We start from the raw sequence: 922746 nt of genomic DNA, 5'->3' as shown, positions 1-922746 counted from the left end.
TCCACGCCATGTCGTCGATCTCTGCTGCGGCGTGAGTGGCCGAAAGTCCGTTGCGGCCCTTGGCTTCTTTGTAGCGCCAGTGCGCGGCGATCCCGTATTCGGCGGTGCGGTGCATGTCGCGGGTGCGGATCTGCACCTCCAGCGGTTTGCCCTCGGGTCCGATCACCGTGGTGTGCAGTGACTGGTAGACCCCGAACCGTGGCTGGGCGATGTAGTCCTTGAACCGGCCGGCCATCGGTTGCCACAGCGAGTGCACCACCCCGACGGCGGCATAACAGTCGCGGATCTCGTCGCAGAGGATCCGCACACCCACCAGATCGTGGATATCGTCGAAGTCGCGGCCCTTGACGATCATCTTCTGGTAGATCGACCAGTAGTGCTTGGGCCTGCCCTCGACGGTGGCACTGATGCGCGACGAGTTCAGCGTCGCCACGATCTCCGCCCGCACCTTGGCCAGGTAAGTGTCCCGCGACGGCGCCCGGTCGGCGACCAGCCGGACGATCTCCTCGTACTTCTTGGGATGCAGGATCGCGAACGACAGGTCTTCGAGTTCCCACTTGACCGTGGCCATACCGAGCCGATGCGCCAGTGGCGCAATGACTTCCAGCGTCTCACGGGCTTTGCGGGCCTGCTTCTCCGGCGGCAGGAACCGCATGGTGCGCATGTTGTGCAGCCGGTCGGCGACCTTGATCACCAGCACCCGCGGATCCCGGGCCATCGCGATGATCATCTTGCGGATGGTCTCGCCCTCGGCCGCGGTGCCGAGAACCACGCGGTCCAGTTTCGTAACGCCGTCGACCAGGTGGCCGACCTCGTCGCCGAACTCGGCGGTCAGCGCCTCGAGCGTGTAACCGGTGTCCTCGACGGTGTCGTGCAGCAGCGCGGCCACCAAGGTGGTGGTGTCCATACCGAGTTCGGCGAGGATGTTGGCGACCGCCAGAGGGTGGGTGATGTACGGGTCGCCGGAACGGCGTAACTGGGTGGCGTGGCGTTCCTCGGCCACGGCGTAGGCCCGTTGCAGCAGCGTCAGATCCGCTTTGGGGTAGATCTCGCGGTGCACCGCCACCAGTGGTTCGAGAACCGGGTTGATGGCACTGCGCTGTGCGGTCATCCGGCGCGCCAGGCGTGCCCGCACCCGCCGCGACGCGCTGCTGGAGGCCTTCGGAGTCTCGACCCGCGGCTCGGCGGACGGCACGGTCTGACCAGGAGAGGCTGCTGGTGAGGTCACCGTTGACTGGTCATCGGCCACTGGCGCGCCACCTCCTTGTCGTATCGGTGTTCATGACTCCTCACCGAGAGTATCCCTTGCGACTCGCCCTTACCCGCAGGTCGCCGCAGTGCCGGTCATACCCTGTGCAGGCTGGTGACCGACAGCGGGGCCACCTTGTCGCGGCCACCCAGGTCGGCGAGCTCAAGGACCACCGCGGCGACGGGCACCACCGCACCGCTCTGCACCAGGAGGCGATGCGCGGCGACCATGGTGCCGCCGGTGGCCAGCACGTCATCGAGGAGTACCACGGTGCGGCCGGCCAGGTCGATGCCGTCGGCGGGGATCTCCAGGACCGCGGTGCCGTACTCCAGCGAGTACTCCTCGCGGTGCACCGGCGGCGGGAGCTTGCCGCCCTTGCGGATGGCCAGCACCCCGGTACCCAGGCGCGTCGCCACCGCCGCACCCAGCAGGAACCCACGCGCGTCGATACCGGCCACCAGATCGGCGCCCTGGGCGATCTCGGCCAGCGCCTCCGTCACCGCCGCCAGTCCGTCCCGGTCCGCGAGCACCGGTGTCAGGTCCTTGAACTGGATCCCTGGTTCCGGGAAGTCGGGCACCTCACGCGTCAGGGACGCGATGATCCGAGCAACGTCGCTCATGGGGCCCCGTTCACTCAAGACTTCATACTCCAGCGGTCCATGTTCCACCCCGCACCCCACCGGGTCGGGTTGCTGCTGACGGCCTCGATGTTCTTCGACGTCATCAGTGTGCGCTGCTGACGGTACAGCGGCATGGTCGGCATGTCGGCCCACAGGATCGGAGCCCCCTCGCCGTACAGACGGGCCTGCTCCTTCGGGTCGAGCGTGACCGCCAGCGCGCTGATGATGCCGTCGATCTGGCCGTTGGCGTATCTCGACAGGTTGTCGCCGTTGCCGGCGAACAAGGTGTACGCATCCACCACCGACGAACCGGAGGATCCGCTGCCGGTGGCTCCCCCGGTGCTGGCGATCAGCACGTCGATCTGTCCGTCCCGTAATGCCTGCGGGCCGGCCACATCCGAGGACGCGTCGGTGACCGTGATGCCCGCCGGTTCACACGCCTTGGCGATGGCCCCGACGGTGGCCGCCAGCCGGGCGTTGGGAGTCTGGTAGCCGATGCGGACCGTCAGCGGCCGGTTCTCCAGCGTGTCGCGCGCGGCGACCGGGTTCGACGTCATGAACGGACCCGCTTCCGGGACGTTCTCGGTCATGGCCAGCGCATCCTCGTTGGCCGGGTTCAGCCTGGCGTTGGAGACCGGCACCTCGGCGTTGCGGGCGATCACGTCGCGCGGGGTGCAGTGCGCCAGCGCCCGACGCTCCGGGATCTGCGACAGCGGGCCCTGCGGGGCGAAGATCATCTGTTCGATGCCGGTCGACGGCGAGTCCACGCGGTCGTAGTTGTCCGGGGTGGTGAGGGTGCCCGACGACCCGGTGGCGACGTCGACGACCTCGAACGTGCCGTCGTTGACACGATCCTGGACGTAGAGGCCGCGCTGCCACACCGTGATCCGCGGGGTCACCGGTTTGGTGCCCCACCACCGGTCGTTGGCGACCAGCACAACGGCGCCGTCGTCACGTACCGACTCGATCTTGTACGGCCCCGAGGACGGGAACTTCTTGACGTCGACGCCGGGTTTCAGATCCCAGCCGGTGTTCCACACCTGCGCGATCCGCTCGATGACGGGCACATCGGCCGCCTGCAACGCGCGGGTCACCCCGCCTTCACCGAGACCGAGTTCGTCGGCGATCACGTGCGAGGGCATCAGCGAGGTGGCGGTGAACAACTGGCCGTACTCGGCGAAGCCCCGATCGATGGCGAACGACACCCGGGCCTTCTTCTGCCCGGGCTGGCAGTCGATGTCGGCGATGTCGATGTAACCGGCACGGCTGGCGGCGTCGAACTGCGGGAACCGCCCCGACTGCGCCAGCCAGGTCAACACCATGTCATCGCAGGTGATCGGTTTCCCGTCGGAGTACACCGCGTTGTCGGCGATCTGATAGTCGAGGATCAGCGGCTCCCGGCCCACCACGGCGATCGACCCGAAGTCATGGTCGGCCACCACCTGGCCGTCGGGTCCGTGGTAGCCGAAGCCGGTGAGCACCCGCGCGAAGGCCTGCGCACCGCCGGAGGCCGCACCGGTCACGGTGTTGGTGTTGTACGTGACCAGCGCGCCGTCCACGGCGTAGTCGATCTCGTCACCGCCGCCGCCACCGCAGCCGGCCAGCGCCACCGAACCCACCAACACCGCGACCGCCGTCATCGCGATCGCCGCGATGCGCCGCGATCTGACTCCCATCGCGGCTAGCTCCGTCGAGGGCTGCGCTTGCCCGTCGGACGGCCGGTCGAACGGGTGGGCCGTGACGGACGGGCCGCGTCGGCAGGCGCGGACACCGCAGCCGGAGTGGCGTCGCTGACTTCCGCGTCCTCATCGGTGTCGGCGTCGCCGACCTTCGCATCGGTGACCGCACCGGAGCCGGCGCCCCCGGCGCGATTGCGCCGGTTCATCACCCGGCGGGTGTGCACCCGGACCTTCTCGGTGCGCTCCCGCAGCGTCACCAACAGCGGTGTGGCGAAGTAGATCGACGAGTACGTACCGACCACGACGCCGACCAGCTGCACCAGCGCGAGGTCCTGCAGAGTGCCCACGCCCAGCAGCCACACCGCGATCACCATCAACGCCACGATCGGCAACACCGAGATCAACGCGGTGTTCAGCGAGCGCATGAAGGTCTGGTTGATCGCGAGGTTGGCCTGCTCGGCGAACGTCCGTCTGGTGGTGTGCTCGAAACCGTGGGTGTTCTCTTCGACTTTGTCGAACACGATCACCGTGTCGTACAGCGAGAAGCCGAGGATGGTGAGCCAGCCGATGACCGTCGCAGGCGTGACCTCGAAGCCCACCAGCGCATAGACGCCGGCCGTGACCACCAGGTCGAACACCAGGGTGGCCAGTGCGGCCATCGCCATGTAGCGCTCGTAGCGCACGGTGATGTAGACCGCGACGATGGCCAGGAACACCACCAGCGCGATCAACGCCTTCTCGGTGATCTGCCCGCCCCAGGTCTCCGACACCGCGGAGTCGGAGATCGCCTGCGGGCTGGGCTGTCCGTCGGACCCGATCGGCTGGAACCTGTCGAACAGCGCCTGCCGCAGATCGGCGGTCTGCTGGTTGTCCAGCGTCTCCGACCGGATCTGGACGGTTGCCGACGGACCGTTGCCGACGATGACGACCGACTCCGGGGCCTCACCCAGGGTCTCGCTGAACACCGTCTCGACCTGCGTGGCGTCCGCTGAGCCGTTGACACCCGCGACCGGGAGGGACACCTTGGTGCCGCCCTCGAAGTCGATACCGAAGGTGAAGCCGCGCAACACGATTGCCGCGATCGAGATCAGCATGATCACACCGCTGATCGTGTACCAGAGCTTGCGCTTCCCGACGACCTCGAAGGCACCGGTACCGGTGTAGAGGCGAACGAAGAAGCCGTGCTGCGGTACCTGCCCGGCGCCGGCCGGCTCGACATCGAGTGCGTCTGCGTTGTTCTTGTCTGCCGTTTTGTCTGCCATTGCCTTAACCCCGTCCCGCCGACGCCGCGGCCCGGCGTTCCCGGGCGATCTGCTGTACCGCTCCCAACCCGTTGAAGGCCGGTTTCGCGAGCAATGCGGACTTCGATGCCAGGAACACCAGCGGCCACGTCACCAGGAACACCACCACGACGTCGAGGATCGTGGTCAGGCCCAGGGTGAACGCGAAGCCCTTCACCTGCCCGACGGCCAGGACATAGAGCACCAGCGCGGCCAGGAACGTCACGGCATTACCCGACACGATGGTCTTGCGGGCGCGTGCCCAACCTCGTGGAACCGCGGAGCGGAACGAGCGGCCTTCCCGGATCTCGTCCTTGATGCGCTCGAAGAACACCACGAACGAGTCGGCCGTCGTTCCGATACCGATGATGAGGCCGGCGATACCGGCGAGGTCGAGGGTGTACCCGATGTAGCGCCCGAGCAGGATCAGGATCGCGTACACCATCGCGCCGGAGGCAATCAACGACAGCGCCACCAGCAAGCCGAGCACGCGGTAGTAGAGCAGCGAGTACAGCAGCACCGCCACCAAGCCCACCGCACCGGCGATCAACCCCGCCTTCAGCGACTGCAGCCCCAGAGTCGCCGAGACCGTCTCGGCCTCAGAGGACTCGAACGACAGCGGAAGCGAGCCGTACTTCAGGACGTTGGCCAGTTCAGCGGCCGACTGCTGAGTGAACTGTCCGGTGATCTGCGTGCGCCCACCGGGAATGGCTTCCTGGATCTCGGGAGCGCTGACCACCTGCGAGTCGAGGGTGAACGCCGTCTGGGTGCCGATGTTCTGCGCGGTGAACTCGCCCCAGGTCGTGGCGGCATCACTCTTGAATTCCAGGTCGACGATGTAGCGCGCCTGCTGCTGATCGAAACCGGACGACGCGTTGGCGATCTGTTCACCGCTGATGATCGACGGATCCAGCAGATAGACCGTGGCCTTGTCCTGCGAGCAGGTCACCAGCGGCAGGTTGGGGTCATCGTTACCGGCGAGGACGTCGTCGTCACCACAGCGGCCGGCCTGGTACTGCAGTGCCAGAACCTGAACGCTCTCGTTGTCGCTCTGGCGCAGCTGCTTCTCGAAGGCGATGCGCTCGGCCAGATCCTTGCGGGGGTCAGGCGGCGACTGGTCTCCCGGGGCCGCGGGCGTCCCGGGTGCCGGAGCGGCCGGCGTCTCGCCTGCCGGGGCCGGTGCGGGTGACGGCGTCGGGGTCGGTGCCGGCTCGAGCGGGTAGGGCCGCGGCTGCGCCGGCGGCGCGCTCGGAGCGGCCGGCTGGCCGTCAGCAGGTGCCCCTGCTCCCGGAGGAGCACCGGGGATCAGTCCACCGGGTGCCGGTGCGCCGGGGGCGGGTGCGCCTGGCGCTCCGGGCGGGACGGCGCCGGGGGCGGGTTGGCCCTGACCTTGACCGGTAGCCGCGGCCAGCTGGTCGACCGGCACGGCATATTTCACCGGACGGATGTAGAGGCGGGCGGTCTGCCCGAGGTTGCGCGCCTCGGAGCCGTCGTTTCCTGGCACCGTGATCACGAGGTTGTCGCCGTCGATGACCACTTCGGAGCCGGACACCCCGAGCCCGTCGACGCGGCTGCTGATGATCTGCTGCGCCTGGTTCAGCGATTCCCGGGTGGGGGCGGTTCCATCTGGGGTGCGTGCGGTCAGCGTGACCCGGGTACCACCCTGTAGATCGATGCCCAGCTTGGGGTCGGGCTGCTTGTTGCCGGTGAAGAACACCAGCGCGAAGGCACCTACCAGCAGAACCAGGAACAGCGTCAGGTAGCGGTACGGGTGCACCGGCGCCGTAGACGATGCCACGTTGTTGTGTCTCCTCCGAGGTCGTGCATGCAGTCATCCATGCTCAGGCCCGGTTTCGGGCCGTGGCGTTAGGGGCGATCGGTCGCCCGCACCCGGAAAGGGTACGTGCCGTACCTGGCGATCAGTCTCTGTGCAGCCGGTCGGGGTCCGAGGGCGTGTCACCGATCTCGGTTCCCGACTCCAGCTCGTCGTCGACCTCGGTGGTGGGGGCGATCTTGTCGCGGACCGCCAGCTTCATCCAGGTGGTGACGACACCGGGGGCGACCTCCAGGTCGATGTAGTCGTCGCCGACGCCGGTGATGGTGCCCTGCAGGCCCGACGTGGTGTGGATGCGGTCCCCGATCTGCAGCGATTCGTGCAAGTCGATGGTCGCCTGCATCGCCTTCTTCTGCTTACGCGATGCGAAGAACATGAACGCGCCCAAGATGATCAGCAGGGGCAAAAATACGACCAGATCCATGACAGCTCGAGTCCTTCTACTCTTTCGTGGCTACTTCAGTTTCGATTTCGTTCCGGGGCGGCTACGTCCCTGACCATTCGGTGCTGGACCAGCAGGTCACCGGCACCTCATAAGTGTCCAGTGTGCCATTGGTGCTGATCGCACCGACCCGCACCGCCCGGATGCGTCCAGCGTGCCGAGGGTCGCCGGCTGCCGAGGTCGCGACGATGATCGCACGGATTGGCCCCACCAGTCACATGCCCGGTCTTGCGCTCCCCAGCACCGGCCGGAGAGCTCACGCCTCGAGGCGGGCGAGACTGGCCTGGAAATGGACTGTCCCCCGGTGGGACCGCCACCGGGGGACTTTTAGAAAGTAACTGCCACCGATTACGTACGCAATTCGACGAACTGATACGTATTCCATCGCCGATCGGAGAAGTAGCTGGGGATTCCAGTAGGCCGGGCGCACCCCGACGACTAGGCTCGTCGTGCGGGGAACACCAGCGAAATCGGTCCCCGTGAGTCCAGCCGTTGACAGGAGTCCTTACGTGTCCACCCTCGAACAGAGCCGTCTGCTGGCCACCGAGATCCCGGGTCCCCGGTCGGTGGAGTTGGCCGGTCGCAAGACCGCAGCGGTATCACGCGCCGTCGGAACCACCATGCCGGTCTACGCCCAGCGCGCCGGCGGCGGCATCGTCGAGGACGTCGACGGTAACCGCCTGATCGATCTGGGGTCGGGTATCGCCGTCACCACGGTGGGTAACGCCTCACCGCGGGTGGTCGACGCGGTGGCCGCGCAGGTCGCCGACTTCACCCACACCTGCTTCATGATCACCCCGTACGACGGCTATGTGTCGGTGTGTGAGCACCTCAACCGGCTGACCCCCGGCTCGTACGAGAAGCGGTCGGCGCTGTTCAACTCCGGGTCCGAGGCGGTGGAGAACGCCATCAAGATCGCCCGGTCCTACACCAAGAAGCAGGCGGTCGTCGCTTTCGATCACGCTTATCACGGCCGCACCAACCTGACCATGGCACTGACCGCCAAGTCGATGCCCTACAAGAGCGGCTTCGGCCCGTTCGCTCCCGAGATCTACCGCGCACCGCTGTCCTACCCCTACCGTGACGGCCTGATCAACAAGGACCTGGGCACCGACGGTGAACTGGCCGCCGAACGCGCGATCTCGGTCATCGACAAGCAGATCGGCGCCGGCAACCTGGCCGCGGTGATCATCGAGCCCATCCAGGGCGAGGGCGGATTCATCGTCCCCGCGCCGGGTTTCCTCCCCGCGCTGCGCCAGTGGTGCTCCGACAACGGCGTGGTCTTCATCGCCGACGAGGTGCAGACCGGGTTCGCCCGCACGGGTGCGATGTTCGCCTGCGAGCACGAGGGCATCGAGCCCGACCTGATCGTCACCGCCAAGGGCATCGCCGACGGACTGCCGCTGTCGGCGGTGACCGGGCGCGCCGAGATCATGGACGCCCCCCACGTGTCCGGCCTCGGCGGTACCTACGGCGGCAACCCGATCTCCTGTGCGGCCGCGCTGGCCACCATCGAGACCATCGAGCTCGACGGCATGGTCGCGCGGGCGGCTGAGATCGAGTCGTTGATGAAGGACCGCCTGCATCGGCTGCAGGCCGAGGACGACCGGATCGGCGATGTCCGCGGCCGCGGCGCCATGATCGCTGTCGAACTGGTGAAATCCGGTAGCTCTGAACCGGATCCGGAGCTCACCAAGGCTCTCAGCTCGGCCGCCCATGCCGCGGGTGTGATCGTGTTGACCTGCGGCACGTTCGGTAACATCCTGCGGTTCCTGCCGCCGCTGAGTATCAGTGACGAGCTGCTGATCGAGGGCCTCGACGTGCTGGCATTGCTGCTCGCCGACCTGTAGGCAACCTCGAAAAACAATTCCGGCCGTGGAGCAAGTCGCTCCACGGCCGGATTTCTCTCGCGGGATCAGTGGTGGACCAGAGGGCGGTGGCCGGTTCCGTTGCCGCGGAACAGGTTCCGCCAGCTGCGCCGCGGACGGCTCTCAGCGGTGGGGCCGATCACCTCGGTGCGCTGGTCGGCCATCGGCAGCGGCGTCGACACGGGTGCCGCGGTATCGGTCTCCGCCACAACAGGCTCGGTGCGCTGGGCGTAGGCGACGTCCCGCACGCTCCGGATGGAGAGCCGGCCCACAGCCAAAGCGCCGAGGAACACGATCAGCGCCCCCAGGCCGGAGAAGAAGGCCAGTTCCAGGGCCACCGTCTTGGCCGGCGTCGCGGCGACGGGAACACCCAGCTCGCCCATGGACAGCATCGACGCGAAGGCGCGCCCGGCGACGAACCAGGCACCGGCGATCACGGCGAGCCAGCCGCCGAGGGTGGCGCTGGCGCGGTTCCGGGAGGTCAACAGGAGCAGACCGCCGAGCACCGTCACAGCTCCGGGCAGCACCTCGAGCCAGCCGCGCGCGTCCGTCCACACCCACGGCTGGTCGGGTGAGTATGCGAAGTCGAAATACGGCCCGACGAAGGGGATCAACGCTCCCCACACACCCAGCAACAGCAACAGGAAGCCGCTGGCCGCACCGCGGCTACGGGCGATCTTCATGCGGCCACCCTTGAGCTGGTGCACATCCACGGTGCCCGTCGAGGCATCGACCGTGCGAGTCCTCTTCATTGTTGCCTCCTCTTGTTGGGGCACTGGATACCCACCGGACCGCGGGGACTAACTCGCGCGCGGCGCCCGGCCCAGATCCCGTCGGCCGGCTCCGCCGGTGTGACTCCAATCACTCTGGCGCGCAGAAGATTTCGACTGTGACGGCAGACACACGAAGCAAAGTTCACAGTCAACTGACAGCCCCCACGGGATTAAACTTAGTTTTACTAACGTAGTTTTAGATGGCGCGGTCACCACGCCGCCTTTCTTCCTCATTCCTGCTAGTTCCAAGGGGACCTCTATGAACGCTGCACAGTCAGCCCAGGACCGCGAGACCCGCCTCGCTCACCGGATCGCCGATCTCTACGCCCACGACGCGCAGTTCGCAGGCGCTCGCCCCAGTGACGCCATCAGCGCGGCGATCGACCAACCCGGCCTGAGCCTGCCGTCGATCGTCGAAACCGTGATGGTCGGCTACTCCGACCGCCCCGCCCTGGCCCAGCGCGCCGTCGATCTCGTCGTCGACTCGGCCACCGGCCGCACCACCGCGACGCTGCTCCCCCGGTTCGACACCTTGACCTACGGTGAGCTCTGGGAACGCATCGGCGCGGTGCGCAACACCTGGCACCACGAAGGTCTGCACGCCGGTGACCGCGTGGCCATCCTCGGCTTCACCAGCGTCGACTACACCACCGTCGACATGGCGCTCGTCGGACTGGGTGCGGTGTCGGTGCCACTGCAGACCAGCGCGCCGGTAGCCCAGCTCCGCCCGATCGTCGCCGAAACCGAACCGGCGCTGATCGCCTCCAGCATCGACTTCCTCGACGACGCCGTAGAGCTCATCCTGAGGGGCCACCAGCCGCAACGCGTGGTGGTGTTCGACTACCTGCCCCAGGTGGACGACCATCGCGACGCGCTCGCCGATGCCCGTCGCCGCCTCGCCGAAGCCGGTCACCCCCTGCCGGTGGAGCCCCTGTCCGAAGTGCTGACCCGCGGTCAAGACCTGCCGGCCGCACCGAAGCCGGACCCCACCGAGGACAATCCGTTGAGCCTGCTGATCTACACCTCCGGCAGCACCGGCGCACCCAAAGGGGCGATGTATCCGGAGAACAAGGTCGCCAACATGTGGCAGGCATCGGCCCGCGCCGCGTGGCTCCCGGAGCAGTCCCCACTGCCGGCCATCGTGCTGAGCTTCATGCCGATGAGCCACATGATGGGACGCAGTGTTCTCTTCGGTGCGTTGTCATGCGGCGGCACAGTCTATTTCGCCGCCCGCAGTGACCTGTCCACCTTCCTCGAAGACCTCGCGCTCAGCCGCCCCACCCAGCTCAGCTTCGTGCCACGGATCTGGGAGATGCTGTTCAACGAGTATCAGAGCGAACTGGATCGCTCGGCGGCAGACGATGACGATCAGGTGCTGACCGCATTGCGGCAGAAGCTGCTCGGCAATCGGTTCGTCTCGGCGATGAGCGGATCGGCGCCCATCTCGGCGGAGATGAAGGCGTGGGTGGAGCGTTTCCTGGACATGCATCTGGTGGAGGGTTATGGCTCCACCGAAGCCGGCGCGGTGTTCGTCGACGGTGTCGTGCGACGTCCTCCGGTGATCGACTACAAGCTGGTCGACGTCCCCGAACTCGGGTACTTCCACACCGACCGGCCCCACCCCCGCGGTGAACTGCTGGTCAAGAGCGAGCAGCTGTTCCCCGGGTACTACAAGCGGCCCGATGTGACCGCCGAGATGTTCGACGCCGACGGCTTCTACCGGACCGGCGATATCGTCGCCGAGCTGGGACCGGATCAGCTGGAATACGTCGATCGCCGCAACAACGTGCTCAAGCTGGCGCAAGGTGAATTCGTCACCGTCTCCAAATTGGAAGCGGTCTTCGACAGCGCCTCGCTGGTGCGGCAGATCTATCTCTATGGCAACAGCGCGCGCTCCTATCTGCTGGCGGTGGTGGTGCCGACCGAGGACGCGCTGGCGCAGTCGGACCCCGAGACGCTCAAGGCGCGTATCAGCGAGTCGCTGCAGCGGGCGGCGCGGTCGGCGGATCTGCAGTCCTATGAGGTCCCCCGCGACTTCCTGATCGAGACAACGCCTTTCACGCTGGAGAACGGGTTCCTGACCGGTATCCGCAAACTGGCCCGGCCGAACCTGAAGGCACACTACGGACCCCGGCTGGAGGAGCTCTACAGTGAGCTCGCCGACGGCCAGGCCGCCGAGCTGCGCGCGCTGCGCCACAGCGGTGCCGAGCAGCCCGTGCTGGAGACCGTGAGCCGGGCCGCCGGTGCACTGCTCGGCGCGGCGGCCGCCGACCTGCAGGCGGGCGCCCACTTCACCGATCTGGGCGGAGACTCGCTGTCGGCGTTGACCTTTGCCAACCTGCTGCACGAGATCTTCGGGGTCGACGTGCCGGTGGGCGTGATCGTCAGCCCGGCCACGGATCTGGCTGCCATCGCGGCGTTCATCGACACCGAACGCAGCGGGGGAACCAAGCGTCCGACGTACGCTTCGGTGCACGGCAGGGAGGCCACCGAGGTCCACGCCCGCGATCTGACGCTGGACAAGTTCCTCGACGCCCATACGCTGGCCGCCGCACCGACCCTGCCGGGCCCCGCCGAACAGGTCCGTACCGTGCTGCTGACCGGCGCCACCGGATTCCTCGGCCGCTACCTGGCCCTGGAGTGGCTCGAACGCCTGAGCCTGGTCGACGGCAAACTGATCTGTCTGGTGCGGGCCAAGTCCGATGAAGACGCCCGCCGCCGGCTGGATGCGACATTCGACTCCGGTGACCCCGAATTGTTGCGCCACTACCAGGAATTGGCCGCGGCGCATCTCGAGGTGATCGCCGGCGACAAGGGCGAGGCCGACCTCGGGCTCGATCAAGCCACCTGGCAGCGCCTGGCCGATACCGTGGACCTGATCGTCGACCCGGCCGCGCTGGTCAACCACGTGCTGCCGTACAGCCAGCTGTTCGCGCCGAACGCGCTGGGCACCGCGGAGCTGATCCGCATCGCGCTGACGACGAAGATCAAGCCGTTCGTGTACGTTTCGACAATCGGCGTCGGCGCCGGCATCGAGCCCGGCACGTTCGTCGAGGACGCCGACATCCGCGAGATCAGCGCCACCCGCACCGTCGACGAGAGCTACGCCAACGGGTACGGCAACAGCAAGTGGGCCGGCGAGGTGCTGCTGCGCGAGGCGCACGACCTGTGTGGGCTGCCGGTATCGGTGTTCCGCTGCGACATGATCCTGGCCGATGTGACCTATGCCGGCCAGCTCAACCTGCCGGACATGTTCACCCGGATGATGTTGAGCCTGGGGGCAACCGGGATCGCCCCGGAGTCGTTCTACGAGCTCGGTGCCGACGGGCAGCGCCAGCGCGCCCACTACGACGGACTGCCGGTCGAGTTCATCGCCGACGCGATCTCCACCCTGGGCGCCAATGTGGTCGAGGGATTCGAGACCTATCACGTGATGAACCCCTACGACGACGGTATCGGAATGGACACCTTCGTCGACTGGCTGATCGAAGCCGGGTATCCGGTGCACCGCGTCGGTGACTACGCCACCTGGCTGGCCCGGTTCGAGACGGCCCTGCGGGGGCTGCCCGACAAGCAGCGGCAGGCCTCGCTGTTGCCGCTGCTGCACAACTACGCCCGCCCGGAACATCCGATGCGGGGGTCCATGGCACCGGTCGACCGGTTCCGGACCGCCGTGCAGGAGGCCAAGATCGGCCACGACAAGGACATCCCGCACATCACCGCCCCCGTCGTCGTCAAGTACGTGACGGATCTGAAGCTGCTGGGTCTGCTCTAGACCCAGCCTCGACTACGCCAGGGCCGGTGCCCTCCCCGCTCACCGGTCCTGGCGTAGTGCCCTTCACACCAGGGCGAGGGCCAGCAGCACCACGGCGATGGCCGGGAAGGTGCCTTGGGTCAGCGCCGCACGGGCTTTGTCCGGCGACGACGCCACCAGCACCAGCGCCGCAGCCGCCATGGACCCGGCGCCGGCGAACACCAGCGCCGCACCGATACCTTTGTGGCCCAGGGCGACCGCGGTGATACCCAGTGCGGTGATCACCGCCAGGAACAGGTTGTAGAAACCCTGATTGAAGGCCAGCAGTTTGGTGGCCTCGGCTTCTTCCCTGGTGGTGCCGAAAGCCGCCCGGGTGCGCGGGCTGGTCCATGTCAGCGACTCCATCACGAAGATGTAGACGTGCAGCAGCGCCGCGAGCCCGGCGAAGATCGATGCCGCAGTGATCATGAAAGCTCCGGTATCTCGCGAAGAGCGCCACGCTCAGCGCTGTCGGTGGATGTGCTGTCGGTGGATGTGCACTGTAATCGAACACCACGCCTTGTCAGGAACCCATCGTGATCCAGCAACTCGACGCCGCGGGCCCGTGCCGCGATGGCCACCCGCGCGACGTCGACCGCCGGGAGCAGCTCGGCGAGAACGCGCAGACCGGCGTCGATTCCCGCCAGACTAGGCGGCGGTAAATGGTGGTTTCGGCTGGTATGGCGTGTACCACCACCAGTCGCAGCGTTGCCCGCCGGGCCCGGGGTGCGCCTGAACATCAGGTGGTGGTGTGGTCGGCGGACGCGCCAGTGATCCGGCGCGTAGCGGATGCCCGGCTGCATCGGTGACCACGAGGCGATCCACCGGACCGGTAATCGTGATGACATGCTTGTGGTGCATCCGATGGTGAAATGGGCATACCAGCACCAGGTTCCAGAGCTCGGTGGGGCCACCGTCCTCCCAATGGACGACGTGATGAGCATGGAGTCCGCGGGTGGCCCCGCACCCCGGCACAACGCAGGTGCCGTGGTCGCGGTGCTCGAGGGCGCGGCGCAGCCGGCGGCTGATGGTGCGGGTTTCGCGGCCGGCGCCGATGGGGCGGCCGTCGCGTTCGAACCACACCTCACAGGTGGAATCGCACAGCAGGTACCGGCGGTCGGCATCGGAGAGCAGCGGCCCCAGATGCAATGCGGCAACGCGGGACTCGAGATCGAGATGCACGACGACGGTGGTCCGCTGTCCGTGCGGGCGGGCAGTGACATCAGCGTCCCAGCCGGCTCGCACCAAGCTCATGAATCCGTCGACCGGGACCGGGAACGGCGGTGTCTGATCGGATTTTTCATCACCGTGGTCTCTTTTCCAGTCGGCGACAACCTTGTCCTGATGCGACTGCAGCGCGGCGTCGAACTCCGCAGCCTCCTCGGCAGGCAAGGTGACATGCCAGGTGGTGGACTGCTCACCGCAGGTCTTGGTGATCGACCGCGGCGCCTCCGGTTCCGGTATCGGCTCGGGCTCGACGTCGGGCTCTGGTTCAGGTGTGGGACGCGGTTCCAATGCAACCGCCTGACGGATCTGCTTGACGGTGGCAAACCGGGCGAACTGCGCGTAATGCGCATCGGAACCCGCGCCGGCTTTCTCAGCGACGGCTCCCACCTGGTCCAGCGACAACCAACCTTCGCGCATACCTGCAGCGCACTGTGGGAATTCAGCGGACCGCTGCGCCACCGTGGTGATGACCGTGGCGGTGTGCGGCGAGACCCCGGTCTTGGCAGCCACCAAGGACGCCATCGACCGATACCCCGTGGCGCCCGCCAACCCGTCACCGTCGATCTCGGCGACGATCTCCACGATCTCCCCGTCGATCGCATTGCGCTGGCCGGTCAGCTCCCCGAGCCTGTCCAGCAACACCTCCAGCCGCTGCTTGGGAGAAACCCCAGCAGCGGCCAAAGGCGTTGCAGTGGAAGGCATGACACCATCAAAGCAGACACGTCCGACAAGAAAGCTGAGCTCTGGGCCGAACAAGGCCGGCCCGTTCTCCCCCTCGTCCCTGGGGCTGGGGAGTGTCGCAGTAACGGTGTAAGTGGCCATACGGCCCCCGGTGTACCGGGGGCGGAAGGGCCACCTGGTGACCGAGACTGTCGTGGCTGTGGAGCCATCGCAGAAAGGACCATGACGAGGGGGGTTCGGTGCGGGGCGTAGAGGGCTTGTCGAGGAGGCCGGCGTCACCGTGCGGACGCCACCGGTTGACCCACTTCGAGGCGCAGGCGTGTGAGATGCCCATCTCTGCGGCGATGTGAGCGAGGGGCCGAGTTCGGCATCGATGGACAAGCCGTCGACGGCCTTCGACGCTCAGCGGAGCATCTGCGTGACTCACCCGACAACGTCGCTTCGGTATCGAGGTGCGATCAGGCGTTGCGAGGGCAGCAGCATGATCAAGGCGACGCCGGTTAGGGCGATGGCTACCCACACTGGCCCGAGATCACCGGAACACGGGAGCGCCACCGCCCCAGCTGCCGGACCTACCGCCGCCCCGATGTTGAGCGCGGCGGTCGCATAGGAACCGCCCATGGTGGGCGCTCCGGACGCCGCGTAGAGTACCCGTGCGATCAGGGTGCTCCCCACGGCGAACGCCAGCATTCCTTGGACGAAGATCAGGATCAAGAGAAGCACCGGGTGTGCGGCAAGCAGCGCGAAAGCCACCCATCCCGAAAGCAGGATGGGTGCGCCCACGCCGAGAGTCCGACGCGGGTATCGGTCGGAAAGGCGTCCAGCCGCAGCCACTCCGAGAAAAGATCCAAGGCCGAACAGCACCAGGGCCAGCGGTACCCACACCTCATCCAAGGCAGCGGTCCCGGTCACGACGGGGGCGAGGAACGTGAACGCGGCGAACGTGCCACCGTTGACCAAGGCTCCGAGCAGCATCGCCATGAATAAACGGGGCGAACAGAGTTGAGCGAGTTCGAAAACCAGAGACTTCGCACCGTTGGACCGTTCCGATGCTGAGTCTGTGTGGGGCCGAATCCCGACGAGGATGCCGGCTGCGGCGGGAACGCATAGCAACGCGACGGCCCAGAACGTGGCCCGCCACCCCATCGCGCTACCGAGCAGAGCGCCGGTGGGGACGCCGGCGACGGTCGCGATCGTGGTGCCGGACAGAAGGATTGCCAGGGAACGTCCCTTCTGGTCAGGGGCAACAAGACGGGTCGCAGTGCTCAGGGCGACCGCCAGGAAACCGGCGTTGGCGACCGCGGCCAGGACACGGGTGGCGAACAGCACGGAGAAGGACGGGGTGATCGCGGCGACGACGTGACAAAGTGCGAAGACCACCACGCAACCGAGCAGTGTGGCCCGCGCAGGCCATCGGCGAGCGAAGGCGGCCATCGTGGGGGCGCCCCCGATCATCCCGACCGCGAACGCCGATGTAAGCAGTCCAGCAGTCCCGACCGAGACGTCGAAACTGGTGGCGATGTCCGGTACCAGGCCGGCGAGCATGAATTCTGAGGTGCCCATGGCGAAGACCGCGAGGGCAAGCAGGTACAGAGCGAGAGGCATCGAGTTACTCCGAGGGAAGAAACGAACAGAAGGCGTCTCGTCACCACGGCCAGCCTGATGGAATTGCCCGAACGGCCACCCACGCATGCAAGCGGGGCGGGAAGGCTAGATCCTCAGTGGTTCAGGGGGCTGACGGCGCGACCGAAAGCCCCCACAGTGTCCGATTCAGGGCTCGACATAGAGCAAAGTTTAAACACAGCCGATCGAGCACTGCACATCTGATTGGATGGCCACGCCATCGACATCAACGTCCTGCCTCGCAACATCTAATCGAACAGCGCGCTCTGCCCCAGCCCGGCCGCCCCGGCGGGCGGTTTCATCCCCAGGTGGGTCCATGCCAGTGCCGTTGCCACCCGCCCGCGCGGCGTACGCGCCAGCATCCCGGCGCGCACCAGGAACGGTTCACAGACCTCTTCGACGGTGGTGGCTTCCTCCCCCACCGCAACGGCCAGCGTCGACACCCCGACGGGGCCACCCCCGAAACTGCGGGTCAGCGCCGAGAGCACGGCGCGGTCAAGCCGGTCGAGGCCGAGTTCGTCGACGTCGTAGACCTCCAGCGCGGCCTTGGCGACATCCTTGGTGAGGACGCCGTCGGCGCGCACCTCGGCGAAGTCGCGGACCCGGCGCAACAGACGATTGGCGATCCGTGGCGTGCCGCGGGAGCGCCGCGCGATCTCGGTGCTGGCGTCGTCGCCGAGCTCGATGCCCAGGATTCGCGCCGAGCGGGCGAGCACCCGTTCCAGTTCGACCGGCTCGTAGAAATCCATGTGCGCAGTGAACCCGAAGCGGTCGCGCAGCGGCCCCGTCAGCGCGCCCGAGCGGGTGGTGGCACCGACCAGGGTGAACGGTGCGACTTCCAGCGGAATCGACGTCGCCCCAGGACCTTTGCCCACCACGACGTCGACGCGGAAATCCTCCATCGCGAGGTAGAGCATCTCTTCGGCGGGCCGGGCAATCCGGTGGATCTCGTCGATGAACAGCACGTCACCTTCGACGAGGTTGCTCAGCATGGCCGCCAGATCGCCGGCCCGTTCCAGCGCCGGGCCCGATGTGACCCGCAGCGACGAGCCGAGTTCGGCGGCGATGATCATCGCCAGCGATGTCTTGCCCAGCCCGGGCGGCCCCGACAGCAGGATGTGATCCGGCGTGCCGCCGCGGTTCTTGGCGCCTTCGATGACCAGTTGCAGCTGCTCGCGCACCCTGGGCTGACCGATGAACTCGTCGAGCGACTTCGGCCGCAGGCTGGCGTCGATATCCCCTTCACCGACCGTCAGCGCGCCGGAGACCTCCCGCTCCTCCGGGGCATCGTCGTCGTCGAATCGGCTCATTTGTTCTTGCCCAACAGATTCAGCGCCGACCGCAGCACCGTCGAGGTGGAGGCATCGGGTTCAGAGGCCAGCACCTTGTCGGTGGCTTCCTCAGCCTGCTTGACCGCAAAGCCAAGTCCGACAAGGGCTTCGACCACCGGGCCTCGCACCGCGTGGCCACTGGCGGCACTGGAGCCCGCCGTACCGGTCACCGGGCCGATCTTGTCACGCAGCTCCAGCACCAACCGCTCGGCGCTGCGCTTGCCGATACCGGGCACCCGGGTCAGCGCGGTGACGTCACCGTCGGCCAGCGCCTGCCGCAACGCGGTGGCGTCGTACACCGCCAAGGTGGCCAGCGCGATCTTGGGCCCGACGCCGGACACACCCAGCAACGTGCTGAACAGGTCGCGCGCGTCGGCGTCGGCGAAGCCGTAGAGGGTCATCGAATCCTCGCGCACGATCATCGCGACGATGAGCCGGGCCTCCGTACCGCGTCGCAGGCCCGCCAGCGTCGACGGTGTGCACATCACCTTGTAGCCCACCCCGGCGCATTCGATGACAGCGTGATCGAGGGCGATGTCGACGACCTCGCCGCGTACCGAGGCGATCACCGGGCGGCCTTGAGCTTGGCTTGGTAACGCTTCTTCTGTTCGGCGGCCATGGCCTCGGCCTTGGCCATCCGCGCGATCATCGGGGCCCGCCAGCAGTGACAGATGGCCAACGCCAAGGCATCCGCGGCGTCCGCGGGGGTGGGTTTCTGCTGCAGCGCCAGGATCCGGGTGACCATCTCGGTGACTTGGGCCTTGTCGGCCCGGCCGTTGCCGGTGACGGCGGCCTTGACCTCGCTGGGGGTGTGGAAGTGCACTTCGATCTCCCGCTTTGCGGCCGCGAGCGCGACGACGCCGCCGGCCTGCGCCGTGCCCATCACCGTGGAGACGTTCTGCTGGGCGAACACCCGCTCGACGGCCACCACATCCGGTTTGTGGGTGTCCATCCAGTATTCGACGGTGTTGCTGATGGTGAGCAACCGGCGGTGCAGCGGGTCGCTGGACGGGGTGCGCACCACATCGACATCCAGGGCGATCACCTGCCGTCCGGTTCCGCCTTCGATCACCGAGAGACCACACCTGGTCAGTCCCGGGTCGACGCCCATGACGCGCAACAACTGGGACCCCTTCCCACCAGAAAACACCGAACAGCTGTTCGAGAGCGTAGCCGGTGTCGGGGACACCCTACGGTAGGGACACGCCAGCTGGGCACCGCCGACCGGAGGAACCGATGCCAGAACCGCGCAGTGATCTCACCGAACTGCTACGGCGCCGCGCGCTCACCGAAGATTCCGCTCGGCCCGACGCCGTGGACCGCCGCCACGCCGCAGGCGGGCGGACCGCGCGCGAGAACATCGCGGACTTGGTGGACCCGGAGTCGTTCGTCGAGTACGGGCGGTTCGCCATCGCGGCCCAGCGGCAGCGCCGCGAGGTCACCGACCTGATGGCCCGGACCCCGGCCGACGGACTGGTGGCGGGCACCGCCCGCATCAACGGGGCGGCCTGCGCGGTGCTGTCCTACGACTACACCGTGCTGGCCGGCACCCAGGGTGCGCTCGGGCACCGCAAGAAGGATCGCCTCTTCGAGCTCATCGAGCGATTGCAGCTGCCCACGGTGTTCTTCGCCGAAGGCGGCGGGGGCCGACCCGGTGACACCGACTACCCGGTGGTCTCGTCCCTCGATGTCCGCGCCTTCGCGCTGTGGGCGGGGCTGTCCGGGCTGGTGCCCCGGATCGCGGTGGTCAAGGGTCGCTGTTTCGCGGGCAATGCCGTGATCGCCGGATGCGCTGACCTGATCGTCGCCACCGCCGACACCTCGATCGGGATGGGCGGCCCGGCGATGATCGCCGGCGGCGGCCTCGGCGACGTCGCCCCGGATGACGTGGGCCCGGTGTCGGTGCAGGAACCCAACGGCGTCATCGACGTCGTGGTGGCCGATGAACGCGAGGCCGTGGCGGTGACCAAGAAGCTGGTGGGCTATTTCCAGGGCCGCACCACGCCCGGCCCGGCGGCCGATCAGCGGACGCTGCGCACCGTCGTCCCCGAGCGGGCACGTCGCGCCTATGACGTTGCACCCGTCATCGAGACGCTGGCCGACGAAGGCTCGGTGACATTGCTGCGCAAGCGTTTTGCCCGTGAGATGGTGACCGCGCTGATCCGCATCGACGGTCGCCCGATCGGGGTGATCGCCAACGACACCCGCTACATGGCCGGCGCCATCACCGCGGCAGGCGCCGAGAAAGCGGCACGATTCCTGCAACTCTGCGACGCTTTCGGCCTGCCGGTGCTGTCGCTGGTGGACTGCCCCGGCTACATGGTCGGTCCGGCCGCCGAGGCCGACGCACTGGTGCGGCGCGGATCGCGACTGCTGATCGCGGGCGCGTCGCTGGAGGTGCCGCTGATCGCGGTGGTGCTGCGCCGTGGGTACGGTCTTGGCGCGCAGGCGATGACGGGCGGCAGTCTGCAGGAACCGCTGCTCACCGTGGCATGGCCGGGAGCGCACCTGGGACCCATGGGTCTGGAGGGCGCGGTGCGCCTGGGCATGCGTAAGGAACTGGACGCCATCGCCGACGACGCCGAACGCGAGGAACGGGTTCGTCAGCTCACCGACGCGGCACAGGTGACCGCCGGCGCACTGAACGCGGCATCGGTGTTCGAGATCGACGATGTGATCGACCCGGCCGACACCCGGGCGTTGATCATCGCGACCCTGGCGGCGGCCGACGGGCACCACCGCTCCGGCCGGCGCCGGTTCATCGACACCTGGTGAAGCTTTTCACCGCTCGAGGCCGGTGCTGTTGCGCAACTCGACGGCACCGCCCTCGTGGGTCACATCCGCCTGTGCGCTGCGCTTCTGGGCGACGATCTCGTTGATGCGACGGCCAGAGGCGCGCCAGCCCTTCACCTTCTCGCGGCCCACCTCTTGGCCGTCGCGTTCGGTGATCACCTTCCACGGCATTCCGAGGAACTTGGCCAGCAACCAGAACGGCCAGGCCAGCAACACCGGTAGCGCCAGCAGGAACAGCACGATGCCGAAAGTGCTACTGCCCCACGACGCCATGTCCATTGCCCCCAGCAACGGCCACTGAGCACGGCGCACCCGCCACTTCACGCCGTCGGCGTCACGGAACTCTGGCATGTGCTCACACTAGATGTACCGCACAACCCTGGCGTTTCCTGAGGATCGTGCACTACGGGGCACGAGATGCCGATTCGGTGAGTAGTGTCCCATCCCGGCACGTCGAAGGACTGCGCAAGGGGCTGACCCATGAACGGTGAACCAGACCTCTACATCGGAGGTTCCTGGCGGCGCGCGTCCGGCGGCGGCACGCGCGACATCATCAACCCGGCCGACGGAAGCGTCGTCGCCACCGTCGACGAAGCCGGTCCCGACGACGCCCGCGAGGCCGTCGCCGCGGCACGCGCCGCCTTCGACGAGGGCAGCTGGCCCGCCACGCCGGTGGCCGAGCGAGCCGCAATCCTGCAACGCATCGCCGACCTCCTGTCCCGGGACAAGGAGCACGTGGCGCTTCTCGAAACACGTGACACCGGGAAGACGCTGGCAGAGAGCCGGATCGACATCGAGGACGTGATCTCGGTGTTCCGCTATTACGCCCACCTGGTCGCGGTGCAGACCGACAAGATCGTCGATGTCGGCGATCCCGCCGTGCTCAGCCGAGTGGTCCACGAACCCATCGGGGTGTGCGTGCTCATCGCGCCGTGGAACTACCCGCTGCTGCAGATGTCCTGGAAAGTGGCACCGGCGCTGGCCGCCGGCTGCACCATGGTGATGAAACCCAGCGAAGTCACGCCGCTGAGCACCATCGCGTTCACCTCGCTGGTGGAAGAAGCGGGTGTGCCGCCGGGAGTGGTCAACCTGGTGCAGGGCAGCGGCGCCAGGCTCGGGGCGGCACTGACCGACACCGCCGAGGTGGACTTCATCTCGTTCACCGGCGGACTGGCCACCGGGCGCACCATCGCCGAAGTCGCCGCCAAACACGTCACGAAGGTCGCGCTCGAACTCGGCGGCAAGAACCCCCACATCGTGTTCGCCGACGCCGATTTCGACACCGCGGTGGATCACGTGTTGACCGGGGTGTTCCTTCATTCCGGTCAGGTGTGCTCGGCGGGCACCCGGCTGATCATCGAGGAGTCGATCGCCGAGCGGTTTGTTGCCGAACTCGCCGTCCGCGCCGAGAAGATCCGGGTGGGCGACGGGCTGGACCCGGCCAGCGAAACCGGTCCTCTGGTTTCCGAGACGCACCGCGACAAGGTGGAAGCGTATGTGGCGCTGGGGATCTCCGAAGGTGCCGCGCTGGTCTGCGGGGGCCGCCGGCCCGAGGCCCCGGCGCTGGCCAAGGGCTATTTCTACCTTCCCACGATTTTCGACCGGTGCGACCGGTCGATGCGGATCGTCACCGAGGAGACCTTCGGTCCGATCCTGACCGTCGAACGATTCACCGACGAAGCCGAGGCGATCGCACTCGGCAACGACACGCAATACGGTCTCGCGGCGGGTGTCCGGACATCGGACAGCGCCCGGGGCGAGCGGGTGGTGCGGGCACTGCGGCACGGCACCGTGTGGCTCAACGACTTCGGCTACTACACCGCGGCAGCGGAGTGGGGCGGCTACGGGAAGTCCGGTAACGGACGCGAGCTCGGACCGACCGGCCTCGCCGAATACCAAGAGATCAAACATATCTGGCACAACACGGCGCCGCAGGCCGCAGGGTGGTTCAAGGGCTGACGCCCGATGAGCCAAGGCTAGGGAGACAGTCATGGTCATCAGAGAAACGCACGCCGACAGCGGCCTGGACGAGTTCGGTTACCGAGAATCCTTGGACCGCAGTATCGGCAAGTTCGCCAGCTTCGCCGCCGGCGTCAGCTACATCTCGATTCTGACCGGCACTTTCCAGTTGTTCTACTTCGGATTCGGCACCGCCGGACCGGCCTACCTGTGGTCCTGGCCGATCGTCTTCCTCGGGCAGATGGCCGTCGCGCTGTGTTTCATGGAACTCGCCGCGAAGTACCCGGTGGCCGGCTCGGTGTACAACTGGAGCAAGAAACTGGCCAGCAGGTTGGTGGGCTGGACCTCGGGCTGGTTGATGCTCACCGCCTCGATCGTCACCATTTCGGCGGTGGCGCTGGCGTATCAGCTCAACCTGCCACGGCTGTGGAGCGGATTTCAGATCATCGGCGACGGCACCGGGGAATACGACTACGCCGCCAACGCGGTGCTGCTGGGCACCGTGCTGATTGTGTTCACCACGGTGGTCAACGCACTCGGGGTGCGGTTGATGGCGATGATCAACAGCGCCGGGGTTTTCATCGAGCTGATCGCGGCGGTGCTCATCGCCTTCCTGCTCGCCATCCACATCCAGAACGGTCCCGATGTGTTCTTCTCGGCCAACGGGTATGGCGCCGACGAGAGCATGGGGTATCTCGGCGCGTTCCTGGTCGCCTCACTGGCCTCCGGTTACGTCATGTACGGCTTCGACACGGCCAGTTCGTTGGGCGAAGAGACCAGAGATCCCCGGCGCACTGCACCCAAGGCCATTGCCCGGGCCATCCTCGCGTCGTTCGTGATCGGCGGCGCCATCCTGGTTTTCGCGGTGATGGCCGCGCCGAATCTGCAGGATCCCGCGCTCGGCGAAAGCTCGGGCGGCCTGCAGTACATCGTCGAACTGGTCATGGGCGGCCCGCTGAGCAAGGTGTTCCTGGTCTGCATCGTCATCGCGGTGACCGTGTGCACGCTGGCCGTGCACACCGCGGCGATCCGGCTCACGTTCGCCATGGCGCGCGACAATGCGCTGCCGTTCGGCGAACGGCTGGCCACCGTCAACCCGAAGACGCAGACACCGATCGTGCCCGCGGTGACCATCGGGATCATCGCGGTGGTGATCCTCGTCATCAACATCGGTCAGCCCAAGATCTTCACGGTGCTGACGTCCATTGCGATCATCATGATCTACCTGGCCTATCTGATGGTCACCGGGCCTCTGCTGAAGAAGCGGTTGCAGGGCCAGTGGCCACCGGCGGACCTGAAGGCGGAGGGCTATTTCACGATGGGCCGCTGGGGTCTCCCGGTGAACATCTTCGCCGTGGTCTGGGGTGTGGCGATGGCGCTGAACCTGGCTTGGCCGCGCGCTGCCGTGTACGGGGAGCCCTGGTACAACACCTGGGGCGCCTTCGTCTACATCGGTGTGATCGTCGGAGCCGGGTTGCTCTGGTACGCCGTCAAGGGCCGCCACCACATCGGGTGCCTGAAGTCCCATGCCGCGGAGACCGTCCGTGACTGACACCTTCGACTACGTCATCGCAGGCGGTGGTACGGCGGGTTGTGTACTGGCAGCGCGCCTTTCGGAAGATCCCGGGGTCACGGTGTGCCTGGTCGAGGCCGGTCCGTCCGATGTGGGCGACGACAACATCCTGGTGCTGTCCGAGTGGATGCACCTGCTCGATTCGGGTTATGACTGGGACTATCCCATTGAGCCGCAGGAGCGGGGCAACTCGTTCATGCGGCACGCCAGGGCCAAGGTGCTCGGCGGCTGTTCCTCGCACAATTCGTGTATCGCATTCTGGCCGCCGGCAGAGGCACTCGACGACTGGGTGGGCATGGGCGCCCAGGGCTGGGGCGCGGCCGAAATCCTGCCGCTGACAAAACGTCTGACCGAGACGGTACTGCTGCGCGACGTTCCTCCCGAGGATCCGTGTGGTGCGGCGGTGCTGGAGGCGGCCGCGGAGGTGGGCCTGCCCACCGTGGCGTTCAACCGCGGGGAGACGGTACGCAACGGCGCGGGCTGGTTCCAGATCAACGCCGGCGAGGACGGCACCCGCATGTCGAGTTCGTATGCCTTCCTGCATCCGATCATCCAGACCCGGCCCAACCTCGAGGTACGCACCGATTGCTGGGTGGCCGAGATCCTCTTCGATGAGGCCGACAACGCCACCGGGGTGCGCTATCAACGACCCGACCTCACCGGTTATGACAGCGTATCCGCCCGGCGTGAGGTCATCCTGTGCGCCGGCGCCATCGACACCCCGAAGTTGTTGATGCTCTCCGGGATCGGGCCGTCAGCGCATCTCCGCGAGTTCGGGATCGACGTGCGGGTCGACTCCCCCGGCGTCGGCGCGAACCTCGACGACCACATTGAAGGGCTGGTGTTCTGGGAGGCTGCGCGGCCGATGGTGACCACCTCGACCCAGTGGTGGGAGATCGGGCTGTTCACCTGCGTCGACCCCGGGGTGTCCCAACCCGATCTGATGATGCACTACGGCAGCGTGCCGTTCGACATGAACACGCTGCGGCGCGGTTACCCGACCACCGACAACGGATTCTGCCTGACGCCGAACGTGACACAGGGGCACAGCCGCGGTTCGGTGCGGTTGCGCAGCCGCGATTTCCGGGACCGCGCCAGAGTGGATCCGCGGTATTTCACCGATCCCGACGGATATGACGAGCGCATCATGCTCGCCGGGTTGCGGCTGGCGCGCCGGATCGCCGAGCAGACGCCGCTGGCGGCGTGGGTGGCTCGTGAGCTGGCGCCGGGACCCGACGCCACCACCGACGACGAATTGCTGGACTACGTGCACCAGTGCCACAACACCGTGTACCACCCTGCGGCCACCGCCCGGATGGGCTCACCCACCGACCCCCTGGCCGTCCTCGATCCCGAACTGCGGGTCAAGGGGGTGTCACGGTTGCGGGTGGTGGATGCCTCGGCGATGCCGAAACTACCGGCGGTGAACCCGAACATCACCGTCATGACGATGGCGGAGAAATGCGCAGATCTCCTGCGGACTTCAACGTGATCCCACGGTAGGCCGGCGCCAGGGCGCGCCCCGCCGCCACCAGCGGTTCGGTGCTGCGCAAGGTGCGGGCCACGATGAAGGCGCCCTCCAGCGCCGACACCAGCGCCACCGTCAACCCGCGCGCAGTATCCGAATCCAGTCCGCGCGCAACGAAATACGCGGTCCCGCCGTCGAGCCAGCCGGTGAACACCGCGGCCGCGGTCTGGCGCAATTCCTCATCGAGGTCGGCGGTCTCGGCGGCGACGCTGGCCACCGGGCACATGTTCGCGAACCCGGTGGCGGCCATGTCCTCGGCGGCCTGAGTGAAGGCCGACTCGATGGCGCCGGCGAGGTCGGTGTGCGGGTCCATCAGGGTGGGGATGAGCATGCCGTAGGCGATGCCGGCATTGGTCAATGCCTCGCGGGCGATCTGCTGTTTGCCGCCGGGGAAATGGTGATAGAGCGAACCGGTGGGGGCGCCACTGGCTGCCACGATGTCTTTCATCCCCACCGCGCCGTAGCCCTTGGACCGCATCAACTCCGCGGCGGCCGTCACGATCGATTCCCGGGTGGACCTTGCCATTGTCGCCTCCTACCGACACACTAGAGCATACGTTCTAGAATCGCCGTTCTAGTGGAGGGTTGGGCTATGAAATCCGTTGACCTCACCGCGGGCACCGTCGAGTACCGAGAAGAAGGCGACCCGGACGGACCACCCGTCGTCCTGTTACACGGACTGCTGATGAACGACTCGCAGTGGGACATGGTGATCCCGTTGTTGCCGAGCGGTTTTCGCTATCTCCTGCCGGTGCTCCCGCTAGGTGGCCATCGCGTTCCGATGCGCCCGGAGGCCGACCTGACGATGCCCGGCATGGTCGGTGTCGTCGCCGATTTCCTCGACGCACTCGATCTCATGGACGTCTGCCTGGTGGTCACCGACTGGGGCGGGCCGCTGTTTTTGACCGACATCGGCCGCGACAAGCGGATCAACCGGATGGTGATCTGTCCGTGCGAGGCGTTCGGCAACTTCCCGCCCGGCTTTCCCGGAAAGATGACCTGGGTGGCCAGCCGCACCACCGGCACTCTTGCCCTCGCCATGAAACAGATGCGGATCCCGTGGCTGCGTGACCGCTTCTTCATGTGGGGAATGATGGCCAAGAAGTCGATTCCGCAAGCCACGATGGACGCGTGGACCGAACCCGGGCTGGCGGACCGGGCCATCCGCAGTGATCTCCTGAAGTACTCCCGCACCCGGTTCGACCGGCGTGATCTGGTGCGCGCCACCAACCGGCTGGCCTTCTTCGAAGGCGAGGTGTTGGTGCTGTGGAGCCGCAACGCGGTGATGCCCGACGATCACGCGCACCGGCTGGCCGAACTGACGCGCAGCCAGCTGCGCTACATCGACGACGCGAGCGTACTGGTCATGCTCGATCAGCCCGAGCAGACCGCCCGCGAGATCGGCGCCTTCCTGACCCGCACCTGACGCCCGTGTGCCAGGGGTCTACTCCTCGTCGAGCTGGGCGGCGACGTCGTCCGGGATGTCGACGTTGGTGTACACGTCCTGTACGTCGTCGCTGTCTTCGAGCGCGTCGACGAGCTTGAACACCTTGCGGGCGCCTTCGAGGTCGACGGGCACAGTGACCGACGGCTGGAAGCTCGCGTCGGCTGAGTCGTAGTCGATACCCGCGTCCTGCAGCGCGGTGCGCACGGCCACCAGATCGGTGGGCTCGGAGATGATCTCGAAGCTGTCGCCCTGGTCGTTGATCTCCTCGGCGCCGGCCTCCAGGACCGCGGCCAGCACGTCATCCTCGGACAGGCCGTTCTTCTCCAGCGTCACCACGCCCTTGCGGGAGAAGAGGTAGGACACCGAACCGGGATCAGCCATGTTGCCGCCGTTGCGGGTCATCGCCACCCGGACCTCGCCGGCGGCGCGGTTCTTGTTGTCGGTCAGGCACTCGACCAGGATCGCCACGCCGTTGGGGCCGTACCCCTCGTAGGTGATGGTCTGCCAGTCGGCGCCACCGGCTTCCTCGCCCGCACCGCGCTTGCGGGCGCGTTCGATGTTGTCGTTGGGAACCGAGCTCTTCTTCGCCTTCTGAATGGCGTCGTAGAGAGTGGGGTTACCGGCAGGGTCGCCGCCACCGGTGCGGGCCGCGACCTCGATGTTCTTGATCAGCTTGGCGAAGTTCTTACCCCGACGCGCATCGATGACTGCCTTCTTGTGCTTCGTGGTCGCCCACTTGGAATGGCCGCTCATCGGCGAACTACCTCTCTCCCGCTCGAGTTCGACCCGCCAGTCTACTTGGTGGTTTCCCATCGCCGGGCATCGCTGCGGGAGTTTCACATTACGTTGAGACTCAATTCAACGCAGCGTGAGATTATGACGGCGAGGCACGTCGCCTCAACGGTCCGCACACCACAGGACGCGACCAACGCCACCTGAGCCGGTCGCAGTTCGGATCGTGCGGCGGCGACGTCGGCATAACCAGGATCAGCTACTGGCGCGACGGCCCAGCTGGAAGCCGCAATGGAGCGTCGGCACCGGCAACCTCGACACGGTGTAGGCGAGCTTGCGGTTGCTGCAACTCCTCGGACCGCGTTATTGCGCGACCCAGCCGCCGTCGGTGAGCACGCTGCTGCCGGTGATCAACGCCGCCGCGGGTGAGCAGAGGAAGGCGACGGTTTCGGCCACCTCCTCCACCGTGCCGAACCGGCCGAGGGGAATTCGGTCCAACAACGCTTGCGATGCACCAGGATCCCGCAGGAACGGGCGCGTCATGGCAGTCTGCACAAATGTCGGCGCGACCGACACCACCCGAATTCCGTGCGGCGCCAACTCGATTGCGAGCGCTTTCGTCATTCCTTCCACCGCGTGCTTGGTGGCGCAGTAGAGGCTGCGCTGCGGTGCGCCGACATGACCCATCTGACTGGAGATGTTCACCACCACCGCGCTGGTGGATCGGGCGACCGCCTGGCGCACGAACAGCTGCGTCGTTCGCAGTGTGGCCCGCACATTGAGAGCGAGCAGTGCCTCGACGTCGTCCAGGGTGACATCCAACAGGAGTTTGGGTCTGTTGGTACCCGCCGCGTTCACCAGGATGTCGGCGCCGCCGACGTCGCCGAACGTCCGCTGCAGCGCGTCGTCGTCCAGGACGTCGACGACGAACACGCGGGCGCGTCCGCCGGATTCCACGATCCCTGAAGCAACTTGTTGCAATTCGTCACCGCTGCGCGCCAACAGCGCGACGTCGGCGCCACGCGCGGCGAGCAACTCGGCAGCCGCCCTACCGATCCCCCGGCCGGCTCCGGTGACGACCGCGCGCTGCCCGGCCAGACTCAGCCTGTCGAACGCCACGACCTAGCCGGCCCAGGACAGTTCGGCACCACCGAATTTGTGCGCCCGCACATCACCGGAGCGTGCGTGCCCCTCGAAGGACTCGACGCGTGCCGCCCGTCCACACAACCGGCCCAGGGCAGCGCTGGCACCGGGATCAGTGACCTCCTGGTAGGTGACGGTCTTGAGGTACTTGCCCACCCACAACCCGCCGGTGTAGTTGGCGGCACCGCGGGTGGGCAGCGTGTGATTGGTGCCGATCACCTTGTCGCCGTAGGACACACAGGTGCCTTCGCCGAGAAACAGCGCCCCGTAGTTTCGCATCTTCTCCAGCGCCTCACGCGGATTCGCGGTCAGCACCTGCACATGCTCGCTGGCGTAACGGTCGGCCAGCCGGAAGGCGGCGTCCAGATCCTCGACGACAACGACCTCGCCGTGATTACGCCAGGCAGGCTCGGCGAAGTCCGCGGTGGGCATGTCGATCAGCAGGGTGTCGATGTGCTCGATGACCCGACGACCGAGAGCCGCCGAGGTGGTGATCAGCACCGCCGGGGAGTCCGGCCCGTGCTCGGCCTGACTCAGCAGGTCGACGGCGACGACGAAAGGATCGGCATGGTTGTCGGCGATCACCAGGACTTCCGTCGGTCCGGCGAACAGGTCGATACCCACCTCACCGAACAGTTGCCGTTTCGCCTCTGCCACATAGGCATTACCCGGACCTGCCAGCATGTCCACCTTGCCGATGGTCTCGGTGCCCAACGCCAGGGCGGCGACGGCCTGGGTGCCGCCGAGCAGGAAGATCTCGTCGGCGCCGGCGAGATGCAGCGCGGCGACCGTGGCCGCCGGTATCTCACCGCGGATCGGCGGCGTGCACGCGGTGACCCGTTCGACGCCGGCGACCTTGGCCGTCACCACGGTCATGTGTGCCGACGCCACGAGTGGATAACGCCCACCTGGCACGTAGGCCCCCGCCGAGCTCACCGGAATGTTCTTCTGGCCGAGGAAGACTCCGGGCTCGGTCTCGACCTCGAAGTCGCTCAAGGAGTTCTTCTGGTGTACCGCGAAAGAGCGCACTCGCTCCTGCACGGTCTTGATGTCATGGAGCGCCTGCTCGGGCACTCCTGCAACGATGTCGGCGATCTGTTGGTCGGTGAGCCGGAAACTCTCCGGCGACCATTTGTCGAACTTCTGGGAGTACTCCCGCACGGCGGCATCACCACGCTTGCGGACGTCCGCGATCACCGCGGTGACGGTCTCGCGGACCGCCTGGGAACTGTCGCTGTCGACGCTGGTTGGCGTTGCCGCCTTGAGATATTCGGTCATGTTGGCTCCTTGGTGGTTTCAGGCAAGTGCCGGCAGTTCGGTGTCCACGGCATCGGAATGAGCCGCCAACCATCGTTCGGCGTCGATGGCCGCCGCGCAGCCCGACCCGGCGGCGGTGATGGCCTGGCGGTAGGTATGGTCCACGAGGTCACCGCAGGCGAAGACCCCGTCGAGATCGGTGTGGGTGCTTCCGGCATCGGTTAGCACATAACCGTCCGAATCAAGAGCCACCTGCCCGCGCACCAGATCGCTGCGCGGGTCGTGGCCGATCGCGACGAACATCGCGGTGGCGTCCAGCACAGACTCGACGCCGGTGGTGGTGTCCCGCAACCGCAGCGCGCTCACGCCGGTGTCGCCCAGGACTTCGGCGACTGCCTGTCCGGTCTGCCACCGCAGCTTCGGGTCGTTGCGTGCCCGTTCCAGCATGATCTTCGAGGCGCGGAAGTCGGTGCGGCGGTGAACCACTGTGACAGAACGGGCGAACCTGGTCAGGAAGGTGGCCTCCTCCATCGCCGAATCGCCGCCGCCGACCACGGTGATGTCCTGATCGCGGAAGAAGAAGCCGTCACAGGTGGCGCACGAACTCACACCTCGGCCGAGCAGCTCCTGTTCGCCCGGCACCCCGAGATACCGCGGTGCGGCCCCCATCGCCAGGATCACCGCCCGGGTGCTGTACACCTCCCCGTCGACGACAACCTCCTTGACGGCGCCGGACAGCCGGACCTCCTCCACGTCAGAGGTGTGCAGTTGGGCACCGAAGCGGATGGCCTGCTCGCGCATCTGTCCCATCAACTCCGGACCCATGATCCCGTCGGTGAATCCCGGGTAGTTCTCCACCTCGGTGGTGGTCATGAGGGCCCCGCCGTACTGCGTGCCCTCGAAGACCAGCGGCGCCAGTTGCGCGCGGGCTGCGTACACCGCCGCGGTGTAGCCGGCCGGGCCGGAACCGATGATGATCAAGTCATGAATCACGTGAATAGTCCTCTGTTGCAGTAGTTCTGGCGTTCACGTCCACGAGCACCTTGCCGGTGACCTGCCCCTGACACAGTGGCTCCAGGCCGCCGCTCACCAGGTCGTCGAGTGCGATCACGCGGTCCGCTGCGTTGCGTACCGCTGGTGTCGTGGCCAGGATGTCCAGTGCCTCGGGAATGTTGCGGTCGCAGATGTGGGCGACGGTGCCCAACAGGTCGAGTTCACGCAACGCGATGTCGGCAGTGTCCACCACCGGGGGCTGCTTGGGCAGACCCACCAACAGCACCCGGCCGCCGCGGCGGGTGGCGGCGATGACGGTGGCCAAGGTGCCCGCGGCACCGGATGCTTCGATCGCGACGTCGGCGCCGCCCGAGGTGATCTCCGCAACCTCGGCACCGACATCGAACACGGCGGCGTCGAGGACCGTGGTTGCGCCCAGCGATGTGGCAAGGCGCAGGCGCTCCGGCGCGACGTCGGAGGCGATGATGGTCCGGCACCCGCGCGCCGCGGCGCCGGCGATGAGGAACCCGCCGATACCGCCGGCGCCGTTGATCCACACGGTGTCCTCCGGTGTCAGCCGCGCCCGGTCCAGGGCGTGCAGCGCAACGGCGAACGGCTGGGTCATCGCGGCCCCGTCGTCGGGCACCGCCTCTGGGACCGGAACGCAGATACGTGCCGGGGCCGTGACAAATTCGGCCATCCCGCCGTGCGCCTGCAATCCCAACGTGTAGTACTGCTCGCACAGGTTGGGCCGGCCCTGCCGGCACCAGGCGCAGTTGCCGCACCACACACCGGCCCCCGGGACCACGCGCTGCCCGATCAGACCCTCGTCGACGTCGCGTCCGACGCCGACCACCCGCCCCACGAACTCGTGGCCGAGGATCACCGGACCGTGGTGACCGCTACGCGGGTTGGGGTCGAGCAACGGCGTCACCACCGGTCCGCGACTGAATTCGGCGGCGTCCGAACCGCAGATGCCGGCGCGAATCACCTCGATGAGGATCTCGCCCGGCCCCGGGCCGGAGGGGTCGGCGAGCGTCTCGATACGCACGTCACCAGCGCCGTGCAGAACCGCGGCCCTCATGACTGCGACCCCATGAACGCCGCGAACCCCGGCATGGCCAGCGCTGCCGGCGTCGGTTCGAATTCGATGACCTCATACCGGGCCAGTCCGGTACGGACAAACGGATCCTCGGCCAACAGCGTACGAAACGCAGCCAGGTCGGCAGCCCGGCCGATGACGACCCCGCCGACCGCGGGAGCCTGCCGCCCGGACACCAGCAGGTGGCCTGACTGGTATTGCCTGCCAATCCAATTCAGATGTTCCCCCCGCACCGCGTCGATCTGCTCGAGAGGTTTGGTATAGGTGGACACCGCCACGAACATCGCCGTCATGACGCCAGGAACCCGCCGTCCACCGGCAGGATGACCCCGGTGATCCAGTCGGCACCCGGCGAGGCCAGAAAGGTCACCGCCGCGGCCACATCGTCGGGCACGCCGAGTTCCGGCCACGGGTGCAGCGCCTGGATTTTGGCAAGCGTCTCCGGGTCATCGAACGCGGCGCGGTTCATGGCCGTGGGGAAGTAACCGGGCGCCACCGCGTTGACGTTGATCCGGTGGGGTGCGTTCTCGATGGCGACCGCACGGGTGAAGTTGTGGATCGCCCCCTTGGACGCGGAGTACGCACCCAGGTCGGCCTGCCCGATGTCACCGGCAATGGAGCCGACGTTGACGATCTTGCCACGCGACCGGCCACGCACTTCCTGGGCCAGCATCTGGCGCACCGCCGCTTTGCAGCCCAGCCAGGTACCGGTGACGTTGATCTCGAAGGTCCTGTCCCAGGTCTGCCGCGGCTCGTCGACCACCGAGTAGTTACCCAGGAACGCTCCGGCATTGTTGACGTACACATCCAGGGTGCCGAACGCTTCGACAGCGGCCCGGACGGCGGCCTCATGGTCGTCGGCGCTGGTCACATCGGCCTGGATGTACTCCGCTTTGCCGCCGCGCTGCCGGATCAGGTCGTCGGTGTCGATGTCGAGATCAGGTTCGTAGCCTCCGGCCAGCGCACTCTTGCGGATGTCCGAACACACCACCGAAGCGCCCGCCGCCGCCAACGCCAGTGCGATCGCCCGGCCGTGGCCCGAGCTGGCACCCGTGACGACCGCCCCCTTACCTGCGATGCTGAATGACATGGATTCCTCCTGTTGTGGGTCCTCGGGTGGGGTCATTGCGCGGTGTACCCGCCGTCGATGACAAGTTCGGTCCCGGTCACGAACTTCGATTCGTCGGACGCCAGATACACCACGCCGTAGGCGATATCGTCGGGTTCGCCCTGATGACCCAGCGGGTGCATATCGGCCAGCCATCGGAAGTAGGCGTCCGGGCCGCCGGGATGGATCGCCGCCAGCTTCTCGCTGAGTGCGGTACGGATCGACCCGGGGTGGATCGAGTTGAACCGGATCTTGTCTTCGGCGTACACCACGGCGTCGGTCTTCGCCATCAACCGCACCGCCCCTTTGGCCGCGTGGTACAGCGGGACATCCTTGTTGCCGACCAGTCCGTTGATCGACGAGATGTGAATGACGCTGCCACCTCCCCCGGCCATCATGTGCGGGATCACGTGTTTGGTGCAGAAGAACACACCCTTGACGTCGACATCGAACAGTTCGTCGAATTCGGCCTCGGTGACCTCGTGGGTGGGTTTCTGCGCGCCGGGGATGGCCGCGTTGTTCACCAGCACATCAATCCGGCCAAACCGCTCAGCGGACCGTGAAACTGCCTCCTGCACTTGCGATTCGACGGTCACGTCTGCCACGGCGGCCAAGGAACGGCCGCCGCCGCTCTCGATCTCCGCAGCCACCTCGGCTGCCTTGACACCGTCGCGATCGAGCACCACGACGGCGGCGCCGGCGTCGGCCAGCCGCAGGCACGTGGCGCGCCCGATACCGTCGGCACCACCGGTGACGATCGCGACCTTGCCGGCCAGCCGGCCGGTGATCGTGGGGGCTGTCATGTCGGATCTCCTCTTCTCAGGCGACGGCGTCGCCGGTGATGGCGGCCAGCAGCGCCGCCCGGTCGAACTGCGCCGACGGTTGCGGGGGTCGGGCGATCCCCTTGCGCATCACCACGATTCGATTGCTGAGCTGCAGCAGTTCCTCGAGGTCATCGCTGAACACCAGAACAGTGACACCCGAATCGGCGAGCATCTCGATCTGGGTGTAGAGCTCGGCTTTGGCACCGATGTCCACACCGGCGGTCGGCTGGTCCAGTACCAGAACGGAGGGTTCGGCGGCCACGGCCCGGGCGAACAGGACCTTCTGCTGGTTTCCTCCGCTGAGCGCGGTGATCTGCAGGTCGGTTTTACGCGGGTGTACCGCGAAGCGTCCCATCAGGTCGTCGACGGCGCGGTCGATGTGCCGTGTCCTGACACACCAGCGCCGCGAGAATCGGCCCCGCAGAGCGGTCAGTTCGATGTTCGCTCTGACCGACCGCTGCTCGATGATGCCTTCGCTCTTGCGGTTGCCCGGCAACATCAGCAGTCCGGCGTCGGCGGCCTGGCGCGGGTTCTTGGGCAGCCCGGTGAAGTCACCGACCCGCAGCCGGCCCGCGGTGCCGTCGATCGCCCCCACCAGTGCCCGGGCCAGCTCGGTGCGCCCCGACCCCTGGATGCCCGCGAAACCCATCACCTCGCCACGACGAACGGTCACCGTGACCGGCGCCAACGCACCGTCGACCGACAATCCTTCGATCTGCAGCGCGGCCGGGGAATCGCTGCAGTCGGCCGCGCGGGCACCGCGTCCGACGCCTTCGGTCATGGCCTCGAACTTGTCTCCGACCATCAGATGCGCGATCTTGTCCTGGTCGAGTCCGTCCCTGCTGCAGGTGGTGATGCGCCTTCCGTCGCGCAACACCGTGACGGTGGAGCACACCGCGAGGATCTCCTCCAGGAAGTGCGAGATGTAGATGATCCCGACCCCCCGGTGCGACAGCGTGGTGATGATCTCGAACAGCCGCTCGCGCTCGGCTGCCGACAAACGTGCCGTCGGCTCGTCCATCACCAAGATCTTCGCCTTGCGCGCAACAGCTTTCGCGATCTCCACCATCTGCTGTTGACCGACCGGCAGCTCGGACACCGGCACATCGACAGGGACATCGATTCCGATCTCGTCCAGCTCGGCCGCACTGCGCCGTCGTGCGGCCCGATGTTTCATCAGGCCGGGAACCAGCGAGACGGGTTCGCGCCCGAGGGCGATGTTCTGCGCGGCAGTCATATCCGGCACCAGCGAGAACTCCTGGTAGATGACGGCGATGCCGGCCCGCAGCATCGCCGCCGGGGAACTGCCGGACAATTGCTCACCGTCGACGGCGATCGTGCCGCCATGGTCGGCGTGCACCCCGGCCAGGATCTTCATCAGCGTGCTCTTGCCGGCACCGTTCTCCCCCACCAGCGCGTGTACCTCGCCGGCGTGCACGGTGAGATCCACGCCGTGCAACACCCGGCCGGCCGGGAAGTCCTTGGTGATTGCCCGCATCTCGAGCCGTGGCGTCTCGGTCGCCACAGCCGCATCGATCGGGCGGTGTTCCACAGAGTGTGTCATGGTCGGCCCTCGGCTCAGAACAGCGAATTCGCAGGGATTTTCGCGATGTCGGCGGCGGTGTACAGCTCGATCGGCGCGTAGGCATAGGGCTGCGGTACCTCACCGTCCTTCCCCGATGCGGCGTCGACGGCATACTGGACCGCGGTACCGCCCTGGTCGAAGAAGTTCTGGAATCCGGTGCCGGCGATGGTGCCCGCTTCCAGCTGTGCCATGACGTCTTGTGAGGTGTCTCCGACAATGAACTTCACATCGGTACGTCCCGCGCTGGCAGCGTATTTCGCCGCCGCCGCACCTTCGGGCCCTTCGCAGATGATCGCATCCAACGTCCCAGGCGGGTACTTGGCCAACAGATCCTGCCCCACCTTCAACGCCTGCGCATTGTCCCAGTTGGCGGTCTGCTTGGCGATGATCCGCATCCCCGGATTGGCCGCCACGAATTTCTCGATGCCTTCGGTGCGCTGCCGCTCCGAGGTGGTGCCCAATGCCCCCAGAATCACTGCGACCTTGGCATCGGGATTGGTGGCCTCCAACGCACCGCGGGCCAGGATCTCCCCGAACGCCACATTGTCCGAACCGACATACGTCAGCCGCTCCGCACCCTCACCGATGTCGTTGGTCAGCCCCAACACCGGGATGCCGGCGGCATTGGCCTGGCGCACCGCCGGCACCACGGCGTTGGCGTCGCTGGCACTGATCACGATCGCGTCCACCCGGCGAGTGACGAACTGCTGCACCAACTGCGCCTGCCGGGCCGGATCGAGTTGACCGTTCTGGATGTCGACCTCGACGCCAAGTTCCTCACCTTTGGCGTTGATACCGGCCATCAGCGGGGCGAATGACGGCAAATCGGTGTTGAACAGCACCACGCCCACTCGGACAGGGGCGTCTGCGCTGTTGGCGGCTTGGCCACAAGCGGTGGTCATCGCGAGAAGCAGTGTGCTGAGAAGTACTGCGGCTGAGCGCATCAGGCTTGTTTTGGGCATGAAGAGTCCTCACTTCGTCGAGAAGCGTTGAGAATGAGTGGGAGGTGCGCGACGGCGGTCAGAACAGCGAGTTGTCGGGGATCTTGGCGACGTCGGCGGCGGTGTACAGCTCGATCGGGGCATACGCATTGGGTTGTGGAATGTCGGCTTCGCGACCCGATGCGGCGTCGACGGCGTACTGGATGGCGGTGCCGCCCTGATCGAAGAAGTTCTGGAATGCGGTGCCGGCGATGGTGCCCGCTTCCAGCTGCGCCAGAACGTCTTGGGAGGTGTCCCCGACGACGAACTTCACATCGGTACGTCCCGCGCTGGCAGCGTATTTCGCCGCCGCCGCACCTTCGGGCCCTTCGCAGATGATCGCATCCAACGTCCCAGGCGGGTACTTGGCCAACAGGTCCTGTCCCACCTTCAACGCCTGGGCATTGTCCCAGTTGGCGGTCTGCTTGGCGATGATCCGCATTCCCGGGTTCGCCGCTACGAATTTCTCGATGCCTTCGGTGCGCTGCCGCTCCGAGGTGGTGCCCAACGCGCCGAGGATGATCGCCACCTTGGCATCGGGTTTGGTGGCCTCCAACGCCCCCCGGGCCAGGATCTCACCGAACGCGACGTTGTCCGAACCGACATAGGTCAATCGCTCGGCACCCTCACCGATGTCATTGGTCAGCCCCAACACCGGGATGCCGGCGGCATTGGCCTGGCGTACCGCTGGCACGATCGCATTGGCGTCACTGGCGCTGATCACGATTGCGTCCACCCGTTGGGTGACGAACTGCTGCACCAACTGCGCCTGCCGGGCCGGATCGAGTTGACCGTTCTGGATGTCGACCTCAACGCCCAGCTCGTCGGCCTTGGCGTTGATACCGGCGGTCAGTGGTGCGTAGGCCGGGAGGTCGGTGTTGAACAGCATGACGCCGATCCTCTGCGGGCCGTCGGCGCCGCCGGTGCCCTGGCCGCACGCCGTCAGCATGGCCGTGACCAGAAGGCCGACCACTGCGATGACCACCGGCCGCACACCACGTCGTGGGTGACTAGTAGACATGTATGAATTCCTCACTGTGAGAACGGATCAATTCGCCGTGCCGCGCGACTTGCGCTGGTAGGCGTCGAAACCGACCGCGAGCAGAATGACGGTGCCGGTGACGGCGGGCTGCCAGTACGGCGAGACCCCGTAGAGATTGAGCGCATTGGACACCACACCCAGCAGTAGTGCGCCGAGAACCACGGAGCGGACCCCGCCCATGCCACCTCGCAACGGGGTGCCGCCGACCACCACCGCGGCGATGGCGTTGAGCGCCCAGGTCTCGGTTCCGGTGGGCTGCCCGACGTTGGTCTGCGAGAGCAGCAGGATGCCGGCGATGCCCGCACACAGTCCGCCGAAGACGAACGCCCCGGCCATCACCCGGTCCACCGGGACGCCGGCCAGCCGAGCGGGTTCCTTGCTGGAGCCAACGGCGTAGAGGAAGTGCCCGAACCGGGTCACGTGCAGCAGGAACCAGGTGACGAGTACCGCGAGTGCGAACACCAGTGCGGGGTTGGGGATGCCGAGAGTGCGGCCGAGGCCGAATTCACTGAGCGCGAGCGGAAGCCCGGCGATGGCCCGGCCGCCGGTCTGACTCAGCACGATTCCGGTGATCAGGGTGCCGCTACCCAGCGTGGCGACGAAGGGCGTGATACCGATTCTTGTCACCAGGAACCCGTTGAACAAGCCACAGGCCAGTCCGACCAGTACGGCGGTAAGCAGGCCGTAGCCGATGGAGCCGGTGCTCACGATCACGGCGGCGGCACTGACCGAGGCGCCGACACCGATGGCACCGAAGGAGAGGTCGAATGCCCCGGCGACGATGATCACGAGCATCCCGCAGGACAGCACGCCGATTATCGAACTCTGCTGCAGGACGCCGAGCAGATTGTCGGGGCTACGGAACAGCGGCGAGCTGATCAGCAGGACAGTCAGGATGACGAAGAACACCACCTGGATTCCGTACCGCGCGCTGAAGTCGGCCAGCTTGCGAAGACGCGCGCGGTGCAGGCTCGCAGCGGTGACGACCGGCCGCTCCAGCGTCGTTGTCGCCGAATCACTGTCGGGAGACATGATCAGACACGCCCTACCGTGCGCCGGCGTCGTCGAGCAGCTCGAGATAGGCGCTGCTCTGCTCTTCGGTGGCCCGGTCGAGCTTCATCAGGGCTCCCAGGACGTTGGCGCCGAGTTTGAAACAGATCCAGGCACACAGTTCGACGATCTCGTCATCGTTGAACTCCGAGCGCAGCACGTCGAACATCGAGTCGTCGAGATTGCCCATGTTGTTGACCACCTGCTCGGCGAAGGCACCGGCCAGGCTGGCACGGGGGTCAATGTGCTCGGTGCTGTGGGCGCCGCCGACGGTGGCGCAGTACTGGCAGCCGATCCCCTGCGCCAGTCCGGCCCGCACCTCCTCTTTGAGCGATGTGGACAGCAACGAGGAGCCGTCGGTGAGCAGCACCTTGTCCAGCGCGGCCCAGGCGTCGGCGATCTGGGGACGGTTACCGAGCACGGCGTAGAAGGAGTCCGTGCTGCGGTAGGTGGGGGTGATTCGAGGCATGCGTGTATTTCCTTTGTGCTGAGGTGTTTTCGAGATGGATTACGCAGGGTGGCCGCTGATCATCAGGTCGGCCAGATCTTCCGGGTTGATGAACGACGGCGGCGGTGGCGGACCCCAATGGAACAGTCCTTTGGCGCCTTCGAGCATCTCCGGTGTCCAGAGGGCATCCTCGGGAATGTGGTCCATATCGCTGTGATACTCGGCGAAATTGCCTGCGGGATCTTTGAAGTACCAGAAGAAATTCGATCCCGCGTAATGCCGGCCCAACCCCCACACGTGCCGCTCGGGATGTTCGGCCAGCATCGCGGTGGCACCCCGGCCGATGGCGTCGACGTCCTCGACCTGCCAGCTGCTGTGGTGGATGAAGGGCACCGGGGCGCGTTGGACCAGAACGTTGTGGTGGTCGGTGGAACACCGCAGGAACACCCCCACATCACGTACGGCGTCGCTGACCTTGAAACCCAGACCGTCGACGAAAAAGGCGTAGGACCGGTCGTATTCGGGGCTGCCGAGAACAAAATGACCGAGCCGCCGCGGTCGGACCCGGTCGGAGATGAGCACCCCGTCGGCTCGAGCATTGATCCGGTCGACTCGGCCCGGCCCGTTGACCGCGGGCGCGCCGTAGCGGGGCTGCTCCAGTCGTGGGGCGACCACCAGCTCGATGAGTGTCGCAGTCCCCGGTTCCACCGCGGACAGCCGATCCCCGGCGAGCGTCGCGTCGACACCGAGTGCGGCCAGTCCCGCCCGGGCTCGCCCGAGGTCGTCGCCGTCATCAGCGGCGAAGACGGCGCGCATCAGTCGTCGGGTCGGAGTTTCGACGAGAGTGAGCTGATGTCCGCCGTCGACCGTGGCGAAGCATCCGTTACCGAGGTCGGTGAGGCCGAAGTCGCGGTAAAACTCCACTGCCGTCGGAATATTCGGCACACCCAAGGTGATGGAATCCAGTCGGTGCAGCGCCATGTCAGGCTCCTCGTCCCACTGCGACCGGCGCCTCGACGAACGTCTGCTCCAGCTCACCGATCCCACTGATGTAACTGCGCAGCACGTCGCCGGGCTCGAGGAACCGTGGCGGTGTGCGACCGGCTCCCACTCCGGCCGGGGTGCCGGTGAACACCACATCGCCCGGAAAGAGTTCCACGGTCTGCGACAACTTCGCCACCAGCGTCGGGACCGGGAAGATCAGCTGGCTGGTGCGGCCCTGCTGGACCACCTCGCCGTTGATGCTTGCGCCGATCTCCAGGTCGTCGGGGTCGGTGAGCTCGTCGATGGTCACCAACTCCGGCCCGATGGGCGAGAAGCCGCGATGGGACTTGGCCAGGCTGAACTGCGGCGCCGGGCCCGAATGCTGTTGTTGACGTTCAGAAAGATCCTGTCCGACAGTCACTCCGGCGACGTGGCGCCAAGCGTGCTCTACGGGGATGTCCCGCCCGCCGCGGCCGATCACCGCCACCAGCTCCACCTCCCAGTCGACGGAGCCGGCCGGCAACAGGACCGTGGTGACAGGCCCGGTGATCGACGAGGCGAACTTGGTGAAGATGACGGGTTGCTCCGGGCGACTGAATCCGGATTCGGCGGCATGCTCGCTGTAGTTGAGGCCCACGGCGAACACCTGGCGCGGGTTCGGCACCGGCGATCCCAGTTCCGCTGCGTCGACCGTGACGGCGGGATGTGCGGCCAGGGCCACGCCCTGCGCTGTGTGCCAATTCTCGAACGCGTCCCAGGACTCGAAGACGGACTGGGGATCGGGGGCAAAGAGGCCGTCGGACGCTTTGGCCACGTCGACTGCGCCCTTCGGCGTGGAGAGATGCAACCGACCGCTGACGTTCATCAAACGCACTGGAAACTCCGTTACTTCAGGGGGTGGACGCTGTGTTGCAGACCACACCGTGTGGCGTTTTCCATCACATGCCACTTGCCTACGAATGTCAAGAGCGTTTTCGAAAACGGTCCCTCGTTTCATTTCGTGCTAGCCTGTTTCGAACTTCGGGAGCTACACTCACGCCCGACGACGGGAGCCCATATGAAGGCCACCAAGGCCCTTGACGAGCGAACCTCGGTGCGCGCCACCAAGACCGGAGTCTTCGACGAGCTTCGGAGCGACATCCTGGCCGGACGGCTCGAGCCAGGAAGCAAACTGCCTTTCGCTGCCATGGTGACCCGCTTCGGCTGCAGCGTCGGGGCCATCCGTGAGGCGCTGCAACGTCTGGCCGAGCAGGGGCTGGTGATCTCGGAGTGGCAGCAGGGCTTCCGGGTCACCGACATCTCAGCCGAGGATCTCGCCGATCTGACCGATGCCCGCTGCGAGATCGAGATTCTGGCATTGCGATACGCCATCGACAATGCCGACGTGGAGTGGGAAGCGCGTGCGGTCTCCGCGCATCACATCCTCGAGCGCACACCCATGTACGACGACGCCGACCCCGCGCGGTTCTCCGACCAGTGGGTCGAGGCCCACGCCGAATTCCATGACGCGCTGTTGATGGGCTGCCCGAACCGCCGCATCCGCACCGTCGCGTTGTCCCTGCGGGAATCCGCGGAGCTGTACCGACGGTGGTCGGCACCCCTACACGACCGGGAACGCGATATCGCGGCCGAGCACCGCGCGATCATCGAGGCCGTCGTCGCACGTGATGTCGAGCTGGCGTCAGGATTGCTGTGCACCCACATCCGGCGCACCACCGACAAGCTACTCGAAGACCAGTGATTTGGGCGCGTGCGTAACCGCTCAGCGGTTACGAGCGCGCCCAAATCCCTAGGACGAGAGCGACTCCACGAACAGTTTGTGGACGCGGCGGTCGCCGGTCATCTCCGGATGGAACGACGTCGCCATCACCTTGCCCTGACGGACGGCGACAATGTGCTCGCCGGCGCTGGCCAGGACTTCGACATCGGTCCCGACGCGCTCGACCCACGGGGCGCGGATGAACACCGCGTGCACCGACGAGTCGACGCCGGTGAAATCGAGATCGGCTTCGAACGAATCAACCTGACGGCCAAAAGCGTTGCGGCGCACTGTCATATCAATACCCGACAGCGGCAGGGCCTCACGTCCGGCGACCCCGGCATCGAGGATCTCCGACGCCAGCAGGATCATCCCGGCACACGACCCGTAGGCGGGCATTCCCTCGGCCAGACGCGAACGCAGCGGCTCCAACAGGTCGAAGGCCTTCAGCAGATGGGTCATCGCGGTGGACTCACCGCCGGGAATCACCAACGCGTCCACGCTGTCCAACTCGTTCTGACGCCGCACGGTCAGCACTTCGGCCCCGGCTTCGCGCAACGCCGCGAGGTGCTCACGCGTGTCCCCCTGCAGGGCCAGCACGCCGACGCGGGGCGCGCTCACTGCGCGGGCTTGAAGTTGCGGGCGTAGCGCGTCAGCCCCTCTTGCATCACCGCGGCCACCATCTCGCCGTACCGGTTGAAGATCTTGCCCTGGGTCAGCGAACGGCCCCCGCACGCCGACGGCGACGACTGGTCATACAGCAGCCATTCGTCGGCGCGGAACGGCCGCATGAACCACATCGCGTGATCCAGCGACGCCACCATCAGGTGATTGCGCTCTTCCGGATGGTTGACCTGGGCCGAACCCAACAGCGTCAGGTCACTCATGTAGGCCAGCGCACAGATGTGCAGCACCGGATCGTCGGGCAGCGGGTCCCGGTGCCGGAACCACACCTGCTGCTGAGATGCCTTGCCCGCCACCTTGTTCAGCTGATCCCGCGGGATGATCCGGACGTCCCATTCGTCGAACTGCCGGAAGCTGGCGTCGTCGAAGACCTTGCTGGCGGACTTGAAGTCCGGGATGTCGTCGGGCGGCAGAGTCACCGGCGGCGCGTCCTGGTGCTCGATCCCGCTCTGGTCGGTCTGGAACGACGCCGACATGGTGAAGATGGTCTCGCCGTGCTGGATGGCGCTGACCCGTCGGGTGCAGAACGAGCCACCGTCGCGGATGCGCTCCACCAGGTACACCGACGGTGCGCGCGCGTCGCCGGGCCGCAGGAAGTAGCCGTGCAGCGAGTGCACCTGATACTTCGGATCGACGGTACGGACCGCCGACACCAACGACTGGCCGGCTACATGTCCACCGAATGTGCGCTGCAGGAACCCGGATTCGGGGCTGAACACACCACCGCGATAGATGTTGACCTCGAGTTGCTCGAGGTCAAGGATCTCCTCGATCGACACTTATTTTCTTTTCTTCGCGCAAGCGCTCATCGGCGGGCGCTACCAGCCGCGTTCGGCGAGGCGGTGCGGTACCGGGATGTCGTCGACGTTGATGCCGACCATGGCTTCACCGAGGCCGCGCGACACCTTGGCCAGCACATCGGGATCGTCGTAGAAGGTGGTGGCCTTGACGATCGCGGCGGCCCGCTCGGCGGGGTTACCGGACTTGAAGATGCCCGAACCGACGAACACCCCTTCGGCCCCGAGCTGCATCATCATCGCCGCATCGGCCGGGGTGGCGATACCGCCGGCGGTGAACAGCGTCACCGGCAGCTTGCCGGCCCGTGCCACCTCGACCACCAGGTCATACGGGGCTTGCAGCTCCTTGGCCGCGACATACAGTTCATCCTCGCTCAACGAGGTCAGCCGCCGGATCTCGCCGCCGATCTTGCGCATGTGGGTGGTGGCGTTGGAGACATCGCCGGTGCCGGCCTCACCTTTGGAGCGGATCATCGCCGCGCCCTCGGTGATCCGGCGCAGCGCCTCCCCCAGATTGGTGGCACCGCAGACGAAGGGCACCGTGAAACGCCACTTGTCGATGTGGTTGGCGTAGTCGGCCGGGGTCAGCACCTCGGACTCGTCGACGTAATCGACACCCAGGCTCTGCAGGATCTGCGCCTCGACGAAGTGCCCGATGCGGGCCTTGGCCATCACCGGGATGGTGACCGCGGAGATGATGCCCTCGATCATGTCGGGATCGCTCATCCGCGACACCCCGCCCTGGGCGCGGATGTCGGCGGGCACGCGCTCCAGGGCCATCACCGCAACCGCACCGGCACCTTCGGCGATCCGGGCCTGCTCGGGGGTTACGACGTCCATGATGACGCCGCCCTTGAGCATCTCAGCCATGCCGCGCTTGACCCGGGAAGTACCGGTCTGGCCGCTGGCCGACCCATTGGTATGAGCGGTTCCATTAGCTTCAGCGGACACTGCTATCTCTCCTTAGACAAAACTGATGAACACCCAGTCTAAGGGTCTGCAGGAGCAGGTTTTACCTGCGCGGTCACCGGATGGCCAGTAGCGGCGGACTGGACTGGATTCCGGCGCCGTCGGCCACCTCGTTTGCCGTGCTCAACAGCTCCCCGAGCTGCACCGGATAGACCGTCTGACCCGCGGCTTCCAGGGCGGCGATATCGGAGGCGTCGCACCAGCGATGACCCCGGATGTATCGGTGCTCCAGCTCGGTGCGGCCCGCGGCGGACGGCTCGAAGTTCTGGGTGCGGTACACGAAGAAGAACTCCTGGCTGCGCATCACTTCGTTGTTGAAGTCGATCACCGCATCGCGCCGCCAGACGGGGCCGATCATCTCCGCGGCGTCGACGCGCAGACCGGTCTCCTCCTCCAGTTCGCGTACCGCGGCGTCGGGCAGGCGTTCGCCGTCGAGGGCCTGCCCCCCGATGGTGAACCACCAGACGCGCGCGCTGCCGTCGGTGATCGCGGGATCGGACCCGCAGAACAGCAACACGCGCCCGCTCTCGTCGAGCAGCACCACCCTGGCCGAGGTGCGCGGCGCACCCACCGGCACCGCGCTGTCGGCCCCCCTGGTTTCGGAAGCGCGTTCGGTGATCTCGAAATACGTCGGCAGGGGCGCGTGCCCGCCGAGGCGCAACCACCGCACCACGGGACGCTCCCGCAGCGCCAAGGTGTCGCGCACCGCGTCGTTGTGGAACCGGCGGGCCAGCAGCACCCGCGCTTCGGCGTCGGCCAGTTCAGCCACCAGCGCCGCGGGCAACGACGCGATGTCGACCCGGGTCAGCGCCGCCGACAGTTCGTTCTCGGCGGTCTCCCGCGATGCCCGGTCGGAGCGCTCGGCGATATCGGCCAGCCTGCTCAAGCGCCGGCCGTGCACCACGCCGGCATCGGCGGCCACCGCGCGCGCCACCACCGCCCGCCGGGCCAGCGCACCATCGAGCGCCTGCCAGGACAGGTCGTAGCGCACGTGCAGGCGGTCGAGCCGGTTGGCGGTCTGATAGGCCCAGCCGGCCACCAGTGCCAACCCGATGATCAGCAGGACCGCGAGGATGATCAGCCATTCCATGCTCAGCCGGCCACCTGCACCTTGATTCCGGCGCCGGCGACGGTCTCGTACACCCGCATGATCTGCCCCGCCACCACCGACCAGTCGTAGCGCTGGACAGCCTCGGCGGCCGCCTCGACATACCGGGTGCGTACCGCGTCATCGGCGAGCACCTCGATCAACGCGGCCGCCATGGCGGCCGGATCATCAACCGGCACAAGCTTTCCCGCGTGGCCATCCTGAAGGACGCGGCGGAAGGCGTCGAGATCGCTGGCCACCACCGCGGTGTTCGCGGCCATGGCCTCCACCAGGACGATGCCGAAGCTCTCCCCACCGGTGTGGGGCGCGCAGTACACGTCGGCGCTGCGCAGCGCAGAGGCTTTCTCGGCGTCGTCGACCTGGCCGAGGAAACGCAGGTGCGACGCGCACGCGCCGGCCTGCTCACGCAGTTCGTCCTCGTCACCGCGGCCGACGATGAGGACCTCGATATCGGGGAATCGCGCCACCAGTGCGGGCAGGGCCGCCAACAGCACCGCCATGCCTTTGCGTGGCTCGCCGTAGCGTCCCAGGAACAGCACCGACTTTCCCGGCCGCGGGTAACCGGCCATCGGCGTCGCGGAGGCGAACGACCCCACGTCGACACCGTTGGGAATCTCCACGGCGTCGGAGCCCAGTGCCTCCATCTGCCAGCGGCGCGCCAGGTCCGACACCGCGATCCGGCCGACGATCTTCTCGTGGTACGGCCGCAAGATCCCCTGGAACACGCTGAGCGTCAACGATTTTGTGGTGGAGGTGTGAAAGGTCGCCACAATCGGGCCCTCGGCGGCCTGCAGCGCCAGCATCGACAGACTCGGGGCATTCGGCTCGTGCAGATGCAGGACGTCGAACTCACCTTCGGCGAGCCAGCGTTTGACCTTGCGGTGGGTCGCGGGCCCGAACCGCAGCCGGGCCACCGACCCGTTGTACGGGATGGGCACCGCCTTTCCACCGGAGACCACGTAGTCGGGCAGTTCCACATCGGCCGAGGAGGGCGCCAGGACGCTGACCATGTGCCCGCGCTCGCGCATGACCTCAGCCAGCTGCAGCACGTGCGACTGCACACCGCCGGGCACATCGAACGAGTACGGGCACACCATCCCGATGCGCATCTAGCCCTCCAGCCGCGCTCGGCGAGCCTCGGACAGATCGTCGAGCCACTGCGGCTGCAGCATGTGCCAGTCCTCGGGGTGGGCGGCGATGTTGGCAGCGAACCTGTCGGCCAGCGCCTGCGTGACGACGTTGACGTCACCGGAGCTGGTGTCGAGGGCATCGTGGACCTCGACGACGCAGTCGTCGCCGTCGTAGTACACGTGCACCGGATGCAGCGGGGCGCCCGTCGCGATCGCCAGCTTTGCCGAGCCCGCCGGCATCCGGGTCTTGGCACCGAAGAACTTGACCTCGACTCCGCTTCGGGTCAGGTCGCGCTCGGCCATCAGGCACACAAACATGTTCTGCTGCAGCCGTTCGGAGAGCAGTTCGAACGGCGGACGCTCGCCACCGGACAGCGGGAAGACCTCGAACCCGAGGCTTTCGCGGTAGGCGACGAACCGATTGAACAGCGATTCCGGTTTGAGTCGTTCCGCCACCGTGGCGAAGGTGCCGTATTTCTGGGCCAGCCACACTCCGGCCATGTCCCAGTTGCCGCTGTGCGGCAGGGCCAGCACCCCACCGCGGCCGCCGGCGTGGGCCGCGGCCAGCTTGTCGGCACCGATGAACCGCTGATCGAGGCGCGCCGCCACGGCGGGCAGATCCATCGACGGCAACCGGAAGGCTTCGCGCCAGTACCGGGCGTAGGACGCCAGCGAGGCGCGGACCAACGGGGCCGGTACCGCTTCGGGTTCGACGCCCAGCACCCGGGCCAGATTTTTGCGCAACTGTTCGGGTCCCCCGCCCCGGGCGGCGTACCACGCGCCGGCCTCGAACGCGTTGCGCGCGAGAGTTTCGGGCAGCGCGCGCACCAGCCGCCAACCCGTCGCGTAGCCCCAGTCGCTGAGCTGTTCACTGCCCCGCATCAGGATCCGCTCGCTTCGGGATTGTCGGGGGCCGGTGACCCGTCATGCGACAGCGGGTCCATGGCCCCGGGTGAACACCGCACCCGGTGGATCCGCTGGGCCACCGTGACCAGGCTGGCCACCGCCAGCAGCCACATCGCGACGTGCAGTAGTACGGGCAGCCCGAAGAGTCCGGAGAGCCCGGCACCCGCCAGCACGATGATCAACCTCTCCGGCCGCTCGATCAGGCCCCCACCACCGTCGAGACCACTGGCTTCGGCCCTGGCTTTGATGTAGGAGATGACCTGCGAGGTCACCAGACAGATCAGGGTGGCCACCGCCAGCGACGCGCTGTGCATCCCGAAGGCCGCCCACCACAGCAGCCCGCAGAACACCGCGCCGTCGGCGATCCGGTCGCACGCGGCATCGAGCACCGATCCGAACCGGGACCCGTACCCACGCTCGCGCGCCATGGCACCGTCGAGCATGTCGGCCAGGACGAAGATGAACACCGCGAAGGCGCCCCACCACAGCTGGCCGATGGGAAACAGCGTCAACGCGGCGATCACACTGCCCGCGGTGCCGATGATGGTGATGCTGTCCGGGGTGAAGCCGGCGCGCAGCGCCACCTTGGCCACGGGCCGTGAGAGTTTGGCGTACGCGGCCCGGGACGTCAGGTAGAAGTCGCTCATGAGGGCCCGTGCTGATCTTTCCACGCGTCGGCGAGCAGCTGCCTGGTATCGCGGAGCAACTGCGGGATCACCTTGGTGTCACCGATGATCGTGATGAAGTTGGCGTCCCCGCCCCAGCGCGGCACCACGTGCATGTGCAGGTGTTCGGCCAGCGATCCACCCGCCGACGACCCGAGATTCAGTCCCACATTGAAACCGTGCGGCTGCGAGACGGCCTTCATCACCCGAATGGCCTTCTGCGCGAACGCCATCAACTCGGTGCTCTCGTCGGGGGTCAGTTCCTCCAGTTCGGACACCCGCCGGTACGGCACCACCATCAGGTGGCCGGGGTTGTACGGATACAGGTTGAGCACCGCGTACACCAGTTCGCCGCGGGCGACGATCAGACCGTCCTCGTCGCTCATCTGGGGGATGTCGGTGAACGGCTGCTCCGACTTGGCCGAGCCGGGTCCCTTCTTCATGGGGGCCTCGGCGATGTAGCTCATCCGGTGCGGAGTCCACAGTCGCTGCAGATGGTCCCGTTCACCGGTGCCGACATCGACCAGGGCGTCCGGCGCCTGCTCCTCGGTCACGGTGTCAGCGCGCCGACGGACTCGGCGGTGGGAGCGTCGTTACGCCGGTCGCCGATCCAGCGCAGGATCGCCGCAATGGCGTCGGCCTTGGGCACACCGTTGATCTGGGTGCGGTCGAGGAACCGGAAGCTGACCGCCCCCGCTTCGATGTCCTTGTCGCCGGCCAGCAGCATGAACGGCACCTTCTGATTGGTCTGGTTGACGATCTTCTTGGCCATCCGGTCGTCGCTGGCGTCCACCTCGACCCGCACCCCCAGCGACTTCAGCTCGGCGGCAACCTCTTTCAGATAAGGCACGTGGGCGTCGGCGACGGGGATGCCGACCGCCTGGACGGGCGCCAGCCAGGCCGGGAAGGCTCCGGCATAGTGCTCGAGCAGGACGGCGAAGAACCGTTCGATGGACCCGAACAGGGCGCGGTGGATCATCACCGGTCGCTGCCTGCTGCCGTCGGCGGCGGTGTATTCCAGTTCGAACCGCTCCGGGAAGTTGAAGTCCAGCTGGATGGTCGACATCTGCCAGCTGCGGCCCAGCGCGTCGCGGGCCTGCACCGAGATCTTGGGTCCGTAGAACGCGGCGCCGCCCGGGTCGGGCACCAGCTCCAGGCCGGAGGCCGCGGCGACTTCGGCGAGCACCTTGGTGCTCTCCTCCCACATCTCGTCGGAGCCGACGAACTTCTCCGGGTCCTTGGTGGACAGCTCCAGGAAGAAGTCGTCGAGGCCGTAGTCCTTGAGCAGGTCCAGCACGAACTGCAGCAGCGAGGCCAACTCGTCGCGCATCTGCTCGCGGGTGACGTAGATGTGCGCATCGTCCTGGGTGAAGCCCCGGGCGCGGGTCAGGCCGTGCACCACACCGGACTTCTCGTAGCGGTACACGGTGCCGAACTCGAACAGCCGCAACGGCAGTTCACGGTAGGACCGGCCCCGCGCCCGGTAGATCAGGCAGTGCATGGGGCAGTTCATCGGCTTGAGGTAGTAATCCTGGCCGGGCTTGCGCACTGTGCCGTCGGGGTTGAGTTCCGCGTCGATCTGCATCGGGGGGAACATGCCGTCGGCGTACCAGTCGAGGTGCCCGGAGGTGTGGAACAGCTGCGCCTTGGTCAGGTGCGGGGTGTTGACGAACTCGTAGTCGGCTTCGATGTGCTGGCGTCGCGAGTACTCCTCCAGCTCGCGACGCACGATGCCACCCTTGGGGTGGAAAACCACCAGGCCCGAACCGATTTCGTCGGGGAAGCTGAACAGGTCGAGCTCGGATCCGAGCTTGCGGTGGTCACGCTTGAGGGCTTCCTCGATGAGTTCGAGGTGACGGTCCAGCGCCTCCTGGGATTCCCATGCGGTGCCGTAGATGCGCTGCAGGCTGGCGTTGTTCTGGTCGCCGCGCCAGTACGCCGCCGAGCTGCGGGTCAGCTTGAACGCGGGAATGTACTTGGTGGTGGGAATGTGCGGGCCACGACACAGATCCCCCCAAATCCGTTCGCGGGTGCGGGGATTGAGGTTGTCGTAGGCGGTCAGCTCATCGCCGCCCACCTCCATGACACTGGGGTCACCGGACTTGTCGTCCACCAGTTCGAGTTTGAACGGTTCTGCTGCCAGCTCCTGGCGGGCCTCGTCCTTGGACGCGAACACCCGCCGGGAGAACAGCTGACCATCCTTGATGATCTTCTGCATCCGCTTCTCGAGCGCTTCGAGGTCCTCCGGGGTGAACGGTTCGGCGACGTCGAAGTCGTAGTAGAAGCCGTCGGTGATGGGCGGTCCGATGCCCAGTTTCGCGTCGGGGAACAGATCCTGCACCGCCTGAGCCAGCACGTGCGCGCAGGAGTGCCGGATGACACTGCGACCGGCGTCGGAGTTGGCGGCCACCGGGGTCACCTCGGCGTCGGCCTCGGGCGTCCAGGACAGGTCGCGCAGCTTGCCGTCGGCATCGGCCACCACGACGATGGCATCGGGTTCGCCCCGGCTCGGTAGCCCAGCCTCACGCACGGCGGCGCCGGCGGTGGTCCCGGCCGGAACCCGGAGCAGGGCGGCAGGGGCAGGCTGTGCGGGGGCGGTCATCGGTTGTTCTCCAAAGTCGCTGAGACGATCAGGTCGCGACCATGCTATCGGGGCGCGATCCGGGGGTGCGCCTTCAGGACCCCAGGCCGAGGGGACTCTCGAGCCACGGCCAGTCGATCCCCACCCAGCCCGCCACCAGGCTCACCGCGCCGAACAGCCAGAGCGTCACCAGCACCACGGCGCAGGTGAACACCGCACCCAGCACCTTGACCCAGAGACCCTGGCGGCCGAACCAGCCCATCACCAGGTCATAGCGGTGCCGAACCCACTTCAGCGCGCGTTGGGCGAACTCGAACTCCGTCGCCAGGATGCCCAGGCCGAGGAACACGATGGCCCATCCCGGCCCCGGGTACGGAATGGCGACGATCCCCACGGCCAACACCGCCGCGCCGACCACACCGACGACGATGCGGTAGGTCAGGTCCACCGTCGGGCGATGACGAAACCCGTCGCGCCACCGGGCCCACGCGTGGGGCACCTCTTTGAGCTTCTCCTTGAGCGCCATCTACGGCTGACCCGGTTTCAGTCGGACGAACAGCGCGTGACCTTCGGTCAGTACCGCGTCACCGTCACGCAGGGTGACCTCGACGAAGATCTTGCGGCCCTCGTCCTTGGTCAGTGCGGCGTCGACCTGCAAGGTGGTCTCGACGGGCACGATCTTGCGGTAGTCGATGTGCAGGAACGCGGTGCGCTGGTATGGCCCGCCGGTCAGTACCGCCGCGGTGTAGCCCAGCACCGAGTCGAACGCCAATCCCAGCGCCCCACCGTGGACGGCGCCGTTGCGGCCGAGATGGAACCGGGCGAACCGGATCCAGCCGTGCACGCTTCCGTCCTCGCCTCTGGCCAGCTCCATCGGCACCGACAGGATGTTGCCGCGATTCGGTAGGTCCAGCCGCCGGCCCGACGGCGACGACCATTCGTCGGCGTCGTACGGCGTCAGCAGCGCCGAAGCCTTCTCCAGCAGGTCGGCCGCCTCGCTGATCACCTCGTCGGGAGCGTCGGCGGCGCGGGCATGGTCCTGCATCCGGCGCACGGCCGCGACGAACCGGCCATAGTCGGGTCCACCCTTGGTGGTCGGTTTCGGCGGATTGAACCCGCCTCCGGCGTGCGTACTGGCCACCTGCACACCGTATCGGCAGCCCGGTCGACGAGGCGGGCGAGGGACGAGCCCGGGGAAGTCGGGCCGGGCCCATGTCTTAGGCCCCGGCGGCACCGGCAGACGACAAGGTGGCGAACTCCTGGTCGGTCAGCGCGATGGTCGCGGCGGCGACGTTCTCCTCGAGATGGGCGACCTTGGAGGTGCCGGGGATCGGCAGCATCACCGGTGAGCGCTTGAGCAGCCAGGCCAGCGCGAGTTGCGACGGGCTGGCGCCGTGGTCGGCCGCGATGGTCTGCAGCGGGCCGTCCTGAGCGGCAAGGGGCCCGGCCGCCAACGGGAACCACGGAATGAACCCGATGTTCTCGGCGGCCACCACCTCGAGCAGCGGCTCGGACTGCCGCACGCTGAGGTTGTACATGTTCTGCACCGAGACGATGGTGGCCTCCTGCTGCGCGGCGCGCAGTTGGTCCACGTCGATCTCGGACAGCCCGATGTGGCGGATCTTGCCTTCGCGCTGCAGTGTCGCCAACTCCCCCACCTGATCGGCGATCGAGTAGTCGGCGTCGATGCGGTGCAGCTGGAACAGGTCGATGGTCTCGACGCCGAGCCGGCGCAGGCTCATCTCGACTTCCTGACGCAAGTACGCCGGTTTGGCCAGCGGTACCCAGACGTCGGGACCGGTGCGCAGCAACCCGGCCTTGGTGGCGATCACCAGGTCCTCGGGATACGGATACAGGGCCTCGCGGATCAGGTCCTCGGAGATGTAGGGGCCGTAGGAGTCGGCGGTGTCGATGAAGTTGACCCCGAGTTCCACGGCGCGGCGTAGCACCCGCAGGCACTCGTCGCGGTCGGCGGGCGGGCCCCACACTCCCCGGCCTGTCAGACGCATCGCGCCGAAGCCGAGGCGGTTGACGGTCAGATCGCCGCCGAGGGTGAAGGTGCCCGAGGCCGGGGAGTCCGAAGTCATGGGTCACAACGTACGCCGAGAACTGACACAGTGATCGTGTGAAGCTCAGCGATCTGGTGGATCTCCCACTGACCTATGACGACGTGGGCGCCACCGCACACGGCATGCCGGCCGGGTACCGGCACGCGCAGCTGACCAAGCGGATCGGCACCGGGCGAGCCAGATTCGAGCAGGCCGCCGAGGCGGTGATGCGGTACGGGATGCTGCGCGGCGCCGGGGTGGCGGTGACGGCCAGCACCGACGTCGCCGAAACGGGGACCCTGGTCCTGGGCCGGCTCGGCCCCTTCGCCGCGCCGTGCCGCGTGGTCTACGTGATCGACGAACCGGATCTACGCGGCTTCGCCTACGGCACGCTGCCCGGACATCCCGTCTCCGGGGAGGAGCGCTTCGCGGTGCGCTACGACCCCGCCACCGAGGCGGTTCATTCGGAGGTGTCGGCCTTCTCCGCCCCGAACACGTGGTGGGCCAAGCTGGCGGTGCCGGTGCTGTCGGCGGCGCAGACGCTGGTCATGCGGCGTTACGTCGCGGCCGTCTGACGGGCGCCCTCGGCGGGCAACGCGCGCTGCGCCTCGGCACGCGCGGCGACGTCGAGCTGATAGGTGAGCACCGCCAGGGTGAACAACCCCGTCGCCATGTTGGCCAGCGCACCGAATCCGTCGGTGGCGAAGTCGACAAAGGCGTTGAGGAAGGTGACCACCAGCGCGGCGTTGCGCAACCAGCGCAGCGGCCACACCGCGGTGCGGTCACGACGGCGGGCGATCATCGCCGGTAACGCGAATCCCGCTGTCAGACAAGCACTCACCAGCAGAATGACCGACGCCGGGCTGGTTCCGTCCAAGGTGAGGACCACCTCGTCGCCGTCGTAGAGCTGGTAGCCGCCGATCGCCATTCCCAGCACACCGAACAGCACGCTGCCCACCGCACCGAGGACCATGAGCCACCCCACCACCGGGATCCAGCGGGGACTCCGGAAGAAGCCCGGGATCAAGGTGGGCAGCCAGCGCTGCAGCCGATACAGCCGATCGGAGGCGTGCTCGGCGGACAACAGCAGCGCCCGTACCTGTTCCACCTCCCCGGCGGGTGCCCCGCTGTCGGCGGCTGCACCGGCCAGGCGCAGGCCGATGGCCCGGCGGTGCTCGGGCAGACCGCGGGCCAGTCCCTCCGCGGCGATGGCCGCCGCCGAGGCCAGGCATTCGCGCGCGGTCAACGGTCGGATGTCGCGGATCACGCGGGCGCCGAGCAGGATTGCCACCACCAGGATGTACATGATCTCGGCGGACGGCCCGTAGAAGTAGTCGTTGGTCTTGGTGACGAACTTGCCGACCTCGTCGAGGAACAACCCGAAGCCGATGCCGCCCAGCAGCACCGCCAGCACCCGGGGCCCGAAGCCCAGTGACATCCAGCCGATCAGCAGCGCGAGCATCATCAATGCCCCACCCCAGAGGGCGTGCGCGATGTGCAGCTCACCGCCGCCGATCTGCGGGTAGCCGGTGAGTTCGAGATAGGCCCGGGTGAGCAGGATGGTCGCCACGGCGATCAGGACGAACGCCTCGGCGGCGCCGGCCCCGGTGGCGTCACGGGTGATCGGACCGCGCCGGGAGCGCGGTGAAACTGCGGTCATGCCCCGGAATTAGATCAGAGCACGGCGCGGTCATCAGCCTTTGACGAGGGTGAACTGGCAGACGTCGGTGTTGCCGTTGCGGAACAGATCCGCACAGCCGGTCAGGTACCGCATGTACCGGTCGTAGACCTCCTGCGACTGGATGGCGATCGCCTGGTCGCGGTGAGCCTCTAGCGCCGCGGCCCACAGGTCGAGGGTCTTCGCGTAGTGCGGGCGCAGGGAATGCACCCGGTCGCACCGGAATCCGGCCTTCTGCGAGTAGTTTTCGACATCGACCACCGACGGCAGCCGGCCGCCGGGGAAGATCTCGTCCATGATGAACTTGATGAACTTCAGCAAGGTCATGGTGACCTTGATGTTCTTCATCTCCTCTTCCGAGCAGACGCAGATGGTGTGCAGCATCATGATGCCGTCATCGGGAAGCGCGTCGTAGGCGAATCTGAAGAAGTCGTCGTAGCGGTCGCGGCCGAAGTGCTCGAACGCGCCGATCGAGACGATCCGGTCCACCGGCTCGGTGAACTGCTCCCAGCCTTGCAACAGCACCCGCTTGGATCGGGGGCTGTCGACCTCGGCGAACCGGCGTTCGACGGTGGCGGCCTGGTTGCGGCTCAGCGTCAGGCCGACGACGTTGACGTCGTACTTCTCCAGCGCCCGCAGCATTGTCGCGCCCCATCCGCATCCCACGTCCAGCAACGTCATCCCCGGCCGGAGGTTCAGCTTGGACAGTGACAGGTCGATCTTGGCGAGCTGCGCCTCCTGCAGCGACATGTCGTCGCGGGCGAAGTAGGCGCAGCTGTAGGTGCGGGTGGGGTCCAGGAACAGTTCGAAGAACTCGTCGGACAGGTCATAGTGGGCCTGCACATCATCGAAGTGGGGTTCGAGGTCCTGCTGGCCGGCGGTAGGGTTCGTCATCATCTCGCTCACTGGTGGCGATGGTGCCCACGAGCACCAGACGTCGTCGGTGACGTCGCGGCCGGTGTACCCGCCGTCACCGAAATGAATCAGCGCCGACGTCAGGGTTTCCGGCGGCTGGCGAGTCCGCGAGCCGTTTCAACCTCGACTCCCCGGGTATCGCGGACGGCATGACATCGCTGTGGCTGGACGGACATTCCGCTATCGAACGACCGGAGCTGGCCGGCCGCGACACCGTGGTGGACGTGGCGGTGGTGGGCGCGGGCATCACCGGACTGGTGACGGCGGTGCTGCTGGCTCGGGCGGGCAAACGGGTGCTCGTGGTCGAAGCCCGCACTCCCGGCGCGGTGACCACCGGCAACACCACCGGCAAGGTCAGCCTTTTGCAGGGCACGCGGCTCTCGAGCATCGAGTCCCGCCAAGGCCGTGAGTTGACCGCCCACTACGTCGACGGCAACCGGGAAGCCCAGGCGTGGCTGACGGCGTACTGCGCCGACCACGGTGTGGCGACCCAACAGGAGGACGCTTACACCTACGCCCAGACGGCCAAGGGTGAACGCAGCGCCCGCAGCGAGTTCGAGGCCGCGCAGCGCGCCGGCCTGGATGTCACCTGGGAGCAGTCGCTGGATGTGCCGTTTCCCGCCCGCGGCGGGGTGCGGCTGGCCGATCAGGTGCAGTTCGATCCCATGCCGTTTCTGGACGCCCTGGCCGCCGAACTAGAAGACCGAGGTGGCCAGATCCTGACCGGCCGACGGGTCCGCACAGTGCAGACGGTGGACACCGAACTGCACCTGCACCTCGAACAGCGGACCGAGGCCGACGAGCCCGTGGTGGCGGCGCGGCAGTGTGTATTGGCAACGGGTACACCCATTCTGGACCGCGGGGGCTATTTCGCGCGGCTCAAGCCGCAGCGGTCGTACTGCACCGCGTTCGCCCTCCCGACCGCCCCCACCCGAGGCATGTACCTGTCCACCGACTCGCCCTCGCGGTCGGTGCGCTACGCCCCCACCGCCGGCGGTGACCGCCTGATCGTCGGCGGTAACGGACACGTGGTCGGTCGCGGCTCCGAAGGGGACGCCATCGCCGATCTGGTGACCTGGACGCGGCAGTATTTCCCCGGCGCGCAACACACGCATTCGTGGTCGGCCCAGGATTACCAGCCCGTCCATGAGCTTCCCTTTGTCGGTCCCCTGCTCCCCAAGAATGAATCCTTGTTCGTGGCAACAGGCTTCGCCAAGTGGGGCATGACCAATGGCGTGGCGGCGGCGCTTCTGCTGGCCAAGCACATCCTGGGCGGGCAACAGGCTCCGTGGGCGCGGGCATTCGCCAGCTGGACCGCCTCCGAGCGCTCAGGCTGGAGCGAGGCGCTCAAGGCCAATGCCGAGGTGGCGGTGCACCTGGCAGCGGGCTGGGTGACGCCCACCGTACGGTCGCGCGGGCCGGTGCGTGATGGTGCCGGAGTGGTCTCGGGTCCGCCCTGGCAGATGACCGCACGCAGCATGGTCGACGGCGTCGAACGGTGTGTGTCACCGGTGTGTACTCACCTGGGCGGGATCGTCGAGTGGAACGACGAGGCCAAGTCGTGGGACTGCCCGTTGCACGGATCGCGGTTCGCCCCTGACGGCACCGTGTTGGAAGGCCCGGCGACCAGGAACCTGTCCAGATGACCGATGACCATGGCCGTCAGCTGCCGTGGGTGACGCTGAGCGACACCCCCTTGACCAGGAGGCCATCTGTTGCCACATTTGCTGTTGCAGAACAGGATTCACCTCGGCCAGCGATCGCCACCAAGGACATGAATGCAACCCTCATGCCCCTGCCGCCTACGGGCGTATCGTGAACACTCAGCGAGTCAAGATCCAGCTCGATGGCATCTGCCGTGGGGTCCCGATGAACGAACGACACCATTTGCACAGCCCGGAGCGTTCGGAGATTCATACCGGCGATCCGGAGGTGGTGCAGGACTTCCTGTCCGAGTCCTATGGCACAACGGTGCGCGTCGACCACCCCCACGGAGCCGGTGAAGGTCTGAACTACAAGCACACCCGGACCGCGGTGGGGGTATTCGCCACGGAGGTCATCAGTCAGCGCGGGAGTGTGCGCACCTCGGCCGATCGACTGGAGCCGGCCGTGATCTACCTTCCCGACAGTGGTCACGTCGAATGCCACGCTTCCGGCGAGATCGCCGTGGCCGGGCCTGGGCAGATGGTGTTGGCCCAGTGTACGGACGGACGGGTGGAGACCCGGACCTCTGATGTCCAGCTCCGGTCTGTTGTGCTCGATCAATACCTGCTGTTGGATGCAGCGCTGTCCTCCGCCGCCGCGATCCGCTTCACCGCCCAGCACCCGGTCGACGCCGTTGCCGCCCGGGTCTTCCGCCAGACCGCGGCCTTTGTGCAGGACAGCGTTCTCAGCGACGGCACCAAAGCGACGCCCCTGGTGATCGGTGCGGCCGGCCGGCTGCTGGCCAGTACGGCGCTGGCAGCGTTCGCGAACACCGCCGTGCGTGACACCGACGCCGTGACCGGCGCCGTCGAGAACACCCCGGCTGCATTGCGGAGGGCCGTCGGATTCGTGGAAGAGAATGCCGACAAGGCCATTGGCATCACCGACATCGCCGCGAGCGTGTATCTGACGCCACGAAGCGTGCAGTACATCTTTCGCCGGTACCTCGACACCACACCCACGGAGTTCCTGCGCCGGGTCCGGTTGGAGCGGGCGCACAGTGACCTGACGGCGGCGGACAAATCCACAACGACCGTCGCGGGCACGGCTGCCCACTGGGGTTTCGCCCACACCGGCCGGTTCGCGGTGTTGTACCGGCAGGCCTACGGCGAGAGTCCGCACGAGACGCTGAGTTCGGGAAACCAGCGCCCTTCCACGTCTTTTCGTGCGTAGAACGGATACATCTGGGTACAGCTTCGCCGAACCGAAGTCACCAGCCCTGACCAAGGAGGCGCATCCATGCCCCCAGCCCGCAAACCAGATCAAGCTGCTCCCAAGCGCACCCGATCGGCCGGGTCTCCCGTCGATGCCACCGACAGCGATCCATACGCCCAAACCGGCACCCATCTGACCACTGCGCAGGGCGTCCGGATTCCCGATACCGACCATTCCCTCAAGGCAGGCAGTCGCGGGCCGAGCCTGCTCGAAGACTTTCACCTGCGTGAGAAGATCACCCACTTCGATCACGAACGGATTCCCGAGCGCGTCGTGCATGCCCGCGGCGCAGCCGCCCACGGCGTGTTCGAGTCGTACGGCAACGCGAAGACGGTGACCAAAGCGGGATTCCTGGCCGCCAAAGGCAAGCAAACCGAGGTCTTCGTCCGGTTCTCCACGGTGCTGGGTTCGCGCGGATCCGCCGATACCGTCAGGGACACCAGGGGTTTCGCCGTCAAGTTCTACACCGACGAGGGCAATTTCGACCTCGTCGGCAACAACATCCCGGTGTTCTTCATCCAGGACGGCATCAAATTCCCCGACGTCATCCATGCCGGCAAACCGCATCCGGACCGCGAGATCCCGCAGGCGCAGTCCGCCCACGACACGTTCTGGGACTTCGTGTCACTGCACACCGAAGCCACCCACCACGTGTTCTGGAACATGAGCGACCGTGGGATACCCCGCTCCTACCGGACCATGGAAGGCTTCGGGGTCCACACCTTCCGGCTGGTCAACGCCAAAGGCAAGACCAGCTTGGTGAAATTCCACTGGAAGCCGGTGGCGGGAGTGCATTCTCAGGTGTGGGAGGAAGCGCAGATCACCGCCGGCTGCGACCCGGATTTCCACCGCCGCGACATGGCCGACGGTATCGAAGCCGGCGCGTTCTTCGAGTACGAGCTGGGCATCCAGGTGATGCCGGACGACGGATCCGAGACATTCGAGGGCATCGATCTGCTGGATCCCACCAAGATCGTTCCGGAAGAACTGGCGCCGGTGCAGCTCATCGGCAAGCTCACCCTGAACCGCAATCCCACCAACTATTTCGCCGAAACCGAGCAGGTGGCCTTCCACACTGGCAACTTCGTTCCCGGGATCGAGCCGACGAATGACCCGCTGATGCAGGCTCGGCTGTTCTCGTACCTCGACACGCAGTTGACCCGGCTGGGCGGCCCGAATTTCACACAGCTGCCGATCAATCGACCGCACTGCCCGGTCAACGACATGCTCCGCGACGGTATGCACCAGACCGCGGTGCACACCGGCCTGGCTCCCTACAAGCCCAACAGCATCGACGGTGGTGAGCCGCTGACCGCCGACGAATCCGAGGGCGGCTACGTGCAGACGCCGCGGCGCATCGACGGCCAGGCGGTCCGCGCGCAACCGGCGTCGTTCGACGATCACTTCACCCAACCGGCGATGTTCTATCGCAGCCTGTCGGCTATCGAGCAGGCGCACATCGCCGAGGCGTTCACCTTCGAGCTCGGCAAGTGTTACGAGCAGGCGATCAAGGAACGCCAACTCCAGGTGCTCGCCAATGTGGACGCCCAGCTGTGCGAAACCGTCGCCGCCGGTCTCGGCCTGCCCGCCCCCAAGGGCAACCCGCCCGGCGAAGTCCCGGTCTCCCCTGCCCTGTCACAGGTGGTGACGGTTCCCGGCCCGGTCGCCGGACGCAAGGTGGGCATCATCGCCGACAACGGGTCGGACCTTGCCGGGATCACCACCTTGGCCAAGGCGCTCGATCGCCAGGGCGTCGAAGCACTGGTGGTGGCCCCGTCGGGCGGGTTCCTGAAAGCCGGGCGGCGCAGCGTCGTGGTGGAGCGCACGTATCTGACGGCACGGTCTGTCGAGTTCGACGCCGTGGTGATCGCCGCGGGGACGAGCGCCGATCCGGACATCAAGGTCGCCCTGCTCCTGCAAGAGGCGTACCGGCATTGCAAGCCGATCGCCACCTGGGGTGACGGGGCCGCGCTGCTGTCTGCCGCGGGGATCGACCCGGGCGGCGTCGGTGTGCAGACGGCCGATTCGGCGAACGCCAAATTCGCCGGTGCGCTGGTGGCAGCCCTTGGCCTGCACCGGGTCTGGGACCGCGCGGAGTTGGTGATGGCCTCGCGGGTGGCCCCGGTCGGTTGAGCCGGTTTCAACTGCCCTGTGCGGGGGAAGCCCTCGCGATACCCGACCGGAAGGAGTACGCCGTATGGCAGACAACAGCGGACCTCGAGAAGGAATCAAGGGCGTCGTCAAGGACGCCAAGGGCTGAGCCGACGGAAGGGGTGAACCGTCACCGGGCGCGATGACCTGACTGAGAAAGGCAAGGCTCAGCAGGACAAAGCCGAGGCCCGGCGTGACGCGGCCCGCACGGAAGCCGAGGCCGGAAAGGCGCGTGTCGAGGCGAAAGCCTCAGGGGCGCGCCGGAAATCACACCAGTAAACCGATAAGGCGGTCGGGTCGGGTAGCCGGCCCGGCCGCCGCTCTGCTCAGATGCCGTGCGGAATACCGTTGCCGAGGTAGTGCAGACCGCATGCCTCGACGACCGGCCGGTCGAGCAGATTACGGGTGTCGACCACCGCGGCGCCGGCCGCGTGCCGGGCGATCACCGTCCAGTTCAACTCACGAAACTCCGGCCACTCGGTCAGCACCAGGATGACGTCGGCCCCTTTGGCCGCCCGGTAGGGATCGTCGACCCCGATGATCGCGTTGCGCTCCAGAGTCCGCTCGTCTATCGAGGCCAGCTTCGGGTCGTAAGCCTGGACATGGGCGCCTGCTCCGGCCAGATGGCGACAGACCAGAAGTGCCGGTGAGTCACGGACATCCGATGTACCGGCCTTGAAGGTCAGGCCCAGCGCCGCAATGCGCATCGACTCCATCCGCCGCCCCAGCCGGCGTTCGATCGCCGCCCGGATCCAGCCGGGTTGGTCGTCGTTGGTGCTGCGTGCGGCGCTCACTTCCGGCAGTGGAACGCCGTGATGCATTCCGGTGTGCACCAGTGCAGCGGTGTCTTTGGGCAAACAGGACCCGCCCCAGCCCGGTCCGGGCCGCAGGAACTGCGAGCCGATCCGTGGGTCCGCGCCCATCGCGCGGGTGACCGCGCCGATGTCGGCGCCCGTCCGGGAACACAGGTGGGCCAACGAGTTGACGAAAGAGAGCTTCACCGCCAGATACGAGTTCGACGCATACTTGGCCAGCTCCGCGCTTTCGGGCGTCATTGTCTGCGTGACGGCGGGATCCGCGCCGAGCACGGAGGCGACGGCATCGGCAGTGGCCGGGCTCCGCGCCCCGATCACCACGCGGTCCGGGCCCTGGAAGTCGGCGACGGCGTGGCCCTCGCGCAGGAATTCCGGAACCGATGCCACCGCCACCCCGGTGCCGGCCAGCCGGCGCGCCAGGTCGCGCGTAGTACCAACCGGCACAGTCGATTTCACTGCAATGACCGACCCCGCAGAGAGCACCCGGCCCAGACTGTCCACCACCGAGTAGACGGCGCTGACGTCGGCGGCGCCGTCATCACCGCTGGGTGTCGGGACGCAGACGAACACCACGTCCGCGCCCGCCAGCGCCGTCACCGAGGTGTCGAACCGTAACCGCTCGCCGGTTTGGGCGGCGCGGAGCAGGTCGCCGATGCCGGGTTCGTCGACCGTGCACGCGCCGCCGCGCAGAGCGGAGATCTTCTGTGCGTCGATATCGACGCACACGGTGTCCAGCCCCCGCTGCGCCAGGCACACCGCGGTGGTCAGCCCCACGTACCCGATCCCCACAACACCGGTCGTCATACCCGGCTCCGCAGTGCGGGTTCGGCGGCCGCCAGGACATCGGAGGTGGTGATCTCCAGCAGTCCCCCGTCCGGGCTGTCGCCGTGCGGATCGCCGGTGCGGCCCCGCCACAGCACGGTGTGGACGTCGCCGGTCCGCGGACCCCAGTGATCCGGTGGGGTGGGACCGAACAGCAGTACCGACGGCGTTCCCGTCGCGGTGGCGATGTGCGCCACGCCGGTGTCGCCGCAGATCAGCAGTTGGGCGTCTTGGATGAGTGCCATCAGGTCGGTCACCGTGAGGGTTCCGGCCAGCACCGCCGACGACGGTAGGCCCGCCCTGGCGGCGACAAACTCGGCGAGCAGCACTTCGCTGGGGTCGCCGGTGATGAGGACCTCGACTCCCCGCTTGCTCAGTTCCGCCGCCACCGCCACATAACGGTGCGCCGGCCACCGGCGTGACAAGGCGGACGCGCCGGGATGCAGGACCACCGAGCCGGTGTGCAGCCAGCTGCGCTTCGGTGAACTCATCCGCAGATCCTCGGGATCACAGTCGATTCCGAACCACTGCAGCATGGCGCACCACCGGTCCACCTCGTGGCAGTCCGACGGCCACAACGGGCCCGGGTGGTCCGGATGGTCCGGATGCGCATGGGTGAGCAAGCGGTGCGGTCGGGTGCGGCGCAGGTCGGCGATGCTCTGCGGGCCGCGCCCGTGCAGGTTGACCGCCAGCGTCGGCCGCGCCGGGAGGGCCCCGAGATGCCCCAGCCCGGGTGTCGGCAGCACGGTGTCGACAGCGCCGGTGAGAAGTGCCAACTCCTCCAACGGTTTCGGCGTCGCCAGGGTGATGTGCGCGTCGGGATGTGCGCGCCGCAACCCGCGCAGCGCGGGTACCGCGGTCAACAGATCACCCAGGCCCAGCGCCCGCAGAACCAGGATGTCTGCGGTCATGGCCAGGACGATTCGGTCGAAGCGGCCACCACCAGCTCACGCACCTCACATCCGGGGGGCTGACTCAGCGCGAACACCACGGTCTCGGCCACATGGTCCGGATCGTTGAGCACCGCGTCGGCCGGCGGCTTGTACTGCTCGGTGCGGCCGTCGAAAAAGGGGGTCTGCATGCCCCCGGGAATCAGTAGGGTGACCCCCACCTCGCCGGCCAGCTCGGCGGCCAGGGCCCGGGTGAAGCCCACCACGCCGAACTTCGACGCGCAGTAGGCCGTGGCATCGCTGACCGCTTTGATGCCCAGCGTGGAGGCACAGGTGACGATCCGGCCGTGGGAGCGCTTCACGTACGGCAGACTGGCGCGGATCACCGCCGCGGTGCCGATCAGGTTGACGTGCACGACGCGCTCCCACTCCTTGGCGGGCACGTCGGACAGCGTTCCGCACGCATCGATTCCGGCCGCGGTGAAGACCCCGTCGATCCGGCCGCCGCACCGGTCTGCCAGGGTCGCGACCGCGGCGTGCACGGCGTCGGTGTCGGCAAGGTCCACCGCGACGAACGGCACGTCGAAGCGCGGCTGGTTCTTGTCCAGCACCATCGGGGTGGCACCGCGCCGAAGCAGCGCCCGGACAGCCGCCGCGCCGAGTCCGGATGCCCCACCTGTGACGAGGACGTTGCCCAATTTGGGATTCTGGTTGTGTGGTTGCACGGATCAGCCTTTCGTTGTTCGGCTTCAGGACCGCGCGGCGGCGATCAGGTTGGACGAGGAGTAGCCGGGCACGGTGGGCAGCAGCACCACATCACCTCCACCGGCGCGCACCACATCGGCTTCGGGAAGGTCGTGCAGGGTGTAGTCGCCACCCTTGACCCAGATGTCAGGACGCAGTCTCCTCAGCGCCCGCTCCGGTGACAGCTCGTCGAAGATGCATACGGCGTCCACGCATGCCAGCGCGGACAGGACCCGCGCCCGGTCCTGGGCGGGCATCACGGGCCGAGTGGGACCCTTGAGCGCGCGCACCGAGTCGTCGGAGTTGAGCAGAACCACCAGCGCCGAGCCCAGTTGGCGCGCTCGCTGTAACAGTCGCACATGCCCGGTGTGCAGCAGATCGAAGCATCCGCCGGTAGCCACCAGAATGCTGCCGCTGCGCCGGAGTCGGGCAGCGACGGCTTCGATGTCGTCGCTCACCGCCGCACGGTCGGAGCCATCACCCGCCGGCACACCGATCGGTGCCAGTGCGGCCACCGTCGACATCGCCGACGCTGCGCCGGCGGCGACGAAGTTGGCCGCGGCGTCCACGGCCGCGACCACGGCGGCCGTGGTGTCCACACCGGAGGCCAGTGCCGAGGTGACCGCGATCGCGAATCTGTCTCCGGCGCCGCAGGTGTCACCACGGGCGGTGACGGGGGCCGTCGGCCGCACATGGGTGGTGGCGCCGTCTCCGGTGGCGAGCAGCGCCCCGCGTCCGCCCAGCGTCACACACACCGCGCCGGCCTGCCACCGGGTGCGCAGTTCATGCGCCGTCACCGGCCCACAGCCGGCGCGCGAGAAGTGCTGTGCTTCGGTTTCATTGGGTGTCACCACGGTGGTACGGGCCACCGGTGCGGATCCACGCGGATGCGGATCCCACACCACCGGCACGTCGCCGGCGATGCCGGCCAGAAACTGCCGCAGTCCGTCGTCGGCGGTGACGCCGCGGCCGTAGTCGGCGATGCACACGGCATCGGCGCTCCGCACGGCGTCTCGTATCGAGTCGTCGAGGGCGAAGGGGCCTGCCCGGCCGGTGCCCTGGTCCAGGCGCATCACCGACTGCCCGTTCGCGCGGATCCGGGTCTTGGATGCGGTGGTCCCGTCGATGGGCAGCGCGCTCACCCGGACACCGGCCTCGTCCAGCAGTGCCCGCAGCAGCCGACCGTGCTCGTCGGTGCCCACAGCGGTGACCAGCACCACCTCGGCGCCGTGCCGGGCGGCCAGCGCGGCGGCCAATCCGGCGCCTCCTGGTCGTTGCCCAACCCGGTCCCCGTCGACCACCGGGACCGGCGCTTCTGGGCTCAGACGTGTTGCGGTGCCGTCGATGTCGATGTCGAGCATGGAGTCGCCGATCACCACCAGCCGTTGCGTCATCTCCGCGGCACCCCCATCGCGGCGTCCACCGCGATGCACAGCGCGTGCACCAGCAGCAGGTGGACCTCCTGGACGGTGGCGGTGGAGCCGGCCTCCACACAGATGGCGTCATCGCACATGGCGGCCAACGGGTTGGGCGCCGGACCCGTCAGGGCCCAGCTGCGCATGCCCACCTCATGAGCGGCTTTGACGGCGGTGAGCACATTTCGGCTCGAACCGCTGGTGGACAGGGCCACCAGCACGTCGCCGGGCCTGCCGTGCGCGCGCACGCCACGGGCGAACATCTCGTCTTCGCCGTAGTCGTTGACCAGCGCGGTCAGTGCCGAGGTATCAGCGTGTAAAGCGATGGCCGACAATGGAACCCGCTCATCTCGGAACCTTCCGACGAGCTCGGCGGTCAGGTGTTGCGCTTCGGCGGCGCTGCCCCCGTTGCCGCAGGCCAGGAGCCGCCCGCCGCCGACGAGCACCTCGGCGAGGTGGGTACCCCACGCGGTGAGTGTCGGCGCCGCGGCGCCGGCCCGGTTGACGGCCTGGCCGAGGGCGGCGATGTGTTCGGCGATCATGGTCGACCTCCAAGGTGGGTGACGGCTTCCAAGAGTTCGGTGTCGGTGATCCCGTCCAGGCAGGGGTGTCCTGCGACGGGGCAGGTGCGGGCCCGGCTGTGCCGGCACGGCGCGTCCTGATCACCGAGCAGTACCACCGGCCGGCCGTAGGGCTTCCACTGCGACGCCGGTACCACCGGCGCGAACAGCGACACCACCGGTGCACCCACGGCGGCGGCCAGATGCGCGGGTCCGGTGTTGGGGGCGATCACCACCTGGGCCTGTGCGTAGACCGCCGCCAGCTCGTCGAGTGTGGTCAACCCGGAGATGTCGATCCCGTGCGCGCCCGAAACCTCTGCGGCCAAGCCGCATTCGCCGCGGCCACCGGTGACCACAACCCGGTGTCCCGCGGCCACGAGGGCGGTCACCATGGCAGCGCTGCGCCGTGCGGTCGGCATACGTGCGGGCACCGCCGCGCCGGGATGGAACACGATGAAGGGACCCTCACCGATCAGGTCCGCCACCGGTTCCGGTACACCGGCCGGGGTGCGCACCCGCAGCGCGCCGTCGTCATCGGGGGGAAGCCGAGCCCCGCCCGCGGCGGCCAGCGACAGCGCACGCAGCGGTTCGGGCATCCCCTCGTCGACGTGGTGCCGGATGTCGAGCAACGTGCCCGGGTAGTCCTCGCATATCGCGGCGATCCAGGGCACCACGGCCATCCGGCAGACCAGTGCCATGGGCAACGGGGACTGATGGAACGACGTGAAGATGAACACCCTGTCCGGCGCCACATCGTGCAGCTGTTTGACCAGATCCTCGACATGCCCCCGGGTGAGTGCCGGAGCGTCGAAGTCCACCCACGGGGCCTGCCACTCGATGATCTCGTCGACCCCGGGCAGCAGGTCGGCAGCTGCCCGGCCGCGCGGGCCCGCCAAGAACACCACGCGGTCGTGCGCAGCGGCGATGGCCCGCACCGCCGGTCCGGTGATGAGGACATCGCCTGCGCTGTCCAGCCGTGCCACCACCGCGGTACTCACCGGCACTCCCGTAGCACCATGGCGATGGCGGTCTCCAGGTCGGGCGCCACCTTGGCCCGCGTGCGGGCCTGGTCGACCTCGTGGGGCAGCGTGCGAGCCGTCGGCACCAGCACCGCTTTGGCCTCGGCCGCCAGCGCGGCCTCCACGTCACCGCCGGTGTCGCCGATCATCACGCACCGCGCCGGGTCGACGCCCAGCGCCGCCGCGGCATCGAGAACCATGCCCGGTTCCGGCTTCCGGCAGCGGCAGCCGTCATCGGCATCGTGGAGGCACACCTGCCAGCACCCGAACGGGCCGAGCACCGACTCGACCCGGGCATTGACCGCGCCCAGTTCCTCACCGGTGATCAAACCCTTGGCCACCCCGGACTGGTTGGTCACCACCCCGAGCAGCAGACCGCGCCGCCGCAGTTCGGAAAGACCCTCGCGGGCACCGGGTTTGGGCCGCACACCGCGGGGATCGCGCAGGTAAGGACCATCTTCGATGAGGGTGTCGTCGCGGTCGAACAGCACGGCCAGGGGCGGCTGCGGCTGTGCCCGACGGAACCGCCACTCCCCCGCGAGCCGGTGACCGACGGCCGCCGGGGGAATCAGCACGCTACTGGCGGCCAGCGCCGCGATGTCGCGCGGAGTGCGCGGGCCCGGCAGGACGCGCCGCATGGTGAACTCCGCGGTCAGCCCCAGCCACGCCGCTGCACCGAACGCGGCCCAGCGTCGCCGGCGCAGCACCGCGGCCGCCGCGGCGGCGGTGGCCGCACCGACGGTGACCAGGTGTGCGGGCATCCGTCCCCGACCCTCGCCGATCTCGGTCCGCCACCGGTGGCCGTGCTTGCGTCGCATCAGCGCGTTGTCACGGTTACCTCGCTGGGCCCGAACAGAACTGAGCGGCGTGGCGGCGGCGACCGGATGAACGCTGCGGCGTGCGCCCCGCACGATGCGGCCGCCGGCGCGCACCACCCGCAATGCCAGATCGGAATCCTCCCGGTAGGCGCGGGGGAAGCGTTCGTCGAACCCCCCGGCATTCACCAACTCGGTCCGCAGATAGGCCATGTCGGCGGTGATCCAGCGGGCATCGGCCAGGCGCTGGGTGCGGCGCTCGTCGTCGGTGGCCCGCCTGTCTGCCCGCACCGGTACCTCGATGATCGCCTGCGATGCCGCCGCCTCCGCCTGGTCGGCCGCCCGCAGATCGTCGGTCAGGGCCGCCAGCCAACCGGGTTGCGGCAGGACGTCGTCGTCGAGGAAGCACACCCATCGGCTGTGGGTGTGCCGCCAGCCGAGGTTTCTGGCTGCGGCCGGCCCACGGCCACCACTGTGCAGAACAGAAATCGGCAGACGAGTCCACACACAGGGCAACCGTTGCGGCGCCTTGCGGTCGTCCACGATCACCACCGCTTCCGGGGTCGGTACCGCCTCGGCGTCGAGGGCCGCCATGAGCTTCGACAGGGAATCCCGGCCGACGGTGGGGATCACGATCGAGAAACCGCTGTCGGTCATGGCCGCCGCCAGACGAGGAACGGACCGATTGCCAACAGGTCGATGGGGGCACTGCCGAAGCATTCGAGAGCGTCCCGTGGGCTGTCCACCATGGGCCGTCCCGCGGTGTTGAAGCTGGTGTTGACCACCACCGGCACACCGGTGCGCTCCTCGAACCGGCTGATGGTGTCATACAACACGGGATCGGAGGCGTCGACGGTCTGGATCCGTGCGGTGCCGTCGACGTGTGTGACCGCCGGAATGCGGGTGCGCCACTGTGGATCGACGTTGTGCACGAACAGCATGTAGGGGCTGGGAAGCGGTCCGTCGGTGAAGATCTCGGCGGCCCGGTCGGCCAACACCATGGGGGCCACCGGCCGGAACTGTTCGCGACCCTTGACCGTGTTCAGCCGCTCCAGATTGTCCACATGACGCGGGTCGGCCAGCAGCGACCTGCCACCGAGCGCGCGGGGCCCGTATTCGGCGCGCCCCTGGAACCACGCGACCAGGTGATTGTCGGCCAGGGCGTCCCCGACGGCCTCGGCGAACCGCACCGGTCGCTCGTAGCGCACCGCGGCCTCATCCAGGATCGCGGCGATCTCGGGCTCGGACCAGCCGCGGCCCAGTCGCGCAGACGGCATGGGAGTGATCGGCTCGCCGGCCTCGGCCGCCAGTGACAGAGCGGCCCCCAATGCCGTGCCGGCGTCGCCGGCAGCCGGCTGTACCCAGACGTCGCGGAAGCCGCCGTGGGCCCAGAGTTTGGAATTGGCAACACAGTTCAGCGCAACCCCACCGGCCAGACACAGGCTGTCGGTGTCGACGCGCCCGCGCAGCCAGCGCACCAGATCCAGCAGCACCTCCTCGACCACCAGTTGGGCACTGCAGGCCAGATCCGCGTGGTCGGGTTCGGGCCGGGCCAGGGCCGAACCGTCACCGGCGCCGCGCGCACGCGGCTCGGTGAGCTGCGCCCACGCCACCGGCTCGGTGCGGAAACCGCCGTCGGGACAGTAGTACACCCGCTCCCGCAGCGCGTCGGCGAAGCGTGGCCGGCCGTAGGAACCCATCGCCATGACCTTGTATTCGTCGCTGGACCGCGTGAATCCGAGGTGCTCGGTGAGGTTTTCGTAGAACAACCCCAACGAGTGCGGCAGTTCCTGGGTGGCCAGCACATCGAGTTTTCCGTCGCGGTAGCGCCCCGCGAGCATCGAGGTGCGCTCACCGCGGCCGTCGACGACGAGAACCGCCGAGTCCGGCTGCGGCGAGGCCAGCGCCGTCGACGCGGCGTGCGCCACATGATGGCGGACGTGGTGCACCACGCCGGGGTCGAGACCCGGCAGCGCGGTGGCCAGGAAACGCGGTGCCCGCGCGGCATACAGGGTGCGCAGATACTCCCAATCGCTGTCGAGGCCGTCGAGGTGATCCGACTGGCCGTCCATCACCGTGGGGTCGTAGGAATAGCCGACGGCATCGAGCTGGTCGGGGGTGATTCCGGCCTGGGCCAGGCACCATTTCGCGGACTCGACGGGCAGTTCCCAGGTGGAGAACGGGACCGCCTGTTTTCCGTGCTTGCGCCGGGAGAAGCGCTCCTCCTCCGCGGCGGCGACAATCTGGCCGTCGATCACCACCGCTGCGGCCGGGTCGTGAAACACCGCGTTGACACCCAGTATTCGCATCTCACACCTCCGTCGTCGCCACGCTGCGCGGCTCGGCCAGCACGGCGCGGAACCACGCCACCGTCCTGGCCAGGCCGTCTTGGTGGGTCACCCTCGGTTGCCAGTTCAGATCGATGCGGGCCTTGCCGATGTCCGGGCAGCGCCGCTTCGGGTCGTCGGTGGCGGCATCGGTGTGCACCAGCGGTGCCGTGCTGTCGGCCAGCTCCCGGATCAGCTCGGCCACCTGCAGCACGGTCAGCTCGTGCGGATTGCCGATGTTGACCGGACCGGCGATATCCGACCGGGCCAGCGCAACCAGGCCCTCCACGGTGTCCTCGACGTAACACAGGGACCGGGTCTGGGTGCCGTCACCGGCCACCGTGATGGGATCGCCGAGGATGGCCTGCCGGCAGAAGGTGGGAACCATCCGGCCGTCGTCGACCCGCATGCCGGGTCCGTAGGTGTTGAAGATCCGCGCCACGCCGACATCGACGGAGCGGGCGCGGTGATGCGCGAAGGTCAGCGCCTCGGCGAATCGTTTCGCTTCGTCGTAGACGCTGCGTGGCCCGATGGGATTGACGTTGCCCCAATAACTCTCGGTTTGCGGATGCTCCAGGGGGTCACCGTAGACCTCGCTCGTCGACGCCAGGACCAGGCGGGCATCGTGGCGTTCGGCCACCTCGAGAAGTGCTGCGGTACCTAATGCACCGGCCCGCAGGGTTTCCAGCGGCAGCCGGTAGTAGTCGATCGGCGACGCCGGTGAGGCAAGGTGGAAGATGGTGTCGAAAGGGCGGCTGTCCAACACCTCGGTCAGGTCCCGGGTGATGTCGTGGCGCAGGAACCGGTACCCGCGGCGGCTCTGCAAAGTGGATTCGGCGCCGCCGCACGACGTGGACAGGTCATCGACACACAGCACCTCGGCGCCCTCGTCGAGCAGCCTCGCACACAGGTAGCTACCCAGGAATCCGGCGCCCCCGGCCACCAGCACCCGTCGTGGATCACGTATCACCCGGCACCCCCACCCGTCTGTGTTGTGCTGCGTTTGAACGGGGTTGGCGCGGGTAGCCATGGCCCTCATGACCGCCGGAGACTCGCGAACCACCATCGTCATCGCGACTCGCAATCGCCGCGCCGAGTTGGAGAGCGTCCTGACGCGACTGCTGGACGGGACTCGGTGTCCGATCATCGTCATGGACAACAACTCCGACGACGACACCGCAGCCGTGGCGCTGCGGCGCGGTGAGCGGGTGACGGTGATCGAACTCGACGACAACCTGGGCGCGGTGGCCCGCAACATCGGTGTTGCTCGCAGCAGCACACCGTATGTCGCCTTCTGTGACGACGATTCGTGGTGGGATCCTGGTGCATTCGCGCGGGCGGAGCAGATCTTCGCTGACAATCCCGGTGTGGGTCTGTTGGCGGCGCGCACCGTGGTGTGGCCCGACTTCCGCGACGACCCGATGGTCGCCCTTCTGGCCAACAGCCCACTGGGGCACCGGCCCGGGCTGCCGGGACCGTCCATCCTGGGCTTCATGGCGTGCGCCGCGGTGGTGCGCAAGGCGGCGTTCGACAGCGTCGGGGGTTTCTCCCCGGTGCTGCACTTCCGAGGGGAGGAACAGCTGTTGGCGTTGGACCTGGCCGCGGCCGGCTGGCAGCTGTGCTACTGCCACGATCTGGTTGCGGTGCACAAGCCGTCCACGGCCCGCCTGCCGGGACCGGCGCAGCATGCCCGGGTGCTGCGCAATGAGGCGCTGACCGCCTGGTTGCGCCGGCCCGTTCCGGTGTGCCTTCGCGCGACGGCGGCCCTGGTGCGCGCCATGGCGACCGACAGGGCCTATGGCATCGCGGCGGCCGAGGCGCTGCGATTGATGCCCACCGCGCTGCGCCGGCGCCGGAGGTTGCCCGCCGAGCTGGAGGCTGATCTCAGGTTGCTGGAGGAGCCGGTCCCCGGTCGGATGTGACCTCATCGTGTCTGGGCCTGCGAGAGCCCGGGAGCCTGCAGCCGCGCCGCGGTGAGCCGGTCGTAGATCCGGGCCGTGTCGGCGGCGATACGGTCCCACGAGTAGCGCGACTTCGCCCGGTCCCGTCCGGCTCCGCCGAGCCCCCGCGCGAGGAACGGCTTGTAGAGGATCTGGTTGGCGGCGTCGGCGCAGGCTTCCGGGTCCTGTGGTGGTACCAATCGCCCCGTCACCTCGTCGACCACCGTGTCGAGCATTCCGCCGACCGCAGACGCGATCACCGGCACACCGCAGGCCATCGCCTCCAGTGGCACGATGCCGAAAGGTTCGTACCAGGGTGTGCATGCCACCACATCGGCTGACCGGAACCATGCGGGCATGTCGTCGTGGGCCACGGCACCGGTGAAAAGGACGCGGTCGTCGACTCCGAGTTCTTCCGCCAGTGCGCGCAACCGGCAGGCTTCCGGGTCGGCGTGCAACTCCGATTCGGCGGGTCCGCCGACGATCACCAGCTCTGCGTCATGAATCTTGGGTAGCGCCCGGATCATCACGTCGAAACCCTTGCGGGGCACCAGTCTTCCCACCGAGACGATTCTCTTGCGGCCCGTCCGCCGGGCACGTTCACCCACCGGGGAGAACCGGTCGGCGTCGACACCGCACGGGACCACCGAGATCTGGGCCCGGGACCGGCCCATCCTGATCAGTTCGAACACCTCGTCGGTACAGGTCGCCGCCACCCAGTCCGCCCCTTTGGCCACCAGCATCTCGAGCTGCAGCCGCGCCTGTGGGCTGGTGTCCATGGCGCCCTGGTAGCGCCGTTTCACCACACCGAGGGCGTGGAACGTCTGTACGGTCGGGACCTGGGTGTTCTTGGCGGCCAGCTGTGTCGCGATACCCGACATCCAGAAATGCGCGTGCGCCACATCGGGACGACGCCGGTGCCACCGGGTGTCGAGGAACTGGGCGAATTCGCCCATGTACCGGAGCAATTCGTCTTTCGGCAGGATCTTCGGCGGCCCCGCGGGCACATGGGTGACGCGGTAGCCGTCCTCGGTGGGCACGTTCTCCGGCAGATCCGGGTCGTCGCGACGGGTGTAGACGGTCACGTCGTGTCCGCGTCTGGCCAATGCCGCTGACAGCGCGGCCACGTGGACATTCTGTCCTCCCGCGTCGACGCCGCCCAGCACTGCCAGAGGGCTGGCATGTTCTGAGATCATCGCTATCTTCACGCGCTTACTCCTTTCCGGTGCACAGTGCGTCGATGACGTCATCCCACTCCCGGAGAAACCGGTCCAGGCAGAAGTGCGTCATCGCGTACTCTCTGGCCGCTTTACCGGCCCGGGTTGCCGCCGATGCGTCGGTGACGAAGTCGGTCAGAGCGCCCGCCAGGGTGGTGATATCGGCACTGACCACCCCGGCGTCGTGTGGAACCACCAGGGGCGCCATGGTGGTAGCGACGCACACCACGGGCATTCCGCAATACATGGCCTCGATCAGCGACAGCCCCAGTGACGTCCACCGTGGGGTGTGCAGGTAAACCGCCCGGCCGGCCACAGCGGGCAACAGTTCGGTGCGCGGCAGGTCGCCGCGGCCGGTGACACCGACGATCCGGTGCTCGGCGGTGTTGAGTTCCTCGCTGCCGATACCCCAGACGTCGATGGGGGTCGCGCGGGAAAGTTCCGCGAGCAGATCGGTGCCGACGGTGCGGCGGCGGCGGACCGGTTCGTTGATCATCGTGGCCGCGGTGGGGATGTTCCCGGTGTACAGCGCGCCGGGATCGGCGATGCCGTGCGTGATCACGGTGGTGGCCGCCGCGCCGTTGTCCCACATCAGCCGGTTGAAATCGGTGACGTGCACCAGCAGGATGTCGCCGCGCTCGCCCACCGGGTGCCTGCTGTCGACGGGGTGCGGACGTGGCGCGTTGTGTTCGACGTACGCCGCGGGCAGGTCGGTACCTGGGCGGCGGCCGAGCAGCTCGGTGACCAGCTCGATCTCATGGGGACGTTGCAGCACAACAAGATCCACATCCTGGGCGGCCAGGTCATCGTGATGTATCTCCCGCGCGTTCGGCCAGTTGCGGCCGCACAGACCCCGTCCGTCGGCGTCGCGTGTGTCGTTCAGGGGCAGCAGGTAACGGTGCGGCCCCTGGACGAACGATTCCGTCCAGGACCCGTGTACATGCCACAGCAGAATCGTCCGCCCTGAGCGCTCGGGAACCACTGTTCGGAACTAGCCGGGCGACGAAGGCGGAAACGCGAAGCGAGAACCACTTCGCTTCCTGGCTCGAGCACTTCGCCTTGTGGATCAGACGGGCTTCTTCATCCCGCTGTTTTCGCACGAGGCTTCCACTACACTCGCGTGTGGTTGAGTAGCAGCCATTCCAGCACGGGCAACACGACCCGCGGGACTTCGAGTTTGCCGGAATGGAGGCTCATGAACACCCCCTCCCGACGTGACTCCGGCTGGACATTGACCATGAGACACGTGGTGTCCGACCCGCAACCTCTGCCCTCGCAGGCACTCACCTTCACCACGCACTGGGTGGAGCCGACGCACGCCGTCGTCAGCGTCAGCGGTGACATCGACGCGGCGAACGCCGACACCTTCCTCGATGGCGCGCTGACCAAACTCGTGCTGTGCCGGACACTGACGATGGATTTGAGAAAGGTTGAATTCTTCAGTAGCGCGGCATATTCCAGCTTGTGCATCCTCGCCCGGCGATGCGCGACCGCTGATGTGGACATGACGGTGGCGCCGAGCGCCTGCGTCCGTCGCGTCCTCGAGATCTGCGGCGGTGCTGCCGGTTTTGCCGTCTCAGATGCGGTTCCGGCGGACCCTTCCCCGGTGTAGCCTCAGCTGCCGCAGGAGCCCGGCGACGGGCTCACAGCGTGGTGGAAGCACCCCGGCCCAGGCCGATCACCCGGTCGCCGCGGCCGCGGCGCTGCATCTCGTCGAGAAAGTCCGACAGCGGCGACGCGAAGACACCGTAATCGTCGAAGTGGACCGGGATCACCCTCGGCAGATCAAGCAGAGTCGCCAGCTCAGCGCCCTGGTTGCCGTCCATGGTGACGGTGAGCCCGAACGGCAGCCGGTTCCCGGCGGGCAGCCGCGTACCACCCAGATGCAGTACACCCGCGTCGATGGACTGGAACCGCGCCGGGATCTCGTCGAGTTCATCGATCAGCAGGGTGTCCCCCGAGATGTAGAGCCGCCGCGTCATCGAATCGGTGACCGAGCCGAACTCCACCATGGTGCCCATCACCGGCGGCAGGAAGCGGTCGATCGGAGTCGGGGCGTGCCGGCCCGGCAGCGCGGTGAGGGTGAGCCGCGTTGTCCCCTTCTCCAGGTTGAAGGTGGCCCACGTGGGCAGCGCGTGCGCGCGGTGAAAACCCCGCCGCCGCAACCGGGTGGCGGCGTGCGGGGTGGTGATGATGGGGAGCGCGCGATCCAGCCCACCTTGAGCCACCCGGTCCCAGTGATCACCGTGCATGTGGGACAGCACCACCGCGTCCAGAGGCGGCAACTGGTCAATGCTCAGCGCCGGATCCTGTCGGCGTTTCGACATCAGCCCGTAGCCCAGATACGCACGCTGGCCCCGGTGCAGGAAGTTGGGGTCGGTGAGCACGGTGAGGCCGCCGCAGGAGATGAGGGTGGTGGCGTTGCCCACGAATGTCACGTCGATCTGCACGGCCGGCCTCTTCTGCTGGGTTCAGCGGACTGATCGACTCGCGAACCCCGTGAAGCATCTCGAGACCCCGCAGTCGACCTCGAGATGCGTGTACCCCCCACCGGCCGCGTTACCCGCGATCGACGAGCCGAGGTACCGCTTCCACCCGCGCGGGCACGTGTTTGTGCCAGGGGGTGCCGGCGTAAGCGTCGCGCCAGCCGGAGGTGGTCAACATGTTGGGAGCGACGCCGGGAACATGCGTGTGGCCGTCGGCATCGGTGAAGTCCAGACCGAACCCGTTCGGCAGCGACACATGGCCGGGCTGCATGGTGGCGCTGACCGCAACGGTCGCCTGCACCGAGCCGGCCGCGGTGGTGATCCGGGCGCACCCACCATCACTGAGGCCCAGCACCTGCGCGTCGTCCACGCTCACCCGTAACGCGCCGTCGGTATCGCGTTTGCGCCAGCTCGGGTCGCGCAGGATGTCGTTGGCGGTGTAGGCGCGCCGCTCACCGGCCGACAACACCATCGGGAACTCAGGTGTGGTGAGGGCGGGGGGCTGCTCCGGGAGTGCGCGGATCTCGTCGAGCATCTCGGCGATGGACAGTGCGATCTTGTGGTCGTCATGACCGATCAAAGACCAGTCGTCGGTGTACTCGTGCACAGTGAACGTCACCCCCGACCGCTCCCGGAGAATCGCCTCGAACAGCGCGTTGCCGTCCTCGTGCCCTGCACGCCGCAGTGCATCCGGATACGTCCACGACACCTTCTGGGCCAGCCCCCACAACGCGGCGGCGCCGGCCAGCCCCTCCGGCAATGTCGGTCCCAAGGTTTCGTAGAGCACGTAGGGCACCGTCTTGGCCAGCATCGGCACGCTGGAGACTGCAGTCAGGAACGCCTGGGCATAGGCCTCGCGCCCCTGCTGCGCGGCGCGGTGCAGCGGCTCGAGGTCGGCGTCGTCGATCACGCCCAGCGCGCGTACCAGCCGGGCCCAGATCTCGGGTTCCGGCAGCGTCCCCTCCAGCGGCGGAAACAGCGGGTGGCGCAAATGGAATGTGTTGCGCGGGAATTCGAGGTTGAAGAAGGTGGCTTCCGGCTTCTCGAACTGTGTGGCCGCAGGCAGGACGTAGTGGGCGAGCCGGGCGGTCTCGGTCATCGCGACGTCGATGACGACCACCAGCTCGAGCGCCTCCAGTGCCGCGCGCACCGCCGCTGAATCCGCCACCGAGTGGGCCGGGTTGCTGCTCTCGACGATCATGGCGCGGATCCGGTCCGGGTGATCGGTGAGGATCTCCTGCGGCACGACGTTGCTGGGCACCAGGCCGGCGATGATCGGCGCACCGGTCACCGGCGTGCGACCCACCCGTCCCGGGCTGAACAACGGCGCGAAACTCGAATGCAGATGCTGGCCACCACGTTTGGCGAAATTACCGGTGAGGATCCACAACAGCTTGTTGAGATACGAGCACAGTGTGCTGTTGGGGGCCTGTTGGATGCCGAGATCTTCGAACACCGACACGCTCTTGGCGGCAGCGATGCGTCGCGCGGCGGATCTCAGCAGGTCCTCGGCCACACCACAGCGCTCTGCGTATTCGGCCACCGCAACATCCCGCAGGACAGCCCGCACGTCATCGGCACCGTGCACGTGGTCGCGCAGAAACGCTTCGTCACAGAGGTTTTCCTGTACCAGCACCGCCGCCAGTGCGGCCAGACACCAGGCGTCGGTGCCAGGCCGCACACGCAGGTGGAAGTCGGCCATTTTCGCGGTGTCGGTGATCACCGGGTCGATGACGACCATCGACCGGTCCGGATCCTTGGCGATGTCGTTGAGCACCACCCGTGCCCGCGGGAAACTCTGCGACATCCACGGGTTCTTGCCGACGAAGACGCTCACCTCGGCATGCTCGAACTCGCCTCGGGTGTGGCCACCGTACAGTTGCTGATCGACCCAGAACTCGCCAGTCTTCTCCTGCGCCAGGGCGTTTGAACGGTACCGGGCGCCCAGCGCCTTGAGGAAGGCACCACTGTATGCACCGCCCAGGTGGTTACCCTGGCCGCCACCGCCGTAGTAGAAGATCTTGTCCCCGCCGTAGCTGTCGCGGATGCGGCGAAATCCGTCGGCGATCTCGTTGATGGCGGTGTCCCAGTCGACCGCTTCGTAGCCGCCGTCGGGCCGGCGACGCATCGGAGAGGTCAGGCGGTCGGCATTGTTCTGGTAGTGATCCAGCCTCAGCGCCTTGTTGCAGGTGTACCCCTGGGAACCGGGATGGGCCTTGTCACCGCGAATCCGCGCCAGCGTGCGGCCCTCGGTGTGCACGACGATGCCGCAATTGCATTCGCACAGAATGCACGCGGTGGATTGCCAGGAATCGGACATCGAGAACCTCCGCTCGGAATGACCCCAGCTCGGCTAGACGGTCCGGTCTAGACTAAACAGTCTAGTGAGTCCGGTCAACGATCGGTTTCCACCAGCGCGCGGATGCTCGCCCCCACCGCGGCCAGCGCCGCGGTATCGCGTGAGGACAGCGCGATCACGAACGCCCCCTGAACAAGTGCCAGGACGGTGTGGGCCAGGTCGGCCGCGCTTCGGTCGGCCCGGACGTCCCCACGCTGCTGACCCTGGCGCAGCATGTCGGTCAAGGTGTCGTGCCACACCGCCATCGCATGGGCCAGCTGATCGCGGAAGGCGGCCGAACCGGCGGCCAGTTCGGTGGAGAACTTCCCCGCCAGGCAGCCCCGCTGGAATTCGGAGTCGACGAACAAGTCACTGAGGGTGGTGTAATACCGTTCCAACGTCTCGGCCGTGCTGCCACCCCCGTCGCGCGCCGCGGCGTCGAGCAGCTCCAGCTGCAAGGACATGTAACGGTCGAGGACCGCCAGTCCGAAGGCATCCTTGGACCGGAAATGGTGGTAGAAAGACCCCTTCGGCACCCCCGACGCCTCGAGTACCGCATCGACAGTGGTGCCGTGAAAGCCGTTGGCGTAGAACAGCTTCATCCCCTGCCGCAGCAGCCGCTCTTTGTGTGTGATCCGGGTGGATTGTGCCATGGTCCCGCAATTCTAGACGGTTTGGTCTAGCTTTCATCGTGTCTCTGTCATACCGTCACGAGGAGTGGTCCGGTGTTTCCCGAGTTGTTCTCCGTGTCCGGCAAGATCGCATTGATCACCGGCGGCACCAGTGGGATCGGCCTGATGATCGCCGAAGGCTATCTGCGTGCCGGAGTGCGGGTCTACATTTCGTCGCGCAAACCCGAGGCCTGCCGTCGCGCGCAGGAACTGCTTTCACCATTGGGCGACGTGCGTGCCATTCCGGCTGATGTCAGCAATGAAGACCACTGCCGTGAATTGATAGCGGCTGTCGGTTCACAGGAACAGGCGTTGCACATTCTGGTCAACAATGCCGGCGCCACCTGGGGCGCGCCGTTCGACTCGTTTCCAGGCGCGGCTTTCGACAAAGTGCTCACCTTGAACGTCAAATCCCCGTTTGTGCTGACCCAATTGGCCCAACCGCTACTGGAGGCCGGTTCCCGTGACGATGATCCCGCCCGGGTGATCAACATCGGGTCCATCGACGGGCTGACCGTGCCGCGGCTGGGTACGTTCTCGTATTCGGCATCCAAAGCCGCCCTGCACCAGCTCACGCGCCATCTGGCCTACGAACTCGCGCCGACGATCCTGTGCAACGCCATTGCGCCGGGGCCGTTTCCGTCCAAGATGATGGCCGCGACCCTCGAGGCCGCCGGCGACCGGCTGGCAGCGGCAACACCGGTGAAACGCATCGGGCGCACCGAGGACATCGCCGCCGCAGCGGTGTACCTGGCGTCGCGCGCCACCAATTTCATGACGGGTGCGGTGCTTCCGCTCGATGGCGGACTGAGCACCACCGCCGGGCTCAGTTTGTAACGAATCGGCCGGTAATTACCGCTTCCCGGCAATCTGGGTATTTAATTGGTGCCATGAGTGGGGGCAAGTTCGAAATCGGCACCGCGGTTCGGACCACCGATGACGCACACATCACCGGACGCATCGTCGAAGACTTCGGTGACCTCGCCGGTGTCGAGGTGGTCGTGGATGCCCAACAAACCGCAAAATCCCGCCGCTGGGCCGTCGCCCTCGATGACGGCACCATGGTCTTCCTGAACGACGACGGGATCGAACCGATCAGCTGAGCGGTCCCCCGACTCGGTGCCACCGGCGTTTCACCGGGTCGATACCCGGGTAGAGACCTCACGTCGGCGCACAGCCCCTAGCGCCGCATCGTGAATGCACCCGAGTTTTCGTGGAGGTAAGCCGTGTCTGCCGAGATTTCGAACAACCAGGACGTCGTCGACTATCTCAAGGCCCAGCACCAGACCATCAAAGCGCTGTTCATCGAGACTCTGGACGCCCCCGATGCGGCCGCTCAGGAGAAAGCCTTCAACCAGCTCCGCGCACTGCTGGCCGTGCATGAGACCGCCGAAGAGATGATGGTGCATCCGAGGGTGCGCCGGAAGGTCGACGGCGGAGACCGGATCGTTGCCGAGCGCCTGCACGAGGAGCACGACTCGAAGGTCGCGCTGCAGGAGATCGAAAAGCTGGACTTCGGCACCGCCGAGTTCAGCAAAGCCGTCATCCATCTTCAGCAGGCAGTGCTCGAACACGCGGAAAAGGAAGAGGCCGAGGAGTTCACCCGGCTCGAGGACGAACTCGACCGCGACGAGCTGACCAAGATGACCGCCGCCGTGCAGGCCGCCGAGCGCATCGCGCCCACGCACCCGCACCCCGGCGTCGAATCCGCGCTGGCCAATTTCGCGGTCGGCCCCTTCGCATCGGTGCTCGACCGGGCCAAGGACGCGCTGGCCGGCCGCTAACCGGCCAGGTCTGCGATGGCTTCGGCGCTGTGCAGGTCGGCGTAGGCCACCGAATAGCGTTGCGCCAGAGCCACCGCGATATCGGGACGCTGCCAGAGCTCACCGGCACTGGCGGTGCACAACCACAGCGTCAGACCGTGCGCGACGGAGGCGCGGTATCGCAGCCACACCTCATCCATCGACGGCAGCTCGTCGGGGGGTAACCCGAGCGCCTCGCGGTAGAGCTCCAGCAGTTCCTGTTCGCTGCGGCGGCGGTCGTCGACGGTGAGGGCGCCTTGGAGGAAGTACCCGAGGTCCAGCGACCAGTTGCCCCGCCGCGCCACCTGCCAGTCGAGGAAGCCCACCTCGCCGCCGGGTAGCACGTAGGTGTTGCCGATGTGCGGATCCCCGTGCAGCAGTGTGGGTGTCGCGCTCAGCGAACGGATGTACGGTTTCCAGATGCCGTCGATCAGGCCGTCGATGGTCAGCGACTGCACCGCAGCCGGTGCGTCATCGCCCAGTCGTTCCAGCGCTGCGGGCAGCGGGGCGGCCTGCATCCCGTCCCAGGGCACAAACGGTTCCAGCCACGCCAGTTCGGGTCGCTGCGCACGTCGTCCCCAGAACCGGCCGTGCATGCGACCCAGCCCGCGGACCCCGCTGGCCGCCTGCTCGACGGTCAGCGGCCGGGTCGCGTCCCTGGGGTCTGCGCCCCGCGCGGTCAGATCCTCCATGACCAGCAGGAAGTCCTCGGCATCCTCGTCGATCACCGCTGCGTACACCGCGGGACGTTCCAGCGCCAGATCGACGTCCGCCCGAAACAACCGCGGTTCGTGCAGGAGGCCGCTGGTCAGCCGGATCAGGTCTTTGTGCGCCGGGTCCACACCCTTGACGAAGACGGTGGCCGGGCCGGCGCCGGCGCGGTAGGTCAGCGCCAGTCGCGCACGGCGGTTGGTGCCGTCGTCGCGCATCTGGACGGTGACGGAGTCCACGACCGCGCCCGGGAATGCCGCCGTCAGCGCATCCGTCAGCCAGTCCGGAGTCACCTGATCCCAGTCGCCGGGTACCAGCGCAGCGGTGGTCATGACAGCACCGCAGGCATCGAATCCCACCCGCGCACAGTCGATGTCGGAGACAAGCGCGCGGAGTCCAGGTCCACATCCCATTCCGGGAACCGCTTGAGGATCTCCTCCAGGGCAATGCGGCCCTCCAGCCGTGCCAGCGCCGAACCCAGGCAGTAATGGGTGCCGACACTGAACGCGAGGTGCTGGCGCGGTTCGCGGTGGATGTCGAAAACGTCGCCGTCGGGCGGGAACTGGCGGTGGTCGCGTACCGCCGCGCCGATCAACATCATCATGACACTGCCCTCGGGGACCGTCTGCCCGTAAAAGGTGACATCACGCGTCACATAGCGCGCCACATGCGGTGCCGGCGGCTCGAACCGTAGCAGCTCCTCGACCGCCTGCGGGATGAGCGCCGGATTCTGCACCAGTTCACGCCGCTGTTGCGGGTGTTCGGCCAGAACCTTTGCCGCCCAACCGATCAGCCGAGTGGTGGTCTCGTTACCCGCGCCGGCCACCACATTGAGGTAGATCAGCAACTCGTCGCGGGTGAGCGTGCGGGTGATGCCGTGCTCGTCGGTGAACTCGACATTGAGGAGCTCGGTCATGATGTCATCGGAGGGGTTGTCGGCACGCCAGTCGATATAGGCCTCGAAGATCTGCCCGGTGACCAGCCCGTCCTGCGCGGCACTCATCGGCTTTCCCGCTTCGGTGCGCAGTTGAGCGTTTCCGTGATCGCGGATCATCTCCTGGTCGTTCTCCGGAATGCCCAGCAGGGCGCTGATCACCCGCATCGGCATGATCGCGCCGAAGTCGGTGATGAAGTCGAATTGCCCGCCTCCGACCAGCGGGTCGAGGCTTTGTGCGCAGAACTCGCGGATCCGCGGTTCGAGGGCGTTGATCTTGCGTGGGGTGAACATCCGGGCCAGCAGCTTGCGGTGGATGTCGTGAATCGGCGGATCCTCGAAAATCAATGCGCCCGAGGGAATGTCGATGTTGGCCTTGATGAGTTCCAAGATCGCACCGCGAGCCGAACTGAACGTCTCGTGGTCCACCAGGCCTTTGTTGACGTCGGCGAACCGGCTGACCGCATAGAAGTCATGGACCTCGTTGTAGTACAGCGGCGCCTCCTCGCGCAGCCGCGCGAACACCGGGTAGGGATTCGTGTTGATCTCGACGTCGTACGGATCGAAGTACGGCTGGGATTCAGGGACGGCCGCGGGCCGGTCCGTACGGGTCTCTGTCACAGGCATCGCCTCTCTACGCGTGTCCGAGCGTAGGTTACGCGCGTAAGCAAGTCCAGGCGTGACGTTACACCAATTCGTGTCGATGTCAGGTCGATGCGCGGTGGATCAGATGTGCGACGTGCTCCCCCGCCGCCTCCGGCCTGCCCGGATAGCCGAGTTCGGCCATGATCGCCGAGACCGAGACATCGACGATCCCCGCCGCGTCGAACCCCACCGACGTCAGCGGGGGCGCGCTCACCGCCCCCAGCGGGCCGGCATCCACGCCCATGACTGCGAGGTCGCCGGGGCACCCCAGACCAGCCTGCCGAATACCGTGCAGCACCACGAACGCCGTTTCGTCGCTCTGCGCGCACACCGCGGTGACCCCGGCAGCGATCCACTGATCAACCACCGTCTGGGCGTCGGAGCCGTCGGTGCGCACGGTGCGCACGTCGACGTCGGGCAGGCCCCGGGCGCGCGCCGCCGCACTGACACCTTCGAGCCAATAGTCACCGAGGGGCCGGAGTTTGGGTGAGTCGGTGAACGCGAAGCCGAGCCGCCGATGCCCCCGGTCGATGAGGTGTTGCACCCGCATCGCGCCGACCGTCACATGCAAGGACCCCAGCGCACGTAACTCGCCGCTACCCAGATGGATCTGCGGGATACCCGCCTCGCTGATCGCTGCCAGCGCCGCACCACTCAGAGGGAACACCGACGTGACCGCCATGGGATGCAGGTTGGCGATCGCCTCCACCACATTGCGGTCATCATCGGTCTCGAACTGCAGACTGAGCACGATGCCGTGTTCGGCCAGCGCGGTGGTCAACCGGCTCCCGACCTCGATCGGCAACTCGCCCAACGCCATTCGAGGGACAACGTAGAGAACCACGCCACTTCCCCCGCTGGCGAGATTACGTGCGGCCAGGTTGGGCCGGTATCCGAGTTGCGCCGCGGCACCGCGCACAGCGGCACGGGTCTGCTCGGAGATCCGCTGCCCCGCGACGTTGTTGAGGACGTAGCTGACCGTAGCCGTCGAGACGTTCGCCAGGCGCGCGACATCCGCTTTCGTCGGGCGGGCAGATCCCCGGACGGCCACGGTCACCTCCTGGGTCCTATCGTGGCACGCCGCCGAGCCGAAGGCGGCCCGACCTCAGTCGGGACTGCCCTCGGAGTCATCGAAGAAGGACCACTGGCCGTCATGCTCCACTTCCATCCGCCAGCCCAGCTGCGAATTGTCGGCTTTCTGGTCCACGAACCATGCGTGGGCGTCTTCTGCGCTGGTGATCTCCTTGGTCGCGACGATGTCGCCCATGGGGTTGAGCACCCGGTAATTGGCCATTGTGTTCTCCTCTTCGTTGAAGTGATGTGATCAACCGAGCAGTCCCATGGCCGGAATGCCAAGGGACATCAGGGTCAGGGCGAGCAGAAACCAGCCGGCGCCTTGCCAGATTGGCCAGGTCCGACCGGCTCGCCAGTCCGAGTAGGTCTTGCCGAACGCGACGACCGCACCGGCGAACAGCACCAGCGGTGTGGCGACGGCCTTGGGTACGGATTCGCGGTCACCGACCGCGTATACAGCGAACGCGGCACCGGCCAGTAGCACCACCACGCCGACGTAGGTTGCGGCCGACCGGAACGCCTTGGGGTCGTGCCACCGCTTCTCGACATCGCGGGATGAGATACCGATCCTCCTCAACGATTGCGGCGGCGGACCCAGACGATCACGCCTATCACGGCGAGCACACCGAGCAGCACACCGGCGTCCAGTCCCGGATTGCGCCGCACCTTTTCCTGCACGAGGTGTGCACGCTCGGCGGCGATCTGTTTGGTGTCCGCCACTTTGGCCTGAACCTGCGCCTTGACGTCCGCTTTCTCAGCCAGTGCACTGACCGTCTCGCCGAGTTCCTGCCGCGTCTTGGCGATGTCGGCCTGGATGTCGTCGATGCTGGCATCCGGACCCGGTTCCGGGGTGGTGCCGTCAGTGGTGTCGGCCATGGCGCGCTTCCTTCACTTCCTCGATGTCGTGTTTGACGTTGTCCACGGTCCGCGGCGCGGCAGGGGCCACCTGCTTGATCTCCTTCTTGCTGATGACCGCCGCGATCCCGGCTCCGCCGAACAGCACCGCGGCCACGATGAGTGCAGCTGCCCAGACCGGCAGCACCAGCGACAGTGCGGCCACGATGGCAGCGATGAGCGTCGCCGCGCCCAGCAGGCCCAGCACCGCGGCAGCGCTGATCAAGCCGGCACCCTTACCCGCGTTCGCAGCGGACTGCTGGAACTCCTTGGTGGCCAGCTTCAGCTCGTCTCGGACCAGACGTGTGGTCTGCGCCGAGAGCTGACTCACCAACTCGCTCAACGACGGATCCGCCGTCGGACGTTCGTGGTGTGCAGTCACGATGATCCTCCACATGCTCGCCGAATTGCCAACAGGTCTTTCCCGGATTACCCGCATCGATCCGGAACAACCCATCGGCACGAAGGCCGCTTTGAGGGTTTCGACCGGCGGTCTGGGGGCACCATCTCTGCAGGAAGGGAGGTTGCCCATGTCGAAACATCCCCCAGATCAGCTGGCCGCGCGCCGGGACACACACGCCACCCGCGAGCAGGTGTGGAATGTGCTGGCCGACGGGTGGACCTATTCGCAGTGGGTGGTCGGGAACAGCAGGATCCGCGCTGTGGATGCCGACTGGCCCGCACCCGGCTCCGCGATCAAACACTCCATCGGGTTGTGGCCGCTGGTGATCAACGACGAGACCGTAGTCGAAGAGTGCGAGCCACAGTCCAAGCTGGTGTTGCTGGCCAAGATGGGGCCCGCCGGAGCCGCGCGAATCACATTGCTGCTCAGCGATACCGACCAGGGCACCTGCGTCGAGATGGACGAAGTCCTGGTACGTGGACCGTTGGGCTGGCTACCGGAATCGGTGGCGCTGGCGCTGATGTGGCCGCGCAATCGCGAGGCGCTGTGGCGGTTGACGTCGTTGGCCGAACGCCAGGTGCCCAGTGAACTCGAGGACTGAGGAATCCACCGTCGATGCGGTGGTGATCGGCGCGGGTCACCACGGGCTGGTGGCCGCCGCCATGCTGGCCGACGCAGGCTGGGACGTGGTGGTCCTGGAAGCCCAGCCCACACCCGGCGGCGCTGTGCGCTCAGCCGAGCTGACGCCCGGTTACACCGCCGACCTCTTCTCGGCCTTCTACCCGCTGTCGGTGTCGTCACCGGCGCTGCGCGAACTGCACCTGGAGGAACACGGGCTGCGCTGGACCCGGGCACCGGCGGTGGTGGGTCACCCCCGTTCCGCGAGCGACACCCAGGCTCCGGTGATCTACCCCGATCGGCAGCGCACCGCCGAAGAACTCGATGAGCACTGCCCAGGTGACGGGGCGAATTGGCTGCGGGTGACCGACGAGTGGGCCGCCGTCAAACAGGGCGTGCTGGATGCCTTGTTTGCGCCGTTCCCGCCCGTGAAGGGCCCGATGCGGTTGGTGCGCGCGCTCGGCACCGCGGGGGCGCTGCGGCTTGCGCACCAACTGCTGCTGCCCGCCACGGTGCTGGGTGAAGAGCTGTTCGCGGGCGACGCGGCGCGAACCCTGTTGATGGGCAACGCCATGCACGCGGACATCCCGCTGGACGCACCAGGATCCGGCGTCATGGGCTACATCATGACGATGCTGGCCCAGGATGCCGGCTTCCCCGTACCGGTCGGCGGGGCCGGCGAGTTGACGGCTGCGCTGGTGCGGCGGGCGGAGAGCGCCGGCGCGCAGGTGCAGTGTGGACAGCCCGTGGAACTGATCGAGGTGCGCGGCTCCCGAGCCGTCGGTGTCCGCACTGCCGGCGGGCGGCGGTACCGGGCGCGACGCGCCGTCGTCGCCGACGTGTCGGCCCCTCAGCTTTTCGAGGTGCTGCTACCGCCCGAGGCCATCTCGCCCGGATTGGCGCGCAGCATGGCGCATTTCGTGTGGGACACCCCGGTGGTGAAGATCAACTACGCGCTCGATGCCCCGATCCCGTGGCGCTCCCCCAACCTCAACAGCGTGGGCACCGTGCACGTGGGTGCCGACAGCCGAGGCCTGATCCAGTGGATGGCCGACTTGGCCTCCGGTACGGTGCCGCACAAACCGTTCATGTTGTTCGGGCAGATGACCACTGCGGACGCCACCCGTTCCCCGCACGGTACCGAAAGTGCTTGGGCGTACACACATCTGCCCCGTAACGTTGCCGACCGCGCATCCGCCGAGAAGGTGGCCGCCGCGGTGGACCGCACCCTCGAAGAGCACGCTCCGGGATTCAGCGGGCACATCGTGGACCGTCACCTGCAGGCTCCTGGCGATCTGGAGGGTGACGACGCCAACCTGCACCGCGGTGCCGTCAACGGCGGGACGTCAGCGTTGTTCCAGCAGTTGATTTTCCGGCCGTACCCGGGGTTCGGACGTCCGGACACTCCGGTCGAGGGGTTGTTTCTGGGTAGTGCCTCGGCACCGCCCGGCGGGGGTGTGCACGGGATGTGCGGTCGTAACGCCGCGCGGGCCGCCCTGGCGAGCGACGGGGCCCGAGGTTGGCCCCGCCGCAGCATCAATCGCAAGGTGATGGCACTGCTGACGAAGTGACGGTCACTGATCCGTGCCGCGGCCCGTCTTGGTCTGTAGTGCGTCGATCATCTCGGAGGCCTGCGCTTTGGTCAGATCGGCCGGCACCTCCTGACCCGCTTCCTGGGCCAAGGTCTGCAAATAGCTGCGTTGCGGACCGGTCATCGGTTCGTCGCCGGTGACCCAGTCTTCGGGATCCTTCTCGGGGGTCTCACTGGGGGCGCGGTTCTGGTCGGTACTCATGACTCGGGAGTGCCCGTCGCACACGCGTTCGAAACACGGGCTCGGAGGTCAGTGCGCGCCGAATGCCAAGAGGGCGACGTCGTCGTCGGGCTCCAGGGTCGGGATGAGCGCGGCGAGGTCCTTGATCAGCCCGCGGGGCCCCGGCCCGGCGCGCTCGAGCGCATAGGCCGCCAGGCTCTCCTCGTCGAACGGTGTTGCACCCCGGCGGGCTTCGACGATCCCGTCGGTGAAGAACAACAGCGTCTGGCCGGGGTTCAGATGCACGGTGCACAACTCGAAGGCGGCCTCGCGCACCGCGCCCACCAGCATGCCGCCGCTGGATCGCACGTGGGTGACCGTGTCGGCGGCGGGGTCCAGGAGCAGTCCCGGCGGGTGGCCCCCGGTGGCAATGGTGACAGTGAACCCCGTTCCGCCGTCAGCGGGTTGCAGCGTGCCGAAGAGTACGGTGCAGAAGCGCCGCGGCTCCATCTCACGCAGCAGGATCGAATTGAGCTCGGCGAGGGCATCCCTGGGGTCGGCGTGGTGCAGCGCGGCGGCACGCAGGGTGTAACGGATGAGTGACGTCACCACGGCCGCGCCGACACCGTGCCCTTCCACGTCACCGATGAAGAACGCCCAACGGTCGTTACCCAAGCCGAAGACGTCGTAGAAGTCGCCGCCGACCTGGCGAGGTGAGGCCGGATGGTAGTGGGAAACCACGTCCATTCCCGCGATGTCCGGCAACGACGGCGGCAGCAGGGTCTGTTGGAGGGCCGTCGCGTACTCCTGGATCACGTCGCGCTCACGTTCGGCGAGATCACGATTGCGCAGGGCGTCGTCACGGTCGAGCCTGGCGTCGTCGCGCGCCCCCTCGGCGGCATCACGCTTCGAGCGTTCGACCCGTATCGCATCCAGTGATGCGAGCCGCCATTCCAGCTGTTCCATGACAATCGCGGCGAGGTCCTCGAGTACCGCGAGATGCGCCTCTGGATTGTCTCGCGGGCGCGAGTCCATGACGGTGACGGTGCCCAGCCGGTACCCGTCTGAGGTGGTGATCGGGGCACAGGCATAGAAGCGGATCCCATGCTTGCGCACGAAGATGTTGTCCGCCGTGCGCGGGTCGGCCAACGCGTCCGACACCACCTGCGGAAGCTGATCGGTGATGACCAGGGCGCACAGGCCTTCCGCGGGCCCTACCTGCCTGAGCTCGGGGTCCAGCCCGTGCACCGCCATGAACCAGATCCGGCTCTGGTCGACGATCGATACCTTGGCCATCTGGGTTTCACATACCCTCGCGGCGAGGATGGCGATCCGGTTGAACACCCGCTCGGGTGGCAGATCGAGCACGCGGTACCGCGCGACCGCCCGGACGCGGGCGCTCTCGGCGGTCTCCAGTGGTGTGAGATTGTCGTAACTGATCGTCGGTCCCGGATCGAGGTGGCTCCCCCGCATGTCGGGGGATTTCGGCAATGATTTTGTCAGGTCGCCGACCGTTTGGCTCGAGCAATACCTCAACCTGAGGCGACAGATCAGTTTTTCGTCACCGATGTGGCGTAGTGGAGTTGCACGGTGGTGCCGTTCGGATGGCCGTCGATGGTGCAACTGTCGGCGAGCGCACACATCAGCGCGATACCGCGACCCCGGGTCCGCGTGGGCTGTTGCTCCGGCGGGTCATGCCAGGTTCCGCGGTCGGCAATCGAAACGCAAAGATCTTGTGCGCCAGGGTCATAGATCGCACGAAGGGTCATGGCCCCCGAACTGAGCCGGTGGGCGTACGCGTGCTCGGCACAGTTGGCCAGGGCCTCGTAGGCACTGATGATGATGTCGCTGAGCCGCGCCGGCGTCAGATCCGCTACTTGGGCCAGCCACGTGATCAGATCGTCGCGCAGCACGGATGCGGTGCGCGCGTCGGCTGGGCCGGCGCGCACGAGTTGCGCCGGAGCACCCGGCGTCTGCGCTGACGAATTCATGGTGGAGGCGTACCCAGTCGCAGGAGGATCGCACCACATTCGAGCAGGTCGCTTTGCTTTGTGATCAACGCGTCACCGTCGACGACGGAGTTTGCGCTGGGCGACACCGCTTGTGGCACAGCGACATCACGATCGCGATCCGGGTCTGGGCATAGGCGGCCACTCCGGACGGAAGTGGGTGGTGGTCCCGGCTGGGTTCGAACCAGCGACCTTCCGCGTGTGAGGCGGACGCTCTCCCACTGAGCTACGAGACCGTGAGACGAGCAGGAACACTAGCACGAGGAGGCCGCTGCCCTGGAATCGCCTGGTCGCTTCGGTGCCCTGCGCGTGCTGCGACCACTCCTGGGCGTTGCTTATACTCGGCGGTAACAAGCCGTCCGCAGCGGCAGGTGTCCCACCGGCGGCCTGCCCCGGCCATCACAGCGATGGCCCGATACGTTTCGACAGGACCATGAGCATCGAGAGTTCCGTGACTACCGACGTGCCCGCGCCTGCCACGGCAGCCCCACCCGGCGTGGATACCTCCGCTACCGACGCTGAAGTGCAGCCCGAGGACGACTACGGCACCACGCCCGGTGGTCCGACGATGATCTGGATCTTCACCGGTATCTTCGTGCTGGCGACGTGGCTGCGCCGGCGTTATCGCAAGCGTCGCGAACTGCGCTGAACGACAGCGCTTTTCACATCACTTCTCGTCGTCGGGGAACTCGATCGGCGGCGGCAACGGCGGCGACTTCTTCAGCCACTCCCGCAGCCGCACCAGCTGGCTGGCCACCAGCGCGATCCCGAAGAACGCGACCACCGCTATGACGATGGCCGTGGTCATGGTGCACTCCACGTGCTCATGGTTGGCCTTTCACCGGAATAAGCCCCTCACTGTTCACGCTACTCACTCCGCGCACGACCGATGCGCGGGTAAACATGAGAAAACACGGCCGAGCAGGGCCCGACAGTGAGGAACGAGATGGCACGACACCAGGCGGTTCATGTCGCATCAGCCGGCGCAGCGCTGGAACTCGCGGAGGTGGAGACCACCTCGCCAGGCCGTGACCACGTGCGCATCGCGGTGGCCGCCTGTGGGGTGTGCGGCACCGACCACGCGTTCGTCAACGGCGGTTTCCCGGGGCTGACGTGGCCACTGACGCCCGGGCACGAGATCGCGGGCACCATCGCCGAGGTCGGCGAGGGCGTGCAGGATTACGCCGTCGGTGACCGGGTGGCCGTCGGGTGGTTCGGCGGCCACTGTGGCCGCTGCGTGTCGTGCCACAAGGGCGATTTCATCCACTGCGCCAACGGTCAGATCCCCAGCTGGCACTACCCCGGCGGGTATGCCGAATCGGTGACGGCGCCTGCCAACGCGCTGGCCCGCATCCCCGACGAGCTGTCGTTCGCCGAAGCCGGCCCCATGGCGTGCGCGGGTGTAACGGTGTACCACGGCTTGCGCGAGACCAAGGCCAAACCGGGTGACCGGGTGGCGGTGCTGGGCATCGGTGGGCTGGGGCACCTGGGTGTGCAATTCGCGCGGGCCATGGGGTTCGAGACCATCGCGATCGCCCGCGGCGCGGACAAGGCGCAGGACGCACTGGACCTCGGTGCGCACCACTACGTCGACTCCACCGCCGGCGACGTCGGCGCGGCGCTGCAGGCCCTGGGCGGCGTGTCGGTGGTGCTGGCCACGGCCGCCAACTCCAAGGCCATGGGCGACACCGTGGGCGGGCTGCTGCCCCGCGGTGAGCTCGTGGTGGTCGGGGTGACGCCCGATCCCCTGCCGATCAGCCCGCTGCAACTGATCACGCCGGGAATCAGCGTCATCGGGCACCCGTCGGGTACGGCGCGCGACGTCGAGGACACCATGAAGTTCGCAGTGCAGTCCGGGGTGCGCGCCCGCATCCAGGAAGTGCCGCTCGCTCAGGCCGCCGAGGCCTACGCGGCGATGGACGAGGGCCGGGCCCGCTACCGTATGGTCCTGACCGTCTAGCGAGTCGACCGAGCCGCGCGAGGAACGAGCGCGGTGAGGAGCGAGCAGGGCTTCACTGATTCGTCCTGCTCAGGACGCTTCTCGCCGCTAGGGTCACAGCATGATCCGGCAGGTGTTGGGCACCGCTATTGCTGTCGGTGTTGCCGCAGCGTGGTGTGCGGCACCTGCCGGCGCGCAGAACCTGGTGGGCTTCACTTCCCCGAGCGGCAACATCGGCTGCTATGTCGACACCGACTACGTGCGCTGCGATATCGCAGACCGCGATTGGGCGGCCCCTCCGCGGCCGGAGGACTGCGAGTTCGACTTCGGGCAGGGCATCGCCTTCGCCACCGGCGAGCAACCGGCTTTCGTGTGCGCCGGCGACACCGCGTTGTGGGCCGGCGAGCCGCTGGCCTTCGGGCAGTCGGTCGACGTCGGCGTGATGTCGTGCACCAGCCTTGAGGCGGGGATCACATGTCAGGACACCTCCAGCGGCGCCGGCTTCACGATTTCGCGTCAGGCATACGAGCTGTTCTGAGGCTGTTCGCCGGGTGGAAACCCCCGCCGAACTAGGGATTTGTGTCCGCCCAGGTAATTGCATTAGTGTCATGCCTCGCAACGAGCGACGATCTCGCTCGTAGCACGCGGATGTAGCGCAGTTGGTAGCGCATCACCTTGCCAAGGTGAGGGTCGCGGGTTCGAATCCCGTCATCCGCTCGAGGGTGTAGAGGCATCAACCCCATGGTGGAGTGGCCGAGTGGTGAGGCAACGGCCTGCAAAGCCGTGCACACGGGTTCGATTCCCGTCTCCACCTCCACCAGAGTCACCCGGCGCGATTAGCTCAGCGGGAGAGCGCTTCCCTGACACGGAAGAGGTCACTGGTTCAATCCCAGTATCGCGCACCACAATTCGTGCAGGTCTTGCCGAACGCCGCGCAACACCTAGCCTCCGCACAGGCACCCCCAAGTTTTTTGTCGGTGGTCGCTGCCAGAGTGTCTTCCATACCCACGGAAGGACTCGAGTAATGCCTTTCACCTCATCCGTCGACTCGGTCGACGTGCCCCTCGGCTGGCGTTCCCTGGCCGGCCGTCTCACCCCGGAGCAGGTCCGTCATCTCTCGGCGATGGAACGACACCCGGCCTACACCCACCGGCCCCAGCTCTTGCTCCTGGAGGCGCTGGAGTACGTCCAGCCCGGTTCGGTCGGCGATTACGTCGCCGCGCGGGTGGCGCAAGCCTGAGCACGTAACGGGCGGACGGTCGTGTTCCGATACGGTTCACGACCAATCACACCTGTTGGGGGATCCGTATGAAGATCGCCGGTGCGCTCGTACTGACCGCGATGACGCTCATCTGGCCCGCTACCGCGTCCGCCCAGAACTACCGCACCCAATCGGGACGGGTCCTGTGCGCTGTCACCGAAAACCACGATGACGGCCGCCCCGGCCCCCACGTGGTGTGCCAGGGCGCGTTCGTCCAAGCCCCGGCGAACGACGACCTCGTCGTGAGCACCGGTGACGGAGGCTTCTACTGGGCGCAAGGCAACATCGCGATCGACGACCCCACCACGAACATGACCTACGGTCAGACCTATCAGCAGCAGAACTGGACCATCGACCACGAAATCACCGGCACCCGGTTCACCAATACCTCGACCGGCCACGGCATCTTCATCTCGGTCGAGAACGTCTACGCTTTCTGAGCCCTCAGGCCACCACCCGGATCTTCGCCAGCGACCCGTCCGCCGGGTCCGGCAGTGCCATCCCGGCCTCTAGTCCGGACCTCAGGTAGTCGATCACCGGCTGGTTCAACCGTTCGCCGGGCACCACCACGGGAATTCCGGGCGGGTACGGCGTGATCTGCTCCGCGGCGATGCGCCCGGCCGCCTTGTCCGCGTCCACCATTTCGGTCGGTCCGAAGAAGGCATCGCGCGGCAACAGAACGGTTTCGAGTTCCAGTTCCTCCGGTGAGGCCAGTTCGACGGCCGGGGGCTTGTGGAACGACTCCGCCACCGCACGCCAGTCGTGCAGCGCCGCCAGCAATCGATCGGCACTGTCGCTGTCATCGGCGAACGACAGGGTGGCCAGGATGCGGCGGTGATGGCTCATGCCGACGTCGATACAGCGCTGTTCGCGTAGCCAGTCCGCTGCCTGATAGCCCGACGTCCCCGTCTCGGACACGTCCATCAACACCTGCAGGCGATCCAGATCATGAGAGGCCTCCGCACCCAACAGCTGCTCCTCGAGCACGAGCACCCCATCGATCTCGCTCGCCGCAGCGCGGACCTCACGCGCCAGATCGAGCGCTGCTCCGAGCAATTCGTGACCGTGCTGCACCATCTGGCGTCGCCAACCGTCGAGCGCGGAGTACACCAGCACGTTGGGACTCGTCGTCATCAGCAGATCGGCGCACGCCGAGAGCCGGTCCCGGTCGATCAGCTCGCCCTGGACGTGGAACACCGACCCCTGTTCGAACCCGGCACCCATCTTGTGCACACTCACCACGCACACGTCGGCGCCGGCGTCCATCGCCCACGTCGGCAGATCCTCGTGGAACGGTAGGTGCGCACCCCAGGCTTCGTCGATGATCAGCGGCTTGCCGCGACGGTGACACACCTCGGCGATACCGGCGATGTCGGCGCACGTGCCGTACGGGCTGGGGCTGATGATCAACGCTCCGGCGGCGTCGGGGTAACGCTCCCAGGCTTCGTCGACCTGCGCCGGCGACGGCGGGTGCGAGAGGTGGTGTTCGGCGTCCCATTGAGGGTGCACCCAGCGCGGCTGTACTCCGGAGAAGATCAGCCCGGCCACCACGGACTTGTGGCTGTCACGGCTCAACAGCAAGCCGCCGTCCACTCCACCGGCCACGGCCATCATGGCGGCCTTGACCGACAGCGAGCTGCCGCACGTGGAGAAGAAGGCGGCCTCGGCCCCCACCGCGTGGGCCATCAACTCTTCGGCGCGCGACAGGAAACCGCCGCTGGATTGCCGGTCATCGAGCCCGCTGCTGGCCAGCAGATCGGATTGGAACGCCTCGACGCCCAGAACCTCAGCGACGCGCTTGTCGATGCCCCGGCCCTGCCGGTGCCCGGGCGGAGTGAATCCGTAGCGGTTGCGTCGGTGGTAATCGGCCACTGCGTCCAGCAGCGGGGCCTCGTCCTGTTTAGAGCGCGACTCCGGCGAGTTGGTCATGCCCGCCCGGGTACCCGAGTCCGAGATGGTCACGCAGGGTGGTCCCGGTGTATTCGGTGCGGAACACCCCGCGCTCCTGCAGAAGTGGCACCACCTTGTCCACGAACGGATCCAAGCCGCTGGGCGTGACATGCGGCACCAGGATGAACCCATCGCTGGCGTCGGCTTGGACCAGTTCGTTGATGGACTCGGCGATGGTGGCGGGCGAGCCGATGAAACTCTGCCGGCCGGTGACTTCGACGATGAGCTCGCGGGTGGTCAGGTTCTCGGCTTCGGCCTTGGCGCGCCATTCGTTGGCCGTCGCGATCGGATCGCGGTACATCCGCACGCTGGCCCGGCCGCGGGCGATGGTGTTCTCACCGACGATCGGGTCGACGGTGGGCAGCGGCCCGTCCGGATCGTGATCGGACAGATCGCGGTTCCACAGCTGCTCCAGGAACTTGATGGCGGTGGCCGGTGACACCTGTGCCAGCCGAACCTGTTGCGCCAGTTCGGCGGCCTCGGCGTCGGTGTCGCCGAGAACGAAGGTCGCGGCGGGCAGGATCAGCAGTTCGTCGCGCCGCCGCCCATAGGCGGGCAGGCGACGCTTGACGTCGGTGTAGAACGCCTGGCCCTCCTTCAGGGTGCCGTGCCGGGAGAAGATCGCGTCGGCTGCCGCGGCGGCGAACTCACGGCCGTGGTCGGAGTCGCCGGCCTGGAAGATGACCGGCCGGCCCTGCGGGCTGCGCGGCACGTTGAACCGGCCACTGATGTCGAAATGCGGATTCGAGTAGGTGAACGCCCCGGCGTCGGCGTCGGACAGGAACACTCCGCGTTCCTTGTCGGCGACGATTTCATTGCCGTGCCACGAGTCGAAGAGCACATGCGCCGCTTCCAGGAAGCTCTCGGCCCGCTCGTAGCGCTGGTTCTCGGGCAGGAACCCGCCGCGGCGGAAGTTCTCGCCGGTGAACGCATCCCAGGAGGTGACGACGTTCCACGCGGCCCGCCCGTCGGACAGGTGGTCCAGAGACGCGAATTGCCGTGCCACTTCATAGGGTTCGTTGAACGTCGAGTTGATGGTCCCGGTCAGCCCGAGCCGCTCGGTGACCGCAGCCAACGCGGCCAGCACCGTGAAGGTGTCGGGGCGACCGACCACGTCCAGGTCGTAGATCTGGCCGTTCTGTTCACGCAGACGCAGGCCTTCGGCCAGGAACATGAAGTCGAACTTGCCGCGCTCGGCGGTCTGGGCGAACTTCACGAACGAGTCGAACTCGATGTGACTGCCCGAGGCCGGATCGCTCCAGACCGTGGTGTTGTTGACACCGGGGAAATGAGCGGCGAGGTGAATCTGCTTCAGTGGCTTGCTCATTGGCACTCCTAAGACGCCGTGGCGTAACGGTTGGCGGGGCGGCCGAGCCCCAATGTCTCCCGCAGGGTGGCGGCCCGGTAGCCGTCACGGAACAGGTTGCGCCGCTGCAGCTCCGGAACCAGTCCGGTGGTGATCTGTGCCAGATCGTGCGGCAAGGTGGCGGGGCGCAGCCGCACGCCCGCCGCACCCGCGGCGTGCCACTGTTGCAACACGTCCGCCAGCTCGACGGGTGTACCCACGAAAACTTTCGCGTCGCTGCTGAATTCAGCACCGGCCAGGTCATCGAGACGGGCCTTGCGCTGCGCTGCCGCTTCACCGCTGTCGGCGAGGAACACCACCAGGTCGGCGAACACCCGCACCGACTCGGCACCGGCGGGTCGTAGTGCGGCGATCCGCTCGGCGATGGAGCGGGCCTCCCCCGCATCACGCGGGGTGACAAAAGCGACGTCGGCGCCGCCGGCGGCCAGCTTGTAGGCGGGCTCACCGTGGCCCAGGCTGGCCACGATCGGTTGGCCCTGCGGCGGGCGCGGGGTGATCGACGGTCCCTTGACCGAGAACCAGTCGCCCTCAAAGTCGATGTAGTGCAACTTCGTCCGGTCGATGAACCGTCCGGTGGCGACGTCGCGGATTTCGGCGTCGTCCTCCCAGCTGTCCCACAGCCGGCGCAGCACCTCGATGTAGTCGGCGGCCTCGGACAACAACTCGGCGGCCAGCGCCTGCCCCTGCGGGCTCTGGAATCCGGTGTCCGGCAGGGCGGGGATCTGTCGCCGGCCGAAATGCGCCGCCGCGGCCGGATTGGGCGCCACCTGGATGCGCACCCCGGCCCGGCCCGCGCTCACATAGTCCAGGGTGGCGATGGCCTTCGACAGGTGAAACGGCTCGGTGTGGGTGGTGATGGCGGTGGGCAGCAGACCGATGTGACGGGTCAGCGGTGCCACGCGGGACGCGATCAGCACCGCATCCAGGCGCCCCCGCACCCGGTCGGTACGACTGTCCACCCGAAGCTTGTCGTCGGACTGCAGCGTCAGACCATCCTCGATGGTGACGAAATCCAGCAGACCCCGTTCGGCCTCGGTGATCAGGTCAGCCCAGTACCGGGCGGTCAGCAACTCGGTGGGGCGGGCGTCGGATTCGCGCCATGCGGCGGGGTGCCAGCCGGCACCGTCGAGCGCTACGGCGAGATGTAGATGATCCGAGGAACCGGACACAGCGCATTCCTTTCGGTGACGTTCTCAGGGGCAACCCGGTGGGTGTCGGGAACATTCCACACGGGGTCACCCCGTGTTCCAGTGTCCGACTCATCGAGGCCGCGGGCGAGGGATGTGCGCAGCCTGATGCCAACTGCCCCGGAATGCTGCGGCCCTGCGGATCCGTTGGACGCAGCGGCGGGTTTTGGCGCTCGCCAAATCGGGAATCTGGAACCCGATGAAACGTTGGGAGGCTTTGCAGTGATTGAAGCAGCGGTGCTTTTGTACCTCGTGGGCGCAGGGATCACTGCTGTGGTCACTTTTGCGTTGGCCAGACATTGGCGTGACATCGCCGGGCCGGGCGCCCACACGAGGTTGCTCAGTGCGATCGCCGGTGCGCTGTGGCCGCTGGTAGTCGTCGGTGCTCTGCAACTCGGGGCCATTGCCCTGGTGGTGGCGATGATCCGGGGGCGCCGGGATTCGGCCTCCGATTACGCCTTGGTTCGATGACCGACCGCATCGAGGTACAGCGGACCATAACCGCGCCGGCAGCAGAGGTGTTCGCCGTGCTGCGGGATCCGCAGGGCCATGTGGCCATCGACTCCTCCGGCATGTTGCAAGGCGCCACCGGCGAGCCGGCAGCGGCGGTGGGCGACGAGTTCGTGGTGCACATGGATCGGGAAGCGCTCAACGACTTCCCCGACATGGGCCGCTACGACGTGACAGTGCAGATCACCGAATTCGAGCCGGAAGCAGCGATCGCCTGGACCATCCTGGGGCAGATCAAGCCGCAGATCGGTCACGTCTACGGCTACCGGCTCCAACCCGCTGGGGACAAAACCGTCGTCACATCGTTCTACGACTGGTCGGCGATCGATCAGAAGTGGCGGGACGCCGGGATTTTCCCGGTGATCTCCGAGCTGGCGTTGCGGGCCACGCTGGGCATTCTGGACCGCACGGTGCGCCGCGGCTATCCGCGGGGCTGAAAAGCATCGAGGCTGCGGTGACGCCGAAGGATCGACGTAACCGCAGCCTCAACGAATGATCAGATGCAGGGCGTGAAGAACGGCGTGATCTGCGGACCGCACATCAACGGGATCAGGCGCGGCGGCGCCTGAGGCGGCGGGATCTTGGTGAGATCCGGCAACTGCGGCGGCGGCAGCTGGGCCAGGTTGGGCAACTGCGGCGGAGGCAGCGACGGCAGGGCCGCACCCACGGCCGCCCCGGTGACGCCGTTGACGATGGGCGTCAGATCCGGCCACAGGTTGACGCCGACACCGATTCCGGGCAGGCCGAGCGTGGGCGCGACCTCCACCGGCACATCATCGATCAGCGAGGTCTGCACCAGCGGCTCACTGAGCTGAGGCGCAGGCAGGTTCGCCAGGTTTTCCGCCGGAGTGAGGTTCGGGTTGAAACCCCACTCGTTCTTCGGCTCGTTGTTCGCGGGCTCCTCCGCGGGGGCCGCGGTGCACTTGACCTCGCCTCCGCCTACGGACGCACCGATCGGGGAGGCAGACGCGCCACCACCGTTGGGGACGCACTCAGCGTTGCCGATCGCCGGAGTGACGACCGTGGCCAGCGCCATCGGGGCTGCGGTCATCGCCGCGCCCACCAGCAAAATGGCGGCTGAGTGCCGGTTCGGACGTTTCATTGGGGCCCCTCGATCGCAACCTCGTCAATTCCGCACGCCAGCTTAAAGCAAAGACGCGCTAACTTCCGAACTTCGGCGAACTCGCCGACCGACGACACGCCGTCCGAGCAGGCACTGAACGGCGTGCACGGCACTCGGGTCGAAAACTCAGCACACGCGAGAGGATGCCGGACGCACTCTGCGCGGTGCGACAGAGCGGGTGGTGACGCAGCGAATCCGGTGCCGCGGCGAGGTGGGGACGCGAGGGCGAGATGGCGCCCAGCAACACACCGTGCGGGCCGATCGATCGATTTACAGCGCGGGCGGGCCTAACGGCGCTGCGACGCACGTCTCGGTCCGAGCGTCCAACATCCCCGGCGGGCACCCGGTCTCGCACCCGATGCCGGCTTGCTCGGCGTTGACCACCTGCCCCGGTTGGCAGCTAGACGATGCGACTTCGGAGGTGAGTGGTGCCATCACCAGGCTGCCGAAGAACAGGGCGACGGCCGCGAAGCCGAGAAGGATGGGACGCATGGCTGGCCTCCGATGGGCGAGTTCGCAGGTGGGCTGGTAAAACTGTGACATAAGTGACAGTTGTTACTGATGAGACACGCCGCGTCAACTTTTGGTTGACGGTCCGGCGTCGTCAACCTACGGTTGACGCATGAGCACATCCCCCGCGAAAGACGCCGTCAGTCTCGACACCCTCATCCGAGCGATCAAGAGCGTTCACAGCGACGCCCTGGAGCAACTCACCGACGCGGTACTGGCCGCCGAATATCTGGGCGAGGTGGCCGACCACCTCATCGGACACTTCGTCGACCAGGCGCGCCGCTCGGGCGCGTCGTGGACCGAGATCGGCAAGTCCATGGGCGTCACCAAACAAGCCGCCCAGAAGCGCTTCGTCCCCAAAGGCGACACCATCGACCCCAACGAGGGATTCACCCGGTTCACTCCGCGCGCCAAAGCCGCCGTGATGGCTGCCCAGGACGCCGCCCGTGACGGCGGTAACCAGCAGATCGCCCCGGAACACCTGATCCTCGGCGTGTTGGGTGACGCCGACGCGCTGGCCACCCGGCTGTTGCTGGCCCAAGGTGTTGCGCCCGACGCGGTGCGGGCGAACATCGAGCTTCCCCCAACCGGCGGCGAGAGGCTGGAATTGGTGCCGTTCAATGCGCAGGCGAAAAAGGCGCTGGAGCTGACGTTCCGGGAAGCGCTGCGACTGGGACACAACTACATCGGCACCGAGCACATGCTGCTGGCGCTGCTGGAATCCGAAGACGCCGACGGTCCCCTGCGGCGAGCCGGTGTCGACAAGGACCGCATCGACGCCGATCTGGTCACCGTGTTGGAATCACTGTCCAAGAGCTGAGCTCACATTCGCGCCGCCGCGAACGTCTTCATGATGTGAGTGTGCGTCCGTTCGAAGAGGTGGTGGCCCAGCACGGGCCGACGGTTCTGCGTGTATGTCGCGCAGTCGTCGGGCCCGACGACGCCGAGGACGCCTGGTCCGAGACTTTCCTGTCGGCGCTTCGGGCCTACCCAGGCCTGGCCCCCGACGCCAATGTCGAGGCGTGGTTGGTGACGATCGCGCACCGGCGGGCCATCGACATCGGCCGGGCCCGCAGCCGTCGGGCCACCCCCACGGACACCATTCCGGAACGGCCCACTCACGACACCGACCACAGCGCGCTGTGGAACGCGATTCGACAGTTGCCCGACAAACAACGTCAGGCCGTCGCCTACCACCACATTGCCGGCCTGCCGTTCGCCGAGATCGCCGAGTTGTTGGGCAACTCCCCCGCGGCGGCCCGGCGCGCCGCCGCCGACGGCATCGCCGCGCTGCGCAGACACTACCGGGAGGACGAATCCGCATGACTACCAACATGTTCGCTGCATCCGGCGACGATGCCACGCTGTCGCGCCTGCACACACGATTGGCGGCCACCGCCCACCAGCAGGAGCTGCTCGACATCACCTACCGCACCGTGGACACCCCGGTGGGTGCGCTGTTGCTGGCTGCGACCGACGTCGGTCTGGTCCGGGTGGCCTTCGCGGTGGAAGACCATGACGCGGTGCTGACGTCCTTGGCACAGCGGATCAGTCCGCGCATCCTGCGCTCACCGATTCGGTTGGACGACGCCGCCCGCCAACTCGACGAGTACTTCCGGCACCACCGCACCGCCTTCGAGCTGCCGTTCGATCTGCGCTTGGCGCAAGGTTTCCGGCGCACAGTGGTGGAACACCTGAGCGAGATCGCCTACGGCCGCCGCGAGTCCTATGCCGAGGTGGCCAGCGCCGTCGGCAGTCCGCGCGCCGTCCGCGCCGTCGGCTCCGCGTGCGCGCGCAACCCTCTGCCGGTCGTCATCCCCTGCCACCGGGTGGTCCGCTCGGACGGCTCACCCGGCCAGTACGCCGGCGGCGCGGCAGCCAAGTTGACCCTGCTGGATTTCGAGGCGGCGTGAGCGCGGGAATGAAATCGAGCCGCCGCCCGTAGCACTCGTCATGAAACTCAACGAGGCCGCGCGTGAGCTGATCGGGCCGGGCGCCAACGCAACCCTGGTCACCCTCAATCCCGACGGCAGCCCGCAGGTCAGTCTGGTGTGGGTGGCACTGCAACCCGGTGAAACCGATGACGAGCTGGTGGTCGCACACCTGACCGAACACAAGAAGGTGCGCAATGTGCGCCGTGACGGGCGGGTGGCCGTGACGATCGTGTCGAACGCCATGTCGGCGGTGATGCTGCCGTACCTGTCGGTGACCGGCACAGCGCGCATCGTCGAAGGCGGCGCACCGGAGCTGCTGCGCGAGCTGGCCGCGACGCTGGCCGGTCCGGATTCGGGGTTCCCGCCGGCGGATGCGCCGCCCGGGTACCTCACCAGAATCGTCGTGGACAAGGTGGGCGGCGTAGGACCCTGGATCGACTAGAGCTGGACCCAACCGGCTGTGGACACCTGTCCGATATGTCATCATGCGACACATGCGCCGATGGTTGTCGATCCTGACCGTTATGACCGCAGTGCTGGGCTTCAGCCTGGTCAGCCCGGCTGCCAGCGCTGCGGGCACCGTCATCGGCAAGATCGGCGACACCCTGCGGGTCGAGTACCTGGGCATCGTCGCCGACGTGACCGTGCTGGCGCCGGTGCCCTCGGAGATCCCGCCCGGCTTCGGCTACCCACCCCGCGCGCCGCGGCATCAGGTGTGGAAGTCGCAGGTGGTGGTGCAGGCCAGGGAAATGCCGGTTCCCTACGCCATGGGGGTGTCGTTCTGGTTCCGCGGCGTCACTCCCACCGGCGACGCCTACGAGCCGCGCAACAGCGATGCACCTGATGCGTTGCAGCACGATCTGCTGAACGCCCCGGCCGGGTCGACGGTCGCCGGTTGGGTGTACTGGGACTGCTACCGCGACCTGGTGACCAACGTGGTGCTGGTGGACAAGAAGACCGGTGTCCGTCTGGCTCAATGGAACATGTGACCGCACTGCACGTCTCTGCCGCCACGGCGGCCGATGTCCAGGACCTCGCCGACGTCGCCGCCCAGACCTTCCCGCTGGCCTGCCCGCCGTCGGCGACCGCCGAGAACATCGCCGAGTTCATCGCCACCAATCTGTCGGCCGAGAAGTTCGCCGAATACATCGGCGATCCCCACCGGGCCGTGCTGGTGGCCCGCGACGGAACCGCCGCGGTGGGTTACGCGATGCTGATCCGCGGTCTGCCCGACGATCCCGACGTGCAGAAGGCGGTGACGGTGCTCCCGACGGTGGAGCTGTCCAAGATCTACGTGCTGCCCAGCAGTCACGGCGGCGCGGCCTCGGCGGCGTTGATGTCGGCGGCCATCGACTACGCCGTGAGCCGGGGCGCCAAGAGTATGTGGCTCGGCGTGAACCAGGAAAACCAACGCGCGCAACGGTTTTACACCAAACAGGGGTTCACCGTCACCGGCACCAAGAGCTTCCGGCTGGGCCAGGGCGTCGAGCACGATTACGTGCTGACCCGACCCGTCTAGAGCTCCATCCCGGCCGCGGTCAAGGCCAACAGACGCGACGTGGCCCGCAGATACTTCTTGCGGTAGCCACCGGCCAGCATCTCTTCGCTGAACACGGTGTCGAGTTTGTCACCCGAGGCCACCACCGGAATGCCGGCGTCGTAGAGCCGGTCGGTCAGCGACACCAGCCGCAGCGCCACATTCTGGTCGTCGAGGGCGTGCACGCCGGTGAGGAACACCGCGCTGACACCTTCGATCAGGGTCAGATAACGCGACGGATGCATGGTGGCCAGATGTGCACACAGCGCGTCGAAACCATCGAGTGTCGCTCCGGGCACGGAGGCCGCTCGCGAGGACACCTCGTCATCGGACAGCGGCTCGGGCGCCGGCGGCAGGCCGCGGTGCCGGTAATCCGGGCCTTCGATGCGCACGGTGGTGAAGATCTGCGACAGCGTGTTGATCTCGCGCAGGAAATCCTGTGCCGCAAAACGTCCCTCGCCCAGCTGTTCGGGCAAGGTGTTGGAGGTCGCGGCGATCGACACACCACGCTCCACCAACTGGCTGAGCATCCGCGACACCAAAGTGGTGTTACCGGGGTCGTCGAGTTCGAACTCGTCGATGCACACCACCACGTACTCGCCCAGCAACTCGATGCACTCGACGAAGCCGAACACCCCGGCCAGCTGGGTCAGTTCGCCGAAGGTCGCGAACGCCGCGGGCGCGGGCGAGGTGGCCGTCAGCTGGAAGTACGTCGAGGCCAGCAGGTGGGTCTTGCCGACACCGAATCCACCGTCGAGGTACAGGCCGACACCGGGCAGTACCTCCCGTTTGCCGAACAGCTTCTTCTTACCGGCCCGCCGCTCGGCGGCCTGCTCCGAGAACGCACGGCATTTCTGCACGGCAGCGGCCTGACTGGGCTCGGCCGGATCCGGGCGGTAGGTGTCATAACTGACGTCGGTGAACGTCGGCGGCGGAACCAGCTGAGCGATCAACCGCTCCGGTGACACGGTCGGGCGGCGGTCAACGAGGTGCGCCAGCGCCGGGGCCTCCGAGGCCGAGGAGGTGGGGGCGTTCATGCAGGCACTGTAGCGACGTGCTGCAATCGAACTCATGGCGCAACCCGACCCTGGGACACAGCTCACACTGCTGACCGGCACTGGCACCGTCGACGAGGCCATGCTGCCGACGCTCTACCAATATCCCGAAGAGCTTCGAACATGTTGGGTGCGCGCGAATTTCATCAGCAGCCTGGACGGCGGCGCGTCCGTCGACGGCAAGTCCGGCGGGTTGGCCGGCTCCGGCGACCGTGCGCTGTTCAAGGTGATGCGGGAGCTGGCCGATGTGATCGTGGTCGGCGCGGGCACCGTGCGCGCCGAGAACTACGGCGGTGCGCAACTGACGGTGGCGCAGCGGCAGGAGCGCCAGGCCCGCGGTCAGGCCGAGGTGCCGCCCATCGCGATCGTGAGCAGGAGCGGCCGGCTGGACCGGGACATGCTGGTGTTCACCCAGACCGAGGTGCCGCCGTTGGTACTTACCTCGGCCGACGCCGCGCCGGGTGCGCGGTCGCTGCTCGGTCCCGCCGCCGAGGTGCTGGACTGCTCGGGCGCCGATCCCCAGTCGGTGGACGCCGCCACGCTGGTGACGGTGCTGGCCGCGCGGGGACTGCTGCGGGTGCTCACCGAGGGCGGTCCCAGTCTGCTGGGCACGTTCATCAGCGCCGGCCTGCTCGACGAACTGTGCCTGACGATCGCGCCCACGGTGGTGGGCGGCGAGTCCGGGCGCATCGCCCACGACGCACGCGGCCGTCTGACGGCGATGAAGCGGGTACACCTGATCGCCGATCAGGCCGGGTACCTGTACACCCGCTACGTCCGGGACGCATGAGGGCCGGCGGACAGCGCATGGGCACAGCGCGCCAATCGCTACTGTGGGCTGCATGAATCGGCCCGTCCACCTCACCGCTTTGGTCGCAGTAGCTGCGTTGCTGGCCGGATGCGCGCCGGGTTTGGCGGCCAATCCGCGCTACGCCACCGACGTCGGGCGCGACGGCGACAGCCCGACCACCAGCTCCGAGGCACCCGACGGCCCGCCGCCCATCGCAGCGCCGAAGAACGACCTGCCCTGGCGAGAGTGCACCTCTCAGGTATTCGCCGATGCCGCGCTGCCCGCCCCGCCGGCGATCAAGCTGGACTGCGCCACCTACGACGCCGACCTCGACCCGATCGCCGGGGCCACCGGCACGATCACCGTCGGTGTGGTGCGGGCCCGCTCGGTGCAGACGCCGCCCGACGCGGGTCCGGTGGTGTTCACCACCGGATCGGACATGCCGACGTCACAGCAGCTGCCCGTCTGGCTGTCCCGGGCCGGCGCCGACATCCTCAACAGCCATCCGATCGTCGCCATCGACCGGCGCGGCATGGGGATGTCCAGCCCGGTGGACTGCCGAGACCTCTTCGACCGCCAGGAGATGCGCGACCAGGCGCAGTTCGAACCCGGTGACGACCCGGTGGCCAACCTGGGTGCGATCACCATGACGGCCACCACCAGCTGCACCGACACCATCGCCCCCGGCGACAGCGCCTATGACAATGCGCACGCCGCCGAGGATCTGGAGCGGCTGCGCAGTATGTGGGACGTACCCGCGCTGGCGCTGCTCGGGATCGGCAACGGCGCACAGGTGGCGCTCGCCTACGCCGGGGCCCACCCCGACAAGGTGTCGCGGCTGGTGCTCGACTCGCCCCTGCCGTTGGCGATATCCGCCGAAGCCGCCGCCGAACAACAGGTGCGCGGCCAGCAGGCCGCGTTGGACGCGTTCGCCACCCAGTGCGCCGCCATCGGTTGTGCGCTGGGCCCCGACCCCAAAGCCGCGGTCGCCTCGTTGATCTCCGCGGCCCGCGACGGCCGCGGCCCCGGCGGCGCGGCGGCCTCGCAACTGGTCACCGCGATCGTCACCGCACTGGCCTTCCCGGACGGGGACCGCGTGACGAGCACCAACAAGCTCGCCGATGCCCTGGCCGCGGCCCGAGGCGGCGATGACAACCAGCTGACCAGCCTGATGAACCAGGCGGAGGCACTGCGCGAGTCCGACGGCCAGTTCATCAACCGGTGCAGCGACGCCCTGAACCGCCCGACCCCCGACCGGGTGCGCGAGCTCGTCGTCGCCTGGAACGACCAGTACCCGCAGTTCGGTGAGGTTGCCGCACTGAACCTGGTGAAGTGCCTGAACTGGCCCAGCGGCAAGGCCCCCGAGGACCCGAAGGACCTCAAGACCGACGTGCTGCTCCTCGGTGTCCAGAACGACCCGATCGTCGGCGCGGACGGGGTGGCGGCCACCGCGGCCACCATCATCAACGCGGGGGCAGGAAGCCGGCGGGTGATGTGGCAGGGCATCGGGCACGGCGCCTCGGTGTACTCGGCGTGTGCCATGGCCCCGTTGCTGGATTACCTCGGTAGCGGCAAAGCACCGCCGACCGACACCTACTGCCCCGCCTGACCCATCGCCATCCGGCTCCGGTGTACGGTGCGCACGTGACGGCAGTAGACGCGGCACGCACCCGCCTGTTGAAAGCATTCCGCCCACGCACCACTCCCCCGAGTGTCGCGACGGTGTTGCGGTCCATCCTGTGGCCGCTGGCGATCATGTCGGTGTTCCACCGCAGCTACGTACTGGCCACCAACGGCTACATCACCGACGATTTCGGTCCCGTCTACCGCGCCGTCGTCAACTTCAAGCTCGGCTGGGACATCTACAACGAGAACTTCAACCACGTCGACCCGCACTATCTCTACCCCCCAGGGGGCACGCTTCTGCTGGCGCCGTTCGGTTACCTGCCCGTCGACGCCTCGCGGTACTGGTTCATCGCCCTCAGCACAGTGGCCATCCTGGCCTCGGCGGTGATCCTGCTGAAGATCTTCAAACTGTCGTGGACCTCGGCCGCGCTGCCCGCCCTGATCCTGGGGATGTTCCTCACCGAATCGGTAACCAGCACACTGGTTTACACCAACATCAACGGCTGGATCCTGCTGGGTGAGGTGCTGTTCTTGTTGTGGCTGCTAGACGGCCGACGCAGCCGCGAATGGCTGGCAGGCATCGCCATCGGCTTCACCCTGGTGGTCAAACCCTCCCTCGCACCCCTGCTGCTGTTGCCTGTGCTCAGCCGGCAGTGGCGGGCGCTGGTGGGCGCGTTCGGGGTGCCGCTGTTGTTCAACATCGCCGCCTGGCCCCTGGCCAGTGATCCGATGAATTTCATCGAACGCACGGTGCCCTACATCTTGAGCACCCGTGACTACTTCAACTCGTCGATCCTGGGTAACGGCATCTACTACGGGCTGCCGATGTGGCTGATCCTGGCACTGCGAATCCTGTTCGGGCTCTTGGCTGTGGCGAGTCTGGTGCTGCTGTACCGCTACTACCGCACCCGGGACCCGCTGTTCTGGCTGCTGACGTCCTCGGGTGTGCTGCTGACCGCCTCGTACCTGGTGCTCTCATTGGGCCAGGGCTACTACTCGATGATGCTGTTCCCGTTCGTCATGACGGTGGTGCTGCCGAATTCGGTCATCCGTAACTGGCCGGCCTGGCTGGCGATCTACGGGTTCTTCACCATGGACCGGTTCCTGTTGTGGCACTGGCCGACGACGGGCCGGTACCTGGAGTACATGAAGATCACCTACGGCTGGTCACTGCTGCTGATCGTCATCTTCGCCGTGTTGTACTTCCGGTATCTGGACGCCAAAGCCGACGGCCGCCTGGAGCAGGGAATCGATCCGCCATGGATGACGCCTCGGCAGCAGCGCGATAGCGTAGGCGCATGAGTTTTCAGCGAGCAGCGGATCGCGCATGAGCGGGCATTTGTCAGAGCTGCCCAGCCCGAAGGTCGCCCTGACCGATGACCAATGGCGCGAGAAGCTCAGCCCGGCGGAGTTCGCCGTGTTACGGCAGGCCGGCACGGAGCGCGCCTATACCGGCGAATACACCGACACCAAGACCGAAGGCGTGTACCAGTGCCGGGCGTGCGGGGCCGAATTGTTCCGCAGCACAGAGAAATTCGAGTCGCACTGCGGCTGGCCGTCGTTCTTCGACCCGTCACATTCCGATGCGGTGATCCTACGTCCGGACTCCTCGCACGGGATGAAGCGTGTCGAGGTGCTGTGCGCCAATTGCCACAGTCATCTGGGCCACGTGTTCACCGGTGAGGGGTACCCGACGCCCACCGATCAGCGGTACTGCATCAACTCGATCTCGCTGAAGCTGGTGCCGAAAGGCTGACCGGTGTGCCGTCGGCGTCGCGTCGGATCAGGCCGCGGGCCTCGAAAGCATCCAACCAGCCCGTCATCGGCCACCAGCCCCAGCGCCGGTGGAACACCTGCGCGTTGCGCAGGATGTCCTCGAGGTGCTGCACCGGCGGATTCGACACCGGGTGGTGTTGGTGGAACGCGTGGGCGCCTCCCACCCAGCGCAGGCCCACTCCGGCCGCAGCCGCGCAGTGCGCGAAATCGGTGTCCTCGCCGCCGTAACCACGGTAGAGCGGGCAGAAGCCGCCGATCCGCTGCCATGTCGCGGCCGTGACCGCGAACGACAGCGACCAGAACAACCGGTACTCGTCACTGACCGCCACCTCGCCGTCGGGCGGAGCGGGACGGGCCGGATGCGGGTTCACCGCCAGCCTCGCCAGGTCGTAGCCGTCGGGTCCGGCGGGTGGCAGATAGGTGACCGGCCCGCACAGCAGCGCGCCGTGATGGGCGGGCAGTTGTGCCGCCGAAAGATAGTTTGACAACAGGTTCCGGCCCGGGATGCAGTCGACGTCCAGGAAGACCAGCAGCTGCGCCCCGTCGGCCAGCGCGGCCGCGGCACCGATGTTGCGGGCCTGCGCCAGCGGCAGCGCCGCCGGATCCCCATCGCAGCGCACCACGCGAGCAGCGTTGCCGGCGACCTCGGCGACGGCGGGATCTGCCAATGCGACCACCACATGCAGATCGGGCCGACGGATACCGGCCGCGAGCCCGTCGAGCTGGCGGCGCAGATGGCCGTGGCGGCCGTGCACGATGGTGATCACTGCTGTCCTCATCGCGTCGCCTCCTTCCCACAGCGCCGGGCGGTCTCTTCGATGGCCGCCGCCGCCCTGGCCGCGGCGCCTGGGACCTGCCAGCGTCGCCATCGGGTGGTGTCCGCCGACCGGGCATGGGTGAGCAGGGCGGGCCAGGCGCGCCTGGCCGGCCACTTGTTGGCGACGACGGCGAGCGCGTGCTGGCGCAGTACCCGCGCGGTCATGCGCTGCTCGTCGAACGGGCGGGTCTGCGGAATGATCACCGCGGGTTTCTCCGCGGCGGCGATGTCGGCGACGCAACCCTGTCCAGCGTGTCCCACCACGACGTCGGCGGCGCAGATCTGTGGCCACGGATCGGGGGTCCAAGGGCCACCCGGCACACCCAGGGATGTCCACCGATAGGCCGGGTTGTCCGCGGCCACCGCTGCCACCGTCTCGGCGTCGAGGCCAGATCCCCCGGCCCCGCCCAGCACCAGCACGGTGGGCATGTCGCCGCCCTCGCCGGCGGGCCTCGGCCTGCCCTCGAATCGGCTGATGCCCCCGACGTAGCTGGTCTTGTTCGCGTAGGAACGCAGCCACGGTGGCTCGCACAGTTCACGGGGCCATGGGGCGATGATGTGATCAGCCAGCCGGTACACCAACAGGTGCGGGGCATCGACCCGTTTGCCGGGCTGCGCCACCACGATCACCGGCACACCCAGCAGCCGGACGAACGTGGCCACCTCCACCGACACGTCGACCACCATTGCTTCCGGGCGGGCGTCGGCGACCCAGCGGGCGATGGTCTGCATCCGCGTCCTCAGGCCGGCGTCATGATGCGGAACCCAGTGCAGGGCACCGTGCGCGGTGGGTTCGGCCACCGCGTCAGCGGTGTCGTCGCAGGCCAGGGTGACGGTCTGCGTGAACGGTTGCGCTCCGGTCAGCTCAAGCGACGTCAGTACGGTAACCGGCCGCTGCAGCTGCCGGCCGATGCTGACCGCACGGCTGAGATGACCCCGGCCCTGGTGATGGACGTAGTACCCGATCATCAATCCCGTCCGTCGTGTCGTTGATCATGCTGCGGTACAGGTCGACGTAGGTGCTCACCATCGCCGGTGCCGAGCATCGCAGCACCGCGTGCCGGCGCACCTGTGTCCGGTCCAGCTCCATCGCCGCCGGGATGGCAGCGGCCATGGCGTCGACGTCATCGGGTGCGATCAACCGGCCGCTCGGCGGCCCGACGATCTCGGGCACTCCACCGCGGGCGAATGCGACCACCGGGGTGCCGCACGACATTGCCTCGGCGACCACCAGCCCATACGGCTCATCCCAGGTCGGCGTCACCAAGGCGGCCGCCGAATTGCCGACCAGATCCGCCAGTGCCGTCTGGTCGAGGTGGCCGACATAGCAGATGTCAGGGTCGAGTTCCGGGGCGATGGACCGGCAGAAGTACGCCGGATCCGAGATCGGCCCGGCGATTTTCAGCGGTAGACCGGCCCGCCTGGCCGCCTCGATGGCCAGATGTGTGCCCTTCTCCGGGGTGAGCCGGCCGAACCAGACCAGGCCCGCTCCGCCGGGACCTTGCGGCCACCTGTCGATGTCCACACCGTTAGGCACCACCGTCATGTCGTCGATGGCGTGGTTCCAGGCGTCGGCGGTGTACCGGCTGACGGCGGCAAACCGGGTGCCGACACCGCCGGTCACCGCCACCGCCGATTCCATCCACGGCGTGGGCGGGGTGTGCACCGTCGTCAACATCGGGGTGCTGAGCAACGGCGCCATGGCCACCGGCAGGTGATGCAGGCTGTGGTTGTGGATGATGTCGAAGTCGCCGCTGGTGGACAACTGCATCATCAAGCTCAGATACGCGTGATGATCGGTCATGAACTGATGAGCCGGCATCGACGAATCACCTTGTGCCGCAGGGGAAAGCGTGAGCTCATGCACTTCCAGTGTCGCGCAGCCGAGTTCGGGATCCGACCCCTCGCCGGCGTAGAGCACCACGTCGTGGCCCGCTCCGGCCAAAGCGCGGGCCAGGTGCCACACATGGGCTTCCAAGCCGCCGGCGAATGGCTGACTGATCGGGAACCGATTCGAGGCGATCAACGCAATACGCAGCCGCGGGCTCACGTCTGCCTCCCGCGCACACCGAAATCGACTGCGCCCAAGCGGTTGTCGCGTCCGGCGGTGGAGTGGCCCACGATGGGACCCGACTGCGCCCACGACAGGACGCGCATTGTTGTCGCTGGCACAGTGGCAACGAGCACGGAAAAGTGAGCCTTTCGGAAGGGAACAATATTCAGTAATCCCCGCTGGGCTGCGGGGCGGACGCGGGGTACCCCGCCACCGCCGGTTCAAACACCGTCCGAGGGCTCGGATCATTTCATGGGATCTATTGACAGATAGTCGGATTCGTCTACGCAGGAACCACGCCTACAGTGCGTGCCGCGCCGGTGTACGCGCGAATCGCGTCACCCGCCACGCGATCCCACGAATAGCGGGACCTGGCCCGGTCCCGTCCGGCCGCGCCCATACCCCGCCCCGCGAACGGTTCGTGCAGCAGTCGGCGAGCGGCTTCGGCGAAGCGCAGTACGTCACCGGGAGGAACCAGACGTCCCGTCACCTCGTCGACGACGATGTCGATCGTCGCCCCGACCGAGGTTCCGATCACCGGGACTCCGCAGCTCATCGCCATCAGGGCCGCCGCACCGGTGGGTTCCGAGACCGCCGGGTTGACATAGACGTCGGCCGAACGCAGCAACGCGGCAAGCTCGCTCGGGTTGCGCACCTCCGCAACGGTCACGCGCTCCCCCACATCGGCGGCGCTGGCGATCTGGTGCAGCCGGGCGGCCACGTCCGACGACGGTGTGATCGTCGGATCCACCCCGAGGACGAACTCGGTATCCGGCAGGGCGGCGAGCGCCCTGACCGTGGTGTCGAGATCCAGCTGACCGGTCGAGGTCCACACCGCCACGATGCGGTGAGGCAGCCCACCGCGCTCAGCCGCCGGACCGGGCGGGGTGAACACCTCACTGTCGACGCCGCAGGGGATCACCGAGATCCGTGACCGGGCGCAGCCGGTTCGCAGCAGTTCGAACAGTTCCTCGGTGTTGTTGGCCGCCACCCAGCTGGCCCTCCGGGCCAGCACCGACACCAGTTTGCCTACATCATCGGTCTCGGCCCCGGCGGCGATCTTGCCGTGGACGGTATCGAACGACTGCACCACGGGTAAGCCATGCCCACGGGCCGCGGACTGGCTGGCCATCCCCGACAACCAGGACTGCGCGTGCACCACCTCGGGGCGATCCCGTTCCCACGCGCGGCCGAGGTGGTCGGTGAACTCGCCGAGATCCTTGTGCGGCAATCCTTTTGCGGCACCGCCGGGCAGCCGGATCACCCGGTACCCCTGCGCCGACACCACCTCGTCGAGTTTCGGCGAGGTGCCGGGTACGTACACCGTCACGTCGTGGCCCGCCTCGGCCAGCGCCGTCGACAATCGGGCCGCGGGTACCGCAAGCTCAGGGACACTGACCTCGCGAACACCGTCGGAACCAGAAATCGTATTGCAATGGGCATCTGCCAGAACAAGTGCTAATCGCACGCGTTGCCTCCTCACAGCCAACGCGCCAGCCCTGTGAAAGCGGTGGCGCCGTATCTGCCGGCCGCTTTTTGACCGCGTATCAGGCAGGCGTTCGCGCCTGCCTCGTCCCGACCAAGCCGCCCCCTGCGGGGAGTTGCCGATCGACTTCGCTACCGGTTACCCAATCACACTGTTCTCGAACCGTGGGCGCGGTTGCGCCGCCAGCAGCGCGGTGGACGCGTCGACGTCCATCGGGCGGAAGTAGTGGAACCCCTGACCGACGTCGCAACCCAACTGTCGCAACCGCGCACTCGTCGCCTCGTCCTCCACGCCTTCGGCCACGACCTCGGCGCCCAGGACATGCGCCATTTCGATCAGAGACCGCACCACCGCTTCGGCTCGAGGATCGGCGGTGATCGGGGCGACCAGTTGACGACAGATTTTCATCTCGTCGACCGGGAACTCGCGCAGATACGACAACGCGGAGTAGCCACTGCCGAAGTCGTCGATTGCGATCCGGATCCCCTGCGCGCGGAGTTCGCCGAGCACAGCGCGGGTGCGGTCGACGTCGTACAGCAGAAGATCCTCGGTGATCTCCACGGTCAGCCGATCCGGTGCCAGACCACGCCCGGCCAGCAGTCCCGCCATCCGCCGGGGCAGATCGAGATCGGCCAGCGACGGCGCGAACAGATTGACCGCCACCGATGTCGACAGGCCCTGTGCCTGCCATGCCGCCAGATCGTCGAGCGTCCTGGCCAGCACCGCCTCGGTCAGCGCGGGCATCAGCCCGTGCCGGCGGACGATGTGCAGGAACTGATCCGGGTCGAGCACACCCAGTTCCGGATGGGGCCATCGCACCAATGCCTCGAAACCGACGATGCTGCCGTTGGTCAGATCGAGCTTGGGTTGGTAGACGACAGCCAGTTGCGCGTGATCGATCGCGGCGCGCAGTTCGCCGAGCAGCCGCAGGTCCGCCTCGGGGCTCGACTGTCCTGACGCATCCCAGCCGTGCCCCGGCGTCGACGGCCGCCCGTCAGGGGGCCGCAGGTCCGGGGAGTAGGCACGTAGCCCGCCGGCGCCGGACCTCTTGGCGGCATACATCGCCACATCGGCTCGCTTCAACAGGTCGGCCGGCGATACGTCGACGTCCTCCTCGGCAGCGGCTACCGCCAGGCCGACGCTGGGCCGGATCCGCACCGCACGACCGTCAACGAGGAACGGCTCATCGAAAGCCTGCATCACGCGGTGCGCGACCGATCGTGAGCCGTCGACGCTGCCTTCCATCAGGAATGCGAACTCGTCACCGCCGAGGCGGGCCACGGTGTCGCCGGTTCGCAGGCATCCCGTCAGGCGCTCGGCCACCGCGATCAGCAGCGAGTCACCGGCAGCATGTCCCATCGAATCGTTGACCAGCTTGAAGCCGTCGAGGTCGACAAGAACAACGGTCAGCGGTATGCGGTCCCGTCGCCACAACTGTGTGGCGTGGGTCAGGCGGTCGTGAAAGAGCGCGCGGTTGCCCACACCGGTGAGCGCGTCGCGCAACGCCTGTTCGGCCGCGGCCTGCATGAGCCGCCGATTGTCGAGCAACACCAGGACCTGGCGGATCAGCACGGCGCCGACCATGACCGCGGATGCCAACAACACCGGTGCCAGCTGCGGGATGACCATCAACTGCGCCGTCAGCACCGCCGCGGCGATGACCACCGGCACGTAGGGCAGCCACAGGGAGGTCCGCGACGGAACGGTCGAGCCGTCACGCTCGGCCTGTCCACGACCACCCCGTTCAGCAGCGATCCCGAGGATGAACAACCCGATGGCCCAACCACATCCGATCAGCACACCGTGCGCGAAGTCGCGTTTCGCCAGGGCATGAACGAAGGTCGCCCTTGTCAGCGCCATCACCACGATGCCCACCGTCAGCCACAGCAGGACCTGCCGCTGCCCTCCGCGGGCGCGCACCACCAACAACACCGCGATGGTGACCACCACCACCGTCGCCAGAAGGTGGGTCAGAGACAGGATCTCGGCCCCGTGAGTGGCCGCGTGCAGTTCGATGGTGGCCCGCAGGATGAGCAGCCAGGCGACTTCGAACAACGCGGCGCCGACGATCACGGCGTCGAGTACGACGCGGGTCCGGGATGGATCGGCGAAAGCCACCGGCATCATGAGCAACGCCGCGCAGGTGGACAACCAGAACAGCACATAGCCGGCATGTGCGGCCATCGGGAGCAGCCCCAAGTTCTTCTGGTGAGTGATCGACAACGCCGCCCCGACGGCCCACCCCACCAAGCCGATGGTTTGGAACGCCCACGCCGCGCGCACCCTTCCGGTACTGGCCCGGGCAGCGGAAAATGCGCACCAGGCTGCGGACAAGGCAAGCGCCGTCAGGCCGGTGCACAGGACCGGCCAGAATCTGGCGCCGCTGCACCGCAGCGCCGCGACGGGCAACACCATCGCCAGCACCGCGAAGATCGCCACCAGCACCGCGCCGTGAGGCGTCGAGACGAGAGCGCGAAGCCGCCGGCCGGTCATCGACACTGCGCCACCCCCGCTGCCCGGCATTATGCGCAAAGGCTAGCAAAGATTCGCCGATTTTCCGGCCAGGCGCAGCGGCAACCGCCTCAGGGTCAGGGAAGCCGTTCGACGAGCTGCTCGACGCCCACCCTCGGCCCGGTGAAGAAGGGGATCTCCTCGCGAACGTGCCTGCGCGCCTCGGTGGCGCGCAGGTCCCGCATCAGGTCGACGATGCGGTGCAGCTCAGGGGCCTCGAAGGCCAGAATCCACTCGTAGTCTCCCAGCGCGAACGCCGGCACCGTGTTGGCCCGCACATCCTTGTAACCGCGCGCCGCCATCCCGTGGTCGGCGAGCATCTTGCGCCGCTCCTCGTCGGGAAGCAGATACCAGTCCAGGGATCGGACGAACGGGTACACGCAGACGTAGTTACCGGGTTCTTCGCCGGCCAGGAACGCCGGAATGTGGCTCTTGTTGAACTCGGCCGGACGGTGAAGCGCGACACTGCTCCACACCGGGGTGCTGGAGCGGCCCAGCGTGGTGGTGCGCCGGAAATCGGCGTACGTGGCCTGAAGGTCCTCCACCCGCTCCGCGTGGGTCCAGATCATGAAGTCGGCGTCGGCGCGCATCCCGGCGACGTCGTAGAGACCGCGCACCACGACGCCCTTGTCTTCCTGCTGCTTGAGGAAGGTGGCCGTCTCGTCGACGATCTCGTCGCGCTCGTCCCCCAGTTCGCCCTGGTTGACGGCGAACACCGAGAACATCAGGTAGCGGATGGTGGAGTTGAGCGCGTCGAAATCCAGGCGAGACATGCACCCATCGTGCCACGGCCGGAGTCCGAGGCTGCGAGGGACGAGCAGGCGAAGGAGCTCCGGCCACAGGAACCGCCGGAGTCCGAGGCTGCGAGGGACGAGCAGGCGAAGGAGCTCCGGCCACAGGAACCGCCGGAGTCCGAGGCTGCGAGGGACGAGCAGGCGAAGGAGCTCCGGCCACAGGAACCGCCGGAGTCCGAGGCTGCGAGGGACGAGCAGGCGAAGGAGCTCCGGCCACAGGAACCGCCGGAGTCCCACGTCAGCCAGTGAGTTCGGCTGTGAGCTCCCCCACCGCGCGACCGGCCGCCGCAACACATGCGGGCACGCCGATACCGTCCAGATAACTGCCCGCGACGACCAGCCCGCGCGGCAGTCCGGCCCGCACCTCGGCCACCACCGCGGCGTGTCCCGGGCCGTATTGCGGCATGGCATCCAACCATCGGTGCACCAGCGCGTCCTCGGGTTCGACCGCTACGTCCAGTACCTCCGCGAGGTCGGCCACCGACCACGACAGCAGATCCTCATCAGAGGTGTCGCGGGCGATGGTGTCACCGAAACGGCCGAACGACAGCCGCAGCAGCTCACTGTTGCCCCGCCTGCCCCATTTGCGAGTGGACAGTGTCATTGCCTTGGCGCGCAACCGTTCTCCGCTCGCCACCAGCACACCCGAGCGCTGCGGCAGCGGGGTGCCGCCGGGAACCGCCAGCGCCACCACTGCCGAGGACGCCATCTCGATCCGGCTCGCGGCAGCCGCTGACCGCGGCGCCACCGAGGCCGTCAGCCGCGCGAACCGCGGGGCCGGCAGCGCCAGAACCACCCCGTCGGCACGCCATTGAGTGCCCTCGTCGTCACGCAACACCCAGCGGGTTCCGTCACGCTGTAACTCCTCGACCGCGGTGGCGACCCAGCGCAACCCACTCTGGGCCACCAACTCCCGCAAGAGCACCTCGTAACCGCCCTCGATCGCCCCGAACACCGGCGCACCGCTGTTCGGCGGCAGCACCGACCGCACCGCCTCGGTGAGGCTGCGGGCGCCACGATCCAGTGCACCGGCGACAGTGGGCACCGCGGCGCGCAAGCCGATGGTCGCGGCCGATCCGGCGTAGACGCCGGCGAGCATGGGATCCACCGACCGGGCCACCACCTGCACGCCGAACCGGTCCCCGACCAGCGCCGCTACCGTCGGATCAGCGCCCGGGCGCCAGTCGAGCGGCCGGGACGGTTCAACGGCCATCCGGCTCACGGTGGCGTCATCGGCGAGGCCGGCCATCGATGCCGCCGTGCTGGGGATCCCGTTGACGGTCTCGGTGGGCATGGCGTGTAGCCGCCGCTGCGCATAGATCAGCGGCCGAACGCCGGTGGTGCTGATCTGACGGGACGCCAGCCCCAGTTCCGCCAGCAGGGCGGGCACCTCGGGTCGTCGCACCACAAACGCCTCGGCCCCGACGTCCATGGGTTGGCCACCCAGCCGCTCGGTGCGCAGGATGCCGCCCAGGCGGTCCGCGGGGTCGAACAGAGTGATCTGCGCTTCCGGGCCCAGGCTGCGTCGCAAGCGGTAAGCGGCAGTCAGACCCGAAATACCGCCGCCCACAACACAGTACGAGCCACTCACAACGAGTGCACCAGCGCCACCAGGTCGGTGAGCACACCCGGATCGGTGCCGGGCAGCACGCCGTGACCGAGGTTGAAGACGTGCCCCGCCGCACCGGCGGCCACCGCCCGCCTGCCGTCCTCGACGACGGCACGGGCGCGCCGCTGGACCACGTCCCAACCTGCCAGCAGCGTCACGGGATCCAAGTTGCCCTGTAGGGCGGTGCCCGGGCGCACCCGCGTTGCGGCGTCGGCGAGTGAGGTGCGCCAGTCGACACCCACCACCCCGGCGCCCGCCTCGCCCATCGCGCCCAGCAGTTCCGCGGTGCCCACGCCGAAGTGCGTCATGGGGACACCGGCGCCGGCCAGTGTGGCGAACACGCGGGACGAGTGCGGCAGGACGTACTCACGGTAGTCGGCCAGCGACAACGTGCCCGCCCACGAGTCGAACACCTGGATGGCGTCCACCCCGGCCGCCAACTGAACCTGCAGGAATCCGATGGTGATATCGGTCAGCGCTGCCATCAGGGCATGCCAGGTGGCCGGCTCGCCGAGCATCATCGCCTTGGTGCGCTCGTGGTTCTTGCTGGGACCGCCCTCGACCAGGTAGGACGCCAAGGTGAACGGTGCGCCGGCGAAACCGATCAGCGGTACGTCACCGAGCGCGGCCACCAACAACGACACCGCCTCCGAGACCGGCGCGACCTGTTGCGGGTCAAGCGGTTTGACCGCCGCCACATCGTCTGCGGTACGGATGGGATGGGCGATCACCGGACCGACATCGGGCACGATGTCGAGGTCGATACCGGCTCCCCGCAGCGGCACCACGATGTCGGAGAACAGGATCGCCGCGTCCACCTTGTGCCTGCGGATCGGTTGCAGCGTGATCTCGGTGACCAGTTCGGCGTCGAAACAGGCGTCGAGCATCCGGTGGCTGGCGCGCAGCTCGCGGTACTCCGGCAACGAGCGGCCGGCCTGACGCATGAACCACACCGGCACCCGGGCGGGTGCGCGGCCGGTGGCGGCGGCCAGGTAGGGCGACTCGGGCAGCTCACGGCGGGTGTTCATCGCACTCCATGCTGCCATTGCGTGGACTTGACACCCAAAACGGCGCGCCTGCGCCCGCAGCCGGGTCAGGAGGGTTAGCGTCGGTGTGTGACTGTGGGCGAGCCTACCGAATTCCGGGCGGCGGTGGAGGCGATGAGTGCCGCGACCGTTCGACCGGAGATCGAGCTCGGCCCCATCCGGCCCCCGCAGCGTCTGGCGCCGTTCAGCTATGCGGTCGGCGCAGAGGTCAAGCATCCCGAAGCGGCCACGGTCCCGGAGACTTCCGACGGTGACGCGTTCGGGCGGCTGATCCTGCTGCACGACCCCGAGGGGTCCGACGCCTGGGACGGCACCATGCGGTTGGTCGCCTACATCCAGGCCGATCTGGACTCCAGCGAGGCGATCGATCCGCTGCTGCCCGAGGTGGCCTGGAGCTGGCTGGTCGACGCGCTGGAATCGCGCTCGGAGCACGTCACCGCCCTCGGCGGCACGGTGACGGCCACGACATCGGTGCGCTACGGCGACATCTCCGGCCCGCCGCGGGCCCATCAGCTGGAATTGCGCGCGTCGTGGACGGCCACCTCCCTGGACCTGGGCATCCATGTGCAGGCATTCTGCGAGGTTCTCGAGCATGCTGCGGGGCTGCCGCCCGTCGGGGTCACCGACCTCGGATCCCGGTCGCGCGCCTAGATGACGGCGCCCGAATCCGACGGCGTCGAAGACACGCCCGAACCCGAACCGGTACCACTGACCTCCCCTGCCGACGGTGTGCCCGAGGTGGCGGTGACCAAGTACGACATCGCCGCGGCTGCGGAGTTCCTGGCCGGCGGAGCGGGCCCGTTCGCCGTGGATGCGGAACGGGCGTCGGGATTCAAGTACTCCAATCGCGCCTACCTGATCCAGATCCGGCGCGCCGGGGCGGGCACCGTCCTGATCGACCCGGTAAGCCACGGCGGCGACTCGCTGGAGGTCCTCCGTCCGGTGGCCGACGTGCTCAGCCGCGACGAGTGGATCCTGCATGCGGCCGATCAGGATCTGCCCTGCCTGGCCGAGGTGGGAATGCGACCACCCGCGCTGTATGACACCGAACTCGCCGGCCGCCTGGCCGGATTCGACCGGGTCAACCTGGCGGCCATGGTGGCCCGCTTGTTGGGTCTGGGCCTGGCCAAAGGACACGGGGCGGCCGACTGGTCGAAGCGACCGCTGCCCCATGACTGGCTCAACTACGCCGCCCTCGACGTCGAAGTGCTGATCGAACTGCGGGCCGCCATCGCCGCGCTACTCGAAGACCAAGGCAAAACAGATTGGGCTGCACAGGAATTCGATCACCTGCGCACCTACGAAGCGCCGCCCACCCGGCGGGACCGCTGGCGGCGCACCTCCGGAATTCACAAGGTGCGCAATCCGCGCGCCCTGGCCGCGGTGCGCGAACTGTGGACTGCACGCGACGAAATCGCCCGCCGCCGCGATATCGCGCCCGGGCGGATCCTGCCCGATGCCGCGATAATCAGTGCGGCACAAGCGGACCCGAAGACGGTCGAGGAGTTGACTCAACTACCGGTGTTCGGCGGGCCGAAGCAGCGGCGCCACGCCAAGGTCTGGATGGACGCGCTGCGCGTCGCTCGGGACAACCCCGAACCACCGGCGTCCGGCGACTCGAACAACGGACCGCCACCGCCGGTGCGGTGGAGCAAACGCAAACCGGAGGCTGCGGCCCGTCTGGAGGCGGCGCGCGCCGGGCTCAGCGCACTGTCGGAGCGGGTCACGGTGCCCACCGAGAATCTGCTGTCCCCGGAGCTGGTGCGCCGCCTGTGCTGGGATTGGCGCGACCCGGCCGATCCCGCCGCCATCGCTCCCACCGTCGAGGCGTTCCTGCGCGACGGTGGGGCCCGGCGCTGGCAGCGGGACCTGACCGTCCCGGTACTGACGGCCGCCTTGACGCCGCCGCCCTGACGTTTGGCGCAATTGACGGCGGGGAAACCTCCCGTCCACCTGTGAAGCAAAGGACCCGGCGTGGCCGAGAAGAAGGAAACGCACGACGAGAAGGAGCGGCAGCGCTTCGCCGACCGGGTTCTGTCCGTTGCCGAGGACGCCGTCTACTGGGCCATCGCCGTCATTCTGATCGCCGGGTCGGTGGCCCTGCTGGTGGCTCAGGTGCGCACCATGTTCACCCTGCTGGACACCCCGACCGGCGACGTCATGCTGGAGTTGCTCGATGGCGTGCTGCTGATCTTCATCTTCGTCGAGTTGCTCTACGCCGTGCGCACCAGCTTGCGCTCGCATGAACTGGTGGCCGAGCCGTTCCTGATCGTGGGAATCCTGGCCTGTATCAAGGAGATCGTGGTGCAGTCCGTGGAGGCGGCCAAGATCGTCGGTCAAGGCCCAGAGTTCGCGCGCACCATCGTGCAGACCGGCGTGCTGGGGGCGCTGGTGCTGGTGTTGGCGGTGGCCGCTTTTGTGCTGCGCGAGCGGCGGGGCCAGATCAGTTCCGATGACGAGATAACCGGCGACTAGGTGCTCGTAGCTGATCCGCCCACGTCGTCGAACGCCGGAACACCCGACTCAGAGCGCCCGAAAGCGCGCTCTACTCGCCCTGTTCCGCCGAAACGTCGGTCTGGGTGAGAACGTCCGAATTGCCCAGAGCGGCAACCCAACCGGTGATCTGACGCGCAATGTTCTGCTCGGTCAGGCCGATCTGGTCGAACAGCTGGCTGCGCGAAGCGTGCGGCTGGAACTCCTGCGGCACGCCGACGTCACGGCACGGCACGTCGATCTCCCTGCGCCGCAACGCCGATGACACCGCCGAGCCGATACCACCGGCAACACCGTTGTCCTCCAGAGTGACAACCAGCTTGTGGGCGACGGCCAGTTCCGCGATCACCTCGGGGACCGGCAGCACCCAACGCGGGTCGACGACAGTGACGCCGATGCCCTGATTGCGGAGGCGTTCGGCGACAGCCAGCGCCATCGCCGCGAACGGCCCGACCGCGACCACGAGCACGTCATCGGAGAGTCCGTCGGCCGGACGGGCCAGCACGTCGACACCCGACACCCGCTCGATCGCCGAGATGTTCTTGCCGACATCACCTTTGGGGAACCGCAGCGCGGTGGGGCCGTCCTTGACAGCCAATGCTTCGCGCAGTTCCTCGCGCAGTGTGGCGGCATCACGGGGGGCGGCGACGCGCATACCCGGCACGATGCCGAGCATCGACAGGTCCCACATGCCGTTGTGGCTGGCGCCGTCGGGGCCGGTGATCCCGGCCCGGTCCAGAACCATGGTGACGGGCAGCTTGTGCAACGCCACATCCATCATCACCTGGTCGAAGGCACGGTTCAGGAACGTCGAATAGATGGCCACCACCGGGTGCAGCCCGCCCATGGCCAGGCCGGCAGCTGAGGTCATGGCGTGCTGTTCGGCGATTCCGACGTCGAACAGGCGGTCCGGGTAGCGCTGACCGAACGCGCTCAGCCCGGTGGGCCCGGGCATGGCAGCCGTGATCGCCACGACGTCGCGACGCTTCTTGGCGATCTTGATCAGTTCATCGGAGAACGCCGCGGTCCACCCCGGTGCGGACACCGTGGTGGCCAGCCCGGTCAGCGGATCGATGATCCCGGTGGCATGCATCTGCTCGGCCTCGTCGTTCTCGGCCGGCCCGTAGCCCATGCCCTTGCGGGTGGCCACGTGCACGATCACCGGCGCGTTGAACCCGCGGGCGCTGCGCAGCGCCGCTTCGACGGCGTGCTCGTCGTGTCCGTCGATGGGACCGACGTACTTCAAGCCCAGATCGGTGAACATCACCTGCGGCGACAACGCGTCCTTGATACCGGCCTTGACGCTGTGCATGCACTGATAGCAGAACTCGCCGATGACGGGCACCCCGCGCACGGCGCCACGGCCCTTCTCCAGCAGCCGCTCATACCCGGGCTGCAGACGCAGGGTGGCCAGGTGGTCGGCCAGTCCCCCGATGGTGGGGGCATAACTACGTCCGTTGTCGTTGACGACGATCACCACAGGCCGCCGCGAGGCGGCGATGTTGTTCAACGCCTCCCAGCACATACCTCCGGTGAGTGCACCGTCACCGACGACGGCAACCACGTGGCGGTTGCGGTGCCCGGTGAGTTCGAAGGCCTTGGCCAGGCCGTCGGCATACGACAGGGCCGACGACGCGTGGCTGGACTCCACCCAGTCGTGCTCGCTCTCGTCACGGCACGGATACCCCGACAACCCGTCCTTCTTGCGCAGACTGTCGAAATCCGCGCACCGGCCGGTGAGCATCTTGTGCACGTACGCCTGATGCCCGGTGTCGAAGATGATCGGGTCATGCGGGGAGTCGAAAACCCGGTGCAAAGCGAGGGTGAGTTCGACAACACCCAGGTTGGGGCCCAAATGACCGCCGGTTGCAGCTACCTTGTGAACCAGGAACTCGCGGATCTCAGCTGCCAGGTCACTTAGCTGAGACTGCGAGAGGTGCTGCAGATCAGCGGGACCGCGGATCTGATCAAGCATTCGGCCAGTCTACGCACGGAACCTGCGATCAGTCGCGATGAGCCTGGTAGATGTCGGGCACGCCGTCCCGGTCGGCGTCCGCGGTCTCCTTCTCGTGGATTCTGCGGTACACCCGGTTGCGACTCAGCAACACCACCGCGGCCAGCAGACCTGCGACGACGGAGCCAACCAGCACACCGATCTTGGTGTCGGCGGTCTCCTGCGTGCCGTACCCGAACGCCAGTTCGCCGATCAACAGCGACACGGTGAAGCCGATTCCGGCGAGCATCGAGACACCCAGCACATCACGCCAGGCCAGCTCGTCGTCGAGGTCGGCGCGGGTGAATCTGGCCAGGACAAATGTGGTGCCCAGAATGCCGATCGGTTTGCCCAACACCAACCCCGCGATCACCCCGATGGTCACCGGGTCCATCAACGCGTCGCCGAAGCCCGCCAGCCCACCCACCGTCACACCGGCGGCGAAGAATGCGAAGACCGGCACCGCGAAGCCCGCCGACAACGGCCCCACCAGGTGTTCCATCCGCTCCGCGCACGCGTGGCGGCCGAGCACCGGCACGGTGAATCCGAGCAGCACCCCGGCGACTGTGGCATGCACGCCGCTGGCGTGCACCAGCGCCCACGCCACTACGCCGAGCGGCAGCAGCAGCCACCACCTGGCGAAGCCCCGTTGCACGGCGAATGCGAACAAAGCGATCGGGATCAGAGCCAGAGCCAGCGGCGCCGGTGACACCTCATCGGTGTAGAACACCGCGATCACCGTGATGGCCAGCAGATCGTCGACCACGGCCAGGGTCAGCAGGAATGTGCGCAGGGCACTCGGCAGATGGGTGGAGATCACGGCCAGGACGGCCACCGCGAACGCGATGTCGGTGGCGGTGGGCACCGCCCAGCCGGCCAGCGTGTCCGACGACCCGCTGCCGACGTTGACGGCCACGTAGACGAGTGCCGGGACCACCATGCCGCCCACCGCGGCCAGGATCGGCAGCGCGGCTCGGGCGGGGTCGCGGAGGTCGCCGGCGACGAACTCGCGCTTGAGCTCGAGACCGACGACGAAAAAGAACACCGCGAGCAGGCCGTCGGCCGCCCACGCCGCGATGGACAGATCGAGATGCAGCGCCGCCGGCCCGATCCGGAACTCGGATACGTCGTGGTAGAGGCCCGACCATGGGGAGTTGGCCCAGATCAACGCCGCGGCCGCGGCAATCAGCAGCAGCACACCGCCCACGGTTTCCTGACGCAGCACCTCGGTCAGGCGTTTGGTCTCCGGCCACGAGCCGCGGGTGAACAGGCGTGCTGCGGCGCGGGTGGGTTTCTGGTCGGACACGTCTACTCCCGGGTGTAGGCAGAGCTCAGGGCAACTTCGCCGACCAGACTTCCCGGCACACCGTGTTTTCGTCCGAGAGTCTAACGGCCGGAGTCCGAGGCTGCGAGGCACGAGCAGGCGAAGGAGCTCCGGCCCCAAACCCACGGCCGGAGTCCGAGGCTGCGAGGCACGAGCAGGCGAAGGAGCTCCGGCCCCAAACCCACGGCCGGAGTCCGAGGCTGCGAGGCACGAGCAGGCGAAGGAGCTCCGGCCCTGATCTACCGGGTCAGCAGGGCCACGCACTCCACGTGATGCGTCAGCGGGAAGGCGTCGAACACCGTCAGTTCCTGCACCTGGTAGCCGTGCTTGCGGTACAGCCCGATATCGCGGGCGAACGACGCCGCCTCACAACCGATGTGCACCACCCGCGGCACCTCGGCCGCCGCCAGGGTGTCGATCACCTCGCGGCCGGCGCCTGTCCGCGGCGGGTCCAACACGGCCACCGCCGCTCTCCGCTGATGCGCCAGTGCCCGCCGCACCGAGTCGGTGACGAAGTGCACCTGCGTCAGGTCGGCGAGCGCCGCCCGCCCGGCCCGTGACGCCGACCGTGAGGTGTCCACGCTGATGACGCGCCCGCGCTCGCCCACGGCATCGGCCAGCGCAGCGGCGAACACACCCGCGCCGCCGTAGAGGTCCCAGGCGGTCATCCCCGGCTCCGCGGCCGCCCAGGAGGTCACCAGCCGGCTGTAATGGGCAGCGGCGTGGCGGTGCGCCTGCCAGAACGCCGTCGCCGGGAGCCGCCAGATGCGCGGCCCTACGCGCTGGGTGGTCTCGTACTCCCCCTCCACCGCGCGGGTGCGCCGCTGCGGGCCACCGCAGACCACATGCCGGTCGCCGTCGTCGTCGACGACGACATGCACCTGATCACCGGCGCGGATGGCGTCTTCGGGCAGCTCGGCCAGCATCCGGTCGGGCAGCTGACCACAGCGCAGGTCGGTGACCAACTCGGCGCTGTGGTAGCGGTGAAAGCCGGGCCGCCCGTCGGCGCCCGCCTCCAACCGCACCCGGGTGCGCCAGCCCGTCGCACCGGCGTCGCCCACCTGCTGCGCGGGTCCCGACCACTCGAAGCCGCCGAGCCGCTGCAACTGATTGGCCACCACCTCACCCTTGACGGCCCGCAGCGCGGCGGGGTCGACAAAGGCCATGTCGCAGCATCCTGAGCCGTGCACCCCGGCGATCGGGCACAGCGAGGGCACCCGATCCGGTGACGGGTCGAGCACTTCGAGAGCCTCTGCGTGCCAATATGCTCCGCGTTCATCGGTGATGTGCGCCCGCACCGTCTCCCCCGGTAGGGCGTAGCGCACGAACACCACCCGGCCGTCATGGCGGGCAACACAACTGCCACCGTTGGCGGCCGCGCCGACGGTCAATGTCAGTTCGGTCATTCCAGGAATCCCCGGCGCGCGTCACCCGGCGCCGACTGCGGCTCCAACTTCTTCAACCTCTCCGACGAATTCAATTGCCACGGAACAGAAGTCACCATCACGTTGGGTTCGAACAGCAGCCGCCCCTTGAGTCGCAACGCGCTCTGGTTGTGCAGCACCTGTTCCCACCAATGACCCACCACGTATTCGGGGATGAAGACGGTCACGACGGTGCGGGGCGACTCCTTGCCGATGCGCTTCACGTAGTCGAGCACCGGGCGGGTGATCTCGCGGTACGGCGAGGCGATCACCTTCAGCGGGACCGACACATCGCTTTCCTCCCACTTGTGTACCAGCTCACGGGTTTCGGCGTCGTCGACGCTCACCGTGATGGCCTCCAGCACATCCGGGCGCGTCGCGCGCGCATAGGACAGCGCCCGCAGCGTCGGCAGATGCAACTTGGACACCAGCACCACCGCGTGGTTGCGGCTGGGCAGCACGATCGAGCCGTCCTGTTCGGCTTCCTGCTCGGCCAGTTCACGGGCCACCGTCTCGTAGTGGCGGTGGATCAGCTTCATCATGACGAAGAAAGTCACCATCGCCGCGATGGCAATCCAGGCTCCGGCGACGAACTTGGTGATCAGCACCACCACCAGAACCGATCCGGTGCACAGTAATCCGATGGTGTTGATGATCCGGGAGCGAAACATCTTGGAACGCACCTGCTCGTCGGTCTCGGTGCGCAGCAGCCGGGTCCAGTGCCGCACCATGCCGATCTGGCTCAGCGTGAACGACACGAACACCCCGACGATGTAGAGCTGGATCAGCGCTGTCACCTCGGCGTTGAACGCGACCACGAAGGCGATGGCCGCCATGGCCAGGAACAGGATGCCGTTGGAGAACGCCAAGCGGTCACCGCGGGTGTGCAGCTGGCGCGGTAGGTAGCGGTCCTGAGCCAGGATCGAGCCCAGCACCGGGAAACCGTTGAACGCGGTGTTGGCGGCCAGGATCAGGATCAGCGCCGTGACGATGGTGATCAGCAGGAAGCCCAGGTGGAAGCCACCGAACACCGTTTCCGCCAGCTGCGCCACCAGGGTCTTCTGGTGATAGTCGGCAGGGGCGCCCTCGAGCTGGGTGGCGGGATCGTCGACGATCTGCACGCCCACCCTCTCGGCGAGCAGGATGATTCCCATCAGCAGGGCGACCGAGATACCGCCGAGCATCAGCAGGGTGGTTGCGGCGTTGCGGGACTTCGGCTTTCGGAACGCCGGCACCCCGTTGCTGATGGCCTCCACGCCGGTGAGCGCCGCGCAGCCCGACGAGAACGCCCTGGCCACCAGGAACACCATCGCCAGGCCCAGCACGTCGTCGGACTCGGCATGCATCTCGAAGGCCGCGGACTCCGCCTGCAGTGGATCACCGAGCACGTAGATGCGGAACAGCCCCCACCCGAGCATCACGAACATGCCGACGATGAACGCGTACGTGGGGACGGCGAACGCGATTCCCGACTCCCGGATACCGCGTAGGTTCATCCCCATCAGCAGCAGGATCGCCAGGACGGCGAAGAGCACCTTGTGCTGGGCGATGAACGGCACCGCCGATCCGATGTTGGACATCGCCGAGGCCATCGAGACGGCCACGGTCAGCACGTAGTCCACCAGCAGCGCGCTGGCCACCGTCAGCCCCGCCGTCGGGCCCAGGTTGGTGGTGACCACCTCGTAATCGCCACCGCCGGAGGGATAGGCGTGCACGTTCTGCCGGTAGCTTGCGACCACGATCAACATCACGAACGCCACCGCCAGCCCGATCCACGGCGTCAGGGCATACGCGGACAACCCCGCCACCGACAGCACCAAGAAGATCTCTTCGGGGGCGTAGGCCGTGGATGACATGGCGTCGGATGCGAACACCGGCAGCGCGATCCGCTTGGGCAGCAGGGTGTGCCCCATGCTGTCACTGCGGAACGGCCGACCCAGAACCAACCGGCGAGTGGCGGTCGAAAGCTTGGACACGAGGTCCAAGGGTATGCCCATGCACGATTGGCGGTAGCGTTCCGCGTACGGTCAGTTCACCGCGAGTGGGCAGGCGACCTGTCACAGGGAACCAGCCGAAAGGACGCCAGGTGCGAGTAGTGGTGATGGGATGCGGCCGCGTGGGTGCCGCACTCGCCGACGGATTGGCCCGCATCGGCCACGATGTGGCCATCATCGATCGGGAGAGCACGGCATTTCAGCGACTTTCGCCCGACTTCCCGGGTGACCGGGTGCTCGGGATGGGCTTCGATCGCGACGTCCTGCTACGCGCCGGCATCGAAGAGGCCGGCGCCTTCGCGGCGGTGTCCTCCGGCGACAACTCCAACATCATCTCGGCACGGGTGGCCCGTGAGACCTTCGGCGTGCGCAAGGTGGTGGCTCGTATCTACGACGCCAAACGCGCCGCGGTCTACGAACGCCTCGGCATCCCCACGGTTGCCACCGTGCCCTGGACCACCGACCGGTTGCTCAACGCCCTCACCGGGGACACGGAGACGGCCCGCTGGCGCGACCCCACCGGCACCGTCTCGGTGGCCGAAGTGGTGTTGCACGAACAGTGGGTCGGGCGCCGGGTGACCGACCTCGAGGCGGCCACCGGTGCGCGCGTGGCCTTCCTGATCCGGTTCGGCACCGGAATCCTGCCCGAGCCCAAAACCGTGATCCAGGCCAGCGACCAGGTTTACATCGCCGCGGTGTCGGGGCGCGCCGCCGAGGCGATGGCCATCGCGGCGCTGCCGCCCAGTGAGGAGGCAGGCCAATGAGGCGCGGTGACGACGAACCCGCAGACGCAATCCAGGGGCAGGAGCGCCGCCGATGAGAGTTGCCATTGCCGGCGCCGGCGCCGTAGGGCGTTCGATCGCCCGTGAGCTCGTCGAGAACGGCCATGACGTCACCCTGATCGAGCGCAATGCCGAGCACATCGACGTCGACGCCATTCCCGCCGCCCACTGGCGGCTCGGCGACGCCTGCGAGCTGTCCCTGCTGGAGTCGGTGCGCGCCGAGGATTTCGACGTGGTGATCGCAGCCACCGGGGACGACAAAGCCAACGTGGTGCTCTCGCTGTTGGCCAAGACCGAGTTCGCGGTCTCCCGCGTGGTGGCCCGGGTCAACGATCCGCGCAACGAGTGGTTGTTCGACGAGGCCTGGGGCGTGGACGTGGCAGTGTCCACCCCGCGCATGTTGGCCTCGCTGGTGGAAGAAGCCGTTGCGGTCGGCGACCTGGTGCACATCATGGAGTTCCGCAAGGGTGAGGCCAACCTGCTGGAGATCACCCTGCCCGACGACACCCCGTGGGGTGGTAAGCCGGTGCGCAAACTGGACCTGCCCCGGGATGCGGCGCTGGTGACGATCCTGCGGGGCAACCGGGTGATCGTGCCGCAGTCCGATGAACCTCTCGAGGGCGGCGACGAGCTGCTGCTGGTGGCCTCCCCCGAGGTCGAAGGCGATCTGCGCGCGCTGCTGCTGCCCGCGGGGGCGCAGAACTCCTAGAGCCTCAGCGGCCCCGGTCCAGACAGCGCGCGCTGTCCACCGGCGCCACCGACGCGGTGGTGGGTGGGGTGCGGATTCCGGCGGCGGAGATCAACCCGGCCGTCGCAAACAGCACCGCGGTCACCAGCATGCCGCGCTGGAATCCGGCGAAATCGATTGTGCTGCCCACGATCACGGACATGAAGGCGATTGCGATCAGTCCCGCGATCCGGGACACCGCGTTGTTGACGGCCGACCCGATACCGCTGTGCACCGGGTCGACGGCGCCGAGCACGGTCGCCGTCAGCGGCGACACCGTCATCGTCAGGCCAAGGGCGAACAGCACCAGGCCGGGCAACAACTGGGTCCAGAAGTCGAAATCCGCGTTCACGCGGGCCATCAGGGCGAAGCCCACCGCGGCGATCAGCGGGCCCGCCGCCATGTACACGCGCGGCCCGTGCCGGCCCGCCAACGCACCGAACCGCGCCGCCAGGAAGAACGACAGCACCGGCACCGGCAGCGTGGCCAGCCCGGCCTGGGTGGCGCTCAAATGCACTGTCTCCTGGAGGAACAGCGTCACCAGCAGCATCCCCAGCGACACCCCGGCGTAGAGGAACACCGTCGCCGCGTTGGCCACCGCGAAGTTGCGGGATCCGAAGATCGACAGCGGCATCATCGGATGACGGGCCCGGCGCTCCCAGAACGGGAACGCCGCCAGAGCGCTGATGCCGGCGACGAACGCACCCACCACCAGCGGATGCGACGGCCCCAGCCGCTGCTGTTCGATGAGCGCGAAGACGGTGCCCGTCAACCCCAGTGCGGCCAGCGCCGCTCCGAGACCATCGACATCGCGGATGCTGCGGGCGGCGGGCGCCGGGTGTGGGGCCAGCCGGGCGCTCAGATACAGGGTGAGCACCACCGGGGGCAGGTTGACCGCGAAGATCCATCGCCAGTTCAGGGCGTCCACCAGCACACCACCCAGCAGCGGGCCCACCACGAAAGCGGTCCCGGTCCAGGCCGTCCAGATGCCGATGGCTCTGGCCTGCTCCGGCCCGCTGAACCGCTCGTTGAGCATGGCCAGCGAACTGGGCACCAGGAATGCCGCACCCACACCCTGCAGGCAGCGCGCCGCGATGAGCAGTGCCCCGTTCGGCGCCACCGCGCACAGCAGCGAAGCCAGCGCGAACAACACCAGACCGGCCCGCAGTACCGCGAGTCGGCCGAACGCATCGGAGACGGCGCCGGCCACCAGGATGAGTGCGCCCAGAGCCAGCAGATAGCCGTCGACCACCCACTGTTGCAAACTCAGGCCGCCGCCGAGATCGGTGGAGATGGCCGGCAGGGCGAGGTTGACCACCGAGCCGTCGAGGAACGCGACGAACGACGCCAGGATCGTGACGGCGATCAGCGCCCGGCCGGCCGGGTCGCGGCCGGCCATCGCTAGTCGGGCTGCCGTGCGGTACCGGTCTCCAGATCGGGCTGCGGCGCCGGTTCGGCCGGTTCAGCGGCCTCGATGGCCCGCTGGGCTGCCTTGATCGCGAAGTAGGTGACCAGCGCGGCGATCGCGGTCAGGGGCCAGCCCATCGCGATGCGGGCGAAGCCCAGCCAGCCGGTCTGGTCGGCGTCGTAGAGGTGGTTCTGCACCACGAAACGGGACGCGAACACCAGCACCCAGGTCAGCGTCGCGAGATCGAAGGCCCGCACGGCACCGCGTACCGAGCGCCAGTCCTTGCCCTTGCCGCCGACCCAGCTCCACAGGTAGCCCGCCACCGGGCGGCGGATCAGCACCGACACCGCGAACACCACAGCCCACAGCAGCGACATCCAGATGCCGTAGAGGAAATACCCTTTCGCCTCCCCGACCAGGTAGGCGATCAACGCGCAGAATCCCACGCCGATGAACCCCGACACCGCCGGCTGTACCGATTCCTTGCGGACCAGCCGCCACACCAGGATCAGCGCGGCGATGGCCAGCGCGGACACGATGGCGGGCACCAGGCCGAAGGCCGACGAGACGGGTACGAACGCGACGACCGGCAGCGAGGAGTAGATCAGACCGCTGACGCCGCCCATCTGGTCCATCAGGGCCTGAGCGCTGGTGCGGGTCTCCGCTTCCTGGCTGGTGTTGTCTTCGGTCACCGCTGAATCTCGTAGTGCGGGTTGTAGATCGCCTTGCCGCCGTTGTCGAGCTTGCCGACCCGGCCGTGCACCCGCAACGTGCGCCCGGAGTCGATACCCGGGATGCGGCGCTGCCCCAGCCACACCAACGTCACCGTGTCGGTGCCGTCGAACAGTTCGGCTTTGACGCCACCGGCACACCCCTTGGCGTTGGCCTCGACGCTTCGCAGCGTCCCCACCATCGTGACCTCCTGGCCACGCTGGCAGTCGATAGCGCGCTGTGCGCCGGTGACGGCCGCTTCGTCCGTCAATTCCTCGGCGTCCCGCTGCTCGGGATCCTCCGTCAAGCGACGGGTGAGCCGACGCAGATAACCTTCGGCCGCAGCCATGGTCACTCCTGACATTCCAGCAGATTCACAGTGCCAACGACACGGTAGACCTGTTGGTTCCCTATTGCCACGCCGCACCCCGGCCAAACCTTCACTTTCCGCCGATACCAGGCACGATCAACCACATGGCTGTTGATCTGCGCGGTGTGTCGACCGTTCTGCTGCCTGGCACGGGCTCCGACGACGACTACACCTACCGCGCCTTCGCCCAGGCACTTCACAGCGTTGGTGCCGTGCCACTGCCGCACGCGCCACAGCCCGGCCGGCTGATCGCGGGCTACCGCCAGGCGCTCGACGACGCCGCCCGGGAAGGCCCCATCGCGGTGGCTGGGGTGTCGCTGGGCGCTGCGGTCGGTGCCGCGTGGGCCATCGCCCACCCGGACCGGATTGTCGCGGTGTTGGCGGCGCTACCGGCGTGGACGGGCCCCCCGGACACGGCGCCCGCGGCGCAAGCCGCGTTGCACTCGGCGCAGGAATTGCGGCGCGACGGCCTGGTGGCCGCGACCGCGCGGATGCGTGACTCCAGCCCGGTCTGGCTGGCTGATGAACTGACCCGCTCCTGGGTGGGCCAGTGGCCGGATCTGCCCGACGCGATGGAGGAAGCCGCCCGGTACGTCGCGCCCACCAGTGGTCAGCTCGAGACGCTACGCGCCCCGATGGGCGTGGTGTCGGCCACCGACGATCCCGTGCACCCGCTGGAAGTCGGCGTGGAATGGGTGGCTGCGGCTCCGCATGCCGCGCTGCGCACGGTCACACTCGACGAATTCGGCCACGACCCCGCCGTGCTCGGCGCGGCTTGTCTGGCCGCGCTGACCGACATCTCGGCCTGATTACGCACTCCGCGCGCGAGTCGCTCGTCGGTCAGTGCCCGATTCGACCGACTCCTCCCCGCGCACTCCGCAAGCTCCGCGCGCGAGTCGCTCGTCGGTCAGCCGCCCGTGATCGTGCTGCGCAGCTGCTGCATGGCCGATCCCTGCGCGCTACGTCGAGCGGCCGGCGTCGGCGGCTGCTGACCCGCCTGCTGTTGACCGGCGCCCTGCTGCTGCTGGGCGGCCTGCTCGGCGGCGGCGCGCAGCTGTGCGGCCATCGGTTCGGGCAGTTGCACCGGCAGTGGCGTACGCACCGGCAGCGGAGTGCTGTCGCGACGAACCACGGTGTCGGCCAAAGCCTTTCGCGCCTCCACCGTCAACGCCTCGATGGTCTCGTGGCCGGCGTTGACCACGCAGCGGATCATCCACCGGTAGCCGTCGACGCCGATGAAACGCACCGCACCGGAGGCGGCCCCGACCACCTCACGGCCCCACGGACCGGACTCGATGCTCACCTGCGCGGTGTCCTTGCGCAGCGACTCGGCCAGTTCACCGGCCACCTCCCGCCACAGCCCCGCGCTCTTGGGGGCGGCGTAGGCCGCGATGGTGAAGCGGCCGTTGGGCGTCACCACCCACACAGCGCTCGGCACACCGGTCTGGCTCAGCTCGACCTGTACCTGCCCGGCAGCCGGCATCGGGATGAGCACCGAGCCCAGATCCAGCCGACCGACCTTGGCCACCTCGGGGTCGTCGAAATCCTCGATGTCGAACGGGCCGTCGAGGTCGTCACCGACCGCAGCCGCGCTTTCCGTGGCCTCGACCGCGTCGTCGCCCGGCTCTTCTTTGTGGTGTTTTCCGAATGCCATCACAAGCTCGAATGTCCTCCCGATGAGCCGTGGCCGCCTTCGCCACGGGTGGTGTCCCCCAAACCCGCCTCGTCGAAGGACGAGACCTCGACAAGTTCGGGTAGCTCGACGCGCTGCACTATCAGCTGCGCTATCCGGTCGCCCCGGCTGATCACGATCGGTGCCACCGGATCGAGATTGATCAACGAGACCTTGATCTCACCGCGGTAGCCGGCATCGATGGTGCCGGGGCTGTTGACGATCGAAAGGCCCACGCGCGCAGCCAAACCCGATCGAGGATGGATCAGACCGACCATGCCGACGGGGATCGCGACCGCGACGCCGGTGGGCACGAGGGCGCGGTGGCCGGGCGCCAGTTCCACATCCTGGGCGCTGAAAAGGTCCACGCCGGCGTCACCTTCGTGGGCGCGGCTGGGCAGAGGCAGTTCCTGGTCCAGACGGACCACCGCCAGGCGGGTCGACACGAGGCATGAGACTACTCTTGGCCCGGTGGCGGGAACGCGTGAGACCTCGCAGACGGTGCGCTACCGCGAGCGTCTGTGGGTGCCTTGGTGGTGGTGGCCATTGGGATTCGGCTTGGCCGGACTGATTGCCTTGGAGGTCAATCAGGGCGTTCAGGGGCTCCCCGACTGGGTGGCGTTCGCGGTGCTGTTCGGGGTAGCCGCTGCAGCACTGGTGTGGTTGGGACGCTCCGAGGTGGCGGTGATCTCCACCGGCGGCACCACCGAACTGTGGGCCGGGCAGGCGCACCTACCCGCGTCGGTGATTTCCCGGTCGGCGGAGATTCCGCGGACGGCCAAGTCAGCCGCCATGGGCCGGCAGCTCGATCCGGCGGCCTACGTGCTGCACAAGGGCTGGGTGGGGCCGATGGTCCTGGTGGTCCTCGATGACCCCGACGACCCCACCCCGTACTGGCTGGTCAGCTGCAGGCACCCTGAGCGAGTGCTGTCCGCGCTGCGCAGCTGACGGACGTCGCAACCTCGGACTCAGGCGGCGCAGTCGCTGCAGATCATCATCCCGTTCTTCTCGCTGGCGAGGCGGCTGCGGTGATGAACGAGGAAGCAGCTCGAGCAGGTGAACTCGTCGGCCTGCTTGGGCACGACGCGGACGGACAACTCTTCACCGGACAGGTCGGCACCAGGCAACTCGAACGATTCGGCGGTTTCGCCCTCGTCGACGTCGACTACGGCCGACTGCGCTTCGTTCCGCCGCGCCTTGAGTTCCTCCAACGAATCCTCGGAAACGTCATCGGTCTCATTGCGCCTTGGAGCGTCATAGTCGGTAGCCATCGTCTTCTTCCCCTCTTGGTTCCCCGCTCGCAAGCCTTGCCAGCAGAGCTTTGTACCAGTGCCGAACGCTTCCGCCAAACGATTCGTGCCCGGAACACCCTCCGTTCAAGTGTGATTTACATCACACTTGAACGGAGCCGGCGGTCCGTCGAAGCGCCGACGACCTCTAGAGTGCAGGCGTGGTCGCGCACATCACCGAAGGCACAGCATTCGACAAGCGGGGTTTGCCGTTCCGGCGCCGCAACATCTGGCCCGGCATCGTCGTGGCCGCAGTCCTCGCGGTGATCACCGGCCTGGTCTGGACCATCGCCTTGACCCGGCCGCCTGAGGTGGTCGAGGCCGCCGTGTGCAATCCGCCGCCCCCGCCTGCCGACCCCGCCACCCCCAAGTTGGGGCAGCAGGTCGCCAGCACCGACATGGCGGGCGTCGAACCGGCCAAACTCGTCGACACCAAGATCACCGTGCTCAACGCCAGCGGTCAGGGCGGCCAGGCCGCCGAGGTGTCCGGCGAGCTTCGCGACCTCGGGTTCGCCCAGCCCACGGCCGCCAACGACCCGATCTACGCCTCGACCCGCCTGACCTGCCAGGGCCAGATCAGATTCGGCCCGTCCGGGGAGGCCGCCGCCGCAGCGGTGTGGCTGGTGGCGCCGTGCACCGAACTGTTTCGCGACGAGCGCGACAACGACACCGTCGACCTGGTGATCGGCACCGACTTCACCGAGCTGACCCACAGCGATGACATCGACGCGGTACTGGCCGGCCTGCAGCCCGACGCCACCGAGCCGGCCGATCCCGCGTTGCTGACCAAGATCCACTCGGCCAGCTGCTGACCCCTACTCGGGGATGGGCCCCAGGGCGCCCAGCCGGTCCAGCACACCGTGGAACTCGGCGGCCACACCGGGTGCGGCGGCCACCAGCAACTGCGCGGGCTCAGAGGGAAAGAGCATGTGCGCACCGGCCTCAGCCGCCACCAGCGCTCCCGCTGCCCAGTCCCACACGTTGAGCCGGTGCTCGTAGTACAGATCGAGCCGGCCCGCAGCCACCATGCACAGGTCCAGCGCAGCAGAACCGATCCGGCGCACATCACGCACCGACGGCATCACCTGCGACAGCAGCACCCCCTGCGCCGCCCGCCGGTTCGGCGCGTACCCGAAACCGGTGCCCAGCAGCGCCATCGACAGATCGCCGACGGCATTGCACCGCAATGCCCTTCGCCCCGCGGGTCCTTCGACATGCGCGCCCTGGCCCAGGGCCGCCGAGTACACCTCACCGGAAACCACATCGGCCACCGCGCCCGCCACGGACACGCCATCCACCTGGGCGGCGACCGAGACGCCATAGGCGGGGATGCCGTAGACGAAGTTCACCGTGCCGTCGATGGGATCGAGCACCCAGGTGACGGCACCGGCGGGCACGCCGGCGGCCGGGCCGCCGCCTTCCTCGCCCAGCACCGGATCGCCCGGACGAAGCTGAGCCAGCCGGTCCCGAAGCAGTCGTTCGGTTTCGGTGTCGACGATCGTGACCGGGTCGGTGGGCGTGCTCTTGGCGCGCACGGCGCCGGTTGCGACCTCACCGTCGGCGGCTTCCGGTGAGTCCCCGAACACCTCGGCGCGTCGGCGCCGGACGAACACCGCGGCCTCGGTGGCGATCTGTCGCGCCACATCACGCAAGTGGGCGAGATCACCGGCACCGAGTGCGGCACTCGGCGCTGCGGGGTGGGCGGATTCGGGCGTCGAGCTCTGCGAAGTCACCCCACTATCGCAACACACGATGCACACCCGGTGACACTGCCACCAAGTGGGCGTCGACACACTAAGGTGTGGATCGCCTACCGCCAGCCACGCCAGGAGCACAGCAATGACTGCACCCGATACGTCTTCCTCTGCGCAGCGCCGCGGCTTCGGCATCGACGTCGGAGGTAGCGGCGTCAAGGGTGGCATCGTCGACCTCGAAACCGGCCTGCTGATCGGCGAGCGTTTCAAGCTGCCCACGCCGCAGCCGGCCACACCGGAGGCGGTCGCCCAAACCGTCGCCGCGGTGGTCAGGGAGTTCGGCTGGGACGGGCCCCTGGGTGTCACCTACCCGGGTGTGGTCACCAACGGGGTGGTGCGCACCGCGGCCAACGTGGACAAGGCGTGGATCGGCACGCAGGTCAACGAGATCATCAGCGGCGCACTCAACGGCCAGGACGTCACCGTGCTCAACGATGCCGACGCCGCCGGACTGGCCGAGGAACGTTTCGGCGCGGGTAAGGACAACACCGGGGTCATCGTGTTGCTCACGTTCGGGACCGGCATCGGGTCGGCGGTCATCCACAACGGGGTGCTCCTACCCAACACCGAGTTCGGTCACCTGGAGGTCGGCGGCAAAGAGGCCGAACACCGGGCCGCCTCATCGGTCAAAGAGCGCAAGGAGTGGAGCTACGAGCGCTGGACCAAAGAGGTGACCAGGGTGCTGATCGCCATCGAGAACGCGATCTGGCCTGATCTGTTCATCGCCGGCGGCGGAATCAGCCGCAAAGCCGACAAATGGATTCCGCTGCTCGAGAACCGCACCCCGGTGGTTGCTGCGGCGCTGCAGAACACGGCCGGAATTGTCGGCGCGGCGATGGCCTCGCAAGGTGACGTCACCCACGGAACACACTGATAGCGGCGAAAATTTTGCCTGCTCGGCGCGGAGCAGGCCGTCTCAGTAGTTACAATGGTCGAGGCGGCCGCCACACGGATAGCGGCGAAACTCCTCCCGAGACTGACGCCGAATAATTCCGATAGCCGACGCTTTCGGTGGCGCTTGCCCATAGCCACCGAAAGTCAGCAAGACCGAAAGGGTGTACGTGGCAGCGATAAAAGCAAGCCCGGCAACCGAAGACACAGTTCCCAGCGCTGTGCAGGATCCTGCGGCAGGCGCCGCAGTAGCGCCCGCCAAGAAGGCTCCCGCCAAACGGGCCACCAAGGCCCCGGCCAAGCGGGCCACCAAGGCCAAGGCCGACGGCGCGCCGGCGCGGGGTCGCCCCAAGAAGGCAGCTCCCAAGGCCGAGGGCGATGACTCCGGCGACGCCGAAGAGATCGACACCCTCGACGACGACCTGGAAGCCGAACCGGGCGATGAACTCGAAGACGGCGACCTCGAACTCGAAGACGAGATCGAGGACGACGACGCCGACGGTGACGAAGCCGAGGGTGAGGGTGTGGCCGCAGGCGTCACCCCCGCGAAGCCGGCCACCGAAGGCGAGGAAGAGGAGATCTCCGAGCCGTCGGAAAAGGACAAGGCCTCCGGCGACTTCGTCTGGGACGAGGAAGAGTCCGAGGCGCTGCGGCAGGCCCGTAAGGACGCCGAACTCACCGCCTCCGCCGACTCGGTACGTGCGTACCTCAAGCAGATCGGCAAGGTGGCGCTCCTCAATGCCGAGGAGGAGGTCGAGCTCGCCAAGCGCATCGAGGCCGGCCTCTACGCCACCCAGTTGATGGCGGAGCTGTCCGACAAGGGCGAGAAGCTGCCCGCCGCGCAGCGCCGCGACATGATGTGGATCTGCCGCGACGGCGACCGCGCCAAGAACCACCTGCTCGAAGCCAACCTGCGTCTGGTCGTCTCACTGGCCAAGCGCTACACCGGTCGCGGCATGGCGTTCCTGGACCTGATCCAGGAGGGCAACCTCGGTCTGATCCGCGCGGTGGAGAAGTTCGACTACACCAAGGGCTACAAGTTCTCCACGTACGCCACGTGGTGGATCCGTCAGGCCATCACCCGCGCCATGGCCGACCAGGCCCGCACCATCCGTATCCCGGTGCACATGGTCGAGGTCATCAACAAGCTGGGCCGTATCCAGCGCGAGCTGCTGCAGGACCTGGGCCGCGAGCCCACGCCCGAGGAACTCGCGAAGGAAATGGACATCACGCCGGAGAAGGTGCTGGAGATCCAGCAGTACGCGCGTGAGCCCATCTCCCTGGACCAGACCATCGGCGACGAGGGTGACTCGCAGCTCGGCGACTTCATCGAGGATTCCGAGGCCGTGGTGGCCGTCGATGCGGTGAGCTTCACCCTGCTGCAGGATCAGCTGCAGTCGGTGCTGGAGACGCTCTCCGAGCGTGAAGCCGGCGTGGTCCGGCTGCGGTTCGGTCTCACCGACGGTCAGCCCCGCACGCTCGACGAGATCGGCCAGGTCTACGGCGTCACCCGCGAGCGGATCCGTCAGATCGAGTCGAAGACCATGTCAAAGCTGCGCCACCCCAGCCGTTCTCAGGTGCTGCGCGACTACCTGGACTAGAAACTCGTCTTGTTCTTGTCATAGCGGCGGTTGTCCCCCACCGAGGGACAACCGCCGCTATCGTTACGCCACGTGCCCGCTCCCCCGAAAACCCCGCCGGCCTGGCTGATCAACGGCGTCGGCAGGGTGCGCGCCGGGCTCGGTTTCCTGCTCCGCGCGACGGCCCCGGCGAGTATCACCGTTGTCGAGCTGGCTCAAGGGGCGTGGGTCACCCAGGCGTTGCACGTCGCGGTCGAGCTGGGTATCGCCGACACTCTGGCAGGCGGCGCGCTGACGGCCGACGACGTGGCCCGCCGGGTGGGCGCGAACCCCGATGCCACTTTCCGCTTGATGCGGGCGCTGGCCAGCCAGGGGATCTTCAAGCTCAGGCGAGATGGTCGCTTCGCTCTGACCGCCGCGGGCAACACATTGCGAACCGATGCCGATGGCTCCATGGCACCCATGCTCGCGATGTTGGGCAGCCCGCCGCACTGGGAGCATTGGGGCGAATTGCTGCACTGTGTGCAGACCGGCCAGACCGCGGTTGAAAAGCTGCGCGGCACACAGCTTTTCGAGTACCTGGACGCCCATCCGGAGTACGCTCGGGTCTTCAACGATGCCATGACCGCCGTCTCGGCCATGGCGATCACTGCCGCGGTGCCGGCATACGACTTCACGCCGCGCCGCCTCGTCGTCGACGTGGGCGGCGGTCACGGCGCATTGCTGGCCGCCGTCCTGGCTGCGGCTCCGGGGGCCCGCGGGGTGCTCTACGACTTGCCCTCGGTGGTGGCCGACGCCGGGCCGGCTTTCGAGACCGCCGGGGTGAGCAGCCGTGCCACCTCCGAGGGCGGGTCGTTCTTCGAACGCGTGCCCGAGGGCGCCGACACGTATCTGCTCAAAGCGATCATCCATGACTGGGACGACGAACGGGCGCTGACGATCTTGCGCAACATCCGCACCGCGATCGCCGAGGACGGCGTGGTGCTGTTGTTCGAGATGGTCTTGCCCCAGGGCGCTCCCCCGCACCCGGGTCTGTTGCTGGATCTGGAGATGCTGGTCAATTCCGGCGGTCGCGAACGCACCGCGGGCGAGTACGCAACGCTGTTGTCGCGAGCCGGCTTTCGACAGACGCGGGTCATCCCGACAGCAGGGCCGTTGTCGCTCGTCGAGGCTCGGCCGGTCTAGGCGTGCGGCAGAACATCTCCTCCGGGGCGGAGTACGAACGCGTCGTCGGCTACTCGCGGGCGGTCCGCACCGGGCCGTTCGTGGCGGTGGCGGGTACCACCGGCGCCGGAGCCGACATCGCCGCGCAGACGCGTGACGCGCTGGACCGTATCGCGGCGGCCCTCGAGCAGGCCGGTGCGCGACTGTCCGATGTGGTCCGCACCCGGATGTTCGTCACCGACATCTCGCTGTGGCCTGAGGTGGCCGCCGTGCACGCGGAGTACTTCGCGGCCATCGGCCCGGTGGCCACCATGGTCGAGGTCAGTGCACTCATCGCGCCGGACCTGCTGATCGAGATCGAGGCGGACGCTTACGTCGACGGGTCCGACTGACCCACGGTCAGCGGCGGAAACGTGCCGTCGGGGCCGGGTAGGTAGGCGGTGATACTTCTCACAGCCGCCACCGGCATGGGTGCGTACAAATGTGGGAACAACATCGCTTCCGGATCGCCCGGTACCCCCGGCTCCCAGCGCAGCGGCCCCATCAGCAGCTCTGGAGTCAGGTACAGCAGTACCAAATCGGTGCGCCCGGAGAACAACCGGTTCGCCGGCAGGTGTACCTGCTCAGGCGTTGAAAGATGGATGAAGCCGATGTCGGTCAGTGATGCAGGACGGTACTCCGCTCCCGATGAAGCGGCCGCCCATTCGTCTGCACCGCACAGATGCACCAGAACCGCGGAAGTGTTGGTCACGTTCCCACCTTGCCGTAATGAAACGGATCCGGGGTGAGACACGACACACCGGTGAACGCCTCGGGAACAAGGCCGGAACCGAAAACGTCTGAGACAGTAGAAACCACGCGAGAAACGGAGGAGCCATGAACGCAACTCTGACCAGTCCCGAGTTGACCCGGGCTGATCGCTGCGACCGTTGCGGTGCTGCCGCCCGTGTCGTTGCGAAACTGCCTTCAGGAGCCGTGCTGTTGTTCTGCCAGCACCACGCAAACGAGCACGAGGCCAAGCTTGTCGAGTTGGCCGCGGTGCTGGAGGTCAGCTCAGCCGAGCTGTAGGTCCACCCGGCGCGCCGGGGCCGCTGCTAGGCATTAACGGCTGCGGTCAGGGATGCTGGACACCGACATGAGTGACCAGCGCACGAAGCCTTCTCGCCACCACATCTGGCACATCACCAAGCGCACGCTCTCCAAGGCGTGGGACGATTCGATCTTCTCCGAAGCCGCGCAAGCGGGGTTCTGGTCGGTCCTGTCGCTGCCGCCGCTTCTGCTCGGCATGCTCGGAAGCCTGGCCTACATCGCACCGTTGTTCGGGCCGGACACCCTGGTCACCATCGAGAACCAGCTGATCGCGACCACCAGCAGCTTCTTCTCGGAGAACATCGTCAACGAGATCATCGAACCGACGATCCGCGACATCGTCGCGGGTGCGCGGGGTGAGGTGGTGTCGCTGGGCTTCGTGATCTCCCTGTGGGCCGGCTCGTCGGCCATCTCGGCCTGGGTGGACTCGATCGTCGAGGCTCACGATCAGACTCCGCTACGACATCCGGTGCGGCAGCGGTTCTACGCGCTGGGGCTCTACGTGGCCGGTCTGCTGATCGTGATCGCCTCGGCACCGTTCGTGGCACTGGGCCCCCGCAAGATCGCCGAGTACATCCCGGACAGCTGGGACGACGTGCTGCAGTACGGCTATTTCCCGGTGCTCATCGTGAGCCTGCTGATCTTGGTGACGGTGCTGTACCGGTTGTCGTTACCGGAGCCGCTGCCGACGCATCGACTGTTGGTCGGCGCCGTGCTGGCGACGGCGGTCTTCCTGGTGGCGACCGTCGGCCTGCGGGTGTACCTGAGTTCGATCACCAAGACCGGCTACACCTACGGCGCGTTGGCGACACCCATCGCGTTCCTGTTGTTCGCATTCTTCCTCGGCTTCGCCATCATGATCGGCGCCGAGCTCAATGCCGCGATCCAGGAGGAATGGCCGGCGCCGCAGACCCACGCCAACCAACTGCGGTTCTGGCTCAAGCGGAAAGCTGCGGAGAAGAACGGCACCGCGGCCCCGGCCGACACCGAGACACCGGACGCGGCGCTGCCGCCATCCCGCAAACCGGGTGAGCCGCCGATCGACGGCCAGCTCGACCTGCACGCCCAGCCGTGAGGCCGGGCGGGCTCAGCCCTTCTTGAGGGTTTCGTAGATGCGTTTGCAGTCGGGGCACACCGGAGAGCCCGGCTTGGCCGACTTGGTGACCGGGAAGACCTCGCCGCACAACGCGACGACGTGCGTGCCCATCACCGCGCTTTCGGCGATCTTGTCTTTCTTGACGTAATGGAAGAACTTGGGCCGGTCGCTGTCGGTGCCGTCGTCGGTCCGTTCGTCAGCATCGGTCCGTTCGAGGGTGTCGGTCTGCATACGCCTATTCTGCCGAGAAAATGACGGTCCACAAACCATTGGGTCCCGCCGGCCCCGAATGGCCTCAGTTGTGCCACAGTAGAGGTATGAAGCACAGCCCGCAGCTGGGTTTCGACGATGACGGGAAGCCGATACTCATCACCCAGGCTGCTCCCCCGTACGAAGAAGAACACCGCAAGCGCGTCCGGAAATATTTGACGATCATGTCATTTCGCATTCCGGCGTTGCTTCTGGCTGCCGCGGCCTACGGCGTGTGGGAAAACGGTTGGGTCTCACTGCTTATCGTCGCGGTGTCCATTCCGCTGCCGTGGGTCGCGGTACTGATCGCCAACGACCGCCCACCGCGTAAGCGCGAGGAGCCGCGCCGATTCTCGCGCACGGACCATCGGATTCCCTTGTTCCCCACGGCCGAGCGGCCGGCACTCCTACCCGGCATGCCCGATGTGGATCCCGGCGTGACGGACCCTGTTGACGGCAAAAGCTCCCAAATGAGGGACTTCTAGTTCGATTCTCAGAGCATTCTCAGGTCACCCGCGCATTTGCGCATGTCAGCGCGTGTTAATCGACAGATCTGTGGGAACTCTTCACTCCAGTCAGGCGTTGAACCACATGACAGTTCGAGCCACTAGGAGGCCGATATGGCAAATGCCGCCGTTACCCGAATCGAGGGCGATCTGGATGCCCAGAGCCCTGCCGCCGACCTCGTACGGGTGTATCTGAACGGTATCGGCAAGACGGCGTTGCTCAACGCCGCCGATGAGGTTGAGTTGGCCAAGCGCATCGAGGCGGGCCTGTACGCGCAGCATCTGCTGGAAACTCGGAAACGCCTCGGCGAGAACCGCAAACGCGATCTCGCTGCCGTCGTTCGGGACGGGCAGGCGGCCCGTAGCCATCTGCTGGAGGCCAACCTGCGCCTGGTCGTTTCGTTGGCCAAGCGGTACACCGGGCGCGGGATGCCGCTGCTGGACCTGATCCAGGAGGGCAACCTCGGCCTGATCCGCGCGATGGAAAAGTTCGACTACACCAAGGGTTTCAAGTTCTCGACATACGCGACGTGGTGGATCCGGCAGGCGATCACCCGCGGCATGGCCGACCAGAGCCGCACCATCCGGCTCCCGGTCCATCTTGTCGAGCAGGTCAACAAGCTGGCCCGGATCAAGCGTGAGATGCACCAGAATCTCGGCCGCGAAGCCACCGACGAAGAACTGGCCGAGGAATCGGGCATTCCCGTCGAGAAGATCAACGATCTGTTGGAGCACAGCCGTGACCCGGTGTCGCTGGACATGCCCGTCGGCAGCGACGAAGAGGCTCCGCTCGGTGACTTCATCGAGGACGCCGAAGCACTTTCGGCCGAGAACGCGGTGATCTCCGAACTGCTGCACACCGACATCCGCAGTGTGCTGTCCACTCTGGACGAGCGCGAGCACCAGGTGATCCGGTTGCGGTTCGGCCTCGACGACGGCCAGCCCCGCACGTTGGATCAGATCGGCAAGCTGTTCGGCCTCTCCCGCGAACGCGTGCGTCAGATCGAGCGTGAAGTGATGGCGAAACTGCGCCACGGTGAGCGCGCCGACCGGCTGCGCTCATACGCAAGCTGATCCCAGTCCACGCCCGGAAGGTGCGCCCGCCGTCGTCCCCGGACCGGCGGGCGCACTGCTGTCCGCGGTGAGGGACAATCATCATGCTCGCCGCGCCCTGTGAGAGCGGCCCACTGGCGCAGCTGCCCAAGTAGACTCGTCGGCGACGGAGGTGCCACATGAACGACCTGGTCGATACCACAGAGATGTATCTGCGGACGATCTACGACCTCGAAGAAGAGGGCGTCATCCCGCTGCGCGCGCGTATTGCCGAACGCCTCGAGCAGAGCGGCCCCACCGTCAGCCAGACCGTGTCCCGGATGGAGCGCGACGGTCTGTTGCACGTCGCCGGTGACCGGCATCTCGAACTCACCGAAACCGGCCGCGCGCTGGCAATCGCCGTGATGCGCAAGCACCGGTTGGCCGAGCGGCTGCTGGTCGACGTGATCGGTCTGCCCTGGGAGGAAGTGCACGCCGAAGCCTGCCGGTGGGAACACGTGATGAGCGAGGACGTGGAGCGTCGCCTCGTCGCCGTGCTCGACAACCCGACCGTGTCGCCGTTCGGCAATCCCATTCCCGGACTGTCCGAGCTGGGCATCGGCAGCGGCGAGGACGTCGAACAGCTCAACCTGGTGCGGCTGACCGAGCTGCCAGCCGGATCGCCGGTGGCCGTCGTCGTGCGGCAGCTCACCGAGCACGTGCAGGGCGACACCATGCTGATCGGACGGCTCAAGGAAGCCGGCGTGGTACCCAATGCCCGCGTCACCGTGGAGACCAACCCGCACGGCGGAGTCACCATCGTGATCCCGGGCCACGAGCAGGTCGAACTCCCCCACGAGATGGCGCACGCCGTCAAGGTCGAGAAGGTCTGACACCCAGCCGCGCCGCCGGATCTCATCCGGCCCGCTGCCCGAACGTCTGCTGTCGCGGCAACACCACACCCAGCTGGTCGGCCAACCGATAACTGGTCTGTGCCAGTTCACGGATCTGCTCCGGCCGCATGCCTCCCTGTAACGCGGTGTCGAGCATGACCGCCATCCGGTGTGCCGCGTCGATCCGCAACGCGGCGTCCAACGACACCCCGGCCAGCGGGCCGTCACCGCGGGCGTAGGCGGAGAACGCCAGCTGCACCAGCGCTTCGACCCGCAGTGACTCCGGGAGCACGCGCGCCAGCGTGGCCCACATGGTCTCCGCCGCGCCGGCGTACTCGCCTACTGCCAGCGCATACAAGATGTCCCGGACCTGCAGATCAGCCAGACCGCGGGCCACCACCGCGATCTCGGCGTCGGTCAGATCGGCACCGGAGGCAACCCGTGCTGTTGCGGCCAACGCATCCTCCACCGCACGACGTGCTCGCTGCGCCGCATCCCCGACCGGCTGGCCACTGGCCCCGGCGCGCAGGGCGGCCACCGCGTCGGCGATCCGTTGTGAGCGTCCGACATCCTCGACGGCGATGACCGCTTGCAGATCCTCGCGCCGCCCGTAGAGCCGCCGGCCGTCCAGCACCGCGGCCACGGTGACCGGGGAGCTCGCCGGATCGTCCACCCGTCCCCGGGAACCGCAGCCGTCGACACAGTGCCACCGCCCGCCGGCTGCCACCCGGTCCACCAGGTGTGCGGCCCACAACGGAATATCGTGCAGGCTCAGCTCCTCCGACAATGCGGCGCACAACCGGCGATGTTCGTCCCCGCACGACGGGCACAGCGCTCCTTGGGCGTCGACGATGATCGCGATCGCCGCGTCGGGCCGGGCCGACGCCGCCACCGAGACCAGATTCTCGAGGTTGTCGATCAGGTCGTCACCGAGGTCCACACGCAGCACGGCGCCCACCTGGCCGCGTTCCACAGACACCAGAACCAGCGAGTTCAGCGGTGTGAAGCCCAGAATCGCGGGCAGGGCCGCGATCAATGCGCCAGGCCTGTTCAGATCGAAATCGGGGTGGTGGTCGAACTCGGGACGGTCGAATTCAGGGCGATGAGATGTCATGCCGCTGACGCTGGCAACCACGGCCGTCAGCCGGCTGCCGCTGCACCAGGCCGAGGCACCGCGCTGTGCATGAAGTGCGAACTCTGGATGCCGGCCGGCGAGCATTGTTCACGCGGTATTGACACTGTCGGCATGCGGGCGACGGTCAACCGGCGTAGACAGCTACGCATGGCTTCGATGCAGGAATACGACCTGGTGGTCATCGGCTCTGGACCTGGCGGACAGAAAGCGGCGATCGCGGCGGCCAAGCTTGGCAAGACGGTTGCGGTCATCGAACGCGGTCGCATGCTCGGCGGCGTCTGCGTCAACACCGGCACCATCCCATCGAAAACGCTGCGCGAGGCCGTGGTCTATCTCACCGGTATGAACCAGCGCGAACTGTACGGCGCCAGCTACCGCGTCAAGGAGAAGATCACGCCGGCCGATCTGCTGGCCCGCACCCAGCACGTGATCGGCAAGGAGATCGATGTCGTGCGCAGTCAGTTGATGCGCAACCGGATCGAGCTCTACACCGGGCACGCACGGTTCGTCGACGAGCACACCCTCCTCGTCGAGAACCCCGGCCGCGGAGACCGCGTGACCGTCAGCGGTGAGCACATCGTCATCGCCACCGGGACAAAACCGGCGCGACCTGCCGGTGTCGAATTCGACGAGGACCGGGTTCTGGATTCCGACGGCATCCTGGACCTGAAGATGCTGCCGACCTCGATGGTCGTGGTGGGTGCCGGTGTCATCGGCATCGAATACGCGTCGATGTTCGCCGCACTCGGCACCAAGGTGACCGTGGTCGAGAAGCGGGAATCGATGCTGGACTTCTGCGACCCGGAGATCATCGAGGCACTCAAGTTCCACCTACGTGACCTCGCGGTGACGTTCCGTTTCGGCGAGGAAGTGACCGCGGTGGACGTCGGTGCGTCCGGGACGGTCACCACGCTGGCGAGCGGCAAACAGATCCCGGCCGAGACCGTGATGTACTCGGCCGGACGTCAGGGCCAGACCGATCACCTCGATCTGGCCAACGCCGGGCTGGAGGCCGACAACCGCGGCCGCATCTTCGTCGACGACAACTATCAGACCAAGGTCGACCACATCTACGCCGTAGGCGATGTCATCGGCTTCCCCGCCCTGGCCGCGACCTCGATGGACCAGGGCCGGCTGGCGGCCTACCACGCCTTCGGCGAACCCTGCCACGGTATGACCGAACTCCAGCCCATCGGCATCTACTCCATCCCCGAGGTGTCCTATGTCGGTGCCACCGAGATCGATCTGACCAAATCGGCGATCCCGTACGAAGTCGGCGTCTCCCGCTACCGGGAACTGGCTCGCGGCCAGATCGCCGGTGATTCCTACGGCATGCTCAAGCTGCTGGTGTCCACCGAGGATTTGCGCCTGCTCGGCGTCCACATCTTCGGCACCAACGCCACCGAGATGGTGCACATCGGCCAGGCCGTGATGGGTTGCGGCGGCACCGTCGAGTACCTGGTGGACGCGGTGTTCAACTACCCCACGTTCTCCGAGGCGTACAAGGTGGCGGCATTGGATGTGATGAACAAGCTGCGTGCCCTCAACCAGTTCCGCGCTCGCTGACCGGACCTGCGACTGCCGCCGCGGCGGTGGGTATCCCCCGGAATGCCCGGAACACCCTGCAACGTTGATTCATGGGTGGGTCCGCGACGCCGCAGGCAAGGCACTGAGGGAAACTAGAGGGACACGGTGCGCCAACGCGTGATGACGGCGCCGCGACGAGGAGGCGAGAGTAGATGGGTCACATCGACGACCCCGCAGAAGACTCGACCCCGCACGAGGATCGGCGCTACCAGCCCGAGCAGAGCGGGATGTACGAGCTCGAGTTCCCTGCGCCGCAGCTGTCGTCAGCTGACGGACGCGGACCCGTATTGGTGCACGCCCTGGAAGGCTTCTCAGATGCGGGGCATGCGATCAAGTTGGCCGCCGAGCACCTCCGGCAGTCGCTGGACACCGAGTTGGTGGCGTCCTTCGCCATCGATGAATTGCTCGACTACCGGTCGCGTCGCCCGCTGATGACGTTCAAGACCGATCACTTCACCCATTACGAAAACCCCGAGCTCAACCTGTACGCCCTGCACGACAGCGTGGGCACGCCGTTCCTGCTGCTCGCAGGGATGGAGCCGGATCTGAAGTGGGAACGTTTCATCACCGCTGTCCGCCTGTTGGCCGAGCGACTCGGGGTGCGCCGCACCATCGGGCTGGGCGCCATCCCGATGGCGGTGCCCCACACCCGGCCGGTGACGTTGACCGCACACGCCAACAACCGGGAACTCATCGCCGATCACACGCCGTGGGTCGGTGAGGTCCAGGTTCCGGGCAGCGTCTCCAACCTGCTCGAGTACCGCATGGCGCAACACGGTCACGAGGTCATGGGTTTCACCGTCCACGTGCCGCACTACTTGGCGCAGACCGATTACCCGGACGCGGCCAAAGCGCTGCTCGAACACGTGGCCGGTGCCAGTTCCCTGGAGATTCCGGTGGACGGCCTCGATGAAGCAGCGGCAGAGATCCGTATCAAGATCGACGAACAGGTCGAAGGCAGCCCGGAAGTGGCTCAGGTGGTGAGCGCCCTCGAGCGACAGTACGATGCATTCGTTGCCGCACAAGAGAACCGCTCCCTGCTGGCCAGGGATGAGGAACTCCCCAGCGGTGACGAACTCGGAGCGGAGTTTGAGCGATTCCTGGCCCAGCAAGCCGGCGACAACTTCCAGGATCCGTTCCGTGACGACAACGGAACCACTTGATCCGCCTCAGTTCCGCCGCTATGGGGCCCGACGAAGTTGGCGCATATGACATCCACCTCGGCAACCTCCCCTGGCTGCTGTAGCCCTCGTCGCCGGGTGCCGGGCGCATGAGTACCCGCAAGCCGAATCTGCGTTCGGTCCGCGAGCTGACGCCGACCCTGGATTTCCGCACCATTCACGGGTACCGGCGTGCGTTCCGCATCGCCGGGTCCGGTCCGGCGTTGCTGCTGATCCACGGCATCGGTGACAATTCCACCGCGTGGTCGACGGTGCAGTCCAAGCTGGCCCAGCGGTTCACCGTCATCGCACCGGATCTGCTCGGTCACGGTCAATCCGACAAGCCGCGCGCAGACTATTCGGTGGCCGCGTACGCCAACGGCATGCGCGACCTGCTCGGTGTGCTCGACATCGAGAAGGTCACCGTCGTCGGCCATTCGCTGGGCGGCGGCGTGGCCATGCAATTCGCATATCAGTTCCCGCAATTGGTCGACCGCCTCATCCTCGTCGGCGCGGGCGGAGTGACCCGCGATGTCAACATCGCGCTGCGGATGGCGTCACTGCCCATGGGCGGGGAAGCGCTGGCGCTGCTGCGTCTTCCGTTGGTGTTGCCCGCGGTGCAGATGGCAGGCAAAGTCGCCGGCGGCGTGCTCGGCAGTACGGCGTTGGGACGCGAACTGCCCAATGTCCTTCGGATCCTGCGCGATCTTCCCGAACCCACCGCGTCCTCGGCTTTCACTCGCACACTGCGCGCTGTCGTCGACTGGCGCGGCCAGGTGGTCACCATGCTGGACCGCTGCTATTTGACCGAATCGGTTCCGGTTCAGCTCATTTGGGGCGACCGCGACGTGGTGATCCCGGTCAGTCACGCCCACATGGCGCATGCGGCGATGCCGGGTTCGCAACTGGAGATCTTCAAGGGGTCCGGACACTTCCCCTTCCACGACGACCCGGATCGCTTCGTCGAGGTGGTGGAGCGTTTCATCGATTCCACCGAACCCGCCGAGTACGACCAGACGGCATTGCGCCAACTGCTGCGCAGCGGCATCAGCGAGCGGGCGATGTCGGGCACCGTCGACACCAAGGTCGCGGTGCTCGATGCGATGGGCACCGACGAGCGCAGCGCGACCTGATTCACGGGATCGCCGAACGGCGCCAAACGGCAAGTAGAGTCGACCCATGGGTATCGATGTCACAGTGCTACGGGTGTTCACCGATTCGGCCGGCAAGTTCGGAAATCCCCTGGGTGTGGTCGACGCCACCGCCGTCGCGCCTCGAGACCGCCAACGGCTGGCCACGCAATTGGGTTACAGCGAAACTGTTTTCATTGACCTGCCGGCACCCGGGAGCAGTACGGCGCACGCCAGGATCTTCACTCCGGCAACCGAATTGCCGTTCGCAGGCCATCCCACCGTCGGCGCCTCGTGGTGGTTGAAGGACCAAGGCACACCGGTGCACACTCTGCAGGTTCCCGCGGGGATCGTCCAGGTCGGTTACGGCCTCGACGGTGACGATGAGCTGACATCGATCAGCGCCCGCGCGGAATGGGCACCGGAGTTCGCGATTCGCGAACTCCCCTCACTCGAGGAGCTGGCCGCCGCCGATCCCAGCGATTACTCCGACGACATTCAGCATTATCTGTGGACCTGGCTCGACCGCGACGCCGGTGCACTGCGCTCACGAATGTTTGCCGCCAATCTCGGAGTCCCTGAGGACGAGGCCACCGGCGCGGCGGCAGTGCGGATCACCGAGTACCTCAGTCGCGACCTGGCGATCACGCAAGGACAAGGGTCACAGATCCGCACGCGGTGGAGTCCGGACGGATGGGTTCATGTCGCCGGCCGGGTGGTCAGCGATGGCGTCACCAACGTCGAGTTGGCGTGACCGCCTGCGAGCCCGGAACCCTTCGACTACCTCGCAGCCTCGGACTCCTGTTTCAACTGGTGGCCGTCACCCGTCGGTGCTCGCGCAGCGCGCGGATCTCCTGTTCGAAGTCCTCGGCCGACGAGAACGAGCGGTACACCGACGCGAATCGCAGATAGGCAACCTCGTCGAGCTCGCGAAGCGGTCCCAGAATCGCCAAGCCGACCTCATTGCTCGGCACCTCTGGTGAACCCGCCGCACGAATGGTGTCCTCCACCTGTTGGGCGAGATGGTGCAGTGCGTCCTCGTCTACTTGACGGCCTTGGCACGCCCGTCGCACGCCGCGCATCACCTTCTCGCGAGAGAACGGTTCGGTGACGCCGCTCCGCTTGACCACTGCGAGCACTGCGGTCTCGACCGTGGTGAACCGCCGGCCACATTCCGGGCATGACCGCCGACGTCGAATGGCTTGGCCTTCATCGGCTTCGCGGGAATCGACCACACGAGAATCCGGATGCCGGCAGAAAGGACAGTGCATCACCGCTCCTTCGCCGCACTGGACACGTGTTACTCCCGCTTCAGAGAGTACCTGCGCCGCGCCGAGCTGAGCCACCGCCATCGCTCTGGGCGCAGTCCTGCGCATTCCCATCGCCATCGCGGTTGTGCACCACCTGGATTCGTCGTGGTCCGACACGGACTCAGCCCACGGGCGCGATGAGCGTCTGACCGGCCGTCAAGGCCACACTCTCGAGCTGGTTGAGCTCGCGAATCTGCTGCACCGTGTCGCCGATCGGCACGCCGGGAGCGACCCGGGCCGCGACGGTCTGCAGCGTTTCCCCGCTCTGCACCTGCACGACGGCCAGCTTGCTCGGAGTCGGGGCCGTGGCGCCCTGGATGGCCTCACCGAACTGGGCGACAGCGCCGAGCCACACGGTGATCAGCGCCGCCAGCAGCGCCAGCCCGACCGTGGTGACCGGCGTGATGCTCCGGCGACGACGATGCGGCGCCCGCGAGACCGGCACACCCGTACCGCGCCGGCGGACCGGCGCACCGGCCGGACGCACCTCCATCGGCCTGCGCCGCACCTGTCCGGCGTCGGTGCGCCGACGTACCGGCCGCGGCGCGCCGTCCACGGGACGCGGCTGCGCGTGGCGCGGAGGCAGAGTGTCGATGAGTGTCATGTCCGTTCCTTCCGACCCGAGAAAATGGTGTCCTGCAGAGATCCGGTGCCGAGCCCGGTTGAGCTGTGCCATCGTTCGCTCCTGTGTTCGAATCTAGTCGATCACATGTTCGATAAGATAGTGCCAACCGAACATGTGATCGATTTGTAGCCGAACCATAGAACGACCCACCGACAAAAGCTTCCGCCCCAGGCGTCACTCCAGCCCCACTTAGTGAAATCGGCCGCCGGGCACCAGGCCGCGCACAGCGACGGGCACCCGGTTCCGCGACACGCCTCGAACACATGTTTGATTCTGTCGGTCGCTGCGATTACATTCAGGGCCATGGGTGACAGCACTGGCACAGGTTCAGACGCGCAAGGCGGCACAGGTAGACCGCGTGACAACTCCCCCGATCCATCGCTGACCGAACGGCAGCGCACCATCCTCGAGGTGATCCGCGCCTCGGTGACCAGCAGGGGCTATCCGCCGAGCATCCGTGAGATCGGCGATGCCGTGGGCCTGACGTCCACCTCGTCGGTCGCCCACCAACTCCGCACTCTCGAGCGCAAGGGCTATCTGCGCCGTGACCCGAACCGGCCGCGAGCCGTCGATGTCCGGGGTGCCGACGAGGCCGCGCCGGCAGTGCTCACCGACGTCGCGGGTTCGGACGCGTTGCCGGAACCCACTTTCGTCCCGGTGCTCGGCCGAATCGCTGCCGGCGGTCCGATCCTGGCCGAACAGGCCGTCGAGGACGTCTTCCCGCTACCCCGCGAACTCGTGGGCGAGGGATCGCTGTTCCTGCTCAAGGTGGTCGGCGAATCGATGATCGACGCGGCCATCTGCGACGGGGACTGGGTGGTGGTGCGGCAGCAGGCCGTGGCCGACAACGGCGATATCGTGGCCGCGATGATCGACGGCGAAGCCACGGTCAAGACCTTCAAGCGCACCAGCGGTCAGGTCTGGCTGATGCCGCACAATCCCGCGTTCGACCCGATCCCGGGCAACGACGCCGCGATCCTCGGCAAGGTTGTCACCGTCATCCGGAAGATCTGACCCGGACGGAGTGAGCTGACCCATCCCGCGGGGGCGGGTGAGCTCACTCCGCTTTGGTGAATCCGTTGGATTCGGCCAAATCCTCTGAGGCGAACCAGATTTCAGCGACCGTCACATCGTAGGAAGCAGAGCCGGGCGAGTGGTAGGTCCCCGTGCGCATACTTCCCTTGATGGGGTAACCCTCCGGCGCTTCATCGGGGTCATCCAGCGGAAGATGGATCGCCGGAGGCGACGCCGACGAGGCGGTCGGTGACGGGCCGTCTGTCGGCCGTTCGTCATCGGGTCGCTCGAATACCGACGGCGTGTACTCCGGCTGTGCGTACTCCGACGGCGTGTACTCCGGCTGTGCGTACTCCGACGGCGTGTACTCCGGCTGTGCGTACTCCGGCCGTCCGTACTCGCTCGGCGTTTCGCCGGACAACGAAGCATCCGGTTGCCCATACCCGGGCTCGGCGTACGGAGACGGTGACAGGCCGCCGTCCCCATCCTCGAAGGTCGCGCCGACGGGCGCCGCGTAGCCCGGTTCATCGACATCAGACGACGGCGCGGCCGGTTCTTCCTGCGCCGGCGGCGGCGCCGCACCGTATACCGGGGCGAACAGGGAGCCGGGCCCCGGCACGTGAGCATCTTGGTCAGTCAGCCACGGTGGCCGGGACTCCTCCGCGCCCGCCGCGGCGTGGCGGCCGGACGGCTCCCCGGATTCCGTCTGTACCGGCGTGGGCGCGGTGTCAACGGCGTCGGGGTCCTGCTCCTCGACATCGGCGGTGAAGTCCTCGGCCTCGTGCGCACCGTGATGGGTGAACAGATCGGGGCCGGTAGCGGCAGCCGCCAACCCCGCGGTCGGTACGGCCGGCTCGCTCCACGGCTGGGCGCCGGGCTCACGTTTGGCCCACGGCGGCTGCGCGGCCAGGTAGTCGGTGTCGTCGGGCTCGGCATCGCCGAACTTCGACGGCCCACTGCTCTGTCCTGCGCCCGCGGATTCCCATCTGGCGTGTTCGTCCTCGTCGCGCCCCCCATGCGAGGCCTCATCGAAGACGTCGTGGTTCCCCGGCGCACCACCCGGACGGAAACCGCCGCCGGCGCCTGGGCCGGCGTTGCGGCGCTGTCGCATCACCGCGAACGCCGCCAACGAGGCCAGAAGCAGGATCGCCAGCGGGATGAGCACCCACAGGTACCAGCTCTTCGAACCCGATCCCTCGGTGCCGCTGTCATCACCCTGAGCCGCGGGCGCAGCGGCAGGCGCCGAGGTGGGGCTGGCCTGCTGGGGGAGATCGAGTCCAGCCAGCCGTTCGGCGAGCTCCGGCGGCTGCGTACTGAAGCTGTTGGTGCTGCTGTTGTACGTGACCTGCCCGCCGCTGAAGTTCTGCGTGATGGTGCCGTCGCCGGTCTGGTCGGCGATCGGGACGCCGAGATCACCGCCACTCCCGCCGAGCTCGTCCCACGCCGCCTTCATCGGCCCGCGCACGATCACGGCGCCGTGTTCGGCAGTCCACACGATCACCGGGTCACCCTCGGCGCCGAAGGTGCTGATCCGGCTGCCGGGCACGTCGCCGTCGGCCTCGTTGGCGGTCGGGAAACCGAGTTCGCCGGTAGGCCCACCCGCGGCCTCATACTTCTCCAGAATGGTGCCGCTGACGACGTGCGCGCCCGTGTCCGGCGAGAAGAAGATCTTGCCGCCCGCGAAGTCCTGGCCGGTCCCGTCGCCGACGGGGTACGGGTCGCCTTGTTTGGCGCCGAGCTGGCCGCCGGCTCCGCCGGCCACCCGCCAGGCGAGGTCGATCGACGATGCGGCGTCGTCGGGCAGCGCCAGGTCCCCGAGCTGCCCGGCCAACTCGGGCGGCGTGGTGGTGAAGGTCTTGGCGGCGGTGTCGTAGGTCAGCTGCCCACCGCTGAACCGCTGCGAAATGGTCTCGCCGCTGTAGGTTTCGTCCTCCACCGGGACACCCAGCGGACCCGACGATCCGCCCACCCGGTCCCAGGCCGCGTTGATCACGCCGCGCACCAGCCACGCGCCCGTGGCAGGCGTCCAGAAGATGACCGCACCTTCGGGTGCGCTGAAGGTGACGTTACGGCTTTCCGGAGCCCGCCCGGGCCCCTCGTCGATGGTGGGGAATCCGAGGCCGCTGTCGGCCGGGCCGCCGAGGGAGCGGTACTTGTCGAGGATGGCGCCGAAGACCGACCGCGCGCCGGTCTCGGGCGAGAAGAACATGGCGCCGTTCACGAAGTCCTGGCCGAAGCCTGCGCCGGCCGGGTAGATGCCGCCGACCTTCGGGCCGAGCGGCGAGGTGTCGCCACCGGAGCCGGTCCACGCCTGATCGATCGCTACGGCGGCGTCGCCTTGCGGGTCGGCGTGAGCGACCGGAACGAATGGCGTTGCGAACGCAAATGCCGCGCACACCGCCAGAATTCCGACCGCCCATCGCAATGGGTTTCGCTGCGTCGTCATGCCCACTCCCCGCGGTTTACCGGCCTGCATACGCCGATCTCGTCGTCCGAAATTCGTCACCGTCAACTCTCGGACAATAGCCGAGCACGATATGGCCATATCGCCGTCATTTTGACGACAATACCCACCCGGTACCGAATTGACGTGCAGGCCCGACGCGTTTTGCGCGCAATATGTCGGGTATGGAACGCTGCTAGACCCCCAGGCTGCGGCCGACGATCTCTTTCATGATCTCGGTGGTGCCGCCATAGATGGTCTGCACGCGTGCATCGAGAAATGCGCGCGCGACGGTGTATTCGCGCATGTATCCATAACCACCGTGCAATTGCAAACACCGGTCGACCAGCCGCACCTGGGCTTCGGTGGTGTACCACTTGGCCATTGCCGCCTGGTCTGCGGTGAGCTTTTCGTCGAGATGCAGCCGCAGGAACTCGTCGACCATGATCCGCACAGCGGTGGCTTCGGTGGCGAGTTCGGCCAACACGAAGCGGCTGTTCTGGAAGCTGCCGATCGGCTTGCCGAAAGCCTTGCGTTCCTTGGTGTATTGAATGGTTTCCTCGAGAACGGCTTCCATGGCGGCGGCGGCCATGATGGCGATGTTGAGCCGTTCCTGCGGCAGGTTCTGCATGAGATAGATGAAGCCCATGCCCTCGTCGCCGAGCAGGTTCTCCGCGGGCACCTTGACATCGGTGAACGACAGCTCAGCGGTGTCCTGGGCGTCCAACCCGATCTTGTCGAGGTGGCGCCCGCGCTCGAAGCCCTCCATGCCGCGTTCGACCACCAGCAACGAGAAGCCCTGTGCGCCCTTGTCCGGGTCGGTCTGGGCGACGACGATCACCAGGTCGGCGTGGATTCCGTTGGTGATGAACGTCTTCGAGCCGTTGAGCACCCAGCTGCCGTCATCCTGCTTGACCGCGCGGGTCTTGATGCCCTGCAGGTCGCTGCCCGTGCCGGGTTCGGTCATGGCGATGGCGGTGATCAGCTCGCCGCTGCAGAAGCCCGGGAACCAACGCTGCTTCTGTTCGTCGGTGGCCAGCCGCAGCAGATAGGGCGCCACCACGTCGTTGTGCAGGCCGAAGCCGATACCGCTGTAGCGGCCGGCGGTGGTCTCCTCGGTGATCACGGTGTTGTAGCGGAAGTCGTCGATACCGCCGCCGCCGTACTCCTCGGGCACCGCCATGCCCAGGAAGCCCTGCTTACCGGCTTCGACCCACACGTTGCGGTCGACGATCTTGTTCTTTTCCCACTCCTCGTGGTGCGGTGCGACGTGGCGCTCGAGGAAGGTGCGGTAGGACTCGCGGAACAGTTCGTGTTCGGGCTCGAACAACGTGCGCTGGTACTTGACGGCACTACCCATGATGGACCTCCGGAGCCGGGTTCGGGGTTTGACAACACGTCTTGCCGACGACGATATACCAACCGGGTGGTTGGTCGGCAAATCCGTGCCGCGAGTTCCCCGTAAACTGCCCGCCATGGCATCTGCGCCGGCCAGCCTGACGCATTGGGGCGCCTTTCACGCCCAGGTCCGCGACGGCGACATCAGCTCGGTACAACCGCTGGCCACCGACGTGAACCCCTCGCCCCTACTGGGCAATCTGGCGGGTTCGCTGCGCCACCGCGCCCGGGTGGCCGAACCCGCGGTGCGCCGCGGGTGGCTCGAGAACGGACCCGGCCCGTCGGCGCAGCGCGGGGCCGACGAGTTCATCGTGGTGTCGTGGGACGAACTCACCGAACTGCTGGCCACCGAACTGCGTCGCGTGGTCGACACCTTCGGCAACGAGGCGATCTACGGCGGGTCCTACGGATGGGCCAGCGCGGGCCGCTTCCACCATGCACAGAGTCAGGTGCACCGCTTCTTGAAACTGCTCGGCGGCTACACCTTCTCCCGGCACTCGTACAGCCTGGGCGCCACCGGGGTGATCATGCCCCGCGTCGTCGGCACCCACGACGATCTCTTCAAACGCTCCACGCAGTGGGACGTGATCGCCGAGCACACGGATCTGCTGGTGTGCTTCGGGGGCATCGCCATGAAGAACACCGCCGTGAATCACGGTGGAACGACGGCACATCCGGCCCGGGACGCCCTGGCCCGGTTCCGTGACCGTGGGGGTCGGATCGTGTCGATCTCCCCGTTGCGCGACGACGTGGACGGCGACTACGAGTGGCTGCCCGCGGTGCCGGGAACCGACGTCGCCATCATGCTCGCACTCGCCTACGTCCTGGCCACCGAAGCGCTGGCCGACCGTGACTTCCTGGCCACGTACTGCGTCGGGTACGACAGGTTCGAGCGGTATCTGCTCGGCCTCGACGACGGGGTGCCCAAGTCACCCGAATGGGCGTCCGAACTCTGCGAACTGCCCGCAGACGCCTTGCGGCAGTTGGCCCGACGCATGGCCGCCTGCCGGTCCATCGTCACGGTCAGCTGGTCACTGCAGCGCATCGAACACGGCGAACAGGCGCCGTGGATGGGGCTGACGCTGGCCGCGATGCTGGGCCAGATAGGCCTTCCCGGTGGAGGTTTCGGCCACGGCTACGGCTCGATGAACGAACCGGGGCTCGCGCCGCTGCGGTGCCGACTGCCCGTGCTCCCCCAGGGCCTCAACCCGGTTCGCACGTTCATCCCGGTCGCCGCGGTCAGCGATATGCTGCTGCATCCCGGTGAACAGTTCGACTACAACGGGCTGCGGTTGACCTATCCCGACATCCGGTGTGTGTACTGGGCCGGCGGCAACCCGTTCCATCACCACCAGAACCTGGCGCGATTGCGTCGCGGGTTGGCACGGATGGACACCGTGGTGGTGCATGAGCCGTACTGGACGGCGATGGCCAAACACGCCGACATCGTGGTGCCGTCGACCACCGCCTACGAGCGCAATGATTTCTCCGGTTCCCGCAACGACCCGGTGCTGATGGCCATGCCGGCACTTGCCGAGCCATATGCTAAGTCCCGCAACGACTATGACACCTTCGCCGCACTGGCCGACAAGCTCGGCTTCGGGGCGGAGTTCACCGAGGGCCGCACCGAAGGTCAGTGGTTGACACACCTGTACCAGCAGTGGGCGGCCGGCCTGGATTTCGCGGTGCCGAGCTTCGAGGACTTCTGGGCGGCGGGTTCGCTGCGGTTGCCCGTCGAAGAGGGACTCACCCTGCTGGCGGACTTCCGCGCCGACCCTGATGCCCACAGGCTGGGCACTCCCAGCGGGCGCATCGAGATCTTCTCGGCCACCATCGACGAATTCGGATACGACGACTGCAAGGGCCACCCCCGCTGGTACCGCCCGCGGGAGTGGCTGGGTGGCGAACGAGCGGCCACCTACCCGTTGCACCTGATCGCCAATCAGCCCGCCACCAGGCTGCACAGCCAGCTCGACACCGGACGCACCAGTCAGATGTCCAAAGTCCAGGGGCGCGAACCGATTCGGATGAATCCGGTGGATGCCGCCGCCCGGGGGTTGAGCAACGGCGACGTCGTCCGCGTCTACAACGACCGTGGCAGCTGCCTGGCCGGCGTCGTCATCGACGACGCGGTGCGCACCGCGGTGGTGCATCTGCCCACCGGGGCCTGGTACGACCCCGAGGACCCCCACGACCCCGACACCATGTGCGTGCACGGGAATCCCAATGTGCTCACCGATGACCGCGGCACGTCGTCGCTGGCCCGTGGATGCACCGGCGCGCATGTGCTGGTGCAGGTGGAGAAGTTCACCGATGCGCTGCCGCCGGTGCGGGCACACCAGCCGCCGCCGCTGGTGCGGCGTTAGCGGGTGGCGAAGTCCCGGAGCCCGGCCGCCAGTCCCGCGGGAACGAAACCCTTGATCCTGGTGCCGGATTCGGTGTGTTCGGCGTTGTCCACCCGGCCGTCGCTGTGCACCTTGGCCACCAGATCACCCCGGTCGTACGGGATGGTCACGTCGACGGCGACGTCGGTGGGTTCCACCAGTTCACTCATCCGCTGACGCAGCCGGTCCAGCCCCTCACCGGTGCGCGCCGAAACGAACACCGCCTCGGGCAGCGCCCGCCGCAGCTGGGCCAGCGCCAGATCACCTGCGGCATCGATCTTGTTGACCACCAACAACTCCGGTGGCCGGGTGCCGTTGCGATCGGCGACCACCTCGTTGATCACCTGACGTACGGCACTGATCTGGGCCAGCGGGTTGGCATCGGAGCCGTCGACGACGTGTACCAGCAGACTGGCGCCGAGCACTTCCTCCAGTGTGGACTGGAACGCCTCGACCAGCTGGGTGGGCAGGTGCCGGACAAAGCCGACGGTATCGGTGAGCACGAACGGCCTGCCGTCGTCGAACTGGCCGCGCCGAGTGGTGGGCTCGAGGGTGGCGAACAACGCGTTCTCCACCAGCACACCGGCCCCGGTCAGGGCGTTGAGCAGGCTGGACTTGCCCGCGTTGGTGTAGCCGACTATCGCCAGTTGCGGGACGTCACTGCGGACCCGCGTGCTGCGCTGGGTGTCGCGGATCTTCTTCATATCGCGAATCTCGCGGCGCAGCTTCGACATCCGTTCCCGGATGCGACGACGGTCGGTCTCGATCTTGGTTTCACCGGGACCACGGGTACCCACGCCGCCGCCCGCGCCACCGGCGCGGCCACCGGCCTGCCGGGACATCGACTCACCCCAGCCGCGCAGCCGCGGCAGCATGTATTCCATTTGCGCCAGCGACACCTGCGCCTTGCCTTCGCGGCTGGTGGCGTGCTGGGCGAAGATGTCGAGGATCAGCGCGGTGCGGTCGATGACCTTGACCTTGACGGCCTTTTCCAGCGCGTTGAGCTGGGCGGGTGAGAGTTCACCGTCGCAGATCACGGTGTCGGCGCCGGTCGCGATGACGACCTCGCGCAGTTCCTGGGCCTTGCCGGAACCGATGTAGGTGGACGGGTCCGGTTTGTCGCGGCGCTGGATGAGGCCCTCGAGGACCTCGGAGCCCGCCGTTTCCGCCAGTGCGGCCAGTTCGGCGAGGCTCGCATCGGCGTCGGCCGCGCTACCGTCGGTCCAGACGCCGACCAGTACCACCCGCTCCAGCCGCAGCTGGCGGTATTCGACTTCGGAGACGTCTTCGAGTTCGGTCGAAAGCCCGTGCACACGGCGCAACGCGGCGCGGTCATCGAGTGCCAGCTCACCGACGCTGGGATTGTGATTAAACGGATATTCAGTCATAGGCGAATACAGATTCGCACGGAGATCACTTTTCATGCACCCCAATTAACGTTCAAGAGCCGCCCACCATTCCTGCGACAGCTGGCCGTGTGCCACCAATTCTGACGGGCCCCGGAGGTAACTGGTGGCCTCGGTGATGGTGACGGTGACTTCACCGCCGGGAACGCGCACGGTCAGGGTGCCGGTCTGCTCGCCGAGATGGCGAAGCGCGGCGACCGTGGCCGCGACGGTGCCGGTGCCGCAGGAGCGGGTTTCGCCGACCCCCCGTTCGTGGACCCGCATGGAGACGGCTCCCCCGGCCGGAGCGGTGAGCACCTCGATGTTGACCCCCTCGGGAAACTGCCCGGCGTCGAACTGGACCGGCGCGGCGACGTCGAGAGCGGCCAGGTCCTCGGGGCTCACGCCGACGCACGCCAGGTGGGGATTGCCGACGTCCACCGCGACGCCGGTGAACCGCCGTCCACCCACCACCGCGTCGCCGGTGCCGGTGGTGTTGGCCTTACCCATCTCGACGGTGACGTCGGCGTGCAGTTCATCGGCGTGGTGCACCGCCACCGGACGGGGCCCCGCCAGCGAGCCCACCACGAATTCGTCACGCTGCTCCAGGCCGGCGGCCCGCAGGTAGTGGCTGAACACACGTACGCCGTTACCGCACATCTGGGCGGTCGAACCGTCGGCGTTGCGGTAGTCCATGAACCAGTCGCCGGCCGCGACGCCTTCGGGCAGCCGGTCGAGCACGCCCGCCGACACCAGCGCCCCCGCGGTGGTGACCCGCAGCAGGCCGTCGGCGCCGAGCCCGCGGCGCCGGTCGCACACCGCGGCGACCGCGGCAGGTGTCAGCACCAGCTCCGCGTCGAGGTCAGGGAGCAGCACGAAGTCGTTCTGCGTGCCGTGACCTTTGGCGAAATCCATCCGTTCAGGATACGTCGCGCCAGCTGCGCAGCACCGCGTCCGCGTTCCCGGGGTCGGAGCCGTCGAGCCATTGCACCCGGTGGTCGCGACGGAACCAGGATCGCTGCCTGCGCACGTAGCGCCGGGTGCCGACGAAGGTCGCCTCCCGGGCCTGGGCCATCGACTCCTCGCCATCGTCGAGCGCGGCGAGCACCTGTGCATACCCGAGCGCCCGCGCGGCGGTCACCCCGTCGCGCAGGCCGACTCCGAGCAGCCGCTGCACTTCCTGAACCAGGCCACCGTCGAACATGGCATCGGTGCGCCTCTGCAGCCGCGCGTCGAGAAGCTCTGTCTGCCAATCCAAGCCGATGATCAGCGTGTCCCAGCGCGGTATGCCGATCTTCGGGGCCGACGCGGCGAAGGGCCGGCCGGTCAGTTCGATCACCTCGAGCGCCCGCACCACCCGCCGCCCGTCGGTGGCGAGAATGGAGGCCGCCGCGGCGGGGTCCTGGCGGGCCAGCTCCGCGTGCAGCGCGGCGACACCCACCTCGGCCAGCCGCTCCTCCCAGCGTGCCCGCACTTGCGGATCGGTGGCCGGGAAGGCCCAGTTGTCCAGCAGTGACTGGATGTAGAGCATCGATCCGCCGACGATCAGCGGCACCGCGCCGCGTGCAGCGATGGCCTCCACATCCGCGGCGGCGTCCTGCTGATACCGGGCGACGGTCGCGGTCTCGGTGACCTCGAGTACGTCGAGTTGGTGGTGGACGATGCCGCGTCGTTGCTCGACCGGCAGTTTGGCGGTGCCGATGTCCATACCGCGATAGAGCTGCATCGCGTCGGCGTTCACCACCTCGGCCGCGCCCAGCTTCTCGGCGACCTGCAACGCGAGATCGGATTTGCCGGTCCCGGTGGGGCCGATGAGGGCGATGGGTCGTGGCATCACGGGTGCCAGACGCCGACGTGGTACCCGACCCCGAAGGGTGCGCCACGGTAGAGCTCCTTGGTGCCGTGCGGCCCCGGCTCGACGAGCCCGGCCAGCACCGTGAAGGCGACCCGGCCGACGACGGTGTCCGGGAGTGCCTGGAGAGCCGTCGTGTCCCCGCCGGCCAGGGCGTCGTCGAGGCCAGCTTGCACCGCGACCGTCGCCGGGTCATGGCCACCGGGTGCGCCCGGGGTCAAGGTGGGGCAGCCGTCGGCCACCACCAGGACACCGACAGGTTCGGCGGCCGCGTCGATCTCCGCACGGAGGCCGCGACCGCGGGCCAGCGCCTCCGCTGCGGACAACGTGGCGGGCGACTCCCGCACCTGTACGCGGCCGTCGGGGCGGACCTGCCCTCGGATCCAGCCGGCGATCAACGCACACAACGGCAGCTCGGCGAGAGGGCCGGCCTCGGGCGACAGACGCACCCCGACCTCGACGCCGTAGCCGGCGAACGTGCCCGCCGCCGACTGCCAGGTCTGGTCACCGGTGCCCACACCGAGCGCGACCCACCGTTCGGGCAGTGTCGCCGCCGCGCGCAGCACCGCCTCACGCAGATCGGCGGTTTCAGCGGCAGCGGCGCCGGCCAGTTCGGGCACCAGCACAGGCGCGGACGGAACGATCGCGACGGCCACCAACACGCTGACCACGCTAACGTCCGTGCCGCTATTCGCTGGTGGCCGCCACCCCTTCGGCGTCGTCGGCTCCGGCGGCTTCGCCGCGGGCCAGCATGGCCGTCGACACCACCATCAGTGCGATCGCGCCGATCAACACGAACAGCCCGATCTCACCCGGACGCAAGGTCTCCCCCAGCACGACGATGCCCAGGACCGACGCCACGATGGGTTCGGTGACCGTCATGGTCGGCAGTGACGCGGTCAGCGCGCCGGCCCGGAACGACGACTGCTGCCAGGCCGTGCCCGCGATTCCGACGGCCGCCCAGAGGTAGAGCTCGGGAGAGCGCAGCACCGCCACGATGCCGTCACCCAGCACGTCCACCACACCTTTGAGGAGCACCGCGAATACACCCCAGAGAGCTCCGGAGACCAACGCGAGCAGGACGGCGCTCGCCGGACCCGACCACAGGCGTGCGCCGATGACGGCCAGGATCAGCAGCGGACCCAGGATCAATCCGACCAGGGCCCAGGTGTCCATCGAGGCCCGCGATTGACCTGCGGTGGGATTGCCGACGGTCACGATGACGATCACCGACGCGGCCAGCAGCGCAGCCCAGGTCCATTCCCAGCGGGTGACACGGCGGTGGGCGGCCCGCGCGCTGATGGGCAGCGCGAACAGCAGCGAGGTGACCAGGAGCGCTTGCACCAGCAGCACCGAACCCAGCCCCAGAGCCGCTGCCTGCAGCAGGAACCCCACGGCCGCCACAATGCTGCCCAACCACCAGCCGGTGTCCTTGAGCAGCCTCAGGAACAGCCCCAGGTGGCTCACCGAGTCGTCGGTGACCTCGTGCGCGGATCGTTGGTGGATCACGTCACCGATGGCGATGAACAGGGCGGCGCCCAGCGCACAGAGGGCGGCCAGATCCGCCTTACCCATCGAGAACCTCCCGGCTGTTATCGGTGGGTGATCACGACGTGATGCGACCGCGCCTCAGAACGCAACGTCAACGTAGCGGTATGTCGGAGTGCGACCTGCTTGAATACCCTCTACAAGACAGTAGTAGCGTCCCGCCGGGTCTGGCGTATCAGACTAGAGCGAGACAGTGACCAGTCAGGACAGGCGCCGCGTTGCGCGGCAGTGCGTGGGAGACCACGTGGAGGGCAGGGACAAATGACCAATTCCGACTCGACTTCCGGCGAGCCGACTCACGGCGGCGACGCCACCTCGTCACCGCGTCCCGTTCCCACTCCCGGGCCCCGGCCGGGCGCAAGACCCGGCCCGCGTCCTGGGCCCCGACCGGCGGCGGCCCCGGCAGCCGCGCCCGTGCCCGCCGCGCCGTCGAGTGATCCGCACCGGTTCGGCCGGGTCGACGACGACGGCACCGTGTGGCTGATCACCGGGTCCGGTGAACGGGTGATCGGGTCGTGGCAGGCCGGTGACGCCGAAGCCGCCTACGAACACTTCGGCCGGCGGTTCGACGACCTGTCCACCGAGGTGGCGTTGATGGAGCACCGGCTGGAGTCCGGCACCGGCGACGCCCGCAAGATCAAGGCCGCGGCCGCGAGTCTGGCCGAGACCCTGCCCGAGGCGCACGTGCTCGGTGACGTGGACTCTCTGGCAGCCCGGCTGGCCGCCATCGCCCAGCACGCCGAAGCCGCCGCGGTGGCCGAGCGCGCCCGCCGCGACGAGCACCGCGCCGAGCAGATCGCCCGCAAGGAGGCGCTGGCCGCCGAAGCCGAGGACCTGGCCGCGAACTCGACACAGTGGAAGGCCGCCGGCGATCGGCTGCGCACCATCCTCGACGAGTGGAAGGCCATCACCGGCCTGGACCGCAAGACCGATGACGCGCTGTGGAAGCGCTATTCGGCCGCGCGGGAGACGTTCAACCGGCGCCGCGGCTCGCACTTCTCGGAGCTGGACCGCGAGCGGGCCGGCGCCAAGCAGGCCAAGGAGAAGCTGTGTGTGCGCGCCGAAGCGCTCTCCGATTCCACGGACTGGGGCAACACCAGCGCCGCGTTCCGTGACCTGTTGGCCGAGTGGAAATCTGTGGGCCGCGCCAGCAAAGAGGTCGACGACGCACTCTGGCGCCGCTTCAAGGCCGCTCAGGACACGTTCTTCTCGGCGCGTAACTCGGTGACCGCGGAGCGCGACGCCGAGTTCAAGGCCAACGCCGATGCCAAAGAGGCGCTGCTGGCCGAGGCGGAGCGCATCGACACCGCCGATCCCGATGCAGCACGTGCGGCGCTGCGGGCGCTCACCGACAAGTGGGACGCCATCGGCAAGGTACCGCGGGAACGCACCGATCTGGAACGACGGTTGCGCGCGGTCGAGAAACGGGTGCGCGATGCCGCCGACGCCGACCGCACCGATCCGGAAGCCGAGGCGCGGGCCGAGCAGTTCCGGGTGCGCGCCGAGCAGTTCGAGAAGCAGGCCGCCAAGGCCGAAGCGGCGGGTAAGACCAAGGACGCCGAGGCTGCCAGGGCCAGTGCCGCGCAGTGGCGTCAGTGGGCCGAGACGGCCGCGGAGACGCTCACCAAGAAGCGTTAGGCCGGTCGACGAGCCCGAGGTACGAGGGGGAGAGAGGGCCGGCCGCAGTGGCTCAGGAGGGGTCTTTCGGCTCATCCGGGTCGGTCGGGGGCTTCTCGTCGTACTGGTCGAGCAGACTGCGCTTCTGCTGCTCGGCCGCGGCGCGGCGGCGGTGCTCCTCGGCGGCCAGTTGCACGGCGGTGCGCGTCCACACCACCCGGACCCAGTGGAACGCCAGCACGATGACGGTCAGCCAGGCCAGCACCAGACCGAAACCAGGGCCGGGCAGTCCCTCGGGCGCCGTCTGACGCGACCAGATCGCCAGCATGCCGATCACTGCGGACACGGCGGTGCCCGCGGAGGCCACCCACGCCAACGCCCATCGGCGGGTCAGCAGGGCCAGCATCGAGAATCCGACACCGAACACCAGCGCCAGCCAGCTGAACACCCGCGACGGCAGGGCGATACCCGCCTGCGCCGCTGCGTCGGTGCTGAGCAGCACATCGACCGCTCGCGCCCCACCGGCATGGGGCAAGAAGAACGTCGCGATCAGGATGAATACCAGGATGGCGACCACCAGCGCGCGGGCACCCGGTTCGATCTCGCGGCCGACCCGTCGTTCGGCGGCTTCGATGTCGGCCTTGAACTCCTCGAAGTTGTTGCCGGACTTGTCGCGGTGACCGTTGGTGCCGTTCATCGCGAACACCCCGCGGCCACCGGCTGAGTTGCCGGCGCACCCAGCCCCGGCAGCCCGAGCCCCACGGTGCGTGGGCGCCGGCCCGCCTCGTGGGCGTCACCGGCCCGGGTGCGGCGGTGGCTCAGCACGGGTCCGTCGGCGATGAGGTGGTGGGGGGCGGCGGCGGTCACCACGGTGGTCACGATGTCACCGGGACGTACCGGGACGCCGCCCGGCGCGAAATGCACCAGCCTGCCATCGCGGGCCCTCCCGCTCATGCGTGCGGTGTGGGTGTCCTTGCGCCCCTCCCCCGCGGCCACGAGCAGTTCGACCGTCTGGTCGATCTGAGCGCGGTTCTCCTCCAACGAGATTCGCTCCTGCAGTTCGATGAGTCGGTCGTAACGTTCCTGCACAACGGCTTTCGGCAGTTGGTCGGCAAGTTCGGCCGCCGGGGTGCCCGGGCGCTTGGAGTACTGGAAGGTGAACGCGCTGGCGAACCGGGACCGCTCGACGACATCGAGGGTGGCCTGGAAGTCCTCCTCGGTCTCCCCGGGGAACCCGACGATCAGGTCGGTGGTGATCGCCGCGTGCGGCATCGCGGTACGCACCCGGTCGATGATCCCGAGGTAGCGTTCGGCGCGATACGAGCGGCGCATCGCCTTGAGGATGCGGTCGGACCCGGACTGCAACGGCATGTGCAGCGTGGGGCAGACATTCGGTGTCTGCGCCATCGCCTCGATGACGTCGTCGGTGAACTCCGCGGGATGCGGCGAGGTGAACCGGACGCGTTCCAGGCCGTCGATGCCACCGCAGGCCCGCAGCAGCGACGCGAATGCGCCACGGTCTCTGGGCGTTTCGGGATCGGCGAAAGACACACCGTAGGCATTGACGTTCTGCCCCAGCAGGGTGACCTCCAGGACGCCCTGCTCGACGAGCGCCTGGACCTCGGCGAGGATGTCACCGGGGCGGCGGTCCACTTCCTTGCCGCGCAGCGACGGCACGATGCAGAAGGTGCAGGTGTTGTTGCACCCCACGGAGATCGAAACCCATGCGGCGTAGGCGGAATCGCGCGCAGCGGGCAGGGTCGACGGGAACTGCTCGAGGGCGTCGACGATCTCCACCTGTGCCTGGCGGTTGTGCCGCGCACGTTCCAGCAGGGTGGGCAGTGACCCGATGTTGTGGGTGCCGAAGACGACGTCAACCCAGGGGGCGCGCTGGAGCACCGCGTCCTTGTCTTTCTGCGCCAGGCACCCGCCGACGGCGATCTGCATGCCCGGATCGGACTGTTTGCGCGGCGCCAGATGGCTCAGGTTGCCGTAGAGCTTGTTGTCGGCGTTCTCCCGCACCGCGCAGGTGTTGAACACCACCACGTCGGCGTCGTCCCCGTCGGCCGCACGCTGGTAGCCGGCCGACTCCAGCAGCCCGGCCAGGCGCTCGGAGTCGTGCACGTTCATCTGGCAGCCATAGGTGCGGACCTGATAGGTGCGCACATGTGACGCTGCAGCCGCCGGCTGAGCCTGCGTCACCGAAGAAGTCATCGTTCCATGGTATCGGCGCGGGTCCGAGGTCCAAATTCGCTGATCTGCGGTGATTGTTTGTGCGGCTTCCGGGCGTGCTGTGGGTTTCCTGGGTATGGTTGCGACCCATGGGGTCTCCTGGGTCGGATGTGAATACACCTGCTCCGGCCGCATCCGGCACGCCGATGATCGCCGTGAAGGGCGTAAACAAGCACTTCGGCACCCTGCACGTTCTCAAGGACATCAACCTCGAGGTGTCGCGCGGACAGGTCATCGTCGTCCTCGGCCCGTCCGGTTCCGGCAAGTCCACCCTGTGCCGGACCATCAACCGCCTCGAGACCATCGATTCGGGCACCATCTCCATCGACGGTGTGGAACTGCCCGCCGAAGGCCGCAAGCTCGCGCAGCTGCGCTCCGACGTCGGCATGGTGTTCCAGTCGTTCAATCTCTTCGCCCACAAGACGATCCTGGAGAACGTCACACTGGCGCCGGCGAAGGTCCGCAAGCTCAGCAGGGACAAGGCCCGCCAGGAAGCGATGGCGCTGCTGGAGCGTGTCGGTGTGGCCAACCAGGCCGAGAAGTACCCGGCGCAGCTCTCGGGCGGTCAGCAGCAGCGGGTGGCCATCGCCCGTTCTCTGGCGATGAACCCGAAGGTGATGCTGTTCGACGAACCGACCAGCGCGCTCGACCCCGAGATGATCAACGAGGTGCTCTCGGTCATGACGTCGCTGGCCCGTGACGGTATGACCATGGTGGTCGTGACCCATGAGATGGGGTTCGCGCGGCGCGCCGCCAACCGGGTGGTGTTCATGTCCGACGGGGCGATCGTCGAGGACGCCGCGCCCGAAGAGTTCTTCAACAACCCGAAGACCGACCGCGCCAAGGATTTCCTGGGCAAGATCCTCAACCACTAGTGCCGACTGTCGAAAGGAACCACAGTGTTTTCTCGAGTGCGATCCCGCAAGGTGCGTGCCACAGCCGGTCTGGCGGCCGCGGCCGCAGTGGCTCTGACCCTGAGCGCCTGCGGTGGCGGCGGTGACAGCGGTGGCGGCAGTGCAGAAGGCGGCGGTGGCGGCGACTCCATCACCATCGGCACCAAGTTCGACCAGCCCGGCCTCGGGCTGAAGAACCCGGACGGCACCATGAGCGGTTTCGACGTCGACGTGGCCACCTATGTGGCCGGTGAGCTGGGTTACACCCCCGAGCAGATCGAATGGGTGGAGGCTCCGTCGGCACAGCGCGAGAACCTGATCTCCAACGGCCAGGTGCAGTTCATCGCGGCCACGTACTCGATCACCGACGCCCGCAAGGAGAAGGTGGACTTCGCCGGGCCTTACCTGATCACCGGCCAGAGCCTGCTGGTGCGTGCCGACAACAGTGACATCACCGGGGCGGCGTCGCTGGAGAACAACAAGCGCCTGTGCTCGGTGTCGGGTTCCACGCCGGCGCAGAAGATCAAGGACGAGTACGCCGGCGTGCAGTTGCAGCAGTACGACACGTACTCGGCTTGCATCGAGGCGCTGCGCAACAACGCCGTCGACGCGGTGACCACCGACGAGGTGATCCTCGCCGGGTACGCCGCGCAGAGCCCCGGTGATTTCAAGATCGTCGGCGAGACGTTCTCCGAGGAGCGCTACGGCATCGGCCTGAAGAAGGACGACAGCGAGCTGCGCACCAAGATCAACGACGCCCTCGAGAAGATGGAGGCCGACGGCGCCTGGAAGGAAGCCTTCGACAAGAATCTCGGACCGGCGGGCATCACCGCGCCCCAGCCGCCCGCGGTCGACCGGTACTGAGCGCGCTGAGCGTCGGATAGTCCAGCAGCTGTGGAGGTCTTCACCGAGTACCGCGACCAGATCTTCGCGGCGTTCTGGATCACCATCAAGCTGACGGTGTACTCGGGCGTCGGTGCGCTGATCCTCGGCACGGCGCTGGCCGCGATGCGGCTGGCGCCGGTGCCGGTGCTCAACTGGATCGGCACCACCTACGTCAACGTCGTCCGCAACACACCGCTGACGCTGGTCCTGTTGTTCTGCAGTTTCGGACTGGCGCAGACGTTGGGCATCAGCCTGGTCGACCCGCAATCCCCGACGTCGATCGTGGACAGCAACTTTCGGCTGGCGGTGCTCGGCCTGACCCTCTACACCGCGTCCTTCGTGTGCGAAGCAGTGCGTTCCGGGGTGAACACGGTGCCGCTGGGTCAGGCCGAGGCGGCGCGGTCGCTGGGCCTGACGTTCAGCCAGAATCTCCGGATGATCCTGCTGCCGCAGGCTTTTCGTGCGGTGATCATTCCACTGGGTTCGGTGCTGATCGCGTTGACGAAGAACACCACCATCGCCTCGGCGATCGGCGTAGCGGAGGCGGCGCTGCTGATGAAGGAAATGATCGAGAACACCGCGGCGGTGATCACCGTCAGCGCCATCTTCGCCGTGGGGTTCGTGATCTTGACGCTGCCACTGGGGTTGTTCTTCGGCTGGCTCGGCAAGCGGCTGGCGGTGGCGAGGTGACCGGGGCCTCCGTCCTGTTCGACGCACCCGGGCCGAGGGCGCGCCTGCGCAACCACCTCATCACCGCGGTCACCGTGGTGGTGCTGCTGCTGGTGGCCTGGGTGGTGTATTCCAAGCTCGACGAGCGTGGTCAGCTGACCGCGGCGAAGTGGGAGCCCTTCCTCACCGCGAACCTCTGGAAAACCTATGTGCTGCCCGGCATTCAGGGCACGCTGACCGCCGCCGCCATCTCCATCGTGCTGGCCTTGATCCTCGGCTTCCTGCTCGGCGTCGGCCGGCTGTCCCACATCACGCCGCTGCGCACCCTCTGCGCCACGGTGGTGGAGTTCTTCCGCGCGGTGCCGGTGCTGGTCATGATGATCTTCGCGTACTTCCTGTTCGGGCAGTACGACCTGTTCCCCTCCAAACAGCTGGCCCTGGCGGCCGTGGTGACCGGTCTGACGCTGTACAACGGTGCCGTCATCGCCGAGATCGTGCGCGCCGGCGTCCACGCGGTACCGCGCGGCCAGGGCGAGGCGGCGGTGGCGCTCGGGTTGAGCTGGGGTCAGACCATGCGGTCGATCCTGCTGCCGCAGGCGGTCACCTCGATGCTGCCGGTGCTGGTGTCCCAGTTGGTCGTGGTGCTCAAGGACACCGCGATCGGCTACCAGATCACGTTCCTCGAGATGGTCCGGCAGGGCACCCAGCTCGGCGCGTCATACGGCAACTACATCCCGGCGTTGATCGTCATCGCGATCCTGATGATCTCCGTCAACTTCGCGCTGTCGGTGGCCGCCACCCGCCTGGAGCGCCGGCTGCGGCGCTCGCGCAAGGCGCCGACTCCGCTCGACGCCCAGGCCATCGAGCAGGAAGGCGCCCCTGGCGCGAAAGTGCAGACAGCGGACTGACCGCGATCCACGCCCCGAACCGCAACACGGTCCCGAAGTTCAAGCGCGGGCGGCCATGTGGTCGGTTTGGCCGGGAACTGCGGTCAGGCGCCGCCGCCGGCCGGCTTCGGCGCGGTGGGATCAGCGGTGGCACGACCGTTGAGCTCGCGCGCGACGTAGGCCTCGAGGTCGAACACGTTCCCGGCCGCCTTGTCCACCACCGACAACAAGGTGGTCATGCTCGACACTTCCTCGACCTGTTCCTGCAGCATGAAGCGCTCCCCCAGGAAGTCGTTGGTGTCGCGGGCAGCGCGGCAACGCGTGTGACCAGTGGCCTGGGTATAAAAGCCCGGGTATAAAAGCGTTGTGCCAACTGCGGCAAAACGCTCGAATCGAAGTAAATCGCAATTGCCAGGATTGGTGGGAGGCGGCGAACTCACGCCGGATCTATCGGTGCAGCAGGGTGTGAAAAGCCGTGTCTTCCTGGGCAACCCGTGTCGTCACACGCGGATGCCATCTGGACCCCTGCAGCCCCACAAGCCCTACGAACAGCGCTCACCTGCCACTCGGGCGCATCCGAATACCGCCGTCCAGCAACCGTTTACCGCGGCGTCAGATTCCCGATTTCACGAACATTTAGGTTAGCCTAACTGCGTGTCAGCTCAGCTGTGCATGACGTGAATCGAGAGGACCCGAATTGAGCGACTCGCGCCCTGTGGATGCACCCCCCGCACCGATTCCTCGCACCTCCAAGTGGGTCACCCGGCTCACGGTGTTCGGCCCCGGCATCGTCGTGATGCTGGCCGACACCGACGCCGGCAGCGTCATCACCGCCGCACAGAGCGGTGCCGAATGGGGCTACCAGCTGCTGGTGTGGCAGGTCATCCTGATGCCGATTCTCTACATCGCCCAGGAGCTCACGGTCCGGCTCGGTCTGGTCACCCAACGCGGACACGGCGAGTTGATCCGCGAGCGGTTCGGGAAGGGCTGGGCGTGGCTGTCGGTCAGCACTCTGCTGGTGGCCTGCGCCGGCGCGATCATCACCGAGTTCAGCGCCGCAGCAGGCGTGGGTGCCATCTACGGCATCCCGCCGTGGCTTTCGGTGGGTCTGGTCGCGCTGTTCCTGGGCGGGTTGGTGTTGACGGGCTCCTACCGGCGGGTGGAACGCGTCGCCATCGCCCTCGGGGCACTCGAACTCATCTTCTTCGTCGTGATGATCGACGCCCAACCGAATCTGGGTGCGCTGGCGGCCGCGCAACTCGACCAGCCCATCGGCAACCCCGACTTCCTGTACCTGATCGCGGCGAACATCGGCGCGGTGATCATGCCGTGGATGGTGTTCTACCAACAGTCCGCCGTGGTCGACAAAGGCCTGACCGTCCGGCATCTGAAGGATGCCAGGGTCGACACCGGTTTCGGGGCGGTGCTGACCCAGCTGGTGATGGCCGCGGTGCTGGTGTCGGTGGCGGCGACGATCGGCCGCAACGACCCGAACGCCACCATCAACACCATCGAGGACATCACCAGGGCCCTGACCCCGTTACTCGGGGAGGCCGCCGGCCAGATCCTGTTCTCGCTCGGCTTCCTGGGAGCGGCATTCGTCGCCGCGATCGTCGTATCCCTGACCGCCGCTTGGGGTCTGGGCGAGGTGCTGAATTATCCGCGGTCGTTGTCGGGCAAGCCGAGAGAAGCCCCCGCGTTTTACGCCGTGTACGTCGCGATGCTGGTGATCGGGTTCGCGTTTGTGCTCTCCGGGCTCAACCTGGTCGATCTGAGTGTGGGCATCATGGTGCTCAACGCCCTGCTGTTGCCCGTGGTGCTGGGTTTCCTCTTCGCCCTCGCGTGCAAGGTGCTGCCCGAGGAGCATCGCCTCAAGGGCTCCTACCGCATCGTGGTGGCCGTGGTTCTGCTGTTCACCGCGGGGCTTGGGGTGTACGGCGGTATCAGCGGCCTGCTGGCCGGCAGCGCCGGCTGACCTCTCAGGCCGGCAACGCGCTGCGCAGCTGGTCGGCGGTGGGCGGTTGGTAGAACGACAGCACGGCGTGCTGACAGCCCAGGTCTTCGAAACGCGGTAGCCGACTCAGCTGATCTTCGACCTGCCCGTCCTGCTGCGGGTGCAGGAACAGCTGTACGGAGCGGCGGATCTCGCCCGGGTCGCGGCCCACCTGCTCACACGCGGCGTCGAGCCGGGTACTGGCAGCGGCCCACTCCGCCGCGTCGCCCTGGCTCGGCATGTTCCATTCATCGGCGTGCCGCGCAACCACTTTCAACATCTTCGGTCCGGAGCCGCCGATCACGATCGGTGGGTGCGGCGCCTGCACCGGTTTCGGTTCAGCCAGCGCGTCCTCGACCGTGAAGAAGCGGCCGGCGTGGCTGACCGACGGCTGGGTCCACAACGCGCGGATGATGGTCAGCGCCTCGTCGAGCATGGCCACCCGGTCGCCGCCGCCGGGATACTCCAGCCCGTAACCGCGGTGCTCGGCTTCCTGCCAGCCTGCCCCGATACCGAAATCGAGGCGCCCGCCGCTGATGTGATCGACGGTGACGGCCATCTTGGCCAGTACCGCGGGGTTGCGGAAGGTGACCGCGCTGACCAGACACCCGATCCGGGCGCGCTGCGTGACGGCCGCGATGGCCGCCAGGATGGTCCACCCCTCGAACACCGCGTCCCCGGTGTAGGACAAGCCGTAGAAGTGGTCATAGTCGTAGATGCCGTGGAAGCCCAGTTCGTCGGCGGCGCGCCAGAACCGCTCCAGCACCGGATAGTCGAAGGTGGGCGCCAATTTGGCCGAGACCTGCATGCAGCGATGTTAATCAGTCCTGCGTGGCCGAGACGGGCCCGACGAAGCGCACCAACCCGTCCTGCTCCAACTCCTCGACAATGTGGTCACCCCAGGCGACGTACCAGTCCAGATGTGCCCGGCGTTGCGCGAGGGTCGGTGGCGCCGGGAGCGCCTCGTTCTCGTCGAGTGCGTCCTGGCCGGAACCGACGTCGACCGGCCGTCCGCTGTCACGCCATGCCTGGGTTCCCCCGGCCAGCGCCCGGGCCGGCCTGGTGACCTCCGCTGCGGCCAGCGCGGCCAGCCGGCCGTCCGCCGAGGTGAACACCAGCTCGACATCGTCGGGAACATACGCGAGCAACCTGGCCAGCGAGGATCTGCGGGCGTAGACGGAGTTCGGGATGTGATGCCGGACAAGGACATACGGGCGGGCCGGCTCGAGGTCGATCACCAGCGGCCGTGGGACGGGCCCGTCGAGCCGCTGAGCAAGTTCCTCGACACCGATGCTGACGGCTGCGTCCGCCTGCGGCGGCGACGGTACGGCCCCGGACACCACTTCCTCGTCACCGAACAGGTAGACGGCGACATCGGGCAATCCGAGCTGGATCAGCCAGGCCGCGGTGGTTCTGGCCCGCACCCCGTGCTCATCGTCGACCAGCACAACGCGACCGTGTCGACTACCGATGTAGTAGTCGGTCTTCTGCACCAGTTGTCCGCCGGGCACCGACCGGGTTCCCGCGAGGTGGCCGTCGGCGTACTCCTCGGGGGTGCGGACATCGAACAGGTACAGCGACCGCTCACCGGCGGTGGCGCGCAAGGCGTCCAGCTCGGCGCGGCCGATTTCGCGGACACCGAAACGGCGTGCCACATCGTGGGCTGCCCGGGCGGCTCGGGCCCGGTTGTCCCCGGTCGGTGGGCCTGCCACCGCGGTGTCTCCGCGGCCGGGCTGATGACCGGCGAGCAGCCATGCGGTGGTCCCGTTCTCCAGCGACACCACCGGGTTCGGGAATCCGGCGTTGATCAGGGTCTGGGCGCCCAGGATCGCGCGGGTGCGGCCCGCGCAGTTGATCACCACTTGTGTTGTCGGCCTGCGCACCTGGTCGTAGGCCCGGTACAGCAGTTCGGGACCGGGAGCGTCGATACCGCCCGGGATGCTGATGGCGTGGTACTCGTCGTACGGGCGCGTGTCGAGGACGACGATGTCCTCACCGGCGTCGATCTTGGCCCTGAGCTCGTCGACGCTGACCCGTGGTGTGCCATAACGACGTTCGACGTACTCCCCCAGCGCCTTGCTCAGCGCGTTGAGATTGGTGATCAGGCGGTACCCGGCCGCCACCCACCCGGGGTTGCCCCCCTCGAGCACCCGCACGTCGGTGTAGCCGGCCCGCCGTGCGAGTTTCGCCGCCTGCGCGCCGACGCCGGGTGTCGACGAGGTGAAGACGATCGGCACGTCGGGCCGGGCCGCGACGTCGGCGAGCCGCAACTCCACCTCACTGGCCGGCACCGGCACCGACACCGAGATGTGTCCGCCGGCGTAGTCGTCGCCTTCGCTGGCGTCGGCGACGATCAGATCCGCACCGGCTTCGAGAAGGGTGCGCAATTCGGTTGGGCTGATGGTGCTTTGACCAGCGGGCGGTGTTCCCGGTTGTGCGTCGAGTATCAGCGACATGGTCGATCCTCTTTGTCGTGGGTTCAGCGTGACGGCAGTCCCCGCCGGCGCAGGTGCTCACGCAAACGGTCTCTGCCGGTCAGGGAATGCGCGCCGGCCAGACGGGCGAGCACCCGTTCGGTCCAGTTGCCGGGAAGTCCGTACCGCTGGTTGTAGGCGGCCAGGCGTTCGTCGTACACCGGCACATGCGCGTCAGCCTGGGCCGCGTCGTATTGTTCGAGATGCAGTACCGCCTGTTGCGGCAGGCGGGGTTTGATGCCGGCGTTTTCGCCTGGGTCGGGTGTGCCGATCGCCAGGCCGAAGGTCGCCACCGCATGTGGCGGTAGCGCCAGCTCTGCGGCCACGTCCAGCGGATGATTGCGGATGGCGCCGACGAACACCGTTCCCAGGCCCAGTGATTCGGCGGCGATGACGGCGTTCTGCGCGGCCAGCGAGGTATCGACGAAGCCGATGACAGTGGATTCCAGGTAGTCGGCCCCCTCCAGGGGCGCACCGGCGCGGTGGGCAAGGCGGCGCACCCTGCCCAGGTCGGCCACCCAGATCAGGAACAGCGGCGCCTCGATGATGAACTGTTGCGCGGCGGCCAGTGCCGCGAGCCGGGCTTTGCGCCGTGGGTCTCGGACCGCGATGACGCTCCAGGGCTGCAGATTCGACGACGTGGCGGCCGACTGGGCGGCCGCCACGATCGCCGACAGCTGCGCATCGGTGACGGGCTCGGAGGTGAACCGGCGTACCGAGCGGTGCGCCAATTGCAGTGCGAGCGTGTCATTCTCCGCGATGACGGCAGCGCCCGGATGCCCGTAGCGTGCGGCCAGACTCACACGCGCTCCGGTACCGGTGGCGCCTCGGTGCCCAGGTTCTCCGGGCGGATGGACCGGTTGCCCGCAACCTGGGCGGCGATCCCGTCCAGTCGCCCGATCTGCTCGTCGGTGAGGTGTACGGCGGCGGCGCCGGCGTTGTCGCGCAGATACTCGACATGCCGGGTACCGGGGATCGGGACCACGTCGTCACCTCGGGAGAGCACCCAGGACAGGGCGACCTGTCCTGGGGTGGCGCCCACGTCGGCTGCGACGGACACCACGTTGTCCACCAGCGACTTGTTCCGGTCGAAGGCATCGTCGGCGAAGCGCGGATGCGCGCGGTGGGTGCCGCTGACGTCCTCGCGGCTGTGCACCTTGCCGGACAACCAGCCGCGACCCAGCGGTGAATACGGCACGATCCCGATGCCGAGTTCACGGGCCACGGGCACGGTGTCCTTCTCGATATCCCTGGTGAACAAGGACCATTCGTTCTGGATCGCCGTGATCGGGTGTACGGCGTGCGCCCGGCGCAAAGTCTGCACCCCGGGTTCGGAGAGCCCGATGTAGCGGACCTTTCCCGCCTCGACCAGTTCCTTGAGCGCGCCCACGGTGTCCTCGATCGGCACCTGTGGATCGACCCGGTGCAGGTAGTACAGGTCCACGTGGTCGACACCGAGGCGCCGCAGCGAGCCCTCGATCGCCGAACGGACGTATTCGGGCCTGCCGTCGAGTGAGCGCGGGTTGGTGTTGCGGTCCAATGTGTTGCCGAATTTCGTGGCGATCGTCAACGCGTCCCGCCGTCCTCGGATCGCGCGGCCGAGAAGCAGTTCGCTGAACTCGGGGCCGTAGATGTCGGCGGTGTCGAACAGTGTCACGCCGAGATCGATCGCCGCGTCGACCAGCTCGGTGGCCCGTTTATGCTCGGCGGCATCGGCTGAGGTGCGAAAGCTCATGAATCCCAGCCCGATTGCGGCGACCTCGGGGCCGTCGGTACCGAGCCGGCGGGTGGGCAGCGCTGTCATGTGTGTGGCTTCCTTTTTGTGGAGGTGGTGCGGCGTCAGGCCGCGGGGGTGGTGGTGCGGAGCCGGAAGAGCTTGCGGGCATTGCCGATTCGGATGCGCTCCTGCTCGGCGGCGGTGAATCCCGCCCTGCTCAGGGCATCGTCGATGTGGCCGCGCTGCGCATCACGGTGGATGGGCCAGTCGCTGCCGACGATGATCCGCTCAGCCCCCAGGACATCACCGAGATACCTCAGTACCGGCACGCTGAACCGCATGGTGTCGAAGTACAGATTGGCTCCCGGCCCGGTTGCCTGCCTATTGCCACGGTACTCGGCGAGCTGGTCGGCGGCATAGAGCAATCCCCCGTGGCCCAGCGTCGTGAACACCAGGTGCAGGTCGGGCAACCGCGCCGGTAGGTCCGCGTGCAGTGCCGACAGGAACGCCACGGCGTTCTGCAGACCGCGGCCCGCCGAGTTGCCCGCCCGGCCGGCGACCGTCCGCAGTACGTCGGCCTGTGGCGCGGCGACCGGGTGCACGAAAACCGGCACCCCGAGGCCGGCGGCCAGCTCGAGCGTCGGGAACGCCTCCGGTGAACCCAGGAATCGTGCGTGCCGGGACGAGTCGAGCACGATGCCGGCCAGGCCCAGTTCGGTCACGGCGTATTGGGTCTGCTCCGCCCCGGCGTCACCGGCGTACGCGTCCACGGTGGCCAGCCCGAGAAAGCCCGGCCGCGTGTGAACCGCCTCGGCCAGGATCTCGTTGACGCTGTTGATCTCTGGTGTGCCGACGTCGCCCTCGGGGCCGAACAACGATTCGACGGGAGCGCTCAGGGCGCGTACGTCGATACCGTTGTCCGCACTCTCGCTGCTGAGTCCGTCCAGGTTCTCCCGCGGGTCGGCCTCACCGTCGATCAGCGGACCGCTGTGTTGCCAGCCGGTCGGGCGCCAGTGTGTGTGGATGTCGAGCACAGAGGCGTTGTCGATTGCACTCACTGCTGCGCCCCGTCACTGCCGGTGGCGACGGGGCGGTCCGGGTCGGCGCTGTAGGCCGAGAAGGAGCCCGGGTACAACACGGCGCTGATGCCCAACTTGGCCAGGGAGAACACCGTCAGCGTGGCCGAGGTGCCGCCGCCGCAGTACGCGCCGACGGGCGTGGAGACGTCGACCCCGAGCGCCTCGAACTGTGCGCGCAGCTGGTCGTCGGCCGCCAGTGCGCCGGCCGGCAGGCTCACCGCGCCCGGGATGTGCCCGTCGGTGTAGCCGGACGCGGCGCGGGCATCGACCAGTACTCCGGTGCGCGCAAGCGCGGACGCGGTGTCAGCGTCGAGGGTGGGCAACGAGCCGGTGCGTACGGTGAACGTGCCTGGCGGGCGCGAGTCCTGCCGGGCCACACCACCGGGCGCCCGGGGCGGGTCACCCTCGAGCACCCGAACATCGGGCACCCCGGCCCATTTCAGCGTCCACCAAGCCCGGGCGGCCAGCGCCGGGTTCTCCACACTGTAGGCCACCACGGTGGATGTGGCATGGATTCCCCAGCGCCGGACCACATCCTGGATCTGCGCGTCCGAGGGCAACGGCAGGTTGCCCGCCGTTGCGCTCGGAGTCCCCGCCAGGTCCGAGGTCAGTGCCACCGGTTGTGCGCCGGCCACCAGCACCTCGTCCCGGGGCGGCTGACGCCAGATCTCGAGCAGCACCACGTCGTGTCCTGCAGCGACGAGCGCGCGCAGCTGGTCGGCCGTGATCGCCACCTCCCCGAGACCCACAGGTGTTGTCGTCATGAACCGTAGAACGGCTGTCCGGAGATCAGCTCGGAGTCGCGGCCGTCGACACCTTTGGGAACATCACCCTCCAGCGTCACCCGGTAGAGCACCCGGTCGTAGCCCAGGTGGCCCGCGTCGGCGATCGCCAGGTGCGCGGTGGCCCGGTTGTCCCAGAACGCGACACTGCCGGGGGCCCAGCGGAATCGGACGGTGTATTCGGTGCGGGTTGCTTCCTCCCACAACAGTTTCAGGATGCTCTCACTCTGGCTGGGGCTGAAGCCGCGGATCTCGCGCGGACCGCGGGTGAAGCCGGGGCTGACGAACAGGGCCCGCTCGCCGGTTTCGGGATGGACGCGCACCGCGGGATGCCAGGCGGCGAGATTGGCCTCTTTGACCTTGCGGTCACGCTGGCTGCCTGCGGCGGCGCGGGCGTTGAACTGGTGCCTGATGTCCAGTTTGTCGACGAAGTCGCGAAAGTCCTTGGGCAGGTTCTCGTAGGCCGCAACCAGGTTCGTCCAGGCGGTATCGCCTCCGTGCGGCGGCAGGATGTCCGCGCGCAGGATCGAAGCGGCCGGCGGGTTCACCAGGGCGGTGACGTCGGTGTGCCAGCTGTTGTCGTAGGACGTTCGCTTACGACCCAGCTGCGCCTCGTAGCGGCGACTGTCGATCGGCAGGATCTCCGGGAAACCCGCGGGCGGGTCCTCCTCGTGGGGATGCGCCGGAGTCACCTTGCCGAACAGCCGCGCGAAGGCGATCTGCTCAGCGTGTCCGATCTGCTGATCACGGAAGAACACCACTTTGTAGCGGTGCAGTGCGGCGCGGATCTCGTCGACCACAACGGGTTCCAACGGTCCCCGCAGGTCCACCCCGCGGATCTCGGCGCCGGCGTAGCCGGCCTGGGGTATGACATCCAGTCCGGTGTCTACGGCGGTTTCTCTGAGTTCGGTCATGGGCTGACTCCCTTGTCGTCAAACGTATGGGCGCAGTCCAAGATTCGATCGTCCTCCGAACGGGAACAACACTGATCGGCTACCGGAACCCTTCAGTGGTTCTTAACCTCAGTTTTCGTTTACCGAACCCGTAGTCCACGGTCCTTGATCGGGCACCCGGACACCGACGAGCATCAGCGCCGGAACATTCGAGTCGACCAGGAGTATCAGAAGTGACCGATCTAGATCGCCCTCTCGAAAGAAGACGGCTCGGCGCCAGAGGTCCGGAGGTGAGCGTCCTCGGTTTCGGCGCAATGGAACTGCGGGGAACGCCACATCGGAATCCCCGGCCATTGGAGGAGTCCGTCGCCGCGCGGGTTCTGCACACCGTACTGGATGAGGGCATCACGTTCATCGACACCTCGATCGACTACGCGCTCAGTGAGGAGCGGATCGGCAAGCACATCGGCACCCGCCGCGATGAGTACGTACTGGCCACCAAAGCCGGTTGCCCACTGGACTTCCAGCCCGACGCCACACCGGGGGTGCCGCTGGTGCACGACTACTCCCGAGCGAACATCCGCGCCGGTGTGGAACAGAGCCTGCGGCGGCTGCGGACCGACCGGATCGACCTGTTGCAACTGCACATCAGCCCGGCGCTGGAGGTGTTGCAGCGTGACGACGTGCTGCTCACGCTGACCGAACTGCGCACGGAGGGGAAGATCCGTGCGTTCGGGGTGTCGTCCACCCTGCCCGCCATCGACGACCACCTTGACATCTCCGACTTCGAGGCGCTGCAGGTGCCGTTCTCGGCACTCGAACGCGAGCTCGAGGACCGGATCGCCCTCGCCGGTGAACGCGGTATCGGAATCATCGTGCGCGGCGGTGTCGCCCAGGCCGGCAAACGGGAGAAAAAGACCGCCGACGGGCGCGCGGTGACCTTCGCCGACACCGGTCTCGACGAACTCCGCGACGGTGACAGTGTTCAGGGATTCCTGTTGCGTTACGCCCTTTCGACCCCCGGCGTCACCACGATCATCGCCGGAACGGCCGATCCCGAGCATGTCCGCGACAACGCCCGCGCCGCGCGGCGGGGTCCGCTTTCCGGCGATGTCTATGCCGAGGCGCGGCGCCGGCTGGACGCAGCCGGAATTACATCCGCGGTGATTTCTGGAGCCGCCGCAGGATAACCGCAGCTCAGAGCATCGCCGTCGGACACAGGTGGAAATTGCCACCTGTGTTCCGACGTGTGGTGTGCCACCATCTGATCCGTGACATCGGTGGATCTCATCGCTCGACTGCATGTCGACCTCATGCGCTCCTGTAGCGCTGTCTGTTGTCGCTGACGCACTTTCACACCGTCAACACACGCCGCTTCTGTCGCGCGCCCAAGCGCAGCCACCGCCCGGCCGATTGCCCGGCAATCAGGCCGTTTTCTCGCACATTGATGAGGTCCAAGACATGTCCCGTTCTCTGTTTCCCGCACCGTCCGCAACGATCAGCGGGGGTGCGTGATGCTCGATCTACGCCGCATGATGCTGCTGTGCGATCTCGCTGATCTCGGTTCGGTGACGGCCGTGGCCGAGCGCCGCAACATCACCAGTTCTGCTGTTTCTCAACAACTTCGCGTGCTAGAGGAGGAGGCCGGCGCGGTGCTGTTCCGCCGCGAGGGCCGCACCCTGGGACTGACCCGCAGCGGGCAGGTGCTCGTCGACCATGTCCGCCGCGTCCTCAACGCCGTCGACGAGGCGATGAGCGCGGTGGCCGCCACCCGTGACCGGACCTCCGGCCAGGTCGCGATCGCCGCGTTCAACATGGGCATTCCCACCCTGGCTGTCCCGCTGATGCAACGACTGTCCGCAGACGAACCCGATCTGCGGATCGAGGTGCAACAGACCAACAGTCCCGAGGCACTCCGCCTGCTGCGCCAAGGCGAGATCGACGTCGCGATCACCTGCAGCTACGACTTCCTCGGCGACAACTCGGTGGGCGGACTCACCAGTGAGGCTCTGCTGTTCGAACCGCTGGTGTTGCTCGCACCCAAGCAGTCTCATCTACGCATCCGTAAGGGCGGCCTGGCGGCCTTGGCGGACAACCAGTGGGTGACCGGTCCGCAGAACTCCGGTTTGGGTGCTGCTGTCATGCGCGCCGGCGAAAGTGCCGGATTCACCCCGCAGGTCAAACACCGCCTGATCGGCGCGCAGAACATCTGCGATCTGGCGGCCACCGAAACCGCCTCGGCGATCGTTCCCCGGTTGTCGGTGCCGCAGCGGCTGGAATCGCTGATCGTGCCGGATCTGCAGCTGGGTGGGCGCACCATCAGCGCAGTGGTCCGCGCCGGCCGGCACCGCGACCCGAACATCGCGCTGATCCTGCGTACCCTCCGGCTGATCGCAGCTGATGCGTTGCCGCAACGCTCGGACGAAGAACTCAGCGTCGCGTCCTGAGCCAACGCGATCAGGTCACGGCGATTCCGCTGTCTCAGACGTTGTTTCGTGCCCCCGGTAGACCGGGTGTGTGCGTGCCCAGTCTGGTTCGCAACAGTCCGGTCGGCGTACCTGCTTCCTCCCGGAAGATTCCGCGCCGGCGTAGCAACGGGATCAGTTCACCGGCGATGCGGTCGAAGCTCGATCCGCCGAGCAGGATGAAGCCGTCGCTGGCCTGTTCGTCGATCCACCGGGTGATGGTGTCGGCAGCGGTCTGCGCGGTTCCGATGATCTGGAAGTGGCCGAACGAGGTGGCATAGCGCAGCAGGAAGTCGCGCAGCCGCGAATAGGTGCCATCGTGCACCCATTGCCGGTAGATCAGCGCGCGGCTCACCCGGCGGCCGTGGCGCTCGAGTTCAGCCTGGTCCGGGAATCGCTGCGCCGGGATGGTGTCGTCCAGGCCCAGGTCGGACAGATCCAGGCCCGGCACTTCGTAGGTGGTCGCGTCACGTGCCCGTTCCAGGTCCAGGTCGGTCAGCTCGCATCGGTAAGCCGCCCAGGCTTGTTCGTCGTCGTCACCCAGGTAGATCCTGAGGCCGGGCAACACCTTGAGGTCATCGGCGGCCCTCCCGTTGGCGACCACTGCGGATTTCAGCGTGCGGTAGTAAGCCTTGCCCGCGTCGATGTCGGGGCTGGCGACAAACACCACTTCGGCGCTTTCCGCGGCGAAGGCGATGCCGATGTCCGACGCGCCGGCCTGGGCGATCAGCGGGAACACCTGCGGGCTCGGCGGCAGGTCGAGGGCTTGGCGCACCCGGAAGTGCTCGGACTCCCAGCCGATGTCGGTCACCTTGTCCGTGTCGACGTATACCTCGGCTGTCCGGTCGGCGATCACCGCATCCGGGGCCCACGACCGCCACAGCGATTTGGTGACCTCGAGGAACTCCCGCGCGCGCCGGTAACGGTCTGCGGGAGCGGGGATCTCGGCGTACCCGTAGTTGGCCTCGCCGTTGAAAGAGGTCACCACGTTCCATCCCGCGCGGCCACCGGAGAGCCGGTCCAAGGAGGTGAGTTCCCGGGCCACGGTGTAGGGCTCGGAGAACTGGGTGGACTGGGTGATCACCAGCCCGATCCGCTCGGTGTGGGCGGCCAGGTACGTCGCCAGGGTGAGCGGTTCGAAGAAGCGCGGGCCCCGATAGCGGATCTGCGTGCGGTTCAGGCCGGCGAAGTCCGCGATGAAGATGGCGTCGAAGCCGATGCCCTCCAACTCCCGGGCGAACCGCGCCACGTCGTGCGGACGGGTCCGCCGGTTCGCCGGCGCCGCCTGCGCTTCGGCGCTTTTCCAACGTGGAAACCGGTCCTGGAAATGGAATTCCGACGAGACGAAGAACACCGCGGTCACGGCGCAGCGGCCAATCCCGCGAGCCGCCGGCCCGGGATCGCCTCGATGAGCGCACCGGTGTACTCGGCTTGCGGAGCGGCGAACACCGCAGCCGTGTCGCCGCTTTCGACGACTCTGCCGGACTTGAGCACCACGACGCGGTGTGAGATGCGTTGCACCACGGACAGATCGTGGGAGATGAACAGGTAACTCAGTCCCAGCTGGTCCTGCAGCGCCAGCAGGAGGCCGATGATCTGATCCTGGGTCACGACGTCCAGCGCTGACAACGGTTCATCGAGCAGCAGCACCGCGGGACGTACCACGAGTGCCCGGGCGATCGCAACGCGTTGCCGTTCTCCGCCGGACAACTCGGTTACCCGGCGATCGAGCTTGTCCTGAGCCAGGTTCACATTGTCGAGCGCCTCGGTGATCCGGGTGGCCCGTTCGGCACGGTCGGAGACGCCGAAGGCCTGCAACGGACCGTCGAGGATCTGCCGCACGGTCCACCGCGGGTCCAGCGCCGAATCGGGATTCTGGTAGACGAACTGGATGTCCTTCCAGTGCTCGCGGCGCTCCCGTTGACGCAGAGCGGTGATGTCGCGGCCGAGCACCTGCACGGTGCCCCGGGTGGGTTTGGTCAACCCGATGATCATCTTGGCAGTGGTGGACTTGCCCGACCCGGACTCCCCGACCAGCGCCACCGTCTCGCCGCGCCGTACATCGAGACTCACCTGGTCGACAGCCAGGTGCTTGGCGCGGCGGCCGGTGCGGAACTCCTTGGCGAGGTTCTCGACGGCGATCACCACCTCGCTTTCGGCTGCGGTGGGGCGCTCGGGCCGGTTGATCGCCCCGATACGGTGCACCAGGCGCGCGGAGTACTCCGATTGCGGGGCGCGGACGATGCTCTCGACATCGGCGTCCTCCACCACCTTGCCGTGCCGCATCACCACCACCCGCGAGGCGTGGTCGGTGGCGACGCCGATGTCGTGCGTGACGAACAGCACGGTCGTGCCGTGTTCGGCCACCAGCCGGTCGAAGATCCGTAGCACGTGGCTCTGCACGGTGACGTCGAGCGCGGATGTCGGCTCGTCGGCGACCAGTAGTTCAGGGTCGAGGCCGAACGCCATGGCGATCAGCACCCGCTGCCGCATACCACCGGACAACTCGCCGGGGTATTGCTTGAGCCGTCGCTCGGCGTGGTCGATCTCGACTTGTTCGAGCAGGTCGACGCACCGTGACCGTATCTCCTGCCGGCCGAGTTTCGCCTTCTGCAGTTCGAAGATCTCCGCGAGCTGCGCGCCGACGGTCCGCACCGGGTTCAGGGAGGCGCCGGGGTCCTGTGGTACCAGCCCCACCGTCCTCCCACGCAGCCGGCTCCACGCCCGCTCGGAGAGGCCGACGGTACTCTGCCCCGCCAGCGACAGACCGCTGGCGCTCACCGTCGCCGCGGGCGGCAGCAGTCCCACCACGGCGTTGGCCAAAGTGGTCTTGCCGGAACCGGATTCGCCGACCACCGCGACGAATTCGCCGCGGTCGACCGTCAGGTTCACTTTGTCCAACGCCACTTTGTCTGCGGTGTCGGTGTGCTCACCCCGGTAGGTCACCGTCAGGTCGGACAGTTGGAGCAGGGGTTCGGCCATGGTGCGTCCTCCAGGTCAGATCCGGTTGGATTTCAGCACTCGCCTGCTGACGACCCCGAGTGCGACGATCACCACGAGGATCACCGCGCCGGGCAGTGAGGTCAGCCACCAGGCGGTGGCCAGGTAACTGCGGCCCTCGGCCACCAGCAGCCCCCACTCGGGGGTGGGTGGCGGCGCGCTGTAGCCGAGGTAGCCCAGCGCCGAGATGGCCAGGATGGCTCCGCTGAGGTCGATCACGGCCAACGCCACCACCGCACCGAGAGCGTTGGGCAGGACGTGTTTTCGGATCACCTCCCAGCGCGTCTCACCGGACAGGAACGCCGCCTCGACGTAGTCCAGCGCACGCACCCGCAACACCTCGGCGCGGAACACCCGCGCGAAGATCGCGATGGACCCGATACCGACGCCGATGCCCGCCGACAGCGGACCCGGGCCGTAGGCGGTGACGATCCACACCGAGACCAGGAAGCTCGGCAGAGCGAGCAGCACGTCGGCGGCTCGCATGCCCACGGAGTCCAGCACGGGGCCGGACACGCCGGCGAGCACCCCGATGATGCTGCCCACCACGAGTCCGACCGCGACGGCCAGCCCCGCGGTCAGGATCGTGTGCGAGGTGCCGTGGATGACCCGGGCAAGGACGTCGCGACCCAGGTGGTCTGTGCCGAACCAGTGGGCCAGGCTGGGCGGGGAGAACTTCTCCACCGCGTTGCCTTTGAGCGGATCCTGGTCGGTGAACCAGCCAGGCGCCAGTGCCCACGCTGTCACCAGCCCCAGGACGGCACCGGAGATCCGGACCGACCACGGCGCGGATCGCACCGCGCCCAGTACCCGGTCCCCGAGCCGGCGATACACCGACGGTGAGGCCGGCTCTGTGAGGGCCACCATCAGCTGAACCTCCCCAACCGGGTGTTGAAACCCTGCCGCTGCGATTTGGTGACCCGCGGATCGAGAATGGGATAGATCAGATCCACCAGCAGGTTGGCGCCCACGATCACCACCGTGGTCAGCAGCACCAGCCCCTGGATCAGCGAGATGTCCTGGGTGGAAACCGCGTCCAGCAGCACGGTGCCCAGACCCGAACGGGAGAAGACCGTTTCGGTGACCACCGATCCCCCGAGCAGTGCGCCGATGGTGGTGGCGGTGACGGTGAGTGCGGGCCCGGCGGCGTTCTTGAGCACATGCTTGCGGATCACCCAGCCCGGGGTCCCACCCTTGGCACGTGCGGTGTTGATGTGCGGAAGTGCCAACGTCGCCTCGGCGTTCTTGAGCAGCACCTGCGCGATGGGCGCCGAGATGGGCACCGCCAGTACCAGAGCGGGCACCAACAGCGACACCAGTGACCCGTCCGGAAACAGCGAGAACAATCCGAGTTGCACCGAGAAGATCTGCAGCACAACCAGTCCCAGCCAGAAGGTGGGGACCGCACTGAACAGCGGCGGGATGCTTCGGATGAACGAGCGCAGCCACTCGACCTTGCCTGTGGTGGCCGCCACCACGATGGTCAGTGCCAGCAGCAGGGCGATCACGGTGGCCGTGGTGGCCAGCTTCAGCGTCTCGCCGATCACGCCCCCGATCCGACCGGTGACGGACTGCCCGCTGGACAGCGAGAAACCGAATTGCCCGTGTGCCAGCTGGTTCAGCTGGGTGACGTACTGCTCCCAGAGCGGCCGGTCGTAGCCGTAGAACTGCTTGACCTGCTCCACCACATCGGGATTGAAGTAACCCTCCCCTTTGGCGACGAAGATCGTCACAGGGTCGGCAGGCAGGATGCTGACGCCCCAGAAGATGACCGTGAACGCGAGCAGCAGGACCAGCAGTGACTGGCCGATGCGGGCGAGAACGTACCTGAGCATGCTCAGCTCTGCCCGGACTTCCAGGCGCTCTGCAGCAGCGGCTCGGTGTAGTTGGAGAACTCGACGTGAACGTCCGGGGCCGCCGAGTGCACCTGCACCTCGTCCCAGAGGATCAGCGCCAGTTGCTCGTCGATGATCTTCTGCTGCTCGCGGGCCACCACGTCCTTGAGCTGCGCCGGGTCGGTGGACTTGAGCTCTTCGTCCGAGAGTGTGATCAGGTCGGCATTCTCCGTGAAGGTGAGGTTTCCGTTCGGCCTGCCGAACAGCAGGCCCAGCCCGATGTTGTAGCCGGTTCTGGTGCCCAGCAGCGGTGTTGCCGGATCGGTGTTGGACGCGTTGAAGAACGTGGTGTCACCGGCTCGGTTGACCAAACCGACGCCGAGCTCGCGCCAGCCCGCCTCGATGAACTCGAAGGCAGGACGGAACACCACGCTCTGATTGGACGCCGCCAAGGTGAGATTGAGTTTCTGGCCGTCCTTCTCGCGGATGCCGTCGCTGCCGACCTTCCAGCCGGCTTCGTCGAGCAGCGCCGCCGCCTTCTCCGGGTCGTACCCGATGTCTGCGCTGACGTCGGTGTACAGGGGGTCGTCGTGACCCAGCACCGAATCGCTGGCCTGGTAGCTGTCGGACAGCACCGTGTCCACCACGGCTTGGCGGTCGATCCCGAGCTGCAGTGCCCGTCGCACCCGGAAATCGTCGACAAGTTCGTTGCCCACCCGGAACCCGACGAGGTTGACGGTCAGCGCCGGCGCTGCCACCGGAATCACCTGGAAACCGCCCTGTTTGAGGGCGGGTTCGTCGGAGGGTTGGATACCGCGGGCCAGATCCACCTGCCCGGACTGCACCGCTCCGGCCCGCAGGCCGGGCTCGCCGATGACCCGGACCACCAGCCTGTCGAGGTAGGCCGCACCCTGATTGGGTGACGTGGCCGGTGGCCAGGCGTAGTCCGAGCGCTTGGCCAGGACCACTTCCTGATCGGGGATCTGCGATTCGATCACGAAAGCGCCTGAGCCCACCACGTTCTGGATCTGGGACTGGCCGTCGTAGTCGAGTGCGAGGGTGGCCAGGCCGCGGATGGCCGCGCGTCCGTTGGCGGCCACCTTGTAGAAGTTGGTGTTGGGCCGGTCCAGGAAGACGGTGATGGTGTTGCCGTTGACCTCGCTGCGGTCGTAGCCGACGAAATCACTGAACGCGGGGATCTTCTTGGCCGGATCGCCGTTGCCCAGCTGATCGAAGTTCGCCTTGACCACGTCGGCGTTCAGCGGGGTGCCGTCGCTGAAGGTGACCCCGTCCCGGATGGTGAAGGTGTACTGCGTCGCATCCTCGTTGCGCGAGAATTCCTGCGCCAGCCAGCCGTGCACCTCGCCTGTCTCCGGGTCGATGTACACCAGCCGGTCGACCACCTGGAACAGCAGGTTGGCGGTGGTGTAGTTGGTGCTCAGCGCGTCGGTGACGAACTGCACGTCCGAGAACGTCAGTGTGCCGCCCTGCTGCGGCTCACCGGTGGGCCCGGTGCTGGGTGCCTGTTGCTGGCTGGAACAGGACGCCAGCATCACCACGGTGGCGGCGGCAGCGATCAACTTGCTGAATCGGGGCATGTGTCCTCGTCTGTGTGATGGCGTGCATGAGTACAGGCACGGTGCGTCTGCGAATTGTCAAGCGCGGCAACCGCTGTTGCGCAGCACTGAGCGCGCTCCGGAACCCTCAGGCTCCTGCGGCACGCGGCCGGGTGGTTCCAGGGTTTTCTCTTGCGGTGCGCCGCGTCAGAAGAATCCGACGCGCGGCAGCGCAGTGCCGTTGACCAGGTGATCGCCGACCACTCGGGCTTTGTAGACAGTGGGGTTGTGGGAGAACAAGGTACGCAGGTTGCGCCAGTGCCGATCCAGGTGCACCGAGGCCCGGGTGGCCGACGCACCGCCGACGGAGAACAGGTCGCCGGCCACCCGCAGCGCGAGTTCCTCGATACCCACTTTCGTCTTCGACGCCAGCAGTGACGCCTGGTGCTCGAGCTCGTCGTCGGCGCGTCCGTTCTCGAACGCGAATTCAGCCGCCCGGTCTTGTGCATCGGCGGCAGCCAACACGGTGGCCTCGGCGACGAAAGCCGCCGACGACAGCGATCCGATGACCTGCAGCAGCTGCGGATCGTGACGGGGCTCTGCCGTGACCGCCCAGGAGTAGCTGCGCCGCCGGGTGCGCACCAGCTCGGCGGCATCGGCGGTGACCGACCGCACGATGCCTGCGGCGATCGCGTGCAGGATCAGCTGCGGTTGTGAGCCGCGCGGTTTGTCGGTGTCGCCGAACCGCTCGAACGGGATCACCTCGTCGGCGTGGACGTGCACGTTGTCGAAAACGGTACTGCCGCTGCCAGTTTGCGCTTGACCGATGCCGTCCCAATCGTCTTCGTGTACCACCCCGTCGCGGTCGGCGGGGATCAGCACACTGAGTTGGGCGCCGTCGGCGTCGTTGGCGGTGATCCGGAGGAAGTCCGAATACAGGCTGCCGGTGCTGTAGAACTTTCGCCCGTTGAGCCGGTATCCGTCACCGTCGGCCAGCAGCGTGGTGTCGAACGAGTACAACCCCGGCGGGCGGTCGTTGAGCTCGGAGTTGGCTCCGCCGAACAGGATTCCCTCGGCGATCTGCGCCAGCCAGGGCCGGCCCTCCTCGATCCTGCGGCGGCGCAAGCGGTCCTCGACGAAACCCCAGTGCACCCGCAGGATGTGCGGAACATCCGGGTCGGCTTCCCCCAGGCGGATCACCAGCTCGAAGAACTGTCTCTTGGAGTAGCCTCCCCCGCCCAGTTCGGCCGGGAGCCGCACCGCACCCAGTCGATGGTCGCGGGCCAGCTGCAATGCCCGCCGCGGTTGCGGATCTGCCGCCGGATCCTCGCGGCGGCGCCGTGCGTCGGCGGCGATCTCGTCGATCACCGATTGCAGCTGCGGTGAGTCGATCGCAGGCGGGCGGGCGGTGAGGGTGCCGGTCATCGGGACGCTCCTGTCTCAGAAGTCGGGGTGATCGCGTGGGTCGTCGGTGACGATCAGTTCGTCACCGTGCAGGTAGGCGTTGTCGACGCGCACCAGCCAGCCACTGTCTCCGGGTGTCCAGTTGATGCCGTCCCGGTGCGTCGGCAGGACGAACACCGATCGGGAGTGGTTGTCCCACAACAGTATCGAGTCGTAGAGGCCGGGGAATTCGGCGACCTCCAGAAGGCCGTCAGCGCGTGAGGCATCGGCATTCCACTGCCAGGTCACCACCGCGTCGGCCCAGGTCAGCAGATCCCCGCGGTGCACGTCGCCGAGGACGGCGTTGCGTGGCCGCGACGGGGGCAGCCCAGACAGGTACGACACCAGCGTGGTGTGCCAGCGCAGCGTGGACGCCAACGCCGGGTCGATGCCGCGCACTTCCTCGAGCAGAGCCGGCGAGCGGGCCAGCCTACGGCTGACCAGGTAGTCGTGTGCTTCACGCAGGGCGATGATCCGCTCGGCGTCCACGCCGGGGTGTCCCGAGATACCGTCCAGCAGCGCGGTCACCGGCAGGGCCGGATCGGCCAGGATCTCGCGGATCGCGTCGGCGGCGTCCGTCGACATCAGCGGTGCTCCTGTTCTGTGGGGGTCAGGCGGGATCCGGATCGGTCGACGACCGGGATCACGGGCGGCGGTGCGGGTAGGCGCGCAGCGGGCGGGCCGGGATCCCGAAGGTGGCGCGGTGGGTGACGTCGAAGAACGCGTTGATGCCGTTACGGCGGCGGGCCCCGACCCCGCGGTGGTGATCGGCGCCGTCGGCGGCGTTCATGATGGCCCGGGTGTTGTTGAAGTCACGCAGTTCTCGTTGCAGAGACACGAAGTGGGTGCCCGGCAGGCCGTCGTCGACGGTGGCGAAGTCCCGACGGTTGATCACCGGCACGTTGTCGACGCGGGCGCGTGCGGCCGCCTGAGCGTGCCCGACGATGCCGTGTTGGCGGACGGTGTGCTCGTATCGTTCGTAGTCGCTCGGGGCGTCGTCGACGAAGGCAGCCGCCTGCGCTGCAGTCACGGTGGGCGCGTACAGCAGGGCGGCTTGACGGTCCCGGTCATAGGACTGCCAGCGCGCGACATCCAGTGCGATCCGGCTGACGTGCTGGGTGGTGCCGCCGGCCAGAGGTCCGTCGCTGATGGTGATCGCGCGCTCAGGGGCCTGATTGCCACGATGCACCGAATGGAAGCCGAACAACAGTGGCGATGACGCCGGGATTCCCAACTCCGGCAACGCCTCGGTGGGCAGTCCGGCGCCGACGAAGCCGGTTCGCACCTCCTGAACGGTCAGGTACTCCCCCTGCGCCGACTCACCGCTGCCGAACAGGTGCTGGCGCACGTCGTCGAGGATGTCCTGGTGATCGCTGGCGAAGTGGAAGATCGCATCAGCCTGATCGATCACGGGGTCCTCCCACCGCGACATCCGTGCGGCGGCGGCGATCAGGCCCGGATACTCGGTGTGGCGGTCCCACCAGCGCGGCCCCCAGCCGACGGTCGACAGCAGGCCGTCGCGGTCGTGAGAGTAGCGACGTTCCAGCGCCGACAGCGCGTTCTCGAGGTGTCGGGCCGCTTGTTCGTCGGGGCGCCCCGCCAACTCGACGAGAACCAGCAGATGCCGGCTGGGCGGCACCGGGCGCCCCAGCTCGTCGCGTCCGAACGTCGCCTCCCATTCGTGCTGCCCCACTGCGGGCAGGACTGCGCTCACACCGCCACCGTCTCGAAATCCTGTTCCAGAGCGGCGAATTGGTCTGCTAGGTCGGCGGTGGCTGCAGCCCCGGGAATGCTCAGGTTGTAGATCGCGGCGGTGCGCCCGGCCGATTCTTGCGGATGCTCCACTGCCGCGATCACCGCGGCGGCGATGCTGGCGGTGCTGACCAGTCCGTCGGCGTGCTGGTCCCCGGTGAGCCGGATCTGGTAGGACGCGTCGTGAATGGTGGACAGCCACGTCGGGCGCAGGATGGTGTACGGATTGCGGCCCGCTCGCAGATGCGCTTCGAGCGCGCGCAATCCCCAGGTCTGGGGTTTGGCGTTGCGGTGTGCGTGGCCGTGCCCCACCAGGAAATGGGACACCAGCACCACGTGCACGTCGGGCCAGTCGGCGCTCAAGTGGTCGAGCAGGCGGTGTCCGACGGTCCGGCCGGCCTGCGCTCCGTCGACCGGCTGCCGCATCCCGGTGGCCGCCGCCGCGGTGGGGGCGATGATCACCGCGTTCGCGATGGCCAGGGCGGAGGACAGCTCGGCGTCGCGCACACCGCCGTCGGCGGGCCGCCAGTAGGCGTGGCCGCGCGTGCGTGCCAGCGACGCGGACTCGTCGCGGGCGTTCCAGATGCCGTTGACCACAACGAAGTCAGGGTGGTCCGCCTCGGCGAAGACCGGGGCGAGCTCGACGATATTGACCATTGTCCCAGCTTGTAACGGGTGCTGGGATTGATCAACGCACTCCCACTACAGCTTTCCCGTAGCGAAAGTTCGGAGATTTTCACCTCGGGTGTCGATACGTTGCGACCCGTGAGCACCCGTCAGCTACACCTCAACGCGTTCCTCATGAGCACCGGGCACCACGAGGCGTCGTGGCGCTTGGCCGAAAGTGATCCCTACGCCGCCACCGACGTCGCGCACTACGCCGAACTGGCACGGATCGCCGAGCGCGGCACCTTCGATTCACTGTTCCTGGCCGACAGTCCGCAGCTCAACGGTGACGTGGGCAGGCGGCCGCTGGGGGTGCTGGAACCGCTGACGCTGCTGACCGCGCTGGTGGCCGTGACCGAACGGATCGGGCTCATCGCCACGGCGTCGACGTCGTACAACTCGCCCTACAACCTGGCCCGCCGGTTCGCCTCCCTGGACCACGTGAGCCGCGGGCGGGCCGGGTGGAACATCGTCACCACCGCCACCCTGGACGCGGCCCGCAATTTCGGCCTGACCGACCTGCCGGATCACGCCACGCGGTATGCCCGCGCGCAGGAGTTCGTGGAGGTTACTCAAAAGCTCTGGGACAGTTGGGAAGACGACGCAATCGTGGCCGACAAGGCCGCCGGTGTGTGGGGTGACCGCGCGAAGATCCATCCGCCGGCACACCGTGGAGAGTTCTTCTCGGTGGAAGGCGCGCTGAACATCCCCCGCTCACCTCAGGGTTACCCCCTGCTGGTGCAGGCAGGCTCATCGGAGGACGGTAAGGCTCTGGCCGCCCGGTTCGCCGAGGCGGTGTTCACCGCCCAGCAGACCTTCGCGGAGGCCGAGGCGTTCTACACCGACCTCAAGGCGCGCACCGTCGCAGTGGGCCGTGACCCCGACACCATCAAGATCCTGCCCGGGATCGTCCCGGTGATCGGCAGCACCGAAGCCGAGGCGGCGGCCAAGGACCGGGAGCTGGATGAGGCCATCGTTGCCGAGTACGCCCATCAGCAGCTGGCCAATACCTTGCGGGTGCCGCTCGAGCAGCTGGACCTGGACCGCGAACTGCCCGCCGACCTGCTGCCCGAGGATGCCATCGAGGGCGCCAAGAGCCGCTACACGTTGATCGTGGAGCTCGCGCGTCGCGAACGTCTCACGGTGCGTCAGTTGATCGGCCGCCTCGGCGGAGGGCGTGGTCACCGCACGTTCACCGGCACCCCGGAGCAGGTGGCCGACACCATCGAGGAATGGTTCCGGGGCGGGGTGGCCGACGGCTTCAACATCATGCCGCCGCTGCTGCCATCGGGTCTCGAACTCTTCGTCGACCATGTGGTGCCGCTTTTGCGCGCCCGCGGCCTGTTCCGCACCGAGTACACCGCCGAGACCCTGCGCGGGCACTACGGGCTGGAACGCCCCGCCAACACCAATCTGCTTGCCCGCGCGGGTGTGTGATGACCCGCACCCCCCAACCCGAGAGGAACCTTTCCGTGACCGATATCGCCGGTGTGGCGGCTCAGGAATCGCTGCGACTGCTGGGCCTCGACGGCCATGACTGGATCGCCGCCACCGACGACGTCGAGCATGACGTGGCGGTGATCGGCGGTGGCCAGAGCGGTATCACCACCGCCCATGCGTTGAAGCGGGCCGGTGTGGTCCGGGTGACGGTGATCGACGCCGGACTCGGCGAGGCGGATTCGGCGTGGCGGGCCAGGGCGCGGATGCGCACGCTGCGCACCGCCAAGACCATCTCCGGTCCCGAGCTGGGCAACGCCGCGCTGTCGTTCCGCGCGTGGTTCGAGAGCCGGCATGGGGCAGCGGCTTTCGACGATATCGACCGGATCGCGACCGCCGACTGGGCCGACTACCTGAGTTGGTTCCGGCAGCAGGTGGGCGTCGACATCCGGCACGGCATCCGGGTCACCGACATCGAGCCGGCCGGTTCCGGCTTGCGACTGACGCTGGAACAGGGCGGCAGACGCTGGACGGAGCACACCCGCAAGATCGTGCTGGCCGGCGGTGTCGCCGGCACCGGCGGCCCCCACGTTCCCGATGCACTCACGGCTCTGCCACGTTCGTTGTGGGCCCATACCGCCGATGCCATCGATTTCGCCGCGCTGCGCGGCAGATCGGTGGCGGTGCTCGGGGCGGCCGCCTCGGCCTTCGACGCCGCGGCCACCGCGCTGGAAGCCGGTGCCGCCGAGGTGCATGTGTTCACCCGCCGCCCGGCGGTGGTGGTCGCCAACCTCAACAAGCGACCGAACCCGTTGGTGCAGGACGTCTTCCACCTCCTACCCGACGAGCAGCGTTGGCAGCAGCGTCTTGACGCCGCCAACGCGGGCGCCAATGTGCCGGAAGATTCGGTGACCCGGGCGGCTGCCTTCTCGAACTATCATCTGCACGTCTCCGCGCCGTGGGTGAGCGCCGAGGCCGCCGACGGCCGGGTCCGGGTCGGGGCCGGTGACGGTGAGCACAGCTTCGACTTCGTGATCGCGGGCACCGGTTATCAGCAGGATCCCAACACCCGCGCCGAACTGGCGACCATCGCCCCGTACATCGCGCGGTGGAAGGACCGGTTCACGCCCCCGGCCGGTTCGGAGAACGAGTTGCTGTCTGTAGCACCGTATCTGGGTGCGGGTTACGAGTTCACCGAGAAGCAGCCGGGCACCGCGCCCTGGCTGGCCGACATCCACGTCTTCAGCATCGGCGCGAACGTGAGTTTCGGCAGGCCGGTCGGCGACATCCCCAGCCTGCGGGTCGGGGTGCCCCGCCTGGTGGAGGCGATCACCCGGGATCTGGTGCTGGCCGACCTGCGCAGGACTCAGGCCGCCGCGGCCGCGGTGAGCCGATGACACACCACGAATTTCTCTGGTACATCCCCAACACGGTCGAACCGGGGCACCGCGGCGACGATACCGTCGACGGCTGGGGCACGCTGGACTACTCGGTGGACCTGGCGTTGCGCGCCGAACGGCACGGGTGGGCGGGGGCACTGATCGGCACCGGCTGGGGACGGCCCGACACCTTCACCGTCGCCACCGCCATCGCCGCCAGAACCACCACATTCGCCCCGCTGGTGGCCATCCGCCCCGGCTACTGGCATCCCGCTCACTTCGCCAGCGCGGCAGCCACACTCGACCAGCTCAGCGGTGGCCGGCTGTTCATCAACATCGTCAGCGGCACCGACGACCCGGCCGCCTACGGTGACGGCGAATTCGACAAAGCCCGCCGCTACGACCGCACCCGCGAATTCTTGCACCTGGTCCGGCGCCTCTGGCACCACCAAGACGTGACCTTCGACGGCGAGTTCTTCCGGGTGCAGAACTCCACCGTGGCACAGCACCCCGTCGGTGCCGAACACGGCCGCCACCCGCGGCTCTACTTCGGCGGCGCCTCGGAGGCCGCCGAGCGGGTGGCCGCCGCCGAAGCCGATGTGCAGCTGTTCTGGGGCGAGCCGCTGGACGGGGTGGCCGAAAGGATCGACCGGCTGCGCACGCTGTCGGACACGGTGGGTCGTGAGCACGCGCCACTCGAGTTCGGTTTGCGCGTCACCACGCTGGTGCGTGACACCACCGAGGAAGCCTGGCGCGACGCCGAGGCCAAGATCGCGGCGATCGCGGGCCGGCCAGATCTGCATTCGCGCAAACCCAGCGAAGCGGTGGGCCAGCGCCGGCTGCTCGATCTCGCCGAACGCGGTGAGGTGCTCGACTCGTGCCTGTACACCACGCCCGGCCGCTACGGCGGCGGAGGGGCGGGCACCACCTGGCTGGTGGGCTCCGCCGCTGATGTCAGCACCGCGTTGCAACGCTACGCTGATCTGGGCGTCAGCCACTTCGTCCTGTCCGACACCCCGTACAAGTCCGAGGTCGAGCGGGTAGGCGACCAGTTGCTGCCGCGGCTGCGGCAGCCGGCACCCGTGCGCTAGGAGAAATCAGACCATGACCGACGGATCCACGCCGACCAGTCGCCCCGTGGTCGTCTACGGAGCGGGCGCCATCGGCGGTGTGATCGCCGCCCGGCTGCGGTTGGCCGGCGTCGGGGTCACCGCGGTGGCGCGGGGTGAGCACCTCGAGGCGATCCGCAGCCGCGGCCTCCGGCTCGTGACACAGCAGGATTCGACTGTCATCGACCTGCCGGCCGCCCGTGATGCCGGCGACGTCGACTGGAGTACCGCACCAGCGGTCCTGCTCGCCGTCAAGAGTCACCAAACCGCAGCGGCGCTCGACGATCTCGCCGCGCACGCCCCCACTGGCACCCCGGTGTTCGCCGTTCAGAACGGCGTCGCGAACGAGGCGGCGATCCTGCGCAGATTCGCCGATGTCTACGGGGTGATCGTGGCGATGCCTGCCGCTCACCTGGAACCCGGAGTGGTGATCCAGCAGAGCCATCCGGTGGCCGGGATCCTGGACATCGGACGGTATCCGCGCGGGCGCGACCCCTTGGCCGAGGAGCTGGCCTCGACACTGCGGGCCGCGCAGTTCTCCTCGGAGGTGCGCGACGACATCATGGCCTGGAAGCACCGCAAGTTGATCGCCAACCTGGGCAACGGCGTGACTGCCGCGTTCCAGCCCGGCGCGGCCGCCGACGAGCTCACGGCCCGCGCCCGCCGCGAAGCAGAGCAGATCCTCACTCGGGCCGGCATCGCGTTCATCACGGCAGCGCAGGACCGTGCCCGTCGCGGCGAACTGCTGAGCGGGAAGCTGCGCGACGAATACTACGGCTCCACCTGGCAGAGCATCACCCGTGGTCACACCGATGTCGAAATCGACTGGCTCAATGGGGAAATCGTGTTGCAGGCCCGGCTGCTGGGTCTGCGGGCCCCCGTCAACGAGTACCTGCAGCGCGTCACCACCGAGCACGCGCGCGGTGGCAACGAACCGCGCTCACTCGATGCCGCCGAGGCCCTGTCCGGTCTGCCGGACGCCCAAGCGGCAATCAGTAGCGCAACTTAAAGAATCCTGTAGCGCAGACCGCTTGTCGCGACTGCGTGCAAGCCCGACCATGATCCCATGCGCAGACCACAGAGCAAGGCCCACAACCGTTTCGGCCGCGCCGCTATCACACTGCTGGCTGCGGCGATGGCCGTGACGACCTTCGTCGGCTGCTCGTCAGCCGACACCGCCGCGCCTGTGGATGCCGGCGACGTGGTGCCGCTCGATCCCGCCAACCCGGTGACCTTCAAGTGGGTGGAAAGCAAGACCGCCCCGTCGTTGGTGAAGATCGCCGACGAGCTGGGCCTGTGGGAAGGCAGCGGTGTCACACCGGAATTCCTCGGCGACATCGATTCGGGTCAAGTGCCCGCGCTGCTGGGCAACGGCGAGGTCACCTTCGCCGGCTTCATGTTCAACCGGGCACTGTCCGCGGTGGCCGCCGGAGTGGACTTGAAGGTGATCTCGTCGTGGACCTACACCACCGAGGACGAGCCGCACATGGAGTACTTCGTGCGTGAGGACTCCGACCTCAACGAGTCGAACCTCGACCAGCTCGAAGGCAAGACCGTCGGCCTGTCGTCACTGAAGGGCTGCGCGGAGTTCATCCTCAAGGACTATCTGGTCAAGAACGGCGTCGACATCACCAAGGTCAAGTTCCTGACGCAAGCCGAGACATTGCTGCCGCAGTCACTGCAGCAGGGTGACATCGACCTGGCGGTGATCCACCCGCCGCTGAACGGGGTGCTGCGTACCGACCCGGCGGTCAAAGTGGCGTTCTCCGACTACGACAACTCCGGCAGCGAGGGTGGACTGGCACCCATCAGCGCCAGCGGGGCGTTCATCCGCAAGTACCCCGAACAGACCCGCGCGTTCGTCGGGGTACTGGGCAAAACGGCCAACTGGGCCAACGCCCACCCCGAGGAGTACCGCGACATCGTGGCCCGGCTGACGGGTCTGCCCAAGGAACAGATCACCAAGTACTACTTCACCAACAACCTGATCCTGGACAAGGAGCAGACCGGATTCTGGTGGGGCCTGGCCGACCGGGTGGGCACGCTGACCCCCGAGGAAGCGGCCCTCGAACCCGAAGACGTGGCCACCAATGAGTACAACCCGTACGCCAAGTCTCCGGCTCTGATCGACTCTCAGGCCGACAACACCGAAGTGCTCACCGACACCGAGATCTGATTCTCGAAACGCACTGGTTGACAACGAAACTTCGTAGCAGAACTTAACTGATCCGGTAGCCGGAATTGCTTTGTCGTCCGGCAGCTCTCGCTCACCGTTGAGCCTAACAAATCCACCTCAGCTCTGACCGCCCAGGGAAGGTACTCATGACCATCTCCACAGCGCATCCCAAGGTGCGCACTCGCTTCCGCCGTGCGTCGGTGGCACTGGTGGTGGCGACTCTGGCCGCCACCACGTTCGTGGGGTGCTCGTCCAACGAGTCGGCCGACGCGGCCGGCTCCGAGGAAGTGGTACCGGCCGATCCCAACAATCCCGTCTACTTCAAGTGGTCGGAGGACCCGAAAGCGCCGTCGCTGGTGAAGCTCGCCGACGAGTTCGGGCTGTGGGACAACGCAAGTATCCGGCCGGAGTATCTCGGTGCGGTCGATTCCGGGCAGATCCCAGCGCTGCTGGGCACCGGCGACATCACGTTCGCGTCGTTCATGTTCAACCGTTCGCTGTCGGCCGTCGCCGCCGGAGTTGACCTGAAGGTCATCGCATCGCGGACCTACACCACCCAGGACGAGCCGCACATGGAGTACTTCGTGCGCTCGGACTCCGACCTGAACGGCTCCAATCTCAAACAGCTGGAGGGCAAGACGGTCTCGCTGAACTCGCTGAAGGGCTGCGCCGAGTTCATCCTGAAGGACTACCTGGTCAAGAACGACGTCGACATCACCAAAGTCAAGTTCCTGACCCAGTCCGAGAGTCAGATGCCCCAAGCATTGGAGCAGGGGGAAGTGGACCTGGCGGTCATCCATCCACCGCTCAACGGGGTGCTGCGCACCGATCCGGCGCTGAGGGTGGCGTTCTCCGACTACGACAATTCCGGTGAGGACGGCGGCCTCGCGCCCATCAGTGCCAGCGGCAAGTTCATTCGCAAGTACCCCGAGCAGACCCGGGAGTTCATCGGGATCCTGGGCAAGGTGGCCAACTGGGCCAACGCCCACCCCGAGGAGTACCGGGAGACCGTCGCGCGCTTGACCGGTCTGCCCAAGGAGCAGGTGACCAAGCACTATTACGCCAACAACCTGATCCTCGATGAGGAACAGACCGGGTTCTGGTGGGGCCTGGCCGAGCGTGTCGGCACGCTGACCCCCGAGGAAGCCGCGCTGAAGCCCGAAGACATCGCCACCAATGAGTACAACCCGTATGCCAAATCCCCCGCGCTGATCAAGTCGCAGGCGGATAACACCGAGGTGCTCACCGACGGCGAGATCTGACGCCGAAGAGCACCTGGCGAGGCGGGTGGCGCGGTGCAGGAGGGGCCCGCGCCACCCGTCATCACATGTCGGACGACAAGGAGCACAGACATGACTCAACCGGTGATCGACGATCTGAGCGCCGACGCGGCCGGGCAGGCGGTCAAGATCCGCGCGCAGAACCTGCACAAGGAATACCCACACGTCGGCAAGGGCGTCAAGAGCGGGATCACCGAGGTGTTACGAGGTTTCGACCTCGACATCCGGGAAGGTGAATTCCTTGCGCTACTGGGTCCCAGCGGCTGCGGCAAGTCCACCTTCCTGAACATCCTGGCCGGCCTCGAGACCTATGACGGAGGCGCACTGCTGCTCGACGGCGCCGAAATACGCGGTGTCAGCAAGAACGTCGGAGTGGTGTTCCAGAGTTACGCCCTGTTCCCCTGGCTTTCGGTGCAGAAGAACGTGGAAGTGGGTCTGAAGGTCCGCTCGGTACCCGCCGACGAACGCAAGGCCACCTCCGAGCGAATCCTCAAGACGGTCGGCCTGGAGAGCTTCGCCCACCACCTGCCACACCGGCTGTCCGGCGGTATGCGGCAACGGGTGGCGATCGCGCGGTCGCTGGCCTATGACCCCGATGTGCTGGTGCTCGACGAACCGTTCGCGGCCCTGGACGCCCAGACCCGCGAGTTCCTGCAGAACGAGCTGCTGCGGATCTGGGAATCGGGCACGTCGAAGAACCCCGGCACCTCCAAGAAAACTGTTGTCTTCGTGACACATTCGATCGACGAGGCCATCTTCCTGTCCGACCGGATCGCGGTGATGACCAAACGGCCCGGACGGGTCAAGTCCCTGATCGATGTGAACTTGCCCCGCCCCCGCAACGACGACTCACGCGCCAGCGCCGAGTTCGGCCGCATCCGCGGCCAGGTGGCACAGATCCTCAAAGAGGAGGTCGAAGTTGGTAACAACTGAACCGGCTCCGGTAACCCGCGCCGAAACCGTCGGCCCGCCGCCGAAACAGCCTCCCCCGCTGTGGCGCGCCCGCCTGGCCAAATACGACAAGTACCTCTACGGCGTCGTCGGGGTGGCGGGTTTCCTGTTCGCCTGGTGGCTGGCCACCGCCACCGGCGTCCTGGACCCGAAGTTCCTCTCCCCGCCGCAGGTGGTTTTCGGCCAGCTCATCGAGGGCCTGTCCAGCGGCGGCGATCTGCGTGAACAGGTGTGGCCCAGCTTGCGCCGCGGCCTGTCCGGATTCCTGATCGGCTCCAGCCTCGGCGTGATCCTGGGCATCCTGGTGGGCTCGATCCGGGTGTTGGAGAAGGCTTTCGACCCGCTTCTGCTGTTCTTTAGGAGCCTGTCCATCCTGGCGCTGTTCCCGGTGTTTCTGCTGTTCTTCGGGATCGGTGAGGAGTCGAAGGTCGCCATCGTCACCTGGGCGGCGTTCTGGCCGGTGTTCATCAGCACCGTCAACGCCGTGAAGGGCGTCGAGAAGATCCTGGTCAACGCGGCCCGCACCCTCGGTGCAGGACGGCTCTACATCTTCACCAGGGTGGTTCTGCCCGCCTCGATCCCCAACATCTTCCCGGGTATCCGGTTGGCCGCGTCGTACTCGTTCACCGCACTGGTGGCCGCGGAGTATCTCGGCGCCACCGAGGGCATCGGCATCTACATCCGCTCGAGCCAGGAGGGTTACCAGATCCCGTCGATGTACTCGGGAATCGTGGTGCTCGGCATCATCGGCGTGACGCTCAACCTCATCCTTGCGGCCGTCGAAAAGCGCGTCACCGCTTGGCAACTCGGTATCACCAGCAAATAGATCGGACACACCATGACCTCCCTGTCGGTACTCGACCAGGTGCCCATCCCCCGCGGCAGCAGCGCCGGTGACGCGATCAACAGCAGTGTCGCCCTGGCCCGCGAGGTGGAAGGGCTGGGGTATGGCGCCTATTGGTTCGCCGAACACCACCTCGACCAGGGCCGCGCGTCCTCGGCGCCGGCGATCCTGATCGCGCTGGCCATCGGCGCCACCTCGCGGATCAAACTCGGCTCGGCAGCCACGGTGCTGCCGTTCCACACCAGCCTCGAGGTGGCGGAGGAGTTCGGGTCGCTGGCGGCAGTGGCACCGGGTCGTGTGGTGCTGGGCCTGGGGCGGTCCAAACAGGGTTACGGGCGCACGGCACCGTACCGGGAGATCAGCGAGGTACTGGCGGCGGTCACCGCGGTGCCCGGCACCCAGGAACGTGACGTCGAGGTGCCTGCGGGTGGTTCGGATTTCCTGTTCGAGTTGCTCGGTTACCTGTCCAGTGCACCCTTGACCGTTCCCGACGACGAGTCGCGGATCCGGGAGATCCTCAACCATCTGGAGCGCCCGGTGGCGGTGGTCGGTGGTGAGGAGTACCGGGTGTCCCCGGCTTATCAGGAGGACCTGGGACTGGCGGTCTTCGGTGGCGAATCCGGCTACAGCGCAACCATCGCGGCGAAGTTCGGCCTGCCGTTGTACGTCAATGCGCACAGCGTCAAGAACGACATCGTGGCAACGGTGCGGCGCTACCGCGAGAACTTCCAACCGTCGAAGCGTCTGCACTCCCCGTACGTCGGGGTGTCGGCGCACGCCATCGCCGCAGAGACCACCGCACAGGGCCGCCGCCTGGAAGAGACGTTCCTGCGCACGCTGGCCAGTCTGCGTCTGCGGGGCGCCTACCTGCCGTCGGAACCGCCCACCGACGCCGGTTTCGTGGTGCCGGACAACCCGAAGTTCGCCGATTCGCGTGCGCTGAGCTATGCCGGCGATCCCGGCTACGTCGTCGATCGGCTGCGTGCCCTGACCGACAGTGTGTCCGCCGACGAACTGCTGATCAGCACCATCGTCTACTCACCAGAAGATCGCACCACCTCCTACCGGCTGATCGCCGAGAACTGGGACTAGCCACCATGCGCAGACATCTCACTCTGCTTGCCGCCACGGCACTATTGGGGCTCGGCACCCTGGCCAACGCCGGTTCGGCGGCCGCACACGTGAGTGTGGACCAGAGCCAACCGCCCGCCAAAGGCGGATACGGCATCGTCCGGCTGACGGTGCCCACCGAATCCGCCGATGCCTCGACCGTCGGGCTGACCGTGACGATTCCTGACGGCGTCGATCTGCTGGCCGCCCGGACACTGCCCATTCCCGGGTGGACCGCGGCCGTCGAAACCGAACCCGCCGGTGACAGCGAGCGGGTGGCCCGCATCGTCTGGCGGGCCGTCGATCCGGCGAATGGGGTCAAGCCCAAGGAATTCGGCCAGTTCACCTTTTCCGCGGGACCCTGGCCCGAGGACGTCGACACCGTGGCGTTGTTGTCGGATCAGGCCTACAGCGACGGATCAACGGTGTCCTGGAACGAGATCGCGCTCGACACCGCCACCGAACCGGAGTATCCCGCGCCGGTGGTCACGCTCGGCGCTCCCGAACAGGGACACGGCCACAACGCTCCGGCTGCCGCGGCCACACCTCTGGCCGACCACGATACGGCCGAGTCCCACGCCGCCGCAGCCCCGGCGCAGGGTGAATCCTGGTGGTGGCGGGCCACATCGGCGGTGAGTCTGGTCATCGCACTCGGCACTGCCGCGGCACTGGCCCTGGTGCTGCGCCGTACCCGTGGTGCCGGCTCGTAACGCGCTGCGCTGCGCGATCTCGGGGTGGCTGGTGATGGTGGTGGCGTTGGCAGGGCTGGTCGGCACCGCGGCGCCGGCGAACGCACACGCCACGGTGGTCTCCAGTGTCCCCGCCGACGGGGCGCCGTTGGACGCCTCGCCCGCGTCACTCACCTTCGATCTCAGCGAAGCGGTGTCCCTGGTCGAGGGATCCACACAACTCATCGACGCCGACGGCGCGCGCTATCCGCTGGCACCGCCGCGCCTCGAGGACGCGCACCGGCGCATCGTCCTCGAGCTGCAGGAGGCGTTGCCTGACGGCGCGTACCTGGCGACGGCCCGGGTGGTGTCAGCCGACACGCACGTGGTGTCGCTGTCGATCCGTTTCACGGTGGGCGAGGTGGCTGCCCAGGGCGACTGGGGCGCACTGGACGGTGGTGGCGCGGTGGTGGACCGCACGACGCTGCTGCCGATCAAAGCGGTGAGCTATCTCGGGCTCATCCTGTCGGCCGGGCTGTTTCTGGCCGTTCGCTGGGCGTTTCCCGGCGTGGCTGCCTCCCGACGGTTCCGGGTGGTGTACCGAATCGGGTTGGCGCTTTTCGTTGTTGGGCTCCTGGGCCGCTTCGCCGTTCTGGTGGCCGAGCAGGCCGGCGGGCTGGGCAACGCATCGTGGACATCGGTGAGCACCATTGCCGGCACCCCGTTCGGGATCACCCTGCTGGTCGCCACCGGTTTCAGTGTGGTCTGTGCGGTTTCAGCGGCGCGGACCGCCGCTGCGACAGCACCACTGGCAAGTGTGCATGCGCTGGCAGCGGTGACGGCCGTGAGCCTGGGCGGGCACGGCGCCGCCACCGAGTTCTGGCCGCTGCCACTGGTCGCCACAGTGTTGCATGTCTACGCCATCGCGGTGTGGCTCGGCGGGCTCGCGGTCCTCCTGGTGGTGACGAGAAACGTTCCGCAACTCGGTCGTTGGCACCGGGTGGCCGTGCTGCACGTCGGGCTGGTGGTGCTGGCCGGGACCATCCTGGGCGTGCTGCAGGTACGGCCGGTCAATGCACTGGCCACCACGTCGTACGGCCTGACCCTGGTGGTGAAGGTGGTGCTGGTCGCCGCCACCGCGGCGGCCGGCTACGCGGCCTACCGGGCGCTGCGCCGGAGCTCCGGCGCCGGCCGCCGGGTGGTGTGGGCCGAAGCGGTGACGGCGCTGGCGGTCATCGCGGTGACGTCCTCGCTGTCGTCGCTGACACCGGCGAAGGACAGCTACACCACCACCGTCGCGACCCGACTGGATTTCGGCGGTTCCGAGGTCCTGGACGTCGACATCAACACGGTCCGGCGCGGCGCTCAGGTGGTGACCATCTCCGGCGCGGGCCCGAATACCGAGGTGGGTGTCGAACTGTCCTCGGCCGCCGCGAATGTGGCGCGGCTGCCGGTGCGCATGACCCCGGCGCCGTCGGACGGGACTGCCCCGAGCTGGCGCAGTGAGGGCCTGATCGTGCCGGCGGCAGGCCAATGGAAGGTGACGGTGCGTTTCGCCGATGGCGGTGCGCCGAGACTGGCGTCGTTCTACTACGAGGTGCTCTGAGATGAAACTGACACACATCATCGCGACCCTGTTGCTGGTGGTGGCGGCGACCGCGTGCTCGAACGAGGTCCCGGTCACCTACTCCGAGGGTGCGGGTTCGGCCGGGGTGTTACGGATCCAGGTCGGCGGTGAGGGCTATCGCGACGTCCTCGAGTTCGTGGCCGAGCAGAAGCTGGCGCCCGGTGTGACGCTCGAGTTGACCGATGCCGCAGCGGATGCCAATCGGCAGGTGGTCGACCAGAAGGCCGATCTGGCCTTCTTCCAAACCCAGCCCGCGTTCCTGGGCAACCAGGAGGCCAACGGGCTCGACACGCTAAGTGTGGTGTCCAAGGTCGACGTCGCGCCGTATGCGCTGTACTCGTCGAAGTGGAAAGACGTTGCGCCCACCGAGGACTGGGTGAACGCCGGGCTGGTCGAGGACAAGGTCACCGGGCACAGCCTGCCGCACGGCGCCATCGTCGCCGTTCCGCAGACTGCAGCGGGTTTCGCCCGTGCCCTCTACCTGTTGCAGACGGTCGACCTGGCGAAACTGGACCGGCCGTTCGGTGGGGTGACGGTCGCCGATCTCTCGATCGGGCAGGCCAACGTGCTGGAATCACAACGCCATCTGGATATCCGGGGCCTCGACTTCGACGAATACGCCGAGGACATCTACCAGAACTACGACGCGGTGGTGCTCGACCCGACCACCGCGACCGCCATCGGCCTGGTGCCGGCGCGCGACGCCCTGGCCATCGAACCCGGCCCGGGCAACCCCTACGCGCGGGTGCTGGTGGCACCGTCCCGGCTGGCGGGCGATCCGCGGGTCTCCGAGCTTGCGCACGCGCTGGAGAGCAAGGAGGTGGCCGACTATCTGGCGACGACCTACCAGGGCAAGTTCATCTCCGCCCACGTGCCCTTTCAACCCTGATCAGTGAGGAAGTAACACCATGACCATCACCGAAGCCGAAACAACGTCGTCGACACCAGTTTTCGACAAACCGGTATCGTACGGATCCCCTGAGCTGGCGCAGCTGCTCGCCTACATCGACGCCGGCGTGGTGGACCGCGACCGCGAGAACCGGCACCCGTTCGACGAGTTCGAGGTGCTGCGCCAGTCTCGGCTCGGCGCGCTGCGCCTACCGGTGGATGGCGGTGGTGGTGGCGCCACGTTGACCGAGCTCTTCGCGACGGTGATCGCGCTCGGTGAGGTCGACCCCAACGTCGCACACAGCATCCGAAACCATCTGAACTTCACCGAGACACTGTTGCGTCGCAGCGACACCACCGACAGCCGCTGGCTCGACCAGGTGCGCGCAGGCAAGCTGTTCGGGCTGGCTTCCACGGAATTGAGTCGCAAACAGGCGGGCCGGCGCGACCAGCGGTTCGAGACCACCGTCACCACCGGGCCGGACGGTTTACGGCTGTCCGGCGCGAAGTTCTACAGCACCGGCAACCTGCACGCCAACTACCTTGTGGTGGGCGCCACCGGGCCCGACGGGAAACCTGTCCGGGTGGTGGTGCCCGCCGACCGCGACGGGGTGACCCTCGAGCGGGACTGGGACGGGATCGGTCAGCGCTTCACCGGCAGCGGCACCACCCGCTTCGAGAATGTCGCCGTCGACGAGTCCGAGTTCTTGAGCACGGGTGCGTATTACGGCGAGTTGCCGTACTCGGCGACGTTCCCACAGCTGTTCCTGACGGCGGTGATCGCGGGCATCCTGCGCCGGGTCACCCGTGACGCCGCCGCACTGGTGCGCGCGAAACAGCGCACGTTCTACCACGCCGCCTCCGATCAGCCGGTTGATGACCCGATTCTGCAGCAGACGGTCGGTCAGCTGTCCAGCCAGGCCTTCACCGCCGAGGCCCTGGTGCTCACGGCCGCCGAGTCACTCTCGAAGGCGTACGCCGCGCACGGCAGCGCCGACGAAGCCGAGCTGTCCCTGCAAGCCGCCCTGCGCGCCGCGAAAGCCAAAGTGGTGGTGGACGAGATCGCGCTGCGCGCCGCCGGTGACCTGTTCGACGTGGGCGGCGGCACCGCGGCGCGACAGAGCTCCCACCTGGACCGGCACTGGCGCAACATCCGTACCCTGTCGGCGCACAACCCGAAGACCTACAAAGCCAGGGCGATCGGCGCCCACGAGATCACCGGGGCGGCATTGCCCAACGGCGCGTTCTTCTGACCCGGTGAACGAATCGAAGGAGAGACAGTGGATCTGCAACTGACCGGCAAGCGCGCGATCATCACCGGCGGCAGCAAGGGCATCGGCCTGGCGATCGCACACGCGTTGGCCGCAGAGGGCGTGGACGTGGTGCTTGCCGCCCGGGGGCAGGAGGCCCTGGAGAAGGCGGCCGCCGAAGTGGCCGAACGCAGCGGCCGCCGCGCCGTCGCGGTGGTCACCGACACCGGTGACGACGAATCGGTGAAGGCGTTGGTGGCCAGGGCCGTCGAGGAGCTCGGCGGTATCGACATCCTGGTCAACAACGCCTCCAACCAGAGCATCGGGGCGGGTTTCCCCGACCTGGCCGGTACCACCGACGAGGCGTTCTGGGGCGACGTGAACGTCAAGGTGGTCGGCTATCTGCGCACCGCCCGGGCCGTCGCCCCGCATCTGGTTGCCCAGGGCTGGGGACGGATCATCAACGTCAGCGGCTTGGGCTACCGGCAGACACATTCGATCGTGCGCAGTATCCGTAACGTGAGTGTGGCAGCGCTGACCAAGAACCTGGCCGACGAACTCGGCCCGCACGGCGTCAATGTCACCGTGGTGCACCCGGGGCAGACCCGCACCGAGACCAAGAGCTGGGAGGGCCAGCCCGCCAACAACGCCATCGGCCGGGTGGTCGATGCCACCGAGGTCGCCGACGTGGTGGCTTTCCTGGCCTCACCCCGCAGCGTCAGCATCACCGGCGATGCGGTGGCGGTCGGCGGCGGGCTGCTCGGCACGGTGAACTACTGAGCCCGCGGCGGACACGAAACTCACCCGAAATGCGAGGATTTCGGGTGAGTTTCGTGTCTGTCACCTGCTGGTCAATCCCCGCTGCCATTTGGTGACCCGCCACTCGACTCCGGTCATGATGGCGTTGACCAGGATTCCGATCAGACCGAGGGCCAGGATGCCCGCGTACATCTGCGGGGTCTGATACCTCAGCGCGGCATTGTTGATGTAGATCCCGATACCCTGTGCGCCGCCGACCAATTCCGCGGCCACCAATGCGGTGAACGCGTTGGCTGCGGCCAACCGGATGCCGGGGAAGATCGACGGAATGGCTGCGGGGAGTACCACGTGAACGAACGTGTACCACCGTCCGGCCCCCAGCGCCCGGGCCGAGTTCAGCAGTAGGCGTTCCACTCCCCCGACCGCACCCACCGCGTTGACGAAGATCGGCCAGAAGCACGCCCACACCACGATGGCGACCTTCGACTGCTCACCGATGCCCAGGAACACGACGAACACGGGCAGCAACGCCAGCAGAGACAGGTTGCGGAAGAACAACAACACCGGCTCGGCCAGCGTCTGGAAGATCCGGAAGGATCCGACGAAGATGCCCAGCGCGATACCGGTGACGAGCGCGATCGAGAACCCGATCAAGGCCCGTTGCACGCTGGGCCAGATCTCCGAACGCAGGGTGCCGTCGATCAGCCCCTCGACGAACGCCGAGAAGGTCGCTTGCGGCGTCGCGAGGTAGAGATCGCTGACATACCCGCTGGCCACCGCCAGCCACCAGATGAACAGGAACCCGGCCAGGCCGATGGCGCCGAATATCACCCTGCCGTACTTGGCGAGCAGCGGGTTGGGCCCCTTGGGGGGCGTCAGATCCTCGTCGACCTCGTCCTCAACTGAGATTGCCAAGGCGCACCTCACTTTCGAGAACGTCGGCCACCCGGGACCTGATGTGTGCGAACTCCTCCGAGTTCCTGGCATGGCTGTCCCTGGGCCGCGGCAGCTCCACCTCGATGAGTTCTTTCACCCGGCCGGGCGCCCGGGTCATCACCGCGATCCGGTCGGACAGGAAGATCGCCTCGTCGATGGAGTGCGTGACGAACAGGATCGTTTTCTTGGTCTCACCGGCTTCCCAGATGCGCAGCAGCTCACCCTGCAGGAACTCGCGAGTCTGAGCATCGAGTGCGGCAAAGGGTTCATCGAACACCAGCACCTCCGGCTCGTACGCCAGGACGCGGGCGATCGCGACGCGTTGCCGCATACCACCCGAGAGTTGGTGCGGGTAGCGGTTGGCCGCGGCCTCCAGCCCCACCGTCTGCAACACCTGGGCGGCCCGCTGCTTGCGCTCGGGTTTGGGGACACCACGGATCTTGAGCCCGGCCTCGACGTTCTTCTGTGCGGTGAGCCAGGGGAACAGTGCGTACCCCTGGAAGACGACGCCGATCTTCTTGTTGACGCCCTCGACACGTTTACCGTCCACCAGCACGGCCCCACCGTTGTAGGTGTCCAGTCCCGCAAGGATGTTCAAGAACGTGGATTTCCCGCAGCCGCTGGGACCCAGCAGGGAGACGAATTCACCGGTGTTGATCTGGAGGCTGAATCCGTCGAGCACCGCGGTGGCGTCCTTGGCCGACTTCGAGCCCGGCTTCGGATACAGCTTGGTGACCCGCCTGGCCTGGATGGTCGGGCGGCCGGTGTGCGCCTGCGTCTCCTGCTCGACGCGCCCGCTCAGACCGGCGGTCACTTCTGCTCCCCGATACCGTCGATGTGCACGAGATCGGTCTGGAACACTCCGTCGTTCTGCTCCTCGCTGAGGATCGCGGTGTTCTGCTTCTGCGACTCCAACAGGTCGGCGGAAGTGGCAAACGGGTTGAATGCGTTGGTGGCGATGTCCTCGGGCTTGAGGTTCTCCGAGCCGGGCAGCGGGGTGCCGACCTCTGCGACCAGGTCCCACCACAACTGCAGGCTCTCCTTGTCCAACAGCGCATTCGGGGCGTAATGCCAGTTGGTGGTCTGTTCGACGGGGTATCCGGTTGTCTTGCCGGCGATCTCCGCGGACTCCTTCGGGTGGGCGTTGGCCCAGTTCGCCGTCTTGGCGATGATGCCGACGAGTTCACGCGCCGCCTCCGGATGTTCCTGCAGCCAGGCGTTGCTGGCGACGTACGGCGCCTGGCCGCCCAGCGGACCCCAGTCCTCGTAGGAGGTGAAGGCCTGGGTGAACTTGTCCGGTTGGCTGAGCAGCACGCCCACCAGCGGCGGATGGAAGACGCCGAGGTCCACTTCACCGCGCTCGATGGCCGGCGCGATGAGCTCTGGCTTGAGTTCCAGGAACTTCACCGTGGACAGGTCCACACCGTTTTTCTTCAGATACCGTTTGATCACCAGATCCGTGCAGCTGTTGTTGCCGTTGAGGCCTATTGTCTTGCCCTCGATGGCTTTCAGATTGTCGTTGGTGATGTCCGAACCCGCTTTGGTGAAGTAGGCCATGTGCGGTTTATCCGGCAGATCGAGCATGCTCGAAGCGATGGCGGTGAACTTGAAGCCCTTCACCTTGCCGTCGATGTCGTTGTTGAACATGCCGGTGGCGATGTCGATGGCGCCCTGATCGAGCAGCTGCACCGCCGGTACCGCAGTGGCAGGGCCCACGTATTCCGGGCGTACCCCGGCGTCGTCGAAATACCCCAACTCATCGGCGATCCGGACCAGTGACAGCTCCGTCGTCGACTTGGCGAATCGGAAGGTCACCACCCCGTCGTCGCCACCACTGCCACCACTGCACCCGGCCAGCAGGACCGGTGCCGCCAGTAAGGGCACCGCCAACAGGCTCGAAAGCCTTCGATGTGTTTTCCAACCCATGATTTTCCCCATTTCACAAAGCGTTGGTAACCGTGCCCATTCGGAATCGATTCCGGTGGAACTGACGGTCAGCTGATCGAGAACTTAAACCCATTGCCCATCGTTACCCACGGATATACTCACCATGAGCGAAGCCGAGCGAGACTCCTTGATTCGCAGATGAATTGCCCCATTTCCGGTACCCGAACTGTTTAGCGCCAACTACATGTTCTCGGCAATTGTGGCGCCAATCATGAATACAAACGTTGGGCCTTTCAGGAGGAAATCTGATGACCATGAACGCCACTGCTGAGTCCGGTCTCGCGGCGGGCCGGCCGGATCCCAGGACACATCCGGCCTACCTCGAATTCGCCCGCGTGGTCGCCGACGTCATCGCACCGCAGGCAGTGGAGATCGATCGGACCGCCGTGCCGCGCTCACATATCCAAGCCCTCGGCGCTGTCGGGTATTTCGGGTGGTTCGTGCCCGTTCAGTACGGCGGGAAAAAGATTCCCGAGCAGGTGAAGAGCGCGGCCAACGAACTGCTGTTCGGCGCCTGCCCGTCCACGGCCACCATCGTCACCCAGCACGACGCCCCCGTTCTTCCCGCCCTCAAGGCCGGCACGCCCGCGACCCTGGCGTTGCTGCCACACCTGGCAGCGGGTGAACTCCTGGGCGGCGCCGGCATGGGACATCTGCGGTCATGGCCACAGCGACAAGGCACCGTGGCCACCAGGGTGGCCGGTGGCTACCGGATCGACGGCGTGATCGGGTGGCATTCGGGCTGGGGCCTGACCGATGTGATCTGGCTCGGCGCCGTCGACGAACGATCCGAGACCTACGTGTTCGGCATCGGCGACACCCATCACCCGAGCATCACCGGCGAAGTGCTGCCGTTGGCCGCGGTGTACGGATCTCGCACCGCCGCACTGACTCTGGACGGGTACCTCCTGCGCGACGAGTTCGTCACGGCCGTGATCCCGGTTCACGAGTGGAAGGCCAAGGACGGTTCGGTGCGCCCTGAACTCCAGCGTGCGCGCGAACTCAACACCGACCTCGATCCGGCTGAACTGCCGGCCCTGCCTCCGGTCGGTGCCTACGGTCTGGCCCGGGCGGCACTCGACGATGCCCTTCGCCTACATCCAGCTGATCCGTCCCTGCTGGCCATCGCCGACGAACTCGAGACCGCCGTGGCCACTCCCCTCACCGACCCGGATTGGCGCGCAGTGCTCAACGAGATCGCGGTGCGCGCCACCACAGCAGCCGTAGTGGCCCGCGGAGGCGCCGGACTGCTTCGCGATGACATGGCCCAGATTCGAGCCCGCGCGGCGCAGTTCCTCCAGGTGCGTGGGCTTGCGCCGATCGTGCGATCGACTCAACTCGCGACCTACGCCCGCTGAGGGCCGTGTCAGACCGCGTGAAGCGAGGAACGGCGCCGCGCCAGGTGATACGGCTCGAGGCCGAGATTCTGGCGCAGCGTCTGCCCTTCGTACTCCCGCCGGACCAGCCCCTTGTCCTGCAGTAGCGGGATCACTTCGCCGGTGAACCGGTCGAACGAATTACCGCCGTGCAGGGTGAAACCGTCAGACGCACGGACGGTGAACCACTCCGCGAAAACCTCCGCCACCTGCTCGGCGGTGCCCACCACATCCAGGTGCCCACTACCCCGGATCCGTTGCAGGAACTGCCGGACGGTGATGCCCTCGGTCTCGGTGACGAGGTCGCGTAACAACAGTCCCCGGCTCACCCGGCGATGATTGGTGGCCATCAACTCCCGGCTCGGTATCCGCTCGGCCGGAATCACGTCATCGAGTTCCAGATCGTCCAGGATCAGGGAGGGCGCCTCGCGTTTCACGAAGGTGCGGCGGGCTTGGTAGTAGTCCGGTTCGTTGAACACCTCGCGATACTCGTCCCACGCCTGCGCTTCGGTGTCGGCGATATAGGTGCGCACCCCGGGGAGTACACGCAGTGAATCAGGATGTCTGCCTTGGTCGGCCACCAGCGCCTTGACGCTGTCGTAGTACGCGCGGGCGTGCGTCAGATCCGGGGTGGCGACGAACACCGCCTCACCGAACCGGGCCGCGAACCGGATACCTTCTTCCGACGCCCCGGCCTGGAACACCACGGGCAGGTCATCGACCAGGCGGGACACGTCGAGTGCCTGCTCCACCGCGTAGTACCTGCCCACGTGCTCGATGTCGTGGATGCGATCAGCGTTCACGCTGGGGGCCGCACCATCGGTGAAGGTCAGGGCATCGGGTTGCCAACTGTTCCAGAGTTTGACCACAACCTCGATGAATTCGGTTGCCCGCGTGTAACGCTCGGTCGGGGCGAACAGGATGTTCGGCCCGAAGTTCACCTCACCGTTGAACGAGGTGACGGCGTTCCACCCGGCACGTCCCCCGCTGACGTTGTGCAACGTGGCGATCTGGCGAGCCACGTTGTAGGGCTCGAAGAACGACGTGGACGCGGTCACCACCAGCCCGATCCGCTCGGTGACCGACGACAGCGCCGCGGTCACCGCCAACGGCTCACCCAGGAGGCTGGGATCGTTGATGATGTTGTTCTTGTCGAAGCCCAGGAAATCGGCCTTGAAAAAGGCGTCCAACCTGGCACGTTCGGCCTGCTGGGCGAAATCGGCGATCCGCGCGAACGCCGAACCCGGTGTGGACCCGTACGCCGCCTGCTTGTCGGCCCAACCGCTGGGCCGGTCGAACAGCACAAGGTTCAAATACTCACGCCGTGGCGCCATGGGACTCCTCGATCGAAGAAGTGTTCCGGCGATTCTGGCCCGCGGGTGTCGGCCGAACAACCGGGTCGCGCTACGGGAATCGGTTGTGCCCGCTTAACAATCAGCGTGCCGGTAGCCGGTACCGTCACCCGGGATGAATTGGAGGTGGTTTCGCTGTGCCATCGGCACCGAGCGCGCTGACCGTCCGCGGCCTGCGCAAGACGTACCCGTCAGGTTTCACCGCGCTCCACGGCTTGGATCTCGACATCCCTGATGGCGCGTTCTTCGGGCTGCTCGGCCCCAACGGCGCCGGCAAGTCCACCCTGATCTCGGCGACGTGCAACCTGTTGCGTCCCACGGCCGGCGAGATCCGGGTGTTCGGGCACCCGCATGATTCCCGCACCGCACGCTCGCTGGTGGGCCTGGCCGAGCAGGAGGTCAACCTCGACCGGTTCCTCACCAACGTGGAGGTGCTGATCTATCACGCCGGCTACCACGGCCTCGGTCGCCGCGAAGCCCGCAGGCGCGCAGACGAACTGCTGGAACTGCTCGGTCTGGCCGACAAAGCGCGGCAACGGCCCAACCAGCTCTCCGGCGGCATGCAACGGCGGCTCCTGGTGGCCCGCGCGTTGATCAATCGCCCGCGGCTGTTGATTCTCGACGAGCCCACCGCGGGAGTCGATGTGGAACTGCGGGCCGATCTGTGGGGTTACATGCGCGACCTGCACCGCGGTGGCCACACCATCCTGCTCACCACCCACTATCTGGAAGAGGCCGAAGCGTTGTGCGACGAGATCGCGTTGATCCGCGCGGGTCAGGTGATCTCGCGCGACAGCGCCGCGGCACTGCGTGCGGCGTTCGGCGCCGCCGACCTCACCGAGGTGTACACCCGGGCGATGGCCAGCCCACCTGCGGAGGTGACGTGGTGACCGAGAACTGGCTTCGCACTGCGCCTTTGACCCCCTATGACCGGCCGTACCGAGCCCAGCGACCCGCCTTCACGTGGCTGCTGCAGCGCGAGATCGTCCGCTACATGAAAGTCTGGTATTACACAGTCGCCGGTCAGGTGCTGGCCGCACTGCTGTTCGTCTTCGTCTTCGGGCTGGCGCTGGGCAGCCGCATCGACGCGGTCCGCGGCATCCCCTACAGCCAGTTCATCCTGCCCGGCCTGGTGGTGCTGGCGGTGGTCACCGCGGGTTACATCCAGGGCTCCGCATCACTGTTCGAGGCGCGCAAGGACCGCTTCATCAACGCTGTGCTCGCGAGTCCCCTGCGGTGGTGGGAGATCAACCTCGCGTTGGTGCTCGGCTCGATTGTGCGCGGTGTCCTGATCTCGGCGGCGATCCTGGCCATCGCCATGCCGTTGACCGGCTCCCACATCGCCCGCCCGGGGTATCTGATCGTCGCGGGTGCCGCGGTCCTGCTGCTGTCGGCGCAGGCCGGGATGGTCGCGGCGATGTACAACCAGACCCAGGAGCACGTCGCCGCCATCCAGGTGCTGATCGTGCAACCCCTGTGTTTCCTGGGCGGGGTGTTCTACTCCGTGCACGATCTGGCACCGGCGTGGCGGTCGCTGAGTTACGTCAATCCGGTCTTCTACGCGGTGCAGGCGCTGCGCCATGGCATGGTGGGCGAAGCGGACATCTCGGCCTCGCTCGCCCTGCTGGTGGTCGTCGGCGCCGCCGCCGTCATCGGTGGCTTCCTGGCCCACAAGTTCCGCACCGGGAACCGGCTCAAACCCTGACGGTGGCCGCGTAGTGCGCGGCGATGTCGTCGCTGGTGGTAAGCCATGCGTCCGGTTGTGCGGCCAGGTAGCCGAGCGCCTCGACGAGATATCGGTGCCGGAATGGTTGTCCGATGACGAAGGGATGCAGGGCCAGCGCCAGCACCCGGCCACCCTCGGCCCGCAGTTGCTGGTACTGATCCTTGACCATCTGGACGAAATCCGGCCCAGTCAATCCCTTTCCGAACAGCAGCAGGTCGTTGAGCTCCACGGAGTACGGCACGCTGAGCATGCCCGGAACGGTCAAGCGGTAGGGCTGGTCGTCGTTGGTCCAGTCGAGCAAGTACTGAAACCCCAACTCGGCCAACAGCCGTGGCGTGTGGTGCGTTTCGGTCAGCCCCGGCCCCATCCAGCCCAGCGGGCGACGTCCCGTCGCCGAGGTGATGGTCTCGGCGATCTCCGAGAGGATGCGGCGTTCGTCGTCCACCCGGTGACCGGTGTGCAGCCGCGAGTTGGTCTGCCCATGCGCCAGCCACGCCCAGTCGCGTTGCAGACCCGCCTCCAGGATCTGCGGATAGGCCGTCACCACATCGGAATTGAGCAGGGTGCTGGCGCGCAGTCCGAACTCATCGAGCGCGCTGATGGTGCGCCAGATGCCAACTCGGGCGCCGTAGTCGCGCCAGCCGTGGTTCAACGGGTCGGGCCGCAAGTCCGCGGTGCCCGGCCAGATGCTGGTAGACGGCAGATCCGCCACAAAATGCTCCACGTTGAGCCCCACGTAGACAGCGACGGCCGCATCATGCGGCCACTGCAGCGGCGCCCGGTCGACAATGGGGCTGTAGGTGAAGGGTGGCAACGTCTCTGAAGTCATGCTGCGAACCGTAAGACCTCACATCGGTGTGAGGGTCAAGCCGCGGTATAACGGTGTGTATGCGAATCGGTGAGCTGTCCGCGCGGACCGGCGTCAGCGAACGGTCGCTGCGCTACTACGAGGAACGGGGCCTGCTGATTCCCACCCGCACTCCCCGTGGGCAGCGTGAGTATCCCGAATTCGCCGTCGACCGGGTGGTGCACATCCAGGAACTGTTCGCGGCCGGCCTGAACAGTCGCACCATCGCCGAACTGCTGCCGTGTATGCGTGATGCCGACGGTGGCCCCGCGGAATCGTCGACACCGCTGCTCGTCGAGGCACTGGTCAAGGAGCGCCACCGCCTCGATGCGCAGATACAGGCCCTGACCACTTCGCGGGCCGTCTTGGACGACGTCATCGCCGCGGCGTCGCCGGAGAATCAGCCGACCCGCTAGCGTTCCGTTGCGGCATCAAACCCCCTGTGCCACTTGAGTATCAGCAGTCACAAACGGGGCGTTCTTGTCAGAGGCTGGGTCTAGCTTCGGGGTATGGGTTCTTCAGCTGTCGCCGACAAGGAGGCGATGCTGGCTGCCCAGGCGCAGATCGAAGTGTTGACCGCGCAGATGAACTCGTTGTCGATCGATGCGTTCAGTCCGCTGGAGTTGTTGGCGCTGATGCAGCGCCGCGAAACCGTCGCCTGGATGCAGCCGGCCCTGGATCACAAGGTGTATCAGCGGCTGAGGTCGGAATGCGTCCCGAAACAGTTGGGGGCGACCAGCTTCAAAAAGGTCCTGGCCGCCCGGCTGCGGATCAGTGACAGCGAGGCCGCCCGACGCCTCACGTCCGCCACCCTGCTGGGCCCGCGCACCGCACTGACCGGCGAACCACTGCCACCCACGCTGCCCAACGTCGCCGCCTCCCAAGCCCACGGCCTGATCGGCCCCGAACACGTAGCCAAGGTCAAGGCGTTCTTCAAAAAACTCCCGGCATCGGTGGACTTCTCGGCCCGTGAGGCCGCCGAAGCCGACCTGGCCCGCCACGCCTCGACCCTGGATGTCGACGGCTTCACCGAAGTCGCCGACCGACTGAAATACCTCCTCAACCAAGACGGCGAATTCTCCGATGTCGACCGTCAGGCCGGCCGGTACTTCACCATCGGCAAGCAGGACGCCGACGGCAACGTGCCGGTGCACGGCAGGTTGACCCCGGAGTGCGCGGCCACCCTGCACGCCGCGCAGGCGAAACTGGCGGCCCCGGGTATGTGCAACCCGGCCGATGAGGCCCCGCAGGTCGACGGGGAACCCGACGCCGAAAAAGCTCGCACCGATGCCCGCACCCAGGGCCAACGCAGTCATGATGCGTTGCTGGCGATGGGTCGGGCGTTGTTGGCCTCCGGTGACCTCGGCCAGCACAACGGGCTGCCCGTCACCGTCATCGTCAAAGCCAACCTCACCGACCTGGAAAAAGGCGTCGGGCACGGCCTGACCGCCGACGGCACGTTGATCCCGATGCCCGAGGTCATCCGGATGGCTTCTCACGCGTTTCATTACCTGGCGTTGTTCGACGGGAAGGGGGTGCCGTTGCACCTGGGGCGGGCTCGCCGGACCGCTTCCCGGGGGCAGCGGATCATGCTGTTGGCCCAACACGGTGGTTGCACCATGCCTGGGTGCACCGCTTGCGGGTACCGCTGCCAGGTCCATCACGCCACCAAAGGCTGGAAAGACGGCGGCGAAACCAATATCGAAGACCTCACCCTGGCGTGTGGGCCGGATAACCGGATGGTCGAAACCACCGGTTGGACCACCCGAAACCGACCTGAGGACGCATCACCGAATGGATTCCGCCCCCGGAACTGGACTGCGGACAGTCCCGCGTGAACGTGTATCACCACCTCGACCGGATCCTCGCCCCCGACGATCCCTAACCCGAGGGTGAGCTCAAAGCCGGCCGCCGGCAACACACGTCAGCGGCCGGCACGAGGCTGCCCGCAGGTCAGCGCGCGTCGAAGTCGAAGAACGGGTCGCCCTTCGATTCGCCGAGCAACGACAGCTCCCACTCGAAGTAGGCGGTGTACCAGGCATCACGCTCGGGACCGAACTCCGGTGCGCCGGTATGGTCCACGACCGGCCCGGCATAATCCGCATCGGTGGTCACCAGATCCTCACTCACAGAATCGATTCCACCGTCGATAACCCACACTCCGTCGTGATCACCGGCCAGATGCTCGGCGGCGAAGTCATTGTCGCCGATCAGCACCACCCGGCCATGGCGAGCCACCAGCTCGCCGAGATGCTCACGCCGCGCATGGACGGATCCGGCCACATGACCGGCGGCGTAGCGGCTCGACGCACGAACGTCGACCACTTGCACCGACCCGTCCTGGCCCCACTGCAGCACCTGCTCCCAGGTGATGTTGCGACTCGCGTCGACCGGGAGGCGAACCTGATGCCGGCGCACCAGGTCGGTGGCGGCGTCGAAGGGGAGCACCGAGATCGGCCCGTCGTGCAGGAACCGTAGCCACTGAACAGTATTGGCCGTGCGCACGAAATCCCCCGTGTCCACCAGGATCACCCGGCTGCGCCGCACCGCGATGAAATCGTCGGTGGCCTGCACCAACTGCCCCCCGGGCGCCGACACAGCTGCGCGATGGTGTCCGTCCGCATACTCAGCGCGTGACCGGACGTCGAGCAGATAGGTGCTGCTGTCGAGGTCCAGATAGGCCTGCGCCTGCTCCCGGTTGATCACAGTGGCGCCCGCGGCGTCCAGTGTCTGGCTCGCCCAGCGCCGCAGCTGGGGGTCCACCTCTGTGGGTGCGGCGAGTGTGACTCCGGCGCCGAACTCGACCGGCTGGCCCGCCCATTCCCACGCGGGTGTTCCGTTGTGCAGGGAGAACACTGGGTTCGGAATCCCGGTGTTGATCAGCGACTGCGCGCCCACGATGCCCCGGGTCCGGCCCTGGCAGTTGACCACCACTTTGGTGGCCGGGTCGGTGACGGCCTCCAGAGCCCGGTAGGTGACCTCCGCACCGCCGCCGGTGTTGAGGCCTCCCGGAATGTGGTGGTGGACGTACTCGGCCGGCGTGCGGCTGTCGAGGATCACCACGTCGTCGCCGGCAGCCAGCCACCCCGCGAGAGTGGCACTTTCGACCGTCGGAGTCTGATAGGTGTGCTCGATCCACTCACCGAGGGTCTTGCTGCGGACGTTGGTGCCGGTGTACGTGCGGCCACCGGCGGCACGCCAGCCGTCGATCCCATCGTCGAGGACCGAAACATCGCTGTAGCCGATACGTTCCAGCAGTACCGCGCCGTGCTCATCGACGGCGGGCGCACCCGCCAACACGATGGGCGTCGCCGCGAAGGGCACCAGATCGGCGATGCGCTGCTCCAACTCATGCAACGAGATCCCGGCACTGATGGCGATGTGCCCGGCAGCCCGGTCGGTGGGTGTGCGCAGGTCCAGGATCGCCACCGGCCCGTCGCCCGCCAGCTTCCCCAGCAGTCCCGTACCGGTGATACGGCGCGTCATGGTGTTCTCCTTCAGGTGAGCCGCGGCCGGTCAAACGGTCGCGCGGTCGAACGGTAACGGCAGCCCCAGATGTCCTCGCAGCGTGCCTGATTCGTACTCCTTACGGAAGATGCCGCGGCGCTGTAATTCCGGGACCAGGTGATCGACGATCAGGTCCAGACCGTCGGGGTAGAAATCATGGTTCAAGTTGAAACCGTCCGCAGCGCCCTCGGTGAAGAATGCCTCCATCTCGTCGGCGACCTGTTCGGGTGTGCCCACCACCATGCGGTGCCCGCCGCCGGCGATGTGCCGGTCTACCAGATCCCGCACGGTCAGGTTCTCGGTACGGGCGGTGTGCAGCACGGAGTTGGCGAAACCGTAGCTGGTGGGCCGCCAGTCCGGTGCGTTGATCAATTCCCACGGCGGTTGTTTGTCCAACTCCAGGCTGTCCAGCGGCAGACCGAGCTGATGGGCCAGCGAAGCCAGCGCATCGACGTGCCCGGTGTTCAGGCCGGCCAACAGGTCGCGACGCTCGCGCGCCTCGGCCTCGGTGCTGCCGAGGATAGGCCACAACCCCGGAAGGATCAGGATCTCGCCGGGGTCGCGGCCGTAGACGTCGCGGGCTCTGGACTTCACCGTGCGAGCGAACTCCTTGCCCTGGGCCAGGCTGTGTTCGGCGCAGAACACCGCATCCGCGTGTTTGGCCGCCAGATCGATGCCCTGAGCGGAGGCACCGGCCTGCAGCACCACGGGATGGCCCTGAGGTGAGCGCGGCACCTGGTACCAGGTGTTGATCCGCAGGTGTTCACCCGCGTAATCCACCTCACGCACCCGCGCCAGGTCCGTCAGCTCACCTGAGTCCTTGTCTCCCACCAGCGCATCGGGATCCCACGACTGCCACAGAGCCTTGATCACCGAGATCGCTTCGTCGGCAACCCCATAACGGACGTCCCGGTCCGGGTGCGCGTCCCGGCCGAACTGGGCTCCGGCCCGGGTGGACTGCGTGGTGACGACATTGACAGCCGCCCGACCACCGGAGATCAGGTCCAGCGACGAAGCCAGGCGGGCGATGTGATACGGATGGCGGTACGTCGAGGACACGGTCGCCACCAGGCCGACGTTCGCGGTTGCGCGGGCGATGGCGGTCAGCACGATGAACGGATCGAGGGCGTTCCACGGCTTGGTGAAGTCCTGCTGTCCGAAACCGTAGGTCTCGGCGAGGAACACCGCGTCGAGCAGACCCCGTTCGGCCGTCCTGCCGAGGTTCTCCCATTCCTCGATATCGAGGAAGCCGAGCGGATCCTCCCGCAGGCGCCAGCCGCCGGGCGCACGTCCCAGTGCGTTGGCGTTGACGTTGAGGTGCAGCTGTCGGGTTGTCACTGGCATCTCCTGATCAGGCCGTCACCACGGCGCGACTGCTGTCGGGCACCACCGCGGGCAGGCCGTAATGACCTCGCAGCGTGGTGGATTCGTACTCGGTGCGAAATATCCCCCGGCGCTGCAACTCCGGGACCAGGTGATCGGCAATCTGCTCGAGGCCGGACGGGAAGATGTCGAAGTTGACGTTGAAGCCGTCGGCCGCTCGTTCGGTGAACCAGCGTTCGATCTCGTCGGCGACCTGGTCGGGGGTGCCCACCATCGCGTTCTGCGCATCCGCGCGGCGCTCGAGAATCTGCCGCACGGTCAAGCCGTCACGGCGGGCCACCGCCAGGACCGAATTCGCACTGCCGACGCTGCGCGGTCGCCACTGCGGCGAATCGAAGAAGTCCCACGGCAGCGTCTTGTCGAGGTCCAGCAGTTCAGCCGGGGCGCCGAGGTGGGTGGCCAACGAGGCCACCGCGGTGTCATCGGCGACCGTGGGCCCCACCACGTCGGCACGACGTGCCCTGGCTTCGGCCTCGGTGCCGCCGAGGGTGATGTTCAGGCCGGGCAGCACCAACAGCTCGTCCGGATTGCGGCCGTGCGCGGCGGCGCGCGCCTTGAGGTTGGTGTAGAACGCCTGGGCCGTCGCAACGGTGTTGGCGGCGCAGAACACCGCGTCGGCGTGCCGGGCGGCGAGCTCGATGCCCGAGGGAGACGCACCCGCCTGGACGATCACCGGCCGGCCCTGCACCGAGCGCGGGAACTGGAACTTCGCCTGCAAGCCGACGTGCGCGCCGTCGAAATCCACCGTGGTGATCAGGGCTTCATCGGCCAGCTCACCGGAAGCGGGGTCAGCGACGAACGCCTCCGGGTCCCAGGAGTCCCACAGCTGTTTGACGGCGATCAGCACTTCCTCGGCACGGGCGTACCTGAAGTCTCGGTCCGGCAAGGGCTTTCGCCCGTACAAGGCGGCGGCGGAGTCCTCCCCCGAGGTCACGATGTTGACCGCGGCCCGGCCACCGGAGGCGATGTCGAGCGTGATCGCGCGACGGGCAACGTCCCACGGGTGATAGAACGTCGCAGACAGGGTCGCCACCAGGCCGATGTGGGTGGTGGCCCGGGCGACCGCGGTCTGCAACATGAACGGTTCGAACGCATGCCACGGCTTGCTGAAATCGGTGGCGCCCAGGTGGTCGGCCAGGAACACCGCGTCGAGCAGGCCCCGCTCGGCTATCTGCCCCAGCTTCTCCCAGGCGGTGAAATCGAGGAACCACGTCGGCGGATCGCTCCGCCGCCAGCTGTTGGGCGGCTTCGCCAATCCGTTGCCGTTGACGTTGAGGTGAAGTCGCCGCTGAACCACCCCACCATCGTCGGTCCGCGAGCATCCGGAATGAACGAGAAGCGGCTACCGATTTCGTGAAGCGGATCTTGGTTGATCACTCGGAGGCGTCCGCCGAAACTGGGCGGATGACAGAACTTGCCGAAGCAGGCACCGCCGTCACCGTCGACTCCCCGGCGTTGCGCGAGCTGATAGACCACATCGGCGAGGGCGCCATCGGGCGCGACGATCGTGACGAATTACCGATCGAGGCGATCGAGGCGGTCAAGCGGGCCCGGCTGGGTGCGCTGCGACTGCCGGTGGCCCAGGGCGGTGGTGGTGCGTCCCTGGTCGAGACATTCAGAGTCTTCATCGATCTCAGCGCCGCGGACTCCAACGTCGCGCATATCGTGCGGAGCCATTTCGGCGTGGTGGAGAACCTCTTGCGCAGCACTCGCCCCGAACACGCGCAGTGGCTCGAGCGCGTCGCGCAGGGTGATCTGATCGGGTCGGCCTCCACAGAGCTGTCCGCCAAGGCCGGTGCGACCGACGCCGCGTACCAAACCACCATCCGTGCGACACCGCAGGGCCTGCGGCTCAACGGCACCAAGCATTACACCACCGGCAGCCTGTACATGGACTGGCTGATCGTCGGCGCCACCGACGTGTCTGCCTCCGAAGCCGGTGAGCGGGTCGAGGTGATCATTCCGGCCGATCGTGCCGGTGTGCTGCGCACCAACGACTGGAATGGTTTCGGGCAGCGCTTCACCGGAAGCGGCACAGTGACCTTCGATGATGTCGCCATCGAGCCGGGCGATTACTACGCCCGCGGAAGGCTGCCCCGCGACGAGCTGCCGTACCGGTCCACGTTCTTCCACATCCAGCTGAGCGCGATGATCGCGGGCATTCTGCGCCGAGTCGCCGGCGATGCCGTCGAGCAGGTGCACGCCAAGTCCCGGGCCTTCTACCACGCTGTCGCCGACAGTCCGGCCGAGGACCCGATCGTCGCCTACAGTGTCGGTCTGTTGCACAGCCAGGCGTTTGCGGCCGAGTCCATGGTGCTCAACGCCGGAGCGGCACTGCAGGAGGCGTACGCCGCCCATGGCACGGCCGCCGAACCCGAACTGTCACTGCGCGCCTCGTTGTACAACGCTCAGGCCAAGGTCGTGATCGACGAGATCGCCAACCGCGCGGCCTCCGAATTGTTCGATGTCGGCGGCGGGTCACTGGTGCACCGCAGCAAGCATCTCGATCGGCACTGGCGCAACATCCGCTCGATCGCGGCGCACAACCCGAAGACATTGAAGGCGGTGGCCGTCGGCCGTCACGCCCTCAACGGCACACCGCTGCCGAATCAGGGCTTCTTCTGATCAGGAATTGATCGCCGACCCCGTTGTGTTGTACTGACTCGTGGCACTCGATGACCTGTTTCAGTCCCTGACCGTCGGCTCGCTGACCATTCCCAACCGCTTCGCGATGGCGCCGATGACGCGCCAGGCCTCCCCCGGTGGTGTTCCCGGTCCCGATGTCGCCGAGTACTACCGCAGACGAGCAGCCGGCGGCGTCGGACTGATCATCACCGAAGGGGTGCGGCTGCCCGATCCCGCGGCCGGTTATCCCGCCTCGATCCCCACGATCGCCGGCGGCGAGGCACTCGCCGGCTGGTCTCGCGTCACCGGCGCGGTGCACAGCGAGGGCGGCACCATCGCCGCCCAATTGTGGCATCAAGGCGCCCAGCGCGATGACGCCGACGGTGTGGCGCCGGTCAGTCCTTCCGGTGTCGACGGCCTCGGCCAGGCCAAGGGGCGCGCGTTGTCCAGCGCCGAACTCGCCGCCGTCGCTCAACAATTCGCCGAGGCCGCGGTCACCGCACGCGATGCCGGATTCGACGCCGTCGAACTCCACGGTGCTCACGGCTACCTGTTGGACGAATTCCTCTGGGAACGGACCAACCTGCGCACCGACGGTTATGGCGGGTCGTTGTCGGCGCGGACCCGTTTTCCCGCCGAGGTGGTGGCTGCGGTGCGCGCAGCCGTGGGGCCCGACTACCCGGTGATATTCCGGTTCTCACAGTGGAAGGGCACCGACTACGCGGCCACGATCGCCGGCGACCCGACACAGTTGAAGGATCTGCTCACACCCCTGGCGCAGGCCGGAGTCGACGTCTTCCACCCCTCCACCCGCAGACACTACGTCCCGGCATTCCCCGACCACGATGCCGATCTGAGCTTGGCCGGCTGGACCAGGAAACTCACCGGCCTGCCCGTGATCGCGGTGGGCTCCGTGGGGCTGGAGACCCAGTTCCGCAGCGAGACACCGGGTGAAGTCATCCGTCCCGCCGCCGTCGATCGTCTGGTCGAGCAGTTCGACGCGGCCGAGTTCGACATCGTGGCGATCGGGCGCGCCCTGCTCGCCGACCCCGCCTGGGTGAACCGCCTGCGCGACGGCCGGCTCCACGAGTTCCCCGGGTACGACGCGCAGAAAGCCCTCGCGGCGCTGGCCTGATGTGGGTCAGCCCTGCGGCACCGTGATCGGATCCAGGATCGGGTTGTAGGCGATGTCGATCTTGCGGTCGTTCTTGGCGCCGCCGGTTTTGACCGCCTGCGTCACCACCAACTGCTGATTGGCCAGCAGTTGCGGATCGGACAGCGCGAAGAACCGCGTGAGCTTGGCGGCCTCGAACTTGACCTTCGCCCGCTCGGGTGACTGGTTGAGCACCCGTTTGAACACATCGGTCACGGCTTCTTCGTTGTTCGGGTACCACTCGGTGTAGAAAGTGTGCAGTCTGGCGTAGAAGTCCTGCAGCGCTTCGAGTTTGGCCGGGTCGGCCAGCACATCCGGGCGTGTGATCGAGCTGCCGCCACCGGCGATGGTGTGCAGGGGCGGAGCACCGGGCAGGTACTTGGCCTGTCCGTTGTCGAGTAGTGGTTTGACTCCTTCGAAGGTGGCGATCACCGCATCCACCTCACCGGAGACGAACGCCGACGCGGCAGCCGAATTGTCGACGAACTCCGCCGGTTTGATGTCCTCCGGGGTCAGCCCGGCCTGGTAGAGCGCGACCACATAGGCCGCGTAGATGTTGCCGCCGAAGTTGTAGGCCACCGACTTGCCGCGCAGATCCTCGATGCTGTCGATTCCGCGGTCGGTGCGGACGAACAGCGACGGGTTCGGGTACTCCGACTCGGGATAGTTGGTGACCGCGATGGCCTGTATGCCCGGGGCGCCGGTCTGGTTCCAGTCCTGTGGCGCGTTGGCAAGTTCGACGGCCGCGGTGGAGGCTCCGGCAAGGCCCACGTCGATCCGCTTGGAGTACAGCGCCTGAAGTTGCTGGGCGGGACCGTTGATCACGGGGATGTCGAGTTCGTAGGGCAGATCCTCGAAAAGTCCTGAGGCTTCCAGTAATTCCGGGACATCGGCGGTCTGGGTGCCCCACACCAGCCGGGTCCCGGCACCGTCTCCTGCGGCGGAGTCGGCCCGCTGCTCGCCACCGCAGGCGCTGACGGTCAGCACGAGCGCCAGCAGCACCGCAGGCCAACGGGTTTTCCCACGACGATCAGACACTGAGCTGCTCTCCTTGGTGGTCGTGCTGTACGCCGAGCTTGGCCAGCAGCAGCGCACGCAGTTCGAGGAATCGCGCGTCGACGCGCAGTCGAGGTTTGTCGATGTCGACGCGGATATCCACGTCGATGGATCCGCCTGAAAGCACCAGGATCCGGTCGGCCAGCAGGATGGCTTCGTCGACGTCGTGGGTGACCAGCAGCACGGCAGGGCGGTGGCGGCGGACCAATTCACCCACCAGTTCCTGCATCTTGATGCGGGTCAGCGCGTCGAGTGCCGCGAACGGCTCGTCGAGCAGCAGCAGTCCGGGTTCGGTGACCAGCGCGCGGGCCAGGGCCACCCGCTGGGCTTCCCCGCCGGAGAGCGTGACCGGCCACGCATCGCCGTGGTCGCCGAGTCCGACCTCGGGAGTGCCTCGATGGCCCGGTCGCGGTGCCGTCGGGCGCGCCGCCAACCCAGAATCACGTTGCGCCACACTCGGTGTGCCGGCACCAGTCGTGGTTCCTGGAACACCACCGAGCGCGCCCGTGGCACCTTGATCTGGCCGCCGTCTGCGGTGTCGAGGCCGGCCAGGATGCGCAGCAGCGTCGTCTTACCGGTGCCCGAGGGCCCCAGAAGCGCGACGAACTCACCCTTGGCCAGGGTCAGGTCCACGCCGTCGAGGACTGCGCGGTGACCGAACACACGGCGCACCGCTTCAGCCTGCACCGCCACGGTGTCCCTATCCGATGGTGACACGGGGCCTCCAGGGCAGAGCCAGATGTTCGATGAGTCGCATCACGATGTCGACCACGATGCCCAGCAGCGCGTACACCAGGATGCCCGCGATGACGATGTCGGGGCGCTGGTTCTGATTGGCGTTGTTCAGCAGGTAGCCGATCCCCTCCCTGGCGTTGATCTGCTCGGCGAGCACCAGCGCGAGCAGGGCGACACCCGAGGCATACCGAATGCCGGTGAGCGCAGCCGGAAGCGCGGTCGGCAGGATCACCTGGGCGGCCAGCCGCCAGCCGTTGAGTCCGAAGATCTGCCCGGCTTCGATCAACTTCTTGTCGACACCACGGACACCGTGGTAGGTGTTCAGGTACACCGGGAAGACGGTGGCCGCGGCGATCAGGATGATCTTGGGTTGCTCACCGATGCCGAACCAGGTGATGAACAAGGGCACCACGGCGATGAACGGAATGGTCCGCAACATCTGCAGCGGAGCATCGAAGACCTCTTCGCCGATCTTCCACAGGCCGGCGAACAGGCCCAGCACCAGACCGATGGTCACGCCGAAGAACAGCCCGATTCCCGCCCGCTGCAATGACACCGGTAGCGCGGCCTGCAGATCGCCGTTGGACCACAGCTCGGTATAAGCGGCCAGGATCGCACTGGGCGGCGGCAGGGTGTACTCCGAGGTCCACCCCACCGTCGACGACAGCTGCCAGATCGCCAGCAGCGCAACGGGAACCAGCACCCGCAGCGACCTACCGCGCCACAGCCGCCACGCGTCGTGCCAGGCGCTGCGGGTCCCCCGTGGGCTGAGATCCTCGAGTTCCCCGGTGACGCTGGGAACGTCGAACGCGACGCTGGTCATGTGTAGGTCTTGAACGGAACGGTGTCGTCCTGTTCGAGTTCGGCCACCAGGCCCAGTTCCCACGACAGGTAGCGCCGGAAACCCGCTTTGCGCCGCTCCGGATCGGTTTCCCGCCAACCGGATGGCACCACGTCCTCGGGTTCGTGCAGCCAGCTCTCGGTTCCGGTTTCCACCGGCAGTCCCGCGGCCTGCCATGCGGCTGTGCCGCCGTCGAGCACCTGGACCGGCCGGTCGGTCACCTCGGCGAGTTCGGTGGCGGCGAATGTGGCCAGCACCGAGTCTTCCGAGGTCAGGGTGATCGGGCCGGCGCCCGGTATGGCAGACGAGGACTCGGCCAGTCGTGACCGGATGGCGAAGTGCGCACCGGGAATGTGGCCGGCGCGGTAGGAAGGACTCGGAGCGAGGTCGACAACCACCGTTTGTGGTGCGCCGCGCAGGGTTTCGACGGTGACGAGGTGGACTCCTTCGGTGGGTGCCTCCACGGCACTGACGGTCGGACCGGTCACCAGCTCCTGACCGATGAGGGCGTCCTCGACGACGAACACCTCGCCCCAGCCGATCTGGGCGATCCACGACGCGGCGACGGTGGCCCGCACGGTGTCGTTGTCGACCAGCACGATCCGGGCGTTGTGCGTGCCGACATGCCGGAACGTCCACGGCGCCACATCCCAGCTGGGCGCCGAGCTGGCATCGGCCAGGTGCCCTTGCTCATACTCCTCGGGCGTCCGCACATCGAGCACGTACAACGAGCGGGTGTCCGCCTCGGCGCGGAAGCGGTCCAGGGTGGCGGTGTCGATGCGGGTGATGTCGAAGCGCTCGGCGAATCGTGCGGCGGCCGCCTTGGCCTGCTCCAGTGCGGCTCCGGTGGGCAACGGCGCCGCCACCGAGGTGCCGTGCACCAGTTCGTGTCCTTCGAGCACCCAGGACTGGGTGCCGCCTTCCAGGGACACCACCGGGTTGGGCAGGCCACCGTTGATCAGTACCTGGGCGCCCAGGATGCTGCGGGTACGGCCGGCGCAGTTGACCACCACCAGGGTCTCGGGTGAGGTCACCACCTCAGCGGCCCGGTAGACCAGCTCCGCACCGGGGATCGAGGTGCCGCCGGGCAGGCTGTGATTCTCGAACTCGCCCAGTGGGCGGCTGTCGAGAAGGACGATGTCCTCGCCCGCCGCGACGCGCTCCCGGAACTCGGGGACACTGATGTGCGGTGTGTCGTAGACGTGTTCGATCCACTCCCCGAACGCCTGGCCGATCACGTGGTCGCCACCGGAGTGCACTTTGTGTCCCGCGTCGGCCCAGGCCCGCAATCCCCCCTCCAGGACGCGGACGTCGGTGTAGCCGAGCTCGGCCAACCGGGCAGCTGCGCGCTCGACGAGCCCGTCGTCGCCACCGTCGTACACGATCACCGGGGTGGACGTTCGCGGGACGCGGGAGCGCACCCGCAGTTCCAGGACACTGAGCGGAATGGACACGGCCAACAGGATCGAGCCCCGTGCCGCCGTCACCCCGGCCTCCCGCACGTCGATGAGGGCGTACTCGGAACCGGAGCCCACCAATTCATGAAGTTGGTCGGCGCTGATGCTCGCGGTGGCGACTGTGGTCATGCACCGAGTCTTCGACAGCAGGCCATCTCGGAACAATCGGGTTGCGCTACGGGAAAGCCCAACGCTTGCTTAAGTGTTCAGGAGAATGCCGCCCGTGCACCCTGACCGGTGTACTCACGCTTGTAGATGCCTTTACCCTGCAGCAGGGGCACCACCTGGTCGACGAAATCGGTGAGACCCCCAGGCGTGATGGCGGGGTTGATGTTGAAACCGTCCACTGCGCCCTCGGTGAACCACTGCTCGATCTGGTCGGCGACGTGTTCGGCCGAACCGACGAAACGCAGGTGTCCGTTGCCGGAGTCGGTGAGACGCAGGATGTCGCGCAGGGTGGCGCCGGCGTCGGCGTGGCTGCGCACGATCTCGTGGAAGCTGCGCTCACCGGCCAGGCTGTCCACCGGCGGCAGCCGGTGCACGGGGAACGGTTCGTCGAGACCGGTCCCGGTGAGGTCGACTTCCAGGCGTTCCTCCAGGATGCCGACGGAGCGCTCCGGTGGATTGAGGGCACTGATCTCTTCGTGCAGCGCATGGGCCTCGGCGTCGGTACTGGCCACGATGGGGATCAACCCGGGCAGTACCTTCACCGCAGGGCCGCTGCGGCCCAGTCGCTGTTGAGCGCGGTGCAGTTCCTCTCGGAACGCCCTGGATTCTGCGATGGTCCGCTGTGCGGTGTACACCGCGTCGGCGTAGGCCGCTGCCAATGCCCGGCCGGGCGCCGAGGATCCGGACTGGAACACCAGCGGGCGGTGCTGCGGTGAGCGCGGAACGTCCAGAGCCCCGTGTACGGCGAAGTGCTTGCCGCGGTGTGCGATCGGCCGGACGCTGCCGGGTTTGGACTGTACCCCGGCGCTCTTGTCGACAATCAGGGCGTCGGCGTCCCAGCTGGCCCACAGCTGGTAGAGCACCTCGAGGAACTCGTGTGCCCGCTCGTATCTCTCGTGGTGCGCCGGCAGCTCGTCCAAGCCGAAATTCCTTGCAGCGTCCGGAGATCCGGATGTGACGAGATTGACTCCGGCGCGTCCACCGCTGAGATGATCGAGTGTGGCGATCTGACGCGCGACGTTGTAGGGGTGGTTGAAGGTCGACGACAGCGTGGGAATCAAGGCGATGTGCGCCGTCGTCGGCACCAGCGCCGTCAACAGGGCAACCGGCTCGAGCGGCGAGAACAACGTCGTCCAGTCGTTGCTGCGGGCGGCAGGGGTGTTGGCCACGAACAACCCGTCGAACAGGCCACGCTCGGAGATCTGCGCGTACTCCTGGTAGTAACTCAGATCGAGCGCGCGCTCGGGGGTGGCATCAGGGTGGCGCCAGCCGCCCTGGGTGAACCCGATGGGCCGGATCACCGAATTCAGCACCAGCGCTTGATCGGACATGCGGGAGGCTCCTTGTGTTCAGAGGGGAATGGGCAGTCCGAGGTGCTCACGTAACGTGGCACCGTCGTAGTCGCGACGGAACAGATCACGGTCGCGCAGGCGCGGTACCACGTGCTCGACGAAATTGTGCACCCCGTCGGCCCCTTCGGTGAAGCGCAGCACGAAACCGTCTGCCGCGCCCTGGTCGAACCAGCGCTGAAACTCGTCGGCCACCTGGTCGTAGCTGCCGCAGAACCGGAAATGGGCATGACCTTGTAGATGTTCGACGATCAGCTGCCTCAGGGTGAGGCCGTTGAGCGCCAGGTCGCGGTACAGCGCCGAACGGCTGCGCCGCCGGGTCAGCGTCTCGGTATCAGGCAGCGCCGCAATGCGTTCGGCGGGTACGGGCTCGTCGAGGTAGAGGTCGGTGAGGTCGATTCCCGTGCCGGAGTCCCGCTCCCGCGCGACGACGGCCCCGAATGCCAGCGCAAGACTTCGCCGCCCGGCGTCGAGATCCAGTGTGTCGATGATGGCCTGTTCACGTTCCTTGGCCTCTACCTCGGTGGCGGCCACGATCAGGAAGGCTCCCGCCAGTACCAGTGGTTTCGCGGCATCCGCGCCACGGGCCAGCGCCACGGCCCGGCGAAGGCGGGTGTTGAAGCTTCGTGCGTGCTCGACATCCGGAGACGCGGCGAAGATGGCCTCGGCGTAGCGGGCCGCGAACTGCAGACCCACCTCCGAGGCGCCGGCTTGGAACTGCACCGGCCAGCCTTGCGGTGACCGCGGGACTCCCAAAGCGCCGTCGACGCTGAGGAATTGACCGCGGTAGGCGACCCGGCCCACCTTGGCGCCGTCGATCCGTGGTGCGCCGGAAGCATCGACGGTCACCGCGTCCGGTGCCCACCCACGCCACAGCGCCTGCACGATGTCGACGAATTCGCCGGCCCGACGGTACCGGGTGTCCTGGTCGGGAAGTTCGTCGAGGCCGAACTGCCGTTCCCCGCCGAACGAAGTGACCGCGTTCCAGCCGACCCGCCCGCCGGTGAGCTGGTCCAGGGTCTGCAACTGCCGCGCCAACTGATAGGGCTGGTTGAACGTGGTGGTGGCCGTGGACACCAGACCGATCCGCGTGGTCACGGCGGCGAGCGCGGCAATGACGGCCGTCGCGTCGGCGTGCAGGTTGGTGTACACCGAGTCGGTGTCGTCGATGTCGAACAACACCGCGTCGGCCTCGAACACCGCGTCGAATTTGGCGTCCTCCAGCAGCTTCACCGCGGCGACGAGTCCGTCGACATCGTATTTACGCCGCACCGGATCGGTGTGCGACGAGAAGCTCGGGGCCAGCCCGAGTGCGTGGGCGGCGAGTTTGAGCTGCCTCGGTTGTTTTCGCTGCCTGGGTGAAGTCACTCGGTCAGGGTGCGAAAAACGGCTGTCTCCAACAAGACCGCGCAACTACCAGAATCATTCAGCAGACCTTAAACCTTGCCCACTCTTAAGTTGCGGTCAACGGTTCGCGTAGCGCGAGTTCATTGCTGGTTCCGGCAACCGCGGCCAGACTCACCACTTGTGACATGCCCATGTTGTTGTGCCCGCCGGCCCTGACCACGGATTTCCACGACAACCCCTTTCGCGCGCCCGAAGCCACGGAAGAGATGAGGACCTGACTCCGATGACCTATCACCTCGGCCGTCGCGGCTTTCTCGGCTTGAGCGCGGCGGTACTCGGCTCCGGCGTGCTCGCTGCCTGCGGGGGCGCGTCCAACGGGCCGGCGCAGCCCGGGGCCGGCCCGAGCGGACCCACGGGGGACCCGGTGCGCGGCGGGACGCTGACGTTCTCCGATACCGAGGCGGTGTCCAGTTGGCAGGCGCAGAAGCTGAGCACCTACAGCGCGGGCAACCTGACCTTCCACACCAACGTCTTCCTGCTGTACTTCGACCCGTACAAGAGGCAGCTCCAGCCCTGGGTCGCGCAGTCGTGGACCAAGAACGACGAGAACACCCGGTTCAGCTTCACCATCCGCAAGGGCATCACGTTCAGCGACGGCACCCAGCTGACCCCGGAGATCGTGGCCCAGAACTACGAGCTCTACGGCCGCGGCAACGAGAGACTGCGCGTCCCGAAACACGCTCAGGTCTCCCGCGGATTTGACCATGTGGAGGTCGACGGCGACACCGTGACGGTGGTGCTGTCGAAACCGAACCAGCAGTTCCTGATCGACACCACCCGGCTGAACTCCCCCATCCTGGGCGCCAAGACCATCGGGCTGGAGTTCGAGGAGGCGGGCCGCCCCGAAAACCACGTGGGTGCCGGTCCATTCGTGTTCAAGTCCCAGGTACCCAACCAATCCGCGGTGCTGGCCCGGCGGGCCGGATACCAGTGGGCACCCGCCGGTTCTCCCAACCAGGGTGAGGCCTACCTCGATGAGATCGTATGGAAGGTGCTGCCGGAGAGCGGGTTACGCACCGGGGCCCTGACGTCGAATCAGGTGGATGTGGCCCGTGGCATCCAGCCCTCGGATGAAGCCGCCATCCAAGCCGCCGGATACCAGTTGCTGCTGTACCGGCCTCCACTGGGCACCTCGAACTACGCGGGGCTTCGTGTGGACAACGAATTCACCCGAGACCCGCTGGTGCGGCAGGCGTTGGTGCTCGGTATCGACCGCGACGGCCTCACCCGCGATGCCTTGAGCCCGAGCTATCCCCCGCCGGTGTCGATTCTCAACGTCAACAACGCCAATGTCATCGATCTGGCTCCTGAATTCGCCTACAACCCCGGCAAGTCACGGGATCTGCTGGAGCAGGCGGGCTGGCGGCAGGGCCAGGACGGCATCCGGGCCAAGGATGGCACGCAGTTACGCCTGACCGTCCCGCAGAGCGCTCAGCAGGTCGCACTGGGACCGGCCTGGGAGTACATCGCGCAGCAGTGGCGCCAGGAACTCGGAGTGATGCTCGACGTGCGCAACGACCCGTCGTTCGCCGCCTCGGCGAACACCGACGTCACGGTGCCCATCGTGGTGAGCCGCACCTCGATCATCTCGCTCGGGCAATCTTTCGGCGGCGAGGGCAACACCGCCCTGCTGGGCTCGCCGCCCGAACTGGCCGCGCTGTACACCAGGGAGCTGGAGGCCAAGGACGACGCCGAGTTCAAAGCCGTTCAGGCCGAACAGCAGAAGGCGCTGATCAAGGGTTCCTACGTGATCGCCTACTTCGAGGAGGCGCAGACCTTCGGCGCCTCACCCGACGTGCACGTGACATTCCAGACCCAGACGTATCCGGACTTCTACAACGCCTGGAAACGAGGGTGACCGCCGTACAGGAGGTCCAGGCCACTCTGGATCGCACCCGCGAGGTTTCCACCCGGCCGGCGCGGCGCGGCTCCGCGCAACTGGCCCGTTACATCGCAGGGCGTTTGGTGCAGGCGGTGGTGGTGTTGTGGCTGGCCTACACGTTGACGTTCGTGGCGATCACACTGCTGCCGTCGAATCCCATCGATATGTTCGCCACCGACGACACCGGCGTCATCGACCCACAGACCGTCGAGCAGATGAAGCTGTACTACGGCTACGACCACGGTGTGGTGCAGCGTTACTTCATCGAGCTGAGCCACGTCGTCCGTGGCGCGCTCGGGTATTCGATGAGTACCGGCCAGACCGTCACCCACGCCATCGGCGACGCCGCCCTGCCGACCCTACGGCTGGCGGGTACCGCATTCGTGGTGGCACTGCTGATCGCCGGCGCCATCGTCGCGACGGCCTCGCTGACGAACCTGCGGTGGCTGCGGGCAGCGGTGATCGCGCTCCCGCCGCTGTTCGCCGCGGCCCCGGTGTTCTGGGTCGGGATCGTGTTGCTCAACCTGTTGTCGTTCCAACTGGGCTGGATCTCCGCTTTTCCCGACGGCACCTTCGTGTCCATCCTGGTGCCGTCGCTGGTGCTGGGTCTCCCCCTGTCTGCGTCGATCGCCCAGGTGTTGCTCAAGAGTGTCGACACCGTCCTCGACAGCGACTTCATCGATGTGGTGCGGGCCAAGGGAGCGGGCAAGCACTGGGTCTTCTGGCGCCATGTGGTGCGCAACGCGTCCGGTCCTGGACTGACGGTGGCCGGCACGGTGCTGGGCACCCTGGTGGGCGGCACCGTGGTCACCGAAACGGTGTTCGCCCGCGCCGGGATCGGCCGGGTGCTCGAGACGGCCGTCTCCCAGCAGGATGTGTCACTGGTCCAGGGCTTCATCCTGATCATCGCCGCGGTGTATGTGGTGGTGAACCTGGTGATCGACCTGCTGTATCCCGCACTCGACCGTCGTATTCTGCTGACCGCGGGCGGGGCGCGAGGCTGAGATGACCGTTGACCAGGAACTGTTGCGTCCCGCCCCCGCTGCGCCGCTGCCCGAGAGTCGATTCCGAAACAGGCTGACGCCCAGCAGTTTCGCCACCGGTGCCGCCATCGCGGTACTCGTGGTCGTCGCTCTGTGGACTGTTGTTCCCGGCTGGTTCACCCACTACGACCCCCTGGTCGGCGACGGCGCGCTGAAATTCCTGCCGCCGGGCCCCGAGCATTGGTTCGGCACGGACCGGGCGGGCCGCGACACCTACACCCGCGTGGTGCACGGCACCCGTAACACGGTGTACGGCGCCGTCATCGGCACCTCCATCGGGCTGGTGGTCGGGACCCTTCTCGGCGTCGTCGCCGGGGTGCTGCGTGGTGCCGTGGACGCGGCGCTGATGCGGGTGATCGACGTGCTGCTTGCTCTGCCGCCCTTCCTGCTGGCGCTGTGTGTGGTCGCCGCCTTCGGGCCGGGAACCACCCACGTGGCGATCGGCGTCGGCATCGCCGCCATCGCGCCGTTCGCCCGGGTGGCGCGCGGCGAGGCGCTGCGGGTGGTGCAACTGGAATACGTTGACGCCGCTCGTATCTCGGGTGCCCGCCCCGCGGCAGTGCTCTTCCGCCACGTCCTGCCGAACTCGGCGGGTCCCATCGTCGCACTGATTCCCACCGAGCTCGGCTCCACCATCCTCACCATCGCCGGGCTCGGTTTCCTCGGCTACGGTGCGCCGCCACCCACTCCCGAATGGGGCACGCTGCTGTCGGAGGGCCGGGACTACCTGGCCAACGCGTGGTGGCTGACAACCCTGCCCGGCATCGTCGTCCTGATCGCCGTACTCGCCGTTTCCCGTGCCGGACGGCTGCTCCAGCGACACTTCCGGATCTGAGCAAGGAACTGATGATGACCACCACTCTGCCCGCGGGCCACACCACCGGATCAACCGATCATGACGACACCCCGGTGCTCGAGATCACCGACCTCACCATCTCCTACCGTGGCAGCTCCCAGCCGGCGGTGCGCGAGGCGAACCTGACCATCCGGGCCGGCGAGGTGGTGGCCGTCATCGGCGAATCCGGTTCGGGGAAGTCCACATTGAGCAAGGCCGCGATCGGCCTGCTGCCCGACAGCGCACGTGTCGAACAGGGGGCGATCCGCATCGCCGGCCGCGACATCACCGGGTTGCGGGAGCGGGAGCTGGTGAAGTTGCGGGGCAAGGTGGTGGCCCTGGTGCCGCAAGACCCGGCGACGTCGTTGGACCCGGTGCAGCCGATCGGCCGGCAGATCACCGAGGTGTTCCGGTTGCATCCCGGCGGCAAGAAGTCGTCGCGCACCGAGCTGCGCGCACGGGCGGTCGAGCTGCTGACCCTGGTCGGCATCGACCATCCCGAGCAACGACTGCGGCAGTACCCGCATGAACTGTCCGGCGGTATGAAGCAGCGGGTGCTCATCGCGATGGCGTTCGGGCTGCACCCCACACTCCTGATCGCCGACGAACCCACCTCGGCGCTCGATGTCACCGTGCAGAAGCAGGTGCTCGAGGTGTTCGACCGGCTGACCGGCCAGACCGGGGTGGCGGTGCTGTTCGTGACGCACAATCTGGCCGTCGCCGCCGACCACGCCACCCGGGCCCTCGTGATGCGCAACGGCGAGGTACTCGACAGCGGCCCGGTGAACGAGCTGGTGTTCCAACCCCGGCACGACTACACCCGCGAACTCATCACCAGTGCCTTCGGTCTCGGTGACCGCCCCGCCCGCGCCGGATCGCCCGCCGCCGCCGAGACCCCGCCGGCCATCGAGGTCACCGGGTTGACCAAGACCTTCACCCACGGTCCCACCGGCAGCTTCCGCGCCGTGGACCAGGTGAGCGTGCGCGTCTCCCCCAACAGCACCTTCGCTCTGGTCGGGGAATCCGGCTCGGGCAAGTCCACCACCGCGCGCCTGATCCTCGGGCTCGCCCGCGCGGACTCGGGGCAGGTGCGTATCGGTGGCCGCGACGTCACCGCGCTGCGCGGCCGCGCCCGCCGCGAGGTGTGGCGGGAAATCCAGTTCGTGCAACAGAATCCACAGATCGCGCTGGATCCGCGGCTGACCGTAGAGCAGATCATCGAGGAGCCGCTGCGTGCGTTCCGGCTGGGTGACCGTACCGCCCGCCGGGCGCGGGTTGCGGAGTTGCTCGACCAGGTGGGGCTGTCGAGCGGCTTCGCCGACCGCAAGCCGCGGGAGTTGTCCGGCGGCCAGCAGCAACGGGTGGCAATCGCGCGCGCCCTGGCACCCCGCTCACCCATCGTGGTACTCGACGAGGCACTCTCAGCGCTCGACGTGGTGACCCAGGGGCGAATCCTCGATCTCCTCGACGAGGTACAGCGCGATCTCGACCTGACCTATCTGTTCATCTCCCACGACCTGGACCTGGTGCGATCGATCTCCGATGACGTCGCCGTGATGCGTCGCGGGCGTGTGGTGGAGACCGGGCCCACCGCGCAGATCTTCGCCGCTCCGTCTGACCCGTACACCCAGGCCCTGCTCGACGCGATTCCGGGGCGCGGGCTGCGGCGCCGGCTGGCGGGCATCGCATGAGCACCCGTCGCCTGAATCTCGGCGTTGCGATCCACGGCACCGGATCAGCCGCCCTGTCCTGGCGCTGGCCCGGAACCACGTGGAATCGGTTCGCCGACTTCGGTTTTTATCAACGGTCAGCCGAGATCGCCCGCCGAGGTGTGCTCGACGCGGTGTTCGTCTCCGATCATCCGGCGCTGTCTCGGGATTCATCGCGGGCCCCCACCCACGTCTTCGATCCCACGGTGCTGTTCGCGGCCATCGCCGGCGCAGTCCCTGATATCGGCTTCGTCCTCACCGCGTCGTCGACATACAACTCGCCGTACAACCTGGCCCGTCGCCTCGCGTCACTGGACCACATCTCCGGTGGCCGCGTCATCTGGAACGCCGTGGCCAACTTCAATCCCGACATCGCCGCCAATTTCGGCGCGGCGCCGCTGCCGAACCGCGAAGACCGCTACCGCCGCGCCGACGAATTCGTCCAGGTGGTCAAGAAACTCTGGCTCAGCTGGGACGCCCCCAGCGGCGACGTTCCGCAGGGGCCGCTGTGGGATGAGACCACCGCGCGCAAAGTCGACCATCACGGCGAGTTCTTCGATGTTGCAGGGCCGTTGAACGTGCCGATCGGGCCGCAAGGTCACCCGGTGATCGCCCAGGCCGGCGGGTCGGCGGCGGGCATCGACTTCGCCGGCAAGCACGCCGAGATCGTCTACGCCGCCCTGCTGACCAAGCAGGAGGCCTTCGACTACGGGGCCAAACTGGACGAGCGGGCCGTGGCGCACGGTCGGCCGGCGGGCAGCATCCGGCTGTTCCCCGGATTGGGTGTGGTGCTGGGCGACACCGCCGACGAGGCGCTGCGGCGGCACGAGGCCCTCAACGGCGCCGCCGGCGAAGACGCCCTGATCGCCGAGTTCATCAAACGCCACCACGCCAACAACCCCGCGTTTCCCACCCGTCTGGACCCCGACCGGCCACTGGATCCGGACTGGTTCACTCCGCGTGATGATCAGCCCCGCCCCATCGGATTCACCCAGGCGCTGGCCGATCTTGTTGCCGCCGAGGGCCTGTCCGCGCGACAGATCGTCCGGCGCACCGGCCCCGCGGGTGGGCATCGATTGTTGATCGGCACCCCGCAGCAGGTGGCCGACGACATCCTCGACTGGTGGAGTTCCGGAGCTGTCGCGGGTTTCAACGTGCACGTACCGCTGCTCCACGACGACCTGCAGCGTTTCGTCGACCAAGTGGTGCCCATCCTGCAGGCCGCCGGTGCCTACCCCCGGGAGTACGGCGAGACGACCATCCGGGACCGGTTCGCACTGCCGTACCCGCAGACCGGCGCCGCCGCCGACGCGGGCGCGGCCTGACACGACGGGGCAGGACAACAGCATGAGCATCCCAGCAGACCAACGCAGACTGTTTCTCAGCGTCGCCGTCAACAGCACCGGCTCAGCGGGTCGCTCGTGGGCTTGGCCGGGTACCGAGTGGGGCCGCTTCAGCGACTGGAACCATTACCTGCGGTCGGCGCAGCTGGCTCACGACGGCGGCTTCGACATCGTGTTCCTGTCCGATCACCCTGCGCTGCAACGCGACAACTCCTCCCGGCCGTTGCACAGCTTCGACCCCACGGTGCTGTTCACCGCGATCGCGGCGTCGGTGCCCGATATCGGGTTCTTCCTCACCGCCTCGTCGTCGTACAACTCGCCGTACAACCTTGCCCGCCGCCTGGCGACGCTGGACCACATCTCCGGCGGGCGGGTGATCTGGAATGTGGTGTCGAGCTTCAATCCCGATATCGCCGCCAACTTCAGCGCCGCGCCGTTGCCGCCGCGGGCCGACCGGTACCGCCGGGCCGATGAGTTCCTCGAGGTCGTCAAGAAGCTCTGGCTCAGTTGGGACACCCCGCACGGCGATGCACCCGCCGACACCGTCTGGGATGAGACGACCGCCCGCCGCATCGACCATCACGGCGAATTCTTCGATGTGGCAGGACCGTTGAACGTCCCGATCGGACCGCAGGGCCATCCGGTGATCGCGCAGGCCGGGGCATCACAGGCCGGCGTGGATCTGGCGGCCAAGCACGCCGACATCGTCTACGCATCGCTGCTCCACAAGCAGGCCGCCTTCGGCTACCGCGCACAGTTGCAGGAACGGGCTGCAGCCCATGGCCGCGACCCCGATGAGATACGGCTGATGCCCGGCCTCACCGTGATCACCGGCGCCACCCGCGAAGAGGCATACCGCAAGCACGAGGCACTGCACGGCCACGCGGGCGAGGAAGGACTGATCGCCGACTTCCTCAAGCGCACCGCCCTTTTCGACATCGACGCCGATCTCGACCCGGACGCACCGCTGGATCCTCAGCTGTTCGCCTACGCCGAGGACCAGTTCCGGCCCGTCGGTTTTGTACGCTCCTATGCGGAACTGGCCGCCGCCGAGTCGATCACACCGCGCGAGTTGGTGCGCCGCGTCGAGGGTGGCCACCGGCTGGCCATCGGCACCCCGCGAGATGTCGCCGACACGATCCTGGACTGGTGGGGCGACGGCGCCGTCGATGGGTTCAACATCCACATCCCCGTCCTCCCCGACGGGATCGCCGAGTTCAACCGGGATATCATGCCGCTGCTGAAATCCGCAGGCGCCGTTTCTTCCTCCTACGCCGGCGCGACCATTCGCGAACGTCTGCAGCTGCGGGACCCGCGCCGCGCACCTGCACCCGTCGGTCGATGACCCACACCGAGACGGTGCAGCCAACTCCGGCGGACACCTACGTCCGCAGAGTCAGCCACAGCTGATCACCGTCAGACCCGGCGCCGCTGTCGCTCGGCATCCAGTTCGACGCGAACCACGTCCACCGCCAGGCTCTGTCCGTAGCCGCGTCTGGCCAGCATCCCGACCAGACGTCGCATCACCTTCATGTCGTCACCATCGGCCAGCGACTCTCGACGCAGCCGGCTCTGCACCAGCTCTTCGGCACGTTGACGCTCCGCGGCGGCATCGATGTCCTCCAGCGCCGCGGAGATGATGTCATCTTCGACACCTTTTTTCCGCAACTCAGTTGCCAACGCGCGCTTACCTTTTCCAGCATGCACGCGACGAGACCGCACGTACTGTTCAGCGAAGTCGGCGTCGTCGATCAGCCCCGCAGAGGTGAGCCGGTTGAGCACCGTGGCGCTGACATCATCCGGAAAACCCCGCTCGGTGAGCTTGGTTTCCAGCTCGGCCCGGGTGCGCGCCCGCGCGGTGAGCAGACGCAGGCACAGTGACCGCGCCTGCTCCTCGCGCTTGTCGGACTGCTGCTCGTCAGAAGTCGACTGGGGCGGGCAGGACGTCATCAGCGGTCACCTCGGCGCCGATACCGAGCTTTTCCTTGATCTTCTTCTCGATCTCGTTGGCCGTGTCGGCGTTCTGCAGCAGGAAGTTGCGGGCGTTCTCCTTGCCCTGCCCCAGCTGCTCACCGTCGTAGGTGAACCAGGAACCGGACTTTCGGATGAAGCCGTGCTCGACACCCATGTCGATGAGCGAGCCTTCCCGAGAGATGCCCTTGCCGTACAGGATATCGAACTCGGCCTGCTTGAACGGCGGCGACACCTTGTTCTTGACGATCTTGACGCGGGTGCGGTTGCCCACCGCGTCGGTGCCGTCCTTGAGGGTCTCGATGCGCCGCACGTCCATACGGACCGAGGCGTAGAACTTCAATGCCTTACCGCCGGTGGTGGTCTCGGGGGAACCGAACATCACGCCGATCTTCTCGCGCAGCTGGTTGATGAAGATGGCCGTGGTGCCGGAGTTGTTGAGCGCACCGGTGATCTTGCGCAGCGCCTGGCTCATCAGGCGGGCCTGCAGACCGACGTGGCTGTCGCCCATCTCGCCTTCGATTTCTGCACGCGGCACCAGGGCGGCCACCGAGTCGATGACCAGGATGTCCAGCGCCCCGGAGCGGATCAGCATGTCGGCGATCTCGAGGGCCTGCTCACCGGTGTCGGGCTGGCTGACCAGCAGCGAATCGGTGTCGACGCCGAGCTTCTTGGCGTAGTCGGGATCGAGAGCGTGCTCGGCGTCGATGAAGGCGGCGATACCGCCGGCAGCCTGGGCGTTGGCCACCGCGTGCAGGGCCACGGTGGTCTTACCCGAGGACTCCGGGCCGTAGATCTCGATGATGCGGCCGCGGGGCAACCCGCCGATACCCAGCGCCACGTCGAGGGCGATGGATCCGGTGGGGATCACCGAAATGGGCTGACGGACCTCGTCACCGAGGCGCATCACGGAGCCCTTGCCGTGACTCTTCTCAATCTGCGCGAGTGCGAGCTCGAGGGCTTTCTCGCGGTCCGGGGCCTGTGGCGCCATGGTGATGCCTCTTTCGCTAGTCGTGTTCTCTGACCGGTGTTGGTCGGTTGCTCGTAGGCTAGAGGTGCCCTCCGACAAAAAATCCCGACAAAAATTCCGACAGAACTTCCGGCCGAACACTCACCACAGTAGACGAACAGGTGTTCGATTCAAGCGGACACGCCGTGAAGATTCATCACCACTGGTCGCGAGGCACATCAAAATCGGCGCACAGGGCGCGCCACACGTCGCGGGGCTCGACACCGTCCTCGATGGCCTGCGCGGCGGTGCGACCGCCGACATCCGCCAGCACATGGTCGACGAGCAGCGAGGCTCCGCGCACGGAGCCGAACTGCGCGTCGACCAGGTCATGGAATTCGGTCAGCCGCACTCCACCAACTTACCCAACCGCTTCCTGGCACACCTGTACCGGATCGGCGACCGCACAGGACGTCGCCCCCGCCGCCGCCGCGGCCTCCCGGTACCGGGGCGAGGTGATCACGTCGCGCACCGCAGCGGCCAGCGCTTCCCTCGTCAGAGGCCGGATCAGCCGTCCACTACCTTGTCGCACAACACGATTGGCGATCTCCCACTGATCGCCTCCGCCGGGCACCACCACCATCGGTACTCCCGCCAGCAACGTCTTGGCCACGGCACCGTGACCGCCACCGCAGATCATCAGATCGGCACGGGCCAGCAGCTCGTCCTGTCGACCCAGGCCCGCCACCGCCCACGGCGGCAGATCCAGACCCGTCCCACCCAGCCGCGACACCGCCACGCGCGCACCGTCCGGCAACACCTCACCCGGCACCAGGACGTCGATGGCCAGTTCGGCCAGCCCCTGAGTACCCGTGGTCGCCGTCGACGGGGCCACCACCACCAGCGGTCCACCGCCCTCCGGCACCGCCAACAGCTCGGTGGTCGGCTCGAAGTGCAACGGGCCCACCACCACGGCCTCCTCCGGCCAATCCGGGCGGGGCACTTCCAATGCAGGCAGAGTGGCGATCAGCCGGCGCAGCGGCCCGGGATCCTCGGCGGGCAGCCCGATCCCGGCCCGGGCCTGCGCGCGCTGCCGCAAGCCCTGTTTCCACGATTTGGCGGTCAGTGCCCGCATCAGCGTGTCCCTGGCCCGGCCCCGCAGCCCCGTTCCGGGCGCCAGCCCACTGCCGATCGGCGGCAACCCCACCGAGGGCCGGTACAGCGGATGCGGGTTGAGCTCGATCCAGGGGAGTCCGAGCAGCTCGGCGGCCATGCCCCCGCAGGCGGTGATGACATCGGAGACCACCAGGTCGAAATCGCGTAGCTGCCCGGCATTGAGGACGGCCATCCGCGCCGCGCGTTGGTGGATCTTCGCACCGGCGTCGAGATCGTCATCGGCGGGATCCGGGTCGAGCCCCAGCAGTTCGCAGGCCTCGAACCCTTCGCCACGGGCCGTGTCCAACCAGGTGACCCCGGTGAACAACGTCGGTGCATGCCCGGCCGCTACGAAACGAAGGCACAGGGCGATGGCGGGAAACGCGTGCCCGGGGTCCGGGCCGGCGACCACCGCGACACGCATCGCCCTACCCTGCCACACGGCTGATCCGTAGGCTGACCGGCATGACTGAGCAGATCACCGAAACTGCCGCCTCGAACATCGCCACCGTGGAGAAGTTCCTTACCGCACTGCGGGACAAGGACCTCGACACCGCGGACTCGCTCCTGGCCGACGATCTGGTGTACCAGAATGTCGGCTTCCCGACGATCCGGGGCCGCAGCCGGACTATCAAGCTGTTCAAGGGCATGCAACGCCCGAGCCTGGGCTTCGACGTGAAGATCCACCGCACTGCCGCCGACGGGAACACGGTGCTCAACGAGCGCACCGACGTCCTGGCGTTCGGGCCGGTCCGGCTGATCTTCTGGGTGTGCGGCGTCTTCGAGGTGCACGATGGCCGAATCACGCTGTGGCGGGACTATTTCGACAACGTCGACTTCGCCAAGGCGATCGTGCGTGGTGTCGCCGGCGTGGCGGTGCCGTCACTGCAGCGGAAGTTCTGACCTGCGCCGAAGCGCGCGATCAGGCCCCGCGGGCCCGGTTCAGTCGGCCCAGCTCGTCGAATGCCTGCGCCCAGCCGAGCAGCCGGTCGGTGGCAGTGGTGAGCTGCTCCCGGTAGCGCTGCTGCGACATCACCGACACCGGCATGGAGCCCCCATTGGCCGCGGACACCAATTGCGCTGCGGCCGTAACCATCTCGTTGTACTGGCGCACGCCGTGGCCGAGCTGCGCGGTGAAGGCGTTGATGGTGGGCACCAGATAGTTGCGGGCGTGCGGGGTGGCCCGCACGGTGCGCTCCATGGAGACCACCTCATCGGCGGTCGCCATCATGGTGGCCGTGGTCTGATTGGCCGCCTCGGTGAGTTCCCGGATGTCATCGGCCGGCAGCAGTTGCCCGCGCTCGATCACCCCGATCAGTGACATCAGCCCCCGCTCGGAGGCACCCAGCGCGGACATCGCCGGCCGGGCCGCCGAGCCCGGCGGAGGGAGCCGACGGGTGCTCGCGGGTCGCTGCACCGGTAGCGGGGTGGCGCGAAGCCAGCGATACCGCAGCAGGAACAACGTCGCCGGGAAAGCGGCTCCACCCGCGATCACGATGGTGATGATCAGCGCCCAGAACGGCACACTCCACGCGGCCAGAAGTGCGGTGACCAGAATCCAGAACACCGACGAGACGGTGAAGAAGACGCCCAGGCGCAGCGCCCATTTGCGCTTGCGAAGCTGCCGGGCCCGCGGATCCGCCGCGAGGCTGAGCCGGTGCGCCACCACATCGGCTGCCTCACTGGCAGAGTCAAGCCCCCGCTGCAGTATCGAACCCCACTGCCGGGAGAACGGCTTGACTGCCACTGGTACGCCTCTCTACTGGCCGAGCGGGTTTTCGGGGGTGGTCTGCGCAGGTGTGGCCGGCGCAGTGTTCGGGGTGGCGGTGGGGCCCGAGGTCAACGCGTCTCCGCGCATCGAGGCCCGGATCTGCTCCAGCCGCGAGTGACCGGCCATCTGCACGCTGGCCTGCTGCACCTCGAGCATGCGGCCCTGTACCGAGTTCTGCGCGAGTTCGGCCTCACCCATGGCGTTGGCATAGCGGCGCTCGATCTTGTCGCGCACCTCGTCGAGGCTCGGGGTGTTCCCGGGGGCCGCCAGGTCGCTCATGGAGCGCAGCGACGCACTGACCTGCTCCTGCATCTTGGCCTGCTCGAGCTGAGACAGCAGCTTGGTGCGTTCGGCGATCTTGGTCTGCAACATCATCGCGTTCTGCTCGACGGCCTTCTTGGCCTGGGCGGCCGCCTGCAGCGACTGGTCGTGCAGGCCCTTGAGGTCCTCGACGCTCTGCTCCGCGGTGACCAGCTGGGCGGCGAACGCCTCGGCGGCATTGGTGTACTCGGTGGCCTTGGCCGAATCGCCCGCGGCGACGGCCTGGTCGGCCAGCGTGAGCGCCTGACGCACATTGGCCTGCAGCTTTTCGATATCGGCGAGCTGGCGGTTCAGCCGCATCTCCAGCTGGCGCTGGTTGCCGATCACCTGAGCAGCCTGCTGGGTGAGCGCCTGGTGCGTGCGCTGGGCTTCCTCGATGGCCTGCTGGATCTGCACCTTGGGATCAGCGTGCTCGTCGATCTTGGAGTTGAACAGCGCCATCAGATAGCGCCACGCCTTCACGAACGGATTTGCCATGGGGTTCGTTCCGCCTTCGTTTCGTCGTCGCCGTTGAAGTTGATGTCTGCCCAGATAGCCAAACGGAGCAGTACGTGCGTACCGCCCAATTTATCCGCTAGACGCAGATAGCCACACCCCCGCGCCGGGGTGCGGGGCCAAAATGTCGGATCAGGCCACTGCCATGGTGGCGCGTTCCTGGACAACAGGAGGGATCACGACCTTGGTGCTGGCATCGATGTTGGTGGCCCCGACCGGCTCGCTGAGGACCTCGTGGCGGGCCATCCGCTCGCCCGCGTCGATCAGCACCCGCGACAGCGGGACATCCAGGGCGGAGCAGATGGCGCTCAGCAGCTCCGACGACGCTTCTTTGCGGCCGCGCTCGACCTCGGAGAGGTAACCGAGACTCACCATCGCGGCATCGGAGACCTCGCGCAGGGTCCGACCCTGCGATGTCCGGGCGCGACGGAGCACGTCGCCAACGACCTCACGCAGCAGTGCCGTCATCGCGCTCTCCTAACGTTTCGTGTGCGGTTGTCTCCAAGATGAACGTCATCCACGACGGAGATGGTTCCCGCTCGGCCAATCCGATCCGCCACTGTGAGACAACAGTCAGTCGAGCCGGGCCAACAGCGTCAGGACCGCCTGGTGCACCGACTCCTGCCGGATGTCCCAACGGTTACCGGAAAGGTGCAGCTCACTGACATCGCAGCCGGCGGGACCGGCCACCCCGACGAACACCGTCCCGACTGCGTGACCGCCGTGTGCCTCCGGCCCGGCCACCCCGGTGAGCCCGACTCCCCAGGTGGTGGCGCACCGCTGTCGCGCGCCGACGGCCATCGCTTCCGCCGTGGGCGCGGCCACCGGTCCGACGCCGGCCAGGATCTCCGGGGCGACCCCCGCGAGCGCGATCTTGGTGGCCTCGGTGTAGGTGATCAATCCGCCGAGCAGCACCCTGCTGGCGCCCGGCACCCCGGCCAGAGTCGCGGCCAGGAGCCCGGCGGTCAGGGACTCCGTGGTGGCGACGGTTTCACCCCGGGCCGTGAGCTCGGCGACCAGCAGGCGGGCATGGTCGCCGAGGCTGTCAGGCAGCAGCGGATCGTGCACGCGCGCCCCGCAACGCCGACAGTGCGTAATCGATGCCGGTCAGCACCGTCAGGGCGAGCGCCAACCACATGATCACCCACGCCCCGGTATGCCAGGCGCCGGACAGCGGCAGGATGAACAACCCGATCGCCGTGGCCTGGACCAACGTCTTGAGTTTGCCGCCCCGGCTGGCGGGGATGACGCCGTGCCGGATGACCGCCAGTCGTAACAACGTGACGCCGATCTCCCGGAACAGGATGACCGCCGTCAACCACCAGGGCAGATCACCCAGCATCGACAGACCGATCAACGCGGCCCCGATCAGCATCTTGTCGGCGATCGGGTCGGCAAGCTTGCCGAATTCGGTAATCAGGTCATAACGGCGGGCCAGGTAGCCGTCGAGGTGATCGGTGATCACCGCAGCGACGAAAATCGCGAAAGCCGTTATCCTGCTAGCGGTTTCGTGGCCATCACCGGCAAAAAGCACCAACAGGAAGACCGGCACCAGTACCAGCCGGAAACCGGTGAGGATATTGGCGATGTTGGCAACCCTGACGCGACGGACCGCCGGAGGAGTTTCAGGATGGCCCGACACTGGAACAGAATATCGGGTGGCGGGACCACCCCCCGCAGCCGATACTCTCGATCCGTGAGCGGGCTGACCGTACGCCGGGCGCGTACCTCGGATGTTCCGGCGATCAAACACCTCGTCGACACCTATGCGGGCAAGATCCTGTTGGAGAAAAGCCTGGTCACTCTGTACGAGTCGGTGCAGGAGTTCTGGGTGGCCGACCGCGAGGGTGAGGTCCTCGGCTGCGGGGCGCTCCACGTGTTGTGGTCCGACCTCGGCGAAGTGCGCACGGTGGCGGTGCACCCCAAGGTGCAGGGCCACGGCGTCGGGCACCGCATCGTGACGCAACTACTCGACGTCGCCCGCGACCTGCAGTTGCAGCGACTGTTCGTGCTCACCTTCGAGACCGAGTTCTTCGGCCGGCACGGGTTCACCGAGATCGAGGGCACGCCGGTGACCGCCGAGGTGTACGAGGAGATGTGCCGCTCCTACGACGTCGGCGTCGCCGAGTTCCTCGACCTGTCCTACGTGAAGCCGAACATCCTCGGTAACACGCGCATGCTGCGCATCCTCTAGCGTCGTCTGGAGGTCGTCCTCTAGAAGTCGTCGTCGTCCGCGTCCGCCCCGTTGGCATCGGCCCCACCACGGATCAGTGCCAGCGTGCCCGCCAGCTCATCGGGTTTGACCAGCACCTCGCGCGCCTTGGACCCTTCCGACGGGCCGACGATGCCTCGGGTCTCCATCAGGTCCATCAGGCGACCTGCCTTGGCGAAGCCCACCCGCAGTTTGCGCTGCAGCATCGACGTCGAGCCGAACTGCGACGACACCACCAGTTCGACGGCCTGCAGGAACACGTCCATGTCGTCACCGATATCGGGGTCGACGTCCTTGCGCTCGCCGGCCTTGACCGCGGTGACACCCTCGGTGTACTCCGGCTCGGCCTGCTCCTTGGTGGCGGTGACCACGGCGTGGATCTCCTCGTCGGAGATGAACGCGCCCTGCAGACGGATCGGCTTGTTGGCGCCCATCGGCAGGAACAGTCCGTCACCCATACCGATGAGCTTCTCGGCGCCGGGCTGATCCAGGATGACGCGGCTGTCGGTCAGCGACGACGTGGCGAAGGCCAGCCGGGACGGCACGTTGGTCTTGATCAGACCGGTCACCACGTCCACCGAGGGCCGTTGCGTGGCCAGCACCAGGTGGATACCGGCGGCGCGGGCCTTCTGGGTGATGCGGACGATCGCCTCTTCGACGTCGCGCGGGGCGGTCATCATCAGGTCCGCGAGCTCGTCGACGATCGCCAGGATGTAGGGATACGGCTTGTAGACGCGCTGGCTGCCCAGGGGCGCGGTGATCTCCCCGGAGCGCACCTTCTCGTTGAACACGTCGATGTGCCGCACGCGCGAGGCCTGCATGTCCTGGTAGCGCTGCTCCATCTCCTCGACCAGCCAGGACAGCGCGGCGGCCGCCTTCTTGGGTTCGGTGATGATCGGCGTGATCAGGTGTGGAATGCCTTCGTACGGCGTGAGCTCCACCATCTTGGGGTCGATCAGGATCATCCTGACCTCCTCCGGGGTGGCGCGGGCGAGCAGCGAGACCAGCATCGAGTTCACGAAGCTCGACTTGCCGGAGCCGGTGGAGCCGGCCACCAGCAGGTGCGGCATCTTCGCGAGGTTCGCCGAGATGAAGTCGCCCTCGATGTCCTTGCCGAGGCCGATCACCAACGGGTGATGGTCGCGACGCGTCGACGGCGCGGTCAAAACGTCGGAGAGCCGGACCATCTCGCGGTCGGTGTTGGGCACCTCGATACCGACGGCGGACTTGCCCGGGATCGGCGCCAGCATGCGCACGCTCTCGGTGGCCACGGCGTAGGCGATGTTGCGGTGCAGTGCGGTGATCTTCTCGACCTTGACGCCGGGGCCCAGTTCCACCTCGTAGCGGGTGACCGTCGGCCCGCGCGTGCAACCGGTGACCCGGGCGTCGACCTTGAACTGCTGCAGCACCGAGGTGATGGCGTCTTCCATCACCTCATTGGCGGCGCTGCGGAGCTTCGGCGGATCACCGGCGATCAGCAGGTCCAGCGACGGCAGGTTGTAGGGACCCTCCACCACCCGGTCCAGCGCCAGGGTCTCTTGTTTGGGTACGGGCTTCGGAGCCGGTTCGGCGACCTTGGGCTTCTTGCGAGAAGCCTTGGCCGGCATCGGTTCCGGTACCGTCGGCGCCTCGTCGGCCGGTTCGGCCAGCGGGTAGTTGTCCATCGGTGACCCACCTGACCACGTCTCGGGCTCGTCGGCACCGTAGGCGGCGGGGTCGTCGTAGTAGCCGTCGGAGAAGTCTTCCGTCCGGGCGCCCGCATCATCGGCGCGCTCGTCGTAATCGTCATCGTCGTCTTCGTAATAATCACCGCCCCGCTCGAACCGCGTGCTGAACATCGCGTGCAGCGTTGCCGGTACCTCACGAATGGTGGTGCCGGTCAACAACAACAGCCCGAACAGCACGCCCATGATCAGCAGGGGCGCGGCGATCCAGACGGTCAGGCCGTCCGACAGCGGTCCGCCGATCGCGAATCCGATGAACCCCGCGGCGTCCTGACGTCCCGTCGGTGCGCTCGGCGCGCCCGACCACATGTGCCACAAGCCCAGGACCGGCAGCCCGATCATCAGGCTGCCGAGAATCAGGCGCGGCCGGGTCTCCGGATTCGGTTCCGTGCGCATCAGCGTCACGGCGATGACGGCGATCAGCACCGGAAGCACCCCGACCGCTCCGCCGACGAGCACCCGCAGAGCGCTGTCGATCCACGCTCCGACCGGACGCGCGGCCTCGAACCACGAACTGGCGGCAATGACCACCGCGACACCGAGCAGAGCCAGCGCGATGCCGTCACGTCGATGCCCGGGCTCGATGTCGTGGGCGCGGCCCACCGACCGGGCGGTGCTGCCGGCCCCCTTTGCCAGCATCAGCCACGCCGCGCGCGAGGCCCGCCCGACGGCGACGCCGGCGCCCCCCACCACGCCACCGTGACCGCCACCCTTTGCAGCCTTCTTGCGGGCGGGCGCCTTCTTGCGCGGAGCAGGTGGGCGCGCCGACCGGGAAGTGGCCTTTGACCTGCTGGTTTTGGCCCCGGAACGCGCGGCGGTCTTACTTGCCATAGAGGTCAGCCTAGTCGCAGTAACCCCATCTGCACCATCCGCCACACAGGTCACGATCCGATTACCGCACTGTCCGCCGGGTACGCCCGGGACATGGATTGGCTGCTCGCTCCCGAGTACGCCTGGGGCCGGATGATCCTGCAGCGCGGTGTCGCGGCGATTTATGTGGTCGCGTTTCTCTGCGCGGCACTGCAATTCCGCGCCCTGCTGGGGTCCCACGGACTGCTACCGATCCCCCGGTTCCTGGCCAGGAGTTCGTTCCGGGCCCGGCCGAGCATCTTCCACGCCCACTACTCGGACCGGTTCTTCGCCCTCATCTGCTGGGCGGGCGTGGTCCTGGCCGCGGCGATGGTGGTGGGCCTCGCCGACCTGGTGCCGCTGTGGGCCTCGGTCCTGTTGTGGCTGACACTGTGGGGCCTGTACTTGTCGATCGTCAACGTCGGGCAGACCTGGTACTCGTTCGGGTGGGAGTCGTTGCTCCTGGAGACGGGATTCCTCGTCGCGTTCCTCGGCAATGACGACACCGCACCGCCGCTGCTGATCCTGCTGCTGGTGCGGTGGTTGGTGTTTCGCGTCGAGTTCGGCGCCGGAATGATCAAGCTGCGCGGCGACAAATGCTGGCGCGATCTGACCTGCCTGTACTACCACCACGAAACCCAACCGATGCCGGGGCCCCTGAGCTGGTTCTTCCACCATCTCCCCCGGCCGCTGCACCGCGTGGAGACCGCGGGCAATCACGTGGCGCAACTGATCATCCCGTTCGGACTGTTCGCACCGCAGCCGGTGGCGGGTATCGCGGCGGTCATCATCGTGATCACCCAACTGTGGCTGGTCGCCTCCGGCAATTTCTCGTGGCTGAACTGGCTGACGATCGTGGCGGCCTGCAGTGTGATCGACAACCGCACGGTGACATGGCTCAGCGGGCTGGCACCTCCGGCCACCGCAGCCGACCAGCCGGTGTGGTTCACCGCGCTGGTGTGCGCGGTGGCAACCGTGCTCCTGGTGTTGAGTTGGCAACCGGCCCGCAATCTGGTGTCGCGGCGGCAACGGATGAACAGCACCTTCGACCCGTTCCACCTGGTGAATGCCTACGGCGCGTTCGGCACCATCAGCCGCACCCGCGAGGAGATCGTGCTGCAGGGCACCGACGACGAGCATCTGGGCCCTCACACCCACTGGCAGGAGTACGGGTTCCGCGGCAAACCGGGTGATGTGCGGCGACTGCCCCGCCAGTTCAGTCCGTACCACCTGCGGCTGGACTGGCTCATGTGGTTCGCCGCCCTTTCACCGTCGTACGCCCAACCCTGGCTCAGCAGGCTCTGCCTGGCCATGCTGACCGGCGATCGCACCATCGTGAAACTGTTGGCCCACAATCCTTTCCCGGAGACACCTCCCACGTATGTCCGGGCCCGGCTCTACCGGTACCGGTTCACCACCGCCGCCGAGCTTCGCCGCGAGCGCGCCTGGTGGCGACGTGAACTGCTCGGTGACTACCTGGCACCGGTCAGCTTGGCGCAGGCTCGCGCACTCAGCCGGTTCAACCGAATATAGCTCTGCCTCAACATGATTGGACCGGATCAGACCGGGTAATTGGCAGCGGTGACGCTCGCCGACGATCTCAACGCCGCTGTGATGAGTACCGGGTCCGGGAAATCAGCGGGTTACCAGGTTCCGGCCTGAAGCTCGCGGCCTCGTGGTGGTGGTATCTCCGCTCGTCGCATCGAAACACGACCGGTTCAGCGCCCTCGCACACACCTCGGGCTCGGAACCCTCTTCGCACCGCCCTCCTCGACGACGACCTGGGACGTCGCATCGTCTCGATCTTGCGGCCGGATAGCCCCACCAGACTCACGCGGCTGCGCGACAGGCTCGGCGTCCGGGGCCGTGCTCTCACCCGAACCGTGAACCTCCTGGAAAGCGCGGCGGCTACCGCACCCTGTCGGTACAGGCCATCCGGGAACAGCAGCTCCTGACGGTTGCGCCGGCGCACGACGGGTAATCGCCTGTCGTGGCCAAGCTCAAGACCTCAGCGGCCGAGTACGTGCCCGACACGGTGGACCTCGATGCGCTGGCGTCCGCAGCTCGCGACTGCCACGGCTGCGATCTGTACCGCAACGCCGAGCAGACGGTGTTCGGGGCCGGCACGCGGTCTGCGCAGCTGATGCTGGTGGGCGAACAGCCCGGCGACCAGGAAGACCGCGCGGGCAAGCCGTTCGTAGGCCCTGCGGGACGTCTGCTCGACAAGGCACTCGCAGCGGCCGGGATCGACCGCGATCCGGTCTACGTCACCAACGCGGTGAAACATTTCAAGTTCACCGAGCGGGGCAAGCGGCGTATTCATCAGACCCCGAGCCGCACCGAGGTGGTGTCGTGCCGTCCATGGCTGCTGGCCGAATTGGACGCGGTGCAGCCCGACGTCGTGGTGCTGATGGGTGCCACCGCCGCGAAGGCGCTGTTCGGCAACGACTTTCGTCTGACCGCCCACCGCGGCGAGGAACTACGACTCCCGGAGCTCGACATCAACGCCGAGCCCCGGGTGGTGGTGACGGTGCACCCCTCGGCGATCCTGCGCGGGCCGGCCGACAGTCGCGACGAGGCCTTCGACGCGCTCGTCGCCGATCTGCGGTTCGCCGCGGGCTTGCTGTCACACTGAGTGTGACCCGGATCACCTTGCCGAGCGTATCGGTAGGCGGCCTAAGGTCAGAGTCCGATCTCATTTTGACTCATCGAGGAGCCTCCATGCCGGTAGTTGTCGTCGCGACGTTCAATGTCAAGCCCGAATCGGTGGACGCCGTTCGCGAGGCGGCCACGCGAGCGATCGCCGCGGTACACCAGGAGCCCGGCTGCGACCTCTACGCACTGCACGAGGGTGAGAACTCGTTCGTGTTCGTCGAGCAGTGGGCCGATGCCGACGCGCTCAAGACCCACAGCACCGCGCCTGCGGTCACCGGGCTGTTCGGTGAGATCGGGCCGCACCTCGACGGTGCGCCGGATATCAAGATGCTGACGGCGGTCCCGGCCGGTGATCCAGCCAAGGGCACACTGCGGCACTGACATGGGCGCCCTCGACGGACAAGTCGCTTTCATCACCGGCGCGGCGCGCGGGCAGGGCCGCGCGCATGCGGTCAAGTTGGCGTCCGAAGGCGCCGACATCATCGCGGTGGACCTGTGCGATCAGATCGCGTCGGTGCCCTACCCCATGGCCACCCCGGACGACCTGGCCGCGACGGTCAAACTCGTCGAGGACACCGGCGCCCGTATCGTCGCGCGTGCGGCCGACGTCCGCGACCGGACGGCCCTGAAAACCGCCCTCTGGGAGGGCATCGAGGAACTCGGCACCCCGCGGATCGTCATCGCCAACGCGGGTATCGCGCCGATGGCCGGCGAGGATGCGTGGCAGGACGTCCTGGACGTCAACCTCACCGGCGTCTACCACACCGTGGACGTGGTGATGAAGCCGATGATCAAGGCCGGCAAGGGCGGATCGATCGTGCTGACCAGTTCGGTGGCAGGCCTGGTGGGGCTGGCATCACCGATGGCCGGCTCACTGGGCTACGCCGCGGCCAAACACGCCATCGTGGGCCTGATGCGGGTGTATGCCAATCTGCTTGCGCCGCACAGTATCCGGGTGAACTCGGTGCATCCGGCGGGGGTGAACACCCCGATGATCGACAATGACTTCACCCGCAGCTGGCTGGAGGGCCTGGCGCAGGAATCGCAACAAGGTCCCGATATGGGCAACGCCCTGCCGGTCCAGACGCTGGAACCCGAAGACGTCGCCAACGCGGCCTTCTACCTGGTGTCCGACGCCGGCCGCTACATCACCGGGGTGACGCTGCCGGTGGACGCGGGGTACGTGAACAAGCGCTGACGGCGATTCAACGCTGGGCGGCTACCACATTCGGTCCCGAGATCCTGGCTGTCATCAATCAGCGCGGTCAGGGCGCACCGGCTCTGCGAAAAGTCCGGTCGACGCATCCGGATGCATGGTCATCCGAGATGAGAGCTCTCTCATCTGCGATTCATGGAGGCGACATCACCGCCCCGTTGACTTGTCGGCATGCGCGCCGCTGTCATCGCCCTGGTCTCGCTGATCGCGTTCGCCGGTGTCGGCGCAGTAGCGGTGAGCCTGCTGCCCAGCGCCGACAGTGCGCCCCTGCACCCGATCCAGGTGAATGCACCGAAGATCGCCCCCGTGCAGCCCCAGGCACCCGCATCGTCTCCCCCGGTCCCGGCGGCGACACCGCCGCCGGGACCACCTCCCACTCCTGTGCCGCATGCGCCGCGCACCCAGGCCAACCTGCGCGATGTCCCAGAACCCCCGCCGCCGCTGATCCACGGCGGAGGGTGGGACGACGACGATGACGGGGATGACGACGACGGAGATGACGATGGCGACGACTGACACCGGCGCCCGGCAAGATGGTCCTCAGTCATGCCACAGCAAGGAAGTCAGTGAGCCCTCGCAGTACCGGAATCGCGCCTGCGTGGCGACGCATCCTCCCGTCGACCGCTCGCACCCGCATCATCGCCTGGGTGCTGCTGCTGGTGTTCGCGGCGCTGGGAGTGGTGACGCTGGTGACGTGGCTGCTGCTGATCTCCGCGGCCAACGCGCGGATGGATGAAGCGCTGCGCGTGGAAGTCCAGGAGTTCAACGAGCTGACCGCCCCGGGGGTCAATCCGCGCACCGGAGAACCGTTTGCGGGCGTCGACGAGGTGATCCAGGAGGCGATCGCCTACAACATCGCCCGGCCGAATGAGAAATTCCTCGGGTACGTCGACGGCGAATACCGGACGCAGAGCAGGCAGGAACCCGGCACTCCCGAAGTGCTGGCCCGCGACGCCGCGTTCGCCGAGCTGGTGGCCTCCGTCGCCGAGCCGACAGAGGGACGCTATGAGCATTCCGATGTCGGCGAGGTCCGTTACCTGGCGATACCGGTGACACTGGGCGGCGATCCGGCGCGCGGGGTGATCGTGGCCGCCTATCTGGGCGACGCCGAGCGAGCCGACGCCGATGCGGCGGCCCGGCTGATGCTGCTGGTGGGCTCGGCGACACTACTGGGCGCCGCCGGAGCAGCGTGGCTTCTGGCGGGGCGCATTCTGCGGCCGCTACGCGATGTCGCCGACACCGCCCGGATCATCACCGACACCGATCTGTCCCTGCGCATCCCCACGCGCGGCGGCGACGAGCGCGACGAACTCAACACGCTGGTCAACACGGTGAACCAGATGCTGGACCGGGTGGAGGCCGGGGTTGCCGGTCAACGCCGGTTCATCGATGACGCCGGCCATGAACTGCGCACCCCGATCACCATCGTGCGAGGTCACCTGGAAGTGCTCGATCCCGAAGACCCTGCCGATGTCCGCTCAACGGTGGCGCTGGTGGACGACGAGCTGACCCGGATGAACCGGATGGTGTCCGACCTGCTGCTGTTGGCGCAGTCGGCGCAGCCGTCATTCCTGCAACCCGAATCGGTGGACGTCGCCGGGCTGACCGAGGACATCTTCGTCAAACTCTCCGGACTGGGTAACCGTGATTTCCAGCTGCAGTCCACCGCCGCGGTCACCGCCGTCCTCGATCCTCAGCGCATCACCCAGGCACTGGTGGCGCTGGCCGACAATGCGTGCCGGTTCACCGCGCCGGGCGGGTGGATCGGTGTCGGCTCGCAGGCGTCGGGCAATCGGCTACGACTGTGGGTGTCGGACTCCGGGCCCGGCGTCAGCCCCGAGGATCGGGGCCGCATCTTCGAACGCTTCGCCCGCGGCGGCCAAGGCCGCCGGCACGCCGACGGCGCCGGCCTCGGTCTGTCGATCGTGCGGGCCATCGCCGTGGCGCACGGCGGCGAGGTACTGCTCGACAGCATGCCCGGCCGGGGCGCCACGTTCACCGTGACCATCCCACTCATGGAGCGCCCGTGGCAGCCGTCCTGATCGCCGAAGACGAGCCGCGTATCGCCTCGTTCATCCAGAAAGGCCTGTCCGCCAACGGGTTCACCGTCACCGCGGTGGCCGACGGAACGTCGGCGTATGAGTTCGCGCGCACCGGAGACTTCGACCTCTTGGTCCTCGACATCGGGCTGCCCGGTCTGGACGGTTTCGGCGTGCTGGCGAAGCTGCGCTCGGAGGGCAGCCCCATTCCGGTGATCATGCTGACCGCGCGCACCGGCGTCTCGGACACCGTGGCGGCGTTGGAGGGCGGCGCGGACGATTACATGCCCAAGCCGTTCCGGTTCGAGGAGTTGTTGGCCCGGGTGCGGCTGCGGCTGGCGGGAGAGCGCGCGCCGGAGTTGACGGTGCTGAGTTGCGGCGGCCTGGCTCTCGATCTGCGGACCCGGCGCGCCCAGGTGGCGGGCCGCACCGTGGACCTGTCGGCGCGCGAATTCGCCTTGGCTGAAACGTTTCTCCGCCATCCCGGTCAGGTGCTCTCCCGCGAACAGCTGCTGAGCCAGGTGTGGGGTTATGACTACGATCCCGGTTCCAACGTCGTCGACGTCTACGTCCGCTACCTGCGCCGTAAGCTGGGCGTAGCCCGGTTCGTCACCCTACGCGGCATGGGTTACCGACTCGAAGCCATTCCCTGACGGCCGCTGGCAGTCCCCCGCGAACGGGACGCCGTTCGGGGATCAGATCTCGATGACGGTCGGCACGATCATCGGCTGACGCCGATACGTCTCGCCCACCCACTTGCCCACGGCACGACGCGCGGCCTGAGCGATGCGGGTGACATCGGTGACTCCTTGCTCCGCAAGGCTTTCCAGGTCGGTGGTGACCTTGCGCGCGGCAGGCTCCAACGCCTTGGGGTCCTCCGAGAACCCGCGCGAGTGCAGATGCGGCGGCCCAGCCAGCTTTCCGGTGCCACGCCGCACGATCACCGTCACCGCGATGAATCCTGATGACAACACCAGGCGCTCGCCGAGTGTGGCGTCACCGACGTCACCCATGATCAGGCCGTCGACGAACATCTTGCCCACCGGCACGGCGCCGGCAATGCTGACCTTGCCGCCCACCAGGTCGACGCTGACGCCGTTTTCCGCCAGCACGATCGAATCGGCGGGCACCCCGGTCTTCTCGGCCAGCGCGGCGTTGGCCCGCAGGTGTCGCCACGTTCCGTGCACCGGCATCACATTCCGCGGGCGGATCCCGTTGTAGAGGAACAGCAGCTCTCCGGCGTAAGCGTGTCCCGACACATGAATGCGCACCTGCTGATTGGTCACCACCCGCGCACCCAGCTTGGCCAGCGCGTCGATGACCCCGAAGATCGCCTCTTCGTTCCCCGGGATCTGCGACGACGACAGGATGATCAGGTCGCCGTCGGTGAGCGTGATACTGCGATGCTCGCCGCGTGACATCCGCGACAGCGCCGCCATGGGTTCGCCCTGAGTACCGGTGGTGATCAACACGACCCGGTCGGCAGGCATCATCTCCGCCGCACCGATGTCGAGTACGTCGTCGTCGGCGACGTTGAGGAAACCGAGTTCTTTCGCGATGGCCATGTTGCGCACCATGGAGCGGCCCACGAAGGAGACCTTGCGGCCCAGCGCCACCGCAGCGTCGATGATCTGTTGTACCCGAGCGACATTCGACGCGAAGCAGGCCACGATGACGCGTCCCTCGGCAGAGCGGATCAACCGGTGCAGGTTGGGACCGATCTCGCTTTCCGACGGGCCCACGCCGGGTATCTCGGCGTTGGTCGAGTCGCACAGGAACAGGTCCACGCCGGAGTCACCGAGGCGCGACATCCCCGGCAGATCGGTGGGCCTGCCATCGAGCGGTAACTGGTCGAGCTTGATGTCACCGGTGTGCAGGACGGTGGCGCCCCCGGCGTAGACCGCGATGGCCAGCGCGTCCGGGATGGAGTGGTTGACGGCGAAGTATTCACACGAGAACACGCCGTGATTGCTGCTCTGCCCTTCGGCCACCTCGGTGAACACCGGTTTGATGCGGTGCTCGCGGCACTTGGCGGCCACCAGCGCCAAGGTGAACTTGGAGCCGACCACGGGGATGTCGGGACGTAGTTTCAGTAGATGCGGAATGGCGCCGATGTGATCCTCGTGCGCATGGGTCAACACCAGCGCCTCGATATCGTCGAGCCGATCCTCGATGTGCCGCAGATCCGGCAGGATCAGGTCAACGCCGGGCTCGTCGTGACCGGGGAACAACACCCCGCAGTCGATGACCAGGAGCCGACCGAGATGCTCGAAAACGGTCATGTTACGGCCGATTTCGCCGATACCGCCCAATGCTGTGACTCGCAGTCCGCCGGGGGCGAGCGGTCCGGGCGGAGCGAGGTCGGTGCTCACGTTTGGTTCATCCTCTTGTCAGCGCAACACACCGGCCGCGCGCATGTCGGCGGCGAGTGTTTCGAGTTGAGCATCGGTGGCAGGCATCTGCGGCAACCGGGGATCACCGACCTCGATGCCCTGCAGACGAAGCCCGGCCTTGGACAGCGTGACACCGCCGAGACGGCTTTGCGCGGCGCTCAACGGCGCCAGCGTGACCGCGATCTTGCGGGCGGTGGACAGATCACCGGAATTGAACGCGGTGAGCAGGTCGCGCAGCGCACCCGCGGCCAGATGGCCCCACACGCTGATGAAGCCGGTGGCCCCCATGGCCAGCCACGGCAGATTCAGCGCGTCGTCGCCGGAGTAGTAGGCAAGGCCGGTCTCGGCCATGGTCAGCGCCCCGCCGTGCAGGTCCCCCTTGGCATCCTTGACAGCGACGATGTTGGGGTGGAACGCGAGTTCACGCAGAGTGTTCCACTCGATCGGGATCGACGACCGCGGCGGGATGTCGTAGAGGATCACCGGTAGGTCGGTGGCGTCGGCGACGGTGTTGAAGTGTGCGATCAGGCCCGACTGGGGTGGTCGCGAGTAGTACGGGGTGACCACGAGAAGCCCGTGCGCCCCCTCAGCGGCCGCGGCCTTGGAGTTGTGCACGCTGTGCGCGGTGTCGTAGGTACCGGTTCCGGCGATGACACGTGCCCGGTCACCCACTGCCTCCAGGACAGCGCCCAGCAGTGCGAGCTTCTCGTCATCGGTGGTGGTGGGGCCCTCACCGGTGGTGCCGGAGACGACCAGGCCGTCGCAGCCGCTGTCGACCAGGTGGTTCGCGAGCTTCTTGGCGGTCACCAGATCGAGGGAGCCGTCCGGGCGCAACGGCGTCACCATGGCAGTCAGCACGGTGCCCAAACGTGCGCTGACGTCGATTCCGCTGGTGCTCACGGGCCTAAGGTTACCTGCCACAGCAAGCCGGTTCGCAGCGTGCTGACCTACGCTTCGGTGGCCAGCGGCGAGGTCGCCACCTCCGAGCCGTCCGCCAGCGTGGTGATCTCGAAATCGGCGAACACCGACGGGGCCGTCCCGGCCAGCTGCCGCAGGCAGGCGATGGCCAGCCGGCGAATCTCGATGTCGGCGTGCTCGCTGGCCCGCATGGCGATGAAGTGCCGCCACGCGCGGAAGTTACCGGTGACGACGATGCGGGTCTCCGTGCCGTTCGGGAGCACCGCGCGGGCGGCCTGACGCGCCTGTTTGCGGCGCAGCGTGGCATTGGGCACGTCGGCCAGCTTGTCCTCCAGGCGGCGCAGCAACTCGGTGTAGGCCTTGCGACTGGCGTCGGCGGCTTCGGTGAACAGCTGCTCGAGTTCGGGGTCGTTCTCGATTCCCGGCGGCACCACCACCTGGGAGTCGTGCTCGGGGACGTAACGCTGGGAGAGCTGGGAGAACGAGAAGTGGCGATGTCGGATCAGCTCATGTGTACATGAGCGCGAGATGCCGGTGATGTAGAACGTCACGCTGGCGTGCTCGAGAACGGAGAAATGTCCGACGTCGATGATGTGCTGCAGGTAGCCCGCGTTGGTGGCGGTTCTCGGGTTCGGTTTCGACCAGCTCTGATAGCACGCCCGACCCGCGAATTCGACCAGGGCCTGCCCGCCGTCGGCGTCGGTGTCCCAGGGCACGCCGGGTGGGGCGGTGAACTCGGTCTTGGCGATCAGGTGCACGCGCAGCGGGGCGGTCTCGGCCACGCGGTGAGCCTAACGGGAGTCGATCGCCGATGCGGGCGAGGGACGAGCCCGGGCGCCGCGCCGGCTCGCACTGCGCCCGGTTGACTACGCTCGAAACCAAGGTCGATGACACGAACATCCGGGGTGGCCTGCTCCCGCAAGCAGCGCGCCGTCCCGTCGTGATCAGAGCGCCCGTGGGCGACCGACGCCACGAATAGCGCGGTGTCAAAAGCGTTTTCGGGTCTTTTCAGATCGTCCTTCTGCGAATCAGGTCAGCGGCTTTCTCACCGATCATGATTGTGGCGGCGTTGGTGTTGACGGGGACGATTCTGGGCATGATGGACGCGTCCGCCACTCGCAGGCCGGCGAGGCCGTGCACACGCAACTCCGGGTCGACCACCGCGTCCGGCCCGGTACCCATCGCGCAACTGCCGACAGGGTGGTAATACGTGCCGGTGCTGCGTGCAAGGAAAGAACGCAGCGCCGTCTCGTCGATGACGTGCGGTCCCGGGAGCACCTCGCGACCGCGCCAGGGCGCGAAGGGCTTGGTGGCCGCGATCTCGCGGGCGACGTTGAGGCCGTGCAGCATTCGCTGTACATCGGACTCCACGCCGAGGTAGTTCGGATCAATCAGGGGCGCAGTCTCGGGTTGTGGGCCGGCGAGACGGATCGAGCCGCGCGCCTCGGGCACGGTCGCTATCGCGAACGTGAAGCTGTTGGCCGGCGCCTCCAGGTGGGGCAGGTGAAACGGCACGTGAATGAACATCAGTTGCATGTCCGGACCCGCCAGCGAATCGTGGCTGCGCCAGAGCATCGACGTCTCGGCGAGGTTGGTCCGGCCGGCGGGGATGGGTTGGGTAGCTTCGTAGATGACGCCGCAGAGCGGATGGTCGTGCAGGTTTCGACCCACGCCAGGCAGGTCGTGCACAACGGTGACACCGGCGGTTTCGAGCTCGCCGGCCGGCCCGATCCCGGACAGCAGCAGTAACCGGGGTGAGTCCACCGCCCCCGCACTGAGTACCACCTCGGAGTCTGCGTGCGCGGTGACCAGTTCGCCGCGTTGCAGGAAGTCGACACCGACGCACCGATTTCCCTCGAGTCGCAGTCGTTGAGCCCGGGAGTCGGTGGAGATGGTGAGGTTGGGTCTGAGGTCGCTCACCGGGTCCAGATAAGCGGCGGCTGTGCTCTGCCGGGCCCCCAGCGAGATCGACAGGTCATGCCAGCCCGCGCCCTCGGGACAGGCGCCGTTGAGATCGCCGGTCAGCGGGTAGCCCGCGGCGGCCGCTGCGTCGAGGAACACCTGCGAAAGCGGGTTGGCATTCTCGGCCGAGGCGGGCGCAGGGGCCATGGGCCCCTCCGTGCCGCGGTAACGCGGATCTCGATCGCTGACTGTCTCGATTCGCCGGAAGTAGGGCAGAACGGAGTCGTAATCCCAGCCGGTGCAACCTGCCTTCGCCCAGGCATCGAAGTCATTCGGATGCCCCCGCAAGAACACCATCGCGTTGATGCTGCTACTACCGCCTAGCGTGTGGCCGCGTGGCCAGTTGTGCGAAAGCCCGTCGGTGCCCGCCTGCGGGACGGTGTTGTAGGCGTAGTCAACCGTGGTCCCCCACAGCGTCGGCCATGCCGGCGGGGTTCCGATCTCGGGTCGTGCGTCGGCCGAACCGGATTCGAGCAACAGCACCCGAACCGTCGGGTCCTCGGACAGCCGGGCGGCGAGCACGCAACCGGCCGATCCGGCGCCGATCACGACGTAGTCGTAGTGGCCGGCGGTGGTGTCTTGCATCTGGGTTCCTCACTTGTCTGCGGTCTGTGGGTTTGCCTTCTGCCGGAAGCGCCCCGTGGGCGGACGGTGGTTCAGCTTCGAGTCGAGTCGGCGGCCTGGTTGATCAGGTCGGCGACGGCATCGGGCTGAGACACGGTCACCGCGTGCGACGCCTTGATCTCCACCGTGTGCGAATTCGCCCGTTGACCCATGAATCGCATGGACTCTGCCGGAATGGCGAGGTCCTCGGTGGTGACCATGTTCCACGACGGTATGGACTTCCACGCCGCCTTGGTTGCCGACTCCTCCAGTGCGGCAGCAGCAATGGGCCGCTGAGTGGCTGCCATCAACGCGGTGACGTCTTCGGCAACATCAGCGGCGAACACCCTGCGAAACTCATCCTGCTTGATGTAGAGGTCACTGCCCTCCTGACCACCTGGACCTGGGAACGGCACCGTATCCAGCGCTGGGCCCAGCTCACCGCCGGGGAATTTCGCCGCCAGCTGCCCAGTGCTCTCCCCCTCCTCGAGGATGAAACTCGCGATGTAGACGAGCGCCTTCACATTCGCCAACCCGTCGGCGGCCTGGCTCATCACCGACCCCCCGTAGGAGTGTCCGGCCAACACCACCGGACCTGGGACACTCTGGACCACACTGCGCACGTACTCCGCATCAACCGCCAAGCCGCGCAACGGATTGGCCGCGGCAATTACCGGATAGCCGGCGGCCTCGAGCTTGCTGATCACCGGATTCCAGCTCGAAGAGTCGGCAAAGGCACCATGAACCAGCACGACGGTCGGCTGATCGGTCGGCGCAGCCGGCTCGGCTTCGGCAGCCCCGCAGCCGGCCGTGAGCGCCGCCACCGCGACCCCGACGATCGTCGTCGTCAGAACAGTCTTGAGCATCTTCTGAAGCCTTTCCGAAGGAGGACGGTCACTGGCGCCGCCCTGACGCCTGCTGCAATACGCAATATATTGCATGTTGGATTGGGTCGTTTGTCAAGGTCCATGCGTGTCGAGACACCAACGGCACAGCCTCCCGCTACGGGAGAGTCAAGCGAGTCGCCGACGCCGTGGCGCCCGGCGAACAGCAGGGTCGTCGCGTTCCTACCAGCTCACGCTGACACCAAATCCACTGTGGCAGAGCGTCATTACTCATCGCCCACCGGCCGCACGGCACGACCCCGCGCATCGGAGGTCGCTGCTACCGGGTGGGTACCCTCAGGGTCCGCACATCGCGCTTTACCTGAGGGCGCGCCGCAACTCCCCCACCAGGTCGCCGCGGTCGCCGACGGTCACCTCGGCCAGGCCCAGCCACTGCGCCATCGTGGTCAGTTCCTTGGCCAGCGCGGCGGCCACCCGACCCGAATCCTGACCGTCCTCGGTGAACGCCCCCACCACGTGGAGCGCATCGAGTGCCCGCTCGGCTTTCAGATCGACCCGACCCACCAACTCGCCGTCCAGCAGGAACGGCCACACGTAGTAACCGAACTGCCGTTTCGGCGCCGGGGTGTAGATCTCGATGCGGTAGTGAAAGTTCCACAGCCGCTCCACCCGCGGCCGGAAGAAGATCAGCGGGTCGAAGGGACACAGCAGCGCCGTTCCGCGGTCAGCCCGCGGCACCGTCTGCCCCGCCGCCAGATAGGCCGGCGCACTCCAGCCGACCACCTCGACACGTTCGAGTTGCCGTTCGGAAACCAGTTGCGCGAGTGCAGGTTTCACCTGCCCTGCGGCCAACCGGAAGTAGTCCCTGATATCGGCCTCGGTGGCCACCCCCAGCGCACCCGCTGCTCGCAGAGCCAGCTCGCGGACGGCCTCGTCGTCGTCGACCTCGCGGGCGAGCACCTCCGGTGGCAGCACCCGTTCACTGAGGTCGTAGTGCCGGGCGAACCCGACGCGGGTGGCGGTGGTCAACACCCCGGAGGCGAACAAGGCCTCAGCCACCCATTTGGTGTCGCTGCGATCCCACCAGGGACCCTTACGCCCCCGCGGTTCCGACTCCAGATGAGCTTCGATCTGGCCCGCCGTCGACGGCCCGAGTTCGGTGACCGCCGCGATCACGTCGTCGATGAGCTGCGGGTTCTTCGCAACGATCTCTTTGCCCCACCGCCCCTGGTGGTACTGGCGCATGCGCCAGCGCAACAACGGCCAGTCGTCGACGGCCATCAAAGCGGCTTCATGCGCCCAGTACTCGACCAGCAGGCGCGGCGCCCTGGTGCTGTGACTCCACGCAGCGCGGTCCAGCACATCGCGGTCGTAGGGCCCGAGCCGGCTGAAGACCGGGGCATAGTGGGCACGCACCGCCACCGACACCGAGTCCAGCTGCAGCACCTGGATCCGAGAGATCAGCTTGCGCAGGTGCGCGCGGGTGACCGCGCCGCGCGGCGCGGGCTCGGCGAAACCCTGAGCGCTGACGGCCACCCGGCGCGCCTGTGCGGCCGTGAGCTTCACGACCGTTGATAGCTGTAGAACCGGTAGCGCAGCCCCGACGAGCTGTCCTTCCAGTTCTCCTCGGTACCGACCCACGACTCGTCGAGAACCGGCGCCAGAGCGTCGTCATCCTCCCTGCGCAGGTCGATGTCCACCTCGGTGACCTCACAGCGCGTCGCAAGCGGCAGAGCCAAACCGTAGATCTGCGAGCCGCCGATCACCCAGGCGTCGTCGAGCGGGGCGTCCTCGAGGGACCTGACCACTTCAGCACCGTCGGCCATGTAGTCAGACTGCCGGGTGACTACGACATTTCTGCGGCCTGGCAGCGGGCGGAACTTCGCGGGCAGGGACTCCCAGGTCAACCGGCCCATGATGACCGTGTGCCCCATGGTGAGCTCCTTGAAGCGGGCCATGTCTTCGGGTAGCCGCCAGGGTATGCCGTTGTCGCGGCCGATGACACCCGACGACGACTGCGCCCAGATCAGGTTGAGGCCGCTCACGACTTTGCACCGCCTTGGACGCCGGCAACGCGCTGCGCCCAGATCAGACCGAGTGTCACACCGCCACCGGCGCCTTGATGCCCGGATGGGGGTCGTAGTTCTTGATCTCGATATCCTCGTAGGTGTAGTCGAAAATCGAATCACGGTGTGCCAGAACAAGTTCGGGATACGGCCGAGGCTCGCGACCGAGCTGCAGGTTCACCTGGTCGACGTGGTTGTCGTAGATGTGACAGTCGCCGCCGGTCCAGACGAACTCGCCGACGCCCAACCCGGCCTGCGCCGCCATCATGTGCGTCAGCAGCGCGTAGGAAGCGATGTTGAACGGGACACCCAGGAACAGGTCGGCGCTGCGCTGGTACAGCTGGCAGGACAACGCGCCGTCGGCGACGTAGAACTGGAAGAAGGCATGACAGGGCGGCAACGCCATCTGCGGGATCTCGCCGACATTCCAGGCCGAAACGATGTTGCGGCGCGAATCCGGGTCGGTCTTCAGCAGGTCCAGCGCAGCGCTGATCTGGTCGATGTGCTCACCGGACGGCGTGGGCCACGAGCGCCACTGCACCCCGTACACCGGACCGAGTTCACCTGTCTCGCTGGCCCATTCGTCCCAGATCGTCACCCCGTGCTCCTGCAGCCAGCGCACGTTGGAGTCCCCGCGCAGGAACCACAGCAACTCGTAGACGATGGACTTCAGGTGCACCTTCTTGGTGGTGATCAGCGGGAAGCCGGCGGACAGGTCGTACCGCAGTTGATGCCCGAACAGGCTGCGTGTTCCGGTACCGGTGCGGTCGGACTTGGGGGTGCCCTGCTCGAGCACGAGACGCAGCAGGTCTTCGTACGGGGTCGGGATCGGCACGCCGTCAGCTTACGTGCCGAACGCTGGAGTAGAACGGACACCATGCCGACGATCACCGATACCGTCACGACTCCGGACGGGACCTGCCCGATCACCTTCGCGACCCCCGACGGGAACGGTCCCTGGCCCGGGGTGGTCATGTACCCCGACGCCGGCGGAGTGCGCGCCACATTCGACGAGATGGCCACCAAGCTGGCCGGCTACGGCTACGCCGTCCTGGTGCCCGACGTGTACTACCGCAGCGGGACGTGGGAACCGTTCGACATGGCGACGGTGTTCGGTGACCAGGAGGAACGCAAGCGGCTGTTCGGGATGATCAGCTCGGTCACCCAGGAGGCGATGGCCACCGACGCCAGCGCATTCTTCGACTACCTGGCGGCGCGTGAGGACGTGCGCGGCGAAACCTTCGGTACCACCGGTTACTGCATGGGTGGGCGCACCTCGATCGTGGTTGCCGGCCGGGTGCCCGAGCGGGTGGCCGCGGCGATGTCCTTCCACGGCGGTGGGTTGGTCACCGACGCCGAGGACAGCCCGCATCTTCGCGCCGAAGCGATCCGCGCCAGGGTGTACGTGGGCGGCGCCGAGAACGACCAGTCGTTCACGAAAACCGACGCCGAGACCCTGGACAAGGCTCTGACCGCCGCCGGGGTGCAGCACACGGTCGAGATCTACCCCGCCGGACATGGTTTCGCGGTGCCCGACAACGCCCCCTATGACGAGGCGGCAGCGGCCCGGCACTGGGATGCCATACGCGAGGTGTTCGGTCAGGCCCTGAAGTAGCGTCGTGCGACCATAGGGCCCGTGTATGACCAGGTGGACCACGAACCCCTCTCCGACAACCACCCCGCCGGCTCGCGGATAGACCCGGTACTGGCCCGGAGCTGGCTTCTGGTCAACGGCGCCCAGTACGAACGGTTCGCCGCCGCTGCCCGCTCGCGGGCCGACATCGTCGTCCTCGACATCGAGGATGCCGTTGCCCCCAAAGACAAGGTGGCCGCCCGCGGCAACGTCACCCGCTGGCTGGCCGAGGGCAACAGTGACTGGGTGCGCATCAACGGTTTCGGTACTCCGTGGTGGGCCGACGACCTGGACACACTGGCCGGGACGTCCCTCGGCGGGGTGATGCTGGCGATGGTCGAATCGGTGGACCACGTGACCGAGACCGCAAAGCGGCTGCCCGGTGTGCCGATCGTGGCTTTGGTCGAGACCGCGCGCGGCCTCGAGCGCATCACCGAGATCGCGTCCGCGAAAGGAACATTCCGGCTGGCGTTCGGTATCGGCGACTTCCGCCGTGACACCGGCTTCGGCGACAACCCGGCCACCCTGGCCTATGCCCGCTCACGCTTCACCATCGCGGCCAAGGCAGCCCACCTGCCCAGCGCCATCGACGGGCCCACCATCGGTAGCGGGGCGTTGAAGCTCATCGAGGCCACCGCCGTGTCGACCGAATTCGGGATGACCGGCAAGATCTGTCTGACACCGGACCAGTGCGGCACGGTCAACGAGGGATTGTCACCGTCGAAGGACGAGATCAGTTGGGCGAAAGAGTTTTTCGTCGAGTTCGAACGCGACGGCGGCGAGATCCGCAACGGCTCCGACCTACCGCGTATCGCGAGGGCGAACAAGATCCTGGATCTGGCCAGGGCGTACGGTATCGAGGAATCAGATGCCGGCGACGACTTCGACGACGAGGGTGTGCACGCGCCCGCTCCGTCGGACACCTACCACTACTGAAGCCCGCTCACTGCGCCTTCTCGCCGCGCCGCCGCGACTGCATGAATGTGGCCAGGGCTCTCAGGATGCCACGGGCGGCGTAGACGCCGGCGATCAACGACACCACGATCATCACCACGAACGTCGGCAACCAGTTCGACCGGCTGTGGCTGACGTTCCACCAGATGATGGCGAAGAGGACCGTGCAGATGAACACCACGATGTCGCGCCAGTTGCCCTGGTAGGACGTCGCCAGTTGCCGGATCTCACGGTTCTTGTCGACCGCGGCGATCAGGTCATCGATGCGCAGGTTGATCACCCGCTGCAGTTCGGCGCGACGTTCCACCTGCTCGGGCGGAATCTGGTCCAGGAGTTCCATGTCCTGTTTGATCACAGCGCGCACGTCGGGCGCCCGCAGGTTTCCCGCCGCCAGACCGAGCAGCGCACCCCCGGCGATCGGCGCCCCGGCCAGGGCGAGTTCAGCGATACCGGGCATGGTTCCCCCTAGTTCATCAACGTCGCGGCGAGCGTGCCGCCCAGCTCGTAGGCACTCTCGCGCACGGCGGCGTCCACCGCACCGGTGACTTCCAGGACGTCGGCCGCTTTGGTGAGCGACAGGCCGGCGGCCAGCCGTTCGACCGCGGCGACGGCCCCGGCGGTGTCGTTGTTTCCGTGTACCCACAGACCGTAGGGCCGTCCGGCCACGTGGTCCAGGATCGGGTAGTACACCGTGTCGAAGAAGTGCTTGAGCGCCCCCGACATGTAACCGAAGTTGGCAGTGGTACCGAACAGGAAGCCGTCGGCGTTCAGCGCGTCCGGCACCGTGGCCGCCAGCGCCGGCCGCACCTCGACATCCACACCGGAGATCTCGGGGTCACGGGCGCCCCGCAGCACCGCTTCCAGAAGTTCCCGCGTTCCGGGCGACGGGGTGTGGTGCACCACCAACAGGGTGCTCACCGCCGCTCTTTCTCCATCTCCACCGCGGTGCGCATAGCCTCGCGGGCGCGGCTGCGATCACCGGCGTAGTCGTAGGCCCGGGCCACGCGGTACCAGCGCACCCAATTGTCCGGATCGGCGTCGAGTTCGGCGCGCACCGTGTTGAACAGCGCGTCGGCGGCGTCACGTTCGATACGGCCGGATGCCCGGCGCGGCAGGTCACTGACGTCGAGATCCATTCCGGCCTCGGCGGCCTGCCGCGCCAGCCGCTGGTGCGCGAACCCGGCGCGCACGGTGGCGACCATGGCCCACGCCCCCACCACCGGCAGCAACAGCAAGGCGATGCCCAGGCCCACGGGTGCGATACGGCCGTCGGCAATGAGCGCCACCGCGATGCGCCCGAGCATCACGAAGTACAGGACCAGGGCCACGCAGAAGAACCCGATCAGGATCTGCGTGCGCACCGCCTTCATCTGTCTACAGGTCCATCAGCGGTTCGATGCCCACCGTCAGGCCGGGCCGTTGCGCGACGCTGCGGACCGCCAGCAGCACACCGGGCACGAATGAGGTGCGGTCGATGCTGTCGTGGCGGATGGTGAGCGTCTCACCCTGAGTACCGAACAGCACTTCCTGGTGCGCGACGAGCCCGGCCAACCGGACCGAGTGGACCGGAACGCCGTCGACGTCAGCACCCCGCGCGCCCTCCAGGCCTGTGCTGGTGGCATCGGGGTTGGGAGGCAGGTCTTTTCGGGCCTCGGCGATGAGTTTGGCGGTTCGCGCCGCGGTGCCCGAGGGAGCGTCGGCTTTGTAGGGGTGGTGCAGCTCGATGACCTCGACGGACTCGAAGAACCGTGCCGCCCGCTGCGCGAAGTGCATCGACAGCACCGCTCCGATGGCGAAGTTCGGCGCGATCAGCACAGCGGTCCCGGGCTTGGCGGCCAGCCAGGATCTCACCTGGTCGAGGCGTTCATCGGTGAAACCGGTGGTGCCCACCACAGCGTGAATACCGTTGTCGATGAGGAACTTCAGGTTGTCCATCACGACGCTGGGATGGGTGAAATCGATGACGACCTCGGTGTCACTCTCAGTCAGGACCGACAGTGAATCTCCGGCGTCCACCTCCGCCGACAGGGTGAGGTCCTCGGCGTCCTTCACCGCCGCAACCATGGTCGCCCCGACTTTGCCCTTGGCCCCCAACACTGCTACTCGCATGGGAAGCAGCGTAGTCAGCCTTGCGGTCCGGGAGTTTGTCACCCCGTTGCCCTAGGCTTCGAAAGTATGTTCGATGAGTTGACGCAGGAGGGCCGGATCGCCCGGATCGCGGAGCTGGAACGCCTGAAATCGGTGCACGCCGCCGAGCAGGCCCGGCTGACCGCCCAGTTCGCGCGATACACCGCGCCGAGGAAGAAGCCCGCGGGGTCCCGGCGGCCAAACGGGGTCGCGGGGTGGGCGCCCAGATCGCCCTGGCCCGCCGCGATTCACCCAACAAAGGTGGGCGCCACCTCGGCTTCGCCCGCGCCCTGGTCCACGAGATGCCCCACACCCTGGCCGCCCTGGCCGCCGGGGCGCTCTCGGAGTGGCGGGCCAGCCTGATCGTCAAGGAATCGGCGTGCCTGTCGGTGCAGCATCGCCGCCAACTCGACGATGAGATGTGCGCCGACCAGGCCCGGTTGGCGGGGTGCGGGGATGCCCGCATCCAGGCCGATGCCAAAGCGATCGCCTATCGCCTCGACCCGCACGCGGTGGTCGAACGCGCCGCCCGCGCCGAAACGGAACGCGCCGTGTGGATCCGCCCGGCCCCGGACTGCATGACCTATGTGACCGCGCTGCTTCCGGTCGCCCAAGGGGTGTCGGTGTATGCAGCCTTGAAGCACGAAGCCGATGTCAGCGCCGATGGGCGTAGCCGCGGAAACGTCATGGCCGACACCCTGGTGGCGCGGGTGACCGGGCGGGCGGCGGGCACCGCGGTGCCGGTGGCGGTCAACCTGGTGCTCTCCGATGACACCCTGATGGGTGGGGACGAGCCGGCCGTCCTCAGTGACTACGGGCCCGTTCCGGCGGAGATCGCGTGCAGGTTGATCGAGCGGGCGGTCACCGACGCGGACTCCAAGGCCACCCTGCGGCGGTTGTATGCCCGGCCCGACAGCGCGGCGTTGGTGGCGATGGACTCCACCGCGCGGCGGTTCCCGAAAGGACTGGCGCGGTTCATCCGGTTGCGGGACCAGCGCTGCCGTACCCCGTACTGCGATGCTCCGATCCGCCACCTTGATCACATCACCAGTCGCGCCTGGGGCGGACCCACCTCCGCCGACAACGGCCAGGGGTTGTGTGAACACTGCAACTACGTCAAAGAACTCGCCCACTGGAAAGCCGAAACCGGCGCCGACGTGGTGGGCCGGCACACCACCGACCTGACCACCCCCACCGGCCAACGACACCACAGCCTGGCCCCACCGATCCTGCCCGGCCGCCGAAGATTCGACTACAGCGACATCGAAACCCACGCCCGCATCACCCTCTACAACCTGCACGCAGCCTGAGCAGGCGGTCCGATGTGAGGGGCAGCGGTGTGTGTCACAGCACCTTAATGCCAAGGCAATTGCGTAGCCACACTCCTGAGGGTTACTGGGAAGCACGAAAACTCCGCCAGCCCCCAGGAGAAATCGCCATGACCCTTGCTGCCGAAACCCCCGCGGCCGAATCGGAATCGCTCGCAGGCAAGAACCTGACCATCGTGCGGGGCGCGTGCCCACACGACTGCCCCGATACGTGCGCCATGCTCTATCACGTCGAAGACGGCACTCTTGTCGGCGTCAAAGGCGACCCGGACCATCCGATGACCCGCGGCGGCCTGTGCGTGAAGGTGAAGAACTTCCACGAGCATCACTATCAATCGGATCGCTTGTTGTATCCGATGCGGCGTGTCGGCGCCAAGGGCGCAGGGGAATTCGAGCGGATCACCTGGAATGAGGCGCTCGGCGAAATCAAGCAGCGCTGGACGGAGATCATCGACACCTATGGCAGCCAGGCGATCATGCCGCACGCCTACCTCGGCCACCAAGGGGTGCTCAACGGTCTGACCGCCGGGGACGCGTTCTTCAACCGGCTGGGATCCACGGTTGCCGAGAAAACGTACTGCGAGTCCGGCTCGTCGACCGCGTGGCACATGACTGTGGGCGGGTCGGGCGGACTCGATGTGGAATCAATGGCGCATTCGAAATACATCATCGTCTGGGGCATGAACATGACCAGCACGAACCTGCACGGGTGGCCGTTCCTACTCGAGGCGCGAAAACGCCACGGCGCCAAGATCGTTGTCATCGATCCGGTGCACAACCGCACGGCCCGCCAAGCCGACTGGCACATCCCCATCCGGCCGGGCACCGACGGCGCACTGGCGCTGGGCATGATCCACGAGATCATCGCCCAGGGCCTCGTCGACACCGATTATGTCGAGAGGTACACCGTCGGCTACGACGAGTTGGCCGCCCGCGCCCAGAGCTTCCCGCCCGAACGGGTGGAAGAGATCACCGGCATTCCCGCCGATGACGTCCGCACCCTGGCCCGCGAGTACGCCACCAGCCAGCCCTCGGCCATCCGTCAAGGTGTTGCGCTGGAGCGCAGTCGTGGTGGCGGGCAGGCGATTCGGGCGATCACCTGCCTGCCCGCATTGGTGGGTGCCTGGCGCCACGTGGGCGGTGGCACCATGGAGATGCCCATCTGGGAGTTCCCCACTCAGTTCGACAAGATCTGTATGCCGCAGTGGATCCCCGAGGGCACTCGGGTGGTCAACGAACTCGATCTCGGTAAGGCATTGACCGGCGAACTGGAACTGGATCCGCCCATCAAATCGCTGTTCGTCTACAACTCGAACCCGGTGTCACAAGGCCCCGCTCAGCAGAAGCTGATGGACGGCCTGATGCGCGACGACCTGTTCACCGTCGTCAGTGAGCACTTCATCACCGACACAGCGAAATTCGCCGATATCGTATTGCCGGCCACCATGCAGGCCGAGCAACTCGACATCATGGTGACCTGGGGCCACCTGTACATCTCCTTGAACCAGCCGGCCATCGCCGCGCCCGGCGAGTGTGTACCGAATGTGGAACTATTCCGCAGGCTGGCGGCCACGATGGGTTTCGATGAGGACTACTGGAAACGCACCGACCGCGAGATGCTGATCGACTTCCACGACTGGGACGCCCCCGCTCTGCAAGGCATCACGTTCGAGAAGCTGGAGGAGGTGGGGTGGATGCGGCTGAACGTCGGCGCTCCCGACACCAGGGCGCCACACGCCGAGGGCAACTTCCCGACTCCGTCCGGCAAATGCGAATTCCGGTCCAGCCTGGCCGAGGGCGGCAATTTTGTGGTGCCGGTCTGGCGCTCGATGTACGAAGCGATGCAGCCGGGTGGCTACATCGACCCGGTACCCGACTACGTCCCGCCGTTCGAATCGCGACACTCCAATCCCGAACTGGCCGAGCGCTTTCCACTCAACATCATCTCGCCCAAACCGCACGCCTTCCTCAACAGTCAATACGGCAACGCACCGGACAAGCAGGCCGCCCAGGGCGAGTTCCGGCTGTTCATCCATCCGGCCGATGCCACCGAGCGCGGGATCGCCGACGGGGATTTGGTGCGGGTGTTCAACGACCGCGGCGCTTTCGAGGTGCCGGCAGTGCTCGACACCGGCCTGATGGTCGGGTTGGTCATGTCGAATGTGGGTTACTGGCAGGACAAACCGTCGGGCACCACGGTCAACGTCATCACCTCCGACCGCCACTGTGAGTTCGGCAACGCCGGGGTGTACGGAGACAACCTGGTGGAAGTGGAGAAGGTCGTCGATCAGGCGATCGCCGTCTGAGAGGTCAGCGCAGTCGGCTCTCATCAATGACGAACAACAACAGGGTCACAGCGAGGATCACCGCGGGCACCCAGATGGCGTGCACTCCCCAAGCCGAGGAGATGACGGCTCCGACCACCGCGCCACCGGAGAACGCGACGATCAGGGCGCCGTACACACCGAATGCCCGCCGCCCCTCCTGGCGCTTCTCGACGACGCCGTCGTAGCCGGCTTCGACGAATCGCATCAGGTTGCCGGTGGTCGCCACCGGCAGGTAGGCCAGGTCGCCGATATTGCGGAACAGACCTATCTGCACGGCGGCCAGAAAAGAGATGGGTACCGTCACATAGCTGTGCGGGACCGATTCGGGCACGAAGCCGATCACCGCCAACACCACGGCCTGCACCGCCATGGTCCAGCGAAGCGGGTGCGGGACGACCACATCCGCACGGCCGGACTTGATGTGGGCCGCCAACGCCACCCCGGCGATGAACGCCAGCAGCGGCCAGACGTGGGCGAACGCGGCGGCAATCTTGGCCTGGGAGACATCGATGGCGAACAGGATCACGTTGCCGGTCTGCACGTTCGCGAACACACCGCCGCGCGCCACGTAGGTGTAGGCATCCAGGAAGCCGTTGGCCAGAGTGAGCAGCAGCGCAAACCACAACGTGCGCGTGCGCGCACTGTCCGGGCCGGTCACAACGGCGCGGCCCCACGTAGATGTTCGAAGATCAGCGACGTCTGGGTGCCGGCCACGTCGGCATCGGCGTTGAGGTTCTCGACCACGAACGCACGCAGATCATCGGTGTCACGCGCCGCGACGTGCAAGATGAAGTCGTCGGCGCCGGCCAGGAAGTAGACGTCCATCACCTGCGGCTTGCTCCGGATCTGCGCAATGAAGTTGCGGATCTTGCCGCGGGCGTTCGACTGCAGGCTCACCGAGATCATCGCCTGCAGCGACAAGCCGATCGCCGACGGATCGATGTCGGTGTAGAAGCCGCGGATCACTCCCATCTCCTGCAGCCGACGCACCCGGCCGTGGCAGGTGGACGCCGCGATACCCGCCGCCTCCGCCAACGCGCTGTTGGAGATCCGGGCGTCCGCGTGCAACGTGGTGAGGATCCGCCGGTCCACGTCATCGAGCTCAGCGGGCCGAACATCCTTCGGTTGCGGAGGTCGACGGGTCGACGATCCTGGGGATTCTTCTGGCATAGTGCGACCTTACCGAATCTTCATCGATCTTATTGCCATCTAGTTGTTGTTTCTTCACACTTGAGGTCAATACCAGCAGGCCTCAACCCAGGAGCGATCATGCGAGTCGGCATCCCGACCGAGATCAAGAACAACGAATACCGCGTCGCCATCACCCCGGCCGGCGTGGCCGAACTGGTCCGTCGCGGCCATGATGTCGCCATCCAGGCAGGCGCGGGCGACGGCTCGGCGATCTCCGATACCGACTTCAAGGCCGCCGGCGCCGAGATCGTCGCCACCGCCGACCAGGTGTGGGCCGAGGCCGACCTGCTGCTCAAGGTGAAAGAGCCGATCGAGTCCGAGTACAGCCGGATGCGCCAGGGCCAGACGCTGTTCACCTACCTGCATCTGGCCGCCTCGCGGCCGTGCACCGATGCACTGCTGGCCTCGGGAACGACGTCGATCGCCTACGAGACGGTGCAGACCGCAGACGGTGCGCTTCCTCTCTTGGCCCCCATGAGCGAGGTGGCCGGCCGGCTCTCCGCCCAGGTGGGCGCCTATCACCTGATGCGCACTCAGGGCGGACGCGGTGTGTTGATGGGCGGCGTTCCCGGCGTGGCCCCCGCCAACGTCGTGGTGATCGGCGGTGGCATGGCCGGCTACAACGCCGCCCGTATCGCCAAGGGCATGGGTGCGCGAGTCACCGTCTTCGATCTGAACATCAACACCCTCCGCAAGATCGACAACGAGAGCGGCGGCCAGATCGAGACGCGCTACTCCTCCGCCCTCGACCTCGAGACCGCGGTCAAGGATGCCGACCTGGTGATCGGCGCGGTGCTGGTCCCAGGCGCCAAGGCACCCAAGCTGGTGACGAATTCGACTGTCGCACAGATGAAGCCGGGCGCGGTCTTGGTCGACATCGCCATCGATCAGGGCGGTTGCTTCGAGGATTCCCGGCCCACCACCCATGACGACCCGACGTTCGCGGTGCACGACACGGTGTTCTACTGCGTGGCCAACATGCCGGGCTCGGTGCCGCGCACCTCGACCTACGCGCTGACCAACGCCACCATGCCGTACGTGCTCAAACTGGCCGACAAGGGCTGGCGGGCCGCGTGCCAGAGCGACGCCGCGCTGGCCAAGGGCCTGTCCACTCACGAGGGCGGCCTGCTGTCCGAGCAGGTGGCCACCGACCTGGGACTGCCGTTCACCGATCCCGCGTCGGTGCTCTGACCATACGACTTCCCTTCACATCGCCCGGCCGGCTGCCATGCCCGGCCGGGCGATGACCTTTCCGGGGCACCATCCTTTGACAGGTGTCAAGTATGGTGGAGGGGTGATCGTGAGCAGTGTTCTCAAAGACGTTCTTCCCAGCGCACCCACCACCACCGCCGAGGCGTGCACCGTGTTCGACGCGGCACCTGCCGTCGCCCCCGAATTCATGATCGGTACCTGGCACGGCGCCGAACTGCCGACGGGGCATCCCCTCGACGGCTTCCTGGCGGCCAGTGGATGGTGGGGCAAACAGTTCGTGGACGCCGAGACGGTACACCCGCTGCTGTTCCCGACCGCCGACGACTCCGGGCTGTGGGCACTCAATCCGGTGCTGGCATTCGGCGGCTTGGGGGTGGCGGCCAAACTTCCGGGCGTGAAGAAGAGGTCGTTCGAGCGCCCGATCTCCGCCCTCCGATCGGTACTGCAGACCCGCGCCCCCAAGGCCCGGTTGCGGACCACCCGCTACCGCGGCACCGATACCGCGACGATGATCTACGACCAGCTGCCGATCAACGACGTGTTCCGGCAGCTGTCCGACGACGCGGTGATCGGCGCGATGGACTTGCGCGGCTCGAACCGCCCGTACTTCTTCGTGCTGCGCCGCGACAACTCGCTGCCCGTCCTCTGACCGAGGAGCGCTAGCCGATCAGCGCGGGCAGCACCAGCGCGGCGATCTCCGGCATGACCGGCCGGAAGCCCTCAGCCTCGGAGTCGTCGCTCGCCGACCGCACCATCACCGACAACACCACGGGTCGCGCGGGGCCCTCCGGGGGACCCCAAGCCACACCGACGTCGTTGGTGGTGCCGTAGTCGCCACTGCCGGTCTTGTCCGCGAAGGTCCACCCCGGGGGCAGTCCCGGTCGCAGGCTCGAGGTCGCGTTCGTGGTCATCCAGTCCACGAGTTGCGTGCGAGCCTGCGGCCCCAGAGCCGTACCGGTGATCAGGTCGCGGAACCCATTGCCCAGTGCCTGCGGGGTGCTGGTGTCACGGAGATCGCCGGGCACCGCGGCGTTGAGTTCGGTCTCCCAGCGATCCAGCCGGCTCTCCTGATCGCCGATACTGCGGGCGAAATCGGTGATGGCCTGCGGGCCGCCGATGACCTGGAGGAGATAGTTCGAGGCGGCGTTGTCACTGCGCTGCAGCGCTGCTGCACACAGCTCCGACAGCGTGACCGGCTGCCCGACCCGCGTTTCCGTGATCGGCGAGTTCGGCAGCAGGTCCGCCTCCTGCACGGTCACCGTATCGCTCAAGGCCAACTCGCCCCGTTCCGAGCTCTGCAGGATCCGGGCGGCCAGGTATGCCTTGAACGTCGAACACATTGCGAAGCGCTCCAGATCGCGGTGCGCGACGGTGCGCCCGGATCGCAGGTCAACAGCGAAGATGCCGATGCGCGCGTTGTGCCGGTGCTCCAGTGCGACGATGCTGTCCGTGAGCGAGGAGGGTTCGGCCAGCGCCGGCCGCGTTCCCAGGGCGGCCAAGGCGGTGAGGGCCGCTCCACCAGCCAGGACGTTTCGTCTGGTTACCCTCACCGTCATGCGCCTCCCTATCTGACGATTCTCCGAAGTGGTTGCGGTAGTGACCTTTTGGTGACACCAGGGCCGAGTACAGCGGCACCGTACTGCTTGTTCAACAGCGTACGCGCCACGGCATTGACCTCGTCCAGGGTCACCGCTTCGATCTGGTCCAGGCTCTCCGACAGGCTGCGGTGCCGCCCGTAGTTGAGCTCGCTGCGACCGATCCGGTGCATCCGCGAGGCCGAATCCTCCAGCCCCAGCACCATTCCGCCCCGCAGCGAACCTTTGGCGATCCGGCATTCGTTCTCGGTGATGCCGTCGCGGGCCACCGCTTCCAATACATCGGTGGTCACCGTGATCACGTCATCGAACCGCTCCGGCAGGCAGGCTGCATAAACCGACAACGCTCCGCTGTCGGAGAAGGTGTCCACCGACGAGTACACCGAGTAGGCCAGACCGCGGGATTCCCGGATCTGTTGGAACAGACGGGAACTGAGACCTCCACCGAGGGCGGTGTTGAGCACGGTCAACGCCCACCGGTGTTCCCAGTGCCGGCCCGGTGAACGCACACCCAACAGCACATGCGTCTGTTCGGAGTCACGCTGCACCACCTGCAGTGCGGGAGTCCCCGTCACCCGGCCGGTGCCCTTGCGCGGCTGCTGGGGTTGCTTACCGGCGCGCAGATGGGGACCGAAATGTTCGCGCACCAGCGCGAGCACCTCGTCGTGGTCGATGTTGCCGGCAACCGCCACCACCATGCGTTCCGGTGTGTAGCGGCGCACATGAAAGGAATGCAGCTGCGCGCGCGTCATCGCCTCGATCGAGTCGACGCTGCCGATGACCGGCCGGCCCACCGGATGCTGACCGAACATCGCCGACAGGAACACATCCCCCAGCGCGTCTTCGGGATCGTCGTCGTGCATGGCGATCTCTTCGAGCACCACGTCACGCTCGAGCTCGACATCCTCTGTGGCACAACGGCCGTTGAGGACGACGTCGGACACCAGATCGATGGCCAGCCCGAGGTCGTTGTCCAGTACGTGGGCGTAGTAGCAGGTGTGCTCCTTGGCAGTGAACGCGTTCAGCTCACCGCCGACGGCGTCCACCGACTGGGCGATGTCCACCGCCGAGCGCGTCGGCGTCGACTTGAACAGCAGGTGTTCGAGGAAGTGCGCCGCGCCGGCCACCGTCGGCCCCTCATCACGAGAGCCGACTCCGACCCAGACACCGACCGACGCCGAGCGCACCGACGGTACGAACTCGGTGACGACGCGAAGCCCCCCAGGCAGCGTGGTACGCCTGACCCGGGAGGCCTCAGCGGCGGACTCCTGCGTACTACGAGCTGGAGGTCGCAACATCGGCAGGCGCGGAATCAGTTGCAGCTGAATCCGTTGCGTCCGCAGCTTCCTCCTCGGCGACCAGGATCAACGAGATCTTGCCGCGGTTGTCGATATCGGCGATCTCGACGCGCAGCTTGTCGCCGACCTTCACCACGTCCTCCACCTTGGCGATGCGCTTGCCGCGGCCGAGCTTGGAGATGTGGACCAGCCCGTCGCGACCCGGGAGCAACGAGACGAATGCGCCGAAATCGGTGGTCTTGACGACCGTGCCGAGGAAGCGCTCGCCCACCTTGGGCAGCTGCGGATTGGCGATCGCGTTGATCTTGTCGATCGCCGCCTGCGCCGACGGGCCGTCCGCGGCACCGACGAACACCGTGCCGTCGTCCTCGATGGAGATCTGCGCGCCGGTCTCCTCGGTGATCGAGTTGATCATCTTGCCCTTGGGCCCGATGACCTCACCGATCTTGTCGACGGGCACCTTGATGGTGGTGATCCGCGGCGCGTAGGGGCTCATCTCGTCCGGCGCGTCGATGGCTTCGGCCATCACCTCGAGGATGGTGGTCCGGGCGTCCTTGGCCTGCGCGAGCGCACCCGCGAGCACCTGCGACGGGATGCCGTCGAGCTTGGTGTCCAACTGCAGCGCGGTCACGAAGTCCTTCGTGCCGGCGACCTTGAAGTCCATGTCACCGAAGGCGTCTTCGGCGCCGAGGATGTCGGTCAGCGCGACGAAGCGACGCTCCGTCTTGCCGTCGACCTCAACATCGTCCGACACCAGACCCATGGCGATACCCGCCACCGGGGCCTTCAGCGGCACACCGGCGTTCAGCAGCGACAGGGTGGAGGCACACACCGAGCCCATGGACGTAGAACCGTTGGAGCCCAACGCTTCCGACACCTGGCGGATGGCGTAGGGGAACTCCTCGACGCTCGGCAGCACCGGCACCAGGGCCCGCTCGGCCAGCGCGCCGTGACCGATTTCGCGGCGCTTGGGCGAACCGACGCGGCCGGTTTCACCGGTGGAGTACGGCGGGAAGTTGTAGTGGTGCAGGTAGCGCTTGGTGGTCTCCGGCCCCAGCGAGTCGATCTGCTGGGCCATCTTCATCATGTCCAGCGTGGTGACACCCATGATCTGGGTTTCGCCGCGCTCGAACAGCGCGCTGCCGTGTGCGCGCGGGATGACGGCGACCTCGGCCGACAGTGCACGGATATCGGTGATGCCGCGGCCGTCGATGCGGAAGTGGTCGGTCAGGATGCGCTGGCGCACCAGCTTCTTGGTCAGCGACCGGTAGGCAGCGCCGATCTCCTTCTCGCGACCGGCGTACTGCTCGGACAGCCGCTCGAGCACCTCGACCTTGATCTCGTCGGTGCGGTCGTTGCGCTCGTTCTTGCCCGCGATGGTCAGCGCCTTGGCGAGCTCGTCGGTGGCCACCGAGGCGACCGAGTAGTAGACGTCGTCGCCGTAGTCCGGGAACACCGGGTACTCGGCGGTCTCCTTGCCGGCCGCGTTGTTCAGCTCTTCCTGCGCGGTGCACAGGGCGGCGATGAACGGCTTGGCGGCTTCGAGGCCCTCGGCCACGATGGCCTCGGTGGGAGCCTGGGCGCCACCGGCGACCAGTTCGATGACCTTGTCGGTGGCCTCGGCCTCGACCATCATGATGGCCACATCTTCTTGGCCATCGGCCGACACCTTACGGCCGGCGACCACCATGTCGAAGACAGCACCTTCGAGCTGCTCGACGGTGGGGAACGCGACCCACTGGCCGTCGATCAAGGCGACACGCACACCGCCGACCGGGCCGGAGAACGGCAGACCGGAGATCTGGGTGGACGCCGACGCGGCATTGATGGCCAGCACGTCGTACAGGTCCTGCGGGTTCAGGCTCAGCACGGTGACGACGACCTGGATCTCGTTGCGCAGACCCGACACGAACGTCGGACGCAGCGGCCGGTCGATCAGGCGGCAGGTCAGGATGGCGTCGGTGGAGGGCCGGCCCTCACGACGGAAGAACGACCCGGGGATGCGACCCGCGGCGTACATCCGCTCCTCGACGTCGATGGTCAAGGGGAAGAAGTCGAAGTGGTCTTTGGGGGTCTTGCTGGCGGTGGTGGCGCTCAGCAGCATGGTCTCGTCGTCGAGGTAGGCGACGACGGCGCCGGCGGCCTGCTGGGCCAGCCGGCCGGTTTCGAAACGAATGGTGCGGGTGCCGAAGCTCCCGTTGTCGAGGACGGCGGTGGATTCGAACACGCCTTCATCAATTTCAGCTACAGACATAGATGTCCGTCAGGGCCTCTCTGGTTCACTTTTGTTTCGCGTCGTCATGCGCGAACCTCGGTGGCTACGGCCGTCGATCGAAGCGGCCGGGCCGTCCCCGCTACCAGGGAGCCCGACAGCCACTACCGAAGACCGCCCACGTGAGACTGGTTCGTCATGACGCGCCGGAACGGATGCGCGGTTGTGCGCACCGCACCTGTTGTCTCAGCGTTTGTTGCTGCTGTTCCGCCTCCGGCTGACCGGCGCAGAACAGCCCTACTCTACACCCCGGGTTGCGGGGTTCTGGGATCTGTGCAGGCAGCACACAGCCCGCCACCGCGTGGCGGTGGCGGGCTGTGTTACGGGTGTCCGCGTCAGCGACGCAGGCCGAGACGCTCGATCAGCGAGCGGTAACGCGCGACGTCGACCTGGGCCACGTACTTCAGCAGCCGACGACGACGACCCACGAGCAGCAGCAGACCGCGCCGCGAATGGTGATCATGCTTGTGCTGCTTGAGGTGCTCGGTCAGGTCCGAGATGCGCTTGGTCAACAACGCGACCTGCGCTTCGGGCGACCCGGTGTCGGTGTCGTGCAGGCCGTACTGACCCAGGATCTCTTTTTTCTGCTCGGCGGTAAGCGCCACGAATTCACTCTTTTCTATCGGTCCGCGGATCTGAAGCCGAACCCGGCCGCCGCGAACTGCAGCACGGGTCGATGCCGCCGAAGAGTCTAACAGCGACCCTGCCCTCAGAAAGAATCGCGAAGTATCGCCCGGGCCTTGTCGACATCACGTTCCATGGCCTTCACCAGATCCTCGACCTGGTCGAACTTCTCCTGACCCCGGATCCGCGACACGAAGTCCACCGCCACATGCTGGCCGTACAGGTCGGCCGCCGTATCGAGGACAAACGCCTCGACGGTGCGGGTGCGCCCGGAGAACGTCGGGTTGGTGCCCACCGACACCGCCGCTTCGTACCGCTCTCCCGGGATGACGGTGCCCATCACCGGGCCGTGTCCCAGCACCGTGAACCACGCCGCGTACACACCGTCGGCCGGGATGGCCGAATACATCGGCGGTGCCACATTGGCCGTCGGGAAACCGAGCACCTTGCCGCGCCCGTCGCCGCGGACCACCACACCCTCGACCCGATGCGGACGACCCAGCGCCTCCGCCGCAGCCACCACATCTCCGGCGTCCACACACGACCGGATGTAGGTCGACGAGAACGTCACGGTTTCGGTGGAGTGCTGCTCGGCGACCAGCGACATGGCCTCGACGGCGAACCCGAGCCGCTCCCCGGTCTTGCGCAACTGGTTCACATCACCGGCGGCCTTCTTACCGAAGGTGAAGTTCTCCCCCACCACGACCTCCACCACGTGCAGCCGTTCGACCAACAGTTCGTGGATGTAGCGCTCAGGGGTGAGCTTCATGAAATCGGTGGTGAACGGCATCACCAGGAACACGTCGATGCCGAGTTGCTCGGCCAGCTCGGCACGCCGGGTCAGCGTGGTCAGCTGCGCGGGATGGCTGCCGGGAAACACCACTTCCATCGGATGCGGGTCGAATGTCATCAACACCGCTGGGATGCCGCGCGACCGCGCCGCCTTGACCGCGCGGGCGATCAGCTCCGCATGGCCGCGGTGCACACCGTCAAACACGCCGATGGTGAGTACGCACCTGCCCCAGTCCGAGGGAATTTCGTCTTGTCCCCGCCACCGCTGCACGCGCCCAAGCCTACGGCCCCAGAGATTCATTAGCGTCTCTAGATCCCCGGATGAGGTGACGATTGCCTAAACTTTCAGGTGTGACGCCAGATGTAAGCCCTGAGGTAGGCGACCTCCGCGATTTGTCCATGGTCGCCCAGGACTACCTCAAGACCATCTGGACGGCGCAGGAATGGTCACATGAGAAGGTCAGCACGAAGATGCTGGCCGAACGAATCGGTGTTTCGGCCAGCACGGCGTCGGAGTCCATCCGCAAGCTCGCCGACCAAGGCCTGGTGGATCACGAGAAGTACGGCGCGGTCACCTTGACCGAGCGAGGCCGGCGCGCGGCGGTGTCGGTGGTGCGCCGCCACCGGCTGCTGGAGACCTTCTTGGTCAGCGAGCTCGGGTATTCGTGGGACGAGGTACACGACGAGGCCGAGGTTCTGGAGCACGCGGTCTCGGATCTGATGATGGCCCGGATCGACGCCAAGCTCGGCTACCCGCAACGTGACCCGCACGGTGACCCGATTCCCGATCTCGACGGCCAGGTGCCGACACCGCCGGCTCAGCCACTCTCGGAATGCAACGACGGCGATCACGGGGCGGTGGCCAGGATCAGCGACGCCGATCCCGAGATGCTGCGCTACTTCGATGACGTCGGCATCGCGCTCGATTCACACGTGACGGTGCTGGCCCGCCGCGATTTCGCCGGCACAGTGTCGGTCTCCATCGGCGAGGACCACGATGACGGCGCCAGGACCGTGGAGCTCGGTAACCCTGCCGCCCAGTCGATCTTCATCGTGCCCTGCAACGGTTAGAGCGTCGACGGCCGGAGTCTGAGGCTGCGCGGGGGTTCCCCCAGCGAAGCGAGGGGGCGTACGAGCAGTCGACAGAGCTCCGGTCACAAAGTAGACGGCCGGATCACCACCACCGACTTGGTGCGACGGCCACTGTCCTCGAGCAGCGCCATCACCCGCCCGTCGGGGGCCACGGCGGCGTAGATGCCGTCGATTCCCGCTGCCGGCAGGGGTTTTCCGTGACTCACCGCCACCGCGTCGTCCTCGCTGAGCTCGTACCGGGGGAACGCCTGCAGACACGCCTGGTCCAGGGTGTAGCTCAGCTGAGGTTGTTCGGCCAGCGCTTCCAGGGTGTGCGCCTGGTTGAGGCCGAACCCGCCGACCCTGGTGCGGCGCAAGGCGGTCAGATGCCCACCCACCTCCAGCGCGGCTCCCACATCGCGGGCCAGCGCCCGGATGTAGGTGCCCGACGAACAGTCCACCAGGACGTCGACATCAACCAGGCCCGGCGTGCGGCGGATCGCCAGCACGTCGAACCGTTCGATGCGGACACTGCGCGCGGCCAGCACGGGCGTCTCACCTTCACGCGCCAACTGGTAGGCCCGCTTGCCGGCGACCTTGATGGCACTGACCGCCGACGGCACCTGCTCGATCTGGCCGCGGAGCGCTCCGGCGGCGGCCTCGATCTGCTCGTCGCTGACCTGATCAGCCGAAAGCTGCTGCAGCAGTTCACCTTCGGCGTCATCGGTGGTGGTCGACTGGCCCAGGCGGATGGTGCCGAGGTAGGTCTTCGAGGTACCGGCGATCAAGCCCAGGATCTTGGTGGCCCGCTCGACACCGATCACCAGCACCCCGGTGGCCATCGGGTCCAGCGTGCCGGCGTGACCCACTTTGCGGGTGCCGAAGATGCGGCGGCACCGGCCGACCACGTCATGGCTGGTCATCCCGTCCGGTTTGTCGACCACAACGATTCCGGGTTGCACGTCTTTCACAGGACGATCGCCGTCAGCGCCAGCCCGTCGGCTACCGACCACCGGCCGCTCAGGGTGGTCAGGGGCGGGCCGAACTCCGCGGCCGGGTCGATCAGGATCTTCGACTCGAACGTGCCGGTGGCGCCGGCGCCGTCACCGCCGCCGTCGACGCTGAAGGAGATGTGTGCGTCTTCGAACCCCAGCCAGCGGTGCGTCAGCGGGAACCATGCCTTGTAGGTGGCCTCCTTGGCGCAGAACAGGATTCGATCCCAATGCAGCCCGTCGGGCAGCTCAGCGATCTCGGCGCGTTCGACAGGCAGGCTGACGGCGCCGAGCACACCGTCGGGCAGCACATCATGGGGTTCGGCGTCGATTCCGATCGAGCGCACGTGCGTTCGGTGCGCCACCACCGCGCCGCGGTAACCCGCGCAGTGCGTCAGGCTGCCCACCACCCCGGCCGGCCAGCACGGTTCCCCCTTGTCGCCCTTGAGGATCGGCACCGCCGGCTCCCCCAGCTCAGCGAGCGCCAACCGCGCGCAGTGCCGCACCGTGACGAACTCGTTGCGCCGCTTGGCCACGGACTTGGCCACCAACGGCGCCTCTTCGGGTAACGGCTCCAGATCCGGCGGGTCGGAGTACACCTCGGCCGAGCGGACGGAATCGGGTACCGCGACGTCGAGAACGGCGTCCAGGAGCTTGGTCATGACCGCCTGCTGCGAAGCCGCTGCCGGAACTGCTCGGACTGTGCCCTCATCTCCGGGGTGATGACGAAGTGCCCGCCGAAATCATTGAGATAACCCGGTGCGTACCGCGGGTCCGGCAGGATCTGGCGCAGCCAGCGATAGGGCTTGCGGCGCCGCCATTCCCGCGGATAACCCACCGACACCTCTTCGAAGCGCACATCGTCATACCAGGTGGTGCGCGGGATGTGCAGATGGCCGTACACCGAGCACACTGCGTTGTAGCGGGTGTGCCAATCCTTGGTCTCCACGGTGCCGCACCACAGCGAGAACTCCGGGTAGAACAGCACATCGCAGGGTTCGCGCACCAGCGGGAAGTGGTTCACCAAGACCGTCGGAGTCATCCAGTCCAGGTCTTCCAGGCGTTTCCTGGTGTGGGCCAACCTGTCTCGGCACCACGCGTCCTTGGTGGCATACGGTTCGCTGGACAGTAGGAACTCGTCGGTGGCCACCACGTTGTTCTCCTTGGCGATGGCCAGGCCTTCACTCTTGGTGGCCGCACCCGCCGGCAGGAACGTGTAGTCGTACAACAGGAACATCGGCACGATGGTGGCCGCGCCGCCTTCGCCGGTCCACACCGGATACGGGTGTTCGGGAGTCACGATGCCCATCTCGTCGCACATCGTGACCAGATAGTCATACCGCGACCGGCCGAACACCTGCATGGGGTCTTTGCCGGTGGTCCACAGCTCGTGGTTGCCGGGCACCCAGATGACCTTTGCGAAGCGTTTTCGAAGCAGATCGAGTGACCAGCGGATCTCGTCGGTGCGCTCGGCGACGTCGCCGGCGACGATCAGCCAGTCGTCGGGAGTCGACGGGTACAGCGACTCCGTCACCGGCTTGTTGCCGGTATGTCCGATATGCAGATCGCTGATCGCCCAGAGGGTCGGCCGGGTGCGGCTCTGCGGTTCATGGGTCGCCACAACACGTCAGCCTAGTTATCGCGGGGCCGGCCCTCTCTCCCCGGGCTCGTCCCTCGCCCGCATCGTCGACCGTCCCGGTTATCGCGGGGCCGGCCCTCACTCCCCGGGCTCGTCCCTCGCCCGCATCGTCGACCGTCCCGGTTATCGCGGGGCCGGCCCTCTCTCCCCGGGCTCGTCCCTCGCCCGACCTACTGAAGTAAGGTCACCACCTCGCAGCGCGAAACTAGAACAGGTTCTCATAGCGACTTGTAGACTCCGCCAGGGAACGGTCGCCGGACACGAAGGGGTGTTGATGCTCACCAGGATGCGGTTGCTCGCAGCGCTGGGAGCGGTGCTGGCGGCCGTGGTCGTGATGGTGCAGTCACCGTCGCCGGCGCCCATGTCTCCGCAGGTCGAACTCCGTGGCACCGGAGCGCCACTGCCGCTGGCCACCACCACCATCAAATGGCCCGTGCTCGAGACCACCGATCCGTCGCCGTTCGATCCGTGCCGCGACCTGCCCATCGACGTCATCAACAACATCGGCCTCGGCTTCACCCCGCCCGAGGTCGAGACCATCAACCGGTGCAAGCTCGACGCCGGGAACTACCAGATGGCCGTCGAAGCGGTGGTGTGGCGCAGCTTCGAACAGACACTGCCCCCGGATGCGGTGGAATTCGACATCGCCGGCCACCGCGCCGCGCAGTACTGGATCATGAAGCCCACCGACTGGAACAACCGCTGGTGGTTCACCTGCATGGTCGCCTTCAAGACCAGCTACGGCCTGATCCAGCAGTCACTGTTCTACTCCCCCATCTACTCCGAACCCGATGTCGATTGCATGGCGGAGAACCTACGACGCGCCAACGAACTGGCACCGCACTACATCTACTGACAGCACACTCCACTGAGCTCTCGCTAGCCTGGGCCCCGTGACAGCGATCTCTGACCGCACCACGCCCGCGCCGCTTCGGAAGAAGGCCGCCCGCACCGCGGGCACAGTTGTGAGCCGGCTGACGGGCACCCCGGCACCGACCACCACGTTCCAGGTGCACCGCCGCGTGCGGATTCCGATGCGCGATGGTGTGGAGCTACTGGCCGATCACTACTGGCCCGACGGCGACGCCCCCGTGGGCACCCTGCTGGTGCGGGGCCCGTACGGCCGGCGCTGGCCGTTCTCGGCGATGTACGCGAGCGTGTACGCCGCGCGCGGCTATCACGTGATCCTGCAGAGTGTGCGCGGCACCTTCGGTTCCGGTGGCGACTTCGATCCCACCGTCAACGAAGCGGCCGACGGCGCCGACACCGCCGCCTGGCTACGCGACCAGCCGTGGTTCACCGGATCGTTCGGCACCGTCGGGTTGTCCTATCTCGGCGCCACGCAGTGGGCGTTGCTGCAGGATCCGCCGCCGGAACTGGCGGCCGCCGTCATCATCGTCGGACCACACGATTTTGCGGCCACCACCTGGGGCACCGGCTCCTTCTCGGTCAACGACTTCCTGGGCTGGAGCAACATGGTGGCCCACCAGGAGGATCCCGGCAAGCTGCGCGCGCTGCTGCGCCAACTCAACTCCAGACGCGTCGTCGCGCGAGCGGCTGCCGATCTGCCGGTTGGCGCCGCAGGACGCCGGCTCCTCGGCGCAGGGGCCCCGTGGTGGGAATCGTGGGTCGGCCACCCCGACACGGCCGACCCGTTCTGGGATCGCTACCGCTTCCCGCGCGCACTCGAACAGTCCCATGTACCGGTACTGCTGATCGGCGGCTGGCAGGACCTCTTTCTCGAGCAGACCCTCGAGCAGTACCGCGCGTTGCGTGACCGCGACGTGGACGTGGCGCTGACCATCGGCCCGTGGACCCATTCGCACATGATGGGCAAAGCTGCTCCGACCGTCTTGCGGGAATCGCTGCGATGGCTGGGCCGGCACGTCGCCGGGCAGTCGGCGCCCCCTCGCAGCCGGGTACGTGCGTCGGTGACGGGTGGCGGCGGTTGGCTGGAGCTGGCGGACTGGCCGCCGGTGACCACCGAAACCGCGTTGCATCTGGGCGAGTCGGGACGGCTGACCGACAGCCCTGCCCCGGGAGCCACCAGCTCGACGTTCGTCTTCGATCCTCATGATCCGACGCCGACGGTCGGTGGGCGGCTGTTGTCGCCGAGCAGCGGCCGCCGCCGCGATGACCGGTTGGCCCGCCGCGGCGACGTACTGAGCTTCACCACCGACGCGCTGCCGACGGATCTGCATGTGTACGGCACGCCCGCGGTGGTACTGGCACACCACGCCGAGCCTGCGCATGCCGACCTGTTCGTCCGGATCAGCGAGGTGGATGCCAGGGGTCGCTCACGCAATGTCAGCGACGGGTACCTGCGGCTTCGGCCCGGCCGTGACGCGGGGCCGCAGCGAGTGGAGCTCGATGCGATCGCGCATCGCTTCGCGGCCGGTTCGCGAATCCGGCTGCTCATCGCCGGGGGCTCTTTTCCGCGGTTCGCGCGCAATCTCGGGACCGGTGAGTCCGTACTCGACGGCGCCCGCGCGGTGGCCGCCACCCACGTGATCACCCACGCCGGATCGCAGCTGCTGCTGCCGGTGGGCCGGCCGGACTGACCGATGCCGACCTACTGCGGCATCGACGATTTCGTCGAGTTGATCGATCAGCTGGACGAGGTGGTGCGGACGGACTTCCAGCACCACACGAAGTTCCAGGTGTCATCGAGGACTCTCGGATACCTGTGGCCGGAGACCAGCACGGTGGGGTTGCGACAGACGATCGCCGAACAGCTCGCGCTCGTCGCGGAACGGCCGTCGGTGTTCGAGGTGCAATTCACCTCCGGCGATTTCGGCTGGGTGGTGGTGCACCTCGAACGGATCACGCGGGACGAGCTTGCCGAGCTGACGTTCGAGGCCTGGCGGCTCACCGCGTCGGAGACGTTGGTGGCAGCCCGCGCGGACCGGCTGCCGACCTGACCGAGACCTAACCCACCGCGGCGCGGACGCGTTCAGCGATCGCGGCCAGCTCATCGTCGTCGTGCACCGGCTCCTCCTGGTGGGCCGCCGGTGGCAGCGTCACCCAGCTGGTGCAGCCGCCGTACTCCGGAACGCGCGGCAGCCGCACCGGCGCGACCAACGGAAACACTTGCGCCACAAGGATTGTCAACCGATGTTTGGGCCGGAAGTCCACTCGGTCGGCGCGTACCGACGTGTTAGTCCAAATATGCAGATCGGCGATCTCGTCCAGGCGATCCGGAGTCTCGACCTGAACCGCTTCGAAGACTCTCGCCGCGCCACGCACGGTCACCTGGTCTTCGGTGCTGTCGGCCGCGGCGGGATCCAACAAATCGCGGTGCTCGGGGCGGACACGTTCGGCGTGGCTGTGCGCCACCGTCGGAAACAGCAGGAACTCCTGCGCGGCGACGGTGAACCGTTTCTCGTGGATCCCGCCTTTGCGCAACAGAATCGTCTGGCGGCCGTCGAGCAGGGCACGAATGGCCGCCGCCCATTCCTTGAGGCCGTCGGTGAGGTCGGCGTTCACCTGGCCCTGGCCGCTATGCGGGCCTGCACTTCCGGGCGGCGCAACGGTGGAACCGTCTTCGGTGGCTGCCGCCGCGCCGGCAGGGAGTCCAGCAACCGGGTGGTGGTGGCCGTGACTTCGGCGACCGCCGCCTCGAAGGCCTCGACGTTGGCCTCCGACGGGCGGGTGATGCCGCTGACCTTGCGCACATACTGGCGGGCCGCCGCTTCGACTTCCTCGGGTGTGGCCGCGGGTTCGAGCCCGCGAAGCTCGGTGATGTTCCGGCACATGCCATCCACGATAGGTGCGATTCTGCTCACCGCTACGGTGAAGCGATGACTGACGTCTTGCTGATCGATACCGCAGACCGGGTGCGCACCCTGACGTTGAACCGCCCGCAGGCCCGCAATGCGCTGTCCTCGCAGTTGCGGCGCGAATTCTTCGGCGCCCTGGCCGACGCGGAAGCCGACGAGGCCGTCGACGTCGTGATCGTCACCGGCGCCGATCCGGTGTTCTGTGCCGGGCTGGACCTCAAAGAGCTCGGTGACACCACCGAACTGCCCGACATCTCGCCGAAGTGGCCGGCGATGCGCAAGCCGGTGATCGGGGCCATCAACGGCGCGGCGGTCACCGGTGGCCTGGAGCTGGCGCTGTACTGCGACATCCTGATCGCCTCCGATCAGGCGCGCTTCGCCGACACCCACGCCCGGGTGGGACTGCTGCCGACGTGGGGGCTGAGCGTACGACTGCCGCAGAAGGTCGGCGTGGGGTTGGCGCGTCGGATGAGCTTGACCGGCGACTACCTGTCTGCCGCGGACGCGCTGCGCGCTGGGCTGGTCACCGAGGTGGTGCCGCACGCCCAGCTGTTGGATGCCGCGCGTGCGGTGGCAGCTTCGATCGTCGGCAACAACCAGCAGGCCGTGCGGGCCCTGTTGCACTCCTACCACCGGATCGACGGCGCGCAGACCGACGGCGCGCTGTGGATCGAGGCGGAGTCGGCACGGGCCTGGATGCGTTCGACGACCGGCGACGATATCGCCGCCAGCCGCAACGCTGTGATCGAACGCGGCCGCACCCAGGTGCGCTGATCCCATTCAGCGCGAGCGCTCGTGTCCGTACAGCGACACTCCGGCTCCGGCGTACAAACGCGAGCGCTCGCGGGATCCCAGGCAGACCTACACTCCCTTCAGACCTCCCGCCCCTTTCATCCGGGCACTCGTTTGGCCGAGGAGGGGCTCAGCGTCGGCGACGGCGGGGCGAACCGTGGCACGGTGACGACGAACAACGCCAACCCCGCAACGGTGAGCAGAACCCCTGCCCAAGCCGTGGAGAGGGTGCCGAAACCGGCGGCCAGGGTCACCGAGCCACCTACTGCGCCAAGTGCGTTCGCGAGATTCAGCGAGGCCAGGTTCAGAGAACCCATCAGCGTCGGAGCCTCCGGCGCATAGTCGGTCAGCAGTACCTGGATGGTGGGGATCGCGAACATCGACATGGTGCCCACTCCGAACAAGCCGATGAAGAGGATGACGAGGTTGGCTCCTCCCACCGCGACCACGACCGAGAACGCGATGGTTCCGAGGTATCCCACCACGAGTCCTCTGTATTCGTGGCGATCAGCCATCGCGCCACCCAGTTGGTTGCCAACGGCCATCCCGATGCCGAAGACGGCCAACGCGACCGGAATCAGGGCCGGGCCGGCGCCGACGGCATCGGTGATGAAGGGCCCGATGAACGTGTAAACGGCGAAGATGCTGGAGATGCCCAGGGCGGCGATACCCGCAACGGCCCACACCATGGGTCGCCGCAGAGCGCTCAGTTCGCCGATGATGGATCCACCATCGAGCTGTCTCGTGCGGGGAACCCACAGAAGCAACGCCAGACCGGCCGCCAGTCCGAGCACCGCAACGGTCAGATAGAGCGCCTGCCATCCGTACCGCTGACCGATGAAGGTCCCTGCGGGTGAGCCGACGATGGTGGCGACCGTGAGCCCGGTCATGACAGTGGCAAAGGCCTTGCCCCCGCGCCCCGGGCCGTAGGCATGCGCGGCGACCACCGCCCCCGCCCCGAAGTACGCGCCCTGGACGGTGCCGGTGATGAAACGTGCGACGATCAGCATGCCGATGCTCTGTGACAGTGCCGAGGCGATATTGCCGACGACGAACAGCGCGACCAACGCCAACAGCAGAGTCTTGCGGTTCAGCCGAGCGGCAGCGACAGTGATCACCGGCGAACCGAGCATGACGCCAACGGCGTAAGCCGTTACCGCATAGGTGGTTACGGGAAGAGAGACGCCCAAATCGTCCGACAGTAGCGAGATGATGCCGTTCGAACCGAACTCGCCGGTGCCGATGGCGAAGGTGCCCAGGGCAAGCGCGAAGAGGGTGAGCTTGACATTCGGGCGGCTGCGATCGGTGTCGGTGCAGCGCGCTTCCTCGGCGGCGCACTGCGCAGCGTAGGCATGCTGGTGCATCTGCGTTACCGTCAGCGCTCGTGCGTTCCGCAGATGACGGCTCGCGCGATCGCCGCTGTGTAGAGCTGGAAGCCCAGGTACGCCGGCGTGGCATCCGCGGGGACGTTGAGTTCGTCATCCCCGATGGCGTGGACCGCAACGAAGTATCGGTGCACGCCGTGACCCACGGGCGGAGCGGCACCGATGTATCGCCGGTAGCTGGCATCATTGGCCAGCGTGAACGCAGGTGCGGGAAGTGAATTCGGTTCACCTTCGCCGGCTCCCGCGGCCAGGGAAGTCACAGAACCCGGCAGGTTGACCACCGCCCAGTGCCAGAAGCCCGAGCCGGTCGGCGCGTCGGGATCCAGAACGCTGACGGTGAAGCTGCGGGTACGCTCCGGGAAACCCGCCCAACTCAACTGCGGTGACACATCGTGCCCACCGGCCCCCATGATGCCGCCCACCTGATCGATACCCAGAGGCTCCCCGTCGGCAATCGACTCGGAGGTCAGGGAGAACGTGGGTAGTTGCGGCAGAGTGTCGTACGGTGACGCCATCGGTCGGACCTTTCGAGAATGTGAGCAGGATCTAGGCTTTCCAAACGGTCTTCTGATTGCAGAATTCGCGTATGCCGGCGCTGGAGAGTTCCCGGCCGTAGCCGGAGTTCTTGACGCCACCGAACGGCAACTCGGGATAGGAACGCGACATTCCGTTGAGAAACACCATTCCCGCGTCGAGGGTCTTGATGAACCAGTTCTGTTCGTCGGTGTCCTCTGACCACACCGCCGAGCTGAGCCCGAACGGGGTCTGATTGGCGATCCGCGCTGCATCGTCGCGGTCGGTGGCCCGATAGATCGAGGCGACCGGGCCGAAGGTTTCCTCGTGAACGATTCGCATGTCGTCGGTGAGTCCTGCAAGCACCGTCGGGTGGTAGAACCAGCCGGAGCCTCCTCTGGCGGTACCGCCGAGCAACACCTGCGCGCCCTTGGCGACGGCGTCGTCGACGAGCTCTTCGAGGTCTCTGCGGCCGGATTCGGTGGCCAGCGGCCCGACCTCGGTGCCCTCGAGCATGGGATCGCCGATCACCAGTCGACTCATCTTGTCGACGAAGAGTGCCAGGAAGTCGTCATAGATGTCGGCGTGAATGATGAATCGTTTTGCGGCGATGCAGGATTGCGCGTTGTTCGTCATCCGTGCCCGCACCGCGGTGGTGGAGGCGTTGTCCAGGTCGGCGCTGGGCATCACGATGAACGGGTCCGATCCGCCGAGTTCGAGTACGGCTTTCTTGATGTCAGCGGCGGCGGTGGAGGCCACCGAGCGTCCGGCGGGTTCCGAGCCCGTGAGTGTGACCGCAGCGATCCTGGGGTCGGTGACCACCGAGGCCACATCGGCGGCGCCGATGAGGAGGGCGCGGAAGGAACCGGCGGGGAAACCACCACGTTCGAAGAGCGTGTCGAGGTAGAGCGCCGATTGCGGCACGTTCGAGGCGTGTTTGAGCAACCCGGCGTTCCCGGCCATCAGCGCCGGCGCTGCGAATCGGATGACCTGCCACAGCGGGAGATTCCACGGCATCACCGCCAGAACGACTCCCAGCGGCTGCCACACCGTCCAGGCGCGAGAGGCGCCCACCGCTGACGGATCGTCGAGTGTCTCGCCGGTCAGGAACTCTTCGGCGTGATCGGCGTAGAAGTGCATGGCGTGCACGCACTTGCGGACCTCATCGCGTGCTTGCGTGATGGGTTTGCCCATCTCGAGCGTCAGGGTACGTGCGGCCGTCTCCAGGTCCGATTCGAGCGCCTTGCCGCTGGCATGCATCCATTGCCCACGCTGGTCGAAACCGGTGTCGTGTCGCAGCGTGGCGGCAGCAAGGGCCGCCTGGGCGATGTGGCGCTGGACCAACTGGGCATCGTAGGGTTCGTACTCTGCGACGGTTACGCCGGTGGCTGGGTTCACAGAAGCAATGGGCATTCGACGGTCCTCTCGACCAGAAATGCGGTCAGTTCGGTTCTCGGGGCTGCAGGATCTCCACTGCCCTGTCGGTCAGTAACGGCCGGATTCGCCCCAAGACCACCTCGCGGTAATGGGGCGAGTCCAGGTGCGCGTCCAGGGCAGCGTCGTCGCGATAGTGTTCGACCAACACCACATGGGTGGGATCGGCTGTGTCCTGGAGGATTTCGTAACCGTGGCAGCCGGGTTCTGCCAGCGACGGCGCTTTTGCCGCCGCCACCTGGCGGAGCACTTCGGCCAGGTTGGCCTCGGTGGTCCGCCAGTGCGCGACAACCACGACGCTCATCAGATGGCTTTCAGCGCGTCTGCCAGCGCCTCTCCGACAGCAGTGCCCGACTGCGGATTCTGGCCGGTGATCAATCGCCCATCGACGATCACCTTGGAGTGCCAGGGTTCGGTGGCTTCGTAAATCGCGCCTTCCTCACGCAGAGCGGTCTCCAGTTCGAAGGGCACGTCGTCCTTGGCGTAGCCGTCCTCCTCGGCTTTGGAGAACGAGGTCAGCTTGCGGCCACGCACCATGGGCACCCCGTCCACGGTCACGCCGAGGAATGCCGAGGGGCCATGGCACACCGCGGATACGATCAAGCCGGCGTCCCAGGCGCTGGTGACCACCGCTTGCACCTCCGGATTTCCGGTGATGTCGACCATCGGACCGAGTCCGCCCGGGAAGAACACGGCGTCGTAGTCGAGAACATCGACCTCGGAGAGCTTGCGGCTGCGGGACAGTCGCCGGTAGGCCTTCGATTCACGGAAAGCCGGCTGCGTCGGATCGTCACCGTCGAATCCGTCCTCGGGTGGCTTCCCGCCCAGGGGGGAAGCGAATTCGACTGCGATACCTGCCTTGTCGAGCTCCTGCACAGGGTGCGCTATCTCGGGGAAGAAGAAGCCGGTGGGCCTGTTGTTGGGCCCGATGACAGCGGCGTTGGTGGCGACGACGAGGACGTAGGGGACGGTCATGGCGATGCTCCATTCGGTGACTGACGAAAGCGCTGGTGGGTTGTGCAGATGTGAGGACGGCCGGGGTGTCACACAGTCTCGGTGACATCCCGTTGCGCCATTCGGGCGAGCGCGGTGTCGGGGATCTCGCGCCAGCCGTGATCGATGGTCAGGGAGTGTCCCCGTCCGTCGACGTAGTGAAAACCGGTGACAGCGGCGGGTTTGCGGTAGAGCGTGTGGGCCGCCTTCGCGGTCACGAGAGGATGTCGGTCATGGTGGGAAACTCCTCGTCGGCCGTCGGCGAGTCGGGTGATGTCAGTCGAAAACGATGACGGCCCTGCCGACGATGTCGCCCCGGCTGATCGCGTCCAAGGTGTCGTTGACGTCATCGAGCTTGACCGGAACGATGTTGTGTTTGATCTTTCCTTCGCCGGCCAGCACCAGCACCTCCTGCAGATCGTTGTGATTGCCCCAGAAGGATCCGAAATACGATTTCTCGCCTGCGACGAAGGGGAAGAGCGGCAGGTCAACCCGTGTTCCCATCAGCCCGACCTGGGAGAGCGCGCCCTCGGTCGCCAGGATGTCCGCGGCGAGCCCCAACGATTCCGGCGAACCCGCGCAGTCGAGGACCGCATCGACGGTGCGTCTGGTGGTGAGGTCCTCGAGTTCGTCCTGCACCTCTTCGGCGGTCTTGTCGCGAACGTTCACAGTGTGATCAGCACCGTTTTCTTCTGCCACAGTCAGCTTTTCGTCGCTGCGCCCGAAGGCCACCACAGTCGCTCCCCCGCCGAGCAGCTTCGCATACTGAACGCCGTATCCGCCGAGTCCCCCGATTCCCGTCACCACCACGGTGCGGCCGGCGCCGAGCTTGCCGGCGTCGCGAAGCTTCTTCATTCCCCGGTACGGGGTCAGACCCGCGTCGGTGAGCGGGGCCAGGTATTCAGCGCCTGAGTTCGACTGTTCCCCGACGGGGATGACGTGGTCGTAGGGTGCGACCACGTACTCGGCGAAGCCACCGTTCTGCCCGAAGCCCACCATGCGTCCACCGCTGCACAGCTGCTGATTGCCCTCGTGGCACTGCCGGCAGGTACCGTCACCCCAGTGCGCGTCGACCACGACAAGGTCGCCCTCGGCCGGTGCCGCGGAGCGGGGCACGGCGGCACCGAATCCCGCGATGGTGCCGGCGATCTCATGACCTGGAGTGAAGGGCAGGTCCACGGGTAGGCCTGCGGAGAAATAGCCGTCCAAGAGCTGGTAATCGCTGCGGCACATCCCCGTTGCCGCGACCTTGATCAGGACCTCATCAGGCGCGACGTCCGGGACCGGGATCTCGTCGATCTCCAAGGGCTTGTTGAACGCATGGATACGTGCTGCTTTCATCTTCATGGTGCCTCTTCTCGCGCTGACCGTTGACGATTCCTGGGAGGGGTGGGCGTTGATCTGCGTGCCTGCCGCAACGGTAAACGCGGGGTCTTGATCAGCAGTGAATCAATTGTGAACTTGCTGTGAGCGCACCTGCGGGTCAGCCGCGGCGCCGGGCGCCCACACTGTTACCGAGGTCCACGGCGCGCTGACCTTTCATCCCGAAGTCGTTTCGCCTCAAGCGGTTTCGGATCCGGAATGATCTGCGAGGCTGTCGCAGGAAAGCGCAGTGGTCGGCGCAGGCGCCTGCAACGGCAGTGACACCACGAATTCGGTCCGGGCCGGCTCAGAGGTGACGGTGACGCTGCCACAGTGCTTGTCGACGATACGACGCACCAGATCCAGTCCCAGACCCACGTTCTGCTGCGCGGTCTTGGTGGTGAAAAACGGGGTGAAGATGTTGTCGATGATATCCGCCGGGATCACGTCACCGTTGTTGGCGATGGTGACCGCTATTCTCTCGCTGTCGATGCGTGCGGTTCGCAACGTCAACGTGCCAGACCCCCCCATGGCGTCGAGGGCATTGTCGATCAGATTGGTCCAGACCTGGTTGAGGTCACCGGCATAACAGTAGATCGCCGGCAAGCTGCGGTCCCACTCACGGCGAACCGTGATGCGACTGTCCAGGAGACCGCGCGGTGCGCACACCAGCAGCGTGCTGTCCAGGAGTTCGTGCACGTCCACCAGCTGGTAGTCGACACGGTCCATCTGCGAGTACTGCTCGGCACCCGCCAGTAATGTCGAGATGCGCTTGCTGGCCTCGGCGATCTCGTTGAGACCCGCGCTGGTGCGGATGAAGCACCACAACCAGTCGATCGCGCGCTGCAATGCCGCTGCCTGATGGTGCGGTGCGCTGACGTGCCCGACACGGGAGACGAGTTGCTCCAGCCAGTCGACCTCCAGCCCCGACTCGGCGAAAACGGACGCGAAGTCCCACCCGCCATTGACGCCTGTGTTGTCGAACAGGTCGGCCACGGCGTCCTCCCGGTCGGCGATGTCTAGAGGACTGCGCCTCGCCGGTTGTCGGGCGGCCGAGCCGCTTTCGCTGATCGCCTCCTGCACCAACCGAAGCACACCCAAGGCATCCGCCGCGTTCGGCGCCAGAGCCAGATCCTCTACCTGCTGCCGCGTGGTGGCCACACTGTCCCGAAGATCGGCGACCGCCCGACTGATGGCCGCTGCCGGGTTGTTGAGCTGATGAGTCAGCCCGGCGGTGATGGAACCGAGGCCCATCAAACGAAGCCGTTGGCCCAGCAGTTGTTGTTGTCGCATGGCGCCCAGCACATGTCCGCCCAACAAGTGGACGGCGATCGGAAACTGGGTCTGCATGAACTCGGCGAAGTCGGCGGCCGCCATCACGAACAGTCGGGATGGGCGGGTCAACCGCACCGAGACGTCGTAGCGTTGCACCGCGTCGGCGACGTAGGCATTCCATGCACCGCAATACACCCCGCGCTGGGAGGTGCGGTGAGTCTGGATGTCGACACCACCGGACCGACCGGACATCACCAGCTCACCCTCGACCAGGACGTAGAAACAGGCGGCGGGGTCTCCTTCCGTGACGAGTGGACCGGCCGGCAACGTCTCGAATGTCCCCTTGCCCGCCAGGATCTCCAGCTGCGTCTCGGTGAACGCCTCGAACAGAAACAGCGTGCGGAGCTCCTCGGTGTCGCTCATCGACATCATCCTGACAGTGGCGGCAACCCACGTGCGCCTTTCGGACAGATTAATGAAAGTGGCCTCAGCATCCACCGATCCGGGGAGGATCCGACGACCATCGAGTCGAAACACGCTAGCGATCGGAACCGGTCTGCGGTTGGCTGGAAGCAAACATCAGGAGGGCAGATGACACATTCAGAGGCCGCGATCACCGGCGTCCACCATCTTTCGCTGACGGTGACCGATCTGGAGGCCAGTATCGCCTGGTACCAGCGTGTGTTTCGCACGCAACGGTTGGATCTTCAGATCCCCCACTATGGACGCGAAGAGACCGGTTTCAGCGTGTTGCTGCCTGAACCCCGTTCGGGACTGATCTTCGGACTGCACCGCAACACGGGTAACGGTGGCGAGGCGTTCGACGAAGCACGCACCGGACTCGATCATGTGTCATTCGGGGTCGCGGACCGGGCCGAACTCGTCGCGTGGACACAGTGGCTCGACGAGCTCGGAATCGAACACACCGGTGTGGTCGACGAGACGGAGCCCATCGCGTATTCGACCGTGGTGTTTCGAGATCCGGACAACATCCAGCTCGAGTTCATCGCCATGCCGGGACCGGACAACTGAGCCGGCACCGACCTTCGTGCGGCGCCGGGTGTGACCCCGAACCGGCCCCGGAACTCCCGGATGAAATGGGAGACGCTGGTGTAGCCCACTGCTCCCGCTATCTGCGTGACGTCGAGCTCTCCTTCGGTGAGCAGCACCTGCGCCCGCTCCATCCGGACCGCCTTGACGAACTGATAAGGCGACTGATCGGTGAGCGCCCGGAACGAACGGGAGAACGCCGACGGGCTCAGGCACGCGTGAGCGGCGAGCGTGTCGACGGTCAACACCTCCGAGAGATGGGTACGGACGTACTCCACCACCGCCGCGATGGGGTCCTTTTCACGCGCGGCTGACCTCATGTGGCGCTGTTGCAGGCGGGGGTCGCGCTGGAGCAGCCGGTAGACCAACTCGTGAAGGTGTAGCGGCGCCAGCATCCGGCGGTCGTCAACGTCCGACAATGAGTCCAGCAATCGCACGATGGTGCCGATGAGCTCGTGGTCCGGATCGGGCGCTGTTGAGCGGCGATCGGAGCGCACCGGGCCTGCGGCCCGGCGCAGCCCCGCGGCTGTCCTCGACATCAGACTCCGGTCCAGCCCCAGCGTCATTGCCAGCACGGGCTGCGTCGGTGAAGCGCTCACCACGTCGCAGTGCAGGCCCGAAAAGCCGTCGTTCACCAGGAGGCCGAACCGGTCGTGGAGATGCCGCCCGCCGAGCGTCACGCGGGCATCCGGACTCCCGACGACAACGCACAGTGACAGATGGCCGGTCGGCGTCCAGCGCAGACGGGTCGGTCCGCTGAATCGGTAGACCGCCAGGCCCGGCCAGCCTGAATCATTCGCGCCTTCCCGGCGGGCCCGAGCCTCCAGGCCGATACGGAGAATGTCCAGTATCGGCTGACGCCCGCCGTGACCCCACGGTGTGCGCGCACGGAGTTCGAACTGCCCGCGCAGGGAGGTAGGTGCCTCCGGCGACGCGGCGCCGCCGGATCGCAGATCCGCCCCGACGGCCGAGTCACTTGTGTACATGCGTCATCCTCGCTGAGTCGGGGCAGCTTCGAAGGTGACGGTAACGACGAGGTCTTCACGCGTAGTGAAGCTCGAGTGGATTCGCCGTCACTCGGCAGCGGAGGTTCCGCTCGGGGAATGATGTGGCCTCCGGTAGCGCGCTCTGGCATGCAGCGGGGCCACAGCGGCCAGCACGGGGGTTTTCGCCTCGGAATCGAGGCTCTGCAGGAAAGCGTCCGCACGGTGGGCGAACAGGTGCGCCTCGCGGCTGACGGAAAGGTTCCGCGCCGACTCGGCGGCCCGCTTGATCTCGGAAAGCGGTTGGTGTTGCGCGTGGAGCAGGCGCGCGCGCATGAGAAGAATCAGGCCCTCCGAATACCTCTGGCCATACTTGTCCAGAGCATCGTCGGCGAGGTCGAGGGCGGCGGCGGCTTCTTCGAATGCGCCTTCGGACAAGCGGATTTCGGCAAGGAGGCCGTACCAGGTGGCGATGTCCGAGCGCGGCGGATCGAGCAGGTGCTCGGTGATCAGCCGTTGCACCTGCGCTGCCGAGTCACTGCTGTCGCGGCCGGCCATGGCCAGCGCCCACGATCGAGCCAGCCGCTGATACATACCGAAGAAACCGAATGACAGGTCTGGATCGGCGGCAATGCCCTTCTTCGTCACTGCGAGTGCCCAGTCGGCGTCGCCGACGACCGAAGCGATCCGCACCGAATGTGTGGCCCAGACCGTGATCTTGAAAGGGTCCTCACCAGCGATGACTTCGAGCCTGTCGAGCAGATCATGAGCTCCAGCGACATCACCGTGCACCGCGGTCATCTCGGCCAGCAGTCCGAGCGCGGACAGCTGCTGGGCGTACCACACGACGTCGTCCTCGCGCGGCGCGGGAACGATGAGCAGGCTGTGGCTGGCTTCGGACAGATAGCGGTAGGCGTCTCCGATGTTTCCCACAGCTGCTTGCTGAAGACCCCAGGCCTGCAGGCCCAGCGCCCGTACGACGGTGATCCCGGAAGCGTTGCCCTGCTCGAGCAGCCGGCGAGCGATGGTTTCACCGCGGCTGTACTGGGCGCTGTAGGCCAGCGCCATCCAGCGCGAATACAACAGCACCGCGGCTTCCTCGTGCCGGCCGGTGCTGTGCGCCAGGGCTTCAGCGCGTTCCAGCAGCTCCATCGCGGCCACTCCGTGCGGGGAGCTCATTCCCACCACGGTGATGAGTTCCGAGAGCGCAGCGAGTTCCAGCTCCACGAGATTGGCCGTCTGTGCCACTTGAACAGCGGACCGTAGGGCCCGTTCAGCGGTGTCGAGGGCGGTCTTGGCAGCGGCTCGTCGTCCCGCGCGGATCAGAACGGGGATGGTTCGTGTCGGATCGCCGAGCGGCCCGGCCAGCCACAGATGATGGGCGAGGCGCTCCACACCGGAGTCCGCCACCGATTCGTCGTGCAAGGCGTCGGCGATACGAAGGTGCAGCCGCATGGTCCGTTGTGGCGGGATGGTCGCCGATATCGACTCCCGAACCAAGTCATGGACGAAGCGTCGCGAGAACGGGTCGCCGGTCCCGGAGCTGAGCAGGCCGAGTGCCTCGACGGCTTCCAGGTGCCCGAGGCAGGTCTGGATGTCGAGGTGTGCTGCACGAGCGAGCAATCCGAGATCGACGTGTCGGCCGATGAGTGCGGCCAGCTGCAGCAGTTCCTCGGCGGCGGCGTCGAGACCGGATACGAGGTCCAGTACGACATCTCGAACGGTGGAAGGAACCTCGGGCTGACCGGCGAGCGATTCATCGAGTTCACCGTCGCCGGAGAGCAGCCGGGACAATTCCTGAACGAAGAACGGATTGCCGTCCGTGCGCGCGAAGACGCTGCGGACGGTGGCCGCCGAGGGCCGGTGACCGGTCTCCAGCCGGATCAGTTCGGCCACCTCGGACAGGCTGAGCGGGCTGACCGGGAGACGGCGATGGCCGGGCACCCGACTCATCGCGGCCAAGGTCTTCGCCAGCTCACCGTCGGGTGTGGGTGCGCGGTCGCGAAGGGCTGCGAGAATGAGGGCCCCCTTGGGTATTCGTGACACCAGGTACGCCAGGAGGCGCAGCGACGCGGTGTCGGCCCACTGGAGATCGTCGAAGACGAGAATGAGCGGCCGCTGCGCCGCGACCTCGTCCAGAAGCGTGGCCACCTTCTCGAACAGCCGGAACTGTGAAATGTTGTCGGGCTTGGTACGTCCTTCCTGCATCTCGCCCAGTGGTGCGATGAGCACGCCCAGCTCGCCGGCGAACCATTCATCCTTGGCCGCCGGGGCCAGGCGCCTGGACACCGCTTCGACGACCTGGACCCAGGGCCACATCGACGGCGCGTCACCGTCCTGACAATGACTCCAGACCACCAGTGCGCCATCCTGGCACGCCTTCTCGGTGATGTGTTCCAGCAGAGCCGTTTTGCCCACTCCCGGCTCTCCTTCGAGTACAGCGAGTCCGCACTCACCGCCCTGCGCCCGTTTCACGGCCTGCCGGAGCACTGCTAGCTCCTCGGTCCGCCCCACCAGGCGGCGGGCGGGCGCGTCACCCGTCTGCGACGGCGCCGGCACCGGCACCTGTCGCGGCGCCGGCGACACCTCGCCGGCACTGTGCACCGGTGGCCCCAGATCTTGTCTGAGAACACGCTGGTGCGCCTCGGTCAGAGCGTGCCCTGGTTCGATCCCGAGATCTTCGGCGAGTCGGGTGCGCACCACACGGAAGAGCGACAGCGCAGCCGCCTGTTGCCCGTCGGCGCCGAGGGCGGTGACCAGGCCAGCCTGCACGGGCTCGTGGAACGGCGCCATGGCGGCCGCCAACCGGAGCGGCGCCAGCACACACGCGGGCCGGCCCAGGGTGACGGCGAGCTCGGCGGCTGTGGCTGCGGTATCGCAGAATTCGGCGTTCAGCGTGTCGAAAATCGCCCGCGATGCCAGGTCTATACCATCACCGGCGGGCCCCTGCCACAGCGCCAGCGCTTCGACCAGGAGGTCAAGCGCTGCGTCGCTGCGGCGCTCCTCCATCTGTACGGATGCCGAGGCGACGAGTCGGCGGAAATCGCTCAGATCGAGCGAGCCGGGGCCGGCCGCGCACAGATAACCGTTCGCGCGGCGGAGAAGGTAGGAACCGGCTCCACGAGTTCGAAGCGTGGGTTCCAGCAGGCGCCGTAGCGCTCCGATGTACTTGTGGATGACGTTGACCGCGCTCGCCGGCGCCTCGTCGTCCCAGATCAGATCGATCAACTCAGATGTGCTGGTGGGCCGCCCTTCTCGAGCCAGTAGAACAGCAAGCAGGTGGGCCTGCTGTCGGGGGCCGGCGCTCACCTCGACTCCCTCGCGCCATACCCGCAGCGGACCGAGGATCTGGAAACGCAAGCCGGTCCGCGTCGGCTCGGAATCGTGGTAGGCGCCATTGGGTACAGCCATCTCGGTCACTTCCAGATCAGGTCTTGGTTACCGCGGGCGCCCCGCTTCGCACTTCGCGGCCCACGCTCGATACGTCGAGTTCAGCCCGCAGCAATGCCAGCCGGGACGGTTTGTCGAGCAGTCCCTCAAAGCTGAGTCGACGGTATTCGTGGCGGCAGGGGTTGCCGTCGCTGAGGTACAGCGCCCGTTCGTCCAGGTCCATGACCACCGACATCACCGTCGCCCACTGCTCCCAGCGTGGCTCCCGAGGATCGGGATGGCAGCACACTGAAGCCGGGTAGTCGGCATGGTCGGACAGCGCTCGGCGCAGCGATTCCAGCGTCGCGGCTCCGGGGGCGTCGGCGATGCTACGTTGCACCAACTGCAGCCGGACGAGGCTGTCCGCCATGGCGTAGTGCCCCGCATCGCGGGAGTCGGCGACCTCGCGGACGAAATGGTTGGTGTGCACCAGCGCATCTCGCTCCGGCAGGATGGGGGTGACCCCGCGGTAGTCACCGGGTGAGGTCTCCAGGTCGACGGCGATGCCGTCCGCGTGCGCCAGCAGATAATTTCCCGATGAGGACCGCTGGTGGCGGGACGCGATCTGCACCGCGTCCGAGAGCGACTCGCAGTCGGCGAATGCCCGGATCTGTACGTGAAAGGGTATGCCCGGCCCGCCGGTGTCCGCGGAGGTGACCAGAGTGTTGACGGCCACCCCGAGGCCGGCGGAATTGATGATGCTCTTGGCCAGTAACCCGGCCTCGACCACTGTCACGAAGTTCGGCAGATCCGGTTGCTCGACCTCGAGCACGATGAGGCTCTCGAAACTGTGCACCAGCCAGTCCCAGTTCTGGCCGATGAGGGTGTGCCCGTTGGCCGTTCGCGACGGCAGCAGGGCGAAGGCACTGCATTCGCGAGCCAGTGCGGCGCGTTCGGCCTCGGTCTTGCGGACGGTGGCCGCCCACATCACCTCCGTGCGGGCGTTCATGGTGAACACATCGTCGAAGGTGATACCTGCGCCCTCGGCGATGCCGCGCATCTCTTCCAGGTAGTGCGGGAACGCCGTCTGCACCGGCGCCACCAAGGCTGCAGTGGCCGCCACGGCGTGCTCCCACGTCCAGCCGACGGTCCGTTCAAAGGTCTCGACGTAGGCCTGCCTGCAGCGTCGCACCTCCGCGCGCGCCTGTTCACCGTACTGCCGGCCACGCTCGCGCGGTTGGCCGCTGACCCGGATCCGCCGGTACGCCCCGGGCGCCGTCACGATGACCGCTTCCGGAAGTCGGCCGCGATCTCGGCGGCGGTGGCCACCCAGAGCGCGGGGTTCTCGACGGCGGTGACGAGTAGCCTCTCCAGCAGGGGAAGTCGGCCCGGGCGGCCGATGATCTGCGGGTGGAACGTGAAGATGGTGCACCCGCCGATGGCGGTGATGCCGGTGGCCTCCGCCGACATGATTGCCTCGACCTCGGCGTTGGTTGAGATCTTCTTCGTCCAGCTGGCACCGCTGAACCAGAAATGAGCGGCATCGTCGAGAACCCAGTGCACCGGCAACTCGATCACGTCATGGTCGGCATGCCGGTAGGCACGGACGTCGTCCATGAAGTTCGAGCCGTAGTCGAAGCCCTGGGCGGCGACCAGTGCCATGGATTCCTCGCCGAGATCCCACGACGGCGCCCGGTATCCCAGCGGTTCGACACCGAACGCGCGCAGGGCCGCGGCACCGGCTTCGAGTTCCTCGACCTGCTCGTCAACCGTGAGATCTGCTGGCGCCCTGTGGGTATGGCCGTGGTGAGCGAGCTCGTGACCGCCTTCCAGGATCGCCTCGACGGTGTCAGGCGCCCGCTCTGCGACCTTGCCCGGCACGAAGAATGTCGCCTTCACCTCATGGCGGGCCAGCAGCCCGAGTACGGCCGGGACTCCGGCCCGCAGGTCGAAGCCGCCTTGCGAACGCAGAACCGGGCGACGTGCGGACGTGGGTTCATCGACGAGCCACACCTCTTCGGCGTCGACGTCGAAGGTGAAGGCCGCCGAAGGGATGCTGTCCGCCGCCGTGCTCACGACTGGAGGTCCTGCGCAGTGTGCTGGGCGGCGTTCATCCCCGTGGCCAGGCCGCCGTCGACATGATAAGGATGGCCGGTCGAGAACGACGATTCGTCCGAACACAGGAACAGCGCCATGGCGGCAACCTCCTCCGGCCTACCGATCCGTCGCAGCGAGTGGAGATTGGCGGCGCGCTGCCGCGCGGCAGCCGGATCCTCGTGCATCTCGGCCCAATTGGCGACCATCGGCGTTTCGATGTAGCCGGGCACGAGACAGTTTGCGCGGATGTTGTCGGGCCCCACCTCAACGGCCAGCGCCCGCGTCATCGACATGATCGCGCCTTTGGCCGCGGCCTGTACCGCGATGCCGAACTCCGGCATGTAGGCGTAGGTGCCCGACATCAAGACGATCGAACCGCCGCCGAGCGCCCGCATGCGCGGGATCGCGGCCCGCGCGCACAGATAACTGCCGCGAACGTCGACGGAGAAGTGGCGGTCCCATTCCTCGGGCGTGGTGTTCTCCAGGGTGCCTTCGAACATCGCGCCGGCCTGAGCCACCACGGCGTGCGGGCCGCCGAGGTCTTCAGCGGTGACGATCAGTGCCTCGACATCGTCTTCCCGCGAGACGTCGCAGCGCTGTGCGACGGCTTTGCCCCCGCGGTTGACGATCCCGTCGGCAACCGCACCGGCGGTGGCCTCGTCGATGTCACCGAGTACCACGGTGGCGCCTTCGGCGGCCAGCCGCTCCGCAATCGCCCGCCCGTTTCCGCGGCCTGCGCCGGTGACCACTGCAACCTTGCCCTGCATCTGCACGTCGAACTCCTTCAGTGGTGTGGATTCTGGTCAGGCCCAGCGCACGTCGTGGGCCTCGCTGAGGCTGAGTTTGTTGCCTTCGACGTCGTAGAAGTGCCGGAACTTGAACCACGACCCGTTGGGGTGCCGCCATATCTCTGCGTCCCCACACCACTCGACGGCACCGTCGAGTTCGGCGATCGCCGCGTCGAGATCGGCCACCAGGAACGCCAGCGACTCCAGCCCGGGGCGATTGTGCTCGATGTGGGGGCCGGCCTTGGGCAGATGCGCTCCCGCGCCCTGGAAGAAGTAGAGGGTGGTGGCTCCGCGAGTGCAGCCGGCGGTGGCGGCGAACCACGTCTGTCCGTCCTCGAACGGGTACGCCGGTGTCAGGCCGAGCACCCCGACATAGAAGTCGTACATCGCCCCGACGTCGGCGCAGGCGATGTCGTGGTTGTCCATGCCGATGACGACACTCATGATGTCCTCCCCGCCGTCAGAGACGGGTCGAGCGGCTCCGCGGGTGTGGATTCCGGGAGATGTTGGTCTGCTACGGGATCCGCGAAAAGGACGGCGTCTTCTGCCCGCCAGCCGACCGTCACCGAGTCGCCGGGGCGCCGGATGCGCTCCCGCGTGCCCGGGCCGTTGGCGGAGCTGACCACCAGGCGCTGCGTGTCGCACTGCACCGCGTACTGCGTCACCGGCCCCAGGAACACGGTCTCGGTGATCACTCCCGCCAGCCGGCAGGGTGTGTCGCGGGCGTCGGGGTCCAGCATCACGCACTCAGGACGGACGAGCAGGGTGGCCTCGGCGTTGTCGGGCACAGCACCGGCCCCGGCTACCGGCACGGTATGTCCCGACGGGAGTATCACGTGCGAACCCTTCCGCCGGCACGGCAACAGATTGGAGGTTCCGATGAACCCGGCGACGAAAGCGGTAGCGGGACAACGGTACAACCCGTCGGGGGTATCCACCTGTTCGAGTCGGCCCGCACGCATCACCGCGATACGATCCGACATCGACAGCGCCTCCTCTTGGTCGTGAGTCACGTAGAGAAAGGTGACGCCGACCTCGCGCTGGATTCGTTTCAGCTCCGTCTGCATCTGTCTACGCAGCTTCAGATCAAGTGCACCGAGGGGCTCATCCAGCAGAAGCACCTGTGGCATGGTGACCAGGGACCGCGCCAACGCCACGCGTTGACGCTGCCCCCCTGACAGTTGGCCGGGCAAGACGTCGGCGCGGGCGTTCATGTCGACGAGGTCGAGCATCTCGTTGACACGGCGGGTGATCTCGCGTCGGTTCACCTTGCGCCTCCGCAACCCGAAGGCGACGTTCTGGGCGACGGTGAGGTGTTCGAACAGCGCGTAGGACTGGAAGACGGTGTTGACGTCACGGCGGTACGGCGGCACGGTGGTGACGTCTTGACCGCCCAGCCACACGCTGCCCTCATCCGGGTAGATGAACCCGCCCAACAGTCGCAGTGTCGTGGTCTTGCCGCACCCGGACGGGCCGAGCAGCGAGAAGAATTCGCCGCGGTGAACAGACAGGGACACCGCGTCGACGGCCGGACCGCCGCGGTAGATCTTGGTGACCGACTTCAACTCCAGAGCAGATCCGGTTGCGGGCTCAGACATGCGAGAACTCCCCGATGCTGGGTTTCCGGACCTGCCGGGCCCGGCGAAGCTGGGCGGCGAGAAAGGCCGCCAGTCCGATCGCGGCGACGGTCACCACCAGCATGAGGACGCCGGCGGCGTTGACCACCGGTGTGATCCCGAACCTGATCATCCCGTAGATACGGACCGGCAACGGTGGGACACCCACTCCGGTGGCGAAGAAGCTGGTGATGAAGTTGTCGAAGCTCAGGACGAAGGAGAGCAGCGCGGCAGCGACCAGGGCGGGTCGCAATGCGGGCAAGGCGGTGAGCCGGAAAGCCTGCCAGCGGGTGGCGCCGAGATCCATTGCCGCGTCCTCGACTTCAGGGTTCAGAAGCGACAGGCGACTGCTGACGACCACTGTCACGAAAGCGAGGCAGAGCACGATGTGACTGATGATCACCGTGGTGGTCGACAGCGGGATACCGAGCTGGGTGAACATCAACAGCAGCGCCACACCGATGGCCGTCTCCGGCGTGAGGACCCGAAGCAGCACCGCACTGTTGCCGACGGCGCCCAGTCGCCTGCTTCCGCGGTTGATTCCCACGGCCAGCAATGTGCCCAACACCACCGAGGCCACGGTGGCGATCGCTGCGATGACGACGCTCAGACGCAGGGACGCCAGCAGGTCCGCGTCGTCGAAAAAGGCGCGGTACCACCGCAGGCTCATCCCGTCGAAGCTGGTCAACGACTCCGAGGCGTTGAATGAGAACACCGTCACCGTGACCAGCGGCAGGAACAGGAACACCAGCGCCGCACCGGTCACCAGCCACAACAGCCGCGGCTGGTCCGGGGTCGTCCCGGCCCTCACGAGATCACATCCGTGAGAGTGCGGCGCCCGCGCAGCATGACCACCACTGCGCCGACGCAGATCACCAGAGCGATCACCAACGTCACCGCGAGCGCGGAGCCGAAGGTCTGCGAGCCGCTGGCGACGAACTGGTCGGCGATGATGTTGCCCAGCATCGTGTTCGACGGTCCGCCCAAGAACTGCGCGGTGGCGAAGTCGCCGAGCGCCGGCAGGAACACCAACAAGCAACCGCCCAGCACGCCGTGTCGGGTGGCCGGGAGCGTCACGTGGAAGAAGGTTTGCGCGGGGGTGCCGAAAAGATCCTTGCCGGCGTCGATCAGTGTCGGGTCAAGATCTTTGAGCGCCGCGTAGAGCGGCAACACCATCAGCGGGAGATAGCCGTAGACCAGACCTGCCACCACGGCCACCCAGCTCCCGGTCAGGGTCATGGGGCCCAGCCCGACCCAACCCAGTACCGCATTCACCACGCCTGCGTCACTGAGCAGTTGCTTCCATGCGTAGATGCGGACCAGATAATCCACCAGCCATGGCACCACGACGAGCACGATCAAGGCGCCACCCCATCGACCGGCGAAGCGGGCCGCGGTATAGGCGACGGCGTAGCCGATCACGAGACAGACGACCGTGGCCAGCAGCGCATACAGCACAGTCCTGATGACGATCGCAGCGTTGTAGCTCTGGAACACCAGGGCGAAGTTCTCCCACGAGAATCCCAGTTGTGGGCGGCCCACCACGTCGGTGGTGCCCATCGAGAACACCATCAGCAGGCCGAGCGGGACCAGGAACAACGCCGCAAGGGTGATCAGGCCCGGCAGCGTGGCGGCAGTCCAGAGCCGGCGGTGCGGACTCACGATGCCTTGAACCTGTTCCACTGCTGTGTCCACAGCTGCTTGCGTGCACCGGTGGCCGATTCGCGCCACAGCGCACTCTGGTAATAGTCATCGCCGACGGCGAGCGTCGGGAACTCGGCCGTGGCTTCCCGGTAGGCCACGTCCCCGCTGGTGGTCCCCGTGAGCTGCGCGGTGAAATGCGCGTTGCGGGAGGACATCTCAGGCGATATCACCCAGTCCATGAACAGCATCGCGGTGCCGGGAGACTTCGCATTGGCACCGACGGTCAGAAGATCCATCCCGAACGGAACACCCTCTTCGGTGGTCAGCTCGAAGGCCAGACGGTCGGCGAACCGCGACTCGGACATCAGGTAGAAAGCATCGGGCACCCACGTGTGGTGAATCCACGCATCGCCGTTGCCCACGTTGGTGCGGGTGTCATTGGACACTCCTCCGAGCAGCGGCTTCAATGTGAGCAAACTGTCGATCGCCTTCGCCACCGCAGCGTCGTCCTCGGAGTTGAGGTCGGCCCCGTCACGCAACAGACTCGCCCCGATGGTGTCCAGCTGGTAGTCCAGCAGATAGATGTGACCCGCAGCGGATTCGTTGTCCCACAAATCATTCCACGAGTTGGTCGGCTGCATCTTGTCGGTGCGGTACACGATTCCGGTGGGGCCGCCGGAGTACGGTAAGGAGTGCAGGTCCCCGGCGTTCTCGTAGATCGGCTTGTGGAAGTATTCGAGCACCTCACCGCCATTGCCTAGCGACTCCAGCGTGAAGGGCCGGACCAGCCCACCTTCGATGGCCTGCGTCATGTAGGCACTGTTCGCGGTGATCAGGTCGTAGGGCAGGCCGGCGGCCAGCTTCTGCAACATGGTGTCGTTGGAATCGAACGGCACGGTCTCGACCTTCACGCCGTACTTCGTCTCGAAATCGCTGACGATCGTCGGCTCGACGTAATCTTCCCAGGTGAACCAGGTCAGATCACCGTCGACCTCGGGCTTCAGGTCCTCCGCGGGGGGCGCCGAGGTGCCGGTGGGGCCTCCACCGCAGGCGGCCAGTGCACCCATGGCCGCGGCGCCACCGAGACCGGCAAGCAGGGCACGCCGGGTGATGTTTCGGTTGGCAACCATCTGGCTCATGACGGCCCCTTCAGGGATGGATCACGACGCGGTCGAAGTGCAGCTAGTTGGGACGGTAACCCATAAATCGTTTTATATGAAGTCTTTCCCTGAAAAGTCCCGATCCGATACGGTCAGACCATGCCCCCGCGTCCCCGCTCCAGCCGTACCGGAGCCGACAGTGCCCGGCCACCCACGATCCAGGACATCGCCCGATCGCTGGGGCTGTCACCGGCCACAGTTTCCCTGTCGCTCAACGGAAAAGGCACCATCGCGGCCAGTACCCGGGACCGGGTTCTGGCCGAGGCGCAACGCGTCGGCTACGTCGCCAACTCGATAGCGCAGGGGCTGCGCGCCGGACGCACCAATGTGCTTGCGTTGACAATCAGATCTCTCGACTTTCGGGGCGAATACCGCCCCGAGGGCGTCGACCACTTCACCCGGGTGGCCGGCTTCGCGGCATTCACCGCATTGGACCGCGGCTTCCGCCTCATGCTCGTGCCGGCCCGTAAAGATGAACTCGATGTCGATCCTCGGTGGGCCGACGGGTACGTGATCGAAGACCCCCTGACCAAGGACCCGTTCGTCGCCAAGCTCCGCGCGCACGGGGTACCGGTGGTGACGATCGGCTGGGACCCGGCTCAGAAGACCCGGACACCGTATGTCTCGAACGACATCAATGCTGTGACAAGGCAACTACTCGGCATCTTGCGTGACGGTGGAGCCACCAGGGTGTGGCTGGTAGCCGGTGAAGAACCCAACTCGTGGAACCAGATCACACGTCAGACCTACCGCACCTGGTGCCAGGAAACGGGCATCGAACCGCGCGTGCTCAAGCTCGCCGAAAAGGGGGGCACCGCGGCGGGGTATGAACTCGCCACCGAGATCATGGGTAAGGCCGACTCACCCGATGGTGTCTTGTGCCTGACGGGACGTCACGCCAGTGGGTTCGCTCGCGGCTGCCAGGACATGGGTATCCGGATCCCCGATGATCTGCTGATCGCGGCGGGCAACGATGCCGAACAGGCCCGTACCTCCAATCCGGGCATCACCGCGGCCGATCTCCAGGCAGAGCAACTCGGCCGCGAAGCGGTCGAACTGCTGGCCGACATCATCACCTTCGGCTCGTCGGAAAAGGCCCGCACCATTCCCACGCGGATCCTCATCCGCGGCTCCACCCAACGGTGAGACGGCGTCCGTGGACGACCGCACGCATTCGTACAGCAGACACGGCGTGTTGGCGGGCAAACACCCGCGCTCACCTCAGACGGTGGTGACGCTGCCGACCTTGCGCACATACTGACGGGCCGCCGCCTCGATTTCCTCGGGTGTGGCCGCGGGCTCGAGCCGATGTAGTTTGGTGATGTTCCGGCACATACCATCCACGATGGGTGTGATTGTGCCCACCGCACCGGTGAAGGCCGTAAGTGACGTCCTGCTGATCGATACCGCCAACCGCGTGCGCACCGTGACGCCTAACCGTCCGCAGCCCCGTAACGCGCTGTCGTCACAGCTGCGACGCGATTTCTTCGACGTCCAGGCCGAGGCCGAAGCCGGCGGAACCGTCGAGTCGTCATCATCACCGGCATCCACCCGGTGTTCTGCGCCGGCCTCGATCTCAAGGAGCTCGGCGACACCCCGAACCGCCCGACATCTCGCCGAAGTGGCCGGCGATGCCCAAGCCGGTGATCGGCGCCACCAACGGCGCGGCGATCACCGGCGGCCTGGAGCCGGCGTTGTACTGCGACATCCGGCTCGCTTTCCATCAGGCCCGCTTCGCCGACACCCACGCCTGAGTGGGGCTGCTGCAGAAATGGGGCTTGAGCGTGCGGTTGCCGCAGAAAGTCGGCGTGGGATTGGTCCGCCAGCCGCAACGCCGTGATCGAACGCGGCCGCAGCCAGGTGCGCTGACTTTCCGGGCCCGGGGGCACGCCCCTGGGGTTCGGGGCCGGTACTTCACACAGGGTGGGTGTGACACAACCAGGTGGGGCATCGCCGGCCGCGGGATCGTGGACGGTATGACACAGCTCCCCCCGCGTCCGAGGCGCCACGTCAGGCACCGCGGTGTGGATTCGTTGTTCTCGGTGTGCCCCGATGGAGGCTGACGAACCGGCCCGGCCCCGGTCGTCGGTGCCCGGCCGACCGGGTTTTGTCCTGACCCTGGCGGTGCTGGTCGACTGCCTACCCAACACCCCCGCCATCGTGGTCAACGACATCGGCGACATTCTCGACGCCAACGTACTGGCCCGGGAGTTGTTCTCCGAATACACCATTCGCGACAACCTGGTTCGGATGATGTTCCTCGATCCGGCCGCAGGGTTGGACACGCCGGCCTGGCGCGACCAGGCACGCGACGTGCTCGCAACACTGCGCCGGGCCTACCAGCAGGCACCGTCGCACAGCGCCACGAGTGCCCTGGTGAGCGAGCTGCTTAGGCTCAGCGCGGCGTTCAGGAGGATGTGGCTACGGCGGGAATGGACCGCCGACGGTCGGACAACGCGAGTCTTTCACCACCGCGACGTGGGTGCGCTGGTGGTCGATGAAGTGTTACTGGCCAGTGCCGCCGAACCCGGCAGGAACGTCCTGGTCTACGTTGCGGCACCGGGATCGTCCAGTGACCATGCGCTGCGGATCCTCGGATCGTTGCGCGCGTCCGTGTGACCGGGTCCGGTGTTGACGGCCCGGGTCAGGAAACCACCTCGGCACCAGCAGAGTGCTGGGCGCTGCCGCGGCGAAGCTGCTCCCGCAGGGACAGCAGCCGCGTTTCACTGATGCTGCCGGGTTCTGGTTGGTACACCACGAGCTGCTGCCCGGGTGCGCTCATCACCTGGAAAGCGTGGAAGTTGATCACGATGTCGCCGACACGTTCATGCCTGAGCAGCTTTGTCTCCTGCGTCTTGGGGCTGATGTCGTACTTCTGCCACATCCGCTCGAATTCGTCGTCCGCGCGAAGTTCCGCGATCAGGGCGTCACGCTCGTGCGCGTTGTGATGCTGACGCATCGTCGCCCGCAGCGACCCGACAGAGGATTCAGCGGCACGCGTCCAGTCGACGAAGAAGCGCTTGCCCGCCGGGTCCAGGAACACGTTGCGGACGAGGTTCCTGTGGTCGCCGAACGAGCTGAAGAGTTCTGTCGCAAGCGGATTGAGCTGTGTGAAGTTCAGTAGCGGGTCCAGGATGAATGCCGCAGCACCGTCCCATGCATCGAGCATGTTCCTCAACGTCGGGTCCACGGAGTCCTTCGACGGAACCGCTTGCGGCGCAAGCCCGGCGAGCAGACGCAGGTGATCGTCCTGGTGCCGGTTCAGTTTCAGTGCGGCGGCCAACGCCTCGACAACCTGCTCGGACGGGTGCTTCTCGCGGCCTTGCTCCAGACGCACGTAGTAGTCCGTGCTGAGCCCGGCGAGCTCGGCGACCTCCTCACGACGGAGGCCCGGCACACGACGGGCGGTCAGCGTGGCAAAAGGATAGGTGTCCGCCGCAGCAGCATTGCGACGCGCCCGCAGGAATGCCCCGAGGTTGTCATCAGCCATTCCCTGAGAATACCGACCATCCTGCCGCACAGTGCAGCTCACGATCCGAGCCGTGCCAACGTGGGTGTCCTGCACCCACGCTGTGCGACCGGATTCTTTCTAATCTCAGCTCGACCCGAGATCACCACGTCGACCAGATCGGACCACAGCGTGAGCAACAACACCTCCACCGCACCTTCCGACGTAGTCGGAATGTGGGTCACAGCAGACGGCTACATCCGCCAGGAACTGCTGCCGAACGGCCGCTACGACGAGGCACGCGGCCACAGGGCGAGCGCCTACACCGGGACCTATACCGTGACCGGCTCGCACCTGGATTACCTCGACGACACCGGCTTCACTGCAACGGGAGACATCCGCGACGGTGTGCTCTATCACGAGCACCTGGTGTTGTACCGCGAAGAGAGGATCTGATCGGCGATGCACACCTCAGCCATCGGTGACACCCTCGCAGCCACCGCAGGTGATCCCCTGCGGCGGATCCTGCTGACCGGAGGGGCCGTCGTCACGATGGACCCCGAGATCGGTGACCTCTCCACAGGTGACGTCCTGATCGAAGGATCCAAGATCATCGACGTCGGCGCCGATCTGCGCGCCGCCGGCGCCGCGACCGACGCGATCGTCGTCGACACTTCCTCGGCCGTCGTGTGCCCGGGGTTCGTCGACACCCATCGACACGCGTGGGAGACACAGTTGCGCCGCATCATGCCCGACGTCAACGACCTCGGCGAATACGTCATGAGCACGCTCAGCGGCCTGGCCCCGCGCTATGAACCCGCGGACATCTACACCGGCACCAGACTCGCCGCCCTCACTGCGCTGGACAGCGGGGTGACCTGCATGCTGGATTTCTCGCACAATTCGCGCACCGCCGAGCACTCCGATGCCGCCATCGCGGCCCTTGCCGACGCGCGGATACGCGGTGTGCACGCGTCCATGGGCCCGCACTTCGGGCAGTGGGACCATCAATGGCCCGCGGATGTGAAACGTCTTCGGGAACAGTACTTCTCGTCCGAGGATCAACTGTTGACGCTACGACTGGCCGCCCTTGCCACCGATGAGGTCGCCGGCCCCGAGCTCGCCTTCGGCGCAGAGCTCGCCCGGATAGCACAAGAGCTGGACCTGTGGGTCAGCATCGACGCGGTGTTCGGTGCCGCGTCCTCGGCGGCCATCCTGGACTGGCACGACGCCGGCATCCTCGATGACCGGCTGACACTGATCCACTGCACCGGCCTGACCGACGAGGCGTGGGCCGCGATCGGCGCGGCGGGTACCAGTGTGTCTCTGGCACCGTCCTCGGACGCCCAGATCGGTCTGGAGTCCGCCGTTCCCGCCGTCGACGAGGCGCTGCGGGCAGGCATCCGCCCCGGGTTGAGCATCGACGTCGAGGTGGCGCTGCCCAGTGACATGTTCACCCAGATGCGCACACTCCTGGCGATCCAGCGCATGCTCGCGGTCAATTCGGTGTACGGCAGCACCACCGAACCGCAGCGCATCACCACCCGCGACGTGCTCGACTTCGCGACACTGCAGGGCGCGCACGCCAACGGCCTCGGGGACGTCACCGGTTCCCTCACCCCGGGCAAGCAAGCCGACCTGTTGATCGTCGCGGCGGCGGACGTCAACAACATGCCGCTCAACGACGCGGTGGGCACTGTCGTTCTCGGCGCTGACCCGCGAAACATCGAGGCCGTTGTGGTCGCAGGTCAGGTCGTGAAGTGGGACCGAGCGCTCGTCGGTGTCGACCTCGCGCAACTCAGAGGCGAGGTGACCGCATCGCGGGATCGTCTCCTGGCAGCACACGAGCGGTCCGATCACTCATCGCAGTGATCCACTGATGCTGCGGCCGCCGCACACGGTGATGGTCTGCCCGGTGACATAGCCGGCCTCCGGCGCGGCAAGGTAGCCGACCGTGCGGGCGATATCGTCGGGTCGGCCGACCCTTCCGACCGGGATGGACTGCATTATTCTCTCGATGATGTTGTCCGGCAGTGATTTTGACATCGGCGTCTCCACGAAACCGGGTGCGATGCAGTTCACCGTGATGCCGTCGGCAGCCAGCTGTAGGCGGCGTGGTTCCACAACTGGCTACCTCCGCAGAGTGCGGTACTCGTCGGTTGCGGCGTACCCACCGGTTGGGGCACTGCCGTCAACGCCGGCAGCGTCCGTCCAGGTGACACCATCTGCGGCACCATAGATTTTGAGCTCTGACGAGCGCGGCGGCGGCGCGTTCACCGGGCGCGGCGAGGGTAGGAGTTTCCCACCCTGTTTCTGCTCCTTTGACTGACCAATAGTGGTCTCGGGAGCAAGGAGTTCCCAGGCACCGAACCGGCACAACGGTTCTCGTCACGTTGAAGGAGCAGCAGATCATGAGCACACTCATCGAAGGCACTCCCCTGGCCGGCCGGGTCGCGGTCGTCACCGGAGCGTCCAGCGGCATCGGCGAAGCCACCGCGGAGAGGTTCGCCGAACTCGGCGCCAAGGTCGCACTCGTCGCGCGCCGGAAAGATCTGCTCGACGGGATCGCCGAGCGGATCACCACGAAGGGCGGCACTGCGTTGGTGGTGCCCACCGACGTGACCGACCGCGCCGCTGTCCTTGCCGCCGCGGAGCACATCGCCGTCGAATTGGGTGCGGTGGACCTCGTTTTCGCCAACGCCGGAGTCCAGCTGATCTCCGAGATCGGCGACCTCAAGGTGCAGGACTGGGACGCCCAGATCGATCTGAACATCAAGGGCGTGATGAACACCATTCAGGCGTTTGTCGGATCCCTCGAGTCCGCGGGCAGCGAAGGCCGACCGGCCGACCTCATCACCACCTCGTCGATCGCGGCCACCAGGGTGCTCGAGAAGTTCCAGGTGTACTCCGGCACCAAGGCGTTCATCAGCCACCTCACCCGGCTGCTGCGCACCGAACTCGGGCGTAAGAACGTCCGGGTCGCCACGGTCGAACCCGGCATGGTGGACACCGAACTGCCCGACCACGTCACCGACCCGGACGCCACCAAGCTGATGGCCGACCTGATCGAGCAGATCGACGTCCTGCAGTCTGCGGACGTGGCAGAGACGGTCGCGTTCGTCGCCGCGCTGCCCAAGCATGTGAACCTCACCGAGATCACGATTCTCCCGACGGCGCAGGCCATCTGACCGGACCCGGCCCACCACGAGGAAGGAGGAACAGGTGTCGACCACCCGGCCCGGACGCACCAACGTGGCCCTGGCGACCGCCAAGCCCGGTATGTCGGAAACCCTGGGCGCCCAGTTGCTGAAACTGATCACCCCCACCCGCGCTGAACCGGGCTGCCTGCGGTACGAGATCCACCGCGCCGTGCAGGACCGTCAATCCTGGATGATTCTCGAATCATGGCGTGCACCATCTGATTTCGACGCTCACATGCAGGCCCCGTACGTGCGCGAATTCCTGGCGCAGGTACCTGCCCTGTGCGTCCGCGACATCGAAATCGGCGAATATCAAGACGTTTCCGCCACCACCGTTGACACAGGAGGGAACCTATGACTGCCCCACAATCACAGGTCTGGATGGTCACCGGATGCTCCACCGGCTTCGGCCGCAGTCTTGCCGAGCATCTCCTGGACCACGGACAGAAGGTCGTCGCCACGGCACGCGACATCTCCACCGTGTCCGACCTGGCCGACCGGGGCGACGCGCTGCTCCTGCCACTCGACGTCGTGAATCGTGAGCAGTGCACCGAGGTGGTCACAGCCGCGGTGGACCATTTCGGTACCGTCGACGTGCTGGTCAACAACGCGGGCATCGGCTACTTCGGCGCCGTCGAAGAAACCGACGACAAGGTCGCCCGACTCCTGTTCGACGTCAACTTCTTCGGTACCGCCAACACCATCCACGCGGTCCTGCCCATCATGCGATCTCGTCGCCGCGGCACGATCATCAACCTCACCTCGATCGGCGGCCTCAGCGGATTCGCTGCCGTGGGCTACTACTCGGCCAGCAAGTTCGCCGTGGAAGGCCTGTCCGAGTCGTTGCGGATCGAAGTGGCGCCGCTGGGGCTCGACGTCATGGTGGTGGAGCCCAGTGGATTCCGAACCAACTGGGCGGCCTCCTCCAACGAGGTCGAGTCCACGATCGAGGACTACGACCAGACCGCCGGGCAGGCCCGGCGCGCCTACCACCAGTCCGTCGGCAATCAGGCCGGGGACCCGGCGCGGGCTGCCGCGGCCATCTACGAGGCAGCCACCAGCGCCCAGCCACCACAACGTCTGCTGCTGGGCAACGAGGCCGTCGATGTCGCCCTTGCCAAAGCAGCGGCACTGCAGGCCGATATCGCGGCCTGGGAACACGTGTCACGGGGAGCCGACTTTCCCGGCGAGAATTACAGCGACGAAGGAGAGAACCGACAATGACACAGGTGACCAACATCGCGTTCATCAGGGCCAGGAGCGGGCTCGGCGATGAGCTCGGCCGTGGACTTCTGGAGCTTGTCGAACCGTCCCGCGAGGAACCGGGCTGCATCAACTACGACGTGCACCGGTCCGAGGCCGACCCCGACCTGTGGTTCGTGTACGAGAACTGGAGCTCCGCAGAGGATCTCGCGCAGCACTTCACCTTGCCGCACATGCAGGCCTTTGCCGCGGCGATTCCGCGGCTGGTCGACGGTGACCTGGACCTGCGACGGTTCGGCATGGTGTCGACCCCACGGGACCGAGGTCACCGGTCCTCGGGCACCCCGGACCGCGGTGACGTTGCCGGAGCAGAGATCTGATCGGCCACCAGCCGGCGCAGCTGGTCGAGCGCGTCCGTGCGGCTGATGCGGTTCATCAGGATCTGAACCCCGAGACCCTCGACGTAACGCAGGATGAACAATGCGGTGGCGTCGGGGGCACTCGCGGGCGTCGAACGGCCGTCAGTGGCGCGGACGCTACCGCGAGGTCGGGACCCGGCGCGTCACGGGCAAACGTATTCTGCGGATCATGTCGTCGTCCCAGCTCACCCCGGCAACTCCCTCCACATCACAGAAGGTGAACACACCCATGTCACACCACGAACACAGCGAAGAAGCAGGCTTGCCGGACTCTGCGGCGGAGGCCGCCAAGGCCGTGGTCCGCCGCAACACCGAGCAGGTCCAGGGACAAGGCGATTTCGCCCTTTTCGAAGAGCTCTTCGCCGAGGACTTCGTCGACCACACCCCCCAGCCCGGCACCACTGCGGACAAGGCTGGAGTACGGGTCCTCTACAAACGGCTGCGGGCGGCGTTCCCTGACTTTCGACCCGAGATCGGTTGGCAGACAGTGGACGGAGACATCGTCACCACCTACAAGGTGTATCACGGCACCCACCAGGGTGATTTTCTCGGCATCGCAGGCACCGGCAGGTCCGTTGCCTTCGAAACGGTTGACGCGATGCGCGTCCGCGACGGGAAGATCACCGACCACTGGGGCGTCGCCAACCTGTACTCGGTGCTCCAGCAGCTCGACCAGCTGCCCACCGAACCGAACGGCGGTAACTGACCTGAAGACAAGCTCTTCTGCCGATCGGGTATCGACACACACCTCACCGACTAGTCCCCCACCCCCGTCAGGACAACCGACGTCATCTCCCGGCACCGGGTGCAGCAGTTGACGGCCACCTTGAAGATCCAGGAGCAGTTCGGCGACGGTGACCCGCACCCCACCCAGGTAGCCGCCGTCCATCAGGCGCTGACACCCACCGCCGACGAAATCAACTGGGCGCAGGCCGTTGTCAACGCCTCGGACCCGGCGGCCGGCGCCACGACCGTGGACGGACACATGGTCGATCGACCCGTCCTGGTCCGGGCCCAGAACATCCTTGCGACGGCGGGTCGAGGCGCTCGGCTCTAGCCGGTCGAGGTGCCCGCAACCAACCAGCGGCCCGACAGAGTGCGCCAGCCGACGAACACCAGCCGCAGCACCATGAACAGGCTCAGGCCCGACCAGATGCCGAAAAGTCCCCAACCAAACGCCATCGACAGCCAGATCAGAGGCAGGAATCCGACCAGCGCGCTGGCCACCGTCGCGTTGCGCATGAACTTCGCATCACCGGCGCCGAGCAACACCCCGTCCAGCGCGAAAACGATTCCGGCGACCGGCAGTTGGGCCACCAGGAACCACCACGGCACATTGATCTCGTCGAGCACCGCGCGGTCATGGGTGAACAGTGCCGGCACCACCGTCGCCCCCAGCGCGAACAGCCCGGCCAACACCGCGGCCGCCACGGTCGAGAACACCGTCACCCGCCACGCCACCGTCTTCGCGTGCGGCAGATGCCCGGCCCCGAGGGCGGCGCCCACCAGGGACTGCGCGGCGATGGCCAGCGAATCCAGCACCAGCGCAAGGAAACTCCACAGCTGCAGCACCACCTGGTGCGCGGCCACCGCGGCGGCGCCGAAGCGTGCGGCCACCGCGGCCGCCGACACGAAACACGCCTGGAACGCCAGGCTGCGGATCAGGAGATCTCGGCCCATCGCCAGCTGAGCCGGCAGCACCGCGACGTCGAGCCTCAATGACACCCGTTCGACCAGCAGCGCGCGGCAGAACAGCAGCGCCGCCAGCCACTGCCCCACCAGGTTGGCCACCGCCGAGCCGGCCAACTCGAGCCGCGGCAACCCAAGCCAGCCGTACACCAGCAGCGGGCACAGGATCGCCGACACCACAAAACCCGCGATCACATACCGCAACGGTTTGGCGGTGTCCTGCACGCCACGCATCCAGCCGTTGCCCGCCAACGAGATCAAGATCGCCGGCGCGCCGAGGATGGCGATCCGCAGCCAGGGCAGCGCCGCATCCGCGATACCGGCGTCACCCGCGATCGCCGCCACCATCGGCACCGCCGCCGCCTCCACGACCGCGATGATCAGCAGCCCGAGACCCATCGCCAGCCACGTCGCCTGCACACCCTCACGGACGGCGGCGGCGCGGTCACCGGCACCGTAGAAGCGGGCGGCGCGGGCAGTGGTTCCATACGACAGGAACGTGCCCTGCGAGGCCACCAGCCCGAGCACCAAGCCACCGATGGCCAGGCCGGCCAGGCTGAGTGCGCCCAGCCGTCCGACGACCGCGATGTCGAACAGCAGATACAGCGGTTCCGCCGCCAGCACGCCGAGGGCCGGCAGAGCCAGCCCCGCGATGGTGCGGCTGGTCGGCGGTTTGTCGAGTTCAGCCAACAGCGGCGCGTAGTTCGGCGATCACGTGCTCGACGGACCCGGACGCGGAGTATCCCGCGGCCTGCCGGTGCCCGCCTCCACCGAACCCGGTGGCCACCGGTGTCAGATCGTAGGTCTTGGCCCGCATGGACACCGACCAGCTCTGCGGCGCGATCTCCTTGAACACCGCGGCCACTTCGGCCTGCTGCGTGGTGCGCACGATGTCGACGATGCTCTCGACCTCCTCGGGCCGGGCCGCAGCCCACTCCCGATGGTTGACGACGGCGAACACCAGGCCACGGCCGTCGAGCGCGTCCGGAAACATCTGCGCCGAGCCGAGAACCCGCGACAGCATCGGTAGCCACGCAAAGGGATGGGTGTCCAGCAGCGCACGGCTGATGCCGGCATTGTCCACGCCGAGGTCCACCAACCGGGCCGCCAGTCGGTGTGCCCGCGCACTGGCCCACCGGAAGGAGCCGGTGTCGGTGATCAACCCGGCATAAAGGCAGTGCGCCACCGGGCCGTCGATCGGTCGGCCCCAGGCGTCGAGCAGGTCGGCCACCAGCATCGTGGTGGAGTCGGCCGAGGGATCGACGTAGTTGGCCGTGCCGAACAATTCGTTGGAGGCGTGGTGGTCGATCACCAGCACGGGTGTGTCGCCGCTCTCCAGGAGATGCTGCAGGTCTCCGAGCCGGTTCGGGCTCGGGATGTCGACCGTCACCACCAGGTCGGGTTTCGGGTCGACGTCCTGCGGCCTCACCAGCAGCCGGCCACCCGGCAGGGTGCGCAACGAGTCCGGCAACGTGGCGGGCGCGGCGAAGCTGACGGACACGTCCTTACCGAGGTCGTCGAGCACCTGTGCGATGGCCAAGCCGGCGCCGATGGTGTCGGCATCAGGAAACACGTGACAGACGATGACAACCGTATGAGCGTGGGACAGCACCTCGATGGCGCCGTCGGCGTCCACGCGCCGACCTACCAGAGCTTGTTCAGTCTTCGGGTCGATAGCGGTCACTGGCGTCCTCAGTATCTTCTGAGCCCCCGCTCTGGTCCTCCACCCCAGGTACACGGTACGGGTCGGCGTCCCCCGCCGGCGTCGCACCCTCCCGTACCCGCGCGAGGTCGGCATCAGCCGCCCGCGCCCGAGCCAGGAGTTCCTCCATGTGTGCCGCCGCCTCGGGCACGGTGTCCAGTACGAACGACAGGGTCGGGGTGTACCGAACACCGGTCCCGGCACCGACTTTCGTGCGCAGCACACCTTTGGCACTTTCCAGCGCCGCGGCGGCACCGGCGAGATCGGGCTCGTCGTCGAGACTCGGCCCGCGCACCGTGTAGTACACCGTGGCGTCGTGCAGGTCTCCGGTGACCTTCGTGTCCGTGACGGTCACGAAGGCCAACCGGGGATCCTTGATCTCGTACTCGATCGTCGAGGCGACGATGGTGGAGATGCGCTTGGCGAGTCGCCTTGCCCGTGCAGGGTCAGCCACTTAAGTACGCGCCTTTTCCACGAGTTCGTACGTCTCGATGATGTCGCCTTCCTTGATGTCGCTGTAGGTCAGCGTGAGACCGCACTCGTAGCCTTCGCGCACCTCGGTGGCATCGTCCTTCTCGCGCTTGAGCGAGGACACCGTGAGGTTCTCGGCGACAACGATGTTGTCGCGGAGCAGGCGGGCCTTGGCGTTGCGGCGCATGATGCCCGACTGCACGAGGCAACCGGCGATGTTGCCGACCTTCGACGACCGGAAGATGGCGCGGATCTCGGCGCGGCCGAGTTCCTTCTCCTCGTAGACCGGCTTGAGCATGCCCTTGAGCGCACTCTGGATCTCGTCGATGGCCTGGTAGATCACCGAGTAGTACCGGATGTCCACACCTTCGCGGTTGGCCAGCTCGGTGGCCTTGCCCTCGGCGCGGACGTTGAAGCCGATGATGATCGCGTCCGAGGCCGACGCCAGGTTGACGTTGGTCTCGGTGACACCACCGACGCCGCGGTCGATGACGCGCAGCTCCACCTCGTCGTCGATCTCGATCCCCAGGAGGGCTTCTTCCAGCGCCTCCACGGTGCCCGAGTTGTCGCCCTTGAGGATCAGGTTCAGCTGACTGGTTTCCTTCAGCGCGGCATCCAGGTCGTCCAGGCTGATGCGCTTGCGGCTGCGTGCGGCCAGCGCGTTGCGCTTGCGCGCGCTGCGCCGATCGGCGATCTGGCGGGCGATGCGGTCTTCGTCGACAACCAGGAGGTTGTCACCGGCACCTGGCACCGACGTGAAGCCGATGACCTGCACCGGACGGGACGGCAGCGCCTCTTCGACGTCCTCGCCGTGCTCGTCGACCATGCGCCGGACACGTCCGTACGCGTCGCCGGCCACCACCGAGTCACCCACCCGCAGCGTGCCGCGCTGGATGAGCACGGTCGCCACCGGGCCGCGGCCACGGTCGAGGTGCGCCTCGATGGCCACACCCTGAGCTTCCATGTCCGGGTTGGCGCGCAGATCGAGTGCGGCGTCGGCGGTCAGGATGACCGCTTCCAGCAGCGCGTCGATGTTGGTGCCCTGCTTGGCCGAGATGTCGACGAACATGGTGTCGCCGCCGAAGTCCTCGGCCACCAGCCCGTATTCGGTGAGCTGGCCGCGGATCTTCGCCGGGTCGGCACCTTCCTTGTCGATCTTGTTGACCGCCACCACGATCGGCACATCGGCCGCCTGCGCGTGGTTGATGGCCTCGACCGTCTGCGGCATCACACCGTCATCGGCGGCCACCACAAGGATCGCGATGTCGGTGGCCTTCGCACCGCGGGCACGCATGGCGGTGAACGCCTCGTGACCGGGGGTGTCGATGAAGGTGATCAGCCGCTCGTTGCCGTCCAGGTCGACCTCGACCTGGTAAGCGCCGATGTGCTGGGTGATGCCGCCGGCCTCGCCCTCGCGGACGTTGGCCTGACGGATGCTGTCCAGCAGTCGCGTCTTGCCGTGGTCGACGTGACCCATGACGGTGACGACGGGCGGGCGGATCTGAAGGTCTTCCTCGCCGCCCTCGTCCTCGCCGTAGGTGAGGTCGAACGACTCGAGCAGTTCGCGGTCCTCGTCCTCCGGGGACACGACCTGCACCTTGAAGTTCATCTCGCTGCCGAGCAGTTCGAGGGTGTCATCGCCCACCGACTGGGTGGCGGTGACCATCTCGCCGAGGTTGAACAGTGCCTGCACCAGCGCGGCCGGGTTGGCATCGATCTTCTCGGCGAAATCGCTCAACGACGCGCCACGGGCGAGCCGGATGGTCTCACCGTTGCCGTGCGGCAACCGCACGCCACCGACGACCGGGGCCTGCATGTTCTCGTATTCGGCCCTTTTCGCGCGCTTCGACTTGCGACCGCGCCGTGGGGCGCCACCGGGACGACCGAACGCACCGGCAGCGCCACCGCGCTGACCGGGACGACCGCCGCCGCCACCGCCACCGGGACGACCGCGGAAACCGCCTGCGGCGCCACCACCGGCACCTGCACCGGCACCGGCACCTGCGCCGCCACCGCGGTAGTTACCGCCGCCACCGGCACCGCCGGGACGACCGCCACCACCGGCACCGGGGCGGGGACCGCCACCGGGACGGGGACCAGGACGGGGACCGCGCGCACCGGGTGCACCGGTGGCGGGACGCGGCGGCATGTTGCCCGGGGTGGCACGGGTGCCACCCGGACGCGGACCACCGGGGCCGGCGCCGGGACGCGGCTGCGGCCGCGGGATCGGGCGATCCACCGGCTGCTGCGAAGAGAACGGATTGTTGCCGACCCGCGGCGGGCGCGGCGCACCGGGCTTGGGGCCGCCGGCCTGTGCCGGGCCGGGTCGAGGACCGGGCGTCGGCGCAGGTCCGGGCCGTGCACCGGGGGTCGGTGCGGGACCGGGCCGAGCTGCCGGAGCTGCGGGACGAGCGCTGGCCGCCGGCGCCTGGGGAGCCGCCGGTGCTGCCGGTTCCTGCGGGGCGGGTGCTGCCGGCGGTGCCGGAGGCGCGGACGCCGCCGGTGCTGCCGGGGCGGGCGCCGCGGGCTTGGGGGCACTGGGCCGCGGACCGGGCACCGGAGAAGCGGTGGCGACACCGCCGTTGGACGGGGTGCTGCCCGAACCGCTGGAAGCGGCCGGCGACGGCCGGCCGTTGGCGGCAGCCGGCCTGGGCGCGCCGCCGCGGTCGGCGGACTTACCGCCGCCGAAAGATTCACGAAGACGTCGGGCGACGGGCGCTTCGACCGTCGACGACGCTGATTTGACGAACTCGCCCTGTTCGCTCAATCGGGCGAGAACCTGCTTACTGGTGACACCGAGTTCCTTGGCCAACTCGTGCACGCGGGCCTTACCTGCCACTACATCTCCTGTCTGGAGGCGACAGCGGTGGGTGGCGCCGCGCCTCGGGTTTAGCTATGACGCATGGTCATCGGGACTTCACGGTGTGCTCATGTTCTTCGCTGCCTGTTCTGTTGCCGTGGCGGATCGGGGACGTCAGCACCGGGAACGGCACCGACGTACTCGACCACCGCGGAGGTGTCCGGTGGACGGGTGATGCGCAACGCTCGGGCGAATGCTCGCCGCCGAATCGCTGCGTCTACACACTGCGGATCGGGATGCAACCACGCACCCCGCCCCGGAAGGTTACCGGCGGTGTCAACGATCACGGCGTCTCCGCCATTCCCGTCCGACCCCGCCACTACTCGAAGCAGTACGACGGCCAACTCTCGCTTCCGACATCCGACACACGTCCGCACCGGGCCTTTGTCACTCTTGGCAAGCGACTCCGGTGCGTTCCGGGTGTCGTTTCCGGAAGTCTCGCGCTGGATCACGGCTCAGTCTACCGTCACCACGCGCCCGTTCTAAATCCGCCGGGCAACGTGGCGGCGCAGCGGAAATATCAGTGCTCGTGCGGCGCTCCGTGCGAGTGACGTGGACCGGTGTGACCGTCGGTGTCCGGGGCCGCGTCGCTGCGGATATCGATGCGCCAGCCGGTCAGTCGGGCGGCCAACCGGGCGTTCTGGCCTTCCTTGCCGATCGCCAGCGAGAGCTGGAAGTCGGGGACCACAACCCGGGCGGCGCGGGTGTTGGCGTCGATGACCGACACCGAGACCACCTTCGCCGGGGACAGCGCGTTGGCAACGAACCGGGCGGGGTCGTCGTCGAAGTCGATGATGTCGATCTTCTCCCCCGACAGTTCGCTCATCACATTGCGCACCCGCTGGCCCATCGGGCCGATACAGGCCCCCTTGGCGTTGAGGCCGGGCAACCGGGACGCCACCGCGATCTTCGAACGGTGCCCCGCTTCGCGGGCCACCGCCACGATCTCCACGGATCCGTCCGCGATCTCGGGCACCTCGAGGGAGAACAGCTTGCGGACCAGGTTCGGGTGGGTGCGGGACAACCGGATCTGCGGCTCCCGCACACCGCGGGTCACCCCGAGGACGAAGCAGCGCAGCCGGTCCCCGTGTTCGTAGCGCTCGCCGGGTACCTGCTCGGAGGCGGGAATGACGCCCTCGGAGTACTTGGTCTCGCTGCCCATCCGCAACACCACCTCGCCGCGGGCGTTGGCGCGGGCGTCGCGCTGGATGACGCCGGCGACGATATCGCCTTCCCGCGCCGAGAATTCGCCGTAGATCTTCTCGTTCTCGGCGTCGCGGAACCGCTGCAGCATCACCTGGCGGGCCGTCGTCGCCGCGACGCGGCCGAAACCTTCGGGGGTGTCGTCCCACTCGCTGATGACCCGGCCATCGGCGTCGTGTTCACGCGCCATGACCTTGACTTCACCGGTCTTGCGGTCGATCTCGATGGTCGCGTCGGAGGAATGTCCCTCGGTGTGCCGGTACGCCGTCAGCAGGGCCGACTTGATGGTCTCCAGCAGCTCCCCTGCGGGTATGCCCCTGTCGACTTCGATGGCGTGCAGAGCTGCCATATCGATGTTCATGTTCCGGCCTCCGTTCCGGCGGCTCCGGCGTCCGTGCCGACCTGGCCCACCAAGTCCAGCTCACGCTGGCTCGGAGGTGAAAAATCAACTTGCACAACAGCTTTGGTCACATCATTGAGCGCTACCTCGCGCACCGCCCAGGTGCTCGCCCCCTTGCTGCCCTTGGGCACCACCAGCTGCAGGACCGCGGTGCCGGTCCCGGTGGCGACGCCCGCTATCCGGCCGGTGAGCCGTTCACCGCCGCCGAGCTGCACTTCGACCCTGCGTCCGTGGGCGCGCCGGAAGTGTTTCTCGGTGGTCAGGGGCCGCTCGACTCCGGGTGAGCTGACCTCCAGGACGTACGGCTCGGCTGCCTCGGGCAGGGTGTCGAGCAGCTGAGACGCGATACGCGACAGTTCGGCCACGGTGTCGAGATCAAGTGGGTTGTCACCGTCGGCGACCACCACGATCCGAGCGGGACGCGTTGCCGCCTCCACCCGCACATCCTCGATTTCGTAACCGGCACGCACGAATTCATCTTCGAGTAGCTCGATCACCTGGGGCGGTGAGGGCAGTCCCCTGGACCGCTCAGTCACGGCGAGCTCCTCATCTTGAGTTGTCCGGTCATGGTTTCGTCTTCGTTCGGCGCCCCGTGGTGGTCGCGCCGAACCCAGCCATCCACGATACGCCAGGAAAACTGCGAAGAACCCCAAAAGGCCACGCGGGAACGGGGACGTCATGGGATGGCAGGATGAGCCTGTGCTCGGCGTCGTTCACCCCGTCAACGGGACATTCCGCAGGCGGGACGTGCTGGTGGGAGCCGGTCGCGGCGCGCTCGGGCTGGCGCTTGTGGCGTTGACCACCTCAGCCTGCGCCAGTGAGCCACCCCCCGATGTCGAGGAGCTGCGGGCTCAACTCGCGCTGGCCAACAGCGACAGCGAGCTGGCCCGCGCCGCCGCCCCGGCCGCACCCCGCGCCGTGGTCCCGGCACTGACCCAAATCGCAAGCGAGCGGGCCCGGCACGCCCAGGCACTGGCCGACGAGATCTCCCGCACCCTGGGCACCCTGGTTCCGGTGACGCCGACGAGTACGGCGTCCGAGACGCCGTCGAGCACCCCGGCTCCGACGCGCCCGCCGTCGATCGACGACGTGGTGGCCGCATTGCGGACGGCCGCCGACAGCGCGGCCGCATACGCCGCGCGCGAATCGGGGTACCGAGCCGGCCTGCTGGGGTCGATCGCCGCGTCGTGTACGGCCGCATACACCGTGGCACTGCCCGCGCAGAGGCCGGCGCAGTGACGTCCGCCGAACCCACGCCCTCATCCGATCCCGCTCGCCCGGCCGCGCCCGCGGCCGCCGCGCTGTACGACGCGCTGACCACCGAGCACGCGACCATCTACGGCTACGGCATCGTCTCCGCGCATTCGACGCCGGAGGACAACTGGCTGGTGGCCCAAGCGATCGCCCGGCACCGCGAACAACGCGAGGCGCTGCTGGCCATGCTGGCCGCGCAGTCGGTGGACCCGCCGTTGGCGGCCCCCGGCTACCAGCTGCCGTCGGTGGTCAACGACCCGAGCGAGGCCGCGGGCCTGGCACTACAGATGGAGAACGACGCAGCCGTGGCCTGGCGCGCCGTCCTCGAGCAGGCCACCAGCCAATCGGACCGCGAATACGCGGTGAAGGCGCTGACGCACAGCGCCGTCCTGGCGGGCCGCTGGCAGAAGGTGCTCGGCGTGTGGCCGGTCACCGAGGCGTTTCCGGGCGGCCCCGAGTGATCAGGCGCTGAGCGCGGCGGCGATGTCGGTCGCTGCCGACTCGACGGGCACCTCGCGGGTCTCTCCGCTGAACCGGTTCCGCAGCTCCACCACTCCGTTGGCCCACCCGCGGCCCACGACCACCACCCACGGCATGCCGAGCAGTTCGGCGTCTTTGAACTTGACCCCGGGCGAGGCGGTCCGGTCGTCCAGCAGTACCTCCAGACCCAGCCGGTCCAGTGCGGTGGCGAGCTCTTCTGCTCCGGTCCGCGCCTCGGCGTCCTTGTTGGCGATCACCAGATGCAGGTCGAAAGGCGCGATCGACGCCGGCCAACGTAGACCGAGCTGATCATGCTGCTGTTCGGCGACCACGGCGACCAGGCGGGAGACACCGATGCCGTACGAGCCCATGGTGAGGCGCACGGGTTTACCGTCCTCGCCCAGAACGTCGGCGGCGAAGGCCTCGGTGTACTTGCGGCCCAGCTGGAAGATGTGACCTATCTCGATGCCACGCGCCGACACCAGCGGTCCGGCACCGTCCGGTGACGGGTCGCCATCGCGTACGTCGGCGGCCTCGATGGTGCCGTCGGGTGTGAAGTCGCGGCCCGCGACCATGCCGACGATGTGCCTGTTGGGCGCGTCGGCACCGGTGATCCACGCCGTGCCGTCCACGATGCGCGGGTCCACCAGGAATCGAATCCCGTTGTCCAGCAACGCTTTCGGACCGACATAACCTTTCACCAGGAAGGGATGCTTGGCAAAGTCGGCGTCGTCGAGCAGCGCGTACTCGGCAGGTTCCAGCGCCGCGCCCAGCCGCTTCTCGTCGACGTCGCGGTCACCGGGCACACCGACGCCCAGCAGCTCCCAGTCGCCGCCGGGCTGACGGGTCTTGAGCAGGACGTTCTTCAAGGTGTCCGCGGCGGTCACCTGGCGACCCTCGAACTGGGGCAGGTTGGCGCTGTTCGCCCAGTCGACCAAGGTGGCGATGGTGGGCGCGTCCGGGGTGTCATGCACCACCGCGTCGGGCTGGCCGTCGAGGGGAAGCGCCGCCGGCACCTGCGTGATGACGGCCTCGACATTGGCCGCGTAGCCGGACTCCAGGCACCGGACGAAAGTGTCCTCGCCGACCTCACTCTCGGCGAGGAATTCCTCGGATGCGCTGCCGCCCATGGCGCCCGATACCGCGGACACGATGACATAGCGCACGTCGAGCCGGGCGAAGATCTTCTGGTACGCCTCACGGTGTGCGTGGTAGGCGTTCTTCAGGCCGTCGTCGTCGACGTCGAAGGAGTACGAGTCCTTCATCAGGAACTCACGGCCGCGCAAGATGCCGGCCCGCGGGCGGGCCTCGTCGCGGTACTTGTTCTGGATCTGGAAGAGGATCAGCGGGAAGTCCTTGTAGGAGCTGTACTCCCCTTTGACGGTGAGGGTGAACAGCTCCTCGTGGGTGGGTCCGAGCAGGTAGTCGTTCTTCCGACGGTCCTTGACGCGGAACAGGTTGTCGCCGTACTCGGTCCACCGGTTGGTGGTTTCGTACGGCGCCCGCGGCAGCAGGGCGGGGAACAGGATCTCTTGCCCGCCGATGTGCGCCATCTCCTCGCGGATGACCTTCTCGATCTTGCGCAGCACCCGCAGCCCCAGCGGCAACCAGCTGTACAGGCCGGGCCCCACGGGTCGGACGTAGCCGGCGCGGATGAGCAACTTGTGGCTGGGGACCTCGGCGTCGGCCGGGTCGTCACGAAGGGTTCGAAGAAACAGCTCCGACATGCGGGTGATCACAGCGGGCAAGCCTAGCCGCACGCCGATGCGGGGCGAGGCACGAGCCCAGCTGAGAAGTGCGGCAATCCGGCCCCGCCGCACGCCGATGCGGGGCGAGGCACGAGCCCAGCTGAGAAGTGCGGCAATCCGGCCCCGCCGCACGCCGATGCGGGGCGAGGCACGAGCCCAGCTGAGAAGTGCGGCAATTGCACCCCGCCGCACGCAGGTTCAGTCCCGACCCTGCCAGGTGCAGATGCAGGCCTCGTTGCCTTCGGGATCCGCCAGCACCCACCACGCAGGTGCCGCGCTGTCGTTGACGAGCGTGCCGCCGGCAGCCAGGGCAGCGTCGATGCGGGCCGCTGCCAGCTCGGGTGCCACGTCGACGTCAAGGTGGATGCGGTTGCGTTGCGGGCGCGGGGTGTCCATCTGCTGGAACCAGATCGCCGGGCCGCGGCGCAGCGGGTCCAGGAGCGCACCCTCGGGCAGGTCCGGGGCGGCCGGTTCGTCGACATAGCCGGTGACGGCCTGCCAGAACGGCCTGATCGCGGCGATGTCGAGGGCGTCGATGGCGATCTCGACGGCCTGTGGCACGGCCGACGCGTCTCCGGGCTGGGTGTCCACCGCAGCGCTGATGCGTTCCGCAATGAGGATGTCGCGGCCGGTCACGGCACCCGTCGTCCGGGTGTGCAGACGCAGTACCACACGGTCATCGTGCAGGTCGGCCGTCAAGTGTCCCGCACCGTCGACCCCCGCCGCGTCGACCGCGGCACGGGCGGTGTCCACCGCAGCGCTCAGCGATCGCACCGGCACATGGGTGATCAGAACGCCGAGGATCAGCCGCCACCCCAGCGGATCGGTGAGCTGCGAGATCTGGCCGCGGGTCGGTGTCGCGTCCGGGCCGATCATGCTGCGAGGCGAGAATCGAGGTTATCCACAGGAGTTGTGCACAGGTGTGGAGAACTTACATCCATGTGATTTCTCCGCCAGAGTCGTCCTGTGCGCCGTGACGGGGCGCACAGGTTCGGCATTGAGGTGACTTCTACCCCAACGCGGATCCCGCCAAACACATTCCGTAGAGAGGTTTATTCGGCCGCCATGTGCCGCGGTTTGGGCGCCGGCGCAGCCGGGGAAAGGCCAACAGGTGACATCCGACAGTTTTGCCGCTCCCCGTCACCGGCGTGTTCAGGTCGCGGGTACAGACACCTTCTACCGGGAAGCCGGCCCACCGGACGGCGACGTCATGCTGCTCCCCCACGGCTACCCGTGTTCGTCGTACGCCTTCCGCCACCTGTTGCCCGCGCTGGGTGACCACTGGCGGCTGGTGGCCCCTGATCTGCCTGGCTTCGGCTACACCGGCACACCGTCGCCACACGATTTCGGTTACACCTTCGGTGCGTACGCCCAGTTCCTGCAGCAGTTCGCCGAAACCCTGGACCTACAGCGTTACGTACTCTGGCTCCACGATTACGGCTCCCAGTTCGGACTACAGCTGGCGATGGCGGCGCCCGAGCGCGTCGCGGGCCTGATCCTCCAGAACGGCGACATCTACCCCGATGCGTTCGGACCCAAGTACGACTTCTTGAAGCAAGCCTGGAGCAACCCGGGTCCGCAAGCGCGGCGCACGATCGCCGAGCATGTGACGCTGGAAGGCTTCAAGAGTGAATTCGTCGGTGAGCTGCCTGCCCAGCTGGCCGACCGGATCAGCCCCGACCTGTGGACGCTGCACTGGTCGCTGATGTCGACGCCGGAACGGGTGGCCAACCTGATCCGGCTGCTGGAGGATCAACCCTCCACGCTGGAGTGGATGCCCGGCGAGCAGGCCTACCTGCGGCAGCACACGCCGCCGACGCTGATCGTGTGGGGCGCCAACGACGGGTACATGCCGGAGCGCTCCGCGCGTGCGTACCTGGCTGACCTCCCCGAGGCCGAGCTGCACGTCTTCGACGGCGGGCACTGGCTGCTGGAGACGCACTTGGGCGAGGTGGTGCCGCTGGTGCGGGATTTCCTGGCCCGGGTGTACGGCTGACTACAGCTCGCCGGCGTCGATCGCGTCCTTGACTTCCTGGGCGTGAGCGACCTGCTTGGCGGTGTAGCCGATGAACAGCGCGGCGCCACCCACCAGGACCGCAACGGCGGCCACCCACAGCAGGCCGTAGGTGTAGCCGGCGTCGAGAGCGTTCAGCTGCGCCTCGTTCATGTCCTTCACCGGCCCGGTGGTACCACCGAGGTAGAGGGTGCGTGAGGTGATGACCGCCTGAATGATGGCCAGTACCACGGGCCCGCCGAGGTTCTGCAGCATCAGCGCGATGGCCGAGACGGGGCCGATCTGGTCGAAGCCCACACCGGCGATCGCCGAGACCGTCAGCGGCACCACGATCATGCCGATACCGAAACCGCCGACCGTGATCGGCAGGACCAGGTTCGGGAAGTACGGAATATCGCCGGTGAGGGTCGACCCGTAGAGCATCGCCGCGAGCACCAGGATGCCGCCGCCGATCACCAACACCCGCGGCGGGAACTTCGACACCAGCACCGAGGACAGGCCCAAGCCGATACCCAGCGCAATCACGAACGGGATGAAGCCGATGCCGGCCTTCAGGGCGCTGTAACCCATGATGTCCTGCACGTACAGGCCGATCAGCACCGTCAGCGTGAACATCACGCCGCCGGCCAGGAACACCGCGTAGAAGGTGGCCACCCGGTTGCGGTCCCGGAACAGCGCAAAGGGCACGACGGGGTTCTCTGCGGTGCGCTCGACGTAGACGAAAGCGACGAACGCGAGCACCGCGACGACGCCCGATCCGATGGTGAGCGGGGTGAGCCAGCCGTTCTCCGGGCCTTGGGTGAAGCCGAACACCGCGGCCGTGCAGCCGAGGGTGGCCAGCAGGGCACCGGCGGCGTCGAGCTTCATGCGCTCTTTGTTGGTCTCGCGCAGCGTGGTGTAGGCGAGGTACAGCATCAACAGCCCGATCGGCACGTTCACCAGGAAGGCCAACCGCCAGGACACCTCGGTGAGTGCACCGCCGACCACCAGACCCATCACCGAGCCGACGCCGGTCATGGCGGCGAACACGGCGGTGGCGGCGTTGCGGGCGGGGCCCTTGGGGAAGGTGGTGGCCACCAGCGCCAGGCCGGTCGGTGAGGCGATGGCCGCGCCGACACCCTGCAGCAGCCGGGCGACCACGAGAGTGCCCTCGCTCCAGGCGATCCCACACAGGATCGAGGCGATGGTGAACAGTGCGACACCGACGATGAAGGTGCGCTTACGGCCGATGGTGTCGCCGAGGCGACCACCCAGCAGCATCAGCCCGCCGAAGGTCAGCACGTACGCAGTGATCACCCAGCTGCGGCCGGCGTCGGACAGGCCGAGTTCGTCCTGGATCTGCGGCAGCGCGACGATGGCGATGGTGCTGTCCATGGTGGCCAGCAGCTGCATGCCGCCGATGGCGATCACTGCGTAGATGAAACGTCGCGACGGCAGCCAGCTCGGGATCTTGCTCGTTCGCTGGACCGGCGATTGCTCCACCTTCACCGGCAGCGCGCGGTCCGAGCCGGCAGCGCGTGCTTCCGCGTGTGCCCGCTCGGCGTCGTTGAGAGCCGTCATACCGAGCTACCCTACAGTAATCTTAAGAGTTGTTTAAAGCTCGGAACGGTCACAGAACCGCCGGGACGGGCTCCTCGCGGCCTCGGCCTAGGCCGTTCCCACGCCCACCACCGCGCCGATCACGATGATCGCCGGAGGCCGGATCCCCTCGGACCGGATCACTTCGGCCGCGTCGGCCAGCGTGGCCCGCACCACCCGTTCGGCGGACGTGGTGCCGTGCTGCACCACCAGCACCGGCGTCTCCGGCGGGCGCCCTCCGTCCCGCAGGACCTGCGCGAACAGTTCGATCCGTTCCACCGCCATGAGCAGCACGATCGTGCCCGTCATGGCCGCTAGCGCGTTCCAGTTCACCAGCGATTCGGGGTGGTCCGGGGCCAGGTGGCCGCTGACGACGACGAATTCGTGGTTCACCGCGCGATGGGTGACGGGCACGCCCGCGGCTGCCGGGACCGCGATCGCGCTCGTGACTCCCGGCACCACTGTGACCGGGACCCCAGCCGCGGTGCAGGCGAGGACTTCCTCATATCCGCGTGCGAAGACGAACGGATCGCCGCCCTTGAGCCGCACGACGAAGTGCCCGGCCTTGGCCCGATTTATGAGAACGTCGTTAATTGCCTCCTGGGCCATCGCGCGGCCGTACGGGATCTTGGCGGCGTCGATCACCTCCACATGCGGCGGCAGCTCGGCCAGTAGCTGGGGAGGCGCCAGCCGGTCGGCGACCACCACATCGGCCTGGGCCAGCAGGCGGCGACCCCGGACGGTGATCAGTTCCGGGTCGCCGGGTCCGCCGCCCACCAGGGCCACACTCCCCCGCAGATCATTGGCCGTCTCGGCCATCGCTTCGGTGGTGGTCAGCACCCCGGTCTGCAGCGCTTCGTGGATGGCGGTCCGGATGGCCGCCGATCGGCGATGTTCGCCACCGGCCAGCACCCCCACGGACAGTCCTGCGTGGTCGAAGGTGGCGGGAGTGACTGCGGACCCTTCGACAGCGATGTCGGCGCGCACGCAGAAAATGCGGTTGCGTTCGGCTTCGGCCACGATCGCGGCGTTGGTCGGCGGCTCATCGGTGGCGGCGATGGCGTACCAGGCGCCATCCAGATCGCCGTCGCGGTACTCGCGCAGCTCCAAGGTGATGCCTTCCATCGCCTCCACAGCGGGGGTGGCGGCGCGGGTGATGACATGGACGTCGGCACCGGAGTCGACGAGCAGGCCCAGCCGGCGTTGCGCCACCGATCCCCCGCCGACGACGACGACTTTCTTGCCGGCGAGGCGGACCCCGATCAGGTAGGCGTTCTCGGTCACCCGGCGAGCTTAAAGGGTGCGGTGTGCGCGACGAAGCGACGCACGGACCGCGGGTGCGCGGCGACGGGGCCGTCCGGCAGGCGGTACGCCCACGCCGGCGCGGTCTCGGAAGTGAAATCCAGTGTGGTGCTCTGGAGTTCGTGACCCGGTGACGAGTAGCCCACCGCGATCGCGGAACTGCTCACGTGCGGATGATCACGCCTGATCCTCGGTGCGGCTTCCCGGCCGGAGCATCGGCACGTGCGGGATCCCGTCATCGAGGTACTCGTCACCGTCGCGGACGAACCCGTGGGCGGTGTACATCTCCAGCAGATAGGTCTGCGCGTCGATCCGGCAGCTGTAGTCACCCACTTCGGCGAGAGCAGCCTGCAGCAGCCGGGTGGTGTGCCCCTGACCGCGTGCGGACTGTTTGGTGCACACCCGACCGATGCGGAAGGACTTGCCACCCCCGGCGTGCTCCTCCATCAGGCGCAGCGTGCTGATGACTTCGCCCTCGGGGGCCTCGAGCCAGAAGTGGCGGGTTTCGGGCAGCAGGTCCCGGCCGTCCAATTCCGGGTAGGCGCAGGCCTGTTCGACGACGAACACCTCGACGCGTAGCTTCAGCAGCTCATACAGGGTGGCCGCGCTGAGGTCCTGCGCCCACTTGCGGCGCAACGCAACCGTCACACCACTCCTGCCGGTTCGGGATCATCGGTGTCCGAGGCCGACACCGAGTGGTCGGACCCCGCTTTGAGCGCGGCCGCAGCCGTGTCGCCACCGGCCTCCAGACCGAGGATCTTGGTGCCCCGCGCCCAGACTTCGGCGAACAGCTCCGGCTCGTTGGAGAGCTCGACACCCAGCGACGGGATCATCTCTTTGAGCCTGGGCTGCCACGCCTGATAGCGCTGGCCGAAGCAGCGCTCCAGCACGTCCAGCATCGCGGGCACCGCGGTGGACGCACCGGGTGAGGCGCCCAGCAGACCGGCGATGCTGCCGTCGGAGGCGGCCAGCACGGTGGTACCGAACTCCAGCGTGCCAGCGGGTCCCTTTCCGCCCTGCTTGGGCTTGATGACCTGCACACGCTGACCCGCCACCGACAGCTCCCAATCGGAATCGACTGCGCTGGGGGCGAATTCACGCAGAGCGTCCACCCGGTCGGCTTCGGAGAGCCTGAGCTGTTTGATGAGGTAGTTGACCAGGCTCATCTGCGACAGACCCACCCCGAGCATCGAGGCCAGGTTGTGCGGCTTGACCGACAGTGGCAGATCGGTGACCTTGCCCTGCTTCAGGAACTTCGGCGACCAGCCGGCGAACGGGCCGAACAACAGCCACGGCTTGCCGTTGATGATCCGGGTGTCCAGGTGCGGGGCGGACATCGGCGGAGCGCCCAGCGGCGGAAAGCCGTACACCTTGGCGCGGTGGCCTGCGGCCACAACCGGATTGGAGGTACGCAGGAACTGCCCGCCGACCGGGAAACCGCCGTACCCCTTGGCCTCGCTGATGCCCGACTTCTGCAGCAGCGGCAGCGCGTCGCCGCCGGCTCCGACGAAGATGAACTTGGTGTTGATGGTGCGCTTGGCACCCGTGCGCCGGTTGGTGACCTTGACGTTCCAGCTGCCGTCGGACTGCTTGGACAGGTCGCGCACCTCATGACCGAACAGGGCGGTGGTGCCGCTGCGAACCCCGTACCCGATGAGTTGCTTTGCCAGTGAACCGAAGTCGATATCGGTGCCGTCGGTGGTCCAGTTCAGCGCCACCGGCTCGGAGAAGTTGCGCTTGGCGGCCATAAACGGCAGCCGGCGGGCGAACTCGTCCGGGTCGTTGATGAACTCGGTGGTGGCGAACAGCGGGTTGGACGCCAGTGCGTCGCGCCGCTTACGCAGGTACTCGACGCGACTGGACCCATGGACGAAGCTGACGTGAGGTACCGCGTTGATGAAGCTGCGGGCGTCGGTCAGGATGCCGGTCTCGATGGCGTGCGCCCAGAATTGCCGCGACACCTGGAACTGTTCGTTGACGTGGACGGCCTTGGTGATGTCGATGGTGCCGTCGGACTTCTCCGGGGTGTAGTTGAGCTCGCAGAGCGCCGAGTGCCCGGTACCGGCGTTGTTCCACGGGTCGCTGCTCTCGGCGGCGGCGCCATCGAGGCGTTCGATCAGCGTGATGGACCAGTTGGGTTCCACGATCCGCAGCAACGCGCCCAACGTGGCGCTCATGATGCCGGCGCCGACGAGTACGACGTCTGTCTTGGCTACCTGGGCGTCTGACACGAGTTCAACTGTCCTTCGCAATCGTGCGGCCGTCGCAGCGATGCGTGCGCATCGACGACGTTGTAGTGCCAGGTTATCCCGCCGCGGTTGACCTCAACCCGGCGAGTCAGGTGATTTCAGTCGCCCGGCGGGGCGCAGCGGCCGGCCGTAACCCGTCGATGAGGATCTGCACCAGCCGTTGTTGCTTGTGTTCGTCGCGGTCCGGCTGCTCACCAACCCAGGCGATTGCAGCCGCCATGTCGAGCACATCGCCGATATCGGCGTCGGCACGCAACTCCCCGGCGGCGACCGCCTGGGCCAGCAGCACAGCACCCGCCGCCCGGGCCGCGCGACAGGCGTCCTTACCGTCGTCATCGTCCTCGGGAGGGGCCACCAGGCTGCGCGCCAGCCCCTCGAACATGCCGCCTTGGCAGATGTAGGCCTGCACCCACCGGCGCAACGCAGCGACCGGGTCGGCGCTGCCGGCCAGCTCTGTCCCCAGCGCCGCGATCTCCCGCAGGCCGTTCTCGATCACCGCGAGAACCAGCAGGTCCCGGGTCGGGAAGTGCCGGTACAGCGTGCCGGGTCCGACGCCGGCACTGCGGGCGATGTCGTCCAGGGATGCCGTGACGCCCGCCCGCAGGAAGGCGTCGTGGGCCGCCTCGATCACCCGGCGCCGGTTGCGGGCGGCGTCGGAGCGCAACGGTCGCGCGGGTGGCGCGGATGCCATGTCGGTCCTTCCCCTCGACAAACGGAGACTCTCTCCATATATTGACCGGAGACTGCCTCCGAATACTACCGACCCTGGGAGATGACCATGCGTATCACCGCGATGACCGTGCCCGACCCGGGCACTCCCGACGGTCTCACCGGCGTGCTCTCCGCGATCTCCGACGCCGAGCGGGCCGGGTTCAGCCGGGTCTGGCTGCCGCAGCTGCCGGCGTTACCCGGTGTCGCCGCCTGGGACGCGCTGATGGTCCTGGCCCTGGCGGGACGGCAGAACACCACGATCGAGCTGGCCACGGGTGTGTCCATCGCCTACCACCAGCATCCCCTGACCCTGGCGCGGCAGGCGCTGACGGCCAACGCGGCTGTCGGCGGCAGACTGACCCTCGGACTCGGCGTCAGCCATCCGTCGATGATCGAGGCGCTGGGCTACTCCTACGAACGGCCCGCGGCATATCTGCGGGAGTTCCTCGAGATCCTCAACCCGGCGCTGGCCGGCCACCCCGTGGACCACCACGGGTCCCGGCTGACAGCCGTCGGGCAGGTCGACCTGCAGGGGGCACCGGCACCGCCGGTGGTCCTGGCTGCTCTCGGTCCTCGGATGCTGGAGCTGGCCGGCGCACTGAGCGACGGCACCGTCACCACCTGGACCGGCCCGAAGACCCTCGGCACCGCCATCGTGCCGCGCATCACCAAGGCCGCGGCGGCCGCGGGCCGGCCGGCCCCCCAGGTGATCGCCGGCCTGCCGGTGGTGGTGACCTCTGATGCCGGCGCCGCCCGGGAGTCGCTGGCCGCCACCTTCGCGATCGCCAACGACGCGCCCGCCTACCGCGCGGTACTCGACGCCGAAGGCGTCAGCAGCGTCGCCGACGTGAGCATCGTCGGCGATGAAGAGCAGGTGAGCGCGCAACTGGGCCGGTTCGCCGACGCCGGCGTCACCGAGTTCGTCGCATCTGCGCACGGTGACGCGGCCACGGTGGCACGCACCACGGCGCTGCTGTCGTCCCTACAGATCTGACCGGAGCAGGTCGCTCGTGGTTAAGGTGAATCCGTGACGGCATGGGAACCAGACGTGCTCCCCGGTTACCTCAAGACCACCATCGAACTGGGCGCCGATCCGCACGGCGAAGGTGACCTGGTGGCAACTCTGGTACGGCCCGAGCGGACCACCCGTGCGCGCCATGCCGTGCTGGCCGTGCACGGATACACCGACTACTTCTTCAACACCGAACTCGCCGACCGGTTCAGCGCGCGGGGGTTCACTTTCTACGGCCTGGACCTACACAAGTGCGGCCGGTCCTGGCGGGAGGGACAGACCCCCCACTTCACCACCGACCTGGCACGTTATGACAACGAACTCGAGCACGCCCTCGAGATCATCCGCGCGGAAACGGATTCGGCAACGGTGTGTGTGTACGGCCATTCCGCGGGCGGGCTGATCGTCACGCTGTGGCTGGACCGCCTGCGCCGACGCGGCCTCACCGAGGCGCTCGGCGTGGGCGCCCTGGTGCTCAACAGTCCGTTCTTCGACCTGCACGGCCCCGCGATCCTGCGGACGCCGCCCACCGGCGCCGCCCTGATGGGCCTGGCCCGGCTGCGGAAACTGCACGTCATCCGCAAGCCCACTCCGGGTGGTTACGGAACATCCCTGCACCGCAACTACTCCGGGGAGTTCGACTACGACCTCACCTGGAAACCGGTGGGCGGGTTCCCGGTGACCTTCGGCTGGATCAACGCCATCCGGCGAGGACAGTCCCGGCTGCACCGCGGCCTCGATGTCGGGGTGCCCAACCTGATCCTGCGCTCTGACCGCAGTGTGCCCGAGGCGCGCGGAGCCGCCGACAGCACAGCGATCCAGACCGGGGACGCCGTGCTCGATGTGCGCCAGATCGCCCGGTGGGCCGGCTGCGTGGGCGGCACCCACACCACGGTGGCACCGATCGTGGACGCCAAACACGATGTGTTCCTGTCACTCTCAGCTCCACGCGAGGCCTCCTACCGGGAACTGGACCGCTGGTTGGATCACTACCTGGTCGCGTCAGAGAACACCCCGACCCCTTCCGGACAGGATTGAGCACGTGGACCATTTCGACCTGACAATCATCGGCACCGGCTCGGGAAACAGCATTCTCGACGAGCGTTATGCCGACAAGAAGGTGGCGATCTGCGAACAGAGCACCTTCGGTGGAACCTGCCTCAACGTCGGTTGCATTCCGACGAAGATGTTCGTCTACGCCGCGGAAGTGGCTGCGACCATTCGGGATTCAGCCCGGTACGGTATCGACGCACGGATCGACAAAGTGCGCTGGAACGACATCGTGTCGCGGGTCTTCGGCCGTATCGACCCGATCGCGCTCGGCGGGGAGCGCTACCGACGCTCCTCCCCCAACGTCACGGTTTTCGACAGCCACACCCGGTTCGGCCCCACCCAAGCGGATGGCCGCTACCTGCTTCGCACCGAAGCCGGAGACGAGTTCACCTCGGATCAGGTGGTGATCGCGGCCGGGGCGCGCGCGGTGGTGCCGGACGCGATCGCCGATTGCGGTGTGCCGTTCTACACCAGCGACACCATCATGCGGATCTCGGACCTGCCGGAGCACCTGGTGATCGTCGGCGGCGGTTTCGTGGCAGCCGAATTCGCGCACGTGTTCTCGTCGCTGGGTACCCGGGTGACGCTGGTGATCCGCGGGTCCACGCTGCTGACCCACTGTGACGACACGATCTGCGAGCGCTTCACCGATATCGCTTCCAAGAAGTGGGAGATCCACAGCCGGCGCAATGTCACCGGCTCGCGGCCGTGCGACGCCGGGGTGGAACTGGAACTCGACGACGGTGCCGTGCTCCAGGCCGACGCGCTCCTGGTGGCCACCGGCCGGATTCCCAACGGCGACCTGCTGTCTGCGGAGCTGGCCGGCGTCGAAGTCGACGAAGAGGGCCTGGTCAAGGTCGACGAATATCAGCGCACCACCGCTCGCGGCATCTTCGCTCTGGGCGACGTCAGCTCCGCCTACCAGCTCAAGCACGTCGCCAACCACGAGGCCCGGGTGGTCCGCCACAATCTGCTGGCCGACTGGGACAACACCGACACTTTGGTGGCCGCCAATCATGAGCACGTGCCGTCCGCGGTGTTCACCGACCCGCAGATCGCCATGGTGGGGCTCACCGAAAACGAAGCCAGGGCTGCGGGTTACAACATCGCCACCAAGGTGCAGGACTACGGCGACGTGGCGTACGGCTGGGCCATGGAGGACACCACCGGCATCGCCAAGATCATCGTGGAAGCCGACACCGGAACCATCCTCGGCGCGCACATCATGGGCCATCAGGCGTCGTCGCTGATCCAGCCGCTGATCCAGGCGATGGCGTTCGGTTTGGGCGGCCAGGAGATGGCGCGCGGGCAGTACTGGATCCACCCGGCGCTGCCGGAGGTCATCGAGAACGCGCTACTGGCGCTGTGCGGTGAGCCGCCGTGGCCGCCGGCCAAGAGACACTAGGGCTTGCGCGCCCGCGCGCCATCGAGGTCGAATCCCCACGGCAATTCGAGCCGGTGCGCGGCCAGCAGGGCCTCGTCTCCGAGCACTGAAGCGATGTCCCCGTCGGCGACCACCCGGCCGTGGTCGATGACGACGGCCCGGTCGCACAGTTGGGCCGCGTACGGGAGGTCATGGGTGACCAGCAGCATGGTCGCCTCCAGGGTCTGCAGGGTCTCGGCGAGTTCCCGGCGGGCGACGGGGTCGAGATTGGCCGACGGTTCGTCGAGCACCAGGATCTCCGGTTCGCACGCCAGCACCGCGGCCAGCGCTCCGCGGCGGCGCTGCCCACCGGACAGGTGCGCGGGACTGCGGTCGGCGGCCTCGGTCATGTCGACGGCCTCCAGTGCGTGACGCACCCGCTGCGCCAGTTCCTCCCCCTGCACACCGAAGTTCGCGGGCCCGAATGCGATATCCTGGGCCAGCGTGGGCATGAAAAGTTGGTCGTCGGGATCTTGGAAGACCAGCCCGACGCGGCGGCGGATCTCACGGACCGTTTTGCGCGACAACGTGATTCCCGAGATCTCCACCGTGCCCTCCGACGCGGTGAGGACACCGTTGAGATGAAGCATCAGCGTGGTCTTGCCCGCGCCGTTGGGACCCAGCAGTGCGATCCGCTCGCCGGCGGCCACTGTCAGGTCCACACCGTCGAGTGCTTTGTGGCCGTCGGGGTAGGCGTAGGTCAGACCCGCCACGCGCACTGCGGGAGCGTTCATCGCGCCACCCAGGCGCCGGCCGCCACCACGACACCCGCGGCGGCGGGCAGCAGTGCCGCAGTCCATTGGGCGGCGCTGGCCCGGGGCACGGCCGCGACCCCCGCCAACTCGGGCATCCGGCCGTCGAATCCACGTGACAGCATCGCGACGTACACGCGTTCACCTCGTTCATAGGATCGCAGGAACAACGCGCCCACCCCCTTGGCGATGGCGCCGGCCTGGTGCAGCGCCCGGGGTGAGTCACCGCGGGAGATCCGCGCCATCCGCATCCGGCTGATCTCGGCCGACAGCAGATCGAGGTAGCGGATCATCAGCACCAGCACCGAGGTCATCATGGCGGGCACCCCGAGCCGGCTCAGTCCCAGGGGCAGCTCGCGCGCGGTGGTGGTAGCGGCCACGGTCAGGGATGCCGCCACGCCGAGGGTGCCCTTGATGACGATTCCCCACGCGGCCCACAGCCCGGGCACCGACAACTGCAGACCCGCGAACACCACTCGTTCACCGCCTTCGGCGAACGGCAACAGCAGCGCCAGCACCACAAACGGCAGCTCGATCAGCATGCGCGGCAGGATCCAGCTCAACGGGATCCTGCCCACCGCCCACACCGTGAGAATGACTGCCGCGAAACCGGCGTAAGGCCAGAACATCTCGCGTGGCGTGGCAACGACGGCCAGGACGAACACCACCAGGGCGGCCACCTTGACTTCGGCCGGCAGCCGGTGTAGCGGCGAGTCGGCGTGCCGGTACAGCGGGTGCGCGTGGCCGGCACCCATCCGTCAGTCCCTCGTCTTGCGAGAGCGTGCGATGAGCCAGAACGCACCGCCGGCGACGGCCAGGGTCACCACGACGCCGATGACCCCGGCGATACCGCCGGTGTTCTCGCCACCGGCGACGGCGTAGTCGGCCAGCGGTGAGCCCGCCATCGAGTGGTCCTCGGCGTCTTGGGCGATGCAGGAACCGGTCAGGTGCTCACCGTCGGGGGTTTCGACGACTTCACAGCCCTGCAGGGTCGCCGAATCCAACCCGTCGGGACTGGCACTGGCGAAGTAGGACACCACCCCGGCGATCAGCAGGGTGGCCACCGCGAAGCCGGCCCAGAACACCCAACTGCGTTTCCTCACCTCGGTGGCGGTCATACCGAGACCTCTTCCCGACTGTTGCTGGTGCGCAGCAGGTACACCAGGTCCGGACGGGCCCGCACCACCGCCATGACCGTCAGTGCGGTGATCACACCCTCACCGACACCGATCAGGAGGTGCGTACCGAACATGTAGCCCGCCACCGTCGGCAACGACGTCTGCGCGGCTCCGCCGAGAGCGTATTCGAGGACGAAACCCATTGCGGCACAGACTGTTCCTATCAGCGCAGCAACGAACGAGATGGCACCCAGCACCGGCACGGACCCGGCGTAGCGCCGTCTGGTGAGCCGGCGCAGCAGCACCGCGGTGCCGTACCCGGCGGCCACCCCGATGACCGCCATGTTGACGATGTTGGTGCCCAGCGCGGTGACACCGCCGTCGGCGAACAGCAGGGCCTGCACCACCAGAACGATCGAGATGCACAGCGCACCGGTGTACGGCCCCACCAAGATGGCGGCCAGCGCGCCACCGAGCAGATGTCCGCTGACACCGGGCAGGATCGGGAAGTTGACCATCTGCACGGCGAAGATGAAGGCGGCGACCAGACCGGCCAACGGTACGGCGCGTTCATCGAGTTCTGCGCGGGCTCGCCAGGCGCAGGTTCCGATGACGGCCACCGCGATCGCCAAGAACAGCATCGAGACGGGTGCGTTGACGATGCCGTCGCTCATGTGCATCGCCACTGGGGTGCTGACCATCCACCGAGCCTAGGCCCGATCGTGAAAACATGTCTAGTTGTTCAGATGAACAGGGTGAAGCCTGTCCGCCCGGGCAGGTCAGCCGTGTGCGGCACCTATCCAATGCAGCAGGTCGTGCACGGTGTGATCCTCCAACTGGTAGGCCACCTGGCGTCCCACCCGCGTCGAGGCCACCCACCCCTGCTGGCGCAGGACGCGCAAAGCTTGCGATACGGCGTTCTCCGACCGCCCCAGCGCTGCCGCCAGATCGCCGACGCAGATTCCCGGCGCCCGATGCAGCGCCAGCAGGATCTCCAGCCGGTTCGGGTCGGACAGCAGATCGAACCGCAACGTCCAGCCCGAGATGTCGACATCGGCGAGCGCCGATGATGCGCGGTGCATCGGCGTCTCTCCCGTCGATGCAGAACCCGGGGTCGTCATGCTTCGAATTTAGTCCAAGAATCCGTGTAAGAGCGCCGCTGACCCGGCGACATGCGCGCGCATCGCCTCGGCGGCCCCTTCGGCGTCACCCGCCAGGATGGCGATCACGATGGCTTCGTGCTGCTCGTCGGAGTGCGCGATGTTGCGGGCCAGCAGCGGAATCTGGTCCAGCATCGCGTTGAGCCGCATCCGGTTCTCGGCGACCAGGGGCACCAGCGACGGCGATCCCGCGGCGGCCGCGATGGCAAGGTGCAGCCGGGAGTCCAGCCGCCGGTAGTCCTCCAGTTTCGCGGTGCGGACGTCAGTCAGCCGCGACCACAGCTCCTCGCGTTCGGCGGCGGTCAAGGTGCGCGTGGCCGCCATTCTGGCGGCACCGGACTCCAGGATCTCCCGCAGCCGCAACGCGTCGTCGATCTCGTCGCGGCCGGCGTGGGGCTGCTCCCCGGTATGGACCGGGAGCTCCTGCGCCAGGAACGTTCCGCCGTAGCGGCCGCGCCGCGACACCAGGTAGCCGGCGTCGGCCAACGACTTGATGGCCTCCCGGACCGTGTCGCGGCTGACACCGAGGCGGGCGGCCAGCTCCCGTTCCGGCGGCAGCGACTCCCCCGGCTGCAACACCCCGAGGCGGATGGTCTGCAACAGCCGTTCGACGGTGTCCTCGAACGCGTTCCCGGGCCGCACCGGGCGCAGCAGGGCCTCGCTGGCCTCTGCTGAGCTCGGCACCTCCGGGACGGCGCTCATGTCTACAGCGGGGTCACGTAGTGGCCGCTGATCCCCCCGTCGACCAGGAACGTCGACGCGGTGATGAACGACGCGTCATCAGAAGCCAGGAAGGCGACCGCGGCGGCCAGTTCCTCGGGCTCGGCGAACCGGCCGACGGGCACGTGCACCAGCCGCCGGGCCGCGCGCTCGGGATCCTTGGCGAACAACTCCTGCAGCAGCGGGGTGTTGACCGGTCCGGGGCACAGCGCGTTGACCCGGATGCCTTGGCGCGCGTACTGCACCCCGAGCTCGCGTGACATCGCCAGCACCCCACCCTTGGATGCGGTGTAGGAGATCTGGGACGTGGCCGAGCCCATCACCGCCACGAACGACGCGGTGTTGACGATCGACCCCTTCTGCGCCGGCACCATGTGGCGCAGCGCGGCCTTGCAGCAGAAGAACACCGACTTGAGGTTGATGTCCTGTACGCGGTCCCACGCGTCGATGCCGGTGACCTCGATCAGATCGTCCTCGGGCGGGCTGATGCCGGCGTTGTTGAACGCGATGTCCACCGAGCCGTGGGACTCGGCGGCGGTGTCGAAGAGCGCATCCACCGCGGCCTGGTCCGAGACGTCCACCTGGACGAAGGTGCCGTTCAGGTCGTCGGCGACGCTCTTGCCGGTGGCCGGGTCGATGTCACCGATGACGATGGTGGCGCCCTCGGCCTTCATCCGCTTGGCGGTGGCCAGCCCGATTCCGCTGGCGCCGCCGGTGATGACGGCCACCTTGCCTGCCAACCGCTGGGTCAGATCCATGATGTCAGTTCTCTCCGATCGCGATGAAGACGTTCTTGGTTTCGGTGAAATGCTCTGGGGCGTCAGGACCCAACTCGCGGCCCAGCCCGGACTGTTTGAAGCCGCCGAACGGCGTGTTGTACCGCACCGAGGAGTGCGAGTTGACGCTGAGGTTGCCGGCTTCCACGGCCCGCGACACCCGCAGCCCGCGCGACAGATTGTCGGTCCAGATCGAGCCGGACAAGCCGTATTCGCTGTCGTTGGCCAGCGCGATGGCGTCGGCCTCGTCGTCGAAGCGCAGGACCGTCACCACCGGGCCGAAGATCTCCTCGGTGACGGTGCGGTCGGTGCGTTGCGGCACCAACACCGTCGGCGGGAACCAGTACCCGGGGCCCGACGGTGCGCTGCCCCGGAACGCGACCGGCGCGTCGTCGGGCACGTAGGCGGCCACCGACTTCCAGTGCTTCTCGGAGACCAGCGGACCCATCTCGGTGTCCCTGGCACCGGGATCGCCGACGACGACGCCCTGCACAGCAGGTTCGAACAGTTCCATGAACCGATCGAACACATTGCGCTGCACCAGGATCCGGCTGCGCGCGCAGCAGTCCTGTCCGGCGTTGTCGAAAACACCGTAGGGCGCGGTGGCGGCGGCCTTCTCCAGGTCACAGTCGTCGAAGATGATGTTGGCGCTCTTGCCGCCCAGCTCCAGGGTGACCCGCTTGACCTGCTTGGCGGCGCCGGCCATCACCTGGGTGCCGACTTCGGTGGAGCCGGTGAACACGACCTTGCGGACGCCGGGATGCGTGACGAACCGCTCACCGATCACCGACCCCTTGCCGGGCAGCACCTGGAAAAGGCCCTCGGGCAGACCCGCCTCGAGCGCCAGCTCCCCCAGCCGGATCGTGGTCAGCGGGGTCCATTCGGCGGGCTTGATCAGCACAGCGTTGCCGGCCGCCAGCGCCGGGGCGAATCCCCACGACGCGATGGGCATCGGGAAGTTCCACGGGGTGATGATGCCGACCACACCGATGGGTTCGTGAAATGTGACGTCCAGACCCCCAGCGACGGGAATCTGTTTGCCGGAGAACCGTTCCGGGCTGGCCGAGTAGTACTGCAGGACGTCGCGAACGTGGCCGGCCTCCCATTCGGCGGCACCGATGGGATGCCCGGAATTGGCGACCTCGAGGGCGGCCAACTCATCGACATGGGAGTCGACGGCAGCGGCGAAGGCGCGCAGCGCCGCCGCTTTCTCGGCGGGTGCGGTGGCCGCCCAAGCGCGCTGGGCCACCTGGGCACGCGCGACGGCGTCGTCGACGGCGGACACGTCGAGTTGTTCGACGGTGCGCAGCACTTCCTCGGTCGCCGGATTGATCAGCGTCGAGTCACTCATGAAACCCTCTCTGTCGCATATATATTGGCCGCTCCCACCACTCCGGCGAACAGCCGCAGATCGTCGAGGCGCTCTTCGGGGTGCCACTGCACCGCCACCACCCAGGAGTGCGGATACTGTGCCGGGTCCAGTTCCACGGCCTCGATCACGCCGTCGGCGCTGTCCTGCGCGCTGATCACCAGCCCGCGGCCCAGGTGGTCGATGGCCTGGTGGTGGTAGCACTGCGCGTCCGTCGATTCCCCGATCAGCGCCGCGGTTCTGGTGCCCGGCACGGTGCGCACCGTCGAGGTGGTGAACACGGCGTTGCCGGCCTGGTGGCGGGTGTGCCCGAGCAGATCGGGCAGGTGCTGGTGCAACGTCCCGCCGAGCGCCACGTTGAGCACCTGAGCTCCCCGGCAGATGCCGAGCACCGGCATGTTGCGCGCCAACGCGCCACGCAGCAAAGCGAATTCCCAGGCGTCACGGTCACGCGCCGGCTGGTCGGTCGACGAGTGCGCACCGTGGCCGTAGGCGGCCGGGTCGACGTCGCGGCCCCCGGTGATGATCAGCCCGTCGAGGCCGTCGAGCACCCGGGACGCGATGGTCTCGTCCACCGGCTGCGGCGGCAGCAAGGTGGCGATGCCGCCGGCACGGGTGACGCCCTCGAGGTAGATACCCGGCAGGAAGCTGGCCAGCACGTCCCACACCCCGGTCTGGGCCTGCTGCAGATAGGTGGTCAGGCCCAGGACCGGCCGGGGTCCCTGGCCGGCCGTTTCAGAGACGTTCGAAACCACGCACCCGCTCCCAGTCCGTCACCGCCGAGTTGTAGGCCTTCAGCTCCACCCGGGCGTTGTTGAGGTAGTGCTCCACCACGTCGTCGCCGAACGCCTCGCGGGCGATTGTCGAGTTCTCGAACAGCTGCGCCGCTTCGGCCAGGGTGGTCGGGAGCCGCTGTGCGCCACCGGTGTAGGCATTGCCCTCGGTGGGGTCCTCCAGTTCCAGGCCGGCGTCGATACCGTGCAGCCCGCCGGCGATCAGCGCCGCCACCGCCAGGTACTGGTTGACATCACCGCCCGGGGCACGGCACTCCATCCGCATCCCGTGGCCGTGACCCACCACCCGCAGTGCACAGGTCCGGTTGTCGATCCCCCACGCAACCGCGGTCGGTGCGAAGCTGCCGTCGACAAATCGCTTGTAGGAGTTGATGTTCGGTGCATAGAACAGCGTCAGCTCACGCAGCGTGGCCAGCTGCCCCGCGACGAAGCTGCGGAACATCGACGACATGCCCAGTGGTTGGCTGTCATCGGCGAAGACAGCGCTACCGTCGGTCCCCCGGAACGACAAGTGGATATGGCAGCTGTTGCCTTCCCGCTCATCGAATTTCGCCATGAAGGTCAGGCTCTTGCCATGCTGGTCGGCGATCTCCTTGGCACCGTTCTTGTAGATCGTGTGATTGTCACAGGTGACCAAGGCCTGCGCGTAGCGGAAGCCGATCTCCTGCTGCCCGAGATTGCACTCGCCCTTGACCCCCTCGCAGTACAGTCCCGCACCCTCCATGCCGAGGCGAATGTCACGCAGCAAGGGTTCCATCCGCGTGGAGGCCAGCATCGCGTAGTCGATGTTGTAGTCCGTCGCGGGCGTCAGATTGCGGTAGCCCGCTTTCCAGGCGTCCCGGTAGGTGTTGTCGAACACCATGAACTCCAGCTCGGTGGCGGCCACTGCGTCCAGGTTGCGGTCGGCGAGCCGGTCCAGCTGTGTGCGCAGGATGCTGCGCGGGGCCTGGACCACGGGCTTGCCGTCGGTCCAGGACAGGTCGGCCATCACCAGCGCCGAGCCGGGAAGCCACGGCACCAGGCGCAGGGTGGTGAAGTCCGGGGTCATCACCATGTCGCCGTAACCGGTTTCCCAGCTGGAGATGGCGTACCCGTCGACGGTGTTGTTGTCGACGTCGACCGCCAGCAGATAGTTGCAGCATTCAGCACCATGGGCGGCGACGTCGTCGACGAAGAGCCGCGCTGAAATCCGCTTACCGGTCAGCCGGCCCTGCATATCGGTGAACGCGACGATCACCGTGTCGATGTCACCGGCGGCGACCAGTTCCTCCAGTTCCCTCTGGGACAGCAGACCCGTGTTCACGCCCATGCACACTCCCTTGTCCGATTCCGGTGAAAGTCAACCATTGCACGCCGCCCGCCGCCGAATTCACCCTGAACTTTTACCGAAATGTGGCAGCCAAAGGTAGGACACCAGACCAATAGCGTTCTATTGTGCCTACTCAGTGAGAGCCGGGTCACATCCTGGCCGAGTGCGCTCACGTTCGCCGCAACGTAAGGAGGGCAACGGTGCCCGAAGGCCACGAACAACTCACCGACGACGAGAAACACCTCGCAAAGCTGGGCTACGCCCAGGAGTTGCAACGGTCCTGGTCCGGTTTCTCGAATTTCGCGATTTCGTTCTCGATCATCTCCATCCTGGCCGGCTGCTTCACCTCTTTCGGCCTGGGCTGGAACAACGGCGGGCCCGCCGCCATCGCGTGGGGCTGGCCCATCGTGTCGGTCTTCATCCTGATGATCGGCTTGTGCATGTCCGAGCTGGTGTCGGCCTACCCCACCTCAGGAGGCATCTACTGGTGGGCCGCCAAACTCGGAGGCCCGAAAGCCGGCTTCTACACCGGCTGGCTGAACCTGATCGGTTTGATCGCCATCCTGGCCTCGGTCGCCTACGGCAGTGCCACATTCCTCGACCTCACCCTGGGCACCTTCAGCGAAGGCTGGCTGGCCGGCTACAGCCTGACCCGGACATTCGTCTTGTTCGTCGTGATCCTCGCCGTCGTGGCGACCATCAACATCTTCTCGTCGCACCTACTGGCGGTGATCAACAACATCTCGGTGTGGTGGCATGTGGCAGGTGCGGCGGCGGTCATCCTCATCCTGTTCCTGGTGCCCGAGCAGCACGCCAGCTTCTCGGACGTGTTCACCCAGACCATCAACAACTCCGGGATCTTCGGAGGCGAGAAGAACCTCGGCTGGGTGCTGTTCGTCCTGCCCATCGCCGCGATCCTGACGCAGTACACGATCACCGGATACGACGCCTCGGCGCACCTGTCGGAAGAGACACACAGCGCCGCCGATGCGGCAGCCAAAGGCATCTGGCGCTCGATCTTCTACTCCGCCATCGGCGGATGGATCCTGCTGCTGGCGTTCCTGTTCGCCGTCCAGGATGCCGACGAGGTGTCCGCCGGCGGCGGTGCCGTGGTGACGATCTTCACCCAGGCGATGGATTCGCAGTGGGTGGGCATCGTGTTGTTGATCTCCACCGCCGGCCAGCTGTTCTGCACCACCGCCTGCCAGACCAGCGCCTCGCGCATGCTGTTCGCCTTCAGCCGCGACCGGGCCGTCCCCGGACATCAACTGTGGTCGAAGATCAGCGCCAAGCGGGTTCCGGCCAATGCCGTGATCGTCACCGCCGTACTGGCGGCCGTCATCACCCTGCCCGCCCTGGTCGAAGTCGACATCAACGGCGCACCGGTTCCGGTGGCGTTCTTCGCGGTGGTGTCGATCGGCGTCGTCGGCCTGTACCTGTGCTTCGCGGTGCCGATCTATCTGCGTTGGCGGATGGGTGACGCGTTCGAGGTGGGGCATTGGAATCTGCGTGGGCACCACAAGTGGCTGGCCCCGATCGCGTTGGTCGAGATCGTCATCACCTCGATCATCGCGATGTTCCCGACGTCGCTGGGCGGCATGCCGTGGGACCCGAGCTTCGAGTGGAAGTTCGTCAACTACACACCGCTGTTGGTCGGCGGGGTGTTGATCCTGCTGTTCATCTACTGGCACGTGTCGGTGAAACACTGGTTCACCGGACCCATCAAGCAGGTCGACACCTCGGGAGGAACGCTCGAAGGCGTCTCCTGACCGGCCCGGCCCGAGCCGCCCCCCGTGTCTGTGATGGGGGTCTCGCCCGGGTTTGGCCGTCTTTCCGCTGGGTAAATCCTTTCGTCGCCGGGCGCCGACGCGCGGCAGACGCAGCGGAAGCCGACAGAGTAGGGTCGAACACGTGTGTGGAGCCACCGGCGAGGTACGCCTCGACGGAAAAACCCCAGATATCAGTGCCGTCGCCGCGATGGCCGAGGTCATGGTCCCCCGCGGGCCAGACTCGGCAGGAGTGTGGTCGCAAGGCAGGGTCGCGCTCGGGCACCGTCGCCTGAAGATCATCGACCTCTCCGAAGCCGGCGCCCAGCCGATGGTGGATTCCGAACTCGGGTTGTCGGTCGCCTGGAACGGGTGCATCTACAACTACGAAGAGCTGCGCGACGAGCTCGTCGGCCACGGCTACCGCTTCTTCTCCCACAGCGACACCGAGGTCCTGCTCAAGGGTTACCACCACTGGGGTGACCGGTTCGTCGACCACCTGAAGGGCATGTTCGCCTTCGCCATCGTCGAGCGCAACAGTGGCCGGGTGCTGCTGGGACGCGACCGCCTCGGCATCAAACCCCTCTACATCACCGAAGACGCCCACCGAATCCGGTTCGCCTCGTCGTTGCCCGCCCTGCTGGCCGGTGGCGGGGTCGACACCCGCATCGATCCGGTGGCGCTGAACCACTACCTGAGCTTCCACTCCGTCGTGCCGCCGCCGCTGACCATCCTGCGCGGCGTCCGCAAACTGCCGCCGGCCTCACTGCTGGCCATCGAGCCCGACGGCCGCCGGGTCGCGACCACCTATTGGACGCCGGATTTCTCGCGCCGCGAAGACCGTGCGGACTGGACCGAAAACGATTGGGAAGACGCCGTTCTGGAGTCGCTGCGGCTTGCCGTCAAGCGTCGCCTGGTGGCTGACGTCCCAGTGGGCTGCCTGCTCTCGGGCGGTGTCGACTCGAGCCTGATCGTCGGGCTGCTCGCCGAGGCCGGCCAGCACGGCCTCAAGACGTTCTCCATCGGTTTCGAGTCGGTCAACGGTGTGGCCGGCGACGAATTCAAGTACTCCGACATCGTCGCGAAGCGGTTCGGTACCGACCATCACCAGATCCGGATCGACACCGCCCGCATGCTGCCCGCGCTCAACGACACCATCGGAGCGATGAGCGAGCCGATGGTGAGCCACGACTGCGTGGCCTTCTTCCTGCTGAGCCAGGAGGTCTCCAAGCACGTCAAGGTGGTGCAGTCGGGCCAGGGCGCCGACGAGGTGTTCGCCGGCTACCACTGGTATCCCCCGATGGGCGAACCCGCCGCGGCCTCCCTGGACGGCTCGGTGGCCGCCTACCGTTCGGCGTTCTTCGACCGCGACACCGCCGGCGTCGGCGCTTTGATCACGGCCGCGTTCGCCGCCGAGGGCGACCCGAGCGGTCAGTTCGTCACCGAGCACTTCGGCGCCCCGGGCGCCGCCACCGGTGTGGACCGCGCGCTGCGGTTGGACACCACCGTCATGCTGGTCGACGATCCGGTCAAGCGGGTCGACAACATGACGATGGCGTGGGGCCTGGAGGGCCGGGTGCCCTTCCTGGACCACGAACTGGTGGAGCTGGCCGCCACGTGCCCACCCGAGCTCAAGACCGCCCATGAGGGCAAGGGTGTACTGAAACAGGCTGCGCGCAAGGTGATTCCGTCCGAGGTGATAGACCGGCCCAAGGGTTATTTCCCGGTGCCGGCCCTGACCCACCTCGAGGGCCCCTATCTCGAGATGGTGCGTGACGCACTGTTCGCCCCCGCCGCCAAGGAACGGGATCTGTTCCGTCCTGACGCGGTGGACCGATTGCTGGCCGACCCCAACGGCAGGCTGACCCCGTTGCGCGGCAACGAACTCTGGCAGATCGCACTCTTGGAGCTGTGGCTGCAGAAGCACGGGATCTCGGGACCGGCGGCGTGAGCGCGACGATGAGTCAGCCCGAGTCCGACCCCACCGAAGCGATCACCCTCGGCCTGCACGACGCCTCGCCCCAGCATCTCGTCGACGCCATGGCCAACAATGTGGAACTCGAACTCGGTTGGGGCAGACTCATTTTCGGCCAGACGTTCGCCGATCCCGCCGAACTGGCCGAGGCGCTGCGCCGCGAAGGCCCCGGCCGCCGCGACATCTGCATCTACGCTCGCGAGTCCCACGTGCTGGTGGCGATGGCACCACACGAACTCTTCATCGACCCGAGCCACACCTACCGACTCCGGTTCACCGGAGACACACTGGAGTCGACGCGGCCGCCGGTTGCGATCACCGTGCGACCGCTGCGCAGCGTCGCTGACGCCGACGCGATGAACCGGGTCTACGTGCGCTGCGGCATGGTTCCCGCTCCCACCGAGCTCATCTGGGACAACCATCAGCACGCCGGCGCCGTCGAATACCTGGTCGCGGTGCGCGATGACGACGACACCGTGATCGGTACCGTCACCGGCGTCGACCACGAACTGCTGTTCTCTGACCCCGAACAGGGTTCGAGCTTGTGGACGTTGGCTGTCGACCCGGCCGCCAACGTGCCCGGTGTCGGGGAAACGCTCACCCGCGCGCTGGCCGCGATCTTCGCCGAGCGAGGTCGCGCGTACATGGATCTGTCTGTGGCGCATGACAACAACGCCGCGATCGGGTTGTACGAAAAGCTCGGTTTCCAGCGAGTCCCGGTGCTGGCGATCAAGCGTAAGAACGCGATCAACGAACCGTTGTTCACGCCCGCGCCGGAGACGGTCGATGACCTCAATCCCTATGCCCGGATCATCGCCGACGAGGCGATGCGGCGCGGGATCCACGTGGAGGTGCTCGACGCCGAAACCGGCGAGGTGCGGCTGTCGCATGGCGGGCGCAGTGTCATCACCCGAGAATCCTTGTCGGAGTACACCTCTGCGGTGGCCATGAGCCGCTGCGATGACAAGCGGCTGACCCGGCGCATCGTCAGCGAGGCGGGTGTCGTGGTTCCGCGTGGCCGGCTGGCCACCTTCGACTCCGGTGATCACGAGTTCTTCGCCGAGGTGGGCGACGTCGTGGTCAAACCCACCCGGGGTGAGCAGGGCAAAGGGATCACGGTGGGGATCTCCAGCGACGAGGAACTCGACAGCGCCCTGGCCCGGGCGCGTGAACAACACCCCGAGGTGCTGATCGAACAGCGCGCTCCCGGCGACGACCTGCGACTGGTGGTCATCGACGGCAAGGTGGTGGCCGCCGCGCTGCGCAAGCCCGCGGAGATCATCGGGACCGGTAAGCACACCGTCGGCGAACTCATCGAGGCCCAGAGCCGTAGGCGCGCCGCGGCCACCGGAGGCGAATCGGTGATCCCCATCGACGAGGTCACCAAGTCCACGGTTGCCGAGGCCGGCTGGTCGTTTGATGACGTGCTGCCGGAGGGCACCCGTCTGCGGGTGCGCAACACCGCCAACCTGCATCAGGGCGGCACCATTCACGATGTCACCGCCGAGGTGAACCCGGAACTGTGCCGGGTGGCGGTCGTCGCGGCCGCGGCCATCGGCATCCCGGTCACCGGTATCGACCTGCTGGTGCCTGATGTGACCGGCGAGGAATATGTGTTCGTCGAGGCCAACGAGCGCCCCGGGCTGGCCAACCACGAACCCCAGCCCACCGCGGCGGCGTTCATCGACTTCTTGTTCCCGGGTCAGCCGGGACTGCCCCAGGCCTGGACGCCGGAGCACGCACCGGAGTGAGCGCTTGCGCGAACGACGCGTGCGTGCCAGTCAGACCCAGCACGCACCGGAGTGAGCGCTTGCGCTACCAGGTACTACTGCGGAGCACGATCTCGGCAGCCAACTGGGCGGTCCCCTCGTGGGCATTGCGCCGGGTGATCATGTCGACCATCCGGAAGTCGCCATAGACGAACCGCTGGCTCGCGCGGGCATTCGCCCGTGCCGCCGACGAACTCACCAGCACGGTGGTGTTCACCTCCACCGCGGGGCAGTCCGGGTCGCGGACCGTCCCGGTTTTGTCCGGCACCCGCGGGTGCCCGCGATCGATGACGATCAGCGCGGTGAAGCGGTCCAGGCGCGATGCGGCCAGTTCCCAGGCCAAGTCGGCCCCAGCCCGGTCGCCGACCAGCACCGCCCAGCGCACCCCGATGACGTCGAGCACTCCGAGGACCGACTTCGCCGACAATCGGGTGTCGGCCCCCACCACCACCGTCCGCAGGTTGGCAGTGTGGAGGCGGGCGCACACCCCGTCATAGGCGGCGGTGGCCAGGTCGGCGGCCGCCAGCAGAACCACCACCGGCCCTTTCTGCGGTCCGGAGATGTCAACGGGGATGGCGAAGCCCTCGACGGTCGGGATCATCGTCGCGGGCATTGCGCCACGCTACAGGGCAACACGCCGGCGGGGCGTAGTTTCGCCGGCTTTGAGATTCCTCTCAGAGCGAATCAGGCCGCGGCGATGCGCTCGGACTGCTTCTTCACCACGTCCAGAAACGTCTGTGGCAGAGACGCTTTGACGCTGATGTCGGGATTGGGGGTCGGCATGCTCAATCCGAACATGGCCATCGGGCCGACGTTGGCGAACGCCATGAACATGCTGCTCTCGGTACCGCCGAGATCCATCGTCTGCTGGTACACCAAGCTGCCGTCATCGGATGGCAGCTTCTCCGTGGTCATCGGAATGCCGGCCGAGCTGGGGTCGAAGAACGTCTGGAACTCGGCGCATCTCTCCGCGGTCTGGGCCAGCGCGTCGAGATCCAGATGCCAGGAGAGGACGGTCATGACGATCCGCGCCCCGTCGTAGGTTGCGCTGTACTGCACAGCGCTGCCCGGCCCGCGTTGAGCCGATTTCGCGATGACATTGGTCAGGCCGTCGGAGCAGCCGGCCGGCTTGGACAGCATGGCCGGCGGTCCGCCTGCTCCGTCCGGCCGGCCGGGTTCGAAGGTGATCCGGTCGTAGCGCACGCCCTCGGGGAAGTCCGGGGCGGTCAACACCACCTTCTCCAGGGTGGCCCCGGGCCATGTGGGGGTGCCTGCGACCACGGTGCTGCAGGACGACACCAGGACCATCACCAGGGTGAGACAGGCGAGGACGGCGCTGTTGCGGCGGGTCACCGCTTCAGGCTACCGGCGCCATGGCGGGCAGCCCGGCTGCTCACCAGGTCAGGGCGCCAGCGTCAGGATGTCGGCGCCGTCGTCGGTGACCACCAGGGTGTGCTCGAACTGTGCGGTCCAGCGTTTGTCCTTGGTGGCGACCGTCCAACCGTCGCTCCAGATCTCGTAGTCCAGCGAGCCCAGGTTGATCATCGGTTCGATGGTGAAGGTCATGCCTGGTTCCAGGACGGTCTCGACGGCGGGCTGGTCATAATGCAGCACCACCAGTCCGTTGTGGAAGGTCTCGCCGATGCCGTGGCCGGTGAAATCGCGAACCACGTTGTAGCCGAAGCGGTTTGCATACGACTCGATGACGCGCCCGACCGCCGACAGTTGCCGTCCCGGCTTGACCGCCCTGATGGCGCGCATGGTCGCCTCATGGGTGCGCTCGACGAGCAGCCGGTGCTCCTCGGACACGTCGCCGGCCAGGAAGGTGGCGTTGGTGTCACCGTGCACACCGTCGATGTAGGCCGTCACATCGATGTTGACGATGTCGCCATCCTCGATGACGGTGGAGTCCGGGATGCCGTGGCAGATGATCTCGTTCAGCGATGTGCAGCACGACTTCGGGAAACCCTTGTAGCCCAGGGTCGACGGGTATGCGCCGTGGTCGATCATGTACTCGTGCGCCACCCGGTCCAGGTGATCGGTGGTCACACCGGGAGCCACGGCCTTACCGGCTTCGGCAAGAGCCGCCGCGGCGATCCGTCCGGCCACCCGCATCTTCTCGATCACCTCGGGCGTCTGCACCCACGGTTCGCTGCCCTCTTTGGCCGTCGGCTTCCAGGCGTACTCGGGGCGCGGGATCGATTTGGGCACCGGCAGCGTCGGGGAAACCTCACCGGAACGAAGAGCAGTGCGTACAGCCATGAGGTCAGGGTAGCGGGGAGAACGTTCATCTCGTAAGAAGAGAATGCTGATACCGTGCGGGAGTGCACATGCTTGATCAAATGGGCTTCCGCGACATCGAGGTCGGTACCGATCGCCTGGTTCTCGAGGTCGACAACCGCCCGGATCTGGCCAACCGCCGCGGCGCACTCCAGGGAGGCCTGGTCGCGACGATGATCGACATCGCGGCGGGCAGGCTGGCCGGTGATCTGGTGGGTGACCATCAGGACGTCACCACCGCCGACATGACAGTGCACTTCCTGGCCCCGGTGGTGCAGGGGCCGGCCCGTGCGGTGGCCACCGTGGTGCGGGCCGGGAAGAGAATCATCGTGACCGCAGTCGACGTCACCGACGCCGGCCGCGACCGGTTGGCCGCGCGAGCCACGCTGAGTTTTGCGGTGCTGGACCGGCGCGACACCTAGCCGTTACGCCGTCGCCAGCCTTTGCGTGGGCCGCGGATGTCCACCCCGCCGCACACCACCTTGCCGGTGAGGATCACATGCGGATTGCCTTCGGCGGGTGCGTCTTTGCGGTGGTCGTGGGCGCTGCCGACGATCACCTCGACGTCGTCGATGGAGGCGCTGGCTCCGTCGGGCAGCCGAAGATCCAGCCCGCCCATACGCAGGTCGAGTTCGATGACGACGATCGGGCCGCCGAACCGCGCCCGGGTCAGGTCCAGGTCCACCGACCCCATCCGCCGTACCAGCGCCAGCCGGGTCGGCACGGTCCATTCGCCGTGGCGTTTCAGCGAGCCCAGGACGCCGCGCAGTTCCACGCGGTCGGCGACGGAGGTGACGATGGCACCGGGGCCCGGGAGGTCACCGACCAGGACGTCGAGTTCGGACTGCAGACGGGCCGCCGAGACCTGGGCGGAGCGCTCCTCGAACTCCCCGATGTCGATCAGCCCGAGGGCCACCGCATTGTGCAGCCGGCGCAGCGTTCCGTTGCGGTCCGCGTCGGAGACACGCATCGCGGTGGTGTGTTCGTCGATTCCAGTCATGGCCGACTTCAACGGTACCGCTCAGGTCAGGTAGTCGCCCGGGAGACTGTCGAGCATCTGCCGGGTCATCCGCACCGCGTACTCCGAACTCCCGCCGCCGACGATCAGCGACGCGAAGGCCATGTCGCCGCGGTAACCGGCAAACCACGAATGCGAACCGCCGGCGAACTCGGCCTCACCGGTCTTTCCGTAGATCATCCCGGCGTCGGCCAGATCCTTGGCGGTGCCGTTGGTGATCACCAGCCGCATCATCGACCGCAGCCCGTCGAGCAGTTCGGGGCTGATCGGCCTGGCCTCGCCCGTGACCTTGGTTTCGTGCCCGACGATCAGGTGCGGCACCGGCGTCTTACCGGAGGCGACGGTGGCCGCGACGAGCGCCATCCCGAATGGGCTCGCCAACACCTTGCCCTGGCCGAAGCCGTCCTCGATGCGCTCGGTGAGGTTCACCGTCGGGGGTACAGAGCCGGTGAAGGTGGTCAGGCCCTCGATCTCGTAGTCCTGCCCCAGCCCGTACTGAGCCGCCGCCACCGTCAACCCGTCGCGCGGCATGCGGCTGGCCAACTCGGCGAAGGTGGTGTTGCAGGAGCTGGCGAACGCCCGCGACAGTGGCACCACACCGAGGTCGAAACCGCCGTAGTTGGGCACGATGCGGTGCCCGATCTCGGCAGTGCCCGGGCAGCCCAGCAGCGTATTGGGTGAGGCCATATCGCGGTCCATCGCCGCACCCGCGGTGACGATCTTGAACGTCGACCCCGGCGGATACTGACCCGTGGCGGCGACCGGTCCGTCAGCGTCGGCGGCGGCGTTCTGGGCCACCGCGAGGATCTCCCCCGTCGACGGCTTGAGCACCACCAGCATGGCCTTCATCCCCTGGCCGTTGACGGCGTTCTGCGCGGCGTCCTGCACCGCCCGGTCCAGGGTGATGGAGATCGACGGGGCGGGTGACGGCACCACCTCGTTGAAGATGTCGACGTCGACACCGTTCTGGTTGACGCTGACCACCCGCCAGCCGGCATCGCCGTCGAGTTCGTCGACGACGGCCTTCTTGACCTCGTTGATGATCGCGGGAGCGAAGCTCGGGTCCGTCGGCAGCAGGTCCGCCTGCGGAGTGATCACGACGCCCGGCAGCTGGCCGATGGCCGGGGCCACCCGGTCGTTGTCGGCCTTGTTCAGCGTGCCGAGGCTCAGCGCCCCGGCGGTCGAGCTGGCCTCCTCGGCGAGGCGCTGGGGATCCAGGGTGTTGTTGAACGGGCGCAGAGCGTCGGTGACCAGTCGTGCGGTGTTCATCAGGTCGCGGCCGGCCTTGGCGGCGTCGAGCTGATAGTGGTACAGGTTGCCGGGCACCAGGACGTCGGAGCCGCCGAGTTCGTTGACCGAGGCTCGCCGCGGCGGGTCGGACCTCAGCTGCAGCGACTGGTTCTCCCCGAGCTTGGGGTGCAAACCGGTTGCCGCCCAACGCACTTCCCACTGTCCCTCGTCGCGCACCATGTTCAGCTGGCCGTCATAGGTCCAGATACGGCCCTTGGGTAGGTGCCACGTGTACCGGTAGTTCACGCTACCGATGTCCTCGGTGTACTTGGCCCCGGTGATCTGGGCGTCGAGGTGTTGGGCTTGCAGCCCGCCCCACGCGTCGTTGAGGGCAGCGCGGGCTTCGTCGGGCTTGTCGGTGAACTGCGAGGCGCCGGTGGTGTCGCCGGTGGCCAGCGCGGCGAAGAAGCGTTCGGCCGCGGGGGTGGGTCCGTCCGGGCGCGGCGTGCACGCGGTGAGCCCGATGCCGAGCGTCGCGACGGCCAACGTTGCCGTTACGCGTGTTACTAGTGATCCATTTGTGACCATTGAGGCTGATGTTAGGGCGGGGATGCACCGCCGCCGGGGAGGCACACCGGTGGTGTCGCGAGGTTTCGTCGAGGCTGCGTGCACGCCCGGAAATCACGCCCGAACACCGGCGTCAGCGCAGTATCAAACCCGAGTCAGTCGAGCAGCACGGTGGCGAACGTGCCCACCTCGGTGAAACCCACACGCGCATAGGCAGCGCGGGCCACGGTGTTGTAGTTGTTCACATACAGGCTGGCCACCCGGCCACCTGCCACCACCGCCGCCGCCAACGCTGCGGTACCCGCCGCACCCAAGCCCTGGCCCCGCCGCTCGGGATGCACCCAGACACCCTGGATCTGGCCGACGCTCGGCGACTGCGAGCCCACCTCGGCCTTGAACACCACCTCACCGTGCTCGAAACGGGCCCAGGCCCGGCCGGCGGCAATCAGCCCGGCCACCCGGCGCCGATACCCGCGGCCGCCATCACCGATTCGGGGGTCGATGCCCACCTCGCCGATGAACATGTCGATGGCCGCGACCAGGTAAGCGTCCAGCTCATCGATGCGCACCCGTCGCACCAGAGGATCGATCGGCGACGACGGCGCGGCGGCCAGCGCCAGCAGCGGTTGCTCATCGCGGACGTCGCGGGCTGGGCCCCAAGCACTTTCGAGGCGCTGCCACATCGGCATCACCAACTCGGCGCGACCCACCAGAGACGAGCAGCGGCGGGCACTGCTCATCGCTTTGTCGGCGAACGCGTGCAGGTCGGCTGCCGAACCGCGCAGCGGGATCAGGTTGGCACCGGCGTAACAGAGGGACTCCTCGGCCCGTCGCCGCGTCCACAACTCACCGCCGATGGCGCCCGCGTCGATACCGTGGTCGGCGACCCGGGCCGCGACCATGCAGGAGCCCACCGGGTCGTCGTCGAACACCCGGTTGACGGCCGCGGCGTCGCGCACCACAGACACCCGCCGCTCGTCGACCAGACGAAACAGAGGTGGAGCCGACATGAGGACTCTTTCTCAAGACAGCGGCCCCCGGATAGCCGCCAACCGCCTCTAGCTTACGGTCACCACCGGCGGACCGGTGGTAGTTAGCTCATCACCGCGTTCCTCGGCGATTCGCAGTGCCTCTTCGATCAGCGTCTCGACGATCTGCGCCTCGGGCACGGTCTTGATGACCTCACCCCGGACGAAGATCTGCCCCTTGCCATTTCCGGAAGCCACGCCAAGATCGGCCTCACGGGCCTCGCCGGGGCCGTTCACCACACAGCCCATGACGGCGACGCGCAGCGGGACGTTCATGCCCTCCAGTCCGGCGGTCACCTCGTTGGCCAGGGTGTAGACGTCGACCTGGGCGCGCCCGCAGGACGGGCACGACACGATCTCCAGGCCGCGCGGACGCAGGTTCAGCGATTCCAGGATCTGGTTGCCGACCTTGATCTCCTCGACCGGCGGCGCGGACAGCGAGACGCGGATGGTGTCGCCGATGCCTTTACTCAGCAGCGCACCGAACGCGACGGCGGACTTGATGGTGCCTTGGAAGGCCGGGCCGGCCTCGGTGACGCCGAGGTGCAGCGGGTAATCGCACTGCGCGGCCAGTTGCTCGTAGGCGGCCACCATGATCACCGGATCGTTGTGCTTGACGCTGATCTTGATATCGCCGAAGCCGTGCTCCTCGAACAGCGAGGCTTCCCACAACGCGGACTCGACGAGCGCTTCCGGGGTGGCCTTGCCGTACTTCTTCAACAGCCGCGGATCCAGGGAGCCGGCGTTGACACCGATCCGGATCGGGATGCCGGCGTCCCCGGCGGCCTTGGCCACCTCCTTGACCCGGCCGTCGAACTCCTTGATGTTGCCGGGGTTGACCCGCACCGCCGCACACCCCGCATCGATGGCGGCGAAGATGTACTTGGGCTGGAAGTGGATGTCGGCGATCACCGGGATGTTCGCCTTCTTGGCGATCACCGGCAACGCATCCGCATCTTCCTGACGCGGGCAGGCCACGCGCACGATGTCGCAGCCGGAGGCGGTGAGTTCGGCGATCTGCTGCAGCGTGGAATTGATGTCGTGGGTTTTGGTGGTGCACATCGACTGCACGGCGATCGGATGATCACTGCCGATGCCGACGTCGCCCACCATCAACTGACGCGTCTTGCGCCGCGGGGCAAGCGTGGGCGCCGGGGCTGCCGGCATACCCAAGCCGATGGAGGTCATCAACTCTTCCTTTTCTCAGTACGACCGACTACTGGAACAGCCTGATCGGGTTGACCAGATCTGCGGTCACGGTCAGCAGCATGTAGCCGACCACCACCACCAAGACTACGTACGTGGCAGGCATCAGCTTGAGGTAGTTGACGGGGGCGGCGGCCACCTTGCCGCGCGCCGTGCGCAACATGTTGCGGATCTTCTCGTACACCGCGATCGCGATGTGCCCGCCGTCGAACGGCAACAGCGGAACCAGGTTCACCGCGCCCAGCACGAAGTTCAGCTGCGCCAGGAAGAACCAGAACGCCACCCACAGGCCCGCGTCCACGGTGTCGCCGCCGATGATCGAGGCCCCGACCACGCTGATCGGGGTCTCGGGGTCACGCTCGCCGCCGCCGATGGCATCCACCAGCGCACCCACCTTGGTCGGGATCTGGGCCAGCGACTTGCCCAGTTCGACGGCGAGGTCCCCGGTGAACGCGAACGTCGCCGGTACCGCCGAGAGCGGGTTGTAGTGGGTGGGGCCGAACTGCGCGGCGCTGACACCGATGGCGCCGACCTCGATGGTCTGCTCAGCGCCGTCAGTGCCGGTGATGCGCTGGGTCTGCGTGACGTCGACGACGGTGCTGAAACTCTGCCCGTCGCGTTCCACCACGAAGGTGGTGGGCGCCTTGAGGTCGCGGACCGCGGTCACCATCTCGTCGAAGTTGGCGACGGGGGTGTCGCCCACCTTGACGATGGTGTCGCCGGCCTGGATGCCGGCCTGCGCGGCCGGACCGGTACCCGTGCACTCCCCCAGTTCGCCGCGTGTGACTTCGGGTGCCACACAAGCGGTTTGGCCGACGATCGCGGTGGTGGGCGGGTGCAGGTTGGGCAGACCCCAGATGACGGCGATGGCATAGATCAGCACCAGGCCGATGATGAAATTCATACCGGGCCCGGCGAACAGCACCGCGACCCGTTTCCACGTCTTCTGCTTGTACATCGCGTACCGGCGGTCTTCGGGTGACAGTTCCTCGACCGAGGTCATACCGGCGATATCGCAGAAGCCGCCCAGGGGTATCGCTTTGATGCCGTACTCGGTCTCACCGAGGCGGTTGGGCCGCCACGTCGACCACAGCGTGGGCCCGAAACCCACGAAATAGCGACGCACCTTCATTCCGGTGGCGCGCGCCACCCACATGTGTCCGCATTCGTGCAGCGCCACTGACACCAGGATGGCCAGTGCGAACAGCACGATGCCTAACGCAAACATCATTCTGTGGTGAGGACCTTCCGTGAGACGCGCTCCATCTGGGCTTGAGCGGCTTGCCGTGCCCAGCGTTGCGCGTCGAGTACATCGTCCACGGTAGCCGGTTCGGCTGCCCATTGATCCGCGGCGTGCAGCACGTCACTCACCGTTCGCACGATCGACGGAAACGAGATGCGACCGGCGAGGAACGCCTCGGCGGCTTCTTCGTTGGCGGCGTTGTACACCGCCGTCATGCAACCGCCGACGGTGCCGGCGTGCCGGGCCAGGTCCACCGCGGGGAACACGGCGTTGTCCACCGGCTCGAACTCCCAGGTGGAAGCGGTGGTCCAGTCGCAGGCCGACGCGGCGCCGGGGACACGGGCGGGCCAGCCCAGCGCCAGCGCGATCGGCAGTTTCATGTCCGGCGGGCTGGCCTGAGCCAGCGTGGACCCGTCGCAGAAGGTGACCATCGAGTGCACGATCGACTGCGGATGCACCACCACTTCGATCCGGTCGTACGGGATACCGAACAGCAGGTGCGTTTCGATCAACTCCAGACCCTTGTTCACCAGCGAGGCCGAGTTCAAGGTGTTCATCGGGCCCATCGACCAGGTGGGGTGGGCGCCGGCCTGTTCGGGTGTGACGGCCTCCAGGGCCTCGGCGCGCCAACCACGGAACGGCCCGCCGGAGGCGGTCAGCACCAGGCTGGCGACTTCGTCGGCGGTGCCACCACGCAGGCATTGCGCCAGCGCGGAGTGTTCGGAGTCCACCGGCACGATCTGGCCGAGGGCGGCCGCCTTGAGCACCAGCGGGCCACCGGCGATCAGCGATTCCTTGTTGGCCAGCGCCAACCGGGCGCCGCTGTGCAGGGCAGCCAGGGTCGGCTTGAGACCCAGGGCGCCGACCAGTGCGTTGAGCACCACGTCGGCCTCGGTGTTCTCGACGATGTGAGTGGCCGCGTCCGGTCCGCGGTACGCCGCCTCGACGACCGAGTCCGGGTCTGCGACCGCGACGTTGCTCACTCCGGTCTGCTGCGCCTGCTGCGCCAGCAGGTCCGGGTTGCCGCCGCCGGCTGCCAGGCCGACGACCTCGAATCGGTCCGGGTTGGCAGCGATGACCTCGAGCGCCTGGGTTCCGATGGACCCGGTGCTGCCGAGGATCAGAACCCGCAGGCGGTTGGTTACCACCGCACTATTGTGCCGCGCCGGTGCAAACCGGCGTTCCTGCCTCGACGGAAACGGCACAAAATATGACACAAGCGTGACAAACAGCCTCTGACGGCCGTCCGGGGCCCTCGGCGATCCGAATCGTGGGTACAGGAGCCGCACGGGATCCTGCCCGTTTGTCCACAGAAGAAGACAAGGAAGTCGCCGATCATGCACACGATTCAGCACCGGATCTTCGCCGCCGGTTTCGCCGCCGCCACCGCCCTCGTCATGACAGCGTGTTCCAGCGAACAGGCCGAGAGCAACGTCTCCTCGGCCACCAGCGCAGCATCGTCGGCCGCCGAGGCGGCAACGGGTGAGTCCAGCACCTCGGCTGCCCCCACCAGTGCGATGGCCGATCCTGCCGCCAACCTGGTGGGCGCCGGCTGCGCAGCATATGCCGAGCAGGTGCCCGAGGGACCGGGATCGGTTTCGGGTATGGCCCAGGACCCTGTGACCGTGGCGGCGTCCAACAACCCGATGCTCAAGACGCTGACGCAGGCGCTCTCCGGTCAGCTGAACCCGGGCGTCAATCTGGTCGACACCCTCAACGGAGGCGAGTTCACCGTGTTCGCACCGACCGATGACGCGTTCGCCAAGATCGACGCCGCCACGCTCGAGCAGCTCAAGACCGATTCGGATCTGCTGACGTCGATCCTCACTTATCACGTGGTGCCCGGGCAGGCCGCCCCCGACCAGGTGGTCGGCGAGCACGTCACCGTGCAGGGTGCGCCGGTGACGGTCACCGGCGAAGGCGACGAACTCAAGGTCAACGACGCGGGACTGGTTTGCGGAGGTGTGCAAACCGCCAACGCGACCGTCTACATGATTGATACTGTGTTGATGCCGCCAGCAGCCTGACGGCCCGAGACCGGCAAGGCAGCCCGAACCCCCGACCGGGCTGCCTTGCCTTTCTCTACATGCACTCGAAAATGGTTCCGAGACAGCCGGTCCGACACTTCGTCGGGCCCTATAGCCGGTATCTCCCCGTGCATCCTGCCCGTGCTGCCGGTTATCTTCTTCAGCTGCGCCAGCGGACCATCGCAACCACCCGAGCCGACGGCATGCGGCCCCTATCTGGGAGGCACTTGCCCTGCGGCGCTGCAGAATTCGTGCCTTTCGAGCTCGCGCCCCAGACCTATCCGGGCGTGGGCAAGGTGGTGAACAACGGCGGCCCATGGGCACTGGGTTGTGAAAGCGCGACGGTGCTGAGCCGAGAATGACTCATTGCGTTGGACTTTCACACCAGAGACTTTGTTTACGCTTCACACCCATCCGGCTGTGAAGCTGCTGCGAATCACATGTGTCAGAGCACTCTGATTTTCAACGAAGCAGCCGAAGGAGTCGACGTTCGATGAAGACACAGATGAAGACCGCCACCGGAATTGCCGCCGCGATACTGGGATTCGCGGTCACCGCCGCGCCCGCCGCAGTGGCCGAACCCATGGGTCCTGTCGGCCCGGGCTGTGCGGCCTACGCAGAGCAGAACCCGACCGGTCCGGGTTCGGTGACCGGCATGGCGCAGGATCCGGTGACCGTCGCCGCGTCCAACAACCCCATGCTCACCACATTGACTGCGGCCGTCTCAGGTCAGCTCAATCCGCAGGTGAACCTGGTGGACACCCTCAACGGTGGCGAGTTCACGGTGTTCGCCCCGACCGATGACGCGTTCGCCAAGATCGATCCCGCGACCATCGAGACCCTCAAGACCGACGCACCCCTGCTGACGAACATCCTCACCTACCACGTGGTTCCGGGCCGGGTCAGCCCTGATCAGGTCGCAGGAACGCACGTCACCGTGCAGGGCGCGCCAGTCACCGTCGCCGGCCCGGCCGATCACCTGACGGTCAACGACGCCTCGGTGCTGTGCGGTGGAGTTCAGACCGCCAACGCGACCGTTTACCTTGTCGACACCGTGCTGATGCCACCGGCCGCGTAATCGGTCAAAGCGTCCGACCGTCGACCAACCAGGTCCGCCCCGACGACGGCCGAGGCTGCATCGGAAACCCAAAAAGCCGATGGCCGCGGCCATCTCGTCGGGGCGGGCCGGGTTTGCCCGCGCCGTACACCGGGATGCCGGCCCTGCCCCACACTCACACATGGGCTCCGGGTGAATCCGCACGGAACACCGGCCAACACAGGTCGGTCACCCACTGCGCGGAGTCCGTTGTGTCCCAGAAGAACCGGTGGTAGTACTCCCGCAGGGGCCCGTCCACACTGATCTCGTGCTGCCGCGAGTACTGACCGAGCTCGCTGTAAGCCAGATCGACGTCGTCGTGCGGACCGGCGTACCGGGTGACCACCAGCTCGGCCCGCGGCACCACCGTCGCTTGCACCCGCCCCTCTCCACGATCGCCACCGCGGGCGTCTCGGGCACGGTCCGCCGCTCGACGTGGGCGGCGGTCGGTTCCAGGATCGCGCGCAGCGATTCGACGGCGCGGCGGGTGGCCGCGAGCTCGGCTTCCAGCCGTCGCAGGTGCTCGCCGATCAGGACGTTGCGTTCACCGGGCGCCGCCGACAGCACGGAACGCACATCGGCGATCGGCATGTCCAGGTCGCGTAGCCGGCGGATCATCTGTGTGGTGGGGACCTGATCGTGCGTGTAATACCGGTAGCCGGTGGCCGGGTCGACGTACGCCGGCGCTACCAGCCCGACGTCGTGATAGTGCCGCAGTGTCTTCACGCTCAGCTGGGTCATTCGGGAAAAATCCCCGATGGACAGCATCTCGGTCATGGGTTCATCGTCAGGTCTCCCCCAACCGGAGTGGCAACCGTCACGGCGGCGGGAAGTGCTGCACCCAGTGCCGGGCGATGTCCACCCGCCGGGTGATCCACACCTTGTCGTGCGCCTGGACGTGATCCAGGAACCGCTCCAGCGAGGCGATCCGCGCGGGCCGGCCCACCAACCTGCAGTGCAGCCCCACCGACAGCATCTTGGGTGCGCCCGCGGCGCCTTCGGCGTACAGCACGTCGAACGCGTCGCGCAGGTAGGCGAAGAACTCGTCACCGGAGGGAAATCCGCTGGTGGAGACGAACTTCATGTCGTTGGTGTCCAAGGTGTACGGCACCACGAGGTGAGCGCGCCCATCGACCTGCGTCCAGTAAGGGAGGTCGTCGGCGTAGGAGTCGGAGTCATACAGGAAACCGCCGTGTTCGACGACCAGCCGCCGGGTCTGGGGAGAGTCTCGCCCGGTGTACCAGCCCAGCGGTGCTGCCCCGGTGAGTTCGGTGAACAACGCCACGGCTTCGGCCAGGTGCTCCCGTTCCAACTTCTCGTCGGCCAGCTGGTAACTCAGCCAGCGCAGTCCGTGACAGGCGATCTCGTCGCCGCGTTCCAGGAAGGCAGCCACGGCCTCCGGGTTGCGCGCCAAGGCCATCGACACCCCGAATATCGTCAACGGCAGCTTGCGCCTGTCGAAGGTGCGCAGGATACGCCACAACCCGGCGCGTGAGCCGTACTCGTAGAGCGACTCCAGGCTCATGTGCCGATTCGGAAACGACTGTGCACCAATGACTTCCGATAGGAACGTTTCAGACCCCGGGTCGCCGTGCAGGACGTTGTTCTCGGCACCCTCCTCGTAGTTGAGGACGAACTGCACAGCGATGTTGGCTCCGCCGGGCCAGTGCGGATGCGGCGGGTTGGCTCCGTACCCCACCATGTCGCGGGGGTAGTCGTGCAGGGTCATGGCCGCCATTGTGTCAGCGTCACAGAGCCGTCATCGACTGAGAGTTTTCCCTTCCTGGAAATCGGGCAGCATCTCAGGCATGACACGGCTGTTGTGGTTCCGGCGCGATCTCCGTCTGGGCGATCTCCCTGCGCTGCTCGACGCGGGCGCCGAGGACGCGGAGGTGCTGGCCTGTTACGTCCTGGATCCCCGGTTGACGGCCTCGTCGGGGCCTCGACGCGAGCAGTTCCTCTACGACTCACTGCGGGAACTGCGCGACGCCCTCGACGGCCGGCTGCTGGTCATCCGCGGCCGTCCCGACACCGAGATCCCGGCGTTGGCCAAGGCCGTCGAAGCCACGTCGGTCCACGTCTCGGCGGAGTTCACGCCATTTGGCCGGGCCCGTGACGAGGCGGTGGCCAAAGCCCTCGGCGACATCCCGCTGGAGGCCTCGGGTTCGCCCTACCTGGTGTCCCCGGGGCGGCTCACCAAAGACGACGGCTCGACCTACAAGGTGTTCACCCCGTACTTCCGCAGGTGGCGCGAAAGCGGCTGGCGCGCCCCGGCGAAGACCGGTCCGGCGTCTGCCCGCTGGATCAACCCGGCCGACGTGTCCGGGGTCGGTGAGCACCTCGAGATCCCGGACCCCGGCACCGAGTTGCCCTACCCCGCCGGGGAGAAAGCCGCCAGACGCCGGTGGAAGCGCTTCGTCGACGACGGCCTGACCGGGTACGCCGACCAGCGCAACCGCCCCGACCTGGACGCCACCAGCCGCATGTCGGCCTATCTGCACTTCGGCAACATCCATCCCCGCACGCTGGCCGCCGACCTCACCAGCAAGGCCGAGGGGCCCGCCGCGTATCTGCGCGAACTGGCCTTCCGCGACTTCTACGCCACGGTGCTCGCGGAATGGCCGCGCAGCGTCTGGTGGAACTTCAACTCCGACTTCGACGCCATCGAGGTCGACCAGGACGATGAGGCGCAGGCGGGTTTCGCTGCGTGGAAGGACGGCCGGACCGGGTTCCCCATCGTCGACGCCGGCATGCGGCAGCTACGCGAATCCGGGTTCATGCACAACCGGGTCCGGATGATCACCGCGTCCTTTCTGGTCAAAGATCTGCACCTGCCGTGGCAGTGGGGGGCCAAGTGGTTTCTGGAGCAGCTGCTCGACGGCGATATGGCCAGCAACCAGCACGGCTGGCAGTGGGCGGCCGGTAGTGGCACCGACGCCGCGCCGTACTTCCGGGTGTTCAATCCCGATACCCAGGGCAAGAAGTTCGATCCCGACGAGGTGTACGTGCGGCGCTGGGTGCCCGAGTACGGCACCGACGACTACCCGCAACCGATCGTCGACCACAGCGCTGAGCGCGCTGAAGCGCTGCGCCGGTACAACGCGCTCGGCTGAATCGGCGTGTGCCAGAATGACCGGAGGAATTCCGGCCCCGATCGTGAGGAGCTCAGCAGTGGTCAGCACCGAGGTGCAGCGCTACGACGACGTCGATACTGCCGATGTGCCGTCCGCGCACTGGGGTTGGAGCACGATCAAGCACAGCACCTGGCACTTGGCCGGGCTGTTCATCATCTTCTTCCTGCTGATGATGCTGCACGGCAATCACCAGGGCCACGTCGAGGACTATTTCCTGATCGGATTCGCCGTCATCTCGACGATCTTCCTGGTCCGCGACTGGTGGGGCCGCCGCCGCGGCTGGCTGCGCTAGACGTACTTTCGGCCGCGAACCGGAGAGCCGCTACACGAGTGTGGACTTGATTCACGCCTCGACGTCGTGAGCGTGCCTCAAGTCCACAGTCACCGCGGTGTCTAGCCTTCGGCCGCCAGCTGGCCACACGCGGCGGCGATCTCCCGGCCCCGCGTATCTCGCACCGTGCACGACACGCCCTTGGCGCGCACCCGTCTCACGAACTCCCGCTCCACCGGTTTGGGGCTGGCGTCCCATTCGCTGCCCGGGGTGGGGTTCAGCGGGATCAAGTTGACGTGCACCAGCGGCCCGAACGCGGCATGCAGCTTCTTGCCCAGAAGGTCGGCACGCCACGGCTGATCGTTGACGTCGCGGATCAACGCGTATTCGACCGACACCCGGCGGCCGGTCCGGTCGGCGTAATACCGTGCCGCGTCCAGCACTTCGTCGATCTTCCACCGGTTGTTCACCGGCACCAGGGTGTCGCGCAGCTCGTCGTCGGGCGTGTGCAACGACAGCGCCAGCGTCACGCCCAGCTTCTCGTCGGCGAGCTTGCGAATCGCCGGCGCCAGACCGACCGTCGACACCGTGACCGACCGCGCCGAGATGCCGAAACCGTGGGGCGCCGGCTCGATGATGCGGCGCACCGTGGCCACCACCCGGTTGTAATTGGCCAGCGGCTCACCCATGCCCATGAACACCACATTGGACAGCCGACCGTCGAACTCGTCGCGCACCGCGGCCGCCGCGGAACGCACCTGCTCGACGATCTCGCCGGTGGACAGGTTGCGCATCAACCCGCCTTGGCCGGTGGCGCAGAACGGGCAGGCCATCCCGCAGCCGGCCTGCGACGAGATGCACACCGTGTTGCGGTCCGGATAGCGCATCAGCACCGACTCGAACGTGGTGCCGTCGACCGCACGCCACAAAGTCTTGCGGGTCTCGCCGGCGTCACACTGGATCTGCTTGGCGACCGTGAGCAGTTGGGGAAACAGCGCTTCGGCGATCTGCGAACGCACCCCGGCGGGCAGATCGGTCATCTGCTCAGGGTCGGCGATCAACCGGCCGAAGTACTGCGACGCCAGCTGCTTACCCCGGAAGGCGGGCAGCCCCAGTTCGGCGACGGCGGCAGCGCGGGCCGCCGAGTCCAGATCGGCAAAATGCCGCGGGGGCAGTGCCCGCCGCGGCGCATCGAATACCAACGGAAGATTCATGATCGCAGTCCAGTATGCCGCCAACGGCGCCCTGAACCCGAATCACGCCAGGACGGCCAGCACGATCCAGGTGGCGGCGGCGGACGGAAGGATCGAATCGATGCGGTCCATGATGCCGCCGTGGCCCGGCAGCAAGGTGCCCATGTCCTTGATGCCGAGGTCCCGCTTGACCTGGGATTCGACCAGGTCACCGAGGGTGCCGGTGATCACCAGGAAGATACCGAGCGGGATTCCCACCCAGGCCGGCTGCTCGAGCAGGTAGGTCACCGCCAGCACCGACGCGGTGACGCCGGCCACCATGGAGCCGGCGAAGCCCTCCCAGGATTTCTTGGGGCTGATGGCCGGCACCATCGGGTGTTTACCGAACAGCACGCCGGCCACATAACCGCCGATGTCGGAGAACACCACTGCCAGCAGCATGCAGAGGACCCGGGCCCACCCGTCCTCGGGATAGATGAGCAGCACTCCGAAGGCACCGCACAGCGGAATCCAGGCGGCCAGGAACACCGTCACCGCGACGTCGCGCAGGTAGTTCAGCGGCGCAGTGGTGAGCCCCTGCGCCAGCAATCGCCAGATGAGGCAGACCAGCACCGTGCCGCCGAATCCCCCCAGCGCCCCGGCGGCGCCGAACGGCCACGTCAGCCAGATGGTGGCCTGACCGCCCACCAGCAACGGCACCACCGGGATGACGAAACCGCCCTCCCGGAGCCTGCGAACCACCTCGTGGGTGGCGACCGCGATGGCGACGGCCACGACGCCGATCCACACGTAGGGGGCAAACAGCAGGATCGCGATGAGCCCGAAGCCCAGGACGCAACCAACCGCGATGGCCGCCGGCAGATTACGTCCGGCGCGCGAGGCCTTGGGGGCGGGCTCGCTGCCAGTGTCGGTATTAGCCACGGGGGTGCTCACTGGAAGTCAGACTTCCAGCAACTCACCTTCTTTGTGCTTGACCAATTCGTCGATCTGGCTGACGTACTGCTGGGTGCTCTTGTCGAGGTCCTTCTCCGCGCGGGTGACCTCGTCCTCGCCGGCCTCGCCGTCCTTCTTGATGCGGCTCAGCTCATCCATGGTCTTGCGGCGGATGTTGCGCACCGAGACCTTGGCGTCCTCGCCCTTGGACTTGGCCTGCTTGACGAGTTCGCGACGACGCTCCTCGGTGAGCTGCGGGATGGCGACCCGGATGACGTTGCCGTCGTTGCCGGGGTTGACGCCGAGGTCGGAGTTGCGGATCGCATCCTCGATGGCACGCAGCTGATTGGCCTCGTACGGCTTGATGACCACCAGACGCGGCTCGGGCACATTGATGCTCGACAGTTGCGTGATGGGCGTCATCGATCCGTAATACTCGATGTTGATGCGGGAGAACATGCCCGGATTCGCGCGGCCGGTACGGATGGACGCCAAGTCATCACGCGCGACCGTCACGGCCTTTTCCATCTTCTCCTCGGCATCGAAGAGCGCCTCGTCGATCACGGTTTCGTCTCCCGTCGCTTCGTTCGCCTCGTCAGTCGCCCCCTACGCATGCGTCAAGTGGTGACCAGTGTCCCGATCTTCTCACCTGCGACGGCCCGGGCGATATTTCCGTCGGTCAACAGGTTGAAAACCAAGATCGGCATGCCATTGTCCATGCACAAGCTGAACGCGGTGGCATCGGCCACCTTGAGTCCCTGGTCGATCACTTCGCGGTGCGTGACCGCGGTGAGCAGCGTGGCGTCCGGGTTGGTCCGTGGGTCGTCGGTGTAGACGCCGTCCACCGCCTTGGCCATCAGGACCACCTCGGCGCCGATCTCGAGTGCCCGTTGCGCGGCCGTGGTGTCGGTGGAGAAATACGGCAGGCCCATGCCCGCGCCGAAGATCACCACACGCCCCTTCTCGAGGTGTCTGCGGGCCCGCAAGGGAATGTAGGGCTCGGCCACCTGGCCCATGGTGATCGCCGTCTGCACCCGGGTGTCGATGCCTTCCTTCTGCAGGAAGTCCTGCAGCGCAAGGCTGTTCATCACCGTGCCGAGCATGCCCATGTAGTCCGAACGGGTGCGCTCCATCCCCCGTTGCTGCAGTTGCGCACCGCGAAAGAAATTGCCGCCCCCGATGACCACCGCGACCTGTACGCCTTCGCGAACCACTTCGGCGATCTGCCGGGCCACCAACGCGACCACATCGGGATCGAGCCCCACCTGCCCGCCACCGAACATCTCACCGCCCAGCTTGAGCAGCACCCGCGCGTACTTCGGCCGGGGTATCGCGGTTGTCGTCATCAGCCCCCCCATCGGATTTCGAGAAATCTCAGACATGCAATCGCCATCCGGGCCAGTGCCTGGACGGCTGGTCCTATCCTGCCTCATCGTCTCGCGCCCGACTGCACAGCGGGGCATACCCGCCCGGGCGCGCCTCGACCCTGCGGCCCCGGCCGGGACAGCACCTCGCAGAACCTCCACCACGGCGGATCGCCGACGTGGTGCAGGCCACGCTCGCAGACCCCTCATCGACTATGTTTCATCTGATCACGTGAACAGATGGGCGAGAAGGGTGGCGATGACCGACCACAAGCGAACACGCAGCTGTCTCCGGCTCACCGCCCTGTCCACACTCGTGTTGGCGGGCTGCGCCGCACCGTCGTCCTCGGAGTCCCCGGATCAGATCGTTCTCGCCGAGGCCCAGGAACTCGGCAGCTACAGCCCGTTCGTCAGCTATGGCGAACTGGGCGTCTCCCCCATCTACGAGGGCCTGCTGCGACCGCAGGCCGACTCCGACGCCGAGATTCCCGACCTGGTGCCCGCCCTGGCCGCAGCGCCCCCGGAATCGATCGCCCCCGGACGCTGGCGCCTGCAGCTGCGCCAGGGAGTCACGTTCTCCGACGGCACCCCGTTCGACTCCGCCGACGTGGTGGCCACCTACGCCGCCCTCAAGGATCCCGTCGTCGCCGCCGAGATCGCGACCAACGTGGCTCCGCTCACCGCCGTCACCGCAGCCGGCCCGCATGCCGTGACCATCGACGTCGACACCGAAACCGACCCGTCCCCGTATCTGCTGACCGGCATCGTGCCGTCGGAGAAGGTGGAGCAGGCCCCCGCGGCGGACTGGGCCCTCAACACCGCACCGGTGGGCACCGGCCCGTATCGATTGGACAGCCTGCGACCCGACCAGGCGGTGATGGTGGCACGCGAGGACTACTGGGGCGAGAAGCCACAGGTGACCCGCATCGTCTACACCCACACCCCCGACGACAACACCCGCGCGCAGCGCATCACCACCGGCGAGGTGGACGGCGTGAATCTGCCGCCCAAGCTCATCAAGTCGGTGAACAGTGACGATGTGTCCACTGTCGCGGTGAAATCGGCAGACTGGCGCGGCGTTTCGTTTCCCGCCGGTCTCCCGTTCACCGCCGACCCACAAGCCCGGCTCGCGATGAACCTCGGTGTCGACCGCACCGCCGTCATCCGCGACGTGCTCGACGGCCACGGCCGGCCTGCCGACACCCCCATCGGCGACGTCTACGGCGGTGCCTACAACCCGGATGCCACTTTCCCCTTCGATGCGACACAGGCCGGCGCGATACTCGACCGCGCCGGCTGGCGCCCCGGACCCGACGGGATCCGTGAAAAGGACGGCGCGCGAGCCGAGTTCGAGCTGCTGTACAACGCCTCGGACACGCTGCGCCGCGACCTGTCCGTCGCATTCGCCGCCGCCATGAAACCGCTTGGCGTCCAGGTCAACCCGCGGGGCAGCAGCTGGGATGAGATCGACACACTCTTCGACACCTCCGCGGTGTTGCTCGGTGGCGGTTCGACCCCGTACAGCATCGACTCCCAGGTCTACGACACCCTGCACACCCGGGTCCCGGATTCCTCGCCGTACTCGAACCCCGGAAACTTCACCGCACCCGGTCTCGACGAGTTGCTGGAGCGGGCCCGCCAATCCGCTTCCGGCGAGGGCAAAGACGCACTCTACCGCGAGATCCAGGCCAGTTATGTCGCGCAGCCGTCGAATGTGTTCCTGGCGTTCCTGGATCACACCTACGCCTATCGCGACCTCGGCTGGAATCAGACGGCGCCGATCCTCGAGCCACACTCCCACGGGGTGACCTGGGGGCCGTGGTGGCAGCTGAACGCCTGGACCCGATGAGCGCCACGCCGACCGCGGACTGGCGTCGCAATCGACTACGGCCCGCCGCCCGACTCCTCGGAATCCGTTCGTTGATCGCCATTCCGGTCACACTGGCGGTGTCGGTGGGCATGTTCGGCGTGGCCGCACTGTCCCCGTTCGACCCGCTGGCGGCCTACCTGGGCAACAACTACCAGTTCGCCACCCAGTCCCAGCGTGAGGCCGTGCGGGCGGCCTACGACCTGGACCAGCCGTGGTGGCAGGCCTGGTGGCACTGGCTCACCGCGGCGCTTGACGGGGATCTGGGCTGGTCGTCCACCCAGTCGCTGCCGGTGGGTACCGTACTGGCCGAACGGATGCCGTTCACCCTGGGCCTGTCGGGCACGGCACTGCTCCTCGGCGCACTGATCGCCCTGGTTCTGGGGTGTGTCGCCGGAATGCGGGGCGGACTCATCGACCGGCTGTGCAACGGCTTCGCGGTGACGTTCGCGGCGGTTCCGCCGTTTGTGGTGTCGCTGGCATTGGTGACCGTGTTCGCCGTCGGCTTGCGCTGGTTGCCCACCTCGGGCGCCAGACCGCCGGGTGGTGACTACACCGTCAGCGGCGTGCTGACGTATGCGGTGCTGCCGCTGACTGCGCTGGTGGTCTCGCAGATTCCGTGGCTGCTGCTGGCCACCAGGGCGGCGGTGCTCGAGGCGCGGGACTCCGACGCGGTGCGGGCCGCCCGCGCCCGCGGTGTGCACGGCTGGCCACTGTTGCGTGCCCACATCGCACCGGTCTCGGTGCTGCCGACATTGGCGCTGCTGGGCACCCGACTTCCTGAGCTCATCGCCGGGGCCGCGATCGTCGAGACCATCTTCGGCTGGCCCGGAGTGGCCGCCGTCCTGGTGGATTCGGCTGCTGCGCTGGACTTCTCACTGATGGCAGCGCTGACGGTCGGTGCGGCGCTGGCCGTCCTGCTCGGCTCGGCGCTGTCCGATGCCGCGGCAGTCGCCTTGGATCCCCGGATCGGACTGCGCGCATGAGCTCGTCGATCCTGCCCCGGCGGGCCGTCGTCGGTTGGCCGTGGATTCTGTTGGCGACCATCGCGCTGGCCGCGGTGGCGATCCCACTCGGCGCGGGAGAACAGCTGGCCGATTTCGGCCGGGCACTGCAGCCACCCAGCGCCGCCCACCCCGCCGGCACCGACCATTCCGGCTATGACCTGTTGGTCAGGACCGCGCAGGGGCTGCAGATCTCGCTGTTGATCGCGGCTACGTGTGCAGTGGTGGCGACCGTGCTGGGCGCCGCGATCGGCGTCGGTTCGGCGCTGGCGGGCGGGTGGGTCGACGCAGCGGTCATGCGTGTCGTCGACGGAGTGAACGCCCTCCCACATCTGGTGGTGGGCATCGTGATCGCGGCGATGTGGCGCGGTGAGCCGTTGGCCATCATCGCCTCGATCGGTCTCACCCACTGGCCGGCTGTCGCCCGGGTGGTGCGCGCCGAACTGCTCGCGGTCACCGACGCCGGTTGGGTGCAGACCTCCCGGTTGGCCGGGGCGTCACGCTGGTTCATCGCGCGGCACCACCTGGCCCCGGCGGTGACGGGTCAGGCGGTGGTCGCGATGGTGATGCTGCTGCCGCACGCGGTCTGGCACGAGTCGACGCTGTCGTTCCTCGGCGTCGGGCTGTCCCCAGACCGCGCGAGCCTGGGCACTTTGTTGGGACAGGCGCGTGGTGACATCCTGGCCGGAGCGTGGTGGACGCTGGTGGTACCTGCCGGCGCGTTGATCCTGACCGCGTTGTCCTTCGCCGCGGCCGCCTCCGCGGTGCGCCGGCGCAGTGAACCACCCAGCGGGCAGGTGTGGTGATGACATACGCCGCGCAGCTTCGTTCGTTCACCGTGGACATCGCCACCCGCCACGGTCGGCACTCCCCCGTGGTGCGCACCCTCGATGAGGTGGACCTGACGGTCACCGCGGGCAGCCTCACCGCGCTGATCGGCGAGTCCGGATGTGGGAAATCCCTTGTCGCGGCAGCCCTGTGCGGTCTGCTGCCGGCGGGTTCGCAGGCGCGCGGTCACATCCTCATCGGCGACCGGGATTTCAGCGCCGCCGAGGAGCGGGATTGGCGGGCGGTCCGCGGCCACCACATCGGGCTCGTGCCGCAGTCGGCGGCGACGTCGTTCACCCCGGTGCGCACCGTGGGCTCACAACTCACCGAGGTGTGCCGCCGGCTCGACGCCGACCGCAATGCCGCTGAACTGCTCCTCGCGGCGCATCTACCCGCAGAGGCCGGAGCGCTGTACCCGCACGAGCTGTCCGGCGGCATGGCCCAGCGCGCCGCCATCGCCGCTGCCGTGGCGGGCCGTCCGGCGCTGTTGATCGCCGACGAACCGACCTCCGCGCTGGATCCCGCGCACGCCGCGGCAGTGTGGGAACTGCTCGGTGCGATCGCCGCTTCCGGTGCCGGCGTCTTGGTCATCACCCATGACCTGGCGTCGCTGCTCGACGCCGGCGTCTGTGACGATGTGGCGCTGATGCGCGACGGTACCGTCATGTGCCAGGCGCCGCTGGCCGAGATGGCCGACAGCGCAGACCCGTACATCGGTTCGTTCTTCGCCGGAGTGCGCTCATGAGTACAGCCCTGACGGCCGAGGACATCTCGGTTGCCTTCGCCGGCCGGCCGGTACTGCGCGCGGTCAACCTGACCGTCCGCGCCGGCGAGATCGTCGGCGTGACGGGATCGTCGGGCTGCGGTAAGACGACGCTGCTGCGGGTGCTGGCGGGGCTGCGCCGGCCCGATACCGGCAGGGTGCGCTACGGCGAGAAAGCCGTCGCACCAACGGGTTCGGTCGGTATGCTGGCCCAGCACCCGCGGTTGGTGTGCAATCCACGGTGGACGTTGCGCGCCATCGTCGCCGAGCCGGCCCGGATCCGCGGCACGGTGGCCGACGTCGAACGCATCAGCGCCCGCGTCGGACTGCACACCGCGCTGCTGGAGCGCCACCCGGCCCAGGTCAGCGACGGACAACTGCAGCGCGCCTGCATCGCACGAGCCCTGTTGGCGGCCCCGCGCTTCCTGTTGTGCGACGAGCCCACCGCGATGCTGGATCCGATCGCAGCCGGTGCTATCGCCGATCTCCTCGAGCAGATCGCCGCCGAGGGCACCGGAGTGGTTCTGGTGAGCCACAATCCGAGGCTCGTCGATGCCCTCGCCGGCGATGTGGTGCAGCTGGGTCAGGACTCCCGGGCGACCTCCGCCACCGGCAACCCTGCGTGATGGGACGCATGGCACGCCTTGGGTGGTGACGGCGGCAGATCCAGCGCCGGATTGCCGTCGAAGAATCCGATCGGCTTGAGATGGAACCCGGTGTACGCACACGGCATCACCGGCCAGTCCTCCGGTCGCACGACGTGATGTGCGCCCAGGGTGTACCAGAGCACCACGTCACTGTCCTCGAGCGGCGCATCGTCGGCGACGAACTCCGGCAGCCCCTGGACGTCGGCCGATTGGTACATGTAGTCACCGGCGGCAAACTTCTCGGCCGGGTCGTACTTCGTCACCCAGAGGTTGTGCTGCAGGAACCTGGCCCGGTCGTAGATGTAGGAACCCTCCTGCACCATCACCGGTACGACATCCTTGGGCACCAGCTTGTAGGCCACCGGGATGCCGAGCTCGTTGCGCTTCGACGGGTTGGTCACCTTCCAGTATCGGCCGGTCGACCAGTTCCAGTCCCGTGCGCCGTCGGCCTCGGAGGCCACCAGCGTGTCCTGGGTGATCCACGCGTTCTTGTGCGGGTTGCGTGCCGGATCGGGCTCTGGGACCGAATCCACCTCGTACACACTGTTTCCCGCGCCGTCGATGCTCATGTCGAGCCGGAAGTTGAAGAAGTGCTGATGGTTCGGACCGTAGATGCCGGGCGCCACCATCTTGCCCCAGCGCGGCTGCTCGCCGGGCGCCATCTCGACGGACCCGGTGGTCAGCACACCCGACAACTTCACCTCGACCTCGATGGAAGCGTCGTTGTAGAAGTACCAGAAGAAGCCGTACTCGTAGTTACCGACGGTGCAGATCATCGAGATCACCAGCCGCCGCGACCGCCGCACCTCCACCTCTTCGGTCCGGAAATCCGTGTGCTTCCAGGAGATCCCGTAGTCCTCCTCGTGCATGCAGATCGCGTTCGGGATCGTCACCGCACTGCCGCTGGAGTCGTTGACCGTCCCGTCGAAGTAGTGGATCTCGCCCAGGCAGTCACAGCCCAGGGTCAGCGGGTTGGCCGAGAAGCCCATCCCCACCTCGCCCATGTCGAAGACGTTCTTGTTCCAGTGCGTCGGTGAACTGTCCCCGTAGGGCACCACCATTTCCGACAGCGACCCGCGGTACAGGATGGGCCGGGTCTGGCCACGATCGGTGTAGGACACCTCGTGGATGGTCAGGCCCTCCCGCGGATTGAACCCGATACGCAGTGACCATTTCTGCCACTGCACGTTCCAGCCGTCGACGGTGAAACTCGGCCCGTCGGGCTGGGTGATCTCGATCGGCTTGACGTCATCGCGGAACTGCGTGAACGCGGGGCGGTTGTCCGGATCGAACATGAACTGTTCGGAGTAGTTGCCCGCCTTGGGCGGTAGCGGCACCACGCCGTGGTCCTCGATGTCGAGCACCTTCATGGCATCCAGATCGAAGGTGACGATCAACCCCTCGACCGGCCTGGCGTAGCCGTGTTCGGACGGCGCGGCCCGCATGAATGTCAACGGCCGGCAGATCAGCGGTGAGTTGTCGTAGTGGTCCTGCGCCCCGTAGTAGCCGGCCGGCCACGGGTCGATCATCGCCAGGCTGAAGTCGGTGACGCCGCGCTTGCGCATGGCTTCCTGCCAGCGGGGGTCCTCCCGGACCTTCTCCTCCACACCGGTCATGTGCTCCACCAGATACGACGGGAAGCGGCCCGGCACCTCCTTCCACGCGTCGATGGTGCCCGCCACGACGTCGACGATCGCCTCGTAGATCATCTTGGCGTCGTACATCGTGACGAACGCCTGACGGGGCACCGGGATCGCGGGATCGAACGTCAGCGCCGGCGTCTTCTCCGGCTCGGCCAACTGGATCATCACGAATTTCAGTGTGGGGGTGCCATATTCGGATTCGGTGATGATCCTGGCCGCCGCCTCGATTTCCGCGCCGGACAGGGGGTCCAGTGGATAGCGGACTGAATCACCGGTGCCCGGCGTGTTCAGTAGGGTGCTGTCCATGGTCATTTGGTAGTGCCTTCCGATTCTGTGAGGTCGAACACCGCGAGGTGCGCCAGCGAGTCTTCCTGGCTGGTCTTGTGCGCCGAACGCCGCCCGAAGATGTAGACGACGAGGCCGAGGGCAAACATGCCCAGGCTGATCCCGCCCACCCAGGTCATCCAGGTCGCGGTCGGAACATCGATCCACGGCGTGACGAACGAGTAATAGATGCCGCCGATGGTGCCCAGGGAACCGACGATGACGACCGCCCACACGCCGGCCATACCGCCGGGGATGCGCCAGAACGTCTCGTTCTCATAGCGATCGGCGTACTTCTTGCGGGCCACGACCACCGGGATCAGGAAGAAGAACCCGGACAGCAGCCACACGGTGCTCAGTCCGCCCTGCAGGTAGATGGTCACGTTGGCCATGCTGCTCTGCGAGTACAGCCCGACCAGGATCAGCGACGAGATGACACCCTGGATCAGGATGGCGGTCACCGGGTTACGGGTGCGCGGATTGAGGTGGGTGAAGATGCGCGGAAGGTGCCGCTCCAGGCCGGAGACGAAGATCAGCCGCGAGTAGGCCACCTGGTATGTCATCAACGCGACGATGATGATGAAGGCCAGCACGATGGCGCAGACTTCCATCAGGCCGGGGAAGCCGGCGACGTCGAGCATGCCGATGATCCCGGTCACCGGGTCGATCTCGTCGCTGGGCAGCGCCATCATGGTGCCGAGCGTGGTCAGCAGGTAGATGGCCACCAGAGCCGTTGAGCCCCAAAGGATCATCCGGGGTCCGCTGCGGCGCACCGACAGGAACTCCGCGCCCATGTTGTACGGGGTCTCCACACCCAGCAGGTACAGCAGCACCGTGCCGTAGAGGAAGCCGGCCACCGCGAAGTTGGGGATGGTGGCCTCGGCCCAGCTGAACGGCGTGGCCGAGCCGTTGTTCACGGCGAACAGCAGACCGCAGATGAAGATGGTGAGTGTCAGCACGCCGTAGACGACGAAGACGATGTTCATGATCTTCTGATTGGCGGCCAGTTTGGCCAGCGCCAGACCGATCACCGTCCACAGGATCACCAGCTGCAAGATGATGCTGGTGGTCAGGCCCAGTTCGGTGTGGAACGCCAGCAGCAGGAACTGCAGCACCACCGCGGGCGAAGACGCGGCGTTGAGGATCACCGGCACCCACGACAGGTAGCCGCCGATGAAGCCCCAGGTCTCTCCCATGGTGCGGTAGGCCCAGATGTACACCCCGCCCTGGCCGGGCCACAGGTTGCCCAGCTCCACCACGGCCATACCCGCGGGGATCAGAAAGGTCAGAATGCCCAGGACCCACATCGGGATCGCGGTCCATCCGCCTGCGGCCATCACCGACGATCCGGTGACCCAGCAGATGATGAAAACGTAAGCGGCTGTGAGCCCGAAGGTGCTCATCACCTTGGGCAGGATTTGTTCGGGGACGAGCTCGGTGGTCATGAGTTTGTCGCGGTGGGCCGGTGGCGCGGCCTCTGCTTGTGTCATCGAATCTCCGAAAGGGTTGGGAGCGAAGGGGGGACTAGTTGAGGATCTGTCCGTCTTTCATCCGGACGACACGGCTCGCTTCATCGGCCACCGTGGGATCGTGGGTGCTGGCGACCACGGTGACGCCCAGCGTCGAACACAGGTCGCGCAACATGCGCACCACCGTCTCCCCCGTTCGGTGGTCCAAATTGGCGGTGGGCTCGTCGGCCAGCACCAGCGTCGGATTGCTGATCAGCGACCGCGCGATGGCGGTGCGTTGTTGTTCCCCGCCCGACATCTTGGTCGGCTGATGGTTGATCCGGTGACTCAACCCCACCAGCTCGAGCAGTTCGGTGGCCCGCTTGCGCAGCGACTTGCGGTCATACGGCTCGAACATCAGGGGTAGCTCGACGTTCTCGACCGCCGACAGGAACGGGATCAGGTTGTAGCTCTGGAAGATGAACCCGATGGTGTCGTGCCGCAGTGCGGCGAACTGGCTCTCGGACAGTTTCGACGTGTCCTGGCCGGCGATCTTCACGGTGCCCTTGGTGGGACGGTCCAGGCCGCCGATGATGTTGAGCAACGTCGACTTACCGCTGCCGCTCGGCCCCATCAGGCAGACGAATTCGCCCGGCATCACCTTTAATTCGGCGGCCACCAACGCCTTGACCACCTCGTCGCCCAGCTTGTGCAGCTTCCAGACATCGTTGATCTCGATCACCGGTTTCTTCGCCGTCTCGGTGTCGACGATCGAAACAGTGGCCTCGGATTCCGCTGACTCGTCCAGTGCGGTCATGCGCTGACTAACCTCCTGCGCTCAGGGATCGGATGGGGGGACGCGAAGCCGCGTTCCAGGTGGGCACCATGCTGGTCGCGAGGGCGGCGACGATGCTGACCGCCACGGCGATCGCGGCGCCGAACCCCAGACCGCCGTAGGAGATGCCCGTGGGCACGAAGCCCGCCAGGGCCGCCACGATTCCGGTGACCACGGCCAGCACGGCGCCCAGCAGAGCCCCCAGGATCGCCGCCACCACCGGTTCGACCAGCAGCGCGGCGACCACGGGGCCGCGCGGGATCCCGTTGGCGCTGAGCACACCGAGCTCGCGGGTGCGGTGAGCGACCGTCCTGGTGGTGGCCACCGCCACCTCGACGACACCGACGAGCAAGACGGTGACCGCGATCAGGATCACCGCACGGTTGATCTCGTCGGCATGTCCCAAAGTGGCGGACTGGGCGCTGATACCGGCGGACATCCCGAACACCAGGACCACCAGATAGGCGCCGGTGGCGGTGGTGACGATGGGCAGCACCATCTCGCGGATACGCCGGCGTGCCGACAGGTACCCGTAGGCCAGCCCCTTGCTGATCATCGAGCCTCCAGGAGATCAACGGGTTTCTGTTGCAGCAGCCGGTGCACCGGGACCAATGCGCCGACTATCGCCATGGCGGGCAGGAACGCCGCGACCATGGCCGAGGCCTGCGCCCAGGCGGTCACGGTGGCGATCTCCGGGATCACCAGTGCCACAGCAGCTCCGGCCCCCAGCACGCCTACCAGATAGGCGGCGACGAAGACCACCGCGGATTCGACGAGGAAGAAGTAGAGGACCTCATCGGCGAGCCCGATACTGCTCATGATCCCGAACTCGCGTTTGCGTTCCTGGACCGCCGCCAGGAACGACGACACCGCGATGACAAAACCCAGGCCGAGGCCGACGATCGAAATGAGGCCGAGGGTTGAACTGGTGACCTTGCCGGAGAACAACGCCGAGAATTTCTGTTCGAAGGTCAGCGGACCGGAACCGCCCACCGTGTCATAGATCAGGCCCGAACCCGCCGGATCGGGTTGCACCGAGGGATCGGGGGTCGACGGCATCCCCACCTCCTCGGCGAAGGCCTGCGCCAGATCGCGGCGGCTCTCCTGGCCCGCCGGGGCCTCGACCGTCCACCACCCGTGATCGCCGACCACCGTCTGCGCCAGCTCCGCCGGCACCAGCATGGACTGCCCCGGTCCGGAGACGTCCACCGTCAGGTCCTGTCCACCCACCGTCACCGAGTCACCCGGTGAGACGCCGAGGCGCTGCGCCAGATCGGCACCGAGAACGGCTTGGCCCGAGCGGATTTCGTCGCGCCCCCGCAGTGACACCACGGACCCGTCGACGGTGGTCACACCGGAGAGTGTGCGCACTCCCCGCCAGCCGTCGGGGATGCTGATGGCCGGGGCCGGCCCGTCGGCGACCAACGCCTGGGCCTCCTGGTCGAAGTGCACGCCCGCAGCCGGAACCGCCCACAGCGCCGAGCCGTCCAGGACCTCGCTCACGGAGTCGGCCCCGGTGATGGCGAAGCTGGCCGCGATGGTCCGCACCACCACCACACAGGCGATGGCCAACGCGATGCCCAGCACCGACAGGACGAACCGTTCGGGCCGGCGTCGGATGTTGGCGAACGCGAACCGCACCAGGCACATGAACGTGTTGCCGGGTGCGGTCGCGACCGCCGGTGCTCGTGAGGTTGTCGCTGTGGGCGCAATGGTCTCCACAGCAGGAATGCTGAGATCGCCCTGTTTCATTGACTGCCGCGCGGAATGTCCAACGCGTTAACTCGGGCGGGCCCGGGTTAAGTCGGTGTGTCAGGAAGACAACGGATTTCGTTGCCCACCGACACAGCAGTACACAGCAACCTCAGAGGTACGACCTTCAGAAACTGGCGTGCGGTGCGCCGATTCCGGGGTCGATCTGCACCGGGCCCGACGCCGACGGCGCCACCGGGAAGTCGAAGATCGCCGTCGGGATGTAGACGGTGGCACACGAGTTGGGGATGTCGACGACGCCGGACAACCGTCCCTCGATGGGTGCCGACCCGAGCAACAGATAGGCCTGCTCGGGGCTGTAGCCGAATTTGGTCAGGTATTCGATTGCGTGCAGGCACGCCCGCTGATACGCCAGGTCGGAGTCGAGGTACCGCTGTTCGCCGTCCAGCGTCACCGAGGTTCCGGAGAAGGCGATCCACTCCGAGTACTGCGGATCGGTGTTGCCCGGCATGAAGATGGCGTTCTCCCGCACACCGTAGGTGTCCATGCCGCCCTTGATGAGGTCGACGTGCAGATCCAAGAAGCCGCCCATCTCGATGGCCCCGCAGAAGGTGATCTCCCCGTCGCCCTGCGAGAAGTGCAGATCACCGAAGGACAGATTGGCCCCCGGGACGAAGACCGGATAGAAGACCCGGCTACCTTTGGTGAGGTTCTTGATGTCCTGGTTGCCGCCGTTTTCCCGCGGCGGCGCGGTACGCGCGGCTTCGCCTGCCACTCTTGTGAATTCGTCTCCGCTCAAGGAGCCCAGGATGGCCTGCTCGGGCTCCGGCGGAAGTGCCAGGGGCGGTACCCGGTCCGGATCGGTGGCGATCAACGCCCCCTCGCGGGCGTTCCAGGTGGCCAGCAGCTCGGCGCTGGGCGCGGTACCCATCAGACCGGGATGGACGATGCCGGTGTACTTGACCCCGGGCACGTGCCGGGAGGTGGCACTCTGACCGGCGAAGTCCCAGATGGCCTTGTACGCGTCGGGGAACTGGTCGGTGAGGAACCCGCCGCCGTTGAGCTTGGCGAAGATTCCGGTGTAGCCCCAGCCCTGGCCGGCCAGCGGACCGGAATCCTCCTGCGGTATCGGCCCGACGTCGAGGATGTCGACGATCAGCAGGTCGCCCGGTTCGGCCCCTTCGATGGCGAACGGCCCCGACAGGCAGTGCACACCTTTGAGGGGCGCATTCAGGATGTCTTCGGCGGAATCGTCGTTGCGGATGGCGCCGTCGAACCATTCGCGGCAGTGCGCGCGGAAGGTGTCGCCGGGTTTCACGGTCACGGCGGCCGGGATGTCCGGATGCCAGCGGTTGTGACCGACGATCGGTTGGTCGGTGAACTTCTTGGTTGAATCCAGCGGGAACAGCAACTCGGGCACGCGGACCTCCTCTATTCGTTCCGGGACACCTCAATGGAACCGGAGGATTAGGCTCGACGCCATGCCCACCTATTCGTTCCGGTGCGAGCAGGAGTGCCCCGACTTCACCGCGCAGTTCCCCATGACGGCGATTCCCGATCAGCAGCTCTGCCCGGAGTGCGGCACTTCCGCGCGCCGGCGCGTCGGAAGTCCTTCACTGGGCAACGCCAACAGTGCAGCGATGCGCTTACACGACGCCACGCGGGGCAGCGCCGACAATCCGGCGGTGGTGAAGAGCCTGCCGCCGGGTCCGCGACGCGCTCCGGTGACCACCAATCCCCTGCACCGTCGACTACCCCGACCGTGAGTCCTGTATCCGCGGAAACGGTTGCGCCTCTTCGAGTTCGAAGGCCAGCTCCAGCAGCGTCGTCTCCCCGCCGGCCGGGGCGGTGAACATCATGCCGACCGGCAGCCCGGCTGCCGACTGCGCCAGGGGCAGGGAGATCGCCGGGTCACCGGTGATGTTCTGCAAGGGAGTGAAGGCCACCCAGTCGGAGAGCCGGCCGATGATCTGCTCGTAGTCCGCGGTGGGGTCCAGATACCCGATCCGGGGCGGCTCGTCCGCCAGCGTGGGGGTGAGCAGGACGTCGTATTCGCGGGCCAAGGCGGACAGGTGCCTTCGGGTCCTGGCCAGCCGCAGCAGAGTCAGCGGCAGCCGGTGCAGATTGCCCGCGGCGTGGCGATCGAGCCCGAGGGTGAGGTTGTCCAGCTTGGTGCGGTCGAAGGAGTCGCCGAACCTGCGTTTGCCCCCGCGCACCAGGGCCATGGCCAGCAGTGCCCAGTAGAGCACGAAGTCGTCTTCGAACGAGGTCGGCACCGGCGGCGCGACGTCGAGGAGTTCGACCCGGTGGCCCAGCCCTTCGAGCAGCGTCGCCGTCTTGAGGGTCAGATCGCGGATCTCGGGACCGCACTCCCGGCGGATCGAGGAGGTGAACACCGCCACCCGCAACCGGGTGCGGCCCGGGCCCGTCACGTCCCCGATCGGTGGCAGCCTGGTGTTGCGCCACGTGCGCTCCACCTCGCGGTAGAAGGCCGCGGTGTCGCGCACGGTGCGGGTCACCACTCCGTTGGCGACGATCCGGATCGGCATCTGCCTCATGTCCTTGTCGAGCGGCAACCGTCCGCGGGTCGGCTTGAGCCCCACCAAGCCGTTGCAGGAGGCGGGGATCCGAATCGACCCACCGCCGTCGTTGGCGTGGGCGATCGGCACGACACCGGCGGCGACGAACGCCCCCGCCCCCGACGACGAGGCACCCGCGGTGTGCTCGGGATGCCAGGGGTTGCGCACCGGTCCCAGTCGCGGATGCTCGGCTGCGGCGCTGAACCCGAACTCCGACATCAGCGTCTTGCCCAACGGTATGAGACCCGTCGCCAGGTAGGCGCGGGAGAAGTCGCCGTGGGCGCTCCGGGCCCGGGGCAGCCACGCGTCGGTGCCTTCCATGGTCGGCATCCCCGCGACGGCGACATTGTCTTTGATGAATGTCGGTACGCCGTCGAAGAATCCGCCGTAGGGCGTCGGTGCGGCGGCGCGGGCACGGGCCTCCTCGAACGCCCGGAACGCCACGCCGTTGAGGTGGTCGTTGACGGCTTCGACGCGGGCGATGGCGGCCTCGACGGCTTCGGCGCGGCTGATCGCGCCACGCGCGATGGCCGCAACAGTGCCCACGGCATCGAGGTCGGCGAGGGCATCGTCGGTGAATGCGGAGATCCGGGTCACACTCCCGACGCTAGCAATACACGTGTCTAATAAGAAATGTCGGTACGGTGTCGTCGTGGCCCACAGCAAATGGACCCGGTGGCTGGCCGCGGCGCTGTGCGCCGGCGCCGTGACCGGGTGCAGCACGACGGTGGCCGGCGTACCGGTCAGCGAGGGCGTCGACGAGACCGTTTACCGCGACGTGACGGTCAACGACCTGCCCCAGCTGCTGCTCAAACCCACCGAGTTCGACGACATCCTCGGGACCGGCAACATGGCGATCAGCGACACCTCCGAACGTGCGGTGGCCCTCGACCCCGGGCAGACCGTCACCGGTGACGCCGGCTGCCTGGGAGCCGCGTTCTCGGCGATGGCCGATGTGTACCGCGGCACCGGCTACGTCACCGCCCTGGGCCAGCGGGTCACCCAGCCGGACGACAGCGCCGACTACATCGCCTTCCAGTTCGTCGCGCTCTACCCCGGCGTTCGCGGCGCCGAACGCTTCCGCAGGGAGTCCGAGACCACCTGGCAGGGCTGCGCGGGCAAGCCCGTCAGCCTCAAACAATCCGACACCGTCACCGACACGTGGACCATCGGCGACACGTCCACCTTCGGCGGCATCGTGTCGGTGGTCAACATGCAGGAGGGCGGCGACGGCTGGGCCTGCTCACGCTCTCTGGGTGCGCGGTCCAATGTGGTGGCCGATGTGGCGGCGTGCGGCGCGGACGTGACCGTCGAGAGCAGCGCCACGATCGTCGCCAAGATCCTCGGCAAGATTCCCGGCTGACAGCCCGGCGGGGCACCGGAAAAGGAGAAACCCCGCGCCTGACCGGGATCACCGGCCCCGAACGCGGGGTCTCTGTGTCTGAGCGGATTGGTGTGCCGCTCAAGCCTGTTCTGCTAGTTGCCGGTTACTGCTGGCCGACCTCGAACCGGACGAACCGGGTGACGGTCACGCCGGCCTCGTCGAGCAGCGCCTTGACCGACTTCTTGCTGTCGGACACCGACGGCTGATCCAGCAGCACGACGTCCTTGAAGAACCCGGTGAGCCGGCCTTCGACGATCTTGGGCAGCGCCTGCTCGGGCTTGCCTTCCGACTTGGCGGTCTCCTCGGCGATGCGACGCTCGTTGGCCACGATGTCCTCGGGCACCTCGTCACGCGTCAGGTACTTGGCCTTCAGCGCGGCGATCTGCAAAGCCACGGCGTGCGCCGCTTCCTTGCCCTTGGCAGCGTCGGAACCGGTGTACTCGACCAGCACGCCGACGGCCGGCGGCAGGTCAGCGGCCCGCTTGTGCAGGTAGGCCTCGACCGTGCCCTCGAAGAACACGGCACGACGCAGTTCGAGCTTCTCACCGATCTTGGCCGACAGGTCAGCGACGGCCTGCTCGACGGTGCTGTCGCCCAGCTTGGCGCCCTTGAGCGCGTCCACATCGGCGGCCTTGGCCTCGATAGCAGCCTCGAGAACCTGGTCGGCCAGAGCCTGGAACTCGGCGTTCTTGGCCACGAAGTCGGTCTCGGAGTTGAGCTCGATCAGCGCGCCGCCCTTGGCCGCCACCAGACCTTCGGCGGTGGCACGCTCTGCGCGCTTGCCGACGTCCTTGGCGCCCTTGATGCGGAGCAGCTCGACGGCCTTGTCGAAGTCGCCGTCGGACTCGACGAGCGCGTTCTTCGAGTCGAGCATTCCGGCGCCGGTCAGCTCCCGCAGGCGCTTGACGTCGGCAGCGGTGTAGTTAGCCATATGAGCCTTCCTTCGAAATTACGAAGCGTCGGGGGTGGTCTCAGCGGACGGAGCCTCGGCGCCGGCGCCGGTGGTGGCACTGGCGAGCAGCTCCTGCTCCCACTCGGCCAGCGGCTCGCCGGCAGCGGCTTCGGGCTTGCCGTCGCCGCTGTTGATGCCGGCGCGCGCCTGCAGACCCTCGGCGACCGCGGAGGCCACGACCTTGGTCAGCAGCGCAGCCGAGCGGATGGCGTCGTCGTTACCCGGGATCGGGTAGTCGACCAGGTCGGGATCGCAGTTGGTGTCCAGGATCGCGATGACCGGGATGTTCAGCTTGCGGGCCTCGCCGACGGCGATGTGCTCCTTGTTGGTATCGACGACCCAGACGGCCGACGGCACCTTCTGCATATCGCGGATACCGCCGAGGCTGCGCTCCAGCTTGTTCTTCTCACGCGTGAGCATGAGGATTTCCTTCTTGGTGCGACCCTCGAAACCACCGGTCTGCTCCATCGCCTCGAGTTCCTTGAGGCGCTGGAGGCGCTTGTGCACGGTGGAGAAGTTGGTGAGCATGCCGCCGAGCCAGCGCTGGTTCACGTACGGCATGCCGACGCGGGTGGCCTCATCGGCGATGGACTCCTGCGCCTGCTTCTTGGTGCCGACGAACAGGACGGTGCCGCCGTGGGCGACGGTCTCCTTGACGAACTCGTACGCCTTGTCGATGTAGGTCAGCGTCTGCTGCAGGTCGATGATGTAGATGCCGTTGCGGTCGGTGAAGATGAACCGCTTCATCTTGGGATTCCAGCGACGGGTCTGATGCCCGAAGTGGGTGCCGCTGTCCAGCAGCTGTTTCATGGTCACGACGGCCATGGTTGTGCCCAGCTTTCATTGTCGGTTGTCGTTCGGCCTCGGGTGATGCCGAACCCTGGCGTCTGCGTGCATGCCGGACCCGTGGTGGACACGGGACCGCCCGGCATGCGGATGCAACCCTCAGAAGTTCGGGGCCGCGGCGCAGGCGCGCGAAGTCAACTCACTCGCGCGAGTTGCGGGTAGAAGTTTACACCCTGCTAACAGGTGCTTTGTCCACACAGCGGCGCCGATCCCCAGGTCCGCCGCGGGTGGCTGGCGGACGTCGACGGCAACGCGCTGAACTGCGGAGATGCGCGTTCTGCTGACTGTACTGGTGGTTCTGGCGACTTTGGGCGCCGGGACTGCCGGTGCGGATGCCACCCGGTTGCAGTGGCCGCTGCGGCCGGCCCCCGCCGTGCTGAGACCATTCGACGCACCCGCGCCGAACTGGAAACCGGGTCACCGCGGCGTCGATCTGGGCGGCGCCGACGGCCAGCCCGTGTATGCCGCAGCGCCGGCGGTCGTGGTCTTCGCCGGCGTCCTGGCCGGACGCCCGGTGGTGTCACTGCAGCACCCCGGAGGGCTGCGCACCACCTATGAACCCGTGCAGGCTACGGTGCGGGCCGGCCAACCGGTTGACGTCACGACGGCGGTCGGGACGCTGACATCCGGCCACGCCGGCTGCGGTGCACCGGCGTGCCTGCACTGGGGCGCGATGTGGGGTCCGGCCGCACGCGCCGACTACGTGAACCCACTCGGGTTGTTGACCACCACACCCGTGCGCCTCAAGCCCCTGCCGCCTTAACGTCGAGATCATGACGGCACCGACGAGCGCCCACCGCACCCGACCGCCTCGATTCGGCGTCACGGCCGCGGCGCCGCGGGGTCCGGACTGGGCCCAGTTCGCCGCCGGAATCGAAGCCGCCGGATTCGATGTCGTGACACTGCCTGATCATCTGGTGCCGACGCTGGCGCCGTTCGCCGCTTGTGCTGCCGCCGCGACGGCCACCACCCGGCTGCACACCGGCACCCTGGTGCTCAACAACGATCTGCGGCATCCGGTCGACACCGCCCGGGAGGCCGCGACGCTGGCCGCGTTGTCCGGTGGCCGCTTCGAACTGGGCCTCGGCGCCGGCCACATGAAATCGGAGTACGACGCGGCCGGGCTGACCTTCGATCCGGGCGCCACCAGAGTCGCCCGGCTGATCGACGCGGTGGAGATCGTGTGTGCCCTGCTCGACGGCCGCACCGTTGATGTCGAGGGCGCGCACTACCGCGTCCGCGCTGACGCCGGCGCACTCGTCGCACCGCCGCCACACCATGTACCGCTTCTCGTCGGCGGGAACGGCACCGAGGTGTTGCGCCTGGCGGGCCGGTGCGCCGATATCGCCGGATTTGCCGGCTTCAGCCACAACCGCGACGCCACTCGAGTCCGGTTGACCCATTTCGATTCCGAGGGCCTGCTCGATCGCATCGCCGTGGTGCGCGAGGCCGCCGGTGACCGCTTCGAGAGCATCGAGCTCAACGTGCTGATCCAGGCGGTGGTGCACACCACCGATCAGCACGGCGCTGCCCAGGAGCTGGCCGCCGCCTTCGGCTCCGGGGTCACGGCGGACGAGGTGCTGGCGTCACCGTTCGTGCTGATCGGCACCCATGAGCAGATGGCCGAGGCACTGGCCGACCGGCAGCGCCGATTCGGAGTCAGCTACTGGACGGTGTTCGACACCTGGGGCGATCGACCGTCCGCGGTTCCCGATCTGACCGAGGTGATCACTTTGTTGCGCTGACCCGGTCCAGGAAACCGAGGATCGCCGCGACCACCGTGTCGGGCTGATCGCGTTGTACCCAATGCCCCGCTCCCGCAACCACTTTCAGCTCCGCATCCGGGATCAGCGCGGCCGCTGCTCTCGCACGTGCCACCGGAACACCGGAGTCGCGGTCGCCGTGCACGATCAGTGTCGGCGGTCGCACATCCGCGAGCCGGCTGCGGTAGTCGGTGGCGAGGCGGTTCCAGCGGATCTGTTCACGCTGCCACTGCGCGAACGCCTCGAAGCCGCACCCGGACCGCGCTGCCGTCATCACCTGGCCCATCAGCTCGGTGGTGCGCTGGGCAGGATCACGCACCAGCGACGACATGCTCCACGCCATCCCCGCTCGACTGGCGGCCAGGCCCCGCGTCATCGCGCCCAGGAGCCCGCCGCGCAGCAACGCCCAGGTGAGCACCTGCCGGGGCAACGACCACAAACCGTCGCTCAAGCGCGGCATGAGCCCGTAGCTGCCCAGCAGCATCACCCCGCGCACCGCCTCCGGCCGCGCCAGCGCGTGACCGACAGCCATGCCCCCGCCCAGCGACAAGCCGCCGATGACATGCGGTCCGGCCGTGGTGGCAGCCACGAATTCGCCGACGTAGTCGACCAACCGCTGTTGCGAGGCCGGCCACGGCGCCGGCGGGCTCAGGCCGTAGCCGGGATGGTCGGGAGCCAGTACTCGGTATCCCGCAGCGGCGAGCCTGGGCGCCAGCCCAGCCCACGACAGCACGGCGTTGTCGACGCCACCACCGTGCAGCAACACGACGGGCACATCGGAATCTCTTGAGGGGGGCCGCCATTCGAGGTAGGACACCTGACCCCAGGGCAACTCGACGGTCGATCTGCGCGCGTCGATATGCTGCCCCTTTTCTTTCGGCCGATGTGGCGATCCTAACCGGCCCGGCAGACTGGCCGCATCGGCGAGTTGAGGAAACGACCCCCCGGCAGCCGCGGTCTCGCGAGTCCGTCGACGTGCTGCTGGAGGCTCCATGAACCCATCGTGGACTCGAACCCGAGCGCGGCCAACTCGCATTCGCACCGGCCCCTGACGTGCGACGACGGGCCGTCAGGTTTCAGGCCCGGGGATGGGCTTGATCGTGCACCGCACGCAACCGCGCCACCGTGACATGGGTGTACAGCTGAGTGGTGGCCAGCGTGGAATGGCCCAGCAGCTCCTGCACGATCCGCAGATCGGCGCCGCCCTCCAGCAGATGCGTGGCCGCGCTGTGCCGCAGACCGTGCGGGCCCATGTCCGGAGCTCCGTCCACCGCCGAGACGGTCTGATGCACGACGGTGCGAGCTTGCCGGGCATCCAGTCGGCCCCCTCGGGCGCCCAGGAGCAGCGCCGGCCCGGAGTTCCGGTTCATCAACGCGGGTCTGCCGTCGGAAAGCCACATCCGCAGCGCATCTTCGGCGGGTTCACCGAACGGGGCGGTGCGTTGTTTGTCGCCCTTGCCGAGCACCCGCAGCAGCCGCCGGTCCAGATCCACGTCATCGACGTCCAAGCCACACAGCTCGCTGACCCGGATACCCGTCGCGTACAGCAGTTCGACGATCAGACGGTCCCGCAGGGCAAGCGGATCACCTTCCTGTGCACCGGTTTTGGCGGCAGCCATGGCGGCCAGCGCCTGGTCCTGACGCAGCACCGACGGCAGTGTCCGTCGAGCCTTGGGCACTTGCAGTCGCGCGGCAGGATCGCTGTCGAGCAGTCCGCGCCGGGCCGCCCAGGCGGTGAACGTCTTGACCGCCGAGGTACGCCGGGCCAGGGTGGTGCGCGCGGCCCCCGCGCCGGCCTGCGCGGCCAGCCAGGCCCGCAGCACCGGCAGGGACAGGGCTCTCAGGCCTGCGGTCGGCGCGCGTTCGGCGGCGAACTCGAACAGTGACCGCAGGTCGCCGAGATAGGCACGTTGGGTGTGCGGCGAGCGGCCACGTTCCAGCGCCAGGTACTCGGCGAACTCATCGAGCACCTGTTCGAAGTCGTCTCCTCCGCGCGGCACTCCCCTACCGTCGCAGACGCCGGCCCCCGAGCGGCTCAGGTCACCTGCGCGTGTCTATCCCTCGCCACCCTCGGCCTTGGCCAGTTCCTGCTTCCACTGCCGGAACGTCTCCTCGGTGCGGCCGCGGCGCCAGTATCCGGAAATCGATGCCCACTTGGCGTCCACACCACGTTCCTTACGGATGTACGGCCGCAGGTTGTGCATCACCGCCTGCGCCTCACCGTGAATGAAGACGTGCACCTGACCGGGGAGCCAGGGTGCGCTCTTGACGGCCTCGATCAACGGGGCGTGGTCGCCGGCATGGTCCTCGGGTACCAGGTCCGCGCGCCCACCCCGGTAGATCCAGTGCACCTGCACGCCTTCGGGCGCGGGCAGGGGCAGCTCGTCGTCGGGTCCGGCGACCTCGATGAACACCTGCCCCGTTGCGTCGGCGGGCAGTGCGTCCAGCGTCGAACTGATCGCCGGGATGGCGGATTCATCGCCGGCGAGCAGATGCCAGTCGGCGGCCGGGTCGGGCGAGTAGGCACCGCTCGGTCCCAGCAGATAAACGCGTTCAGCCGGCTGCACCCTGCCGGCCCACGCGCCGGCGATGCCGTGGTCGCCGTGGGTCACGAAGTCGATGGCGATCTCGCGGGCCCGGGGGTCGGCGTAGCGCACGGTGTAGGTGCGCAGGGTCGGCTGGTCGTGCGCCGGGAGTTTCTTGAAGCTGTCCATGGTCAGCGGGGTGGGCAACGAGGCCATATCCACCGCGGAAGGGATGAACAGGATCTTCACGTAGGAGTCGGCGAACTCGCTCGGAGTGAAGGTGTCGAATCCATTGCCTCCCAGAACAACTCGCACCATATGAGGTCCCAGTTGCTCAGTTCGCACTACTTCGAACGCGTGTAGTGGTCGGCCCGCCACATCGCCTCCCATCGTCGTTTGCTTAGACCATCGACTATACGAGCCGGGCGAGGCGCAGCGGTTGGTCCCTCACAGCATGCGGCGCAGCTCACCATTGCGACGGAACACCGTGTGGCGCAACACCAGGGCGACGTGCACCCCGATGACTCCGAGAAACACCACCTGCGCGGTGATGTGCATCCAGAGCCAGTCCACGCTCACCGCCACCAGGAGCAGGCCCGACACGGGCACCAGAAACAGCGAGGTGAGCAGGAGCTTCTCGGCCGCCGACTCCACCGTCCGTTCCCGCGCCGAGAGGTAGGGCGCCCACGGGGGAAGCGGAGCGGTGGTCCGCCACAGCACCCGCGCCAGCCCCAGGGCCAGCAGCGTCAGCCCCAGGAGTACGTGGGCTTCGGGCAGGGAGATTCCGTCGCGCACACCCGCGCCGCTGAGCAGGTCGGACACCGCCACACCCACATAGTCGTCCTCCCGCGCATCGAGTTGATCCTCCAGGCCGTCGATGTACGCGTCGAACGCATCCTCACTTGCCTCGCCACCACGCTCGGCTGCCTCCTCACCGCGGTCCTCGAGTTCGTCGATGCGTTCGTCCTCGCGATCGATGGCGGCGTCGTCGGCCTCCATGGTGAGGCCGACGCCGAACTGCGCGGCGACGGCGAGCACGGTGGCCCAGTGCAGCAGCTTGGTGACCGAGCCGTAGCCGTGCGGACCGTTGCGCAAACGCATGCTGGTTACTGTCCCGCGACGCTCGCCGTTTTGTTGGCCGAACCCGATCCCGACTACCTTCAGCTAGACTGAAGCTTGTGCACACAGTGGTGGTGGCTGCGTTACCCGACACCGTGGCGTTCGATCTCACCGTGCCCGTCGAGGTGTTCGGGCGCGTGAGGCTGCAGTCGGGCGAGCCGGCCTATCGTGTGGTGGTGTGCGGGCTCGAACCCGAGGTGGGCGCGGGCCCGTTCCGCATCGTCACCGACCGCGGCCTCGATGCGCTGGACCAGGCCGACACCATCGTGGTGCCCGGCCGCAACAACGTGACCACCCCGCCGCCGCATCCGGTGGCGGGAGCGCTGCACGCCGCGTTCGCCCGTGGCACCCGAATCGTGTCGATCTGCTCCGGCGCCTTCACGCTGGCTGCCACCGGCCTGCTCGACGGTCGCCGGGCCACCACACACTGGGTCGGCACCGAGGCATTCCGGTCGATGTACCCGAAGGTGCTGCTCGACCCGGATGTGCTCTACGTCGACGAGGGGCAGATCTTGACCTCGGCCGGCGCATCGGCGGGCATCGACCTGTGCCTGTATGTGGTGTACCGCGACCACGGCGCGGCCGTCGCCGCGGAGGCGGCCCGCCTGTCGGTGGCTCCGTTGCACCGACGCGGCGGTCAGGCCCAGTTCATCGTCCAACCCGTCTCTCCTCCTGCGGGTTTCGGTCCCCGCCAGGATCTCGACGACGTGCTCGGCTGGATCGAGTCCCATGCCCATCGCGAGCTCACCCTGGACGAGATCGCCAGGCAGGCGGCCTTGAGTGTGCGCACACTCAATCGACGGTTCCAGGCCGCAACCGGCCGGACTCCGATGCAGTGGGTGACCAGTGTCCGCGTGCGTCATGCTCAACAACTGTTGGAGACAAGCGATCTGGGGGTGGAGTCGATCGGGCGCCGCGTCGGGTTCAGTTCAGCGGCGAACTTTCGGGAGCAGTTTCGGCGGCTCACCGGGGTTCCGCCACGGCGCTACCGCGAGTCGTTCCGCGGTCCGCTGGCGGGTTGACCCGGCTTCACCACATGAGCCCGCGGATCAACTCCACCGGTGGGATGTCCTCGAGCGCGATGAGCCCGTGCGGCGCGCGGCACACCCAGTCGATCGCGTTGACCACCCGTGCCGCCGTCGAAAGGCAGCCGGCATCGGTGAGGTCCATCGCCGGGTGAGACACATGGGTGTTGAGCACCACGCGCGGTTCGCCCTCGACGATCACCCGGTGTACACCCGGCTGGTTGTCGGGCGGATATTCCCAGTCGGGTGCCGAGGCCGCGGTGAGCCGGTTGATGTGTTCCATGGTGATCACGGCAACCCCGTCGCGGACACCCTCTACCGCGAACCGGACCGCCGCCATCTGCCCCGGTTCCACCGTCGTCATCGGGCACTCGATGCGCTGGTCGGCGAACCAACGCTGCGAACGCTCGCGAATCTCGTCGAGCTCGATACCCAGTTGGTCGGCGAGATTGCGTATCAGGCCTCCCCACATGGACGCGATGACGCCCGGCATCAACGCCAGCGGTGTCTCCTCGGATGTGGAACCGAAACCCATTGTGACGCCCGTGAACTCGTAGTCGTCATAATTGCCGTAGTCGAAGATTTCCTGCACGGTGACCGACCTGGCCCGGGTGACGAGGCTCAGCGCGCTGTGCACTTCGGTGTCGCCGGAGTAGCCCGGATCGATACCGTTGACGAACAACGACGTGTTGCCGGTCTTGCACGCTGCCATCAGAGGAGCACACAGCCAGTCGTCGGCGAAGCGGGGAGCCACCAGCCACACCATCGACGTGGCGACCACGTTGACACCGGCGGCCAGAAAAGCCGACATCTGTTCGATTGCGACCGTCGGACGGGTCTCCCCCTGGGCGGTGTACACCACGCAGTCGGGCCGCAGCGCGATCAGTGCGTCGATGTCATCAGTGGCCAGAATCCCCGTCGCCTCGTCGAGGCCGCACAGTTCCGCGGCGTCGCGACCGATCTTGTCCGTCGCTGCGGCGTGCACGCCGACCAGTTCGATATCGGGCCTTCCGATGATGGCCCGCAGGGAGTGGCGTCCCACATTGCCCGTCGAGAACTGGACCACTCGGCGCATCTGTCCCCCGATCGCGGCAGTGGATACCTCCGACCAGAGTCAAACACAGATCCCGGATCGTACGGGCGTTTCACCGAACAGCGGCACGGGTTATCGTCGCACCATGGCAGTGGTGGACCGACCTTCGGCGCGAGAAGCCAAGCGTCTGCAGACGCGCGAGCGGTTGATGGGAGCCGCCATCGCGGAGTTCAAACGGTCCGGCATGGCTGACGCCGACGTCCGCGCGATCGTGGCCGCCGCGGGAGTTGCCCACGGCACCTTCTTCTTTCACTTCCCCACCAAGGAGCATGTACTGCTGGAACTGGAGCGGCGCGAGGAGGAGCGCATCGCCAAACAGCTCCGGCGTTTCGTGGCGGCGGACAACACGCTGTCAGAGATCCTGGACGAGGCCGTCCGCCTGGTCGTCGGGCTGGAGCGCCGACTCGGGGCCGTGTTGTTCAAAGACTTCCTGGCCCTTCACTTCTCCCAGAAGCGGCCGCAGACCGAAGGCACCGGCGACCACCCGGTGGTGGTGGCCGTCGGACAGGAGATCGAACGTGCCCAGGCCACCGGTGAGGTCGATCCCGACGTCAACCCGTTGAACAGCGCGGTGTTCTTTCTGCTCGGGCTCTACGCGCTGTTGACCACCACGCACGGCTGGGCGTCCCAGACCGCACTGCTCGACGACTACGTGGTCAGGACGATGCGCAGCATCGAAGCGCGCTGATTGGTTGACTTAAGTCAGTTCGGGTGCCACTCTCGAGGCCGGGTTCATCGGCATCGAGGGGACGTTCACATGCCTGCATCAAGCCTGCACCGAACCGGCATGGGCCTGGATGAGCACCTGGAGCAGTCGCAGACCGCTCAACGACAGGCTGACAAGTGGCTGATCTCCGGCAGTTTGCTGATCGGCACCGCCGCCCTGGGCGTCCTCGGACTTCCGCTGTTTCTGCGAGGGGTGTGGTTGTTACGCCGGGCCCAGCGCGACGGCCTGACCGTGCGGCCCATGCTGGTGACGTTGATCGGATATCTCGTCATCATCGACGCTGCGATCAACACGGTTGGGTGGGCGTTGGACCTGGTGGCGAACCACACCCTGCTGGCCCGCGTACTGCTCAACGGCTGGGGAAACATGTTCGACGCCGGGTATTTCTGGCATTACAACGAGCTCTGGCTCGGTGGTGCCGCCGGACCCGGGGAGAAGGCACTCGAGGTGGGGCTCATCCTCACGGTGTTCACCATGCGAATCGCCGCAGCGATCGGCTTCCTGCAGATGAAAAGGTGGGGCCACCAGTGGATGATCATCACCTGCTGGATGGGTGTGGTGATCTGGTGTACGTACGTGTTCAACATGACGATGTTTGCCGACGTGCGGTTCGCCGGCACCGTGCTGCCGGTTGTCGGTTGGTGGCTCTATGACATCTTCTACATCACACCGTTCCTGGCCATCCCCTACCTGCACTCGGTGAACCGGGAGATCTTCTCCGACTGAAGCGCTCTACTTGTTGACTTGAGTCAGTGAGATTGTTAGAAAGAACGGGCCGGGCGCGGGGGTGGCGACATCAGTGACATCGCCTGGCAGACCGGGAGGTTCGAAGATGGACTGGATCTGGGAGATCCTGCGTTACGTCGCGGCCTGGGGCGGCACCGGGTTGATCATCTGGTTCTGGTACTGGATGTTCTCGAACCTGGGCACGTTCTGAGCCGTCGTGACCGAGGCCGCAGATACACGCGCACAGAGCCTTGAACGCACCTGCGCGGTCACCGCGGTGGCACTCAGCGGCGGCCGCCGGCGGGGCGTGCACCTGGTGACCGGGCGGCAGCGACATTTCGGTGTCAACGTCGCAGTCGATACCGTCCGGGTGCCCTACCCCCCGCCCGTCCCGGAGTGGACCCGCAGGTCACTGACATGCGGTGTGGCCCTGCAATGTTCACCGTCCAAAGAGCGGCTGACCCGGTACCGGCTCAACGAGCTGTCGGCCCGCGAGCTGCGCGCGTTGGCCCTTGTCGAGGCCGGCGTCGCCGCGGGATGGATCGCGGCGAACTGGCCCGGACTGCTGCCCGAGGTACGCCATCAGCTCCCCCACCTCGAGATCACGCCCGCAGACACCGAGGCCGCCGACATGCTCGCCACTGCCGTCGCGATGGCCCGCACCGACACGCCGCTGGAGGTGCCGCCACTGATCGGCTCGCTGCCCTTGGCCTTCACCGCGCCGCAGGCGCTCTCGGACAAGCTGCGCCGCACGTTCGGCAGGATGCCCTGGACTTCCACGCAAAAGCGCCTTCCCCGCGCGCATTCGGTACCCGTCGGCGGCGACGGCGGCGTGCGCAACCCCAACCTGCCGCCACCGAGCCGGCCAGAGGACAACGACCTCGACGTCACTCCCCAGCACCGCCCGGGCATCCCGTACCCGGAATGGAACACATGGACCGACAGTTTCCTCCCCGATCACGTGGCGGTGCTGGAACGAGCACATCGCAACCGGCACCGGCCACCCGGTGCGGTATCGGCAGAGCTGCGAAAGTGGTTCCAGCAGCCCACTCATCGTGTGATGCGGGGCGGACTGGAGGACGGTTCCGACCTCGACGTCGACCGCTACGTCAGTCACTACATGAACTCACTCACCGGGGAGGCCGGTCGACCCCGGTTCTTCCGTGCGGAGACGCGCAGCGACCGTGATGTCACGACGGCGCTGCTGCTCGACGGCAGCTCCTCGCTGGGCGTCCACGGCGGCCAGATCTTCTCACTGGAACTCGCGTGCGCCGACGCGTTGTCGCGCGCCATGACCGCGGCGCACGAGCGACACGGCATCTTCACCTTCACCGGCAACACCCGGCATCGCGTCGAAGTGAACTGCCTCAAAGACTTTCATGACCGCCGGTTCGTCCCACCCGGCAGCCTCGGCCTGGTCACCGGTGGGTACACCCGCCTCGGGGCGCCGCTGCGTCACCTGACCCACCGGCTGGCCGCCCAGCCCTCCCAACGCCGACTGCTCATCGTGCTGGGAGACGGGCTGATGTCCGACGAGGGCTACGAGGGCCGCTACGCCTGGGCCGACACCGCCCATGCCGTCGAAGAGGCCGCCGACGCCGGGGTGAGCGTGTACTACGTCGGTGTCGGACCCACCCGGGTAGATCCGCTGCCGGAGGTGTTCGGCCCGAGGCGTTCTCAGCGGATTCGCCGCGTCGAGGATCTGCCGCGGGTGCTCGCCCATGTCCACCGCCAGCTGGTCACCGCATGACCACAACGACCTATCTCGCCCACGGCACCGAGGTCGAGTTGTTCGAACGGGCCTTCCATCAACGACTTCCCGTGATGCTCACCGGCCCGACCGGCTGCGGGAAGACCCGCTTGGTGGAGCACATGGGCGCACTGCTGGGGCGGCCGGTGGTCACGATCAGCTGTCATGACGACCTCACGAGTTCGGATCTCGTCGGGCGGTTCCTGGTGACCGGTGGCGACGTGGTGTGGAACGATGGACCGCTGACCCGGGCGGTCAAAGCCGGTGCCATCTGTTACCTGGACGAGGTGGTCGAGGCCCGGCAGGACTCCCTGGCCATCCTGCACTCACTGACCGATCACCGGCGCACCCTGTATCTGGACCGAGCCGCCGAAACAGTTTCCGCACCAGAAGATTTCATGCTGGTGTGTTCCTACAACCCGGCATACCGCAGCTCCCTGAAGGAGCTCAAACCGTCGTTTCGGCAACGGTTCGTCACCTTGGCGATGACCTACCTGCCGGCCGCGCGCGAAGCCGAGGTGCTCGTCACCGAGGCGGGCGTCGACCTGGCCGTCGCACACCGGCTGGTGCGCTGCGCCACCGCAATCCGAACTGCCGACGAGGTGTTCCACTTCGAGCCGCCGTCCACCCGGACGCTGGTCACCGCCGCGCAGCTGATCGCGGCTGGGACAACCGAACCGGAAGCCGCCGAAGTCTGCATGCTCGCCCCACTCTCCGGCGACGGCGCCGTGACCGACGGACTGCGAGAGATCGCGGCGGCCGCCCTGGCAGCCCTCTAGGAAAGGAGTACCAGCCATGGACCAGAAGGAGAAGAAACGCAAGCGGGCGTTGATCGTCCTCCAGATCGTCATCTACGGCTACCTGCTTGCGATGTTCCTCATCCAGCTCTACATGTCCTTCACCCGCGGCTGGTGGGAGTTGTGAACCTCCCTGGGCTCAGCACCGGCGCCGGCAACAGCGGGCACGCGCTCGCCACCGCGGCCCTCGATGACCACCACGATGCATCGCGTGCCGCCCAGCGCCGCGCGGACAAGTGGATGATCGTCGGCGCCGCGCTGATGGGCATGTGGGCACCCGGCCTGATCGGCTTCCCCATCTTCATGCGAGGTGTGTGGTTGCAGCGCCAAGCGCTGCGCGCAGGTCTGTCGGTGCGTCCGATGATCGTCACCCTGATCGGCTACCTGGTGTTGATCGACGGGATGCTCAACAGTCTGGGCTGGGCACTGGATCTGGTGGCGAACCACACCCTGATCAACCGTGTGCTGATGGTGGGCTGGGGCAACATGTTCGACGCGGGGTATTTCTGGCATTACAACGAGGCGTGGGTGGGTGGCGCGGCCGCCCCCGGCGAAAAAGCCTACGTCGCCGGGCTGATCTTCACGGTCTTCGCCATGCGCGTCGCGGCAGCGATCGGCTTCCTGCAGATGCGCCGATGGGGTCACCAATGGATGATCGTCACCTGCTGGATGGGCGTGGTGATCTGGGCGGCGTACGTCTTCAACATGACGATGTTCGCCGACGTGCGCTACGCCGGTGTGGTGTTCCCGGTCATCGGGTGGTGGCTCTACGACATCTTCTACATCACCCCCTTCCTGGCAATCCCTTATCTGCACACGGTGAATCGCGAGATCTTCACCGACTGATCCGTTGAAGGAGCATCGCCATGACCACCTCATCACCCCTCAAAGACGCTGCAACCGAAGCTCTTCCGCCGGGGACCACCCCGTACTACGCGCGGATGCACAAGTACATCAAACGAGCAGTCCTGGTGTGCCTCGTGGCATTGGTGATCGAGGGCGCGTTCACCCTGCCTTTCATGGCGGTGTGGTACGGCTACCCCACATTGAGCCTCACCGAGGTGTGCAGTGAGCTCCTCAAGGTCCGCTACTCCGATGACACCCTGGAGTGCAAACACCCCTACCCCCCGCTCGGACCGCCCGAGGGCGCCGAGGGCAAGGACACTGCTCAGGACATCTGGGGTATCCAGCCGGTGCCTCAGTACAACCGCATCGGCTTCCGCGAACTGGTCCGCATCCACGAGGAGCGCGAGGCGCGTCAGGCCGCCGAACAGCAGTCGAACACACCCTGAGTCACCCTGCCATCGTCGTTGATCTCGTGATCCGCCACCTCCCCTCGTGGCGTTCCAGTAGCCCGCCGAGCTCCAGCAGTGCGAGTTGACCGAGTACCTGCACCGCGGGCACACCGGCGGCGACCGCGATCTCCTCGGCTGACCGGGCACCACGCCTGGGCAGCGCCTCGTACACCCGCTGCTGCAGCGGGTCGAGGCCGTCCAGTGCGGTGACCGGCCGTGCTGGTTCCTCGGCCAGCTCACCGATGCGACCCATCACCTCGACGATCTCCTGGGCGCGCGTCACCAGCTCCGTCTCCCGGTGGTGACGAAGCAGTTCGTGACAGCCCGCCGACGCCGCTGAGGTCACCGGGCCGGGGACCGCGCACACCGTGCGCCCGAACGTCCGAGCCCACGCCGCAGTGTTGGCGGCACCGCTGCGCAGGCCGGCCTCCACGACAACCGTGGCGCCAGACAGCGCGGCCACCAGCCTGTTTCGCGTCAGGAAGCGATAGCGCGCCGGCCGCACACCCGGTGGGTACTCGCTGAGCAGCAGGCCGCTGCCGGCGATGCGGTGCAGCAGCGCCGAGTGCCCCGCCGGGTACGGCACATCGATACCACCGGCGAGCACCGCGACCGTCACCCCCTCGCACGCCAACGCCGCCCGGTGCGCGGCGCCGTCGATACCGAACGCGCCACCGGAGATCACCGCGACGTCACTGTCGACGAGTCCGGCCACCAGATCGGCAGTCACCTGCTCGCCGTATGTGGTGCACGCCCGCGTGCCGACCATGGCCACCGCACGGTCGGTACGATCCGCCAGGTGCTCCGGGCCGATGGCCCACAACACCAGCGGTGGGTGGTCCTCGGGTTTGCGTTTGCCGTCCGAACGGTGCCCATCGAAGGCCAGCAGCGCCCACTCGGGCCACTGCTCGTCATCCGGGGTGATCAATCGGCCACCACGACGCTTCAGGATCTCCAGATCATCAGCGGCGCTGTCGATCTCATGCCTGGCCCGCACGTGGCCGAGCAGCCCGTCGTCCACCTGTCCGCGGCGCACTCGTTCCGCCGCCTCGACGGGGCCGACTTCGGTGACCAGGGCGGCCAACGGTGGGCACGGCGGCTCGGCCACCCGGGACAGATACGCCCAGGCCAGTAACGCGGTGCGGTCCTCGCTCATCGCGCAGCCCCCGGCTGGCGAAAGCTCAACGCCATTCCCACATCGGCCAGGTTCGGCATCGCTCGGCCGCCCAGATCGGCGAGGGTCCAGGCGACTCTCAAACAGCGATCGACGCCCCGGATGCTCAACAGGCCGCGGTCCAGCGCCGAGGCCAGTGGCTCCATGACCGATTTCGACGGCCGGTAGCGCCCTCTGCGCAGCAGCACGCCGCTGACCTCGGCATTGGTTCGGATCCCGTGGGATCTCCAACGCGCGGTAGCCGCTGCCCTGGCCGCCGCGACCCGTTCCCGCACAACGGCCGTGGGTTCACTGTCTTCGACGTTGAAGGCCGTGGTGCGTACCGGTTGCAGTTCGACCCGAAGATCCACCCGGTCCATCAGTGGGCCGGACAGCTTGCCGAGGTAGCGCCGCTTGTTCGCGGGAGCACACAGGCAGTCCCGCGGATCCGCCGGCGCGCACGGGCACGGATTGGCGGCCAGGACAAGCTGGAACCGGGCCGGGTAGTGCGCCACACCGTCACGACGAGCCAGGCGAATTTCGCCGTCTTCCAGAGGGGTTCGCAATGCCTCCAGCACACTCACACCGATCTCGGCGCATTCGTCGAGGAACAGGACGCCGCGGTGAGCCCGGCTGATGGCCCCCGGGCGCGCCATCCCGGATCCCCCACCGACCAGCGACGCGACACTCGAGGTGTGGTGCGGCGCCACAAACGGCGGCCGGGTGATCAGCGGCGTCGACTCCGACAACACCCCAGCCACCGAATGAATGGCCGTCACCTCCAGCGACTCCGACTCGGTCAACGCCGGCAACAGCCCCGGAAGCCGTTGCGCCAGCATCGTCTTGCCCACCCCCGGCGGGCCGGTCAGCATCAGGTGATGCGCCCCGGCTGCGGCGACCTCCACCGCGAACCGCGCCTGCGTCTGCCCCACCACATCGGCCAGATCCGCCGCGGACTCCACCGCCGGCGCCGCCACCGGGACCCGGCCGGGCAGCTGACCGCCCTCCAGCCACGCGGTGAACTGCCTCAGGCTGCTGACTCCGTAGACCTCGATACCGTCCACCAGACTGGCCTCGGCCAGGTTGTCCACCGGCACCACCGCCGCCTTCCAGCCGTCCCGCTGCGCCGCCAACAGCGCCGGCAACACCCCGCGCACCGGACGCACCCGGCCATCGAGTGCCAATTCACCCAGCAGCACACACTTTTCGAGTCGGTGCCACGGCTTCCCACTCTCGGCCGACATCACCGCCGCAGCCAGCGCCACGTCGTACACCGATCCCATCTTCGGCAACGTGGCCGGCGACAACGCCAACGTCAACCGCGACATCGGCCAATTCCCACCACTGTTGGTGATCGCCGAACGCACCCGATCTCGCGATTCCTGCACCGCCGCATCCGGCAGCCCTACCAGGTGAACTCCCGGCAGGCCGGAGTTGATATCCGCCTCGATCTCCACCGTCTCACCGGCCAGCCCGCGCACCGCCATGGAGAACGCCCGCCCCAGCGCCATCACCCCACCCCGACCACATGGCTGAGTTCCGGCTGCGGTGACCGACCCACCCGCACCCCGATCACGTCGATACGCACACCCGCCCAGCGCCGGTCCTGGCCGGCCAGCCACAACGACGCCAACCGACGCAGCCGGCGCACCTTGGCCGCCGTCACCGCCTCGGCCACCCCGCCGAAACCGTCCCCCGAACGCGTCTTCACCTCGACGAACACCACCGTGTTCGACGACATGTCCGCAGCCACGATGTCCAGCTCGCCGTACCGGCAGCGCCAGTTCCGGCTCACCACCTGCAGACCGGCGGCCTGCAGATGCTCCACCGCGAGCTGCTCACCGAAGGCACCCAGCTCGGTCCGGCTCAGAGAATTCCGAATAGTCATGCCCGCAGACTGCGACCGTCCGCCGACATCGTGCACCCGCACACTGCCGGATCCGCGCTCAACGGCCCCAGTTATCCACAGTCAGAACACCATCCACAGGGCGGCACGAACATCCGGAGTCTGCCGGGGCTCCTCCGGTTCCACGAACCAACGGCCCCTGCGGCTCATTCACGCCCGGGGTTTCGACGTCGACCCACCCCGGTGCCGGAGTTGTCGCCGCCTACTCCGGCAGCCGCAGCTCGGGCTTTTCGACCTCTTCGATGTTGACGTCCTTGAAGGTGATCACCCGGACCTGCTTGACGAAACGTGCCGGGCGGTACATGTCCCACACCCAGGCATCGGCCAGCCGCAACTCGAAGTACACCTCGCCGTCGGAGTTGCGTGGGATCAGTTCGACGCTGTTGGCCAGGTAGAACCGACGCTCGGTCTCCACGACGTAGCTGAACTGGCCGACGATGTCCTTGTATTCGCGGTACAGCGAGAGCTCCATCTCGGTCTCGTACTTCTCGAGATCCTCAGCGCTCATCGGTCCAGCTGTCCTTCATGTCGGTCAGTCCCCTCATCTTGTCCTACCCGAAGTCGGTGCGCTGTTCCAGCACAGCGTCCACGTCGGCAAGCTCGGCCACCTGCATACCCGCCACCCGGCGCACGTTGATGAACGAGCGCCGGTGCTGCGCGCACGGCCCCAGTTCGGCGAGGGCGGTGCTGTGGGCGGCCGTGCTGTATCCCTTGTGCTCGGCGAAACCGTACCCCGGGTGCTCGGTGTCCATCTTCACCATCAGCCGATCCCGGCTCACCTTGGCCAGCACGCTGGCCGCGGCGATACACGCCGCCGCGGCATCACCGGAGATCACCGGCAGCGACGGCATCGGCAGGCCGGGCACGCGGAACCCATCGGACAGCACGTAACCGGGCCGCAGCGTCAGACCGGCGACGGCCCGGCGCATGCCTTCGATATTGGCGACATGCACTCCGCGCCGGTCCACCTCCGTCGACGGGATGAACACCACGTGATAGGCCAGGGCATAGCGCCTGATCAGCGGGAAAAGCCGCTCCCGCTCCTTTTCGTTCAGCTTCTTGGAATCGTCGAGACGCGCCAAGCTGGTCAACCGGTTGGGTCCCAGCACACAGGCTGCCACCACCAAGGGACCGGCACAGGCACCGCGGCCCACTTCGTCCACCCCGGCCACCGGTCCCAGGCCACCCCGATACAGCGCAGATTCCAGGGTGCGCAGACCCGCTGACTTGCGGATCACGGTGCGCGGCGGCCAGGCAGCAGGCACTCAGGCACCTTGACGGGACTCGGCCCCTAGTACGGGGGCGGCCGCCGTTTGGGGATCGAATGTCGTGACACCACCCCAGCGCGACGGCGGCCATGCGATGAACCGCGCCTTGCCGATGACGTTCTCCACCGGGATGGTGCCGTTCATCGGGTCACCCGTGCAGATCAGGCCCTTCTGGGCATCCACCGGTGAACTGGTGCAGTGTGCGCGGGAATCGGCCGAGTGGGTGCGGTTGTCGCCCATGACCCAGAGGCGGTTCTCCGGTACGGTCACCGGTCCGAACTCGTTACCCAAGCAGGGGTACACCGCCGGGTCGGCCATCATGGTGTTCGGGTCGAGGTAGGGCTCGTCGAGCGCTCGGCCGTCCACCGTCAGTCCGGTGTCGGCGCGGCACTCCACTGTCTGGCCGCCGACGGCGATGATGCGCTTCACCAGATCGTTTTCGTCCGGGGGGACGAAGCCGACGAAGGACAGCGCGTTCTGCACGGCGCGAATCGCCGGGTTGTCCGAGCGGATCGACTTGTATCCCACACTCCAGGACGGGGGTCCCTTGAAGACGATGACGTCGCCGGGTGCGGGATCGGTGAACCGATAACTCAGCTTGTCCACCATGATCCGGTCACCCACACAGCCGGGACAGCCATGCAGCGTCGGTTCCATGGACTCCGACGGGATCAGGTAGGGCCGCGCCACAAACGTCAGCATCACGTAATAGAGCACGAGAGCGATGGCAACCAGAATCGCACCTTCGCGCAGAGCGGAGTGCTTCTTCTTGGGCTTCTCGTCGTCGGCGGCGCGATCCACCTCATCGGCGAGATCGGTCTGTTCGTCAGTCCGATCGGGGTTGGCCGAGTCTTCGGTTTCGGTCACGGGATCAGCGTAGTCAGCGTCACCCGGGACCGGAGTATGCGGCGCTCAGGAGCGCGCAAGGTCAGCGCTTTTCCTTGATCTTGGCCTTCTTGCCACGGAGGTCGCGCAGGTAGTACAGCTTGGCGCGCCGGACGTCACCGCGGGTCAGCACCTCGACCTTGTCGATGTTGGGCGAGTGCACCGGGAAGGTGCGCTCTACGCCGACGCCGTAGCTCTCCTTGCGGACGGTGAAGGTCTCACGGATGCCACCGCCCTGACGACGGATGACGGCACCCTTGAAAACCTGGATGCGCTCCTTGGTGCCCTCGATGACCTTCACGTGCACGTTCACGGTGTCGCCGGGGCCGAAGGCCGGGATGTCGTCGCGCAGCGACGCCTGGTCGACGAAGTCCAGCGTGTTCATCGGTGACTCTTCCTTGCGGTCGCGGCCGCGGACAGCGCCCCGCACACTGTGCAAGACGGATCCTTGGCCGATGGGTCGGGCTTTCGGTCTATGTCGCTGCAGGCGATGCTTCGAGCCCGCGCAGACAACTTGTCAATTGTGCCAGACGCGGCGCACGCAATGAAATCGTGTCCTGAACGAGCCTCCTGCGAGGCGATGACGAGGCTGGCTATCCACGCCTGGGTGAGCCTATGCGATTACTCTGGTTTGACGGGCGGGCTTCAGTCATACAGGCCCCGGGGCGCCCACAACAGAACCTTCCGCATCGAGGAGAAGCATGCGTCGGCGGGCGTCACTACTGGTGAAGGGGACAACGGCCCTCATCAGTACAGCTCTGGTCGCCAGCTGTTCGGCCTGCGAGGCCAGGGTGTACGGCTCCCCCGGTCACGACAGCCCGGCCGGCCCGCAGATGTCGGTGGTGGCGCCGCAGGCTCCCGCCGAGGCGGCCGGCAGCCCGGCCATCCAGTCCGCGCCGTCGTTCAACGGTCTCCAGGCCCGCGCCGATCAGGCGGTGGCCGCAGCCTCCGAGGAAGGCGCCGATATCGGCGTCATGGTCCTCGACCGCGAGACGCGCGAGCAGGTGTCCGCGGGACGCACCTCCGGCTGGGCCACGGCGTCGGTGGTCAAACTGTTCATCGCCGACGATCTGCTGCTGCGCGAGCCGAACCTCTCACCCGAGGATCGCAAGTCACTCGATGTCATGCTGCGTTCGTCGGATGACAGCGCCGCCGAGGTCTTCTGGAATCGCGGTGGTGGTAGTGCGATCGTGAACCGCGTCACCGCCCGTTACGGCTTGGCCGACACCTCCCCGCCGGGCAACGGCCGGTGGTTCAACACCATCACCTCGGCGGCGGATCTGGTGCGGTACTACGACATGATGCTCGCCGGAAAGGGTGGTCTGCCCCCGGAACGCGCCAGCATCATCGTCAACAACCTCGCCGCCTCGACACCCACCGCACCCGACGGCACCCAGCCCGGCGGCATCTACCCTCAACGCTTCGGGATCCCCGAAGGGCTGCCCGCCGAACGGGTTGCGGTCAAACAGGGTTGGATGTGCTGCATCGGATCGGACTGGATGCATCTGTCCACCGGCATCCTGGGCCTCGACCGCCGCTACATCATGGTGATCTACGCCTTGCAGCCGGTGGGAGCCGAGGCGGCCCGGAAGACCATCACCCAGGCGGTTCGATCCATGTTCCCCGCCGGCAGCGTCTAGCTAGCCGAGCAGGTCCGGGCGCCGTTGTCGGGTGCGCTCCTCGGCGGCTTCGCGGCGCCACCGCGCCACCCTGGCGTGATCGCCGGACAGCAGCACTTCAGGCACATCGAGCCCACGCCAGCTCGGCGGGCGGGTGTAGCTGGGCCCTTCGAGGAGCCCGTCGGAATGTGAATCCTCTTGGTGCGACTTGGGATTGCCGATCACATCCGGTAGCAGCCGGATTACGGCTTCCAGCATCACCAGGGTCGCCACTTCCCCGCCGTTGAGCACGTAATCACCGATGGACACCTCTTCGACCCGCATCCGCCGGGCCGCATCGTCGGCGACGCGTTGGTCGATGCCCTCGTAGCGACCGCAGGCGAACACCAGATGCGATTCAGCGCTCCAGCGTGCCGCGGTCTCCTGCGTGAACAGCCGGCCCGCCGGCGTGGGAACCACGAGAAGCGTTTCCGGGGAACAGATCTCATCGAGTGCAGCACCCCAGATGGGGGCCTTCATCACCATGCCGGGGCCACCGCCGTAGGGCGAGTCGTCCACGGACTTGTGCACGTCGTGGGTCCAGCGCCGCAGGTCGTGGACCCCGAGTTCGATCCGGCCCGATTCGATGGCCTTCCCGGGCAGCGATTGCCGCAGCGGAGCCAGGTAGTCCGGGAAGATGGTGATGACGTCTATCCGCACGGCGCCTCAGGGAAGATCTTCGATGGCCAGCAGCCCGTCGGGCGGATCTATCTCGATCACGCCGTCGGTCAGCGACACCCTCGGCACGATCGCGGTGACGAAGGGGACCAGTATCTCGCGTCCCTCAGGGGTTTTCACCGACAGGAGTTCACCCGCGGCGGTGTGCAACACCTCGGCGACGGTGCCGACGCCGGCGCCGTCCACGGTGCGCACCGAAAGACCCTCGAGTTGATGGTCGTAATACTCGTCGGGTTCGCTGATGGGCGGCAGGTCGTCGGAGTCGACGAGGAACAGGGTGCCACGCAACGCGTCGGCGGCGTCGCGATCGGCGACGCCGGCCAACCGCACGAGCAGCCGCCCTCCGTGCTCACGCACGGAGTCGACGACGAAGTCCCGCTGCGCTCCCCCACGGGATGCCCTGCCGCGCAGGGTCTTTCCGCGCGCGAAGCGGCCGCCGGGATCATCGGTGCGCACTTCGACCACCACCTCACCGGTGATGCCGTGCGCCTTGACGATACGACCGACGACCAGCTCCACGAGCTTCTGCGCCCTACTGGTCGGTGTCCACCACGTCGACGCGGATCCCACGGCCTCCGATACCGGCGACCAGGGTGCGCAGCGCAGTGGCCGTGCGACCGCCGCGACCGATGACCTTGCCGAGATCGTCGGGATGCACGTGCACCTCGACGGTGCGGCCCCGGCGGTTGGTCACCATGTCGACGCGGACGTCGTCAGGGTTGTCGACGATTCCGCGGACCAGGTGCTCCACGGCGTCGACGACGACAGCACTCATTCGGCGGCGGTCTCGGCGGTCTCGGCAGGTGCCTCGGCGGCAGCCTCGTCAGCCTTGGGCGCCTTCTTCTTCTTGGGCGTGATGGCCTCGCCGGATGGAGCGCCATCGGCCTGGGCCAGCGCTGCGTTGAACAGATCCAGCTTGCTGGGCTTGGGCTCTTTGAGCTTCAGCGTGCCCTCGGCACCCGGCAGACCCTTGAACTTCTGCCAGTCGCCGGTGATCTTCAGCAGGGCCAGCACCGGTTCGGTGGGCTGGGCGCCGACGCCGAGCCAGTACTGCGCGCGCTCGGAATCGATCTCGATCAGGCTCGGCTCTTCCTTCGGGTGGTAGCGGCCGATGACCTCAATGGAGCGACCGTCGCGGCGGGTGCGCGCGTCGGCGACGGTGATGCGGTACTGGGGATTGCGGATCTTGCCGAGACGGGTCAGCTTGATTTTCACAGCCATGGGGAAAGAACTCTCCTGTTGAGATGCCACGCTGCAATTCAGCGATCGGGGCAGGCTGCCCGGATCCGGTTTTGCCTCACGTGTGTGACCGCCGCACAGCCTGGGTCGTACGGCAGACAGCCGACCATTGTGCCAGAGTCGGCTCCCCCAACAGAAATCGTCGGCCGGAGGCTCTCGACCTACACCAGCTTGTCGAAACACTTGGTCTCGACGCGGCGGGTCAACCGCCATCCCTGGGGGGTGCGGATGAATTCGTCGTCGTACCAGAGGCCGCAGAACAGCACCTGCTTCTGGTCGCCACCGAGCACCATCGGGTTGAAGCAGATCACCCGGGAGGCCGCAGCGTCACCGGAGAAGGTGATCGACAGATTGCCCAGCATGTGGGAGTACGCCGGGAAGTTCGGCAGGACTTCCGCCAGCCACGCCTTGACCTCCGGATATCGGCCGTCGATACCACCCATGGCGCGGTAGTCGATGTACGCGTCCTCGGTGAACACGTTGTCGAGGTCGTCGAATCGCCGGGTGTCGATCGCTGTCGAGTAGTCGACCAGCAGCTGCTGGATCTCCAGGCGGTCGGAGATCTCCTCGAGGCTGAGCATGCGCACAATTCAACACTCTCGGTAGCGAAAGTCGCCAGAGGGACGCACCCGATGCCCCGGCAATCCCAGTAAGGTCGCCCTAACTTAGGTACACCTAACTGAAGGGTATGAGTGTTGTCCGAGCAACCCGCGTTCTCTGTGACCGTCGGATACGGCTCCGAAACCGGCGGAGCCGAGCAGCTCGCCGGGCTGTTCACCGCCGCCGCCGAAGCCGTCGGGATCGCGGTCACCGCCGTCGAACTCAACGCCGTCGACGCGCGAGACCTGGCCACCGCGACCCACTTCATCGCCATCACGGCGACCTACGGCGAGGGCGAGTTCCCCTACAACGCCTCGCTGTTCTGGGAGATGCTCGAGTCGGACAGCGCACCGCGACTCGAGCAGCTGACCTTCGCCGTGCTGGGTCTCGGCGACAAGTACTACATCGACTTCTCCAACGCCGGGAAGCTGCTCGACGCGCGACTCGTCGAGCTGGGAGCGACGCGGCTGATCACCCGGGTGGACTGCGATGTCGACTTCGATGACGACGCCGCAGCATGGACCACCGATGTCATCGCGCTCCTGTCGGCCGCGGCGGACGATTCGGGCGAGCCGATCAGCACCGACGCCGACGACCGCCGTGTCCACCCGTTGTGGAACCGCACCAACCCGTTCCCCGCCCAGCTCAGCGCCCGACGGCTGCTCACCGGAGACGGCTCCGACGACGAAGTGTGGCACTACGAAATCGACCTCGCCGACAGCGGAATGACCTACCAGGCCGGCGACTCGTTGGGAATCCATCCCGTCAACGACCCGGAACTGGTCGAGGCGCTCCTGGCGAAGCTGGGTCGCGACGCCGCCGACACCGTGCCCGGTCACGACCTGCCGCTGGGCACGCTGCTCGCCGAGCACTTCGAGATACGCACCCCGTCACGCGCCCTGCAGGCACTTGTCGCCGCCCGGACGCCGGACGCCGAGGCCGCCGCGGCGCTGGGCGGCGACGACCACACGGCACTGGACACCTGGCTCTTCGGTCGCGATCTGCTGGACCTCCTCGACCTCGCCGCATTGACCGCCGACGAGGTTCTCGCCACGCTGCGGCCGCTGCAGTACCGCGACTACTCGATCGCCTCGAGCCCACTCGCTCATCCCGACCGGGTGCATCTGACCGTGGCCACCGTGCGCTACCACCGCGGCGAGCGTCAACGCTCGGGCGTCGCCACAGGGCACCTGGCCGACCGCGCCCAGCAGGTGCGCACCCACCTGCAACCCAACAACAACTTCCGGTTGCCCGCCGCCGACGTGCCGATCATCATGGTCGGCCCCGGCACCGGGATCGCGCCGTTCCGGGCGTTCCTGCAGGAACGCGCCGCCACCCGCGCCACGGGAAGGTCGTGGCTGTTCTTCGGGCACCGCCGCCGGGCCAGCGACTTCCTGTACGAGCAGGAGCTGCAGGAGTACCTGGATTCAGCGGTGCTCGGCCGCTTGGACGTGGCGTTCAGCAGAGACAACGACGAAGCGCGCTACGTCCAGCACCACATGCTGGCGCAGGCGGACGAGGTGTTCGCCTGGTTGCAGGACGGCGCACATCTCTACGTCTGCGGTGACGAGAAGCGCATGGCCAACGACGTTCATCACACACTGCACGAGATCGTGGCGTCCGCCGGCGACATGGACGCCGACGCCGCCCACGCCTACGTCAACAACCTCACCAAAGAGCATCGCTACGCCAGGGATGTGTACTGACGCGGAGAATTCTGAGCCGGCCGCGATTCGGGTTAGGCTCCGTCTTCATGCGCAAGCTGTTGGTGAGTGTGTCGGTCACCCTGGGTCTGGCGTTGATCCTCGCCCTGGTGGCCTTCGCGCCGTCCGCGGACGCCGAGCCCGCGGGCGAGATCACCGCCGCTCAACCCGTCGGGTCGGTGCCCGTGCCCGGTGGACCGGCCCAGGCCTGGATCATCGCCGACATGGACACCGGGCAGGTGCTCGCCGGTCGCAACCAGAACAACACCTACGCCCCGGCGAGCACCATCAAGACGCTGCTGGCGCAGGTGATCCTCGACGAGGTGCCACTGGATGCGACGATCGTCGCCGAGGACGCCGACACCTTGGTCGAGTGCAACTGCGCCGGTGTACTGCCCGGCTACACCTACACCGCCCGCCAGCTCCTGGAGGGCCTGCTGCTGGTCTCCGGCAATGACGCGGCGAACACGTTGGCGCGCATGGTCGGTGGCAGCGGGGCCGCGGTGGCCAAGATGAACGCCAAAGCCTCGATGCTGGGCGCACACGGCACCAGCGCCGGCTCACCCTCGGGCATCGACGGCCCCGGTATCAACATCTGGTCCACCCCGCATGACCTGGCGGTGATCTTTCGCTCGGCGATGGCCAATCCGGTGTTCGCGCAGATCGTCGCGCAGCCCACGGCGGTGTTTCCGAGCAAGACCGGCGACCGGGTGCTGGTGAACCAGAACGAGCTGCTGCACCGGTATCCCGGAACCCTGGGCGGGAAAACCGGTTTCACCGATCTGGCACGAAAGACGTATGTGGCCGCCGCATCCCGTAATGGACGCCGCTTGGTGATCGCGATGATGTACGGGCTCGTCGTCGAGGGCGGCCCCACCTACTGGGATCAGGCCGGTGCCCTGCTGGATTGGGGCTTCGCGCAGAACAACGGCGCCAACATCGGCATCCTCTGAACCGGAAGTTGCTGATTCGCAACCGTTTCGAGATCACCACCGGGCGCAAAGTGGTTACGCTCGGCGGTCGTGCCCCTCAGTCCGCTCGCGGTGATTCTGAGCCTGTTGACCTTCACCGCGTCGGTGCTGGTCGCCAAACCGGCTGCCGCCGCCCCGGAGGTGGCGCCCGCGGGAGCGGTCACCGCCCCCGACGGTCCGGCGCAGGCCTGGATGGTCGCCGACATGGACACCGGCGCGATCCTGGCCGGCAAGAACCCGACCGCGGTCTCCGCGCCCGCCAGCACCATCAAGGTCTTGTTGGCGATGACCGTCCTGGACCATCTGAACCCGAACGCGGCGGTGCGGGCCGCACCCGTGCACACCCAGGTGGAATGTTCGTGCGTGGGCCTGGTGCCCGGTCAGGTGTACACCACCACGCAACTGCTCGCCGCCATCCTGATGGTGTCGGGTAACGACGCCGCCAATCTGCTCGGCGACATGCTGGGTGGCTACCGCCCCGCCATCATGCGGATGAATGCCAAAGCGAAGTCGCTTGGTGCACAGAGCACCAGGGCGCTGTCACCGTCAGGACTCGACGGACCCGGCTGGGAATCGCTGACCACTCCACGCGATCTCGGTGTCATCTTCCGCGCCGCGCTGAGCTATCCCCTGCTGGCCCAGATCATGCGGGCGCCCTCGGCGCAGTTCCCCGATCGCACCGGCTACAAGACCATCCACAACCAGAACGAGCTGCTGGAACGCTACCCGGGAGCCCTGGGCGGCAAGACCGGTTTCACCAACCTGGCCGGCAAGACCTATGTGGGTGCCGCCCAACGAGGCGATCGGCGACTGGTGGTGGTGCAGATGAAGGGCAGCGGCGACCTGTACGGCCAGGCGATGGGCCTGCTGGACTGGGGTTTCAGCCAGCCTGGCTAGAACACCCGGCCGCGCAGGATCACCACGTCGGGCGCACTGAGTATGGTGGCGCTGCTGCGCGGATCTTCGGTGTAGCACACCAGATCTGCCGGGGCGCCGTGCTCCAGCCCGGGCCGGCCCAGCCAGTCCCGCGCCGTCCACGACGCCGCACCGAGCGCCTCGGTGGCCGTCATCCCGATGCCCTTGAGCGCCTCCACCTCATCGGCGATCCGGCCGTGAGCCACCATGCCGCCGGCATCGGTGCCGGCATAGATCGGGACGCCCGCCTCGCGAGCGGCAGCCACCCGCTCGCCACAGCTGGCGTAGAGATCGTTCATGTGCCGCGCGTAGGTCGGGTACTTGGCCGCCGCCGCAGCGATGTTCGGGAAATTCTCGATGTTGATCAGCGTCGGCACCAGCGCGGTGCCGTGCTCGAGCATCAGATCGATGATGTCCTCGGTGACCCCGGTACCGTGCTCGATACAGTCGATCCCCGCGTTGATCAGCCCCGGTAGCGCGTCCTCACCGAACACGTGGGCGGTGACGCGGGCCCCTTCGGCGTGGGCGGCGTCGATGGCGGCCTTGAGGATCTCGTCGGACCACAAGGGGGCCAGATCACCGACCCCGCGGTCGATCCAGTCGCCGACCAGTTTCACCCAGCCGTCGCCGAAGCGCGCCTGTGAGGCCACCACGTCCGGAAGTTGCGCTTCGTCCTCGATGTCGATCGGCAGACCGGGGATATAGCGCTTGGGTTTGGCGATGTGCTTGCCCGCGCGGATGATTCGCGGCAGGTCCTCGCGATCGTCGAGGGCGCGGGTGTCGATCGGTGAGCCCGCGTCGCGCAGCAGCAGTGCGCCGGCCTCGCGCTCGGTCTCGGCCTGCGAGATCGCCTCGTCATGCGTGGTGGGTCCACCGGGCCCCAGCCCGACATGGCAGTGGGCGTCGACCAATCCGGGGATGATCCAGCCCCCGTCGAAGATGGTCTCCGCACCGGAAACCGGTTCCGCGGAGAGCGTTCCGTCGACCACCCACCACTGCACCGGTTCGCCGTCGGGCAGCGACGTACCCCGCAGGTGCAGCCGCACGTTTACTTCTGTCCCGGGAACTTCAGCTTGGAGAGGTCGAAATCGGCCAGCCCGGGCGGCAGTTCGTCAAGGCCCTTGGGCATCGACGACAGATCGGGGAAGCCACCGGGCAGACCGGCGCCGAGCGGGTTACGCGCCTTCGGCGGCGTCGGTCCCCTGCCCTTGCTCTTGCCCTTGCCCTTCTTGCCCTTGGCGCTCTTGCGATTGTTTCCCTTGCGGCCGAACGGCATTCCCATCTGGCCGGCCATCTGGGACATCATCTTGCGGGCTTCGAAGAAGCGGTCGACGAGTTGGTTGACCTCGGACACCGTGACACCGGAACCGTTGGCGATGCGCAGCCGGCGGGAGGCGTTGATGATCTTGGGATCGTCGCGCTCGGCCGGCGTCATGCCGCGGATGATGGCCTGCAGGCGGTCGAGCTGCTTGTCATCGACGGCGGCCAGGGCGTCCTTCATCTGCCCGGCGCCGGGCAGCATGCCCAGCAGGTTGCCGATCGGGCCCATCTTGCGGATCGCCAGCATCTGCTCGAGGAAGTCCTCCAGCGTCAGCTCACCGGAGCTGATCTTCGCGGCGGCGTCCTCGGCCTGCTGCGCGTCGAACACCTGCTCGGCCTGTTCGATGAGCGAGAGCACGTCGCCCATACCGAGGATCCGGCTGGCCATCCGGTCGGGGTGGAAGACGTCGAAGTCCTCCAGCTTCTCGCCAGTGGATGCGAACAGGATCGGTACCCCGGTGACTTCCCGCACCGACAGCGCGGCACCACCGCGGGCGTCACCGTCGAGTTTGGTCAGCACGACGCCGGTGAAGCCGACGCCGGAACCGAACGCCTCGGCGGTGGCCACGGCATCCTGGCCAATCATCGCGTCGAGCACGAACAGCGTCTCGTCGGGCCGCACGGCGTCGCGGATCCCTGCGGCCTGGGCCATCAGGACGTCGTCGATACCGAGCCGGCCCGCGGTGTCGACGATCACCACGTCGAAGTGCTTGGCCTTGGCCTCGGCCAGACCGGCCGCGGCGACGCTGACCGGGTCGCCGGGACCCGACCCCTCGGTTTCGGGAGCGCTGGGAGCGGTTCCCGGATGCGGGGCGAACACCTGCACGCCGGCCCGCTGGCCGACGATCTGGAGCTGGTTGACCGCGCCCGGACGCTGTAGGTCGCAGGCCACCAGAAGCGGCGTGTGCCCTTGTCCGCGAAGCCATTTGGCGAGTTTGCCGGCCAGGGTGGTCTTACCGGCGCCCTGCAGGCCGGCCAGCATGATGACCGTCGGCGGGGTCTTGGCGAACCGCAGCTGGCGGGTCTCGCCGCCGAGGATGCCGATGAGCTCCTCGTTGACGATCTTGACGACCTGCTGGGCCGGGTTCAGCGCACCGGAGACCTCCGCGCCCTTGGCGCGTTCCTTGATCCGGTTGATGAACGCACGGACGACGGGCAGTGAGACGTCGGCTTCGAGCAGCGCGAGCCGGATCTCCCGGGCCGTGGCGTCGATGTCGGCGTCGGTGAGCCGGCCCTTGCCGCGCAGGCCCGTGAGCGCACCGGTGAGCCGATCGGACAGGGATTCAAACACGGGCCAAGCCTACTTGGTACCCGCTCAACCGTTGGCGATGATCTCCCTGGCCACCTCGATCGCCCGGTCGATGGGCACCGCGAACCCGATGCCGATGTTGCCCGCTTCGGCTCCCCCGACGGTGGCGATCGCGGTGTTCATGCCGATCACCTGGCCGGCCATGTTGGCCAGCGGTCCCCCCGAGTTACCCGGGTTGATGGACGCGTCGGTCTGCAGCAGCTGCTGTTCGGGCTGCGAACCCAGCCGTGCGGTCCGGTCGACAGCGCTGATGATGCCCGCGGTGACGGTGCTGGCCAGGCCCAGCGGCGCGCCGGCGGCGATCACCGGCTGCCCGATCGCCAGGCCGTTGCTCACCCCAAGGGCTGCCGGCGGTGGCGGATCGCCGGCCATCTCCAGCACCGCAACATCCATCTGCGGGTCCGTGCCGACCACCCGGGCCGCGCCGCGACGGCCGTCGGACAGCCGCACCAGCACTCGCTGGTACCCCTCGACCACGTGACTGTTGGTCATTATGCGGCCCTGGTCGTCGATGGCGAATCCCGAGCCGCGGCTGTTACCCGCTGCCACCTGCACCACGCTGGGCAGCAGCGCCTGGGCGGCGACCTGGGCGTCCGGCGCGGGACCCCCGGGGGCCGCGACGGGTGCGCTCTGCCGGATCTGCGGGCCGGTGTTCATCTCGGCGGCCGCCCAGAGCCCGGCACCGGCGCCGGCGCTGCCGCTCGCCAGCAGACAGGCGGTGACGAGCAGCGCGGTGCCGGTTTTCGACCGGCGAGGCGCCGCCGGTGCCGCAAGGGGTGACGGCACCGGCGGCGCGGTTCGGGGAGCCCCGTCCTGGATCCGTGTCGGGACAGCAGGGATGGTCGGGACCGTCGGGGCTGCGGGCCGTGGCGGAGGTTCGGGGGCACTGCCGGGGGCCAGGAACGCCGGCCCGGCCGGGCGCCTGCCGAGATCGAATTCAGACATGTGTACTCCTCATCAGACGAGTCGGGAGAACCAGCGCATCGACAGGCCCGCGGCCACGATGCCGAGAGCAAGGGCGATCGCCGCCACAAACGGTGTGACCTCTCGCCATTCGGTGCGCCAGCCGATGGAGGAGCCGATATCGCGGTAGACGTCCTGCAGTTCGTCGCTGCTTGCGGCCGAGTACGCGATACCGCCGGTCGCCTCGGACAGCTCGGCCAGGGTCTGCGAGTCCACCGGCACCGGGATGGCGTAGCCGCCTTGCGACAGACCACCGTCCAGAACACCGTCCTCGGTTCCGTAGGCGATCGTCGAGACGGGCACGCCGGCGGCCACCGCCGCCAGCGCCGCGTCGTCGGTACCCCGGCCGCTGGTGTTGCTGCCATCTGAGAGCAGCACGATGTGCGCGGGCAACCGCTCCTGGCCCTCTTCCGGTTCCTGCTCGGGATCGGCGGCGACCGCCCGGATCTGATCCAGCGAGGTGAACACCCCCTCGCCGATCGCGGTCCTGGACTGGGTGCCCAGCATCTGCAGGCTGGCTCGGGCCGCGTCGTGATCGGTGTCCGGGGCGTGCACCACCGACGTGGCACCGGCGAAGGTCACCACACCCACGTTGAAGGTGTCGGGCAGCTGCTCGATGAAGTCGCCGGCCGCGGCCACCGCAGCGGTCAACCGGTCCGGGCTGACATCGCGGGCTTGCATGGACTCCGAGGTGTCCAGCGCCACGATGATCGTGGCCCGCTCGTACGGCACCCGCACCGGCATCTCCGGCCGGGCGACGGCCAGGCCGCACAACGCGAGAGCGGCCAGCAGGAAAGCCGCGGGCAGATGTCTGCGCCACTGCGGTCGATCGGGGATCACCCTGTCCAGCAACGGAAGTGCCGCATACCGCACCGCGTAGCGCTGCCGTCGGCGCAATGTCACCACGTAGGTGAGCGCCAACAGCGCAACCGGCACCAGCATCAGGAGGCCGATCGGGAACAGGAACGTCATCGCGCCCGCCCCCTCGGCGCGCGCCTGCGGACCGTGCGTTGGCGCTCCCGCAGGAATCTGGCTAGGTCGCGGATCCAGTCACTGCCCGTGCTGGCCCGCAGATGATCGGCACCGGCTGCACGGATCGCGGAGCCGACGGCGTCGCGGTGAGCCGCGGCCGCATCCCGGTACTGCCTGCGCAGCCGCCGGTCGGAGGTCCAGACCTGGCGTTGCCGACCGGATTCGGGGTCCACCAGCGTCACCGCGCCGATATCGGGCAATTCCATCTCCCGCGGATCGACGATCTCGACAACGATCACGTCATGGCGGCTGGACAGCCGCCGCAGCGGGCCCTGCCAGTCGAACGGACCGTCGTTCGCCCCGTCGGGGTCCATGAAATCCGAGACCACCACCCGCAGCCCAGGCCCGCCCCGGCGCGACCCGAGCGAACTCACCGCTTCGGCCAGCCGGGGGGCGCCGGCGCCGGTGCGCACAGCTGAAGACACCAGCGTCTGCGCGGCGCGCGAGGCCGCCAGCTTGGCCTGGTCCGGCCGGTGCCAGCGCAGACCGTCGGCGCCGAAAGTGGCCACGCCCATGGTGTTTCCAGGAGCATCGGTAAGCAGCCCCAGGGCCCAGACGATCCGGGCGGCCAGATCGGTCTTCTCGTCGCTGACCGTCCCGAAGGCCATGCTGGGGCTGGTGTCGACCAGCACCCAGGTGTCCAGACGGTTGTCGGCACGCGGTCGCCAGACATGGGGCTCCCCGGCACGGGCGGTGATGTTCCAGTCGATGCGCCGCACATCGTCACCGGGCTGATAGCGGGCCACCTCTTCGCGTTCGGAGCCAACCCCGAGGCGCATCCCCTCGTGGTCACCGGCCAGCAGGCTGTCCACCCGGCGGCGCAACCCGAGATCCAGCGCCTGCCAGGGGTGGGCGGTCACGACGCCACCTCGGCGAGATCCTGGCTGTTCGGGGCGATCACCGGCGGAGCCACGCAGTCCAGCAGCGCGGCGATCACCGCGCGCGGATCCACCCCGTCGGCCACCGCGTCGAAGGTCAGCACCATCCGGTGCGCCAGCACGTCGGCCGCGATGTCGGCGACGTCACCCGGCAGCACGTAATCGCGTCCGCGCAGCACCGCCAGCGCACGGCTGGCCGACAGCAATCCGAGCGATCCGCGGGGGCCGATACCGTACTCCAGGACACCGCCGATGGAGTCCGCGCCGTAGTCGGCGGGCCGGCGGGTGGCCATCACCAGCCGGACGATGTAGTGGGCGACGGCATGGTGGACGAAGACCTCCTCGGTGGCGCGCTGCAGCCGCAGTACATCGGCCGGGGTCATCAACCGGCGCGCCCGCGGCGGTGTCGATCCCATGCGGGCCAGGATGGCCAGTTCCTCGAGCTCATTGGGGTGCGTCAGGTCGATCTTGAGCAGGAACCGGTCGCGCTGGGCTTCGGGCAGGTGGTACACGCCGTCTGTCTCGATCGGGTTCTGGGTGGCCAGCACCAGGAAGGGTTCGGGCAGCGCGAACGTGCGCCCGCCGATGCTGACCTGGCCTTCGGCCATCGCCTCCAACAGCGCTGACTGCACCTTGGCCGGCGCCCGGTTGATCTCGTCGGCCAGCACAAGGTTGGCGAAGATGGGGCCCAGCTCGATGTCGAAGGTTTCCGTCGACGGCCGCCACACCCGGGTGCCCACTATGTCGGCGGGCATCAGATCCGGGGTGAACTGCAACCGGTGAAACGTCCCGCCGACCACGGTCGCCACGGTCCGCACCGCCAGCGTCTTGGCCAGTCCCGGAACACCTTCCAGCAGGATGTGCCCGCCGGCGAGCAGCCCCACCAGCAGCCGCTCCAGCATCGAATCCTGACCCACCACAACGTGTTTCATCTCGAACAGGGCACGCTCGATGAGTGCCCCGATGGCGGGTGCCGACACGGCACCCGGGTCGTCGACGTCATTGCTCATGCCGACACTTCATCAACAGAGGGCGAAAACCCCCGAAAACCTCAGCGAAAGCGGACCGAAAGTGAAGTGGTCGACCTGCGGCGGCGCCGCTACGCTCGGCGCATATGCGGGTACTGATCGTCGAAGACGAAGAGGGGTTGGTCAGCGCTCTCCGCATCGGCCTGCAGCGGGAAGGTTATGCGGTGGACACCGCGCTCACCGAGGCGGAGGCCACCGAGCGGCTGGCAGTCAACTCCTACGACGTGGCGCTCGTCGACGTGAACCTGCCCGACGGTGACGGCCTTGACCTGGCGCGACGGTTGCGTGGGGGCGAGATCGAGTCACCGGCCGGCCGGGACATCCGGATCGTCATGCTCACCGCGCTCGGCACCCTGCCCGACCGGGTGCGCGGTCTCGACGCCGGCGCCGACGACTACATCGTCAAGCCGTTTGCACTGGCCGAACTGACCGCACGGCTGCGGGCCGTGCTGCGCCGGGAGGTGTCCGGGGACTCTTCGGTGCTGCGGCTGGGCGACATCACCGTGGACACCGCGCGCCAGATCGTGCGCCGGGGCGGGCGCGAGGTCGACCTGACCCTCAAGGAGTTCTCGGTGCTGCGGTACCTGATGACGCGCCCGGATCACGTGGTCTCCGCCGAGCAGATCCTCGAACACGTCTGGGACGAGAATGCCGACCCATTCACCCAGACGGTGCGGGTCACCGTGGGCACCTTGCGGCGCAAGCTCACCCTTGGCAGCGAACAGCAGGTGCTGCACACGCTGGTCGGGCGCGGTTACCGGCTGCGCACCCCTGCACAGACCGCGTGATGCGCACCATCCGCGTGCGGTTGGCGCTGACGACCTCGCTGTGGTTGTCGGTCATCTCCGCGGTGATCTTGGCCGGTGTCTACTTCGCTCTGTCGAAGACCATCGACGCCGCCCCGCTGGACCCGGTGACGGTGAAGAAGTTCGACCGCAAATCCGACGGGACCATGGTGTACCGGGTGGGCGAGAGCTTCCAGGCCGCCGACCTGGAGAGCGTGCAGCGGGCGGTGAACTACTCGACGCTGGAGACGCTGCGCAATTATTCACTGCTGGCTCTGGGCGCGATCTTCCTGATCAGCCTGGTGGTCGGGTGGTTCGTCGCCGGCCGGCTGCTGCGGCCTGTCGGCGAGATCACCGCCACCGCGAATCGCCTGTCGGCCAGCGACCTTTCGCAGCGCATCAACGCCAAAGGCCCCAAAGACGAACTGCGTACCCTGGCCGACACCATCGACGGGATGTTGGACCGGCTCGACGAGGCGTTCCGCACCGAACGCGCGCTGGTCGAGGACGTCTCGCATGAACTGCGCAACCCGGTGGCGGTGGTGCAGGCCAACGTCGAGGCGGTGCTGGCCGACGAGCACGCCACCGCCGAGGAGCGTGCCCACGCGCTGGCGGTGATCTCCCGGGCGACCAGCCGGATGTCGCGACTGCTGGAGGATCTGCTGGCTACGGCGCGGCGGCGGTCCGGTTCGTTCGCCGATCAGAAGGTGGACCTGCAGAGCTTCTGCAGCGATGTGGTCGACGAGCACCGCCTGCTGGCCGGCGAACGGCCACTGCAGGTGATCACCCGCCTGTCCCCCGGTCCGGTGGTGTACGCCGATCCGGAATCACTGGCCCGCGCCCTGGCCAACCTGCTGTCGAATGCGATCAGGTTGGCGCCCAAGGACTCTGAGTTGACCATCGCCAGCGGCAGCACCGGTGGGTGGGCGTGGGTGGCCGTGCGCGATCAAGGGCCCGGTATCGCCGAAGCCGACCAGCAGCGGGTGTTCGACCGGTTCCGGCAGGGGCACACGGCCACAGAAAAAAGAGGGGGCCGGGGTTCGGGCCTGGGGTTGGCCATCGCCCGCCAGATCGTCGAAAGCCATGAGGGCAAGCTGGCGTTGTTCAGCACCCTGGGAGTCGGCAGCACCTTCGTGATCTGGCTGCCGGACCGAGCGATCGCCGACCGGCCCGAGCGCACCGCCCAAACACCGTCGGCGTGCCCGCTCTAGGGAACTAGCTGGCTTCCTCCACCGGCTTGGGCTTGGCCGGCGGCGGCGCGGGCAGCACCGCCAACAACTCCTCTTTCAACCGTTCGCGCTGTGCGCCGTCCTCATCCGGGGTGGGCAACAGGATGCAGAACGCGTCGACCACCGACGATCCCAGCGTCGTCACCTTGGCCCAGGCGATGTCCACGCCGGCACGTTCGAACACCGCGGTGAGCGTGGTCAACAGCCCGGCGCGGTCGGTGGTGCGGATCTCGACCAGCAGTTCGTTGGACTGCCCCGCGCGCCCGTCGTGCCACAACACCCGCGGCGGCGCGGCAGGCGCGTTCACCGGAACCGCGGCGCGCACCTCACCGGCACGTCCGCCGGCGGCAGCCAGGTCGAGATCCTTCTGGGCCAGGTTGGCCACCACATCGAGATCCCCGTCGATTGCCAAGATGAACTGCTGACGCAGAAGCTCGGCGGCCGGCGGGGAGCCGAAGTGCGGGGACACGACGAAAGTGTTGATCGCCGAGCCCTGGTGACTGTTCACCGACGCCGAGTGCACCCGCAAGGAGTTCAGCGCCAGCACGCCGGCAGCTTTCGACAGCACGCCACGCCGGTCCGGCGCGATCATCGTCACGTTGTAGGTGTGGGCGGCCTCACCGGCCGTCAGATCCACGTGGACACCGACCTCCGTGGCCAGTTCGAGGTACCGCGGGTCCACCGGGTCGGCTTGGGGCAGAGGATCTCCGGCCATCACCAGCCGGCAGCGCCGCACCAGATCGCCGATCAGAGAGGCCTTCCAGTCGCCCCAGACTCCGGGACCGGTGGCCAGCGAGTCGGCTTCGGCCAGTGCGTGCAGCAGCTCGAGCAGCACGGTGTCTCCGCCGAGTGCGGTGACCACCGCGCTGATGGTGTCCGGGTTCTGCAGGTCCTTGCGGGTGGCGGTCTCGGCCAACAGCAGGTGATAACGCACGATCGCCGACAGCGTTTCCACATCGGAGGGCCACAGTCCGAGCCGGGTGCCGATCTGTGTGGCGAGTTCGGCGCCGATGATGCTGTGGTCGCCACCGCGACCCTTTCCGATGTCGTGCACCAGCGCACCGAGGACCAACAGGTCGGGGCGCGACACCCGGGTGGTGAACACGCTTGCGCGCGAGACGGTTTCCACCAGGTGCCGGTCGACGGTCCAGATGTGGACGACATCGCGCGGCGGCAGGTCCCGAACCGCGCCCCATTCCGGGAAGAGCCTGCCCCACAGTCCGGTGCGATCGAGGGCCTCCACGGTGGCTACCGCGGCGGGGCCCGCGGCCAGCAGCACCAGCAGATCCTTGAGCGCCTGCCGCGGCCACGGAGTGCGCAGTTCCGGCGCGGAATCGGCAAGACGGGACAAGGTGGACACCGACATCGGCAGCCCTGTGGTGGCCGACGCGGCGGCCACCCGCAGGATCAGCCCAGGGTCTTTCTCGGGACGGGCGTCCCTGGCCAGGATCACCTCACCGTTGAACTCGATGACGCCCTCGTCCAGGGGCCGCCGCACCGGCCGACGGAGTGCCGCAAAACCCCTGCGGGGCAACGCATTTCCGGCGGTCCGCAGCCCGGCGTCGACGTAGTAGCTGACCGTTCGGGCGGCGTCGGAGAGCATGCGGGCCAGATCGAACCGGTCGCCGATGCGCAGCGCCGCACCGATCTCGTCGGCGTGCTGAGCCAACAGCTGGTCGCGACCGCGCCTCGATGCGCGGTGCAGTTCGGTCCGGACATTCAGCAGCGCCAGGTGCGCCCCGCCGAGTGACCCCGTGGGCGAGGCCAGCGAATGGCTCGGATAGACGTCGGCGAGTTGGGCGATCGCCAACGCGTTGAGCAGCTGGACATCGCGCAGCCCGCCGCGTCCGCACTTGAGGTCCGGTTCCGCGCGGTGCGCGATCTGACCGCTGCGCTGCCATCGGGCCTGAGTGTGCTCGACGAGTTCCTCGAAGCGGGAAGCGATCCCGGTGCGCCACTGTCTGCGTGCGCCGCCGATCAGCAATGCCGACAGCGCGGAATCTCCGGCGATGTGCCGCGCTTCGAGCATCGCCAGCCCCGCAGAGATGTCCTCGGTGGCCACCTTCAACGCCTCGGGTACCGTACGCACGCTGTGATCGAGCCGAATATTGGCGTCCCACAACGGGTACCAGAGGTGCTCGGCGACCGCGGAGACCACCTCAGCGGGCATATTGTCGTGCACCAGGGTCAGATCGAGATCCGAATAGGGCACCATTTCACCGCGGCCCAGCCCGCCGGTAGCCACGATGGCGAACCCGCTGGTCGGGGTGATCCCGATCTCGGTGGCCTTGGTGGTGAGCCAGAATTCGTGCAGATCCAGCAGCGCGTCACGCAGGGCCGGCGAATCCAGTTGCCGCGTCCCACCGTCCAGCAACTGCTGGACCGCCTTGGCGAGGTCATGCGCCGGGCGGGGTGGCTCGTTGAGAGATTGTTCGTCGAACGAGCCCGCCGCCGGGGCTCCCTTGCGGGAGTCACCGGCGGCGGGATCTGGTTTCTGCTTCATTTCGTCCTCATGTGTTTCCGTTACCGACCAACGCTCACTCGGCGCACGGCCTGGAGAGGACGTTCAGAAGTTGTTGCGACTCAAAGGGCGTCGGCCCCGCGCTCGCCGGTGCGGACGCGGACCACGGTGTCGACCGGGCTGACCCACACCTTGCCGTCACCGATCTTTCCGGTACGCGCGGCCTGCACGATGACGTCGACCACCTTGTCCACGGCGGAATCATCGACGACCACCTCCACACGAACCTTGGGCACGAAGTCGACGGAATACTCGGCGCCGCGGTAGACCTCGGTGTGTCCCTTCTGGCGGCCGTAGCCCTGCACCTCGCTGACGGTCATCCCGAGGATACCCGTCTGCTCCAGGCCCGTCTTGACGTCTTCGAGTGTGAACGGTTTGACGATCGCAGTGATCAGCTTCATTTGGTCGATCCTTCCAGAGTCACTGTGAATGCCACTGTCCATGGTCCCCGATCACACGAGTTCATAAGCAGTTTCCGCATGCTCGGTCTCGTCGATGCCGGTGTCCTCGTCCTCTTCGCTGACCCGCCAACCCAGCGGCTTGACGATGAAGGCGATGATGGCGGTGAGGACGGCGGTGAAGATCAACGCCACCAGAGCGATCACGATCTGCACGACCAGCTGCTGGATGCCGCCGCCGTAGAACAGGCCGGTTTCGGTGGCCAGCAGGCCGATTCCGACGGTGCCCCACAGGCCGGCGACCAGGTGGACACCCACCACGTCGAGCGAATCGTCGTATCCGAACTTGTACTTCAGGCCGATGGCCAGCGCCGAGAGGATGCCGGCGACGGCGCCCAGGATCAGCGAGCCGATCGGGGACAGCGAACCGCAGGCGGGGGTGATGGCCACCAGGCCGGCGACGATGCCCGATGCGGCACCGACGCTCGTGGCGTGGCCGTCGCGGATGCGCTCCACCAGGAGCCACGACAGCATCGCGGCGGCGGTGGCGGCGGTGGTGTTCACCCAGACCAGGCCGGCGAGCATGTCTGCCGCGCCCTCGGAACCGACGTTGAAGCCGAACCAGCCGAACCACAGGATGGCCGCACCGAGCATGACGAACGGGATGTTGTGGGGACGGAAGGCGGTCTTGCCGAAGCCGCGGCGCTTACCGAGCAGGACGGCCAGAACCAAGGCGGCCATACCGGCGTTGATGTGCACCACGGTGCCACCGGCGAAGTCGATCGGCGACACATTCGCCGCGCCTTCATCGTCGACACCGAAAATCATTGCCGCGATGCCACCTTCAGCACCGGAGAGCAGGCCGCCGCCCCAGACCATGTGGGCCAGCGGGAAGTACACCAGGGTCACCCAGATGCCGCCGAACACCAGCCAGGTGCCGAACTTCATGCGCTCGGCCACCGCGCCGCTGATCAGTGCCACGGTGATGACGGCGAAGGTCAACTGGAATGCCACCCAGACGATGGCGGGCACGGTACCGAAACCACCCAGCACATAGGTGCTCACGCCGTCGACCTCGCGGGTCTCCAGCAGCTGCGTGAGGCCGAAGAGGGAGAACGGGTTGTCGAAGATGCCGAGGATGTCGCTCTCGCCGGTGTGCGCGGAAGCGAAGGACATCGAGTATCCCCACAGCACGTAGATGACGCTGACCACGCCGAGCGAGCCGAAGGACATCATCATCATGTTGAGGACGGACTTCTGCCGTGAGAGGCCGCCGTAGAAGAACGCCAGGCCCGGGGTCATGAACAGAACCAGGGCAGCGGATGTGAGTACCCAGGCGGTGTCGCCGGCGCTCAGTCCTTCCGGCCCGAAGGGCAGAAAGGCATCGTCGGGTAAGGCTAAGACCACTTTGTGTGAACCTCCTTGAAATACGCCGATCGGATCGGCCTCGCAGAGAAGGTTCTTTTGCCGTGGTTTCATCGGTGATTCTGTTGTGTTTCACCCAAGTGAACGCACAGCCGTTAAGCGTTACGCTCGTGTTTCACCCTTGACGGACAGCGAAATTGACGCGCGCATGGCAGACTGTAAAGCTCTTTCGGTCGGGCTAAAGGGACGCCGGCGGTCAGCCCAGCAGAGCGTCGACGAACGCCCCCGGCTCGAACGGCGCCAGATCGTCGGGCCCTTCACCGAGACCGACGAGTTTCACGGGAACACCGAGTTCCTGCTGCACCCGGAAGACGATGCCACCCTTGGCCGTGCCGTCGAGTTTGGTCAGCACCACCCCGGTGATCTCCACCACGTCAGCGAACACCCGGGCCTGCGCCAGGCCGTTCTGCCCGATGGTGGCGTCGAGAACCAGCAACACTTCGTCCACGGCGGCGCGCTTACCGACCACGCGCTTCACCTTGCCGAGCTCGTCCATGAGGCCGACCTTGTTGTGCAGGCGGCCGGCGGTGTCGATGACGACGACGTCGGCACCGCCCTCGATGCCCTTGTCGACGGCATCGAAGGCCACCGAGGCGGGATCGGCGCCTTCGGGCCCGCGGACCACCTCGGCGCCCACCCGCGACGCCCAGGTCTGCAGCTGATCGGCCGCCGCCGCACGGAACGTGTCCGCGGCGCCGAGCACCACCCGGCGGCCGTCGGCCACCAGCACCCGCGCCAGCTTCCCGACGGTGGTGGTCTTCCCTGTGCCGTTGACGCCGACGACCAAAAGCACGGACGGCGCATCGGCGTGGGGCAGTGCCCTGATCGACCGGTCGAATTCGGGGTGCAACTCAGCCATCAGAGCCTCCCGCAGGACCCGGCGGGCATCCGCATCCGTGCGCACGCCGGCCGACGCCAGCTTCGACCGCAAGGTCTGCATCACCGACGCCGCGACAACGGGCCCGAGGTCGGCGATCAGCAGGGTGTCTTCAACTTCTTCCCAGGAGTCCTCATCGAGGTCGCCTCCGCCGAGCAGGCCCAGCACACTGCGTCCGAGCGCGTTCTGGGATTTGGACAGCCGGCCGCGCAACCGGTCCAACCGCCCTTCGACGGGCGCGATGGTGTCCAGCACCGGAGCTGGTTCCGGCTCGGGCTCCGGCAAGGGCGCGGGTGCCGGCACAGGCTCCGGCTCGGGGGTGGGCTCGGGCTCGGGCAGCGGTTGCGGCTCGGGCAGCGGCGCGGGCTTCGGGACCGGCGCGGGTTCCGGTGGCGCCACGGTCCCCGGTTCGGGAAGCTGTACATCGGCAATCGATCGTTTGGGAGCATCCCGCGGGATCGTGGCATCGTCACCGACGGCGGGCAGGCCATCGGTGTCGATCCGCTCGGGCGGTCGAACCTTCTCAGGAGCCGGTGGCGCGGACTGGCTGAAGGTGATGCCCGATGTCGCGGTGTACCCACCGGAACGATCGACCGGTTTCGTGGTGTCCGGTGGCGGTGTCAGACTTATGCGCCGCTGTCGGTAGCGCACCAACCCGACAACCAGCGCAGTGACGAGCAGAACGGCGACAACCGCAATTGCGATCCAGAGACCTTCAGACACCCGGTCATTCTCCCAAAACGGGTATGTGGTGACGATGGCGCCCGAGGGGTCACCCACCCGCAAGCTTCGACACATCGACGTGTGCCTCACCCAGGCCGTCGAGTACACCGACGTCACGACCGGTTTCGAGGCCTACCGGCTGCCCTACAACGCGCTGACGCAGACCAGCCTGTCGGACGTGGACGCCGGCGTCGAGTTCCTCGGCGCGACGTTGCGCTCCCCCATCCTGATCGGGGCGATGACCGGCGGCGCCGAACTGTCCGGGGTGATCAACCGCAACCTCGCCGCGGCCGCTCAGCAACTGGGCCTGGCGATGATGCTGGGTTCACAGCGCATCATGCTCGACGACGAGGCCGCCGCGTCCAGTTTCGAAGTCCGTGACGTGGCTCCGGACGTCCTGCTGGTCGGCAACATCGGGCTGGCGCAGCTGAGCCCGTCCGCGCTGCCCTACCTGGACAAGGCGCTGGCCCGCGTGGGAGCCGACGCGCTCGCGGTGCACACCAACCCACTGCAGGAAGCTGTGCAGGACGGCGGTGACACCGATTTCACCGGCACACTGAGCCGGCTGACCGATCTGACGCACTCGCTGGACTATCCGGTTCTGGTGAAAGAAGTCGGGCACGGTCTCGGCGCCGTGGCCGCCCGTCAGCTGCGCAGCAGCCGCATCGCGGCCGTCGACGTCGCCGGCGCAGGCGGTACCTCGTGGGCCCGGGTGGAGCAACTGGTCCGCTACGGCGAAGTCCGCCACCCCGCGCTGGCGGAATGGGGCGTGCCGACCGCGGTGGCGCTGCGTGAGGTGCTGCGTGAACTTCCCGGTGTCCCGGTCATCGCGTCCGGCGGCATCCGGACCGGCATGGACGCCGCCAAAGCGCTGGCGCTGGGCGCCACCGCAGTCGCGATCGCCCGGCCGCTGCTGACCCCCGCCGTGCAGTCCGCCGACGCGGTGGTCGACTGGCTGGGCAGCTTCATCGACGAGCTGCGCATCTGCCTGCACGGCTGCGGTGCGGCCGACCTCACCGAGCTGCGGGCCCTGGGGCTCGCACCCCGCTAATCCGGGCTCGCCTCGCTCCTGCCCGCTTTGACCAGCTCCTGACCCCGCATCCGCTGCGAGATCACCTGCGTGATGCCGTCGCCCTGCATGGTGACGCCGTACAGCGCGTCGGCGATCTCCATGGTCGGCTTCTGGTGGGTGATGACGATCAGCTGCGATTTCTCCCGGAGCTGTTCGAACAGCCCGAGCAACCGGCGCAGGTTCACGTCATCGAGGGCGGCCTCCACCTCGTCCATCACGTAGAACGGTGACGGCCTGGCCCGGAAGATCGCCACCAGCATCGCCACCGCTGTCAACGACTTCTCGCCGCCGGAGAGCAGCGAAAGGCGTTTGACCTTCTTGCCCGGCGGGCGGGCCTCCACCTCGACGCCGGTGGTCAGCATGTCGCCGGGGTCGGTCAGCAGCAGACGACCCTCTCCGCCCGGGAACAGCGACGCGAACACCTGCTCGAACTCACGCTCCACATCGGCGTAGGCCTCGGTGAACACCTGCAGGATGCGGGCGTCGACATCCTCGACCACATCAAGAAGGTCCTTGCGCGCCGCCTTGACGTCTTCGAGCTGCGTGGACAGGAAGTTGTACCGCTCCTCGAGGGCGGCGAACTCCTCGAGCGCCAGCGGGTTGACCCGGCCCAGTTCGCGGAGTTCCTTCTCGGCGCGCTTGGCGCGGCGCTCCTGGGTGTCGCGGTCATAGGGCATGGGTGCCGGGGCGGTCACCTGTTCGCCGCGCTCGCGGGCCTGCTCGTATTCAGCCATCTCGAGTTCGGAGGGCGGCAGCCCGATGTGGGGACCGTATTCGGCGACCAAATCGCCTGGCGCCATGCCGAATTGCTCGAGCACCGTCTGCTCGAGCTGCTCGATCCGCAGCGCCGCCTGGGCCTTGGCCACCTCGTCGCGGTGCAGCGAATCGGTCAGGGCGGCGATCCGGTTCTTCAGGGCGTCCACCTCTTCACGCGCGGCGGCCATGGCCGTGGCGCGCTGCTGACGTTCGGCGGCCAGCTGATCACGGGTACGCGATGCCACGGTCACCACCCCGGCCAGGCGCTCGGCGAGGATGCGACCGGAATCACCGACCGCCGAGGCGATGGTTGCGGCATGCTCACGCGCCTCGCGGGCCCGCGCTGCCCTGGCCCGCGCCTCACGCTCGCCCGCGGCGGCACGGCGCAGTGAATCAGCCCGTCCGCGAACGGCGTTCGCGCGTTCCTCAGCCGTGCGCACGGCCAGTCGGGCCTCCACTTCTGCGGCGCGCACGGTGTCCACGACGGCGGTCAGGCGTTCCCGGTCGACGGGCTCGTCGGCCTCGACGGACGGCACGTCTTCGGCGTTGCGCAGCCGCTCCTCCAGCTCCGTGAGTTCGGCAACCGTCTGAGCCCGGCTGCTCTCCAGTTCGTCACGCTGCTGAATCTGCCTGCGCCAGTCATTGTCTGCGTTGCGGGCCTCCACGCCGAGCCGGCCCAACTGCTCGTAGATCTGCGAGATGGCGGCATCGGATTCGTTCAGCGCCGCCAAGGCGTGTTCGGCGGCGTCGTGCCGCGCCGCCTGCTCGGCGGTCGCCCCCGCCAACGCGGCCACCAGTTCCTCGACTTGTGTTTCAGCAGCGGCCAATTCGGCACGCGACTTCTCGATCTGGGAGGTGATCTCGAGGGTGCTCGGTTTGCGGTCCGAACCTCCGGTGACCCAGCCCGGACCCACCAGGTCTCCGTCGACGGTCACCGCCCGCAGCTCGGAGCGGCGCGACACCACATCGAGGGCACCGCTCAGGTCGTCGACCACCACGATGCCGGTCAACAAAGCGGTGAGGGCACCGCGCAACCGGTCCGGCAGGTCCACCAGATCCAGCGCCCAGCGCGCACCGTCGGGCAGTTGGCCGTCGACCCGCGTGATGTTCTCGGGCCAGTCCCCCAGTACGATCGCCGCGCGGCCGCCGTCGGCCTCCTTCAGTGCCGCGACGGCCGAGGCCGCCGCCTCGAAGTCGTCGGCGGCCAGCGCGTCGGCTGCGGCGCCGAGCACCGTGGCCAGCGCCACCTCGTAGCCGGCGTGCACCTTCATCAGTTTCGCCACTGAGCCGAAAAGGCCGGCATCAGAACGGTTCTCGGTCAGCCAGGCGGCGCCGTCCCGGCGTTCCAACCCGACGGCCAGCGCGTCGATCCGAGCACGCAGCGAAGCAACCTGACGTTCAGCGCTGCGTTCGGCGGCCTGCAGTTCGGCAACCCGCTCATCGGCCAGGCGCACCGCCGCGACCGTGCGGTCGTGGTGGTCGTCAAGGCCCACTTCGCTCTGATCGAGTTCACCGACGCGACCCTGCACCGTTTCGAACTCGGCCTGGGCCCGTTCGGCCCGCTGCCCCGCGTCCTCGATCCCCTCTGAGAGCCGGGCGATGCGCTCGTCGGTGGACTCGACGCGAGCCCGCATGGTCTCGACCTGACCGGCCAGCCTGGCCAGCCCCTCCCGGCGGTCGGCTTCGGCGCGGACGGCGGCGAGGTGGGCACGTTCGGCGTCGGCGGCCTCGCGTTCGGCCTCACCGAGTTCCTCACGCGCTGCCTCCAGCCGGGCCCGGGTTTCGGCCAGCTCCGCCAACAGCTGCTGTTCGAGCTCGGCCACCTCATCGGCTTCCGCGTCGAGCTCATCGGGATCGCGACCGCCGGTGTGCACCGGTTCGGCTTCCAGCAGCTGGGTGCGTTCGGTGGCGATGCGCACGGTGGCGCCGACCCGTTCGGCAAGTGCGGAGAGCCGGAACCACATCTGCTGGGCCCGTTCGGCCCGGTCGGTCAGGGTGCCGACGGCGGTCTCGTGCTCGGTGAGCTCATCGGTGGCGACCGCGAGACGCTCGGAGGCCTCCTCGTGCTCCTTGCGCAGAGTGGCCTCGGTACCACCCACACCTTCGAACTCGATCTGGCGTTTCACCAGGTCGTCGGCGGCCAGCCGCAGCCGGGCGTCGCGCAGGTCGGCCTGGATGGTCTGGGCGCGGCGGGCCATCTCGGCCTGGCGGCCCAGCGGCTTGAGCTGGCGGCGCAACTCGGTGGTCAGGTCGGTGAGCCGGGCCAGGTTGGCGGCCATCGCGTCGAGCTTGCGGACCGCCTTCTCTTTGCGTTTGCGGTGCTTGAGCACACCGGCGGCCTCTTCGATGAAGGCCCGCCGGTCCTCGGGGCGCGACTCCAGGATCTGCGACAACCGGCCCTGGCCGACGATGACGTGCATCTCCCGGCCGATGCCGGAGTCCGACAGCAGTTCCTGAACGTCCATCAGCCGGCAGCTGGTGCCGTTGATCTCGTACTCCCCGGCGCCGTCGCGGAACATCCGGCGGGTGATCGACACCTCGGAGTATTCGATGGGCAGCGCATTGTCGGAGTTGTCGATGGTCAGTGTGACCTCGGCGCGCCCGAGCGGTGCCCGGGTGGAGGTGCCGGCGAAGATGACGTCTTCCATCTTGCCGCCGCGCAGCGTCTTGGCACCCTGTTCGCCCATCACCCAGGTCAGGGCATCGACGACGTTCGACTTGCCGGAACCGTTGGGGCCGACGACGCAGGTGATGCCGGGTTCCAGACGCAGAGTCGTGGGCGACGCGAAGGACTTGAAGCCCTTCAACGTCAGACTCTTGAGGTGCATGGCGTGCCAGAGTACCGCTAGTCGGTCGACGAGCCGGCGAGGCACGAGCCGGGGAGAGAGGGCCGACTACGCAACATTCAGTCGGTCGACGAGCCGGCGAGGCACGAGCCGGGGAGAGAGGGCCGGACTGACAAAGAGGAACTAACGCTCGCTGAATCCCCGGATCTGTTCCCCGGGTGCCGACCAATCGGCGATCACCTTGTCCACCCGCCCCGGTGTGGTGTCCCCACGCAACAGCTCGAGCAAACGCTCACCCGCCTCCCGCGGGCCCTGCGCCACCACCAGCACACGGCCGTCGGGCTGGTTACTGGCGTAGCCGGTGAGCCCCAGTTCGAGGGCTCGCGAACGGGTCCACCACCGAAAGCCCACCCCCTGCACGTTGCCGTGCACCCAGGCCGTCAGCCGTGCTGCGTCCTCGGTCACGGTCGTTTGTCGGCAATCTCGAAGGTGACTTCGGTACCGGACTTGAGCGTGCGTCCCACGGTGCACACCTGATCGATGGCGCGGTTGACGACGGTGCGCACCCGTTCCGCTTCGGCCTCCGAGAGCCCGGACAGGTCGATCTCGAGGACCTCCTGCAACAGCGGGTAACGCTCCTGCTCGCGGTCCGGCGGGCCCGACACCTTGACGGTGGCCTGGTAGTCGTCACCGAGGCGGCGGGCCAGCGGCACGTCGCTGGCCATCCCACTGCACGCGGCCAGCGCAATTTTCAGCAGCTCCCCCGGGGTGAAGACACCCTCGACGTCCTCGGAGCCCACCAGCACTTCCGCGCCACGGGAGCTCTTCCCGGTGTAGCGGCGGGTCCCGGTGCGTTCCACCCACAGTTCCGTCATGGTGCCTCTTCCCTATTCGGCGCGAGCGCGCGCTCTTGTACGCAACACGCCGAGCTCTGGTGTACAGACACGCGCGCTGGCGGGTTGTTGAACGTATCAACCACGCGGGCGTGGCTGGCATTTCGGGCAGTAGAACGAGGACCGGTTCATGAACTTCTCGCGGCGCATCACCGCGCCGCAGCGCCGGCACGGTTTCCCCTCGCGACCGTAGGCGTCCAGCGAGCGGTCGAAGTACCCGGACTCGCCGTTGACATTGACGTACAGCGAGTCGAATGAGGTGCCGCCCTGACCAAGTGCATCGCGCATGACATCGCCGGCGTGGTCGAGGATGCGGGCCAGCGTCGGCTTGGTCAGCGTCTCGGCGATCCGCACCCCGTTGACCTTCGCCCGCCACAGCGCCTCGTCGGCGTAGATGTTGCCGATGCCCGAGACCACCGTCTGGTCCAGGAGCTGACGCTTGATCTCAGAGTGCTTGCCGCGCAACACCTTCACCACCGCATCGCGGTCGAATGCGGGGTCCAGCGGGTCACGGGCGATGTGCGCCACGGGTTCGGGGACTTCGGTGCCGTCCACGGTCACCAGTTCGGTCAGCATCCACCCGCCGAAGGTTCGCTGGTCCACGAAGCTCAGCGCGGTGCCGTCGTCGAGCAGTGTGGCGATGCGCAGGTGTTCGGTGCGAGCGACTTCGCCCAGCAACATCTGACCGCTCATTCCCAGATGCACCACCAGCGCCTCGCCGCTGCCGAGGGTCAGCCACAGGTATTTGCCCCGCCTGCCGGTGCCGGTGATCTCGTTGTCCAGCAGCCGCGCCGTGAGGTCCGCCGGGCCGGCCTCGTGTCGCCGCACCGCCCGCGGGTGGTGCACCCGCACCGCGGAGATGGTGCGCCCGGCAACGTGATTCTGCAGGCCCCGTCGGACGACTTCGACCTCGGGAAGTTCAGGCATCGAGCGTTCTCACGCCTCGTCGTCGTCGAGTTCGACCAGCGCCTGCCAGGCCTGGGCCGCGGCCTTCTGCTCGGCTTCTTTCTTGGACCGGCCCACGCCGGTGCCGTATTCCATGTCCTTGACGATCACCGTGGCGGTGAACTGTTTGTCATGGTCGGGACCGGTGGAGGTCACCGCATAGGTCGGCGAACCCAAACCCTTTGCCGCACAGAGCTCTTGCAGGCTGGTCTTCCAGTCCAGCCCGGCGCCCAGAGTCGGTGCCGTGTCGAGCAGCTGGCCGAACAGCCGCAGGATGACCTTGCGCGCGGTGTCGATGCCGTGCTGCAGGTACACCGCACCGAGCAGCGATTCCATGCCGTCGGCCAGGATGCTCGACTTGTCGGCGCCGCCGGTGTTCATCTCGCCGCGCCCCAGCAACAGGTAGGAACCCAGTCCGTCCGGGGTCAGCCCGCGGGCCACACCGGCGAGGGCCTGGGTGTTGACCACGCTGGCCCGCAATTTGGCCAGGTCACCTTCGGTGAGATTGGGATGGCGATGGAACAGCTCGTCGGTCACGGTGAGGCCCAGAACCGCATCGCCGAGGAATTCCAGACGTTCGTTGGTGGGCAGGCCGCCGTGCTCGTAGGCATAGCTGCGGTGAGTCAGCGCCAGGGTGAGCAACTCGGCACCGACATCCACTCCGAGCGCGTCGATGAGGGGCTGGCGATCGTCCTGCGCAGTCATTCCCTGGATTCTCCCGAGGCCTCATCGGGCAGCAACGCCGCCAGCTTCGCCCAGCGCGGGTCGATGACGTCGTGGTGATGTCCGGGCTCGGCGGTGGCGAGCGGTACCCCGCAGGTCTGGCACAGGCCGGGGCAGTCCGGGCTGCAGACCGGCGAGAGCGGTAGCTGCAGCACCACGGCGTCCACGATCGACTGTTCGAGGTCGATGGTGTCGTCGACGACGTGGCCCACTTCGTCTTCCTCCGTCGTCGCCTCGGTGGTGCTGTCCGGATAGGCGAAGAGCTCGGTCAGATCGATCGTCACCGTTCCGGAGATCGGGGACAGGCAACGGGCGCACTCACCTGCGGTGGGGGCGGTGACGCTGCCGGTCACCAGCACCCCTTCGGAGACCGACTGGAGCTCGAGATCCAATTCCAGCGGTGCGCCCGGTTCGATCGCGATGAGGTCGAGGCCGATGCGCGACGGGCTCAGGACGGTCTGGGAGATCTGCATCATCGAGCCGGGCCGACGGCCCAGCCGCGAGATGTCGAAGGTCAGGGGTGTGTGGCGATGCGCTGCCGCGCTGTTGGACGCCGCTTTCTTGAACACCGACATGACGGTAATTCTACGGCGCACCGACTGGCGGCCACGCCAGCTCAGCGTTGCACGTAGTCGTGGGTGCCCGCGGCGGTACGCAACTGGTGCCGGCCCCGGCCGACCGAGCGCAGCGTTCCGTTGAGGTAGTCCTCGAACTCGGCGAGTTTGCTGTCGACGTAGATGTCGCATTCTCCGCGCAGGCGGTCGGCCTCGGCGTGGGCGGCGTCGATCAGGCGTGCGGACTCAGCCTGTGCGGACTGCACCACCTCGGTCTGCGACACCAGACGCTGCTGCTCCTTGATGCCCTCCTGCACGGCCTTCTCATAGGAGATGTTGCCGCTCTCGACCAGCCGGTCCGCTTCGGCCTTGGCGCGGCCTACCGCGGTCTCGTAATCGCGTTTGGCGTTGGCGGCCAACCGATTTGCCTCTTCGCGGGCCTCACCGACCATGCGCTCGCAGTGCTGGCGCGCCTCGGCCACCATCCGGTCGGCTTGCGACTTGGCGTCGGCGAGCAACCGGTCGGCCTCGCCTCGGGCATGCCCGAGGGTGGAGTCGGCCTCCGCAGTCGCCGAGGACACCAGGCCGTCGGCGTGCTGCTTGGCGTCGCGCAGCATCGTGTCGCGTGCGTCGAGCACGTCCTGAGCGTCATCGAGTTCGCCGGGAATGGCGTCTTTGATGTCGTCGATCAGTTCGAGCACGTCACCGCGCGGGACAACACAGCCGGCGGTCATGGGCACGCCGCGCGCCTCTTCGACGATGGCACCCAACTCATCGAGCGCTTCAAATACTCGGTACACGGCGCACCCTCCAGGCCTCGTTGTTGTTACAAGTGTGCCTGGTGTTGCGCCTGTGACTGTGGTGGCGACACCGGTGTGTCGCCACTTTGATGGACAAACCCGGCATACCCGGCCTCATTATGTCAGCCGCGCAGCTTGGCCTGCAGTCGTGCGTTCACCGGTTCCGGCAGCAGATCGGTGACGTCGCCACCCAACGAGGCCACCTCTTTGGCCAAGGACGACGACACGAACGAGTACTGCGGCGTGGTGGCGACAAAAAACGTGTCCACCCCGGCGACGTGCCGGTTCATCTGCGCCATCTGCAATTCGTACTCGAAGTCGGTACCGGTGCGCAGTCCCTTGACGATGGCGGTCAGCCCGCGCGCCTTCACAAAATCCACGACGAGCCCCTGCCCGGACTCGGCCCGCAGGTTCGGCAGATGTGTCGTCGACTCCTCGATCAGCGCGATTCGCTCCTCGAGGGTGAACATGCCTTTTTTGTTGGGATTCACCAGGACCGCGACGACCACCTCATCGAACTGCGCTGCGGCGCGTTCGAAGACGTCGATGTGTCCGAGAGTGACGGGGTCGAAGGAACCTGGGCACACGGCGCCGCTCATGGCACCCGACGCTAGCAGGGCTAATGTCCGTCGACCCGTTCGGCCATCTCCACTCTGGTGTCGCCGTAGCTGCGCGACCGCCACGCCTGCCAGCCGCGGGGCCAGCCGATCGGCTCGCTGCCTGTCGGCCGTTCCACCACCGCAACTGTTCCCGTTGTCGCCCAACCGTTTTCATCGAGCGAGGCCACCAGTACCTCCAGGTCGGCGGTGCGCACGTCATACGGCGGATCCGCGAACACCACGTCGACGGGCGCCCCCGCTCCCCCGGCGACCACCGAGTCGACGTGTCCTCGGCGCACCGCGGCGCCGGGGAAGCCGAGGGCCGTGATGTTCTGCGTTATCACCGCTGCGGCCCGCTGATCGCTCTCGACGAACAACGCCGAGCCGGCTCCGCGCGACAACGCCTCCAACCCCAGGGCCCCCGAGCCGGCGTAGAGATCAAGCACTGCCAGCCCGGTGAAATCCAGCCGCGCGACAAGCACATTGAACAACGACTCGCGCACCCGGTCAGTGGTCGGCCGGGTACCTCGGGGCGGCACGAGCAGCCGCCTGCCCCCGGCGGTTCCGGCGATGATGCGGGTCAGCTGACGACCACCAGGAGGTCACCGCCTTCGACTTGGGCGGTGGTCGAGACGGCGACGCGTTCGACGGTGCCGGCCTTGGGTGCGGTGATCCCGGCTTCCATCTTCATGGCTTCGATGGTGGCGATGGTCTGCCCGGCCTCGATGGTGTCCCCGGCGGCCACGGTGACGGTGACGACACCGGCGAACGGCGCGGCCACGTGGTCGGGGTTGCCGCGATCGGCCTTCTCCGCGGTGGGCACCTCGGAGGCGATGTTGCGATCCCGCACCACGACCGGGCGCAGCTGGCCGTTCATGATGCACATGACCGTCCGCATACCGCGTTCGTCGGCATCGGAGATGGCCTCCAGCCCGATCAGCAGCTCCACACCCTTCTCCAGCTGCACCCGGTGCTCGTCACCGTGGCGCAGGCCGTAGAAGAACTGGTTGGCACTGAGCTGGCTGGTGTCGCCGAACTGTTCGCGGTGCGCCTCGAACTCCTTGGTGGGGCCGGGGAACAACAACCGGTTCAGCGTGGCTTGGCGCTTGCCGCCGGGCTGGGCCAGCACCGCCTCGTCCTCGAGTGACAGCGCGGTTTCCGGCTTGGCCGGGCCGCGGCCGGCAAGGGCCTTGGTGCGCAACGGTTCCGGCCACCCACCCGCGGGATCGCCGAGTTCACCGCGCAGGAACCCGATCACGCTGTCGGGAATGTCATAGCGGGCGGGATCGGCGGCGAACTCCTCGGCCGAAATACCCGCACCCACCAACGCCAAAGCCAGATCCCCGACCACCTTCGAGCTCGGGGTGACCTTCACCAGCCGGCCCAGGATCCGGTCGGCAGCCGCGTAATTGGCCTCGATCTCCTCGAAGCGGTCCCCGAAGCCCAGCGCGATGGCCTGCTGCCGCAGGTTCGACAGCTGCCCACCGGGAATCTCGTGGGTGTACACCCGGCCCGTGGGCGCCGGAAGACCGGACTCGAAGGGCGCGTAGACCTTCCGCAACGCCTCCCAGTACGGCTCCAGCTCACACACCGCACCCAGATCGAGTCCGGTGTCGCGGTCGGTGTGCGCCGCGGCCGCCACGATCGAGCTCAATGCGGGCTGGCTGGTGGTGCCCGCCAGCGGCGCCGCCGCCCCGTCCACCGCGTCGGCGCCGGCCTGCCAGGCCGCCAGATAGGTGGCCAACTGCCCGCCCGGGGTGTCATGGGTGTGTACGTGCACCGGCAGGTCGAAGTTGCTCTTGAGCGCGGAGACCAAGGTGGCCGCCGCCGGGGGACGCAACAGTCCCGCCATGTCCTTGATCGCCAGCACATGCGCACCGGCGTCCACGATCTGCTCGGCCAACCGCAGGTAGTAATCCAGGGTGTAGAGGTCCTCGGCCGGATTCGACAGATCCCCGGTGTAGGACATCGCCACCTCGGCCACCGCGGTGTTGGTGGCCCGCACCGCATCGATGGCCGGGCGCATGGACTCGATGTTGTTCAGCGCATCGAAGATCCGGAAGATGTCGATGCCCGTCGAGGTCGCCTCATCGACGAACGCGCTGGTGACGATCTCCGGATACGGGGTGTAGCCGACGGTGTTGCGGCCCCGCAGCAGCATCTGCAGGCAGATGTTCGGCAGCGCCTCCCGCAACGCCGCCAACCGCTCCCACGGATCCTCTTTCAAGAACCGCAGCGCCACATCGTAAGTCGCGCCACCCCAGCACTCCACCGACAACAGCTGCGGCATCATCCGCGCCACATACGGCGCCACCATCAACAGACCCGTGGTCCGCAACCGGGTGGCCAACAACGACTGATGCGCATCCCGGAACGTCGTATCGGTGACCCCGACCGCCGCAGAGTCCTTGAGCCACTGAGCAAAACCCTGCGGACCGAGTTCGGCCAGCTTCTGCTTGCTCCCGGCCGGCGGGGCCACCGAAAGGTCGATACCGGGCAGCTTGTCCTGCGGATACACCGTCGACGGGCGTTCACCATGCGGTTTGTTGACCGTGACATCGGCCAGATAGTTCAAGATCTTGGTGCCGCGGTCGGCACTCGAGCGCGCGGTCAGCAGTCCCGGGCGCTCGTCGATGAAGCTCGTGGTGACCCGCCCGGCCACAAAATCGGGGTCATCCAGCACCGCCTGCAGGAACGGGATGTTCGTCGACACCCCACGAATACGGAACTCCGCCACCGCCCGCCGAGCCCGGCGTACCGCGGTCGGGAAATCGCGGCCCCGACACGACAGCTTCACCAACATCGAATCGAAATGCGCACTCACCTCCGCACCCAGCAGGGTGCCGCCGTCCAGGCGGATCCCCGCACCACCCGGTGACCGGTAGGCGGTGATCCGGCCGGTGTCCGGACGGAACCCGTTGGCGGGGTCCTCGGTGGTGATCCGGCACTGCAGCGCCGCCCCGTGCGGCACGATCGACTCCTGGCTCAACCCCAGATCGGCCAGCGACTCCCCCGCAGCGATCCGCAACTGCGACGACACCAGGTCCACATCGGTGATCTCTTCGGTGACCGTGTGCTCCACCTGAATCCGCGGATTCATCTCGATGAAGACGTGGTTGCCGCGCTCATCGAGCAGGAACTCCACCGTGCCCGCACACGAATAACCGATCTGACGCGCGAACGCCACGGCGTCACTGCAGATCCTGTCGCGCAACGCCGGATCCAGGTTCGGCGCCGGCGCCAACTCGATGACCTTCTGATGACGCCGCTGCACACTGCAGTCGCGCTCGAACAGGTGGATCACGTTGCCCTGGGTGTCGGCCAGGATCTGCACCTCGATGTGGCGGGGATTGATCACCGCCTGCTCCAGGAACACCGTGGCATCGCCGAACGCCGACTCCGCCTCACGACTGGCAGCCTCGATCGCCTCCCGCAGCCCCGACGGCTCAGCCACCCGGCGCATCCCGCGCCCACCGCCACCGGCCACCGCCTTGACGAACACCGGGAACTCCATGGTCTCCGCGGCGGCCAACAACTCCTCGACATCCGCCGACGGCGCCGACGACGCCAACACCGGCAGGCCCGCCTCACGCGCGGCCGCGATCGCCCGCGACTTGTTGCCCGTCAGCTCCAACACCTCGGCACTGGGCCCGACGAAGGTGATACCCGCCGCCGCACACGCCGCCGCCAACTCCGGGTTCTCCGACAGAAAGCCGTAACCGGGATACACCGCATCCGCACCGGCCGCCACCGCCGTGGACACGATCTGGTCCACCGACAGATACGCCCGGACCGGATGACCGACCTCACCGATCTGATACGACTCATCGGCCTTCAGGCGGTGCACCGAATTGCGGTCCTCATACGGATACACCGCAACAGTGCCGACCTTGAGTTCGTACGCCGCGCGGAACGCCCGGATCGCAATTTCACCGCGATTGGCCACCAATACCTTTGAGAACACCCCAGCAATCTACCTGAGGGCGCACGTCAAGCGAAAGGTGCCTGAACAAATAGGTCATTCACTCTTGTGTAAACCGCACCTGGCAAATATGCGAATTTTGCAAACATCCATGTTGGCAACGCGGCTACCGACAACAGGAACGCCGCCGGCTGCTCCGTGGCGAACTCGGGCAGCGCAGCGGCGCAAACGAACACTCGACGGTCAGATCAGGGTCGACCAGTAATCCCAGAAGCGCACCAGGATCATCAGCACAACCGCGGTGAACCACAGCGCAACGATCGACCAGCGCCATTGATACAAACCGCGCAACACCACGTTCCCGGCCAGCGGACGAAGAGCGATCGACGCGGACACCACGAACAGCGGGATCATCACGGTCCAGACGACCATGCAGTACGGGCACAGCGCGCCGATGCGGTACAGGCTCTGGAAGATCAGGTAGTGCACGAAGACGACGCCCAGGGCGTTGCCGACCGCCAGCCCGACCCAATACCACTGCGGCAGCCGCACCTTGGCCACCGCGAGCACGCCCGAAACGATGACAACGGTGAAACCGACCAGGCCGATCAGCATGTTGGGAAAACCGAAGACCGACGCCTGCGGGGTGACCATCACCGAACCGCATGACAGCACCGGATTCAAGCTGCACGACGGCACATACGACGGATCGATGAGCAGCTCGATCTTTTCGATCGTCAGCGTGGTCGCGGCGGCCAGGCCGACGATGCCGGCGATCAGGATCCACAGGGCGCTCGGGCGTCCCACCGCGACGCCCGCACGCGACACCTGCTCGCCCGCCGGGGCCGGCGAAGGCGCTACGTGTGCGTCGGGTGTTGCGGTCACGGCACGTTGGGAATGTCGCCGACGATCTCCTCGACCTTCTTCACCAGATCATCAGGAGTGCTGTACTGGTAGTCCTCGCCGTTGATCCGCACGCTCGGGGTCGAGTTGATGCCGGCGGCTGCGGCCAGCCCGTCCACCACATCGTCGTAGTTGCCGTTGTTGATGCACTCGGCGACGCCGCCCGCGACACCGGCCTGACGCGCGGTCTCGATCAGCGAGGCGTTGTCCGGAGCAGGCGAGCCCTCGGCCGGCTGCTGGGCGAACAAGGCCCCGTGGAACCGCCGGAACGAGTCCTTCATGGGGCTGTTGTCTTCCTCGGCAACGCAGTACGCGGCGTTGGCAGACCGGGTGGAGTAGTTGTTGTTGGTCGGCGTGTCCAGGATCGCGACCATGTGGTAGTCGATCGCGACGCCACCGTTGTCCACCAGCTTGTTCAGCGTCGGGCCCATGGTCTGCTCGAAGGTCCGGCAGTGCGGGCACTGGAAATCCTCGTACAGCGAGATCACGGCTTTGGGGTCACTGGAGCCCTCGTTGGTGATCACGTTGGCGGCCGCCACCCGCACCGCCTGGACCTCACCGCCCTGCTTCTTGTCGCTCGACATGACGATGTAGAGCACGAGCGCGACGGCGAAGACGACCACGACGGCGGTCAGCCCGATCTGAATCGCCAGGTTGCGTTTGCGCTCGCCCGCCTTCAGGTCGTACTTGGCGGGACGTTTGGGTTTGGTGGCCACAGTTTTGGTGATCCTCGTAATCGCGGGTTTGGCGTCTCCAGCGTACCGGCGCAGCGATACCGCTGGTTACCCGCGCCGCAGATGGGCCCGCAGCGCGGAGGTGATGTCCGCGACACTACGTTCCACCCCGCCGCCCAGACCGGCGAAATTCATGAATCCATGCACCATCGCCCCCATTCGGCGCAGGTCGACGGGCACCCCGGCGCGTTGCAGCGCCGCCGCATACAGATCGCCCTCGTCACGCAGCGGATCGAAGCCGGCGGTCACCACCAGGGCCGGCGCCAACCCGGCGACATCCTCGGCGAGCAGCGGCGAGACCCTCGGGTCGGTGACTGCCAGCCCCGAGCGCGCGAGGTACCGGTCGCGAAAGACCGCCATGTCGTGGCCGGTCAAGATGAAACCGTCGGCGAACAGGGTGCGGGAACGGGTCTGGGCGCCCAGATCGGTGACGGGGTAGAGCAGCATCTGCAACGCCGGAGCCGGCACCGGGCTGTTCCTGGCCCACTGCGCGACCACGGCCGCCAGACCGCCGCCCGCGCTGTCCCCACCGACAGCGATTCGATCAGCCGGGACACCAAAATCCTCGGCGTGCTCGGTCACCCAGGTATAGGCCGCGCAGCTGTCGTCGACGGCCGCAGGGGCCGGGTGCTCTGGAGCGAGGCGATAGTCCACCGAGAACACCTGTGTCTGCGCGTCGTGACACAAGCGCCGGCACAGCGCGTCATAACCGTCCAGGTCGCCGAGCATGTAACCGCCGCCGTGGAAGAACACCAGGGCCGACGACGAGTCACCGGCGCGGTAGTGGCGCACCGGGATGGCGCCGGCTGGGCCCGGCACCGACAATGTGGTGATGTCGACCGACCGCACCGGACCCCCGAGTTCGACGCAGGTGTCGTGCATGACACTCCGGCTCGACGCCACATCGTCGTCGACGACGATGCCGGGGACACCGCTGAGCCGAAGTCCGGCCACGAACAGCTGCAGCGTGGGATCGAGGGTGTTGCCGTCGATGGTCACCGTGCGGAAGCCGGTCAGGGCCCGTTTCACCAAGGGCGGCAGCACGGACATCAGTGTGGGCGTGAGGCGGGTGCCGGCTTTCAACACCGGCAGCGGAACCCGTCTACGTCGCGCCGTCGTGTGAGTCATCACATTCACCATGGCCGAACACGGTAACCCGCCGAAACACCGCGGTCGTTGATTAGGAGACGTTAGACCTACGTAATACTGTGCTGTTGAGAACGAGCCGGGATGGCCCGGCGGTACCACTTAAACCAACAGGTAGGTGAGATGACGTCGAACGGCCAGTCGGGGGCGACTGTTCCTTCCATCGGGCTCAATGACGAGAACACCATGCCGGCGCTCGGCCTCGGTGTCGGGGAACTCTCGGATTCCGAAACCGAGCACGCTGTCTCGACGGCGCTGGAGCTCGGGTACCGGCTGATCGACACCGCCGCGGTGTACGGCAACGAAGCGGCGGTGGGGCGTGCCATCGCCAAGTCCGGCATTCCGCGGGCCGAGGTGTTCGTCACCACCAAGCTGGCGGTCGCCGATCAAGGATTCCAGTCATCACAGGACGCGTTGAAGGCCAGCCTGGAACGGCTGGGCTTGGATTATGTGGACCTGTACCTCATCCACTGGCCGTACGCCGAAGGCGGTAAGTACGTCGACAGTTTCGGCGGACTGATGCGGCTGCAGGCCGACGGCTTCGCCAAGTCCATCGGTGTCTGCAACTTCACCGCCGAGCACCTGTCGAACATCGTCGACCTGGCGTTCTTCACCCCCGCGGTCAACCAGATCGAGCTTCACCCGCTGCTCAACCAGGCTGCGTTGCGCGCCGTCAATGCCGACTACGGCATCGTCACCGAGGCCTACAGCCCACTGGGGATCGGCAAGGTGCTGGCTAATCCGGCGGTGACGTCGATCGCCGCGTCGTACGACAAGTCGCCGGCACAGGTGCTGATCCGGTGGAACCTGCAACTGGGCAATGTCGTCATTCCGCGGTCGTCATCGGCCGAACGCATCGCCGAGAACCTCGACGTCTTCGACTTCGAGCTCAGCACCGGTGACATGGACACCTTGAACGGCCTCGACGAGGGCACCCGGTTCCGGCCGGACCCGGAAACCTACACGGGCCCCTGAACATTTCGGCCCACCCCTCCACGCAGTACGACGCCATCGCGGCCGAGTACGCGGAGGCCTTCGGCGGCGCGCGCCACCCGTTCGACCGAAAACTGCTGTGCGACTTCGCCAGTGGGCTGGCTGGGCCGGTGATCGACGTGGGCTGCGGCCCTGGCTACGCGGCGGCCGAACTGGCGGCGGCGGGCCTGGACGTGCTGGGCGTCGACCGATCGGGCGCCATGATCGACATCGCCCGCGGCCGCTGCCCGCAGGCCCGATTCACCGTGGCCGACATGTTCATGTTGCCGGTACCGGACTCATCGTGTGCGGCGGTGTGCGGTTGGTACTCGATCGTGCACACCCCGGCTGCCGAGCTCCCCCGGCTGTTCGGCGAGTTCCGCCGGGTGCTCACCGACACGGGCCGGGTGGTGTTGGCATTCCAGACTGGCGCTCCGACATTGGAATTGACTTCCGCGTTCGGACACGACGTGGATCTGCGGTTCCTTCGCCACGACGTCGAAGCGGTGGTGCGCGCGCTGAGCGGCGCCGGTTTCACCCCACGGTGGCAGCACATCCGCGCCCGGAACGTCGCGGCCCGGGAGACGGCGGATCAGGCCTTTGTCCTCGCGCGGGTTCAGCCCGCCGGGCAGGTTTCCGCGCCCTCGCGCAGCGCCGCCGCCGAGGCCTCGTCGATGGTCAGCGCGTAACCGCGCAGCACCTCGACGAACTGGACCGCGTACTGGCAGTGGAACGCCGAGTTCGGTGGCATCCAGACCGCGGGTTCGCTGTCGCCTTTGTCCTGGTTCGCCCCGCCGGCCACGGCCAGCAGATTGGCGGGGTCGTTGGCGAACCGCAGCCGCATGGCGTCGGTCCAGTTGCGCGCCCCCATGTCCCACGCCAACGCCAACGGCACGATGTGGTCGATCTGCACCGACGCACCGATCTGGTTGCCGCGGGTGAAGGCGACGACGGCGTTGGTGTACGGGTCGTGCAGGGTGCCGGTGGCCACCGCCGTCGGACAGCGTTTGATGTCGGTGTAGGTCTTCTCGACGAGATCGCGTTGCAGGATGTCGTTTCGGGTGTCGCAGCCGTTGCGGCCCCCCGGGGCGTCGTTGTCGTCATCCCATGCTTCTCCGAACGCATCCCTGCGGTAATCGTTGACTCGTATCCTGGTGGGCACCACCATGATTCCGGCCAGCACATCGGATCCGGGCGCCACCGTGGGGATATCGGCCTGGGCGACGGAAGCACCGTCGGCGCTCTCCGAGACCACCTGATAGGCGACGATCACCGACAGCACGGCCATCAGGGCCAGCCACAGCTGCGTGGAGCGCTTCACGACTTCTCCATGTAGGCGATGCGCTCCTGAGTGAAATACTCGGCCAGCCTCGCCAGCCCGGGATCGGTGGGCATCTGCGGGTAGACCAGTTCGCAGAAGGCGCGGGCTTCCTCGATGATCTCGCGGTGCTTGTTCAATGACAGGAATCGCAGATGAAGGGAGCGGCCGGACTGGTTCTGGCCCAGCACGTCGCCCTCGCGGCGTTCCTCGAGATCGAGATCGGCCAACTCGAAACCGTCCAGGGTGGAGGCCACCGCTTTGAGGCGCCGCCCCGCGTTCGACGATTCGGGGAACTGCGTCACCAGTAGACACAGGCTGGGGTGGCTACCGCGCCCGATGCGGCCACGCAATTGATGCAGCTGGCTGATCCCGAAGCGGTCGGCATCAGCCACCACCATCATCGTCGAGTTCGGGACATCCACACCCACTTCGATGACCGTGGTGGACACCAGCACATCGATGTCCCCGGCCTTGAAGGCCGTCATCACCGCATCCTTCTCGTCCGCCTCGAGCTTGCCGTGCATCAGCCCGACCCGCAGATCCTTCAACGGACCGGTACGCAGGAATTCGTAGAGGATGGTGACGGGAATCGGGCGCGGGCCCTTCTCCTCGGTGACGGTGTCCTCGATCCGCGACGCCACCACATAGGCCTGCCGGCCGGCCTGCACCTCCTCGACGATCCGCTGCCACGCACGGTCCAGCCACTTCTTGTTCTGGCCGGTGAACACGGTGGTGGTGCTGATGGGCTGCCGGCCCCGTGGGAGTTCGCGCAGGGTCGACGTTTCCAGATCTCCGTAGACGGTGAGGGCCATGGTTCGCGGGATCGGCGTTGCCGTCATCACCAGCAAGTGCGGAGTCAGTCCGTCGGGGGCCTTGGCGCGCAACTGATCTCGCTGTTCCACGCCGAAGCGGTGCTGTTCGTCCACCACCACCAGACCCAGCCGCTGGAACTCGACCGCGTCCTGCAACAGGGCGTGTGTACCGACCACGATCCCGGCGTCGCCGGCGGCGATCTCCTCGCGGATCTGTCGCTTGCGGGCGGCCGAGACCGATCCTGTCAACAGCGCCACCCGGGTACCTGCTTCGTCCCCGCCGAGTTCGCCCGCCGTGGCGAGCGGGCCCAGCACCTCACGGATCCCCCGGGCATGTTGGGTGGCAAGCACTTCCGTGGGCGCCAGCAGCGCGCACTGATAGCCGGCGTCGATCATCTGCAGCATGCACAGCACCGAGACGATGGTCTTGCCCGAGCCCACCTCACCTTGCAGCATCCGGTTCATCGGATGACTGGCCGAGAGTTCATCGGAGATCACCGACAAGACCTCGCCCTGACCGGCGGTCAGCTCGAAGGGCATCTGGCCGAGCATCCGGTCGCGAATCCCGCCGGGCACGAGGGGGGCCGGCGGACCCGGCCGGCGTATTTCGCTGTGCCTGCGCGCCACCAGCGCCCACTGCATTCCCACCGCCTCGTCGAACGTCAACCGTTCGATGGCCCGCTCACGCTCGTTCGTGTTCTCCGACAGGTGGATCGCGCGCAAGGCCGCGTCCTCGGACATCAGGTCGCGCCGTCGCACGAAGGATTCCGGGAACGGATCGGGTACCGGATCGAGGACCTCGAGCACCTGGCGCACACAGGCGTAGATGTCCCAGCTCTGCATCTTGGCGCTGGCCGGATAGATGGGGAAGAACTCCCGCTCGAACACCGAGAAGTCCAGCTCACCGTCATCACCCCGGGCCGCCAGGGCCTTGAGGTTCTTGCTGCCCCGCAGCCGGCCCGTGGGCGAGTCGAGCACCAGGTGCGCGGGATGGGTGAGTTGCATCTGGTTGCGGAAAAACCCTATCTCGCCGGAGATCATCAGCCGAGTGCCTTCCACCAGACTGTGTTTCAGGTATTTCGCGTTGAAGAACGTGGCGGTGACCGGGCGGTCGGCCAGTGTCACCACCATCATCTCGCGTTTGGGCGACCGATTGGTCCAACGTAGATCGACCTTGGCGATGGTGTCCACGAAGGTGACGTGTTCACCCGCCTCCAGGGGTTCGTCCTTGTCCCCCACCATGGTTGCCCCCTTGTTGTACTTGCGGGGGTAGTAGCGCACCAGGTCGTTGACGGTGCGGACGCCGAAAACCTCGTCGAGTTTGGCCGCCGCCTTCTTGCCGATGATGAAGTCGAGCGGATCAGTCAACGCGGCCATCTCACTCCACTCCGATGATCACGACGTCACCGGCGTGGCCGGTCTGATAGCTGACGAGTTCGGTACCGGGATGGTGCAGGTGCACGTGGGCGGACAGCGCCGTGCTGACTGCCGGAGTCACCCCGTCACCCAGCAGCACCGTCACCAGCTCCCCGCCAACGCCCAGCATCAGGTCGATCAAACCCCTTGCGGCAGCGGTGATGTCGTGACGTACCACCAACACCTCCCCACCGATGATGCCCAGGCCGTCGCCTACCCGGCACGGGCCGGCCCACGTCAGCGCCGCTTCTTCTGCCACCCGCACCGAGCCGTATCGGGTGGCTCCCGCCGCGGCGGCCATGGTGTAGCCGTCGTCGACGGCCCGGCGGGCGGGGTCGTGCACCGCCAATGCGGCCAGCCCGTGCACCATCGAACTGGTGGGCACCGGAACCACATCGATACCCCAGCTGATCGCCGCTGTGCACCCCGCCACCAGCTCCTCGGCCGCGACATACCCGTTGGGCAGCACCATCACTTGCGCTGCGCCCGTGTCGATCACCGCCCGCACCAATTGCCGGGCATCGACGGCTGCACCGTCGGCCGGGTCAGGGCGCAGCACCGTCGCACCTTCGCCGGCGAACAGCTCGGCGGCGCCATCGCCGTCCACGACCGCCAGGACTGCGCGCCCGACGCTGAAAGCACCCGGGGCCGGTTTGGCGGCCCCGGAGGGCAGCACCGAGATCTGGATCCGACTGGCGGCGCCGTATTCGAGCCCGGCTTCGATCGCCGCGCCCGCGTCGTCGGTGTGGATGTGTACCGAGAAACCGCCACCGGGCAGTGCTTCCGCCAGTGCCACCGAGTCGCCGAGTGCCTCCAGGCGGGCACGCAATTGGTCGACCGCGCCGGCCGGGCAGCCGGTGAGCAGGTACATCACCTCGAATTGCGGTGGCCCCTGAGGAGCCGGCCGCGGTGGTGCCGTCTTGTCGGGCCTCGGTTCGTAGGCCGGGCGTACCGGCGCGTGCGCGCTGACGGTGGTGCGCAGCGCGTCCAGCAGCACCACCAGACCGCGGCCACCGGAATCCACCACGCCGGCTTCGGCCAGCACCGTCAACTGATCCGGCGTCTTCTCCAATGCCACCACGGCCGCGTCCCCGGCGGCGGCCACCGCATCACCGAGGGTGCCGCCTTCGGCGGTGCTGTGTTCGGCCGCAGTGGCCGCTGCCTGCAGCACGGAGACGATGGTTCCCGGAACCACGTCACCGCCCAGCGAGGAGGCGACCAGCCCGACCGCGTGCCGCAGCGCCGCGGCAAGCACGGCCGCGTCGATCTCGAGGAGCCGTCCACCGGCGTCCGCGGCCGCCGTGACATCGGCGATGCCACGCAAGATCTGCGACAGGATCATCCCGGAGTTCCCCCGCGCGCCATGCACCGCGCCGCGTGCCAGACAGGACGCCACCTGCGCCACCTCGGCGGGGCCGGCTTCGACGGTCGGCGCGGTGGCTTCCGCCAGGGCCGCACGCATGGTGAACAGCATGTTGGTGCCGGTGTCGGCGTCGGCTACCGGGAACACGTTGAGCCGGTTGATCTCGTCAGCGTGAGAGATCAACTCTCCGACGCACGTGTGCGCCCACGACAGCAGCGCGGCGCCGTCGAGCCGACGATCCGCCATGACCCTCCTTCTACCCGCCCGCCACCCAACCGCCTACCCGACCGCCTACCCGCGCCCACCACCGCGTGCGGGCGCTAGCCTAATCAGTGCCGACGACAGCGACCGTCGAAAACAACCCGGCGAGGTGGGGCTGTGGGCAGCGTTTTGGCGATCGCCGCGTGGCTCGGTATTCTGTTCAGGTTGTCGGGTCACCCGCACCGCGGTTGCTGGCCCCGTTATTCGATCTTGGATGAGGAGTTCTACATGGCTGCCGTGTGCGATATCTGCGGGAAGGGCCCCGGTTTCGGTAAGTCGGTGTCGCACTCCCATCGCCGGACCAGCCGTCGGTGGGATCCGAACATCCAGTCGGTGAACGCCGTCACCCGTCCCGGTGGCAACAAGAAGCGCATCAACGCCTGCACCTCGTGCATCAAGGCCGGCAAGGTCGTCAAGCAGGGCTGAACGCTTCTCTGCGGCCCAATATTCCGCAGATGACGGGTTAATTGAATTCATTCGTGGGGTAATCGAGAGGCATGACCTCACGTAAGCTCTCGTCCCGAACCATCGCCCTGACCGGCGCTGCTTTCGCGGCAGCGGCGATGATCACCGTCGGAGTCGCCTCCGCCGAGCCGACTCCGACTCCGGGGCCCGAGCCGGTACCCACGTTGACACCGACGACCACGACCATCGTGCCGCCGCCGGACTACTACCCCAACGAAACCGGTGGTGGTGACGACTCCTCCGAGGACTCGTCGAGCGGTTCGTGATCCGGCCCCCTTTGCACAGCAAGGCGCCGCACCCACTGGGTGCGGCGCCTTGCTGTGCGCAGTCGACTACGGCAGGCGCCAGTCGACGGGCACCGCACCCATCTCGGTCAGCAAGGTGTTGGCCCGGCTGAACGGACGCGACCCGAAGAACCCGCGCGAGGCCGACAGCGGCGACGGGTGCGGCGATTCGATGGCCACACACTCCGGCCCGAGCATCGGCTTCAGGGTGGAGGCATCGCGACCCCAGAGAATGGCCACCAGCGGAGTGGATCGCTGCACCAGCGCGCGAATGGCGCACTCCGTGACGGCTTCCCAGCCCTTGCCGCGGTGTGAGGCCGGTGTGCCCGGCCGCACGGTCAGCACCCTGTTGAGCAGCATCACGCCCTGCTGCGACCACGGGGTGAGGTCGCCGGTGGTCGGAGCCGGATAGCCCAGATCGGCGGTGTACTCGGTGAAGATGTTCGCCAGGCTGCGCGGCAGCGGCCGGACCTCCGGGGCCACCGAGAAACTCAGCCCGATCGCGTGTCCGGGGGTGGGATAGGGATCCTGGCCGACGATCAGCACCCGCACCGCTTCGAACGGAAAAGTGAAGGCGCGCAACACGTTCGGGCCCGCAGGCAGGTATCCCCTGCCCTCGGCGATCTCGGCACGCAGGAACTCCCCCATGCGCGCCACCTGATCGCGTACCGGGGCCAGCGCCTGCGCCCAGCCGTCGTCAACGAGTTCATCCAAAGGGCGCGCGGTCACGCCGACAAACTAGCAATCGCCGGCGAAGGACTCCCAGCCCGCGGCTCCGGACCACTCCTGCCCGTCGACAAGCACCCGCTCCGGGCCGGCGCCGTCACGCTGCCGCACCGCTCCGATCACCCGCCAACCCGCGGGCACCTCGCCCGGAAAACAGGCCACCAGAGCGTGATCCTCACCACCGCCGAGCACCCACGCGCGGGCGTCGGCACCGACGTCCTCGGCGGCGGGCTTCAGGATCGCCCACTCGGCCCGCAGCGCTTCAGCGGACAGATCGATGTCGACACCGGACATCTGCGCGATGTGGCGAAGATCGGCGACCAGCCCATCGGAGGTATCGGTCATCGCCGTGGCGCCGGCGCGCGCGGCGACCGGGCCCTGGCCGTACGGCGGCACCGGCGAGCGGTGGCGGTCGCGGAACTCGTCGTAGTCGTCGACCCCCGCGGCCAGCAGTGCGTATCCGGCTGCGGAGACACCCAGGTCGCCGACCACGGCCACCACCGCTCCGGGGCGCGCGCCACCGCGGGTGACCGGAGCACGGCCGCCGAGGTCGCCGAAGACGGTCACCGAGATCACCCAGTGCGGGCTGGACACCAGGTCACCGCCGATGATCGGCGCGCCGGCACGGCCGGCCTCCGCCCACATGCCGTCGGCGATCTCGACGGCCTGGTCGACCGGGGTCGACGCCGGAGCGCCGAACGCGACGACGAAGCCCGTCACCGTCGCGCCCATGGCCTCGATGTCAGCGGCGTTCTGCGCGATCGCCTTGCAGCCCACCTGATGCGGCGACGACCAGTCCAGGCGGAAGTGCCGTCCCTCCACCAGCATGTCGGTGGAGACCACCACACGGCCGTCGGGCGCGGCCAACACCGCAGCGTCGTCACCGGGTCCGAGCTGCAGACTCTCCGGATACGGCCGGCCCGCGGTCAACCGTTCGATGACCGCGAACTCCCCCAGCTCGCCCAACGTCTGCCGACCCGGTTCATCCACACTCGTCCCGCTCTCGCCTGCTCTGAACGCACGCTCGACCTGCGGTACGTTGAGTCCCAACTTCGAGGCAGGAGATTACCGGGTGGCCGAGGCGTTCATGCTGATCCAGACCGAGGTGGGCCGCGCCGAGGTCGTCGCCAAGCAGGTGGCAGCGCTGCCCGGTGTGGTGTGCTCGGAGTACGTGACGGGCCCCTACGACGTGGTGGTCCGGGTCGGAGCCGACGACGACGAGGCCGTGCAGGGCATCGTGGGCGCGGTACAGCAGGTCGAAGGAATCACCCGCACGCTGACGTGCCCGATCGCCGGGACGTCCCACTAGATCGTGGCCGCTCGGAACTGATGTCGGAAATCGAACGCGACGGCCCACCCAGAGGTGCGCTGATCGCTGCTCTGGTCCTCGCCGTCGCCGCTGTGGTCGCGGTGTTGGCGATCGCGGCCACGCGCACACCCGAACCCACCCCGGTGGCGATCGCGGCGGCCCCTGCGCCGCAGGCCGACGGCCCCGACTGCGGCAGGCTGATGGCCGCTGTCCCGGATCAGCTCGGGGATTACCGGCGGGCCACCGCGGTGGAACCGGTGCCACCCGGCGCCGCTGCCTGGCAGGACGAACCGGGCGGCGAGCCGGTGATCCTGCGCTGCGGGCTGGACCGGCCCGCCGACTTTGTGGTGGGCGCCCCCCTGCAGGTGGTCGACGCCGTGCAATGGTTTCGAGTCACCGATCCGTCCGGCACGCTCACCACCTGGTTCGCCGTGGACCGTCCGGTGTACGTCGCGTTGACCTTGCCGTCCGGTTCCGGCCCCACCCCGATCCAGGAACTGTCCAGAGCCATCGAGAAGACCCTGCCCGCCAGAGCGCTCGACCCGGGGCCGCCGCGTTAGCCGCGTTCAGCGCAGACCGGTACCGCGCGCCAACGCCGTCTCGACCATCGCGGTCAGCAGCGTCGCATAATCCACTCCGCTGGCCGCCCACATCCGCGGATACATCGAGATGGTGGTGAAGCCGGGCATGGTGTTGATCTCGTTGAGCACCGGACCACTGTCGGTCAGGAAGAAGTCCACCCGCGCCAATCCCTGGCAGTCGATCGCCTGGAACGCCCGGATGGCGAGCTGCCGGATCTCGTCGGCCACCTCGTCGTCGACCTTGGCGGGCACGTCGAGCTCGGCGGCATCATCGAGGTACTTCGTGGCGAAGTCGTAGAAGCCGTCTTCGCGGCCGCGCACCCCCGCGACCCGGATCTCGCCGACCGTGCTGGCTTCGATCCTGCCGTCGGGCAGTTCGAGCACACCGCATTCCAGCTCGCGGCCGACCACCGCGGCCTCGACGATCACCTTGGGATCGTGCTGTCGGGCGGCGGCGATGGCGTCGTCGAGTTGGTCCCAGGTGGTCACCCGGCTCACACCGATGGACGAGCCACCCCGAGCGGGTTTGACGAACACCGGCAGGCCGAGCCGCTCACGTTGCTCGGGCTCGAGGGTGCGCTGCCTGGGCCGCAACACCACCTGGTCGCCGATGGGGAGGCCTTCGGCGGCCAGCAGCTTCTTGGTGAACTCCTTGTCCATGCCTGCGGCACTGGCCAGCACGCCGGCTCCGACGTACGGCACCCCCGCGAGTTCCAGCAGCCCCTGGATCGTGCCGTCTTCGCCGTAGGGCCCGTGCAGCACCGGGAACACCACGTCGACGGTAGCCAGGATCGCACCGGCCCCCTGGCCGAGTGACACCAGCTCACCGCTGCGTCGCGGGTCGGTGGCCAGCGCGAGCGCCTGCCCGGACCCGTCGGTCACCTCCGGGAGCTTGCCGTCGGCGATCGCCAGGCTGGCGGGGGTGGCCGAACTCAGCACCCAGGAGCCGTCCGCAGTGATGCCGACCGGAACGGCCTCATACCGTTCGGGGTCGAGATTGCGCAGGATGCTGCCCGCCGACACACAGGAAATGGCGTGCTCGCTGCTTCGACCGCCGAAGACGACGGCGACGCGGATGCGACCGGTTGGTTCCGAGGGGGCAGTCACAACCTGGAGACGCTACCGCCCCCGGACCCACCGAAGCGATCCGAGAGGTCAACCGAGCGCATGTGCGAAATCGGCGAGGACGTCGTCGGTGTCCTCGATACCGAGGGAGATCCGGGCGAAGCCGGGGCTCACCGGGTCCCCCCACCGGGCGCGGCGATCCACCGAGGTGTGGATACCGCCGAAGCTCGTCGCGGCGACCATCAGCCGGCTTCGCCGCACCAACGTGTCGACCGCGGCGGCGTCGGCGAGCTCCACCGACACCAGTCCACCGAACTTGGCCATCTGCTGCGAGGCCACCGCGTGCGCCGGATCGGACGGCAACCCGGGGTAACGGACCGATCGCACCGCCGGGTGCTCGTCGAGCATGTGCGCCAGGGCCAGCGCGCTCTGGTTCTGCCGCTCGATGCGCAGACCCGCACTGCCGAGGCTGCGGATCAGCAACCACGCTTCGAAGGCGCCCAGGATCGGGCCGGCCAGCAGCCGTTCCCGCTCGACGGCGGCCATCAGTTCGGGGTCGTCTCCGGCGACGTAGCCGGCCAGCAGGTCACTGTGCCCGGACAGTGCTTTGGTGGCACTGGCCACCACCAGATCGGCACCCAGCGCCAAGGGCTGCTGTCCCAGCGGGGTCGCGGTGGTGTTGTCGACCAGCAGCCGGGCACCGCGGCCACGACACACATGCACCAGCTGGTGCAGATCCACGACATCGAGGCCTGGGTTGGCCGGAGTCTCGGCCACCACCACATCGGCGTCAGCGGCCGCCTCACAGATCTCGCTGCAGCGCGCTTCCCGAACGGTGACACCAAGCGGCGCAAGGTATTCCGAGGCATACGCGCGGACCTGGTAGTAGCCGTCCGCGGGCACCACCAGAACCGTCCCCGGCCGGGAGAGCACCCGCAGCGCGGCAGTGACCGCGGCCATCCCCGACCCGAACACCAGAGCCGCCGCAGCACCTTCCAACTGCGCGAGCGCCGATTCCGCCTGACGCCACGTGGGGTTGGTGGCGCGGCCGTAGGAGTCCAGGCCTTCTCCGGCGTCCGGTGCCAGATGGTAGGTGGCCGCCGACACCGGTGACGGCGCCACCGGTTGTCCCGGAACATGTTGTGAGCTCACTGCTTTCACGCTGCGCGTGGACGCGCCGAATTCGTCGGTCATACCTCTCACTCCGGTTTGGTGCTGCGGCCCAACAGCAGCGCGACGGCCTCGAACACCGACAGACCCCGGTGACAGACCCGGTGCACCGCGTCGGTCAGGGGCATCTCGACGTCGTAACTGGACGCCAGCGCCAGCACCGACTCACACGAGGTGACGCCCTCGGCGACATGTCCGCCGCCGGCGCGCTGCGCCTCTTCCAGAGTCTGCCCGCGGCCCAGACGCTCACCGAAGGCCCGGTTGCGCGAGCGCGGTGACGAGCAGGTTGCGACCAGATCGCCGACTCCGGCCAGCCCGGCCAGGGTGGCACCCTTGGCACCCAGGGCGATACCGAGTCGCATGATCTCGGCGAGACCCCGGGTGATGATCGCCGCCGCGGTGTTCTCCCCCAGTCCGACACCGGCGGCCATTCCGCAGGCCAACGCGATGACGTTCTTACAGGCGCCACCGATTTCGGTGCCGATGACATCGGCATTGGTGTACGGGCGGAAGTAGCGGGTGTTCAGCGAGCGTTGCAGCGTCACGGCACGACCCGAGTCCTGGCAGGCGATCACCGTCGCCGCGGGTTGTTCGGCGGCGATCTCGGCGGCCAGGTTGGGACCCGACAGCACCGCGACCTGACTCGGGTCCACCCCGGTGACCTGGATGATCACCTGACTCATCCGCATGAGTGTGCCCAATTCGATGCCCTTGGCGAGACTGACCAGCGTCGCGCCCCGCTCCAGGGCGGGTGTCCAGGTCTCCAGATTGGCCCGCAACTGTTGAGAAGGAGTGGCCAACAACACAGTGGTCACCCCGTGTAGCGCCTCCTTCGCGTCGGTGGTCGCCCTGATCCGGGCGGGCAGTTCGACGCCCCCCAGGTACTCGCTGTTGCGGTGAGTGCGGTTGATCTCGTCGGCGACGGCGTCGCGGCGGGCCCACAACCGCACCTCACTGCCCGTATCGGCCAGCACCTTGGCCAGCGCCGTCCCCCAGGCGCCAGCGCCCATCACCGTTGCGGTGCCCACCGTGCCGGTCATACCTCGTTGAACCCCTTAATGATGGGACCGGCCCAGCGTCGCCCTCGTCCCGCGGCCGGTCCGTCGATCATGGAACCGCAACTACCTTGCGCCATCCTGCCAGCACCGCTGGCAGGATGGTCGACATGAGTGTCAGGCAGTCGGCGGGACCGGTACGAGCCGGGCTGATCATCGCGGTCAAACGGCTCAGTGCCGCCAAGACCCGACTCGCCCCCGCGTTGTCCGCCGAGGCGCGCGAGCAGCTGGTTCTGGCCATGCTGCTCGACACCATCGCGGCCGCCCAACAAGTATCAGCGGTGGCCTCGGTCACCGTGGTCACCCCTGACGAGACCGCGGCGGCTGCCGCCGCGCGGCTGGGGGCCGGGGCGCTCGACGACCCGACACCGCCCGGTGATCCCGACCCGCTGAACAGCGCCCTGCGCGCGGGCGAGGAGCTGGTCCGCAGGACCACCCCCAATGTCTTTGTCCTGCAAGGGGATCTTCCGGCTCTGACACCGCATGAGCTCGGTGAGGCCATCGCCGCCGCCCAAGCCTATCCGCGCAGTTTCGTCGCCGACCGGCACGGCGGCGGTACCTCCGCACTGTTCGCGTTCGGCGTCCCACTCGACCCTCATTTCGGCGCCGATTCCGCTGTGCTGCACCGTAATTCAGGTGCCATCGAGCTCGCCGGGTCGTGGCCGGGATTGCGCTGCGACATCGACACCCCCGACGACCTGTTGGCGGCGCGGAGGTTGACGGTCGGGCCCGCCACCCGCGAGGCCACCGCCAAGGCCGTCGGCCGGTGCTAGCGACGGCCATCGCGATGAGGAATGATCGGAGGCGTGACCGAAGCCCAGCAGACCAGCGAAGCCAGCACTGACGGTTGGGTCGCCACTGACTCGACCCCGGACTCACCGCCGGCGGCCACGGCCGCCGCGGCCGACAACGCCCTGCCCGAGGACCGTTACCTCAACCGCGAGCTGAGCTGGCTGGACTTCAATGCGCGGGTCCTGGCGCTGGCGGCCGACCCATCACTGCCGCTGTTGGAGCGGGCCAAGTTCCTGGCCATCTTCGCCTCCAATCTCGACGAGTTCTACATGGTGCGGGTGGCCGGGCTCAAACGTCGCGACGAGACGGGTTTGTCGGTGCGCTCCGCAGACGGACTCTCCCCGCGGGAACAGCTGCGCCGCATCGCTGAACGCACGCAGCAGATCGCCAGCAGGCACGCCAGGGTTTTCCTCGACGCGGTCCGTCCTGCGCTGGCCGAGGAGGGCATCCTCGTCGTCACCTGGTCCGATCTCGATGACGCCGAGCGGTCGCGGCTGTCCACCTATTTCCACGAGCAGGTGTTCCCTGTCCTCACACCGTTGGCCGTGGACCCTGCTCACCCCTTCCCGTTCGTCAGTGGGCTGAGCCTGAACCTGGCCATCACGGTGCGCCAGCCCGAGGACAAGACACAGCATTTCGCACGCATCAAGGTTCCCGACAACGTCGACCGGTTCGTTGAACTGGCCGGCCGCGACGGCGATGACGGCGACGGCGCCGCCCGGGGGAAGGGGGTCGTGCGGTTCCTGCCGATGGAGGAACTCATCGCGGCGTTTCTGCCCGTGCTGTTTCCCGGCTTGGAGATCGTCGAGCACCACGCATTCCGCATCACCCGCAACGCCGATTTCGAGGTCGAAGAAGACCGCGATGAAGACCTCCTCAAGGCGCTGGAGCGGGAACTGGCGCGCCGCCGGTTCGGCTCACCGGTGCGACTCGAAGTCGCCGACGACATGACCGAGAACATGCTCGAGCTGCTGTTGCGCGAACTCGACGTCAATCCCGGCGACGTCATCGAGGTTCCAGGACTTCTGGACCTGTCGTCACTGTGGCAGATCTATGGAGTGGACCGGCCCGCACTCAAGGACCGCACGTTCGTTCCCGCCACACCGCCGGCGTTCGGTGAGCGGGAAACCCCCAAGAGCATCTTCTCCACCCTGCGCGACGGAGACGTGCTGGTACACCACCCTTACGATTCTTTCTCCACCACCGTGCAGCGTTTCATCGAACAGGCCGCCGCTGATCCGAACGTCCTCGCGATCAAGCAGACCCTGTATCGCACGTCCGGCGACTCCCCCATCGTCAACGCGCTGATCGACGCGGCCGAAGCGGGCAAGCAGGTGGTTGCCCTGGTCGAGATCAAGGCACGGTTCGACGAGCAGGCCAACATCAAGTGGGCCCGTGAACTCGAAAAGGCAGGCGTACACGTGGTCTACGGGCTGATCGGGCTCAAGACCCACTGCAAGACCTGCCTCGTGGTGCGGCGTGAGGGATCGACCATCCGCCGCTACTGCCATATCGGCACGGGCAACTACAATCCGAAAACCGCACGGTTGTACGAAGATGTCGGCCTGTTGACGGCCTCACCCGATATCGGCGCCGACCTGACCGATCTCTTCAACTCCCTCACCGGGTACTCACGAAAAGTCAGCTACCGCAACCTGCTGGTGGCCCCGCACGGCGTGCGCAAGGGCATCATCGAACGCATCGAGCGGGAGGTCGCCGCGGCCACCGACGGTGCCGATGCCCGGATCCGATTGAAGGCCAACGCACTCGTCGACGAGCAGGTGATCGATGCGCTCTACCGCGCCTCACAGGCAGGGGTGCGCGTGGAAGTGGTGGTGCGCGGCATCTGTGCGCTCCGGCCCGGGGTGCCGGGTTTCTCCGAGAACATCGTGGTGCGCTCGATTCTCGGTCGTTTTCTCGAACACTCGCGGATTATTCACTTCCGCGCCATCAATGAGTTCTGGATCGGCAGCGCCGACATGATGCATCGTAATCTCGACCGCCGGGTCGAAGTGATGGCGCAGGTGAAGGATCCACGGCTGACCGCTCAGCTGGACGAGGTGTTCGAATCCGCGATGGATCCCGCCACCCGCTGCTGGGAACTCGCCGCCGATGGTCACTGGACCGCCCTGCCGTTCGAGGGGCAGACGGTGCGCGACCATCAGGTTTCCTTGATGGAGAAGCACCGAAATCCCTGAGCCGGCACCAACTGATCTGCAGGAGTGAGGGTGTCGAAGAACCCCAAGGTTTCGGATGCTCGCACCGCGCACCGGCCCCACGCAGTGGTGCGGGCCGCCGGTGCGGTGCTGTGGCGACCGCTGGAGGACTGGACGGGCGACGGCTCGACCCCCGTCGAGGTGGCAGTCATCCACCGTCCGCGGTATGACGACTGGTCGCTGCCGAAAGGCAAGGTGGACCCGGGTGAGATAGAACCGGTGACCGCGGTGCGGGAGATCGCCGAAGAGACGGGTTTCCGCGCGCAGCTGGGACGGCGGCTCACGTCGGTGAGCTATCCGATCGAACAGGGCACCAAGAAGGTCCGGTACTGGGCTGCGCGCGTCGACCCGACCTGTTCGCCGGGTGAATTCACGCCCAATGACGAGGTGGACAAGCTGCTCTGGCTGCCGGTCTCCGATGCGCTGACCCGGCTGGGCTACGCCCAGGACCGTAAAGTCCTGCGCCGGTTCACCAAACAACCGGCGGACACCAAGACGGTGCTGGTGGTCCGGCACGCCACGGCGGGCCGCAAGAGTCGCTACAAGGGTGACGACCGCAAGCGCCCGCTCGACAAGCACGGCCGGGCCCAGGCCGAATCGCTCGTCGCTGTGCTCTCGGCTTTCGGCGCCACCGACCTGCATGCCGCCGACCGCGTGCGCTGCACCCAGACGCTGGAGCCGTTGGCTGAAGAGCTGGGTGTCACGATCAACGAGGAACCCGCGCTGACCGAAGAGGCCTACGCCGACAGCCGGAAAGCGGCCCGGCAGCGCATGCTCGAGATTGCCGACCAGCCCGGCACCCGCGTGATCTGTAGCCAGGGGAAGGTGATTCCCGGCCTCATCGAGTGGTGGTGCGAACGAGACGGGGTCCGGCCGGACAAGTCGCGTAATCGCAAGGGCAGCACGTGGGTGCTCTCGATCTCAGAGGGTCGGCTGATCTCTGCCGACCACATCGACAGTCCACTGGCCACCGGCTGACACCTCACCAACACGAATACGCCGCGGGTGTACCTGACACCCGCGGCGTATTTGATTGTGCTGTGGACGAGCTCGGCCTACTTGCGGCCGCGCTTGGCCGGAGCCTTCTTGGCAGCCGGAGCCTTCTTGGCAGCGGTGGCCTTCTTGGCGGCGGGAGCCTTCTTGGCCGGAGCCTTGGTGGCCGGAGCCTTCTTGGCAGCCGGAGCCTTCTTGGCCGGAGCCGCCTTGGTGGCGGTGGCCTTCTTGGCCGGAGCCGCCTTGGTGGCGGTGGTCTTCTTCGCAGCGGTGGTCTTCTTGGCCGGAGCCGCCTTGGTGGCGGTGGCCTTCTTGGCCGGAGCCGCCTTGGTAGCGGTGGCCTTCTTGGCCGGAGCTGCCTTGGTAGCGGTGGCCTTCTTGGCCGGGGCCGCCTTCGTCGCAGGCGCCTTCTTCGCCGCCTTCGCGGGTGAAGACTTCTTGGCGGCGGTGCGCTTGGCCGGGCCGGCCACCACACCACGCTTGACGGCGGGGCCCTCAGCCGGGAGGCGCTGTGCGCCAGAGACAACGGCCTTGAACTGTGCGCCCGGACGGAAGGCGGGGACGGAGGTCGGCTTTACCTTCACGGTTTCTCCGGTGCGCGGGTTGCGCGCGACACGGGCTGCGCGCTTGCGCTGCTCGAAAACACCGAAGCCGGTGATGGTGACGCTGTCGCCCTTGTGCACCGCACGCACAATGGTGTCGACGACGTGCTCGACGGCGGCCGTCGCCTGCCGACGGTCCGAGCCCAATTTCTCCGTGAGTACGTCGATGAGCTCTGCTTTGTTCATGCAAATCCTCCGAAGCCAGTGGTCCTGTCTGAACCGACTAGAGGACACGGTAAACCCTGTCAAGGCTGATTTCCAAGAGCCACGCGCAATTTCAGGCGCTTCTGACCGAGAATTCGGCAATCAGCTTGGGCCCCTTCGGGGGTCAATCCACCATTTCGGAGCGGCTCCGGACCGGCTCCGAACCACGCTCGGGCGCCCCGAATTCGGGGCGCCCGGCGCTCTCAAGGAACGGGAAGGGTGCGGGGTTTCCACTCCGGCCGGGACGCCTCGAATGCCTCGATCGAATCGAGTTTCCGCAGCGTAAGGCCTATATCGTCGAGTCCTTCGAGCAACCGCCATGCCGTGTAATCGTCAATGGTGAACGGCACCACCACCGTTCCGGCGGTGATATTCCGATCTTGAAGATTCACAGTGATTTCCATACCGGGGTTCTGCTCGATGAGCTTCCACAGCAGTTCCACATCGTCTTGTGTGACTTCCGCCGCTAAGAGCCCGGCCTTGCCGGCGTTACCCCGAAAAATATCGGCGAAACGCGGCGAGATAACCACCCGGAAGCCGTAGTCCATGAGCGCCCACACGGCATGTTCGCGGGAGGAACCGGTTCCGAAATCGGCGCCGGCGACCAACACCGAGCCCTTGTCGAATGGACTCAGATTCAGAATGAAACCGGGGTCATTTCGCCAAGCGGCGAACAATCCGTCCTCGAAACCTGTTCGGGTTACCCGCTTCAGGTAGACCGCCGGGATGATCTGGTCGGTGTCCACATTCGACCTGCGCAATGGGACACCGATGCCGGTGTGGGTGTGAAAGGCGTCCATCGAAATACTCCTTGAAGACTCTGGAGGGGGGCTGACTCAGGCGTCGAGATCTGCCGGCGATGACAAGGTGCCGCGCACCGCCGTGGCTGCCGCCACCAAGGGCGATACCAGATGGGTGCGTCCACCTTTGCCCTGACGGCCTTCGAAATTTCGGTTCGAGGTCGAGGCGCAGCGCTGTCCCGGTTCCAACTGGTCGGGATTCATGCCGAGGCACATCGAGCACCCCGCCTGCCGCCATTCGGCACCCGCGGCGAGGAAAACGTCGCTGAGCCCTTCGGATTCGGCCTGAGCCTTGACCCGCATGGACCCGGGGACTACGAGCATCCGGACACCGTCGGCCACCTGGCGCCCGCGCAACACCTCGGCCGCGGCGCGCAGGTCCTCGATCCGGCCGTTGGTGCACGACCCGACGAAGACGGTGTCGACGGTGATCTCTCGCATCGGCATACCCGGACGAAGGTCCATGTATGCCAACGCCTTCTCGGCCGCCTGCTTGTCGGCGTCATTGGTCATCAGTTCCGGGTCGGGAACCGACGCCGAGAGCGCCACCCCCTGGCCCGGATTGGTTCCCCAGGTGACGAACGGGCTCAAGGTCGAGGCGTCGATGTAGACCTCGGTGTCGAATTCGGCGCCCTCATCGGTACGCAACCGGTCCCAGGCCGCCACCGCGTTGTCCCAGTCCGCACCCGTGGGCGCGTGCGGGCGCCCCTTCAAGAATTCATAAGTGATTTCGTCAGGCGCCACCATGCCCGCTCGCGCGCCCGCTTCGATGCTCATGTTGCAGACCGTCATCCGGCCTTCCATCGACAGTGACTCGATGGCACTGCCCCGGTACTCGATGACGTGGCCCTGGCCGCCGCCGGTACCGATCTTGGCGATCACGGCCAGGATGATGTCCTTGGCCGTAACGCCAGCGGGCAGTTGACCATCGACGTTGACCGCCATGGTCTTGAACGGTTTCAGGGGCAGGGTCTGGGTGGCCAGGACGTGTTCCACCTCCGACGTTCCGATACCCATGGCCAGCGATCCGAACGCTCCGTGCGTCGAGGTGTGGCTGTCACCGCACACCACCGTCATACCCGGCTGGGTCAGGCCCAGCTGCGGGCCGATGATGTGGACGATGCCCTGCTCGGTGTCGCCCATCGGATGCAGGCGGATACCGAATTCCTCGCAGTTGCGCCGCAACGTCTCCACCTGGGTGCGCGACACCGGATCCGCGATGGGCTTGTCGATGTCGATCGTCGGCACATTGTGGTCTTCGGTGGCGATCGTCAGGTCCGGGCGCCGTACCGGCCGCCCGGCCAGCCGGAGTCCGTCGAAGGCCTGCGGGCTGGTGACCTCGTGCACGAGGTGCAGATCGATGTAGATCAAGTCGGGTTCGCCGTCGCCTGACGCGACGACGTGGTCGGCCCACACCTTTTCGGCCATGGTCCGGGGCTGCTGCTCGTTGGCCATCACATCTCGATTCGTCAAATTTCCGTACCGCAGGGAGTGAGAAACGCTTGGGCTGGTTATCTCAACATGCGGGACGCTAGTATCTCACTGTGAGACAGGATAGCGGTATCGGCGTTCTCGACAAAGCGATGGGTGTGTTGCATGCGGTCGCCGATTCCCCATGCGGTCTGGCGGAACTGTGCGAGCGCACCGGTCTGCCACGGGCCACCGCACACCGGCTCGCGGCCGGACTCGAAGTACACCGACTTCTGGCCCGCGACCCGGAGGGACGCTGGCTTCTCGGACCCGCCATCAGCGAGCTCTCCGCCCATGTTCACGATTCGCTGCTTTCTGCGGGCGCCGCGGTATTACCCCGGCTCCGCGAGATCACCGGCGAGAGTGTGCAGCTCTACCGGCGCGACGGCACCAGCCGGATCTGCGTCGCGGCGTTGGAACCGCCTGTCGGCCTTCGCGATACGGTGCCCATCGGCACCCGGCTGCCGATGACCGCCGGCTCTGGCGCGAAAGTCCTGCTCGCGTACGCGGACGCGGCCACCCAGCTGGCGGTGCTGCCGTCGGCGAAATTCACCGATCGCACCTTGGTGGAGGTACGCAAGCGGGGTTGGGCACAGAGCGCGGCCGAACGCGAAGCCGGGGTCGCCAGTGTGTCAGCACCGGTGCGCGACGCCAGAGGTGCTGTGATCGCCGCGGTGTCGGTGTCGGGACCGATCGACCGGATGGGAAGGCGGCCCGGCGCCCGCTGGGCGGCTGACCTGTTGGCGGCCTCGGAGGCGTTGACCCGCAGGCTGTGACAGGCCCGTGACCGAGCCGGATGCTGTTCTCTGCGACACTCACGGGATGGGAAGCAACCAGCGCTCGCAGATCGTGATGTCCACCGATGAGATCACTGAATTCGTCGTCACCAGCCGCACCGGAACGCTCGCCACAATCGGCGCCGACGGTCAACCCCATCTCGTGGCGATGTGGTACGGCGTCATCGACGGTGAGATCTGGCTCGAGACCAAGGCGAAGTCACAGAAGGCCGTGAACCTGCTGCGCGACCCCCGGTTCACCTTCCTGATCGAGGACGGCGACACCTACGACACCCTGCGGGGTGTGTCCTTCGAGGGGCGCGCTGAGATCGTCGACGACCCGGAGACGTGTTTCCGGGTCGGTGTGAGCGTCTGGGAGCGCTATACCGGCCCCTACAGCGAGGATATGAAGGCCGGGGTCGAACTGATGATGAACAAGCGGGTGGCCGTGCGTCTGGCTGCCAACCGCACCCGGTCGTGGGATCACCGCAAGCTCGGCCTGCCGGCGATGCCGCTCGCGGGTTCGACGGCCCCGAACGGGCCTCGGTGATGAGGGAGGTTGATTGGTAGCCCCGATGGGATTCGAACCCACGCTACCGCCGTGAGAGGGCGGCGTCCTAGGCCGCTAGACGACGGGGCCAGAACCAATCCGTGTGGTCCGCGCCGGGAGAAATCTCTCGGTGTGGACCGGAGAGCAGCATAGCTCAGCGCGTTGCGCCAACCTAATCGCCTGCTCCAGCTGGGGTACCAGGACTCGAACCTAGAATGGCTGAACCAGAATCAGCTGTGTTGCCAATTACACCATACCCCAATACGGCTCATAACCGCTGGTCAGCGCCGTTTCTCGCGATGTTCGCGCGGTCTCGCGGTGCTGTCCCGACTGTTGTGGGCCGACGAAGAGACTACCAAAGATTTCGGGGCCGATTTACCAGCCGCCGGCCGAGTACCCCTGCCTAGGCCCGCGGTGCCTCCCGCAGCCGCTGCAGGCTGCGGTCGCGACCCAGCAATTGCAGCGATTCGAACAGTGGCGGGCTCACCGACGAGCCGGTGGCGGCAACCCGGATCGGGCCGAACGCCTTGCGCGGTTTGAGTTCGAGCCCGTCGATCAGCGAGGTCTTCAGCGCGGCCTCGATGTTCTCGGTGGTCCATTCGCCGACGCTTTCCAGCGCCGAGACCGCGGCGTCGAGCACCGGGGCCCCGGCGGCGCCGAGCTCCTTGGCCGCTGATTTCGGGTCCAGCGTGTACTCGGCGTCGTTGAGGAACCGCAACAGGCCCCAGGCATCGCTGAGCACCACGATGCGCGTCTGCACCAGTGCGGCCGCCTCGGCAAAGCCGGCGTCGTCGAGTCCGGTGTCGTACCCGTGTGTGGCGAAATAGGCGCTGAGGCGGCGGGTGAACTCCTCGGGTGGGAGCAGCCGAATGTGCTCGGCATTGATGGCGTCGGCCTTCTTCTGGTCGAAGCGGGCCGGGTTGGAGTTGACGTTGCGGACGTCGAACGCCGCCACCATCTCGTCGAGGCTGAACACGTCATGATCGTCAGCGATCCCCCATCCGAGCAGCGCCAGGTAGTTCAGCAGCCCCTCGGGGATGAACCCGCGATCACGGTGCAGGAAGAGATTGGACTGCGGGTCGCGTTTGGACAGCTTCTTGTTGCCCTCGCCCAGAACGCTTGGCAGGTGTGCGAACTCGGGTACCCGGTCGGCCACCCCGATCCGGATCAGCGCCTGGTACAACGCGATCTGACGCGGTGTCGACGGCAGGATGTCCTCGCCACGCAAGACGTGGGTGATCTTCATCAGCGCGTCGTCCACCGGATTGACCAAGGTGTACAACGGATCCCCGTTGCCGCGGGTGATCGCGAAATCCGGTACCGAACCCGCGGCGAATGTCGTCGGCCCGCGCACCAGGTCATCCCAGGACAGATCCTCATCCGGCATCCGCAGCCGCAGTACGGGGTTTCGCCCCTGGGCGCGGAATTCGGCCCGCTGCTGCTCGGTCAGATCACGGTCGTGATTGTCGTAGCCGAGTTTCGGATTCCGGCCCGCCGCGATGTGTCGGGCCTCGACCTCCTCGGCCGTCGAGAAGGCCTCGTAGACCTCGCCGGCTTCCAACAGTTTGGCCACCACGTCGCGATAGATCTGGCTACGCTCGGACTGCCGGTAGGGCGCGTACGGACCGCCGACCTCCGGGCCTTCGTCCCAGTCCATGCCCAGCCAGCGCAGGGCGTCCAGGATCGCCGCGTAACTCTCGGCGCTGTCGCGCGCGGCGTCGGTGTCCTCGATCCGGAAAACGAAGTCGCCCCCGGTGTGTCGGGCGTAGGCCCAGTTGAACAACGCCGTCCGCACCAAACCGACATGCGGAGTCCCGGTCGGGGACGGACAGAACCGGACTCGTACTTTCGTCATCATTTCCCTTTACGCACAACAGGATTGGTGAGGGTACCGATTCCCTCGACGGTGATGCTCACCGAGTCCCCGTTTTCGATCGGCCCGACACCTTCCGGCGTGCCGGTCAAGATGAGGTCACCGGGGAGCAGCGTCATCACCGCCGACACCCACTCGACGATGGCGCCGATGTCGTGGATCATCAGCGAGGTCCGGCTACGTTGCCGTACCTCACCGTTGACTTCGGTACGCAATTCCAGATCGGCCGGATCCAGATCGGTGACGATCCAAGGGCCCACCGGACAGAACGTGTCGTGACTCTTGGCGCGCATCCACTGACCGTCCTGCTGCTGTTGATCCCGTGCCGAGACATCGTTGGCGATCGTGTAGCCCAGAATGTTCTCAGCGGCTCGCGCGGCAGGCACATCCTTGCACGGCCGGCCGATCACGATGGCCAGCTCGCCCTCGTGGTGGACCGGAAAAGCATCGGCGGGCAGCAGGATCGGCGCGTTCGGACCGACGATCGCGGTGTTGGGCTTGAGGAAGATCACCGGATCCTCGGGCGCGGTCCCGCCCATCTCCTCGGCGTGGGCGGCGTAGTTCTTGCCCATCGCCACCACCTTGCTGGCCAGGATCGGCGCCAGCAGCCGGACATCGGCCAGCGGCCACTGCCGCCCGGTGAACGTCGGCGTACCGAACGGATGTTCGGCGATTTCGCGTACCACAGCGTCACCGGGAGCGTCACCGGTGCCGACGTCTCCTTCGATGCTGACAAAAGCGACCCCATCGGGGCTGGCGATTCGACCCAAACGCATGGGTCAAGCCTAGTGGTGGGCGACGAGGCGGTTGCGAGGCACGAGCAACCGGGGAGGAGAGCCACCACCAACAGGGCTAGTGGTGGGCGACGAGGCGGTTGCGAGGCACGAGCAACCGGGGAGGAGAGCCACCACCAACAGGGCTAGTGGTGGGCGACGAGGCGGTTGCGAGGCACGAGCAACCGGGGAGGAGAGCCACCACCAACAGGGCTAGTGGTGGGCGACGAGTGCCAGCCCACCACCATTGGGGTCAGCGCAGAGCGAACATCCGCTGGAGGAACGGTGTCGAGTCGGCCGTCGACGCCAGTACGGTGCCGCTGTGGTCCTCGTCGGGATAGACACGAAGCTCGACGTCCTGGCCGCTGGCCCGTAGTTCGTCGGCGAACGTCAGGGTTGAACTCGGTGGGACATCGCGGTCGAGCAGGCCGACGCCGAGGAACAGCGGGCGGTCGTAGCCGCTGGCCGGAATCCCCATGAAGCTGTCGAGTGCCGCGTCGATCCCGGGGATGGACGCCAGCGGCGCACTGAAGAATGCAGCCGGTGTGAAGTCGGCCAGTTCGTCGGCCAGAGGACCGACGCAGACGGTTTCTGCCCGTTCGGCGGCGGCCGCCCCCGCGGGCGTGAGCACGGAATCCAACCGTAGCTCGGGGTGGGCCTCGCGCAGAGCGGCCACGATATAGGCGGTGTAGGCGTTGGCCACCGGCGCCACATCGGGGACGTCGAAATCGGGTCCGGCACGCTTGACGATCCGCTCGATGTTGGCCGGGGTGCCGGTGGCCACCACACCCCGGTAGTCCAGTCCGGACCCCGCACTGAATTCAGTGGCCCAGCGCGCGGTGCTGACGGCGGCCGCGCCACCCTGGGACTGCCCGACCACCGCCCACTGCGGTGAGAGCGCAACGTCCAATTGGTGTGCGGCGATGACGGAATCGACGACGCCGCGCGCGGTGGTGACGCTGTTCAGATAGCTCATCAGCCCCGGTGTGCCCAGGCCGGCGTAGTCGGTGGCCACCACGGCATAACCCTGATCCAGCCAGTGCGACAGGTACTCGTCATCGCGCGGGCTGCGCGGCAGCGCCGACGGTGTGCAGTCGTCACCGAGACCCACCGTTCCGTGTGCCCAGGCCAGCACCGGCCAGCCGTCTTCCGGCGGTGCGCTCTTGGGGAGGAACACCGCACCGGTACTCACCGCGGCCGAATCGTGTTGATCGAGTGTCGAGTACAAGATCCGATAGGCACGTCCCGCGCCGGTGACCGACAGCGCCGGGTCCAGCGGCACCGATGTGATCAGCCGGCCTGGGGGCGGGATCGCGCCGTCGAAGAAGCGCGCGTCCAGTCCCGACCAGACCGGAGTGGCCGCGTACGCCGTTGCGGGGGTGCCGATCAAGGCGGCAAGGCACAACAGTGCCGCCGCAAGGTATCGCGATGTTCTGCTGGCCGTCACCAGGTCACCGTACCCAGCCGCGAAACCCGTCCCATATTTCGAGACGTGAATTCAGCATATTGAGACACCGTGGCACCATGTCAGCTATGCCCGCCTACGCGATCGGCTCCGTGCGCCGCTGGTCGATGTTGGTGATCGCGCTCATCTCGACGCTGTTCACCAACGTGTTCATCAACGGGATCGCCTTTCTGATCCCCACATTGCACGCCGAACGCGGCCTCGATCTCGCCGCAGCCGGCCTGATCGCCTCACTCCCGTCATTCGGCATGGTGGCAACACTGATCGTGTGGGGTTACGCCGTCGACCGGTTGGGCGAGCGGCTCGTGCTGACCGCCGGCGCCGCATTGACCTCCGCAGCGGCGTTCGCGGCCGCGTCGGTGCAGTCGTTGGTGGCCGTCGGCGTGTTCCTCTTCCTGGGCGGCATGGCGGCCGCGAGCTCGAATGCCGCCAGCGGTCGACTGGTGGTCGGGTGGTTTCCTCCGCACCAGCGAGGCCTGGTGATGGGTATCCGCCAGACGGCTGTGCCACTGGGAGCGGGGCTGGGCGCCTTGGTAATTCCTCGGCTGGCCGCCGCCGAGGGCGTCTCGGTGGCGCTACTGTTCCCCGCCATCGTGTGTGCGGTTTCTGCCCTGGTCTGCGGTGTGGGCGTACTCGATCCGCCGCGCCCGCCTCGCGCGCAGGCTCCTGCCCAGGACCTGGCCAATCCTTACCGTGGGTCGGCGGCCTTGGTCCGCATCCATGCCATCTCCGTGTTGCTGGTGGTTCCACAGGCTTTGGTGTGGACGTTCACGCTGGTCTGGCTGATCGCCGACCGCGGCTGGTCACCGACCGCGGCGGGGTTACTGGTGGGCGTCGCCCAACTCCTGGGCGCCGCAGCGAGAGTGGCCGCAGGCTACTGGTCGGACCGCGTTGGGCAACGATTGCGGCCCATCAGATTCATCTCGGTGGCCGCCGCAGCGACCATGGGGCTGCTCGCCCTGACCGATTGGCTGGACTCCCCCATCAGCATTGCTGTCATCCTCATGGCATCGGCGATCACAGTGGCCGACAACGGTTTGGCGTTCACCGCGATCGCCGAGATCGCCGGGCCGTTCTGGAGCGGCCGGGCACTGGGCACTCAGAACACCAGCCAGCATCTCGCCACGGCCGTCGCGGCACCGCTGTTCGGTGGACTCATCGGGGTGGCCGGGTATCCGGCGGCATTTGCGGTGTGCGCGCTGTTTCCGCTGGCGGCAGTCCCGTTGGTGCCGGTGGACGCCGACCCGCTGCGGACCGCGCCGAAGACCCCCGCCTGACTCAGTTTTCGGGCTCGGACAAGCGTTCCATCGCCAGAACGGCGACCTCGAGCGCACTGCGTTCGAGGTCGGTGAACCCGCGTAACCGCTCGTCGAGGTAAGCGTCGAATTGCGCGGCGGTGGCCGTCACCACCTCGCGACCTGCCGCGGTGGTGACAACCAAGGTGGATCTGCCGTCCCGCGGATCGGGGACCAACCGCACGAAACCCTGGTCCGCCAACCGGGAAACGATCCGCGTGATGGTCGACTTACCGAGGTTCTCGGCGCGCGCCAGATCAGTCATCCGGATCTGCTCGTTCGACACCACGAACGACAGCACCGCGAATCGCGACGGTGAAAGGTCGGCGTCATTACCGGCCTCCTGCCGCACCCGTTGGGCCAACCGCATCGAGGCCACCCGTAAACGGGTGACCAAAGGTGATTCACTGGCCACCATTACCCCGTCCCGACAACTTTTGGTTTCGAGTATGAACTATCTTCCCGAGTCGTGGGATGGAAAAACCGGCCTCTCGCAACAAAATCGAGACACAGCACCAGGGTGACGATAGATTCAATAGTACGAAGTCAGAACTAATTCGAGTGCTGCAAGGAGGTACTCATCTCGCCCTCCTCGCGGGCCACTGAAATTCGGGTGCCGTGGCGTCAACTCAGTCCGACGGTCCTGATCCCGAACCTGTTGCACGGCGCCGGCCAGGGCGCCGTCGTCCCGGCCATCCCCATCGCGGCCGTCGACTTCGGCGCGAGTTACGGATTGGCGGCCGTCACGGCCGCCATGCTCCCCGTCGGCCAGCTCCTGTTTGCACTGCCGTCCGGCTCGCTGGTGTCCCGGTTCAGTGAAAAAGCGGTCATGCTCGCCGCCGTGGTCACCACGTTGATCGGTGGGGTGTGCGCATTCCTGGCCCCCTCGCTACCGGTCTTGATGGCCAGTTCGTTCCTGATGGGCAGCGGGGTCGCGGTGTTTCAGATGGCTCGGCACGCCTGGATCACCGTGGCGGTGCCCGTCGAGGTGCGCGGCCGCTCGCTGGCACTGGTGGCCAGCTTCAACAGGTTGGGCATGTTCGTCGGCCCGTTCATGGCCGCAGCCGCGCTGTGGCTGGCCGACGACACCCGCAGCGCGTTCGTGGTGATCATCGCCACCGATGTCCTGTTGTTCGCCCTCGTGGCCTGCGTTCGGTTTCCCCGCGGCGTGGCAGGCTCAGCGCCGACGGCGGAGAAGAACCGGGCTGCGCCTGGGGTTTTGGCCACTCTGCGGCAAAACCGCGGCGTGCTGCTGCGGCTGGGCACCGTGACGTCGATCCTGGGCACCGTGCGGATGACGCGCAAGATCTTCGTTCCGCTGGTGGGCGTCGCGCTGGGCATGGACGCCGTGTCGGTGGCGGTGCTGGTGGGAGCGGCGGCCGGAGTTGATTTCGCGCTGACCTATGTCGGCGGCATCATCATCGACCGGTGGGGCCGGATGTGGGTGGCGGTGCCGCCCATGGTCATCTTCGGTCTCACCCACATCGTGATGGCGGTTGCGGGTTACCTTCCCGCGAGCCAGCTCTGGTTCATTTCCGCCACACTGTTGATGGCGGCCGGGAACGGGATCAGCGCCGGCGTCGTCGCGACCATGGGCTCGGACCTGGCCGACCCGCACAACCCCGGCCCGTTCCTGGGCTCGTGGCGGCTGATCACCGACTTCACCCCCTCGCTTGCCCCCCTGGCGATCTCAGCGCTGGTGGCGGTGTCGTCACTGAGCATCGCGTGCGCAGCGGCCGGGGTCATGGCACTGGCCGGCGCCACACTGCTACCGCGCTATATCCGCCGCTACCTGCCGCGGACCTGACGCCGCGGCAGCACCAGCAACGCGGCCGTGAGGAGCAGAGCGCACCGAGGAAGGTGCCCAGATCGGCCAGTGTCGCATTGGCCGACGCACCGGTCTTGAACACGAACGCGCCCAGGGCGGACACACCGAAGGCCACACAGCCCACCATGTTGATCCATGCGGCCAACCCGTTCCGCGAGCGCATCGCCGTCAGCGACATCAGCCCCAGGATCCCACTGACCAGAAACGCCACCGACCCGGTGGCGTCCGGAGCCCACACGAAGCGCCGTTCAGTGGTGACGGCCGTGGCCCACACCGCGGTTCCGGTGCTGACGTTGAACAGCACGGTACCTGCGAATTGTGTTGCCGCCGAGAGCCATTCAAGCCGTCTGCACGGATCGCTGAGCACCAGCTGCATCCAACCAGCGGTGGTGAACAACCACGAGCCGATGAAGCACAACGTGTTCGCCGCGACGGCCGGCGGGCCGATCCCGGGAATGGTGGCGACGGCGAACAGCGTCGAACCGACGGCGAACAGCCAGCACTGCCGGGTGAGCGACGCGAGCCGGACCGCCGCCCGAGCTACAGCTTCCCCGCGATCCGCTCGCCGACAGCTGATGTCGACAGCTTTTCGTCACCACGAGTCGCCAGGTGTTCTTCGACGGCCTTGTCCACGCGGGCCGCCGCTTCCGGCTCACCGACGTGCGCCAACAGCAAGGCCACCGACATGATGGCCGCCGTCGGGTCGGCAATGCCCTGGCCCGCGATGTCCGGGGCGCTGCCGTGCACCGGTTCGAACATCGACGGATTGGTGCGGGTGGCATCGATGTTGCCGCTGGCCGCCAGGCCGATCCCGCCGGACACCGCTGCGGCGATGTCGGTGACGATATCGCCGAACAGGTTGTCGGTGACGATGACATCGAAGCGGCCCGGATCGGTGACGAGGTGGATCGTCGCCGCGTCGACGTGCTGGTAGGCCACCTCGACGTCGGGGAACTCCTCACCGACTTCGGCCACGATGCGCGACCACAGCTTTCCGGCGAAGGTCAACACGTTGGTCTTGTGCACCAGGGTCAGATGCTTGCGCCGCTGCTGCGCGCGGGTGAAGGCGTCGCGCACCACGCGCTGCACACCGAAGGCGGTGTTGAGGCTGACCTCGGTGGCGACTTCGTGCGGGGTGCCCACGCGGATGGCGCCGCCGGTACCGGTGTAAGGCCCCTCGGTGCCCTCACGAACCACCACAAAATCGATCGGCGGGTTCCCGGCCAGCGGGCTGTTGACCCCCGGGTACAGCTTGGACGGCCGCAAGTTGATGTGGTGATCGAGCTCGAAGCGCATGCGCAGCAGTAGACCCCGCTCCAACACACCGCTGGGCACCGACGGATCGCCGATGGCCCCGAGCAGGATCGCGTCGTGGCCCTTGAGTTCCTCGACCAACCCGTCGGGCATCACCTCGCCGGTGGCGTGGTAGCGCTTGGCGCCCAGGTCGTAGCTGGTCTTCTCGACGCCGGGAAGCACGGTGTCGAGCACCTTCACGGCTTCGCCGATGACCTCGGGGCCGATACCGTCGCCGGCGATGATCGCTAGTTTCATGACAGGTCAACCACTTCCAGCGTCACGGCGTCGACAGCGGTTCCGATGGCCTGTCGCACCTCGTCAGGGACATCGCGGTCCAGTCGGAGCATGATGGTGGCCCCTTCGCCGTCGGCGTCCTGACTCAGTTGGGCGGCAACGATGTTGACCTCCGCGCCGCCCAGCAGCGTGCCGATCTTGCCGAGCGCCCCGGGCTGATCGTTGTAGTTGATGATGAGGTTGACACCCTCGGCGCGCAGGTCGAAGTTGCGCCCGTTGATCTGCACGATCTTCTGGACGAGCTGCGGTCCGGACAGGGTGCCTGCCACATTGTTGGAGGCGCCGTCGGCGTACACGGCGCGCACATCGACGACGCTGCGATGGTTGGGGCTCTCCGAGGCGGTGCTCAATTCGGCCGCAACGCCCCGCTCGGCCGCGAGCGCCGGAGCGTTGACGAAGGTCACCTGATCTTCGATCACCGCCGAGAACAGCCCCCGCAGCGCCGAGAGCCGCAGCACCTCAACCTCTTCGGAGGCGAGTTCGCCGCGGACCTGCACCGACAGCGACACCGGCAGTTCAGTGGACAGCGCACCGATCAGGACGCCGAGCTTGCGCACGATCTCCAACCACGGCGCCACTTCCTCGCCGACGACACCGCCGCCGACGTTCACCGCGTCCGGCACGAACTCACCGGCCAGGGCCAGCCGCACACTGGCGGCGACATCGGTACCGGCCCGGTCCTGTGCCTCTGCGGTCGAGGCGCCCAGGTGCGGGGTGACCACGACCTGGGGCAGATCGAACAGCGGACTGTCCGTGCAGGGTTCGGTGGCGAAGACATCCAGGCCAGCGCCGCGGACGTGACCGCTGTTGATCGCGTCGGCGAGCGCCTGTTCGTCGATGAGCCCGCCACGGGCCGCGTTGACGATGATCACGCCGGGCTTCGTCTTGGCCAGCGCTTCCTTACCGATCAGGCCCGCGGTTTCGGGGGTCTTGGGCAGGTGCACCGAGATGAAGTCCGCCCGAGCCAGCAGTTCATCGAGACTGAGCAGTTCGATTCCCAGCTGGGCCGCGCGGGCGTGCGAGACATACGGGTCATAGGCCACGACGTGGGTGCCGAACGCCGCCAATCGCGCGGCGACCAGTTGGCCGATGCGGCCGAGGCCGACGACACCGACGGTCTTGCCGAAGATCTCGGTGCCGGAGAACGACGAGCGCTTCCAGGTCCGCTCCCGCAGCGTGGCATCGGCAGCGGGAACCTGGCGGGCTGCGGCCAGCATCAGGGCCAGCGCGTGTTCGGCCGCACTGTGGATGTTTGACGTCGGTGCGTTGACCACCAGGACACCGCGCGCCGTGGCGGCGTCGACGTCCACGTTGTCCAGGCCGACACCGGCGCGCGCGACGATCTTCAGTTTGGGCGCCGCCGCCAGTACCTCGGCGTCGACGGTGGTGGCCGAGCGCACCAGGAGTGCGTCGGCGTCGACCACCGCGGCCAGGAGTTTCTCGCGGTCCGGTCCGTCCACCCACCGCACCTCCACCTGGTCGCCGAGGGCGGCGACGGTGGATTGGGCGAGTTTGTCGGCGATGAGTACTACAGGCAAGCTCACGGCAGACAGCGTAGTGGGCTCTAATATGACGGTGGACGTCACCATCGTCGGAAGCGGTCCCAACGGGTTGACCGCCGCCGTCATCCTGGCTCGCGCAGGCCTGTCGGTGCAGGTATTCGAGGCACAGACCACTTACGGCGGGGGTGCGCGCACTCTCCCCGACCCGGAGTACCCCGGGATCGGTCACGACATCTGCTCGGCGATTCACCCGCTGGCGCTGGCCTCGCCGTTCCTGGCCGAGTTCGACCTGCCGGCCCGGGGCGTCGAGCTGGCGGTGCCGGAGATCTCCTACGGCAATCCGCTGCCGGACGGTCCGGCAGCGATCGGTTATCACGACATCGAGCGCACTGCCGCCGAGCTGTCCGACGGCGCCTCGTGGCGACGTCTGCTGGGTCCGCTCGCCGAACGTTCCCCCGGTGTGGTCGGCTTGCTGCTCGGTGACAAACGATCCGTGCCACCGGATCTGGTGGCCGCGGTCCGCGTCGCCCGCCGCATTGCCGAACAGGGCACCCCGGCTTGGGGGTTGTTACGCGGCACCGATGCCAGGGCGTTGTTCAGTGGTGTTGCCGCCCATGTGATTTCACAGATGCCGTCGCTGGTGTGCGCTGGGGCCGGGCTGATGCTGGCCACCCTTGCGCATTCAGTGGGCTGGCCGGTACCGGTGGGCGGCAGTCAGGCGATCGCCGACGCGTTGATCGCCGATCTGCGCGCGCACGGCGGAGTGCTGACCGCTGGCGAACCGGTCACCACCGCACCCCGCGGCGTGGTGCTCTATGACACCTCCCCCACCGCCCTGCTGGACATCTACGGCGATCGCATTCCGGAGCGGTACGCAAAAACCTTGCGGAACTACCGCTTCGGACCGGGAGTCGCCAAGGTCGATTTTGTGCTCTCCGGTGAGATCCCGTGGAAAGACCCGCGCCTGGCGCCGGCGCCCACCCTGCACCTGGGCGGTACCCGTGAACACATGGCGCTGGCCGAGAAGGAGATCGCCGCCGGCCGGCACGCCGACTGGCCGATGGTGCTGGCCGCGCTGCCGCACCTGGCCGACCCCACCCGCATCGACGAGGCCGGCCGCCGCCCGCTGTGGACGTATGCGCATGTGCCGTTCGGTTCGCCCGTCGACCAAACCGAAGCCGTCACAAGCATTTTCGAGCGGTTCGCACCCGGCTTCCGGGATCTGGTGGTGGCGGTGCGCAGTACGACGGCCAATCACCTGTCCCACCACAACGCCAACCTGGTGGGCGGTGACATCGGCGTCGGTGGCAACAACATGTTCAGCGCCGTCACCGGCCCCGCCCTGCGGCTCAATCCATGGTCCACGCCGATCTCGGGGGCTTATCTGTGTTCGTCGGCCACTCCACCCGGTGGCGGTGTGCACGGGATGGCGGGCTACTACGCCGCCCGGACTGTGCTGCGGCGGGAATTCGGCATCAAGAAGCTGCCGTCGCTCGGGCCGGGACGGTTGCGATCTCCACACAGCGGGTAGAGGTGCGTTGTGCGCCGTGATCAGAGGGACCGGGGAAACGACGTGCCCGTCGCATTCGACTCGGGCGCCCACGCCTATGACGCGCTGGTCGGCGCCAATCCCGGCTACAACGATCATCTCCGGCTCTCCGCCGAACGGATGGGACTTCCAGACGCGGGCCGCGGCCTTCGCCTGCTCGACGCCGGGTGCGGCACCGGTCTGTCCACGGCGGCGTTGCTGGCCGCCGCACCGGAAGCCGAGATCATCGCCGTCGACGGATCGGCGGGCATGCTGGCCGAAGCCCGCAAGAAGAACTGGCCGGATTCAGTGCGCTTCGTGCACAGCTATGTCGAGCATCTCGCGGATGCGGGCGTCGAAGGTCCGTTCGACGGGATCTTCGCCGCCTACCTGATCCGGAACCTGCCCGACAAGGACGCGGGGCTCCGGTCGTTCTTGAACCTCCTGCGGCCCGGCGGAACCCTTGCGGTGCACGACTATTCGGTGCGTGACTCCCTGGTGGCCACCGCGGTGTGGAATTTCGTCAGCTGCGCGGTGATCATCCCGTCCGGCCGCATCAAAACCGGCGATGCGGGGTTGTACCGCTATCTGCGCACCAGTGTGAACCGCTTCGACGGGGCCAGCGCGTTTCAGCAGCGCTTACGGGAGATCGGTTTCAGCTCGGTTCGCAGCGAGACCGTGCCCGGCTGGCAACGCGACATCGTGCACACGTTCCTGGCCAGAAAGGCGAGTTCGGCGCGCTCGTAACCGCGCAGCGGTTACGAGCGCGCCGAAATCACAAATCAGGCGGTCTCGGTGATCGGCCGGTCGACCCAGCTCATCAGGTCGCGCAGCTGTTTGCCGGTGACCTCGATCGGGTGCTCGGCGTTCTGCTTGCGCAGGCCTTCGAGCTCCTTGTTGCCGCCTTCGACGTTGGCGACCAGGCGCTTGACGAAGCTGCCGTCCTGGATGTCCTTGAGAATGGCGCGCATCCGGTCTTTGGTGCCCTCGTCGATGACGCGGGGGCCGGAGATGTAGCCGCCGAACTCCGCGGTGTCGGACACCGAGTAGTTCATCCGGGCGATGCCACCTTCGTAGATCAGGTCGACGATGAGCTTGAGCTCGTGCAGCACCTCGAAGTACGCCATCTCCGGGGCGTAACCCGCCTCGACCATGATGTCGAAGCCGGCCTTGATGAGCTCCTCGGTGCCGCCGCACAGCACGGCCTGCTCACCGAACAGGTCGGTCTCGGTCTCTTCCTTGAAGTCGGTCTTGATGACGCCGGCCCGGGTGCCGCCGATGCCCTTGGCGTAGGACAGCGCCAGCGCCTGGCCTTCACCCTTGGGGTCCTGGTGGATGGCGATCAGCGCGGGCACACCCTTGCCGTCGACGAACTGGCGACGCACCAGGTGGCCGGGACCCTTGGGAGCGACCATGCCGACGGTGACATTGGCGGGCGGCTTGATCAGGCCGAAGTGGATGTTGAGCCCGTGCCCGAAGAACAGCGCGTTGCCGTCCTCGAGGTTCGGCTCGATCTCGTTGGTGAAGATCTCGGCCTGCGCGGTGTCGGGTGCCAGCAGCATGATGACGTCGGCCCACTTGGCGACCTCGGCCGGGGTGTCGACGGCAAGGCCTTGCTCCTCGACCTTCTCGCGGGACTTCGAGCCCTCGCGCAGGCCCACCTTGACGTCAACACCGGAGTCGCGCAACGAGAGCGAGTGCGCATGCCCCTGGCTGCCGTAGCCGATCACGCCGACCTTGCGTCCCTGGATGATCGACAGGTCCGCGTCGTCGTCGTAGAACATCTCAACTGCCACTTTTGGTTTCCTTCTCTTTCTCGCTCTTGTAGCGAACGTCGGTTATTTGCCGATGCCGCGCGGCCCGCGCGCCAGCGTGACCATTCCGGACTGGGCGATTTCGCGGATCCCGTACGGCTCCAGCAGGCGCAGCAGCGCCTCGAGCTTACCGGGCGTGCCCGTGGCCTCCACCGTCAGTGATTCGGCGGAGACGTCAACCACTTTGGCCCGGAACAAGTTAACAGCTTCGATGATCTGTCCACGGGTGGCGGCGTCGGCGCGCACCTTGATCAGTGCCAGTTCGCGGGAGACCGAGTTGTCCTCGTCCTGCTCGACGATCTTGATCACGTTGATCAGCTTGTTCAGCTGCTTGGTGATCTGCTCCAGCGGGAAGTCCTCGACGGAGACGACGATCGTCATCCGCGACAGGTTCTTCTGCTCGGTGGCACCGACCGCCAGCGACTGGATGTTGAACCCGCGGCGCGAGAACAGCGAGGCCACTCGGGCGAGCACGCCCGGTTTGTCCTCGACCAACACCGACAGGGTGTGCGTGGTGGTGGCCATCAGGCGTGCCCTTCTTCCGCGTCGCCGAACAGCGGGCGGATACCGCGCGCGGCCTGGATCTCGTCGTTGCTCACACCGGCGGCGACCATCGGCCACACTTGCGCGTCCGCGCCGACCACGAAGTCGATGACCACCGGCCGATCGTTGATGGCGCGGGCCTGGGCGATCACCGCCTCGACGTCTTCCTCACGCTCGCAACGCAATCCGACACATCCCAACGCTTCGGCCAGCTTGACGAAATCGGGGATGCGACGGCTGTGGGTGGCCAGATCCGTTTGGCTGTACCGCTCTTCGTAGAACAGCGTCTGCCACTGCCGCACCATGCCCAGGTTGCCGTTGTTGATCAAGGCCACCTTGATGGGCGCGCCCTCGATGGCACAGGTGGCCAGCTCCTGGTTGGTCATCTGGAAGCAGCCGTCGCCGTCGACGGCCCACACCTCGGCCTCGGGCCGCCCGAACTTGGCGCCCATGGCCGCGGGCACGGCGAAGCCCATGGTGCCCAGACCGCCGGAGTTCAGCCAGGTGCGCGGGTTCTCGTACTTGACGAACTGCGCGGCCCACATCTGGTGCTGCCCCACCCCGGCGACGTACACAGCCTCCGGGCCGGCGATCTCACCCAGCTTGGAGATGACGTACTCCGGGCTCAGGCTGCCGTCGCTCTGCGGGGCGTAGCTCAACGGATACGTCGAGCGCACCCCGGACAGGTACTCCCACCAGTTCGCGGTGGACAGCGTGCCGGCCGAAACCCCGTCTTGGCGCAGCACCTCGGTCAGATCGGTGATGACGTGCTTGACGTCGCCCACGATCGGAACGTCGGCGTGTCGGTTCTTGCCGATCTCGGCGGGGTCGATGTCGGCGTGGATCACCTTGGCTTCGGGCGCAAACGAGTCGAGCTTGCCCGTCACCCGGTCATCGAAGCGGGTGCCAAGGGCGATCAGCAGGTCGCTCTTCTGCAGTGCCGCCACCGCTGCCACGGTGCCGTGCATACCCGGCATACCGAGGTTCTGCGGGTGGCTGTCGGGGAACGCCCCGCGTGCCATCAGCGTGGTGACCACCGGGATTCCGGTCAGCTCAGCCAGGTCGAGCAGCTGCTCGTGGGCCTCCCCGCGGATCACGCCGCCGCCGACGTAGAGCACCGGCTTACGCGCGGCGGCGATCAGCTTGGCGGCTTCGCGGATCTGGCGGCTGTGCGGTTTGGTGTTGGGCTTGTAACCGGGCAGATCCATCTCCGGGGGCCAGCTGAAAGTGCACTGACCCTGCAGGATGTCCTTGGGGATGTCGACCAGCACCGCGCCGGGCCTACCGCTGCGGGCGATGTGGAATGCCTCGGCCATCACCCGCGGGATGTCGTCACCGTCGCGCACCAGGAAGTTGTGCTTGGTGATCGGCATGGTGATGCCGGAGATGTCGGCTTCCTGAAAGGCGTCGGTGCCGATCAGTCCGCGGCCCACCTGGCCGGTGATCGCCACGACGGGAATGGAGTCCATCTGCGCGTCGGCCAGCGGAGTGACGAGGTTGGTGGCCCCGGGGCCCGAGGTGGCCATCATGACGCCGACCTTGCCGGTGGCATGTGCGTACCCGCTGGCGGCGTGCCCGGCGCCCTGTTCGTGGCGGACCAGCACGTGGCGCAGCTTCTGCGAGTCGAACAGCGGGTCGTAGACCGGCAGCACGGCGCCGCCGGGGATACCGAAGATGACGTCGACGTCGAGTTCCTCGAGCGACCGGATTACCGACTGGGCTCCCGTGAGCTGATGCGGCGCAACTCTTTTCGCTGCGCTCTTGCCTGCGGGCTTACCAGCATGCACCGGGGTTCCGTTGGCCGGCTTGGGAGCGGCGGGTTCCGGTGGTCGCTTCGTGGGTGCGCTCACGGTGTCCTCAATGGGTTCAGGTGTCGAATTGTGGGTGTTTACAGCGACGATCTCTGACGGCGGGCAACAAAAAACCCCCGTCAGCTGGCTGCTGTACGAGGGTTGCGCGTTGGTGGTGCTTGTAGCTACGTGCGGTCACGCACCAACGCGCTGACCAATTACTACAAGCATTCCGAGAGACCGCATAACACGTGACGTTAGCTTCCGCACAGGTCACGAGTCAAATTCCGGCCGTCCAGACAGATCGTGGGAGCATGGCAGGTGTGAGTTCGCGATCATCGGCAGCACAGACCGGACAGCCGACCGGGAAACCGGTCGTGATCAAGATGTCGCAGATGGCCCACTTCGCCGTCGGGTTCTTCACCCTGGGGCTGCTGGTGCCGGTGCTCAACTGGCCTTGGACCACCCCGTTGTTGATCATCCCCGTGCTGCTGTCCGCTTCGGTCATCCGTTGGCGCACCGTCGCCGACCGTGAGACGGTCACGGCCCGCACACTGCTGCGCAGCACCACCGTGCGATGGGAGCAGATCAAGGGATTGCGGTTCGAGAAGAGTGCCTGGGCGCGCGCGCAACTCACCGATGGCTCTCAGTTACGGCTGCCTGCGGTGACGTTCGCGACGTTGCCGCTGCTGACCGAGGCCAGCGGCGGCCGGGTGCCCAATCCGTACAGCTAGGCCAGCGGGTTGGCGCCGTTGAGCAGCACCCACACCGCCACTCCGGCACCGACGCCCAGCAGCAGCGCCACGAACGAGCCGATGAACGGCCGTCGCGCCCACCCCCGGCCGGCGTCGAAGCCGTACCGGCCCGGGCCCACCAGGATGATCGCGACCGCCACCACGATGAGAGTCAGCCAGAACTCCTGGCCGTCGGGCAGGAAGAACACCAGCCCGGGGTTCTCCTGCGCGGACACCGCCGCGAGCAGCCCGTTGATCAGGAAGGCCAGCGCACCCGCTGCCGCCAACGGCGTGAACAGACCCAGCACCAGCAGGACACCGGCGGCGATCTGACCGCCGGCGGCGACGTAGGTGAGGATCTCGGCGTACTGGTAGCCCAGCCCTTCCAGGGATTCGCGGAAGCCGCCGAGCCCGGAGCCGCCCCACCAGCCGAAGATCTTCTGCAGGCCGTGCGCGATCAGCAGCGCACCGAAACCCACGCGCAGGATCAGCAAGCCCAGGTCCTGGGTGCCACGACGGTTCGCGTGGCGGGCGCGGTCGTAGTCTTCCGGCTCGATCTCGGTGGGTCCGATCATCGGGCCGCGCGCCGCTTGGGGCTGCACGTACGGCAGCGGTTCGGGGTCGTTCAGCAGCCCCAGACCGTTGCTCTGCGGGTGGCTGCTGCTGTAGCCCACCGAACTCTGGTACGGGGATTGCTCTCCGTAATGCGGGATGGTGGTGGTCTCAAAGTCGCCGCCGTAGGTGGCCGACGGCAAATCGTCTTCGGGGTCGACCAGACTCGCCGACCCGGGCTTCGAGGTACCCGTCCCGGGGGATGCGGTGTCAGGCCGCTGCCAGGAGGGGTCATTCGATGGACTGGTCACGGGAGCCAGGGTAGGTCCAAAATTCCAGGAATCGGGGATTTGAGCGGCGCTTTTGCCTGGCAATATTGTGACGATTCGGTACCGCCGCGTGACGAGCGCGAGCGTGCGTGGCGCGCAGCGCCGGACAATCCGTAACCTGGCTGGCATGGTGAACCGTCGGCTGGTGGCTGCGTCGTGTGCGGGGTTGGCGGTCACGCTGACGTTGTCCACTGGATGCGCCCGGTTCGACGATGCTCAGTCGCAGCCGTTCACCACCGCGCCGCAGCTGGCCCCGCCGCCCCCGTCGACGCCGCCACCGCCGCCGCCACTGCCGGCGAAACCGTTTCCCAAGGAATGCCCGGCGCCCGGTGTCATGCAGGGCTGCCTGGAGAGCACCAGCGGGCTGATCATGGGTGGAGACGGCAAGACCGCCCTGGTGGCCGAGCGCACCACCGGTGTGGTGAAGCAGGTGTCGATCAGCGCCGAACCCAGGGTGCAGCTGACCATTCCGGTCGACGGCTCCGGTGACGGCGGCCTGCTCGACATCGTGAAGTCCCCCACCTATACGCAGGACCGCCTGATGTACGCCTACGTCAGCACCCCGACCGACAACCGGGTGATCCGGATCGCCGAGGGCGACGTGCCCAAGGACATCCTGACCGGTATCCCGAAGGGCGCCACGGGTAACTCCGGCTCGCTGATCTTCACCAGCCCCACCACGCTGCTGGTGCAGACCGGTGACGCGGGTAATCCTGCGCTGGCCGCCGACCCAGGTTCGTTGGCCGGCAAGGTGCTGCGCATCGAGCAGCCCACCACCGTCGACCAGGCACCGACGACGACGGCGATGTCGGGCATGGGAGCCGGCGGCGGCATGTGCATCGATCCGGCCGATGGGGCGCTCTACATCACCGACCGCACCCCCACCGCCGACCGGTTGCAACGCATCACCAAGGACTCGAAGACCTCCACGGTGTGGGAGTGGGCGAACAAACCGGGTGTGGCCGGGTGCGCCGCGCTGGAGGGGACCATCCTGGTGAACCTGGTCAACACCAAACAGACGGTGGCGGTGCGGCTGGCTCAGGGCACCGGCGCTGTCACCGGCGAGCCCGAGGTGGTACGCCAGGACCAGCACGGCCACGCCTGGGCGCTGCAACTCTCCGGCGACGGCAACGTCTGGGCCGCCACGGTGAACAAGACCTCCGGCGACGCGGGCAAGCTCGATGATGTGGTGTTCCCGCTGTTCCCGCAGGGCGGCGGATTCCCGCGCACCAACGCGGAAGTCACCTAATCCCGGCCGTACACTCCAACCGGAGTTCGAGGCTGGTATCAGCCTGGCTCACAACACAATCGGATGTCATGCTGCCGAGACGCTGACCAGCCTCAGCCATCGTCCGCTTCGGCGATCACCGGAACGACACCGCAACGCAACGGTTTCGTGGTGCCCGCGGCCGCCGCAGGCACCGCCTGGTCAGCGCGCGCCGGGTACGAGCCTGCGGGTCAGCCCTGACCGCAGGCGGCCATCACCAGTTCGCGCACCCGCGCCGCGTCGGCCTGACCCTTGGTCGCCTTCATGACCTGCCCGACGATCGCGCCCGCGGCCTGCACCTTGCCGCCGCGGATCTTCTCGGCGATATCGGGGTTGGCAGCCAGCGCCTCGTCGACGGCGGCCTGGATCAGTGAGTCGTCGCGCACCAGTGCGAGTCCGCGTGCGGTCATCACCGCCTCCGGCTCGCCTTCACCTGCCAGCACACCTTCGATGACCTGGCGGGCCAGCTTGTTGGACAGCTTGCCCTCATCGACCAGCTTGACCACCGCGGCCACCTGGACCGGCGTGATGGCCAGATCCTCCAGCGCCACCCCCGCCTCGTTGGCTTTCTGCACCAGGAAGTTCCCCCACCACGCCCGGGCCGCCTCACTGGAGGCGCCCGCGGCCACCGTCGCCGTCACCAGCTCGATGGCGCCGTTGTTGACCAGGTCCCGCATCACCTCGTCGGAGATGCCCCAGTCGTCCTGAATCCGCTTGCGCGCCAGCCACGGCAGCTCCGGGATGGTCGCCCGCAGCCGCTCCACCAACTCGGCGCTCGGCGCCACCGGTTCCAGATCCGGCTCAGGGAAGTAGCGGTAGTCCTCGGCGGTTTCCTTGGTGCGGCCAGGGCTGGTGTAGCCGTCCTCGTGGAAATGCCGGGTCTCCTGGGTGACGGTGCCACCGGCCTCCAGGACCGCGGCCTGGCGGCGCATCTCGTAGCGCACGGCCACCTCGACACTCTTGAGCGAGTTGACGTTCTTGGTCTCGGTGCGGGTGCCGAACTCCTTGGCGCCCTTGGGTTTCAGCGAGGCATTGGCGTCACAGCGCATCGAGCCCTGGTCCATCCGGACATCGGAGACGCCCAGGCCGCGCAGCAGATCCCGCAGCGCGGTGACGTAGGCGCGGGCGATTTCGGGCGCACGCTCGCCGGTGCCCTCGAGGGGCTTGGTGACGATCTCGATCAGCGGTACGCCGGCGCGGTTGAAGTCCGCCAGCGAGGTGGTGGCCCCGGCGATGCGGCCGGTGTCGCTGCCGAGGTGGGTCAGCTTGCCGGTGTCCTCTTCCATGTGGGCGCGCTCGATGTCGACCCGCCAGATGGTGCCGTCGTCCAGCGGCACGTCGAGGTAGCCGTTGACCGCGATCGGCTCGTCGTACTGGGAGATCTGGTAGTTCTTGGGCTGATCGGGATAGAAGTAGTTCTTCCTGGCGAACCGGCCCCAGGGTGCGATGCTGCAGTTCAGCGCCAACCCGATGCGGATCGCCGACTCCACTGCGGCCTCGTTGAGCACAGGCAGCGCCCCGGGCATTCCGAGGCACACCGGGCAGACCTGGGTGTTGGGTTCGGCGCCGAAGGTGGTGGAGCAGGGGCAGAACATCTTGGTGGCGGTGGACAGCTCGACGTGCACTTCGAGTCCCAGGACCGGGTCGTATTTGGCGATGACCTCGTCGTAGTCCAGTAGCTCGGCGGTGGCGACACTCATACCGCGAGTCTAGTGTTCAGGCCTCGGCCGGCTTCGGGTGCACACCCGGGCTCATCCCCAGGCTGTGTGACACCTTCTGCGCCCGGCCGTGCTTGTCGAGATCGGGCAGCAACGCCCGCACCTTGTCGGTGAGCGTCACCGCGAATGCCCGCCGGTCGGCGGGGTTCGGCGCCCCCGTGATCAGACCTTGGGCCTCCTGGCTCAGCCAGAACCCGTACTCAGCCGAAGAACGCGGCGGCGTCGTCGTAACGACTCTGCGGCACCAGCTTGAGCTGCTTGGTGGCATCGGCCAGCGGAACCCGGCCGATGTCCTGACCGCGCAGCGACACCATCATCCCGTACTCACCGGCATGGGCGGCGTCGGCGGCGTTCACGCCGAAGCGGGTGGCCAGCACCCGGTCGTACGGAGTCGGAGTGCCGCCGCGCTGGACATGGCCGAGCACCGTGGTGCGGACCTCTTTGTTCATCCGCTTCTCGATCTCGACGGCCAGCTGATGCGCCACGCCGGTGAACTTCTCGTGGCCGAATTCGTCCATACCGCCCTGGCGCAGCAGCATCGACCCCTCGGCGGGTTTGGCACCCTCGGCGACCACGCAGATGAAGTGCGAATCACCGCGCTGGAAGCGCCGTTTGACCAGCCGGCACACCTCTTCGACGTCGAAGGGCTGCTCGGGGATCAGTGTCATGTGGGCGCCGGAGGCCAGCCCGGCGTTCAGCGCGATCCAGCCGGCGTGGCGTCCCATCACCTCGACGAGCATCACCCGCTGGTGCGACTCTGCGGTGCTGTGCAGGCGGTCGATGGCCTCGGTCGCGATGGTCAGCGCCGTGTCGTGCCCGAATGTGACGTCGGTGCAGTCGATGTCGTTGTCGATGGTCTTGGGCACCCCGACGACGGGCACCCCTTCATCGGAGAGCCAACTGGCCGCGGTGAGCGTGCCTTCGCCGCCGATCGGGATCAGGACGTCGATACCGTTGTCTTCGAGCGTCTGCTTGATCTGGTCGAGGCCCGCCCGCAGCTTGTCGGGGTTGGTGCGGGCGGTGCCCAGCATGGTGCCGCCCTTGGCGAGCAGGCGGTCATTGCGGTCGTCGTTGGCCAGCTGGATCCGCCGGTCCTCCAGCAGACCGCGCCAGCCGTCGAGAAAACCCACCACCGATGAGCCGTATCGGGCATCGCTGGTGCGCACCACCGCCCGAATGACCGCGTTGAGCCCAGGACAGTCCCCGCCTCCGGTCAGAACTCCAATGCGCATACGTCTATCCTGCCCTCTCAGACCGCAGTCGGCAGCGCGCCCCGGGCGGCCTCGTAAGCCGCCCCCACCCGGTAGAGCCGGTCATCGGCCAGGGCGGGAGCCATGATCTGCAGGCCGACCGGCAGGTTGTCATCGGGCGACAATCCCGACGGCACCGACATGCCGCAGTGCCCGGCCAGGTTCAGCGGCAGGGTGCACAGGTCGAACAGGTACATCGCCAGCGGGTCGTCGACCTTCTCCCCCAGGCCGAAGGCCGTAGAAGGAGTCGTGGGGGTCACCAGCACGTCGACCTTCTGGTAGGCCTTGTCGAGATCGCCGGCGATCAGGGTGCGGACTTTCTGGGCCTGGTTGTAGTAGGCGTCGTAATAGCCCGCCGACAGCGCGTAGGTCCCGATCATGATGCGGCGCTTGACTTCCGGACCGAAGCCGGCAGCGCGGGTCAGGGCCATCACCTCTTCGGCGCTGTGGGTGCCGTCATCGCCGACGCGCAGCCCGTAGCGCATGGCGTCGAAGCGCGCCAGATTCGACGACACCTCCGACGGCAGGATCAGGTAGTAGGCGGCCATCGAGTGGTCGAAGTTGGGACAGTCCACCTCGGTGACCTCGGCGCCCAGTGCACGCAGCTGGTCCACGGCGGCGTTGAACGAGCTCAACACTCCAGGCTGGTAGCCCTCCCCTTCATGGAGCTGCTTGACCACGCCCACCTTGACGCCCTTGAGGTCTCCGGCGGCACCGGCCTTGGCGGCGCCCACCACATCGGGCACCTCGGCTGTGACCGACGTGGAATCCCGCGGATCGTGTCCGGCGATCACCGCGTGCAGCAGCGCGGTGTCGAGCACGGTGCGCGCGCACGGCCCGCCCTGATCCAGCGATGACGCGCACGCCACCAGGCCGTATCGCGACACGGTGCCGTAAGTCGGCTTGACGCCGACGGTCGCGGTCAGCGCGGCGGGCTGCCGGATCGAACCTCCGGTGTCGGTGCCGATGGCCAGCGGCGCCTGGAACGCGGCCAGCGCGGCGGCGCTGCCACCACCGGAACCGCCGGGAACCCGGTCGGTGTCCCACGGGTTCCGGGTGGGGCCGTATGCGGAGTTCTCGGTCGAGCTGCCCATGGCGAACTCGTCCATGTTGGTCTTGCCCAGGATCGGGATGCCCGCCGCACGCAATCGCGCCGTCACGGTGGCGTCGTACGGCGAGATCCAGTTCTCCAGGATTTTCGAACCGCACGTCGTCGGCATGTCGGTGGTGGTGAAGACGTCCTTGAGGGCCAGCGGGACACCCGCCAGGGCCGAGGGCAGCTGCTCGCCGGCGGCGACGGCCTTGTCGATCTGAGCCGCGGTGGCCAGCGCTTTGTCGGCGGCGACGTGCAGGAATGCGTGGTAGGCGCCGTCGGTGGCCTCGATCTGATCGAGGTGCGCACTCGTGACTTCGGTGGCCGAGAACTCCTTGCCGGCGATACCGTCGGCGAGCTCGGCGGCGGTCCGGCGGATCAGGTCACTCACTGGCTTTCTCCCAGGATCTGCGGAACTGCGAAGCGGCCGTCCACGGCGCGGGGCGCCTCGGAAAGCGCCTGCTCTTGGGTCAGGCAGGGTTCCACCACGTCAGGGCGGGTCACGTTCACCTCGGTGAGAGGGTTTCCGGTGGGTGCGACGCCGGTGACGTCCACCGCCTGGATCCTGCTGACATGCTCGAGGATCGCGTCAAGCTGACCGGAGAAGCTGTCGAGCTCGTCATCGGTCAGCGCCAGCCGGGCCAATCGGGCCAGATGGGCCACGTCATCTCGGGAGATCTGCGACACGAGGATCCAGCCTACAGTTCCAAAACCCGCCGACCAGCGCCCGGAGTGCCCGGCTCGGTGGGCTGTGCGACAGTGTTGCGCGTGCCTTCCTATCTGCTGCGGGTCCAGCTGGACGACCGACCGGGCAGCCTCGGCTCCCTGGCCGTCGCCCTCGGTTCGGTGGGCGCGGACATCCTTTCTCTCGACGTCGTGGAGCGCACCTCGGGCTATGCCATCGACGATCTGGTGGTGGACCTGCCGCCCGGCGCCATGCCGGACATGCTGATCACCGCCGCCGAGCGACTCGACGGAGTGCGGGTCGACAGCATTCGCCCGCACACCGGGCTCCTGGAAGCGCACCGCGAGCTGGAACTGATCGACCACATCGCCGCGGCGCCCGGCCGCGACGCCAAACTGCAGGTGCTCGTCGATGAGGCGCCCCGGGTGCTGCGGGTCGGCTGGTGCACGGTGGCCCGGCGCAGCGACGGCGGCATCGAGCGGGTGGTGGGCAGCCCGGCCGCCCCGGAAACCCAAGCCAAGTCCGCGCCGTGGCTGCCGCTCGACCATGCGACGAACCTGGACGGCACCGCCGACTGGGTACCTCAGGTGTGGCGCGACATGGACACCACCCTGGCCGCCGCCCCGCTCGGCGACCCCAATATCGCCGTCATGCTGGGCCGCCCCGGCGGGCCGGACTTCCGGCCCTCCGAAGTCGCCAGGCTGGGCTATCTGGCCGGGATTGTCGCAACGATCCTGCGCTGATCATTCTCGGCTGTCGCCGGCCGCGTTGGCGTCATCGAGCAGCTTGCGCAGCAACTCCTGCGGGTCGCCGGTGCCGAGGCGCCCTGGTTCTGGTTCGTCGGGTTGGGCGAGCGAGGGGTCGTCCGGCGCCGGCGAGCCGACGGGCGGTGGTGGTGGGGCCGCCGCCGGTGGGGGCGGCGGCGGGGCGACGGCGGGCCCGGACACCAGGGCCAGCTTGCGTTGCAGCCGCGGGATTGTGTCCGCGCGCACGGCGCGCCGCTGCTCATCGGGATCGTCATTCCCCTCGAAGCAGTTCGGCGGCGCCTCCTGCGCCGTTGTCAGCGCTTCCTGATAACCCCGGATCGCCTCATCACGATTCCCGTCACGAAAACCCAGTTCTCCCAACGTTTCCCGGACCAGTACCAAATTGATGCGCACCGGACAGGACTCCTCCAGCCCGGTGTGCTGCAACGATTGCGCGAACCGGCGCTCGGCGTCGGGAAGCCGGCCGGTCAACACGTCGCGGCTGCCCGCGGCGAAGTCGGTGGTACCCGGTTCGATGACATCGGCGATCTGCAACAGGGAAACATCGGACTCCAGAGCGTCGATGTCGTGGCTGACGAAATTCGAGCGCGCCGAGTCACCGAGGATCACCACGCTGATCAGTTTCACGCTGATCAGCAGCACCAGAACGCAGATCGGCGCGGAGTACAGATACAGGCGGCGGCGCGTCGACATGGTGCTCATAATCGCAACCTGTTCTTGTGGTACTCACGCACCGTGAACGCCACTTCCGCGAGCACCAGCGCCGCCGCCAACAACGTCAGTAGCCAATAGAGTTCGCGCCGGTCGGCCACCTGCAGCGTCTCCCCTGACGCTGCCGTCTCCGGTGCCGGCGCGATACCGCCGATGGGCTGACCTTCCCGCAGCGAATATGGCACCCCGAGTTGCCCGGCGATCTCCTGCAGCCTGGGTTGGTCGATACCTTGTCCCGTGTCATAGCCCAGCACCGCTCCGCCGGCGACCAGGCCCGGCGTCATGTCGAACTCTCCCCGCGAGACAAGGGAGTCGGGGTCGCCGGTCCCGAGGTAGAACACCAGATTGGTCGATCCCGGGTACGCGGCGACGGCCTCGTCGGCCTTCGCGCGCAGCACATCCCGCGCGGCGAAGGCGTTGGCCTGCAACACCGGATCCGGCACGGTGGGCACATACGGCGACAACCCGGAAACGAACGACCGCAGGCTCCACACGTCGTCGGACAGTGGCCAGTCCACGGTGGCGCGGGTGCCGAACGAGATCACGGCGAACCGGGCGTCGGGGTATTGATCGATCAATGCGGTGATGTCCGAACGCATCTGCGGTACCGGGGAACCGACGGATCGGTCGACGACCACGAATACGTTCACCGCCGAGGACGTCGACACGGCACTGGCCTCGACCGCGCGGCCGGCGTCCATACCGGGCCGGGCCGCCGCGGCCAGGATCAGCAGCACCGCCGCGGTGAGGCCGGCCCACCGCAGCACCGCGCGGCGGCGCCGCGGTGACGAGGGTTGAGCCCAGATACGGTAGAGCGCAAACAGTCTGAGGATGATCAGAACGGCACCGATCACCATGATCAAGGTCAGTGAACCCACCGGAGCGAAGTTCATCGGCGTAACACCACCAATGTCAGGCTGAGCAGGACGGCTGCCAGTACCGCGGCGATGAGCGCCGGCTGCGGAGTGTCCCAGGAGTCACTGGTGATCAGCCGGCCGTCGGGAAGTTCGACAGCGGGCGGATTGTCCCGAATGTCGTCGAGATGCCTTTGGAGCATTGGGTCGATGCCGGGCTCGGCCGACGCGGCCTCGGACGGGTTGTACAGCTGGAACCGCCCACCGGTGGACTCGGCCAGCGAGCGCAGTGCATCGTTGCCCTGCGGGGTGGATCGGATGACGTCGGCGCGCACGATCACGTTGATCTGCACATCGGCATCCTGGGCGAGTTGCCGTACTGCGTCGGCGGTGAACAGCGACGGGCGGGGGTCGGCTGGGTCACCCGATGCGCTGTACCCGAGGTAGACCAGTTGGCGACGCTGACCCGTGACGTTGCCCGTCTCGGGGAAACCCGACAGACACAGCGCCAGAACGTCTTCCACGCTCCGGGTGTAGTCGGTGTAGTCGAGTGACCGGGAGAACTCGGCGGCGCGCGCGGTCAGCTCCGCACGGTCGGCGTCCGATACCGGGATGTCACCATCGAGGTCCTGCTGGATGCGGGCCAGCCTCGCCAGCCCCTGCAGGCGATCGGTGACGTACGTGTGATCCCGCGTCAACGGGATGACCCGAAGGGTCTCCGAGGTCAGTCCGAGCCGTTGCCGGTCGAACGACTGCGCCTGTTGCGCATAGTGAGTGAGGAACTCCGCGCTGGTGGGGTCGGTGACGTTCTCCCCCAGGCACAACATGGTGTCCTGGGGATGGGCGGCGTCGAACGCCTGTGTCGAGGCCGGTAACCCGGTGGGTCGTGCACTGGCCACCAGCGCGGCGACGAAGGTCAGCACCAGCAACACCAGCGCGGCCGCCAACGACACCACGTAGGCCCGGTAGGCCCGGACGTACTCGGGCAGAGTGGTCAGTCGTTTCAGGTTGGCCAAGGGGCGCATGTGTTGCCGGTCGGTGGCCAACGGGGCCACCCAGGCCACCGCCGTCGCGGCGACGAGGCCCGCCAGGCCCAGCAGGATGACCGGCCACCACTTCAGTTCCACGACGCGACCAGCTCCTCGGCCTGCTGCTGTAGCGCGGCGACGTCGGCTTCGGCGCCAGGATCGAACTGTGCCGTGGTGAGCTGATCCAGCAGCGGCGCTGCCGCGACCACCAAAGGCGCTCCGCTGACGGCTATTTCGCTCACATGCATGTATGGTGCCGGCGTCCCGGTGGCCTCGGCGAGGAAGCTGCGCAGGGTGGCGCTGAGTTCGGCACACGCCTGGCCTGCGGTCAGCGCCCCGCTTCGGTGCCGTTCGCCGATTCCCCGCACCGCGTTCTCGAAGCGTCTGCGCACCAGCCAGTTGTGCATACCCGCGACAGCGGGCAGCCGCTGCAAACGGCTTGCCGGCACGGTCCAGGCGTAAACACCGATACACCATGCGATCACGGCCACGATGCCCAACACACCCGCCACCAGCCACCACCGGGAGTACGTCAACGGTTCTCCGAGGAAACGCAGCAGATCCTCAGCCGGCATGCCGATACGCCTCACTGATCTGAACCAGCTCCGACCGGATATCGGTGCTCGCCGCGATCCGCGCGAACCGCACTCTGTTGGCCGTGAGGAAGGCGTCCAGGTTCGCTACGCGGCGTTGCTCAGCGGCGCGGTAGGCCGCCAGTACCCGAGGCCCCAACGCCGCCTCGCCGAGCACGAAACGCCCTGTTGCGACGTCGAATCCGTCCCGGTCATCGTCGGCGCCCACGGCAGACATGTCCGGGATCAGCAACCACAACACCTCGTGCCGGCCGGAGAGCTGCTGCAGCGCTTTCTCCAATCCCGGCGTGACGTCGGGTTCATCGGACACCACCACCAGCAACAGCCGTGTGCGGTGCGAGCGGGCGACATACTCCAGTTGCGCGACGATGTCGCTGGCGCCGTCGGCACTGTGGCTGTAGTAGCGCTCGAGCATGCTCTCGATATGGTTCTCACCGCGACGGCTGCGGACGGTCACCGAACCACGATCGTCGCCGTACACCAGGCCGATCTCGTCACTTCGGCCCATCGCGATCACCCCGAATGCACCCATCAGGTTGGCGGCGATGTCGCGCTTGCACTCCCCGCTCGGCGCCAGCGCCGTGATGTTCCGGCCCGCATCGGCGACCAGCAGGATCTTGTGATGTTTCTCGGAGACGAACCGCTTGATCAGGACGTCACCCGAGCGCGCCGACGCCTTCCAGTCGATATCGCGGACGTCATCACCGGGCACGTAGGGCCGCAACTCGTCGAGTTCGAGGCTGCGGGTGTGCAGAAGCGCGTAGCGACCGCCCTCGAGTAGGCCCCGGGTGTCGGTGCCGAAGTGGGATTTAGCGCGGTTGAGGTGCCTGCCCATGAGCTGTGTCAGGGCACTCGGACGGTCTGCAGTACCGCGTCGATCACCGCCTCGGGTGTGACGTCGACGTTCACCGCCTCGAAACCCAGGATGAGCCGGTGCCGCAGCACCCGGTGGGCGAGGGTGCGGATGTCCTCGGGCAGAACATGACCGCGTCCGGACAGCACCGCCTGCGCCTTGGCGCACCGGCAGAAGGCGATCGTGGCGCGTGGACTGGCGCCGTATTCGACGAGCCGCCCCAGCTGCTGGGGAAGGAACCGTCGTGGTTCGCGGGTGACGTGCACCAGCTCGCTGACATAGCGCACCAGTACGGGATCCATGTGAACACCGCGCACGGTGTTCTGCACACGCCGGATGTCGTCGAGAGTGACCACCGCCCTGGGAGTTTCGGTACGTTCGTATACCCCGGCCTCGATGCGGAAGATCATCTCCGCCTCTTCGTCGGGACTCGGGTAACGCAGCACCTCCTTGAGCATGAAGCGGTCGGTCTGCGCCTCTGACAGGGGGTAGGTGCCCTCCTGGTCCACCGGGTTCTGCGTGGCGACCACCAGGAACGGCTGCGGGATGGGGTAATTCACGCCGGCGATGGTGGTCTGGCGCTCCTCCATGGCTTCGAGCATGGCGCTCTGGGTTTTGGCGCTGGACCGGTTGATCTCGTCGAGCAATACGATATTGCTGTGCACCGGGCCCAGCTGCGTGGTGAAAACGTGCGAGGACGAGTCGTAGATCTGGGTGCCGATGATGTCGCTGGGCAGTAGGTCCGGTGTGCACTGGATGCGCCGGAATCCACCCGAGATGGATTCGGCGATGGTGCGAGCCGCGGTGGTCTTGGCCAGTCCGGGCACCCCTTCCAGCAGGATGTGCCCGCCGGTGAGCAACCCGATGAGCAGCGATTCCCGGAGATAATCCTGGCCCACCACCTTCGCGGAGAACGCGCGCGAGATGGCGTCGACGGTGCGGTTGGCGTCCTGCAGTGCGGCGTTGTCGAGTCGTGTAGGTGTACTCATGCTCGCCTAGGCGTACCCATCAGCCGTCCTGGCTAACGTCAGGCCCCTCTTCCAGCAACTTCCGGAACCCGTCCTCGTCGAGGATGGGCACCCCGAGCTCCACCGCCTTGTCGTATTTCGACCCGGGAGCGTCACCGGCCACCACGTAGGCCGTCTTCTTCGACACCGAGCCGGCCGCCTTACCGCCGCGCAGCAGGATCGCTTCCTTGGCCTGGTCGCGGGAGAAGCCGGTCAGCGACCCGGTGACCACGATCGACAGGCCCTCGAGGTTGCGCTCGATGCTGGTGTCGCGCTCGTCGGCCATCCGCACCCCGGCCTGTCGCCACTTCTCGACGATGGCGCAGTGCCAGTCGACGGTGAACCACTCCTTGACCGCGGCGGCGATGGTGGGACCCACCCCCTCGGTGGCGGCCAACTGTTCCTCGGAGGCCTCGATGACGGCATCCAGGCTGCCGAATTCGCCGGCCAGCGCGCGCGCCGCCGTGGGCCCGACGTGCCGGATGGAGAGCGCGACCAGCACCCGCCACAGCGGCTGGGACTTGGCCCTGTCCAGGTTGGCGAGCAGCCGTTTACCGTTGGCCGAGATCTCACCCTTCTGGGTGGTGAACAGGTCTGTGCGCAACAGGTCGTCGGCGGTGAGCGTGAACAGGTCGCCCTCGTCGGTGATCACCCCGGCTTTGAGCAGGGCGATACCGGCTTCGTAGCCCAGACCTTCGATGTCGAAAGCACCCCGGCCGGCGACATGGAACACCCGCTCACGCAATTGCGCGGGACATGAGCGCGAATTCGGGCAGCGGATGTCGGCGTCGCCCTCCTTGGCCGGCTTGAGCGGGGTGCCGCATTCGGGGCATTGGGTCGGCATGACGAATTCGGTTTCGGAGCCGTCGCGCAGGTCGACGACGGGGCCGAGCACCTCGGGGATGACATCGCCGGCCTTGCGGATGACCACCGTGTCACCGATCAGCACGCCCTTGCGTTTGACCTCCGACGCGTTGTGCAGCGTTGCGAGTCCGACCGTGGAGCCCGCGACCTTCACCGGCTCCATGTAGGCAAAAGGCGTCACCCGGCCCGTGCGACCGACGTTGACCCGGATGTCGAGCAGTTTGGTGGTGGCTTCCTCGGGCGGGTACTTGTAGGCGATCGCCCACCGCGGCGCTCGTGACGTGGCGCCGAGGCGGCGCTGCAGCGACACCTCGTCGACCTTGACCACCAGGCCGTCGATTTCGTGTTCGACATCGTGGCGGTGCTCACCCCAGTACGTCACCCGGTCCTGTACCGCCTCGAGCCCCTGCACCTGCACGGTGTGCGAGGACACCGGCAGGCCCCAGGCTTTGAGCGCCAGGTATGCGTCGTGCAGAGAGGGCGGATTGAATCCCTCGGCGTGCCCCAGGCCGTGACAGATCATCCGCAACTTGCGCCGCGCCGTCACCGCCGGATTCTTCTGGCGCAGCGACCCGGCGGCGGAGTTACGTGGGTTGGCGAACGGCGGTTTGCCCTCCTCGACCAGGCTGGCGTTGAGCGCCTCGAAATCGGCGACGCGGAAGAAGACCTCACCGCGCACTTCCAGCACGTCGGGCACCGGATAGTCGGGATTCTCGGTCAGTCGCTCCGGAACGTCCTCGATGGTGCGGGCGTTGAGGGTGACATCCTCGCCGGTGCGCCCGTCACCGCGGGTGGCCGCCCGCTCCAACCGGCCGTTGCGGTACACCAACGCCAGAGCCACGCCGTCGATCTTCAGCTCGCAGAGGTAATGCGCCTCCGGGCCGATCTCGGTGCGCACCCGGGTGGCCCAGGCCGCGAGCTCGTCGGCGTTGAACACGTTGTCCAGGGAGAGCATGCGCTCCAGATGATCGGCAGCCCCGAACTCGGTGGCGAAACCCGCCCCGCCCACCAGCTGCGTCGGGGAGTCCGGAGTGCGCAGCTCGGGGTGCTGCTCCTCCAACGCGGTGAGCCGGCCCAGCAGTGTGTCGAACTCGCCGTCGGAGATCACCGGCGCGTCCCGGACGTAGTAGCGGAACTGATGACCGCGCACCTCGTCGGCCAGCTCTTGCCACTGCCTGCGCAAGTCGGCAGCGTTGTGGTCTGCTTCCGTCGTTGGATCTGGCGCTGTCTCGGGTGAGCTCACGTTCTCACGTTAGCGAAACGGACCGACACCGATCGCGGCCTGGCTAACCTGGGCTGCATGCCGCATCCGATCATGTTTCGCGATGACGATTTCGGCTTGGCGGATGTGCGGCGGATCGCGTTGGGATTCCCGGGAGCGTTCGAGAAGATCTCTCACGGCCGGCCGGTGTTCTACGCGAACAAGAGCTTCGTCTGGTACGGCGGCAGCTCCAAGGCCACCGGCGAGCAGGTGACCTACCCTTACTCGATCCTGATCAAGCCCAGCGAGACCGAGCGCCCCGCGCTGGAGCAGGACTCGCGGTTCTTCTATCCGATGTACCTGGGCCCCTCGGGGTGGCTGGGTCTGGATCTCACCGCAGACAGAGCCGATGCGGGCCCGGATTGGGATGAGGTGGCCGAACTGATCGACACGTCGTACCGGCTCGTGGCCACCAAGAAGCTGATCCACCAACTCGAAACCAAAGGAGCGACGTGACATTTGCCAGCCCCTACCCCGAGGTCGAGATTCCGGACACCGGCGTCTACGACTACCTCTTCGGCGACCTGTCGGAGTCCGACGCCGATCGGGTGGCGCTGGTGGATGCGCCCACGGGAGCCGAGCTGACCTATCGCGATCTGGTGACGCGAGTCGACGCCTTCGCCGGTGCACTGGCCGATCGTGGGATCGGCGTCGGCGACGTGGTGGGCCTGCTGTCACCCAACAGCTCGGGATTCGCGATCGCCTTCCACGGCATCCTGCGCGCCGGTGCCACCGCCACCACCATCAACGCGCTGTTCACCGCGAAAGACATCGCCAAGCAGCTCACCGACGCGCACGCCAAGATGCTCGTCACCGTGTCGGCGCTGCTGCCCCAGGCCGCCGAAGGCGCCGCGCACGCGGGCCTGTCCCCCAGCGAGGTGGTGGTGCTCGACGGACCCGGTGAGGCGGACGCAGGTTCGGGCGGCCACCCCAGCGCCGACGACCTGCTGGCCTCCGGCGCCGACGCTCCGATCGTGAGTTTTGATCCCTCCACCCACCTGGCGGCACTGCCCTACAGTTCAGGGACGACGGGAAATCCCAAGGGCGTCATGCTGACTCACCGCAATCTGGTGTCCAACGTGGCGCAGTTCCGCCCCATCCAGGGCATCACCTCCGACGATGTGATCATCGCCGTGCTGCCGTTCTTCCACATCTACGGAATGACGGTGCTGCTCAACGCCGCCCTCCGGGCCCGCGCGCGGCTGGTGGTGATGCCGTCATTCGATCTACAGGCCTTTCTCCGCAACATCCAGGACCACCGGTGCACCCGGGCTTACATCGCCCCGCCGGTCGCCGTGGCCCTGGCCAAGCACCCGGTGATCGACGACTTCGACCTGTCGTCCCTGCAGGTGATCATGTCCGGGGCGGCGCCGCTGGACCAAGACCTGGGCCGAGCCGTCGCCGAGCGCATCGGCTGCCGGGTGGTGCAGGGCTACGGGATGAGCGAAGCCAGCCCGGTCACCCACTGCACACCGCCTGACGGCGGTCAGGCCGTTCTCGGGATGAGCGCACCGCTGAGCTCGGTCGGCTGGACCGTGCCGAATGCGGTCAGCAAGATCGTCGATCCGGCCAGCGGCGCCGAGATCGGGATTCCGGAGTCGGGGCGCAGCGAGACCGGGGAGCTGTGGTTCTCCGGTCCCAACGTGATGGCCGGTTATCTGGGTAACGACAAAGCCACCGCGGAAACCATTGACGCCGACGGCTTTCTGCACACCGGCGATATGGCGTGTGTCGACTCCGACGGGTGCGTGTACATCGTCGATCGCCTCAAGGAGCTGATCAAGTACAAGGGTTATCAAGTGCCGCCCGCGGAGTTGGAAGCGCTGCTGCTGACCCACCCGGATATCGCCGACGCCGCCGTGGTCGGTGTCACCGATGACGACGGCGAAGAGATCCCGAAAGCGTTCGTCGTCAAACAGGCCGGCGCCTCGCTGGACGAGACCGCGGTCATGGCCTTTGTCGCCTCGCACGTGGCGCCCTACAAGAAGGTGCGACGGGTCGAATTCATCGACGCCGTACCGAAATCGGCGTCGGGCAAGATCCTGCGTAAGGATCTTCGGACGCGCTGATCGTTCTCCCGGGCGAAATCGGGCTTCGAGGCGGCGCGGTGCGTAGGCGCTTCGCAGGTAGTGATATGGCTGGCGCGACGAGTTCGGGGCCACCTTTGCGGCCCAGAGTTTTGTCGTACCCTTCTGCTTTGATGGTGGCATGTCCTCGACCGCAACATCTTTCGCCGCTCCGGAGGTGTCACCCAAGGAGCGGCTCGATGTGTTGTTCGAGGAGTTTGCAGAGTTGGCCGGACAGCGCAATGCGATCGACGGCCGCATCGTGGAGATCATCGCCGAGATCGACCGTGACGGACTGGCCGGTATGACCGGCGCCAAATCCATACCAGCACTGGTGGCCTGGAAACTCGGGGTCTCACCGCGCAACGCCGACATCTTCACCACCATCGCGCAACGTCTCGCCGAATTCCCCCGCTGCACGGCCATGCTGCGGCAAGGCCGGGTGTCACTGGATCAAATGGGGGTCATCGCCGAGCGCGCCGCCAACGGCTCCGATGAGCACTACGCCCAACTGATCCCCTCCGCCACCGTCGAACAACTCCGCCATGCGGTGAACCTGGAATCCAAACCCACACCCACCCTCGAACCGCAACCCGAGCCGGAACCGGAGTACCAACCCGAGCCCTGGGAATCACAGCCCGCGCCCTGGGAATTGACAGCGGGATCGACGTCCGAGCCCCCACCCGAACCGCCGCCCGAACCGAGACCCGGGCCTGAGTCACGACCGGAACCGCCACGCCGGCAACCCAAGCGGTCCATCACCCACACCAGCGACGACCAGTCGGTCACCTGGCACATCACCTTGCCCCACCATGAAGCCGCAGAATTCCAGGCCGCCCTGGACTCCCACCGCGACGCCCTGGTCGCCGACTGGAAACGCGACCACGCCACCGGCACCTCCAACACCACCCCACCGTTCCCCACCCCGGTCGACGGATTCATGAGCCTGGTGCACGCCGGCTGGGACGCCGACGTCGCCGCCCGCCCACACGGACACCGCACCACCGTGGTCGTGCACCTCGACGTCAAAACCCGCGCCGCCGCCCTGCATCTGGGGCCGCTGCTGTCCGACGATGACCGCCGCTACCTGCTCTGCGACGCCACCTGCGAAGTCTGGTTCGAACGCGACGGCCACCCCCTCGGCGCCGGGCGGGAAACCCGCACCCTCAGCCGCCGGCTACGCCGAGCTCTGGAACACCGCAACCGCGGCACCTGCGCGGTCCCCGGCTGCGGAGCCACCCGCGGATTGCACGCTCATCACCTCATCCATTGGGAGGACGGCGGCCCCACCGAACCATCGAATCTGGTGTTGGTCTGCCCTTTCTACCACCGTGCCCACCACCGCGGCCGCATCACGCTCACCGGCCCCGCCCACCAGCTCGTCGTCACCGACGCCGCCGGCCGACAACTCACCAACGCATCCCTGGCCCGACCACCCACCACACAGCCACCCAATGTCCCACCGTGCCCCGGCCCCACCGGGGAACGCGCCCAATGGTGGTGGTACACCCCATTCCAACCACCAGCAGCCAGCTGACTACTGGGAGTCTTGCCCACAGCCAGCAGGTCCCCGACTGATCAGGCCCCGGAGGATCACTGCCGTCCTCAGCCGATGACACCCGGGTTCCGGGTCTGCCAGGACTGGTTCCAACAGATCCTGATGACGCGCCAACGGTCACAACTAACGAGCACTGGCGGCACGAGAAGCGTGGTCGTCCTCCACGAACGCTTTCAAGCGTCCGAGCGCACGGTCCCACCTGGTCGACAAAGCTGCCAGGTAATCACCGGCGGCGTTGAGCGGCGTGGGCTCGACGGTCCAGATCCGTTCGCGTCCGCGTTTGGCGCTGCTCACCACCCCGGCCGTCTGCAACAGTTCGAGGTGCTTGGTGGTTGCCTGGCGACTCAGCGTGATGGACTGCGCCAGTTGCAGAGTCGAGCGTGGCCCGGCGTCACACAGAGCGATCACGATGTCGAGGCGATGGGGATCACCCAGTGCGCCGAACACCGTCGCGGTTGACGCAGTGGTCATCGCTGCGCTTCGAGCGCAAGGAACTTGCCGACCAGTCGGGTCTGCAGCTCCCAACCCTCGCTGTTGCCGCGGAAGGTGCCGTCGCGATGTTCGGCGGGCAGCGCATCGAAACCGGACTCGACGATCTCGAGCAGGGTCCCGGTTTCCTGTTCGGTGAGCGTGAACTCGACCAGCGTGGTGAGGTCGGCAAACTCCGGTTCGGACAACGGATTCCACCGGAAGGCGAGCCGGCGCCCGGGCTCAACGGCGACGATCGACAAGGTGACCGGCGCCCCGACATACGGGCGTTGCTTGGCCGCGACCTCGTCGTCGACGGATGTCTCGGTGATCTGTCCGGAGACTCGTTGGCCTTCGACGAAGGCCCCGTCGACCTTCATGCCGAACCAGGTGCCGAATTTCGTGGAATCGCTGATGGCATCCCATACCCGCTCCAGCGGAGCGGCGAGCAGGACGGATTTTTCGATCCGGTCGGCAGTCATAGGCAACCTCCTTGTTGCCTATCAGCTCACCACACATGCCAGAGAAAGGCAACCTTTCAGTTGCGTGAATTCAGATGGCCTCGGGATCCTGATCGAAGCCGTCGGCGACCTTCTGCGCCAGCCCGATGGCGGTGCGGGCCCACGCCGCCGTGGCGCCGGCGAGACCGCATGCCGGTGTCACACCCACCTGGTCACGCAGGACCGCGCGTGGAAAGCCGAGGCGGTCGGTCACCTTCGCGGCGGCTGCGGCCACTTCCTCCACCGCGGGACGAGGTGCTACGTCCAGTGCCGGGACGACGCCGAGAAGCACGGCGCGCCCCGCTTCCAGGAACTCGCCGATACCGTCGAGGTCCTGCGGCTGCAACGTGGAAACGTCAACCGCCACCGCGCTGATTGCGCTGCGCTGCAAGAGCTTCCACGGCAAGTCGGCGGCGCAGCAGTGGATCGACACCTCCGCCCCTGCGGCGGACACACAGGCGTCGATGAGCTCGATCGCCAGCGCCTCGTCGACGGGATGCACCGGCGTGACGCCGGTGACCCCGGTCAGCCGGCCGAGCAGCGCGGCCGGCAGTGTGGGTTCGTCGAGTTGCACCACGACGTCGGTGTCCAGACGGCGCGCCACCTCGGCGCGGTGCTGGGCGAGACCCTCGGCCAGCGACTCGGTGAGATCTCGTAGTGCACCGGCGTCGGTGATCGCCCGATGGCCGCTGCCCAACTCGAGTTGCGCTGCCAGGGTGATGGGTCCGGGTGCCTGCACCTTGACGGTTCGCCTGGATCCGCCCAGACCGGCTTTCTCCCACGACTCTTCCAGCGCGTCGAGGTCCTCCCCGAGCAGGCTGCTCGCCCGCCGCACCACGGCTCCGGGCCGCGCGGCGATGCGGTAGCCGCGGGGCACTGTGTCGATCGCGATGTCGACCAGCAGCGCCCCGGCGCGACCGATGAGATCGGCCCCGACTCCCCTAGCAGGCAGTTCGACCACATGAGTCAGGGTGTGCAGTTCGCCGACCACCACCTCGGCGGCATCTCGTGCCGAGGTTCCGGGCCAGGACCCGATGCCGGTTGCCGCCGAGAATGCAGACGGCGCTGCTGCGCTCATGGCCCAACCGTAGCCTGGGTGGATGAGGGCGGGCGCACGGATGTTCACGTGCTGCTCTGCGGTGCTGGTCGTCGGCTGCAGTCAGCAGGTGAGCGGTTTCGCGGTTCTGCCCTACTCCGAGCACCCCGGCCCGCCCGGCGCCGTCGATGTCGATGCGCTGATGCTGGATCTGTCCCGCATGCGTGCGTTGACCGGCGCCGGCGAGGATCTGAACATCATCCCGAGCATGGACGGCAAGTCTCCCGTCGATGTCGATCTGCTGGCCCGCGACGTCCCGGAGCCCTGCCGATTCGTCTTCGCCGAGACGCAGACCTTCGGCGCCGACATGGCCGACTTCCACAAGACCACCTATCAGAGCCCACCGGATTCGGCGTTGATCTCCCAGGCCGCGGCGCGGTACCCGGATCCCCAGACCGCCCGCGTCGCCTTGGACGATCTGTCCGACGCCGCCACCGCCTGTGCCGCCACCTCGTTGGGCCCGCTGCTGGTCGGTGACGTCGAAACCCAGCCCGAGACCCTGAGCACTCGAACCTCGACCACCTGTGGCCGTGATTATCGGGTGAAGGCGTCGTTGCTCGCCGAGGTGACCTTCTGCGAATTCCCCGAGTCGGTGTCCGAACTCGTGATGACCAACCTGCTCGCCGGCGTTCCGGGTTAGGCCGACACCCGAGCCCTCGGGACCCGTCAGACGAACTGGCGACTCAGCTTGGCGTGCCGGTTGACGTCTTTGTACAGCAGATACCGGAAACGTCCCGGACCGCCGGCGTAACAGGCCTGCGGGCAGAACGCGCGCAGCCACATGAAGTCACCCTCTTGCACCTCGACCCAATCTTTGTTGAGCAGGTACACCGCCTTGCCCTCGAGCACGTAGAGGCCGTGTTCCATCACGTGTGTCTCCGGGAAGGGGATGGTGCCGCCGGGTTCGAAGTTGACGATGTTGACGTGCATGTCGTGGCGGACATCGGACGGGTCGACGAACCGCTGTGTGGCCCAGCGACCCTGTGTCCCCGGCATTTCGATGCCCTCGACCTGAATCTCATTGGTGACGAACGGCTCGGGCACCTCCAGCCCGTCGACGCGCTCATAGGCTTTGCGGATCCAGTGGAAGCGCGCCGTCTCGGCGGTGTCATTGCGCAGCGTCCAGTCGCACCCGGGCGGCAGGAACGCGTAACCGCCCGGGCTCAGGGTGTGCTTGTCGCCCCCGATCACGAGGGTGAACCCGCCCTCGACGACAAAAAGCACTCCCTCGGCGCCGGGATCGAGCTCGGGTCTGTCGCTACCGCCACCCGGCGAGACCTCGACGATGTACTGCGAGAACGTCTCCGCGAAGCCGGACAGCGGGCGTGCAATCACCCACAACCGGGTGTCGTCCCAGAACGGGAGGTTGCTGGTGACGATATCGCGCATGGTGCCGCGCGGAAGTACGGCGTACGCCTCCGTGAAAATCGCTCGGTCCGTGGTCAGTTGGGTCTGCGGTGGCAGTCCACCGGTCGGCGCGTAATACCGTGGCGTGTTGTCAGTCATGTTCGGCTCCCACTCGCTGCGGTCTTCACTCCCGCTCCCCTTCTTGTTGTCATGCTGCGCCTCTGCTCAGGCGCCGGCCCTGCGGCTCGTTGTTGGTGTCGATTCTCCTGCCTGGCAACGGGCGCTCCGCACCTGCCCCGCCAGCGGGCGACCGGAGGGGGTGATCGTGTTTGGATCACGGTCGGTCATGCTTGTGCCTCCCGGGGTCGAGTGGTGTCCAGCTCCGGCTGCCTGAAGTCGCGCACGGAGATCGCGTAGTAGAGCACCGCGGCGATGATCACGCCGACGAACCAGGAGAACGCCGACCACGCCTCCCACGGCTTGTACAGCGCGACGAACAACGAGAACGATGCCGCGACGGTGCCGGCGATCAACGCCCGGGGGTTCCAGCCGCGCTTGTAGTAGTAACGGCTGCGCGGGTCGTCCAGATACAGCTCCTCGATCGAAACCCGTTGTCGCCGCAGCAGGTAATAGTCGGTGAAGATCACCCCGAAGATCGGTCCGAGCAACGCGCCCAGACCGCCGAGGAAGTAGAAGATGGCCGCGGGGCTGCTGTAGAGGTGCCACGGCGTGATCACCACCGCCGCGACCGCACTGATCAAGCCACCCCGCCGGAAGTCGATGTGTTTGGGCGCGAGGTTGGCCAGGTCGTAGGAGGCCGAGACGAAATTCGCGACGACGTTGATCCCGATCGTGGCGACGACGAACGTGATCGCGCCGATGACGGTGACCCAGACGTTGTCGATCCTCGCGACGATCTCGACCGGGTCGGTGATCGCTTCGCCGAACACCGCGATGCTGCCCGCGGTGACCGCGACGGTGACGATCGCGAAGGCCATGAAATTGACCGGCAGGCCCCAGAAATTGCCGCGCAGGACGGTGCGCCGGTCCGGCGCGAACCGGGAGAAGTCGCAGAAATTGAGCAGTAGCGTCGAGAAGTAGGTGATGGTGAGCGCGCATGCCACGAAGAAGGCCTGCACGGCGGCACCGCCGGACTTCTGCTCGTCGGTCAGGTTCAGTGAGAAGTCCGAGCCGGCTTCGATGACGATCCACACGGCGAGTACGAACATCACCACCCAGATGGCCGGGCCCGCCCAGTCCTGGAACCGCCGCACGGTCTCCATCCCGCGGCGGATGACGAACAGTTGCAGCACCCACAGCACCGCGAACGCTGCCCAGCCCAGCATGTCGAGTCCGAGAAAGTCCGCACCACGATGGCGGGCGACGTCCGGCCACGCCGCGATGGCCAGCACCACCACCGCCTGGGAAGCCAGCCAGGTCTGGATGCCGTACCAGGCGATCGCGATCACCGCCCGGATCAGTGCTGCGAGGTTGGCACCGAACACCCCGAACGAGATCCGGGCGATCACGGGATAGGGCACCCCGGTGGCCTGGCCGGCGAAACCGGTGAGATTCATCAGGAAGAACACCACGGTGATACCGAGCACCAGCGCGAGGAAGACCTGCCAGCCGACCAGCCCGGTGAAGAACAGGCCTGCGGCGAACGTGTAGCCGCCGATGCTGTGTACATCGGACATCCACATCGCAAACAAGCTGTAGGTCCCCCAGTTTCGCTCCCTGGCGGGCGCCAGATCGTCGTTGTACAGCCGTGGACTCGGCCCGTCGGCTTGGGATCCACTGACGGTGGTGTCGGTCATGATTCCTACCTCCCTGTACGCACCCGGCCTGATCCGGCGCACCCCTCGTGCGTCGGTCTCGGGCCTAGTCCAGCAACGCGATCGCCGTGGGAGCGTCCTCGCCCTTGAGGGCCAGTTCCTCGAATTCGACGACGTTGTCGATCTCGGTGCCCATCGACACATTGGTCACTCGTTCCAGGATCACCTCGACCACCACCGGCAGCCGATGTTCTCTCACGAGTTCTTTGGCGCGCTCGAGCGCCGGCAACACACTCTCGGGTTCGGTGACCCGGATCGCCTTGCAGCCCAGCCCTTCGGCCACCTTCACGTGGTCGACCCCGTACCCGCCCAGCTCGGGGCTGTTGACGTTGTCGAAGGACAACTGGACGCAGTACTCCATGTCGAACCCGCGCTGCGACTGCCGGATCAGGCCCAAGTAGGAGTTGTTGACCACGACGTGGATGTATCCGATGTTGAACTGGGCGCCGACCGCGAGTTCTTCGATCAGGAACTGGAAGTCGTAATCACCCGACAAGGCGACGACGGTGGCCTCCGGGTCGGCCGTGGCCACCCCGAGTGCGGCGGGCACGGTCCACCCGAGCGGACCGGCCTGCCCGGCGTTGATCCAGTGCCGCGGCTTGTACACATGCAGCAGCTGTGCGGCCTGGATTTGGGACAACCCGATGGTGCTGACGTATCGGGTGTCGGGTCCGAAAGCCTTGTTCATCTCCTGATACACCCGCTGCGGCTTTATCGGAACGTTCTCGAAGTTGGTTCTGCGCAACATGTTTCGCCTACGCTCGCGGCAGGACTGCGCCCACGCGCCGCGGTCGGGCAACCGGCCCTCGGCGTACCACTCCTTGGCGACCTCGACCAGCACTTCCAGCGCCGCCCTGGCGTCCGAGACAATCGCGTAGTCGGGTGCGAAGACGCGCCCGATCTGCGTCGGTTCGATGTCGACGTGGACGAACCTGCGGCCGCGTGTGTAAGTGCCCACGCCGCCGGTGTGCCGGTTGGCCCACCGGTTGCCGATGCCGAGCACAAAATCCGATTCGAGCATGGTGGCGTTGCCGTAGCGATGCGAGGTCTGCAGCCCCACCATGCCCGCCATCAGCGGGTGGTCATCCGGGATGGTGCCCCACCCCATCAGAGTGGGGACAACGGGAATCCCGGTGATCTCGGCGAAGGCCACCAGCAGGTCGGCACCGTCGGCGTTGACCACTCCGCCGCCGGCGACGATGAGGGGCCGCTGCGCCGTCGCCATCATGGCCAGCGCCTTCTCCGCCTGCTTACGGGTGGCTGCGGGCCTGGGCACCGGTAACGGCTCGTAACTGTCGATGTCGAAGTCGATCTCGCCGAGTTGCACATCCATCGGCAGGTCGATCAGCACCGGGCCGGGGCGGCCCTCCCGCATCACCTGGAACGCCTTCTGGAAGGTCCCGGGAACCTGCGCCGACTCCATCACCGTGACCGACCATTTCGTGACCGGCCCGGCGATGTCGGAGATGTTGATCGCCTGGAAGTCCTCCTTGTGCAATTTGGCCACCGGAGCCTGTCCCGTGATGCACAGGATCGGGATCGAGTCGGCCGACGCGGAGTACAGCCCGGTGATCATGTCGGTACCCGCGGGGCCCGACGTCCCGATGCACAGGCCGATATTGCCGGCCTTGGCCCTGGTGTAGCCCTCGGCCATGTGGGACGCGGCCTCGACGTGCCGGGCGAGTACGTGCCTGATGCCGCCGTGGGCCCGCATCGCACTGTAGAGCGGGTTGATGGCCGCACCGGGGAGCCCGAAAGCCTGGGTGGCGCCCTCCTTTTCGAGGATCAGCACTGCGGCGTCGACGGCACGCATCTTGGTCATGATCGAGTCCTTCCGCTCAGTCGTTCGACTCCGCGCAGCAGTCCGGAGTGGTCGAGTGCGCCGTCGCCGTTGGCGAGGGCGCTGGCCATCAGCTGGGCCACGACGGCGCCCAGCGGAACGACCACGCCCGCTTCCCGCGCAGCCGCGGTGACGATGCCGAGATCTTTGTGGTGCAACGCGATCCGGAAGCCCGGGTCGAAGGACCGTTCGAGCATGTTCTGCTTTTTCTGATCGAGCACCTTCGAGCCGGCCAGGCCGCCGCCGAGCACCTCGAGGGCCGCCGCGGTGTCCACGCCGTACGCCTCGAGGAACACGACCGCCTCGGCGAGCGCCTCGATGTTCGCGGCGACGATGAGTTGGTTGGCAGCCTTGACCGTTTGGCCCGCCCCACTGGGTCCGACGTGGACGACGGTCTTGCCCACCACGTCCAGGTAGGGTTTGGCCGCCTCGACATCCTCGGCCCTGCCGCCCACCATGATCGACAGGGCCGCGTTGACCGCTCCCGCCTGGCCACCGGAGACGGGGGCGTCGACCAGCCGCAGGCCCCTGGCCGTGGCCTGCTCGGCGAGTTGTGCGGTGACATCGGGTCGGATGCTCGAGAAGTCGATGACGAGCGTGCCCTCCTTCGCGTTGTCGAACACGCCATTGTCCCCTGCGAGGACATCGCAGACGTCCGGCGAGTCCGGCACCATCAGGCAGACCACATCGGCGTCGCGCACGGCGTCGGCCACCGACTCCGCTGCGCGGCCACCCGCGTCGACGAGCGGGGCGGCTTTCTCGGGCGAGCGGTTGTAGCCGGTCACCTGGTGGCCGGCCTTGGCGAGGTGAACAGCCATGGGGCTGCCCATGATTCCGAGTCCGATGAAGGCGATGTCAGACATCGTGTGTGCTCCTCAGTTTCTTCATCCAGCCGAAGCTGTCGGCGGAAGCGCCAGATGGCTTGTATTCAAGGGCCACCCAGCCGTCGTACCCCGCGTCCCGGAGGTCGGTGAGCTGTCGAAGCAACGGCAGTGAACCGGTGCCGGGCTCGTTGCGCCCGGGGGCATCAGCAATCTGTACGTGGGCGATTCGATCGGTGTGGGCGGCTATGACCTCATCCACGTCGTCGCCGTTGACCGCCAGGTGGTAAAGGTCAGCCAGCAGAGCGACGTTCGGCTCGCCGGCCCGGTCGATCACCGCGAGCGCGTCGGCGGCGGTCTTGAGCGGGTATGCCGGCGCCCCGCTGACCGGCTCGACCAGAACGGTGCCGCCGATTCGGGCAGCCCCCTTGGCCGCGAGCGCCAGATTCTCGGCGCCGAGCTGGTCTTGGTGTTGCGGCGACTCACCCTCGATGCGGTTGCCGTACAGCGCGTTGAAAGCCTTGCAGCCCAACCGCTCTCCGATACCGATCGTCACCTCGATGTTGTCGCGGAACTCTGCGCAGCGCCTCGGCCATGACACGAGACCGCGGTCACCGGCGGGCATGTCGCCGGCGAAGAAGTTGAGGCCCACCAGCTGCACCCCGGCGTCGTGTACCGAGGCGATGAACGTGTCGATGTCCTTGTCGGCGGGCACGGCCTCGGCGAACGGCCACCAGAACTCCACGCCTTCGAAGCCGGCTTGCTGCGCGGCTGCGGCGCGTTCCAGCAAAGGCAGCTCGGTAAACAGAATGGAGCAGTTGACCTCGAAACGAAGCGGTGGATTCATGATGTCCCCACTCTTCCGTAATGCGGAATCTTGCTTCTGTATTACGGAAGCAGAGCGTACGCCTGTGGCATAGGTCACGTCAAGACTCCCCAAGACGGTCAAATCGAGTCGACGGATCGGCCGCCCTTGACAAGATATGTGAGTTAGGTCACCATCGAATCGGCATTAACGGAATTTAACTTTCGCTATACGGAAAATAAGCGGCCCATTGAGCGGCGATCGTCCGTGGTGCGAACAACACGTCGCAAGGAGCAGCAATGGGTATCGCGCTCGGACCGAACCAATACGGCAAGGCAGAGAACCGAGTCGTGCGCGTGTACCGCGACACCGACAGACATCACATCCGCGACCTGAACGTGTCGACGTCGCTGCGCGGCGACTTCACTGCAGCCCATATCAGCGGCGACCAGGGCGACGTGCTGCCCACCGATACGCAGAAGAACACCGCCTTCGCTTTCGCCAAGGAGAAGGGTGTCGCCTCCCCCGAACAGTTCGGGCTCGCGCTCGGCGCGCACTTCCTGGAGGCAGCCCCCAAGGCAACGGCGTCGCGGATCGGCATCGAGGAGTACACGTGGGAGCGCATCGAGGTGGACGGCTCCGGTGGGCACGATCACTCGTTCATCCGGCGTGGCCCCGAGTTCCGCACCACCGTTGTCACCACCGACGACAGCGCCGGCGAGCGCCGGGTCTGGGTGGTTTCCGGTGTGCAGGATCTCGTCATCCTCAAGACGACGGGGTCCGGCTTCAAGGGCTTCCTCAAAGACAAGTACACGACCCTGCAGGAGACCGAGGACCGGATCATGGCCACCGCGTTGACCGCGCGGTGGCGTTATGAGCACACCCAAGTCGACGACTGGAACAAGATCTACGACGACATCAAGCGGACGATGCTCGAGGTGTTCGCCGGCAGATACTCAAAAGCGTTGCAGCAGACCCTGTATCAGATGGGTGAGGCGGTGCTGGAGGCGCGCCCCGAGGTGGCCGAGATCAGATTCTCCGCGCCCAACAAGCACCACTTCGTCGTCGATCTGTCGCCGTTCGGTGTGGAGAACAACAACGAGGTCTTCATCGCCGCCGACCGGCCTTACGGCCTGATCGAAGCCTCTGTGGTGCGCGAAGGCGGCTCCGACCCCGGCGATGCCTGGTTGAACACTCCGGGATTCTGCTGAGGCAACCATGAAGCCACTCGCGGCAGGCGTGCAGGGCGCCGGACCGCCGGCCCGTTTTACACGAAACGCCACCTTCGCCGTCGACGGGCGAGTCCAATTGCGGTAGCGGCTCAACCACCGTCGGTCACCCGATATCCCGCCTTCAGCCGAAAGGACGGCATCCAATGACCAGATCACGATCCGCCACCGCCGAGAAGCCTCGGACCGCCAGGCACCCCGTCGACGAAATCCTGCCCATCCCAAAGCTTGCGGTGTACGGCTTCCAGCACGTCCTGGCGTTCTACGCCGGCGCCGTGATCGTCCCGATCCTGCTGGCGAACTCGATTGGGCTGACCACCGAACAGCTGATTCACCTGATCAACGCGGACCTGCTCACCTGCGGTATCGCGTCGATCATCCAGTCCGTCGGGTTCTGGAAGATCGGTGTGCGACTGCCGCTACTCCAGGGCGTGACGTTCACCGCGGTCTCCCCCATGATCGCCATCGGGCTGGCCGCGGGAGGCGGCACCGACGGCCTGCTGGTGATCTACGGCGCGGTGATCGTGGCGGGGCTGTTCACCTTCCTGATCGCCCCGTACTTCTCCCGGCTGATCCGTTTCTTCCCGCCGGTGGTGACGGGCTCGGTGATCACCATCATCGGTATCGCCCTGTTGCCGGTGGCGGCAGCCGACGCGGCAGGCGGGGCGGGTCCGACGCTGGATCCGACCAGCGGCAAGAACCTGGCCTACGCGATGGGCACCCTGGCGCTGATCGTGCTCATCCAGCGCGTGTTCAAGGGCTTCATGGCCACCGTCGCGGTGTTGGTGGGCTTGGTCGTCGGCACCTTGGTGGCCTGGCTCCTCGGCGATGCGCACTTCGACGCGGTGGTCACCTCGTCCTGGTTCGGGGTGACGACGCCGTTCTACTTCGGTTGGCCCAAATTCGCTGCGGCCGCCATTGTTTCGATGATCGTCGTCATGCTGATCACCGCTGTGGAAACCACCGGTGACGTGTTCGCCACCGGTGAGATCGTCGAGAAGCGGATCGTGCGCGAGGACATCGCCCGCGCGCTGCGCGCGGACGGTCTGGCCACCACACTCGGCGGTGTCCTGAACTCGTTCCCGTACACCTGCTTTGCCGAGAACGTCGGCCTGGTCCGGCTGACCAGGATAAAAAGCCGGTATGTGGTGGCGACGGCCGGCGTCATCATGATCATCCTCGGGTTGCTGCCGAAAGCGGCGGCGATCGTGGCGGGCATCCCGCACCCGGTGCTCGGCGGCGCGGCCCTGGCCATGTTCGCCACGGTGGCGGTGGTCGGCTTCCAGACCCTGTCCCGCGTGGACTTCCACGACCACCGCAACGTGGTGATCGTGGCGACCAGCGTCGGCCTGGCCATGTACGTGACCGCCCAACCCGACGTGGCCAAGGCAGTGCCGGAGTGGGCGCAGATCATCCTGGGCAGCGGAATCACACTCGGCAGCATCACCGCCATCGTGCTCAACCTGGTGTTCTTCCACATCGGCACGAGCCGCGGCCCTGCCGTCGCCGGCGCACCCGGCGCGGGGCTGGTGCGGCTCTCCGATGTCAACAACATGTCCTTGGAGCAGTTCAGGCGCACCTTCTCCGGGCTGTTCCAGGGCCCGGACTGGGTGGTCGAGCGGGCCTACGCCCGGCGCCCCTTCACCGACACCCAGGACCTGCGCCGGTCGTTCCAGGAGGCGCTGTTCGCGGCGACGCCGGAGGAACAGGATCAGCTCATCGGCGCCTATCCCGATCTGGGCGCCGTCTCCGTGGCCACCGGCGAGGAAGGCGAGGACTCGATGTCCGATCAGTCGGTGCTCGGACTCACGCGGCTCGCCGAGCAGGAACACCAGGAGCTGGCGGCGCTGACCCAGGCGTACCGCGACCGCTTCGGCTTCACGCTGATCATGGCGGTGCGCGACCAGGCCAACATCGAGCAGTTGCTGCGGCACGGCTGGGAACGACTGAACAACTCACCCACCCAGGAACACGCCGCGGCGTTGATCGAGATAGCGAAGATCGCCACCTACCGATTCGACCAGCTGGTGGCCGAGGCCAACCCGATTCATTCGGCCCGCACCCGGCACGTCGAGAACTAGGAAGGCACAGCATGACCGGCGGCGTCTCCGTCGACGGATTCAACGCGCTCCCCGAATCAGAGGCCAGGCGAAGGCTTCTCACCTGCCTGAACGCACCGCGCTGGGCGGAGGAGGTGGCCGGCCGGCGACCGTACGCGGACTACGCCGCGTTGACCGCCCAGGCCGCGGCGTCGGCGGCCGAGTTGTCCGACGACGACCTGTCGGCCGCGTTGAACGGGCACCCCCGCATCGGGGAGCGCGCCGGTACGGGGCATGCCGCCGACTTCTCGGTCCGGGAACAGGCGCAGGTGGATCGCGACGACGTGGACGTCATGGCCGCGTTGGCGGCGGGCAACCGGTCCTACGAACAGCGCTTCGACCGGGTCTTCCTGGTCCGCGCCGCCGGCCGCAGTTCCCCGGAGATCCTGGCCGAATTACGCCGCCGGCTCGGCAACGACGACGACACCGAAAGGGCCGAAACCGTCGCAGCGCTGCGCGAGATCGCCTTACTCCGACTGAAGGATGTGGTGTGAGTGGGAACCGTGAGCACCCATGTACTCGACACCAGCGTGGGACGAGCGGCCAAGGGCGTCCGGGTGGAGCTCGAACAGGACGGCGCCCGGATCGGCGATGGTGTCACCGACGCCGACGGGCGTATCGGCTCCATCGGTCCGGAGCGGCTCGGCGCGGGCGACTACACGCTGCGCTTCCACACCGGCGGCTACTTCGCCGACGGCGGCCGGGACTGTTTCTATCCCGAGGTCGTCGTGGTTTTCACCATCGCCGATCCGGATCAGCATTACCATGTTCCGTTGCTGCTCAACCCTTTCGGCTACGGGACCTACCGTGGTACCTGAGCGCACCACCCACTCCGCGGTTCGCGCGCACTGCACCCTGCTTGCTCGCGCGAGTACCGTGGCCAGCACGGAAGGAACAGCGTCATGAACTGGACCCCAACGTCACCCAGTGTTTCCGTCAACGGTGAACGGCGCCGTGTCGTCGATGTCGCGCCGTATGTCACGGCGCTGGACTGGCTGCGCGATCAAGGGTTCACGGGCGCCAAGGAGGGTTGCGCCGAGGGCGAGTGCGGCGCCTGCTCCATCATGGTGGCCCGGCCCGACGTGAGCTCTGGTCATCAGGGCCACACCCGCTGGACCGCGCTCAACGCCTGTCTGGTGCCGGCGCTCTCACTCGACGGCCAGGAACTGGTCACCGCCGAAGGGCTGGGCAAACCCGGCGCGCTGCACCCGGTACAGCGGGAGATGGCGCAGCGCGGTGGGTCCCAGTGTGGTTACTGCACACCTGGATTCATCTGTTCGATGGCCGCCGAGTACTACCGCCCCGATCGCGCCCCTGTCGATCCGAGCGGCAACGGCAAGCGCGCGGCCGACCACGAACACGGACCCAACGGGTTCGACCTGCACGCGTTGAGCGGTAACCTGTGCCGCTGCACGGGATACCGGCCCATCCGGGATGCCGCCTACGCGCTGGGCCGCCCGCCCGCCACCGACACCTTCGCCCAGCGGTGCGCGACGCCCGCGCCCGCCGCACCTGCCACTCGGGTGCGGGTCGGCGACGCCGAATTCGTCCGGCCCGCTGACCTTTCCACCGCACTCGCCCTGCTGGCGGAGCGGCCGGACGCCACCGTGGTCGCCGGGTGCACCGACTGGGGCGTCGAGGTCAACCTGCGCGGCACCCGCGCCCCTCTGGTGGTGGCCGTCGACCGGCTGCCCGAACTGCGCACGTTCGACGTCGGTTCCTCTCATATCGAGGTGGGCGCCGCGCTCACCCTGTCGGAGGCCGAGCGGCTGCTGGACGGACGGATCCCGCTGCTGGACCAACTCTGGCCGCAGTTCGCCTCGCGACTGATCCGTAACGGCGCCACCCTCGGCGGCAACCTCGGCACCGCCTCCCCGATCGGGGACGCAGCGCCGGGGTTGTTGGCGCTGGAGGCCACGCTGGTGCTGACCGGGCCGGACGGCGACCGCGAGGTGGCGCTGGCCGATTACTTCACCGGCTACCGGCAGACGGTCAAGCAGGACGGCGAACTGATCCGGACCGTGCGTATCCCGATGCCGCCCACCCCGATGGCCGCGTTCCACAAGATCGCCAAGCGGAGGTTCGACGACATCTCCAGCGTGGCAATCGCCTTCGCGCTACAGGTCGTCGGCGGTGTGGTCGAACGGGTGAGCATCGGCCTCGGCGGGGTGGCGGCCACCCCGCTGCGGGCCACCGCCACCGAAGAGGCGTTGCGGGGACACCCCTGGACCGCGGAGACCGTGCGCGCCGCCGCCGCCGTGCTGGGCCGCGAGGGCACCCCGATCGACGACCACCGGGCCAGTGCCGCGTTCCGCGCGGCGATGCTCGAACAGTCGCTGCTCAAGTTCCATGCCGAATCCGCTGTACCCGAGGGGGCCACGTCATGAGTGAGCTCAGCACCCGCCCGTCGCGCCCGGTGGTGGGCGTCGAGATACCGCACGAGAGCGCCGACCTCCACGTCACCGGGCTCGCGCTGTACACCGATGATCTGGTGAGCCGCTACCCCGGCGCGCTGCACGCCTATCCGGTGCAGGCCCCGCACGCGCACGCCCTGGTGCGTTCCATGGACACCGGGCCCGCGCTGGCCATGCCGGGGGTCGCCTGTGTGCTCACCGCCGCCGACGTGCCCGGTGTCAACGACGCCGGCGTCAAGCACGACGAGCCGCTGTTTCCCAGTGAGGTCATGTATTACGGCCACCCGGTGTGCTGGGTGCTGGCCGACACGTTGGAAGAGGCCAGGATCGCCGCAGGCAAGGTGGCCGTCGACTACGAACCGCTGCCGTCGCTGATCACGATCTCCGAGGCCATCGCCGCGGACAGTTTCCAGGGCGCGCGGCCCGTGCTGCGCCGCGGTGAACCGGAAGCCGCTTTCGGCACGTGTGCTCATGTTTTCGAGGGCGAGTTCGAGTTCGCCGGTCAGGAGCACTTCTACCTGGAGACCAATGCGGCCCTGGCCAGTATCGACGAAAACGGCCAGCTGTTCATCCAGTCCTCGACGCAGCATCCGACCGAGACGCAGGACATCGTGTCGCACGTGCTGGGCAAGCCCAACCACGAGGTCACGGTGCAATGCCTGCGCATGGGTGGGGGTTTCGGCGGCAAAGAGATGCAGCCGCACGGGTATGCGGCCGTCGCCGCACTCGGCACGGTGCGCACCGGCCGCCCGGTGCGGGTGCGATTCAACCGGACTCAGGACATCACCATCACCGGCAAGCGGCACGGGTTCCACGCGGTGTGGAAGGTGGGGTTCGCCGCGGACGGCACCATTGGGGCGTTGACGGCGACGCTGACCGCCGACGGCGGCTGGAGCCTCGACCTGTCCGAGCCGGTGCAGGGCCGCGCGCTCTGTCATATCGACAACGCCTACTGGATCCCGAACATCGAGGTGCACGGGCGGATTGCGAAGACCAACAAGACCTCGCAGACCGCGTTCCGCGGGTTCGGCGGGCCGCAGGGCATGCTGGTGATCGAGAACATCCTCGGCCAGTGTGCGCCGGCGTTGGGCATCAGTGCCCGCGAACTGCGCAGGCGCAACTTCTATTCGGCGGGACAGACCACTCCTTACGGCCAGGAGGTACGCCATCCCGAACGGATCGAGCGGGCCTGGAACCAGGTCATCGAAAGCGGGGATGTGGACCGTCGCCTGGTTGAGATCGAGGCGTTCAACGCCACCCATGAGCACACCAAGCGCGGGCTCGCGGTCACCCCCGTCAAGTTCGGCATCTCGTTCAACCTGACCGCGTTCAATCAGGCCGGCGCGCTGGTGCACGTCTACAAGGACGGTTCGGTGCTGATCAACCACGGCGGCACCGAGATGGGCCAGGGCCTGCACACCAAGATGCTGCAGGTGGCCGCCACGGCGCTGGGAGTGCCGCTGTCGGTTGTCCGGCTGGCACCCACACGAACCGACAAGGTTCCCAACACCTCTGCCACAGCGGCGAGTTCGGGAGCCGACCTCAACGGCGGCGCGGTGAAGAATGCGTGCGAGCAGATCAAGGCCCGGCTGGCCGAGGTGGCCGCCGAAGAGCTCGGCCACGTGCACCCGGCCGACGTCCGGTTCGTCGACGGCAAGGTGACCGGGCTGGCGGCCACCGACCGTGAGCTGGACTTCGCCGAGCTGGTGAATTTGGCGTATCACCAACGTGTTCAGCTGTGGGCGGCGGGTTTCTACCGCACCGCAGGGTTGTACTGGGATGCCGCCCGGATGCAGGGTTCGCCGTTCAAGTACTTCGCCTATGGGGTCGCCGCCAGCGAGGTGGAGGTGGACGGGTTCACCGGCGCCTACCGGTTGCGCCGGGTGGACATCGTGCACGACGTCGGCGACAGCCTGTCTCCGCTTGTCGACCTCGGCCAGGTGGAGGGCGGATTCGTTCAGGGCGCCGGCTGGCTGACCCTGGAGGACCTGCGCTGGGACACCGGTGACGGGCCGTCCCGCGGCCGATTGGCCACCCAGGCGGCCAGCACTTACAAGCTGCCCAGCTTCTCGGAGATGCCCGAGGAGTTCAACGTGACGCTGCTGGAGAAAGCCCACGAGGACGGCGCGGTGTACGGGTCGAAAGCGGTGGGCGAGCCGCCGCTGATGCTGGCCTTCAGCGTCCGCGAGGCGCTGCGCGAAGCGGTCGCGGCATTCGGCCCGACGGGTCACTGTGTGGATCTCGGCTGCCCGTCTACGCCCGAACGGGTGTTCTGGGCCATCGAGCGCGCCCGCTCGAAGGACGCACCGATGCGCCCGGAGGAGGCGCCCGCCGCCCAACTGGCCGGAGGCGCCTAGCCATGCACTGGATGAGTGCCATGGCGCGGCTACGCGAGCAGCGTCGTCCCGGTGTGCTGGTGACCCTGATGGCCGTGCGCGGCCACGCACCCCGCGAAGCCGGAGCCAAGATGGTTGTGGCGCAACATGATTGCTGGGGCAGCATCGGCGGCGGCAATTTGGAGCAGTCGGCGCTGCTCGCCGCGCGCGAGCTGCTGGCCGCAGGGAGCCGGGAACCCGAGACCAGGACCTGGGGTCTCACCGAACAGGCGCGGTCGGTGCACGGAGTCCAATGCTGCGGCGGTGAGGTGACGGTGCTGTTCGAACCGCTGCCCACGGTGCCTGCGGTGGCGATCTTCGGGATGGGGCACGTGGGCTGCGAGCTGGCCCGGATCCTGGCCCGGCACGACATCGAACTGCACCTGGTCGACTCGCGGGCCCAGCACGCCGAACCGGAACGGTTGGCGGCGCTGACTTCCGACGCCGAGGCTCGGGTGCACACCCATCATGCGGTGGTGCCGGAGTTGGTCCTGGGTGAACTTCCCGCCGGGTGCCACGTGCTGCTGATGACCCACGACCACGCCGAGGACGTCGCGCTGTGCGATGCCGCGCTGCGCTGCGGCCACCTGGGTTCGATCGGGCTCATCGGGTCGTCGGTGAAGTGGCGCCGGTTCGCCAAACGGCTGACCGAAGAGGGGCACGACGAGTCTGCGCTGGCCCGCATCATCACCCCCATCGGACTTCCCGACATCACCGGCAAAGAGCCGGCGACCATCGCGGTGAGCGTGGCCGCCGATCTGCTGCTGACGTTTCAACGTGAGAGTTCCGGGCGCGCCCAGGTGGCGGAGACCACTTGATGAAGATCTACCGCGGGACCGTGCTGGACACCCCCGAGTCACCGTTCACCGGCGCAGCGCTGCGTGCAGAAGCCGACGCGGGGATCGCCGTCACCGACGGTGGTGTGATCACCGAACGTGGTCCTTACCAACAGATTCGGGCGGCGTACCCCGGCGCCGACCTGGTGGACCTGACCGGCGGTGTGGTGTTGCCGGGTCTGGTGGACACCCATGTCCACTTCCCCCAGGTGCGGATCATCGGCGCGTTGGGCATGCCGTTGCTGGATTGGCTGGATCGCAGTGCGCTACCCGAGGAAGCGCGGATGGCCGATATCAGCTACGCGAGCGAGGTGGCCGGTGAGTTCATCAACGGGCTGGTCGCCGCGGGCACCACCACGGCGCTGGTCTTCGGCGCGCACTTCCCGTCCGCGGTGGACTGCCTGTTCGAGCAGGCGGCGCGCAGCGGATTGCGGATCAGCTCCGGTCTGGTGGTCAGCGACCGGCTGTTGCGCGACGAGCTGCTGAGCACGCCGGAGCAGGCGCATGCCGACGGGCTGGCCCTGGCCGGCCGGTGGCACCGCAAAGACCGGTTGCGCTACGCCGTGACACCCCGGTTCTCGCTGTCGGCGAGTGCACCGATGCTGGAGTCCTGCGCGGCGCTGCTGGGTGATGTCGAGGGCGCCTTGTTCACCTCGCACTGTAACGAGAACACCGCCGAAGTCGACACGGTCCGCGGGCTGTTCTCCGAATGCAGCTCGTACGTCGACACTTACGGCCGGTACGGGCTACTCGGGCGGCGCAGCGTGCTGGCGCACAACGTGCATCCCACCGACGCAGAGCTACGGCAGCTGGCGTCTGCGGGTGCGAGCGTGGCGCACTGCCCGTCGTCGAACAGCGCGCTGGGCAGCGGGCTGTTCCCGTTACGCAGACACATCGAGCACGGCGTGCGGGTGGCGTTGGGTACCGATGTCGGTGCGGGAACCAGCTTCTCGCTGTTACGCGAAGGCCTGCAGTCGTATTTCATGCAGGCCCTTCTCGGAGCCGACGGGCTGCCGCTGACGGCGGCCCACATGCTGTACCTGGCCACCGCGGCCGGCGCCGCCGCGCTGGAGTCCGACGGCGAGATCGGCGATTTGTCGGTGGGCAAGCAGTTCGACGCGGTCTGGGTCGCCCCCCGGCCGGGCAGCACCCTCGACGTTGTTCTCCGTCATGCCGCCGACGCCGATGACGCGCTGGCCAAGGTGTTCGCCCTCGCCGGGGTATCGGACGTGGGTGGGGTGTGGGTCGGTGGAGATCGGTTGCGCTAGCCAAGTGTGTTCCGCGGGTCCGCCTTTCGCAGACCGTTTTTGTCGGATCTGGATCTGGTCAAAAGGGTGGTGGGTCGTTGGGGTCGGCGTTCTGGGTGTACTGACCGAAGAAGAGGCGGTATCCAAAGTCGTCTTTGGGGGCGGCCGCGCTGGCGGTAGGCCTGCCGCCGCTGGCGCGGTAGGCGGCGTTGAGTGCGCGCTCTGCAGCGATGCGGTAGGCGCGGTCTTCGGCTTTGGTGCGTCTTCTTTTCGGCATCTTCACCGACTTGTCGGCGGCCGGTTGTTTTCTTGGGCTGCCCCGCTGCACGGGTGCTGAGGTGGTGTTGGCGCGTGGGAACAGGATGCGGCTCAATGGGATGCTGGTGTAGGTATGTCCGGTGGGCGTGATGATATGCATTGTGCCGTCGGGCTTTTGGATCTCCGACCAGCCATCGCGGAAGGTTTTCAGTAGGTGGCAGCGCCGGCAGTATCCCTTCTGGTTGGAGGGGTGGGTGGGTCCGCCGACGCCCCAGGTGATGGTGTGGTCCAGGTCGGCGTCGTGGATGGGGCGGTCGCAGCCTGGCATGCGGCAGGTCAAGTCGCGGGCTTGGACGAAGTCGCGGTCGGCGTCGCGGGGGCGGTAGCTCTCGGTCGGCTCCACGCTGGGTGGCTTGATGTGGCGGACCTCGGCGCCGGCGGCGATCAACGCGGCGATGAGCGCATTGGGCACCACCCCGTAACCGGGGATGAACCCCGGTGCCCGACCGACTGTGGAAGGTGCTGTGGGAGGCATGACTTCGGCGTCGTCCGTCTCACCCCGGGCAGGGTCCTCCGGCTGGGCGTCCGGGGTGGTGGGGGCCGGGCAGTGCCGCGGGGTCGACGACGCCGACTCCTGGTCTGAAGCTGGCTCGTCTGGCCCCGTCTCGGCGGGCTTGGACTCGGCGACGGGGGCGTTCGCGGGTGCAGGCTCGCCGCCCTCGGCGGCAGGAGCGGCGCAGTGCCGCGGGGACGAGGACCGCGGCTCCTGGTCGGTATCAGGCTGGGCCGGTTCGGCGTTGGGGGCGGGCTCGTCTCCGGTTCCGGCCTCGGCCACGGGCTCCTCGGCAGGCTCGGTCTTCTTGCCTTTGGTGGGGTACTTGATGGTGACGTTGTCCGGGCCGGTGGGAAACACGCCGTCGCCGTGGATCAACGGATCGGGTTCGCCCTGCAACATCTCGGCGTCGCCGTAGATGTGCACCACGAACTTCGCGGCCACCCCGTCATCCGCGGCCGCAGCACAGGTCGGGGACCCGCACAGGCATGCCAGGCGGCGGGCGCCGATGTGCAGGGCTTCAGCCGCATCGGCCATGCGCTGATCCAACGTCCGGGGATCATTGGCGCAGACGGCCTTGGCCATGGTGCGCAAGGTCCCCATCAACAGTGCCCCGCCCGGTCTGGTCAGCCGCATCTTGATGGTGGTGATCCCGGCCTGGTCATCGGTGTGCTCGACCGACACTCCCCGCCCGCGCACGGTGTTGCGGACCCGCCGCACCGCGTCGGGGTCGAACCGTTCCACCCACACATCAACGGCGTTCTTCAACCGGTAGTACGACAGTCCGCTCCACCCACACAGCGCCGCCGCCTCCACACACGCGGTGTCGATCTGGGCCAGCACATCGTCGTCGACGACCAGCAGGGTGCGCTCCACCACGGTGGCCATCACCTGCGCCGAGATCTCGCCGCGCAGGAACATCGCAGCCAGTTTCGGGAAGCGTTCCCGCATCGCCGCCCCGACCTGCAGATCGCTGAACGCCCGACGGGTGGAGATGCCGAAGGCCACACCCATTTGGGCTACCACGTCGTCTTCGGCATCGACGGCACACAAACCACTGTCGTCGTCCTCGTCGGCGAGGAACACCGCGGCCCACTCGGCCATCCCCGCACAACGCTGGGCTGCCGAAGCGGCTTCCACCCGAGCCCACCCCACCGCGGCATCGACGAGCGGGGCGGCATCACGGCCACCTCGCAATTCGTCGATCAGCGTCGGCAATGGAGGGAACATGCCTCGCCCATACCGACCAGGTCCGACAACAATCCCCCGCGAAAAGACAAGCGGCAGAATATCTTTACTGTCACACCGTTGTCGCACAGACGCGGGCACAAGGAACTACAACAGGCACCGCGGTTCTGCCTGTTGGAAGTCGGTGTGAGGCCGAAGATCTCGGTGCCCGGCACGGCCACCGAGCGGGCCGACGCGGCAATGGCGTCGGTCATGCTGACGGTGGTGTTGACGTTGACGACCAGAATTTTGGCGGCTGCTCCCAGGGCCCACCGACCCAGCACTACTTTTCCGTATTACGGATCTTTGTTTCCGATAGGCGTAGCGTGAGCGCGAGCATAGCCGCTGTCAAGAGGCGTGGCGCCGCTTCGCGAGAACAGCCAGCGAGTCGGGGTCGACGCCGGCCAGGGTGTCGAGTTCCGCGGAATCGACAGCGCCGCACTCCAGCCCACGCAGCAGATACCCCGCCATGGCCGCCGCCGTCGCCGGCTCGTCGAGGAAGCCAGACTGCCCGCCGTGTACGTAAGCGCGGAGCCGGCCGGCCGCGCTCGGCAGGCCCTCCCGGAAGAAGGAGTACGTCGCGAGATACCGGCTGGGCAGATGGCCGGGATGCATATCCCAGCCCTGGTAGATCCCCTGCTCGAGTGAACGGCGGACCAGCCGGACGTGCAGGCGCCACGCGGCGTGCACCGCGTCCCGATCGCCGACGGGAAGCACGTTCGTGGAACCGTCCGATACGAACACGCCGGTGCCCGCGGCCGCGAGCTGCATGACCGCCTTGGCATGGTCGGCGACGGGATGTTCCAGGCTCTGATAACCGGCCGCGACACCGAGTGACGCCGAGTAGTCGTAGGTGCCGTAGTGCAGTCCGGTGACGCGTTCTCCCCCCGCGTGCACCATGCGGGCGATCAGCGCGGTGCCGTCCTGGCCCAGGATCGCCTGCGGGGTCTCCACTTGGATCTCGAAGCGCAACGTGCCGGGGTCGAGTGAGCACGCCTGCTCCACCCTCTCGAGCGTGTACACGAACGCCTCGACCTGTTCGACCGAGGTGACCTTGGGCAGCGTGGTGACGAAGCCGGCGGTCAGCCCGCCCGCCTCGACCAGCGTGTGCATGAACAGCTGCAGCGTGCGCACCCCGCGACGACGCGTCGGCGCCTCGAAGCTCTTGATCCGAATCCCGTGGAACGGCGCGGCTTTTCCGGCCTTGACGGTCTCGGCCAAGGCATGGGCAGCGGCCGTCGCGGCAGCATCCTCGTCCTCGTCGGGCCTGATGCCGTAGCCGTCCTCGAGGTCGATCCGCAGGTCCTCGATGGGCTCGGTGTCCAGTTTGTGGCGGATACGCCCGTGGACCTGTTCGGCGATGTCAGGCTGCAGGCCGAGCGACTGGGCCAGTTCTGTCGCCGATGCACCATGGGTGGTCAACGCCTGCCGGGCTGCCTGCGCCCAGTCCCCCACCGTGTGGGCGTCGTAGCGGTCCGCCGGGACGTACACCGTGTGCACGGGTTGCCGACGGCCGCGGTCACCGGGATAGGCCGCCGCGAGAGCGGCATCGGCACTTGCCAGCCGGGTGTCGAGTTCGTCTGCGAGAGCGTCGAAGTCCTGAATCATCGCTTTCCCCGCTTCATCGCCGTTTCCGTATTGTGGAGATAGTATCTCCGAGAGCGGAAACCAGAACACGACTAACGGGAGATCACGCAATGGCAGCGAGCGAGGCAGGCGCCCGAACGGGATCCGTGCAGTCGATCGGCCGCGCCTTTGCACTTCTGGAATTGCTGGCTGACGCCGGGGGCACCCTTGCGCTCTCTCAGCTCGCCAACCAGTCCGGCCTTCCCCTGCCCACCATCCACCGACTGCTGCGCACGTTGGTCGATCTCGGCTACATCCGCCAGGAATCCTCACGGCAATATGTACTGGGCCCCCGTCTCATCCGGCTGGGCGACGCCTCGTCGAAGATGCTCAGTGTCTGGGCGCGCCCGCATCTGGCGAGGCTCGTCGACGAGTTGGGCGAATCGGCCAATCTCGCCATGCTCGACGGCGACGAGATCGTCTACGTCGCACAGGCGCAGTCCCGGCATTCCATGCGGATGTTCACCGAAGTGGGCCGCCGGGTCGAACCTCATTGCACCGCCGTCGGGAAGGCCATCATGGCTCACATGCCGCTCGACGAGGTACGCGAAATCCTGAGGCGGTCAGGCATGCCGCGCCATACCGACACCACGATCACCGATCCCGATCAGTTCGCCACACAACTTCGGTGGTCGGCCGAGCACGGTTACGCCGTCGACGAGGGCGAACAGGAGACCGGTGTGCGCTGTGTCGCCGTCGCCATCCCCGACACGTCATCACGCCTTGCGCTGTCGGTGTCAGGGCCGGCAGGCCGCGTCACCGACCAGCTCGTCGAGCGCGCCGTGCCGCTGCTGACGGAAGTGGGCAAGGCGTTGTCGGCCGAGCTGCGCTGAGGCGGGCTCAGCACAAATGACCGACTACCAGGTCCAGACGGTCGGATCCACCGGCGGGTAGGTCATGCACACATCGGTGCCGTGCGCGACGACGCCCTTGTTGTTGAAGAACAGCTTGGCCCAGTTGGGCCAGTTCCAGGCCAACGTCTCGTAGAACGCATTGGTGGCGGTCTCCTCCGAATACGCCCGCCGCCCCGCGTAATCCATCGAGAAGAACCAGGTGATGCGGTCGCGGGCCCACTTCTGCACATCGGGGGACTTGTTGTTGTAGTCGATGATGTAGCGCTCGTAGTACACCGGATTGGTATCCCGCACCGCGGCCATGTACTGATCCACCGTGCAGGTGGTCTTCAGCATCCGACTCGGGATCGGGTACTCATCGGTGGCATCCGCAGAAGCCGGGGCAGCCAGGACTACCGACAACGCGGCCACGACGACCACCAGAAGACGCTTCATCGTTCACTCCGATCGGCGGCGGCTTGTAGCACGAACAGTTGATCCGGGCAGTAGATCGGAATGCCGGCACCGACGAACTGCCAGGCCTGATCAGTGGTGCTGCCCTTCTGCAACTGATCGTGGACGAACTTCGCCGAGGCGAACGCGTCCGCGTCGTGGCCGTTGCGCAGGCGCTTGCACATCAGCTTGCCGATCCAGGCGTTGAAATCCTTCTGCCCGTAGATTCCGAACCCGTGTAACTGATCGGCGAACGCCTCATCCGGATCGGCGGCAGCCACCGGGGCGAACGCGAGAGCCAACGCGGCGAACACCGCCACCGTCATAGTGCGAATCATGATGCGGTCTCCACCAATTCACGCTTGGGCCATGGCTGCGGTTTCGGGCGGGGACGAACATGCAACGGCCACCAGAACCACCGCCCCATCAGTGCCGCGATGGAGGGCGTCATGAGTGAGCGCACGACCAGGGTGTCGAACAGCAGGCCCAGGCCGATGGTGCTGCCCACCTGACCGATCACGATCATGTCGCTGACGAGCATGCCGATCATGGTGAACGCGAACACGAATCCCGCTGCGGTCACCACTTGTCCGGTGCCGGCCATCGACCGGATGATTCCGGTGTTCAGCCCGGCGTGGATCTCTTCCTTCATCCGCGACACCAGCAGCAGGTTGTAGTCCGCGCCGACGGCGAGCAGCACGATCACCGACATCGGTAGCACCATCCAGCCCAACGGGATTCCGACGATGTGCTGCCACAGCAGCACCGAAAGACCGAAGGACGTTCCCAAGCTCAGCACCACAGTTCCGACGATGACGGCGGCGGCCGCCACAGCCCGGGTCAGGATCACCATGATCAGGAAGATCAGGATCAGCGAGGCCACCGCAGCGATGAGCAGGTCGTAGTCGGCGCCCTGTTGCATGTCCTTGTACGTCGCCGCACTGCCGCCGACGTAGATGGTGGAGCCCTCCAGCGGCGTGCCCTTGATGGCGTCCGCGGCCGCGATGCGCATCGGCTCGATGCGCTCGGTGCCGTCCTCGGTCAATGGATCACCCTGGTGGAACACGGTGAAGCGCACCGCTTTTCCGTCCGGCGACATCATGAGCTTCATACCGCGCTGGAAGTCGGCGGTCTCGAAGGCCTCCGGCGGCAGGTAGAAGGTGTCGTCGTTACGGGCGGTGTCGTACGCCTCGCCCATCGCCGTGTTGTCTTCCTGCATGGCGATGTTCTGGTCCTGCTGCATCTTCTGCGCTTGATACTGATTCAGCATGATCTGCTTCTGATTCTTCATCGTCTGGATCATCGCCGGCATCAGGGCCGCCATCTGGGGCGTCAGCTGGGCCATCCGCTCGATGTCGGGAACCAGTTCGGTGAAGTCCTCGGACATGGTGCCGATGCCGTCGAGGCTCTCGAAGATCGAGCGCAGCGACCAACACATCGGAATGTTGAAGCAGTGCGGCTCCCAATAGAAGTAGTTGCGCAGCGGCCGGAACTGGTCGTCGAAATCGGCCAGATGATCGCGCACGTCGTTGAGGTTGGTCGACGTGTCCTGCATCTTGTCGGCCATCCGGCGGGTGACGTCGGCCAGCTCGAGGGTGATGCTCTGCATCTTGGTCATCGAGTCGATGGTCACCTGCATCTCATTGGCCTGCTGCAGGGTGTTCTCCAGCACGGTCTGCTGGAAGTCGTTGTTCATCAGCTGTCCGGTGCCGCTCTGGCTGACCGTGTACGCGATCGAGGCGTGTTTGATCGGTTTGCCGTCCGGCCGGGTGATGGTGGTGACCGAGGCGATTCCGTGCACCCGGACCAGCGCCTTGGCGATCTTCTCGATCACCAGGAAGTCGGCGGGGTTACGCATGTCGTGATCGGCTTCCACCATCAGCAGATCGGGATTCATCTTGGCATCGGAGAAATGCCGGTCGGCTGCGGCGTAACCCACGTTGGCGGGCACGTCGTCGGGCAGATAAATCCGGTCGTTGTAGGTGGTGTGGTAGCCGGGCAGGGCCAGCAGACCCACCATGCACAGCACGGTGGCCATCACCAGGATGGCGCCGGGCCAGCGGACCGTCGCCGCACCGAGCCTGCGCCAACCGCGGGCACGGGCATTCCCCTTGGGCTCCAGCACCTTTCCGAACCGGGTCACGATCGAGATCAGGGCCGGTCCCAGCGTGAGTGCCGCCGCGACCACGATCGTCATACCGACCGCCAGCGGAATCCCCATGCTCTGGAAGTACGGCAACCGGGTGAAGTGCAGACACAGCGTGGCACCGGCGATCGTCATGCCCGAGGCGAGCACCACGTGGGCAGTGCCGTGAAACATGTCGTAGTAGGCGGATTCGCGGTCCATCCCTGATCGGCGGGCCTCTTGGTATCGGCCGATCAGGAAGATCGCATAGTCGGTGGCCGCGGCGATCGCCAGCGTCACCACCATGCTGGTGGCGAAGGTGGTGAGGCCGAACACCTCGTAGAAACCCAGGAATGACACGATGCCGCGGGCCGACAACAGCCCGATGAACACCATCGCCATGGTGACGAGCATCGTGACAAAGGACCGGTAGATGATCAGCAGCATCACGATGATGATCGCGATGGTCACGCCCTCAATGGTTTTCATGCTGGCGTCACCGACGATGTTCTGGTCGGTGGTCAGTGCCGCGGGTCCGGTGACGTATGCCTTCACACCGGATGGAGCCTCGTTGCTGTCAACGATGTCGCGTACCGCCTGCACCGACTCGTTGGCCAGCGCCTCACCCTGGTCACCGGCGATGTAGACCTGCACGTAGGCGGCCTTGCCGTCGATGCTCTGGGCGCCGGCCGCGGTCAGGGTGTCGCCCCAGAAGTCCATGACGTGCTGGACGTGGGTGGTGTCGGCGTTGAGTTCGGCAACGATGTTGTCGTAGTAGGTGTGCGCGTCCGGTCCCAGCGGTTCGTCGCCTTCGACGACGATCATCACCGAGCTGCTGGTGTCGTACTCCTGGAATTTCTCGCCGACGTGCTTCGTCGCGATGAGCGACGGTGCGTCGTTGGGGCTCATGGACACCGCGCGCAGCTTGCCGACCTCTTCGAGCTGCGGCACCACCGTGTTGAGCAGCGCGACTACGGCGATCCACGCCAGCACGATGGGCACTGCGAACATCCGGATGAAGCGCGGCAGCTTCGGACGGCGGACCGCCGCGTGTCGCGCCGGCGGCATGGGGCTGGTCGGCGCGTCGTCTGAAATGGTTGTCATGCTGCCTTCACCAGGCAGTAGGTGGCGGCGTTCATCCCGTCAGCCGTCCTTTCGTCTTTCACCTCGTCATCGACGGTGACGCGGCAGCTGATGGATTGACCGTCACCCTGGGCCATGATGTTCGGCATCACCGACGGCAGCGTCGTCTCCAGGGTCAGGGACCAGGGCAGACTCACCTGGCCGGTGCGCTGCGGCTTGCCGTCGAGGTCGGCGTAGTTGATGGTCGCGGTGGAGCCGGTGCCGAACACCTCGTAGGTGACGACCTTGGGGTTGAAGTTCTCGGCGGTGTCCGCGTCCACCGAGGTCACGATGGCGCCGTCCGAGCCGAAGACCGAACGGAGATTCGAGACCGCCACCGCGCCGATCGCCACCGCGGCCACCACCAAGACGGGCAGCCACACCCGCTTGACCACCGTGATCATCGGGACCATTCCCTGTGATCGGCGTTGCCGCGCAAGGGTTTCGCGGCCGGAAGAGCGCACGCGACGATTACAGGCAAGGTCGTGCCTTTCGGTGAGGGACGCCGCGAGCCACCAGTCGGCATGCGATCTCAGGGAAATCTAAGCCTGCAAGTGGATAGAGTCAATCCAGTTATAGCGATTTCGTAAGGCACATCACTAATCTGGGCCCTGTGTTTGACAAACCTCGCGCAGCCTGGGCAAGAACGGGTTCGGCGTCCGTACACTCGGCGTCATGACTGCTGGGGATCTGGAGGCATCGAGCCTCCGCAAGGATGCCGAGCGCAACCGACGCCGCATCATCGAGGCCGCGCGGGAATTGTGCGCTACGCGCGGCCTGGAAGCCACGCTCAACGAGGTGGCCCACCACGCCGGCCTCGGTGTCGGCACGGTGTATCGGCGCTTCCCCAGCAAAGAGGCGCTGTTCGCGGCCATCTTCGAAGACAGCATCAACGAACTCGTCGCGCTCGCCGACACGGCACTGACCGCGCCGGACTCCTGGGACGGCCTCGAGTGGTTCGTGATCCAGCTGTGTCAGGTCACCGCGACCAACCGCGGGGTTCGTGAGATCGCTTTCAGCAGAGCCAAATGCGGTGAGACCGTTGACTGCGCACGTGACCGGCTGGCACCGCGGGTGTCAGAGCTGGTGGATCGAGCCATCCGGGACGGTTACGTACGACCGGAGCTGTCGTCGACCGACATGCCGATCTTCGGGCTACTGGCGGGCGCGGTCACCGAGTTCGCCGGCGAGATCGACGCGGACCTGTGGCGCCGCTACACCGGAATACTGCTGGCAGGCATCCGCTGCCACCGTGGCCAGCAACGACTCCCGGTCGACGCGCTCAACCCGGACCAGTTGGACACCGCGATGCACGGCTGGCAGCCCGCCGGCCTGTGACGATCAGCGGGTGATGGTGGCGCTGGCGAGCACTTCATCGCCGTCCCGGTAGAGCACCATCGTCTGCCCGGGCGCCACACCACGCAGCGCAGAGCGCAACCGCAGCTGAAGGCGGCCATCCACCACCTCCGCCACCACGGGGGCGATACCGCCGTGTGCGCGCACCTGAACCTCACACTCGACGGGCCCGGTGAACGCGGTGCCCGAGGTGAAAACCGGGTCTACTCCCGTGAGTTCCCAGACTTCGAGTTCGGCGGCGTCGCCGACGCGGACGGTGCCGGTGGCCGCGTCGATCGAGGTGACGTAGCGGGGCCGGCCGTCGGGGCCGGGCCCGGCGATCCCTAGGCCCTTGCGTTGCCCGACCGTGAAACCGTGCACGCCATCGTGTTCAGCCAGCACTGCACCACTGGAATCGACCACCGAGCCACGGCGCACACCGATCCGGGCCCCGAGAAAGGCCTGGGTGTTACCGGACGGAATGAAGCAGATGTCATGGCTGTCCGGCTTTTCCGCCACTAGCAGCCCGCGCCGGGCCGCCTCTTCGCGAATCTGCGGCTTGGGTGTGTCCCCCACCGGGAACGCGGCGTGCCGCAATTGCTCAGCGGTCAACACCGCCAGCACGTAGGACTGGTCTTTGTCCGCGTCGACGGCGCGACGCAGCCGGCCGTCCGACAGCTGGGCGTAGTGACCGGTGGCCACCACGTCGAATCCCAGTGCCAGCGCCCGCGCCGACAGCGCCGAGAACTTGATGCGCTCATTGCAGCGCACACAGGGATTCGGCGTCTCACCGCGGGCATAGGCCTCGACGAAGTCGTCGATCACATCTTCTTTGAACTTGTCTGCGAAATCCCAGACATAGAACGGAATTCCGAGCACATCTGCCACGCGCCGCGCGTCCGAGGCGTCTTCCTTGGAGCAGCATCCCCTGGACCCGGTACGCAGTGTGCCGGGCGCCGAAGACAGCGCCAGATGAACCCCCACCACGTCGTGTCCGGCGTCGACCATCCGGGCGGCGGCCACCGAGGAATCGACACCGCCGCTCATCGCTGCGAGAACCCGCATCAGCGCACCTGCCCTGAGGCAGCCAACGCAGCTTGGCGAGCCCGCTCCACCGCGGCGGGCAACACCTCCAACGCGGCATCGACATCAGCCTCGACGCTGGTGTGCCCGAGTGAGAGCCGGATGGATCCGCGCGCGGTTTCGGGGTCGGCCCCCATCGCGATCAGCACATGCGAGGCCTGCGCCACACCGGCGGTACACGCCGAGCCCGTGGAGCACTCGATTCCCTTGGCGTCCAACAACATCAACAGTGAGTCACCTTCGCAACCACGGAACGTGAAATGCGCATTACCCGGCAACCGCGATTCGCGCGCACCGTTGAGCACCACATCGTCGATCACCTCGAACACACCCTCGATCAACCGGTCACGCAGTCGGCGCAGGCGCGCGCTGTTGGCGTCCATCGACTCGACGGCCACCTTGGCTGCGGTGGCCATGGCAACCGCACCGGCGACGTCGGCCGTGCCGGAACGCACGTCACGCTCCTGACCTCCGCCATGGGTCAGCGGCACACAGGCGGTGTCCCGGCGCAGCAGCAGGGCCCCCACACCGATGGGCCCGCCGAACTTGTGTGCGGTCACGCTCATGGCCGCCAGCCCGCTATCGGCGAAGCTCACCGGCACCTGACCGATGGCCTGGACCGCGTCGCTGTGCATCGGGATGTCGAACTCGGCCGCCACGGCAGCCAGCTCGGCGATCGCGAAGAGCGTGCCCACCTCGTTGTTGGCCCACATGATGCTGACCAGCGCCACCTCGGAACCATGCTCTTCGAGCACGGCGCGCAAGGCCGCGGGCGTGACGGATCCGTCGGCCTCGGTGGGCAGGAAAGTCACCAGAGCGCCCTCGTGCTCGGTCAGCCATTCCACGGCATCGAGCACGGCGTGGTGTTCGACAGCCGTGGTGATGATCCGGCGGCGCTGCGGCTCGGCGTCGTGGCGCGCCCAGTAGATGCCCTTGATCGCCAGGTTGTCGCTTTCCGTGCCGCCGGAGGTGAAGATCACCTCGGAGGGACGGGCACCCACCGACGCGGCCAGGGATTCGCGCGCCTCCTCCAGCCGCCGGCGTGCGGTGCGGCCGGATGTGTGCAGCGACGACGCGTTACCGACGGTGCTCAACACAGCCGTCATGGCCTCGACGGCAGCAGGGTGCATCGGGGTGGTGGCGGCGTGATCGAGATAGACCGGCTTGGCGGGGCTCATGACCTGTCCAGGATAGCTGCCGGACAGGTCGACCTTGACAGCCGCGCAGACCCGGCTCAGGCGGCCAGCGCGTGCCGGTGCGCAGTGTCCGGCCGCGACCCGCCGCCCCGCACCGCGGTTTCGCACCGTGCGGCCAGGGCCCGGCGGTCGCCGACGGGCAGCTGCAGGGACTCCACGTGGACGTGGACGACGGTGCGTCGCGCCACGATGAGGCGGCGAATCGAGCCGAGCAGGGTGTCATCGCCGATGAACGCAGGCACCGTCGACGTGCGCCCGTCGCGATGGTGGTAGCTGAGCCGGAGCGGTTGCACAGGCCGGCCGGCGTCGATGGCCGCCTGGAACATCGCGGGCTTGAACACTCCGTAGGCCAACCCGCAGAAGGTGGTGCCCTCGGGGAAGGCGACCACGGTGTGGCCGGCGCGCAGCCGGGCCGCGATGGCGGCCACCACGTCGGGCAGGCGGCGCAGACTCGCGCGCTCGATCGGGATCACCTTCATCAGCCGCGCCAACCGGCCGAGAGCGGGCCAGTCGATGAGGTCGGCACGCGCGACGAACGACCCCGGCATGACGGCGCCGATGGAGAAGATGTCGACCCAGGACACGTGCGGGCTGACCACCAGCACGCCGCGCAGATTCCGGATCGGGCCTCCTGAGACCGTGATCCGCACCCCGAGGCAGCGCAGCACCAACCGGCAATACCCGCGTTGCAGATGTGACCGGCCCGGCATCGGGACCGCCAGCAGCGGCAGCGCCGGGATGAGTACCAGCGTCAGCATCACCCGCAAGGTGGTGCGCAGCGCCACCACCGTGCGTCGGCCTGCGTCGGCGGCGCCGGCACTCATGCAGCTCTCGTCACACGAGGCCCGCGGCAGCCACGCATGTTCGTTGCTCATGACACCGCCCCTTCGGCGGCGGACATCGATCGCAGTCGCTTCAGGTACCGGGTGTCGGCGTTGCGCTTGTCGAGCAGGGCCGGGAAGTCGCCCACCCCGAATTCGGGATCGTGGGCCGGCTCGCCACACACCTGTGCCCCCAGGCGCAGGTAACCACGCATCAGCGCCGGCACCGTCGGGCGGGCGGGCGGTTCGATGTCGTCGAGTGTCCTGCCGTCGAGCACCACCGGCCGGTAGGGCCGCACGGTGTATTCGGCCGGCGCGGCGTGGCGCCGGGCCACGAAATCGCGGACCCCGCGGACGTGGCTGCCGGGCGCACCCTCACCGTGGGTGGGTACCGAAACGCAGCCCGTCACATAGTCGTAGCCGCTGCGATCCAGGTAAGCCAGGATGCCCGCCCACATCAACAGCACCACCGCACCGTTGCGGTGATCGGCCCGGACCACGGCTCGGCCCATCTCGACCAGTGACGGCCGCAGCGGATCAAGGGCCCGGACATCGAATTCCGTTGCGGTGTAGAGGCCTCCGGCGGCGATGGCTCCCGGCGGCGGCAGCATGCGGTAACAGCCGACCAGTTCACCGGTGTTGTCTTCGCGGACCAGCAGGTGGTCGCAGTGCTCGTCGAAACGATCCGCATCCCGGTCGGCGTCCTCGGTGCGGGTCAGCGCGAAACCGGGTTCCGAGGTGAACACGTCATAACGCAGCCGCTGAGCGGCATCGATCAGATCGGGGTCGGTGGACAGCAGCAGTGTGTAGCGCGGGGTGTCCGCTGACGAAAGAGGTTGATCAGCGGGGATGAGTACAGAAGCAGTGCTCATACCCAGCACGGTCGCTGAACTGTTGGGCGTCACGGCAATCTCTGCATGACATGTCTGTGCACGGTAGGTGACGAGTTATCGCCGTCACCCCTTGCGGACCCGGACACGTCGGGAACACAAGACCCCGGCGCACCGAGTGCGCCGGGGTCTTCGAAATGTGTAGCGGGCGGTCAGCCCTTGCGCTTCTTGATGGCCTCGGTGAGCTGCGGGGTGACCTTGAACAGGTCGCCCACGATGCCCAGGTCGGCGATCTCGAAGATCGGCGCCTCTTCGTCCTTGTTGACCGCCACGATGGTCTTCGAGGTCTGCATACCGGCGCGGTGCTGGATGGCACCGGAGATACCCAGGGCGATGTAGAGCTGCGGCGAGACCGTCTTACCGGTCTGCCCCACCTGGAACTGACCCGGGTAGTAACCGGAGTCCACCGCCGCACGCGAGGCGCCCACCGCACCATTCAGCGAGTCCGCCAACTCTTCTACGACACTGAACTTCTCGGCGCTACCGACACCACGGCCACCGGCCACCACCACCGAAGCTTCGGTGAGCTCGGGACGGTCGCCAGCCACCGCGGGTTCACGCTTGGTGATCTTGGTGGCATTCTCGGCCGCGGCGGGCACCTCGACGGTGACCTGCTCACCGGCACCATCGGCCGGCTCGGCGTCCACCGAACCCGGACGCAGCGTGATGATCGGGGTGTCACCGGTGACCTGGGCCTCGACGGTGAACGCGCCACCGAAGATCGAGTGGATGCCCTTGCCGCCTTCGTGCACCTCGACCACGTCGGTCAACAGACCCGAGCCGATGCGCGCCGCCAACCGGCCCGCGATCTCCTTGCCGTCGGCATTGGCAGCCAGCAGCACACCCGCCGGGGTGACCTGCTCCACCAGCGCGGCCAGCACATCGACCTGCGGGGTGATCAGGAACTGCTCCACCTCGTCGGATTCGGCGACGTAGATCTTGGCGGCACCGGCCGCCTTCAGATCATCGGCCAGCCCCGCGGTGGTGCCGGGCGCGGCGACCACGACGGCCGACGGTTCACCCAATGCCCGGGCGGCGGTGATCAATTCGGAGGTGACCTTCTTGACGGCACCTTCGGCGTGCTCGACGAGCACAAGTACTTCAGCCATGTTTTCTTGAGCCTCTTATGTGTCTCGGGGGAAGGGGGTGTCTTAGATGAGCTTCTGACCAACCAGGTACTCGGCGATCTTGGAACCGCCCTCACCTTCGTCGGTGATCTTCTCGCCCGCGGTCTTCGGCGGCTTCGGCGTGGCCGACAGCACCGACGAACCCGCATTCGCCACACCCACCTCGTCGGCCTCGACACCGATCTCGGCCAGCGTCAGGGTGGTGACTTCCTTCTTCTTGGCGGCCATGATGCCCTTGAAGGACGGGAAGCGCGGCTCGTTGATCTTCTCGTTGACACTCACGATGGCCGGCAGCGTCGCCTCCAGGGTGAACACCCCGTCGTCGGTCTCCCGCTCGGCGGTGACCTTGCCACCCTCGACCGTCAGCTTGCGCACGTGGGTCAGCTGCGGCAGACCCAGGTACTCGGCGATGATGGCCGGCACCGCGCCGCCCACCCCGTCGGTGGCCTCGTTACCGGCGATGACGAGCTCCACCCCTTCGACGGTGCCCAGCGCGCGGGCCAACGCCCACCCGGTCTGGATCATGTCGGAGCCGTGCAGGCCCTCGTCCTTGACGTGCACGGCCTTGTCGGCACCCATCGACAGCGCCTTGCGAATGGCCTCGGTGGCCCGCTCGGGCCCGGCGGTCAGCACGGTGACAGTGCTGTCCCCGCCTTCTTTCTCCTTGATCAGCAGCGCCTCTTCGACCGCGCGCTCGTTGATCTCGTCGAGCACCGCGTCGGCGGCTTCACGGTCAAGGGTCCAGTCACCCTCCGAGAGCTTGCGCTCCGACCAGGTGTCAGGGACCTGTTTGATCAGGACCACGATGTTCGTCATGACTCTGTTTCGTCCTCCTTGACGGGCCTCGAACGCAGCCGGACTTCGCAGTCTGGCGGAGCCGAGGAGCCTCTTGCCTACAGCCTGGGTTCGTCCCACTCGCAATGTTACTAGTCGGTAACTTATGGTGGTCCGTTCGTTCACCATAGCGGGTCGTCCTGCGGATTCTTACCCCCGTCGCCTCTGGCCGAACCGCGAAGGCTAGGGAAAGACATGGCTTCGGGTTAGCCTGCCTTCCAATGAGCTCCTTTGTCACCGACGGCGCCGGTCGTAACGCCGCAACTGGAACAGGTTCCACACCGGATGAGGGCCTGGCCCTCACCGGGGAACGCACCGTGCCCGGCCTCGACATCGAGAACTACTGGTTCCGCCGTCACGAGGTCGTCTACCAACGGCTGACCAACCGGTGCGTAGGGCGTGACGTGCTCGAAGCCGGTTTCGGCGAGGGATACGGAGCCGACCTGCTCGCCACCGTGGCCCGCTCGGTGGTGGGTGTCGATTACGACGAGTCCGCGGTCAACCATGTTCGGGCCCGGTACCCCCGGGTGCGCGCCCTGCAGGGCAATCTGGCCGAGCTGCCGCTGGACGCCGAGTCGGTGGACGTTGTGGTCAACTTCCAGGTGATCGAACATTTGTGGGATCAGTCACAGTTCGTCGGCGAGTGCCGGCGCGTGTTGCGACCCGGCGGGCTGCTGATGATGTCGACGCCCAACCGCATCACCTTCTCCCCCGGTCGCGACACTCCGATCAACCCGTTCCACACGCGAGAGCTCGACGCCGGCGAACTCACCGAACTGCTGGAGGCCGGTGGCTTCGACATCGAGGGCGTCTGGGGTGTTTTCCATGGCGCCCGGCTCCGCGAGCTGGACGCCAGACACGGGGGGTCCATCATCGACGCCCAGATCGAGCGGGCACTGGCAGACGCACCGTGGCCGGCCGAGCTGCTGGCCGACGTGGCGGCCGTGACCACCGACGACTTCGACCTGCTGCCGGCCGCAACCGCCGACATCGATGCCAGCCTGGACCTGGTGGCGATCGCGGTGCGCCCGTGACCCGACCCGACCCGCCGGAGGTTCCGGGGCTGTTCACCCTGGTCCTGCACACGCACCTGCCGTGGCTGGCCCACCACGGGCGCTGGCCCGTCGGCGAGGAATGGCTCTACCAGTCGTGGGCGGCGTCCTATCTGCCGCTGCTGCGGGTCCTGCGCACCCTGGCCGCCGAAGACCGTCAGGGGCTGGTGACGCTGGGCCTGACACCGGTGGTCACCGCCCAGCTCGACGATCCCTACTGCCTCGACGGCATGCAGCACTGGCTGGCCAACTGGCAGCGACGCGCCCTGGAAGCCACCACCCTGCGCGGTCAGGATGCCTTGCGGGAGTTCGGTTTTCGCGAGTACCAGGAAGCCGAGCGCGCGCTCGCCGACTTCGACACGCAGTGGCGTCACGGCGCGAGCCCGTTGCTGCGGAGTCTCATCGACGCCGGCACCGTCGAATTGCTGGGCGGCCCGCTGGCGCATCCATTCCAGCCCCTGCTCACCCCCCGGTTGCGGGAGTTCGCACTGCGGGAAGGCCTGGCCGACGCCCATCAGCGCTTCGCGCACACTCCCACCGGGATCTGGGCGCCCGAATGCGCGTACGCCCCCGGGATGGAAGAGGGTTACGCGGCAGCGGGAGTCGGGCACTTCATGGTCGACGGTCCCTCGCTGCACGGTGACACCGCACTGGGCCGGCCCGTCGGCGCGTCGCCGGTGGTCGCGTTCGGCCGCGACCTGCAGGTCAGCTACCGGGTCTGGTCACCGAAATCCGGTTACCCCGGCAACGCCGCCTACCGCGACTTCCACACCTTCGACCACACCACCGGGCTCAAACCCGCTCGCGTCACCGGACGCAACGTGCCCTCGGACCAGAAGGCACCGTATGACCCGCAGCGTGCTGACGCCGCCGTGGACGCCCACGTCGACGACTTCGTCGGCGTCGTGCGCCGCCGGCTGATCTCCGAGAGCGAACGGATCGGCCGGCCGGCTCATGTGGTCGCCGCCTTCGACACCGAATTGTTCGGCCACTGGTGGTATGAAGGCCCACTCTGGCTGGAGCGGGTGCTGCGCGCCCTACCTGCCGCCGGCGTACAGGTCGGCACCCTGAGCCAGGCCAACGCCGCCGGTTATGTCGGTGCCCCCGTCGAATTGCCGCCCAGCTCTTGGGGTTCGGGTAAGGACTGGCAGGTGTGGGCTGGTGAACAGGTGGCCGACCTGGTGCAGCTCAACACCGAGGTGGTCGACACCGCCCTCAGCACCGTGGACAAAGCCCTGGAGCAGGCCACCGCGCCCGGAGCACGGCCTGCCCGGGACTTCATCGCCGACCAGATCCTGCGGGAGACCCTCCTGACGGTCTCCAGTGACTGGCCCTTCATGGTCAGTAAGGATTCCGCGGCCGATTACGCCCGGTACCGCGCGCACCTGCACGCGCACGCCACCCGTGAGATCGCCGGTGCGCTGGCCTCCGGGCGCCGTGACGCGGCGACCCGACTGGCCCAGGACTGGAACCGCGCCGACGGCCTGTTCGGCGCCCTGGATGCACGACGCCTCCCTGGACGGGTTCCGTGAAGATCCTGATGGTGTCGTGGGAGTACCCGCCGGTGGTGATCGGTGGATTGGGCCGGCACGTGCATCACCTGGCCACCGAGTTGGTGGCGGCCGGCCACGAGGTGGTGGTGCTCAGCCGCCGTCCCACGGGCACCGACCCGGGCACCCACCCCACCACCGACGAGGTCACCGAGGGAGTGCGCGTGGTGGCCGCGGCCCAGGATCCGCACGAGTTCAGCTTCGGCACCGACATGATGGCGTGGACGCTGGCGATGGGGCATTCGATGCTGCGCGCCGGGCTGACACTGGGCAAGTGGCGGCCCGATGTCGTACACGCCCATGACTGGCTGGTGGCCCATCCCGCGATCGCGCTGGCCGAATTCCACGATGTACCTCTGGTTTCCACCATCCACGCCACCGAGGCCGGCCGGCACTCCGGCTGGGTGTCGGGCTCGATCAGCCGCCAGGTGCACGCGGTGGAGTCATGGTTGGTGCGCGATTCGGATTCGCTGATCACGTGCTCGGCGTCGATGAGCGACGAGATCACCGAGCTGTTCGGTCCCGACCTCTCCGAAGTGCGCGTCATCCGCAACGGAATCGACACCGCCGGTTGGCCTTTCGCTCCACGTCCGGTGCGCACCGGGCCGGCGGAACTGTTGTTCGTCGGACGCCTGGAATACGAGAAGGGCGTGCATGACGCGATCGCCGCACTCCCGCGCATCCGTCGCACCCACCCGGGCACCACGTTGACCATCGCCGGCGAGGGCACCCAGTTGGGCTGGCTGCGCGAGCAGGCACGCAAGCACAAGGTGCTCAAGGCAACGAACTTCGTTGGCCGCGTTGATCACTCAGAGCTGCTCGCCATGCTGCACCGCGCCGCGGCGGTGGTACTGCCCAGCCACTACGAACCGTTCGGCATCGTGGCGCTGGAGGCGGCCGCCTCCGGGGCACCGCTGGTGACATCGAATGTCGGCGGGCTGGGCGAAGCGGTGCTCAGCGGCCAAACCGGGATCTCGTGTCCCCCGCGGGATATCACCGCGTTGGCCGCAGCGGTACGCACGGTGCTCGACCATCCGGACGCAGCCCAGCAGCAGGCGATCGCGGCGCGGGACCGACTGACCTCCGATTTCTCGTGGACCACGGTGGCATCCGAGACCGCGCAGGTCTACCTCGGCGCCAAACGCCGGGAGCGCGAGCCGCATGCCCGGCGCACCATCGTCGAACAGCCGTTACCGGGCCGCTGAGAGCAACGGCTCCAGAATGGCCCACTCGTCGCGGCTGACCCACGACGGGTTGGACTGCTGCGGCGCCCGGAACACTTCCATCGATTCCAGACCGGCAATCGCCTTCAGTTCCGCCGCGGTGACCGGCTCGTCGAACAGCGGAATGGACGTCGTCACCCGAAGTGTCCCGCCGTCGAGCACAGGCTCTGTGGTGATCCGGCCGGCACCCCAGATTCCCCGCTTCGGGTGCGCAGACACCCAGAAGAGCACCCGCTGATCCGGCGCCATCACCCGTGACCGGTAGTTGTCGGCGACACACCACATCGACGTCGCCCAGCCGGATCTGAGCATGGGCGTCAGGTTGGTCTTGGCCGGGTTGCACTTGATCACCCAGGCACCGAGCGTCTCGGGGCTGACGCGCATCACGGGACCACCAGCGCCGCCACCGACACCACGATCAGGATGACCACCGCGGCGGTGACGGCCACCACCTCGACGCGCGCGGTGATGGCCACCGGCAGTGGCTGTCTGGCCAGAATGCGCTGGCGACGCACCCCGATCAGGTACGTCAGCGCGGCGACGGCCGCTGCGACGCCCGCCGCGGCCAACCCGAAGCCCACGCGATGGTGGGCGATGTCGTGCAGCATCAGCAACGCGCCGTTGGCCAGCACCGCGAGCGAGGTGCGCGTCCACGCCAGCGAGGTGCGCTGCGCCTGCAACCCCGCCTCGACGGCGCTCATCCCGAGACCAGCTTCACCACAGCCACGCCGAGCACGAGCAGCGCGATGACACCGAGCCCGACGGCCAGATAGACCGGGACCGGGTGAGGGGGCAGGGCCGTTCCGTGCCGCATGGCGCGATCGACCTGTTTCCACCGCCACAGACCGGAGAGGGCGGTCACCGTCGCCAGCACCGCCAGCAGCGAACCGAGCGCGTAGCGCCCGCCGGGTATCGCCGGCTCGCTGACGAACTGGATGACGGCCACCGCCGCGGCGAGCAGCCCGAGCGCGGTCCGCTGCCACGCCAGGAACGTGCGTTCGTTGGCGAGGGTGAACCGATAGTCGGGTTCGGTTCCGGTGCCGTCAGAGTCGCCCATCTACCTCCGTCGGTCAGCGCGCGGCTTTCTTGCGTTCGATGTCCGCCAGCGCGGCGGCCAGTTCCGCCCGCTGCGCGGCCGAGGTGTCCCAGGCCAGCTTGCGGTTCTTCACCACCTTCGCCGGCGCGCCCACGGCGATCGAATGGTCCGGGATGACGCCCTTGACGACGGCGTGTGCGCCGAGCACACAGCCGCGGCCCACCGAGGTGTCGCGCAGCACGGTGACCTTCGCTGCGACCCAGGTGTCCGGCCCGATCCGGACCGGGCCCTTGACGATGCCCTGGTCCTTGATCGGGATGTTGATGTCGTCCATCCTGTGGTCGAAATCGCAGACGTAGCACCAATCGGCCATCAGGACCGAATCGCCGAGTTCGATGTCGAGATAGGTGTTGATCACGTTGTCGCGGCCCAGGACCACCTTGTCGCCGATACGCAGCGAACCCTCATGGCAGCGGATGGTGTTCTTGTCGCCGATGTGCACCCACCGGCCGATCTCCATCTGCGACATCTCCGGGGTGGCCTGGATCTCGACGCCTTTGCCCAGGAAGACCATGCCGCGGGTGATGATGTGGGGATTGGCCAGTTTGAACTTCAACAGCCGCCAGTAACGGACCAGGTACCACGGCGTGTACGCCCGGTTTGCCAGCACCCATTTCAGTGATGCCCGGGTCAGAAAGCGGGCCTGACGTGGGTCACGCAGCCGCGAACCGCGCCAGCGCTTGTGGATCGGAGCTCCCCACATGGTCGTCATGGCCGGAAAGCCTACGCGAGGCCGTAACCGGTTCGGGTTACCCTCGGTGGGCTTTCGGGGATGACTGGGAAGAGAGGACAACAGGTTGCACCGGCGAATCGCCACGCTGGCGGTAGCGCTGCTCGGCGTCGTGCCGCTGGTGGTCGCAACGGGCTGCAGTGACACGAACTCCTGGGTCGACATCTCACCCGGGGCCGGCTGGCCCGCCCAATACAGCGACTCCGCCAACAGCAGCTACACCTCGACCACCGGCGCCCAGGATCTGGAGTTCGGCTGGACCCGATCGGTCAAAGGTGAGCTCGGTGCCGCGGTGGCCCTGGGCTCCAACGGTGAATTGGCGGCCAACGCGGAAAGCCCCGCCGGCTGCACGCTGATGCTCTGGGAGAACGACAACAACGGCCGGCAACGCTGGTGCACACGGTTGTTCCCCGGCGGCGGATTCACCAGTGCGCTGTTCGACGGGTTTTCCAACCTCTATGTCGGTCAGCCCGGTGTCATGGTCTCCTACCCCACCACGCAGTGGATCCGCTGGCGCCGCCAGGTGATCGGGATGCCGCAGACGCCAAGGCTTCTGGGCGACGGCCGGCTGCTGGTCGCGACCCATCTGGGCCAGGTGCTGGTGTTCGACGCGCATCGCGGTTCGGTGGAGGGCAATCCGGTGGACCTGGTGTCGGATCTGGACCCGACGGATTCCCAGCGCGGTCTGACCGACTGCCCGCAGTCCGGCCCGGAATGCCCGGTCGCGACGGCCCCGGCCTTCTCCCCGGCGTCGCAGATGATCGTGCTGGGGCTCTGGCAACCGGGCGCTCCGGCGGCGACACTGGTGGGCCTGCGTTACCAGCCCGGGCAGAGCCCGGTGCTGGCCCGCGCGTGGACCAGTGACGCCGTGACCGACGGAGTGCTGGGAGCCCCGGTGTTGTCCGCTGACGGCAACACCGTCTACGTCAACGGCCGTGACCGGCAACTGTGGGCTCTCGATGCCGGCGATGGAACCGTGAAATGGTCTCAGCCGCTTGGTTTCCTGGCCCAGACACCGCCCACGGTGGGCCCGGACGGGCTGATCATCGCCGGCGGCGGCCCCGAAAGCGCCCTGGTTGCGGTCCGCGACGAGGGCGACCGCGGCGAGCAGGTGTGGCGAGACGACGAGGTGACCCCCCTGACCACCGCGGGCCGCGCCGGCGACGTGGCCTACAGCGTGGTGCGCGATGGCACCGGCATGGCGCTGCTGGTGTTCGATCCCGCCGACGGCCGCAGTGTCAATCGGTACCCGTTGCCCGAGGCGACAGGGTTTCCGGTGGGTGTGTCGATCGGCGCCGACCGCCGGGTGGTGGCGGCCACCAGTGCTGGCCAGGTGTACAGCTTCGCTCCGGCCTGATCGCTCTGGCCGACGTGGACGGTTCCGTCAGAGCTGCAGCGGCGGGATGGCGCTGCGCGGCACGCTGGCCTGCAGCGCTCCGGCCGCCTCGGGCAGCAGTTCGCCCTGCCCGAAGAAGAACAGCACCGCGTCGTCGGTGATCGCGAAGTTCTGGTAGTGCTGCGGGTCCAGCCCATCACCGAGCGGGGTGATGGACGGCTCCCCCAGCTGCTGCGCCAGCGTGCGCAGCACGATGGGATAGATGGCTTCCAGCGGTTCGGTTCCCGGCGCGAACAGGGTGTCGAAGGTGAGGGGCGCCTTGGCGGCGTCGTCGTAGGTGAAAGCCTTGAACCACGTGGAGGGGTGCGCGCCGCCCACGTTCTGGTACACCTCCAGCACCACCGACCGGGTACCGGCGCCCGCCGCGCCGGCGCTGTAGCGGGTGGACTTGATGTCCAGGGCGTACGGCAGATTCCAATTGCCCGGCATCTCGGCCACATTGACGAACCCGTCCCGAGTCTGCGCCAGGTAGTCCGACAGTGCGGCACCGTCCGGATAGTCCACCGGGAAGACCATGTCGAGCATGTACCGGGGATCTGCGAGGTGCACCTCGCACATCTGCTCGGCGGCGAGTGTGCCGCCGAATTGCGCGCACACCGGCGGCGTCTCGGCCGACGCGGTCGCCGGCCAGAGAAGGCTCGTCGTCACTGCCGCAGCGGCGGCTACCAGTGTGCGCATCGCCCATAGGTTACGTGGCTAGCGGGACGGCCTGCAGACGAATGCGACGGCGCGGCTGAGGTGTCCCGCGCCGATGCGCGCGATCACCACCGACAGGGCCTGCCCGCCTCGCGGCTTCAGCCGGCGGCGCAACGCATCGGGGTCGACGCCGACACCGCGCACCAGGATCTCCAGAGTGCCGCAGTCGAGTGCGGAAAGCACTTGGCGCAGCTTCTTTTCCGTGAATGGCAGCTGGTCGATCACCTCGAAGCCGCGCACTCCCTCCGGCAGGACGTCCCCGGTGAGGTAGGCGATGTCAGGGTCCAGTTGCCACAGCCGGTGCCGTGCCCCGTACTGGCGCACCAGGCCCGCCCGCACCACGGCACCATCGGGGTCGACGATCCAACGCCCCGCTGCCGCTGCGCCGCACTCGCCGGGGTCGGCATCGGTCAGTTGTTCGCCGGTGTCGAGCACGGTGGCCCGCCGACGGATACCGGGCTCCGTCAGTCCGGGCGACCACAGACAGGCCTCCCGAACCGAGCCGCCCAACGACGTCACCTCGATCTCGCCCTCGAAGCCGAGCTCGGCCACGGCGGCGAAATGGATTCCCGGAGCACACTTCACCACCAGATCGCGGCCGCGGTACACCTGCAGCACCCGGTCGAGCGGCGGGGTGTAGGCCGTGGGATCGAACCGTCGCGCACCTCCGCTGCGGCGCGCCGGATCGATGACGACGACAGCGCCGGTGGTGATCGGATACAACGCGTCGGCGCGGCACAGCGGCGGGCGCGGTGCGCCGCCCAGTCCGAGATTGTGCCGGGCCATCGCCAGTCGTACCGGGTCGATGTCACTGCCGACGAGTTCGTCGGTGACTTCCCGGAGCGCGGCGAGCTCGGTGCCGATGGAGCAGGTCGCATCGTGCACCACGCGCCCCGTCAGCCGCCGCGACCGGTGCCGGGCCACTGTGGTGGCGGTGGCTTGCTGCAGGGCGTCGTCGGTGAACAACCACCCGTCGGTACCCGCCAGTTTGGCGTGGGCGCGGCGCCGCAGAAGGATGGTCTCGACCAGTGCGGGGGTGTGTTCGCCGTGGCGGGCGCGCACCGCGGCGACATCGGCCACCAGGTCGGTCAGCGCGAGCTCATCCACCTCGGCCAGTGCGGCGGCACCGTCGTCCGACGTCAGATAACCGACGTCGTCGAGGGTGAAGTTCAGGACGGCTTCACCCCGGTGACCATGACGTTGTAGAACCAGCCTTTGGGCACGACGTTGCGCCAGAGGTTGGCGTCCACCCAGGACAACGTGGTCCAGCTGCCGAATGCGAACTTCGCCCAGCCCCAGCCCAGCTTGCCGGGCGGCACCGCGGCCTCGAACGTCCGCACGGGCCAGCCCAGCATCGCCGCGGTGAACTCCTCGCTGGCGGTCTCGACGTCCACGGCGCCGGCATTGCGCGCCATCCGTTCCAGGTCGGCGGGGTCGAAGGTGTGGAGGTCCACCACGGCTTCCAGCGCCGCAGCGCGCGAGGACTCGTCGAGTTCGGTCTGCGGCCGGCGCCAGCCGGACAGCCCGGGCAGTTTGGTGATGTTGGTGGCCGCGCGCCAGGTCAGGGTGGACAGCTGGCGTGCGTAGGTGTTGCCCACCGTGGTGGGCTCGCCGGCGAAGACGAACCGCCCGCCCGGCTTGAGAACGCGCACGACCTCACGCAGCGACAGCTCGACGTCGGGGATGTGGTGCAGGACGGCGTGGCCGACCACGAGGTCGAAAGTGTTGTCCTCGTAGGGAATGCCTTCGGCATCGGCGACCCGGCCGTCGATGTCCAGACCGAGTGACTGGCCGTTGCGGGTGGCCACCTTGACCATGCCCGGTGAAAGATCGGTCACCGAACCGCGCCGGGCCACCCCGGCCTGGATCAGATTGAGCAGGAAGAAGCCGGTACCGCAGCCGAGTTCCAGGGCGCGGTCGTACGGGAGTTCACGCTGCACATCCTCGGGCACGATGGCGTCGAAGCGGCCACGCGCGTACTCCACACAGCGCTGGTCGTAGGAAATCGACCACTTGTCGTCGTAGGACTCCGCTTCCCAGTCGTGGTACAGCACCTGCGCCAGCTTGGTGTCGTGGCGGGCGGCTTCGACCTGTTCCGCGGTGGCGTGCGGATTCGGGACGGGGCTTTCGTGCGTGCTCGTCATGCAGGGCAGCCTAACCCGACCGGTCGTGCGCCTGTCCGGCGGCGAAGACCTCGATGTAGCGCTTGCGTTCCTCGGTGACGCGTTTGGACTTCAGCGCCACCGATCCGTCGATTACGGCTTTGGCCGCCGCCAACGCTTCGGCCGGGGCGTCGACCAGCCGCTGCGCCCACGTCATCGCGCCGTCGAAGACGTGATCGGGAGCCACCAGCTGATCGAGCACGCCCAGAGCGGCGGCCTCGTTGGCGTCGACGAACCGGCCACTGAAGACCAGGTCCTTGGCGCGGCTGACGCCGACGGTGCGGGCCAGCCGGGCCATGCCGCCACCGCCGGGAATGAGTCCGGCCAGGATCTCGGTGGCCCCGATCTTCACGTTGTCGCCGCCCACCCGCCAGTCGGCGGCCAGCGCCAGCGTCAGCCCGCTGCCCAGCGCGTATCCGGTGACGGCGGCGACAGTGGGCTTGGGAATGGCGGCGACGGCTTCGATGGCGTGGTGGCGGATGTCCGCGCCTTCTTCGGCTTCCTTGGCGGTGAGCGTGCGAAGCTCGGGTACGTCGTCGCCGGCCGAGAAGATCTCATGGCCCCCGAACAGGATCACCGTGGCGATGTCAGCGCGCGTGGCCACCTCGGCCGCGGCGTCGGCCAGTTCGCGGTACATCTGCCGGGTGAAGGCGTTGTTCGGTGGCCGGGACAGCACGATGGTGCCCACGCCGGGGTGCTCGGACGCAGTGTGGACGGTCACGAACTCCCGCATCAGGATCCGATCGCTCGCCGGCTCAAGGCCCGACTACTCGCCGGCTCCTCCCCGGGCCTCGTCCCTCGCCCCGCCTCGTCGCGGCTCAAGGCCCGACTACTCGCCGGCTCCTCCCCGGGCCTCGTCCCTCGCCCCGCCTCGTCGCGGCTCAAGGCCCGACTACTCGCCGGCTCCTCCCCGGGCCTCGTCCCTCGCCCCGCCTCGTCGCGGCTCAAGGCGCGCGTCCGTCGCGTGCAGCGTTGTACCGCTCTCCGTCGAAGAACTCGATGGCCCACGTGCCGCGGCCCATGGTCAGGCTGGGCTGGATCGCGACGATCTCGCGCTCGATGGCCAGCACCTCGGCCACGGTCTTGCCGGCCAGCGAATCCAGCTGCGTCCATGTCGGCGGCAGCAGGAACGTGCGCTTGGCCGCGAAATCGTCGAGCGCGCGCTCCGGTGTGGCCCAGCCGACCCTGTCCGATTCGGTGTTCTCACCGTCGGCGCGCTGCCCCTCCGGCAGGGCGGCGACGAAGAAGAACGTGTCGTAGCGGCGGGTGCGCTCCTCTTCCGGGGTGATCCAGTTGGCCCACGGCCGCAACAGGTCCGCCCGCAGCATCAGGCCTTCCCGGCGCAGGAAGTCTCCGAAGGACAGCGTGTTGTCGGCCAGCGCCAGCCGGGCGTCCCGGTACACGCTGGCGTCGTCGACGATCAGATCGGGATCACCGGATGCCCCGGCGAACAGCACCCCGGATTCCTCGAACGTCTCCCGGGCCGCCGCACACACCAGGGCCAGCGCCAGATCCTCGTCCACCCCGAACCGCTGCGCCCACCACGACGGCGGCGGACCGTGCCAGTCGATATCGGCGTTACGGTCCCGGTCGTCGACCCCGCCGCCCGGAAAGACGATGACGCCGCCGACGAACTCCATCGCCCGGTGCCTGCGCATCAGGAACACCTCGACCCCGCGCTCACCGTCGCGTACCAGCATCACCGTCGCGGCGGGCCGGACGGGCAGAGGGACAAACGGCTCCTCCGACGAAGAAGTGCTCATGCTCGCCTCCGATGTGCAGCGCGGCTGCGGACCCGCCGCGCGAAGTAGCGGCCTTCGATCATCTCCAGCGCGATCGACTGGCCGAATGCCTTGGACAGGTTCTCCGATGTCATGACCTCGCTGAGCAGCCCACCGGCCACCACCTTGCCCTCCGACAGGATCAACGCGTGCGAGAAGCCCGGCGGGATCTCTTCGACGTGGTGGGTCACCAGCACGGTGGCGGGTGCGTCCGGGTCGGCGGCCAGGTCGGCCAGCCGCGCCACCAGCTCTTCGCGGCCGCCGAGGTCCAGGCCGGCTGCCGGCTCGTCGAGCAGCAGCAGTTCCGGATCGGTCATCAACGACCGGGCGATCAGCACACGTTTGCGCTCGCCTTCGCTCAGGGTGCCGTAGGTGCGCTCGGCCAGATGCTCGGCGCCGACGCTTTCCAGCATGTCGACCGCCTGCTCGTAATCGACGTCCTCGTAGGCTTCGCGCCAGCGCCCCAGCACCGCGTATCCGGCGGAGACCACCAGATCGCGAACCACCTCACTGTCCGGAACCCGTTGCGACAGAGCCGAACTCGAAAGGCCGACCCGCGCGCGCAGCTCGGCCATGTCCACTTTGCCCAGGCGTTCACCGAGCACGTGGGCCAGTCCGGTGGACGGGTACTCCATGGCGGCGGCGATGCGCAGCAGCGAAGTCTTACCGGCCCCGTTGGGTCCGATGACCACCCAGCGTTCATCGAGTTCGACCTGCCAGGAGACCGGGCCCACCAGGACCCGGCCCCCGCGGCGGAGCGAGACTTTCCGAAAATCGATCAGCAGGTCTGGGTCGACGGAGTCCTCTGCTTCGGGCACTCGATCATGGTAGTCATGGGCGTCTCGGCGCCGAACTCAGCGAGCACCTGCGCCGGCATCACCCGCAGGATCAGCTGCACCAGCGGACCGATCCCGAACGCGTAGATCACGGTCCCGATGCCGACGGTGCCACCCAGCAGCCAGCCGGTGGCCAGAACGGTGGCCTCGATCGTGGTGCGCACCAATCGCACTGACCATCCGGTGCGGGCCACCAGACCGGTCATCAGCCCGTCCCTGGGCCCCGGCCCGAGTCCGGCGCCGATGTAGAGCACGGTGCTGATGGCGTTGAGCACCACGGCGCCGAGCATCACCGCCACCCGGACGGGTAGCGACCCGAGCTCGGGCAGCACGGCCAGGGATGCGTCGACCGTGACGGCGATGACGATGACGTTGGCGACGGTGCCGACGCCGGGACGGTTGCGCAGCGGGATCCAGGCCAGCAGCACCGCGACCCCCACCAGCGCCGACGCGGTGCCGATGGTCAACCCGGTGTGCCCGGCCAGGCCCTGGTGAAAGACGTCCCACGGGTCGAGCCCGAGGCCGGCCCGCACCATCAGTGCCATCGAGAAGCCGTAACCGGCCAGGCCCAACAGCAGTGCACCGAGACGGATGGGCGTGAGCCGGGCCCTCATGCGTGGTCCGGGAATCGGACCCGGACGGCGTCGAGGTCCTGAATGGCGCGGCGGTAGTCGGCGTCGAGATCACGACGGTCCCACATCTCGTCGCCCTGGCTGGGCCGCACCGCCGCGGCGGCCATCCGCGCACCCAGGCGCGTCAGCCGAGCGGACCACATCGATAACCAGTTTTCGTTCATGGAGACATCTTCTGAGCCCACTGGCTTGCCATTCAATAGCCAGTTGGCGAATACTGGCCTGAACATGACCATAGAAATGGGGCGACGCGCCCTCGATGTGGACCTGCTCAGCCGCGAGCTCGGGAACTGGCGTACGGCCAACCGGGCCGGTCCCGCGTACCAGGGGCTCGCAGATGCCATCCGGCTGCTCATCGTCGACGGGCGTGTTCCCGTGGGCGCCCGGCTCCCGAGCGAGCGCGCCCTGGCCGACGCGCTGCGCGTTTCCCGCACCACCGTCACCGCGGCGTACACCCAGCTCGGTGAAGACGGTTATCTGCATGCCCGCCGCGGGGCCCGCAGCACCACCGCGCTCCCGGTCCTGCCGGCGGTCCAGACCAGTGCGGCCACCGCGACCGTCAGCCTGGCCGCCGCCGCACTCCCCGCACCACCGGCGGCCGTGCTCGACGCTTTCGCCGATGCCGCCGCTCAGGTGGCGCCGTACCTGCACGCGCCCGGTCACGAGCTGGTGGGCGTCGATGCACTACGCCTGGCCGTTGCCGAAAGATACTGTGCGCGTGGACTTCCCACTGAACCCGAGGACATCCTGATCACCAGCGGCGCGCAGCACGCCATCAGCCTGATCCTCGCCGCCTACACCCAGTCGGGCGACCGGGTGCTGGTCGAACAACCGACCTATCACGGCGCGCTGTCGGCGATCGCCACCGCGGGTGCCCGCGCGGTCCCGGTCGCGATGACGGACTCCGGCTGGGAACTGGATGCCGTGCACGCCGCGATCCGGCAACTGGCTCCCAATCTGGCCTACCTGATACCGGACAATCACAACCCGACCGGTTTCACCATGGCCGACGGCGACCGGAAACGGTTGGCGCACATCATCACCGAGACACGCACCCGCACCGTCATCGACGAGACGATCCTGGACATGTGGATCGATGACGAGCCGCCGCGACCGCTGGCCGCCGAGTTGACCAGCCGGCGCGACCTGGTGCTGACCATCGGCTCGATGTCCAAGTCGTTCTGGGGTGGACTGCGGATCGGTTGGATCCGGGCTGAACCGAGTATCGTCGCCACGCTGGCCGCGCTGCGGCCCTCACTCGATCTGGGCACCGCGATTCTCGAACAACTGGTCGCCGCAAGCCTGCTCGACGGCGCTGAAGGCATCCTGGCCGAGCGTCGCGAGATCCTGCGCTCCCGGCGCGCTTTCCTGGTCGATCTGCTGGCACGCCGGCTCCCCGACTGGCAGCCAGGTCACGGAGTGGGCGGGATGTCGCTGTGGGTGCGGCTTCCCACACCGATGAGCACCGCGCTCTCGGCGTCGGCGTCGAGGCTGGGGTTGGATCTGCCTGCGGGCCCGCGATTCGGTGTGGACGGGACCCTGGAACGCTTCATCCGGGTGCCTTACGCCCTGCCCGAGGACCAACTCGAGGAGGCCGTCGAATTGATGGTGCGCGCTTGGCATTCCGTCACCGGAGTCGGTGTCGCAGATGTGGGTGCCGCCGTCGTCGTGTGACCTCACGGCGCAGCGGTATCGCGGCGGCCTCGCCGGCGCTCATACATCGCGCGGTCGGCCCGTTCGAGAACCATGTCGATGGACAGGCCGTCCCCCGGCCGGTGTGCGGCGAAACCGATGGTCAACGCCACCGGAAGCTCCGCACCATCGGCAAGTCTGACCGGCGTGCGTCCCACCGCGGTGATGATCCGGTCAGCCAGCAGTCTGAGCCGGTCGTGGTCGGTGACGTCGGTGGTGATCAGGAACTCGTCGCCGCCCCAGCGTGCCACCAGGTCACCGTCGCCCACAGCGCCGAGCAGGCGGCCCGCCACCTCGATCAGCAGTTGATCGCCGGCGTGGTGGCCGCGCCTGTCGTTGACCGTCTTGAATCTCTCGATATCGCAGAAGAGCACGCCGTAGCCGAGTTCACCCGCCTGCAACCGCTCGAGCCTGCTCCACGCGGCGGACCGGTTGGCGATCGCGGTGAGTGGGTCGGTGGCAGCCTGCCGCGCCAGGTCGGCCTCGCGGATGCGGTCAGCGGTGACATCCACGATCTGCGAGACGAAGCACCGGGGCCGGTCACGCGGGGCGTGCACCAGCACAGCGGTCAGGGCGCACCACACCACGCGCCCGTCGGCGGCGATGTAACGCTTGTCGATGCGGTACGACCGCCGCCGCCCCGCCAGGCACTCGGCGACCAGGGCCAGATCGGAGTCCAGGTCATCAGGATGGGTGACCTGCTGGAAAGTCATCTCGGACAGCGCCTTTCGGCTGTATCCGAGCATCACCCGCAGCGCCCGGTTGGTACGCAGGAACGTGCCGTCCAGACCGACGACCGCCATACCGATGGGCGAATGCGCCAACGCCAACTCAAACCGCCGCTCCCCCAACAGGTCGAAGGTCTGGGGTAGCAGATCATCAGGCGCCGCAGTCACTTCCGCGGCGGGAAACCCGTGCGCCGGGGGCTTCGGACGACTGAGGTGATAGCCCTGGGCCCACGTGATGCCGGCCGCGCTGACGGCGTCGAGTTCTCCTTGCGTCTCCACCCCTTCGGCGATCACGGTGGCACCGATCTGGCCGGTGAACTCGGCGATCGCCTGCGCCAGCCGCCGCCGCGCATCGTCACCGTCGATGTTGCGGGTGATGGACAGATCGATCTTGACGAACTCCGGCTCCAGTTCGAGGACATGGGAGAACGAGGAGAAGCCGGCGCCGACGTCGTCGACTGCCACCCGCATCCCCCGTGTCCGGCAGGCCTCCAAAACGTCGTCGAGAGCCCCGTAGTTGTGCACCGCGTCGTGCTCGGTGATCTCGAGCACGATCCGCGACGCGTCGGCATCGGCCAGCAGCTCGGCCCACGGCACCTGCAGGACGGCCGCCGGCGAGATGTTGATGGCGACGAACACGTCGGCGGGAAGTTGCGGCATCATGGCCACGACGCGCATCACGATGGCCGTCTCGAGTTCGATGTTCAGGCCCAGCGCCGCGGCCCGCGTGAAGAAGGACGCGGGTTGAAACGGTTCGCACGGGAACCGGGCCAGCGCTTCGACACCCACCACCTGACCGGTGCCCACATCGTGAATCGCTTGGAAAACCACTTCGAACAGCCGATCGGAGACCACCCGGCGTATTGCCCGGCTCTGCTCGGCCGTGGAGTCGGCGCCACGCGCCGGCGATTCCATCAGGGCCCCGATCAGTTCGGCGACGTGCCGGACGATCCGCACGTCGACATCGGCGAGGTCCGGCTTCGCGTGTTGGCTCACCGCGCACACCGTTCCCAGCGTGGCCCCGTTGGCGTCGAGCACCGGCACGCCCACATAGGCGCCCAGCCCCAGCTCGCGCGTGATCGGCAGCGCAGCGGTCGTCTGGTTGGCGATCGTGTCCGGGATGACAGCGGGCAACCTGCCATCGATGACACGCACGCAGTAGGACCCCGACAACGACGACCGCTCGCCCGACGAGAGGCCCAGCGCTTCGGCATCCCCGTCGAGGACCTCGAACACCTGCATTCCGTCGCGGAAGCACGACAGCCAGGCGGTGTCCAGACCGAGTCGGGAGCGCAGCACACCCAACAACGTGCGGACCAGGTCGACGGGGATGTCAGGCTCGCCATCCGCGAGGGCCTTGTCAACCCCGTCGACGTGCATGGCAAGAAATATAGACCTGCACGTGACCGGACCTACTGCTCAACGAGGCAGCGGCCCGCTACTCGGAGGGAATGTCCACCCGACCGCCGAGCCCGTCCACCGCATCGGCCGCCTCGATCTCCGCGCGGGTGACACCGAGGATGAACAGCACGGTGTCCAGGTAAGGATGGCTCAACGACGCGTCGGCCACCTCACGCAACGCGGGCTTGGCGTTGAACGCGACACCGAGACCGGCGGCGGCCAGCATGTCGATGTCATTGGCTCCGTCACCGACGGCCACGGTCTGTTCCATGGGCACATTGACCTGGTGCGCGAAGTCACGCAGTGCTTTGGCTTTCCCGGGCCGGTCGACGATCTGCCCGACCACCCGGCCGGTGAGGATTCCGTCGACCACCTCGAGTTCGTTGGCCGCCACATAGTCCAGCATCAGTTCGTGCGCCAGCGGATCGATCACCTGCCGGAAGCCGCCGGAAACGACACCGCAGTGGAACCCAAGGCGCCGCAAAGTCCGAATTGTGGTGCGGGCGCCCGGAGTGAGCTCCAACTGGTCGGCCACCTCGTCGAGGACACTGGCGGGCAGACCCTCCAGAGTCGCCACCCGCTCCCGCAGCGATTCGGCGAAGTCGAGTTCGCCGCGCATCGCAGCCTCGGTGATCTGCGCAACCTTGGCTTCGGCGCCCGCCCGGGCGGCCAGCATCTCGATGACCTCGCCCTGGATCAGGGTCGAGTCGACATCGAAGACGATGAGCCGCTTGGCTCGCCGGCTCAGGCTGTACGCCTCGATCGCGACGTCGATGCCCTCCTCGACGGCGACCGCGGCCAGTGCCGCCTGCAGCTCACTGCCGACCCCGGGCGGGACCGACACCCGCAACTCGAGGCCGGTCACCGGATAGTCGGAGACACCGCGGATGAAGTCGATGTTGACCCCGAGCTTGGCGGCCTCACGCGCCAGCACACCGAACGCCTGCGCCGTGACCGGCCGTCCCAGCACCACGATGGAGTGCGTCGACGGCTCCCGGATGATCGGCAGATCATCACTGCGTTCGATCGAAACATCCAGTCCGACACCATGAATCGCGGCGCGGACTTCGCTGTGGAAGTCGTGTCCACCCAGCAGTACCGCAGGAGGACCCGATACCAGCACCCCGAGGGTGAGCCGCCCCCGGATGACCACCTGTTCGACATTGAGCAGTTCGACTTTGTGCCGTGAGAGCACTTCGAACAGCGCGGACGTCACGCCAGGTTGATCAACTCCGGTGACGGTGATCAACACCGACGCCTTCGGCACGCTAAGCCCCCCGCTGACTAACTCGTATGCCTCGGAGAATCACTGGGTGAATCAGGTACGGACGTTCTCGTCGTCGAGTCGCGTCACGTCACCGTCGGACGGGCCGTGCGCACGCCCGATGTGGGCCTCTGCGCGCATCCGGTCGATCATGTGCGGGTAGTGCAACTCGAACGCCGGGCGCTCGGACCGGATCCGGGGCAGCTCGGTGAAGTTGTGCCGCGGCGGCGGGCAGCTGGTGGCCCACTCCAGGGAGTTGCCGTAGCCCCACGGATCGTCGACCGTGACGACCTCGCCGTAGCGCCAGCTCTTGAACACGTTCCACAGGAACGGCAGCGTCGAGATGCCCAGGATGAACGCACCCACGGTGGAGACGATGTTCAGCGTGGTGAAGCCGTCGGTGGGCAGGTAGTCGGCGTACCGACGCGGCATGCCCTCGTCACCGAGCCAGTGCTGCACCAGGAACGTGGTGTGGAAGCCGATGAAGGTCAGCCAGAAGTGCAGCTTGCCCAGGCGCTCGTCGAGCAGGCGGCCCGTCATCTTCGGGAACCAGAAATAGATACCCGCGTAGGTGGCGAACACGATGGTGCCGAAGAGCACGTAGTGGAAGTGCGCGATGACGAAGTAGCTGTCGGTGACGTGGAAGTCCAGCGGCGGGCTGGCCAGCAGCACACCCGAGAGGCCACCGAGCAGGAACGTGACGATGAACCCGACCGAGAACAGCATGGGTGTCTCGAACGTCAACTGGCCCTTCCACATCGTGCCTATCCAGTTGAAGAACTTGATACCCGTGGGCACCGCGATCAGGAAGGTCATGAAGGAGAAGAACGGCAGCAGCACGGCGCCGGTGGCGTACATGTGGTGCGCCCACACCGCGACCGACAGCGCGGCGATGGCCAGCGTCGCGTAGATCAGGGTGGTGTAACCGAAGATCGGCTTGCGGCTGAAGACCGGGAAGATCTCCGAGACGATGCCGAAGAACGGCAGCGCGATGATGTACACCTCGGGGTGGCCGAAGAACCAGAACAGGTGCTGCCACAGCAGGACACCGCCGTTGGCGGGGTCGTAGACGTGGGCACCGAGATGGCGGTCGGCGGCCAGACCGAACAGCGCGGCGGTCAGCAGCGGGAAGGCCAGCAGCACCAGGATGGACGTCACCAGGATGTTCCAGGTGAAGATCGGCATCCGGAACATCGTCATGCCGGGGGCGCGCATGCAGACGCAGGTGGTGATCATGTTGACGCCACCGAGGATGGTGCCGAGACCACCGACGGCCAGACCCATGATCCACAGGTCGGCGCCGGCACCCGGTGAGTGGATGGCGTCGGTCAGCGGCGAGTAGGCGGTCCAGCCGAAGTCGGCGGCACCACCGGGGGTGATGAAGCCGGCGGTGGCGATCAACGCGCCGAACAGGAACAGCCAGAACGAGAATGCGTTCAGCCGCGGGAACGCCACGTCGGGCGCACCGATCTGCAGCGGAAGCACCAGGTTGGCGAACCCGAACACGATCGGGGTGGCGTAGAACAGCAGCATCACCGTGCCGTGCATGGTGAACAGCTGGTTGAACTGCTCGTTGGACAGGAACTGCAGCCCCGGCAGGGCGAGCTCGGTCCGCATGAACAGCGCCATCAGGCCGCCGATGAGGAAGAAGGCGAAGCAGGCGACGCAGTACATGATGCCGATCAGCTTGTGATCGGTGGTGGTGATCAGCTTGTAGATCAGGTTGCCCTTGGGGCCGACCCGCTCCGGGTACGGACGCGCGGCTTCGAGTTCTCCAAGCGGGGGCGCTTCGGCGGTCAAGAGCTCCTCCAAGAAATCACTTCAGGCCACCGAACGGTAGCCACTGATCTTCTGGACGAATCCTATCCCCCGTTCCTGTGTCTGTCGGCACGGGTCCGACAAAGTGTCGTAGATGCCGGTGTTACGGTCGGGCCGTGCTGATCAGCCGTCTGCGCCCGGGGGTCCTCACCGCTGCCGCAGCCGTGCTCACGGCGGTCACCGTGACGTTGAGCGCCGGCTGCTCCGCCCCCCAGGGCATGACCCCGGTGGAGCCGTCCCGCAGCATCGTCACCAGCACCACCAAGATCGCCGACGCCGCCGTGTTGGGAAATCTGCGCCGGCCCGACGAATCCTGCGCACCCGAACCAGCTGCGGTGGATCCCGGACCTCCCACCCGCCCCGTCAACAGCGGTACCGACCGCGGTGACATCGAGGTGCCCGCCGACCCGCAACGCATCGTCGCCCTGTCCGGCGATCAACTCGATGCCCTGTGCGCCCTGGGATTGCAGTCACGCGTGGTGGCCGCCGCCCTGCCCGACGGCTCCGATCAGCAGCCGTCCTACCTCGGCACCGTCATCCACCAGGTGCCCGGCGCCGGCCCGCGCAGCGCTCCCGATACCGCCGCCGTCGCCGCGGCGAGCCCGGACCTCATCCTCGGATCGACAGCCCTGACGCGGGAGTTCTACAGCGACTTCCTGGCCATCGCGCCCACGGTGTTCACCGGGGCGCCCGGCGCCAGGTGGGCCGACACCGTGCGCACCGTGGGCGCGGCGACCGGCCGTGCCCGCGCCGCCGAGGAGCTGCTGGCCAGGTTTGCCGACGAGGCCAGGGAAACCGGACTGACCAACGACGCCACGCACTACCAGGTCTCGGTGGTGCAGCTGACCGACACCGCGGTGCGGGTGTTCGGGGCCGACAATTTCCCGGCGTCTGTCCTCGCCCAGGTGGGTGTGGACCGGCCCGCGTCGCAGCGCTTCACCGATCAGCCGTACGTCGAAGTCGGTATGGACGCCGCGGACCTCTCGGCCGCGGACGGTGACATCATCTACGTCTCGTTCGACTCGCCGGCGGCCAAGGAGCGCGCCGCATCCTTCATGACCAGCGACGCGTGGCGCGCGCTGTCGGCCACCCGGGACCATCGTGTCTTCGTCGTCAACAACGAGGTGTGGCAGACCGGCGAGGGCCTCGTCGCCGCCCGCGGCGTCGTCGAGGACTTGCGATTCGTCAACTCACCGGTCAACTGAGGCTGCACTAGATTCGTGGTCGTGTTCCACGTACTGACACTGACCTATCTGAAGCCCCTCGACGTGGTCGACCAGACCCGCCCCGCGCACGTCGAGTGGATCAACTCCGAGATCGCCAAGGGACGGTTGCTGCTGGCAGGGCGCCAGGAATCGGAACAGGGCGGAGTCCTGATCACCGGCGACATCCCCGTCGAGGCCGCCGAGGAACTGATGGCCGCCGACCCCTACACGGGGGCCGGACTGGTGACTTACGAGCGGGTCGGCTTCAACGCTGCGCTGCGGGCCCCGGGTCTTTAATCTCACAATCGGACCCGTCGGGGAGTAAACCGGGGGCGCGACCCGTTGCGCCAATTCGGGTAACCGCGAAGACGCGGGCTTGATATGTCCGAATTCGCACATTTGCACACGAGCTGAAGAGGGCTAGTTATATGACCACGACCGTTTCCGCCTACGCCGCGACCTCCGCCACCGAGCCGCTCACCAAGACCACCATCGAGCGCCGCGATGTGGGCCCGCATGATGTCGCCTTCGACATCAAGTTCGCCGGCATCTGTCACAGCGACATCCACACCGTCAAGGCCGAGTGGGGCCAGCCCAACTACCCGGTGGTGCCCGGCCACGAGATCGCCGGCGTCGTCACCGAGGTGGGTTCCGAGGTCACCAAGTTCAAGGTCGGCGACCACGTCGGCGTCGGCTGCATGGTGAATTCCTGCCAGAACTGCGAGAACTGCAAAGCCGGTAAAGAGCAGTACTGCACCGGCGGCGGCATGATCGGCACCTACAACGCCACCGACAAGGACGGCACCCCGACTCAGGGTGGCTACAGCCAGGCGATCGTCACCAACGAGAACTTCGTGCTGCGCATCCCCGACTCGCTGCCGCTGGACAAGGCCGCTCCCCTGCTGTGCGCCGGTGTCACCCTCTGGTCACCGCTGAAGCACTGGAACGCCGGACCGGGCAGCAAAGTCGCCGTCATCGGCCTCGGCGGCCTCGGCCACATGGGCGTCAAGCTCGCTGCCGCCCTGGGCGCCGAGGTGACCGTGCTCAGCCAGTCGCTGAAGAAGATGGAAGACGGGCTGCGCCTGGGCGCCAGCGAGTACTACGCCACCAGCGATCCCGACACCTTCAAGAAGCTGGCCGGAAAATTCGACCTGATCCTCAACACTGTGTCGGCCAACCTGGACCTCGGCCTGTACCTGGGCCTGCTGAAAATCGACGGCACGCTGGTCGAGCTGGGCGCCCCGGAGCAGCCCCTCGAGGTGCCGTTCTTCCCGCTGGCCGGCGGCCGCCGCAGCCTGTCCGGTTCGATGATCGGCGGCATCCCCGAGACCCAGGAGATGCTCGACTTCTGCGCCGAGCACGATGTGACCCCCGAGATCGAGGTCATCGAGGCCTCCTACGTCAACGAGGCCTACGAGCGGGTGTTGGCCAGCGACGTGCGCTACCGCTTCGTCATCGACACCAGCACCATCTAGTAGCTAGATCCCCCGCAGGAAGTCTCCGGAGACGGTGACCGCGGGCGCCGACGAGTCGCCGCCCACCACCAGCGTCGCGAACGCGACGTCTCCGGAGATTCCCGCGAACCACCCGTGAGAGCTGGTGTTGTCCCCGAATTCGGCGGTGCCCGTCTTGCCGCCGAGTTCGGGGATGTCGCGTAATTGGGCGGCGGTGCCCTCGGTGACGGTTTGCCGCATCATCGCCCGTAGCGGCTGAGTCACGTTGGGCGGCAACGGAACCGACTCCGTATCCGCCTCGGTGGCCTCACCCTCGACGAGGGTGGGCGTGACGGTGGCCCCGTGCGCGAGGCTGGCCTCGGCCACGGCCAGACCGAAGGGGCTGACCGTCACCGTGCCCTGCCCGATCCCGTTCTCCACCCGCTGCGCCGGGGTGTCCGCCGCTGGTACCGCGCCGGTGACCGTGGTCAACCCGGGGATCACATAGTCGACGCCGATGCCGAAGTCGCGCGCTGTGGTGGTCAGGGCGCCGGGCGGCAATTGGTCGGCGAGCTGTCCCATGGTGGTGTTGCACGATCGTGCGAATGCCGTGGCAAACGGCACCGTCCCCAGATCGAAGTTGTCATCGTTGGGGATGGTGCGGTTGTCGATGGTCAAGACGCCCGGGCAGCTGACCGGGGTCTCCGGTGCCACCAGTCCCGCGCTCAGAGCGGCCGCCGAGGTGATGGTCTTGAACGTGGACCCCGGCGGATAGAGTCCCGAAAAGGCCAGGGGGCCTTGAGCATTGGCTGCCACGTTCTGCGCCGCGGCAAGAATGCCGCCGGTGGAGGCGGACAGCGCCACCAGAACGGTGGGCCGGGGCTCGACGGACACCGCCCGCTGCGCCAGCAACTGCAGCCGCAGATCCACAGTGGTGCGAATCGGCTCGGTGGGCTTCGGCGGTGACGACTCCAACCGCTGTGCCAGTGCGCCGTCGGCATCCACCAGCGACACCGACCAACCCGAGTTGGCCGTGATCCGGTTGTGCCACAGTTCGGGCAAACCGGCGATGGCCGGCGACGACAGGTTTCGGTCGGCGGTCAGCAGCTCACCCTGCTGGACGACGGTGACACCAGGGATGGTGGCCAGCGCGGGCGAGATCAGGGCGAGGTCGGCTTCGCGCAGCTTGATCACGGTCACCCGGTCATCTGTGTTGCCGGCGAACAGGGCGGCGATCGACTCGGGGGTGACAGCCGGCTCGAACGGCACCAGCAGTGGCGCCAGGGCCGCGGCTGATGCCTGCTGCGCCCTGTCCAGGCTGATGACCCCGACGGTCTGCCACGTCAGCAGCGGCTGACCGGTGCGGTCCAGGACCGGGGTCTGCAGATCGCTGTCCTGGCTGAACTGGAAATTCAACCCCGGCTGCAGGTCGCGGTGCAGCAGCGTCGGCGACCAGGTGATGCGCCAGTCCTCTCCGTCTCGGGCGACGGTCGCATCGGTGTCGTAACGCATCTCGCGGCCCGGCCCGAACGTCCACTGGTACGAGACGGTGAACTCGGCATCCTGGCCGTCGACCTGGACGGGAGTCGCTGCCACCGATGCGCCCTGTCCCATGCCGTCGAGCATGCCGGCTATCACCGGCTCCGCGGCGGCGGGATCCGTGGTCTCGGCGGCTGCGGCCCGAGCATCCTTGCGTTGCAGCGCGTTTGCGAATGCCGTGAAGCGATCACTCGGGTCAGGGCCGCCGGAACAGCCGACCACGCCGAGCAGCATGGCGAGCGTCGTAACGATCAGGACCACCTGGTGCACTCTGCGTCGCCTCATAGACCTCCGAGTTAACCGCTCCGAGCCGCACAGCTCAACCTGTCAAGTTGCTGCGAATACCTGTGGCCAAGTTGTGAGGCCCATTCCCCGATGCGACGCTCGCTGCGGATTCGCAACGCCGCGGAACCCTCAGCATCCCTTTTCGATCCAGGAGGCCCGCGGTGAGTACTGATTCCGCAGCCGTTCAGTCACCCGATTCTCCGTCGGGACTGAAAAAAGGCGCCATCGGCATGGTGGCCGTTATTTTCATGGCGGTCGCCAACGCGGCGCCCATCACCGCGATGACCGGCAACACGCCCATCGCCGTCGGATTCGGCAACGGCCTCGGCGCGCCCGCCGGGTTCCTCTTCGCGACCATCATCCTCACGCTGTTCGCACTGGGCTACGTGGCGATGGCCAAGCACATCACCACCACCGGCGCCTTCTACGGCTTCATCTCGCACGGCCTTGGCCAGGTGTGGGGCATGGCCAGCGGGATGCTCGCGACATTCGCCTACGTGGTCTTCGAGGGATCCCTGATCGGCGGCTGCGCCTATTTCGCCAACGATGCGGTCAACACCATTGTGGGCGTGGACATCCCGTGGCTGGTGTTCGCCGTCGGCGCGGTGCTCGTCATAGCGGCGCTGTGCCACTTTCACATCAGCCTCACCGCGGCCATCCTCGGTGTCACGCTCGTGGCCGAGGTGCTGGTACTGCTCGCGCTGGCGTTCTCGGTGGTCTTCTCCGGCGGCGGCCCCGACGGTTTCATGCTGGACAAGACCGTGCTGCTGAACAACGCCTTCTCCAGCCTGCCCGAGGGCGCCTTCGGCACCGCGGCGGCGGCCGGGTCCATGGCGATCGGGCTGTTCTTCGCGTTCTGGTCCTGGGTCGGATTCGAGACCACGGCGGTGTACGGCGAGGAATCCCGCAACCCGAAGAAGATCATCCCGCGGGCCACCCTGATCGCGGTGATCGGCCTGGGGCTGTTCTACACATTCGTCTCGGCGATGGTGCTGGCCGGCAACGGCGCCGCAGCCTCGGTGGAGGCCTCGATCAGCGCCTCGCCGCTGGATCTGTACTTCGGTCTGGTGGAAGCCAACCTCGGCACCATCCTGCTCGACATCTACAAGATCTTGTTGGTGATCGGCTCCTTCGCCTGCGCGCTGGCGTTCCACAACGCCGCCTCGCGCTACCTGTTCGCCCTGGGCCGCGAAATCCCCTCGGCCGCAGTGCAGAAGAGCATCGGCGCGGCGCATCCCAAACACGGCTCGCCGTACATCGCCTCGGCGGTGCAGAGTGCGATCACCCTGGCGATCGTGTTGCTGTTCGCGTTCTTCACCGCCGTGCAGGTGCCCGACGCCGACGGTGTGCCCGTCGATACTCCGGCGCTGGTGCCCTACACCAACATCTACGGACTGCTGGCGCTGATCGGCACCGCCGCGATCCTGCTGGTGCAGGCCATCTGCTCGTTCGCCGTGATCTGGTACTTCTGGGTGCGAAAGACCCACCGCGGCAACATCATCACCACGTTGGTTTGCCCCCTCATCGGTGGCGTGGCCATGCTCTACGTGGTGTGGCTGCTGTGGGACAACCGCGCCTTCGCCGCGGGTTATGCCGCCAACTCCCTGGTGTTCAAGGCCGGTCCGTACTTCATCCTGGCCGTCTTCGTGCTCGGGCTCGTGTACGCGCTGTGGCTGCGGTCCGCACGGCCCGAGGTCTACGCCGCGATCGGGCGGACGGTGATGGAGGACGCCCACGAACGCGCCTGAGCGCACCTGAACGAAACCCCCTGTGGCACACAGCGCCACAGGGGGTTTCGTTTGTGGTCGACGATCTAGAAGTCCCAGTCCTCGTCTTCGGTGTTGACGGCCTTGCCGATGACGTAGCTGGAGCCCGAGCCGGAGAAGAAGTCGTGGTTCTCGTCGGCGTTGGGGCTCAGCGCCGACAGAATGGCCGGGTTGACGTCGGTCTCGTCCTTCGGGAACAGCGCCTCGTAGCCCAGATTCATCAGCGCCTTGTTGGCGTTGTAGCGCAGGAACTTCTTGACGTCCTCGGTGAGCCCCACACCGTCGTAGAGATCCTGGGTGTATTCCACCTCGTTGTCGTACAGCTCGAACAGCAGCTCGTAGGTGTAGTCCTTGAGCTCGGTGCGCTTGGCCTCGTCGACCTGTGCCAGGCCGCGCTGGAACTTGTAGCCGATGTAGTAGCCGTGCACGGCCTCGTCGCGGATGATCAGCCGGATCATGTCGGCGGTGTTGGTGAGCTTGGCGCGGCTGGACCAGTACATCGGCAGGTAGAAGCCCGAGTAGAACAGGAAGCTCTCCAGCAGCGTCGAGGCCACTTTGCGCTTGAGCGGCTCGTCACCTTTGTAGTACTGCATGACGATCTCGGCCTTGCGCTGCAGGTTCGGGTTTTCTTCCGACCAGCGGAACGCCTCGTCGATCTCGGCGGTGGAGCACAGCGTGGAGAAGATGTTGCTGTAGCTCTTGGCGTGCACCGATTCCATGAACGCGATGTTGGTGTACACCGCTTCCTCGTGCGGGGTGAGCGCGTCGGGGATCAGGCTGACCGCACCGACGGTGCCCTGGATGGTGTCGAGCAGCGTCAGGCCGGTGAACACCCGCATGGTGAGCTGCTTCTCGTGGTCGTTGAGCGTGCCCCACGACGGGATGTCGTTGGACACCGGGACCTTCTCCGGCAACCAGAAGTTGCCGGTCAGCCTGTCCCACACTTCGCCGTCTTTGTCATCGTGCAGACGATTCCAGTTGATGGCCGAAACGCGGTCGATCAGCTTGATTCCATCAGACACCGGAAACCCCTTCTGCAACACCTTGACGGCGAATCGCCGCTTGTGCCCGCAACACTACAACTGGGGTGAGACAACAGGCCGCAACACAAGACGTTGTGTCGCCACGAGTTTTCTCAGGCCGGCGCCGACACGCGTTCGACACGCCGGGAAGGCCCGATGAGCCGGTACTCGTCGAGGTCCAGCGTGCGCGTCGCCGCCCAGTACTGCCAGGTGAACCCGCCCCACAACGTGCGGTTGTTGCCGTGCTCGTCGAGATACCAGCTACGGCAACCGCCGGTGTTCCACACCGAGTGCGACAGGTCCTCCTGCAGCTTGTCGTTGAATCGGTTCTGCGCCTCCCGTGTCGGTGTCAGCGCGTCGGCCCCGGCTCTGTCGACCGCCGCGATGGCCTGCGCGACGTAGCGGATCTGCGATTCGATCATGAACACCACCGAGGTGTGGCCCAGACCGGTGTTCGGGCCGAGCAGGAAGAACAGGTTGGGCATACCGGCCACTGTGATGCCGCGATGGGCCACCACTCCTTCGGCGTTCCACCGGTCGACCAGGTCTTCCCCGCCGGGTCCCTTGATGTCGACGTAGGTGTAGGAATCGGTGACGTGGAAGCCCGTCGCGAAGATGATGACGTCCGCGGCACGCTCGGTGCCGTCGGCGGTCACCACGCCACCGGGGGTGATCCGCGTGATCCGGTCGGTGATGACCTCGGCGTTGGGCCGGGCCAGCGATTGGTAGTAGTTGGTGGAGTACAGGATCCGTTTGCATCCGGCCCGGTAGTCGGGAGTCAGTTTCGCCCGCAGAGCGCGATCCGAGATGGCACGGCGGATGTTCCACTTCCCCATGGCCTCGTAGACGCGCAGCAAGCCCGGTCGCCGGGTCAAGCCGAACGCGGTGCCTTCGAGGAACCAGTAGATGCCGGCGCGCAATGCCGCGCGCACCCCGGGCACGCGGGCGAACACCTGCTGCAGCCGGGGTGAGATGTGGGCGTTGGGACGCGGGAATACCCAGGGCGGGGTGCGTTGGTAGAGCTGGAGGTGCGCCACCTGCCCGACCACCTCGGGCACGATCTGGATGGCGCTGGCGCCGGTGCCGATCACCGCGACCCGCTTGCCGGTCAGATCGATGCCCGGATCCCACTGCGCGGAGTGGAACGCCGAGCCGGCGAATGTGTCCAGCCCCTCGATCTCGGGCATCGACGGTATGTGCAGCGCACCGGCACCGGAGATCAGGAACTGTGCGACGAACTCCTCACCGTTGTCGGTGAAGACATGCCAACGGTGTTCGTCGTCGTCCCAGTGCGCCCGCTCCACCCGGGCGCCGAACCGGATGTGGCGGCGCAGGCCGTACTTGTCGGTGACTCCCCGCAGGTACTCCAGGATCTCCGGCTGCGGCGAGAACACCCGGGACCAGTCGGGTTTGGGTTCGAAGGAGAACGAATACAGATGCGACGGCACATCGCACGCACACCCGGGATAGACGTTGTCCCGCCAGGTGCCGCCGATGTCGTCGGCTTTCTCCAGGATGAGGAAATCGGCGCCCTGTTTTTGCAGGGCGATCGCCATCCCCAAGCCGGAGAACCCGGTGCCGATGATCAGGGCGCGAAAACGGGGAACCTTCTCGGAGATCATGGGACCCACGGTACTGGGTAAAACTGCGTCGCTCACCCTACTCGGCGAGCATTACGATCGAACGCCGCAACTGCTGTTCAGGCGCCGCCGGCGGAAGCGGTTCGGCCGGGTGAACGGCAAACGCGTTGATGATCAACGCCGCGAATCGACGCCACGGCTCAGCCCCCTGGGCGGAGCCGGAATTCGCCGTCGCCGAGACCACTCCCGCGTTGGCCAGCAGCATCACCACCACATCGCCGGCGACGACATCGCGGCGCAGCGCTCCGGCCTGTTGTGCACGCTCGATCAGCGTGCCCAATTTGGCCAGTGCGTCGCCGGCGCGTTTCTCGATGATGCTGCTGGCGGGAAACGACATGGTGAGCAGTTCGCGCAGGCCTGCATCACTGGCCTGTAGTTGGCACAGTTCGTAGACCAGCGCCCGGAAGCCCTGCCACGGCTCGGAATCGTCGAGGGCCCGGTCGACGGCCTCCGTGTAGCGGGAGAGGTTGCGCTCGAAGGTCGCGGCCGCCAGGTCGGCACGCGTGGGAAAGCGGCGATACAGCGTTGCGACACCGACACCGGCCTTGCGGGCCACTTCGTCGAGTGGCACTGCGATGCCCCGGGCGGCGAAGAGTTCGGTGGCCGCATCCACGATGCGGTCGCGGTTGAGTGCGGCGTCGGCACGCAATCGCCGGGTCACCCCTCCAGGGTAGCGACGTAAGCGGATGCGCCCGTCCGGTTGATTCAGCCGCCGACGTGGGTGCGGGGCACCGCTTTACCGATCGGCAGATCGGGGTCGATGCGGATACCCAGCAGCGCAGTGGTGCCGTTGATGGCCCCGACCATGATGGTGGTCAGGTACTCGATGAACTTGTCCCGTTCCATCCGGCGCGGGCTGTCCGAATCAGGCCCCAGCCACCAGTCCGTGGCCGACGTGGCCGAACCGAATGTGGTGTAGGCGGCGAGCTCGATGGCCGCGCGGTCGAGCTCCATCTCACGGAGCTCGTTGTTGAACATCTCCGCGATCGCCAGTGTGATCTCGCGACCCTCGTTGAGCGCCCGCATGGTCGACTCGGACTGTTCCGGGAACCCCTGCACCAGGAAGCGGACGACGTTGGGATGCTCGTCGACCAGATACACGTACTGCTCGACGCTGCGCCGGATGACCTCGCGGGCCGGATCGGTGGCGATGTTGATGACCGGGAAGATGCCGGCCCACAGCATGTCGCGCATGCGTTCGCCGATGGCTTGGAACAGATCGGACTTGTCCGTGAAGTGCCGGTAGATCTTGGGCTTGGCAGTGCCGGCCTCTTCGGCGATCTCGCGCAGACTCACTTCGGGCCCGAGCTTGTCGATGGCCCGGAACGCCGCGTCGACGATCTCCGAGCGCACCTTCTTGCGGTGTTCACGCCAGCGTTCGCTGCGCGCGTCCACCTTGACCGCGGCGGTTTCCCCGCCGGGTCGGATCTTCGGACCTCTGCGCACCTGAGCACTGTACCGCTCGACGGGTGCTGACCTGGGCATACCGCTACGCACCCGCAGGTCAGGGCGGTTGTTATCACAGTCACAGCGGGCGAAGCGGTTGTTGCAACAGGTGCGTACCTAGCTTTGTGGACTACCATCACCACCCGACGCCCTGAATCTTTCGAACGAGAGGCACGAGTGACGCAGCGATATGACCTGGTCATAGCCGGCGGGGGCCCCTCAGGTTCGGCTGCCGCCTGGCAGGCCGCCCAGACCGGCGCCAAGGTGCTGGTGTTGGACAAAGCGGAATTCCCGCGGGCCAAACCGTGCGGCGACGGGCTGACCGCCCGCGCAGTCAGCTACCTGCAGAAAATGGGCCTGGCCGACGAGGTCGCCACCTACCACCGGGTCAACCGGGTGACAGTGTTCAGCCCCAGCGCATGGGAACTGTCGTTCCCCAAGCGCCCAGGCATGCCCGACCACGGACACACCGTCAGCCGCGAGCACCTGGACACCGTGCTGCTCAAGCACGCCGAGTCCGCCGGCGCCGAGGTGCGCCAGGGCGCCGAGGTCACCGGTCCTGAGCTCAACGAGAACGGCCGCGTCATCGGCGTGACGCTCAAGAACGGCGAGAAGGTCTACGGCGACGCGGTGATCGCCGCCGACGGCGCCTACTCCCCCATCAAACGCGCCCTGAAGATCGACTCGGAGTACAACGGCTACTCGGCCATCGCGATCCGCTCGGAGATGCCGGCCAACCGCGTCGACTCCGACAGCCTCGACATCTACCTGAAGCTGCAGTTCCAGGGCGATCAGCTGCCCGGGTACGGCTGGGTGTTCCCGATGGGCAACGGCATCTTCAACATCGGGCTGGGCTACGTCAACAGCTACAAGAACTGGCAGGCGATCAACGCCACCCAGTTCCTCGGCGAGTTCCTGCGCACCCTGCCCCGCGACTGGGACCTCCCGGCCATCGAGGAGCTGAAGAAGAACAAGAGTGTGCGCGCCTGGCGATTGCCGATGGGCTTCACGGCGTGGCCGCCGTGGCGTCCGGGTGTGCTGTTCACCGGCGACTCGCTGGGCGCAGGCAAGCCGGCGTCCGGCGCGGGTATCTCCAAGGCCCTGGAATCCGGCCTGGCCGCCGGTGAGTGCGCCATCGCGGCACTGGAGAACGGCGGACCCGACGACTTCACCAACTACGCGCAGCGCATGGAGGCCGCGTGGGGCCGGGAGTACAAGCGGGGCCGTTACATGCACAAGCTGATCGGTCAGCCCAAGCTGGCGAACGCCGGTATCAAGCTGATCGACAACGCCGCGTTCCGTGACCGGATGCTCAAAGCGCTCTACAAGAAGGCCCAGGGGCCGCAGCACACCATCAAGAAGTAGGACCACCCCGCCGCATCGTCGGCGCCGCCGCCGGGTGTGGACTTCCGTCCGCACTCGGCGGTTGTGGTTTTTCGCGGTCTGCCCGCACCGCAGCCTCCCTTCCCCGGTCACATATGTGTCGGTTAGGACGCGACACGCCGTGTGGCCGTCACTGGGCACATATATGTCGCTATGCGGACCCGGCCATCGCGGGACATATGTGTGAATTCTGACGCGACACGCCGTGTAGCCGTCACTGGGCACATATATGTCAGAGCTCAGCGGTAGACCAGAGCCATGGCGACAGCACAGTTGACGGCGTTCATCTGCTACCGCGATCCCGACGCCATGGCGGGCTGGATCGGCGACGTGCTGGGCTTCGCGGTGGTTAGTGAGTTCCGCTATGACGGTCAGCTGGTGCACGCCGAGCTGCGCCACGGTGACGCTGTGGTGTGCATCCAGCACGACGACCGCGGTTACGACGTGCCCGCCGTCAAGGGCGACTGCGTGGGCTCCGGGCTGTACATCGTTGTTGACGCCGACGAGGTGACGGCCATTCATCAACGCGCAACCGACTGCGGCACAACAGTTCTCATCGCGCCCGCGACAACAGCCTGGGGCAACTTCCGCACCGAACTGCTGGACCCCGAGGGCAGGCAGTGGTCCATCGGGAGCTATCTGCCCGGCCAGGGCGAATAGGGTGGTTGCCATGGAGCAGCGCGTCAGCCTCATCACGCTCGGAGTCGACGATCTCGCCCGCTCCCGCGCGTTCTTCGAGCAGGGCCTGGGTTGGACGCCCGCCGCCGTCCACGACGAGGTCGCGTTCTATCAACTGCCCGGGATTGCCCTCGGATTGTTCGGACGCTCCGACTTGGCGGCCGACGCCCGCCACCCCGTCGACGGGAGCTTCAGCGGCATCACCATTGCGGTCAACCAACGCAGTCAGGCCGACGTCGACCGGGTCTTCGCTGAGGCCCGAGCAGCCGGGGCCACCATCCTCAAACCCGCTGAACGCACGGAGTGGGGCGGGTATTCGGGTTACTTCGCCGACCTCGACGGCCACGTATGGGAGATCGCGCACAACCCGCAGTGGACCGTCAACGACGACGGCACCGTCACCTTGTGAGCGAACCGGGCCTGACCGACGCCGAATTCCTGCGCGTCGAAGAGGCGTTGGGTTTCGAGTTCGCCGACGATCACCGGGCATTCCTGGCGGCACAGTTGCCGACGGGTTCCGGATGGCCCAATTGGCGTGGCGGCGTCCGCGGCCTGCAGAAGCAGATGCAGCTGCCGGTCGACGGAATCCTGTACGCGGTGGAATGGGACGACTTCTGGCATGACGGCTGGGGCCCGCGGCCTGCGCGCATGAAAGATGCTCTGCGCAGCGCCAATTACCACCTGGCGCGGGCGCCGCGGCTGGTCCCGGTGCACGGGCACCACTACCTACCGGCCGGACGCGGTACGAGCGGCCGACCCGTGTTGTCGGTGATCCGCACCGATGTCACCGTCGTGGGCGCCACGTTGACCGACTACCTCGGCTCTGACGACGGCGACCGTCAGCCGGGTGTCGTCGAGTTCTGGTCCGAGTTGATCAGCTAGCGTCGACCGCGCTTGGCCTGGCCGGGTTTGCGCGCCACCTTGCCTGCGGCGGCCCGGGCGGCCTGCTTGGCCAGCGTCTTCTCCCGGGCGGTGCGCTTGGGTGCCGGCTCGGCCTGGGCCCGCGATGAGCCGGCCTTGCGGCCCCGCACGATGCCGATGAACTCCTCGACCAGTTCCGACTGCGGACCGGCGGAGACGGCTAGCGCGACGGGGCAGGTGGGTGCATCGGCAATGGGACGGTAGGTCAGGTCCTTCCGGTGATACAGCCGGGCCAACGACTGGGGAACGACGAGTGCGCCCAACCCGGCGGCCACCAGTTCGATTGCGTCGCCGGTGGTTTCGGGCCGATGCTCGACCGGCGTTCCGGGTGCCTGCGGCCAGTTGACCACGTCGTCACACGGCAGCAGCCTCGGCTCGCCGTCGAGATCGGCGGCAGAGATCTCGTCGACGGCGGTCAAGAGGTGGTCGGTGGGCACCACAGCCACCGTCGTCTCCTCGTACAGCGGAATGATTGCGAGCCCGGAGACGTCGGCGGGTGGCCGGAGGAGCGCCACGTCGACGGCGCCGGTCCGCACGGCGTCGGCCGCCTCCGCGGCCGTCAGCGCGCGCAACTCCAGGGGTGAACCGGGGTGGCGCTCCGACCAGATCCTGGCCCACTTGGCGGGCGTCCCACCTGGGACGTAGCCGAGGGTGAGCGAGGCCGATGTCACCGCTTCAGGCTACCGATACGCTTGTCCCATGAGCAGGCCCGACTCACAGTCCATGAAACCCGCCACGGCGGCCAAGAAGCTGGACGTGTATCTGCCGGCCACGCCTGCGGAGTTCCAGGAGAAGGTGATCACCCGCGCTGAACTCGCCGCCTTGCAGGAGGATCCGCCGCAGTGGCTCAAGGATCTTCGCAAGAGCGGGCCGCACCCGAAGAACCTGGTGGCGGCCAAGCTGGGCATCTCGATCGCCGGTCTCGGCCGCGGCGGTGTCACCGAGGCCCTGACCACCGAGCAGATCAATCAGTTGCTCGAGGAGAAGCCGGACTGGCTGGTTGCCGAACGCGAGAGCTACCAGAATGTGCTGCGTGAAGAAAGACGCGTGAAGGCACTGCACGCCGATAAGGCCCGCGAGAGGTGACTACCGCCTCCTGAACTTTGCTGCTAAGCATGTCTGCAGAGGAGGGGATGGCAGTGGCTCTAGAGGTGAACATCGAGGATCTGGCGGCCTCGGGTGTGAAAGTGACCAGTCACGGCGAAGACGTGGCCATGAAGCACTGCACTGCTGATGCCCGGATCGAAACCGCTCATGGTGGTTGGCAGGGACATTCGGCGGCATCGCTGACGTTGCGGATGGCGGCCTGGTCGAGCACGACGACGAGCCTACTGACCCAGCTCAGCGCACACGCCCAAGGCCTGCACACCTGTGCCCAGGAGTTCTGCGCCATGGAGGAACGCCACGCCGAGGCTCTCGAAGCACCAGGGCGACAGGCTGATTCCATCGCGACCCAGATGTAGAACCCCGCGATCGTGACGCTCACCATCGCCGACATCGAACGGTGGGATGCGGGAGATGTCCGGGAGGTTTTTCACGCCGCCACCAGCCGTGCACAAGCCGTACAGGACGCGGCTGACGGCATCGCCGAGTTGCCTGCCTTTGCCAGCTGGGGCGGCGAGGCGGCCGAGGCGGCCAAAGAGGCCATCGCCAAGACCCGGGCCGATCTGGAGGCTCACGGTGCGGAAGCCCTCGCTGTAGCCATTGCTGCCCGCGCGGCGGCAGACGAGATCGAGCGCATCAAGTCCGATTTGGCGACCCTCAAGGCCGACGCCGCCGCTCTCGGTATGGAGATCGACCCGGTATCAGGTCGAGTGGTCGCCGGCCCGGATTTCAACGGCGACCCGATGGAACTGTTACTCAAGCAGCAACAGCTGCAACCGCGGGTCGACACACTGCTCGGCGAGGCAAACCTGGTCGACATGGCCTTGGCCAACGCCATCGACATGGCCAGCGGGGAGACACCGGCTCAAGCACCGGCCGGGACGAACCCGCCCGACGCCGAAAACCCGGATGCGCCCACGAGTCTCGAAGACATGCTGATTCCGCCGGAGGCTCGCCAGACGGCCGAGGGCGCGGCTGGGACACCCCGTGAGATTCTCGCCGGCAGTACCACCACTGATCCCGGTCAACCCGAGAACCTCGACGACGCGCTGACCGACGTCGCCGGACAACCCGTGCCGGTGCCGCCCGATGCCACGGACCGCCTAGTCGGGGAGCTCACCGGTAAATCCGAAGACGGCACCCCCTACACCCAGGCGCCGTTGGCGGGACCCATTGCGGCCACTGACCCCTCCGCTGTCAATCGGCAACTCGCCAAGGTTCACGCCGCTGAGCAGAACGTGAAGGCCGCAGAGGCGGCACTCAACAATGCCGCCGCCGAGAACTACACAGCAGGCGCGGGGGCAGGCCCCAACCGCAACGCCACGGATTTGCTGACCCAGAAGCTGTTCGACGCGCGCCGCGAGCTCACCGACCAGCGACAGATCCTCGAAGACCTGAACTTCGCCGTGACCGAATCCGGCGGTCGAGGCGTCGAAGTTCCACCGCCCTTGCCCAACGCCGACGTCCAGCGGCTCCCGCCGGAGCCGTCGAAACTGGCGGAAGCGAGTCGCGCACTCAGTGAGGGCAGCTTCGGCATCATCCCGGATTACGTGGAAACCGCTGACGTGCTGATCAACTGGGGCGAGCAATCAGGGGCCGAACAAGCCGGAGCCCTGCTCGACATCGCCGGGTCTGTTCCGATCCCGGGCGGCAAGCTGGTCACCGAGGGAGTGGAGCACGGCCTCGACGCTCTTGGCGTGGTTGGTCGTCATGCCGACGACATTCCCACCGACGTTCCAACACCTCACGTCGGTGCCGATGATGTGCCGAGCAGCCCTGACCTGCCGGATGTCCCGGACGGTGCAGCCGACGACATCGGATCCGTGGGTTCTTATGGCATTGAGGACACCGCTGCACTGCTCACCGCCAGCGAGGCGTCCGGCGGGCATCTCATGGAGAGGCACGTTGGCCGCACCTTCGATGATCTCGCCGCGCGCTTGGAGTCACGTCCCCGTATGGAGGCTGCCTCGACATTCGTGAGTCAGGAGGAAGCGGCGGCCGCGGTCAGCACTACGCTCCAGCACAATCGGACAGCCATCGATAATTGGGTTGCCAATAACGCTGAGGACACGTTGGTGTTGGAGGCGCCATTCAACGGCGGATCGGTACTCGTAAGGGATGCGGCGGAGACGACCACCGGGTCCTCTACCCTTGTCGTCCTGAAGGGCGACGGAACCGGTAACTGGTACATATTGACGGGATACATGGAACCATGACCAAGGGCGCAGTCTCGGAGACAATACGGCAGTTCTTCGGAGGCAACTTTCACCAGGACTGGGACATTGTTGCTGAAGAGTGGGAGGGCGTCGTCGACAGTTTCGCGAAGGGAAAAGAGGCGGCGAGGCTCACCGCCCTTGCCCTCGAGATCGATGAATTACTTGACTGCAGCGATGAGCACACGCTCGAATATCTTGTGTCACGCCAGGCACACTCCGCGTACAACCCTCAACCGCTGACGACTTATCACGAGTGGCTGAGCCAGATAGCAGACCGACTCCGCCAACACGCCGCTTCCATTGAGCGGCGGGGAGCAATCTCGTAGTCGGGCGATGTATCACCGCCGACGCCTACCGCGACGGGCATGGATGTCGAACCCGTCGACTGCAGCCGCTCGGATGCCACGCTGCAACTTGCGGCTCGAGGCGACTCGACAGCGACCTGCCCTGACGGCAATCGGGAGGGCGGCCTGTATCCGGTGCTCGCCAGCGACTCTCGCACGCAGTGCTTCGTCCTCAACTTGAGTGAGGAAGGCTGCCACGCCATTGCCCGCAAGCGGTTCCGGTGGACTGCACTGACCCCAGCGCGAACGTCAAGGTCGCCAGCCGCGTCGAGAGCAGCGCCGAGGACGCAGCCTGCGACGCCGACGCCGAGGTGTTGGCCTACCGCCAGCCACCTCGTACGTTCTGCCTCGTCGTGCCTTGACCGCTGGCCCTACCGGTCGAACATGTCGCTGAGGCGATCAAAGAACCGATCGACGCACCGCTCCACCCGGGAGCCTCTCCCCCACTTCTCCCAGACGTAGATCAGGGCGAACATCGCGACGACGATCCCGACGACCAGTACAGTGACGAGGACCGCCACAACCAACGTCGACATCAGTTCATCATCACGCACACCCGGGTTGGCGCGCACCGACCACTAGGATTCACGTCAACGTGGCGCAGAAATTCACTTCAACAGCAAGAACAGTTACCGACCACGACCATGACCGATGACTCGATCTCCTGGGATCTGGGCCAGTTCTTCGGCGCCTACTTCCACCAGGACTGGGATCTCGAAGCGGACGATTGGCAAGGCGTCGTCGACATGTACGTCGACGACGATCCCAATGCCGAACAACTGAGAACGCTGGCCGACGAAATCGACGATCTACGCGCGAGCCGGCCGGAGCCGGAACTGGATCATTTCCTCCTGCACACCGCCGGTTGTTACTACTGCCCCGACCCGGTGCCTCACCGACACTGGCTCGGCGAGGTCGCGCACCGACTGCGCCTGCATGCAGACGGAATTGAGCGGAACGCCGCGTCCCAACGCAGAGCCAAGTGCAAATAGAAGCAGGCCAGGCGAATCCGCCTGGCCTGCAACTCAATTGACCGTCACAGCATGCAGCTGACGCAACCCTCGACCTCGGTACCCTCCAGGGCCATCTGACGCAGCCGGATGTAGTACAGCGTCTTGATGCCCTTGCGCCAGGCGTAGATCTGAGCCTTGTTCACGTCGCGGGTGTTGGCGGTGTCCTTGAAGAACAGCGTCAGGCTCAGGCCCTGGTCCACGTGCTGGGTGGCCGCGGCGTAGGTGTCGATGATCTTCTCGTAGCCGATCTCGTACGCGTCCTGGTAGTACTCCAGGTTGTCGTTGGTCAGGTAGGGCGCCGGGTAGTAGACGCGGCCGATCTTGCCTTCCTTGCGGATCTCGATCTTGGACGCCACCGGGTGGATCGAGGACGTGGAGTGGTTGATGTAGGAGATCGAACCGGTGGGCGGCACCGCCTGCAGGTTCTGGTTGTAGATGCCGTGAGTCTGCACCGACTCCTTCAACCGCTTCCAGTCGTCCTGCGTGGGGATGCGGATGCCGGCGTCGGCGAACAATTGGCGCACCCGCTCGGTGGCCGGCTCCCACACCCGGTCGGTGTACTTGTCGAAGAACTCACCGGAGGCGTACTTCGACTCCTTGAACCCACCGAACGCCTTACCGCGTTCCAGCGCAATGCGATTCGACGCCCGCAGTGCGTGGTAGAGCACGGTGTAGAAGTAGATGTTGGTGAAGTCCACACCCTCTTCGGAGCCGTAGTGGATCCGCTCGCGGGCCAGGTAGCCGTGCAGGTTCATCTGCCCCAGCCCGATGGCGTGCGACTCGTTGTTGCCCTGCTCGATCGAGGGCACCGAGGTGATGGAGGTCTGGTCGCTGACCGCGGTGAGCGCCCGGATGGCCACCTCGATGGTCTGCGCGAAGTCCGGCGAGTCCATGGCCTTGGCGATGTTGAGCGAACCGAGGTTGCACGAGATGTCCTTGCCCACTTTGGAATAGGACAGGTCGTCGTTGAACTCCGACGGAGTGGACACCTGCAGGATCTCCGAGCACAGGTTCGAGTGCGTGATCTTGCCAGCGATGGGGTTGGCCCGGTTCACGGTGTCCTCGTACATGATGTACGGGTAACCGGACTCGAACTGCAGCTCGGCCAGGGTCTGGAAGAACTCCCGCGCCTTGATCTTGGTCTTGCGGATGCGGGCGTCGTCGACCATCTCGTAGTACTTCTCGGTGACCGAGATATCGGCGAACGGCACGCCGTAGACTCTCTCGACGTCGTACGGCGAGAAGAGGTACATGTCCTCGTTCTTCTTCGCCAGCTCGAAGGTGATGTCCGGGATCACCACGCCCAGCGAGAGCGTCTTGATCCGGATCTTCTCGTCGGCGTTCTCGCGCTTGGTGTCGAGGAATCGGTAGATGTCGGGGTGGTGGGCGTGCAGGTACACCGCGCCGGCTCCCTGGCGGGCGCCGAGCTGGTTGGCATACGAGAACGAGTCCTCGAGCAGCTTCATGATCGGGATGACACCCGAACTCTGGTTCTCGATGTTCTTGATGGGCGCGCCGTGCTCACGGATGTTGGTGAGCAGCAAGGCAACTCCGCCGCCGCGCTTGGACAGCTGCAGCGCTGAGTTGATGGAGCGCCCGATGGACTCCATGTTGTCCTCGATGCGCAGCAGGAAGCAGCTGACCGGCTCGCCGCGCTGCTTCTTGCCCGAGTTGAGGAACGTCGGGGTGGCCGGCTGGAAGCGGCCGTCGATGATCTCGTCGACGAGCTTCTCGGCCAAGGTGGTGTCACCGGCAGCCAGCGTGAGCGCCACCATCACCACGCGGTCTTCGAAGCGCTCGAGGTAGCGCTTGCCGTCGAAAGTCTTGAGTGTGTAGCTGGTGTAGTACTTGAACGCGCCGAGGAAGGTGGGGAACCGGAACTTCTTGGCGTAGGCCCGGTCCAGCAGCGTCTTGACGAAGTTACGGGAGTACTGATCGAGGACCTCGCGCTCGTAGTACTCCTTCTGGACCAGGTAGTCGAGCTTCTCGTCCTGATTGTGGAAGAAGACCGTGTTCTGGTTGACGTGCTGCAGGAAGTACTGATTGGCGGCTTCGCGATCCTTGTCGAACTGGATCTTGCCGTCCTTGTCGTACAGGTTGAGCATCGCGTTGAGCGCGTGATAATCCGTCTCGCCTGGAAGGGCGTGCACGCCGGTGGTTACTGGTTCTGCAGCTGTGACGGTTGGTGGCACGTCTGTTCCTTCCAAAAATCGGCTAGTCCGGCGCGAACCGCGAAGACGTCATCCGTCGTCCCCATCAGTTCGAATCTGTACAAAAAGGGCACGCCGCACTTGCGCGAGACCACATTGCCCGCGTAGCCGAATTCGGCCCCGAAGTTCGTGTTGCCCGCGGCGATCACGCCGCGGATCAACGATCGGTTGTGTTCATTGTTCAAGAAGGCGATCACCTGCTTGGGCACGTAGCCCCCGGCGTCGGGATCGGGACCGTTGGCGTGCCCACCCCCATAGGTGGGCACGACCAGCACATACGGGTGGTCGACCTGAATCCGGTCACGCAGCGGGATCCGGATCGAGGGAAGGTCGAGCTTCTGGACGAAGCGGTGGGTGTTCTCGGACACGCTGGAGAAGTAGACGAGGTTGGGTGCGGGCACGTCCGCCATCTCGCTCCCCTCTCCGGTCGATCTGTCCTTCGTGGTCGTCAGGCCGTGGCCGCGGCGGTGACGCCGAGCGCCTTGATCCGGTCCGGCCGGAAGCCCGACCAGTGCTCGTTTCCGGCCACGACGACCGGCGCCTGCAGGTAGCCCAGCGCCATCACGTAGTCACGGGCGTCCGAGTCCAGGGTGATGTCGATGACGGTGTAGTCGACGCCTTGCTTGTCCAGAGCCTTGTAGGTGGCGTTGCACTGCACACATGCGGGCTTGGTGTAGACGGTGACGCTCATGTTTCGTTCGACTCCCTCTTCGGCTCAGCGAAACGGTTATTGACCTGACTCGGACGAGGCTCACTACTGTTCAGCAGACCGCTGCGCCCCGAAATTCCAGTTGTCCGCCGGGAGTTTCGTTCTGATTTCTCCGTCATGGATCGATCGGAACTCTGACCTTCGGCTGCCTCTAGAGGTTGGGGTCTGTCGGCTCGTCAGACACTACACCTAGTGGCCGACATTCCGAAGAGATACCACATGTTCTGAACAACATTCATGAAATTCCCTGGTCGTAAGCACTTTGGCGGCGCGTCGGGCGGCGTGTTGCAGATCACAACTCACCGTCGCGGCGCCCTCCGCCCTACTACTACCAGTGCCCACCGACAGAACCGCCTCGGCGCCGCGTCGCCCTATAACACAGCAAAGCCGTCGACAGGTCATATCCGACCCGTCGACGGCTTCGTGTCGCGAAACCGCGTCAGCCGACCTCGGCGACCAGCTTTCCCACGATGTCGCGCAGTTTCCCGACCACCTCAGCACTGTCCTGAGGGTGCTTCCCGTCCAGGCTGGACGTCGGCAGGGAGAACTCGATCGACTCCACCACCCGGAGCCCCGCGACCCCGATGGACTTGCGCGTCTCGTTGTGCGCCCACACGCCGCCGTACTGTCCGAGCGCCGCCCCGATCACCGCGGCCGGCTTGTCCTTGAGCGCGCCCTGGCCGTAGGGCCGGGAGATCCAGTCGATGGCGTTTTTCAGCACTCCCGGGATGCTGCCGTTGTATTCCGGGGTGACGATCAGGGTGGCGTCCGCTTGCGCGGCCGCATCACGCAGCGCCTGCACCGGCTCGGGCACGGGGTCGACGTCGATGTCCTCGTTGTAGTACGGCAACTCCCCCAGCCGGTCGAAAAGGTTCAGCCGGACACCCTCAGGGGCGTTGGCGACCGCGATCTCGGCCAACTGGCGGTTCACCGACTGCGCCCGCAGGCTGCCTACCAGCACCAGGACATTGACGACATCGGACTTGATCTCTGACACAGCCGTGACTTCCTTTCGATTCCGCGAGAGTTGCCCAGTGTAACCGGACTGAGGTCCGAATAATTCCGGCTGCGTTACAGTGCAGTCATGAGCACTGTGGAGTTCCCCGGCGCCCTGCCGGTCACGGACGCACCGCAGGAACGCGGCGACGCGGCACGTAATCGCCTGCTGCTACTCGAGGCGGCGCGTCGGCTCATCGCCGAGCACGGCGCCGAAAGCGTCACGATGGACGATATCGCCACCGCCGCAGGCGTGGGCAAGGGCACGGTCTTCCGACGCTTCGGCAGCCGGGCCGGCCTGATGATGGTGCTGCTGGACGAGGACGAGAAGGCCAGTCAACAAGCCTTCCTGTTCGGTCCTCCCCCGCTCGGGCCCGGCGCACCGCCGCTGGACCGGTTGATCGCGTTCGGACGCGCGCGCCTTCAGTTCACCCACGACCATCACGCGCTGCTCGCCGATATCGGCCGCGACCCGGAAAGCCGCTTCAACGCTCCGGCGATGGTGCTGCACCGCCACGTCCGGGTGCTGCTGGACGAGGCGGGCACCACGGGGGACCTCGATGCCCAGACCGACGCCCTGTTGGCGCTGCTGCAGGCCGACTACGTGCAACATCAACTCGCCGACCGCCGTCTGACCCTCGACGAACTCGGCGACAGATGGGAAAGCCTGGCGCGGAAGTTGTGCGGGCGCTGACACGATGAAGCCGCGCTGGGTGCTGCACGTCGATCTCGACCAGTTCCTGGCCTCGGTCGAATTACGTCGCCGCCCCGAACTGGCAGGCCTTCCCGTCATCGTCGGCGGCAGCGGGGACCCCACGGAACCGCGCAAGGTGGTCACCTGCGCGTCCTACGAGGCCCGCGAATTCGGCGTACACGCCGGGATGCCGCTGCGCACCGCGGCTCGGCGCTGCCCGGAGGCCACGTTTCTGCCATCGGATCCCGAGGCCTACGACACCGCCTCCGAGCAGGTGATGGGCCTGTTGCGTGACCTCGGGCATCCGGTCGAGGTCTGGGGATGGGACGAGGCCTACGTCGGCGCCGACGTCGACGACCCGGTGGCACTCGCCGACCAGATCCGTGCGGTCATCGCCGCTGAAACCGGACTGTCCTGCTCGGTGGGTATCAGCGACAACAAGCAGCGGGCCAAGGTCGCGACCGGTTTCGGCAAGCCGGCCGGTGTCTTCATCCTCACCGACGACAACTGGATGTCGGTGATGGGTGACCGACCGGTGGACGCACTGTGGGGCGTCGGACCGAAGACCGCGAAAAAGCTTGCCACTTTGGGCATCACCACGGTCGCGGACCTCGCGGCAACCGATTCCACCGTGCTCACGTCGACGTTCGGTCCCACCACCGGACTGTGGATCCTGTTGCTGGCCAAGGGAGGAGGCGACGACGACGTACGGGCCGAACCGTGGGTGCCCAGGTCCCGCAGTCATGTCACCACCTTCCCCGTCGACCTCACCGAGCGATCCGAGATCGACGCCGCGGTATGCCGGTTGGCGTGCGAGACGCTGGCGGAGATCATCGAGCAGCGCCGAGTGGTGAGCCGGGTCGCCGTCACCGTACGGACCAGCACCTTCTACACCCGCACCAAGATCCGCAAACTTCCCTCACCGAGCGTCGATCAGGAGCTCATCACCGCAACGGCTTTGGATCTTCTGCACCTGTTCGAGCTGGACCGCCCGGTCCGGCTCCTGGGCGTGCGCCTCGAGCTCGTCATGCCTGAACCCCAGCCCTCCGCAGTGCGCTGACACGTCTGGTGCACTCCTTCTGTCACCGGTGATGGTTACCGTGGCAGTCATGTTGCACACCGTCGCCGTCCGGGGCTACCGGTCCCTGCGGGACGTCGCTCTGCCTCTGCAGCAGCTCACCGTCGTGACCGGCGCCAACGGCACCGGTAAATCGTCGTTGTACCGCGCCCTGCGGCTGCTGGCCGACTGCGGTCGCGGAGAGGTCATCGGCTCGCTGGCCAGGGAGGGTGGACTGCAGTCGGCGCTGTGGGCGGGCCCCGAGCAGACGAAGGGCGCGCGTCGCACCGGACGCACCGAAGGCACCACCCGAACCCGGTCGATCTCACTCGAAATGGGCTTCGCCGCAGATGATTTCGGCTACCTCGTCGACCTGGGCCTGCCCCAGATGGCGGGTATCCAGTCGGCTTTCGCCCGGGATCCGGAGATCAAGCGGGAGTCGGTGTTCGTGGGCCCGGCACCGCGCCCGAATTCGACGCTGGTGCGCCGTGGTGGTCCCCTGGCCGAGGCACGTTCGGAATCCGGGCGCGGCTTCGACCAACTGACCCGCGGCCTACCCACCTATCGCAGCGTTCTAGCGGAGTTCGCGCACCCCGGTGAGCTACCGGAACTGTCCACGGTGCGAGATCGGTTGCGGTCCTGGCGTTTCTACGACGGTTTTCGTGTCGATGCCGCTGCGCCGGCGCGCCACCCGCAAGTGGGCACCCGGACCCCGGTGCTCGCTGATGACGGAAGCGATCTGGCCGCGGCCATCCAGACCATCATCGAGGCGGGGTCGGGATCCAATTCGGACGAACTGCACGCCACGTTCGCCGAGGCGTTCAACGGCGCCGGGGTCTCGGTGACGGCCACCGAAGGGCTCTTCGATCTCGCCGTGCACCAACCCGGAATGCTGCGTCCGCTGCGCGCCGCTGAGTTGTCGGACGGCACACTGCGTTTCCTGCTCTGGGCCGCTGCACTGCTGAGCCCCAGTCCGCCGTCGCTGATGGTGCTCAACGAGCCGGAGACATCACTACATCCCGATCTCGTTCGTCCCCTGGCCACCCTCATCCGTTCGGCGGCCAGGGTCACTCAGGTTCTGGTCGTCACACACTCGCGGTCGATGATCGATTTTCTCGACGAAGGCGAGCAGGAAACGGGACGCATCGAGTTCTTCAAGGACTGCGGTGAGACCCGGATCGTCGGGCAGACGCAACTCACCGCTCCGCCGTGGGATTGGGGTTCGCGGTGAGCGGCGGGGCGGTCGCCGGCTTGAGTACGCGGGTGAACACCGCATTCACTTGGCGCATCGCCACGCTGTACGGCCACCAGGCAACACGTTTGAACATGTACAGCGCCCGGATATCGGGTGAGGTGTAGACCAGGAAACGGTTCTTCCTGACTCCGGTCAGGATCCGCTCGGCGACATGTTCGGGTGAGACCGCGTGCCCGGAGAACCGATCCACCCACGGCGCCACCTTGGGGTGATCGCGGTCCACACCGGCGATCTCGACCGATTTCACCAGCGGGGTCTTCACCGCGCCGGGCACCACCACCGAGACCCCGATCCGGTACTTGGCCAGATCGAATCGCAACACCTCGGACAGCCCGCGCAGACCGTACTTGCTCGCGCTGTAGGCGGCGTGCCACGGCAACGCCACCAGTCCCGCGGCCGAGGACACGTTCACCAGGTGACCGCCCCGACGGGCGGCGACCATCGGCGGCACGAAGGTCTCGATGACGTGGATCGGGCCCATCAGGTTGATGTCGATCATCGACCGCCACTGCTGGTGGCTGAGTCGGTCCACAGTCCCCCAGGCCGAGACTCCGGCGATATTGAACACCAGGTCCATCGGGGGGTGGGCAGCGTGGATATCGGTGGCGAACTGAGCCACGGCGTCGTAGTCGGAGATGTCGAGCGCGCGGTACGCGCGGACCTGCGCACCCAGTGCCCGGGCGTCGGCGACGGTCAGTTCCAGTCCCTCGGCGTCGCGGTCGGTCAGGAACAGCTCAGCGCCGTCGCGGGCCAGCCGCAGCGCAGTGGCGCGGCCGATACCACTGGCCGCCCCGGTGAGAAAACAACGCTTGTTCGCGAAATCGCCGAGCTCAGCCATAGGCGCGACCCTACCGACGCGACGCGGGCTCAGGCCGCAGCGCCGCCCCAGAAACCGTGCAGCCACAGCTGCTCGAGCACTGCGACCCCGCGTTGCAGGTCCCCCTCGGGGCCGATGAACGTCGAGTCGCCGGAGAGCATCCACGCGGTGGTGGCGCCGAGGGTGCGGACCAGCATCGGCAGGTCATCGCTGATGGGGTGGGCCGTCCCGGCGGCCACTTCGGCCGAGATGTTGGCGACGATCTGATTGATGATCGTGTCGATCTGGTCGTCGAGGATCTTGCGGATCTCCGCATCGGCGTTGCGGGCGATATTGCAGGCCGACATCACCGGGTCGTTGTGCGAGAAGACGACGACGGCACTGCCGACCATCCGCTTGGCGAATGCCGCCGGCGACTCGTCCTCTCCGCGGGCGGCGAAGAAATGGGTCAGTTCTTCGAGTTCCTGAGTGGCTTCGGCGAGGATCTGCGCCAGGACGGAGTACTTGGAGTCGAAGTAGAAGTAAAAGCCGGACCGGGCGACGCCGGCCCGGTCGCTGATGGCGCTGACCGACAGGTCGGCGAACGGGGTTTCCTCGAGCAGTTCCCGCACCGCCTTGACGATGGCGTGCCGCTGCCGGTCGCCGCGTCGGCGGGGGACGGAATCGCCCGGGTCGGACTGCTGGGGAACGCTCACGTTCTAACCATGCACCACACTTGCACTCGAATGAAACTTGACAGGCGTCAAGAAGGCCAGTGAATATGGAATAAGTGGCTCACGCCACACCGCATCGACGTGGTCGATCGGTCACCAGCCCGCACGGAGCTTCTCGAGGAGTAGTGCCCATGCCCGCCACGATCAACACTTCCGACTACCTGATCGACCAGGCCAAACGCCGGCTGACGCCGACCATGAACAACCTCCCCGGTCTGGGAGTCGTCGAGAAGCGACTTCGTGAGCACGAGTTCAAGCAGTTCGTCCTGGCCGAGCCCCCTCCCGGCAGCGAGCTCAAACCGGTGATGGGTGATTCGGGCGTGCCGATCCTCGGGCACATGATCGAGACCTTCCGTGGTGGTCCCGACTACCTGTTGCAGGTGTACAAGAAGTTCGGCCCACTGCACTACGCGTACTCACCGGCGCTGCCCAGCGTCGTCGCTTTGGGCCCCGACGCCACGCAGGCGGTGTTCTCCAACCGCAACAAGGACTTCTCCCAGAAGGGCTGGGATCCGGTCATCGGTCCGTTCTTCAACCGCGGGCTGATGATGCTCGATTTCGAGGAACACATGTTCCATCGCCGCATCATGCAGGAAGCCTTCACCCGTACCCGGCTGTCCGGCTACGTCGAGCACATCGACAAGGTGGCCTCGCACGTCATCGCCAACGACTGGGTGGAAAACGATCCCCGCTTCCTGTTCTATCCGGCGGTCAAGGAGCTGACCCTCGACATCGCGTCGGTGGTGTTCATGGGCCATGAGCCCGGCAGCGACAAAGAACTGGTCACCAAGGTCAACGACGCGTTCACCATGACCACGCGCGCCGGCGGCGCCATCATCCGCACCGGGCTGCCGCCGTTCAAGTGGTGGCGCGGGCTGCAGGCTCGCAAGGTCCTCGACAATTATTTTGAGGAACGGGTCAAGGAACGCCGCCGCGCCCAGGGCACCGACATGCTCACGGTGCTGTGCCACACCGAGGACGAGGACGGCAACCGCTTCACCGACCAGGACATCGTGAACCACATGATCTTCCTGATGATGGCGGCGCACGATACGTCGACGTCCACGCTGACCACCATGGCGTACCACCTGGCCGCCAATCAGGACTGGCAGGACCGCTGCCGCGAAGAGTGTGACCGCCTCGGCGACGGGCCGCTCGACATCGAGGCGCTGGAGAAGCTCGAAACTCTCGATCTGGTGATCAACGAGTCGCTGCGCCTGGTGACGCCGCTGCCGTTCAACGTCCGGTCGACCGTGCGGGACACCGAGCTGCTCGGCCACTTCATTCCCGCCAACACCAACGTGGTGACCTGGCCGTCGGTCAACCACCATCTGCCCGAGCTGTGGACCGATCCGGAGAAGTTCGATCCGGCCCGCTTCGCCGAGCCGCGCAACGAGCACAAGCAGCACCGCTACGCGTTCGCGCCGTTCGGCGGTGGCGCGCACAAGTGCATCGGCATGGTGTTCGGCCAGCTGGAGATCAAGACGGTGATGCACCGCCTGCTGCGCCGCTACCGGCTCGAGCCGCCGCGTCCCGGATACAAGGCCCGATTGGACTACGGCGGCATGCCGGTGCCGATGGACGGCATGCCGGTCACCCTGCGGCCGATCTACTGAGGGCCGCGACCCCGGTGGTCGCTTAGCCGTTCGCCAGTCGGTTGGCGCACGCGATGACCGCGCGCAGCGCCGACTGGGTGGCGTCTTCGGCCCACGCCATCGCCCACTCGTCGTGCACGCCGTCGGTCCCTCGGATGAAGGTCACGGTGTCGCGACCCATCTGCCGTTGGTGGAAGTTGAGCATTTCGAGGCCGAAGCCGCGCTCGTGGAGCATGGCGGTCATCGCAGCGATGGGTCCCGGGGCCGACGCGCTGGCCATGCTGGTGTGACCCCCGATGGTGAAGGTCGCCTGGTACGTCCGCGGCCCGAGCCACCGGGAGACGCCGCGCTGATCGGTGCACTCCCAGTGGCTCAGCTCCAGCGGGCCCGCGCTGTGCCCGTAGGCGGCCAGGAAACCGTCCCAGGACATGTCCTCGGCCTGCTCACGGAGTCCGAGCGGCAGCGGGGCCCGGGACAGGTCGAGGCAGAGTGCGGGGGTGGCGGTGTTCGCGGTGATGTGTGCGGTCATGTCGGTCTTTTCGACTCGGAGGGAGGCGACCGACGGGTAGTAGCTTCCGACCCACAGCGGGGGGTCGGTCTGGATCAGACCCCGCTGCGGGGAGCTACTACGAGAATGTGATGCACGGACGCGACACTAGCGGGTGCTCGCGTGGTCCCGCAACCGGTTTCGCGCCTCACACGAAAGGCTGATCGCCGGCGGCCACCCGGCGGCCGAGCTGGATCAGGTTGGCCGCGTTGTCGTGCAGGCGTTCGCCTGCGTCCCGGTCGGCCAGCCCGGCCAGATACCGCGCATAGGTCCCCTCGATGACGATCGCGAGCTTGAAGCACGCCAGCGCGATGTACCAGTCGAGCCGGTCGGTGGCGCGCCCGCCCGCGGCGCGGTACGCGTCGACGATCTCGCCGCGGCTGGGCAGCCCCCCGAGCGCGGCGAGTTCGGACCCGGCATTGATGGGGTCCGGGTCGTCGGGCCAGCACACCAGGATCCAGCCGAGATCCAACAGGGGGTCACCGACGGTGCACATCTCCCAGTCGACGAAGGCGGCCACCTCCGGTGTCTCCCGCCGCAGCAGCACATTGTTCAGATGCGCGTCGCCGTGCATGATCCCGGGTTCGGCATCGGGGGGCCGGTTGTCCTGCAACCACTGCGCCAGAGATCCGACCTCGGGCAGCGAATCCGGAGAATAGCCACCGAGTTTGCGGTAGCTGTCGAGCAGGCTGAGGAAACCCGGCACCTGACGGCCCAGGAACGACCCCGGCTTGTGCAGCCGTTGCAGCGGAAGCCCCCGCCACCGGGCCTGTCCCAGACGCGCGAGGTCGGCGGCGTAGTTGAGCCCCACCTGATGCCGCATGCCCGCGTCGTGGATGTAGGCGTGGGTGACCTCCGTACCCGGGTTGAAGCCGTCCACATCCTCCATCAGGTAGAACACCACCCCGAGGACATCGAGATCTTCACAGGCCCGGACGAACCTGGGATGCGGGACACCACTGTCGGCCAGCGTGGTCAGCACCGCGATCTCACGTTGCATCGTGCGATCGCTGTTGGGTCTGGGGTGCAACGGTGGTCGCCTCAATACCAGCGCCCGGCGGTCGGTGTCCCCGTCCAGGACCAGGCGGACCACGATGTTCTGCGTGCCACCGGTCAACGGTTCGACGTGGCTGATCTCCGATCCCAGGTGCTGAGCTCGCAGCCAACCCCTCAGTGCAGCCACGTCGTGGTCGGCCAGGGTGTCACTCGATGTCGCAGGCACGTCCCTTTTCTTACGCGAGTGAGGCGGCCCTGGTCAGCAGATGCGCGGAAGTTGTTCGCCGAGTTCACGTTCGATGACGCGGGTGGTGCCGAATGCCGTCCTTCCCACCACCATGCCGGGATGCTCGGCCACCACGCGCCCGATCCGCGCCGCGCCGGTTCCCTCGGGACGGGCCCGCATCGTTTCCAGCAGCTGCTCGCTGTGCGCAGGATCGACGAACGCCACCAGCTTGCCCTCGTTGGCCACCTGTAGCGGGTCCAGTCCCAGAAAGGAACATGCCGAGGCCACCGTGTCGGGCACCGGGATCGCCGCTTCGTCGAGCTCGACGCCCACTCCCGCGGCGCGGGCGATCTCGACCACCGCGGCCACCAGTCCCCCGCGAGTCGGGTCGCGTAGTGCGTGAACCGCACCGGCGGCCCCGGCGGAGGCCAGCATGGCTGCCACCAATCGGTGCAACGGCGCGCTGTCGGTGGTGACCACGGTGCCGAAATCGATCCCTTCGCGCACGCTCATGATCGCGACTCCGTGTTCGCCCATCGCTCCCGACACCAGCACATGATCGCCGGGCCGCGCCCGTTCGGGTGCGATGTCGACGGCGTCGGCGACCACGCCGATACCCGCGGTGTTGACGAAAAGCTGGTCCGCGGAACCCTTCTGCACCACCTTGGTGTCACCGGTGACGATACTGACGCCCGCGTCGGCAGCCGCCTTTCCCATCGTCTGCGCAATGACACCCAGTATCTCGAGTTCGAGCCCCTCCTCGAGGATGAACCCGGCTGTCAGCGCCAGCGGCATCGCACCACTGCAGGCCAGGTCGTTGATGGTGCCGTTGACCGCCAGATCGCCGATGTTGCCACCGGGGAAGAACACCGGCGCCACCACGTACGAATCGGTGGTGATCGCAACCCGGCCTGCGGGCACCTGCACCAGCGCCGAATCGCGTGCCGCACCGGCACCGGTGCCGAACGCCGGGAAGAACAGGTTCTCCACCAGTTCCTCGGACAACACGCCGCCGCCCCCGTGCCCGAGCACGATCCGTGTGGTCTCCCGCAGCGGCGCCGGGCACACCCAGTTGGCGGGGTCGACGGCCGGGGACGCGTCAGACATGAGCCGGCGCTTCGAGTCTGCGGAACTGGTAGTAGGCCGCGCACGCGCCCTCGCTGGACACCATGGTGGCCCCTAGGGGCGTCCGCGGGGTGCACGTCGTCCCGAAAGCGGGGCACTCGTTGGGTTTCAACAGCCCCTGCAGCACCTCTCCGCTGTGACATTCGGCGGACTCCTGCACATGGAGATCGCCCACGCCGAACCGGGTTTCGGCGTCGAACTGCGCGTAACGCGGTGACAGCCTCCACCCTGATTGTGGGATCTCACCGATGCCCCGCCACTGCCGGTCGGTCACGGTGAACACATCGCGCAGGATCTCCTGCGCCACCGTGTTACCGGCGTCGGTGACGGCGCGAGGATAGGCGTTGCGCACCTCGGCCACACCGGCCTCCAGCAGTCCGACCACTTGACGGACCCCTTCGAGCAGATCCAGCGGCTCGAAGCCGGTGATCACGATGGGTACCTCGAATCGGCGCGCCAGAGGGCCGTATTCGGATGTCCCCATCACGGTGCAGACATGTCCAGCGGCCAGGAATCCTTCGACCCGGTTGGCGGGGGAACTCAAGATCGCCGTCATGGCCGGTGGCACCAGGACGTGAGACACCAGCATGGAGAAATTGGTCAGACCCAGCCGCTGGGCGTGGAGGACGGCCATGGCATTTGCCGGCGCGGTGGTCTCGAAACCCACTCCGAAGAACACCACCTGGCTGTCGGGATTCTGTGCGGCCACCCGGGTGGCGTCCAACGGCGAGTAGACGATGCGCACATCGCCGCCGCGCGCCCGCACGCTGAACAGATCGCACCGGCTGCCGGGAACTCGCAGCATGTCACCGAAGGAGCAGAAGATCACCTCCGGCCGCGCGGCGATCTCCAGGGCGCGGTCGATCATCTCCAACGGGGTGACACACACCGGGCACCCTGGTCCGTGGATGAACTCCACGGCGTCCCCGCACAGCTGGTCGATCCCGTTGCGGATGATCGAATGTGTTTGTCCACCACACACTTCCATGATCGTCCAGGTGCGGCGCGCGGTACGCTTGATCTCCTCGACCAGTGCGCGCGCGACATCCGGATCGCGGAACTCATCGAGGTACTTCATCGCGGTCCACTCCTCCTACTGTGCTGCCCTGTCCTGCGTTGCCGGCCAGTTCCTCGTCGAGGACGCCGAGGTCGGCGAACATCTTCAAGGTGTCGTTGGCCGATGTCTCATCGAGCCGTGCGATCGCGAACCCGGCGTGCACGATGGCGTACTCCCCGATCGTCATGTCCGGGAGGTAGGCCAGGCACACCGCCTTGGTGGTGCCGCCGAAATCGACGGTGGACATCCGGGTGCCCGCCTCGTCCCAGATCTCGATCACCTTGCCGGGGATACCGAGACACATGTGTTGCTCCTGTCGTTGTCGCCTGCGTTCGATGCCGCCGCGGCCACCGCCTGCCCCAGTGCCAGTCCGCCGTCGTTGCACGGCAAGACCTGGTGCACCAGGACTTCGAAACCGTTGTCGGTCAGCTTCTTGCGCACCCCGTCGAGCAGTAGATGGTTGACGAAGACCCCGCCGGTCAGTCCCACCGTCGTGATGGCGCGAGCACGGGCGCACCGACTGACCGCGATCACCGTCGCGCCGATCGCCGCCTGATGGAAGCCCGCCGCCAGATCCGCGACCGGCACTTTGCGACGCATCCCTTCGGCCAAGCCGCGGATCATCGGAACGGTTTCGATGACGCCGCCGTTCACCACCGCGGGTAGCGGGACCGGGCACCCGGCACGGGCAACGTGCTCGAGCTCGGTTGCGGCCTGGCCTTCGTAAGTGACGGCCTGGCACACCCCGAGCAGGCTTGCCACCGCGTCGAACAACCGCCCCATGCTGGTGGTGGGGGTGCAACCGATGCCGCGCGGGATCTGTTGGCGCAGAATGTGTTCACCGTTTCTGCCCACCTCCTTGACTGGGGGCAGATCAGCACTCCACTCGACGCCGGCCCGGTGGAGAAGTTCGAGCGCGATGCGAGCGGGCTGCCGGATAGCGCCTTCGCCGCCGGGCAGCCCGAACGTTGCGAGGTGCCCCACCCGGGTGAACCGGGCGGGGTCCGAGATCGCCAGCAGTTCACCTCCCCAGATGGTGCCGTCGGTGCCGTATCCGGTGCCGTCGTAGGCGGCGACGACGGTGGGGGTGCCCAGTCTGTTGTGCTCGGCCAGCAACGAGACCGCGTGCGCATGGTGATGTTGAATGCGTACGGTGCGCAACTGCTGCCGCTGCGCCCACGAAGTGGTGGCGTATCCCGGGTGCTGGTCGCAGGCGATCACGTCGGGGCGGCGGTCCGTCATGTGCACCAGATGACGTAACACCGCATCGAAGCCGGCCTGGGTGCGCGGGTCGGCCATGTCACCCAGATGCGAGGACATGTGCGCCCGGCCGTCGGAGGCCATCAGACAGAACGTGGTCTTCAGGTCACCGCCGGTGGCCAGGATGACGGGCCCGCTACCGGCACGCGGCACCGACACCGGTAGCGGAGCATAGCCTCGCGACCTGCGGATCGGTACCACGTCGCCGTGGGCGTCCACGGTCACAACCGAGTCCTCACACGGGACGTGGATGGGCCGGTCATGGCCCAGCACACCGTCGGCCAGTCCGGCCAGCAAACCAATGTCACAGTCCCGGAACACAATCGGCGAGCCGCCCAGGTTCGCCGAGGTCATCACCAACGGCACGGATCCGAGCCGGGAGAACAGCAGGTGGTGCACCGGTGAATAGGCCAACATCACTCCGAGGTCGCCGCTGTGGGGAGCGACGGCCTGCACCACGCGGTGGCCTCGGCGGGGCATCAGCACGATCGGCGCGGCCGCGGAGGTCAGCATCGCGGCCGCCGCAGAGCTCACCTCGGCCACCTCCCCCGCTGCCGCGACGTCGCCCACCATGAGCGCAAATGGCTTGGCAGGCCTACTTTTCCGTGTGCGCAGGCGGGTGAGGACGGTGTCGTCGTCGGCGCGGCACGCGAGGTGGTAGCCGCCCACGCCCTTTACCGCCACGATCAGCCCGTCGTCCAGGGCGCGCACCGCCGCCTCCAGCGGATGCGCGCTGTCCCCGGGCCCCTGCCAGTCCAGCCGCGGACCGCAGTCGGGGCAGGCGATGGTCTGCGCGTGGTACCGGCGATCCAGCGGATCGTGGTATTCCGCGGCGCATGCCGGACACATGTCGAAGCGGGCCATCGTGGTGGCCGGCCGGTCGTAGGGCAGGTCGGTGATCACGGTGTAGCGCGGCCCGCAGTTGGTGCAGGTGATGAAGGGATGCTCGAACCGGCGATTCGCGGGGTCCCGCATCTCGCGCAGGCAGTCGGCGCACAGCGCGGTGTCCGGCGGCACCAGGGTGCGCGCCCCCTCGTCGTGGGCACTGTCGACGATCGTGAAGTCCTTCTCGTCGCCGCGCACTGTCACCGCAGCGCTGCGCAGCTCATCGATACGCGCCATCGGTGGCGGGTGCGCTCGGAGGTCCGTGAGCGCCGCCTGCACCGCATCGGGTGGGCCCTGCAGCTCGCAGTGCACCGCGCCGGAGTCGTTGAAAACGAAGCCGGAGACGCCGTGGTGTGCGGCGATCCGGGCGACCGATGGGCGGAACCCGACACCCTGCACCACGCCGGTGATGTCGAGTCGCACGCGCACCGTCGCCGAAGTTTGTGGTTCGGTCCTCATTGGACCTCCTGAAACAGCGCCGACCTCTCGCGCCGGATGGGCTGTGGGCGCGGTGGGTCCTCCTCAGGCTAGCCCCGAAACCCTGGCGGCGATGACGATTGCGCACCCGATTCACCTCAGTTGGGAGCAGCATGGACAGCATGCACGAGCTGTCGCTGTGCGAATCGATCGCGGCGGTGGTCCGGCCGTACGCGGGCGGCCGGCACGTCACGGTGGTGCGTGTTCGGGTGGGCGCGTTGCGACAGGTTGTACCCGAGTCGCTGGAGTTCTGTTGGTCACTGCTGCGCGAGCACGAATGTATGCCGGACGCCGAACTGGAACTGGAAGTGGTGCCCGCCGAGGTGGACTGCAGGTCGTGTGGGCGGCGCGGACCCATCGAGTCGCGGTGGTCGGTGCTGTGTCCAGCCTGCCGCAGCGCCGATGTACGGGTGGTGCACGGTGACGAATTCCTGGTCACGTCGCTCGACGTCACCTGAAGGCGAGAAAGGAGCGCGCGGTGGGCCGATTTCACCGTCACGAGGACGGTACCGAGCACAGCCACGACCATGGCGACCACACCGGCTACGACACCGGTACCCACCGGGTCGACGTCCTGAAATCGATCTTCGCGGAAAACGACATCCGCGCCTCCTACAACCGGGAGGCCTTCGAGTCGAACGGCATTCGTGCCCTGAACATGATGAGTTCACCAGGATCCGGCAAGACGACGGTGCTGGCGGCCACCCTCGACGAACTGGCCGGCGAGTTGGCGGTGGGCGTGGTGGAAGGCGATATCGCCACCGACCTGGACGCCGCAGCACTGCGCGGCCGGGGCGCCCAGATCACACTGCTGAACACCAGCAACGGTTTCGGTGGCGAATGCCACCTGGATGCGCCGATGGTCAACCGCGCCCTGCAGGGCCTCGACCTGCCGGCATTGGATCTGGTGATCATCGAGAACGTCGGAAACCTGGTGTGCCCCGCGGAATTCGACGTGGGAGAACACGCCAGGGCGATGGTCTACTCGGTGACCGAAGGCGAGGACAAGCCGCTGAAGTACCCAGTCATGTTCCGCGCGGTGGACGTGATCCTGCTCAACAAGCTCGACCTGGTGCCCTACCTGGATGTGGACGTCGACCGCTATCTGACCCACGTGCGGGAGGTGAACCCCACGGTGCCGATCCTGCCCGTCAGCGCCCGTACGGGTGAGGGCATGACGGCCTGGTTCACCTGGGTTCGGCGGTTCGCATCCATGCGCAAGCATGTGATTGACATCACAGCTGCGCTGGAGTAGACCCAGAACCAACGCCGCGCAAGTGGGCCGATGGTCGACTCCGGCGGCGCCAGGGGTGCAGTTCGCCCCGGGAAGCCGCAACATGGCGGGAGAAGCAGCAGTCAAAGCGGAGCAGACGCTGATCCACGTGTTGTGGATCAACGCGGGTCTGAGTTGCGACGGCGATTCGGTGGCGCTGACGGCAGCCACGCAGCCGACCATCGAGGAGATCGCCCTCGGCGCCCTGCCCGGCCTCCCCCAGGTGGCCGTGCACTGGCCGTTGATCGACTTCGAGTGCGGCCCGAACAACGGCGCCGATGATTTCCTGCAGTGGTTCTTCAAAGCCGATCGGGGCGAACTCGATCCGTTCGTCCTCGTCGTGGAGGGCTCGATTCCCAATGAGGACCTTCACGACGACGGTTACTGGTGTGGGTTCGGCAACGATCCCGCGACCGGGCAGCCGATCACCACCAGTGAGTGGCTGGACCGGCTGACACCCAAAGCCACCGCCGTGGTGGCCGCAGGCACGTGCGCCACCTATGGCGGCATACATGCCATGGCGGGCAATCCGACCGGCGCGATGGGGGTGCCGGACTATCTCGGTTGGGATTGGAAGAGCAAGGCCGGCATTCCGATCGTGTGTGTGCCGGGCTGTCCGACGCACCCCGACAACCTCTCCGAGACACTGACCTACCTGTTGTACATGGCCACCGGGCAAGCGCCGATGATTCCGCTGGACGACGCGTTACGCCCGACCTGGCTGTTCGGTATGACCGTGCACGAGGGATGCGACCGGGCCGGCTACTACGAGCAGGGCGATTTCGCGACCGAGTACGGCTCGCCGAAGTGCATCGTCAAGCTCGGGTGCTGGGGTCCGGTCGTGAAATGCAATGTGCCGAAACGAGGGTGGATCAACGGGGTCGGCGGCTGCCCGAACGTCGGCGGCATCTGCATCGGGTGCACGATGCCCGGTTTTCCGGACATGTTCATGCCGTTCATGGATGAACCGCCCGGCGGCAAGCTGTCCACCACCGCGTCTGGGCTCTACGGCTCGGTGATCCGCAGTCTGCGCCACATCACCGGCCGCACCGTCGACAAGGAACCAAGCTGGCGTACACGCGGGGATGAGCTGCTCACGGGCGCCCGGCGAACCTGGTGAGCGCACGACACAGAATGCGAAGATCGATGACAACAATCATCCCAGAGCCGTCCCAGATCAACAGTCAGCCAGGCCAACTCGTCGACATGGCGTGGGATCCCATCACCCGCATCGTCGGCAGCCTCGGTATCTACACCAAGATCGACTTCGAGAACCGCCAGGTGGCCGAGTGCCACAGCACCTCGTCGATCTTCCGCGGCTACTCCATCTTCATGAAGGGCAAGGATCCCCGCGACGCGCATTTCATCACCAGCCGGATCTGCGGGATCTGCGGCGACAACCACGCCACCTGCTCGTGCTACACGCAGAACATGGCCTACGGCGTCAAGCCCCCGAATCTCGGCGAGTGGTTGGTCAATCTCGGCGAGGCCGCGGAATACATGTTCGACCACAACATCTTCCAGGAGAACCTGGTGGGGGTGGACTACTGCGAGAAGATGGTGTCCGAGACCAACCCGGGCGTGCTGAAGAGAGCCGAGAACGCGGCGGCGCCGCACGCCGACGCGCACGGCTACCGGACGATCGCCGACATCATGCGGGCGCTCAATCCGTTCACCGGCGAGTTCTACCGCGAGGCACTGGTGGTGAGCCGCTACACCCGCGAGATGTTCTGCTTGATGGAAGGCCGCCACGTCCATCCCTCGACGCTGTATCCGGGCGGGATCGGTACGGTGGCCACCATTCAGCTGATGACCGACTACATGACCCGGCTGATGCGCTACATCGAATTCATGAAGAAGGTCGTGCCGATGCACGACGATCTCTTCGACTTCTTCTACGAAGCCATACCGGGTTACGACAAGGTGGGGCTGCGCCGCACCCTGCTGGGTTGCTGGGGCTCGTTCCAGGACCCGGAGGTGTGCAACTTCAACTACCGGGACATGAACCAGTGGGGCGACGCCATGTTCGTCAGCCCCGGTGTGGTGGTCGACGGAAAGCTCGTCACCCACTCCCTGGTCGACATCAACCTGGGTATCCGGATCCTGCTGGGCAGTTCGTATTACGACGACTGGACCGACCAGGAGATGTTCGTCCGGACCGACCCCCTGGGCAATCCGGTGGACCGTCGCCATCCGTGGAACCAGCACACCAACCCACGCCCACAGAAGCGCGACATGGACGACAAGTACAGCTGGGTCATGTCACCGAGGTGGTTCGACGGCACGGAACACCTGGCGCTCGACACCGGCGGTGGCGCCCTGGCCCGTATGTGGTCCACCGCGCTGGGGGGGCTGGTGGACATCGGTTACGTCAAATCGACCGGCCAGAGCGTACAGATCAACCTTCCCAAGACCGCGCTCAAGGGCCCGGTCGAATTGGAATGGCACATACCGCAATACGGCAGTAACACCTTGGAACGCAACCGGGCACGGACATACTTCCAGGCCTACGCGGCCGCCGCGGCGCTGCACTTCGCGGAGAAGGCGCTGGTGGAAATCCGCGCCGGCCGCACCAAGACCTGGGAACCGTTCGACGTGCCCGACGAGGGCATCGGCTGCGGCTTCACCGAGGCGGTACGCGGGGTACTGAGCCACCACATGGTGATCCGCGACGGCAAGATCGCCAACTACCATCCCTATCCGCCGACACCGTGGAACGCCAATCCGCGAGACAGTTACGGCACGCCGGGCCCGTATGAGGATGCCGTACAGGGCACACCCATCTTCGAGGAGAACAGCCGGGAGAACTTCAAGGGCATCGACATCATGCGTACCGTGCGCAGCTTCGACCCGTGCCTGCCGTGCGGTGTGCACATGTACCTCGGAGACGGGAAGACCCTGCAACGGCTGCACTCCCCCACCCAGACAGCCACCGGGGAATGACCGACGAGCGTTGGTGGCGCGGGGCGGGTGAGCGAATCCAGGAGCTACTCGACGCGGTCAGCTCACCCGCCGTGAATGCGGCGGTGACACGGGAGCGTGCTGAGCAGCTCGTCGCCGAGGTCGCGGGACTGTACGGTGCCGCGCTGGCGCGCATGGTGGCGCTCAGCGACACCGATGCGGTGAACCGTTACGCGCGCGATGATCTGGTGGCCAGCCTGCTCGTGGTGCACGGGCTGCATCCACACGATATCGGGCGCAGGGTCTCCGACGCACTCGACAGTGTCCGGCCCTACCTCGGTTCGCACGGCGGCGACGTCGAATTGCTGGAGGTGACCGCCGATTTCGCGGTCCGGCTCCGATTCACCGGCAGTTGCAAGAGTTGTCCGTCGTCGGCGGTCACACTGGAGCTGGCGGTCGAAGATGCGCTGCGCGCCGCCGCACCGGAGATCAGCGAGATCGAGGTGGTCACCGGACCCGCAGCACGCGTTGATCTCCCGGTGATTCCGGCCCAATCTCTGTTCGGGCCGGTGCGTTCACGCAACGCCACCTCGTGGCACCCGGTACCGGGCCTGGCTGATCTGGCCCCGGGTGAAACCGGCGGTTTCGACATCGGCGGTGTCGACGTGCTGGCCTGCCGCATCGATGACCAGCTCTTCGTGTACCGCGACCACTGCGCCGGCTGTACCGGCACCCTCGCCGGTGCCGTGCTGCGGCGTCACCCCGGCCGGCCCGATCCGGTATTGCACTGTCCACGCTGCCACGCCGAATTCGACGTGGTGCACGCCGGCATCGCGTGCGGTGGCACCGCCGGGCACCTGGAACCCGTGCCCCTCCTGGCGCGCGACGGCGTGCTGTGCGTGGCCACGGCGGAACCGACAGGACTGACCGTATGACCACCCCCTACGAGGTGTTGTCCCGCATCGCCTCCAGACCATCCACCGCAGGCACCGGTGAGCGCTGTGAGATGTGTGCCGAGGCGATCGGCGACGTGCACCGGCACGTGGTGAACATCCAGGGCCGTCAGCTGATGTGCGTGTGCAGAGGGTGCCATCTGTTGTTCACCGACTCGACGGCCGAACTGCGCTACCGGGCCGTTCCGGATCGGTACCTGGCGTTCCCCGGCTTCGAGGTGGGCACCCAACTGTGGGCCGCAGCGCAGATTCCGGTGGATCTGGCTTTCCTGTTTCACAATTCGGTGCTGCACAGGGCCGTCGTGTTCTATCCGGGACCGGCCGGCGCCACCGAATCCGAGATGGATTCCGAGGCGTGGGAACACGTCGTCGACGCCGATCCCCGCGTCGGCATGATGACCGCCGATGTCGAGGCGCTGCTGATGCGCGCGACCGGAAGCCACACCCAGTGCTTCCTGGTCCCGATCGACGCCTGCTATGAGCTGGTCGGCGGGTTGCGCAGGCGCTGGCGGGGTTTCGACGGTGGGCAGCAGGCGCGCCGATACCTCGACGAGTTCTTCGAACAGATCGCCGGCCGTGCACGAGGTGTCCCGAGGTGACGGTGTTGACAGGTGCCGTGTCGTTCGGGGTGCTCGACATCGCCCCGGAGCCATACGCAGTGACTCCCCAGCTGGCTGCCCGGGTGTCGTGCACCGCCGACGAACCCGTTCACGCCATCGCTCTGCGCGCCCAGGTACGCATCGAGCCGTCTCGGCGCCGGTACTCCGACGCCGAAGCTGCCGGGCTGCTGGACCTGTTCGGGCCGCGACAGCGATGGGCGGATACCCAGCGCACCTTCCTGTGGATGCACACCGGCACCATGGTGCCCGGGTTCACCGGCGCCACGCAGGTCAGCCTTCCGCTGCAGTGCACCTATGACTTCGAAGTAGCGGCCACCAAATACCTGCACGCCCTCCGCGAAGACACCGTGCCGCTCCAATTCCTGTTCAGCGGAACCATTTTCATTGCGGGTCAATCCGGATTCGCGGTGCAGCAGGTGTCCTGGGACCGCGACGATCGGTACGACATGCCTGTCGAGGTGTGGCGCGACCTGATGTCCCGCCACTATCCCGATCACGGATGGGTACGCCTGGGCCACGAGACTGCCGCGGCGCTGGCGCGGTTCAAGTCGGTGCGGGGCCTGCTGGATCTGGACGCGGCTGTCGCGGCGCTGCTCGGCGAACTCCCCGAGGGAACCCCATGAGCGACCACTGGGAACCGGTGCGCCGGATTGCAGACGCGGTGCTCTATGAGGGTTACCTGCTCTACCCGTACCGGGCGTCGTCGGCCAAGAACCAGTCCCGCTGGCAGTTCGGCGTCCTGGGGCCTCCCGGCGCCGCCGACAACGCTCTGGGCGAGGACAATTCGCTGACGGCCCAGGTCCCCGTCACCGATATGCGCGATCTCGAGGTGACGGTGCGTTTCCTGCATCTGCAGCACCGGCGAGCCGAACGCGCCACCGGTGACGGCCGTTACCAGCCGGTCGATCAACTGGACTCACCGGCGGGATCCTGGCTCACGTGGGACGAGGCGGTCGAGGTGGAACGGACGTTCACCGATATCGGTTTCGGCGCTCCCGTCTCCTTTCCCGTGGTGGCGCCGGCGCATACCGAGGTCGAAGCAGTGCCCGGGGGCCGGCTGGTGCGCGATCGTGCGGAGATCCGCGGGACGCTGGAAGTTCGCATACATCCGGAGGGCCTTGCGGATCTCGTCACGATCACCGTGGCCAATTGCGGTTCGCCGGCCGTCGACCGTAGGGACGCGGTCGCCCGCTCGATGCTCGGTGCGCATGTCATCGCCCACACGGGGTCCGGAAACTTCGTGTCTCTGCTCGAGACGCCGCCGCATCTGCAGGCAGCCGTGGACCGGTGCCGCCATCACCGATGCTTCCCCGTGCTGGCCGGCCCGCCGGGCAGCCACCACGATGTGCTGGTTTCGCCGATCATCCTCTACGACCATCCCGAGATCGCTCCCGAGAGCGCAGGTGCGCTCTACGACTCGTGCGAGATCGACGAGATACTCACGTTGCGCGTGATGACGATGACCGATGAGGAGAAGGCGCAGGCCCGCGCCACCGACCGGTACGCCGGTCGCGTCATCGACCAGTGCGACGGGATGACGGCCGAGGCCATGTTCGGTCTGCACGGCGCCCGACGGGACCCCGACACCGCAGAGCGTCCGCGGGAGTCCGTGCGGGTCGGCGAGACGGTGGTGACAGCAGGCAGCCGGGTCCGGCTGCGACCATCGCGACGAGCCGACGCCCAGGACATGTTCGTCGCCGGAAAGACGGCGAGAGTCACCGCGGTGCACGAGGACCTCGACGGCGCCATCCACGTGGCCGTGGTGGTTGACGACGATCCCGCCGCCGATCTGCACGACTGGTATGGGCGTTACCTGTACTTCTCACCAGAGGAAATCGAACCCCTTCCCGAGAGGAGCACGACATGGAGGTGATCGGACGGATCGCCACCGCACTCTTCGCCGGCGTGGTGATCGCCGGCGTGGTGGTGGGTATACGGTCCATTCCCGATATCAAGCGTTATCTGAAGATGCGGCACATGTAGCCCGTGCGCCCACAGATTCTGGTTGCCGGGGTCGGCAACATCTTCCTCGGCGACGACGGCGTCGCATGCGAGGTGATTCGTGTTGTCCGGCAGGGTGATTGCCTCGGTGAGGACGTCCGGGTGGTCGACTACGGCATCGGGGGCATGCACTTGGCGTATGACCTGCTCGACGACTGCGACGCGCTGGTCCTGGTCGACGCACTGCCCGACAATGGCGCCCCCGGTGAGATACGGGTGTTCGAAGCCGACCTACAGGAGCTGCCTGCCGCCGGCGGCCTCGAGGTGCACAGTGTGGACCCGGGTGCGGTGATGGCGACCTTACGCACCCTGGGCGGCACCCCGCCGCGCACCATTGTGGTGGGGTGCCAAGTGGGTGAACTCACCGAAGGAATCGGCCTCTCGGACGCGGTCGGCGCGGCCGTCCCCCTGGCCGCCGACGCGGTGCGATCCGCGGTGTCCATGCTGCGTAAGGACTTTGCGGAAGCGAGGCCGAGCTGATGTGCCTGGGCATCCCTGGACGCGTCATCACGATGCTGGACGGATACGGTGACCAGCTCGCGCTGGTGGACGTGGCCGGTGAACCGCGAAAGGTCAATGTGGGCATGCTCGCCGAGGAGACGTTCACCGCCGGGGACTGGGTGATCATCCACATGGGTTTCGTGGTGGAGAAGACTGACGAAGCCGGAGCGCGGGAGGCATTGGCCGGCATGGAACTGCTGCGTTCCGGTGTCGATCAGCCGGAACCGCCGTGAGTTCGGCATTGTTCGCCCGTTACGCCTTTCCGCCCAACGAGTTGGGCTACTGCGGGCCACCGGATGCCTCGGTTCTGCTGCAGCCGAACGCACCCGAGCAGGTACAGCGGCACGCCGAAGGTTTCGCCGGCGCGTGGCCGTATCTGCAGGAGATCGGCGCCGCGTGCGGCCTGGACCCCCTGGACTCCGAGGTGGTGCGCAGTTACTGGGTGGGAGGGCCGTTGCTCGACCGGGTGGACCCCGTGCAGCTGGTCAGCAGGATCCGCCGGGTCATGGCGGGCCAACCGACCGGACTCCTCGATGCGCTGCCGGACGACGCGCACGCCCTGGCGCATCACAGCTTTCACGTCTTGGTGGTGTACCCGTGGATCCGGTTCCTCGTGTCGGGTCCGGAAACACCGCTGAAGATCTTGCAGGACTGTCGTATCCGTTGGGGCGTGGTGACGTCGGTGGGCAACGAGCACGCAGTGATCGAATCGGCTCCCCTGCGTTTCGATGGGGAGTGGCTGTCGTTGGGACCGGTACGGCCCGAAACCGTGCGGTGGTGCCGCGCTGAGACCAGATTGTCCCCCCGTCCGCGCCCCGGGCAAACCGTTTCGGCTCATTGGGATTGGGTGTGCGAACCCTTGGACGCGGCGGAATGCGCGGCGCTGGTGCAGGCCACCCAGGCGACACTGACGCTGGTGAACCGGATCAGCGCACCACGGCCGGGTGCGGCACCCTCGGCGAGCCGAGGATCTCCCGGTGCGAAGCCGGTCTGCGACCGTCCTCGTCGGTGATGCCGTAGCGCTGCGCGAGTTCGGCGCCGATCAACGTCTGGCCGCTGATCTCGGCGAGATCGGGATCGTGGTAGAGCGCATTCACCAAATGCCCGGTGAATTCCGGAGTTTCGGCGTGCTCTGCGAACTCGGCAAGGCCGTGCGGATTTCCCTCGAAGGCCCGGCGCAGCTTCTCGGTCAGCAGGATGCCCATCCAGATCGACACCACCGCAACACCGGTGCCGCGGAAATCCACCGCCATGTCAGCCGCCAACTTGTCCACGCCGGCCTTCTGCGCACCATAGGCAGGACCGTGCATATAGCAGACCGACCCGGGCGACGAGGTGAACACGATCAGACCCCGGTCCTGGCCCACCATCAACCGCGCCGCGTGCCAGGACGCGACGTAGCCGGACCGCAACCCGACGTCCAGCACGTCGGCCAACCCGATCGGTTTGTCCCAGAAGGGTGCGGGGTTGGTCAGATCCTCATGGATGGCTGCGGCGTTGTTCACCAACAGATCCAGCCGACCCGACTCCTCGGCCACCCGCGCGAACAGCTGTCCCACCGACTCGTCGTCGGCGTGGTCGACACGGACCGGCACACCGTCACCGCCGGCCGCCGACACCTGGGCGGCGGTGGCCTCGATGGTGGTACGCCGGCCCGATTTCGCATCGGAGCGACCGGTCACGTAGACGCGCCATCCCGCGGCTCCCAGCGCTGCGGCGATACCCCGCCCCGCTCCCCTGCTGGCGCCGGTGACCACCGCTGTCTTGCGGTGCATGTCAGTCGAGCAGTCGTCGCGCGACGTTGGTGCTCACGAGGTCGAGCAGCTCGTCCGCGCGGCCGGCGAGGATGGTGCGAATGGCGTACAGGGAGAACCCCTTTGCCTGCTCGACGGTGATCGCGGGCGGGATGGACAGTTCCTGGCGGGCGGTGACCACATCGATCACCGCAGGACCGGGGTGGGCGAACGCGTCGCGCAACGCTGCGTCGAGGTCGCCGGGGCGTTCGACGCGGCGACCGAACATTCCCATGGCCTGCGCGACGGCCGCGAAGTTCGGGTTCTCCAACTCGGTGCCGAAGTTCACGATGCCCGCTGCCTTCATCTCCAACTCGACGAAGTTCAGCGACGAGTTGTTGAACACCACCAACTTGACCGGCAGCTTGTTCTGCATCAGGGTGATCAGCTCACCGAAGAGCATCGTCAGCCCGCCGTCACCGGCGAACGCCACCACCTGGCGGCCGCGGTCGGTGGTCTGGGCGCCGATGGCCAGCGGCAGCGCGCACGCCATGGTGCCGTGATTGAAGGAACCGAGCAGTCGCCGCCTGCCGTTCATCTGCAGATAACGCGCCGCCCAGACCACCGGGGAACCCACGTCGACGGTGAAGATCGCGTCGTCACTGGCCAGCTGACTGGTCAGGGCGGCAAGGTATTCCGGCCGGATCGGCGTCTTGTCCCGATCGTTGACCGCCAACGCGTCCAACGACTTGCGGGTTCTGCGGTAGTGCGCAAGGCAACGCTGCAGATGGGTGTCGTCGGTTTTCCGGGTGAGCAGAGGCGCCAACGCGGCCAGTGTGTCGGCCACCGTGCCCACCAGGGCGAGGTCGACGGGAGTTCGGCGGCCGATGTTGCGGCCCCGGATGTCGACCTGGATGACGGTGGCGTTGTCGGGATAGAACTGTTGATACGGAAAGTCGGTGCCCAGCATCAGCAGGACGTCGGCTTCTTTGATCGCCTTGTAGCCGGACGCGAAGCCGAGCAGCCCCGTCATCCCGACGTCGTAGGGGTTGTCGTACTCGATGTACTCCTTACCCCTGAGCGCATGCACCACGGGTGCCTGCAACGTGGCGCACAGCTGCAGCAGCGCCTCGTGCGCACCCGCGACGCCCGCTCCGCCCAGAATGGTGATGTTGTTGGCGCCGTTGAGGATCGAGGCAGCGCGGGCCAGTGCGTCGTCATCGGGTCGCACCACCGAACTGGTGGGCAACACCGGCGCGGCCCACGGCGAGATGTCCGCCTTGGCGTTGAACACCTCCCCGGGGACGACGACGACAGCCACCCCGTTCTCCTCGACGGCGGCCCGCATGGCCATGGACAGGATGCGGGGCAGCATCTCCGGGGTGCTGACCAGTTCGCAGTAGACGCTGCACTCCTTGAACAACTCCTGCGGATGCGTCTCCTGGAAGTACTCGGATCCGATCTCGGTCCGCGGGATGTGGGCAGCCAGCGCCAGGACGGGGACACGGCTGCGTTGCGCATCGAACAGGCCGTTGATCAGATGCAGGTTGCCAGGGCCACAGCTGCCCGCGCACACCGCGAGCCGGCCGGTCACCGCGGCATCGGCGGCCGCGGCGAAGGCGGCCGCTTCCTCGTGACGGACGTGCTCCCAGGTGACTTCGGGTGCACGCCGGATCGCGTCGGTCAGCCCGTTGAGACTGTCACCGGGCAGTCCGTACACCCGGCGCACCCCGCTGCTCTGCAACGCTGAGATGACGTGATCGGCAACTGTGGTCATCGCACCAGCGTAGCTACCACCACCAGGAGGACAGCGCTTCGAGGTGACGTCGGCACCGGTGCCGGGCGATGCTGGTGTCGCCGTCGGTGATGGCCTCGATGATGCGGGCGTGCGCCCGGTGCACCTCGGCGGCGTCCTCGGCTCCCGGCATGGGATTCATGGTGGAACCCCAGTGCCTGCGGAAGAGCTCGACGAGAATACGCAGGTACAGGTTCAGGACCCGATTTCCGGCCCGCTCGGCGAGGTCGGTGTGGAAGTAGAACTCCGCGAGCCCGGCTTCCCTGGGATCGTGGTGGTCGACGACCGGGGGCTGCTCGGTGAGGAAGCGGACGACATCGGGGTCGTGGCGACGCTGAACCAGCCGCGCGACGTTGCTGATCTCGATGGCATCGCGGACCAGGCTCAGGTCCCCGCGGCTGGGTTTGCGGTATTCCAGGTACAAGGCCACGGCATCGACGCTGGCGCGGTGTACGGGCTCGGTGATGAACAACCCTCCACCCGGCCCGCGGCGCATGCGCGCGACAGAATGGTATTCGAGTATCCGAACAGCTTCGCGCAGAACAGATCTGCTGACCCGATAGCGTTCGAGCAGCTCGGTTTCAGTGCCGAACAATGTCGCTGTCGGCCACCCTCTGGCGGCGATGTCGTCATGGATGGCCGAGGCCACCACTTCGGCCAGCTTCTCCTGCGCGCCGACGGTCACCGGCGCATCGTCGGTCCCGCGCCCAGGCACGTGGTGGCGGCGCAACCAGGCCGCCACCCCCGCCACGTGCTTGCCGGTCAGGGTTTGTGCCGCGGCGGCGTCACCGGCTGCCACCGCCTCCACGATCCGGGCGTGGTCGGCGGTCAACCGCTCGACGGCCGATGCGATCTTTTCCTGCGGCGCTTGCGATTCGACCGCGTACCGCGCGGTCAGACGAATCAGTACGTCGATGAACAACGCGAGCACGGGGTTGCCGGTCAACTCACCCAGCACGGGGTGGAACTCCTCGACCACCGAACGCAGCCGCGCTATGCCGGCCTCGTCGATCTGCCGTGCGGCCAACTCGGCGGCCAGCGGCTCGAGCACCAGCCGGGCATCGAGTAGTTCGTCGATCGTCACGCCGAGATACTCGAGATAGATCACCACCGCGCGCGTGGCCGGTGCGGCGTCCGGGGCCACCACGATCAACCCGCCGCCCGGGCCTCGCCGCATCCGGGCCACTTGATGGTGCTCGACCAGCCGGACGGCTTCGCGCAACACCGATCGACTGACCCCGTACTGCTGTTGCAGCGCGTGCTCGGAGCCCAGCGATTCGCCGACCGGCCAGCCGCGGCGGATGACGTCCGCCTCGATCTGGCGAGCCACCTGGGCCGCTTTGCCGGGCCGTTCGTCGTCGGGATCCGGACGCACCTACTTGATCAGCGGATCGCGCGGCATCCCGAGGATCCGTTCGGCGATCTGATTGCGGGACACTTCCGAGGTGCCGCCGGCGATCGCCATACCTCGTGCCCCCAGGGTCATCAGGTTCACCATCGCCGCCGAGCCGTCCATCAGCGCGGCATCGGCCCCGAGAAGCGCCGAGGAGATCGCGGCGTGCTCGCCCATGTGCTCGGCGAGTTTGAGTTTGGTGATGTTGCCTTCGGGCCCCGGCCCGGCGCCTTCGATGCTGCGCACCGCGCGGCGCAGATTGAGCAACCGCATCGCGTGATCGTCGGCCAGGTAGTTGCCCACCCGGATCCGCACGCCTGCCACCCGGTCTGCGTGTTTGTCGGCCAGCGGCACCAACGCGGCGGCCGCGATCTCGCTGACGCCGGACCCGCCGCCGATGCTCACGCGCTCGTTGCCCAGGGTCGCGCGGGCCACCGTCCACCCGGTGTTCGGCTCCCCCACCACGTCCTCGTCGGGAACGAACACGTCGTTGAAGAACACCTCGTTGAACTCCGAGCCACCGCTGATCATCCGCAACGGCCGGATCTCGACCCCCGGCGCTTTCATATCGATGATCACCGTGGTGATACCGGCATGCTTGGGAACATCGAAATCGGTTCGTACCGTGGCCAATCCACGCCGGCAGTAGTGCGCACCGCTGGTCCACACCTTCTGCCCGTTGATCTTCCAGCCGCCGTCGACGCGGGTGGCGCGGGTCTTGATGCCCGCGGCGTCCGACCCGGCGTCCGGCTCGGAGAACAGCTGGCACCAGATCTCTTCTTTACGCAACGCGCGAGCAACGAAACGTTCGATCTGCGAGGGTGTTCCGTGCTGGACAAGGGTGAGGATCACCCAGCCGGTGATGGAGTAGTCGGGTCGTTTGATGCCCGCGGCGGCGAACTCCTCTTCGATGACCAACTGAGCGACGGCGTCTGCGGCCCGCCCCCATGGCCTGGGCCAGTGCGGCATCACATAACCGGTCTCGATCAGCTTGTCCAGCTGGTCCTGGTCGGCCAGCTTGGCGATCTCGGCGGCGTCGGAGCGGATCTGGGCACGCAGTTCCTCGGCCTCGGCGGGCAGGTCGAGGCTGTTGGCCCGGGTGACACCCGCGGCGGTCAACGCGAACACATCAGCCGCGGGCCCGTCACCGCCCAGCACGGCGCGCAGCACCAACGCCCGCCGCAGATGCAGGTGCGCGTCGTGCTCCCAGGTGAATCCGATGCCGCCGTGCACCTGGATGTTCAGTTCGGCGTTACGCACATAGGCGGGCAGTGCCTGGGTGGCGGCTGCCGCGGCGATCAACTGGAACGCCTGCTCGTCCTCGGAGCTGGCTCGGGCGGCATCCCACACCAGTGCCACCGCGGATTCCGCGGCGACGATCATGTTGGCGCAGTGGTGCTTGATGGCCTGGAATGTGGCGATGGTGCGGCCGAATTGCTGGCGCACCTTGGCGTACTCGACCGCCGATTCCACACAGTCACCTGCGCCGCCGACGGCTTCGGCGGCGAACAGGACCCGGGCGCGCGCGAGAGCCGCCGCCCGCGCACCGGCCAGGACGTCGTCGTCGGAGACCTCGACGTCGTCGAGCACCACCCGTCCGGACCGCCGGGTCGGATCCAGGTTGTCGGGAACGTCGACGCTGATCCCGGCGCGGCCGCGGTCGAGCACCAGCACGTCGTCGCCGACGGCCAGCACCAGCAGGTCGGCCAGCCCGGCGCCGAGCACCACACCGGCTGAGCCGCTGACGCGGCCCCCGCTCAGGGTGAGGTCACCGCCGAAGCCCACACCGGCGAGCAGGGAGCCGTCGGTCAACCCCGGCAGCAGACGGCTTTTCTGGTGGGCGGAACCGGCATGGTCCACCACAGCGGATGCCACCACGGTCGGGACGAACGGGCCGGGGGCCACCGCCCTACCCAGCTCCTCGATCACCACCACCAATTCGGGCAAACCGTAACCGGACCCGCCGTATGCCTCGTCGACGTGCAATCCGAGCCAGCCCAACTGGGCGAGATCGTTCCAGAACAGCGGCCGGGGCTCGTCGGGCGAATCGAGCAGCTCGCGCGCGGCGGCCCTGACTTTCTGTGCGGTGAGGAATCCCCGCGCGACCTCACTGAGTTCGCGGTGGTCGTCGGTGAGAGCGATAGCCATGAAAAGAGTGTACTGATTTACTTCGGGGCGAACCGCTGACCCGCATCGAGGCGTAGGCACTGCCCGTTGAGCATCGGGTTCTCCACGATCGCGGTGACCAACTTGCCGTACTCCTCGGGGCGGCCCAGCCGCTTCGGGAAGGCGGCGTCCTTGGTCAGTGCGGTGGCGAACTCATCGGGGATGCCCTTGGTCAATCCGGTGGCGAACAGGCTCGGGGCGATGGCGAGCACCCGGATCCCCACCGAGCCCAGGTCACGGGCCATGGTCAGGCACATCCCGGCGATCCCGGCCTTCGCCGCGGTGTAGGCCACCTGGCCGATCTGACCCTCGAACGCGGCGATCGAGGCCGTGTTGATGATGACGCCGCGCTCCTCGTCTTCCGGCTCGTTCTTCGCCATGTGCGACGCGGCGAGACGGCTGATGTTGAACGTCGCGATGAGGTTGAGGTCGATGGTCTTACGGAACGAATCCAGACTGTGCACACCGGCCTTGCCCAGCGTCCGCTCGCCGATGCCACCGCCGGCGGTCGTGACGATCACATGCAGGCCACCCAGGCCGTCGACGGCGGCGGCCAGCGCTTCCTCGGTTCCGTCGAAATCCGTCACGTCCACGGCATGGAACTCACCCCCGAGGGCGCTGGCGACGTCCTTGCCGTCGGAACCCTCACGGTCCAGGATCGCCACGTTGGCGCCCTTGGCCGCCAGCAGCTCCGCCGATGCCCGGCCCATACCGGAGGCACCGCCGACGACGATCGCCTTCTTGCCGTTGATTTCCATTGAAGAACCCTTCCTGGCGTGGTTGAGTTACAAACTTAGCTTGCCGTGTCACGTCTGGGAACCCGGCGCCGCAACCTGCGCCCACTGATTGAGTGTCAGGTTCTCGCGGTTGCCGGGCGTGTCACCGTTTCTTCACGGGTCGCTGACACCGGACCGCCCGTGGCGCGGGTAGCTTGACGGCATGGCTGCTCCCGCGCCCGGCACGCGGATGATGAGCGGTATCGCCGCCGCCGCGGTTGCTCTCGGCGTGGCCCAACTCGCGGCGATTCCGTTCGGTTCATCGGCGGATGTCCGCAATGCGGTCGGGTCCACCGTCGTCGACCTGACCCCCGGCCCGGTCAAGGAATGGGCGATCCAGACTTTCGGGACCTCGGACAAGTTGTTCCTCGGCGCGGCGGTACTGGCCGTGATCGCCGTGATCGCCGCGGTCACCGGTTCGGCCGAGACCCCGCGCCGACCGGTCGGCAGCATCGCCATCGGGCTGGCCGGTATCGCCGGCTGTGCCGCGGTGTTGTCCCGCGCCGATACCGACATCCTCGACATCCTGCCGACACTCGTGGGCACCGCATGCGGTATCGCGGTGCTGCGGCTGCTGACCTCCGGCCGGATCACCAACGGGGAGCAGGACCCTGGCGACTCCCCCGCCGTCGACCCGGGCAGACGACTGTCTCTGGTGACCCTCGGCCTGCTCGGCTTCGGAGTGCTCTCGGGAGTGGTCGGCTCGATTCTCACCCGCAGGGTGCACTCCGTCGAGGAGGACCGGTCGACGTTCGCGGTGCCCCGGCCCCGGGTGAGCGCGCCGCCGATACCCCCTGAGGTGCAACCAGCCGGCGTCGAGCTGCCCAGCTTCGTCACCGGCAACGACGACTTCTACCGCATCGACACCGCGCTGAGCGTTCCCCAACTGGCCAGGGAGAAGTGGGCGCTGCGGATTCACGGCATGGTGGACCGCGAGATCACCCTCGGCTTCGACGATCTCAGCCGTTTCGAACTCGTCGAGAAGGTGGTGACGCTGGCGTGTGTGTCCAATCCCGTTGGTGGTGACCTGATCTCGAACGCCGTGTGGACCGGCTACCGGGTGCGCGACCTGCTTCGCGACGCCGGCGTCCACGCCGACGCCGACATGGTGTTGTCGACGTCCTCGGACGGCTTCACCGCCGGCACCCCCGTCGAGGCGTTGACCGATGACCGCGACGCCCTGCTGGCCATCACCATGAACGGTGAACCCCTGCCGGCCCGGCACGGTTACCCGGCCCGACTGGTGGTGCCGGGGCTCTACGGCTACGTGTCCGCGACGAAATGGGTGGTGGACCTCGAACTGACCCGTTTCGACCGGGCCGAGGCGTACTGGACCAGGCTGGGCTGGGCGCCGCGGGGACCCATCAAGACCGAATCCCGCATCGATGTTCCGCGCAGCGGGCAGGAGGTGCCCAAGGGCGCCGTCACATTCGGCGGGGTGGCGTGGGCGCAGAACCGCGGCGTGCGGAACGTGGAAGTCCGGATCGACGGACCTGCGGGCCAGGGCATCTGGCAACCAGCTCAGCTGGGGGCCAGCTATTCGGGCGAGACCTGGCGGCTGTGGAGTTTCCCCTGGCAGGCCACCACCGAAGGGCTGTACACCATCACGGTGCGCGCCACGGACAACACCGGCGAAACCCAAACCGAGGAACAGGCTGGTGTGCTCCCCGACGGCGCGACCGGCTGGCACGAAGTCTCGTTTTCAGTACGTTGACTCTTCAGTACGTTGACATGGTGCTGCTCGTAGACGTCGCCACCGCCTCCGCCGACGTGGGTGCCACCTCGGCGCGACTGGCCAAGATCAGCCGAATCGCCGACCTGTTGCGCGGTTGCGGCGCATCCGAGGTCGCCATCGTGGTGTCCTGGCTCTCCGGTGAGCTGCCCCAGCGCCAGATCGGAGTGGGCTGGGCGGCGTTGCGTTCACTGCCGCCACCGGCGCAGGAGCCCGCCCTGACGGTGGCCGAGGTGGACGCCGCGTTCAGCGAGATCGGCGCCATTGCGGGCAAGGGCTCCCAGGCGCGCCGGTCCGCCGCCGTGGCCGCCCTGTTCGGCGCCGCCTCGGAGATGGAGCAGACGTTCCTGAGACGGCTGCTCAGCGGCGAGCTGCGCCAGGGCGCGCTGGTGGGCGTCATGGCTGATGCCGTGGCCAAGGCCTCCGGCCTGCCCGCGACAGAGGTACGCCGTGCGGCCATGGTGGGCGGTGCGCTACCCGCCGTCGCGGCCGCGGCATTGACCGGCAGCAGCGAGGCACTGGCCGAATTCCGGCTCACAGTGGGCCGCCCCGTCGGTCCCATGCTGGCCCAGACCGCCACCGGAGTCGCCGAGGCCATCGACAAACTGGGCGGCACAGCACTTTTCGAGGCGAAGCTGGACGGCGCACGGGTGCAGATCCATCGCGACGGTGATCAGGTGACGGTGTACACCCGCAGCCTCGACGACGTCACCGCCCGGCTGCCCGAGGTCGTCGAGGCCACCCTCGCGTTGCCGGTCAGCTCTCTGATCGCCGACGGCGAGGCCATTGCACTGCGCCCGGACGGGCGCCCGCACCGATTTCAGGTCACCGCATCCAGATTCGGCCGGGCCGAACGTTCCGATCAACCGCTGTCGGTGTTCTTCTTCGATCTGCTGCACCTCGACGGCGTCGATCTGATGGACCGGCCGGCGATGGATCGCGCCGCCGCCCTGGACTCCGTGATACCTGGACAGTTCCGGGTGGACCGCTTGATCACTTCCGATGTGCAAGCGGCGCAACAGTTCTTGGACGCCACCCTGGCGGCGGGTCATGAAGGTGTGATGGCCAAGTCGCCGTCTGCACCGTATGAGGCGGGCCGCCGTGGCGCGGGATGGCTCAAGGTCAAGCCGGTGCACACCCTGGACCTGGTGGTGCTGGCCGTCGAATGGGGATCGGGTCGGCGCCGCGGCAAGCTGAGCAACATCCACCTCGGCGCCCGAGATCCGGCCGGTGATGGATTCATCATGCTGGGGAAAACCTTCAAGGGCATGACGGACGCGATGCTCGACTGGCAGACCGCGCGCTTCCTCGAACTCGCCGTGGGACCCACCAACGGTTACGTCGTCACGCTGCGGCCCGAACAGGTGGTCGAGATCGCCCTCGACGGCGTGCAAACCTCGACCCGCTATCCGGGCGGCATGGCCTTGCGCTTCGCCCGCGTTCTGCGGTACCGCGACGACAAATCCCCTGCCGAGGCCGACACCATCGACACCGTGCGCGCGCTGTACCAACGCAGCGACTAGGTCGACCGGTCTGAAGATCAACCCGCGCGTTTCGCCCAATCGGCGCGGCGCCAATGGAAGACTCAGGGATATGGCTTCATCTTCTGCAGCGTCGCAGGGCCGCGTCGTCACCGAAGAGCAGCACGACGGTGACATCACCTATCTCCGCACCGACAAGGACTCACCGCCGGTCGCGATCATCGACAGGTCGCCGATCACGGGCAAACACAAAGCGATCTTCGGGATCGTCGCGCTGGTGGGTGCGGTCGCATGGGCGGTGATCGCCTTCTTCAGCGGTGAGACGGTCAACGCCGTCTGGTTCGTGATCGCGGCCATCTGCACCTATGTCATCGGATTCCGTTTCTACGCACGGCTTATCGAGATGAAGATCGTGCGGCCCCGCGATGAGCAGGCCACCCCGGCCGAGGTCTTCGAGAACGGCACCGACTACATGCCGACCGACCGGCGGGTGTTGTTCGGGCATCATTTCGCCGCGATCGCCGGCGCCGGCCCGCTGGTGGGCCCCGTGCTGGCCACCCAAATGGGTTATCTGCCAGGGACCATCTGGATCATCATCGGCGCGGTGGTGGCCGGCTGTGTGCAGGACTACCTGGTGCTGGCCATCTCGACGCGCCGCCGCGGCCGGTCGTTGGGCCAGATGGCGCGCGACGAGTTGGGCGCCGTCGGTGGCGCCGCGGCGATCGTCGGCGTTCTGGTCATCATGGTGATCCTGCTGGCGGTACTGGCGCTGGTGGTGGTCAACGCGCTCTCCGAGAGTCCGTGGGGTGTGTTCTCCATCGCGATGACGATCCCGATCGCCATCTTCATGGGGCTCTATCTGCGCTTCCTGCGGCCCGGGCGGGTGTCGGAGGTTTCGCTGATCGGGGTGGCGCTGCTGCTGCTCGCGGTGGTGGCCGGCGGCTGGGTGGCCGAAACGGATTGGGGTACAGAGTGGTTCACTCTGTCGAAGGTGACGCTGTCGTGGTGCATCATCATCTACGGTTTGGCGGCCTCGGTTCTCCCGGTCTGGCTGCTGCTGGCGCCGCGCGACTATCTGTCGACGTTCATGAAGGTCGGCACCATCGTCCTGCTGGCCATCGGCATCGTGCTGGCCAGGCCCGTCATGGAGGCGCCGGCCATCTCCTCGTTCGCCGCCAGCGGCACCGGCCCGGTGTTCGCCGGGTCGCTGTTCCCGTTCCTGTTCATCACGATCGCGTGCGGGGCGCTGTCGGGTTTCCATTCGCTGATCTCCTCCGGCACCACCCCGAAGCTGCTGGAGAAGGAAAGCCAGATGCGCTTGATCGGTTACGGCGGCATGCTCACCGAGTCGTTCGTCGCGATCATGGCGTTGATCACCGCGTGCATCCTCAACCAGCATCTGTACTTCGTGATGAACGCGCCGGCGGCGCAGACCGGTACGACGGCGCAGACCGCCGCCGAGTACGTCAACGGGCTCGGCCTGTCCGGGGCACCCATCACTCCTGCGGAGATCGACGATGCTGCGGCGAGTGTCGGTGAGAATTCGATCATCTCGCGCACCGGTGGCGCACCGACGCTGGCGTTCGGGATATCGGAAGTGCTGCATCAGGTCTTCGGCGGTCAGGCGCTCAAGGCGTTCTGGTACCACTTCGCGATCATGTTCGAGGCACTGTTCATCCTCACCACCGTCGACGCCGGCACCCGGGTGGCCCGTTTCATGCTCTCCGACGGCCTCGGCAATCTGGGTGGGCCGCTGAAGAAGCTGCGCAATCCCAGTTGGCGGGTGGGCGCCTGGATCTGCAGCGTCGTCGTCGTCGCCGCCTGGGGGTCGATCCTGCTGATGGGTGTCACGGACCCCCTTGGCGGAATCAACACCCTCTTCCCGCTGTTCGGTATCGCCAATCAGCTGCTGGCCGCCATGGCACTGACCCTGGTGACCGTCGTCGTGATCAAGAAGGGCTATCTCAAGTGGGCGTGGATCCCCGGGGCGCCGCTGTTGTGGGATCTGGTGGTGACGCTCACCGCGTCGTGGCAGAAGATCTTCTCCGGCGACCCGAAAGTGGGCTACTGGACCCAGCATTTCCAGTACCGCAACGCCAGGGATGCCGGTGAGACCGCCTTCGGCGCGGCCAAGGACGCCGGCCAACTCGATGCCGTCATCCGCAACACGTTCATCCAGGGCAGTCTGTCGATCATCTTCGCCGTGCTCGTGGTCATCGTCTTCATCGCGGGTGTCGTCGCCGCACTCCAGGCAATCCGGGGCGGTGGCCGGCCCCTCACCGAGGACGATCCGGTACCGTCACGGATCTTCGCTCCGTCCGGCATGATTCCCACCCACGCCGAGAAGGAGGTGCAGAAGCAATGGGACGCGCGAACCGAACCGCACGCCAGATCGGTTGGTATTGCTCCAGGTTGACGTGGTTCTGGTCATCGTTGATGGGTGACAACCACTACCGTCGCTATGTCGAACACCGCACCCGGACACATCCCGGCGAACCGGTCATCGACGAGCGTGAGTACTGGCGGATGCGGCACGCCGCCGCGGAATCGAACCCCGGTTCCCGCTGCTGCTGACGGCACGGGATGTCGGCGTTGCGTGCTTTGGGCCTCGTCGGCGACGAGGTGTGGACCTACCGGTACCTGCGCATCGGCCTGGCCGGTGCGGTGGCGTTTCTGGCGGAGTCGGTGGTCGGCACCACCGTGTCCACGGGCCGGTGGCAGCCCTCCATCAGCGCGTACTACTTCACCATCTCGCACGCTGCCTTCATCGGCGCGCTGTGCGCGGTCGGTCTCGGCCTGATCGCCTACCAGGGCAGCACGGCCACCGAGGACGTCCTTCTCAACTCCGCGGGATTCCTCGCGTTCGTCGTCGCTCTGGTGCCGACGTCCAGACCACCGTGTGACGGTGCGCCGGCCACGTGTGGGCAGTGGCTTCCGGATTATGAGGACGCATCGGCCGCGGTTCCGAACAATCTTGTTGCGCTCGTGGTGGCCACCGGCGTCGGGATCGCGTTCTACGTGACCGTCTGGGTGATGAACCCCGCCCCGCAGACCCGGTGGCCCGCCCCGCGACCTCCCGGTTGGTGGGCCTGGCTCGCCCGCCTGGCGCAGGCCGCCTTCGTCGCGGTCGGCCTCATCGTGCTGTGGCGCTGGCCGGCGGTGTTCTACACGTGGGCTCACGACGCGGCCGCGATCGCGATGTTCGTCGCGATCATCCTCGTGGTGGCCCACTACGCCTGGTACTCCGCGAGGCGGCCGAAGCCACACGATGCCCCACCCCGCCGCATCACCCAGGCCTACCTGGTGATCGTCGGAGTCATGACCAGTGCCCTGCTGCTGGCGATGGTGCTGCAGCCCGGCGGTTTGGTCCTGATCGTCGAAGCCATTCTGGTCACCGGGTTCGCGGCGTTCTGGTGTGTACAGACCGTCGATCTGTGGGAGAACGAGGACAAATACTGCCGGATTGGTCACACCCGGTCATCGCGACGCAGGTCGCGAGACCAGGGTGCGGTAAGCTGACCTCACACGCTGGCAGCGCACACGCGCACACCAGTACGTCGCTGAACGAGCGCGCCGAGACCTTCTCGCCACCGCCATGGTGGATTCGCGCAATTGAAACCGGCTCCTTTCGCGGCGAACGACATTGCCCACCGGCAATGTCGCCACCGATGCCCGAAAGGCACTCCTTGACTTCCCCTGTGAACTCCCCCGACGTGACCTTCGCCGACCTCGGCGTATCCGATCAGCTGGTCCGCGTCCTCGCGAACCGCGGTATCACGCAACCCTTCCCGATCCAGTCCAAGACGTTGCCGGACACCCTTGCCGGGCGTGACGTCCTGGGGCGCGGAAAGACCGGTAGCGGAAAGACTTTGGCGTTCTCGCTGCCGCTGGCCAGCCGGCTCACGGGCACCCGTACCAGGGCGGCCCGACCGGCGGGCCTCGTGCTGGCACCCACCCGTGAGCTCGCTACACAGATCACCGCCTCGCTGGAACCGCTGGCCGCCGCCAACGGCCTGACCGTCACCACCATCTTCGGTGGTGTGTCGCAGAACCGCCAGGTCAGCGCCCTGCGGTCAGGTGTCGATATCGTCGTGGCCTGCCCGGGCCGCCTCGAGGATCTGATGCGCCAGCGCGAGATCAGCCTCGACGCTGTGGAAGTCACGGTGATCGACGAGGCCGACCACATGGCCGACCTGGGCTTCCTGCCGGGTGTCACCCGCATTCTGGCCGCCACCCCGGCCGGCGGCCAGCGCCTGCTGTTCTCCGCCACCCTCGACAACGGGGTGGACAAGTTGGTCAACCGCTTCCTCAACGAACCGGTGCTGCACTCGATCGACGAGGCCAACTCGCCGGTGGCGGCCATGACGCATCACGTTTTCCACGTCGCGGGCGTCGAGGCCAAGAAGAAGCTGGTACACCAGCTGGCCTCGGGCACGGGCCGCCGAATCCTGTTCATGCGCACCAAGCATCAGGCGCGCAAGCTGGCCAAGCAGCTCACCGACGCGGGCGTGCCATCAGTTGACCTGCACGGCAACCTGTCTCAGCCCGCCCGTGACCGCAACCTCGCCGCCTTCAGCTCGGGCGAAGCCAGGGTGCTCGTCGCCACCGACATCGCCGCTCGCGGTGTGCACGTCGACGATGTGGAACTGGTGGTGCACGTCGATCCTCCGATGGAGCACAAGGCGTACCTGCACCGCTCGGGCCGCACCGCACGCGCGGGCAGCGCGGGCGATGTGGTGACACTGGTGCTGCCCGAACAGCGCAGGGACACCCAGGCCCTGTTGCGTAAGGCCGGAATCACCGTCAAACCGCAAGACGTGCATGCTGATTCAGAGTCGGTGCAGACACTGGTCGGCGAAGTCGCGCCGTATCAGGCGCCCGCGCCCAAGGTGGCGCAGGCCCCGGCTCAGGCGCGCCCGGCCCGCAACCGTGGTACCGGCAACGGGTCTCGCCGTGGCGGACAGCCCGGCGGTCGCCGCGGCCAGTCCAGCAGCCGGTCCAGCGGCAACCGCAGCCAGCATGGCGGCAACAGCCGCAACGCCGCACGCAGCCGTTAGACGGTTACGAGGCTCGGGCCAGGTCCGTCACATCGAGGCGGACCGCCCTCTGGCGATGTTCGGCAACGAAGCTGTCGGCGAACGTCTCGATCGGGCAGTCACGTAACCCCACATCGAGCCGCGCGACCGGCAGTTCGTCCGGCGCAGCCGATTCGGGCCCGTGAAGCGCGGCCCAGCCGAGACCGTCACGCTCATGGGGGTAGGTGACCACCACGGCATCGCCGGGAGCCATCTGATCGAGCACCGTGGCCACCGGGTCTTCGGGTTCGGCCAGCACCACCACCGCTTCGACGCCGTGGCCGGCCGCCGAACCGAGGTAGGCCCGCACCTGGTCCTGGAGCTCACCGGGGGTGAGCAGACGCTGCAGGAACATCCGGTCGGTGAGTCTGTCGCGGTGCACCGCACCGACCTTGCTGCGAACCCAGATACCGGCGACTTTCGCTTCGACGTGCTCGACCACCGGCGGTAGGTCATACCGTTCGACGTTCAGCAGCTCGGTCAGCTCCGCGCGATAGGACGTGCGGGCTTGCGCCAGGGTTTCCGCAGTGCCGGCACACTGGCCGGGCATCGAACGGTAACTGATGACGGGTTGACCTTCGGGTGCCGTCCGATAGACGACATTTTCAGTAACAGCCATGACTACCTCGCAGGGACGACTTTCAGGAGTTCGAACCCCTTGCCCCGCAGGGTCAGGGTGAACTTTCTACCGGGCAGGAACAACTCCACCCGGGTGCGTTCGGCACTTGACTGGTTTCCGCATCGGTTCACGCGGAGACCTCCTTTCCTTTGCGCTGCACCACCATCGCGAGGGTGAGCACCACGAGAGCACTTGCCGCCAGCATCGCGCCCGCGGCGGCCGGGGCGGTATAGCCAAAGCCGGCGGCGATCACCAGGCCACCGATCCAGGCACCCGCGGCGTTGGCGACGTTGAGCGCCGAGTGGTTGAGCGCGGCGGCCAGCGTCTGCGCGTCGGCGGCGACATCCATCAACCGGGTCTGCAACGCCGGCCCCACGGCCGCACCGCTGGCGGCGATCCCGAAGAGCAGCACCAAAGCAGTGAACGGGTTGTGCGCGGCAAGCACAAAGAGCACCAGCATGATTCCGAGCGAGGTGATGGTCACGTACAGGCTGCGGATCACCGACTTGTCGGCCATCCGGCCGCCGACGATGTTGCCCACCACCATGCCGGCACCGAACACCATGAGCGCCAACGGAACCAGGTTCCGTGACATGCCGGCGACATCGGTCATGGTGGTGGCGACGTAGGTGTAGACGGCGAACATGCCGCCGAAACCGATCATTCCGACGGCCAGGGCCAACAGGACCTGCGGCCGCTTCAACGCCGCGAGTTCGGTGAGCGGGCTGCTTATGCGGTCGGACCCGATCTCGGGCAGCCAGGCCCAGATCGCGACGAGAGTGACCAGACCGATGAGCACCACCAGCGCGAAGGCGCTGCGCCACCCGAGCGCCTGGCCGAGCCAGGACGCGATCGGCACACCGACGACCGTGGCCACGGTGAGGCCGGTCATCACCTGAGCGACGGCTTTGGCACGCCGCGACGGTCCGAGCATGCGAGCGGCCACCAGCGCGGCCACGCCGAAGTAGGCGCCGTGCGGCAGGCCGGCGACGAAGCGGGCAGCCACCAACGTCTCGTAGTTGGGCGCCACGACGGTCGCGAGGTTGCCGAGGGTGAACACCGTCATCAGGCTCAGCAGCAGAACCCGGCGCGAGAGCCGGGTGGTCAGCGCGGCGATCACTGGGGCGCCGATCACCACGCCGAGCGCATAGGCGGAGATGACGTGGCCTGCCACCGGTTCGGAGATGTTCATCCCGGTTGCGATGTCCGGCAGCAGTCCCATCGCCACGAACTCGGTGGTCCCGATGCCGAAACCGCCGAGGGCCAGCGCGAACACCGCGAGCCGGAGCACGGGTGGCGGTGGCGCGACCACGGCAGTGGTCACCGACGGGCGGGGGGCAGTGAGAGTCACGGTCAGCTTTCGTGTGCGGCGGGTCGCAGCGCAGGCCGGTCGGCCCGTTCTACGACGTCGTGGTGGCACTCGCCGCATTGCAGAGCGCCTCGTCGTGGTTGAGCCTATCGAGACTTTCGGCGCGCATCCAATCGACTTTGGTCTTTTTGCGGACAAAGTGATGATCATTACAACCCTTGCTGATCATTTGTTCAGCTTGTTTAGATGGATGTCACCGCCCTTTCACGCACCACTTCGACAAGGAGCATCGGACTATCCGCAGGTCGAAAACCGGATCACGGTCCCCAGGAACGCCGGCCAGCGCCGGCGAGATCTTCGCGTTGATCCGCGACTCAGTGGCCACCACCCGAAGCGACATCCGCGCCATCACCGGCCTGTCCCGCACCGCCGTGGCCGCCCGCGTCGCCGAACTGACCGACTACGGCCTGGTGGTGGAGCGGCAGGAAGGCCTGTCGACCGGCGGCCGCCCCCCTACGCTCCTGGCGTTCAACGAGGACGCCGGTGTGGTCCTGGCCGCGGCGATCGGCCGCAGCCGCACCCACCTGTCGGTGTGCAATCTCGCGGGCCGCATGCTGGCGGTTACCGATATCGACGAACACGTCGGTGTAGGTCCCGACGAACTGATGCCGCAACTGGTCAAGAGACTCGAGGCCTTGGTGACCGACGCCGGCCGGCAGCCCTCGGCTGTCCTCGGGGTGGGCGTGAGCCTGCCGGGCACCGTGGACCAGCAACGCGGGTGCAGTCTGGACTCCCCTGTGATGAGCGGCTGGGACGGTGTGCCACTGGCACCGTACTTCCAAGATCTGACCGCTGCTCCGGTGCTGGTGGACAACGATGCGAACGTGATGGCGCTGGCTGAACGCCATGGCGATTTCCGGGGTATGGATGATCTGCTGTTGCTGAAGATCTCCACCGGCCTGGGCGCCGGACTGATCTGCGGCGGTGTGTTACAGCGCGGCGCGGTGGGCGCGGCCGGCGAGTTCGGCCACAACAAGACCTCGGCCGCCGACGGGCTGCCGTGTCGTTGCGGTGACGCGGGCTGCCTCGAGGCAGTCGCCAGCGGGTGGGCGCTGGTGCGCGCCTTGAGCGAGCAGGGCCACGACGTGAGCCATCTGCGCGACGTGGTGGAGCTGGCCAACCGCGGTGACGCCGAGGCGCGCCGCCTCATCCGGGAAAGCGGCAGGCACGTCGGGGAAGTGGTGGCCCCGCTGGTCAACCTGCTCAACCCCGGTGTGGTGGTAATCGGCGGCGACATGATGGGCGCGTACGACCTCCTGGTGGCCGGACTGCGAGAAGCGTTGTACGGCAACGCGACCGCGCTGGCCACCCGCACCCTGCAGGTGGTTCCCGCCACGCACGGCGAGCGGTCCTCGGTAGCCGGCAGCGCCGCACTGATACTCGACACGATTCTCGACGCCGATGCCATCGACGCGGCGCTGCACGCCCGCCGCTAGTACGCCAACCCTGGCTCAGAAGGGCGGTGGGTCGTTGGGGTCGGCCCTTTGGGTGTGGTATCCGAAGAAAAGGCGGTAGCCCCAGTTGTCTTTGGGGGCGGCTGCGCGGGTGGGGGCGCCGCCGTTGGCGCGGTGGGCAGCGTTGAGTGCGCGCTCTGCGGCGATGCGGTAGGCGCGGTCTTTGGCCTTGGTGCGTTTTCGTTTCGGCATCTTCACCGACTTGTCGGCGGCGGCTTCTTTTCTCGGGCTGCCCCGCTGCACCGACGCCGAGGTGGTGTTCACGCCCGGGAACAGGATGCGGCTCAGTGGGATGCTGGTGTAGGTGTGGCCGGTGGGGGTGGTGAAGATGACGGTGCCGTCTGGTTGTTGGACTTCGGACCAGCCGTCGCGGAAGGTCTTGATCAGGTGGTGATGGCGGCAGTGGCCCTTGAGGTTGGAGGCATGGGTGGGCCCGCCGTCACCCCAGGGGATGGTGTGGTCGAGGTCGGCGTCGCGGATGGGGCGGTCGCAGCCCGGGACCCGGCAGGTCAGGTCGCGGGCTTGCACGAATTCGCGGTCCGCGGCGCGGATGCGGTAGCTGTCGGTCGGGTCGACCGCCGGGGCCTTGATGTGGCGGATCTTTGCGCCGGCGGCGATCAGGGCTGCGATCAACGCATTCGGCACCATCCCGTAGCCGGGGATGAACCCCGGCGCCGTGCCGGTCTTGGGAGCTGGTGGGGCGGGCTCTGACTCGGCCTCACCAGGCTCGGCGACCGGCGCGCCTGCGTGAGTGGTTTCGCCGGCGGTAGCGGCGTCCGAGGTAGCCGCCTCGGCCGCCACTAGCTCGGGCTCCTCGCCCGTCGGTAGCTTGGCTTCTCGGTCGGTAGGAGCCGGGCAGTGCCGCGGAGCCGACGACGGCGGCTCCTGGTCTGTATCAGGGTCTGTCGGTTCCCTGTGGGGTACAGCAGGCTTGGTGTCCTTGGTGGGGTATGTGATGGTCACGTTCGTAGGCCCGGTGGGAAACACGCCTTCGCCGTGGATCAGCGGATCGGGATCACCCTCCAGCGCAGGGGCGTCGGCGTAGATGTGCACCACGAACCGCGAGGCCACCCCGTCCTCGGCGGCCGCGGGGCAGATCTCGGAGCCGCACAGGCATTTCAGGTGATCGGCATCGGCGCCGAGGGCCTCGGCGGCATCGGCGAGCCGCTGGTCCAGCGTGCGGGGATCATTGGGGCACACCGCTTTGGCCATGGTGCGCAGTTTGCCCATCAGCAGGGCGCCGCCGGGTTTGGTCAACCGCATCGCGATGGTGGTGATGCCGGCCTTGTCGTCGGTGTGCTCCACGGTGACCCCGCGCCCGCGCACGGTGTTACGGACCCGCCGCACCGCGTCGGGGTCGAAGCGTTCGACCCACACATCGACGGCGTTCTTCAACTTGTAGTACGACAGCCCGCTCCACCCGCACGTGGTGGCGGCCTCGACGCACGCGGAATCGATGTTGGCCAGCGCCTGCTCGTCGACCACCAGCAGGGTGCGTTCCACCACGGTGGCCATCACCCGCGCGGAGATTTCCCCACGGTGGAACAGGGCGGCGAGTTGGGGGAAGCGGTCTCGCATCGCGGCGCCGACTTGTAGATCGTTGAACGCCCAGCGCGCCGAGATGCCGAAGGCGATCCCCATCTGGGCCACCACATCGTCTTCGGCGTCGATGGCACACAAACCGGCGTCCTCGTCGGCGTCGGCCAGGAACACCGCTGCCCATTCGGCCAGCGCCGCCAGACGCTGTGCTTCCGCGGCGGCGGCCACCCGAGCCCAGCTCACCGCGGCATCGACGACCGGGGCGGCAGCACTGCCACCGCGCAACTCGTCGATCATCGTCGGTAACTGGGGGAACATGCCCCGACCATACCGACCACCACCGACAAAAAACCTTCACCAAAAGGTAAGCCGCAGAACCCTTTTACTGTCGCTCAATTGTCGCGCCCAGGCGGGCACAATCACTCGAGCAGGCCCCGATTGGCGGTCGGAGCCTCCTTCTGACTAGCGGTTCACCACATTGCGCAGCGGCTCGCCGCGGTCGAGTCGCACGATGTTGGCGGCGATGTCGTCGACCCGGCCCCGGAAGGTGTCCCGGGTGACGCCGGAGGAATGCGGGGTCATCAACACGTTGGGCAGCTCCGCGAACGGCAGCCTGCTGGGCTCGCCGCGACCGTCCGGACCCGGGTAGGTGTACCAGACATCAATGGCCGCAGCGGCGATCACGTTGTCACGCAGCGCACCGTAGAGGTCAGCTTCCACCACCAGCGGACCACGACCGACATTGATCAGCACCCCGGCAGGCCCGAGCGCACGCAACTGGGGCGCCCCGATCATCCCGGTGGTCGCCTCCGTCAACGGCGCGGACACCACCACGATGTCCGACTCGGCCATCAGCCGCTCCAGCGACGAGGTGTCAGCCGCCCACTGCAGGCCGTACTCCCCCGCATCCACCCGGCCCGAACCGGTCACCGCGGCCCCGGTGGCACCGAACGCCCGGAACAACTTCCAGGCACGCTGCCCGATGTGGCCGAACCCGACGAATCCCACTCGCGCATCGCTCAATGTGGCCGGCTGGGCGATACCGGCGTCGTACACCGACGTCGCCCACCGGCCCTGTCGCAGGGCTCGGTCCTGGGCCAGGAAGTCACGGCGCAGCACAACGGCCGCCGCCACGATGTACTCGGCGATGGACGCCTCGTGATGAAAGGTGTTGGCCACCAGCACCCCCGGTGCCAACGCCGCGAAATCCACCTTGTCGGTCCCGGCGCCGGCGACGTGGATCAACCGCAGCTTCTCCGCGGCAGCGGCCAACTCGGCACCGAACCGCCCACCCACGTACACATCAGCGTCGCGTACGTCCTCGAACAGGTCCTGCGGACTGCAGCCGATACGCCAGCACACCTCGAATGACGACGGTAACGCCGCCTCCAGCTGGGGACGGTGCGGCACCAGATTCACGTCGGCGACAACGATTTTCATCGGTCGAGTGCCGGACGCTTGCTGTCGAACGTCCATCCCGGCACCAGATACTGCATCGCCAGTGCGTCGTCGCGGGCGCCGAGGCCTTCCTTCTGATACAGCTCGTGCGCGGCGGCCACGGCCTCTTCGTCGAGCTCGACGCCGAGACCCGGCCGCTCGGGCACGGTCAGGTAACCGTCGACGATGTCGTAGGGCTCCTTGGTGATCCGCTGGCCGTCCTGCCAGATCCAGTGCGTGTCGATGGCGGTGATCTCCCCCGGTGCGGCCGCGGCCACATGGGTGAACATCGCGAGCGAGACGTCGAAGTGGTTGTTGGAGTGCGATCCCCAGGTCAGCCCCCACGCGTCGCAGAGCTGAGCCACCCGAACCGAGCCGTTCATGGTCCAGAAGTGCGGGTCGGCCAGTGGGATGTCGACGGCGCCGGAGCGGATCGCATGGCCCATCTCACGCCAGTCGGTGGCGATCATGTTCGTCGCCGTGGGTAACCCGGTGGCGCGTTTGAACTCCGACATCACCTCACGACCGGAGAATCCGCCTTCGGGCCCCACCGGATCCTCGGCGTAGGCCAACACATCGGCCAGGCCGCGGCAGGTGCGAATGGCATCGGCCAGCAGCCAACCACCATTGGGGTCCAGGGTGATCCGGGCATCCGGGAACCGCTGCGCCAGAGCGGTGACGGCCGCGGCCTCGTCAACGGCGGGCAGCACGCCGCCTTTGAGCTTGAAATCCGCGAACCCATAACGCTCATAGGCCGCCTCCGCCAGCCGCACCACACCTTCCGGGGTGAGCGCCTCCTCGTGCCGGACCCGCAGCCACGCATCCGCGGAGTCGGGCTCATCCTCCGGCGACAAATAGGCCAGGTCGGTCTTGGTGCGGTCGCCGACGAAGAACAGATAGCCCAGCGCCTGCACCTTGCTGCGCTGTTGACCATCGCCCAGCAGCGCCGCCACCGGCACCTCGAGATACTGGCCCAGCAGGTCGAGCAGCGCCGATTCCACGGCCGTCACCGCGTGCACGGCGATCCGCAGGTCGAAGGTCTGTGCGCCGCGGCCGCCGGTGTCGCGGTCGGCGAAGGCCGTGCGCATGGCGGCCAGCACCGCGTGGTAGTCGCCGACGGTGTTGCCCACCACCAGGCTTCGCGCGTCCTCCAGGGTGCGACGGATCGGTTCGCCGCCGGGCACCTCACCGACACCGGTGCGGCCATCGGAATCGGTGAGGATCACCAGGTTCCGGGTGAAGTACGGCGCGTGGGCGCCGCTGAGGTTGAGCAGCATGCTGTCGTGTCCCGCGATGGGGATCACCGTCATGTCACTGACAACCGGGGTGCGTTTGGCAGAACTCATCGTCGAACCTTCATCTCTCGTCGTCATGACGCAAACCATTTGTCACCGTTGGCCACCGGCCGCACCACGCGGGACACCTTGTCGCACACGGTGTGCAGGGCCTGCACGATCTCGGCTTCCCGTTCTGCGGTGAGCCGTGACAACGGCACCGATGCGCTGATCGCATCCTGGGCCGGATGGGTGTAGCGCAGCGTGACCGCGAAACAACGCACCCCGACGGTGTTCTCCTGGTTGTCGGTGGCGTGCCCGCGGATCCGGACCTCTTCCAGGGTCTCCTGCAGTACCGCGGGATCGGTGATCGTGTGCGGCGTCAGGGAGGTCAGCGCGGCCGGGATGTGGGCGGCGCGGTCCGCGCCCACCCGCTCGGCCAGCAGCGCCTTGCCGAGCGCGGTGGTGTATGCAGGTAGCCGGCGGCCCACCCGGTTCGCATTGCGCAGATACTGTTTCGACTCCCGCGTGGCCAGGTACACCACGTCGGTGCCGTCGAGGCGCCCCAGGTGGAAGGTCTCGTCCAGCTCGGCGCGCAGTTCGTCGAGGAACGGGGTGATCAACGGCAGGTACGGGTCGCTGTCGAGGTAACTCGTGCCCACCAGCAGCGCCCGCATGCCGATGCCGTACTGCGTGCCCGACTCGTCACAGCGCACCCAGCCCTGCCCCATCAGCGTTCTGAGCAACGCGTGGGTACTGCTGCGCGGCATGTCCAGGGCCGCGCAGATCTCGCGGATCCGGGCCGGGTTGTCCTGGCGGCCGGCCAGATACTCGAGCAGTTCGACCGTGCGGACGGCCGACTTGACCTTGCGTACGTTGACATCACTGTCGTCCGCGGCGTCTTCAGACACTTTCATCTCCTCCCACGTCCTGCCACGCCGAAGCCCGACTCACAGCAGCTGGCGGACGATCAGCACCACCGCGCCTGTCGCCGACACCCCGATGGCCAACCACCTGAGCCGTGCCGGGTCCAGGAACCGGTTCACATACCTCGACAGCACATAGCCGACCACCGTGGCCGGCGCCAGCACCGCGAACGTCATCAGCGTGTGGGAGCTCACCGCGCCGGTGAACCACAACGCCGCCAACGACATCAACGAACCGACCAGGAAGAAGCCGCTCATCGTGCCGCGAAGCCGCGCACCGCTGTTGCCCTGCCACACCAGCGCCATCGGCGGACCACCGATGGAGGTGGCGGTCCCCAGCAGCCCGGAGGTTGCGCCCGCGAGCACGACATTGCGACGCCGCGGTGCCGGCACCCACCCGGCAGTGGTCAGCACGACGCCCAGCAGCACCACCGCGGCCAGCATCACGGCCAACCCTTTCTCCGGCAGGGCGGCCAGCAGCAGCGCGCCGGCGATGGTGCCCGGCACCCGGCCGACCAACGCCCACTTCGTCCCGCTCAAGTCGATGGCCGCGCGCTCCCGCACCGACACGATGAGGGTGACGAAGGTGGCCAGCATGATCAACGTGCCGGGAATCAGGGCGGGGTCGACGATGGCGACGACGGGGGCTGCCAGCATTCCCATGCCGAAGCCGATCGATGCCTGCAGGCACGAGGCCAACAGCACCGCCACCGCCACCACGGCGAAACCCGCTGCCGTCGTGGTCATTGGCGCGCATCATCGCTCACGCCGGTACCGCTGTTGCGCTCTGCTCCACGTTCAGCGGGTGGAAGCACTCCGCGCGGTGGCCCTTGCCCGCGGTGTCGAGCACCAGCGGTGGCCGGGTGCTGGCGCACTCGTCGGTGGCCTTCCAGCACCGGGTGCGGAACCGGCAGCCCGACGGCGGATTCAGCGGTGACGGGATCTCCCCCTTCAGCAGGATCCGTTCTTTGCGCTGGGCGGCGTTGAGCTTGGGGGCCGCGGACATCAGCGCCGCCGTGTACGGGTGGTTGGCCCGGTCGAACACCGAGTCGGTGTCGCCGGATTCGATGATGCGGCCCAGGTACATCACGGACACCCGGTCGGCGACATGGCGCACCACCGACAGGTCGTGGCTGATGAAGATGTAGGAGATCTGCAGTTCCTTCTGCAGATCGTTGAGCAGGTTGAGCACCTGCGCCTGTACCGAGAGATCCAGTGCCGACACCGGCTCGTCGCAGATGATGACATCGGGATTCAGCGCCAGGGCGCGGGCGATGCCGATGCGCTGGCGCTGCCCGCCGGAGAACTCCTGGGGGTACTTGCCTGCCGCCTTGGCGCCGAGACCCACCATGTCGAGCAGCCCGCGCACCCGCATCTCGCGGTCCTTGCGGCCGGGATAGAGGGTCTTGTGGGTGCGCCACGGCTCGGCGATGATCTCGCCGGCCGTCATCCGGGCGTTGAGCGAGGCGTACGGATCCTGGAACACCATCTGGACCCGCCGCCGGAATGACAGCAGCTCTTTGCCTTTGAGGGTGAAGGGGTCGATGTCGTCGAACGTCACCGAGCCGGAGTCCGGGCGTTCCAGCATCATCAGTGTCCGGGCCAGCGTCGACTTGCCGCAGCCCGACTCCCCCACCAGTCCCAGCGTCTCGCCACGCGCCAGGTCCAGATTGATGCCGTCCAGCGCGCGCAACGAGTTCTTGGCACCGGGAACCCTGAACGTCTTGGTGAGGTCTTTGACCTCGAGCACCTTGGACGTCCGCTGTTGATCAGACATTGACGACCTCTTCCGGGAAGTGGCAGGCGGCTTTGCGGCCGGTGCCGGTGGCGGTCAGGCTGGGCCGGGTGGTGGCGCACAGATCGCGGGCCAGCGGGCAGCGCGCCTGGTAGACACAGCCTTTCGGAATCGAATGCAGATCCGGCGGCGCACCCCCGATGGACTTGAGTTCCTCGCCGCGTTCGGCATCGACCGGGACCGAGTTCAGCAGGCCCTTGGTGTACGGGTGCTTGGGGTTGGCGAAAATCTCTGCCACCGGCCCAGTTTCGACGATGTTGCCGGCATACATCACCGCCACCCGGTCGGCCTCCTCGGCCACCAGCGCCAGATCGTGGGTGATCAGCACGACGGCCATGTCGTACTCGGTGCGCAGGTCGCGCAGCAGCGCCATGATCTGCGCCTGCACCGTCACGTCGAGTGCGGTGGTCGGTTCGTCGGCGATCAGCACACTGGGGTTCAGCGCCACCGCCATGGCGATGAGCAGACGCTGGCGCATACCGCCGGAGAACTGGTGCGGGTAGGAGTTGACGCGGGTCTCGGGCTGCGGGATGCCCACCCGCTCCATCAGTTCCACCGCTTTGCGCTTGGCCTCTTTGGCTTTCATGCCATGGTGGATCTGGAACGGCTCGGCCAACTGGGCGCCCACGGGGTACAGCGGGTTCAGCGCGGTGAGCGCGTCCTGGAACACGATGGCCAGTTCCGTGCCGGCCAGTTTGCGGCGGGTCCTGCGGTCGACGGCGAACAGGTCCTGCTCGGCCAGGATCGCCGAACCCTGCGTCACCTCGGCGACGGGTTCGAGCAATCCAACCAGCGCGGTGGCCGTCATGGATTTGCCGCACCCGGATTCGCCGAGCAGCGCCAGGGTCTCGCCGCGGTGCGCCTCGAACGTCACGCCGTTGACGGCGCGCACGGTGCCGGTGATGGTGCGGATGTCCACGCACAGGCCGTCGACCTTGAGTGCCGGGTCGGCGGCGACGTCGTGCTCGGCGGACACGTGATCAGCTAACACGGTCATCTACAGGGCCTTTCCGGACTTGGCGAAACGGGACAGACGCTTCTGCGGGACGGTGAGCCGCCACCGCTGCCCGGGATCGGTGGCGATCCGGGCCCAGGCGGCGAGGATGGTTGCCGAGACGGTGGTGATGACGATGGCCAGGCCGGGGAAGAACGACAGCCACCAGGCGGTGTGCAGGTAGGTGCGGCCCTGGGCGACCATGAGGCCCCAGCTGACGTCCGGCGGCTGGATGCCGATACCCAGGAAGCTCAAGGAGCTCTCGGCCAGCATCACGTAGCAGAAGTCCAGGGTGGCGACCGTCAGCAGGGTGGGTAGCACCACCGGCAGCACATGGCGGACGATGATGGCGTTGCCGTTGGCCCCGAAGGTGCGAGCGGCGTCGACGAAGACCCGCGTCGACAGCTCCGCCGACTCGGCCCGGGCGGTGCGCAGGTACACCGGGATGCGGGTGATGGCCAGCACCGCAACGATGTTGGCGGCACTCGGCGAGAACACGTAGAGCACCACCACCGCCAGCAGCAGCGAGGGGAAGCTCATGATGACATCGGCGACGCGCATGGCCACCGTTTCCCGCCAGCCGCGGTAGAAGCCGGCCCACATGCCGATCAGCGAGCCGATCACGGCGCTGATCACCACCGCCGGGATGGCCACCGAGAGGGTGGTCTGGCTGGCGACGATCAGCCGCGCCAGCATGCTGCGTCCGAGCGGGTCGGTGCCGAGGATGTTGGCCCAGCCGTGGGACAGGGTGAAGGGCGCCTGGTTGGAGTTGTCGAGGTCGATGCGGGTGGCCAGTTCGCCCATCAGCATCGGGCCGAGCAGGGCGGTGAGGAACACCAGCGCCAGGACGATCGCCGCGGCGGCGGCCACCCGGTCGTTGACCAGGAGGCGCACCCAGGTGGACCCGGCACGTTTCTTGGGCGTTGCGGACTCTCCGACGATCGGGGTGGTCGGCTTGACCGGGACCATATCGATTTGAGTGCTCACGTTCTGGCTCCCTTAGACTTTCGCCGGTTCGCGAACGCGTGCGTCGAGCAGCGCGTAGCAGGCGTCGATGAAGATGTTGAGCAGGAAGATGCTCACGGCGGTCAGCAGAACCGCGGCCTGCAGTACCGCGAAATCGCGTTGCAGGATCGCGTCGATCATCAGCTTGCCGATACCGGGCCAGCCGAAGATGGCCTCGACCACCACCGCGCCGTTGATGAGGCCGACGGCCAGGTCACCGGCGACGGTGAGGGCGGGTGCGGCGGCGTTGCGCAGCGCGTGATGGGTGACGACGCGAAAGTCGCCGGCGCCCTTGCTCCGCGCCAGCCGGACGTAGGGCGCGGACAACGCCGAGACCATGGCACCGCGGACCACCTGGGTCAGCACCCCCAGCGGACGGATCATCAGGGTGGCGATCGGCAGGATCCAGGACAGCATGCCCGCGTCGGTGCCGGAGGTCGGCAGCCAGCCCATCAGCACCGAGAACAGCCACACCCCGGTGATGGCGAACCAGAAGTCGGGGATGGATGCCGCGGTCATGGACAGCAGGCTGGAGAACCGGTCGGCCAGTGAGTTGGGCCGGTAGGCCGCCCAGCAGCCGATCACGACAGCCAGGACGATGGCCAGAAGCATTGTGGTGACGGCCAATTGGAGCGTGGCGGGGAATGCGCGCAGCGCCATGGTGGAGGCGGACTCCCCGGTGCGCAGCGAGGTGCCGAAGTCCAGGTGCAGCACGCCGGAGAAGTAGTTCATCAGCTGCGTCCACACCGGCTGGTTGAGGCCGTTGGCTTCGGCGAACTCGGCGCGCTGCGCTTCGGTGGCCGACTCCGGCAGGTACAGGCTGGTGGGGTCACCGGTCAGCCTGGCCAGGAGGAACACCCCCAGCAGCACGATGATCAGAGGGAGGGCGCTGGTGTACATCCGGCGCCTGACGAACGAGAACATGGGCGAAGCCTCCTGTGCGATCAGGTGTTGTCGGTCTGGGCGGCGTCAGCGCTGGCCGGTGTCATCTCGGCCAGTCGCATCTCGTCGCCGGTCGCCGAGTTGGGGGTGTAGGCGACCCGGGCCGATTTGCCGAGGATGCCCTTCATGTGGGCGAGGTAGGCCATCTGCATGATCTCCTGCGGTTCCTCGGCGAACAGCTGCGCGAACGCATCCTGGCGGGCCTGGCCGGTGAGGGCTTCCGCGGCTCTGATCTTGGCGTCGAATTCCGGTGTGCCGTAGGCCGCTTGGGGGCCGTCGGACAGCATGTACTGATCCAGGGTGAAGGCGGCGTCACCGGCCTGGTTGCCGTGCATGATCATCAGCAGGTACGGGCCGGTGTTCTCCGGGAACGGCCGCAGCTGGTATTCGAGCTGGGCGGCGGTGTCCATCATCTCGATCTTGACGTTGAGACCGATGTCGCTGAACTCGCTCTGCAGCACCTCGATGGTCTCGGCGATCTTGGGAAATTGTGCGGTGCGGCCGATCAGCCGGATCTCGTTGTCCACCGGCACCCCGTCGGCCTTCGCCTCGGCGATCAGTTGCTTGGCCTTGTCCGGGTCGTAGGGCCACAGCGGCAGGTCGGCGTTGTAGCCCACCACGCCCGAGGGGATCAGCTGCGAGGCCGGATCGCCGAGCCCGCGGAACAAGGCCTTGACGATGCCGGGGCGGTTGACGGCGTAGTTGATCGCCTGCCGCACCCGCATGTCGTCGAGCGGCGGCTCTACTGCCTGAATGCGCAGCGCGGTGGTCTCGTTGTTCTGGAACGGCACACCCAGATCGCCCGCACCGTCTTCAGGTCCGAGTGAGGTGGCGATATCAGCTTCGTCATTGGTGATCATCGCCGCCCGGACGCTGCCCTCGCTGCGCCACTGGTACTCGGCACGCGCGAAGGCCGGCGCGGCACCCCAGTAGGTCTCGTTGCGGTGCAGGGTGAGTTTCTGTCCGTACTCCCAGTTCTCGATGGCGTACGGGCCGGTGCCGATGGGCTCGCGCACCTTCTCCGCGGTGCTGGTGCTGCGCGGAACGATCTCCACGAACGAAAGCCGCAGTGGCAGAATCGGATCCGGGGTCTGGGTGGTGACTGTCAGCGTGGTGGGGTCCACCACGGTCAATCCCAGCTCCTCGTCGCCGAACACGTAGCCGTCGACATTGCACTGCAGATCGGAGTTGACGGCGCGGTCGATGGAGAACGCCGCGTCGTCGGCGGTGAACGGTGCGCCGTCGGAGAACGTCACGCCTTCACGGATCGTGAAGGTCCATTCGGTGGGCGTGGCCTGTTCCCACTGCGTGGCCAGCAAGGGCTGCAGTTCGCCGGAGTTGGGATCGCGCTCGACGAGCGGTTCGGTGATGTTGGACCGCACGACGATTCCGGTCGAGGTCAGTGAGCTCTCGCACGGTTCCAGGGTCGGCGGCTCCTGGGACAGCACCACCCGCAGGGTGTTGGGGTCGTAGCCGCCGTGGCCGGAGTTGGCCACCGTGCAGCCGCTGGCCGTCACGCACACCCCGGTCAGGGCCAGGGCCATCACGCGGCGAGAAAACGGGCCTGCGTGGCTCATGAGGGTCCTCCAATTCGAGGGGTGAGATGAGCGCTGGGCTGGAGCGCTCCGGGGTCTCGAGTGACGTCCACGTATGTAGATGACTGCTGTGATCGCAGACACAAGGTAAGAACGTGCCAACAACCCCGTCAACCCCGCCGAGGGCGCCTGAAACCGGTCGTCACAGCCCAAATCCGTTGGGACAACGAAGCCGCCCACTGGCAGAAAAGCACTCTGAGCAGGGGTTTTTCTCGTGACGGACACCGATCCATGCCGTCACGGACGGCGCGCTGGCCTAGTTATTCGCTTTCGGCAACAATCGATGCTAATTCCGTGTTGGACAGGTATTCGCGCCCGGACTTACCGTCGCTACACACCGTTGGAGGAGAATCGTTGTGACCAGCCCCGGCCAGACCCCCGCCACCGCCGTGCTGCAGGTGGGCCCCCTCGAGCCCTCACTGCAGGACACACTGCGCTCGTCGTACGGCGCCGTGGTGCTGCCCTCGGACCCCGCACAACGCGCCGACTTCCTGGCCGAGCACGCCGACCACATCACCGTCGCCGTCACCTCGGGGCGTACGGGTGTCAACGCCGAGTTGATCGCAGACCTGCCGAAACTCGCGGCGATCGTGCACTTCGGCGTCGGTTATGACACCACGGACCTGGACGCCGCGGCCTCGCGTGGCATCGTCGCCAGCAATACACCGGACGTGTTGACCGATTGCGTCGCCGACACCGCGGTGGGGCTGTTGATCGACACGCTGCGACAGTTCTCGGCCTCGGACCGGTTCGTCCGCGCCGGTTCCTGGTCGGCGACGAACAATTACCCGCTGACCCGTCAGGTCAGCCACACCCGGGTCGGGATTCTCGGCCTCGGCCGCATCGGCGGGGCCATCGCGCAGCGCCTGACGGCGTTCGGCTGCCGGATCTCGTACCACAACCGCAGTGAGGTGCCGGACTCGCCGTTCATCTACGCCCCGTCGGCGCTGGAACTGGCGCGGCAGGTGGACGTCCTCATCGTCGCCGCCGCGGGCGGTGCCGGCACCAGGCATCTGGTGGACGCGGAAACCCTTGCCGCGCTTGGCCCCCAGGGTTATCTCGTCAATGTCGCACGCGGCAGTGTGGTCGACGAGGACGCCCTGGTCGAAGCGCTGACCAACGGCCGCCTCGCCGGTGCCGGGCTGGATGTGTTCACCGACGAGCCCAACGTCCCCGAGGCACTGCTGGCCCTCGACAACGTGGTGTTGTTGCCCCATGTGGGCAGCGCCACGGTGCAGACCCGCGCCGCCATGGAGGATCTGACGCTACGCAATCTGGACAGCTTCCTGCAGTCCGGCGAGCTGGTCACTCCGGTGCCCATGCCGTCGACCGTCTGAGGCAGGTCAACGGAGGATGGTGTCGTCCTCGACCAGATCGTCGGTGGTCCACTCACGCGGCGGCAACACGTCACGCAGCAGCCTCAGCAGCGCCGGGTTGGTGCTGTCACTGCGCCAGACGGCATCCAGTTCCACCGGCCGTTCCCGGAACGCCCCGATGGACCGGAACACCACGTCGTCGGGATGCAGCGTGGACGCCGACGCCGGCACCAGTGCGATGCCGAGTCCGGAACGCACCAGCACCAGCATGGTGTGCACCTGTGTCACGTACTGGACGTAGCGCGGCGTCGCCCCGGCGATGGTGAACGTACTGATCAGCAGCTCGTTGAAGTACCGCGCCTGGACCGGCGAGTACATGATGACGTCCTGGCCGTCGAGGTCGGTCAGCGTCAGCTGACGCGGCAGTGCCGCCAGCGGATGCCCGGACGGCAGCGCGGCCACCAGTTGCTCATGCAGCAGCGGACGCGACACCAGGCCGGGCCGTTTCAGCGGGGGCCGGGCCATCCCCAGGTCCAACTCGCCGGTCATCAGGCCTTCGAGCTGGACGGCGGTGACCATTTCGCGCAGCTCCAGCTTCACGTCCGGTAGGTGCGCGCGGGCGCTGTCGAGCAGCCGCGGCAGCACCGCGTGCGCCGAGGCGGCGGTGAACCCGATGACGACAGTGCCGAGGTCACCGGCCGGTACACGTTTGACGGTCAGGGCAGCACCCTCGGCGAGCTGCAGGATGCGACGGGCATCGGGCAGGAAGGCCACCCCGGCCGGTGTCAGCGTCACCGAACGGGTGGTGCGGTCGATGAGCTGCACCCCGAGTTCGGTCTCCAGCTGCTGGATCTGCCGTGACAGTGGGGGCTGCGTCATGTGGAGACGCTCGGCGGCACGGCCGAAGTGCAGCTCCTCGGCTACCGCGATGAAGCAGGACAACCTCGCCAAGGAAAACACGGCACACTCCGATGCGCTGTCCGCATAACTGCCTGGTCGTTATGCCTCTTGGTGCATCAGTGTACGAAACACAGAGCTACCAGCGCGGGCTGATCGACTCGAAAGACGGGTCGACACTGCGCATGTAGCCGGTGTCGTCGCGGTCCCGGATGCCGCTGCGCAGATACTGCTCGTGCAACGAAGCCAGCGCGTCGGCATCGAGCTCGATGCCCAGCCCGGGGGACGTGGGTACTGCCACCGATCCGTCCCGGATCTTCAGTACACCGGGTTTGACCACATCATTCGGCGCCGCCTCCTCCTTCCACGGCCAGTGGGTGTCACAGGCGTAGGTGAGGTTCGGGGTGGCCGACGCCAGGTGCACCATCGCCGCCAGCGAGATGCCCAGGTGCGAGTTGGAATGCATGGACAGGCCGAGTCCGAAGGTGTCGCAGATGCCGGCCAGCAGCCGGGAACGCTGCAGTCCGCCCCAGTAATGGTGGTCGGAGAGCACCACTTTGACCGCCCCGGCGGCAACCGCCGGCGCCAGCTGATCGAAGGCCACCACACACATGTTGGTGGCAAGCGGCATCGGCGCCTGCTGGGCCACGTCGGCCATGCCCTCGATACCGGGCGTCGGGTCCTCCAGGTATTCGAGGATGCCGGCCAGCCCGGAGGCCACCTTCACCGACGTCTGCGGTGTCCAGGCCGCGTTGGGGTCGAGCCGCAGCGGGTGGTTCGGGAACGCGGCATGCAACGCCTCGATGGCGGCCATCTCCTCTTCGGGGGGAAACACGCCACCCTTGAGTTTGATTGCGGTGAAGCCGTATTCATCGATCATGCGGCGTGCCTGGGCGACAATGCCGTCGGGGTCCAGAGCCTCACCCCACGAGTCCGGCTCGGCACCGGGATGGGCCGCCCACTTGTAGAAGAGGTAGGCGCTGAACGGCACCGCCTCGCGCACGGCGCCGCCGAGCAGATCCGATACCGGCCGTCCGGTGGCATGGCCCTGGACATCCAGGCACGCCACCTCGAACGGCGAGAGCACCTGGTCGACAGCACTGGCCGAGGTGATCATCCCCGCGGTGCCCACGGCGGCGTCGTCGCCGTGCAGGCGGACCGCGATCGCGGCGCGGATCTCGTTGAGCGCGAACACGTCCAGGCCCGTGATGGCCTCGGCCGCGGCGTGCAATCGAGCCAGGTGCCGGGTGTCGGCGTAGGTCTCCCCCAACCCGGTCAGCCCGGCGTCGGTGTCGAGTTCGACGATGGCCCGCAGCGCGTACGGCTGATGGACCCCGACGGTGTTGAGCAGCGGCGGGTCGGCGAACGCCACCGGGGTGATGCGTGCCCCGGTGATCCGGATCGGCCCGGACATCAGCGCACCGCGGCGAGTTCGTTGGCGATCACGGCGCGGCCGGCTTTGAGCATCTCCTCGAGCTGGGCCACGTCCTCGCGCGCCGCATCGATCAGCGGCGGCCGCACCGGTCCGGCGTCGATGCCCTCCAGGGCCACGCCGGCCTTGATGAGGGACACGGCGTAGCCGGGCACCGTGTCGCGCAGGCGCACCAGCGGGTGGAAGAACTCCCGCAGCAGCGCTGCGACCAGTGCTTCGTTACCGCTTTCCAGCGCCTCGTAGAACGCCAGCGCGAGTTCGGGTGCAAAGGCGAACGTGGCCGACGAGTACAGCGTGACGCCGATGGCGCGATACGCCTGCTGAGACACCTCGGCGGTGGGCAGACCGTTGAAGAACTGGAACGGCTTGCCGGACGGTTCGAGGGCATCGGTCACCGCGCGCACGATGCGGGCCACCCGGTCGATGTCACCGGTGCCGTCCTTGAAACCGACGACGTTGGAAATGTGGGCGACCTCGACGGCGGAGGCCTCGGTGTAACGGGCATTGGCGCGGTTGTAGACGATCACCGGCAACGAGGTGGCGCCGGCGACAGCGCGGGTATAGGCCACCAGGCCGGCCTGCGGCAAGCTCACCAGATACGGCGGCAGCAGCAGGATCCCGTCGGCGCCTGCGGTCTCGGCCGCCCGGGCGAACACCTTGGCCTGCGCCACCGATCCCCCGGCGCCGGCGTACACCGGCACCCGACCGGCGACGGCCTCCACGGCGGTGCGCACCACCGCGGCGAACTCCTCCGCCTCCAGCGCGTGGAATTCACCAGTACCGCAGGCGATGAACACACCGCCCGGCCCGGCGTCGACGCCCTTGGCGACGTGCTCGGCGAGCTTGTCGAGATCGACGTCACCGGTCGCGGTGAACGGGGTGACGGGGAAGAACAGAACGCCGTCGAGTTGGGTGCCTGAGCGCATGAGGAGTCTCCTAGTGGGGTGTGAGGGTCAGTCTTGGACGAGGCGGCCGTCGATGCGACGCCAGAGGTGATCGGGATTGCCATCGGCGATTGCGCTGGGCAGCAGGGCTTTCGGGACATCCTGGTAGGCCACCGGCCGCAGGAACCGTTCGATGGCGCGTGCGCCCACCGACGTGGTACGAGAATCCGAGGTGGCCGGGAACGGTCCGCCGTGCACCATCGCGTAGCCCACTTCCACGCCGGTGGGCCAGCCGTTGAACAGGATTCGTCCCGCCTTGAGCTCCAGGATCGGCAGCAGACGGGCAGCGTCGGGGTGGTCGCTGTCGTCGGCGTGCACCGTCGCCGTCAGCTGGCCCTCGAGTTTGCTTGCCACCGAGGCCACTTCATCGGTGTCGGCGCACCTGACGACCAGACTCGAAGCGCCGAAGACCTCGGCCTGCAGCACCTCGGAGCCCAGGAAGCTGGCGGCATCGGTGGAGAACAGCGCGGCCTGGCAGGTGGTGGGGTTGGGGCCGGACTTACCACGCGCCACCAGATCAGCGGCGCCGTCGAGATCGCGGACCCCGTCGGCGTAGCTCTGCGCGATGTTCGGGGTCAGCATGGGCGTGGGAGCGGTCTGGCCCAGGGCTTTCCCGGCCGCGGCCACGAACGCATCGAGATCCGGTCCGTCGACGGCGATGACGAGGCCGGGGTTGGTGCAGAACTGCCCGGATCCCATGGTCAACGACGCCACGAACGCCTGGCCGAGTTCGGCGGCACGGGTGCGCAGCGCACCGTCGAGCAGGAACACCGGGTTGATGGAGCTCATCTCGGCGTAGACCGGGATGGGTTCGGGACGGGCAGCCGCGGCGGCCACCAGAGCTGTTCCCCCCGAGCGTGATCCGGTGAACCCGACGGCCTTGATGCGAGGATCGGTGACCAGGGCGGTGCCCAGCGACCGGCCGGAGCCGAACAGCAGGGAGAACGTACCTGCGGGCAGTCCCGAGTCCGCGACGGCTTTGGTGATGGCGCGGCCGACGATCTCGGAAGTGCCGGGGTGTGCGTCGTGCGCCTTGACCACGACGGGGCAACCGGCGGCCAGCGCCGACGCGGTGTCGCCACCGGCCACCGAGAACGCCAGCGGGAAGTTGCTTGCTCCGAAGACGGCGACCGGCCCCAGGGGTACGGCGCGCTGCCGGATGTCGGCGCGCGGCGCAGGGGTGCGCTCGGGCTGCGCCGGGTCGATGCGGGCTCCGTTCCAGCTGCCCTCGCGCAGCACCGCGGCGAAGAGCCGCAGCTGGCCGCACGTGCGCCCCACCTCGCCGGCGATGCGCCCTTGAGGCAGACCGGTTTCGGCGACCGCCCGAGGCACCAGGGTGTCGGCGACGGCTTCGATGTTGGCGGCAATGGTCTCGAGGAACTGCGCGCGGTGTTCGGAGGTGGTGGCCCGGTAGGGGCCGAACGCCGCGGCCGCTGCGGCACACGCGGCCTCGACGTGGGTGGCGTCGCCGTGCCGGTACGCCGGTTCCAGAGGTGCGCCTTCGGCGGGGTCGAAAGCGCGGACCTCGGAGCCGGTACCGGTGACCAACGCGCCGGCGACGATCAGCTGCCCGGTCAGGGTGTCCGCGGGAGCAGAGGTGATTTCGGAGAGAGAGCTAGTCACGAAACCCACGGTAAGGCGGCCATCAATTCATGTCCAAGACCGATTTTGACCCCAGAAATTCAACAAAGGCATCAATCAAAGATTTGATCAAATATCGGAAATCGCCGTATATTCGAGCGGCAGTCATTCCACCAACCAGTTGTGCGGTGTCCGCGCCGTCAACATGTCAAAGGACAGCCATGGACCTGGAGTGGTCGGACAAAGATCTCGAGTTCCGCGACGAGGTGCGCGCATTTCTCGAGGAGAAACTGACCCCGGAGCTTCGGCGGGCCGGACGCCTGATGACCAGCGTCTACGCCGATCACGAAGCCAGCATGGCCTGGCAGGCCATCCTGCACGAACGCGGTTGGGCCGCCCCGGCCTGGCCCGTCGAGTACGGCGGCTGCGACTGGACCTTGAGTCAGCACTACATCTTCAGCCGCGAAGCCACGCTGGCCGGTGCGCCCACACTCTCGCCGATGGGCATCAGGATGGTGGCGCACGCGATCATCCAGTTCGGCACCCCGGAGCAGAAGGACTTCTTCCTGCCGAAGATCCTCACCGGCGAGGTGTTCTTCTGTCAGGGCTACTCCGAGCCCGAGTCGGGGTCCGATCTGGCGTCCCTGCAGATGGCCGCGGTTGACGACGGCGATCATCTGGTCTGCACGGGCAGCAAGATCTGGACCACTCACGCCACCGAGGCCAACTGGATGTTCGCCCTGGTCCGCACCTCGCGCCGGGAACGCAAACAGCAGGGCATCACCTTCGTGCTCATCGACATGAGCACACCGGGAATCGAGATCCACCCGCTGGTGATGACCTCGGGCGAGGAGGTCCAGAACCAGGTGTTCTTCGATGCCGTCCGGGTGCCGAAGTCCAATGTGCTCGGCCAGATCGACGATGGCTGGACGGTGGCGAAGTACCTACTGGAGTTCGAACGCGGCGGCGGTGCCACCGCGCCGTGGCTGCAGGTGATGGGCGAGGAGATCGCCACCGCCGCGGCCGAGCAACCCGGCCCGGCCGGCGGGCGCCTGATCGACGACGCCTCCTTCGCCCACAAGCTCGCCGACGCCCGGATCCGCACCGAGGTGTTGGAGATCCTGGAGTTCCGCACGCTGGCCACCGTGGCCGAAGGCAAGAATCCCGGCCCGGCGTCGTCGATGCTGAAGGTCCTGTCCACCGAGTTGAGCCAGACGCTCACCGAACTGGCCCTCGAGGCCGCCGGTCCGCGGGGCCGGGTGTACCAACCGCATGTGACCGCGCCCGGTGGGCCGGTGACCGAGTACGACCCGCCCGCCGATGGGTACGCCTCCGGTGATCCCTGGCAGGCCGTGGCGCCCCTGAAGTACTTCAACGACCGCGCCGGCTCGATCTACGCCGGCAGCAACGAGATTCAGCGGAACATCCTGGCAAAAGCGGCATTGGGGCTGTAAATGGACTTCAAGCTCTCTGGAGAACAAGAACTCCTGCGTGACGGGTTGGCCAAGTTCCTGGCCACGCGCTACGACCTGGAGAAGAGCCGCGCGGCGGCCAAGACGGGTCCGGGCTGGCAGCCGGAGATCTGGCGGGGCTTCGCCGAGGAACTGGGAATCCTGGGCGCCACCTTGCCCGAGGAAGCCGGCGGGCTCGGCGGTGGGCCGGTCGAGGTGATGGTGATCGCCGAGGCACTCGGTTACGCACTGGTGGTCGAGCCCTACATCGACACCGTGGTGGTGGCGGGCGGGTTGCTGCAACGCGCAGGCGGCCGACGCGCCACCGCGGTGCTGGAGCAGATCGCCGAGGGCACCGCGGTGGTGGCCGTGGCGGTCACCGAACCGGGCAGCGGCGACGACCTCACCGGAATCGCCACCATCGCGGAGCGGACCGGTGACGAGTGGACGATCAGCGGCTCGAAAATCGTGGTGGTGAGCGCTCCGCTGGCCACCCATCTGCTGATCGCCGCACGGACGCCGGAGGGACTGTCGCTGTTCCTCACCGAATTCGACGCCACGGCCCCTCCGGCCGGCACCGAGGTGCACTCCTACCGCACCATCGACGACCGCCGCGCCGCCGACCTGACCTTCGACGGTCTCCGTGTGCCCGCCGATGCACTGCTGGGCGAGGCGGGCCAGGCCGAGGCAACGCTGCTGCGTGCCCGCGATGAAGGCGCTGCCGCGGTGGTGTCCGAAGCTGTCGGCGGTATGCGCAAGGTGGTGGCCGACACGGTCGAATACAGCAAGCAGCGTCAGCAGTTCGGCCAGCCGATCGGCAGCTTCCAAGTGCTGCAGCACCGCATGGTGGACATGTACATGGAGCTCGAACAGGCCGTCGCCGCGGCGTATCTCGCCGTGCTGAACCTCGACGCCGAGCCGGTTGTCCGGGCCCGTGCGGTCTCGGCCGCCAAGGTCACCGCCGGACGCGCGGCACGGTTCATCGGACAGAACGCCGTGCAGTTGCATGGCGGTATGGGCATGACCGAAGAACTCGCGATCGGCCACTATTTCAAGCGGCTGACGGCGCTGCAGTACGAATTCGGTACTACAGCAGCGCATCTGAGCAGGTACGCCGAGCTGACGAAGCCGTGACCACCGGGGTGCGGTTGCGCCCCATCTGCTGGGCGGGGCCGGCGCACTGATTCAGCGCACCTGAATCTCCTGGCCACCGGTCACCACGAGCAGCTGCGGAAAGGTCAGCGGCATCACCGAATCCGCGGTGCCCGCCGCCGTCCACACCACCGGATACTGCGCGAGTGTGGCATCGACGACAGTGCGAAGCGGCGCCGGGTGGCCGGTGGGCGCCACTCCGCCGATCACCTGCCCGGTGGCGGCCCTCACCACCGCGGCGGTGGCTTTGCTGACGGCCGTGGCACCCAGCTGACGAGCCACGACGTCGGTGTCCACCCGGGCCGCCCCACTGGCCATCACCAGCAGCGGCTCGCCGTCGCAGTCGAACACCAGGCTGTTGGCGATCGCTCCGACGGCACAGCCCAGCTGCGCGGCCGCCGCAGCAGCGGTCTTGGCGTCGGCGTCGAGGATTCTGATGGTCGGCTCGATGCCGGCCGCCGCCACCGCGGCGGCCACCCGCGCGTTACGTTCGTTCACGTCCTCGATTCTGCTGGGCCGCTCAAGTCGATTTCCGATCGGTAGCCACCGTGTCCGGCGTGTGGTCCATCGTTTGGGCGATACGGCCATGCGCACTGCACACTTTCGCTAACTTGTGCACATGACAGACCTGACCGGCAAGGTCGCCTACGTCACGGGGGCGGCCCGCGGGCAGGGTCGCGCGCACTGTGTGCGGCTGGCACGTGCAGGCGCCGACATCGTGGCCATCGATGCCTGCGCGCCGGTGGCCACCCACAACGGCTACGCCGCGTCCACCCCGGAGGACCTCGCCGAGACCGTCCGGCTGGTGGAGAACGAAGGCCGCAAGATCCTGGCCCGCGAGGTCGACGTTCGAGACGCCGCAGGACAATTGGACATCGTCGCCGACGCCGTCAGTCAGTTCGGCCGGCTCGACATCGTGGTCGCCAACGCCGGGGTGCTGAACTGGGGCAGGCTGTGGGAGATCTCAGCCGAGCAGTGGCAGCAGACTCTCGATGTCAACCTCACCGGAGTGTGGAACACCATCAAGGCGGTGGTACCGCCGATGATCGCCGCCGGCAATGGCGGGTCGATCATCACCATCAGCTCCGCGGCGGGCATCAAAGCCGTCCCGGGCTGCGGGCATTACTGCGCCAGCAAGTTCGGCGTGGTGGGGCTGACCAATTCACTGGCCGTCGAGCTGGGTGAGTTCGGCATCCGCGTCAACTCCGTGCACCCGTACGGCACCAACACCCCGATGGGCAACGACGTGTCGATGTACCAGACGTTCGCCGACCATCCCCACTACATTCACAGTTTCTCCCCCGGCGCCCTGCCCACCGAATCACTGGCCGATCCGAATTTGATCTCCGACATCGTGCTGTGGCTGGCCGGCGACTCCTCGTCGCTGGTGACCGCCGCCCAGATCCCCGCGGACAAGGGCTATCTGAAGATCTGACAGCCCGCTGTCAGCGGTAGGCGACCTGCAGATCCTTGATGCCGTTGATCCAACCCGACCGCAGCCGCTGTGGCTCCCCCAGGACGGTGATGTCGGGAATCAGGTCGGCGATGGCCTCGAAGATCAGCCGGATCTCGGTTCGCGCGAGGTTGGCGCCGATGCAGTAATGAATTCCGTTGCCGCCGAAGCCCAGATGCGGGTTCGGGCTTCGGGTGATGTCGAACTGATGCGGCCGGTCGAACACGTCCTCGTCGAAATTGGCTGAGCTGTAGAACAATCCGACCCGCTGCCCCTGGCGGACGGTGACGTCACCCACCCGCGTGTCGGCCAGGGCGGTGCGCTGGAAACAGTGCACCGGTGTCGCCCAGCGCACGATCTCGTCGACCGCGGTGGCCGGACGCTCACGTTTGTACAGCTCCCATTGTTCTGGGTGGCGCGCGAATGCGAGCATGCCGTGCGTCATGGCATTGCGGGTGGTTTCGTTGCCGGCCACCGCCAGCAGGATGACGAAGAACGCGAATTCGACGTCGCCGAGCGAGTCGCCGTCGACGTCGGCCTCGATGAGCCTGGTCACGATGTCGTCGGCCGGGTTGCGCCTGCGCTCCTCGGCCATGGCGTAGGCGTAGCCCATCAGTTCGGCATTGGCCACCGCGGGATCGACGTCGTTGAAGTCGGGGTCGTCGGTGTTCATGATCGAGTTGGTCCAGTCGAACAGTTTGCGCCGGTCGGCGTCGGGGACGCCGATCAGATCGGCGATCGCTGCCAGCGGCAGCCCCATGGCGATGTCGTCGACGAAGTTGCCCGTGCCCTTGGCGGCGGCGTCGGTGACGATCTGCCGTGCGGTGTGCTGCAGCGTCTGCTCCAGCGCTGCCACCGCGCGTGGGGTGAACAGACGTGACACCAGCTTTCGCAGCCGGGTGTGCTCAGGCGGGTCGTGATTGACCAGCAGCGCCTTGGTGAGGTCGAGCTGATCGGCGGTCACACTGTCCGGCAGCCGCATGACGGCACCTTTGGCATTGGTGCTCCACACCTCGCCGTCGCGCGAGATCTGCTTGATGTCTTCATGTTTGGTGATCACCCAGTACCCGTCGTCACCGAAGATGGAGGCGCCGGGCGGCTGCTGGTTCCACCACACCGGTGAAGTGCGGCGCAGTTCGGCGAACTGCTCGACCGGGATCCCGTTTTCCAGGATCTCCGGGGAGGTGAAGTCGAAACCCGCGCCGAAACGCAGGTTGTCATCGGTGACCGTCATCGCGTTCCTCTCGAGGGACCGCCGAGAATTTCTGGACAACTGTATGAAATATCTCTAGCAGATTAGCCGTCGCCGCCACCGCTGACAAGACAGCACAGGGCACCTGCATGGTCTGTCCCCCGTTATTCTGGGGGTCGTGTCCAGCGAAGCCGTCGCAGATCCGCGCCCCGTATCGAGCGCGACACGAAAACGGGACCGCCGCCCCGAACAGACCATCCGCAAGGTCCTCGACGCGGGATTCGACGAGCTGCGCCAGACGTCGTTCAGTGCGTTGACGATGCGCACCGTGGCCGCCAGGGCCGGGGTGTCACCGGCGAGCGCCTACACCTACTTCCCCTCCAAGAGCGCCCTGGTGGCGGCGATCTACCTGCGGCTGCTCCGTGACGCACCCGTCCACACCGACGTCAACCAGACCACCAGGACCCGGGTCAGCACCACCTTGCGCGAGATGGCCCTCGTCGTCGCAGACGAACCCGAACTGACCGCGGCGTGCAGCGCGGCGCTGATGGCCGACGACCCCGCGGTGACTCCGATCCGGGAACAGATCGGCACCGAGGTGATCACCCGGATCCAGGCTTCGCTGGGGCCGGGCTGGCCGCCCACGGTGGCCACCACCTTGCTGATGACGTTCGCGGGCGCGTTGATGACGGCACGCTTCCTGTCGTTCCACCAGATCGCCGATCAACTCGACGCCGCGGTGGCCCTCGTTCTCGGTGCGGACTGAACGCCCCTGAATCAGAACACCACGGTCTGGTTGCCATACCGGATGATCCGGTCCTCGCAATGCCAGAGCACGGCGCGGGAGAGCACGGCACGTTCCACGTCGGCCCCGAGCCGCACCAGGTCGTCGACGCCGTGGCGGTGATCCACCCGCACCACGTCCTGTTCGATGATCGGGCCTTCGTCGAGGTCCTCGGTGACGTAATGTGCCGTCGCCCCAACGAGTTTGACACCACGCTCCCTGGCCCGGCGATACGGTGCGGCGCCGATGAACGCGGGCAGGAACGAATGGTGGATGTTGATGACCGGACATCCCACCTCGGCGAGAAACGCCGGGGTGAGGATCTGCATGTAGCGCGCGAGCACTACCAGATCGACATTGCCCCGCAGCATGTCGAGCATCCGCGCTTCCGCCTCGGCGCGGATGTCCCGGTGTGCCGGGACGTGGATGAAGGGGACACCGAACGGCCGGACCTGGTCGGCGAGGTCAGCGTGATTGGCGATCACCATCACCACCGACATGTCGAGCTCACCCCGGCGGTTACGCCACAGCAGATCCAACAGGCAGTGATCCTCCCGCGACGCGAGGATGGCGACCCGCTTGGGACGTGAGGCATCGGTGAGCCGGAAATCGATGGCGAACGGTTCGGCCACCTCGCGGGCGAACCCGTCCCGGAGTTCGTCGCGTGCCGCGGTGAGACCGGGGAGATGGAAGATGGTGCGCTGCATGAAAATCCCGCCGGACTGCTCCGTGGCATGCTGATCGAGTGAGATGATGTTGGCGCCCACCCCGGTCAGGTACGAACTCACGGCCGCCACCAACCCGGACCGGTCTTCACAGCGCAGCAGAAGGCGTCCGATGTCCTTGGTCTCGTAGGCATCCTTGGTGCGCGGAAACTGCTGCTGCGATTCGTCCCGTGGCATCCGTCAAGGGTCGCATCCTCACAGACGCAATGCATCGGCGGTCTGCTCCGCGATCACCGGACCCAGGGTCATCCCCCGCCCCCCGGGACCGGTGACCACCCAGACGGAGTTGTCCACCTGCCTGCGGCACACCAGCTCTGCGGGGTCGATGCACTGGCTGTACACCCCCGCCCAGCGCCGCACCACGGCCGGCAGCGGCCGGCCCAACAGGGCTTCGACGACCTCGCGCAGGTAGTCATACGGTGCCTCGTCGACATCGAAGGGGAACGGTTCGTCGTACTCGTGGGTGTCGCCGATGGTCAGGCCCCCGTGCAGTCGTTGCACACACAGCAACTGCATGTGATTGTCCGCCGCCACCGGCGCCTGGGGTTCGGCGGCCCGCAACGCCTCCAGCGCCGGTCCACCGAAGCCCGGGTAGTACCGCATGCTGTCGCCGTCGGCAATCGCGGTGGTCAGCTCCTCGCCGAGCGGCGCGGTCTGCATCATCTGCAGGCGCACCCGCCGCACCGGGAGGTCACCGGCGAGTTCGCGCAGCAAACCGGTATGGGCAGCACCCGGGCAGACCACCACCACGTCGGCGTCGTGCACCCGGCCGCGATCGTCGGTGACCGTGCCACCGCGGACACTGCGCGCCTCGGTGCCGCCGTGAAAGGTGTAGCGGCCGCTGGCCTCGGCGAACGCACGCATCGCAGGCAACGCGACGCGGGACTCGACGGCGGCGTCCTGGGTGCACAGCAGCCCGCCGGCGAATTCGCCCCGCAGCGCGGGGTTGACCCGGCGCACCTGGTCGGGATCCAGCAGTTCGAAGCCGCGGGCGTCGGCATCATGGCGCGCGAGGGCCTCGGCGGCCACCGCCATCTCGGCCTCGGAACGCATGATGGTGATCGAGCCGTTGGCCCGGAAGCCGATCTCGGGGATCTTGGCGCCGAGATCGGACCAGAGCTCACGGGAACGCAGCGCCGCCGTGAGTTCGTGTTCGGCGCGCCCCGACACCCACACCAGGCCGAAGTTACGTACCGTGGCGCCGCGGGCCTGCTGTTCACGTTCGAGTTGGATGACGTGGTGACCGCGCGAAATCGCTTCCAGGGCATGGGCGGTGCCGAGTATCCCGCCACCGATGATGATGATCTTCACTGAGTTCCTTGACTGTCAGGGCCTGATCGAGGTGCGAAGCAGACCAGGTGCGGGACGGACGAAAGCCCGGTTGATGGCATCCAGCGGCAGGGGTGCGGCGATCAGCGACTCCCAGGGGTAACGGCCGAGCGTCCTGTCGAGCAGGTCCACGGCCGCTTCGAGATGCCGGGGCTCGTAGTTGTGCACGCCCGTGATGGTCAGCCACCGGCGCACCACCGCTTCGGGATCCACCGGGATCGCCGGACCCGGCATCACCGAACCGGCCAGCACCAGTCGCCCACCGACGTCCAGGCGTGCGAGCGCGTCACCGATGGCCGCAGCCGCGCCGGAGAAGTCGACAGCGGCGTCGATGGTTTCACCCGAATCCGGGGCAGCCCCGAATTTCCGCGCGGTCTCCACCCGCACCGGATCCGGGTCGGTGACCATGACGTCGGCGCCGGCATCGGTGAACGCCGCCACCGCCGCCACCCCCAGCATCCCTGCGCCGATGATCAGAACCCGTTGCCCCTCAACATTTCCCGCTGCTTCCAGCGTGGCCATCACCGTGGCGGTCGCACAGGCGGCCGGCGCGGCGACCGGGTTGGGGATGTGCTCGGGCACCGTCGCGACGGCGGTACCTCGCGGCAGCACGATGTGCTCGGCGTAGCCACCTGACAGCGCCCAGTCACCGTCGTAGGCTTCGTGGCCGACCTTGCGGACCGACAGGCATTTGGCGCTGCGTCCGGCGCGGCACCGCGAGCACCGCCCGCAGGAGACGGTGACCGACCAGATGATGCGCTCCCCTACGCCCGCCACGGCATTCGGGCCGGCCGCCACCACCGTGCCGACGGCCTCATGGCCCAGCACCGACGGGCAGGCACCGGGGCGGCGGCCGGTCACGGTGTGCAGGTCGCTGCCGCACACCGTGGCCAGTGCCACCCGTACCAGCAGGTCGCCGTCGCCGATCTCGGGGACCTCGACGCCCCTGATGTCGACGTCGGAGCCACCGGTCCACACCGCGGCGCGGGTCACACCAGGCGTGAGCGGATCCATCCGGACAACCTTTCGATGGCATAGACGATGACGAAGATGACCAGCACGATCGCTCCGGCAACGTCGAAGTTGAGTGTTCTTATCGACTCGAACAACAGGAAGCCGATGCCGCCCGCGCCGACGATGCCCAGGATCGTGGAGGTGCGGACGTTGACGTCGAACATGTACAGGGTCGACCCCACCATGGACGGCATGGCTTGGGGAATCACCGCCGAGGTCAACGTCTTCCACCAACCACCGCCGACGGAGCGTACGGCCTCCATGGGCCCGGAGTCGATCTCCTCGACGGAATCGGCCACCAGTTTCGCCAGGAACCCGATGGAGGCGATGGCCAGGGCGCAGGTGCCCGCGATGGGCCCCAGTCCCAGCGCCGCGACGAACACGACGGCCAGGATGAGCTCCGGGACCGCGCGCACCACCAGGATCCAGCCGCGCGCCACCCAGTACACCGCCGGGTGCGGAGTCACGTTGCGCGCGGCCAGGATCCCCACCGGAATGGACAGCACCACACCGATCGCGGTCGACACCACACCGATGGCCACCGTCTGCGCCGCGGCGATGAACAACTCGTTGCCGAGGGCGTCGAAGTTGGGCGGGATCATCCGGGTGAACACCTCCAATGACGGACCGACCCAGGTGAGAAGTGACAGCGGGTTGAGGTCGAGCACCACGAACGAGGCGACGGTGCTGACGATCAGCAGCGCCGAGAAGAACACCCGGGCGTAGCGGTCCCGCCGGGGATCGCCCTGCGACGCGCTCAGCAGCATCCGCCGGATGCCGATGGCCAGCAGTTCCATCGCCGCGATGATCACCAGGATCACCAGCACGATACCCAGGGCGCGGGGGTAGATCAGCCCACGCAGGGCGTCCTGGAGCGCGAAGCCGATGCCGCCGGCACCGACGAAGCCCAGCACCACCGACATCCGGAGGTTGATGTCGATGCGGTAGACGAAGGTGCCGATCCATGACGGGACCACCTGCGGGACAACAGCGTTGAGCATCTCCCGGAAGTAGCCGACACCCGTGCTGCGGACGGCTTCGCGTGGTCCGGCGTCGCTCTGCTCGATGGCGTCGGCGAACAGTTTGCCCAGCATGCCGATGGAGTGCAGCGCCAGCGCCAGGATCCCGGGCAGGACCCCGATGCCGAGGGCGCGGACGAACAGCACCGCGAACAGCAGATCGGGCATGGCCCGGCAGAACGTGATGAAAGCCCGCGCCACCGCGTACACCGCCGGGTGCGGGGTGGTGTTACGCGCCGCCATGAAGGCCAACGGCACCGAGGCGATCGCGGCCAGCACCGTCCCGAGGATGGCCATCAGCAGCGTCTCGAATGCCAGCACCCCGATACGGCCGGGGTCGTCGAGGCGCGGGGGCACCATCCGTTCGAGCAGCGCCCACACTTTGTCCAGCTCGTCGATCAGTGCCAGCGGGGCGAAGTCGATGGACCAGGCCGACACCACGGTGGCCGCCGCGGCGAGCACCGCGATGATCGGCAGCAGCCCGGGTCGCAGGGGGCGCCGCGAGCCAGACCCGGCCGGGCGGGGCTCGGTGGGCCGTTCGGCGACGATGCTCACGGTCGCCCCTGGCGCGCGGATGCCGCGTTGGTCTGTGAGACGGTGGGATCCACCCGCTGGTAGATCGCCATCACCTCATCGCGCGTCATCCCCACCGCCGGGCGGTCCAGCACCTTCTCACCGGAGCGCAGACCGACGATGCGGTGCGCCCAGCCGAGCGCGAGATCAACCTGGTGCAGCGTGCACACGACGGTGAGCTTCTCCTCGATGCAGACCCGGAACAGCAGGTCCATCACCACACCGGCGTTCTCCGGATCCAGTGAGGCCACCGGTTCGTCGGCCAGCACCAACCCCGGCCTCTGCATCAGGGTCCGGGCGATCGCCGCACGCTGCTGCTGACCACCGGACAGCGTGTCGGCACGTCGCTCGGCGTAGTCCGCCAGCCCCACCCGGTCGAGGTGTTCCAGGGCTTCGGCACGCATCCGCTTCGGGTAGGTCAGGGCGCCGTAGCGCGGAAATCCCAGGCGGCCCAACCCGCCGATGAGCACGTTCTCCAGGCAGCTGAGCCGTCCGACGAGGTTGAAGTGCTGGAACACGAAGCCGACGTTGCGGCGCAGGGCGCGCAGTTCGCGCGAGCCGGCCTGGTCCACCCGGGTGCCGCCCACCTCGACGGTCCCCGATGTGACGGGATGCAGACCGTTGAGGCAGCGCAGCAGCGTCGACTTGCCGGAGCCGGACAGACCCAGCAGCACCACCAACTCACTGCGGTGCACCTGCACCGACACGTTGTCCAGTGCCAGGGTGTCCCCGAATCGTTTGGTGACGTCCCGGGCATCGACCACGAGATCGTCGCCGGCCACGGGATGACCGGCGGTACTGGACTCGCTCACCGATCAGCCCTTGCACTTTTCGGAGCCGGTGACGTCGCAGACGTGGCGTACGCCGTCGTAGTCGGAGTCGCTGGCCGGCACCACACCCCAGGCCCGCTCGTCGGTGATGCGGCAGGCGTCACCCTCGCAGAAACCCTCGGCCTCGAAGGACGTCACGTTGGCCTTCTCGGTGAAGATGGTCTTCAGCTTGTCGACGGTCTCGGTGCCCAGGTCGTCGTTGGCGGCGAACACCGAGCCGGCGATCATCTCGGACTTCCAGACCGTCTTGAGCTGGCCCGGCTGCAGGTCGCCCTTCTCGATCATCGTGGTGTCGACCATCGTGTCGAACGCGAAGCCGGCGTCGCAGTCACCGTTGGCGATCGACAGTGCGGAGGCGTCGTGGCCGCCGGCGTAGATGGGCGTCATGGCTGCCGAGATGTCGGCCTCGGAACCCGACTTGATGACGCCGGCCTCGATCAGCCCGGCGCTCGGGTAGAGGAAGCCGGAGGTGGAACCGGGGTCGACGAAGCAGACCTTCTTGCCGGCGAAATCGTTCAGGCTGTTGATGTTTGCCTCCTCGGAGCGGGCCAGGCCGTAGGACTGGTAGCCGGGCTCCTCCCCTTCTTCGCCGATCACCGCACCCAGCGGGGTGAGCTTGGCGCCGTTGATGCCGGCCACCACGTAGGCGAACGGGCCGAAGAAGGCCAGATCGACATTGCCCGCGATCATGCCTTCCACGACGCCGGCGTAGTCCGAGGCCTGCACGAACTCCACGGTCGATCCCGTCTCCTTCTCCAGGAGCTTGATCAGCGGGTCATAACTGGCCTTCAGGTCGGTGGAGTTCTCGGCCGGAATGGCGGCCAGGGTGAGGGTTTCGGGGAAGCCCTGCTCTGTGGTGCCGGATCCGGAGTCCGAGCTCGAACACCCCGACATGACCAGGGTGGCGGCGGCGGCCAGGGTGGTGACGGACAGCAGTGCTTTGCGAGAGTTCATGGGAGCAGATCCTTTTCGAGGGGGTGGGTCAGGACGGGAGGAGCAGGCCCGGGAGTTCGGCCACGGAAGCCAGGACGTGGGTGGCTCCCGCGGCCAGGAGCGCGTCGCGGTCGTGCGCGCCGGTGAGGACACCGGCGACGATGGAGGCTCCGGCGCGGCGGCCGGAGAGAATGTCGCTTGCGGTGTCACCGACGACGGCCACCTGCGCCACGTCGTTCACACCGGTGCGCAGCAGGGCGTTGAGCACCAGGTCGGGGTAGGGCCGCCCCCGTCCGCCCTCACCGGGAGCCAGCACCAGGTCGGCCAGCTCCTCCCACCCCAGCGCGCCCAGGATGCGCGCCTGGGTGCTGGGGCTGAACCCGGTGGTGAGAACCACCCGGATGCCGGCGTTGCGCAGGGCGGTGATGGCGTCGGCGGCCCCGGGGATGGCGCGCACGCCGCCGTCGATGGAGGCGTCGTAGGCCTGTTCGAAGGCCGCATTCGCCGTCTGTGCGCGGCCCTCGTCGCCGAACAGTGCACGGAAGACCTCGATCTTGGACTGCCCCATGGTGTCCAGCACGTACTGTTGGGCGGTGGCGCGCTGCGGGCCGCTCGCGGGCAGTCCGGCAGCGGCGGCGGCCGCGTCGAAGGCCTGGAGAACCAGTCCGTCGTCGGCCACGGTGGTGCCTGCCATGTCCAGCACCACGAGTGAGATGTCAGGTGCGAATTCGCCTGCGGCCGTAGTGGGATCGGCGGCGTTGGCTTCGGTGTTGATCGACATGCGGACCACTCTGGCGGTTGGTATAGACCAAGGGGTGCCACGATGGTGGCCGGCAGATGAACAATTGTCGACAGCTTGGTCTAGACCAGTGCCTGATAATCTCGAACACGTGAGCGTCTCCGAGGAACCGAGGGTGCTGAAGCACCAGATCGTGCGTAGCCAGCTCGACGAGTTGTTGGACGGGCTGAGCCCGGGCGACGCCTTCCCCGCCGAACGCGTCCTCGCCGAACGCTACGACGTCGCCCGCGAAACCCTCCGCCAGGCCTTACGCGAACTCCTGGTCGCCGGCCGGATCGAACGTCGCGGCCGCACCACCGTCGTCGCCAAGCCCAAGGTCACCCTGCCCCTGGCCATGGGGTCCTACACCGAGGCGTCGCGGGCCAGCGGTCTCGAAACCAGCCGAATCCTGGTGGGCTGGAGCGAATTCGACGCCGACGAGGTGCTTGCCGTGCAGCTCGACATCGACCTGGGTGCGCCGATCCTGCAACTCGAGCGGGTGTTCACCACCGACGGCGCCCGCGTGGGCCTGGAGACCACCAAACTTCCCGCCGAACGCTATCCGGGCTTACGGGAGGGTTTCGACCATCGCACCTCGCTCTACGCCGAACTCGGGCGGCGCGGCATCGTCTTCGACCGCACCGTCGACACCATCGAGACCACGTTGCCCGATGCGCGCGAGGCCGCGCTGCTGACGGTCGACGCCCGCACCCCGATGTATCTGCTGAACCGGGTCTCCTACGACCCGGACGGGATCCCCATCGAACAGCGCCGCTCGCTCTATCGCGGCGACCGGATGAAATTCACCACCATCCTGGACCGCACCCAGGACGGCACCGGCCGCTAGATCCTCACGTCCGGCGGGAACTCGACCGGAAACGGCTGCCCATAGTCGGCGGACCGACCGACGGCACCCCACAGCGTCGCCTCCCGGGCCTGCCGCTGCGAGTAGTCCAGTGCCATCTCGACGGCGTTGACCCCCACCAGCAGGTGCGTCGGCGGATGTTCACGTTTGACGGCCGCGACGATGATCTGCGCGGCGCGGGCGGGGTCACCGGCCGCGCCGATCCCGCTGTCGCGCACCCGCCGGTTGAAGTCACCGACAGTTGCCTGGTACTCGTCGGGGACCTCGTGCACGGTCATCGACGGGCCTGCCCAGTCCGTGGCGAAACCGCTTGGCTCCACGACCATCACGCGCACACCGAAAGGCGCCGCCTCGACGGCCAGGACACGGCTGAAGCCGTCGACGGCGAATTTCGCCGCCTGGTACGACGCGATACCCGGGGAGCCGCCCACGCGCCCCCCGACCGACGAGAACTGGACGATGGTGCCGCTGCCCTGAGCACGAAGCACCGGAAGTGCGGCGCGCGAAACGTGGTACACACCCCAGAAATTGGTCTCGAACTGCGCGCGGAAGTCCGCCTCGTCGCCGGTCTCGATCGGCGCGACGTTGGCGTATCCCGCGTTGTTCACCACCACGTCGATCCGGCCGAATCGGGCGACGGCTGCGTTGACGGCCGCGCGGGCGGCGTCGGCGTCGGTGACATCCAGTGGGAGGGCAAGGATCGACTCGCCACCTTTGGCGACCAGATCGTCGAGGTCACCGGGTGTACGCGCGGTGGCGGCCACCTGATCACCCGCTTCCAGTGCGGCCGTGACGAGTTCGCGGCCGAAGCCGCGCGAGGAACCGGTGATGAACCAAACAGTCATGCATTTAGTACAACACCGTTGCGTTAATAGTGCAACGGTGTTGTGTAATATCTGTCCGTGGCCTCCGACACAGGTTTCCAGCGCGCGCGCTCGGCCGCGGCCAAACAGCAGCGTGAGCAGGCGATCCTGGACGCCGCCACCAGCCTGGGTACCGAGCACGGCATCCGGCAGATCACCTTGACGGACCTGGCCGCCGCCGTCGGTATGCACAAGTCCGCGCTGCTGCGTTACTTCGAGACACGCGAACAGATCTTCCTGCGGCTGACGGCCGGCGGCTGGCAGGAATGGTCACAAGCGCTGCGGGCACGCACCGTGGACATGAAAGCGCGGACCTCAGCGGCGTCCATCGCCGAGGCCATCACGGAAACACTCCTGGCGCGGCCGTTGTTCTGCGACCTCTTGGCCCAGGCTCCGCTGAACCTGGAACGCAACGTCTCCCTCGACCAGGTGCGGGCGTTCAAGCTCGTCACCCACGCCGAGGTCGACGCATTGGTCACCGAACTCCGACGGCTACGCCCGCGCCTGGCCGTCGAGGAGGCGGTGGACGTCATCGCGACTGCGACGTCGATGGCGGGCGCCCTGTGGCAGATGGCGACCCCTGCTCCGGACGTGGCCCAGCTCTACCGCAGCGACCCGAAACTGCAGCTCGCCGTATTCGATGTCAGTGCGCGCCTGACCCGGATCCTGACCGCCCTGCTCGAAGGATATTCGTAACGCTGTCTACACCGCACCAAGCGAATCCATGGTGCCGCTCGGTCATTTCGCCTCCCGCCCATAGGCTTTCGCGACGTCCGGGCTGTCCAGCCAGCCGGAGTAGGTCGGCCGGGACGGCCAGCCCTCGGGTGAGTCCAGCCACTCCTCCTGACGTCCCCACGGCAGTACGTCGACGAGCCCGAAGGTGTGGCTGAGTTGCTCGGTGCCGCGGCCGTTGGTGTGCCAGGTGCGGTAGACGGTAGCGCCGTCGCGCAGGAAGACGTTCACCGCGAAGCCCTCCCCGGGTGCCGCGTCGACGTCGGCGCCGAACGAGCTCTCCGACGACGAGTACCACGGCATCTTGTTGCCCACCTTGTCGCGATAGGCCAGGGCCTCGTCGATCGGGCCGTTGGTGACGATGACAAAACGGGCGTCGTAGTTGTCCAGGAATTCCAGCCGGGTGAACTGGGAGGTGAATCCGGTGCAGCCGCCGCACTGCCATTCGGCGCCGTCGGTCCACATGTGGTTGTAGACGATCAGCTGGGAGCGACCGGCGAACACATCGGCCAGCCGGACCGGGCCCTCCTCGCCGATGAGGGTGTACTCGGGGAGCTCCACCATGGGCAGCCGACGCCGTTGGGCGGCGATCGCGTCCAGTTCGCGGGTGGCGGCTTTCTCACGACGGCGAAGGTCTTCCAGGGCAGCACGCCAGGTCTGCACATCCACGACAGGCGGCTTCGCCGAGGCGGGGGCCGGGGCGGATTCGGTGGTCATGAGGTTTCCTCTCCGAGCACGGTTGATGTCCGACTACCCGGATAGACCTCGGCCGCGCCCGGAAGTCATCGGCAGGCCCGGTAATGTTCGCGTGAACATAGCATTACCTAACCTGCATAGTGCGCTATCCACGACCTGCAAAGGCGGTTCTCGATGATCGGAAAACGCGACGACGTCGCCGGCCTGCGGCTGCTCATCGTCGGGGCGTCGTCGGGAATCGGTCACGGTGTTGCGCTCAGCGCCGCCGAGCAGGGGGCCACGGTGGCGGTCGCCGCCCGGCGAATGGACCTGCTGACCGAGCTCGCAGCCAGCACCGGCGGCACGCCGTTCGAACTGGACGTGGCCGATGAAGCGGCCATCAAGAAGGTGGTGGCGTCGGCCGTCGAGAGCCTCGGCGGCCTCGACGCCGTGGTGTTCACCAGCACCGCGGTACCGATCGCGCACATCGAGGACACCGACGTCGCGACGTGGATGCACGCCTACCTGGTCAACGCCGTCGGAGCCAACAACGTGCTTCGCGCCGCGCTGCCGCACCTTTCCGAGCACGGGGTCGTGCTGATCACCTCGAGCCACGATGTGGGCCGGCCGCGTGCCGGCGTCGCCGCGTACAGCGCGAGCAAGGCCGCACTCGACGAGATCCTGCACTCATGGCGTAGCGAGCACCCGGACCTGTCCATAGTCCGTGTCGGTATCGGGCCGACGGAGGGCACCGAGATCTTGCGCGGGGCAGACCGCGACCTGCTGGCGGTCCTGTTCCGGTCCTGGGTCCAGCACGGTCAACTGCCCGAACAGATGTCGGCGCTGCGCGATGTCGCCGACACCCTGGTGGCCTTGGTGGCCCTGGCCCGCGCGAACGCTTCGGTGGTGCCTGAGATCGTCCAGCTGGCCCCGCGCATCGTGAAGAAGACCTAGACGCGGACCCCGGTGCCGGCATCCTCGGCGATCCACTTCCGCGCCCTCTTCGCCGCCCGCGACAGCGCACCGAGTTCGCCGAAGTAGCCGGCTACGGCGCCTACTGCGGGCAACATCCCGAGGTATTCGAACGGCGCCCGGGGATGCGGTCGCTTGGCCACCTCGTCACCCACCGCATTGAGTAGTCCCGCGAGTCTCCACAGCGCCTTGCCGATCCCCGCCGGGGTCCGCGGAATGTCCGGCGGCGGGTCAGCGGCCTCAGCGTTCCCCGGCGCGGTGAGGTCGCGACCGCACAGCACCGCGGCCAGCAGCCGCACCTGCCTCTGATGATCGGTGACGCCCAGTTCGCGTGACACCGCGCACAACACGATGGCCTGGTTGACGAAGCCCAGCAGATCCTGGACGGGCAATTGCCGGGCCAGGACGCCCAGAAAGCCGGGGAACGCAACAGCGACGTTGTTCAGCGCACCCACCCGCCAGACCCACCAGTGGATCCGCTGGTCGACATCCAGATCGTCCCAGGCGTCGGTGCCGGGGACATCGACGGCGTTGAGAACCCACCCGATGCTGCCCGCCACCTTGCCGACGGGCCCGCCGTCCTCGGTGCAGGTGCGCCGCTTGAGCCCCAACGGATCGGAGCCCCACAGCACGTCCAGCAGCGGACCGATGATCCGAACCGCAGAGCTGAGCGCGTCTTGGACTGCCGAGTCGGACAGGGTGGCCTCAGGCGCCGGCAACAAATTCACGCCTGCATGATGACCCGTACACCTGACCGGCAAACTCCGCGCGGCTCAGCGGAGGACCACCGCGGTCCACGCCTGAGGGCGATTGATTCAATCTCAGCACTGATTGATGCCAAAGTTGGGTTGGACTGGCATCGGAGCGTGCGTAGCGTGAGTGACGACCACCACACGAACAGCACTGTGTGGCGTATATCACCAACACCGGGAGTCGCACCATGGCCATCCTCGAATCCCACCGTCCGACAATCCTCACCCGCGCCGGCGCCGTGGCGGCCGCCGCGGTGATGCTGACTGCCTGCGGCGGCGTGCAGAACACCACGGGCGGCGGAAGCGATGGAGATACCTATCCGTCCGGAACCGTCGAGATGTACGTCGGGGCCTCTGCGGGCGGATCGTCCGATCTGATCAGCAGAGCGGTGTCCCGCGGGCTCGAGCAGGAGTTGGGAGCCTCCTTCCCGGTGATCAACCGCGAAGGCGCCAACGGCGCGCTCGCGGCCGCCGAGGTGGCCAACGCCGCCCCGGACGGCAAGAAGATCGCCATCCAGAACGCCTCACTGTTCGCCATCACCCCCTTGGCCGTGAGCCCTGACGAAGTCACCTCGATCGATCAGTTCGATGTGGTTCAGGGCGTGTCCCGCGATGACTACGTTCTGGTCGCGAGCCCGGCCAGCGGTCTGCGCAACCTCCAGGACGTCCAGAACGCCGGACGTCTGATCCGTTACGCCACAACCGGTGTCGGCACCGGCGCCCAACTGTCTGCCGCCCTGCTGTTCAAGACCAGCAATGTGGACGCGCAGCCGGTGCCCTTCGACGGCGGCGCCCCCGCTCTGACGGCGGTACTGGGCAATCAGGTCGACGTGGCGTCCATCCAGACCGGGGAAGCGATCGAGAACATCCAATCGGGCAAGCTGACCGCACTCGCGGTGTTCTCCCCCGAGCGCATCGAATACCTGCCCGATGTGCCCACCGCCAAGGAACAGGGCCTTGATGTCGAGGTGACGCAGTACCGCTTCATGACGGTTCCCAAGGGCACGCCGCAGGAGGTGAAGGACCGGCTCGTCGAGGGGCTGGAGGCGACGTTCGCCACCGACGAGTACAAGGAGTTCAACAAGCAGAACAGCTTGACGCCCATGGAGATACCGGGTGAGGAAGTGCTCACCCGACTCCAGGAGGACCAGAAGCGTTACGCGGACCTGGTCACGCAGTACGGCATCTCCATGCGTGAGAGCTGAGCGGCAGCCCCCCATGAACGACGTCCCCGGGCGCCCGGCACACCCGCATACGCGCGATGTGCTGGAGGAGGTCGAAGCCGAGATCGCTCACGAACTCGACGAAGAGCGACCCCCTGAAGGCGGATACCCCTATCAAATAATCTCCGGCACAGTCGGATTGCTCCTCGGCATCACCGGCGCGGTGCTGTCCTACGGCTACGGGCTGGGCTCGCTGCCAGAGCCCGGCCCCGGAACCTGGCCGTTCGTCGTCAGCGTGGCGGTCGCCGCACTGTCGGCCGTGCTGCTGGTGGTCGGCCGCCGACTGCACGACACCGAGGCGTTCACCCGCAGCAGCGTCCTGCCGGCCGTCGGCGCCGTCTCGTTTCTGGCGTTCGGAGCGCTGCTGCCCGTGACGGGGTTCGAGATTCCCGCGCTGGCCCTCTGTGTGCTCTGGATGCGGTTCCTCGGACGCGAGAGTTGGCGCAGCACACTGATCGTCAGCGTGCTGACCACCGTTGCGTTCTACTTCCTGTTCCTTTACGGGCTGCGGATCCCGTTGCCCCATCTCATTGCGTTCTGACTGCGAGCCACCATGGATTTCAATGCAGTGATCGACGGGTTCGCCCTCGTCACCGAGCCCAAGAACATGCTGTACTGCCTCATCGGCGTCCTGATCGGCATGATCATCGGCGTGCTGCCGGGGCTCGGACCCGCCGCCACCATCGCCATCCTGCTGCCGATCACCTACGGCATCAATCCGGTGGCGGCCATCATCATGCTGGCCGGTATCTACTACGGGGCCCAATACGGCGGCACCATCACCTCGGTGCTGTTGCGATTACCCGGCGAAGCATCCTCGGTGGTCACCGTGTTCGACGGCTTCGCCCTGGCCAAACAGGGCAAGGCCGGCACCGCGCTGGGCATCGCCGCCATCGGTTCCTTTGTGGGCGCCACGATCTCGATCATCGGGCTGTCCCTGCTCGCACCGGTGATCGCGGCGTTCGCCCTCGACTTCGGGCCACCGGAGTACGCCGCGCTGGCACTGTTCGGAGTGTTCCTCGTCGCGGCCATCGGCAGCGGCAACATCGTCAAGTCCCTCATCGCGGCCTCCGTCGGACTACTGCTGGCAACCGTCGGCCGTGACAGTTTCAGCGGAGCCTCCCGATTCACCTTCGACAGCCTGCAACTGGCCGACGGGATCGATTTCGTGATCGTGGCGATGGGGCTGTTCGGCGTCGGTGAGATCCTGTACAACCTCGAACAGCGGCACGGCCGGCCACACGTTCCGGCCAAGATCGGCAACGTCTGGCCGTCACGCAAAGAACTCAAGCAGTCCTCCGGGGCGATCGGCCGCGGCTCCGTCATCGGTTTCATCCTGGGCGTGCTGCCCGGCGGTGGCGCGGTGCTGTCGTCTCTGGTCGCCTACGCCGTGGAGAAGAAGCGTTCCAAGACACCCGAACGGTTCGGCCGCGGTGCCGTAGAAGGTGTGGCCGCGCCGGAAACCGCCAACAACGCCGCCGCCACGTCCTCGTTCATCCCGCTGCTGACCATCGGTATCCCCGCCAACGCCACGATGGCGATGCTGTTCGGCGCCCTGCTCATCCTGGGCATCTCCCCCGGCCCACAACTGGTCGACGAACACCCCGACCTGTTCTGGGGCGTCATCAACTCGATGTACCTGGGCAATTTGTTGTTGCTGCTGCTGAGCATCCCGCTGGTCGGCGTGTTCGTCCGCATCCTGCGGATCCGTCCGGCGATCCTGGCTCCGATCACCGCCCTGATCACCCTTCTCGGCGTCTACACCATCAACAACTCCACCTTCGACATCTTCGTCATGGTCGCCTTCGGCATCGTCGGCTATCTGATGAAGAAGACCGGATTCGATCCCGGCCCGATGGTCCTGGCGTTCGTCCTGGGCTCACTGGTGGAATCCAATGTCCGGCGCTCCCTGCTGATCTTCGACGGCGATCCCACCGGATTCGTCACCCGGCCCATCTCCGGAACCATCTTCGCCGTGCTGTTCCTGGCGGTTCTGCTGCCCCTGATCCGGCGTGTTCTCGCCCGGCGGCGAGACCGTAGAAGTGACGACGAATCCACCCCTACAAAGAAAGTCGGTGTCTGATGACTCCCGCCGAAGTCGCCGCGCGTCTGGGCTCGGGCCTGCTGTCCTTCCCGATCACTCATCTGCGAAGCGATCAGACGTTCGACGAGGACGCCTACCGCGACAACATCGCCTGGCTGAGTCAGTACGCCGGACACCACAAGGGTGTGGCCGGGCTCTTCGCCGCCGGTGGCACCGGCGAATTCTTCTCCTTGAGACCGGACGAGGTGCAGCAGGTGGTGTCGGCGGCGGTGGGCGAAGCCCCGGACGGGTTACCCGTGGTGGCACCCGCCGGATACGGAACCGCGATCGCCGTGGAGATGGTCCGGGACGCCGAAGCCGCTGGCGCACACGGAATCCTGCTCTTTCCGCCTTACCTGACCGAGGCCAGCCAGGACGGCCTGGTGGCGCACGTGCAGCAGGTGTGCGCGGCCACCCGCCTCGGTGTGATCATCTACTCGCGCGCCAACGCCATCTACTCGGAGACCGCCGTTGCGCGACTGGCCGAATCCTGTCCGAACCTGGTCGGCTTCAAGGACGGCTACGGCAACATCGAGTTGATGACGCGGATCTACGCGGGCATCGGAGACCGGCTCACCTACATCGGCGGGTTGCCTACCGCCGAGATGTTCGCACTGCCCTACCTGAAACTCGGCGTGACGACCTACTCCTCGGCGATCTTCAATTTCGTCCCGCAATTCGCCCTCGACTTCTACGCCGCGGTGCGCCGGGAAGACTCACCCTGGGTGATCAACGCGCTCAACGAGTTCGTCATCCCCTACTGCAACATCCGCAACCGCAAGGCCGGGTATGCCGTCAGCATCATCAAGGCGGGCATGAATGTCATCGGACGCCCGGCGGGTCCCGTACGGCCGCCGCTGACCGATCTCGAGGCAGACGAGGCCGCCGAACTGGCAGATCTGATCAAGAAGGTGACATGAGCACTCCCTCGACCACCGAGCAACTCACCGGCGCGAGTCTCATCGGGTCGGCCGACTTTCACGACGGCCCGGAGTTCCGTCCGGTGAACCCGGCAACCGGCGAACAACTCGACCCGGTCTACCACGACGCCGGTAGCGCCGACGTGGACCGCGCGGCCGCCCTGGCATGGGAGGCGTTCGACGCCTACCGACACACCAGCATCGAGCAGCGATCGGCGTTCCTGGAAACCATCGCAGCCGAGGTGGGCGCCCTGGGCGACACCCTGATCGCCAGGGTCACCGCGGAGACGGGCATTCCGGCGGCCCGGGTGGCCGGCGAATTGGCCCGCACCACAGGTCAACTGCGAATGTTCGCCGACGTGCTGCGGGAGGGTTCCTGGCTGCAGGCCCGGCTCGATCACCCCGACCCGGACCGCACGCCCCTGCCCAAACCCGACCTGCGTCAGCGTTCCGTGCCGGTGGGGCCCGTGGCGGTGTTCGCCGCCAGCAACTTCCCGCTGGCGTTCTCGGTCGCCGGTGGTGACACGGCGTCGGCACTGGCCGCCGGTGCGCCGGTGATCGTGAAGGCGCATCCAGGTCATCCGGGGACCTCCGAGATGGTGGGCCGCGCGGTCCGCAGAGCCGTTGCCGCGCACGGACTTCCGGAGGGCACTTTCTCGTTGCTGATCAGCGAGGGCTTGGGCGCCGGAGTCGCGCTGGTATCGGACCCTCGCATCAGCGCGGTCGGGTTCACCGGTTCGCGGCGCGGCGGACTGGCATTGGTGGCCGCCGCCGCCGCGCGTCCGGTTCCCATTCCCGTCTACGCCGAGATGTCAAGTATCAACCCGGTGTTCCTGCTGCCCCAAGCGCTTGCGCAGAATGCGGACAACCTCGGCCGCGCCTACGTCGGCTCGATGATGACCGGCGTCGGGCAGCTGTGCACCAGCCCCGGTCTGCTGTTCCTCGCCGACTGTCCCGACGCCGACACCTTCATCACCTCGGCGGCGAAGGCGCTGGCCGAGGCGCCGGGCGGGGCGATGCTCAACTCCACCATCGCCACCACATTCACCGAGGCCGCCGCCAGGGCGGCAGCCACCCCGGGCGTCGAAGCGGTGGCCCGCGGATCCGTCGACGCCGGCCCCAGCTGTGGTGGCGCCGCCCAGTTGTTGGTCACCACGGCCGACGACTTCCTCCGGCACCCACACCTTTCCGAGGAGGTGTTCGGCCCGTCCTCGCTGATCGTGAGAACCCCCGAGGCCCAACTCGCCGCGGTCACCGGCGCGCTGGAAGGTCAGCTGACCGCCACTGTGCATGCAGCGCCCGCCGACCACCCGCGCGTCGCCGAACTGCTGCCCCGCCTGGAGCTCATCGCCGGACGCATCGTGTTCAACGGTTGGCCCACCGGGGTGGAAGTCGGTCATGCGACGGTGCACGGCGGCCCGTTTCCGGCGACCTCCGCGCCGGCCACGACGTCCGTCGGCAGCAGGGCGATCGAGCGTTTTCTGCGTCCGGTGGCCTACCAGAACCTGCCCGACGAACTTCTGCCCGCCGAGATCCAACACACCAACCCACTCGACGTTCCGCAACGCATCGACGGCCGCCTGCCGCACTGATCACACCTCCGAGGAGACCCATGACAACGCCCGCCGTCCACCACAAACCCACCAGCGCCCTGTCGGATCCCGGGGCCGCGCTTGCGGCGATGCGGCCCGGGGCCGCCACCATCGACCAGATCGAGTCGGTGACGCTGTCGTCGGTGGTACTGCCGCTGAAGAATCCCATCAGTGACGCCAAGGTGCTCACCGGCAGGCAGAAGCCGATGACCGAGGTGGTCTTCCTGTTCGCCGAGATCCGCAGTGCGCAGGGGCATCAGGGGATCGGCTTCAGTTATTCGAAGCGCGCCGGCGGGCCGGCGCAGTTCACCCATGCCCGCGAGATCGCGCCGGTCCTGCTCGGTGAGGACCCCAGCGATATCGCCAAATTGTGGACCAAACTGGTCTGGGCCGGGGCATCGGTGGGCCGCAGCGGCGTGGCCACCCAGGCCATCGCCGCCTTCGACATCGCCCTGTGGGACCTCAAAGCCAAACGCGCCGGCCTTCCCATGGCCAAACTGCTGGGTGCGCACAATGATTCGGTACGCACGTACAACACCTCCGGCGGGTTCCTGCACACGCCCATCGAGCAGGTGCTCGAGAATGCCTCGGCCGCCCTGGCCTCCGGTATCGGCGGCATCAAGATCAAGGTAGGACAACCGGATTGGCGGGCCGATATCGCGCGTCTGGAAGCGGTGCGTCAGCATCTCGGTGATGACGTTCCGCTGATGGTGGACGCCAACCAGCAGTGGGATCGCCCCACAGCGATGCGGTTGGGGCGCATTCTCGAGCAGTTCGACCTGGTGTGGATCGAAGAGCCGCTGGACGCCTACGACGCCGAGGGCCACGCCCAGCTGGCGCAGCGTCTCGACACCTCGATCGCCACCGGCGAGATGCTGGCCAGCGTCGGCGAGCACCAGCGGCTCATCGATGCCGGGGCGGTGGACATCATCCAGCCGGACGCCCCACGTATCGGCGGCATCAGCCAGTTCCTCACCCTCGCGACGGTGGCCCAGCTCAAGAACCTCCAGCTGGCACCGCACTTCGCGATGGAGATCCATCTCCATCTCGCGGCGACCTACCCGCACGGCACCTGGGTCGAGCACTTCGACTGGCTGGATCCCCTCTTCAACGAACACCTCGAGATCCGCGACGGACGTATGCATCTGTCGGACCGTCCCGGGTTGGGCTTCACCATGAGCGAGCAGGCGCGCGCCTGGACGGTGGACACCGTGACCGTCAGGGGTTGAGAACGCCTGCGTCGGTGGGTATCCACCCGAACATGAGCGGAGACGAATCGCTACTGGACACGCTGCTCGGCCTGGAACGCGCCGGCTGGGACTCGCTGTGTGAGGCATCCGGGGCGCAGTTCTACGGCGCGCTGATGCTGCCCCAGGCGCTCATGGTGCTGGCCAACGGCATGGTGATGGACCGCGACACCGTGGTTTCGGCGCTCGCACAATCGCCGCCGTGGCGTACCTATGAGATCCGGGACGAACGCCTGCTGAGCGCCGATTCCGACAACGCGGTGGTGGTCTACACCGGGGTGGGCTACCGCGACGGTGAGGAGCCCGCATTCACCGGCGCGATGGCCAGCACCTATCACCGCACCGGCGACGGCTGGAAGTTGCTGCTGTACCAGCAGACCGAGATTCGCCGCTGAACGCCGCCGGTTCGAGTCGCCTGACCCCGCCGTGTGGTGACCGGACCCGGGCCTGCTTATCCTGAGTCGGCGATGAGCGAGATCCTGATCACCGTCTTCGGGCCGCTGACGGTCCGCGTGGCGGGTGAGATCGTCGAACTCAGAGGCCCGCAACCACGCGCCGTGCTGGCGCGGCTGACCGTGGCCGCCGGCGAAGTGGTGTCCACCGACCGGATCATCCACGACATCTGGACCTCCGAACCGCCACCCAAGGCGCTCGGCGGTCTGCAGGTGCACATCTCGAACCTGCGGCGGGTCCTCGAACCCGCGCGGGCCCGGCGCACTCCGGCCCAGGTGCTGGTGAGCTCCCCGCCGGGCTATGCACTGCGACTGCCCGTGGATGCGGTGGATTCGTGGCGGTTCGAGGCGCTGCTGCGCGACGCCGGCGCCGCCGCTGAACCCGAACAGCGCGCCGGGTTGCTGCGCGCCGCCCTGGACTGCTGGACCGGTGCGGTGCTCCCCGAGTTCGCCGATGCCGACTGGGCCGCAACCGAAGCGGTGCGACTGGGCGGCCTGCGGGCCATCGCCGTCGAGCAGTACGCGGCGATCGGTCTGGAACTCGGCTGGGATTCGACGCTGATTCCCGAATTGGAGCGTCATCTCGCCGCCGACCCGCTGCGGGAAGAGGCGGTGCGGCTGCTGGCGCTCGCGCTGTACCGGGCAGGCCGGCAGAGCGACGCGCTGGCGCAGCTGCGGACGGCGCGCGACCGGCTGGCCGACGAACTCGGTATCGATCCCGGGCCCGCGCTGCGGGAGTTGGAAGCCAAGATCCTCGATCAGTCCGATGACCTGCTGGGTTCGCCCCGGGCGGTCCCGGCCCCGCGGGCCGCCACACCCACCCACGTCGACCCGCCGGAGCCACTGACCCGGTACCGCGCCACCTTGGTCGGCCGCTCCGCCGAACTCACGCGGATCGACGCCGCAGCGACGATGGTGACCGCGAAAGGCCTGCGGACCGTATGGGTGGGCGCCGACTCCGGCGCGGGCAAGACCACCCTGGCGGAGGTGGCGGCTCACCGGCTCGGCGCGCGCGGGTGGGCGGTCGCGCGGGGCCGTTGTCCGGAGGTCGACGGCGCTCCCCCGGCCTGGGCCTGGTCCGAAGTGGTTCAGTCCCTTGGCGATCCGGCACCGGAGTTCGGTTCGGCGTTCGAACTGGCGGCGGCGGTGGCGCGGCGGCTGCGCCACGTCACCGATGACAGTCCGCTGTTGGTGGTTCTCGACGACCTGCACCGAGCGGACGGCGCGACGCTGCAGCTGTTGCGTGGGTTCGCCCACGACCTCGCCGACCGCGCCATCCTGATCCTCGCCGCGCACCGCAGCGCCGAGGCCGGACCAGACCTGACCGCCACCTGGGCGGCACTGGCGTCCGTCACCGCGGAGCGGTTGGAGCTCGGCGGGCTCAGCCGGGAAGGCATCGTGGCGCTCGTGCGCGAACACGCACCCGACGGCGGCTTCGCCCGCGATGCCACGGTGATCGACCAGCTCATCGAACGAACGGGCGGAAACCCGTTGTTCGTCACCGAATTCGCCCGGCTTCTCGCCGCCGAAGGACCCGCCGCGGCGTCGGCGAGTGTCCCGACTGGTGTGCGGGATGTGTTGCGCCGCCGCCTGAACCGGCTTCCCGGGACGGCCCGCACAGTGCTGCAGCAGGCCGCGGTACTGGGCCGCGAACTCGACGTCGATCTGCTGTTGCGGGTCGCTCGGCGCGACGAGGACGAAGTGCTCGACGGTCTGGAGGCCGCCGTGCTGGCGGGCCTGCTCGGCGAGCCCGGGCCCGGGCGGGTGCGGTTCACTCACGCACTGGTGCGCGACACCCTCTACGAGGACACCCCGGCGTTGCGCCGGGCCCGCTGGCATGCGGCCGTGCTGAGTGAACTGCGCGGCGCGCCGGCGCCGGACGTGGCGGCGCTGGCCCACCACGGCCTGGCCGCGGCCACCCCGGCCACCGCCGCCGACGCGGCCGAATTGGCCTCTGCCGCAGCTGGACAGGCGATCACCCTGAACTCTCCGGCCGAGGCCGTGCACCTGGCACAGGAAGCGCTGCGGATGACCGAGCTGGCTCAGAACGGCGTGCCCGTCGCCGCTCAGGTCCGGATGCTGGTCCAGCTCACTCGCGCAGCGGCGCAGGCGGGCGCGGCGACAAAGGCGCGTCCGGCCAGGGCGCGCGCCGTCCAGCTGGCCGGAGACAACCAGGCGCTCCTGCTGGAGGCACTGACCGCCTACCGGGCGCCGATCTCGTGGACCGTCAACGGTTTCGGCGCCGAGGACACCGCCATCGAACAGCCACTGCGCCGCGCCCTCGCCGAACACCCCGATGCCGACCCGGTGACGCGGGTCTGGTTGTTGGTCGCACTGATCTTCGAAACCGAGAACGACGCCGCCGCTTACGGTATGGATGAGGTGATCCGGTGGTCACAGGAAGCGCTGGCCACCGCCCGCCGGGCCGGTGATCCCAGCGCGCTGTGCGCCGCGCTCAACGCCCGCGCCTATCTGGCTCTGGGGCCCGATCTGGCCGATGAGCGGGAAAGCCTGGTGGCGGAACTGCTTTCGGTGGCGCGCGCCCATGACCTGCTCGGGTATCAGGCGCTGGCACACTGGTTCCTGTTCCTGTGTGCGTCGGCCCGCACCGACCTGCCAGAGGCCATCCGGCAAGCCGACCTCGCGGTCGAGCGCTCCACCAGCGGACAGCTCGCGGCCCTGGTCCAGGTGGTGGAGATCTACCACGCGGTGCTCTGCGTGCTGACCGGCCGGCTGGACGAGGCCGAGCGCGAGTACCGGCGCCTGGCCGCACAGATGGCCGACACCGGAATGTCGAGCGCGGCCGAAGCGGCACTGGTCTTCGAGCTTGTGCTCGGTTTCGCCCGCGGCGACATGTCCGGGCTGGTGGATGTGATGGTGGGCCTCCACGAGGTGTACCCGGACGCCATGAACGAAGCGCTGGTGCTGTGCCTGCTCGACGCCGGGCGGGGGCAGGAGGCCCACCAACGCTGGGGTCAGCGAGCGCCGTTGCGCCGCAACTACTATTGGCTGGCCCGGATGGCGTTGTTCGCCCACGCGGCGGTGCGGGTGGGTGACCTCGAGGCCTGTGCGCACGCCTACGCCGAGCTGGTTCCCTGGGCGGGGCGGGTGGCCGGAATCGACTCCGGTTCGGTGGCTTTCGGCACGGTGGACGATGCGCTGGCGCTGCTGGCCGACGCGCTCGGGCGCCCCGGCGATGCCGTCGGGCACCGCGCCGATTCCGAGGTGGTGCGCACACGCATCGCCGCCGACCTCGCGCTCAGCCCCAGATGGCCTTCTCCATCCGTCGATACCGCGGCCGGACCAGGGCCAGGATGACATTGATCATGGGACCGGCCTGCGCCTTGAGTGTGTCGAGCTCGGCCGGCGTCACCGCAGCGGCGATGCGGGGCAATTCGAACGACATCCGTGCGCACCTGCGGATCCGGGCCTCGACATCGTTCCAGTCCGCCACCGTCAGGTAACGCCGGATCACCGGGAACGTGTCGCGTTCCTCCTCGGCGATGTGCTCGTGCAACATGATGCGCATTTCCGTCAGCCGGGTCGCCACGACGGCCGCGGTGCGCTGCGTGGGCTCGGCGGCGAACAGACCGACGGCGACGCCGAGCCCGTCGAGTTTCGGATCGAGTGCTTCGTGATCCTCGGTCAGCGGAGCGAGGTCGATATGTGATCCGGCCCGCTTCTCGATGACCGGCCACAGGATGTCGTCCTCGGCACGGTGGTGATGGTGAATGGACTCGCCCATCAGCTCGAGGTATCGGACCAGCGCGCGTACCCGGCGGCGGCTGATCGGCACGCCACCGTCGGCCATCGCCATCGTGATGCCGGTGGTGCGGTCCAGGTCGCGCAGCATCACCCGGTGGGCGATCGCCATGCCCAGGATGTCGGGCACATCGGCGGTGGGCACGTTGGCAGAGTCGGTGGTCATGGGGACACTCCTGGTCGACAGCGGATTCGGTCACTGCACTGTCGGCCCGGGTACTTGCCGCGGACTTGCCGGCGACTTGTCGGCCGGACCTATCATCGGGCGCGTGGGCATTCCCGAGGTGGACCCGACGGCCGGATCGTCGTTGCTGCGCGTCGGCGCCAAAGTGACCGGCACCAAACCCGGCCGGTGGCTCGCGCGCCGGGTGGCTCCGCGCATCGACCCGACGCTGCTGCGGCTGTCCCGCGGACGGTTGTCCTCAGCGCTGGTCACTCCGGAGCTTCTGCTGTTCCACAAGGGCTCCAAGACCGGGCGGTCCCGCACCACCCCGTTGACGTATTTCACCGACGGCGGCCGCGCGGTGGTGATCGCGTCGAACTACGGCGGCTCCCGCCACCCGGCCTGGTACTACAACGTCCTGGCCAATCCGCAGGTCCGCATCTCCGCGGGCGGCTACACCGGCTCGTTCGTGGGCGAAGAGGTCACCGGCGCCGAACGCGACCGCCTGTGGGATCTGGTCGTCGGGTTCATCCCGTCGTACGCCGACTACGAGCGCCTCGCCGGAAACCGCCGCATTCCGATCCTCGTGTTCACCGAGGTGCCCCGACCTCCCAACCAACCGGTAGGCTGACTCACCGACAACCGTCATTGTCGGATGAGGAGAACACTGTGCCGGCTGAGCTTCACACGGGTCGGGTTGCGCTGTTGGAGGCCGTCGGCACACCGCTGGTGTTCGCGGATGTGGAGTTCGGGCCGTTGCTGGGTGATGAGATCCTGATCCGGGTGGCCGGAGTGGGCATCTGCCACACCGACCTCACCGCGATACACGGCGCGCTTCCCCTGCCGCTGCCGGTGGTGCTCGGCCATGAGGCATCCGGTGTCGTGGCTGCGGCCGGTCCCGCCGTGACCGCCCTTGTCCCGGGTGATCACGTGGTGGTCAGCTTCGACTCCTGCCGCGACTGCCGATCGTGCACGTCCGGCCGGCCCGCCTACTGCCACCGGTTCGCGGCCCTGAACTATCGCGGTGTGCGCAGGGACGGGTCCACCACCATAACGCGCGCCGGGGCGCCGGTGCACGGAAACTGGTTCGGCCAGTCCTCTTTCGGCACGCACGCCGTCGCCACCGCCCGCAACGCCGTCAAGGTGGACCCGACCCTGCCGCTGTCGCTGCTCGGACCGTTGGCGTACAGTCTGCAGACCGGAGCCGGAGCGGTGCTCAACGTGCTGTCACCGAAGCCCGGTGACAGTATTGCGGTATTCGGTTTGGGCGCAGTGGGTTTGAGTGCCGTCATGGCAGCCCGAGCAGCACAGTGCAGCACCGTCATCGCCATCGACGTGAACCCCGAACGGTTGGAGGTGGCGGCCGAGCTCGGCGCCACCCATCTGATCAACCCGTCCGGCATCGGCGACGTGGTGGCCGCGGTGCTGGCCGCCAGCCCGCGGGGCGTGGACCACAGCGTCGACGCCGTAGGGCTGAGTTCGGTGGTGCAGCAAGCAGTTGCGGTACTTCGCTCGCCTGGAACCTGCGCCACTCTCGGGCTGCAGGGGCCCTTGAACGACACGGTGATCAACCAGGGTCATCTGCTGATGGGCCGCACCCTCACCGGGGTGATCGAGGGCGACGCCGACCCGCACACCTTCATCCCCGAGCTGGTGCGGCTGTGGCAGGACGGCCGGTTTCCGTTCGACCGCCTGGTGCGCAGCTATCCGTTCGAGGCCATCAACGACGCGCTGGCGGCAGCAGCCGACGGCTCGGTGCTCAAACCGGTGGTCACGTTCGCCGACTAGGGATTTGGGCGCGCTCGTAACCGCTGAGCGGTTACTTGCGCGCCCAAATCCCTACTTGGGGCCGATGATCAACGGGGTCGTGATGCCGTCGGTGGCCAGATCGCCGGGGAAGCACGGCGAGATACCGCTGATGGTCGGCGGCTGCCCCGGCGGGCTCGACGATTCGATCTGCAGACGGTACCCGTCGGGGCCGTAGCCGAACTGGTTGGGCCGGGGGAAATCGTCGCGCTCGAAAACATGCCATCCCCAGCTGCGCCAGATCTCGCCCACCTCGCCGATCACGGTGGCACCGTCGGCTCCGGCGGGCAGCACGAGCTGCCGGACATCGGTGAACATCATCTCCGGCGCGTCGGGACCGGTGGGATTGTCGTCGCACGAACGGTTTCCGCTACCCACCCGGTAACGAGTCCCGTCCAGCGTGGTTCCCGCGGGCAGTCCTTCGACCGTCCTGGAGAGATAACCGATCACGGTGTCCTGCGCCTGTTGTTGGCTGGCCGGCACCACGGGTTCGAGCGCCCAGCCGGGTGGCGGTGCGGGTGTGGACGTCATCGGCGGTCCTCCGATCTCGGTTGCGCCTGTCGGGGTGGGCGCCCCCAACACACCGTCATCACCGCCGCAGGCCGTTGTCGCGAGCAGCAACGCTGCGACGAGCGCGGCGGTACCCAACGACGGTCGTGGTTCGCTTCTCATCGCGTTCGATCATCCCCCGGGCGTCAGTCGGTGTGGCGGCGGTTGTCCGGCGATGATCGCACCCATGTTCAGCAGGGCCGGGTTGCCCTGGTCCCAGTAGCTGCTGTGCGCCTCCACCGAAGGCAGGTCCAGAATGGGCGGGCCCAGGTTCGGCCCCGGAGCCGCCTCGAGCCGGATGGCGCCGAAACCCTCGGTCGTCGGGCTGGGCCCCAAGCTGAAACCGGTCGCGATGTTGATCGGGTCGAACCTGGCCCGCATCGAGTAGACCTCGCCGCCGGCATCGAGATCCAGATCGCCCGCATGGTCGACGAGCATGCCGGGACTACCGACGGCGATGACGTTGTCGACCGGGAGTTCGTTACCGCCGGAAGCCGCGGCGCCGACCAGCGTCGACCCGTAGCTGTGCCCGACGACGGTGTTGACCGACCGGGTGCCCTCATGGGAGGCACGCATACCGTCCTGGAATGCGGCCAGACCGGCACCACCGTCGGTGGCGAAGCCCGGGTAGGCAGCCTGCCCCAGGTTCATCGGCCGGTCATAACCCATCCACGTCGTGACGGAGACGTCCTCGGGCATCAGGTTGGCGTCCGCGCGCAGAGCCGCCTGGTACATGGCTTCGGCGTCCTCGGTGCTGTACTGCAGCCGGGCCAGATCCTGCCCCGTCCCGGGAACGAAAGTCGCATTGCGCGAAGCGGTGTCGGGATTTCCGACCGACACCGCGGCGTGGCCTTCGCCGTCCAGAAGCCCCAGGTACCGGTGCACTCCGTCACCGGCCTGGAGTTCGGACCGGACGGAGCGGTATCCGTCGAGTTGGTCAGTGGCCTTGTCCCACTGCTGTTTCCACTCCCGGTAGGCGGCCGGATTCGGATTGGCCGTCGTCGGCCGTCCGTTGACCCACTCCGGGTGCGCCGCGGCCAACCGGTCCACCTCGGTCTGCGCGGCGCGCGTCAGGTCCTCCAGGTGCAGGCGGTTGTAGCGGTCCTTGTCCACAAACGGCATTCCGGGTTGATTGCCGATGTCGTGGTTGTGTTCGTAGAGCCAGTCCTTCTGTTCGGTGGTGAGTTTGTCCCAGAATTCGTTGAACTGCTCCGGGTCCTCCGGCAGCACACCACTGTTGAGCGCCGCCTGCACGTCGGGGTCATTCGAGTGCGGTCCCGCTGGGATCGGTGCACTTCCTCCGGCCATGTCGATGGCATTGGCCAACGTCGCGTCCACCAGATTCGCGTCGGCGATCAGCTTGTCCACCCGGGGCTGCAACTGCTGCTGCTTGAGAAGCAGTTCCATCGGGTTGCCCGAGAATCCGGGGCCTGCAACCACCCGGCCCGACGCCGGATCGATCTCCATGTCCAGGGCCTCGGCGTCGGCCTTCAGGGCCGCCAGTTCGGCCTTGATGCCCTCGATGTCGTCGGCGGCGCTGCGCGCGGCATTGGCGACGGCCAGCGCTTCCCGGCCGTGTGCGTCGAGGTCGGCGCGGGTCTTGCCGATCGCTTCCCGGGCGGACTGGGCCGCTTCGCCTCCCCAGGTGGTGAACGCCGGTAGCGTCGCCAGCCCGTCCGCGGCGTCCAGGGCCGCCTGCGCACGACTGCTCGCGGCGTGGAACACCTCGCGGACATCGCCGGCGTCCCATCGCTCGATATCGGCGACGGTCAAGGCCACGGGAGCGCTGCGCTAGAGCCGAGAGGCAACCGAGTCGGTGGCGGCAACGCCGGACGCCATCGGATTCTCGATGTCCACCCTCAATGCCACAGCGACCCCCTCAGCGCACTGTTGTTCGGAAATAATCAGCAGCAAACAGAGTAAGCCCGCCGGTGACCGCCAGTGTGCATCACGTTGGTTCGTTCGCTGGGCGGGTACTCGCCCAGGCATGGCTGACACATCGTGGAATGTCCAGATCGGCGAAGTGGACGATCCCGGCGACACGGGCATTCCCCCGGTGCCGAGGACTGTTTACGAGGGTGGCGAGGACGGCGCCAAAGCCGCGTACGAGGAATGGACCGCGAAAGCCACCGAGGGCGATTACCGCTACGTCCTGCTGCGGCACATCGGCGATGTCGTCGAGTGCTGGGGAACCCCGCCGGCCGTCGGTTGACCTTGCGGGTCTTTGCACTAGCGTCAATAATGTGACGCAGGCCACCCCCGTCAACCCGTTTGACCACCCCGTTGCTTCGGCTACCCTGCCGTACGGGGAGTGATCTTGAGTCGCTACCGGAACGGTTCATTGCTGTAACGACAGTTCCAGACGGGGGTCTGACGAATGTCAAATTTGCTGCATAGGCGTTGGCGCCTACTGAGACACAAGGTCAAGTACCGAATTCGCGATTTGCGGACCTTCACCCATCCGGGGGTCAAGCTGGCGATCGTCGCCATCCTCATCATTGCGGCGCTCGGGGCGGTCATCTACGCGCTGCGTTCCGATCCGGCGAACCAACCGCCGCCGGGCGAACCACAGTCCAGTTCCGTGCCGGGATATTCCGCGCCGCCGCTCGGGCATCTCGCAGTCCGCTGAGACACCTTCGACAACGACAAAGCCCGCCCTGACCGGAGTCAGAGCGGGCTTGTCTGTTGGGTGGAGCTAAGGGGACTCGAACCCCTGACCCCCACACTGCCAGTGTGGTGCGCTACCAGCTGCGCCATAGCCCCTTGTGGTGCGCTACGAAGTTACACCACCGGATGAACACCAACCAAAATGGCTGGTCAGGGCAGCTCTCCGCAGCCTTCCGGCCCCAGCGGGCGGGTGGGCGTGTGCACGGGTTCCGGCTTGGGCCGGGTCTCCGGGGCGAACACCCAGCCGACGGCGGCCAGCAGCAGGATGGCACCGCTGATCGCGAACGCCCATCCGAAGGACAGGTACTGGGCGATCAGGCCGACCAGCAGCGAGCCGCCGATGGACCCGACATCGGCCATCATCTGGAAGGCGGCCACCGCGGTGCCGCCGCGAGCCTTGCTGCCGATGATGTCGGCGACCGCGGCTTGCTGCGGCGAGCTGAAAATGCCCGTCGCGAAACCGGCGACGAACGCCGACACCAGAAACAGCGTCAGTCCGTCGGTGGACCCCACCACGGCCGTCGAGACGCCGGCGACCGTCAGGCCGAGGATCAACAGCACGCGCCGGCCCATCCGGTCGGACAGCCGCCCGCTGGGCACCACCGCACAGACGTTGCCGATGGCGAACGTCGCCAGTGCCAGTCCGGCGACACCGGCACCGCGGTCGAGCACCTCGGTGACGAACAGCGGCACCAGCGCGACACGCAGTCCCCACGCCGACCACCCCGTCGCGAAGTTCGACAACAGCGCCGCCCGGTAAGCCCCGTTGCGGAACGCTTGGCGCACCGTCACCTTCTCGGTGACCTCGGTGGCCGGCGCTGCCAGCGACGAGTGCCGCAGGCTGATGAACACCACCGCCGCCGCGATCAGCAGCGCTGCGCCGTAGATCAGGAACGGCGCCGACAGGCCGAACCCGGCGGTGAGGCTGCCCAGCACCGGCCCGCCGACCGATCCGACCAGGAACGCCGAGGAGAACATGCCCGCCACCCGCCCGCGCGCGTCGTCCGGGCTGATCCGGATCATCAGCCCCAGTGCGGAGATGAAGAACATCGTCGACCCGATACCGCCCAGGGCGCGGAACAGCAGCAGCTGCCAGTACGTCGCCGCAAAGGCGCACGCCCCGGTGGACAGGGCGACGATCACCAGGCCACTGACGTAGATACGCCGCTCCCCCAGCCGCTGCACCAACGACCCCGCGGCCGGGGCGAACGCCAGCCGCATCAGCGCGAACGCGGTGATGACGAACGTCGCCGCGCTGATGCTCACCCCGAAGTTGCGCGCGTACTCCGGAATGACCGGTGCCACCACGCCATAACCCAACGCGATCACCGCGTTGGAGAAGATCAGGATCCAGACTTCGCTGGGTAACTTCGGCTTTCGATCGGTGTCCGCCGAACAGTCACCCTCCGAGACAGCACTCACGAGATGACTGTATTGACCACCTCGCGGGCGGCCTCCTGCACCTGCGCCAAATGCTCCGGCCCCTTGAACGACTCGGCGTAGATCTTGTAGACGTCCTCGGTGCCCGACGGCCGGGCGGCGAACCACGCGTTCTCGGTGGTCACCTTCAGACCACCGATGGCCGCGCCGTTGCCCGGTGCGGTGGTCAGCTTGGCGGTGATCGCCTCGCCGGCCAACTCGGTGGCAGCGACCTGCTCGGGCGAGAGCTTGCCCAGCTTCGCTTTCTGCTCACGGTTGGCGGGGGCGTCGATGCGGGCGTAGGTGGGTGCGCCGTACTTCTCGGCGAGCTCGGCGTAACGCTGCGACGGGGTCTTACCGGTGACGGCCAGGATCTCCGAGGCCAGCAACGCCAGGATGATGCCGTCCTTGTCGGTGGTCCACACCGAGCCGTCGGTGCGCAGGAACGACGCCCCGGCGGATTCTTCACCACCGAATCCGATGGTGCCGCCGATCAATCCGTCGACGAACCACTTGAAGCCGACGGGCACCTCCACGAGTTTGCGGCCGATACCGGCGACCACCCGGTCGATGATCGAGCTGCTGACCGCGGTCTTGCCGACGGCCACGTCGCCGGGCCAGTCGGGCCGGTGGGTGTAGAGGTACTCGATCGCGACAGCCAGGTAGTGGTTGGGGTTCATCAGGCCGCCGTCGGGGGTGACGATGCCGTGCCGGTCGGAGTCGGCGTCGTTGCCGGTGGCGATCTGGTAAGCCGTCTTGTCTTCGTCGAACTTACGGATCAGCGACGCCATGGCGTTCGGGGAGCTGCAGTCCATCCGGATCTTGCCGTCGGTGTCCAACGTCATGAATCGCCACGTGGCGTCCACCAACGGGTTGACGACGGTGAGTTCCAGCTTGTGACGCTCGGCAATGGCACCCCAGTAGTCGACGCTGGCGCCACCGAGGGGGTCGGCGCCGATGCGGATCCCTTCGGCGCGGATGGCGTGGATGTCCACCACGTTCGGCAGATCACTGACGTAGGCGTCCAGGTAGTCGTGGCGCTGATGGGTCCGCAAGGCGCGCGTCAGCGGCACGCGCTTCACGTCTTTGAGACCTTCGCGCAGAATATCGTTGGCGCGCTTGGCGATCCAGCCGGTGGCATCGGTGTCGGCGGGGCCGCCGTTGGGCGGGTTGTACTTGAAGCCGCCATCGCGCGGCGGATTGTGTGACGGGGTCACCACGATGCCGTCGGCCAGGTCCGATGTGCGCCCGCGGTTGTAGTTCAGGATCGCGTGGCTGACCGCCGGGGTGGGTGTGTAGCGGTCGGCGGAGTCGATCATCGCCACCACGTCGTTGGCGGCCAGCACCTCCAGTGCCGAGACCCAGGCCGGCTCCGACAGGCCGTGGGTGTCGCGGCCGATGAACAGCGGACCCGTGGTGCCCTGGCCCGCGCGGTACTCCACGATGGCCTGCGTCGTCGCCAGGATGTGCGCCTCGTTGAACGCACCGTCGAGCGCCGAACCTCGATGGCCTGACGTCCCGAACACCACCTGCTGGGCGATGTCCTCGGGATCCGGGTCGACCGTGTAATAGGCGGTGACGAGATGCGGGAGGTCGATCAGGTCTTCTGATTGCGCCGGTTGACCGGCGCGAGGGTTGGCAGCCACCCCTCAATTCTGCCCACCCAGGCCACTGGTCGCGCAATGGGTAAACCGTTGGACATCGGCTACACACTGAAGTCATGTCCGCTACGCGAATCGACGGCTACAAGCTGCTCAGCTTCGCCTCCCAGATCGACGACAACACGATCGAACAGGCCAAGCAAACGGCCGCTATGCCGTTTGTCCATCCTCACGTCGCCCTGATGCCGGATGCCCACAGCGGCAAGGGATCCGCAGTGGGCACCGTCATCCCCACCGTCGATGCCGTGATACCCGCAGCTGTCGGCGTCGACATCGGCTGCGGCATGATCGCCGCGCGGACGGTCTACTCCGAGGCCGACCTCGCCGGCCGCCGGCTCAGCGAGCTCCGGGTGAAGATCGAATCCGCCATCCCGCTCTCCCCCGGCAACTACAACGCCAAGACCGATCGGTACCCGTTCACCCGAGCACGCCTGGACGCGCTCACCACCGCGGCCCGGGACGGGCAGGTCGACCTGTCGCACTCGCCCAAGTGGCGTGAGCAGCTCGGTTCGCTCGGCGGCGGCAATCACTTCATCGAGCTGTGCCTCGATGAACAGCAGCGGGTGTGGATGTTCCTGCACTCGGGGTCGCGCGGTGTGGGCAACAAGATCGCCTCACGGCACATCAGGATCGCCCAGGAACTCTGCAAGGGCCAGCCGCTGCCGAACCGGGATCTTGCCTACCTGACGGCCGGCACCACCGCGTTCGACAACTACCTGCGCGAGCTGCGGTGGGCGCAGCAGTTCGCCTACGAGAACCGGGCCGAGATGATGGACCGGTTCCGCTGGGCACTGGCGGCGTGGATGGGCGACGACGAGTCCGGTATCGAAACCGAGCGGGTGAACGCGCACCACAACTATTCGGTGCAGGAACGCCACGGCGGCCGCGACGTGTGGCTGACGCGCAAGGGCGCCATCGACGCGCACGTCGGCGTGCGCGCGGTGATTCCCGGGTCGATGGGGACGAAGTCCTACATCGTGCGGGGAAAGGGCAACGCCGAGGGTCTGTGTTCGGCTCCCCACGGCGCAGGACGGCGGTTCTCACGCACCGAGGCCCGCCGACGGTTCACCGCCGCCGATCTCGCCGACCGGATGAAGGGCATCGAGTACCGACACGGCGAGGCGTGGGTGGACGAGATTCCCGACGCCTACAAGGACGTCGACGTCGTGATGGCGGACGCGGTTGACCTGGTGGAGGTGGAACACGTCCTGCGACAGGTCCTCAACGTCAAGGGCACCTAGGCCCGGGGCCGAGGCTGGCGAGGCACGAGCCAGGCGAAGGAGACCGGGCCCGACTGCCTGAGTCAGACTGTCTGCTGTGTTCGGACATGACAACCGCGAGCTCGCCGCGGTGTTCGTCGGCGGCGCGCTGGGGACTGTGGCCCGCGCGGTGCTGGCCACCGTCGCCGCGCCGCATCCGGACCAGTGGCCGTGGGCGACGTTCCTGGTCAACATCGTCGGCGCGTTCCTGCTCGGCTACTTCACCACCCGGCTGCTGGAACGGCTGCCGTTGTCCAGTTACCGCAGGCCACTGCTGGGCACCGGATTGTGCGGCGGGTTGACGACGTTCTCGACCATGCAGGTGGAGACGCTGCGGATGATCGAGCACCGGGAGTACGGCCTGGCAGCCGGGTACGTGGCGGCCAGCGTTGTCGCCGGCTTGGCAGCGGTGTACCTGGCGACCGCACTGGTGCGACGGGCCCGGGTTCGGCCATGAGCGTGTGGGTGTGGGCTGGCGTGATGGTGCTCGGCGGCCTCGGCTCCGTCGCACGGTTCATGCTCGATCGCGCGGTCTCCCGCCGGGTCGGGCGCCCTTTCCCCTACGGCACACTCGCGGTCAACATCAGCGGCGCGCTGGTGCTGGGGTTCCTGGGCGGGCTGGTGCTCAGCCACGAGGCGGCGCTGCTGGCGGGTACCGCGTTCGTCGGCGCCTACACGACGTTCTCCACCTGGATGCTGGAAACGCATCGCCTGGCCGAGGAGCGCCAGATCTGGCCTGCGGTGAGCAATGTCGTGGTCAGTATCGCGCTCGGCATTCCTGCGGCGCTGCTGGGTCAATGGCTGGCGGGGTTCGTGTGAGTCGAGCGAGCGGCACCAGCGCAGCGAGCGAGGCGACGCTGATTCTGACGGCGTACTTCGCCGAGCGGGAACGCGTTGCCGGCCGGTTCCTGGCCGAGGCGCTGCTCGATCTGTTCGAGCGACGCGGGGTGGCCACCAGCGTGATGCTGCGCGGTATCGCGAGCTTCGGTCCCACCAACATCGTCCGAAGCGACCGGTCGCTGAGCATGTCGGAGGACCCGCCGGTCACCATCACCGCCGTCGACACCGCCGATCGCCTCACCGCGGTGGCCGAGGAGGTGGCGACCATGACCGGCCGTGGGTTGATCACGCTGGAACGCGCGTCCCTGGACACCGTGCCGGGCGACCCGGTGCGGCTGTCGCTCTTTCTGGGCCGCCGGCAGACACCGGGGCACCTGGCCGTGACGGCGGTCCTGCACCGGCTCGGTTTCGCCGCGGCCGAGGTCTTCCTCGGGGTCGACGGTACCGTCGCCGGGCAGCGGCGGCGGGCCCGCTTCGTCAGCCGGAATGCCGATGTGCCACTGGTGGTTTCCGGCGTGGGCACCGCCGCGCAGGCCGGCCAGGCGATCACGGAGCTGCGTGCGATGCTGCCCGACGCTCTCCTCGCCGCGGAACGGATCCGGATCTGCAAGGACGACGGCAGGATCCTGGCCGGGTGCGCCGAGCCGGGCGGGGCCGGGTACCAGAAGCTGACGGTGCGCACTGCCGAAGACACTCGGCACGACGGGCAACCGGTGCACCGGGCGCTGATCCGGCGGCTGAAGGAATCCGGGGTGTCCAGTGGCGCGACGGCGTTGCGCGGGGTCTGGGGGTATCGCGACGGGCAACGCCCGCACGGTGACCGGTTCCTGCAGCTGGTGCGGCATGTGCCGGTGAGCACCGTGCTGATCGACACGGCGGACACCATCGCGGCCGTCTACCCGATTGTCGACGAGCTGACCGCGGACTCCGGGCTGGTCACCGTCGAGGCGGTGCCCGCGGTGCTTGCTCTGGATGGTGAGCACAGTCGCGGCAGCCTGGAGATCGGCTGACCTCAGCGCCCTCGGCGGGAGGTAAGCGTAGCCTTGCTTTACCTTGCGGTGTAACGTCCCACCGCATGGAGACGTCAACCCCGGAAGCGGTCAGTGCCGCCCTCGAGGAGATCCTGCGCGACGATTTGAACGTCGACACCAACCGGGTGACCCGCGACTCGCGCCTCATCGACGACGTGGGTCTGGATTCGGTGGCGTTCGCCGTCGGGATGGTTGCCATCGAGGACAAGCTCGGCGTGGCACTCTCGGAGGAGGATCTGCTCTCCTGCGACACCGTGGGTGACCTGGAGGCCGCGATCCTGGCGAAGGTGCCGGCCGGCCAGTGAGTGTCCTCGCGACCGCACTGTCGCGGGCCATGACGGGGTCCACCGCCGATCTGGTGATACTGGACCGCCAAAGCGGGGACTGGATCCGTCACCCGTGGCAGGAAGTACATGCCCGCGCCGAGAACATTGCCGAGCGCATACTCGAGGGCCCGGATGGTGCTGTCGGACTGGTCGGTGAACCGACCGTCGAATTCGTCTCCGGCATCCAGGGCGCCTGGCTGGCGGGTCGGAGTTTGTCCATCCTGCCCGGCCCGATCCGCGGCGCTGACGAGCAGCAGTGGGCCCATTCGACGACCGAGCGCTTCGCCGGTATCGGCGTGCGTCAGGTGTTCAGCCACGGCACCCATCTGGAGTTGTTGCGCGCCAACGATTCCGGACTGACTGTGCACGACGTCGGCGCCGTGGGCCACCCCCGGCGTTCCACCACGCTGACTGCGCAGCCGACACCGATCGGGGTGCCGGCGGTCTTGCAGGGCACCGCGGGGTCCACCGGCACTCCGCGTACCGCCATGCTCTCGCCGGAAGCGGTGATGAACAACGTCAGCGGAGTGCTCGCGCACACCAGGACCGACCCCCGCAACGACGTCGGCTGCACCTGGCTGCCGCTGTATCACGACATGGGCCTGACGTTTCTGCTGACGGGCTTTTTCACCGGCGGCGAGATGTGGCTCGCGCCCACCTCGGCGTTCTCCGCATCGCCGTTCCGCTGGCTCACCTGGCTCTCGGACAGCCGCGCAAGCCTCACCGCCGCACCCAATTTCGCATATTCGGTACTCGGCAAGTACGCCCGCCGCATCCCCGATGTCGACCTGAGCCGACTGCGCTTCGCCCTCAACGGTGGTGAGCCGATCGACTGCGAGGGATTCCAGCTGTTCCTCACCGAGTTGGCCCGCTTCGGACTCGATCCGCATGCCGCGGCACCGTCCTACGGACTGGCCGAGTCCACCTGCGCGGTCACCTCCCCGAGGCCGGGCACCGGCCTGCTGTTCGACGAGATCTTGTATCCCACAACTGATTCCGTCCGCAGGCATGCGGTCTTGGGCGAGCCCATCCCCGGCATGGAACTGCGGGTCACCCCGACCGAACAATCCGAACGTTTCGGAGTCGGCGACCGCGGCATCGGTGAGGTCGAGATCCGCGGCACGTCGATGATGTCCGGCTATCTGGGTCAGGTACCCCTTGCTGAAGGTGAGTGGTTCCGCACTGGGGATCTCGGTTACCTCACCGATTCCGGCCTGGTGGTGTGCGGCCGGGTCAAGGAACTCATCACGGTGGCGGGCCGCAACATCTTCCCCAGCGAGGTCGAGAGCGTCGCCGCACAGGTACGCGGTGTCCGCGAAGGCGCGGTCGCGGCGGTGGCCGCCGACGGCGACTCCGCCAGGCCCGGGCTGATCATCGTCGCGGAGTTCCGTGGACCCGACGAGTCCGGCGCCAGAAGCGATCTCGTGCAGCGGGTGGCCTCGCAGTGCGGCGTGGTACCCGCCGACGTGGTGTTCCTGGCGCCCGGGTCCCTGCCGCGGACGTCATCGGGAAAGCTGCGGCGCCTGGAGATCAAGCAGAACCTGGAGGCAGTACGCGTATGACCGTGGCCGTCAACGCCGGCGATATCAACGCCTTCCGCGCACTCCTCGATGAGGTGTTCGACGACAAGATCGTCACGTGGACTGCGGAAGCCGAGGCATCCGAGCGCTTCCCGCGCAAACTGATCGAACACCTGGGCACCAGCGGGGTGTTCCGCAGCAAGTGGGGCCCCGCGGGTGAACAGCATCCCGATGTGGCGAAACTGAACGAACTGGCCTTCAAGCTGGGCCATCTCGGTTCCGCCGGTATCGGTGTCGGGGTCAGCCTGCACGACTCGGCGATCGCACTGTTGCGCCGCTTCGGCAGGTCCGACCACCTCAAGTCCATCTGCGAACAGGCCATCGACGGTGAGGCGGTGCTGTGCATCGCGGCCTCCGAGGAATCGGGCGGCTCCGACCTGCAGATCGTCGAGACCGAGGTCCGTTCGGCGCGTGACGGTTACGAGATCCGCGGTGTCAAGAAGTTCGTCTCACTGTCCCCCATCGCCGACCACATCATGGTGGTCGCCCGCAGCGTCGATCACGACGCGACGAGCAGGCACGGCAACGTGTTGGTGATCGCGGTGCCCACCACGCAGGTGGAGGTCCAGGAACCGTGGCGCAAGGTGGGTGCCGGCCCGCTGGACACGGCGGCGGTGCATATCGACACCTGGGTGCCCGCCGACCATCTGGTCGCGCGGGCGGGAACCGGGCTGGCGGCCATCTCGTGGGGGCTGGCGCATGAACGCATGTCCGTGGCGGGACAGGTCGCCTCGTCGTGCCAACGGGTTCTCGGTGTGACCCATGCCCGCATGGTGCAACGCCGCCAGTTCGGCGCCACCCTGTTCGAGCACCAGGCCCTGCGGCTGCGGATGGCAGATCTGCAGGCCCGGGTGGACCTGTTGCGCCACGGGCTCAATGGCATTGCGGCACAAGGGCGGTTGGATCTTCGGGCCGCGGCCGCGGTGAAGGTGACGGCGGCCCGGCTCGGTGAGGAAGTGCTCTCGGAGTGCATGCACATCTTCGGCGGCTCGGGGTATCTGGTCGACGAGACCCCGCTGGGCCGGTGGTGGCGCGACATGAAGCTGGCGCGCGTAGGCGGCGGCACCGATGAGGTGTTGTGGGAGCTGGTGGCCGCGGCCATGAAACCGGACTTCGACGGCTACCACGAAATGATCGGCGGCGCAGCCCCGTAACGTCAGGCGGGACGGTTCATCGCGTAGAGCGCCATGCGCCGGTTCGACATCTGGTGCTCACCCAGGAAATCGCATTTCGCGAACTCGCACAGCCGCCGTGCGCCGCTGTTGCGGTGGTCGGGGTCGAACATGATGCGCCGGCACTGCGGCTCGATCTTGAACAGGCTTGCCGCCAAGCGCGGCAACAGGATCGGGCCGAATCCACGGTTGACGACGTTCAGATCCGCGATCGCCGCGTGCAGACCCAGATCCCAGGGGTCGGCGTCGTAGCGCGGGGCGATGGAATCCTTGGCCGCGCGGTAGACCTCGACGTAACCGTGGTCCTCGCCTTTGAAGCTGCCGATCAACGGTCGTGAGTACTCGCCGGCCAACTGCGCGCGCAGGTAGCCGTGCCACCAGTGCACCGGCCGGTCGTACTCCCATGCCTTCGCCAGATGGGGGCGGTTCATCCACTCCGAGATCATGGCGGCGTCGCGGTCAGGATCGACGAGCCGGATCGAGTAGGGCTCGGGCAGTTCCGGAATCGGTGGCGGCGGTACCGCACGAACCGCGTCTGAGATGTCCGTGAGCTCACGGGGCAGGATCGGCAGCACGTCAGTCATGGTGACCGCAGAGCCTACCGGAGCTGGTGAGGCTAGGGTTACCTAAACCCGGGCGTCAACCGCTTTGTCACGGTCGGCGAGCACCGTCAGCAGCACCACGGAATCCTCGTCGGCCGACAGCGCATGCCGCGCCGACGGGATCACCACGAAATCGCCGGCCACGCCTTCACAACTGGTGTCGCCGACCCGCAGCCGGACACGCCCCTGCAGTACCTGCAGGGTGGCTTCACCGGGACTCTCGTGCTCACCCAGTTCCCGGCCCTGGATCAGCGCGATGACCGTCTGCCTCAGAAAGTGTTCCTGCCCGCCGTGGATCGTGCGCGCCGCGCGGCCCGATCCGGTACTGCGCGCAGCGGCCAGCAGTTCGTCGATGACGAGGTTGAGCGGTATCGACTGCATAGCGCCTCCTTGATTCGGGTGCTTGATCTACGTCGCTTCTGCCAGCAACAGGATGCCCGCTAGGAGCAGGGCTACCACCTTCACCACCTCGACACCGACGTAGCCGTGGTGGGCGCGGGAGCGGGGGCGTTCACCTCCGGCCAGGACGACATCCGACCTGCGCGTGAGCGCGGGCCGGATGAACACCAGTTGAACCGCCAGCGCTGCGGCGGCGACCAGCACCGGCACGGAGTTCGCCCGCGTCGCCGCCAGCACCAGCACTGCCAGAACCACCTCGCACCCATTGAGCGCGCGGAACACCAACCGCCCGATGCCCAGCCCCAGCGCCAGTGTCACCCCCGGCGCCCGGAACTTCAGCGGTGCTTCCAGGAACGAGATCGCCAGCACCATGCCCACCCACACGAACACGGCCGCGACAGCTACCGCCCACGCTGTGTCCACGGCGCCAGTCCAGCACCGGCCCGCATCCCGCGGCAAGGGCCCTCGGTCACCGTCGAAAAGGAAGGTCGTCCCCGTCCTGAGCAGCGGGTGACACTGTTTGCATGACCGATGACGCGGTGGCGACATTGCAACGCTGGCAGGACTGCGGCGGTGTGTGGCGGGTCCTCGACCGGAGCGGCGACCGGGTGACCGTAGGGCTGTACCGATGTGACGGGGGCGAGGAGATGGACCGGGTGATCTCCTCGGACCCGACGTTGCTCGAGTTCCTCGGTGGTCGAAATGGCAGTGATCTGTGACCTGAGCAAACGGATACACAGTTTGCGCAAACTGTTGATAGCCTGACCCCGGGAGCCACAGACTCGAGAAAGCGGGGACGTCTTTGTGCCCTTGATCCGCCGGTGGTGGAATCAGCCCGACCACTACGGATGGTTGTCCACCTACCTGACCGGCCTCGGCGCGCTTCCTGCCGCGCGGGTGGTCATGGTTCTCACCGTCGTGAGCCTGGGCGCGCTGCCGGTGACGCTGACGCTGAGCCCAGCCGGGCCACAGGGCGCCGTGAGCCGGGTGACCGCGGTAGCCATCGCGGTGTGCTGCGCGGCCCTGGCGTCGTTGTGGGTGACGCGCACCTGGCCGAGCAAACGCAGGTCCTCGCTGTTCGTCATCGTGTCGGTGTTGTGCATCTCGGCGGCGTGCCTGATCGTGGCCCCGCAGCCCGGGCTCACGTCGTGCACGGTGTTCGCCGCCATCGGCGGTTACATCGCCTTCTTCCACACCGCGCGGGTGATGATGGTCAACTTCCTGGTGGCGTTCGCGACGGCCGCGGTACTGGCCGCGCGCCTGGCCGGCACCGATGCGGTACTGGCCGTCGCGATGCTGGTGCTGGTCCTCGTCGCCAACATCTCGGTGCCGTTCACCTGCCAGGCCCTGATCCAGGTGCTGGGCATCGACGCGCTCAACTCACGTACCGATCCGCTGACCGGGCTGCTCAATCGCCGCGCGTTCTACCGGCAGGCCGGTGAGTTGGTGGATCACACGTCTGCCGGCGACACCCGGTTCCTGATGATCGCGATGGTCGATCTGGACAAGTTCAAAGTCCTCAACGACACCAAGGGCCACGCCGTGGGCGACCGCGCTCTGGTCTCGGTGGGCCGTGCGCTGCGTGACAACACCCGCCGCTCGGCTGTGGTGGCCCGCGCCGGTGGTGAGGAATTTCTGATCGCCGATCTCATCACCGACGCCGACGCGGCGGCGCTGGCCGAACGGCTGCGGTTGGCGGTGGTGCGCACACCGTGGCGTCTGTCGGCGAGTATCGGCACGGTCACCGTCGCGGCGGCAGGGGTGCCGGCGCACGCGAGACCGGACGCACTGGACAACCTGATCGCGGTCGCGGACGACGCGATGTACGAAGCCAAGCGCGCGGGGGGAAATCAGAGCCGCCACCGAAGACTCGACGACATCGCCGAGGCGGATGTCGCCTGAGCCCACGGCGGCCATCCCCCGGCGCTTCCCGGACAACCCCTCACCTTCGGCCGCAGCGCAGCAGCATCACGGCGCTGACGAACTGCCAGGCGATGATCGGGTACACCGACGCCCGCTCGACGAGACCCACGGGCTGGACTCCGCCGCCCACCGCGGCCAGACAGGCGATGCCCACCGCTCCCAACACCACACTCGTCCATCGGTACCCGCGGTGACAGGTCGAACGTCCCCCGAGAATGACGGCGGCATTTCCGCCGAGGATCGCCAGCGCGGCTCCGATCCCATGCCACGGCACCGCGGTGTGGAGGTGACTGGGAAAGACGGCGATCATCACGTTGCCCACGGCGTTGACGGCGGCCGCGGCGACGAAGCCGCGCGAAGGCAACGCCTCCCGGCCGGCGAACACCGCACCGAGCAGGAACAGCATCCCGTGAACCGCGAAGGCGCCGATGTTCATGACGGCGGCGGTGCCGAGGTCGCTGATGTAGTTCCCGGTATAGCTGTAGCCCGGCGAACGGGCGGCCGCCACCGCCTCACACACCAGGTACACGGTGGCGCCGACAAGCCAGCTGACGGCGGCGGCGCGTGCGGATGTCACCCACGTCTGGTACCCCATGAGGACCGTGGTTTCGTCATGACGAAAATGGGAACAGTCCCCGCACAGCCTGCACCATCGAAGGGATCCGTGTGACTCAGTCCGCCCGCCAGACCGGTTCACTGTGAGCAGCCGCCATCCCGACAAAGTAGTGGTGGTGGGCGCCGGCTTGTCCGGTTTGTCGGCAGCCATGCACCTGGCCGGCCGCGGCGTCGACGTCACCGTCGTCGAACGCGGCGACCATCCCGGCGGGCGGATGGGCCGCGCCGACATCAAGGGGTACCGGATCGACACGGGCCCGACAGTGCTCACCATGCCGGAGATCCTCGACGACGCCTTCGCCGCGCTGGGCGAGTCCACCGCCGACAGACTCGACTTGATGCGGGTGGCGCCCGCCTACCGAGCCTCGTTCGCCGACGGCACCGAACTCGACGTCCACAGCGACGCGCGTGCCATGACAGCCGAGATCGAGCGCTTCGCCGGTCACCGTGAAGCACAGGGTTATCTGCAGCTGCGTGAGTGGCTGACCCGGCTCTACCGCGTCGAGTTCGACGGGTTCATCGGCTCCAACTTCGAATCGCCGTTGTCCCTGGTGAACACGGATCTGGTTCGCCTGCTCGCCATCGGGGGATTCCGGCGCTGGGACAGCGTGGTCCGCCGGTTCATCGCCGACGAGCGCCTGCAGCGGGTGTTCACCTTCCAGGCGCTCTACGCGGGGGTGCCTCCCCAGCGCGCGCTGGCCGTCTACGCGGTGATCGCCTACATGGACACCGTGGCCGGGGTGTACTTCCCCCGCGGCGGCATGCGGGCGGTTCCCGACGCCATGGCGGCGGCGGCCACCGAAGCCGGGGTGAAGTTCCGCTACGGCGCCGCGGTGACGACACTGGCGCGGCACGGCGGCACGGTGACCTCGGTGGGCACCGACGACGGCGACCAGATCCCCGCGGACGCGGTGGTGCTGACCACGGAGCTGCCGGACACCTACCGGCTGCTTGGGCGCACACCGCGGCGGGTGCTGCCGCTGCGACCTGCGCCATCCGCGGTGGTGGCGCACATCGGTTGTCGCGCAAGCGATTCGACGCTGCCCCATCACAACATCCTGTTCGGTGGCGCATGGCGGAACACCTTCCGCGAGATCATCGAAGACGGACGCGTGATGTCCGACCCGTCGTTGCTGGTGACCCGCCCCACCGTCGGCGATCCGACACTGGCCCCGGAAGGTCGCGACCTGCTCTACGTCCTGGCGCCGGCACCCAATACCGAGGTCGGCACCGTCGACTGGGCCAAGATCGGCCCGTCCTACACCGAGCAGATGCTCGAGAAGGTGGCCGCTCGCCTGCCCGAGCTCGCCGACGACACCGAGGTCCTCGACGTCGTCGACCCCACCGACTGGGCTCGGCAGGGCATGGCAGCGGGGACGCCGTTCGCGCTGGCCCACACTTTCAGCCAGACGGGCCCGTTCCGGCCGGCCAACCGGGTGCGTGGTGTCGACAACGTGGTGCTGGCCGGATCATCGACCGTTCCCGGCGTTGGCGTGCCGACTGCCGTCATCTCTGGCAGGCTGGCTGCAGAACGCCTCACCGGCGCCCCCGTGCGCCGCAGACACACGGTGGTGGTGCGCTGATGATCGGTTCCGAACTCGACGCCGCCGGCGTCCGAGACCCGGTGCTGCGTGACGCCTACCGGTCGTGTCGCACCCTCAACGCCGAGCATGGTCGCACCTTCTTCCTCGCCACCCGGCTGCTGGCACCCGATCAGCGCCCCGCGGTGCACGCGCTGTACGGCTTCGCCCGCCGCGCCGACGACATCCTCGACGATCTGGACTCACCGCTGAGTGTCGCCGAACGCGAAGACCGCCTGGAAAGCTTGCGATCTCAACTGTTCAACCGGCTGGTCAATGACGAGGCAGACGGCGACGACCCCGCTCTGTCGGCGGTGGTGCACTGCGCGCGCCGGTACCGCATCGGCTGGGACCTGTTCGACGATTTCCTCACCTCGATGAGGATGGACCTGACGATCACCGACTACCCGGACCGGCCTGCGCTCAAGCGCTACATGTACGGCTCCGCCGAGGTCATTGGTCTGCAGATGCTGCCGGTGCTCGGCACCGTCGGCCCGCGCGAGGAGGCCGCGCCCTACGCCGCCGCCCTCGGCGAAGCGTTCCAGCTCACCAATTTCATCCGCGACGTCGATGAAGACCTCGAGCGCGGGCGGGTTTACCTGCCCGCCGACGAACTCGCCGCCCACGGTGTGGACCGCGACCTGCTGCAGTGGTGTCACGACAACCGCGTCACGGACCCGCGGGTCCGGCGCGCGCTGGTGGAACAACTCGCGACCACCCGGGCGGTCTATGCCAAGGCCCGCGCCGGAATTCCGTTGTTGGCGGCCCGTTCTCGTCCCTGCATCACGGCGGCGCTGACGCTGTACTCGGAGATCTTGGACCGGGTGGAACAGCTGGATTTCACGGTCTTCAGTCAACGCGCCACGGTCGGCAACCGCAGACGTCTGCAGGTTGCGGGCGTGGGGCTACTCGACGCATGGCGGAGCCGGCGGCGCACCGGAAAGGTGTGAGCGAAGGTGCTGCATCGTATTGCTGGCGAAAGGCGGCAACCATCGTGAAACCTCGCACCGGCCTGCTCCGTCGCGCCTCCAAAGTGACGCCGTTCCAAGTACTCCCGCGTGCACGGTGGGCCGAGCAGCGGGCAACGTGGCGCGAAGCCGACCCGGCCCTCATCGACTCGGCACTGCAACGGGCATTGCGCCGGCCCAGCGGCAACTGGTATGTGCTGGCGGCCAGCGCCGACATCCGGAACCGGCCGTTCAGTGCGACCGTCGGCGGGCGCGAACTCGTCGCGTGGCGCGATGATCACCAGCAGCTCCACGTCGCACCCGCGGCCTGTCCTCACCTCGGTGCCGACCTGTGCACCGCCGCCGTCGACCGCGGTGCACTGGTGTGCCCGTGGCACGGGTTACGGCTCACCGGTCACGCCCGGCCGGGCTGGACTCCGTATCCCGCACACGACGACGGTGTGCTCACCTGGGTCCGGCTCGATGATGTGGGTGGCGAAACCCCTACCGATGCACCGATTCTGCCGACGCGGCCGGCCGAACCCCGGATCTCTGCGGTCACGCGGCTCACCGGGGTGTGCGAACCGCGGGACGTGATCAGCAACCGTCTGGACCCGTGGCACGGGTCGTGGTTCCACCCGTATTCGTTCGCGGCGCTGGAGGTGCTCGACGCTCCCCCCGCCGAGGAGGACGTCGCCGAACATCTCGACCGCTTCGTCGTCTCGGTGACGTTCCACATCGGCCGCGTCGGTGTTCCGGTGATCGCTGAATTCACCTGTCCGGAGCCGCGCACCATCGTCATGCACATCGTCGAGGGCGAAGGCACCGGCAGCGTCGTGGAAACCCACGCCACGCCATTGGGCCCGGGCCCAGACGGGCGACCCCGCACCGCCGTCATCGAGGCCGTGATCGCGCACTCCGACCGGTCCGGATTCAAATACGCGCCCAAGGCATCGGCGGTCATGACGCCGTTCATGCGCTTGGCGGCCAACCGATTGTGGCGCGACGACCTGGTGTACGCCGAACGGGTGTACGCGTTGCGCACCCGCACCACCTGAGCGTCACCCGATCAGCGCCCCCTCCTCCAGAGCCCGGTCGGCTTCACCGAGCAACACGGACTGGGCTTCGGTGTAGATCCGCCACGCGTCCTCGGGGTTGTCGCCCACGGCCGTCAGCCCCAAGCGGCCACATTCGGTCAGGCAGCTCATCATGTGGAACACCACGCCGGTGCGCCGCGACTGGTCGAAGTGCAGGCCGTGGTCCACCACGATGTCCATCAGGTCGGCGACGGTCAGGGCTTTGAGGCGCTCGTCTTCGAGGTGGTCGGTGGCCACCAGGTACTTGCGACTGCCGCTTCGGGTCAGGTAGACCCCGTTCTCGCCGTCGTAACTGCCGTCGGTGAGGAACTGCAGCGTCAGGAACGGGTGGGTGGTACCGCCTTTGCGCAGATTGAGCTCGATCGCATACGGCTCCCATGCGCCCGTATCATCCTGTACCACAACAAAATCTACTGCGAAGCGGCCCAACACGCCCAGGCTCGCCAGGTGCCGGCCGATCACCATCGCCGGTTCGGCAATGGCTTTGGCGTACGCGGGATCCGCCGGGAACAGACAACCCAGGTACTGCTGCCCGCTCTTGCCGCCGAGCAGCTGATCGTGGGTGGACAACAGTTCCACGGTACCGTCGGGCAGCGCGCGCATCTGCACACTGGGACTGGTCAAGGAGACACCCGAGATCCGCTCTTCGACAATCCCGCCGTGCTTGGCGAACGCCGCCAGATAGGCGTCTACAGAGAGCTTTTCGGATTCGGGTTGCATACTGCGCACGCGGGCGGTGATCAGCCCCTCCTCGTCGGGGCCGCCGGGCTCGGGCAGATCCGACAGGTCCAGCGAGGCGTTGCCCGCGCCCGAGACACCTTCGTTGAGTTTCACGATCGCCTGGGTCAGGGAGGGGCGGCGCCGGCGCATGTCGGACACCGCCGTCACGATCTCGGCCACGGAGTGCAGGTCCTCCGCACCGACCGGGCAGGGCACCCCGAGCTCCTCGAACATCCTGCGGCAGCCGGTCTTGGTGCCCAGATCGGAAAGCCGCGGATCCGCGCCGTACATCGGAACACCCAGAGACAGCGCGACATCCCGCTCCAGTGGCGTGGTGTTGTACGGGATCAGATGGCAGCGCGCCGCATTGGGCACCAGCGAGCGGATGGTCCGCAACAACCGGGGCCGCGCCAGCAGTTTGGCGCTCAACGGCACCGCCGACGCGTCGCCCACCGCCACCAACGTGAGCCGGGCCCGGGCGTGGCTCGGGATGACCCCGGGCAACAGCCCGAGGTAGTACTCGACGATGGATTCTGAAATCGGTTGAGACGTAACGTAGATCATCCGCAACCGGGGCTGCCGCAGCAACAACAGCAAGAACAGTGCCCGCTCCTCCATGGCCTGCATGATGGTGCCGCTGCCGGGGGTGCTGCGTTCGATGCTGATCGAGGGCACCACCACCACGGACTCGTCGTCGAGTCCGAGCTGCATGGACCGCCACACCGAGGGCATGGCCGTCTGCAGTCCGTCGAACGCACGGTACCGCTGCTGCTCATCCAGTTGCGACAGCCGCAGCCCGTCGGTGTGCTGGGCGGGTACCTGTAGTTGGGTCATGTGCTCACCTACCTGTCGTCGAGTGCTTTGATGTTGTGGACCCGCACCGAGCGGCTGAATCCCTTGGGCCGCACATCGCCCACCATCTCGGCGACCGAGAGGTGTTCTGTCGCGGCGAGCACCTGATCGGTCACCAGCACCTGCCACGCCGTCGCCTCGGCGCACAACCGCGCGGCCAGGTTGGTGACGCTGCCGATCGCCGAGTAGTCGAACCGGCCTTCGAAGCCGATGCGGCCCAGGGTGGCATACCCTTGCGCGATACCGATTCCCAGGCCCAGGTCATGGCCGCGGCGCAGCCATCCGGCGGCGAGTTCACGCACGGCGTCACGGATCCCCACCGCCATCCGCACCGCACGTTCGGCTGGATCGTCGCACTCGACGGGGTCATTGAAGAACACCATCATCCCGTCGCCGGTGAAACGTTCCAGGGTGCCCTCGTACGCATGTACCAGCGCACCCATGGCGCGGTGGTACTCGCTGAGCACACCCATCACCTCCTCGGGTTCACTGGCCTCGGCGAACGGCGTGAAGTTCCTCAGATCCGTGAACACGACCACGATTTCGCGTCGATGGCTGCGCAGCAGGTCCTCGTCACCGACCACCAGCTCGGCCAGTTGCGGTGACAGGAAGCGGCGAAGCCGGTTGGTGCGTTCCAGTTCCGCGAGTTGCCGCGCGACACGCGTCTCCAGCTCGGCGTTCCATCGTGCCAGTTCGTCGGCCTGCCAGACGATTGTGTCGTGGTAGCGCTTGATCCGCGCCAATGATGCGACACGGGCCAGCAATTCGCTTTTGTCGAAGGGTTTGGTGATGAAGTCGTCGGCGCCGGATTCCAGCGCGGCCAGTCGTTGGTCGCTGCCGCTGGCGGTGATCATCACCACCGGCAGGAACTCGGTGGCGGGCCGGGCGCGGATCATCCGGCACACCGCATGGCCGTCCATCTCCGGCATGACGATGTCCAGCAGCACGATGTCGATGTTGTCGGTCTCCAGCAGGGCCAGCGCCTCGGCGCCGGACGGGGCGGTGATCACCCGGTACCCGCGCGGCGTCAGCACCGCATCCAGCAGCCGCAGATTGGCGGGTTGATCGTCGACCGCGAGCACGGTCACCTGTTCGGTCATCACGACGGTCGGCCGGCAAGGAACTCGGCTACCTGGGTGGGCAGCGCCCGCACGCTGATCGGTTTCTCGACGTAGCCGTCGAATCCGGCCGACGACGCCCGTTGCCGGTCCTCGGCCATCGCGAACGCGGTGACCGCCACCACCGGGACCTCTGGCGACAGGCCGTCCTCGCGCATCCGGTGCAGTGTCTCCACGCCGTCCATCCCGGGCAGCTGCAGGTCCATCAGCACCAGGTCGGGCGGCAATCGGCGGGCGGTGTGCACGCCCTCCTCCCCCGTCCGGGCTTCGGTGACCTCATAGCCGGCGTACTGCAGGACATCACGAACCAGTTTCAAATTCAACGGATTGTCCTCGACGACAAGAATTCTCGGCATGGTCACGACGCCTCCGTCCCGCGCTGCCCACCCGACAGCACCCCGACGCAGCGCAGGGCCTCGATCAGGTCGTCGCGCCGCACCGGCTTGAGCAGGTACACCGCGGCGCCGAGTGCGCGCCCGCGTGGCCGGTCATCGACCACCGAGGCGATCACCACCGGGATTCCCGCGGTGTTCGGGTCGGACTTAAGGGCGGCCAGGACCTGCCAGCCGTCGACCCTGGGCAGGTGGATGTCCAGCACCACCGCCTCAGGGCCCACCTTGCCGATCAGATCGAGCGCTTCGTGGCCGTCGCGGCAGCGCAGCACCCGCACGGGCAGTCGAGCCAGATACGCGTCCATCAGGTCCAGCGACGCGCGGTCGTCGTCGACGAGGACCACCGCGGGTAGTCCCCCGTCGTCGGTGCCCGCCTGATCGTCGCTGTCCACCAGACCCGGGATCGCGAAACCGAATGTGCTCCCCACCCCGAGGGTGCTCTCCAACCACATCCGGCCGCCCAGTTCAGAGACGATCCGCCGCGACAGCGTCAACCCCAACCCGGTGCCCTCCTCCTTGGCGGGGCCGCGGCGGCCCTGTTGGAAGGATTCGAAGATCCGCTCCTGATCCTCGGGAGCCACCCCGATTCCGGTGTCGCAGACCTCGACGACGAGTTCGGCACCTGCGCGGGTGGCCCGTACGCTGACCCGCCCGCCGTCTGGGGTGAACTTCACCGCGTTGGCAACCAGGTTGAGCACCACCTGCTTGAACCGCAGCTCGTCGGTGTCGATGGTGTCGACGTCGTCGGCGACCGTCGCCGTCACCGAGATCCCGTGCTGGGCGGCCCGTTCGCGCACCATGGCCAGGGTGTAATCCAACACGCTGCGGACGCTGAACGTGCTGGGCTCCAGGACCATCTTCCCCGCCTCGACTTTCGACAGATCGAGGATCTCGTTGAGCAGTTCGAGCAGATGCCGGCCGGAATGCCAGATGTCACGCAGATACTCGTCCTGACGTTCGTTGAGCTCACCGAACATCCGGTCGAGCAGGACTTCGGAGAACCCGATCACCGCGTTGAGCGGGGTCCGCAGCTCGTGGGACATGCTGGCGAGGAACTCCGACTTGTGGCGGCTGGCGACCTCGAGTTCGTTTGTCTTGGTCTCCAGTTCACCGAACAACCGCGCGTTGACGATCGCCAGCGCCGACTGGCTGGCGAAGGTCTGCAGCATGTCGATGACGTCGGGCGGGAACGACCCGGTGCCGCGACGGCGGATCATCAGTACCCCGATCAGGGTGTCACCGCGCAGCATCGGCACCGCCAGCACCGACCGCCAGCCATCGCGCAGCAGGACGTCGAGGTAGGGGTCCAGTTCGGTGTCGGCGAGATCCGGGATCTCGAGTGTGTTGTGCGCCAGCGCAGCACGGCCCAACCGCGTCGAATCCCGATCTATGGTGATGGCGCTGAGCTGCTGGAGCAGTTCGGCGCTGCTGCCGAACGCGGCGCGCATCCTCAGCACGTCGGCGGCTTCGTCGTATTCGAGGATCGACCCGCCGTCGGTCCCCAGGGTGATGTCACCGAAGCCGAGGTTGGTCAACCGGACGGCGTTGCTGACGATCCGGTCCAGCACCTCGTCGAGATCGAGGCTGGAACCCACCGCCTCGCCCACTTCGCGGAGGGCTTCCAGTTGGGCGACCTTGTTGGCCAACTCGCCGCCGCGCGCTTCCAGCGCACGCAGCAGTTCGACCTGGCGCAGCACGATGGCGCCTTGGACGGCGAACTCCTCGAGTAGCTCGCGTTCGTGAACATCGAAGGGCGCCACGTCGGTTCGCCACAGCGAGAGCACGCCCACCACCTCGTCCTGGAGGATCATCGGGGTGGACATCAAGGTGCGGAACCCGGTGAGGCTCTGCAGGTCGAGGCGCCCGTATTCGGAATCGTTGAGCACGTCGGCGATCTGATGGGTCTTCTTGTCGGCCGCCGCTCGCCCCACGGTGGACGAGCGGTTGCGGGCGATGGGTTGTTCGAGCAGATGCTGCCGGTAGGTGTCCGGGGTCTTGCCGGACACCCGGGACAGCCGGAACATGTCGCCGTCGAGCAGGAACAACTGTGCGGCGCCGGCGCCGCACAGTCGCGCCGCGTATTCGACCACCGTGTCGAGTACGGCTCCGGGATCGGCGACGTCGCGGCCCAGCGCCGCGAGGATCTCCCGACTGGCTGCCGACTGTTCCCGGGCGTCACGCAGCTCGCGGAGCAGATCGGGCGAATCACCCGAAGAGCTTCCTGTGACGCCCGGCGGATCGGCCACAGTTCCCCCCTTTAGGACCTCTAGCCATTCTGTGCCCTCAGGCGGGCACGCGGCAATACACGTCCGTCAGATGGATTCATTCTGCCGTTGTGGCAGTGGAGGTTTCGCCGTTCATGGGCTGCGCAGCACCGTGATCGTGGTCCAGGCCCCCACGTGGATCCGGTCACCGTCGGCCAGCGGGGTCTCGGCGCCGTTCTTCAGCAAGGCCTCGCTGTCGTTGAGGCTGGTGCCGTTGGTGGAGCCGAGGTCGGTGATGGTCAACTCCGCACCGTGCAGGCGCAGCACCGCGTGCTGGCTGGACACCCCGCGATCGCTGGGATGGATGCCCAGGTCGATCTGCGGTTCGATACCCTGGCCGGCATTGCGCCGACCGATGAGGGTGGCGTTGTCCTGCAGCGTGATTCGTCGTTCCGGGAAGAACTGCGGGAACTCCACGGTATCGGGTCCGCCGCGCGCCAGCACCCGGTTGTAGAAAGCGCGGTCGGCGGCCACCACCGCGGTCCACACCGTCTGCTGTGCAGCCGGTGTCGCAGCCGAGGACGTGACGGGCGCCGGAAGCGCCGAGTCGTGACCACAGGATTCACAGAACCGGCCACTGATGGGCGAACCGCACGCCGGGCACGATGCCGGTTCGGCAACCGGCGCAGCCGGTGCGGCGGCGATCGCCGAACCGCAGACGTCGCAGTAGTCCGTCGCCACGGATGTGTGCCCCTCGATGCAAGTGGGCATCAGGACTCCTTCCGCACCCGGGCCGTCTTCGTCGACCGCGCGTCCAGGGCCATCTCGTCGGCGGCGGCCACTTCCCGGCGCAGTCGCGCGGTCCCGGTCCGCTCATCCACGTCGATCACGCCCCGCAGCAAGGTGGCGGTCCCGTCGTTGCCGGACTCCACCGCCAGTTCCATGGCACGCTGCAGCTTGGCGGTGGCGGTGGCTTCGTCGCCGCTCTTGCGCGCGCTCAACCCTTCCTGCACGGCCTGCGCCAGTTCCGCCTGGCCGGTGTAATGCGCCACCCGCCTGCTGATCCGGGCGGACAACGCGGAATCGGCGGTCCACACCGCTTTGACCAGCCCCTCACCCAGCACCTGATCCCCCGCCACGACTGTCACCCGGGCGGCGAGCTTCTCGCGTCCCACCGCGGCGGGTTCGACGTCCACTTGCACGTGGTAGTCGCGTTCCTCGGCGCCCCAGGATCCCAGCGGATACTCGCCCGTCTGGGCGGCGGTGTCGACACGCCGGGCGGTCAGGTCCTCGACGGTCGGCGCCACCTGTTTGACGAACTCGATGCGGGCGCCCGCCGGGGTCCACAGCCGCAATGTCATATCGGCGATCGACTTGGCCATGGAGGTGCGCATCATGCTCGCAAAATCCTCGGCCAGGTCTTCGGGGTCGGCCACGATGTCGACGGTGCCCAGAAGAGCCGAGGCGATGGCGCGGAGCTCTTCGACCTGCCAGTCGGTGCCCACTCCGCGGCAATCACAGGTGAACTCGCCTTCGGACAGCCCGATCTCCTGGCCCAGCTGTTCGGGGGTCTCGTGTTCGTCCTTGCCGTCGGTGAGCAGGATGGCATGGGTCAACGCGCCGGGGCGTTGCCCGACGATGCCCCTGACATGAGCCAGCCATTTCCCGATCGCGGTGCCGCCGTTGGGCCGTAGCGCATCGACCGCGCGAGCCGCCTCGGCTCTGGTCGTGGGGTTGGCCGGGGCCAGCCCGCCCTGAGCCGGATAGACACTCTTGGCTTTGTCTGAGCCCGCGATCACCGTGAAGTGGGTCCCGTCGACGAGTTCGTTGATGGCCGCCAGCGTCGCGCGTTTGGCGCCGTCGAATTTGGAGGCGGGCGACAGCATGGAGGTCGAGGTGTCGATGACGATGGCTTCCACCCGTTCTGGGGCCGGGGTGGCGGCGGCCAGCTCTGCGCTTGCGGCGATGCTGACGATCGCGTCGACTGTGCCGCTGCCCTCGGCCAGATAGGGATTGTGGTCGACGTCGACGGAGATACCCTGCTGCGCAGCTGAACTCATGGTGTTCCTCCGATCGGGACGATGACGACCGTGATGTTGTCCTGGCCACCCGCGGACAGTGCGTACTCCACCAGCGCCTGTGCGGCCGAGGTGGCGTCCCCGGCCGCACAGAACCGCGCGAGCTCCTCGGCCGCGGGCAGGTAATTCCACAACCCGTCGCTGCACAGCAGCAGGACCCCCGGGCCGGTGACGGTGAGGTTCTGCACGCTGTCCTCAGCCCAGGGCTGGGGGTCGGCATCGGCACCGAGCCAGCGGGTGATGGTGTGCGCGCCGCGCAACACGGCGGGCGAGTCGGCGGGCAGCCCGGTGGCGATGAGTTCCTGCGCAAGCGAATCATCGACCGTGAGTTGCCGGGCGGCTGCCGGCGGGGCGGGCAGCCAGTAGGCCCGGCTGTCACCGACATTGCCGATGGTGATGGTGGCAGTACCGTCGCCGGCGGGCAGGACCGCGGTCGCGGTGTAGGTGCACGACGGCGCGGTGGCCGGGTCGGCTCCGGCGTGCGCTGATGCGGCGGCCTTGGTGGCTTGGGCCAAACCGGCCAGCGTCGCCGCCCGGGTGTCCGCCCCCGACGCCAGGGCTGTCAGCATGGCGTCCACGCCGGCGGTGGCGGCCGCCGCCGACGCCAGCTGCGCTTCGTCGGAGGTGGAGACACCGTCGCTGACGGCGATCGCATAACCGGTGAGGGAGCCGTCACCACCTCTGATCACTCCGGCAGCGGCGGCGTCCTCGTTGCGGCTGTGTTCGATACCGCGATCGGTGACCAGTACCACGCCGCCCAGTTCGGCCTGGTCCCGGTCGGGTGCCGCACGCCGGTGCCCGCAGGCACTGCAGTACCCGTCGGTGAAGGTGGTGTTACCGCAGTCCTGACATGCGGCGCCGGTGTCTTGCATCGGTCGTGGGATGGTGACCCTGTGCAGGTCCGCCAGTGGGGCACCGCAGCTGCCACAGAACCGGTCGGCGGTCGCCACAGTCGCATCACAGCGTGGGCACGTCACAGGCGTGTCCTCGGCCGGACGCCGTTGGCCTTCTCCACCAGCGTGATTCGTTCCCACATGTCGGCGGTTTCGTGCGCGAGGTCGCGGTAGCACCGTTCCATCCCGGCTCGGATCCCCGGTTCGGTGAAGTCGGCGCCCAGCAGCCGCGGCGTCGACGGTTCCTTCCCGGTCTGCAGCCAGCTCAGCGCCGCCTCGAACACCCGAAGTTTGATACTCGCCCGCCGCTCCGCCGACTCCAGGGTCAGGGCCGCGGCCCGGGCGCCGGCGTCGGTCAGCGTGGGCTCGTCCACGGTGTCCGGGGTGCTGCCGTCGAGTAGCGCCTCGATGGCGGTGACCCGGGCCGCGGTGTACTGCGCGGACGCGGGCACCACCTGGTCGAGCGCTGCGACGGCACCTGCGCGCTCCCCGGCGCGCGCCCGCTGGCGCGCCAGACCGAATGCGGCGCTGACGTACCCGCGATCGGTGCGCCAGACCGTTTCGTAGTACTTTGCGGCGCGGTCATAATCGCCGCCCAGTTCAGCGGCCGCCGCGATCGCCACCTTCGGGGCCAGCTCGCCGGGCAGTGAGGCCAGCACCGAGGTGAACTCTTCGTCGGCGAGATCGAACTGTTTCTCCAGCAGAGCACACTGTCCGCCGTACCAGCGCAGCCGCCAATCGTTGGGTATGACGGAGTTCAGCTCGGCGAGCCGGGCCCGGGCCACCGCGGGGTCACCGAGTTCGAGCGCCGCACGCACCAGACGCAGCGGTATCTCCACGGAGCTGTCTGCGCGCTGCCGGGTTCCGCTGTGGGACAGGCGAAGCGCCTGTTCCAGCTGTGCGGGTGAGGTGCCGCTGGTGGTGGCCAGCAACGCCGCGCCGCTGTCATTGGGGTCGACGACCGGCACCGACAGGGTGGCCACCACCTGAGCCGGTGTCAACGGCTCATCCGATCCCGCCCCGAACACCGCGCGTTGCGGGCTGAAGTAGTGCGACGTGCGTGGCTGCTCGGCACCGGTGTCGGTGGCGACGATCTCGTGCAGTACACCGGTGAGCTGATCTGCCAGCTCCTCCATCGACGAAAAGCGTTGTGCGGGATCGGCATCGGTGGCGCGCTGAATGGCCAGGTGTAGAGATTCGTATTTGGCCAACACGGGAACGGTGTCAGGGCCGGGCAGTGCCGCAACGAAGTGCCCGTTCTCCTGCGGCACGTCCATCACCAGGACGGCGAGGGTGCGACCCACCGTGTAGACGTCGCTGGCGACAGTCGGTCCGGTATGGGCGATCTCGGGCGCCTGATAGCCGACGGTGCCGAACAGGGAGCTCTCTTTGTCATCCATCGAGATGACGGCGCCCAGGTCGATCAGCTTGAGTTGCTCATCGCTTTGCATCACGTTGTCGGGTTTGAAATCGCAGTAGGCCAGCCCCTGGGCATGCAGATAGCCCAACGCGGGGGCGATCTCGATGATGTAGGCGACAGCCAGATCCGGCGGCAGGGGGGCATTGCGGGTCTTGCGGATCTGTTTCAGCGATGTGCCGCCGACGAACTCCATCACGATGTAACCGACCGCGGTGCCCGCCCGGTCGACATGCTCGACGAAGTTGTAGATGCGCACGATGTTCGGGTGCTCCACTTCGGCCAGCGCCAGCACCTCGGCCGCCGCGGCCGCGATGGCGTCGGCGTCACTGGAGTTGATCAGCCCCTTCAACACCACCCACCGGTTGTGCACATTGCGGTCGATCGCCAGATATATCCAGCCCAGCCCGCCATGGGCGATCGCGCCCTGCACCTCGTACTGGCCACCCACCAGGTCGCCACGGGAAAGCTTGGGGATGAACGAGTACCGGGTGCCGCACTGCGTGCAGAACCCCTCGGTGCGGCCGGGCTGATCATTCTGCGCGCGCCCTACCGGCTTGCCGCACTGCGGATTGCCGCAGAACCGGTTCCGTTCGGGCACCTGCGGGTCGGTGAGGATGGCCGCGGCGGGGTCACCTTTCGGCATCCGGGGAACGGCGACGATTCCCGCGCCGAGGCGGCCGCGCACACTGGCCGAGCGGCTGGAGCCGGTGCGGGCGGTGACGGCCGACCGGGCGGTCGCGACGCTGGGTGCGGCCATGGCGGCGGTGCCCGGCGCCTCGACTTCCGCAGGCGCGGTGCCGCACACGTTGCAGTAACCGTCGACGACGGTGCCATCGCAGCCGGGTTCGGCACACTTCATCGGGTATGTCCCCGCTTCTCGGTGAGCAACTGCTGGAAGTCTGCCACCGCGCGGGTGACCGCGCGCAGATCGCAGGGCCGCCGGGACAGCAGACCTGAGGCGATACGACCGCAGGCCAGCAGATCCCGGTCTTCGCCCAGGCCCAGCCGCGCCGCCTTGGCCTGGTAGGCGCTGAGCCTGCCGTTGAGCTCGGCCCGGCGGTCGAGCAGGCCTTGCGCGAGTTCGTGGTCGTCGCGGGCGGCCTGCAGTGCGTCATCGATGCGCTGCCGTAACGCACGCAACGCCCGCGGATCCGGTGCGGTGAGCGCCGCCAGCGCGGCGCGCAATCCGGCTTCGGTGTTGTCGCGTAGCGGGAACGCGCCGGCGAGCACCACTTGCTCGGCGTGGGTTCTGGTCTGCGCGGCCTGTTCGGTGACGCGATGCAGTTCGTCGAGTTGCGCTGCGGTATCCGTCAACGCTGATAGCCAATTCGCCTTCACTGCTTGCAGTTCTGCCAGTTCATCGAGGCTCTGCGTGACGCGCTCGGCGATGGCCGCGACGCGGTCGTCGATGTCGCTCGGGCTCAGTGACAACGGGTCGTGTGCCGAGGTGTGCAACAACTGCGCCATTTCCGGCGGTGCGGGGGCGCCCGCGTCCTCGAGACGCTGCTGCCACGGCGCAAGGCCTTTGGCCACAGCGGCGTCCACCGCGTCCACTGCGTCCAGGAATTCGACCACCCCGGGATAGGTGGCGCGCATGCGGTCAGCGGTGTCGGCCAGCCCCACGAACTCGACCGCCTCGGCGGGACTGGCGATCTCGCGTTGCGACAGTGGGACCGGCCGGCGCGCCACCTCGTAGTGCCGCTCCCGCAGCAACCGGGTCATCTCGGCGCGCTCGTCCTCGTCGAGCCGCGATCCCCGCGCCCGCGTGGCCCGCGCCGAATCCAGAATGGCGCTCATCCTGCCGAGGTCTTCCCACAGTTGGGTCAGCACCGTCTCGATCACCGTCCAGCGTTGAGCGGTGAGACCGGTCGGCGGGTACCGGCGCAGGTGCGCGAGTCCAGGGTGGCTGTCCAGTTCCACCATGGTGGACGACATGGCGGCCACTTCCCTACTGCGCGAGTCGAGTTCGCGATCGATTTCGTCGGTGCTCAGCGCCGTCATGTCAGTCCTCGTACCGTGCCGCCGGCGGACCGGGTGACGGGCCGAAGCTCTGCAGGTGGGTCGCATAGAGGCGCTCCCAGGTGCCGTCGTCGCGGAGTCGGTCCAGGACTCCGTTGACGAATCGAACCAGGTCGGCATGCTCCTTGTTGATCCCCACACCGTAGGGCTCCACACCCAGGCTCTCACCGACGATCTCGACGGTGGGATCCTGACGCGCCAGGCCGGACAGCACCGCGTCGTCGGTGCTGATCGCGTCGATCTGGCCCTGCTGCAGCATCACCAGGCAATCGGTCCAGGTGCTGACGCTGGTCAGTTCCGGCCGGGGGTCGAGCCCGTACAGCGCTGCCAGCGACGTCGTCCCTGCCACCGCGCACACCCGCTTCCCGGAAAGTGCTGCCGCAGAATCGATCCCCGAGCCTTTCAGCGCCAGGATCCGTTGCTTGGCGTTGTAGTAGACGGTGGAGAAGGCGATGTTCTGTTTGCGCGCGCAGGTGATCGAGAAGGTTCGCACCACCAGATCCACTCGCCCGGACTGCAATTCCGATTCGCGTTGGCTGGCATCGACGACACGCAGGTCGACGCGGTTCGGGTCGCCGAAGATGGCCCGGGCGATCTCCCGGGCGATGTCGATGTCGAAACCCTCCAGCTGGCCGGTACCCGGGTTGCGGTAGCCGAACAGAAAGGTGTTCTGGTCGACGCCCACCACCAGGCGGCCGCGCTGCTGGATGGTCGCCATCGTCGACCCGGGCGGCATGGCGCCCGGGGCGGGCAGCGGACCGGGACGCAGACTCGCTTCCCGATCACAGTCCGCCACTGCCGTTGTCGGCATCGTGGTCACCTCGATGGCACTGGCCGGCTCGGGGTACACCGGCGCCACCGATACCGACCCTTCCGGCGTCGAGGAGGAACACCCGGCGAGCAGCGCCACCGCTGCCGCGAACGCTGCCCAGTGTGTCCTCACAGGAACTCCTTGAGCCGCGGCCACAATCCGACCACGGCCGCGGCCCCGGCCACGACCATCAACACCAGGGTGCCGGTGGGACTCCAGGCCAGGAAGCCGCCCGCGGTGGACACGTGATCGCGCAGGGTGGCCCGCGTCTGCTCGATCTCGTCGCGCAGGCTCGTTTCGACGCCGGCGAACTGCGCCGCGGACGCGTCCGGCGCGTCCCCGATCGCCTGTGTGACAGCCGCCGGGTAATCCCCGCCGAGGTAGGCCTCCACGTGCTTGCGATGACTGTCGGTCCACTTGTCGAGGCCGTTCATCGCGGCGGACGGACCGTCGTCGAGTTGACCGTCCAGGTTCGCGACACGTTCGTTGAAGGTCTTCTCCGAGGCCGTGATATCCCCGCGGGCGATCAGCTGGAGAGTCTCATCGGTACGTGCCTGCTGAGCCAGAATGCGCGCCTGGGCCAGCTGCCCGAACCGGACGGTGCCCTCGGTCCGGCTGTCCTCGATGGCATTGCCCGCCAATGTCGTGGCCGTCACCACCCACACCAGAACGACCACCACGACGGCCCCGGACACGACCAGGCCGAGATTGAACACGCGGTTGGTGCGCGCCGCCGTGATCACCGAACTCACCACCAGCAGAACCAGGATCACGGCCAGCAGCACAAGGGTGGTGATCGGCAGGGCGCCCACGGAACGCTGGTCTGTGTCCAGCGCCGCCAGCTTGTCGTCGAAGATCTTCTCTGCGCCCGGCAGCAGTGAATTCTGCATCAGCGCCGACGCCTCCCGCAGGTAGGCCGACCCGATCGGGAAATTCTGCCGATTGTTGGCCCGTGCGGACTCGATCAGACCCGCGTAGGCCGTCAGTTGCGCCGAGATGTCGGCTGCGGCAGTACGGGTGGCGGTATCGGCGGCACCCGCCGTGACGTCCGCCAACGCCGACGCGGCGCTGGCGAGTGCGTCTTTGTAACGGGCCCGCATGGCCGCCGTCTCGACGCCACCCGACAGGAACGCCGACGCCGCAGCGGCGTCGGCAGCCGAGAGTGCGGCGTACAGGTCCTGCGCCGCATAGGCCAGTGGCTCGGACCGGTCGAGAACTCTGGTGTGCTGCGCTATTCGCCCGTCGAGCTGGCCGCCGCTGACCACACCGGTCAGGACGCACGCGAACGCGAGGACCGCGGCGATGAGGCACAGTACGCCCGGAGTGGTACGGGCGAAGCGCCGCAACCACGCCACCGAAGCGCGGGTATCCACCGTCCGCGGCGCGACCATCGTCTTCACCACCCCCGTCAGCTACGCGTGATCGTAATCCCAGGGGGCCTTCGAGCGCGCGCTGTCGGAGATTCCGGTCAGTCGAACAGCTGGTCGAGAGCCTTCTGCTCGAGATCCACCCACCGATTCACTTGGCGGCGAATGTCTTCCACCTCGTCGGGGGTGAGGTGATGGGCTCCTTCGGGGGTGAGCCGGCAGATGTCCATCGGGCCACCGACACTCGGCGAGGATGCATCCAACGCTTCCAGTACCCGTAACGCGGCGACGACGCCGTAGTCGAGGTCGCGTTCGGTCATGCGGAAGTGCGCCAGCAGAGCGTGGGCCTGCTGCGCCATGGGTGCACCGCTGCCGATGGCCTGAAAACCGGTGACCTCGTGATGTCCGAGCAGTCCATTGGGATCGAGGTCGATGATGAAAGGCTCGTCGTCGACGTACCCCGCGGCCAGGAGATACGTCGCCGGTGTACCCGCCTTCTCCTGGCCGGGTACCTGGGGGATGAAGCTGTCGTAATGGTGTTTGAACACCGGAAGCACCTTGGCCTGCAACGCATGCCCGATGTTCTTGGCCTCCATCACGGCGTCGGCTTCGTCGTGGAAGATCTGCTCGATGTCGTAGAGCACCGCACGGGATCCGCTGCCGCCCCACGCCGCGTGCCCGCCCAGCGGGTGCAGTTTCTGGGCGGGGTAACTCAGTCCCCGGCCAGGGTCGGTGATTTGCGAGTCGGATGCCAGCACGATGCCGTTCGCACATTTGATGGCTAGAACTACGGTCATGCTTCCACCGTAGGGTGGGTGGGCATGGGCACCAGCGAGGAACGAGTGCGGGAACGGATCGCGCATGAGTACTAGCGAACAGCGAGCCGGGGTGGACCTCACCAATCTCGATCAGCAACTCGGCCCCGATTCCGGTGCCACCAAACGCGACCTGGTGGACTACCTCGACGCGGTGGCCGATCGCATGCTGCCCGGGCTCGCCGGCCGGCCGTTGACGGTGCTGCGCGCACTGCGCGGACGCGCGCCGTTCATGCAGAAGAACGTGCCCAAGTACACCCCCGACTGGGTGCGCACCGTGCCACTGTGGGCCGAAGCCTCCAAGCGAGAGATCCACTACGCCGTGTGCGACGATCGCCGGACCCTGCTGTGGCTGGCCAACCAGCGTGCGATCGAATACCACCCGACGCTGGGGTTGGCCGACAACATCTATCGCCCCACTCATCTGGTGCTGGACCTCGACCCGCCCGACGGCGCCGATTTCGCCGCGGTGGTGGCCGTCGCGCACCTGGTGCGGCAGGCGTTGACCGACAGCGGGCTGGCGGGGGCCGTGAAGACCAGCGGCTCGCGCGGCGTGCACATCTTCGTGCCACTCGATACCGACTCAGCCGGCAGTGTCGAGGACGTTGCCGCCGCCACCCGGGCTTTGGCCGCCCGTGCCGAAGCACTGGACCCGGCGATCGCGACCACCGCATTCATCGTCGAGGACCGCGCCGGGAAGGTGTTCGTCGATGCCACCCGGGCCGGCGGTGCCACGGTCGCGGCCGCCTACAGTCCTCGGCTGCGGGCCGGTGCCCCGGTGTCGTTCCCGCTGGCTTGGTCGGATCTGGACCGGGTGGTGCCGCACGATTTCACCGTGCTCACCGCGGTCGACGCGCTGGCCGGGCGAGATCCGTGGGCGGAGTCGATGCCCCCGGCGCAGCACCTGCCCGCCGATCTCATCGAACAGGGGCACACCATTCCGGTGGCGCGGGTGGCGGCGATGCACGAAGGCAAACGGCGGGCGAAGGCACGGCGGGAAAGTGAGCAGAGTTGACGAACATCTGCGTCTTCCTGTCGGCCGCGGACCTCGACGTGCGTTACACCCGGCCCGCCCGCGAATTCGGTGAGTCGATCGGCGCGGGAGGGCACACCCTGGTGTGGGGCGGGTCGAATACCGGGCTGATGCGGGTGGTTGCCGACGGTGTGCACGACGCGGGCGGCCGCCTGCTCGGCGTCTCGGTCGAGTTTCTGCGGCACCTCGCCAGGGCCGATGCCGACGAGATGGTGATCACCGCGAGTCTCGCCGAACGCAAAGCGCTGATGCTGGCGCGCTGCGACGCGATCGTGATTCTGGCCGGTGGACTGGGCACGCTGGACGAAGCGACGGAGATTCTGGAACAGAAGAAACACGGCTTACACACCAAACCCGTGGTGCTGCTGAACACCGAGGGGTTCTACGACGGGCTGATTCTCCAATTGCGCAGGATGGAAGACGAGGGGTTCCTGCCGCTGCCGTTGACGGACCTCGTCATCGTCGCCGACGACGGTCCCGAAGCGCTGGCGCTGCTGACCGCAGACTTGTGAGTGCCGAATTACCCGTCTGAGTGCGACTTGGCGACACCGCCGGTGACCAGAGAATTGGCCAGCCAGTCATCAAAGTCGAACTCGCCGTCGATCCACTGGGAGGAGTCCAGCTCATCGACGTGGGCCTCGACCTCCTCGCGAAGCTGCTCGAGTGTGAGCTCGCGGTTGTTGTACAGGTATGTGGTCTGGCTGCTCATGAAATGACCTTCCCGAAGTCCGCCCGGCGGGGTTTGACTCCCCACGTTACGTGGCCTGCGGTCACGGCGAATGGCAGGTACTCGCGGCGCCGGCGTCGTCCCCACCTCACAGCGAGAAGTGATCGTCCATCACACCCAGCCAGACCTGCGCTGAATCGATGGCAACCTTCTCACTGATGAATGCGTGCTGTGTGCCGGTGTAGAGATCGCGGAAAGCTCGCTCCAACCGGCTGCCCTCCCGGATCGATGTGGTGCCTGCGACCAGATGGGCCCACTGGGCGCACTCCCGGGCGACGTCGGTGGCGTACACCGCGGCCACCCGCATGTCGGCGCGTGACGTCGGCGTCAGGTCATCACCCGACGAGACCACGGCCTCGGCCGACCCGAACGCGTCGAGCACCAGCAGTCGCGCCGCGCGCCACGCCGCCACATGATGAGCGAGGTCTTTCTGGAACGTCGGCCGGCTGGCCAGTGCCGCCATATCGGACATCCGGAACTTCGTGGCGGCCAGCTCCTGTACGTCGTCGAGCATGCTCTTGGCCACCCCCAACGCCCAGGCCGCATGGCCGGCCGCCGTCACCGGCATCATCCCCATCCGGCCCGCCGCGGCATCACCGCGTAGGGGTTCGCGGGTGAAGAGCCGGAAGGCGCGCGCCTCGGGCACGAACACATCGGAGACGTTGTAGTCATAGGAGCCGGTGCCCTTGAGGCCCTGGACGAACCAGCCGTCGGTGAAGGTGACCTCGGCGCGTGGCAGTAGCGCGACCATCAGTTCGGGCTCACCCTCGCTGATCCAGCGCATCTCCCCGTTGTCCATCGGGATGAAACCCGCGGCGATATAGGCCGAATGGCCGGTGCCCGAACCGAAACTCCACCCCCCGGTCAGGCGGTAACCGCCGTCGGTCACGACACCCTGGCCGTTGGGCGCGAACTGGCCACCCATGGTGACGCGATTGTCGTGGGCGGTGAACACCTCGGCGAAGCCCGCCTCGGGCAGGTAGCTGGCCGCAGCGAAGGACGACGGCAGATTCGCAATACCCGTCCACCCGAAAGAACCGTCTTGCCAGGACATTTCGATCCACGTCTCGATCATCTCGGGAAAAGTCGGCTCCACTCCCCCGGCGGTCACAGGGTTGAAGGCCGTCATCAACCCGGTGTCCCACAGGGCGTCGACGACAGGTTGCGACAAGGTGCGTAGCCGTTCCGATTCCGCCGCCTCGGCGCGGACGAGGTCACGCAGACCGCGCACGCGCTCGGCGAGGTCGACACGCGCAGGCGCACTCGTCATCACAATCTCCTCATCGTCGCTGCCTGACCATACATACTTCGGTCATCGGATGGTTTGGAATCGGTCGACGAAAAGGGCAGCGAATGAAGAGGTTTGAGGGCAAGGGCATCCTGGTCACCGGAGCGGCCTCGGGAATCGGGCTTGCCACCGTGCATCGCTTGATCGGCGAGGGTGCCACGGTGGTGGGTGTCGATCTGGCCGACGACGGCCCGGGGCCCGGTGTCTTCTACCACCGCGCGGACGTGCTGGACGCCGGTGCCGTCGGCGCTGCCGTGGCGGCCGTGGTGGAGCATGCGGGTCGGCTCGACGGGGTGGTGCACTCGGCCGGGGTCGCCGGGGGCGGACCCGTCCACCTGGTTCCCGATGACGAATGGGACCGGGTGGTCGACATCAACCTCAAGGGCACGTTCGTCGTCACCCGGGCCGCGGTGCAGCAGATGCTGCAGCAGGACCGGGTGGCGGGCGAACGGGGCGCCATCGTGAACCTGTCGAGTATCGAGGGACTCGAAGGCACCGCGGGCGGTAGCTCCTACAACGCTTCCAAGGGCGGCGTCGTGCTGCTCACCAAGAACACCGCGATCGACTACGGGCCGAGCGGGATTCGGGTCAACGCCATCTGTCCGGGTTTCATCGAGACGCCGATGTTCGAGTCGGTGGTCGGTATTCCCGGCATGGAGCAGGCGCGTGAAGGGCTGCGCCACGAACACAAGCTGCGACGGTTCGGGCGCGCCGACGAGGTGGCGGCGGTGGCGGTGTTCCTGCTCTCGCCGGAGGCGAGCTTCGTCAGCGGACAGGCGATCGCGGTCGACGGTGGCTACACCGCCGGCCGCGATCACCATGTCACCGAGTTGATGGGGTTGGGCGAGCGGTGATCACGTCTGCGGTGCGGCAACTTTCTGATCTGTCGCCGGCTTGGCGGTTTGTGGCCCGATCTCCGTTGCCACCTCGGTGACCTTGGTGGCCGGGAAGCCACCGCGGCGGGCATGTTCGCGGACGGTGGCCTCGTCATCGGCCTCGTGCACACAATAGAACTTGTCGCCGGCCACATAGCTGGTGATCCACCGGTACGGCACTCCCAATGAATCCATTGTGGCGTTGGACTTCTGGGCTATCTCCGCCAGCTGGTCCTGGGTCAGCTCAGCGGCACCCGGGATATCGCGCTCGATGATGAAGCGTTTCATGATCGTCTCCTCGTTCAGTCCGGACCGGTGCGCCGGATGTATTCACTCTGAGCGCACTTCGGCGGCCGGTCATCGGTAGAAGCTCCCCATTTCCCGCCGCAGCCTGAACCGTTTGTCGATACCATCGCCGATGTGACGCTCACCGAGCGCGAGCACGAACTCGACCAGCTCGCCGCCCGGGCAGCCACCGCTCACTCCGGCCGTGGCGGCGCGGTGATGGTCTGCGGCGAATCCGGGGCGGGCAAGACCTCATTCGCCGAAGCTGTCGTCGCCCGGTACACCGAGCAGTTCGGAGACAGCGGCCGGGTGCTTTGGGGGGCGTGTGATCCGCTGTCGACGCCGCGGCCGTTGGGCCCGCTCCACGACCTGGCCCACGAATTCGGCCCGGCCACGCGGGATCTCCTGGGCAACAGCGAGCAGTCCTTCGACATCTTCGCTTCGGTGTTCGACGACCTCAAGACGCAGCCGACGATCCTCGTGCTCGACGACCTGCACTGGGCCGACCAGGGCACCATCGACCTGCTGCGATTCCTGCTGCGACGGTCCCGCACGTCAACGCTGCTGACCATCGGCATCGCCCGCGACGACGAGGTGACCGTGACCCACCCGCTGCGGGGTCTGCTCGGCGACGTCGCCCGCTCTCCCCACGCGCAGACGGTGGTGCTGCCACCGTTGACGGTGCAGGCGGTGGCCACCCTGGTGGGCGACCGCGCCGTCGATCCCGGCTGGTTGCACCGCGTCACCGGGGGCAACGCGTTCTTCGTCTGCGAGATGCTCGACCATGACCAGGACAGCGAACTACCGACAACGGTCCGGGACGCGATCTTGGCCCGCACGGCCGACCTGGACGTCACGGCCTGGGATCTGCTGAATCTGCTGACCTGCGCACCGGGTTCCATCCCCGATCACCTGCTCAGCGACCTCGGTGTGAGCTTGCCGGCGTTGCGCGCACTCGATGACGCCAAGCTGATCAAACGCGACGCCCGCGGTGTGGCGTTCCGTCATGACCTGTGCCGGCGCGCAATCTCCAGTGTCATTCCCCCCGGCGCCGAGCCCACTCTGCACCGGCGGTTCCTGGCTGCGCATCAGGCTGCGGCACAGTCGGATCCGGCGGTGCTCACCCATCACGCCCTCGGCGCCGGGGACAAGAGATTGATCACCTCGGCCGCGGTGGACGCCGGACGTGCCGCGGCCCGCTCGGGCGCGCACCGACAGGCGTGCGAGTTCTTCGAGATCGCCGTCGAGCAAGGTGGAATGCTCACCCCCGCAACCGAAGCCGAGTTGCTCGAGCTGCTCGCCGCCGAGTACTACCTGACCGACCGGCTGGACGACGCCATCGGTGCATGCCGCCGCGCCATGCGGATTCGCCAGGAACTCGGCGCCACCGTCGCCGTCAGCGCCGATCATCATTCGCTGGCGGTGTACGAGTGGTACAACGGGAACCGCGCGGTCGCCGACGGCCACGTCGCCGACGCGATCGCCGCCCTCGACCACGAGTGCGCCGAACCCGCCACCCTGGTGCAACTGGGTCACGCGTTCTGCATGCAGGCGTTCCTGGCGGTGCAGTCCAGCCATCTCGACCAGGCCCGCCGCCTCCTCGTGCGTGCCGGTGAGATCGCCTCAGCCACTGGCGATCCCACGCTGAACGTGCGGGTGCGGCTGATCGGTTACTACTGCGATATCGCGGCCGGCGAACACGTGGTGCGTGATGACCTGCTGGCGGTTCTCGCCTCCGGGCCCAGCCACATCGACGAGGTGTATTCCGGTGGCTACACCAACCTCACCTACTTCGACGTCGAGCAGCGCCGTCTCGTGGTGGCCGCCGACCTGCTGGAGACCAGCATCCCCCTGATGGTCGAACACGATCTGCCCATCTGCCGGGTGGTGCAACTGGGGTCACGCAGCCGGCTCAAACTCCTCGTCGGTGACTGGGATGACGCGTTGGCCGACGCGGATTCCGTGCTGAGCGGCCTGAGTGCACCGCTGGCGCGTACCTGGCCCCTGCTGATCCGCGGGCTGGTGTCGCTGCGGCGCACCGGCGACGACGCCGGGGGCATCGACGCGGCCTGGGACCTGGCCTGCCGGTTCGGGGAACTGGTGCGGGTGCTGCCGGTGGCCGCCGCGATCGTCGAACGGGTCTGGCTCACCGGGGAGCCCGACCCCCGTCTGGCCCAGTGCCGCACCCTGCTCGACAACGCCCCGGCCACCGGGCTGGAGTGGGCGCGCGGGGAATTGGCCATGTGGCTGCGGCGCCTCGAGCCGGCGACGACCACACCGGAGGTCGCCGAGCCCTACCGGCGGCTGTTCGACGGGCAGTTCGAGGCGGCAGCCGACCTGTTCCAGGACCTGTCGACCCCGTATGACGCCGCGCTGGCCCTCGTCGACTCCGGGGATCCCAAGCTCGCCCGGCGGGCACTCGATGTGCTCGACCGGTTGGGCGCCGACGCTGTCGCGGCCAAGGTCCGCTTCGATCTGCGGGCCGCCGGTGCGCAGACCATCCCGGCGCCGCGCCGGGCGACCACCCGGGCCAATCCGGCGGGCCTCACCACCAGGCAGGTGGAAGTGCTGCGGCTTCTGGATGACGGCCTGACCAATGCGGAACTGGCCGAACGCCTGTTCCTCTCGGTCAAGACCGTGGATCACCACGTCTCGGCGATTCTGGCCAAGCTGGACGTCACCAAGCGCCGGGACGCGGTACGGCGCGCGCGGGAGGTCGGGATCCTCACCTGAGGAATATAGGTAGCTCTTCCCGATGCCCAGGGACACCGCCGGGACGGATCGTTGACACAACTGAACGTTTCAAGGGAGGGCACATGAGCACCACGCCGACTAGCGAATTGTCACCGGCGGAGCAGGAAGCCGACAGGACACTCAAAGCCAAACATCGGGCCCTGTGGGCCGCGGGCGACTATCCGGCGGTGGCCAGCGACTTGATCCCCGAGCTCGGGCCCCGGCTGGTCACGGCCAGCGGTCTGCGTGCGGGTCAGCGGGTCCTGGACGTCGCGGCCGGGTCCGGCAACGCCGCGGTACCCGCCGCCGCGGCGGGGGCGACCGTGATCGCCAGCGATCTGACTCCCGAGCTGTTCGATGCCGGCCGGGCCCACGCCGCGCGCGTTGGCGTCGCACTCGAGTGGGTGGAGGCCGACGCCGAGGCGTTACCGTTCGAGGACAACAGCTTTGATGTCGTCCTGTCCTGCGTCGGCGCCATGTTCGCGCCGCACCATCAGGTGACCGCCGATGAGTTGGTGCGGGTGGTGCGGCCCGGCGGAACCATCGCGATGATCAACTGGACGCCCACCGGTTTCATCGGCAAGCTCTTCGCCACCATGAAGCCGTATGCGCCGCCGCCACCGCCCGGCGCCAGCGCTCCGCCGCTGTGGGGCGATGAGAACCATGTGCGAGAGTTGTTCGGCGACAAGGTATCCGAGCTCAATACCCGTCGCGAAACAGTGCTTTTCGAGCACAGTGCCAGTCCGCTGGAATTCCGCGAGTACTGGAAACGCAACTACGGTCCCACCATCGCGGCGTACCGGTTCAATGCGGACAACCCCGACCGCGTGGCAGATCTGGACCGCGACTTCCTGGCGTTCCTGGAGAGCACCAATGCCGCCACCGAACCGGGCCGCACCGCCTACGAAGCCGAATACCTGGTGGTGACGGCCACCAAACGGTAGGAACCGCCACCCGATGTTCCACCATGCCCCGGACCCACCGGGGAACGCGCCCATGGTGGTGGTACACACCGTTCGAACCTCAACCGCCACCACAGATCGACATCAGCCCGTGACGAACAACTCCAGCTGGATGTTGTCCGGGTCGCGGAACACCACCGTGGCGAACTCGAACGGCACCTGACCGTTCCTGACACCGGAATGCTCGATGCCCAAATCGTCGAGCCAGGCGGTCCAGGCGGCCAGGTCCTCCCGGGATCCCACATTCAACGCGATGTGGTCCAGACCGGTACGGGCTTCATCGAACGGTTGTCCGTCGTTGCCGCTGTTGGTGTGCAGACCGATGATCACACCGGAGCGCTGATCGACCAGCAGTTCACCGTATCCGGTGTCCTCGCAGCCGTAGTGCGGGAACTTCATCGGCACGCGGTCGGCGCCGAACAGCCGCTGATACCAGTCGAGGCTGGCTTCGATGTCGGTGACGGTGATCGAGAAGTGATGGATTCCCGTGATCGGGGGAACCTGCGGGCCACTCATGTCGTGTCTCCCATCACCACGCCCTCGCGACGTGGGTCTGCGCCACCGACCCAACCCGGGTCACCGCGAACGATAGCTGAGAGCCCGCTGGACTGATCGGCAAGGTCGACTTCGTGTCCGAGGGCGCGCAACCCCTGTACCAGTGGGTCGTGGTCGCCGTTATCGGAGGTGTTGATCACCGGATGCTCCCCGCCCACATTCGTTTTCGGCGTGTTGGCGGCGCCGAAGTCGACCATCGACACCGCCTGCTGCGGGTTCAAACCCCAATCCAGCATTCCGACAAGGGTTTTGACCACGAACTGGATTATGACCGAGCCGCCCGGGGAGCCCAGCACGGCATACAGCGGGCCGCGCCCGGATGCTGCCCTGTCGAAGACCAGCGTGGGCGCCATCGAGCTACGCGGACGCTTGCCGGGTTCCACCCGGTTGGCCACCGGCACGCCGTCGGGGCCCGCCGGTTCAGCGGAGAAGTCGGTGAGCTGGTTGTTGAGCAGGAAACCGTCGACCATGTGGAACGAACCGAACGCGGACTCCACGGTGGTGGTGAACGAGGCTGCGTTGCCTTGTGAATCGACCACGCTGATGTGACTGGTGCCGTGCTCGGGCACCGGCGGCGCGGGAACGGCCGGAACGCCGAACTCGCCCGGCTTGGCGGTGCCCATGGTGCGTTCCTGCGAGATCAGCGCCGCCCGTCCGGCCAGGTAGTCACTGGCCAGCAGGGTTCGCGGGGTGCCGCCGGGCAACGGCACGAAATCGGTGTCTGCCACGTACTTGTCGCGGTCGGCGTACGCCAGCCGCTCCGCCTCGGAGATCAGGTGCACCCCCATCACCGCGGGCCGGCCGCCGTTGAGGTCGATGTCGGTGGGCGCGTGCTGGTTCATCGGGAAGTGTTCCAGGATGCCGAAGGCCGAGGCCACGGCGATGCCGCCGGAGGACGGCGGCGGCATGCCGCAGATCTCTTTGTCCCGGTACGGGCTGCACAACGCTTCCCGCTTCTTGGCGGTGTAGCCGGCGAGGTCGTCGGTGGTGATCAGGCTCGGTGTCCGGCCGCCCGACGTGTCCCCCGCCGCGGCGACGATGGCCTGGGCCACCGCACCTTGGTAGAACCCCGGTGCGCCATCGGACGCCACGATGCCCAACGTCTTGGCGTAGGCGGGGTTGGTCAGCCGGGTGCCCTCGGCCTTGGGGCTGCCGTCGGCATTGAGGAAGTACGCGGATGCCTGTGGATCGACTCTGAGTTCGGCGGCCGCGTCGGCGATCGCGCTGGCCAGCCGGGGGCTGATGTCGAAGCCGTCGTCGGACAACCGGATTGCGGGATCGAACAATTCGCGCCACCCGGTCTTGCCGTGTTCGTCGTGCACGTCCTGCAGCATCCGGACCACGCCCGGCACCCCGATGGAGCGCCCCGAGGCGCGCGCATCCGGTTTCGGTTCGGTGCGGTCGACGTCGTCGACCCAGCGCAGATAGTTCTCCGTGGCCGCGGCCGGAGCCGTCTCGCGTCCGTCGTAGGCCTGCACCCGACCCGACACCGCGTCGTAGTAGAGCAGGAATCCCCCACCGCCGATGCCGGAGGACTGCGGCTCCACCAGACCCAGCACGGCCTGGGCGGTGACCAGCGCGTCAGCGGCGGTTCCCCCGTCCCGCAGGACTTCGCAGGCCGCTCGGGTGGCCAGCGGGTTGGCGGTGACGACGCCGTAGGTGTTGGTGTGCACGGCCGACATGTTCACGCGGTAGCCGGTGGCGACCTCGGGGGCGGAAGCGTCGCCCTCGTTTCCGGTGTCGGTGGCTTGTCCTTCGGACACGATCGCGCATGGTCCGGCGGGCGGCGCGACGGATGCTCGATCACCGCCGCAGCCGGCCAGTAACAGTGTCAGCGCCGCAAGCGAAGCTGTCATCGTGCGAGCTGACATGACGCCCTCCCTGAAGGCCGGCCACTGCTTGTCTTCGTTGAGTACATTGGCAGCCGACGTCACACTGGGCAAGTGCTGTAAGAGTGTGTGGCGCACGGCGTTCTGGGCCCCGATCTGCCAGGATGACGCCCGATGAAGCTCCGAAGACTCCTCGGCGCGCTCCTGGTTCTCAGTGTTCTGGGGGGCGCGCAGGTACAGCTCGCCGACCAGGCCACGGCCGCACCGGGTTCGTATCCGACGGTCGCGTTCATCGGCGACTCCTACACATGGGGCTCCGGCGCATCGACCATGGACAAGCGCTGGACCTCACTGGTTGCTTCCCGGATGGGCTGGCTGGAGTTCAACGTCGGCGAAGGCGGGACGGGTTACCTCAAGACGTTCGAGAACCGCCCCAACTACTACGGCCAACTCGACGAGATCACCGCTTTGCGGCCCGACATCGTGGTGGTCGCCGGCGGCCAGAACGATCAGGACACCCTCACCGCGAACTCACCCGAACTGTTCGCCGCGGTCAGCCACTTCTACGTGCAACTGCGTTCCCGTCTGCCGCGCGCCCGCATCATCGGGGTGGGCCCGTCGTTCCCCGACGCGCTCACGCCGGAGCGTTTCGCGTTCGACAGGGTGGTGCGCGATGCGGTGCGCGCCGTCGGGGGCCAGTTCGTCTCCCTGATCAGACCGACGTCGGTGATCGATCCGGCGATGCTGGAGCCGGATCGTGTGCACGTCGGCGATGCCGGCCATGCCGCGATCGCCGATCGAGTGCTGGCCAATCTCAACCAGGTGTGAGGCCGTAACACTTCGCACTCGTTTCGATCACGGTCGCCGACCGCCCACCGGTGGGGTGTTTCAATCGAGGCGTGGGAGTTCTGGACGTCGCCTGGCTTCTTCTCGGTGTCGCCGCGATCGCGTCGTTGAGCGGCTACGCCGGGTCGGCGCTGTCGCGGCGACGCAAGCAGCGTCGTCCTCACCAGATCTTCCTGTTGGGGTTGTTCTGCGGGGCGCTGGCGGGTTCCGCGGTGCGGCGGCGGCCGCACCCGGTGGCGGCGCTCGCCAATCTGCGTCAGCGGATGCTGCGGAGCTGACGCGGCGCCGGTCCTGAGACCATGGCAGCGTGCGCGCTGCAGTGATCGAAGAATTCGGTGGTTCGGTCGACGTCCGCCCGGTGGCCGACCCTCGCCCCTCACCGGGCGGCGTCGTCGTGGAGGTGCACAGCACCGGCCTGTGCCGCAGTGACTGGCACGCGTGGGCCGGACATGACACCGATGTCACACTCCCCCACGTTCCCGGCCACGAGTTGGTCGGCGTCATCACGGCGGTCGGCGCCGACGTGCAGCGGTGGAGCGTCGGCGATCGCGTGACCTCGCCGTTCATCTGCGGCTGCGGGGTGTGTTCGTGGTGCCGGACCGGCCAGGCGCAGGTCTGCCCGGACCAGACGCAACCGGGCTTCACCCACTGGGGATCGTTCGCCGAATACGTGGCGCTGCACGCTGCCGACACCAATCTGGTGGCAGTCCCGGAGGCCGTCGAGGATGCTGCCGCCGCCGCGCTGGGGTGCCGGTTCGCGACCTCATACCGGGCCCTGATCGCGCGCGCGAAGCTGCGTCCCGAGGAGTGGGTGACGATCATCGGGGTGGGGGGCGTGGGGCTCAGCGCCGTGCAGATCGCGGCCGCCGCCGGCGCCAGGGTGATCGCCGTGGACCGCACCGCCGCCGCGCTCGAGCTGGCCCGCAGACTGGGTGCCGAGCACACCGTGGGTGCCGAGGCGAACGTCGCCGCCGTGGTGCACGAGCTCACCGGCGGTGGCAGCCATGTCGCCGTCGACGCCGTGGGCACCGCGGCCGCGTGCGCAGATGCCATCCACAGTCTGCGCCGGCGGGGTCGCCACATTCAGGTCGGTCTGCTGCCGAGCGTCGACGGCCACCCCGCGGTGCCGATGGACCGCGTGATCGCCTGGGAGCTGGATGTGCTCGGCAGCCACGGGATGGCCGCGGTGGACTATCCCGCGATGCTGAGCCAGGTCGAAGCCGGTGCGCTGCGACCCCAGGACCTGGTGGAGCGGGTGGTCGGGCTCAACGAGGGGGCGCGACGGTTGCCGTCGTTCGAGTCGTCGGCTCCCGTCGGTATCACGCTGATCGACCCGCGGCGGGACTGACACGCTCGTGACACAAGAAAGGCCCCCCATTTCTGGGGGGGCCTGACCTGCGGTTTTCGGTGGAGCTGCCGGGAATCGAACCCGGGTCCTACGGCATTCCCTCAAGACTTCTCCGTGCGCAGTTCACTGTGTCTCTACTCGGATCTCTCAGTCACGTGAACAAGCCGAGATGACGATCCCAGTCGCTGTTTGATGTCCCCGTACGTCCCGCGACCGGACGTATGGGTTTGTCCCTCTAGATGACGCCAGGGTCCGGGCCGAGGGCCCTCCCGGTCTGACGGATTAGCTTCGCTTAGGCAGCGAGAGCGTAATCGCGCTGATTGGAATCGGCGCTTAATTGGTTACAACGACGCTTACGGTGGTCAGTTGTCTGCACCGGCACGCTTCCCTTGATTCGATGCGCGAAGTCGAAACCGTTCAGCCCCTCGCATCCCTGCTGACTTTCAGCAGGAAGATCAACTATACCGGGGTGTTCAACGTGGGCCAGCCATTTATTGTTCCGCGCCTCAGGCGAACGCGCGCCGGTTGGCCAGCACCGGTAGCTGGGCGCGTACGTCGGGAACGCGGGTCAGGTCCAGATCCACGGTCAGCAGGTCGGGTGCGGCCCCCAGCGCCGCGATCACCTCGCCGGTCGGTGAGCACACGATGCTGTGGCCGACGCCCAGCGGGGCGGTTCCGCTGACGGTCTCGCCCGAGGCGGCCGGGTCGGCTTGATCGCAGGCGGCGATGTACGCCGTCGAGTCCAGCGCCCGCGCCTGGGCCAGCAACGACCACTGCTCGGCTTTGCGCGGGCCGGCCCCCCAGGACGCGGCCACGGCCACCACTTGGGCGCCCTGATCGCCGAGCTTCTGGAACAACGCCGGGAAACGGAGGTCATAGCAGGTGGCAAAGCCCACCGTGGTTCCGGCGATGTCGATCGTCACAGGGTCGGAACCCGGTGCGACGGTGTCGGATTCGGCGAAGCCGAAGGCATCGTAGAGATGGATCTTGTGGTAGTGGGCCTCGACTCCCGGACCCGTGATCAGCAGCGTGTTGTACACGCGTCCGTCGCTGGACGGGGTGAACATGCCGGCGACGATCACAACGCCGTGGCGTTGGGCGATGGCGCGGACGCCCTTGGCCCATGGCCCGTCGAGCGGCTCGGCGATTTCGGCCAGCGGCGCCCCGAACCGACGCATCATGGCTTCGGGGAAGATGACCAGGGACGCGTCGGCGGCAGCGGCCTGTGCGGTGTGGGTTTCGACGGCCTTCAGGTTGGCGCCGGGGTCGATGCCGCTGGTCAGCTGCGCCAAACTGAGCCGTAGGGCGGCCGGGCGAGAAGCGTCGGGTTCGGCTTCGGGTGAGGTATACATTTGGTATGCAATCCCTTTCGGGTCGAGATCGGGCCTATGCGTTCGTGCGGGATCAGGTACTCAGCTCACCCGCGGCGACGGGTACGTTCCTCAACGAGCAGCAGCTGGCCACCCAGATCGGCGTGTCCCGCACACCGGTCCGGGAGGCGCTGCTGATGCTGCAGGCCGAGGGCCTGGTCGAGATGGTGCCCAAGCGCGGGGTGTACGTGCCGGCCATGTCGGGCCGCCAGATCGGCGAGCTGATGGATCTGCGCGGCGCGCTGGAACGTCACGCCGCCTCGACCTGCCTCAAGGCCGGCACCACGCCGGTCGCCGCCATGGAGAGCACACTTGCCGGCCAGCAGGAGATCTGCGCGTCCGACGCCGAGGGAGCCGGGCATCAGTTCATCGAACTCGACACCCGGTTCCATCAGATCCTCATCGACGCCGCGGGCAGTGAGCTGCTGTCCCGTACGTACGCCGGCCTGCGGGCGCGGCAGCTGCGGGTCGGTTTGACCGCGCTGCTGCACGGTCGCGACCGCCGGCGCGACGTCTGCACCGAGCACCGCGCCATCGTGGAGGCGCTCGCCGGAGGGGACGAGCAACTCGCGCACCGCGCCATCGAGGATCACCTGGGTATCACTCTGCAGATCTTGTTGCGGGCGTAGCACTTTCGGCGATCTCGCGGTAGTGCTCCTCTTCGGTGCTGTCCGGGTTGCGGCCCAGCAGCAGACCGATGACGGTCAGCACACCCACCACGGCGATGTAGCCGAGAATCGCCGGCCAGCTGCCGGTCGCGTCCAGCAGGTAGGTGAACAGCAGCGGGGCCACGGCACCACCGAAGACACCGGCGATGGTGTAGGCCAGTGACGCACCGGTGGAGCGCAGCGGCACGGTGAACTGCTCGGTGACGAAGGCCGCCTGCGGTCCGTACATGAACGAGTGGAACGCCAGGCCCACCACAACGCCGAGCACCAGCAGCGGGAACGAGCCGGTGTCGATGAGCAGGAAGAAGATCAGCGTCCACACCACCCCACCGACGGCGGCCACGCCGTAGACCAGGCGGCGGTTGATCCGGTCGGACACCGCGCCGGCCAACGGGATCAGGCCCAGCTGACATGCTGAGCCGATCAGGATCGCGATCAGCACCTCGCTGCGGTCCATGCCGAGCTGCAGGGTGCCGTAGGTGATGGAGAAGACGGTGAACAGCGCGTACATCACGTCGGGCGCGATGCGGCTGAGGATGGCCGCGATCAGCGGGCGGGTCTGAGTCTTGAAGACGTCGCGGATGGGCGCCTCCGGGCGGTCGCCGCTTTCCTGCAGCGCCTTGAACACCGGGGTGTCCTCGAGCTTGAGACGGATCCACAACCCGAAGCCGATCAGCACCGCCGACAGCAGGAACGCCAGCCGCCAGCCCCAATCCTCGAACTGCTCCTCGGAGAACGCCAGGGTCAGGCCGGCGAGGGCGCCGTTGGCCAGCAGGTTGCCGGCGGGCGGACCCACCTGGGCAGCCGAAGCCCAGAAGCCGCGCCGCCTGGGGTCGCCGTACTCACTGGAGAGCAGGACCGCACCACCCCATTCGCCGCCGACGGCCACCCCCTGGGCAAATCGCATGGCCACCAGGAGGATCGGCGCGGCGATGCCGATCGAGGCGTAGCTCGGGATGAGGCCGATGAGGAAGGTCGTGACACCGATCAGGAGCAGCGTGATCACCAGCAGCTGCTTGCGGCCGATGATGTCGCCCAGGCGGCCGAACACGAACCCACCGATGGGACGCGCCACGTAGCCGACGGCGTAGGTGGAGAAGGCCAGCAGGGTCCCGGTCAGCGGGTCACTTTCGGGGAAGAACACCACCGGGAACACCAGTGCCGCGGCGGCCGAGTAGACGGCGAAGTCGTACCACTCGAGGGCCGTGCCGGTGAGGCTGGCGGCAAAAGCCTTGGTCAGGCTCTTTCTATCGGCTACATGCGCCGTCATCGAACCAATCCTCTTCTTGTGCGGGCCGCGCGTCGACGGCTCGTGTGACGTACCATACTTCTCGTATACAACATGTATGCGGACGCATGGTCAAGGCGGAAACGCAGAATTTACGAGGAGGAGCCAGCCCGATGCTGACGTTCGAACTGCCCGACGGATCCGAAGTGACGGTCGAGCCGACCACCGTGCTCAACGCCGGATATGCAGGCCGTAACCAGGAGGAGGTCGCCGCCCACATCGCCGAACTCGCCGAACTCGGCGTTCCCGCACCGTCCGTCATTCCTGCGCTGTACCCCGTCTCGCCCTACTTGGCACAGCAGACCGACACTGTTTACACACAACATGGCCGCACCTCCGGCGAGGCCGAGTGGGCGCTGGTCATCGGCGGCGACCCCGAGGCCCCCGCATCTGAGGACAACGTCCTCCTCACCGTCGCGTGCGATCACACCGACCGCGAACTGGAAACCCACAGCGTGGCGTGGAGCAAGAACGCGGCCCCCGATGTCGTGGGCAAGCAGGCGTGGCGCCTGTCCGAGATCGCCGACCGGCTCGACGACATCACGCTCAAAGCGTGGGTCGGCACCGAGGAAACCCTGATCCAGTCCGGCACTGTCGGCGATCTGCTGGCGCCCCAGTACTGGATCGGAATCCTCAAGGAACGCGGCCTGTTTCGGCCCAACACCGTGCTGCTGTCGGGAACCATCATCATGGTGGCCGGGGTGGATCAATTCGCCGACGCGTGGAAGGTCGAGCTCGCCGATCCCGCCACCGGACGCAGCATCACCTGCCAGTACCGCACGGTGCCGATGCCGGAACCGATCGGTTAGATCACATAAGCCAGGTTCTCGAGGATCCGCTGACCGACTTCGCGATCGCCGCGGATCTCGACACCGGCGGCGGAGGCCGGCCGGCCTCCGCACAGCCGCGTGAACTGGATCCCGTCAAGCCGTAACGCCGTGGTGGGCTCCGCACCACCGAAGTCGTCGACCACCACAGCACGCCCGTCGACGGCCACCCGAATGGTGCGGGCCAGCGGACCGGTGAGTTCGAGGCCGATCCGGGAGCCGGCGGGCGCTCCACCGCGCTTAGCCACGACGAACCCCATGCTGGCCGTCAGCTCGTCGAGCGCCAGCCGCGCCGACGGGCAGCTCAGTTCGGCCTCGGATGCCGGTAGGCGCAACGCCTCCCGGATGTCCTGCTGATGCATCCAGCAGTCGAAGGTCCGGATACGCATGAACCGGCCGTAACTTTCCGGGCCGGCGGGTGTCATGGTGACGGCGTTCCAGGCGTCGTCGGTCATGTTGGTCAGCATGGTGGTGCGCTCGGCAGTCACATCACCCAAGCGGGCGAGCATGTCGTCGGGCGTCTCGCTGCGCAGATACCGCACCCAGCACTCATTGAGCGCGCCGATGTCGTTGCGCACGTGTTCCAGCGCGGACACATCGCAGTCGGGTTCGGGGGTGGGAACCCCGGCCAGCATCGACTCCGTTCCGATCACGTGGCTCACCACGTCGTGCACCCGCCAGCCGGGCAGCGCGGTCGCGGCGTTCCACCGTTGTGAGGGCAACCCGGTCATCAATCGTTCGATGGCCTCCCAGGACGCGAAAAGACCTGACAGAACGTCGTTTCGGTCGAGTGTGGTGACGGGGCGAACGGGGCTGGACATGCCGCGATGCTATCCAGAACGGCGATGACGCCGGGCCGATTCGCCGATGCCGGTCAGGTTCCCGACAACCAGCCCACGACGGTCATCACCACCGCGCTGAGCAGGAGCACGACCGCAGCCGGTAGCGAGACCGCCGGCACCACCCCCACCACACTGATCGCCCCGACCAGCACGGCCGACACCGCCAACCCTGCGCGCACCGCGAGCATCGGGTGCCCGCGCAGCACCGACCGCCGAGCGGCCCGGGGCACCAGTCGCAGCACCCACACCAACAACCCCACCAACACCGCGATCGCCACGGCGGTGGTGACGCGCGGGACGAGAACGGAGGTGTGCTGGTGGCACAGAATCGCGAAGTAGCTCAGCAGCAGCGCCACCAGAGTCGTCCACCTCAGCGGACGGATCAACGCGATGCCGACGTTGCGGCGAACATGTTGTCCGAGAGAAGGATCCATGCGTGCAGCACCGAGAAATCCGTCGAGGGCCCGGGTCCACTGCCCACGGTTGAGCCGGTTCACGGCGATGTTGTGCGCAGCCTCGGCATGCTCCGGGTCCAGGCGCAGCGTCTCCTGGTAGGCGGCAGTCGATTCCGGGATCCGGCCCAGCTTGTTCAGGATGCGCGCGGCCAGGAAGTGATTCTCGGCATCGGACGGTTCCAGCCGCACCGCTTCACCGACCGCCGTCAGGGCCTGTGCCGGATGACCCGCGTTCAGCAGCAACGTCGCATAGGTGTAGTGGGTGAGGTGATTCTGCGAATCGGCCTGCACTGCACGGTAAGCGACGGACAAGGCGTCGTCCCGACGGCCCAGGCTGTCGAGCGCGACGGCGTACACGCGCATCGCATCCGCGTTATCGGGAGCGTGTGCCAGGGCGGCATGCGCGTTGGCCGCCGCGGCACCGGATTCACCGAGACCCAACCGGGCGCGCGCCATGGCGACCAGCAGCGCCGGGTCCTCCGGGTGGGTCTGCAGCGCCGCGCCGAGGATCTCGACAGCTCTGGAGAAGTTGCCGCCAGAGGCGTAGACGCGCGCGTGACCGAGCGCGTCCGCAACAGACGTCAACGATTCTTCCTACGCCGCAACACTTTCGCCAGATCGTCGTAAGTGCCGTCACTGTTGCCGAATTCGACCACGTTGCGGGCGGCTTCGAACCACGGGCCCGTGCTGGGCCGGATGTGTGCCAGCGCGGCGTCGACATCGGCCATGGTCACCGGGCGCACCTGTCCGCGGCGCAGCGAATCCGCCATCGCGAGTTGTGTTGCCGCTTCGCACAGGTGGGCCAGGTCCGCCCCCGAGAGTCCGTCGGTGCGCGAGGCGATCTTGCCGAGGTCGATTCCCTCGACGGGCCGGTCACGCAAGTGACTTCGCACGATGGCGGTGCGTGCTTCGGTGTCGGGCAGTCCCACGAAGATCATCCGGTCGAACCGCCCGGGCCGGCGCAGCGCAGGATCGACATCCCAGGGCATGTTCGTCGCGCCCAGGATGTACACCCCCTCATTCGACGATGTCGCCGAGTCCATCTCCGCCAGCAGGGTGTTGACCACCACCCGCAGGGCCGAATTGAGACCGGTGGCGGAGCGCCGCTGACCCAATGCGTCGATTTCATCGAAGAACAGCACGCATGGGGCGTTGCGGCGGGCCGTCTCGAAGATCTCGTGCAACGCGCGTTCGCTGTCACCGAAGTAGTGATGCATCACGTCGGTGATGCCGACCGGCAGGAAATTGGCGCCCAGTTCGCCGGACACCGCCTTGGCCACGAAGGTCTTGCCGCAGCCCGGAGGGCCGTACAGCAGCAGCCCACCGCGAGTGGAGATGTTGTAGGCCTTCAGCAGCTCGGGATTGCGCAACGGCCCCAGCAGCGACAACTCCAACTGCGTCTTGACCTCGGGCATGCCGGCGACGTCGTCGAGGCGGACGGTGCTGCGCTGCACCGCGTCGTAGTCTCCGTCGCCGACTGCCGATGGCAGCTCTTCGGATTCGACGAAGGCGGGACCGATGATGTCGGCCACCTCTTCCTCCGCGGCCGACCAGTTGAAGTCATCGGCCGGGGCCTGCGGTCCGCTCAGCGCGGCGCTACAGCGTTGCAGCAGAGCCAGTGCTTCGGTGTTGCCGGGATCCCGGGTCAACGCCGTGCTGCAGTGGCCCAGCGCCTCGGTGGCCCTGCCGTCCTGCAACAGCAGTTCGGCGAGATGCAGACGCAGCGACAGCACTTCGGGGCTGCGTTCCACGGCCGCCGCAAGCTCTCTGATCAACGCGTCCTGCGCCACTGTCACCCTTCCCGGATCTCGCCCGTAGCCATGGGAGATCCTACGTTTTCACCCGGTGGCGATCATCGCGACCGCGGCCAGCGCCAGCACCATGCCGGCCACTTGTGTGCCGGTGACACGTTCCTTGAGCACCACGATGGCCAACAACACGGTCGCCGCCGGGTACAGCGAGATCAACACACCGGCCAGCGACAGCAGCGACGCATGCAAGGCCAGCAACATCGCCACATTGGCGACGGTGTCGAGGACTCCGGCCAACAACGCGAGTTTCAGTGGCACACCCGACGGCCGGACGAGCGTGCGCAGGAGTGCGGCGATCACCACCACCAGGACCGTCGCAGAGATACGCGCGAACACCAGCGGCCACAGGCCCGCCTCGGGGGGAGCCTGGTCGATCAGGACGAAATTCAGTCCGAACGCCAGCCCGGATCCGACGGTCAGCCAGGCCACCATCGGGGTGAAGCGGTGCACGGTGGTGTCGGAATCGGTGGCGTCGCGGCTGACCAGGAACACCGCGACCAATGCGATCACGATGCCCGCACACGCCAGCAGCTCGGGCCGCTCCCCCAGCGCGAGCCCCACCGCCACGGGCACACCGGCCACCAGGATGGCCGTCAACGGCGACACCACCGAGATGGGCCCGGACCCGAGCGCGGCGTAGAACCACCACACCCCGAAGGCTTGGCTGACCCCACACAGCGCACCCCAGAGCACGGCGCTCCTGGAGATGTCCCCACCGACCACCGACGCTGCCACCATCAGCAGCACCATGGCCACCGGGTAGGAGACGATCACGATGCGCAGCGCGGCGATCCGGCGAGACGCCACACCGCCGACGAAATCGCTGATGCCGTAGCTCAGCGCCGACAGCAGCGCGAAGAGGATCCCCGTCAGCGCATACCCTTGACGCGGCGACCCATCTCACGGCTGATCTCGCGTTGGGCGTCGCGCTTGGCCATGTCCTGGCGCTTGTCGTGGGCCTGCTTGCCGCGGGCCAACGCCAGCTCTACTTTCACCTTTCCGTCCAGGAAATAGATCGACAGCGGCACCAACGTCAGGTTGCCGTCGCGGATCTTGCCCGTCAGGTTGTCGATCTCGTTGCGGTGCAGCAGCAGTTTGCGGTTGCGTCGCGTCGCGTGGTTGGTCCAGGTCCCCAGGTGATATTCGGGGATGTGCACGTTGCGCAACCACACCTCGCCGTCGTCGACGGTGGCGAAGGCATCGGCGAGCGAGGCCTGACCTTCACGCAGGCTCTTGACCTCGGTGCCCTGCAGCACCACGCCGCACTCGAAGGTGTCGAGGATCGTGTAGTTGTGCCGGGCCTTGCGGTTGGTCGCGACGATCTGGTTGTTCCGCTTGTCGACGATCTTCTTCGCTGATCCTGTTTTGGCCATGTATTACCTGCGTACGTAGAGGCGCAACGTGACGTACCCCGTGATACCGGACATCAATACTCCCAGCGCGAAGAGTATCGGTGAGATGTACAGGATGTCGGCGTAGTCGATGCGCGCGATGAGATTGGCTTGATAGAACTGATCGAGTGCGCTCTCCAGGAACCACGCGCGCACCATGATCAATCCCAACACGGCGATGATCACACCAAGGGTGGCCGCGATCACCGCCTCCAATAGGAACGGCAGCTGGGTATACCAACGACTGGCGCCGACCAAACGCATGATGCCGATCTCGGTTCTGCGGGTGTACGCCGCCACTTGAACCATGTTGGCGATCAACAACACCGCACCGACGGCTTGCACCAGGGCCACAGCGAACGCCGCGCTCGAGAGGCCGTCGAGCACGGCGAACAGCCGGTCGATCAGCTCCTTCTGGTTGAGCACGCTTCGGACACCGGGTTGGCCCACCATCGCCGCGTCGAAGTCGGCGTGCTGTTCGGGGTTGTCCAGCTTCACGATGAACGACGCCGGGAAGGCGTCCTTACTGGCCACGTCGCGGTACTGCGGCACCCGGCGGACAGCGTCCTCGTAGGCGTCGTCGCGGTTGAGGAACCGCACGGAGCTCACGTCATCGCGTGATTCGATGGTTTCCCGCAGCGCCTGGCACGGCTCGGAATCACAGGTCAGGTCATTGGCCGAGATGTCGTCGGTGAGGAACACCTGGGTCTCGACGCGGTCCAGGTAGATGTTGCGCGACTGGTCGGCCAGCCGCAGCACCAACAAACCTCCGCCGAACAGGCCGATCGAGATCGCGGTGGTCAGGATCATCGCGATCGTCATGGTGACGTTGCGACGAAGCCCGGTCACGACCTCGTTGATCAGGAAGCCAAAGCGCACTTAACGATCCATTCCGTAAACGCCGCGCTGCTCGTCGCGGACCAGTCGGCCCAGCGACAGCTCGACGACGCGCTGGCGCATCGAGTCAACGATGTGGTGGTCATGGGTAGCCATCAGCACCGTGGTTCCGGTGCGGTTGATCCGCTCGAGCAGATCCATGATGTCCTTGCTGGTTTCGGGGTCCAGGTTCCCGGTGGGCTCGTCGGCCAGCAGCACCAGCGGCCGGTTGACGAAGGCACGGGCGATCGCCACCCGCTGCTGCTCCCCGCCGGAGAGTTCAGCCGGCAGCCGGTTCGCCTTTCCGGACAACCCCACCATCTCCAGCACTTCGGGAACCACCCGGTTGATGGTGTCGGCCCGTTTACCGATCACCTCGAGCGCGAAGGCGACGTTCTCGAACACCGTCTTCTGCTGCAGCAACCTGAAGTCCTGGAACACGCACCCCAGCACCTGCCGCAGGCTCGGCACATGACGGCCGGCGAGCTTGTTGACGTGGAATTTGGAAACACGAATATCACCCGAACTGGGGTGCTCTTCGGCCAGCAGCAGCCGCATGAAGGTGGATTTGCCGGAGCCCGACGGCCCGATCAAGAAGACGAACTCACCCTTGTCGATCTTGACGCTGACGTTGTCGAGCGCGGGTCGCGCCGACTGCTTGTACTGCTTCGTCACGTTGTCGAGGGTGATCATCACGGCACGCCAGTGTAGCGGTCCCACCTCAGCAAACGACCGAACCGCCCCTGTGGTGATCAGAACCCGGGGATCGGCGGAACCGGCGGCGGACCCGGCTCCGGGGTCGGGGCTGTGGTGGGCGTCGTCTGCGGTGTCGGCGGCGTCGGCAGGAACGGGTTCTGCGTCGTCGTGGTCGGCGTCGTCGTGGTGGGCGACGGCTCCGTCGTCGTCACCGGCGGCTCGGTGGTGGTCGTCGTGGTGGGCGTCGATGTCGTCGTGCGGGGCGTCGTCGTGGTCGGATACTCGCGCACCGACGTGCGCGGAACCCAGGTGTACTCGGGGTCGGGCACGAACCCGGGCGGCACGATCTGGCCGGCCGGCGCCGTCTCAGGGGGTGCTGGCGGCGGCTGGTAGGTGTCGTACAACCAGGCGGTCACGAAGAAGGCCACGATCAGCCCCAGCGTCGACGTCCGCATCCGGCCGCCCAGGATGTAGCCGGGCCAGCCGCGGGTGTCGCTCTTCTTGGTGCGCAGGGTGAGCTTCATCGTTGACTCGTGGGTCCTTGTGTTTCCTCTTCGGCGCCACCCGAGGTCGCCGGGTGCACGATGGCGCCGACCATCGGCATGGCTTCGGTGGGTGTGACGATGCCGGCGCGGCCCAGCGCCGCCACCACGAGCAGGCGCAGCCGGCGGCCCACCTCGAACTGCTTACCGGGCAGCGTGCGGGCCACCATCCGCAGGTTCACATTGTCGAGCTCGATGCTCTCGACGCCCATCAACTGGGGTGCATCGAGCAACAGCTCCCTCATGCCGGGATCTTTCATGGCGTTCTCGCACACCGCGTGCAACAACTCGTTGACCTTGTTCAGGTCGGCGCTGGTAGGCACCGGTACGTCGACCACGGCGCGCGCCCAGTCCTTGGACAGGTTGAGCGACTTCATGATCTGGCCGTTGGGGATGGTGAACACCTCGCCGTCGCTGGTGCGCAGCTTGGTGACGCGCAAGGTGACGTCTTCGACGGTGCCGGTCGCGTCGTTGGCCGAACCCAGCGTCAGTGTCACCAGGTCACCGAAGCCGTACTGCTTCTCGGTGATGATGAAGAACCCCGACAGCAGGTCCTGCACGATGCGCTGCGCACCGAAACCCAGTGCCGCGCCCAACACCGCGGCCGGGGCGACCAGCGAGCCGATCGGGATGTTGATGATCGAGGTGATCTCGACGATCATCACGACGAACACCAGCGCGATGGTCACCCACGAGATGACGGACGCCACCGCCTGACGGTGTTTGGCCGTCTCGCTGCGGACCAGCGCGTCACTTTCCTGGAAGTCCGCGTCGATACGGCGGGTGACCTTCTGCGCCGCCCAGTTGACGAACCGGGCGATCAGTACCGCCGCGATGACGAGCATGAGGATCCGCAGGCCCCGGCTGAGGATCCATTCGCCGATGTTCCCGGTCCAGAAACCGTGCCAGCGCCCTGACCAGTCGAAGGCCAGGGTGGTGAGGTTGTGGTCCGGCACTCCTGACACGGGGTTACTCGTCATCTTTTCTGTTACGCCAGCGGATTCCCGCCTCCAGGAAACCGTCGATGTCACCGTCGAGCACCGCCGCGGGGTTTCCGACTTCGTACTCGTTACGCAGGTCTTTGACCATCTGATAGGGGTGCAGCACGTAGGAGCGCATCTGGTTGCCCCAGGAGCTGCCGCCGTCGCCCTTGAGGGCGTCCATCTCGGCGCGTTCCTCCAAGCGCTTGCGTTCCAGCAGCTTGGCCTGCAGGACGCGCATGGCGGAGACCTTGTTCTGCAGCTGCGATTTCTCGTTCTGACAGGTCACGACGATGCCGGTGGGAATGTGCGTGAGGCGCACGGCCGAGTCGGTGGTGTTCACCGACTGTCCGCCCGGGCCACTGGAGCGGTAGACGTCTACGCGGATATCGCCTTCGGGGATGTCGATGTGGTCGGTGGTCTCCACCACCGGCAGCACCTCGACGTCGGCGAACGACGTCTGGCGCCGGCTCTGGTTGTCGAAGGGGCTGATGCGCACCAGCCGGTGGGTGCCCTGCTCCACCGACAGCGTTCCGTAGGCATACGGAGCGTGGACGGCGAATGTCGCGCTCTTGATGCCGGCCTCTTCGGCGTAGGAGGTGTCGAAGACCTCGACGCCGTAATTGTGTTTCTCCGCCCAGCGGATGTACATCCGCATCAGCATCTCGGCCCAGTCGGCGGCGTCGACACCACCCGCGCCGGATCGGATGGTCACCACGGCTTCGCGCTCGTCGTACTCTCCCGACAGCAGCGTGCGGACTTCCATCGCCTCGATGTCCTCACGGAGTTTCGTGAGTTCGGCGTCCGCCTCGGCTGTGGCGTTCTCGGCGTCCTGCCCTTCCTCCTCTGCCGCCAGCTCATAGAGCACCGGCAGGTCGTCGAGCCGCTGCCGCAGGCCCTCGACGCGGCGCAGTTCGTTCTGGGCGTGGGACAGCTCGCTGGTCACCTTCTGGGCGCGCGTCTGGTCGTCCCAGAGGTTGGGGTCCGACGCCTCGTGCTCGAGTTTGTCGATGCGGCCGCGCAGCGCCTCGATATCGAGCACCCGCTCCACAGTCGTCAAGGTGGTGTCGAGTGCACTGATCTGTTCTTGCCGGTCGAGGTCCACGGATGTCCAGGTTACCGGCGTGCCGGTTCTCCGTGACTACCGGCGGCTCAGGGCTGTGACGTTTAACATCGGATCTGTAACCGCACATGAACACCGCGCGACCGACTCAGCCCGTCCGGTCCAGCCCACAGACCGGTCATGTTGGTGTGCGCGGCAGGCCCAGGTCCCGTGTTGAGCGCGAACAGCCCCTTTGCGCGACGACGGGTACGGACAGGAAGCGTCGCGCTATGTCAGAGACCCGCCCTTTCCACGTGGCGATCGTCGGCTCAGGACCCTCCGGATTCTTCGCCGCCGCGTCGTTGTTGAAAGCCGACGACGTCGACGTTCGAGTGGACATGCTCGAGATGCTGCCGACGCCGTGGGGGCTGGTGCGCTCCGGGGTGGCACCGGACCATCCGAAGATCAAGTCGATCAGCGCGCAGTTCGACAAGATCTCCGACGATGACCGGTTCCGGTTCTTCGGAAACGTCACCATTGGCGATCAGATCCAGGCCGACGAACTCGCCGCGCGTTACGACGCGGTGGTCTACGCGGTGGGAGCGCAGTCCGATCGGCCGCTGAACATTCCCGGTGAGGACCTGCCGGGCAGCGTGGCGGCGGTTGATTTCGTGGGGTGGTACAACGCCCACCCGCATTTCGAGGAGAAGACGCCGGATCTGACCGGTGGGCGCGCGATCGTGGTCGGTAACGGCAACGTGGCGCTGGACGTGGCCCGGGTTCTGGTGACCGACCCGTCGGCGCTGGCGGTCACCGACATCGCCGACCACGCGTTGAAGTCGTTGCATGGGCGCGGCGTCGAAGAGGTGGTGGTGATCGGCCGCCGCGGTCCGTTGCAAGCCACCTTCACCACCGTGGAACTGCGTGAGCTCAACGATCTGGAAGGCCTCGAGGACGTCGACGTGATCGTCGCTGCCGACGATTTCTCCGGCATCACCGACGCCGATCTGGAGGCCGCGAGCAAGACCGTCAAACAGAACATCAAAGTGCTGCGTGGGTTCATCGACCGGCCCACCACACCCGGACACCGGCGGATCGTGTTCCGGTTCCGCACCTCTCCCATCGAGATCCGCGGCACCGATCACGTGGAGTCGGTGGTGCTGGGCCGCAACGAGCTCGTCGACGACGCCGGCCGCATTGTCGCCAAGGACACCGGTGAGCGTGAGGAGCTGCCGGCGCAACTGGTGGTGCGTGCGGTCGGTTATCGCGGTGTGGCGACGCCTGGCCTGCCGTTCGACGACAAGACCGGCACCATCCCCCACGACCGCGGACAGGTGTCCGGCCGCGCGAACGAATATGTGGTCGGGTGGATCAAGCGCGGGCCGTCAGGGGTGATCGGCAGCAACAAGAAGGACTCGCAGGAGACCGTCAACACCCTGCTGGAGAACCTCGCCGGCGCGACATTGGCTGACCGCCCGGCGGACTACAGCGATGAGTTGGTGCAGTGGCTGCTGTCGCGGCAACCCAAGCTCGTCACCGATGATCACTGGCGGTTGATCGACGCGCACGAGCGCACTGCCGGTGAACCGCACGGCCGCCCGCGGGTGAAGTTGTCGAGTGTGGCGGAGCTGTTGAAGATCGGGCACGGCTGAGCCATCTACGCCCAAACCGACGCCGGCCTGAGGCCGAGGCTGGCGAGGAACGAGCCAGGCGAAGGAGATCAGGCCAGGGTTCGGCGCCCGAAAGTTCGAGAGCGGTTCGGAATTTCGTCGGTCTCGGCGCTTACGTCCCGGGCCCGGGCGGTGCGTACGGCGGTGGCGGTGCGGCCGGAGGCGGCGGGGGCGAGTCCGGCGGCGCGAAGTTCCACTTGTCGGGGTTCTTCGGGGAGTAGATCACCGGGAACAGTTGGCCCATCGTCGGCCATCGATTCACGTCGACAGCCATCTGCTGATAAACCACGTGCTCGTTGACCGTGGGCCCGTTGATGACACCGGTGATCGTGACGAACTGTTCGCCGTCCACGCCATCGGGCCGGGGGCTCACACCTGTCACCAGCAGGGTGCCCTCCGCCAACGGTTGCCCCGGACGTGGACCCCGCTTCATCAACCGGGGTCCGATCACCAGAGCAAGTGCGCCGACCAGGAGCAATATCATCGCGAATTCCCACACACCGCCATGGTAGGACTGCTGCCATGAGCCACGATGCCGCCTCGAACACCACCGCCACCAACCAAGCCACTGACGATGATCTCGTCTTGGCTCTCCAACTGGCCGACCGAGCAGACGTCGTGACGATGGACCGCTACGGTGCGCAGGACCTGCGGATCGACACCAAACCCGATCTGACCCCGGTCACCGATGCCGACCGTTCCGCCGAAACCGAACTGCGCAATCTGTTGCAGCAGGCCCGGCCCGACGATCTGGTCTTCGGCGAAGAGTTCGGCGGCACACCGACTTTCACCGGACGGCAGTGGGTTCTCGACCCGATCGACGGCACCAAGAACTTCGTCCGCCGAGTGCCGGTCTGGTGCACACTCATCGCCCTCCTCGACGACGGTGTGCCCACCGTCGGGGTGATCAGCGCCCCGGCACTGGGCCGGCGCTGGTGGGCGGCAACGGGACAGGGGGCCTTCACCTCGTTCGGCGGTCAGACACGGCAGATCTCGGTGTCCGGGGTCTCCGAACTGAATTCGGCCAGCGTGTCGTACTCCGATCTGGTGGGCTGGGGTGAGCAACGCAGCCAGTTCCTGGCACTGCTGGACGACGTATGGCGGGTCCGGGCCTACGGCGATTTCTGGTCGTACTGCCTTCTCGCCGAGGGCGCTGTCGACATCACGGCCGAACCGGAGGTCAACCTCTGGGACCTGGCTCCGCTGGACATCTTGATCCGCGAGGCCGGCGGCACCTTCACCAATCTGGCCGGCGAACCCGGCCCCCACGGCGGCAGCGCGGTGGCCACCAACGGGCTCTTGCACGAGCAGGTGTTGCGGCGGTTCACGCAAATGTGAACTAGCTAACAGGGTCGCCGTACCTTACTCTGGAGTAAGATACGGTTCATCGGTCCCCAACATTGAGGCTGCTGATATGACCAACACTCTTCCCGCCCGGTCTGAATCCGGAGTAGGGCTGCAGAAACACAAGCGCACCGTCACCGACATCGGCCTGGCACTCATCACTCCGCTGGTGGGACAGGAATTCCTGGATCGCTACAACCTGCGCGACCCTCTCAACCGCGGGCTGCGACTCGGAGTCAGGACGGCGTTCTCGGCAGCCGGCGCTTCGACCCGTCAGTTCAAGCGCATTCAGGGCCTCGGGAAGCCACCGACCCGGCTGAAGGCCAGCGGCGCCAACTATTTTGACCTCACCCCGGACGACGAGCAGAAGATGATCGTCGAAACGGTCAACGAGTTCGCCGAGGAGATCCTGCGCCCGGCCGCCCGTGATGCCGACGACGCCGCCGCATATCCCAAGGACCTGGTGGCCAAGGCCGCCGAACTCGGAGTCACGGCGATCAACATCCCGGAGGATTTCGACGGGATCGCCGCCCACCGCGCCACGGTCACCAACGCGCTCGTCGCCGAGGCATTGGCCTACGGCGACATGGGTTTGGCGCTGCCGATCCTGGCGCCCAGCGGCGTTGCGTCGGCCCTCACCCACTGGGGCAGCGCCGACCAGCAGGCCACCTACCTCAAGGAATTCGCCGGGGAGCATGTCCCGCAGGCATGTCTGGCGATCACCGAGCCGCGGGCGTTGTTCGACCCCACGGCACTGAAGACCACCGCGGTCCGCACGCCCAGCGGTTACCGCATCGACGGCGTCAAGTCGCTGGTTCCCGCCGCCGCCGATGCCGAATTGTTCATCGTGGCAGCACAATTGAACGGCAAACCGGCCATGTTCATCGTCGAGGCCGCGAGCAAGGGCGTCACGGTGACCGCCGATCCCAGCATGGGTATTCGGGCGGCCGCCCTCGGCAAGGTCGAGTTCGCCAACGTGTCCGTTCCCCTGAGCGCACGGCTGGGCGAAGACGAGGCCGCCGACGAGGATTACTCCCAGGCCATCGCCCTGTCCCGGCTGGGCTGGGCGGCGCTGGCCGTCGGCACCTCACACGCCGTCCTGGACTACGTGGTGCCCTACATCAAGGAACGCCAGGCCTTCGGCGAGCCCATTGCCCATCGTCAGTCGGTGGCCTTCATGTGTGCCAACATCGCCATCGAACTCGACGGCCTGCGCTTGATCACCTGGCGCGGCGCCGCGCGGGCCGAACAGGGCCTGCCGTTCGCCCGCGAGGCGGCACTGGCCAAGAAACTGGGCACCGACAAGGGCATGCAGATCGGCCTCGACGGCGTGCAGCTGCTCGGCGGCCACGGTTACACGAAAGAACACCCGGTCGAACGCTGGTACCGCGATCTGCGGGCCATCGGCGTCGCCGAGGGTGTTGTTGTTCTCTGAAACGGGCCAGTTCTCTAGGAAGGCACCAAGCACATGGCGATCAATCTGGAAATGCCGAAGAAGCTGCAGGCCGTCATCGAGAAGGGCCACCAAGGTGCAGCCGAGATGCTGCGGCCGATCTCGCGCAAGTACGACCTCAAAGAACACGCCTACCCGGTGGAGCTGGACACCCTCGCAGACCTTTTCGAGGGCATCTCCGAGGCGAAGACCATCTCGTTCGCGGGAGCCGAGGCCTTCCGGGACGCAGCGGTAGACGATGGCGACAAACCCGTAACGGTCAACGGCGCCAACATGTCTGCGCTGCTGAACGCCCTCGAGATCTCCTGGGGTGATGTCGCGCTGCTGCTGTCGGTGCCGCGCCAGGGCCTGGGCAACGCGGCCATCTCGTCGGTGGCCACTCCCGAGCAGCTCGAGCGTCTGGGCACCGACGTATGGGCCGCGATGGCCATCACCGAACCGGGCTTCGGCTCGGACTCCGCGGCCGTGTCCACCACCGCCAAACTCGACGGCGACGAGTACGTCATCAACGGCGAGAAGATCTTCGTCACCGCGGGCTCGCGGGCCACCCATATCGTGGTGTGGGCGACGCTGGACAAGACCTTGGGTCGCGCGGCCATCAAGTCGTTCATCGTGCCCCGCGAACACCCGGGTGTCACCGTCGAACGCCTCGAGCACAAGCTCGGCATCAAGGCCTCCGACACCGCCGTCATCCGCTTCGACAACGCCCGGATCCCGAAGGACAACCTCCTCGGCAGCCCGGAGATCCACGTGGAGAAGGGTTTTGCGGGGGTCATGGAGACCTTCGACAACACCCGGCCCATTGTGGCGGCCATGGCGGTCGGGGTTGCTCGCGCCGCCCTGGAGGACCTGCGCAAGATCCTCACCGAGGCCGGGATCGAGATCTCCTATGACAAACCGGCCCACGCCCAGAGCGCACCGGCCGCCGAATTCCTGCGGATGGAAGCCGACTGGGAGGCCGGTTATCTGCTGACCGTGCGCTCGGCATGGCAGGCCGACAACAAGATCCCGAATTCCAAGGAAGCCTCGATGGGCAAGGCCAAGGCCGCCCGCGTGGCCAGTGACATCACCCTCAAGGCCGTCGAACTGGCCGGTACCGTCGGCTATTCCGAGGAGGCACTGCTGGAGAAGTGGGCCCGCGATTCGAAGATTCTCGACATCTTCGAGGGCACGCAACAGATTCAGCAGCTGGTGGTGGCGCGTCGACTCCTGGGGTTGACGTCAGCAGAGCTCAAGTAGCAGGGCTGTTTTCGGTATCGGCCACGTGGTCAGCGGACGGGCCCCGGGGGATCACGATCGTCCTCGTGTTCGAGTAGGTCGGCCTGCAGCCACGCCACATCGCGCCAGCTGCCGTGTTTGAAGCCCACGCGGCGGAACACCCCCGCCTCCTGGAATCCGAACGCACGGTGAAACGCCATGCTGGCGTCGTTGGGTTGGGTGATGCCGGCGAAGGCACGTCGGTATCCGCGCCGCGCCAGCCTGGCCAGCAGCTCGGTGTACAGCAGGCGGCCGCCACCGCCGCGGTGCCGGTCCGGGGCAAGGTACACACTGGTTTCCACCGACCACTGATACGCAGCACGCGACTTGAACTCGGTGCTGTAGGCATACCCGGTCACCGCACCGGTGTCGTCTTCCAGGATCAGCCATTCGTGCTTGACGCGGGCGGCGGCGATTCGGTGCGCCATCTCGTCGGCGCTCGGCGGCTCGGCCTCGAACGTGATGGCGGTGTCCCGCACGTAGTGCGCGTAGATCCGCGCGCACGCAGCACCGTCGTCGACGCCGGCGTCCCGCACCCGCGGTGTCACGCCGCGCTGTCCAGCTGACCGCGGGTGTCGTCGTCCAGCTCGATCTCGGCCACCGCGAGGTTCTCCTCGAGATGCGGCACCGACGACGTTCCGGGAATGAGCAGCACATTGGGGGCCACACCGAGTGTCCACGCCAGCGCCACCTGCGCCGGGGTGCGGCCCAGCTGATCGGCGGTACGCCGGATGATCGGATTGCCGAGCACCGGATTGTCTTGCGCAAAGGCCGATCCCAGCGGGAAGAACGGCACGAAGGCAATGGCGCGGGCCACGCATTCGTCCAGCACGGCCTGGGAGCTGCGGTCGACGAGGTTGTACGGATTCTGCACGCACACGATGTCGGTCTGAGCCACGGCATGCACCAGATGCGACGATTCGATGTTCGACAGGCCGATTCCGCCGATCAGCCCTTCATCACGGGCCGCGATCATCACGGCCAACTGATCGTCGAACAAGGCGTCCGGCCCCGAGCTGTCCATGAGGCGCAGATTGACCGCCGCCAATCGTTCGATACCCAGCGTCTGCAGGTTCGCTTCGATATCGGCGCGCAAGTCGGCGGGGGTGTCCACGGGCAGCCAGGCACCCTTGTCGTCGCGGCGGCCACCCACCTTGCTCACGATGGCCAGATCACTCGGATAGGGGTGCAAGGCTTCGCGGATCAGCTGATTGGCCACCACCGGGCCGTAGTACTGCGCCGTGTCGATGTGGTCGACACCCAGTTCGACAGCACGGCGCAGCACCGCCAGCGCCTGATCGCGGTCTCGTGGCGGCCCGAAGACACCCGGCCCCGGCAATTGCATGGCGCCGAAACCGACTCGGCGCACCTGGAAGTCTCCCAGCTGGTAGCGCTCAGCACTCATGTCAGAACCCGTTCCGGACCACGACTCGGGTCCGCCCGGTGACCCCGCCACCGGTGATCGTGCCCAGCACCTCGGGAACATCGAGTACCGCCACATCGCGGGTCACCCGGTCCAGATGTAGCGGAAACAGCTCGGTCTCGATCTGCTGCCAGACCGCACGCCGGGCCTCGATGTCGAGTTGCACGGAGTCGATGCCGGCCAGGGTGACACCGCGCAGGATGAACGGGTGCACGGTGGCCGGAAGATCCGCGGATCCGGCCAGACCCGAGATCGCAGCGATACCACCGTATTTCAGGGTGCTGAGTGCGTAGGCCAACGTCTTGCCGCCGACGCAGTCGACGACGCCGGCCCAGTGGGTCTTCCCCAGCGGGCGCACCTTTTCGTCCGGGCCCGGCACCCGGTCGATGACCTCGGCAGCGCCGAGATCGCGGAGCAGATCATGGGCGTCGGGCTTGCCGGTGGACGCCACCACCTCGTAACCGAGGCCGGCCAGCAGGTCCACGCTGACACTTCCCACTCCCCCGGTGGCGCCCGTGACGAGGACCGGACCGTCACCCGGGGCCACCCAGTGCGCCCGCAGCGCGTTGACACTCATGGCGGCGGTGAACCCCGCCGTGCCGATCGCGGCCGCCTGCGCAGCGGTGATGCTGTGCAGCTTCACCACGTACTCCGCGGGGTACCGGGCCAGGGTGGCGTAGCCGCCGTGGCGGCCGGTGCCGATGTCGTAACCGTGCGCCACCACGGTGTCACCGACGGCGAACCCGGGAGACGAACTCGCGGCCACGGTGCCGGCCACGTCGATGCCGGGAATCAGCGGATAAGACCGTGCCACACCGGCTTTCGGTGTCACAGCCAGCGCGTCTTTGTAGTTGACGCCCGAATACTCGACAGAGATCAACACCTCACCGTCCGGCAGTGCCGACGCCTCGAGCTTTTCGTGCCGCAGCACGATGTCACCCGCGGCATCCTCATGGGCCACCAGAGCGTCGAACTCATCGACCTGGGTCATCACCGAATGTCCTCTCGACCGTCCGTACCGGATCACTGACGATCATGCTCCTCCACCGGCGCGACCCAGACCCCGACACCCGCAAACGCCGACTTTCCATACCAGACAGTATGGTATGGTCGGCCGATGAACACAGCCGCCGCGGCAGTGATCGACCAGCAGTTCATCGACCGGCTCGCCGAGCGCGCCCGAGAAGCCGAGACACTGCGCCGCCTACCCGCCGCCACCGTCGCCGACCTGGTGGAATCCGGCTTCACCGACCTGCTGGTGCCCGCCCGCTACGGCGGCAGGCAGGCGGAGTTCCCGGCGCTGCTGGACCCGGTGCGGCGGATGGCGCACGGCTGCGCCTCCAGCGCATGGACCATCGGCTTCTACGTGCTGCACAACTGGATGCTGGCCCTGTTCGACGAACAGGCACAGGCCGAAGCATTCGCCTCCCGCCCGTTCCTGGCGCCGGCTCCCCTGGCCCCCACCGGCCGCGGGCTGCCCGCACCGGGCGGCATCCGGCTCCGTGGCCGCTGGTCCTGGGCGACAGGCGTGATGGACGGCAACTGGATCATCGTCGGCGCACTGTGCGGGCCGGATCACGACCTCTACCCGGCGCTGGCCCTGCTGCCGATCACGGACACCCGCATCGAGGACGTCTGGCACACCGACGGGATGTGCGCCACCGGTTCCAACGACGTCCTCATCGACGGCGCCTTCGTCCCCGAACACCGTCTGGTGCGTGTCGCCGACATCTATGCCGGCACCGCCCCGGGCGCCGCCCTGCACGACAGCCCCACCTACCGGTGGCCCATGGTGCCTGCGTTGTCCCTACTGGCCGCCATGCCCGCGCTCGGCAGCGCCGAACGGGTCATCGACCTCTATGCCGAGCGACTCTCCGAGCGGGTGCTCGCTTACGAAGGCGTGAAACAGAAAGACAAACCGATCGCCCAGGCCCATCTCGGCGAGGCGCAGGTGCGCGTGCGCGCGCTCCGCGCGCTGCTCTGCGAAACCGTGGACAGCCTCGAAAACGCAGTGCTCGCAGGGGATCCGGTACCCAAGCCCCTTCGCGCCCAAGCCCGACTCACGGCCGCCCACGTCGTGCACGAGTCGCGGGAGGTGATCGCCATGCTGGTGGGCGCGTCGGGGGCCGGCGCCCACTTCCTGACCAATCCGCTGCAACGGGCCAAACGCGATGTGGATGTGCTGGCCGGTCACGTCATCTTCGACTACGACACCAGCCGTGAGCTCGCCGGCGCGCTGGCGATCGGCGCCAAGATCCCGCCGTTTGCGATGGTGTGACGATGACCGCCAGGACGACGTCGCGACTGTCGGTCGATGACTGGATTCAGGCCGGCTACGCACTGCTGGCCGACGAAGGCTTACCGGCACTCAAGATCGACCGGCTCTGCAGCCGGCTCGGCGTCACCAAGGGCAGCTTCTACTGGCATTTCACCGATATGGCGACCTATCGGGCCGCACTGATCCAGTCCTGGGCCGAACAGCGCGGCGAAGAACCCGACGACAGCGACAGACCACCGCGTGAGCGCCTGTCGACGATGATCACCGCGCTGGTGAGCCCGCGGCACTGGAAGCTCGAACGCACGATGCGGGAATGGGCCCGGACGGACAAGAACGTGGCCGCCGGCGTCGACGCCGCGGACCGGCGTGTGCAGTCCCGCGTGCGTCAAGCGTTCGTGGACCTGGGGTTCGACGTGCCGGACGCCGAGTTGCGGGCGGCGACGACGTTCGCGGCCGGAATCGGCTTCCTGAGCCTGGCGGGAGCGAAACCCCGGCCGCTGACCGCGGGTCAACGCGAACGTTTCCTGGATCTCATGACGCGACCGTAGCCGGAACTTGACACCCGTTGACTTCAGGCAAAAGTGAAGTTAACGTCACTTTTCAGTCGACGATCGACAGGAGTAACCCAATGGAGTCGTTTACTCACCTTCGCAAGGGCGTCACACCGCGGCGGCTGCACGCGGATCTCAACGGGCTCAAAGACGATGAGCTGGGACGCGGTGGTTTCACCGGCCGCACCGCCAACATGTACCGCCGCCACGACCCCACCGCCTTCCGGTCGGTCGGCCCCCTGCGACCGGTCGACGTACTGGCCGGCGAGCTCAAGCCCAGCGACGCCACCGAGGCCCACGGCAGCCCGATGTTGTTGTTCTCCAACGCCGATTGCCGCATCTACCTGTCTCGGCGCGGCCAGGAGATGCCGTTCTTCACCCGATACGTCGACGGCGACCTGCTGCTCTTCGTGCACCAGGGCTCGGGACTGGTGGAAACGGAGTTCGGCCCGCTGCCCTACCGCGAGGGCGATTGGGTGTACATCCCCAAGGCATGTACGTGGCGCCACCTCCCCGCCACGGAGACCACCTGGCTGATGATCGAAGCGACCGACGAGTTCCGGGTGCCTCCGCCGGGACAGCTGGGCCGGCACTTCCCGTTCGATCCGTCGCAGGCCGTCATCCCGGAGCCGGCGCCCTCCGGCATGGAGGAGCGTGACGAATACGAGGTTCGTCTCGTCCACGACGGCGGTCCGACAACGCTGTTCTACCAACACAATCCGCTGGACGTCGAAGGGTGGCGAGGCGACAACTTCGCCTTCACGTTCAACATCGCCGACTACAACGTCGTCACCTCAGCCAGTGTGCACCTGCCGCCGACGGTGCATCTGTTCATGCAGGCGACCGGTGTCTACGTGATGAACTTCCTGCCCAAACCCGCCGAGAGTGTGCCGGGTACCGAACGCACGCCCTGGTATCACCGCAACGTCGACTTCGACGAGATCGCCTTCTTCCACGGCGGTTCGCTCTACGGCATTCCGATGCCGCCGGGACTGATCAGCCATGCCCCGCAGGGGGTTCACCACGGCGCCCCGGAGAAGGCACGCGAGCGCGCCCGCCGGAAGTTCGACGAGTACACCGATGTGGACTGGAAGGTGATCGCGATCGACACGCGGCGCCGGTTGATTCCGTCCGCCGAGGTGCTGGCCCACGACCTGGGTCAGCACTGACGTGGCCCGGCACGAGTATCGGCGAATCCCCTATCTGATTGCCTACCAGAACAATTCGGCGGTCCGCGATGTCTACGGCGGGGTGGCCGAGCTGGTGGTGCTGGAGAGTTATCTCCTCAAACCCGACCGCCCCTCCGATACCGTGCTGGTGTTCATGCACCCGATCGGAGGCGGCGCCTATCTGCCGATGATCAACGGGCTGGCCAAGGCCGGCCACCATGTCATCTACTGCAACAGCCGGTTCCGCGGCACCGACTCGGCGTTGCTGATGGAGAAGGTGGTCGAGGATCTCGGCGAGTGCGTCAAAGACGCCAAGAACCGGCTGGGGTACTCGAAAGTGGTGCTGGCCGGATGGAGCGGCGGCGGCTCGCTGTCTGTGTTCTACCAGCAGCAGGCTCAGAAGCCCACGGTGACGGCCAGTCCGTCCGGCGACGGCCCGGATCTGACCAAGCTGGGCCTGCTCCCGGCCGACGGCATCATGTTGCTGGCCGCACACATCAGCAGGCACGGCACGCTGACCGAATGGCTGGACGCCTCGATCCTCGATGAGAACGATCCGGACAACCGTGATCCCGAGCTCGATCTCTACAACCCGGACAACCCCAACCAGCCCCCGTACACCCCTGAGTTCCTGGAGCGCTACCGGGCAGCGCAGGTGGCGCGGAACCGGCGCATCACCGCCTGGGTCAAAGACAAGCTGGCCGAACTGAAAGCGGCAGGCCGAGCAGACGACGAGTTCGCGTTCGTCGTACACGGCACCATGGCCGATCCTCGCTGGCTCGACCCGTCCGTCGACCCCAACGACCGTGAACCCGGCACCTGCTATCTGGGCGACCCGCAGGTGGTCAACATGAGCCCGGTGGGGCTGGCGCGCTTCTGCACCTTGCGCAGTTGGCTGTCGCAGTGGAGTTATGACGACGCCAACGGTGACGCCGTGAAGGCCGGCCCGGATATCGACGTCCCGGCCCTGGTGATCGGCAACCTCGCCGACGACGCCTGCACCCCGAGCCATACCCGCAGACTGTTCGAGGCGATCGGGCATCCGGACAAGGAACTGCACGAAATCGAAGGCGCCAACCACTACTACGCCGGACCGGCCCAACGTGAGACGCTTGCGCAGGCAGTCGGGATCTGTACCGACTGGCTGCACCGGCACGGCTTCTCGCAGGAGGTGAAGTGACTCCCACCGGTCCATTGGACGGTGTCCGGGTGTTGGAGGTCGGCACGCTGATCTCGGGCCCGTTCGCCGGCCGGCTGCTCGGCGACATGGGTGCCGAGGTCATCAAGATCGAGCCGCCCGGGGCGCCCGACCCGCTGCGCACCTGGGGCCAGGCCGAACTCGACGGGCACCGGTTCTTCTGGACGGTGCACGCCCGCAACAAGAAAGCGGTCACACTGGACCTGCGCACCGAGCAGGGCCGCGAGCTGTTCCTGGAACTCGTCGACTGCAGCGACATCATCGTCGAGAACTTCCGGCCGGGCACCCTGGAACGCTGGAACCTCGGCTACGACGTCCTGCATGCGCGCAACCGCGGCATCATCCTGGTCCGGGTGTCCGGTTACGGCCAGACCGGGCCCGACGCGCACCGGGCAGGTTACGCCTCGGTGGCCGAAGCGGCCAGCGGATTGCGTCACCTCAACGGATTCCCCGGCGGTCCCCCGCCCCGGCTGGCGCTCTCACTGGGCGACAGCCTGGCGGGTATGTTCGCCGCCCAGGGTGCGTTGGCCGCGCTCTACCGGCGCACCGTCACCGGCGAAGGACAGGTGGTCGACACCGCGCTCACCGAATCCTGTTTGGCGGTGCAGGAATCCACGATCCCGGATTACGACGTCGGCGGTGTGGTGCGTGGTCCGTCAGGCACCCGCTTGGAGGGGATCGCCCCGTCCAACATCTATCGCAGCGCCGACGGCAGCTGGGTGGTGATCGCCGCCAACCAGGACACCGTGTTCCGCCGGCTCTGCGCCGCGATGGACCGGCCCGAGCTGGCCAGCGATGACCGGTTCGTCGACCACGCAGCCCGGGGACGCAATCAGGATGAGCTCGACAAACTGATCGGCGACTGGGCCGCCACCCGGCAGCCCGCCGACATCATCGACACACTGTCGGCCGCCGGCGTGATCGCCGGCCCCATCAACACCGTCGCCGAGGTGGTCCACGATCCGCAACTGCGGGCCCGGGGCATGCTGGTGGAGCACTGGGACGAGCGGGTCGACCGGTCGGTCCTCGGACCGGGCATCGTGCCCGTGCTGTCCGAATCACCGGGCACGGTGCGCTGTTCGGGCTCCAGCAGGCCCGGTCAGCACAACGACGAGGTGTTCGGCGAGCTGCTCGGACACACCGACGACGAGCTCGCGGCGTTGCGCACGAAGGGGGTGCTGTGACAGATCTACCCGAGCACGTCACCATCCGGGAAGTGGCCCTGCGTGACGGCCTGCAGATCGAGGCTCCGATTCCCCTGGCCGCCAAGATCGAACTCCTCGAAGCCATCGTGGCCACGGGTGTCCGCGAGGTGGAGGCCACCGCGTTCGTCTCGCCCAGCAAGGTGCCCGCTCTGGCCGACGCCGCAGAATTCGCTGCGGCCCTGGCGGATTTCCCGGACACCGTGCACTTCTCGGCGCTGGTCGCCAGTCCCAATGGCGCCAAACGGGCCATTGCCGCCGGCCTGGGCACCATCGAGTACGTGGTCTCGGCGGCCGACGGGCACAGCCGGGCGAACGTGGGTCGCAGTACCGCCGAAGCCGGCGCCCAGATCCCGGAGATCGTGGCGATCGCCCACGACAGCGGGGTCAGCGTCGAAGTCATCATCGCCACCGCCTGGGACTGTCCCTTCGACGGGCCCACCGCACCGCAGCGGGTGCTCGACGTGGCGACGGCCGCGGTGGCCGCCGGTGCCGATCGGTTGGCCATCGCCGACACCATCGGCACGGCCACACCACGCCGGGTGCGGTCGCTGATCGAGCAGATCGGACCCGCAGTGGGCGAACTGCCGCTGGGTGCGCACTTTCACAACACCCGGGGCGCCGGGCTGGCCAGCGCGTACGCCGCGGTCAGCGCCGGAGTGACGCGGCTGGACGCCTCGGTCGGCGGGTTGGGCGGCTGTCCGTTCGCCCCCGGTGCCAGCGGTAACATCGCCACCGAGGACCTGGTATACCTGTTGCGCGACAGCGCTGTTCACACCGACGTCGACCTGCAGGCGGCCATCGCGGCGGCGGCCGTCGCGCAACGCCTGGTAGGACACGAGCTGCCCAGCGCGCTCCTGCGCGCCGGTGACCGGTTGCCGGACGGATAGCCGTGACAGGCGAGCTGTCGCCGAAGGGCAGACAGACCAGGGAGGCCCTCGCGCAGGCTGCACGAAAACTGTTCGCCGAACGGGGCTTCCACGCAACCACGCTCGCCGACATCACCTCGGCGGCGGGTAAGTCGTCGGCAGCCTTCTACCGCTACTTCGACGACAAGGAGGACCTGCTGGCGGTGCTGGCCGAATCCTTCCTCACCGACGTGGTGCGACCGTCCGGCGGGGACATCCACCTGCCGGAGTCCCCGGACGACACCGCGTTCTTCACGGCGGCGGTCACCGGGTACTGGAACATCTTCAAGCAGAACATCGGCATCATGGTGGCGGTGGACCAACTGGCCGCCGGTCAGGCGCGGTTCGCGGCGGTGCAGAACGAGTTCCGCAGATTCGGTATGGACATCGTGCGCGCCTCGGTGGAGCGCGCCCAGAACCAGGGCTACGGCAACGACCTCGATCCGGACCACATCGCGCTGGCCATCGCGTTGCTGTTCGAACAGTTCACCACGGTGTACCTGCGCCCGGATGCCGCCGCACTCGGTGTGCGCACCAGCGACCGGGACGCCGTCCGCACACTGGCCACCATCTGGAAGAAAACGTTGTACGGCTACTGACCCCTTTCAGCCCTATCGTGGAGGAATCGACGTGGATTTCACTCTGCCGGAACATCTTCCGGGACTTCTCGCCGAGATGGACGCATTCATCGAAGCGGAGATCAAGCCGCTGGAACGCGAGAACATGCAGTACTTCGATCGGCGGCGCGAGTTCGCCAGGACCGATCTGGCGGGCGGCGGCGTCCCGGCCCGGGAATGGGAGGATCTGCTCGACGAGATGCGCCGCCGCGCCGACAAGGCAGGCTGGTTGCGGTACGGCCTGCCCGCCCAGTTCGGTGGGCGCGACGGTACCAACCTCGATATGGCGGTGATCCGGGAACACCTGGCGCACAAGGGTCTCGGACTTCACAACGATCTGCAGGACGAGTCCTCGATCGTCGGCAACTTCCCGCAGGTCATCATGATGGACCGGTTCGGCACCGAGGAGCAGAAGCGGGAGTGGATCGAGGCCATGCTGACCGGGAAGCGGTCCATGGCCTTCGGATTGACCGAACCAGGGCACGGGTCCGACGCCACCTGGCTGGAGACACGCGCTGAGCTCCACGGGGACGAATGGGTGATCAACGGCGCCAAACGCTGGAACACCGGCGTGCACCGTGCCACCCACGACCTGGTGTTCGCCCGCACATCCGGGCAAGCGGGGCAGGCGGTCGGTATCACCGCGTTCCTGGTGCCCACCGACACCCCGGGTTTCGAGGTGCCGTACTACTGGTGGACGTTCAACATGCCCAGCGATCACGGGGAGGTGACGCTGACCGATGTTCGGGTGCCCGTCGACGCGGTGCTCGGCGAGGTCGACCACGGTCTGGAAGTCGGGCAGACCTTCCTGCACGAGAACAGGATTCGCCAGGCCGCCAGCAGTCTCGGCGCGGCGCAGTACTGTATCGACCGGGCCGCGGGTCACGCCGGCGAACGCGTGGTATTCGGCAAGCCGCTGTCGGTGAATCAGGCCGTGCAGTGGCCGCTGGCCGAGCTGCAGACCGAAGCGCAGATGGTCCGTCTACTGGTCTACTACGCCGCCTGGCACCTGGACCGCGACCACCACATGGAGGTCTCGGACAAGGTGTCGATGGCCAATTACCGCGCCAACCGTCTGGTGTGTGAAGCCGCCGACCGGGCCATGCAGATCCACGGCGGCATCGGCTACAGCCGCCACGAACCGTTCGAACACATCTATCGGCACCACCGGCGGTACCGGATCACCGAGGGCGCCGAAGAGATCCAGATCCGCCGCGTGGCCCAGCGCATGCTCAAATTCGGGTCACGCCGGTGACTCCGGAGAAGCTGGGCCCAGCACTGACCTCGGTGCTGCAGCCCCTTCTCGGCGACGACGTGACCGTCACGGATCTGCGGGTGCTCACCGGCGGGGCCAGCCGCACCACGTGGTCGTTCACCGCCACCGCCGGCGCCGACCGCCGCCCCCTGATCCTGCGGACCGGCCCGCCGGATGACGTGCACGCCGGTATGGAACTCGAAGCCCGGGTGCAGTCGCTGGCCGCTGCCGCCGGTGCGCCGGTGCCGCAGATCCTCACCGCGGACAACTCTTCTGCCGGGCTGGGTAATCCGTACCTGATCTGCAGCGCCATCGCCGGGGAGACCATCGTGCGGCGGATCCAGCGTGGTCTCGATGACGCCGGCCGGGAGCAGCTGTTGCGGCAATGCGCGGGGGCACTGGCCGCGATCCATTCCGCCGATCCCGCGGACGCGGGCCTGCAGCCGCAGGACCCGTTGACCCAGTGGCGCGAGCAGCTCGACGAAATGGGCGACACCACCGCCACTTTCGAGTGGACATTCCGCTGGCTCGAGGCGCACCGCGCCGACCTACCGCCGTCCGCGCCGACACTCGTGCACGGAGATTTCCGGATGGGCAACCTCATCGTCGACGTCGAAGGCGGGACCGGGCTGGCCGCGGTGCTGGACTGGGAACTGGTGCACAGCGGCGAGATCTACGAAGACCTGGCCTGGTTCTGTGTCCGGGCGTGGCGGTTCGGCGCACCCCGCGAGCTGGGAGCCGGCGGACTGGGCAGCATCGAGGCGTTCCTCACCGCCTACGAGGCGGCGTCCGGTGCCGCCGTGGACCGGGCGGCGTTTCGCTGGTGGCTGGTGGCCGCCACGCTGCAGTGGGGTGTCATCTGCCGATATCAGGCCCAACGACATCTGTCCGGCCAGTCCCCGTCGGTGGAACTGGCCACGATCGGGCGCCGGGTGTGCGAGAACGAGTGGGATCTGCTCGAACTGCTCGACACCCGGGTGGGCGCATGACAGGTCTGCACGGCCGCCCGACGGCCGCCGAACTCGTGGCCGCGGTGGCCGACTTCCTCGACGGGGATGTCCGCGACGCCACCACCGGGCAGGTCAACTTCCACGCCCGGGTGGCCGCCAACGCGCTGCGCATGGTGCAGCGGGAATTGCAGGGCGCCGCGGGCGCCGACGAAGTACACGCGGCGCTGCAGCGCCTGGGATACCGCGACGAGGCCGGCTTGGCCGCCGCCATCCGGCGCGGCGACCTCGACGACCGCCCCGCGGAATTGTCGGACTGTCTGCGCACACTGGTCTCACACCGCCTGGCTGCCGCGCATCCGGGTTACGCCGAGCCGCAGGAGGCCGCCACATGACCATTCGCGAGGCATCGGCCGTCGAGGACGTCGCCGACACCCTCTTTCGTGCCATCGAGGGCAGCGACATCGCCATGATCGAAGAACTCTGGAACCACGACATCCTGGTCTGGCACTCCGGGGACCTCGAAGACAACAACCGGGAGCGGGCGTTGCGGGTCATCTGCTGGTTCATCAACCGGACCAGCGAACGCCGTTACGAGATCCTGGACCGCCAACTGTTCGAAGACGAGTCGGCGCAGGGGTTCGTCCAGCAGCACATCCTGCACGCCACCGGCGCCCGCGGTCCCATCGCCATGCGGGTGTGCATCGTGGTGAAGCTGGGAAACAATGGTCTGATCAGCCGTATTGATGAATACTTCAATCCGTCAGATATCGCCCCCTTGCTGAACTAGGGAGATACCGGTGACCATGCTCGACAGCTTGCTCGGCGATCCGGGCAACGCCGCGGTGTGGACGCTGGTGCCTGACCGGTCCCAGATCAGGTTCCGCTGCCGGTCGTTGTGGGGACTGGTCCCGGTGAACGGCCGGTTCACCGAGTTCAGCGGCGATGGCCAACTGGGCGGCGGCACCGCCTTCGGCCGGGTGGACATCGCGGCGGCCTCGCTGACCACCGGAATCCGCAAACGTGATGAGCATCTGCGCTCGGAGGACTTCTTCGCTGTCGATCGGTTCCCCACCATCAGCGTGGTGGTCACCGCGGTGCAGCCCGCACCCGAGGGTGTGGAGCTGCGCAGCAGCCTCACCGTCCACGGCATCACCCGTCCCATCCCGATGTCGGGCAGGATCGCGCTTCTCGACGACGGCGCCGTCGAGATATCCGCCCACACCACGGTGGACCGCACCCACTGGGACGTCGACGGGAATCTGCTCGGCATGGTCAGATCGGCAACCATGCTGCACGGCCGCGCAGTGTTCGTGAAAAGCGGCTCGCAGTAACCGAAGTGGCTGCCGCAAACAGCCTGTAGCATCGGCTCGTGCCCGACAGTCGCCGCGACGTTTCGGGTGCGGTCCGTGTCCTGGTGTACAGCGACAACGCGCGTACGCGCGAGCAGGTCAAGCTCGCGTTGGGTAAGCGGATCCACCCCGGACTGCCCGAACTGAGCTACCTCGAGGTGGCTACCGCCCCCGTCGTCATCCAGCACATGGACTCCGGTGATGTCGATCTGGCAATCCTGGATGGCGAAGCCACCCCGACCGGCGGTATGGGCCTGGCCAAGCAGCTCAAGGACGAACTCGACGAGTGCCCACCGATACTGGTTCTCACCGGCCGGGCCGACGATGCGTGGCTGGCCAATTGGTCGCGCGCGGAGGCGGCGGTGCCGCATCCCATCGATCCGATCCGCTTGGGCGAAGCCGTCGCCGGACTGTTGCGCGGTATTCCGCAAAGATGACGCTTCGGTAACCGAAGCCTCACAGCACACCACCCGGACAGCACCAATTACGCTGCGCCCCTTGCGGGTTCGCCGCCAGAATGGCGGCAGTCGGCTGTTGGATCGATCCTATCGAAATGCGCCAACCTGCCGGTCAAGATCGCTAGGCTGTGTTGTAGCTCACATCCACAGCCAAGGGAGCCGACGTCATGGACGGCGAACACGCATGAATCTCTATCTGCCCATCTTGGTGCTCGGGGCCATAGCGGCGGCATTCGCGATCGTGTCGGTGGGAATTGCGTTGGTGATCGGTCCGCGACGGTTCAACCGGGCCAAGCTGGAGGCCTACGAGTGCGGTATCGAACCGGCGCGCCAGCCCACGGGGATGGCGCGGTTCCCCGTCAAGTTCTATCTGACGGCCATGCTGTTCATCGTCTTCGACATCGAGATCGTCTTCCTCTACCCGTGGGCGGTGTCTTTCGACCAGCTGGGCATGTTCGCCCTGGTGGAGATGCTGCTGTTCATGGCGACCGTCTTCGTGGCCTACGCCTACGTGTGGCGCCGCGGCGGCCTGGATTGGGACTGAGAAGGGATCGGGACAGCACATGGGACTGGAAGAGCAGCTTCCCGGCGGGATCCTGTTGTCGACGGTGGAGAAGGTCGCCGGGTTCGTGCGGAAGGGCTCGTTGTGGCCGGCGACGTTCGGGTTGGCCTGCTGCGCGATCGAGATGATGGCAACGGCGGGGCCGCGGTTCGACATCGCGCGATTCGGGATGGAGCGGTTCTCGGCGACGCCGCGCCAGGCGGATCTGATGATCGTGGCGGGCCGGGTGTCACAGAAGATGGCGCCCGTGCTGCGGCAGGTCTACGACCAGATGGCCGAGCCGAAGTGGGTGCTGGCCATGGGGGTGTGCGCGTCATCGGGTGGGATGTTCAACAACTACGCGATCGTGCAGGGCGTTGACCACGTGGTGCCGGTGGACATCTACCTGCCGGGATGCCCGCCGCGGCCGGAGATGTTGTTGCACGCCATCGTGACATTGCACGCCAAGATCGCCGAGATGCCGCTGGGGGTGCACCGCGATGAGGTCGTCGCGGCCGCCGAGGAGGCCGCCCTGGCGGCCCGGCCCACCATCGAACTCAAGGGGCTGCTGCGATGACGGGCGAGAACCCCGGTACGCCGGAAGCCCGAGACGTGATCGGGGTCCGGCGGGGCATGTTCGGCGCCTCCGGCACCGGCGACACCTCCGGCTACGGACGGCTGGTCCGGGAAGTCACCATGCCCGGCGGCTCCCCCCGGCCCTACGGGGGCTACTTCGACGCCGTGGTGGACCGGCTCGGAGAAGCTCTGGGCGCCAACGTGTTCGCGGCAGGAGTCAACCAGGTGGTGGTTCACCGCGGTCAGCTGACCCTGGATATCGACCGCGCCCGCCTGCTCCCGCTGGCCCGAACACTGCGTGATGACCCGCAATTGCGCTTCGAACTGTGCGCCGGAGTCTCCGGCGTGCACTACCCGAATGACTTCGGTCGGGAGTTGCGGGCGGTGTACCCGTTGATGTCCATCACCCACAATCGCCGTATCCAGCTGGAGGTGGCCTGCCCGGATACCGATCCCCATGTGCCGTCACTGTTTTCGGTGTACCCGACCTGCGACTGGCATGAGCGCGAGACCTATGACTTCTTCGGGATCGTCTTCGACGGCCATCCCGCACTGACGCGCATCGAGATGCCCGACGACTGGGTCGGCCATCCTCAGCGCAAGGACTACCCCCTGGGTGGGGTGCCGGTGCAGTACCACGGCGCCACCATTCCCCCGCCGGATCAACGGAGGTCCTACACCTGATGTCGACCGATACTGTCATCACCCTGGGCGGCCAGGACTGGGACGAGATCGTCACGCGCGCCAGGGCTTCGGTCGACGCCGGGGACGCCGGCGAGCGGATCGTGGTCAACATGGGGCCGCAGCACCCCTCCACCCACGGAGTGCTGCGGTTGATCCTGGAGATCGAAGGCGAGACCGTCACCGAAGCCCGCTGCGGGATCGGCTATCTCCACACCGGCATCGAGAAGAACCTGGAGTACCGCACCTGGACGCAGGGCGTCACCTTCGTCACCCGGATGGACTACCTGTCCCCGTTCTTCAACGAGACCGCCTACTGCCTGGGGGTGGAGAAACTGCTCGACATCACCGACGACATCCCCGAACGCGCTTCGGTGATCCGGGTGATGCTGATGGAGCTCAACCGCATCTCGTCTCATCTGGTGGCCCTGGCCACCGGCGGCATGGAACTGGGCGCCATGAGCGCGATGTTCTTCGGGTTCCGGGAGCGCGAAGAGATCCTGACGGTGTTCGAGGCCATCACCGGCCTGCGGATGAACCACGCCTACATCCGTCCCGGCGGGCTGGCCGCCGATCTGCCGGACGACGGTCTGGACCGCGTCAAACGCCTGCTGGACATCCTGCCCGGCCGGTTGCACGAATTGGAGAACCTGCTTCGGGAGAACCCCATCTGGAAAGCACGCACCGTCGGCATCGGCTACCTCGACCTGACCGGCTGCATGGCGCTGGGGATCACCGGCCCGGTGCTGCGGTCCACCGGCCTGCCCCATGACCTACGCAAGTCCCAACCCTATTGCGGCTACGAGACCTACGACTTCGAGGTGATGACCGACGACTCGTGCGACTGCTACGGCCGCTACGTCATCCGGGTCAACGAGATGAACGAATCACTGAAGATCGTGGCGCAGTGCGTGGCCCGGCTGGAGAAGCTCGCCGGCCCGGTGATGATCTCGGACAAAAAACTGGCCTGGCCGGCCGATCTGAAGCTCGGACCCGACGGCCTGGGCAACTCCCCTGACCACATCGCCAAGATCATGGGCCGTTCCATGGAGGGCCTGATCCATCACTTCAAGATCGTCACCGAAGGCATCCGGGTCCCGGCCGGGCAGTGTTACGTCGCCGTCGAGTCCCCGCGTGGTGAACTCGGTGTGCACATGGTCTCCGACGGCGGAACCCGGCCCTACCGGGTGCATTACCGCGACCCGTCGTTCACCAATCTGCAAGCCGTCGCGGCGATGTGTGAAGGCGGGATGGTCGCCGACGTCATCTCCGCCGTCGCGAGTATCGACCCGGTGATGGGTGGTGTCGACAGATGACGTTGGTGGATCTGCAACTCGGCGCCCGACCCGACGAGCCCGGCCCACCCGTGGGTGGGCCCGCTGCCTACCCCGCCGATATCGAAACCCGGCTGGGCGCCGATGCCGCCGCGATCATCGCCAAGTACCCGCACCCCCGCTCGGCGTTGCTGCCGCTGCTGCATCTGGTGCAGTCCGAGGACGGATACCTGACCGCAGCCGGTATCCGGTTCTGCGCCAACCAGTTACAACTGACCGACGCCGAAGTCACGGCGGTCGCCACGTTCTACTCGATGTACCGGCGCACCCCCACCGGCAAGTATCTGGTCGGAGTGTGCACCAACACCCTGTGTGCCATCATGGGCGGCGACGCGATCCTGGAAGCCCTGCAGACCCGGCTCGGCATCCACGCCGGGCAGACCACCGACGACGGCGCCATCACCCTCGAGCACCTGGAGTGCAACGCCGCCTGCGACTACGCGCCGGTGATCATGGTCAACTGGGAGTTCTACGACAACCAAAACCCCACCACCGCAGGCGAGCTCGTCGACAGTCTGCGCACCGGGGCGCCCATTCCACCCACCCGGGGCGCACCCCTGTGCACATTCACCGAGACCTCCCGCACCCTTGCCGGACTTCCGTCTCCGGCCGGGCCGGCCACCGGTCCCGGGCCGGCCACGCTGGCCGGGCTGCGCATCGCCGGCAGCCTGGGCATGCAGGCCCCACCGAGCACCGGCCCCGCCGACCAACCTTCGGCGGACACCGAGAGCACCGAACCCGAGGCCGTCGAATCGACGCGGGACGAACCGGCACCGGCCCCGTCGGCGACGGTGCCCGCCGAGCCGGGCACCGAGGAGACGGACCCGTCGGCAACGGAGTCAGGAGACTAGATGGCTCACCCAGATCGACAGCGGGTACCCCTGACCCCGGTCCTGAGCCGGTTCTGGGACGCCGAGCAGCCCTGGACCCTGGAAACCTACCGCAACCACGACGGGTATCAGGCGTTGGCCAGGGCACTGTCGATGCCCCCGGACGACGTCATCGCGCTGGTGAAGGATTCCGGCCTGCGCGGCCGCGGGGGCGCGGGTTTCCCCACCGGCACCAAATGGTCGTTCATCCCGCAAGACGCCACCGGCGCGGGCGCGAAGCCGCATTACCTGGTGATCAACGCCGACGAGTCGGAACCCGGTACGTGCAAAGACATTCCGTTGATGATGACCACTCCGCATTTTCTGGTCGAAGGCGCCATCATCGCGGCGTATGCCATCCGGGCCCACCACGCGTTCATCTACGTGCGCGGCGAAGTGGTCCCGGTGCTACGGCGCCTGCAGGCCGCGGTGGCCGAGGCGTACGAAGCCGGCTACCTCGGGGAGGACATCCTGGGGTCCGGCTTCGACCTGGAGTTGATCGTGCACGCCGGCGCCGGCGCCTACATCTGCGGTGAGGAGACCGCGCTGCTGGACTCGCTGGAAGGCCGGCGCGGGCAGCCTCGCCTGCGGCCGCCGTTCCCCGCCGTGGCCGGGCTCTATGCCTGCCCGACGGTGGTCAACAACGTCGAGTCCATCTCGTCCACCCCGCCGATCCTGCTCGGCGGGGTGGACTGGTTCAAGTCCATGGGGTCGGAGAAGTCCCCGGGATTCACCTTGTACTCGCTGTCGGGCCATGTCACGACGCCGGGGCAGTACGAGGCTCCGCTGGGTATCACACTGCGCGAACTCCTCGACTACGCCGGAGGTGTCCGCGCCGGCCATGAGCTCAAGTTCTGGACGCCGGGTGGGTCGTCGACGCCACTGCTGACGGCCGAACACCTCGACACACCACTGGATTACGAGGGTATGGCCAAGGCGGGGTCCATGCTGGGCACCAAGGCACTGCAGATCTTCGATGAGACGACATGTGTGGTGCGCGCGGTACGGCGCTGGACGCAGTTCTACGCCCACGAGTCCTGCGGCAAATGCACCCCGTGCCGCGAAGGCACCTATTGGCTGGCCCAGATCTACGAACGCCTGGAAACCGGCCGGGGCACCGAGGACGACATCGGCAAGCTGCTCGACATCGCCGACACCATCTTCGGCAAGTCCTTCTGTGCCCTCGGCGACGGCGCCGCGTCACCCATCGTCTCGTCCATCAAGTACTTCCGCGACGAGTACGACGCGCACCTGGCGGGCGGTTGTCCGTTCGACCCGTATGCCTCCATGCTCACCACTCCCGAGGGGGTCACCGCATGACCGCGAGCAGACTCGAACTCGGCCGATCGCGCTTCGGACCACCTGTGTTCATGACTGCCCGAGTCGGGGAGGCGCTGTCATGACGATCATCGAACCCGACCGCGACGCGACGGCCGTCGAGATGGTGTCGCTGGTCATCGACGACACCCCGATCTCGGTCCCGAAGGGCACATTGGTGATCCGCGCCGCGGAACTGATGGGCGTGCAGATCCCCCGCTTCTGCGACCACCCGCTGCTCGATCCGGTGGGCGCCTGTCGGCAGTGCCTGGTGGAAGTCGAGGGCCAACGCAAGCCGATGGCCTCCTGCACCACCACCGTCACCCCCGACATGGTGGTCCGCACCCAGCTCACCAGCCCCGCCGCCGACAAAGCCCAGCATGGCGTGATGGAACTGCTGCTGATCAACCACCCGCTGGACTGCCCGGTCTGCGACAAGGGCGGTGAATGCCCGCTGCAGAACCAGGCCATGTCGAACGGCCGGGAAGAGACCCGCTTCACCGATGTCAAACGCACGTTCCCGAAGCCGATCAACCTGTCCTCACAGGTGCTGCTGGACCGGGAACGCTGCGTGTTGTGCGCCCGCTGCACCCGCTTCTCCAACCAGGTGGCGGGTGATCCGTTCATCGAGTTGCTGGAACGCGGTGCGCTACAACAGGTCGGCATCGCCTCAGGCGCCGCGTTCGACAGTTACTTCTCGGGTAACACCGTGCAGATCTGTCCGGTCGGCGCCCTGACCGGCACCGCTTACCGATTCCGCGCGCGGCCCTTCGACCTGGTCTCCAGTCCCAGCGTCTGCGAACACTGTGCCTCCGGTTGCGCGCAGCGCACCGACCACCGCCGCGGCACCGTGCTGCGCCGTCTCGCCGGCGACGACCCCGAGGTCAACGAGGAATGGAACTGCGACAAGGGCCGCTGGGCATTCGCCTACCCCCGGGTGGGTGACCGCATCCTGACTCCCCTGATCCGGGAGGACGGGGAGCTGCGACCGGCGTCGTGGTCGGAAGCCATCACCACCGCGGCCTTCGGCCTGGCCGCGGCAGGCGCCCAGACCGGGGTGCTGGTGGGCGGCCGCGCGACCGTCGAAGACGCCTACGCCTATGCGAAGTTCACGCGAATGGTGCTGGGCAGCAACGACATCGACATGCGTGCCCGCCACCACTCCGCTGAGGAAGCCCAATTCCTGGCCACCCACGTCGCGGGCCACGCGATGGAGGTCACCTACGCCGATCTCGAAGCCGCGCCCATGGTGGTCCTCGCCGGCTTCGAACCCGAAGAAGAATCCCCCATCGTTTTCCTACGGCTGCGCAAGGCGGTGCGCAAGCACGCGCTCCAGGTGGTCGCGGTGGCCCCCTATGCCACCTACGGAGCCACGAAACTGGGTGCCCGCCTGGTGATGACGACGCCAGGTGACGAGGCGGCCGCGCTGGCGGGGCTGGAACTGTTGCCCGGGTCCATCATCCTGGTCGGCGAACGTCTGGCCACCTCGCCGGGTGCGCTGACGGCGGCGGCGCGGCTGGCCGGCACCAGCGGCGCACGCCTGGCATGGATCCCGCGACGCGCCGGTGAGCGCGGTGCCGTCGAAGCGGGGTGTCTGCCCAACCTGCTGCCGGGTGCGCGGCCGGTCGACGACGCCGACGCGCGAGCGCAGCTGGCCCGCGCCTGGAATGTCAGCGACCTCCCCGCCACGCCGGGGCGCGACACCACCGCGATCCTGGAGGCCGCCGCGGCCGGTCGGCTCGCGGCGCTGCTGATCGGCGGCGTCGACCTCACCGACCTGCCCGATCCCACAACTGCGCGGGCAGCGCTGGAAAACACCCCATTCGTGGTCAGCCTCGAACTCCGGGAAAGCACGGTCACCGCCCTGGCCGACGTGGTGTTCCCGATCGCCCCGGTGGCCGAGAAGGCCGGCGCATTCGCCAACTGGGAGGGACGGTTGCGACCGTTCGCACCGGCGCTCGCCAGCAACGCTGCACCGGATCTGCGGGTTCTGCAGACCTTGGCCGACGAACTCGGTGTCGATCTCGGGCTCGGCTCGGCGCACGCCGCGGGCGAGGATCTCGCGCGGCTCGGCCTGTGGGGCGGCGACCCGGCACCGGCCCCCGCCGTCGAACCGTCGGGGGCGCCGTCACCCGGGCGCGGTGAAGCGGTGCTGGCCACCTGGCGGATGCTGCTGGACAACGGACGGGCCCAGGACGGTGAGCCGCACCTGGCCGGCACCGCGCGGGCACCGGTGGCACGGCTGTCCGCAGCGACGGCCGCCGAGATCGGAGCCGGCGGAGGGGACCTGCTGACCGTGAGCACCGGACGCGGCAGCATCAGCCTGCCGTTGCTCATCACCGAGATGCCCGACCGGGTGGTGTGGCTGCCGGCGAACTCCCCGCGCAGCGTGGTCTCGGAGGACCTGGGCGTCGCGGCGGGCGCCGTCGTGACGATCGCACGAGGAGACGTGTCGTGAACCATCCCGATCTCAGCGTCTTCGGCCACGACCCCTGGTGGCTGCTGTTGGGCAAAGCGGTCGCGATCTTCGCGTTCCTGCTGCTGACCGTGCTGGTGGCGATCCTGGCCGAACGAAAGATCCTGGGCCGCATGCAGATGCGCTTCGGGCCCAACAGGGTGGGGCCGTTCGGTCTTTTGCAGTCGCTGGCCGACGGGGTGAAACTGGCCCTCAAGGAAGGGCTGACCCCCGCCGGTGTCGACAAGCCGATCTACCTGATGGCGCCCGTCATCGCCGTCATCCCGGCGATCATGGCGTTCGCCGTCATCCCGATGGGTCCGGCGGTATCGGTGTTCGGGCACACCACCGCGCTCCAGCTCACCGACATGGCCGTCGCCGTACTCTACGTGCTGGCGGTGACATCGGTCGGAGTGTACGGAATCGTGTTGGCGGGCTGGGCTTCTGGCTCCACCTATCCCCTGCTGGGTGGGTTGCGTTCCTCGGCGCAGGTGGTGTCCTACGAGATCGCCATGGCGCTGTCGTTCGTCGCGGTGTTCCTCTATGCGGGCACCATGTCGACCTCGGGCATCGTGGCCGCCCAAGCGCAGACCTGGTTCGTGGTGCTGCTGCTGCCGTCGTTCTTGGTGTACGTGACGGCCATGGTGGGTGAGACCAACAGGGCCCCGTTCGATCTTCCCGAAGCCGAAGGCGAGCTCGTCGGCGGTTTCCACACCGAGTACTCGTCGTTGAAGTTCGCGATGTTCATGCTGGCTGAATACGTCAACATGACCACGGTCTCGGCGCTGGCCACCACGATGTTCCTCGGCGGCTGGCAGGCCCCGTGGCCGCTCAGCATGATCGACGGCGCCAACTCCGGGTGGTGGCCCCTGATCTGGTTCATCGCCAAGGTGTGGGGATTCCTGTTCCTGTACATGTGGTTGCGGGCCACCCTGCCCCGTCTGCGCTACGACCAGTTCATGGCGCTGGGCTGGAAACTCCTGATCCCGGTGTCGCTGGCGTGGATCATGACCGTCGCGATCACCCACCAGGTGCGCGCAGACGGAGCACCGCCATGGGTCACCGCCGTGGTCTACGTCGGATTCATGGCCGCGATCCTGCTGGCCCTGTCCGCGTGGAACAGGATGCGGCGCAGACAGATCCGGGCCGCCACCGTGCCCACACCACCGGGTCCGGGCTCGTTCCCCATTCCACCCATGCCGCCGACCAAGGAGCCCTCTCGTGCCTGAATTCCTCAATGGTCTGGCCGGTTTCGGCGTGACGTTCTCGACGATGTTCAAGAAACCGATGACCGAGCAGTACCCGGACACCGACAAGGCCACCACACCGCGGTATCACGGCCGGCATCAACTCAATCGGTACGCCGACGGGCTGGAGAAGTGCATCGGCTGCGAGCTGTGCGCGTGGGCCTGCCCGGCTGATGCCATCTACGTCGAGGGCGCCGACAACACCGAGGAGCAGCGATTCTCCCCCGGTGAGCGGTACGGCCGGGTCTATCAGATCAACTATCTGCGCTGTATCGGTTGCGGACTGTGCATCGAAGCCTGCCCCACCCGGGCGCTGACCATGACCAATGACTACGAGATGGCCGACGACAACCGCGCCGACCTGATCTACGGCAAGGACAAACTCCTGGCACCGCTGGAGCCCGGGATGCAGGCCCCGCCCCATGCGATGGCCGACGGCGCCACCGACGACGACTACTACCTCGGCCATGTGAAATGACGCCCGACACCCTGCTTCTCGCCGAGGCGTTCACCCGGACCTCCACCACCGAGGCCGTCGCGTTCTACGTCCTGGGTGCCATCGCGCTGGCGGGGGCCATCGGGGTGGTGGCCGCCCCGAAAGCCGTGTACTCGGCGATCTTCCTGGCCGCCACCATGATCGCGCTGGCCATGCTCTACGTCGCCCAGGACGCCCTGTTCCTGGGCGTGGTGCAGGTGGTGGTCTACACCGGCGCGGTGATGATGCTGTTCCTCTTCGTGTTGATGCTCATCGGCGTCGACTCCTCCGAATCGCTGGTGGAGACCATTCGTGGACAACGGATCGCCGCGCTGGTCGCCGGCATCGGATTCGGCATCCTGTTGATCGCCGGCATCGGCGTGGTGTCCACGTCGGTGACCGGCGGTGGATTCGCCGGCCTGGCCGAAGCCAACGCGGGCGGCAATGTCGAAGGCCTGGCCGCACTGATCTTCACCAAGTACCTGTGGGCGTTCGAGGTCACCAGCGCGTTGTTGATCACCGCTGCGATGGGCGCGATGGTGCTGGCGCACCGGGAACGGTTCGAGCGCAGAAAAACTCAACGCGAACTGGCGGTCGAACGTTTCCAGCCCGGCGGTCACCCCACGACGTTGCCGAGCTCGGGGGTGTACGCCCGGCACAACGCGGTGGATGTCCCGGCCCGGTTACCCGACGGGTCCGATGCCACCCTGTCGGTCAGCAGCATCCTCGTTCGGCGACCGGTTGATGACATCGCGGAAGACAGGAACGGGCACCGATGAATCCCGACAAGGTTTTCGGCCGATCAACGTCGCTGGTCACCATCACCGCGGCCGGTGCATCATGAACCCGGATAATTACCTGCATCTGTCGGCGCTGCTGTTCACCATCGGCGCCGCGGGAGTGCTGTTGCGGCGCAACGCCATCGTCATGTTCATGTGTGTGGAACTGATGCTCAACGCCTGCAACCTGGCATTCGTGGCGTTCTCCCGGATGCACGGCCACCTCGACGGCCAAGTGGTGGCGTTCTTCACCATGGTGGTGGCCGCCTGCGAAGTGGTGGTCGGGCTGGCCATCATCATGACCATCTACCGCACCCGGCGCTCCGCCAATGTCGACGACGCACACCTTCTGAAGGGCTAGGCGGCATCCATGGACCTGCTGTGGTTGATCCTGCTGCCGCTGGCCGGTGCAACGGTGTTGCTACTGGGCGGGCGCGCCACCGACAGGTGGGGGCACCTCCTGGGCTGCGCCACCATGATCGCCGCGTTCACGTGGGCGGTCGTGCAGTTCACCGTGCTCCTCGCCCGGGCGCCCGAGGACCGCGTCGTGCACCAGAAGTTGTTCTCCTGGGTGCCGGTGGCCGATCTGCAGGTCGACTTCGGCCTCCAATTGGACGCCCTCAGCATGTGTTTCGTCCTGTTGATCACCGGTGTCGGCCTGCTGATCCACCTCTACTCGATCGGCTACATGCAAGAGGACGCCGATCGCAGACGTTTCTTTGCGTACCTGAATCTCTTCGTCGCCGCCATGCTGCTGCTGGTGCTGGCCGACAACTACCTGGGCCTCTACGTCGGATGGGAAGGCGTCGGCCTGGCCTCCTACCTGCTGATCGGGTTCTGGTCACACAAACCGTCGGCCGCCACCGCCGCCAAGAAAGCCTTTGTGGTCAACCGCGTCGGTGACATCGGCCTGGCCGTCGCGCTGATGGTGATGTGGGCCGACGCCGGAACCCTGTCGTATGCCGGCGTGTTCGCCGCCGCACCGGAGCTGTCGTCGGCCACAGTGACCACCATCGGACTGCTGCTGCTCCTGGCGGCGTGCGGCAAGAGTGCACAATTCCCGCTGCAGTCCTGGCTCGGAGACGCCATGGAGGGTCCCACCCCGGTTTCGGCGCTGATCCACGCCGCCACCATGGTGACGGCCGGGGTGTATCTGATCGTGCGCTCCGGTCCGGTCTACAACCTCGCACCCGCCGCCCAGACCGCGGTCGTGGCCGTCGGGGCCATCACCTTGCTGTTCGGGGCGATCATCGGCTGCGCCAAAGACGACATCAAAAAGGCACTGGCCGCCTCCACCATGTCGCAGATCGGGTACATGGTCCTGGCCGCAGGCCTCGGGCCGGCCGGCTACGCCATCGCGATCATGCACCTGCTCACCCACGGCTTCTTCAAAGCCGGACTGTTCCTGGGCGCCGGCTCGGTGATGCACGGTATGAACGACGAAACCGATATGCGCCGCTACGGCGGGCTGCGCAAATACATGCCGGTCACGTTCGTCACGTTCGGGTTGGGGTATCTGGCCATCATCGGGGTCCCGCCGCTGGCCGGGTTCTTCTCCAAAGACGCCATCATCGAAACGGCGTTCGCCGCAGGCGGAGTCAAAGGGATACTCCTGGGCGGCGTCGCCCTTCTCGGGGCCGGGATCACTGCCTTCTACATGACGCGGGTGATGCTGCTGACGTTCTTCGGTGACAAGCGCTGGAAACCCGACACCCATCCGCACGAGTCCCCCGCGATCATGACCGCACCCATGATCGTGCTCGCCCTCGGCTCGGTCGGCGCGGGCGCCGCCCTGGCCGTGGGCGGCACCCTCAGCAGCTGGCTCGAACCGGTGGTCGGCACCCACGAGGCTCATCACGTCATCCCGGTCTGGGCCATGACCATCATCACCCTCGCCGTCGTGGCCGCCGGTGTCGGCGTCGCCTACCGCGGTTACGCCACCCGGCCGGTGCCGGAGACAGCCCCGGAAGACGTCTCGGCGTTGACGGTGGCCGCTCGCCTCGACCTGTACGGCGACGTGTTCAACGAAGCGGCGTTCATGCGGCCGGGACAACAGCTGACCGAGGATCTGGTGACCGTCGACGACAGAGGTGTCGACGGCGTGGCCAGCGGGCTGGCCGCGTTGATCGGTGGCGCTTCGCAGCGAATGCGCAGCTTGCAAACCGGATTCGCCCGGTCGTACGCACTGTCCATGCTGGCCGGCGCCGCACTGGTCGTCGGCGCCGTTCTGGTGGTGAGGGTGTGGTGACGCGGTGAACATTCCCTGGCTGACCATCCTGTGGGCGATCCCGTTGGTGGGGGCCGCGGTGATCATCCTGTTGCCGGCGGCGGCACGGCAGTTCGCGAAGTATGCGGGCATCGTGGTGTCGCTGGCGGTGCTGGCCGTGGCGGCGGTGCTCGCGGTGCGTTTCGACCCGGCCGGCGCCCAGTTCCAGTTCGTCGAGGACCACCCGTGGATCCCGTCCTTCGGCACCGGCTACATACTGGGCCTCGACGGCATCGCCCTGGCGCTGGTGGTGCTGACCGCCGTACTGGTGCCGCTGCTGCTGCTCGCCGGCTGGAACGACGCCCCCGATGACGGCGCGCTCTCGGGCCGCTCCTCCCACAGTTATGTGGCGCTGACGCTGGCCGTCGAAGGCATGGTGCTCATTTCGCTGGTCGCGCTGGACGTGCTGCTGTTCTATGTGTTCTTCGAGGCCATGCTGATCCCGATGTACTTCCTGATCGGCGGGTTCGGCGGGTCGGGCAGATCGAAAGCCGCCGTCAAGTTCCTGCTGTACAACCTGTTCGGTGGTCTGGTGATGCTCGCCGCCGTGGTGGGCCTGTATGTGGTGACGGCCAACAGCGGCGTCTTCGACTCTGGCACTTTCGATTTCCGCGCCATCGTGGCCGCGGTCTCCTCGGGTGAGTTGGTGGTCAACCCCGCCATTCTCAATGCGCTGTTCCTGGGGTTCATGTTCGCGTTCGCGATCAAGGCTCCGCTGTGGCCGTTCCACCGCTGGTTGCCCGACGCGGCGGTGGAATCCACGCCCGCCACCGCCGTTCTGATGATGGCTGTCGTCGACAAGGTGGGCACCTTCGGGATGCTGCGCTACTGCCTGCAACTGTTCCCCGAGCCGTCCACCCTGTTCCGGCCTTTCGTCATCGCTCTGGCCGTCATCGGAATCGTGTACGGGGCCATCGTCGCGATCGGGCAGACCGACGTCATGCGCCTGATCGCCTACACCTCGATCAGCCACTTCGGTTTCATCATCCTCGGCATCTTCGTCATGACCAGCCAGGGACAATCCGGGTCGACGCTCTACATGGTCAACCACGGGATATCGACGGCGGCGTTGTTCCTGATCGCGGGATTCCTGGTGTCACGACGCGGAACACGGCTCATCGCGTCCTACGGCGGGGTGCAGAAGGTGGCGCCGGTGCTCGCCGGCACTTTCCTGGTGGCCGGTCTGGCCACGTTGTCGCTGCCCGGATTGGCGCCGTTCATCAGTGAATTCCTGGTGCTGATCGGCACATTCACGCGGTACCCGGTGTTCGCCGTCATCGCATCCACGGCGCTGGTGCTCTCCGCGGTGTACATCCTGTGGCTGTACCAGCGGATGATGACAGGCCCGGTGACCGACGAGAGCAAGTCGCTGCGTGATCTGGTCCCCCGCGAGATCGCCGTGGTGGCACCACTGATCGCGCTGCTTCTGGTGCTCGGCGTGTATCCCAAACCCGCACTCGATGTCATCAATCCCGCCGTGGAGCACACGCTGACCACCATCGATCAACAAGACCCCGCTCCCCGTGTCGCGGAAGGACCGGTGCGATGACCGCGCCCACAGTCGAGTACCTCCAGATCCTGCCGATGCTCATCGTCTTCGGGGTGGCCGTCGCCGGGGTGCTGGTCGAGGCGTTCCTGCCCCGGACCGTGCGTTACCGTATCCAGGTCACGCTGGCGCTGGGCGGGCTCGCCGCGGCGGTTGTGGCCGTGGTGCTGCTGGCCCGCGACCTGCACGGCTCGGCCGGTCAGGTCGCCGTCATGGGCGCGGTGGCCATCGACCCGGTGACGTTGTTCCTGCAGGGCACCATCCTGTTGATCAGCATTCTCGGCATCCTGTTGGTTGCCGAACGTCGGATATCTCAGGAGAAAACCAGTCAGACAGGCGGTTTGGATGCTTTCACTCCGCAGGCGTCGGCGATCGCCGGCAGCGTCGCGGAGAAGACGGCCGTCCAGGCCGGGGTGATCCAGACCGAGGTATTCCCACTGACGATGTTCGCGATCGGGGGCATGCTGCTGTTTCCGGCGGCGGAGGATCTGCTCACGATGTTCATCGCCCTCGAGGTGCTGTCGCTGCCGTTGTACCTGCTGTGCGGGCTGGCTCGTCGGCAGCGGCTGCTCTCCCAGGAAGCGGCGCTGAAGTACTTCCTGCTCGGCGCGTTCTCCTCGGCGTTCTTCCTGTACGGCATCGCACTGATGTACGGCTACAGCGGCACTTTCGCGTTGTCCGGTATCGCCGAGGCCGTCGCCACCGACGGCACCGCGGGCACCGGGGGTTCGGCGATCGTGCTCATCGGAATCGGGCTGCTGGCCGTTGGTGTGTTGTTCAAAGTGGGTGCGGTGCCGTTCCATTCGTGGATCCCCGACGTGTACCAGGGCGCCCCCACCGCGATCACCGCGTTCATGGCCGCCGCCACCAAGATCGCCGCATTCGGCGCCATGTTGCGTATCTTCTACGTGGCACTACCCGAACTGCGCGCCGACTGGCGCCCGATGATGTGGGCGGTGGCGATCCTGACCATGGTGGTGGGCACCGTCACGGCCGTCACACAGACCGACGTCAAGCGCATGCTCGCGTATTCTGCTGTCGCACATACCGGTTTCATCCTCACCGGCGTCATCGCGCTCAACGACACCGGGCTGTCCGGCACCTTGTTCTACCTGTTCGCGTACGGCTTTTCGACGCTGGGCGCATTCGCGGTGGTGAGCCTGGTGCGCACCCGTTCGGGCGAGGAAGCCACCGGCCTGGCACAGTGGGCGGGCCTCGGCCGGCGTTATCCCCTGGTGGGCGTGGTGTTCTCGCTCTTCCTGCTCGCCTTCGCGGGTATTCCGCTGACCAGCGGGTTCGTCAGCAAGTTCGCGGTGTTCAAAGCCGCCGGTGAGGGCGGCGCCATCCCACTGGTGATCGTCGGTGTGGTGGCGAGCGCCATCGCGGCGTACTTCTACGTGCGGGTGATCGTGCTGATGTTCTTCACCGACCCACCCGACGATGCACCTGAGGTGGTCAATCCCAGCTCCCTGACGGTGGCCACGGTGACCGTCACCGCGGCCATCACCTTCGCCCTCGGGGCCCTGCCGCAGCCGCTGCTGGATCTCGCCGGGGACTTCGCGCTGTTCGTCGGTTGACGGCCTCCGGTCAGCGCAACTGGGCGTCGAAGAAGGAGAGGATCCGCTGCCAGGCGTCCTCGGCCTGCGCCGAGGAATGCTGCACGCCGGCGATGCGCTCGACCACCCACAGCGGGCCCACTCCCATCCACCGGTCGCTCCTTCAAACGGTTGTTGCGACCGGAGCCGCCTACCCGCCGATACCCACCTCGCTAGGCTCAGGGCATGACACTGGTGACGATCACCGATCACGACGGCGTCCGGGTGCTCACCTTGAACCGTCCCGAGGCACGCAATGCGTTGAGTACCAGCCTGATCGAAACCCTGTACGGCGCAATGGAGGCCGCCGACGCCGATCCCGGGGTACGGGCGGTGGTGTTGACGGGCACCGATCCCGCGTTCTGCGCCGGCGTCGATCTCAAGGAGGCGCAACAACTCGGCGGCTCGTACTTCGAGACATTCCAGTCCCACAACTGCATCACCAAACCGGCGCAGATGCGTTCGCCGATCATCGGGGCCATCAACGGACCGACCTTCACCGGCGGCCTGGAGATGGCTCTGGCGTGCGATTTCCTGATCGCCTCGGAGCAGGCGGTGTTCGCCGACACCCACGCCCGGGTGGGCATCCTGCCCGGTGGCGGCATGACCGCCCGGCTGCCTCAGCTGGTCGGTGCGGCGATGGCGCGCCGGCTGTCCATGACCGGTGAGGTGGTTGATGCGCGCCGCGCCGAACGCATCGGACTGGTCACCGAGGTGGTTCCTCACGAGCATTTGGTCTCCCGCGCGGTGGAACTCGCCGCACAGATCGCCGAGGTGCCCGGACCCACCATGGCAGGCCTCAAAGAGATCTACCGGCGCGGCGCGGCCACGATCACCGATCCGGCCCTGGCCGCCGAGCAGGACCTCACCCGCACCGTGCGCCCCGACACCAGCGCGCTCGCTCGCCGCAAAGACGAGGTGGCAGCGCGCAACAAGAGCCAGATCCGGTAGCCGAAAGCGGCGGAGTCCGTCGACCGGCCAGTCGGTATCGGCTACTGGCGGCCTGAGAACGGCCGGAAGCTTCCGTCGAGCACTTCCCGGTGCCCGACCGTCCGGCCGGTCACCTCGTTCGGGTCCACCAACGCGAGCCGGACCACCGCCTCGGCAAACTCCTGCTCCGAACCGGTCTCATCGAAATCCGTTCGGTAGTACGACAATCCGGGGGTCATCATCGGCAACGACGGCGACAGCGCATTGACCGAGATGTTGCGTCGCTGCAGTTCATAGGCGGCCGACGAGGTGAGGTGTTCCAAGGCGGCCTTGGAACCGCCGTAGCCGGGCAGAATGCCACCGGAGAAGTCGTCGAAAGGTCCGGCACCGGGAAGGCGTGAGGCCACCGAGCTGATGTTGATCATCGCGCCGAGGCCGGCGTCGAGCATGTCCGGGGCCACCAACTGCATGAGCTCGTAGGCGGCGAACACCGCGATCTCGAAGTGCCGCCGGAACGCGGTCAGCGGTGTCCCGACAAACGGCGGCCAATCCGCCTGCACCGGAGAACTCCTGGGCTGTTTCGCCTTCGGTGCGGCCCCGGGGGTGGGCGGGCGCCCCGGTGCGGTGAACGCGGCGTTGTTGACCAGGATGGTGATGGGGCCCAGGACGTCTCGCGTCTGCTCCACCAGCCGCGCGATGTCCTCGCGGTCGAGGAGGTCCGCCCGAACCGCTATCGCGCGGCCACCTGCCTCTTCGATCTGCGCCACGGTGTCACCGATGGTGCCCGGCAACCGCGTGTCCCACACCTGCTCGGTGCGCGCGGCCACCGCGACGGCCGCCCCTTCCGCGGCCAGGGCGAGGGCCGTTGCCCGGCCCAATCCCCTACTGGCACCGGTGACGATGGCCACCCGCCCGTCGAGCCTTCCGCCGGACCTCAGCCCGGCCCCGTCTCCCCGGGCTCCTCGGCCCGCGAGCTCCGCTGGGGACCCACCGGTGCCCGAATCGTCGGCCGGGACCATCACCGCTCCTTCTTCACGCCGTGGACCACGATCGCCGATGTCTGCGCCACCCAGGTGTCGTCGAGGTCGCCGTCGGGCTGTAGCAGCAATCTCAGCAAGGTGGTTCCGCCGATGATCTCCACCAGCCGGGTCGGATCGACATCGGGGTGCACTTCGCCGCGGTCCACCGCGTCGGCGATCCGCAGCCGGATCACCTCGAACACGTCGCCGAACCTCGCCATCACACGCGCGTTCAGTTCGGCGTCGGCCGCCATGTCGGCGATCAACCCGGGTAGCGCCGCCCGTACCAGCGGGCTGACGAAAACATCACGGGCCGCGGCGATCATCGCGTGGATGTCCGCGGCGATGTCTCCCGCCGGCATCTGGAGTGCGGTGGGCGCTGCGGGGAAAGCGGCTTCGTGCACGATTTCGGCCTTGCTCGACCACCGCCGGTACAGCGCCGTTTTGGTGGTTCCGGCCCGGTCGGCGATGGCCGCCATGGTGATGTTCGCGTAACCGATTTCGACAAGCAGGTCCGCGGTGGCCGCGAGTATGGCAGCGTCAATGCGCGGGTCGCGGGGACGTCCTGCACCCGGAGGCTTGTCTTCGGGGTACGGGTCTGCTTTCATAACGCTACCTACCGTATCGTAATACTGTCGCGGAGGATCATTAATGGCCCAAGAACCGGCCGTCGAAGATGTCGGCCGACTGCAACGCTCCAGCCGGGATGTCACCACCCTGCCGAACGTGCTCTCCGAGTGGTTGTCCACCGTCATACCGGGCGGGGTGAAACCCGACATCACCGTCGAGAGTGGTATCGACTCCAACGGGATGTCCTCGGAGACAATCGTGCTCACCGGGCGGTGGGAACAGGACGGCGAGGCGGTGCAGCAGAGGTGGGTGGCGCGCGTCGCCCCCACCCAGGCCGACATCCCGGTGTTCTCGTCGTACCGGCTGGACCACCAGTTCGAGGTCATGCGGCTGGCCGGCCAACTCACCGACGTTCCCGTACCCACCGTGCGATGGCTGGAGAACACCGGCTCGGTGCTGGGCACACCCTTCTTCCTGATGGATCACGTCGACGGCATCGTCCCACCGGATGTCATGCCCTACACCTTCGGTGGCAACTGGTTCTTCGACGCGGCACCGGACAAGCAGCGCGAGCTGCAGGACAGCACCGTCGAGGTCCTCGCCAAATTGCATTCAATCCCCAACGCCACCAACACATTCGACTTCCTCGCACAGGTCGACCCTCCGGGCGACACCGCACTGCGCCGGCATTTCGGCTGGCTCAAGGAATGGTACGACTTCTCTGTCCCCGACATCGGTAACTCACCACTGGTGGAGCGCGCCCTGTCGTGGCTGGAGCAGAACTTCCCCAGCGACGTCGCCGCCGCGGAACCGGTACTGGTGTGGGGCGACTCCCGCGTCGGCAATGTGCTGTACCGGGACTTCCGACCGGTGGCGGTGCTGGACTGGGAGATGGCCACCGTCGGTCCCCGTGAGCTGGACGTGGCGTGGATGATATTCGCCCACATGGTGTTTCAGGAACTGTGCGGGCTCGCCGGCCTGCCGGGACTGCCCGAGGTGTTGCGGGAGGACGATGTGCGGGCCACGTACCGTGAGCTGACCGGCGTGGAACTGGGCGACTTGACCTGGTTCTACGCCTACTCCGCGGTGGTGTGGGCATGTGTGTTCATGCGCACCGGCGCCCGGCGCGTGCACTTCGGCGAGATCGAGAAACCCGAGGACGTGGAAACCCTGTTCTACCATGCCGCCCTGCTGAAACGGCTGATCGGAGAGACCAACTGATGCTCGGCCCCATGGACGAATTCCCGGTGCACCAAGTCCCGCAGCCGATTGCCTGGCCAGGGTCCAGCGATCGCAACTTCTACGATCGCTCCTATTTCAACGCCCATGACCGCACCGGCGACATCTTCGTGATCACCGGTATCGGCTACTACCCCAACCTCGGTGTCAAGGACGCGTTTTTCCTGGCCTCCCGCCGCGGAGGCGGCAGATTCGGCGCAAGCGGTCACACCCAGACCGCGGTGCATCTGTCCGATGCCATCGATCAGGACCGGCTCAACCAACACGTCGGCGCGTACCGCGTCGAGGTCAGTGAGCCGCTGCGCCGGTTGCGGATCGTGCTCGAGGAAACCCACGGCGTCGCCGCCGATCTCACGTGGGACGGTTTGTTCGACGTGGTGCAGGAGCAACCGCACATCCTGCGCGCCGGTAACCGGGTCACACTGAACGCACAGCGGTTCGCCCAGGTCGGTGCGTGGACCGGCCACATCGTTGTCGACGGCGAGGAGATCACCGTCGACCCGGCGCGCTGGATCGGTACCCGGGACCGGTCCTGGGGTATCCGCCCGATCGGGGAAGCCGAGCCCGCGGGCCGGCCCGCCGATCCGCCGTTCGAAGGCATGTGGTGGCTGTATGTGCCCATGGCTTTCGATGATTTCGGCATCGTGCTGATCATCCAGGAGGAACCCAACGGATTCCGTTCCCTCAACGACTGCACCCGCATCTGGAAGGATGGGCGCTTCGAACAGCTCGGGTGGCCTCGGGTGAAGATCCATTACCGCTCGGGGACCCGGATTCCCACCGGTGCCACCATCGAGGCCACCGCAGCGGACGGATCGGCGGTGCATTTCGAGGTGGAATCCAAACTGCCGGTGCCGATTCACGTCGGCGGGGGCTACGGCGGCGACTCCGACTGGATCCACGGGGTGTGGAAGGGCGAGGGTTTCACCGAACGCCTCACCTACGACATGACCGATCCCGCCATCGTGGGCCGGGCCGGTTTCGGCGTGATCGACCATGTGGGGCGTGCGGTGTGCCGCGACGGCAGTACCGAGCGTGAGGGCTGGGGTCTGTTCGAGCACGGCGCGCTGGGCCGCCACGACCCCTCCGGCTTCGCCGACTGGCTCACCGTCGCCCCCTAGTCCTTGTGATTTGGGCGCGCTCATAACCGCTGAGCGGTTATGAGCGCGCCCAAATCACCGGAGTTCGTCGACGATCGCGGCCAGCACGTCGACGGGAATGGGGCCCGGCTGGTACAGGCACACGGTATCCGCCACGCCCGCAACACGTTTGCGGATGTGCTCGGCGATCTCGGCGGGGGTGCCGCAGGCGGCGATGGTGTGCAGCACCTCGTCGTCGATGAGCCCGCCCATGTCCTGCCAGCGGCCCTGCTTGGACAACGCGTGCAACTCGGGCTGCAGATCACCCCAGCCGTGGATGTCGAGCACCGGCTTGTAGGCCGGGGTGGACCCGTAGAAGGCCAGCAACCGGCGCGTCGCGGTGTGGTCCTCGCCGGCGGAGACGATGATCTCCGGCACCACCGCGAACCCGGCCGCATCGCGGCCTGCGGCGGCCAGGCCGTCCCGGACGGCGGGCATGGTGGCTTCGTGCAGGAATTTCTGCGAACCGAACGGCATCACCAGCAGGCCGTCGGCGTGCTCGGCTGTCGCCCGAGTCAGTCGCGGGCCCAGCGCACCCACGTAAATAGGCGGTGGCCCATAAGGATTGGGGCCGGGACTGAAATTCGGCGTCATCAGTGTGTGGCGGTAGAACTGGCCTTCGAAACGAAGCCTCTCACCACTGCTCCACGCCTCGAAGATGGCCCGCAGAGCGGCGATCAGTTCGGTCATCCGGGCAACCGGGTGATCGAAGTCGGCGCCGAAGCGCTTCTCGATCTGGGTGCGGATCTGGGTGCCCAGCCCCAGGGTGAACCGCCCCTGGCTGAGCAACTGGTGGTCATGGGCCTGGTGCGCCAGGTGAATCGGGTTGCGGGGAAACGCAATCGCCACGTTCGTCATCAGGTCCAGACCGCTGACCGTCGACGCCAGGGTGAGCGGGGCGAAGACGTCGTTGGGCCCTTCGAAGGTGAAAACCCCCGTGGCACCGGCTTCTTTGAGCGCCTGGGCCCGTTCGATCGCATCGCCGGGCCCGAACAACGCCGTCTGGATCTTCACGGTCGAAGCTTAAGCTGCTTCACTGGTATTCGTGCGTGATCGCGTCGACGTTGTTGTGGTGGGTGCCGGCTTCGCCGGCTTGACCGCCGCTCGGGAACTGGTCAGGTCCGGCCTCGAGGTCGTGGTGCTCGAGGGCCGGGACCGGGTGGGGGGCCGCACCGCCCCCGGTTCGGTGGCCGGGGTACCGGTCGATCTGGGTGCGGCGTTCGTCGGGCCCACCCAGGACGCGGTGCTGGCATTGGCGGCGGAGTTGGACTGCCCCACAACACCGACCTACAACCACGGCTCCAACCTGATCCGGTGGCGCGGCCGGGTGCGCTCGTACACCGGGACCATCCCGTCGCTGTCCGTGCTCAGCCTGCTCGATGTGGCCCGCATCCAATGGCAGTTCGCCCGCCTCGCCCGGACGGTTCGCGTCGAGCAGCCGTGGACGGGACCACGCGCGCACGCCCTCGACGAGCACACGCTGGCCGACTGGCTGCATTCGGTGCGGGCGACGCCCTCCACCCGCGACTTGATGGCCATCATGTCGCGAGTGACCTGGGGTTGCGAACCCGACGCCGTCTCGCTGCTGCACACGATCCGCTACGTCAAAGCCGCCGGTGGTCTGGACAGAATGCTCGACGTGGACAACGGCGCGCAGCAGGACCATCTGAAAGCGGGCACCCACCAGATCGCGGCGCGGATGGCCGACCAGCTGGGCGAGCGCGTGGTGGTGTCAGCGGCCGTCAGCGGGGTCGAGCAGTCGGACACCGGCGTCGACGTCACGTCCACCGCGGGGTCGGTGACCGCACGGGCGGTGGTGATCGCGGTGCCACCCCAGCACCGCAGCGCCATCACGTTCTCGCCCGGATTGCCCGCCGACGCCGACCGGGTGGCGCACACGTGGCCCCAAGGCGCGCTCAGCAAGGCGTTCGCGGCGTACGACACGCCGTTCTGGCGGGCCGACGGCAGAACGGGGCAGGCGTTGTCGGACAGCGGCCCGGTGTTCATCACCTTCGATGTCAGCCCCGACGGCGCCGACGGGCCGGGGGTGTTGCTGGGTTTTGTCGACGCCCGGCATTTCGACGAGCTCCCCGCGCCGCAGCGCCGCGAGCGTGCCCTCGGCTGTTTTGCCGATCTGTTCGGTGCCCGCGCGCGAGACCCGATCGACTACGTCGATTTCAGCTGGGGAACCGATTCGTTCTCCCCCGGCGGCCCCACCGCGGCGGTCCCCCCGGGCGCGTGGACGACGGTCGGGCGGTGGCTGCGTGAACCGGTGGGCCGGATCTTCTGGGCGGGCACCGAAACCGCCGATGAGTGGACCGGGTTCCTCGACGGCGCGGTGCGCTCAGGTCACCGAGTGGCGGCCGAGGTCATCAGTGCACTCGGCTGAAATGCTGGCGCGCGGCGGTGTTGGGCCCGTACTGTACGTTCGGCTCGGCAAACTTTCGCCGGCCAGGCTGAGGTGCCGGGGAGGATCACGACAATGAGCAGTGCGCAGTGGAAGCGGGCCGTCACACCCGCTGTCGTCGGGGGCGCAGCGTTGGCGACGGTGGCCGCCGTCGCGTTCACCACCGCGGTTCCGCAGGTGGTATCGCGGGAGAAAGTCGAGCTCACCGCCACCATCACGCCCGGCAGCGCCACCAACTGGAACGCCGACGGGATCGACAAGTTCTACGGCATCAACTGGAACGAGACCTACGGCCCCACGGTCATCGCCCCGTTCCGGCTGGTGCAGTTCTGGCAAGGTGCCGAGAACATCATCAAGGCTCTCGACGCCGCACAGACCGACGGTGAGCCCGACGTGGTGGTGAGCTCCGGGCGCGGCGCAGGCAATGCCAGCGCGGTGATCAGCTACCTGGCCGCCAACAACCCCGACGATCCCCGCCTCACCGACACGCTGTGGATCCTCGACAACAACGTCGACCGGCCCAACGGCGGCTACGCGGCGCGCTATCCGTTCTTCGCGCTCGTCGGCGTCAACCCGGTGCCGGTGCCCAACAACCTCGAGGGCGTTCAGATCCTCGACGTGGGCTACGAATACGCCTGGAATTCCAGCGCGCCCACCTACATCTCGAATCTGCCCGCGTTGTTGAACGCGATCATCGCCTACGCCTACCGGTATCGGCAGCAGGAGAAGCTGCCGGTACCCGCCGAGATCCTCGACCCGGAGACCGGCAAGCTCGTCGAGGGCGCGTCAGGGCACTACATCATCGGCACCGACGGTCAGATCGTGCGGCATGAGCCGACCCCCGATGGGGTCACCACGGTGTATGTCACCTACGAAGCCAAGGGTCTGCCGATGCTGCAGCCGATCCGCGACTTCGGCGGTGATCTCGGCAATGCGTTCGCCGATGTCGTGGAGCCGCTGCTGACCGTGCTCGTCAACGCCTCCTACACCGACAACAACCCGCTGTCGGATCCCAGCGTGTACACCCCGATGCAGTTGTTCGCGCCGCCGAAGGTATGGGCCACCGCCGCCGAACAGCTGCCGGGAGCCCTGGCCGAGAGCTGGGACAAGCTGCAGGAACACCTTGGCCTCAAGCCCGCCGATCAGGACACCACGCTGAGCGCCGACCGGTCCACCGCGGACGGGCCGTCCGGAACCGAGCAGGTCGACCAGACCACGACCATCGCGACACCGGCGACCTCGGGGGCCACCCAGGCCGCAGAGGACACCGACGACGACGGGTCCTACAGTGCCCGGCGGCCCAGCCGCGCGGAGCGCTCCCCGGCCAGGACGGCGGACCCGACCGAGGACGACGCCACCAAAGACCCGACCGGCGACAAGGCCGAAGACCCGACCGGTGACAAGGCCGAAGACAACGCTGCCGCTGACAGTGACGACGCCGGCACCGAGTCCGACAAGGACACCGGGGCGAGCAGGGGCGGGGACCACCCCGGCAGGGCGGACAAGGACAAGGACAAGGACGCGAAGGACAAGGCTGCCGGCGAGTAGGTGAGGTAGCCGACTACCCGTGGTCCCGGTCCGGGACGCCTCCATAGTGAAGGGCGACGGAATCGTCCTGCCGAGGAGGCGCCATGACCGTCGACGACATCTCGTCCCGCTATCCCGATGTTTTCGACGCCGGCCTTCCCCGGCTCGATTACTGGAGCACCGTCGACCCCGTTGAGGCACACCGGCTCATCCGCGAGGCACGCGACCAGGCGCCCATCGCGCTGGGCCCGCACGGCCCGGAGATCCTGGCCTATCCGCTGGTGCGTAGCGTCATCCGTGACTCCCGGTTCGGGGTGCCCCGAGGTTTGTTCCTGGCGTCCCAGGGGGTGACGTCGGGGCCGCTGTGGGACAAGGCCGTGGCCAATCTGCTGGACCTCGACGGGCCTGCGCACACGCGGCTGCGCCGGTTGGTGTCGAAGGCGTTCACGCCACGTGCGACGTCCCGGCTGGACTCGGTGATCACACAGGTGATCACCGATCTGGTGGAGCCACTGGCCAGGTCGGGCCACTGCGACGTGGTCACCGACATCGCGCGGCCATACCCGGTGCCCGTCATCTGTGCGCTACTCGGCGCACCCGCCGAAGACAGCGTGCTGTTCTCCCGCTGGGCCGACGACATCTTCCAGATCTTCACCTGGGACGCCTTGGCGCACGAACACGAAATCCTGTTCGCCTATGCAGCTTTCGATGCGTACATCGACGACATGGTCGCCGAGCGCAGACTGTGCCGCACCGACGACCTGCTCTCGGAGATGATCCGCGCCGAGGAGGACGGTGACCGGCTCAGCACCGAAGAACTGTGCATGATGGCCCAGGGCCTGCTGCTGGCCGGAACCGACACCACCCGAAACCAGTTGGCGGCAGCGGTGCAGGTGCTCTGCGACCACCCTGACCAGTGGGCGTTGCTGGCCGAGCATCCGGAGTTGGTCCCGCGGGCCGTCGACGAGCTACTTCGCCATTCGCCGGTGGCGTTCTCGGCCATCCGCGTCGCGTTGCAGGACACCGAGGTGGGCGGGGTCGTCATACCGGCCGGCACGCAGGTCATGGTCAGCAACGCCGCCGCCAATCGTGACCCCGAGGTCTTCCCCGAGCCCGACCTCCTGGACGTGACCCGCCAGAATGCCTCTGCCATGGTTACTTTCGGCGGCGGGGCGCATTACTGCCTGGGCGCCAACCTGGCCAGAGCCGAACTGGTGCACGCACTGCGGGTGCTCACGGCGCGGCTGCACCACCCGCGGGTGACCGGGCCGGCTCCGTGGAAACCGCTGGTCGGGCTCACCGGACCGGTGACCTTGCCGATCGAGTTCGATCTGGCCGGCTGACTATCCACTCAAAGGTGTTGCCTCGGTGACCCTTTCCACCAGGTTCCGCAGGTGGCGGTTGACCTCGGCCGGGCGTTCCAGGATGGCGCAGTGCCCTCCCGGTAGTTCGACCAGCTCCGCCAGATTCGGGGCGTCCCGGGCAATCCGGCGCGAGGAGTCGATGGGCAGCAGCCGGTCGCGTTCACTGCCGATCACCAAGGTGGGCACCGTCAGCCCGTGCAACCGGATGTGTCGTTTCTCCATGGAATCGATGAGCATCCGGGCGCAGCCCGCCCGGCCCGCCGGCGGAGTGGCCGCGTACAACTCGTAGACGAACTGCGCGACGTCGGGGTCGGCGTCGCGTCCCACCGCCAGAGCGGCGACGAACCTGCGGCTGGGCAGCGCGGCGGCCCGCAGGGCGGGGACTCCGCCGAAAGTCCTGATGATTCGGGAGCCGACGGCCACCCTGCCCCTGGCCAGCCGCGGCGCCACGGACAAGAACTTGACCTGCCGGACGATCTCGCCCGTGGTGGTGTTGATCAACGCCACCGCATCGGCATGCTGGGCGACCTTGTGCGGGTATCGCTCGGCCCACGAGGTGATGGCGATCCCGCCCATCGAATGCCCGGCGATGACGGCTCGCTCCCCCGGCGCCAGGGTGGCCTCGAGAACCGAGTCCAGGTCCGAAGCCAGGTGGTTGAGGCTGTAGTGCCCGCGGGGCGGGACACCGCTGCGGCCGTGGCCACGGTGGTCGAACGCGATGACCCGGTAGTCGCGGGCCAGTTCGTTGATCTGTTCATGCCAGACGCTGATGGCGCAGGTGATGCCGTGCGCCAGCACGATCGGGTAGCCGTCCTGGGGGCCGAACACCTCGGTGTGCAGCCTGGTGCCGTCGGCTCCCCGGACGATGGCGGGCCGGCCGGGCGGCAACTGGATACGCCGCGCGCTGCTTACGGGCATGGGTGAACCTCTCGCCAACAACGTCGCGGGCACCCTTGCCCGCGATGTGCCGAGTTTAGTCGACAGCTGTCAAGTACGGCTCACCACGGCACTCGACAGCACAAACGCCGCCGTCCGGACGGACGGCGGCGTTGCGCAGCCGCGGGTTCTAAAGGAAGTAGAACACGTCCACCTGACCGTCGTCGCGCACCGAGAACTGCGCCTCGCCGGCCCCCTGCGCCGGCTCCAGGTTCACGAATTCGACGGCGGCCTCCGGGCTGCTCGCGATGGTGTGGTACCAGTTCTTCGCCTGCACACGAATCGCGCTCTTCTCCCGAGCGGCCGCCTCGGATACCAGTTGAGTGGTCATGGTTGTTCCCCCTATTGGTTGGATCAGACCGATCACCGAAGTCGTTGTGGCGCACCGGTCTTGGCGTACATATTCACGATAGGGCGCCGCCTGGCCAGTCACCAGAGTATCCGGCTACCTGCCTGCGCCCACATGCTCGTCGGCCTTTGCCGCACCCGAATACCGTGATGCGGCAAGGCAGAACGCGATCAGCCCCGCCGACACCTCCCGGATGACGTTCTCGGCCTCCGACCAGGCCGGCGCGAAGGTGTGGCCGCATTCGATGGTGAAGCCGAACACCTTCGTCTTGGCAGGATCGACAAAGCACCTGCTGAACGCGTAGTCGTCGCTGGCACCGGAGGTTGGGTACAGCCCGAACGCCGGCTCGGCACCGTACCTGTCACCCCGCACCGCGGCGATAGCGTCGTCGAGTTCGGTGCTGAGTGTGGTGGCGATCGCGAGGTCCGCTGCGGAGATGTACTCGCGGTAGCCGGCGTCGTTGGCCCGGCCGCGTACGCCGTCGAACGCGCCGTTGCGAAAGTTCTGGGCGGTGTCCGTCGATTGGTTCTGGTCGCTGCCCCAACTGTGCAGCACGACCGGAACCGCGCTGTGCACATCGACATGCCATCGGATCCCTGGGTCGTTGTCCAGAAGCCAGACCACATTGCGGGTTTCGGGCTCGGACGCCGGTGACGGTCCGCGATACACATTCGGATCGCAGGGGTCGTCGGAGGTCTTGACGTCTGAATCCGGAGCGAACTTGGCCAGGTGATCCCACAGGAAGTCGAAGTTGCGGTTGATGTCGACGCCCACACAGCCGCCGTCATCACGACGACGGTTCTTGCGCCACAACGGCTCGGTGGTCTGGCTGTAGGAGCGGCCGTCGGGATTCACACACGGGTAGACGTAGATGTTCATCGTCGCCACCAGTCGGCGAATGTCCTGTGCAGTGAATCTCTTTCCCCCGTACCGTAATCCGGTGCCCTGGTCGAAGGCTTCGAGCAGATCGGCGGCGAGCGCGATCAGCGCATCCGGCGGTACCCACTCCCGCGCATGCACCCCGCCGAGCAGTAGCACCGCGTCACATTCCGACGACGCGGCACCGATGCGCAGGACATGGCTTCTGCGGCCTTCATGGGTGGAGTTCGGCACGGTGATCAGCGCCGAGGCCGCCGGGTACGCGGCGGCCAGGTTCTCCAGCGCGGACTCGATCTCGTCCACATTCAGGTAGCTCACGGCCTCACTCCTTCTCACCGAGGCCGCGAGGTACCACACCGCGCGCCGCGAACCTATTCCCCTGCGCCACTTCGCTTTGGCGTTCCCGCCCGGCTGCCGTGGCGTTCTCGATCACCTGGATGGAGGCTGCTGATCGTGCGGACCGCACCGCGTCGAGCTGCTGCTCGGACATCAGGGCATTGATCACCACCTGGCCCTCCCGGTGTCGCACCACCGGGCGACAGCCCAGATCCGGCTTGAGTTCGTCGGTGAGTGCTTTCAGCTCAGCTGTGGTGGGTGCGGTGATCTGCACGTGGAATACCGGGTCGTCGGCCATCTCAGGCGCCCCTCGCCGGCGCTACAGGGGCAAACGCCTCGATGGGTACACCACCCGGTCGTTGCGCCTGTTTGACCGCCTCGTGCGCGTTCACCCGCCCGAAACCGTAATCGTCGTTGTGCCCCTGGGCGTCGTACACCACGCCGCCGATCCGGTCCGCCGTGCCGCGCATGATCTCGCGCAGTTCGTCGCGGGTCAGGTCGGTGTTCGCCGACAGGGCCAGTGCCGCGCAGCCGGCCGCGCACGGTGCGGCGAAGCTGGTGCCGGTGCTGGTCCCATAGCCGCCGTCGCCGGTGGTGCTGAACACGTCGACGCCGGGTGCGATGAGTTCCACCTCGGCACCGCGGGCTGCGTTGTCCTCGCGATCGTTGTGGTCGGAGCGCACCACGGCGATCACATCGGCGTGCGACACCACTTCGTCTTTGAGGACATCGACGTTCCTGCCGTTGCTGGCAGCCCAGAAGATGGCCAGGCCGCGTCCTTGCCGGCCGGTTGATGCGGCGAATTCGAGGGCCAGGGCCAGGGTCTGCGTCAAGGCCCAGTCCGCGCCGTTGGGTCCGAGGCTCGAGACCAGGATGTCGGCGCCCGAATCCGCACCGGCGCCGGGAACCTCGGTCGAGGGGTCTGCGGCGTAGGCCACTGCGCGCGCCAGGGTGGTCTGCGTGCCCACCTGATCGTTGAGGCAGGCGATGAGGATCAGCTCCGCCTCCGGCGCGGCCCCACATCCTCCCACACCGTTGTTGTGTCGGGCGCCCACCATGCCCGCGCAGAAGGTGCCGTGGTCACCCGAGGGCATCTGCGCCGTGCCCTGGGTGAAGCTGCCCTGCGGCCGGAAGAACCCGGATGCGGCCGAGATCCCGTCCCGCAGGTCTTGGTGCTGGGCGTTGAAACCGTTGTCTATCACCGCGACCCGGACACCGGCACCGCGACTGAGCTCCCACGCCTGTTCGGCGGAGACATTCGTCCACTGCCACTGCTCGCCGAACCGGGGATCCGATGGGGTGAACCGGGCGGGAATGTGTTCGATGAACGCGGGTTCGGCGAAGGTGAAGCGCGGATCGTCGTGCAGCCGTACCGATGCGGCCAGCGAGTCCTCCCCCGCGGGTGCGTCCACTTCGAACAGATTCGGCGCGAACCTCAACTGCCTGCCCACGGTCAACCCGGCGTCGGCCAGTACCTGCGGCGCCTGCTCTGGCGAGATCGTGTCACTCAGTTGCACATTCAGTCGCTGGGTGGCTACGCCGACAGTGCCGTCGCCACGGCGGACCACCTGACCGACCTGCTCGGTATCGCGTACCGACAGTCCCTCGTTCACCGACCGCGACACCTCCGGTGTCGGCGTGACGAAGACCCAGTTCGCGTTCCGGAATGCTTCCAGGCTCGGCCCGTCCAGCTGTTGTTCCGCGTCCCGGACGGGCGCACCGAAGATTTCTGCTTCCGGTGTCGCTCCGCGGGTGTCGGTGCTGACTTGGATCGCCACCACGTCGTCGAGGACTTCGACCGTCCTTCGTTCACCCCGGGAGAAGTATTCACGTTCCATGGTGGTTTCTCCTCGATTCTCGACCGCGGCACCCTGTTCGCCCGCGGTGTCTCCAGAGTGTGCGGTTCCGGGTGGCCTTTGAATCGCGTAATCGGCTACCCGACCCGAAACCCGTGGCTGCCATACTCAGGGTCGTGTCTGCACTCCAATTCTCCGCCTCGATCGATGTCGCCCTGGGACCGAACGAGCTGTACGCATTGGTCTCCGATGTGACGCGCATGGGCGACTGGAGCCCGATCTGTCGCGCCTGCTGGTGGGATGAAGGCGCGCTCTCGGCGGACGGGCCACGGGTCGGCGCGTGGTTCACCGGCCGCAACCAGACCCCGCAGCGGACGTGGGAGACCCGAAGTCAGGTGATTCGGGCCGAGCCGGGCCGCGAATTCGCCTGGGAGGTCAACAACGGGTGGGTGCGCTGGGGGTTCACCTTCGACGCGATCGACGGCGGTACCCGCCTGACCGAATCCTGGACGTTCCTGCCGCGGGGCCTCGAGGGTTTCCGGGAGCGTTTCGGCGAACAGGCCGACGCGCAGATCGCCGAGCGCACCGACGCCGCGCATCGCGGTATCCCCGAGACGCTGGCGGCCATCAAGAAAACCGCTGAGGGCAGTCGATGACGCACTGAAACGCACTGAAGCCTGCGGCCGAGTTCGACCGCAGGCTTCAGTGTTGTCGCGTTACGCCTGTCCGAGGGTCACCTGGGTGGTCTGGGGAGAGCCGTCGCCGTCGACGTAGGTCAGCGACACTTTGTCACCGGGAGCCTTGGAGCGCACCGCCGCGATCAGTGCTTCGGGACCGTCGATCACCCGGTTGTCGAGCTTGGTGATGACGGCGCCGTCGGGCAGGCCGGCGGCCGCAGCGGGGCTGCCCGCCTGCACTCCGGCGATCGCGGCGCCGCTGGCGCTGGTGTTGCTGCTGAGCTGCACCCCCAGCGAACCGTGGGTGGCCTTGCCGGTGGACACCAACTCATCGGCGATGCGCTTGGCCTGATCGACCGGGATCGCGAAGCCCAGGCCGATCGACCCGCTCTGCGCCTCGGGGGACTCCCCGCCGCCCATGGTCGCGATCGCGGAGTTGACGCCGATGAGCTCACCGTTCATGTTGACCAGTGCCCCACCGGAGTTGCCGGGGTTGATGGCGGCGTCGGTCTGGATGGCGTCGAGCACCGCCACCTGGTCTTCGGGGCCGCCACCGGCGGCCACCGGGCGATCCAGCGCGCTGATGATGCCGGTGGTCACCGTGCCCTGCAGACCCAAGGGCGAGCCGATGGCGACGACGTCCTGGCCGACCTTGACGTCACTGGACGATCCCAGTGCGATGGGGGTGAGCCCCGAAACGCCTTGGGCCTTGACGACGGCGAGGTCGCCGGCCGGATCGGCGCCGACGACGGTGAACGGCGCCGAGCGGCCGTCCGAGAACGTCACGGTCTGTTTGATATCCGCCGCCACGGACGCCTGCTGGGCCAGGCCACTGTCGGCAGCGGCGGCGACGACGTGGTTGTTGGTCAGGATCAGACCGTCCTTTGAGAGCACGATGCCCGACCCCTCACCGCTCTGGCGGCCCATGTCGATCTGCAGCTTCACCACACTGGGCATCACCTTGGCGGCCACCTGCTCCACCGAACCTGCGGGCAGGTTGGCGGCCGGTTGGCCGGGTGCGGCCGCGATGGCGGCCTGCATGGCCGCGGAGTGATCCGGTTCGGTGGTGACTGCGGCGGCTGCACCGATGCCGCCACTGACGACGGCCACCGCGACCGCGCCGGCCACCAGGGCGCCGCGCCGGGAACGCTTCTTGTGCCGGGCCGGCGCGGAATAAGGCTGCGGCACAGTGTGATACGGGTCGTGGTGGGCTCCCGTGGGCGTCTGGGCGTAACGCCAGTCATAGGCGGGCTGGTACGAACCGTCAGCCGGGTTACCCCGGTAGTGCTGTCCCCCAGAGTGACTCGGATCCTGGCGAGGATCCGGCGGATTCATGGGATACCGGGGAGGGTTCGTCATCGTGTTCGTCTTCTTCCTGAAACGTCAATGGGCACAGTTGCTTAAGCACAAGGTGCCTGCGATCACTGAGACGGAACTGAGAGCTGGCTCTGGGAAGTCCGAGACTTTTCCGCCCACAGCGAAACAGCTCAGGGCGGCGTCAGCGCCGCCGCCAGCATTCGCGCGGTCAAAGCCACCATGCCATCACGATCCGAATCGGGTGGCCGGTTCAGCGCAATGCGCAGGCATGCGCTGGAGGCCACCCCCATGGTGACGAACACCAGATCGTCGAGTTCGGCGCGAGACAGGTCCGGCCTGGCCCGGCTGGGTATGGCGTTGCCGAGCGGAAGAGGGTGCGCTCGATCTCATCGATAGCGGTGTGATTCAGGTACGGAGGCACGTCGAAAGATGAGGACGTCAGCGCCGCCCGCAGGATCGAGGCATGTTTCTCGTAAGCGGCGGTCAGCGTCTCCACCACGATCAGCGCGGCCGCTGCGACGTCGCGGTGGTCAAATCCCTCCCTGGCGACATCCTCTGGTTCCGCGGCATTGATTCTTCGGGATGCCTTTAAGCAATCCTTCGCGAATCATCGCAGGCGTCCGGGTCAGACCGAGCACTAGTTCGAGCGCGTGCACATCGAACGGCTTGAGTTCCAGCCAAACCCTCCTCGGCGACACGCGATCGAGGGCCTTCGCCGCAACGTGCGACGTTCATATGCTCCGCGCCGAAACAGCCGCTTAGCGAGCCCACTAGAACCGTGCCGCCGCGGCCGCGAGAGGAACGAGAACGGGCTACCAGTTATCGCTGTTTGACCTCCGGAGCCTCGGAACCGGTCACGCTGGCGGTTAGCAGGGTGTGCCCCGCGGGATTGCCGTCGAGTGGCCTGCTGGTGCGCGCCCGTGATGCGCCATTGGCCGTCTGAGCGGTGCAGGACGAAATGGTTCGCGCTTGCTCGCCACACGGTGTACTCGGCCGGCGAGCTGCGCCAGGCTTCAAGGTCGAGCTTGTCCACGGATGCCGATGCCTGATTACGTAGCAGAACCAGCGATTCACAGAAGTACCGGCGCCAGCACTCCCACTGCAGCAAACGTCGGGAGTAGACCGATCGCGAAACTCGCGGTCCCATCAGTGACATCGTCAGAACCAGCATCGCTTTGCGGCCCACTCGATCACCGAAGTGCCCGAACAGAATCCCACCCACAGGACGCGCGATGTAGCCCGCTGCCAATGTGCCGAACGCCGCGATGGTACCCACCGCGGGATCGGACTCCGGAAAGAACACCATTCCGAAGACCAAGGCGCTCATGGTTCCGTAGACCAGAAAGTCGTAGTACTCGATGGCAGTCCCAAGCAGGCTCGACACCGCTACGCGGCGCAGGTAAGCAGGATCCACAGACGTTGCCTCGGCCATCTCGCGCGCCTCCTGTGTCGGTCGTAGTGGGAGCATCCTCGTGCCGATCCCCTGCGGCGCGGTCCGAATGTCTATCAGTGGAACAACACAGGCCATCTGGACCGCGGTGTTCCGGCCACCGAGAAAGTGCAGAGTAGTCTGGCGTGAAGGTGACTACCTTCCATGATCATGAGCGTTCCTGTAGGCCTGAACGCGAGCCGACAACACCGTCGAGCCCGTATCGTGGCTGCTGCGTTGAGTGTTGCCGGCGAGGGCTATGCAGCGATGCACGTCCGAACCGTGGCCGACCGAGCCGGCATGTCGGCAAGCACCATCTACAAGTACTTCTCGTCCAAGGACGACATGCTGGTTGCCTGCCTGCAACATTGGCTGACCGAATTCGCCGTCGATCACCGGTTACCCTCGTGCGCCGATGTGTACCTGGGGGTGGCACAACAGGCCGGCAATGTGATCGAACAGCTCTGCGCGACACCCGCGCTGGCTGATGCGTTGGCGCGTGCGTACCTGTACGCCGACGGGTCGGCCGTCACGAACGCAGAATCGGTGCGCACCACGCTTGTCACCATGTTCGCCCAGGTGTTGTGTGCGGCCCCGGGATCACGAGATCACGCCATCGCAGAGCTCATGGCAGACTGCTGGGCCACCAATGTTCTCGCAGTGACTCAGGATAGGTTGTCACTCAATGACATTCGACTCCGACTCCAACACACCCTGACGATTGTCCAGCTGGTGTCAACGTGACGCCGAAGTTGTTCACGAAGCTGTGGATGAGCTCGATGATGACGGTATGCCCTCGGCGCCGCCTAAGCCGCAATGGCCCGCCGCCGTCCTCGGTGAGGATCTGCGCCAGGCGTCCCAATCTCACACCACGCTGCAACGAAACCTGACGCAGGTCAAGCCGGAATGAGTTCTACGCCGGTCAACACAGCAGCGTCGTCACGTCCGGGCGCGACGGCAACGGCAATTAGACTCGTATCCTGCTCCCAGACAGATACTTTCAAATCTTCTCCGGGATAGACCACCCCTGCAAACCGGGCACTGTAACTGCTCACAGCAGCGGCGCTCCCATCCAAGAGCGTGTCGGTGATCGCTTTGCAGACCATGCCGTAGCTGCAGAGACCGTGCAGAATCGGTGCGGGAAAACCCGCAGCAGATGCGAATTCGGGGTCGGAGTGCAGCGGGTTTCGGTCGCCGCAGAGGCGGTAGAGAAGGGCTTGCTGAGGCAGGACCGGAATCAGCACTTCTACATCGGGCGCACGCCCTGGTGTAGCCGTGTGGCTCGTCGGTCCGCGGTCGCCGCCGAAACCACCTTCGCCGCGGGCGTAGATAGACCGCTTTTGCGTCCACAGCGGACTGCCATCCAGGGCGGTCACCACCGTTTCCGACCAAATGACCGCAGCTTTGCCCTTATCCCAGATGTCAGTGAACCGAGTGAGGGCTATTCCAGTTCCCGACTCTGGGATCGGCGCCGGCGCGCATATTGTCTCACTGGCGTGAAGCACCTTCGACAACTCAACGTCGATGCCGGGATACTTCACCGATGGCGCTTCGGCCTTATGGAAGCTCTGCGCGACGGTACCGAATGTCGGCAACACTTGCGGCTTGTCATCGGCGAGGTACCGGAGCTCGCGCGGATCCAGCGGCGCGGCGCCAGCACCGAGGGCAAGGTGGTAAAGCTGCACATCGCTGCTAGTCCAGGAGAATTCGACAGGGTCCAGCTCTGCCCCAAGTGCAACGTGGACATCGATCGGCATGACAGTTCACATTCCCGTTCAGGCGGTGTGTTGTTCCCGTTGTATTTCGAGGGCGATGTCGATGAGTTGGTCTTCCTGACCACCGATGAGTTTGCGCTGGCCGGCGCGGTGCAGCAGCTTGTGTGCGGGCACGCCGTAGCGTTCGGATTGGCGGATGGCGTGTTTGAGGAAGCTGGAGTACACCCCGGAGTAGCCCATGATCAGTGCGTTGCGGTCCAGCAGGCATTCGGCCGGCATCGCCGGGGCCACCACCTCTTCGGCGGCATCGGCGATGTCGAAGAAATCGATACCGGTCTTGACGCCGATCTTGTCGAAAACCCCGATCAGCGCCTCGACCGGCGCGTTCCCGGCGCCGGCGCCGAAGCGGCGACACGACCCGTCGATCTGCTTGGCCCCGGCACGCACCGCTTCGATGGAGTTCGCCACGCCCAGACCGAGATTCTCGTGACCGTGGAAACCGACCTGCGCGTCGTCACCGAGCTCGGCCACCAGCGCGGCCACCCGGTCGCGCACCCCTCGAGCACCAACGCCCCGGCGGAGTCGACGACGTAGACGCACTGGCACCCGGCGTCGGCCATGATGCGGGCCTGGGCGGCCAGCTTCTCCGGGGAGATGGTGTGGCTCATCATCAGGAACCCGACGGTCTCCAGGCCCAGCTCGCGGGCCAGCCCGAAATGCTGGATCGAGACGTCGGCTTCGGTGCAGTGGGTGGCGATGCGGCAGATGGAACCACCGTTGTTCTGGGCCTCTTTGATGTCTTCTTTGGTGCCCACCCCGGGCAGCATCAGGAACGCGATCTTCGATTCCTTGGCCGTCTCGGCCGCCAGTTTGATCAGTTCCTGCTCCGGGGTCTTGGAGAACCCGTAGTTGAAGCTGGACCCGCCCAGCCCATCACCGTGGGTGACCTCTATAACAGGAACGCCGGCACTGTCCAGTGCCGCGACAATGGCACCGACCTCGTCGGTGGTGAACTGGTGCCGCTTGTGATGCGACCCGTCGCGCAGCGACGTGTCGGTCATCCGGATATCCCACATCGGGTCGAAATAGATCTCGTTGGTACTCATGCGTGGCCTCCTGTCGTGGCTGCCAGTACTTCCTTGGCGATCTCCTCGCCCACCTTGGTGGCGGCGGCGGTCATGATGTCGAGGTTGCCGGCATACGGCGGCAGGTAGTCACCGGCACCTTCGACTTCGATGAAGGTGGTGACCACCGCATGCCCGCCGGAGTTCATCGACGGATCGTCGAACTGCGGCTCGTTGAGCAACCGGTAACCGGGCACGTACGTCTGCACCTCGGCCACGACATCCTTGATGGACGCCGCGATGGCATCACGGTCGGCGTCTTCGGGGATGGCGCAGAAGATGGTGTCGCGCATGATCATCGGCGGATCGGCGGGGTTGAGGATGATGATGGCCTTGCCCCGCTGGGCGCCGCCGATGTTCTGCACACCGGCGCTGGTGGTCTTGGTGAACTCATCGATGTTGGCCCGGGTACCGGGCCCGGCCGACGCCGAAGACACCGAGGCGACGATCTCGCCGTAGGGCACCACTCCCCCCTGTTCGACGACAGCGCGACACACTGCGTAGACGATGGGGATCGTGGCCTGTCCACCGCAGGTCACCATGTTGACGTTCGGGGCATCGAGATGTTCGCGCAGGTTCGCCGGCGGGATGACGCCCGGGCCCACCGCGGCAGGGGTCAGGTCGATGGCGCGGATGCCCGCCTCGGCATACCGCGGCGCGGCATCACGATGCACGTACGCGCTGGTGGCCTCGAACACCAGATCCGGCTTCTCACTGAGGTTCAGCAGCCAGTCCACCCCTCGTGACTGGTCTCCAATCCCAGCTTGCGGGCCCGTGCCAAGCCCTCACTGTCCGGGTCGATGCCGATCATCCACCGCGGCTCCAACCAGTCGGAGCGCAACAACTTGTACAGCAGGTCCGTACTGATATTGCCGGAACCGACAATCGCGACCGTCGCCTTATCGGGCATGTGTTTCCCTCGCTATTCGAAAGTCAGCTCTACAGAACCCAACCCAGTGAAGTCCGCGATGAAATGGTCACCGGGATGTGCATCTATCGCCCTGGTGCACGAGCCCGGCAACACCACATCACCCGCGCGCAGGCGGACGCCGAACTGATCGACCTTGCGGGCCAACCACGCCACGGCCGTCACCGGATTACCCAGCACGGCATCACTGCGTCCCTCGGCGATCACCTCACCGTTGCACCGCAGCACCGCGCCGATGTTCTTGACGTCGATGTCTGTGGGAGACACCCGTTCCGGACCCAACACCCAGCCGGCCGACGACGCGTTGTCGGCGATGGTGTCACACAACTTGATCTTCCAGTCCTTGATCCGGGTGTCGATCAACTCGATCGACGGCGCGAAGGCCGCCGTCGCCGCCAGCACGTCGTCCTCGGTGCAGCCTGCACCCGGCAGATCGTCGGCCAGGATGAACCCGACCTCCACCTCGACGCGGGGATACAGGAACGTACCGACGGGAACGGGCTTGTCCTGGAACACCTCCATCTGGTCGAGGAGGTGGCCGTAATCCGGTTCGTCGACGCCCATCATCTTCTGCATGGCCTCGCTGGACAGGCCCACCTTGTGGCCGATCACCCTGGCACCGTCTGCCACCCGCTGGCGGATGTTGATCAGCTGGATCTCGTAGGCGTCCACCACGTCGATATCGGGACAGCCAGCGGTCAATGGATCGATGGGTACCCGGGTGCGCTCGGCCTCCGCGAGTGCCGCCGCCAGCTTCGCTCGGAGCTCGTGCCTGTCAGACATCAGAACGTCCCGCCATGGCCTTGACGTTCAACCCACCGAGAGAGTCAGTGCCCACTTCGGCGTTGTGCGCATGGGCGAAATGGTGCAACCCGAAGACAGAATCCATGCCGTTGCGCAGACCCATCTGGTCCTCGCACTGGTTCACCGCCTTCTTCGTCAGGGCCAGGCCGAAGCGCGGCATGGCCGCGATCCGGGACGCCACATCGAACGTGGCGGCCTCGAGTTCGTCGCGGGGCACCACCCGGTTCACCATCCCCACCTCGTAGGCCCGCTGAGCGGTGAAGCGATCAGCGGTGAAGAGGATCTCCTTGGCGAACCTGGGGCCCAGCACCCAGGGATGGGCGAAGTACTCCACCCCCGGAATGCCCATCTTCACAACAGGATCGGAGAAAAAAGCGTCGTCCGCGGCCACGATCAAGTCACAGACCCAGGCAAGCATCAGCCCACCGGCGATGCATGCCCCGTGCACCATCGCGATCATCGGCTTCGGAATGTCGCGCCACCGCCGGCACATCCCGAGGTAGACCTCCATTTCCCGGGCGAAACGCTGATCACCACCGGGCTGACCAAGGTGGTCCCACCACATGACCGCCCGATTCTCGTAGTGGACATGGTGGTCCCTGCCGGGTGTCCCGAGGTCGTGCCCCGCGCTGAAATGGTCACCGCTGCCGGCAAGGACGATGACCTTGACGTGCTCGTCGTCGACGGCCCGGGCGAATGCCGCGTCCAACGCGTATGTCATGACCGAGTTCTGCGCGTTCCGGTAGCGCGGACGGTTCATCGTCACCAGTGCCACTCCGTCGCTGACCCGATAGGTCACCACGTCGATCTCGTCGTCCAACTGATGGTCTCCTCACCACTGAAGCTGTGGTTCATGGTCTGTCGTTCGGGGAACGGGCGACAGCACGACGTCCACTCACCGGAAGTCGGCTGCCTCACACTCACCCGGTCGACCGGTGAATGGAACCCTTCCTCCGACGGCAAGAAAACGAATGGCAGGCTCGGGCGCGAGGTTGTGGGACGACAGGGACGGAACGAAGTAGCGATGGCAATCAACACCGACGAATTGACTTTGGAGCTGCGCGAGATCGCCGCGGAATGCGGAACCTTGCGCTACTACGACAGCGGCGAGGGCGAACAGACAGTGCTCTTCCTGCACGGTTCCGGGCCGGGAGTCACCGGATGGCGGAACTTCCGGGGCATCCTGCCGACGTTTGCACGGCGGTTCCGCTGCTTGATCCTGGAGTTCCCCGGCTTCGGCGTCACCGACGACATCGGTGGGCATCCGATGATGACTGCCCAAGCGGCCGTCGTGCCGTTTCTGAACTCCCTCGGTATTGACACGGTGGACATCGTGGGCAACTCGATGGGGGGCGGCGTGGGAATTCACATCGCCATTCACCACCCGGACAGGATTCGTCGCCTGGTGACCATCGGTGGCATCGGCACCAACATCTACAGCCCCGGGCCCAGCGAGGGCATCCGGTTGCTCCAGGAGTTCACCGAGGATCCCACCCGCCAGCGCCTGGTCGACTGGCTGAACTCGATGGTCTACGACCCGGCGCTGGTCACCGACGAGTTGATCGAGGAACGGTGGAACTTGGCCACCGATCCCGACACCCTGGCAGCCGCCCGCCGGATGTACGGCAAAGCGGCCTTCGCACAGATGATGGCTTTCCTGCGCAACTCGGACGCTCCCCTGCCGTGGGCGCAGATGCACAAGGTGAGGGCACCGACGCTGTTGACCTGGGGCCGTGATGACAGGGTGAGCCCACTGGATATGTCCTTGATCCCCATGCGCACCATTCCCCACGCAGAGCTGCACGTGTTCCCGAACTGTGGGCACTGGGCCATGATCGAGGCCAAGGCTGCCTTCGAGGCCACCGTCCTGTCGTTTCTCACCCGCACCCCCTGACCGCGAGCAGCCCGTCAGGTCTTGGCGCTCAACCCGGCGTCCACGATGAGCTGGGTGCCGGTGATGTAGCGCGCGTTGTCCGAAGCCAGGAACAGGACGGCGTTGCTGACGTCTTCCGGGTCCACCCAGGGAACCGGAAGCAGGTGGCGGGCTGCCAGCACCTCGGCGACGTCCTCGGCGGTGGGGTTGTCGAGATCGGGCCGCAAACGTCGGAAGGTCTCGTCGTTGATCACCATGGCGGTGCCGACGGCACCCGGATGCACGGTGTTGACCCGAATCTTCCTGTAGCCCAGCTCGTTCGCCAAAGATTGCATCAGCCCGACGACGGCGTGTTTGGTGGCCGAATAGTGCGCCGAGTTGGCGGTACCCCGTAAGCCGCTGGTGGAGCTGACGAGCACAACAGAGCCGCCCTCGGCGCCGATGTGTGGCACCGAGGCGGCAACGGTGTGCCACACCCCGGTGAGGTTGATCGCCACCGTCTGATTCCACACCTGTTCAGGCAGTTCGGCTGCAGGCGCGCGGCCGATGTGGACGCCGGCATTGGCCACCACGATGTCGAGCCGGCCCAATTCCGCGACGGCGCCGTCGATCGCCTGGCGCATGGCCGCCAGGTCTCGGACGTCGACGAGCCCGGTGACACAACGGCTGCCCCGCAGCCGAACCGCGGCCGCGGTGACCTCCAGATTCTCTGCGGCGGAATCGACGTCGAGTGCGATCACGTCAACTCCCGCGTCGGCGAACCGCGTGCAGTGCACGCGGCCCGTACCTCGTGCAGCCCCGGTGACCACGACCACCTTGCTGTGCAAGCCGGTCATCACTCGGCTTTCAGCAGCTCGAAACCCTTGTAGCCGGCCTCGGCCACCTCGGCGCAGATGTCCAGATACACGCCGAACCCACCGATGAAGAGCATGAACTTGCGGGTTTTGCCCGGCACATTCGCTCCCATGTACCAGGAGTTTGCCTTGGTGAACAAGGTGGCGTCGGCGCGACGGGCGCATTCGACGCCCCAGTCGTCGACAGCTTGTTCGGTCGCTTCGATGGCCTGGTAGCCGTGGTCGTCGAGGTGGTCGATGCAGTCCGCTATCCAGTTCACGTGGGCCTCGGCGTGCAGAACCATGTTGGCCAGCACCGCCGGGGCGCCGGGGCCCGACACGATGAACATGTTCGGGAAGCCGTCCACCCCGAGCCCGAGGTAGGTGCGGGGTCCGTCGCTCCAGTTGTCGCGCAGGATCTTTCCTCCGCGACCGATGATGTCGATCTTGGCCAGGGTGCCGGTCATCGCGTCGAAGCCGGTGGCCAACACGATGGCATCAACGTCGAAGTGTTCGTCGGAGGTGTTGATACCGCTGGCGTCGATGGACTCGATGGGCGTCTGGCGAACACTCACCAGCTTCACGTTCGGCCGGTTGAAGGTCTGGAAGTAGTTGGTGTCGGTGCAGATTCGCTTGGTACCGATCGGATGGTCGTTCGGGATCAGCAGCTCGGCCACGTCGGGGTCGTCGATGACCGCTCGCACCTTCTCCTCGTAGAAGAGTCTTGCCTGTTCGTTTGCCTCGGCGTCGGTCATCTGGTCGCGGAAGGTCTTGGAGAACAGCACACCTCCGAGCTGCCAACGCTTCTCGAAAGCCGCGCGCCTCTCTTCGGGTGAGACCTCCATGGTGAGCTTCGGGTGGGCGATGTGCGGCGAACCGCCACCACTGCGCCAGGACAGCCGGCGTCGCTCGGCGTAGTTCGCCTTGATGTCGGCGACATCCTCGGGCGACAGCGGCCGGTTTCCAGCGGGCACACTGTAGTTCGGGGTCCGCTGGAAGACATACAGCTGCTCGGCCTGCTCGGCGATCACCGGGATGGACTGAATGCCCGAGGATCCCGTGCCGATCACCGCCACCCGCTTGCCGCTGAAGTCCACACCCTCGTGCGGCCAACTCGAGGTGTGGTAGATCGCCCCGGCGAAGGACTTTAAACCGCGGAACGCCGGCGTGAGCGCCGCGGACAACGGACCAGTTGCCATGACGACGAACCGGGCCGTCACCGCGTCACCGGTGTCGGTGGTGACCGTCCACAGCAGCGACTCCTCGTCCAACACCGTGGAGACCACTCGGGTGTTGAAAGCGATGTCGCGGCGCAGGTCGAGTTTGTCGGCGACCCAGTTGATGTAGCTGAGGATTTCCGCCTGCGTGGCGTACTTCTCGGTCCAGTTCCATTCCTGTTGGAGCTCTTCGGAGAACGAGTAGCAATAGTCGACGCTCTCCACATCACAGCGGGCACCCGGGTACCGGTTGTGGTACCAGGTGCCGCCGACGTCAGAAGCTGCCTCGAAGACGCGGACCGTCTTGCCCTGCGTCCGGAACTTGTGCAGCGCATAGAGTCCGGCGAAACCGGCACCGACAACGATGACGTCGATGTACTTTGGGGAGCCAGCGGCGGTATCCACGTCGGTCAAATTAGACGCCGACGCGCGACAGCGCAGTCAAGTTTCCCGGTCACTGGACGTCAGACATGCACCGTCCCGGCCACCGGACGTGGTGCTCCCGCGGGCGCCTGCGCGCGCGCATGATCCGGGTGTGTCATCGCCACCACCGTCTCGAAGCGTGAAACTCACCGTGACCGAGGTGATCGAGGAATCCCACGATGCCCGGTCGCTGGTCTTCGCGGTAGCCGAAAGCGAGCAGGCGCGGTTCAGCTATTTGCCCGGACAGTTTCTGACGCTGCGCGTACCCAACGAATCCGGCGATGCGGTAGCCCGGTGCTATTCGTTGGCGAGTTCACCGCACACCGACTCGGCACCGAAAGTGACCATCAAACGGGTCGACGGCGGATATGGGTCAAACTGGTTGTGCGACAACGTGGCTGTCGGCCACGTGATCGAGGTGCTGCCCCCGGCCGGCGTGTTCACGCCGCGCAACCTGGACGCACACCTCCTGCTCTGGGCCGGCGGCAGCGGTATCACCCCGGTGATGTCCATCCTGAAATCGGCGTTGGCTCGGGGCACCGGAAGGGTCACACTGGTCTACGCCAACCGGGATGAACAATCGGTGATCTTCGCCGCCGAGCTTCGCGAACTCGCAGCCGAGCATCCGGACCGGCTGACGGTGCTGCACTGGCTGGAGTCGGTGCAGGGATTGCCGCGTCAGTCGCAACTGACCGCTCTGGCCCGCCGTCTGGGCACAGCAGAGTCCTTCATTTGCGGCCCGGCCCCGTTCATGGCGGCGGTTCAAGCGGCCCTGCTCGATGCCGGAGTACCCAAGACTTCGGTAAACGTCGAGGTGTTCACGTCCCTGACCGGCGATCCGTTCGCCGAGGTCGAGCCGGTGGGGCTGACCGACGCGGACGCCGACGCCCCCACCGTGCAGGTCAACATCGACGGACAACAGCACCAACTGCGGTGGCCGCGTCAGGCCACGCTGGTCGACGTGATGCTGTCGGCAGGGCTCGAGGTGCCGTACTCCTGCCGCGAGGGTCAGTGCGGCTCGTGCGCAGCCACCCTGCTCAGCGGCGAAGTCGACATGCCGGCAAGTGACATCCTCGAACCCGAGGACATCGAGGCCGGGACCATCCTCGGATGCCAGGTCAGACCGGTGTCTGACGAAATCGAGGTGGAGTTCTGACCGCGCACATTCCATTCACCGGGATCGCGTCCGGCGGCGGAACCAAACCCCATAGACCATCGAAGACAGTCTCACGAAAGAAGGCGCACTCATGACCGAGCGGGTTATCGACCGCGTGATGGATCTGGCCGACCAGATGCGCGAACAGGCCTGGGAGGCCGAGAAGACCGGCCAGCTCACCGACACCACCGTCAAGAACATGAAGGCGGTGGGCTCGATCCGCCTGCTGCAGCCGGCCGAGTTCGGCGGTGACGAAGTGCACCCGCGCGAATTCGCCGAAACCGTCATGGCCACCGCCGCCCTGGATCCAGCCGCGGGTTGGGTCAACGGTGTTGTCGGCGTACATCCATACCAGCTCGCCTATGCCGATCCGGCTGTCGCGAAGGAGATCTGGGCCGACGACGTCGACACCTGGATCGCCTCGCCGTACGCCCCCCAGGGGGTGGCCAAGCCGGTGGACGGCGGCTACATCTTCAACGGTCGCTGGCAGTTCAGCTCTGGCACCGACGCGTGTGACTGGATCATCCTGGGCGCTCTGGTGGGCGACGCCGACGGCAAGCCCGCGATGCCGCCACAGATCCTGCACATGATCCTGCCGCGCAAGGATTACGAGATCGTCGCCGACTCCTGGGACGTGGTGGGCCTGCGCGGCACCGGCTCGAAGGACGTGATCGTCAAGGACGCGTTCGTGCCGGCGTACCGCACCATGGACGGGATGAAGGTCATGGACGGCCGGGCCCAGATCGAGGCCGGCATGACCAAGACGCTCTACAAGATGCCGTGGTCGACGATGTTCCCCCTGGGCATCAGCTCGGCCACCATCGGCATCTGCGAAGGCGCGCTGGCCGCCCACCTCGACTACCAGCGCGAGCGGGTGGGCGCCAACGGCACTGCCATCAAGGACGATCCCTACGTCATGTACGCCGTCGGTGAGGCCGCGGCGGACATCCAGGCCTCGCGCCAGGCCATCCTGGCCAATGTCGACCGGATCTTCGACATGGTCGACGCCGGCCACGAGATTTCTTTCGCGGAGCGGGCCGCGGTGCGGCGCAGCCAGATCAAGGCGGTCTGGCGTGCGGTGGCCGCCGTCGACCAGATCTTCGCCCGATCCGGTGGCAACGCGCTGCGGATGGACAAGCCGCTGCAGCGCTACTGGCGCGACGCCCACGCCGGTGTCGCCCATGCCATTCACGTTCCTGGCACCGTCTACCACGCGTCCGCACTGAGTTCCCTGGGTATCGATCCTCAGGGTCTGTTGCGGGCGATGATCTGACCGAAAGGGCCATACTCCATGACCAACCTGCTCAAGAGCCTCGGCTACGTCACCGTCCAGACCGCCGACATCGACCGTTGGCGCCACTTCGCCTTCAAGGTGCTGGGTTTCGCCGAGGGCAGCGGCCCCGACGAATCCGCGCTGTACCTGAGGATGGACGAGCGAGCAGCGCGCATCATCGTCGTCCCCGGTGACGCCGACCGCATCGTCACGATCGGTTGGGAGGTCCGCGATCACGAGGCTCTCGAGGACGTCAAATCCGCCCTGGACGCCGCAGGCACGCCCTACAAGCAACTCTCGCTGGACGAGGCCGACGAACGCCGCGTCGAAGAGGTCATCGCGTTCGAGGATCCGGCGGGCACCTCGCTGGAAGTGTTTCACGGCGCCGTCCTGGACCACAGCCCGGTGGTGACGCCGTTCGATGCGCGGTTCGTCACCGGCGCACAGGGTCTCGGCCACGTCGTGCTGCCTGCGCTTGACGTCAATTCCGTATTCGACTTCTACACCACCGTCTTGGGTTTCAGGTCCCGCGGCGCCTTCCGGGTGCCGGTGCCCAAGGAGTTCGGACCCGTGCGGGTACGTTTCCTCGGGATCAACGAGCGACACCACAGCCTGGCGATCTGCCCGGCCACCACGTTGCGGGATCCGGGGCTGGTGCACCTGATGGTGGAGGTGGACAGCCTCGACGCCGTGGGCCAGGCTCTGGACCGGGTCAACACCGACGGCTTCCAACTGTCGTCCACGCTGGGCCGCCACACCAACGACAAGATGGTCTCCTTCTACGTGCGGGCCCCTGGCGACTGGGACATCGAGTTCGGCACCGAAGGCATGAGAGTGGACGAAAGCCACTACACCGCAGAGGAAATCACCGCTGACAGCTACTGGGGTCATCAGTGGGTCAGTGATCTACCGGCAGCCATGCGGCCATGACGTCGAACGAGGCTCTTCATCCCGTCCCCGCCGCTGAGATCACGCGTTGGGATCACGAGGCCGACGTGGTGATTGCCGGGTACGGTGTCGCCGGCGCCGCCGCGGCGGTGGAGGCGGCCCGGGCCGGCGCCGACGTACTGGTGCTGGAGCGCACCGGCTCCTGGGGTGGTGCAGCCGCCATGGCCGGCGGTTTCATCTACCTGGGCGGTGGAACCGAACTGCAGAAGGCTTGTGGATTCGAGGATTCTGTCGAGAACATGGCGGCCTATCTCAACGCCGCGATGGGCCCCGGTGCCGATTCCGACCGCATTGCCGACTACTGCGCCGAAAGCGTCGCCCATTTCGACTGGCTGGTCGGCGCCGGAGTGCCGTTCAAGGCGGAGTTCTTCGGCGAGCCGGGCTGGGAGCCGATGGGCGACCAGGGCCTGATGTACAGCGGCGGGGAGAACTCATACCCTTTCAACACCATTGCCACCCCAGCTCCCCGCGGGCACGTGCCGCAGATGTCGGGCAAGAAGCAGGGCGAGGCCAGCGCCGGCTACATGCTGATGAAGCCGTTGGTGGACACGGCAACAGCGGCCGGCGCCAAGGCTGTCTACGACGTCCGGCTGCAGGGGCTCGTCGTCGAATCCGACGGCCGGGTGGCCGGAGTGACTGCCAAGCAGTACGGCGCAGACGTGACCATCCGGGCCCGCCGGGGCGTCGTGCTGGCCACCGGCAGCTTTGCTTACAACGACACGATGGTCGCGGCATATGCACCGCGGATCGCCGGCCGGCCGGCCGCGTCCATCGAGCAGCACGACGGGACCGGCATCCGGTTGGCCCAGGCGCTGGGCGCCGACCTGGCCCACATGGATGCCACCGAGGTCGCGATCTTCGCCGATCCCCAACAGCTGGTGCGCGGGATCCTGGTCAACGGCCGGGGGCAACGGTACGTCGCCGAGGACACCTACCCGGGCCGGATTGGGCAACTCACTCTCTATCACCAGGACAACACCGCGTACCTGATCATCGACGGCGACGCGCAGGCCGAGGCCATGGCCTCACTGTCACCCCAGCTGATGCTCCGCCCGCCCACCTGGGTGTGCGACACGGTGGCCGATCTGGAGGCCGAGATGCGGTTGCCGTCCGGTTCACTGCAGGCCACGGTCGCGGCGTTCAACGCCGGCGCCGAGCGGGGCGAGGATCCCCTGCTGCACAAGAAGCAGCAGTGGTTACGCCCCATCGGGTCGCCGGTGGGAGCCATCGACCTGCGGGAGAGCACGGGCGGTTTCACGTTGGGAGGGCTGCGCACCACCTTCGACGGAGAGGTGTTGCACGTGAGCGGTGATCCGATTCCCGGGCTGTTCGCGGCCGGCCGTTGCGCCGCTGGCCTGGCGGCGTGGGGATACGCCAGCGGAATCTCGCTGGGAGACGGCAGTTTCTACGGACGACGCGCCGGCCGGCGGGCTGCAAGCGGCTGATCGTTGGCTAGAACTCCCGAATCGGCCCACGCGGGGCCGGGATCAGCGGTCGACCTGCTGTTACCCGGTCCCGCGTCGGCGTTTCCGGGGGCCGCCCGGAGTGACTGGAATGGATCGGCGCGTTTGGTGTGACACGGCGCACCCCGCTGTGATACAAACAGTTATATTCCTAATAGGAATATGTGATCCGCTTCTCAGCCCCTAGGAGGCGTCTTGACTGCCGTGGCCGAACCCCTGTCCGAATCCACCACCCCCAGCGCCGTGATCGACCGGGTGTCGTTGGTACTGGACGCCTTCGACGGCCCCGGCCGACTCACCCTGGCGCAGATCGTGCGCCGCACCGGCCTGCCCCGGTCATCCGCACACCGCATGCTGGAACGTCTGGTGCAATTGCGCTGGCTGCGCCGCAACGGCCGCGACTACGAGCTCGGCATGCGGCTGGTGGAACTCGGTTCGCTGGCAGTGCATCAGGATCGGCTGCACAAAGCCGCCGGCCCGCTGCTGCACGACCTGCACCGGGCCACCGGCCTGGTGGTCCAACTGGCCGTGTTGGACGGGTCCGATGTGATGTACCTGGACAAGGTCGGCGACCGAATGGCGGCCGCGCTGCCCAGCCGCGTGGGTGGCCGTCAACCGGCGCACTGTACGGCGATCGGCAAAGTGCTGCTGGCCTACAACCCTGATGCCTGCGATGAGGTGGACCTGTCCAATCGACGCACCAAGTTCTCCATCGCCAGTGCCGCCCAACTGGCCGCCGAGTTGGACAAGGTGCGCGCGCACGGGGTCGCTTTCGACCGCGAAGAGGCCCTGCCCGGGTTCGGCTGTGTTGCCGCGCCCATCGGTGGACAGGGTGAGGCCGTGGCGGCACTGTCGGTGTGTGGCCCGATGAACCGGATGAGCTTCGACCAGCGACTGGCCGCCCCGGTGCGGATGACCGCGATGGGCATCTGGCGGAACGTCGAAGACGGCACTCAGCGGGTGGCTCCCACCCTGCAGCAGGTGCGGCCGCTGCGTGGCGGGCCCGCCTCGCGCCCCGCGAACGACACCGTGAGCATGCTGCCGGCATGACCGCCGACACCGCCGGAGCGACGCTCGACCCCCAGATCGCCGGGATGATCGAAGCCCTGGACAGCGGTTTCCCACCGGTCCAGACCATGACCGGTGCGCAAGCACGCGCGATCATTCGGTCGCGGCTGGTCGTCTCCCCCGATCCCGAAGCTGTCGGCAGCGTGACCGACTACCAGGTCGACGGACCCGGCGGAGTCATCCCCGTGCGGATCTACCGCCCGCACCGCACCCGAGCGGCGCCGGTGCTGGTGTACGCCCACGGCGGCGGGTTCGTTTTCTGTGATCTGGACAGCCACGACGGCCTGTGCCGTGACATGACGAATCGTCTTGGCGCGGTGGTGGTCTCGGTCGACTACCGGCGGGCGCCGGAAAGCACCTGGCCGGCCGCGGCGGAGGACGTGTACGCCGTCACCCGGTGGGCGGCCGACAACGCCGGATCGCTCGGTGGCGACGTCTTCAGGCTGGCCGTCGGCGGCGACAGCGCCGGAGGCAACCTTGCTGCGGTCACCGCGCTCATGGCACGGGATCGCCGGGGCCCGAACTTGATTGCCCAGCTGCTGATCTATCCGATGCTGAATCCCGACTTCGGCACCGAGTCCTACCGCTTGTTCGGGAAGGGTTTCTACAACCCGGCGCCGGCGCTGCAGTGGTACTGGGATCAGTACGTGCCCAACGCCGCAGACCGCGCCGACCCCTACGTTTCCCCCATCCATGCCGACCTGCGCGGCCTGCCGCCCGCGGTGGTGATCATCGCCGGGCACGATCCGCTGCGCGACGAGGGCTTGGCGTATGGAGAGGCGCTGGACGCGGCCGGGGTGCCCACGGTGATCAGACGGTTCGACGGCGGGATCCACGGGTTCGTCACGATGCCAAGCCTCGACCTGGCACAGGCTGCCCGGGCCCAACTGTGCACCGACACCAAGGCGCTTCTGCACGGTTGACCTCCGACCAGCGGAGACGTCGGTACCGATAATTCACCTGCCATCCGGACGGGTGCGAATGTGGCTTCCACCGCAGTGTGTGTGGTACTGCCGGTGTTCGACTACAGCGATGCGAAAACCTCCAGCGAGCCCACGGTTCCGCGGTTCGCCTTGACCCGTTCGACGAGGATCCAGCTGCCGTCGCGGCGTTCCCACCGGTCGCGGTAGTCGCCCAATGTGTGAAAGGTCGTCGAGGGGTCATGCCGGGATAGATGTAGATCGCGGACATACGCACAACTCGTGGCATTATCGCCGTCCACCTCGATGAGGATGTTTCCTAGAAGATGTTGTGTAACACCGCAATTGTCCAGATATGTCCGAATGAGATCGATGACCCCGGCACTTCCCTCCACCCTGCCACTGCCGAAATCACCGACGGCGTCCTCACTGAGGATGGCAGACATCCCGACCCAATCCCGATCGTCCATTGCACGCGCAAAAGTGATGAGTGCGCGCTCGATGGCACGCTCATCAGCCATCCGGGCAACAATGGCGGTCTCGTCCATACGGTTTCTCCTGTCGATGATCGGTTCGCCAGGCGGCGGTCCAGATTCAGCATTGACATGCAGTCGCTCGCTCACCGGCAACTCCGTGGTCTGACGTCGTCACTGTCGACTGAGCTGTCGCCGGGGCAGTCCCAACCTGCGGCTTCACTCTAGCTTCGAGCGTTCTGCAACTCCATCCGCGTCCGCGTCAGGTGAATCGTCTTGATCCTCCAGTGTCCATCGACCTTCTCGTAGGTCTCCTCATAGTGCCCCGCTCCGTGCAGAGTCTGACCGCCAGGGAAATCTACGATGTCGGCCATGGCCCAGATACCCACAGCGGCCGTGGGCGAGACCAACTCCAGTTCCGGAGTATGGCCATGATGAACTGTCACACAGTCTTTCAAGACCTCACTGATCGAGTCAACGAGAGTGTCGACACCCTCCCAGCGCGAGCTACCGGCCTGCGCCTCCCCCGATTCTGCCGGCCCCACCGCATTGGCAAATACCGCCACGACATCTGGGGCAAACACTGTGCGCCACGCTTCCCAGTTCTTGGTGTCCAGCCAGCGGAAGTAACGTGCCTTCAGCGAGCCTATGGCTTGCAGTTCCCTATCCGCGTCGCCGTGTTGAATCATCTTCCAGCGCTTCCTCTCGCACAACACTCACCCGCTCCAACTCCACGATTTTCAGCCCAGTCACGGGTCACGTGGTGAACGCTCTCCCGGTCAGCGGGTTGGGCGCGCCATGGGCAATGTCATTCGCGCCAACCTTCTTGCCGTGCGACCAGGCAGCGTTACCGGCGTCAACACCACCACCGCTCTACACGGACCGGCAGCCACATCGGGCGAGCCCGACCGCAGCCGGGGCGCCACCGTGGGTGACACAGTCTGAGGGTGGCATCCACGGATCCGTCACGATGCCCAGTCGTGAACTCGCACATGCCGCCCGGGCCACAGCAGCGCGTCAACACCACGGCCCTGCTCGACCGCTGACGTCCCGACCACCGGGAGTCACCCACCGGTGCAGCCCCGTCAACTCCTACTGTCGACGTATGGCTGACGGCGCGGTATTTGTCATCGACCGGGTGACCACCCGGCCCGGGTGCGCCCGGCGGTTCGTGGACGCCTATCTCGAGTCGTACGCCCCTGGCGCTCGGGACCGTGGAATGTCTCTGCGCGACGTGCTGGTCAGCCCGCCCATCTGGTTCGACGATCAGCCCAACACCATCACCATCACCTGGACGCTGCCCAGCGCCCAGGCGTGGTGGGAAATGACCTGGAAAGGCCGCCCCGATCCCACTGTCGGCCAATGGTGGTCCAGCATGGACGAATTGGTTCTCGAGCGCACCCGCAGCGTGGCCGCCGACGCCACCGATGTCGAGGAACTCTGTGACATTTAACGTGATTCGGCTGGCGGACATCGCCGACGAAAGGGCGCGGGACGCCCTGGTCGAGACGTTGCATGCCGAGGCGGCCGGTTCCGGCGCCCGCGGTGTGCTCGTCGAACCCACCCTGGCCGGTGTCCGCAATGGCGGAGATGTGCTGCTGCACCTACGATTCGATCATCGCGCAGACTGGGACGCGGTCGCGCACCGCGTCGACGGACAGCTGCTGGCACAGGCGGACGTGCAGCGGGTCAACGGCGCGACCTATCAGGGCAGCCCGGTGACCGGTGTCGGCGGTAACGGCAGCATTTATCGCACCCTGTTGCTGCGGGTGGCCCCCGGCACCAGCGCTGCGCTGGTGGAACAGTTCGAAGAAGATCTGCGCCTGCTGCCGCGCTATGTGCGCAGCATCCACTGCTGGCAGTTGAGCCGCGTGGACGAGGCGGTGGGCACCTCGCCGTGGACGCATGTCTTCGAGCAGGAGTTCACCGACGTCGAGGGTCTCATGGGCCCCTACCTGATGCACCCCATCCACTGGGCTCATGTCGATCGCTGGTTCGATCCAGAGTGTCCCGAAGTGATCATCAGGGACCGGGTGTGCCACAGCTTTTGCCGTAACACCACCCCGGTGCTGGCCTGACCCCGGACGGGAGTTCGTCATTGGTACCTATGCTGTCACCGGGTCCGCTTCAGGGATGGGCGGCCACACTTCGCAGCAACTGCGGGCCGCCGGCCACACCGTGATCGGGGTGGACCTGCACGACGCCGAGGTGGTAGCTGATCTGTCCACCCCGCAAGGGCGTCGGCGTGCGGCCGCCGAGGTACTCGCACGCTGCGATGTCCTGCTGGACGGGGCCGTCATGGCCGCCGGTGTGGGCCCCGGCCGCGGCCAGGACCGCCCACCACTGATCGCGAACGTCAACTTCCTCGGTGTCGTCGAGTTGCTCGAAAAATGGCAACCCGCCCTGGCCGCTCATGCCAGCTCCAAAGTGGTTGTGCTCAGCAGTAATTCGACGACATGCACGCCGATCACGCCAAACCGTGCGGTGCGCGCGCTGCTGGCTCGCGACGTGGACAAGGCGTTGCGCACCACGCGGCTGTTCGGTCCGGCGTACGCGGCCATGACCTATTCGGCGTCCAAGATCGCGGTGACCCACTGGTTGCGTCGCGCGGCTGTCACGTCAGCGTGGGCCGGTGCCGGCATTCGACTCAATGCGCTGGCACCCGGTGCGGTGATGACACCGCTACTCGAGGAACAGCTGGCCGATCCCCGACAGAGCAAAGCTGTCCGCGGTTTCCCGGTCCCCGTCGGTGGGTTCGGGGACCCCGCGCAGCTGGCCCAATGGGTGTGCTTCATGCTCTCCGATGCCGCCGATTTCCTCTGCGGCAGCGTCATTTTCGTCGACGGCGGCACCGACGCGCATTTCCGGCCGACAGACTGGCCCTGCACGGTACCGGCGCGCGGGCTGTTGACCTATGCGCGCCGTTACCGCAGCTAGCTACATCCCGGCCGGCAGGATGTTCGGGTTCGCCGACGCAGGCGGCTCCAGCGGCGGAAGCAGTTCGGAACCGTCAAGGGTGTGTACGGGCAACTTCTGCGACCACGGGTAGTGCAGGCTGAACGCCACGAGGCCGGTTCGCTGCGCAGCAGGCAGATGACACATCGCCAACACCGTTTCGGCCAGATACTCCACCGGTTCGGTCGGGAAGGTGTCCGGAATCAGCGCCGCGGCGCCCGGAGTACGGACCGCGGTGGATGGTCCGACACAATTGACCGCGATGTTCTGGTCCACCAGCTCGGCGGCCAGCCCCTGGGTGAACCGGTGCAGCGCTGCCTTCAATGACGCATACACCACATCACCTGAGCTTTTGTTGTACTCGCGGAACGGCCGCACCGGCGCCAGCCCGGTCACTGACCCGATGTTGACGATCCAGCCGGCGCCCTGTGCTCTCATGTGCGGGATAGCTTCCTGCGACAACACAAACGGTGTGCGCAGGTAATGCTCAACGGTGCGGTCGAACGTCTCCATCGACATCTGCTCAACCACCGAATAGTCGGCGTAACCCGCGTTGTTGACCAGGATGTCCAGCCGGCCGGTGCGCTCGAGTACATCCTCGATCAAGTGCCTGCGCTGGTGATCGTCCTCGAGGTCGGCGGCCACAGCATGCGCAGTTCCGCCGGCTGCCTCGATCAACTCGACCGTCTCGCCGATCGTGCCGGGGATGGCCGTCACCGCACCGGCGCGTACCGACGGTGACGGGGTATGCGAACGCGCTGTCACCACCACCGTGGCACCCTCGGCAGCCAGGCGCTGGGCAATCGACCGGCCGATGCCCCGGCTGCTCCCGGTGACCAGCGCCGTCTTACCGTCCAACAATCCCGTCACGGGGTCATCACCCTCCCGCCCAAAGTGAAGTGGTCTTCGATCGGCGCGCGGTGCTGTTGCCACAACTCGATCAATCGCCATGGCGTGGAGACCACCACCCTGCCTGAGTCTGACCGGTAATAGGTGTGCGCGTTCGGGGTGTGGCACCACACTGTCTTGGCCATCGCCTCGTCGATCTCGACGACGTAGTCGTCGTAGGCCTGTTGGGTGACCTCGATGGTGGACGCACCCTGCGACGCCATCAACTGCAGACATTCCATGATGTAGTGCGCCAGGACCTCCATGGAGAAGTTCGCTCCGGCGCCGTGTCCGGGGCTGTAGTTGGGTGCGGACGTGATGAACAGGTTGGGGAACCCGGGCACGGTGCCGCCGCGATAGGCGCGTGGGCTGTCGCCCCACTCCTTCTGCAGCGTGTGGCCATCGCGGCCGCGGATGTCCACCGTGGACAGGAAATCCAGGTGATAACCGGTGGCGTAGATGATGACATCGAGGTCGATCTGGCGCCCATCCTGGGTGACGATGCCCGCCTCGTTGATCGACGCCGGTTCGCTGGCCTCGACGTCGACGTGGTCGCGGGTCAGCGCCTTGTAGTAGCCGCCGGGATCCCGGATGATCCGTTTGCCGTACGGGGCGAAGTCCGGCGTGACCTTCTTCGCCAGTTCCGTTCCCTCACCGAAGGTCTCGCTGATGTACTTCATGCACATCTGGAGCAGCACGTCATTGGCCGGCGAGATCGACAGATGGTCCTTCTGCCACTCCGGGTCCTGCAGGATCACCGGGTAGTTGTTGTCGGAGGTGGCCCAATAAGCCTTCACCCGGTGCCACTTGGCGAAGTACGGCAGCGTTCTGCCGAGGTAGCGCCGAAATTCGGGGACCTCATCGGAGAGCCGCTTGCGCGGTGCCACCCAATGCGGCTGCCTCTGGAACACCGTCAGTTGCTCCACCTGGTTCACGCAGGCGTCGACGATCTGCACCGACGTGCACCCCGCGCCGATGATGGCCACCCGCTTGCCCGTCAGGTCCAGCGTGTTGTCCCACTGGGCCGAATGCACGCTGACGCCGGCGAAGGTCTCCCGGCCGGGGAAGTCGGGCCACCGCGGTCGGTTCAGGTACCCGGCGGCAGTCACCACGACCGAGGCGTGGCTGACCGAACGCTGCCCATCCCGGTCAGTGGCGTGGATCTGCCACTGTTCGCGCTTCTCATCCCACCACAGCGCCTCGACCTCGGTGCCGAATCGGGTGTGCTTGCGCAGTCCGTACTTGTCTGCCAGCGCCAGCAGGTAGTCCTGGTACTCCGCGCCCTGCGGATAATAATTGGACCAGTCCGGCTTCACCTCCCGCGACAACGAGTAATACGCCGACGGGGTGTCGACCCCGATGCCGGGATACGTGGTGGTCAGCCAGGTGCCACCCACCTCGTCGTTGCGGTCGAAGATCTGGTAGGCGACACCGGCGTCAGCGGCGGCCAGTGCGGTGACCATCCCGGCCAGCCCGGCGCCGATGATCGCCACAGTGGTGTCACCGGGGATGGGGACTGTGCGCGGCAGCGTCGGCTGCGACAACTGGAATCCGCCTTGCTCCAGCAACAACGGCACGAACTCCGGCCCGACCTCGGTGCCCAGTGCCAACGGCGCGATCCGCGCGAACAACTCCGGGTCATCGGCGGCCACGCCGCCGGTGCGGGCCGGCGCCTGCAACGCCGCGATCAGTTCCTCCACCAGCTCTTCGCGGGTATCGGCGTCGGTGACGCCGATGAACTCCGGCGGGTCGGGTTCGTGGGAGATCCTCGGTCCGAATCGGTCCACCACCGACAGATCACCGGTTATCTGGGCCAGCACGGCGAGGAGGACGCCTGCGTCGGCGTCCCGCAAGTGCCCCCTCAGCTCGTCGAGGTTTGCGGGCACGTCGGGGCTGTTCGTCGAACGATCAAGCGCCGTCCCGACATTGGCTTCAGTCGTCACGTCATCGAGTATCAGAGCCCGATACACCGAGCGGCATTGTGCTGCCTACTGAGCGGGACATCAGAGAGGTTTTGGCCTCGCAGCGCCATACGCTTCGTCCATGCACAGCATGCTCTCCGATCTCGACGACGCGGACGCGGTGATCGCCCGCGCCCGCAGCCATGTGATCGGTGACATCCCGAGACGCTCAGCCCGCACGTACCCGGACAAGGTCGCGATCATCGACGGTGACACGACGCTGACCTTCGCGGAGTTCGACCGGCTCGTGGAGCGTGCCGCAGCAGCTCTGCACGACAAAGGTTTTGGGCCAGGTGACCGTATTGCGCTGTTGTCTCACAACTGCTGGCAGTACGCCGTGCTGGCCTTCGCGACCGCGCGCGCGGCGGTGGTGCTGGTGCCCGTCAACTTCATGCTGACCGCCGAGGAGATCTCCTACCTGCTCGGGCACAGCAAAGTCAGCGGATTCGTGGTGGAGGACCAACTCATCCCCGTCGCCGAGCAGGCCATGCGTGCGGGCGGCTCGGTGACCACCACGGTGGCCTTGCGTACCCCCGGCGATGTGATACCCGCCGAGTGGGACGATTTCGACCACTGGCTCGATACCGACACCGTGGCACCGCGCCCGCACATCGACGACGACCAACTGCTACGCCTGATGTACACCAGTGGCACCGAGTCCCGACCCAAAGCGGTGATGCACGGCAGCCGCAGCCTGATGTGGCAGTACGTCAGTACCATCGTCGCCGGCTCGATGAGCTCCGAGGACATCGAAATACACTCGTTGCCCTTGTACCACTGTGCGCAGCTGGACAACTTCCTGGCCACCGATCTGTACCTCGGTGCCACCAGCATCATCTTGCCCCGTCCGGACCCCGACATGGTGTTGCGCACCATCGAGCGATATCGGGTGACCAACTACTTCGCCCCGCCGACGGTGTGGATCAGCCTGTTGCGCAGTCCCCTGTTCGACAAGGTGGACTTGTCCAGTCTGCGCAAGGGTTACTACGGCGCTTCGGCGATGCCCACCGAGATCCTTGCCGAGATCCGCGAGCGGTTGCCCCACCTGCAGTTGTGGAATTTCTACGGCCAGACCGAAATGGCGCCGCTGGCCTCGGCTCTGGGCCCCGCGGAACAGGATGCCCACGCCGGATCCGCAGGCCGCCCCGTCGTCAACGTCGAGACGACCATCCTGGGCGAGGATGACCAGCCGGTACCCGCGGGCACGGTCGGAGAGATTGCCCACCGCAGCCCACACCTCATGCTCGGATACCTCGATGACCCGGCCAAGACCGCGGAGGCGTTCCGCGGCGGCTGGTTCCACTCCGGTGATCTCGGCTACTACGACCAACACGGCCTGCTGCACGTCGTGGACCGCAAGAAGGACATGATCAAAACCGGCGGCGAGAACGTCGCCAGCCGTGAGGTCGAAGAGGTCCTCTACAGGCACAACGGCATCCAGGAAGTGGCGGTCTTCGGGCTGCCCCACCCGTTGTGGGTAGAAGCGGTGGTGGCTGCCGTGGTGCCACGCGAGGGGCAGGACCTCAGCGAGGAGGACGTCATCGCGCACTGCCGCCGGCACCTGGCCGGTTTCAAGACTCCCAAGCACGTGTTCTTCGTCGACTCACTGCCCAAGAACCCCAGCGGAAAACTACTCAAACGCGCACTGCGCGAACGCTTCGACGTCAACGCCACATCGCTGTAACTCCAGCTCCGAAAGGACCTTCTGTCGTGTTCAACGGCCGGATCGCGCGCTTCGACGCGCCTGGCACACCGTTTCGGCTCCACACCGTCAGCCTGCCCGAGGTGAGACCCGGCGAGATCTTGATCAAGGTGAGCCGCACCAACATCTGCGGTTCGGACCTGCATGCCTGGCACGGCACCTTCGCCACCGGCGGACTCGGCGGTCAGCTGCCCACAGTGCTCGGTCACGAGATGGTCGGCGCGGTGGAGGCAATGGGCGACGGTGTAGCCACAGACTCCAACGGCCAGCCGCTCACCAGTGGTACTCGCGTCGTCTTTCCGTACTTCTACTCCTGCCACAAGTGCCGCAACTGCTTGCTCGGCAGACGCGGCGCGTGCCTGAATCTCTCGATGGCCATGCTCGGCCGCGCCGACGAACCGCCTTACTACGTCGGCGGCTACGGCGACTACTACCTGCTTCCGGCGGGAGCGGTGGTCTACACCGTTCCCGACGCCGTTTCCGACGACATCGCCTCCGGCGCCAACTGTGCACTCTCCCAGGTGATGTACGGCTTGGAACGGGTCGACCTGCAGCTCGGCGAAACGGTTGTCGTGCAGGGAGCAGGGGCGCTCGGTCTGTACGCGATTGCCGTCGCGAAGGCGCGTGGCGCAGCCCAAGTGATCGCCATCGACGGTGTGCCCGACCGGCTCGAGCTCGCCACCGCGTTCGGCGCCGACGTGGCGATCGACCTCAACGAGGTCGCCAGCGTCAAGGACCGGGTAAAAGTCATCCGCAGAGCAACCGGGGGCCACGGTGCCGACGTGGTGGTGGAGGTGGTGGGCCACCCGTCGGCCATCGACGAGGGCCTCAAGATGCTGGGCCAGTTCGGCCGCTACGTCGAGATCGGCAACATCAACATCGGCAAGACCTTCGAGTTCGATCCTTCGCGGTTCGTCTTCGGCAACAAGACCATGGTCGGGGTCTCGCTCTACGACCCCGTCGTACTGTCGCGCGCCCTGACCTTCCTGGAGCAGCATCAGGACAACCTGGCGTTGGATCGACTTGCGGCAGCGCAATATCCGCTCGAGGACATCAATGAGGCCTTCGCCGCCGCCGACGGCCGCCGCGATGTCCGCGCCAGCATCGTCCCGTGAGTCGAAAGGACCTCATGCACGACTACCACCGCACCTCCCTGTTCATCGACGGCGGCTGGGTCAGCCCCTCGGGGGCCGGTTCCATCGACGTGGTCGACCCGGCCACCGAAGAAGTCATCGGTGTCGTGCCCAACGGCTCCGCCGATGACGTCGACGCCGCCGTCGCCGCCGCCCGGCGGGCATTCGATCCGCTGATCAGCGTCGCAGAGCGCAAGGATCGATTGGCGCGGGTGATCGCTGCCATGGAGAAGCGGCTGCCGGACATCGCCGAGACCATCACCCGCGAGATGGGTGCACCGGTGCGCATCGCCCAGAGTGTGCAGACCCAGGTTCCGCTGGCGGTGGCTCGCGGTTTCGCCGACGTGCTGGATACCTTCGAATTCGAAGAGCGGGTGGGCAATTCGCTGGTGGTCCGCGAGCCCTATGGCGTGGTGGGTGCCATCACACCGTGGAACTACCCGCTGTATCAGGTCGTGGCCAAGGTTCTGCCCGCCATTGCCGCGGGCTGTCCCGTGGTGCTCAAGCCCAGCAACGAGGCCCCGCTGTCGGTGTTCGAGTTCATCGAGGCGGTCGACGAGGCCGGGTTGCCGCCCGGCGCCGTCAACCTGGTCTCGGGCAGCGGCCGGGTGATCGGTGAACGCCTGGCCGAGCACCCCGATGTCGACTTCGTCTCGTTCACCGGGTCCACCGGCGTGGGGCAACGGGTCGGTGAGCTGGCTGCCCGCTCCATCAAGAAGGTGGCCTTGGAACTGGGCGGCAAGTCGGCCAACGTCATTCTCGAGGGCGGTGACCTGTCCACCGCCGTGAAGGTGGGGGTGGGCAACGCGTTCCTCAACGGTGGGCAGACCTGCATGGCCTGGACCCGCATGCTGGTGCCGCAGTCCCGCTACGACGAGGCCCTGGAGCTCATCACCGCGGCGGTGTCCCGCTACACCGTGGGTGATCCCCAGGACCCCGCCACCCGCATCGGCCCGTCGGCCTCGAAATCGCAATGGGAGACCGTGCGCGGCTTCATCGAGCGTGCCGAGCAGGACGGTGCCTGCCTGCTCACCGGCGGCGCTGACAAGATCCGCGACGTCGGCTACTACGTGGCGCCGACGGTGTTCGCCGACGTCGATCCCGAATCCGAGCTGGGCCAGGAGGAAGTGTTCGGTCCGGTGCTGGCGGTGATCCCGACCCGGGATGACGCCGACGCACTCCGCATCGCCAACTGCACGCCTTACGGACTGTCAGGGGCGGTCTGGGGACCCGACGTCGAGAGCGCCACGGCATTCGCCCGCGCCGTGCAGACCGGTCAGCTGGACATCAACGGCGGCATGTACAACCCGGTGGCTCCATTCGGCGGCTACAAGAAGTCCGGGGTGGGCCGTGAACTCGGCCGGGCCGGCTTCGATGAGTACCTGCAGACCAAATCCCTGCAACTGCCGAAGACGGACTCATGAGCACCGCCCTGGAGATCAGCAGCAGCGGGTCAACCCAGATTTGGACCATCAACCTGGCCGACGTGGGGAACGCGATCACCGAGCCGGGATTCATCACCGGCTTGGAGGCCGCCGTCGTCAACGCCAACGGTGACAGCACCATTCGCGCCGTCATCCTCACCGGCGCCGGCAAGATCTTCTCCGCCGGCGGCAATGTCAAGGACATGGCCGACCGGCGGGGGATGTTCGGCCTGGATGCTCTTGACCAGCGACGCGCCTACATCGATGGCATCCAACGGGTTCCACGCGCGTTGAGCCGCCTGGAGGTTCCCCTCATCGCGGCGGTGAACGGTCCGGCCATCGGTGCCGGTTGTGATCTCGCGATGATGTGCGATATTCGGGTGGCCTCCGAAAAGGCCTCGTTCGCCGAGAGCTTCGTCCAGCTCGGGCTCATCCCGGGCGACGGTGGCACCTGGTTCCTGCCGCGCGCTGTGGGGTACGAACGGGCCGCGGAGATGACGTTGACCGGCGATCGGGTGGACTCCGCCACCGCCCTGGCCTGGGGCATGGTGAGCCGGGTGGTGCCGCACGAGGAGTTGCTGACCGCCGCAATGGAACTCGCCGAACGGATCACCAAGAACCCGCCGCACGCTCTTCGCATGGCCAAACGGCTGCTGCAGGAATCCCGCACCGGCTCATTGGAATCCACGCTGGGTATGGCGGCGGCCATGCAACCGCTGGCGCACCGCGACCACGAACACGAGCAGCGCATCGCGAAATGGAGAACCAGTTGATGCCTCTCCCCCGCCTGGTACCGCCGGCCGCCGGCGACACCGCACACGAGGAACTGCGGGCCGAGGTCCGCGAATTCCTGGCCCGCCAACTGGCCACCGGCGATTTCACCCCGTCTGCCGATGCCTGGCTGACCGGCTGGGATGAGGCCTTCACCAGAGCGCTGGCCGAGCATGGCTGGTTGGGGATGACCGTGCCCACCGAATACGGCGGCCACGGCCGATCGCACCTGGAGCGGTTTGTGGTCACCGAGGAACTGCTGGCGGCGGGCGCGCCAGTGGCCGCCCATTGGATCGCCGACCGGCAGATCGTGCCGTCGCTGCTGAAGTACGGCACCGAGACGCAGAAAGCGACGTTCCTGCCCCGGATCACCCGCGGCGAATGCTTTTTCGGGATCGGCATGAGCGAGCCGGACTCTGGGTCCGACCTGGCCAGTGTGCGCACGAAGGCCACTCGGGTCGACGGCGGCTGGACGCTGTCGGGCACCAAGGTCTGGACGTCCGGTGCGCACCGCGCACACGCGTTCATCGCGTTGGCACGTACCGCTCCGGTGGACCCGGCACACCGGCATGCGGGGCTCAGCCAGTTCATCGTCGACCTGCGCGGCGCGAACATCGAGGTGCGCCCGATCATCTCGATGAACGGCGGGCACCACTTCAACGAGGTGATCCTTGATCAGGCGTTCGTGCCGGACGGCATGGTGGTCGGTGAGATCGGCGAGGGCTGGCAGCAGGTGACATCGGAGTTGAGCTTCGAGCGCAGCGGCCCCGAACGTTGGCTGTCCACCTTCGCGGTGTTGTCGGCGACCACCGATGCGATGGCCGACCAGCAGATCGACCGCGACATCGATCTGGGTCGGCTGGTGGCCCGGATCGCGGGTCTGCACCACATGTCCACTGCGGTGGCAGGTGCTTTGGAGCGACATGAGCCCGCCGATGTGCCGGCCGCCGTGGTGAAGGTCCTCGGCACCACCACCGAAGGTGACATCGTCGACTTCGTCGACCTGCACGTCGGTGACGACCTGCCGCACGACAGGGGATTCCGGGATCTGGTGGCACACGCCGCAGACCAGCGCCCCGGTTTCACGATGCGTGGTGGCACCAACGAAGTGCTGCGCGGTGTGATCGCGCGCGGATTGGGGATGCGGTGACGACGACTGAGGCCGGTGCGCTGGCCATCGATCCGGATCTGGCGCAGATGATGGACGCCGTTTTCGCCGAGTGCCGGGAAGGCCACCCACCCGCCGGTGCACTACGGCGTGACGACGAACTGTGGCAGCGTCTCGACGGACTGGGCCTGGCCCGGCTCACCGGCGCTGAGGAGACCGGCGGCAGCGGTGCCGGATGGCTCGAGGCGGCCGAACTGCTCGCCGCAGCCGCCCGCCATGGAGTGCGAATTCCTCTGGCGGAACACGACTTACTGGCGGGATGGCTGTTAGAGGAGCTCGGATTCACTGCAGACGGCGCCATACGCACCGTCGCCATGCTCGACGCGAGCCGGGTGGCACACGCGGTGCCCTGGGCGTCTTCGTCCGACCGGGTGGTGCTGCTGTGGCAGGCCGGCGGGCAGATCCGGGCCGCCGACGTGGATCGCGGGGCTCTGCAGATCACGGCAGGTGTCAACCAGATCGGCGAGCCACGCGACTCCATCACGGCCACAGAGGATCTCCTCGGCAGCCTGCCGTCGGTGCCGGCGTCGGAGCGTGTCGCGACGCAACTGGAGCTCAAGGCCGCGCTGGTGCGCTCCATCCAGGTGTGCGCTGCCCTGGACGCCGCGGTGGCACTGGCCGTCGAACACACCGGTTCACGTGTGCAGTTCGGCCGTCCACTGGCCAAATTCCAGGCCGTGCAGAATCTGGTGGCCGACAGCGCCGCGGAAGCGGCCCTGGCCCGGGCCGCCACCGAAGCCGCCCTCACCGCCGCCGTCAGGAGCGACTGGTCGGCCGACGATCTCGGCTTCCGGGTGGCCGTCGCACGCTCGTGCACCGGGCACGCCGCATCGGTGGTGGTCCGTAACACCCATCAGGCGTTGGGCGCCCTCGGCACCACTCGCGAGCACCGTCTGCACGAGTTCACCCGCGCCGCGTTGGCGTGGCGATCGGAGTTCGGTTCGGTGCGTCATTGGGATGAACAGGTGATGGCCACGGCGCTGCAGGTGGGCGGCGGCGGGTTGTGGGACCTGGTCGCACGTTGACCGACGTTCCGCTGACCGGGCAACAGCCCTGTTACCCAGACCACTTCGCGGCTTGACTGAAAGCATGAGCAACGACATCGCGCTGTCCGATCTGCAAGAGTTCATCGCCGGCTTCTGGTTCGACTACGACGAAGCGAACTACGACCGCATGGCAGCGGCGTACGCCGAGGACGCCCGGTACTACAGCCGCAGCGACTCCGGTGCAAGCCCGTTCGAGGACTTGATGTCGCCGGAACTCCGAGGCAGGGACACGATCATGGAGTGGCTGAGCGACCATCGGCAGCAGAGCCCCTACCCGCTGCGCCACCACGCCACCAACCTGCACCGCATCGGTATCCAAGGCGATGTGACCCGGGCCCGCTTCTACATTTTCGTCAACCAGATCGCCAACTTTGTTCCGTTCGCGGTCTCCAGCGGTATCGCCGAGGTCGGGGTGCGCCGTGGCGCCGACGGACTGGAATTCACCGATATGGAGGTCATCCTCGACACCACCAATTCGGTGAACCTTGCCGAGCGTGACGCCGCGACCGCAGGCGCCTGACGGGTGGGAGCCCGCGAGACCTTCTCGGGTGGGGTTGCCGTCATCACCGGGGCGGGCGCCGGGATCGGCGCCGGTCTGGCCCGGCATGCTGCAGCGTTGGGGATGACCGTCGTCCTGACCGACGTCGACGGCGACGCCATTGCCGGACTGCGTGACGAACTACGCGCCGGCGGCGGCACGGCTTTCGACATCGTGTGCGACGTGCGCGATTTTGACGCCGTGGAGGTACTGGCGGACCGGTGCTTCCGGGAGATCGGCCCGGTGCGTCTCTTGGTCAACAACGCCGGCATCGAGCAATTCGGCTACCTCTGGGACACGCCCGTGGCGAACTGGCAGCGTGTCGTCGACATCAACATCTCCGGTGTGTACCACGGCATTCGAGCCTTCGTACCGAAGATGATCGAGGCCGGCACCCCAGCCTGGGTGTGGAACCTGTCGTCGATCGGGGGTGTGGCGGTGGTTCCGCTGCAGGCGCCCTACATCATGAGCAAGCACGCGGTGCTGGCGCTCACCGAATGTCTGGAGTTGGAAACCCAGCTAGCCGGACATGACTACATACACGTGCAGGCCGTCCTCCCCGGCGCGGTCAAGTCCAACATCTTCGAGTCTGCCGGCGGGGTCAGCGACGGCGATGTGGATGCGGCCGAATCGCAACGGGAGGCGATGTTCGACATCAAGGCCGGCGCCATGGATCCGGTGGAAGCCGCCGAGGTGGTTTTCGAGCAGGCAGCCGAGGGCCGGTTCTACCTGCTGACACAGCCGGAGTACGTGAGCTCGGCCATGGCTGAACGCGCCGCGGTGCTCTCCGAACAGCGAGCACCCGTGCTGCGGACCAAGCCGCGCTTCGACCCGGCGAAACACTGAGATGGTCGTTCCCGATCTGGATCCCGACGCCGCCGCCAGGGTGGCATCCTTCGGTGTCATCCCGCCGATGCGGGAGCGTGGTCTGGCCGCGCTGCGTCAGGACCTCGAATCAACCTCTCTCCCAGTGGATTCCCCGGATATGGTGGAGATCGAGGATCGCTCGGCCGACGGCATCCCGGTGCGCATCTATCGGCCGTCGGCCGATTCTGCTCCGGTTCTGGTGTATTTCCACGGCGGCGGGCTGGTGCTCGGTAGCAACCGCTCCTTCGAAGGACTGGCTCGCACGCTGGCAGCGGTCAGCGGTGCCACAGTGGTGTCAGTGGAATACCGGTTGGCGCCAGAGGCGCCGCCGCCCGCTCAGTTCGACGACGCGTACGCCGCCACCGTGTGGGTGGCCGCCAACGCTGCCTCGCTGCGGGTGGATCCCCACCGGTTGACCGTCGTCGGTGACAGCGCCGGCGGTTCGCTGGCCGCTGCGGTGGCGTTGGCCGCCCGAGACCGCGGCGGCCCACGCCTGTTCTGCCAGGTGCTGCTGTATCCGGGCCTGGACCGGGACATGACCTGCCGTTCGATCGTCACCATGCCTGATGCGCCGATGCTCACCCGGGCCGACATCGACTACATGCACGAACTGGCTGATCAAGGCGTGACAACGCCGCCGGACCAGTACCGGGTTCCAGCGCTGGCCGCCGACCTGACCGGGCTGCCGCAGGCCGTCGTGGTCACCGGGGCCTGTGATCCCATCCGCGACTGGGGTGAGCGCTACGCCGAACGGCTGCGCGATGCGGGCGTTCAGACAACGGTGACCAGGTATCCGGGTGCCTACCACGGCTTCCTGATGTTCTCCGGCTCGACTGCGCGCGGCCGGCTGGCCATCGCCGAAACCGGGGCGCTGCTGCGAGCGAAATTCGCCACGCCGCTACGGTTCTGAGCCCTATCCGGTCTCCCGATGACTGGACAGGTGACATTTCCGACAACGTTCACATCCCCCAGAATTCACTCACAACGCCGCATGGCGTCGAAGCAACAAGAGGAGACCCGATGCTCACTGAAGATCGGCGTTTGGAGCTGTCCAACGTCCTGCGGCCGGCATCCCCGCCGAGGGAGATCGACACCGTCTACACCGACGACCAGCGTCAGCGGCTGCTGGACGTGGTCCGCAACGAAGGCCCGTGGAAGCTGATCATCGCTCAGCACTTCGCCTCGGCCGACGAATTGATGGCCACCATGAGCGGAGCGTTTCCCGAAGGATTCGAGCCGTCGCTCGATCTGTTCCTCACCCCCACGTTCCGCGGCTACCTGGCCAACTACGGCGCGGTGCTCTACCCCGAGCTGCACGACGTGTTCTACAACGAGACGTTCCTCGATCACGCCAAGAGCTACTGGAATGCCAAGTACGCCAAGCCCGAACTGATGTTGTTCAACATCAACGGACCCTGCGCCAACCGCGACCCGGGCCACCTGGACTCCCCCAGCTTCCGCGGCGTGCGCCACGAGAACGCGCCGACCTGGCTGTGCAGCGTGATGGGCAAATCCGGTCTCTTCCAGGAATACCTGATCAAGATGGCGCAGGTGATCACCTGGTTCTCGCTCGACGAGAGCAGCGGCTTCACCTACTGGCCGGACGGCCCGCTCAAGGAACCGCGGCGGCTGCTGCCCCCGGTGAACAACCGCGGCGTCGTCGTGCAGAACGAGATGATGGTGCACCGCGGCGAGGCCAATGGTCCGGTCGACCAGCAGACCCCCAAGGGGCTCGCCTTCGACACCGTGTTCACCGGCGATCCGGCCAGCCGCGATCACTGGCTGCTCAAGAACGGCGAGGACGTGGTGGCACGGCACCACACCGACGAACTGCGCTTCCTGGTGCACTGGTCTGCCGAGGTGTTCTCGGATTTCGACGAGCTCAAGAAGAACATGGACCACTCCGACGACCTCACCATCGAGCGGGCCATCGACACCATGGTCAAGGATCTCAACCGCCAGGGCCTGGACCTCAAGATGCCCGACAACCCGCTGCACGACGCGGAGTTCATCCGTACCCTGAACGCCGCTTACGACCTCGGCGGCCCCGCCATCTATCCGGAGGAAGCGCCGTTGTCTGCCTTCCAGATGGCCTGAGCCATGGAGCGTTTCAGCGACCGGCGGGTGCTGGTCACCGGCGCCGGTTCAGGAATCGGGCAGGCCACCGTGGCGCGCCTGCTCGACGAGGGCGGCACTGTCGTCGCCTATGACGTCTCCGCCGAGGGACTCGCCGGCACGTATGCGGCGGCCGAGGCAGCGGGGACCGCGAAGCGGCTCACCACTGCCGTCTTGGACGTCTCCGATGAAGACGCGGTGAATGCTGCTGTGGCGCAGTCGATCAGCGAACTCCGCGGGCTGGAGGTGCTGGTCAACGCCGCGGCCATCCAGCGTTGCGCGCACACTCACCAGCACACGCTGGCGGACTGGAATGCGACGCTCGCGGTGAACCTCACCGGCACGTTTCTGATGGTGCGAGCCGCACTGGCCGCTCTGCTCGAGTCGGGTCGCGGGGTGGTGGTCAACTTCACCTCCACGTCGGCGTCCTTCGCACACCCGTACATGTCGGCGTATGCGGCCAGCAAGGGCGGCATCCTCGCGTTCACCCATTGCCTGGCACTGGAATACGCCAAGCAAGGTCTGCGTGCGGTGAACATCCAACCTGGTGGCGTGTCGACCGCGTTGGCGTTGAGCACGCTGGACAAGATGCCCGAAGGTTACGACCTGGGGCTGTGGGCCAAGCAGACGCCAATTCTGCCCCAGGGTGACGGCGGCGTGCTCGGTGAGCCGTCCAAGGTGGCGTCGGTGATCGCCATGGCCGCTTCCGATGACGGCGCCTTCATCACCGGTACCGAGATCCGCATCGACGGCGGCGCCCACGCCTGACAGGCACACCCTGTAGCGCGAGCGAGCGGGTTTGTACACGACACTCCGGTGTCTGACGTACAAACCCGCTCGCTCGTGCTTCTCTGTCCCAACAACTTCCTAGCAAAGCTCAGTCGCTGACTGCCATTTCGTCGACGATCGGCACCGCGCCGGCCTCCACCGCATCGAGGATCGAGGCCGTCAACTCCGAACACGACAGGAACACCGCCCGCCCCGCAGCGGCCGGCATGGCAGCCGCCTCCTGCCACTGCGGGCAACTGCGGGTAGCCGCGGCACTCCACTGGACGGTGGTCTGCTCCCAGCTGCTCTTGCGCGCCAACACCTGCGCACCACAGTTCCGGCATGCCACCGGAACCATGGGCGCCGTGGCCAATCTATTGTCCGGGCGGATACTCATCAACCCGCGCCCGCTGCAGCCGCCTGTGCCGCGATGTTGGCTTCCACCACCTTCATCCACGCTTCACGCGGACGGGTGGTGTCAATCTCGAACTCGAAGCGGTCCACCATGTCGGGGGTCACGTCGGCCACATCCACATAGAACTGCTCATACCACCGCCGCAGCTGGTAGACAGGCCCGTCTTCTTCGACCAGGAGCGGATTGTCGATGCGCGCCTTGTTCTTCCAGATCTCGACGTCCTGTTCGAAGCCCATCTTCACGAAGTCACCGAGTCCGATCGCGGTCTGCATGGCAAGTTCGTCGGTCAGTTCCGCGGACTTCTTGACGATGATGCCGTACTGCAGGACGAAGGAATTCTCGTCGATCGGGTAATGGCAGTTGATCAGGACAGTGCGGTGATCGATGTTCTCGTAGTGGTAGGTCAGGTCATCGATCATGAAAGAGGGTCCGTAATAACCGGCCACCGAGGTGGTGCCCAGCATTTTCGGGCCTTCCAGGGGTTGCAGGTCCCCGCGACCGGCGCTGTTCATGTACTGGATCGCCACGTGGCCTTCGAAGATGTTCTTGAAGTGCGTCGGCAGCGAGCCGTGGATGTAGAAGAAGTGCGCCATGTCCACGACGTTGTCGATGACTTCGCGGCAATTCGTGTTGACCACGGTGCTGTACCAATGCCACTCGGTCCACTCATCGCTGGTGGCACCTTCGATGCGGGGGATGGTCACGTCCTCGGGCGGCGGCTTGCGTTCCGGGTCGTTCCACACGAAGAGCATGCCGTCCTGCACCAGTGTCGGCCACGTCGCGGTGCGGGCCAGTCGCGGTGCCCGCTTGCTGTAGGGCACCTGCTTGCAGCGGCCGTCACCGCCCCAGCGCCAATCGTGGAACGGACAAGCGACCTCGTTACCCTTCACCTGGCCCTGGCTGAGGTCGCCGCCCATGTGCCTGCAATAGCCGTCCAAGACGTTGAGCTTGCCGTCCTCGCCCTGGAACACCACCAGCTTCTGACCGAAAGCGTTGATGGAATGCGGGCGGCCATCGCCGAAATCTCGGATGAGTCCCAGGCAGTGCCAACCACGCGCAAAGCGGGTCGGCGCCGCCTCCGCTTCGATCAGCCGAACATCGACATCGGGCTGTTGAGTCATCGTTGTGTTCTACCGCCGTCAGCAGGTGCCCGACACGGCATGTTCCGCTCATCAGGACATGGCGTGCCCAGCGTGGTTGCACCCACCTAGCGTCACGCTGTGACCTTTACGCCTACTAGCACCATTCCCGCCGGAGCACCCGTCGCAGACACCACCGTCGATCTCCTGGTGGTGGGCTCCGGAAGCGGTCTGGCCGCGGCACTGGCGGCCGCGGATCTCGGCCTGTCCGTGCTGATCGTGGAGAAGTCCGGCTTCGTCGGAGGCTCCACCGCGCGCTCCGGTGGCGCCCTCTGGCTGCCGCACAGCCAGGTGCTCGACGACGCCGGCGCCGGGGACACCGCCGAGCGGGCCCAGACCTACCTCGACTCGGTTGTCGACGGAACGGCCTCACCGCAGCGTTCCGCCGCATTCCTTGCCCACGTCGACGCGACCGTAGACCTGCTTCGCCGCACCACCCCGATGCGCCTGTTCTGGGCCAAGGACTATTCGGATTACCACCCGGAGGCACCGGGCGGGTCGGCGGCCGGGCGGACCTGCGAGTGCCGGCCTTTGGATACCGCGGTGCTGGGTGAGTACCGCGCCAAGCTTCGTCCGGGCGTCATGGAAGTCAAGGTTCCGATGCCGACCACCGGCGCGGACTATCGGTGGCTGAACCTGATGGCCAAGGTCCCTCGCAAGGGGCTGCCGTTGGTGGCCAAGCGTTTGGCGCAAGGGGTTGGCGGTCTCTTGATGGGCCGGCACTACGCCGCCGGTGGGCAGGCACTGGCGGCGGGACTGTTCGCAGGGGTCCTGAAAGCCGGCACCCCCATCTGGCTCGACACCACGCTGCGACAGTTGGTCACCGACAACGACGGCGGTGTCACCGGAGCTGTCGTCGACCAGGGCGGCAGGTCCGTGACGATCACCGCACGCCACGGTGTCGTGTTGGCGGCGGGCGGCTTCGACCACCACATGGACATGCGACGGAAGTTCCAATCGGAGTCTCTGTCCGACCATGCCAGTCTGGGTGCCGAGACCAACACCGGAGACGCCATCAGGTTGGGCCAGGACGTCGGTGCCGCAATTGAATCGATGGATCAGTCGTGGTGGTTCCCTGCCGTGGCGGCCCTGCCCGATGGCGCGCCCAAGGTGATGCTGGCGGAACGCTCGTTGCCAGGCTGCTTCATCGTCGACCAGACCGGTCGCCGGTTCGTCAACGAGTCCACGGACTACATGTCATTCGGTCAACGGATTCTGCAGCGTGAACGCGCAGGCGACCCGGTGGAGTCCATGTGGATCATCTTCGACCAGCAGTATCGCAACAGCTACGTCTTTGCGGCGGAGTTGTTTCCGCGCATGCCGATTCCGCAGTACTGGTATGACGCCGGCATAGCCCACCGAGCTGACAGTTTCTCCCAACTGGCTCACGAGATCGGGGTTCCGGAGGCCCAATTCACCGCCACTGCAGGGCGTTTCAACGAGATGTCGAAGGCCGGCCAGGATTCCGACTTCGAACGCGGACGCAGCGCCTACGACCGGTACTACGGCGATCTGACTGTCACCCCGAATCCCAACCTACGGGCCCTAGAACACGGGCCCTTCTTCGCCGTCAAGATGGTGCTCAGCGATCTCGGCACCTGCGGTGGCTTGCGCGCCGACGACCGCGCCCGGGTGCTTCGTGAGGACGGTACGCCGATCAGCGGTCTGTACGCGATCGGCAACACCGCGGCCAACGCCTTCGGAGCCACCTATCCGGGCGCGGGCGCCACCATCGCCCAGGGTCTGGTCTACGGGTACCTCGCTGCCCATGACGCGGCCGGCGCGCTGCCCAGTGGGCCACTGCCCACTGCCACACACTGAGACGACACCGGCGCCGTGGCCACCTTCCCGAGCGGGCGGGGCCACGGCGCACCGGTCACGCTTCTGCCGGTCTACAGCCTTACCAGTCGAAATGGGTAGGTGAAGGTCCCGCCCGGCGCCCCGTCGCAACCAGCGGCGAAGGACGAGTTCATCTCGCCGATCAGAGTGACCGGATCCCACGTGTAGACATCGCGGGTGGGGATCACAGGTCCGTAGTAGACATTCCCACACCGCAAGCCCTCTGGCATGTCGATGGTGAGGACGTAACGCCCGTCGGCCAGGTTCGCGTCGGCTTTGTACGGAAACGCCCTGGCGTTGGGCTGGGGAATGCCCTGGATCTGAAGGCAGTCGGCGGGATCTTCTGGGCGACAACGTGACACAGCCCAGATCCAGGTGTGAAAGTCATAGCGGCCCTGAATCTGCATCTCGAAATTGCCATACGGCGTCACGGCCTGCACCGCGGCAGGATTCCATAACGCCGCCAGCGCCAACACGACCGCAAGCATGGCCGCCTTCATAGTCGCCGTCGCCCTCCGAGATCGGTTCATGCGGTGTCGACCTGCTGCAGTAGCAGTCTGCGGCTTCGGAAAAGATCGTCGCCGACGTCGCCGTAGCGCTGTTCGGGATCCAGAACACAATGAGTGCGGCCGAACACCGTCACCATGCACTTGTTGTTGTGATTGCAGAGGCTTCGCTTCTCGGGATTCTCTGCCATCTGGTTGATCAAGTCCGGCTCACGTAACAGGGCCCGGCCGATCGCGACGTAGGAGAAGCCCTCGTCGACGGCATCGACGATGTGCTGGTGGGCGGTGACGCCGCCGAGCAAGATGAGCGGCGTATGCGCGACTACCGGCAGGAACTGGCGTGCCGATTCGAGCATGTACTGGTCTCGGTAGGGATAGGACCCCAGTGCCCACTTCCCCATCACCCTCAGCGCCAGGTTGATCGGGGGCTTCATCGCGGCGGCGAACTCGTCCACCGGAGTGTCGCCCCGGAACAGGTACATCGGTTTGAACACCGAGGAACCCTGGGTGAGTTCGATGGCGTCGAGATTGCGGTCGGCGTCCAGCAATTGGACAACTCGCAGCGACTCCGGGATCGAGATGCCCCCGCGGAGCCCGTCTTCCATGCTGAGCTTCGCGATGACGGCGATCTTGTCCTCCACCACGTCACGCACGTGTTGGGCGATCTGGCGGCAGAACCGGGCCCGGTTCTCGATGCTGCCGCCGTACTCGTCCTTGCGTCGGTTCATGGCCGGGCTCAGGAACGAGCTCGGCAGGTACAGGTGACCAAGGTGCAGTTCGACGGCATCGAACCCGGCGTCCACGGCAACCTGGGCAGCATCGCCGAATTGCTCGACGACGTTCTGTATTTCGGCCCGCGTGATGGGCCTGCAGTAGTCGAAAGACTGTGGATTGACGAAACGGCTCGGCGCCAGCGGGGTCACCTTGTTGACCCGGCGGCCACCCACCACGCCCGCGTGCCCGAGCTGCGCGGATACCGCGGCCCCGGCTTCATGCACCGCATCGGCGAGCTTGCGCAACCCAGGGATCGCTGCGCGGCTCATGTTGATCTGTCCCGGCGCGCTGGCGGCATCCTCGGCCACCGTGCAGTATGCGACTGTCGTCATTCCGACGCCGCCGACGGCGAAGCGGCGGTGAAACTCGATGAGATCGTCGGTAACCAGGCCGTCCGGAGACCGCCCCTCCGACGTCGCCGCCTTGATGATGCGATTTCGGAGCGTCACCGGACCCAGCGTTGCGGGTTGGAACGGATCTGCCGGAGCGTTCGGAAGGCTGGATGGTCGGGCCATGAATGACGTTCTTACACCGCGCTCAGCCGATCGCTCACCGGCATTCCACTCACCGGGCGGACGTCACTCCGCTTCTTCGGCCTGGACCTTCCGTTCGATCTCGTACCAGTAGTCCCGCAGCAGCGGCGGTGTGCCGTGCCCACGTTCGGCAGAGGCTTTCGCGAAGGACTCCTCGGCTTCGTCGAGGTCTTTGATCAACGACAGCGCCATTTCGCGTTCGGCGGCGTAATACCGCTCGGCCCACTGCAACACCACCCGGCCATAGGCCCAGGCCGGCTCCACCTCCGCCCAGCGCACTTCCACCGCGGCCTCCCGCTGCATGCGATCCGCGTAGGCCACGTGCTCCTGCATGATCTCTTTGAGACGGCGGGGATTGCTCAGGTGGCCGAACATCACCCGCAAGAGGGCGTTGTGTTTGAGTTGCGGCGGGTCGACCGGCGCCTTGTCCGCCCACTCCGTGAGCGCTGCGGAGCCCGCGTCGGTGATCTTGTACAGTCGCTTGCTGCGCGCCCCTCCGTCGGTGTCCACGCGTGACGACAGCAGCCCTCGGTCTTCGAGTTTCTTGAGCTCGGTGTAGATCTGACTGTAAGCCGGACTTCCGTAGAAGAACCTCAAACTCCACTCGGTCCACTTCTTGATGTCGTAGCCCGACAGTTCATCTTGGTACGACAGCACGCCGAGCAGCGCCCAGCCCGTGGCTGTGACGTTCGGCCCCCCGGCGCTCGCCTGCATTTGTCAAGCCTAACAATCCGGCGGTCAGTCGGGCGCGGAAGATCCGCTGACCGGGACTGATACTTGTCCGCTCCCCCGGTTCCGATGACAGTGAACGTTGGAAACAGCATCCATCAGGAAGGTGATCCCCATCAGCGCAGATTCCGTTATGCGAGTAGTCGACCAGACGCCCGACCCTGCATCGATGCGGCGGGTCCTCGGCCATTTCTGCACCGGAGTAGCAGTGATCACCGGAACGGACGGCCGCGGCCCGGTGGGCTTCACCTGCCAATCTGTCACGTCGGTGTCCTTGGACCCGCCTTACATTTCGTTCTGTCCTGCAAACACCTCGAGCAGCTGGCCGAGGATCCGCGAGAACCGGTCGGTGTGCGTGAACGTCCTCGCCGCCGGCCAGCGTGATCTCTGTGCGAAGTTCGCAGGCAAAGGTGGCGACAAGTTCGCCGGTGTGCAGTGGCGACCGTCGGCTGCCGGAGCTCCGATCCTGGAGGGCACCCTCGCCTCGATCGACGCGGAGGTCGAATTCGAGCACGAAGCCGGCGACCACACCATCGTGGTCGCCCGGGTCACGGGTCTGCGGGCTCACCATGAACTGACCCCGCTGCTTTTCTTCCGTGGTGGGTTCGGTGGTTTCGCCGACGACGCCCCAGCCTCGATATCTGCACATGCTTGACGCCTCAGAGCCTTTCGACGTCGAGGTCGACGTGGTGGTGGTCGGCTCGGGCGGCGGGATTGCCGGCGCGTACACCGCCGCCCGCGAGGGTATGTCCGTCGCATTGCTCGAGGCCACCGACCGCTTCGGTGGCACCACGGCCTACTCCGGTGGCGGTGGCATGTGGTATCCGTGCAGCCCGGTGGCTCGCCGTGCCGGCGTCGATGACACCTTGGAGTCCGCATTCGACTACTTCCGTCGGGTGGTCGGCGATCGCACTTCCGCCGAACTGCAACGCGCCTACGTCGATGGCGGGGCCCGGCTCATCGAATACCTGGAGTGCGACGGCGATCTGGAGTTCGCCGAACTCCCCTGGCCGGATTACTACGGTGCGGTTGAGAACGCCCGCGCCGACGGTCGCAGACACATCGTGCCCACGCCGCTGCCCGCCTCGGATCTGGGCCCACTGGCCGACAGTGTGCGCGGCCCACTCGATGTCGACCGGCTGGGCGCCGAGCCTCCTGATGTCCTGGTCGGAGGGCGGGCACTGGTCGGCAGGTTCCTGAAGGCACTGATGCGGCATCCGCACGTCACCGTCTACCGCAACACCGCACTGAGAGGACTGATCGCCGACGCCGACGGCGCGGTGGCCGGTGTCGTTGCCGATCACGACGCCGACGGCGGCACCCTTCGGATCCGGGCGCGTCGCGGAGTCCTGTTGGCGGCCGGTGGATTCGAACACAACCAACAGATGCGAGACCAGTGGGGTGTACCCGGCCGAGCCGAGGACACCATGGGCTGTCCGGGGAACACCGGGGCAACCCATACGGCGGCTATCGGGCTTGGCGCCGAGGTCGATCTGATGGACCAGGCATGGTGGTCACCGGGATTGGCCCACCCCGACGGCCGGGCAGCCTTTGCGCTGTGGTTCACCGGCGGGATCTTCGTCAACCAGGCAGGCCGGCGTTTTGTCAACGAATCCGCACCCTATGACCGGCTGGCCCGCAGCGCATTGACGCAGCTGGATTCCGGGGCGCTGACGTTGCCGTTCTGGATGATCTACGACGACCGTGAGGGTGAGGTGCCTCCGGTCAAGGCCACCAATGTGTCGATGGTCGACACCGCCCGGTACCGCGACGCCGGTCTGTGGCGCACCGCGGACACGCTCGAGGAGTTGGCTTTGCTGCTGGGGATCGACCCGAAGGCACTCTCGGACACAGTGTCTCGGTTCAACACCATGGTCGCCGCCGGCGCCGACAGCGACTTCGGCCGCGGTGACGAGCCCTACGATCGGGCGTTCTCCGGCGGGCAGCTCCCGCTGGTGCCCATCGACCAGCCGCCCTTCCACGCCGCCGCCTTCGGTGTCTCGGATCTGGGTACCAAGGGCGGCTTGCGTACCGACACCTGCGCCCGTGTCCTGGACCACTCCGGAAGACCCATTCCGGGCCTCTATGCCGCAGGCAACACCATGGCCGCGGTGTCGGGCACCACCTATCCGGGCGGCGGAAATCCGATAGGGGCATCGGTGTTGTTCAGTCACCTGGCCGCCATGGACATGAGCAAGAGAGAAACCGCGTGATCGAGCATGTCGCCGTCCATCCATCGGACATCGCCGCCGCACGTGCGGTGTACGAGCCACTGACGCAGTCGGTGCGCGTCCTGGTGGACACTCTGGTGCGCACCGACGTCACCCTGGAGTCCGCCACCGCTGCGCATGCCCACATCCAGAAGGCACTCGAACTGCTGGGCGAGCAGGTGATGCCTGGATCCTTCGGAACCAGTTCGCCATTACAGCGGCATGGAGAACCGTGGGGCAACGTTGCGATGGGACTGCGGAACGCGGTCGCCCCACCGCTGCACATCGTCCACGACGCACCGGGACAGGCCAGCACTGAGGTCGACCTCGGCGCTGCTTACGAAGGTCCGCCCGGTCTGGTGCACGGCGGGATCTGCGCCCTCGTGCTCGATCATCTGCTAAGTGCTCCGGTGCACCAGCCGGGCCGACCCGGCTTCACCGGCACCTTGCAGATACGTTTTGTCCGCCCCACACCTCTGGGCCGGCTGCGCGGCGAGGCGTGGGTGGAGCACGAGTCCGGTCGCAAGGTCTATGCGCGGGGCCGTCTCATCAGCAATGGGGAAACCACGGTCGAGGCGCAGGGTATCTTCCTCCGCCCGGCGGGCTAGATGGGCTCGAAGGCCGAGATCAGCCATCGTCCATCGACTTTGGCGAGACTGACCATGACGCTGCTGGCACTCTGGGCGGGTTCGGGGCGGTCGCGACTCACTGTCGACTGGTTGACGAACACCAGCACCTTGGCGGTGTCCGGGCCGATCTCGGTGTCGGCCGCACCGACCACGGTTGCCTGCGTGCTCACCGCGCGGTCTTTGGCCGCAGGCTTGAGAACCTGCTCGCTGAAATCAGTGTAGTAAGTGAGGAATTCACCCGTCAGGTGCGACTGCGCAGCGGTCAGGTCCGCCTCGATCGTGTCCGGCTGATAGCTCAGGACCGCGACGGCTCCATCCGTCGCGGCCTGCACCGCCGCTGCCGTGGCCGACTTGTCGGTGGCCAGATCCTCGCGGTACTGCGTCGCGTAGAGAAAGCCCGCGGCTGCTGCAGAGGCGATCACGACGAGAGCACCGAGCAGCATGGACCACCGGCGTCGGGTACCGCGCCGTGGGGTATTCGCGGGCTCGGGTTCAACCGTCTCGACTGCGTGGGGGTCCGATTCGAGGTCGTTGCTGTCGAACTTGTCGGTCTCGATGTCGGTCGTTCTGATGGCGGAATCGGTGGTCACAGAACGAACTCCATCTTCGACATCTTCAACTGTCCTTGGTCTTGCACCATGTCCACCCGTAGGCGCCACTGGCGGGGCTGTGTATCGGCGCCGGCGGCGTTGGAGACCGTTGATGCCGCGGTCACCAGGACGACGGCCGAGTCGTCGGTCACCGATTCGACGGCGGCGGCCTTGACGTCGACGTTGGTGACCACCTTTCCGTCCTGGGCCAGTTGAATGAAATCCTGTGCTGCACCTTCAAATTCAGTGTGAAACTGGCCTGTCGAGCTGTCCAGTATCTGCGCCACGTTGTCCTCGGCCTTGGCGGCGTCGATGGACATCAGGGTGAAGACGACCTGCCGCGCGGCTGCGGCGTACCGGGCCTCCTGCTGGTGTGTGTTCTGCGCCTGCTGGTGGTGCCACACCATGTATCCGCTCGCGGCCAGCAGTGCCACCGTGAGCAACGACGCCGCAACGACGCCCACTGCCCTCAGCGGGATCGCGCGGCGGCGCACCGGCACCTGCGCGGAGCCGGTCTCGGTCTCATCGGCGTCGCACGGGTCGATTTCCGATTCGACCGCGGCTTCGTCCAACATCTCGCGGTCGGCTTGTTCACGCAGCAGCGCGGCTCGGGCCCTGGCCTCCTCCGCCGCGGCGAGCGCGGCTTCGGCTTCGGCTTCGGCCGCCCTCGCCAGCGCCGAGGCGTCACTTTCCGATGTCAACCCAGATCCCTCGAATCGAGGCCTTGCGGCCTCCTCGCCAACGACGTCACTGCGGCACGGTAGTGCCCCACGTCACACTCCTGGCCCATGGTTCCCACTGACTGGTCAGCAGGGCTCACCAGTTCCGCATCGAGCACAGCGCGCCTTTGGGCCCGGTGTTCGAACGCACCACCACGCCGTCGACGGCCAACTCGCAGCGGAACCGGGGTTCATTCGGTCCGCGGCCGCTGGTGGCCGTGACCATCGCCCACCGGTCGGGATCGATCAGGTTCACCTCGAGCACCCATGGTGTGTCCGGCCCGACCTTCACCTCCACCTTGGGGCTGTACGCATAAGGATTGTGGCTGTAGTCAGCCCAGCTGGGCGGGTCGGTGTCCCGAAAGTAGATGTCGGCGGTCACCGGTTGGTCAGTGGTCACGGTGTAGCGGACCTGCCGGGCCGCCGGTTCCGCGGCCGCCAGACCTGTACCCGTGAGCGTCGAGGCGATCAACCCCAGAGACACCGACGCGGCGAACAGCCCCCGCCTAGGCATTGTCACCCCGCGTCCAGCGACTCTCGCCGCTGGAGCCGGTGCAGGCCAGGAACAGTCCGTCGGGCGCCTGTGCCACCGAATTCTCGAAGCCCGTGCAGTTGGTGTTCTCGACACGGATGCCCTCCATCTTCGGTGATCTGAAGTATCGGGGCGCATATCGGCGGGGCGATCCACAGAACACCAACCGGCCCCAGTCGGTGGTACCGAACACGTAGTAAGAGGTGTCCGAACACCCTGCCCCGAGCACCACGTGGCCGCGGATTCCCGGCACACAGGATGGCTCTGTGCACGAGGCCGCAGGTGTCGGGGGTTCAGCCCCTGCAACAGCGGGAGGCAGGCCGGCAGCGATCATCGCGGCGAGCATGGCCGCAGTGACGGTTGTGCGCACGGTCACACTGTGGCACCACCGACCACCCTGCCGGGCGGTCCGTCCCTCTGGGCGGAAGGTTCACCGTGACAAGGGTGGTATCGGTCCCGCTCAGCGGTCAGAACAGTCGACCTCCGGGGCGGCGCTTGTTAGCGTCGTGCACCTTTGTGGTGCGCGCCACATCGAAAACGGAGGACTACCCGATGGGTTTGGTGAAGGTCGTGAGTACAGCCGCAATGCTGGCCGCCTCGGCCGTGGTGGTGACGGCCACACCGGCGTCGGCGTCGGAAGACTGGGGTCTCAACGGAACCTACTCGGCCACCTCCAACGGAGAGTGGGCGAAGAAGAACGAGGTGTTTCGCGACGAAGCGGTGGTCCGAGCGACCTGGACCGTCTCGACCCAGTGCTCCTACCCCACCGAATGCACGGGAACTGTTCGCAGTGACCAGGGTTGGGACGCGCCCATCTATCGCACCGGCGGGGTCTGGTACGTCAAACACAACGTTGCGCGCTGGGAACCGTGCCCGGATGGGACCGCGGCCGACGGACTCCAGGTGTTCCGGTTCGTACCCACGGTTGCCGATGGGAGTCAGACCGATCAGTCGTCGGACATGCTGGTCGGTGAGGACCAGACCACCGGCCCCAGCGGGGCCTGCGGAATCAGCAGGCCGCTGTTCATCAGCATGCCGTTCAAGCTCGTCAAGATCAGCGATTGAACTGGCGAGGGTGCGCCGCCCTGGCGCGCCCTCGCGCTCACCCGGTGGGCAGCAGGTCCTTCCACGTCCTGTCCTGCGCCACGGGTGCCAGATCGCTCTGACGAAACACGTTGCCCTGCGGTGTGGCGTACTGCCCCGTCGCCGGATCATAGGTGGCGACTGCCACAGACGGCCCCTGAGTGTCGTTGGGCACGAAAGCAGCCGGCGCTGGGGGCGCTGACTCCGCTGGCGGCGCGAGCGGTGGCCCTGCCGGAACCGGTGGAGGCATCGGAGTGCCACCCGGCGGTGCGAAGATCTGATCGCTGAAATCGACCCGGTCATCAGGTGGAATGCCTTGGGAGATCAGGCCCGGATCGATCGGATAGGGCCCCAGGGAGTGCTGGCGCATCGCCAACGGCTCAAAAGGCTTGTCACTCTTGCACTGTTCGACAGTCGCGGCTCGCTTGCCGGGGACCTCCATACACGGGTAGTTGCGGGCGCCACGCACAGCGATGGGAGAGTCCTGCGGCAACTTGCAGTACAGGCCGTCGGGCGTGTCGATGTCGGATTCGTCGTCCGGAGAGCGCCACGACGAGGGCGGCAGGAAGCCCACCGTGCAGGCCGGAGGATCATTCATGCTCAACGTGAAGTCGCCCATCGCCATGCCGGTCGGGTTGTTGCGGGCTACGCCGACTGTCTGCGTCGCGGCCACGAAGGGTGGCAACAGCACCAACATCTGCTGCAGCGAGGCGTGATAGGCCAGGGCCACCTGACCGACAGAGGTGAGATTGGCCAGCAACACCGGCATCGTCGGCTTGACCGCGTTGAACAACCTCGAAGCCTCGTCGGCAGCACCCGGCGCCTGCTCCAGCAGTGTGCGTACCTGCGGATCACTGTCCACCAGCTGGCCGGTCACACCGGCCAGGCTCCTGGCCCAAGTGCGGATCTGGTCGGCGCTCTGGGCCTGCCCGTCCAACAGCGGGCGCCCGTCGTCGATCAGCGCCTTCATCTGGTCGGCTGCGTTGTTGGCATCGGTGATCACGGTCGACGAGGAGTCCAGCAGTGAGCCCAAGTCGTAGGCGGCACCGTTGAATGCTTGGAACGACTCGTCCAGGAGGTCCGGGATGCGATCCCGGGGAATGCTGTCCAGGAGCGCGCTGGATTGGTCCAGCATCGGGCCGACCGGCTGGGGAATCGTGGTGTCGGCCCTCGCGATCACCGAGCCGTTCTCCAGGTAGGGAGCTGACTCGGTAGCCGGTTGCAGATCGACGTACTGCTCGCCCACCGCCGAGACACTGCGGACCACCGCGCGCAGATCCGCGGGGATCTTGGGCGACGTCTGCAGCGACAGGGTGGCCTCCGCGCCGTCGCGAGTGGGACGGACCTCGGTGACTTTCCCGATTTCGACTCCGCGATAGGTGACGTTGGAGAACGTGTACAGACCCCCCGTGCCCTCCAACTCGACGGTCACCGTCATGCGTCCGAAGCCCAGGAGTGTGGGCGCCTGCAGGTAGCTGATCACCATGATCCCCATCGCCACCAGAGCTGCAATGGTGAACAGCACCAGCTGTGTTCGGATGAAGCGCGTCAGCATCAGTTGCCACCCTCACTGGATGGTTGAGGCACCACCGGTCCCGGTGCCGAGGTACCGTCTGTCGTCACGGTCCCACCGTCGGCAGGAGGCTGCCCGTCGACGGCCGCCTCCCCCTTGGGGGGATCGACCAGCGGCGGCATGGTGGCCACCTCTGTCGGTGGTGTCACTGGAGCGTTGAGCGGATCCAGGGTGTAGTTCAGGTACCACGGATCACCGGGGGCCGGAACCATCGGGGCGCCCTCCTGTCCCCAGCGAGTGCCCAGGAAGAGTCCGCGTTTGAGGCGCGGGATGGTGAAGTCGAAGACGATGAACTGGTTCATGTAGTCGCCCCGGATGGCGCGGTCGATGAAGTTCTGCGGGTACGGGAACGTCGGGGCATAGGACAGGACCGTGCCCAGATCGTCACCGATGTCAGCGAGTGCCTTGAGCGTGGGTTCGAGGTTGCTCAGGTTACGTACCAGATCGGCCTGGGTATCGTTGATCAAACCCGTTGCGGTGTCGCTGAATACGCGCAACTTGTCCAAGGCGGTGGTCAGCCGGGGCCGCTCCTGGATGAGCACCTCCATGGCGGGTGGGATGCGTTCCAGCGCCCGGGTGATCACCTCACGCTGTCCGGCGAAGGTGCCCGACAGCCGGTTCAGCGAGTCGATGGAGGCGTTGATGTCTCCTCGTTGGGTGTCGAGCATCCCGACGAAGTCGTTGAGCCGCAGGAGAAGATCGCGCAGTTGGGTCTCCCGACCGTTGACCGCGGCGTTGAATTCGCGGACGATATCGCCCATCTGCCCCAGGCCACCGCCATTGACCACCACCGACAGCGACGAGAGAGTCTGCTCGGTCGATGGATAGGTCGACGAATCGTCGAGACCTATGGTCGCGCCCGGCTGCAACCGACCACTGGGCTGCTGTCCCATCGGTGGGTCCAAAGCCAGATGCATCGACCCCAGCAGGCTGGTCTGTCCCACGGTGGCCACCGCGTTGGCGGGGATCACCACATCTGGTTCGACGGAGATCTCGACGTTGGCATGCCAGTTGTCGACCGTCATCCGACCGACTGCGCCCACCACCACATCACCGATCATGACCGGCGAATTGGATTCCAATGAACCGACATTGGCGACGATGACCTGATACTTCGCCGCATCCGATCCGGTACCCACGGTGCCAGGCAGCGGCAGCGAGTTGAGCCCGTCGAACGAACACCCGGTGGTCAGCAGCGCCAGGCAGGTGGCGCCGGCGGCCAGGCGAGGGACGCGTCCACGGCGGGTCATGACGGGGGGTTACCTTCCTGTGACGGCGCTGGACCAGGCGGCGCTTCCGCCGGCAGTAGCATCTGCTGCAGGTTCGCCGGAGCCGGCGGGGCGGGTACCGGCGGTCCGGCGGGAATGGGCGCCCCGGGGAACAAGGCAGGGGCGGGGGTGGCCGGAAGTCCGTTGGGCGCGTACGCACCGGGTGGGCCCGCCGGTGTACCCCAGCCGGGCGGGGGTGGCACGTCTCCCCCGCCGGTGTACGCCGAGACCGCAGGTGGTGGTTCCGGCGGAGTCGGATTGCCCCCCGCGCCACCGGGGGCCAGAGCCGGGTCCGAATAGATCAGGTTGTGCGGGCTCGGAGACTTCTTCAGGTAGGCGTTGAACGGAAGCGGGATGTTGTTGAAGTTCAACAGCCGCAACGCCGGTCCCAGATACTCGGCACAGATCCGGCCGCTCTCGGCCGCGGTGGCGTTGCGCACGGCACCGATGGCCGAACAGATCAACTGGACCGGATTGGCGAAGTTGCCCAGCGCGAACGCACCCATCATCGAACCCGTGTCAGGGTTGTAGATGTTGTACCCGTTACCGATCGCGTTGGGCGCCACATGGAGGACGTTCTCCAGCGCCGTGCGATTGTCGGCCAGGTTCTGCGTGATGTCGGCCAGCCGTTGGATCTGCTCGGCGGTCTGATCGCGGGTCCCGGCGATGAAGCGCTCCACCTCACCCACCGCCTCAGCCAGATTGGTCAGCGCGGCGTCCATCTCGCCGCGGCTGCCGTCGACGACGCCGCTGACCGAGGCGAGGCGATCCTGGAACTGGATGATCTGAGTGTTGCTGTCGCGCAGGGCGGTGACGAAGATCTGCAGGTTCTTGATGATGTCGACGAGGTTGGTGCTGTCATCGGCCAATATTCGGCTGACACCGGACAGCTGTGCGATGGTCTCTCGCAGCTTTGCCCCGTTTCCGTCCATCGCGTTGGCCGCGCTGTCGATGAATCGGCTGATCGAGGTCTGCGAGACACCGTTGGACGGACCGAGTTCGGTTGCCAGTCTGGTCAGCTGTTCTTTGACCTCATCCCACTCGACCGGCACCGCCGTGCGTTCGACGCCGATCTGGGCGTTCTCACCCAGTACCGGCCCCGATGACTGGTACGGCGGCGTCAGTTGCACGTACCGCGCAGCGATCAGGTTGGGCGCCACGATGATGGCTTCGGCGTCGGCGGGAATCGGGACGCTGCGATCCACCGCCAGCGTGAACCTCGCCTGATCACCGGCGGGTTCGATGGATTCGATGGTGCCGACCTTGACTCCGGCCACCCGAACCTCGTCACCGGGATAGATCGACGTGGCCGACGAGAAGTAGGCGGTGATCATGTGCGGGCTGAAGAAGCTCTGTTTCACCAGCACCGCGGCACCCGCGACCAGCAAGGCGGTTAGGCCATAGGCCAGCGCCTTGGTAGCCAGTGTTCGCTTCCGGGACTTTGTCATCGGGAACCGCCAGGTATGCCGTTGTAGGGGAACGGGAACTCGGCTCGGGGGCCGGCGTTGTCCGGCGGCTGGCCGGCATTGACGCCTCGCCGGAAACCCAGTGCGTAGTCGAGGAACGGCTGGATGGCCGGTCCGGGCAGGAGGTTGCCGACGAACGCGTTGTAGTAAAAGCCGTTGTTCACCGTTTCACCCTGGGTCACCTGGTACTTGGCCAGACCTTCGAGCGCCGCGGCGATGTTGTCACGATTGCGCTCCAGCATCTCGCTGACGGAGTTGATCTTGGCCAGGGTGGGAGCCAACTCCTGCTCGTTGTCGGCAACCAGGCCGGAGAGTTGCTGCGCCATGGCCGATGTGTTGGCCAACAGCGTGACGATCGCATACCGACGCTGTTCGAGTACACCCAGCAAGTCATTGGCGTTGAGCAGCAACGAGTTCAGCTGATTGCTGCGCTCGGACAGAATGCCAGTCAGATCCGCCGCACTGCCCAGCAGCTCACCAAGACTCTGGTCGCGCGCATTGATCGCCTGGGACAGCCGGCTCACTCCGTCGAATGTCGGACCCAGCTGCGGGGCCAAGCGGTCGATGGTCTCGGAAAGGGTGTCCAGCGACTGATTCAGAGACACGGTGTCGGTGCCGGCGGTGTTGGTGGTCAGTTCAGACACAGCTTCGGACAGCGAATAGGGCGACGCGGTGCGAGAGACCGGGATGACCGTCAGCGGATCCATGGTTTCGGTGCCCGCGGGTTCCAGGGTCAGCATGCGCTCGCCGAGCAGTGTCCCGGTGCGGATGTGAGCGGTGGTGTCGGTTCCCAGCCGGACCTTGCCGTCGATGGAGAACGTGACCAGGGCCTTGCCGTTCTCCAGGGCCACGTCCGACACCGACCCCACGTTCACTCCGGACACCTTCACCTGGTTGCCAACCGACAGGCCGCCGGCCTCGGTGAACTCCGCCCGGTACTTCAGCGACGTGACCATCGCCCACAACTGCTTGGGCTGCAGCCCCACTGTGATGATCAGCGCGATCAACACCAGGCCGATGAAGCCGGTGCGAACCAGATGCGCTCCACGGTATTTCAGCATCAGGGCTCAGCGCACCTTCCGGTGTCTTGCTTGATCCACGGAAAATAGGCAGTGCGGCCCTGCAGGTCGGTAACCCGCACGGAGATTCCGCAGAGGTACTGATTGAGCCAGCTGCCGTAGGCGCCCAGACGCACCAGTTTGCGGTAGTTAGCGGGCGCCTTCTGCAGTGAAATATCCAGCAGCGCCTTATCTTTGTCGAGCTGGGGCGCGATCAGGTTGAGTTGATCGACGGTGCCGGCCAGGGGCGGACGTGCCTGAGTCAGCAGGTCGGCTACCGACGCGGTGCCTTGTTCCAGCGAGTCGATGGCTGCCCCGATCGGATCACGGTCCTGCGACAGCCCGGTGACCAACTGCTCCAACCGTTCCACTGCCCCGGAGAACTTCTCGCCGTCGCGGGACATGGTGCTGACCACCACGTTGAGGTTGTCGATCAGCTGTTGCACGGTCTGACCGTTATCGGCGACAGCGTTGGCGAAACCCGATGTTTTACTGAACAGGGTTTCGATGTTGCCGCTCTGTCCCTGCAAGATCTGTATCAACGATCCGGTGAGCGCGTTGACGTCCTCGGGGTTCAACCCCCGGATGACGGGCTTGAGACCTCCCAACAGCAGGTCGAGATCCAGAGCCGGCTCGGTACGCTCGAGCGGGATCCGCGCCTTACGGTCCTGGATCCGGGTTGACCCCGGGCCGTCGATCAGTTCCAGGTATCGGTCACCCACCAGGTTGAGATAGCGCACCGCCACCTTGGTCCCCGTGGTCATCACGATGTCATCGCCGACATCGAAACCAACCACCACCGTGTTGTCCGGTTGCAGTGCAACGTCTTTGACCGTGCCCACTCGTATGCCGGCAACCCGTACCGAGTCTCCGCTCTTGAGACTCGAGGCGTCGGCGAACACCGCAGAGTAGTCACTGGCCGAGCCGGTGCGGTACTGGCCGAAGATGGCGAACAACGCGGCGGTGAGCAGCGTCATCACCACACCGAACGCACCGAATTTGATCGCGGTGGAACTCATCCGTCTCATCCGGGCTGCCCGACCTGTGCCGTGTTGCGCGGCGGGCCGTCGAGGGGGCCGAACAACATCTGCTTGAGCGCATCGGAGTTGAGCAGGATGCCCTGGTTCCCGTATTGAGCCGGGTTGGCGCCGATGTCGGAGACCACGAAGGGCACGCGGTTCTGGTAGCCGACGTCGGGCAGGCCCCCGCACTGCGGCCCGCCCGTGGCGGCGACCTTCGGCAGGTTCCCCGGGTATCGGTAGCGTTCCGTCCCGAGCTGGAAGGAATCCAGCAGCAACACACCGGGTACCGGCACGGGCGGCCCCTTGGCCAGGGGCACCATGCCGGCCAGACCACAGTGCAGTGCTTCGTGGTACGCGTTGGTCAGGTCGGTGGTGGGCACCAGGAGTTTCAGTACATCGGTGATCGGCCGCCGGTTCTCCGAGACCACATCGTTGCCGATATCGGCCAGTCCGGTGGCACTGACCAAGACGGAATCGAGATCGGTCTGCTTGTCGACCACCGTGTCGCTGAGGGTCGTGGCGTTGTCGATGGTCGCCAGCAGATCCGGCGCAGCATCGGCGTAGGCGTTGATCACCGAAGGAGCAATGGCGAGTTCATGACTCACGTTGTCCAGACTGGGATCGAGTTTGGCCAGCAGAGCGTCCAGATCGGCGAAGGTCTGGCCGGCCTGCTCGCCGCGCCCGTCGATGGATTTGCTCAGCGCGCCCAGAGTCTCGTTGAGCTTGGCCGGCTCGATCTTCGACAGCACAGATACCAGCTGTTCGAACACGGTGTTGATTTCGACGGTGACGTGACCGGACTCGAGTACCTGTCCGGCACGCAGGGGTCGCGCTGAGGGAGCCGCCGGCGGGACCAGCTCCACCGACTTGGCCCCGAACACCGTAGTCGAACCGATGTTGACCCCCACGTTGGCCGGAATCAGTTCCAGCGCAGAAGGATCCAGGGCCAACCGGATCGCGGCCCGGCCGTCGGGCAGTGGATCGATGGAGGCAACAGAACCCACGTGGGCGCCGTGCAGCTTCACCTTCGCATCCGGGTTCATCACCAGACCGGCCCGGTCGGAGAGCACCGTAACCGTCACGCTGTCGGTGAAACTGCCCCGGAACAACGCCACCGACAGCGCGATGACAGCGCAGATACTGATGACGGTGATTGCGCCCGCGATGGGCCGCGCCGCACTGGTTTTCATGCTGATCACCTCATCCCGACAGATTGAAGTTTCCATTGGCGCCGTACACCGACAGCGACACCAAAAGCGTCACCGACACGACGACCACCAGCGACGTGCGCACCGCATTGCCGACTGCAACGCCCACTCCCGAAGGTCCCCCGGTGGCGAAGTAGCCGAAGTAGGTGTGGATGAACAACACCGTGAGCGCCATCAACACCGCCTGCAGAAACGACCAGAGCAGGTCGACGGGATTGAGGAACGTGTTGAAGTAGTGCGAGTAGAGGCCGGCAGATTGCCCGAACAGCAGCACCGTGGTGACGTGGCTGGCGCCGAAGGACAACAGGACTGCCACCGCATACAGCGGGGCGATGGCGATCATTCCGGCAACGATGCGGGTGCTGACCAGGTATTCGACCGGGCGGATGCCCATGGTTTCGAGCGCGTCGATCTCCTCGTTGATGCGCATGGCGCCCAACTGCGCTGTCACACCAGCGCCGAAGGTCGCTGCCAGACCGATCCCTGCGACCACAGGTGCCGAGATACGCACATTGATGAAGGCAGCCAGAAAGCCGGTGAGTGCCTCGATCCCGATGTTGCCCAGCGAGCTGTAGCCCTGCACTGCGAGCGTGCCACCAGCGGCCATCGTCAGGAAACCGACGATCACCACGGTGCCGCCGATCATCGCCAGAGTTCCTGCGCCCATGCTGATCTCGGCGATCAGACGGATGATCTCCTTGCGGTAATGGATTGCCGCGTGTGGGGTTCCGGCGAGCGCTCGACCATAGAACAGCACATGGTCGCCGATGCGTCCCAGCAGGGACACCGGTCTGCCCAACTGGGCGGTGACGCGCGGATAGGCCGCGCCGAGGACATCACGAGTTCCCATGGGTCAGTCCGCCGTCATCTGGATGCCGATGGCCGTCACGATCACGTTGATGACGAACAACGCCATGAACGCGTAGACCACCGTCTCGTTGACGGCGTTGCCGACGGCCTTCGCGCCACCGCCGCTGATGGTGAGGCCGCGATAACAGGCGACCAGACCGGCGATGAGCCCGAAGAGGGCGGCTTTGACGCAGGAGATGATGACCTCCGGCACGCCTGTGAGCAGTGTGATGCCGGCAGCGAACGCACCCGGGTTGACGTCCTGGACGAACACCGAGAACAGGTAGCCCCCGAGAATTCCGATGATCACCACGAGGCTGTTGAGCAGCAACGCCACCAGGCCGGAGGCCAGCATGCGCGGGGTCACGAGTCGCTGGACCGGGTTGATACCCAGCACCTCCATGGCATCGATCTCCTCGCGGATGGTGCGCGAACCCAGGTCGGCACACATCGCGGTGGCGCCCGCTCCGGCCACGATCAACACCGTGACCAGTGGCCCCACCTGCGTGACTGCGCCGAAGGCCGCACCCGCCCCGGAGAGGTCGGCGGCACCGAGTTCGCGAAGCAGGATGTTCAAGGTGAAACTGACCAGAACTGTGAAAGGGATCGCCACCAGCAGCGTCGGAGCCAACGACACCCTGGCCACGAACCAGGCCTGATCCAGAAATTCCCTGCCCTGAAACGGCCTTTGAAAGGCAAACCGCACCGCATCGAGGGACATGCCGAACAGACCGCCGACCGCTTGCAGCGGGCCGTCCAGGCCAGACCGACGCATCAGGCACCCTTCGTCACAAGGCCACACGGCAATCGCTGTGGTCCGGCGCAAAGACTGACACCCAAGTGAAGTGGAGCACACAGTGCCTCCCGCACACTGGGACGTCGATGGACCGTTGATCGAGTTCGCGAAGAATCGCCATATGGCCTCCTACGGGATCGTGCTGGCCGCGGCCTCACTCACGGCAGGGGGCGAGGCCGACCACATCCGCATCGAGGCTGTATGCCCTCACCGCAACCGATCCCGACGACGGCGACCGTGATTTCGTCCGCGCGTTGACACACGACTATCTCGCGGTGGAGATCGCCGAATTACCGCCCGGCGGGGGCGCGCGCAAACACGGCGTGGCCGCCTCCATCGTCGACGGGCTGACGCGGGCCTTCCTCGGCGACGCGGCCGCCGCGAAGTTGGCGTCCCCCACACGGCCTCGAAACACCTGCCGGCGGTATCGGGCCCGATGCTTGGCGGGTCAACCATGATGGCCGAGCAGCGACTGCGTTACGGCGTGCAACACGAGATGGCCGACGACGCCCCAGACGCCCACCAGCATCCCGCTGCGGCGTCCCCTCAGCCGGCTCCGGTCAGGTACCGCGGAGCCAGGGAAAGCGCGAGACCTCCTGGCTCGCCTTGCCGTTGAACTCCGGCGGCCTCTTCTGCAGGAACGACATGATGCCCTCGGTGGCGTCAGCCGACCCGAACGCGTACGGAATGGTCGCCTTGTCGATGGCGAACGCCGCTTCGGGATCGCCCTCGGCGGCCATGACCACCAGGCTGCGCCGGATCACCGCGGCCGACACGGGCGCGACGTGCACCGCGATCTCGCGGGCCAGTTTCTCGGCGGCAGGCAGCAGTTCATCCCGGGGATGCACGCTGGTCACCAGCCCGGCGGCATGCGCTTCGGCGGCGTCGAACACGCGCCCGCTGATCATCCATTCCTTGGCCTTGGCCAGTCCGACGAGTTGCGGGAGGAACCACAACGATCCGCCTTCCGGGAACAGGCCGCGGCGGGCGAACACGAAGCCGAAGCGGGCGTCGTCGGACGCGAGCCGGAAATCGGCGGGCAGGGTCATCGAGATCCCCACCCCGATGGCGGCGCCCTGGATCGCGGCGATGACAGGCTTGTTGAGGTTGGTGATCGGGCGCGCCACCCGGGTGGCGGGCTCGTCCCAGTCCGGGTCGTCGACGTCACCGATGGACCCGTCGCCGGCCAGGTCCATACCGACACAGAAGTTGTCCCCGGCCGCTTTGAGGATCACCACCCGCACGGCGTCATCCGAATCTGCCTGCAACAGAGCAGCATTGAGCTCGTCAGCCATGTCGAGAGTGAAGCCGTTGCGGGCTTCGGGGCGATCGAGGGTGATCGACGCGATCGCATCGGACACCTCATAGGTGATCGTTTCGTACGTCATCGTCTAGAACCTCGCATATCCGCCGTCGACCAGGAGCACGTCTCCGGTGTGATAGGCGCTGGCCGGACTGGCCAGGTACACCGCCACACCGGCGAGATCATCGGGTCTGCCCCACCGGCGAAGCGGAACCCGGGGCAGCACACGTTGATTGAAGACATCCGACGACAGCGCCGCGTCGATCATGTCGGTGGAGATCCAGCCCGGCTCGACGGTGTTGGCCCGGATCCCGTGGCGGGCCAGTTCGACGGCGACGCTGTTGACGATCGCGGTGATACCGGCTTTCGAGGCGCTGTAGGCGTGTTGACGGGGCATGCCCTGACGGGCTCCCATACTCGAGATCACCACCAGGCTGCCGCCGGTCCCGGACTCGATCATCTGCCGGGCGGCCTCACGCAGAGTGAGGAAGACACCGTCGAGGTTGACGCTGGTGACCGACCGGAACTTCTCCAGGCTGGTGTCCAGCAGCGCAGTGACACCGCCGCCCACGCCTGCGTTCGCGAAACAGGAATCGAGGCCGCCCAATTCGGCGCGGACGCGGCTCATCGCCGCGGTGACGGCCTGCTCGTCGCTCACGTCCGCGGCGACCGCCAGCACCGGGTTGCCGAATTGTTCCAACGTCGCCTGTGCCTCGCCCAACCGTTGCGCGGACCGGCCGATGATCGCCACCGCCGCCCCGGCACGGGCCAGCCCCGAGGCGATGCCCAAGCCGATGCCCGACCCGCCGCCGGTCACCACCGAGACGTGGCCGTGCAGGTCGAAAGGATTGTCGGGATTCGAGATTCCGGTCAACGGGCAGAGCTCCTTGCTTGAGGTCGTCGAGTGGCGCAGGCACCGGTGAGCAGTAGTTCGATCATCCCGATCGCGGTGCGCGCCCGTGGCGGGCTACCGGTGATCATGTCGCTCCAGAGGAAGGATTCGGCCAGCCGCACGATCGCATAGGCCAGGTCGTCGAGGCTCACCTCTGGGCCGATCTCGGTCATGGCGTCGAGTTGGCTTGACACCCAGGCGATCAGATGTCCCTGGACGGTGCCGTAACTCGAAGTGAGCACCCGCAGGGCGTAGTCGGGATCGTCGGCGACGAATGTCACCAGTGGCGGAAAGTCCCGCACCGTCTCGGTGAGCCGGCCGTAGACGCGCAGGAAACGCTCACGCGGACCTCCCCCGCCGCGGTCGCGTGCCTCGATCCTGGCGATGGTGTCGGACATGATCTTCCAGGCGATGTCGCCGAGCAGCGCCTCACGACTGGTGAACCACCGATACAGGGTCGACCGGCCCACCCCGAGTTCCCGCGCCAGGGCCCGCATGTCGAGGCGCCGTCCATCCAGGAACCATCCGACGGCGACATCGAAGGCGCTGTCACGGGTGACGCGCACGACGGCCACACCGGCGTGGGACATATCTGCAATATGTCCCATCCGGTGGCGGTGGTCAAGCAGTGGTCGGCCGTCGGGCCACGGCGAACGCTGTTGGACGCCGAGCACGACCTCGGTGAAGCTCACCAGTGCCGGGTTTGCCTTCGGCCACACTTGATCGCCATCCTTTTCATCAGCGGCTGCATAACCCTCATTTCACCGCATATGCTTTCTCGAATAGGCTGTAAGTCCGCAAACACGGAACACGGGTAACTGCCGCCCCGGAGGGAGGACCGATGACCACGATCCGGATCAAGGACGCCGCGTCCCTGCTCGGTGTCAGCGACGACACCGTGCGCCGCTGGATCGACAGCGGCAGCCTCGCCGCAGCCAAAGACGAGGCCGGCCGCAAGGTCATCGACGGCAAGGCCCTCGCCGAGTTCGCCCGACAGCACGCCGCTCCCCCGCCGGACCCACTCGGCATCGCGAGTTCGGCACGCAACCGCCTCGTCGGCCTCGTCACCCGGGTGACCGCCGACGGCGTGATGGCCGAGGTGCAGATGCAGTGCGGTCCGTTCACGGTCGTTTCGTTGATGAGCCGCGAATCGGCCGAACAACTGGGCCTCGAACCCGGCAAGTTGGCCGTGGCCGTCGTCAAAGCAACCACCGTGGTGGTCGAAACCCCGAGAGGAAGTTCATGAACTCCAGGTCCGCCGTGCTGGTCGTGGCCGTCGGCACCGTCGCGTTCATCGCGGGCTGTTCCGGTTCCACCCCCGGCTCGCAGTCATCGCCGGAACCGGCCGGGAGCTCGGCGGCATCAGCCGAAACAAGCGGTGAGATCACGGTGTTCGCCGCCGCCTCGCTGAAAAACACCTTCACCGAACTCGGCACCCGGTTCGAAGCAGCCAATCCCGGGACCACAGTCAGCTTCAACTTCGCCGGCTCCTCCGATCTGGTCACCCAGATCACCCAGGGCGCACCCGCGGACGTCTTCGCCTCCGCCGACGAGAAGAACATGACCAAAGCCGTCGACGCCGGCGTCGTCGCCGGCGATCCGGTGGACTTCGCCACCAACACCCTGACCATCGTCACTCCGCCGGGAAACCCGAAAGGCGTTGTTTCCTTTGCGGATCTGGCCAAGCCGGATGTTTCGCTGGTGGTGTGCGCACCACAGGTCCCGTGCGGTTCGGCCACCGAGAAGATCGAGCAGCAGACCGGTGTGACATTGACCCCGGTGAGCGAGGAATCCGCGGTCACCGACGTCCTGGGCAAGGTCACCTCCGGACAGGCCGACGCGGGTCTGGTCTATGTCACCGACGCCAAGGGTGCCGGGGACAAGGTCGCCTCGGTACCCTTCCCCGAATCCGCCGAGGCGGTCAACACCTACCCCATCGCCGTTCTCGAGGACGCCGGCAACAGTGCCACGGCACAACGATTCGTCGACCTGATCACCGGACCGGATGGGCAGGCGGCGCTGTCCGAAGCGGGCTTCGCCGCTCCATGAGGGTGCGACGGTCGGCCGGTGGGCTGATCCAGGTGGGTCTCCCCTCCTGGATCTATCTGCCCGCCGCCGTCGGGGCGATGTTCGTCACCGTCCCGCTGATCGCGATCCTGCTGTCGATCGACTGGCCGAACTTCATCACCCTGATCACCTCCGAATCTTCCCGCGCCGCACTGATTCTGAGTCTGAAGACCGCCGCCGCCAGCACCGTGGTGTGCGTGGCGTTCGGCGTGCCGATGGCCCTGGTACTGGCCCGCGCGCGCTTCCCCGGACAGTCCGTACTGCGGGCCCTGGTGCTGCTGCCCCTGGTGCTGCCTCCGGTGGTCGGCGGTATCGCGCTGCTGTACACCTTCGGCCGTCAGGGTCTGCTGGGTCAGCACCTCGAGGCGTTCGGCATCCGGATCGCCTTCTCCACCACCGCCGTCGTCCTCGCGCAGTCGTTTGTGTCCCTGCCGTTTCTGGTCGTCAGCCTGGAAGGCGCACTGCGATCGGCAGGCAAGCAGTACGAGGACATCGCCGCGATGCTCGGTGCCCGCCCGACGACGGTACTGCGCACGGTGACGTTGCCTCTGGTGCTGCCCGGGCTGATGTCCGGCGCGGTCCTGGCCTTCGCCCGCTCACTGGGTGAGTTCGGCGCCACCTTGACCTTCGCCGGCTCGCTGCAAGGCGTGACCCGGACTCTCCCGCTGGAGATCTACCTGCAGCGGGAAACCGATCCCGATGCGGCCGTGGCCCTTTCACTGCTACTCATCGTCGTCGCCGCACTGATCGTGGTGGCGTCGGCCTCACGGCGACTGACCGGGCCACTGTGAGCAGGATCGAACTGCACGCCCGAGTGCACCTGCGCGACGCCGAGTTCGACCTCACGCTCGACGACGGCGACGTCCTGGCCGTGCTCGGCCCCAACGGGGCAGGCAAATCCACCCTGCTGTCGCTCATCTCCGGGCTGCTGCGTCCGGACTCCGGCCGCATCGTGCTCGGTGACACCGTGGTCACCGACACCGAGGCCGCCGTGTTCGTGCCGCCGCACGCCCGCGGGGTGGCGATGCTGGCGCAGCAGGCGCTGCTGTTTCCGCACATGAGTGTGGCCGCCAACGTGGCCTATGCCCCCCGCTGCAAAGGCAACAGCCGTGCCGAGGCCGCCGTGGTCGCGCAGCGATGGCTGGCCGCGGTGGACGCCGAGCACCTGGCCGGTCGCCGTCCCGCACAGCTCTCCGGCGGGCAGGCGCAACGGGTGGCCGTGGCGCGGGCGCTGGCCGCCGAACCGCAAGTCCTCCTCCTCGACGAACCGATGGCCGCCCTCGATGTCACCGCGGCGCCCGCGGTGCGCCGCCTGCTGCGCGACATCCTGCGCGACGGGCGCCGCACGGCGGTGATCGTCACCCATGACCTGCTCGACGCGCTGGGGATCGCGAACAAGGTGATCGTCGTCGACCGCGGTCGCATCGTGGAACGCGGTGCCGTCCGCGACGTCCTGGCCGCACCCCGCAGCGAGTTCGCCGCGCGGATCGCCGGAGTCAACCTGGTGTCCGGGACCGTCACCGGGCCAGGAGTCCTGACCACAGCGTGGGATGCCACGATCTCCGGCGTCGGAGCCGTGGACGCCAACACCGCAGCCGTCGCCCTCTTCACTCCGGCGGCGGTGTCGGTACACCTGGATGAACCCCACGGCAGTCCCCGCAATGTCATCCACACCACCATCGCCGAGATGGAGATCAACGGCGCCACCGTCCGGATCCGCGGCGCCGACCAACCCGACGGCAGCACCGGGCTGGCCGCCGACATCACCGCCGCGGCCGTCGCCGACCTCGACCTCGTCCCCGGCCGGCGGGTGTATTTCGTGGTCAAGGCCCAGGAGGTGCAACTCCTGCCGGGGCTGGACCCCGGACGTCCCTGACACCGCGCAACTACACTCACGGCCGTGCCCGGCCCTGTCATCAGCGTTTCCGCCGCGGTGATCGTCGGCGCAGAAAACCGCGTCCTCGTCGTCCGAAAGCGCGGCACCACGGCCTTCATGCAGCCGGGCGGGAAAATCGATGCCGGCGAGACACCGCTGGAAGCTCTTCGGCGGGAGGTGCGGGAAGAGCTGGGCGTCGATGTACCCCCGGCGCAGATCCGCGGGCTCGGCCGCTACGTCGCCGATGCCGCCAATGAGCCCGGCCACACGGTCGAAGCCGAGATGTTCTCGGTGACGCTGGACCAGGAGCCCCGAGCCTGCGCCGAGATCGCCGAGATGGTGTGGATCGACGCGGAAGCGCCCGGCGACATCGAGTTGGCGCCGTTGACGCGGGATGTAGTGCTGCAGCTCGTGCGCGAAAGGTGTTGCGGCACTTGATTCCAGCGGAGTTTCAGCAAACGTCACAGAATTTTCAGGGTAACCGAAGTCTGCCGGTAGTACATCCAAAACTATTGATACGAACCATCTTTCGTGCATCTCGGTTTGCAATACCCGCGAAGCTGTGCCAATCTGGGAAAAGCGAAGGGGAGTAGCCCCCCAATCGGGTAGTCGACATACTGGCGCTGCGGGTCACCGCAACGCCCGGTTACCCGGACCGGCAGTCAGCCGGTGGGCGAGACCTTCGGCCGTACAGACCGCATTGGTTGCCGGCCGGAGGCATCTGTTGATCCCCTCCGGCAACCACCCGAACGAGGGGTTGTCCCGTGCTCTCCGCTCTCCTGTTGAGCTTCGCCGTCATCTTCGTCGCCGAGCTCGGCGACAAGACCCAGCTGGTCGCGATGACGTTCGCATTGCGCTACCGCTGGTGGGTGGTACTCGGCGCGATCACGGCGGCGACGACACTGGTCCACGTCCTGTCGGTCGCGATCGGGCACTACCTGGGCGCCGCGCTGCCGACGCACCTTCTCGGCCTCTTGGCCGGCGCGATGTTCGTCTTCTTCGGCCTCTGGACATTGCGCGGCGACAGCCTCAGCGACGAAGAGAAGAGCCGGGCCCAGCGGGCCACCGGTGCCGCATTCTTCGTGGTCACCTCGGCGTTCTTCCTGGCCGAGCTCGGCGACAAGACCATGCTCGCCACCATCACCCTGGCCGCCGACAACGACTGGCTGGGCGTGTGGATCGGATCCACCCTGGGCATGGTGGTCGCCGACGGGCTGGCGATCATCGTGGGTGCGGTCGCCGGCAAGCACCTGCCCGAGCGGCTCATCCAGATCGGCGCGGCGGTCCTGTTCCTCTTGTTCGGCTTCTACATGCTGCTGGAGAACATCTTCACCAGCGCTCCGATCTGGGTCATCGCCCTCGCCACCGCGGCCATCGTCGCGCTGTGCGCGGCGATGCTGCGCGCCCTACCCGAGCGATTCCGGCCGGCGGTGCTGAAACCGCAGGACACCTCCCCCGCCGTCGGCGAGACTGAGCAGGCATCCGCCGCCGAGGAGCCTACGCAGAACCGGATCTGACCAGGGAAGGGACGTCATGACGACAGTCGCCGAGAAGCCGAAGACCGCACCCTGGCTCGTCTTTTCCCGATTCCTGGCGCTCGCCACGGTCGCCGTGGTGGCCGTCCTGTTCGTCACCGCCGGGTCGGTGATCCAGGCGGGCGAATTCCTGGACATCCACGGCGGGGCTGCGATCGCCTTGCACGTGGTGACGGGTGTGCTCACCGTGACGCTGGCGGGCTTGGCGCGGCAACGGCGTCACGGCTGGTGGGCGGCGGCCCTGGCCCTCGGGTTGTTCGCCTTCTCCTTTGTCCAGGCCTACCTCGGCAAGGGTCACACCCTGAGCGTGCACGTCCCCGGCGCCCTGCTCATCACGGCCGCCTCGGTCTGGCTGACGGTCTGGCTGTTCTCCCGCCCGCGCAGCTGAGCTGCGGTGACACTCGACGAACTGGCCCGGCACCTGTGTGCCTCCGGGGTGGTCACCGTATTGATCGACGGACGTTCGGGGTCGGGCAAATCCACCCTGGCCGACCAGTTGGCCCAGCGCTGGGCCGGCAGTGTGGTGGTGCGCCTCGATGACATCTACCCCGGCTGGGACGGCCTGGCCTGGGCGGTGGACCACGTTCACACCGAACTGCTGCAACCGCGCAGCGCGGGTGATCCAGCGCGCTGGAGGCAGTGGGACTGGACGACGAACACCCCCGCCGGGTGGCGTCCGGTCACTGCCACCCAACGCCTGATCGTGGAAGGCGTCGGCACCCTGTCCGCCGGCAACCGGGCACTGGCGGACATCGGCATCTGGATCGACGCCGACGACGAGGTGCGCAAGCAGCGGGCATTGCGGCGCGACGGCGACACCTACCGTCCTTTCTGGGACCGATGGGCGGCCCAGGAAGAGACCCTCATCGCCCGGCATGACCCCCGCTCGGCCGCGGACTACCTCGCCACCGGGACCCCCGACGGCACGGATTGGTGCTTCACCAGCACCCACCCGGTATAGCAACTCCTGTGTGTGTGGACTAGCTTGGAGCACGGAACACCACGGGAGTGCACACCGAGTGCGCTGAGAGGACGGCTGACCGGCTGTCGACCGTACGAACCTGACCGGGTAATGCCGGCGTAGGGAGATGCACGTGAACATTGCCTGTCACGTAACACCCATCTGAGCGCCCGTTTCGGCGCCGCACTGCCACGGTCGCAATCGCCGTGCTCGCCTTCACGATTCGTCGCTGCCCGGTCCGTGCACGAATCTCAAATACTCAGTACGAGGAGTCTCATGTCCCATCCGACCTCCGACACCCGTCGCCCCGTGCGCTGGCGCGTCGTCGACATCGTGGTCGCCAGCGTGCTCGCGGTGGCCGCCGGCCTGGTTTTCGTCTTCTGGAACGTCGCGTCCAATCCCATCGCCACCCCGTTGAACGCCGTCCTGCCCGGCCTGCAGGCACTCGCGGGCGGCGGTTGGCTCTTCGCCGGCGTGCTCACCGCGCTGGTGATCCGCAAACCCGGCGCGGCCCTCTACGGCGAGTTGGTGGCCGCCACGGTGTCGGCCCTGGTCGGAAACCAATGGGGCGTGTTGACCATCGAGTCCGGCCTGGTGCAGGGCCTGGGCGCCGAACTGGTGTTCGCGCTGTTCCTCTATCGCCGGTGGAACCTGCCCGTGGCCACCGCCGCCGGCGCTGCCGCCGGTCTGGCCCTGGCCATCAACGACCTGATCCTCTGGTACCCGGGATCGACCACCACCTTCGCGACCATCTACACCGCCTCGGCAGTGGTCTCCGGTGCCGTCCTGGCCGGGGTGCTGTCCTGGTTCGTGGTCCGGGGCCTCGCCAAGACCGGAGCGCTCAGCCGCTTCGAGTCCGGAAGAGTGGTCGCGAGTCCCGCGCCTCGATGACACCTCGTCTCGGTGGCGCCGACGTGACGGCCGCCGGGTGGGGCTGGCAGCACGCCGGTCAGAGCCGTTGGGCGATAGAGGATCTGGAGCTGCACGTCGCGGCCGGAGAACGGGTGCTGTTGCTCGGACCGTCGGGGTCGGGGAAATCGACCCTGCTGCACGGTCTGGCCGGGCTGCTCGGCGGCTCCGAGGAGGGGCACCAGGCGGGCAGCCTTCTGATCGACGGCGCCGCACCGGTGCAGCAACGGAACCGCCTCGGAATGGTGCTGCAGGACCCGGACTCACAAGTGATCCTGTCCCGCGTCGGCGACGACGTCGCGTTCGGCATGGAGAACTTCGCCGTTCCCCGCGACCGGATCTGGCCGCGCGTCGACGCGGCGCTGCGGTCGGTCGGCCTGAATCTCCCTGTCCAGCACAACACCTCAACGCTGTCGGGTGGGCAGAAACAGCGGCTGGCGCTGGCAGGTGTGCTGGCGATGAGCCCGGGCCTGCTCCTGCTGGACGAACCCACCGCCAATCTCGATCCCGACGGGGTGATCGAGGTGCGCGACGCCGTGACCGCGGTCGCCGAACTGACCGGTGCCACCCTGATCGTCGTCGAGCACCGCACCAAGGTCTGGTTACCCGTCGTCGACCGGGTCATCGTGCTCGGCGCCGACGGGGCTGTGATGGCCGACGGCCCACCGGAACAGACCATCCGGCGCGAACGTGATCACCTACTGCAGTCCGGTATCTGGATCCCTGATGCACCGGTCCCCCACCTGAACCGCACCCCGCCGCCCGTGGGGGAACCTCTGCTGGCAGCGACGGACCTGTCGTTGGGGTACCGCGCGAATCCGCCGCTTCGCACCGGGCTCGACTTCGGCATCTCGGCGGGGCGGGTCACCGCGGTGACGGGCCCCAACGGCGCGGGTAAGTCGACACTGGCCCTGACCCTCGGAGGTCTGCTGCCACCGCACGGCGGCGCACTCGAAGCACGCTCCGACTTCGCGCCGTCGCCGAAGAACCGCGAACCCGCCCGGTGGCGCTCCAAGGATCTGCTGACCCGCATCGCCAGCGTCTTCCAGGATCCCGAGCACCAGTTCCTCACCCCCACCGTCCGTGACGAGCTCTCGCTGGGGCCCAAAGCCCTCAAACTCGGCCAGGCCGAAATCGATTCACTCGGTGACGCGCTGCTGGACCGACTGCGGCTGAGTCATCTGGCCGACCGCAGCCCGTACACGCTGTCCGGCGGTGAGAAGCGCCGCCTGTCGGTGGCAGGCGTGTTGATGACGCGGCCCGACATCATCGTCCTCGACGAGCCCACGTTCGGGCAGGACCGTCGTACCTGGGAGGAACTGATCCACCTACTGTCCGAAATCGCCGACGACGGCAGCGCTGTGGTGGCGGTGACCCATGATGCGGAATTCGTCGACGTCCTGGCCGACGACCGGATAACGCTGTGATCAACCCTGTCGCGAAACTGCTGACAGCCGGGGTCATCGCGTTGGCGCTCGTGCTCAGCGTGGACTGGGTGTCGGCGCTGACAGCCCTGGTACTGGAGATCCCGTTGTTCGTGGCACTCGGTGTCCGGTTGCGGCCGTTCGTGATTCGTGGCGCGGTCATCACCGGCGCGGCCGCCCTCACCGCACTGACCAACCTGCTCTACGGCGAGCCCCGCGGTACCGTGCACTGGCATTTTCTGCTGATCACCGTCAGCGACGGTTCCATCGAGCTGGCCCTGGCCATGTTCCTGCGCGTGCTGGCCATTGCGCTGCCTTCGGTGCTGTTGTTCATCGACGTCGATGCCACCGAGCTGGCCGACGGACTGGGCCAGGTGCTCAAACTCCCCGCCCGGTTCGTGGTCGGCGCCATGGCCGGTCTGCGGCTGGTGGGACTGCTACGACAGGACTGGCAGTACCTCGGGCACGCCCGCCGCGCCCGAGGGGTGGCCGATCAGGGCCGGATCCGGCGCTTCGTGGGCCAATCGTTTGCCCTGCTGGTGTTCGCGCTGCGCCGCGGGTCCAAGCTCGCAACCGCAATGGAGGCACGGGGATTCGGGGCCTACCCCACCCGGACCTGGGCGCGGCCGTCGACCTTCGGACCGCGAGAACTCGCCCTGATCGCCGCCGGCGTGGCCATCGCCGCGGCGGCCATCGGCGTCTCCATCGCCTTCGGCACCTGGAATTTCGTCGGGAGCTGAGGGCGGGTAAGACCTTTCCTCACCGCTCTCACGTCCTGTACCGCCACGGGAGGCGAAAGCGCAACGACAGCACTGCGATCCGGGCCTCGACGACAAGAGCCGGCCGGTGTCGGGCGCCGGAGGTGTCGGACCGAGTGTCGCCGCAGGCGATCGACACAGGCTGCGTGCATGCAGTAGCACGTGCCCGAGGACGCGAAAAGGTCATGGCATATCCGTTCCGGTGATGCTTTGGTGAATCGTATCACCGCAGATCAGACCGTACTAGACCTAGTGTCGCAAGAATCTTGGTGATACGATTCACCGACATCGGCCAGTGCATGCCGATGCACTCCACTCCACAGGTCAGGCCACACGCTTGTGGCCGCGATGTGCGTTGCGTGGAGTTCATCTCTCGATATCAACAGGAGTTTCGCCATGGGACAGTTGGACGGAAAGGTCGCATTCATCACCGGCGTCGCCCGAGGACAAGGGCGTTCGCATGCCCTGACGCTGGCGCGCGAGGGCGCCAGCATCATCGGACTCGACGTCTGCGCCAAACCCTCGACGACGCCGTATCCGGGTGCCACCGAAGAGGATCTCCAGGAGACCGTGCGCCAGGTCAAAGAGATCGGCGGCCAGATCTTCGTCGACATCGCCGATACCCGTGACTACGCCGCGGTCCAGGGGGTCTTCGATCGAGGAATCGAACAGTTCGGCCGCGTGGACATCGTGCTGCCGAACGCCGGCATCTGCTCGGGGGCCAAGACCTGGGAGCTGAGCCCCGAAGACTGGCGGGAGATGGTCGACATCAACCTCAACGGCGTCTTCCACACCGTCAAGGCGGCCATTCCCACGCTGATCGCCCAGAATGAGGGCGGCTCAATTGTTTTCACAGGGTCCACCGAGGCCCTCAAGGGCGCCGAGAACATCTCCTCCTACGCCGCGTCCAAACACGGCGTCACCGGATTGATGACCTCGCTCGCACGCGAACTCGGCCAGTACAACATCCGGGTCAATTCCGTGAATCCCACCTGCGTCGACACCCACATGATCAACAACGACTTCGTCTACGGCCTGTTCCGGCCGGACCTGGACAAGCCCACGCGCGACGATGTGACCGACACGTTCACATCCACGCATGTCCTGCCCGTCCCGTGGATCCAACCCCAGGATGTCAGCAATGCCATCCTCTACCTGGTGACCGAGCCCGGCCGGTTCATCACGGCCACCCCGCTGGTCATCGATGCGGGCTTCATCGTGAAGTCCTGATCGTCGGCGCCCTCGGACCGGCCCTCTGCGGCGATTCATTCGACGCAGAGGGCTAGGCTGTCTGGCGGCCTGTGAGGTGAAAAGAGAGCAGCGGCATGGTCACGATGAAGGACGTCGCGAAGGCAGCTGGTGTGTCTCAGGCGTCGGTGTCGTATGCCTACAGCGGTTCCCCCAAAGTGTCGCCGACTCAGCGCGAACAGATCTTCGCCGCCGCAGCCCGGCTGGGGTACACCGGCCCCAGCGTCGCAGGGAGCAGCCTGCGACGCGGCCGTATCGGAACCGTCGGTGTCATGGTTCCGGGAGCGCTGGCCAGTGCGGTCGTCGACCCGTCGACCGCACTGCTACTGCAGGGCATCGTCGAAGTCGGCGCCATGACCGACGTGGCGTTGACGTTGTTACCGGTCGACGGTCCGGCGCTGGGAGCACCGGAGCACCATCCGGTGATGCCGGCGGCACTGAGAGGGCTCGTCGATGGTGTGGTGATGCATTGTCTCCCCAACGATCACCCAGCCGTCCAGGCAGTGGTGTCACGCGGAATCCCCGCTGTTGCCGTCGATTCGCCACGGCTGCCCGGCATTCCGTATGTCACCGTTGATCACCGCCGCGCAGGCGCCGAGCAGATGGCGCACGTGTTGAGCCTCGGGCACCGGCGCATCGGCATCGTATCGGATCGCCTGGCGGGCGAGGCCTCTCCACACGTGCGCAATTTCGCCGACGTCACCGATGTCAACGAGACGTACCTGCAGGAGCGCCTCCGCGGGTACCGCGACGCCATCGACGCAGTGGCACCGCAAACCACCGACGTGCGCCTCGTGGAGGCCACCGACATCACGATGGTCAGCGGCATGACCGCCGCCAGACAGCTGTTGGAACACTCCCCTACCGCGGTCGTCGCGACCTCTGATGTGCACGCGGTGGCCGCACTGAAAGTGTTGGAAGCAGTTGGTATCTCGGTTCCCGAGCAGGTTTCGGTGATCGGATTCGACGACGCGCCGATCGCCGACCTCATGAATCTCACCACTGTTCACCAGCCACTCGCTGAGAAGGGTCAGGCCGCTGCGACGATGCTGCTGGACCTGTTGGCCAAACGGCCCCGCCGAAGGTCGGTGAAGCCGACGCACTTGGTGGTCCGCTCGACCACCGGGCCCGCCGGTCACCACTGACAGATACGGAAAACCCGGCGAGGTCTCCGCCGGGTCTGCCGCTTCTGGGTGCTGCCGGTCGCCTACTTGTGCCGGGGCTGTGCCACCGGGGGCGTGGGCTCCGCCAGCGGAACTTCGTTGGCGTACTGCGCCATATCGTGCTTGGCGCGGTGCTCCCGCAGCAGATCGGCGATGGCGATCGCGTCACCCTCGGGGGCTGTCGAGTGCTGGTACGGCTTGGCGACCCACATGTAGATCAACCCGACGGCCGCCACCAGGACGAAGCCGATCAAGGCGATCCACCGGTCGTGGAACGCCAGCTCGGGATCGCCGTTCGGGCGTGCCAGGACGATCATGGACAGCACACCGTAGACCAATGCGCCGATGCCCACGGGCCAACCCCACTTGCCCAACGTCCACCGACCGGCAGGCTGCCAGCCCTTGGCCCGGGCCCGCAGCGAAGCGAAGACCACCATCTGGAAGGCGAAGTACCCGGCGAGCATCTGGAAGGCTGCGACGCGGAACAGAGCGTTCGGCAGGAAGTACAGCAGAACGAACATGCCGATCGGCAGGACCGTCACGATGACCAGCGCATTGAGCGGTACCTTTCGGACAGAGATCTTCTTGAAAACCGCGCTGCCCGGGAACATGTCGTCGCGAGCGAACGAGAAGATCAGTCGACTACCGGCGGCCTGTTGCCCCATGACGCACGCCAGGAAGGACGTCAGCGCGACGATCAGGAAGATCTTCGTGCCGACTACGCCGAAGTTGTCGGTCAAGATGGCGATGATGGGATTGCCGACGTCGCCGTTGACAATCTCCTGCAGGTTGGGTGCGGCGAGGATGTAGCCGATGAAGGCGAAGATCGCGGCGGCACCGCCGAGGACGACTGTCATCATCATCGACCGTGGGATGGTCCGCCCGGGGTTGGGGGTCTCCTCGGCGACCTCTCCGCAGGCCTCGAAACCGTAATACAGCACCAGGCCGATGATTGCGGCGGTGGCGAATGCGCTCAGGTAATCACCGTCTCCACCGGTTCCGAACGTGTCGAAGAGGACCGAAAAGCTGTTGGCGCGAGCGAAGATCAACAGGTAGAGACCGACCACCACGATGCCGGCGACCTCAGCCGCCAGGCCCACCTTGGCAATGGTCGCAAGCGTTTTCGATCCGGTGGAGTTCAGCGCCAGGCAGATCAACACCACGATGGTGGCGATGATCAGCTTCTGCAGCGGTGTCGAGGAGATGTTGGAATCCGAATTGAACAGGGCCAGCACAAAGTCCGCGCTGAACATCGCAGTGGTGGTAGCTCCCACCACAACCGCGGAGATGTAGATCCACGACATGATCCAGGCGTACTGACCGTTCCACAGCCGGCGCGCCCACTGGTAAAGGCCTCCGGCAATGGGAAACTGCGAGACGATCTCGCCGAACACCATTGCGACCAGCAGCTGTCCGGCTGCTGCGATCAGGAGCCACAAGATCGACGGGGGCCCCGCCGTGGTGAGGGCCTGGGTGAACATCGAGAGGACGCCCACCATCGGGGACAGATACAGGAAACCGAGCGCGAAGTTCGACCACATACCGATCTTGCGGTCGAACTTCTCCTCGTATCCCAACACCCGCAGGTGGGCGTCGTCGCCGGAAAGCGACGATCCCCCGCCCTTCGTTGTTAATGACATTCGAATCTCCTTGTGCGTTCGGCGATCTGCTGTTGATCGCCCACTGGTCTGCCTAAGACCCGAAGTCGCCCTGCAATGACGTCGCTGTTCCCGGGTGCGAACCGCTTCGAAGCTGTTTCGGCGACCGTGTGACTGTGGCCACATCTGAGTTTGGGCGCTTGCGAGGCGATCGGTCAGACGCAGATTGTGCAATGCCCGTATGAAAACTTGCATGGTGTGGAGCGCTCAATACCCACGCAACGCGGCGGTAATTTGAGGTAAACATGCAGGTCAACTGAGTGAATGCGAACACAGAGCGCCAGCGGTCGGAAAGCCGGTACCAACCACTGCGCACACTACGAAAAGCGTGGGGCCCGCGGTGCACATTCCGCACATTTTGCACCCCGACGGGTCGCTCTACCGTCGAGGAGTCCGATTCACCCGTACTCCTGGAGGACCCGCAGATGCCCCCACATCCGGAAACGACGGCCTCCTGGCACGATCGCCACCGATCGGTGCTCGCCGAGGAGAAGTCCATCGAATTCGACCGATTCTCGTATTCGGACGCCTGGGGCTCTGGGCACCCGGCTCGTGGAGACTGCCTCACGCCACGCGTACCCGGTGGCGATCGGGATCAATTTCGGTGAACAGCGCGTGTTCCATGCCGCACTCGAAGGTTCGGCCGCCACCAATGACGACTGGCTGGCCCGCAAGTTCACCGCCGTTTACAAACACAACTGCTCGTCGTGGGCGCTGGAATGCCAGGTGCGCGCCACCGGCGAGGACTATTACTCCGACTACGGCTACCGGGCGGCAGATATCGCTGTGGCCGGCGGCGCCGTCCCCCTACGTGTACGCGGATCCCTCATCGGCGCCGTCGGTGTCTCGGGGCTCGAATCCGTTGAAGACCATCGACTGGTCATCGCGGCGCTGACCGCCTTCCGCACGTGAAGTGGTCAGCGGCCGGTACCGGCTGGGGTCCGGTCGGGTGTGACCGCAGGCGCGGCAACGGCGCAGAAGCCCACGGCGGCAAGCGGTAACAGCCAGGCTCCGTGCCAGCCCACCATCTGCACCAGCCAGCCGATGACGGCCGGCCCGGCCAAGATCGCGACGTAGCCGAGGCCGACCACACGCGAGAGGCTGCGTCCGGCGGTCCCGCCGTCGACATTGCCGGCCGCGGTGAAAACCTGCGGTATGCCGCCGGCCAATCCCAGCCCGAACAGGACCCAGCCCACCGCGACCACGGGCAACGAAGATCCGAGGTTGACGATCAGGATGCCGACTGCGGCGAGCATCGAGCCGAATCTGAGCACCCGCATCGGTCCGGCAGAGTGGGCGATGCGATCCGAGAGGAACCGGCACACGGTCATCGCGACGAGGAAGGAACCCACCGCCAGCGCTCCGAGTGATTGCGACGCACCGAGGTGCTGCTGAGCATGCAAGCTGGCCCAATCCATCGCCGAGCCTTCGGCCAGGAGCAACAGAAACGCCAGCGCACCGAGTAGCAGAACCCGCCGGCGCCGCCCGCCCAACGGGCGGCCGCCGCCGGTGGGCTCCGGTTCCTTGGAAGTGCGGGATGGATGGTCAGGCCTCCCGAACCGTCCGTGGAATCCGAGGACGGCCAGTCCGTCGATCATCAGGCAGATCGCGCTCACCGTGACCGCCGTGGTCAGGACTTCGAGCCCAAGTGCAAAACCCGCTGCGCCGATCAGCGAACCCACGACAGTGCCGATCGAGAACACCGCGTGAAACGCCGACATGATGGGGCGGCCGTAATCCCGCTCCACGTGTACAGCGGCTGCGTTCATCCCGACGTCGGCGTTGCCGATCGCGATGCCGAAGATGAAGGCGCCGACCATCGCGTGACCTACCGACGTCGCCACCAGCGGGACGGCCAGCAGGATCGCCATGGTGGCCGCGCCGGTGAGGGCGACCACCTCGGCGCCGTACCGGTCGATCAGAAAGCCCGAAAGTTGCATGCCGGCAAGGGAACCGGCGCCGAGGACCAGCAGCACCGCACCCACCATGGAGGTCGACATGCCGACGGCCTCCTTGAGGCTCGGCAGGTGCACCGCCCAGGTAGTCAAGATCATGCCGAAGGCCACGAACAGCGCGTGCACCGCCGCACGTGAACGCACCGGCACAGGCTCGTGGATCTGTTCGGCCATCAGGATGAATTCTGCCTTTCTGCACTCAACGGAATGGCACCCGCGGGTGTCTCAGCTGTTGATCAGCGCGCCGCGCGGCGCGTTGGCATTGATCCTCCTGGCGGCCCGCTCACCCTCGTGAACCGCCTCCATCATCGTGCGGCTGGCGATGGCGTCACCGATGCGCTCGAGCGGAACACCGCGGCCTTTCAACGCAAAGTACAGATCGTTGACCGGGCGGTGCCAGCCGGCGCGGATCACCGTGTCGACATCGGTGATGACTCCGGGTCTGCCCTGCTCGCTGGTATGCACGGTGGAGCCCCGCACCGCCGTCACCGTCGTGAACGGCCTCGCCGTCATGCCCGACTTGTGCACACGGGGTACCGCCAGATTGGCGCTGAACGGACCCAGCTTGGCGCCGACGTAGGGCAACGGGGTGATCATCTCGACGTCGTGGCCGTCCTGCTGCAACTGCAGGGCCAGACCGATGCCCTTCCAGCCGCCTTCACCGTCGTCGATGATCACGACGTGCTTGCCAACAGGCTCCTCCTTTTCGAGCACATCCCACACCGAAAGCACCTGCTCGTGATCAAGTCCCGGAGTGAATGGAATGCCTTGCGCCAGGTTGCCGACGATATCGGCCGGCGGCGCCGAACCGGTGGCCACGATGACGTGGTGGGGATCCAGTGCGAGGATCTCCTGGGCCGACGGGGCCCAGTTCAGCCGGAGGTCCACCCTGTACTTGGCGATCATGACGTCGAGGTGATCGATGACTCCCCCGATCTCACCGCGGCCCTTGATCCTCGCCGCGATTCTGAGCTGACCGCCGGTCCGGTTGCGTCGTTCGATCAGGATCACTTCGTGTCCCTGCCGGGCCGCCGTTTCGGCCGCTTTCATGCCGGCAGGTCCGGCGCCGATGACCACGACCCGCCGCCGGAACGACGCCTGCATCAACGTGCCGATGCCGAGCTCCTGCTCATAACCCGCGGCCGGGTTGTGCACACACGAGGAATGGGTGACGTTGAACAACCGGTCGATACACCCCTGATTACATCCGATGCAGCGGCGGATCTCCTCAACGCGACCCTCTTTCATCTTGTTGACCGTTTCCGGGTCGGCGATCTGCTGACGGGTCATCGCCACCATGTCCGCGTGGCCGAGCGCGAGGATGTCGGCGGCATCGAAGGGGTCGTTGATCCGGCCCACCGCGATGACGGGGATGTCCACCGCAGACTTCACCGCCGCGGCGAGATCTTCCCAGATTCGCTTGGGGTGCTGCATGTCCGGAACGTTCTGGTGCGCTTCGTTGTAGGTGGCGGCCTTGACGCAGATGTAGTCGATCTTGCCACTCGCCGTCAGCGCCCTGGCGATGTCCTGAGCATCCGAAGCCACCAGGCCGCCCGGGCTGAAATCGTGGCCCTGCAGGTTGATTCCGACGAGGTAGTCCGGGCCCACCTCGTCGCGCACGGCGTGGATGACCCGTAACACGATCCGCACGCGGTTTTCCAGCGAACCGCCATAGTCGTCGGTGCGATGGTTGGAGAACGGCGAGAGAAACGAGGCCAGGAGGTAACCGCCGTAGCCCGAGTGGATCTCGACGCCATCCATCCCGCCCTGCTTGGCGTGACGCGCCCCGACGGCGTGCGCCTCGACGATCTCGTCGATGTCCTCGATTTCCATCTCTTTGGGCATCTCGAGGTTGAACGGACACGGTGTGTTCGACGGCGACCACAACGCCCGCTCGGTGAACGTCGAATGACCCTGGCGCCCACCGTGACCCAGCTGCATCACGATCCGCGCGCCATGTTCGTGCACCGCGTCGGCGATTTTGCGCAGACCCGGCACGATCTCGGGGAGCCAGGACCGCGGCTCCCCCGGTACGTCCTGTGATGTCGGGTGGATCTGGGGGAAGGCCATGCCGATCAGGCCCGCCCCGCCCATGGCGCGCTCACGGTAGTAGGCCACGTGCTGGTCGGTGGGCAGGTAATCCTTGGCCATACCGGTGCCATGGCCGGTCATCACCACGCGGTTGCGGATTTCGACCTTGCCGAGGGTGATTGGTTCGAACAGCGGCGCCAGGCTGGTATCCGTGGGAACTGTTGCCGTCATAGCATCGTCTCCTGATCTGACATGCGGGAGCTAAGAGTTGTCGAGGGCTGCGAGGGCAGCAGAAGCGATGTGCCGACTCAGGCGGTGAGCGCGCCGGAGTGTCCCAGCCGCAACGCCAGCGCCGCCACCGTGAGGGCGGGGTTGACCGCCGCCGACGACGGGAATGGTGAGCTGTCGGCGATCCAGAGGTTGTCCAGGTCGTGGGCGCGCAGATCCGCGTCGACGACGCTGGTGGCCGGGTCGTCTCCCATGCGTGCGGTACCACATTGATGGGAGGTGGCCTCGACGCCGAGGTTGCGGGTGAGCACCACCGGGAAACCGGCCTTGCGGACAACGGTTTTCATCCGGGCGACGAGGTCTTCGTGGGCCACGGTGTTGGTGGCGAACCGGTTGAGAACGACCTGGCCGCGTGGGGACAACGACACCCGGTTGTCGGCCATCGGAAGATCTTCGCTCTGGATGAACAGATCCAAGGTGTACTTGGTGGCCTGGTCGAGAACCGGCATCGGCACCCAGGGCTTGCCCAGTTTGGCTTGCGGACCCCGGAGTTTTCCGAGGCCTTGGACATTTCCCAGCGGGTAACGGTTCGTGGGCCCAGCCGAGTACCAGTCGTTGATACCGATGGTCTTCTGGTACACCGCTTCGTTGCGATGCCGCGGGTCGATCGCCAGGAAGAACGTGGTGACGTGTGCCATGTAGTTCCGGCCCACCTGATCCGACGAGTTGGCCAGTCCCCGCGGGTGAGTCGACGACTGCGACCGCAGCAGCAGCGCCGCGGTGTTCACGGCACCGCAGGAGATCACGAAGCGTTTGGCCCGCACCTGAATCATCCTGCCTCGGTGTCTGATTCGGGCCGCCACGACAGTACGTCCGGTGACGTCGGTGTCGAGCCGCACCACTTCGGCATTGGTCATCAGGCGCACGTTCTTGGAGTCGGCGTCCAGCGCCGGGCGGACCGCAGCGACATCCGCGTCGCCCTTGGCGTCCACCATGCACGCGAAGGAGTCACAGGTACCACACAGCACGCAATTACCGCCGGGCCGGCGGTCGAGTGCCTGCGGCGCCGCGAAGGGATGCAGCCCCTGCTGACTGGCGGAGGCCACCAGCTTCGCCATGGCGCCCTCGTGGGACAACCCGGGAAACGGATAGTCGGTCGATCGCCACGGGTCAGTGGGGTCTTCCCCTTTGTTGGCATGCACCCAGAACATCTGCTCGGCGGCGCCGTAGAACGGTTCGAGTTCGGCGTAGGAAACCGGCCAGGCCGGAGACTCTCCGTCGATGTGTTCGATTGTGCCGAAATCGCATTCGCGGAACCGGGGCAGGGTGGCGCCGTAGAGCTTCGTCGACCCACCGACATAGTGATAGTTGCCGGGGACAAAATCGTTCCCGGTCTTGGCGTCGTGCCAGGCCGCGGAGTTCTTGTAGCGGCCGTGAGTGTGGACGGCATCGAACGACCAGTTCTCGCGTTCGACCGGAAGGAAATCTCCTTGTTCGATGACAAGGACGTTCGCGCCCGAATCACGCAAGGCGTAGGCCAGCGAACCGCCGCCCATTCCCGAGCCGATGACGGCGATATCGGTGTCGAGTACGTCGGGCGGATCGGCGATCACTTGGGATTGCACGGCAAGAGCAGGTATGGACACGTAGAACTCCCCTGGGCTGAGAGGATCGTCGTCATGTGACGCGGGTTATACCGTCCAAAGTTATTGCGCGCGAGGCCCGGACGGCAGGCACGTTGTGAGAAGTCATCGACGCGAACGCTGCACGAACTGCGTCGTCAGCTCCGCGGCCCCCGCTGGAGCAGATCGTGTCCCCGGACAGCGAAGATCAGCGCCTGCCGGGTGTCGGCGTCGTCGAGTGAGCGGCCGAGCAATGCTTCGATGCGCTCCAGCCGGTAGTAGAGCGTCCTGCGCTGGACGTACAACAACTGAGCGGCTTGGCTCTTGTTGCCGTCGCAGGACAGGTAGGTGCGCAGCGTCGGCAGCAGCGGGTTGTTGGCTTTCGCGTCGTGCTTGAGCAGGGGGCCCAGCTCGTCTTCGATGTAGCGGGCCAGTTCGGGCCCACCGGCCAGCGAAGCGAGCAGCCGCAGGACGCCGAGATCGTCGAACCGGTGCACGGCCGCGTCCGGCCGGGCCAGAGCCACCGACGACGCGCTTCGCGCCTGCTCCACCGCGGTGGAGAGCTGGCTGGCGCTGACGGGCCGGCTCACTCCGGCGCGAACCTCCAGCGCTGTCAGGCGTTCCACCACCTGCTTCTCTGAACTGGTCCGCGACAACCCCATCACCACCAGGGTGTGCTCACCGAGGTCGGCGACCACGGCGGGCACCCTCAGATTCCGGCAGAGCTCTTCCATTGCGTCTTCTCCGGTGTTCGGCGCTCGCCCGTCTTTGCAGACGAACACCACCACCAACGCACGGTCGCGCAGATCCCTGCCGATCCGCAGGGCGCGGGCGACGAAGGCGTCGCCCGAGATGTCACCGAGCAGCAGCCGACTGACCAGGGCGTTCTGGCGCTGGGCTGAGCGCGCACCGCTTTCCCGCGCGCCGAGCAGGGCGATCGCGATACCGTCGGCGGCCCTGTCGATCGCGTAGCCGGCCGTGCCGGCGATCGCGTCACCGCCGTGCAGAACATGCAGCCAGCCCCATCGCTCACCGCGAAGCACCACTGCTTTACGTGTGCAGTTGTTCGCCTCGTTGGCGTTGCCGGTCGCGGCAGTGTCGTGCTCGATGCGGGAGTGGTGCTCCCACTCCGTGAGGGTGAGATCGCCCGCCGGGGAGCTGCCCGAGTAGGCCACCACCTGCCGCGTAGCGTCCTCGAGGACCACCGGCTTGTGCACTTCGGCGGCGAGCGCGTCGGTGAAGTGCACATGGTCGCGGCCGGCCAGCAACAACTGCATGAAGGTGGCATTGAGGCGCTCGTATGCGCTCAGATCCAACACCCGCTGGTCGATGATCGATTCGTGGACCTGCGCGGAAACCTCCACGAAAGGTAGTTCGCCGTCGAGGCCGACCAGCGGGAATTCGAGCTCCCGTGCCGCGTCCACCAGGGCCGGCGGCATCGTGGTGAACGCCCGACCGCTCAGCTCCACGATCAGGACAGCGGCCTTGGCTTCGGCGATATCGCGGATATAGCGTCGCTGGCCTTCTTCATCGGCACCGATCCCCAGCCCTGCGGTCAACAACATCTCCCCGCCGCTGAGGAACTGGGCGATATCGGGGATCTCGGTGGGGTGAACCCACCGGACCGTGCGGTCGAAGTTGCTCTGGCCTGCGTGAACAGTCACCGAGACCCGGCGGAAAACCTCGAGTTGCAGTGCCGCCTCGATTGTCATGCTCATGGTCACTCGGCTCTTCCGGATTGTGCAACACTGCGCCGATCGATTGCGCACAGTGAGTCTACGAGGTGCGGGCGGGAGCACCTCGTCCAGCCGCCGGGCGGGAGGCCCCCGAGCTAGGGTTGTCTGGCCGCCCAGGCGATGCCCTGTTTGGTCAGGCGTCGGACATCCGCGCCGGCGAGATCCTCGGTCGCGTGACCCACCGAGTGGTAGAACACCCGGCCGCGGCCCCAGTTCCGCACCCACGCCACCGGGCTCTTGAGTCCGTCCAGCCAGGGGAAGTGCTCACCGTCGAAGGTGGTCTCGGCCAACACCCGGTTGTTGGGGTCGACGCTCATGTAGTACTGCTCTGAGGCCACCACGAAGTCGTTCACACCGGAGGTGACTTCGTGGTGGTGATCGACGATGTTCACCTTGTACGGATGCGGATAGCCTTCGCCACCTGGATGGCTCAGGAAGTCGCCGCCGAGCATGAGGTGATAACGCAGACTCGAGCGAAATGACGCGGCCGCTCCGTGCCACGCAGCGACCCCGGTGCCCGACTCCACCGCCGCCATCAGGTGGTCTTCCTGGGAGTCCGTCAGGTCCTCCGTGGTGAGCGCGTTGTTCCAGCCGATGATGATGAGGTCGTAACCGGTGAGGGCACGATCCAGGGTGAAGATGTCTTGCGACTCCTCCATCTCGAATCCGAGTTCGCCGACCACCAGCTCGCGGGTCCAGCCGGCGATGTCATACGGGCTGTGTCCAGGCCAACCACCATAGAGATAGAGAACTTTCGTCATCGTGGGCTGTCCTCCTCGGGACTGTCGTGAGGTGCGCTGTCGAAGGGCATCAGCTCGCGTGGCTGCACCAGGGCCTCCGGTGTCAGCAATTGCGCCACCTGGCTCGCCGACAGCAGGCCTTCTTCTATCACCAGATCAGGTATCGCGCGATCGGTGGCCAGCGCCAGCTTGGCCAGCCGGGCCGACTCCGCATAGCCCAGGTACGGGCTCAACGCGGTGACGATGCCGATCGAGTTGGTGACCGAGGCGAACAGGCGCTGCTCGTTGGCGGTGATACCGGTGATGCAGTTGGCCGTCAGCGTCTTGCACGCCTCGTTGAGGTGGGTCAGTGACCGCAGCAGTGAGTGGGCGATGATCGGCTCGAAAGCGTTGAGCTGCAGTTGCCCCGCCTCGGCGGCCATGCTGATGGTGACATCGTTGCCGACCACCTCGAACGCCACCTGGTTGACCACCTCGGGGATCACCGGGTTGACCTTGCCGGGCATGATGCTCGAGCCGGCCTGTACGGCGGGCAGGTTGATCTCGTTGAACCCCGATCTCGGCCCGGAGGAGAGCAGCCGCAGGTCGTTGCAGATCTTGGACAGCTTCAATGCGGTGCGCTTGAGCACCCCGGACAACTGCACGAACGCGCCGACGTCCTGAGTGGCCTCAACGAGGTCACGTGCGGTCGACAAGTTGAAACCTGTTATCTCGCTGAGTTTCTCGCACGACAGCCGGGCGTACCGGGGGTGGGCGTTGAGTCCGGTTCCGATCGCCGTCCCGCCCAGATTGATCTCGGTGACCAGCAGCGCGGCCTCGAGTAGCCGCTCGGCATCCTCGGCCACCATGATTCCGTAGGTGCCGAACTCCTGCCCCAGCGTCATCGGCACCGCGTCCTGCAGCTGAGTACGACCCATCTTCAAAACGCCGCGAAACTCCTCGGCTTTGGCCAGGAATGCCTCGGAGACCGTCCGCAGCGTGGTGTGCAGGATGGCGATGTGCACCTGCAGCGCGACCTTGATCGCAGTCGGGTACACGTCATTGGTGCTCTGACTGCAGTTGACGTGATCCAGCGGGTGCAGCCGGTGGTAGTCGCCGCGGTGTGCGCCCAGGATCTCCAGGGCCCGGTTGGCGATCACCTCGTTGGCGTTCATATTCGTCGACGTACCGGCACCACCCTGGATGACGTCGACGACGAACTGGTCGTGCAGAGCACCGGCGCGGATCTCAGAGCAGGCGGCCACGATGGCGTCGCTGCGCTCCGGGTCCAGCAGACCCAGTTCACGGTTGGCGGCGGCCGCGGCCTGCTTGACCGCCGCCAACGCGTTCACGAATTCCGGGTAGGTCGACAACGGGATGCCCGAGATCGGGAAGTTCTGCAGCGCACGCGCGGTGTGCACCCCGTAGTACGCCCCGGCCGGCACGTAGAAGTCGCCGAGGGAATCGTGCTCGAGCCGCGTCCCAGGCAGGGCTGCCTCCGAGACCGCGTGATCGGACACCGTCACCGCCATTCCTCCGCCGGGGGTGCCATCGCCGCACCCGGTAGGCCCTCGTAGAAGCCGGCGGTGGCACACGTCGTCATCTCCAACTGCATACCCCACGGCGACTGGAAGTAGAACCAGCGCTGACCCGCAACCGGAGCTTTGTCGTCGACCCCATTCGGGCCTTCCTGCACAACCACACCGGGAATCGACCGCACGTACTGGAACCCGGCGTCGATATCGTCCACGTAGAACGCCAGGTGGTGTCCACCGACATCGCTGTTGCACGGCGGGGTGCGTTGCTGATCGGGTGCGCTGTACTCGAACAGCTCGACATTGTGGTGTCTCCCCAGCCGGAGCATCGCAATGGTGCAACGTGCCTTCGGGTCGACGGCCAAGCGCCGTCGCATCCCGTCCGATTCATCGTCGGCGAAAGGACCGTCGATGAAAACCAGTTCGGCGCCGAAGTGATCAACGAAGAAACCCACCGCCTGCGCGAGATCAGGCACGGTGAAGGCGACGTGGTCAACTGCGCGGAGTCCCGGCACGCGTGCGGTGGCTGCCATGGTCAACTCTGCGCGCCCGTCGCGACCTCGACCGGGGCGAACCGGTGGTCGGTCCAGGCCAGCTGATCGCCGCCGTACTTCGACGCCCGCACGTCGGCCGAGCGGGCATGCCCCTCGAAGTTCTCCAGACGTGCGGCACGGCCGCAGATCCGGCCCATCTCGGCGCTGGAATCAGCGCTTTCGATCTCCTGGTAGGTCACCGTCTTGAGGAATTTGCCGACCCAGAGTCCGCCGGTGTAGCGCGCCGCGCCGAGCGTGGGCAGTACGTGGTTGGTCCCGATCGCCTTGTCGCCGAAAGACACACACGTGCGCTCACCGAGGAACAGCGCGCCGTAGTCCTGCATCTCGGCCAGTGCGCGCCGCGGTTCGGCGGTCAGGACCTGGACATGCTCGCTGGCGAACCTGTCACCCAGGGCGAAGGCCTGCTCGATGGTGTCGACCAGATGCACCTGGCCGTGGTTCTGCCAAGACACCGACGCGATTGCGTTTGTGGGCAGGTTCTTCAGTTGCCGCGTCACCTCTTCGATGGTCTCGCGGCCCACACGCTCCGAGGTGGTGACGAGCACCACCGGAGAGTCCGGACCGTGCTCGGCCTGGCTGAGCAGATCAGCGGCCACCACGAAGGGATCGGCGGTTTCGTCGGCGATGATGAGCACCTCCGTCGGGCCCGCGAAGAGGTCGATCCCCACCTCGCCGAACAACTGCCGTTTCGCTTCTGCCACATACGCGTTGCCCGGTCCGGTCAGCAGGTTGACCGGGGCGATGGTCTCGGTGCCCAGCGCAAGGGCACCGATGGCCTGCACTCCCCCGAGCACGTAGATCTCGTCGGCGCCGGCGAGGTGCATGGCGGCCACACTGATCGGCGGCACAGATCCCTGATTCGGCGGAGTGGTGGCAGCGACACGCGGTACGCCGGCGACCTTCGCGGTCACCACGGTCATGTGCGCGGAGGCGGTCAGGGGGTAACGGCCGCCCGGCACGTAGGCGCCCGAGGCCGCCACGGGTACGTGCCTGTGCCCCAGCTTGACTCCGGGCAACGTCTCGACCTCGATATCGAGCATGGAATCACGTTGTGCCTGAGCGAAATTGCGCACCTGACGCTGGACGAATTCCAGGTCGTCGATCACCGTGGTGGGCAGGCCGGACAAGACCTCGGCGATGGCCGACTCATCGAGCCGGAACGACTCGGGCGACCAGCGGTCGAACTGTTCGGAGTACTTGCGCACGGCGCTGTCGCCGTTGGCGCGGATGTCGTCGAGCACTCCGGCTACGGTTTCGACCACCTGGGGGCTGCTCTTGTGCGGGTTACCGACCTCGGCGGTCGGCGCCTTGAGAATGACCGACACGAATTCTCTCCTTGCGGCTGCTGCGAGTGTTGACGACGCTGCGGCGGACTGCTGCGGCGCGGTGATTCCAGTCTCAGTTCTCGAGCGGCAGCCACGACAGATACAGGATGTGCAGTATCGGCGGCCGGCACTGCACACACTATTGCCTGGCGTCGCGATGCCCGGCTCGGCTTCTTCTTCGTCGCCGATGGCACTGCACTTCCGCCTCACCGCACCGGCCTGCGAGAATCGCTTCGCGCCCGCCGACGCCTGTGGAGGGGAAGTCGATCGTGAGTATGGCCCTCCGCGACGAGTCAGCGCGCACGTCGCCGCGCCGGAATCGTCACACTGTGTGCAGGGGTGCTGATGGTGACTGCTCATCATGGGTCTACGCGACGTGGATCACCATCGGCAGACTTGTCGACAAGCCTGCCTGTCCGGGCCTGGCTCCCGCCCAGCGCACACCGCGCATGCGGCAGAACCCGGCGGCGGCGCCGCAGGCCATTCCAGAAAGGAAGGACAGTTCATGCCCAGGCTCAATGGAGGGCAAGTCATTGCCCGCGTTCTGAAAGAGTACGGAGTGCCCTACGTGGCGGGAATTCCTGGTCACGGAATCTGGGGGCTGATGGACGCTTTCAACGAAGCGGAGTCCAAGATCCCGTTCATCCAGACCTATCACGAGCAGAGCGCGGTGCACCTCGCCGACGGCTACTACCGGGTCTCGGGCAAGCCGATGGCCGCGGTGACCTCCATTGGTGCGGGTGCCTCCAACACCGTCCTCGGACTGGCCACCGCATACAGCGACTCCACCAGCGTGCTGGTGATCACCGGTGGCCCGCCGCGCCACATGCGCGGCCGCGGCGTGCTGCAGGAACTCGAGCGTCAAAAGGACAACGGGTTCCCGCAAGTGGCCGAGGCCGTGTCCAAGCGCAGCTGGATCGCCAACAGCATCGAGGATCTGCCGTTCGTCCTGCACCGCGCGTTCTCCACGATGCTGACCGGTCGACGCGGCCCGGCCCACATCGAGGTGCCGTGGGACCTGCACGCCGAAACCGCCGAGGTCAACTTCCACGATCTCGCGCGACGGCTGCCCATCGGGCTGCAGTATCCGGATCCCGAGGCGATCGAGCGCGCGGTCGCGCTGCTCGGTACCGCCAAGCGGCCGGTCATCGTGGTCGGCGGCGGTGCGATCAGCGCCAACGCCACCGACGAAGTACGCGCGCTGGCAGAGGGTCTCGACATCCCGGTGGTCACCACGTGGAACGGCAAGAGCGCCTTCCCCGAAGATCACGACCTGTTCATCGGGAGCGTCGGGCAGACCGGCACCATCCACGGCAACTACTTGGCCGCCAATGCCGATGTCGTCGTCTCCATCGGGTGCCGGTTCACGGACTGGTCCGCATCGAGCTACGCCAAGGGCAGGTCGTTCTCCTTCCCGCCGGCCAAGCTGATCCACATCGACATCGATCCGCACGAGATCGGCAAGATCTACCCCGCGGAGGTCGGCATCCTCGCCGACGCCAAGCCGGCCGTCGCCGCCATCGTCGCGTCGCTCGGCACCAAGCCGGAACGCACCGAGTACCTCGCCGAAATCGCCGAGCGCAAAGCGGATTGGGAGAGCGAACTGTCGACCCGACGGGACACCGACCGGTTCCCGTTCACCCTCCAGCGACCCTTGGCGGCGCTGCGAAATGTCATGGACCGCAGCGGGATCGTGCTTGTCGGGTCCGGAAACACGCAGGGTGCGGTCAAGCAGACCTTCCCCGTGTACGAACCCCGCACGCATCTGACCACCGGTGGTTTCTCGTCGATGGGCTGGCCGGTTCCGGCGGCTCTGGGCGCCAAGCTCGCCGCTCCGGAGCGACAGGTCGCGTCCATCACCGGTGACGGCGACTTCTTGATGACCGCTCAGGAGATCGGCGTGGCGATCCAGCACGACATCCCGGTCGTCTTCGTTGTGCAGGACAACTCCGGCTACATCTCGATCCGCGGCGGCCAACGCAACGCCACCGATCGCATCATCGGGACCGAGTTCAACCGTCCCGACGGGACGCCGTACAGCCCGAGCTTCAAGGATCTCGGAAAGTCCTTCGGGCTGGAGTCGTTCCGCGTCGAATCGGCCGCCGACCTCGAGCCGACATTCAAGCGGGCGTTCGACGCGCAGGCGCCTGTGCTGGTCGAGATTCCGACCGATCGCGACTTGGCCAGCCCCTTCGTCCCGGGGTGGCTGGATTTCCCGCCGCTGCCGCACATCACCGACGAGCGTGCCGACGAGTATCGCCAGAACCGCGCCAACGAACAGCACCAGTAGTCGACATCGGTTGCGGAAAGCGAAGACTCGATGACTCGCCTCGCGGGCAAAGTTGCCCTCATCACCGGAGCCGCCCGCGGGCAGGGTCGCTCCCACGCCCTGCGACTCGCCGACGAGGGTGCCGACATCATCGCACTGGATGTCTGCCGGCAGATCGGGACCGTGCCGTACCCCATGGCCGATTCCGACGATCTGGTCACCACCGCCGACCTCGTCAAGAGTCGCGGGCGTCGCGTTTTCATCGCCGAGGTCGACGTGCGTGACCTCGCCGGACTCCAAGGTGCGGTGGACGCCGGCGTGACGGAGTTGGGACGCCTCGACATCGTGGTGGCCAACGCCGGCACGCTCAACGACACCGCACCCCTGTGGGAATTGAGCGAAGAGCAGTTCCAGGATCAGATCGACGTCAACCTCACCGGAGTCTGGAAGACGATCAAGGCGACGGTACCGACACTGCTACGGCAGAACGAGGGTGGTTCGGTGATCCTGATCAGCTCGATCTCGGGGCTGACCGTCGAACTCAATGTCGGCCACTACGCGGCATCCAAGCATGGCGTCAACGGTCTGATGCGCACGCTCTCAGGCGAATTGGCGCCGCACGGTATCCGGGTGAACTCGATCAATCCGACGAACGTGAACACGCTGATGATCAACAATCCCCGGTACAACCAGCTGTTCGCCGGCGGCAAGCTCGACGCCACCCAGGAGGACGCCCTGGACGCACTGCAGGCGATGCACGCCTTGCCGGTGCCGTTCCTGGATCCGGTCGATGTCAGCAACGCCGTGGTGTATCTGGCCAGCGAGGACGGCCGCTACATCACCGGCACCACCCAAGTGTTGGACGCCGGTGCCATGAACCCGTTCAAGGCAGCGCATCTGGCCGACGCGGGTCCCGCTCACTGACGACAGAAAACACCACAACGCCGCGCCGTTGCCAACAAAGCAACGGCGCGGCGTTGTGGTTCCTGCCGGTGAAAAGAAGACGCCGCCGTTGTGGGCGCGCAGGCAGTGATTGCGACCGAATCAGGGTGTCGGAGCGTCTTCCCGGATCAACCCCTCCGCGCGCAGATCGTCCCAAACCTGCTGTGGTACATCGCTTTCGAAAAGCTCGGCGTTGCGGTCCTGCTGGGCCGCATCACGCGCACCGACGCAGACACTGGTGACAACCGGGTGCGCGTAGGCAAACTGCAGGGCGACGGCCGGCAGATCGGCGCCGTGTCTGCGGCAAATCTCCTCGAGCCGGGCGGTCTTGTCCAAGATGTCGCGAGGCGCCGGGCCGTAATTGAAGCGGGCCCCTGGAATTGGGCCCTTGGCCAGGATGCCGCTGTTGAAGACCCCTCCCAACACGATGCCGATCCCCCGCTCGGCGCACAACGGGAACAACGTGTCCAACGGCTCCTGCTCCAGCAGGGTGTACCGGCCGGCGAGCAGGCACAGATCCGAGTCGGTGGCCTTGACTGCCTCCGCCATGACTTCTGCCTCGTTGACTCCGAATCCGATCGCTTTCACGACGCCTTGGTCACGCAGTGTTTCCAGCGCTGGGAACGCGCTCACGATGGCCTGTCTCAGGTACTCGACGTAGCCCGGGCCATGGGTGTGCTGATCGCAGTCATGGATGAACAATGCGTCGAAGCGGTCGGTGAGCATTCGTTGCATACTCTGCTCGACGGCCCGCATGACGCCGTCGTAGCTGTAGTCGTACTCGGCGGCGAAGGGTGGGATCTCCACGTACTGCCCCAGTTGGGTCGGCGCGTTCAGAGTCGGCTTCAGCGTCCGGCCCACCTTGGTGGAAACGACCACGTGCGACCGATCGAGTTGCCGCAGTGCATGTCCGAGCCGGTACTCGCCGAGCCCGTTGCCGTATCCCGGTGCGGTGTCGAAGTATCGGACGCCCTGACCCCACGACTGCGCGACCATCTGGAAAGCCGCGTTCTCGTCGTAAGCGCCGTTGAAATTGCCGATGGGTGCCCCGCCGAAGCCCATCGCGGTGAAGGTGAGCCCCGATCGCGCATGGACTCTGGTCGATGACAGCTTCATGGTTGTTCCTCGTCCTACTGGGATGATCACGCGAGGCGTCCGGCCCGGCGAAGGAAAGTGGTGCGGGACAGCACCTTTCAATGGTATCGAGCTTGGATCCACAACGGTCTGCACAAGACGTGCAGCGCACCCCGCAACTGGTGCACGCATTGACCGTCGCGGCTCGTCAGCCCCCGATCTCGGCGGGCGGATCGGCAGTTCCCTGTCCGTCCGGTGCCGCGAGTCGTCTCGTCCGACTGAGCAGGTTCGCCCGGAAGAAGGCAGGTGAAGAACCCGCCAGCATGTCACCGCGGCCGATCTCGGCGGTCAGCCAACGCCAGAGCCTGAGCAGGGTGTGCGCCATGACGGTCATCGGGTAGAAGCGGCGACACTGGGCGCCACCCGCAAGGCGTTCGCGGCGATGGTGAGTGCCGGGTTCAACGCCGCCGAGGACGGGAAGAACGACCCATCGATGAGCCACAAGTTGTCGACATCGTGGCTACGGCACTGTGCGTTCAGCACACTGCGCAGCGGGTCCGCGCCCGCGACGGCGGTGCCACACATGTGCGAGTTGGTTTCGATTCCCATCCGTTGGGTCAGCACGATCGGGTAGCCGGCGCGCCGGACCGCCTTGGTGACCCGCCGAACCAATTCACGGTGCGGTTCAATGTTGTTGGGCCGCCACCGGATCACGATGTCGGTGTCGGTGACCGTGACCCGGTTGTCCAGACGTGGGAGGTCCTCGGTGGTCAGATAGATGTCCAGGCTGCGGTCCGTCGCCATCTTCAGCGCCCACATCGGAACCCGTGGGCGCGCGTTCTTGATCATGGCCGCTTGCAGCTTGCCCAGCATCTGGAGGTTGCCGAGCGGGTACTCGTTGCCGGGACCGGCGGTGTACCAGTCGTTGAGCCCCAACGTTTTCTGCCAGGCTGTTGTGTTCTTCCGCCGCGGGTCGATGGCCACGAAGAACGTGCTGTTGTGCACCATGTAGTTGCGCCCCAGGAGACCGGAGGAGTTGCCCAGTCCATTGGGATGCTGCGCTGTCGCCGACCTCAACAGCAGTGCGGCGGAGTTGACCGCACCGGCCGACACCACAAACTGTTTCGCCTCGATCCGCACGGTCCGCCCACGCACCTGCGCCTCGGCAGCCACGACGGTGCGCCCGTCCCCAGCAGTGAGCAGGCGCGTCACCTTGGCTTCGATCATGAGGCGGACGTTGGTGGATTCCAGCGCCGGACGCAGCACCCGATTTTCGGCTTCGCTCTTGACATCCGATTCCGATGGACATCCATCGGACGTCGTCGAGGCCCTGCGCTGCTCCTCGGTGTCGAGGTTCATCCCATTCGGGGTATGGAAAGGGTGCAGACCCTGGCGTTTGAGTGAATCGGAGAAGCGCTCGATGCAGGGCTCATGCGGCAGCGGCGGGTACGGGTAAGGCTGGGAGTGTGGCGGTTCCGTCGGGTCTTCGTCGGTGGACCCGTGAACCTGGAAGAGCCGCTCGGCCTCGACGTAATACGGTTCGAGATCCTCGTAGCCGAACGGCCACGCCGGCGACGTGCCGTCGTGATGGATGATCTCGCCGAAATCCTCGCGCCGAAAACGCGGCAGGCTGGCACCGTAGAACTTGGTGTTGCCGCCAACCCAGTAGTAGGTGCCCGGGCTGAAGGGTTTGCCGCTGCGCGCATCGATCCAGGGCTCGGCGGTCTTGTAGCGCCCGTGGATGTGCATCTCCTCCGGCATCGAGTTCTCCGGCTCACGCGGAAGGAACCGGCCCCGCTCCACCACCAGCACGTCCAGGCCGCAATCGCGGAGTGCGTGGGCCAGGGTGGACCCGCCCATTCCGGAACCGATCACGACGACGTCGGCCGTGAGAGTGTCCACTCCAGATGCGGTCACCAGCGCTCCGTCACGCAGCGGCGCATACTCATCGACCAGGCGTGTCACCATGTCAGCGCCTTCCGGCGGAATGGCTCTCGTAAGAGCGCTCAGCACGCGTCCAGCGCAGCGCGGTACTGGGGCAACGTTCTCCGAACCTCGACGCCGAACCAGCCGTGATGCTCATCTTCACCTTCGATCTGGGCGCGGGGGCGCACGTTGTGAACGGTGCCGGTAAGGTCCAGCTCCGCGCTGGATCCTCCGTGAGTTTCCTGCACTTCGACCCTAGGGAAGGCGGCGGCCGGCTCAACAGGCACAGAGTGTGGGATAACGACCGGGACGATGTAACACTTTGTGCATACTGGCCCACTCTTGTCGGCCGGGAGTCCGCGGGGCGGGGCCGAGCCTGTGCACGCGTGCCGCTTCATCTGCACGCCATCGTCACTGGCAATCGTGAAACGAGAGGTCATGCACGAGCTGAGTTGGCAGTCGATATCGGTGAGCGCTCTGTTGGAGCGGCTGACACCGACACCGTCACCGCACCGGGTGGTCATCATCGGGATCGACGGCCGCAGTCGGTCCGGCAAGACCACCCTGGCTGACCGATTGGCCGCCACCGGTGAGGACATCGCCGTCATCCACACCGACGACGTGGCCTGGCATCACTCGTTCTTCGACTGGACCGAGGCACTGGTGGCCAACGTACTGCAGCCACTGCGAGAAGAGGGGCCGCCGCTGCGGTTCACACCTCAACCGTGGATCGAGCGCGGACGTCCGGGAGGTATCGACATTCCGGACGGAACTCGAATCGTCCTGGTCGAGGGAGTCGGCGCCGCCCGCGCGGAACTGTCCGAGTGGCTCGACGCGGCCATCTGGGTAGAGACGCCACCAGAACTCGCGATGCGACGCACGCGTGAACTCGACCGTGACCCAACGGGTTTCGTCGAGGACTGGATGCGCGCCGAGAACGCTCACCTTCTGCGTGACCAACCGTGGACGCGGGCGACGGCGATCGTGTCCGGTGGCGACCCCACAGCCGACGACGGGTCCGTGCGGGCATCGTTGCGCTGAACGCCTCAGTCGATGCGCAACTGGTGAGTCCTAGTAGATGTTCGACGGCCGGATCATACCTTCGGCCAGGTCCCCGAAACCGGGCGCCATGATCGCCCCCGGATGGCCCGCCACCTGCTCCACGATGGCGGTCTCGGTGGTGATCACCAGAGCCGCGATGGACGCCGCGCTCTCCAGCGCCGCCCGGGTGACCTTGAGCGGGTCGATGACACCTTCGTCGAACATGTCGCCGTATTCGCCGGTGAGCGCGTTGAATCCGTGCCCCAGCGGCAGATCCTCGACGATCTGCACCACGTCGTCTCCCTCGAAGCCGGCGTTGAGCGCAATCCAGCGCAGCGGCTCAGCCAGCGCCCGGCGCACCACCTGAACACCGATGCCCTCGTCGCCGGGCAGATCCAGCTCGGCCAGCGCCCGATGTGCCTGCGCCAGTGCCGTGCCACCGCCGGACACGATGCCCGCCTCCACTGCCGCCCGGGTGGCGGCCAGCGCGTCCTCGACCCGCAGCATGCGTTCCTTGAGTTCCACGCTGGTGGCACCTCCGACACGGATGACGGCGACACGGCCGGTCATCCGGGCGATCCGCAGATCGAGGCTGTCGCGGTCGGCGTCGATGCGGGCCCTCTCGCGCTGGGCCTCGAGCTGCCCCACCCGGGCGGACACCCGCGCCGGGTCGCCGTGTGCGCCGACGATCGTGGTGTCGTTCTCCGTCACCGTGATGCGGTCACACGAGCCCAGGTGCTCGAGCTTCACCTCGCCCAGTTCGAGGCCGGTGTCCTTGGCGATGACGTGCCCGCCCAGCGCGACCGCCAGATCCTCCAGTTCGGCAATCCGGCGGTGCCCGAACCCCGGTGCCCGCACCACCACCGACTGCATGGTCTTGTGCATGTTGCCGCCGACGAGCAGTTGAAGGGCCGCGCCGTCGACGTCTTCGGCGAGCACCACCAGCGGGCGGTCCGCACGCTTGGCGGCCTCGATGGTCGGCATGATCTCCTGCACCGAGGTGATCTTCTTGTTGGTCAACAGGATCAGCGGGTTGTCCAGCACGGCTTCCATGCGGTCCGGGTCGGTCACCATGTAGGCCGAGATGTAGCCGTGGTCGAACTCGATGCCGTCGACCACTTCGACGCTCAATCCCAGGGTGTCACTCTCCTCGGTGGTGATGACCCCGGGTTCGCCGACGTGCTCGACGGCAGAAGCGATGACCTCGCCGATCGATTCGTCGTCGCTGGCGGCCAACGTGGCGATGCGCAGCAGATCACTGCGGCCGCCGATTCCCACCGAGTGGGCGGTCAGAGCCTCCAGCACCACTGGCACGGTCCTCTCGATCCCGCGGCGGACCCGCATCGGGTTGGCGCCCTCGTCCACTGCGCGCAGACCTTCGCGCACCATGGCCTGCGCCAGGACGGTGGCCGTGGTGGTGCCGTCGCCCACCATGCCGTTGGTCTGCATCGCCACCTCCTTCACCAACTGGGCACCCATGTTGGCGAACGGATCGGACAGCTGGATCTCCCGTGCGATCGTCACGCCGTCATTGGTGATGACCGGTGGCCCGGTCAGCTTCTCCAGCACCGCATTCCGGCCCTTCGGGCCGAGTGTCACCTTGACCGCGTCGGCGAGGGCGTTGACGCCGGCCTCCAGGCGGGCCCGCGCGTCACGGTTGTACCGCAGCTCCTTTGCCATGGTGTTTCCTCTCGTGAAAGTGTCTGTCAGGGAATGAGAATCGCGCGGCCACGGACCTGGCCGGCGTCGAGATCGTCGATCGCGTTCTGGAATTCGTCGAGCTGATACTTGCTGGTGTGCAAGGTGACCTTGCCCTGCGCGGCCAGTGCCATCAGATCCTGCAGGTCGTTGTAGGAGCCGACGAGGTTGCCGATGAAGTTGATCTCGGTCGAGATGATGTCGATGGTGGGCACGTTGATGTTCTCGCCGTAGCCGACGACGTAGTAGTTGCCTGCCCGGCGCAGCATCGCCACGCCCTCGGCGGTGGCGCCGCCCTCGCCGACAAAATCGAGCACGGCTTCGGCGCCGTGGCCGCCGGTGAGGTCGAGGATGCGCTCGAGGTGAGTGCCGTCGGCCACGATGCCGTGGTCGGCGCCGATGTCGACGGCCAGCGCCACGGCGGAGGGATTGCGGTCGAGCACCACCACCTGGGCACCCGAGATCGCCTTGAGCACTTGGATTCCGATGTGACCGAGACCCCCGGCACCGATGACGACGCACACGTCACGGGGCCCGGTGGCCCGCGCGATCTTGGCGGCGGCGTGATAAGCCGTCAAGCCGGCGTCGGCGAGGGCGGCGACGTCGGCGGGCTCCAGGGATTCGTCGATCTTCACGACGCTGCGCGCGGTGGTCCGCAGGTACTCCGCGTACCCACCGTTGGTGTCGATTCCGGGGAATTGGCTGTTCTCGCAATGCACATCGTCGCCGGAACGGCATGCCCGGCACAGCCCGCAAGTGATCAGCGGATGCAGGATCACCTTGTCACCGGGTACCACGTTGATCACCGCGTCGCCGATGTCCTCGACCCACCCGGCGTTTTCGTGCCCGATCGTGTAGGGCAACGTGACGCCGGACTTCTGCTCCCACTGGCCCTCGAGGATGTGTAGATCGGTACGGCACACGCCGGCCCCACCGATCCTCACGATCACATCGAGCGGGCCGGCGACCACAGGTTTGGGCACCTCGGACAGTTGGAGTTTGGTGTGATAACCCACCACCTGGACGGCTCTCATGGTCTCCTCGTTCTCGCATCGACAAAGTGGGGCGTGGTGTTGCCGCCGTCTTCGTAGCGGGTGGCCAGCAGTCCGCGGCAGAAGTGGCTGTTTCCTTCCATGGAGATCCGGACCGAGCGGGCGAATCGCAACCGCATCGGTGCCTGTTCCACCGTCAGCGGTTTCCCGTCCTCATCCACCAGCACGCGACTGTTCGGGCACATGCTCAATCCGATGTCGAAGCGACGCCGCATCAGTGCCGCTTTTTCCTTGCCGTTGGGCAGATCACGCAGAGTGAGCTGATGCAGGTCCGCGTCGGCCAGCTCCTTTCGGCGTAGCAGGCCGGTGACGCAGCGTTCCATTGCGGCGGTGTGCGCCTTCTGCAGGAAGGTGCGCCGCAGCTCGTCCAAGCTGTCCTGCGCTTCGACTCCGAAGGTGCCCCGGTAGCCGGCGTCGGCGGCCAGGCCGGTGTTGATCTTGTCGCTGTCATGGTGGTCATCCAGCAGCACCCGCACCTGTCCGAATTCCCCGGCGGCCCGCAACGCGTCCATGGCATCGGAGGCCATCAGGTAGGCGAAGTTGGGTGAGCAGAAGGCGGTGGGTAGCCGCAGATGGACCTCGACGCCGGTGTCGTCGACGAGCACCGAACGGACGAACCCGAGATCGGTGATGGGTTCGTCCAACTCGGGATCGGTGACGGCGTGCAGCGCGGCCATCACCTCCTTCTCGACACTGACGACCGTGACCGTCACAGTGACACCGTCTCTTTGGCCCCCGCCTGTTTGGCACCCGCGGCCACCTCGACCTCGTCCTGGCCCGGCGTGGGCAGCTGCAGCTCGGTGGGTACCGCGATGTCGTACAGCGATGCCGCGTTGAGGCCCAGCACCTTTCGTTTCTGCTCGACGGTGATGGGCGCGTACTCGGCCATGTCCTCCGGGATCTGGAAATCGACGAACCTCTCGATCAGCCAGCGCGGGGTCCACAATGCGTAATCGCTGCTGAACAGGATCTTGTCCTCGCCGATCCAGTACAGCAGCTCCCCCATGATCTGAGCGAAATACCGGGGCCGGGTGTGGATGAACGGGATGGCCACCGCCAGGCCGCCGTACACGTTCGACTCCTGGGTGGCGATCCAGCAGAAGTCCTCCAGCCTGGGCAGCCCGACGTGCTCGACGATGAAGTTCAACTCCAGGTAGTCGGTGGCCACCTTGTCGATATCGGCGACGTCGAACGCATCCCGGTCCAGCGGCCGGATGGTCGGACCCTTGTGCACGTGAATGTTCTTGATGCCGAGGTTGATGCACTCCTCGAGGTAGCGACGCGACCAGTGCTCGTCGAGCTTGTAACCCCTTGAGTCACCGTGCCATTCGGCGGTGTAGAGCTTGACGCCCTTCAGCTTCATCCGGTCGGCATCGCGGCGCAGCTGCTCCAGGCCGGCCTCACCGTGGCGCGGGTCGTAGGCGTGGTTGTAGGTCAACTTGCCCGGATGGCGCTGCGTGAGTTCGAAAGCCTCCTCGGTCTGCCCGAATCCGTTGACGTAGAAGTCCGACAACAGGGTGGCCTGGAAGATCGCGTGATCGACATAGCCGTCGACGAACAGGTCCCGCATCAGACGGTCACCGCCGTAGTAGGTGTAGAGGTCGTAGTCCCACACCTCCTCCTCCGGGCTGAGGTTGCGGTGGTAGTCGTAGAAGCAGTCGATGAACTGCTTGCCGTGGATGTTCTTCAGGTTGGTGGCGCGGCCGTCCCAGAGGTGGACGTGGCTGTCGACGATGAAGTAGGAGTTTCCGTCTTTTTCATACATGTTGGACTGCTTCTGCTTTCGTGTGGGCTGGCGGTGCGATCACCGGGAGATGACGACCTTCAGGGCGTCGTGGGTGTCCGCGTTGGCGAAGACGTCGTAGGCGTCGAGCATCTGATCGAGTTGGAAGGAGTGCGTGCCGAAAGCGCCGGCGTCGACCTTGCCGTGCGCCAGGAGATCCAGCAGGGTGCCGACCGTGGTGCCGTTGACCAGGCCGGTGGTCAGCGTGATGTTGCTGATCCACAGGTTCTCCAGGTGCAATGTCACCGGTTTGCCGTGCACACCGACGTTGGCGATACGCCCACCCGGGCGGACCACGGTGGTGCACACCTCGAAAGTCTCGGGTATTCCCACCGCTTCGATCGCGACGTGGGCGCCTTGGCCGTTGGTCAGTTGCAGGACACGCTCCCGAACATCCTCCCGCTGGCTGTTGATGGTCTCATCCGCGCCGAAGGCGATGGACCGCTTGAGCCGCGATTCCGAGATGTCGACGGCGATCACCGTTGCGGCACCGTACAACCCGGCGGTACGGATGGCCGACAGCCCGATGGGACCCGCCCCGACCACCACCACCGAGTCCCCCGGCTTCACGGCCGCATTCTGGACGCCGATCTCGAACCCCGTCGGCAGCACGTCCGCCAGGAAGATCGCCTCTTCGTTGGTCACCGACCCGGGCAGCACGTGCACACTGGTTTCGGCGTACGGCACCCGGACGTACTCGGCCTGGGTCCCGTCGATGAGATGGCCGAAGATCCAGCCGATCCCGCCTACCGACGCACAATGGGACGGCATCGCCGCGCGACAGGGTCCACACTTGCCGCACGAGGTGATGGCAGGCACCAGCACCCGGTCGCCCACCTGCAGATCGGTGACCGCCGAACCCACTTCGGTGATGGTGCCCACCGCCTCGTGGCCCAGGACCCGGCCGGCCGTGACGGCCGGGACATCGCCCTTGAGGATGTGCAGATCGGTGCCGCAGATGGTGGTGGTGTCAACACGAACCACCACGTCGGTGGGATCGACCAACTGTGCGTCGGGCACCTCGGTCCACGACTTCGCGCCCGGACCGTCGAACACCAGCGCTTTCACAGCGGCCTACTTCACGGTGAGGTCGAAGCCGATGTACTCGGCGGCGTCCTCGGGGCTGGCGAACAGCAGGGTTTTGTCGTCGAGGTGGACCATCCGCCCGTAGTGGGTGGAGCTGATCTCTTCGAAGATGGAGCCGTCGAACTCCTGGCCCAGCGCGTCGGTCAGTTCGGCGTAGTCGAACTCGATCACCTTCACCCCGTCGACCCGGATCATCGACGGGTACTCGGTGAGCTCCACCCCGTCCTTGGCGCCCATCACGTCGGCGACCACGCGCCCGATCGGGGTGTTCATCAAGGTGACGCCGCACTTGTTGGAGAACTCGGTGGCGGATCCGAATTGCATGGTCACTTGCTGTGCTCCTTGTTGTAGGACAGCTCGATCGACTCGAGCAGGGAGGCGAACTTGTCTTCTGCGGCGGCCAGGCTGTCGGCGAAAGTGACGGCCTTCTCTGCCGGCTGCGACCACAGGGGTTGCAGCGCTTGGGCGGAGGCCACGCAGCGCGGCACCCAGGTGGCCAGCCACTGACCGAACAGTTCCTTGTTGGCTTCGCCGTACTGCTCGTCGCGGGTCAGCAGGCGGAACAGGTTTCGGGTGTAGGCCATATCGCGGTCGTAGTCGTATTCGCCGGTGCCGACGATGGTGGGGGTGATGTAGTCGCCGTTGCGCGCCGCGATCTGCATCACCAGTTCGCTGCGGAACAGCGACCCGACGAGTTGTTCGAAGACGATGTTGGTGGCGAACAACAGCTCGCACCAGTCGCCGACCGCGGTGAGCTGTTCGACGACCTCTCTGGTGGGTTGCCATTCCGGCGCCGAGTGCCACGTCGCCCGGTGTGCCTGCCCGTCGAAACCCTCGCCCACTTCCTCGGACAGATCGAGGTTGAACAGCGCCAGGTCCTGCGCGAACCGCATCTTGTGGGCAGCGTTCACCGCGACGGCGGTGTTGATCATGTTCGTCGGGCCCGAACGCTGGATCGCGGTGAAGACATGCAGTGCCAGTCCGTTCTCGGCGTGCATCCAGGCTCCGAGGTTGTTGGCCAGAAACCTCAGCCAGGCGGAGTTCCACCCGTCGTACACCCGCGCCCTCTTGGCGTTCTTCAGGCACAGCTCCACCTGACGCACCACCGCCGAATTGTTGCGGTAGATGGTCTGATTCCACTCCTCGTTGGTATCCAGGAAGGCGTGCCAGTTGGAGGACTTGGCGGCCGTCCACTCCTGCGGGTAACCGCCGGGCCCGTCACCGAAGCCGTAGATCCAGCCCTGCGACAGATGCCGTTCCGGATCGGGCTGCACGTCGACGGTGACGTCTTCGTACATGGTGGCCCGCAGTTTGGCGGGCTTGTAGTAGGAGTACGCGCGGCTCTTGGAGCTGGGGAACTCCAGCGCCCCCGCCTCCGAGTCGGTGAACTCGATCTTGGGGAAGCTTCTCTGTTTCGGGGTGCTGACGCTGGTTGTTGACACTGGCTGGCCTTTCAGTCGAATGCGGGGCTGGTGAACTTGTCGTAGAAGATCTGGTCCTGGGGCACGGCCTGGGTTTCGAGCAGGGCCAGGGCGGCGTCCACCATGGGCGGCGGGCCGCACAGGTAGACCTCCGTTTTTGCGATGTGCGGCTCGTTGGCCGACACGACGTCGGTGACATTGCCGGCCTCGACGCGCACCGAGGCGGGCACGTCGTCCATCGATTCCGACAGGCATGCGACGAACGAGAAATCGCGCAGTCCTGCACCAGCTTTGGCGATCTCGTCCAGGTAGAACAGGTCCGCGGCGGTCCGGGCGCCGTAGTAGAAGCGGACCGGCCGGCTGCACTCGGTCTCACTCATGTGCCGCAATAGCGAGAGGATGGGGGCCATCCCGGCGCCGCCGCCCACACAGACCACCGGCAGGACGTGACCGTCCTTGAGCGTGAACGAGCCGTAGGGCCCGGTCAGGTTGATCTCGTCGCCCACACTCAGGCCGCTCTCCAGCAGGGCTGCGAACTTTCCGCCGGGATACTTCTTGATGAGGAATTCGACTCTGCCGGGCGAGGATTGGGTGGTCGCCATGGAGAACGACCGGTGCTCGTCACTACCGGGGATGTGAACGTCGCAGTACTGGCCGGGTTTGAAGGCGAAGGTGGCCGGCTCGATCGGTTCCAGCTGCAGCGACACGATGTCGCGGGTCATGGGCACCAGGGCGGTGATGCGGGTCCGGATGTCCTGGATCGGCAGGCCGCCCAGCAGCTCGTCCTCGTCGAAGTTGAGCAACTCGATGGTGGAGTCACTGTAGGCGTGGGTGCGGCACAGCAGCACGTAGCCCTCGTCGACCTCGGAGTCGTTGCAGGCGAACGTCGAATGGCCCGCCATCTGGACGTCCCCGTCGAGCACAAACGACTTGCAGGCCGAGCACCGGCCCTCCCGGCAACCGTGCATCAGGTGGATGCCCTGCCGGAACGCCGCGTCCAGAATGTTCTCGTCCTCGCGGACCTCCATCTCGATGTCGACGGGTTCGAAGGTTATGCGGTGGATGTCAGCCACTGATTCTCCTGAGCTTGGTGATTTCGGCGCGCCCGTAACCGCTCAGCGGTCGCGAGCGCGCCGAAATCGCGGTCAACCGGCGCGGTAGGCGGCGACGTGTGCTTCCCGCTCGACATCGCTCATCTCGTTGAGCAAAACGTTGGGGCTGTTGAACACGTTGCCGCGCACGTCGTCCAACGTCCACATCTTCTTGGGGTCGAGATCCAGATGTGGTTGCGGGATCAGCGTTTTGCCGTCATCGCGGACGTATCCGAGGTCAGAGACGATATCGGCGAGGTCCTTGCCGTGGTGCAGGGTCTCCCACTCACGGAACCCGGTGAGGCGACCCATGTTCGGTGTGGGGCGGCCTTGGTATTCACTGCGGAAGGCCACCGCGTCGGTCCAGTAGCAGGTCTCCGAGCAGTAGGTGCGCCATTGGTCGTCCACCTTTTCGACCACCATGTCCTCGCGGATCAGGGCGGGCACCATGCAGGTCCAGCAGCGGTGCGGGTACTGGTAGCCGACTTCTTCGAATGCGATGGGCTTGTTGCGGCCCGGGTAGGCCAGCCGGTTGTAGTCCTCCCACCAGCGGCCGAACTTGTTGTACCACCCGGGGTACTTCTCCTCGAACCATTCGAAGTCCTTGTCGGTCATGGCATCGATGCGCCAGTAATTGACCGGCCAGCCGGTGGCGAAGAACCGGGCGACCTCGTGCACGTAGTGCTTGTCGACGATGCGTTTCCACGCTTCCTCGACCAGGTCGTGCGGGATGGTCAGGCCGTACTTCTCCAGCGGCAGCAGGTAACTGCGGTAGTAGTCGTCGTAGATCCACCGCCGCCACATCTCGGCGTAACTCTCGCGGTCCTTGCGCCGGTCCTTGGTGCCGTATTCGATGAAGGTGCCGATGGCGGCATCGACCACGCAGTGGTTGTTCCACCACGCGTAGCGCAGATCGCGTTCCAGCAGTGGGCGGTTACGTTCGTCGGCCAGCGCCATCAGCAGGATCGAATAGCCGTTGGAGATGTGCCGGGATTCGTCGGACTGCACCGAGTGGAACACCGTCGGCAGCAGGTAGTCGCCGTTTGCGGCGGCCTCATCGGGCATGGCGACGAAAAGCGTGTTGGTGAACGCAGTTTCGGCCACCACCGTCAGATAGATATTGGCGGCGGTGATCGCGTCGCCGGTGATGAAGCCCTCACCGAACTGCCGGCCGATGGTGCCGGCGTAGTTGTTGGCGAACGCCTTCTCGGTGATGTCGAACCCAGCGGGATCGATGTAGTTGTTCATGTAGAGCTTTTTGAGATTCATCTGGATGGTCGAGTGCCGTACCTCGTCGATCATCTGGACCGCGAGACCGTTGTGGATCTCGGGGTTCGGCACCGCGTCGATGGCCATCGGCATGGCACGGGCGGCCGAGATCTCGGGGAACGGGATGATCGACAGGAACAGCTTCTGCCATTCCAGCCACCGCTGCTGCACCTGGCGGAACATGTTGCCGCGGATGGCGCCGTCCATGGCGCCGTAGACGCGGTTGTCCTTCTCCTCTTCCATCGGGAAGTATGACCGCATGATCTGCTTGAGCGGATCCTTCTTCGGAGCCTTCTCGAAGGTGTAGTCGGTGCCGAAGCGGGTCGCCGGTGTGGCGAAGGTCGGTTCCCACGACAGTTCGGTGATCTTCGCGTGAGCCTTGGTCAGGCTTTGCCTACTCAAAGTGCGCCTCCTGGGTGCGAGCCGACCGGATGCCGGCGAATTGGTGGGGCGTCACCGATACAACCGTGTGGCACCGCACACAGACGTCTCACTATGAGACACAGCTCACAATCGGACGGTCGTCGTCCGGCCCTCGAAACGGGACGCCGGAAATCTCAAAATGAGACGCCGTCGGGATCCGGCGGGCTTATTCTGCGGGATAGCCCACAGGACCGAGGTCAGCCCCACCATGGTCAACAGAGCCGATGCCGCAGTAGACGCCAGGCGCGCGCGGGAACAGTTCCTGACTGCCGGCGCGCTGAGCACCGATGCCGTCGATCCCGGGGTGCTCAATTCCTGGCGGCGATCCCGTGACCTGCAAGTGCACCCCGACCGCGTCGATCTACCGTACGTACGCGACCCCGACACCGACACACCGCTGACCCACGCTGCTGCCCCGGTGCTGCGCAGGATCGCCGAGGATCTGTCGTCGCAGGCGGTCAGTGTGGTGCTCACGTCGGCCGACGGGCTGATCCTGGACCGCATTGCCGCCGATCCACGCTTCGAACGCACCCTCGATGACGTCCGGCTGGCCCGTGGCTACAGCTATGCCGAGGAGTTCGCCGGCACCAACGGCATCGGAACCACACTGGAAACCGGCAGGGCGGCGTTCATCCAGGGCAGCGAACACTACGTGGGAACCCTTGGCCGGTTGGCGTGCGCGGGTTCGCCTATCCGCGATCCCATCACCAGACGCATGCTGGGAGTGATCGACCTGACGTGTTGGGCCGCCCAGGCCGACCCGTTGTTGTTCGTGCTGGCCAAGAGCGCGGGCAGCCAGATCGAAGACCGCCTCAGCGCCATGAACAATGAAACCGAAACCGCGTTGCTGGACGTATATCTCAAACAAACCCGACGGTATCCCGCGGGCGTGCTGGCGATCGGCGGGGATGTGGTGCTGATGAACCCGTATCTGCGCCGCGCTCTGGACGCCGCCGATCAGACCGCGTTGTTGGACCACGCGTCGGATATGGCGTCGGCGTCGACGGCCCGTACGGTCGTCGCCGCGTTGCCCAGTGGGGCCACCGTCAAGATCTCTGCCGTCGAACGTGTTTCGGCACGGGTGCGCAACGACAGCGTCGTGTTCCACGTCGCACTGCACATCACCGAGAGCATCGCGGCGCCCAGCGGCGGCCAGACCATTCCCCGACTTGCCGGCCGGAGCAGTTCGTGGCGGCGCAGCTGCCAACAGGTCGAGCGCTGTTACCGCGACCGTGACTGGGTGGTCATCGAGGGCGAAATGGGTTCGGGCCGGACCAAATTGGGACAATCGGTAGCACAGTTCGTCACACCCGAACGCACCGTGCGCATCCTGCGCGTCGAATCATTCGACGACAGTGAGCAGTTGGTGGCCGAGTTCGACGCCGAGACCGACTGCGACGACTTCGCGATCATCCTCTCCAACGTCGACGAGCTGACCGAAGAGGTGCTCGAGCCGCTGGCGGCCAGTATGCAGTCCTGCGCCGGCCGGGGCTGGATCGCCGCCACCATGGGTACCGAACGACGGTCGCCGCTGGTGGACATGCTGGTGCTGCCGTTCTTCACCCACACCGTGACGGTCCCCGCATTGCGGCACCGGATCGAGGACCTCGACGAGCTGGTACCCATGCTGCTGAGCGAACTGACCCGTGGCTCCGGAGTCCGGATGGACGCCGAGGCCATGCGGCAGTTACGCAAGCTGCCGTGGCCCGGCAATGTCACCCAGCTGCGCAGCGTACTGGCCGAGACGGTGACCCGGCAGCGATCCGGAGTCATCGGTGTCGACAAACTGCCCGCGGCCTGTCGCTCGGTGACCCGACGCAAACTCACCCAGCTGGAGTCGCTGGAACGGGATGCGATTGTGCGCAGTCTGGCGGAGAACGGGGGCAGCAAGGCCGACGCCGCCGAAGCCCTGGGCATGTCACGCGCCACCATCTACCGCAAGATCAAGGACTTCGGGATAACTTGACCACGAGGCATTCGGCAGCTTGGCGCAACCGTGTGCTGCCTAAAGGCGACCGCACGCGCGACCCGCTGCCAATGGTGGTGGGTGGCTTCTCTAAAACGGTGACCTCCGTGGAGATTTCCCCAACGCGCGTTGCATGGCGTTGTAGTCGCGTTCGGCGTTGATGTGTTGTTGGCGGTCTTGGTCGCGGGTGCGTTTGCGGATGGGCATGGTGATACCCGGGTGCGCTGTGCGGCGTCTTGTGGGTGTCGGGGGTGGCAGGGCGGCGGTGGTGCAATTCCAGTCGGGGAACAGCAGTCTGCTCGTCGGTTGCGTGATGTAGGTGTGACCGGTGGGCGCGGTCCAGCGGACGTCACCGTTGGGCAATTGCTCGTCGCGCCAGCCTTCACCAAAGGTCTTCGCGAGGTGATGTTCTCGACACAACACCTTGCCGTTGGAGGGGTGGGTGGGTCCACCGTCGCCGTGCGGGACGGTGTGGTCGATGTCGGCGTATTCGGTTTTGCGGGTGCAACCCGGGAACCGACATCGCATGTCCCGGCATTGGATGAACTCGCGGGCCTTGCCGGTGAACTTGTAGCCGCGGGCAGGTGCCGCGGGCGGGATCGGGAGAGCTTTGACGGTGGCGCCGTCGCGGAGCATGGCGGCGAGTTGGTCGAGTGGGATGAGGGTGCCGCCGAGGGTGACGGCGGGGCGGGGCCGTCGTCGTGGGGTGAAGGCCGCCGGCGTCTGCGGTTCAGGCTGATGCCGGGTCGAGGGTGAGTCCTGTTGCACGGCAATGTTGTTCGCGTGGTCGCGATCATGTGCCGCTGCGGTGGAGCCGCCGCCGTCCGGGTCGACCGGTTCGGGTGGGGGTTGCGGTGAACTACCGTCGCCCCACGGTGGCTGGCCGGTATCGCCGTCGTCGTCTCCGGGCTCGGCATTGGCGTCGGTGCCCTCGCCCGTCTCATCAAGATGATCAGCGCCGCTGCGATCACCCTCAACGCCGGCGCTGTCGGCGGTGAACCAGTGTGACCAGTCGGCTTCAGCGCCAACCGTCGAGTCGGGCTCAGGCCTGGACTCGGGGTCGGGTATGGCAGTGGTTTCCCAGGGCGGCGCTGGGGGTGGGGTGGCCGTGCGGGCGGCTTCGACGGCGTCGGCCTCGCGGGCCAGCACCTCGTAGTCGATGGTGGGTGGGGCCGCGGTGGCATCGGTGGACTGGGCTTGGCGCAGGGCGTCGATCTGGGCCAGCACATGTTCGAGGGCGCCTTGTTCGGCCAGCACATGAATCACCGCCGACGGCACCGCCGAAGGCAGACTGGCTGCCTCGCAAGTGCGGTCACCGCACTGACAGGCCAGCCGGTCGTGACGGCGGTACACCGCCCCCAGCGCCGCGGCCCGCAACTCCCCCTTACTGCGCGGATCGTTTTTGCACACCGTCCCAGCCAGGGCATTGAGCACCCGCATCCCCAACTCCGCATCAGCTGCCGAGATCCGCCCATACAGCGACGCGGTGCCGGTGGCGTCATCGCGTTTACCGAACCCCACATCACAGCCTTGGGCGGCCTCACGGTAGCGGCGCACCGCATCGGGGTCGTGTTCTTCGATGATCGCATCCACGGCCAGCACCAGGTCATCATCGGAGAGCAGGGTGTAGCCGCCCGCCCGGGCGGCGAGCGCGGCATCGACGGTGGCCTGCACCGACGGCAGCAGCAGCTCGGTGCGGTAGATCAGGGTTTCGACCACCCGGATGTTGAGGATCCCTTCTTCCAGGAGGGCGGCGACCTTCGGGGACCGGGCCAGCCCTTCGGCCAGCCGCATCTGGGTGGAGGCCCGCCGTGCGCTCAGCCGCATCACCGGGCCCACCTGATCCCGCACGGCGTTCCATTCGTCGTAGGCCCAGGTTTTCTCTTCGGCGGCGGCGTGGTCTTTGTGGTGGGCCAGCAGGCGGGCGATCATCGTCCATTTGTGCGCGACCATGGTGGCCTCAGCGCGGTGGAAGGCGCCGATGGCATCGACCATCGCCGCGGGGGACAAATCCCCGCAGGTGGTCGGATCAATCAGCTCTTCGAACATGCTTTCGAGACTACCCACACCCACCGACAAGACATGCGCCACAAGGCAATCCACCATGACAAGCGCCTACTCATCCACAGTCTGATGGCGCGGGTCTTGACACACAGCAGCGCGCGTGTTCCACCCCATCAGGAAGCACGTCCGGGCCAGCGTTCATCACGGGGGACGTCAGCAGGCACTCTTCTTGCCATGCCCTCGAGGCCGTCGGTCGCGCAAGAAGACCTCACCGTCGCTGGCGCCACGCTCGACTAGTTGCCACCGGAGATCACGGCGACATCGTTCAACTCATCGAGAAGCATGACGCTGCTTCAGGTCTCGATGTCGTCACCGACCGCCGAGACGACGTCGGCCGATGTCGGATTCTCGGAGTCCGTGACCCAAGGGATCGGGAAGTGGAGTACCGGGCATGGTCATGGCCGCGAAATACCCGCAGCGGCTCGTGCGAAAACAGTTGGTCAGTAATTCGTGTGGACCGATTCGACCGTGTACAGATGCGGGTCAAAACCGACGGCGAGCGCGGCCGCCTGCCCCATGTGCTCGCGGGCCAACGGATTCTCGAACATGCGCCGGTAGGCCTCCTCGCTGTCCCACTGGGCGTAGTTGACGACGCGGGTGGCGTCGGTGCTGACGTGGATGTTGGCCGCCCGGAAGCCCGGCTGATGCTGCATGACGTTCTCGGTGGCGGCGGTCAAGACCGCGGCGAGTTCGTGCGCCTTGCCGGGCTCCACGGTGAAGACGTTGATCAGGGTGACGTAAGGCCCGCCGGCCTGAATGGTGGTCATCGTTCCTCCTTGTCAGGTTCCTTACACATGATCAGGTTAGCACTGCTGTAAGGTTCCTGTCATGGAGGTGCCCGCGACCGAGCGTGCGGCCGGTTATCTGATCAAGCGGGTGCAGCAGGCTTTCCGGCGGCGCAGCGATGCCGCCCTGCGCAGTGCCGGGGTGTCGATGGCGCAGTATGCCGTGTTGCGGGCGCTGGCCGACCATCCCGACGCCTCGGCCTCGGAACTGGCCCGGTTGTGCTTCGTGACCCGTCAGTCATTGCAGGACGTGCTGGCCGGTCTCCGAGCCGCGCGGCTGGTGCAGGACGCCGACACTCCCCCGCGCGGGCGGGCGCGCTCGCTGGAGTTGACCACGGCCGGACGCGATCGGCTGGCTGCCGCGGACGATGCGGTGATGGCCATCGATTTCGCTATGCTGCAAGGTCTTTCGAGGACCGACAGGGTACATCTGGTGAAGCTGCTGCAGCGTTGTGCCCACAACCTCGAAGCAACCGAGGATTGACGCTCAGGGGCCTCGGACCGCGTGAGCTGCCATGGTCCGGACAGCAGAGCGCCCGGCGACGGACTCGTTGAGCCCAGTCGCCGGACGCCCCGGGTCACATCATCGATTGTCCAGATTGGTCCTGAAGAACGTTGTCAATGCATCGAACGGAATGAGGTCAACCCGGTCGTAGAGGTCGACGTGACCCGCTCCCGGCACCACCACCAGTTCTTTGGGCTCGTTGGCCAATTGGTAGGCCTGCTGGCTGAACTCCCGTGAATGTGCCTCATCACCGGTGATGAACAGCATGGGGCGCGGCGAGATGGTCTCGATGTCCTCGAACGGATAGAAGTTCATGAACTTGACGTTGCTGCTCAGCGTGGGGTGGGTGGTGGTGTCAGGACTGAAACCCCTTTCGGTGCGGTAGAAATCAAAGAACTCCCGGTCGATGTCCGTCGACTGGTCGGTCAGCTCCTCCGGGGTGCCGCTGGTGTATTGGGTCTCGCCTCCGGTGAACTCGACATCCCGTTGTTGCGCCGCCTGCTCGAGGATCTCCCGCCGCTGGTCGAGTGACAAGGAGCTGTTCAATCCCTGCCGATTCGCCGTGCCCATGTCATACATGCTCACGGTCGCAACCGATTTGATCCGCGGATCGATCTTGGCCGCACTGATGACGAAACTGCCGCTGCCGCAAATACCGAGTGCGCCGATCTTCTCGTCAGCGACGAACGACTGGGTACGCAGGTAATCAACCGCGGCGCTGAAGTCCTCGGCATAGATGTCCGGGGAGACACTGTTGCGCGGTTCGCCATCACTTTCACCCCAGAACGACAAGTCGATGGACAAGGTGACGAAGCCCTGCTCGGCCAGCTTGGTTGCATACAGATCCGCGCTCTGTTCCTTCACCGCCCCCATCGGGTGGCCCACCACGACTGCCGGGTGCCCGCTGTCGCGGTCGATATCGTTGGGGACAAAGAGGTTCCCGGCCACATTCATCCCGTACTGGTTCTGGAAGCTGACGTCCTCGACGCTCACCTGGTCGCTTGTGTAGAAGTTGTCTGCCCCGTCGGAGGTGTCGCCGGGCGGTAGTACGGGGGCCGCTTCGGCAGCCGAGGGCGCCGCAGTGTCAGCGGGACCGGACGCGGTGCAGCCCGACGCGGCGAGCATTCCGACAATCGCTGCGCTCGCGCCAGCCAGTCTCACCAGGCTGCGCCGACGCCGACGTGGCACAGTCGGTACGTAGTGGGCGGAATTTTGTCTGTTCACGGTCGATTCTCCTTCTGTCATGTGCGAGACTGTCTCGCGCACAATGTGTTTGGTTACAACGTCAGCGGTCAGGTGCCGATGCCCGGGCCGGTTGCCTGGTGAACGCGAGCACCGCCACCGGAACCAGCGCACAACCGGTGAGCGCGGCACCGAGTACCGCCGGGCCGACGAGATGGAGTGGGCCGGCGAGGGTGGCGCCGGCCAACGCCGAACCCCCTGCGGTGCCGAAGTTGAATGCGGCGGTGGCCAGTGACGAGGCCAGCGTGGAGTCGCCGACCGCGTGCTGGAGTGCCTGAGCGATCAGCACCGGGTTGGCGCCGAGGCCGCTTGCGCCGAGAAGCACGACGAGCCCGACCACGATCGTCGAATGATCCGCCACCATCGACAGCAGCGCCAACGCCGCCGCGGTGGTCGAGACTGCAACCGCCACCACAGCCAGCGGTCGACGGTCGCCGAACCGACCGCCCAGCGCTGTCCCCGCCAGCGCTCCTATACCGAATCCGACCAATACGAAAGGCACCAGCGCCGCCGGAATTCCGGCGCGCTCGGTCAGCAGCGGGCTGACATAGCTGTAGGCACCGAGGAAGCCCGCCTGGGCGAAAACGATCGCCGCCAGGACCATCCACATCCGCCACGGCCGCACGGCGGCGATCTCGCCACGGATCGGTGTCGCCGCCGGCCGGTCCCCGGCGGCGCGGGGCGCGAACCGCACGACGGCCGCGATCATCACCAGCGCCAGCACCGCAAGCATCCAGAAGGGTCCGCGCCACCCGGCGACCTGGCCGGCGAGAGTTCCCAGCGGCACGCCCAGGACTACCGCGAGGCTCAATCCGCCCGACATCACCGCCAACGCCCGCGCACCGGCCCCGGGCCCCGCTGAGGTCGTCGCCAACACCGCACCCACCGCCCAGAACGTCCCGGTGGCCAGCGCGGCGACAACCCGCGTTGCGGTCACGACGGCGAAGGAGTCACTGACCGCCCCCACCGCATGGCTGGCAGCGAAGACGGTCAGCGCGCCGACCAGTGTGGCGGTGGCCGGCAAACGCAGAGTTGCCAGCGCCATCACCGGCGGGCCGATGATCATGCCGACTGCGAAGGCGGTGACCAGAAGTCCGGCCCGGGCGGTATCGACATCGAGGCCGGCGGCCACCTCGGGCAACAATCCGGCGATCATGAACTCCGTGGTGCCCATCAGGAAGATGCCGGCGCCGATCACATACACGAGGTTCGGGAGGCGGCCGCGGTAGGTGCCTTGCTCATGCTCGGTCGGCGTGCGTCCGAAGTCCCGCGTACTCGGCTTGTGTCGGTCCGTAACTGGCATGGCTGCCACGAAACACTGCTTCGGATCGGACAGGCACTGCCTGAGGTGGGGTGTACCGATAGTGCACCCCAGCTGCGGGGGAACGCTCGTACCGTAGATGGCATGGACAATCGTGCCGAGACCCGCGAGTTCCTGATGTCGCGGCGTGCCAAGATCACGCCGCAGCAGGCCGGAATGCCGGTGTACGGAACGCGGCGGGTGCCGGGGCTGCGCCGCGGAGAGGTCGCCGCGCTGGCCGGTGTGAGTATCGAGTACTACAGCAAGCTGGAGCGAAGCGGCCTGGGCGGGGTGTCGTCCTCGGTCCTCGATGCGATCGCACGCGCGCTGCAACTCGACGACGCCGAACGCGCCCACCTGTTCCATCTCGCGCACGCTGCTGACGGCACCATCGCCGGTATGCGACCGCGCCGCCGCGCCAGCAAGCGTTGGAGCCCGCCCCCGAGTCTGCAGTGGGTGCTCGACAAGTTCGCCGCCCCGGCAATCGTACGTAACGGCCGCATGGATCTCTTGGCCGTCAACCACCTCGGCCGCGGGATGCACTCATCGTTGTTCGACAGGTCAGATCCATCCCGGCCACCGAACTTCGCCCGCTACACCTTCCTCGACGACGATTCCCATCGCTTCTACCCACACTGGGATGACGCCGCCGACATCTGCGTGTCCATCCTGCGCACCGAGGCGGGGCGTGACCCGCTCGATGACCAGCTCCAGGACCTGGTAGGTGAATTATCGACGCGCAGTGTGGATTTCCGCCGGCGCTGGGCCGCACACGACGTCCGCCAGCATGGCGCAGGCGCCAAACACTTTCATCACGAGGTGGTTGGCGATCTCGAATTGTTCTATGAGAGCGTGGATATGATCTCCGAACCAGGCTTGACCCTTACGCTGTACGCGGCCGAACCTGCCTCCCGCACCGCCCACGCGCTCGATCTACTCGCCTCGTGGACAGCCAACTCCGTATCGGATCAACACACCTCATCACAGGCCGGCGGTATCACCCAGTGACGGTGCCACTGTCCGGCGGGCAAGTGGTGACCCGACAGCCCGACCGAGCATCAGGTGGTGAGCAGGACCTTGACCGCGCTGCGCTCGTCCATGGCACGGTATCCCTCAGCAGCGGCGTCAAGGGGCAACGTCTTGTCGAAAACCTTGCCGGGGTTGATGTCTCGATTCCAGATCACGTCAATCAACTCTGGCAGGAAACGCCGCACCGGGGCCGGTCCGCCGTGTAGGTGTACCGCCGAGAAGAACAACTCCTCGCCCGGCAGCTCGACACCGTGCGACACGCCCACATAGCCGACGTGGCCCCCCGGCCGGGTTGACCTGATGGCCTGCATCATCGACTCCTGCGTACCGACGGCCTCGATGACGCTGTGTGCACCGTGTCCACCGGTGAGCTCTTTGATCATGGCGACACCCTCATCGCCGCGTTCCTCGACGATGTCGGTGGCACCGAACTCTCGGGCAAGACGTTGCCGGTCGGCGTGACGGCTCATGGCGATGATGCGCTCGGCGCCCAGCTGTTTGGCGGCCAGAACCCCCAGCAATCCCACCGCTCCGTCACCCACCACGGCCACCGTCTTCCCCGGGCCCACTTCGGCGGCGACCGCCCCGAACCACCCGGTGCCGAGCACATCCGAGGCAGCCAACAGGCTGGGAATCAACTCAGGCTCCGGCACCTCGGGGGTGGGTACCAGCGTGCCGTCGGCCAGCGGGATCCGCGCGTACTCGGCCTGGGTGCCGATCGCGCCCATCAGTACGGCGTGTTCGCATCGGCTCTGGTAACCGGCCTGACAGATCTCACAGGTGTTGTCGGAGGCGAAGAATGATCCGACGACGAATTGCCCCGGCTTCAGAGTGCTGACGTCCTTGCCGACTTCTTCGATGACGCCGACGTACTCGTGCCCCATGGGGGTGGGTGAGCTCACGTCGTCCAGTCCGCGCCACGGCCACAGGTCCGAGCCACAGATACAGGCGGCCGACAGACGGATGATGGCGTCGGTGGGTTCGATGATCGTCGGATCGGGCCGCGTCTCGACGCGTACCTCACCGGGGGCGTGCATGACGACACCACGCATGTTCTCGTCTCCCTACTGAAAATACTGCTCGTCGGTGACGTGTTCCATCCAGTGAACCGGAGTGCCGTCGACGAAGGTCTGGATCGCGATGTGAGTCATGGCGGTCTCGTTGCCACCGCCGTGCCAATGCTTGACGCCGGGCGGGGTCCAGATCACGTCACCGGCGCTGATCTGCTGCTTCTGCCCGCCCCATTCCTGCACCCAGCCGGTGCCCTCGGTGACAACCAGCGTCTGGCCGCCCGGGTGCGTGTGCCACGCGGTTCGCGCGCACGGAGTGAACGACACCTCCGCGGAGCTGAAGTTGCGGGAGTCGTTGGTGTCGAACAGCGGTTTGACGGTCACGTCACCGGTGAAGGTCTCTGCCGGTCCCGCGGCCGCCGGACGCTCGTCATTACGCGAGATCTCCATTGGGGCCTCCGCGCCGGCGGGGGTCGCCTTCCACAGCCCCAGCGGCACCGCCGCGGCCAGGACAGCGGCCACGGACATCATCCGTCTCATCGTCAACTCCTTCTGTGCGGTTCTCCTCCACCATGACGCCGTCTGGACCGGCCAGGCAGTGACTGGCTACCCAGGTACTGGCAGTACATCCCTGGCGGCCCGTAGCCGACACACTCTCGATGGGGTGGACAGCAAGAACGACATCCGCGAGTTCCTGACGACGCGCCGGGCGAAAATCTCCCCGGAGCAGGCAAACTTGCCGTACTACGGGAAGCGACGGGTGCCCGGATTGCGACGGGAAGAGGTCGCCGCACTGGCTGGTGTCAGCGTCGATTACTACAACCGGCTGGAGCGCGGCAATCTGGCCGGTGTCTCCGAGGCCATCCTCGAATCGATCGCCAACGCGTTACGACTCGACGAAGCCGAGCGGCTGCACCTAAACCGTCTGGCGCGCGCCGCCAACCCCGTGCCCCGCGCCCGGCGGGCCACCAAGCGCCCACAGTTGAGCCCCAGTATCCAACGCGTTCTCGACGGCATGTCCGATGTCGCCGCCATCGTCCGCAACGGGCGGATGGACCTGCTGGCGTCCAGCACCTTGGGCCTTGCGCTGTACTCCCCCGCTTACGACGAAGAGCCGGACCGGCCGAACCTGGCCCGGTTTGCATTCCTGAGTCCAGCGGCCAGAGCCTTCTACCCCGATTGGGAAGGCGCCGCCAACGTGTCGGTGGCACTGCTCCGCACGGAGGCCGGCCGCAATCCGCACGACCCTGCGCTGACCGCCCTGGTGGGTGAACTGTCAACGCGTAGTGACGAATTCAGGGTTCGGTGGGCTTCGCACAATGTGCGCACACACTACAGCGGCTGCAAGGTGTTCCACCACCCCGCCGTCGGTGACCTGACCCTCAACTATGACGTGATGGATCTCCCCGGTGACAGTGGATTGTCGCTGACGGCCTACACCGCCGCGGCGGACTCCACCTCTGCCGACGGCCTCAAACTCCTGGCCAGCTGGGCGGCAACGGCTTTCGCCGACACCGACAACTCGACCACCTGACCCGCCGTTGCCCACACCGCTCCAGACCCCCGTCTGATGGCCGTACTTTGTCCCAGCCCGACAGAGAGAAGCTGACGTTGATCAACGACGACGAGTCCTCCGTACCCGAAACCCGGCCGCCCGGCTTCCAGATGAGCCGACGCACCTTCGTCGGCACGTCGGCTGCCATCGGCGGCACCGTGGCAGTGACCGGCCTGCTGGCCGGCTGCGGCGCCGACGACGACAGTGCCGGACCGGCTGCGGCGTCGAACTCGACGCAGGTGCAGCTGATCATCAACGGAGAGACCCACGAGGTCGACGTCGACACGCGCACCTCGTTGCTGGATATGCTGCGCGAACGAGTCGGTTCGACCGGTACGAAAAAGGGCTGCGACCAGGGCGCCTGCGGCGCGTGCACGGTGCTCGTCGACGGGCAGCGGGTACTGAGCTGCCTGACCCTGGCTGTGATGACCAGCGGCACCGAGGTCACCACCATCGAGGGGCTGGAACGTAACGGCCGGCTGCATCCGTTGCAGCAGGCGTTCATCGACGACGAGGGCTTCCAGTGCGGTTTCTGCACAGCCGGCCAGATCCTGTCCGGCATCGGCTGCATCCGTGAGGGCCGCGCCGGCTCACCCGAACAGGTCCGGGAAGCCATGAGCGGCAACATCTGTCGGTGCGGCGCCTACACCAACATCGCCACCGCCATCGCCCGGACCGCCCGAGACGGCGAGGTGTGAGCCGGTGTTCCCCTTCGAATTCAGCACCGCCGCAGACGAATCCGCAGCCATCCGAGCAGGATCCGACGGAGCCCGCTACATCGCCGGGGGCACCACGCTGGTCGACCTGATGCGTCAGACGGTGGAACGCCCAGACCGCATCATCGACATCAACGGGCTGCCTTACCGCGACATCGAGCTGGACTCGGCGCGCCTGCGCATCGGATCCCTGGTCCGGATGGCCCAACTCGCCGACCACCCGGGAGTTCGCGACCAGTTTCCCGTCATCAGCCAAGCTCTCGAGTTGAGCGCCTCGGCGCAGCTGCGCAACATGGCCTCCATCGGCGGCAACCTCATGCAGCGGCCGCGCTGCCTGTACTTCCGCGACGTCGGCGCCGCCTGCAACCGGCGCGACCCCGGGGCGGGGTGCGCGGCGATCGAGGGTCGCAACCGCACGCTGGCCATCTTCGGCACCAGCGATCATTGCGTGGCCACCCATCCGTCCGATCTCGCTGTGGCCCTGGTGGCACTGGACGCAGCCGTCGTCGTCAAAGACTCCGACGGCGAACAGTCGATCCCGGTGGCCGAGTTCTTCCGGCAACCCGGTGACACCCCCGACGTCGAGCACAACCTGTCGCCCGGTCAGATCATCACCGCGGTGGAGGTCCCGGTGCGCCCGGATACCCGCCGCTCGGGCTACCTCAAGATCCGTGACCGAGCCTCCTACGAATTCGCCCTGTGCTCAGCCGCGGTCGCACTCGATCTGGTCGGCGGAACGGTGCGCGCCGCCCGGGTGGCCGTGGGCGGCGTGGGCACCGTGCCCTGGCGGCTGCCTGCCGTCGAAGAGCGACTCATCGGACGCCCAGCCGTGCCCACCCTCTGGCGGGAAGCCGCTGCAGCCGCCGGCGACGGCGCACAACCGTTGTCGGAGAACGGATTCAAAGTGGAACTGGTCAAACGCACCGTCCAACGCCAGCTGACCACCGTGGCGGGGCTGCCATGACGGGCCCGGTTCCCGCGGCCGCCCCACTGAGCGGACAGCCGATCACCCGGGTGGATGGCCGGCTCAAGGTCACCGGCCAGGCGCGCTATGCCGCTGACAACCCGGTGCCCGATCACCTGCACGCCATCCTGGTGACCTCGACCATCTCTCGAGGCGACATCGACGGCCTCGACACCGATGCAGCGACAGCTCACCCCGACGTGGTGCGAGTGCTCACCGATTTCACCGGTGTCACTCTGCCCTGGGGTGCCGGTGTGTGGTTCTTCGGACAGCCGGTGGCGATCGTGGTCGCCAACACGCTGGAAGCCGCAACCCACGGAGCGCAACAGGTTTCGGTACGCTACCGGCAGGCCAGCGAGCACACCGACTTCGATGAACCGGGCGCGCCACCCGCGGCGGGCTCGAGCCCCGACTATTCCCGCGGTGACACTGCCGCCGCGCTGGCCGCCTCGTCAGCGGTCGTCGAGAGCACGTATTCCATTGCGCGGAATTACCACAACCCCATGGAGATTCCGGCCACCATCGCGGCGTGGGACGGCGACCGACTCACCGTCTGGGACAAAGTGCAAGGCGTGCACTACTCGCGTGACGCGTACGCCGACGCGCTGGGCATCCCCGCCGACAACATCCGTGTCGTCTCCCCGTTCGTCGGCGGCGCATTCGGCAGCGCCGGCGAGACCTGGCCGCACCAGCTGCTGGCCGCACACGCGGCCCGTCAGGTGGGCCGTCCGGTGAAGCTCACCCTCACCCGCCCACAGATGTACGCAGCCATCGGATACCGACCGGCCAGCCGCCAGCGCGTGGCCATCGGAGCCGGCGCCGACGGCCGGATCACCGCCATCGAGCACGACAGCGAAGTGGAGGTGTCCCGGTACGGCAGCTATCAGGAGGCGCCGACCCAGGGCACGCAGTTCCTGTGGAGCTCGCCGGCCATCCGCACCTCCGGCCGGGTGGTCGCGCTCGACACCAGCGAGCCGACATATATGCGCGGTCCCGGTGCGGTGACCGGCGCGTTCGCCCTGGAATGCGCTCTCGACGAATTGGCCGAACGCCTCGGTATGGACCCGATCGAACTGCGGCTGCGCAACGAGCCGAGCCGCGACGAGAGCAAGGATGTGCCGTTCTCGACCCGCCGGGTCACCGACTGCTTCCGCGAAGGCGCCCAGGCGTTCGGCTGGTCGCGACGCAATGCGACGCCGCGTGCAGTTCGCGAAGGCAACCAGCTGATCGGGATGGGCACCGCCGCGGCGCTCTACCATGTAGTGCGCAACGAATCCTCGGCGTCGGCCCGGATCAATGCCGACGGCACCGTCGACGTGTTCGCCGCCACCAGCGACATCGGACCGGGAACCTACACATCGATGACCCAGGTGGCCGCCGATGCGCTCGGATTGCCGCTGCACCGGGTCCGCTTCTCACTCGGAGACACCCAGTTTCCGCGAGCCGCCGTGCAATACGGATCGCAGACCATGCTCAGCGTCGGCTCGAGCATCGCCCTGACCGCTGACATGCTGCGGGACCGGGCGATCCGCACCGCGGTGCTGGACCCCGGTTCACCGCTGACCGGCGCACGTCCCGAGGACGTTGTGGTGACCGACGGCCGTATGCACCTTCGCAGTGCGCCCGGGCGGGGTGAGACCTATCAGGATCTCCTGCGCCGCAGAGGTTTACAAAGTCTGGACTCCGCACAGACCTATACCCCCGACGACGCGTCGAGTCGCTACTCGATGCATTCCTACGGGGCGGTGTTCGCCGAGGTCGGCGTCGACGACTTGCTGGGCACCGTGCGCATCCGGCGCATCTACGCCGTGTACGACGCCGGCCGGATCATCAATCCGCGTCTGGCGCACAGCCAGGCTCTCAGTGGCATGACCCAGGGCATCGGAATGGCACTGCTGGAGGCAGCCGAAACCGATCACCGCGACGGTCGTATCGTCAACGCCAACCTCTCCGATTACCTGGTTCCGGTCAACGCCGACGTTCCCGCACTGGATGCCCACTTCCTGGACGCGCGTGACGATATCGCCGCACCGATCGGGGTGAAGGGACTCGGCGAGGTCGTCATGGTCGGGGTTCCCGGTGCCATCGCCAACGCGGTCTACAACGCCACCGGTAGGCGTATCCGCGACCTGCCGATCACCCTCGAGAAACTGCTCTGAACCGCCCGCACCACGCACTTTGACACTTCGGGCATCTGGCGCGGTCACACCGCCTGAAGTCCCGAGTCCGATCGAGGGTCAGCCCCGATACTTGTCCACCAGTGCGGCGTACTCGTCGAGCAACCGCAGTGACTCATCTGTGGGCCGCGACGGCAACAGCAGCGCCACCTGATCGAAGCCCAGTTCGTCTGAGGCGCGCCAATACTCGGGGTCTGCCGGGGTGCCGAACTGCGCGAGCGGCACGTCGTGGCCGGCGCCGTCACGCATCTGATCGATGCGCTTGGACAGCGACTCCACCGGCAGCGGATTCGAGATCCAACCTGCCCCATGGCGAATGACGCGCCTGACCGTGGCATCGGAGTCGCCGCCGATGTAGATGGGCGGGTGCGGCTTCTGCACCGGCTTGGGCCGGCTGTAGGAGGCGTCGAAATCGACATACTTGCCGTGGTATTCGGCCGGTTCCTCGGTCCACAGCGCCTTGATCGCTTCGATACGCTCGTCCAGGAGGGCGCCGCGGGTCTTGGGGTCGGTGCCGTGATGCCGCATCTCCTCGAGATTCCAGCCAGCCCCCACACCGAACACGAACCGGCCACCCGAGATCAGATCAATGCTCGCGGCCTCTTTGGCGGTGTGGATCGGATCGCGCTGGATCAGGAGTGCCACCCCGGTGAACAGTTCGATGTTCTCGGTCACCGCGGCGGCCGCAGCGAGTAGAACAAACGGGTCGAGTGTCTTGTAGTACACCGACGGCAGCTCGCCGCCGGCCGGATAGGCGGACTCGCGGCTGGCCGGGATGTGCGAATGTTCAGCCACCACCAGCGAGTGGAAGCCTCGCTCCTCCACGGCGCGGCCCAGTGTCACCGGGTCGATGCTGTCGTCGTTCACGAACGTCGAGATACCGAACTTCATCCGAGTCTCCTCACAGTGGCCTTCTCGAAGCAGAATGCCCGTCGCCCGCCGCACTATTCCCCCCGGATCGCCTGCCGGCTCGCTGCCGTGGCGCTATGGTGCTGCTCGTGGGCAAAGGAGTGCTGACCAGCTCGCGGGGCCGCTGGCTGGCGATCGGTGCGTCCTTGACGGTGTCCGCCGCCATGTTCTACGCCCAGAGTGCACCGCCACCGCGCCCTGTCGAGCCCGCGACGGCTTTGCCTGCCGGTCAGGCCCTCGATGCCACCGAGCCCAGCGCGGCGCTGGCTGCCGATGCCGCGCCGTTGATGGCGAGCGTGCCCGTCGGCGCCCAGGACGTCCCGTTCGCATTGCCGGCCGGCGTCGCACCCGAGGGTGGCCTGCAGGTCCGGACCATCTGGGTGGCCCGCGCCATCAGTGTGCTGTTCCCCGAGGTGACCACCATCGGCGGGTATCGGCAGGATCCGCTGCGGTGGCACCCGGAGGGGCTGGCCATCGATGTGATGATCCCGAACCACAACAGCGAGGAAGGGATTCAGCTCGGCAACCAGATCGCCGGACTTGCACTGGCCAACGCCGATCGGTGGGGTGTCCTTCACGTGATCTGGCGGCAGGGCTTCTACCCCGGCGTGGGCGCGCCGAGTTGGACCGCCGACTACGGCAACGAAACCGCGAACCATTTCGACCACATTCACATCGCCACCACCGGTGGCGGCTACCCGAGCGGGAAAGAGACCTATTACATCGGCTCCATGCGCCGGAACTGAGTCGTTGCGCCCCGCCCCCCACTGGCGACCCACACCGACATGAATTATTGACGCGCAGTCCAGAAACCGATCCGCGGCCGCCGCACGGCTTGTAACCTCTGCACCACCTGGACTCCTGCCGTCGCGCGCGAGGGCACCAGCCATGCCCGAACATCCGAGGGGAGATCGTGTCGTGACGACGGTGAAGCAGTTGTGCCTTGGTGTTGCGGTAGCGGGTGTGGTCGCCGGCGCGGGCTCGGTGTTGGCCACCGGCGTTGCCTGTGCCGAGCCCACCGATTCACCGAGCGCATCGGACTCCGGTGCCACGTCCTCCTCTGAGGCCTCGAAGACTTCTGATAGCTCAGAAGCCCCGTCGCGCAAGGTTTCTCGGCGCGACGGGCAGCGGTCGAGTTATTCGGCCGACCGGCAGCCGAGCACCGCTTCCGCAGGCGCCGACGCCAGTACCGAGCCCAGCGACTCCCCCACCCGAAATACCGGCCGCACGGCGGGATCAGCGTCAGGCACAAAGACCGACGCGGACTCCGACACTGAGGCGGCCCCCACCCAGGCTGCCGGCACCCGCAGTTTCGGAGTCCGCAGGCCCGAGAGCACCCCCGCCACAAGCGAAGCTCCCGCCGAGGTCACCCAGGCTGTTGTCGCACAGGCGAGTACGTCGCCGGCGCCCGAAGCCGACGTCGCTCAGACAGCCGTCGCCCAAACAGTGGTGACGCCTGCGCCGCAGCGGCAGATCCTGTCCTCCTACCTGCCGGCGCGTACCCCGAAGGTTCCGCTCCTTCCGCTGCCGTTGCTGCCCGCGCCGGCGGCCGCCACCACCGTCAGCGCCGCCACGGCCTCGACCACTCGCAACCGCGCCATCACCACCGCCGACGTCACCGCTCAGGTGGTGGACCCCACCAAACAGCGGGTCCTGGTGATCGGCGTGGACGGCACCAATCTCAGCCGCATCCTCGACGACCCGGCCAACACCAATTTCTTCGAGCTGATGGACACCGGCACCACGTCGGCATCCACCATCGTCGGCCACACCACCATCTCCAACCCGTCGTGGACCGCCATCCTGACCGGCGTGTGGGACACCAAGAGCGGAGTGATCAACAACGTCTTCACCCCGTCGACCTACTACTCCTGGCCGACGGTCTTCAACCAGCTCGAGGAGTACAACCGGGATATCGAGACCAAGGCGATCGCGGACTGGAAGGTGATCGCCGATATCGCCAATGGCGGCACGACACCGGCCGACGTGGTGATCTACATCCCGCAGGGCGAGAACGACCCCGTCTATGCGGAAGCCGATGCCGCGGTCACCAACGAGACCGTGAAATCCATCCTGGGCACCGAGCTGGGTTATCAGGACGTGCCCAACTTCCTGTTCACCTACATGACCGGGGTCGACGAAGCCGGCCACCTCTACGGCGGCGCGTCACCGGAGTACGCGGCGGCGATTCAGCGCGCCGACACCAACGTCGGGCTCATCCTGGACGCGGTGGCGCAGCGGGAGGCCGCCACCTGCGCGGCCGGCCCCAGCACCTGCGAAGACTGGACCATCATCATGGTCACCGACCACGGCCACCAGCCGCAGCAGGGCTTCGGTCACGGCTTCCAATCCCCGGACGAGACATCGACATTCGTGATCGTCGACGGACCCGGTTACGGGGACGGGCAGATGAACCTGCAGTATTCGATCGTCGACGTCACGCCCACCGTGGTGAGCATGTTCGGTCTCAACCCGAGAAGCGACGCCGACGGCGTGCCCCTGGCCGATCTCGGCACCAGCACCGTCGATCCCGAAGATCTGCATCAGGCCCTGCAGGACGCGATCGACATGTACGGCTGGCCGGACATCCAGACCAACGTGGCGTTGAGTCTGCGCACCATCTTCGCCACCATCCCCTACTACGTGGACACCTTCACCACCGACATCACCGACCAGCTGCGGGCCGTGGCCGACCAGGGGATCTTCCTGGTGAGTGACATCGCGGCGTTGGCGGTGTTCCCGGTGCAGTTCATCGGCGACGCGATGTACGCGGTGACGAACGCCATCGCTCAGGTGGTGGCTCGACTGACCGGTGCCGGGGTCATCCCGCCGAGCACCTCGACCACGGTGCAGCGCGACGGGCAGCCGTATCCGTGGGCGCTGGGCGCCAGCGACCCGTGGGTGCTCGCCTAGCCTCAGGGCCAGCTGTCAGCCAGCGCGGTGAGCTCGGCCCGGACCTCGTCGACCGGACGGTGGAAGTCGCCGGGTGCGGCGGGCGGTTCAGTGTGCACGACGACGCCATGGACGTCCATGCTCATGAAGCCGCCGAGGATGGCGTAGAACGGCGCAAGAACCGGATCCGTGCGGGTGTCCGCGCCGGTCGGGGTGGCGCGCGCGGACACCGCCACCACAGGCTTGGAGCGCAACGGCGCGATTCCTTCGGCGGCTGGCGAATTGACGCCGATGACATGCACATAGTCCAGCCACGCCTTCAGCGTCGACGGCATCGAGAAGTTGTACATGGGCGTACCGATCACCACCGCGGCCGCGCCGGCCAGTTCTTCGAGCAACACCGACTGGAGTGCGGCGGCCTCGGCGGTGGGCGGCACCGCGTCCTGCGGCCGCAGTGCTTCGGCGAAGTGCAGGGCGTTGGTGGGCAGGTGCGGCAACCGCTCGGCGTGCAGGTCCCGGTGGCGGATCTCGCGGCCCGGGCCCGCAGCAGCCCAGCGCTGGGCGAACTCCCCCGTGAGCCGGCGGGACACCGAGGAGGCGAGATTGGCGGACGAGTCCAGCTGCAATATGTAAGCCACGAGATGGCGAGTCTAGTCAGCCGGGCTCAGGTGTGGCGGTTCGCCCAGCCGTCGTCGTTGTGCGCGAGCAGAAGCAGTTCGCGTTCCCAGGCGCGGGCGCGCGAGCGGTCCAGCCCTTGCCGGACCACCAACGCGGCGAACACACTGAGCACCACGGCACTGATCCAGATGGTCCACGCCACCCCCAGTGCGCTCACCTTCGCATCGACCGGGGTCAGGGGGGCACCGACCACCTTCCCGCTGTCGTCGAGCCAGATGGTCAGCGGCGCCCCCGCCTTCACGGTCTCGGGGCTGATGACCTGAGCGTTGTGGGTCACCGCTCCCTCGCGCCACTCCACCTGGACGTAGGCAGGGCTGTCGAAGTCCGCCGGCATGCCCATGCTGCCTTCGACGACGACGGCCTCCACGGAGTGGCGGGTCTGGGTCTGCTCTGCGGCCGTGTGCATCCGCGACTCGTAGGTCTTGCTCCCGAGATGTACCGAGACAGGTACCGCAATGAGTGCCAGCACCAGAACTCCCAGAACGGCAAAGGCCTCGAGCCGGTCGCTGAGGCGAACCAGCGGGTTGCGTCCCAGTGCGCGCAAATACCAGCGACACTTCCGAGCAAACGATGTGACGCCCGTCAACATGTCACCACCTGCAGTACTGCGAATCTCGAGAACACCCCTAGCATGCTGACACCGGCGCGACGCAGATGCCAGTTGTGGCCCGTCAGCGCGACAGATATCACAGTTTGTGGCACGCCGTGCCGGAGGTCTGTGGCGCAGCGTCCTGGTGTCGACGCGGCCGGGACCACAGTCCTGGGCAAAGCCGAAAATCACTGCGGGGGCGGGACGTTCTGATGTTCAGTCGTCTCTGTCGCCGGCCTCGTCGAGCACCTCGGCGCGGTACAGGTCGGCAGCGTCATCGATGGCGGCCAGGGCGTCGGAGGTCAGCTCGGGCCGAATCCCGCTCTCGGCGTGGGCGAATGGCACGAATGCACGCAGCAGCGCCGGCAGGTCCAGCTGCGTCGCCACCGGGATCTCGTCGTCGAACACCACCGCGGTGCTCAGCAGCTCCCGGACACGCACCTCGCTCCAGCGCAGCGGGTCCCCGGTGCCGTCGTCGATGGACAGCCGAAGCAGCTCTCGGTGATCTCGACCATTCATCGACGCCGCGAGCGGTGAGGCAAAGAACCGGTCCAGCAGGTCCTCGTCGACCGGAATCTTCTCCGGCACAGTGAAAGCCGAGCCTTCGCCGGGCATCAGCCGGACCAGCCACCGCACCAGCGCCCGGCTGCTGGGCCAGGTGTCGGACTGGTGCACCAGCAGCAGCGACGGCGGCCGCTGCAGCGCATACTGCAGACGGACGCGACACTCCGCCGGCTCCATCTCGTGGAAGCTGGTGTCGGGATCGGTGTTGCTCGACGTGGCGACACCGAGCACGGTGCTGATGGACTCCGGCACGAAGAACGCGTCCTTGACCGACGACATCATCAAATGGTCGACGTGAACTGCGCAAGTGATCTCCTGCCCGTCGGCGAGCCGCACACCGACAAGCAGTTCATCAGCGTCACCGAATACGTCGGTCATCCGGACCGTTCGGACGACGGTGGTGTCGGCCAGTTCGGTGAGCCAGCGTGGCAGGCTGTCGTGGCGCGCGGCGACCTCCCGCCGGCACCGGGCGCGCAAGAGGTCATCGTCGACCAACTCACGCAGGACGGCCAGCAACGCGGTGGTTTCGGGAACGGGTGTTCCGATGAAGGCGGCCAAGAGTTCGTCCAACCGGGGAGGCGCCACCTCGTCCGGTGAGGTCAACAACGGGGTGTTCGCCGGCGCCGAGGCCTCGATCACCATGCTGCCCATGAACAGCAGATCCAGCGGATGCCCGGCAAGGGCTTCGCGGATCTCGTCGATCAGCGGTGCTTCGTCCTGCGTTGTCCGCTGCGAGTGCCGGCGCGCCTTGTTCTGCCGGGCGTCACGTCGCGCCTGCTTGGCTTTGTTCCGATTGCGACTGTCTGCCATGGCCGGACCCTACCCGCGGGCGGGGCGCTCGCTCTTGGGTCAGCTTGCCTGATCCGGTGACCAGTAGGCCAGCATCTCGGCGAAGGTGTCGAAGGCGGCTCTCGAGACGCCGTAGGTGGCCTCGAAGTGAATGCTCAACGGGTAACCGAGCTCAGCGACTCCGTCGATCACCCGCTTGTAGAGTTCGACCAGCAGCCCGCGCCGCTTGTCGGGATCGCTGCCTGCCAGGGTCGCGACGAACTCCTGCTCCCGCGCCACGGCGTCGTTACCGGGATCCTGGATCAACCAGTTGATGAGACCCACGTTGGCCTCCATCTTCGGCACGAAACCGAATGACAGCAGGATCTCCGGCCGTAGATCCGTGGTGGCGGCATGTTCGGTCAGGAAGTCGACGATGGCATCCGAGTAGAGCAGTTGCGTCATCCCGAAGTTGGCGCCCTTGTCGCACTTGAAGGAGAAGCGCCCCTGCTCGCCCTCGCGGGTGGGTATCAGGATCGCCCCGCGATTGCCCACGATGTCGCCGTAGAGGGACAGCGCGTCGGCCGGCGCGACACCCCCGCCTTCGCCGTCTTTGAGTGTGCGCGGGACACCGACGAAGATCATGCCCTCGAACCCGGCGGCGCCCAGCGTGGTGAGGCGCTGCCGCAGCGACTCCTGGTCCATGAACGCCGTCACCTGCGTACACAGCCCGCGAACACCGGGCAGTTCGGGCGCGATGATCGACCAGAAGTCGAGCACGTCGAGCTTGGGTTTCATGTCGATGGGCCGGTCGTCGTCCTCGTCGATCATGCCGGGGATCATGACGTGGCCGATCCGCCCCTCGATCCCGGATTCCGCCGCCAGGCGCAGCACCTTGTGCGCCTCGTCGCGTGCGAACCCGGTTCCGCGCTCGACATTCGGCGGCACCAGCTCCAGCGCGATGGTGTTCAACGGCACGATGCATCTCCAGATCTGACGACAACTCCCCCGGCGCCTTCGGGTCCAACCCAGACACGGTACCGAGAGTCCGCGCCCGGATGGGGCATCGAACAGCTCTCAGCGATTTCACAGCGACGTTTGTCCACAGTGAGTGCGGTGCCCCCAGGTTATTTACGGCAACCGCACAGTAACTCCACAGCAACTAGGTATTCGAGGTAGGCGATGGCCAGGTCGACACTCAGATTCGCCGCCGGACTCAGCGCGTGTGCGGCGATGCTCGCACTCACGTCCTGCAGCTCCGGCTCCGACTCCGCACCGGAGACGTCCACACCGGCGAGCGCGGATGCCGCCGCCCAGAAAGTCGTCATCTACTCCGGCCGCAGCGAGGAGCTCGTCGCTCCGCTGCTCGAACAATTCACCTCGGACACGGGTGTGGAGGTCGAGGTCCGCTACGCGGGTTCGGGTGAGCTGGCCGCCCAGCTCATCACCGAGGGTGAGAACTCCCCCGCCGATGTGTTCTTGTCCCAGGACGCCGGAGCGCTGGGCGCGGTGTCGAAAGCCGGTCTGTTCGCTCCGATCGCCGCCGAGACACTGGCGGCGGTCCCCGCCGAGTATTCGGCTGCCGACGGCACCTGGGTCGGTGTTTCGGGCCGGGCGCGCGCCATCGTCTACAACCAGGAAATGGTGCCCAGCCCTCCGGACACCGTCGACGCGCTGCTGGATCCGCAGTGGCGCGGTCAGATCGCGTATGCGCCGGGCAACGCGTCGTGGCAGTCGTTCGTGACCGGACTGCGTGTCCTGCGCGGTAACGAAGCCGCCGAAGAGTGGCTGCGCGCGTTCAAGGCGAACGATCCCCAGCCGTATGAAAGCAACGGCCAGATCCGGGATGCGGTGGATTCCGGTCAAATCGGCATGGGCTTGATCAACCACTACTACATGTACGAGCTCATGGAGAGCAAAGGCGCCGAGAACGTCGCGGCGCGACTGCAGTTCATGGCCCCGGGAGATCCGGGTGGTCTGGTGAACGTGGCCGGGGTGGGCGTGCTCAAGACCGCGCCGGATCCGGAAGCGGCCCAGGAGTTCGCGGCCTACCTCGTCGGCGAGTCCGCGCAGCAGTACTTCGCCACGGAGACCGCCGAATTCCCGCTGATCGACGGAGTGGCCGTGGTGGGCGAGGTGCCCCCACTGGCTGATCTGCAGCCGCCCGCTGTCGATCTGTCCCAGCTCGATGACATCGAGACCACCCAGCAGATGCTGGTGGACGCCGGGTTGCTCACCAATTGATCACCGTCGGGGCGGTCCGGGCCGGTGTTCGTCGCCGGCCGGGCCGCCCACCGGTGTTCCTGCTGCTCGCGGCGGGGGCGGTGGTCGCGACCACCCTGTTGCCGCTGATCTACCTGGGGCAGCGCGCTTTCGAACGCGGCGGCGCATATGTGGTCGACGAACTCGGCCGTCCGTACACCGTGGCGCTGGTGGGGAGGTCACTGCTGCTGGTGGGGGTGGTGACCTCGGCGTGCGTGGTACTCGGTGTCGGGTTCGCGGTGTTGCTGTCACGTACCGATCTGGGCGGACGCCGGTGGTGGACCGTCGCGTTGACACTGCCGTTGGCGATGCCCAGCTACCTGCTCGCCTTCCTGTGGGTGTCGGTGTTCCCGTCGGTGAGCGGATTCTGGGGCGCCGCACTGGTTCTCACGCTCGTCAGCTATCCGTTCGTGCTGTTGACCACCATGGCCGCGCTGGCCCGGGTGGATCCCGCGCACGAAGAGGTGGCCCGGTCGCTCGGGCTGGGCAGCGTCGCGGTGCTGTTCCGGGTCACCCTGCGCCAGGCCCGCGCCGCCATCGCGGCGGGGGCGCTGCTGGTGGCGCTCTATGTGCTCAGTGATTTCGGGGCGGTGGCCGCGATGCGTTATGAGGTGTTCACCTGGGTGATCTACGGTGCCTACCGGTCGGGATTCAACCCGTCCCGGGCGGCCGTCCTGTCCCTGATCCTGCTGTTTTTCGCCGTGCTGTTGGTGGTCGCTGAACGCTGGGCCCGCGGGCTGGCCGCGTCGCGCCTGGGGCCCGGTTCCCCACGGCCCGCACCGCGCGCCCGGCTGGGCCGGTGGCGGCACCTGGCTGCCGCGCCGGGCCTGACGGTCATCACCCTCGCCATGGGCATCCCCTCGATCGCGTTGGCGGAGTGGCTGATTGCCGGTGGCTTGCGGTGGGACACCGAACGCTGGTGGAGCGCGCTGACCGCCACGGTCTGGCTGTCGCTGGTGGCGGCCGTGGTGTGCACCCTGGCCGCGTTGCCTCTCGGTCTGTTGGCGGCTCGGTACCGCACCGCGGCCACCCGGCTGTTGGAAAGCGCCGGCTACCTGGCGCACGGTCTGCCGTCGATCGTGGTGGCGATCTCGATGGTGTCGGTGGGCGTGCTGCTGTTGCTGCCGATCTACCAACGCGAGCCTCTGCTCATCCTGGGTTATCTGGTGCTGTTCGTGCCGCTGGCCGTCGGGTCGGTGCGTGCTGCCATCGAGTCGTGCCCACCCCGACTCGATGAGGTGGCACAATCGCTCGGCCACTCCCCCGTGCGGGTGTTCCTTGCGGTCACCGCGCGGGCAGCTGCTCCCGGAATCGCCTCTGCTGCAGCACTTGTCCTTCTCACGTGCATGAAAGAGCTACCCGTGACGCTGTTGTTGCGCCCGACCGGGGTCGACACCCTTGCCACGCGGTTGTGGGGATACAGCTCGGTCAGCGACTACGCCGCCGCGGCGCCGTACGCCGCGGCGCTGCTGGTCTTCGCTGCGATTCCGACGGCACTGCTCGGTGTGTGGACGTCCGGAACGGTGAGGACTCTTGATGCCTGACCGCGCGGAAGTCGAAATCGCCGGTATCACCAAGTCTTTCGGCCGGCGCCGGGTTCTCACGGGCGTGGATCTCGAGGTTGCGGCCGGAACCGTCACCGCGGTCCTCGGGCCGTCAGGGTGTGGAAAATCGACACTGCTACGCATCCTGGCCGGTTTCGAGAACCCGGACGGCGGCACCGTCCGGGTCGCCGGGGCTGCCCTGGCCGACGGTTCGATGTCGGTGCCCGCGCATCGTCGGCGGGTCGGGCTCATGCCGCAGGAAGGCGCGTTGTTTCCGCACCACACGGTGGCCGGGAACATCGCCTTCGGGCTGAACCGGACGTCGAGGTCGGAGCGGGCCGCGGTGGTGGCGAAGTGGCTGGCGGTGGTGGGTCTGGACGGTCTGGCCGACGCCCACCCACATCAGTTGTCCGGTGGCCAGCAGCAGCGTGTTGCACTGGCTCGCGCGCTGGCCGCCCGTCCGCGCGTACTGCTGCTCGACGAACCGTTCGCCTCGCTGGATGCCGGGCTCCGGGTGCGGGTCCGGGAAGACATCACCGCCATCCTCCGCGAGGCCGGGACCACCGCGATTCTGGTGACCCACGACCAGGCCGAGGCGCTGTCGCTGGCCGATCAGGTGGCCGTCCTGCTGGCCGGGTCGATCGCCCAATGTGGCGAACCGCATGAACTCTACCGGCGGCCCGTCTCGCTGGAGGTTGCCCGATTCGTCGGCGGCACAGTCGAACTCGCCGGACAACACCACCGCGGGGTGGTCAGCACCGCCCTGGGCAGCCACCCCGTCAGCAACGAGGTGGGCGAAGGTTGCGTCACTGTTGTCATCCGCCCCGAGCAAGTCCGCATCGCCGAGTCCGGCGCCGTCACCGCCGTGGTGACCGGACACCGCTTCTACGGTCCAGACGTCGCCGTGCGGGTCGCCCTGGCGGACGGGACCTCGCTCGAGGTGCGCCAACCCGGCGACGTCGGCCACGTCGGCCAAGAAATCGGTATCCGGGTAGACGGCGGTGTGCTCGCGTTCTCCGTGCCCTGACGGTTCTCAGCGTGCCTTCAGCGTTGCTCTGGCACGGTGCACACATGACGGTCCCGCACCAGCCCGCGGAAGCCCGACCATCTGACGCAACGCCCATCGACGTTCACGAGTTGGCCGAAGATCTGCACTCCCGCCTGTTCGGCGTCATCTCGTCACTGCGCCGCCGGGAACACCTGGAGATCAACGGCCAGACGTTGACTCCGGCCCAGCGCTCACTGCTCTACGTCCTGCGCGACGGTGTCCGGGTACCCGTCACGGATCTGGCCGCACACGAGGGTCTGTCCCAGAAAGCGTTTGCCGGACACATGCGGGTACTGGAAGACCTGGGCCTGGTTCGCCGCTTCCGGGATCTCTCGGATCGCCGCAAGATGTGGGTGCAGATCACCACCAAAGGCGTGGAGAGTCAACGCGCTGCTGCCGCGGACCTGGTGGAGATGACCGCGCTCGACCTGTCGCCGGCGGAGGTCGCCGCGCTCAACGACGCGCTGGTGCTGCTGGAGTCGCTGGCACAGCGCGCCGTCCTCGCCTGAATCGTCTCGCCTGAATCATTGTGGGGCGATGACACCTTGGACCTGGCTCACTTCTTTGCTGAGGGCGTCGATGGCGCGGGAGAGTTCTTGGCGCTGGGGTTCGGTGACGGTGTCGTAGGAGACAAAGCCGTCACCTTGGCGGTATTGCAGCAGCAGGGCTTCGGTGTCCTGGAAACGCTGATCGACCCGGGTGCCCAGGTCGGGATTGCGCTCGTCGAGGATCGGGCGCACCGAGGCCACCGCGGTCTGGGAGCCCTGCAGGTTGGCGTTGAAATCCCACAGGTCGGTGTGGGAGAAGATGTCTTCTTCCCCGGAGATCTTGCTGATCGCGATCTCATCCAACAGGCCCTGCGCGCCGCCGGCGATCTGGGTGGAATCGATGCTGTAGTCCGGGGCTTTGACGCCCTGGGCCAGTTCATTGACATCGGCGACCAACTGATCGGCCAACGCGGCGGCATCGGGTTGCAGCCCGGTGACCCACAGCTGCTTTTCCAGCGCATGGAAGCCGGTCCAGCGCTGGCCGTCTTCGAGGTCGGCCTCACGCAGATCGATACGCGGATCGAGGTCGTTGGGGAAGGATTCGGCCACCGGTTCAATGCGCTCGTAGTACACCCGCGACGTCGGATACTGCGCCTTGGCGGCCTCGACGTCGCCGGCTTTGACGGCCGCGGCGAAGGCGTCGACCGCCGGCACCAACGCCTCGGTCTGCGAGATCACATAGCGTTTGTAGTTGTCGGAGGCTTCCTTGAACTTGCCTTCGGTGTCGACCTGCACTTCCTGACCGGTCACGGTGAAGTCACCGCGGATGCCGTCGCCGATCATGCCGGGCTTGCAGGCGGTCTGGTAGGTGCCGGGCTGGGTCAACTGCACGATCAGGGTGCGCTGCAATCCGGGGGAGACGTTTTCCACCTCACCCATCACCCGGTCACCTTCGCCGTAGACGTAGAACTCGGTGACCTTGGTGCCGTTGTTGGTGATGACGAAGGTGTTGGCGCCGGTGGCCCCTTCGGTGCCCGACAGGGTGCACTCGGTGTCGGTGGCCTCCACGCTGACCTGCTCGGCCCCGGCCGCCCCGGTGTCCTGCGCGGCCGAGGACGCCGACTCCTTGGCCGTGCAACTGGTCAACGACACACCCGCCAACACCGCCGCGGCCACAGCGACAAAGGGAAAACCGTTCACGTAGACGACCTCTCAGTCTGCAGAGCTACCCCATTAGGTAAGGCGAACCTTAGCCCGAAGAACGGCCGTACCCTAGGCGCTCCCCGCTGTGAAATCGCTGAGAGCCGCGGTCAGCTTTCGTGTCCACCCGGGATCCGGATCGTGACGACGGTTCCGCCGTGTGCTCGGTCGGTGATGTCCACCGTGCCGTGATGGCCGGCCACGATCTCGGCCACGATCGCCAACCCCAGACCCGTGCCACCGCTGAGACCTCCGCGGGGCTCGGCATGGTCGGTGTCCAGGCGGACGAACCGGTCGAAGACCCGCACCCGGTCCGCCACCGCCACACCCGGCCCGTCATCACCGACCCGCAACACCGCAACCCCCTCGACCACCGCCACCGACAACTCGATCACCGACGCCGCATGACGCACCGCGTTGTCACACACATTGCGTACCGCGCGCCCCAACGCCTCGGCATCACCGACCACCGACACCGCCGCCACCTGCACATCCACCCGCAACGACGACGACACCACCGCCACCCGCGCCGCCTCCGCACCCAACACCTCATCCAGACGCACACGCTCACGCCGCAACGCCAACCCACGCTCATCAGCACGGGCCAACAACAACAAATCCTCGATCAACAACTTCATCCGATGCGCCTCGGGCAACAGGGTGGTCGACGCGAGCTCACCACTCAACAGGTGTGGTTGTCTCCCAACGCTTTCGAGCGCTGCCAAGATGGTGGCGACCGGGCCCTGCAGAGCGTATGACGCATCCCCCACGAACCGGCGTTGCCGGGCCTGGCCGGACTCGATCCGGTCCAGCATGGCGTTCATCGTGACGGCCAGCGCCTGGATGTCGTCGCGGCCCAACGGCACCGGGACCCGCGCGTCGAGATCTGCCGCCGAGATACTGGTGAGGCGGGAGCGCATGGCTTCGACCGCGCGCAGCGATCGGCGCACCATCAGATAGTTGACCCCGGCGGCCACCGGTACCACCAGCAGCGTGGCGCCGGCGAGCACTGCTGCGACCAGCCGCACCGAATGGCCCACGGCAGCAGCATCGGTGGCCACCACCACGGTGTAGACGCCCTCGGTTCGTTCGTTGACCCGGACGCCGGCCGTGGGCGTCATGGGTGTGGCCGGGGCATCTCGCGAACCGCGCACCACCTGGCCGCGGGAATCGACGATCTGCACCGCCCGCACCCGCAGATCGGTGGCCAGAAGTCCGGCGTCGATCTCCGAAGGCGCTTCAACCTGCAACGCAGCGGCGATGTCGGCGCTTCGTGCGCGCGCCGCCTCATCCAGCCCGGCCGTCAGGAGGCGGTGAAACAGTAGGACGAAGCCCACCGACGCGAGGACCCAGGCCACCAGAACCACCGCTGCCGCAGTGGTGGCCGCGCGCCCGGAGAAACCCCACGTCCGCGACACCCCGGACACCGCCGTGTCTTCCGCTGCCGCCGCCACGCCTCCATACTGGCGCACGAGTGGTGCGGGGGGCGCGTCGCTAATCGATCCGGCGGGTTCGCGGCCGGTGCGTGTCCGTCACGCGCGCCTCGGTTCCGGATGCTGGTGCCACCTCGCCCGGTTTCACCAGTCGCAGCTGTGGTGCGCGGGTGTGTTGACGTCGCAGGAGCTGCGCGAATCGAAGGATGCGTTCGTGGTCTTCGGTCCGCAGTTCTCCGAGAACCCGGTTCAGCGCCGAGGTGGTACCGGTGGACGGATCCTCCATACCGAGGAGGTAATTGACCGGGCAGGCGTAAAGTGTTGCCAGCCGGCGCAATTCGAGGCATTCGACGCTCCTGGCGCCGGTCTCGATCTGCACCACCTCGTCCGGGCCCATACCGATGTACTCCGCCACGTCGGCGTGGGACAGCCCGAGGTGCTGACGTACCTCACGAAGCCGTTGGGCGACCGCCAGTCGACCCACGTCGCCGTCGCCGATCAGCTCCACGGCGCAGATGGTATTTCGCCGCCACTGAGAGGGCGCTGAGAAACCCTTCTCAGCGCCCTCTTAGCCGCATCGCGCGACACTGCCACTATGGACGGCGTGGCGACACGGGCATCAATGTTGCCCAGGTTCCGGCGTCCTGGGCACTGGGGTATCCCTGCGCGCTCTGCGGTGGTGTCGGCGGCCGTGGTTCTCCTGTCACTTTTCCTGGCGGGGCTCGGCGTGACGACCAGCGTGCTCTTCACGTCGTTCCTGGCCATCGACGGCAGTTCGGCAGCCAGGGTCGGTGACATCGCGGCGACGCTGCGCGAGGAAGGCCTGCCCGGGCTCGACGGTGCGCTGCTGGCCACCAACGATCATGTGTCAGCCGTACAGGTGGTCGACGCCGCGGGCCAGGTGGTGGCCCGTTCCGCCGGCGCCCCCGCCACACCACTGGTGTCGCCCTCGGAGTTCGGCTCGGAGGCGCCCCGAACCCTGCGCGACGACTACACCCCCGACGACAACATGCGGTTGAGCGGGCAGACCATCGAGACCAACAGTGGCCGTTTCACCGTCATGGTCGGCGGCGACAGCAATGCCGTGGAATCCACCGTCATCTCCGTGGCGATTCTGCTCGGGGTTGCGGCGCTGTTGGTCACCGCGGTAGCGGCCATGGTCAGTTTCCGCCTGGTGCAGCGCTCCCTGAAGACAGTGGACGCCATTCGCGCGCAGGTGTCCGAGATCTCCGCATCCAGGCTCGATGAGCGGGTGCCGGTACCCCCGCGGCGCGATGAGATCTCCGCGCTCGCGGAAACCATGAACGCGATGCTGGCCCGCATCGAGCTGGCCGACAAGGCGCAGCGCCAGTTCGTCGGTGACGCCTCCCACGAACTGAGAAGCCCACTGGCGACCATCATCTCGGCGCTCGAAGTCGCCGAAGCGCACCCACAACTGCTCGACCACCAGCTGGCCACCGACATCCTGTTGCCCGAGGCGCATCGGATGAAGCTGTTGATCGAGGATTTGTTGTTGTTGGCCCGTGCTGATGAGCGTGGGTTGGCGTTGCGGCGTGAGTCTGTGCGTCTGGATGAGGTGTTGGGTGCGGAGGCGGCGCGGGTGGCGGTGGTGTCGTCGTCGTTGCGGGTGGATGTGCAGGTGGCGGCGGTGTCGGTGGTCGGTGATGCCGAGGCGTTGGGGCGTGCGGTGCGCAATGTGTGTGACAACGCGGTGCGTCATGCGGCGTCGGTGATCGAGTTGTCGGTGGCGGCGGTCGAGGGGGTTGCGGTGTTGCGGGTCGGTGATGACGGGCCGGGTGTGGCGGTGGCGGACCGGGTGCGGGTCTTCGACCGGTTCGTCCGCCTGGACACCGACCGCTCCCGCCGTGGTGGTGGCACGGGTCTGGGGTTGGCGATCGTGGCCGAGATCGTAGCCGGCCATCACGGCACGGTGGACATCACCGACCGAGCACACGGCGGAACCGTCGTGACGATGAGATTGCCGTTAAGGTAACAACCGGTATCCGACGCCCCGGATAGTCTCGATTGTGTTGGTGCCGAAGGGAATATCGATCTTGCGTCGCAGGTAACCGACGTACACCTCGACGACGTTGGCCGGTCCCTTGTAGTGCGTGTCCCAGACGTTGACCAGGATGTCGCTCTTGGTCACCACCACGTCCTTGTTGCGCATGAGATACTCCAGCACTCCGAATTCCCTGGGCGTCAATGCTATTGACTTGCCATCACGGCAGACCACCCGCCGCGCCGGATCCAACGACAGCGATCCGGCCGTCAAGATGACCGGCCGTTCCGGAGCGCCCCGCCGCATCAACGCACGCAGGCGAGCCACCAGGATCTTGAACGAAAACGGTTTGATCAGATAGTCGTCGGCGCCGAGATCAAAAGCGTCGGTCTGGTCGTATTCGCCGTCTTTGGCGGTCAGCATGATGACCGGCGTCCACAGCTGGGCTGACCGCATACGCCGCAGCACCTCGTAGCCGCTGAGCTCCGGAATCATGATGTCGAGTATCACGACGTCGTAGGCGTTCTCCATGACTTCGTGCAGCCCCTCGACGCCCGTCGGCGCCGTCACCACCACAAAACCCTCAGCACGCAGGCCCATAGCCAGCGCGCTGGCCAACCGCTCCTCGTCCTCGACGAGTAACACCCGCATGATCGCCCCTCCCTCCGAACAACAGATTAAGCGCCGGAGGGGCTGCCCTCGGCCGACATGGGTCAGGATGGAGCGTGTGACCGTACCGTCCCCGTCACCTGATGAGCCGTCGTCGACCGGCCTGGGGTCCCGTGCCGCGGCGGCGCTGGTGTTCGGATCGTCGGCCGCGGTGCTGGTGGTCGAGATCACCGCGTTGCGATTGCTGGCTCCCTACCTGGGTCTGACGCTGGAGACCAGCACGCTGGTGATCGGGATCGCGCTCGCGGCCATCGCACTCGGCTCCTGGGCAGGTGGCCGCGTCGCCGACCGCATCGATCCGCGCCGGCTTCTCGGGCCCTCGCTCGCCGTATCGGGGGCTGTCGTGGCCCTGACCCCGGCGGCGCTGCGTGCGGTCGCGGAGTGGGCGCCACCCACGCTCCTGGTGATCGCGTCTGTGACCATTCTGGTGCCGGGCGCACTGCTGTCCGCGGTGACGCCGATGGTGACCAAGTTGCGCCTGCTGCGTCTCGCCGAGACCGGGACCGTCGTCGGGCAGTTGTCGGGTGTGGGCACCGTCGGCGCCATCGCCGGCACCGTCGTCACCGGCTTCGTCCTGATCTCGCACCTACCGGTCAGTGCCATCCTGGTGGGCCTGGGCGCTTTGTTGATGGTCGGCGGCGCCGTGATCGCGTGGCGCATGCGCCGGTGGAGCAACGCCGCGGCGGCAGGGCTGGCGCTGGCGCTCGTGGCCGGCGGTGTCACAAGCTATTTCGCGCCGGGCGGCTGCGATGCGGAAACGCAGTACCATTGCGCCCGGGTGCTCGCCGACCCCGATCGCGACACCGGTCGCACGCTGGTACTGGACGGTGTACGGCACTCCTATGTCGACGTCGACGATCCACTCTTCCTGCAGTTCGCCTACGTGCGCGCCCTTGCCTCGGTGATCGACGCCGCGTTCCCGGCCGGCACTGCATTGACGGCCTATCACCTCGGCGGTGGCGGACTGACCTTCCCGCGCTACCTCGCCGCGACGCGGCCGGGCACCGACAGTCTGGTCTCCGAGATCGACGCCGGTGTGGTGCGTATCGACCGCGACGAGCTGGCACTGGAATCAGGTGCCGGCATCGACGTCCGCGTGGAAGACGGCAGGCTCGGCCTGCGCCGCCTCGACGCCGGCAGCCGGGATCTGATCGTCGGTGATGCGTTCGGGGGCGTGAGTGTCCCATGGCATCTGACCACTGTCGAAGCGATGACCGACATTCAGCGGGTGCTCACCGACGACGGCGTCTACGCCGCCAACCTGATCGATCACGGCGACCTGGCGTTCGCGCGAGCCGAGGTGGTGACCCTGGGCCGGGTGTTCGATCACGTCGTGGTCTGCACCCGGCCCGGAAATGACGGCGGCAATCTTGTTGTCGCCGCTTCCGACCGACCGCTCGATCCATCGGCCATCCAACTCGCCCTGCACGCCAACAACACCGGGTGGGAAACCATCAGCGGCGCCGACCTCACCGCGTGGACCGGTGACGCCGAAGTGCTCACCGACGACTATGCACCCGTCGACCAGCTACTCGAGCCCTATCGCCGCCCCACCGGTCAATCCTGGGCCCCGCCGTAGTCCAACAGCGCGCTGTCGCACGGGCACCCATTCAGGTGTAGGCGACGTGAACCCGGTCGATGCGGCCCTCGAACGGGAACGGTGCCCGATGGTGGTAGTCACGGGACACCGGCGAGCCCAGACACGTGCCGATGTCGAGGCAGTCGTTCGCGGTGAACAACAGCGGCGCGCTCACCGGAACTCGACCGGACGCGACGGTGGCTTCGCCGATGGTCACGGTGACATCGAGTGGACCCGCCGGACGCTGCTCGGCGTATCGAGTGGCCACTGTTATCGTCGTCCGGCCCGGCTCGATCTTGGCGGCGGAGCGAATGATGGTGCGCGACAGAATGAACAGGTTGTACTCGTAGCACAAGTGGCCGCCGTCGAAATAGCAGGTCAACCCGCCCGCAGCTCCCCCAAGTGCATACAGCACACCATTGGCGTCAGCGGGTATGTCGGCCTCGATGGTGACGACGTTGTTCTTGTTGCCCAGCGCGGGCGCGCAGAACTCCGGCATCCGCACCATGTCTCCGGCGAAGGTCCACTCCGAATACGGCGGGGCGATACGCAGTTCGGGGTGATACACCGGCACCCACAAACCTCCACCGACCGGCAGCACGGCGTTGCGCGCGGCTTCGATGGCGAACATCTCCCGCATCTGGACGAGCTTCTCGGGATGCGCACCGGCCAGGTCATGAGCCTGCGACCAGTCGTTGTCGAGGTCATACAGCTCCCACGTGTCGTGATCGGGTGTCCACGTCGCGATTCCCTCGGGCTGACCTGGAACCCAGGGCAACCTCGGTCCGCGTGCACAGGCCAGCCAGCCGTCGTGGTAGATGCCGCGGCTGCCCATGATCTCGAAGTACTGGGTCACCTTTCCGCCCGGTGCGGTGCGGTCCACCAGGGTACGCGCGAAACTGCTTCCGGCCAGCGGGATCTGAGGTTCTCCGTACACAGTCCGAGGGGCTTCGATACCGACGATTTCGTAGATCGTGGGTACCACGTCGTTGCAGTGCAGGAACACATCCCTGGGTGTGGTGTCGGCAGCCACTTTCGCCGGCCAGCGCACCGCCATCGGATTGCGGGTGCCACCCAGATGCGATGCCAGCAGTTTCATTCCCTTGTACGGCGTTGATCCTGCCCATGCCCAACCCGCGTGGTACTGGTTGTCCACCAGCGGCGAACCCAGGACGTCGAGCCCACCGAGCTCGTCGAGGGCATCGATGTGCTGCCGGACCGTGGTGGGAATCCCGTTCTGCGCCAACAGTTCGGCGATCGTCCCGTTCTGGCCTTCGCCGGAGGAGCCATTGTCCCCCCAGATGTAGAAGAACAGCGTGTTGTCACCGTAGCCAAGGCTGTCCAGTTCATCGGCGATCCGGCCGACCTGAACGTCGACATGCTCGGCGTATCCGGCGGCCACCTCCATCAGCCGACGTTGGAACGGCTTCTCGTCCTCGGGGATGTCCTCCCACGCCGGCAGCGTTTCGTCACGGTCGGTCAGTTGGCAGTCCTGCGGGATCCACCCCTTGTCCTTGGCCCGCTCGAACACCCGCTGCCGGTAGGCATCCCAGCCGTCGTCGAATTTACCGGCGTACTTGTCTGCCCATTCCTTCATGATGTGGTGTGGGCCGTGCAGGCAGCCGCTGGCCCAGTACATGAAGAACGGTTTGTCGGCATTGAAGGCCCGATGCCTCCTCAGCCAGCCGATCGCATCGTCGGCCAAATCCTCGGAAAGGTGATAGCCCTGCTCGGGGGTGCGGGGCGGCCTCACCACGGTGGTGTTGCGCACCAGATGCGGTTCGTACTGGGAGGCCTCGCCGGCCAGGAATCCGTAGAAGTACTCGAAACCCAGCCCGGTGGGCCAATTCTCGAAGGGGCCGGCGGCCGTGGTCTCCTCCGCGGGCGTGTTGTGCCACTTACCGAACGCCGACGTCGCGTATCCGTACTGCTTGAGCACCTCGGCGACGGTGGCACTCGAGCGTGGAATCTTGCCCGCGTACCCGTCCCAGTCGTTGGCCAGCTCGGCGATTTGGCCGTTTCCGATCTCGTGATGGTTGCGCCCCGTCAGCAATGACGCACGGGTGGGCGAACACATCGCGGTCGTGTGGAACCGGTTGTACGACACCCCCTCGGCGACGATGCGATCCAGTGTCGCCGTGGTCACCTCGCCCCCGAAGGTCGTGGGCAACCCCGGACCGGCGTCGTCGATCAGGATGATGACGATGTTGGGCGCGTCCCGGTGCAGACGCCGCGGCACCGTTCGCGGTGTGTAGGTGGATTCCGCGAGTGTGCGGCCTGCGACGCTGGCGGACGGAATCGGAGGGAACGGCAACACCCCACCACCGGGTAAGACCGGCGCCACTACTTGACCACCCAGCCCGTCGGACATCGCCGCTCCTCATTCGTTTAACGGACACCTTGACTACCGAGAACCTAGTCTGCGACCCGTCGCGCCGTCTCGGCGATATCCAAACATGCAGGGCAAACCGCCGGCCGGCTACGTACCACCTGGAGCAGTACCACGTGAGCCCCCACACAACGCCGCGCCCCTCAGCCGGCCAGCGACTCGTCGAGCGCGTCCGTGAGGTCGTCGTAACTGCGTGGCTGCAGCCGAGCACCGTTCACGAAAAAGGTAGGGGTGCCCTGCACTCCGAGCGCTTGGCCGTCGGCGATATCGAGTTGAATACGCTGCAGTGTCGTGGGGTCCGCGTAGGCGGCGTCGTGGGCAGACATATCGAGCCCGAGTTCTGTTGCGAAATAACGAAATACGCCGTCCTCCGGGACTCGCTGCTCTCCCCATTCGGTTTGGGTGTCGTACATCTTCATGCACATTTCCTCGAGTTGGCCTTGCTGTGCCGCCGCTTCCACCGCACGCGCGGCCCGCTCGGCATTGAAATGACCCGGCATCGGGAAGTACCGGATCACGAAATTCGCCCGGTCGCCGTAATCGGCACGGAGTTGTTCGACCGCCGGGTACACCGCTTTGCACCCTTCGCACTCGAAGTCCAGGAATTCGACGAAAGTCACTTCGCCGCCCGGCACCGAGTTCAGTCGATGACTGTTCTCGCGCACCACTTCCCCGCCTGCGACGGCGTGGAGTTCTCGTCGCCGGGGCCCAGCTGCACAGCGATCGTGGCCACGGCGAGCACAGCGATGACCGCGGTGGTGATCAGCTCGGGATGCGGTTACCGACAAACGAACTCGCGGCCGACGAGCCGTCCGAGCTGGACCGCGCCCATGCCGCCGCCATACTCGAGGCCTTCGCTGAAGGCACCGGTGGGTACTACGCTGCCCTGTTGGGCGGCATCGGGCGCCGAGCGTTTCGTATGCCGATATCAGCACTCCACGACGGCTAGTCCGCTGCACCCTCCGACGCGTTGCTCACCAACTGCGCACCCGCGGAGACCAACAGCGGCACCGCGCGCTCAACCAGCTCATCGGTCATCCGGGTGACAGGGCCCGAGACCGACACGGCGATCCAGCTCAGTGCATCGAGGGCGACCGGCACCGCCACGCAGCGCACCCCGATCTCCTGCTCCTGATCGTCGAGGGCGTAACCCCGGCGCTTGATGCGCTCCATCTCGGCCAGCAGAGCCACCCGCGTGGTGATGGTGTGTTCGGTATGGCGCGTGAGTCCGCGGCGGTCGACGATCGCGTTGATGGTCGAGGTGTCGAGTTGAGCCAGCAGCGCCTTGCCCACCCCGGTGCAGTGCAGCTCGACCCGCCGGCCCACTTCGATGAACATGCGCATGCTGAACTTAGACGGCACCTGGGCGATGTACTCCGCCTGCTCGCTGGAGAGCACGGCGAGGTTGGCGGTCTCGCCGAGTTCTTCGACGAGTTCGGCCAACACCGGTAGCGCACCGGCGCCTACCGAGGCATTCGCGGCCGAGGCCAGGGGCACCAACCGAAACCCCAGCGCGTAACTGCGATTGGGAAGCTGGCGCATGTACCCCCGCTCCACGAGCGTGCGCACCAGCCTGTGCGCGGTCGGCACCGGCAGGTTGGCCCCGGCAGCGATCTCGGCAACCGTCTGGCTTCCACCCTTCGCAGCAACGCCTTCCAGGACGTCGAGCGCTCGATGCAGGGATTGCACCCCACCGGCGGGGGCGCTCACAGGACGCCTGACCATGTGGCCAACGTTGACACAACGCTACCTCCATGATTCTCTAAACGAGAGGATCATTCCACGATATGAAATGATTCTCCCGGCTCCGGCGTTGCCGTTGCTGAGAGCGCAGTCTCCCATGCCGATCTGCGACAGTCCATGGCGGTCGGTGCGGGAACAACAGGATAGAGGCGGTGGATCGATGACTGAGCGTGTGACCGTGGGTAACTTGCGGGTCGCCAAGGTGCTGCATGACTTCGTGAACAACGAGGCGTTGCCGGGCACTGATCTGGATCCGGACAGTTTCTGGGCCGGGGCCGACAAGGTGGTCACCGACCTGGCCCCGCGCAACGCGGAGTTGTTGGCCCGCCGCGATGAACTGCAGGCCCAGATCGACGAATGGCATCGCCACCATGTCCTGGAGCCCCACGACGCGGCGGCCTACCAGGCCTTCCTGCGTGAAATCGGTTATCTGCTACCGGTTCCCGACGATTTCACCATCACCACCTCGGGGGTGGACCCGGAGATCACCTCCACCGCCGGCCCGCAGCTGGTGGTGCCGGTGCTCAACGCCCGCTTCGCCCTGAACGCCTCCAACGCCCGCTGGGGCTCCCTGTATGACGCCCTCTACGGCACCGATGTGATTCCCGAAGACGACGGCGCCGAAAAGGGAACCTCCTACAACAAGGTGCGCGGCGACAAGGTCATCGCCTACGCCCGCAAGTTCCTCGACGACACCACCCCACTGGCATCGGGGTCGTGGACTGAGGCCGTCAAGTTGAGCATCGCTGACGGTGCGTTGGTGGTCGCGCTCAGTGAGGACACCGCCGTCGGGCTGGCCACCCCCGAGCAGTTCGCCGGGTATCTGGGCGAACCCGATGCGCCGACCTCGGTGTTGCTGGTCAATCATGGACTGCACATCGAAATCCTCATCGACGCCGACTCCCCCATCGGTGCCACCGACACCGCCGGCATCAAAGACGTGGTGCTGGAATCGGCGGTCACCACCATCATGGACTTCGAAGACTCGGTCGCCGCCGTCGACGCCGAGGACAAGGTGCTCGGCTACCGCAACTGGCTGGGCCTCAACCGCGGCGACCTGGCCGAAGACGTCACCAAAGCCGGCAAGACGTTCACCCGCGTGCTCAACGCCGACCGCACCTACACCCGACCCGACGGCGAAGAACTCACCCTGCCCGGGCGCAGCCTGCTGTTCGTCCGCAACGTCGGCCACCTGATAACCAACGACGCCATTGTGTTCGAGGATGGCGCTGAAGTGCCAGAGGGCATTCTGGATGCGCTGCTCACCAGCTTGATCGCGATCCACGGATTGCGGGACGGCAGTCACAATGATGGAGCCAACGGCCCCCTGCTCAACTCCCGCACCGGCTCGATCTACATCGTCAAACCCAAAATGCACGGCCCCGACGAGGTCGCCTTCACCTGCGAACTGTTCTCCCGCGTCGAAGACGTCCTCAACCTGCCCCAAGGCACCCTCAAGGTCGGCATCATGGACGAAGAACGCCGCACCAGCGCCAACCTCAAAGCCTGCATCAAAGCCGCCGCCGACCGCGTGGTGTTCATCAACACCGGCTTCCTCGACCGCACCGGCGACGAAATCCACACCTCCATCGAAGCCGGCCCCATGGTCCGCAAAGGCACCATGAAAACCCAACCCTGGATCAAAGCCTACGAAGACGCCAACGTCGACACCGGCCTGGCCGCCGGCCTGTCCGGCAAAGCCCAGATCGGCAAAGGCATGTGGGCCATGCCGGATCTGATGGCCGACATGCTCGAGCAGAAAATCGGCCAGCCCAAGAGCGGCGCCACCACCGCCTGGGTGCCCTCCCCCACCGCAGCCACCCTGCACGCCCTGCACTACCACCAGGTCGACGTCTTCGCCGTCCAGAAAGACCTCGAAGGCCAGACCCGCACCACCCTCGACGAACTGCTCACCCTCCCCCTGGCCGACTCCTCGCTGACCTGGGCCCCCGACGAGATCCACCAAGAAGTCGACAACAACTGCCAATCCATCCTCGGCTACGTCGTGCGCTGGATCGACCAGGGCGTGGGCTGCTCCAAAGTCCCCGACATCCACGACGTCGCCCTGATGGAAGACCGCGCCACCCTACGCATCTCCAGCCAACTGCTGGCCAACTGGCTACGCCACGGCGTCATCACCGCCGACGACATCCGCACCAGCCTGCAACGCATGGCCCCGGTGGTGGACCGCCAAAACGACGGCGACCCCACCTACCACCCCATGGCACCCGACTTCGACACCAACATCGCCTTCCAAGCCGCCCAAGAACTCATCCTCGAAGGCGGCGCACAACCCAACGGCTACACCGAACCGATCCTGCACCGCCGCCGCCGCGAGTACAAAGCAGCCGCGGCGCAAGCGATTCGGTAGGCAGCCAGCAGATTGGACTTACAGGTCCATTTTCGAGGCGAACGATGGCCTCGTGAGCTTGCCGGTGCTCAGCGCGTGATGTCGGCCAGGGCCTTGACGACTTTCCTGACCAAGTGGTCATGCGCCGAGGCCGGCCACGCGGCCACCAACTCGACACCGAGGCTGCGGGGCTGCAGCGGCCGGTAGACGACACCGGCGATGTCCAGAGCGGACGTCGGCGCCGGCACCAGGGCCACCCCGAGGCCGGCCGCAACGAGGGTGACCAGGGTCGAGGTCTCCTCCACCTCGTGGCGCACCCGGGGAGTGAAGCCGGCGTCAGCGCACAGCGTGGTCACAAACGATCCCATGACGGAGCGCCCGCCGCCGACATGCGCCACAAAATCTTCGTCACGAAGATCGGACACGGCCAGGGTCTTCCGCTTGGCCAGCCGGTGGCCTTCGGGCAACGCCACCAGCAGTGAATCACGGCGGATGATCTCGGTGGTCAGGCCGGCATCGACCACCGGCGGGCGCAGCAGCGCTAGGTCGATTTCCCCGGCCGCCAATGCCGCGAGTTGCGCCGGCGCCAGCATCTCACCGCGCACGCGCACGTCGACGTCGGGAAGCAGCTCGCTCAGCGCGCGGACAAGCTGCGGCAGCACCGAATACGTGGCCGAGCCGACACACCCGATGGTCAGTCGGCCGGTGGTTCCCGCGGCCACCCGGCGGGCCAGATCCGCGGCGTCCTCCACCGCATCCAAGATCGTGACCACCCGCTCCAGGTACGCCTGGCCGGCCGGCGTCAGCTCGACGTTGCGGGTGGAGCGGATCAGCAGCGCCACACCCAATTCGCCTTCGAGCTGGCGGATCTGCTGCGACAGCGGCGGCTGGGCGATGAGCAGCCGTTGCGCCGCGCGGCCGAAGTGCAGCTCTTCGGCCACAGCCCGGAAGTAGCGCAGGTGCCGTAACTCCATTGAGACTTCTTGCCTATCAAACAAGCCAATTTAAGTATTTCAGAATATCCTCGGGGCAGCCTACCGTCGAGGGATGGATGTCGTGATCTGCAATCCCGTCCGCACCCCGGTAGGCCGGATGGGCGGCGCCCTGGCCGCGCTGACCGCAACCGACCTGGCCACCGCGGCACTGCGCGCGCTGATCGACCGCACCGGCCTGGGAGAACACGAGGTCGACGACGTTGTTCTGGGCAACGGCTACGCCAATGGTGAGGCGCCGGCCATCGGGCGCATCGCCGCCTTGGACGCCGGGTTGGGCACCGGGGTTCCCGGTCTG

General features: G+C 67.0%; 899 protein-coding genes, 7 tRNA genes, 1 other RNA gene, 18 pseudogenes and 1 riboswitch (2 of these 926 running past the window's edge). Of the genes and pseudogenes, 390 read left to right on the top strand and 535 right to left on the bottom strand.

Annotated features, from left to right (window positions below; genetic code table 11):
- From NL241_RS15570 to yajC, 6 genes are all read right to left on the bottom strand, one after another.
- On the bottom strand, positions 1-1195 hold the 5' portion of the coding sequence (locus NL241_RS15570; protein WP_494398319.1) for a RelA/SpoT family protein. It extends 1106 nt beyond the left edge of the window; the window shows 1195 of its 2301 coding nt (coding positions 1-1195); its start codon is at positions 1193-1195; the stop codon falls past the left edge of the window.
- Between the two features lie 149 nt (positions 1196-1344).
- The gene (locus NL241_RS15565) at positions 1345-1869 is read right to left on the bottom strand and encodes an adenine phosphoribosyltransferase (protein WP_487692692.1); all 525 of its coding nucleotides are present in this window, start codon (positions 1867-1869) and stop codon (positions 1345-1347) included.
- Between the two features lie 14 nt (positions 1870-1883).
- Positions 1884-3545 (bottom strand): ABC transporter substrate-binding protein, encoded by a 1662-nt coding sequence (locus NL241_RS15560; RefSeq protein WP_487692691.1) that lies wholly within the window; start codon positions 3543-3545, stop codon positions 1884-1886.
- 5 nt (positions 3546-3550) lie between these two features.
- Entirely contained in the window at positions 3551-4810 is a 1260-nt protein-coding gene (secF, locus tag NL241_RS15555) for a protein translocase subunit SecF (RefSeq protein ID WP_487692690.1), read from the bottom strand.
- Between the two features lie 4 nt (positions 4811-4814).
- The gene (gene secD, locus NL241_RS15550) at positions 4815-6626 is read right to left on the bottom strand and encodes a protein translocase subunit SecD (protein ID WP_494398007.1); all 1812 of its coding nucleotides are present in this window, start codon (positions 6624-6626) and stop codon (positions 4815-4817) included.
- Between the two features lie 121 nt (positions 6627-6747).
- The gene (gene yajC / locus NL241_RS15545; protein ID WP_494398006.1) at positions 6748-7086 is read right to left on the bottom strand and encodes a preprotein translocase subunit YajC; all 339 of its coding nucleotides are present in this window, start codon (positions 7084-7086) and stop codon (positions 6748-6750) included.
- A 527-nt stretch (positions 7087-7613) separates the two neighbouring features.
- On the opposite strand from yajC, the gene gabT reads away from it, so the two are divergent.
- Positions 7614-8954: a 4-aminobutyrate--2-oxoglutarate transaminase gene (gene gabT / locus NL241_RS15540; protein ID WP_494398005.1), complete on the top strand. Its 1341-nt coding sequence runs from the start codon at positions 7614-7616 to the stop codon at positions 8952-8954.
- A gap of 65 nt (positions 8955-9019) precedes the next feature.
- Here gabT and NL241_RS15535 read toward each other — a convergent pair whose 3' ends face one another.
- Positions 9020-9655: a hypothetical protein gene (locus tag NL241_RS15535; RefSeq protein WP_487692742.1), complete on the bottom strand. Its 636-nt coding sequence runs from the start codon at positions 9653-9655 to the stop codon at positions 9020-9022.
- 349 nt (positions 9656-10004) lie between these two features.
- Between NL241_RS15535 and car the strand changes: the two genes are divergently transcribed.
- Positions 10005-13520, top strand: coding sequence for a carboxylic acid reductase (gene car, locus NL241_RS15530; RefSeq protein WP_494398004.1), 3516 nt, complete (start codon positions 10005-10007; stop codon positions 13518-13520).
- A 63-nt stretch (positions 13521-13583) separates the two neighbouring features.
- Here the strand turns inward: car and NL241_RS15525 are convergent, their stop codons facing one another.
- The 7 genes and pseudogenes from NL241_RS15525 to ruvC form a co-directional block, all read right to left on the bottom strand.
- Positions 13584-13967, bottom strand: coding sequence for a DUF1304 domain-containing protein (locus tag NL241_RS15525; RefSeq protein WP_487692685.1), 384 nt, complete (start codon positions 13965-13967; stop codon positions 13584-13586).
- A gap of 219 nt (positions 13968-14186) precedes the next feature.
- Positions 14187-15467, bottom strand: coding sequence for an HNH endonuclease signature motif containing protein (locus NL241_RS15520; RefSeq protein ID WP_494398003.1), 1281 nt, complete (start codon positions 15465-15467; stop codon positions 14187-14189).
- A gap of 202 nt (positions 15468-15669) precedes the next feature.
- Positions 15670-15873 (bottom strand): annotated as a pseudogene (locus NL241_RS15515) (helix-turn-helix domain-containing protein); the annotation flags it as partial.
- Complete coding sequence (locus NL241_RS15510) at positions 15870-17051, bottom strand: Cmx/CmrA family chloramphenicol efflux MFS transporter (RefSeq protein WP_494398002.1); 1182 nt, start codon at positions 17049-17051, stop codon at positions 15870-15872. The pseudogene NL241_RS15515 and the gene NL241_RS15510, both read right to left, overlap by 4 nt.
- A 266-nt stretch (positions 17052-17317) precedes the next feature.
- Positions 17318-18379 carry a Holliday junction branch migration DNA helicase RuvB gene (gene ruvB, locus NL241_RS15505; protein WP_487692682.1) on the bottom strand — a complete coding sequence of 354 codons (1062 nt, stop codon included), beginning with the start codon at positions 18377-18379 and terminating at the stop codon, positions 17318-17320.
- Entirely contained in the window at positions 18376-18969 is a 594-nt protein-coding gene (gene ruvA, locus NL241_RS15500; protein WP_494398001.1) for a Holliday junction branch migration protein RuvA, read from the bottom strand. Before ruvA ends, ruvB begins: the two co-directional genes overlap by 4 nt.
- On the bottom strand, positions 18966-19520 hold the full coding sequence (gene ruvC / locus NL241_RS15495) for a crossover junction endodeoxyribonuclease RuvC (RefSeq protein WP_494398318.1): 555 nt from the start codon (positions 19518-19520) through the stop codon (positions 18966-18968). The genes ruvA and ruvC overlap by 4 nt, the downstream gene beginning before the upstream one ends.
- Before the next feature lie 116 nt (positions 19521-19636).
- On the opposite strand from ruvC, the gene NL241_RS15490 reads away from it, so the two are divergent.
- Positions 19637-21175, top strand: a complete 1539-nt coding sequence (locus NL241_RS15490; RefSeq protein ID WP_494398000.1) for an acyl-CoA carboxylase subunit beta — start codon at positions 19637-19639, stop codon at positions 21173-21175.
- 6 nt (positions 21176-21181) lie between these two features.
- On the opposite strand, the gene NL241_RS15485 is transcribed toward NL241_RS15490, so the two are convergent.
- Positions 21182-21544, bottom strand: coding sequence for a hypothetical protein (locus tag NL241_RS15485; protein WP_487692679.1), 363 nt, complete (start codon positions 21542-21544; stop codon positions 21182-21184).
- A 129-nt stretch (positions 21545-21673) separates the two neighbouring features.
- On the opposite strand from NL241_RS15485, the gene NL241_RS15480 reads away from it, so the two are divergent.
- The 3 genes from NL241_RS15480 to NL241_RS15470 are packed head-to-tail and all read left to right on the top strand — an operon-like array spanning position 21674 to position 26217.
- Entirely contained in the window at positions 21674-23152 is a 1479-nt protein-coding gene (locus tag NL241_RS15480; RefSeq protein WP_494397999.1) for an aldehyde dehydrogenase family protein, read from the top strand.
- A gap of 31 nt (positions 23153-23183) precedes the next feature.
- Positions 23184-24704 (top strand): APC family permease, encoded by a 1521-nt coding sequence (locus tag NL241_RS15475; protein WP_487692677.1) that lies wholly within the window; start codon positions 23184-23186, stop codon positions 24702-24704.
- Entirely contained in the window at positions 24697-26217 is a 1521-nt protein-coding gene (locus tag NL241_RS15470; RefSeq protein ID WP_494397998.1) for a GMC family oxidoreductase, read from the top strand. The genes NL241_RS15475 and NL241_RS15470 overlap by 8 nt, the downstream gene beginning before the upstream one ends.
- On the opposite strand, the gene NL241_RS15465 is transcribed toward NL241_RS15470, so the two are convergent.
- Complete coding sequence (locus NL241_RS15465; RefSeq protein ID WP_494397997.1) at positions 26168-26779, bottom strand: TetR/AcrR family transcriptional regulator; 612 nt, start codon at positions 26777-26779, stop codon at positions 26168-26170. The genes NL241_RS15470 and NL241_RS15465 overlap by 50 nt on opposite strands.
- Positions 26780-26845: 66 nt before the next feature.
- Here NL241_RS15465 and NL241_RS15460 point away from each other — a divergent pair, with 66 nt between their 5' ends.
- Positions 26846-27679: an alpha/beta fold hydrolase gene (locus NL241_RS15460; protein WP_494397996.1), complete on the top strand. Its 834-nt coding sequence runs from the start codon at positions 26846-26848 to the stop codon at positions 27677-27679.
- Positions 27680-27697: 18 nt separating this feature from the next.
- Here the strand turns inward: NL241_RS15460 and NL241_RS15455 are convergent, their stop codons facing one another.
- The 15 genes from NL241_RS15455 to NL241_RS15385 all read right to left on the bottom strand — a co-directional run bounded on the left by NL241_RS15455 (position 27698) and on the right by NL241_RS15385 (position 41822).
- Entirely contained in the window at positions 27698-28453 is a 756-nt protein-coding gene (locus NL241_RS15455; RefSeq protein WP_487692672.1) for a YebC/PmpR family DNA-binding transcriptional regulator, read from the bottom strand.
- Between the two features lie 342 nt (positions 28454-28795).
- A complete protein-coding gene (locus tag NL241_RS15450; RefSeq protein WP_494397995.1) occupies positions 28796-29551 on the bottom strand; it encodes an SDR family NAD(P)-dependent oxidoreductase in 756 nt (251 codons plus the stop codon).
- 3 nt (positions 29552-29554) lie between these two features.
- The gene (hisD, locus tag NL241_RS15445; RefSeq protein WP_494397994.1) at positions 29555-30853 is read right to left on the bottom strand and encodes a histidinol dehydrogenase; all 1299 of its coding nucleotides are present in this window, start codon (positions 30851-30853) and stop codon (positions 29555-29557) included.
- An 18-nt stretch (positions 30854-30871) separates the two neighbouring features.
- A complete protein-coding gene (gene trxB, locus NL241_RS15440) occupies positions 30872-31846 on the bottom strand; it encodes a thioredoxin-disulfide reductase (RefSeq protein ID WP_494398317.1) in 975 nt (324 codons plus the stop codon).
- Positions 31815-32909 (bottom strand): zinc-dependent alcohol dehydrogenase, encoded by a 1095-nt coding sequence (locus NL241_RS15435; protein ID WP_494397993.1) that lies wholly within the window; start codon positions 32907-32909, stop codon positions 31815-31817. Before NL241_RS15435 ends, trxB begins: the two co-directional genes overlap by 32 nt.
- Positions 32906-33220, bottom strand: coding sequence for a YciI family protein (locus NL241_RS15430; RefSeq protein WP_494397992.1), 315 nt, complete (start codon positions 33218-33220; stop codon positions 32906-32908). The genes NL241_RS15435 and NL241_RS15430 overlap by 4 nt, the downstream gene beginning before the upstream one ends.
- Positions 33217-34017, bottom strand: a complete 801-nt coding sequence (locus tag NL241_RS15425) for an SDR family NAD(P)-dependent oxidoreductase (RefSeq protein WP_494397991.1) — start codon at positions 34015-34017, stop codon at positions 33217-33219. Before NL241_RS15425 ends, NL241_RS15430 begins: the two co-directional genes overlap by 4 nt.
- A gap of 32 nt (positions 34018-34049) precedes the next feature.
- Positions 34050-34838, bottom strand: coding sequence for an SDR family NAD(P)-dependent oxidoreductase (locus NL241_RS15420; RefSeq protein ID WP_494397990.1), 789 nt, complete (start codon positions 34836-34838; stop codon positions 34050-34052).
- A gap of 16 nt (positions 34839-34854) precedes the next feature.
- The gene (locus NL241_RS15415; RefSeq protein WP_494397989.1) at positions 34855-36423 is read right to left on the bottom strand and encodes a sugar ABC transporter ATP-binding protein; all 1569 of its coding nucleotides are present in this window, start codon (positions 36421-36423) and stop codon (positions 34855-34857) included.
- 14 nt (positions 36424-36437) lie between these two features.
- Positions 36438-37406 carry a sugar ABC transporter substrate-binding protein gene (locus tag NL241_RS15410; protein ID WP_494397988.1) on the bottom strand — a complete coding sequence of 323 codons (969 nt, stop codon included), beginning with the start codon at positions 37404-37406 and terminating at the stop codon, positions 36438-36440.
- A gap of 58 nt (positions 37407-37464) precedes the next feature.
- Positions 37465-38445, bottom strand: a complete 981-nt coding sequence (locus NL241_RS15405) for a sugar ABC transporter substrate-binding protein (RefSeq protein WP_494397987.1) — start codon at positions 38443-38445, stop codon at positions 37465-37467.
- A 27-nt stretch (positions 38446-38472) separates the two neighbouring features.
- Positions 38473-39498 carry an ABC transporter permease gene (locus tag NL241_RS15400; protein WP_494397986.1) on the bottom strand — a complete coding sequence of 342 codons (1026 nt, stop codon included), beginning with the start codon at positions 39496-39498 and terminating at the stop codon, positions 38473-38475.
- 13 nt (positions 39499-39511) lie between these two features.
- On the bottom strand, positions 39512-39985 hold the full coding sequence (locus NL241_RS15395) for a carboxymuconolactone decarboxylase family protein (RefSeq protein ID WP_494397985.1): 474 nt from the start codon (positions 39983-39985) through the stop codon (positions 39512-39514).
- 39 nt (positions 39986-40024) lie between these two features.
- Positions 40025-40945, bottom strand: a complete 921-nt coding sequence (locus NL241_RS15390; protein ID WP_494397984.1) for a VOC family protein — start codon at positions 40943-40945, stop codon at positions 40025-40027.
- A gap of 1 nt (position 40946) precedes the next feature.
- A complete protein-coding gene (locus NL241_RS15385; protein WP_494397983.1) occupies positions 40947-41822 on the bottom strand; it encodes a fumarylacetoacetate hydrolase family protein in 876 nt (291 codons plus the stop codon).
- A 183-nt stretch (positions 41823-42005) separates the two neighbouring features.
- Between NL241_RS15385 and NL241_RS15380 the strand changes: the two genes are divergently transcribed.
- Complete coding sequence (locus tag NL241_RS15380; protein ID WP_494397982.1) at positions 42006-42689, top strand: GntR family transcriptional regulator; 684 nt, start codon at positions 42006-42008, stop codon at positions 42687-42689.
- 48 nt (positions 42690-42737) lie between these two features.
- Here NL241_RS15380 and pdxT read toward each other — a convergent pair whose 3' ends face one another.
- The 12 genes from pdxT to NL241_RS15320 form a co-directional block, all read right to left on the bottom strand.
- On the bottom strand, positions 42738-43328 hold the full coding sequence (gene pdxT, locus NL241_RS15375) for a pyridoxal 5'-phosphate synthase glutaminase subunit PdxT (protein ID WP_487692671.1): 591 nt from the start codon (positions 43326-43328) through the stop codon (positions 42738-42740).
- Positions 43325-44170: an acyl-CoA thioesterase II gene (gene tesB, locus NL241_RS15370; protein WP_487692669.1), complete on the bottom strand. Its 846-nt coding sequence runs from the start codon at positions 44168-44170 to the stop codon at positions 43325-43327. Before tesB ends, pdxT begins: the two co-directional genes overlap by 4 nt.
- 39 nt (positions 44171-44209) lie before the next feature.
- The gene (pdxS, locus tag NL241_RS15365) at positions 44210-45139 is read right to left on the bottom strand and encodes a pyridoxal 5'-phosphate synthase lyase subunit PdxS (RefSeq protein WP_487692668.1); all 930 of its coding nucleotides are present in this window, start codon (positions 45137-45139) and stop codon (positions 44210-44212) included.
- Positions 45140-45212: 73 nt separating this feature from the next.
- Positions 45213-46247: an NUDIX hydrolase gene (locus NL241_RS15360; protein WP_494397981.1), complete on the bottom strand. Its 1035-nt coding sequence runs from the start codon at positions 46245-46247 to the stop codon at positions 45213-45215.
- 2 nt (positions 46248-46249) lie between these two features.
- Positions 46250-47374, bottom strand: coding sequence for a glycosyltransferase family 4 protein (locus NL241_RS15355; protein ID WP_494397980.1), 1125 nt, complete (start codon positions 47372-47374; stop codon positions 46250-46252).
- Complete coding sequence (locus tag NL241_RS15350) at positions 47375-48277, bottom strand: phosphatidylinositol mannoside acyltransferase (RefSeq protein ID WP_487692665.1); 903 nt, start codon at positions 48275-48277, stop codon at positions 47375-47377. It abuts the gene before it with no gap.
- Positions 48277-48948: a phosphatidylinositol phosphate synthase gene (gene pgsA / locus NL241_RS15345; protein WP_487692664.1), complete on the bottom strand. Its 672-nt coding sequence runs from the start codon at positions 48946-48948 to the stop codon at positions 48277-48279. Before pgsA (NL241_RS15345) ends, NL241_RS15350 begins: the two co-directional genes overlap by 1 nt.
- The gene (locus NL241_RS15340; protein ID WP_487692663.1) at positions 48945-49520 is read right to left on the bottom strand and encodes an ATP adenylyltransferase; all 576 of its coding nucleotides are present in this window, start codon (positions 49518-49520) and stop codon (positions 48945-48947) included. The genes pgsA (NL241_RS15345) and NL241_RS15340 overlap by 4 nt, the downstream gene beginning before the upstream one ends.
- A complete protein-coding gene (thrS, locus tag NL241_RS15335) occupies positions 49517-51568 on the bottom strand; it encodes a threonine--tRNA ligase (RefSeq protein ID WP_487692661.1) in 2052 nt (683 codons plus the stop codon). Before thrS ends, NL241_RS15340 begins: the two co-directional genes overlap by 4 nt.
- 73 nt (positions 51569-51641) lie before the next feature.
- Positions 51642-52073, bottom strand: a complete 432-nt coding sequence (locus NL241_RS15330; protein WP_487692660.1) for a TIGR02611 family protein — start codon at positions 52071-52073, stop codon at positions 51642-51644.
- Positions 52074-52688, bottom strand: coding sequence for a PaaI family thioesterase (locus NL241_RS15325; protein WP_487692659.1), 615 nt, complete (start codon positions 52686-52688; stop codon positions 52074-52076).
- Positions 52689-52764: 76 nt separating this feature from the next.
- Positions 52765-53634 carry an aldo/keto reductase gene (locus NL241_RS15320; RefSeq protein ID WP_494397979.1) on the bottom strand — a complete coding sequence of 290 codons (870 nt, stop codon included), beginning with the start codon at positions 53632-53634 and terminating at the stop codon, positions 52765-52767.
- A gap of 38 nt (positions 53635-53672) precedes the next feature.
- On the opposite strand from NL241_RS15320, the gene NL241_RS15315 reads away from it, so the two are divergent.
- Complete coding sequence (locus tag NL241_RS15315) at positions 53673-54170, top strand: DUF1990 domain-containing protein (RefSeq protein WP_494397978.1); 498 nt, start codon at positions 53673-53675, stop codon at positions 54168-54170.
- On the opposite strand, the gene NL241_RS15310 is transcribed toward NL241_RS15315, so the two are convergent.
- On the bottom strand, positions 54152-55255 hold the full coding sequence (locus tag NL241_RS15310) for a hypothetical protein (RefSeq protein WP_494397977.1): 1104 nt from the start codon (positions 55253-55255) through the stop codon (positions 54152-54154). The genes NL241_RS15315 and NL241_RS15310 overlap by 19 nt on opposite strands.
- A gap of 33 nt (positions 55256-55288) precedes the next feature.
- On the bottom strand, positions 55289-56167 hold the full coding sequence (locus tag NL241_RS15305; RefSeq protein WP_494397976.1) for a cyclopropane mycolic acid synthase family methyltransferase: 879 nt from the start codon (positions 56165-56167) through the stop codon (positions 55289-55291).
- Between the two features lie 170 nt (positions 56168-56337).
- On the opposite strand from NL241_RS15305, the gene NL241_RS15300 reads away from it, so the two are divergent.
- The 4 genes and pseudogenes from NL241_RS15300 to mbp1 all read left to right on the top strand — a co-directional run bounded on the left by NL241_RS15300 (position 56338) and on the right by mbp1 (position 61537).
- Positions 56338-57834 (top strand): FAD-dependent oxidoreductase, encoded by a 1497-nt coding sequence (locus NL241_RS15300; RefSeq protein ID WP_494397975.1) that lies wholly within the window; start codon positions 56338-56340, stop codon positions 57832-57834.
- A gap of 169 nt (positions 57835-58003) precedes the next feature.
- Positions 58004-59065: a helix-turn-helix transcriptional regulator gene (locus NL241_RS15295; RefSeq protein ID WP_494397974.1), complete on the top strand. Its 1062-nt coding sequence runs from the start codon at positions 58004-58006 to the stop codon at positions 59063-59065.
- Between the two features lie 66 nt (positions 59066-59131).
- Entirely contained in the window at positions 59132-61240 is a 2109-nt protein-coding gene (locus tag NL241_RS15290; RefSeq protein ID WP_494397973.1) for a catalase, read from the top strand.
- A gap of 64 nt (positions 61241-61304) precedes the next feature.
- Positions 61305-61537 (top strand): annotated as a pseudogene (gene mbp1 / locus NL241_RS15285) (microaggregate-binding protein 1).
- Positions 61538-61584: 47 nt separating this feature from the next.
- Here mbp1 and NL241_RS15280 read toward each other — a convergent pair.
- Genes NL241_RS15280 through NL241_RS15240 form a run of 9 tightly spaced genes read right to left on the bottom strand, consistent with a single transcriptional unit; the run spans position 61585 to position 71632 of the window.
- Positions 61585-62877 carry a UDP-glucose dehydrogenase family protein gene (locus NL241_RS15280; protein ID WP_487692648.1) on the bottom strand — a complete coding sequence of 431 codons (1293 nt, stop codon included), beginning with the start codon at positions 62875-62877 and terminating at the stop codon, positions 61585-61587.
- Positions 62874-63806: a glycosyltransferase family 9 protein gene (locus tag NL241_RS15275; RefSeq protein ID WP_487692646.1), complete on the bottom strand. Its 933-nt coding sequence runs from the start codon at positions 63804-63806 to the stop codon at positions 62874-62876. The genes NL241_RS15280 and NL241_RS15275 overlap by 4 nt, the downstream gene beginning before the upstream one ends.
- Complete coding sequence (locus NL241_RS15270) at positions 63803-64510, bottom strand: SDR family oxidoreductase (RefSeq protein ID WP_487692645.1); 708 nt, start codon at positions 64508-64510, stop codon at positions 63803-63805. The genes NL241_RS15275 and NL241_RS15270 overlap by 4 nt, the downstream gene beginning before the upstream one ends.
- Positions 64511-64534: 24 nt before the next feature.
- Positions 64535-65923 (bottom strand): PfkB family carbohydrate kinase, encoded by a 1389-nt coding sequence (locus tag NL241_RS15265; RefSeq protein WP_487692644.1) that lies wholly within the window; start codon positions 65921-65923, stop codon positions 64535-64537.
- The gene (locus NL241_RS15260; protein WP_494397972.1) at positions 65920-66486 is read right to left on the bottom strand and encodes a D-sedoheptulose-7-phosphate isomerase; all 567 of its coding nucleotides are present in this window, start codon (positions 66484-66486) and stop codon (positions 65920-65922) included. The genes NL241_RS15265 and NL241_RS15260 overlap by 4 nt, the downstream gene beginning before the upstream one ends.
- Complete coding sequence (locus NL241_RS15255; RefSeq protein ID WP_494397971.1) at positions 66483-67502, bottom strand: glycosyltransferase family 9 protein; 1020 nt, start codon at positions 67500-67502, stop codon at positions 66483-66485. Before NL241_RS15255 ends, NL241_RS15260 begins: the two co-directional genes overlap by 4 nt.
- On the bottom strand, positions 67499-68995 hold the full coding sequence (locus tag NL241_RS15250) for an HAD-IIIA family hydrolase (RefSeq protein WP_494397970.1): 1497 nt from the start codon (positions 68993-68995) through the stop codon (positions 67499-67501). Before NL241_RS15250 ends, NL241_RS15255 begins: the two co-directional genes overlap by 4 nt.
- Positions 68992-70647, bottom strand: a complete 1656-nt coding sequence (locus NL241_RS15245) for a carbamoyltransferase family protein (protein ID WP_494397969.1) — start codon at positions 70645-70647, stop codon at positions 68992-68994. The genes NL241_RS15250 and NL241_RS15245 overlap by 4 nt, the downstream gene beginning before the upstream one ends.
- 1 nt (position 70648) lies before the next feature.
- Positions 70649-71632, bottom strand: coding sequence for an NAD-dependent epimerase/dehydratase family protein (locus NL241_RS15240; RefSeq protein ID WP_487692740.1), 984 nt, complete (start codon positions 71630-71632; stop codon positions 70649-70651).
- A gap of 70 nt (positions 71633-71702) precedes the next feature.
- On the opposite strand from NL241_RS15240, the gene NL241_RS15235 reads away from it, so the two are divergent.
- The gene (locus NL241_RS15235) at positions 71703-72587 is read left to right on the top strand and encodes a glycosyltransferase family 2 protein (RefSeq protein ID WP_494397968.1); all 885 of its coding nucleotides are present in this window, start codon (positions 71703-71705) and stop codon (positions 72585-72587) included.
- A 2-nt stretch (positions 72588-72589) separates the two neighbouring features.
- Here NL241_RS15235 and NL241_RS15230 read toward each other — a convergent pair whose 3' ends face one another.
- A complete protein-coding gene (locus tag NL241_RS15230; RefSeq protein ID WP_494397967.1) occupies positions 72590-73813 on the bottom strand; it encodes a glycosyltransferase in 1224 nt (407 codons plus the stop codon).
- 4 nt (positions 73814-73817) lie between these two features.
- Complete coding sequence (locus tag NL241_RS15225; RefSeq protein ID WP_494398316.1) at positions 73818-74771, bottom strand: glycosyltransferase; 954 nt, start codon at positions 74769-74771, stop codon at positions 73818-73820.
- 297 nt (positions 74772-75068) lie between these two features.
- Here NL241_RS15225 and NL241_RS15220 point away from each other — a divergent pair, with 297 nt between their 5' ends.
- On the top strand, positions 75069-75434 hold the full coding sequence (locus NL241_RS15220) for an STAS domain-containing protein (RefSeq protein ID WP_487692635.1): 366 nt from the start codon (positions 75069-75071) through the stop codon (positions 75432-75434).
- Positions 75435-75465: 31 nt separating this feature from the next.
- On the opposite strand, the gene NL241_RS15215 is transcribed toward NL241_RS15220, so the two are convergent.
- From NL241_RS15215 to NL241_RS15205, 3 genes are all read right to left on the bottom strand, one after another.
- Positions 75466-76272: an MBL fold metallo-hydrolase gene (locus tag NL241_RS15215; protein WP_494397966.1), complete on the bottom strand. Its 807-nt coding sequence runs from the start codon at positions 76270-76272 to the stop codon at positions 75466-75468.
- A gap of 109 nt (positions 76273-76381) precedes the next feature.
- A complete protein-coding gene (locus NL241_RS15210) occupies positions 76382-78628 on the bottom strand; it encodes a molybdopterin-dependent oxidoreductase (protein ID WP_494397965.1) in 2247 nt (748 codons plus the stop codon).
- A 74-nt stretch (positions 78629-78702) separates the two neighbouring features.
- A complete protein-coding gene (locus NL241_RS15205; RefSeq protein WP_494397964.1) occupies positions 78703-79299 on the bottom strand; it encodes a TetR/AcrR family transcriptional regulator in 597 nt (198 codons plus the stop codon).
- Positions 79300-79371: 72 nt separating this feature from the next.
- On the opposite strand from NL241_RS15205, the gene NL241_RS15200 reads away from it, so the two are divergent.
- The 3 genes from NL241_RS15200 (at position 79372) to NL241_RS15190 (ending at position 81101) form a co-directional block, all read left to right on the top strand.
- Entirely contained in the window at positions 79372-80154 is a 783-nt protein-coding gene (locus NL241_RS15200; protein ID WP_494397963.1) for an SDR family oxidoreductase, read from the top strand.
- A gap of 53 nt (positions 80155-80207) precedes the next feature.
- On the top strand, positions 80208-80420 hold the full coding sequence (locus NL241_RS15195; protein WP_487692630.1) for a hypothetical protein: 213 nt from the start codon (positions 80208-80210) through the stop codon (positions 80418-80420).
- A gap of 123 nt (positions 80421-80543) precedes the next feature.
- Positions 80544-81101 carry a hemerythrin domain-containing protein gene (locus NL241_RS15190; protein ID WP_487692628.1) on the top strand — a complete coding sequence of 186 codons (558 nt, stop codon included), beginning with the start codon at positions 80544-80546 and terminating at the stop codon, positions 81099-81101.
- Here NL241_RS15190 and NL241_RS15185 read toward each other — a convergent pair.
- From NL241_RS15185 to NL241_RS15155, 7 genes are all read right to left on the bottom strand, one after another.
- Positions 81098-82162 (bottom strand): phosphotransferase, encoded by a 1065-nt coding sequence (locus NL241_RS15185; protein WP_487692627.1) that lies wholly within the window; start codon positions 82160-82162, stop codon positions 81098-81100. The two genes, NL241_RS15190 and NL241_RS15185, sit on opposite strands and share 4 nt — an antisense overlap.
- On the bottom strand, positions 82159-83385 hold the full coding sequence (locus NL241_RS15180) for a cytochrome P450 (RefSeq protein WP_494397962.1): 1227 nt from the start codon (positions 83383-83385) through the stop codon (positions 82159-82161). Before NL241_RS15180 ends, NL241_RS15185 begins: the two co-directional genes overlap by 4 nt.
- Before the next feature lie 85 nt (positions 83386-83470).
- The gene (locus NL241_RS15175; RefSeq protein WP_494398315.1) at positions 83471-84460 is read right to left on the bottom strand and encodes a LacI family DNA-binding transcriptional regulator; all 990 of its coding nucleotides are present in this window, start codon (positions 84458-84460) and stop codon (positions 83471-83473) included.
- Between the two features lie 54 nt (positions 84461-84514).
- On the bottom strand, positions 84515-84703 hold the full coding sequence (locus tag NL241_RS15170; protein WP_487692624.1) for a hypothetical protein: 189 nt from the start codon (positions 84701-84703) through the stop codon (positions 84515-84517).
- A gap of 30 nt (positions 84704-84733) precedes the next feature.
- Positions 84734-85060 (bottom strand): hypothetical protein, encoded by a 327-nt coding sequence (locus NL241_RS15165; RefSeq protein WP_487692623.1) that lies wholly within the window; start codon positions 85058-85060, stop codon positions 84734-84736.
- Positions 85057-85359 carry a DUF3618 domain-containing protein gene (locus tag NL241_RS15160; RefSeq protein ID WP_487692622.1) on the bottom strand — a complete coding sequence of 101 codons (303 nt, stop codon included), beginning with the start codon at positions 85357-85359 and terminating at the stop codon, positions 85057-85059. Before NL241_RS15160 ends, NL241_RS15165 begins: the two co-directional genes overlap by 4 nt.
- Positions 85343-85759 (bottom strand): phage holin family protein, encoded by a 417-nt coding sequence (locus NL241_RS15155; protein WP_487692621.1) that lies wholly within the window; start codon positions 85757-85759, stop codon positions 85343-85345. The genes NL241_RS15160 and NL241_RS15155 overlap by 17 nt, the downstream gene beginning before the upstream one ends.
- Before the next feature lie 148 nt (positions 85760-85907).
- Between NL241_RS15155 and NL241_RS15150 the strand changes: the two genes are divergently transcribed.
- Positions 85908-86381: an SRPBCC family protein gene (locus tag NL241_RS15150; RefSeq protein WP_487692620.1), complete on the top strand. Its 474-nt coding sequence runs from the start codon at positions 85908-85910 to the stop codon at positions 86379-86381.
- Positions 86365-87969 carry a phytoene desaturase family protein gene (locus NL241_RS15145; protein WP_494397961.1) on the top strand — a complete coding sequence of 535 codons (1605 nt, stop codon included), beginning with the start codon at positions 86365-86367 and terminating at the stop codon, positions 87967-87969. The genes NL241_RS15150 and NL241_RS15145 overlap by 17 nt, the downstream gene beginning before the upstream one ends.
- A gap of 3 nt (positions 87970-87972) precedes the next feature.
- Here NL241_RS15145 and NL241_RS15140 read toward each other — a convergent pair whose 3' ends face one another.
- The 4 genes from NL241_RS15140 to NL241_RS15125 all read right to left on the bottom strand — a co-directional run bounded on the left by NL241_RS15140 (position 87973) and on the right by NL241_RS15125 (position 90394).
- A complete protein-coding gene (locus tag NL241_RS15140) occupies positions 87973-88191 on the bottom strand; it encodes a DUF3072 domain-containing protein (protein ID WP_494397960.1) in 219 nt (72 codons plus the stop codon).
- A 48-nt stretch (positions 88192-88239) separates the two neighbouring features.
- The gene (locus tag NL241_RS15135; protein WP_487692616.1) at positions 88240-89622 is read right to left on the bottom strand and encodes a PP2C family protein-serine/threonine phosphatase; all 1383 of its coding nucleotides are present in this window, start codon (positions 89620-89622) and stop codon (positions 88240-88242) included.
- Between the two features lie 77 nt (positions 89623-89699).
- On the bottom strand, positions 89700-90140 hold the full coding sequence (locus tag NL241_RS15130; RefSeq protein WP_487692615.1) for an ATP-binding protein: 441 nt from the start codon (positions 90138-90140) through the stop codon (positions 89700-89702).
- 179 nt (positions 90141-90319) lie between these two features.
- Positions 90320-90394: transfer RNA gene (locus tag NL241_RS15125), tRNA-Val, on the bottom strand.
- A 215-nt stretch (positions 90395-90609) separates the two neighbouring features.
- Between NL241_RS15125 and NL241_RS15120 the strand changes: the two genes are divergently transcribed.
- A complete protein-coding gene (locus NL241_RS15120) occupies positions 90610-90807 on the top strand; it encodes a hypothetical protein (RefSeq protein ID WP_494397959.1) in 198 nt (65 codons plus the stop codon).
- Positions 90808-90825: 18 nt separating this feature from the next.
- Here NL241_RS15120 and NL241_RS15115 read toward each other — a convergent pair whose 3' ends face one another.
- Positions 90826-90966, bottom strand: coding sequence for a hypothetical protein (locus NL241_RS15115; protein WP_487692612.1), 141 nt, complete (start codon positions 90964-90966; stop codon positions 90826-90828).
- Between the two features lie 138 nt (positions 90967-91104).
- Between NL241_RS15115 and NL241_RS15110 the strand changes: the two genes are divergently transcribed.
- The 7 genes from NL241_RS15110 (at position 91105) to NL241_RS15080 (ending at position 93798) form a co-directional block, all read left to right on the top strand.
- Positions 91105-92118 carry an alcohol dehydrogenase catalytic domain-containing protein gene (locus tag NL241_RS15110; protein WP_494397958.1) on the top strand — a complete coding sequence of 338 codons (1014 nt, stop codon included), beginning with the start codon at positions 91105-91107 and terminating at the stop codon, positions 92116-92118.
- Positions 92119-92218: 100 nt separating this feature from the next.
- Complete coding sequence (locus NL241_RS15105; RefSeq protein ID WP_494397957.1) at positions 92219-92635, top strand: DUF6636 domain-containing protein; 417 nt, start codon at positions 92219-92221, stop codon at positions 92633-92635.
- Between the two features lie 106 nt (positions 92636-92741).
- Positions 92742-92814: transfer RNA gene (locus NL241_RS15100), tRNA-Gly, on the top strand.
- Between the two features lie 26 nt (positions 92815-92840).
- A tRNA-Cys gene (locus NL241_RS15095) sits at positions 92841-92914 on the top strand.
- A gap of 13 nt (positions 92915-92927) precedes the next feature.
- Positions 92928-93002 (top strand) — tRNA-Val (locus NL241_RS15090).
- A gap of 119 nt (positions 93003-93121) precedes the next feature.
- Positions 93122-93337 (top strand): death domain-containing protein, encoded by a 216-nt coding sequence (locus NL241_RS15085; RefSeq protein WP_487692609.1) that lies wholly within the window; start codon positions 93122-93124, stop codon positions 93335-93337.
- Positions 93338-93405: 68 nt separating this feature from the next.
- Entirely contained in the window at positions 93406-93798 is a 393-nt protein-coding gene (locus NL241_RS15080) for a hypothetical protein (RefSeq protein ID WP_494397956.1), read from the top strand.
- Positions 93799-93802: 4 nt separating this feature from the next.
- On the opposite strand, the gene NL241_RS15075 is transcribed toward NL241_RS15080, so the two are convergent.
- From NL241_RS15075 to NL241_RS15065, 3 genes are read right to left on the bottom strand one after another with little or no spacing between them, the layout of a single operon-like run.
- Positions 93803-95287: an aminotransferase class I/II-fold pyridoxal phosphate-dependent enzyme gene (locus NL241_RS15075; RefSeq protein ID WP_494398314.1), complete on the bottom strand. Its 1485-nt coding sequence runs from the start codon at positions 95285-95287 to the stop codon at positions 93803-93805.
- Positions 95259-96635: an NtaA/DmoA family FMN-dependent monooxygenase gene (locus NL241_RS15070; protein ID WP_494397955.1), complete on the bottom strand. Its 1377-nt coding sequence runs from the start codon at positions 96633-96635 to the stop codon at positions 95259-95261. Before NL241_RS15070 ends, NL241_RS15075 begins: the two co-directional genes overlap by 29 nt.
- 8 nt (positions 96636-96643) lie before the next feature.
- A complete protein-coding gene (locus NL241_RS15065; protein ID WP_494397954.1) occupies positions 96644-97843 on the bottom strand; it encodes an LLM class flavin-dependent oxidoreductase in 1200 nt (399 codons plus the stop codon).
- Between the two features lie 291 nt (positions 97844-98134).
- On the opposite strand from NL241_RS15065, the gene NL241_RS15060 reads away from it, so the two are divergent.
- Together NL241_RS15060 and NL241_RS15055 are read left to right on the top strand one after the other, a co-directional pair.
- Positions 98135-98332 (top strand): hypothetical protein, encoded by a 198-nt coding sequence (locus NL241_RS15060; RefSeq protein WP_487692604.1) that lies wholly within the window; start codon positions 98135-98137, stop codon positions 98330-98332.
- Entirely contained in the window at positions 98329-98808 is a 480-nt protein-coding gene (locus NL241_RS15055; RefSeq protein ID WP_494397953.1) for an SRPBCC family protein, read from the top strand. The genes NL241_RS15060 and NL241_RS15055 overlap by 4 nt, the downstream gene beginning before the upstream one ends.
- A 59-nt stretch (positions 98809-98867) precedes the next feature.
- Here the strand turns inward: NL241_RS15055 and NL241_RS15050 are convergent, their stop codons facing one another.
- Positions 98868-99473: a hypothetical protein gene (locus tag NL241_RS15050; RefSeq protein ID WP_487692602.1), complete on the bottom strand. Its 606-nt coding sequence runs from the start codon at positions 99471-99473 to the stop codon at positions 98868-98870.
- A 291-nt stretch (positions 99474-99764) separates the two neighbouring features.
- Complete coding sequence (locus NL241_RS15045; protein ID WP_494397952.1) at positions 99765-99986, bottom strand: hypothetical protein; 222 nt, start codon at positions 99984-99986, stop codon at positions 99765-99767.
- 130 nt (positions 99987-100116) lie between these two features.
- On the opposite strand from NL241_RS15045, the gene NL241_RS15040 reads away from it, so the two are divergent.
- Genes NL241_RS15040 through NL241_RS15015 form a run of 6 tightly spaced genes read left to right on the top strand, consistent with a single transcriptional unit; the run spans position 100117 to position 103457 of the window.
- Positions 100117-100824 carry a Clp protease N-terminal domain-containing protein gene (locus NL241_RS15040; protein WP_494397951.1) on the top strand — a complete coding sequence of 236 codons (708 nt, stop codon included), beginning with the start codon at positions 100117-100119 and terminating at the stop codon, positions 100822-100824.
- 41 nt (positions 100825-100865) lie between these two features.
- Positions 100866-101330: an RNA polymerase sigma factor gene (locus NL241_RS15035; protein ID WP_494397950.1), complete on the top strand. Its 465-nt coding sequence runs from the start codon at positions 100866-100868 to the stop codon at positions 101328-101330.
- Positions 101327-101917: a methylated-DNA--[protein]-cysteine S-methyltransferase gene (locus NL241_RS15030; RefSeq protein WP_487692597.1), complete on the top strand. Its 591-nt coding sequence runs from the start codon at positions 101327-101329 to the stop codon at positions 101915-101917. The genes NL241_RS15035 and NL241_RS15030 overlap by 4 nt, the downstream gene beginning before the upstream one ends.
- A gap of 40 nt (positions 101918-101957) precedes the next feature.
- Positions 101958-102380 (top strand): PPOX class F420-dependent oxidoreductase, encoded by a 423-nt coding sequence (locus tag NL241_RS15025; RefSeq protein WP_494397949.1) that lies wholly within the window; start codon positions 101958-101960, stop codon positions 102378-102380.
- 52 nt (positions 102381-102432) lie between these two features.
- Complete coding sequence (locus NL241_RS15020) at positions 102433-102927, top strand: hypothetical protein (protein WP_494397948.1); 495 nt, start codon at positions 102433-102435, stop codon at positions 102925-102927.
- On the top strand, positions 102924-103457 hold the full coding sequence (locus NL241_RS15015; protein WP_487692594.1) for a GNAT family N-acetyltransferase: 534 nt from the start codon (positions 102924-102926) through the stop codon (positions 103455-103457). The genes NL241_RS15020 and NL241_RS15015 overlap by 4 nt, the downstream gene beginning before the upstream one ends.
- On the opposite strand, the gene zapE is transcribed toward NL241_RS15015, so the two are convergent.
- Positions 103454-104548 (bottom strand): cell division protein ZapE, encoded by a 1095-nt coding sequence (zapE, locus tag NL241_RS15010; RefSeq protein WP_494397947.1) that lies wholly within the window; start codon positions 104546-104548, stop codon positions 103454-103456. The genes NL241_RS15015 and zapE overlap by 4 nt on opposite strands.
- Between zapE and NL241_RS15005 the strand changes: the two genes are divergently transcribed.
- The 4 genes from NL241_RS15005 to msrB are packed head-to-tail and all read left to right on the top strand — an operon-like array spanning position 104547 to position 108702.
- Positions 104547-105320 (top strand): pyrimidine reductase family protein, encoded by a 774-nt coding sequence (locus tag NL241_RS15005; RefSeq protein ID WP_494397946.1) that lies wholly within the window; start codon positions 104547-104549, stop codon positions 105318-105320. The genes zapE and NL241_RS15005 overlap by 2 nt on opposite strands.
- Positions 105321-105372: 52 nt before the next feature.
- The gene (locus NL241_RS15000) at positions 105373-106929 is read left to right on the top strand and encodes an alpha/beta fold hydrolase (RefSeq protein WP_487692589.1); all 1557 of its coding nucleotides are present in this window, start codon (positions 105373-105375) and stop codon (positions 106927-106929) included.
- A gap of 20 nt (positions 106930-106949) precedes the next feature.
- On the top strand, positions 106950-108248 hold the full coding sequence (gene aftC / locus NL241_RS14995) for an arabinofuranan 3-O-arabinosyltransferase (protein ID WP_494397945.1): 1299 nt from the start codon (positions 106950-106952) through the stop codon (positions 108246-108248).
- Between the two features lie 25 nt (positions 108249-108273).
- Complete coding sequence (gene msrB / locus NL241_RS14990) at positions 108274-108702, top strand: peptide-methionine (R)-S-oxide reductase MsrB (protein ID WP_487692587.1); 429 nt, start codon at positions 108274-108276, stop codon at positions 108700-108702.
- Here the strand turns inward: msrB and NL241_RS14985 are convergent.
- The 8 genes from NL241_RS14985 to hemE form a co-directional block, all read right to left on the bottom strand.
- Positions 108665-109501 carry a glycosyltransferase family 2 protein gene (locus NL241_RS14985; protein WP_494397944.1) on the bottom strand — a complete coding sequence of 279 codons (837 nt, stop codon included), beginning with the start codon at positions 109499-109501 and terminating at the stop codon, positions 108665-108667. The genes msrB and NL241_RS14985 overlap by 38 nt on opposite strands.
- Entirely contained in the window at positions 109498-110508 is a 1011-nt protein-coding gene (locus NL241_RS14980; protein WP_494397943.1) for a glycosyltransferase, read from the bottom strand. The genes NL241_RS14985 and NL241_RS14980 overlap by 4 nt, the downstream gene beginning before the upstream one ends.
- Positions 110405-111589 (bottom strand): glycosyltransferase family 4 protein, encoded by a 1185-nt coding sequence (locus NL241_RS14975; protein ID WP_494397942.1) that lies wholly within the window; start codon positions 111587-111589, stop codon positions 110405-110407. The genes NL241_RS14980 and NL241_RS14975 overlap by 104 nt, the downstream gene beginning before the upstream one ends.
- A gap of 286 nt (positions 111590-111875) precedes the next feature.
- Complete coding sequence (locus tag NL241_RS14970) at positions 111876-112955, bottom strand: glycosyltransferase (protein ID WP_494397941.1); 1080 nt, start codon at positions 112953-112955, stop codon at positions 111876-111878.
- Positions 112956-113216: 261 nt separating this feature from the next.
- Entirely contained in the window at positions 113217-115601 is a 2385-nt protein-coding gene (locus NL241_RS14965) for a putative bifunctional diguanylate cyclase/phosphodiesterase (RefSeq protein ID WP_494397940.1), read from the bottom strand.
- Positions 115602-115666: 65 nt separating this feature from the next.
- The gene (gene hemQ / locus NL241_RS14960; protein WP_487692580.1) at positions 115667-116362 is read right to left on the bottom strand and encodes a hydrogen peroxide-dependent heme synthase; all 696 of its coding nucleotides are present in this window, start codon (positions 116360-116362) and stop codon (positions 115667-115669) included.
- A 259-nt stretch (positions 116363-116621) separates the two neighbouring features.
- The gene (locus tag NL241_RS14955; RefSeq protein ID WP_494397939.1) at positions 116622-117974 is read right to left on the bottom strand and encodes a protoporphyrinogen oxidase; all 1353 of its coding nucleotides are present in this window, start codon (positions 117972-117974) and stop codon (positions 116622-116624) included.
- A complete protein-coding gene (hemE, locus tag NL241_RS14950; RefSeq protein WP_487692578.1) occupies positions 117971-119020 on the bottom strand; it encodes a uroporphyrinogen decarboxylase in 1050 nt (349 codons plus the stop codon). The genes NL241_RS14955 and hemE overlap by 4 nt, the downstream gene beginning before the upstream one ends.
- Before the next feature lie 87 nt (positions 119021-119107).
- On the opposite strand from hemE, the gene NL241_RS14945 reads away from it, so the two are divergent.
- Genes NL241_RS14945 through NL241_RS14935 form a run of 3 tightly spaced genes read left to right on the top strand, consistent with a single transcriptional unit; the run spans position 119108 to position 121513 of the window.
- Positions 119108-119689, top strand: a complete 582-nt coding sequence (locus tag NL241_RS14945; protein WP_487692577.1) for a DUF3000 domain-containing protein — start codon at positions 119108-119110, stop codon at positions 119687-119689.
- Positions 119690-120952, top strand: a complete 1263-nt coding sequence (locus tag NL241_RS14940; protein WP_494397938.1) for an HRDC domain-containing protein — start codon at positions 119690-119692, stop codon at positions 120950-120952.
- A gap of 60 nt (positions 120953-121012) precedes the next feature.
- Positions 121013-121513 (top strand): phosphate-starvation-inducible PsiE family protein, encoded by a 501-nt coding sequence (locus NL241_RS14935; protein WP_487692575.1) that lies wholly within the window; start codon positions 121013-121015, stop codon positions 121511-121513.
- A 70-nt stretch (positions 121514-121583) separates the two neighbouring features.
- Here the strand turns inward: NL241_RS14935 and dxs are convergent, their stop codons facing one another.
- The 4 genes from dxs to NL241_RS14915 form a co-directional block, all read right to left on the bottom strand.
- Positions 121584-123506 carry a 1-deoxy-D-xylulose-5-phosphate synthase gene (gene dxs / locus NL241_RS14930; RefSeq protein ID WP_487692574.1) on the bottom strand — a complete coding sequence of 641 codons (1923 nt, stop codon included), beginning with the start codon at positions 123504-123506 and terminating at the stop codon, positions 121584-121586.
- Positions 123507-123534: 28 nt separating this feature from the next.
- A complete protein-coding gene (gene nhaA / locus NL241_RS14925; protein ID WP_487692573.1) occupies positions 123535-124830 on the bottom strand; it encodes a Na+/H+ antiporter NhaA in 1296 nt (431 codons plus the stop codon).
- 257 nt (positions 124831-125087) lie between these two features.
- On the bottom strand, positions 125088-126254 hold the full coding sequence (locus tag NL241_RS14920) for a class I SAM-dependent RNA methyltransferase (RefSeq protein ID WP_494397937.1): 1167 nt from the start codon (positions 126252-126254) through the stop codon (positions 125088-125090).
- Positions 126251-128248 carry an APC family permease gene (locus NL241_RS14915; protein ID WP_487692571.1) on the bottom strand — a complete coding sequence of 666 codons (1998 nt, stop codon included), beginning with the start codon at positions 128246-128248 and terminating at the stop codon, positions 126251-126253. Before NL241_RS14915 ends, NL241_RS14920 begins: the two co-directional genes overlap by 4 nt.
- A gap of 110 nt (positions 128249-128358) precedes the next feature.
- Between NL241_RS14915 and NL241_RS14910 the strand changes: the two genes are divergently transcribed.
- Positions 128359-129030, top strand: coding sequence for a potassium channel family protein (locus NL241_RS14910; protein ID WP_487692570.1), 672 nt, complete (start codon positions 128359-128361; stop codon positions 129028-129030).
- A gap of 52 nt (positions 129031-129082) precedes the next feature.
- A complete protein-coding gene (locus tag NL241_RS14905; RefSeq protein WP_487692568.1) occupies positions 129083-129757 on the top strand; it encodes a potassium channel family protein in 675 nt (224 codons plus the stop codon).
- A 4-nt stretch (positions 129758-129761) separates the two neighbouring features.
- Here NL241_RS14905 and NL241_RS14900 read toward each other — a convergent pair whose 3' ends face one another.
- From NL241_RS14900 to NL241_RS14890, 3 genes are read right to left on the bottom strand one after another with little or no spacing between them, the layout of a single operon-like run.
- Entirely contained in the window at positions 129762-131174 is a 1413-nt protein-coding gene (locus tag NL241_RS14900; RefSeq protein ID WP_487692567.1) for an MFS transporter, read from the bottom strand.
- A 2-nt stretch (positions 131175-131176) separates the two neighbouring features.
- Positions 131177-131818, bottom strand: a complete 642-nt coding sequence (locus NL241_RS14895) for a DUF3159 domain-containing protein (RefSeq protein ID WP_487692736.1) — start codon at positions 131816-131818, stop codon at positions 131177-131179.
- A gap of 53 nt (positions 131819-131871) precedes the next feature.
- Positions 131872-132243: an OB-fold nucleic acid binding domain-containing protein gene (locus NL241_RS14890; protein WP_487692566.1), complete on the bottom strand. Its 372-nt coding sequence runs from the start codon at positions 132241-132243 to the stop codon at positions 131872-131874.
- A gap of 125 nt (positions 132244-132368) precedes the next feature.
- On the opposite strand from NL241_RS14890, the gene NL241_RS14885 reads away from it, so the two are divergent.
- A complete protein-coding gene (locus NL241_RS14885) occupies positions 132369-133073 on the top strand; it encodes a serine aminopeptidase domain-containing protein (RefSeq protein WP_487692565.1) in 705 nt (234 codons plus the stop codon).
- A 98-nt stretch (positions 133074-133171) separates the two neighbouring features.
- Here NL241_RS14885 and NL241_RS14880 read toward each other — a convergent pair whose 3' ends face one another.
- Both NL241_RS14880 and dut read right to left on the bottom strand, forming a co-directional pair.
- Positions 133172-133918 (bottom strand): DUF3710 domain-containing protein, encoded by a 747-nt coding sequence (locus NL241_RS14880; RefSeq protein WP_494397936.1) that lies wholly within the window; start codon positions 133916-133918, stop codon positions 133172-133174.
- On the bottom strand, positions 133918-134382 hold the full coding sequence (dut, locus tag NL241_RS14875; protein ID WP_487692563.1) for a dUTP diphosphatase: 465 nt from the start codon (positions 134380-134382) through the stop codon (positions 133918-133920). Before dut ends, NL241_RS14880 begins: the two co-directional genes overlap by 1 nt.
- Positions 134383-134407: 25 nt before the next feature.
- Here dut and NL241_RS14870 point away from each other — a divergent pair, with 25 nt between their 5' ends.
- Positions 134408-134884, top strand: coding sequence for a DUF3093 domain-containing protein (locus tag NL241_RS14870; protein WP_487692562.1), 477 nt, complete (start codon positions 134408-134410; stop codon positions 134882-134884).
- Between the two features lie 20 nt (positions 134885-134904).
- On the opposite strand, the gene NL241_RS14865 is transcribed toward NL241_RS14870, so the two are convergent.
- On the bottom strand, positions 134905-135207 hold the full coding sequence (locus tag NL241_RS14865; protein ID WP_487692560.1) for a DUF4193 domain-containing protein: 303 nt from the start codon (positions 135205-135207) through the stop codon (positions 134905-134907).
- A gap of 179 nt (positions 135208-135386) precedes the next feature.
- Here NL241_RS14865 and cei point away from each other — a divergent pair, with 179 nt between their 5' ends.
- Positions 135387-136037: an envelope integrity protein Cei gene (cei, locus tag NL241_RS14860; RefSeq protein WP_487692559.1), complete on the top strand. Its 651-nt coding sequence runs from the start codon at positions 135387-135389 to the stop codon at positions 136035-136037.
- A gap of 3 nt (positions 136038-136040) precedes the next feature.
- Here cei and NL241_RS14855 read toward each other — a convergent pair whose 3' ends face one another.
- Positions 136041-136877 (bottom strand): inositol monophosphatase family protein, encoded by an 837-nt coding sequence (locus NL241_RS14855; RefSeq protein ID WP_494398313.1) that lies wholly within the window; start codon positions 136875-136877, stop codon positions 136041-136043.
- Positions 136878-137064: 187 nt separating this feature from the next.
- Here NL241_RS14855 and ppgK point away from each other — a divergent pair, with 187 nt between their 5' ends.
- The 4 genes from ppgK (at position 137065) to NL241_RS14835 (ending at position 141006) form a co-directional block, all read left to right on the top strand.
- Positions 137065-137853 (top strand): polyphosphate--glucose phosphotransferase, encoded by a 789-nt coding sequence (gene ppgK / locus NL241_RS14850; protein WP_487692557.1) that lies wholly within the window; start codon positions 137065-137067, stop codon positions 137851-137853.
- Positions 137854-138040: 187 nt separating this feature from the next.
- Positions 138041-139471, top strand: a complete 1431-nt coding sequence (locus NL241_RS14845) for an RNA polymerase sigma factor (RefSeq protein ID WP_487692555.1) — start codon at positions 138041-138043, stop codon at positions 139469-139471.
- Between the two features lie 72 nt (positions 139472-139543).
- Entirely contained in the window at positions 139544-140635 is a 1092-nt protein-coding gene (locus NL241_RS14840; protein WP_494397935.1) for a methyltransferase, read from the top strand.
- 2 nt (positions 140636-140637) lie between these two features.
- On the top strand, positions 140638-141006 hold the full coding sequence (locus tag NL241_RS14835; RefSeq protein WP_487692552.1) for a RidA family protein: 369 nt from the start codon (positions 140638-140640) through the stop codon (positions 141004-141006).
- On the opposite strand, the gene NL241_RS14830 is transcribed toward NL241_RS14835, so the two are convergent.
- The gene (locus NL241_RS14830) at positions 140985-141365 is read right to left on the bottom strand and encodes a DUF952 domain-containing protein (protein WP_487692551.1); all 381 of its coding nucleotides are present in this window, start codon (positions 141363-141365) and stop codon (positions 140985-140987) included. The two genes, NL241_RS14835 and NL241_RS14830, sit on opposite strands and share 22 nt — an antisense overlap.
- A 125-nt stretch (positions 141366-141490) precedes the next feature.
- Here NL241_RS14830 and NL241_RS14825 point away from each other — a divergent pair, with 125 nt between their 5' ends.
- Entirely contained in the window at positions 141491-141682 is a 192-nt protein-coding gene (locus NL241_RS14825; protein WP_487692550.1) for a DUF7455 domain-containing protein, read from the top strand.
- Positions 141683-141749: 67 nt separating this feature from the next.
- The gene (locus NL241_RS14820) at positions 141750-142778 is read left to right on the top strand and encodes a YihY/virulence factor BrkB family protein (protein WP_494397934.1); all 1029 of its coding nucleotides are present in this window, start codon (positions 141750-141752) and stop codon (positions 142776-142778) included.
- A 12-nt stretch (positions 142779-142790) separates the two neighbouring features.
- On the opposite strand, the gene NL241_RS14815 is transcribed toward NL241_RS14820, so the two are convergent.
- Positions 142791-143030, bottom strand: coding sequence for a DUF3039 domain-containing protein (locus NL241_RS14815; RefSeq protein ID WP_487692547.1), 240 nt, complete (start codon positions 143028-143030; stop codon positions 142791-142793).
- Between the two features lie 86 nt (positions 143031-143116).
- Between NL241_RS14815 and NL241_RS14810 the strand changes: the two genes are divergently transcribed.
- The 3 genes from NL241_RS14810 to NL241_RS14800 all read left to right on the top strand — a co-directional run bounded on the left by NL241_RS14810 (position 143117) and on the right by NL241_RS14800 (position 145479).
- The gene (locus tag NL241_RS14810; protein WP_494397933.1) at positions 143117-143533 is read left to right on the top strand and encodes a DUF3099 domain-containing protein; all 417 of its coding nucleotides are present in this window, start codon (positions 143117-143119) and stop codon (positions 143531-143533) included.
- Between the two features lie 135 nt (positions 143534-143668).
- Entirely contained in the window at positions 143669-144628 is a 960-nt protein-coding gene (locus NL241_RS14805; RefSeq protein ID WP_487692544.1) for a sigma-70 family RNA polymerase sigma factor, read from the top strand.
- 158 nt (positions 144629-144786) lie between these two features.
- Entirely contained in the window at positions 144787-145479 is a 693-nt protein-coding gene (locus NL241_RS14800; RefSeq protein WP_494397932.1) for an iron-dependent transcriptional repressor DtxR, read from the top strand.
- Positions 145480-145501: 22 nt separating this feature from the next.
- Here the strand turns inward: NL241_RS14800 and NL241_RS14795 are convergent, their stop codons facing one another.
- On the bottom strand, positions 145502-146593 hold the full coding sequence (locus tag NL241_RS14795; RefSeq protein WP_494397931.1) for a DUF4192 domain-containing protein: 1092 nt from the start codon (positions 146591-146593) through the stop codon (positions 145502-145504).
- Positions 146594-146770: 177 nt separating this feature from the next.
- On the opposite strand from NL241_RS14795, the gene sthA reads away from it, so the two are divergent.
- The 4 genes from sthA to NL241_RS14775 all read left to right on the top strand — a co-directional run bounded on the left by sthA (position 146771) and on the right by NL241_RS14775 (position 151245).
- Positions 146771-148180, top strand: coding sequence for a Si-specific NAD(P)(+) transhydrogenase (gene sthA / locus NL241_RS14790; RefSeq protein WP_487692734.1), 1410 nt, complete (start codon positions 146771-146773; stop codon positions 148178-148180).
- A gap of 173 nt (positions 148181-148353) precedes the next feature.
- Complete coding sequence (locus tag NL241_RS14785; protein ID WP_487692541.1) at positions 148354-149364, top strand: proteasome assembly chaperone family protein; 1011 nt, start codon at positions 148354-148356, stop codon at positions 149362-149364.
- Between the two features lie 107 nt (positions 149365-149471).
- Positions 149472-150494 (top strand): alpha/beta fold hydrolase, encoded by a 1023-nt coding sequence (locus NL241_RS14780; protein WP_487692540.1) that lies wholly within the window; start codon positions 149472-149474, stop codon positions 150492-150494.
- A 46-nt stretch (positions 150495-150540) separates the two neighbouring features.
- Entirely contained in the window at positions 150541-151245 is a 705-nt protein-coding gene (locus tag NL241_RS14775) for a PhzF family protein (protein ID WP_487692539.1), read from the top strand.
- A 52-nt stretch (positions 151246-151297) separates the two neighbouring features.
- On the opposite strand, the gene nrdR is transcribed toward NL241_RS14775, so the two are convergent.
- Both nrdR and NL241_RS14765 read right to left on the bottom strand, forming a co-directional pair.
- Positions 151298-151762: a transcriptional regulator NrdR gene (nrdR, locus tag NL241_RS14770; RefSeq protein ID WP_487692538.1), complete on the bottom strand. Its 465-nt coding sequence runs from the start codon at positions 151760-151762 to the stop codon at positions 151298-151300.
- A gap of 160 nt (positions 151763-151922) precedes the next feature.
- Positions 151923-152405: a LysM peptidoglycan-binding domain-containing protein gene (locus NL241_RS14765; protein WP_487692537.1), complete on the bottom strand. Its 483-nt coding sequence runs from the start codon at positions 152403-152405 to the stop codon at positions 151923-151925.
- 324 nt (positions 152406-152729) lie between these two features.
- Here NL241_RS14765 and lexA point away from each other — a divergent pair, with 324 nt between their 5' ends.
- Positions 152730-153440, top strand: coding sequence for a transcriptional repressor LexA (gene lexA, locus NL241_RS14760; protein ID WP_494397930.1), 711 nt, complete (start codon positions 152730-152732; stop codon positions 153438-153440).
- 43 nt (positions 153441-153483) lie between these two features.
- Here the strand turns inward: lexA and NL241_RS14755 are convergent, their stop codons facing one another.
- Positions 153484-155886, bottom strand: coding sequence for an LGFP repeat-containing protein (locus NL241_RS14755; RefSeq protein ID WP_494397929.1), 2403 nt, complete (start codon positions 155884-155886; stop codon positions 153484-153486).
- A 193-nt stretch (positions 155887-156079) separates the two neighbouring features.
- On the bottom strand, positions 156080-157243 hold the full coding sequence (locus NL241_RS14750) for an acyl-CoA dehydrogenase family protein (protein ID WP_487692534.1): 1164 nt from the start codon (positions 157241-157243) through the stop codon (positions 156080-156082).
- Positions 157244-157358: 115 nt separating this feature from the next.
- Here NL241_RS14750 and NL241_RS14745 point away from each other — a divergent pair, with 115 nt between their 5' ends.
- Positions 157359-159647 (top strand): molybdopterin guanine dinucleotide-containing S/N-oxide reductase, encoded by a 2289-nt coding sequence (locus NL241_RS14745; RefSeq protein WP_487692532.1) that lies wholly within the window; start codon positions 157359-157361, stop codon positions 159645-159647.
- On the opposite strand, the gene hflX is transcribed toward NL241_RS14745, so the two are convergent.
- From hflX to NL241_RS14720, 5 genes are read right to left on the bottom strand one after another with little or no spacing between them, the layout of a single operon-like run.
- Positions 159644-161053, bottom strand: a complete 1410-nt coding sequence (gene hflX, locus NL241_RS14740) for a GTPase HflX (RefSeq protein WP_487692531.1) — start codon at positions 161051-161053, stop codon at positions 159644-159646. The genes NL241_RS14745 and hflX overlap by 4 nt on opposite strands.
- A gap of 45 nt (positions 161054-161098) precedes the next feature.
- Entirely contained in the window at positions 161099-161965 is an 867-nt protein-coding gene (gene dapF / locus NL241_RS14735; protein WP_494397928.1) for a diaminopimelate epimerase, read from the bottom strand.
- Between the two features lie 4 nt (positions 161966-161969).
- Positions 161970-162884 (bottom strand): tRNA (adenosine(37)-N6)-dimethylallyltransferase MiaA, encoded by a 915-nt coding sequence (gene miaA, locus NL241_RS14730; protein ID WP_494397927.1) that lies wholly within the window; start codon positions 162882-162884, stop codon positions 161970-161972.
- The gene (locus NL241_RS14725) at positions 162884-163564 is read right to left on the bottom strand and encodes a class III extradiol ring-cleavage dioxygenase family protein (protein ID WP_494398312.1); all 681 of its coding nucleotides are present in this window, start codon (positions 163562-163564) and stop codon (positions 162884-162886) included. The genes miaA and NL241_RS14725 overlap by 1 nt, the downstream gene beginning before the upstream one ends.
- Positions 163565-163589: 25 nt before the next feature.
- Positions 163590-164477 (bottom strand): DMT family transporter, encoded by an 888-nt coding sequence (locus NL241_RS14720; RefSeq protein ID WP_487692528.1) that lies wholly within the window; start codon positions 164475-164477, stop codon positions 163590-163592.
- Positions 164478-164711: 234 nt separating this feature from the next.
- Here NL241_RS14720 and NL241_RS14715 point away from each other — a divergent pair, with 234 nt between their 5' ends.
- The gene (locus NL241_RS14715) at positions 164712-166088 is read left to right on the top strand and encodes a DUF349 domain-containing protein (RefSeq protein ID WP_494397926.1); all 1377 of its coding nucleotides are present in this window, start codon (positions 164712-164714) and stop codon (positions 166086-166088) included.
- Positions 166089-166140: 52 nt separating this feature from the next.
- Here the strand turns inward: NL241_RS14715 and NL241_RS14710 are convergent, their stop codons facing one another.
- Entirely contained in the window at positions 166141-166764 is a 624-nt protein-coding gene (locus NL241_RS14710) for an Rv2732c family membrane protein (RefSeq protein WP_487692524.1), read from the bottom strand.
- Positions 166761-168281: a tRNA (N6-isopentenyl adenosine(37)-C2)-methylthiotransferase MiaB gene (gene miaB, locus NL241_RS14705; RefSeq protein ID WP_487692523.1), complete on the bottom strand. Its 1521-nt coding sequence runs from the start codon at positions 168279-168281 to the stop codon at positions 166761-166763. Before miaB ends, NL241_RS14710 begins: the two co-directional genes overlap by 4 nt.
- A gap of 164 nt (positions 168282-168445) precedes the next feature.
- On the opposite strand from miaB, the gene NL241_RS14700 reads away from it, so the two are divergent.
- The 4 genes from NL241_RS14700 to NL241_RS14685 are packed head-to-tail and all read left to right on the top strand — an operon-like array spanning position 168446 to position 171654.
- A complete protein-coding gene (locus NL241_RS14700; protein WP_487692732.1) occupies positions 168446-169174 on the top strand; it encodes an amino acid ABC transporter ATP-binding protein in 729 nt (242 codons plus the stop codon).
- A gap of 36 nt (positions 169175-169210) precedes the next feature.
- Positions 169211-170056, top strand: coding sequence for a glutamate ABC transporter substrate-binding protein (locus tag NL241_RS14695; protein WP_494398311.1), 846 nt, complete (start codon positions 169211-169213; stop codon positions 170054-170056).
- 30 nt (positions 170057-170086) lie between these two features.
- The gene (locus NL241_RS14690) at positions 170087-170767 is read left to right on the top strand and encodes an amino acid ABC transporter permease (RefSeq protein ID WP_487692520.1); all 681 of its coding nucleotides are present in this window, start codon (positions 170087-170089) and stop codon (positions 170765-170767) included.
- A complete protein-coding gene (locus NL241_RS14685; RefSeq protein ID WP_487692518.1) occupies positions 170764-171654 on the top strand; it encodes an amino acid ABC transporter permease in 891 nt (296 codons plus the stop codon). Before NL241_RS14690 ends, NL241_RS14685 begins: the two co-directional genes overlap by 4 nt.
- 83 nt (positions 171655-171737) lie before the next feature.
- Here NL241_RS14685 and NL241_RS14680 read toward each other — a convergent pair whose 3' ends face one another.
- Positions 171738-171905 (bottom strand): hypothetical protein, encoded by a 168-nt coding sequence (locus NL241_RS14680; RefSeq protein WP_494397925.1) that lies wholly within the window; start codon positions 171903-171905, stop codon positions 171738-171740.
- Positions 171906-172348: 443 nt separating this feature from the next.
- Between NL241_RS14680 and NL241_RS14675 the strand changes: the two genes are divergently transcribed.
- Complete coding sequence (locus NL241_RS14675; RefSeq protein WP_494397924.1) at positions 172349-173608, top strand: NRAMP family divalent metal transporter; 1260 nt, start codon at positions 172349-172351, stop codon at positions 173606-173608.
- A 4-nt stretch (positions 173609-173612) separates the two neighbouring features.
- Here the strand turns inward: NL241_RS14675 and NL241_RS14670 are convergent, their stop codons facing one another.
- The 7 genes from NL241_RS14670 to NL241_RS14640 are packed head-to-tail and all read right to left on the bottom strand — an operon-like array spanning position 173613 to position 180592.
- Complete coding sequence (locus tag NL241_RS14670; protein WP_487692515.1) at positions 173613-174434, bottom strand: TIGR03560 family F420-dependent LLM class oxidoreductase; 822 nt, start codon at positions 174432-174434, stop codon at positions 173613-173615.
- Between the two features lie 13 nt (positions 174435-174447).
- On the bottom strand, positions 174448-176082 hold the full coding sequence (locus NL241_RS14665; RefSeq protein WP_494397923.1) for a rhodanese-like domain-containing protein: 1635 nt from the start codon (positions 176080-176082) through the stop codon (positions 174448-174450).
- A 23-nt stretch (positions 176083-176105) separates the two neighbouring features.
- Entirely contained in the window at positions 176106-176903 is a 798-nt protein-coding gene (locus NL241_RS14660; RefSeq protein ID WP_494397922.1) for an NADPH-dependent oxidoreductase, read from the bottom strand.
- Positions 176900-177904 carry an aldo/keto reductase gene (locus NL241_RS14655; RefSeq protein WP_487692511.1) on the bottom strand — a complete coding sequence of 335 codons (1005 nt, stop codon included), beginning with the start codon at positions 177902-177904 and terminating at the stop codon, positions 176900-176902. The genes NL241_RS14660 and NL241_RS14655 overlap by 4 nt, the downstream gene beginning before the upstream one ends.
- A 35-nt stretch (positions 177905-177939) precedes the next feature.
- Positions 177940-178875, bottom strand: a complete 936-nt coding sequence (locus NL241_RS14650) for an amidohydrolase family protein (protein ID WP_494397921.1) — start codon at positions 178873-178875, stop codon at positions 177940-177942.
- Positions 178872-179660, bottom strand: coding sequence for a sulfurtransferase (locus NL241_RS14645; protein ID WP_487692508.1), 789 nt, complete (start codon positions 179658-179660; stop codon positions 178872-178874). Before NL241_RS14645 ends, NL241_RS14650 begins: the two co-directional genes overlap by 4 nt.
- Entirely contained in the window at positions 179657-180592 is a 936-nt protein-coding gene (locus NL241_RS14640) for a TauD/TfdA dioxygenase family protein (protein ID WP_494397920.1), read from the bottom strand. The genes NL241_RS14645 and NL241_RS14640 overlap by 4 nt, the downstream gene beginning before the upstream one ends.
- Positions 180593-180861: 269 nt before the next feature.
- Here NL241_RS14640 and NL241_RS14635 point away from each other — a divergent pair, with 269 nt between their 5' ends.
- Together NL241_RS14635 and NL241_RS14630 are read left to right on the top strand one after the other, a co-directional pair.
- Positions 180862-181761, top strand: coding sequence for an aldo/keto reductase (locus tag NL241_RS14635; protein WP_487692505.1), 900 nt, complete (start codon positions 180862-180864; stop codon positions 181759-181761).
- A 324-nt stretch (positions 181762-182085) separates the two neighbouring features.
- The gene (locus tag NL241_RS14630; protein ID WP_487692504.1) at positions 182086-183018 is read left to right on the top strand and encodes a LysR family transcriptional regulator; all 933 of its coding nucleotides are present in this window, start codon (positions 182086-182088) and stop codon (positions 183016-183018) included.
- A 34-nt stretch (positions 183019-183052) separates the two neighbouring features.
- Here the strand turns inward: NL241_RS14630 and NL241_RS14625 are convergent, their stop codons facing one another.
- The 9 genes from NL241_RS14625 to NL241_RS14585 form a co-directional block, all read right to left on the bottom strand.
- Positions 183053-184399, bottom strand: coding sequence for an NtaA/DmoA family FMN-dependent monooxygenase (locus tag NL241_RS14625; protein WP_494397919.1), 1347 nt, complete (start codon positions 184397-184399; stop codon positions 183053-183055).
- Positions 184396-186018: an ABC transporter ATP-binding protein gene (locus NL241_RS14620; RefSeq protein WP_494397918.1), complete on the bottom strand. Its 1623-nt coding sequence runs from the start codon at positions 186016-186018 to the stop codon at positions 184396-184398. Before NL241_RS14620 ends, NL241_RS14625 begins: the two co-directional genes overlap by 4 nt.
- A gap of 15 nt (positions 186019-186033) precedes the next feature.
- Positions 186034-186903 carry an ABC transporter permease gene (locus NL241_RS14615; protein ID WP_494397917.1) on the bottom strand — a complete coding sequence of 290 codons (870 nt, stop codon included), beginning with the start codon at positions 186901-186903 and terminating at the stop codon, positions 186034-186036.
- Positions 186903-187871 carry an ABC transporter permease gene (locus NL241_RS14610; protein WP_487692501.1) on the bottom strand — a complete coding sequence of 323 codons (969 nt, stop codon included), beginning with the start codon at positions 187869-187871 and terminating at the stop codon, positions 186903-186905. Before NL241_RS14610 ends, NL241_RS14615 begins: the two co-directional genes overlap by 1 nt.
- 2 nt (positions 187872-187873) lie before the next feature.
- Positions 187874-189469 (bottom strand): ABC transporter substrate-binding protein, encoded by a 1596-nt coding sequence (locus NL241_RS14605; RefSeq protein WP_494397916.1) that lies wholly within the window; start codon positions 189467-189469, stop codon positions 187874-187876.
- Positions 189470-189634: 165 nt separating this feature from the next.
- A complete protein-coding gene (locus tag NL241_RS14600; RefSeq protein ID WP_487692499.1) occupies positions 189635-190852 on the bottom strand; it encodes an acyl-CoA dehydrogenase family protein in 1218 nt (405 codons plus the stop codon).
- A 15-nt stretch (positions 190853-190867) separates the two neighbouring features.
- Positions 190868-191455 carry a ComEA family DNA-binding protein gene (locus NL241_RS14595; RefSeq protein WP_494397915.1) on the bottom strand — a complete coding sequence of 196 codons (588 nt, stop codon included), beginning with the start codon at positions 191453-191455 and terminating at the stop codon, positions 190868-190870.
- 58 nt (positions 191456-191513) lie between these two features.
- Entirely contained in the window at positions 191514-192584 is a 1071-nt protein-coding gene (locus NL241_RS14590; protein WP_494397914.1) for a DUF7405 family protein, read from the bottom strand.
- Positions 192581-193279, bottom strand: coding sequence for an NAD(P)H-binding protein (locus NL241_RS14585; RefSeq protein WP_494397913.1), 699 nt, complete (start codon positions 193277-193279; stop codon positions 192581-192583). Before NL241_RS14585 ends, NL241_RS14590 begins: the two co-directional genes overlap by 4 nt.
- A 108-nt stretch (positions 193280-193387) precedes the next feature.
- Here NL241_RS14585 and NL241_RS14580 point away from each other — a divergent pair, with 108 nt between their 5' ends.
- The 14 genes from NL241_RS14580 to NL241_RS14515 all read left to right on the top strand — a co-directional run bounded on the left by NL241_RS14580 (position 193388) and on the right by NL241_RS14515 (position 208787).
- Positions 193388-194725, top strand: coding sequence for an LLM class flavin-dependent oxidoreductase (locus tag NL241_RS14580; protein ID WP_494397912.1), 1338 nt, complete (start codon positions 193388-193390; stop codon positions 194723-194725).
- A gap of 35 nt (positions 194726-194760) precedes the next feature.
- A complete protein-coding gene (locus NL241_RS14575; RefSeq protein WP_494397911.1) occupies positions 194761-196122 on the top strand; it encodes an FAD-dependent oxidoreductase in 1362 nt (453 codons plus the stop codon).
- Positions 196119-197195 carry an LLM class flavin-dependent oxidoreductase gene (locus NL241_RS14570; RefSeq protein WP_494397910.1) on the top strand — a complete coding sequence of 359 codons (1077 nt, stop codon included), beginning with the start codon at positions 196119-196121 and terminating at the stop codon, positions 197193-197195. Before NL241_RS14575 ends, NL241_RS14570 begins: the two co-directional genes overlap by 4 nt.
- Positions 197196-197208: 13 nt before the next feature.
- The gene (locus NL241_RS14565) at positions 197209-198222 is read left to right on the top strand and encodes a ketopantoate reductase family protein (protein WP_494397909.1); all 1014 of its coding nucleotides are present in this window, start codon (positions 197209-197211) and stop codon (positions 198220-198222) included.
- 57 nt (positions 198223-198279) lie between these two features.
- On the top strand, positions 198280-199389 hold the full coding sequence (locus NL241_RS14560) for an ABC transporter substrate-binding protein (RefSeq protein WP_494397908.1): 1110 nt from the start codon (positions 198280-198282) through the stop codon (positions 199387-199389).
- A gap of 146 nt (positions 199390-199535) precedes the next feature.
- Positions 199536-200651 (top strand): ABC transporter substrate-binding protein, encoded by a 1116-nt coding sequence (locus tag NL241_RS14555; RefSeq protein WP_494397907.1) that lies wholly within the window; start codon positions 199536-199538, stop codon positions 200649-200651.
- A 90-nt stretch (positions 200652-200741) separates the two neighbouring features.
- Positions 200742-201602, top strand: coding sequence for an ABC transporter ATP-binding protein (locus NL241_RS14550; RefSeq protein WP_487692488.1), 861 nt, complete (start codon positions 200742-200744; stop codon positions 201600-201602).
- Complete coding sequence (locus NL241_RS14545; RefSeq protein ID WP_487692487.1) at positions 201589-202446, top strand: ABC transporter permease; 858 nt, start codon at positions 201589-201591, stop codon at positions 202444-202446. The genes NL241_RS14550 and NL241_RS14545 overlap by 14 nt, the downstream gene beginning before the upstream one ends.
- Positions 202447-202458: 12 nt before the next feature.
- Positions 202459-203556 carry an LLM class flavin-dependent oxidoreductase gene (locus NL241_RS14540; RefSeq protein ID WP_487692486.1) on the top strand — a complete coding sequence of 366 codons (1098 nt, stop codon included), beginning with the start codon at positions 202459-202461 and terminating at the stop codon, positions 203554-203556.
- Between the two features lie 5 nt (positions 203557-203561).
- Complete coding sequence (locus NL241_RS14535; RefSeq protein WP_487692485.1) at positions 203562-204284, top strand: YcnI family copper-binding membrane protein; 723 nt, start codon at positions 203562-203564, stop codon at positions 204282-204284.
- On the top strand, positions 204271-205848 hold the full coding sequence (locus NL241_RS14530) for a copper resistance CopC/CopD family protein (RefSeq protein ID WP_494397906.1): 1578 nt from the start codon (positions 204271-204273) through the stop codon (positions 205846-205848). The genes NL241_RS14535 and NL241_RS14530 overlap by 14 nt, the downstream gene beginning before the upstream one ends.
- A gap of 1 nt (position 205849) precedes the next feature.
- A complete protein-coding gene (locus NL241_RS14525; RefSeq protein ID WP_494397905.1) occupies positions 205850-206758 on the top strand; it encodes a MetQ/NlpA family ABC transporter substrate-binding protein in 909 nt (302 codons plus the stop codon).
- Positions 206759-206777: 19 nt separating this feature from the next.
- A complete protein-coding gene (locus NL241_RS14520) occupies positions 206778-208010 on the top strand; it encodes an acyl-CoA dehydrogenase family protein (RefSeq protein ID WP_494397904.1) in 1233 nt (410 codons plus the stop codon).
- Positions 208011-208037: 27 nt separating this feature from the next.
- The gene (locus tag NL241_RS14515) at positions 208038-208787 is read left to right on the top strand and encodes an SDR family NAD(P)-dependent oxidoreductase (RefSeq protein ID WP_494397903.1); all 750 of its coding nucleotides are present in this window, start codon (positions 208038-208040) and stop codon (positions 208785-208787) included.
- 60 nt (positions 208788-208847) lie between these two features.
- Here NL241_RS14515 and NL241_RS14510 read toward each other — a convergent pair whose 3' ends face one another.
- Genes NL241_RS14510 through NL241_RS14500 form a run of 3 tightly spaced genes read right to left on the bottom strand, consistent with a single transcriptional unit; the run spans position 208848 to position 211586 of the window.
- On the bottom strand, positions 208848-209681 hold the full coding sequence (locus NL241_RS14510; RefSeq protein WP_487692480.1) for an ABC transporter permease: 834 nt from the start codon (positions 209679-209681) through the stop codon (positions 208848-208850).
- Positions 209665-210516: an ABC transporter ATP-binding protein gene (locus tag NL241_RS14505; RefSeq protein WP_487692479.1), complete on the bottom strand. Its 852-nt coding sequence runs from the start codon at positions 210514-210516 to the stop codon at positions 209665-209667. The genes NL241_RS14510 and NL241_RS14505 overlap by 17 nt, the downstream gene beginning before the upstream one ends.
- The gene (locus NL241_RS14500) at positions 210513-211586 is read right to left on the bottom strand and encodes an ABC transporter substrate-binding protein (protein ID WP_487692478.1); all 1074 of its coding nucleotides are present in this window, start codon (positions 211584-211586) and stop codon (positions 210513-210515) included. The genes NL241_RS14505 and NL241_RS14500 overlap by 4 nt, the downstream gene beginning before the upstream one ends.
- Before the next feature lie 317 nt (positions 211587-211903).
- On the opposite strand from NL241_RS14500, the gene NL241_RS14495 reads away from it, so the two are divergent.
- On the top strand, positions 211904-213007 hold the full coding sequence (locus NL241_RS14495; protein WP_487692477.1) for an acyl-CoA dehydrogenase family protein: 1104 nt from the start codon (positions 211904-211906) through the stop codon (positions 213005-213007).
- 8 nt (positions 213008-213015) lie between these two features.
- Here the strand turns inward: NL241_RS14495 and NL241_RS14490 are convergent, their stop codons facing one another.
- A complete protein-coding gene (locus tag NL241_RS14490; protein WP_487692476.1) occupies positions 213016-214359 on the bottom strand; it encodes an NtaA/DmoA family FMN-dependent monooxygenase in 1344 nt (447 codons plus the stop codon).
- Positions 214360-214514: 155 nt separating this feature from the next.
- On the opposite strand from NL241_RS14490, the gene NL241_RS14485 reads away from it, so the two are divergent.
- Entirely contained in the window at positions 214515-215267 is a 753-nt protein-coding gene (locus NL241_RS14485) for an ABC transporter ATP-binding protein (RefSeq protein WP_487692475.1), read from the top strand.
- Positions 215264-216082 carry an ABC transporter permease gene (locus NL241_RS14480; RefSeq protein WP_487692474.1) on the top strand — a complete coding sequence of 273 codons (819 nt, stop codon included), beginning with the start codon at positions 215264-215266 and terminating at the stop codon, positions 216080-216082. The genes NL241_RS14485 and NL241_RS14480 overlap by 4 nt, the downstream gene beginning before the upstream one ends.
- On the opposite strand, the gene NL241_RS14475 is transcribed toward NL241_RS14480, so the two are convergent.
- Positions 216072-216932: a polysaccharide deacetylase family protein gene (locus NL241_RS14475; protein ID WP_494397902.1), complete on the bottom strand. Its 861-nt coding sequence runs from the start codon at positions 216930-216932 to the stop codon at positions 216072-216074. The two genes, NL241_RS14480 and NL241_RS14475, sit on opposite strands and share 11 nt — an antisense overlap.
- A 59-nt stretch (positions 216933-216991) precedes the next feature.
- Between NL241_RS14475 and NL241_RS14470 the strand changes: the two genes are divergently transcribed.
- Together NL241_RS14470 and NL241_RS14465 are read left to right on the top strand one after the other, a co-directional pair.
- Positions 216992-217366 carry a MerR family transcriptional regulator gene (locus NL241_RS14470; protein WP_487692731.1) on the top strand — a complete coding sequence of 125 codons (375 nt, stop codon included), beginning with the start codon at positions 216992-216994 and terminating at the stop codon, positions 217364-217366.
- A 93-nt stretch (positions 217367-217459) separates the two neighbouring features.
- The gene (locus NL241_RS14465; protein WP_494397901.1) at positions 217460-218788 is read left to right on the top strand and encodes an HNH endonuclease signature motif containing protein; all 1329 of its coding nucleotides are present in this window, start codon (positions 217460-217462) and stop codon (positions 218786-218788) included.
- Between the two features lie 115 nt (positions 218789-218903).
- Here the strand turns inward: NL241_RS14465 and NL241_RS14460 are convergent, their stop codons facing one another.
- Genes NL241_RS14460 through NL241_RS14450 form a run of 3 tightly spaced genes read right to left on the bottom strand, consistent with a single transcriptional unit; the run spans position 218904 to position 223137 of the window.
- Positions 218904-220436 carry a rhodanese-like domain-containing protein gene (locus NL241_RS14460; RefSeq protein ID WP_494397900.1) on the bottom strand — a complete coding sequence of 511 codons (1533 nt, stop codon included), beginning with the start codon at positions 220434-220436 and terminating at the stop codon, positions 218904-218906.
- Positions 220437-220466: 30 nt separating this feature from the next.
- Positions 220467-221795 carry an NtaA/DmoA family FMN-dependent monooxygenase gene (locus NL241_RS14455; protein ID WP_494397899.1) on the bottom strand — a complete coding sequence of 443 codons (1329 nt, stop codon included), beginning with the start codon at positions 221793-221795 and terminating at the stop codon, positions 220467-220469.
- A 13-nt stretch (positions 221796-221808) separates the two neighbouring features.
- A complete protein-coding gene (locus tag NL241_RS14450) occupies positions 221809-223137 on the bottom strand; it encodes an NtaA/DmoA family FMN-dependent monooxygenase (RefSeq protein ID WP_487692469.1) in 1329 nt (442 codons plus the stop codon).
- Positions 223138-223244: 107 nt separating this feature from the next.
- On the opposite strand from NL241_RS14450, the gene NL241_RS14445 reads away from it, so the two are divergent.
- Positions 223245-224465 carry an acyl-CoA dehydrogenase family protein gene (locus tag NL241_RS14445; RefSeq protein ID WP_494397898.1) on the top strand — a complete coding sequence of 407 codons (1221 nt, stop codon included), beginning with the start codon at positions 223245-223247 and terminating at the stop codon, positions 224463-224465.
- Positions 224466-224505: 40 nt separating this feature from the next.
- Positions 224506-225600 carry an NADH:flavin oxidoreductase gene (locus NL241_RS14440; RefSeq protein WP_494397897.1) on the top strand — a complete coding sequence of 365 codons (1095 nt, stop codon included), beginning with the start codon at positions 224506-224508 and terminating at the stop codon, positions 225598-225600.
- A 6-nt stretch (positions 225601-225606) separates the two neighbouring features.
- On the opposite strand, the gene NL241_RS14435 is transcribed toward NL241_RS14440, so the two are convergent.
- From NL241_RS14435 to NL241_RS14410, 6 genes and pseudogenes are all read right to left on the bottom strand, one after another.
- Positions 225607-226656, bottom strand: a complete 1050-nt coding sequence (locus NL241_RS14435; protein ID WP_494397896.1) for an ABC transporter substrate-binding protein — start codon at positions 226654-226656, stop codon at positions 225607-225609.
- A pseudogene (locus NL241_RS14430) lies at positions 226649-227391 on the bottom strand (ABC transporter ATP-binding protein). Before NL241_RS14430 ends, NL241_RS14435 begins: the two are co-directional and overlap by 8 nt.
- The gene (locus NL241_RS14425) at positions 227375-228232 is read right to left on the bottom strand and encodes an ABC transporter permease (RefSeq protein WP_487692464.1); all 858 of its coding nucleotides are present in this window, start codon (positions 228230-228232) and stop codon (positions 227375-227377) included. Before NL241_RS14425 ends, NL241_RS14430 begins: the two are co-directional and overlap by 17 nt.
- Positions 228229-229836 (bottom strand): rhodanese-like domain-containing protein, encoded by a 1608-nt coding sequence (locus tag NL241_RS14420; RefSeq protein ID WP_487692463.1) that lies wholly within the window; start codon positions 229834-229836, stop codon positions 228229-228231. Before NL241_RS14420 ends, NL241_RS14425 begins: the two co-directional genes overlap by 4 nt.
- A 77-nt stretch (positions 229837-229913) precedes the next feature.
- Entirely contained in the window at positions 229914-231206 is a 1293-nt protein-coding gene (locus NL241_RS14415) for an NtaA/DmoA family FMN-dependent monooxygenase (RefSeq protein WP_494397895.1), read from the bottom strand.
- 18 nt (positions 231207-231224) lie between these two features.
- Positions 231225-232592, bottom strand: a complete 1368-nt coding sequence (locus tag NL241_RS14410) for an NtaA/DmoA family FMN-dependent monooxygenase (RefSeq protein ID WP_494397894.1) — start codon at positions 232590-232592, stop codon at positions 231225-231227.
- Positions 232593-232854: 262 nt separating this feature from the next.
- Between NL241_RS14410 and NL241_RS14405 the strand changes: the two genes are divergently transcribed.
- From NL241_RS14405 to NL241_RS14380, 6 genes are read left to right on the top strand one after another with little or no spacing between them, the layout of a single operon-like run.
- Positions 232855-234489 (top strand): ABC transporter substrate-binding protein, encoded by a 1635-nt coding sequence (locus NL241_RS14405; RefSeq protein ID WP_494397893.1) that lies wholly within the window; start codon positions 232855-232857, stop codon positions 234487-234489.
- Positions 234486-235517 carry an ABC transporter permease gene (locus tag NL241_RS14400; protein ID WP_494397892.1) on the top strand — a complete coding sequence of 344 codons (1032 nt, stop codon included), beginning with the start codon at positions 234486-234488 and terminating at the stop codon, positions 235515-235517. The genes NL241_RS14405 and NL241_RS14400 overlap by 4 nt, the downstream gene beginning before the upstream one ends.
- A gap of 1 nt (position 235518) precedes the next feature.
- A complete protein-coding gene (locus NL241_RS14395) occupies positions 235519-236391 on the top strand; it encodes an ABC transporter permease (protein ID WP_487692458.1) in 873 nt (290 codons plus the stop codon).
- An 11-nt stretch (positions 236392-236402) separates the two neighbouring features.
- On the top strand, positions 236403-238082 hold the full coding sequence (nikE, locus tag NL241_RS14390; protein ID WP_494397891.1) for a nickel ABC transporter ATP-binding protein NikE: 1680 nt from the start codon (positions 236403-236405) through the stop codon (positions 238080-238082).
- On the top strand, positions 238079-239425 hold the full coding sequence (locus tag NL241_RS14385; protein WP_494397890.1) for an NtaA/DmoA family FMN-dependent monooxygenase: 1347 nt from the start codon (positions 238079-238081) through the stop codon (positions 239423-239425). Before nikE ends, NL241_RS14385 begins: the two co-directional genes overlap by 4 nt.
- A gap of 22 nt (positions 239426-239447) precedes the next feature.
- Positions 239448-240788, top strand: a complete 1341-nt coding sequence (locus NL241_RS14380) for an NtaA/DmoA family FMN-dependent monooxygenase (RefSeq protein WP_494397889.1) — start codon at positions 239448-239450, stop codon at positions 240786-240788.
- A 71-nt stretch (positions 240789-240859) separates the two neighbouring features.
- On the opposite strand, the gene recX is transcribed toward NL241_RS14380, so the two are convergent.
- From recX to NL241_RS14360, 4 genes are all read right to left on the bottom strand, one after another.
- Positions 240860-241393, bottom strand: a complete 534-nt coding sequence (gene recX / locus NL241_RS14375; protein WP_487692454.1) for a recombination regulator RecX — start codon at positions 241391-241393, stop codon at positions 240860-240862.
- Positions 241362-242405, bottom strand: coding sequence for a recombinase RecA (gene recA / locus NL241_RS14370; RefSeq protein ID WP_487692453.1), 1044 nt, complete (start codon positions 242403-242405; stop codon positions 241362-241364). Before recA ends, recX begins: the two co-directional genes overlap by 32 nt.
- Positions 242406-242580: 175 nt before the next feature.
- Positions 242581-242775: a DUF3046 domain-containing protein gene (locus NL241_RS14365; protein WP_487692452.1), complete on the bottom strand. Its 195-nt coding sequence runs from the start codon at positions 242773-242775 to the stop codon at positions 242581-242583.
- A gap of 9 nt (positions 242776-242784) precedes the next feature.
- A complete protein-coding gene (locus NL241_RS14360) occupies positions 242785-243942 on the bottom strand; it encodes a glycosyltransferase (RefSeq protein ID WP_487692451.1) in 1158 nt (385 codons plus the stop codon).
- Between the two features lie 41 nt (positions 243943-243983).
- Between NL241_RS14360 and NL241_RS14355 the strand changes: the two genes are divergently transcribed.
- The gene (locus NL241_RS14355; RefSeq protein WP_487692450.1) at positions 243984-244421 is read left to right on the top strand and encodes a limonene-1,2-epoxide hydrolase family protein; all 438 of its coding nucleotides are present in this window, start codon (positions 243984-243986) and stop codon (positions 244419-244421) included.
- A 19-nt stretch (positions 244422-244440) separates the two neighbouring features.
- On the opposite strand, the gene pspM is transcribed toward NL241_RS14355, so the two are convergent.
- From pspM to pgsA (NL241_RS14330), 5 genes are all read right to left on the bottom strand, one after another.
- On the bottom strand, positions 244441-245265 hold the full coding sequence (gene pspM, locus NL241_RS14350; protein ID WP_487692449.1) for a phage shock envelope stress response protein PspM: 825 nt from the start codon (positions 245263-245265) through the stop codon (positions 244441-244443).
- A 12-nt stretch (positions 245266-245277) separates the two neighbouring features.
- Complete coding sequence (gene pspA, locus NL241_RS14345; protein ID WP_487692448.1) at positions 245278-246087, bottom strand: phage shock protein PspA; 810 nt, start codon at positions 246085-246087, stop codon at positions 245278-245280.
- A gap of 150 nt (positions 246088-246237) precedes the next feature.
- Entirely contained in the window at positions 246238-246573 is a 336-nt protein-coding gene (gene clgR, locus NL241_RS14340; RefSeq protein WP_487692447.1) for a transcriptional regulator ClgR, read from the bottom strand.
- A 105-nt stretch (positions 246574-246678) separates the two neighbouring features.
- The gene (locus tag NL241_RS14335; RefSeq protein ID WP_494397888.1) at positions 246679-247173 is read right to left on the bottom strand and encodes a CinA family protein; all 495 of its coding nucleotides are present in this window, start codon (positions 247171-247173) and stop codon (positions 246679-246681) included.
- Complete coding sequence (gene pgsA / locus NL241_RS14330; RefSeq protein ID WP_487692445.1) at positions 247151-247747, bottom strand: CDP-diacylglycerol--glycerol-3-phosphate 3-phosphatidyltransferase; 597 nt, start codon at positions 247745-247747, stop codon at positions 247151-247153. Before pgsA (NL241_RS14330) ends, NL241_RS14335 begins: the two co-directional genes overlap by 23 nt.
- Between pgsA (NL241_RS14330) and NL241_RS14325 the strand changes: the two genes are divergently transcribed.
- Entirely contained in the window at positions 247736-248299 is a 564-nt protein-coding gene (locus tag NL241_RS14325; RefSeq protein WP_487692444.1) for an amino-acid N-acetyltransferase, read from the top strand. The two genes, pgsA (NL241_RS14330) and NL241_RS14325, sit on opposite strands and share 12 nt — an antisense overlap.
- A 20-nt stretch (positions 248300-248319) precedes the next feature.
- Here the strand turns inward: NL241_RS14325 and NL241_RS14320 are convergent, their stop codons facing one another.
- Positions 248320-250971 (bottom strand): FtsK/SpoIIIE family DNA translocase, encoded by a 2652-nt coding sequence (locus NL241_RS14320; RefSeq protein ID WP_494398310.1) that lies wholly within the window; start codon positions 250969-250971, stop codon positions 248320-248322.
- On the opposite strand from NL241_RS14320, the gene NL241_RS14315 reads away from it, so the two are divergent.
- The 7 genes from NL241_RS14315 to NL241_RS14285 all read left to right on the top strand — a co-directional run bounded on the left by NL241_RS14315 (position 250966) and on the right by NL241_RS14285 (position 257453).
- Positions 250966-252423 (top strand): lipase maturation factor family protein, encoded by a 1458-nt coding sequence (locus NL241_RS14315; RefSeq protein WP_494397887.1) that lies wholly within the window; start codon positions 250966-250968, stop codon positions 252421-252423. The genes NL241_RS14320 and NL241_RS14315 overlap by 6 nt on opposite strands.
- A gap of 457 nt (positions 252424-252880) precedes the next feature.
- A complete protein-coding gene (locus NL241_RS14310) occupies positions 252881-253525 on the top strand; it encodes a UdgX family uracil-DNA binding protein (protein WP_494397886.1) in 645 nt (214 codons plus the stop codon).
- A gap of 86 nt (positions 253526-253611) precedes the next feature.
- The gene (locus NL241_RS14305) at positions 253612-253926 is read left to right on the top strand and encodes a putative quinol monooxygenase (RefSeq protein WP_487692440.1); all 315 of its coding nucleotides are present in this window, start codon (positions 253612-253614) and stop codon (positions 253924-253926) included.
- Position 253927: 1 nt separating this feature from the next.
- Positions 253928-254743 carry a mycofactocin-coupled SDR family oxidoreductase gene (locus NL241_RS14300; RefSeq protein ID WP_494397885.1) on the top strand — a complete coding sequence of 272 codons (816 nt, stop codon included), beginning with the start codon at positions 253928-253930 and terminating at the stop codon, positions 254741-254743.
- A gap of 189 nt (positions 254744-254932) precedes the next feature.
- Complete coding sequence (locus NL241_RS14295; RefSeq protein ID WP_494397884.1) at positions 254933-255277, top strand: hypothetical protein; 345 nt, start codon at positions 254933-254935, stop codon at positions 255275-255277.
- A 50-nt stretch (positions 255278-255327) separates the two neighbouring features.
- Complete coding sequence (locus tag NL241_RS14290) at positions 255328-256803, top strand: sensor histidine kinase (protein WP_494397883.1); 1476 nt, start codon at positions 255328-255330, stop codon at positions 256801-256803.
- On the top strand, positions 256788-257453 hold the full coding sequence (locus NL241_RS14285) for a response regulator transcription factor (protein WP_494397882.1): 666 nt from the start codon (positions 256788-256790) through the stop codon (positions 257451-257453). The genes NL241_RS14290 and NL241_RS14285 overlap by 16 nt, the downstream gene beginning before the upstream one ends.
- Positions 257454-257495: 42 nt before the next feature.
- Here NL241_RS14285 and NL241_RS14280 read toward each other — a convergent pair whose 3' ends face one another.
- The 8 genes from NL241_RS14280 to NL241_RS14245 form a co-directional block, all read right to left on the bottom strand.
- Positions 257496-259172: a ribonuclease J gene (locus tag NL241_RS14280; RefSeq protein ID WP_494397881.1), complete on the bottom strand. Its 1677-nt coding sequence runs from the start codon at positions 259170-259172 to the stop codon at positions 257496-257498.
- Between the two features lie 18 nt (positions 259173-259190).
- Positions 259191-260093, bottom strand: a complete 903-nt coding sequence (gene dapA / locus NL241_RS14275; RefSeq protein ID WP_494397880.1) for a 4-hydroxy-tetrahydrodipicolinate synthase — start codon at positions 260091-260093, stop codon at positions 259191-259193.
- Positions 260094-260140: 47 nt separating this feature from the next.
- Entirely contained in the window at positions 260141-260893 is a 753-nt protein-coding gene (thyX, locus tag NL241_RS14270) for an FAD-dependent thymidylate synthase (RefSeq protein WP_494397879.1), read from the bottom strand.
- 226 nt (positions 260894-261119) lie between these two features.
- A complete protein-coding gene (locus tag NL241_RS14265; RefSeq protein WP_494397878.1) occupies positions 261120-262658 on the bottom strand; it encodes a GMC family oxidoreductase in 1539 nt (512 codons plus the stop codon).
- A gap of 71 nt (positions 262659-262729) precedes the next feature.
- The gene (locus NL241_RS14260) at positions 262730-263542 is read right to left on the bottom strand and encodes an alpha/beta fold hydrolase (protein WP_494397877.1); all 813 of its coding nucleotides are present in this window, start codon (positions 263540-263542) and stop codon (positions 262730-262732) included.
- Positions 263543-263878: 336 nt separating this feature from the next.
- Positions 263879-265087, bottom strand: a complete 1209-nt coding sequence (locus NL241_RS14255; RefSeq protein ID WP_494397876.1) for a winged helix-turn-helix domain-containing protein — start codon at positions 265085-265087, stop codon at positions 263879-263881.
- Complete coding sequence (locus NL241_RS14250) at positions 265084-265566, bottom strand: dihydrofolate reductase (protein WP_487692428.1); 483 nt, start codon at positions 265564-265566, stop codon at positions 265084-265086. The genes NL241_RS14255 and NL241_RS14250 overlap by 4 nt, the downstream gene beginning before the upstream one ends.
- 55 nt (positions 265567-265621) lie before the next feature.
- Entirely contained in the window at positions 265622-266422 is an 801-nt protein-coding gene (locus NL241_RS14245; RefSeq protein WP_487692427.1) for a thymidylate synthase, read from the bottom strand.
- 42 nt (positions 266423-266464) lie between these two features.
- On the opposite strand from NL241_RS14245, the gene NL241_RS14240 reads away from it, so the two are divergent.
- Complete coding sequence (locus NL241_RS14240; RefSeq protein WP_494397875.1) at positions 266465-267202, top strand: dienelactone hydrolase family protein; 738 nt, start codon at positions 266465-266467, stop codon at positions 267200-267202.
- A gap of 21 nt (positions 267203-267223) precedes the next feature.
- Positions 267224-268156: an HpcH/HpaI aldolase/citrate lyase family protein gene (locus NL241_RS14235; protein WP_494397874.1), complete on the top strand. Its 933-nt coding sequence runs from the start codon at positions 267224-267226 to the stop codon at positions 268154-268156.
- A 7-nt stretch (positions 268157-268163) separates the two neighbouring features.
- On the opposite strand, the gene NL241_RS14230 is transcribed toward NL241_RS14235, so the two are convergent.
- Genes NL241_RS14230 through dapB form a run of 4 tightly spaced genes read right to left on the bottom strand, consistent with a single transcriptional unit; the run spans position 268164 to position 270283 of the window.
- Positions 268164-268631 (bottom strand): hypothetical protein, encoded by a 468-nt coding sequence (locus tag NL241_RS14230; protein ID WP_487692424.1) that lies wholly within the window; start codon positions 268629-268631, stop codon positions 268164-268166.
- A gap of 8 nt (positions 268632-268639) precedes the next feature.
- Positions 268640-269092, bottom strand: coding sequence for a flavodoxin family protein (locus tag NL241_RS14225; RefSeq protein WP_487692423.1), 453 nt, complete (start codon positions 269090-269092; stop codon positions 268640-268642).
- Complete coding sequence (locus NL241_RS14220; RefSeq protein WP_494397873.1) at positions 269089-269544, bottom strand: hypothetical protein; 456 nt, start codon at positions 269542-269544, stop codon at positions 269089-269091. The genes NL241_RS14225 and NL241_RS14220 overlap by 4 nt, the downstream gene beginning before the upstream one ends.
- 4 nt (positions 269545-269548) lie before the next feature.
- The gene (gene dapB / locus NL241_RS14215) at positions 269549-270283 is read right to left on the bottom strand and encodes a 4-hydroxy-tetrahydrodipicolinate reductase (protein ID WP_494397872.1); all 735 of its coding nucleotides are present in this window, start codon (positions 270281-270283) and stop codon (positions 269549-269551) included.
- A gap of 66 nt (positions 270284-270349) precedes the next feature.
- Here dapB and NL241_RS14210 point away from each other — a divergent pair.
- Both NL241_RS14210 and NL241_RS14205 read left to right on the top strand, forming a co-directional pair.
- Positions 270350-271611 (top strand): annotated as a pseudogene (locus tag NL241_RS14210) (HNH endonuclease).
- A 128-nt stretch (positions 271612-271739) separates the two neighbouring features.
- Complete coding sequence (locus tag NL241_RS14205; protein ID WP_494397871.1) at positions 271740-273935, top strand: molybdopterin-containing oxidoreductase family protein; 2196 nt, start codon at positions 271740-271742, stop codon at positions 273933-273935.
- A gap of 4 nt (positions 273936-273939) precedes the next feature.
- Here NL241_RS14205 and NL241_RS14200 read toward each other — a convergent pair whose 3' ends face one another.
- Positions 273940-274614: a YoaK family protein gene (locus NL241_RS14200; RefSeq protein WP_487692418.1), complete on the bottom strand. Its 675-nt coding sequence runs from the start codon at positions 274612-274614 to the stop codon at positions 273940-273942.
- The gene (aldR, locus tag NL241_RS14195; RefSeq protein ID WP_487692417.1) at positions 274611-275126 is read right to left on the bottom strand and encodes an HTH-type transcriptional regulator AldR; all 516 of its coding nucleotides are present in this window, start codon (positions 275124-275126) and stop codon (positions 274611-274613) included. The genes NL241_RS14200 and aldR overlap by 4 nt, the downstream gene beginning before the upstream one ends.
- A gap of 99 nt (positions 275127-275225) precedes the next feature.
- On the opposite strand from aldR, the gene ald reads away from it, so the two are divergent.
- Both ald and NL241_RS14185 read left to right on the top strand, forming a co-directional pair.
- Positions 275226-276338: an alanine dehydrogenase gene (ald, locus tag NL241_RS14190; protein ID WP_487692416.1), complete on the top strand. Its 1113-nt coding sequence runs from the start codon at positions 275226-275228 to the stop codon at positions 276336-276338.
- Positions 276339-276447: 109 nt separating this feature from the next.
- Complete coding sequence (locus tag NL241_RS14185; RefSeq protein ID WP_494397870.1) at positions 276448-277008, top strand: DUF4334 domain-containing protein; 561 nt, start codon at positions 276448-276450, stop codon at positions 277006-277008.
- A 10-nt stretch (positions 277009-277018) separates the two neighbouring features.
- Here NL241_RS14185 and bla read toward each other — a convergent pair whose 3' ends face one another.
- The 5 genes from bla to NL241_RS14160 form a co-directional block, all read right to left on the bottom strand.
- Positions 277019-277915 (bottom strand): class A beta-lactamase, encoded by an 897-nt coding sequence (gene bla, locus NL241_RS14180; RefSeq protein ID WP_494397869.1) that lies wholly within the window; start codon positions 277913-277915, stop codon positions 277019-277021.
- An 8-nt stretch (positions 277916-277923) separates the two neighbouring features.
- Positions 277924-279252 (bottom strand): M16 family metallopeptidase, encoded by a 1329-nt coding sequence (locus NL241_RS14175; protein WP_487692412.1) that lies wholly within the window; start codon positions 279250-279252, stop codon positions 277924-277926.
- Entirely contained in the window at positions 279230-281506 is a 2277-nt protein-coding gene (locus NL241_RS14170; protein ID WP_487692411.1) for a polyribonucleotide nucleotidyltransferase, read from the bottom strand. The genes NL241_RS14175 and NL241_RS14170 overlap by 23 nt, the downstream gene beginning before the upstream one ends.
- Positions 281507-281859: 353 nt before the next feature.
- Positions 281860-282129, bottom strand: coding sequence for a 30S ribosomal protein S15 (gene rpsO, locus NL241_RS14165; protein WP_060999682.1), 270 nt, complete (start codon positions 282127-282129; stop codon positions 281860-281862).
- Positions 282130-282233: 104 nt separating this feature from the next.
- Positions 282234-283211, bottom strand: a complete 978-nt coding sequence (locus NL241_RS14160; RefSeq protein WP_494397868.1) for a bifunctional riboflavin kinase/FAD synthetase — start codon at positions 283209-283211, stop codon at positions 282234-282236.
- A 128-nt stretch (positions 283212-283339) separates the two neighbouring features.
- On the opposite strand from NL241_RS14160, the gene mntR reads away from it, so the two are divergent.
- A complete protein-coding gene (gene mntR / locus NL241_RS14155) occupies positions 283340-284011 on the top strand; it encodes a manganese-binding transcriptional regulator MntR (protein ID WP_487692730.1) in 672 nt (223 codons plus the stop codon).
- Between the two features lie 83 nt (positions 284012-284094).
- Here mntR and truB read toward each other — a convergent pair whose 3' ends face one another.
- Genes truB through pptH form a run of 3 tightly spaced genes read right to left on the bottom strand, consistent with a single transcriptional unit; the run spans position 284095 to position 286624 of the window.
- Complete coding sequence (gene truB, locus NL241_RS14150) at positions 284095-284973, bottom strand: tRNA pseudouridine(55) synthase TruB (RefSeq protein WP_487692408.1); 879 nt, start codon at positions 284971-284973, stop codon at positions 284095-284097.
- A 5-nt stretch (positions 284974-284978) separates the two neighbouring features.
- A complete protein-coding gene (gene pptT / locus NL241_RS14145) occupies positions 284979-285665 on the bottom strand; it encodes a 4'-phosphopantetheinyl transferase PptT (protein ID WP_487692407.1) in 687 nt (228 codons plus the stop codon).
- Positions 285662-286624, bottom strand: a complete 963-nt coding sequence (gene pptH / locus NL241_RS14140; protein WP_487692406.1) for an ACP phosphodiesterase PptH — start codon at positions 286622-286624, stop codon at positions 285662-285664. The genes pptT and pptH overlap by 4 nt, the downstream gene beginning before the upstream one ends.
- A gap of 292 nt (positions 286625-286916) precedes the next feature.
- On the opposite strand from pptH, the gene NL241_RS14135 reads away from it, so the two are divergent.
- Genes NL241_RS14135 through NL241_RS14125 form a run of 3 tightly spaced genes read left to right on the top strand, consistent with a single transcriptional unit; the run spans position 286917 to position 289563 of the window.
- Positions 286917-287498 (top strand): DUF3558 domain-containing protein, encoded by a 582-nt coding sequence (locus NL241_RS14135; protein ID WP_487692405.1) that lies wholly within the window; start codon positions 286917-286919, stop codon positions 287496-287498.
- Between the two features lie 37 nt (positions 287499-287535).
- On the top strand, positions 287536-289203 hold the full coding sequence (locus tag NL241_RS14130; protein ID WP_487692404.1) for a CocE/NonD family hydrolase: 1668 nt from the start codon (positions 287536-287538) through the stop codon (positions 289201-289203).
- A gap of 3 nt (positions 289204-289206) precedes the next feature.
- Positions 289207-289563: an MmcQ/YjbR family DNA-binding protein gene (locus NL241_RS14125; protein WP_487692403.1), complete on the top strand. Its 357-nt coding sequence runs from the start codon at positions 289207-289209 to the stop codon at positions 289561-289563.
- 7 nt (positions 289564-289570) lie between these two features.
- On the opposite strand, the gene NL241_RS14120 is transcribed toward NL241_RS14125, so the two are convergent.
- Positions 289571-290128, bottom strand: a complete 558-nt coding sequence (locus tag NL241_RS14120) for a DUF1802 family protein (protein WP_487692402.1) — start codon at positions 290126-290128, stop codon at positions 289571-289573.
- Positions 290125-290397, bottom strand: coding sequence for a DUF2277 domain-containing protein (locus tag NL241_RS14115; protein WP_487692401.1), 273 nt, complete (start codon positions 290395-290397; stop codon positions 290125-290127). Before NL241_RS14115 ends, NL241_RS14120 begins: the two co-directional genes overlap by 4 nt.
- A gap of 45 nt (positions 290398-290442) precedes the next feature.
- Between NL241_RS14115 and NL241_RS14110 the strand changes: the two genes are divergently transcribed.
- On the top strand, positions 290443-291195 hold the full coding sequence (locus tag NL241_RS14110) for an enoyl-CoA hydratase (protein WP_494397867.1): 753 nt from the start codon (positions 290443-290445) through the stop codon (positions 291193-291195).
- Between the two features lie 116 nt (positions 291196-291311).
- Here the strand turns inward: NL241_RS14110 and NL241_RS14105 are convergent, their stop codons facing one another.
- The 8 genes from NL241_RS14105 to NL241_RS14070 form a co-directional block, all read right to left on the bottom strand.
- Positions 291312-292577 (bottom strand): MFS transporter, encoded by a 1266-nt coding sequence (locus NL241_RS14105; RefSeq protein WP_494397866.1) that lies wholly within the window; start codon positions 292575-292577, stop codon positions 291312-291314.
- 11 nt (positions 292578-292588) lie between these two features.
- Positions 292589-293113: a YbhB/YbcL family Raf kinase inhibitor-like protein gene (locus tag NL241_RS14100; protein WP_494397865.1), complete on the bottom strand. Its 525-nt coding sequence runs from the start codon at positions 293111-293113 to the stop codon at positions 292589-292591.
- Positions 293114-293144: 31 nt separating this feature from the next.
- Positions 293145-294524, bottom strand: a complete 1380-nt coding sequence (locus NL241_RS14095; RefSeq protein WP_494397864.1) for an aldehyde dehydrogenase family protein — start codon at positions 294522-294524, stop codon at positions 293145-293147.
- Positions 294525-294552: 28 nt separating this feature from the next.
- Positions 294553-294849: a putative quinol monooxygenase gene (locus NL241_RS14090; RefSeq protein WP_494397863.1), complete on the bottom strand. Its 297-nt coding sequence runs from the start codon at positions 294847-294849 to the stop codon at positions 294553-294555.
- On the bottom strand, positions 294849-295520 hold the full coding sequence (locus NL241_RS14085; RefSeq protein WP_494397862.1) for a type 1 glutamine amidotransferase domain-containing protein: 672 nt from the start codon (positions 295518-295520) through the stop codon (positions 294849-294851). The genes NL241_RS14090 and NL241_RS14085 overlap by 1 nt, the downstream gene beginning before the upstream one ends.
- 68 nt (positions 295521-295588) lie before the next feature.
- The gene (locus NL241_RS14080) at positions 295589-295756 is read right to left on the bottom strand and encodes a hypothetical protein (protein ID WP_494397861.1); all 168 of its coding nucleotides are present in this window, start codon (positions 295754-295756) and stop codon (positions 295589-295591) included.
- A 58-nt stretch (positions 295757-295814) separates the two neighbouring features.
- On the bottom strand, positions 295815-296885 hold the full coding sequence (locus NL241_RS14075; protein ID WP_494397860.1) for an NAD(P)-dependent alcohol dehydrogenase: 1071 nt from the start codon (positions 296883-296885) through the stop codon (positions 295815-295817).
- Between the two features lie 213 nt (positions 296886-297098).
- On the bottom strand, positions 297099-298598 hold the full coding sequence (locus tag NL241_RS14070; protein ID WP_494397859.1) for an ATP-binding protein: 1500 nt from the start codon (positions 298596-298598) through the stop codon (positions 297099-297101).
- 168 nt (positions 298599-298766) lie between these two features.
- Here NL241_RS14070 and NL241_RS14065 point away from each other — a divergent pair.
- Positions 298767-299120, top strand: a pseudogene (locus tag NL241_RS14065) (VOC family protein); the annotation flags it as partial.
- On the opposite strand, the gene NL241_RS14060 reads toward NL241_RS14065, so the two are convergent.
- The 10 genes from NL241_RS14060 to NL241_RS14015 all read right to left on the bottom strand — a co-directional run bounded on the left by NL241_RS14060 (position 299021) and on the right by NL241_RS14015 (position 310861).
- Positions 299021-300211, bottom strand: coding sequence for an AraC family transcriptional regulator (locus NL241_RS14060; protein ID WP_494397858.1), 1191 nt, complete (start codon positions 300209-300211; stop codon positions 299021-299023). The pseudogene NL241_RS14065 and the gene NL241_RS14060 sit on opposite strands and share 100 nt — an antisense overlap.
- A gap of 87 nt (positions 300212-300298) precedes the next feature.
- Positions 300299-303619 carry an ATP-binding protein gene (locus NL241_RS14055; protein ID WP_494397857.1) on the bottom strand — a complete coding sequence of 1107 codons (3321 nt, stop codon included), beginning with the start codon at positions 303617-303619 and terminating at the stop codon, positions 300299-300301.
- Between the two features lie 16 nt (positions 303620-303635).
- Complete coding sequence (locus NL241_RS14050) at positions 303636-304859, bottom strand: C45 family autoproteolytic acyltransferase/hydrolase (RefSeq protein WP_494397856.1); 1224 nt, start codon at positions 304857-304859, stop codon at positions 303636-303638.
- Complete coding sequence (locus NL241_RS14045) at positions 304856-305653, bottom strand: polysaccharide deacetylase family protein (protein ID WP_494397855.1); 798 nt, start codon at positions 305651-305653, stop codon at positions 304856-304858. Before NL241_RS14045 ends, NL241_RS14050 begins: the two co-directional genes overlap by 4 nt.
- Positions 305650-306441: an SDR family NAD(P)-dependent oxidoreductase gene (locus tag NL241_RS14040; protein WP_494398309.1), complete on the bottom strand. Its 792-nt coding sequence runs from the start codon at positions 306439-306441 to the stop codon at positions 305650-305652. The genes NL241_RS14045 and NL241_RS14040 overlap by 4 nt, the downstream gene beginning before the upstream one ends.
- A gap of 36 nt (positions 306442-306477) precedes the next feature.
- The gene (locus tag NL241_RS14035; RefSeq protein ID WP_494397854.1) at positions 306478-306906 is read right to left on the bottom strand and encodes a VOC family protein; all 429 of its coding nucleotides are present in this window, start codon (positions 306904-306906) and stop codon (positions 306478-306480) included.
- Positions 306903-308060, bottom strand: coding sequence for an ABC transporter ATP-binding protein (locus tag NL241_RS14030; RefSeq protein ID WP_494397853.1), 1158 nt, complete (start codon positions 308058-308060; stop codon positions 306903-306905). Before NL241_RS14030 ends, NL241_RS14035 begins: the two co-directional genes overlap by 4 nt.
- Positions 308053-308889, bottom strand: a complete 837-nt coding sequence (locus NL241_RS14025) for an ABC transporter permease (protein ID WP_494397852.1) — start codon at positions 308887-308889, stop codon at positions 308053-308055. The genes NL241_RS14030 and NL241_RS14025 overlap by 8 nt, the downstream gene beginning before the upstream one ends.
- A complete protein-coding gene (locus tag NL241_RS14020) occupies positions 308886-309740 on the bottom strand; it encodes an ABC transporter permease (protein ID WP_494397851.1) in 855 nt (284 codons plus the stop codon). Before NL241_RS14020 ends, NL241_RS14025 begins: the two co-directional genes overlap by 4 nt.
- On the bottom strand, positions 309737-310861 hold the full coding sequence (locus NL241_RS14015) for an ABC transporter substrate-binding protein (protein ID WP_494397850.1): 1125 nt from the start codon (positions 310859-310861) through the stop codon (positions 309737-309739). The genes NL241_RS14020 and NL241_RS14015 overlap by 4 nt, the downstream gene beginning before the upstream one ends.
- Before the next feature lie 120 nt (positions 310862-310981).
- Between NL241_RS14015 and NL241_RS14010 the strand changes: the two genes are divergently transcribed.
- Positions 310982-312028: a LacI family DNA-binding transcriptional regulator gene (locus NL241_RS14010; RefSeq protein WP_494397849.1), complete on the top strand. Its 1047-nt coding sequence runs from the start codon at positions 310982-310984 to the stop codon at positions 312026-312028.
- A 78-nt stretch (positions 312029-312106) separates the two neighbouring features.
- Here NL241_RS14010 and NL241_RS14005 read toward each other — a convergent pair.
- A pseudogene (locus NL241_RS14005) lies at positions 312107-312217 on the bottom strand (DUF2277 family protein); the annotation flags it as partial.
- Between the two features lie 10 nt (positions 312218-312227).
- Here NL241_RS14005 and NL241_RS14000 point away from each other — a divergent pair.
- Positions 312228-312708: pseudogene (locus NL241_RS14000) on the top strand (enoyl-CoA hydratase-related protein); the annotation flags it as partial.
- Between the two features lie 226 nt (positions 312709-312934).
- Positions 312935-313501 carry an MmyB family transcriptional regulator gene (locus NL241_RS13995; RefSeq protein WP_494397848.1) on the top strand — a complete coding sequence of 189 codons (567 nt, stop codon included), beginning with the start codon at positions 312935-312937 and terminating at the stop codon, positions 313499-313501.
- Positions 313502-313526: 25 nt separating this feature from the next.
- Here NL241_RS13995 and NL241_RS13990 read toward each other — a convergent pair whose 3' ends face one another.
- A complete protein-coding gene (locus tag NL241_RS13990) occupies positions 313527-314414 on the bottom strand; it encodes a helix-turn-helix transcriptional regulator (protein WP_494397847.1) in 888 nt (295 codons plus the stop codon).
- A 108-nt stretch (positions 314415-314522) separates the two neighbouring features.
- Between NL241_RS13990 and NL241_RS13985 the strand changes: the two genes are divergently transcribed.
- Together NL241_RS13985 and NL241_RS13980 are read left to right on the top strand one after the other, a co-directional pair.
- Positions 314523-314786 (top strand): Atu4866 domain-containing protein, encoded by a 264-nt coding sequence (locus tag NL241_RS13985; protein WP_487692397.1) that lies wholly within the window; start codon positions 314523-314525, stop codon positions 314784-314786.
- Between the two features lie 6 nt (positions 314787-314792).
- Positions 314793-316202, top strand: a complete 1410-nt coding sequence (locus NL241_RS13980) for an amidohydrolase family protein (RefSeq protein ID WP_494397846.1) — start codon at positions 314793-314795, stop codon at positions 316200-316202.
- Here NL241_RS13980 and NL241_RS13975 read toward each other — a convergent pair.
- Complete coding sequence (locus NL241_RS13975) at positions 316191-316454, bottom strand: SDR family oxidoreductase (protein WP_494397845.1); 264 nt, start codon at positions 316452-316454, stop codon at positions 316191-316193. The genes NL241_RS13980 and NL241_RS13975 overlap by 12 nt on opposite strands.
- Between NL241_RS13975 and NL241_RS13970 the strand changes: the two are divergent.
- From NL241_RS13970 to NL241_RS13940, 7 genes and pseudogenes are all read left to right on the top strand, one after another.
- Positions 316455-316553, top strand: a pseudogene (locus tag NL241_RS13970) (hypothetical protein); the annotation flags it as partial.
- 188 nt (positions 316554-316741) lie between these two features.
- Entirely contained in the window at positions 316742-317518 is a 777-nt protein-coding gene (locus tag NL241_RS13965; protein WP_487692381.1) for an SDR family oxidoreductase, read from the top strand.
- 34 nt (positions 317519-317552) lie between these two features.
- Entirely contained in the window at positions 317553-317888 is a 336-nt protein-coding gene (locus tag NL241_RS13960; RefSeq protein ID WP_494397844.1) for a putative quinol monooxygenase, read from the top strand.
- Positions 317885-318754, top strand: coding sequence for an oxidoreductase (locus NL241_RS13955; RefSeq protein ID WP_494397843.1), 870 nt, complete (start codon positions 317885-317887; stop codon positions 318752-318754). The genes NL241_RS13960 and NL241_RS13955 overlap by 4 nt, the downstream gene beginning before the upstream one ends.
- Complete coding sequence (locus NL241_RS13950) at positions 318751-319113, top strand: putative quinol monooxygenase (RefSeq protein ID WP_487692377.1); 363 nt, start codon at positions 318751-318753, stop codon at positions 319111-319113. Before NL241_RS13955 ends, NL241_RS13950 begins: the two co-directional genes overlap by 4 nt.
- A 268-nt stretch (positions 319114-319381) precedes the next feature.
- Positions 319382-319858 carry an ester cyclase gene (locus NL241_RS13945; RefSeq protein WP_494397842.1) on the top strand — a complete coding sequence of 159 codons (477 nt, stop codon included), beginning with the start codon at positions 319382-319384 and terminating at the stop codon, positions 319856-319858.
- A gap of 108 nt (positions 319859-319966) precedes the next feature.
- Complete coding sequence (locus NL241_RS13940) at positions 319967-320209, top strand: aldolase/citrate lyase/malate synthase family protein (RefSeq protein WP_494397841.1); 243 nt, start codon at positions 319967-319969, stop codon at positions 320207-320209.
- On the opposite strand, the gene NL241_RS13935 is transcribed toward NL241_RS13940, so the two are convergent.
- The 7 genes from NL241_RS13935 to rimP form a co-directional block, all read right to left on the bottom strand.
- The gene (locus NL241_RS13935) at positions 320206-321531 is read right to left on the bottom strand and encodes an MATE family efflux transporter (protein ID WP_487692362.1); all 1326 of its coding nucleotides are present in this window, start codon (positions 321529-321531) and stop codon (positions 320206-320208) included. The two genes, NL241_RS13940 and NL241_RS13935, sit on opposite strands and share 4 nt — an antisense overlap.
- Positions 321524-322525, bottom strand: a complete 1002-nt coding sequence (locus NL241_RS13930; RefSeq protein WP_494397840.1) for a DHH family phosphoesterase — start codon at positions 322523-322525, stop codon at positions 321524-321526. The genes NL241_RS13935 and NL241_RS13930 overlap by 8 nt, the downstream gene beginning before the upstream one ends.
- On the bottom strand, positions 322500-322997 hold the full coding sequence (gene rbfA / locus NL241_RS13925) for a 30S ribosome-binding factor RbfA (RefSeq protein ID WP_487692360.1): 498 nt from the start codon (positions 322995-322997) through the stop codon (positions 322500-322502). Before rbfA ends, NL241_RS13930 begins: the two co-directional genes overlap by 26 nt.
- Positions 322998-325853 carry a translation initiation factor IF-2 gene (infB, locus tag NL241_RS13920; RefSeq protein ID WP_494397839.1) on the bottom strand — a complete coding sequence of 952 codons (2856 nt, stop codon included), beginning with the start codon at positions 325851-325853 and terminating at the stop codon, positions 322998-323000.
- Between the two features lie 89 nt (positions 325854-325942).
- On the bottom strand, positions 325943-326194 hold the full coding sequence (locus NL241_RS13915; RefSeq protein WP_487689346.1) for a DUF448 domain-containing protein: 252 nt from the start codon (positions 326192-326194) through the stop codon (positions 325943-325945).
- A gap of 200 nt (positions 326195-326394) precedes the next feature.
- Positions 326395-327438, bottom strand: coding sequence for a transcription termination factor NusA (gene nusA, locus NL241_RS13910; protein WP_487689344.1), 1044 nt, complete (start codon positions 327436-327438; stop codon positions 326395-326397).
- The gene (rimP, locus tag NL241_RS13905) at positions 327435-328013 is read right to left on the bottom strand and encodes a ribosome maturation factor RimP (RefSeq protein ID WP_487689343.1); all 579 of its coding nucleotides are present in this window, start codon (positions 328011-328013) and stop codon (positions 327435-327437) included. The genes nusA and rimP overlap by 4 nt, the downstream gene beginning before the upstream one ends.
- Positions 328014-328155: 142 nt before the next feature.
- Between rimP and NL241_RS13900 the strand changes: the two genes are divergently transcribed.
- The gene (locus tag NL241_RS13900) at positions 328156-328716 is read left to right on the top strand and encodes a hypothetical protein (RefSeq protein WP_487689341.1); all 561 of its coding nucleotides are present in this window, start codon (positions 328156-328158) and stop codon (positions 328714-328716) included.
- Positions 328713-329192: a ferritin-like domain-containing protein gene (locus NL241_RS13895; protein ID WP_494397838.1), complete on the top strand. Its 480-nt coding sequence runs from the start codon at positions 328713-328715 to the stop codon at positions 329190-329192. The genes NL241_RS13900 and NL241_RS13895 overlap by 4 nt, the downstream gene beginning before the upstream one ends.
- Here NL241_RS13895 and NL241_RS13890 read toward each other — a convergent pair whose 3' ends face one another.
- On the bottom strand, positions 329193-330950 hold the full coding sequence (locus NL241_RS13890) for a proline--tRNA ligase (protein WP_494397837.1): 1758 nt from the start codon (positions 330948-330950) through the stop codon (positions 329193-329195).
- Between the two features lie 207 nt (positions 330951-331157).
- Positions 331158-331835, bottom strand: a complete 678-nt coding sequence (locus NL241_RS13885; protein WP_494397836.1) for a VOC family protein — start codon at positions 331833-331835, stop codon at positions 331158-331160.
- Between the two features lie 235 nt (positions 331836-332070).
- On the opposite strand from NL241_RS13885, the gene NL241_RS13880 reads away from it, so the two are divergent.
- Positions 332071-332955, top strand: coding sequence for an alpha/beta fold hydrolase (locus NL241_RS13880; RefSeq protein ID WP_494397835.1), 885 nt, complete (start codon positions 332071-332073; stop codon positions 332953-332955).
- Here the strand turns inward: NL241_RS13880 and NL241_RS13875 are convergent, their stop codons facing one another.
- The 6 genes from NL241_RS13875 to NL241_RS13850 form a co-directional block, all read right to left on the bottom strand.
- A complete protein-coding gene (locus NL241_RS13875) occupies positions 332956-334533 on the bottom strand; it encodes an MFS transporter (protein WP_487689331.1) in 1578 nt (525 codons plus the stop codon).
- An 87-nt stretch (positions 334534-334620) separates the two neighbouring features.
- On the bottom strand, positions 334621-335835 hold the full coding sequence (gene cobA, locus NL241_RS13870) for a uroporphyrinogen-III C-methyltransferase (protein WP_494397834.1): 1215 nt from the start codon (positions 335833-335835) through the stop codon (positions 334621-334623).
- Positions 335832-336020 (bottom strand): hypothetical protein, encoded by a 189-nt coding sequence (locus tag NL241_RS13865; protein ID WP_494397833.1) that lies wholly within the window; start codon positions 336018-336020, stop codon positions 335832-335834. Before NL241_RS13865 ends, cobA begins: the two co-directional genes overlap by 4 nt.
- Before the next feature lie 10 nt (positions 336021-336030).
- Complete coding sequence (locus tag NL241_RS13860) at positions 336031-336501, bottom strand: GNAT family N-acetyltransferase (RefSeq protein ID WP_487689325.1); 471 nt, start codon at positions 336499-336501, stop codon at positions 336031-336033.
- Positions 336498-338084: a malate dehydrogenase (quinone) gene (gene mqo / locus NL241_RS13855; RefSeq protein WP_487689323.1), complete on the bottom strand. Its 1587-nt coding sequence runs from the start codon at positions 338082-338084 to the stop codon at positions 336498-336500. Before mqo ends, NL241_RS13860 begins: the two co-directional genes overlap by 4 nt.
- A 106-nt stretch (positions 338085-338190) precedes the next feature.
- Positions 338191-338793: a TetR/AcrR family transcriptional regulator gene (locus NL241_RS13850; RefSeq protein WP_494397832.1), complete on the bottom strand. Its 603-nt coding sequence runs from the start codon at positions 338791-338793 to the stop codon at positions 338191-338193.
- 87 nt (positions 338794-338880) lie between these two features.
- Here NL241_RS13850 and NL241_RS13845 point away from each other — a divergent pair, with 87 nt between their 5' ends.
- Genes NL241_RS13845 through mtr form a run of 3 tightly spaced genes read left to right on the top strand, consistent with a single transcriptional unit; the run spans position 338881 to position 342283 of the window.
- Complete coding sequence (locus NL241_RS13845; RefSeq protein WP_487689319.1) at positions 338881-339807, top strand: TIGR03564 family F420-dependent LLM class oxidoreductase; 927 nt, start codon at positions 338881-338883, stop codon at positions 339805-339807.
- 33 nt (positions 339808-339840) lie between these two features.
- The gene (locus NL241_RS13840; protein ID WP_494397831.1) at positions 339841-340863 is read left to right on the top strand and encodes an alpha/beta hydrolase; all 1023 of its coding nucleotides are present in this window, start codon (positions 339841-339843) and stop codon (positions 340861-340863) included.
- 4 nt (positions 340864-340867) lie between these two features.
- On the top strand, positions 340868-342283 hold the full coding sequence (gene mtr, locus NL241_RS13835; protein WP_487689315.1) for a mycothione reductase: 1416 nt from the start codon (positions 340868-340870) through the stop codon (positions 342281-342283).
- Here mtr and NL241_RS13830 read toward each other — a convergent pair.
- From NL241_RS13830 to NL241_RS13785, 10 genes are all read right to left on the bottom strand, one after another.
- Positions 342280-343035 (bottom strand): energy-coupling factor ABC transporter ATP-binding protein, encoded by a 756-nt coding sequence (locus NL241_RS13830; protein ID WP_494397830.1) that lies wholly within the window; start codon positions 343033-343035, stop codon positions 342280-342282. The two genes, mtr and NL241_RS13830, sit on opposite strands and share 4 nt — an antisense overlap.
- Complete coding sequence (gene cbiQ / locus NL241_RS13825; RefSeq protein ID WP_494397829.1) at positions 343032-343808, bottom strand: cobalt ECF transporter T component CbiQ; 777 nt, start codon at positions 343806-343808, stop codon at positions 343032-343034. The genes NL241_RS13830 and cbiQ overlap by 4 nt, the downstream gene beginning before the upstream one ends.
- Positions 343809-343811: 3 nt before the next feature.
- Positions 343812-344171 carry a PDGLE domain-containing protein gene (locus tag NL241_RS13820; protein WP_487689310.1) on the bottom strand — a complete coding sequence of 120 codons (360 nt, stop codon included), beginning with the start codon at positions 344169-344171 and terminating at the stop codon, positions 343812-343814.
- The gene (locus NL241_RS13815; RefSeq protein WP_494397828.1) at positions 344168-344872 is read right to left on the bottom strand and encodes an energy-coupling factor ABC transporter permease; all 705 of its coding nucleotides are present in this window, start codon (positions 344870-344872) and stop codon (positions 344168-344170) included. Before NL241_RS13815 ends, NL241_RS13820 begins: the two co-directional genes overlap by 4 nt.
- A 78-nt stretch (positions 344873-344950) precedes the next feature.
- The gene (locus NL241_RS13810; RefSeq protein WP_487689306.1) at positions 344951-345292 is read right to left on the bottom strand and encodes an ArsR/SmtB family transcription factor; all 342 of its coding nucleotides are present in this window, start codon (positions 345290-345292) and stop codon (positions 344951-344953) included.
- 9 nt (positions 345293-345301) lie between these two features.
- Positions 345302-346033: a FadR/GntR family transcriptional regulator gene (locus tag NL241_RS13805; protein WP_487689304.1), complete on the bottom strand. Its 732-nt coding sequence runs from the start codon at positions 346031-346033 to the stop codon at positions 345302-345304.
- Between the two features lie 2 nt (positions 346034-346035).
- Positions 346036-346812 (bottom strand): 3-oxoacyl-ACP reductase, encoded by a 777-nt coding sequence (locus tag NL241_RS13800; RefSeq protein WP_487689408.1) that lies wholly within the window; start codon positions 346810-346812, stop codon positions 346036-346038.
- A gap of 1 nt (position 346813) precedes the next feature.
- Positions 346814-348178 (bottom strand): aldehyde dehydrogenase family protein, encoded by a 1365-nt coding sequence (locus NL241_RS13795; protein WP_494397827.1) that lies wholly within the window; start codon positions 348176-348178, stop codon positions 346814-346816.
- Positions 348175-348951, bottom strand: coding sequence for a gamma-glutamyl-gamma-aminobutyrate hydrolase family protein (locus tag NL241_RS13790; protein WP_494397826.1), 777 nt, complete (start codon positions 348949-348951; stop codon positions 348175-348177). Before NL241_RS13790 ends, NL241_RS13795 begins: the two co-directional genes overlap by 4 nt.
- Positions 348932-350299, bottom strand: a complete 1368-nt coding sequence (locus NL241_RS13785) for a glutamine synthetase family protein (protein WP_487689299.1) — start codon at positions 350297-350299, stop codon at positions 348932-348934. The genes NL241_RS13790 and NL241_RS13785 overlap by 20 nt, the downstream gene beginning before the upstream one ends.
- Before the next feature lie 200 nt (positions 350300-350499).
- Between NL241_RS13785 and NL241_RS13780 the strand changes: the two genes are divergently transcribed.
- The 3 genes from NL241_RS13780 (at position 350500) to ngg (ending at position 355791) form a co-directional block, all read left to right on the top strand.
- A complete protein-coding gene (locus NL241_RS13780) occupies positions 350500-352068 on the top strand; it encodes an amino acid permease (RefSeq protein ID WP_494397825.1) in 1569 nt (522 codons plus the stop codon).
- A 142-nt stretch (positions 352069-352210) separates the two neighbouring features.
- Positions 352211-354016: an N-acetylglutaminylglutamine amidotransferase gene (locus tag NL241_RS13775; RefSeq protein WP_494397824.1), complete on the top strand. Its 1806-nt coding sequence runs from the start codon at positions 352211-352213 to the stop codon at positions 354014-354016.
- An 8-nt stretch (positions 354017-354024) separates the two neighbouring features.
- Positions 354025-355791 carry an N-acetylglutaminylglutamine synthetase gene (gene ngg, locus NL241_RS13770; RefSeq protein WP_494398308.1) on the top strand — a complete coding sequence of 589 codons (1767 nt, stop codon included), beginning with the start codon at positions 354025-354027 and terminating at the stop codon, positions 355789-355791.
- Positions 355792-355855: 64 nt separating this feature from the next.
- Here ngg and NL241_RS13765 read toward each other — a convergent pair whose 3' ends face one another.
- From NL241_RS13765 to map, 3 genes are all read right to left on the bottom strand, one after another.
- The gene (locus NL241_RS13765; protein ID WP_487689293.1) at positions 355856-356422 is read right to left on the bottom strand and encodes an alpha/beta hydrolase; all 567 of its coding nucleotides are present in this window, start codon (positions 356420-356422) and stop codon (positions 355856-355858) included.
- Between the two features lie 71 nt (positions 356423-356493).
- Positions 356494-357162, bottom strand: a complete 669-nt coding sequence (locus NL241_RS13760; protein ID WP_487689291.1) for a hypothetical protein — start codon at positions 357160-357162, stop codon at positions 356494-356496.
- A gap of 48 nt (positions 357163-357210) precedes the next feature.
- Positions 357211-358071: a type I methionyl aminopeptidase gene (map, locus tag NL241_RS13755; protein ID WP_487689289.1), complete on the bottom strand. Its 861-nt coding sequence runs from the start codon at positions 358069-358071 to the stop codon at positions 357211-357213.
- 80 nt (positions 358072-358151) lie between these two features.
- Between map and NL241_RS13750 the strand changes: the two genes are divergently transcribed.
- Positions 358152-358511: a PaaI family thioesterase gene (locus tag NL241_RS13750; RefSeq protein WP_487689404.1), complete on the top strand. Its 360-nt coding sequence runs from the start codon at positions 358152-358154 to the stop codon at positions 358509-358511.
- Here NL241_RS13750 and NL241_RS13745 read toward each other — a convergent pair.
- From NL241_RS13745 to dxr, 6 genes are all read right to left on the bottom strand, one after another.
- Positions 358508-359089, bottom strand: a complete 582-nt coding sequence (locus tag NL241_RS13745) for a DUF1707 SHOCT-like domain-containing protein (RefSeq protein WP_487689287.1) — start codon at positions 359087-359089, stop codon at positions 358508-358510. The two genes, NL241_RS13750 and NL241_RS13745, sit on opposite strands and share 4 nt — an antisense overlap.
- Positions 359090-359110: 21 nt before the next feature.
- Positions 359111-360925: a penicillin-binding transpeptidase domain-containing protein gene (locus tag NL241_RS13740; protein ID WP_494397823.1), complete on the bottom strand. Its 1815-nt coding sequence runs from the start codon at positions 360923-360925 to the stop codon at positions 359111-359113.
- A gap of 134 nt (positions 360926-361059) precedes the next feature.
- Positions 361060-361914, bottom strand: coding sequence for a GNAT family N-acetyltransferase (locus NL241_RS13735; RefSeq protein WP_487689283.1), 855 nt, complete (start codon positions 361912-361914; stop codon positions 361060-361062).
- 48 nt (positions 361915-361962) lie between these two features.
- Positions 361963-363120: a flavodoxin-dependent (E)-4-hydroxy-3-methylbut-2-enyl-diphosphate synthase gene (gene ispG, locus NL241_RS13730; RefSeq protein ID WP_487689281.1), complete on the bottom strand. Its 1158-nt coding sequence runs from the start codon at positions 363118-363120 to the stop codon at positions 361963-361965.
- A gap of 28 nt (positions 363121-363148) precedes the next feature.
- The gene (locus NL241_RS13725) at positions 363149-364369 is read right to left on the bottom strand and encodes a M50 family metallopeptidase (RefSeq protein WP_494397822.1); all 1221 of its coding nucleotides are present in this window, start codon (positions 364367-364369) and stop codon (positions 363149-363151) included.
- The gene (gene dxr, locus NL241_RS13720; RefSeq protein ID WP_494397821.1) at positions 364366-365529 is read right to left on the bottom strand and encodes a 1-deoxy-D-xylulose-5-phosphate reductoisomerase; all 1164 of its coding nucleotides are present in this window, start codon (positions 365527-365529) and stop codon (positions 364366-364368) included. The genes NL241_RS13725 and dxr overlap by 4 nt, the downstream gene beginning before the upstream one ends.
- Before the next feature lie 189 nt (positions 365530-365718).
- Here dxr and NL241_RS13715 point away from each other — a divergent pair, with 189 nt between their 5' ends.
- Both NL241_RS13715 and NL241_RS13710 read left to right on the top strand, forming a co-directional pair.
- Positions 365719-366408: a fasciclin domain-containing protein gene (locus NL241_RS13715; RefSeq protein ID WP_494397820.1), complete on the top strand. Its 690-nt coding sequence runs from the start codon at positions 365719-365721 to the stop codon at positions 366406-366408.
- A 505-nt stretch (positions 366409-366913) separates the two neighbouring features.
- The gene (locus NL241_RS13710) at positions 366914-367486 is read left to right on the top strand and encodes a fasciclin domain-containing protein (protein ID WP_494398307.1); all 573 of its coding nucleotides are present in this window, start codon (positions 366914-366916) and stop codon (positions 367484-367486) included.
- A 154-nt stretch (positions 367487-367640) separates the two neighbouring features.
- Here NL241_RS13710 and NL241_RS13705 read toward each other — a convergent pair whose 3' ends face one another.
- The 3 genes and pseudogenes from NL241_RS13705 to puuE form a co-directional block, all read right to left on the bottom strand.
- Entirely contained in the window at positions 367641-367850 is a 210-nt protein-coding gene (locus NL241_RS13705) for a GyrI-like domain-containing protein (RefSeq protein WP_494397819.1), read from the bottom strand.
- A 269-nt stretch (positions 367851-368119) separates the two neighbouring features.
- A pseudogene (locus NL241_RS13700) lies at positions 368120-368245 on the bottom strand (MerR family DNA-binding transcriptional regulator); the annotation flags it as partial.
- A 76-nt stretch (positions 368246-368321) separates the two neighbouring features.
- Positions 368322-369242, bottom strand: coding sequence for an allantoinase PuuE (gene puuE / locus NL241_RS13695; RefSeq protein ID WP_487689270.1), 921 nt, complete (start codon positions 369240-369242; stop codon positions 368322-368324).
- A 70-nt stretch (positions 369243-369312) separates the two neighbouring features.
- Between puuE and NL241_RS13690 the strand changes: the two genes are divergently transcribed.
- Together NL241_RS13690 and NL241_RS13685 are read left to right on the top strand one after the other, a co-directional pair.
- Complete coding sequence (locus NL241_RS13690; protein ID WP_494397818.1) at positions 369313-370617, top strand: cryptochrome/photolyase family protein; 1305 nt, start codon at positions 369313-369315, stop codon at positions 370615-370617.
- Positions 370618-370675: 58 nt separating this feature from the next.
- A complete protein-coding gene (locus NL241_RS13685; protein WP_487689266.1) occupies positions 370676-370930 on the top strand; it encodes a DUF2631 domain-containing protein in 255 nt (84 codons plus the stop codon).
- Positions 370931-371031: 101 nt separating this feature from the next.
- Here the strand turns inward: NL241_RS13685 and rlmN are convergent, their stop codons facing one another.
- Genes rlmN through pyrH form a run of 4 tightly spaced genes read right to left on the bottom strand, consistent with a single transcriptional unit; the run spans position 371032 to position 374393 of the window.
- Positions 371032-372123, bottom strand: a complete 1092-nt coding sequence (rlmN, locus tag NL241_RS13680; RefSeq protein ID WP_487689264.1) for a dual-specificity RNA methyltransferase RlmN — start codon at positions 372121-372123, stop codon at positions 371032-371034.
- 42 nt (positions 372124-372165) lie between these two features.
- On the bottom strand, positions 372166-373023 hold the full coding sequence (locus tag NL241_RS13675) for a phosphatidate cytidylyltransferase (RefSeq protein WP_494397817.1): 858 nt from the start codon (positions 373021-373023) through the stop codon (positions 372166-372168).
- Between the two features lie 18 nt (positions 373024-373041).
- Positions 373042-373599 (bottom strand): ribosome recycling factor, encoded by a 558-nt coding sequence (gene frr, locus NL241_RS13670; RefSeq protein ID WP_487689260.1) that lies wholly within the window; start codon positions 373597-373599, stop codon positions 373042-373044.
- 53 nt (positions 373600-373652) lie between these two features.
- Positions 373653-374393: a UMP kinase gene (pyrH, locus tag NL241_RS13665; protein WP_494398306.1), complete on the bottom strand. Its 741-nt coding sequence runs from the start codon at positions 374391-374393 to the stop codon at positions 373653-373655.
- Between the two features lie 265 nt (positions 374394-374658).
- Between pyrH and NL241_RS13660 the strand changes: the two genes are divergently transcribed.
- From NL241_RS13660 to NL241_RS13640, 5 genes are read left to right on the top strand one after another with little or no spacing between them, the layout of a single operon-like run.
- On the top strand, positions 374659-376248 hold the full coding sequence (locus tag NL241_RS13660) for an ABC transporter substrate-binding protein (protein WP_494397816.1): 1590 nt from the start codon (positions 374659-374661) through the stop codon (positions 376246-376248).
- On the top strand, positions 376245-377252 hold the full coding sequence (locus tag NL241_RS13655) for an ABC transporter permease (protein WP_494398305.1): 1008 nt from the start codon (positions 376245-376247) through the stop codon (positions 377250-377252). Before NL241_RS13660 ends, NL241_RS13655 begins: the two co-directional genes overlap by 4 nt.
- A complete protein-coding gene (locus tag NL241_RS13650; protein ID WP_487689255.1) occupies positions 377249-378076 on the top strand; it encodes an ABC transporter permease in 828 nt (275 codons plus the stop codon). The genes NL241_RS13655 and NL241_RS13650 overlap by 4 nt, the downstream gene beginning before the upstream one ends.
- On the top strand, positions 378076-378843 hold the full coding sequence (locus NL241_RS13645) for an ATP-binding cassette domain-containing protein (protein WP_494397815.1): 768 nt from the start codon (positions 378076-378078) through the stop codon (positions 378841-378843). The genes NL241_RS13650 and NL241_RS13645 overlap by 1 nt, the downstream gene beginning before the upstream one ends.
- A complete protein-coding gene (locus tag NL241_RS13640) occupies positions 378840-379487 on the top strand; it encodes an ABC transporter ATP-binding protein (RefSeq protein ID WP_494397814.1) in 648 nt (215 codons plus the stop codon). Before NL241_RS13645 ends, NL241_RS13640 begins: the two co-directional genes overlap by 4 nt.
- Here NL241_RS13640 and NL241_RS13635 read toward each other — a convergent pair.
- From NL241_RS13635 to fmdA, 6 genes are all read right to left on the bottom strand, one after another.
- Positions 379445-381463 (bottom strand): primary-amine oxidase, encoded by a 2019-nt coding sequence (locus NL241_RS13635; RefSeq protein ID WP_494397813.1) that lies wholly within the window; start codon positions 381461-381463, stop codon positions 379445-379447. The genes NL241_RS13640 and NL241_RS13635 overlap by 43 nt on opposite strands.
- Positions 381460-382965: an APC family permease gene (locus tag NL241_RS13630; RefSeq protein ID WP_494397812.1), complete on the bottom strand. Its 1506-nt coding sequence runs from the start codon at positions 382963-382965 to the stop codon at positions 381460-381462. The genes NL241_RS13635 and NL241_RS13630 overlap by 4 nt, the downstream gene beginning before the upstream one ends.
- A gap of 34 nt (positions 382966-382999) precedes the next feature.
- Positions 383000-383740, bottom strand: coding sequence for an ABC transporter ATP-binding protein (locus NL241_RS13625; protein WP_487689244.1), 741 nt, complete (start codon positions 383738-383740; stop codon positions 383000-383002).
- A 7-nt stretch (positions 383741-383747) separates the two neighbouring features.
- Positions 383748-384314, bottom strand: coding sequence for an ABC transporter permease (locus NL241_RS13620; RefSeq protein ID WP_487689241.1), 567 nt, complete (start codon positions 384312-384314; stop codon positions 383748-383750).
- Entirely contained in the window at positions 384311-385510 is a 1200-nt protein-coding gene (locus NL241_RS13615) for an ABC transporter permease (RefSeq protein ID WP_494397811.1), read from the bottom strand. Before NL241_RS13615 ends, NL241_RS13620 begins: the two co-directional genes overlap by 4 nt.
- Positions 385511-385637: 127 nt before the next feature.
- Positions 385638-386891 carry a formamidase gene (gene fmdA / locus NL241_RS13610; protein WP_487689237.1) on the bottom strand — a complete coding sequence of 418 codons (1254 nt, stop codon included), beginning with the start codon at positions 386889-386891 and terminating at the stop codon, positions 385638-385640.
- 61 nt (positions 386892-386952) lie between these two features.
- Here fmdA and NL241_RS13605 point away from each other — a divergent pair, with 61 nt between their 5' ends.
- The gene (locus NL241_RS13605) at positions 386953-387237 is read left to right on the top strand and encodes an FmdB family zinc ribbon protein (RefSeq protein WP_494397810.1); all 285 of its coding nucleotides are present in this window, start codon (positions 386953-386955) and stop codon (positions 387235-387237) included.
- On the opposite strand, the gene NL241_RS13600 is transcribed toward NL241_RS13605, so the two are convergent.
- Positions 387223-388647 carry an amidase gene (locus tag NL241_RS13600; protein ID WP_494397809.1) on the bottom strand — a complete coding sequence of 475 codons (1425 nt, stop codon included), beginning with the start codon at positions 388645-388647 and terminating at the stop codon, positions 387223-387225. The two genes, NL241_RS13605 and NL241_RS13600, sit on opposite strands and share 15 nt — an antisense overlap.
- Positions 388648-388702: 55 nt before the next feature.
- On the opposite strand from NL241_RS13600, the gene NL241_RS13595 reads away from it, so the two are divergent.
- A complete protein-coding gene (locus tag NL241_RS13595) occupies positions 388703-389413 on the top strand; it encodes a sensor domain-containing protein (RefSeq protein ID WP_494397808.1) in 711 nt (236 codons plus the stop codon).
- A 124-nt stretch (positions 389414-389537) separates the two neighbouring features.
- Here the strand turns inward: NL241_RS13595 and tsf are convergent, their stop codons facing one another.
- Both tsf and rpsB read right to left on the bottom strand, forming a co-directional pair.
- The gene (tsf, locus tag NL241_RS13590) at positions 389538-390365 is read right to left on the bottom strand and encodes a translation elongation factor Ts (RefSeq protein WP_487689229.1); all 828 of its coding nucleotides are present in this window, start codon (positions 390363-390365) and stop codon (positions 389538-389540) included.
- A gap of 18 nt (positions 390366-390383) precedes the next feature.
- A complete protein-coding gene (gene rpsB, locus NL241_RS13585) occupies positions 390384-391211 on the bottom strand; it encodes a 30S ribosomal protein S2 (protein WP_487689227.1) in 828 nt (275 codons plus the stop codon).
- Between the two features lie 289 nt (positions 391212-391500).
- Here rpsB and NL241_RS13580 point away from each other — a divergent pair, with 289 nt between their 5' ends.
- Together NL241_RS13580 and NL241_RS13575 are read left to right on the top strand one after the other, a co-directional pair.
- Positions 391501-391995, top strand: coding sequence for a peptidoglycan DD-metalloendopeptidase family protein (locus NL241_RS13580; protein WP_487689225.1), 495 nt, complete (start codon positions 391501-391503; stop codon positions 391993-391995).
- Positions 391996-392005: 10 nt separating this feature from the next.
- Positions 392006-392977 carry a TIGR03621 family F420-dependent LLM class oxidoreductase gene (locus tag NL241_RS13575; protein WP_487689223.1) on the top strand — a complete coding sequence of 324 codons (972 nt, stop codon included), beginning with the start codon at positions 392006-392008 and terminating at the stop codon, positions 392975-392977.
- Here the strand turns inward: NL241_RS13575 and NL241_RS13570 are convergent.
- The 4 genes from NL241_RS13570 to NL241_RS13555 form a co-directional block, all read right to left on the bottom strand.
- A complete protein-coding gene (locus NL241_RS13570; protein WP_487689221.1) occupies positions 392961-393770 on the bottom strand; it encodes an alpha/beta fold hydrolase in 810 nt (269 codons plus the stop codon). The genes NL241_RS13575 and NL241_RS13570 overlap by 17 nt on opposite strands.
- Before the next feature lie 301 nt (positions 393771-394071).
- Positions 394072-394995 (bottom strand): tyrosine recombinase XerC, encoded by a 924-nt coding sequence (locus NL241_RS13565; protein ID WP_494397807.1) that lies wholly within the window; start codon positions 394993-394995, stop codon positions 394072-394074.
- A gap of 54 nt (positions 394996-395049) precedes the next feature.
- On the bottom strand, positions 395050-395898 hold the full coding sequence (locus NL241_RS13560; RefSeq protein ID WP_494398304.1) for a siderophore-interacting protein: 849 nt from the start codon (positions 395896-395898) through the stop codon (positions 395050-395052).
- 69 nt (positions 395899-395967) lie between these two features.
- A complete protein-coding gene (locus NL241_RS13555) occupies positions 395968-396621 on the bottom strand; it encodes a cytochrome b (RefSeq protein ID WP_494397806.1) in 654 nt (217 codons plus the stop codon).
- Positions 396622-396698: 77 nt separating this feature from the next.
- On the opposite strand from NL241_RS13555, the gene NL241_RS13550 reads away from it, so the two are divergent.
- Positions 396699-397661: a GlxA family transcriptional regulator gene (locus tag NL241_RS13550; protein WP_494397805.1), complete on the top strand. Its 963-nt coding sequence runs from the start codon at positions 396699-396701 to the stop codon at positions 397659-397661.
- A gap of 7 nt (positions 397662-397668) precedes the next feature.
- Here NL241_RS13550 and NL241_RS13545 read toward each other — a convergent pair whose 3' ends face one another.
- Positions 397669-398739 carry an NAD(P)H-dependent amine dehydrogenase family protein gene (locus NL241_RS13545; RefSeq protein WP_494397804.1) on the bottom strand — a complete coding sequence of 357 codons (1071 nt, stop codon included), beginning with the start codon at positions 398737-398739 and terminating at the stop codon, positions 397669-397671.
- Positions 398740-398842: 103 nt separating this feature from the next.
- Here NL241_RS13545 and NL241_RS13540 point away from each other — a divergent pair, with 103 nt between their 5' ends.
- The 7 genes from NL241_RS13540 (at position 398843) to NL241_RS13510 (ending at position 404049) form a co-directional block, all read left to right on the top strand.
- Entirely contained in the window at positions 398843-399445 is a 603-nt protein-coding gene (locus tag NL241_RS13540) for a TetR/AcrR family transcriptional regulator (RefSeq protein ID WP_487689211.1), read from the top strand.
- 69 nt (positions 399446-399514) lie between these two features.
- Complete coding sequence (locus NL241_RS13535) at positions 399515-400210, top strand: hypothetical protein (RefSeq protein WP_487689209.1); 696 nt, start codon at positions 399515-399517, stop codon at positions 400208-400210.
- Positions 400211-400427: 217 nt separating this feature from the next.
- A complete protein-coding gene (locus NL241_RS13530; protein WP_494397803.1) occupies positions 400428-401960 on the top strand; it encodes a nitric oxide reductase activation protein NorD in 1533 nt (510 codons plus the stop codon).
- The gene (locus NL241_RS13525; protein ID WP_494397802.1) at positions 401957-402739 is read left to right on the top strand and encodes a CbbQ/NirQ/NorQ/GpvN family protein; all 783 of its coding nucleotides are present in this window, start codon (positions 401957-401959) and stop codon (positions 402737-402739) included. The genes NL241_RS13530 and NL241_RS13525 overlap by 4 nt, the downstream gene beginning before the upstream one ends.
- A gap of 16 nt (positions 402740-402755) precedes the next feature.
- Positions 402756-402884, top strand: coding sequence for a hypothetical protein (locus NL241_RS13520; RefSeq protein WP_487689203.1), 129 nt, complete (start codon positions 402756-402758; stop codon positions 402882-402884).
- 113 nt (positions 402885-402997) lie between these two features.
- Complete coding sequence (locus NL241_RS13515; RefSeq protein ID WP_487689396.1) at positions 402998-403603, top strand: hypothetical protein; 606 nt, start codon at positions 402998-403000, stop codon at positions 403601-403603.
- Between the two features lie 20 nt (positions 403604-403623).
- Positions 403624-404049 carry a hypothetical protein gene (locus tag NL241_RS13510; protein WP_494397801.1) on the top strand — a complete coding sequence of 142 codons (426 nt, stop codon included), beginning with the start codon at positions 403624-403626 and terminating at the stop codon, positions 404047-404049.
- Between the two features lies 1 nt (position 404050).
- On the opposite strand, the gene dprA is transcribed toward NL241_RS13510, so the two are convergent.
- From dprA to rplS, 7 genes are all read right to left on the bottom strand, one after another.
- Positions 404051-405208: a DNA-processing protein DprA gene (dprA, locus tag NL241_RS13505; protein ID WP_494397800.1), complete on the bottom strand. Its 1158-nt coding sequence runs from the start codon at positions 405206-405208 to the stop codon at positions 404051-404053.
- The gene (locus NL241_RS13500; protein WP_494397799.1) at positions 405205-406716 is read right to left on the bottom strand and encodes a YifB family Mg chelatase-like AAA ATPase; all 1512 of its coding nucleotides are present in this window, start codon (positions 406714-406716) and stop codon (positions 405205-405207) included. The genes dprA and NL241_RS13500 overlap by 4 nt, the downstream gene beginning before the upstream one ends.
- Positions 406716-407093, bottom strand: a complete 378-nt coding sequence (locus NL241_RS13495) for a YraN family protein (protein WP_487689195.1) — start codon at positions 407091-407093, stop codon at positions 406716-406718. Before NL241_RS13495 ends, NL241_RS13500 begins: the two co-directional genes overlap by 1 nt.
- 220 nt (positions 407094-407313) lie before the next feature.
- On the bottom strand, positions 407314-407619 hold the full coding sequence (locus NL241_RS13490) for a DUF2469 domain-containing protein (protein WP_019346355.1): 306 nt from the start codon (positions 407617-407619) through the stop codon (positions 407314-407316).
- Positions 407620-407662: 43 nt separating this feature from the next.
- Positions 407663-408376 (bottom strand): ribonuclease HII, encoded by a 714-nt coding sequence (locus NL241_RS13485; RefSeq protein ID WP_494397798.1) that lies wholly within the window; start codon positions 408374-408376, stop codon positions 407663-407665.
- Entirely contained in the window at positions 408377-409180 is an 804-nt protein-coding gene (gene lepB, locus NL241_RS13480) for a signal peptidase I (protein ID WP_494398303.1), read from the bottom strand. It abuts the gene before it with no gap.
- A gap of 127 nt (positions 409181-409307) precedes the next feature.
- Positions 409308-409649, bottom strand: a complete 342-nt coding sequence (gene rplS, locus NL241_RS13475; protein WP_487689394.1) for a 50S ribosomal protein L19 — start codon at positions 409647-409649, stop codon at positions 409308-409310.
- A gap of 316 nt (positions 409650-409965) precedes the next feature.
- Here rplS and NL241_RS13470 point away from each other — a divergent pair, with 316 nt between their 5' ends.
- On the top strand, positions 409966-410904 hold the full coding sequence (locus NL241_RS13470) for a serine hydrolase (protein WP_494397797.1): 939 nt from the start codon (positions 409966-409968) through the stop codon (positions 410902-410904).
- Here the strand turns inward: NL241_RS13470 and trmD are convergent, their stop codons facing one another.
- From trmD to NL241_RS13445, 5 genes are all read right to left on the bottom strand, one after another.
- Positions 410905-411582 (bottom strand): tRNA (guanosine(37)-N1)-methyltransferase TrmD, encoded by a 678-nt coding sequence (trmD, locus tag NL241_RS13465; RefSeq protein ID WP_487689187.1) that lies wholly within the window; start codon positions 411580-411582, stop codon positions 410905-410907. It lies immediately after the preceding gene.
- Between the two features lie 6 nt (positions 411583-411588).
- Positions 411589-412119 carry a ribosome maturation factor RimM gene (rimM, locus tag NL241_RS13460; RefSeq protein ID WP_487689186.1) on the bottom strand — a complete coding sequence of 177 codons (531 nt, stop codon included), beginning with the start codon at positions 412117-412119 and terminating at the stop codon, positions 411589-411591.
- A 13-nt stretch (positions 412120-412132) separates the two neighbouring features.
- Complete coding sequence (locus NL241_RS13455; protein WP_197380899.1) at positions 412133-412375, bottom strand: RNA-binding protein; 243 nt, start codon at positions 412373-412375, stop codon at positions 412133-412135.
- Positions 412372-412821 (bottom strand): 30S ribosomal protein S16, encoded by a 450-nt coding sequence (gene rpsP, locus NL241_RS13450; RefSeq protein ID WP_487689184.1) that lies wholly within the window; start codon positions 412819-412821, stop codon positions 412372-412374. The genes NL241_RS13455 and rpsP overlap by 4 nt, the downstream gene beginning before the upstream one ends.
- Positions 412822-413000: 179 nt before the next feature.
- Positions 413001-413420 (bottom strand): nuclear transport factor 2 family protein, encoded by a 420-nt coding sequence (locus tag NL241_RS13445; protein ID WP_487689182.1) that lies wholly within the window; start codon positions 413418-413420, stop codon positions 413001-413003.
- A 114-nt stretch (positions 413421-413534) separates the two neighbouring features.
- Between NL241_RS13445 and NL241_RS13440 the strand changes: the two genes are divergently transcribed.
- From NL241_RS13440 to NL241_RS13430, 3 genes are all read left to right on the top strand, one after another.
- Positions 413535-415145 (top strand): diflavin oxidoreductase, encoded by a 1611-nt coding sequence (locus tag NL241_RS13440; protein WP_494397796.1) that lies wholly within the window; start codon positions 413535-413537, stop codon positions 415143-415145.
- A 47-nt stretch (positions 415146-415192) separates the two neighbouring features.
- Positions 415193-416095 (top strand): D-alanyl-D-alanine carboxypeptidase family protein, encoded by a 903-nt coding sequence (locus NL241_RS13435; RefSeq protein WP_494397795.1) that lies wholly within the window; start codon positions 415193-415195, stop codon positions 416093-416095.
- Between the two features lie 69 nt (positions 416096-416164).
- Positions 416165-417010, top strand: coding sequence for a D-alanyl-D-alanine carboxypeptidase family protein (locus NL241_RS13430; RefSeq protein WP_487689176.1), 846 nt, complete (start codon positions 416165-416167; stop codon positions 417008-417010).
- Here NL241_RS13430 and NL241_RS13425 read toward each other — a convergent pair.
- From NL241_RS13425 to NL241_RS13400, 6 genes are read right to left on the bottom strand one after another with little or no spacing between them, the layout of a single operon-like run.
- A complete protein-coding gene (locus tag NL241_RS13425; RefSeq protein WP_494397794.1) occupies positions 417007-418074 on the bottom strand; it encodes an amidohydrolase family protein in 1068 nt (355 codons plus the stop codon). The two genes, NL241_RS13430 and NL241_RS13425, sit on opposite strands and share 4 nt — an antisense overlap.
- Positions 418075-418076: 2 nt before the next feature.
- Positions 418077-419639, bottom strand: a complete 1563-nt coding sequence (ffh, locus tag NL241_RS13420) for a signal recognition particle protein (RefSeq protein WP_487689172.1) — start codon at positions 419637-419639, stop codon at positions 418077-418079.
- Positions 419640-419663: 24 nt separating this feature from the next.
- Positions 419664-420602 carry a S1C family serine protease gene (locus tag NL241_RS13415; RefSeq protein WP_494397793.1) on the bottom strand — a complete coding sequence of 313 codons (939 nt, stop codon included), beginning with the start codon at positions 420600-420602 and terminating at the stop codon, positions 419664-419666.
- Positions 420603-420614: 12 nt separating this feature from the next.
- Positions 420615-421592 (bottom strand): VWA domain-containing protein, encoded by a 978-nt coding sequence (locus tag NL241_RS13410; RefSeq protein ID WP_487689168.1) that lies wholly within the window; start codon positions 421590-421592, stop codon positions 420615-420617.
- Positions 421589-422512 carry a DUF58 domain-containing protein gene (locus tag NL241_RS13405; protein WP_487689166.1) on the bottom strand — a complete coding sequence of 308 codons (924 nt, stop codon included), beginning with the start codon at positions 422510-422512 and terminating at the stop codon, positions 421589-421591. The genes NL241_RS13410 and NL241_RS13405 overlap by 4 nt, the downstream gene beginning before the upstream one ends.
- On the bottom strand, positions 422509-423540 hold the full coding sequence (locus NL241_RS13400) for an AAA family ATPase (protein ID WP_487689164.1): 1032 nt from the start codon (positions 423538-423540) through the stop codon (positions 422509-422511). The genes NL241_RS13405 and NL241_RS13400 overlap by 4 nt, the downstream gene beginning before the upstream one ends.
- 104 nt (positions 423541-423644) lie before the next feature.
- Between NL241_RS13400 and NL241_RS13395 the strand changes: the two genes are divergently transcribed.
- Together NL241_RS13395 and NL241_RS13390 are read left to right on the top strand one after the other, a co-directional pair.
- On the top strand, positions 423645-424346 hold the full coding sequence (locus NL241_RS13395) for a response regulator transcription factor (protein WP_487689162.1): 702 nt from the start codon (positions 423645-423647) through the stop codon (positions 424344-424346).
- Positions 424346-425554: a HAMP domain-containing sensor histidine kinase gene (locus tag NL241_RS13390; protein ID WP_494397792.1), complete on the top strand. Its 1209-nt coding sequence runs from the start codon at positions 424346-424348 to the stop codon at positions 425552-425554. The genes NL241_RS13395 and NL241_RS13390 overlap by 1 nt, the downstream gene beginning before the upstream one ends.
- Positions 425555-425558: 4 nt before the next feature.
- Here NL241_RS13390 and NL241_RS13385 read toward each other — a convergent pair whose 3' ends face one another.
- The 4 genes from NL241_RS13385 to ftsY form a co-directional block, all read right to left on the bottom strand.
- Positions 425559-428075 (bottom strand): [protein-PII] uridylyltransferase, encoded by a 2517-nt coding sequence (locus NL241_RS13385; RefSeq protein WP_487689156.1) that lies wholly within the window; start codon positions 428073-428075, stop codon positions 425559-425561.
- Between the two features lie 80 nt (positions 428076-428155).
- Positions 428156-428494 (bottom strand): P-II family nitrogen regulator, encoded by a 339-nt coding sequence (locus tag NL241_RS13380; RefSeq protein WP_003881099.1) that lies wholly within the window; start codon positions 428492-428494, stop codon positions 428156-428158.
- A gap of 51 nt (positions 428495-428545) precedes the next feature.
- A complete protein-coding gene (locus NL241_RS13375; protein ID WP_494397791.1) occupies positions 428546-429898 on the bottom strand; it encodes an ammonium transporter in 1353 nt (450 codons plus the stop codon).
- A 214-nt stretch (positions 429899-430112) separates the two neighbouring features.
- Complete coding sequence (ftsY, locus tag NL241_RS13370; protein WP_494397790.1) at positions 430113-431516, bottom strand: signal recognition particle-docking protein FtsY; 1404 nt, start codon at positions 431514-431516, stop codon at positions 430113-430115.
- Positions 431517-431550: 34 nt separating this feature from the next.
- On the opposite strand from ftsY, the gene fni reads away from it, so the two are divergent.
- The gene (fni, locus tag NL241_RS13365; protein WP_487689147.1) at positions 431551-432567 is read left to right on the top strand and encodes a type 2 isopentenyl-diphosphate Delta-isomerase; all 1017 of its coding nucleotides are present in this window, start codon (positions 431551-431553) and stop codon (positions 432565-432567) included.
- Here the strand turns inward: fni and smc are convergent.
- From smc to NL241_RS13300, 13 genes and pseudogenes are all read right to left on the bottom strand, one after another.
- Positions 432564-436172: a chromosome segregation protein SMC gene (smc, locus tag NL241_RS13360; RefSeq protein ID WP_494397789.1), complete on the bottom strand. Its 3609-nt coding sequence runs from the start codon at positions 436170-436172 to the stop codon at positions 432564-432566. The genes fni and smc overlap by 4 nt on opposite strands.
- 141 nt (positions 436173-436313) lie before the next feature.
- Entirely contained in the window at positions 436314-436595 is a 282-nt protein-coding gene (locus tag NL241_RS13355) for an acylphosphatase (protein ID WP_494397788.1), read from the bottom strand.
- Positions 436592-437005 carry an OsmC family protein gene (locus NL241_RS13350; protein WP_494397787.1) on the bottom strand — a complete coding sequence of 138 codons (414 nt, stop codon included), beginning with the start codon at positions 437003-437005 and terminating at the stop codon, positions 436592-436594. The genes NL241_RS13355 and NL241_RS13350 overlap by 4 nt, the downstream gene beginning before the upstream one ends.
- A gap of 96 nt (positions 437006-437101) precedes the next feature.
- Positions 437102-437950, bottom strand: a complete 849-nt coding sequence (gene mutM, locus NL241_RS13345) for a bifunctional DNA-formamidopyrimidine glycosylase/DNA-(apurinic or apyrimidinic site) lyase (protein ID WP_487689139.1) — start codon at positions 437948-437950, stop codon at positions 437102-437104.
- 9 nt (positions 437951-437959) lie between these two features.
- Positions 437960-438673 (bottom strand): ribonuclease III, encoded by a 714-nt coding sequence (gene rnc / locus NL241_RS13340; RefSeq protein ID WP_487689137.1) that lies wholly within the window; start codon positions 438671-438673, stop codon positions 437960-437962.
- Positions 438670-439266, bottom strand: coding sequence for a YceD family protein (locus tag NL241_RS13335; protein WP_487689135.1), 597 nt, complete (start codon positions 439264-439266; stop codon positions 438670-438672). The genes rnc and NL241_RS13335 overlap by 4 nt, the downstream gene beginning before the upstream one ends.
- 41 nt (positions 439267-439307) lie before the next feature.
- The gene (sepIVA, locus tag NL241_RS13330) at positions 439308-440045 is read right to left on the bottom strand and encodes a cell division protein SepIVA (protein ID WP_487689133.1); all 738 of its coding nucleotides are present in this window, start codon (positions 440043-440045) and stop codon (positions 439308-439310) included.
- A 122-nt stretch (positions 440046-440167) separates the two neighbouring features.
- A complete protein-coding gene (gene coaD, locus NL241_RS13325; RefSeq protein ID WP_487689131.1) occupies positions 440168-440644 on the bottom strand; it encodes a pantetheine-phosphate adenylyltransferase in 477 nt (158 codons plus the stop codon).
- Between the two features lie 20 nt (positions 440645-440664).
- Entirely contained in the window at positions 440665-441228 is a 564-nt protein-coding gene (gene rsmD / locus NL241_RS13320) for a 16S rRNA (guanine(966)-N(2))-methyltransferase RsmD (RefSeq protein ID WP_494398302.1), read from the bottom strand.
- Entirely contained in the window at positions 441225-444608 is a 3384-nt protein-coding gene (locus NL241_RS13315) for a pyruvate carboxylase (protein WP_494397786.1), read from the bottom strand. Before NL241_RS13315 ends, rsmD begins: the two co-directional genes overlap by 4 nt.
- 201 nt (positions 444609-444809) lie before the next feature.
- The gene (locus tag NL241_RS13310; RefSeq protein WP_487689127.1) at positions 444810-445451 is read right to left on the bottom strand and encodes a vitamin K epoxide reductase family protein; all 642 of its coding nucleotides are present in this window, start codon (positions 445449-445451) and stop codon (positions 444810-444812) included.
- A gap of 2 nt (positions 445452-445453) precedes the next feature.
- Positions 445454-446185: pseudogene (locus NL241_RS13305) on the bottom strand (DsbA family protein); the annotation flags it as partial.
- A 66-nt stretch (positions 446186-446251) separates the two neighbouring features.
- The gene (locus tag NL241_RS13300; protein WP_494397785.1) at positions 446252-447343 is read right to left on the bottom strand and encodes an alpha/beta hydrolase; all 1092 of its coding nucleotides are present in this window, start codon (positions 447341-447343) and stop codon (positions 446252-446254) included.
- Positions 447344-447472: 129 nt separating this feature from the next.
- Here NL241_RS13300 and NL241_RS13295 point away from each other — a divergent pair, with 129 nt between their 5' ends.
- Positions 447473-448324 (top strand): aldo/keto reductase, encoded by an 852-nt coding sequence (locus NL241_RS13295; protein WP_494397784.1) that lies wholly within the window; start codon positions 447473-447475, stop codon positions 448322-448324.
- Positions 448325-448452: 128 nt separating this feature from the next.
- A complete protein-coding gene (locus NL241_RS13290) occupies positions 448453-449010 on the top strand; it encodes a class I SAM-dependent DNA methyltransferase (RefSeq protein WP_494397783.1) in 558 nt (185 codons plus the stop codon).
- Here NL241_RS13290 and NL241_RS13285 read toward each other — a convergent pair.
- From NL241_RS13285 to NL241_RS13275, 3 genes are read right to left on the bottom strand one after another with little or no spacing between them, the layout of a single operon-like run.
- Positions 448938-449609 (bottom strand): HNH endonuclease family protein, encoded by a 672-nt coding sequence (locus NL241_RS13285; protein ID WP_487689390.1) that lies wholly within the window; start codon positions 449607-449609, stop codon positions 448938-448940. The two genes, NL241_RS13290 and NL241_RS13285, sit on opposite strands and share 73 nt — an antisense overlap.
- Positions 449610-449638: 29 nt before the next feature.
- Positions 449639-451831, bottom strand: coding sequence for an ATP-dependent DNA helicase RecG (gene recG / locus NL241_RS13280; RefSeq protein WP_494397782.1), 2193 nt, complete (start codon positions 451829-451831; stop codon positions 449639-449641).
- A 1-nt stretch (position 451832) separates the two neighbouring features.
- The gene (locus NL241_RS13275; protein WP_494397781.1) at positions 451833-453479 is read right to left on the bottom strand and encodes a fatty acid kinase ATP-binding subunit FakA; all 1647 of its coding nucleotides are present in this window, start codon (positions 453477-453479) and stop codon (positions 451833-451835) included.
- 243 nt (positions 453480-453722) lie between these two features.
- Here NL241_RS13275 and rpmB point away from each other — a divergent pair, with 243 nt between their 5' ends.
- Positions 453723-453920, top strand: coding sequence for a 50S ribosomal protein L28 (rpmB, locus tag NL241_RS13270; RefSeq protein ID WP_068916327.1), 198 nt, complete (start codon positions 453723-453725; stop codon positions 453918-453920).
- 71 nt (positions 453921-453991) lie between these two features.
- Positions 453992-454225 (top strand): hypothetical protein, encoded by a 234-nt coding sequence (locus NL241_RS13265; RefSeq protein WP_487689115.1) that lies wholly within the window; start codon positions 453992-453994, stop codon positions 454223-454225.
- A 66-nt stretch (positions 454226-454291) separates the two neighbouring features.
- Here NL241_RS13265 and NL241_RS13260 read toward each other — a convergent pair whose 3' ends face one another.
- On the bottom strand, positions 454292-454972 hold the full coding sequence (locus tag NL241_RS13260) for a uracil-DNA glycosylase (protein ID WP_494397780.1): 681 nt from the start codon (positions 454970-454972) through the stop codon (positions 454292-454294).
- Positions 454973-454981: 9 nt separating this feature from the next.
- Complete coding sequence (locus NL241_RS13255; RefSeq protein ID WP_494397779.1) at positions 454982-455959, bottom strand: thiamine-phosphate kinase; 978 nt, start codon at positions 455957-455959, stop codon at positions 454982-454984.
- Positions 455960-456041: 82 nt separating this feature from the next.
- Between NL241_RS13255 and NL241_RS13250 the strand changes: the two genes are divergently transcribed.
- Both NL241_RS13250 and NL241_RS13245 read left to right on the top strand, forming a co-directional pair.
- Positions 456042-456278: an Lrp/AsnC ligand binding domain-containing protein gene (locus tag NL241_RS13250; RefSeq protein WP_487689110.1), complete on the top strand. Its 237-nt coding sequence runs from the start codon at positions 456042-456044 to the stop codon at positions 456276-456278.
- Positions 456279-456298: 20 nt separating this feature from the next.
- Entirely contained in the window at positions 456299-456838 is a 540-nt protein-coding gene (locus NL241_RS13245; protein WP_487689108.1) for a DUF3515 domain-containing protein, read from the top strand.
- Positions 456839-456844: 6 nt separating this feature from the next.
- Here NL241_RS13245 and NL241_RS13240 read toward each other — a convergent pair whose 3' ends face one another.
- Genes NL241_RS13240 through NL241_RS13230 form a run of 3 tightly spaced genes read right to left on the bottom strand, consistent with a single transcriptional unit; the run spans position 456845 to position 460134 of the window.
- Positions 456845-457966: a D-alanine--D-alanine ligase family protein gene (locus tag NL241_RS13240; RefSeq protein ID WP_487689106.1), complete on the bottom strand. Its 1122-nt coding sequence runs from the start codon at positions 457964-457966 to the stop codon at positions 456845-456847.
- A 48-nt stretch (positions 457967-458014) separates the two neighbouring features.
- Positions 458015-459118 (bottom strand): cystathionine gamma-lyase, encoded by a 1104-nt coding sequence (locus tag NL241_RS13235; RefSeq protein ID WP_494397778.1) that lies wholly within the window; start codon positions 459116-459118, stop codon positions 458015-458017.
- Between the two features lie 5 nt (positions 459119-459123).
- The gene (locus NL241_RS13230) at positions 459124-460134 is read right to left on the bottom strand and encodes an NAD(P)H-dependent glycerol-3-phosphate dehydrogenase (RefSeq protein WP_487689102.1); all 1011 of its coding nucleotides are present in this window, start codon (positions 460132-460134) and stop codon (positions 459124-459126) included.
- A gap of 125 nt (positions 460135-460259) precedes the next feature.
- Here NL241_RS13230 and cofC point away from each other — a divergent pair, with 125 nt between their 5' ends.
- The 3 genes from cofC to mutT1 are packed head-to-tail and all read left to right on the top strand — an operon-like array spanning position 460260 to position 464135.
- A complete protein-coding gene (gene cofC / locus NL241_RS13225) occupies positions 460260-460922 on the top strand; it encodes a 2-phospho-L-lactate guanylyltransferase (protein ID WP_487689100.1) in 663 nt (220 codons plus the stop codon).
- A gap of 33 nt (positions 460923-460955) precedes the next feature.
- Positions 460956-463139, top strand: coding sequence for an RNA degradosome polyphosphate kinase (locus NL241_RS13220; RefSeq protein ID WP_487689098.1), 2184 nt, complete (start codon positions 460956-460958; stop codon positions 463137-463139).
- Between the two features lie 30 nt (positions 463140-463169).
- A complete protein-coding gene (gene mutT1, locus NL241_RS13215; protein ID WP_487689096.1) occupies positions 463170-464135 on the top strand; it encodes an 8-oxo-(d)GTP phosphatase MutT1 in 966 nt (321 codons plus the stop codon).
- 77 nt (positions 464136-464212) lie between these two features.
- Here the strand turns inward: mutT1 and NL241_RS13210 are convergent, their stop codons facing one another.
- The 3 genes from NL241_RS13210 to leuC all read right to left on the bottom strand — a co-directional run bounded on the left by NL241_RS13210 (position 464213) and on the right by leuC (position 467211).
- Complete coding sequence (locus NL241_RS13210; RefSeq protein ID WP_494397777.1) at positions 464213-464938, bottom strand: HU family DNA-binding protein; 726 nt, start codon at positions 464936-464938, stop codon at positions 464213-464215.
- 221 nt (positions 464939-465159) lie between these two features.
- Positions 465160-465756 carry a 3-isopropylmalate dehydratase small subunit gene (leuD, locus tag NL241_RS13205; protein WP_487689092.1) on the bottom strand — a complete coding sequence of 199 codons (597 nt, stop codon included), beginning with the start codon at positions 465754-465756 and terminating at the stop codon, positions 465160-465162.
- A gap of 36 nt (positions 465757-465792) precedes the next feature.
- Positions 465793-467211, bottom strand: coding sequence for a 3-isopropylmalate dehydratase large subunit (leuC, locus tag NL241_RS13200; RefSeq protein WP_487689090.1), 1419 nt, complete (start codon positions 467209-467211; stop codon positions 465793-465795).
- Between the two features lie 89 nt (positions 467212-467300).
- Between leuC and NL241_RS13195 the strand changes: the two genes are divergently transcribed.
- Positions 467301-468002 carry an IclR family transcriptional regulator gene (locus NL241_RS13195; protein ID WP_487689088.1) on the top strand — a complete coding sequence of 234 codons (702 nt, stop codon included), beginning with the start codon at positions 467301-467303 and terminating at the stop codon, positions 468000-468002.
- Between the two features lie 46 nt (positions 468003-468048).
- The gene (locus tag NL241_RS13190) at positions 468049-468552 is read left to right on the top strand and encodes a pyridoxamine 5'-phosphate oxidase family protein (RefSeq protein WP_494397776.1); all 504 of its coding nucleotides are present in this window, start codon (positions 468049-468051) and stop codon (positions 468550-468552) included.
- 14 nt (positions 468553-468566) lie between these two features.
- Here the strand turns inward: NL241_RS13190 and NL241_RS13185 are convergent.
- The 5 genes from NL241_RS13185 to NL241_RS13165 form a co-directional block, all read right to left on the bottom strand.
- A tRNA-Glu gene (locus tag NL241_RS13185) sits at positions 468567-468642 on the bottom strand.
- A 99-nt stretch (positions 468643-468741) separates the two neighbouring features.
- A tRNA-Gln gene (locus NL241_RS13180) sits at positions 468742-468813 on the bottom strand.
- A gap of 142 nt (positions 468814-468955) precedes the next feature.
- Positions 468956-470410: a glutamate--tRNA ligase gene (gene gltX, locus NL241_RS13175; RefSeq protein WP_494397775.1), complete on the bottom strand. Its 1455-nt coding sequence runs from the start codon at positions 470408-470410 to the stop codon at positions 468956-468958.
- On the bottom strand, positions 470407-471201 hold the full coding sequence (locus tag NL241_RS13170) for a fumarylacetoacetate hydrolase family protein (RefSeq protein ID WP_487689082.1): 795 nt from the start codon (positions 471199-471201) through the stop codon (positions 470407-470409). The genes gltX and NL241_RS13170 overlap by 4 nt, the downstream gene beginning before the upstream one ends.
- Before the next feature lie 250 nt (positions 471202-471451).
- Positions 471452-472645 carry an alpha/beta hydrolase family protein gene (locus NL241_RS13165; protein ID WP_494397774.1) on the bottom strand — a complete coding sequence of 398 codons (1194 nt, stop codon included), beginning with the start codon at positions 472643-472645 and terminating at the stop codon, positions 471452-471454.
- 86 nt (positions 472646-472731) lie between these two features.
- On the opposite strand from NL241_RS13165, the gene NL241_RS13160 reads away from it, so the two are divergent.
- Positions 472732-473940 carry an MFS transporter gene (locus tag NL241_RS13160; protein WP_487689078.1) on the top strand — a complete coding sequence of 403 codons (1209 nt, stop codon included), beginning with the start codon at positions 472732-472734 and terminating at the stop codon, positions 473938-473940.
- A gap of 1 nt (position 473941) precedes the next feature.
- On the opposite strand, the gene NL241_RS13155 is transcribed toward NL241_RS13160, so the two are convergent.
- Positions 473942-474328: a MarR family winged helix-turn-helix transcriptional regulator gene (locus NL241_RS13155; protein ID WP_487689076.1), complete on the bottom strand. Its 387-nt coding sequence runs from the start codon at positions 474326-474328 to the stop codon at positions 473942-473944.
- A gap of 243 nt (positions 474329-474571) precedes the next feature.
- Here NL241_RS13155 and NL241_RS13150 point away from each other — a divergent pair, with 243 nt between their 5' ends.
- On the top strand, positions 474572-475765 hold the full coding sequence (locus tag NL241_RS13150; RefSeq protein ID WP_494397773.1) for an MFS transporter: 1194 nt from the start codon (positions 474572-474574) through the stop codon (positions 475763-475765).
- Here the strand turns inward: NL241_RS13150 and NL241_RS13145 are convergent.
- The 3 genes and pseudogenes from NL241_RS13145 to serA form a co-directional block, all read right to left on the bottom strand.
- Positions 475747-476282, bottom strand: a pseudogene (locus NL241_RS13145) (hypothetical protein). The gene NL241_RS13150 and the pseudogene NL241_RS13145 overlap by 19 nt on opposite strands.
- Positions 476283-476326: 44 nt before the next feature.
- A complete protein-coding gene (locus tag NL241_RS13140; protein ID WP_494397772.1) occupies positions 476327-477337 on the bottom strand; it encodes a 3-isopropylmalate dehydrogenase in 1011 nt (336 codons plus the stop codon).
- On the bottom strand, positions 477334-478920 hold the full coding sequence (gene serA / locus NL241_RS13135; RefSeq protein WP_487689070.1) for a phosphoglycerate dehydrogenase: 1587 nt from the start codon (positions 478918-478920) through the stop codon (positions 477334-477336). Before serA ends, NL241_RS13140 begins: the two co-directional genes overlap by 4 nt.
- Before the next feature lie 31 nt (positions 478921-478951).
- Between serA and NL241_RS13130 the strand changes: the two genes are divergently transcribed.
- Positions 478952-480409 (top strand): phytoene desaturase family protein, encoded by a 1458-nt coding sequence (locus tag NL241_RS13130; RefSeq protein ID WP_494397771.1) that lies wholly within the window; start codon positions 478952-478954, stop codon positions 480407-480409.
- Between the two features lie 42 nt (positions 480410-480451).
- Complete coding sequence (locus NL241_RS13125) at positions 480452-481153, top strand: class I SAM-dependent methyltransferase (RefSeq protein ID WP_494397770.1); 702 nt, start codon at positions 480452-480454, stop codon at positions 481151-481153.
- Between the two features lie 35 nt (positions 481154-481188).
- On the opposite strand, the gene ilvC is transcribed toward NL241_RS13125, so the two are convergent.
- Genes ilvC through NL241_RS13110 form a run of 3 tightly spaced genes read right to left on the bottom strand, consistent with a single transcriptional unit; the run spans position 481189 to position 484613 of the window.
- Positions 481189-482190, bottom strand: coding sequence for a ketol-acid reductoisomerase (ilvC, locus tag NL241_RS13120; protein WP_487689386.1), 1002 nt, complete (start codon positions 482188-482190; stop codon positions 481189-481191).
- A 54-nt stretch (positions 482191-482244) separates the two neighbouring features.
- The gene (ilvN, locus tag NL241_RS13115; RefSeq protein WP_487689064.1) at positions 482245-482745 is read right to left on the bottom strand and encodes an acetolactate synthase small subunit; all 501 of its coding nucleotides are present in this window, start codon (positions 482743-482745) and stop codon (positions 482245-482247) included.
- Positions 482745-484613 (bottom strand): acetolactate synthase large subunit, encoded by a 1869-nt coding sequence (locus NL241_RS13110; RefSeq protein ID WP_487689062.1) that lies wholly within the window; start codon positions 484611-484613, stop codon positions 482745-482747. Before NL241_RS13110 ends, ilvN begins: the two co-directional genes overlap by 1 nt.
- A gap of 254 nt (positions 484614-484867) precedes the next feature.
- Between NL241_RS13110 and NL241_RS13105 the strand changes: the two genes are divergently transcribed.
- Positions 484868-485287, top strand: coding sequence for a PH domain-containing protein (locus NL241_RS13105; RefSeq protein ID WP_487689060.1), 420 nt, complete (start codon positions 484868-484870; stop codon positions 485285-485287).
- Here the strand turns inward: NL241_RS13105 and NL241_RS13100 are convergent.
- Entirely contained in the window at positions 485284-486150 is an 867-nt protein-coding gene (locus tag NL241_RS13100; protein ID WP_494397769.1) for a DoxX family protein, read from the bottom strand. The two genes, NL241_RS13105 and NL241_RS13100, sit on opposite strands and share 4 nt — an antisense overlap.
- A 145-nt stretch (positions 486151-486295) precedes the next feature.
- On the opposite strand from NL241_RS13100, the gene NL241_RS13095 reads away from it, so the two are divergent.
- Entirely contained in the window at positions 486296-487417 is a 1122-nt protein-coding gene (locus tag NL241_RS13095; RefSeq protein WP_487689057.1) for a PQQ-dependent sugar dehydrogenase, read from the top strand.
- A gap of 209 nt (positions 487418-487626) precedes the next feature.
- On the opposite strand, the gene gatB is transcribed toward NL241_RS13095, so the two are convergent.
- From gatB to gatC, 5 genes are all read right to left on the bottom strand, one after another.
- A complete protein-coding gene (gatB, locus tag NL241_RS13090) occupies positions 487627-489135 on the bottom strand; it encodes an Asp-tRNA(Asn)/Glu-tRNA(Gln) amidotransferase subunit GatB (RefSeq protein WP_494397768.1) in 1509 nt (502 codons plus the stop codon).
- A 16-nt stretch (positions 489136-489151) separates the two neighbouring features.
- The gene (locus NL241_RS13085) at positions 489152-489274 is read right to left on the bottom strand and encodes a hypothetical protein (RefSeq protein ID WP_494397767.1); all 123 of its coding nucleotides are present in this window, start codon (positions 489272-489274) and stop codon (positions 489152-489154) included.
- Positions 489275-489353: 79 nt separating this feature from the next.
- A complete protein-coding gene (locus tag NL241_RS13080; RefSeq protein WP_494397766.1) occupies positions 489354-490385 on the bottom strand; it encodes an ATP-dependent 6-phosphofructokinase in 1032 nt (343 codons plus the stop codon).
- A 17-nt stretch (positions 490386-490402) separates the two neighbouring features.
- Positions 490403-491887, bottom strand: a complete 1485-nt coding sequence (gene gatA / locus NL241_RS13075) for an Asp-tRNA(Asn)/Glu-tRNA(Gln) amidotransferase subunit GatA (RefSeq protein WP_487689049.1) — start codon at positions 491885-491887, stop codon at positions 490403-490405.
- The gene (gatC, locus tag NL241_RS13070; RefSeq protein WP_487689047.1) at positions 491884-492183 is read right to left on the bottom strand and encodes an Asp-tRNA(Asn)/Glu-tRNA(Gln) amidotransferase subunit GatC; all 300 of its coding nucleotides are present in this window, start codon (positions 492181-492183) and stop codon (positions 491884-491886) included. Before gatC ends, gatA begins: the two co-directional genes overlap by 4 nt.
- Before the next feature lie 72 nt (positions 492184-492255).
- Between gatC and NL241_RS13065 the strand changes: the two genes are divergently transcribed.
- Positions 492256-492924 carry an ACT domain-containing protein gene (locus NL241_RS13065; protein ID WP_494397765.1) on the top strand — a complete coding sequence of 223 codons (669 nt, stop codon included), beginning with the start codon at positions 492256-492258 and terminating at the stop codon, positions 492922-492924.
- Here the strand turns inward: NL241_RS13065 and NL241_RS13060 are convergent, their stop codons facing one another.
- The 7 genes from NL241_RS13060 to ligA are packed head-to-tail and all read right to left on the bottom strand — an operon-like array spanning position 492925 to position 500101.
- On the bottom strand, positions 492925-493650 hold the full coding sequence (locus NL241_RS13060; protein ID WP_494397764.1) for a hypothetical protein: 726 nt from the start codon (positions 493648-493650) through the stop codon (positions 492925-492927). It abuts the gene before it with no gap.
- Positions 493647-494552: a hypothetical protein gene (locus NL241_RS13055; RefSeq protein WP_494397763.1), complete on the bottom strand. Its 906-nt coding sequence runs from the start codon at positions 494550-494552 to the stop codon at positions 493647-493649. The genes NL241_RS13060 and NL241_RS13055 overlap by 4 nt, the downstream gene beginning before the upstream one ends.
- The gene (locus tag NL241_RS13050) at positions 494549-495640 is read right to left on the bottom strand and encodes a hypothetical protein (protein ID WP_494397762.1); all 1092 of its coding nucleotides are present in this window, start codon (positions 495638-495640) and stop codon (positions 494549-494551) included. Before NL241_RS13050 ends, NL241_RS13055 begins: the two co-directional genes overlap by 4 nt.
- Entirely contained in the window at positions 495631-496116 is a 486-nt protein-coding gene (locus NL241_RS13045; RefSeq protein WP_487689037.1) for a hypothetical protein, read from the bottom strand. Before NL241_RS13045 ends, NL241_RS13050 begins: the two co-directional genes overlap by 10 nt.
- The gene (locus NL241_RS13040) at positions 496106-496969 is read right to left on the bottom strand and encodes a DUF58 domain-containing protein (protein WP_494397761.1); all 864 of its coding nucleotides are present in this window, start codon (positions 496967-496969) and stop codon (positions 496106-496108) included. The genes NL241_RS13045 and NL241_RS13040 overlap by 11 nt, the downstream gene beginning before the upstream one ends.
- Positions 496970-496977: 8 nt before the next feature.
- Positions 496978-497976 carry an AAA family ATPase gene (locus NL241_RS13035; protein ID WP_487689033.1) on the bottom strand — a complete coding sequence of 333 codons (999 nt, stop codon included), beginning with the start codon at positions 497974-497976 and terminating at the stop codon, positions 496978-496980.
- Positions 497977-497995: 19 nt separating this feature from the next.
- On the bottom strand, positions 497996-500101 hold the full coding sequence (gene ligA, locus NL241_RS13030) for an NAD-dependent DNA ligase LigA (RefSeq protein WP_494397760.1): 2106 nt from the start codon (positions 500099-500101) through the stop codon (positions 497996-497998).
- A 57-nt stretch (positions 500102-500158) separates the two neighbouring features.
- On the opposite strand from ligA, the gene NL241_RS13025 reads away from it, so the two are divergent.
- The 3 genes from NL241_RS13025 to NL241_RS13015 all read left to right on the top strand — a co-directional run bounded on the left by NL241_RS13025 (position 500159) and on the right by NL241_RS13015 (position 503722).
- Positions 500159-500575, top strand: a complete 417-nt coding sequence (locus tag NL241_RS13025; RefSeq protein WP_487689029.1) for an MmcQ/YjbR family DNA-binding protein — start codon at positions 500159-500161, stop codon at positions 500573-500575.
- On the top strand, positions 500572-502188 hold the full coding sequence (locus tag NL241_RS13020; protein ID WP_494397759.1) for a 4-coumarate--CoA ligase family protein: 1617 nt from the start codon (positions 500572-500574) through the stop codon (positions 502186-502188). Before NL241_RS13025 ends, NL241_RS13020 begins: the two co-directional genes overlap by 4 nt.
- Positions 502189-502327: 139 nt before the next feature.
- Entirely contained in the window at positions 502328-503722 is a 1395-nt protein-coding gene (locus NL241_RS13015) for an HNH endonuclease signature motif containing protein (RefSeq protein ID WP_494397758.1), read from the top strand.
- Positions 503723-503866: 144 nt separating this feature from the next.
- On the opposite strand, the gene NL241_RS13010 is transcribed toward NL241_RS13015, so the two are convergent.
- The 3 genes from NL241_RS13010 to NL241_RS13000 form a co-directional block, all read right to left on the bottom strand.
- On the bottom strand, positions 503867-504214 hold the full coding sequence (locus NL241_RS13010) for an ArsR/SmtB family transcription factor (protein WP_494397757.1): 348 nt from the start codon (positions 504212-504214) through the stop codon (positions 503867-503869).
- The gene (locus NL241_RS13005; RefSeq protein ID WP_494397756.1) at positions 504211-504693 is read right to left on the bottom strand and encodes an SRPBCC family protein; all 483 of its coding nucleotides are present in this window, start codon (positions 504691-504693) and stop codon (positions 504211-504213) included. Before NL241_RS13005 ends, NL241_RS13010 begins: the two co-directional genes overlap by 4 nt.
- Before the next feature lie 70 nt (positions 504694-504763).
- Positions 504764-505789, bottom strand: coding sequence for a uroporphyrinogen decarboxylase/cobalamine-independent methonine synthase family protein (locus tag NL241_RS13000; protein WP_494397755.1), 1026 nt, complete (start codon positions 505787-505789; stop codon positions 504764-504766).
- 22 nt (positions 505790-505811) lie between these two features.
- Here NL241_RS13000 and NL241_RS12995 point away from each other — a divergent pair, with 22 nt between their 5' ends.
- Complete coding sequence (locus tag NL241_RS12995) at positions 505812-506447, top strand: sensor domain-containing protein (protein WP_494397754.1); 636 nt, start codon at positions 505812-505814, stop codon at positions 506445-506447.
- 26 nt (positions 506448-506473) lie between these two features.
- Here the strand turns inward: NL241_RS12995 and NL241_RS12990 are convergent, their stop codons facing one another.
- The 5 genes from NL241_RS12990 to NL241_RS12970 form a co-directional block, all read right to left on the bottom strand.
- Entirely contained in the window at positions 506474-507313 is an 840-nt protein-coding gene (locus NL241_RS12990; RefSeq protein WP_494397753.1) for a bifunctional allantoicase/(S)-ureidoglycine aminohydrolase, read from the bottom strand.
- A 185-nt stretch (positions 507314-507498) separates the two neighbouring features.
- Positions 507499-508971 carry an NCS1 family nucleobase:cation symporter-1 gene (locus NL241_RS12985; RefSeq protein ID WP_487688937.1) on the bottom strand — a complete coding sequence of 491 codons (1473 nt, stop codon included), beginning with the start codon at positions 508969-508971 and terminating at the stop codon, positions 507499-507501.
- A gap of 64 nt (positions 508972-509035) precedes the next feature.
- Positions 509036-510811: a glyoxylate carboligase gene (gene gcl / locus NL241_RS12980; RefSeq protein ID WP_494397752.1), complete on the bottom strand. Its 1776-nt coding sequence runs from the start codon at positions 510809-510811 to the stop codon at positions 509036-509038.
- Complete coding sequence (locus tag NL241_RS12975; protein ID WP_487688932.1) at positions 510808-511692, bottom strand: 2-hydroxy-3-oxopropionate reductase; 885 nt, start codon at positions 511690-511692, stop codon at positions 510808-510810. Before NL241_RS12975 ends, gcl begins: the two co-directional genes overlap by 4 nt.
- Complete coding sequence (locus tag NL241_RS12970; RefSeq protein WP_494398301.1) at positions 511685-512497, bottom strand: hydroxypyruvate isomerase family protein; 813 nt, start codon at positions 512495-512497, stop codon at positions 511685-511687. The genes NL241_RS12975 and NL241_RS12970 overlap by 8 nt, the downstream gene beginning before the upstream one ends.
- Before the next feature lie 257 nt (positions 512498-512754).
- Here NL241_RS12970 and pucL point away from each other — a divergent pair, with 257 nt between their 5' ends.
- From pucL to NL241_RS12930, 8 genes are all read left to right on the top strand, one after another.
- Positions 512755-513666 carry a factor-independent urate hydroxylase gene (gene pucL / locus NL241_RS12965; RefSeq protein WP_487688927.1) on the top strand — a complete coding sequence of 304 codons (912 nt, stop codon included), beginning with the start codon at positions 512755-512757 and terminating at the stop codon, positions 513664-513666.
- Between the two features lie 164 nt (positions 513667-513830).
- On the top strand, positions 513831-515765 hold the full coding sequence (gene uraD / locus NL241_RS12960; RefSeq protein ID WP_494397751.1) for a 2-oxo-4-hydroxy-4-carboxy-5-ureidoimidazoline decarboxylase: 1935 nt from the start codon (positions 513831-513833) through the stop codon (positions 515763-515765).
- Positions 515766-515776: 11 nt separating this feature from the next.
- Positions 515777-516277 carry a 2-oxo-4-hydroxy-4-carboxy-5-ureidoimidazoline decarboxylase gene (uraD, locus tag NL241_RS12955; protein WP_487688923.1) on the top strand — a complete coding sequence of 167 codons (501 nt, stop codon included), beginning with the start codon at positions 515777-515779 and terminating at the stop codon, positions 516275-516277.
- A 9-nt stretch (positions 516278-516286) separates the two neighbouring features.
- Complete coding sequence (gene uraH, locus NL241_RS12950; RefSeq protein WP_494397750.1) at positions 516287-516601, top strand: hydroxyisourate hydrolase; 315 nt, start codon at positions 516287-516289, stop codon at positions 516599-516601.
- 84 nt (positions 516602-516685) lie between these two features.
- Complete coding sequence (locus tag NL241_RS12945; protein ID WP_494397749.1) at positions 516686-518170, top strand: xanthine dehydrogenase small subunit; 1485 nt, start codon at positions 516686-516688, stop codon at positions 518168-518170.
- Positions 518167-520554 carry a xanthine dehydrogenase molybdopterin binding subunit gene (gene xdhB / locus NL241_RS12940; RefSeq protein WP_494397748.1) on the top strand — a complete coding sequence of 796 codons (2388 nt, stop codon included), beginning with the start codon at positions 518167-518169 and terminating at the stop codon, positions 520552-520554. The genes NL241_RS12945 and xdhB overlap by 4 nt, the downstream gene beginning before the upstream one ends.
- Positions 520555-520565: 11 nt before the next feature.
- Positions 520566-521390 (top strand): xanthine dehydrogenase accessory protein XdhC, encoded by an 825-nt coding sequence (xdhC, locus tag NL241_RS12935; protein ID WP_494397747.1) that lies wholly within the window; start codon positions 520566-520568, stop codon positions 521388-521390.
- Positions 521390-522676, top strand: a complete 1287-nt coding sequence (locus tag NL241_RS12930) for a guanine deaminase (protein ID WP_494397746.1) — start codon at positions 521390-521392, stop codon at positions 522674-522676. The genes xdhC and NL241_RS12930 overlap by 1 nt, the downstream gene beginning before the upstream one ends.
- 58 nt (positions 522677-522734) lie before the next feature.
- Here NL241_RS12930 and NL241_RS12925 read toward each other — a convergent pair whose 3' ends face one another.
- Complete coding sequence (locus tag NL241_RS12925) at positions 522735-524696, bottom strand: HNH endonuclease signature motif containing protein (RefSeq protein WP_494397745.1); 1962 nt, start codon at positions 524694-524696, stop codon at positions 522735-522737.
- 345 nt (positions 524697-525041) lie between these two features.
- Positions 525042-526301, bottom strand: a complete 1260-nt coding sequence (locus NL241_RS12920) for a DUF6986 family protein (protein WP_494397744.1) — start codon at positions 526299-526301, stop codon at positions 525042-525044.
- Positions 526302-526390: 89 nt separating this feature from the next.
- Here NL241_RS12920 and NL241_RS12915 point away from each other — a divergent pair, with 89 nt between their 5' ends.
- Positions 526391-527152 (top strand): IclR family transcriptional regulator, encoded by a 762-nt coding sequence (locus tag NL241_RS12915; RefSeq protein ID WP_487688900.1) that lies wholly within the window; start codon positions 526391-526393, stop codon positions 527150-527152.
- A gap of 24 nt (positions 527153-527176) precedes the next feature.
- Here the strand turns inward: NL241_RS12915 and NL241_RS12910 are convergent, their stop codons facing one another.
- From NL241_RS12910 to NL241_RS12895, 4 genes are read right to left on the bottom strand one after another with little or no spacing between them, the layout of a single operon-like run.
- Entirely contained in the window at positions 527177-527608 is a 432-nt protein-coding gene (locus NL241_RS12910) for a DUF5078 domain-containing protein (protein ID WP_494397743.1), read from the bottom strand.
- Positions 527605-527943, bottom strand: coding sequence for a DUF732 domain-containing protein (locus NL241_RS12905; RefSeq protein ID WP_487688894.1), 339 nt, complete (start codon positions 527941-527943; stop codon positions 527605-527607). Before NL241_RS12905 ends, NL241_RS12910 begins: the two co-directional genes overlap by 4 nt.
- Positions 527940-530834, bottom strand: coding sequence for an MMPL/RND family transporter (locus NL241_RS12900; RefSeq protein ID WP_487688891.1), 2895 nt, complete (start codon positions 530832-530834; stop codon positions 527940-527942). Before NL241_RS12900 ends, NL241_RS12905 begins: the two co-directional genes overlap by 4 nt.
- Positions 530831-531256 carry an MmpS family transport accessory protein gene (locus NL241_RS12895; protein ID WP_487688889.1) on the bottom strand — a complete coding sequence of 142 codons (426 nt, stop codon included), beginning with the start codon at positions 531254-531256 and terminating at the stop codon, positions 530831-530833. Before NL241_RS12895 ends, NL241_RS12900 begins: the two co-directional genes overlap by 4 nt.
- 271 nt (positions 531257-531527) lie before the next feature.
- On the opposite strand from NL241_RS12895, the gene NL241_RS12890 reads away from it, so the two are divergent.
- Positions 531528-532190: a TetR/AcrR family transcriptional regulator gene (locus tag NL241_RS12890; protein ID WP_487688887.1), complete on the top strand. Its 663-nt coding sequence runs from the start codon at positions 531528-531530 to the stop codon at positions 532188-532190.
- 3 nt (positions 532191-532193) lie between these two features.
- On the opposite strand, the gene mnmA is transcribed toward NL241_RS12890, so the two are convergent.
- The 6 genes from mnmA to NL241_RS12860 form a co-directional block, all read right to left on the bottom strand.
- Positions 532194-533252: a tRNA 2-thiouridine(34) synthase MnmA gene (gene mnmA / locus NL241_RS12885; RefSeq protein ID WP_494397742.1), complete on the bottom strand. Its 1059-nt coding sequence runs from the start codon at positions 533250-533252 to the stop codon at positions 532194-532196.
- Positions 533252-534448: a cysteine desulfurase family protein gene (locus NL241_RS12880; protein ID WP_494397741.1), complete on the bottom strand. Its 1197-nt coding sequence runs from the start codon at positions 534446-534448 to the stop codon at positions 533252-533254. The genes mnmA and NL241_RS12880 overlap by 1 nt, the downstream gene beginning before the upstream one ends.
- Positions 534449-534504: 56 nt before the next feature.
- Positions 534505-535341, bottom strand: coding sequence for a lysophospholipid acyltransferase family protein (locus NL241_RS12875; RefSeq protein WP_487688880.1), 837 nt, complete (start codon positions 535339-535341; stop codon positions 534505-534507).
- On the bottom strand, positions 535338-536159 hold the full coding sequence (locus tag NL241_RS12870; RefSeq protein ID WP_487688877.1) for a GNAT family N-acetyltransferase: 822 nt from the start codon (positions 536157-536159) through the stop codon (positions 535338-535340). Before NL241_RS12870 ends, NL241_RS12875 begins: the two co-directional genes overlap by 4 nt.
- Before the next feature lie 170 nt (positions 536160-536329).
- Entirely contained in the window at positions 536330-537286 is a 957-nt protein-coding gene (locus tag NL241_RS12865) for an electron transfer flavoprotein subunit alpha/FixB family protein (protein WP_487688875.1), read from the bottom strand.
- 42 nt (positions 537287-537328) lie between these two features.
- A complete protein-coding gene (locus NL241_RS12860) occupies positions 537329-538120 on the bottom strand; it encodes an electron transfer flavoprotein subunit beta/FixA family protein (RefSeq protein WP_487688872.1) in 792 nt (263 codons plus the stop codon).
- Between the two features lie 239 nt (positions 538121-538359).
- On the opposite strand from NL241_RS12860, the gene NL241_RS12855 reads away from it, so the two are divergent.
- From NL241_RS12855 to NL241_RS12845, 3 genes are read left to right on the top strand one after another with little or no spacing between them, the layout of a single operon-like run.
- Positions 538360-539172, top strand: coding sequence for a class I SAM-dependent methyltransferase (locus NL241_RS12855; protein ID WP_487688869.1), 813 nt, complete (start codon positions 538360-538362; stop codon positions 539170-539172).
- On the top strand, positions 539169-540722 hold the full coding sequence (locus NL241_RS12850; RefSeq protein WP_494397740.1) for a 1,4-alpha-glucan branching protein domain-containing protein: 1554 nt from the start codon (positions 539169-539171) through the stop codon (positions 540720-540722). The genes NL241_RS12855 and NL241_RS12850 overlap by 4 nt, the downstream gene beginning before the upstream one ends.
- The gene (locus NL241_RS12845; RefSeq protein WP_494397739.1) at positions 540719-541945 is read left to right on the top strand and encodes a glycosyltransferase family 4 protein; all 1227 of its coding nucleotides are present in this window, start codon (positions 540719-540721) and stop codon (positions 541943-541945) included. The genes NL241_RS12850 and NL241_RS12845 overlap by 4 nt, the downstream gene beginning before the upstream one ends.
- Here the strand turns inward: NL241_RS12845 and NL241_RS12840 are convergent.
- Genes NL241_RS12840 through NL241_RS12825 form a run of 4 tightly spaced genes read right to left on the bottom strand, consistent with a single transcriptional unit; the run spans position 541931 to position 543771 of the window.
- Positions 541931-542347 (bottom strand): EVE domain-containing protein, encoded by a 417-nt coding sequence (locus tag NL241_RS12840; RefSeq protein WP_487688861.1) that lies wholly within the window; start codon positions 542345-542347, stop codon positions 541931-541933. The genes NL241_RS12845 and NL241_RS12840 overlap by 15 nt on opposite strands.
- Positions 542347-542664: a DUF202 domain-containing protein gene (locus NL241_RS12835; protein ID WP_487688859.1), complete on the bottom strand. Its 318-nt coding sequence runs from the start codon at positions 542662-542664 to the stop codon at positions 542347-542349. The genes NL241_RS12840 and NL241_RS12835 overlap by 1 nt, the downstream gene beginning before the upstream one ends.
- Positions 542661-543020 carry a YidH family protein gene (locus NL241_RS12830; protein WP_487688857.1) on the bottom strand — a complete coding sequence of 120 codons (360 nt, stop codon included), beginning with the start codon at positions 543018-543020 and terminating at the stop codon, positions 542661-542663. The genes NL241_RS12835 and NL241_RS12830 overlap by 4 nt, the downstream gene beginning before the upstream one ends.
- A gap of 13 nt (positions 543021-543033) precedes the next feature.
- Complete coding sequence (locus NL241_RS12825; RefSeq protein WP_494397738.1) at positions 543034-543771, bottom strand: acyltransferase; 738 nt, start codon at positions 543769-543771, stop codon at positions 543034-543036.
- An 85-nt stretch (positions 543772-543856) separates the two neighbouring features.
- Between NL241_RS12825 and NL241_RS12820 the strand changes: the two genes are divergently transcribed.
- A complete protein-coding gene (locus NL241_RS12820) occupies positions 543857-545146 on the top strand; it encodes a BamB-related PQQ repeat family beta-propellar protein (protein ID WP_494397737.1) in 1290 nt (429 codons plus the stop codon).
- A gap of 27 nt (positions 545147-545173) precedes the next feature.
- Here the strand turns inward: NL241_RS12820 and NL241_RS12815 are convergent, their stop codons facing one another.
- From NL241_RS12815 to NL241_RS12780, 8 genes are all read right to left on the bottom strand, one after another.
- The gene (locus NL241_RS12815) at positions 545174-545863 is read right to left on the bottom strand and encodes an esterase (RefSeq protein ID WP_494397736.1); all 690 of its coding nucleotides are present in this window, start codon (positions 545861-545863) and stop codon (positions 545174-545176) included.
- 18 nt (positions 545864-545881) lie between these two features.
- Complete coding sequence (locus NL241_RS12810) at positions 545882-547093, bottom strand: class I SAM-dependent methyltransferase (RefSeq protein ID WP_494398300.1); 1212 nt, start codon at positions 547091-547093, stop codon at positions 545882-545884.
- Positions 547051-548025 carry a class I SAM-dependent methyltransferase gene (locus NL241_RS12805; RefSeq protein ID WP_487688847.1) on the bottom strand — a complete coding sequence of 325 codons (975 nt, stop codon included), beginning with the start codon at positions 548023-548025 and terminating at the stop codon, positions 547051-547053. The genes NL241_RS12810 and NL241_RS12805 overlap by 43 nt, the downstream gene beginning before the upstream one ends.
- A gap of 10 nt (positions 548026-548035) precedes the next feature.
- Entirely contained in the window at positions 548036-548776 is a 741-nt protein-coding gene (locus NL241_RS12800) for an enoyl-CoA hydratase (RefSeq protein WP_494397735.1), read from the bottom strand.
- Positions 548777-548987: 211 nt separating this feature from the next.
- Positions 548988-549806: an NUDIX hydrolase gene (locus NL241_RS12795; protein ID WP_494397734.1), complete on the bottom strand. Its 819-nt coding sequence runs from the start codon at positions 549804-549806 to the stop codon at positions 548988-548990.
- Positions 549803-550642, bottom strand: coding sequence for an ABC transporter ATP-binding protein (locus NL241_RS12790; protein WP_494397733.1), 840 nt, complete (start codon positions 550640-550642; stop codon positions 549803-549805). The genes NL241_RS12795 and NL241_RS12790 overlap by 4 nt, the downstream gene beginning before the upstream one ends.
- On the bottom strand, positions 550603-551274 hold the full coding sequence (gene yczE / locus NL241_RS12785) for a membrane protein YczE (RefSeq protein ID WP_487688835.1): 672 nt from the start codon (positions 551272-551274) through the stop codon (positions 550603-550605). The genes NL241_RS12790 and yczE overlap by 40 nt, the downstream gene beginning before the upstream one ends.
- The gene (locus NL241_RS12780; RefSeq protein ID WP_494397732.1) at positions 551271-551435 is read right to left on the bottom strand and encodes a hypothetical protein; all 165 of its coding nucleotides are present in this window, start codon (positions 551433-551435) and stop codon (positions 551271-551273) included. The genes yczE and NL241_RS12780 overlap by 4 nt, the downstream gene beginning before the upstream one ends.
- Positions 551436-551520: 85 nt before the next feature.
- Between NL241_RS12780 and yczR the strand changes: the two genes are divergently transcribed.
- On the top strand, positions 551521-552966 hold the full coding sequence (gene yczR / locus NL241_RS12775) for a MocR-like transcription factor YczR (RefSeq protein ID WP_487688830.1): 1446 nt from the start codon (positions 551521-551523) through the stop codon (positions 552964-552966).
- A 2-nt stretch (positions 552967-552968) separates the two neighbouring features.
- On the opposite strand, the gene NL241_RS12770 is transcribed toward yczR, so the two are convergent.
- Genes NL241_RS12770 through ctaD form a run of 3 tightly spaced genes read right to left on the bottom strand, consistent with a single transcriptional unit; the run spans position 552969 to position 558177 of the window.
- A complete protein-coding gene (locus tag NL241_RS12770; protein WP_494397731.1) occupies positions 552969-555092 on the bottom strand; it encodes an EAL domain-containing protein in 2124 nt (707 codons plus the stop codon).
- Between the two features lie 58 nt (positions 555093-555150).
- Entirely contained in the window at positions 555151-556380 is a 1230-nt protein-coding gene (gene serB / locus NL241_RS12765) for a phosphoserine phosphatase SerB (RefSeq protein WP_487688824.1), read from the bottom strand.
- 51 nt (positions 556381-556431) lie between these two features.
- Positions 556432-558177, bottom strand: coding sequence for an aa3-type cytochrome oxidase subunit I (ctaD, locus tag NL241_RS12760; protein WP_487689382.1), 1746 nt, complete (start codon positions 558175-558177; stop codon positions 556432-556434).
- A 134-nt stretch (positions 558178-558311) separates the two neighbouring features.
- Here ctaD and NL241_RS12755 point away from each other — a divergent pair, with 134 nt between their 5' ends.
- From NL241_RS12755 to NL241_RS12745, 3 genes are all read left to right on the top strand, one after another.
- Positions 558312-559400: an ABC transporter substrate-binding protein gene (locus NL241_RS12755; RefSeq protein ID WP_487688822.1), complete on the top strand. Its 1089-nt coding sequence runs from the start codon at positions 558312-558314 to the stop codon at positions 559398-559400.
- Between the two features lie 21 nt (positions 559401-559421).
- Positions 559422-559697: a YciI family protein gene (locus NL241_RS12750; RefSeq protein WP_487688820.1), complete on the top strand. Its 276-nt coding sequence runs from the start codon at positions 559422-559424 to the stop codon at positions 559695-559697.
- Between the two features lie 131 nt (positions 559698-559828).
- Positions 559829-560875, top strand: coding sequence for an NAD(P)-dependent alcohol dehydrogenase (locus tag NL241_RS12745; protein ID WP_487688817.1), 1047 nt, complete (start codon positions 559829-559831; stop codon positions 560873-560875).
- Between the two features lie 3 nt (positions 560876-560878).
- Here the strand turns inward: NL241_RS12745 and NL241_RS12740 are convergent, their stop codons facing one another.
- Positions 560879-562606 (bottom strand): penicillin-binding transpeptidase domain-containing protein, encoded by a 1728-nt coding sequence (locus NL241_RS12740; RefSeq protein WP_494398299.1) that lies wholly within the window; start codon positions 562604-562606, stop codon positions 560879-560881.
- A gap of 212 nt (positions 562607-562818) precedes the next feature.
- Here NL241_RS12740 and NL241_RS12735 point away from each other — a divergent pair, with 212 nt between their 5' ends.
- Positions 562819-564405, top strand: a complete 1587-nt coding sequence (locus tag NL241_RS12735; protein ID WP_494397730.1) for an APC family permease — start codon at positions 562819-562821, stop codon at positions 564403-564405.
- Between the two features lie 65 nt (positions 564406-564470).
- On the opposite strand, the gene nrdF is transcribed toward NL241_RS12735, so the two are convergent.
- The 4 genes from nrdF to NL241_RS12715 all read right to left on the bottom strand — a co-directional run bounded on the left by nrdF (position 564471) and on the right by NL241_RS12715 (position 568531).
- Positions 564471-565433 carry a class 1b ribonucleoside-diphosphate reductase subunit beta gene (gene nrdF / locus NL241_RS12730; protein ID WP_487689380.1) on the bottom strand — a complete coding sequence of 321 codons (963 nt, stop codon included), beginning with the start codon at positions 565431-565433 and terminating at the stop codon, positions 564471-564473.
- A 125-nt stretch (positions 565434-565558) separates the two neighbouring features.
- Positions 565559-567103, bottom strand: coding sequence for a flavin-containing monooxygenase (locus tag NL241_RS12725; RefSeq protein ID WP_494397729.1), 1545 nt, complete (start codon positions 567101-567103; stop codon positions 565559-565561).
- A gap of 1 nt (position 567104) precedes the next feature.
- Complete coding sequence (locus NL241_RS12720; protein WP_487688802.1) at positions 567105-567746, bottom strand: TetR/AcrR family transcriptional regulator; 642 nt, start codon at positions 567744-567746, stop codon at positions 567105-567107.
- A 44-nt stretch (positions 567747-567790) separates the two neighbouring features.
- Entirely contained in the window at positions 567791-568531 is a 741-nt protein-coding gene (locus NL241_RS12715; RefSeq protein WP_487688799.1) for a TetR/AcrR family transcriptional regulator, read from the bottom strand.
- A gap of 177 nt (positions 568532-568708) precedes the next feature.
- Between NL241_RS12715 and NL241_RS12710 the strand changes: the two genes are divergently transcribed.
- The 4 genes from NL241_RS12710 (at position 568709) to NL241_RS12695 (ending at position 571474) form a co-directional block, all read left to right on the top strand.
- The gene (locus tag NL241_RS12710) at positions 568709-569896 is read left to right on the top strand and encodes an NAD(P)/FAD-dependent oxidoreductase (RefSeq protein ID WP_487688796.1); all 1188 of its coding nucleotides are present in this window, start codon (positions 568709-568711) and stop codon (positions 569894-569896) included.
- A 276-nt stretch (positions 569897-570172) separates the two neighbouring features.
- Positions 570173-570574 carry a VOC family protein gene (locus tag NL241_RS12705; protein ID WP_494397728.1) on the top strand — a complete coding sequence of 134 codons (402 nt, stop codon included), beginning with the start codon at positions 570173-570175 and terminating at the stop codon, positions 570572-570574.
- 10 nt (positions 570575-570584) lie between these two features.
- Complete coding sequence (locus NL241_RS12700) at positions 570585-571001, top strand: VOC family protein (protein ID WP_494397727.1); 417 nt, start codon at positions 570585-570587, stop codon at positions 570999-571001.
- Positions 570998-571474 (top strand): SMI1/KNR4 family protein, encoded by a 477-nt coding sequence (locus NL241_RS12695; protein ID WP_487688789.1) that lies wholly within the window; start codon positions 570998-571000, stop codon positions 571472-571474. The genes NL241_RS12700 and NL241_RS12695 overlap by 4 nt, the downstream gene beginning before the upstream one ends.
- On the opposite strand, the gene NL241_RS12690 is transcribed toward NL241_RS12695, so the two are convergent.
- Entirely contained in the window at positions 571471-572184 is a 714-nt protein-coding gene (locus NL241_RS12690; RefSeq protein WP_494397726.1) for a LysR family substrate-binding domain-containing protein, read from the bottom strand. The two genes, NL241_RS12695 and NL241_RS12690, sit on opposite strands and share 4 nt — an antisense overlap.
- Before the next feature lie 28 nt (positions 572185-572212).
- On the opposite strand from NL241_RS12690, the gene NL241_RS12685 reads away from it, so the two are divergent.
- The 6 genes and pseudogenes from NL241_RS12685 (at position 572213) to NL241_RS12660 (ending at position 575539) form a co-directional block, all read left to right on the top strand.
- Positions 572213-572599 (top strand): DUF5997 family protein, encoded by a 387-nt coding sequence (locus tag NL241_RS12685; RefSeq protein WP_494397725.1) that lies wholly within the window; start codon positions 572213-572215, stop codon positions 572597-572599.
- 29 nt (positions 572600-572628) lie between these two features.
- Positions 572629-572976: a WXG100 family type VII secretion target gene (locus NL241_RS12680; protein ID WP_487688781.1), complete on the top strand. Its 348-nt coding sequence runs from the start codon at positions 572629-572631 to the stop codon at positions 572974-572976.
- Positions 572977-572988: 12 nt separating this feature from the next.
- Positions 572989-574833 carry an Rv0964c family protein gene (locus tag NL241_RS12675; RefSeq protein ID WP_494397724.1) on the top strand — a complete coding sequence of 615 codons (1845 nt, stop codon included), beginning with the start codon at positions 572989-572991 and terminating at the stop codon, positions 574831-574833.
- Positions 574830-575159, top strand: a complete 330-nt coding sequence (locus NL241_RS12670) for a contact-dependent growth inhibition system immunity protein (protein WP_487688777.1) — start codon at positions 574830-574832, stop codon at positions 575157-575159. Before NL241_RS12675 ends, NL241_RS12670 begins: the two co-directional genes overlap by 4 nt.
- A gap of 39 nt (positions 575160-575198) precedes the next feature.
- Positions 575199-575333 (top strand): annotated as a pseudogene (locus NL241_RS12665) (LppU/SCO3897 family protein); the annotation flags it as partial.
- Between the two features lie 35 nt (positions 575334-575368).
- On the top strand, positions 575369-575539 hold the full coding sequence (locus NL241_RS12660; RefSeq protein ID WP_487689378.1) for an LppU/SCO3897 family protein: 171 nt from the start codon (positions 575369-575371) through the stop codon (positions 575537-575539).
- Between the two features lie 9 nt (positions 575540-575548).
- Here NL241_RS12660 and NL241_RS12655 read toward each other — a convergent pair whose 3' ends face one another.
- Positions 575549-575749: a hypothetical protein gene (locus NL241_RS12655; protein WP_494397723.1), complete on the bottom strand. Its 201-nt coding sequence runs from the start codon at positions 575747-575749 to the stop codon at positions 575549-575551.
- A 72-nt stretch (positions 575750-575821) separates the two neighbouring features.
- Here NL241_RS12655 and NL241_RS12650 point away from each other — a divergent pair, with 72 nt between their 5' ends.
- Positions 575822-576169, top strand: a complete 348-nt coding sequence (locus NL241_RS12650; protein WP_487688771.1) for a contact-dependent growth inhibition system immunity protein — start codon at positions 575822-575824, stop codon at positions 576167-576169.
- Positions 576170-576213: 44 nt separating this feature from the next.
- On the opposite strand, the gene nrdE is transcribed toward NL241_RS12650, so the two are convergent.
- The 4 genes from nrdE to NL241_RS12630 form a co-directional block, all read right to left on the bottom strand.
- Entirely contained in the window at positions 576214-578382 is a 2169-nt protein-coding gene (nrdE, locus tag NL241_RS12645) for a class 1b ribonucleoside-diphosphate reductase subunit alpha (protein WP_487688768.1), read from the bottom strand.
- The gene (gene nrdI, locus NL241_RS12640; RefSeq protein ID WP_487688766.1) at positions 578349-578810 is read right to left on the bottom strand and encodes a class Ib ribonucleoside-diphosphate reductase assembly flavoprotein NrdI; all 462 of its coding nucleotides are present in this window, start codon (positions 578808-578810) and stop codon (positions 578349-578351) included. The genes nrdE and nrdI overlap by 34 nt, the downstream gene beginning before the upstream one ends.
- A gap of 38 nt (positions 578811-578848) precedes the next feature.
- Positions 578849-579091 (bottom strand): redoxin NrdH, encoded by a 243-nt coding sequence (locus NL241_RS12635; RefSeq protein ID WP_487688763.1) that lies wholly within the window; start codon positions 579089-579091, stop codon positions 578849-578851.
- A gap of 457 nt (positions 579092-579548) precedes the next feature.
- Positions 579549-580106, bottom strand: coding sequence for an NADPH-dependent FMN reductase (locus NL241_RS12630; protein ID WP_487688760.1), 558 nt, complete (start codon positions 580104-580106; stop codon positions 579549-579551).
- Between the two features lie 87 nt (positions 580107-580193).
- Between NL241_RS12630 and NL241_RS12625 the strand changes: the two genes are divergently transcribed.
- The 3 genes from NL241_RS12625 to NL241_RS12615 are packed head-to-tail and all read left to right on the top strand — an operon-like array spanning position 580194 to position 583087.
- Positions 580194-580799 carry a TetR/AcrR family transcriptional regulator gene (locus tag NL241_RS12625; protein ID WP_487688758.1) on the top strand — a complete coding sequence of 202 codons (606 nt, stop codon included), beginning with the start codon at positions 580194-580196 and terminating at the stop codon, positions 580797-580799.
- Between the two features lie 4 nt (positions 580800-580803).
- On the top strand, positions 580804-581859 hold the full coding sequence (locus NL241_RS12620; RefSeq protein WP_494397722.1) for a DNA polymerase IV: 1056 nt from the start codon (positions 580804-580806) through the stop codon (positions 581857-581859).
- Between the two features lie 49 nt (positions 581860-581908).
- Entirely contained in the window at positions 581909-583087 is a 1179-nt protein-coding gene (locus tag NL241_RS12615) for an AAA family ATPase (RefSeq protein ID WP_487688754.1), read from the top strand.
- On the opposite strand, the gene NL241_RS12610 is transcribed toward NL241_RS12615, so the two are convergent.
- A complete protein-coding gene (locus tag NL241_RS12610; protein WP_487688751.1) occupies positions 583053-583949 on the bottom strand; it encodes an SDR family oxidoreductase in 897 nt (298 codons plus the stop codon). The two genes, NL241_RS12615 and NL241_RS12610, sit on opposite strands and share 35 nt — an antisense overlap.
- A 29-nt stretch (positions 583950-583978) precedes the next feature.
- On the bottom strand, positions 583979-584623 hold the full coding sequence (locus NL241_RS12605; protein WP_487688748.1) for a TetR/AcrR family transcriptional regulator: 645 nt from the start codon (positions 584621-584623) through the stop codon (positions 583979-583981).
- A 149-nt stretch (positions 584624-584772) separates the two neighbouring features.
- Here NL241_RS12605 and NL241_RS12600 point away from each other — a divergent pair, with 149 nt between their 5' ends.
- Positions 584773-586257, top strand: a complete 1485-nt coding sequence (locus NL241_RS12600; protein WP_487688744.1) for a cytochrome P450 — start codon at positions 584773-584775, stop codon at positions 586255-586257.
- A gap of 22 nt (positions 586258-586279) precedes the next feature.
- Here NL241_RS12600 and NL241_RS12595 read toward each other — a convergent pair whose 3' ends face one another.
- The 6 genes from NL241_RS12595 to hypF all read right to left on the bottom strand — a co-directional run bounded on the left by NL241_RS12595 (position 586280) and on the right by hypF (position 592791).
- Positions 586280-586765: a 2-isopropylmalate synthase gene (locus tag NL241_RS12595; protein WP_494397721.1), complete on the bottom strand. Its 486-nt coding sequence runs from the start codon at positions 586763-586765 to the stop codon at positions 586280-586282.
- A gap of 166 nt (positions 586766-586931) precedes the next feature.
- Positions 586932-588005 carry a phosphotransferase family protein gene (locus NL241_RS12590; RefSeq protein WP_494397720.1) on the bottom strand — a complete coding sequence of 358 codons (1074 nt, stop codon included), beginning with the start codon at positions 588003-588005 and terminating at the stop codon, positions 586932-586934.
- 33 nt (positions 588006-588038) lie between these two features.
- Positions 588039-589112 carry a hydrogenase expression/formation protein HypE gene (gene hypE, locus NL241_RS12585; protein WP_494397719.1) on the bottom strand — a complete coding sequence of 358 codons (1074 nt, stop codon included), beginning with the start codon at positions 589110-589112 and terminating at the stop codon, positions 588039-588041.
- On the bottom strand, positions 589105-590208 hold the full coding sequence (gene hypD / locus NL241_RS12580; RefSeq protein WP_494397718.1) for a hydrogenase formation protein HypD: 1104 nt from the start codon (positions 590206-590208) through the stop codon (positions 589105-589107). Before hypD ends, hypE begins: the two co-directional genes overlap by 8 nt.
- On the bottom strand, positions 590192-590491 hold the full coding sequence (locus NL241_RS12575) for a HypC/HybG/HupF family hydrogenase formation chaperone (protein ID WP_494397717.1): 300 nt from the start codon (positions 590489-590491) through the stop codon (positions 590192-590194). The genes hypD and NL241_RS12575 overlap by 17 nt, the downstream gene beginning before the upstream one ends.
- A complete protein-coding gene (hypF, locus tag NL241_RS12570) occupies positions 590464-592791 on the bottom strand; it encodes a carbamoyltransferase HypF (RefSeq protein WP_494397716.1) in 2328 nt (775 codons plus the stop codon). Before hypF ends, NL241_RS12575 begins: the two co-directional genes overlap by 28 nt.
- A gap of 140 nt (positions 592792-592931) precedes the next feature.
- Between hypF and NL241_RS12565 the strand changes: the two genes are divergently transcribed.
- The 12 genes from NL241_RS12565 to NL241_RS12510 all read left to right on the top strand — a co-directional run bounded on the left by NL241_RS12565 (position 592932) and on the right by NL241_RS12510 (position 602070).
- Positions 592932-593267, top strand: a complete 336-nt coding sequence (locus NL241_RS12565) for a hydrogenase maturation nickel metallochaperone HypA (protein ID WP_494398298.1) — start codon at positions 592932-592934, stop codon at positions 593265-593267.
- Positions 593268-593287: 20 nt separating this feature from the next.
- Positions 593288-594064 (top strand): hydrogenase nickel incorporation protein HypB, encoded by a 777-nt coding sequence (gene hypB / locus NL241_RS12560; RefSeq protein WP_494397715.1) that lies wholly within the window; start codon positions 593288-593290, stop codon positions 594062-594064.
- Positions 594065-594146: 82 nt separating this feature from the next.
- On the top strand, positions 594147-595202 hold the full coding sequence (locus NL241_RS12555) for an NADH-quinone oxidoreductase subunit B family protein (RefSeq protein ID WP_494397714.1): 1056 nt from the start codon (positions 594147-594149) through the stop codon (positions 595200-595202).
- A gap of 26 nt (positions 595203-595228) precedes the next feature.
- Positions 595229-597025, top strand: coding sequence for a nickel-dependent hydrogenase large subunit (locus NL241_RS12550; RefSeq protein ID WP_494397713.1), 1797 nt, complete (start codon positions 595229-595231; stop codon positions 597023-597025).
- Positions 597022-597918, top strand: a complete 897-nt coding sequence (locus tag NL241_RS12545; RefSeq protein ID WP_494397712.1) for a NifU family protein — start codon at positions 597022-597024, stop codon at positions 597916-597918. The genes NL241_RS12550 and NL241_RS12545 overlap by 4 nt, the downstream gene beginning before the upstream one ends.
- Positions 597915-598535, top strand: coding sequence for a DUF5947 family protein (locus tag NL241_RS12540; protein ID WP_494397711.1), 621 nt, complete (start codon positions 597915-597917; stop codon positions 598533-598535). Before NL241_RS12545 ends, NL241_RS12540 begins: the two co-directional genes overlap by 4 nt.
- Positions 598536-598540: 5 nt before the next feature.
- Complete coding sequence (locus NL241_RS12535; protein WP_494398297.1) at positions 598541-599179, top strand: DUF6084 family protein; 639 nt, start codon at positions 598541-598543, stop codon at positions 599177-599179.
- Complete coding sequence (locus tag NL241_RS12530; protein WP_494397710.1) at positions 599176-600429, top strand: hypothetical protein; 1254 nt, start codon at positions 599176-599178, stop codon at positions 600427-600429. Before NL241_RS12535 ends, NL241_RS12530 begins: the two co-directional genes overlap by 4 nt.
- Complete coding sequence (locus NL241_RS12525) at positions 600420-600539, top strand: DUF6893 family small protein (RefSeq protein ID WP_494397709.1); 120 nt, start codon at positions 600420-600422, stop codon at positions 600537-600539. The genes NL241_RS12530 and NL241_RS12525 overlap by 10 nt, the downstream gene beginning before the upstream one ends.
- Before the next feature lie 3 nt (positions 600540-600542).
- Entirely contained in the window at positions 600543-601037 is a 495-nt protein-coding gene (locus tag NL241_RS12520) for a hydrogenase maturation protease (protein ID WP_494397708.1), read from the top strand.
- Positions 601037-601291: a HypC/HybG/HupF family hydrogenase formation chaperone gene (locus NL241_RS12515; protein WP_494397707.1), complete on the top strand. Its 255-nt coding sequence runs from the start codon at positions 601037-601039 to the stop codon at positions 601289-601291. Before NL241_RS12520 ends, NL241_RS12515 begins: the two co-directional genes overlap by 1 nt.
- A complete protein-coding gene (locus NL241_RS12510; RefSeq protein ID WP_494397706.1) occupies positions 601288-602070 on the top strand; it encodes a DUF6390 family protein in 783 nt (260 codons plus the stop codon). The genes NL241_RS12515 and NL241_RS12510 overlap by 4 nt, the downstream gene beginning before the upstream one ends.
- Here the strand turns inward: NL241_RS12510 and NL241_RS12505 are convergent.
- From NL241_RS12505 to NL241_RS12485, 5 genes are read right to left on the bottom strand one after another with little or no spacing between them, the layout of a single operon-like run.
- Positions 601985-602833 (bottom strand): SDR family NAD(P)-dependent oxidoreductase, encoded by an 849-nt coding sequence (locus NL241_RS12505; protein ID WP_494397705.1) that lies wholly within the window; start codon positions 602831-602833, stop codon positions 601985-601987. The genes NL241_RS12510 and NL241_RS12505 overlap by 86 nt on opposite strands.
- 1 nt (position 602834) lies before the next feature.
- Complete coding sequence (poxB, locus tag NL241_RS12500; protein ID WP_494397704.1) at positions 602835-604568, bottom strand: ubiquinone-dependent pyruvate dehydrogenase; 1734 nt, start codon at positions 604566-604568, stop codon at positions 602835-602837.
- A gap of 13 nt (positions 604569-604581) precedes the next feature.
- Complete coding sequence (locus NL241_RS12495; RefSeq protein WP_487688731.1) at positions 604582-605961, bottom strand: FadR/GntR family transcriptional regulator; 1380 nt, start codon at positions 605959-605961, stop codon at positions 604582-604584.
- Entirely contained in the window at positions 605962-608127 is a 2166-nt protein-coding gene (locus NL241_RS12490; protein ID WP_494397703.1) for an acyl-CoA dehydrogenase family protein, read from the bottom strand.
- A 17-nt stretch (positions 608128-608144) separates the two neighbouring features.
- Positions 608145-608903: an SDR family NAD(P)-dependent oxidoreductase gene (locus tag NL241_RS12485; RefSeq protein ID WP_494397702.1), complete on the bottom strand. Its 759-nt coding sequence runs from the start codon at positions 608901-608903 to the stop codon at positions 608145-608147.
- A 181-nt stretch (positions 608904-609084) separates the two neighbouring features.
- Between NL241_RS12485 and NL241_RS12480 the strand changes: the two genes are divergently transcribed.
- The 6 genes from NL241_RS12480 to NL241_RS12455 all read left to right on the top strand — a co-directional run bounded on the left by NL241_RS12480 (position 609085) and on the right by NL241_RS12455 (position 617191).
- A complete protein-coding gene (locus NL241_RS12480; protein ID WP_494397701.1) occupies positions 609085-610635 on the top strand; it encodes a molybdopterin-dependent oxidoreductase in 1551 nt (516 codons plus the stop codon).
- Positions 610636-610655: 20 nt separating this feature from the next.
- Entirely contained in the window at positions 610656-612176 is a 1521-nt protein-coding gene (locus NL241_RS12475) for an ATP-dependent DNA ligase (RefSeq protein WP_494398296.1), read from the top strand.
- Positions 612177-612246: 70 nt separating this feature from the next.
- Complete coding sequence (locus NL241_RS12470) at positions 612247-614550, top strand: carbon starvation CstA family protein (protein WP_494397700.1); 2304 nt, start codon at positions 612247-612249, stop codon at positions 614548-614550.
- Positions 614496-614708, top strand: coding sequence for a YbdD/YjiX family protein (locus NL241_RS12465; protein WP_487688718.1), 213 nt, complete (start codon positions 614496-614498; stop codon positions 614706-614708). The genes NL241_RS12470 and NL241_RS12465 overlap by 55 nt, the downstream gene beginning before the upstream one ends.
- An 18-nt stretch (positions 614709-614726) precedes the next feature.
- A complete protein-coding gene (locus NL241_RS12460; RefSeq protein ID WP_494397699.1) occupies positions 614727-615653 on the top strand; it encodes a hypothetical protein in 927 nt (308 codons plus the stop codon).
- A gap of 137 nt (positions 615654-615790) precedes the next feature.
- Positions 615791-617191 carry a DEAD/DEAH box helicase gene (locus NL241_RS12455; protein ID WP_494397698.1) on the top strand — a complete coding sequence of 467 codons (1401 nt, stop codon included), beginning with the start codon at positions 615791-615793 and terminating at the stop codon, positions 617189-617191.
- 4 nt (positions 617192-617195) lie between these two features.
- Here NL241_RS12455 and NL241_RS12450 read toward each other — a convergent pair whose 3' ends face one another.
- Positions 617196-617828: a hypothetical protein gene (locus NL241_RS12450; RefSeq protein ID WP_487688709.1), complete on the bottom strand. Its 633-nt coding sequence runs from the start codon at positions 617826-617828 to the stop codon at positions 617196-617198.
- 127 nt (positions 617829-617955) lie between these two features.
- On the bottom strand, positions 617956-619179 hold the full coding sequence (locus NL241_RS12445) for an MFS transporter (RefSeq protein ID WP_487688707.1): 1224 nt from the start codon (positions 619177-619179) through the stop codon (positions 617956-617958).
- A 335-nt stretch (positions 619180-619514) separates the two neighbouring features.
- On the opposite strand from NL241_RS12445, the gene NL241_RS12440 reads away from it, so the two are divergent.
- On the top strand, positions 619515-620633 hold the full coding sequence (locus NL241_RS12440; RefSeq protein ID WP_487688705.1) for an ROK family protein: 1119 nt from the start codon (positions 619515-619517) through the stop codon (positions 620631-620633).
- Positions 620634-620648: 15 nt separating this feature from the next.
- Here the strand turns inward: NL241_RS12440 and NL241_RS12435 are convergent, their stop codons facing one another.
- The 10 genes from NL241_RS12435 to NL241_RS12390 form a co-directional block, all read right to left on the bottom strand.
- Positions 620649-622508 carry an HNH endonuclease signature motif containing protein gene (locus tag NL241_RS12435; RefSeq protein WP_494397697.1) on the bottom strand — a complete coding sequence of 620 codons (1860 nt, stop codon included), beginning with the start codon at positions 622506-622508 and terminating at the stop codon, positions 620649-620651.
- A 144-nt stretch (positions 622509-622652) separates the two neighbouring features.
- A complete protein-coding gene (locus NL241_RS12430; protein ID WP_494397696.1) occupies positions 622653-623630 on the bottom strand; it encodes a 2-hydroxyacid dehydrogenase in 978 nt (325 codons plus the stop codon).
- Positions 623627-624973, bottom strand: a complete 1347-nt coding sequence (gene gudD, locus NL241_RS12425) for a glucarate dehydratase (RefSeq protein WP_494397695.1) — start codon at positions 624971-624973, stop codon at positions 623627-623629. The genes NL241_RS12430 and gudD overlap by 4 nt, the downstream gene beginning before the upstream one ends.
- A 23-nt stretch (positions 624974-624996) precedes the next feature.
- Complete coding sequence (locus NL241_RS12420; RefSeq protein ID WP_487688695.1) at positions 624997-625812, bottom strand: IclR family transcriptional regulator; 816 nt, start codon at positions 625810-625812, stop codon at positions 624997-624999.
- A 39-nt stretch (positions 625813-625851) separates the two neighbouring features.
- Complete coding sequence (locus NL241_RS12415) at positions 625852-626574, bottom strand: sulfite exporter TauE/SafE family protein (RefSeq protein WP_487688692.1); 723 nt, start codon at positions 626572-626574, stop codon at positions 625852-625854.
- Positions 626575-626590: 16 nt separating this feature from the next.
- A complete protein-coding gene (locus tag NL241_RS12410) occupies positions 626591-627604 on the bottom strand; it encodes an ABC transporter ATP-binding protein (RefSeq protein WP_487688689.1) in 1014 nt (337 codons plus the stop codon).
- A complete protein-coding gene (locus NL241_RS12405) occupies positions 627597-628619 on the bottom strand; it encodes an ABC transporter ATP-binding protein (protein WP_487688687.1) in 1023 nt (340 codons plus the stop codon). Before NL241_RS12405 ends, NL241_RS12410 begins: the two co-directional genes overlap by 8 nt.
- Positions 628620-629603 (bottom strand): ABC transporter permease, encoded by a 984-nt coding sequence (locus NL241_RS12400; RefSeq protein ID WP_494397694.1) that lies wholly within the window; start codon positions 629601-629603, stop codon positions 628620-628622.
- Positions 629604-629615: 12 nt separating this feature from the next.
- Positions 629616-630545, bottom strand: a complete 930-nt coding sequence (locus tag NL241_RS12395; protein WP_487688681.1) for an ABC transporter permease — start codon at positions 630543-630545, stop codon at positions 629616-629618.
- 20 nt (positions 630546-630565) lie between these two features.
- Complete coding sequence (locus tag NL241_RS12390) at positions 630566-632107, bottom strand: ABC transporter substrate-binding protein (RefSeq protein WP_494398295.1); 1542 nt, start codon at positions 632105-632107, stop codon at positions 630566-630568.
- A 407-nt stretch (positions 632108-632514) separates the two neighbouring features.
- Here NL241_RS12390 and NL241_RS12385 point away from each other — a divergent pair, with 407 nt between their 5' ends.
- A complete protein-coding gene (locus NL241_RS12385) occupies positions 632515-633495 on the top strand; it encodes a 2-hydroxyacid dehydrogenase (protein WP_494397693.1) in 981 nt (326 codons plus the stop codon).
- 6 nt (positions 633496-633501) lie between these two features.
- On the opposite strand, the gene NL241_RS12380 is transcribed toward NL241_RS12385, so the two are convergent.
- The 4 genes from NL241_RS12380 to NL241_RS12365 all read right to left on the bottom strand — a co-directional run bounded on the left by NL241_RS12380 (position 633502) and on the right by NL241_RS12365 (position 638370).
- A complete protein-coding gene (locus tag NL241_RS12380) occupies positions 633502-634434 on the bottom strand; it encodes a LysR family transcriptional regulator (RefSeq protein ID WP_487688675.1) in 933 nt (310 codons plus the stop codon).
- 76 nt (positions 634435-634510) lie between these two features.
- On the bottom strand, positions 634511-635788 hold the full coding sequence (locus NL241_RS12375; RefSeq protein ID WP_494398294.1) for a glucarate dehydratase family protein: 1278 nt from the start codon (positions 635786-635788) through the stop codon (positions 634511-634513).
- Positions 635785-636729 (bottom strand): 5-dehydro-4-deoxyglucarate dehydratase, encoded by a 945-nt coding sequence (locus tag NL241_RS12370; RefSeq protein WP_494397692.1) that lies wholly within the window; start codon positions 636727-636729, stop codon positions 635785-635787. The genes NL241_RS12375 and NL241_RS12370 overlap by 4 nt, the downstream gene beginning before the upstream one ends.
- Before the next feature lie 27 nt (positions 636730-636756).
- Positions 636757-638370, bottom strand: a complete 1614-nt coding sequence (locus NL241_RS12365) for an aldehyde dehydrogenase (NADP(+)) (protein WP_494397691.1) — start codon at positions 638368-638370, stop codon at positions 636757-636759.
- A gap of 179 nt (positions 638371-638549) precedes the next feature.
- Here NL241_RS12365 and NL241_RS12360 point away from each other — a divergent pair, with 179 nt between their 5' ends.
- Together NL241_RS12360 and NL241_RS12355 are read left to right on the top strand one after the other, a co-directional pair.
- Positions 638550-639782: an acyl-CoA dehydrogenase family protein gene (locus NL241_RS12360; RefSeq protein ID WP_494397690.1), complete on the top strand. Its 1233-nt coding sequence runs from the start codon at positions 638550-638552 to the stop codon at positions 639780-639782.
- Entirely contained in the window at positions 639783-640913 is a 1131-nt protein-coding gene (locus NL241_RS12355; protein WP_487688665.1) for an acyl-CoA dehydrogenase family protein, read from the top strand. It begins immediately after the preceding gene.
- A 51-nt stretch (positions 640914-640964) separates the two neighbouring features.
- On the opposite strand, the gene NL241_RS12350 is transcribed toward NL241_RS12355, so the two are convergent.
- Positions 640965-641429 (bottom strand): YbaK/EbsC family protein, encoded by a 465-nt coding sequence (locus NL241_RS12350; RefSeq protein ID WP_494397689.1) that lies wholly within the window; start codon positions 641427-641429, stop codon positions 640965-640967.
- 121 nt (positions 641430-641550) lie between these two features.
- On the opposite strand from NL241_RS12350, the gene NL241_RS12345 reads away from it, so the two are divergent.
- Complete coding sequence (locus tag NL241_RS12345; RefSeq protein ID WP_494397688.1) at positions 641551-642366, top strand: mycofactocin-coupled SDR family oxidoreductase; 816 nt, start codon at positions 641551-641553, stop codon at positions 642364-642366.
- Positions 642367-642376: 10 nt separating this feature from the next.
- Here NL241_RS12345 and NL241_RS12340 read toward each other — a convergent pair whose 3' ends face one another.
- Entirely contained in the window at positions 642377-643618 is a 1242-nt protein-coding gene (locus tag NL241_RS12340) for a cytochrome P450 (RefSeq protein ID WP_494397687.1), read from the bottom strand.
- A 136-nt stretch (positions 643619-643754) separates the two neighbouring features.
- Between NL241_RS12340 and NL241_RS12335 the strand changes: the two genes are divergently transcribed.
- A complete protein-coding gene (locus NL241_RS12335; RefSeq protein ID WP_487688653.1) occupies positions 643755-644342 on the top strand; it encodes a TetR/AcrR family transcriptional regulator in 588 nt (195 codons plus the stop codon).
- Between the two features lie 11 nt (positions 644343-644353).
- On the opposite strand, the gene purU is transcribed toward NL241_RS12335, so the two are convergent.
- From purU to NL241_RS12300, 7 genes are read right to left on the bottom strand one after another with little or no spacing between them, the layout of a single operon-like run.
- Entirely contained in the window at positions 644354-645262 is a 909-nt protein-coding gene (gene purU, locus NL241_RS12330) for a formyltetrahydrofolate deformylase (RefSeq protein WP_494397686.1), read from the bottom strand.
- Positions 645263-645280: 18 nt separating this feature from the next.
- Complete coding sequence (locus NL241_RS12325; RefSeq protein ID WP_494397685.1) at positions 645281-646396, bottom strand: TIGR03364 family FAD-dependent oxidoreductase; 1116 nt, start codon at positions 646394-646396, stop codon at positions 645281-645283.
- A 15-nt stretch (positions 646397-646411) separates the two neighbouring features.
- Positions 646412-647428: a zinc-binding dehydrogenase gene (locus NL241_RS12320; RefSeq protein ID WP_494397684.1), complete on the bottom strand. Its 1017-nt coding sequence runs from the start codon at positions 647426-647428 to the stop codon at positions 646412-646414.
- Positions 647404-649002 (bottom strand): phosphonate ABC transporter, permease protein PhnE, encoded by a 1599-nt coding sequence (gene phnE / locus NL241_RS12315; RefSeq protein WP_494397683.1) that lies wholly within the window; start codon positions 649000-649002, stop codon positions 647404-647406. The genes NL241_RS12320 and phnE overlap by 25 nt, the downstream gene beginning before the upstream one ends.
- Positions 648999-649832, bottom strand: a complete 834-nt coding sequence (phnC, locus tag NL241_RS12310; RefSeq protein WP_487688639.1) for a phosphonate ABC transporter ATP-binding protein — start codon at positions 649830-649832, stop codon at positions 648999-649001. Before phnC ends, phnE begins: the two co-directional genes overlap by 4 nt.
- Positions 649833-649835: 3 nt before the next feature.
- A complete protein-coding gene (locus tag NL241_RS12305; protein ID WP_487688636.1) occupies positions 649836-650804 on the bottom strand; it encodes a phosphate/phosphite/phosphonate ABC transporter substrate-binding protein in 969 nt (322 codons plus the stop codon).
- Positions 650805-650832: 28 nt separating this feature from the next.
- Complete coding sequence (locus NL241_RS12300; protein ID WP_494397682.1) at positions 650833-651564, bottom strand: phosphonatase-like hydrolase; 732 nt, start codon at positions 651562-651564, stop codon at positions 650833-650835.
- 109 nt (positions 651565-651673) lie between these two features.
- Between NL241_RS12300 and NL241_RS12295 the strand changes: the two genes are divergently transcribed.
- Positions 651674-652408 (top strand): GntR family transcriptional regulator, encoded by a 735-nt coding sequence (locus tag NL241_RS12295; RefSeq protein WP_487688630.1) that lies wholly within the window; start codon positions 651674-651676, stop codon positions 652406-652408.
- Here NL241_RS12295 and NL241_RS12290 read toward each other — a convergent pair.
- Positions 652405-653271: an SDR family NAD(P)-dependent oxidoreductase gene (locus NL241_RS12290; RefSeq protein WP_487688627.1), complete on the bottom strand. Its 867-nt coding sequence runs from the start codon at positions 653269-653271 to the stop codon at positions 652405-652407. The genes NL241_RS12295 and NL241_RS12290 overlap by 4 nt on opposite strands.
- Positions 653272-653328: 57 nt before the next feature.
- On the opposite strand from NL241_RS12290, the gene NL241_RS12285 reads away from it, so the two are divergent.
- On the top strand, positions 653329-653985 hold the full coding sequence (locus tag NL241_RS12285; protein ID WP_494397681.1) for a TetR/AcrR family transcriptional regulator: 657 nt from the start codon (positions 653329-653331) through the stop codon (positions 653983-653985).
- 42 nt (positions 653986-654027) lie between these two features.
- On the opposite strand, the gene NL241_RS12280 is transcribed toward NL241_RS12285, so the two are convergent.
- Positions 654028-654738 (bottom strand): DUF899 domain-containing protein, encoded by a 711-nt coding sequence (locus tag NL241_RS12280; protein ID WP_494397680.1) that lies wholly within the window; start codon positions 654736-654738, stop codon positions 654028-654030.
- A 153-nt stretch (positions 654739-654891) separates the two neighbouring features.
- Here NL241_RS12280 and NL241_RS12275 point away from each other — a divergent pair, with 153 nt between their 5' ends.
- Entirely contained in the window at positions 654892-655650 is a 759-nt protein-coding gene (locus NL241_RS12275; protein ID WP_494397679.1) for an SDR family oxidoreductase, read from the top strand.
- Here NL241_RS12275 and NL241_RS12270 read toward each other — a convergent pair.
- Positions 655647-656396, bottom strand: coding sequence for a hypothetical protein (locus NL241_RS12270; protein WP_494397678.1), 750 nt, complete (start codon positions 656394-656396; stop codon positions 655647-655649). The two genes, NL241_RS12275 and NL241_RS12270, sit on opposite strands and share 4 nt — an antisense overlap.
- A 212-nt stretch (positions 656397-656608) precedes the next feature.
- Between NL241_RS12270 and NL241_RS12265 the strand changes: the two genes are divergently transcribed.
- The 8 genes from NL241_RS12265 to NL241_RS12230 all read left to right on the top strand — a co-directional run bounded on the left by NL241_RS12265 (position 656609) and on the right by NL241_RS12230 (position 667255).
- The gene (locus NL241_RS12265) at positions 656609-657625 is read left to right on the top strand and encodes a tripartite tricarboxylate transporter substrate binding protein (protein ID WP_487688614.1); all 1017 of its coding nucleotides are present in this window, start codon (positions 656609-656611) and stop codon (positions 657623-657625) included.
- A gap of 13 nt (positions 657626-657638) precedes the next feature.
- Positions 657639-658184: a tripartite tricarboxylate transporter TctB family protein gene (locus tag NL241_RS12260; protein WP_494397677.1), complete on the top strand. Its 546-nt coding sequence runs from the start codon at positions 657639-657641 to the stop codon at positions 658182-658184.
- Between the two features lie 12 nt (positions 658185-658196).
- Positions 658197-659726 carry a tripartite tricarboxylate transporter permease gene (locus NL241_RS12255; protein ID WP_494397676.1) on the top strand — a complete coding sequence of 510 codons (1530 nt, stop codon included), beginning with the start codon at positions 658197-658199 and terminating at the stop codon, positions 659724-659726.
- On the top strand, positions 659726-660646 hold the full coding sequence (kdgD, locus tag NL241_RS12250) for a 5-dehydro-4-deoxyglucarate dehydratase (RefSeq protein WP_487688606.1): 921 nt from the start codon (positions 659726-659728) through the stop codon (positions 660644-660646). Before NL241_RS12255 ends, kdgD begins: the two co-directional genes overlap by 1 nt.
- Positions 660643-662238: an aldehyde dehydrogenase (NADP(+)) gene (locus NL241_RS12245; protein WP_494397675.1), complete on the top strand. Its 1596-nt coding sequence runs from the start codon at positions 660643-660645 to the stop codon at positions 662236-662238. Before kdgD ends, NL241_RS12245 begins: the two co-directional genes overlap by 4 nt.
- An 89-nt stretch (positions 662239-662327) precedes the next feature.
- The gene (locus tag NL241_RS12240; RefSeq protein WP_494398293.1) at positions 662328-663467 is read left to right on the top strand and encodes an L-talarate/galactarate dehydratase; all 1140 of its coding nucleotides are present in this window, start codon (positions 662328-662330) and stop codon (positions 663465-663467) included.
- A 32-nt stretch (positions 663468-663499) separates the two neighbouring features.
- Positions 663500-663880 (top strand): nuclear transport factor 2 family protein, encoded by a 381-nt coding sequence (locus NL241_RS12235; RefSeq protein ID WP_487688601.1) that lies wholly within the window; start codon positions 663500-663502, stop codon positions 663878-663880.
- Positions 663881-663952: 72 nt separating this feature from the next.
- Positions 663953-667255, top strand: a complete 3303-nt coding sequence (locus NL241_RS12230) for an ATP-binding protein (protein ID WP_494397674.1) — start codon at positions 663953-663955, stop codon at positions 667253-667255.
- On the opposite strand, the gene NL241_RS12225 is transcribed toward NL241_RS12230, so the two are convergent.
- Positions 667197-667865 (bottom strand): hemerythrin domain-containing protein, encoded by a 669-nt coding sequence (locus tag NL241_RS12225; RefSeq protein ID WP_487688596.1) that lies wholly within the window; start codon positions 667863-667865, stop codon positions 667197-667199. The two genes, NL241_RS12230 and NL241_RS12225, sit on opposite strands and share 59 nt — an antisense overlap.
- Before the next feature lie 103 nt (positions 667866-667968).
- On the opposite strand from NL241_RS12225, the gene NL241_RS12220 reads away from it, so the two are divergent.
- Together NL241_RS12220 and NL241_RS12215 are read left to right on the top strand one after the other, a co-directional pair.
- Positions 667969-668493 (top strand): nitroreductase family deazaflavin-dependent oxidoreductase, encoded by a 525-nt coding sequence (locus NL241_RS12220; protein ID WP_487688594.1) that lies wholly within the window; start codon positions 667969-667971, stop codon positions 668491-668493.
- A 38-nt stretch (positions 668494-668531) separates the two neighbouring features.
- A complete protein-coding gene (locus NL241_RS12215) occupies positions 668532-669650 on the top strand; it encodes an NAD(P)-dependent alcohol dehydrogenase (protein WP_494397673.1) in 1119 nt (372 codons plus the stop codon).
- 51 nt (positions 669651-669701) lie between these two features.
- Here NL241_RS12215 and NL241_RS12210 read toward each other — a convergent pair whose 3' ends face one another.
- A complete protein-coding gene (locus NL241_RS12210; RefSeq protein WP_494397672.1) occupies positions 669702-670340 on the bottom strand; it encodes a hypothetical protein in 639 nt (212 codons plus the stop codon).
- Positions 670341-670349: 9 nt separating this feature from the next.
- Positions 670350-671996, bottom strand: a complete 1647-nt coding sequence (locus NL241_RS12205; protein ID WP_494397671.1) for an alpha/beta hydrolase — start codon at positions 671994-671996, stop codon at positions 670350-670352.
- A gap of 208 nt (positions 671997-672204) precedes the next feature.
- Between NL241_RS12205 and NL241_RS12200 the strand changes: the two genes are divergently transcribed.
- Both NL241_RS12200 and NL241_RS12195 read left to right on the top strand, forming a co-directional pair.
- Entirely contained in the window at positions 672205-672429 is a 225-nt protein-coding gene (locus NL241_RS12200; protein ID WP_487688583.1) for a hypothetical protein, read from the top strand.
- Between the two features lie 231 nt (positions 672430-672660).
- Positions 672661-672846 carry a hypothetical protein gene (locus NL241_RS12195; RefSeq protein ID WP_494397670.1) on the top strand — a complete coding sequence of 62 codons (186 nt, stop codon included), beginning with the start codon at positions 672661-672663 and terminating at the stop codon, positions 672844-672846.
- A gap of 61 nt (positions 672847-672907) precedes the next feature.
- On the opposite strand, the gene NL241_RS12190 is transcribed toward NL241_RS12195, so the two are convergent.
- The 3 genes from NL241_RS12190 to pgm all read right to left on the bottom strand — a co-directional run bounded on the left by NL241_RS12190 (position 672908) and on the right by pgm (position 675949).
- Positions 672908-672980 (bottom strand) — tRNA-Ala (locus tag NL241_RS12190).
- Positions 672981-673034: 54 nt separating this feature from the next.
- The gene (locus NL241_RS12185; protein WP_494397669.1) at positions 673035-674306 is read right to left on the bottom strand and encodes an MFS transporter; all 1272 of its coding nucleotides are present in this window, start codon (positions 674304-674306) and stop codon (positions 673035-673037) included.
- The gene (pgm, locus tag NL241_RS12180; protein WP_487688564.1) at positions 674303-675949 is read right to left on the bottom strand and encodes a phosphoglucomutase (alpha-D-glucose-1,6-bisphosphate-dependent); all 1647 of its coding nucleotides are present in this window, start codon (positions 675947-675949) and stop codon (positions 674303-674305) included. The genes NL241_RS12185 and pgm overlap by 4 nt, the downstream gene beginning before the upstream one ends.
- Before the next feature lie 74 nt (positions 675950-676023).
- On the opposite strand from pgm, the gene NL241_RS12175 reads away from it, so the two are divergent.
- The 7 genes from NL241_RS12175 to mbtN all read left to right on the top strand — a co-directional run bounded on the left by NL241_RS12175 (position 676024) and on the right by mbtN (position 682154).
- Entirely contained in the window at positions 676024-677205 is a 1182-nt protein-coding gene (locus NL241_RS12175; RefSeq protein WP_494397668.1) for an RtcB family protein, read from the top strand.
- A gap of 76 nt (positions 677206-677281) precedes the next feature.
- Positions 677282-677680, top strand: coding sequence for a fluoride efflux transporter CrcB (gene crcB, locus NL241_RS12170; protein WP_494397667.1), 399 nt, complete (start codon positions 677282-677284; stop codon positions 677678-677680).
- Positions 677677-678042: a fluoride efflux transporter CrcB gene (gene crcB, locus NL241_RS12165; protein ID WP_487688557.1), complete on the top strand. Its 366-nt coding sequence runs from the start codon at positions 677677-677679 to the stop codon at positions 678040-678042. Before crcB (NL241_RS12170) ends, crcB (NL241_RS12165) begins: the two co-directional genes overlap by 4 nt.
- Positions 678039-679073 carry a putative PII-like signaling protein gene (locus NL241_RS12160; protein WP_494397666.1) on the top strand — a complete coding sequence of 345 codons (1035 nt, stop codon included), beginning with the start codon at positions 678039-678041 and terminating at the stop codon, positions 679071-679073. The genes crcB (NL241_RS12165) and NL241_RS12160 overlap by 4 nt, the downstream gene beginning before the upstream one ends.
- The gene (locus tag NL241_RS12155; RefSeq protein WP_494398292.1) at positions 679070-679399 is read left to right on the top strand and encodes an acyl carrier protein; all 330 of its coding nucleotides are present in this window, start codon (positions 679070-679072) and stop codon (positions 679397-679399) included. Before NL241_RS12160 ends, NL241_RS12155 begins: the two co-directional genes overlap by 4 nt.
- Complete coding sequence (gene mbtM / locus NL241_RS12150; protein WP_494397665.1) at positions 679396-680982, top strand: long-chain-fatty acid--ACP ligase MbtM; 1587 nt, start codon at positions 679396-679398, stop codon at positions 680980-680982. The genes NL241_RS12155 and mbtM overlap by 4 nt, the downstream gene beginning before the upstream one ends.
- Positions 680979-682154 carry a mycobactin biosynthesis acyl-ACP dehydrogenase MbtN gene (gene mbtN / locus NL241_RS12145; RefSeq protein WP_487688550.1) on the top strand — a complete coding sequence of 392 codons (1176 nt, stop codon included), beginning with the start codon at positions 680979-680981 and terminating at the stop codon, positions 682152-682154. Before mbtM ends, mbtN begins: the two co-directional genes overlap by 4 nt.
- Positions 682155-682156: 2 nt before the next feature.
- Here mbtN and NL241_RS12140 read toward each other — a convergent pair whose 3' ends face one another.
- The 3 genes from NL241_RS12140 to NL241_RS12130 are packed head-to-tail and all read right to left on the bottom strand — an operon-like array spanning position 682157 to position 683545.
- Positions 682157-682756, bottom strand: a complete 600-nt coding sequence (locus tag NL241_RS12140) for a GNAT family N-acetyltransferase (RefSeq protein ID WP_494397664.1) — start codon at positions 682754-682756, stop codon at positions 682157-682159.
- A 42-nt stretch (positions 682757-682798) separates the two neighbouring features.
- Positions 682799-683155, bottom strand: a complete 357-nt coding sequence (locus NL241_RS12135) for a cupin domain-containing protein (RefSeq protein ID WP_494397663.1) — start codon at positions 683153-683155, stop codon at positions 682799-682801.
- Positions 683156-683182: 27 nt separating this feature from the next.
- Positions 683183-683545: a hypothetical protein gene (locus NL241_RS12130; RefSeq protein ID WP_487689366.1), complete on the bottom strand. Its 363-nt coding sequence runs from the start codon at positions 683543-683545 to the stop codon at positions 683183-683185.
- A 152-nt stretch (positions 683546-683697) separates the two neighbouring features.
- On the opposite strand from NL241_RS12130, the gene NL241_RS12125 reads away from it, so the two are divergent.
- Positions 683698-683892 (top strand): hypothetical protein, encoded by a 195-nt coding sequence (locus NL241_RS12125; protein WP_487688542.1) that lies wholly within the window; start codon positions 683698-683700, stop codon positions 683890-683892.
- 85 nt (positions 683893-683977) lie between these two features.
- Positions 683978-685075 (top strand): GGDEF domain-containing protein, encoded by a 1098-nt coding sequence (locus tag NL241_RS12120; RefSeq protein WP_494397662.1) that lies wholly within the window; start codon positions 683978-683980, stop codon positions 685073-685075.
- A 40-nt stretch (positions 685076-685115) separates the two neighbouring features.
- Here the strand turns inward: NL241_RS12120 and NL241_RS12115 are convergent, their stop codons facing one another.
- On the bottom strand, positions 685116-685673 hold the full coding sequence (locus tag NL241_RS12115; RefSeq protein ID WP_487688536.1) for a DUF998 domain-containing protein: 558 nt from the start codon (positions 685671-685673) through the stop codon (positions 685116-685118).
- Positions 685674-685794: 121 nt separating this feature from the next.
- On the opposite strand from NL241_RS12115, the gene crtI reads away from it, so the two are divergent.
- The 3 genes from crtI to NL241_RS12100 are packed head-to-tail and all read left to right on the top strand — an operon-like array spanning position 685795 to position 689296.
- Complete coding sequence (gene crtI / locus NL241_RS12110; protein WP_494397661.1) at positions 685795-687294, top strand: phytoene desaturase family protein; 1500 nt, start codon at positions 685795-685797, stop codon at positions 687292-687294.
- The gene (locus tag NL241_RS12105) at positions 687294-688241 is read left to right on the top strand and encodes a phytoene/squalene synthase family protein (protein WP_487688531.1); all 948 of its coding nucleotides are present in this window, start codon (positions 687294-687296) and stop codon (positions 688239-688241) included. The genes crtI and NL241_RS12105 overlap by 1 nt, the downstream gene beginning before the upstream one ends.
- A gap of 44 nt (positions 688242-688285) precedes the next feature.
- On the top strand, positions 688286-689296 hold the full coding sequence (locus tag NL241_RS12100) for a Rieske (2Fe-2S) protein (protein WP_494397660.1): 1011 nt from the start codon (positions 688286-688288) through the stop codon (positions 689294-689296).
- A 3-nt stretch (positions 689297-689299) separates the two neighbouring features.
- Here NL241_RS12100 and NL241_RS12095 read toward each other — a convergent pair whose 3' ends face one another.
- The 12 genes from NL241_RS12095 to NL241_RS12040 form a co-directional block, all read right to left on the bottom strand.
- Positions 689300-690889, bottom strand: a complete 1590-nt coding sequence (locus tag NL241_RS12095; RefSeq protein WP_494397659.1) for a peptide ligase PGM1-related protein — start codon at positions 690887-690889, stop codon at positions 689300-689302.
- A gap of 8 nt (positions 690890-690897) precedes the next feature.
- Positions 690898-692007 carry an adenylate/guanylate cyclase domain-containing protein gene (locus NL241_RS12090; protein ID WP_494397658.1) on the bottom strand — a complete coding sequence of 370 codons (1110 nt, stop codon included), beginning with the start codon at positions 692005-692007 and terminating at the stop codon, positions 690898-690900.
- A complete protein-coding gene (locus tag NL241_RS12085) occupies positions 692007-692381 on the bottom strand; it encodes a response regulator (protein WP_494398291.1) in 375 nt (124 codons plus the stop codon). The genes NL241_RS12090 and NL241_RS12085 overlap by 1 nt, the downstream gene beginning before the upstream one ends.
- Before the next feature lie 2 nt (positions 692382-692383).
- The gene (locus tag NL241_RS12080) at positions 692384-694663 is read right to left on the bottom strand and encodes an ATP-binding protein (protein WP_494397657.1); all 2280 of its coding nucleotides are present in this window, start codon (positions 694661-694663) and stop codon (positions 692384-692386) included.
- A 111-nt stretch (positions 694664-694774) separates the two neighbouring features.
- A complete protein-coding gene (locus NL241_RS12075; protein WP_487688367.1) occupies positions 694775-695392 on the bottom strand; it encodes an FHA domain-containing protein in 618 nt (205 codons plus the stop codon).
- Positions 695392-696681: a vWA domain-containing protein gene (locus NL241_RS12070; RefSeq protein WP_494397656.1), complete on the bottom strand. Its 1290-nt coding sequence runs from the start codon at positions 696679-696681 to the stop codon at positions 695392-695394. Before NL241_RS12070 ends, NL241_RS12075 begins: the two co-directional genes overlap by 1 nt.
- The gene (locus NL241_RS12065) at positions 696678-697571 is read right to left on the bottom strand and encodes a PP2C family protein-serine/threonine phosphatase (protein WP_494397655.1); all 894 of its coding nucleotides are present in this window, start codon (positions 697569-697571) and stop codon (positions 696678-696680) included. Before NL241_RS12065 ends, NL241_RS12070 begins: the two co-directional genes overlap by 4 nt.
- 101 nt (positions 697572-697672) lie before the next feature.
- Positions 697673-699871, bottom strand: a complete 2199-nt coding sequence (locus NL241_RS12060) for a serine/threonine-protein kinase (protein ID WP_494397654.1) — start codon at positions 699869-699871, stop codon at positions 697673-697675.
- Complete coding sequence (locus NL241_RS12055) at positions 699868-701013, bottom strand: hypothetical protein (RefSeq protein ID WP_494397653.1); 1146 nt, start codon at positions 701011-701013, stop codon at positions 699868-699870. Before NL241_RS12055 ends, NL241_RS12060 begins: the two co-directional genes overlap by 4 nt.
- 1 nt (position 701014) lies before the next feature.
- Positions 701015-701974, bottom strand: coding sequence for a glutamate ABC transporter substrate-binding protein (locus NL241_RS12050; protein ID WP_487688355.1), 960 nt, complete (start codon positions 701972-701974; stop codon positions 701015-701017).
- Positions 701971-703233 carry a GlnX family signal transduction membrane protein gene (locus NL241_RS12045; RefSeq protein WP_494397652.1) on the bottom strand — a complete coding sequence of 421 codons (1263 nt, stop codon included), beginning with the start codon at positions 703231-703233 and terminating at the stop codon, positions 701971-701973. Before NL241_RS12045 ends, NL241_RS12050 begins: the two co-directional genes overlap by 4 nt.
- A gap of 77 nt (positions 703234-703310) precedes the next feature.
- Positions 703311-704006 carry an Ntn hydrolase family protein gene (locus tag NL241_RS12040; protein ID WP_487688350.1) on the bottom strand — a complete coding sequence of 232 codons (696 nt, stop codon included), beginning with the start codon at positions 704004-704006 and terminating at the stop codon, positions 703311-703313.
- A 64-nt stretch (positions 704007-704070) separates the two neighbouring features.
- Between NL241_RS12040 and NL241_RS12035 the strand changes: the two genes are divergently transcribed.
- Both NL241_RS12035 and NL241_RS12030 read left to right on the top strand, forming a co-directional pair.
- Entirely contained in the window at positions 704071-705039 is a 969-nt protein-coding gene (locus NL241_RS12035; protein WP_494397651.1) for a DNA polymerase domain-containing protein, read from the top strand.
- Complete coding sequence (locus tag NL241_RS12030; protein WP_487688345.1) at positions 705036-705569, top strand: LOG family protein; 534 nt, start codon at positions 705036-705038, stop codon at positions 705567-705569. Before NL241_RS12035 ends, NL241_RS12030 begins: the two co-directional genes overlap by 4 nt.
- 8 nt (positions 705570-705577) lie before the next feature.
- On the opposite strand, the gene NL241_RS12025 is transcribed toward NL241_RS12030, so the two are convergent.
- Positions 705578-705766 carry a hypothetical protein gene (locus NL241_RS12025; RefSeq protein WP_487688343.1) on the bottom strand — a complete coding sequence of 63 codons (189 nt, stop codon included), beginning with the start codon at positions 705764-705766 and terminating at the stop codon, positions 705578-705580.
- Positions 705767-705872: 106 nt separating this feature from the next.
- Positions 705873-707054 (bottom strand): acyl-CoA dehydrogenase family protein, encoded by a 1182-nt coding sequence (locus NL241_RS12020; protein ID WP_487688340.1) that lies wholly within the window; start codon positions 707052-707054, stop codon positions 705873-705875.
- An 83-nt stretch (positions 707055-707137) separates the two neighbouring features.
- On the opposite strand from NL241_RS12020, the gene NL241_RS12015 reads away from it, so the two are divergent.
- Positions 707138-707926 carry an SDR family NAD(P)-dependent oxidoreductase gene (locus tag NL241_RS12015; RefSeq protein ID WP_494397650.1) on the top strand — a complete coding sequence of 263 codons (789 nt, stop codon included), beginning with the start codon at positions 707138-707140 and terminating at the stop codon, positions 707924-707926.
- Here NL241_RS12015 and NL241_RS12010 read toward each other — a convergent pair whose 3' ends face one another.
- Positions 707927-708235 (bottom strand): DUF4242 domain-containing protein, encoded by a 309-nt coding sequence (locus NL241_RS12010; protein WP_494397649.1) that lies wholly within the window; start codon positions 708233-708235, stop codon positions 707927-707929. It lies immediately after the preceding gene.
- 132 nt (positions 708236-708367) lie between these two features.
- Here NL241_RS12010 and NL241_RS12005 point away from each other — a divergent pair, with 132 nt between their 5' ends.
- From NL241_RS12005 to NL241_RS11995, 3 genes and pseudogenes are all read left to right on the top strand, one after another.
- Positions 708368-710965: an ATP-binding protein gene (locus tag NL241_RS12005; protein WP_494397648.1), complete on the top strand. Its 2598-nt coding sequence runs from the start codon at positions 708368-708370 to the stop codon at positions 710963-710965.
- Between the two features lie 83 nt (positions 710966-711048).
- Positions 711049-711909 (top strand): class I SAM-dependent methyltransferase, encoded by an 861-nt coding sequence (locus NL241_RS12000; protein WP_494397647.1) that lies wholly within the window; start codon positions 711049-711051, stop codon positions 711907-711909.
- Positions 711910-712022 (top strand): annotated as a pseudogene (locus NL241_RS11995) (hypothetical protein); the annotation flags it as partial.
- Here NL241_RS11995 and NL241_RS11990 read toward each other — a convergent pair.
- Both NL241_RS11990 and NL241_RS11985 read right to left on the bottom strand, forming a co-directional pair.
- Positions 712012-712443 (bottom strand): VOC family protein, encoded by a 432-nt coding sequence (locus NL241_RS11990; protein WP_487688327.1) that lies wholly within the window; start codon positions 712441-712443, stop codon positions 712012-712014. The pseudogene NL241_RS11995 and the gene NL241_RS11990 sit on opposite strands and share 11 nt — an antisense overlap.
- Positions 712440-714353, bottom strand: a complete 1914-nt coding sequence (locus tag NL241_RS11985; protein ID WP_494397646.1) for a gamma-glutamyltransferase family protein — start codon at positions 714351-714353, stop codon at positions 712440-712442. The genes NL241_RS11990 and NL241_RS11985 overlap by 4 nt, the downstream gene beginning before the upstream one ends.
- Before the next feature lie 132 nt (positions 714354-714485).
- Between NL241_RS11985 and NL241_RS11980 the strand changes: the two genes are divergently transcribed.
- The 3 genes from NL241_RS11980 (at position 714486) to NL241_RS11970 (ending at position 716505) form a co-directional block, all read left to right on the top strand.
- Positions 714486-715139, top strand: a complete 654-nt coding sequence (locus tag NL241_RS11980) for an SGNH/GDSL hydrolase family protein (protein WP_494397645.1) — start codon at positions 714486-714488, stop codon at positions 715137-715139.
- Positions 715140-715210: 71 nt separating this feature from the next.
- Positions 715211-715435, top strand: coding sequence for a hypothetical protein (locus NL241_RS11975; protein ID WP_487688320.1), 225 nt, complete (start codon positions 715211-715213; stop codon positions 715433-715435).
- Positions 715436-715464: 29 nt separating this feature from the next.
- Complete coding sequence (locus NL241_RS11970) at positions 715465-716505, top strand: alcohol dehydrogenase catalytic domain-containing protein (RefSeq protein ID WP_494397644.1); 1041 nt, start codon at positions 715465-715467, stop codon at positions 716503-716505.
- A gap of 57 nt (positions 716506-716562) precedes the next feature.
- On the opposite strand, the gene ssrA is transcribed toward NL241_RS11970, so the two are convergent.
- Positions 716563-716930, bottom strand: a transfer-messenger RNA (tmRNA) gene (gene ssrA / locus NL241_RS11965).
- Positions 716931-717011: 81 nt separating this feature from the next.
- Entirely contained in the window at positions 717012-717857 is an 846-nt protein-coding gene (locus tag NL241_RS11960) for a carbon-nitrogen hydrolase family protein (RefSeq protein WP_494397643.1), read from the bottom strand.
- Between the two features lie 5 nt (positions 717858-717862).
- On the opposite strand from NL241_RS11960, the gene NL241_RS11955 reads away from it, so the two are divergent.
- On the top strand, positions 717863-718504 hold the full coding sequence (locus tag NL241_RS11955) for a GntR family transcriptional regulator (RefSeq protein ID WP_487688313.1): 642 nt from the start codon (positions 717863-717865) through the stop codon (positions 718502-718504).
- Here NL241_RS11955 and NL241_RS11950 read toward each other — a convergent pair.
- On the bottom strand, positions 718476-719813 hold the full coding sequence (locus NL241_RS11950; protein WP_487688310.1) for an MFS transporter: 1338 nt from the start codon (positions 719811-719813) through the stop codon (positions 718476-718478). The two genes, NL241_RS11955 and NL241_RS11950, sit on opposite strands and share 29 nt — an antisense overlap.
- A 131-nt stretch (positions 719814-719944) precedes the next feature.
- On the opposite strand from NL241_RS11950, the gene NL241_RS11945 reads away from it, so the two are divergent.
- Positions 719945-720640, top strand: coding sequence for a DUF2848 domain-containing protein (locus tag NL241_RS11945; protein WP_487688308.1), 696 nt, complete (start codon positions 719945-719947; stop codon positions 720638-720640).
- On the opposite strand, the gene NL241_RS11940 is transcribed toward NL241_RS11945, so the two are convergent.
- From NL241_RS11940 to prfB, 10 genes are read right to left on the bottom strand one after another with little or no spacing between them, the layout of a single operon-like run.
- Positions 720637-721479, bottom strand: coding sequence for a maleylpyruvate isomerase family mycothiol-dependent enzyme (locus NL241_RS11940; protein WP_494397642.1), 843 nt, complete (start codon positions 721477-721479; stop codon positions 720637-720639). The genes NL241_RS11945 and NL241_RS11940 overlap by 4 nt on opposite strands.
- Before the next feature lie 53 nt (positions 721480-721532).
- A complete protein-coding gene (locus tag NL241_RS11935; protein WP_494397641.1) occupies positions 721533-722540 on the bottom strand; it encodes a tetratricopeptide repeat protein in 1008 nt (335 codons plus the stop codon).
- The gene (locus NL241_RS11930; RefSeq protein WP_487689356.1) at positions 722537-723745 is read right to left on the bottom strand and encodes an ATP-binding protein; all 1209 of its coding nucleotides are present in this window, start codon (positions 723743-723745) and stop codon (positions 722537-722539) included. The genes NL241_RS11935 and NL241_RS11930 overlap by 4 nt, the downstream gene beginning before the upstream one ends.
- A 48-nt stretch (positions 723746-723793) precedes the next feature.
- Positions 723794-724639, bottom strand: a complete 846-nt coding sequence (locus NL241_RS11925) for a DMT family transporter (protein WP_487689354.1) — start codon at positions 724637-724639, stop codon at positions 723794-723796.
- Positions 724636-725139, bottom strand: a complete 504-nt coding sequence (gene smpB / locus NL241_RS11920; protein ID WP_487688300.1) for an SsrA-binding protein SmpB — start codon at positions 725137-725139, stop codon at positions 724636-724638. Before smpB ends, NL241_RS11925 begins: the two co-directional genes overlap by 4 nt.
- Positions 725140-725142: 3 nt before the next feature.
- Positions 725143-726036 (bottom strand): permease-like cell division protein FtsX, encoded by an 894-nt coding sequence (gene ftsX, locus NL241_RS11915; protein WP_487688299.1) that lies wholly within the window; start codon positions 726034-726036, stop codon positions 725143-725145.
- Complete coding sequence (gene ftsE, locus NL241_RS11910) at positions 726037-726726, bottom strand: cell division ATP-binding protein FtsE (protein ID WP_487689352.1); 690 nt, start codon at positions 726724-726726, stop codon at positions 726037-726039.
- Positions 726727-726785: 59 nt separating this feature from the next.
- On the bottom strand, positions 726786-727253 hold the full coding sequence (locus NL241_RS11905; RefSeq protein ID WP_487688297.1) for an Rv3103c family proline-rich protein: 468 nt from the start codon (positions 727251-727253) through the stop codon (positions 726786-726788).
- The gene (locus NL241_RS11900) at positions 727250-728251 is read right to left on the bottom strand and encodes a mechanosensitive ion channel family protein (RefSeq protein WP_487688295.1); all 1002 of its coding nucleotides are present in this window, start codon (positions 728249-728251) and stop codon (positions 727250-727252) included. Before NL241_RS11900 ends, NL241_RS11905 begins: the two co-directional genes overlap by 4 nt.
- The gene (prfB, locus tag NL241_RS11895) at positions 728241-729356 is read right to left on the bottom strand and encodes a peptide chain release factor 2 (protein WP_487688292.1); all 1116 of its coding nucleotides are present in this window, start codon (positions 729354-729356) and stop codon (positions 728241-728243) included. Before prfB ends, NL241_RS11900 begins: the two co-directional genes overlap by 11 nt.
- Positions 729357-729583: 227 nt before the next feature.
- Here prfB and NL241_RS11890 point away from each other — a divergent pair, with 227 nt between their 5' ends.
- Complete coding sequence (locus tag NL241_RS11890; protein ID WP_494397640.1) at positions 729584-730945, top strand: FAD-dependent oxidoreductase; 1362 nt, start codon at positions 729584-729586, stop codon at positions 730943-730945.
- A gap of 130 nt (positions 730946-731075) precedes the next feature.
- On the opposite strand, the gene NL241_RS11885 is transcribed toward NL241_RS11890, so the two are convergent.
- A complete protein-coding gene (locus tag NL241_RS11885; protein WP_494397639.1) occupies positions 731076-731462 on the bottom strand; it encodes a hypothetical protein in 387 nt (128 codons plus the stop codon).
- A 23-nt stretch (positions 731463-731485) separates the two neighbouring features.
- On the opposite strand from NL241_RS11885, the gene hisN reads away from it, so the two are divergent.
- The 3 genes from hisN to NL241_RS11870 all read left to right on the top strand — a co-directional run bounded on the left by hisN (position 731486) and on the right by NL241_RS11870 (position 734999).
- Complete coding sequence (hisN, locus tag NL241_RS11880; protein WP_487688284.1) at positions 731486-732301, top strand: histidinol-phosphatase; 816 nt, start codon at positions 731486-731488, stop codon at positions 732299-732301.
- Between the two features lie 76 nt (positions 732302-732377).
- Positions 732378-733742, top strand: coding sequence for an acyl-CoA dehydrogenase family protein (locus NL241_RS11875; RefSeq protein ID WP_494397638.1), 1365 nt, complete (start codon positions 732378-732380; stop codon positions 733740-733742).
- A gap of 33 nt (positions 733743-733775) precedes the next feature.
- Positions 733776-734999 carry an acyl-CoA dehydrogenase family protein gene (locus NL241_RS11870; protein WP_487688279.1) on the top strand — a complete coding sequence of 408 codons (1224 nt, stop codon included), beginning with the start codon at positions 733776-733778 and terminating at the stop codon, positions 734997-734999.
- Between the two features lie 29 nt (positions 735000-735028).
- Here the strand turns inward: NL241_RS11870 and NL241_RS11865 are convergent, their stop codons facing one another.
- The 3 genes from NL241_RS11865 to NL241_RS11855 are packed head-to-tail and all read right to left on the bottom strand — an operon-like array spanning position 735029 to position 737431.
- Positions 735029-735565, bottom strand: a complete 537-nt coding sequence (locus tag NL241_RS11865; protein ID WP_494397637.1) for a GNAT family N-acetyltransferase — start codon at positions 735563-735565, stop codon at positions 735029-735031.
- Positions 735562-736422, bottom strand: a complete 861-nt coding sequence (locus NL241_RS11860; protein ID WP_487688275.1) for an oxidoreductase — start codon at positions 736420-736422, stop codon at positions 735562-735564. Before NL241_RS11860 ends, NL241_RS11865 begins: the two co-directional genes overlap by 4 nt.
- A 1-nt stretch (position 736423) precedes the next feature.
- Positions 736424-737431, bottom strand: a complete 1008-nt coding sequence (locus tag NL241_RS11855) for an acrylyl-CoA reductase family protein (protein WP_487688272.1) — start codon at positions 737429-737431, stop codon at positions 736424-736426.
- Between the two features lie 126 nt (positions 737432-737557).
- Between NL241_RS11855 and NL241_RS11850 the strand changes: the two genes are divergently transcribed.
- From NL241_RS11850 to NL241_RS11715, 28 genes are all read left to right on the top strand, one after another.
- Positions 737558-738718 carry an acyl-CoA dehydrogenase family protein gene (locus tag NL241_RS11850; RefSeq protein WP_494397636.1) on the top strand — a complete coding sequence of 387 codons (1161 nt, stop codon included), beginning with the start codon at positions 737558-737560 and terminating at the stop codon, positions 738716-738718.
- 2 nt (positions 738719-738720) lie between these two features.
- Positions 738721-739266, top strand: coding sequence for a TetR/AcrR family transcriptional regulator (locus tag NL241_RS11845; RefSeq protein ID WP_494397635.1), 546 nt, complete (start codon positions 738721-738723; stop codon positions 739264-739266).
- Between the two features lie 80 nt (positions 739267-739346).
- Positions 739347-740438: a homogentisate 1,2-dioxygenase gene (locus NL241_RS11840; RefSeq protein ID WP_494397634.1), complete on the top strand. Its 1092-nt coding sequence runs from the start codon at positions 739347-739349 to the stop codon at positions 740436-740438.
- A 1-nt stretch (position 740439) separates the two neighbouring features.
- The gene (locus NL241_RS11835; protein WP_487688263.1) at positions 740440-741618 is read left to right on the top strand and encodes an alpha/beta hydrolase family protein; all 1179 of its coding nucleotides are present in this window, start codon (positions 740440-740442) and stop codon (positions 741616-741618) included.
- Positions 741615-742820 carry a CaiB/BaiF CoA transferase family protein gene (locus NL241_RS11830; RefSeq protein ID WP_487688261.1) on the top strand — a complete coding sequence of 402 codons (1206 nt, stop codon included), beginning with the start codon at positions 741615-741617 and terminating at the stop codon, positions 742818-742820. The genes NL241_RS11835 and NL241_RS11830 overlap by 4 nt, the downstream gene beginning before the upstream one ends.
- Positions 742817-743728 (top strand): hydroxymethylglutaryl-CoA lyase, encoded by a 912-nt coding sequence (locus NL241_RS11825; RefSeq protein ID WP_487688259.1) that lies wholly within the window; start codon positions 742817-742819, stop codon positions 743726-743728. Before NL241_RS11830 ends, NL241_RS11825 begins: the two co-directional genes overlap by 4 nt.
- Positions 743729-743730: 2 nt before the next feature.
- Positions 743731-744345 carry a TetR/AcrR family transcriptional regulator gene (locus NL241_RS11820; protein ID WP_494397633.1) on the top strand — a complete coding sequence of 205 codons (615 nt, stop codon included), beginning with the start codon at positions 743731-743733 and terminating at the stop codon, positions 744343-744345.
- A gap of 31 nt (positions 744346-744376) precedes the next feature.
- Positions 744377-745618 (top strand): acyl-CoA dehydrogenase family protein, encoded by a 1242-nt coding sequence (locus tag NL241_RS11815; protein WP_494397632.1) that lies wholly within the window; start codon positions 744377-744379, stop codon positions 745616-745618.
- A complete protein-coding gene (locus tag NL241_RS11810) occupies positions 745615-746607 on the top strand; it encodes a phosphotransferase family protein (protein WP_494397631.1) in 993 nt (330 codons plus the stop codon). Before NL241_RS11815 ends, NL241_RS11810 begins: the two co-directional genes overlap by 4 nt.
- Complete coding sequence (locus NL241_RS11805; protein WP_487688251.1) at positions 746604-746960, top strand: DUF6285 domain-containing protein; 357 nt, start codon at positions 746604-746606, stop codon at positions 746958-746960. Before NL241_RS11810 ends, NL241_RS11805 begins: the two co-directional genes overlap by 4 nt.
- Positions 746957-747355 carry a nuclear transport factor 2-like protein gene (locus tag NL241_RS11800; RefSeq protein ID WP_494397630.1) on the top strand — a complete coding sequence of 133 codons (399 nt, stop codon included), beginning with the start codon at positions 746957-746959 and terminating at the stop codon, positions 747353-747355. Before NL241_RS11805 ends, NL241_RS11800 begins: the two co-directional genes overlap by 4 nt.
- Before the next feature lie 16 nt (positions 747356-747371).
- A complete protein-coding gene (locus NL241_RS11795) occupies positions 747372-747899 on the top strand; it encodes a YceI family protein (protein WP_494398290.1) in 528 nt (175 codons plus the stop codon).
- Positions 747900-747937: 38 nt separating this feature from the next.
- On the top strand, positions 747938-748354 hold the full coding sequence (locus tag NL241_RS11790) for an Rv3143 family two-component system response regulator (protein WP_494397629.1): 417 nt from the start codon (positions 747938-747940) through the stop codon (positions 748352-748354).
- Between the two features lie 205 nt (positions 748355-748559).
- Positions 748560-748919, top strand: coding sequence for an NADH-quinone oxidoreductase subunit A (locus NL241_RS11785; protein ID WP_487688247.1), 360 nt, complete (start codon positions 748560-748562; stop codon positions 748917-748919).
- Positions 748920-748938: 19 nt separating this feature from the next.
- Positions 748939-749493: a NuoB/complex I 20 kDa subunit family protein gene (locus NL241_RS11780; RefSeq protein ID WP_487688245.1), complete on the top strand. Its 555-nt coding sequence runs from the start codon at positions 748939-748941 to the stop codon at positions 749491-749493.
- Positions 749490-750176, top strand: a complete 687-nt coding sequence (locus tag NL241_RS11775; RefSeq protein ID WP_487688242.1) for an NADH-quinone oxidoreductase subunit C — start codon at positions 749490-749492, stop codon at positions 750174-750176. Before NL241_RS11780 ends, NL241_RS11775 begins: the two co-directional genes overlap by 4 nt.
- Positions 750176-751489, top strand: a complete 1314-nt coding sequence (gene nuoD / locus NL241_RS11770; protein WP_487688240.1) for an NADH dehydrogenase (quinone) subunit D — start codon at positions 750176-750178, stop codon at positions 751487-751489. Before NL241_RS11775 ends, nuoD begins: the two co-directional genes overlap by 1 nt.
- Positions 751486-752358, top strand: coding sequence for an NADH-quinone oxidoreductase subunit NuoE (nuoE, locus tag NL241_RS11765; RefSeq protein WP_494397628.1), 873 nt, complete (start codon positions 751486-751488; stop codon positions 752356-752358). The genes nuoD and nuoE overlap by 4 nt, the downstream gene beginning before the upstream one ends.
- Positions 752359-753696 carry an NADH-quinone oxidoreductase subunit NuoF gene (gene nuoF / locus NL241_RS11760; protein ID WP_494397627.1) on the top strand — a complete coding sequence of 446 codons (1338 nt, stop codon included), beginning with the start codon at positions 752359-752361 and terminating at the stop codon, positions 753694-753696.
- Positions 753697-753775: 79 nt separating this feature from the next.
- Positions 753776-756151, top strand: coding sequence for an NADH-quinone oxidoreductase subunit G (locus NL241_RS11755; RefSeq protein ID WP_494397626.1), 2376 nt, complete (start codon positions 753776-753778; stop codon positions 756149-756151).
- Positions 756148-757377: an NADH-quinone oxidoreductase subunit NuoH gene (gene nuoH, locus NL241_RS11750; protein WP_494397625.1), complete on the top strand. Its 1230-nt coding sequence runs from the start codon at positions 756148-756150 to the stop codon at positions 757375-757377. Before NL241_RS11755 ends, nuoH begins: the two co-directional genes overlap by 4 nt.
- A complete protein-coding gene (gene nuoI / locus NL241_RS11745; RefSeq protein ID WP_487688227.1) occupies positions 757370-757873 on the top strand; it encodes an NADH-quinone oxidoreductase subunit NuoI in 504 nt (167 codons plus the stop codon). Before nuoH ends, nuoI begins: the two co-directional genes overlap by 8 nt.
- Positions 757870-758649, top strand: a complete 780-nt coding sequence (locus tag NL241_RS11740; protein ID WP_494397624.1) for an NADH-quinone oxidoreductase subunit J — start codon at positions 757870-757872, stop codon at positions 758647-758649. The genes nuoI and NL241_RS11740 overlap by 4 nt, the downstream gene beginning before the upstream one ends.
- 61 nt (positions 758650-758710) lie before the next feature.
- Positions 758711-759010, top strand: coding sequence for an NADH-quinone oxidoreductase subunit NuoK (gene nuoK, locus NL241_RS11735; RefSeq protein ID WP_487688222.1), 300 nt, complete (start codon positions 758711-758713; stop codon positions 759008-759010).
- Between the two features lie 9 nt (positions 759011-759019).
- A complete protein-coding gene (gene nuoL / locus NL241_RS11730) occupies positions 759020-760897 on the top strand; it encodes an NADH-quinone oxidoreductase subunit L (RefSeq protein ID WP_494397623.1) in 1878 nt (625 codons plus the stop codon).
- A gap of 4 nt (positions 760898-760901) precedes the next feature.
- A complete protein-coding gene (locus NL241_RS11725; protein WP_487688218.1) occupies positions 760902-762464 on the top strand; it encodes an NADH-quinone oxidoreductase subunit M in 1563 nt (520 codons plus the stop codon).
- Entirely contained in the window at positions 762461-764038 is a 1578-nt protein-coding gene (gene nuoN / locus NL241_RS11720; RefSeq protein ID WP_494397622.1) for an NADH-quinone oxidoreductase subunit NuoN, read from the top strand. Before NL241_RS11725 ends, nuoN begins: the two co-directional genes overlap by 4 nt.
- 204 nt (positions 764039-764242) lie before the next feature.
- Entirely contained in the window at positions 764243-765007 is a 765-nt protein-coding gene (locus NL241_RS11715; RefSeq protein ID WP_487688215.1) for an enoyl-CoA hydratase, read from the top strand.
- 41 nt (positions 765008-765048) lie between these two features.
- On the opposite strand, the gene NL241_RS11710 is transcribed toward NL241_RS11715, so the two are convergent.
- Positions 765049-766005: an SDR family NAD(P)-dependent oxidoreductase gene (locus NL241_RS11710; protein ID WP_494397621.1), complete on the bottom strand. Its 957-nt coding sequence runs from the start codon at positions 766003-766005 to the stop codon at positions 765049-765051.
- Positions 766005-766613, bottom strand: a complete 609-nt coding sequence (locus tag NL241_RS11705; protein ID WP_487688210.1) for a TetR/AcrR family transcriptional regulator — start codon at positions 766611-766613, stop codon at positions 766005-766007. The genes NL241_RS11710 and NL241_RS11705 overlap by 1 nt, the downstream gene beginning before the upstream one ends.
- A gap of 43 nt (positions 766614-766656) precedes the next feature.
- On the opposite strand from NL241_RS11705, the gene NL241_RS11700 reads away from it, so the two are divergent.
- A complete protein-coding gene (locus NL241_RS11700) occupies positions 766657-767796 on the top strand; it encodes a phosphotransferase family protein (protein ID WP_494397620.1) in 1140 nt (379 codons plus the stop codon).
- Positions 767796-768935, top strand: a complete 1140-nt coding sequence (locus tag NL241_RS11695; protein WP_494397619.1) for an Rv3169 family protein — start codon at positions 767796-767798, stop codon at positions 768933-768935. Before NL241_RS11700 ends, NL241_RS11695 begins: the two co-directional genes overlap by 1 nt.
- Positions 768936-768989: 54 nt before the next feature.
- On the opposite strand, the gene NL241_RS11690 is transcribed toward NL241_RS11695, so the two are convergent.
- Positions 768990-769967, bottom strand: a complete 978-nt coding sequence (locus NL241_RS11690; protein WP_487688203.1) for a TIGR03617 family F420-dependent LLM class oxidoreductase — start codon at positions 769965-769967, stop codon at positions 768990-768992.
- 31 nt (positions 769968-769998) lie between these two features.
- On the opposite strand from NL241_RS11690, the gene NL241_RS11685 reads away from it, so the two are divergent.
- From NL241_RS11685 to NL241_RS11675, 3 genes are all read left to right on the top strand, one after another.
- Complete coding sequence (locus NL241_RS11685) at positions 769999-771342, top strand: flavin monoamine oxidase family protein (protein WP_494397618.1); 1344 nt, start codon at positions 769999-770001, stop codon at positions 771340-771342.
- A gap of 93 nt (positions 771343-771435) precedes the next feature.
- A complete protein-coding gene (locus tag NL241_RS11680; RefSeq protein ID WP_494397617.1) occupies positions 771436-772908 on the top strand; it encodes a PE-PPE domain-containing protein in 1473 nt (490 codons plus the stop codon).
- An 83-nt stretch (positions 772909-772991) separates the two neighbouring features.
- Positions 772992-774230, top strand: coding sequence for a cytochrome P450 (locus tag NL241_RS11675; protein ID WP_487688196.1), 1239 nt, complete (start codon positions 772992-772994; stop codon positions 774228-774230).
- Here the strand turns inward: NL241_RS11675 and NL241_RS11670 are convergent, their stop codons facing one another.
- The 5 genes from NL241_RS11670 to NL241_RS11650 form a co-directional block, all read right to left on the bottom strand.
- On the bottom strand, positions 774231-775169 hold the full coding sequence (locus tag NL241_RS11670) for an alpha/beta fold hydrolase (protein WP_487688193.1): 939 nt from the start codon (positions 775167-775169) through the stop codon (positions 774231-774233). It abuts the gene before it with no gap.
- Positions 775170-775317: 148 nt separating this feature from the next.
- A complete protein-coding gene (locus NL241_RS11665) occupies positions 775318-775518 on the bottom strand; it encodes a hypothetical protein (protein ID WP_487688192.1) in 201 nt (66 codons plus the stop codon).
- Between the two features lie 114 nt (positions 775519-775632).
- Positions 775633-776733 (bottom strand): M14 family metallopeptidase, encoded by a 1101-nt coding sequence (locus NL241_RS11660; RefSeq protein ID WP_487688190.1) that lies wholly within the window; start codon positions 776731-776733, stop codon positions 775633-775635.
- Positions 776734-776737: 4 nt separating this feature from the next.
- The gene (locus NL241_RS11655; RefSeq protein WP_487688188.1) at positions 776738-777049 is read right to left on the bottom strand and encodes a hypothetical protein; all 312 of its coding nucleotides are present in this window, start codon (positions 777047-777049) and stop codon (positions 776738-776740) included.
- A 1-nt stretch (position 777050) separates the two neighbouring features.
- Positions 777051-778589, bottom strand: a complete 1539-nt coding sequence (locus tag NL241_RS11650; protein ID WP_487688185.1) for a S8 family serine peptidase — start codon at positions 778587-778589, stop codon at positions 777051-777053.
- A 134-nt stretch (positions 778590-778723) separates the two neighbouring features.
- Here NL241_RS11650 and NL241_RS11645 point away from each other — a divergent pair, with 134 nt between their 5' ends.
- Positions 778724-779203: an SRPBCC family protein gene (locus tag NL241_RS11645; protein ID WP_487688182.1), complete on the top strand. Its 480-nt coding sequence runs from the start codon at positions 778724-778726 to the stop codon at positions 779201-779203.
- Between the two features lie 60 nt (positions 779204-779263).
- Here NL241_RS11645 and NL241_RS11640 read toward each other — a convergent pair whose 3' ends face one another.
- From NL241_RS11640 to NL241_RS11630, 3 genes and pseudogenes are all read right to left on the bottom strand, one after another.
- The gene (locus NL241_RS11640) at positions 779264-780583 is read right to left on the bottom strand and encodes a S1C family serine protease (protein ID WP_494397616.1); all 1320 of its coding nucleotides are present in this window, start codon (positions 780581-780583) and stop codon (positions 779264-779266) included.
- A gap of 128 nt (positions 780584-780711) precedes the next feature.
- Positions 780712-780843 carry a hypothetical protein gene (locus NL241_RS11635; RefSeq protein ID WP_494397615.1) on the bottom strand — a complete coding sequence of 44 codons (132 nt, stop codon included), beginning with the start codon at positions 780841-780843 and terminating at the stop codon, positions 780712-780714.
- 771 nt (positions 780844-781614) lie between these two features.
- Positions 781615-781973 (bottom strand): annotated as a pseudogene (locus NL241_RS11630) (MFS transporter); the annotation flags it as partial.
- A gap of 168 nt (positions 781974-782141) precedes the next feature.
- On the opposite strand from NL241_RS11630, the gene NL241_RS11625 reads away from it, so the two are divergent.
- Both NL241_RS11625 and NL241_RS11620 read left to right on the top strand, forming a co-directional pair.
- Positions 782142-782714, top strand: coding sequence for a TetR/AcrR family transcriptional regulator (locus NL241_RS11625; protein WP_494397614.1), 573 nt, complete (start codon positions 782142-782144; stop codon positions 782712-782714).
- 22 nt (positions 782715-782736) lie between these two features.
- Complete coding sequence (locus NL241_RS11620) at positions 782737-782880, top strand: hypothetical protein (RefSeq protein WP_487688172.1); 144 nt, start codon at positions 782737-782739, stop codon at positions 782878-782880.
- On the opposite strand, the gene NL241_RS11615 is transcribed toward NL241_RS11620, so the two are convergent.
- The 5 genes and pseudogenes from NL241_RS11615 to NL241_RS11595 form a co-directional block, all read right to left on the bottom strand.
- Complete coding sequence (locus NL241_RS11615) at positions 782867-783727, bottom strand: enoyl-CoA hydratase ChsH3 (RefSeq protein WP_494397613.1); 861 nt, start codon at positions 783725-783727, stop codon at positions 782867-782869. The two genes, NL241_RS11620 and NL241_RS11615, sit on opposite strands and share 14 nt — an antisense overlap.
- Positions 783728-783745: 18 nt before the next feature.
- Positions 783746-784791: pseudogene (gene dmpG / locus NL241_RS11610) on the bottom strand (4-hydroxy-2-oxovalerate aldolase).
- A pseudogene (locus NL241_RS11605) lies at positions 784788-785719 on the bottom strand (acetaldehyde dehydrogenase (acetylating)). The pseudogenes dmpG and NL241_RS11605 overlap by 4 nt, the downstream one beginning before the upstream one ends.
- 12 nt (positions 785720-785731) lie before the next feature.
- The gene (locus NL241_RS11600; RefSeq protein ID WP_494397612.1) at positions 785732-786520 is read right to left on the bottom strand and encodes a 2-keto-4-pentenoate hydratase; all 789 of its coding nucleotides are present in this window, start codon (positions 786518-786520) and stop codon (positions 785732-785734) included.
- Entirely contained in the window at positions 786513-787361 is an 849-nt protein-coding gene (locus tag NL241_RS11595; protein ID WP_494397611.1) for an enoyl-CoA hydratase, read from the bottom strand. The genes NL241_RS11600 and NL241_RS11595 overlap by 8 nt, the downstream gene beginning before the upstream one ends.
- A 204-nt stretch (positions 787362-787565) precedes the next feature.
- On the opposite strand from NL241_RS11595, the gene NL241_RS11590 reads away from it, so the two are divergent.
- Positions 787566-788435, top strand: a complete 870-nt coding sequence (locus tag NL241_RS11590) for an alpha/beta fold hydrolase (RefSeq protein ID WP_494397610.1) — start codon at positions 787566-787568, stop codon at positions 788433-788435.
- A gap of 14 nt (positions 788436-788449) precedes the next feature.
- Here NL241_RS11590 and NL241_RS11585 read toward each other — a convergent pair whose 3' ends face one another.
- Complete coding sequence (locus tag NL241_RS11585; protein ID WP_494397609.1) at positions 788450-789250, bottom strand: mycofactocin-coupled SDR family oxidoreductase; 801 nt, start codon at positions 789248-789250, stop codon at positions 788450-788452.
- Positions 789250-790869, bottom strand: a complete 1620-nt coding sequence (locus NL241_RS11580) for a flavin-containing monooxygenase (protein WP_494397608.1) — start codon at positions 790867-790869, stop codon at positions 789250-789252. The genes NL241_RS11585 and NL241_RS11580 overlap by 1 nt, the downstream gene beginning before the upstream one ends.
- A 157-nt stretch (positions 790870-791026) precedes the next feature.
- Between NL241_RS11580 and NL241_RS11575 the strand changes: the two genes are divergently transcribed.
- From NL241_RS11575 to lipP1, 6 genes are all read left to right on the top strand, one after another.
- Positions 791027-792043 carry a 2Fe-2S iron-sulfur cluster-binding protein gene (locus NL241_RS11575; protein ID WP_494397607.1) on the top strand — a complete coding sequence of 339 codons (1017 nt, stop codon included), beginning with the start codon at positions 791027-791029 and terminating at the stop codon, positions 792041-792043.
- Positions 792044-792134: 91 nt separating this feature from the next.
- On the top strand, positions 792135-793316 hold the full coding sequence (locus NL241_RS11570) for an acyl-CoA dehydrogenase family protein (RefSeq protein WP_494397606.1): 1182 nt from the start codon (positions 792135-792137) through the stop codon (positions 793314-793316).
- 18 nt (positions 793317-793334) lie between these two features.
- On the top strand, positions 793335-794246 hold the full coding sequence (gene bphC / locus NL241_RS11565) for a biphenyl-2,3-diol 1,2-dioxygenase (protein WP_494397605.1): 912 nt from the start codon (positions 793335-793337) through the stop codon (positions 794244-794246).
- On the top strand, positions 794243-795709 hold the full coding sequence (locus NL241_RS11560) for an FAD-dependent oxidoreductase (RefSeq protein ID WP_494397604.1): 1467 nt from the start codon (positions 794243-794245) through the stop codon (positions 795707-795709). The genes bphC and NL241_RS11560 overlap by 4 nt, the downstream gene beginning before the upstream one ends.
- A gap of 213 nt (positions 795710-795922) precedes the next feature.
- Positions 795923-796777: an IclR family transcriptional regulator gene (locus tag NL241_RS11555; RefSeq protein ID WP_494397603.1), complete on the top strand. Its 855-nt coding sequence runs from the start codon at positions 795923-795925 to the stop codon at positions 796775-796777.
- The gene (lipP1, locus tag NL241_RS11550; protein ID WP_494397602.1) at positions 796774-797718 is read left to right on the top strand and encodes a LipP1 family hormone-sensitive lipase; all 945 of its coding nucleotides are present in this window, start codon (positions 796774-796776) and stop codon (positions 797716-797718) included. The genes NL241_RS11555 and lipP1 overlap by 4 nt, the downstream gene beginning before the upstream one ends.
- A gap of 101 nt (positions 797719-797819) precedes the next feature.
- On the opposite strand, the gene NL241_RS11545 is transcribed toward lipP1, so the two are convergent.
- On the bottom strand, positions 797820-798338 hold the full coding sequence (locus tag NL241_RS11545) for a nuclear transport factor 2 family protein (protein ID WP_494397601.1): 519 nt from the start codon (positions 798336-798338) through the stop codon (positions 797820-797822).
- Between the two features lie 74 nt (positions 798339-798412).
- A complete protein-coding gene (locus NL241_RS11540) occupies positions 798413-798877 on the bottom strand; it encodes a nuclear transport factor 2 family protein (RefSeq protein ID WP_494397600.1) in 465 nt (154 codons plus the stop codon).
- 416 nt (positions 798878-799293) lie between these two features.
- On the opposite strand from NL241_RS11540, the gene NL241_RS11535 reads away from it, so the two are divergent.
- The 3 genes from NL241_RS11535 to NL241_RS11525 are packed head-to-tail and all read left to right on the top strand — an operon-like array spanning position 799294 to position 801125.
- Entirely contained in the window at positions 799294-799641 is a 348-nt protein-coding gene (locus tag NL241_RS11535; protein ID WP_487696404.1) for a hypothetical protein, read from the top strand.
- Entirely contained in the window at positions 799616-800266 is a 651-nt protein-coding gene (locus tag NL241_RS11530; protein ID WP_494397599.1) for a Dabb family protein, read from the top strand. The genes NL241_RS11535 and NL241_RS11530 overlap by 26 nt, the downstream gene beginning before the upstream one ends.
- A 19-nt stretch (positions 800267-800285) precedes the next feature.
- A complete protein-coding gene (locus NL241_RS11525; protein ID WP_494398289.1) occupies positions 800286-801125 on the top strand; it encodes an SDR family oxidoreductase in 840 nt (279 codons plus the stop codon).
- Here the strand turns inward: NL241_RS11525 and NL241_RS11520 are convergent, their stop codons facing one another.
- Positions 801126-802013, bottom strand: a complete 888-nt coding sequence (locus NL241_RS11520; RefSeq protein ID WP_494397598.1) for an SDR family NAD(P)-dependent oxidoreductase — start codon at positions 802011-802013, stop codon at positions 801126-801128. It abuts the gene before it with no gap.
- Positions 802010-803917 carry a flavin-containing monooxygenase gene (locus NL241_RS11515; RefSeq protein ID WP_494398288.1) on the bottom strand — a complete coding sequence of 636 codons (1908 nt, stop codon included), beginning with the start codon at positions 803915-803917 and terminating at the stop codon, positions 802010-802012. Before NL241_RS11515 ends, NL241_RS11520 begins: the two co-directional genes overlap by 4 nt.
- A gap of 157 nt (positions 803918-804074) precedes the next feature.
- On the opposite strand from NL241_RS11515, the gene NL241_RS11510 reads away from it, so the two are divergent.
- The 11 genes from NL241_RS11510 (at position 804075) to NL241_RS11460 (ending at position 815524) form a co-directional block, all read left to right on the top strand.
- A complete protein-coding gene (locus NL241_RS11510) occupies positions 804075-805676 on the top strand; it encodes an acyl-CoA synthetase (protein ID WP_494397597.1) in 1602 nt (533 codons plus the stop codon).
- A 26-nt stretch (positions 805677-805702) separates the two neighbouring features.
- Positions 805703-806809 carry a zinc-binding dehydrogenase gene (locus NL241_RS11505; protein WP_494397596.1) on the top strand — a complete coding sequence of 369 codons (1107 nt, stop codon included), beginning with the start codon at positions 805703-805705 and terminating at the stop codon, positions 806807-806809.
- A gap of 14 nt (positions 806810-806823) precedes the next feature.
- Entirely contained in the window at positions 806824-808251 is a 1428-nt protein-coding gene (locus NL241_RS11500) for an aldehyde dehydrogenase family protein (protein ID WP_494398287.1), read from the top strand.
- A complete protein-coding gene (locus tag NL241_RS11495; protein WP_494397595.1) occupies positions 808248-809024 on the top strand; it encodes a crotonase/enoyl-CoA hydratase family protein in 777 nt (258 codons plus the stop codon). The genes NL241_RS11500 and NL241_RS11495 overlap by 4 nt, the downstream gene beginning before the upstream one ends.
- The gene (locus tag NL241_RS11490; protein ID WP_494397594.1) at positions 809024-810172 is read left to right on the top strand and encodes an acyl-CoA dehydrogenase family protein; all 1149 of its coding nucleotides are present in this window, start codon (positions 809024-809026) and stop codon (positions 810170-810172) included. The genes NL241_RS11495 and NL241_RS11490 overlap by 1 nt, the downstream gene beginning before the upstream one ends.
- Positions 810173-810219: 47 nt before the next feature.
- Complete coding sequence (locus tag NL241_RS11485; RefSeq protein WP_494398286.1) at positions 810220-811215, top strand: acyl-CoA dehydrogenase family protein; 996 nt, start codon at positions 810220-810222, stop codon at positions 811213-811215.
- Between the two features lie 64 nt (positions 811216-811279).
- Complete coding sequence (locus NL241_RS11480; protein WP_494397593.1) at positions 811280-811756, top strand: nuclear transport factor 2 family protein; 477 nt, start codon at positions 811280-811282, stop codon at positions 811754-811756.
- A gap of 3 nt (positions 811757-811759) precedes the next feature.
- Complete coding sequence (locus NL241_RS11475; protein WP_494397592.1) at positions 811760-812620, top strand: SDR family NAD(P)-dependent oxidoreductase; 861 nt, start codon at positions 811760-811762, stop codon at positions 812618-812620.
- Between the two features lies 1 nt (position 812621).
- Positions 812622-813551: an alpha/beta hydrolase gene (locus NL241_RS11470; RefSeq protein WP_494397591.1), complete on the top strand. Its 930-nt coding sequence runs from the start codon at positions 812622-812624 to the stop codon at positions 813549-813551.
- A 110-nt stretch (positions 813552-813661) separates the two neighbouring features.
- Positions 813662-814738 carry a hypothetical protein gene (locus NL241_RS11465; RefSeq protein WP_494397590.1) on the top strand — a complete coding sequence of 359 codons (1077 nt, stop codon included), beginning with the start codon at positions 813662-813664 and terminating at the stop codon, positions 814736-814738.
- A 3-nt stretch (positions 814739-814741) separates the two neighbouring features.
- Positions 814742-815524 (top strand): SDR family NAD(P)-dependent oxidoreductase, encoded by a 783-nt coding sequence (locus NL241_RS11460; protein WP_494397589.1) that lies wholly within the window; start codon positions 814742-814744, stop codon positions 815522-815524.
- 109 nt (positions 815525-815633) lie between these two features.
- On the opposite strand, the gene NL241_RS11455 is transcribed toward NL241_RS11460, so the two are convergent.
- Both NL241_RS11455 and NL241_RS11450 read right to left on the bottom strand, forming a co-directional pair.
- On the bottom strand, positions 815634-815921 hold the full coding sequence (locus tag NL241_RS11455; RefSeq protein ID WP_494397588.1) for a ferredoxin: 288 nt from the start codon (positions 815919-815921) through the stop codon (positions 815634-815636).
- Positions 815921-817060 (bottom strand): 3-ketosteroid-9-alpha-monooxygenase, oxygenase component, encoded by a 1140-nt coding sequence (locus NL241_RS11450; RefSeq protein ID WP_487696417.1) that lies wholly within the window; start codon positions 817058-817060, stop codon positions 815921-815923. Before NL241_RS11450 ends, NL241_RS11455 begins: the two co-directional genes overlap by 1 nt.
- A gap of 99 nt (positions 817061-817159) precedes the next feature.
- Between NL241_RS11450 and NL241_RS11445 the strand changes: the two genes are divergently transcribed.
- Positions 817160-818899: a 3-ketosteroid-delta-1-dehydrogenase gene (locus NL241_RS11445; RefSeq protein ID WP_494397587.1), complete on the top strand. Its 1740-nt coding sequence runs from the start codon at positions 817160-817162 to the stop codon at positions 818897-818899.
- Positions 818900-818970: 71 nt separating this feature from the next.
- On the opposite strand, the gene NL241_RS11440 is transcribed toward NL241_RS11445, so the two are convergent.
- The 3 genes from NL241_RS11440 to NL241_RS11430 form a co-directional block, all read right to left on the bottom strand.
- The gene (locus tag NL241_RS11440; protein WP_494397586.1) at positions 818971-819405 is read right to left on the bottom strand and encodes a hypothetical protein; all 435 of its coding nucleotides are present in this window, start codon (positions 819403-819405) and stop codon (positions 818971-818973) included.
- Positions 819406-819443: 38 nt separating this feature from the next.
- Positions 819444-820712, bottom strand: coding sequence for an NADH:flavin oxidoreductase (locus NL241_RS11435; RefSeq protein ID WP_494397585.1), 1269 nt, complete (start codon positions 820710-820712; stop codon positions 819444-819446).
- 63 nt (positions 820713-820775) lie between these two features.
- Positions 820776-821444: a PadR family transcriptional regulator gene (locus NL241_RS11430; protein WP_494397584.1), complete on the bottom strand. Its 669-nt coding sequence runs from the start codon at positions 821442-821444 to the stop codon at positions 820776-820778.
- A gap of 148 nt (positions 821445-821592) precedes the next feature.
- On the opposite strand from NL241_RS11430, the gene NL241_RS11425 reads away from it, so the two are divergent.
- Genes NL241_RS11425 through NL241_RS11415 form a run of 3 tightly spaced genes read left to right on the top strand, consistent with a single transcriptional unit; the run spans position 821593 to position 824277 of the window.
- Positions 821593-822114 (top strand): flavin reductase family protein, encoded by a 522-nt coding sequence (locus NL241_RS11425; RefSeq protein ID WP_494397583.1) that lies wholly within the window; start codon positions 821593-821595, stop codon positions 822112-822114.
- Positions 822107-823672 (top strand): FAD-binding protein, encoded by a 1566-nt coding sequence (locus NL241_RS11420; RefSeq protein ID WP_494397582.1) that lies wholly within the window; start codon positions 822107-822109, stop codon positions 823670-823672. Before NL241_RS11425 ends, NL241_RS11420 begins: the two co-directional genes overlap by 8 nt.
- A complete protein-coding gene (locus tag NL241_RS11415) occupies positions 823669-824277 on the top strand; it encodes a PaaI family thioesterase (protein WP_487696424.1) in 609 nt (202 codons plus the stop codon). Before NL241_RS11420 ends, NL241_RS11415 begins: the two co-directional genes overlap by 4 nt.
- On the opposite strand, the gene NL241_RS11410 is transcribed toward NL241_RS11415, so the two are convergent.
- The 4 genes from NL241_RS11410 to NL241_RS11395 form a co-directional block, all read right to left on the bottom strand.
- A complete protein-coding gene (locus NL241_RS11410) occupies positions 824274-824888 on the bottom strand; it encodes a twin-arginine translocation pathway signal (protein WP_487696425.1) in 615 nt (204 codons plus the stop codon). The genes NL241_RS11415 and NL241_RS11410 overlap by 4 nt on opposite strands.
- Positions 824885-825589, bottom strand: coding sequence for an Rv1363c family protein (locus tag NL241_RS11405; RefSeq protein WP_494397581.1), 705 nt, complete (start codon positions 825587-825589; stop codon positions 824885-824887). Before NL241_RS11405 ends, NL241_RS11410 begins: the two co-directional genes overlap by 4 nt.
- A 115-nt stretch (positions 825590-825704) precedes the next feature.
- Entirely contained in the window at positions 825705-826121 is a 417-nt protein-coding gene (locus NL241_RS11400) for an Rv2576c family protein (RefSeq protein ID WP_494397580.1), read from the bottom strand.
- The gene (locus tag NL241_RS11395) at positions 826114-826509 is read right to left on the bottom strand and encodes a hypothetical protein (protein ID WP_494397579.1); all 396 of its coding nucleotides are present in this window, start codon (positions 826507-826509) and stop codon (positions 826114-826116) included. The genes NL241_RS11400 and NL241_RS11395 overlap by 8 nt, the downstream gene beginning before the upstream one ends.
- A 182-nt stretch (positions 826510-826691) precedes the next feature.
- On the opposite strand from NL241_RS11395, the gene NL241_RS11390 reads away from it, so the two are divergent.
- Entirely contained in the window at positions 826692-827204 is a 513-nt protein-coding gene (locus NL241_RS11390; RefSeq protein ID WP_487696429.1) for an Rv2253/PknI dimerization domain-containing protein, read from the top strand.
- Between the two features lie 37 nt (positions 827205-827241).
- Here the strand turns inward: NL241_RS11390 and NL241_RS11385 are convergent, their stop codons facing one another.
- From NL241_RS11385 to NL241_RS11350, 8 genes are read right to left on the bottom strand one after another with little or no spacing between them, the layout of a single operon-like run.
- A complete protein-coding gene (locus NL241_RS11385; protein WP_494397578.1) occupies positions 827242-828777 on the bottom strand; it encodes an MCE family protein in 1536 nt (511 codons plus the stop codon).
- On the bottom strand, positions 828777-830045 hold the full coding sequence (locus tag NL241_RS11380) for an MCE family protein (RefSeq protein WP_494397577.1): 1269 nt from the start codon (positions 830043-830045) through the stop codon (positions 828777-828779). The genes NL241_RS11385 and NL241_RS11380 overlap by 1 nt, the downstream gene beginning before the upstream one ends.
- On the bottom strand, positions 830042-831511 hold the full coding sequence (locus NL241_RS11375) for an MCE family protein (protein WP_494397576.1): 1470 nt from the start codon (positions 831509-831511) through the stop codon (positions 830042-830044). The genes NL241_RS11380 and NL241_RS11375 overlap by 4 nt, the downstream gene beginning before the upstream one ends.
- Entirely contained in the window at positions 831508-832590 is a 1083-nt protein-coding gene (locus NL241_RS11370) for an MCE family protein (protein WP_494397575.1), read from the bottom strand. Before NL241_RS11370 ends, NL241_RS11375 begins: the two co-directional genes overlap by 4 nt.
- Positions 832590-833615 carry an MCE family protein gene (locus tag NL241_RS11365; RefSeq protein WP_487696434.1) on the bottom strand — a complete coding sequence of 342 codons (1026 nt, stop codon included), beginning with the start codon at positions 833613-833615 and terminating at the stop codon, positions 832590-832592. The genes NL241_RS11370 and NL241_RS11365 overlap by 1 nt, the downstream gene beginning before the upstream one ends.
- Entirely contained in the window at positions 833612-834799 is a 1188-nt protein-coding gene (locus NL241_RS11360; protein WP_494397574.1) for an MCE family protein, read from the bottom strand. Before NL241_RS11360 ends, NL241_RS11365 begins: the two co-directional genes overlap by 4 nt.
- Positions 834800-834809: 10 nt before the next feature.
- Complete coding sequence (locus NL241_RS11355) at positions 834810-835667, bottom strand: MlaE family ABC transporter permease (protein ID WP_487696436.1); 858 nt, start codon at positions 835665-835667, stop codon at positions 834810-834812.
- Between the two features lie 3 nt (positions 835668-835670).
- A complete protein-coding gene (locus tag NL241_RS11350) occupies positions 835671-836441 on the bottom strand; it encodes an MlaE family ABC transporter permease (RefSeq protein WP_487696437.1) in 771 nt (256 codons plus the stop codon).
- Positions 836442-836716: 275 nt separating this feature from the next.
- Between NL241_RS11350 and NL241_RS11345 the strand changes: the two genes are divergently transcribed.
- Positions 836717-836920: a hypothetical protein gene (locus NL241_RS11345; protein ID WP_494397573.1), complete on the top strand. Its 204-nt coding sequence runs from the start codon at positions 836717-836719 to the stop codon at positions 836918-836920.
- Positions 836921-837022: 102 nt separating this feature from the next.
- Here the strand turns inward: NL241_RS11345 and NL241_RS11340 are convergent, their stop codons facing one another.
- Genes NL241_RS11340 through NL241_RS11330 form a run of 3 tightly spaced genes read right to left on the bottom strand, consistent with a single transcriptional unit; the run spans position 837023 to position 839376 of the window.
- The gene (locus NL241_RS11340) at positions 837023-837850 is read right to left on the bottom strand and encodes an enoyl-CoA hydratase-related protein (protein ID WP_494397572.1); all 828 of its coding nucleotides are present in this window, start codon (positions 837848-837850) and stop codon (positions 837023-837025) included.
- Positions 837851-837853: 3 nt separating this feature from the next.
- The gene (locus NL241_RS11335) at positions 837854-838639 is read right to left on the bottom strand and encodes an SDR family NAD(P)-dependent oxidoreductase (RefSeq protein ID WP_494397571.1); all 786 of its coding nucleotides are present in this window, start codon (positions 838637-838639) and stop codon (positions 837854-837856) included.
- Positions 838636-839376 (bottom strand): TetR/AcrR family transcriptional regulator, encoded by a 741-nt coding sequence (locus NL241_RS11330; RefSeq protein ID WP_494397570.1) that lies wholly within the window; start codon positions 839374-839376, stop codon positions 838636-838638. Before NL241_RS11330 ends, NL241_RS11335 begins: the two co-directional genes overlap by 4 nt.
- 122 nt (positions 839377-839498) lie before the next feature.
- On the opposite strand from NL241_RS11330, the gene NL241_RS11325 reads away from it, so the two are divergent.
- The 13 genes from NL241_RS11325 to NL241_RS11265 all read left to right on the top strand — a co-directional run bounded on the left by NL241_RS11325 (position 839499) and on the right by NL241_RS11265 (position 850580).
- On the top strand, positions 839499-839903 hold the full coding sequence (locus tag NL241_RS11325) for a TOBE domain-containing protein (RefSeq protein ID WP_494397569.1): 405 nt from the start codon (positions 839499-839501) through the stop codon (positions 839901-839903).
- Positions 839900-840706 carry a molybdate ABC transporter substrate-binding protein gene (gene modA, locus NL241_RS11320; protein ID WP_494397568.1) on the top strand — a complete coding sequence of 269 codons (807 nt, stop codon included), beginning with the start codon at positions 839900-839902 and terminating at the stop codon, positions 840704-840706. Before NL241_RS11325 ends, modA begins: the two co-directional genes overlap by 4 nt.
- Positions 840703-841515, top strand: coding sequence for an ABC transporter permease (locus NL241_RS11315; RefSeq protein ID WP_494397567.1), 813 nt, complete (start codon positions 840703-840705; stop codon positions 841513-841515). Before modA ends, NL241_RS11315 begins: the two co-directional genes overlap by 4 nt.
- Positions 841512-842600 carry a sulfate/molybdate ABC transporter ATP-binding protein gene (locus tag NL241_RS11310; RefSeq protein ID WP_494397566.1) on the top strand — a complete coding sequence of 363 codons (1089 nt, stop codon included), beginning with the start codon at positions 841512-841514 and terminating at the stop codon, positions 842598-842600. Before NL241_RS11315 ends, NL241_RS11310 begins: the two co-directional genes overlap by 4 nt.
- Before the next feature lie 24 nt (positions 842601-842624).
- Positions 842625-843038 carry an NUDIX hydrolase gene (locus NL241_RS11305; RefSeq protein ID WP_487696445.1) on the top strand — a complete coding sequence of 138 codons (414 nt, stop codon included), beginning with the start codon at positions 842625-842627 and terminating at the stop codon, positions 843036-843038.
- Positions 843039-843364: 326 nt separating this feature from the next.
- Positions 843365-844117: a TMEM165/GDT1 family protein gene (locus NL241_RS11300; protein WP_494397565.1), complete on the top strand. Its 753-nt coding sequence runs from the start codon at positions 843365-843367 to the stop codon at positions 844115-844117.
- Between the two features lie 16 nt (positions 844118-844133).
- Positions 844134-844523: a hypothetical protein gene (locus NL241_RS11295; RefSeq protein ID WP_487696447.1), complete on the top strand. Its 390-nt coding sequence runs from the start codon at positions 844134-844136 to the stop codon at positions 844521-844523.
- A gap of 6 nt (positions 844524-844529) precedes the next feature.
- Positions 844530-845096: a nucleoside/nucleotide kinase family protein gene (locus tag NL241_RS11290; RefSeq protein ID WP_494397564.1), complete on the top strand. Its 567-nt coding sequence runs from the start codon at positions 844530-844532 to the stop codon at positions 845094-845096.
- 31 nt (positions 845097-845127) lie between these two features.
- Positions 845128-845239, top strand: a riboswitch (TPP riboswitch).
- 133 nt (positions 845240-845372) lie between these two features.
- Positions 845373-845987 carry an ECF transporter S component gene (locus NL241_RS11285; RefSeq protein ID WP_494397563.1) on the top strand — a complete coding sequence of 205 codons (615 nt, stop codon included), beginning with the start codon at positions 845373-845375 and terminating at the stop codon, positions 845985-845987.
- Positions 845984-847432, top strand: a complete 1449-nt coding sequence (locus NL241_RS11280) for an ABC transporter ATP-binding protein (RefSeq protein WP_494397562.1) — start codon at positions 845984-845986, stop codon at positions 847430-847432. Before NL241_RS11285 ends, NL241_RS11280 begins: the two co-directional genes overlap by 4 nt.
- Positions 847429-848169, top strand: a complete 741-nt coding sequence (locus NL241_RS11275; protein WP_494397561.1) for an energy-coupling factor transporter transmembrane component T family protein — start codon at positions 847429-847431, stop codon at positions 848167-848169. Before NL241_RS11280 ends, NL241_RS11275 begins: the two co-directional genes overlap by 4 nt.
- Positions 848170-848583: 414 nt before the next feature.
- A complete protein-coding gene (locus tag NL241_RS11270) occupies positions 848584-849417 on the top strand; it encodes a mycofactocin-coupled SDR family oxidoreductase (RefSeq protein WP_487696452.1) in 834 nt (277 codons plus the stop codon).
- A 95-nt stretch (positions 849418-849512) separates the two neighbouring features.
- Positions 849513-850580, top strand: coding sequence for a LacI family DNA-binding transcriptional regulator (locus NL241_RS11265; RefSeq protein WP_487696453.1), 1068 nt, complete (start codon positions 849513-849515; stop codon positions 850578-850580).
- 62 nt (positions 850581-850642) lie between these two features.
- Here NL241_RS11265 and NL241_RS11260 read toward each other — a convergent pair whose 3' ends face one another.
- Positions 850643-852238, bottom strand: a complete 1596-nt coding sequence (locus NL241_RS11260) for an APC family permease (protein WP_494397560.1) — start codon at positions 852236-852238, stop codon at positions 850643-850645.
- 282 nt (positions 852239-852520) lie between these two features.
- On the opposite strand from NL241_RS11260, the gene NL241_RS11255 reads away from it, so the two are divergent.
- The gene (locus NL241_RS11255) at positions 852521-853168 is read left to right on the top strand and encodes a heme-binding protein (RefSeq protein ID WP_494397559.1); all 648 of its coding nucleotides are present in this window, start codon (positions 852521-852523) and stop codon (positions 853166-853168) included.
- 5 nt (positions 853169-853173) lie between these two features.
- Here the strand turns inward: NL241_RS11255 and NL241_RS11250 are convergent, their stop codons facing one another.
- From NL241_RS11250 to hisD (NL241_RS11215), 8 genes are all read right to left on the bottom strand, one after another.
- On the bottom strand, positions 853174-854385 hold the full coding sequence (locus NL241_RS11250) for an MFS transporter (protein WP_494397558.1): 1212 nt from the start codon (positions 854383-854385) through the stop codon (positions 853174-853176).
- A gap of 51 nt (positions 854386-854436) precedes the next feature.
- Positions 854437-856473 carry an oxidoreductase gene (locus NL241_RS11245; RefSeq protein ID WP_487696457.1) on the bottom strand — a complete coding sequence of 679 codons (2037 nt, stop codon included), beginning with the start codon at positions 856471-856473 and terminating at the stop codon, positions 854437-854439.
- A gap of 77 nt (positions 856474-856550) precedes the next feature.
- Complete coding sequence (locus tag NL241_RS11240) at positions 856551-858116, bottom strand: FAD-dependent oxidoreductase (protein WP_494397557.1); 1566 nt, start codon at positions 858114-858116, stop codon at positions 856551-856553.
- A gap of 134 nt (positions 858117-858250) precedes the next feature.
- Positions 858251-859810, bottom strand: coding sequence for a PucR family transcriptional regulator (locus NL241_RS11235; RefSeq protein ID WP_494397556.1), 1560 nt, complete (start codon positions 859808-859810; stop codon positions 858251-858253).
- 113 nt (positions 859811-859923) lie between these two features.
- Positions 859924-860589 (bottom strand): ThuA domain-containing protein, encoded by a 666-nt coding sequence (locus tag NL241_RS11230; RefSeq protein WP_494397555.1) that lies wholly within the window; start codon positions 860587-860589, stop codon positions 859924-859926.
- Entirely contained in the window at positions 860586-862037 is a 1452-nt protein-coding gene (locus NL241_RS11225; RefSeq protein ID WP_494398285.1) for an aspartate ammonia-lyase, read from the bottom strand. The genes NL241_RS11230 and NL241_RS11225 overlap by 4 nt, the downstream gene beginning before the upstream one ends.
- Before the next feature lie 32 nt (positions 862038-862069).
- Positions 862070-862615 carry a VOC family protein gene (locus NL241_RS11220; protein WP_487696461.1) on the bottom strand — a complete coding sequence of 182 codons (546 nt, stop codon included), beginning with the start codon at positions 862613-862615 and terminating at the stop codon, positions 862070-862072.
- A gap of 2 nt (positions 862616-862617) precedes the next feature.
- A complete protein-coding gene (gene hisD / locus NL241_RS11215) occupies positions 862618-863961 on the bottom strand; it encodes a histidinol dehydrogenase (protein WP_487696462.1) in 1344 nt (447 codons plus the stop codon).
- Between the two features lie 505 nt (positions 863962-864466).
- Here hisD (NL241_RS11215) and NL241_RS11210 point away from each other — a divergent pair.
- Both NL241_RS11210 and NL241_RS11205 read left to right on the top strand, forming a co-directional pair.
- A complete protein-coding gene (locus NL241_RS11210; RefSeq protein WP_487696463.1) occupies positions 864467-866251 on the top strand; it encodes a thiamine pyrophosphate-binding protein in 1785 nt (594 codons plus the stop codon).
- Between the two features lie 30 nt (positions 866252-866281).
- Entirely contained in the window at positions 866282-867154 is an 873-nt protein-coding gene (locus tag NL241_RS11205) for a mycofactocin-coupled SDR family oxidoreductase (protein ID WP_487696464.1), read from the top strand.
- Between the two features lie 120 nt (positions 867155-867274).
- Here NL241_RS11205 and NL241_RS11200 read toward each other — a convergent pair whose 3' ends face one another.
- The 3 genes from NL241_RS11200 to NL241_RS11190 all read right to left on the bottom strand — a co-directional run bounded on the left by NL241_RS11200 (position 867275) and on the right by NL241_RS11190 (position 870214).
- Positions 867275-868288, bottom strand: a complete 1014-nt coding sequence (locus tag NL241_RS11200) for an aldo/keto reductase (protein ID WP_487696465.1) — start codon at positions 868286-868288, stop codon at positions 867275-867277.
- A 166-nt stretch (positions 868289-868454) separates the two neighbouring features.
- The gene (locus NL241_RS11195; RefSeq protein WP_494397554.1) at positions 868455-868640 is read right to left on the bottom strand and encodes a hypothetical protein; all 186 of its coding nucleotides are present in this window, start codon (positions 868638-868640) and stop codon (positions 868455-868457) included.
- On the bottom strand, positions 868637-870214 hold the full coding sequence (locus NL241_RS11190; protein WP_487696466.1) for a GMC oxidoreductase: 1578 nt from the start codon (positions 870212-870214) through the stop codon (positions 868637-868639). The genes NL241_RS11195 and NL241_RS11190 overlap by 4 nt, the downstream gene beginning before the upstream one ends.
- A 396-nt stretch (positions 870215-870610) precedes the next feature.
- Here NL241_RS11190 and NL241_RS11185 point away from each other — a divergent pair, with 396 nt between their 5' ends.
- Positions 870611-871213, top strand: a complete 603-nt coding sequence (locus NL241_RS11185) for a uridine kinase family protein (protein ID WP_494397553.1) — start codon at positions 870611-870613, stop codon at positions 871211-871213.
- Positions 871214-871243: 30 nt separating this feature from the next.
- Here NL241_RS11185 and groL read toward each other — a convergent pair whose 3' ends face one another.
- From groL to NL241_RS11140, 9 genes are all read right to left on the bottom strand, one after another.
- A complete protein-coding gene (gene groL / locus NL241_RS11180; RefSeq protein ID WP_494397552.1) occupies positions 871244-872893 on the bottom strand; it encodes a chaperonin GroEL in 1650 nt (549 codons plus the stop codon).
- Between the two features lie 26 nt (positions 872894-872919).
- A complete protein-coding gene (locus tag NL241_RS11175; protein WP_494397551.1) occupies positions 872920-873945 on the bottom strand; it encodes an NAD(P)-dependent alcohol dehydrogenase in 1026 nt (341 codons plus the stop codon).
- On the bottom strand, positions 873942-874676 hold the full coding sequence (locus tag NL241_RS11170; protein ID WP_487696470.1) for an iron-sulfur cluster assembly protein: 735 nt from the start codon (positions 874674-874676) through the stop codon (positions 873942-873944). Before NL241_RS11170 ends, NL241_RS11175 begins: the two co-directional genes overlap by 4 nt.
- On the bottom strand, positions 874673-875728 hold the full coding sequence (locus NL241_RS11165; RefSeq protein ID WP_494397550.1) for an amidohydrolase family protein: 1056 nt from the start codon (positions 875726-875728) through the stop codon (positions 874673-874675). Before NL241_RS11165 ends, NL241_RS11170 begins: the two co-directional genes overlap by 4 nt.
- Before the next feature lie 39 nt (positions 875729-875767).
- Positions 875768-876814 carry a zinc-binding dehydrogenase gene (locus NL241_RS11160; protein WP_487696472.1) on the bottom strand — a complete coding sequence of 349 codons (1047 nt, stop codon included), beginning with the start codon at positions 876812-876814 and terminating at the stop codon, positions 875768-875770.
- Between the two features lie 6 nt (positions 876815-876820).
- A complete protein-coding gene (mimD, locus tag NL241_RS11155; RefSeq protein WP_487696473.1) occupies positions 876821-877162 on the bottom strand; it encodes a propane 2-monooxygenase effector subunit MimD in 342 nt (113 codons plus the stop codon).
- A complete protein-coding gene (locus tag NL241_RS11150; protein WP_494397549.1) occupies positions 877159-878274 on the bottom strand; it encodes an aromatic/alkene monooxygenase hydroxylase subunit beta in 1116 nt (371 codons plus the stop codon). Before NL241_RS11150 ends, mimD begins: the two co-directional genes overlap by 4 nt.
- 11 nt (positions 878275-878285) lie before the next feature.
- Positions 878286-879326, bottom strand: a complete 1041-nt coding sequence (locus tag NL241_RS11145) for a 2Fe-2S iron-sulfur cluster-binding protein (protein WP_494397548.1) — start codon at positions 879324-879326, stop codon at positions 878286-878288.
- Positions 879327-879398: 72 nt separating this feature from the next.
- Positions 879399-881015: a ferritin family protein gene (locus NL241_RS11140; RefSeq protein WP_487696476.1), complete on the bottom strand. Its 1617-nt coding sequence runs from the start codon at positions 881013-881015 to the stop codon at positions 879399-879401.
- Positions 881016-881244: 229 nt separating this feature from the next.
- Here NL241_RS11140 and NL241_RS11135 point away from each other — a divergent pair, with 229 nt between their 5' ends.
- A complete protein-coding gene (locus tag NL241_RS11135) occupies positions 881245-883002 on the top strand; it encodes a sigma-54-dependent Fis family transcriptional regulator (protein ID WP_494397547.1) in 1758 nt (585 codons plus the stop codon).
- Positions 883003-883092: 90 nt separating this feature from the next.
- Here the strand turns inward: NL241_RS11135 and NL241_RS11130 are convergent, their stop codons facing one another.
- Together NL241_RS11130 and NL241_RS11125 are read right to left on the bottom strand one after the other, a co-directional pair.
- Positions 883093-885051 (bottom strand): HNH endonuclease signature motif containing protein, encoded by a 1959-nt coding sequence (locus tag NL241_RS11130; RefSeq protein WP_494397546.1) that lies wholly within the window; start codon positions 885049-885051, stop codon positions 883093-883095.
- 455 nt (positions 885052-885506) lie between these two features.
- Positions 885507-885833, bottom strand: a complete 327-nt coding sequence (locus tag NL241_RS11125) for an antibiotic biosynthesis monooxygenase family protein (RefSeq protein ID WP_494397545.1) — start codon at positions 885831-885833, stop codon at positions 885507-885509.
- A 61-nt stretch (positions 885834-885894) separates the two neighbouring features.
- Between NL241_RS11125 and NL241_RS11120 the strand changes: the two genes are divergently transcribed.
- Entirely contained in the window at positions 885895-886335 is a 441-nt protein-coding gene (locus tag NL241_RS11120; protein ID WP_487696764.1) for a MarR family winged helix-turn-helix transcriptional regulator, read from the top strand.
- 99 nt (positions 886336-886434) lie between these two features.
- On the opposite strand, the gene NL241_RS11115 is transcribed toward NL241_RS11120, so the two are convergent.
- Positions 886435-887481, bottom strand: a complete 1047-nt coding sequence (locus NL241_RS11115) for an alpha/beta hydrolase (RefSeq protein ID WP_494397544.1) — start codon at positions 887479-887481, stop codon at positions 886435-886437.
- Positions 887482-887641: 160 nt separating this feature from the next.
- Positions 887642-888901 (bottom strand): MFS transporter, encoded by a 1260-nt coding sequence (locus NL241_RS11110; protein ID WP_494397543.1) that lies wholly within the window; start codon positions 888899-888901, stop codon positions 887642-887644.
- A gap of 102 nt (positions 888902-889003) precedes the next feature.
- Here NL241_RS11110 and NL241_RS11105 point away from each other — a divergent pair, with 102 nt between their 5' ends.
- On the top strand, positions 889004-889906 hold the full coding sequence (locus NL241_RS11105) for a helix-turn-helix transcriptional regulator (RefSeq protein WP_487696761.1): 903 nt from the start codon (positions 889004-889006) through the stop codon (positions 889904-889906).
- Between the two features lie 50 nt (positions 889907-889956).
- Here NL241_RS11105 and NL241_RS11100 read toward each other — a convergent pair whose 3' ends face one another.
- Together NL241_RS11100 and NL241_RS11095 are read right to left on the bottom strand one after the other, a co-directional pair.
- Positions 889957-890979, bottom strand: a complete 1023-nt coding sequence (locus tag NL241_RS11100; RefSeq protein WP_494397542.1) for a zinc-dependent alcohol dehydrogenase family protein — start codon at positions 890977-890979, stop codon at positions 889957-889959.
- A gap of 12 nt (positions 890980-890991) precedes the next feature.
- Complete coding sequence (locus NL241_RS11095) at positions 890992-891477, bottom strand: (R)-mandelonitrile lyase (RefSeq protein WP_487696759.1); 486 nt, start codon at positions 891475-891477, stop codon at positions 890992-890994.
- 124 nt (positions 891478-891601) lie between these two features.
- On the opposite strand from NL241_RS11095, the gene NL241_RS11090 reads away from it, so the two are divergent.
- The 4 genes from NL241_RS11090 (at position 891602) to NL241_RS11075 (ending at position 896331) form a co-directional block, all read left to right on the top strand.
- The gene (locus tag NL241_RS11090; protein ID WP_494397541.1) at positions 891602-892471 is read left to right on the top strand and encodes a helix-turn-helix transcriptional regulator; all 870 of its coding nucleotides are present in this window, start codon (positions 891602-891604) and stop codon (positions 892469-892471) included.
- Between the two features lie 131 nt (positions 892472-892602).
- Positions 892603-893190, top strand: a complete 588-nt coding sequence (locus NL241_RS11085) for a (2Fe-2S)-binding protein (protein ID WP_494398284.1) — start codon at positions 892603-892605, stop codon at positions 893188-893190.
- 4 nt (positions 893191-893194) lie between these two features.
- The gene (locus NL241_RS11080) at positions 893195-894172 is read left to right on the top strand and encodes an FAD binding domain-containing protein (protein ID WP_494397540.1); all 978 of its coding nucleotides are present in this window, start codon (positions 893195-893197) and stop codon (positions 894170-894172) included.
- Entirely contained in the window at positions 894169-896331 is a 2163-nt protein-coding gene (locus NL241_RS11075) for a xanthine dehydrogenase family protein molybdopterin-binding subunit (protein WP_494397539.1), read from the top strand. Before NL241_RS11080 ends, NL241_RS11075 begins: the two co-directional genes overlap by 4 nt.
- A 78-nt stretch (positions 896332-896409) precedes the next feature.
- On the opposite strand, the gene NL241_RS11070 is transcribed toward NL241_RS11075, so the two are convergent.
- Positions 896410-897240, bottom strand: coding sequence for an LLM class F420-dependent oxidoreductase (locus NL241_RS11070; protein ID WP_487696755.1), 831 nt, complete (start codon positions 897238-897240; stop codon positions 896410-896412).
- Between the two features lie 95 nt (positions 897241-897335).
- On the opposite strand from NL241_RS11070, the gene NL241_RS11065 reads away from it, so the two are divergent.
- Both NL241_RS11065 and NL241_RS11060 read left to right on the top strand, forming a co-directional pair.
- Positions 897336-898004, top strand: a complete 669-nt coding sequence (locus NL241_RS11065) for a VldE C-terminal domain-containing protein (protein ID WP_494397538.1) — start codon at positions 897336-897338, stop codon at positions 898002-898004.
- 172 nt (positions 898005-898176) lie between these two features.
- Complete coding sequence (locus NL241_RS11060) at positions 898177-900171, top strand: alkaline phosphatase family protein (protein ID WP_494397537.1); 1995 nt, start codon at positions 898177-898179, stop codon at positions 900169-900171.
- A gap of 2 nt (positions 900172-900173) precedes the next feature.
- Here NL241_RS11060 and NL241_RS11055 read toward each other — a convergent pair whose 3' ends face one another.
- The 4 genes from NL241_RS11055 to NL241_RS11040 all read right to left on the bottom strand — a co-directional run bounded on the left by NL241_RS11055 (position 900174) and on the right by NL241_RS11040 (position 903727).
- Entirely contained in the window at positions 900174-900788 is a 615-nt protein-coding gene (locus tag NL241_RS11055) for an NAD(P)H-dependent oxidoreductase (protein WP_494397536.1), read from the bottom strand.
- A gap of 26 nt (positions 900789-900814) precedes the next feature.
- The gene (locus NL241_RS11050) at positions 900815-901372 is read right to left on the bottom strand and encodes an Rv1733c family protein (protein WP_487696751.1); all 558 of its coding nucleotides are present in this window, start codon (positions 901370-901372) and stop codon (positions 900815-900817) included.
- Between the two features lie 261 nt (positions 901373-901633).
- The gene (locus NL241_RS11045) at positions 901634-902791 is read right to left on the bottom strand and encodes a hypothetical protein (RefSeq protein WP_494397535.1); all 1158 of its coding nucleotides are present in this window, start codon (positions 902789-902791) and stop codon (positions 901634-901636) included.
- A 39-nt stretch (positions 902792-902830) separates the two neighbouring features.
- Positions 902831-903727 (bottom strand): mycobacterial-type methylenetetrahydrofolate reductase, encoded by an 897-nt coding sequence (locus tag NL241_RS11040; protein ID WP_487696749.1) that lies wholly within the window; start codon positions 903725-903727, stop codon positions 902831-902833.
- A 204-nt stretch (positions 903728-903931) separates the two neighbouring features.
- Here NL241_RS11040 and NL241_RS11035 point away from each other — a divergent pair, with 204 nt between their 5' ends.
- From NL241_RS11035 to NL241_RS11015, 5 genes and pseudogenes are all read left to right on the top strand, one after another.
- Complete coding sequence (locus NL241_RS11035; RefSeq protein ID WP_487696748.1) at positions 903932-904993, top strand: iron ABC transporter substrate-binding protein; 1062 nt, start codon at positions 903932-903934, stop codon at positions 904991-904993.
- Positions 904993-906555 carry an ABC transporter permease gene (locus NL241_RS11030; protein WP_494398283.1) on the top strand — a complete coding sequence of 521 codons (1563 nt, stop codon included), beginning with the start codon at positions 904993-904995 and terminating at the stop codon, positions 906553-906555. The genes NL241_RS11035 and NL241_RS11030 overlap by 1 nt, the downstream gene beginning before the upstream one ends.
- A 100-nt stretch (positions 906556-906655) precedes the next feature.
- Positions 906656-906988: pseudogene (locus NL241_RS11025) on the top strand (ATP-binding cassette domain-containing protein); the annotation flags it as partial.
- A gap of 81 nt (positions 906989-907069) precedes the next feature.
- Positions 907070-907582, top strand: coding sequence for a TOBE domain-containing protein (locus tag NL241_RS11020; RefSeq protein ID WP_494398282.1), 513 nt, complete (start codon positions 907070-907072; stop codon positions 907580-907582).
- A 44-nt stretch (positions 907583-907626) separates the two neighbouring features.
- Positions 907627-908112 (top strand): MarR family winged helix-turn-helix transcriptional regulator, encoded by a 486-nt coding sequence (locus tag NL241_RS11015; protein ID WP_487696747.1) that lies wholly within the window; start codon positions 907627-907629, stop codon positions 908110-908112.
- 15 nt (positions 908113-908127) lie between these two features.
- On the opposite strand, the gene efeO is transcribed toward NL241_RS11015, so the two are convergent.
- The 3 genes from efeO to NL241_RS11000 all read right to left on the bottom strand — a co-directional run bounded on the left by efeO (position 908128) and on the right by NL241_RS11000 (position 911232).
- Entirely contained in the window at positions 908128-909291 is a 1164-nt protein-coding gene (efeO, locus tag NL241_RS11010; protein ID WP_494397534.1) for an iron uptake system protein EfeO, read from the bottom strand.
- A 110-nt stretch (positions 909292-909401) separates the two neighbouring features.
- The gene (locus NL241_RS11005; RefSeq protein ID WP_494397533.1) at positions 909402-910745 is read right to left on the bottom strand and encodes a HAMP domain-containing sensor histidine kinase; all 1344 of its coding nucleotides are present in this window, start codon (positions 910743-910745) and stop codon (positions 909402-909404) included.
- Between the two features lie 40 nt (positions 910746-910785).
- The gene (locus NL241_RS11000; protein ID WP_487697384.1) at positions 910786-911232 is read right to left on the bottom strand and encodes a helix-turn-helix domain-containing protein; all 447 of its coding nucleotides are present in this window, start codon (positions 911230-911232) and stop codon (positions 910786-910788) included.
- A 114-nt stretch (positions 911233-911346) separates the two neighbouring features.
- Here NL241_RS11000 and NL241_RS10995 point away from each other — a divergent pair, with 114 nt between their 5' ends.
- On the top strand, positions 911347-912717 hold the full coding sequence (locus tag NL241_RS10995) for a sensor histidine kinase (RefSeq protein ID WP_494397532.1): 1371 nt from the start codon (positions 911347-911349) through the stop codon (positions 912715-912717).
- On the opposite strand, the gene NL241_RS10990 is transcribed toward NL241_RS10995, so the two are convergent.
- Entirely contained in the window at positions 912709-913377 is a 669-nt protein-coding gene (locus NL241_RS10990; RefSeq protein WP_494397531.1) for a response regulator transcription factor, read from the bottom strand. The two genes, NL241_RS10995 and NL241_RS10990, sit on opposite strands and share 9 nt — an antisense overlap.
- 76 nt (positions 913378-913453) lie before the next feature.
- Between NL241_RS10990 and NL241_RS10985 the strand changes: the two genes are divergently transcribed.
- Positions 913454-914974, top strand: coding sequence for a fused MFS/spermidine synthase (locus tag NL241_RS10985; RefSeq protein WP_487697388.1), 1521 nt, complete (start codon positions 913454-913456; stop codon positions 914972-914974).
- A gap of 31 nt (positions 914975-915005) precedes the next feature.
- Here NL241_RS10985 and NL241_RS10980 read toward each other — a convergent pair whose 3' ends face one another.
- Both NL241_RS10980 and NL241_RS10975 read right to left on the bottom strand, forming a co-directional pair.
- The gene (locus NL241_RS10980) at positions 915006-917345 is read right to left on the bottom strand and encodes an arylsulfatase (protein ID WP_494397530.1); all 2340 of its coding nucleotides are present in this window, start codon (positions 917343-917345) and stop codon (positions 915006-915008) included.
- 161 nt (positions 917346-917506) lie between these two features.
- Positions 917507-918096, bottom strand: a pseudogene (locus tag NL241_RS10975) (DsbA family protein).
- Between the two features lie 39 nt (positions 918097-918135).
- On the opposite strand from NL241_RS10975, the gene NL241_RS10970 reads away from it, so the two are divergent.
- Positions 918136-918312 (top strand): hypothetical protein, encoded by a 177-nt coding sequence (locus NL241_RS10970; protein ID WP_494397529.1) that lies wholly within the window; start codon positions 918136-918138, stop codon positions 918310-918312.
- Here NL241_RS10970 and NL241_RS10965 read toward each other — a convergent pair.
- On the bottom strand, positions 918309-919088 hold the full coding sequence (locus NL241_RS10965; protein WP_494397528.1) for an IclR family transcriptional regulator: 780 nt from the start codon (positions 919086-919088) through the stop codon (positions 918309-918311). The genes NL241_RS10970 and NL241_RS10965 overlap by 4 nt on opposite strands.
- Before the next feature lie 178 nt (positions 919089-919266).
- On the opposite strand from NL241_RS10965, the gene NL241_RS10960 reads away from it, so the two are divergent.
- A complete protein-coding gene (locus tag NL241_RS10960; RefSeq protein ID WP_494397527.1) occupies positions 919267-921477 on the top strand; it encodes a malate synthase G in 2211 nt (736 codons plus the stop codon).
- 68 nt (positions 921478-921545) lie between these two features.
- Here the strand turns inward: NL241_RS10960 and NL241_RS10955 are convergent, their stop codons facing one another.
- A complete protein-coding gene (locus tag NL241_RS10955; protein ID WP_487697205.1) occupies positions 921546-922430 on the bottom strand; it encodes a LysR substrate-binding domain-containing protein in 885 nt (294 codons plus the stop codon).
- A 73-nt stretch (positions 922431-922503) separates the two neighbouring features.
- On the opposite strand from NL241_RS10955, the gene NL241_RS10950 reads away from it, so the two are divergent.
- Positions 922504-922746, top strand: partial view of an acetyl-CoA C-acetyltransferase gene (locus NL241_RS10950; protein WP_494397526.1) — the beginning only. Its footprint extends 969 nt past the window's final position; the window shows 243 of its 1212 coding nt (coding positions 1-243); its start codon is at positions 922504-922506; the stop codon falls past the right edge of the window.

This window comes from Mycolicibacterium sp. SMGY-1XX, from assembly GCF_059132455.1.
This window is presented reverse-complemented; position numbering and strand designations above follow the sequence as displayed.

Excerpts from the sequence above, each read along its gene's own strand:
- NL241_RS15565 (WP_487692692.1), bottom strand. The coding sequence starts at position 1,869 with ATGAGCGACGTTGCTCGGATCATCGCGTCCCTGACGCGTGAGGTGCCC.
- NL241_RS15560 (WP_487692691.1), bottom strand. The coding sequence starts at position 3,545 with ATGGGAGTCAGATCGCGGCGCATCGCGGCGATCGCGATGACGGCGGTC.
- secF (WP_487692690.1), bottom strand. The coding sequence starts at position 4,810 with ATGGCAGACAAAACGGCAGACAAGAACAACGCAGACGCACTCGATGTC.
- yajC (WP_494398006.1), bottom strand. The coding sequence starts at position 7,086 with ATGGATCTGGTCGTATTTTTGCCCCTGCTGATCATCTTGGGCGCGTTC.
- NL241_RS15535 (WP_487692742.1), bottom strand. The coding sequence starts at position 9,655 with ATGAAGATCGCCCGTAGCCGCGGTGCGGCCAGCGGCTTCCTGTTGCTG.
- car (WP_494398004.1), top strand. The coding sequence starts at position 10,005 with ATGAACGCTGCACAGTCAGCCCAGGACCGCGAGACCCGCCTCGCTCAC.
- NL241_RS15525 (WP_487692685.1), bottom strand. The coding sequence starts at position 13,967 with ATGATCACTGCGGCATCGATCTTCGCCGGGCTCGCGGCGCTGCTGCAC.
- NL241_RS15520 (WP_494398003.1), bottom strand. The coding sequence starts at position 15,467 with ATGCCTTCCACTGCAACGCCTTTGGCCGCTGCTGGGGTTTCTCCCAAG.
- NL241_RS15510 (WP_494398002.1), bottom strand. The coding sequence starts at position 17,051 with ATGCCTCTCGCTCTGTACCTGCTTGCCCTCGCGGTCTTCGCCATGGGC.
- ruvB (WP_487692682.1), bottom strand. The coding sequence starts at position 18,379 with ATGAGCCGATTCGACGACGACGATGCCCCGGAGGAGCGGGAGGTCTCC.
- NL241_RS15490 (WP_494398000.1), top strand. The coding sequence starts at position 19,637 with ATGCCAGAACCGCGCAGTGATCTCACCGAACTGCTACGGCGCCGCGCG.
- NL241_RS15485 (WP_487692679.1), bottom strand. The coding sequence starts at position 21,544 with ATGCCAGAGTTCCGTGACGCCGACGGCGTGAAGTGGCGGGTGCGCCGT.
- NL241_RS15480 (WP_494397999.1), top strand. The coding sequence starts at position 21,674 with ATGAACGGTGAACCAGACCTCTACATCGGAGGTTCCTGGCGGCGCGCG.
- NL241_RS15475 (WP_487692677.1), top strand. The coding sequence starts at position 23,184 with ATGGTCATCAGAGAAACGCACGCCGACAGCGGCCTGGACGAGTTCGGT.
- NL241_RS15465 (WP_494397997.1), bottom strand. The coding sequence starts at position 26,779 with ATGGCAAGGTCCACCCGGGAATCGATCGTGACGGCCGCCGCGGAGTTG.
- NL241_RS15460 (WP_494397996.1), top strand. The coding sequence starts at position 26,846 with ATGAAATCCGTTGACCTCACCGCGGGCACCGTCGAGTACCGAGAAGAA.
- NL241_RS15455 (WP_487692672.1), bottom strand. The coding sequence starts at position 28,453 with ATGAGCGGCCATTCCAAGTGGGCGACCACGAAGCACAAGAAGGCAGTC.
- hisD (WP_494397994.1), bottom strand. The coding sequence starts at position 30,853 with ATGACCGAATATCTCAAGGCGGCAACGCCAACCAGCGTCGACAGCGAC.
- NL241_RS15435 (WP_494397993.1), bottom strand. The coding sequence starts at position 32,909 with ATGAGGGCCGCGGTTCTGCACGGCGCTGGTGACGTGCGTATCGAGACG.
- NL241_RS15430 (WP_494397992.1), bottom strand. The coding sequence starts at position 33,220 with ATGACGGCGATGTTCGTGGCGGTGTCCACCTATACCAAACCTCTCGAG.
- NL241_RS15425 (WP_494397991.1), bottom strand. The coding sequence starts at position 34,017 with ATGTCATTCAGCATCGCAGGTAAGGGGGCGGTCGTCACGGGTGCCAGC.
- NL241_RS15420 (WP_494397990.1), bottom strand. The coding sequence starts at position 34,838 with ATGACAGCCCCCACGATCACCGGCCGGCTGGCCGGCAAGGTCGCGATC.
- NL241_RS15415 (WP_494397989.1), bottom strand. The coding sequence starts at position 36,423 with ATGACACACTCTGTGGAACACCGCCCGATCGATGCGGCTGTGGCGACC.
- NL241_RS15410 (WP_494397988.1), bottom strand. The coding sequence starts at position 37,406 with ATGCCCAAAACAAGCCTGATGCGCTCAGCCGCAGTACTTCTCAGCACA.
- NL241_RS15405 (WP_494397987.1), bottom strand. The coding sequence starts at position 38,445 with ATGTCTACTAGTCACCCACGACGTGGTGTGCGGCCGGTGGTCATCGCA.
- NL241_RS15400 (WP_494397986.1), bottom strand. The coding sequence starts at position 39,498 with ATGTCTCCCGACAGTGATTCGGCGACAACGACGCTGGAGCGGCCGGTC.
- NL241_RS15395 (WP_494397985.1), bottom strand. The coding sequence starts at position 39,985 with ATGCCTCGAATCACCCCCACCTACCGCAGCACGGACTCCTTCTACGCC.
- NL241_RS15390 (WP_494397984.1), bottom strand. The coding sequence starts at position 40,945 with ATGGCGCTGCACCGACTGGATTCCATCACCTTGGGTGTGCCGAATATT.
- NL241_RS15380 (WP_494397982.1), top strand. The coding sequence starts at position 42,006 with ATGAAGGCCACCAAGGCCCTTGACGAGCGAACCTCGGTGCGCGCCACC.
- NL241_RS15360 (WP_494397981.1), bottom strand. The coding sequence starts at position 46,247 with ATGGAATGGCTGATCATCCTCGCGGTCCTGCTGATCATCGGGTTGGCA.
- NL241_RS15355 (WP_494397980.1), bottom strand. The coding sequence starts at position 47,374 with ATGCGCATCGGGATGGTGTGCCCGTACTCGTTCGATGTGCCCGGCGGT.
- NL241_RS15350 (WP_487692665.1), bottom strand. The coding sequence starts at position 48,277 with ATGCGGGGCAGTGAACAGCTCAGCGACTGGGGCTACGCGACGGGTTGG.
- pgsA (WP_487692664.1), bottom strand. The coding sequence starts at position 48,948 with ATGAGCGACTTCTACCTGACGTCCCGGGCCGCGTACGCCAAACTCTCA.
- thrS (WP_487692661.1), bottom strand. The coding sequence starts at position 51,568 with ATGACCGCCCCCGCACAGCCTGCCCCTGCCGCCCTGCTCCGGGTTCCG.
- NL241_RS15330 (WP_487692660.1), bottom strand. The coding sequence starts at position 52,073 with ATGGCGCTCAAGGAGAAGCTCAAAGAGGTGCCCCACGCGTGGGCCCGG.
- NL241_RS15320 (WP_494397979.1), bottom strand. The coding sequence starts at position 53,634 with ATGACTTCGGACTCCCCGGCCTCGGGCACCTTCACCCTCGGCGGCGAT.
- NL241_RS15310 (WP_494397977.1), bottom strand. The coding sequence starts at position 55,255 with ATGACCGCAGTTTCACCGCGCTCCCGGCGCGGTCCGATCACCCGTGAC.
- NL241_RS15305 (WP_494397976.1), bottom strand. The coding sequence starts at position 56,167 with ATGACGAACCCTACCGCCGGCCAGCAGGACCTCGAACCCCACTTCGAT.
- NL241_RS15300 (WP_494397975.1), top strand. The coding sequence starts at position 56,338 with ATGACATCGCTGTGGCTGGACGGACATTCCGCTATCGAACGACCGGAG.
- NL241_RS15290 (WP_494397973.1), top strand. The coding sequence starts at position 59,132 with ATGCCCCCAGCCCGCAAACCAGATCAAGCTGCTCCCAAGCGCACCCGA.
- NL241_RS15280 (WP_487692648.1), bottom strand. The coding sequence starts at position 62,877 with ATGACGACCGGTGTTGTGGGGATCGGGTACGTGGGGCTGACCACCGCG.
- NL241_RS15275 (WP_487692646.1), bottom strand. The coding sequence starts at position 63,806 with ATGACCGCAGACATCCTGGTTCTGCGGGCGCTGGGCCTGGGTGATCTG.
- NL241_RS15265 (WP_487692644.1), bottom strand. The coding sequence starts at position 65,923 with ATGACGCAACGGCTGGTGGTGATCGGCGACTCCATGCTCGACATCGAC.
- NL241_RS15260 (WP_494397972.1), bottom strand. The coding sequence starts at position 66,486 with ATGATCGCCGAACACATCGCCGCCCTCGGCCAGGCCGTCAACCGGGCC.
- NL241_RS15250 (WP_494397970.1), bottom strand. The coding sequence starts at position 68,995 with ATGACCGACAGCGGTTTCTCGATCGTGATCCCCACCGTCGGCCGGGAT.
- NL241_RS15245 (WP_494397969.1), bottom strand. The coding sequence starts at position 70,647 with ATGCGAATACTGGGTGTCAACGCGGTGTTTCACGACCCGGCCGCAGCG.
- NL241_RS15235 (WP_494397968.1), top strand. The coding sequence starts at position 71,703 with ATGACCGCCGGAGACTCGCGAACCACCATCGTCATCGCGACTCGCAAT.
- NL241_RS15210 (WP_494397965.1), bottom strand. The coding sequence starts at position 78,628 with ATGTCCGATTCCTGGCAATCCACCGCGTGCATTCTGTGCGAATGCAAT.
- NL241_RS15205 (WP_494397964.1), bottom strand. The coding sequence starts at position 79,299 with ATGGCACAATCCACCCGGATCACACACAAAGAGCGGCTGCTGCGGCAG.
- NL241_RS15195 (WP_487692630.1), top strand. The coding sequence starts at position 80,208 with ATGAGTGGGGGCAAGTTCGAAATCGGCACCGCGGTTCGGACCACCGAT.
- NL241_RS15185 (WP_487692627.1), bottom strand. The coding sequence starts at position 82,162 with ATGACCACCGCTGCGCTGGTACCCGGCGACTGGGATCAGGTGACTCCG.
- NL241_RS15170 (WP_487692624.1), bottom strand. The coding sequence starts at position 84,703 with ATGGCCAATTACCGGGTGCTCAACCCCATGGGCGACATCGTCGCGACC.
- NL241_RS15160 (WP_487692622.1), bottom strand. The coding sequence starts at position 85,359 with ATGGCCGACACCACTGACGGCACCACCCCGGAACCGGGTCCGGATGCC.
- NL241_RS15150 (WP_487692620.1), top strand. The coding sequence starts at position 85,908 with ATGTCGAAACATCCCCCAGATCAGCTGGCCGCGCGCCGGGACACACAC.
- NL241_RS15140 (WP_494397960.1), bottom strand. The coding sequence starts at position 88,191 with ATGAGTACCGACCAGAACCGCGCCCCCAGTGAGACCCCCGAGAAGGAT.
- NL241_RS15135 (WP_487692616.1), bottom strand. The coding sequence starts at position 89,622 with ATGCGGGGGAGCCACCTCGATCCGGGACCGACGATCAGTTACGACAAT.
- NL241_RS15130 (WP_487692615.1), bottom strand. The coding sequence starts at position 90,140 with ATGAATTCGTCAGCGCAGACGCCGGGTGCTCCGGCGCAACTCGTGCGC.
- NL241_RS15115 (WP_487692612.1), bottom strand. The coding sequence starts at position 90,966 with ATGACCACGGCCATCGTCATAGCGGTGGTCGCGTTCTTCGGGATCGCG.
- NL241_RS15110 (WP_494397958.1), top strand. The coding sequence starts at position 91,105 with ATGGCACGACACCAGGCGGTTCATGTCGCATCAGCCGGCGCAGCGCTG.
- NL241_RS15105 (WP_494397957.1), top strand. The coding sequence starts at position 92,219 with ATGATCCGGCAGGTGTTGGGCACCGCTATTGCTGTCGGTGTTGCCGCA.
- NL241_RS15085 (WP_487692609.1), top strand. The coding sequence starts at position 93,122 with ATGCCTTTCACCTCATCCGTCGACTCGGTCGACGTGCCCCTCGGCTGG.
- NL241_RS15080 (WP_494397956.1), top strand. The coding sequence starts at position 93,406 with ATGAAGATCGCCGGTGCGCTCGTACTGACCGCGATGACGCTCATCTGG.
- NL241_RS15075 (WP_494398314.1), bottom strand. The coding sequence starts at position 95,287 with ATGACCAACTCGCCGGAGTCGCGCTCTAAACAGGACGAGGCCCCGCTG.
- NL241_RS15070 (WP_494397955.1), bottom strand. The coding sequence starts at position 96,635 with ATGAGCAAGCCACTGAAGCAGATTCACCTCGCCGCTCATTTCCCCGGT.
- NL241_RS15055 (WP_494397953.1), top strand. The coding sequence starts at position 98,329 with ATGACCGACCGCATCGAGGTACAGCGGACCATAACCGCGCCGGCAGCA.
- NL241_RS15050 (WP_487692602.1), bottom strand. The coding sequence starts at position 99,473 with ATGAAACGTCCGAACCGGCACTCAGCCGCCATTTTGCTGGTGGGCGCG.
- NL241_RS15045 (WP_494397952.1), bottom strand. The coding sequence starts at position 99,986 with ATGCGTCCCATCCTTCTCGGCTTCGCGGCCGTCGCCCTGTTCTTCGGC.
- NL241_RS15040 (WP_494397951.1), top strand. The coding sequence starts at position 100,117 with ATGAGCACATCCCCCGCGAAAGACGCCGTCAGTCTCGACACCCTCATC.
- NL241_RS15030 (WP_487692597.1), top strand. The coding sequence starts at position 101,327 with ATGACTACCAACATGTTCGCTGCATCCGGCGACGATGCCACGCTGTCG.
- NL241_RS15025 (WP_494397949.1), top strand. The coding sequence starts at position 101,958 with ATGAAACTCAACGAGGCCGCGCGTGAGCTGATCGGGCCGGGCGCCAAC.
- NL241_RS15020 (WP_494397948.1), top strand. The coding sequence starts at position 102,433 with ATGCGCCGATGGTTGTCGATCCTGACCGTTATGACCGCAGTGCTGGGC.
- NL241_RS15005 (WP_494397946.1), top strand. The coding sequence starts at position 104,547 with ATGGCGCAACCCGACCCTGGGACACAGCTCACACTGCTGACCGGCACT.
- zapE (WP_494397947.1), bottom strand. The coding sequence starts at position 104,548 with ATGAGTTCGATTGCAGCACGTCGCTACAGTGCCTGCATGAACGCCCCC.
- NL241_RS15000 (WP_487692589.1), top strand. The coding sequence starts at position 105,373 with ATGAATCGGCCCGTCCACCTCACCGCTTTGGTCGCAGTAGCTGCGTTG.
- msrB (WP_487692587.1), top strand. The coding sequence starts at position 108,274 with ATGAGCGGGCATTTGTCAGAGCTGCCCAGCCCGAAGGTCGCCCTGACC.
- NL241_RS14985 (WP_494397944.1), bottom strand. The coding sequence starts at position 109,501 with ATGAGGACAGCAGTGATCACCATCGTGCACGGCCGCCACGGCCATCTG.
- NL241_RS14980 (WP_494397943.1), bottom strand. The coding sequence starts at position 110,508 with ATGATCGGGTACTACGTCCATCACCAGGGCCGGGGTCATCTCAGCCGT.
- NL241_RS14965 (WP_494397940.1), bottom strand. The coding sequence starts at position 115,601 with ATGCCGGGCAGCGGGGGTGGCGCAGTGTCGATGACCGGCCGGCGGCTT.
- hemQ (WP_487692580.1), bottom strand. The coding sequence starts at position 116,362 with ATGTCTCGCCTGGATTTCGACGCGCTCAACTCCACCATCCGCTACCTG.
- hemE (WP_487692578.1), bottom strand. The coding sequence starts at position 119,020 with ATGAACACCCGCCGTGAGCTGCCCGAGTCGCCCTACCTGGCCGCCGCC.
- NL241_RS14940 (WP_494397938.1), top strand. The coding sequence starts at position 119,690 with ATGACGGCGCCCGAATCCGACGGCGTCGAAGACACGCCCGAACCCGAA.
- dxs (WP_487692574.1), bottom strand. The coding sequence starts at position 123,506 with ATGCTTGATCAGATCCGCGGTCCCGCTGATCTGCAGCACCTCTCGCAG.
- NL241_RS14920 (WP_494397937.1), bottom strand. The coding sequence starts at position 126,254 with ATGACCGAACTGACATTGACCGTCGGCGCGGCCGCCAACGGTGGCAGT.
- NL241_RS14905 (WP_487692568.1), top strand. The coding sequence starts at position 129,083 with ATGAGAGTTGCCATTGCCGGCGCCGGCGCCGTAGGGCGTTCGATCGCC.
- NL241_RS14900 (WP_487692567.1), bottom strand. The coding sequence starts at position 131,174 with ATGGCCGGCCGCGACCCGGCCGGCCGGGCGCTGATCGCCGTCACGATC.
- NL241_RS14895 (WP_487692736.1), bottom strand. The coding sequence starts at position 131,818 with ATGGACCAGATGGGCGGCGTCAGCGGTCTGATCTACTCCTCGCTGCCG.
- NL241_RS14890 (WP_487692566.1), bottom strand. The coding sequence starts at position 132,243 with ATGGCTGCGGCCGAAGGTTATCTGCGTCGGCTCACCCGTCGCTTGACG.
- NL241_RS14885 (WP_487692565.1), top strand. The coding sequence starts at position 132,369 with ATGGCTGTTGATCTGCGCGGTGTGTCGACCGTTCTGCTGCCTGGCACG.
- NL241_RS14880 (WP_494397936.1), bottom strand. The coding sequence starts at position 133,918 with ATGGCATTCGGAAAACACCACAAAGAAGAGCCGGGCGACGACGCGGTC.
- NL241_RS14865 (WP_487692560.1), bottom strand. The coding sequence starts at position 135,207 with ATGGCTACCGACTATGACGCTCCAAGGCGCAATGAGACCGATGACGTT.
- ppgK (WP_487692557.1), top strand. The coding sequence starts at position 137,065 with ATGACTGCACCCGATACGTCTTCCTCTGCGCAGCGCCGCGGCTTCGGC.
- NL241_RS14825 (WP_487692550.1), top strand. The coding sequence starts at position 141,491 with ATGAACGCAACTCTGACCAGTCCCGAGTTGACCCGGGCTGATCGCTGC.
- NL241_RS14820 (WP_494397934.1), top strand. The coding sequence starts at position 141,750 with ATGAGTGACCAGCGCACGAAGCCTTCTCGCCACCACATCTGGCACATC.
- NL241_RS14815 (WP_487692547.1), bottom strand. The coding sequence starts at position 143,030 with ATGCAGACCGACACCCTCGAACGGACCGATGCTGACGAACGGACCGAC.
- NL241_RS14810 (WP_494397933.1), top strand. The coding sequence starts at position 143,117 with ATGAAGCACAGCCCGCAGCTGGGTTTCGACGATGACGGGAAGCCGATA.
- NL241_RS14805 (WP_487692544.1), top strand. The coding sequence starts at position 143,669 with ATGGCAAATGCCGCCGTTACCCGAATCGAGGGCGATCTGGATGCCCAG.
- NL241_RS14800 (WP_494397932.1), top strand. The coding sequence starts at position 144,787 with ATGAACGACCTGGTCGATACCACAGAGATGTATCTGCGGACGATCTAC.
- NL241_RS14795 (WP_494397931.1), bottom strand. The coding sequence starts at position 146,593 with ATGACATCTCATCGCCCTGAATTCGACCGTCCCGAGTTCGACCACCAC.
- sthA (WP_487692734.1), top strand. The coding sequence starts at position 146,771 with ATGCAGGAATACGACCTGGTGGTCATCGGCTCTGGACCTGGCGGACAG.
- NL241_RS14785 (WP_487692541.1), top strand. The coding sequence starts at position 148,354 with ATGGGTCACATCGACGACCCCGCAGAAGACTCGACCCCGCACGAGGAT.
- NL241_RS14780 (WP_487692540.1), top strand. The coding sequence starts at position 149,472 with ATGAGTACCCGCAAGCCGAATCTGCGTTCGGTCCGCGAGCTGACGCCG.
- NL241_RS14775 (WP_487692539.1), top strand. The coding sequence starts at position 150,541 with ATGGGTATCGATGTCACAGTGCTACGGGTGTTCACCGATTCGGCCGGC.
- nrdR (WP_487692538.1), bottom strand. The coding sequence starts at position 151,762 with ATGCACTGTCCTTTCTGCCGGCATCCGGATTCTCGTGTGGTCGATTCC.
- NL241_RS14765 (WP_487692537.1), bottom strand. The coding sequence starts at position 152,405 with ATGACACTCATCGACACTCTGCCTCCGCGCCACGCGCAGCCGCGTCCC.
- lexA (WP_494397930.1), top strand. The coding sequence starts at position 152,730 with ATGGGTGACAGCACTGGCACAGGTTCAGACGCGCAAGGCGGCACAGGT.
- NL241_RS14755 (WP_494397929.1), bottom strand. The coding sequence starts at position 155,886 with ATGACGACGCAGCGAAACCCATTGCGATGGGCGGTCGGAATTCTGGCG.
- NL241_RS14750 (WP_487692534.1), bottom strand. The coding sequence starts at position 157,243 with ATGGGTAGTGCCGTCAAGTACCAGCGCACGTTGTTCGAGCCCGAACAC.
- NL241_RS14745 (WP_487692532.1), top strand. The coding sequence starts at position 157,359 with ATGGCATCTGCGCCGGCCAGCCTGACGCATTGGGGCGCCTTTCACGCC.
- hflX (WP_487692531.1), bottom strand. The coding sequence starts at position 161,053 with ATGACTGAATATCCGTTTAATCACAATCCCAGCGTCGGTGAGCTGGCA.
- dapF (WP_494397928.1), bottom strand. The coding sequence starts at position 161,965 with ATGGATTTCGCCAAAGGTCACGGCACGCAGAACGACTTCGTGCTGCTC.
- miaA (WP_494397927.1), bottom strand. The coding sequence starts at position 162,884 with ATGCCACGACCCATCGCCCTCATCGGCCCCACCGGGACCGGCAAATCC.
- NL241_RS14720 (WP_487692528.1), bottom strand. The coding sequence starts at position 164,477 with ATGGGTAAGGCGGATCTGGCCGCCCTCTGTGCGCTGGGCGCCGCCCTG.
- NL241_RS14715 (WP_494397926.1), top strand. The coding sequence starts at position 164,712 with ATGACCAATTCCGACTCGACTTCCGGCGAGCCGACTCACGGCGGCGAC.
- NL241_RS14710 (WP_487692524.1), bottom strand. The coding sequence starts at position 166,764 with ATGAACGGCACCAACGGTCACCGCGACAAGTCCGGCAACAACTTCGAG.
- miaB (WP_487692523.1), bottom strand. The coding sequence starts at position 168,281 with ATGACTTCTTCGGTGACGCAGGCTCAGCCGGCGGCTGCAGCGTCACAT.
- NL241_RS14700 (WP_487692732.1), top strand. The coding sequence starts at position 168,446 with ATGATCGCCGTGAAGGGCGTAAACAAGCACTTCGGCACCCTGCACGTT.
- NL241_RS14680 (WP_494397925.1), bottom strand. The coding sequence starts at position 171,905 with ATGCTGCAGGAACAGGTCGAGGAAGTGTCGAGCATGACCACCTTGTTG.
- NL241_RS14670 (WP_487692515.1), bottom strand. The coding sequence starts at position 174,434 with ATGCAGGTCTCGGCCAAATTGGCGCCCACCTTCGACTATCCGGTGCTG.
- NL241_RS14665 (WP_494397923.1), bottom strand. The coding sequence starts at position 176,082 with ATGTCGCTGATACTCGACGCACAACCGGGAACACCGCCCGCTGGTCAA.
- NL241_RS14655 (WP_487692511.1), bottom strand. The coding sequence starts at position 177,904 with ATGACAGCGCTGCCCACCCGCCGGCTCGGTACCGACGGCCCCGAGGTC.
- NL241_RS14645 (WP_487692508.1), bottom strand. The coding sequence starts at position 179,660 with ATGACGACAACACCTGTGGGTCTCGGGGAGGTGGCGATCACGGCCGAC.
- NL241_RS14640 (WP_494397920.1), bottom strand. The coding sequence starts at position 180,592 with ATGACCGAACTCAGAGAAACCGCCGTAGACACCGGACTGGATGTCATA.
- NL241_RS14630 (WP_487692504.1), top strand. The coding sequence starts at position 182,086 with ATGCTCGATCTACGCCGCATGATGCTGCTGTGCGATCTCGCTGATCTC.
- NL241_RS14620 (WP_494397918.1), bottom strand. The coding sequence starts at position 186,018 with ATGGCCGAACCCCTGCTCCAACTGTCCGACCTGACGGTGACCTACCGG.
- NL241_RS14615 (WP_494397917.1), bottom strand. The coding sequence starts at position 186,903 with ATGGTGGCCCTCACAGAGCCGGCCTCACCGTCGGTGTATCGCCGGCTC.
- NL241_RS14610 (WP_487692501.1), bottom strand. The coding sequence starts at position 187,871 with ATGCTCAGGTACGTTCTCGCCCGCATCGGCCAGTCACTGCTGGTCCTG.
- NL241_RS14605 (WP_494397916.1), bottom strand. The coding sequence starts at position 189,469 with ATGCCCCGATTCAGCAAGTTGATCGCTGCCGCCGCCACCGTGGTGATG.
- NL241_RS14600 (WP_487692499.1), bottom strand. The coding sequence starts at position 190,852 with ATGACCGGCACCCTCACCGCCCGCCCGCCTGCGATCGACTCACCGCAG.
- NL241_RS14595 (WP_494397915.1), bottom strand. The coding sequence starts at position 191,455 with ATGTCGACGGACGCCGCCGACGCGATCCGCGAGATCCTGGCCGATCCG.
- NL241_RS14585 (WP_494397913.1), bottom strand. The coding sequence starts at position 193,279 with ATGGTCAATATCGTCGAGCTCGCCCCGGTCTTCGCCGAGGCGGACCAC.
- NL241_RS14570 (WP_494397910.1), top strand. The coding sequence starts at position 196,119 with ATGACACACCACGAATTTCTCTGGTACATCCCCAACACGGTCGAACCG.
- NL241_RS14565 (WP_494397909.1), top strand. The coding sequence starts at position 197,209 with ATGACCGACGGATCCACGCCGACCAGTCGCCCCGTGGTCGTCTACGGA.
- NL241_RS14560 (WP_494397908.1), top strand. The coding sequence starts at position 198,280 with ATGCGCAGACCACAGAGCAAGGCCCACAACCGTTTCGGCCGCGCCGCT.
- NL241_RS14555 (WP_494397907.1), top strand. The coding sequence starts at position 199,536 with ATGACCATCTCCACAGCGCATCCCAAGGTGCGCACTCGCTTCCGCCGT.
- NL241_RS14550 (WP_487692488.1), top strand. The coding sequence starts at position 200,742 with ATGACTCAACCGGTGATCGACGATCTGAGCGCCGACGCGGCCGGGCAG.
- NL241_RS14540 (WP_487692486.1), top strand. The coding sequence starts at position 202,459 with ATGACCTCCCTGTCGGTACTCGACCAGGTGCCCATCCCCCGCGGCAGC.
- NL241_RS14535 (WP_487692485.1), top strand. The coding sequence starts at position 203,562 with ATGCGCAGACATCTCACTCTGCTTGCCGCCACGGCACTATTGGGGCTC.
- NL241_RS14525 (WP_494397905.1), top strand. The coding sequence starts at position 205,850 with ATGAAACTGACACACATCATCGCGACCCTGTTGCTGGTGGTGGCGGCG.
- NL241_RS14520 (WP_494397904.1), top strand. The coding sequence starts at position 206,778 with ATGACCATCACCGAAGCCGAAACAACGTCGTCGACACCAGTTTTCGAC.
- NL241_RS14495 (WP_487692477.1), top strand. The coding sequence starts at position 211,904 with ATGAACGCCACTGCTGAGTCCGGTCTCGCGGCGGGCCGGCCGGATCCC.
- NL241_RS14490 (WP_487692476.1), bottom strand. The coding sequence starts at position 214,359 with ATGGCGCCACGGCGTGAGTATTTGAACCTTGTGCTGTTCGACCGGCCC.
- NL241_RS14475 (WP_494397902.1), bottom strand. The coding sequence starts at position 216,932 with ATGACTTCAGAGACGTTGCCACCCTTCACCTACAGCCCCATTGTCGAC.
- NL241_RS14470 (WP_487692731.1), top strand. The coding sequence starts at position 216,992 with ATGCGAATCGGTGAGCTGTCCGCGCGGACCGGCGTCAGCGAACGGTCG.
- NL241_RS14465 (WP_494397901.1), top strand. The coding sequence starts at position 217,460 with ATGGGTTCTTCAGCTGTCGCCGACAAGGAGGCGATGCTGGCTGCCCAG.
- NL241_RS14460 (WP_494397900.1), bottom strand. The coding sequence starts at position 220,436 with ATGACGCGCCGTATCACCGGTACGGGACTGCTGGGGAAGCTGGCGGGC.
- NL241_RS14445 (WP_494397898.1), top strand. The coding sequence starts at position 223,245 with ATGACAGAACTTGCCGAAGCAGGCACCGCCGTCACCGTCGACTCCCCG.
- NL241_RS14425 (WP_487692464.1), bottom strand. The coding sequence starts at position 228,232 with ATGACCAGCGTCGCGTTCGACGTTCCCAGCGTCACCGGGGAACTCGAG.
- NL241_RS14420 (WP_487692463.1), bottom strand. The coding sequence starts at position 229,836 with ATGACCACAGTCGCCACCGCGAGCATCAGCGCCGACCAACTTCATGAA.
- NL241_RS14415 (WP_494397895.1), bottom strand. The coding sequence starts at position 231,206 with ATGTCCGATCAAGCGCTGGTGCTGAATTCGGTGATCCGGCCCATCGGG.
- NL241_RS14405 (WP_494397893.1), top strand. The coding sequence starts at position 232,855 with ATGACCTATCACCTCGGCCGTCGCGGCTTTCTCGGCTTGAGCGCGGCG.
- NL241_RS14395 (WP_487692458.1), top strand. The coding sequence starts at position 235,519 with ATGACCGTTGACCAGGAACTGTTGCGTCCCGCCCCCGCTGCGCCGCTG.
- nikE (WP_494397891.1), top strand. The coding sequence starts at position 236,403 with ATGATGACCACCACTCTGCCCGCGGGCCACACCACCGGATCAACCGAT.
- NL241_RS14385 (WP_494397890.1), top strand. The coding sequence starts at position 238,079 with ATGAGCACCCGTCGCCTGAATCTCGGCGTTGCGATCCACGGCACCGGA.
- NL241_RS14380 (WP_494397889.1), top strand. The coding sequence starts at position 239,448 with ATGAGCATCCCAGCAGACCAACGCAGACTGTTTCTCAGCGTCGCCGTC.
- recX (WP_487692454.1), bottom strand. The coding sequence starts at position 241,393 with ATGACGTCCTGCCCGCCCCAGTCGACTTCTGACGAGCAGCAGTCCGAC.
- recA (WP_487692453.1), bottom strand. The coding sequence starts at position 242,405 with ATGGCGCCACAGGCCCCGGACCGCGAGAAAGCCCTCGAGCTCGCACTC.
- NL241_RS14360 (WP_487692451.1), bottom strand. The coding sequence starts at position 243,942 with ATGCGTGTCGCGGTGGTCGCCGGCCCGGACCCCGGGCACGCGTTTCCC.
- NL241_RS14355 (WP_487692450.1), top strand. The coding sequence starts at position 243,984 with ATGACTGAGCAGATCACCGAAACTGCCGCCTCGAACATCGCCACCGTG.
- pspA (WP_487692448.1), bottom strand. The coding sequence starts at position 246,087 with ATGGCAAATCCGTTCGTGAAGGCGTGGCGCTATCTGATGGCGCTGTTC.
- clgR (WP_487692447.1), bottom strand. The coding sequence starts at position 246,573 with ATGACGGCACTGCTGCGTGAGGTCGTTGGCGACGTGCTCCGTCGCGCC.
- NL241_RS14325 (WP_487692444.1), top strand. The coding sequence starts at position 247,736 with ATGGCCCGACACTGGAACAGAATATCGGGTGGCGGGACCACCCCCCGC.
- NL241_RS14315 (WP_494397887.1), top strand. The coding sequence starts at position 250,966 with ATGGATTGGCTGCTCGCTCCCGAGTACGCCTGGGGCCGGATGATCCTG.
- NL241_RS14305 (WP_487692440.1), top strand. The coding sequence starts at position 253,612 with ATGCCGGTAGTTGTCGTCGCGACGTTCAATGTCAAGCCCGAATCGGTG.
- NL241_RS14300 (WP_494397885.1), top strand. The coding sequence starts at position 253,928 with ATGGGCGCCCTCGACGGACAAGTCGCTTTCATCACCGGCGCGGCGCGC.
- NL241_RS14295 (WP_494397884.1), top strand. The coding sequence starts at position 254,933 with ATGCGCGCCGCTGTCATCGCCCTGGTCTCGCTGATCGCGTTCGCCGGT.
- NL241_RS14265 (WP_494397878.1), bottom strand. The coding sequence starts at position 262,658 with ATGCAAGACACCACCGCCGGCCACTACGACTACGTCGTGATCGGCGCC.
- NL241_RS14260 (WP_494397877.1), bottom strand. The coding sequence starts at position 263,542 with ATGCTCAAGACTGTTCTGACGACGACGATCGTCGGGGTCGCGGTGGCG.
- NL241_RS14240 (WP_494397875.1), top strand. The coding sequence starts at position 266,465 with ATGCCGACGATCACCGATACCGTCACGACTCCGGACGGGACCTGCCCG.
- NL241_RS14230 (WP_487692424.1), bottom strand. The coding sequence starts at position 268,631 with ATGCCCGGTATCGCTGAACTCGCCCTGGCCGGGGCGCCGATCGCCGGG.
- NL241_RS14220 (WP_494397873.1), bottom strand. The coding sequence starts at position 269,544 with ATGAAGGCGGTGCGCACGCAGATCCTGATCGGGTTCTTCTGCGTGGCC.
- dapB (WP_494397872.1), bottom strand. The coding sequence starts at position 270,283 with ATGCGAGTAGCAGTGTTGGGGGCCAAGGGCAAAGTCGGGGCGACCATG.
- NL241_RS14205 (WP_494397871.1), top strand. The coding sequence starts at position 271,740 with ATGACCCTTGCTGCCGAAACCCCCGCGGCCGAATCGGAATCGCTCGCA.
- aldR (WP_487692417.1), bottom strand. The coding sequence starts at position 275,126 with ATGCCAGAAGAATCCCCAGGATCGTCGACCCGTCGACCTCCGCAACCG.
- ald (WP_487692416.1), top strand. The coding sequence starts at position 275,226 with ATGCGAGTCGGCATCCCGACCGAGATCAAGAACAACGAATACCGCGTC.
- bla (WP_494397869.1), bottom strand. The coding sequence starts at position 277,915 with ATGACGGTGAGGGTAACCAGACGAAACGTCCTGGCTGGTGGAGCGGCC.
- NL241_RS14175 (WP_487692412.1), bottom strand. The coding sequence starts at position 279,252 with ATGTTGCGACCTCCAGCTCGTAGTACGCAGGAGTCCGCCGCTGAGGCC.
- NL241_RS14170 (WP_487692411.1), bottom strand. The coding sequence starts at position 281,506 with ATGTCTGTAGCTGAAATTGATGAAGGCGTGTTCGAATCCACCGCCGTC.
- mntR (WP_487692730.1), top strand. The coding sequence starts at position 283,340 with ATGGTCGCCCAGGACTACCTCAAGACCATCTGGACGGCGCAGGAATGG.
- pptT (WP_487692407.1), bottom strand. The coding sequence starts at position 285,665 with ATGACCAAGCTCCTGGACGCCGTTCTCGACGTCGCGGTACCCGATTCC.
- NL241_RS14135 (WP_487692405.1), top strand. The coding sequence starts at position 286,917 with ATGCTCACCAGGATGCGGTTGCTCGCAGCGCTGGGAGCGGTGCTGGCG.
- NL241_RS14125 (WP_487692403.1), top strand. The coding sequence starts at position 289,207 with ATGCCGACCTACTGCGGCATCGACGATTTCGTCGAGTTGATCGATCAG.
- NL241_RS14115 (WP_487692401.1), bottom strand. The coding sequence starts at position 290,397 with ATGTGCCGGAACATCACCGAGCTTCGCGGGCTCGAACCCGCGGCCACA.
- NL241_RS14110 (WP_494397867.1), top strand. The coding sequence starts at position 290,443 with ATGACTGACGTCTTGCTGATCGATACCGCAGACCGGGTGCGCACCCTG.
- NL241_RS14105 (WP_494397866.1), bottom strand. The coding sequence starts at position 292,577 with ATGCACCAGCATGCCTACGCTGCGCAGTGCGCCGCCGAGGAAGCGCGC.
- NL241_RS14100 (WP_494397865.1), bottom strand. The coding sequence starts at position 293,113 with ATGGCGTCACCGTACGACACTCTGCCGCAACTACCCACGTTCTCCCTG.
- NL241_RS14095 (WP_494397864.1), bottom strand. The coding sequence starts at position 294,524 with ATGCCCATTGCTTCTGTGAACCCAGCCACCGGCGTAACCGTCGCAGAG.
- NL241_RS14090 (WP_494397863.1), bottom strand. The coding sequence starts at position 294,849 with ATGAGCGTCGTGGTTGTCGCGCACTGGCGGACCACCGAGGCCAACCTG.
- NL241_RS14085 (WP_494397862.1), bottom strand. The coding sequence starts at position 295,520 with ATGACCGTCCCCTACGTCCTCGTCGTCGCCACCAACGCCGCTGTCATC.
- NL241_RS14075 (WP_494397860.1), bottom strand. The coding sequence starts at position 296,885 with ATGAAGATGAAAGCAGCACGTATCCATGCGTTCAACAAGCCCTTGGAG.
- NL241_RS14070 (WP_494397859.1), bottom strand. The coding sequence starts at position 298,598 with ATGAGCGACACCGAGGAGCTCCGCACGCTGTTTCTGTTCGAGGCGTTC.
- NL241_RS14060 (WP_494397858.1), bottom strand. The coding sequence starts at position 300,211 with ATGTACACAAGTGACTCGGCCGTCGGGGCGGATCTGCGATCCGGCGGC.
- NL241_RS14055 (WP_494397857.1), bottom strand. The coding sequence starts at position 303,619 with ATGGCTGTACCCAATGGCGCCTACCACGATTCCGAGCCGACGCGGACC.
- NL241_RS14040 (WP_494398309.1), bottom strand. The coding sequence starts at position 306,441 with ATGCAGGGCAAGGTTGCAGTGGTCACCGGCGCAGGCCGCGGAAACGGG.
- NL241_RS14035 (WP_494397854.1), bottom strand. The coding sequence starts at position 306,906 with ATGAGTGTCGTCATCGGCATGGACAACCACGACATCGCCTGCGCCGAC.
- NL241_RS14030 (WP_494397853.1), bottom strand. The coding sequence starts at position 308,060 with ATGTCTGAGCCCGCAACCGGATCTGCTCTGGAGTTGAAGTCGGTCACC.
- NL241_RS14015 (WP_494397850.1), bottom strand. The coding sequence starts at position 310,861 with ATGAGCCAGATGGTTGCCAACCGAAACATCACCCGGCGTGCCCTGCTT.
- NL241_RS14010 (WP_494397849.1), top strand. The coding sequence starts at position 310,982 with ATGCCCCCGCGTCCCCGCTCCAGCCGTACCGGAGCCGACAGTGCCCGG.
- NL241_RS13995 (WP_494397848.1), top strand. The coding sequence starts at position 312,935 with ATGGAGGCTGACGAACCGGCCCGGCCCCGGTCGTCGGTGCCCGGCCGA.
- NL241_RS13980 (WP_494397846.1), top strand. The coding sequence starts at position 314,793 with ATGCACACCTCAGCCATCGGTGACACCCTCGCAGCCACCGCAGGTGAT.
- NL241_RS13965 (WP_487692381.1), top strand. The coding sequence starts at position 316,742 with ATGAGCACACTCATCGAAGGCACTCCCCTGGCCGGCCGGGTCGCGGTC.
- NL241_RS13955 (WP_494397843.1), top strand. The coding sequence starts at position 317,885 with ATGACTGCCCCACAATCACAGGTCTGGATGGTCACCGGATGCTCCACC.
- NL241_RS13950 (WP_487692377.1), top strand. The coding sequence starts at position 318,751 with ATGACACAGGTGACCAACATCGCGTTCATCAGGGCCAGGAGCGGGCTC.
- NL241_RS13945 (WP_494397842.1), top strand. The coding sequence starts at position 319,382 with ATGTCACACCACGAACACAGCGAAGAAGCAGGCTTGCCGGACTCTGCG.
- nusA (WP_487689344.1), bottom strand. The coding sequence starts at position 327,438 with ATGAACATCGATATGGCAGCTCTGCACGCCATCGAAGTCGACAGGGGC.
- NL241_RS13900 (WP_487689341.1), top strand. The coding sequence starts at position 328,156 with ATGGGATGGCAGGATGAGCCTGTGCTCGGCGTCGTTCACCCCGTCAAC.
- NL241_RS13885 (WP_494397836.1), bottom strand. The coding sequence starts at position 331,835 with ATGATCGGCCCGGACGCGACACCGACCCGCGGCCAGATCTCGCAGCTC.
- NL241_RS13875 (WP_487689331.1), bottom strand. The coding sequence starts at position 334,533 with ATGACGGCTCTCAACGACGCCGAGCGGGCACACGCGGAAGCACGCGCT.
- NL241_RS13850 (WP_494397832.1), bottom strand. The coding sequence starts at position 338,793 with ATGGCATCCGCGCCACCCGCGCGACCGTTGCGCTCCGACGCCGCCCGC.
- NL241_RS13845 (WP_487689319.1), top strand. The coding sequence starts at position 338,881 with ATGCGTATCACCGCGATGACCGTGCCCGACCCGGGCACTCCCGACGGT.
- NL241_RS13830 (WP_494397830.1), bottom strand. The coding sequence starts at position 343,035 with ATGAACGCTCCCGCAGTGCGCGTGGCGGGTCTGACCTACGCCTACCCC.
- cbiQ (WP_494397829.1), bottom strand. The coding sequence starts at position 343,808 with ATGGGTGCCGGCCACGCGCACCCGCTGTACCGGCACGCCGACTCGCCG.
- NL241_RS13820 (WP_487689310.1), bottom strand. The coding sequence starts at position 344,171 with ATGACCGCCACCGAGGTGAGGAAACGCAGTTGGGTGTTCTGGGCCGGC.
- NL241_RS13815 (WP_494397828.1), bottom strand. The coding sequence starts at position 344,872 with ATGGTCAGCACCCCAGTGGCGATGCACATGAGCGACGGCATCGTCAAC.
- NL241_RS13810 (WP_487689306.1), bottom strand. The coding sequence starts at position 345,292 with ATGACGACCCCGGGTTCTGCATCGACGGGAGAGACGCCGATGCACCGC.
- NL241_RS13805 (WP_487689304.1), bottom strand. The coding sequence starts at position 346,033 with ATGAGCGCCGTCCCGGAGGTGCCGAGCTCAGCAGAGGCCAGCGAGGCC.
- NL241_RS13795 (WP_494397827.1), bottom strand. The coding sequence starts at position 348,178 with ATGAGTGACTCGACGCTGATCAATCCGGCGACCGAGGAAGTGCTGCGC.
- NL241_RS13785 (WP_487689299.1), bottom strand. The coding sequence starts at position 350,299 with ATGGGCGTGAACACGGGTCTGCTGTCCCAGAGGGAACTGGAGGAACTG.
- ngg (WP_494398308.1), top strand. The coding sequence starts at position 354,025 with ATGAGTCAGCCCGAGTCCGACCCCACCGAAGCGATCACCCTCGGCCTG.
- NL241_RS13765 (WP_487689293.1), bottom strand. The coding sequence starts at position 356,422 with ATGCCCGCGACGATGATCCCGACCGTCGAGGGCTTCGCCATCCCCGTT.
- map (WP_487689289.1), bottom strand. The coding sequence starts at position 358,071 with ATGGCTGTACGCACTGCTCTTCGTTCCGGTGAGGTTTCCCCGACGCTG.
- NL241_RS13750 (WP_487689404.1), top strand. The coding sequence starts at position 358,152 with ATGGGCTTCCGCGACATCGAGGTCGGTACCGATCGCCTGGTTCTCGAG.
- NL241_RS13745 (WP_487689287.1), bottom strand. The coding sequence starts at position 359,089 with ATGACTGGAATCGACGAACACACCACCGCGATGCGTGTCTCCGACGCG.
- NL241_RS13740 (WP_494397823.1), bottom strand. The coding sequence starts at position 360,925 with ATGGTCACAAATGGATCACTAGTAACACGCGTAACGGCAACGTTGGCC.
- NL241_RS13735 (WP_487689283.1), bottom strand. The coding sequence starts at position 361,914 with ATGTCGGCTCCACCTCTGTTTCGTCTGGTCGACGAGCGGCGGGTGTCT.
- ispG (WP_487689281.1), bottom strand. The coding sequence starts at position 363,120 with ATGACCTCCATCGGCTTGGGTATGCCGGCAGCCCCGGCGCCCACGCTT.
- NL241_RS13725 (WP_494397822.1), bottom strand. The coding sequence starts at position 364,369 with ATGATGTTTGCGTTAGGCATCGTGCTGTTCGCACTGGCCATCCTGGTG.
- NL241_RS13715 (WP_494397820.1), top strand. The coding sequence starts at position 365,719 with ATGCACACGATTCAGCACCGGATCTTCGCCGCCGGTTTCGCCGCCGCC.
- NL241_RS13710 (WP_494398307.1), top strand. The coding sequence starts at position 366,914 with ATGAAGACCGCCACCGGAATTGCCGCCGCGATACTGGGATTCGCGGTC.
- puuE (WP_487689270.1), bottom strand. The coding sequence starts at position 369,242 with ATGGCGGCCATGACCCTGCACGACTACCCCCGCGACATGGTGGGGTAC.
- NL241_RS13690 (WP_494397818.1), top strand. The coding sequence starts at position 369,313 with ATGACACGGCTGTTGTGGTTCCGGCGCGATCTCCGTCTGGGCGATCTC.
- rlmN (WP_487689264.1), bottom strand. The coding sequence starts at position 372,123 with ATGAATCTTCCGTTGGTATTCGATGCGCCGCGGCGGGCACTGCCCCCG.
- pyrH (WP_494398306.1), bottom strand. The coding sequence starts at position 374,393 with ATGGGGGGGCTGATGACGACAACCGCGATACCCCGGCCGAAGTACGCG.
- NL241_RS13660 (WP_494397816.1), top strand. The coding sequence starts at position 374,659 with ATGACCGACCACAAGCGAACACGCAGCTGTCTCCGGCTCACCGCCCTG.
- NL241_RS13655 (WP_494398305.1), top strand. The coding sequence starts at position 376,245 with ATGAGCGCCACGCCGACCGCGGACTGGCGTCGCAATCGACTACGGCCC.
- NL241_RS13650 (WP_487689255.1), top strand. The coding sequence starts at position 377,249 with ATGAGCTCGTCGATCCTGCCCCGGCGGGCCGTCGTCGGTTGGCCGTGG.
- NL241_RS13645 (WP_494397815.1), top strand. The coding sequence starts at position 378,076 with ATGACATACGCCGCGCAGCTTCGTTCGTTCACCGTGGACATCGCCACC.
- NL241_RS13640 (WP_494397814.1), top strand. The coding sequence starts at position 378,840 with ATGAGTACAGCCCTGACGGCCGAGGACATCTCGGTTGCCTTCGCCGGC.
- NL241_RS13635 (WP_494397813.1), bottom strand. The coding sequence starts at position 381,463 with ATGACCATGGACAGCACCCTACTGAACACGCCGGGCACCGGTGATTCA.
- NL241_RS13630 (WP_494397812.1), bottom strand. The coding sequence starts at position 382,965 with ATGACACAAGCAGAGGCCGCGCCACCGGCCCACCGCGACAAACTCATG.
- NL241_RS13625 (WP_487689244.1), bottom strand. The coding sequence starts at position 383,740 with ATGACCGCACTGGACGAGTCAGCGGAATCCGAGGCCACTGTTTCGATC.
- NL241_RS13620 (WP_487689241.1), bottom strand. The coding sequence starts at position 384,314 with ATGATCAGCAAGGGGCTGGCCTACGGGTACCTGTCGGCACGCCGGCGT.
- NL241_RS13615 (WP_494397811.1), bottom strand. The coding sequence starts at position 385,510 with ATGAAACAGGGCGATCTCAGCATTCCTGCTGTGGAGACCATTGCGCCC.
- NL241_RS13605 (WP_494397810.1), top strand. The coding sequence starts at position 386,953 with ATGCCCACCTATTCGTTCCGGTGCGAGCAGGAGTGCCCCGACTTCACC.
- tsf (WP_487689229.1), bottom strand. The coding sequence starts at position 390,365 with ATGGCTAACTACACCGCTGCCGACGTCAAGCGCCTGCGGGAGCTGACC.
- rpsB (WP_487689227.1), bottom strand. The coding sequence starts at position 391,211 with ATGGCCGTCGTGACCATGAAACAGCTGCTGGACAGCGGCACCCACTTC.
- NL241_RS13580 (WP_487689225.1), top strand. The coding sequence starts at position 391,501 with ATGCGCGTTCTGCTGACTGTACTGGTGGTTCTGGCGACTTTGGGCGCC.
- NL241_RS13575 (WP_487689223.1), top strand. The coding sequence starts at position 392,006 with ATGACGGCACCGACGAGCGCCCACCGCACCCGACCGCCTCGATTCGGC.
- NL241_RS13555 (WP_494397806.1), bottom strand. The coding sequence starts at position 396,621 with ATGCGTTTGCGCAACGGTCCGCACGGCTACGGCTCGGTCACCAAGCTG.
- NL241_RS13545 (WP_494397804.1), bottom strand. The coding sequence starts at position 398,739 with ATGCGCCGAGTGGTCCAGTTCTCGACGGGCAATGTGGGACGCCACTCC.
- NL241_RS13540 (WP_487689211.1), top strand. The coding sequence starts at position 398,843 with ATGGCAGTGGTGGACCGACCTTCGGCGCGAGAAGCCAAGCGTCTGCAG.
- NL241_RS13535 (WP_487689209.1), top strand. The coding sequence starts at position 399,515 with ATGCCTGCATCAAGCCTGCACCGAACCGGCATGGGCCTGGATGAGCAC.
- NL241_RS13525 (WP_494397802.1), top strand. The coding sequence starts at position 401,957 with ATGACCACAACGACCTATCTCGCCCACGGCACCGAGGTCGAGTTGTTC.
- NL241_RS13520 (WP_487689203.1), top strand. The coding sequence starts at position 402,756 with ATGGACCAGAAGGAGAAGAAACGCAAGCGGGCGTTGATCGTCCTCCAG.
- NL241_RS13515 (WP_487689396.1), top strand. The coding sequence starts at position 402,998 with ATGATCGTCGGCGCCGCGCTGATGGGCATGTGGGCACCCGGCCTGATC.
- NL241_RS13510 (WP_494397801.1), top strand. The coding sequence starts at position 403,624 with ATGACCACCTCATCACCCCTCAAAGACGCTGCAACCGAAGCTCTTCCG.
- dprA (WP_494397800.1), bottom strand. The coding sequence starts at position 405,208 with ATGAGCGAGGACCGCACCGCGTTACTGGCCTGGGCGTATCTGTCCCGG.
- NL241_RS13500 (WP_494397799.1), bottom strand. The coding sequence starts at position 406,716 with ATGGCGCTGGGGCGGGCGTTCTCCATGGCGGTGCGCGGGCTGGCCGGT.
- NL241_RS13495 (WP_487689195.1), bottom strand. The coding sequence starts at position 407,093 with ATGACTATTCGGAATTCTCTGAGCCGGACCGAGCTGGGTGCCTTCGGT.
- NL241_RS13490 (WP_019346355.1), bottom strand. The coding sequence starts at position 407,619 with ATGAGCGCTGAGGATCTCGAGAAGTACGAGACCGAGATGGAGCTCTCG.
- rplS (WP_487689394.1), bottom strand. The coding sequence starts at position 409,649 with ATGAACACGCTGGACTTCGTCGACCAGGCGTCGCTGCGCGACGACATC.
- NL241_RS13470 (WP_494397797.1), top strand. The coding sequence starts at position 409,966 with ATGCGTCGGCGGGCGTCACTACTGGTGAAGGGGACAACGGCCCTCATC.
- NL241_RS13455 (WP_197380899.1), bottom strand. The coding sequence starts at position 412,375 with ATGAGTGCTGTCGTCGTCGACGCCGTGGAGCACCTGGTCCGCGGAATC.
- rpsP (WP_487689184.1), bottom strand. The coding sequence starts at position 412,821 with ATGGCTGTGAAAATCAAGCTGACCCGTCTCGGCAAGATCCGCAATCCC.
- NL241_RS13445 (WP_487689182.1), bottom strand. The coding sequence starts at position 413,420 with ATGCTCAGCCTCGAGGAGATCTCCGACCGCCTGGAGATCCAGCAGCTG.
- NL241_RS13435 (WP_494397795.1), top strand. The coding sequence starts at position 415,193 with ATGCGCAAGCTGTTGGTGAGTGTGTCGGTCACCCTGGGTCTGGCGTTG.
- NL241_RS13415 (WP_494397793.1), bottom strand. The coding sequence starts at position 420,602 with ATGTCTGAATTCGATCTCGGCAGGCGCCCGGCCGGGCCGGCGTTCCTG.
- NL241_RS13410 (WP_487689168.1), bottom strand. The coding sequence starts at position 421,592 with ATGACGTTCCTGTTCCCGATCGGCCTCCTGATGCTGGTGCCGGTTGCG.
- NL241_RS13400 (WP_487689164.1), bottom strand. The coding sequence starts at position 423,540 with ATGAGCAATGACGTCGACGACCCGGGTGCCGTGTCGGCACCCGCCATC.
- NL241_RS13395 (WP_487689162.1), top strand. The coding sequence starts at position 423,645 with ATGCGGGTACTGATCGTCGAAGACGAAGAGGGGTTGGTCAGCGCTCTC.
- NL241_RS13390 (WP_494397792.1), top strand. The coding sequence starts at position 424,346 with ATGCGCACCATCCGCGTGCGGTTGGCGCTGACGACCTCGCTGTGGTTG.
- NL241_RS13385 (WP_487689156.1), bottom strand. The coding sequence starts at position 428,075 with ATGAAGCAGAAACCAGATCCCGCCGCCGGTGACTCCCGCAAGGGAGCC.
- NL241_RS13380 (WP_003881099.1), bottom strand. The coding sequence starts at position 428,494 with ATGAAGCTGATCACTGCGATCGTCAAACCGTTCACACTCGAAGACGTC.
- fni (WP_487689147.1), top strand. The coding sequence starts at position 431,551 with ATGGCGCCCGAGGGGTCACCCACCCGCAAGCTTCGACACATCGACGTG.
- smc (WP_494397789.1), bottom strand. The coding sequence starts at position 436,172 with ATGCACCTCAAGAGTCTGACGTTGAAGGGCTTCAAGTCCTTCGCGTCG.
- NL241_RS13350 (WP_494397787.1), bottom strand. The coding sequence starts at position 437,005 with ATGACGGAACTGTGGGTGGAACGCACCGGGACCCGCCGCTACACCGGG.
- mutM (WP_487689139.1), bottom strand. The coding sequence starts at position 437,950 with ATGCCTGAACTTCCCGAGGTCGAAGTCGTCCGACGGGGCCTGCAGAAT.
- rnc (WP_487689137.1), bottom strand. The coding sequence starts at position 438,673 with ATGACTGCGCAGGACGATCGCCAGCCCCTCATCGACGCGCTCGGAGTG.
- NL241_RS13335 (WP_487689135.1), bottom strand. The coding sequence starts at position 439,266 with ATGTCGGTGTTCAAGAAAGCGGCGTCCAACAGCGCGGCAGCGCATCGC.
- coaD (WP_487689131.1), bottom strand. The coding sequence starts at position 440,644 with ATGAGCGGCGCCGTGTGCCCAGGTTCCTTCGACCCCGTCACTCTCGGA.
- NL241_RS13300 (WP_494397785.1), bottom strand. The coding sequence starts at position 447,343 with ATGGTGAATGTGATGACTCACACGACGGCGCGACGTAGACGGGTTCCG.
- NL241_RS13295 (WP_494397784.1), top strand. The coding sequence starts at position 447,473 with ATGACGTCGAACGGCCAGTCGGGGGCGACTGTTCCTTCCATCGGGCTC.
- NL241_RS13285 (WP_487689390.1), bottom strand. The coding sequence starts at position 449,609 with ATGGCCGTGCTGTCGGTGATCGTCGCCTATCAGGTGGTCTCGGAGAGC.
- recG (WP_494397782.1), bottom strand. The coding sequence starts at position 451,831 with ATGGCCGCGTTGACTGATCCGCTCGACTTCATCATCGGCAAGAAGGCG.
- NL241_RS13275 (WP_494397781.1), bottom strand. The coding sequence starts at position 453,479 with ATGGCGGATCGTCGGCTCGACGGCGCCGCGCTGCTGTCGTGGGCGCAC.
- rpmB (WP_068916327.1), top strand. The coding sequence starts at position 453,723 with ATGGCTGCCGTGTGCGATATCTGCGGGAAGGGCCCCGGTTTCGGTAAG.
- NL241_RS13265 (WP_487689115.1), top strand. The coding sequence starts at position 453,992 with ATGACCTCACGTAAGCTCTCGTCCCGAACCATCGCCCTGACCGGCGCT.
- NL241_RS13245 (WP_487689108.1), top strand. The coding sequence starts at position 456,299 with ATGTCGGAAATCGAACGCGACGGCCCACCCAGAGGTGCGCTGATCGCT.
- NL241_RS13235 (WP_494397778.1), bottom strand. The coding sequence starts at position 459,118 with ATGACCGACGAATTCGGCGCGTCCACGCGCAGCGTGAAAGCAGTGAGC.
- NL241_RS13230 (WP_487689102.1), bottom strand. The coding sequence starts at position 460,134 with ATGACCGGCACGGTGGGCACCGCAACGGTGATGGGCGCTGGCGCCTGG.
- cofC (WP_487689100.1), top strand. The coding sequence starts at position 460,260 with ATGAGTGTCAGGCAGTCGGCGGGACCGGTACGAGCCGGGCTGATCATC.
- NL241_RS13210 (WP_494397777.1), bottom strand. The coding sequence starts at position 464,938 with ATGAACAAAGCAGAGCTCATCGACGTACTCACGGAGAAATTGGGCTCG.
- leuD (WP_487689092.1), bottom strand. The coding sequence starts at position 465,756 with ATGGACGCCTTTCACACCCACACCGGCATCGGTGTCCCATTGCGCAGG.
- leuC (WP_487689090.1), bottom strand. The coding sequence starts at position 467,211 with ATGGCCAACGAGCAGCAGCCCCGGACCATGGCCGAAAAGGTGTGGGCC.
- NL241_RS13190 (WP_494397776.1), top strand. The coding sequence starts at position 468,049 with ATGGGAAGCAACCAGCGCTCGCAGATCGTGATGTCCACCGATGAGATC.
- gltX (WP_494397775.1), bottom strand. The coding sequence starts at position 470,410 with ATGATGACGAAAGTACGAGTCCGGTTCTGTCCGTCCCCGACCGGGACT.
- NL241_RS13170 (WP_487689082.1), bottom strand. The coding sequence starts at position 471,201 with ATGCGTTTGGGTCGAATCGCCAGCCCCGATGGGGTCGCTTTTGTCAGC.
- NL241_RS13160 (WP_487689078.1), top strand. The coding sequence starts at position 472,732 with ATGCCCGCCTACGCGATCGGCTCCGTGCGCCGCTGGTCGATGTTGGTG.
- NL241_RS13155 (WP_487689076.1), bottom strand. The coding sequence starts at position 474,328 with ATGCGGTTGGCCCAACGGGTGCGGCAGGAGGCCGGTAATGACGCCGAC.
- NL241_RS13140 (WP_494397772.1), bottom strand. The coding sequence starts at position 477,337 with ATGAAACTAGCGATCATCGCCGGCGACGGTATCGGCCCCGAGGTCATC.
- ilvC (WP_487689386.1), bottom strand. The coding sequence starts at position 482,190 with ATGTTCTACGACGACGACGCGGACCTGTCGATCATCCAGGGACGCAAG.
- ilvN (WP_487689064.1), bottom strand. The coding sequence starts at position 482,745 with ATGGCCACCACCACGCACACCCTGTCGGTGTTGGTCGAGGACAAACCG.
- NL241_RS13105 (WP_487689060.1), top strand. The coding sequence starts at position 484,868 with ATGGCAGGTGTGAGTTCGCGATCATCGGCAGCACAGACCGGACAGCCG.
- NL241_RS13095 (WP_487689057.1), top strand. The coding sequence starts at position 486,296 with ATGGTGAACCGTCGGCTGGTGGCTGCGTCGTGTGCGGGGTTGGCGGTC.
- gatB (WP_494397768.1), bottom strand. The coding sequence starts at position 489,135 with ATGAGTGTCGCCACCGCCGAGCTACTGGACTACGACGAGGTCATCGCC.
- NL241_RS13080 (WP_494397766.1), bottom strand. The coding sequence starts at position 490,385 with ATGCGCATTGGAGTTCTGACCGGAGGCGGGGACTGTCCTGGGCTCAAC.
- NL241_RS13060 (WP_494397764.1), bottom strand. The coding sequence starts at position 493,650 with ATGAGCACCATGTCGACGCGCCGCCGCCTGTATCTGTACTCCGCGCCG.
- NL241_RS13055 (WP_494397763.1), bottom strand. The coding sequence starts at position 494,552 with ATGAACTTCGCTCCGGTGGGTTCACTGACCTTGATCATGGTGATCGGT.
- NL241_RS13045 (WP_487689037.1), bottom strand. The coding sequence starts at position 496,116 with ATGCCGGCTGAGGATCTGCTGCGTTTCCTCGGAGAACCGTTGACGTAC.
- NL241_RS13040 (WP_494397761.1), bottom strand. The coding sequence starts at position 496,969 with ATGGGCAGGCACCTCAACCGCGCTAAATCCCACTTCGGCACCGACACC.
- NL241_RS13035 (WP_487689033.1), bottom strand. The coding sequence starts at position 497,976 with ATGAGTACACCTACACGACTCGACAACGCCGCACTGCAGGACGCCAAC.
- NL241_RS13025 (WP_487689029.1), top strand. The coding sequence starts at position 500,159 with ATGCCGCATCCGATCATGTTTCGCGATGACGATTTCGGCTTGGCGGAT.
- NL241_RS13015 (WP_494397758.1), top strand. The coding sequence starts at position 502,328 with ATGTCCTCGACCGCAACATCTTTCGCCGCTCCGGAGGTGTCACCCAAG.
- NL241_RS13010 (WP_494397757.1), bottom strand. The coding sequence starts at position 504,214 with ATGACCACTGCGTCAACCGCGACGGTGTTCGGCGCACTGGGTGATCCC.
- NL241_RS13005 (WP_494397756.1), bottom strand. The coding sequence starts at position 504,693 with ATGACTGCCGACCGGATCGAAAAATCCGTCCTGCTCGCCGCTCCGCTG.
- NL241_RS13000 (WP_494397755.1), bottom strand. The coding sequence starts at position 505,789 with ATGAGCGCAGCAGCGCCGTCTGCATTCTCGGCGGCAACCGGCATCGGG.
- NL241_RS12995 (WP_494397754.1), top strand. The coding sequence starts at position 505,812 with ATGAGGGCGGGCGCACGGATGTTCACGTGCTGCTCTGCGGTGCTGGTC.
- NL241_RS12990 (WP_494397753.1), bottom strand. The coding sequence starts at position 507,313 with ATGACTGACAACACGCCACGGTATTACGCGCCGACCGGTGGACTGCCA.
- NL241_RS12985 (WP_487688937.1), bottom strand. The coding sequence starts at position 508,971 with ATGACCGACACCACCGTCAGTGGATCCCAAGCCGACGGGCCGAGTCCA.
- gcl (WP_494397752.1), bottom strand. The coding sequence starts at position 510,811 with ATGACCAAGATGCGTGCCGTCGACGCCGCAGTGCTGATCCTCGAAAAG.
- NL241_RS12975 (WP_487688932.1), bottom strand. The coding sequence starts at position 511,692 with ATGTCTGACATCGCCTTCATCGGACTCGGAATCATGGGCAGCCCCATG.
- NL241_RS12970 (WP_494398301.1), bottom strand. The coding sequence starts at position 512,497 with ATGAATCCACCGCTTCGTTTCGAGGTCAACTGCTCCATTCTGTTTACC.
- pucL (WP_487688927.1), top strand. The coding sequence starts at position 512,755 with ATGGGTATCGCGCTCGGACCGAACCAATACGGCAAGGCAGAGAACCGA.
- uraD (WP_494397751.1), top strand. The coding sequence starts at position 513,831 with ATGACCAGATCACGATCCGCCACCGCCGAGAAGCCTCGGACCGCCAGG.
- uraD (WP_487688923.1), top strand. The coding sequence starts at position 515,777 with ATGACCGGCGGCGTCTCCGTCGACGGATTCAACGCGCTCCCCGAATCA.
- NL241_RS12945 (WP_494397749.1), top strand. The coding sequence starts at position 516,686 with ATGAACTGGACCCCAACGTCACCCAGTGTTTCCGTCAACGGTGAACGG.
- xdhB (WP_494397748.1), top strand. The coding sequence starts at position 518,167 with ATGAGTGAGCTCAGCACCCGCCCGTCGCGCCCGGTGGTGGGCGTCGAG.
- xdhC (WP_494397747.1), top strand. The coding sequence starts at position 520,566 with ATGAGTGCCATGGCGCGGCTACGCGAGCAGCGTCGTCCCGGTGTGCTG.
- NL241_RS12930 (WP_494397746.1), top strand. The coding sequence starts at position 521,390 with ATGAAGATCTACCGCGGGACCGTGCTGGACACCCCCGAGTCACCGTTC.
- NL241_RS12925 (WP_494397745.1), bottom strand. The coding sequence starts at position 524,696 with ATGTTCCCTCCATTGCCGACGCTGATCGACGAATTGCGAGGTGGCCGT.
- NL241_RS12920 (WP_494397744.1), bottom strand. The coding sequence starts at position 526,301 with ATGATTCAGGACTTCGACGCTCTCGCAGACGAACTCGACACCCGGCTG.
- NL241_RS12915 (WP_487688900.1), top strand. The coding sequence starts at position 526,391 with ATGGCAGCGAGCGAGGCAGGCGCCCGAACGGGATCCGTGCAGTCGATC.
- NL241_RS12910 (WP_494397743.1), bottom strand. The coding sequence starts at position 527,608 with ATGAAGCGTCTTCTGGTGGTCGTCGTGGCCGCGTTGTCGGTAGTCCTG.
- NL241_RS12905 (WP_487688894.1), bottom strand. The coding sequence starts at position 527,943 with ATGATTCGCACTATGACGGTGGCGGTGTTCGCCGCGTTGGCTCTCGCG.
- NL241_RS12900 (WP_487688891.1), bottom strand. The coding sequence starts at position 530,834 with ATGACAACCATTTCAGACGACGCGCCGACCAGCCCCATGCCGCCGGCG.
- NL241_RS12895 (WP_487688889.1), bottom strand. The coding sequence starts at position 531,256 with ATGATCACGGTGGTCAAGCGGGTGTGGCTGCCCGTCTTGGTGGTGGCC.
- NL241_RS12890 (WP_487688887.1), top strand. The coding sequence starts at position 531,528 with ATGACTGCTGGGGATCTGGAGGCATCGAGCCTCCGCAAGGATGCCGAG.
- mnmA (WP_494397742.1), bottom strand. The coding sequence starts at position 533,252 with ATGCGGGTTCTCGCAGCGATGAGCGGCGGTGTCGATTCCTCGGTGGCC.
- NL241_RS12880 (WP_494397741.1), bottom strand. The coding sequence starts at position 534,448 with ATGAGCCCCGCCAAGCCGGTCTATCTCGATCACGCCGCCACCACCCCG.
- NL241_RS12875 (WP_487688880.1), bottom strand. The coding sequence starts at position 535,341 with ATGAGCAACGAACATGCGTGGCTGCCGCGGGCCTCGTGTGACGAGAGC.
- NL241_RS12870 (WP_487688877.1), bottom strand. The coding sequence starts at position 536,159 with ATGAGCACTGCTTCTGTACTCATCCCCGCTGATCAACCTCTTTCGTCA.
- NL241_RS12865 (WP_487688875.1), bottom strand. The coding sequence starts at position 537,286 with ATGGCTGAAGTACTTGTGCTCGTCGAGCACGCCGAAGGTGCCGTCAAG.
- NL241_RS12860 (WP_487688872.1), bottom strand. The coding sequence starts at position 538,120 with ATGACGAACATCGTGGTCCTGATCAAACAGGTCCCTGACACCTGGTCG.
- NL241_RS12855 (WP_487688869.1), top strand. The coding sequence starts at position 538,360 with ATGAGCTCCTTTGTCACCGACGGCGCCGGTCGTAACGCCGCAACTGGA.
- NL241_RS12840 (WP_487688861.1), bottom strand. The coding sequence starts at position 542,347 with ATGCGCGTCAGCCCCGAGACGCTCGGTGCCTGGGTGATCAAGTGCAAC.
- NL241_RS12835 (WP_487688859.1), bottom strand. The coding sequence starts at position 542,664 with ATGAGCGCCGTCGAGGCGGGGTTGCAGGCGCAGCGCACCTCGCTGGCG.
- NL241_RS12830 (WP_487688857.1), bottom strand. The coding sequence starts at position 543,020 with ATGGGCGACTCTGACGGCACCGGAACCGAACCCGACTATCGGTTCACC.
- NL241_RS12825 (WP_494397738.1), bottom strand. The coding sequence starts at position 543,771 with ATGACGACCATGTGGGGAGCTCCGATCCACAAGCGCTGGCGCGGTTCG.
- NL241_RS12815 (WP_494397736.1), bottom strand. The coding sequence starts at position 545,863 with ATGCGCACACTGGTAGCCGCCGCTGCGGCAGTGACGACGAGCCTTCTC.
- NL241_RS12805 (WP_487688847.1), bottom strand. The coding sequence starts at position 548,025 with ATGACGAGCACGCACGAAAGCCCCGTCCCGAATCCGCACGCCACCGCG.
- NL241_RS12800 (WP_494397735.1), bottom strand. The coding sequence starts at position 548,776 with ATGCGGGAGTTCGTGACCGTCCACACTGCGTCCGAGCACCCCGGCGTG.
- NL241_RS12795 (WP_494397734.1), bottom strand. The coding sequence starts at position 549,806 with ATGAGCACTTCTTCGTCGGAGGAGCCGTTTGTCCCTCTGCCCGTCCGG.
- yczE (WP_487688835.1), bottom strand. The coding sequence starts at position 551,274 with ATGAGGGCCCGGCTCACGCCCATCCGTCTCGGTGCACTGCTGTTGGGC.
- NL241_RS12780 (WP_494397732.1), bottom strand. The coding sequence starts at position 551,435 with ATGTGGTCCGCTCGGCTGACGCGCCTGGGTGCGCGGATGGCCGCCGCG.
- yczR (WP_487688830.1), top strand. The coding sequence starts at position 551,521 with ATGACCATAGAAATGGGGCGACGCGCCCTCGATGTGGACCTGCTCAGC.
- NL241_RS12770 (WP_494397731.1), bottom strand. The coding sequence starts at position 555,092 with ATGCACGTCGACGGGGTTGACAAGGCCCTCGCGGATGGCGAGCCTGAC.
- NL241_RS12745 (WP_487688817.1), top strand. The coding sequence starts at position 559,829 with ATGACCACGACCGTTTCCGCCTACGCCGCGACCTCCGCCACCGAGCCG.
- NL241_RS12740 (WP_494398299.1), bottom strand. The coding sequence starts at position 562,606 with ATGCTGCTCGGCGTGGTCGGCTGTTCCGGCGGCCCTGACCCGAGTGAT.
- NL241_RS12705 (WP_494397728.1), top strand. The coding sequence starts at position 570,173 with ATGGCGACAGCACAGTTGACGGCGTTCATCTGCTACCGCGATCCCGAC.
- NL241_RS12700 (WP_494397727.1), top strand. The coding sequence starts at position 570,585 with ATGGAGCAGCGCGTCAGCCTCATCACGCTCGGAGTCGACGATCTCGCC.
- NL241_RS12685 (WP_494397725.1), top strand. The coding sequence starts at position 572,213 with ATGAGCAGGCCCGACTCACAGTCCATGAAACCCGCCACGGCGGCCAAG.
- NL241_RS12680 (WP_487688781.1), top strand. The coding sequence starts at position 572,629 with ATGTCTGCAGAGGAGGGGATGGCAGTGGCTCTAGAGGTGAACATCGAG.
- NL241_RS12670 (WP_487688777.1), top strand. The coding sequence starts at position 574,830 with ATGACCAAGGGCGCAGTCTCGGAGACAATACGGCAGTTCTTCGGAGGC.
- NL241_RS12650 (WP_487688771.1), top strand. The coding sequence starts at position 575,822 with ATGACCGATGACTCGATCTCCTGGGATCTGGGCCAGTTCTTCGGCGCC.
- nrdI (WP_487688766.1), bottom strand. The coding sequence starts at position 578,810 with ATGGCGGACGTGCCCGCACCCAACCTCGTCTACTTCTCCAGCGTGTCC.
- NL241_RS12635 (WP_487688763.1), bottom strand. The coding sequence starts at position 579,091 with ATGAGCGTCACCGTCTACACCAAGCCCGCATGTGTGCAGTGCAACGCC.
- NL241_RS12625 (WP_487688758.1), top strand. The coding sequence starts at position 580,194 with ATGAGCACTGTGGAGTTCCCCGGCGCCCTGCCGGTCACGGACGCACCG.
- NL241_RS12620 (WP_494397722.1), top strand. The coding sequence starts at position 580,804 with ATGAAGCCGCGCTGGGTGCTGCACGTCGATCTCGACCAGTTCCTGGCC.
- NL241_RS12615 (WP_487688754.1), top strand. The coding sequence starts at position 581,909 with ATGTTGCACACCGTCGCCGTCCGGGGCTACCGGTCCCTGCGGGACGTC.
- NL241_RS12610 (WP_487688751.1), bottom strand. The coding sequence starts at position 583,949 with ATGGCTGAGCTCGGCGATTTCGCGAACAAGCGTTGTTTTCTCACCGGG.
- NL241_RS12600 (WP_487688744.1), top strand. The coding sequence starts at position 584,773 with ATGCCCGCCACGATCAACACTTCCGACTACCTGATCGACCAGGCCAAA.
- NL241_RS12595 (WP_494397721.1), bottom strand. The coding sequence starts at position 586,765 with ATGACCGCACACATCACCGCGAACACCGCCACCCCCGCACTCTGCCTC.
- hypE (WP_494397719.1), bottom strand. The coding sequence starts at position 589,112 with ATGTCTGACGCGTCCCCGGCCGTCGACCCCGCCAACTGGGTGTGCCCG.
- hypD (WP_494397718.1), bottom strand. The coding sequence starts at position 590,208 with ATGAAGTACCTCGATGAGTTCCGCGATCCGGATGTCGCGCGCGCACTG.
- NL241_RS12575 (WP_494397717.1), bottom strand. The coding sequence starts at position 590,491 with ATGTGTCTCGGTATCCCCGGCAAGGTGATCGAGATCTGGGACGAGGCG.
- hypF (WP_494397716.1), bottom strand. The coding sequence starts at position 592,791 with ATGAGGACCGAACCACAAACTTCGGCGACGGTGCGCGTGCGACTCGAC.
- NL241_RS12565 (WP_494398298.1), top strand. The coding sequence starts at position 592,932 with ATGCACGAGCTGTCGCTGTGCGAATCGATCGCGGCGGTGGTCCGGCCG.
- NL241_RS12555 (WP_494397714.1), top strand. The coding sequence starts at position 594,147 with ATGGCGGGAGAAGCAGCAGTCAAAGCGGAGCAGACGCTGATCCACGTG.
- NL241_RS12550 (WP_494397713.1), top strand. The coding sequence starts at position 595,229 with ATGACAACAATCATCCCAGAGCCGTCCCAGATCAACAGTCAGCCAGGC.
- NL241_RS12545 (WP_494397712.1), top strand. The coding sequence starts at position 597,022 with ATGACCGACGAGCGTTGGTGGCGCGGGGCGGGTGAGCGAATCCAGGAG.
- NL241_RS12540 (WP_494397711.1), top strand. The coding sequence starts at position 597,915 with ATGACCACCCCCTACGAGGTGTTGTCCCGCATCGCCTCCAGACCATCC.
- NL241_RS12530 (WP_494397710.1), top strand. The coding sequence starts at position 599,176 with ATGAGCGACCACTGGGAACCGGTGCGCCGGATTGCAGACGCGGTGCTC.
- NL241_RS12525 (WP_494397709.1), top strand. The coding sequence starts at position 600,420 with ATGGAGGTGATCGGACGGATCGCCACCGCACTCTTCGCCGGCGTGGTG.
- NL241_RS12515 (WP_494397707.1), top strand. The coding sequence starts at position 601,037 with ATGTGCCTGGGCATCCCTGGACGCGTCATCACGATGCTGGACGGATAC.
- NL241_RS12505 (WP_494397705.1), bottom strand. The coding sequence starts at position 602,833 with ATGCACCGCAAGACAGCGGTGGTCACCGGCGCCAGCAGGGGAGCGGGG.
- poxB (WP_494397704.1), bottom strand. The coding sequence starts at position 604,568 with ATGACCACAGTTGCCGATCACGTCATCTCAGCGTTGCAGAGCAGCGGG.
- NL241_RS12490 (WP_494397703.1), bottom strand. The coding sequence starts at position 608,127 with ATGGCTATCGCTCTCACCGACGACCACCGCGAACTCAGTGAGGTCGCG.
- NL241_RS12485 (WP_494397702.1), bottom strand. The coding sequence starts at position 608,903 with ATGGAAATCAACGGCAAGAAGGCGATCGTCGTCGGCGGTGCCTCCGGT.
- NL241_RS12480 (WP_494397701.1), top strand. The coding sequence starts at position 609,085 with ATGGCTGCTCCCGCGCCCGGCACGCGGATGATGAGCGGTATCGCCGCC.
- NL241_RS12470 (WP_494397700.1), top strand. The coding sequence starts at position 612,247 with ATGGCTTCATCTTCTGCAGCGTCGCAGGGCCGCGTCGTCACCGAAGAG.
- NL241_RS12465 (WP_487688718.1), top strand. The coding sequence starts at position 614,496 with ATGGGACGCGCGAACCGAACCGCACGCCAGATCGGTTGGTATTGCTCC.
- NL241_RS12455 (WP_494397698.1), top strand. The coding sequence starts at position 615,791 with ATGTCGCCACCGATGCCCGAAAGGCACTCCTTGACTTCCCCTGTGAAC.
- NL241_RS12450 (WP_487688709.1), bottom strand. The coding sequence starts at position 617,828 with ATGGCTGTTACTGAAAATGTCGTCTATCGGACGGCACCCGAAGGTCAA.
- NL241_RS12435 (WP_494397697.1), bottom strand. The coding sequence starts at position 622,508 with ATGTTCCCCCAGTTACCGACGATGATCGACGAGTTGCGCGGTGGCAGT.
- NL241_RS12430 (WP_494397696.1), bottom strand. The coding sequence starts at position 623,630 with ATGAAAATCGTTGTCGCCGACGTGAATCTGGTGCCGCACCGTCCCCAG.
- gudD (WP_494397695.1), bottom strand. The coding sequence starts at position 624,973 with ATGAGTTCTGCCAAACGCACCCCGGTTGTCAGTGACATGACGGTGATC.
- NL241_RS12415 (WP_487688692.1), bottom strand. The coding sequence starts at position 626,574 with ATGACCACGACGGCAGCGGGTTTCGCCGTGGTGGCGGTGGCGGTGCTG.
- NL241_RS12410 (WP_487688689.1), bottom strand. The coding sequence starts at position 627,604 with ATGTCTGATCAACAGCGGACGTCCAAGGTGCTCGAGGTCAAAGACCTC.
- NL241_RS12405 (WP_487688687.1), bottom strand. The coding sequence starts at position 628,619 with ATGACCGTGTTAGCTGATCACGTGTCCGCCGAGCACGACGTCGCCGCC.
- NL241_RS12395 (WP_487688681.1), bottom strand. The coding sequence starts at position 630,545 with ATGTTCTCGTTCGTCAGGCGCCGGATGTACACCAGCGCCCTCCCTCTG.
- NL241_RS12390 (WP_494398295.1), bottom strand. The coding sequence starts at position 632,107 with ATGGCCCTGGCCCTGACCGGGGTGTGCGTGACGGCCAGCGGCTGCACG.
- NL241_RS12370 (WP_494397692.1), bottom strand. The coding sequence starts at position 636,729 with ATGCGCTCAGGCACCCAACTCGACGGCGTTCTGTTCTTCCCCGTCACC.
- NL241_RS12360 (WP_494397690.1), top strand. The coding sequence starts at position 638,550 with ATGGACCTGGAGTGGTCGGACAAAGATCTCGAGTTCCGCGACGAGGTG.
- NL241_RS12355 (WP_487688665.1), top strand. The coding sequence starts at position 639,783 with ATGGACTTCAAGCTCTCTGGAGAACAAGAACTCCTGCGTGACGGGTTG.
- NL241_RS12345 (WP_494397688.1), top strand. The coding sequence starts at position 641,551 with ATGACAGACCTGACCGGCAAGGTCGCCTACGTCACGGGGGCGGCCCGC.
- NL241_RS12340 (WP_494397687.1), bottom strand. The coding sequence starts at position 643,618 with ATGACGGTCACCGATGACAACCTGCGTTTCGGCGCGGGTTTCGACTTC.
- purU (WP_494397686.1), bottom strand. The coding sequence starts at position 645,262 with ATGCCACGGGACGAATCGCAGCAGCAGTTTCCGCGCACCAAGGATGCC.
- NL241_RS12320 (WP_494397684.1), bottom strand. The coding sequence starts at position 647,428 with ATGGATCCGCTCACGCCTGGTGTGACCCGCGCCGCGGTGTGGACCGGT.
- NL241_RS12305 (WP_487688636.1), bottom strand. The coding sequence starts at position 650,804 with ATGAACTCTCGCAAAGCACTGCTGTCCGTCACCACCCTGGCCGCCGCC.
- NL241_RS12300 (WP_494397682.1), bottom strand. The coding sequence starts at position 651,564 with ATGTCGATCAACACCGAAGCCAACGCCGCCGATCCCACTACGGCCGCA.
- NL241_RS12290 (WP_487688627.1), bottom strand. The coding sequence starts at position 653,271 with ATGACTGTTTGGTTCATCACCGGTTCCTCGCGCGGCTTCGGCCGCGAA.
- NL241_RS12280 (WP_494397680.1), bottom strand. The coding sequence starts at position 654,738 with ATGACCACCGAATCCGCCCCGGCCCCCGCCTCGGCGAAGCCGCCTGTC.
- NL241_RS12275 (WP_494397679.1), top strand. The coding sequence starts at position 654,892 with ATGATCGGAAAACGCGACGACGTCGCCGGCCTGCGGCTGCTCATCGTC.
- NL241_RS12265 (WP_487688614.1), top strand. The coding sequence starts at position 656,609 with ATGGCCATCCTCGAATCCCACCGTCCGACAATCCTCACCCGCGCCGGC.
- NL241_RS12260 (WP_494397677.1), top strand. The coding sequence starts at position 657,639 with ATGAACGACGTCCCCGGGCGCCCGGCACACCCGCATACGCGCGATGTG.
- NL241_RS12255 (WP_494397676.1), top strand. The coding sequence starts at position 658,197 with ATGGATTTCAATGCAGTGATCGACGGGTTCGCCCTCGTCACCGAGCCC.
- kdgD (WP_487688606.1), top strand. The coding sequence starts at position 659,726 with ATGACTCCCGCCGAAGTCGCCGCGCGTCTGGGCTCGGGCCTGCTGTCC.
- NL241_RS12245 (WP_494397675.1), top strand. The coding sequence starts at position 660,643 with ATGAGCACTCCCTCGACCACCGAGCAACTCACCGGCGCGAGTCTCATC.
- NL241_RS12240 (WP_494398293.1), top strand. The coding sequence starts at position 662,328 with ATGCGGCCCGGGGCCGCCACCATCGACCAGATCGAGTCGGTGACGCTG.
- NL241_RS12235 (WP_487688601.1), top strand. The coding sequence starts at position 663,500 with ATGAGCGGAGACGAATCGCTACTGGACACGCTGCTCGGCCTGGAACGC.
- NL241_RS12230 (WP_494397674.1), top strand. The coding sequence starts at position 663,953 with ATGAGCGAGATCCTGATCACCGTCTTCGGGCCGCTGACGGTCCGCGTG.
- NL241_RS12225 (WP_487688596.1), bottom strand. The coding sequence starts at position 667,865 with ATGACCACCGACTCTGCCAACGTGCCCACCGCCGATGTGCCCGACATC.
- NL241_RS12210 (WP_494397672.1), bottom strand. The coding sequence starts at position 670,340 with ATGAGAAGCGAACCACGACCGTCGTTGGGTACCGCCGCGCTCGTCGCA.
- NL241_RS12200 (WP_487688583.1), top strand. The coding sequence starts at position 672,205 with ATGGCTGACACATCGTGGAATGTCCAGATCGGCGAAGTGGACGATCCC.
- NL241_RS12175 (WP_494397668.1), top strand. The coding sequence starts at position 676,024 with ATGTCCGCTACGCGAATCGACGGCTACAAGCTGCTCAGCTTCGCCTCC.
- crcB (WP_487688557.1), top strand. The coding sequence starts at position 677,677 with ATGAGCGTGTGGGTGTGGGCTGGCGTGATGGTGCTCGGCGGCCTCGGC.
- mbtN (WP_487688550.1), top strand. The coding sequence starts at position 680,979 with ATGACCGTGGCCGTCAACGCCGGCGATATCAACGCCTTCCGCGCACTC.
- NL241_RS12140 (WP_494397664.1), bottom strand. The coding sequence starts at position 682,756 with ATGACTGACGTGCTGCCGATCCTGCCCCGTGAGCTCACGGACATCTCA.
- NL241_RS12135 (WP_494397663.1), bottom strand. The coding sequence starts at position 683,155 with ATGCAGTCGATACCGCTCAACCTCGTCATCGACGAACTGCTGGCCGCT.
- NL241_RS12130 (WP_487689366.1), bottom strand. The coding sequence starts at position 683,545 with ATGGTGCTGGCGATCTCGTTCCTGGAAGCACCGCTGAAGTTCCGGGCG.
- NL241_RS12125 (WP_487688542.1), top strand. The coding sequence starts at position 683,698 with ATGACCGATGACGCGGTGGCGACATTGCAACGCTGGCAGGACTGCGGC.
- NL241_RS12105 (WP_487688531.1), top strand. The coding sequence starts at position 687,294 with ATGATCGGTTCCGAACTCGACGCCGCCGGCGTCCGAGACCCGGTGCTG.
- NL241_RS12095 (WP_494397659.1), bottom strand. The coding sequence starts at position 690,889 with ATGACCCAACTACAGGTACCCGCCCAGCACACCGACGGGCTGCGGCTG.
- NL241_RS12090 (WP_494397658.1), bottom strand. The coding sequence starts at position 692,007 with ATGACCGAACAGGTGACCGTGCTCGCGGTCGACGATCAACCCGCCAAT.
- NL241_RS12085 (WP_494398291.1), bottom strand. The coding sequence starts at position 692,381 with ATGCCGAGAATTCTTGTCGTCGAGGACAATCCGTTGAATTTGAAACTG.
- NL241_RS12075 (WP_487688367.1), bottom strand. The coding sequence starts at position 695,392 with ATGCCCACTTGCATCGAGGGGCACACATCCGTGGCGACGGACTACTGC.
- NL241_RS12070 (WP_494397656.1), bottom strand. The coding sequence starts at position 696,681 with ATGAGTTCAGCTGCGCAGCAGGGTATCTCCGTCGACGTCGACCACAAT.
- NL241_RS12065 (WP_494397655.1), bottom strand. The coding sequence starts at position 697,571 with ATGCAAGACACCGGCGCCGCATGTCAGGACTGCGGTAACACCACCTTC.
- NL241_RS12060 (WP_494397654.1), bottom strand. The coding sequence starts at position 699,871 with ATGAAGTGTGCCGAACCCGGCTGCGATGGCACCGTCGTCGACGGTTAC.
- NL241_RS12055 (WP_494397653.1), bottom strand. The coding sequence starts at position 701,013 with ATGACGGCGCTGAGCACCGACGAAATCGATCGCGAACTCGACTCGCGC.
- NL241_RS12045 (WP_494397652.1), bottom strand. The coding sequence starts at position 703,233 with ATGGTCGCGCCGCGGACGGTGGATACCCGCGCTTCGGTGGCGTGGTTG.
- NL241_RS12040 (WP_487688350.1), bottom strand. The coding sequence starts at position 704,006 with ATGACCGTAGTTCTAGCCATCAAATGTGCGAACGGCATCGTGCTGGCA.
- NL241_RS12035 (WP_494397651.1), top strand. The coding sequence starts at position 704,071 with ATGAGTACTAGCGAACAGCGAGCCGGGGTGGACCTCACCAATCTCGAT.
- NL241_RS12025 (WP_487688343.1), bottom strand. The coding sequence starts at position 705,766 with ATGAGCAGCCAGACCACATACCTGTACAACAACCGCGAGCTCACACTC.
- NL241_RS12020 (WP_487688340.1), bottom strand. The coding sequence starts at position 707,054 with ATGACGAGTGCGCCTGCGCGTGTCGACCTCGCCGAGCGCGTGCGCGGT.
- NL241_RS12015 (WP_494397650.1), top strand. The coding sequence starts at position 707,138 with ATGAAGAGGTTTGAGGGCAAGGGCATCCTGGTCACCGGAGCGGCCTCG.
- NL241_RS12010 (WP_494397649.1), bottom strand. The coding sequence starts at position 708,235 with ATGAAACGCTTCATCATCGAGCGCGATATCCCGGGTGCCGCTGAGCTG.
- NL241_RS12000 (WP_494397647.1), top strand. The coding sequence starts at position 711,049 with ATGAGCACCACGCCGACTAGCGAATTGTCACCGGCGGAGCAGGAAGCC.
- NL241_RS11990 (WP_487688327.1), bottom strand. The coding sequence starts at position 712,443 with ATGAGTGGCCCGCAGGTTCCCCCGATCACGGGAATCCATCACTTCTCG.
- NL241_RS11985 (WP_494397646.1), bottom strand. The coding sequence starts at position 714,353 with ATGTCAGCTCGCACGATGACAGCTTCGCTTGCGGCGCTGACACTGTTA.
- NL241_RS11980 (WP_494397645.1), top strand. The coding sequence starts at position 714,486 with ATGAAGCTCCGAAGACTCCTCGGCGCGCTCCTGGTTCTCAGTGTTCTG.
- NL241_RS11960 (WP_494397643.1), bottom strand. The coding sequence starts at position 717,857 with ATGTATACCTCACCCGAAGCCGAACCCGACGCTTCTCGCCCGGCCGCC.
- NL241_RS11955 (WP_487688313.1), top strand. The coding sequence starts at position 717,863 with ATGCAATCCCTTTCGGGTCGAGATCGGGCCTATGCGTTCGTGCGGGAT.
- NL241_RS11950 (WP_487688310.1), bottom strand. The coding sequence starts at position 719,813 with ATGACGGCGCATGTAGCCGATAGAAAGAGCCTGACCAAGGCTTTTGCC.
- NL241_RS11945 (WP_487688308.1), top strand. The coding sequence starts at position 719,945 with ATGCTGACGTTCGAACTGCCCGACGGATCCGAAGTGACGGTCGAGCCG.
- NL241_RS11940 (WP_494397642.1), bottom strand. The coding sequence starts at position 721,479 with ATGTCCAGCCCCGTTCGCCCCGTCACCACACTCGACCGAAACGACGTT.
- smpB (WP_487688300.1), bottom strand. The coding sequence starts at position 725,139 with ATGGCCAAAACAGGATCAGCGAAGAAGATCGTCGACAAGCGGAACAAC.
- ftsE (WP_487689352.1), bottom strand. The coding sequence starts at position 726,726 with ATGATCACCCTCGACAACGTGACGAAGCAGTACAAGCAGTCGGCGCGA.
- NL241_RS11905 (WP_487688297.1), bottom strand. The coding sequence starts at position 727,253 with ATGAAGCTCACCCTGCGCACCAAGAAGAGCGACACCCGCGGCTGGCCC.
- NL241_RS11900 (WP_487688295.1), bottom strand. The coding sequence starts at position 728,251 with ATGACGAGTAACCCCGTGTCAGGAGTGCCGGACCACAACCTCACCACC.
- NL241_RS11890 (WP_494397640.1), top strand. The coding sequence starts at position 729,584 with ATGTCAGAGACCCGCCCTTTCCACGTGGCGATCGTCGGCTCAGGACCC.
- hisN (WP_487688284.1), top strand. The coding sequence starts at position 731,486 with ATGAGCCACGATGCCGCCTCGAACACCACCGCCACCAACCAAGCCACT.
- NL241_RS11875 (WP_494397638.1), top strand. The coding sequence starts at position 732,378 with ATGACCAACACTCTTCCCGCCCGGTCTGAATCCGGAGTAGGGCTGCAG.
- NL241_RS11870 (WP_487688279.1), top strand. The coding sequence starts at position 733,776 with ATGGCGATCAATCTGGAAATGCCGAAGAAGCTGCAGGCCGTCATCGAG.
- NL241_RS11860 (WP_487688275.1), bottom strand. The coding sequence starts at position 736,422 with ATGAGTGCTGAGCGCTACCAGCTGGGAGACTTCCAGGTGCGCCGAGTC.
- NL241_RS11855 (WP_487688272.1), bottom strand. The coding sequence starts at position 737,431 with ATGACCCAGGTCGATGAGTTCGACGCTCTGGTGGCCCATGAGGATGCC.
- NL241_RS11850 (WP_494397636.1), top strand. The coding sequence starts at position 737,558 with ATGAACACAGCCGCCGCGGCAGTGATCGACCAGCAGTTCATCGACCGG.
- NL241_RS11845 (WP_494397635.1), top strand. The coding sequence starts at position 738,721 with ATGACCGCCAGGACGACGTCGCGACTGTCGGTCGATGACTGGATTCAG.
- NL241_RS11840 (WP_494397634.1), top strand. The coding sequence starts at position 739,347 with ATGGAGTCGTTTACTCACCTTCGCAAGGGCGTCACACCGCGGCGGCTG.
- NL241_RS11805 (WP_487688251.1), top strand. The coding sequence starts at position 746,604 with ATGACAGGTCTGCACGGCCGCCCGACGGCCGCCGAACTCGTGGCCGCG.
- NL241_RS11800 (WP_494397630.1), top strand. The coding sequence starts at position 746,957 with ATGACCATTCGCGAGGCATCGGCCGTCGAGGACGTCGCCGACACCCTC.
- NL241_RS11795 (WP_494398290.1), top strand. The coding sequence starts at position 747,372 with ATGCTCGACAGCTTGCTCGGCGATCCGGGCAACGCCGCGGTGTGGACG.
- NL241_RS11785 (WP_487688247.1), top strand. The coding sequence starts at position 748,560 with ATGAATCTCTATCTGCCCATCTTGGTGCTCGGGGCCATAGCGGCGGCA.
- NL241_RS11780 (WP_487688245.1), top strand. The coding sequence starts at position 748,939 with ATGGGACTGGAAGAGCAGCTTCCCGGCGGGATCCTGTTGTCGACGGTG.
- NL241_RS11775 (WP_487688242.1), top strand. The coding sequence starts at position 749,490 with ATGACGGGCGAGAACCCCGGTACGCCGGAAGCCCGAGACGTGATCGGG.
- nuoD (WP_487688240.1), top strand. The coding sequence starts at position 750,176 with ATGTCGACCGATACTGTCATCACCCTGGGCGGCCAGGACTGGGACGAG.
- nuoE (WP_494397628.1), top strand. The coding sequence starts at position 751,486 with ATGACGTTGGTGGATCTGCAACTCGGCGCCCGACCCGACGAGCCCGGC.
- nuoF (WP_494397627.1), top strand. The coding sequence starts at position 752,359 with ATGGCTCACCCAGATCGACAGCGGGTACCCCTGACCCCGGTCCTGAGC.
- NL241_RS11755 (WP_494397626.1), top strand. The coding sequence starts at position 753,776 with ATGACGATCATCGAACCCGACCGCGACGCGACGGCCGTCGAGATGGTG.
- NL241_RS11740 (WP_494397624.1), top strand. The coding sequence starts at position 757,870 with ATGACGCCCGACACCCTGCTTCTCGCCGAGGCGTTCACCCGGACCTCC.
- nuoK (WP_487688222.1), top strand. The coding sequence starts at position 758,711 with ATGAACCCGGATAATTACCTGCATCTGTCGGCGCTGCTGTTCACCATC.
- nuoL (WP_494397623.1), top strand. The coding sequence starts at position 759,020 with ATGGACCTGCTGTGGTTGATCCTGCTGCCGCTGGCCGGTGCAACGGTG.
- nuoN (WP_494397622.1), top strand. The coding sequence starts at position 762,461 with ATGACCGCGCCCACAGTCGAGTACCTCCAGATCCTGCCGATGCTCATC.
- NL241_RS11715 (WP_487688215.1), top strand. The coding sequence starts at position 764,243 with ATGACACTGGTGACGATCACCGATCACGACGGCGTCCGGGTGCTCACC.
- NL241_RS11710 (WP_494397621.1), bottom strand. The coding sequence starts at position 766,005 with ATGGTCCCGGCCGACGATTCGGGCACCGGTGGGTCCCCAGCGGAGCTC.
- NL241_RS11705 (WP_487688210.1), bottom strand. The coding sequence starts at position 766,613 with ATGAAAGCAGACCCGTACCCCGAAGACAAGCCTCCGGGTGCAGGACGT.
- NL241_RS11700 (WP_494397620.1), top strand. The coding sequence starts at position 766,657 with ATGGCCCAAGAACCGGCCGTCGAAGATGTCGGCCGACTGCAACGCTCC.
- NL241_RS11695 (WP_494397619.1), top strand. The coding sequence starts at position 767,796 with ATGCTCGGCCCCATGGACGAATTCCCGGTGCACCAAGTCCCGCAGCCG.
- NL241_RS11680 (WP_494397617.1), top strand. The coding sequence starts at position 771,436 with ATGAGCAGTGCGCAGTGGAAGCGGGCCGTCACACCCGCTGTCGTCGGG.
- NL241_RS11675 (WP_487688196.1), top strand. The coding sequence starts at position 772,992 with ATGACCGTCGACGACATCTCGTCCCGCTATCCCGATGTTTTCGACGCC.
- NL241_RS11670 (WP_487688193.1), bottom strand. The coding sequence starts at position 775,169 with ATGCCCGTAAGCAGCGCGCGGCGTATCCAGTTGCCGCCCGGCCGGCCC.
- NL241_RS11665 (WP_487688192.1), bottom strand. The coding sequence starts at position 775,518 with ATGACCACTCAACTGGTATCCGAGGCGGCCGCTCGGGAGAAGAGCGCG.
- NL241_RS11655 (WP_487688188.1), bottom strand. The coding sequence starts at position 777,049 with ATGGCCGACGACCCGGTATTCCACGTGCAGATCACCGCACCCACCACA.
- NL241_RS11650 (WP_487688185.1), bottom strand. The coding sequence starts at position 778,589 with ATGGAACGTGAATACTTCTCCCGGGGTGAACGAAGGACGGTCGAAGTC.
- NL241_RS11640 (WP_494397616.1), bottom strand. The coding sequence starts at position 780,583 with ATGACGAACCCTCCCCGGTATCCCATGAATCCGCCGGATCCTCGCCAG.
- NL241_RS11625 (WP_494397614.1), top strand. The coding sequence starts at position 782,142 with ATGAGCGTTCCTGTAGGCCTGAACGCGAGCCGACAACACCGTCGAGCC.
- NL241_RS11615 (WP_494397613.1), bottom strand. The coding sequence starts at position 783,727 with ATGCCGATCGATGTCCACGTTGCACTTGGGGCAGAGCTGGACCCTGTC.
- NL241_RS11600 (WP_494397612.1), bottom strand. The coding sequence starts at position 786,520 with ATGTCTGACAGGCACGAGCTCCGAGCGAAGCTGGCGGCGGCACTCGCG.
- NL241_RS11590 (WP_494397610.1), top strand. The coding sequence starts at position 787,566 with ATGGCAATCAACACCGACGAATTGACTTTGGAGCTGCGCGAGATCGCC.
- NL241_RS11585 (WP_494397609.1), bottom strand. The coding sequence starts at position 789,250 with ATGACCGGCTTGCACAGCAAGGTGGTCGTGGTCACCGGGGCTGCACGA.
- NL241_RS11570 (WP_494397606.1), top strand. The coding sequence starts at position 792,135 with ATGACCGAGCGGGTTATCGACCGCGTGATGGATCTGGCCGACCAGATG.
- bphC (WP_494397605.1), top strand. The coding sequence starts at position 793,335 with ATGACCAACCTGCTCAAGAGCCTCGGCTACGTCACCGTCCAGACCGCC.
- NL241_RS11560 (WP_494397604.1), top strand. The coding sequence starts at position 794,243 with ATGACGTCGAACGAGGCTCTTCATCCCGTCCCCGCCGCTGAGATCACG.
- lipP1 (WP_494397602.1), top strand. The coding sequence starts at position 796,774 with ATGACCGCCGACACCGCCGGAGCGACGCTCGACCCCCAGATCGCCGGG.
- NL241_RS11540 (WP_494397600.1), bottom strand. The coding sequence starts at position 798,877 with ATGATTCAACACGGCGACGCGGATAGGGAACTGCAAGCCATAGGCTCG.
- NL241_RS11535 (WP_487696404.1), top strand. The coding sequence starts at position 799,294 with ATGGCTGACGGCGCGGTATTTGTCATCGACCGGGTGACCACCCGGCCC.
- NL241_RS11530 (WP_494397599.1), top strand. The coding sequence starts at position 799,616 with ATGTCGAGGAACTCTGTGACATTTAACGTGATTCGGCTGGCGGACATC.
- NL241_RS11510 (WP_494397597.1), top strand. The coding sequence starts at position 804,075 with ATGCACAGCATGCTCTCCGATCTCGACGACGCGGACGCGGTGATCGCC.
- NL241_RS11500 (WP_494398287.1), top strand. The coding sequence starts at position 806,824 with ATGCACGACTACCACCGCACCTCCCTGTTCATCGACGGCGGCTGGGTC.
- NL241_RS11495 (WP_494397595.1), top strand. The coding sequence starts at position 808,248 with ATGAGCACCGCCCTGGAGATCAGCAGCAGCGGGTCAACCCAGATTTGG.
- NL241_RS11490 (WP_494397594.1), top strand. The coding sequence starts at position 809,024 with ATGCCTCTCCCCCGCCTGGTACCGCCGGCCGCCGGCGACACCGCACAC.
- NL241_RS11485 (WP_494398286.1), top strand. The coding sequence starts at position 810,220 with ATGATGGACGCCGTTTTCGCCGAGTGCCGGGAAGGCCACCCACCCGCC.
- NL241_RS11480 (WP_494397593.1), top strand. The coding sequence starts at position 811,280 with ATGAGCAACGACATCGCGCTGTCCGATCTGCAAGAGTTCATCGCCGGC.
- NL241_RS11470 (WP_494397591.1), top strand. The coding sequence starts at position 812,622 with ATGGTCGTTCCCGATCTGGATCCCGACGCCGCCGCCAGGGTGGCATCC.
- NL241_RS11465 (WP_494397590.1), top strand. The coding sequence starts at position 813,662 with ATGCTCACTGAAGATCGGCGTTTGGAGCTGTCCAACGTCCTGCGGCCG.
- NL241_RS11460 (WP_494397589.1), top strand. The coding sequence starts at position 814,742 with ATGGAGCGTTTCAGCGACCGGCGGGTGCTGGTCACCGGCGCCGGTTCA.
- NL241_RS11455 (WP_494397588.1), bottom strand. The coding sequence starts at position 815,921 with ATGAGTATCCGCCCGGACAATAGATTGGCCACGGCGCCCATGGTTCCG.
- NL241_RS11450 (WP_487696417.1), bottom strand. The coding sequence starts at position 817,060 with ATGACTCAACAGCCCGATGTCGATGTTCGGCTGATCGAAGCGGAGGCG.
- NL241_RS11440 (WP_494397586.1), bottom strand. The coding sequence starts at position 819,405 with ATGCTTGCGGTCGTGTTGGCGCTGGCGGCGTTATGGAATCCTGCCGCG.
- NL241_RS11435 (WP_494397585.1), bottom strand. The coding sequence starts at position 820,712 with ATGGCCCGACCATCCAGCCTTCCGAACGCTCCGGCAGATCCGTTCCAA.
- NL241_RS11430 (WP_494397584.1), bottom strand. The coding sequence starts at position 821,444 with ATGCAGGCGAGCGCCGGGGGGCCGAACGTCACAGCCACGGGCTGGGCG.
- NL241_RS11425 (WP_494397583.1), top strand. The coding sequence starts at position 821,593 with ATGCGAGTAGTCGACCAGACGCCCGACCCTGCATCGATGCGGCGGGTC.
- NL241_RS11420 (WP_494397582.1), top strand. The coding sequence starts at position 822,107 with ATGCTTGACGCCTCAGAGCCTTTCGACGTCGAGGTCGACGTGGTGGTG.
- NL241_RS11400 (WP_494397580.1), bottom strand. The coding sequence starts at position 826,121 with ATGCCTAGGCGGGGGCTGTTCGCCGCGTCGGTGTCTCTGGGGTTGATC.
- NL241_RS11390 (WP_487696429.1), top strand. The coding sequence starts at position 826,692 with ATGGGTTTGGTGAAGGTCGTGAGTACAGCCGCAATGCTGGCCGCCTCG.
- NL241_RS11385 (WP_494397578.1), bottom strand. The coding sequence starts at position 828,777 with ATGCTGACGCGCTTCATCCGAACACAGCTGGTGCTGTTCACCATTGCA.
- NL241_RS11380 (WP_494397577.1), bottom strand. The coding sequence starts at position 830,045 with ATGACCCGCCGTGGACGCGTCCCTCGCCTGGCCGCCGGCGCCACCTGC.
- NL241_RS11375 (WP_494397576.1), bottom strand. The coding sequence starts at position 831,511 with ATGACAAAGTCCCGGAAGCGAACACTGGCTACCAAGGCGCTGGCCTAT.
- NL241_RS11370 (WP_494397575.1), bottom strand. The coding sequence starts at position 832,590 with ATGCTGAAATACCGTGGAGCGCATCTGGTTCGCACCGGCTTCATCGGC.
- NL241_RS11365 (WP_487696434.1), bottom strand. The coding sequence starts at position 833,615 with ATGAGACGGATGAGTTCCACCGCGATCAAATTCGGTGCGTTCGGTGTG.
- NL241_RS11360 (WP_494397574.1), bottom strand. The coding sequence starts at position 834,799 with ATGAAAACCAGTGCGGCGCGGCCCATCGCGGGCGCAATCACCGTCATC.
- NL241_RS11355 (WP_487696436.1), bottom strand. The coding sequence starts at position 835,667 with ATGGGAACTCGTGATGTCCTCGGCGCGGCCTATCCGCGCGTCACCGCC.
- NL241_RS11350 (WP_487696437.1), bottom strand. The coding sequence starts at position 836,441 with ATGCGTCGGTCTGGCCTGGACGGCCCGCTGCAAGCGGTCGGCGGTCTG.
- NL241_RS11340 (WP_494397572.1), bottom strand. The coding sequence starts at position 837,850 with ATGACGTACGAAACGATCACCTATGAGGTGTCCGATGCGATCGCGTCG.
- NL241_RS11325 (WP_494397569.1), top strand. The coding sequence starts at position 839,499 with ATGACCACGATCCGGATCAAGGACGCCGCGTCCCTGCTCGGTGTCAGC.
- modA (WP_494397568.1), top strand. The coding sequence starts at position 839,900 with ATGAACTCCAGGTCCGCCGTGCTGGTCGTGGCCGTCGGCACCGTCGCG.
- NL241_RS11315 (WP_494397567.1), top strand. The coding sequence starts at position 840,703 with ATGAGGGTGCGACGGTCGGCCGGTGGGCTGATCCAGGTGGGTCTCCCC.
- NL241_RS11295 (WP_487696447.1), top strand. The coding sequence starts at position 844,134 with ATGACGACAGTCGCCGAGAAGCCGAAGACCGCACCCTGGCTCGTCTTT.
- NL241_RS11285 (WP_494397563.1), top strand. The coding sequence starts at position 845,373 with ATGTCCCATCCGACCTCCGACACCCGTCGCCCCGTGCGCTGGCGCGTC.
- NL241_RS11280 (WP_494397562.1), top strand. The coding sequence starts at position 845,984 with ATGACACCTCGTCTCGGTGGCGCCGACGTGACGGCCGCCGGGTGGGGC.
- NL241_RS11270 (WP_487696452.1), top strand. The coding sequence starts at position 848,584 with ATGGGACAGTTGGACGGAAAGGTCGCATTCATCACCGGCGTCGCCCGA.
- NL241_RS11265 (WP_487696453.1), top strand. The coding sequence starts at position 849,513 with ATGGTCACGATGAAGGACGTCGCGAAGGCAGCTGGTGTGTCTCAGGCG.
- NL241_RS11260 (WP_494397560.1), bottom strand. The coding sequence starts at position 852,238 with ATGTCATTAACAACGAAGGGCGGGGGATCGTCGCTTTCCGGCGACGAC.
- NL241_RS11255 (WP_494397559.1), top strand. The coding sequence starts at position 852,521 with ATGCGAACACAGAGCGCCAGCGGTCGGAAAGCCGGTACCAACCACTGC.
- NL241_RS11250 (WP_494397558.1), bottom strand. The coding sequence starts at position 854,385 with ATGGCCGAACAGATCCACGAGCCTGTGCCGGTGCGTTCACGTGCGGCG.
- NL241_RS11245 (WP_487696457.1), bottom strand. The coding sequence starts at position 856,473 with ATGACGGCAACAGTTCCCACGGATACCAGCCTGGCGCCGCTGTTCGAA.
- NL241_RS11235 (WP_494397556.1), bottom strand. The coding sequence starts at position 859,810 with ATGAGCATGACAATCGAGGCGGCACTGCAACTCGAGGTTTTCCGCCGG.
- NL241_RS11230 (WP_494397555.1), bottom strand. The coding sequence starts at position 860,589 with ATGACGAAAGTTCTCTATCTCTATGGTGGTTGGCCTGGACACAGCCCG.
- NL241_RS11220 (WP_487696461.1), bottom strand. The coding sequence starts at position 862,615 with ATGGCAGCCACCGCACGCGTGCCGGGACTCCGCGCAGTTGACCACGTC.
- NL241_RS11210 (WP_487696463.1), top strand. The coding sequence starts at position 864,467 with ATGCCCAGGCTCAATGGAGGGCAAGTCATTGCCCGCGTTCTGAAAGAG.
- NL241_RS11205 (WP_487696464.1), top strand. The coding sequence starts at position 866,282 with ATGACTCGCCTCGCGGGCAAAGTTGCCCTCATCACCGGAGCCGCCCGC.
- NL241_RS11200 (WP_487696465.1), bottom strand. The coding sequence starts at position 868,288 with ATGAAGCTGTCATCGACCAGAGTCCATGCGCGATCGGGGCTCACCTTC.
- NL241_RS11195 (WP_494397554.1), bottom strand. The coding sequence starts at position 868,640 with ATGACCGTCATGGCGCACACCCTGCTCAGGCTCTGGCGTTGGCTGACC.
- NL241_RS11190 (WP_487696466.1), bottom strand. The coding sequence starts at position 870,214 with ATGGTGACACGCCTGGTCGATGAGTATGCGCCGCTGCGTGACGGAGCG.
- NL241_RS11185 (WP_494397553.1), top strand. The coding sequence starts at position 870,611 with ATGCACGAGCTGAGTTGGCAGTCGATATCGGTGAGCGCTCTGTTGGAG.
- groL (WP_494397552.1), bottom strand. The coding sequence starts at position 872,893 with ATGGCAAAGGAGCTGCGGTACAACCGTGACGCGCGGGCCCGCCTGGAG.
- NL241_RS11175 (WP_494397551.1), bottom strand. The coding sequence starts at position 873,945 with ATGAGAGCCGTCCAGGTGGTGGGTTATCACACCAAACTCCAACTGTCC.
- NL241_RS11165 (WP_494397550.1), bottom strand. The coding sequence starts at position 875,728 with ATGTATGAAAAAGACGGAAACTCCTACTTCATCGTCGACAGCCACGTC.
- NL241_RS11135 (WP_494397547.1), top strand. The coding sequence starts at position 881,245 with ATGGTCAACAGAGCCGATGCCGCAGTAGACGCCAGGCGCGCGCGGGAA.
- NL241_RS11130 (WP_494397546.1), bottom strand. The coding sequence starts at position 885,051 with ATGTTCGAAGAGCTGATTGATCCGACCACCTGCGGGGATTTGTCCCCC.
- NL241_RS11125 (WP_494397545.1), bottom strand. The coding sequence starts at position 885,833 with ATGACCACCATTCAGGCCGGCGGGCCTTACGTCACCCTGATCAACGTC.
- NL241_RS11120 (WP_487696764.1), top strand. The coding sequence starts at position 885,895 with ATGGAGGTGCCCGCGACCGAGCGTGCGGCCGGTTATCTGATCAAGCGG.
- NL241_RS11115 (WP_494397544.1), bottom strand. The coding sequence starts at position 887,481 with ATGCTCGCCGCGTCGGGCTGCACCGCGTCCGGTCCCGCTGACACTGCG.
- NL241_RS11110 (WP_494397543.1), bottom strand. The coding sequence starts at position 888,901 with ATGCCAGTTACGGACCGACACAAGCCGAGTACGCGGGACTTCGGACGC.
- NL241_RS11105 (WP_487696761.1), top strand. The coding sequence starts at position 889,004 with ATGGACAATCGTGCCGAGACCCGCGAGTTCCTGATGTCGCGGCGTGCC.
- NL241_RS11100 (WP_494397542.1), bottom strand. The coding sequence starts at position 890,979 with ATGCGTGGTGTCGTCATGCACGCCCCCGGTGAGGTACGCGTCGAGACG.
- NL241_RS11095 (WP_487696759.1), bottom strand. The coding sequence starts at position 891,477 with ATGAGACGGATGATGTCCGTGGCCGCTGTCCTGGCCGCGGCGGTGCCG.
- NL241_RS11085 (WP_494398284.1), top strand. The coding sequence starts at position 892,603 with ATGAGCCGACGCACCTTCGTCGGCACGTCGGCTGCCATCGGCGGCACC.
- NL241_RS11075 (WP_494397539.1), top strand. The coding sequence starts at position 894,169 with ATGACGGGCCCGGTTCCCGCGGCCGCCCCACTGAGCGGACAGCCGATC.
- NL241_RS11070 (WP_487696755.1), bottom strand. The coding sequence starts at position 897,240 with ATGAAGTTCGGTATCTCGACGTTCGTGAACGACGACAGCATCGACCCG.
- NL241_RS11065 (WP_494397538.1), top strand. The coding sequence starts at position 897,336 with ATGGTGCTGCTCGTGGGCAAAGGAGTGCTGACCAGCTCGCGGGGCCGC.
- NL241_RS11045 (WP_494397535.1), bottom strand. The coding sequence starts at position 902,791 with ATGGCAGACAGTCGCAATCGGAACAAAGCCAAGCAGGCGCGACGTGAC.
- NL241_RS11035 (WP_487696748.1), top strand. The coding sequence starts at position 903,932 with ATGGCCAGGTCGACACTCAGATTCGCCGCCGGACTCAGCGCGTGTGCG.
- NL241_RS11015 (WP_487696747.1), top strand. The coding sequence starts at position 907,627 with ATGACGGTCCCGCACCAGCCCGCGGAAGCCCGACCATCTGACGCAACG.
- NL241_RS10995 (WP_494397532.1), top strand. The coding sequence starts at position 911,347 with ATGTTGCCCAGGTTCCGGCGTCCTGGGCACTGGGGTATCCCTGCGCGC.
- NL241_RS10990 (WP_494397531.1), bottom strand. The coding sequence starts at position 913,377 with ATGCGGGTGTTACTCGTCGAGGACGAGGAGCGGTTGGCCAGCGCGCTG.
- NL241_RS10980 (WP_494397530.1), bottom strand. The coding sequence starts at position 917,345 with ATGTCCGACGGGCTGGGTGGTCAAGTAGTGGCGCCGGTCTTACCCGGT.
- NL241_RS10970 (WP_494397529.1), top strand. The coding sequence starts at position 918,136 with ATGCGGTTACCGACAAACGAACTCGCGGCCGACGAGCCGTCCGAGCTG.
- NL241_RS10965 (WP_494397528.1), bottom strand. The coding sequence starts at position 919,088 with ATGGTCAGGCGTCCTGTGAGCGCCCCCGCCGGTGGGGTGCAATCCCTG.
- NL241_RS10960 (WP_494397527.1), top strand. The coding sequence starts at position 919,267 with ATGACTGAGCGTGTGACCGTGGGTAACTTGCGGGTCGCCAAGGTGCTG.
- NL241_RS10955 (WP_487697205.1), bottom strand. The coding sequence starts at position 922,430 with ATGGAGTTACGGCACCTGCGCTACTTCCGGGCTGTGGCCGAAGAGCTG.